We start from the raw sequence: 902,982 nt of genomic DNA on the forward strand, positions 1-902,982 counted from the left end.
ATCGGGGTGCGTCCTGTCGAACGCGGTTTCCTCATTTCGCAAAGGCGCATGAAAACGAGTACGACGGACGTCGGCTCGTTGCTCATGGATTCTGCGGGATGGCTGCCCCGGGCCGGTGCGAACCGGTGCTCACATAGGACAACCCGCAGAACCTTACGGATGGGGCCGCCCGCCGTCAAACCGGGGGGTGCGCCGGGTCTTCCGGTCGGTCCGACCAGTCGGTATGTTGCGGCTCAGTCCCCTGCTGCTGCCGTTCCGAGGAGCGCCCCCATGTCCCAGTCCCCGCCCGTCGTTCCGCGCGTGGAGGGCCGCTGCGACGAGCGGTTCGCCGCTGTGCGCGAGGCTTTCGAGGAGAACTTCCGGCAGCGCGAGGAATTGGGGGCGGCCGTCACCCTGCGCGTAGGAGGGGAGGTCGTGGTCGATCTGTGGGGCGGCTGGGCCGACCCGCGGCACGAACGCCCATGGGAACGGGACACCCTCGTCAACGTCTGGTCCACGACCAAGGGGGCCACCGCGCTCTGCGCGCACATGCTGGCCGACCGGGGCGCCCTGGACCTGGACGCGCCGGTGGCCGCGTACTGGCCGGAGTTCGCGGCGGCCGGCAAGGAAAAGGTGCTCGTACGTGATCTGCTGTCGCACCGTGCGGGGCTGGCCGGCCTGCGGGTGCCGCACTCCGTGCAGGAGCTGTACGACTGGGACCTGTCCTGTGAACGGCTCGCGGCGACCGAGCCGTGGTGGGAGCCGGGGTCGAAGTCCGGGTATCACGCGCTGACCTACGGGTTCCTGGTCGGCGAGGTCGTGCGACGGGTGAGCGGGATGCGGCCCGCTGAGTTCTTGGAGCGGGAGGTGACCGTGCCGCTGGGTATCGACTTCACGATCGGACTGCCGGAGAAGGAGGCGGGGCGCACCGCCGAGCTCGTCCATGTGCCGGTGACGTCCTCCAGTGAACAGGCTGCCCTGTTCGCGCAGCTGGAGCCGGTCGCACTGGCCGCGTTGACCAATCCCGGGACGGGTGCGCGCGAGGGCAATTCCCCGGAGTGGCGGGCTGCGGAGATCCCGGCGGCCAACGGGCACGGGACGGCTCGCGGGGTGGCCGCCCTGTATGAGGTCTTCGCGCGGCAGGGGCGGTCCGGTGACCGGCGGGTGCTGTCGGCCGACGCGGCCGAGCGGGTGCGCCAGGGGCAGGGCGCGTGCCGGGACCTCGTGCTGGGATTGGGCTTCGCGCACAAGACGGAAGTGGCTCTCGGGTTGTGGCTGAGCGGGGCGAACGCCTCGTACGGGCCGAACCCCCGGGCGGTCGGGCACGACGGGTTCGGCGGCTCGTGCGGGCTCGCGGACCCCGAGGCCGAGGTGAGTCTCGGCTACGTCATGAACCGAATGGGCCCGCACATCGCGGACGACCCTCGGAAGATGGCGCTGGTGGAGGCGGTGTACGCGTCGCTCTGAGACGAGGTCTTCGGACCGCCCGGTCGGGTCGGATGATCTACCGGGCAGGGACGAACGGAGGGGTCGAGTCGGTCGGGTGGGTCGGGTCGAGTTGGGTCGGATGGGCCGGATGGGCCGGATCGAATCGGTCGGGCCCCGGGGCGGGGGGTTGGTGGAGGGATCGGGCGGACTCGCGGGTGCGTCCGCCCGGTCGGGCCTCGGGGCCTGTGGGGCGCTGTACCTCTGCCTTCGTCGGAGGCGGCGCGAGCCGGGCGGAGGGCGGGCGCGAGCGCGGAAGGCAGGCGCGCGCCCGCCGGGCAAGGGCGGGCGCGAGCGCGGAGGCGGGGGACGTCTGCGGATGTTCGTGTGACTCACGGCTCATGGGCCGTCCGGCCGCCGAGGCTTATTATGCAACTAGTTGCAGAAGAGTCGTCGCATGAGCGCCCGGAGGCGTCGGATGAGCCCGTCGAGTGAAGTTCCGTCGAACCAGTACCCCCACCTGTTGGCACCGCTGGACCTGGGGTTCACCACTCTTCCCAACCGCGTGATCATGGGCTCCATGCACGTCGGTCTCGAAGAGGCCGAGCGCGGGTTCGAGCGGATGGCCGCGTTCTACGCGGAGCGGGCGCGGGGCGGCGTCGGGCTCATGGTGACCGGCGGCATCTCGCCGAACGAGGCCGGTCGCCCGTACCCCGGCGGAGCCATGCTGACGACGTCCGAGGAGGCGGCGCGGCACCGTGTGGTGACGGACGCCGTGCACGAGGCCGGGGGGCGGATCGCGATGCAGATCCTGCACTTCGGCCGGTACGCGTACCACCCGGAGCTCGTCGCGCCGAGTGCGCTCCAGGCGCCGATCAGCCCGTACGTTCCGAAGGAACTGAGCGCGGAGGAGATCGAGGGGACCGTCGAGGACTTCGTACGCGCCGCCGGGCTCGCGCAGGAGGCCGGGTACGACGGTGTCGAGATCATGGGGTCCGAGGGGTACCTGATCAACGAGTTCATCGCCGCGCACACCAACAAGCGGAACGACCTGTGGGGCGGGTCGTACGAGAACCGGGTGCGGTTCCCGCTGGAGATCGTGCGGCGGGTACGGGAACGGGTCGGGCCGGAGTTCATTCTCATCTACCGGCTGTCGATGCTGGACCTGGTGCCGGGCGGTTCGACGTTCGAGGAGGTCGTGGAGCTGGCGAAGGCCGTCGAGGCGGCCGGGGCGACGATCATCAACACGGGGATCGGCTGGCACGAGGCACGCATCCCGACCATCGCGACGTCCGTGCCGCGCGGGGCGTACGCGTGGGTGACGAAGCGGGTGATGGGATCGGTGGGCATTCCGCTCGTCACGACGAATCGGATCAACACCCCCGAGCTGGCAGAGGAGTTGCTGGCCGGCGGCTTCGCGGATCTGGTGTCGTTGGCGCGGCCGTTCCTGGCGGACCCGGATTTCGTGGCGAAGGCCGCGGACGGGCGGGCCGAGTCGATCAATACGTGCATCGGGTGCAACCAGGCCTGCCTGGACCACACCTTCAGCGGCAAGGTCACCTCGTGCCTGGTCAATCCGCGGGCCTGTCACGAGACGGAACTGGTGCTGTCACCGACCAGGCTGCGCAAGCGGGTGGCGGTGGTCGGCGCGGGCCCGGCCGGTTTGGCGTGCGCGGTGACGGCGGCCGAGCGCGGGCACGCGGTCACGTTGTTCGACGCGGCGGACGTGGTGGGCGGGCAGCTGAACGTGGCACGTCAGGTGCCGGGCAAGGAGGAGTTCAACGAGACGCTGCGGTACTTCCGTAACCGGCTGACGGAGTACGGGGTGGAGGTCAGGCTCTCCACCGCCGTGACGCCCGCGGTGCTTGCGGCGGGGGCGTACGACGACGTGGTGCTGGCCACCGGGGTCACACCGCGCGTCCCCGAGATCGAGGGGATCGGGCATCCGAGCGTCGTGCGGTACTTGGAGGTGCTGCGGGGCGAGGTGCGGGTCGGCGAGCGGGTGGCGATCCTCGGCGCCGGCGGCATCGGTTTCGACGTCGCGGAGTTCCTGACGGACGAGGGGGAAGAGGCGAGCCTGTCGCCGGAGGTCTTCTTCCGGCAGTGGGGCGTGGACATGGAGTACGAGGCGCGGGGAGGACTGCGGGCGCCGGACCGGCCCAAGGCGACCCGGACCGTGCACCTGCTCCAGCGCAAGGAGACCAAGGTCGGCGCGGGGCTCGGCAAGACGACCGGCTGGATCCACCGCACCGAACTCGCACAGCGCGGCGTGACCATGGTCCCCGGTGCGACGTACGAGCGGATCGACGACGAGGGCCTGCACGTGGTCGTGGGCGGTGAGCGGCGGGTACTGGCCGTGGACACGGTGGTGCTGTGCACGGGGCAGGAGCCGCGCCGGGACCTGTACGAGGAACTGGTGGCCGGGGGCGTGCCGGTGCACCTGATCGGCGGTGCCGACGTGGCCGCCGAGCTGGACGCGAAGCGCGCGATCCGGCAGGGGACGGAACTCGCGGCGGCTTTGTAGGAGTGTGCCGGGGCTATGTGTGGGGGTGCTGTGTGCGCGGGTCGGCCGGTCGGCGTACGGGCAGGGCCTTCCGGATCCTGTCCGTCCGTTCTTTCGTCCGCTGCCTAGGATGCGCTCATGTCACTCCCCCACGCGATCCTGACCGCCCTGCTGGAGAAGCCCTCCTCGGGGTTGGAGTTGACCCGCAGGTTCGACATGTCCATCGGGTACTTCTGGTCGGCCACGCACCAGCAGATCTACCGCGAGCTGGGGAAACTGGAGCAGGCGGGGTTCATCCGGGCGCTTCCCCAGGACGTGCCGACGCGGGGGCAGAAACGCGAGTACGAGGTTCTGCCCGCGGGGCGCGAGGAGCTGGTCGCGTGGGTCGCCAAGAGCGAGGACCCCAAGCCGCTGCGGGACGCGTTCGGGCTGCGGCTACGGGCGGCGGCAATGGTCGGGACCGGGGAGTTGCTGGCCGAGGTCGGACGCCATCTCGGCCTGCACCGGGTGCAGTTGGCGACCTACCAGGAGATCGAGAAGCGGGACTTCGGGCACCTGGTCGGGGGGCCGGACGGCCGAGCCGAGGAGCGGCCCGAGGGGCGGTCCGGCGGTCGTGCCGCCGAGCGCGTGGGTGGGCGGGAGGAGCGGTTGCAGCACCTGGTGCTGCGGGCCGGAATCCAGATGGAGCGCTTCTGGGTGGGGTGGCTTGAGGAAGCTGCGGCCGAGTTGCGGGAGCTGGACGGGTAGGGCGCCGGACTCGCGCGGAGGGGCGGTCCGGCACGCGTGACGGCGGAGCCGGGTCCTCGGGGGCACGGATGACGGAAGGGCAGGGCGCCCTCCGGTACGCACGAACGAAAGGCCGGGTCCTTTGCGGGCCCGGCCTTTCGTTCGTACTCAGACCCGGTTGCGGGACGCCCAGAACTCGTCGAAGTCGAGCCGGCCGTCGCCATCGCCGTCGTGGGCCTTGATGATGGCCTGGGCCACCGTCTCGGTCACGTGGAAGTCGCCGAGCTGTGCCATCAGGCTCTTGTACTCGGCGGCCGTGATGACCCCGTCCTGGTTCTTGTCGAACTGGTCGAACGCCTTGCGCGCCGACTCGATGTCGATGTCCGCCACGTGGTCCACCCCTTGGTGCAGTCAGCCGGACGATCTCGGCCGTGTCCGTCGATACGGCGTCAGGTTAGCGGCCCTGCGGGCAGCCGGGTGGGGCGGGTTTGGCATCGGGTTTCCGGCGGGGCCACGGGCAGTTGTGGTGGGCCGCGGGGAGACCTGTCTGTGGCGGACGCACGGTGCGGAGGGGCGGTACGCGGGCGACGGCACGCGGGGCCTCCGGCTTCGGCGGCCTCCGGGAGCCGGTGGGGGTGGTGGTGTGGAGACGGGGCGGGCGAGCAGGGCTCTGCGGGTGGGGGCGATCCTATTCGGGGCAGGGCCCTTCGCGCGGGGGGGCACCCCGCCGAGGGGCAACCGGCCCGGTGGGGTGGGTCAGCGGAAGATTCCGGTGTGGCCGAGGGAGTAGCGGCCCGGTTGCGGGTAGACCGCGAGGCCGTGGGGGCCGTCGCCGACCGGGATGCGGGCCAGCTGGCGGCCCGAGGTGGTGTCGATGGCGTACACCTCGGAGTCGTAGCGGCCCGCCAGCCACAGGACCTTGCCGTCGGCGGACACGCCGCCCATGTCCGGGCTGCCTCCGTCCGGGAGGCGCCACTTCTTGGTGAGCTTGTTCTTCGCGAAGTCGAAGACGGAGATGGACCCCTCGCCCCGGTTGGGAACGTACATCTCCTTGGAGTCGCGGGAGATGTAGAGCCCGTGGCAGCCCTTGCCGGTGGGCAGGAGCTTGGGCGTGGTGAACTTCTCGCCGTCCAGCACCCACATGCCGTGGGCCATCATGTCGGCGATGTAGAAGGTTTTGCCGTCCGGGGAGATCTTGACGTCCTGCGGCATGGCTCCCTGGAAGGGCAGCTTCTGCTGACCGATGACCTTCATCTTCTCGGTGTCGACCTTGAGCAGCTCGCCGGAGAACTCGCAGGAGACGATGAAGTAGCGGCCGTCGGCGGAGAAGTCGGCGTGGTTGACGCCTGCGCAGGTGACCGGGACGGTCTTGACGCGGTTCATGGTGTGCGGGTCGCGGAAGACGAGTTCGCGGTCCATGGAGGCCATGACGACGGCGTGCTTGCCGTTCGGGGTGAAGTAGAGGTTGTACGGGTCGTGCACCTCGACCGGCTTGCCCGCCTTGCCGTTGGCCGGGTTGATCGGGGTGAGGGAGTGGCCGCGGTTGTTGTTGACCCAGAGGGTCTTCATGTCCCAGGACGGGACGACGTGCTGCGGCTGGATGCCGACCGGGATCGTCTCGATGACCTTGTACGTCTTGGGGTCGATGACCGAGACGGTGTTGGAGTTGGTGTTCGGGACGTACACGCGGGACGGGAAGTTGCGGGCGACCGGGGCGATGTTGCCGGGGCGGTTGGCCGCGTAGATGTCGTTGGGGTCCTGGACGGGGGGCATGCCGGGCAGGCCGGCCGGAGCGGCCTTCTTCTGCTGGTCGGGCGAAGTGGCGGCCCGGGAACCGAGCGCTTCGACGCCGGTCTTGCCGGTGGAGGGTTCGGCTCCGCAGCCGGCGAGGGCGGTGACGGTGACGGCGGCGAGCAGGACGGTGGCCGCACACCGGGTACGGGTGCGAGCACGGGCGAGGGCGTCCGCGGCGGGGGCGCCGGAGGCGGACGTGCGGGGGGCGGGGGTCGGACGGGTCATGGCGTCAGCAGCTCCGTGGTGGTCACCGCGCGCAGCTTGCGGCGGTCGAGGTCGTCGAGGAGGGCGGGCAGCGCGGCGACCGTGTCCGCGTACCCGAAGTGCAGGCTCACCACGGATCCGTTACGGATCTCTCCGGCGACCTTGCGGGTGACGGCCGTCGCGCCGGGCGAGGTGAAGTCGAGGGAGTCCACGTCGTACGACAGGACGTGGGGATAGCCCGCCCGGCGCGCGAGGCGCTGGACGAGCGGGGTCGCGTACGGGGTGCGGGAGGGCCGGAACCAGGTGCCGATCGATCCGGTGAGGCGTTTCAGCCGGCGCGCGCAGTCGGTGATCTCGCGGTACGCCTCCCCCTCGGGCATCTCGGAGACGGTGAGGTGGCGTTGGGTGTGGTTGCCGAGGTCGTGGCCGCCGTCGAGGATGCGGCGCGCGAGCGCGGGGTGGGCGTCGAGCCAGCTGCCGACGGCGAGGACGGTGACGCGGGCTCCGGCGCGTTCGGCTTCGGCGAGGAGGGACGTGGCGATGGCGGGGTCGCCCTGGCCGTGGAAGGTGAGGGCGACGCGGGCGCGGTCGCGGGGGCCGTGTTCGATCTGGACGGGGTGGCCGGGGAAGCGGCGGGGGGCGGGTGCGGCGGCGGTACGGGGGGCGGGGCTGTCTCCGGTGCGACCGGCGGCGGCTTCCTCCCCGGAGCCGGAGCCGGAGCCGGAACGGCGTCCGGAGCCGGCGTCCGGGTCCGTGCCGGTACCCGCCCCGGGGACGGAGCCCGTGTCCGGCCCGGAGCCGGTGTCCGAACCCGTCCCGGGGACGGAACGCGTGCCCGCCCCGGAACCCGGTCCGGAATCCGTCCCCCTCCCCCACTCCGCCGAGCCATCGGCTCCGCTCGTGCCCCGGTCCCCGCACCCCACGGCGAGCGCCCCCGTCAGGGCTGCTCCCGCCCCTGCGCGCAGCCAGGCACGGCGGGCGGAGTGGGGTGCCGTGGCCGGTGGTGGGTGCGGATGCGGTGGCGTGCGGGGTGCGGTCGGTCGTGCGATGGTGCTCACCTCGCCGGGTGGGGGGCGGGAGCTGCCCCGGGTGAGCACCATAGATGCGGCAAAGGACGAAGCGGGCCATTGCCGCATTCAGGGCGTTTCGGGGACGTCACCCCCGCGACGGCGGAACGCCACCGAAACGCCATGATCAGTTTTCCTGCGGATCAAGGAATCACGCAACGAATCCCATACTTATGCAGTGAATGCGAGGCCAGTGGCTCACCTCACCAACGATTCACTTCTAAAGTGTGAGGTTATGGGGTGCTTTGCCCGAGTAGGCGCTTTTGGCTTGAAGCCTCCTGTCTGCCATAGTCGGAGGCACGAACTCCCCTTGACCCGAGCGTTCGTACTTCAGGCCCTGGAGCACACCCCTTTCGCTCCACGGCCCCCTCGGAAGCCCCCGTAGTGCGCCCCACCCCGGCGCCTGGGGGCTTCTGGCGTTCCGCGGGCAGGTTCGCGGTCCTCACCGGTCGCGGTCGACGACCCGCATTTCGAACCATGTCGTCTTGCCGCGCGGCAGCAGATCCACGCCCCATCGGTCGGACAGCTTGTCCACCAGGAAAAGCCCCCGGCCGCTCACGTCCAGCACGTCCACGGGCATCAGGCACGGCAGGCCGCGCGAGGGGTCGCGGACCTCGATGCGGATCCAGCCCCGGCGGCGGAGTATCCGCAGCCCGAAGACCCGGGCGCCCGTGTGCCGCACCGCGTTCCCGACGAGCTCGGAGACCAGCAGGACGGCGAATTCGGAGACCTGCGAGGAGAGCCCCCACTGGCGCTGCACGACGCACTGCGTCAGGCGGCGGGCCGTACCCGCCGATTCCGGCCGCGACGGCAGCCGCACTTCCGCGTCCGCCGGACTCCCGAACTCCGCCAGCGCCGGATGAGTCCGTTCGTCCTCGACGGCCGGCACCCACCGCGCAGCGGTCGCCTGCCCCTGCTGCCGCGGCTCCTCCACACCTTCCAGGCCCGCCATGCCCCCCATCATGGCGGGCGCCTTCGCGGTCCGGGGGCGTTCCGGGGGAATACACCCCCCGGAGCCCGCCCCCTCCACCAGGGCTTACGGCATATGACGACGGCACAGACTTGCCGGTAGCCCGGACCTGACCTGCGACTACCCGGCGACCACGGGTGATCACGGGCAGTGCGCGGAAAGGGCCGCCTTAAGCCTCCCTTAAGCCTGAGCTAAGCAGAGCGTGACGGTGCGCGGCGTTGACCGTGCGCCGACTGCTCGCCAACTAGCCTCCGGTCAGAGGAACTTGGCCTTGCCAGGGCCCTCCTCCACGAAGCTGCGCATTCCGCGCTCGCGGTCCTCGGTCGCGAACAGGCCCGCGAACCAGGTGCGCTCCACGGCCAGTCCGGTCTCCAGGTCCGTCTCCAGGCCCACGTCGACGCATTCCTTGGCGGCGCGCAGGGCGAGCGCCGGGCCCTGGGCGAGCTTCGCGGCCCAGGCGTGTGCCTGCTCGTACACCTCGGCGGCCGGTACGACGCGGTCCACGAGACCGATCGCGGCGGCCTCCTCCGCCTTGACCATGCGGCCGGTGAAGATGAGGTCCTTGGCCTTGGAGGGGCCGACCAGGCGGGCCAGGCGCTGGGTGCCGCCCGCGCCGGGGATCAGGCCGAGCAGGATCTCCGGCTGGCCGAGCTTGGCGTTGTCGGCGGCGATGCGGTAGTCCGCGCAGAGCGCCAACTCGCAGCCCCCGCCCAGCGCGTAGCCGGTGATCGCGGCGACGACGGGCTTGGGGATGCGGGCGACGGCGGTGAAGGACTCCTGGAGGCCCCGGGAGCGCAGGACCATCGCCGTGTGGTCCATGGCCTGCATTTCCTTGATGTCCGCACCTGCCGCGAACACCTTCTCGCCGCCGTGGATGACCACCGCGCGTACGTCCTCGCGGCGCGTCGCCTCCTCGGCGAGCTCGCGCAGGCGGTCCTGGGTGGCGACGTCGAGGGCGTTCATCGGGGGGCGCTGGAGGAGGATCGTGCCGACGCCTGAGGTGACTTCGAGAGTGACTGTCATACGGGCGAGGTTAGTCGGCGCGGGCCCGGGAGCGACCCCCCGGAAGGCCCCGTAGGCGGAAGGCCCGGCGCACGTGGTGCAGTGCGCCGGGCCCGGCCTTCTTCGCGTATCGGGAGTTACTTGGTCCACTCCGTCCAGGACATGTTCCAGCCGTTCAGGCCGTTGTCCGGGGCGATCTGCTTGTCCTGGGAGTTGGTGACGACGACGACGTCGCCGATCAGCGAGCCGTTCCAGAACCAGGCCGCCGGGGTGCCGCTGTCGCCCGCGCCGCGCCGGTCGCGCAGGCCGACGCAGCCGTGGCTGACGTTGGCGGAGCCGAAGGTGCCGGAGGAGGCCCAGTAGTTGCCGTGGATGAAGGTGCCGGAGTTCGACAGACGCATGGCGTGCGGTACGTCCTTGATGTCGTACTCGCCGCCGAAGCCGACGGTGGCGCCGTTCATCCGGGTCACCTTGAGCTTCTCGCTGATGACCATCTGGCCGTTGTACGTCGTCGTGGCCGGGGCGCCCGCGGTGATCGGGATCGTCCGGACGAGCTTGCCGTCGCGGACGACCTTCATCGTGTGGGCCTTGGCGTCGACGGTGGAGACCTGACTGCGGCCGACGGTGAACTTCACGGTCCTGGACTGCTTGCCGTAGACGCCGGGGCGGCCCTCGACGCCGTCCAGGTTCACCTTGACGGTGACCTTGGTGCCGGCCGCCCAGTACTTCTCGGGGCGGAAGTCGAGGCGGTCGTTGCCGAACCAGTGGCCCTCGACCGGCACGGACGGTTCCGCCGTGACCTTGATCGCCCGCTCGACGGCGTCCGGGTTGGTGATGCCCCGGGTGAAGCGGAAGGACACCGGCATGCCGACGCCGACGGTGCTGCCGTCCTCGGGCCGGAACTCGCCTATGAAGGTGTTCTTCGGGACGAGCGTGGTGAAGGTGGTGTCCTGCGCGGACACCCGGCCCTCCGCGTCCTTGGCGAGGGCGTGCACCTTGTACGTCGTGCTGGCGGCGAGGTGGTGGGACGGCTCCCAGGCCGCGCCGTCGGGGGCGATCCGGCCGTCGATCTCGTTGCCCTTGGAGTCGGTGACCTTGACCTCGGACAGCTTGCCCTTGTCAGCGGTGATCTTCAGGGCGCCGCTGGTGGCGACGTCCTTGGCGCCGTTCTTCGGGGCGACGGTGACGACCGCCTGCGATGCCTTGGTGTCGGCCTGCCCGGCGGCCGGCTGCCGGTCGTCGGTGCTGCTGGTCCTGTCCGCGCCGCCCCCGCAGGCGGTGACCAGCAGCAGCAGTGCGCCGAGTACGAGCGCGAGCAGCCCCGTTCCGCTGCCGCGCCGACCTATTGCCCCGTGCCCGGTCCGAACCGGGATCGGCTGCCTGTTCAATGTGGAATTCTCCCCTCGCGCACCGGCCCTGACCAGGCCCGCACCCCCGCACGCAACTACCGCGCACTGTGCGCTAGATAATCACACCGGGTGCGGTGGGAGTCCCCCGCGTATGTCACCGTTCCGTCCCAAGTGCGCGGGATGCCGGGGGTTCGGCGGGCAGGTGCGGGGGGTCAGCGCAGGGCGGAGCCCGCCGTCCACTGCTCCCACCCCATGTTCCAGCCGCCGAGGCCGTTGTCGGGAGCCACTTTCGCGTCGGAGGAGTCGACGACTTCCACGACGTCGCCGATCAGGGTGCGGTCGAAGAACCAGCCGGCCGGGGTGCCGCCGCTGCCCCCCTTCACGTCGCGCAGACCGATGCAGCCGTGGCTGGTGTTGGTCGAGCCGAAGACGCCCCGGGACCAGTAGTTGCCGTGCAGGAAGGTTCCGGAGGTGGTGAGGCGGACGGCGTGCGGGACGTCCTCGATGTCGTACTCGCCGCCGAAGCCGACGGTGCGGCCGTTCATGCGGGTCACGTCGTGCATCTCGCTGACCACCATCTTCCCGTTGTACGTGGGGTTCTTCGCGCTGCCGGCGCTGATCGGCAGGGTGGAGAGGACCTCGCCGTCGCGGGTGACGGTCATGGTGTGGTCGTCCGCGTCGACGAGGGAGGTCTGGTGGCGGCCGACGGTGAAGCCGACCGTCCTGTTCTGGATGCCGTGGACGCCGGGGGCGCCCTGGACGTCGCGGAGCCGGATGTCGGTAGTGACGCGGGTGCCGGGCTTCCAGTACGTGCGCGGCCGGAAGTCGAGACGTTCCTTGCCGAACCAGTGGCCGACCACCGGCACCGCGGGCCGCGAGGTGACGCGGATGGCGCGCTCGACGGCGGCCCGGTCCTCGATCGGCCGGCTGAAGGAGAAGGACACGATCATCCCGGTCCCGACGGTGGAGCGGTTCTCCGGCTTGAAGTAGCCGATGAACCGTTCGTCGGGGACGTGGGTGGTGAAGGACGTCGTACGGGCGTGCCGTTTGCCGTCCTCGTCGAGGGCGACCGCGTGGACGCGGTACTTGGCGGCGAGGACGAGTCTGCCTGCGGCGGCGTCGGGCTGCCAGGAGCTGCCGTCGGCGCTGATGCTTCCCCGTACCTCCTGCCGCTCGGCGTCCTCGACGCGTTCCACCCTCACCCGCTCCAGCGTGCCGTCGGGGGCGCTGACGTCGATGCGGTCGTCGGGCCGGACGCCCCTGGCCCGGTCGGCGGGGCTGATCCGGATGGCCTCCTCGGCGGTGGGCGGCGCCCCGTCGAACCAGGTGGTGAGGGGGCCCGAGGAGCAGCCGGTCAGGGCGGCGAGGGCCGCCAGCACCACGGCGGCGGCGATCGGACGGCGGAGGGGACGTGAGTGCGAGCGCCACGGTGGGCATGACAGCAGGGAGGACCTCATGTGGAGAGCCTGGCGGCCGGGACGCCGCTGTGCCTCTCGACTCGCCGGTCCCGACGAGCCGCGGGAGGCTGACAGGTGTCGAGCGCACCGGAGTACAACCTGCAAGTGGTACGGGAGGGCAGGGCCCTCACGGGTCCTGCGACCGGGGCCGGGACCAGGGCCCTGGGCAACGGCCGGGCGTCGCAGCCCGCTCCGAGCCCCCGGCCACCCGTGTGGCCGGGGGCTCCCAATCCCCTGGGCGCCCGGTTCCGGGTCGGTCCGGACGGGGTGGCGGGCACCAATTTCGCGCTGTGGGCGGGGGGCGCGGAGGCCGTCGAGCTGTGCCTGTTCGACTTCGGCGAGGAGGGCGTCGAGGTCCGGTGCCCGCTGACCGAACTGACGCACGAGGTGTGGCACGGTTTCGTGCCGGGGGTACGGCCGGGGCAGCGGTACGGATTCCGGGTGCACGGGCGGTGGGACCCGTGGACGGGCGCCCGCTGGAACCCGGCGAAGCTGCTGCTCGATCCCTACGCGAGGGCGGTGGACGGTGACTTCGCGTCGCTGCCGCCCCAGGTGTACGGGCACGTGCGGGACTGGCCGCAGCAACAGGTGGCCGACACGGTCCGCGACGAGCGGGACTCGGCCCCGTACGTGCCCAAGGGCGTGGTCGTGCATGACGACGACGACTGGGTGGACGACCGGCGGCCGAAGACGCCCTGGGCGGACTCGGTGATCTACGAGCTGCACGTGCGGGGCTTCACGATGCGGCATCCGGACATCCCTCCGGAGCTGCGCGGCACGTACGCGGGCCTCGCCCACCCGGCGGCGATCGAGCACCTCGTACGGCTCGGGGTGACGGCGGTGGAGCTGCTGCCGGTGCACCAGTTCGCGCACGAGGACCATCTGCTGCGACGCGGGCTGAGGAATTACTGGGGCTACAACTCCATCGGCTACTTCGCCCCGCACGCGGGCTACGCGGCGTCGGGTACGGCCGGGCAGCAGGTCGGCGAGTTCAAACGGATGGTGCAGGCGCTGCACGCGGCCGGGATCGAGGTGATCCTCGACGTGGTCTACAACCACACCGCGGAGGCCGGTGAGCTGGGGCCGACGCTGTCGCTGCGGGGCGTCGACAACCGGGGCTACTACCGCGTGCAGGCCGACCCGCGGCGGTACGCGGACTACACGGGCTGCGGGAACACGCTGCACGTCGTGCAGCCGCAGGTGCTGAGGCTGATCACCGACTCGCTCAGGTACTGGGTGAACGAGATGGGCGTGGACGGCTTCCGCTTCGACCTGGCGGCGGCGCTGGCCCGGTCGATGCATGACGTGGACATGCTGTCGCCGTTCCTCGCGGTGATCGCGCAGGACCCGACGCTGCGCCGGGTGAAGCTGATCGCCGAACCGTGGGACGTGGGCAGCGGGGGCTACCAGGTCGGCGCGTTCCCCCCGCTGTGGACGGAGTGGAACGACCGCTACCGGGACGCGGTACGGGACTTCTGGCGGGGTGCGCTGCCGGACGTGCGGGACCTGGGGTACCGGCTGTCGGGGTCGAGCGACCTGTACGCGTGGGGCGGCCGGCGGCCGTACGCCTCGGTCAACTTCGTCACCGCGCACGACGGTTACACGCTGCGGGACCTCGTCACCTACGAGCAGAAGCACAACTCGGCCAACGGGGAGGGCAACCGGGACGGCACGAACGACAACCGGTCGTGGAACGGCGGGGTGGAGGGCGAGACGGACGACGCGGGCATCGCCGCCCTGCGCCGGCGGCAGCTGCGGAACATGGTGACGACCCTGCTGCTCTCCACCGGAGTGCCGATGCTGGTCGCGGGCGACGAGATGGGGCGCACGCAGCACGGCAACAACAACGCGTACTGCCAGGACAACGAGACGAGCTGGGTGGACTGGTCGCTGCTGGACGACCCGCAGTGGAAATCCCTGTTCCACCTGACGTCCCGGCTGCTGGCCCTGCGGCACGCCCACCCGGTGCTGCGGCGTCGGGCGTTCTTCTCCGGCCGTCCCCAAGGCGCGGACGGACTACGGGACTTGGCGTGGTTCACCGTGCGGGGCGAGGAGATGACGCCGGCCGACTGGTACGCACCGGCGGCGACGCTCGGCATGTACCTCTCCGGAACGGACATCCCGGGCCGGGACGAACAGGGCCGGCCGGTGACCGACGAGAGCTTCCTGGCGGTGCTGCACGCCGGGGAGGACGCGGTGGACTTCGTACTGCCGGGCCCGCCGTGGGCGGTCGCGTACGACGTGGTGGTGGACACGTCCCGTGAGGAACAGCAGGACGCGGAGGGGACACGGCACGAGGGCGGCGCGGTGCTGACGGTGCCGGGGCGGACGGTGTTGTTGCTGCGGGTGGAGAGGTGAAGGGAGCGGGTGAGGACGGCCCGCGTCCGCGCACGCCCGCTCCTTCGCTCAGCCGGCGCCGTGCCGCCGGGCGGCGAGGCGGACCTCCTGTTCGGCGCCGGCGCGCTGAAGGAGCAGCACGCCTGCCTCCTGGCCGTGGTGGTGGACGCGCAGCCGGGGGCCGTCGGTGGTGACGCGGAGTTCCGACCACGGGTGACGCCACAACAGGGCTGCGCGTTCCCACAGTTGCAGGCCGTGGGTGGTCAGGAGGAGTTCGTACTGCGGGCCCTCATGGGCGGCGGGCGGGGTGTGCAGGGTGTAGGGCGGCCGCACGGCGTACGTGCCGATCACGGTCTCGCCCGGCTCCAGAACGGCGTCGCGGACGCTCTGGCGACGGCCGATCCGGGCTCCCGTCCAGCCCGCCAGGCAGGCCGTCACCAGGGCGGCCGCTCCCACGGCCCACCACGGCAGGCCCGCCTTGCCCCCGAAGGCGACCACCGCGGGCGTCGCGACAAGGGCGGCGACGACGGCACCGGTCACGCTCGCCCTGGTCGGACGCCTGTCGGTGGAGGTCATCCGAGGATGCCGCGTTCGTAACCGGAGGCGACGGCTGCGGCGCGGTCGTTGACGCCGAGTTTGGCGTAGAGGTGGGTGAGGTGGGTCTTCACGGTGGCTTCGCTGACGAACAGGATGCGGGCGATCTCGCGGTTGGAGGTGCCCTTGGCGACCAGCGCGAGGACTTCGCGTTCGCGTGCGGAGAGCGGGGACGCCGAGGCGGCGGGCGCGGGGCGGGGATTGCGGACCTGGGTGACCAGACGGGCCGCGACGGCCGGGGAGAGGACCGTACGGCCGGCGGCGGCCGCTCGTACCGCCGAGAAGAGTTCGTCGCGGGGGGCGTCCTTGAGGAGGTAGCCGGTGGCGCCGGCCTCGATCGCGGGGAGGGTGTCGGTGTCCGTGTCGTACGTGGTGAGGACGAGGACCTGGCAGGACAGGCCGCGGCGGGAGAGTTCGGCGATGGCGGCCACTCCCCCGCCGCCCGGCATGCGCAGGTCCATGAGGATGACGTCGGGGGCCAGCGAGGCGGCCAGCTCGACCGCCTGGGGGCCGCTCTCGGCTTCGGCGAGTACCTCGAAGCCGGGGGCCGCCTCGAACATGCCGCGCAGGCCGTCCCGTACGACGGGGTGGTCGTCGACCAGGAGGAGGGTGATCGGGGCGGCGGCGTCGGCTCGGTTCTCAGGCATGGTGCACCAACGGTACGCGGGCGGAGATCGCCGTGCCGTAGCCGGGTTCGGACTCGATGCCGACGGTTCCGGCGAGACGTTCGGCGCGGGCGCGCATGCCGGAGAGGCCGAAGCCGATCGTGCGGTCGCAAGCGGGGTCGAAGCCGCGGCCGTCGTCGCGGACGTCGAGGGTGATCTCGTCGTCCATGTAGGAGAGGGTGACACCGACGCGGGTGGCGTGGGCGTGCTTCGCGGTGTTGGTGAGGGCTTCCTCGGCGATGCGCAGGAGGGTCGCCTGGATCTCGTCGTGGAGGGGCGAGACGGTGCCGGTGAGGGTGAACTCGGCGCGCGTGGTGGCCTGCCGCGACCAGTCGTCGACCGTCTTTCTGAGTGCCTCGGGCAGGTCGTCGTGCTCCAGCGCGGCGGGGCTGAGATTGCGCACCGAGCGGCGGGCCTCGCCGAGTCCCTTGCGGGCGAGGGCGGTCGCCCGGCCGATGTGGGTCTGCGCGGTCGTGCGGTTCTCGGTGTCGGAGGCGGCCTGGAGCTGGGTGACGACGCCGGTGAGGGCCTGGGCGATGGTGTCGTGGATCTCGGCGGCGAGGCGGCGGCGCTCGTCGGAGACGCCGGCCTCCCTCGCCTGGACGACGAGCTGTTCGTGGAGGGCGGCGTTCTCGGCGAGGGCCTGCTCCAGACGGGCGTTGGCGTCCTCCAGGGCCAGGATGGTGGCGGCCTTGGCCTCCCGGTCCTCCTCGGCCTTCTTGCCCATGTGCTCGAAGACCAGGGTGAGCGAGGCGTGCAGGACGAACAGGGCGGCGAAGAGGGGCAGGTAACCGGCGGACTGCCCGTACGCCATGGTCACGGCCGTGGCCAGGAGACTCATCCGGCCCCACCGGATGCCCAGTTGGTAGTGACCGGTGTCGAAGTATCCGAGCACCGCGTAGATGGAGTAGAAGGGGTTGAGGCAGGTGAGGACGAAGGCGAGCGGGGTGCGGACGAGGTAGTACGCACGCGCCTGGGAGGGCTTGCCGTCCGGCAGGGACGCTCCGGTGCGCCCGGCCCAGAGCTGCAGGACGACCGCCGCCGCGACCGCGGGGCCGGTGGCGTACAGCTCCGCCCGGGTCATCAGTTCGTCGACCGTGAACAGGGCGATGCCGGTGGCAAGGGCCAGGAGCGCGTACGGCCCCCACCGCAGGAACCGCTTCTGCAACTCGCCCTCGATGTTCATGTCCTGCGCCCCCGTGTCCACGCGCCTACTCCCAGCGGAACCAGCGTGACGCGGCCCCGGTGAGACCCGCCGCCCACAGGGCCATGATCCCCAGGTACGACCAGCTCGGCCAGGTGCCCAGCATGGCCTGGTCGAGCGCCTGTGACGCGGCGCCGAACGGGGTGAGGCCGACGACGGTGCGGAGCAGGTCCGGCATCGCCTGGACGGGCAGCCAGACGCCCGAGGTGAACATCATCAGGAGGAACGCGACGGAACCGATCGCGGTGGCTGCCTTGGTGGTGGCGGCGATGGCGGCCAGGGTCGCGCCGAGCGCGAGGGCGCAGCCGATCATGAGCAGCATCGTCAGGACGTAACCGGGCCGGGAGAACGGCAGCGCGACGCCGAACGCCAGGCGCCCCGTCGTGATCGCGATCAGCGCGGAAGCGATCATCGCCGCTCCGTGCAGGGCGATCTGCGCGCCGAGGATGGTGAGCGGACGCACCGGGGTGGTGGACATGCGGCGCAGGATGCCGCGTTCGCGGTAGCTGGTGAGGACGGGCGGCATCGCCTGGATGGACGCCATGATCATCCCGAGGAGCACGGCGACGGGCACGTACAGGTCGATGACCCGGCGTCCGCCGAGGGCGGGATCGCTCTCCCGGAAGGACGGGATGAGGCCGAGGATCACCAGGAGCGCCGTCGGGAAGCCGAGGATCCAGAAGAGCGAGCCCGGCTCGCGGAGGAAGAGACGGCCCTCGGCCTTGAGTACGGCGGCGAGCGCGGGCCCGCCGGGGAGGGGCCGAGGGGTGCGTGGGGCGCGCGGGGTGGGTGGGGTGCGAGGGGTGCGGGCGGGGGTGGCGGCGGTCATGGCTCAGGCGGCCCTTCGGGGGGTGGTGGTGGCGGACATGCTCGGGCGGACTCTCGGGGGGGGTGTGGTGGCCATGGCTCCGGTGGACGCGTCCGCCCGAGCCATGACCACCAGGCGGACTTCGCGGGGTGGGATGGTCGTCATGCTCAGGCGGACTTCGCGGGGGTGGGGTGGCGTCATGCTCGGGCGGGCTTCGCGGGGGTGGGGTGGTCGTATTGCTCGGGCGGACTCCCGGGAGCCGGCGGTGGTCGTGGCTCAGGCGGCCCGTTCAGGCGTGGTGGACTCGTGCTCTTCGGTGAGGTCGAGGAAGGCATCGTCCAACGTGGCGTCCAGAACGCGCAGTTGCCGGGCGGTCACGCGCTTCTGGGCGAGGAGCGTGATGACGGCGTTGACGGTGGCATCGGTGCCGGTGAGGGTCACCTGCTCGCCTTTGTGGTCGACGGTCGCGACCTCGGGGAGGGCCACCAGGTCCGCGTTGTCGAGCGGACGGGACGGGACGAAGGTGATGACAGTCGATCCGGCGGAGCGGCGGATCAGGCCCGCCGGTGAGTCCATGGCCGCGACCCGCCCCTTGTCGATGACGGCGATACGGTCGCAGAGGCGCTGGGCCTCCTCCATGAAGTGCGTGACCAGCAGGACGGTGACACCGGAGTCCCGGACGTCCTCGATGAGCTTCCAGGTGTCACGGCGGGCGCGCGGGTCCAGGCCGGTGGTGAGTTCGTCGAGGACGACGACCTCGGGGTTGCCGATGAGGGCGAGGGCGATGGACAGTCGCTGCTTCTGACCGCCGGAGAGCTTGCCGAACCGCGTGCTCAACTTGTCGACGAGACCGAGGCGTTCGGCGAGCGCGCGCCAGTCGGCGGGGTTCGGGTGGAGAGCCGCGTACAGCTCAAGGGCCTCGCGGACGAGGATCTTCGGCTGGAGTTCGCTCTCCTGGAGCTGGCTGCCCAGGAGGCGGGTGACCTCCTGGTGGTCGGTGACCGGGTCGAGCCCGGCGACGCGGACGGTGCCGGAGTCGGGGACGCGCAGGCCCTCCACGCACTCGACGGTGGTGGTCTTGCCCGCGCCGTTGGGGCCGAGGATGCCGAAGATCTCGCCCTCCTCCACGGTGAAGGAGACGCCGTCGACGGCGGGGCGGCCGGCGTAGGTCTTGCGGAGGTCGGTGACTTCGATGAGCGGCGTGGTCCGTTGCATGGTGAGAGCGTCGCGCGGGTCGGGGTGCGGCGGCATCGGCCATCGCGCTCGTCCTGGGCATCAACCGATCGGTTGAGGGGACGGCCGGTCGGGGGAGGGTACCCGTACGACACCCTGAGATCCGTACGGTGTGGGGCGTGCTCGTACGGGTCGGCGGCGGGGCCCTCTCGTAGGGCACGGGCCGGGCGGTGTGCCGCGCGGTGCGAGGCGTACGACGGCGTGGGATGCGTGCGGCGCCGAGGGACAGGTACAGCACCGTCCGATGCTTGAGGACACCTCGGGATGCGTACGGCGCTCTGCTTCCCGTAGGGGTTCGGCGGCCTACGCACGCCTCGTCGTGGGCCCTCGGCCGGGGCCGCGGCGGCCGTCAAGTGCCCGTCGGGGCGCACACGGAGCGGGGTCCTACGCCGAAATACTCACTGGGCGTGGCGGGCGGCGGGCTCTTAGGCTCACCCCCGATGACTGATACACATGCCTCCCCCGAGTCCGGCTCCCCGGGCGGCGATCCCGCTGCGAAGGCCGTACCGATCCCGCCGCCTCCCCCGGACTCGGCTCCCGCTCCGCCCGCGCGGTCCGCGGTGCGCAGCCTGCTGCGGTTGTGGCCGTACGTCCGCCCCGTCCGGGCTCGCTGGGGCAGTGCGGCGGTGGTCGCGATCGTGGCCTCCTCGTTGGGCCTGGTGTTTCCGCTGGTACTGAAGTGGATGGTGGACGGCCCGATCGCCGACCGCGATCCGGCCGGGGTGTGGCTCGGCGCGGCGGTCCTGCTCGGGCTGGGCATCGTCGAGGCGGTGCTCTTCGGTTTCCGGCGCTGGCTGGTCGCCCGGCCGCTGGCGGGTGTGGAGGCGGCGCTGCGGGCGGACCTGTACCGGCACGTGCAGCGGCTGCCGGTGGCGTTCCACGACAAGTGGGCGTCCGGGCAGTTGCTGTCGCGCGGCACGACGGACCTGATGCTGATCCGGATGTTCCTGGCGTTCCCGCTGACGTTCTTGATCGTCAACGGAACGACGATCCTGGTGGGCTTCGTGATCCTGCTGATGCAGGACTGGTCACTGGGACTGGTGCTGATGGTGCCGGTGATTCCGTTGATGGTGCTGTGCGCGGTGTTCGAGACGAAGTACGCGCTGGTGTCGCGCAAGGCGCAGGACCAGGTGGGCGACCTGACGACGGTCGTCGAGGAGAGCGTGCTCGGCATTCGGATCATCAAGGGTTTCGGCCGGCACCGGACGCAGGCGGCGGCGTTCCGCGAACTGTCGCACCGGCTGCGCGGCACCGAGTTGATCAAGGCGCGGCTGCTGGCCGGAATCCTCGGGCTGATCACGGTCATCCCGGAGCTGGCCATCGGGGCCGCGCTGGTGCTCGGCACGGTCCAGGTCGCGGACGGCGAACTGTCTGCGGGCACGCTGGTGGCATTCCTGTCGACGGCGCTGGCGCTGCACTGGCCGGTGGTCTCGATGGGCTTCCTGCTGGCGATGAGCCAGGAGGCGGCCACGGCGGCGGACCGGTACTTCGAGGTGATGGACGCGCCGGAGGAAGAGGGTGGGACGGGCGAAGGGGGCTCGGCGGGCGAAGAGGGCCCGACGGGGGCGAAGGACACGCGGCCCCGCAGCCCCGCAGCGCCACCCGTGCCGGACTCGGCTTCCGGGTCCGCCGAGTCGCCTGCTCACGCCGGGCGACCGGCCTCCGGCGGGTTGCGTTTCGAGGGCGTGGAGTTCCGGTATCCCGACGCGCCCGCCGATTCCGTACCCCTGCTGCGGTGCGTCGATCTGCACGTACGGCCCGGTGAGACCCTCGCACTGGTCGGCGCGACGGGCAGTGGCAAGACGACGCTGACCGCGCTCGTGCCCCGGTTGCACGAGGTGACCGGCGGGCGGATCACGCTCGACGGGCGGGACGTCACCGCCATGCCGCGCGCCGAGCTGCGCGAGCTGGTGTCGATGGCGTTCGAGGAGCCGACGCTCTTCTCGGCGACGGTCGGGGAGAACGTACTGATGGGAGCGGGTGCAGCGGCTTCAGAGGACGAGGAGTTGCGGCGCGCGCTGGGAATCGCGCAGGCCGACTTCGTGCACCGGCTGCCCGACGGGGTCGGCACCGAGGTCGGCGAGCAGGGGCTCAGCCTGTCGGGCGGTCAGCGCCAGCGGCTCGCGCTGGCACGGGCGGTGGTGGGCAGACCGCGCTTCCTGGTGCTGGACGATCCGCTGTCCGCGCTGGACGTGCACACGGAGGCGTTGGTGGAGGCGGCGCTGCGGCGGGTGCTCGCGGACACGACCGCGCTCGTCGTGGCGCACCGGCCGTCCACGGTGATGCTCGCCGACCGGGTGGCCCTGCTGTCCGGCGGTCGGATAGCCGCCGTCGGCACGCATCAGCAACTGCTGCGGGACAACGCCGAGTACGCGTGGCTGATGTCGGGCGCGGACGCCGGTCCGGCGGCTGCGCGTGCGGGCGAGGGCACGACGTCGGCCCACGGGAACGTACGAGAGGGAGTGGACGCGTGAAGGCCGTCGACCAACAGGACAAGCCGCCTGCCGCCCCGGCGGGGGACGCGACCGCAGCGAACGCCACGCCCGGGACGACCGCACCGAACGGTACGGGCACGAACACCGGGGCGTCCGTGACGTCCGTGGCGTCCGTGGCGTCCGGGACGAACGACGCGACCACCGGGACGTCCGGGACGCATGCGGCCACGCCTGCAACCGATTCGAACGGTACGGACGAAGCCGACGGGACGTCCGACACACCTGGGACTGTCGGGGCTTCCGGGGCTTCCGGGACACCGGCGGCGTCCGGCACTGCTTCCCCTACTTCCGGGACGACAGAACGGACAGGTGCGACCGCATCGGACGGTACGGGCGGAGCCATCAGGGTGTCCGGAAACACCACCACACCCGCAACCACCGAAAGGCCCGGGACGTCCGGTCCCGGCGCCACCGTCCGTACCGCCAAGGTCCGCGGCGCGTCCGGCACCTCTGATGCCCCGCTTGCCGCGTCCGGTCCCCCGGAGGGCCACGCTCCGGCCGTCGGGGACCCCTTCGACCGGGACGAGCTGCCCTCACCGCCCGGCGCGACCATGCGCCTGCTCGGGTCGCTGCTGCGGCCTCGGCGAACGTACGTCGTCGCGTCCGTGCTGCTCCTGCTGTTCCAGCAGGCCGCCGTGCAGGCCGGGCCACTGCTCGTGGCGTACGCCATCGACCGCGGTGTGCCCGCCTTCCGGCAGGAAAACTACGGGCCGCTGATCGCCGTCGCGGTCGGCTACCTGCTGTGCGCGGTGGCTTCCGGCGGCCTCCAGTACGCCTTCTTCCGCATGTCCGCGCGCGTCAGCCAGGACGTGCTGCTCGATCTGCGCGGGCGCATCTTCCGGCACGGGCAGGCGCTCAGTGTCGACTTCCACGAGCGGTACACCTCGGGGCGGCTCATCTCGCGGGCCACGACGGACGTGGAGTCGCTGCGCGAGCTGCTGTCCGAGGGGCTCCAGGAGCTGATCGCGGTCGTTCTCGCCTTCGTGTACATCTCGGCGATGCTGCTGTGGCTGGACCTGGGTCTCGGCGCGGTCGCCGTCGCGTCCTTCGTACCGCTGTACCTGCTGATCCGGCTGTACCAGCGGCGGGTCGGCGTGGTGTTCGCCCGCCGGTCGTCGGCGGTCGCCGCGGTGATCGTGAAGTTCACGGAGACACTCAACGGCATCCGCCCGGTGCGCGCCTTCCGCCGGGAACGCGCCAACGACGAGGTGTTCGCGCGCCTGAACCGTACGCACGAACTCTCCAACGGGGACTCGCTGTTGGAGATGGCGCGCTACGTCACGGGATCCCGGCTCGTCGCGAACACGGCGGTGGCGGCGATCGTGCTGTGGGGTGCCTACCGGGTCGCCTCGGGTTCGCTGGCGCTCGGCGTCCTCGCCGCGGCCGCGCTGTACCTGCGGCGGCTGTACGACCCGATCGACCGGCTGGGGATGTTCCTCAACTCCTTCCAGTCGGCGTCCGCGTCGCTGGAGAAGATCGCCGGCCTGCTGGCGCAGACGCCGGCCGTCCCGGAACCGTCCGAGCCGCGTGCGCTGCCCGTCCACGACTCCGAACACCCGGGGCGCGAGGTCCGGTTCGAGGGGGTGCGGTTCGCGTACCGCACCGGTGGCGAGGTGCTGCCGCGCTTCGACCTGACGCTGGCCGCCGGGGAGACGGTCGCGGTCGTCGGGTCGACGGGCGCGGGCAAGTCGACGCTGGCGAAGCTGCTGGCCCGGTTCTACGACCCGACCGAGGGACGGGTGCTCCTCGACGGAACCGATCTGCGGGACCTGGCGACACCTGAGCTGAGGCGGGGCGTCGTCATGGTCACGCAGGAGGCGTTCCTGTTCTCCGGGACCGTCGCGGAGAACATCGCGATCGGCCGTTCGGACGCCTCCCGCGAGGACATCGAGCAGGCCGCGAAGGCGATCGGCGCGCACGACTTCATCGTGGGGCTGCCGGAGGGCTACGACACGGACGTCCGCAAGCGGGGTGGCCGGATCTCGGCGGGGCAGCGGCAGTTGGTGGCGTTCGCACGGGCGCTGCTCGCGGACCCGGCGGTGCTCATCCTCGACGAGGCGACCAGTTCCCTGGACATCCCGGGCGAGCGCGCGGTTCAGCGGGCGATGCACACGGTGCTGCGCGGCCGCACCGCCGTCGTCATCGCGCACCGGCTGTCGACGGTGGAGGTCGCGGACCGGGTGCTGGTGATGGAGCACGGCCGGATCGTGGAGGACGGCTCGCCCGCCCAACTCATCGCTGGTGCGGGGCGGTTCGCGGATCTTCACCGGGCCTGGCGGGACAGTCTGGTCTGAGGTGTCCGCACGCGGTCCCGAACGGGACGGCCGCACCGCATACCCGTACCCCGGGGGATACCCCCCGCGCGTGATCTTGAAGCCGCCCGCGCCTGTGCGCGTGCCCAGGGGGGACGGCCGTACGCGGGTCCGCGCCAAGCAGGCTTCGGTGGCGGCCTGTTGGTCCGGGCGAGGGCTTGTCGGCCCGGAGGGAGCGGACGTGGATCACTAACGTGGGGCGCATGAAAGATTCGCACACGGATCCGGGGACCCCGGACTGCCGGAGCCCGCTGCGGTACCTGTGGTGGCTGGTCACCCGCCAGCGCCGTCGGATCACCGCAGGTGCCCTGTTGGGTTCCGCCTGGATGGTCTGTCTGACGCTGCCGCCGTACCTGTTGTCCCGTGCCATCGACGACGGGCTGGAACCGGGCCGGTGGCCCGTGCTCGTCGGCTGGGTCGCGGCGCTGTTCGGCGTGGGCGTGCTGAACGCGTGGCTGGCCATCATGCGGCACCGCACGATGACCCGCGTGCGGCTGGACGCCGTCTTCCGTTCCGTGCAGGTGGTGATCAGGCAGGCGACCCGGCTCGGCGGGTCGCTGCCGGGTCGTGTCACGGCGGGGGAGGTCGTCACGATCGGCTTCGGCGACGTCGCCGGGATCGCCAACACGCTGACGATCACGGGCCCCGGTGTCGGCGCCGTGCTCGCCTACGTCGTGGTGGCCGTGCTGCTGCTGACCGTCTCGCCGCTGCTCGCGGTCGTGGTGCTGCTCGGCGTGCCGCTGCTCGCGGTGCTGGTCGGTCCGCTGCTGGGTCGCCTCCAGGGGGCCGAGGCGACCTACCGCGAGCAACAGGGCGCGCTGGCCTCCCGTTTCGAGGACATCGTCGGCGGACTGCGCGTCCTCAACGGCATCGGCGGCAAGGACGTGTACGCCGAACGGTACCGGAGCGGCTCGCGCACGTTGCGGGACGAGGGGTACCGCGTCGGGTCGGTGACCAGCTGGGTGCAGGCCCTGGGGGTCGGGCTTCCCACGCTGTTCCTCGGGGTCGTGACGTGGCTGGCGGCGCGGATGGCCGCGCAGGGGGACATCACCGTCGGCGAGTTGGTCGCGGTGTACGGGTACGCGGCGGTGCTCGTCGTGCCGGTCTCGTTCTTCGTCGAGGGCGGCCACGACCTCAGCCGTGGGCTGGTCGCCGCGCGCAGGGTCATACGCTTCCTGTCCCTGGAGCCCGCTTCGGCGGGCAGCGGGGCCGCGTGCGACGCGCCCGCGTCGCCGTCCACGCTCCGCGACCCGCGGTCCGGCGTCGAGGTGGCGCCCGGACGGCTGACCGCGCTGGCGAGCGCGCGGCCGTCGGATTCCGCGGCGGTGATCGACCGCCTCGGCCGGTTCGCCGGGTCGGCCGCGACCTGGGGTGCGATACGCCTCGACGACATCGACCTGACGCAGGTGCGCCGGCGGATCCTGGTCGCGGACAACGAGGCCGACCTGTTCGCCGGTCCGCTGCGCGAGGTGATCGGCGGAGGGGACCGGGACGAGGAGACCATCGCCCGTGCCGTCGGCGCGGCCATGGCGCAGGACGTCGTGCGGGGTCTGCCGGACGGGCTGGACTCCGCCGTCGACGCGCAGGCCCGCAATCTCTCCGGCGGCCAGCGACAGCGCGTCCGGCTGGCCCGTGCCCTGCTGGCGGATCCCGAGGTACTGCTGGCGGTCGAGCCCACGTCGGCGGTCGACGCGCATACGGAGGCGGCCGTCGCGGCCCGGCTGCGCACCGCACGGACCGGCCGGACCACGCTCGTCACCAGCACCTCGCCGCTGCTGCTGGCTCGGGCGGACGTCGTGCACCACCTGGTCGGCGGGACGGTCGCCGCCAGCGGCAGCCACCGCGAACTCCTGGAACGCCGGCCCGACTACCGCCGTCTGGTCTCCCGCGGCGCGGAGGACGAGGACGAGGAACGCGCGGGTGGGGGTCACGCCCGTACGGCCGACCGTACGGAGAGCCCGGCCCGCGCCGACGGGGACCACGACGGCACCACCGACCACGTCGATGACCTCGCGCGCACGGGCGAGGCCGGCACCCCTGCCGGCCGTACCGGCGAAGACCCCCTCCCGCCGCTCCGGAAGGCCGTGCGATGACCGTCGACTCCCCGCCGGACGACCGGGCCCTGCCCGTCGCCGGGCCCGCGCGCGTACGCCGGGCCGCGCTCCGGTTGATCCGGCTGGACGGCCGCGCCTTCGCCGTCGTCCTCGCCCTCAACGCACTGGCCGCCGGAGCCGGGCTCGTCGGCCCCTGGCTGCTCGGCCGCATCATCGACGAGGTCAGGGCCGGAGCCGCGGTGTCCGCGGTCGACCGCCTCGCCCTCGCCATCCTCGTCTTCGCCCTGGCGCAACTCCTCCTGGCCCGTTACGCGGCACACCTGGGGCACCGCTTCGGCGAGCGGACGCTGGCACGCGTCCGCGAGCAGTTCGCCGACCGGGCGCTCGCGCTGCCGGCCTCGGTGGTGGAGCGGGCGGGGACGGGCGACCTGACGACCCGCGGCACCACCGATGTCGCCGCGGTCGGCGCCACCCTCCGGGACGCGGGACCGCAGGTCCTCATCGCCGGGGTCCAGGCGTTGTTCATCCTCACAGCGGTCTTCGTGCTCGATCCGTTGCTCGGCGCGTGCGGTGTGCTGGGCCTGCTCGGCATCTGGTTCGCCGCCCGCTGGTACCTGCGCCGGGCGCTCACCGCCTACCTCGCCGAGGGGGCCGCCAACTCGGCGCTCGCGGAGCAGCTCGCGACCACCGCGGCCGGGGCCCGCACCATCGAGGCGCTCGGGCTGCAGCAGCGCCGCATCGCCGCCTGCGAGCGCGAGATCGACAGGTGCAGGACGACGAGGGCGCGCACCCTGTTCCTACGCAGTGTGCTCTTCCCCGCGGTGGACATCTCGTACGTCGTCCCCGTGGTGGGCGTGCTGCTGGTCGGCGGGGCGCTGCACGCGCAGGGCGCCGTGAGTCTGGGCGCGGTGGTCGCTTCGGCGCTGTACCTGCGGCAGCTCTCGCAGCCCCTGGACGTCATCCTCCAGCAGATGGAGCAACTCCAGAGCAGCAGCGCCTCCTTCGCCAGGGTCGAAGGGCTCGGCACGGCGGTGCAGGCGGCACCGGCCGCCGCGCCCGCTCCTGCCGACGACCGGATCGAGGTGGTCGGGGTCCACTACGCCTACGAGGGCGGGGACGACGTCCTGCACGGCGTGGACCTCACGGTCCGGCCGGGCGAGCGGCTGGTGGTCGTCGGTCCGTCCGGCGCGGGCAAGACCACCCTGAGCAGGCTGCTGGCGGGCATGGACCGACCGCACACCGGTTCGGTGACGGTGGGACGGGTGCCGGTCGCCGACCTGGATCCCGGCCAACTGCGCCGACACGTCGTCCTCGTCACCCAGGAGCACCACGTGTTTCTGGGAACGGTCCGGGACAACCTGCGGATCGCCTCCGCCGGCGCCTCGGACGCCGCACTGCGCGAGGCGCTCGCCGCCGTCGGCGCGGACTGGGCCGACGAACTGCCGGACGGACTGGACACCGACCTGGGCCACCCGGAACACCGGCCGGACGGCGCCCGCGCGCAGCAACTCGCCCTGGCACGCGTGGTCCTGGCGGATCCGCACACGCTGATACTCGACGAGGCCACCGCACTCCTGGACCCGAGGACCGCCCGGCACACGGAAAGGGCGCTGGCCGCCGTGCTCGAAGGCCGGACCGTCATCGCCATCGCGCACCGGCTCCAGACGGCCCACGACGCCGACCGGGTGGCCGTGATGGAGGAGGGCAGGCTCACCGAACTCGGCACCCACGACGACCTCGTGGCGGCCGACGGCGCGTACGCGGCGCTCTGGCGCTCATGGCACGGCGAGCGGCCTCCCGCTTCCTGAACGCCTCACGCACTGCGCGGGGACTTCGCCGCCTCGGCCGCCTCCGCCTTGGCACCCCGCACCGCGGCGTCGGCCTGCTTGACGGCTTCGTCGGCGACCGCGGCGGCGTCGAGCGAACCCGACGGGCCGGCCGCGCCCGTCGGGCCGGGCGACCGCGCCTCAAGCTCCGGGGTGCGGCCCTCGTCGGGCGTGCCGTCCCCGGTGGCCGTCGGCTCGGGCCGTACGGAGGGGGCCGGCGGCGCGGGGGCGCTCGCCGTCTGGTCGCCGAACGCCCCGGTGACGGTGCGGATCGCCTCGGTGAGCTCGCCGGGGATCACCCAGAACGTGTTGTTGTCGCTGCTCGCCAGGTGCGGGAGCGTCTCCAGGTACTTGTAGGCCAGGACCTTCGGGTCGGCGTTGTTGCGGTGGACCGACTGGAAGACCAGTTCCACCGCCTTCGCCTCGCCGTCCGCGCGCAGGACCATGGCCTGCTGCGTGCCCTGTGCCTCCAGGATGTCCTTCTGCTTGGTGCCCTCCGCGGTGAGGATCTTGGCCTGCCGTTCGCCCTCCGCGTGCAGGATGGCCGCCCGCTTGTCACGCTCCGCCCGCATCTGCTTCTCCATCGCCTCCTTGATGCTCTGCGGCGGGTCGATGGCCTTGATCTCGACGCGGTTGACGCGGATGCCCCACTTGCCGGTGGCATCGTCGAGAACTGCTCGGAGCCGGGCGTTGATCTCCTCGCGCGAGGTGAGGGTGCCTTCGAGGTCCAGGCTGCCGATGACGTTGCGCAGGGTGGTCACGGTGAGCTGGTCGATGGCCTGGAGGTAGTCGGCGACCTCGTAGGCCGCCGCGCGCGGATCGGTGATCTGGTAGTAGAGGACGGTGTCGATGTTCACGACGAGGTTGTCCTCGGTGATCACCGGCTTGGGGGCGGAGGAGTAGACCTGCTCCCGCACGTCGAGCTTGGTGTTGACGCGGTCCGCCACCGGCAGGACCAGGTTGAGGCCGGGCTGGAGGGTCCGGTGGTACCGACCGAACCGCTCCATGTTGTAGCGGCGCGCCTGCGGCACGATCCGCACGGACGAGGCCACCAGGAGAACGACGACGAGGGCCGCCACGATGAGGGGAATGACCACGGGATCCACTGCGTCCTCCGTTGCTACGGGCTTGCTGAGGGTCTACGACGGGTCTGCGGGTCTGCGAAAGCGACGAGGCGGGAGGGAGGCGTACGGCGGGAGGGAGGCGTACGACGCGAGGACCGCGGTGTGCGGCGGCTCCACGGCGCACGGTCCGTGCGCCGCTGCCCCGGGTCAGGGCAGCAGTTCGCGTGGATAGACGATGGCGGTCGCACCTTCTATCTCCATCACGTCCACGAACGAGCCGACCGGGATCACCAGGCTTTCGTCGAGAGCACGGGCGGACCAGTCCTCGCCGGACAGCTTGATCAGGCCACGCGATCCGGTCACCTCCTGCACGACCTCGGCCCGCCTGCCGATCAGCGCGTCGCTGCCGTCCCGGGCGAGGGGCTGCCTCGCCACGTACCGCATCGCCACCGGGCGCATGACGACGAGTCCCACGCCCGCCGCCACGAGGAAGGCCACGATCTGGCCGAGCAGGCCGATGCCGATACCGGCGACCACGGCCGCCACCAGCGCCGCCCCCGCGAGCAGCCCGAAGACCAGCGTCAGTGTGAAGAACTCGACGGCACCCAGTGCCGAGGCCGCGAGCAGCCAGAGGTACCACGGCATCGAATCGCCCTTCCCTAGGGGTCTTCTCCTCCAATCTACTCCCGACCCGCCCGACGCGGCAGGTCGCGTGCCCCGCGTACTGCTCCGCCCCGCCGCCCATGGAGACGGGACGGCATCCGGGAGGGGCTGGACCGGAGGCAGCGGGTCGATTGCCGCTGCCGACGAGACACGTGCCGCGGCGACCCGCCTCCGCGACCGGAACCGGAACGGAGCAAAACCGGAAGGGACCGGACCGGACCGAAAGAATCCAGCCACTCGGCCGTCCGTCGGCCACCCCGCACAGCAAACGCCTTCCCGGCCCCCGCGCTCCCACCTCCCGATCACCCCTTTGCGAAGGCGCGCCGCAATCCACGTCTCCGGGCACGGCGATCACCCCTCCGCCCCCGGTCGGCCCCCTTTGTCTTACGCACGGGCAAACGGTCCGCATACCGAACACGACCATCCGGTGAAGGAGACGAAACCGGCCAACTTATTGACGCGGTCCTGACAGCACCCGCCGCCACCTGCCACTCTTCCGACCATTCCGCGGACGTGTCTCTCCGCGGGACACCGCGGCACCGAGATGCCGCGGCCCCCTGCACCACGCGTACCAACTGCTCTGCCTGCTCTGCAAGTTCAGCCCTGCCGACCTCACCCAGCCGGCCGGTACCCCCCTCGCAGAAGGAGTCCGCGTGAGATCCACGCTTCACAAGCGCGCCACCGCGACCGGCGCCCTTGTCGCCGCCGCAGCGATGCTCGCCGTAGGCGTCCAGACGGGATCGGCCACCGCCGACACCGGCCGGGCCGCCGCCACTCAGGGCGCAGCCGCGGCGGGCAACCCCGGGGCCGTGCCCGCCAAGCTCTCCCCCGCGCAGCGCGCGGCCCTGCTCGCCAAGGCGAACGAGACCAAGGCGGCCACCGCCAAGGAACTCGGCCTCGGCGCGAAGGAAGCGCTCGTCGTCCGCGACGTCACCCAGGACGTGGACGGCACCACGCACACCCGCTACGAGCGCACCTACGACGGACTCCCCGTCCTCGGTGGCGACCTGATCGTGGAGAAGAGCAAGGCCGACAGGACCCAGGGCGTCTCGCGGTCGACGACCGCGAAGCTCCAGGGCATAGCCGCCGCGCCGAAGGTGGCCGCCGTCGCCGCCGAGAAGCAGGCTCTCGGCCGGGCGAAGGCGGAGGGCTCCAAGGCGACCAAGCCGTCGCTGGCCCCGCGCCAGGTGGTGTGGATGGGCTCGGGCGCGCCGGTCCTCGCCTACGAGACGGTCGTCGGCGGACTGCAGCACGACGGCACCCCCAACGAGCTGCACGTCGTCACCGACGCCGCCACGGGCGAGAAGCTGCACGAGTGGCAGGCCGTCCACAACGGTGTCGGCAACACCCAGTACAGCGGTCAGGTCACGCTCGGCTCGACGCTGTCGGGCTCGACGTACACCCTCACCGACGCGGGCCGCGGCAACCACAGGACGTACGACCTGAAGGGCGGTACGTCGGGCACCGGCACGCTGTTCTCCGGCGCGGACGACACCTGGGGCGACGGCACCCCGTCGAACCGGGAGACCGCGGGCGCGGACGCGGCGTACGGCGCGGGTCTGACGTGGGACTACCTGAAGAACGTGCACGGCCGAAGCGGCATCCGCGGTGACGGAGTCGGCGCGTACTCCCGCGTCCACTACGGCAACGCGTACGTCAACGCCTTCTGGCAGGACTCCTGCTTCTGCATGACGTACGGCGACGGCGCGGGCAACCAGAAGCCGCTCACCTCGATCGACGTCGCCGCGCACGAGATGACGCACGGTCTGACCTCGGTGACCGCCAAGCTGGTCTACAGCGGCGAGTCCGGCGGCCTGAACGAGGCGACCTCCGACATCTTCGCGGCGGCCGTCGAGTTCAACGCCAACAACTCCAAGGACCTCGGCGACTACCTGGTCGGCGAGAAGATCGACATCCGGGGCAACGGCACTCCGCTGCGCTACATGGACAAGCCGAGCAAGGACGGCTCGTCGAAGGACTACTGGTACGCGGGCATCGGCAACGTCGACGTCCACTACTCGTCGGGGCCGGCGAACCACTGGTTCTACCTGGCGTCCGAGGGCAGCGGCGCCAAGACCATCAACGGCGTCTCGTACGACTCCCCGACCTCGGACGGCCAGCCGGTCGTCGGCATCGGTCGCGAGAAGGCCGCGAAGATCTGGTTCAGGGCGCTGACCACCAAGTTCACCGCCAACACCAACTACGCCAACGCCCGCGTCGGCACGGTGGCCGCGGCGACCGAGCTCTACGGCGCGGGCAGCGCCGAGGTCAAGGGCGTCGAGCACGCCTGGGCGGGTGTGAACGTCGGCTCCCGTCCCGGCGGCGGCGACCCGGACCCGGGCGGCAACGTCTTCGAGAACCAGACCGACGTGGCGATCCCGGACGCCGGTGCGGCCGTGACGTCCTCGATCGCGGTCAACAGGGCGGGCAACGCCCCGGCCGCCCTCAAGGTGGACGTGGACATCGTCCACACCTGGCGCGGTGACCTGGTCGTCGACCTGATCGCTCCGGACGGCACCGCGTACCGCCTGAAGAACTCCAGCTCGGGCGACTCCGCGGACAACGTGAAGGCGCAGTACACCGTCAACGCCTCCGCGAAGCCCGCGGCCGGCACCTGGAAGCTGAAGGTGCAGGACGTGGCACGGCAGGACACCGGTTACATCAACGGGTGGAAGCTGACCTTCTGATCCTGCCGGTCGCTTCTCGCAGGACGCACGACGCACGACCGACAGTGGTGCCCGGGGCCGACGGCGGTCCCGGGCACCACTGGTGGCACCGGCTCAGCGCATCAGCACGCCCGCGCCCTCGCCCGTCGCCTCGGTGGGCAGCACGACCAGCCCGGTCTCGGCGCCGCTCGCCAGCAGCCGGTGCGCGGGCAGCACCCGCACCGTGTACCCGTACGGGCCGGTCCGGTCGAGGGCGAGCGGACCCTCGTACGTCCAGCGGCCCTCCAGGTCGGGACCGGCGGCGGGCTTCAGCGGGAAGCCCTGGGCGCCGGTGATCCGGTCCTCGGAGTCCACCCGGCCCGCGACGGCCTGCACCTCCACGTCGTCCGGCGCCAGGTCCCCGAGCCCGACCCGTACCCGCAGCGACAGCGTGGAGCCCAGCTCCGCCGTCCCGTTGACGGCGGTGGCGGCGACGGCCTCCACGTGGTCGACGGCGACCCCGGCCCAGGCGGCCCGCACCCGTGCCTTCCACCGGGCCAGGTCCCGGGCCGCGTCCGGGTTCAGCGCCCGGTGGGCGCGGGCGGCCGGCGCGTACAGGCGTTCCACGTACTCGCGCACCATCCGCCCCGCGAGCAGCTTGGGCCCCAGGGTGGTGAGGGTCTGGCGGACCATTTCGATCCAGCGGTCGGGAAGCTGTTCGCGGCCCTTCTCGTAGAAGCGGGGGACGACGCGCTGTTCGATCAGGTCGTACAGGGCGTTGGCCTCCAGGTCGTCGCGGCGGTCCTCGTCCGTCGCGAGGCCGTCGGCGGTCGGGATGGCCCAGCCGAAGTCGGGCTCGAACCACTCGTCCCACCAGCCGTCCAGCACCGACAGGTTGAGGCAGCCGTTGAGCGCGGCCTTCATCCCGCTGGTGCCGCACGCCTCCAGCGGGCGCAGCGGGTTGTTCAGCCACACGTCGCAGCCGGGGTAGAGCTTCTGCGCCATCCGCATCCCGTAGTCGGGGAGGAAGACGATGCGGTGGCGGACGCGCGGGTCGTCGGCGAACCGCACCAGCTCCTGCACGAGCCGTTTGCCGCCGTCGTCCGCCGGATGCGCCTTGCCCGCCACCACGATCTGGATGGGCCGCTCCGGGTGCAGCAACAGTTCCATCAGCCGGTCGCGGTCGCGCAGCATGAGGGTGAGCCGCTTGTACGAGGGGACGCGGCGCGCGAAGCCGATGGTGAGGACGTCGGGGTCCAACACCCCGTCGATCCAGCCGAGTTCGGCGTCGACCGCGCCCCGCTGGAGCCAGGAGGCGCGCAGCCTGCTCCGCACCTCGTCGACCAGGTTCGCGCGCAGCGCCCGGCGCAGCTCCCACACCTCGGCGTCGGGGATGTCGGCGACGGCGTCCCAGCGGGAGGAACCGCCGACGGACAGCGCGTCCTCGGTGCGGCGCGCCCCGATCTGCCGGGCCCCGAGCCGGACGACCTCGGGAGCCACCCAGGTCGGGGCGTGCACCCCGTTGGTCACGGAGGTGATCGGCACCTCGTCGGGGTCGAAGCCGGGCCACAGACCCGAGAACATCTCGCGGCTGACCGAACCGTGCAGCGTGGAGACCCCGTTGGCCCGCTGGGCCAGCCGCATGCCCATCACTGCCATGTTGAAGAGGTTCGGCTCGCCGCCGGGGTACGTCTCCATCCCGAGCTGGAGGACGCGCGCCACGTCGACCCCCGCCAACTCCCCATCGTCGCCGAAGTGGTGGGCGACGAGCTCGCGGTCGAAGCGGTCGATGCCGGCCGGGACGGGGGTGTGGGTGGTGAAGACGGTGCTGGCCCGCACGGACTCCAGCGCGGCGTCGAAGTCGAGCCCCTGTTCGCCGAGTTCGCGGATGCGCTCCAGGCCGAGGAAGCCGGCGTGGCCCTCGTTGGTGTGGAACACCTCGGGCTCGGGGTGCCCGGTGCGGCGGCAGTACGCCCGTACCGCACGCACCCCGCCGATGCCCAGCAGCATCTCCTGCAGGAGCCGGTGTTCGCTGCCGCCCCCGTACAGCCGGTCGGTGACGTCCCGCTCCCCCGGTCCGTTCTCCTCGACGTCGGAGTCCAGCATGAGCAGCGGGACCCGGCCCACCCGGGCGATCCAGACGTGCGCGTGCAGCGCGCGTCCGCCGGGCAGCGCGAGGGAGATCCGGCAGGGCGTCCCGTCGTCCTCGCGCAGCAGGCTCACCGGCAGCTCGTTGGGGTCGAGCACCGGGTAGTGCTCCTGTTGCCAGCCGTCCCGGGACAGGGACTGCCGGAAGTACCCGTGCCGGTAGAGCAGGCCGACCCCGATGAGCGGCACCCCGAGGTCACTGGCCGCCTTGAGGTGGTCCCCGGCGAGGATGCCGAGACCTCCCGAGTACTGCGGCAGGGCCGCCGTCACGCCGAACTCGGGCGAGAAGTAGGCCAGGGCGCGCGGGAGTTCACCGCCTTCGTGTTCCTGGCTCTGGTACCAGCGCCTGCCGTGCAGATAGTCGGCGAGGCCGTCGGCGGCGGTCTCCAGCTGCCGCAGGAACCGCGGGTCCTCGGCCAGCTCGGCCAGCCGGGCGGCGGAGACGCTCCCCAGCAGCCGTACCGGGTCCTCGCCGGAGGCCTGCCATCCCGCGGGGTCGATGGACTGGAACAGCTCCCGGGTCTCGGAGTGCCAGGACCAGCGCAGGTTACGGGCGAGGTCGCTGAGCGGGCGGAGCGGATCGGGGAGGACGGGACGGACGGTGAACCGACGAATTGCCTTCACGTGACGTGACCACCTTCGCAGGAGCAGCAGGGTCAGTGGGTTCCGGGCAGCACGGGGGCACGGACGCGCGGTGACGGCGCGGCCGTGGTTTCCCCCTCCGAAGGTAATGCCGTTCTCCGTCCACGATCCACGGCGCACGACCGGCGGGCGGGGGCGACGGGCTCTCCGCCCGGTGCCGGTCGCACCCCTTCCCGAACGCGGCGACCGGTTCCGCCGCTGCGGCACCCGGCCCGCGCGGGCCGCATTTCCCGGGGGCGGGGGCGGTCGGGGGGCGCATCGGGGGCGGCGGTGCGGCCCGCGGGAACCCGCTGCCCGGAAGGGGTCCGATCGGTTCGACCGGGGCACGTGCCGTTCGGCGCGTCGTCCATTCGGCCCCGGGGTCCCGGCGCGGCCGTCCGGGTGCCGCCGACGGTGCGGCGTCCCCCGGCCGACCACGGATGGACCGCGCCCGCCGAGGTGAGCGGTGTGTCCACCGGCCGGGTGACCGGGAGGGGGCGAAGGGCTCCGGCGGCGCCTGCCCGGCCTCGCCTTCGAGCCAACAAATGACTGACCGGAAAAGGCAGTTGAGTGAACGAGTCCCGTCGCTTCCGGCGAGGTCCGGCCGTTTTCGGTGCGCCGTCCGGGGCACGCGCCGTTACGCGCCAGTAGTTGACAGGGCACCGGATTGATCCCCCGATGTGTAGGGGAAGTCTCCCCCCGGTACTCATCAGAAGAACGTCTGAACGGGTGCCCCGCTCCGCCCCCGCCCCACCCCCGTCAGCCCAGTGATCACGGACAGGTGAGCCCATGATCGGTCGTATCCCCGTCCTGGACGTCCTTCCCGCCGTGGACGGCGGCAGAAGGCCGGCCAAGGCGGTGGCAGGAGAAACGTTCCAGGTCTCCGCCACCGTCTTCCGTGAAGGCCACGACGCCGTGGCCGCCAACGTGGTGCTGCTCGATCCCCGGGGCCGGCCCGGCCCCTGGACCCCGATGCGGGAGCTGGCCCCGGGCACCGACCGGTGGGGCGCGGACGTGACCCCGGACGCCGAGGGCCTGTGGTCGTACGTCGTGGAGGCGTGGGGGGACCCCGTCTCGACGTGGCGACATCACGCCCGGATCAAGATCCCGGCCGGGCAGGACACCGAGACGGTCCTCGCCGAGGGCGCAGAGCTGTACGAGCGGGCCGCGCTCGGCGTGCCGAAGCGGGACGGCCGCGAGGCGGTGCTGGCCGCCGTGGACGCCCTGCGCGACACCGACCGTCCGGTCGCCGCCCGGCTCGCCGCCGCCCTCACCCCCGAGGTGGACGCCGCGCTGAGCCGCCACCCGCTGCGCGAGCCCCTGTCCGCCTCCGCGCCGCTGCCGCTGCTCGTCGAGCGCAGGCGGGCGCTCTTCGGTTCCTGGTACGAGCTGTTCCCGCGCTCCGAGGGCGCGCACGTGCCCGAGGCGGGCGTCGCCGGCCGCGGGAGGGCCGCGCGGGCCGCCCCGGGGCCCGTCGTCAGCGGGACCTTCCGCACCGCCGCCGAGAGGCTTCCCGCGGTCGCCGCCATGGGCTTCGACGTGGTGTACCTGCCGCCGGTCCACCCGATCGGCAGGACCTTCCGCAAGGGCCCGAACAACACCCTCTCGGCGAGCCCTTCGGACCCCGGGGTGCCCTGGGCGATCGGTTCCGAGGACGGCGGGCACGACGCCGTCCACCCCGCCCTCGGCACCTTCGAGGACTTCGACCACTTCGTGTCCGTCGCCCGCGGCCTGGGCATGGAGGTCGCCCTGGACTTCGCCCTCCAGTGCTCCCCCGACCACCCGTGGGTCACCGAGCATCCGGAGTGGTTCCACCACCGGCCCGACGGCACCATCGCCTACGCCGAGAACCCGCCGAAGAAGTACCAGGACATCTACCCGATCGCCTTCGACCACGACATGGACGGGCTGGTCGCCGAGACGCTGCGGATCCTGCGGCTGTGGATGGGCCACGGCGTGCGGATCTTCCGTGTCGACAATCCGCACACCAAGCCGGTCGTCTTCTGGGAACGGGTGATCGGCGAGATCAACCGCACCGACCCCGACGTGATCTTCCTGGCCGAGGCGTTCACCCGGCCCGCGATGATGCGCACCCTCGCCGCCGTCGGCTTCCAGCAGTCGTACACCTACTTCACCTGGCGCAACACCAAGCAGGAACTGACCGAGTACATGCTGGAGTTGGCGCACGAGACGGCCGCGTACATGCGCCCCAACTTCTTCGTGAACACCCCCGACATCCTGCACGCCTACCTCCAGCGCGGCGGCCGTCCGGCGTTCGAGGTGCGGGCGGTGCTGGCCGCGACCATGTCGCCCTCCTGGGGCGTGTACGCGGGTTACGAACTGTGCGAGAACGTTCCGGCCAAGGAGGGCAGCGAGGAGTACCTCGACTCCGAGAAGTACCAGCTCAGGCCCCGGGACTGGGAGACCGCCGAGCGCCAGGGCCGCACGATCACGCCGCTGATCACCAAGCTGAACCGGCTGCGGCGCAGGAACCCCGCCCTCCAGCAGTTGCGGAACGTCCACTTCCACCACACGGACAACGAGCACGTCCTCGCCTATTCGAAGAGCGGCACCAGAGGCGACGGGGAATCGAACACCGTTTTGGTGGTCGTGAACCTCGACCCTCACCACACCCAGGAGGCCACGGTCTCGTTGGACATGCCGGCGCTCGGCCACGACTGGCACGAGACCGTCCCGGTGCGCGACGAGCTCACCGGCGAGACCTACCACTGGGGCAGGGCCACGTACGTGCGCCTGGAGCCGGGCAGGACGCCCGGGCACCTCGTCACCCTGCGACCGTCCCCGCTGACCGGAGGGTCACCCACATGATCGTCAACGAGCCCGTCCACGACACGTTCGAGGACACCCCCGCCAAGGACCGCGACCCCGAGTGGTTCAAGCGCGCGGTCTTCTACGAAGTCCTCGTCCGGTCCTTCCAGGACAGCAACGGAGACGGAGTCGGCGACCTCAAGGGCATCACCGCCAAACTGGACTACCTCCAGTGGCTGGGCGTCGACTGCCTCTGGCTGCCGCCGTTCTTCATGTCGCCGCTGCGCGACGGCGGCTACGACGTCTCCAACTACACTGCGGTGCTGCCGGAGTTCGGCGACCTCGCCGACTTCGTGGAGTTCGTCGACGCCACGCACCAGCGCGGCATGCGCGTGATCATCGACTTCGTCATGAACCACACGAGCGACCAGCACGAGTGGTTCCAGCAGTCCAGGAGCGACCCGGAGGGGCCGTACGGCGACTACTACGTCTGGGCGGACGACGACAAGCAGTACCAGGACGCCCGGATCATCTTCGTCGACACCGAGACGTCCAACTGGACCTTCGACCCGGTCCGCAAGCAGTACTACTGGCACCGCTTCTTCTCCCACCAGCCGGACCTCAACTACGAGAACCCCCGGGTGCAGGAGGAGATCATCTCCGCGCTGCGGTTCTGGCTGGACCTCGGCATCGACGGCTTCCGGCTCGACGCGGTGCCCTACCTCTACCAGGAGGAGGGCACCAACTGCGAGAACCTGCCCCGCACCCACGACTTCCTCAAGCGGGTACGGGCGGAGATCGACGCCTCGTACCCGGACACCGTGCTGCTGGCCGAGGCGAACCAGTGGCCGGAGGACGTCGTCGACTACTTCGGCGACTTCTCCAAGGGCGGCGACGAGTGCCACATGGCGTTCCACTTCCCCGTGATGCCGCGGATCTTCATGGCGGTGCGGCGCGAGTCGCGGTACCCGGTCTCGGAGATCCTCGCCAAGACCCCGGCGATCCCGCACAACGCCCAGTGGGGCATCTTCCTGCGCAACCACGACGAGCTGACCCTGGAGATGGTCACCGACGAGGAGCGCGACTACATGTACGCGGAGTACGCGAAGGACCCGCGGATGCGCGCCAACATCGGCATCCGCCGTCGCCTCGCGCCGCTGCTGGAGAACGACCGCAACCAGATCGAGCTGTTCACCGCGCTGCTGCTGTCGCTCCCGGGTTCCCCGATCCTCTACTACGGCGACGAGATCGGCATGGGCGACAACATCTGGCTCGGCGACCGTGACGCGGTGCGCACGCCGATGCAGTGGACGCCGGACCGCAACGCCGGGTTCTCCTCCTGCGACCCGGGCCGGCTGTCCCTGCCGACGATCATGGACCCGGTGTACGGCTACCAGGTGACCAACGTCGAGGCGTCCATGACCTCGCCGTCGTCCCTGCTGCACTGGACCCGGCGGATGATCGAGATCCGCAAGCAGAACCCGGCCTTCGGACTGGGGTCGTACACGGAACTGCCCTCGTCGAACCCGGCCGTGCTCGCCTTCCTCCGCGAGGCCCCCTCCACGAGGGACGGCGAGGACGACCTCGTGCTGTGCGTGCACAACTTCTCGCGGTTCGCCCAGCCGACGGAACTCGACCTCCAGGCATTCAACGGCCGCCATCCGGTCGAGCTGATCGGCGGGGTCCGCTTCCCGGCGATCGGCCAGCTGCCGTATCTGCTGACCCTGGCGGGGCACGGCTTCTACTGGTTCCGGCTGCGGAAGGCGCAGACCTCGCTGGTCCGGCCGCCGAAGCGGAAGCTCTGAGGGCAGCGGCGAGCCGCTACGGAAAGTCAGCTCCCCGGCGGTACCGTTTTCCCCGTCCCGCCGGGGGCACCCTCACTTTCGTACGTCGCACAGATTTCGCACGTCGCACCGACGACGTCACCCGCGTACCCGTCAAGTCCCGTACAGCCGGACAGCTTTGCCGCGATCCGGGACACTCCGCACATTCCCAGGTGTGCCCGGGGAAAGGACGCGATGCCATGTCCGAGGCACCCTCCGCCTCGCCGCACACCTCCCTGCCGACAGCCGTCCCGCCGCTCACCGCTCCCTCGGTCCCCCCGCACGCCTCGTCCGCCCTGCTCGCCTCTCTGGCCCCACTGCTCCACGAGTGGCTGCCCAGGCAGCGGTGGTTCGCGGGCAAGGGGCGCCCGGTCGACCGGTTCACCCTGGTGTCGGCGACCGAGCTGATGCCCCTGACCGGTTCCCCCGGGCTGCTGCATCTCCTCGTACGGGCGCATCAGCCGCAGACGGCGCCGCCGTCGGGCTCCCGCGGTGCGCCACCGCCGGCCGACTGCTACCAGCTCCTGCTCGGCGTGCGCCGGTCGCTGCCGCCCTCCCTCGCGTCCTCGCTCATCGGTCAGGTGCCGGACGGGCCGCTGTCCGGACACAGCGTGTACGAGGCCATGGAGGATCCACGACTCGCCACCCTGCTGCTCGAACGGCTGCGGGTGCCGGGTCCGCTCGGGTCGCTCCGCTTCGAGAAGGAGCCGAAGGCCGACGTACAGGCCGGACTCGCTCCGCGCGTCCTGGGGCTCGAACAGTCCAACTCCTCGTTGGTCTATGGAGATACGTTCATCCTCAAGATCTTCCGGCGACTGCACCCCGGCGCCAACCCCGATCTGGAGCTGCCGCTCGCTCTCGCCCAGCAGAGCTGCGCGCGGGTCCCCGAACCGGTCGCCTGGTTCGAGGGCGCGAATCCGGACGACCCCTACCAGCCGTACACCCTGGGCCTGCTGCAACCCTTCCTGCGCGAGGCCCGGGACGGGTGGCAGCTCGCCCTCAGCCACCTGGCCGACGGGCGGGACTTCACCGACGAGGCCCACGCGCTGGGCAGGGCCACCGCCGAGGTGCACACCGCGCTCGCCGACGCGCTGCCGACGCTCACCCTGGGCCGCCCGCAGACCGACCTGCTCGCCGACCAGATGACCGAACGCCTGGACACGGTCGTCCAGGCGGTGCCCGCGCTCCTCCCGTACGCGCCGGGCCTGCGACGGGCCTTCGACGCCTTACGAAGCCTGAGCAGCGCCGGTCCCGCGGTCGCCGCCCAGCGGGTGCACGGCGACCTGCACCTCGGGCAGGCACTGCGCAACGGCGACGGCGAGTGGTCGGTGATCGACTTCGAGGGCGAGCCGGCGAAATCGATCACTGAGCGCCGCCGCCCGCAGCCGGTCGTCCGGGATGTGGCCGGAATGCTGCGCTCCTTCGACTACGCGGCCCGCACCAACCAGCCGTGGAACCCCGAGTGGGCCCAGCGCTGCCGCGCCGCCTACTGCGAGGGGTACGCGGCCGTCGCCGGCGCCGATCCGCGCTCCATGCCCGAACTGCTGCGGGCCTACGAGACCGACAAGGCGGTGTACGAGGTGCTCTACGAGGCCCGGCACCGGCCCGACTGGCTCGCGGTGCCGATGGCGGCGGTCCAGCGCCTGGCGACCACCTGACCCCCCGGCACGACCTCTCTGCTGAGCTCCTGAGGAGGATGCACCCGTGACCCCCCGTTCCACCCCGCCGCCCGGCGAGGAGACCCCCCGGCCGACCCGCCGCACCACACCCGCGGCGGCCACGCCCGCCGCCGCACCCAAGGCACCGAAGGCCCCGAAGGTGCCCAAGGCCGCCAAGGCGCCGAAGGCCCCCAAGCCGAGGTCGGCCAAGGCCGGGACGGGCAAGGCCGCCAAGCCGGACCCCGCCGCCGCCGGGACCGCCACCGGTCCCACGGCCGACGAAGCCCCCGCCACGGGCCCCGCGCCCGCCGCCTCGGACCTCACTCCCGCGGCCACCGCACCCGCACCCGCCGAACGCCCTGCCACCGTCACCGCTCCCACCGAACCCGGCGCCGTCGCCGTCGCGCCCGCCAAGCCGGGCCCCGCCGACGCGCCCGTGCCCCTCCCCGGCCGGAGCGCGTCCCCCGCGCCCCTTCCCGAACAGGGCGGGCACGCGCCCGCCCCCGGCCAGGGCGTGCAGCCCGCGCCTCCGCTCGGCGCCGACGACCGGGGCCGACTGCTGTCCGGAACCCACCACGAGCCGCACGGCGTCCTGGGCGCGCGTCCCGAGACCGGCGGCGGCGTCGTGTTCCGGGTGCTGCGGCCGTACGCGAAGGCCGTCACCGTCCTGGCCGACGGAATGCGCGCCCAGCTCCTGGACGAGGGCGACGGGTTTTTCGCCGGGGTGGTGCCGCTGGACGCCGTGCCGGAGTACCGGTTGCTGATCACCTACGACGACAACGAGATCGAGGTCGACGATCCGTACCGCTTCCTGCCCGCGCTCGGCGACCTCGACCTGCATCTGATCGGCGAGGGCCGGCACGAGGAACTGTGGAAGGCGCTCGGCGCGCAGCCGCTCGTCCACCAGTCCTGCACCGGCACCCGCTTCACCGTATGGGCGCCCAACGCCCGCGGGGTGCGCGTCGTCGGCGACTTCAACTACTGGGACGGCACCGGGTACCCGATGCGTTCGCTCGGCGGGACCGGGGTGTGGGAGCTGTTCCTGCCCGGGGTCGGCGAGGGGGCGCTGTACAAGTTCCAGATCACCCGGCCCGACGGCTCGTTCACGATGCGCGCCGACCCGATGGCCCGGCGTACCGAGGTGCCTCCCGCGAACGCGTCGGTGGTGACCGACTCGGACTACGAGTGGCAGGACGCCGAGTGGATGGCGACGCGGGCGGCGCGTCCGGTGCACGAGGCGCCGTTCTCCGTGTACGAGGTGCATCTGGCCTCCTGGCGTCCGGGACTGACGTACCGTCAGTTGGCCGAGCAGCTTCCGGCCTACGTCGCCGACCTCGGCTTCACCCACGTCGAGATGATGCCGGTCGCCGAGCATCCCTTCGGCGGGTCCTGGGGCTACCAGGTCACCGGGTTCTACGCGCCGACCTCCCGGATGGGCGGCCCCGACGACTTCCGCTTCCTCGTCGACGCCCTGCACCGGGCCGGGGTCGGGGTGATCGTCGACTGGGTGCCCGCACACTTCCCGCGCGACGACTGGGCGCTCGCCGAGTTCGACGGCCGCCCGCTGTACGAGCACGAGGATCCGCTGAAGTCCGCGCACCCCGACTGGGGCACGCTCGAATTCGACTACGGCCGCAAGGAGGTGCGCAACTTCCTGGTGGCGAACGCGACTTACTGGTGCGAGGAGTTCCACGTCGACGGCCTGCGCGTGGACGCGGTCGCCTCGATGCTCTACCTCGACTACTCGCGCGAGGAGGGCCAGTGGGTGCCCAACCAGCACGGGGGGCGTGAGAACCTCGACGCGGTGGCCTTCCTCCAGGAGATGAACGCGACCGTCTACCGCCGCAATCCGGGCGTCGTCACCATCGCCGAGGAGTCCACCGCCTGGGACGGCGTCACCCGTGCCACCCACCACACCGGCCCCGGCGGCTTCGGGGGCCTGGGCTTCGGCCTGAAGTGGAACATGGGGTGGATGCACGACTCCCTCGGCTACGTCGCCAAGGAGCCGGTGCACCGCAAGTACCACCACCACGAGATGACCTTCTCGATGGTCTACGCGTACAGCGAGAACTACTGCCTGCCCATCTCGCACGACGAGGTGGTGCACGGCAAGCGTTCCCTGGTGAGCAAGATGCCCGGCGACTGGTGGCAGCAGCGCGCCACCCACCGCGCGTACCTCGGTTTCATGTGGTCCCACCCCGGCAAGCAACTCCTCTTCATGGGGCAGGAGTTCGCGCAGGGCGCCGAGTGGTCGGAGGCGTACGGGCCCGACTGGTGGCTGCTGGACCCCTCGTACGGGGCGGAGGCCGAGCACCGGGGCGTGCGCGACCTGGTCCGCGACCTCAACACGACGTACTCCGCCACCCCGGCCCTGTGGGAGCGGGACACCGTGCCCGAGGGGTTCGCCTGGGTGGCCGGCGACGCCGCCGAGGACAACGTGTTCGCCTTCCTGCGGTACGACGCCGACGGCAGCCCGCTGCTCGCGGTGTCCCACTTCTCGCCGGTCGTCCGGCACGACTACCCCATCGGCGTGCCGGACGACGTGGTCGCCTGGGCGGAGGTCCTCAACACGGACGCCGCCCGCTACGGGGGCAGCGGCATCCAGCACACGGAACCGCTGAAGCCGGAGGCGACCGGGCACCACGGCCGGCCGGCCTCCCTGCGGGTCACGCTGCCGCCGCTGGCGACGGTCTGGTTCAGGCCGGCGTGACGGCCCGCGCGAAGGAGAGCGGCTCGGTGTGCACCAGGCCGAGCCGCTGCGTGGCCCGGGTCAGCGCCACGTAGAGGTCGCCCGTGCCGCGCGGGGAGCCGGACCCGATCAGGTCCGGCTCCGCCACGATCACCGTGTCGAACTCCAGGCCCTTGGCCTGGTGCGGGGCGAGCAGGACGACCGGGGCGGTGAGGTCGGGCTCCGTGCCGCACGAGGCGTGGGGCAGCGCTTCGGCGAGGGCGGGGAGCAGGGCGGCCGGGGCGACGACGGCCAGCCGTCCGCCCGCCTCCACGGACGCCCGCGCCTCAGCGACCGCGTCCGCGACCGCACGCGGCAGATCCTCGGCGGTGGTCCGCCGGGTCCACGGGGGCACGCCGGTGGAGCGGACCGAACTCGGTGGCACGAAGGACGGGTCGGCGGCGCGCACGACGTGCGCGGCGAGTTCCATGATCTCGGCCGGGGTGCGGTAGTTGACGCCGAGCCGGGTGTGTTCGTAGCGGTTGCCGACGTACGGGTCGAGGATCTCCTTCCAGGAGCCGCAGCCCGCCGCGTCCCCGGTCTGCGCGGGGTCCCCGACCAGGGTCATCGAGTGGGTGGGGCAGCGGCGCATCAGCAGCCGCCACGCCATCGCGGACAGCTCCTGCGCCTCGTCGACGATGATGTGGCCGAACGCCCAGGTGCGGTCGGCGGCGGCGCGCTGCGCGGCGCTGCGGTGGTCGGCCTCGTCGTGGCGTTCGGCGAACCGTTCGGCGTCGATGAGGTCGTGTGCCGAGAGCACCTCGGACTCCTCGTCGTCGAGGTCCTCGAACTCGTAGGTGCGCGAGCCGTACGACACGTCCAGCACGCCCTGTGCGTAGGCGACCCGTTCCTCGTACTCGCGGGCGGCGGCGGCGCGGGCCGCGTGGTCGTCCTGGCCGAGCAGTTCGGCGGCCTCGTCGAGGAGGGGAACGTCGGCGGGGGTCCACGCGCCGCCCTCCCGGCGGACCGCCGCCGCGTCCTCGGCGGAGAGCCGGGCGCCGGGGTCGGCGAGGAAGTCGGTGACGAGCTGCTGCGGGGTGAGTTCCGGCCACAGGCCGTCGATCGCGGCCGTCACGTCCGGGTTGGCGGCGATCTCCTTGCCGAGCTGCTCGATGTCGGCGGCGCTGAGGATGTTGCCCTCGGGGATCTCCTCGCCCAGTTCCTCGGCGATGGCCTCGTACGGTTCCCGGCCGACGCGGTCGGCCAGCTGCGCGGTGAGCGCGTCCAGGACGTACCGGCCGAAGTGCGGGCGGGCCAGGTTGTGCGGGAGCTCGGTGGCGCGGGCCCGGTGGCGGGCGTCCTCGGCCATGGTGCGCTCCAGGTGGAGCGTCCACTGCTCGTGCGGGATCTCCAGCGCGGTGTCCGGGACGGTCTGCTGGTCGCGTACGACGCGGGCCAGGACGTCCGCCATGCCGACGCGGCCCTTGACCGCTGCCGCCGCCGGGGTGTCGGTGCCGGTGGCGGTGACGCCGGGGAAGAGTTCGCCGGTGGTGGCGAGGAGGACGCCGGTCTCGCCGAGGGAGGGCAGGACGTCGCCGATGTAGCCGAGGAAGGCCGGGTTGGGGCCGACGATCAGGACGGCGCGGCGGGCGAGCTGCTCGCGGTGCGCGTACAGGAGGTAGGCCGCGCGGTGCAGGGCGACGGCGGTCTTGCCGGTGCCGGGGCCGCCCTCGACGACGAGGACGCCGCGGTGCGGGGCGCGGATGATGCGGTCCTGTTCGGCCTGGATGGTCTGCACGATGTCGGCCATCCGGCCGGTGCGGGCGGAGTTGAGGGCGGCGAGCAGCACGGCGTCGCCGCTGGGGTCCTCGTGCCCGGTGCGGGTGGTGTCGCCGAGGTCGAGGATCTCGTCGTGCAGGGCGGTGACGGTGCGGCCCCGGGTGGTGAGGTGCCGGCGGCGGCGCAGCCCCATCGGGGTGTGGCCGGTGGCGAGGTAGAAGGGGCGGGCCACCGGGGCGCGCCAGTCGACGAGCAGCGGGGTGCGCTCGGCGTCGTCCCGGCGGATGCCCGTACGGCCGATGTGGTGGGTGGTGCCGCCCTCGGTGCCGCCGAAGTCGAGGCGGCCGAAGCACAGGCCCGATTCGACCGAGTTCAGCGCGGCCAGTTCGCCGGAGCGTTCCTGGACGGTCACCTCGCGCTCGACGCGTGCCTGGAGGCCGTTGCCCCTCTGCGCGAACGACCCCTGCACCAGCGCCTCGGCCTCGCCGCGAAGCTCGTCGAGACGTGCGTAGAGGCCGTCGATGAACTGCTGTTCCTGCCGCAGTTCACCGGTTGACAATTCCTCGGTTGACAAGGCTTCCCCCACTGGGCTAGTCTCTGGTCATGGCGCTTCTCCATGGCCTTTTTCGAGTTCAGTCATGGAAACGTCCAATATACGCAGAGAAATACCCCGGCTGTCAACGCGCCGGGGTACTTCTGTTTTCGCCCCGGACTCCCGCCCGGGACGCATCCGGAGCGGCGGGCTCGGGGCCGGGGTCAGGCTCGGGGCCGGGGTCAGGACAGCGAGGGCTCCGGGAGCTGCTCGACGAAATCCAGGGGCGGCCCCACGTCCACGTACCGCAGGATCCTGAGGGCGTTCCGGTTCGGGCAGTACACCGTGAACTCCCCTCCCCACCGGGCGACCTGCCGCCGCACCCGGATCAGCAGGCTCAGCCCGCTGCAATCCAGGAAGGTGAGCCCGCGCAGGTCGGCCACCGTGCGCGACGGTCGGGCCACCAGGGCCCGGTCGATCCGGGGGCCGTGGTGGAGGGCGGCGTGGAGATCCAGTTCGCCGGTGATCCTGAGGACGAGGGCATCGCCCGTCCGCAGCGCTTCCAGGGACGTGTGGGCAACGGGTTCCGGCATGGTTCCACCCCAGGTGATCGGCGACTGCTGCACTCTCTGGCGGACTCACCGGGGTCTGGGATGGCCCCCACGAACGTATGCGTTCGACTCGAAGCAGAATCGGTTACCCATACAGGATCGGCCCGTACGAGTGAATATCCTTCGGTTCACTTGACGCGGCGTTCCGGTCGCACCGGGCGCCGGACCTTGCCGAGGGCGGGCGGCCCGACGCGTCGCGCCGGGCCGGGCGCCCCGTTGCCGGGGTGCCGCTACTTCCGGCCCGCGCGGCCCGGCAGCAGCAGCGCCACCAGCACCGTACCCGCGCCGAGCACCACCGCCCCGACGAGGCTGGTGTGCGCCACCGCGTCGGAGAAGGCGGAGCCGACCGCGTCCGCCATGTCCCTCGCCCCGTCGGCCAGTTGACCGGCCTGCCCCTTGAGCTGTGCGGCCTGCTCGGGGGAGGCCGCCTTCGCTGCCTGCCCGGCGAGTGCGTGCGCCTTCTCGCCGATGCCCTGTGCGACCGCGTACCCGGCCCCCACGGAGTCCTGCGCGGTGTCGAGCGCGGAGGCGGGCAGCTTCGTACCGTTCACCCCGTCCGCCAGGTGCGAGGAGTACGAACCGGCCAGTACCGACCCGAGGACCGCGATGCCGAGCGAGCCGCCCAGCTCCAGCGAGGTGTCGTTGACCGCGCCGCCCACGCCGAGTTCCGACTCGGGGAAGGCGCCCATGATCGCGTCCGTGCACGGCGAGAGCGCCAGTCCGATGGCGAGGCCGAGGATGACCAGCGGCAGGACGAAGTCGCCGTACGAGGAGGCGGCGTCGACGCGGGTGAGCAGGGCGAGCGCGACCGTGCCGCCGACCATTCCGGCCGTGACGGTGACCTTCATGCCCAGTCGCGGGGTGAGGAAGCCGGTGAGCGCGGAGCCCACGAAGACCGCTCCGGCCAGCGGCAGCATCCGTACGCCCGTCTCCAGCGCGTTGAAGCCGAGCACGAACTGGAGGTGCTGGGTCAGGAAGTAGAACGCGCCGAAGACCGCCAGGAAGAAGAGCGCGACGGCGAGGTTGGAGCCCGCGAAGCCGCGGTCGAGGAAGCGGCGGACGTCGAGCACGGGACGCGGATGGCGCAGCTCCCACAGGACGAACAGGAGCAGACCGACGCCCGCGACGACGGCGGCGCCGATGGCCTTGGCGCCCCAGCCGAAGTGCGGTCCCTCGATGATCGCGTAGATCAGCGCGGCGACCCAGACGACGGAGAGCAGCCCGCCGACGTAGTCGATCCGGCCGTGCACGGACGCCTTGGACGGCGGTACGAGGGTGAACGCGCCGACGATCGCGAGGGCGGCGACGGGCACGTTGATCAGGAAGGTGGAGGCCCAGCCGTGGTTCTCCAGCAGCGCGCCCGCGACCAGCGGTCCTGCGGCGATGGCGAGGCCGGCGGTGGCGGTCCAGATGACGATCGCCTTGGCGCGTTCACCGCGCGGGAAGGTCGCGGCGAGGAGGGAGAGCGTCGCGGGCATGATCATCGCCGCGCCGACGCCCATCACCGCGCGGGCGGCTATGACACCGTCCGCGCTGCCGACGAGCGACCCGGCCACCGCGCCGCCGCCGAAGACGAGCAGGCCCAGCACGAGCGCGCCGCGCCGGCTGTACTTGTCCCCGATCGCACCGAGGAGCAGCATCAGCGCGGCGTACGGGACGGTGTAGCCGTCGACGACCCACTGGAGGTCCGCGCTGTTCAGCCCGAGGTCCTTGGTCATGTCCGGAGCCGCCACGGTGAGGGCGGTGTTCGCCATCACGATGATCAACAGGCTGAGGCAGAGGACGAGCAGGGCCCACCAGCGTTTCGGATAGGGCCGGTCCATCTCCTCGACCGGCCGGGTCGCGAACAGACGACGCACGCTTTTCCACCTCTTTGTTCCCACATGACTTCTCTTTTGCACACCGTTGTGCAATTACACAGCTGTGTGCAAGTTACGTGACTGCACAGCAATGTGCAAAATGGAGGCATGACCACGGGTAGCTCAGGCAACGGCGCCGGCTCAAGCAGGGCGGACGCGAACCGCCGCCGCATCATGGACGTCGCACTCATGGAACTGCTGCGCGATCCGGACGCGAGCATGGACCAGATCGCGCGGGCGGCGGGCGTCGTACGGCGGACGGTGTACGGGCACTTCCCCAGCCGGGAGGCGCTGATCGCCGCGCTCACCGACGGAGCGGCCGAAGCGGTGATCGCCGCCCACACCGCGGCGCGGGCCGGGGTCGACGACCCGGCGGAGGCGCTGGCCAGGGCGATGCTCGCGGTCTGGAGGATCGCCGACCGCTACCGGCTGCTGGTCGCCATGGCGCAGCGGAGCGTCACGATGGAAGGCATCAAGCAGCGGCTGACGCCGGTACGGGAGGACTGCGTGGCCCTGCTGCGGCGCGGCCAGGAGGAGGGCGTCTTCGCCTCCCGGGTGCCGTCGGCGGCGCTGGCGTACGTCCACGAGCAGTCCCTCTTCGGCCTGATGGAGGCCGTCAACGAGGGCCTTCTCCCGGCGGAGGACGCGGGGCGCGCGGCGGCGGAGACGGCGCTGCGGGCGGCGGGGGTCCGGGAGGAGAGGGTGGCGGAGCTGTTGGGGGACGGGGAGTAGGACGGGGCGGCCGAGGGGGTTGCGGGGCGGGAGCGCGGGCTGGGGCGTGGGCGCGGGCCGGCCGAGAAGGTTGCGGGGCGGGGATTGCGGGGCGCGGGCTGTTGCCGAGGGCGCGAGTTGCAGGGCGCGGGAGTTGCGGGGCGCGGGGGTTGCGGGGCGCGGGGGTTGCGGGGCGGGGACCGTAGGGCGCGGGCTGGTCGCGGGGGGTGCGGGGCGCGGGTGCGGGGAGGGCGCGCGTGGGGCGGGTCCTCCGGTGGGGCCGCCCGTTTGTCCGCCCTTCCACCGCACTCGGCTTCGCTCTTGCAGGGGAACCCCGCGCCCCCGGGGGCGGCCCCGTCTCCCGAGGGATCTGCCGACGGGAGGAGGGGGACGGCCCCGCCCGAAGGGGCCACCCGTGGGAGGAGGGTGGGCGACCTCGCCCGAGAGGGCTCTACCCCTGGGGGGCGGACGGCCCCGCCCGGGGGCTACCGATGGCGGACGGCCGGGGCGGGGGCAGACGTTCGCCTTGTCGGGGTGCGGGGCCGCGTGGGCCGGGACCGGCGGCGGGGGTGGGGATCAGTTCGGTGACTTGACGAGGTCCGGTGCCGGGCGTTCGGCGGTGTGTGCGTCCGCGTCGGGCCCTTCCTCCGTCAGCGTCTGTTCGTCGAAGGGCAGTGTGCCGCCCAGGACCAGTCCCGCCCGTTCGCGGTCGATCTCCTTCGTCCACGTCCCGACGAGGACCGTCGCCACCGCGTTCCCCGCGAAGTTCGTCAGTGCCCTGGCCTCGCTCATGAACCGGTCGACGCCGACGATCAGTCCGACCCCGTCCACCAGCTCGGGCCGGTGCGACTGGAGCCCGCCCGCCAGAGTGGCCAGCCCGGCCCCCGTCACTCCCGCCGCGCCCTTCGAAGCGATGATCATGAACCCGAGGAGCGCGACCTGCTCGCCGAGGTTCAGCGGGTCCCCCATCGCGTTCGCGATGAACAGCGACGCCATCGTCAGGTAGATCGCCGTGCCGTCCAGGTTGAACGAGTACCCCGTCGGCACGGTGATGCCGACGACCGGCTTGCTGACCCCCAGGTGCTCCATCTTCGCGATCAGCCTCGGCAGGGCCGTCTCCGAGGACGAGGTGGACAGGATCAACAGGAACTCCCGGCCCAGGTACTTGAGCAGCTTGAAGATGTTCATGCCCGTGCACAGCTTCAAAATCGCCCCGAGCACCAGGAACACGAACAGCACGCACGTCACGTAGAAGGCGATCATGATGACGGCGAGGGCTTGCAGTGCCTTCGCGCCCGTCTCGCCGACGACCGCCGCGATCGCGCCGAACGCCCCGACCGGTGCCGCCCACATCACCATCGCGAGGATCCGGAACACCAGTCGCTGAAGGTGTCCGATGCCGCGCAGCACCGGTTCGCCGGACCTGCCCATCGCCTGGAGCGCGAAGCCCACCAGCAGGGCGACGAACAGCGTCTGGAGGACCGAGCCCTCGGTGAACGCGGACACGAGCGTCTTGGGGATGATGCCGAGCAGGAAGTCGGCCGTCCCCTCGCTCGCGCCCTCGGCCTGCTTGGCGCCCGCACCCTTGTGCGCGTCCAGGTCGAGGTCGGTGCCCGGGTGGATCATGTTGCCGACCAGCAGCCCGATGCCGAGCGCCACCGTCGACATGATCATGAAGTAGCCGAGTGCGAGTCCGCCGACCGCACCGACCTTGGCGGCCTTGCGGACCGAGCCGATGCCCAGCACGATCGTGCAGAAGATGATCGGCGAGATCAGCATCTTGATCAGGTTCACGAAGCCGGTGCCGATGGGCTTCAGGTCCTTGGCCACGCCCGGGAACACGAAGCCGACGGCGATGCCGAGGACGACGGCGAGGATCACCGCGATGTAGAGGTAGTGCGACCGGTCCCGCTTCCTGGGGACCGACGACGGAGGCCGAGCCGTCCGTTCCGCTTCCGATCCTGTTCCCGCTCCGGCCACTGGAAGCCCTCCTCGTCGTCTTCGCCACGCACGCGTCGGCGCACGTCCCGGCGACTATGCACCCACACGCCTCCCGCCGTTCCCTTTTGGTCGTTGAGTTCACAAAAGGCCCCGGGTTGGCACACCGGACGTTCCCACGACGGGTGATCTCGTGGGAACGCACCGTAGCCAGGGGCCGCCGCGGGCCCTACCGTGGGCCCGGTGCCCCAGCCCTCCGCCACTCCCGCCCCGGACGCCCCGCCGCCCTTCGACGCCCTCGCCGCACGACGGCTGCGGGAGGCGCTGGGGATGACGCACGGCCATGTCGCGTACGGGCTGCAGTCGCAGTACGGACTCGACATCGGCCCGGACCTGGTCGCCGCATGGGAACGCGGACTGCGCACGCCCACCGGTCGCGAAGTGACCGCGCTGGCCGGGGTGCTGTGGTGCTCCCCCGCCGAGCTGCTGCTCGCCGCGCGCACGTTGCGTGAGCACCGCACGGCGCACGGGCTCGGCGCCGACGACATGGCACGCCGGGTCGGACTCGGGCTGGACGCGTACCTCAGGATGGAGGAGGCCGGTCGGTGGCGGGGCAACGACCGGCAGACCGCCGCGCTCGTCGCCGAACTCGGCCTGTCCCCCGCCCAGTTCATCACGGCGGCCGGGAGGGAGGAGGAGCTCGCCGAACTCCTGCGGAGCGCGGTGACGACACGCTGGCAGGCGTACGTACGCCCCCTCACCAAGCTGCTCCCCGGGGGGCGGGCCGCGCTCCCGAACACGCTGGAGGACGTCCTGCTGCGGCTGCACGCCGACTACCAGTCACGGATGGTGGCGACGCTGGGGTGGGGAGGCGGTGTGGGGGACGCGGGCGACGGCGCTGCCGGGCGGGAGTTCCTGGAGAGCATCGTGCAGCGCTTCTGGGAGCGCGCGGAGGCCACCCGCCAGGCGTGAGGCCGGGCGACCCGACAGGCGTGGGGCCGACCCGACAGGCGTGAGGCCGGGCCGACAGGCGTGAGGCCGGGCGACCCGACAGGCGTGGGGCCGGGCTGATAGGCGTGAGCCAGGCCGACGCGGCACGGCCCCGGTCCGCCGGGTGAGGGACGACCGGGGCAGCCTGGACCCTTGGCCCGGTGCTAGAAGACCGACTCCGCCTCGTCCATCCGGTCGGCCGGGACCCTCTTCAGCTCGTGGACGCCCTCCGCGAGCGGCACCATCTCGATGTTCGTGCCGCGCAGCGCCGTCATCCTGCCGAACTGCCCGGAGTGCGCCGCCTCCACCGCCTGCCAGCCGAAGCGGGTCGCGAGGACGCGGTCGTACGCGGTGGGCGTGCCGCCGCGCTGGACGTGACCGAGGATGACGGGGCGGGCCTCCTTGCCGAGCCTGGCCTCCAGCTCGACGGCGAGACGGGTGCCGATGCCGGTGAAGCGCTCGTGCCCGAACTGGTCGATGACGCCCTTCTCGTACGGCATGGTGCCCTCGACCGGTCGTGCGCCCTCCGCGACGCAGACGACGGCGAACTTCTTGCCGCGTGCGAAGCGCTCCTCGACCATCTTGACCAGCGAGTCGACCTCGAAGGGCCGCTCGGGCAGGCAGATGCCGTGGGCTCCGCCCGCCATGCCGGACTCCAGCGCGATCCAGCCCGCGTGCCGGCCCATGACCTCGACGACCATGACGCGCTGGTGCGACTCGGCGGTCGTCTTCAGACGGTCTATGGCCTCGGTCGCGACGCCGACGGCGGTGTCGAAGCCGAAGGTCCGGTCGGTGCCGTTGATGTCGTTGTCGATGGTCTTCGGTACGCCCACCACCGGCATGCCGGCCTCGGACAGCATCCGGGCGGCGGTCAGCGTGCCCTCGCCGCCGATCGGGATGAGGACGTCGATGCCGTACTTGGTGGCCAGTTCGGCGCAGTTCTCGGCGGCCTCGCGCAGTCGGTCGCGTTCCAGCCGGGCCGAGCCGAGAATCGTGCCGCCGCGCGCCAGGATGCCGCTGACCGCGTTGAGGTCCAGGGGGCGGTAGTGACCGTCGAGGAGGCCCTTGAAGCCGTCCTCGAACCCGATGACCTCGTCGTTGTGTCCGGCGACGGCGCGATGCACGACCGACCGGATCACTGCGTTCAGCCCGGGACAGTCGCCGCCTGCCGTGAGAACTCCGATACGCATCGTGCTGTCTCTCCTGCTCTTGGTGGTACTGGTGAGCCCGATTTCGATTGTTCCACGATCCGCATGACACTCGCGCTCACGGATACTCGCAGGGGCCTCGCCCGAGTGGGCGCTCTAGCCATGCCCAAAGGTATTGTCAAGGGTGCAAGACCACCCTATCCGTACAAACTCAGCAAATTCACTGCTCACTGCGGCAGGGAGCGGCAGACGGGGTACGAGTCCCGCACGAGCCGCAGTGGCGGACCGACGACGAGACGGAGAGCACGCGTGACGCGCAGCGTGTACGTGACCGGCATCGACCGGGGGGACGGCCGCCAGGTCGTCGAGCTGGGAGTCATGGAACTCCTGACCCGCCAGGTGGACCGAGTGGGTGTCTTCCGCCCCCTCGTGCACGACGGCCCCGACCGCCTCTTCGAGCTGCTGCGGGCCCGCTACCGGCTCTCCCAGGATCCGGGGACGGTCTACGGGATGGAGTACGGGCCGGCCTCCGCACTCCAGGCGGAGCGGGGCACCGACGAACTGGTCTCCCAGCTGGTCGACCGCTTCCACCGGGTGGCCCGGGACTACGAGGTGGTGCTCGTCCTCGGCACGGACTTCGCGGACACCCAGCTCCCGGACGAGCTGGCGCTGAACGCACGGCTGGCCAACGAGTTCGGGGCGTCCGTCATACCCGTGGTCGGCGGCCGGAAGCAGCCGGCCGAGTCGGTCCGCGCCGAGGCGCGCAACGCGTTTCGCGCGTACGCGAGCCTTGGCTGCGACGTGCTGACGCTGGTCGTGAACCGGGTCGCCCCCGCCGACCGCGCCGAGATCGCCGAGCGCCTCAACGACAGCCGCCTGCCGGTTCCGGCGTACGTGCTCCCCGACGAGCCCGCGCTGGCGGCGCCGACGGTCGCGCAGATCACCCAGTCGCTGGGCGGAACGGTTCTGCTCGGCGACGACGCGGGCCTCGCACGCGATGCGCTCGACTTCGTCTTCGGCGGCGCGATGCTGCCGAACTTCCTCAACGCGCTGACCCCCGGCTGCCTGGTCGTCACCCCCGGCGACCGCTCCGACCTGGTGGTCGGCTCGCTGGCCGCACACAGCGCCGGGACGCCGCCCATCGCTGGCGTCCTGCTGACGTTGGACGAGCGTCCGGGCAAGGAGATCCTCACCCTGGCCTCGCGGCTCGCGCCCGGCACGCCGGTGATCTCCGTTCCGGGCAGGTCCTTCCCGACGGCGGGCGAGCTGTTCGCCATGGAGGGCAAGCTCAACGCCGCGACCCCGCGCAAGGCCGAGACCGCCCTCGGCCTCTTCGAGCGACATGTCGACACGTCGGATCTGCTGGACCGGATGTCGGTGGCCCGCAGCGGACGCGTCACGCCGATGATGTTCGAGCACGAGCTGCTGGAACAGGCCCGCTCCGACCGCCGTCGCGTCGTCCTGCCCGAGGGCGCCGAGGAACGCGTGCTGCGCGCCGCCGACGTGCTCGTGCGCCGCGACGTCTGCGACCTGACCCTCCTGGGCGACGTCGACGTCATCCGCAAGAAGGCCGCCGACCTGGGCATCGACCTCTCCTCGACCGAGCTCATCGACCCGGCGACCTCCGAGCTGCGGCAGCGTTTCGCCGAGCGGTACGCCGGACTGCGCGCCCACAAGGGCGTCACGGTGGAACTCGCGTACGACGTGGTCGCCGACGTGAACTACTTCGGCACCCTGATGGTCCAGGAGGGCCTCGCCGACGGCATGGTCTCCGGCTCGGTGCACTCCACGGCCGCCACCATCCGTCCCGCCTTCGAGATCATCAAGACCAAACCGGACGCCAAGATCGTCTCCTCGGTCTTCTTCATGTGCCTGGCGGACAAGGTCCTGGTGTACGGGGACTGCGCGGTCAACCCGGACCCGAACGCCGTGCAGCTCGCGGACATCGCGATCCAGTCGGCGGGCACCGCGGCCCGGTTCGGCGTGGACCCGCGGATGGCGATGCTGTCGTACTCCACGGGCACCTCGGGCGCGGGCGCGGACGTCGACAAGGTGCGGGAGGCGACGGAACTCGTCCGGTCCTCGCGCCCCGACCTGCTGGTCGAGGGGCCGATCCAGTACGACGCGGCGGTGGAGCCCTCGGTGGCCGCGACCAAGCTGCCCGGCTCCGCCGTCGCGGGCCAGGCGAGCGTGCTGATCTTCCCGGACCTCAACACCGGCAACAACACCTACAAGGCGGTGCAGCGCTCGGCGGGCGCGGTCGCCGTCGGTCCGGTCCTCCAGGGCCTGCGCAAACCGGTCAACGACCTGTCCCGCGGCGCGCTCGTCCAGGACATCGTCAACACGGTGGCCATCACCGCCATCCAAGCCCAGTCCCCCACCCCCTGACCGTCCCGGCGGCCCCTCGGGCGGCGGCCCGACCCCGCCCCCCGTAGCCCCCTCGGGCGGCGTTCCCGGCCCCGGGGCGCAGGGGTCCCTCTGCACGAGCGAAGCCGAGTGCTCGGGGAGGAGCGGGCAAGGGGGCGACCCCACGCGGAGCATCCCGCCCGCCCTCCTACGGCCGCCCCACCTCCGCACCCCCCACCCCGTCACCCACACCCACCCCCGTACGAGAAGGCCCCCGTGACCTCCCACCCCACCCGCATCCTCGTCCTCAACTCCGGCTCCTCCTCCCTCAAGTACCAGCTCCTGGACATGCGCGACCGCTCCCGCCTCGCCCTCGGCCTCGTGGAGAAGATCGGCGAGCAGACGTCCGCGCTCACCCACACCCCCCTCCTCGGCGGGGGCGCCGGCAAGAAGCGCGTGCAGGAGACCCGGTTCGCCGACCACGACGAGGCACTCCAGGCGGTGGCCCTCGAACTCGCCGCCGACGGACTCGGCCTGGACTCCCCGGAGCTGGCGGCGATCGGCCACCGGGTCGTGCACGGCGGGCTGAAGTTCAGCGCCCCGACCGTCGTCACGGACGAGGTGCTGGCGGAGATCGAGCGCCTGGTCCCCGTAGCGCCCCTGCACAACCCCGCCAACATCACCGGCATCAGGACCGCGCAGGCGCTGCGCCCGGATCTCCCCCAGGTCGCCGTCTTCGACACGGCCTTCCACACGACGATGCCGGAGTACGCCGCCCGCTACGCGATCGACGTGGAGACGGCCGACGCGCACCGCATCCGCCGCTACGGCTTCCACGGCACCTCGCACGCCTACGTCTCGCGCAAGACGGCGGCGCTGCTCGGCAAGGACCCCTCCGAGGTCAACGTCATCGTCCTGCACCTGGGCAATGGCGCCTCCGCGTCCGCCGTCGCGGGCGGACGCTGCGTCGACACCTCGATGGGCCTCACCCCGCTCGAAGGACTCGTCATGGGCACCCGTTCGGGCGACCTCGACCCGGCGGTGATCTTCCACCTGGAGCGGGTGGCCGGAATGTCGAGCGAGGAAATCGACACGCTCCTCAACAAGAAGAGCGGCCTGGTCGGTCTCTGCGGCGAGAACGACATGCGGGAAATCCGCCGCCGTATCGACGAGGGCGACGAACAGGCCGAACTCGCCTTCGAGATCTACATCCACCGGCTGAAGAAGTACATCGGCGCGTACTCCGCCGTCCTGGGCAAGGTGGACGCGGTGGCCTTCACCGCGGGTGTCGGCGAGAACGCCGCGCCGGTGCGCGAGGCGGCCGTGAAGGGCCTGGAGGAGCTGGGCCTGGCCGTGGACGCCGCCCTCAATTCCGTACGTTCCGACGAACCCCGGATCATTTCCCCGGAGTACGCGCGGGTTGCCGTGGCCGTTGTACCGACGGATGAGGAACTGGAAATCGCGCACCAGGCGTACGACCTGGTGCGTGACGACGACTGAGCGCGTCTGAGCACCCGCGCGCCCATTTGTACATTCCACCAGACGGAATATTCCGCAGAGAAACAAACCGATAGGATCCGCCTTATGCGCCGTTCCAAAATCGTCTGCACCCTTGGCCCCGCCGTCGACTCCCACGAGCAGCTCGTCGCTCTGATCGAAGCCGGCATGAGCGTGGCCCGATTCAACTTCAGCCACGGCACCCACGAGGAGCACCAGGGCCGGTACGACCGCGTCCGCCGGGCCGCCGCCGAGACGGGCCGTGCGGTGGGCGTGCTCGCCGACCTCCAGGGTCCGAAGATCCGCCTGGCGAAGTTCGCCGAGGGCCCCGTCGAACTCGTCCGCGGTGACGAGTTCACCATCACGGCCGAGGACGTCCCCGGCGACAAGTCCATCTGCGGCACCACGTACAAGGGCCTGCCGGGCGACGTCCAGAAGGGCGACCCGATCCTCATCAACGACGGCAACGTCGAGCTGAAGGTGGTCTCGGTCGAGGGCCCGCGGGTCAGGACGATCGTCATCGAGGGCGGCGTCATCTCCGACCACAAGGGCATCAACCTGCCCGGCGCGGCGGTCAACGTCCCGGCTCTCTCGGAGAAGGACGTCGAGGACCTCCGCTTCGCGCTGCGCATGGGCTGCGACCTGGTCGCGCTGTCCTTCGTGCGCGACGCGGACGACGTCAAGGACGTGCACAAGGTGATGGACGAGGAGGGCCGCCGGGTCCCCGTCGTCGCCAAGGTGGAGAAGCCGCAGGCCGTCGAGCACATGGAGGGCATCGTCGCGGCCTTCGACGGCGTCATGGTCGCCCGTGGCGACCTGGCCGTCGAGTACCCGCTCGAAAAGGTCCCCATGGTGCAGAAGCGCCTCATCGAGCTGTGCCGCCGCAACGCCAAGCCGGTGATCGTGGCGACCCAGATGATGGAGTCGATGATCACCAACTCGCGGCCGACCCGCGCGGAGGCGTCCGACGTCGCCAACGCGATCCTGGACGGCGCGGACGCGGTCATGCTCTCCGCCGAATCCTCGGTCGGCGCGTACCCCATCGAGACCGTCAAGACGATGTCCAAGATCGTCGTCGCGGCCGAGGAGGAACTCCTCTCCAAGGGACTCCAGCCCCTGGTGCCCGGCAAGAAGCCGCGCACCCAGGGCGGCTCCGTCGCCCGCGCCGCGGCCGAGATCGCGGACTTCCTGGACGGCAAGGCGCTGGTCGCCTTCACCCAGTCCGGTGACACGGCCCGCCGTCTCTCCCGCTACCGCGCGGCCCAGCCGATCCTCGCCTTCACCACCGACGAGGCCACCCGCAACCAGCTCGCGCTGAGCTGGGGCGTCGAGTCCTTCGTGGTCCCCCACGTCGACAACACGGACGCCATGGTCGATCTCGTCGACGCCGAACTCCTCAAGCTCCAGCGCTACAACAACGGCGACACCATGGTGATCACTGCCGGTTCGCCCCCCGGCATCCCCGGCACCACGAACATGGTCCGGGTGCACCACCTGGGCGGCGAAGAGGCCGCTGCCTGAGCGCAGTCGGCGTTTCCGTCCGACGGGAGGAACCCGTAGGCGAGCGGCGGAGGGCGGGCCCCGGGGTTTCTCCCCGGGGCCCGCACTCCGCGCGTGAGGCGTACGGGGCTCAGCGGGCCGCCCGGCCCGTGCCGGGACCCGTGAAGTAGTTATGCAGGCCGGGGACGGTCAGCGTGCCGCCGAACTGGCCGGCCTGGGTGACCTTGACGTCGGTGAACATCGCGATCGGGACGTTCAGCGGCGGCGGGGTCCGGGGGCTGAAGGTCACCGGGATGAGGCCGAAGAGGTTGCCCTTGAGCTCCTCCGTGTACATCGTCACGGTTCCCTGGCGGAGAGTGGAGGTGGAGCCCCTGCGCGCCTCGACGTGCCCCGTGGTGCCCGCCGGGCCGACCGTCATCTGGTGCAGGTCCTTGATGTCCGTCTCCTTCGCGGTGAACTTCAGGACCTTCTTGGTCCTGCCGCTCGCCGTCCGGACCTCCACGACGCCCGCGTAGTCCAGGCCGCGCAGGGTGAGCATCGAGGTCTCCAGGACCCACGAGTCGTCCGGCAGGTCCGGAATGCCCGGCTCCAGCTCGGCGTCCGCGAGCGCCCGGGGGTCGGCGGTGGGGCACGGGTAGGGGATCGTGCCGTCGGCGTGGGGGACGAGGTCGGGCTTGCCGTCACCGTCCTGGTCGAAGTCCGCGACCTCGATGCCGAGCTTGGCGGCGGCGTCGCGGATGGCCTTCCCGGTCCTGGCCGCCGCGGCTTCCGCCTGCTGCTTCGCCTCTTCGGCCGCCTTGTCCCGGGCGTCCTCGGCCTCCTTGGCCTTCCTCGCCTCCCCGGCTGCCCCCGCTGCGTCGGGGGTTGCCGTGCCGGGCTTGGCGTCGGCGCTCTTCCTGCCCTTCGCCGCGCCCTTGTCGGGGACGGCGCCGGCCGGGGCCTCCGTCGTCGCAGGCGTGGGCGCGGCATCGCCGGCCGTGCCGCCCGCGGGGGCGGTCGGCTTCGCGCTGCCCGTCGGGGCGGGGGACGACGGGCGGGTGGGGGGCTCGTCCTTCTTGCCGCCGAGGCCGTCGAAGAAGTCCTTGATCTTGGGGCCCACGCCGAGCGGGTCGAGGGGGTGGTGGCTCTGCGTCTCGGCGGGGGGCGGCGTGGGGGTGGAGGCGGGTGGGGCGGCCGGGGGGCCGCCCCCGGTGGCGGGACCGCTCGACGGAGCCCCGGCGTCCGTACCGGCGGGGGACGTGCCGGGGTCCGGGGCCGGAGTGCCCTTGCCCGTGCCGGCCTCCCTGTCCGCGCCTCCGTCGGCGTCGGCGTCCTTGTCCGCGCCCGCCTTGTTCCCGGCGTCCGCGTCCGCCGTGCCCGAGGGATCCGCGCCCTTGTCCGGCACGCCCTTGTCCGGCTCGCCGTCGCCGTCCTTGTCCGGTTCGTCCGGCTGCGTCACGCACGGGCCCGGGGCGAACGGGTTGGCCGGTTCACCGGCGGCCATCGCCGGCTTCGGCGTCAGGCTCATCCCGACGAACACCGCGGTCGGCATCGCCGCCAGGGCCAGGGCCTTGCCCGCGGGCAGCTGGAACCTGGTCAGCAGCGACTTCCTGGGGGCCGCGTGTCGCGGGCCGCTTCTCCGACGGGCCGCCGCTCCCCCGCCCGCGGCCCTCTGGGCCTCGTCACCCCGCACTGTTCCTCCTGCCATCGGCGTCGCCGGACGTGTCGTTCGTGTCCGTCCGAAGGGACGGGGGCGGAGCAGGGGCGTGCGGGCCGGCGGGGGGTTCCTCGCTTTTCGAGAGGTCGATCGCCGTCGTCCGCCCGGCTCCGGGGGCGACCGGCGCGGGGCCGGTGGCCGGAGCGGGAGAGGGGCCGCCGTATCCGGCGTATCCGGCCGGCTCCGTACCCGGCGCAGCGGCGTAGGGGGAAAGGTCCGTCCGCGCCGGAGCCCACGCGATCGACATCGCGCCGCCCACCATGGCGAACAGGAAGCCGAACAGGAAGCCGCCGAGGTTCGACACCGGTATGGAGACGAGGGCGAGCAGGATCGAGGCGACGCCCGCGAAGATCCGCACGATGGAGTGGAACCACATCGTGAGCCCCAGCGTGACCAGCAGGACGCCGATGATGAGCGAGCCCGCGCCCGCCGTGGTCGCCATGGTGATCGTGAGCGCGCCCAGTTTCACGTCGTTGTACGGGAAATACATGATCGGGACGCCACCGACGAGGGTGAGGAGTCCCGCCCAGAACGGCCGCACGCCCCGCCAGGCGCGGAAGCGCAGCCGCCAGTAGTGGACATCGCGGCCCTGACTCGGAACCGTGGTCTCGGCGCTCATGAAAACAGCTCCCTGGAACCGGTGTTGCTGTACAGAAGAGGAGGGAGGAAGGGGAGCGGGCGGGACGCCGGGGGAACGCGCAACGGCATCTCCGCCCGCAACGGGGTGCCTAGTAGCACTCCTTGACGCCCTTGTGCAGACGCAGGTTGAGGCCGCTGAGCTTGAAGGTGCCCGCCGACGTCGCCCAGGCGCGCTGCTTCACCTTGGTCAGCACGGCCTCGTCGGCCTGCTGGGCGAAGCCGAACTTGTTCGCCTCGGTCTTGGGCTGGATGCCCGGACCCTTGTCGGCGCTGCCGGCCGCGACGCCGATGTCGATGTTCTTGAACTCGGCGTCGGCGTCCAGCTCGGCGACGTCCAGGTAGAGGTTCTCGGCCTTCACCGGCGTGCCGCCGGTGCCGGCCCTCAGCATCAGGCTGACGCTGCCGAAGACCGGGACGTTGGGTGTGACGACCGACTGGCACATGTTCGTGATGTCGGCCGACTTGAAGCCGGAGACCGCGACCGGGTGCAGGGTCGGCTTGCCTTCGAGGTCATTTCCCTCGGCGAGGCTGCCGTACTGCACGAAGCCCTTGCCGTCCAGCCTGTCGGCCGTGACCTTGAAGTCCTGACCGGAGACGCTGAACGAAGCCGCCAGCGCACCTTGGGCCATGGCGACGCCTATCGCGGCGGTCGCGGCGACGGTCGGCACCATGACGACCGCGAAGCGACGCCATCTGGTTCCACCGCGTACTGGGGAGCTCATGTACTTTCCTCCTTCTCGGACGTACATCTCCGGTACGGGCAGGACCCGTACCGGGAGGGGAGAAGTGCTACGTCCTCGGAGTCCGAGAGCCCGCTTCGGCCGTCAGGCGTGAGCCACGTCCGAAGCACCGGCGCCCACCCCCGAGCGACAACCACTGGGCCGCGCGTTCGCGCAACCTGCTGGACAGGCCCCGCCGTGGTGGCGGAGACCCCCCTGTCCGGAGCCGGCAGCGCTGCTGTCGGCCCACCCGGTGGGGACCCTCACGACCGTCGCCCCGAGTGGCTTCCGGGACGTGTGCGAAGGACCGGGCGTCGCCGATCGTGGTGCATGCACGGGCGCGGGCACAAGAGGTCCGTTACTCACTGGTAATGCCGTGATCACCAGGGCGCTGCCGTGCGGTCTCGCAGGGTGGTGGGCGGGTGCGGCCGGTGACCCGGAAAACCGGGTGATTGCCGCAACAAGGCGGACAGAATGTCGAGCCCCTGTTACTTCAAGTAACAGCGGCCGCGATTGCCAAGTTTCGGCAAAGCGCGGCCGCGTTTTATCACTGTGTCGCCAAATCACCGCGATGCGGAGGGACATCGCGGGTGCGGGAGCGGTGGAACGGGTTTCGTCCCCCGCCCCCGGTCCGGGAAGAAGGGCGGGCTGCTAGAAGAGCACCCGCGCGAGCGCCGTACGGGCGGCGCTCACCCGCGGGTCGTCGGAGCCGACGACCTCGAAGAGCTCCAGCAGCCGGACCCGCGCCGCGTCCCGGTCGTCCCCTGCCGTCACCCGCACCGTGTCGACGAGTCGCGAGAACGCGTCCTCGACATGGCCGCCCGCGAGGTCCAGCTCGGCGGCGGCGATCTGCGCGGCCGGATCGGCGGGCCGGTCGGCGGCGTCCTTGCGGGTCTGCTGCGGGTCCAGCTTCGTGACCCGCGCGAGCAGTTCGGCCTGTACGAGACCGGCCTTGGCGTCCGGGTTCGCCGGGTCGTCCGCCAGGACGTTCTTGTACGCCTGGACGGCGCCCGCGAAGTCATTGGCGTTCAGCGCGTCCATGGCCGCGTCGAGCAGCGCGTCGTACGGGCCGACCGGGGCCGGCGTCTCCGCCGCGGGACCGTCGGTGACCTGGATGCCGGTCAGCCCGAAACGCTCCTCGCCGACCTGGATGAGCTGGTCGAGGGTGGCCCGGATCTGCTCCTCGGGCGCGACGCCCTGGAAGAGCGGCAGGGCCTGCCCCGCGACGACGGCGAACACGGCCGGAACGCCCTGGACGGCGAACTGCTGCAACAGCATCGGGCTCGTCTCGCCCTCGACCTTGGCGAGCACGAACCGGCCCCGGTACTCCTCGGCGAGACGGGCCAGCTGCTGCGTGAGCTGCTCGCTCTGCTCGGAGCGGCGCGACCAGAAGGCCACGACGACCGGCACCTCGGAGGCGAGCTGGAGTACTTCGGTCTCGAAACCGGCTTCGTCGACGTCGAAGACGAGGTGCGAGGCGGGCGCGGCGGGCGCTCCGCCCTGCCGGGCGGCCTCGGCGCGTGCCTGCTCCGCCTTCTGCCGGGCCTCGTTGGCCGCTTTCACCGCGGCGAGGTCTACGACGCCGCTCATGGACATGTTCCTAGGCTGCATGCGTACATCCTCCCCCCTCGGCGGCCCGTTCGGAAAAGCGCCCGCAAAGCATCCCGGTTGCCTTCGGGAAGTGTCCGAAAGCAACCGGAAGTGCCCGAGAGGACCCTCCGCCCGCACGCGGGCTTCTCACGAGGGCCCGAGGGCGGTACTGCTTGGCTGGTGCCGGGTCCCCACCCGGCGCCGGTGGTTGTCGCTCGGCCGACGTCCGGGTGACCGGCGCAGGCTTTCGCTACGGGCCGTAGCGTAACTCGGCCGGCCGGGCGGACGACAGTGATCCGCCTCACGAGTCGCGGCGGATCCCCGCGTACCCGCCGGTATGGTCTCGGTCATGTCGCTTCCCGCCACCCCGCCGCACCCCCGGACCGGAAGGCCCCGCAGTGCCGCCGCGGACGCCGCGATCCTGGTCGCCACCCGGGAGGCGCTGGTGGAGCTGGGCTGGTCGAAGCTGACCATGGGCGATGTGGCGCGGCGCGCCGGGGTCGCCAAGACGACCCTGTACCGGCGGTGGGCGCACAAGAGCGAGCTGGTCGTCGACGCGGTCGCCGTCCTCTTCGACGAGCTGGAACTCCCGGACCGGGGAAGCCTGCTGGAGGACGTGCAGGGTGTCGTCCTGCAGTTCGCCGCACTCCTGGAGCGCCCCGAGACGAAGACCGCGCTGATGGCGGTGGTCGCCGAGTCCACCCGGGACGTCGCCCTGCGCGAGCGGATCCGCTCGGCGATCGTCGAGCGTCAGAAGCGCCTCGTACTGCTGGGCCGGGAACGCGCGCAGGCCCGAGGCGAACTGCCGTACGAGGAGTCCCCGGTACAGGCCGCCCGCAACGCGGACCTGATCTTCGACGTGATCGCGGGCGCCGTCGTCCACCGGGCGCTGGTGAGCGCGGAACCGGTGGACGAGGCGTGGGCGCACAGCTTCACGTCGTTGCTGGTGAGCGGTCTGGGCGGGGCGCAGGGCCGGTAGGCGTCAGACCTGGTAGCGGTCCGGCGCGAAGAGGTGGACGTTCTGGGCCACCCACTCGCTGGTCCGCCGCAGCCCGTCCTCAAGGGACGTCTGCGGCTGCCAGCCCGCCCACTCGCGCGCCCTCGTGTTGTCGGACAGCAGGCGCTCCACCTCGCTGCCCGAGGGCCGCAGCCGCGTCGGGTCGACGACGACCTCGGCGTCGCGGCCGGAGGCGGCGACGAGCGCGGCGGCCAGCTCCCCGATCGCGATCTCGCGCCCGGTGCCCAGATTGACCGTCTCGCCGAGCGCACGGTCGCAGTCCGCCATCGCGAGGAAGCCGCGCGCGGTGTCGGTGACGTACGTGAAGTCACGGGTGGGCGTGAGCGACCCGAGCTTGATCTCCCGTGCCCCCGAGTGGAGTTGGGCCAGGATGGCGGGGATGACAGCGCGCGCGGACTGCCTGGGGCCGTACGTGTTGAAGGGGCGGACGACCGTCACCGGCAGTTCGAAGGCGTGGTGGAAGCTGAGCGCCGTCATGTCGGCGCCGATCTTGGAGGCGGAGTACGGCGACTGCGGCTGGAGCGGGTGCTGCTCGCTGATCGGCGCGGTGCGGGCGGTGCCGTACACCTCGCTGGTGGAGGTGTGGACGAGCCGGCGCACCTCGTGACGGCGGCACGCCTCGGCGATGTTCTCCGTACCGACGACGTTGGTCTGCACGTACGCGCCGGGTGAGGCGTAGCTGTACGGGATGCCGATCAGGGCGGCGAGATGGAAGACGGTGTCCGTGCCCGCGACGGCGTCCGACACCCGGCCCGCGTCGCGCACGTCGCCCGCGAACATCTCGACCCCGGGGTCGGCCAGGTGGTGCTTGAGGAAGCCCTTCTCGGCGTACGGCTTGTAGTGCACGAAGGCCCGGACGTCCGCGCCCCGTTCCACGAGCAGGTCCACCAGGGTGGAGCCGATGAAGCCCTCGGCGCCGGTGACGAGGACCTTGCGGCCGTTCCAGTCGACGCGGTCGATGCTCCCGGTGGGGTTGCCGTGCCCGGTGCGGGTGCGGTGCCCGGCGGGGTTGCCGTACTCGTTCGTGCTCATCGGGTGAACTCCATGGCTCGGTGGGCGTGTTCGGGAAGGCCGGAGAGGCGCAGCACCTGTGCCGCGAGCAGGTCGGCGGCCTGGGCGTGGGTGCTGGGGCCGGCCGCGCGGGACATCGCGGCGAGCCGCGCCGGGTCGGCGAGCAGCGGATCGACGAGCGCGGCCAGCCGCTCGGCGGTGGTCTCCGCGTCCGGTACCAGGTGGGCGGCGCCCGCGTCCGAGAGCACCCGGGCGTTGTGGGTCTGATGGTCGCCCGGGGCGTGCGGATACGGCACCAGCACGGCGGGCACGCCGACCGTCTCCAGCTCGGCGACGGTCGCGGACCCCGCCCGGCACACGACCAGGTCGGCGGCGGCGTACGCGAGGTCCATCCGGTCCAGGTACGGCACGACGGTCGCGACCGGATTGCCGCCGGTCCGCCGCCGGGTCTCGGCCAGCTTGGCGGGCCCCGTCTTGATCAGCAGATGTACGTCGTCCCGCCCGCGCCACCGCTCGGCGAGTCCGGTCGCCGCCTCGGTGAGCCGTGCGGCGCCGAGACTTCCGCCGTTGAAGAGCACGAGCCGTGCGCCCGCCGGCACGCCGAACGCGCGCCGCGCCTCGGCGCGCAGGCCGTCCCGGTCGAGGCGGGCGAGGGACGCGGCGATCGGCATGCCGACGGTCAGGGCGTCCTGCCCGCCCGCGAGGTGGGAGCGGCTGCGGTCGAAGGCGACGGCGATGTTGCCGGTGAGGCGCGCCGCGAACTGGTTGGCCCGGCCGGGGACGGCGTTGGACTCGTGGATGATGCTCGGCAGCCCGGCCGTCCTCGCGCCGACGATCACCGGGGCGCTGGGGTAGCCGCCCATGCCGACGGCGACGTGCGCGCCCTGCGCCTTGAGGATCGCGCGGGCCTGCGCACCCGACTTCAGCAGCGCCGCGGGCAGCAGGTATCTCTTCGCCCCCAGCGAAGGGTCGAACGGAATCATGTCGACGGTGTGCAGCCGGTACCCGGCCCCCGGTACGAGGTCCGTCTCCAGGCCCCGGGTCGTGCCGACGAAGGAGATGACGGCGTCGGGCACAGCCCGGCGCAGTGCTTCGGCGAGCGCGAGCCCCGGGTAGATGTGTCCCCCGGTGCCGCCCGCCCCGATCACGACTGAGAGTGGTGTGCGCATGGCCGCCACACTCACGAAGATCCTTAAGAAGGTTCTAAGAGCCCGGTTCGGCATGATTCATGCCATGACGAAGATCCTGGTGGCCGACGACGAGCCGGAAGTGCGGGCCGCGGTCGAGGACGGCCTGACCATCGAGGGGTACGAGGTGCGGGGCGCCCCGGACGGCCTCGCCGCGCTGTCCGCGATCGGCTCCTGGCAGCCGGACGCGCTCGTGCTGGACGTGATGATGCCGGTGCTGGACGGCCTCGCGGTGTGCCGCCGACTGCGCGCGGTCGGCAACCGCACGCCGATCCTCGTCCTCACCGCCCTCGATGCGGTGAGCGACCGGGTCGACGGCCTGGACGCGGGCGCCGACGACTACCTGGTCAAACCGTTCGCGCTGGACGAGCTGGTGGCCCGCGTACGGGCACTGCTGCGGCGCGCCGCCCCGCTGCCGGAGGAGGACGACTCCCTCGCGTACGCGGACCTGGTCGTCGACCCGGCCACCCGCACGGGCCACCGTTCCGGGCGCGCCCTGGAGTTCAGCCGCACGGAGTTCGCCCTCCTCGAACTCCTCCTGCGCCACCCCGGCCAGGTGCTCCCCCGCGAGCTGATCCTCGAACTGGTCTGGGGCCGCGACTTCGGCCCGGACTCCAACTCCCTCGCGGTGTACGTGGGTTACCTGCGCCGCAAACTGGAGGCGGCGGGCGGGAGCCGTCTCGTCCACACCGTCCACGGCGTGGGCTACCGCCTGGACCTGGCGTGAGCGGCGGACGTCGCCGTCGCGCCCTCGGGGCCCGCTGGCGCCGCCACCGCCCGCTGCGCACCCGCCTCGCCCTCTCCGCGTCCGCCGCGGTCGCCCTGGTCGCGATCGGGATCTGCACGGCCGCGTACTTCGTCATCCGGTACGAGATGTACCACCAGCTCGACCTGAACCTGACGCAGTCGGCGACCCGCCTCGTGCAGTCGGACCGCCATCCGGCGACCGGGGTCCTGTCGGGCGAGTGCCGCTACCTGTCCGCGCCCGCGTGCGCCCAGGTCGTGCCGTCGGACCCGGCGGAGGACCCCCGGGAGCGGTACGTCCTGCCGGTCTCGCCACCGGTCCGCGAGGTGGCGTCGGGACAGCGCGCCCCGTACTTCTCGAACTTCACCTACGAGGGCCACCCGGCCCGTCTCGCGGTCACGCCGATCGGCGGCGGCCGAGCCCTTGAGCTGGCCCTGCGCGCCGACTCGGTGGAGCGGGGCATCCGGCAGGCCGCCCTGCTGCTGTCGGCGGTGGGCGCGGCCGGTGTGCTGCTGGCCGCCGCGCTCGGTTACTGGGTCTCGCGCACCGGACTGGCCCCGGTGGCCCGCCTCACCGCCACCGCCGAACGCATCGCCGCCACCCGCGACCCGCGCCACCGCATCGAGCTCCCGCCGGGCCCGCCCTCCCGCGAGGACGAGGTCACCCGCCTCGCCACCAGCTTCAACACCATGCTGGGCGAACTGGAACAGTCCGTCTCCGCCCAACGCCGCCTGGTCGCCGACGCCTCTCACGAACTCCGCACCCCCCTCACCGCCCTGCGCACCAACGCCGAACTCCTGGCCCGCGCCGACCGGTTGAGTCCGGAGCAGCGGGACCGGGCGTCGGGGGCGCTGGGCCGGCAGCTCCGCGAGGTGACCGGCCTGGTCAACGACCTGATCGAACTCGCCCGCGACGAGGAGCCGCAGCCGCTGCTGGAGGAGGTCCGCCCGGCCGCCCTCGTCGAGCACGCGGTGGCGGCGGCCGCCGCCCACTGGCCGGCCACCCCCTTTCCGCTGCACGTGGCCCCCGAAGCCGTGCCGGTCACCCTGCCGGGCGTCCCTGCCCGGCTGACCCGCCTTCTGACGAACCTGCTCGACAACGCGGCGAAGTTCAGCCCGCCGAAGGCCCCGGTGGAGGTCGAACTCGTCGTGTCAGGGGCGCACTTGGAGTTCACCGTCCGCGACCACGGCCCCGGGATCGCGCCCGGGGACCTCCCGTACGTCTTCGACCGCTTCTACCGCGCGGAGGCCGCCCGCGCCCTGCCCGGCTCGGGCCTGGGCCTCGCCATGGCCCGCCAGATCGCCCGCGCCCACGGCGCGGAGTTGACGGCAGAACAGGCACCGGGCGGCGGGGCGTTGTTCCGCCTGCGGTTCGGGGAGCGTACGCACGAATGATCACGGAACCAGTCGCCGCCCGGACCGCCGCGAGCGGGAGGGTTGTTGCAAGAAGGCCGGAGGAAGACTCACGAGCACCGGGTGTCACACCAGCTAGAAGATCCCGCCCGAGCACCGCGAAGATCCCGCGTACCGTGCCGCGGGCCGCCGGATGGACTTCGCGCAGGCCGTCTACGACCGGCGTTCCGTCGTGGGCCGGCGCACTGCGGAACTGGCCCGGCGGGCCGGAATGGCCGAGGCGGACATCGAGTCCGTGGAGGAGAGCGCGGTGGATCCCACCCTGGAGCTCATCGAGCGGCTCGCCGCCGCCCTGGGTGCGGGGGCCGGACCGATCCTGGCTCGACCCCGGAGTTCCGGTTCGAGGGGCGCGCCGCCTGAGCAGGCCGGGGCGCCGGATCCGGCACCCGGTTGCGTCCGGTGACACATGTGTCAACTCCCCGGGTGTGCCGCGGCATTCCCGATTCCGATGTGACTCTTCACCGACTTCTCCCACCTTCCCCCGCGCCCCGCCGTGCCCCCATACTCCGAGTCGGCATCCGCCAGGAAGCCCCCGTGAAGCCCACCCGGAGGACTGCATGCCCGACCGCCCCACCCCCGCCGCAGCCGCCGCCGGGACCTGGAAACTCGGCGGTGAGCTGTCCGTCCGCCGTCTCGGTTACGGCACCATGCGCCTGCCGCAGATCGGGCCGGCGCTCGACACCACCTCCGTGCCGCGCGACCGCGACCAGGCCGTGGCTCTGCTGCGCCGGGCCGTGGACCTCGGCGTCAACCACTTCGACACCGCGGCCTTCTACTTCTCCTCCGCGCACTCCGCCAACGAACTGCTCCGCGCCGCCTTCTCGCCGTACGCCGAGGAACTCGTCATCACCACGAAGGTGTGGCCGGCCCGCACCCCGGCCGGGGACTGGTGGTACGCCGAGCCCCATCAGCTCCGCGGCCAGGTCGAGGAGAACCTCCGCCAACTCGGCCGCGACCACCTCGACGTCGTCAACCTGCGCATCCCGCGCAGCCGGTCGACCGGCTCCATCGCCGAGCACTTCGGTGCCCTTGCCGACCTGCGCGAGGCCGGGCTCATCCGGCACCTCGGCGTCTCCAACGTCACCGCCGCCCACCTCGCGGAGGCCCGCAGCATCGCGCCGGTGGTCTGCGTACAGAACCCGTACGGCCCGGGAGCTGCGGCCGAGGACACGGCGCTGCTGCACAGCTGCGGCGAACAGGGGATCGCGTTCGTCCCCTTCTACGCCATCGCCGGCGCGGGCCGCGAGACCGGTGCGACGGGCATCGAGGAGGAGCGGGTCCTCGCCGTAGCCCGTGCCCACGACGCCTCGCCCGCGCAGGTCCGGCTGGCCTGGACCCTCCAGCAGGGGCCGCACGTGCTGGCCATTCCGGGGACGGGCGACCCCGCCCACCTGGCGGCGAACGTCGCCGCCGCCTCGCTGCGCCTCACCGCGGCGCAAAGGGCGCTGCTGGCGTCGCCCGACGCCGTCCCGGCCTGACGGCTGCCGCCCGCCCCGGCCGGTGGTTCGGCCCGGGGCGGACCACGATGACGGCCGACGGGGCTGGGGTCGCGGGCCGCCGGGACGGCGAGGCGCGGGTGCGGGCCGCCGGGACGGCCGGTGGCGGTCTACTGCCAGGGCTGTGTGCCCTGCTTCGCGTTGGCCGTCATACGGCGCAGGACCTTCAGCGCGGCCACGTACTCCTCGTCGCTCACCCCCTCGTGGACCTGGGCGCGCAGCCGGGTGACCAGTTGCTTGATCTCCGCCTTTCCCGCCCGGCCCGACTCCGTGAGGGAGAGACGGTCCTGCGGGTCCGCCGCGAGCCAGCCCCGGTGCAGGAGCTGGTCGATCACGCGGGAGATGTCGTACGGGTTGTCGGCGACGTCCGCGAGGGCGGCGATCACCTCGGGGCGAGTGGCGGGGGCCGCGTCGACGCGGTTCAGCACCCACCACTGGGGCTGCGTGACGTCGTAGCGGGCCATGGAGTCGCGCAGCAGGTTCTTGACGGCGTTGCTCGCGATGCCCGTCCAGTAGGCGACGGGCTGGGAGGCGAGGTCGGCGTCGGCGGCCGAGGGGTCGGCGGGGACGACGGCGGGAGATGCGGAAGCGGTGGTCATGCGGGCGACGCTACGACCTCAAGGGCGGTTGAGGTCAAGCGTCGCCCGTGGACCCGACTCCCGTCAGAAACCCGGGGGTTCGACGTAGACGCCCCACTCGTCCCGCAGCACTCCGCAGATCTCGCCCAGCGTGGCCTCGGCCCGTACCGCCTCCAGCATCGGCTCGATCATGTTGGAGCCGTCGCGGGCCGCGGTCAGCATGGCGTCCAGCGAGGCCCGTACCTTGGCGTCGTCGCGGCGGGCCCTGCGCTCGGCGAGCGCCCGCACCTGCTCGGTCTCGACCTCGTGGCTGACCCGCAGGATCTCCAGGTCGCCGGTGACCGAACCGGTCGCGGTGTTCACGCCGACGACCTTCTTGTCGCCCTTCTCCAGCGCACGCTGGTACTGGAAGGCGGACTCGGCGATCTCGCCGGTGAACCAGCCGTCCTCGATGCCGCGCAGGATGCCCGAGGTGATCGGACCGATGGGGTGCCGGCCGTCGGGGTGGGCGCGCAGGCCGCGCTCCCGGATCTGGTCGAAGATCTTCTCCGCCTCGGCCTCGATGCGGTCGGTGAGCTGCTCGACGTACCAGGAGCCGCCGAGGGGATCGGCGACGTTGGCGACGCCGGTCTCCTCCATGAGGACCTGCTGGGTGCGCAGCGCGATCTCCGCCGCCTGCTCGCTCGGCAGGGCGAGGGTCTCGTCGAGGGCGTTGGTGTGCAGGGAGTTGGTGCCGCCGAGGACGGCGGACAGGGCTTCCACGGCCGTGCGGACGACGTTGTTGTACGGCTGCTGCGCGGTGAGGGAGACACCGGCGGTCTGGGTGTGGAAGCGGAGCCACTGCGCCTTGTCGGTCCTGGCTCCGTACACCTCCTTCATCCACCGGGCCCAGATCCGGCGCGCGGCGCGGAACTTGGCGATCTCCTCGAAGAAGTCCAGGTGCGCGTCGAAGAAGAAGGAGAGGCCGGGGGCGAAGACGTCCACGTCCAGGCCGCGGGACAGGCCCAGCTCCACGTAGCCGAAGCCGTCGGCGAGGGTGTACGCCAGCTCCTGTGCGGCCGTTGCCCCGGCCTCGCGGATGTGGTAGCCGGAGACGGAGAGCGGCTTGTACGCGGGGATGCCCGCCGCACAGTGCTCCATCAGGTCGCCGATCAGGCGCAGGTGCGGTTCGGGCTGGAAGAGCCACTCCTTCTGGGCGATGTACTCCTTGAAGATGTCCGTCTGGAGCGTGCCGTTCAGGAGACCGGGGTCGACGCCCTGGCGCTCGGCGGCGACCAGGTACATGCAGAAGACGGGGACTGCCGGGCCGCTGATGGTCATGGAGGTCGTGACGTCGCCGAGGGGGATGTCCCCGAAGAGGACCTCCATGTCCGCGGCGGAGTCGATGGCGACGCCGCAGTGGCCGACCTCGCCAAGCGAGCGGGGGTCGTCGGAGTCGCGGCCCATGAGGGTGGGCATGTCGAAGGCGACGGAGAGGCCGCCGCCGCCGGCGGCGAGGATCATCTTGTAGCGCTCGTTGGTCTGCTGGGCGTTGCCGAAGCCGGCGAACTGGCGGATGGTCCAGGTCCGGCCCCGGTAGCCCGTCGCGTGCAGGCCGCGGGTGAAGGGGTACTCGCCGGGCCAGCCGATCCGCTCGAAGCCCTCGTACGTGTCGCCGGGGCGCGGACCGTAGACCGGCTCGACCTCGTCGCCGGAGAGGGTGGTGAAGTCGGCGTCTCGCTTGCGGGCCCTGTCGTACCGGGCCTGCCAGCGCTGGCGGCCCTGTTCAATCGCGTCGGCGTCCATACCGCCAATTTACTAGGACGTCCTAGTAAATGTCGATGGACAACCGCCGTACGGTTCGGATCCGTACGGCGGCGGGGCGAAACGCGCTACGGCTTGCTCATGACCGGGCCGTCGTCCTTGACGAGCAGCTTGGCCTCACGGGTGATCTTCGGCTCGACGAAGAAGCTGGCCACCGGGATGCAGCCGGCCGCGAGCACCCACAGGAGCTTGCCGAAGGGCCACTTCGCCTTGGAGCCGAGGTCGAAGGCGAAAATCACGTAGACGATGAAGAGCACACCGTGGATCTGGGAGATCAGCATGGTGTCGCCGGTGTCGAAGCCGTACTTCAGGACGATGGCGACGGTGAACACCAGGAGCCACACGGCGGTGACGTAGGCCATCACCCGATAACGGGTCAGCACGCTCTGTTTCATGCCGTCGAGCGTAACCGGGCAGGCCGGGCGATCTTCGGGCGGGCCGGGCGGGCGCGACGGCCCGCGCGAGGGACGCGGAAAGGGGGACGGATGCCGGTACGGGGCGGGCGCTCAGCCCTCGTCGAAGTCCTTTGCCGCCACCCGCAGCGGCCTCAGCATCGCGAAGATCTCCGCGCACTCCTCCGCGTCGTACACCCCGAGCCCGAACTCCATCCCCATCAGGTCCCGGGTCGCCGCCTCGACGACCTCGCGGCCCTTGTCGGTGATGGACGCGAGGGTTCCGCGCCCGTCGTTGGGGTTCGGGCGCTTGTCGACGAGCCCCGACCTGACCAGCCGGTCGACGGTGTTGGTCACCGACGTCGGATGGACCATCAGCCGCTCGCCGATCTTCGACATCGGCAGCTCGCCCGCCTTGGAGAAGGTCAGCAGGACCAGCGCCTCGTACCGCGCGAAGGTCAGCCCGTACGGCTTGACGACTGCGTCGACCTCGGCGAGCAGGATCTGCTGGGCGCGCATGATCGAGGTGATCGCGGCCATCGACGGCACGGGACCCCAGCGCTGCTGCCAGAGTTCGTCGGCGCGGGAGATGGGATCGAAGGGGAGGCTGAGCGGCTTCGGCACAGATCGACCCTACCGGTCGGTCACATGCCGGTCAGCTGTGTCTCGCGGTTCGGTACGCGGACTTCCGTGCGCCGCGGAGGCCACGGGGCGCCCGGGGGTCCACGAGCCGCGGGGCTCCTGCGCGGGGGCCGGTCCGCCGTGCCTCCGGGAATCCGTTCGCACGTGCGGACCAGCCCTGTGAACCCGGCGCGCGGCTTGCGGCATCCGGGAGCCCGGCATCCGGCACCGTCGGATGCACACGGCCGCAGATCGCACTCGCCGCCGGGTCGTAACCCCGTGCGAACTGTGCGTTATGTCAGGATTGTGCGGTTCCGTGCCTGCGCGGCAACAGGGTCCGTTTCCGCCGTGAGCAGTCGTCACTCGTCCCGAGGAGGCTGGATGTCCGGCCGAAGGTTCTTCCTTAAGGCCCACTCCGTGGTGGCCGCGCTCCTGGTGGTCGGCGTCGCCGCGTGCTCGTCGCCCGACACTCCGGCCCCCGCCGAGGAGACCGTCTCCGCCCCGTCGGCTCCGGCTTCGGCCTCACCGTTCTGGGTCGATCCCGACTCCAGCGCCGCCCGGCAGGTCAGGGAGTGGACCGCGCAGGGGCGTACCGAGGACGCGAAGGCGCTCCGGAAGATCGCCGACCGGCCCGTCGCCGACTGGCCCGCCGGGGACGATCCCGTGCCGGACGTCCGGCGGGTCACGGCGGAGGCGTCGAAGGAGGGCCGCACCGCCGTCCTCGTCGCGTACAACATCCCGCACCGCGACTGCGGCCAGCACAGTGCCGGCGGGGCACCGGACGGGAACGCGTACCGGGCCTGGCTGGACTCCTTCGCGCAGGCGATCGGGAACGCCTCCGCCACCGTCGTCCTCGAACCGGACGCCGTCCCGCACATCGTCGACGGCTGCACACCGCCGGAGAACCACGACGAGCGGACCCAGCTGCTCGCCCAGGCCGTCGAGCGGCTGAAGCGGCAGCCCAGGACGAAGGTGTACATCGACGCGGGGAATCCGGCGTGGATCGACGACCCGGGGAAGCTCGTCGACCCGCTGACCCGGTCCGGCATCGCGAGGGCCGACGGGTTCTCGCTGAACGTGTCGAACTTCCAGCGGAACGACGTGGTGAAGGCGTACGGGTCGCAACTGTCCGGGCTGCTCGGGGGTACGCACTACCTCGTCGACACGAGCCGGAACGGAGCGGGCCCGCTGCCCGGTTCCCGGGCGGACGCCTGGTGCAATCCGACCGGACGGGCGCTGGGGACCCCGCCCACCGACAGGACGGGCGACCCGCTGCTCGACGCGTACCTGTGGATCAAGCGCCCCGGCGACTCGGACGGCGAGTGCCGGGGCGGTCCCAGCGCGGGAACGTGGTGGCCGGACTACGCGCTGGGGCTGGCGCGCCGGTCCCGCTGACCGGCGGTCGCCCGACCCGAGCCCGTCGGGGCCCGGCGATCGGCGGTCACTCGACCGGGGCGGTCGCCACCCGATGGCCGTCGGCCACGCGGCCCGGACCCCTCACCTCCCGGGCGGGTGTCCACGCGACCCCGCCCCCTCACCTCCGATGCCCGGCGGCCGCGCGGCCGGACCCCTCGGGTGGCTACGCGGCCCGGACCCCTCACCTCCCCATGGCCGGCGCCCCCGGCCCGGACACCACGCCTCCCGCTCGCGGGCGGCCACCCTGCCCGGATCCCACGGGTCGCGGTGTCCGGCTCTCACTTCACCTGGATCCACTTGGCCTCGGACGGTACTCCGTCCTTGTCCGTGACGAAGAGCATGTACCAGCCGGCCGGGACCAGGGTCCGGTCGGCGGGCACGGTGACCGTCACGCCGTTCCTGTCCTTCTTCAGGCCCAGTTCGACCGAGCGCTGTTCGACGTCGGTGGTGTGGGTGACGGCGCTGGGACGCATGAGGCGCGCCTTGACGATGCGGTCGGCGTCCTTGGTCCGGTACGAGGCGCGGGACGCCTGGAACGCGTCGGGGCCCTCCTCCAGGACCGGTCGGGCCCTGCCCTTCTCCAGGTAGGGCGGCGTGAAGATCTCCACGCGCTGCTCGAAGGCGCCGAGCTTGGTGTTGTCCTCGTCGCCGTAGAGCGGGTCGGAGCCGAAGGTGGCGATGCGGCCGTCGGGCAGCAGCAGCGCCTCGGAGTGGTAGTTGCGGCCGACGGTGGGTTCGGCGGCGTCGCGGAACGCGTTGGCCTTCGGGTCGTAGAACTGGGCCGTGAGGAGGTCGCTGGCGCTCCGGCCCCGGTAGTCGCGGGAGCCGCCGCTGGTGAAGACGGTGTCGTCGGGCAGCAGGACGGAGGACAGGTAGCGGGTCCCCTGGGAGAGCGGCGGGCCGGACGTGAAGGCGGGTTTGCCGGCCTTCAGGTCGGCGATGGCGGTGCGGGCCGTGGCCTTCTCGGACTCGCCGACCCCGCCGCCGCCGAGCACCATCACCTTCTGGTCCTGGGCGGGCGGCAGCAGGACGGACGCGGAGGTCTCCAGCTGGTCGGGGTCGGCCATGCCGCCGACCTTGGTGAAGGCGTTGGTCTTCACGTCCCACAGGCCGGGGACGCGGCCCTTCTCGGCCGGTCCGTAGCCCGCGTTGGAGCCGGAGTAGAAGAGTTTGCCGCCCTTGGTCAGGAAGAGGGCCGGGTAGGTGGGGAAGTAGCGGAAGGGGCCCTTGCTCCACTTCTTCGTCCTGGGGTCGTAGATCTCGTTGTCGCCGGGAACGACGTCGCCGACGTCGTTCAGGCCCGATGCGGCGAGCACCCTGCCGTCTTCGAGGGTGGCGAGCGTCGGGTACCAGCGGGCGTCCTTCATGGGCTGTACGGGGACGTACTTCTCGGCCACGGGGTCGAACTCGTAGGCCGCCTTGATGCCCTGGAAGTCCTGCTTCTCGGTGGTGATCCGCTGCGCGAGGCCGTAGACGTCGTCGGCGTCCTTCTCCGGCAGGCCCACGATCTCGTACTGGGCCGCCTGCGTGGTGAGCGCCCCCGGGCCCTCCTTGGCGGCCTCGACGAAGACGCGCGACTCGGCGGCCGTGACCTTGGTCTCCCAGGGCTTCATCTGCCCGGACGCGAAGTAGCCGACCTTGAACTCGCGCTTGGCCCGGGGCACGGTGACGTCGAACTTGGACACGTACTCGACCCCGGAGGGCGACCGGAAGCGGGTGCCCTTCTTCAGGGTGACGGCCTTGTCGGGGTTCTCGTTCTTGACCCGCATGCCGCCGCCCGCCCGCGACACCTTGCCGTCCAGCACCTCGTACCGGGCGGTGCCGCCCGCCACCAGGAGCTGTCCGTCGGGGAGCTGGGCGTGCCCGGCGCAGAAGAAGTCCTCCGGGGTGGGGATCTTCTTGAAGGTGTTCTTCTTCGGGTCCCACAGGACGGTGTCGAAGGTGCCGGAGTCGAACTTCTTCTGGTCGTTGCCGGAGCCCGCGATGAGGAGCACCTTGCCGGTGCGGAGGAGGGCGGCGTGGATCGCGTTCACCTTGTACTCGCTGGGGACGTCGAGCACGGCCCAGGAACCGAACTCCGCCTTGTAGCCGGGCTGGGCGATCTTGTACGCGTGGTACTTCTCCTGCGCGAAGTCCAGGGCGGCGGGGGCGTTGAGGCCCACGAGGAGGATGACGGCGCCGCCGCCGAGGAGGGTGTTCTTCAGCTTTTTGGGCTTCTTCGCGCTGCTCGCCGCCGCGCCGGTCGGGGCGGCCGGGCCGTTCTGCCCCTTCTTCGGCCTGCTGGTCGGGCGGTCTGCCATGTCACTTCCCTCCGGTGGTGGTGGCTCCGACGGCGGCCGGTGAGCCGGCGGTGGCGGCTGCCGTGCCCTCCGGCTCGATCGTGGCGTAGGCCCGCGCGGGCCTCCTGCGGCGCTCGCGTCGGCGGACGGCTCCGGCTGCCGCATCCTTCCTGCTGCCGCGTTCGGCGTACTTGCCGCACAGCCAGACCGTCACCGGGGCGAGCGTGATGATCAGCGCCAGTACGGCCCAGGTGCGCATCGCGGCGTGCGTGTTGCCGTACTGGACGGACGCCCACAGCGACGCGATCAGGATCGCCGCCCAGAAGAAGTGGATGCGGAACGTCAGCAGCCGGTCGGGGCTGACCTCGCCGCCCTTGGGGGTCACGACGAACTTGCCGCGGCGGCCGACGACCGCCGCGCCGAGCGACTTGAGGTAGATCGGTGCGCAGATCGCGGACATCGCCATGCCGGCCAGGCCGCCGGAGCCCTCGGGCTCGTGCGGCGAGACGTTGTGGCGGCGGTTCCAGAGGTAGAGGCCGATCTGCAGGGCGACGGCGTCGCTGTAGAGCATCAGCCAGACCGAGGTGGAGACCTGGGTGCCGGACGCGCCGAACCACAGGAACAGCACGCAGCTCAGAATGCCCAGGAGCCAGTTGACCGCGGTCATGGGGTAGTAGAGGAGCATCAGGCCGTAGTTGAGCAGCCGCCCCGGCGGAACCCGGAAGGGCGCCTTCCAGAGCTGCTTGAACACCGTCTCGTAGGTGCCCCTGGACCAGCGCATCTGCTGGGTGAAGAAGTCCGTCCAGGACGAAGGGCCCTCCCCCACCGCGAGCACGTCGGGGGTGTAGACCGAGCGCCAGAAGTGCCCCGTGCGCGGGTTCTTGCGGCGGTGGATCTCGAAGCCGGTCGCCATGTCCTCGGTGATCGAGTCGTACAGTCCGCCGACCTGGGTCAGCGCGCTGACGCGCACCACGTTGTTCGTACCGACGAACATGGGGGCGCGGTAGCGGTTCCCGGCGCGCTGGATCAGGGCGTGGAAGAGGTACTGCTGCGACTCGGCGGCCTTGGTGACGGAGGCCCGGTAGTTGCCGTACACCTGGGGGCCGACGACGAACGCGATGTCGGGGTCGCGGAAGTAGCCCAGCATCCGTTCCAGGTAGTTGGGCAGCGGGACGTGGTCGGTGTCCACGGACGCGAAGTAGTCGTAGCCCTTGCCGTGCATGGCCAGCCAGGCGTTGTAGTTGCCGTGCTTGGTCTTCTCGCGGTGCGGGCCCTTCTTCTGGTTCCAGTCGGGGACGCCCTTGCGCGTGAAGTGCTTCACGCCCAGCTCGGCGCAGAGGGCCTTCGCCTCGGCGTCGTCGCCCTCGTCGAGGAGCCAGACGTCGCACCGCCCGCGGTGGCGGACCTTGACCGCGCCTTCGAGCGTGGCGCGGACCATGGCGAGGGGCTCCTTGCCCGGGACGTACGTCGTCAGGAACGCGACGCGGGTTCCCTTGCGGGCGTGCACCGGGACCGGGTCGCGGGCGACCATCGTCGCGTGCGCGATGGACGCCACGTTCATGAACATGAAGAACATGATCAGAGCGATGGAGCCCAGCATCACGTGGTCGGCGCGGACCAGCCAGGGGTCGGCGTTCTCCCGCTCGGTCCAGTGCGAGGGCCACACCAAGTACGCCAGCAGGACCAGCGAGAGGATCGGCGCGAGCGTCATCAGGAGGACGGCTCGTATTCGGTGGGGTTCCTTCGAGAGCAGACTCGTGTACTGGACCGTGTAGGAACCCTTCCCCGGGTCCGTCAGCGGCCCGGCGAGACGGCTGTGCTTCTCGTAGTCGTAGCCCTCCGGCAACACGCGGCCTCCAAGCTGATCCCGTGAGGCCCATACCCCACGAAAGCCACGAAACGTCAGATATGAGGTCGTGTCGACTCGGGGCGTCCGATGGAGCTACCGCACCGGACCGCGCTACGGGATGCGCCGGTCCGACGGGGTGTTCTGGCGTTTCGCCCTGCGCAGCCCCAGCCTGACGGCGTGCTGGGCCACCGGACCCAGGTCCTCCAGTACGCCGATGAGCCCGGCCAGCTGCTCCAGTGCGTCCAGCGCGCCGGCGGCGCCGATCTCGTCCACGCCCTCGTACAGCTCCAGGCCGATGAACGCGGCGGCCACCGCGCGGGCGAGGCCCGCCGGGTCGGTGAACTCGGCGACGGGGCTGTGCTCCAGGACCCGGCCGAGCACCTTCTCGATCTCCTCGATCCACAGGTCGAGGCCGGCCGCGGTCGCCGGGGCCAGTCGGGGCTGGGTCTGTGCCCCGGCGAGGAGCTGGCCGAGGAAGGCCACGTGGCCGCCGCGCTTCTCCTCCTCGTGCATGACCCGGCCGAATTCGAGGAGTTCGGCGAGGGTGGTGATCGCGGCGAGGCGCAGCCGGTAGCGGGCGACACGCTGCTCGGCGCCGTACCGGCAGGCGGCGGCCAGGAGTTCGTCGACCGACCCGAAATGGTAGAAGACGAGTGCCTGATTCACCCCGGCGGTCGTCGCGATGCTGCGCGCCGACGTCTTGGCGATGCCCTGCTCGGAGAGCGTCCGCAACGCCCCCGCCAGCAGTTTCTCCCTGGTCTCCGTGGCGCTCATGCGCGGACCTCCTCGCGTATCGGGCGCAGCCCCGGCCGGATGCCGTGCGCTGTCGCGTCCAGGAAGGCGGCCCGGAAGGACCCTTCGTACCCGAAGAGCGGGCCGAACCGCCGGTTGGTCACCCTGACACGGATCAGGAAGCGCCCTGTCCGCTCGTCGTACGACTCCCTGACCTCGGCGTCGCCGCCGATCAGGTGCGGGACGCGGACGTCGACGGGGCCCTCCCGGAAGCGGTGCTCGCCGGAGCGGATCACCAGGCCGCCGTGCCGGTCGGCGGAGAAGTGGAGGTCGCTGGCGAGGTGCTGGTGGGTGCCGAGGTAGTCGAGGACGCAGTCGCGCTCCGGACTGTGGATCATGGTGGCGTCGAAGCGGCGGGGCCCGCCGGGGAAGTGGAAGGTCCGCACGAAGGTGACGGTCTCGCGGCCGTGGGAGTCGGTGTACGGGACGTTCTCGATGACGAAGGGCACGTGCCGTCCGGCTTCCGGCACCAGGATGTTGCGCTTCGCCCCGAGCCGGAGGAACGGCCGTACGAAACCGGGCCCGTGCCATATCCGGTCCATCACCCCGCGCCCCACGCACGCCTCCCCGCTGTCCAGGCCGACGGAGAAGCGTCGCTGGAGCATGGGGTGCAGCCGGTCGAAGGCGTCGTCGCCCATGGCGGTGCGGAAGACGGATGCGTGGCGGGCGGGGGTCATCGGGGCTCCAGGGTGGCGAGGATCGAGGGCGTACGGGCCGGGGCGGACGTCGTGCGCGAACAGCGGCGCGCGGCGGGCGTGCCGGGCAGGGGCGGCAGCAGGACGGCCGCCGCGAGGAGCGCCGCGGCGAGGACGGGGGCGCCGCCGGCGAGTGCGGGCGCGTGGACGGCGAGCGCGGGTCCGCTGCCCGCCAGTACGACCGCGAGGACGGCGACCGCGGTACGGGCGGCCAACTCGCCCACCGCCCGTCCCAGCAGCCGCGCCGGGCTCGTCCCCCGCTCCAGCCACAGCCGCAGCCGGTCGAAGGACCAAGCGGTCGCCCACCCCATGAACGGCCGGAACGCGAATCGGTCGGCGACCGCCCCGAAGCGGCCCCAGCGCGTCCGGTAGTCGTATCCGGTGACGAAGCGGACCCCGTCGGGCGTCGGCACGTACCGCCAGTAGCCGCTGCCCCACGCGAGGAGGGAGAGCGGGTGCGCGGAGGCGAACCGCAGGGCGGAGGTGCGGGTGCCGTCGGGCCGGTGGCGCTCGCCCGCACTGATCCCGGTGCCGGAGACGGTGACGAAGGGCAGTACCCGGGTCGCGTACCGGAAGTGCTGCGGCTCGTCGGGCGAGCGGCGCGGCAGGAAGTCGATCTCGGTGAACCGCAGGTCCCACCGCTGGTGCTGGGCGGGCTCCTGGGTGCGCTCCCAGAGGAGTTCCTGATCGGCGCGGATCAGCGCCTCCACGTACAGCGGCTTCGCCTGCTTCATGTCCTCACCCCGGTCGTCGGCTTGTTTGAGCGACTGCTCAAACGGAAGGTACGCGCTTTTGAGCGACTGCTCAACCCCGGGTACGAGAAAACCCCTGGCCCGCTGACCAGGGGTTGCTCGGGATACTCGGGTTGCTCGGGTTGCTCGGGTTGCTCGGGTTGCTCGGGAAAGGTGCGTCAGGAGGACAGGTACCGCTCCACCGTCTCGACCTTGGACGTCAGCCCGTCGGTGACGGACGGCCTGATGTCTGCCTTCATCACGACGGACACCCGCGGCGCCCGCGCCTCGACGACGGCCACGGCGCGCTTGACGACCGCCATGACGTCGTCCCACTCGCCCTCGACGGAGGTGAACATCGCGTCCGTGCGGTGGGGCAGCCCCGACTCACGCACCACGCGGACCGCGTCCGCCACGTACTCCCCGACGTCTTCGCCCACGCCCAGCGGTGTCACGGAGAAGGCGAGGATCATGCGGCGACCGTTCCTTCCTTGCGGGCGCGGGCGGCGATCACGGCGTTCTCGGCCTCGTCCTTGAGCTTGCGCTCCGCGAAGAAGCCGCCGGCGGGCAGCACCGACATCACGAAGTAGAAGGCGGCGGTCTTCAGCGACCACTTGGTGCGGTTCCAGGCGTCCGCCCAGAAGAGCACGTACAGCACGAAGAGCAGGCCGTGGACCGCGCCCATCACCGGCACCGCGTTGAAGTCCGTGGTGCGCTTGAGGACCGAGCAGACGAGCAGCAGCAGGAACGACACCGCCTCGGGGGCGGAGACCAGGCGGAGGCGGCGGAGGGCGGAAGCGGTCTTGAGATCCACGGAAGGGCAACCTTCGTCGTCGGGAGCGAACAGCAGCGGCGGCGATCTTGTGAACGTATGCACAAGCGCTCCGGACATTGTGGCATCCGGCTTTGCCAACCCTTGGCTCAGGGTCCGGTCGGGGGCGGACTCCTTCCGCGGGCCCTGGCAGCCGCGACGCGCGCCCGATACCGTCGAGCCCGTGGCTCAGTTCCGACTCCAAGGCAGCAAGGTGCTCGCCGTCGACATGACCGGGGACGCCGTCAAGGCGAAAAACGGCTCCATGGTGGCGTACGACGGCCAGATCGCCTTTAAGAAGATGTCCGGCGGCGGTGACGGTGTGCGGGGCATGGTGACCCGCCGGCTCACCGGCGAACAGATGACGGTGATGGAGGCCAAGGGGCACGGCACGTGCTTCTTCGCCGACCGCGCCGGCGAGATCAACCTGGTGAACCTCACCGGTGACAAGCTCTACGTCGAGTCCAGCAACCTGCTGTGCACCGACGCGGGGCTGCGCACCGGCACGTCGTTCACCGGGCTGCGCGGCGGGGCGACCGGCAACGGTCTGTTCACCACCACCGTGGAGGGGCACGGCCAGGCCGCGATCCTCTCCGACGGCCAGGCCGTCGTGCTGCGGGTGACCCCGCAGTACCCGCTCCAGGTGGACCCGGGCGCGTACATCGCGCACCTCGGCAACCTCAGCCAGTCCTTCCAGTCCGGGGTGAACTTCCGCACCCTCATCGGCGAGGGCTCCGGCGAGGCCTTCCAGATCCGCTTCGAGGGCGACGGTCTGGTGTACGTCCAGCCCAGCGAGCGCAACACCGTCGGGGGCGACGTCTGATGCCGTTCCGCGAGATCAACTCCCGGATGGTCGAGGCGCAGATCGCGCCCGGCCAGAAGATGTACAGCCAGCGCGGGGCGATGCTCGCGTACCGGGGCGAGGTGTCCTTCACCCCCAACATCAGCGGCGGCCAGGGCGGCGTCATGTCGATGATCGGCCGCCGGGTGGCCAACGAGTCCACCCCTCTCATGACGGTCGAGGGCAGCGGCACGGTGATGTTCGGGCACGGCGGCCACCACATCCAGGTGATCAACCTCGCCGGGGACACCCTGTACGTGGAGGCCGACCGTCTCCTCGCCTTCGACGGCACCCTCCAGCAGGGCACGATGTTCATGGGCTCGCAGGGCGGCGTGATGGGCATGGTGCGCGGCCAGGTCACCGGGCAGGGCCTCTTCACGACGACACTGAAGGGGCAGGGCGCGGTCGCCGTCATGGCGCACGGCGGCGTGATCGAGCTGCCGATCACCCCGCAGCGCCCGATCCACGTGGACCCGCAGGCGTACGTGGCCCACCACGGCGACGTGCGCAACAAGCTGTCGACGGCGCTGGGCTGGCGCGACATGGTGGGACGCGGCTCGGGCGAGGCGTTCCAGCTGGAGCTGTCCGGCAGCGGCACGGTGTTCGTACAGGCCTCGGAGGAGAAGCTGTGAGTACCCCTACGGCCGGCGGGCCCACCGTCTTCGACCCGCACACGCTGCCCGCGGACGACAACGTCAACTCCTACACCTTCTGCGTGGAGCTCAAGGGGAGCCAGTGGTTCCTCCAGAAGGGCAAGATGATCGCCTATTACGGGCAGATCGAGTTCAACGGGATCGGGCACGGCCGCTTCGACCGGCTGATGCGCACGTCCTTCCACTCGCCGCTGCACGCGAGCGACTGGGTGGTGGCGGAGGGCAGCGGCAAGATGCTGCTCGCCGACCGCGCCTTCGACGTGAACTCCTTCGACCTGGAGGAGGGGAACCTGACCATCCGGGCGGGCAACCTCCTCGCGTATCAGCCGACCCTCGCGCTCAAGCAGTCGATCGTGCCGGGCTTCCTGACCCTGATCGGCACGGGCAAGTTCGTGGCGGCCTCCAACGGGCCGGTCGTCTTCATGGAGCCGCCGATCCGCGTCGACCCGCAGGCCCTGGTGGGCTGGGCGGACTGCCCCTCCCCCTGCCACCACTACGACCACGGGTACATGGCAGGGGTCCTGGGCGGGCTGCGCGCCATGACGGGCGTCGGCGGGGCCTCCGGCGAGGAGCACCAGTTCGAGTTCGTCGGAGCCGGTACGGTACTGCTCCAGTCGACCGAGCAGCTGATGGCCGAGCAGGCGGTCGGCGCGGTCGGCGGCGGCGGGCAGAACGCCGGGGTGCCGGGCGGCGGCGGGCAGGGCGGCTCCCAGGGTTCCGCGCCCCGCATGCCGGGCCAACTCGGGGACCTCCAGCGGCGCTTCGGACTGTGAGCGGTAGTCTGCGGAGTGTGATGCGACGGCCGGGCTGTTGCGAGTGCCTCGCATCACACTCACGGACTCCCCCTTTTTGTCCAGCATTCAACTTCTTAGGTAGAATCCCACCATGCCCTCCATGGACAGCTCCTCCGATGAGAATGCCGCCACTCCCTGGCTCAGCGATGCCGAGCAGTGCGCCTGGCGCACCTACCTGGACGCCAGCAAACTGCTGATGCACCAGCTGGAGAAGGACCTCCAACCGTTCGGGCTGACGAACAACGACTACGAGATCCTCGTCAACCTCTCCGAGTCCGCCGAGAAGCGGATGCGGATGAGCGACCTGGCCTCCGCCACCCTCCAGTCCAAGAGCCGTCTCTCGCACCAGATCACCCGCATGGAGACCGCGGGCCTGGTTCGCCGCGAGAACTGCGAGTCAGACCGCCGCGGCCTGTACGCCGTCCTCACCGACCAGGGCTGCGAGGTGATGCAGAAGGTCGCCCCGCACCACGTGACCTCCGTGCGCCGGCACTTCATCGACATGATGTCGGCGGAGGAACTCCTGCACCTGCGCACCGTGCTGGCCCCCATCACCGACGAACTGCGCGGCCGTCGCGGCAAGGCTTAGGCGTAGGCCGGGGCAGGCCCGACGCGGCAGAGCGCGTCGGCGCGGCGGTGCCGTACCGCGGGCCGTCGTCGGAGCTGCCGGACGGGCCGGAGCCACCTCGCTACGACAGGACGTGGGTCCGGCGAGCGGCAGCACGAGGGAAACGCCGCCCACCGGAAGGGACTTGAGCCGCCCCGCTACGACAGCACGTGGGTCGGGCAAGCGGCAGCACGAGGACGAACACCGCTCGCCGGACCGGACGTGAGCCACCCCGCTACGACAGACCCACGTCAGGCAACCGGCAGCACGAGGGTGAACACCGCTCCCCCGCCCGCCGCCCGACCCGCGGTGAGTGTGCCGCCGTGCCGGTGTGCCACGTCCCGGGCGATGGCGAGGCCCAGCCCCGCCCCGCCGTCGTCCCGGCTGCGCGCGTCGTCGAGCCGGACGAACCGCTCGAAGATCCGCTCCCGTTGGGCCTGCGGGACCCCCGCCCCGTCGTCGGCGACCTCCAGGACGGCCCGCCCGGCCTCCGTTCGCAACGCCACCGTGACCGAACTCTCCGCGTGGCGCTGCGCGTTGTCAAGCAGGTTGCCCAGCAGCCGGGTCAACTGCCCGCGCGAGCCAGTGACGTGCACCGCGTCCGCGGCCTCCGCCACCACGGTCGCCCGCCCGGCGGCCTCCCGCCGCCCTGCTTCCGACCGGACGAGGGCGGACAGGTCCACGCGCGCCGTCCCGGGCTTCTCGCCCGCGTCCAGCCGGGCCAGCAACAGCAGATCGGCCGCCAGGTCCTGGAGCCGGACGGTGTCCTGCACGGCGCCTTCCAGGTCCAGCAGTTCCGGGTGCGCGAAGGCGACTTCGAGTTGCGTGCGGAGCGAGGCGATGGGGCTGCGCAGCTCGTGCGAGGCATCCGCGACGAAGCGTCGCTGGCGCTCGACGGAGGTCTCCAGGGCGGCCAGGGTCTCGTTGGTGGTGACGGCGAGCCGGTCCACCTCGTCCCGGGTGCCGGGGACGGGAACCCGGCGGGACAGGTCCTCGGAAGCGGTGATCGTCGCCATCTGCCGCCTGATGCCCTCCACGGGAAGGAGTGCACGCCGGGTGACCAGCCACGTCACCCCGCCCACGACCACCAGGAGCGCCGGCAGCCCCACCAGCATCGCGGACCGGACCGTGCCCACGGCGTCCTTCTCGTCGGTGAGCGGCACCCCCGCGTACACGGTGACCGTGGCACCCGAGCCGGTGGTGGCCTCGACCGCGGCGAACCGGTAGTCGGCGGTGTCGCCGTCGACGGTGGCGGTACCGGTGGTGAAGCGCGGCTCGTCGCGGGAGACCTCGCCGTGGCCGGCATCCGCACGCTCGCCCGGGTCGTCGCCGTCCTCGCCCGGGGGCTGTTCCCCGGGCCGCCGGTCCGGCCGCACCCGGGCACTCCCGGTGCCCGAGATCGCCTCCAGTTTGTCGCTCGCGAGCACCAACTCCCCGTTTTCATTCAGGACTTGTACCGGCCTGTCCTCCGTGTCGGGCAGGTCCAGGCTGTCGTACGGCACACCCAGTGCGAGCTGCGAGGCGACCCCCTGGGCGGTGACCTCGGCCTGGAGGTCGGTCTGGTCGGTGAGCTTGGCGCCCAGGACGAGCAGCACGGCGAGCCCCGCGGCGATCAGTGCGACGGCGACGACGGCGGTGGCCCCGAGGGCGGCCCTGGCCCGTACGGAGCGCATCAGATCGCCACCAGCCGGTACCCGGCGCCCCGCACCGTCTGGATGCGTGCGGCGCCCAGCTTACGGCGCAGTGTGGAGATGTAGACCTCGACGATGTTGGGGTCGCCGTCGTACGCGAAGTCCCAGACGTGCTCCAGCATCTCCGCCTTGCTGACGACGGCCCCGGGCCGCAGCGCGAGCTGTTCCAGTACCGCGAACTCCTTGGCCGTCAGCGGCACTTCCACCTCCTCGCGGTGTACGCGGCGGGCGGCGGTGTCGAGGGTGAGCGCGCCGACGACGAGCAGCGGGGAGGACGCCGCGCCGCCCCGCCGCCGCAGCAGCGCGCGGATGCGGGCCACCAGCACGACGTACGAGAAGGGTTTGGTGAGGTAGTCGTCCGCGCCCGTGTCCAGCCCCTCCGCCTCGTCGTACTCGCCGTCCTTGGCGGTGAGCATCAGGATCGGCACGTCGTTGCCCGCGGCGCGCAGGGCCGAACACACCCGATAACCGTTCATCCCGGGCAGCATGATGTCGAGGATCAGCAGGTCGTAGGCGTGCTCGCCCGCCAGGTGCAGCCCTTCCAGCCCGTCGTGGACCACGTCCACGGCGAAGCCCTCGGCGGTGAGCCCCTTTGCCAGGGACACCGCGAGCCGCTTCTCGTCCTCCACGATCAACAGACGCATGGGGACAAGGGTCGCAGGACGAACCTGAAACGGCCTTCAGGCGCTTTCAGCCGCCGTTCAGGTCCGCGGGTCCAGGTTGGTGGACGTACCGAGCAGGGCACGACTTCCGGAGGAACCCCATGAAGCGCAAGACCGTCATCGCCGCCGCCGTCGCCGCCGTACTGGTCACAGGGGGTACGGCGACGGCACTGAGCCTGCCGGCCGACGACAGCGCTCCCCGGCCCGCCGCCGCTGTCACCGCCGCCGACGCGAACAGGGCCGTCGCGAAGGCCGCCTCGGCCGTCCCCGGCACCGTGACCGGCCTGGAGCTGGAGGACGACGGCCACGAGTGGGACGTCGACGTGTTCGGCAAGGACGGCGAGTGGCACGAGGTGACCCTCGACGCGGCGGGCACGAAGGTGCTCCGCGACCACGTCGACACCGGCACCGGCGCCGACGACCGCGACCGGCACGCGCCGAAGAGCGCCCCCGTCGCCGTGCAGAAGGCCATGGAGGCCGCTCTCGGGGCGACGCCGGGCTCGGTCACCGAAGCCGACCTCGAACGGGGCCACTGGGAGGTCGAGATCCAGGACGCGAAGGGCGCCGGGCACGACGTCACCGTGGACGCGAGGACGGGCAGGGCGGTCGTCGTCCCGGAGCAGCAGGACGACGACGCGTCGGACGACCGGGCGGAGGACGCCACCGACGAACCGGCGGCGGACTCCGCGGACGGGCCCGACGACCGGGCGGGGGACACGTCGGGCACCACGGACAGGTCGGACACCGAGGACAGGTCGGGCACCGCGGACGCACCGGGCGCCGCGAAGGCACCCGACTCGGCCCGCACGTCGGACTCGGCCCGGACGTCGGACTCCGCCGGCACCGACGACTGACGTCAGCCCTCCGTGACCCCCGCCACCAGTTCGTCCGCCGCAGCGTAGGGGTCCAGTTCCCCCGCCACGATCCGCGCCGCCAGCGCGTCCAGCCGCCGGTCCCCGCGCAGGTCCCCGATCCGCTCCCGCAGCGCGGTGACCGCGATCGTCTCCACCTCGTGGGAGGCGCGGGCCACCCGCCGCTCCGCCAGCACCCCTCGCTCCTCCATCCACGCCCGGTGCTTCTCCAGCGCCTCGACGACCTCTTCGACGCCCTCGCCCCGGGCGGCGACCGTCTTGACGATCGGCGGACGCCAGTCGCCGGGGCCGCGGGACTCGCCGAGCCCCAGCATGTGGTTCAGCTCGCGGACGGTCGCGTCGGCCCCGTCCCGGTCCGCCTTGTTGACCACGTACACGTCGCCGATCTCCAGGATTCCGGCTTTGGCCGCCTGGATGCCGTCGCCCATGCCGGGGGCGAGGAGGACCACGGACGTGTCCGCCTGCGAGGCGATCTCCACCTCCGACTGGCCGACGCCGACCGTCTCGACGAGGACCACGTCGAAGCCGGCCGCGTCCAGGACGCGGATGGCCTGCGGGGCGGCCCAGGCGAGGCCGCCGAGATGGCCGCGGGTGGCCATCGAGCGGATGTAGACGCCGGGGTCGGACGCGTGGTCGGCCATGCGGATGCGGTCGCCGAGCAGTGCGCCGCCGGAGAAGGGCGAGGACGGGTCGACAGCGAGTACCGCGACCCGTTTGCCCGCGCGCCGGTAGGAGGCGACCAGCGCGGAGGTGGACGTCGACTTGCCGACTCCCGGGGAGCCGGTCAGGCCCACCACGTACGCGTTGCCCGCCAGCGGCGCCAGTGCTGCCATCACCTCGCGGAGCTGCGGGGACGCCCCCTCGACCAGCGAGATCAGCCGGGCCACGGCCCTGGGCCGCCCTTCCCGGGCCTGTTCCACCAGCGTGGGGACGTCCTGCATCGCTCAGCTCCGCTCGATCAACCAGGTGGGAAGGGCGTACGGGGGGTTACTTCCCCGGTACGCGGACGATCAGCGCGTCGCCCTGACCGCCGCCGCCGCACAGTGCCGCCGCGCCGACTCCGCCGCCGCGCCGCTTCAGCTCCAGGGCGAGGTGCAGCACGACGCGTGCGCCGGACATGCCGATGGGGTGGCCCAGGGCGATGGCGCCGCCGTTGACGTTCACCTTTTCCGGGGACACGCCGAGGTCCTTCATTGACTGGACGCCGACCGCAGCGAAGGCCTCGTTGATCTCGATGAGGTCGAGGTCCTCGACGTCCAGGCCCTCCTTCTTCAGGGCGTGCCGGATGGCGTTCGACGGCTGCGACTGGAGGGAGCTGTCGGGGCCCGCGACGTTGCCGTGCGCACCGATCTCGGCGAGCCACTCCAGGCCCAGCTCCTCCGCCCTGGCCTTGCTCATGACGACGACGGCGGCCGCGCCGTCGGAGATCTGCGAGGAGGTGCCGGCCGTGATCGTGCCGTCCTTGGCGAAGGCGGGGCGCAGCTTGCCGAGGGACTCCGCGGTGGTCTCGGGGCGTACGCCCTCGTCCTTGCTGACCAGCACCGGGTCGCCCTTGCGCTGCGGGACCTCGACCGGGGTGATCTCGGCTTCGAAGATCCCGTTCTTGGCGGCGGCTGCCGCGCGCTGGTGGGAGCGGGCGGCGAACTCGTCCTGGGGGGCGCGCTCGATGCCCAGGCGGGCGTTGTGCTTCTCGGTCGACTCACCCATGGGGATGTTGTCGAAGGAGTCGGTGAGGCCGTCGTACGCCATGGAGTCGAGCATCTCGATCGCGCCGTACTTGTGGCCCTCGCGGGACTTCGGCAGCAGGTGCGGGGCGTTGGTCATGGACTCCTGGCCGCCGGCCACCACGATGTCGAACTCGCCGGCGCGGATCAGCTGGTCGGCGAGGGCGATGGCGTCCAGGCCGGAGAGGCACACCTTGTTGACGGTGAGCGCGGGCACGTTCATCGGGATACCGGCCTTGACGGCGGCCTGGCGGGCGGGAATCTGGCCCGCTCCGGCCGTGAGCACCTGGCCCATGATCACGTACTGGACCTGGTCGCCGCCGATGCCCGCACGCTCGACGGCCGCCTTGATCGCGAAGCCGCCGAGGTCGGCTCCGGAGAAGGACTTCAGGGATCCGAGCAGACGGCCCATGGGGGTACGGGCGCCCGCGACGATGACGGAGGTGGTTCCGGGAGTTCCAGGCATGAAGCTCGGCCCCTAGGAGGTTGGGAGTGAACGAGGGTTTACATGAATGTACTGACGCGGTACCCGCACGTCATCGGCCATCGGGTGTGACGGCGCGCACGTTGCGTAACCGCCCTCCCGCACGCTGCACTTGACCCATGCTGACGCGAATCGACCACATCGGAATTGCCTGCCACGACCTCGACAGGACCGTCGAGTTCTACCGCGCCACCTACGGATTCGAGGTCCACCACACCGAGGTCAACGAGGAGCAGGGTGTCCGCGAGGCCATGATCAGGGTCAACGGGACCTCCGACGGCGGCGCCACCTACCTCCAGCTCCTGGAGCCCACCCGCCCCGACTCCGCCGTCGGCAAGTGGCTCGCGAAGAACGGCGAGGGGGTCCACCACATCGCCTTCGGGACCGGGGACGTCGACGGGGACGCGGACGACATCCGCGGCAAGGGCGTGCGGGTGCTGTACGACGAGCCCCGGATCGGCTCCATGGGGTCGCGCATCACGTTCCTGCACCCGAAGGACTGCCACGGCGTGCTGACCGAACTGGTCACGTCCGCACCGGCGCCCGCGGAGGCCTCCGAGTAGGACCACTGACCCATCCCCGACCCGGCCGGTAGAGTGGGCCGTTCCGGGCCGGGGCCGGGATCGGGGCCTGCGAGTTGTGGCCCGCTGTCGATCTGACACCATTCCCCCGGGGGCCCGCCTGCTGACAGGGTGGGGCCGGACGGCAAGACGTACGACGGCGTACGGCGAAAAGACGTACGACGACGGTGACGTACGACAAGAGAGTCACGACGACCACGTTGCGACCAGGGGACGGATGGGACCGCGCAGTGCGGGGCTACGAAAGCCAGGAGAGCCCTCAGCGGGCTGAATCCGACCATCTCTCGCGGTTCGAGGCCGAGATGGACCGGCTGAAGACCGAGCGGGAGAAGGCGGTCCAGCATGCCGAGGACCTCGGCTACCAGGTCGAGGTGTTGCGCGCCAAGCTCCACGAGGCGCGCCGCAACCTCGCGTCCCGTCCCGCCTACGACGCGGCGGACATCGGGTACCAGGCCGAGCAGTTGCTCCGCAACGCCCAGATCCAGGCGGACCAGCTCCGCACCGACGCCGAGCGCGAGCTGCGCGACGCCCGCGCCCAGACGCAGCGCATCCTCCAGGAGCACGCCGAGCACCAGGCGCGCCTGCAGGCCGAGTTGCACCAGGAGGCGGTCACCCGCCGCCAGCGGCTCGACCAGGAGCTGGCGGAACGCCGGCAGACCGTCGAGTCGCACGTCAACGAGAACGTGGCGTGGGCCGAGCAGCTCCGGGCCCGTACCGAGGCACAGGCCCGCCGGCTGATCGAGGAGTCCCGCGCCGAGGCCGAGCAGGCGCTCTCCGCCGCCCGCGCGGAGGCCACCCGGATCGCCGAGGAGGCCCGCCAGCGCCTGGGCGCCGACGCGGAGGCCGCCCGCAGCGAGGCCGAGTCGATCCTGCTGCGCGCCCGCAAGGACGCCGAGCGCCTGCTGAACGCCGCGTCCACGCAGGCGCAGGAGGCCACCACCCACGCCGAGCAGCTCCGGACGACCACGACCACCGAGTCCGACCGGGCCCGCAAGCAGGCCGCCGAGCTGTCCCGTACCGCCGAGGCGCGGATGCAGGAGGCGGAGACCGCGCTGCGCGAGGCGCGGCTGGAGTCGGAGAAGGTCCTCGCCGAGGCGAAGGAGGCCGCCGCCAAGCAGCTGGCCGGCGCGGAGTCCGTCAACGAGCAGCGCACCCGCACGGCCAGGGCGGAGATCGCCCGCCTCGTCGGCGAGGCGACGAAGGACTCCGAGGCGCTGAAGGCGGAGGCCGAACAGGCTCTCGCCGACGCCCGCGCGGAGGCCGAGCGGATGGTCGCCGAGGCCGCCGACAAGGCCCGTACCGCCGCCGCCGAGGACTCCGCCGCGCAGCTGGCGAAGGCCGCCCGGACGGCGGAGGAGGTCCTCACCAAGGCGTCCGAGGACGCCCGGGAGACCACCCGCAAGGCCGCCGAGGAGGCGGAGCGGATCCGCCGCGAGGCGGAGGCCGAGGCCGAGCGGCTGCGCGGGGACGCCGCCGAGCAGGCCGACGAGCTCAAGGGCGCCGCCAAGGACGACACCAAGGAGTACCGGGCCAGGACGGTCGAGCTCCAGGAGGAGGCCAGGCGGCTGCGCGGAGAGGCCGAGCAGCTGCGCTCGGAGGCCGTGGCCGAGGGCGAGCGGATCCGTGGCGAGGCCCGGCGGGAGGCCGTCCAGCAGATCGAGGAGGTCGCCCGTACCGCCGAGGAACTGCTGACCAAGGCGCGCACGGACGCCGAGGAGCTGCGTGCGGCGGCCGGTGCGGACGGCGAGCGGGTCCGCACCGAGGCCACTGAGCGGGCGAACGCCCTGCGCAGGCAGGCCGAGGAGACCCTGGAGCGCACTCGCGCCGAGGCCGAGCAGTTGCGGGCGGAGGCCGAGGAGCAGTCGGAGCGCACGAAGGCGGAGGCCGAGGAGTCCGTACGGGCGCTGCGCGAGGACGCCGACCGTGCCATCGCCGCGCGTCGGACGGAGGCCGACGAGGAGCTGGAGCGGCTGCGCGCGGAGGCCGAGCAGCGGCTCGCCTCGTCCGAGGAGGCGCTGACCGGCGCCCGGAACGAGGCCGGGCGGATCCGGCGCGAGGCGGGCGAGGAGGCCGAGCGGCTGCGCGGCGAGGCCGCCGAGCGCGCCCGGGTCCTCCAGGCGCAGGCGGAGGAGGAGGCGGAGCGGGTACGGGCCGAGGCCGCGTCGGACGCCTCGCAGTCCCGTGCGGAGGGCGAAACGGTCGCGGCGCGGCTGCGCGACGAGGCGTCCGCGGAGGCGGAGCGGCTCAAGGCGGAGGCGCAGGAGAAGGCCGACCGGGTGCGCGCGGAGGCGGCGGCCGCCGCCGAGCGGGTGTCGTCGGAGGCCGCGGAGACGCTGGCCGCCGCGCAGGAGGAGGCGGTACGGCGACGGCGCGAGGCGTCCGAGACGCTGGAGGGCGCCCGCGCCGAGGCCGAGCAGGAGCGCACGCAGGCCCGTGAGCAGAGCGAGGAGCTGCTGGCCTCCGCCCGCAAGCGGGTCGAGGACGCGCAGGCCGAGGCGCAGCGCCTGGTCGAGGACGCGGACCGGCGGGCCTCGGAGCTGGTGTCGACGGCCGAGCAGACCGCCCAGCAGGTGCGGGACGCGGTGGCCGGGCTCCAGGAGCAGGCCGAGGAGGAGATCGCGGGGCTGCGCAGTGCCGCCGAGCACGCGGCGCAGCGCACCACGGCGGAGGCGCAGGAGGAGGCGGACCGGGTCCGCGCCGACGCGCACGCCGAGCGGGAACGGGCGGGCGAGGACGCGAGCCGGCTGCGCGCCCGTACCCAGGAGGAGACGGAGGCGGCGAAGGCCCTCGCGGACCGCACGGTGGGCGACGCCATCGCCGAGGCCGAGCGGCTCAGGGCGGATTCCCAGGAACGCGCCCAGCAGCTCCGTACGGAGGCGTCCGACGCGCTGGCGGCGGCCGAGGAGGCCGCGGCGAAGTCGCGTGCGGAGGCCCGCGAGGACGCCAACCGCATCCGCAACGACGCGGCCGCGCAGGCGGACCTGCTGATCGGCGAGGCCCGTACGGAGGCCGAGCGCATCGGTACGGAGGCCGAGGAGGTACGGGCGAAGGCCGGCGAGGACGCCGCGCGCGCCCTCGCCGAGGCGACCGCCGAGGCCGAGCGCGTCACCGCGCAGGCGAACGCCGTTCTGGGCACCGCCGAGCAGGACGCCCGGCAGCTGCGCAGCGAGGCGGAGCAGGTCAGGGCGGACGGCGAGGCGGAGGCGGAGCGGCTGCGGGCGGCTGCGCGCGCGGACGGCGAGCAGGTGCTCGACGCGGCGCGCAAGGCGGCCGACAAGCGGCGCAGCGACGCCGCCGAGCAGGCCGACAAGCTCGTCGCGGAGGCCGCGGGCGAGGCGGAGAAGCTGGTGGCGGAGGCCACCGCCAAGTCCGAGGAGCTGCTGTCCGCGGCGACGGACGAGGCCGAGCGGCTGCGCGCCGAGGCCGCGGACACGGTGGGCTCCGCCCAGCAGGCCGCCGAGCGCATCCGCAGTGAGGCCGCCAAGCACCGTGAGGAGTCCGACGCGGCGGCCGAGCAGGTGCGCAACGAGGCGCGCGCCGAGGCGGACCGGCTGCTGGACGAGGCCCGCGAGGCTGCCGCCAAGCGGCGGGCGGACGCGGCCGAGCAGGCGGACACGCTCGTCGCGAAGGCCCAGGAGGAGGCGCTGCTGGCGGCGACCCGGGCCGAGGAGCAGGCCGACACGATGGTCGGCGCGGCCCGTAAGGAGGCCGAGCGGCTGGTCGCGGAGTCGAAGGTCGAGGGCAACTCCCTGGTGGAGAGGGCCCGTACGGACGCCGACGAGCTGCTGGTCGGGGCGCGCCGGGACGCCACCGCCATAAGGGAGCGGGCGGAGGAGCTGCGGACCCGGCTGGAGAGCGAGATCGAGGAGCTGCACGAGCGTGCGCGCCGCGAGACCGCCGAGCAGATGAGGACCGCGGGCGAGCGCGTCGACAAGCTGATGAAGGCGGCCACGGACCAGCAGGCGGAGGCCGAGGCGAAGGCCAGGGCGATGGTGTCCGAGGCGAGCTCCGAGGCCGGCAAGGTCCGGATCGCGGCGGTCAAGAAGGCCGAGCAGTTGCTCAAGGAGGCCGAGCAGAAGAAGGCCGAACTCGTCCGTGAGGCGACGAAGTTGCGGGACGAGGCGAAGGCCGAGGCGGAGCGCACGGTCGCCGAGGGCAAGCGCGAGCTGGACGTCCTGGTGCGCAGGCGCGAGGACATTCAGACCGAGATCTCCCGTGTCCAGGACGTACTTGAGGCGTTGGAATCATTCGAGGCACCGTCCGGGGGCGGCAAGCCGGCCGGCGGCTCGGGTGCGGGCGGTGTCAAGGCCGGTGCGGCTGCGGGCGGAAATCGATCGGGTGGCAAGTCTTCGGACGGGTAGGAACCGGTCGGCGGTGCTCACAAGTGATCACCGCTTGTACGGACGCAGTGGTGATTGATCTGTGATTACCGGCCATGTTTGAACCGAGTTTGACGAGGTGTTCATCCGTGCGAGTGGCAAGCGGTCTGCTGGTCAGCCACTCGAAAGGGGTGTCATTCTCCAGATCAAAACCGCATTGGCTCGATGACACGCCCATTGGGCCCCTAGGATTCCCCCTATCACCTCACCGGTCTCATTCGACAGGAACCCCATGAGCGACACTTCCGCCTCCCCCTACGGCTTCGAGCAGGTGCGACGTGGTTACGACCGCGGTCAGGTGGACGACCGCATCGCCAAGCTGCTCGCCGACCGTGACAGTGCCCTCGCCCGCATCACCTCCCTGGAGAAGCGCATCGAGGAGCTCCACCTCGAAACGCAGAACGCCCAGGCCCAGGTCAACGATGCCGAGCCGTCGTACGCCGGCCTCGGCGCCCGTGTGGAGAAGATCCTCCGCCTCGCCGAAGAGGAGGCGAAGGACCTGCGTGAGGAGGCCCGTCGCGCCGCCGAGCAGCACCGCGAGCTGGCCGAGTCGGCCGCCCAGCAGGTGCGCAACGACGCCGAGTCGTTCGCCGCCGAGCGCAAGTCGAAGGCGGAGGACGAGGGCGTCCGCATCGTCGAGAAGGCCAAGGGCGACGCCACCACGCTCCGTTCCGAGGCGCAGAAGGACGCGCAGTCGAAGCGCGAGGAGGCCGACGCGCTCTTCGAGGAGACCCGCGCCAAGGCCGCCCAGGCCGCGGCCGACTTCGAGACCAACCTGGCCAAGCGCCGCGAGCAGTCCGAGCGCGACCTGGCCTCGCGGCAGGCGAAGGCGGAGAAGCGCCTCGCGGAGATCGAGCACCGGGCGGAGCAGCTGCGCCTGGAGGCCGAGAAGCTGCGTACGGACGCGGAGCGCCGGGCACGTCAGACGGTGGAGACCGCGCAGCGCCAGGCCGAGGACATCGTGGCCGACGCCAACGCCAAGGCCGACCGGATCCGCAGCGAGTCCGAGCGGGAGCTGGCGGCGCTCACCAACCGCCGCGACTCCATCAACGCCCAGCTCACCAACGTCCGCGAGATGCTGGCGACGCTGACCGGCGCGGCCGTGGCCGCCGCGGGCGCCCCGGCGGACGACGAGCCGATCTCGCGCGGGGTCCCGGCCCAGCAGTCCCGCTAGCACCACCCCGTCGTACCTCCGGTACGGCGCCGAAGCCCCTCGCCACTCCCCCGGTGGCGGGGGGCTTTGTCCGCATCTAGCGTGGCGGGCATGATCGAGGTATCGGGCCTGACGAAGCGGTACGGCGAGAAGGTCGCCGTGCACGGCCTCAGCTTCCACGTGAGTCCGGGCATCGTGACCGGCTTCCTCGGCCCCAACGGGGCGGGCAAGTCCACCACGATGCGGATGATGCTGGACCTGGACCGCCCGACCGCGGGCCGCGTGCGGATCGACGGCAAGCGCTACACGGAGCTGAGAGAGCCCCTGAAGTACGTGGGGGCGCTGCTGGACGCGAAGGCCCTGCACGGCGGCAGGAGCGCGTACCACCACCTCCTGTGCCTGGCGCAGAGCAACGGCATCCCGGCCTCCCGGGTCGGCGAGGTCCTGGACGTCGTCGGACTGACCGCGGTCGCCGGGAAGCGGTCCAAGAACTTCTCGCTCGGCATGGGCCAGCGGCTCGGCATCGCGGCCGCGCTGCTCGGCGACCCGGAGATCCTGATGTTCGACGAGCCGGTCAACGGGCTCGACCCCGAGGGCATCCACTGGATCCGCAATCTCATGAAGTCCCTCGCCGCCCAGGGGCGTACGGTCTTCGTCTCCTCGCACCTGATGAGCGAGATGGCGCTGACCGCCGACCACCTGGTGGTGATCGGACAGGGGCGGCTGCTCGCGGACACGTCCATGGCGGAGTTCATCCGCACCAACTCCCGGTCGTACGTGCGGCTGCGCAGCCCGCAGCAGGAGCAGTTGCTCGACGTGCTGCACCGGGCCGGGATCGCCGCGGTGACCGTCGGCCACGGCGCCCTCGAAGTGGACGGCGTGGGCGCCGAGGAACTCGGCGAGCTGGCCGCGCGGCACCAGGTCGTCCTGCACGAGCTGAGCCCGCAGCAGGCGTCCCTGGAGGAGGCGTTCATGCAGCTCACCGCGGAGTCGGTGGAGTACCACGCACACGCGCAGCCGACGAAATGGCGGACCTGAGATGCATGCCGGATACGTATGGAAGTCGGAATGGACCAAGATCAAATCGGTCCGGTCCACCGGGACGACGCTCGCTCTCGCCGCGGTGTGCACCATCGGTCTCGGATTCCTTATCAGCGCGCTGTCCAAGAACGAGTTCGCCAAGATGGACGCGCACGAACTCCAGTTCGCCGATCCGACGTTCATCAGTTTCGTGGGGATCAGCCTCGGCCAGCTCGCAATGATCGTTTTCGGCGTGATGGTGGTCGGCGGCGAATACAGCACCGGGATGATCCGCACCTCGCTGGCGGCAGTGCCGCGCCGCGGCCTATTCCTCTTCAGCAAGATCGCCGTGGCGACGCTGCTCGCCTTCGTGGTCGCACTCGTCACGAGTTTCGTGACGTTCTTCGTCGGACAGGCGGCGCTCGGCCCGTACAGGGCCTCGCTCGGCGACCCGGGCGTCCTGCGCGCGGTGATCGGCGCGGCGCTCTACCTGACGCTGATCGCCCTGTTCGCGATGGGGGTGACGGCGATCCTGCGCTCGCCGATGCTCTCGCTCGGCATCCTGATGCCGCTCTTCTTCCTGCTGACGCCGATCCTGGGCAACGTGCCGGCGACCCGCAAGGTCGCCCAGTACCTCCCCGACCAGGCAGGCGGCAAGGTCATGCAGGTCGTCGCCCCGGAGGGGGACATCGCCCCGTACGGGCCCTGGGGCGGGTTCGGGATCATGGTGCTCTGGGTGCTGGCCGCGCTGGTCTGCGGCTGGCTGGTGCTGAAGAAGCGGGACGCCTGAGACCGCGCCCGGCGCATCCGAACCTGTGTTCTTGGCCGGAACCCCCTTCCCCTGGTTAAGCTCTCACTGCTTACGGGGGCTCACAGGATCACCGCACGTGAACCGTGCCCCGACGATCTGTCGATGGGGCTGCAGAATGATCGAGGCAGTCGGCCTGACCAAGCGCTACGGCGCCAAAACGGCCGTGTACAACCTTTCCTTCCAGGTACGACCGGGGACCGTGACCGGGTTCCTGGGGCCCAACGGCTCCGGGAAATCGACCACCATGCGCATGATCCTCGGGCTCGACCGGCCGACCGCCGGCCACGTCACGATCGGCGGCCACCCGTTCCGGGAGCTGCCCAACGCTCCGCGCCAGGTCGGAGCCCTGCTCGACGCCAAGGCCGTGCACGGCGGCCGCAGCGCCCGCAACCACCTCCTGTCGCTGGCCCAGCTCTCCGGCATCCCGGCCTCCCGGGTCGACGAGGTGCTCGGCGTCGTCGGCCTCCAGGACGTGGCGAAGCGCCGCTCCAGCGGCTTCTCGCTGGGCATGGGACAGCGGCTGGGCATCGCCGCCGCCCTCCTGGGCGACCCGCAGGTGCTGCTCTTCGACGAGCCGGTCAACGGGCTGGACCCCGAGGGCATCCTCTGGGTCCGCAACCTGATGAAGATGCTCGCGTCCGAGGGGCGCACCGTCTTCGTCTCCTCGCACCTGATGAGCGAGATGGCACTCACCGCCGAGCACCTGATCGTGATCGGTCGCGGGCAGTTGCTGTCCGACATGAGCGTCCGTGACTTCATCGCCGCCAACTCGGCCGGTTTCGCCCGGGTCCGCACCCCGCAGACCGAGCCGCAGCAGCGGGAGAAGCTGACCACCGTGCTCACCGAGGCGGGCGGCCGGGTCATGTCCGAGCCCGACGGCGCACTGCGCGTCACCGGGCTCGCGCTGCCGCAGATCGCCGACCTCGCCCACGAGGCGGACGTACGGCTGTGGGAACTGGCCCCGCACCAGGCGTCGCTGGAGGAGGCGTACATGCAGATGACGCAGGCCGCCGTCGACTACCGCTCCACCGACGACCAGCTCGCGGGCTTCCAGCAGGGCCCGCACGGCGCCCAGCCGGGCCAGCTGCCGCCCGGAACCGCCCCCGGCACGCCCGTCGTGCCGCAGGGCGCGCCGCAGCACGGCTGGTACGCCCCGCCGCCGCCCCAGCCGGGGCAGCCGCACCCCGGGGTGCCCGGTTCCGCGCCGGCCCCGCCCGTCCCCGTACCGGCGGACGAGAACCCGTACGCCCGGCAGGCCCCGGAGGCCGCGCCGGCCGCGCCTCCGGCTCCCGCCGGGCCGACCGGCCCCGGCCTCACCAAGAACGACGACTCCACCCCCGGCAGCGACACCCCCGAGGACGCCCGATGACGACACCCTCGACCCCGGCCCCGGCCTCGTACCAGCAGCACCAGCAGCAGCCGCACCCCGGCGTCCCGGGGTACGTCTCGCCCGTTCCGCTGCGCCGCGCGACGCTCCTGGACGCCCTCGCCTCCGAGTGGACCAAGATCCGGTCCGTCCGGTCCACGATCTGGACGCTCGGGGTGATGGTCGTGCTCGTCGTCGGTTTCGGCGCGCTCATCGCCCTCGCCCTGCGCAGCGTCGACCTCCCGGAGGGCGAGTCGCCGGTCTCGCTGGGCTTCGTCGGCGTCCTGCTCGGCATCATCCCGGTGATCACCCTCGGCGTGATGACCATCGCCTCCGAGTACGGCACCGGCATGATCCGCACGACGTTGACCGCGTGCCCCAGCCGGGCGCGCGTACTGGCGGCGAAGGCGATCGTCTTCTTCCTGCTCACCTTCGTGATCACCCTGGTCGCCACCGCTCTGGTCTCCGCCGCGATCACCGGCATCCTGGGCGGCAGCACCGCGGGGAGCGTCTGGCTGGGCGCGACCGTCGGCGTCAGTGCCTACGTCGCGCTGCTCGGGCTGCTCGCGCTGGGCGTCGGCTCGCTCATCCGGCACTCGGCGGGTGCGATCACCATCATGATCGGCGTCGTGCTGCTGCCGCTGGTGATGGCGCTGTTCATGATGTCCGAGGGGCTGCGCGACGTGCAGCAGTTCCTGCTGGAGTACTCGATCCCCAGTCAGCTCGCCATCTTCTACGGGACCCCGATGGGGGACGACGGCCCGACCGGCTGGGAGTCCCTGGGCCTCATGGGGGCACTGGTCGCCGTCGTGCTGGGCCTGGCCTTCTTCGTCCAGCACAAGCGGGACGTCTAGGCCGGCCGGCCCCGCTAGTGGCGGGGCGCGTTGCGGGACCGCTGCACCTTCGTGGTGCGGCGGTCCTTCGCGTTCCAGCAGGCCTTGTGCCAGTGCCGGCGGTCGTCGACGCCGCCGTAGTCCGGCCAGGCCACCACGTGCGGGACGCCGGAGGGGATCTCCTGGTCGCAGCCGGGACAGCGGTAGCGCTTGCCCTGCGCACTCGCCCCGCTCACCTGTCGTACGAGCCACTCCTCGCCCTGCCAGGACTCGGAGCGCTGGAGTCCGTACCGGTCCGGGAATTCCGCGGAGCCACCGCCGCCCCCGGTGTGCGTGGTGGGACTCGTCCCGCCCTTGGGGCGGTTGCGGCGCGGGGACACGTAGCACCTCATGGGGCCGTACGGACTGTTTTCCCACAGCCTAGGCCCATCCGGCAGGGGTAGGCGTACCACTGAGGGAGGCCCTGCGGTACTCCTGGTGCACGAGTAGCCGGAAAATCACAAGAACTTGGCTGGGGGCCCGTGCCTTTGGCACTTGTCAGACGTTATTGCCAGTGGGGGATCGCCGATTCACGAAGCCCAAGGAGGCAGAGGGCGATGCACATTGGAGCTTTTGTACTGGCAGCGCAGTTCCCGGGTCAGGGGCAGGGAGAAGCACTGCACCGGGCGCTGCGGACGGCTGACGTCGCCGAGGAGGCGGGCCTCGACTCGGTCTGGCTGGCCGAGCACCACTTCGTGCCGTACGGGGTCTGTCCGTCGGCCGTGACGCTGGCCGCCGTGATGCTGGGCCGCACGCGCCGGATCCGGGTCGGCACCGCGGTGACCGTGCTGCCGACCGCGCACCCGGTCAACGTCGCCGAGCAGGCCGCCCTGTTGCACCTGACCTCCGGCGGGCGCTTCTCGCTCGGGGTGGGGCGCGGCGGACCGTGGGTGGACCTGGAGGTCTTCGGCAGCTCGCTGAAGGCGTACGAGGAGGGCTTCCCCGAATCGCTCGACCTGCTGCTGCGCTGGCTGCGCGAGCCGCGGGTGGGCGCGGACGGCGAGCGGTACCGGTTCCGTGAGGTGGCCGTCGTGCCCCGGCCGGACGAGCAGTGGGAGGGCGTGCCGGGGCCCGAGGTCGTCGTCGCGTGCACGTCACCCCGGAGTGTGAAGCTCGCCGCCGAGCGAGGGCTGCCCATGCTGCTCGGCATGCACTGCGGGGACGAGGACAAGGCGGAGATGACCGCCCTGTGGCGGCGGCACGCACGCGCCGCCGGCCGCAGCGCCGAGGAGATCGCGACGGCCGCGCACGTCTCGGCCGGGGTCGCGCAGATCGCCGACACCGTCGAGGACGCCTGCGAGACGCTCACCAAGGCGATGCCCGGCTGGCTGAAGCAGGGCCTGGACGCCCACGTCACGGTCGACGGACGGCTGCGCGCGATGCGCGATCCGGTGGCGTACACGGAGAAGCTGTGCGCCCTGCACCCGGTGGGCACGGCGCAGTTGGCGGCGGACCGGCTGGCGGTGACCTCGGAGCGGACCGGCATCACCCGTTTCGCGCTGCTCACCGAGGGCTCGGGCGACCTCGCCGGCACGGAGGAGAACGTACGGCGGCTGGGCTCGGAGGTCCGGGAGCTGCTGTCGTGAGCGCGCTGCGCAGGATGCGGTGCGGAGGGCTGCCGCCCCTGCATCTGTCACACCTCCCGCGATACGGGAGCGGCAGCCTCGGACGTCAGCAGTCCCGCAGTCCCGGCGATTGGTTGAGCAACTGGCCGCGGATCGAGGTGAAGCGGGCGAGCCGCTCGTCGACCGAGGAGTCCAGCGGGAACACCGCGACACGGTGGCAGTTCTGGAAGGCGAGACGTACTCCGAAGTGACGCTCCAGCGAACCTCGGATGGCGTCACTCGCCAGGGCGCGCAGCAGCTGGCCACGGGCCTGCTCGTCCGGCGGCGGCGTCTGGTTGTCGGCGAACTGTCCACCGTCGACCTTCAGCTGGGCCACCAGAGAGCTGATCATCTCCCATGCGAAAGGCAGGGAGGTCCGGACGCAGTCGACGAATTCCGCTTCGTCGACCTCGCCTCGCTCGGCCTGTTCCAACAGAGCCGGTGAGACGTCGAGCGACATGGGTTCTCCTCTCGCGACCCCGCACCGAGACGGGGTCTTCCGGGCAGGGCAGGAGAGCCGCGACGCAGCGTGCACGCACGGCGACCTCCTGCATCCACGGTAAGGGCGGCACCCCTGCCGCAACAGAGGATTGCGCATACAACCGGCCATTGACAGAGGGTCTCGCAGGCCCTGCGAACGGGGTCTTACAGGGCGAATCGCGCCCACCCCTCCTCGTCGAGTAGCGTTGCGCCCCATGCGTCTCGTCATCGCCCGCTGCTCCGTCGACTACGCGGGCAGGCTCACCGCCCATCTGCCCTCCGCCCCCCGTCTGATCCTGGTGAAGGCGGACGGCAGCGTCTCCATTCACGCGGACGACAGGGCGTACAAGCCGCTCAACTGGATGTCCCCGCCCTGCACGCTCAAGGAGGGCACGGGCGACGACGCCGGTGTCTGGACCGTGATCAACAAGGCGGGCGAGAAACTGATCATCACGATGGAGGAAGTCCTCCACGATTCGTCCTACGAGCTGGGCGTCGACCCGGGGCTCATCAAGGACGGCGTGGAAGCACACCTTCAGGAGCTCCTCGCGGACCGCATCGACACCCTCGGCGAGGGCTACACCCTGATCCGCCGCGAGTACATGACGGCGATCGGCCCGGTCGACATCCTGTGCCGCGACAAGGACGGGGCGACGGTGGCCGTCGAGCTGAAGCGGCGCGGTGACATCGACGGCGTCGAACAGCTCACCCGCTACCTCGAACTCCTCAACCGTGACCCGCACCTGGCCCCGGTGACCGGTGTCTTCGCCGCGCAGGAGATCAAGCCGCAGGCCCGCGTGCTGGCGACCGACCGCGGCATCCGCTGCCTGGTCCTGGACTACAACGCGATGCGCGGCATCGAGGACGACAAGCTGCGGCTGTTCTAGGCCCGCCGGGGGTGCGTCACCCCACCCGGTCCACAACCGCCTGTGGCGGCCCCCCTGTTGCTCAGGTGGGCCGCCACAGTCATGTGCGGGCCATGCGAGTGGTGCGGGCCCCGCGGGTGGCCGTACTGGTCCCCGCGGTACGCGGCGGGCAGGAGACCTAGGCGGGCTCGGTGTCCGTCGGCGCGGTCGCGCTCACGGTGATTCCCGGCGAGGACGGCGGTGGCTGCTCGTCCGCCGGCGGGGGCTTCTCCGGCGAGGTCGGCGGAGGTTTGTCGTCGGTCGGCGGGGGCTTGTCCGGCGAGGTCGGCGGGTCCGGCCTGGGCGGCGACGGGTCGGGGTCCGGGGACGTCGGCGGCTTCGTCGGCGGGTCGGTGGGCGGCTGCGGAGTGGGGTCGGGCGGCGTCGTGGGCGGCTCGGTCGTCGGCGGCTCGCTGCCCGGCGGCGGCGTACCCCCCGGTGGCGTGCTCCCCGGGTCGGTCGGCGTGGTGGTCGCTCCGCCGCCGCCCGGCTCACCGGACCCGGTGGCGTTCGGATCCGGGGTGCCGGTGTTCTTGCCGCGGCTGGTGGAGGCGGCGTCCGGCAGGCCCGGCAGGCCGGGATCACCGGCGCCGCTGTCCGTGGCTCCGCCGCCGCCCGAGCGGCTGCCCTCGGAACCCTCCGCCGTGTCGGCGTTCAGACCGCCCTTGCCGGAATCCAGGTTGGCGGACTGCTCCGGGGCGACCTTGCCGCCCTCGCCGCCCAGCCCGTTGCCGGTCGCGCCGAGGGTGACCACGGTGCCCAGTACGGCCACCAGCAGGGCGCCCGCCCCGGCGGCGACCACGTTGCGCCGGGCGCCGTGGAGCATGGCACGCCGCGACGGGGGCCGCCCCCCGCTCGCCGGCACCGTCCTGGTCACCAACTGCTCGCGGACGTCCGGGAATTCGTTCAGCACCGCCGGAGTGGACACCCCGGCGGGGGGCGAGGCCGACTCCTCGTACCGTGCGGCCGGTATCTCCTCGCCGGCCGACGCACGCTCGGTGAACGGGTCGTACGGCGTGTCGAAGGGCGAGCGCGCCGGGGAGACCGCGGTCGCACCGGCGACCGCGAGACCCCCGCCGGACACCAGCACGGGCCCCGGAGCGTCCCCGCTGCGGTCCGTGACCAGGGCGAGCGCACGCCGGGCGGCGACGGCGCCCCGCTTGTCGGCGAGCGCACCCCGCAGCCCGATCGACGTCTCCAACTCGGCGCGCGCACGGTCGAGCCGGTCGCCGCAGAGCGCCAGAACGCCCAGCTCGTGGTGGAAGTAGGCTTCCTCGGCGACCTCTCCGGCGAGCCGGGACGCCTCCGCGCCCGTGCGCAGCGCCCGCTCCCAGGCCCCCCACTGCATGCCCGCCGCGAAGGCGGGGGCGGCGGTACGGGCGAGCAGCACGGCGGCGCCCGGGTGCCGGTCCTCGGTCCCCGGTACGAGGGCCGAGAGCGCGGCGAGCACGGCGTCCGCCTCGGCGGAGATCCGCTCCGAGCCGACCGAGGGGTGTCCGGCCCACCAGGTGTAGTGCTGGGCCGCGTTGAGCGCGTGCTCCTCCGCGTCCTCGGCGTATCCGGCGTCCTCCAGCTGTACGGCGACCCCGGGGGCGAGCCGGTGGCGCGCACCGGCCGCGGAGAGCAACCCGCAGGCGAGGAGTTCACCGAGCGCGGCGTCCGCGTGGGTGTCGCCGACCAGGGCGGGCAGATGGGCCTGGTGCGGCACCTCGCCGCCGAGCGCCAGCGCGATCCGCAGGGTGTCCTGGGCGGACCCGCTCAGCCGGGCGGCGAGCGGCGCGACCGGGGCCATGCCCTCCGCGAGGGTGGGCAGCGGTACGTCCTGCCCGTCCTCGGCGTGCGAGGCGGCGTCCTGCGGCGCCTCGGCGAAGCACGCGAAGTCGTCGAAGGCGCCCGGGTCGGCACGCAGCGCGTCGCGCTGCCGCAGCAGCGCGCCGGCCTGCACGAACCGCAGCGGCAGACCCTCCGACTCGAACCAGAGGTCCCCCGCCCAGTTCGCCTCCTCCTCGCTGAGCGGGCGGTCCACCGCGCGCTCCAGGAGTTCCAGCGACGCTTCTCGGCCGAGCCCGCCGATGAGCACTTCCTCCATCAGCCCGGCCGGTGACGCGGCGGCGACCTCGGAGGTGGTGGAGACGAGGAACGCGCACTCGGGCGTCGCGTCGAGCAGTTCCTCCAGTGCCGTCCCGCCGAACTCCAGGTCGTCGACGACGACGACCGCGCCGATCTCGTGGACGCAGCGCAGGAGTTGTTCGCGGTCGGGGCGGTGCAGCGGCGCCCGGTAGACCGCCGTGAACAAGTCGTGCAGCAGTTCCGTCGTGGTGCGGCGGTGGCCGGAGAGCCGTACGACACCGTCCGGCGCGAGGTCCGCGCAGTCCGCGACGACGGCGTCGAGCAGTGCGCTGCGCCCCGAGCCCTCGGCTCCCACCAGCCGTACGGAACGGCCGCGCGAGAGCAGGTCCGCCAGTCGCCGGCGTTCCTCCTGACGCTCCAGGAGCGGCAGTTCAGGCCCGGCCGGGCCCGGTGGCAGCGGCGGCTTCGCGGCGCGGGCGCGTTCCGCGCGGTCGGCGGCCGGGTGCCGTACGGGCGCCGCGGGGCGCTCGCCGGGCGGGCAGGTCTCGATTTCGCTGCCGTCCACCGGGTTGATGGTCAGCAGGAAGTCGCCGGACGTGAACTGGACGGTGCGTGCCGGTGCGGGCGCTGCGCCCGGACCGAGGTCGCGGGTCGTCTGGTCGCGCTCGCGCGCGCCGTCCCGACTGCTCTGCTCGTTGTGGTTGCCGTTGTCGTCCTGGCCGTACTCAACAGGTCCCCGGTGTATCGGGTCCATGGTCAAAGCCCCCCAGATGCGTTGCGTGCTGACTGCCCCTCCCGGCCTTTCGCACGCTCGCTGTCGCTTCTGGTCCGGTGCCCGCCGACGTGGGTGCATCCATTGCGTGGGCTCGTCAAGCGGCAGGCGACCGAACCCTAGACCTTCGCACATTATCTCTGAGGTCCGGGGGCTTGGGCGCCCCGGGAAGTCACAGTCGTGTGAGGATTGCGCGCCCGCGGCGTATCCGCGTCGCGCCCTTTCCGGGGGCGTCCGGGGCGGTCAGACCCGCGGCAGCGCGTCCACCGCGAGTCCGCCCTCGATCGACAGGATCCGGTGCAGTCTGGTCGCCACCAGCAGCCGCTGCATCTGCGGCGGTACGCCGCGCAGCACGAGCCGTCGCCCGCACCGGCCGGCCCGCCGGTGCGCGCCCATGATGACGCCGAGTCCGGTGGCGTCCCACGAGTCCAGCTCGGTCAGGTCGAGCACCAGGTCGCCGATGCCGTCGTCGACCGCCGAGTGCAGGACCGTACGGGCGTCCGCCGCGCTGCGCACGTCGAGGCGGCCCCCGACGACCAGCTCGACATGATCGCCCCTGATGTGCATGTGCGCTCCCCACGAGTGCGTGCTGACGGCTTCTCTTTCGCGTTCTCTCAACTGACTGCCGAACAGGCCGAGAAGTTGCCGCCTGTCAGTAAATCGGCACGTAATTCACCCCATGGGGTGACGGCGGTTCGGACATTCCCGCAGCGCTCGATCAGTGCTTGTAGAAACCCTGGCCGCTCTTGCGCCCGATGTCCCCCGCGTCGACCATGCGGCGCATCAGCTCCGGCGGCGCGAACTTCTCGTCCTGGGACTCGGTGTAGATGTTGCTCGTGGCGTGCAGCAGGATGTCGACGCCGGTCAGGTCCGCGGTGGCGAGCGGACCCATGGCGTGACCGAAGCCGAGCTTGCACGCGATGTCGATGTCCTCGGCGCTGGCGACGCCCGACTCGTACAGCTTCGCGGCCTCGACGACGAGCGCCGAGATGAGACGCGTCGTCACGAAGCCGGCGACGTCCCGGTTGACGACGATGCAGGTCTTGCCGACGGACTCGGCGAACTCACGTGCGACGGCGAGGGTTTCGTCGCTGGTCTTGTAGCCGCGCACGAGCTCGCAGAGCTGCATCATCGGCACCGGCGAGAAGAAGTGCGCCCCCACGACCCGCTCCGGCCGCTCGGTCACGGCCGCGATCTTCGTGATCGGGATCGCGGAGGTGTTGGACGCCAGCACGGTGTCCTCCCGCACGATTTTGTCCAGGTTGCGGAAGATCTCGTGCTTGACCTCAAGCTTCTCGAAGACGGCCTCGACGACGATGTCCGCATCGGCGACGGCGTCCAGTTCGGTCGAGGTCGTGATCCGCGCGAGCGCCGCCTCCGCGTCCTCGGCCGACAGCTTCCCCTTGCTCACGAACTTGTCGTACGAAGCCTTGATGCCGTCGGTGCCGCGCGTGAGAGCCGCGTCCGTCACATCGCGCAGGACCACGTCCCAGCCTGCCTGCGCCGAGACCTGGGCGATGCCCGATCCCATGAGACCGGCACCGATGACGGCAAGCTTCCTGGCCACTGCACACTCTCCCTGATCACTGCGCGCTACCGCGTATTCGTTGTCCTGTGGCGGAGGCTATCGCCGGATGGGGTCGCTGTGGCGGCGAAGAGATGCGCGTCACGTCTCAAATGACGGACGTCACACCGGTACGGCCCCGGACCCGACCGGAGTGCGAGTCACCTCGTGCCCTGCGGGGCCCAGTTGAGCAGCGGTCGGCTCCACAGCGCCTCCGCGCGGTTCGCGCGGTCCCTTCGCCCTTGCTCCCGCGCCCCGGCCCGGTGCGGTGCGGTGCGGTGCGGTCCGGTGCGGTGCGATGCGGTCGATGAGGCCCGCTGCGCCTGCCGACCCGGCCGAAGGTGCTCTCCCGGCGGCCCGGCGCCTGGTTACGCTCGTCCCCATGGTCAATCTGACGCGCATCTACACCCGTACCGGCGACAAGGGCACCACGGCGCTGGGCGACATGAGCCGCACCGCCAAGACCGATCTGCGGATCGCGGCGTACGCGGACGCCAATGAGGCGAACGCGGTGATCGGCACCGCGATCGCGCTCGGCGACCTCGACGAGGACGTGGTCAAGGTCCTCACCCGTATCCAGAACGACCTCTTCGACGTGGGTGCGGACCTGTCCACCCCGGTCGTCCAGGACCCGGCGTACCCGCCGCTGCGGGTGGAGCAGTCGTACATCGACAAGCTCGAAGCGGACTGCGACGCCTACCTGGAGGGACTGGAGAAGCTCCGCTCCTTCATCCTGCCGGCGGGAACTGCGGGCGCCGCCCTCCTGCACCAGGCCTGCACGGTCGTCCGCCGGGCGGAACGCTCCACCTGGGCGGCGTTCGAGGCCCACGGCGACACCATGAACCCGCTCACCGCCACCTACCTCAACCGTCTCTCCGACCTGCTGTTCATCCTGGCCCGAACGGCGAACAAGTCGGTGGGCGACGTCCTCTGGGTCCCCGGCGGCGAAAGGTAACCCCACCGCAGTACGCCCTGTACGCCCTTCTCTGGCGGCGGGGCCCCAGCGCCCTTCCCTCCTCGGCAGCTCCCCGGGGCGGCGGGGCCGTGCACCCCTCCTCCCCGCAGCGCCCCCGGGCGGCGGGGCCGCCCCCGGGGGCGCGGGGGTGCCTCCCTGCACGAGCGAAGCCGAGTGCTCGGGGAGGGCGGGCAGGGGCGCTGCCCCCACCGGGCGGCGCCGCCCCCGCCCCACGTCCCGCCACCCCGACGAACGCCCGCCCCACGCCCCGTCACCCCGACGTACGCCCGCCCCACCCACCCTGCCCTCACCGCTTCGTCAACGACTCCCCCCACCGCTCCCCCGAACCCGCCCGCGGACCGCCGCCCGCACCCGGACGGGCCTCCGTCCCCTCCTCGACCCCCCGCTTCGGAAACACCGTGTAGCTCCCCGCGATCACCACGTTGATCACCGCCACCACCCCCACCTTGACCTGCCACGACCGCAAGGACGTCGCGTCCCCGCCGTCCCCCACGAACCACACCGCCCCCTGCAGCAGCCCCGCCGCGATCCCGCACGCGAGGATCCACCGCGCCGCCGTCCTCCACTCGTGCACCGCCCGCGCCATCCCGTACTTCGGCGGCCGCACCGGCGCCGGCCCGCCCGCGTACCGGTGCGCGAAGCGCACGTCCATGTACGTGATCACCCGGTGCCCCATCGCGACCGTGAACCCGATGTAGACCGCCGCGAGCCCGTGCTTCCAGTCCGGTGCGGCCCCGTTCCGCAGGTCGATCACGGTGACCACCAGCAGCACCACCTCCAGCAGCGGCTCGCAGAGCAGCACGGCCGCTCCCGTGCGCGGCATCCTGGCCAGGTACCGCAGCGACAGGCCGCCCAGCAGCAGGATCCAGAACGCGACCTCACAAGCGATGATCAACGCGACGATCACGACGCGGCTCCTTCCGTAAGCACTCCTCATCCTCGCCCGCGCCCGTCCCGGGGCCATCGTCACCAGGGGCGAACCCGCACTGCATCCTTCGATGTAGTGCGGATTCCGCCCGCACGCGGAGGACGCGCGCGCCGAGCCCGTGTTGGATGGGGTCGTGCCCCGCTTCCGCCACCCGGTCCTCCAGCCGCACCGGGACGACGTGCTCCTCGCGGTGTCCAGCCTGCTCGCCGGACTGCTGCTGTGGTCCCTGGGCCTGCACACGCAGGGCAGCCGGCTGCTCCTGCCCGGTTGGGCGACCCTGGTGCCCCTGTGCACGGTCTCCGCCCTGGAACTGGTCCGCCGCAGCGCCCCTCAGTTCGCCCTCGCCGGCGGCGTTCTCGCCGTCATCGGCGACCAGTTCACCCAGGGCAGCCTCGCCACGGTCGTCATCTTCGCGGACCTGGTGTACGCGGCCGTCGTCTACGGCACCCCCCGGGCCGCCCGCCGCATCCCGATCACCACCGGTCTTGTCACCCTGGCGCTCACCGTCGGTTTCCTGGCCTGGTTCCGCAAACCGGAGGCCTTGCTGATCGGTATGGTCGCCGGCCTGATCAGCTTCGCGCCCGCTCTCACCGGTTCCATCCTGCGCAACCACCGGGAGGCGGCCGTCGCCGCCCGGCTGCGCGCCGAACAGACGGCACTGCTCGCCGAGATGGACCGCGCCCAGGCCGTGACGGCCGAACGTGCGCGAATGGCGCGGGAGTTGCACGACATGGTGGCCAACCACCTCTCCGCCATCGCCATCCACTCAACGGCCGCGCTGTCGCTCGACACCCCCGACGCGTCCACCCGGGCGCTGTCCGTCATCCGCGAGAACAGCGTGCAGGGCCTGGCCGAAATGCGCCGTCTGATCGGGCTGCTTCGGAAGAGCGAGGGCAGCGGGGAGCCCACCGCCGCCCCCTCCCTGGACGGCCTCGACGCCCTGCTGGAGACGTCCCGCGCGTCCGGCACCGACTCCGGGCTCACTTTCACGCTCGCCGACGACCGCCCCGCGGGCCTGCGGCTTCCGGCGCCGGTGGAGCTGGCGGCGTACCGGATCGTCCAGGAGTCCCTGACGAATGCGCTCAAGCACGCCTCCCCGGGGCCCGTCGCCGTCCGCCTCTCGTATGCGGACAGCACCCTGCACGTGACCGTGACCAGCACGTTCGGCGGCGGGCGTGCGGGGCCGCGGGCACCCGGTTCCGGGGCGGGACTGGTGGGCATGCGCGAGCGCGTGAGCCTGCTGGACGGCGAGCTGGAGGCAGGCCCGGTCACCCTCGACGACGGCACCAAGACCTGGCAGGTGCGGGCCCTGCTGCCCGCCGAGAACGAGAACGAGGAGCTTCCCACGTGAGCACGGACCCCGCAGGGGCCATCCGGGTACTGATCGCCGAGGACCAGTCGGCGGTACGGGCCGGGCTGGTCCTGATCCTGGACAGCGCCCCCGACATCACGGTCGTCGGCGAGGCGGCGGACGGCGAGGCGGCGGTGCGTCTCGCCCGCGAACTGCGGCCGGACCTCGTGCTGATGGACATACAGATGCCGCGGCTCGACGGAGTGGCGGCCACCGCGCAGGTGGTCGCCGAGCAGCTCGCCGACGTCCTGGTCCTGACCACCTTCGACCTCGACGAGTACGTGTTCGGGGCACTGCGCGCGGGCGCCTCGGGCTTCCTCCTGAAGAACACCGAGGCCAAGGACCTCCTGGAGGCGGTACGGACGGTGGCGCGCGGCGAGGGCCTGATCTCCCCGGCCGTGACCCGGCGGCTGATCGCCGAGTTCGCGGCACCGGCGGCCGCCCGGCGCGAGGGCGCCGCCGCTCTCTCGGTGCTGGATCCGCTCACCCGGCGGGAGCGCGAGGTCCTCTCCAGGCTGGGCGAAGGGCTCTCGAACGCGGAAATCGCGGTGCGGCTCGGCATGGCGGAGGCCACCGTCAAGACGCATGTCAGCCGTCTTCTGGGCAAGCTCGGTCTGCGAAGCCGGGTGCAAGCGGCCGTACTCGCGCAGGAGTTGGGTGTCTGAGCAAAAGGGGCCGAGGTTCGGCGGCGGGGCGGGAAGGGGGCCCGTACACACACCTCGCAACTTTGGTCCAGACCTCTTGACGATTGGTCCAGACCTTGGCACGCTCGCCGCACTGCAGTGGTGAGCACGCCATGACAACCCCACCTCCCCGTAGTACGGCGTGCTCACCTGGCGGCGCAGGTCCCACCACCGTCATGTCGGACCTCTCTCACGGGAGCACCCCTTGAGCACAACCACCACCCCCCAACGATCCCGCCGCAGAACACGTTTCGCGGCGACCCTGACCGCACTCGTCGTCCCGCTCGCCGCGATGGTCGGCCTGGCCTCCCCCGCCCAGGCAGCCCCCGCGGCGACCGCGACGTACACCAAGAAGTCGGACTGGGGCTCGGGCTTCGAAGGCTCGTGGACCGTCAAGAACACCGGCACCACCACCCTGACCTCGTGGACCGTGGAGTGGGACTTCCCCACCGGCACCAAGGCCGGTTCGGCCTGGGACGCCGCACTCACCTCCAACGGCAACCACTACACCGCCAAGAACCTCTCCTGGAACGGCACCCTGGCCCCCGGCGCCTCCGCCACCTTCGGCTTCAACGGCACCGGCTCCGGCAACCCCACGGGCTGCAAGCTCAACGGCGGCTCCTGCGACGGTGACACCCAGCCGGGCGACGCCGCACCCAGCGCCCCGGGCACCCCCGTGGCGAGCAACGTCACGGACACCTCGGCCAAGCTGACCTGGACCGCCGCCACCGACGACAAGGGCGTCAAGAACTACGACGTCCTGCGCGACGGAGCCAAGGTCGCCACCGTCACCGGCCTCACGTACACCGACAACGGCCTGACCAAGGGCACCAGTTACTCCTACGCGATACAGGCCCGCGACACCGCCGACCAGGTGGGCCCGGCCAGCGGCTCCGTCGCGGTCAAGACCACCGGCGGCGGCACCGACCCGGGCCCCGGGCCCGGTGACCAGGTGAAGCTCGGCTACTTCACCAACTGGGGTGTCTACGGACGCAACTACCACGTCAAGAACCTGGTGACGTCCGGCTCCGCGGCGAAGATCACGCACATCAACTACGCCTTCGGCAACGTCCAGGGCGGCAAGTGCACCATCGGTGACGCCTTCGCCGACTACGACAAGGCGTACACCGCCGACCAGGCCGTGGACGGCGTGGCCGACACCTGGGACCAGCCCCTGCGCGGCAACTTCAACCAGCTGCGCAAGCTCAAGGCCAAGTACCCGCACATCAAGGTGATCTGGTCGTTCGGCGGCTGGACCTGGTCCGGCGGCTTCGGTGACGCGTCCAAGAACCCGGCCGCCTTCGCGGACTCCTGCTACAAGCTCGTCGAGGACCCGCGCTGGGCCGACGTCTTCGACGGCATCGACATCGACTGGGAGTACCCGAACGCCTGCGGTCTGACCTGCGACACCAGCGGCCCGGCCGCCCTCGGCAACCTGGCCTCCGCGCTGCGCACCAAGTTCGGCGCGAACAACCTGGTCACCGCGGCCATCACCGCCGACGCCTCCGACGGCGGCAAGATCGACTCCGCCGACTACGCCACCGCGGCCAAGTCCTTCGACTGGTACAACGTGATGACGTACGACTTCTTCGGCGCCTGGGCGGCGAAGGGCCCGACGGCCCCGCACTCCCCGCTCACCTCCTACCCGGGCATCCCGCAGGCCGGCTTCAACTCCGCCGACGCCATCGCCAAGCTGAAGGCGAAGGGCGTCCCGGCCAAGAAGCTCCTGCTCGGCATCGGCTTCTACGGCCGCGGCTGGACCGGCGTCACCCAGAAGGAGCCGGGCGGCACCGCCACCGGCCCGGCAGGCGGCACGTACGAGCAGGGCATCGAGGACTACAAGGTCCTCAAGGCCAAGTGCCCGGCCAACGGAACCGTCGCCGGCACCGCCTACGCGCACTGCGGCACGGACTGGTGGAGCTACGACACCCCGGCCACCATCAACTCCAAGATGGCCTGGTCCAAGGCACAGGGCCTGGGCGGCGCCTTCTTCTGGGAGTTCAGCGGTGACACCGCCAACGGCGAGCTGGTCACGGCGATCGACTCCGGCCTGAAGTAGCACCCGCCGACAGCACGCGCCCGCTCCGCGGGCCGTGCGAGGCACCACCGGCCCCCACGGGAAAAGGCCGGGAGACGGGTCCGCCCCCGTCTCCCGGCCTCTTGTGCGTCCGGCAATCTGTGCGGCCGACCTCGAACGCGTCCCGCAACCTGCACGGGGGCCCTCATGTGCGGCCGGCAACCTGTGCGGTCGGCTTCTTGCACCTCCGGCAGCCAGCACGGCTGACCCCTTGTGCGTCCGGCAACCCATGCCGCCGGCCTCTCGTACACCCGGCGGTGCGGCCCGCCACCTGTGCGGCCGGCCTCCTGCACCACCGGCAACCTGCACGGCTGACCCCTTGTGCGTCCGGCAACCCATGCCGCCGGCCTCTCGTACACCCGGCCGTGGGGCCCGCCACCTGTCCGGCCGATCTCCCGCACCTCCGGCAGCCCGCGCTGCCGGTGCCCGTGCGTCCGGCTCCGGCGGCAACCGCTACGCGACGTTCACCCGTTGTCCCGGCGGCGCCGCCTCCAGCCACGCGAGGAATCCGGTCAGCGCGTCCTCGCTCATCGCCAGCTCCAGCCGGGTACCGCGGTGGACACAGCCCAGGATGTGCGCGTCGGACAGCAGCGCCAGCTCCTCCTCGCCCTCCGGCGAACGGCGCGTGACCACCTCGATGGCCGAGCGCTCCAGAACGCGGCGCGGCTTGGGCGCGTACGAGAAGACCCTGAACCAGGCGACCCGGTCGCCGCCGTACCTGGCCACCCCGTACACCCAGCCCTTGCCGGAGGTGTCCAGCTCCTCCGTGACGCCCCAGCGCAGGGAGCAGTCGAAGGTGCCGCCGGAACGCTGGATCAGCCTCCGGCGCAGCCCGAAGACGAACAGTCCCACGAGCACCAGCAGGACTACCGAGCCGCACACAAGCAGAGCGAGGATCATCTCCTACGACCTCCTCGCCTCATCCAGTACCACCAGGACAACAGAAACCGCGAAACAACAGAAAAGCATCCGCATCGCCTCAGCCGCGACCCGTCCTGGAAGTATCCAGTACGAGCCGCGGCTGAGGGTGGTTCACGTGGCGTGAGGCGGGACTCAGTGTCCGGCCACCGCGCGCAGCCGGACGGCGGCGCGGCGCTCGGCGGCCGCGTCGGCCTCCGACTGCGCACGCTCCAGCGCCCGCTCCGCACGGGCCTGGTCGATCTCGTCGGCCAGCTCGGCGATCTCCGCGAGCAGAGACAGCTTGTTGTCGGCGAACGAGATGAAACCGCCGTGCACGGCGGCGACGACGGTGCCGCCGTCACTCGTACGGATGTTCACGGGGCCCGATTCCAGCACACCCAGAAGCGGCTGGTGACCGGGCATGACGCCGATGTCGCCGGACGTGGTGCGCGCGACGACCAGGGTGGCCTCGCCGGACCAGACGTTACGGTCCGCAGCGACCAGCTCGACGTGCAGCTCAGCAGCCAAGGGTGGCTCCTCGGGTCACCACCCGGCACTGCTGCCGGGTGTCAGGTCAAAGTCTAGGGGGTGTACGGGAGAGGGGCGGGCCTGCCCGCCCCTCTCACACGTACGGCACTGCAGGGGATGCCTGGCGTCAGCTGACGCCGAGCTCCTTGGCGTTGGCCTTGAGGTCCTCAATGCCACCGCACAGGAAGAACGCCTGCTCGGGGAAGTGGTCGTAGTCCCCGTCGCAGATCGCGTTGAACGCACGGATCGACTCTTCGAGCGGTACGTCCGAACCGTCCACGCCGGTGAACTGCTTGGCGACGTGGGTGTTCTGCGACAGGAAGCGCTCGACGCGACGGGCGCGGTGGACGACGAGCTTGTCCTCTTCGCCCAGCTCGTCGATACCGAGGATCGCGATGATGTCCTGGAGGTCCTTGTACTTCTGCAGGATCCCCTTGACACGCATCGCCGTCGCGTAGTGGTCCGCCGCGATGTAACGGGGGTCCAGGATGCGCGACGTGGAGTCGAGCGGGTCCACCGCCGGGTAGATGCCCTTCTCCGAGATCGGACGCGACAGCACGGTCGTCGCGTCCAGGTGGGCGAAGGTGGTGGCCGGCGCCGGGTCGGTCAGGTCGTCCGCGGGGACGTAGATCGCCTGCATCGAGGTGATCGAGTGACCACGGGTCGACGTGATGCGCTCCTGGAGGAGGCCCATCTCGTCGGCCAGGTTCGGCTGGTAACCCACCGCGGACGGCATGCGGCCGAGGAGCGTGGAGACCTCGGAACCCGCCTGCGTGTAGCGGAAGATGTTGTCGATGAAGAAGAGCACGTCCTGCTTCTGCACATCGCGGAAGTACTCCGCCATGGTCAGACCCGAGAGCGCGACGCGAAGACGCGTGCCCGGCGGCTCGTCCATCTGACCGAAGACGAGCGCCGTCTTGTCGATGACGCCGGACTCGGCCATTTCCTCGATGAGGTCGTTGCCCTCACGGGTGCGCTCACCGACACCGGCGAACACCGACACACCGTCGTGGTTGTTGGCCACGCGGTAGATCATTTCCTGGATCAGCACGGTCTTGCCGACACCGGCACCACCGAACAGACCGATCTTTCCACCCTTGACGTACGGGGTGAGAAGGTCGATGACCTTGACGCCGGTCTCGAACATCTCGGTCTTCGACTCAAGCTGGTCGAACGACGGGGCCTTGCGGTGGATGGGCCACCGCTCGGTCACCTCGGCGTTGGCCTCCGGCTTGTTCAGGATCTCGCCGAGGGTGTTGAACACCTTGCCCTTGGTGATCTCGCCGACGGGGACGGTGATGCCCTCGCCGGTGTCGGTCACCGGGGCCTGGCGGACCAGACCGTCGGTGGGCTGCATCGAGATCGCGCGGACCAGGCCGTCACCCAGGTGCAGGGCGACTTCCAGGGTCAGCGTCTTGAGCTGGCCGTCCTCGGCCGGGTCTGCGACCTGGACCTTGAGGGCGTTGTAGATCTCCGGCATGGCGTCGACGGGGAACTCCACGTCGACGACAGGGCCGATGACACGGGCAACACGGCCCGTGGCGGCGGCCGTCTCCACAGTGGTCGTCATTACTTGTCACTCCCCGCGTTCGCGTCGGCGAGGGCGCTGGAGCCACCGACGATCTCGCTGATTTCCTGGGTGATTTCGGCCTGGCGGGCCGCGTTGGCAAGCCGGGAGAGGTTCTTGATCAGATCCCCGGCGTTGTCGGTCGCCGACTTCATCGCACGACGACGGGCGGCGTGCTCGGAAGCGGCGGCCTGAAGCAGTGCGTTGTAGATACGGCTCTCGACGTATCGCGGCAGCAGGGCGTCGAGGACGTCCTCCGCCGAGGGCTCGAATTCGAAGAGCGGAAGGATTTCGGCCTTCTTGCCCTCCTCCTTCTCCACCTTGTCGAGGCTGAGCGGCAGCATCCGGTTCTCGACCGGGTTCTGCGTCATCATCGACACGAATTCCGTGAAGACGATGTGCAGCTCGTCGACACCGCCCTCGGCCGTCTCCGTGGTGACGGCCTCGATGAGGGGCGCTGCGACGCGCTTGGCGTCCGCGTAGGTGGGGCTGTCGGTGAAGCCGGTCCACGAGTCCGTGATCTTGCGCTCACGGAACCCGTAGTAGGCGACGCCCTTGCGGCCGACGATGTAGGTGTCGACCTCCTTGCCCTCGCCGCGAAGCCGCTCGGTGAGCTTCTCCGCCGCCTTGAGGACGTTGGAGGAGTAGCCGCCGGCCAGACCGCGGTCGCTCGTGACGAGCAGGATCGCGGCCCGGGTCGGGTTCTCCGCCTCGGTCGTCAGCGGGTGGTCGGCGTCGGATCCGGTCGCCACCGCCGACACCGCGCGGTTCAGCTCGTTGGCGTACGGCATGGAAGCCGTGACCTTGCGCTGGGCCTTGACGATACGGGCGGCGGCGATCATCTCCATCGCCTTGGTGATCTTCTTGGTCGCGGTGACGGCGCGGATGCGACGCTTGTAGACCCGGAGCTGCGCTCCCATGAGTCAGGTCCCTTCCGTCGTCACTTGGAGACGTTGACGGCCGGTGCGTCCTCGCCCAGGGACTGGCCGTCCGAGGTCTCGAACCGCCCCTTGAACGTGGTGATCGCGTCGGCGATGGACTGGAGCGTGTCGTCGTTCATCTTGGCGCCCTCGGCGATCGAGGTGAGGAGGTCCTTGCGCTCGCGGCGCATGTAGTCCAGCAGCTCGTTCTCGAAGCGGCGGATGTCCTCGACCGGAACCTCGTCCATCTTGCCGGTGGTGCCGGCCCAGACGGAGACGACCTGCTCCTCGACCGGCATCGGCTGGTACTGGCCCTGCTTCAGCAGCTCGACGAGGCGCTTGCCGCGCTCCAGCGCCGCCTTGGAGGCCGCGTCCAGGTCGGAACCGAAGGCGGCGAACGCCTCCAGCTCGCGGTACTGGGCGAGGTCCAGACGCAGTCGGCCGGACACCTGGCGCATGGCCTTGTGCTGGGCCGAACCACCGACGCGGGAGACCGAGATACCCACGTTCAGCGCCGGGCGCTGGCCCGCGTTGAACAGGTCGGACTCCAGGAAGCACTGGCCGTCGGTGATGGAGATGACGTTGGTCGGAATGAACGCCGACACGTCGTTCGCCTTGGTCTCGACGATCGGCAGACCGGTCATCGAACCGGCGCCCATGTCGTCCGACAGCTTCGCGCAGCGCTCAAGGAGACGCGAGTGCAGGTAGAAGACGTCGCCCGGGTATGCCTCGCGGCCCGGCGGGCGGCGCAGCAGCAGCGACACGGCGCGGTAGGCGTCGGCCTGCTTCGACAGGTCGTCGAAGATGATCAGGACGTGCTTGCCGGCGTACATCCAGTGCTGGCCGATGGCCGAACCGGTGTACGGGGCCAGGTACTTGAAGCCGGCCGGGTCGGACGCCGGGGCGGCGACGATCGTCGTGTACTCGAGCGCGCCGGCCTCCTGGAGCGCACCACGCACGGAGGCGATGGTGGAGCCCTTCTGACCGATGGCGACGTAGATGCAGCGCACCTGCTTGTTCACGTCGCCCGAGCGCCAGTTGTCACGCTGGTTGATGATCGTGTCGACGGCCAGCGCGGTCTTGCCGGTCTGACGGTCGCCGATGACCAGCTGACGCTGACCACGGCCGATCGGCACCATCGAGTCGATGGCCTTGTAGCCGGTCTGCATGGGCTCGTGCACGGACTTGCGGACCATGACGCCCGGAGCCTGGAGCTCCAGGGCGCGGCGGCCTTCGGTCTCGATCTCGCCGAGGCCGTCGATCGGGTTGCCGAGCGGGTCGACGACGCGGCCGAGGTAACCCTCGCCGACGCCGACGGAGAGCACCTCACCGGTGCGCTGCACCGGCTGGCCCTCTTCGATTCCGCTGAACTCGCCGAGGACGACCGCACCGATCTCGCGCTCTTCGAGGTTGAGGGCGAGACCGAGGGTTCCGTCCTCGAACTTCAGCAGTTCGTTCGCCATGGCCGAGGGAAGACCCTCGATCTTCGCGATGCCGTCGCCGGCAACGCTGACAGTTCCGACCTCCTCGCGCGAGGCCGCGTCCGGCTGGTACGACTGGACGAAGTTCTCCAGTGCGTCCCGGATCTCCTCCGGCCGGATCGTGAGCTCCGCCATCTGGGTTCCCTGCTCTCCTTGTTGGGCCCGAAGTTTTCTAGGGGTCTGGGGTCGGCCCCCAGGAATCCTCTGCGGCCCAACCGGGCCGCTGGCAATGCGTATTGCTGGCAATGCTTGGTGCTGCGCTGCGTGACTGACGTCAGCCCGCCATACGCCGGGAGACCTCGTCGAGGCGCTCCGCGACCGTCCCGTTGATCAGCTCGTCGCCGACGCGGACCTGGATGCCGCCGAGGACCGTGGGGTCCACGTCGATGTTCAGGTGCATCTCACGACCGTAGATCTTCGCGAGGGCCGCGCCGAGGCGCTGCTTCTGCTGATCGGTGAGGGGCACCGCGGTGGTGACCTCCGCGACCCTCCGGTCACGGCGTTCCGCGGCGAGCTTGGACAGGGATTCGAGTCCCGATTCCAGGCTACGTCCACGGGGCTGCGTCACCAGACGGACGACCAGTCGCTCGGTGACCTGCTCGGCCCGACCCCCGAGCAGGCTGCGGAGCAGCGAGCTCTTGGCGGCGGTGGTGGCCGCCTTGTCGGTGAGCGCGGACCGGAGCGCGGCGTTCGCCGCGACGATCCGGCCGAAGCGGAACAGTTCGTCCTCGACGGTGTCGAGCCTGCCGGCCTGCTGGGCGGCGGTGAGGTCGGCGGTGTTCGCCAGCTCCTCCACCGTGTCCACCAGGTCGCGGGACTGCGACCAGCGGGACCGGACCATGCCCTTGACCAGGTCGACGGCGGAGCCGTCCACCTGACCCGCGAGCAGTCGTCCGACCAGCTCGGCCTTGGCCTCGCCGGGCTGCGACGGGTCGGTGAGGACCCGGCGCAGCGAGACCTCGCGGTGCAGCAGCGCGGTGACGGCGGACAGGTCGCCGGCCAGCTTCGTCGCGTCGACGGACGGGGTGTCCGTCAGCGCGTCGAGGCTGTTCCGGGCGGTGCCCAGTGCGTCGCGGCTCGCGCCGTTCATCGGGCGGCCTCGGCCTTCTCCTCAAGCTCGCTGAGGAAACGGTCGATGGTACGGCTCTGTCGGGCGTGGTCCTCAAGGGACTCACCGACGAGCTTGCCCGCCAGGTCGGTGGCGAGCTTGCCCACGTCCTGTCGCAGCGTCAGTGCAGCCTGCTTGCGGTCGGCCTCGATCTGGGCGTGCCCGGCAGCGATGATCTCCTCACGCTGCCGCTGGCCCTCTGCGCGCAGGTCTTCCTTGAGCGCAGTGCCCTGCTCCAGAGCTTCCTGGCGCAGTCGTGCGGCCTCGTGGCGGGCCTCGGCGAGCTGAGCCTTGTACTGCTCCAGGACGCTTTCGGCTTCGATCCGGGCCTCGTCGGCCTTCTCGATGCCGCCTTCGATGGCCTCGCGCCGCTCTTCCAGAACCTTGTTGATGGCCGGGAGGAGCTTCTTGGAGAAGACGAAGAAGACGATGCCGAACGCGATCAGACCGATGAGAATCTCGGGCCAGACCGGCAACAGCGGCGACTGCGGCTCCTCAGCTGCAAGATGCAACATGATGGACCTTTCGTCTTAAAGAAACTGTCAGGCCTTCGGGAAGATGAAGGGGGCGACGAAGCCGATCAGCGCCAGGGCCTCGATGACCGCGAAGCCGAGAAGCATGTTCTGGCGGATGAGGCCGGAAGCCTCGGGCTGACGGGCGATGGCCTGCACACCGTTACCGAAGATGATGCCGATGCCGACGCCGGGGCCGATCGCGGCCAGGCCGTAGCCGATGGTGCCGATGTTGCCCGTGACAGCAGCGAGAGTCTCAGACATTGCTCTGTGGTTCCTTCTCTTGAATGGCCGGTGGAGTTGTGTCCGCCGGACGTCTGTGGGGTGACCGGGGGTGGTCCGGGTGTCTCTCAGTGCGCTTCTTCGAGCGCCTGGGACAGGTACGTGGCGGTCAGCACGGTGAAGACGTATGCCTGCAGCGCCTGGATGAACAGCTCGAAGACCGTGAGGACGATCGTCACCGCGAAGGACGCGGTGGCGTAGACCGTGCCGAGAACGGTACCGAGCATGTACCAGGTGGCGATCGTGAAGACCAGGATCAGGATGTGCCCCGCGAACATGTTCGCGAAGAGTCGGACCGCCAGCGTAAACGGCCGCACGAAGACGCTCGAAATGAACTCGAGCGGCGTCAGGATGATGTAGATCGGCTTCGGCAGGCCGCTCGGTACGCACAGGTTGCGGATGCCACCGACGAAACCGTGGTTCCGGAAGGTCACCGTCATGTAGATGACCCACACGAGGAGTGCCAGCCCGACCGGGTAGCCGATGAGCGCGCTGACCGGGAACTGCGCCAGCGGAATCAGCGCCCAGAGGTTCATCATCCAGATGAAGAAGAACAGCGACACCAGCAGCGGGACGAAGGGCTCGCCCTTCTTGCCGATGACCTCTTTGGCGATGCCTCGGTGCACGAAGTCGTACAGGGCCTCGGCGACCATCTGGAGCTTGCCGGGCACTACCTGGGGCTTGGAGAAGCCGGCCCAGAAAAAGGCAAGGATGGCGAACGTACCGATGATCGCCAACAGCATCGGCTTGTTGAACTCGACAGGCCCGATGGTGAAGATCGGGTCGAAGATGAATGACCACGCACTCGGGGCGGGGAAACCGCAGCCCTGGAAGAGATGGCAGTCAACCTCGAAGGCGAGCGTCTGGGCGTCAGCAGTCACCAGGAGCTCCTTCTGCATGGCGCATGGATACGGCAACCTCGTTGAGTCTGAGCGGCAGGGCAGCCGCAGTACGGCACCGGTCTGGTCTTACAGGGTGGTGGCGGCGGACAGGCGCAGAGCCTCGCGAAGGACAGGCGTCAGCTCTGGTGCCCGCGCCCGCAGTGCCGCAGTTTGGATCGGACCATAGCAGTCCGTCGAACGTGAACTTATACCGGCCCTACTTGTCATGGGACGTCCCTGCCCCGGAGGCGGTGACGTCTTCCTGGGAGGGGTCGACATAGAGCGTCTTCGACTTCACGTGCGACCAGGTCTGCGCGACGATCCACATGATCGTGGCAGCCACGAGGCTGATCGCGAAGGCCTGGAGATGGAAGAGCGTGGTGTTCCTGAACGCCATGATGAACAACAGCAGGAGCACGAGCTGGACGGAGTAGACCACCAGCCCCATCCCCGAGAAGAGCTGCGGCATGGCCTTGGCCACGTACTGCAGCGCGACCTGGCCCAGCCCCATGAAGAGGATCACCACCAGCACCCCGACAGCCGCGCCGACAGCCCCCTTGCCGCCGACGGCCACGCCGCCGACCACAGCGGCGACTACGCCGAGGGCAGCGGTGGGGACGGCGGTCTGGAGGAGACTCCGGACGTCGTGGGACGGCATGGCGGCAGCTCCGCTTTGCTTGGTGGGGCAGTGGGTGTCGTCATGGACGAGCGTAAGCCCGGATCGAGAAGGGCTCTCGGGCCGCCGGACCGGCGTATCGCGGTCCTGCGGCTCTGTCGCCGGGTCTCGTGAACGGTATCACAAACTATTTGATGCAGTCTTTACCCTAAAAGTGTGGCTGGTGTCACACATGAGAGTGACCCCGCCCGTGTGTGCAGTGCGCGTCGACGGTTTGTCTGATATTGAGCCGCGTTGGGGTAATCGTCAACGCGGGTACCTCAGTGGTAACGCGAACGGGATCCCAGGGCGGTGGCGCCGTTGACGCCCGCCGCCACCCGTGCGCGGTCCGCTTCGCCGGTCCCGTCCCCGGTGCCCTCCGGCTCCCGGCCCGCCGTCCCGGCCGTCGCCACGGGCTCCGTCCCGGCTCCCGTCCCTGCCGTCTCCGTCCTTGCCGTCTCCTGAGCCGTTGCTCCGGTCGTCGCTCCGCTCGACTCGGACGGTTCCGGAGCGGCCGGCGCCGCAGCCCGCGTCCGTCGGCGCCGGTAGCGGGGCGGCACGAAAGCCTCCATCCAGCGCGGGGCGCGCGGCGTGAAGCGAGGAAGCAGCAGCAGCACCAGCCCCAGGGCGCTCAGCACGACGATGAGCAGCACGATCCACATGCTCTCCCGCGACACCGAGTAGGCGACCATCCCGAACGCGATCAGCGCCGACCAGAAGTACATGATCAGCACCGCCCTGCTGTGCGAGTGCCCGATCTCCAGGAGCCGGTGGTGCAGGTGACCCCGGTCGGCCGCGAACGGCGACTTGCCCTGCCAGGTCCTCCGTACGATCGCCAGCACCAGGTCCGCGAACGGGATCGCGATGATCGTCAGCGGCAGCAGCAGCGGAATGAAGACCGGCAGCATCGCGTGGGTGGCGTTGCGCTCGCCGCCGGCGAAGAGGCGCAGGGCGTCCCCGTCGACCTGGCCGGTGATGGAGATGGCGCCGGCCGCGAGGACCAGCCCGATGAGCATGGAACCGGAGTCGCCCATGAAGATCCTGGCCGGGTGCATGTTGTGCGGCAGGAAGCCCAGGCACATGCCGACCAGGATCGCGGCGAAGAGGGTGGCGGGGGCGGCCGACTCGATGCCGTACCGGAACCAGATGCGGTAGGCGTACAGGAAGAACGCGCAGGTCGCGATGAGCACCATGCCGGCCGCGAGGCCGTCGAGGCCGTCGACGAAGTTGACCGCGTTGATGGTGATGACGACCAGGGCGACCGCGAGGAGGTTGCCCTGCCAGGGGGTCAGCGAGACGCCGCCGACGCCCGGGACGGGCAGGTAGAGGACCGTGAGGCCCTGCATGACCATGACGCCCGCCGCGATGAACTGGCCGCCCAGCTTGATCAGGGCGTCGATCTCGAACTTGTCGTCCAGGACGCCGATCAGCCAGATCACGGCGGCCCCGGAGAGCAGGGCACGCGGTTCGTTCGACAGCTCGAAGACGCCGTTGAGGCTCTCCAGGTGGTCCGCCACCAGCAGCCCGGCGCACAGACCGCCGAACATGGCGATGCCGCCGAGCCGAGGCGTCGGCTCCCGGTGGACGTCACGGGCGCGGATCTCCGGCATCGCCCCGGCCGCGATGGCGAACTTCCGCACCGGGCCCGTCAGCAGATACGTCACCGCGGCCGTGACGCAGAGCGTCAACAGGTATTCACGCACGGGCTGCCCCACAGTTGTCTCTGGCCATCTCAGCCCCACACCCTAGCTTCGCGGCCACGGGGTTGAGGACACTCGGGTCCCTGTGGATGGTTCCGCACGGCCCGTTCATCCCCGGTAAGGGGGAAACCTCCGCGCCAGCTCCCGTACCTCGCTCGGCGCGGTCCGCTCACCGCGCAGGGCCAGCGCGAACAGGGCGACGATACGCGCCATTTCGGCTTCGCCCATGCCCTGCGTGGTCACCGCCGCCGTGCCGAGCCGCAGGCCACGGCCCTCTCCGTACGGAAGCGCGCACGTATCCAGCACCACACCCGCCGCCGCCAGCAGCGCCCTCGCCTCGCGTCCGTCCATGCCCAGCGGAGCCGGATCGACGGTGATCAGGTGGGTGTCCGTACCGCCGGTCGTGACGGCGAAGCCCTCGCCCGCCAGTCCTTCGGCGAGCACCCGCGCGTTGGAGACCACCTGATGGGCGTACGTCGCGAAGGCCGGTCCGGCCGCCTCGCCGAACGCCACCGCCTTGGCCGCGATCGTGTGCATCTGCGCGCCGCCCTGCGTGAACGGGAAGACCGCCCGGTCGATCCGCTCCGCCAGCTCCTCGCCGCACAGCAGCATCCCGCCGCGCGGCCCGCGCAGCACCTTGTGCGTGGTCGCGCAGACGACGTCTGCGTACGGCACGGGACTGGGCGCGGCCCCTCCGGCCACGAGTCCGATCGGATGCGCGGCGTCCGCCACCAGGTAGGCCCCGACGTCGTCGGCGATGGCCCGGAAGGCCGCGTAGTCGGGATGGCGGGGGTACGAGATGGAGCCCACGACGATCGCCCGGGGCCTGCGGGTGCGCGCGAGGGCGGACACCTGCTCGTAGTCGATCAGACCGCTCTCCGCGTCGACCCCGTACCCCACCACGTCGAACCAGCGCCCGGAGAAGTTGACCGGCGACCCGTGCGTGAGGTGGCCGCCCGACGGCAGACCCATGGCCAGCAGGGTGTCCCCGGGCTTGAGCAGCGCGGCGTACGCGGCGAGCACGGCCGCCGACCCCGAATGCGGCTGCACATTGGCGTGCGCGGCGCCGAACAGGCCCTTCGCCCGGTCGATCGCGATCCGTTCGGCGGCGTCCACCACCTCGCACCCGCCGTGGTGCCTGGCCCCCGGGTACCCCTCCGCGTACTTGTTCGCCAACGGCGACCCCAGGGCGGCGAGCACGGCGGGCGAGGTGAAGTTCTCGGCGGCGATCAGCTGGAGCCCCTGCGCCTCCCGGCGCACCTCGGCGCGTACGACGTCGGCGATCTCTGGGTCCTGGCGGGCGAGTGCCTCGAAGTCCGCCCCGGGCGTCACGGGGGCGGCGGGTGCGGATACGGATGCGGGTGCAGCGATGGCGGGCATCTCGGGCTCCGGGGCCTGGGAGGAGGGGGACTTCAGTGCCGTGTCCCCCAATGTAGGCCCGCCATGCCCGCCCCGCCCGGTCTGCGCCGCCCTACGGGGCCCCTCGCCCTCGCGCCCCTGGGCCCCGGGCGGCCTCCCGGGCCTCGCGCCGCTGCGCCGGACTCCGTCCGCCAGGGACCCCCGCCCCCCACGGCTCAGTGCCTGGCCGGAGCCCCCGTCAACGCCGTGACGACCGGGCCCCTCCCCCACGCACCCCTCGCGCCGCTCGGCCCCAAGGGGCCTCCCGGGCTTCGAGCCGCTGCGCCGGACTCCGTCCGCCGGGGACCCCCGCCCCCCACGGCTCAGTGCCTGGCCGGAGCCCCCGTCAACGCCGTGACGACCGGGTCCAGCGCCGCGTTGATTTCCTCGCCGACCGACCGGAAGAACGTGATCGGAGCCCCGTACGGGTCGTAGACCTCGTCCGCCTCCTCCGTGGGTGCCAGCAGCCAGCCCCGCAGGGCGGCGGCGGCCCGCACCAGGGCACGGGCGCGCTCGACGACGCCGTCCTCCAGGGGGTCCGGGAGGGTGAGCGGGTCTATGGCCCTGACGAGGCGGTTGAACTCCTTCAGGGTGAAGGTGCGCAGGCCCGCGCTGTGGCCCATCGAGATGACCTGGGCGCGGTGGTCGCGGGTCGCGGTGAGGACGAGGTCGGCGCGGATCACGTGCTCGTCGAGGAGTTCGCGCCCGGTGAAGCCCGCCGCGTCGGCGCCGAAGTCGGCGAGGACGGCGGCGGCGTTGGCCTCCATGGGGGCGCCCTCGTGGCCCCAGGTGCCGGCGCTCTCCACGATCAGGCCGCCGTAGGAGGGGTCGCCGAGGCGTTCCGCCAGGGCATGGCGGGTCAGCCGCTCGGTGATGGGCGAGCGGCAGACGTTGCCGGTGCTGACGTGGAGGATACGGAAGGTGGTCCCCGATATGCCTTCTGCTGTGCCACGCCCGTCAAGGGCGGTCAACTCGCCACCTCAAGATCGGGTACGACCTTGCGCAGCTCCTCCGCGCTCAGCACGCCGGCCCGCAGCAGGACCGGTGTCCTGCCGGTGACGTCGACGATGGAGGACGGGAGGTTGCCCGGCGTGGGGCCGCCGTCCAGGTAGACGGAGACGGAGTCGCCCAGCATCGCCAGGGCCGCGTCGCAGTCCTCGGGGGCCGGGTGGCCGGTGAGGTTGCCGGAGGAGACGGCCATCGGGCCGACCTCGGTGAGCAGTTCGATGGCGACCGGGTGCAGCGGCATGCGGACGGCGACGGTGCCGCGGGTGTCGCCGAGGTCCCACTGGAGGGACGGCTGGTGACGGGCGACGAGGGTCAGCCCGCCCGGCCAGAACGCGTCGACCAGTTCCCACGCCTGCTCGGAGAAGTCCGTGACCAGGCCGTGCAGGGTGTTCGGGGAGCCGATGAGCACGGGGCTGGGCATGTTCCGGCCGCGGCCCTTGGCTTCGAGGAGGTCGCCGACCGCCTCGCTGCTGAACGCGTCCGCGCCGATCCCGTAGACGGTGTCGGTGGGCAGGACGACCAGCTCGCCCCGGCGGACGGCCGAGGCGGCCTCGCGCAGACCGGTCTTGCGGTCGGTCGCGTCGTTGCAGTCGTATCGCCGTGCCATTTAACGGTCCCCCTCGGGCAGGAACATCGGGTTGTACGAGAGATACGGGTGGTACGGGCCGTACCCGGGATGCGGTGGGCCGGTCACGGCATCGCCTTGCGTGCGGTGGCGAATCGCGGCCTGTTGTTGAGGTCGGGGTGGTCGGCGGCATCCGCCCAGCCCCGCTCCTCGGTGAAGATCCACGGGACCTGGCCGCCCTGGGTGTCGGCGTGCTCGATGACGACGACGCCCCCGGGCCGCAGCAGACGGTGCGCGGTGCGTTCGATGCCGCGGATCAGGTCGAGGCCGTCCTCGCCGGAGAACAGCGCCATCTCGGGGTCGTGGTCGCGGGCCTCCGGCGCCACGTACTCCCACTCGGTGAGCGGGATGTACGGCGGGTTGGAGATCACCAGGTCGACCTGGCCGTCCAGCTCGGGGAGCGCGGTCAGGGCGTCCCCGTGGTGCAGGACGACCCGGGAGCCGTCGACGTTCTTGCGGGTCCACTTGAGGGCGCCCTCGTCCAGCTCCACGGCGTGCACGCGCGAGCGCGGCACCTCCTGGGCCAGGGCGAGCGCGATGGCGCCGGAGCCCGTGCACAGGTCGACGATCAGCGGTTCGACGACGTCCATGGCGCGTACGGCGTCTATGGCCCAGCTGACGACCGACTCGGTCTCCGGCCGGGGCACGAAGACGCCGGCCCCCACCTGGAGCTCCAGGTAGCGGAAGAAGGCGCGGCCGGTGATGTGCTGGAGGGGTTCGCGGGCCTCCCGGCGGGCGATGGCCTCCCAGTAGCGGGCGTCGAAGTCGCTGTCGGGGACCCGGTGCAGCTCTCCCCGCTTGACACCGTGGACGAACGAGGCGAGCTCCTCCGCGTCGAAGCGCGGTGAGGGCACGCCGGCGTCGGCCAGCCGCTGGGTGGCCTGCGCCACCTCGGCGAGCAGCAGATTCATCCGGATCCTCCGGCTTGCAGGGACAGCTGGACGTGGGACGGTCGTGGCCTACTGCGCAGCAGCGAGCTTCGCCGCGGAGTCCGCGTCGACGAGGGCCTGGATGACGGCGGTGAGGTCGCCGTCGAGCACCTGGTCCAAGTTGTACGCCTTGAAGTTCACGCGGTGGTCGGAGATCCGGTTCTCCGGGAAGTTGTACGTCCGGATCTTCTCGGAACGGTCGACCGTACGGACCTGGCTGCGACGTACGTCCGACGCCTCGCGCTCGGCGGCCTCCTGCGCGGCGGCCAGCAGACGGGAGCGCAGGATGCGCATGGCCTGCTCCTTGTTCTGGAGCTGGCTCTTCTCGTTCTGGCAGGAGGCGACGACTCCGGTCGGCAGGTGCGTGATGCGCACCGCGGAGTCGGTGGTGTTGACGGACTGCCCGCCGGGGCCCGAGGAGCGGTAGACGTCGATGCGCAGGTCGTTCATGTTGATCTCGACCTCGACCTCCTCGGCCTCGGGCGTGACGAGCACGCCGGCGGCGGAGGTGTGGATGCGGCCCTGCGACTCGGTGGAGGGCACGCGCTGCACGCGGTGCACGCCGCCCTCGTACTTCAGGCGGGCCCAGACGCCCTGGCCGGGCTCGGTGGCGCCGTTGCCGCCCTTGGTCTTGACGGCGACCTGGACGTCCTTGTAGCCGCCCAGCTCGGACTCGGTGGCGTCGATGATCTCGGTCTTCCAGCCGACGCGCTCGGCGTACCGCAGGTACATGCGCAGCAGGTCGCCGGCGAACAGGGCGGACTCGTCGCCGCCCGCGCCCGCCTTGACCTCCAGGATGACGTCCTTGTCGTCGTTGGGGTCCCGGGGGACCAGGAGGAGCCGCAGCTTCTCCGTGACGTCCTCGCGCTGCCGCTCCAGGTCCTTGACCTCGGCGGCGAAGTCGGGGTCGTCCGCGATGAACCCGCGGGCCGTCTCGATGTCCTCGCCGAGCTGCTTCCAGGTCCGGTAGGTGCCGATGATCGGGGTCAGCTCGGCATAGCGCTTGTTGAGCTTGCGCGCGTTCGCCTGGTCCGCGTGGACAGACGGGTCGGCCAGCTTCTTCTCAAGATCGGCGTGCTCGCCGATCAAGTCCTCGACCGCCTCGAACATCTTCGGGCTCCTGGGGTGCGTGAGTTACGAAATGAGCAGCCTGCGTCACGACAAAGCGCCGGTCCTCCCCCACTCCGGTACGGAGCGGTCGAGGACCGGCGCGATGGCTCGCTACTTCGCGGCGGAGCCGGCCTTGCCGAAGCGGGCCTCGAAGCGGGCCACGCGGCCACCGGTGTCGAGGATCTTCTGCTTGCCCGTGTAGAACGGGTGGCACTCGGAGCAGACCTCGGCGCGGATGCGGCCTTCGGTCAGGGTGCTACGGGTGGTGAACGCCGCGCCACAGGTGCAGCTGACCTGGGTCTCGACGTACTCGGGGTGAACATCGCGCTTCAAGGTGACTCCTAGAGTTTCGGGAGGGCACCGGGTCGCATCCGCGGATTTGCGGGTACGTGAACCGGGGCCGACGGACCAGTCTGCCAGGGCAGGCCCGCGCTTCAAAATTCGAAGGTAATCGTCTCAACGGGGACGGGCCCGGATGTATTCCGCGGTCCCCTGCGGGCCCGGCGCGAGACCGGGCCGGGCGGGTCTCAGTCGCCCTTGACGATCGTGCCGGCGTCGCCCTTGTCGCCCGCCGAGCCCTCGGTGACGGACGCCGGGATGGGCGCGTCGCTCCGGAGTGCCTGCCAGAGCTGCTGGGACTGCGTGTCCAGGGGGATGACGCGGTTCGGGTCCCGGGGGTCGTACTGGACGGGCAGGGTGACCATCCTCATGTCCTGTGCGCCGATGCCCTTGAGGCCGTTCGCGAAGGACATGAGCTGGTTGACCGAGGCGAGGTCGGAGTCGGTGGTGATGGCCTTGGTGGCGGCGTCGGCGAGGTCGTAGAGCTTCTTCGGGTTGGTGAAGACGCCGACGTTCTTGACCTGGCCGATGAGGGCCTTCATGAACGCCTGCTGGAGCTGGATGCGGCCGAGGTCGCTGCCGTCGCCGACGCTCTTGCGGGTGCGGACGAGGGCCAGGGACTGCTCGCCGTTGAGCTGGTGGGTGCCGGGCGGCAGGTCCAGGTGGCTCTTGGTGTCCTTGATCGCCTTGTTGGTGGTGACCGGGACGCCGCCGAGTTCGTCGATCAGCTTCTTGAAGCCGGTGAAGTCGACCTCGACGTAGTGGTCCATGCGGATGCCCGACATGTGCTCCACGGTCTTCACCGCGCAGGCGGGCCCGCCGACCTCGTACGCGGTGTTGAACATCTGCCGCTGTGCGGCGGGCACCGTCGACCTGCCGTCCTTGTCGGACACGCACTCCGGGCGGGAGACGAGGGTGTCGCGCGGTATGGAGACGATGCTGGCCTTGGTGTGGCCCTCGTTCACGTGCAGGATCATCGCGGTGTCGGAGCGGGCGCCGCCCTCGTCCGTGCCGTACTCCGCGTTGTCGCCGTCGCGGGAGTCGGAGCCGAGGACGAGGATGTCCTGAGAGCCGTTGTCGACCTCGTCGGGCCGGTCCGTGCCGAGGGCGCTGTTGATGTCGACGCCCTTGAGGTTGCCGTCGAGCTTGAAGTACACGTAGCCGAGTCCGCTGCCGCCGGCCAGGACCACGCCCGCGGCGACCCACGACAGCGTCGTGGTGGCCCGGCGGCCCTTGGCCGGTGCCTTGCGGCGTTTGCCGGTGGCCCGTATTCGGCCGCTCCTGCCCGTGTCGCTCATGTGCTCCTCAGTCCCTCGTGGAATCCCGCGTACCCCCTGCCGTGGTGGATCAGGCACGGTATGTCGACACTTGTCAGACGTTGAATCACCCAGAAGGGTTGCACAGCGCTCTTGCGTGCCCGGCGGAAGAGGGGTTCGGTGCGCATGCTGCCGGACAGCTCTAAGAGGGACTCTTATCCCGGTTGAGCTGCTGCTTTACGAGGCCCACGGCGCCCCGGGGAGCTGAGTGCTCTCTGGGGCGGGTGTGGCGCACGTCTCGAAAGGGTCACGGTGCAAGACCGCCGTCCGGCCCTCGACTCCCCGGTTCCGCCTCCGTGGTCCGCTTCTCCGGTCCGCTTCCGGGGGTCTGCCGCCCGCCCCGCCGTGCTTTCGCGCGGACGACGCGAGCCCGGGGGCGGGTCACGATCCCTCGTGACCCGCCCCCGGGCTCGTACCGCTGTTCCTGAACGGAAGCGGCTAGTCGTTGCTGTTGCCGTTGCCGGACGGGGTCGTCTTGGCGATCTGCATCAGGAACTCGGCGTTCGACTTCGTCTGCTTCATCTTGTCGAGAAGCAGCTCGATGGCCTGCTGCGAGTCGAGCGCGTGCAGCACCCGGCGCAGCTTCCAGACGATCGCCAGCTCTTCGGCGTTGAGCAGGATCTCTTCCTTGCGGGTGCCGGACGGGTCGACGTCCACCGCGGGGAAGATGCGCTTGTCGGCGAGCTTGCGGTCGAGCTTGAGCTCCATGTTGCCGGTGCCCTTGAACTCCTCGAAGATCACCTCGTCCATGCGCGAGCCGGTGTCGACCAGCGCGGTGGCCAGGATGGTCAGCGAGCCGCCGTCCTCGATGTTGCGTGCCGCACCGAAGAAGCGCTTCGGCGGGTAGAGGGCGGTCGAGTCGACACCACCGGACAGGATGCGCCCGGAGGCCGGGGCCGCCAGGTTGTACGCACGGCCCAGGCGGGTGATCGAGTCGAGCAGGACGACCACGTCGTGGCCCAGCTCCACGAGGCGCTTGGCGCGCTCGATGGCCAGTTCGGCGACGGTGGTGTGGTCCTCGGCGGGACGGTCGAAGGTGGAGGAGATGACCTCGCCCTTCACCGACCGCTGCATGTCGGTGACCTCTTCCGGACGCTCGTCGACCAGGACGACCATCAGGTGGCACTCGGGGTTGTTGACCGTGATCGCGTTGGCGACGGCCTGCATGATCATGGTCTTGCCGGTCTTCGGCGGGGCCACGATCAGACCGCGCTGGCCCTTGCCGATCGGCGCGACGAGGTCGATGATCCGGGTCGTCAGGACGCCCGGGTCGGTCTCCAGGCGCAGCCGGTCCTGCGGGTAGAGCGGGGTCAGCTTCTGGAACTCGGGGCGGCCGCGGCCGCTCTCCGGCGCCATGCCGTTGACGGAGTCCAGGCGCACCAGCGCGTTGAACTTCTCGCGGCGCTCGCCGTCCTTGGGCTGGCGGACCGCACCGGTGGTGTGGTCGCCCTTGCGCAGGCCGTTCTTGCGGACCTGGGCGAGGGAGACGTACACGTCGTTGGGGCCCGGCAGGTAGCCGGACGTCCGGATGAACGCGTAGTTGTCGAGGATGTCCAGGATGCCCGCGACGGGGATCAGTACGTCGTCGTCGTTGACCTGCGGCGGGGCCTCGCTGCCGAACTCGTCGCGGCCTCGGCGGCCACGGCGGTCGCGGTAGCGGCCACGGCGCCCGCGACGGCCGCCCTCGAAGTCGTCGTCGTCCTGGGGCCCGTTGTCGCGGCCCTGGCCCTGGCTCTGGTTGCCCTGGTTGCCGCCGCCCTGGTTGCCCTGGTTGCCGCCCTGGCGCTGCTGGCGCCCCTGGTCGTCGGCGCCCTTGCCACCGCGGTCACGGTCCCGGCGGCTCTGGCGGTCGCCCCGGTCACCGCGCTCGCCCCGGTCGCGGCCCTGGCGGTCCCCGCGGTCGCGGCCCCGGCGGCCCTCGGCGTTGTCCGCCGACTGCTCCGCCTTGGCGTCGTTGTTGTTCTTGGTGTCGGTCTGCGCCTCCGCCTTGACGTCGGTCTTGGCCTCGGCCCGGACCTCGGTCTTGACGTCGGACTTCTGACTGGTCGACACCTCGCCTGCGGCGACGCCCTGTTCGGGGCTGCCGGCCGCTGCGGTGGCACGCCGGCGGCGGCGCTCGCCGGCCGGCTGCTCGTCGCCGGAGGCGCCCGTCTGCGCGGGCGGAGCCGACAGCTTCGGAGCCGGCTGGCCGGGGATGTCGATCTGCTGCTGGCTGACGGCCTTCTCGGCCTTCGCCTCGGCCGGGGCGGCGGCCTCGGCATTGTCCGTGCGCGCCTTGGAGGTGGCGCGGCGCTTGGGCTTGCTCTCGGCGTCGCCCGAGACGGCGCTCTTGGCGGGGGCGGCCTTGCCGCCGCCTGCCTGCGTCTCCTTGATGACCTCGATCAGCTGGCCCTTGCGCATGCGCGCGGTGCCCTTGATCCCGAGGCCGGACGCGACCTGCTGCAGCTCGGCCAGGACCATGCCGTCCAGGCCGGTGCCGGAGCGGCGGCGCCGCGGGGCACTGCCGGTGGCAGCACCTGCGTCGGACGCATTGTCGACATTCTTGTCGGCAGTCACGCCCATCAGATCGGTGGTGTCGCTCACGAAGGGTCCTTCCCTGGAGCGGACGTCGGCCTGTCTGGCTCGGCGACCGGTTGTGCTGTGCCGGCGGCTTCCTTGAGGAGAGCCGTGCCGGGGCGGTGGTCCGCCGGATGTGGCGGAGAGACAAAAGTGCGTGGGGTTCCGACCCGAAGTCCCCAGTGCCCCCTCTGGGAAGAACGCGGGGTGTCGTGCCGGTTCCGGAGCGTGCTCAAAACGGCTCAGGCAGGCTGCTCTGGCAGTTTGGGGAGGCTCCCGGAAGAAGACGGTCCCGAAGGGGACACGATGCACCGCGCCGCAAGGGCGTCGGATGCAGACTTGAGATTAACACTACCGGCTCCAACAAACATTCCCCCTCTCTTCCACCGGCAATCGCGTGAGGTCCTGCCGGCTGTCCTAGCCGGACGCGTTCTGAGGTGCGAGCGGCAGCACGCTCGCGCCCGCGGCGTCGAGGGAGAGCCGCTCCGCGGCCCATCCGTCGCCCGCCGCCCGTACGACCTTGTCGGCCGCGGGCTCCTCGACCAGTGCGAGGACCGTGGGGCCCGCGCCGGAGACGACCGCGGGGACGCCGTCCGCGCGCAGCCGGTTGACGAGCGCGACGCTCTCGGGCATCGCGGGAGTGCGGTACTCCTGGTGCAGCCGGTCCTCGGTGGCGGGCAGCAGCAGTTCGGGACGCCTGGTCAGGGCTTCCACGAGCAGGGCGGCACGACCGGCGTTGGCGCTTGCGTCCACATGGGGGACGGTACGGGGAAGAAGGCCGCGGGCGGCCTCGGTGAGGACGGGCCGGGACGGGACGAAGACCACCGGAACGATGGAATCCGAGGGGTCCAGCCGGATCGCACGGGCCGCGCCGCCGTCCATCCACGCGACGGTGAAGCCGCCGAGGAGGCAGGCGGCGACGTTGTCGGGGTGGCCTTCGATCTCGGTGGCGAGCTCCAGCAGGGCCTCGTCGTCCAGTTTGGCGTCGCCGCCCGTGGTCACCGCGCGGGCGGCCATGATGCCGGCGCAGATGGCGGCGGACGAGGAGCCGAGGCCGCGGCCGTGCGGGATGCGGTTGGCGCAGACGATCTCCAGGCCGCGCGGCTGCCCGCCGAGGGCGTCGAAGGCGGTGCGCAGCGACCGTACGAGCAGATGACGCTCGTCGCGGGGCAGCGTGTCGGCGCCCTCGCCCGCGATGTCGATGTGCAGCCCGGAGTCGGCGACGCGCACCACCACGTCGTCGTACAGCCCCAGGGACAGGCCGAAGGCGTCGAAGCCGGGCCCGAGGTTGGCGCTCGTGGCGGGGACACGCACGCGCACGGGGGCGGCTCGGAACGCGGGACCGGCCATCGCTCGACGATCTCCTTGTGTGGCGGGGGGCAGTGGGTACTGCGACACGTGCGGCCTGACGGCGACAGGCACCGCGGCATATGCGGCGCGGGAGTGTCGGTACAGCCTATCGAAGGAAGGTTCCCGGGGGACATAGGGCGCACGTGTCGCGCGTTGCCTCGACGGGGTGGGGGTGGCCCTCCGGGGCGCGGGGTGCGCGCGGGACCGCTGTGGCTGGTCGCGCGCGCACCCCGCGCCCCGGGGGCGCGTCCGGCGTGCGGCTCAGGCTAGGCCGAGCTTCTCGGCGGCGATGACGGCGTCGACGGGTACGGCGGTCGCCGGCGGGGCGCCGGCGGTGGCCCACTCCGGGTCCTTGAGGCCGTTGCCGGTGACCGTGCAGACGATCCGCTGGCCCCGGTCGACCCTGCCCTCCTCGGCGGCCTTCAGCAGACCGGCGACCGAAGCGGCGGAGGCGGGCTCCACGAAGACGCCCTCCTGGGAGGCCAACAGGCGGTACGCGGAGAGGATCTGACGGTCCGTCACTTCGTCGATGCGCCCGCCGGACTCGTCGCGCGCTGCGAGCGCGAAGTCCCAGGACGCCGGGTTGCCGATGCGGATGGCGGTGGCGACCGTCGAGGGGTCCTTGACGACCTCGCCGCGCACGATGGGTGCGGCGCCGGACGCCTGGTAGCCCCACATCCGCGGGGTGTGCGTGGCCAGGCCGTCGGCCGCGTACTCCTTGTACCCCTTCCAGTACGCGGTGATGTTGCCCGCGTTGCCGACCGGCAGGACGTGGATGTCCGGGGCGTCGCCGAGCGCGTCGACGATCTCGAAGGCGGCGGTCTTCTGGCCCTCGATGCGCACCGGGTTGACCGAATTGACCAGCGCCACCGGGTAGTTGTCGGACAGCGAGCGGGCCAGCGTCAGGCAGTCGTCGAAGTTCCCGTCGACCTGGAGGATCTTCGCGCCGTGCACGAGGGCCTGGCCCATCTTGCCGAGCGCGATCTTGCCCTGCGGTACGAGGACGGCGCAGACCATGCCGGCCCGTACGGCGTAGGCGGCGGCGGACGCCGACGTGTTGCCGGTGGAGGCGCAGATGACGGCCTTCGCGCCCTCCTCCTTGGCCCGCGTGATCGCCATGGTCATGCCGCGGTCCTTGAAGGACCCGGTCGGGTTGGCGCCCTCGACCTTGAGGTACACCTCGCAGCCGGTGCGCTCGGAGAGGACCTGAGCGCGGACGAGCGGCGTGCCGCCCTCGCCCAGCGAGACGACGGGCGTCGTGGCCGTGACCGGGAGCCGGTCCCGGTACTCCTCGATGATGCCGCGCCACTGGTGGGTGCCCTGGATGGTCATGGGTCCTTACTCCCCTTCAACACGCATGATGCTGGCGACACCTCTGACGGTGTCGAGCTTGCGCAGCGCTTCGACGGTCCCGGAGAGGGCCGCGTCGGGCGCGCGGTGGGTGACGACGACGAGGGATGCCTCGCCGTCCTTCCCCGACTGACGGACGGTGTCGATGGACACGTCGTGTTCGGCGAAGACTGTGGCGACCTGGGCGAGCACACCGGGCTTGTCGGCCACGTCCAGGCTGATGTGGTACCGGGTGACGACCTCGCCCATCGGGCTGACCGGCAGCCGGGTGTACGCGGATTCGCCGGGTCCCGTGGAGCCGCCGAGCTTGTTGCGGCAGACCGCCACCAGGTCGCCGAGCACGGCGGACGCGGTGGGCGGGCCGCCCGCGCCGGGGCCGTAGAACATGAGCTGACCCGCTGCCTCAGCCTCCACGAAGACCGCGTTGTACGCCTCGCGGACGGAGGCCAGCGGGTGCGTCAGCGGGATCATCGCCGGGTGCACGCGCGCGGTGACCGAGTTGCCGTCGGCGGCGCGCTCGCAGATGGCGAGCAGCTTGACGGTGCAGCCCATCCGCTTTGCGGAAGCGATGTCCGCGGCGGTGACCTCGGTGAGTCCCTCGCGGTGCACGTCGCCGATCTTCACCCGGGTGTGGAAGGCGATCCCGGCGAGGATGGCGGCCTTCGCGGCGGCGTCGAAGCCCTCGACGTCCGCGGTCGGGTCGGCCTCGGCGTACCCGAGGGCGGTGGCCTCGTCGAGCGCCTCGGAGTAACCGGCTCCGGACGAGTCCATCCTGTCGAGGATGAAGTTGGTCGTGCCGTTGACGATGCCCAGCACCCGGTTGACCTTGTCGCCCGCGAGGGACTCGCGCAGCGGCCGGACGAGCGGAATGGCCCCCGCCACGGCCGCCTCGTAGTACAGGTCGCGCCCGTTCTGCTCGGCGGCGGCGTGCAGTGCGGCGCCGTCCTCGGCGAGCAGGGCCTTGTTCGCGGAGACGACGGAGGCGCCGTGCTCGAACGCGGTGGTGATGAGGGTGCGGGCGGGCTCGATGCCGCCGATGACCTCGATGACGACGTCGATGTCGCCCCGTTTGACCAGGGCGGTCGCGTCGGTGGTGACGAGCGCGGGGTCGATTCCCGCGCGCACCTTGGAGGGCTGCCGTACGGCCACCCCGACCAGCTCGACGGGGGCGCCGATGCGGGCCGCGAGGTCGTCGGCGTGCGTCGTCATGATGCGCGCCACCTCTGAGCCGACCACACCACAGCCCAGCAGCGCCACCTTCAGCGGACGCGTACGCATCATCCGACCTCACTCCTCATACTTCTTACGGTTCGACCAGTCTCACGCACCGGACGGGTGTTTCTATCCCCCGTCCAGTGCGTGAGACGAGGATTCCACTAGCCGACATCGAGCCGCAGGAGATCTTCCTCGGTCTCGCGCCGTACGATCACCCGCGCCGCGCCGTCCTTGACGGCGACGACGGGCGGGCGGCACGCGTGGTTGTAGTTGCTCGCCATGGACCGGCAGTACGCGCCGGTCGCCGGCACCGCGAGCAGGTCGCCGGGGGCGATGTCCGCGGGCAGGAACGCGTCCCGTACCAGGATGTCACCGCTTTCGCAGTGCTTGCCGACGACCCGTACCAGCATGGGCTCGGCGTCCGAGCGGCGCGAGACGAGCGCGACGCTGTACTCGGCGTCGTACAGCGCGGTGCGGATGTTGTCCGACATGCCGCCGTCGACGCTGACGTACGTGCGCAGGCCCTCCAGCGGCTTGACGGTGCCGACCTCGTACAGCGTGAAGGCGGTCGGGCCGACGATCGCGCGGCCCGGCTCGACGGAGATCCGCGGGGTCCTGAGCTTCGCCGCTTCGCATTCGCGAGTGACGATCTCGGTCAGCGACTTGGCGATGTGGTGCGGTTCACGGGGGTCGTCCTCGGAGGTGTACGCGATGCCGAGGCCGCCACCGAGGTCGATCTCGGGCAGTTCGACGCCGTGCTCGTCGCGCACCTCCGCGAGGAGCTGTACGACGCGCCGCGCGGACACCTCGAAACCGGCCATGTCGAAGATCTGCGACCCGATGTGCGAGTGGATCCCGATCAGCTCGATCCCGTCCAGCTTCAGCGCCCGGCGCACGGCCTCCGCCGCCTGTCCCCCGGCGAGCGCGATGCCGAACTTCTGGTCCTCGTGGGCGGTGGCGATGAACTCGTGGGTGTGCGCCTCGACGCCGACCGTCACCCGGATCTGCACCCGCTGACGCCTGCCGCGCTCCTGCGCGATGTGCGCGACCCTGACGATCTCCTGGAAGGAGTCGAGGACGATCCGCCCGACCCCGGCCTCGACGGCGCGGACGATCTCCTCGGTGGACTTGTTGTTGCCGTGGAAGGCGATCCGCTCGGCGGGCATGCCGGCGTCGAGGGCGGTGCTCAGCTCTCCGCCGGAACACACGTCGAGGTTCAGCCCCTCCTCCTTGAGCCAGCGCACCACGGCCCGCGAGAGGAACGCCTTGCCCGCGTAGAACACGTCGGCCTCGGTGCCGAAGGCGTCGGCCCAGGCCCGGCACCTGGCACGGAAGTCGGCCTCGTCGAGGAAGTAGGCGGGAGTTCCGAACTCTTCGGCCAGCCGGGTGACTTCCCTGCCGCCGACGCTGACCACGCCCTCCTCGTTCCGGCGCACGGTGCGCGCCCAGACCTTCTCGTCGAGGGCGTTGAGGTCGTCGGCCGGGGCGGTGTAGTGGCCCTCCGGGTAGACGTCGGCGTGGCGGGGCCCGGCGGGGTGGGCGGAACGGCTCATGCTTCTTCTCTCACTTCTCCGCGTACGCCTTGGCGCACGTCACAAACGGTCCGGTGCACTGACGCCGAGCTGGGACAGGCCACCGGCCAGCACCGTCCCGGCGGCTTCGGCGACTGCCAGCCGGGAGCGGTGGGCGGCCGAGGGTTTCTCGTCGCCGAGCGGCAGGACGTACCGCGCGCCCTCGCGGTGCGCGCCGGGGAAGCGGGTGTCGTGGAAACGCAGGAAGGCGTCGGCGACGGCGACCAGGTGCCGGGCGAGACGTTCGGGCGCACGCAGCCGGACGGCGACGTCCAGCTCGACGGGGTAACCGCCGAGGAGGCCGATCAGTTCCGGGGCGGGCACGGGCGTCTCGTACGCGGCGCGGTAGCCGAGGTCGGCGGCGTTCCTCCGCAGCGCCCTCGTGCGGGAGTAGGCGTACCGCACCCGGAAGAGAGGGTTCCGCTCGTGCTGGGCGAGGAGTTCGGCGTCCGGAGCGGGCAGCAGCGCCCCCCACACGGCGGCGTCGTGCCCGAGCCGGGCGAGCGCCTCGGGGCCGGGCTCGAGAAGCGGCAGCGCGTCGGTCCGCACCGGCCCCCGGCGCAGCAGCTCCCGTACGGTCTCGTCCGCCGAGTCCGCGGCGAGGAGGAAGTTCAGGAAGCCGGGGCCGGTGACCTCCACGGCGGCGATCCCGGGGGTGCCGGTCAGCCGTGCCCGCAGCAACTCGGCGACCTCGCGCGGCGGCATCCGGGCCTCCCGGGCGACACGCAGGGCGACGTTGCTGGCGTAGTCCCCCGTACCGCCGGGGCGGGTGCGCTCGACGGCGACCCGCTCGGGCACCGGAGCGGGCAGTACGTCCTCCTCGACGGCGCGGCGCACGACGCGCAGCACGGTACGGGAGAGCTCTGCGGGGGTCACGCGCCAAGCCTAGGCGAGGAGGGGGGTCCTCCCGCGAACCGGTTTCAGTATCTGGGCGGCGCGGACGGCGTTCCCGGGCACCCACCAGGACGCGAGCGGCCTCCCAGCCGCAGGTCGGCCCGGCCGCACCGGGCGCGCCCGGCGTCGTACCTGCCGCTGCGCCCGGCCTCGTAGCCGCCCCTGAGCCCCGTGCCGTATCCGGCGCTGTACCCGCCGTCGTCCGACGGCGGGTCATCCTCCTGACCCGCCAGCCTGCGCACCAGTCGCACCAGTTCGGCGGGCTCGAAGGGCTTGGAGAGGAAGGCGTCCACCCCGGCGGCCAGGCCGCTCTCCACTTCTCCTTGCGTGCAGGCGCTGACGATGGCCACCGGCAGCCCGCAGGTCCGAGGATCGTCCCGGAGCCGGGCGACCGCGCTGAGCCCGTCGAGCCGGGGCATCACCACGTCCAGCGTGATCACGTCCGGGCGGACCCGGTGCACGACCTCCAGGCATTCGGCACCGTCGGAGGCGGTCACGACCTCGAAGCCCTCCAGTTCGAGGTTGACCTTGATCAGTTGCCGGATGACCTTGTTGTCGTCGACGACGAGGACCCGGCCGAACGCGCCCGACACCCTTCGAGAGTAGGTCGGACTCCCTTGCCGCGTCCGGCTTTTCTCCACTTCCGCACCGTGCCGGGGAGGTGCGGAGGGGCTGCTGACGCGACGGCGACGTGCGTGGCGTGCGGTTATCCGTTCACGGGCACGGGCGAGGAGCTGGTAAGGTTCACCACGTCGCCGACACACCGCGTGACACGCCCCCGTAGCTCAGGGGATAGAGCATCGGCCTCCGGAGCCGGGTGCGCAGGTTCGAATCCTGCCGGGGGCACTTACCTGTTCGGCATTTTGCAGGTCAGTGCACTTATGGGGCAGAGCTCCACACTGAGGGCCAGTCAGATTCCTGACTGGCCCTCAGTTCTTGTGCGTTGGTGCGGGTCGGGCGATTCGAGGATCCCGCGCGGGTGGTCGCTCCCGGGGCGACCGCAGCACAGGAACACCGCTTCCGCCCAGCGCACTGTTCGTCGCCCTTCCTCGCCGCCGCGCCGCCGCACTTCTGGCCGATGCCGGTCTGCACGGGCACAAGTACGCCATCGACGCCATGCTCGGTGCCACGGCCCTCGCCGCCCCCGGCCCCGTCACCGTTCTCACCTCCGCCCCTGAGGACCTCACCGCCCTGTGCGGCAGCCAGGTCACTGTCAACAAGGTCTGAGGGCCGGTTTCGCCGCGGCAGGAGCACGCCCAAGGACGAGGCCGCCCGTTCCGCGACCTCCGGGCCGCTTTCCGTAAACATCGCCGCAGCGCGGCAACGGGCTCTTGGGGCAACGCTCCGGCACGGCCCGCCGTCGATGCACGAGTTTCCGGCAGCGCCCTCACAGACCGTGCTGGTCGAGGACCTTCATCAGGTTGCGCTTGCGTTTCTGTTCGGCGCGCAGGGCAGTCAGGTAGGCGGCGAACTCCTGTCGTGTTCCGAGACGTCGGTGACACTCCCGGGCGCCGAGCAGCAGGCGGGCGATCTGCTGGTAGTTGGCATTGCCGGTGACCTTCTTGAGGGGTTCGATCAGACGGAGGTACACCGGCAGCGCGTCGGCGGGCCGGTCTTTCCGTACCAGGTCGGCGAGAGTCAGCCACTGGTGCTCGGTGGCCCGGCCTTCCATGGCTGTCTGCCAGGCGGTGGCCAGGTCGCCGTCGTCGATCAGGGCGTCGATCAGCACCGGGGCGCCGTACCAGCGGGGACGGGAGCGGGCGGCGTCCTCGCGGAGCAGTTCCAGGGCTGCCGGGCGCTCGCGTTCCCAAGTGCCGTCGGCTCGCGCGCACTCGCGCAGCAGCCTGTAGGCGGCGAGTGTGCGGCGGGCTCGAAAGCCGTCCCGGCGCACGGAGGTCGCGCGGGCGGGACGACCGGCTGCGGTGTAACGCTCGCAGAGGTAGTCCTCCAGGGCGCTGCCGCCGCGATGCGGCTCGGTCAGCTCGCGCAGTCCGCGTTCCGCCCACTCCAGCGCCTCACCGGGGCGGCCCGCCGCTTCCAGTTCGTGGGCGATCGTGAGGTGGGTGTCGCCCGTGGGGGAAAGGTCTGCCGCGTGGACGGCGATCAGCTCGTCCACGTTGCCGGTGGACTTGACCAGTCGCTCCATCAGGTACTTCTCGGCCCAGCCGGACGGCTTGCGCCGCCAGGCCTCGGCTGCCAGCTGCCGCAGCCGGGCCAGACCGTCCGTGCCGAGGCTCTCGCGGTAGTCGTACGGGTCGGTGTCGAAGGCGTCGTAGTCGCTGCCCAGCAGGTGCCGCGCCAGCCACTCGGCCGTCTCCAGCGGGTCGGGGCATGCCGACCGGCAGGCCTCCAGGTGGGCCTCGGAGAGCTCCTCGGCGACGGAGCCCACGCTTCCGGAGGAGTCGTCGATGTCCTCGTACGTACGGTGCAGCGCCGCCATCGCCTCGCGCGCCAGGGTGACGGCCAGTGCGGCCCGGCCGTCGGAGGTCAGGGTGCGCAGTGCGGTGACGGCTTCGGACGCCTGCTGGGCGTAGGCGTGGGCGTCGGCGCACTCGACGTACCCGTAACTCGCGAAGGGCGTCGGATCGAGGAGGGCGAGGACTCGCTCCCGTACGACGGGGTCGTCGCGGCGAGCGGTCGCCGCGCGCAGTTCCAGGCGACGACGCAACCCGCGGTCCCGCTCGACCTGCTCACGCACCAGCGCGAGCAGCTCCTCGCGGGGCAGGGATTCCAGCCACCGTGCGAGCCCCTTGGTGCGGGAAGCGGCAGCCGACCGCTGGCGCGGAACGTCCGACGCCCTGTTGAGGACTGCCAGTCCCACCGCGACGCAGTGCTTGCAGAAGTTCCCCTCCTGCCCGTACGGGCAGGAGCACGCGCCGGACAGGGCTCCCGCGCCGTCCACGGTGATCTCGACCTCGTAGACCTCTGTGCCCTGGACGCGGGCGGAGAACCAGCCGTCCTCCACCTCCAGACGGCTCACAGCGTCCCGATAGCCCTGGCCGCGCTCGAAGGAGCGGGGCCCGGCCAGGCGCCGCAGATCGGTCTCGCTGAAGCCCACGTAAATTTTCACGCGGACCATTCAAGCCGACGGGCAGCTGTGATCACCCGGCCTCATCCGTACGAGGGTTCCGGAGGGCTCTCGGAGATCCGGATCGTCTTCGCATTCGATCCGACGCGCTCCGCTCTGCTCCTCCTCGGCGGCGACAAGCCGGAAACTGCGAGCGCTGGTACCGGGAGGACATCCCCGTGGCAGAGGCTCTCTCCCGCGAGTACGCCGAGGGGACCTGGGAGCCGGAATGCCGAAGAAGACGCCGCAGGACTGGGAACCCCTGGAGGAGCAGCTGTACGCGGCCGGTGCCGACCCCGCCGAAGTGCAGGCAGGCACCCGTCTACTGCTCGCAGAAGCGCGTGGTCGCCAACCAACTGGCCGAGGCGCGAAAGAGCTACGGTCTCGCGCAGCGTGAGGTCGCCACCCGGATGCACGTGAGCATCGCGCGCGTCTCCCGGATCGAGCATGGTGAAGTGGCCGCTCTGGACGTGCTCGCACGCTACGTCGAAGCTCTCGGTGGCCGCCTCGATCTCGTGGCGGACTTCGGGGACCACACCGTACGGATGCCGGGAAGCGGCGGTCCGAAGGGCGTGGCCGCACAGGTGGTGGAGCAGGCGGGGCAGAGCTTTACGCTGAGGGCCGTCAGATTTCCCTGACCGGCCCTCAGCTTTTTGCGTGAGTGCGGATCGAAGTCGCCCGACAGCGGCCCCCCGGTCGACCGGTGGAACGGTTGCGCTCTGCCGCGTGCGCCGACGGAAGCCGGCACCCGGGACGGGACCCGGTGTCCAGGCGGCAGCCGGTCACTTAGGTGAGGCTTACCGAACGTATCGTATGGGGCAGCACCATGGCCTCGGCCGATCGCCGGACGACCGGCGTCCGGGCACATGGCCGTCACAGTGGGAGATCCGCATGCGCGACGCAGGACCGGCGGGGAGTCATGTCCTCCGGAAGGCGATCGGGGGACGGCGGCGGCAGGTCGCGGCGGCCTCGCTGCTCGCCGTGGGCCATCAGGGGTCGGAGGCGATGGTGCCCGTCGTCATCGGCGTCGTCATCGACGACGCGGTGGCCACCGGTGCCTCCGGGGCCCTGTTGCGCTGGCTGCTGGTCCTGGCCGCGCTCTTCTTCGTCCTCTCGACGTGCTACCGGACCTCCGCCAGGATCGCCGAACAGGCCGGTGAACAGGCCGCCCACCAGTTGCGGCTGGACCTCGGCGCGCGGGTTCTCGACCCACGCGGCGGGGCGGACAAGGGGCGGTTGCCGGGCGAGCTGACCGCCGTCGCCACCGGGGACGCGAAGCGGGTGGGCGGGGTGGTGGGCGTACTGCCGTACTTCGTGTCCGCGGTCGCCGGGCTGGTCGTCAGTGCGGTGGCGCTGCTGCGCATCTCGGTGCCGCTGGGGCTGCTCGTGCTGGTGGGCATACCGCCGCTGATGTGGCTCGGGCATCGGATCAGCCGGCCTCTGGAACGGCGCAGCGAGGACGAGCAGGAACGGGCCGCGCACGCTTCGGGCGTGGCCGCCGACCTGGTCGCCGGACTGCGGGTGCTCAAGGGGATCGGTGCGGAGTCGGCCGCGGTGGCCCGGTACCGGCGGACCAGCCGGGACTCGCTCGCGGCGGCGCTCCGGGCCGCCGGGAGCAGGGCGTGGCACGACGGTGCGATCCTCGCGCTGACCGGGATCTTCATCGCGGCCATCGGTCTGGTCGGCGCGCACCTCGCGATGCGCGGGACGATCAGTGTCGGCGAACTGGTGGCGGCCGTGGGGCTCGCGCAGTTCCTGCTCGGGCCCTTCCAGTTGCTCACGTACGTGAACGGGGAGTTCGCCCAGGGACGTGCGTCGGCCGGGCGGATCGCGGAGGTGCTGGGGTCGCCGGCGGCGGTGGGCGGTACCGGGGTGGATGGAGTCCCCGTGGTTGCTGTCGCTGGGAGCCCCGGGTCGGTGGGGATCTCCGGGTCGGCCGGGCTCATAGGGACGGCCGTGGTGCGCGGGACGACTGGGGCGGTCGGTGCGCGGGAGGCGTCGGAGGCGGTTGGCGCGCAGGAGGCGTCGGAGGCGCGACGGGTTGGCGCGGATGGTGCGAGTGGTGCGGCTGTCGGTGCGCTGCGCTTGTGCGGGGTGGCGCAGGGGGCGTTGCGCGGGGTCGATCTCGACGTCGCGGCCGGCAGCCTCGTCGGCGTCGTCGCCAAGGACCCGGCGGCGGCGGACGACCTGCTGCTGTGCCTCGGGCGGGAGCGCGACCCCGAAGCGGGCACGGTGGAACTCGACGGGGTGCCGCTGACCTCGCTCGATCCCGACGTCGTACGGCGGTCCATCCTCGTCGCACACCACGACGCGGACCTCTTCGAACGGAGCATGCTCGACAACGTACGGGCCGGAACCTCCCTCGGCCCGGAGGCCTTCGGCGCGGCCATGGGCGCCGCAGCAGCGGACGAGGTCGCCGCCGCTCTGCCCGACGGCGTCGACACCGTCTTCACCGAACGCGGACGGTCGCTCTCCGGCGGGCAGCGGCAGCGGGTGGCGCTCGCGAGGGCGTTCGCCGCGGACCGTCCCGTACTGGTGCTGCACGACCCGACGACGGCCGTGGACACGGTCACCGAGTCCCGGATCGCCGCCCGGCTCCGGGAGTTCCGGCACGGGCGCACCACCCTCCTGGTCACCACCAGCCCCGCCCTGCTGGCCGTCACCGACCGGGTGGTGGTCCTCGACAGGGGCGTCGTCGTCGCGGAGGGCCGCCACCCGGACCTGGTGGCTGCCGACGCGTCGTACCGCTCGGCGGTGCTGGCATGACGGACGGACGCGCACGCGGGGACGCGGGGACGGGAGCGGGGGCGGCGCCTACGGGCTCGGGGGCGGGGTCAGGTGCGGGTACGGGGGCGGGGCCAGGTGCGGGTGCGGGGCCAGGTGCGGACGCGGCAGCTTCGGGCTCGGGGGCGGGCCCAGGTGCGGGTGCGAGGCCGGGTGCGGGCGCGGGTGTGGACGCGGCAGCTTCGGGGGCGGGAACGGATGCGGTTGCATGCGCCGCGTCCTCGGGTGCAGGGGCAGGTACGGGCACGAGCAGGGCGAAGGGCGCGGGCATGACGTACGAGAAGGGCGCGGGCACGGCGGAGGACGACGGCCGCGCGGGGCCGGACGCCGAGCGTCACGGAAGCGGCGACACGACGCCGGGCCGGGGCAGCGCATCTCCGGGCTCCGGTCCGGGTGACGCGCACCCGGACTCGGGTGACGGTCCCGGGGGCGAGGAAGCCGGCGCGTCGGAGCGGGAGTTGCTGCCCATCGCCACCGGTGGGCAGACCCGGGCCGCCGTCGGTGCGCTGTTGCGGCGGCATCGTCTCGCGGCCGTGGGTGCCGTGACCGTGCTGGTCGTCGGCACGGCCATCGGGCTGCTGACCGCTCCCCTGCTGGGCCGCATCGTCGACCTGGTCGTGGAGCGGCGCGGCGCGGGTTCGCTGGTGCTGCCGATGGTGCTGCTGCTCGTCGTCGCGGTGGCGCGGGGCATCGCCACCGCGGTCGGCACCTCGCTGGTCGCGCGGCTCGGCGAGACCGTACTGGCCGGGCTGCGGGAACGATTCGTCGAGCGGGCGCTGCACCTTCCGCTCGAACGCGTGGAGAAGGCCGGTTCGGGCGATCTGACGTCCCGGGTGACGGGGGACGTGGCACTGATGGCGAAGGCGGTGCGGCAGGCGCTGCCTGAGTTCGGCACCGCCGCCCTCACCATCGTCCTGACGCTGGTCGGACTGGCCGTACTGGACTGGCGGTTCCTGCTCGCCGTGCTGGTGGTGGTCCCGATCCACGTACTGACGGTGCGGTGGTACCTGCCGCGCTCCACGCCTGTGTACGCCGCGCACCGGGTGGCGGCGGGCGCTCTGCAACATCAGCTCCTGGACAGCGTGGGCGGGGTGCGGACCGTGCGGGCGTTCCGGCTGAACGCCGTGCACACGCGCGAGCTGGAACAGCGCTCGCAGGAGTCGGTGGACATCGCGGTACGCGGCATCCGGCTCGTCTCCGGGTTCTTCTCGCGGCTCAACATCGCCGAGTACGTCGGTCTGGCCGCCGTCCTGGCCACCGGTTTCGTGCTCGTCGAGGACGGGGCCGTGAGCATCGGCACGGCGACCGCGGCGGCCCTCTACTTCCACAGCCTGTTCAACCCGGTCAACGCGGCGCTGTTCCTCATCGACGAGGCACAGTCGGCGGGGGCGAGCCTGGCGCGGCTGGTGGGAGTGACGGAACTGCCCGACGAGCGCGAGGCGCGGCACGGCCGTGCCGCCGCGCGGCCGGACGACGGCTCGATACGGGTCTCCGCACTCGGCCACGCGTACGCACCCGGACATCCCGTGCTGCACGACGTCGACCTGGAGATACGCAGCGGAGAGCGGGTCGCACTCGTCGGTGCGAGCGGCGCCGGCAAAACCACCCTCGCGAAGCTGATCGCGGGCGTGCACCGGCCGGACTCCGGGACGGTGGCCCTCGGCGGCGTCGACGCCCGGGACCTCGGGCCCGAGGGCGTACGGCGGACGGTGACGCTGATCAGCCAGGAGGTCCACGTGTTCGCCGGGCCGCTGGCCGAGGATCTGCGGCTGGCCCGGCCCGGTGCCACCGACGGGGAGTTGCGCGCCGCGCTCGACCGGGTCGGCGCCTTGGAATGGGCGGACGCGCTGCCCGACGGGACGGCGACGACGGTCGGCGAGGGGGGCCACCGGCTCACCGTGACCCAGGCCCAGCAGGTGGCGCTGGCCCGCCTCGTGCTCGCCGATCCGCCGATCGCGATCCTCGACGAGGCCACCGCGGACGCGGGCAGTGCGGGCGCGCGCGTCCTGGAGACGGCCGCGACGCGGGCGCTGGAGGGGCGTACGGGGGTACTGGTCGCGCACCGGCTGCCGCAGGCGGCGACGGCGGACCGGGTCGTGGTGCTCGACGACGGCCGCATCGTCGAGACGGGAACGCACGAGGAGCTGGTGGCCGCGGGCGGGCGGTACGCCACGCTCTGGTCGGCCTGGTCGGACAGCAGGACGCCGACGCCGACCGGGGACGGAGCGAGCGGGAGGGGCTCGCTGGAGGACGGGGGCCCGAGGGGCGACCACGTGCCGCAAGCGACCGCGAAGACCTGACCGCGGCCTGTAGGGAGTGGCCGCGAGGGGGCGACCCGCAGGAAGTGGCCCGTAAGCGGCGACCCGAAGGGGGCCCGGGAACCCGGGGGGGGGGTACAGGTGTTGCAAACGACCGTGGAGACCTGACCGCAAAAACCTGACCGGGGGCCGAGGGGAGCGACCCGGAGGAGCCTGCTCGGGGGCGCGACCCGAGGGGAGTGGACCGAGGGGCCGACCCGCAGGAGCCGACCCGCAGGGGGTGACCCGGGGCGACCCGGGGCGACCCGGAAGCCCTGCTCCGGGGCGCCCCAGAGGCCCTGCCCGAGGACGCGACCCGAGAGGGCGCGAGGTGCGCGAGGTGCGCGAGGTGCGCGAGGTGCGCGAGGTGCGCGAGGTGCGCGAGGTGCGCGGGCGTGACCCGAGAAGGTGCGCGAGGTGCGCGCCAAGGTCGCACGTCACGCGTGCGGGGTGCCGTCCCCGTCCCCGCAGGTCAGGCGGACGCCCGCTTCCTCGCGGAGGTCTTCGCGGCCGGGGCCTTCTTCGTCGCCGTGCTCTTCGCCGCCGTCTTCTTCGCCGCGGTCGTCTTCTTCTTGGCCGCCGCCCTGGTGCCCGTTCCCGTCGCCTTGGCGCCCGCCGTCCTGGTACCCGTCGCCCCGGTACTGGTCGCCCTGGTGCCGGCCGCCTTGGTGCCGGCCGTCTTCTTGGCTGCCGTCTTCTTGCTTCCGGAGGCCGCGGACTTCTTCCTCGTCGGCGCGTCGGCCGTTTTCTCCGCCGTCGACTTCCGGGCCGACGCCTTCTTGCGGGACTTGAGGTCGGTGACCTCGGCGTCCTTGCCGTCCGCGTCCCCTTCGCCGTCCGCGTGTTCGCCCCGGGAGGTCTTGGCCGCGCGGACGCTGTTCTCCAGGGCGGCCATCAGGTCGATGACCTGGGCGCCGCCTCTGCCGGAGTCCGGTTCGGCGGGCGAAATGGCCCCGCCGTTCTCGGACTTCGCGGCGATGAGTTCCTCGACCGCCTCGCGGTAGTCGTCGTGCAGGGTGTCGAGGTCGATCTCGCCGAGGGTGTCCATCAGGGCGTCCGCCAGGTCGAGTTCGGCGTCGCGCACGGTGACGTCGGTCTCGGGTGCGATGCCCTCCGGACGGCGGATCTCGTCCGGCCACAGCAGCCCGTGCATGGCGATGACGTCGTCGACGACGCGGAGCATGCCCAGGCGTTCGCGCCCGCGCAGGGCGAACTTCGCGATGGCCACCTTGCGGCTCCGGGACAGTGCCTCACGCAGGAGGGTGTACGGCTTGGCGGCCGGGACCCCGCTGGCGGAGAGGTAGTACGCCTGGCCCATCTGGAGGGGGTCGATCGAGGCCAGCGGAACGAAGGCGACGATCTCGATCGTGCGGGCGGTGGGCAGCGGGAGGGCGGCCAGGTCCTCGTCCGTGATCGGGATGATCGAGCCGTCGGCGTCCTCGTACCCCTTGCCGATCTCGGCGGACTCGACTTCCTCGTTGTCCAGTTCGCACACCTTGCGGTAGCGGATGCGTCCGCCGTCGGCGGTGTGGATCTGGCGGAACGAGACGGCGTGGCTCTCGGTCGCGTTGAAGAGCTTGATCGGGATGCTCACCAGCCCGAAGGAGATGTTGCCGTTCCAGATCGACCTCATGCCCGTGATCCCTTTCGGTGGGATTCTTATGTTATGTCCCCCATGACGGAGGTGGAGGGTCGGCGACTGGCCCTCAGCAATCTGGAGAAGGTCCTCTATCCGGCCACCGGCACGACGAAGGGCGAGGTGCTGCACTACGTCGCCACGACGGCCGGGGCGCTGCTGGCCCATGTGCACGACCGGCCGATGTCCTTCCTGCGCTACCCGGACGGCGTGGAGGGCGAGACGTTCTTCGCGAAGAATCCGCCGCCGGGGAAGCCCTCGTGGGTGCGGACGGTGGAGGTCACCCGTTCGGAGGGGGTGGTGTCGCGGCAGGTGCTGGTGGCGGACCTCTCGACGCTGATGTGGGCCGCGAACCTGGTGGTGGAGTTCCACGTTCCGCAGTGGCGGGCGGAGAGCCCCGGCATCGCCGACCGGATGGTGTTCGATCTGGACCCCGGTGCGCCGGCGACGGTGGCGGAGTGCTGCGAGGTGGCGCTGTGGCTGCGGGAGCGGCTGGGCGCCGACGGACTGGGGGCCTGGGTGAAGACGTCGGGGTCCAAGGGGTTGCACGTGCTGGTGCCGGTGGAGCCCACGCCGTCGGAGCAGGTGAGCGCGTACGCGAAGGCGCTCGCGGTCGAGGCGGAGGCGTCCCTGCCGGGGCTGGTGGTGCACCGGATGACGCGGGCGCTGCGCAAGGGGCGGGTGTTCGTGGACTTCAGCCAGAACTCCGCGGCGAAGACGACCGCCGCGCCCTACACCCTCCGGGCGAGGGCCGAGCCGACCGTGTCCACGCCGGTGACCTGGGAGGAGGTGGAGGCGGGGCGCACGGCCCCGGCGTCGCTGGTCTTCCGGGCGCCGGATGTCCCCGCACGGCTGAAGAGACACGGGGACCTCCTCGGACCGCTGCTCAACCCCAACCGGGCGCGGGCCCTGCCGGACCGGTGAGCGTCCCCGCGAGACGCCGCACCCCTGCCCACCGCCCCTGAGACAGCGCGAGCTCTGCCGCATCCCTTGGACACCGCGGGCCCTGCCGCATCCGTGGAGCGAAGACCTACGCCCGCAGCCAGGTGTGCCGGTCGCGCGCCGACGCGTACAGGGACTCGATGTCGGCCGGTTTCAGTACGCCGCCCAGGCGGGCCAACACGGTCCGGGCGTCGCCCTCGGAGAGAAGGAGTACGTCGTCAAAGGAAGGCAGGCCGTCGATGCGGGAGGTCCCGGCCACGGCCAGCACCGGGCGGACGGCCGCGGCGAGCACGAAGGAGGCGCGTTCGGCGTCGCGGACAGCTCGGCGCAGGTGGATCGCGGCCGCGGGCGCGTCGGCGCGGAAGCGGCGGCGACACGGAACGGTGTGGACCGAGAAGGGACCGGCAGGACCGATCAGGAGGTGGTCCAGGTGCGCCTGCCCGGGAAGCGGAACGCTGTGCAGGACGCGCCAGCCCGCCCGCTCCAGGGTGTCGAGTTCGTCACCGACGGCCTGGAGGGCGGCAAGGCGTTCACGCTGCGGGTCGGGGCGGAGGCGGCGGGTGGGCGGGGTGTCGGCGAGGGCTGTGTGCAGGGCCTCGCCGGGACGGTTGGGGGCCAGGTCGTCGTCCGGGTGAAGGGCGAGGCGCACCAGGTCGGCGGGGGTGGGGACGGGCGGCGGGCCGACGGTGACGGGGCCGGTGACGTACGGCGCGAGCGCGGCCAGCACGTCTTCGCGCCGCCCGTCCGCGAGCAGACTCACCCGGCCGGTGTCCCGGTCGTACCAGGCGAGGCTGCGGCCGTCGGCGAGACCGACGTACAGGCGGGCGCCGACCGGACCGCGGCCGGGTACGACGCGCAGTGGCTTCATCGTCCATCACCCCCTGACATGGGAACAGGAGAAGGGGCTTCGCGGCAACAACTGAACGGCCACGGAGAGGAGTTGACCGGGAGTCGACCGAGTCCGCCCGTTGCACGGCCGTTTCCGGCGACCGGCGGGAACCCTGCGGGCGCGCCGGTCGTTCTCCGGGTACGGCCGGAGCGGTACCGGCCGAGGCGCGGAGTCCGCGTCCGGGGATCGGGGGCGCGATGATCATCTTTGGCACCAAGGGATACGTCCACCAGATGGCGATGCTGATGCTGCTGTGCGGGCAGTGCGGCAATCCGGCGGCGCACGCGCTGCGCAAACGAGTCACGAAGTTCACGCTGTTCTTCGTCCCGCTGTTCACGGTCTCGTCGAAGTACGCCACCCAGTGCACGTTCTGCGGGGCCGAGCGACGCGTGGAGCGCGAGGAGGCCGAGCGCCTCCAGGCGCAGGCCGCGCAGGGAGACCCGGGCGCACAGGGGCCGGGACCGCACGGCGGGCAGCAGACGTACGGCCAGGGGCCCGGCGGGGCGACTCGGCAGCAGAACCCCTACCAGTAGCCCCGAGGGACCCCTGGACGGGACTCGCAGAGCGGCGACGAGCACCGGCGGCCAGTCGCGACAAGAGGGGTGAGCTTCCACAAGGGCGGACATTTAGTCTTATCGCATGAGTGCGACGATCGAGCCCAGCACGCAGCGGCCCCGCAGGCCCGGGCTCGCGACCTCGCTCATCGCCGCTCTCACCCTCCTCGGCGGCGGACTCGTCGCCTGCGGTGGAAGCGGCACCTCGGCGGCCCCGGACGTGCACGTCGAGAACGCCACCACCGCCCCCGCCTCCCCCGGGCCCTCCTCCCCGGGCCAGGGGCAGGGCCGGACGCAAGGACAGAAGCAGGGACAGGATCAACCCGGGAACAGGGCCCCACTCAAGGCGTCCCGGCCGACCGGACTGTCCGTCCCCTCCGCGGGGGTGCACGCGAGCGCCATGCTGGAGCTGGGGCTGGACGGGAACCGGGAACTGGAGGTTCCAGCGGTCCCCGACGCCGGGAAGCCCGGCTGGTACACCGGCTCCGTCACCCCCGGCGAGACGGGCGCCTCGATCCTGGTCGCGCACTACGACACCGCGAGAGGCCCGGCGCTGCTCCGCAACGTCGCCGAGGTCGAGGTCGGCGACCCGATCACCGTCGACCGGGCGGACGGCAGCACGGTCAGGTTCAGGATCCGCGAGATCCAGCAAGTAGACAAAAAGGACTTCCCGACGAATAAGGTCTATGGGAAGACCGACCGCCCCGAGCTACGCCTCATCACCTGCGGAGGCCCGATCAAGAACGGCCATCGCTCCGACAACATCATCTTCTTCGCCGACCTCGTGCAGTAGCGGGCCGGCAGGGAGGGGAGTCCTTGATCCGCCAACCGCGTCGGCCCGGTCGACGTCCGGGCCCGGCCCGAAGGGCGGGGCCCGCCTTTCGCGCCCGTCCCCCGGAGCGCGCCGTCCCGGCACCGCGCGTGCCGCCGGGACGGGCCGTGCGGGCTGCCGCGGCGCTGGTGCTCCTCGCCGGGGCGGCCGTCGGCTGCGCGCAAGCGGGCGAGCTGAAGAGCGCGGGGGCCGTTCCGACGGCCGTCGGGCCGGTGCGGCTGTGGCCGACCCTGCCGCCCGCCAAGGCTCCGGCCGAGGACTACGGGGTGGGGGAAACGGAGCGGGCAGAGGGCATCGAGGTGCCGGACGGCGATGTGCGCAAGGTGGACCCGGTGGCGGTGGTGAAGGCGGAGACGGCCGCCCACCCCGACACGTACAGCGGCCCCACGGGCCTCTACAAGGACACCGTGACGAAGCTGGACGCCTGCCGGGAGAAGCCGCGGGAGTGCCCGGTGCTGCCGCCGTACTACCGCGACCTGACGGGCGACGGACGCGACGAGCTGATCATCGGCGTCACCATGCCGGAGGGACAGCTGGCGATACGCGCGTACCTCGCCGAGGAGGGCGGGCTGACCCGGATCCTGGGCACGTCGGACGCCGTGATCAGCGTGGCCTTCGCGGGCCGGGACCTGGTACTGAGGGTGCCCGCCGGGATCTCCGGCTACGAGTACCGGACGGCGTGGACATGGGACGCCCGCCAGCACGCGATGCTCGCCACCCAGGACCAGATCGTGCACAGCGGCTGGTCGCCGGGAACGGAGAGCGGAACGGCTCCGGAGACCGGGACGGAGAGCGGAACGGGACCCGGGACAGGACCCGAGCCCGGAACGGACAGCGGAACGGGCCCCGGGACGGGACCGGGCACCGGACCGGGAAGGGGACCGGGGCCGGAACCCGGGTCGGAGCCGGAGCCAGGGCCGGGACCCGGTGACGGGAGTGCACCGACGGCAGGAACGGGAACGGAGTCGCAGCGAGCCGGGCGCGGCTCCGCGCGCGATGCGGGGCGGTGGGACCGGTGAGACGGGTGCGGTTGCGGTGGCCCGCCTGGACCGCGTCGCTGACCTGGAAGGCGCTCGCCTTCCTCACCGTCATCTGCTGCCTCCTCGCCTTCTTCCTGGGCACGCTCGTGCACGTGTCGGTGACGCACCAGACCGTCGAGCAGGCCCGTGAGAAGGTGCTGGACAAGCTGGAGCGGGCCAGTGAGGCGTACGAGGCGGGTGAGGCGCTGCCGCGCGGTGCCGGGCTCGACCTGCCGGGCCTGCCCTCCTCGCTGCGCGATCTCGCCCTCCGGGGCCGGCAGGGCAGCCAGGTGGGGGACGACCTCGAAGGCCGTCCCCGGATGTGGGCGGCCAGGCCCGCGGACGGGCGCGCGCTCGCCGTGGCGATGGACTACCGGCAGAGCGTCGAGACCATCACCGGCCTGGACCGGGCCATCATCGGCTCGTCCGTCCTGGCCATCGGAGCGACGCTCCTGGTCGGCGCGTTCGCCGTCACGCGGGTCACCCGCAGGCTGCACCAGACCGCCCGCGTCGCCCGGCGGATCGGTGCGGGCGACCTCGACGCCCGGGTGAACGACCCGCGCAACCGGGACCCCGGCCGGCACCAGGACGAGGTCTCCACCGTGTCCGGAGCGCTCGACACCATGGCCGGGACCCTCCAGGGCAAGCTGCTCAGCGAGCAGCGCTTCACCGCCGACGTCGCCCACGAACTGCGGACGCCGCTGACCGGTCTGACCGCCGCCGCCGAACTGCTGCCGCCGGGCCGCCCGTCCGAGCTGGTGCGGGACCGGGTGGCCACGCTGCGACGGCTGACCGAGGACCTGCTGGAGATCTCCCGGCTCGACTCGGGCAACGAGCGGCTCCAGCTGGACGTGCACCCACTGGGTCCGCTCGCCGAGCGGGCCGTACGGGGCATCGGCGCGACGGGTACGCCGGATCCGGCGTCCGCGCTGGGCACGGCGCCCGCCACCGAGGTCAGGATCGTGCGGGACGCACACGTGGAGACCGACCGGCGGCGCCTCGAACGCGTCCTGGGCAATCTCGTGGCCAACGCGCACAAGCACGGCCGCGCCCCGGTCCTGGTGACCGTCGAGGGCCCGGAGGTCACCGTGCGTGATCACGGGGACGGCTATCCGGCGTACCTGGTGGAACACGGTCCCCAGCGCTTCCGCACCGAGGCGGGCGGCAGCAAGGGCGGACACGGCCTCGGGCTGACCATCGCCCTCGGCCAGGCGGAGGCGATCGGGGCCCGGCTGACGTTCCACAACGCGCCGGACGGCGGAGCGGTGGCGACGCTCGCACTGCCCGAGTACGGCGGTCCCACCACCTGTACCGAGGAGGACACACCAGGAAAAAGCAACGCAAAGTGACACTTTGCGATCAATAAGTGTCGATTCTAGGGTGGACCAAGCGAGTTGAGGGCTGCGTCCCGCACCGGGGCACAGCCTCTCCTCCCTAGGAGGCAACATGCTCATCCTCAAGAAGACCGCGCTGTTCCTGACCGCGGGCGCGATGGCCGCCACCGGCGCGGTCGCTGCGGCCCCCGCCGTCGCCGCCCCCGCCCCCCCGGCCGCCGACAGCGCCCCGGCGGCCGAGCACCCCCGGCGCACCGAGGGCCGCGTCATCGCCAAGTCGGGCCTCAAGCTCCGCGACAAGCCCACCCGGAGCAGCCGCGTCATCCGCACCGAGCCGTACGGAGCGATCGTCCACATCTTCTGCAAGACCCGCGGCGACCACGTCGGAGGCAACGACCAGTGGTACCAGCTGACCGACGGCACCTGGGCCTGGGGATCCGCCCGGTACATCGTCCCGAGGAACGGCCACCACCCGCGCTGGTGCTGACCGGGCCCCCGACCGGCGCGGACGGCCCCGGGACTCCCGTACCCCCTCGATGACATTTACGGACATTCAGCCCGAACGCTTGCTACGTTGCCGGGCATGAAGGTCACGCCGACGGACCGGCCGGGCAGCGACAGACCGGCCGGGCCCGAGCCGGGCGGGGCAGTGCCCCCGCCCGGCGTCCGCCTCGCCAAGCGCCGGGGGGTGGAGCTGTCGCTCCTCGTCGGCGCCGTCTTCATCGCCGTGCTCGGCTACTGCGCGACCGGCCTGGGCAAGACCGGCGCCGCACCTCCCGATGCCCTGCGGTACGGGGCGGGCCTGGGCGTCCTGGCGGTCCTCGCGCACTTCGCGGTCCGCTTCCGCGCCCCGTACGCCGACCCCCTGCTGCTGCCCATCGCCGTCCTCCTCAACGGCATCGGGCTGGTCCTCATCTACCGCCTGGACCTGGAGACCCCCGAGGACCAGGCGGCGTTCACCCAACTGACCTGGTCCACGCTCGGCGTGGCGCTGTTCATCGCCGTCGTGGTCCTGCTGCGCGACCATCGCGTCCTCCAGCGCTACGCCTACCTCTCCTGCGCCGCCGCCCTGGTCCTGATGGCGATCCCGATCTTCTTCCCGGCGGTCAACGGGGCGAAGATCTGGATCCGGGTGGCCGGATTCTCCTTCCAGCCCGGTGAGTTCGCGAAGATCCTGCTCGCCGTCTTCTTCGCCGCCTACCTCGCCGCGAACCGCCACGCGCTCGCGTACACCGGCCGCACCTTCCTCCTCAAGGGCCTTCAGCTCCCCACCGGACGGGTGCTCGGCCCGATCGTCGCGATCTGGCTGCTGAGCGTGGGGGTGCTGATCCTGGAGCGCGACCTCGGCACCTCGCTCCTCTTCTTCGGCCTGTTCGTGATCATGCTGTACGTGGCGACCGGCCGGACCGGGTGGATCGCGGTGGGTCTGCTGCTGGCGGCGGTGGGCGCGTACGCCGTCGGCTCGTTCGAGCCGCACGTGCACAGCCGGGTCGCCGACTGGCTCAACCCCTTCGCGTCCATCGAAGCGGGCCAGGGGCCGGGTCAACTCGCCCAGTCCCTCTTCGCGTTCGCGGCCGGCGGCATCCTCGGCACGGGCCTGGGTCTCGGCCACTCGATCCTCATCGGCTTCGCGGCCAAGTCCGACTTCATCCTCGCGACGGCCGGCGAGGAGCTCGGCCTGACCGGCCTCACCGCCCTCTTCCTGCTGTACGCGCTGTTCGTCGCCCGCGGCTACCGCGCGGGCCTCGCGCTGCGCGACCCCTTCGGCCGCCTCCTGGCCATCGGCCTCGCCTCGATCGTCGCGCTCCAGGTCTTCGTCATCGCGGGCGGCGTGATGGGCCTGATCCCGCTGACCGGCATGGCCATGCCCTTCCTGGCGCAGGGCGGCTCCTCCGTCGTCACCAACTGGATCATCGTGGCGCTGCTGATCCGGGTCAGCGACTCGGCACGCAGCCCACGGCCGGTGACGGCGGAGACCGGCGAGGTCGCGACGGTGCGGGTCCGCGAGCTGGCCGACGTCAACCCCGCGCAGCGCAAGCCGTCGAAGCGGGAGGCCCCGAAGCCGTGATCCGCTACATCCGGCGAGCCGCCGCCTGCTGCCTGCTGCTCCTCGTCGCCCTCCTCCTCAACGCCGCCCGCGTCCAGGTCTTCCAGGCGGACGTGCTCGACGACAATCCGGCCAACCGGCGCAAGAACATCGTCCGTTACGAGCAGCCCCGCGGGGACATCCTCGTCGAGGGCAGGCCCGTGACGGGCTCCAAGGACACCGGCGAGCAGCTGAGGTGGGAACGCACCTACCTCCAGGGCCCGTTGTACGCCCCGGTCACCGGCTACGCCTCGCAGACGTACGGCACCGCCTTCGTCGAGGCCGCCGAGGACGAGGTGCTCTCGGGCACCGACCCCATGCTCTCCCCGCTCCCGCTGTGGACCGAGATCACCCGCAAGCGGCAGCCGGGCGGGCAGGTCGCCACCACGATCCGGGCGGCGGCGCAGCGGGCCGCCTTCGAGGGCCTCGGCGGCCGACGCGGTGCGGTCGCGGCCATCGAACCCGCGACGGGACGCATCCTCGCCCTGGTCAGCAGCCCCTCGTACGACCCGGGTCTGCTGTCGGGCACGGACGCGTCGGTCGCGAACGCCTGGTCCCGGCTGAACGCGTCGCGCAGCCGGCCCATGCTGAACCGGGCGATCCGGCAGACGTACCCGCCCGGTTCCACCTTCAAGATCGTGACGGCGGCGGCGGCCCTGGACACGGACGTGGTGACCGACGTGGACGCGCCGACGGACACACCGGACCCGTACGTCCTGCCCGGCACGCGCACGACGCTGCCCAACGAGTCGAGCGGCTGCGAGCGGGCGTCTCTGGCGTACGCCATCCGGGTCTCGTGCAACACCGTGATGGCGAACCTCGGCGTGAAGGTCGGGCTGACCAGGATGCGGGACACCGCGGGACGGTTCGGCTTCAACGACCGGGGGATCCGGATCCCGTCGCCGGTGGTCGTGAGCAATTTCGACAAGAGGATGACGGCCGACCAGCTCGCACTGTCGTCGATCGGCCAGTTCGACACCCGTGCCACGCCGTTGCAGATGGCCATGGTGGCGGCGGCGGTCGCCAACGGCGGCGACCTCAACCGTCCCTATCTGGTGGAGAGCACGGGCACGAAGTCCGGAGGCGTGGTCTCGCAGCGGGGGGTCCGGACGTACCAGCAGGTGATGAGCCCTTCCACCGCCCTGAGGTTGCAGCGGATGATGGTCGACGTCGTCGAGAACGGGACCGGGCGGAACGCGGCCATTCCCGGGATGACGGTCGGCGGGAAGACGGGCACGGCGCAGCACGGGGTGGGGAACGCGGGCATTCCCTACGCATGGTTCATCTCCTGGGCGCAGAAGGCGGACGCGGGGCAGGCGGGAGTGGCGGTCGCGGTGGTGGTGGAGGATGCGACAGCGGCGCGGGGGGAGGTCACGGGAGGCGGGTTGGCGGCGCCGATCGCGCGGGGGGTGATGCGGGCCGCGTTGTCCTGACGACGAGAGGGGGGTACGGGTGGACGTCGAAGAGTCGTTGAGCCGGATCGCGGAGGCGGTACGGGTGGACGTCGAAGAGTCGTTGAGCCGGATCGCGGAGGCCGATCCGCTCCTGTGTGCGTTCCTGGAGGTACGCAAGGACGCCGCTGCCGACGAGGTGGGTCCGCCTCTCCCGCTGCGCGGCGTGCCGTTCGCCGCGAGGGGGCGGTCGGGGATCCGCTCGTACGCCGCCCGCCGCCTCTCCGCGGCCGGTGCCGTCGCTGTCGGGACGACCTCCGTGCCCGGCCCCGGTACGTACTGGCAGACCTGGGGTCTCGGCGCGCGGGGCCCGACCCGTAACCCCTACCGGCCCGACCGGACGCCCGGTGGGTCCTCTGCGGGGTCCGCGGTCGCCGTCGCGGCCGCCATGGTGCCCCTCGCCACCGGGAGCGACGGCGCCGGTTCGGTGCGGATACCGGCGGCCTGGTGCGGGGTGTTCGGGCTGAAGACGACGCGTGGGCTGCTGCCGTCCCCGGACCGGACCGGCCTCGCCACGGCAGGGGTGCTGGGCCGCTCGGCGGCGGAACTGGACGCTTACCTGCGGTGCGTCGTGGACGGCTACGCACCCGAGCCCGAGAGCCAGGAGCCACTGCGTGCCGTGTGGTCACCGGACCTGGGGTTCGCGGCGGGCCCCGACCTGGATCCCGAGGTGGTCGAGGTCGCACGGCGGGCGGCGGAGCGGATCGTGCGCCTGGAGGAGGTCCCGGGGTTCGCTCTGCTGGACCCGAGGGAGGAGTGGTTCGCGATGCGGGCCGGCCGCGGGCCCGGCGCGACGGCGGCGGAGAACTCGGCCCGCCTCGGCCGGCTCTTCGCCCGGACACCGCTGTTGGCCACCCCGACCACGCCCTTCCCCCCGCACGGCCACGACGGACCGGACGGACGGTTCTCCACCGCGCTCACCTGGGCGTTCAACGTCAGCGGACATCCCGCGGTGAGCATCCCGGCGGGTTTCACCCCGGACGGCTGCCCGGTCGGGCTTCAACTCGTCTCGGATTTCAGAGCGGAGTCACTGCTGGTGCGGGCAGCGGCCGGCGTGCCGCCATGGCCCACACCACCTTTGCACTCGCGCAGGTGAACAGATCCGGGCTGAGGTTCCCTCCGGGCTCACCGGAGCGGAGCAGCGGTGGCCGGGCGACGGGGCCGGTTGACCCTCGACCTGGTGGAGGGCACAGGGTTCCGGGTGTGGAGAGCGAGATGCGCAGTATCGGCGAGATGGCCCGGGACAGTGGGCTCGGTGTGAGTGCCCTGCGGTTCTACGACCGGGCCGGGGTGCTCGTCCCGGCGTGGGTGGACCCGGTGAGCGGCTACCGCTGGTACCGGCCCGAGCAGATGGCAGAGGCCCGGCTGCTGGCCGGGCTGCGCCGTACGGGCATGCCGCTGGCGGACGTGCGGCTGGTGCTGGCGGGCTGGTCAGGTGCCGACACCGAGCTGGTGCGGGGGCTGCTCACGGCGCATCTGCGCCGCCTGGAACGGGGCCTGTCGGACGCGCGCAGCGAGTTCTCCGCGATCCGAGCGCTACTCGATCACAGGGAGAGACCCATGACTTCGCCGGTTGCTTCGCCCGTACGGCTGACCGTGTCCACGCCCGCACTGGCCGCCGCGCTCGACGCGGTCCGGTTCGCGGCCGGGACCGATCCGGAACTGCCCGTGCTGGGCGGGGTCCTGTTCGACGTCGAGGGCGGTGGCCTCCGGGTGGTGGCGAGCGACCGCTACCGGATGGCGGTCGCCCGGACCGACGCCGACGGGTACGACGGGCCTCGCGTGCAGGCCGTTGTGCCGTCCCCGCTGGTGGACGCGATGCGGGCGCTGCTGAACGACGAGCAGGGCGCGGCGCGGCTGACGGTGGACGGTGACCGCATCGCACTGGAGGCGGGCGACCGCCAAGCAGCCGGCCGCCGTCTCGACCACGACTTCCCCGACTACCGCCGTCTCGTTCACCTGCCGGCCGGGCGCCGTGTCCTGGTGGACGTCCCGGCGTTCCGCCGGGCGGTGGAGTCCGGCCCCGTGGTGATGAGCGGGCCGCCGGAGCAGACGGGTGGGTGCGCGCAGGACGGCGCGTCCCGTGTCCTGAGCGTGCTCAAGGTGACCGCCGACAGCGCGGTGGCCGTCTGCGACGAGGACGACGACAGCCGGGACCGGGTCGCCGTCGACCGCGAGTACCTGTTGCACGCCCTCGACGCGGGGGCCAGGGACGAACTGATCCTGGAGTTCGGGGCCCCCAGGGCACCCCTGGCCGTCCGCAGGACCGACTCCGGGACGGACTTCTCGATGCTGATGCCGGTCCACCTGGAGAACTGACCGGCACGCGCACGGGGGCAGCGGCGCGGCGAGGCGGAATCCGCACGCCCGGCCGTGACGAGGGAGGCGGGGCCCGAGGGGGCCCGCCCGCTCATGCACGCGGCACGTGCTCGCCCAGGCCCTCCCGCCTCTCCAGCCACTCCCCGGGCATCCCACGCACGCCCACCCGCGCCCCCACGATCCCGCCCGTGATCGCGCAGGTCGTGTCGACGTCGCCGAAGCCCCCGGCCGTGGCCCACAACGCGTCCTCCAGCGAGGAGGGATGGCGGGCCGCCGTCCACACCGCGAAGGGGACGGTGTCGTCGGCGCGGATCCGTCGGCCGTTGCCCAGAAGGGCGGCGGCTTCGCGGGGCGGGGTGGCGAAGGGGAGGCCGTCGGCGCGGAGCAGGCCCTCCCGTACCTCTCCGGCGGGGGTGCGGGCTGCCACTTCCCCGAGGCTGAGTTCGCCCCTTACGGACAGGGCGGCGGCCACCGCGACCGCGACGGCACCCGCCACACCCTGGGGGTGCGCGTGCGTCACCGCGGCCGACAATTCGGCCTGGGCAGCCACGAGTTCGAGGTCCGCGGAGAACCAGGCACCCAGGGGCGCGACCCGCATGGCCGCCCCGTTGCCGAGGCTGCCGCCGCCTTCGAAGAGAGTGGGGGCGAGTGTGCGCCAGTCCGCCGGGCGGGCGAGGAGGCCGGGGAGGAGGGTGTGCATGCCGTGTCCGTAGCCGCGGCCGGGGTCGGCGTCGTAGGCGAGTGCGAAGCAGGCGGCGAGACGGTCCTGGTCGACGCGACCGTGTGCGACCAGGACGCGGTGCAGGGCGAGGGCCAGAGCCGTGTCGTCCGTCCAGGGCCAGAGCGGGCCGGCCGGGAGGCGGCGGGCGTGTACGTCGGCGTAGGCGTCCTCCGGCACGAGGCCCTCGCGGAAGCGGAACAGGGGGAACCACCGCTCGCCGAAGGCATCGCCGAGCGCCAGGGCTTCGAGACTGTCGCGGGCGGCCCGGGGGTCGGCCGAGGGGGCGGGGTCGGCTGTCATGGGGGAATCCTGCCCCGGGCGGTGCAGCGGCGTACCTCCATTATGGGCCGGGGAGCAGGTCTTTTCCGTCCTCCGCCAGGACGATCTTCAACTCCCCCGCACAGCCCTACGGTTGGGCCATGACCGATCTCCAGCTCCATGTGCGCGATCACGGCGGCGAGGGCCCGCCGCTTCTCCTGCTGCACGGCGCGGGCCGTTCGCACGCCGACTGGGACGACGCCGTGCCGTCGCTCCTCCCCCACCACCGGGTCCTCGCGGCGGACCTCCCCGGACACGGCGCTTCGCCCGCCTGTGCGCCCGGTGGCTGGTCCTTCGAGGCGACCACCGAGGCCGTCGACGCCGCATTGAGCGCTCACGGTGCGGCGGATGCGCTTCCCGTGGGCCATTCCCTGGGCGGCATAGTCGCGGCCCACCTCGCGGCGAACCGGCCGGGCACTCCCGCTGCCGTCAACCTCGACGGCTTCTGGTGGGGCGGAACCGGGAGCGACGAGGACCGCGAGCGGATCGGCGAGATCGTCCGGGCATCGGCGGGGGCCGTCGCGCCCGCCGAGTACCTGTCGCAGCAGCGCGCGCATGCCGGCCGGTTCGGCATCGCGGCCGAGCGCGCCGAGCGCACCGCACGGGCCGCCGCCCGGCAGCTCCCCGACGGGCGCTGGCAGACGCTGCCCGAGCGCGACACCGCCCTCGCCCTGTACGACGCGTTGGACGCACTCGATCTCTTCGCCCTGTTCCGCCGGGCGAAGTGCCCGCTTCTCCTGGTACGGGCCGAGCGGGCGCAACCGCCGGGCCCGCCCGGGATGGAGTGGTTCGAAGCGTTCCTCGCCGAGTACCGGGAAGAGCTGACCCGCAGCCTCGCCGGACTGTGCGAGGACCGGCCGCAGACGGTCACCGTGACGGGCTTCGACGGCACGCACGCCATGCTGCTGGAGGAGCCGGAGAAGGTGGCGTCGGCTATCGGAGAGTTCGCGGCCGGGGTCAGGTAGCGAGGGGGCGGGAGCGTGGGGCAGTCCAGCAGGCTCCGAGATACGTGTGTGACGGGCTGCCCCAGCACCGGACGGGGACGGCCCCTCCCCCGAGTCAGGACCTAGCGGGGAGTGTCGAGCCGGCCGGACTTGAGCCCGTCGAGAAAGACGGCGAACGCGCCTGTGGTGACGGCCAGTTCGGGCCCTCCGGCGGCCTTGGAGTCCCGCACGCCGGTCACCTGCCCGGCGAGAGCGACCTCGACGCACTCGTTGCCCTCGCCTCCGCTGTAGGTGCTCTTGAACCAGAGCGCGTCCGTCGGCTCGACGGAGCGGGAATTGCGGTCCTTCATCGGGGCAGCTCCTTTAGCGCGGTGGCCAGCAGCCGCTGCGAGGTGGACGTGTCGGCTGCCTGCGAACGAAGGTAGTCGAACGTCAACTTATAGCCACCTACGTCGTCGGCGTCATCCAGGTAGATGCCCTGTCGGCGCATCTCGATGTAGACCACGGCCATGGAGTTGAGCGGATTCCGTTCGTCGTCCCGGCCCAGGATGATGAAATGCCCCGCCCCTGCGGCGTGCGCGCCCGCGCTGAATGGCAGGATCTGAAGGTCGACGGTGGGGCTCTGCGACACCTCGTGGAGGTGCTTCAGCTGAGCGGCCATGATGGACGAATCGCCGATCGTACGCCGGAGCACCGCCTCGTCCAGAACGGCCCACAGGTGCAGCGGAGGCGTGCGCTCAAGGATGGTCTGTCGCTGCATGCGCGCCTCCACCATCCGCTCGATCACGTCGTTCGGGCTACGTACCTCGCGCGCCTGATGGATGGCCAGTGCGTAGTCCCGCGTCTGGAGCAGGCCGGGGATGACGGTATTCGCGTAGAGGTGCTCGTACTGCGCCTCGGCCTCGAACGAGACCAGCGGGTCCATCCATTGCGGTACGGCACTGTTGCCCACCCACCAGCCGTCGGCCTGCGACTTGGCCACGGCGACCAGCGCGTCCTGCTCGGCCCGGGTCGCTCCGCAAGCATCTGCGAGAGCCTTCACCGTGGCCCAGCGGATGCGCGCCCGGTCCTGCCACATCTCGTAGCGGCTCACCGTCGCTTTGCTCACTCCGGCACGCTCGGCCACCTGCCCCTGGGTAAGGCCGCAACGCCCCCGCAGTTCGGCGAGCCCGCGAGCGATCTGCATACGTCCCGCTGGGCCTGTCAACGTGGCGGTCATCTGTGCGCCTCCGGCTCTGTTGCTCCCACACGACGATGCTATGGGCCTGTTCAGCGCCACTACCTGCGTCGGTGACCACGTCACCCACACGAGTGGATTCCATCCAGACTCATTCCCGCCATTGGACTCCAATGACAGGCTTTCCTCCACGAAACCTCACGGAGGTCCCCGATGAACCACCCCCACCGACTACTCCCCTGGACCGGCGAGGGCGGCCGGCCCTGTTACCTCTCCACCGACGGGACCGGCCCAATCACCCGGTACGCCGACCGGATCGAAGCACTTCAGCTCGGGCTCGCTGCCACACTGCACCGCCGGGCGCGGGAGGCCCTCGACAGCGCGCGGGTGGTCGACGACGAACACACTCACCTCGTGCGCCAGTTGACCGACGCACTCGGAGACGCGCTACGGATCGCCGAGAGCCGCTGGAAGCGCCTGGACCGGCCGGAAGGTCCTCTCCTCGCCGCCGTCCGCGCCTCCCACCCGCACTCCCCCGACCGGCTGGCCCTGCTCGCCCTGCCCGGCACGGTCCTCTCCTCCGCGCCGGCCGCCCGGCAGCACGTACGGGCCACCGCCCGCGCCTGGGGCGTGCCCGGCGACGTCATCGACACGCTGGAGACGGTGACGGGAGAACTCGTTGCCAACGCGCTGGAGCACGGCGACAGTGGCGAGGTGGCGGTGACGCTGGCGGTCGCGGAGGACCGGGTAACGGTCGGCGTGACCGACGAAGGGCGGGACGCCGACGCGTTCGCCCTCGTACGGGCGGAACCCGGGCCCGAGCAGGAGCACGGGCGGGGGCTGCTGATCACCGCAGCGCTCGCCGACCGGTGGGGCGAGCGCCTGATGCCCGACGGTCGCACCGTCTGGGCGGAGTTCCGCACGAAGGGCCGGGGCCGGGCGCGGCGGACCTAAGCCGTTGTGCCGTCCGCGATGGCGTTCCGTACTTCCGCCACCCGTTCCGCCTCCTCCGCCGCGAAGCGTTCACGGTCGAGCTGTTCGGCTATCTCCTCGTCCTGGGACATCAGCAGGTCGAGGTTGGAGTCGCCGAGTTCGAAGACGCCCATGTCGACGTACGCCTGCTGAAGGCGTTCGCCCCACAGGCCGATGTCCTTGACGCAGGGGACGATGCGCGAGAAGAGCAACTTGCGGAACAGGTGCAGGAATTCGCTCTGCTCGGTCAGCTCGTACGCCTCCTGCCGGGGGACGCCGAAGTTCTCCAGGACTTCGACGCCGCGCAGGCGGTCGCGCATCAGGTAGCAGCCCTCGATGACGAAGTCCTCGCGTTCCTTGCGTTCGGCGTCGGTGAGCTGCTTGTAGTAGTCGCGCAGAGCCATCCGTCCGAAGGCGACGTGACGGGCCTCGTCCTGCATCACGTAAGCCAGGATCTGCTTGGGGAGCGGCTTGTTGGTGGTGTCGCGGATCATGCCGAACGCGGCGAGCGCGAGTCCCTCGATGAGGACCTGCATGCCGAGGTAGGGCATGTCCCACCGGGAGTCGCGCAGGGTGTCGCCGAGGAGGGCCTGGAGGCTGTCGTTGACGGGGTAGAGCATGCCGATCTTCTCGTGCAGGAAGCGGGAGTAGATCTCGGCGTGCCGGGCCTCGTCCATGGTCTGGGTCGCGGAGTAGAACTTCGCGTCGAGGTCGGGGACGGATTCGACGATGCGGGCCGCGCACACCATCGCGCCCTGTTCGCCGTGCAGGAACTGGCTGAACTGCCAGGCGGCGTAGTGGCGTCGCAGGTCGCCCTTGTCCTTGTCGGTCATCCGGTCCCAGTAGCGGGTGCCGTGGAGGTTGAGGGCCTCGTCGGGGGTGCCCAGGGGGTCCATCGGATCGACTTCGAGTGACCAGTCGATGCGGGTGGCGCCGTCCCACTGCTTGTCCTTGCCCTTCTGGTAGAGGGCCAGAAGGCGCTCGCGACCCTCGTCGTACTCCCAGGAGAAGCGGGCCGCCCCGGCGGCCGGGACCTGCCAGGTCGGTTCCGCCGGGCGTTTCGTGTACAGCTCGTGCGTCGACATGTGCGACCCCTTCGCTTACCCAACAGGCTTGCTCGTCCCGCTGGTTGGCAGGCTCACACGCAGGTGGACACACGGTCAACAAGCACGGTCGACGAGGAGGTGAAGAAGTGCCGCGCAAGGGATTGACTGCCTTGCTGACAAAGAGTCTTATAAGAGGTGACCCCCGGTAACCCGAATCACGAGGTGCTCCGACGATGACGACCGCGCCGAGCAGGACAGCCGAGCCGAGCGAGACCGACTTCACCGCCCTCCGCGACGCCCTCGGAACGCTCAAGGACCGGGAGCAGGTCGCCGAGCGGCTGCTGGAGTCCTCGGCGAGGCACTCCTTCGACCCCGACCGGGAACTCGACTGGGACGCCCCGGCGGACGAGGGCAAGTGGTACTGGCCGCCGGAGCTGGTGTCGCTGTACGACACCCCGATGTGGAAGAGGATGTCCGAGGAGCAGCGGATGGAGCTGGCCCGGCACGAGGCCGCGTCCATCGCGTCGCTGGGCATCTGGTTCGAGATCATCCTGATGCAGCTGCTGGTCCGGCACATCTACGACAAGTCCGTGACCAGCAACCACGTGCGGTACGCGCTCACCGAGATCGCGGACGAGTGCCGTCATTCGATGATGTTCGCGAAGATGATCGAGAAGGGCGGGGCGCCCGCCTACCCCGTACCGCGCGTCTACCACAACCTGGCACGGGTGCTGAAGACCGTCTCGACGACACCCGGCTCCTTCGCCGCCACCCTGCTCGGCGAGGAGATACTCGACTGGATGCAGCGGCTGACCTTCCCGGACGAGCGCATCCAGACACTGGTACGGGGCGTGACGCGCATCCACGTGATCGAGGAGGCCCGGCATGTGCGGTACGCCCGGGAGGAGTTGCGTCGGCAGATGGTGACCGCGCCGCGCTGGGAGCGGGAGCTCACCCGGCTGAGCTGCGGTGAGGCCGCACGCGTCTTCTCCACCTGCTTCATCAACCCGCAGGTGTACGAGAACGTGGGCCTCGACCGGCGGGAGGCCGTCGCCCAGGTGAAGGCGAGCGGGCACCGGACCGAGGTCATGCAGAGCGGCGCGAAGCGGCTGACCGACTTCCTCGACGACATCGGCGTCCTGCGGGGGCCGGGGCGCAGGCTGTGGGTCCGCTCGGGGCTGCTGGCCGGCTGACGGGCGGGGCGGCGGGGCGGCGACCCGTCTGCGGTGGGGCGGCGAGGAACGGGGCGGCGAGGGCACGGCGTCCCTCCACCAGCGGCCGGAGGCGCGGAGGCCGCCCGCGTGCTGTGACACTGGGCTGGTGAGAAGCGAGAAGACCCCCTTCGTCGGCGGCCCCCTGGACGGTCAGGCCCTGCCCGTACTGACCGGCCCGACCGGCAATCCGCCCAAGTGGTACGAGGTCCCGGTGCCGGACGGGGCGGGCGGCGCGCCGACCGTCCACGCGTACGAGCGCCGGCCCGCCGGTCACAGCAAGCGGCTCGGGCTCCAGCGCGGCTGGAAGTACGTGTACGTACCCGAGGGCCGCGAGCCGTGGAGCCCGAAGTGGCCGTGGTCCAGTCGCCGCGCCGGGGACGGTACGACGTCGACCGGTACGGGTGACTGAGCTGCGCCACTTCGGCCACCGGCCGTGTCCCCGGTCGCGCGACGGCACACCATCGGGCTGAGCCGGGCCCTTCGCCCGGTCGGCAGCCGGAGGTGATGGAGTGTCGGGGAGATTCGGGACTGCGGTGGGGCTGGTGGCCGCGGCGACGGTACTGGCCGTCACGGGGAGCGCGTCGGCCGCGCCCGGCGATCCGGTGGACCCGGGTGCGGAGTCCGTTGGGTCCGGGGAGGCGCCGGACGCCGGGGAGGCCAAGGACGCCGGGGAGGTCGAGGACGCCGGGGACGCCCCCGTCGGCGCCGACCGCACGGAGGGCGTCGGCAAGCTGCTCGCCGACCTCCAGCGGCTCTACCGGGAGGCCGAGGAGGCCACCGAGGCGTTCAACGCCACCGAGGAGAAACTGAAGGCCCAGCAGAAGGAAGTGGCCCGGGTCGGCGCGGAACTGGGCAAGGTGCGCACCGCCCTCGCGGAGAGCAGGCGGGCCGCCGGGCAGCTCGCGCGCGAACAGTACAAGGGCCGGAGCGACACCGCGTACTCCTCACTCGTACGGCTGCTGACGGCCAAGGACCCGGAACACGCGCTGATGCAGGGCCACACGCTGCGCCGTGCCGCCGCCGCACGGGCGGTGAAGGTGGCACGGCTGGAGGGCGGCGAGAAGCGCGCCGACGAGCTGGCCACGAAGGCGCGGGGCGCGCTGGACGTGCAGCAGACCCTGGCGGGCAAGCAGAGGAAGCAGCGGGACGCGGTGCAGGGGCGGCTGAAGCGGGTGGAGGGGCTGCTGGCGAACCTCAGCGACGACGAGCTGACGGCGCTGGCGCGGCAGGAGGAGCGCGCGGTGGGCCGGGCGCAGCAGGAGCTGATCGGGTCGGGAGCGTTCGGGCCGGGCGGGGTACGGGCCGGCCGCGCACCGTCGCGGCAGGGCGCGCGGGCGCTGGCGTACGCGACCCGGCAGCTCGGGAAGCCCTATGTGTGGGGCGCGGAGGGGCCCGGTGCCTTCGACTGCTCGGGGCTGACGCAGCAGGCGTGGGCGGCGGCCGGGCGGACGATCCCGCGCACGAGCCAGGAGCAGTGGCGGTACCTGCCCAGGGTGCCGCTGTCCCGGCTGCGTCCCGGGGACCTCGTGGTCTACTTCCCGAAGGCGACCCACGTGGCGCTCTATCTGGGCAACGGGCAGGTGGTGCAGGCGCCGCGCCCGGGCGCGCGCGTCAAGGTCTCGCCGATCGCGTCGAATCCGGTCCTGGGCGCCGTCCGCCCCGACCCCGCGCTGCCCTCGCTCTCGTCGTACGTGCCGCCGGACCTGCCGGTGGTGACGGACGACGAGGGCAACGAGTCGGACGCGGGGTACGGGTCGGAGGAAGCACCCGGATAGGGCGACGGCTCAGGCGGACGGGCCCGCCGCGCCGGCCTCGGCGAGGTACGCGTTCGTCTTCTCCGGGTCGTAGAAGAAGTTCTCGAAGTCGGCCGGGTCGTTGAAGCCGTTCGCGAACCGGTGGGCGACGGCGGGGAGTTGGCTTGCCGCGCCGATCAGGTTCAGGACGTGCTCCGGCGGGACGCCGAGCATGGCGTTGGTCCACTTGGTGACGTGCTGGGCGGTGTCCCAGTAGCGGTCGAAGGTCTGCTGCATCCAGGTCTCGTCGAACGCGCCGTCGCCGTGGGCGAGGATCGAGTCGAGGTAGGAGGCGGCGCACTTGGAGGCGGAGTTGGAGCCCTGGCCGGTGATCGGGTCGTTGGCGACGACGACGTCCGCGACGCCGAGGACCGCGCCGCCGCCGGGGAGGCGGCCGATCGGGTTGCGGACGGTGGGCGCGTAGCGGCCGGACAGGGTGCCGTTCGCGTCGGTAAGTTCGACGTTGGTGGCGCGGGCGTACTCCCAGGGCAGGAACTTCTCCATCAGGGAGAGGGTGAGGGAGAGGTGCTCGGCCGGGTCCTTGACGCCCTGGAACGCGTCGACGGGCCCGCCGGGGACGCCCTCCCAGAACAGGATGTCGGCGCGGCCGGACAGGGTGAGGGTCGGCATGACGAAGAGCTCGCCGACGCCGGGCACCAGGTTGCAGCGCACCGCGTCGAACTCGGGGTGTTCGGGGCGCGGACCCATGCCGTGCACGTAGGCGACCGCCAGGGCGCGCTGCGGGGCGTCGTACGGGGAGCGCGAGGCGTCCCGGCCGAAGAGCTGGACGAGTTCGCCCTTGCCCGCGGAGACGAGGACCAGGTCGTACGTACGGGAGAAGAAGTCCAGGTCGGAGACGGCGGCGCCGTGGATGACGAGCTGCCCGCCGCGCTGCGCGAAGGTGTCCATCCAGCCGGCCATCTTCACGCGCTGGTCGACGGACTGCGCGTACCCGTCGAGCCTGCCGACCCAGTCGACGGCCCGGGAGCTGTCGGGGGCGGCCACGGAGACGCCGAGACCCTCGATGCGGGGGGCCTGCGACTCCCAGAAGTTGAGCTGGAGGTCGCGCTCGTGCTGGAGGGCGGTGTGGAACATGCACTGCGTCGACATGACCTTGCCGGCGCGGATCTCGTCGGAGGTCCGGTTGGACATCAGGGTCACTTCGTAACCCTTGGACTGGAGGCCGAGGGCGAGCTGGAGGCCGGACTGGCCGGCGCCGACTATGAGGATCTTGCGCATGGGATGGGCGGCTCTTTCGGGGGAAGGGGTTAGGCGGGGGTGACGTCCCAGGCGTGGGCGACCATGCCGAGGAGCGTTTCGACCACCGAGATCTTGCTGCGCGCGTCCATGATCGTCACGGGTACGTGCGGCGGTACGGACAGGGCCTCCCGTACGTCCTCGCTCTCGTAACGTTCGGTGCCCTCGAAGTGGTTGACGGCGACCACGTACGGTATGCCGCAGCTCTCGAAGTAGTCCAGGGCCGGGAAGCAGTCCGTGAGACGGCGGGTGTCGGCGAGCACGATCGCGCCGATCGCCCCGCGCACCAGGTCGTCCCACATGAACCAGAACCGCTGCTGGCCCGGTGTGCCGAACACGTACAGGACGAGGTCGTCGTCGAGCGTGATGCGGCCGAAGTCCATGGCGACGGTGGTCGTCGTCTTGTCCGGGACGGCGGCGAGGTCGTCCGTTTCCTCGCTGGCGGTGGTCATGACCGCTTCGGTCTTCAGCGGAGTGATCTCGGAGACCGCGCCGACGAACGTGGTCTTGCCGACGCCGAAGCCGCCCGCGACCACGATCTTGGTGGCGGTGGGTGCGCGGGTGGTGTCCAACTGCCAGGCGGGGACGGCTTCTTCGAGCTGCTCCGTGGCCGTGGCAGTCGGGTGGGGAGGGGCGGTTACGGGGGTTGCCTCAGAGGCGACGGAGCCCATTCAGGACCCTTTCCAGCAGTGCGCGATCGGGGCGTCCGGCGCCGTGGCCGGTCCCGTACACGCGGATCTTTCCCTGGTCGGCCAGGTCGCTGAGCAGGACGCGGACCACACCGAGCGGCATCTTCAGCAGGGCGGCGATCTCGGCGACCGTGCGCATGCGGCGGCACAGCTCGACGATGGCCTGCATCTCGGGGCTCACCCGGTTTCCCGGAGTGCGCCCGGTCAGCTCCGGGCGCCGGGGGGCCGCCTCGATGGCCGGGGTGTCGAGGGCGGCCACGAACGTCTCCACCAGGAGGACGTGGGTGAAGCGCGTCCGGCCGCCGGTGAGGGCGTACGGGCGCACCCGGGCCGGGCGGCGGCCCTCGCCGCGTATCGGAAGGCGGGTCGGCGTCGCGACCGCCCCGGCCGGCGCCTGGACGGGCGCCTTCTTCGGGCGTTGTGGGCTCAACGGGCACTCTCCAACGACGTGCGCAGCTCGCTGCGGAGTTCGGGGGTGAGGACGTGGCCGGCCCGGCCCACGAAGAGCGCCATGTGGTACGCGACGACGCTCATGTCGCAGTCGGGGGCGGCGTGCACGCCGAGCAGCGAGCCGTCGCTGATCGACATCACGAAGAGGCTGCCGTACTCCATGGCGACCATCGTCTGCTTGACGCCGCCGCCGTCCATCAGCTGGGCGGCGCCGATGGTGAGGGAGCCGAGGCCGGAGACGATGGTGGCGAGGTCCGCTGCGGAACCCTTGGGGCCGGCCAGGACGGGAGCGGCGCCCGGCAGCATGTGGTCCGGGTCGGAGGACAGCAGGAGCAGCCCGTCGGAGGACACGACGGCGACCGAGACGAGGCCGGGCACCTCCTCCACCAGGTTGGTCAACAGCCAGTGCAGATTACGGGCTTCGGTGCTGAGCCCGTATGTGATCGGCGCGGTCAACTGCGTGCCTCCTCGACTGTGTCCCCCTCGTTGTCGGTGCGGTCGGTGGTGCTCTGCGTCGTGGTCGTCGTGGTCGTCGTGGTGTGTGTGGTGCTCGTCCCGGCCGTGGCCGGGTCCCCGGATTCGGCGCTTACCCCGTGAATCCCGTTGCTACCACTCCGTGTGATCTCGGCTTCGACGTCGCGCCTGCCGTCCTTCGCCCCCTGGTGGAATCCGCCCAGGCGGCGACGGAGCGCGTCGGCGTCCACCGCGCCGGCGCGCTGCGGCGTGGCGTCGGACGCGGGCCTGACGATGTTCGGGGTGCGTTTGGGGAGGCCCTTGGCGGTCACGGCCGGAGTGGTCGGCCCCGGTTCCGTTCCGCCTTCCGGCCCGTGCGCGGGTTCCGGAGCGCTTCCCGTCTCCGGTGCCGAGGGGATCGGTGAGGGGAAGCGGATCTCTCGGGTGGGCTCGTCGACCGGGGCGAGTTCCGCCCGTACGGGCGGCTGCTCGTCCGCCCGTACGGACGGCTCGTCGGCCCGGCGGACAGGCGTCTCGTCGGCCCCGCGGGCAGGCGTCTCGTCGGGTGCGCGGACGTGCTCCGCCGCGTCCGCCTCCGCGCCCGCCGCCGTCTGCGTCAACTCGGCCGCTTCGACCGCCTTCTCGGCCAGCGCGATCAGCGGATCGGCCTCGGGGGCCGGAGCGTCCTCCGGGGCCGTGCCGGCCCCGCTCCTGCGGCCGGGCAGCGTGTTGGAGTTGGCTTCGGCGACCGACCCCGGGAGCTGGTGCGGGGTGGCGGACGCCGCGGCGGTGACGGGCAGTTCGTCCGGCAGGAGGGCCTTGGGCAGGACCACGACGGCGGTGATGCCGCCCTGCTTCTGCTCGCGCAGCTCGATGCGGACCCCGTGCCGGGCGGCGAGCAGCGCGGCGACCTGGAGGCCGAGGCCCTGGGCGCCGTCGTCGCCGTGGTCGCCGGGGGTGTACGTCGCGGGGTCGGCGAGCCGGGCGTTGAGGTCGGCCAGCCGGTCGGGTGCCATGCCGATCCCGCTGTCCTGCACGGAGAGCATGACCTCGCCGCTCTCCAGCAGCCAGCCGGAGAACTGGACGTGCGCGTCCGGCGGCGAGAACGAGGTGGCGTTCTCCAGGATCTCGGCGAGGAGGTGGCTGAGGTCGTCGGCCGCGTATCCGGCCACCTGGGCGTGCGGCGGGAGGGTCTGGAGGGTGACCCGTTCGTACCGTTCGATCTCGCTGATCGCGGCACGGGTGACGTCGACGAGGGGAACGGGGCCGCTGTGTGCGACGCCGTGGTCCGTACCGGCCAGGACGAGGAGGTTCTCGCCGTGGCGGCGCATGACGGTCGCCATGTGGTCGAGCTTGAAGAGGGTGGCCAGCCGGTCGGGGTCCTGCTCGCGCTCCTCCAGGCTCTCGATGACCGCGAGTTGGCGCTCGACGATGCCGAGCGTGCGCAGGGAGAGCTTGACGAAGGAGGAGTGCACGGTGGTGCGCAGCTCCTCCAGTCTGACCGTGGTGTCCTGCGCGCGCGCCAGCAGCTCGGCGCGCTCGGCGGCCAGTTGATCGCGCTCGTCGGTGAGGGCGCGGCGCTGGGCGTCCAGGGTCTCGCGCTGGCCGACCAGGTGGGTGCGGTCCCCGGCGAGCTGCTCGGTGCGGGCGCCGAGGTCGCGCAGCTTGCCGTGCAGGCTGTTCAGGGACCGCACGACCTGGGCGAACTCGTCGTTGCGGCCGGTGTAGCGGACCGGTTCCTCGGCCTGCGGGTCGGCGGCGATCCGGGCGGCGCCCAGGCGCAGCACGGCGAGCGGCTGCGTGAGGGTGCGGGCCACGGCGGTGGAGATGCCGACGGCCAGCAGGAAGCAGGCGGCGAGCAGCGCGATGCGCAGTTCGAGGGCCGAGACGTCGTCGTCGCGCAGCGCGGCCAGGTTCTCCACCTGGGCGGTGGCCAGGGCGGCCTCGGCGCCGCGCATCCGGTCGATGCGGGCGGTGAGCGCGGAGCCGACCCGGTCCGCGTCGATGCGGCGCTCGTCGGAGCTGAGGGTGGGCTGGTCGGTGAGGACGCCGAGATAGCGCTCGGCGGTCTTGACCTCGGGTCCGCTGACGGTGGCGGCGAACGAGTCGCGGGCCTTCACCGGGGCCGCCAGGTCGAAGTCGGCGAGGGCGGCGACCTCCCGGAAGCGGGCCTGCTGGGCGGCGGCGCTGAGGGCGTTGCGGACGCGGGCGGCGCTGCCGGAACCCTCGCCCTCGACCCGCACGAGGAGCCCGGTGGCCGGGTCGACCCGGGTGGTGGCGCTCTTGCCGCCCGGTACGGCCAGAGCGGCGAGCAGCAGGCCGCGGGAGGCGGTGGCCTGGTCGACGGCGTTGCCGAGCGTGGCGGGCGCGGGGCCGGGGCCGCCCGCGCGGGGCGGGGTCCTGCGGGCCAGCTCGCGGGCGAGGGCGCGCAACTGGTCGATGGCCTGGGAGTACGCCTTGTGGGTGTCGAGGGGGGTGGGGTCTGCGGTGGTGCCGGCCGCGGCGCCCGCCCCGGTGCCGGACCGGGCGTCGCCCTCGGCGGCGCGGCGGATCGCCGGGATCTTCGCGAGGGCGTCGCGCAGGGCGGCCGGGACTTCGGCGGCCCGGGTGGCCGGGTCGGTGAGTTCGGCGATCTGACGGTCGACGCGGGAGGTGCGGTCGGTGCGGGCGGCGCCCTTGTCGCGGCCGGAGGCGTCGCCGTCGTCGGTCCCGTCGCTGCCACCGGTCACGTCGCCGGAGCCGTCGCCGGAGCCGTCGCCGGCGGAGCCGCTCGCGGCGGTGCCGGCGGCGCGCACGGTGGTGTCGTCGCGTTCGTCGGCGAGGGAATGGGCCAGGGTGAGCGCCTGCCGGTTGAGTTCCGCGAGATCCAGCAGTCGCTGGGAGCGCTTCAGTTCGTCCGAGGCGGTGACGAGGGAGGGCGCGCCGGCTGCCAGGACGACCACGCCGACGGCCGCGACGGAGGCGACGAGGCGGCTGCGTACCCGCTTGGGCCGGGTCCGGCCGCTCGGCGGCTCCTGCTGTGAGGTGGGCGTCTGCTGCTCCGCGTCGCCGCGCGTGGAGCCTTCATCGCCGCTGCCGCCCCGAGGCCGCTTCTTCTGCACCGGTGCTCGCATCCTTGAGTTCGTCCGCCCAGCTGGCCGAGGTGACGACTGGTACTTCTGGTACGTACGGACCGAGTGCCCCCACCCCCACCCCTGATTCAGCCCTTGACCCTTCCAGCGCCCCGGGGGAGGGAGTGGCGCATCAACCGACCCGCCACCCGAACGAGTGAACATCACTCAGGAGTTGGCGAACAACTCCTGTCACGGCCCGTCAGGTCCCGCCCCGGTGAGCCGGTTGGAAGTTCGGCGCGGGCTTTGGCAAGATGCACCCCCGCAGCTTCCCGGAGTGGATCATTCCGCCCCAAAGCAGGCGGTTGACCTGCTGGTATGGGCCAATTCGCGCACCCGGCGGGAGGCACGGGGGACTCGGGCAGACTGGCCGCCATGCGCATCGAACTCGCCACGGCCCCCGGCGACCCCGAACGCCCCAACGAGGACTGGGCGTCCGTCGCCGTTCCCGCCGGGGGGTCCGCAGGACAGAGCGGCACCGTCGTCGTACTGGACGGAGTGACTCCGCCACCGAGCGGAACGGGGTGTGCGCACTCGGTGCCCTGGTTCACGGCCCGGCTCGGCGGCGCACTGATCGAATTGTCCGGATCGCGGCAGGATTCGCCGCTCACCGAGCTACTGGCCACGGCGATCGAACGGACCGCGGAAGCCCACCGCGACAGCTGTGATCTTTCTCACGTACGGACGCCTCAGGCGACGGTGGTCGTGGTGCGTTGGGGGGCGGCATGGGTCGAACACCTCGTGCTGTCGGACTCGGCGCTGCTGCTGGAGGGGGCGGACGGAACGGTGCGCGCGGTACTGGACGACCGGCTGGACCGTATTCCGCGCGAGGCGCTGCGTACGCACGCGACGGCGGACGTGTACCGCAACGCGCCGGACGGATTCTTCACCGCGGCGGCGGATCCGGCGGTGGCCGGACGGGCCGTCGTGGGAGCCACCCCGCGGGCGGAGGTCAGGGCGGTGGCGGCCATGACCGACGGGGTCACCCGATGGGTGGACATGTTCGGGCAGGGGGACTGGGGGGACTGCGTGGGGGTGCTGCGCAAGGAGGGGGCGCAGGGGCTGATCTCCCGGGTGCGGGAGTTGGAGTGCGGTGGGGGCGGGGCTGGGCGGGGGAAGCGGCATGACGATGCGGCGGTGGTTTATGTGGAGCTTTGAGGGGGTGGGGGGGGCGCGCGGTGCGGGGGGCGTGTGCGGTGCGGGGGCGCGTGCGCTGCGGATGTACGCGTGCGGCGCGGGGTGCGCATGCGAGTGGGTGGGGCGTTGAGCAGGACGGTGCGCGGGCGCGGGCGGTGGGGGGTGCGGGGGCGCGTGCGGTGCGGGGGCGTCGGGTGGGAGACGTGCACCTCCGGTGAGGGGCCGCCCCCTTGCCCGCCCGTTCCGCCCCCGGGGGCGGCCCCGCCGCCCAAGGGGACTGCGGGGGAGGTGGGGCGGTCCCGCCGTCCAAGGGGGCTGCGGGGGAGGTGGGGCGGTCCCGCCGCCCAAGGGGACTGCGGGGGAGGTGGGGCGGCCTCGCCGCCCAAGCGGACTGCGGCGGGCGGGGTCGTGGCCCAGGGAAGGGCACGGGGGTGGGGTCAGGAGTCGGGTTGGGTGTTGAGCTGGTGCAGGAGGCGGGCCAGTTCCGCCACCTCGGCCCGGTCCCAGTTCGAGAGCTTGCGCACGTAGCGGGCCCGGCGGGCGTCCCGTACCCGGCGGAAGCGCGCCCGGCCCTCCTCGGTGAGCAGGATCAGCGAGGCGCGCCCGTCCGCGGGGTCCGGCTCCCGGGCGACCAGTCCGAGCTCCTCCAGGGCGCGCAGCTGGCGGCTCATCGTCGCCTTGCCGACGCCGAACCAGGCCGCCAGTTCCGTCGCCCGCTGCCGGTCCACCTCGTCGAGCCGGACCAGCAGGCCGTACGCCGCGGGCTCCAGGTCGGGGTGCACCTCGCGGGCCATGTCGCCCGACGAGGCCCGCGCCCTGCGCAGGAAGAGCGCCAGTTCCCGCTCCAGCGCCAGGAATTCCTGATCCACCCGTACGTCCCCCCCGTCGGCCGTCCTTGTCGCGGCGCAGCCAGTATTCCGCAGCGGACGGTCTTCCGGCGCGAAGGACCCCCGGCGCACGGGCGCCGGGGGTCCGGATCGGTGGGATCGCGCGGGAGGGGTCAGCAGCGGCCCGCCGGCCGGTCGCGGACCACCAGGTCGGTGTTGCTGGTCGTGCCGTCGATCCACACGACGCGCCTGCCGGTGTCGGCGGACGCGTACGACTGGTCGCCGCGGTTGCAGGAGACCCGCTCGCCCTCCCGGGTGCCCGCCGCCTCGAACTGCCACAGCTTCGGCAGCGACTCGTTGCGGTACTGGGTGTCCGGGAGCTGGGAGTTGACCGTCACGGCCTCCTCCGACGCGGTGAGGTCGAAGGCGTAGAGCGCCTTGTCGCCGGTCTCGGGGCTGAGGTCGAGCAGCTTGCTGCCGTCGTGGTTGGCACGCCGTACGGCCATCTGGCCGGCGTCCTCGACCTCGTCGACCAGCCAGGAGACGTGCGTCGTGGACAGGCCGGTCTGGCCGAGGCCGTTCACCTCCGCCTTCTGGGGCAGGATGCTGGTCTTCCCGGTCCTCGTGTCGAGGAGTTCCACGTCGAGCTTGTACTGGCCCTGGACCGGCCACAGCTTGGCGTAGGCCATCTTGCCGTCCTTCACGGAGGGCAGGGCGGTCAGGAGGTGGTAGCGACCGCCGTCGACGTACGCCTGCGCGCCGGTCTTCAGGTTCTTGTACGCGGCGTGGCGCCCGCCGAAGGGGTCGTTCTCCTCCCAGACCACCAGGTCACCGTCGATGCGCAGGCCCTGGAGGTCGGTGGAGGAGGACCACACCTTCTTCGCCGGGCCGCCCGCGAGCGGCCGGACCATGACGTCGACGGTGGTGGTGCCGTACGCGGCCCAGACGACGTTCTTGCCGTCGGTCGCCGGGTAGACGTGGAACCGCCCGTCGTTGGGGCTGATCAGCTTGGGCGCGCCCTTGCCGTCGGTGCGGCCCGCGTAGACGGAGTACGGCTCGGAGCCGTCGTCGTTGGACTTCGAGGTGGTCCACCAGCCGCCGCCGGCGCCCGTACCCGTGCCCGCGGTGTTGAGCTTGCCGAAGAGGGTGTCGGAGTCCATGCCGAGCGCGTTCTCCCAGCCCCGCACGATGCCGTGGGCGTTGAAGGAGCGCTGGATGACGTTGAGCTGCTTCGCGTTGGCCTTGAGGTCCTTGGCGGCGGCGACGATCGCGTTGCGGCCCTCGGTGAAGCCGTCCAGCGGGGTCAGGTACTCGGTGAGCGCCTTGTAGACAATGGCGTCGGCGAGGTTCTTGTCGAGGTCCTGGCGCATGTCCCACAGGGCGCCGGAGAAGATCGTCGAGTTGAGGTGGACGCCGCCGTTGTCGACGTTGTAGGAGACGCCGAGGAAGTCCTTGGAGGTGGTGCGGCCGTCGTTGAGGTCACGCAGGGCGCAGTCCCGCGCGGCGAGCGTGCGGCACAGGTCCTCGCCGAGGAGGCCCGAGTCCGGCGCGTCCATGGAGGTGCCGGAGGAGTCGGTGTCGATGGCGTTGCCGAAGTAGTCGGCGACGGCTTCGTTGAGGGCGCCGGACTGGCCGACGTACACCAGGTTCGCGGTGTTCTCGATGACGCCGTGCGTCATCTCGTGACCGACGACGTCGATGTCGGAGGCGAGCGGCTTGTACTCCTCGTCGCCGACGCCGTACACCATCTTCTGGCCGTCCCAGAAGGCGTTGACCCACGGCTGTCCGCCGTTGGTGACGCCGACGAGGGAGTTGATGGTCATGCCGCGGCCGTCCAGGCTGTCGCGCCCGTGCTTGGCCTTGTAGTAGTCGTAGACCTGGGTGGCGGCCCACTGGGCGTCGATGGCGCCCGCTTCGGTGGCGTCCTTGCCGAACTCCTGGACGGGCGATCCGAAGACCTTGATGCCGGAGGGCCACTTGCCCGCCGCGTCGTTCGCCTCGACGCCGCGTGCGTCCCAGGTGCTGATGGGGTTCTTGCTGGTGTCCTGCATGCGGACGTGGTCGCTGAGGGTGAACTGCTTGCGCGACGTGTCGTAGTACAGGTTCAGGTCGACCTTGGTCCCGTCGGTCCGCACGCCGGTGCCGGTGGTGTCGCCGACGCCCTGCGCGCCTGCCGCCGCCCTCGAAGCGCCGGGCGCCGCCGCGGGCTTGGCGCCGGCGGCCTGCTGGGTGCCGAAGGTCTTGATGCCGCTGTACTGGAGGACCGGGAACCCGGCGCGCGCGTCGATGTAGACCTCGCGGAGCACGGCCTCGCCGGTCACCGGGTGGGTGCCGCGCACGGTGACCTGGCGGGTCAGTACGCCCTTGCCCTGCGGGAGGACGACGAGTTTGCCGACGGTGCCGGTGAGGGCGGCGGCGGCCCGGGACTTCTTCCCCTCGGCCCTGCGCACGTCCTTCGCGCTGAGGTTCTTGCCGTTCAGCTCGCGGTTCACGGCCGCGACGGCGCGCTCCACGGCGGTCTTCTCGGAGACCGTGACGGTGGTGGAGGTGGAGAGCTCGGTGAAGTACTTGCCGGAGGTGCCGACGACGTTGCGCTTGCCGCCCTTGTTCTCCATCCGCACGACGTACTGGCCGCCGAGGACGTCCAGGCCCTTGTACTTCTGCTGGAGGCGCACGGTCTCGGAGCCCGACTTCGAGCTCTGCGCGGCGACGGCCTTGAGGTTGGCGCCCGGGTTCCCGATGCGGTAGCGGCTCTGTTTGTCGGCGAGGTGTCCGACGGCGGCGGCGGCGGGGCTGCCGGTGGCCCTGGCGGGCTCGTTGATGCCGTCGACCAGTGCCGGGGTCGCGGTGTCGGTGCCGGGAATCACCTCCGCGGCGGGTGCCGCGGGGGCGGCCTGCGCGGCGGGAACGACGCCGACGAGGAGGGCGGCCGCTGCGAATGCCGCGGCGACCCCCTTGGATATGCCGGCACTTGTGATGCCAGATCTTGCTGCACGCACTTGGGTGTTGTGCACGCTTCCCCTCCCACGGAACGGACGATCTCTGGGCCCCCTCATGCAAGTCGCTGAATGTTCAAGTCGGCAATGTGTCCTCTGTGTTCAGAAGTGGACACGCACACTTGTGTGCATGGTGTGTCCACGAAAGAATCCGGCCCATGATCGAGGGGGAAGAACTGCACAGCCTCGGCCTGGGGGAGGTCGAGGGACGCGTCTACGAAGCCCTGCTGAAAGAACGGGCCTCCTGCGAAAGCGAATTGGCGGCTCTGCTGGAACTCCCCACTTCACGGATCAATGAGGCACTGACCAGCCTCGAAGCATCCGGATTCACCGAGCCGACAGCGGACGGCGCTCCCCGCCCCGCCGCTCCGGCCGCCGCCATCCGCACACTGATCCACCGCCGTCAAGCAGAACTCCACATTCGGTCAGCCGAGTTGGAGCGGCTGATGATGTCCGCCGACCGCATTGCGCACCGCCTCACGGCCGGATCGCAGTCGGCGTCCGAGGGCGGCATCGAAATCGTCACCGGCCCTCGGCAGATCGACGCGCGCGCCGAGTCGTTGCTCGCGTCCGCCGAACACGAGGTGGTCATCCTGGACCGGCCGCCGTACGCGGGAAGCGACGCCGCCCACCCCGGCCGGCCGGCCGCATCGGGCATCGCGGCTCTGCTCGACCGGGGCGTCACGGTCCGCGCGGTGATCGACCGCGAGGGCCTGTCCCACCCGGGCCGAATGCGTTCCCTGACCGCGCTGACCGGCCGCGGCCTGCGGGCCAGGGTGACCACGGGCGTCCCGACCAGACTGATCGGCATCGACCGCCGGATCACGCTGCTCCCACCGTCCGAGGCCGCGGACCCGGGCGCCACCGCCCTGGTGGTGGACGACGCGCTCCTGCGCGACGCACTGCTGCCGCTCTTCGAGACGGTGTGGGACCGCTCCGTCCCCCTGGGCAGCGACAGCGCCGACGCGCGGGAGAACCCCGTCCCCGGCCAACAACGGGAACTGCTCGGCCTGTTGGCGGCCGGACTCAAGGACGAGGCGATAGCGCGCCGCCTCGGCGTGCACGTCCACACGGCCCGCCGCCGGATCTCCCGACTGCTGGACTCGCTGGACGCGGAAACCCGCTTCCAGGCGGGGGCACAGGCGGCGGTACGGGGGTGGCTGGGCTGAGGGGGACTTGCGGGACCGCGGAAGGGGCGGGGGCGGCGGGTCGCGGATCACGGGCTCCTGGCCGAAAACGATCTGGCCGCGCCCGGCCCCGTCCCCTACTCTCACCGGACGGCATCGCGCGTCGGCCACCGACCGGGTGGGGCGTGGAGGTAGCCCGTGAGTGTGCCCTCGGAGGCATTCCACAGTGTCGGTACAGCTGAATCACACGATCGTCCTCTCCCGCGACAACCGGGAATCCGCAGAGTTCTTCGCCCACGTGATGGGGCTCGAAGTGGGCGCCGAATGGGGCCCGTTCATTGCGGTCGCCCTCGCGAACGGCGTCGAACTGGACTTCGCGTCGCTCCCGCCCTCGCAGGACGTCTTCCCACAGCATTACGCCTTCCTCGTGACGGAGCGGGAATTCGACGAAGTCCTCGCCCGTATCAAGGCCGGGGGCGTGGACCACTGGGCGGACCCGCACGGCAAGCAGCCCGGCGAGATCAACCACCACGACGGGGGCCGGGGCGTCTACTTCCCGGACCCGTCCGGCCACGGCCTGGAGGTCATCACGGTGCCGTACGGAGGCTTCCAGCCGTAACGTCACCGGCACGGTGCGTACCTCCCTCCCGTCGACGGACAGGGGGTACGCACACGGGGAAGGCCCCGCGCGATCCACCGCGCGGGGCCCTGCCCGTACCGCTCCGTCAGCTGCGGCGTCCCGCACCGCTGCCGGGGACGACGTGCTGCGCACCGCTGCCGCGGCGGCGCGATCCATACCCCCGCCCAAGGGCGCGCCCGCGTCGGCTACGCGGCCACCGCCTCCGCCGCGACCCGGGCCGGAGCCAGGGCGATCTCCAGGACCTGGCGGACGTCCGTCACCGGGTGGACCTCCAGCTTCTCCAGGATCTCGGCGGGTACGTCGTCGAGGTCGGGCTCGTTCCGCTTGGGGATGACCACGGTGGTGGTGCCCGCCCGGTGGGCGGCGAGGAGCTTCTGCTTCAGGCCGCCGATGGGCAGGACGCGCCCGGTCAGCGACACCTCGCCGGTCATGGCCACGTCGGTGCGGACCAGCCGGCCGGACAGCAGGGAGGCGAGGGCGGTCGTCATGGTGATGCCCGCGCTCGGCCCGTCCTTGGGCACGGCGCCCGCCGGGAAGTGGATGTGCACGCCCCGGTCCTTCAGGTCGGCCACCGGCAGCTCCAGTTCCGCCCCGTGCGAGCGGAGGAAGGACAGCGCGATCTGCGCGGACTCCTTCATCACGTCGCCGAGCTGACCGGTCAGGGTCAGCCCCGCGCCACCGGTCTCCGCGTCGGCGAGGGACGCCTCGACGAAGAGGACGTCACCGCCCGCCCCGGTCACGGCGAGGCCGGTCGCCACGCCGGGCACCGCGGTGCGCCGCTCCGCCGGGTCCTGTGCGGACTCCGGCACGTGGTGCGGACGCCCGATGAGCTCGCGGAGTTCGGCGTCGGTGACGGTGAACGGGAGTTCCCGGTCGCCGAGTTCGTGCTGGGCGGCGACCTTGCGGAGCAGCCTGGCGACGGCGCGCTCCAGGTTGCGTACGCCTGCTTCCCGGGTGTACTCCCCCGCCAGCTTGCGCAGGGCGGACTCGTCGAGGATGACCTCGCCGGGCTCCAGGCCGGCCCGGTCGAGCTGGCGCGGAAGGAGGTGGTCGCGGGCGATGACGACCTTCTCGTCCTCGGTGTAGCCGTCGAGCCGGACCAGTTCCATACGGTCGAGCAGCGCCTCGGGAATCGCTTCGAGGACGTTGGCGGTGGCCAGGAACACCACGTCCGACAGGTCCAGTTCGACCTCCAGGTAGTGGTCCCGGAAGGTGTGGTTCTGGGCCGGGTCCAGCACCTCCAGCAGGGCCGCCGCCGGGTCGCCGCGGAAGTCGGAGCCGACCTTGTCGATCTCGTCGAGGAGAACGACCGGGTTCATGGACCCGGCCTCCTTGATGGCGCGCACGATACGGCCGGGCAGCGCGCCGACGTACGTGCGCCGGTGCCCCCGGATCTCTGCCTCGTCCCGTACGCCGCCGAGGGCGACCCGCACGAACTTGCGGCCCATGGCGTGCGCGACGGACTCGCCGAGCGAGGTCTTGCCCACGCCGGGCGGGCCGACCAGCGCCAGCACCGCGCCGCCGCGCCGCCCGCCGACGACGCCCAGCCCGCGGTCCGCGCGGCGCTTGCGCACCGCGAGGTACTCGGTGATGCGCTCCTTGACGTCGTCGAGGCCCGCGTGCTCGGCGTCCAGGATCTCCTTGGCGCCCTTGATGTCGTACTGGTCCTCGGTGTGCTCGTTCCACGGCAGTTCCAGCACGGTGTCGAGCCAGGTGCGGATCCAGGAGCCCTCGGGGGACTGGTCGCTGGACCGTTCCAGCTTCTCGACCTCCTTGAGGGCGGCCTCGCGCACCTTCTCGGGCAGGTCGGCGGCCTCCACGCGGGCGCGGTAGTCGTCGGACTCCTCGCCCTCGCTCTCACCGTTCAGGTCGCGCAGTTCCTTGCGCACGGCGTCGAGCTGCTTGCGCAGCAGGAACTCGCGCTGCTGCTTGTCCACGCCCTCCTGGACGTCCTTGGCGATGGTCTCGGCGACGTCCTGCTCGGCCAGGTGCTCGCTGAGGGCGGCCAGCGCCAGGCGCAGCCGGGCCACCGGGTCGGCGGTCTCCAGGAGTTCCACCTTCTGGGCGGTGGTGAGGAAGGGCGAGTACCCGGAGTTGTCGGCCAGCGCGGAGACCCCTTCGATCTGCTGCACCCGGTCCACGACCTGCCAGGCCCCGCGCTTCTTCAGCCAGGTGGTGGCGAGGGCCTTGTACTCCTTGACCAGTTCGGCGACCGCGCCGGGGACCGGGTCGGGGTCGGCCTCGTCGATCCGGGTCCCCTCCACCCACAGGGCGGCGCCGGGGCCGGTCGTGCCCGCCCCGATCCGCACCCGGCCGCGGGCCCGGATGAGGGCGCCGGGGTCGCCGTCGGACAGCCGTCCGACCTGCTCGACGGTGCCGAGGACGCCGGTGCTGGCGTAGACGCCGTCGACGCGCGGAACAAGGAGCACCTGTGGCTTGCTGGTACTGGCGTGCGCGGCGGCCTGCGCGGCCTCCACCGCGGCACGTACGTCGGTGTCGGACAGGTCCAGCGGCACCACCATCCCGGGCAGCACGACCTCGTCGTCGAGCGGCAGCACGGGCAGGGTGAGCGGTGTGGACGTCGATGCCATGATCTCCCCTTGGGCAGTGAAGTTGAGCTGTATGGACTCAATGCATATGAGCTCCCCAGTGTTCCCCGATCCGTGTTCGCTCTGAGCGATCAGCGCTCGACGGCGGGACAACCTCGCGGATGTAATGATCCATAGCGACGATCATCTATTACACATGGAGGACCGCGATGGCTTTCGCCACCGTCAACGACGCCGCCCGCGCCTGGACCGAGGGCTGGGCTCTCTCCCGCGGGGCCGCGGCCCCCGTTCCGCAGCCCTGGGGCGTGACGATCGACATCGGGCTGCCGAACGCGGTCACCCGGCACGTCCTCCTCGACGGTTCCGCGCAGGACGGGGCCGCCGTCCGCAAGCTCCTGAACGCGGAAGCCGCCCCCGGCACCTGGATCAAGTTCCTGGAGCCGCCCGAGGTGGTGGCCCCGTGGATGGTCGACGGCTGGGAGTACGACACCCCCGGCCACCTCATGACCCTGCCGCTGACCGGGCACGCCGCCGCCCCCGACGTCCCCACCGGCTACCTCCGCCGCAGCTGGACCCGGGCCGGGCTGACCCGCGTCCTGATCCTGGCCGCCGACGGCAGCCTGGGCGCCCGGGGCCAGGTCGCGGTCACCGGAGGAACGGCGGTCGTCGACCAGGTCGAGACCGGCCGGGCCCACCGCCGCCGGGGTCTCGGCACCCTGCTGATGCGCACCCTCCAGGCGTACGCCGCCGAACAGGGCGCCCGGGGCGGCGTGCTGGGCGCCACGGACGACGGCCACGCCCTGTACACCACCCTGGGCTGGGAAAAGGTCTCGCCGCTGACCGGCGTGTTCCGTAGGGTCGCGGAAACCGACGGACACTGAACGGGCGCGCCGGTATCGGCCGCCCCCCCGGGGGAAGCAACGCCTTGGCCACCACCGCGCACACGAGCGACGCCACCGGCAGCCCCGCACCCGCCCGGCTCACGGACGCCCAGCGGGCCGCCCTCCGGCACGTCCGGGGCGTGGCACGGGCCGACGCCCCACCGCCCGGGGCCCTTCCGCCGGACGCCGCCGAGCTCCTCGTCACGGTCCGCGACCACGCCCGCATCACCCTCAACTTCCACCCCGACCGGCTCCTCGCCGACGGCCGCACCCTCGCCGCCTCGCTCGCCGACGACGGCGTCTACCGCAGCCAGTACGAGACGGGCCTGTCCAACGGCAGCCGCACCGCCTTCCCCGGCGGGCTGCGCGACGGCTGGGAGGAGGCCCTGTTCGGCGGGGCGTACCACGCGGCCGGGGTGCGCCCCGCGGAGCGCCCCAAGTACGGCGCGCTCAACCTGCGTCAGCACCCGGACGGCGCCGCCCCCCGCTTCGGCTCCTGCCACGTGCGGCTGCGCTCGGCGGTGAACGCGCGCGCCACGTTCTGCCACCACGACAGCCACCTGGGCCCCGCGCACGTCGGCACCGCCGACTCCTTCGCGCCGGTCCTGGCCGCCCTGCTCGCGGAACAGCCCGACGCCGCCGACCTCGTCCGCGCGCTGCCGCACGCCGCCGCGCCCGTCTCCCCCGGCCGCTCCCTCGACGCGTACGTCGAGGCCCAGGTGCACGGACCGCTCTCCCTCGCGGAGGACGCCGAAGCCCTCGTACTGGACCCGTCCTTCGACGGTACGGAGACCGGCCGGCTGCTCGCGGAACTCGCCGCACGGTCGGGGACCGGGGTGGAGTGGCACGCCGGTTTCGCCCTGCGTCCGCAGGAGGTGGACGCGGAGTTCCGCGGCCCGGTGATGGTCCCGCTGGCCGCCCGGATCTGCTCCTCCTACGCACGCCGCGGCGTCCTCGACGCCGAGGTGCTGGGGCGGGCCGCGGCCTCGGTCGTACGGGAGCCGGCCGCGTGGGCGGAGTGGGGCGCCCAGGACGAAGTGCTCCAGTACGTCAAGCAGTTGTGGCACGTGTTGGTGCGGTTCGGGCATCCGGCGCACGGGGGCCGGGGGAACGCGTAGGGGTGGTCCGTACGTCGAAGCGAGGAGCGGACGACACGGCGGACGACGGGAGCATCATGCGACGCGTGGGCACAACGGCGACGGCAGTGGTGGCGGCGGTCCTGAGCGGGGTGCTGCTGGCGGGGTGCGGGACCGGGAACGGCGGGCCGACGGAGACGGGCACGACGACGGAAGCCGCCAGTCCGACGCAGCCCACCGGATCGACGCCCCCCACCGGAAACGGAGCACCGCCGTCCCCTACCGCTTCCCCCTCCGCCCCTCCGTCGCAGCCCGGCTCACCCCCGCCGTCGGGCACACCTCCACCGTCGGGCTCACCTCCGCCGTCCGGCACGCCGTCGCCGCCCCCCTCCGTCCCCGGCAAGGGGAGGCTCCTGGTCACCGCCACCGTGAGCGGCGGCATCGACGGGCGGCACCGCAGCGTCCTGGTGCACGCCGACGGGTCGTACACGACCCTCGACCGGAGCAAGGGCGCCGACAAGGGCCGGATGAGACCCGCCGCCCTGACCGAACTCCGTGACGCCCTCGCCGCCTCCGACTTCGCCTCGCTCCCCCGGATGTCCGTCGCCGACCCACCGGTCGCGGACGGGATCATGACGGCGGTGGCGTACCGGGGACGCGAGGTCGTCACGGACGGAACGAGGAAGGTCCCCGGACTGGACCGGGTGATCGCGGCGCTGCCCGCACTCGATCCGTAGTGGTCGCGGGATGGTTGCGGACGATGTCGCAGACGCGAGCGCACGCGCGGGAGCGGAGCTGCACGCACGCCGAACCGTCCGACTCGGCCGCCATGTGCGCGACCCCACCGGCGCGGAGCCGTACAGCTCAGGGCGCGGCGCGTTCAGAGGTACGACGGCGCGTCGCGCTCCGCCTTCCACCGGCGTACGAGCGGCCAGGTCGCCAGCCCCAGGCACAGGGCCAGCGGGTGACCGAGCGCGGTCAGCGGGTCGACGTACGCGATGAGGTCCTGCGCCAGTACGAGGCCGACGGCGCCCAGCAGCCCCCAGCGCAGCCACCGCAGCCGCAGCACCCCGGCCAGTGCTCCCACGCACGCCATCAGCCCGAAACTGATCCCGAAGTCGAGGCGGTACAGCGAGGTCTCGGGCAGGTGCCCGAGCGCGACCGCGAAGCCCACCGGAAGCTCGGTGGCGAGGGACGCCACCACGTGCCCGAAGGCGAACACCCCGGCGCTGCGGAGGCCACCGATGCGGCGCTCCAGCGCGGTGAGCACCACGAGGAACCCGAGGGCGTACGGAGAGGCCGGCCCTCCGGCCACCCACAGCGCGCTGCCGACGAGCGCGACGAGCGGGGCCCGGGTCAGGTGGTCCACATCCGTACTGGAGGCCCGGAGCATCGCGGAGACGGTGTCGGGGTCGCCGAACTGGGCGTAGAGGGAGGTGGCGAGGAGGAGAAGGGCGTAGCCGAAGGTGAAGGGGGTGCCCGTGGGGGTCGGGAGGAGATGCCAGAGGTGCCAGCGACGGGCCGGGCCGGGACTGCCGGGAGCGGGCGCCCGGGAGGCGCCGGGTGAGCCGGGCGCCTCCGGTGCGGGGTCCGTACGAGCCGTTCCGCCCGTTCCGGCCGCGCGGACCGGCCCGGGGGCACGGGAGACACCGGCCGCCCGGTCCTCCGAGCAGGACACACCGACCGGTCCAGGGGTCCGGACGACATCAGCCGCCCGGTCCTCCGAGCAGGACACGCCGACCGGTCCAGGGGTACGGGAGACACTGGCCGCCCGGTCCTCCGGGCGGGGCGCGGCGACGGCCGACCCCTGCTCCGGGACGGCCGACCGCTGCGGCTTCGCCTTCGTCGCTGCTCGGTGCACTGCGTGAGGCCCCATTCCCCCGGGCACCGCGCTCGGGGCGGGCGGCCGGAATCGTCAAGCCACGCCCGTGTCCCTCGGCCGCGTCTCTCGCGTTCACTTGCTTCGTCTGCTGGTGCTTGCACAGCACCGGATCAACTGCTTCCGATACGGACAACGCCCACCTTCCCTCCGGATATCCCCGCACACCTATGACTCACCTCACATCACACCCCTTCGAAGCAACCTTCCTCGCACCTCCCGCGTCCCACGGCCTCCCACCGAACCGTGCGCTCCCGCGTCCCACGACCCTCGGGTGAACCGTCCGCCCTCCACCGAGCGATAGAGAAACGTGAGACGGATACGCCCCTCGGGGGCAGAACGGCCCGACGACGACGCCGCACTGCTGCGTGCCGTCGCACAGGGCGACGCGGCAGCGCTCGGCGCGCTCCACGACCGGCACGCCGGTTGGCTGCACGCCCGGCTGACCAGGCGGTGCGCCGATCCCGAGACGGTACGGGACGTGCTCCAGGACACCTTCGTCACGGTGTGGCGGTCCGCCGCCGCGCACCGGGGCGGTGAGGCCGGCGGCTGGCTGTGGGTGATCGCGGCACGGCGGCTGGTGGACGCCCAGCGGGCCCAAAGCCGTGCGGATCGCGTCGAGCACGTCGAGCATCCCGCCGCCGGCGTGGCTCCCTCGGCAGAGGAACACGCCCTGGCCGGACTGGAGTTCGGCGACGTGGGCACCGCCCTGGACCGGATCTCGCCGGAGTTGCGCGACGTACTGCGGGCAACGGTCGTCGACGGCCTGACCACCCGGGAGGCGTCCCGGCTGCTCGGCATACCGGAAGGCACCGTGAAGACCCGCGCACTGCGGGCGCGCCGCGAACTGCGCGCGGCTCTGGCCGACTTGACCGTACGCGGCGAAGTGTGGGGAGTCACGACATGAAGGCTGCGGAACGACGTGCGTGGCACGTGGGCGAGGACCTTGCGGCCCGGTACGCGAACGGGAGCGCCACCGAGCCGGACGCGTGGTCGCTGGAGAAGCACGTGGAGTCGTGCCGGACCTGCGCGGGCCGGGTGTCGGCGGCGGTACGGGCCGGCCCGTCGGGCGGGGACCTCGCGGCCGGCCGGGCGGCGTTGCTGGCGGCGGTGGAGGCGGAGGGGGTCCCCCACACCGCACAGGCCCCGGAAGCCACACGTGTCGCGCCCCCCGTCCAGGCCCAAGTGCACGCGCCCCTTCCCCGGCCCCAAGGGAACGCACCCCACCCCGCAGGCCCCCTTCTCGACGCCCTCCCCCGGCCCCGCCCCCTCTTCCGCCTCTGGGCCTTCGGTCCGGCGCCGCGGCGCAGTTGGCTGGCGTCGGTGGTACTGGTGGCGATCGGGGCCGTGCTGCTGGCGTACGCGGGCGGGATGGCCGTCGGGCCGGCCGCACGCCCGTTGCTGCTCACGCTCGCGCCTCTGGTGCCACTGGCCGGGGTGGCCGCCTCGTACGGCAGGCACGCCGACCCGATGCACGAGATCAACGCCTCCACCCCGGGCGGCGGACTGCGGCTGCTCCTGCTGCGGACGGCCGTCGTGCTCGGGGTGAGCGTGCCGCTGCTGACCGTCGCGGGGGCGGTGCTGCCGGACGCCCCGGGCGTTCCGGGGGCCGCTGCCTGGCTACTGCCGGGGCTGGCGCTGACCCTGACCGCGCTGGTCCTGGGGAGCTGGCTCGGCTGCCGTACGGCAGCCGCAGCCGTGGCGACGGGCTGGGCGCTGGCGGTGACGCTTCCGGCGGTGAGCAGCTGGGGCGCGGACGGCGACGGTCCGGTCGGACAGCTTCCGGTTCACATCGCCCCGTACCTGGACTCCCCCGGCGCGCAGAACGGCTGGGCCGCCGCCGTCGTGGTGTGCGCCGGGCTGCTCGTCGTACGCCGTACCTCTTTCGATCGCCTGGAGAACTCGTGAACAGCAGCAACACACCGGCCACGGGCACGGGGGCCTCGGTCTCCCGGCTGACCGTGCGGCACCGCCGTACCACCGCTCTCGACTCCGTCGACCTGGACTTCGGACCGGGCGTGCACGGGCTGCTCGGTCCCAACGGGGCGGGCAAGACCTCGTTGATCCGGGTGCTGGCCACGGTCGCCGAACCCGCCTCGGGCCGGGTCGACCTCCTCGACAGCGACATCTCGGGGCACCGGGAGCGCGCCGCCGTGCGACGCCGGCTCGGCTATCTGCCGCAGGAGTTCGGCTATTACCCGGGCTTCACGGTGCGGGAGTTCGTCGCCTACGTGGCGTGGCTGAAGGACATGGGCAGGGACGAGTCGGCGGAGGCGGTGGAACGCGCTGTCGAGCGGGTCGGTCTCGCCGACCGCATCGACACCAAGCTCAAGTCGCTGTCGGGCGGGATGGTGCGCCGGGTCGGCATCGCCCAGGCCCTGGTCAACGACCCGGCGCTCCTGCTGCTCGACGAGCCGACCGCGGGCCTCGACCCGGAGCAGCGCGTCGCGTTCCGCGCCCTGCTCCGCGATCTGGGCACCGCTTCCACCGTGATCGTCTCGACCCACCTGGTGGAGGACGTGGCCGCCGCCTGCACGGAGGTGACCCTCCTGGAAGCCGGCCGCGTCGCCTACCGGGGAACCCCGGCGGAACTGAGCGCGCTGGGCAGCGAGGGCGGCGCGGGCCCGGAGCCGGACGCGGTCGGCGACAACCCGATCGAGCGCGGCTACACGACGGTCCTGCGCGCCCACCGTCAGGAGGCACACCGCCCCACCACCGAAGCGCACCGCACGGAGGCCCGCCGATGAGCACGCTCACCCCTGAGCAGGAGTCGACCGGCCTCCCGGCCACGCGGCCCCGCCCACCCCTCCCCCGGGCTTCCTCCGCCCCGTCGGCCTTCCGTACCGAGCTCCGACGCGGCCTCGCCCCCTGGGCGGGCCTCGCCGTCCTGGCCGTCCTCGGGACCGCCATGGGGTCCAACCACCACCGGTGGCTGGGCGGCTGGGACACGCTCCAGGACGAGTTCCACGTCGCGGCGGGCCTGCTCGGCGGTCCGCTCGCCGTCGCCCTCGGGTGCTGGCAGGGCGGCCGGGAACGGCGGCGCGGCACCGTCGAGCTGTTGGCTTCCACGGCGCGCGCCCCGATCGGCCGGGCGGTACCGCCACTGGCGGCGCTCGTGCTGTGGGTGCTGGCCGGTTATGCCGCCACCTTCGCCGGAGCACTGGTCGCCACCTGGTTCGTCGCCACCGCGCCGGGCACCCCGCACGCGGGACTGGCCCTGGCGGAGGCATGTTTCCTCGCGTCGGCGACCACGCTCGGCTTCGTCGCGGGGCGCGTCGCACCGTGGCGGCTCACCGCGCCGGTACTCGCGGCCTGTTCGTACGTCGCCCTGAGTTTTCCCGTGTACCTCGATTCCGAGCTGCGCCATCTGAGCCCGGCGTCCGACGTCGACCTCGGGTACGAGCACCCCGCCTGGTGGTACGGGCCTCTGGTCGCGCTCTGGACGGGCGGCGCGGCCGTCGCCGTACTCCTGTTGCACCTGAGCGCAGAGCTTCCGACGGGGCGCCGGACCGTGGCCGTGCTGCTCCCGACGGCGGTCGCGGTGGCGGCTCTCGCGGTCCTGGTGCAGTCCAGCGGCAGCATCTTCCGGCCCGACCCGGCCGCCGCGCGACGGGTGTGCGACGACTCCCGGCCCCGGGTGTGCATCCCGGCACTGGATTCGCGGCTTCTGCCGGAGGTGACGCGGGCCATGTCGGGCCTCACCGAACGGCTCGCCGGGGTGGAGAATCTTCCCGCCGGGCCGGTGGAGCCCATGCTGCGCCCGTACGGCCATCACGTCGTACGGGGCAGCCTCACCGACCCCCGGGGACTCGCGTGGGAAGCCGCAGCCGGCCTCCTTCGCCGGGAGTGCGCCTGGCGCTACGACGTGGCGGGCAACCCGGAGGCGTCGCGTGCGCACGAGGTCGATGAAGCCGTGCACGCCTGGCTGACCCCGCTCGACTTCCAGCGGGTGGAGGCGCCCCGCAGGCCCGTCCTGGTCTCCCGGATCGAGGCCATGGAACCGGAAAGGCGACGCGCTTGGCTCAGCTCCTACTTCGCCACGCACACGAGCTGCGACCCGAAGGACGTACCGTCGCTATGAAAGCCGCCCCCACCCTCGCCCGCCGCCCCTCCTTGCCCCACCCCCTCGTTCTCTACGCCCGTTCACGCGCTCTCCCGGGTGCTCTGGCTGCTCTCGTCGTCCTCGCGGCATTCTGCGCATGGGCGTCCGACTGGCTCCGGCCGACCGCTCAGGTCGACCCCGGAGCAGGGGTCCCCGTGCTGCTCCTGGGCTCGCTCCTGGCGTCCGGAATCATCGGTACCGGCCTGCACACGCACACCGACGCCCTCGACCGCACGGCCGTCGCCCCCTGGTGGCGGCGGCGCCTCATGCACCTGGCCGGGCTGAGCGCACTCGCGGCGGGCCTGCTGGCCTGCACGGTGCTCGGGCACCCGGACCAGTTCGGCCCCTCGGCCATGATCCGCAACGTCCTCGGCGCCACCGGCCTCGCCGCCGCGGGCGCGACTCTGCTCGGCGCCCGGCTGAGCTGGCTGCCGATGACCGCGTACGCAAGCGCCGTCGGCCTCGCGGCCCCTCGCTGTCCCGGGGGGTGGGCCGCGGTCTGGGCCTGGCCGGTACAGCCGGGCTCGGAGGCCGGGGCGTGGGCGACGGCGCTGGCCGTGTTCGCCGTCGGCGGCGCGCTGTACGTGGGGCGCGGTGCGCGCTCGGACCGGGCTTAGGGCCCGCCGGTTCTCTCCCCGGCGCTGGTCGACGCCTCGCACGCACGCACGCACGCGACCGACCGCTTCCGCGGCCCGCGGCATCGCACGCCCCCACTCCGGTGTCGGTCCACTGTCGGTCGGCTGAAGTATTCTCCCGCCACCGCACGCCGAGTCGAAGGACCGAGAGAATTGTCCGAGCTGTCTGCTTTCCCGCTGCCCTTTCGCACCGCCCGGTCCATATCCCTCGCGACACCACGGACTCTGCGCGAGCTTCAGATGATGCGGTGCAGCGCCCTCATCCGGTCGAAGCCGCGGTGGTTCGAGAAGAGGAACGACGCGGAGATCGTCGGCAGGTGGACGCGGGAGGCGCTGGCTCAGGGGCTCACCGAGGCGCAGGTCCGTTACGTGCTCGACGAGTTGCGGCACTACGCCGCGCTGCGGGACGGGCGGACGGGTGCCGAGGTGTCCGCCGTCGACGGGGTGTGGCAGTCGGACACCCTGGTCGACGAAGGGCTCAGGTCCCGGCTGAGCGCGGCGGTCCGGGTGCTGGAGCAGGTTCCCGAGGAGGACCGGGACTGGCATCCCGGTTCCGGCGGGCAGGTGCTGGACCTGGTGCATCCTTCGCTGTTCTGCCTGGTGAGAGGGGTGAGCGGAGAGCCCGAGCGGGCTTGGCGGAATCCGACGAACCACTATGCGCGGTACGAGTTCTCGGAGAAGTTCCAGTGGCTGCCCACGGACGTCGACGTCAGCGAGGACGGCACCGCCGTCCTCCGCTCGTACGTCAACAACGTGCACCCCGAGACCCATCGCGAACTCGCCGACGTGCTGCCGGAGTTGTTCGCGCGCATGCGCCCGCTGCTGGAGAACGTCCTGACCGATCTGCGCCATCCGCGGCCGTTGCGGATCGAGGCGGATCCCTACGGGTGGTACGACTCGCAGCCCCAGTACCCGGACAGCTCCGCGTACCCCGACAAGGAGGCGTTCACGAGGGCTGTCGACGCGTACCAGATGGCCCAGGACGACTGGTGGGACAACCGGCGCCCCGTGGTCCCGGACGCCCCCGTCTTCAGCCCGCCCGCGCTGCCCGGCGCATCCGACCGCGTCGACCTGCGCGGCCGGAGCCTCCAGGTGATCGTCAAACTCGCGACCATCCACCTCACCCCGGAGCAACCCGAGTACTCCGGCGGTTCCTGGCACGTCGAGGGGATGCTGAACGAGCGGATCGTCTCGACCGGCATCTACTACTGGGACAGCGAGAACATCACCGAGAGCCGACTGGGTTTCCGGGCCGCGCTCGACGACCTCGAGTACGAGCAGAGCGACGACAACGGCGTGCGCGAGGTCTACGGCCTGGAGAACGAGGACGCGCTGAACCAGGTGCTGGGCTCGGTGGCGACCCCGGCGGGCCGCTGCCTGGCGTTCCCGAACGTCCTGCAACACCGCGTCGGCTCGTTCCGGCTCGCCGACCCGACCCGTCCGGGACACCGCAAGATCCTGGCGTTCTTCCTGGTCGACCCCTCGGAGAGGATCGTCTCGACGTCCGACGTGCCGCCGCAGCAACCCTGGTCCGGCACGTCGACCATGACGCTCGCCCAGGCCCGCGACTACCGCGAACAGCTCATGCGGGAACGCAAGTTCTTCGTCGACGAGCACAACGACCAGCTCTACGAACGGGAATTCTCGCTCTGCGAGCACTGATCGCTCCGACTCCGGGCACACGCACCGTCCCGGGCCTGCGCCCCCACCGCCCGCGCGGGTCCGGCGACCGCACGCGAGACAACATTCACAGCTCCCTCACGTTTGCACATACAACCATGACCCGGGTGGACAACGAGTCACCGTGACGACACAGCGCGGCACTTCGCCTACGCAACGTCTACTTCACTGTGCACAGCGCGAGTTGTCCTGCGTCGAGTTTCGAAAAGTCCTTGCTTAATGTCGCTTTCGGCAAGGTTCGACAGGAGAGGTGCGCAATGCCCGATCCCTGCGCTTTGGTCCCGTCCGGCGGTCGTCGCACCGCGTAGCCGTGGGCTGGTCAGTGCCCTTACGCTGCCATCTGACCGCGGGATCAGACGAACGCACTCCAGGGGCGGGGCGATGGAGCAGACACACACCAGCCACAACGGCCTCGCGGCCACTCCCGGTGCACAGCGCCGGGTACTGGTCGTCGAGGACGATGCCACGATCGTGGACAACATCGCGGCCCGCCTGAGGGCCGAGGGCTTCCAGGTGCAGACGGCGGGCGACGGCCCTGCGGCGGTGGACACCGCCGAGGCCTGGCAGCCGGACCTGATGGTCCTCGACATCATGCTCCCCGGCTTCGACGGGCTCGAAGTCTGCCGCCGGGTCCAGGCACAGCGTCCGGTACCGGTACTGATGCTCACCGCGCGCGACGACGAGACCGACATGCTCGTCGGGCTCGGGGTCGGCGCCGACGACTACATGACGAAACCGTTCTCCATGCGGGAGCTGGCCGCCCGGGTGCACGTCCTGCTGCGCCGGGTCGAGCGCGCCACCATCGCCGCGTCCACTCCCCGCAGCGGGATCCTGCGCCTCGGCGAACTGGAGATCGACCACGCCCAGCGCCGGGTGCGGGTGAACGGCGAGGACGTGCACCTCACGCCCACCGAGTTCGACCTGCTGGTCTGCCTGGCGAACACACCGCGCGCCGTCCTCTCCCGGGAGCAGTTGCTCGCCGAGGTGTGGGACTGGGCGGACGCCTCCGGCACCCGGACCGTCGACAGTCACATCAAGGCGCTGCGCCGCAAGATCGGCGCGGAGCGCATCCGTACCGTGCACGGTGTCGGCTACGCGTTGGAGACCCCGGCGCCGTGAGCGGTACGGCCGGGGCGCGGGCACTGGGGGGCGGGAGCCCGGGACGGAACCTGCCGGGCCCGCGGCGGCGGCCGGACGCCGCCGTCCCCGACTGCCCCACCTGCGGGCACCGCCCCCGGCGCTCCGCCGGCGGGCTCCGCCGGATCCTGCGCCCGGCCGGCGGCTCCGCGCGGGACGGATCCTTCACCAGGAGCCTCCTGCGCAGGGTGGCGCGCACGCTGCCCCGCTCCCTGCGCCCCTTCGTGCTGAGGCCCTTCACGATCCGGGCGAAGCTGATCTCGCTGGTCGTCGTCTCGGTGGCGCTCACCACGGGGCTGGTGATGGTGGCACTGGCCACCAAGACCGAACTGCGCTTCATCACCGTCTTCTCGATCATCGCGTCCATGCTGATCACCCAGTTCGTCGCGCACAACCTGACGAAGCCGCTCGACGAGATGCGGCAGGTCGCCGCCGCGATGGCGCACGGCGACTACACCCAGCGGGTCGGCGGCACGGACCGGCGCGACGAGCTGGGCGGCCTGGCGACCACGCTCAACCGCATGGCCGAGGACCTCCAGGCAGTCGACGAGAACCGCAAGGAGCTGGTCGCCAACGTCTCGCACGAACTGCGCACTCCGATCGCCGCGCTGCGCGCCGTACTGGAGAACGTGGTGGACGGCGTCGTCGCCGCCGATCCGGAGACCATGCGGACCGCGCTCAAGCAGACCGAGCGGCTCGGCGGGCTGGTGGAGACGCTGCTGGACCTGGCCAGGCTCGACAACGGTGTCGTACCTCTGAAGGCGCACCGGTTCGAGGTGTGGCCGTATCTGTCGGGCGTGCTGAAGGAGGCCAATCTGGCCGCCGCGCAGCGCGGTCTGGTCTCCGGGTCCGGACGTCATACGCGCAAGGACGTACATCTGCACCTGGACGTCTCCCCGCCCGAGCTGACCGCGCACGCGGACCAGGAGCGGTTGCACCAGGTGGTCGCCAACCTGATCGACAACGCGGTCAAGCACAGCCCTCCGCACGGCCGGGTCACGGTCCGGGCGCGGGCCGGGGAGAGTCCCGGCGGCCTGGAGCTGGAGGTCCTGGACGAGGGTCCGGGGATACCGAAGTCGGAGTGGCACCGCGTGTTCGAACGGTTCAATCAGGGGAAGGCGCCTGCCCAGCACCCCTCGGGCGGCGACGGTGGCACGGGCCTCGGCCTGGCCATCGCGCGGTGGGCGGTGGATCTGCACGGCGGCCGGATCGGCGTGGCCGAATCCGAACGCGGTTGCCGGATCCAGGTCACCCTTCCGGGGACCGCCCGCCCTACGGCTTGACGTAGGGTTCGAACCAGATACGGACGTTCTGCGTCCGTCCTGCCAGGATGCGGAAGCATTGCTCGCATCCTCGGTCGGATGCACCCGGCTCGCACCCGGTTGACGCGCAGTCCACAGCGGAACCACGCTTGTTTCCCGCCAAAACGTGCGGCGAAACCGGCTCTCCGGTGTGACTTACGCGACGGATGCACCGCCCGGTCTGCATCTCCCGGCCGGGGAGGCGTAGCCTTTATTTCCGCTGTCCACCACCTTGCGAAGCGGAAGAGGGCGGTTAACGCCGTGTCGTCTCAGTCCCCCAGTAGCTCAAGTCTCTCGTCGACCGACCAGGACGGGCAGGGGAAGAACCCTGCCGCATCCTTCGGTCCCAATGAGTGGCTCGTCGACGAGATCTACCAGCAGTACCTCCAGGACCCCAGTTCCGTCGACCGCGCCTGGTGGGACTTCTTCGCCGACTACAAGCCGGGCACCTCCGCCGGTACGGCAGAGAAGTTGACCCCCGCCGCGCAGGCGGCACCCGCCGCCGCACCGGCACAGGCAGCACCCGCCGCCCCGGCCCCGGCAGCCAAGGCCCCGGCGCAGCCCGCCGCAGCCCCGAAGGCAGCCGCTCCGGCCGCCGCGAAGGCGCAGCCCGCCGCAGCCCCGGCAGCCAAGCCCGCCGCCAAGGCGTCCGCATCCGCACCCGCACAGAAGGCCGCACCCGTGAAGCCCGTCGCATCCGCCGAGGACTCCGCCCCGGTCGGCCCCGAGTACGTCACCCTGCGCGGCCCCGCCGCCGCCGTCGCGAAGAACATGAACGCCTCCGTGGAGGTGCCCACGGCGACGTCCGTGCGCGCGGTCCCGGTGAAGCTGCTCTTCGACAACCGCATCGTCATCAACAACCACCTGAAGCGGGCCCGGGGCGGGAAGATCTCCTTCACCCACCTCATCGGCTTCGCGATGGTGCAGGCCATCAAGGCCATGCCGTCGATGAACTACTCCTTCACCCAGAAGGACGGCAAGCCGACCCTGGTGAAGCCGGAGCACATCAACTTCGGTCTCGCGATCGACCTGGTGAAGCCGAACGGCGACCGCCAGCTCGTCGTCGCCGGCATCAAGAAGGCCGAGACGCTCGACTTCTTCGAGTTCTGGCAGGCGTACGAGGACATCGTCCGCCGCGCCCGCGACAACAAGCTGACGATGGACGACTTCACGGGCGTGACGGTCTCCCTCACCAACCCGGGCGGCCTCGGCACCGTCCACTCCGTGCCGCGTCTGATGCCCGGTCAGTCGGTCATCATGGGCGTCGGCTCGATGGACTACCCGGCCGAGTTCCAGGGCACCAGCCAGGACACCCTGAACAAGCTGGGCATCTCGAAGGTCATGACGCTGACGTCGACCTACGACCACCGGGTCATCCAGGGCGCGGCCTCCGGCGAGTTCCTGCGCATCGTCGCGAACCTGCTGCTGGGCGAGAACGGCTTCTACGACGACGTCTTCAAGGCGCTGCGCATCCCCTACGAGCCCGTCCGCTGGCTCAAGGACATCGACACCAGCCACGACGACGACGTCACGAAGGCCGCCCGCGTCTTCGAGCTGATCCACTCCTACCGGGTGCGCGGCCACGTCATGGCCGACACCGACCCGCTGGAGTACAAGCAGCGCAAGCACCCCGACCTCGACATCAACGAGCACGGGCTGACGCTGTGGGACCTGGAACGCGAGTTCGCCGTCGGCGGTTTCGCGTCGAAGTCGATGATGAAGCTCCGCGACATCCTCGGCGTGCTCCGCGACTCGTACTGCCGCACCACCGGCATCGAGTTCATGCACATCCAGGACCCGAAGCAGCGCAAGTGGATCCAGGACCGCGTCGAGCGCCCGCACTCCAAGCCGGAGCGCGAGGAGCAGCTGCGCATCCTGCGCCGGCTGAACGCCGCCGAGGCGTTCGAGACCTTCCTCCAGACCAAGTACGTCGGCCAGAAGCGCTTCTCCCTGGAGGGCGGCGAGTCCGTCATCCCGCTGCTCGACGCGGTCCTCGACTCCGCCGCCGAGTCGCGCCTGGACGAGGTCGTGATCGGCATGGCCCACCGCGGCCGGCTGAACGTCCTGGCGAACATCGTGGGCAAGTCGTACGCGCAGATCTTCCGCGAGTTCGAGGGCAACCTCGACCCGAAGTCGATGCACGGCTCGGGCGACGTGAAGTACCACCTGGGCGCCGAGGGCACCTTCACGGGCCTGGACGGCGAGCAGATCAAGGTGTCGCTGGCCGCCAACCCGTCCCACCTGGAGACGGTCGACCCGGTCATCGAGGGCATCGCCCGCGCCAAGCAGGACATCATCAACAAGGGCGGCACGGACTTCACCGTCCTGCCCGTCGCCCTGCACGGCGACGCGGCCTTCGCGGGCCAGGGCGTGGTGGCCGAGACCCTGAACATGTCGCAGCTGCGCGGCTACCGCACCGGCGGCACGGTCCACATCGTCATCAACAACCAGGTCGGCTTCACGGCCTCGCCGGAGTCCGCGCGTTCCTCGATGTACGCCACCGACGTGGCCCGCATGATCGAGGCGCCGATCTTCCACGTGAACGGCGACGACCCGGAGGCCTGCGTCCGCGTGGCGCGTCTGGCGTTCGAGTTCCGTCAGGCGTTCAACAAGGACGTCGTCATCGACCTGATCTGCTACCGCCGTCGCGGGCACAACGAGACGGACAACCCGTCCTTCACCAACCCGCAGATGTACACGCTGATCGACAAGAAGCGCTCGGTGCGCAAGCTGTACACCGAGTCCCTCATCGGCCGCGGCGACATCACCATGGAAGAGGCGGAGCAGGCGCTCCAGGACTTCCAGGGCCAGCTGGAGAAGGTCTTCGTCGAGGTCCGCGAGGCCACCCAGGCCCCCGCCGAGGCGCACGTCCCGCAGCCGCAGCCGGCGTTCCCAGTGGCCGTGGAGACCGCGGTCTCCCAGGAGGTCGTCAAGCGGGTCGCCGAGTCGCAGGTCAACATCCCCGACCACGTCACGGTGCACCCGCGGCTCATGCCGCAGATCCAGCGCCGCGCGGCGATGATCGAGGACGGCACGATCGACTGGGGCATGGGCGAGACCCTCGCCTTCGGTTCGCTCCTGATGGAGGGCACCCCGGTCCGCCTGTCCGGCCAGGACTCGCGCCGCGGCACCTTCGGCCAGCGGCACGCGGTGCTCGTCGACCAGAACACCGGCGAGGACTACACCCCGCTGAACTACCTCTCCGACGAGCAGGCCCGCTACAACGTCTACGACTCGCTGCTCTCCGAGTACGCGGTCATGGGCTTCGAGTACGGCTACTCCCTGGCCCGCCCCGAGGCGCTCGTCCTCTGGGAGGCGCAGTTCGGCGACTTCGTCAACGGCGCGCAGACCGTCGTCGACGAGTACATCTCGGCCGCCGAGCAGAAGTGGGGCCAGCACTCGGGCGTCACGCTGCTGCTGCCGCACGGTTACGAGGGCCAGGGCCCGGACCACTCGTCCGCCCGCATCGAGCGCTTCCTCCAGCTGTGCGCGCAGGAGAACATGACGGTCGCCATGCCGACCCTCCCGTCGAACTACTTCCACCTGCTGCGCTGGCAGGTCCACAACCCGCACCACAAGCCGCTGGTCGTCTTCACCCCGAAGTCGATGCTGCGTCTGAAGGCGGCGGCGTCCAAGGCGGAGGAGTTCACGACGGGCGGCTTCCGCCCGGTCATCGGCGACGAGTCGGTCGACGCCGCGGCGGTCCGCAAGGTCGTCTTCTGCTCCGGCAAGGTCTACTACGACCTGGACGCCGAGCGGAAGAAGCGCGGCACCACGGACACCGCGATCATCCGCCTGGAGCGCCTGTACCCGCTGCCGGGCGCCGAGCTCCAGGCCGAGATCGCCAAGTACCCGAACGCCGAGAAGTACCTGTGGACGCAGGAGGAGCCCGCGAACCAGGGCGCCTGGCCGTTCATCGCGCTCAACCTGATCGACCACCTCGACCTGGCCGTCGGCGCGGACATCCCGCACGGCGAGCGGCTGCGCCGCATCTCCCGCCCGCACGGCTCCTCGCCGGCGGTCGGGTCGGCCAAGCGGCACCAGGCGGAGCAGCAGGCGCTGATGAACGAGGTCTTCGACGCCTGAGTCCCGGTAGCCGTCGTACGTGGCACAAGGGCCCGTTCCCGCGAGTTCGCCTCGCGGGGACGGGCCCTCCCACGTGCGGCTTTATCCTGAGGGCATGTACTTCACCGACCGTGGCATCGAAGAGCTGGAGAAGCGCCGGGGCGAGGAGGAGGTCACCTTCGAGTGGCTCGCCGAGCAGTTCCGTACGTTCGTGGACCTCAACCCGGACTTCGAGGTCCCGGTGGAACGCCTGGCGACGTGGCTGGCGCGCATGGACGACGACGACGAGGAGTGACTCCTCGGGGCGGGGGTGACTGCTGGGGGCGGGAGGGATACGTGACGGCATACCCGCCGGTCGCCTCCCCCGCCCACCCCCGCAGGCCGCGCCCTCAGTCCCTGCGCGCCACGTCGAAGGCCAGTGCCGCCGTTCCCTGGGCCACCAGGAGTCCGCCCGCCACCGCCCACCCGGCGCCGCCCCGCCGCAGGCCCCACAGCAACACCGGTACGCCGACGACCACTTGGGCCGCCCCGGCAATCCGTACCCCGGCCCCCCACGGCCCGTGCGCTCCCAGTTCCGCCCGTACCGCGTCCCGCCAGCCCGCCCACTCCACGGTCTCCGCGCCCGCCCCCACCCGGGCCACCTCCCGCAGCCGGTCGGCGCTCTCCCCCGGGGTCAGCCCCGTCGGCAGCGCCAGCCCGGCCCGGTGCAGCACGGCGACCAGGCCCAGCAGCCTGGCCCGCCCGTCCGCGTCCCCGTCCTGCCTGGCCAGCGCCTCCAGCGCGGCGACGTCGTGCACGGGGTCCAGGGCGAGCCGCAGCGCGAACGTCCGCATGGCCTCGTCCTCGCCGAGCGGAGTGCCGTCGGCCAGCCACTCGTAGCCCACGGTGCGCCGGAACCCGGCGGCCAGGGTGTATCCGTACCGTTCCCCGTCCCACCACAGCGCCAGCACCGGCCAGCTCGTGCCGACGGCCAGGGCGGTCGCCCAGCCGGCGAGGACCCGGTCGACCGGCTCGTGCCCCTCCCCCGGCGCCCGCCAGGGCTTGCCCTCCGGCACCAGCACGCTCCAGCCGTCGCCCGCCGGGGCGAGCAGCATCCGCTCGCGCAACAGGTGGGCCGCCGGGCGCACGTCGTCGGCGGGGGCCCGGCAGAGCAGCAGGGCTCCGACGGGCCGCGAGACGGGCGGCCCGGACGGCACGGGGTACGCGGACGACGGATCCGAAAAGGACATAAGGCTCACGCTAGGCCAATTCACCCCACCCCACCTCCCGCCGGGCACCGATCCTTATCTTGACTTCACCCAACCGCGATATATCGTGTTGAGCAGAAGACGCGATATGTTGCGTTGAACTGGAGTCCTGACCGGGGAGATCGCCATGACCGAGTGGTCCGTCACAGCACCGCAGAAACTCACCTTCGACGAGCCGGTGAACGCACTGAGCGTGCGCATCGTCAACGGCACGGTGAACGTGGTCGGCACCGACGACCCGTCCGTACCCGCCGCCCGCCTCGAAGTGACCGAGCTCGACGGTCCGCCGCTGGTCGTGTCGCACAAGGACGGCACGCTGACCGTCACGTACGAGGACCTGCCCTGGCAGGACTTCCTCAAGATGTTCGACCGGCGCAGCTGGAACCGCTCCGCGGCCGTCACCCTCACCGTCCCGACCGGGGCGAAGGTCGACGTGGGTGTGGTCGGCGCGAACGCGGTCGTCTCGGGCATCAGCGCGCGCACGGAGGTACGCGGGGTCACCGGCGAGACCACCCTGGTCGGCCTGTCCGGGCGGGTGAACGCCGAGACCGTCTCCGGCAACATCGAAGCGCAGTCCCTCACCGGCGACCTCCGCTTCAAGTCGGTGACGGGCGACCTCACCGTCGTCGACGGCGCGGGGTCCTCCGTACGGGCGGAGTCCGTGGGCGGGGCGATGGTCATCGACGTGGACACCGTGCGCAACGGGCCGGCCGACATCGCCCTCACCACGGTCACCGGTGAGATCGCGATCCGTCTCCCGCACCCCGCCGACGCCCAGGTGGAAGCCAACACCACCAGCGGCTCCGTCTCCAACGCCTTCGAGGACCTGCGGGTCGCCGGCCAGTGGGGGCAGAAGAAGATCACCGGCACGCTCGGCACGGGCGCGGGCAAGCTGCGCGCGACGACGGTCTCCGGCGCCATCGCCCTGCTGCGCCGACCGCCGCACGACGAAACGGCCGCCGACGCGCCTGCCGACTCCCCCTCCGACGCCCCCGGCGGCTCCCCCTCCGACGCGCCTGGCGACTCCCCCACCGACGCGCCCTCCGGAAAGGTCCTCTGACATGCCTCCCGTCTTCGCCCACGGTCGACTCCGCCTCTACCTCCTCAAGCTGCTGGACGAGGCCCCGCGCCACGGCTACGAGGTGATCCGCCTCCTGGAGGAACGCTTCCAGGGCCTGTACGCCCCCTCCGCCGGCACCGTCTACCCGCGCCTCGCCAAGCTGGAGGCCGAGGGCCTGGTCACGCACGCCACCGAGGGGGGCCGCAAGGTCTACTCGATCACCGCTGCGGGCCGCGAGGAACTCGCGGGCCGGGGCGGCGAGTTGGCCGACCTGGAACTGGAGATCCGCGAGTCGGTCTCCGAGCTGGCCGCCGAGATCCGCGACGACGTACGGGGAGCGGCCGGCGACCTGCGCCGCGAGATGCGCGCCCAGGCGGCGGGCTCGAAGGAGACTCCTCCCGCCGGTCCGGCCGGCTCCACCGGCGGCGGAGGCGACTGGGGCGGCCCCTGGGGCGACAAGGAGGCCTGGCGGCTGGCCAAGGAGGAGATGCGCAAGGCCCGCCACGAGTGGAAGGAGCAGGCCCGGCGCGCAAAGGACGAGAGCCGCCGCGCCCGCGAGGAGGCCCAGCAGGCCCGTCGCCAGGCCAAGGAGACGACCGACCGCGCACGCGAGCAGATGCAGCAGGCCGCCCGCCGGGTGGAGGAGCAGGTCCGCGAGCACGTGGCACGCGGCGACTGGCCCTCTGCCGTACGGGACGGACTCGCCGAGATCGAGAAGGAGTTCAGCCGCAGCTGGGGCAAGGACTTCGGCCGCTTCGGCCGGGGCCCCGAGGCACCGAAGGAAGCGCCGGACATCACGGTGGAGCGGGCGGACAAGGACACCTCCCGCACATCGGCCCCGGAGGACGCGGTGCCCGCCGAGGGACTGCCCGACTGGGCGTACGAGGACACCAAGCCCGGCGCGGACCCGGCCCGCGAACTCGACCGCCTCCTGGACCGCTTCCGCGACGACATCCGCGACGCGGCGCGCGACCACGGCGTCACCGCCGCACAACTGGCCGACGCACGAGCCAGGTTGGCGGGCGCCGCAGCCCACATCGACCGCCTCTTGCGGGGTACGCAGAAGTAACGACCCGAGGCACGCACCCACCCTGCACCCCCGAGCCACGGAGCCCGGAGCGAATTCGCTCCGGGCTCCGCGCCGTTAAGAAGTAGGACATCCTCCAGCAAGCTGCCCGCTCCTCCTTTGCTTTGCACCCTCACCGCAGAGGTTCTCGACAGCAAATATCTCCCTGGCGTGCAGCGAAAGGTACAAGCCAATCCTCCCCCGGCCTCCGCCTGCACCGCCACCTTGTGCCCTCACGCTTCCGTCCCCCGATGTCCTGACTTTCCCTCCGAAGAGGAGGGGCCGATTCCTGCGTGCATACGTTCGAGACTTTGGGGCACGGCGCTCACAACCGTGAGGAACATGTGTGAGCGTGTGCGCGTCCGGTAGCCGCTGGGGCTACCGGTATCTGACTTTCCGTGGGGGGAAGTTGATGCAGAAGCACACCCATGCCCGCACGCAGATACGGGCCAGACGCACTCTGACGGTGGCTCTCGCCGTTCTGGCTCTGGGCGCCGGCGCGCTGCCGACCGCGATGGCCGACCCGGTGGATCCGCCGCCGATGCCCGCGAACTCCGTATGGGGCAAGGACGCACCCAAGCTCCCGATCCCGCCGGTCAAGGTGGGCACGAACAAGGCGGTCGCCCCGCAGCCGGAGGCGGCCCCGTCGAAGGACCGGGCGGCCTGGCGCGCCGCGCAGAAGGAGCGCGCGCAGTCGTCGCAGAAGGCCCGCCTCGCTGCCCCGGCGGCACCCTTGCTGGCTGAGGTGCCGAAGGGGCAGGGTGCGGTGCCCTGGCACCAGATCTCCGACTTCCGGATCACGGACTCCCTGGTCGCGAGGGTGAATTACTCGACCGGCAACCTGATGCTCGCGGGCACCGACTTCGACGTGCCGGGTGTCGGCCAGAACTTGCAGCTGACGCGGACGTACAACTCGATGGACGCGCCGTGGGGCAAGGTCTCGCAGCGGTGGTGGCAGGGCTGGGAACGGTACGCGCAGATCACCGACACGGAGTTCGTGTGGTTCGACTCCACGGGTGCCTCGGTGCGGTTCGTGAAGAAGGCGGACGGGACGTACACCACCCCCGCCGGGTACTCCAAGGACCTCACGAAGAACGCGGACGGCACGTACACGCTGACCGACCGCAAGTCAGGTTCGAAGGACACGTACAACGCGGGCGGCACCCTCACCAAGGTGACCGACCGCAACAACGGCACGATCACCGTCACCCAGCACGATGCGGGTCCGGAGCACAAAGGGTTCAAGCTGACCGAGACCCGCTCGGGCCGCTTCGTGGACCTGGTGAAGACGGACGCCTCGCAGTGGCAGGCCAAGGACCACACCGGCCGCACCGCCGTCTTCGACCTCAACCCCGCCGGTGACCTCGCCAGGACCACCGACACGGCCGGCAAGTCCACGGTCTTCGGCTACGACTCCTCGCGCCGCCTGACCCGTATCACCACCCCCGACGGCCGGGTCACCAACTTCGGCTACGACGCCGACAACCGCGTCACCTCCATGCAGCGCGCCACCGCCTTCAACGGCAACGCCCACACCGGCCCGACCCACACCTACGCCTACGAGGCCGGCAAGACGAAGGTCACCGACCCCGAACAGCACACCACCACCTACGAACTGAACAAGGACGGCGGCGTCACCAAGACCACCGACGCCCTGGGCCACTCGCGTTCCTCCACGTACGACGCGAACCACAACGTCAAGACCGCCACGGACGCGATGGGCGTGGGCACCACGCCGGGCAACGAGACGGCGTACGGCTGGGACGCCCGCAACAACCCCACCTCCGCCAAACTCCCCACCGGAGCGACCTCGGCGGTCGGCGCCTACGCGACGAGGGCGGGCCGGGACGTCCCCGGCACGATGGAGTCCGCGGACGGCGAGAAGACCTCCTTCACCTACGACGCCGCGGGCAACACCGAGTCCGTGGCCGTCTCGGGCGCGGGCGGTGGCACGGAGAAGTTCACGTACAACAAGGCCACCCCGACCTGCGGCGGGTTCGAGGGCCAGCGGTGCACAGTCACCGACGCCCGCGGCAAGGTCACCAAGTTCCGCTACGACGCCAAGGGCAACCTCATCGAGGTCACCCCGCCCACACCGCTCGGCAAGACCACCTACACCTACGACGCGCTCGGCCGCGTCGAGACCTCGGTGGACGGCCGCGGCGTCAACTCCGTCTTCACCTACGACAACCGCGACCGGATCACGGAGGTCTCCTCCTCCACCACCACGGTCACCTACGTCTACGACGGCGACGGCAACCTCTCCCAGCGCACGGACGACGCCGGTCTCATCAAGTACGCCTTCGACCCGCTGTCCCGCGAGACGGTCCGCACCCTCCAGAACGGCTCCCAGACCGAACTGACCTACACCCCGGCCGGAAACGTCGACACCTACAAGGACCCCTCCGGCCTCACCGACTACACCTACGACGCCGCCAACCGCCTCACCGCTCTCAAGGACCCGTCAGGCAAGACGACGACGTACGCCTACAACGCCAACGACGTCCGTACGAAGACCACTTACCCGGGCGGCACCGTCCAGGAGGTCACCCCGGACAAGTCCGGCAGGCCCACCCTGATCAAGGCAACCTCGCCCAAGGGCACCCTCACGAACACCTCGTACACGTACTCCTACGTCTCCGGCACGGCGACGAAGGACGGCATGAAGATCCGTACCGCCACCGACGGCGTGATGGGCCTGAAGAAGACCTACGAGTACGACAGCGCGGGCCGCTTCTCCTACTCCACGGAGATGAAGGGCACCACCCTCGCCGCGTCCTACCAGTACTGCTACGACGCAGCGGGCAACCTCACCTCCCAGGGCTCGACAAAGGGCTGCCCCTCCGGCATCGCCCTGACGTACAACGACGCCTCGCAGCTCATCTCCCGCGCCGGCTCCACCGCCGGATGGGGTTACGACAAGGCGGGCAACGAAACCGCCGGGGCCAGCGGCGCCGAACGCGCCCGCACCGGCGGCATCTGGTCCGATCACTCCCAGCAGACCTCGGTCACCGTCGCGGGCAAGAAGTACACCGGCCTGTACGGCTCCACCGACCAGTCCGAGCGCCTCTACTACGGCGACACCACCCTGCACAACGGCCCCCTCGGCCTGGCCGGCAAGACCGACCCGACCGGCGACATGCGATTCAACAGGGAAGCTTCGGGCACCCTCAACTCCATGACGACCGGGGGCAAGTCGTACTACTACCTCACCGACGCACTCGGCTCCGTCCTGGCCATGGCCGACGAAACCGGCACCAAGGTGAACGAATACCGCTACAGCCCCCGCGGCGTCGACGGCACCTTCACCGAAAAGATTCCCCAGCCCTACCGCTTCGCCGGCGGCTACCAAGACCCGACGGGCCTGTACCACTTCGCTGCCCGGTACTACGACCCGCGCATCGGCCGCTTCACCAGCCCGGACCCGTCCGGCCAGGAAAAGAACCCGTACCTCTACGCCGAAGGCGACCCCGTCAACCGGATCGACCCGACTGGGTTGAAGAATATCCTTACTGACTTCGTCGATGGGGTAGGAACCGCGAACGACATAGTCGGCATGGGTAAGGATGCGCTGGAAGGAGATTGGAAGGGAGTGGCAGGAACTGCAGCCGGAATGGCGGGCGGTGCACTTGTCGGATCGGTCTGCGGATCTATAGCCGTGGGTTTTGGCGTGGCGACCGGCGGTGCAGGTTTGGCGACCGGAGTCCTTTGCGGTGCGGCTTCAACTTTCGGAAGCTACGCTGCCAAAGACTTCGTTGAGAAACAGTTCTAGGAGGAGAGAGTGACAGGTCCCATTGTTTTCGCAGTGTTAGGTGCCCTCGCCATCATGATAGGGATAGTCGCGGCACGCGGCCAAGAGCGCATGTTGGCTTCAAGGGCCGGTGCAAATAACCCGAAAATAGCAAAGAACACCACGCGGATTCTCTTCGTGGGACTCGGTGTCGTGTTCATAGGCGTGGCCTTGCTGGGCTTGATAGGCGAGTTGATGCGGTAGTGCTCGACTGGGACCTGTAAGAAAAATCGCCGCGAGGCTCCAGGCCGCCGTTCTGGGACCTCGCGGCGATCAACGTCACTGAAAGAATAATGAGGGGAAAACGAATCACATTAGATCATGTAATGCACTTGAGGAGGAACGAGCGTGAGCAATCGGGAGGGGAAGCCGCTCCTCCTCCATTTTGACCTACGGATAAAAAATGAAGTGTGCCGGTGCGGCTCGACTGAACGGGATTTTCACCTCATCCTGCCGCCAAAGAACCGGAGACTATTGTGACCAAGTTTGACGAAACTCCTAAGCGCAACTTTTACGTGGCATGGTGGGTGATTGTTATCGTGCTGGGCATTTTTATAGGGATTAGCGTTTTGGGCTGAGAATGCGACCGATCTCACCTTCAAGGCGTGGGATGGGGCGAGAACGTCTCAACGAAGAAGTCGATGGTGCGGTCGATGCACGTGCTGCTGACGACCTAAAAGGGCTGTCCCGTAAATGATCTCTGAGTGGCCTCGGGCGTGGTTGTTCGCTGTGCGGGCCGATCGTCTATCCGGCAAGGGCGAGGTTGTGCATCCGGGCGATGCCGAGCATGGCGTGATGGACGCCGTCGCCTTTGAGGCGGCAGTCGCGGAGGATCTTCCATGTCTTCATCCGGGCGAAGACGTGCTCGACCCGGGCTCGAACCTGCTTGTGGGACTTGTTGTGTTCCTCTTTCCAGCCCGTGAGTCCGGCTTGGCCGCGCTTTCGGCGGTGCGGGATGACGAGGCCGGTGCCGGGGTAGCCGCCGTCGGCGATCGTCATGGTCGTGCCGACGGCAGCCTTGGCGCCGGACTCCTCCCATGCCTTGCAGTCGTTTCGGTTTCCGGCGAGCGGCCGGCCGACCACGACTACCAGGCGAGTGTCGGCGTCGATGACGACTTGGTGGTTGGTGGAGTACCGGTAGTTCTTCGACCGCTCGGCGACGGCGTGGTCGCGTGTGGGGACCAGGGTGCCGTCCACGATCAGCACGGTGTCCTTCGCGAACCGCTTGCGGGGCTGAAGCGCGAGCATCGGCCCGAGGTGGTCAATGATGCGGTCAGCTGCCGACTTGGACACCCCGAACAGCGGGGCGAGCTGCCGCATGGTCAGATTCGTGTGCCAGTAGGCCGCGACCAGCAGGGCCCGGTCCTCCAGCGGAAGGCTCCACGGCCGGCCCCTGCGGACCGCATCTGCACCCTGACGCCGCAGCACGGTCACCAGTTTCCCGAACTGCCTTGGGCTCAACCCGCTGAACGGCGCTATCCAGGACGGCTCCGACGCCGTGATCACACCAGCCACGGCGAGATCGTCTCATGTTGATCATGCTGCGGGGCCAGCCCCTGGCGGGACGCATCTCGGTCGCCCGGACGGATTCGGCATGAGAGCCTCACGTTCGTGGCTACGGAAACCGAGGTGGGAGAGCTGCTGCACCAGCGCGGCTGGCGGACGACGTTCACAGTCACAGAAAGAGTGAACGCGTGGGGTGCCCTGATAGGCGTCATCGAGCGCGGCTACGGCGATGACATCTGCGAGTACACCAACGACCTCTACTGCCGGAACTGGCTGCACGAGGCGTGGCTCCTGCTGGACGAACATCTCGTCCAACTCTGGACCCCGCGGATCAAAGCTCTGGACGACCAGTACAAGGCCGTGACCGTCGATGATGACGGCCAGGCACTCGATCAGTTCCACCGACTGCCCGGCCCTGACCTGTGGTGGTGGCGGCGCCACCCCCGCATCCTCACCGGAAACCTCGGGCGTTCGCTTCGCTCGGCCGGTGCCATCGGCATCGACCCGGACACGACATAACCCTCAGCCTCATGAGATTACGGGACAGCACTTAGCGCGTCACGCGGTGGCGGAGGTAGACGACTCCCGAGGGGAAGGTGCGCGTCTCGACGAGTTCGAGATCCACGCGGCGCTCGTGCTGGGGGAAGAACGGAATGCCGCCACCGAGCAGCACCGGGTAGACCTTGGCCCGGTACTCGTCGATCAGCCCCAACGAGGCCGCCTCGGAGGCGAGAGCCGCACCGCCGATTGCGATGTTGCCGTCTCCCGGCTCGACCTTCCACCGCTCGATTTCCTCCGCCAGCCCGCCGGAGGCCAGGCGCGCGTTTCCCTGTACCTCCGGAAGCGTGGTGGAGAACACCACCTTGGGCAGCGACCTCCAGATCGCGGCGAACTCGCGCGTGGAGAAGTCGAGCGAGGGGCTCTGATCGACGGTGTCCCAGTACCGCATCGCCTCGTACAGCCGTCGTCCCAGGAAATGCACGCCGACCTCGCGCACCTGGTCGGTGGCGAAGCGGAAGATGTCTTCGCTGGGCGCCGTCCAGTTGAAGCCGCCATCCGGCCCAACGATGTAGCCGTCCAGGGAGATGCCCATCGAGTAGGTCACGTCGCGCATCAGAAGTACTCCTCAGTGACGATTCCGGCAATGGAACCGGCGGACGTGGCGGGATTCGCTGTGGCTCGCGAGGTCCCGTTGGCCGCGTCACCCGACGAGACCAGTGAGTGGGAACGCTCTGCCCCGCATCGGGGCCGTCTCGATGCGGGGCAGGGGTGGGGGTTGGGGTGGGTCTGGATGTTGCAGGGGGCTAGCGGAAGGTGTCCGTCTTCACTGCGGCGAGAAAGTCGCCCCAGGCAGCGGGGTGGTGGAACTGGGCCCCCCGGTCGCGGTCCTTGGTGTCCCGTACGGCGCGGCCGCCGTCGGCCGTGCGCGCGACCTCCACGCATTCCTGGGAGCCCCCCTGTGAGGCGCTGGCCTTCTTGAAGGCCGTCACGATGCGGCGAGCGGTCATTTGACGGTTCCCTTCTTGAGGGCTGCTACGAAGGTCTCCCATCCGACGGGACCGTAGAACTGGGTCGCCCGCTGGCGGTCCTTGGCATCCCGTACGGCGCGACCGCCGTCCGCAGTGTGCGCGACCTCCACGCACTCGTTGGCAGAGCCTCCCCCTGAGTGGGTCGACTTCACGAAGGGGGTGACGATCTGCTGGTTGCTCACGCTTCCTCGTTCTCTGTGGTGATGTCGCTCATCAGCTGCCGGATGAAGGTCAGCGTCCTGTCCGGCGTCAGGGCTGCCGACCGCAGCGCCTCGTAGGCGTGCAGGTACCCCGCCATGTCCTCGTGGTCTTCGAGAATCACACTGTTGGCCATGGTGTCCTGGACGATGACTTCGGGCGATGCCTCATTCCCGTAGGAGAGGGCGACGAAGGCCGGGGCCACGCGTGCCGCTGCCCATTCGCTGTGAGGCAGAACCTGAAGCGTCACGTTGGGCTGCTGAGCCATTTTCAACAAGTGGGCCAGTTGCTCGCGGTGGACTGCGGGCACGGGCATGGGTCCGGTCAAGGCGGGCTCCCAGATCACCGCTGCGAAGCGCGCACCCGATTCCTCGAACGCTTGTCGGCGCCCTTGACGCACCTTGACCAGTTCCACCGCTGCCTCGTCGCTCAGCACCTCGGGATTGGCCTTCGTCAACGCGCGGGTGTACTCAGGGGTCTGCAGAAGCCCGGGGATGAACACTGGCTGCCATGCCCGGATGTAGGTGGCGTCGGTCTCCAGCGAGAGGAAGTCGCCCAAACGATCCAGCGCGGGGTACTGGGCCTGGAAGTTCATCCACCAACCACGCTTGTTGCTGTCCCGCGCCAGTTTCTCCAGCCGACGCCGCTCCTCCGCGTCCTCGACGCCATACAGGTCGAGCAGAATACGCACATCGCCTACGCGGGCACTGACCGATCCCGACTCGATCCGACTGATTTTGGCGGTCGAACAGTCGACCGCTTCAGCGGCATGCTCCTGGTCGAGATGCGCGTTCAGCCGCAGCCTCTTGAGCGACGCGCCCAGTCGCCTACTGCGCACAGTGGGCTTCCCACCTGCGGGCATGCCGTCCCCCTTCTCCTCGGAATCAGTCTGCACGCCAACTGTGCGCACACGCCAGCCACTTCAGGGTGAAGCGTCACTGCAAGTTTGCATTAGGGGGTGACTTGCCGTCCGTCGTCTTGCGGGCCTAACGTGATTACTGTCACGCACGGCGTCCTTTCGCGTGCTGCGCGTGATCAACTCCGGCCTGCCCACCCCCTTGGAGACGCCATGTCCGGACACACCAGCACCGCCACCTTCCGCTCCCACAAACCCTCCATCCCCGCCGCACGAGCGCACGTGAAGGCGGTTCTCGTGGAGTGGAAGCTCGGGCTGCTGATCGACGACGCTCTCCTCGTCACCAGTGAGTTGGCCACCAACGCCCTGGTTCACGCGGCCGGCACCGGTGACCACTTCACTCTCACCCTCCGTCGCCGCCACGGCATGCTCGTCATCGAGGTGGCCGACTCCTACGAATAGGCCATGCCGGAACTCAGCAGGATCGACGACCTGTTGGGGCCCGGCGGGAGGGGCCTCGTCCTCGTTGACGCGCTCAGCGCCAACTGGGGCGTGCGTCCCCGCGACCCCGGCAAGACGGTCTGGGCGCACCTGTCCGCCCCCGGCGCAGCCGCCACCTCATGATCCCGCCGCTCACGGCCCCCGCCTGGTGGTGCGAGTTCACCGCCACCGGTACGAACGGAGTCGGCATTCGGCAGGCCCACAGCGTCAGCGCGCCCACCCATGCTGTGATCTGGATGCGCGACTCCCTGCGCACGCTCGTCTCCGGTCTCGCCCCCGCCGAGCGCGAGACCGCCCACGGCTGGTTGGGCTTCGGCCAGTGGGAGGCCGTCACGCGGCTGCGCGCGGACGAGACGTACACCTTCCGTACGTCCATGAACGGCACGGAGCTGACCTGGACAGCCCGGCGCGTGACCGTACTCCGCACGGTTCCGACGCCCGTGGTTGCTGCCCCTCCGGACGCAAACGCCCCGGCAGGCCGGTCCTGAACGGCCCGAGACGGAACTCATCGAACGACTCGAAGCAAGTGAGTGAACGACGTATGCGCAACCTTGTCGCCCGCGCCTGCCGCCTCGTCCTGCGCATCCTGCTTCCCGCCCAGGGCTGCCACCGCCGTACCGTCCGACCCGCCTGCGTACCGGCTGCCGAGCCCCTTCCCGTACCGGTGCCGGCGCGGCGGCGTCCCTCCCCCGCCCACGAGGAGCTGCACCGCTTCGTCGAGCAGCAGATCCAGCGGGCCATCGAGCAGCGCCGACTCCAGCACGAGCGGCGCTTCGCGCTGAGTGAGGCCGTTGCGGGGCGGGACCACCCCTACAGCTACCCGGACGCTCCGTTTCCGTACGACGCCTTCGTGCCCTGACCGCCCCCCACCAGCAGCAACCGCGCTAGGTGCACTGCCAGAGGAAGCGCCCTTCGTCCCCCTCCGGCGAGAGGAAGGCGTATCCGATCCCCGCGTCCCCGAAGTTCACGGAGAAGGGCATCGCCGTCGAGTCGAGCTGGACCAGCAGTTCCCAGGGTTTGCCCTCCGACTCGCCCGGCGTCTCCTCCCCCTGGAGCCACAGCGGCTCGACCTCGGGGCCGCCGAGGAACTGCCAGACTTCGACGTCCTCGTCCAGCTCGGCGGTCCGGGGCAGATGGTCCTCGCCTGCCGTGGGGCCGTCGGTCAAGTCCCGTACTCCGGCGCAGAATGCGGGCACCCGGCCGTCCGGCTGCACGATCACCGCGTTCTCGCCGCCGTCCGGGGCGAAGGTTCCCGGGTCCTTGGACATGAAGAGGTACGCCAGCTTCCCGCCCCGTACCTCGAACTGGCCGATGAACTGCATCGGTTCGCCGGACTGCTGGGACAGCGGCCATTGCGCGTCCTCCCGCCACACCGGCCGGCCACCCACTTTGGTGACCGGCTCCGTCACCACCCGCCCGGCGGGCACGAACTCCACAGGAACCGGACCAGTCACCACTGACCTCCCGCGCACAGACGAAACGAGCGTTGTCGAACGACCCTAGCGGCAGGGTCCGACAACGCCCGTCCAGCGACTGCGCGCGCCCTACCGCGGTTCCCCGAACATCGCCCTCTCCGCGTCCCCGTAACCCGCTCCGAAGTCCTTCAGGACCTCGGAGACGACGCCGGGCCGCACGGCGAGCGCCAGCAGCAGGTGTTCCTCGCCGATGTGCTTGTCGCCGCGGTCCAGCGCCACCTTCAGCGACTGTTCCAGCACCTTCTTCGCCTCCGGCGTGAACGGCCGGTGGGCGAGCAGTTTCCGCCTGAGCCGGCCACGGGCCCGCGTGCCCTCCCGTTCGGGGAGGTCGTCACCGGCGCTACGGCGGGCCCCGGCCATCGCTCCTTCGCCGTGCGTCTCCTCGACCTTGCGGACGATGGCGTCCACGTCGATCCCGAGGTCGGAGAGGGCGTCCGTCTCGGCCTTCGACAGGCCGCCCCGGCGCCGGGCGCCCGCCAGTGCCGCCTCGATCTCCTCGCGCCGGTCGCGCAGGCCCAGGACGGTGAAGGCGAAGAGGGCGCGGGCCTCGGCCGTGTCCAGCAGGGAGAGGAGGAGGTGTTCCTCGGTGACTTCGGGGTGGTCGAGCCGTTCGGCCTGTGCGACCGCGCCGGTCACCGTCCGGCGCGCGCTTTCCGTGAACCGTTCGAACATCATCGACTCCCATGCTTCTTGTGCACGGCCTGCTTGCTGACGCCCAGCTCGGCCGCGATCTCCTGCCACGACCAGCCCTGGTTGCGAGCACCCCGTACCTGTACGGCTTCCAGCTGCTCCAGCAGTCGTCGCAGCGCGACCACCGCGCGCAGCCCGACCCGTGGGTCCTGGTCTCCCGCCCTCGCGGCGAGATCGGTTGCTTCGCTCATGATGTCAATTTAGGTTGACGAGCGACTGTCGTCAACCCCCGTTGACGAAAGCGTCCGTCGCGAGTCGCGCGTGCCGCTCCACGTCGTGGCGCACGTCCCCGTACCGCAGCTTGTCCCGCTCCAGACCCTCCACCGCGAAGCCCGCGCGCAGCGCCACCGCGCACGAAGCCGGATTGTTCGTACGGTGACCCAGTTCGAGGCGGTGGAGGCCGAGTTCGGCGAAACAGAGGTCCGCGAGGCGCCGGGTGCCCGCCGCCGCCACGCCTCTCCCCCGGGCCGCCTGCACGGTCCAGTACGAGATCCAGCCGGCGTCGTGCGCCCGGTCGATCGCGGAGACGGCGACGTTGCCCAGCACCGGGCCGGCGGCGCCGTCCGTCACCGCGAAGGCGTACGCCGTCCCAGCCGCCGCGTGCTCCCCGCGGCGCGCCACCCACGCGCGGGCCTCGGACGCGTCCCGTACCCGGCCGATCTGCCGGGCCAGCTCCGGGGACGAGGAGCACGCCGCCAGCAGCGCGGCGGCGTCCCCCTCCCGCCACTCCCGCAGCACGAATCCCTCGGGTGTGCTCAGCGTCCGCACCGCCGCCCCCTCATCGCCGTTGAATGACCACCGCGACCCTCTCACCGGGCACCCCGTACACGCGCACCTTTTCCGCCCGCCCGGCGGCGACCTCCCGCGTCCCGGTCCAGCCCCGGCCCGTCACGCGGACCCGCCAGCCCTTCGCGCTCGGCGGGACGGACACCACCGCACCCGCGCCGCCGCGCCAACTCGGCTCGTAGGCGAGGGAGTAGGCGCCCTTGGTCGCGTCGTACGAGTCCTCGCGGACCTTTCCCGCGACGCTCGCCGCGTACGGCTGGGCGGTCTGCTGCTTGTGGCCCCGCAGCCTGCCTTCCGCGTCCACGGCGCAGTACCCGCCCCCGTAGCACCACACGTAGCCCGCCCAGCCGGAGCTGTAGCGGGCGAAGGAGGCGAGGGCGTCCCGGTAGAAGGCGCCCATGTTCGGGCCGCCGTTGTTGAGCGGGCCCCACTCGCCGACGACCACCGGCACTCCGTACCGCTTCGGGTACTGGGTGACGGCCGCCTCGTACGCCTCGATCCACCCGGCCTGCGGGTCGTAGTCCGCGCCCGCCTCCATGGCGGTGTTGTAGAAGTGCGGCGCGTACACGACCTTCCGCTTCGGGTCCTTGATCCGGCCGAGTCCGGTCGGCACGCCCTCGCCGACGATCGGGGTCGGCTCGACGAACAGCCACTTCTTCGCGTCCACCGAACGCACAGCGGCGGCAAGGCGGTTGTGCATCGGGGTGACCTGGTCGCGTTCGATCCGGCGGGCGGCCGTGGGCAGGTCCTCGCCCTCCTTCAGCTCGCCCATGGGCTCGTTGAGGAAGTCGTAGCCGAGGACGGCCGGGTGGTCGCCGTACCGGTCGGCGAGCAGCCGCCACATCTTCGCCTGCGCCTGCTGGAGGTCGGCGTCCTCGTAGAGATGGGTGAAGGCGCGCTGCACGGCAGGCTGGAAGTACTCGGAGAACCAGTCGTCGGGGTGGGGGGTGAAGGGGAGGCCGTCCGTGCGGGTGGCCCACTCGGGGATGCCCCGGTGGCCGAAGGCGGGGCCGAAGACGTCCTGGTGGCCGTCGATGAGGACCTTCACCCCGTACCTGTGGGCCCAGCCGAGGATCCGGTCGATCTTCCGCAGGTACTTCTCGCTGTACCGGCCGCGTTCGGCCTCCAGGTCGTCCCAGAAGACGAGCAGCCGCGCGAAGTTGAAGCCCTGCGCGCTCATGTCGCGGAAGTGCTTCTCGGTGATCAGGGACAGGGCGCGGTCGCCCCGATGGGTCTTGTCCTCGACGTTCCAGCCGCGCAGGGTGAGGACGCGGCCGTGCTCGTCGGTGAGCTTCGGGATCCCGTGCGCGGCGGACGTGGGGACAGGGGCCGCGGACGCGGGGGACGTGGGGGCGGGGGCCGCGGACGCGGCGGGGGACACCAGTCCCCCGGCCGCGAGCAGCACACCGCAGGCGACGGACACAACTGTTCTTCGGTACGCGCGCACGGCACTCCTCCGGCAGTCTCCGGTCGTTCGGTGCCGGAGAGCCAAACAGTGCCGCCCGCCACTCTCAAGACATCGAGAGCACAATCTTTCCGAACAGGTCCCCGCCCGCCATCCTCTCGAAGCCCTCGCGGGCCCGCTCCAGCGGCAGCACCTGGTCGATCACGGGGCGTACCCCGGTCGCGTCGCAGAAGTTGAGAAGGGCCTCCAGTTCGTCCTTGGAGCCCATGGTGGAGCCGACGACCTTGAGCTCCAGGAAGAAGATCCGGTTCAGCTCGGCGGCGGGCGGGTTCGGCCCGCTGGTCGCGCCCGAGATCACCAGGGTGCCGCCGGGGCGCAGGGACTTGACGGAGTGCGACCAGGTCGCCGCGCCGACCGTCTCGATCACCGCGTCCACCCGCTCCGGCAGCCGCGCGCCCGCCTCGAACGCCTCCGCGGCCCCCAGCTCCACGGCCCGCTTGCGCTTCGCCTCGTCGCGGCTGGTCGCGTACACCCGCAGCCCCGCGGCCCTGCCGAGCACGATCGCGGCGGTCGCGACGCCGCCGCCCGCGCCCTGCACGAGGACCGAATCCCCGGGCCGGACACCGGCGTTGGTGAACAGCATCCGGTAGGCGGTCAGCCAGGCGGTGGGCAGGCAGGCCGCTTCCTCGAAGCTGATCCCCGCCGGTTTGGGCAGCACGTTCCAGGTGGGCACGGTGACGCGCTCGGCGAAGGTCCCCTGGTACTTCTCTGTGAGGATCGACCGCTTCTCGTACGGTCCGACGCCGTGCCCGGTGTCCCCGATCACGGAGTGCAGGACGACCTCGTTGCCGTCGGCGTCAATGCCCGCCGCGTCGCAGCCCAGGATCATCGGCAGCGTCTCCTCGCCGATCCCCACCCCGCGCAGCGACCACAGGTCGTGGTGGTTGAGGCTGGCGGCCTTCACGGTCACGGTGGTCCACCCGGGACGTACTTCGGGCTCCGGGCGCTCCCCCAGCTCAAGGCCGTTCAGCGGCTGGTCACGGTCGATGCGGGCTGCGTATGCGGCGAACATGGCCCGACGATAGGCGGGACGCGGGGCGCTGCGGAACAGCCACGGGGTGTGACACGCGCCGCGTCCCGCCGCTCGCGGGCCTCGCGGACCGCCGTCGTCCGGCGGGCCGGGGGTGATCCCGGCGCGCCTCCCCGGGGATGAACGCACGACCACCGGCACCCGGCGGCCCACGTGCGTACCGCGCACCCGGATACGGGACGGGCCCGTGCCGCCGGTGTGAAACCGCGGCACGGGCCCGTCCCGTACGACAGGGGGCGGCGGCTACCGCCGCGCCACGCCCTCCGCGCGGGCGGCGGCGGCGACGGCTGCCGTGACCGCCGGGGCGACGCGCTCGTCGAACGGGGACGGGATGACGTAGTCCGCGGCGAGGGCGTCGCCGACGACGTCGGCCAGTGCGGTCGCGGCGGCGATCTTCATGCCCTCGGTGATGCGGGAGGCCCGCACCTGGAGGGCGCCCGCGAAGATGCCGGGGAAGGCGAGGACGTTGTTGATCTGGTTCGGGTAGTCCGAGCGGCCGGTGGCCACGACCGCCGCGTACTTGTGCGCGACGTCGGGGTGGACCTCCGGGTTGGGGTTGGCCATCGCGAAGACGCACGCGCCGGGGGCCATGGAGGCCACCGCCGGCTCGGGAACCGTACCGCCGGAGACGCCGATGAAGACGTCCGCGCCGGCAAGGGCCGACTCCAGGGAGCCGGAGAGGTTCGCCTTGTTGGTCAGCTCGGCCAGCTCGCGCTTCACCGGGGTCAGGTCGTCGCGGTCGCGGCTGACGATGCCCTTGCGGTCGGCGACGGCCACGTCGCCGAGGCCGGCTTCGAGGAGGAACTTGGCGATGGCGACGCCTGCCGCGCCCGCACCCGAGATGACGGCGCGCAGGTCGCCGAGCGAGCGGTCGGTGAGGCGGGCGGCGTTGCGCAGCGCGGCCAGGGTCACGACGGCCGTGCCGTGCTGGTCGTCGTGGAACACCGGGATGTCGAGGGCCTCCTGGAGGCGCCGCTCGATCTCGAAGCAGCGCGGGGCGGAGATGTCCTCAAGGTTCACGCCGCCGAAGGAGGGCGCCATGCGGACGACCGTGTCGACGATCTCGTCCACGCTCTTCGTCGCGAGGGCGATCGGGACGGCGTCGACGCCGCCGAACTGCTTGAAGAGGATCGCCTTGCCCTCCATCACGGGGAGGGAGGCTTCCGGTCCGATGTCACCGAGGCCGAGCACGGCGGTACCGTCCGTGACGACGGCGACGACGTTCGACTTCCAGGTGTAGTCGTTGACCAGGTCCGGCTGCTCGGCGATGGCGGTGCACACCTTCGCGACGCCGGGTGTGTAAGCGAGGGACAGGTCGTCCCTGTTGCGCACCGGGACGGTGGACTCGACGGCCATCTTGCCGCCGCGGTGGAGCGCGAAGGCCGGGTCGAGGTCGAAGGACTCATCCAGTCCTGCGCCCGTGCCGGTTCCGGGATTGACGATCTCCGCTGCCATTGTCTTCTTACCCCTTAGGTCTTCATCAATTGAGGGTGGCCACTCCTGGTTGAGGAGGGGTGGGTGGGTCCGCGTCCGCGCCCTGTCGGTGATCGGGCGGTGGAACCGACCGGCCCCGCCAGGGGGAGGTGCGAACGCGCGGGCACGCCGCACACGTGCCCTGGGCCCCGGATGAGGGGTGTAAGGATCCTTCTTACCGGACGGGACACCGCTCGGACGAGCCCGTATCCGCTCAGTCGCCGTGAGTGAGCGGATCGGCGGCCCGGTGTGGGATGACTCATGCCGCGATGTCGGACAAGTTCCCGACAAGTCCCGGGCTTGTCCCGTTACGCGGCTTGCAAGGCATCCGCATCGCGAGACGGACCGCTGATTTTCCGGTCGCAGGGCGGTTGGCCCGCAGAAGGTCCGGCCCTGATGTACCGGCCTGTTGGGGTTCGGGGATCACCCGTTATCTGATTTTGACATGACTGGCCCCCGAAATGACCAGGTCCGAATGGCAAGATGCCGTCATCACACCTGGTTGTGAACGGACGTGCCACTCAGTGACGCGTGCACGAACCACCACGATCACCAAGATGCGCCGCTGTCCGGACAGTTCGGACAGCGCTCTGCGCACCCTCGTCTGCCGGAGGACCCCATGACCGCACGCACCCCCCGCCGCACGGCCGCCCGCTCCCGGATAGCCGCGGTGGGCGCACTCGCGGTCGCCGGAGCCCTGGTTCTGACCGGCTGCGGCGACCAGACCAAGGCCAAGGCCCCCGAGGGCGGCGAAGGCAAGACCTCCGGGGCGCCGCTGGCGAACATGCTGCCCAAGGAGATCGCGGCCAAGGGCGTCATCAAGGTCGGCTCCGACATCTCCTACGCCCCCGTCGAGTTCAAGGACAAGTCCGGCAAGGTCGTCGGCATCGACCCGGACATCGCGGCGGCCCTGGGCAAGCAGCTCGGCGTGGAGTTCAAGTTCGAGAACGGCGACTTCGACGCCCTGGTGACGGGGCTGCGCGCCAAGCGGTACGACATCCTGATGTCGGCGATGACCGACACCAAGGACCGCCAGGAGGGCATGGAGGACGGCAAGAAGGTCGGTGAGGGCGTCGACTTCGTCGACTACTACACCGCCGGCGTCTCCCTCTACACGCTGAAGGGCAAGACCCAGGGCATCAAGACCTGGGACGACCTGTGCGGCAAGAAGCTGGTCGTACAGCGCACCACCGTCTCCGAGGACCTGGCCAAGGACCAGTCCGCGAAGTGCGAGAAGGCGGGCAAGGGCAAGATCAAGATCGAGGCCTTCACCAACGACCAGCAGGCCCAGACCCGGCTGCGCTCGGGCGGCGCCGACGCCGGTTCCTCCGACTCCCCGGTGACCGCGTACGCGGTGAAGACCTCGGGCGGCGGCAACGACTTCGAGAAGGTCGGCGACGACGTCGACGCGGCCCCGTACGGCATCGCGATCTCCAAGCAGAACAAGGAGCTCACGAAGGCCATCGAGGCGGCCCTCAACGCGATCATCAAGAACGGCGACTACAAGAAGGCCCTCGCCAACTGGGGCGGCGAAGGCGGCGCGGTCACCGAAGCCAAGATCAACGGCGGTTCCTGACCCACTCGCCGCACGCGTCCCCGCACCACTCGTTGAACGCCACGTTCGGCGCTGAGAGGCACAACCTGTGACAGTCATGAACAAGAAGGGCCCCGAGGACGGCGAACCGTCGTCCCCGGAGAGCCCGTCCACCGCCCCCGCGCTGCTGAAGGCGATCCCGGTCCGGCACTACGGGCGGTACGTCTCCGCGGTCATCGCCATCGCGCTGCTGGCCGCGATCGTCTCGGCGTTCGCCCGCGGAAAGATCAACTGGAGTGCGATCCCGGACTTCTTCTTCGACGGCCGGATCCTGGACGGGGTGACGCAGACCCTGCTGCTCACCTTCCTGTCCATGGCGATCGGCATCGTCGGCGGCATCCTGCTGGCCGTGATGCGGCTGTCGAAGAACCCGGTGACCTCCTCCATCGCGTGGTTCTACATCTGGTTCTTCCGCGGCACCCCGGTCCTCGTACAGCTCATGGTCTGGTTCAACCTGGGCCTGGTCTTCGAGTACATCAACATGGGTCCGATCTACAAGGACTACTGGTCGGTCTTCATGACCCCGCTGCTCACCGCGCTCCTGGGCCTCGGCCTGAACGAGGCGGCGTACATGGCGGAGATCTGCCGGGCCGGACTCCTCTCGGTCGACGAAGGCCAGTCGGAGGCGTCGCACGCGCTGGGCATGACCCACGCGAAGACGCTGCGCCGGGTGGTCATCCCGCAGGCGATGCGGGTGATCGTGCCGCCGACCGGCAACGAGGTCATCAACATGCTGAAGACGACCTCGCTCGTCTCGGCGGTCCAGTTCGCCGAACTGCTGCGCCAGGCCCAGGACATCGGGCAGACCTCCGGCGCGGCCGTCGAGATGCTCTTCCTCGCGGCGACCTGGTACCTGATCCTGACCACGCTGTTCTCGATCGGTCAGTTCTACCTGGAGCGGTACTACGGGCGGGGCTCCAGCCGCGCCCTGCCGCTCACCCCGTTCCAGAAGGTCAAGGCGAACCTTGCCTCGCTGGGCAACCGCTCGGGAGCGCTGCGATGACGACGAATTCCGCCACCCCCATGGTGAAGGCCGAGGGCGTCCACAAGTCCTTCGGCGCCGCGCACATCCTCAAGGGCATCGATCTGGAGGTGGCGCCGCGCGAGGTGTTCTGCCTGATCGGTCCGTCCGGCTCCGGCAAGTCCACCTTCCTGCGGTGCATCAACCACCTGGAGAAGGTCAGCGCCGGCCGCCTCTCGGTCGACGGCGAACTCGTCGGCTACCGGCAGAAGGGCGACAAGCTGTACGAACTGAAGGACAGCGAAGTCGCCCGCAAGCGCCGCGACATCGGCATGGTCTTCCAGCGCTTCAACCTGTTCCCGCACATGACGGCCATCGAGAACGTCATGGAGGCCCCGATCCAGGTCAGGGGCGAGACGAAGGCCGTCGCACGGGCCCGCGCCGAGCGGCTGCTCGACCGGGTCGGCCTGTCGGACAAGGCGAAGAACTACCCCACGCAGCTCTCCGGCGGCCAGCAGCAGCGCGTCGCCATCGCCCGCGCGCTGGCGATGGAGCCCAAGCTGATGCTCTTCGACGAGCCGACCTCCGCACTCGACCCCGAGCTGGTCGGTGACGTCCTGGACGTCATGCGCGGGCTCGCCGAGGACGGCATGACGATGATCGTCGTCACGCACGAGATGGGCTTCGCCCGCGAGGTCGGCGACTCGCTGGTCTTCATGGACGAGGGCGTGGTCGTCGAATCCGGCCACCCGCGCGACGTCCTGACGAACCCTCAGCACGACCGGACGAAGTCGTTCCTGTCGAAGGTGCTGTAAGTCGTCCACGGGCGCACGGGCAAGGGGGCGGTACGGATGACCCGTACCGTCCCCTTGTGCCTTGGTGCGCCGAGGCCCCGGCGCTGGACGCCACTTGACGACGAGCACCATCGCGCGTTTCCTGCCACGCCAAGGCCCTGGTGTCGGCCGCTACTTGACGGCGAGCACCGTCGCGCGTGTCCTGGTGCGTTAAGGCCCCTGTACGAGCCGTTACTTGACGGCGAGCACCATGGCGTCCGAGGGCGAGGACCACACGGCCCGCGCCTCCGTGAATCCGGCGGCGCGCAGCGTCGACGCGTGCCACTCCAGGGACGGCGTCTCGCCGTCCGCGTGCTCACCGAAGAGTGCGAACCGTTCGGCGGTCGGTGCGGCCAACACCTCGTCGGCCGCGGCCACTTCCCACCACTGGGCCCAGTCGAGCACCCCGTCCTCGCTCCTGGCGCGTTCCATGCCCGCGTGCCGCAGGGCCCGCTCGGCCGCGTTGATACGAGGCGTGGTGGGGTCCTTCATCCGGTCGGCGTTCATGAACACGCCGCCCTCGCCCACGAGTTCGCCGACCTGGCCGTAGAGCGTGGCCAGCGGGCCGAGCCGCAGCCAGTGCAGGGCGGTCGCGGTCAGCACCGCGTCGAAGCTGTCGTACGGAAGCGCGGCGCGCCACTCGGGGTCGGTGAGGTCCGCGGTCACGAAGCGGGCGCGGGACTCCCCCTCGAAGTACCCCTGGGCGATCGTCAGCAGCGCGGGGTCGAGATCCACCCCCGTACTGGTCGCCTTCGGGAACCGCTTGAGCAGCCTGTCCGTGATACTTCCCGTACCGCACGCGAGGTCCAGCACCCGGGCCTCGGGCCCGACGACGGCTTCCACCATGTCGAGCATGACCCTGAACCGCTCCTCGCGATCGGGCATGTACCACTCCTGCTGGCGGTCCCAGCCGGCCTGCCACCCGCTCCAGTCCGCCCCGCCCGTCCCATCCGTACCGTCGGCCATGGAAACCACCCGCTCCCGTAATACCCTAGTCCCAGAAACGCCCATTACCCAGACGCCTCACATCGAGACTAGATCGCCCCGGTAAGGACTACAAGTGGAACTGGCCTATTACGCAGATTATGCCGTGCGCCTGGTGAACACCGAGGAACCGGTCCGCAACAAGGACTCACTCACCTCGGTCGAGGCGGTCCGTGACCTCTTCGGTCACAGCCAGCAGGCGGCCCGCCGGGCGACCGACGCGGACGTGACCCGTTTCCGTTCCGTACGGACGCGGCTGCGCGCGATCTTCGAGGCGGCCGACTCCGGCGACGAGACCCTGGCCGTGGACCTGCTCAACTCCCTGCTCCTCGAATTCCCCGTGAGCCCGCAGATCTCCGGCCACGAGGCCCGCAAGGACGACGGCAGACCGGACTGGCACATGCACCTCGCCGAGCACCCGTCGAACGTGACCGCCGGATACGCCGCCACCGCCTCCATGGGCCTCGCCTACCACCTCACCGAACACGGCGCCGACCGCCTGGGCCTGTGCCAGGCGCCCCCCTGCCGCAACGCCTACCTCGACACCTCCACCAACCGCTCCCGCCGCTACTGCTCCGACCGCTGCGCCACCCGCGCCAACGTCGCCGCCTACCGCGCCCGCAAACGCCTGGAGACCGAACGGTCCGCCGGCACCGGCCGCACCGCCGAGAACGCCCAGGACACCACCGCCCCCACCGACCGCTGACGCCCCGCCTGCAAGGGCCGGTAGCGCGCCCGCACCCGCCCCAGGACCAGCGGGGGCGGCACGGGCCCGAACGACCGCGAGTCGACGACCTCGGCGTCCGGGTTGTCGCCGAGCACCCACCAGCCCCCCTCCCGCATCTCGACCACCCGTTTGATGATGAGCAGGTCCTGTTGCAGCGGGTGGCGCATCACCACCACGTCCCCCGGCCGGACCGCCGCCGCGTACTGCACGAGCACCTGGTCCCGGTGCAGCAGGGTCGGCACCATGGACAGCCCCGACACCTCGGCGAGCCCGAGCGGAGCCTGCACCTCCGGCCCACGCTCCCGCAGTTCCCGCTCCCCTTGCGGGTCGCGCTCTCTCTCCCGCTCCCTGCGCGTGGGCCCCTCGGGCCCGCTCCGCGCCCGCCCGTCGTCCCGCATTCCGACACCTCCCGGTTCCGCACCGCACCAGCCCCCGGGTCCCAGTCTCACCCCGGACTTTTGACGTAAGCCCCTGGGGGCACTCGCGAAAAGGCCTTCCTCAGGGAGTAATCTCGCCCTTGAGAAGACGATCACGAGGAAGGATGCGATTCCATGCTCTCCCGCCTGTTCGCCCCCAAGGTCAAGGTCAGCGCCCACTGCGACCTGCCCTGCGGCGTGTACGACCCCGCCCAGGCCCGTATCGAGGCCGAGTCGGTCAAGGCCGTCCAGGAAAAGATGCAGGCCAACGACGACGCGCACTTCCAGGCGCGCGCCGTGGTCATCAAGGAGCAGCGCGCGGAGCTCGCCAAGCACCACGTCTCGGTGCTGTGGAGCGACTACTTCAAGCCCCCGCACTTCGAGAAGTACCCGCAGCTGCACCAGCTCGTCAACGACGCCCTCAAGGCCCTCTCGGCCGCCAAGGGCTCGACGGACCCGAAGACCGGCGAGAAGGCCCTTGAGCTGATCGCCGAGATCGACCGGATCTTCTGGGAGACGAAGAAGGCCTGACGCCTTCGCCGTTCCACCCACGCGTGGGGGAGGCGTTTTCGCCGCCGGTACGCGTGCGGGAAGGGGCTCGGCCGGTTCGCCGGTCGGGTCCCTTTGGTGTTGTTCCCGAGTTGTTGCCGACCGATGCGGGGCTCCCGTCCACGGGCCTGAGTCGTGGTCCCGCGTCCGCCCGACCCGACGCGGCGGGGCCGGGACGGGGCCCGGACTTGGACCGTTGCGGCATGCCCCATAGGTTTGCCGACGACAGGAGCCCGGGACCCCGACAGCAGCCCGGCCGCACACAGCCGGATGCGCAGGTGGAGACCATGATGGAGTCAGTGGTACGGAACGCGGGTCACCGTACCGAGCGAATACCCTCGCCCCGCGGTCCGGAGAAGCCCGGTGCCCGCCTGCGTACCGTGCTGCGGGAGCGGCTTCCCGGGCCGCGCGTCCTGGCCTGGTCGCTGACCGCGCTCTTCTTCGGGCTCTATTCCACGGTGGCGATCCTGCGCAACGGGCGCATGCTCAACGCGGGATTCGATCTGGGGATATTCGAGCAGGCCATCGCCGCTTACGCGCGGGGGCAGGCGCCGATCGTCGAGCTGAAGGGGCCCGGGTTCAATCTCCTCGGGGACCACTTCCATCCGATTCTCGTGCTGGTCGCCCCCTTCTACCGTCTCTTTCCGAGCGGCGTCACTCTTCTCGTGGTGCAGTCCGCTCTGCTGGCGCTGGCGTGCTGGCCGGTGACCCGGTGGGCGCACCGTGCGGTCGGGCCGGTTGCCGCGCTGGTGGTGGGGTGCGGGGTCGGGGCGTCGTGGGGAATCGTCTCGGCGGCGGCCAAGGACTTCCACGAAATAGCCTTCGCCGTACCGCTGCTGGCTTTCAGCGCGGTGGCGCTGGGACAGCGGCGATGGTGGGCGGGGGCGCTGTGGGCGGCTCCGTTGCTGCTGGTGAAGGAGGACCTGGGGCTGACGCTGGCCGCCGTCGGGGCGTACATCGCCTGGCAGGGGTGGCGGGAGCGGCGGGCGGGCGGGGACGGTGCGGATCCGGGGCTGACATCGCGTCTGCGGCTCGGAGTTTCCGTCGTTCTGCTCGGTGTCGTGGGCACGGCGGTGGAGATCCTCGTCCTGCTTCCCGCGATGAATCCCGACGGCGGCTTCGCCTATTGGGGACAGATACCGGGCGATGAGGCTTCGCCGTCCGGGAATGTGCTCGGCCTCGCGCTCGGGATTTTCTGGCCGCCGATGAAATGGCTGCTGCTGTTGATGCTGGCCGCTCCGGTCGCGTTCGTGGGCGTTCGGTCTCTGCTGCTGCTGCTCTGTCTGCCGACGCTGGGGTGGCGTTTCGTCGCCGGGAACGAGCATTACTGGACGCCGGGCTTCCACTACAGCGCGATCCTGATGCCGGTGCTGTTCGCGGGCTTCGTGGACGTGCTGAGCCGCCGGAAGGACCTGCTGCCGGGAGTGCGTCGGCGGCGCGCGCTCGGTTTCTCCGCGGCCTTCACGGCGGTCACCGCGGCGGTGTACCCGCTGCACGACCTGGTACTGCCGTCGGCCTGGCGCACTCCCGAGCGGGTCGTGATCGCGCGGGAGATCCTCGACCGGATACCGGACGGCGACACCGTCGCGTCCTCCAACCGCCTCGCGCCCATGCTCACTTCCCGTACGACCGTGAGCCTGGTCTGCTACGGCACCGGGCCCGACCCCGCGGCCCCCACCGGCCTGCCGGCGGACCCGCCGCGCTGGGTGGTCTCGGACAGCGCCGACCCGACCGTCAAGGTTCCCTGCCCCAGGGAACGGACGGAGCACATGCTCCGGCTCTACCGCGAGCACGGCTACGTGCAGGTGACGGAACGGGACGGGATCACGCTGCTGCGCAGGCCGTGAGGGGCGGCGGGGCGTACGCAGCCGGGTGACGGGCCGTGCGGTACGCGACGCGAGTGGCGGCACGCGACGGTACGCGGCGCAGGTGGGCGGCGCGCAGCGGTCGGACGTACGGCGGCCTCCGTGTACGGCGGCGGCGTGGGTACGGATCCCGCGGCGCGCCCCCCTCGCTAGGACTCGTTCCGCCCGGCTATCCGCGCCGCCGTCAGCCCCACCAACGCGCACGACACGGCGACCGTGAAGGCGTCCTGCCAGGTCATGCCCATCGCCTGGTGCTGGAACAGCGCCATCAGCTGCACGAGCACCGCCAGCACCATCAACAACCTCAAACCGTTCGCGCTCATACGACGCGGGTACCCGTGCGTCCGGAAGATCAACGAGTGGAGATTCTCCGCCCCGTGCGCATGACCCGCGCCCCTCCGGGCACTCGACCGTGCGAGGGCCTCGCCACGTTCCCCCGTCGTGGCGGGGCCCCCTTTGCGTGCGCCACCGCGAGCTGGGACGGGTCAGGCGTCCGGGCGGATCGGGCATCCGGGCGGAAGCAATGTCCGGGCGGATCGGGCATTCGGGCGGATCCGACGTCCGGCCGGATCGGGCGCCGGGCGGGCCGGCCGTCGGGGCGGGGCCGTACGTCGGGACAAGTCGGACGTCGGGACGGGGCCGGGCGTCGAGGAGAGTCGGGGCGTCGAGGAGAGTCGTACGTCGGGGCGGGTCAGGCATTCACCAGCGGGCTCCCCGTCCGGGTCAGCCATTCCCGGTAGCCCGCGGAGCGCAGTGCCGCGTCCCGGTACGCGGCCTCCAGGTCGGCGTACAGGAACGGGAGTTCGGCCAGGCCGGGGCGGGCGGCGAGCAGCAGGCGGACGCCCAGGGGGTCGCCGCGCAGCGGGCGGATGGCCATGTCGTCGCGGGGGCCCGAGGTGGGCTGGCAGGGGGCCACGGCTTCGCCGATGACGATGAGCGAGGACGCGGTGAGGTAGTCCCCGTACAGGAGCGGCGGGTTGAGGCCCGCGGCCGCCAGTACCCGTCTCAGGCCGTCGCGTTCGCCGTCGACGCTGGGGTCGACCATCCAGCGGTCGGCGGCCAGGTCGGCGAGGTCGACGACGGGGTCGGAGGCCGCCGGATGGTCCACGGCCAGGGACACGAACTGGGGCTCGCGGTCGAGGAGTACGCGGACTTCGAGACCGGGCGGCACACGCAGCGGGAAGCCTTCCACCTCGTGCACGAACGCGACGTCCAGGGTGCCCGAGGCCACCCGCCGCAGCAGGGCGTGGGCGGAGACGTCGACGTGGAGTGTGGTCTGCGCGTCCGGGCTGCGGAGCCGGAGCCTGCGCAGCCAGCCCGCGACGACCCGGCTCGCGGTGGCACCGATGTGCAGGGCGGGACCGCTGGAGGCGGCCAGGACCGCTTCGGCACGGGTCTCGCTGATGAGGGTGCTCATGCCGTCCACCAGCGGCCGGGCCCGAGCCAGGAGGGACTGGCCGAGCGGGGTGGGTCGGCAGCCGGTGCGGCGCCGGGAGAAGAGCTCGGCGCCGAGCGAGTTCTCGATGCGGCGCAGTTGCGTGGTGAGGGAGGGCTGACTCATCCCCAGGGTGCGGGCGGCCTTGTGCAGGCTGCCCGCGTCCGCGATCGCGCACAGTGCACGAAGGTGTCTCACTTCGAGCTCCATGGGGGTGAGGGTAGGGCGGGGCCCGGGGGCGCACCAGATGCGCCAAGTGGTTGCGGAGGCAAGTGGCTGGAAAGCGGCGGCGGCAGGGACCTGGTCCGGGCGATGTCATGGCGTTATCACCGGATGACATCATCCGCAGCCCGCCTCCGCTCCCCCACACTCTCCCCAGTCCCACTCACACTGTTCCATCCCCCGCCCGGCCACCCACCGGGTACACGGACCAGCAGGGAGACCCCCCACCATGCGCTTTTCCCGTATCCCTCGCGCACTTCTCGCCACCGCTCTCGGGCTCGGCGTCGCCACCGTCGGCGCCGTTCCCGTGGCGAACGCCTCGGCGGCCAACACTGTTTCCGCCCCGGTGAGTTCGTACGTCGCGTACGACCAGTCGAAGGAGAACGCCGCCGCCACGAAGGCCTTCCAGCAGGCCGTCTGGAAGGAGGTCGCCAAGCAGCGGGCCGCCAACCCGGGCATTCAGGTCGTCACCGTGCGCTACAACGCGTCCAGTGCGCCGAGCTTCCGCACCCAGATAGCCCGCTCCACGCAGATCTGGAACAGCTCGGTCAGCAACGTGAGGCTCCAGGAGAGCACGTCGGGTGCCAGCTTCAGCTACCGCGAGGGCAACGACTCGCGCGGCTCGTACGCCAGCACGGACGGCCACGGGCGCGGATTCATCTTCCTCGACTACCGGCAGAACCAGATCTACAACTCCACCCGCGTCACCTCGCACGAGACCGGCCACGTCCTCGGCCTTCCGGACCGCTACTCCGGCCCGTGCAGCGAGCTGATGTCGGGCGGCGGGCCCGGCCCGTCCTGCACGAACGCCGTCCCGGACGCCCGGGAGCGCGCCCGCGTCAACCAGCTGTGGGCGAACGGCTTCAACGCGGCGGTGGCGGCCACCCGCTGACCGCCCTCCCCGTCCGTCTTCCGGCCCTCCGTCGCGCTCCGTGCGACGGAGGGCCGTGGCGGTGACGTCCGGCGGGGGCGGTGCACGGCGTCCGGGCGGCATGATTCAGGCCGTGGACGCCGGTGCCTGAGGTGGCTTGAAATCGCCCTGCACGTGAATGAGTTCGGCCCGTGGCGGCGGGAACGCGCCCCGGTGGCCGAGCCCTGCGGCAGGGCGCAGCTCGAAGTCCGGGCAGCGGTGCGTCTCCTGTACCGGGCCCGAGTTGAGGTCCCACACGCCGTGCACGTCCTCCCCGGCCGTGCGGTACGGCTCCTTGGCCTCGCGGAAACAGGTCAGCGAGCCGAAGAAGCCGACCGCCGACGTCGGGGCGTAGTCGGAGAAGGCGCACGAGAGGCAGGACTTGAGGTAGGAGCCGGGCGGGAGTTGCCGCTGGATCTCGGCGAGGGCGCCCGCGAAGTCGTTCTCCGCGTGCCCGGACGCGTACAGCGCCCCGTCGAAGTGCAGGGCGAGCCCGAGGTGGAGGCGGTCCAGGCCCCGGCTCCCGGAGTCGGACACGGGGAGCGGCCGGCCCAGGGTGAGCAGGCAGCGCAGGACCGCTCGGTGCACGACTCCCGCGTCGTACACCGGCATCGGTATGTCCCACTCCAGTACGCAGCCGCACAGCGCCCCCTGCGGGGAGAGCGTGAACGCGAGGCCGTCCGACGGCACTTCGGGGTCCGGACACAGCCCGGTGAAGTCCTCGCCGGAGAAGTCGCAACCTCTGATGCGGGCGTGCAGCCGCTGCCCGTCCGTGCTGATGGTGAGGGCTTCGGTGCCCGCGCGATCGCGGTACCAGCCGACCCATGACTCTGCTGTCATGGGCGGGACTTTAATGCGTCCGGGGCGTCCGTCGATCATCGAGCGGGGACGGCCGCCGGACACGCCCGGCGGCCGTCCGGGAGCGGGTCACCGGACCTTGCGGTACATCGTGACCACGGCACCGTTGTCGAAACTCCGACAGGAGGCCAACTCGTAGCCGCGGAGGGCGAATCCGGCGGACGCCATGGGCAGCCCGGAGCCGAGCAGCACGGGGTACGTCTTGATGACCAGTTCGTCGATCTCGTCGATGAGCTGTCCGGCGACCTCGCTGCCGCCGCACAGGTAGATGTCGAGCGGGCCGTCCTCCGCCTTCAGCTTCCGGACCTGCCCGACGACGTCGTCGCCGATCAGCTCGACCGCGGGGTCGGGGTACGCGGTCAGGCTGCGGGAGACGACGTACTGCCGCAGGTGGGCATAGGGGCTGGTGATGCCCATGTCGTACGCCACCTGATTGCTCCTGCGGCCCTGGACGACGGTGTCGAAGCGGGTCAGCGGCGCGTCCGCCAGTCCGAGGGCCTCGCGGCCCGCGGTCGGCAGGGCGTCGGGGAACTCGTCGAGCATGAAGCTCTGGAACTCCCCGAAGGACATCGGTACGAAGAACGCGCCGTCCCCGGTGTCCGGGTGGCCGATGAAGCCGTCGATGGAGGTGGCGATGTAGTAGATCAGCTTGCGCAAGCGGGTCAGCCCTTCGGACGGGAGTAGGTGAGCACGACGGTGCCGTTGGTGAAGGTGCGGGTGGCGTCGAGCGCGAAGGAGTGCACGCCGAACTCCGCGGTGAAGACGGGGATGCCGTCGCCGAGGACGACCGGGTAGACCTTCAGGACGAGTTCGTCGATCTCGTCGAGGAGCTGCCCGGCGAGCTTGCCGCCGCCGGCGAGGTAGATGCCGAGTCCGCCCTCCTCCGCCTTGAGTTCCCGTACCTTCGAGACCACGTCGCCGCAGACCAGCTCGACGTCGGGGGACGGCGCGGGGCCGGCCTCGGCGAGGGAACGGGAGACCACGTACTGGCGCAGGTGCGCGTACGGGCTGGTGATGCCGATGTCGAGGGCGGGCTGGTAGGTGGTGCGGCCCTGGAGCATCGTGTCGAAGCGCGTGTTCGGCGCGTCGTCGACGCCGAAGTGGCGCCTGAGGTGGGTCGGTACGCAGTCCGCGTAGTCGGCGAGCAGGAAGTCCTTCAGGAACTCCTCGCTGACCGGGTAGTGATCGACCGAATGATCCGGGGCGGCGATGAAGCCGTCGAGGGACATTCCGACGTAGTACGTGAGCTTGCGCAAGCGCGGTCCTCTTCCCTGGGGTGCGTGGCAGGCCCTGGCAACCCAACCACGACGGCTATAGTGCTTCAGGTGTAGTGGTTGCGCAACCCCGTGCCGGAAGAAAACTTGCGGAAGAAAGTGCGAGAGAGAAGACATCCCCATGGCCAGGAACCCCGAACGCCGTACCGCCCTGCTCGACGCCGCCATCGAGGTCCTCGCCGCCGAAGGGGCCCGCGGGCTCACCTTCCGGGCCGTCGACGCGCGCGCGGGCGTGCCCACCGGCACCGCCTCCAACTACTTCGCCGACCGGGACGCCCTGCTCGCCCAGACGGCGGTCCGCGTCCACGCGCGCATGACACCGGACATCACGGCGATCACCGGCCTGCTGACCCAGGAGCCGTCCCGGGCCGTGGTCACGGGCCTGATGCACGATCTCGTACGCCGCATGATCGCCGAGCGCTCCGGCTACCTGGCGATGCTGGAACTCAAGCTCGAAGCGACCCGGCGGCCGGCCCTGCGCGAGTCGCTGAGCCGGACCGTACGGGACGACCTCGACGCGAACGTCCGCTTCCACCTGGCGACCGGGCTGCCGGGCGACGAGGACACCGTGCGCGTCCTTTACCTGGGCCTGACCGGGCTGCTCATCGAGCACTTCACGCTGCCCGACGTGCTGACCGGAACACCCGGGGCGCTGGACGCACTCGTGGACACGGTGGTGGAGCGCGCCCTGCCGCCCGGCTGAGCCCCCGACTCACCGGGGCCGGGGGTGCCGCGTCTCAGCCCTGCGGCTCGCGCCACATCGGGTACATGGCGGGCCCGCCGTACGGGAGGTGCAGCGGCTCCCCGTGGTCGGCGAAGCCGAGCCGCCGGTACAGCTCGCGACTGCGCGCGCTGCTCGCCTCCAGGTACGCGGGCGTCCCCTCCCGGTCGCAGCGCTCCAGGACCGGCGCCATCAGGGCGCTGCCCAGGCCCTCGCCCTGCCGCTGCGGGTCCACCGCGATCATCCAGAGGTAGAGGTGCGCGGCGTGGTGCGGGTGGTGCGCGGCGGTCAGGGCGCCGATCAGCTCCACCCGCTCGTTGTCGGGGTCCACGGCCTCCCGCAGCCGCGCGGGCCCGTCGTCCGGCTCGGGCTTCCCGGCCGGGGTCGGCAGCCACAGGGCGACGGCCGTGCCGTCCTCCGCCAGGTCCACCCAGCCGTGCTCGCGCACGAGATCGACGAAGGTCGCCATCAGCACCGGGTGCAGGCGTCGGCGGTGCTCCTCCCCCGGGAGGATCCAGCGGCTCACCGGATCGTCGTGGAACGCCGCGTCGAGCAGCCTCACCACCCGGTCCCGGTCGTCCCCGGCCGCCCGTCGCACCCCTGCACCCATGTCCGTCTCCGTATCGCCGCGGTACCGCACAACTGTCCCGCGTGATCATAGAGTTGACGGTGCGGAGACGGCGGTACGGGGGCGGGGGCCGGCGGGTTCGCCGGCCCCCGCCCTCCGCGGTCAGCGCGTGCGCCGCGTGACGAACTCCGCGAGCGCCAGCAGTTCGTCCGCCGCGCCCAGGTCGGGCACCGCCCGCGACAGGTGGCCCACGGCTCGGGCCATCCGGTCGGCGGCCTGGCTCTGGGCCCAGTCCCGGCCGCCCGCCCGCTCCACGGCGTCGGCGGCCCGCCGTACCGCCGAGGCGTCCATGGCGGGCGCCCGGTACAGCTCGGCCAGCTCCTCGGCCGCCGGGGACCCGGAGGCCATCGCCGCCACCACCGGCAGCGACTTCTTGTGCGCCACCAGGTCGGCGCCCACCGGCTTGCCCGTCCGCGCGGGATCACCCCAGATGCCGATCAGATCGTCGATCAGCTGGAAGGCGAGGCCCGCCTCCCGGCCGAACGCGTCCATCGCCTCGACCTCCTCGTCCCCGGCCCCCGCGTACAGCGCGCCCAGCGCGCACGCGCACCCCAGCAGCGCCCCCGTCTTGGCCTCGGCCATGGTGAGGCACTCCTCGATGGTGACGTCCTGCGGCGCCCGGTTCTCGAACGCGCAGTCGGCCTGCTGGCCCGCGCACAGCTCGATCACACAGGCGGCGAGCCGGGCGGCGGCCTTCACCGAGGCCGGGTGCGGGTCCTCGGCGAGCACCCCCAGCGCGAGTGCGCACATCGCGTCGCCGGTGATGATCGCGCTGGGGACGCCGAACACCGTCCAGGCCGTGGGCCGGTTCCGGCGGGTCGGGTCCTCGTCGATCACGTCGTCGTGCAGCAGTGTGAAGTTGTGCGCCAACTCGACCGCCGCGGCAGCCCGTTCGGCCTGCCGCGGATCGCCGCCCAGGGCCTGGGTCGCGGCGAGGACGAGCGCGGGTCGGATCGCCTTGCCCGCGTTGCCCTCGGCGGGCGTGCCGTCCGCCTGCTCCCAGCCGAAGTGGTACCGGGCGATCCTGCGGACCTGCCCCGGCAACGACTCGACCGTCGTCCGGAGCCTGGGGTCCACGGCGATCCTGGTGCGTGCGAGGAGCCTCGCGGCGCCCTCCGTGCCGTCGCCCTTCGGGTTGCCCGTCGTGTGGGTCGTGGTCATGGTCAATGCCAACTCCCTCCGTACCGGGAGGTGGCGGACAGGTGATGCAGTACGCCGCCCACCACCCCCTCTCCCCCTACCCCCTCGGGCCGTCCCCTCCCGTCACCCCGCCCCGGTCCCGCGGTGGCCCCCGGCTAGCTCCACCGCCCGATCTCGACGTTCTCCAGCACGCCGAGGGCGTCCGGCACCAGGACCGCTGCCGAGTAGTACGCCGTCACCAGGTAGGAGATGAGGGCCTGTTCGTCGATGCCCATGAAGCGGACCGACAGGCTGGGCTCGATCTCGTCCGGCAGTCCGGTCTGGTGCAGCCCGATGACGCCCTGTTCGGCCTCGCCGGTACGCATGCAGATGATCGACGTCGTCCGGGCGTCGCTGATCGGGATCTTGTTGCACGGGAAGATCGGCACGCCGCGCCAGGCCGGGATCTTGTTGCCGGCGATGTCGACGCTGTCGGGGACGAGCCCCCGCTTGTTGAACTCGCGGCCGATCGCGGAGATGGCGCGCGGGTGGGCGAGGAAGAACTTGTTCCCGCGCCGCCGCGAGAGCAGTTCGTCCAGGTCGTCGGGGCTGGGCACACCGTCGTGCGGCTGCAGGCGCTGCCCGTAGTCGCAGTTGGCGAGCAGCCCGAACTCCCTGTTGTTGACCAGCTCGTCCTCCTGGCGCTCGCGCAGCGCCTCGACGGTCAGCCTCAGCTGCTGCTCGGTCTGGTTCATCGGCTTGTTGTAGAGGTCGGCGACCCGGGTGTGGACCTTCAGCACCGTCTGCGCGACGGACAGTTCGTACTCCCGCGGCGCGGCTTCGTAGTCCACGAAGGTGTGCGGTACGAGGGCTTCGCCGACGTGACCGGCGGAGAGGTCGATGGGTGCCTCGCCGTACCTGTTGGTGCGCTGGCGCGGCAGCTCGGCGGCCTGCCGGAGGTGGTCGCGCAGCGAGTCCGACCGGTCGGCGAACGTGAGCACGTCGTTCCTGGCCAGGGTCAGCACGGTGCACGCGGTCGCTGCCTTCGCCGTGTAGCCCCAGCTGGCGTCTTCCTCGACGAGCGCCTGGTCGCCGAAGTACGAGCCGTCCGCGAGCGTGCCGAGGACCTGCTCCTCGCCGTACGGTCCTGCGCTGAGCTTCTCGACCCGGCCGTGCGCCAGCAGGTGGACGGTGTCCGCGCTGTCGCCCTGGCTGACGATGACGTCCCCGGCGGCGAACTCGCGCTGCTGGCAGCGCTGCGCCAGTTCCCGGAGGGCCTCGTCGTCCTCGTACGTCCGCAGCGCGGGCAGTTCGCGCAGCTCGTTGGGGATGACGGCCACCTGGCCGCCCGTCTGCACGAAGGTGACGCGGCCGTCGCCGACGGAGTAGCTGAGCCTCCGGTTGACCCGGTACGCGCCGCCCTGGACCTGCACCCAGGGGAGCATGCGCAGCAGCCACCGGGAGGTGATCTCCTGCATCTGCGGGGCGGACTTGGTGGTGGTCGCCAGGTTTCGCGCGGCGGCCGTACCGAGACTCTGCTGCGGCGGCGCCTGCTGTTCGCGGACCTCGGGACCTGCCTCGACCGACATCTGTCTCCCTCTTCGGTTCTTTGCCTGAATCGCGCTCGTGGAGCACTCATTCACGCTGTGCCTGACCTGCAGAGGAAGCCTTTCAGCACTGGGAGTCGCCGCGCCATTACACAAAAGAGTGTGACTAGATCACCGCGGAGGCGGGAATCCCGCGCGACGGCATTGAGTAGGCCGTGGAAGTGCTGCTCGCCGCGCGTGGTCCGCGGCATGGCCGACCGTCTCGCAAGGGCTGTTTCCGGTCACATGCGCCACCGGCCCGGACGCTCCGAGCCACCCGTCGCACGCCTCGACGTACGCCCTCCCTCGCGCCGATCCCTCGCCGGTCGGCCGGGCGGCCCGACGCTTTCGCCGTGACGCTCGGCACCCTCGCCACGCTGCTCGCCGCACTGCTGGCGGACGCCGCGCCGCACGTCCTCCCCGCGCGGCCCGAGCCGGAGCATCCGGTCGGCGGGCCTGCGTGACGAGGCGAGCGGCCCGGACCTGCGACCGGCCACCGCCCGAGGGCGACGGCGACTGTCCGGATCGGCTCGCACGGCGTACGAGAGAGGTATCGGCGGAAGTCCTGGTTCCGGTACAAGCGGTACACGCAGTTCCGGATGAGGAGGCAGCAGCCATGGCCAATCCGCTCTCCGCCGACACCTTCCTGAGAGCCCTCCGCAACGAAGGGGTGTCCGTCGTGGAAGTGGGCAACTGGCGCACCCACAACCGCCACGGTCATGGGCCCTGGGGTCCCGTGCACGGCGTGATGATCCATCACACGGTCACCAAGGGCACCAGCGCCACCGTCCGCCTTTGCCGCGACGGCCACTCCACCCTCCCCGGACCCCTCTGCCACGGCGTCGTCGCCAAGGACGGCAAGGTTCACCTCGTCGGCTACGGGCGGGCCAACCACGCCGGTCTCGGCGACGACGACGTCCTGCGCGCCGTCATCGCCGAGAAGCGCCTGCCGCCCGACAACGAGGCCAACACGGACGGCAACCGGCACTTCTACGGCTTCGAGTGCGAGAACCTCGGCGACGGCCGCGACCCCTGGCCGAACGTCCAGCTCGCCGCCATCGAGCGCGTCTCCGCCGCCCTCTGCCGCGCCCACTCCTGGACCGAGCGCTCCGTCATCGGCCACCTCGAATGGCAGCCGGGCAAGGTGGACCCGCGCGGCTTCACGATGGATTGGATGCGGGGCAGGGTGCGCGACAGGCTGAAGTGAAGTAGGGACGGAACGGGCCGGTGGCCCACGACGCGCCCCGGCGCGACGTCAGCCGGGGGACGCCAGGGTCCACGCCGTGCCATCGGCGCGACGCCAAGCACCGGACACCAGAGGCATACGCCGTGCCCCCCGCGCAACCCCGGCCACCAGGACGCCAGGCACACAGGACGGCCGGGACCAGGACCCCGGCACCAGGACGGCCGGGACCAGGACACCCGCCGGATCGGAACGCCAGGGGCTCGGCACCAGGAGTCCGCGACGCGCCGCCGGGCGCGACAATTGCCGGATGCCCCCCGCGTCCCACGACCCGCGCGACCCCCACGACCCGCACGACGTCCGCGACCCCCACGACCCCCACGACCCCCACGACCCGCACGAAGTGCGCGACGTCCGCGACCCGCACGACCTGCGCCCGCAGCTGCCGTCCCCCCTGGTCCCCGTACGGGACGACCGCTTCGAGCGGCACGGGGTGCGGCTCCTCCTCAAGCGGGACGACCTGATCCATCCCGACCTTCCCGGCAACAAGTGGCGCAAGCTCGCGCCCAACCTGCGCGCCGCCGCCGGCCGCCCAATGCTCACCTTCGGCGGCGCCTACTCCAACCACCTGCGCGCCACCGCCGCCGCGGGCCGCCTGCTGGGCTTCCCGACCGTCGGCGTCGTCCGCGGCGAGGAACTGGCCGACCGCCCGCTGAACCCCTCCCTCGCCCAGTGCGCGGCCGACGGCATGCACCTGCACTTCGTGTCCCGCACGGACTACCGCCGCCGCGCCGACCCCGACCACCTCGCCGCGCTCCTCCCCACCACCCCCTTCCCCGACGCGTACGTCGTGCCCGAGGGCGGCAGCAACGAGCTCGCGGCCCAGGGCTGCGCGGAACTCGGGGAAGAACTGCGGGGCGCCGCGGATGTGGTGGGCGTGGCCTGCGGCACCGGCGGCACGCTCGCCGGACTGGCGGCGGGCCTGGGCCCCGGACAGCGCGCGCTCGGCGTGCCGGTGCTGAAGGGCGGCTTCCTGGAGGCGGAGGTCCGCGCCCTCCAGACGTCCGCCTTCGGCGCCCCGACCGCCTCCTGGGCCCTCGCGGACGGCTTCCACTTCGGGGGTTACGCCCGTACCCCGCCCGAACTCCACGCCTTCGCCGAGGACTTCGAGGAGCGGCACGGGATGGAGGTGGAGCGGCTGTACGTGGCGAAGCTGCTGTACGGGCTGCTGACGCTGACGCGTCGGGGAGAGTTCGCACCGGGGACGCGGATGGCGGCGGTGGTCACGGGACGCCCCTGGGAGGCAGCGCGGTCATAGCGGGGAGCCGGTGGCCGCAGTGACCGAACGGCGGCGCGGCGACGGCACGGCTCGGCAGCACGGCGCCGCCCACCGCGTACCCGCCGCCCCGGGCGGCGCGGCGCCGGCTACTCCGCCTCCCGCCACCCCGCCGCCTCCTCCAGGTCCAGGCGTCGCAGGAGCACCCGCATCAGTTCGTCGTCGATGCGGCGCGCGTCGCGCAGTTCCACGAAGACCGCGCGTTCCACGTCGATCACCTCGCGCGCCATCCGCCGGTACGTCGCGTCCGCCGACTCCCCGGTGGCTTCGTTGACCGTTCCCAGCCGTTCCCACACCGCGTTCCGCCGCCGTTCCAGTACGGCGCGCAGCCGGTCGGCCAGGGGGCCGGGCAGGGCGTTGCGTTCGTCCGCCAGCAGCTCCGCCAGCCGTGCCTCCGCCGCCGTCGACGCCTCGCTCTGGGCCTGCGCCTCCTGGAGCGTCGCCCGGTGCGCGTCCCGCTTCGGCAGTTTGAGCGCGCGGATCAGCGGGGCCAGCGTCACGCCCTGGACGCCGAGGGTCCCGATCACGGTCGTGAAGGTGAGGAAGAGGATCAGGTCGCGTCCCGGGAACGGCTTCCCGTCCGCCACCACCGGAATCGAGAAGGCGATGGCGAGCGAGACGACGCCGCGCATCCCGGCCCACCCGACGATCACCGGGCCCTTCCAGTCGACGTCCGGCTCCCGGGCCCTGATCCGCCGCGAGAGCCGGCGCGGGACACTCGTCGCCGGGAACACCCACACGAACCGCACCGCGACCACCAGCACGAACACCACGACCGCGTACCGGAGAAGTTCGCCGCCGCCGTACTGCCCCAGCCCGCGCAGCACCACCGGAAGCTGCAAGCCGATCAGCGTGAAGACGACCGACTCCAGCACGAAGGAGACCATCTTCCAGACGGCTTCCTCCTGGAGCCGCGTCGCGAAGTCCACCTTCCACGACCGGTGCCCGAGGAAGAGCGCCACGACGACCACGGCCAGCACTCCGGACGCGTGGACGTGCTCGGCCGTCGCATACGCGACAAACGGGATGAGCAGCGAGAGGGTGTTCTGCAGGATCGGCTCCCGCAGCCGCGTGCGCAGCCAGTGCAGCGGCAACGTCAGCAGCAGCCCGACGCCCACCCCGCCCACCGCCGCGACCAGGAACTCCCGTACCCCCGTGCCCCAGCTCGCGCCGACCCCGACGGCCGCGCCGAGGGCCACCTTGTACGCGGTGATCGCCGTGGCGTCGTTGACCAGCGACTCCCCCTGGAGGATCGCGGTGATACGGGGCGGCAGCCCGAGCTTCCGGGCGATGGCGGTCGCCGCCACCGCGTCCGGCGGCGCGATCACCGCGCCGAGCACCAGGGCCGAGGCCAGCGGCAGAGCCGGCACCAGCAGGCTCACCAGCCAGCCGACCGTCACGGTCGCGAACAGCACGTAGCCCACGGAGAGGAGGGCCACCGGCCGCAGGTTGGCTCTCAGGTCCAGGTACGAGCTCTCCAGCGCGGCGGTGTGCAGCAGGGGCGGCAGCAGCAGCGGCAGCACGATGTGCGGGTCGAGCGTGAAGTCCGGCATCCCGGGCACGAACGACGCCGCGATGCCCACCGCGACGAGCAGCAGCGGCGCAGGCACCGGGGTCCGCCGGGCCAGGCCGGCCACCGCGGCGCTCACGGCGACCAGTGCCAGCAGGGGTGTCGCGTCCATCGGTTCTCGTCCCGTCCCGGTCGGCGGCCACGCACGCGGGCCACGTCCGCGCGTACGCTGGCAATCATGAAGGACTGCCCGCACGTCGAAGAGCTGCCGCACCCGCAGCCCGACCCGCTGAGCGACACCTGCCTCGAATGCCTGGCCGCCGGCACCCATCCGGTCCAGCTGCGGATCTGTCTCGGCTGCGGGCACGTCGGCTGCTGCGACTCCTCACCCGGACGGCACGCCACCCGGCACTTCGGCGACACCGGGCACCCCGTGATGCGCAGCTTCGAGCCGGGCGAGAGCTGGCGCTGGTGCTTCGTCGACGGCGCGATCGTCTGAGGGGGCGAAAACGGGCGGGAGCCGGTTGCGACACCGTGACGAAGCGGTTCGGAGGGGCGGCCCCGGGGTACGTCAACCCCTCACCGGTACCGCCCAATTGGGCTCCGCACACCCCTAGCCACTTTCCGTGCCCGCATGCCTACCATGAGTGACGGTTCGCCGGGCGGGGGGCCTGGCGACACGGAACGGCGGATCACGATAGCGTCACCGGCGAGAGACGTATCAGACGTACCGCTTGTGCCACCTTGGAGGTGAGGGTGTCCCCTATCGCAGGCGAGCCCGGGAACCAGGACTTCGTGGAGGTCCGGCTGCCCGCTGCGGGTGCCTACCTGTCGGTGCTGCGTACGGCCACGGCCGGCCTCGCAGCGCGTTTGGACTTCACCCTCGACGAGATCGAGGACTTGCGCATCGCAGTGGACGAAGCCTGCGCGATCCTGCTCCAGCAGGCCGTGCCCGGCTCCGTCCTCAGCTGTGTGTTCCGGCTCGTGGACGACTCACTGGAAGTGACCGTCACGGCCCCCACCACGGACGGCCGCGCCCCCGAGCGCGACACGTTCGCGTGGACGGTGCTCTCCGCACTCGCCGGCAAGGTCGACGCGACCGTGGCCGACGACCGTACGGTCAGCATCAGCCTCTACAAACAGCGCGGCGCAGGACCCGGTCCGGCGTGAGCGGGGACGGGCCGGTGCGGGACGACGAGCGCAGTTCACGGGCGCTGGACGGGATTCCTGAGCAGCAGGCCCGCCCGCACCCGGTGGACGGGCGTGCCGTGGCGTACGAGGCTGCGCAGAGGACCGGGGCGGCCGCGGCCGTCCCGGTGAAAGCCGCGGCGGGCGCGGCGGGCAGGGCTCAGGTGCAGCAGGCAGCGGAGCGGGCGGCGGACCAGATGAGCGACGAGAAGGATGTGCGCCCCGAGGCGCACGAGGTGCAGGGGGCGCTTGAGACGCCCGAGGCGCACAAGAAGCACGAGGTGTCCCGGACGCCGGAAGCACCCGAGGTGCACAAGGAGCGCGAGGAACAGGAGCTCCCGCCCAACCCGCGGGACCGCAGCGGTGCGCGGGCACTGTTCATCCAGCTCCGCGAGCTGCCCGACGGCTCGACCGAGAAGGCCGAGCTGCGCAACCGGCTGGTGCGGATGCACCTCCCGCTGGTCGAGCACCTCGCACGGCGCTTCCGCAACCGCGGGGAGCCGCTGGACGATCTGACCCAGGTCGCCACGATCGGCCTGATCAAGTCGGTGGACCGGTTCGACCCCGAGCGCGGCGTCGAGTTCTCCACGTACGCGACCCCCACCGTCGTGGGCGAGATCAAACGCCACTTCCGCGACAAGGGATGGGCGGTACGGGTACCGCGCCGCCTCCAGGAGCTGCGGCTCTCCCTCACCTCGGCGACCGCCGAGCTCTCCCAGCAGCACGGCCGGTCGCCGACCGTGCACGAGCTGGCGGAGCGGCTGGCGATCTCGGAGGAGGAGGTGCTGGAGGGTCTGGAGTCCGCCAACGCGTACTCCACGCTCTCCCTGGACGTCCCCGACACGGACGACGAGTCCCCGGCGGTCGCGGACACCCTGGGCTCGGAGGACGTGGCGCTGGAGGGCGTCGAGTACCGCGAGTCCCTCAAACCGCTGCTGGAGGACCTTCCGCCGCGCGAGAAGCGGATCCTGCTCCTGCGCTTCTTCGGGAACATGACGCAGTCGCAGATCGCGCAGGAGGTCGGCATCTCGCAGATGCACGTGTCCCGCCTGCTGGCCCGCACCCTGGCCCAGCTCCGGGAGAAACTGCTGGTGGAGGAGTAGCGCGTACCGGCAGCGGCCCGTACGGGAGGGGCTCGTGTCCGGCGCTCAGGCGCCGCGCGGGCCCCTCTTGATGCCCAGCGCGTCCACCACGGCCGGGTTCAGCAGCAGCACCATCGAGACGACGGCCACGACGGCGAGCGCGATCCCGCCGGGGATAGAGAAGCCGCCTTCGGTCGTCAGCAGGGTGTACGCCACGGGCAGCGCCATCAGCTGCGTGATCACCGCGGGCCCCCGGCTCCAGCTCCGCCGCAGCCGCAGCCCGTTCGCCGCCACCAGCGGCAGCACGCCCAGTGCGATCAGTGTGATTCCGCCCATCTCCGCCTGCTCCGGCCGGTCGGGGCTGCCCAGCAAGCCCATCACCAGCAGGTACAGCCCCAGCGCGACGAGTGCCGCGCCCTCGGCCGCCACCAGGGCGGCGGCGACTCCCAGCCGTGCGGGCCGCGGCTTCGGGGGATGCGGTACCGCCGGCACCTCGTCCAACGGATCAGGCTTGGATTCCGGCTTCCGACCACGCTTCTCACTCACCCCCGCACCCTAACGTCCCATCCCGCCCGAGCCCCCTCGGGAGCACCCCACGCGATTGCCCCCCTCAAGGTCCGGCCACCACCCGCCCCGCCTCTTCCCTCCCCTCCCCTCGCCGCGGAGGGACCCGACCTGCCCCCGTCCACGAACCCCCACCCAGGTAACCTTCCCCGCATGCGCGCACTCCTCGTGGTCAATCCAGCTGCCACCACCACCAGTGCCCGCACCAGGGACGTCCTCCTGCACGCCCTCGCCAGCGAGATGAAGCTGGAGACGGTCACCACCGAGTACCGCGGCCACGCCCGCGACGTCGGCCGGCGCGCCGCGGACAACTCCGACACCCTCGACCTGGTCGTCGCCCTGGGCGGCGACGGCACCGTCAACGAGGTCGTGAACGGTCTCCTCCACGACGGTCCCGATCTCGACCGCCTCCCGCGCCTCGCCGTCGTCCCCGGCGGCTCCACCAACGTCTTCGCCCGCGCCCTCGGTCTGCCCAACGACGCCGTCGAAGCGACCGGCGCCCTTCTGGACGCCCTGCGTACCGGAAGCGAACGCACAGTGAGCCTCGGCCGCACGAAGGGCGTACCCGGCACGGAGGACGAAGCCGTTCCGGAGCGCTGGTTCACCTTCTGCGCCGGCCTCGGATTCGACGCGGGCGTCATCGGCCGGGTCGAACAGCAGCGGGAGCGCGGAAAGCGGTCGACGCACGCCCTGTATCTGCGCCAGGTGGTACGCCAGTTCCTGGACGAGCCGCACCGCAGACACGGTGTGATCACCCTGAAGCGCGCCGGCGAGGACCCGGTGACCGACCTCGTCCTGTCGATAGTCTGCAACACCTCCCCGTGGACCTACCTGGGCAATCGCCCCCTGTACGCGTCCCCCGAGGCGTCCTTCGACACCGCCCTGGACGTGCTCGGCTTGAGCCGGCTCTCCACCCCCGCGGTGACCCGCTACGCCACCCAGCTCCTCACCTCGTCGCCGGAGCGCGGCCCTCACGGCAAGCACGCAGTCACCCTGCATGACCTCACGGACTTCACCTTGCATTCCAAGGTTCCACTGCCCCTTCAAATGGACGGCGACCACCTGGGGCTGCGTACCAGCGTGGCGTTCACAGGCGTTCGCCGTGCACTGCGTGTGATTGTGTGAGTGGAAGGGCCCAAAGTCCTTTATCTCGAACGTACGGACTGGACTCCACCCCTTAGAAGTACGGCTGTGAGCTAGCCGACACCGAGGAATCAAAAAAAACTTCTCGGAAGGGGTTGTATCCGTCGTCGAGGTTTGCGAGTCTCTTCATGGCGATCGGGACGGCCCGCAACACCGGCCTCCCTGAAAACCGGAATCCCTCCTCACACACAGGACCACAACCAGTCTCGACTGGAAGTCGGCCCTTCCCTCGTGAGGGGATTCGTGAAAGCGTTCACATTCACAAGCAATGTGTCTGACATACAAGATCATTCAAGGAGAGGTAGCAGCCATGGACTGGCGTCACAACGCCGTTTGTCGTGAGGAAGACCCGGAGCTGTTCTTCCCCATCGGCAACACCGGTCCTGCGCTGCTGCAGATCGAGGAAGCCAAGGCCGTCTGCCGCCGCTGCCCCGTCATGGAGCAGTGCCTGCAGTGGGCGCTCGAGTCCGGCCAGGACTCGGGTGTCTGGGGTGGCCTCAGCGAGGACGAGCGCCGCGCGATGAAGCGCCGTGCCGCCCGCAACCGGGCGCGCAACGCGACCGCCTGACCCACCCCTGCTTCGAGCCTTTGCTCGGCGGCGCATACAGCGCGTATGCAGTCACCGCCCCCGAAACGCAGCGCGCAGTACCCCCGGATGCGCAACAGAGCGTGAGCAGTTGAGCCCCGGACCGTCACCTCGGTCCGGGGCTCTGTGCTGTCCCCGACACCGAGGCGCGGGGCGGCGGCGACCACTTGCCCGTTCGGCGGTCGCCCTCGCGTACGGTGAACTCTTCCGCGGACGGCGACCGCTTCCCCGCGTACGGCGACTACTTCTGCGGACGTACGGGAATGTCCAGCACCACCCGGGTGCCACGCTCGCGGCCGGGAACCATGTCGAAGGTCCCGCCCAACTCGCCCTCGACCAGCGTCCGTACGATCTGCAACCCCAGATTTCCGGTCCGCTGGGCGTCGAAGCCCTCGGGCAGGCCGCACCCGTCGTCGAGCACGGTGATCAGCAGTCGCGCCTCCGCCGGTGTGCCGCCGCGCAGCGCGGAGACCTCGACGGTGCCCTGCTCGCCCTGGACGAAGGCGTGCTCCAGGGCGTTCTGCAGAATCTCCGTCAGCACCATCGAGAGCGGTGTCGCCACCTCGGCGTCCAGGATCCCGAACCGCCCGGTCCGCCGGCAGGTCACCTTCCCCGGCGAGATCTCCGCCACCATCGCGAGGACCCGGTCCGCGATCTCGTCGAACTCGACGCGCTCGTCCAGGTTCTGGGACAGCGTCTCGTGGACGATCGCGATCGAACCGACCCGCCGCACGGCCTCGTTGAGTGCTTCGCGCCCCTGGTCGGAGTCCATCCTGCGGGACTGGAGCCGCAGGAGGGCGGCGACGGTCTGGAGGTTGTTCTTCACCCGGTGGTGGATCTCCCGGATGGTGGCGTCCTTGGTGATCAACTCCCGCTCGCGGCGGCGCAGTTCCGTCACGTCCCGGCAGAGCACCAGGGAGCCGATCCGGGTGCCCTTGGGCTTGAGCGGGATGGCTCGGAGCTGGATCACTCCCCCGCTGCCCTCGACCTCCGTCTCCCTCGGCGCGTAACCGCTGGCCAGTTTGACCAGGGCCTCGTCCACCGGACCGCGGGACGGGGCGAGTTCGGCGGTGGCCCGGCCCAGGTGGTGGCCGACCAGATCGGAGGCGAGGCCGAGCCGGTGGTACGCGGACAGGGCGTTGGGGCTCGCGTACTGGACGAGGCCGTCCGCGTCGAGCCGCATCAGCCCGTCGCCCACCCGCGGGGACGCGTCCATGTCGACCTGCTGGCCGGGGAAGGGGAACGAACCGGCGGCGATCATCTGGGCCAGGTCGGAGGCGCTCTGGAGGTACGTGAGTTCCAGCCGGCTCGGCGTACGGACGGTCAGGAGGTTGGTGTTGCGCCCGATGACCCCCAGGACGCGGCCCTCCCGCCGTACCGGGATCGACTCGACCCGCACCGGCACCTCCTCGCGCCACTCCGGGTCGCCCTCGCGCACGATGCGGCCCTCGTCGAGCGCCGCGTCGAGCAGGGGACGGCGGCCGCGCGGGACGAGATGCCCCACCATGTCGTCGTGGTACGAGGTCGGACCGGTGTTCGGCCGCATCTGCGCCACCGAGACGTACCGGGTGCCGTCGCGGGTCGGAACCCACAGCACCAGGTCGGCGAAGGACAGGTCGGAGAGCAGCTGCCACTCCGAGACCAGCAGGTGGAGCCACTCAAGGTCGGTGTCGCTGAGGGCGGTGTGCTGGCGTACGAGATCGTTCATGGAGGGCACACCGTCGAACATACCCGTAACCTCCACGACAACCGGCGTGCGCATCCCGTAGACAGGCATTACTGGTCTAGTCCACAATGACCGGGCAAAGCTTCATCCTCCCCGCACAGGAGGATGAAATCGGAGGACGGCGCTCTCTGCCCTGACTGCGCCCGCCCCTCCACACGGCCGGAGGCACCGCACGCCGCCGGCCGAGCAACTCCGGGCTGCGGTGCCGGGTGGGCCGAGGGTCCCACCGGGCGCCGTGGCCCGCGGGTCTTTCCGGGGCCGGACGCTTCGTCGCCCCCGGGCCGTCAACGCCCCTCCCGCCCGCGCCCCCTCTTCCCCGCCCACTCCCCCCTGGGGCGCGCCTCCACGCGTCCGCATCCGCCCCGCTGTGGAGCCGGGCGACGCGGCGCCCGGCAACGCCCTCGGCGCGCGTACGGCGGGGCTCGACGAGCGGTGCCGAAGTGCCGGAGCGGGCGGCGCGGACGACCATGGGAGGGACCACCCACCTCTGCTAGATTGGTCTATACCACAGATCGTTTTCGGCCCCCCTCATCCCCCTTCTTCCAGATAGGCAGGCATCAGCGTGGAAGTTGTCATCGTTCCGGACGCGAAGGCGGGCGGCGAGCTCATCGCGCAGAGCATCGTGGACCTGCTGGGCCGCAAGCCCGACGCCCTGCTCGGTGTGGCCACCGGCTCCTCCCCGCTGCCCATCTACCAGGCGCTGACGGCCAAGGTGAAGGGCAGCGGACTGGACGTGTCGCAGGCCCGGATCTGCCAGCTCGACGAGTACGTGGGTCTGCCCGCCGGGCACCCCGAGTCCTACCGGGCGACCGTGCTGCGCGAGGTCGTCGAGCCGCTGGGGCTGACCGAGGCATCCTTCTTCGGCCCGGACGGGTCCGCCGAGGACGTCCAGGGAGCCTGCGAGGCGTACGACAAGGCGCTCGCCGAGGCGGGCGGCGTCGACCTCCAGATCCTGGGCATCGGCACCGACGGGCACATCGGCTTCAACGAGCCCTGCTCGTCGCTGGCTTCCCGGACCCGGATCAAGACGCTCACCCAGCAGACCATCGACGACAACGCGCGCTTCTTCGACGGCGACACCGCCCAGGTCCCGCGCCACGTCATCACCCAGGGCATCGGCACCATCCTGGACGCCCGCCACCTCGTGCTGCTGGCGACCGGCGAGGGCAAGGCGGAGGCCGTCGCGCAGACCGTCGAGGGCCCGCTGTCCGCGCTGGTGCCCGCCTCCGCGCTCCAGCTGCACCCGCACGCGACCATGGTCGTGGACGAGGCGGCCGCCTCCAAGCTGAAGCTCGCGGACTACTTCCGCCACACGTACGCCAACAAGCCGGTGTGGCAGGGGATCTGAGCCCCGCGGAGCAGATCGGCACAGGAAGGCCGGGCGACCCCTCAGCGGGCCCGCCCGGCCTCTTGCGTGCTCCCGGGTCGCCTACCGGCCGACGAGCGCTTCGGCGGCGGCCGTGCCGCAGACGCGGGCCGCGCCGTGCGTCGCCACGTGCAGGGCGCCGCGCGGGGTCGCCTGGGGAACGCCCATCTCGACCACGACGGTGTCCGCGCGGGCCGCGAGCAGGCCGTCGAGGACGGCTGCCATCCACGGGTGGCGGTGTTCGTCCCGTACGACCGCGACGATCCGGCGGCCCCCGGCCGCGGCGAGGATCGCTTCGGCGGAGCCGGTCTCGGCGGTGAACGCGCCGGTCTCGGTTCCGGGCAGGTGACGGGCGAGGTCGGCGGCGACGCCCCAGGGGGTCTCGTCGCCGACGGCGATGTTCGCCACCGGGGTGAGGGCCGCCACGTACGGGGCGGACGACAGCGGGGCGGCGCCCGGGGCACGGGTGACGCGCACGGCCCGGCGGGCGGCGTCCAGGCCCACCTCGCGCGTGGCGCTACGGCCGGTCTCGTTGCCGGGCGCGGTCCCCTCCTGCACTGCCGCGCCCGGCCCCGAAGTCCGGGCCCGCTGGGTCCACGTGGCGAGGGAACGCACCCTCGCCGCCGCGTCGGCCAGCCGCTCCTCCGGCAGTTCGCCGGAGCGGACCGCCGCCACCAGCGCGTCGCGCAGCAGCAGGACGGTCTCCTCGTCGGCGAGGCCGCCACCGACGCAGATCGCGTCGGCTCCCGCGGCGATCGCCAGGACGGAGCCGCGCTCGATTCCGTACGTCGCGGAGATGGCCTGCATCTCCATGCCGTCCGTGATGATCAGCCCCTGGTAGCCCAGTTCCTCCCGGAGCAGACCGGTGAGGATCTGCGGGCTGAGAGTCGCGGGGCGGGTGGGGTCGAGCGCAGGGAGCAGGATATGCGCACTCATGACCGTTTTGGAACCCGCGGCGATGGCCGCCCGGAAAGGCACCAGTTCACGGGCGTGCAGTGTGTCCAGTCCCACATCGATGCGGGGCAGGTCGTGGTGCGAATCGACGTTGGTGTCGCCGTGTCCGGGGAAGTGCTTGGTGCAGGCGGCGACGCCCGATGCCTGGAGGCCCTCGACGTACGCGGCGGTGTGCCGGGCGGCCAGGTGCGGGTCGGCGCCGAAGGACCGTACGCCGATGACCGGGTTGCCCGGGTCGGAGTTGACGTCCGCGGACGGCGCCCAGTTGAGGTTGACGCCGCACTCGGCGAGCCGGCGGCCCAGTTCGCGGGCGACCTCGCGGGTCAGGTCGGTGTCGTCGACCGCGCCGAGGGCGAGGTTGCCGGGGAAGGACGAACCGCCGCGTACTTCGAGGCGGGTGACGTCGCCGCCCTCCTCGTCGATGGCGACCAGCACGTCGTCCCGCTCGGCCCGCAACTGGGCGGTGAGGGCCGCCAGTTGTTCGGGCGAGGCGATGTTGCGTCCGAACAGGCCGACCGAGGACAGCCCTTCGCCCACGCTGCGCAGCAGCCAGTCGGGGGCGCTGGTCCCGGTGAAGCCGGGCTGGAGGACGGCGAGGGCGTCCCGCGTGAGGGTGTCGGTGGAGCGCGTGGCAGTCGCCATGGGTGAGGTCATCCCTTCACTGCGCCGGCGGTCATGCCGCCGACGGCCTTGCGCTGGAGGAAGAGGAACACGATGAGCACGGGCACGGTGAACATCGAGGCGGCGGCCATCGTCGCGCCCCAGTCGTTGCCGAACGCGGTGTTGAACTGGGTCAGCCACAGCGGCAGCGTCTGCGCGTAGTCCTCCTTGTTGAGGATCAGCACCATGGCGAACTCGTTCCAGGCCGTGATGAAGCCGAAGAGGGAGGTCGACATGAGGCCCGGCGCCAGCAGCGGGAAGATCACCTTGAAGAAGGCCTGGGTGCGGGAGCAGCCGTCGATCATCGCCGCCTCCTCCAGTTCCACCGGGACGGCGGCGATGAAGCCGCGCAGCGTCCAGATGGTGAAGGGCAGCACCATGACGAAGTAGACCAGGGTGAGCGTCGCGATGCTGTTCAGCATGTCGGAGTCGCGGGCGATCATGTACATCACGATCACCATGACCTCCCAGGGCGCCATCTGGGCCATCATCACGCCGAGGACGAGCCCCTTGCGGCCACGGAACCTCATCCGCGCGATGGCGAAGCTCGCCGCGAGCGCGACGATCAGCGCCAGGAGGACCGCGCCGATGGTGACCATGAAGCTGTTCTGCACGTACGTCCAGAACATGTCGACGCCGGACGCCTTGGCGTAGTTCTCCGCCGTCGGGGAGAAGACGAACACCGGGTCCTTGGTGAGGATCTCCGCCTTCGGCTTCAGGGACGAGGAGAACATCCAGTAGACGGGGAAGACGAAGACCGCCGCCACCAGGAGGGCCAGGACGTTCTTGCCGGCCTTCCCGACGACCTTGGCGCGCTTGCCCACGGGCCGCTTGCCGACGGGGACGCGGGGGGCCGCGGCGGAAGTCTTGGCCACTGCGGACGCTGTGCTCACTGCGCTCACTGCTCCTCCTCCTGCTTCAGGATCAGGCGGAAGTAGAAGGACATGACGGCGATCAGCATGGCGATCGTGAGGACGGAGATCGCCGCTGCCATGCCGTAGTGCTGCTGGCCGCTGCCCTCGACGAAGGCGAAGACCGGGAGGGTCTCGGAGCCCCGGTCGGGGCCGCCCGCGTTCATGGCGTAGACCTGGGCGAACGCCTTGAAGACCCAGATGACTTCGAGGAACGTCGTCACCAGGAAGAACGGCTTCATGATCGGGAAGACGACGGCCCAGAAGATCCGCCAGCCGGAGGCGCCGTCCATCCTGGCGGCCTCGTACAGCTCGGTGCCGACGGTGGTCAGGCCCGCGTACATGTTGAGCGCGACGAAGGGGATCGAGCCCCAGGCGATCAGCACGGTGATGATGACGAGGGTCGAGGTGCCGGTCTCGAACCAGTTGTGCTGTTCGTAGCCCGCGAACCCGAGGGAGCGCATGACCCAGTTGGCGACGCCGAACTGCTCGTCGAAGAGCCACTTGAAGACGGTGACGGAGGCGACGATCGGCATGGCCCAGGCCATCACCAGCGCCAGCGAGAGCACCAGCCGCATCTTCTTGCCGAGGTTGTTCAGCAGGATGCCGATCAGGGTGCCGATCAGCATGATGACCAGCACGTTGACGGCGGTGAACACGAAGCTGCGGACCACGACGGTCCAGAAGTCCGAGGACCCCAGCAGCTCCTTGAAGTTCTCGACGCCGATCCACTCGGGCTTGCGGGTGATCAGCTCGCGCTTGTTCACCTGCTGGAACGAGAGGATCACGTTCCTGATCAGCGGGTAGCCCAGCAGCACGACCAAGGAGATCACCGCAGGGGCGACCAGCAGGTACGGAAGCAGGCCGGTGGGCAGGCCGCGCCTGCCGCGAGGCCGCTGGAGGACTTCCTTGGAACCGGAGGGCGGCGGGGTCTGTGACTCCCCTGCCGGCTTCCGGGGCGCGTCCTCCGGAACGGAGGCCACGACTCCCTGGGAGTGCACGGTCATGATGATCTTCCTCGCGGTTGTGGGGCACCCGCGCCCACCGGGCCTGGCGGCCCACCCGGGGCCACGTCAATACGTGCTGCCGCACGAAGGGGCGTGCCGGCGCACCCGGAGAGGCGCCGCCGCACGTACGGGTGGTGCGGCAGGGGGACGACTCACCCCTGCCGCACCACTCGCGGTGGACTACTTCTTGTTGATGCGCTCGGTGATTTCCTTGTCGGCCGCCTCAGCGGCGGCCTTCGGGTCCTGACCCTTGAGCACCTTGGTCATGTACTCCTTGATCGGGTTCGGGTTGGTCTCGACGTTCGCCCAGCCCTCGGTGATCGGGGTGAGCTTGCCGACCGAGGCTGCCTGGCCCATGGCCTCGGCGAAGGTGCCCGCCGGGGCCTTGAACGCCGCGGAGTCGTGGTTCGGCAGCGCGGCGCCCTCGGTGGCCTGGGCGTACTTGGCCATCTGGTCCTTGCCTGCGGCCAGCGCCAGCCACTCCTTGGCGAGGTCCTTGTTCTTGGAGCGCTCGGCGATGGCGAGGTTGGAGCCGCCGAAGAAGACGCTGCCCGGCTTGTCGGCCGTCTTGCCCGGGATCGGGAAGTAGCCGAAGTCGGCCTTGCCCTTGGCGTCCTCGATCGCCTTGATCGCGCCGCCGGCCTCCCAGCCGAGACCGATCCACGAGGCGATGCCGCCCTTGGGGACGACGTCCGTGGACTGCTGCGGGGTCGCCTCGTCCTTGTCCTTGGGCGCCGTGGAGTAGGACTGGAGCTTCTTGTAGAAGTTCATCCCCTCGATGGACTTGGGGTCCGCGAGGGTGCCCTTCCAGTTGTCGCCGTCCTTGACCGCGAGGTCGCCGCCCTCGTCCCAGATGAACCCGGCGAGGACGTACCAGCTCTGCCCCGGCAGGTAGAGGGGCTGGGTCTTGCCCTTGGAGGTGGCCTTGATCTTCTCCAGGCCGGCGATCCACTCGTCGCGGGTCTTCGGCGGGGTGACGCCCGCGTCCTTGAACGCCTTCTTGTCGTAGACGACGACGCGGTTGGCGGCCCACCACGGGGCGGCGTACAGCTTGCCGTCCAGTTCGGCGGACGGGAGCATGCCCTTGTTCCAGCCGTCGGCGCCGAGCTTGGCCTTGTCCTCGGTCAGGTCGGCGAGACCGCCGGTGGCCGCGTAGCCCGCGGTCTGGGTGTTGCCGAGCTCGATGACGTCCGGCGGAGTGTCCTCGGAGAGGGCGGTGGTGACCTTCTCCTGGATCCCGTCCCACTTCTGGATCTTGACGTCCACCTTGACGTCCTTGTGCTTGGCCTGGAACTCCTTGTTCACGGCCTCGATCCAGGGCGCCGGAGCGGACCCGTCCATCACCCAGACGGTGACGGTCTTCGGGCCGTCGGCCTTGGTGTCGCCACCGGACTTGCTGTCCGACCCACATGCCGCGACGCTGACCATCATGCCGGCGACGCCAATCGCCGCGATGAGCTTGCGCTTCATTACGCCACTCTCCTGCTCAGGGATGCCTGCAACCCCCCGCCCACCGCGAGGACAACGCACGAAGTACGGCCTGTGGGACTGGGATCTGGTCTTTAATGGTTTAGACCAGTAGCTGGAGCTTGGCCTAGACCTTTTGGGGTGTCAAGGGTGTGTAAGACGCCGCGATGCGTCCGTTATCGGACCGACACCTCGGGGCTCGCACCAGCACCGGAAGGCCTCTCCGGCCACCGCGCACACAGGCGACGCGGTGTATAAGAAGGAATCGCGCGGAGCCGGAGCCCCGCGCGGCGGACCGTGCCACCATCCATGTGAGCCGCGACAGACGGAGGAGCCGGTGACGGCAGCAGCGCAGGAACCGGAAAGGCTGACCATGATCACCGACGGGGGCAGCACGGCGGGCACGGAGACCGAACTGGAACAGGGCGCCCCGCCGGGCCCCGCGACCCCGGCCACCCGCACCGCCCGCATCCCGAAGTACTACCGCCTCAAGCGGCACCTGCTCGACATGACCGAGACCCTCCCGCCCGGCACCCCGGTGCCCCCGGAGCGCACCCTCGCCGCCGAGTTCGACACCTCCCGCACCACCGTCCGCCAGGCCCTCCAGGAACTGGTCGTCGAGGGACGGCTGGAACGCATCCAGGGCAAGGGCACCTTCGTCGCGAAGCCCAAGGTCTCGCAGTCGCTCCAACTCACCTCCTACACCGAGGACATGAGGGCTCAGGGGCTCGAACCCACCTCGCAGCTGCTGGACATCGGGTACGTCACCGCCGACGACACCCTCGCGGGGCTGCTCAAGATCAGCGCCGGGGGCCGCGTTCTGCGCATCGAACGTCTGCGCCTGGCCAGCGGCGAACCGATGGCCATCGAGACCACCCACCTGTCCGCCAAGCGCTTCCCCGCCCTGCGCCGCTCGCTGGTGAAGTACACCTCGCTCTACACCGCGCTCGCCGAGGTCTACGACGTACGCCTCTCCGAGGCCGAGGAGACCATCGAAACCTCCCTCGCCACCCCGCGCGAGGCCGGCCTGCTCGGCACGGACGTCGGACTGCCGATGCTGATGCTGTCCCGGCACTCCCTGGACAAGGACGGCGAACCGGTGGAATGGGTACGGTCGGTCTACCGCGGCGACCGGTACAAGTTCGTGGCGAGGCTCCAGCGCCCGCAGGACTGACGCCCGACGACGACAGCGTCCCCAGCGGCTCCCACCCTCACACCGGTTGGCTCCGGTACGCCTGTGACCTGCGGTGGTCCCCCCGTGTCCGTACCGATATGCGGACGGGGGGTTACACAGCACGGTCGCACCCCCTAGATTTCGCGCACGTCACGAGGATGATCGCGCGAGGGGACGGACCGTCATGGCAGAGCCGAGACCGACAGCCGAGACCGAGCAGAGCGGGGCCTCCCCCGGACCGGGCGCCTCGCGCAGGCTGTCGCCCCGGTCGATCGTGATCTGGTCCCTCGTGGCGATCGTCGGTGCGGCCGGCTGGGCGGTGCTCGCCCTCTCGCGCGGCGAGGAGGTGTCGGCCGTCTGGATGCTCGCGGCGGCCCTCGGCTCGTACGCCATCGGCTACCGCTTCTACTCGAAGTTCATCGCGAACCGCGTCCTGAAGGTCGACCGGACGCGGGCCACACCGGCCGAACGCCTCGACGACGGCGTGGACTTCCACCCTACCGACCGCCGGGTCCTGTTCGGCCACCACTTCGCGGCCGTCGCCGGCGCGGGCCCGCTCGTCGGACCGGTGCTGGCGGCCCAGATGGGCTACCTGCCGGGCACGATCTGGATCGTCGCGGGCGTGATCTTCGCGGGCGCCGTCCAGGACATGGTCGTGCTCTTCTTCTCCACCCGCCGCAACGGCCGCTCGCTGGGGCAGATCGCCCGCGACGAGATCGGCCCGGTCGGCGGCGCCGCCGCGCTGATCGCCGTCTTCGCCATCATGATCATCCTGCTCGCGGTGCTGGCCCTGGTCATCGTGAACGCGCTCGCCGAGTCCCCCTGGGGCGTCTTCTCGATCGGCATGACCATCCCGATCGCCCTCTTCATGGGCCTGTACCTGCGCATCCTGCGCCCCGGCCGGGTCAGCGAGGTCTCGCTCATCGGCGTCGCGCTGCTGCTGCTGGCGATCGTCGCGGGCGGCTGGGTCGCCGAGTCGTCGTGGGCGAGCACCTTCACCCTGGAACCGGGCACGCTGGTCATCTGGATGGTCGTCTACGGCTTCCTGGCGTCCGTCCTGCCCGTATGGCTGCTGCTCGCCCCGCGCGACTACCTGTCGACGTTCATGAAGATCGGCACCGTCACCCTGCTCGCCGTCGGCGTCCTCATCGCGCTGCCGAACCTCAAGATGGCCGGCATCACCGAGTTCGCCTCCAGCGGCACCGGTCCCGTCTTCGCCGGTTCGCTCTTCCCGTTCGTCTTCATCACCATCGCCTGCGGCGCGCTCTCCGGCTTCCACGCGCTGATCTCCTCGGGCACCACCCCGAAGATGATCCAGAAGGAGACGCAGATCCGGACGATCGGCTACGGCTCCATGCTGGTCGAGTCGTTCGTGGCGATCATGGCGCTGATCGCGGCCTGCATCATCGATCCCGGCCTGTACTTCGCCGTCAACTCCCCGATGGGCGTCGTGGGCGACACCGTCCAGGCGGCCTCCACCGCCGTCGGCAACCTCGGGTTCTCCATCACCCCCGAACAGTTGGCGCAAGCCGCCAAGGACGTCGAGGAACAGAGCCTGCTGCACCGCACCGGCGGCGCGCCGACGTTCGCACTGGGCATGGCGGAGATCTTCTCCGCGGCCTTCGGCGGGGCCGCGATGAAGGCCTTCTGGTACCACTTCGCGATCATGTTCGAGGCGCTGTTCATCCTGACGACGCTCGACGCGGGCACGCGCGTGGGCCGGTTCATGCTCCAGGACATGCTGGGCAACGTCTACAAGCCCTTCAAGAACGTCAGCTGGAAGCCCGGCGTCTGGATCGCCAGCGCCATCGTCGTCCTGGCCTGGGGCTACTTCCTGTGGGTCGGCGTGCACGACCCGCTCGGCGGCATCAACCAGCTCTTCCCCCTGTTCGGCATCGCCAACCAGCTGCTCGCCGCCGTCGCCCTCGCGGTCTGCACCACCCTGCTCATCAAGTCCGGCCGCCTCAAGTGGGCCTGGGTGACGGGCGTTCCGCTCCTGTGGGACGTCGCGGTCACCCTCACCGCAAGCTGGCAGAAGATCTTCTCCGCCGACCCGCGGGTGGGCTTCTTCACCCAGCGCGCCGAGTACCAGGACGCCCTCGACAAGGGACTCCCCTCGTTCAAACTGGCCAAGAACCGCGAGCAGATGGAGACCATCGTCACCAACTCCACCGTGGACGGCGTCCTGTCCGTCCTGTTCGCCGTCCTCATCGTGGTGGTCCTCTTCGAGTCCGGCCGCGCCTGCGTCAAGGCGATCCGCCACCCGGAGAGCATCAAGGTCAGCGAAACCCCGTACGTCGAGTCCACGTTCGTCGCCCCCGCCTCCCTCATCGCCACCAAGGAGGAGAAGGCCGAGCTCGCGGCGGCCGGCCTCGGCCCGGAGGGCGGCGCCCGCAGGACCGAGGAGCGGGTGTGAAGACCGCGGCGCTCCGCCACCGGCTCGCCCGGCTCCGCTGGTACGTACGGGAGCTGACCGGCGAAGCGGCGTACGACCACTACGTCGCCCACGCCCGGACCCACGACCCCCACGCACCCGTGATGACCCGCCGCGCCTTCGAGCGCAGCCGTACCGACGCCCGCGAGGGCGACCCCAGGCAGGGCTTCCGCTGCTGCTGAGCACAGTGCGCAAGCACCCGTGCGGCCCGGTGTTCCGCCCCTCGAAACGGGGTGGGGCGCCGGGCCGTCGCCGTTGCACACTGCCCCCATGACTGTGTGCACCGCGAAGGACCTCACCCTCAGGCCCGCCGAACCCCACGAGTACGACGAGGTCGGCGAGATCACCGCCCGCGCCTACCTCGACGACGGCCTCCTCGGCGGCGGTGAGCGGGACCCGTACCTGACCGTCCTGCGCGACGCCGCCTTCCGCGCCGCCCACGCGCAGCTCCTCGTGGCCGCCGACGCCGACGGCAAGCCCCTCGGCACAGTCACCTACGCACCCCAGGGCAGCCCCCTCCAGGACATCGCCGTCCCCGGCGAGGCCGAGTTCCGCATGCTCGCCGTCGCCCACCGGGGACGCGGCCGGGGCGCGGGCGAGGCCCTCGTACGCTCCTGCATCGCCCGAGCCCGAGCCGAGCAGGACGTCGTACGACTGGTGATGTCCACCCAGCCGACGATGCTCGGAGCACACCGCATCTACGAGCGGCTCGGCTTCCTGCGCACCCCGGAAAGGGACTGGGACCCCGTTCCCGGACTGACCCTGCTGACCTACGAGCGGCCCCTGTAGACCCCTTCAGGACCGCTTCCACCGGCGCCCTGCCCTGCCCCAAGGGCAACCCCCGGGCCCCGGCCGAAACGACACGCGACACTAGATGTGGGGGGTTCTCCAACGAGGACCCACCACATGTATGCTCGTGCTCGCTGTCGCCGCAGGGGAATCCGGTGCGAATCCGGAACTGTCCCGCAACGGTGTGTCATGTGCGCATTTGCGTACCGCCAAGTCCGACGACCTGCCGACAGCTCATCCGGCTCGACCGAACCGGATACCGATACGTCCGGGCCTCGCGGTTGGGCCGGTGGACGCCAGGCGGCGCGTGCCCTCGTTCCGGGGTGCCGTGTGCCCGCGCGCCCCCGCTCCCCCCTGCCGCAAGGCCCCGCGCCGAGCGAGGGAGAGCCCCCACGTGACCATCGCGCCAGTCGACCCGGCCAGCACCGAGGTACAGGACGCAGTTCAGGACGCCCCCGGGACCGCGCTGCTGCGCACCCTCACCGACCTGACCGCCGACCTTCCCGACACCGACCCCGGCCGGGTCGCCGCCGCCGCCCTGCGGGGCCGCAACGCGCGCTCGGACGCCGCCGAGCTGCGGGAGCTGGCCACCGAGGGCGCGGCGGGGCTCATCTCCGAGGACCCCGCGTACTCCCGCCTGGCCGCCCGCCTGCTCGCCCGCACGATCCGGGACGAGGCCGCCACGCAGGGCGTGGGCTGCTTCTCCGAGTCCGTCGCCGTCGGCCACCGCGAAGGGCTCATCGCGGACCGCACGGCCGACTTCGTGGCACGGCACGCGGCCACGCTGGACGAACTGATCGACCTCGACGGCGACGACCGCTTCGAGTACTTCGGCCTGCGCACGGTCTACAGCCGCTACCTGCTGCGCCACCCGATCACCCGCCAGGTCATCGAGACCCCGCAGCACTTCATGCTGCGCGTGGCCGCCGGCCTCGCCGCGGACGACAGCGACCGCGCGGTCGCCGAAGTCGCCTCCCTGTACCGCCTGATGAGCCGCCTGGACTACCTCCCGTCCTCGCCGACGCTCTTCAACTCCGGCACCCGCCACCCGCAGATGTCGTCCTGCTACCTCCTCGACTCCCCGCTGGACGAGCTGGACTCGATCTACGACCGCTACCACCAGGTCGCACGCCTCTCCAAGCACGCCGGCGGCATCGGTCTCTCGTACTCCCGCATCCGCGCCCGGGGCTCCCTGATCCGCGGCACCAACGGGCACTCCAACGGCATCGTGCCGTTCCTGAAGACCCTGGACGCCTCGGTCGCGGCCGTGAACCAGGGCGGCCGGCGCAAGGGCGCCGCGGCCGTCTACCTGGAGACCTGGCACGCGGACATCGAGGAGTTCCTGGAGCTCCGCGACAACACCGGCGAAGACGCCCGCCGCACCCACAACCTGAACCTCGCGCACTGGATCCCGGACGAGTTCATGCGCCGCGTGGACCAGGACGGCCAGTGGTCGCTGTTCTCCCCCTCCGACGTCCCCGAGCTGGTGGACCTGTGGGGCGCGGAGTTCGACGCGGCATACCGCAAGGCGGAGGCCGCGGGTCTCGCCAAGAAGTCCATGTCCGCCCGGGAGCTGTACGGCCGCATGATGCGCACCCTCGCGCAGACCGGCAACGGCTGGATGACCTTCAAGGACGCCTCCAACCGCACCGCCAACCAGACGGCGGAGCCCGGCCACACGGTCCACTCCTCCAACCTCTGCACGGAGATCCTCGAAGTCACCGACGACAGCGAGACCGCGGTCTGCAACCTCGGCTCCGTCAACATGGGCGCCTTCGTCCTGGACAGCGGCGACATCGACTGGGACCGCCTGGACGAGACCGTCCGCACCGCCGTGACCTTCCTCGACCGCGTCGTGGACATCAACTTCTACCCGACCGAGCAGGCCGGGAACTCCAACTCCCGCTGGCGGCCGGTCGGCCTGGGCGCCATGGGCCTCCAGGACGTCTTCTTCAAGCTGAAGCTCCCCTTCGACTCCCCGGAGGCGGCGGCTCTCTCCACCCGCATCGCCGAGCGCATCATGCTCGCCGCGTACGAGGCGTCCTGCGACCTCGCGGAGCGCTCCGGTCCGCTGCCCGCCTGGGAGAAGACCCGCACCGCCCGCGGCATCCTGCACCCCGACCACTACGGCGTCGAGTTCACCTGGCCGGAGCGCTGGGAGGCGCTGCGCGCCCGCGTCGCCAGGACCGGCATGCGCAACTCCCTGCTCCTCGCCATCGCGCCCACCGCCACCATCGCCTCGATCGCCGGCGTGTACGAGTGCATCGAGCCGCAGGTCTCCAACCTCTTCAAGCGCGAGACGCTCTCCGGCGAGTTCCTCCAGGTCAACTCCTACCTGGTGCGCGACCTCAAGGCGCTCGGCGTCTGGGACGCCCAGAGCCGCGAGGCCCTCCGCGAGTCCTCCGGCTCGGTCCAGGGCTTCAGCTGGATCCCGGCCGAGGTCCGCGCCCTGTACCGCACCGCGTGGGAGATCCCGCAGCGCGGCCTGATCGACATGGCCGCCGCCCGCACCCCGTACCTGGACCAGTCCCAGTCCCTGAACCTCTTCCTGGAAACGCCCACCATCGGCAAGCTCAGCTCGATGTACGCGTACGCCTGGAAGAAGGGCCTCAAGACGACGTACTACCTGCGCTCGCGCCCCGCCACCCGCATCGCGCGCGCGGCCGGCTCCCAGGCCGCCGCCGAGGCCCCGGCCCCCACCTCCACCCCCATCCCCGTACAGCAGGCGACGGACGCCGAAGCGCTCGCCTGCTCCCTCGAAAACCCCGAGTCCTGCGAGGCGTGCCAGTAATGTCCAGCAATTCCGAAAAGAACCTTCTCGACCCGGGCTTCGAACTCACCCTCCGCCCCATGCGCTACCCGGACTTCTACGAGCGCTACCGGGACGCGATCAAGAACACCTGGACCGTCGAGGAGGTCGACCTCCACTCGGACGTCGCCGACCTCGCGAAGCTGACGCCGGGCGAGCAGCACATGATCGGCCGCCTCGTCGCGTTCTTCGCGACCGGCGACTCGATCGTCTCCAACAACCTGGTGCTCACCCTCTACAAGCACATCAACTCCCCGGAGGCGCGGCTGTACTTGAGCCGCCAGCTCTTCGAGGAGGCCGTGCACGTCCAGTTCTACCTGACCCTCCTGGACACCTACCTCCCCAACCCGGAGGACCGCGCGGCTGCCTTCGACGCGGTCGAGGAGATCCCCTCGATCCGCGAGAAGGCGCAGTTCTGCTTCAAGTGGATGGACTCCGTCGAGAAGATCGACCGCCTGGAGACGAAGGCCGACCGCCGCCGCTTCCTGCTGAACCTGATCTGCTTCGCGGCGTGCATCGAGGGCCTGTTCTTCTACGGCGCGTTCGCGTACGTGTACTGGTTCCGGTCGCGGGGCCTGCTGCACGGGCTGGCGACGGGGACGAACTGGGTGTTCCGGGACGAAACCATGCACATGAACTTCGCGTTCGAGGTCGTGGACACCGTCCGCAAGGAGGAGCCGGACCTCTTCGACGACGAGCTCCAGCAGCAGGTCACCGACATGCTGAAGGAAGCGGTCGCCGCCGAGCTCCAGTTCGGCCGTGACCTGTGCGGCGAGGGCCTGCCGGGCATGAACACCGAGTCGATGCGCGAGTACCTGGAGTGCGTCGCGGACCAGCGTCTGGAGCGCCTCGGCTTCCCGAAGGTGTACGGCTCCTCCAACCCGTTCTCCTTCATGGAGCTCCAGGGCGTCCAGGAGCTGACGAACTTCTTCGAGCGCCGCCCGTCGGCGTACCAGGTGGCAGTGGAAGGCACCGTCGGGTTCGACGACGACTTCTAGGCCGTACGCACACCTGGGGGCCTCCTCACCGGATGGGGTGGAATGCAGTCATTCCACCCACGGCGAGGGGGCCCTTCGGCATACCTTGTGGCGCGACCGGATGGACCCACATGGGAGTTGAGGTGCGCGCCATGTCCGGAACGCAGGCCCGCAAGAACGGCACGCCCTACGGCGACGAACTGAAGGCCCGCCGCGAGCAGGCGGGGCTGACCCAGGCGGAGCTTGCCGCGCTGGCCTTCATGACCCACACACACATCGCGCACATCGAGGCGGGTCGGCGCATCCCCTCGCTGAGCGATGCACGGCGGCTGGACCAAGTACTACAGACGGGCGGGGTGTTCGTACGCTTCCTGCCGGACGCGAAGCGCCGGAAGGTGGCCAAGCATTTCGAGGCGGCACGGGAGTTGGAGTCCCAGGCCAGCATGATCCGGGAGTTCGGCCTCACACTGATTCCGGGCCTCTTGCAGACGGAGGCGTATATGCGGGCGGTGTTCCGCGCCTACTTCCCCGTCAAGAGCAAGGAGAAGCTCGATGAAGCCGTCACAGCGCGGCTGGAGCGGGCACACATCCTCGAAGACCCGTTGACGCCTCACATGACCGTACTCCTGGACGAGGCCGCGTTGCGCCGTCCGCAGGGCGGACCTGGCGTCATGGGAGCGCAGTTGCGGCACGTGGTCGACCTGGGGGATCGACGCCGAGTCCGCGTGCACGTCATCCCGTTCGGTGTGGGCTGCCACGCACTGGTCGAAAGCAATCTCACTCTCTTGTGGTTCGAGGACATGCCACCCACCGCATACGTCGACGGCCTGCACACAGGAAACCTCATCGACGAGGAGGCGGTGGTACTTCACTGTCAGACCTCTTACGATCTGGCACTAGGCGACGCCCTGTCGCACGAGAAGTCCCTGGAGATGCTCAGGGAGATCGCAAAGGGGTATGAGCATGAGCACCGAAGCACCGGCATGGCATAAGTCCAGCTACAGCGGCGGCAGCGAGGGCAACTGCCTCGAATTCGCGCCCAACCTCCCCGGCGTCGTCCCCGTCCGCGACACCAAGACCCCTACCGGCCCCACCCTCACCTTCAGCAGCGCCGCTTGGAGTACCTTCCTCGCGCTTCCCAAGCACGGGGCCCACAAAGGCTGATCGGCCTCATCGGACGCGAGGAGGCCCGTCCGCGCCCGGACGGGCCTCGTCGGCCCTACGCCGCACGGTCGAAAACGTTCTGCGCAGAGGCCAAGGTCGTCTCGGCGGCCCGCGCCTCCTGCGCCCGGCGGATCTGCCGGTCGATCCTGAGGTCGCGCGCGTGTCCGACGAGCGAGGGGAGCGCGAGAAGGGCGAAGAGGAACGCTACGGCCAGAAGGTTCACGAAGGTGTTCATGGCTCCACTCTCGGCCGCGTGGCGCAGATTCGTGAGTGGCAGGACTGTCACCATCCCTCGAATTGCTGCCACACTGACCGCATGCTCAAGAACGTGGCCGTCGCTCTCGTCGACGGAGTGAACCCCTTCGAACTCGGCGTGCTCTGCGAGGTCTTCGGTATCGACCGCAGCGATCAGGGCCTGCCCGTCTACGACTTCGCGGTGTGCGGCATCGAGCAGCGTGAACTCTCCTCCCGCTCGGGCGCGTTCACCATCAACGTCCCGCACGGCCTCGACCGGCTGGAGGAGGCGGACCTGATCTGTGTCCCCGCTGATCAGCACTGCGAGTCCCGTTCGTACCCGGAGCCGCTGCTGGCCGCCTTGCGCAGGGGCGTCGAGCGCGGGGCGCGGGTGCTGAGTGTCTGCTCGGGGGCCTTCGTGCTGGGGGCGGCGGGGCTGCTGGACGGGCGGCGGTGCACCACCCACTGGCGGCATGTGGACGAACTGGCCGCACGGTTTCCGCTGGCCAGACTGGAACCCGACGTGCTGTACGTCGACGAGGGCCTTGTCGTCACCTCGGCGGGCACCGCCGCCGGCATCGACGCCTGTCTGCACGTGGTGCGCCAGGAGGACGGCCCCGAGGTCGCCAACGCCATCGCGCGGCGCATGGTGGTGCCGCCGCACCGGGACGGCGGGCAGGCCCAGTACATCGAGCGGCCGGTGACGACGGGGCGCTGCGACACCGTGGGCGAGGTGCTGGCCTGGATGGAGCGGAACCTCGAACAGGAGCTGACCGTCGAGCAGTTGGCGACGCGTGCCCACATGTCGCCACGCACCTTCGCCCGCCGCTTCCAGCAGGAGACCGGCACCACTCCGTACCGCTGGCTGCTGCGCCAACGGGTGCTGCTGGCCCAGCAGTTGCTGGAAGCGACGGACGAGACGGTCGACGCCGTCGCGGGCCGGTCCGGATTCGGTACGGCGGCGGGGCTGCGCCACCACTTCCTGCGCACCCTGGGGACGACCCCGCACGCGTACCGCCGGACCTTCAGGGGCCCGGCGCGCGCGGCTTGACTGCCGTTCCCGTCCTAGTCGTTGGGGACGGTGTCGTAGCGGGGGGTGCCCTCTTCCATCTGCTTGAGGGCGGCCTTGCGCTCCCGCTTGGAGAGGCGGTCGATGTAGAGGCGGCCGTAGAGGTGGTCCGTCTCGTGCTGGAGGCAGCGGGCGAAGTAGCCGGTGCCCTGGACGGCGATCGGGTTGCCCTGGGCGTCCTGGCCGCGTACGACCGCGTAGTCGGGGCGGGCCAGCTCCGCGTAGGCGGTGGGCACGGAGAGGCAGCCCTCGTTGGAGTCGTCCAGGACGCGGCGGTCGGCGGGCAGCTCGTCGAGGACCGGGTTGATCACGACGCCGGTGTGGCGGACACCGTCGTCGTCGGGGCAGTCGTAGACGAAGACCTTGAGGTCGACGCCGATCTGGTTGGCGGCGAGCCCGACGCCCTCGGCGGCCTTCTGGCTGGCGAACATGTCGTCGATGAGGGAGGCCAGCGCGTCGTCGAACTCGGTGACGTCCTTGCACTCGCGGTGCAGGACGGGGTTGCCGACGACCGCGATCGGGCGGGCCGTCCCCCGCTCGCGGTACGCAAGCTCACGCGCCTCGCAGTCCTCGGTATCGATCACGAACTCCGTGCCGACCTGCTCGTCGACCTGCTGCTGCTGCGCCATGTCCGCCGTACGCCTTCCTCAAAACCCGTGTCGCTTGCCCGTACAGCGTACGTGCCCCGGCTCAGCACACCTCTTCGAGATCGCGCCACTCCCGGCTGTCGGGACTGTCCGCGACCCATCCGTCGAGCAGGCCGCGCACCAGTCCGGGCGGGGCGGCGAGGCCGCACTCGCGCTCGGGGACCCACAGGTCGCCGTTGGTGCGGTGGCCGAGCGGTCCGGGATGTCCGGGCTCGCTGTGGTCGTGCGGGTCCAGGTGCTGTTCGCCGTCGCCCTCGTCGGAGGGCATCTGCGACTCCGAGCAGGACCTGCACAGCAGCCGTACGGACGACGACCAGTCCTCGGCGGCGAAGCCCGCGTCGGCCGCCAGCCGCTCCAGGGCGTCCCGGTCGGCCTCGGTGGCCGCTTCGAGCAGCACCACCCAGGTCGGCACCGGGGAGGGCGCCCAGAGCTCGATCTCGTCGAAGACCGGGAAGGACGGGCCCGCGGCCGTCACCCGCTCCCCGTGCGGGACGCCGTCGTGCAGCACGACCTCGCCCCAGCGCCGCCCCGAGGAGGGCAGCGGGATGGAGAGCACCTCGATGCGCGCGGGGTCCAGCCTGCGGCCCCACACCACCTCCGCCTCGCCCTCGGGGGACAGCCGTACGGCCGCGCTCCCCAGCTCCATGCCGAGCGGTTCCCCGCTCTCCGTCGGGGCGCCGGGCACCTTCAGCCCGTACGCCTGCCAGGCCCGCCGCGCGAGCGGCCAGTCCTGGAGGGCGGTGGCGGCGATGCCGACGTTCCACCAGTCGGGGGCGCCCGTCTCGCGGTCGAGCAGCGCGACGGCGCGCAGGCCCGCTGCGCGCGCCTGGTCCCAGTCGTGCCGGAACTTGTGCAGCAGCGCCAGATTGAACCAGGACTCCGAGAGCCAGGGTTCGAGATCCGCCGCACGTGTCAGCAGCGCCCCCGCGTCCTCGTACCGACCGTCGCCGATCAGCGTGAACGCGCGGTCGGTGGCCTGCCGCCACGAGGCGGAGGGCCGATGCCGTACCTTCCCGAAGATCCTCACGATTCCCGCCTGCCGGTTGGCTCACTTCCCCTGTGCGGCCGTGCCGTCAGGGGCTCTCTTCGCATCCAACCATGCCCGGTCGGAGGCCCGCTCATTACCCACTGGTTACCCCGGCGGGGGCAGGGCGACTCCGCGGGCGAGGACGCGTGCGAGAGACTCGACGACGTCGCTCTGGTAGTCGTGCCCGGTGCCCGCCCTGAGGCGCTCCAGAGCGCTCAGCGGACCGCCCGGCCCTCCTCCGCATTCCCCGGACAGATCGACGTACGCATTGACGGTGCGGACGATTCTGGCGGTGAGCGGCTGCTCGCGGTACGGGTCGGCCTGCCGTTCCACGACGTCGGCGACCTCCGCCGGGACCCCGGTCTGCCGTACGACGGCCCCGCCGAGCAGGGCGATGCGGCGCTGGTCGGCCACGGGGAGGGAGGCGGTGGCCCCGGCGGGGACCGGGTCGACGAGGGAGAGCTGCCCGATGTCGTGCATCAGGGCCGCGTGCTCCAGGAGCGTCAACTGTTCGCCGGAGAGGCCGAGTTCCCGTCCGACGGCCTCGGCGAGGGCGGCCACCCGGCGGGCATGGCCGGGGAGGGTGTAGCCGGCGATCTCGGTACTGCGGGCCAGTGAGGCGATGGTCTGCCGGTACGTGGCCCTGACCTCGGCGTACCGCCGGAACGACAGCTGGGTCAGCAGCAGCGGGACGCAGAGCACCGGCAGCGCCCACAGCCCGGCCACGGCGACCGCCAGCGCGATCACCACGCCCGAGGCGCACACGGCCGCGCCGACACCGCGCAGCGCGCGCACCTCGTCACGGAGCAGCGGGCCGTACGGGTGGCCGGTGCGGGCCCTGGTGAGGGCGGCGGCGAGGACGGCCTCGCAGAGCCCGGTCAGGGCGAGCAGCACCAGCAGGAGCAGGGCGAGGCCGGGGCCCTGGCCCACCCGGTTCTCCAGCACGCCGGAGTTGTAGAGCGGCTGGAAGCACACGGCGGCGAACGCGACGGTGAGCACGCGCCGGACCGGCTGGTCGAGACGGGGGTGGAGGGCGGAGAGGCGGAGAGGGGAGTGGGTGTGGGCTTGGGGGCGGGTGCGGGTGCGGGGGTGGGGGTGGATGCGGCTTGCGGTGCTGGGGCCGGTGAGGACGGTGGTGTCGCGGTTCGGGGTGCGGGCGTGCAGCAAGCGGGGGGCGGAACCCAGGGCCAGCGCGCTCGCGCTCACCGCGACGACCTGTAGTACGCCGTGGGTGGTGGGGGTGCCGGCACAGTGCCCGAGGAGTGCGTACGCGAGCGCGCCTGCGGTACCGAGGGGGGCGTGGGCGTGGCCCGTGGTGTCGCCCGCTGTCCGGTGGGTCAGCTCGCCCACGCAGATCAGGGCGCCGAAGGCGAGTGCGATGCCGGGTTGCTCCACGCCGTGGCGGAGCGTGCTGCCGGCGGCGGCGAGGACGAGCAGCAGAGTCGCGCCCCGCACGACCGGCACAAGCCCCCGGCCCCGCGAACGCCTCCGCTCGGACCGCTCCCGCGTCACCGCACACCCTCCAGGCCGCCCGGCACCGCCCCTACGTCGGCCTCCACGCCGCCCCGCACCGCCCCTACGTCGGCCTCCACGCCGCCCCGCACCGCCCCTACGTCGGCCTCCACGCCGCGCCCCGCCACTGCCCACGGACGCAGATCCACGCCCGGACGCGGCCCCGACCCCGACCCCGACCCATCCGCAGCCCCGACCCCATCCCCAGCCCCGACCGCTGACGCGCCACACGGCCCCCTCACGACCGCCGCCCCCGCCGCCCCACCCGAGGCGGCACGTTTCCTCGCTGCCCCACCAGCAACGACGCCCCCGCACCGCGCGATACCGAGTCCCCGGCGTCCACCTCGCCGCCCGCACCCGCATCCGCACTGACCGTCCCGGCCGCCGCCCCCGCACCGCCGTCCCCCCATTCGTCCGCCGTGACCACCGGATTCCACCCCTCCTTGTCCAGGGCCGCCACCAGCGCCGCCACCATCCGCCCGTCGAACTGCACTCCCGCACACTTCTGCAGCTCCGCCACCGCCGCCGCCACCGGCCGGGCCCGTCGGTAGGACCGGGTCGACGTCATCGCGTCGAAGGCGTCGGCCACCGCCACCACTCGCGCGAACTCCGGGATCCGGTTCCCGGCCAGCCCGTAGGGGTAGCCGTGGCCGTCGACCCGTTCGTGGTGGTGCAGGATCGCCGCCCGCACCTCGCCGAGGAACCCGATCCCGCGCACCATTTCGTGTCCGTACTCCGGATGGAGTTCGATGACGCGTCGCTCCTCGGGCGTCAGCGGCCCGTCCTTGCGCAGGATCCGCGTGGGGACGCCGATCTTGCCGACGTCGTGCAGGATCCCGGCGAAGCGGAGCATCTCCCGCCGGTCCTCGTCCATGCCCAGTTCGGCGGCCATCATGGCGGCGGCCCGGCCCACCCGTTCGCTGTGACCGCGCGTGTAGCGGTCCTTGAGGTCGACCGCCTGGACGAGCGCCCTGATCGTCGTCTGGTGGGCTTCGTGCTCCTGCTGGTACTGGGCGAAGACCCAGCACGACAGGTACATCGGGAGGAGTACGAAGAGGGCGGCCGGCGGCCCGTAGGGACTGCGCCACAGCACCGCCGTCATCAGCCCGGCCAGTCCGTGCACGCAGTGCGGGGCGAGTCCCCGCAGGAAGAGTCCCCGCCAAGCCGCCCGTACACCGATCCGCTCGGCGGTGGCCAGGATCGCGCCGTCGAGGAGGGTCAGTACGGCGCAGAAGGCGAGCACCGCGGCCCCGGCGGGCAGCAGCACGTGCGGGAGTGCGGGGACCTGTCCGAGTCCGGTGGCCCCGCCCGGCGCCGGGGGCCGCCCGTCCAGCACGGTGAACACCCACGACCCCGCCCAGACCGCGACCGCGAGTTCCGCGGCCCGCCACAAGCGCCGCACCCCCTCGGGCTGTCGGCCCACCCGCCCGAGCAGTGCTCCGGGCACGGCGACGAGGGCGGCGGCGGACGGCGGCAGCAGGAAGACGGCGGCCAGCGGCAAAGGGAAGAAAGCCCCGGCCGGGGTCAGGTGCGCGAGGCGGCGGCAGCGGGTCAGCAGCTCACAGGCCGCGTACAGGGCCGCCAGCAGCACGACCGCGTCCCAGGGGGTGCGGCGGTCGAGGCCGGTCAGTACGCACAGCCCCGCGACGAGGACGACGCACAGGACACAGGTCCGTGCTCCCGTCGGCAAGGTTCGCACCTGTCCCCCCGCAACCCTTGGGTCCGCCGCCACATCGTGCGTCACGCTAGCGATCCGGGTGCCCGACCACGCGCGAAGGCCGCCGGTTCCCTCCATCGGGTGACGATGATCGGGAACCGGCGGCCTACGACCGCACGTTGTGTGAGCACACGGGGGCGCCGACATGCCGTTCGCGTACGGATGCACGAGGCGCGCGAACGCGGTGCGTCCGGGGGGGGTTCGTACGACGTGCTCGCGCCGCGTGTCCGCGCCTGGGGGGTGCATACGCCGTGCTCGTACCGCGTGCCCGTACGGCGTGCTCCTATGACGCGTGCGTGCGACGTGTGCGCGAGGACGTGCGGCTCGCAGGTCCCGTACGGACGGCCCTGTGCGGACGGCCTGCTCGTACGGCGCCCGTACGGGCGGCCTGCTCGTACGAATTACTGCTTGGCCTGCTCCTTGGCCGCCGCCGAAACGGCGTCGGGGGCCGGTCCCGTCCCGGACGACAGGTCCGCGGGCACCTCCGGCGCGAGGAGGTCCGGGGCGGTCACGTCCTGCTCCGGCACGGCCTGACCGGCCCGGATCAGATCAATGCGTCCCAGCACCTTCGACCGCAGGTCCGCCGGGACGTCGTCCGACCCGCAGCACCGCTTGACCAGCTTCTTCACGGCCTGTTCGAGGCCGTACTTCTCCAGGCACGGCGAGCACTCCTCGAAGTGCTCCTCGAACTTGGTGCACTCACCGTCCGGCATCTCTTTGTCGAGAAACTCATAGAGATGGTCGAGGACCTCAGAGCAGTCCGTCTCGTGCGGATCTCCGCAGCTCATGAGCCCGAGCCTTTCACGTCGTTCGACTCCCCGGACGCGGACGCGGCGCCGGCCGGCACCAGTCCCCGGTCCCGGGCGTAGTCCTCCAGCATGCCGCGCAGCTGGCGGCGTCCCCGGTGCAGCCGGGACATGACCGTACCGATCGGTGTCCCCATGATGTCCGCGATTTCCTTGTAGGCAAACCCCTCGACATCGGCGAGATACACCGCGATCCGGAACTCCTCCGGGATGGCCTGGAGGGCCGACTTCACGTCCGAGTCGGGCAGGTGGTCCAGCGCCTGCGACTCGGCGGAACGCAGTCCGGTCGACATGTGCGACTCGGCGCGGGCCAGCTGCCAGTCCTCGATCTCCTCGGAAGCGCTGCGCAGCGGTTCGCGCTGCTTCTTCCGGTAGGAGTTGATGAACGTGTTGGTGAGGATCCGGTACAGCCATGCCTTGAGGTTGGTGCCCTCACGGAACTGGTGGAACGACCCGTACGCCTTGGCATACGTCTCCTGCACCAGGTCCTCCGCGTCCGCGGGGTTGCGCGTCATGCGCAGCGCGGCGGAGTACATCTGGTCGAGGAAGCCCAGCGCATCCCGCTCGAAGCGCGCATTGCGCTCGGCGGTGGTCTCCTCCGCGTGGCCGGCTTCGGTCCCTGCGTCGGTCCCAGTGACCGGACCCACCTCCTTCAGCGCCGTGGCGGGCCCGAACGCGGACCCACTCGACTCGGAGGATAGACGACTACCCCGCTTGCCCGCCGCCTGAGCGGGAACGGTCTTCGCCGCCGAAAGCACCGTCCACTCCAGGTCAGAGGCTTGCGGGCGACGTGGGCAGATGGTGGAACCCATGCGGCGAACTCCCTCTCGTTTCTACGTCCGACGCAGGTGACAACAGGGTGAGGCTCCGCAACATTCCCGACCGGTACGGCTGCGGGGGCCGGGTGGCCCCTCTCACGTCCCGATGCGCGGCATCCACTGCCGTACGCCGGCCGTGAGAACGGTGAGCGCCTCGTCCTGGGTGAGGTCGGCCCGCTTGGGCACCGCGAAGCCGTGGTCGCCGTGCGGTACCTCGATCAGCTCGAAGCCGTCGTCCCGCGGGAACTCCTCCGGCCGCCCGAACGGGTCCTTGGCGCCCTGTACGACGAGGGTGGGCACTCCGGTCCCGGTCAGCTCCGCCGCGCGGGACCTCTCGGGCTTGCCGGGAGGGTGCAGGGGGAAGCTCAGGGCGAGTACGGCCAGGGCTCCCAGTTCGGTCGCGGTCCGGCAGGCGACCCGGGCTCCGGCGCTCCGCCCGCCGGCGACGACGGGTGCTCCGGCGGCGGCCAGTTCGGGCCACACGCCCCGCCACCCGACGTCGAGCGTCTTCGGCGCGGGGGCGACCTTCTTGCCGGCCACCCGCCAGGGCTGCTCGACCAGGGCGACGCTCACGCCGTCGGCGGGGAGGGCTGCGGCGAGCGCCCGGAGGTCCCGGGCCTCGACGCCGCCGCCGGCGCCGTGCCCGAGGGCCAGCACGGCGCGCGGCTCCCGTCCGCCCCCGGTTTCGTACCAATGCACCCGCGCCCCACCGGCCGCGGTCTCCACGTCCACCACTCGCACCATCCCCCCATCCTGCCGCCCTCGCCCCCCGCCCATCCGGAACGCCCCACCCGCTCCTGTCCCGCTCCTTCGGCCGACGGAGCCCCGCGCGTCCGTTCCCCTGGTCGGTGGTGCCGTCCACGTCCGCGCCCCTGGTCGGCGGAGCCGTACCCGGGGGCGCGGGGGCACCTCCCTGTTCGAGGTTCGAGCGAAGCCGAGTGCTCGGGGAAGGGCGGGCAAGTGGCGGCCCTGCGACGCGGGAGGTGTGCCCCTCCCTGCCCCCACCCCTGCGGTTCGGCGCCCGCCGGACGCCCTCGCACCCTTCAGAACAACGTCCCCACCTCCGCGCCCTCCAGCTCTCCCAGCAGCTCGGGCCCGTTGTTCCGCACATTGCTGACCGCCGTCGACACCGGGTAGGCCCGCACCGACCCCGCCGAAGGCGGCACCAGCAGCTCCCGGGCCTCCGCCACGTCGGTGAGCGAGGGGTCCAGCCACGCGGCCCACTTGTCCGGCGTCAGCATCAGCGGCATCCGGGGGTGGATCTCCGCCAGCGAGGACGGCCCGCCCTCCCCCGCCGGCCCACCGGACAACGGCGAGGTCTCGGCCTCCGTCGTCACGACCGAGCACGTCGTCCACCAGGCCATCGGGTGCTCGTCGGGCAGGGTGCGGTCCCGCCAGAACTCGTAGATCCCGGCCATCGCCATGACGGACTCCTGCGCCGGGGTCACGAAGTACGGCTGCTTGCGTGCCCGCTTCTTCCTGCCCTCCTCCTCCAGGCCCCGCTCGGCGGCTCCCGTCACCCACTCGTAATAGCCGTCCGCGGGCACGAGGCACCGCCGCGCGGCGAACGCCTTGCGGAACGACGGCTTCTCGTGGATCGTCTCGGCCCGCGCGTTGATCATCCGTGCCGCGCCGTCGGGCGACTTCGACCACGACGGGACCAGGCCCCACCTGAGCATCCGCAGCTGCCGAACCGGACGCGGATCCGCTGCGTCTTTCACCGGACGCTCCAGCACCACCGGCACCGTCTTCGTCGGCGCCACGTTCCAGTCCGGTACGAAGCTCTCGGCCGGATCCCACTTCTCCACCTGGAAGAGTCCTGCGAGGTCTTCGGCCCCGCGGCTCACCGCATACCGTCCACACATACTTGTCACACTGCCATGCCCGTACAGCCCTCAAGGAGCCGCCCGAAAAATGGACACCCACAATCTCGGCGCCTCCGACCTCGGATCCCTCTGGGACCGTCTGACCGGCACCCAGCCCGACCCGGAGAACTGGCTGCTGTACGCGACGGCCGCGCTCGCGCTGATCGCCGTCGTCCCGCACCCCCTGTGGCGGCTGACGCGCAACGCGATCACCATCGCCCACGAGGGCGGCCACGGGCTGATCGCACTGCTCACCGGCCGCACGCTGACCGGCATCCGGCTGCACTCGGACACCAGCGGGCTCACCGTCAGCCGCGGCAAGCCGACCGGCATCGGCATGATCCTGACCGCCGCCGCGGGTTACACCGCGCCGCCGCTGCTGGGGCTCGGCGGGGCGTGGCTGCTGGCCGCCGACCACATCACGCTGTTCCTGTGGGTCGCGACGGCACTGCTCCTGGCGATGCTGGTGATGATCCGCAACGCGTACGGGGTGCTCACGGTCGTCGTCACGGGTGCGGCGTTCGTCCTGGTGTCCTGGCTGGCCGGCCCGGACGTGCAGGCGGGCTTCGCGTACACGGTCGTGTGGTTCCTGCTCCTGGGCGGCGTGCGCCCCGCCTTCGAGCTCCAGTCGAAGCGGCGGCACGGCGGTGCGCCCGACTCCGACGCCGACCAGCTGGCCCGCCTCACCCACGTACCGCCGCTGCTGTGGCTGGGGATGTTCCACGTCGTGTCGGTGTGCGCGCTGCTCGGCGGCGGCCGGTGGCTGCTGGGGCTCTGACGGTCCGGCCGGGGTCGGCGGCGCCCGGAGCCGGGTGGTGCGGTGCGTGCAACGGTGCGTGGCGGGTGCCCGGCCGCTGTGGAGAGCGGGACGCGTCGCCCCCCGGGCTCGCGTTCGCTCGGATTGTGCCCCGGTATCCGCACGTTTGATCAAAATCCGAGCCCGCCGAGAGCCACTAAAGTGAAGGCCATGACCGAAAGCGCCGTGCACCCTGCCCTCTGGCCCGCCCCCTACGCGACCGGGGCCGTCGACGCGACGGTCACCGTGCCCGGCTCGAAGTCGGTCACCAACCGTGCGCTCGTGCTGGCCGCCCTCGCCGCCGAGCCGGGCTGGCTGCGACGCCCGCTGCGTTCCCGCGACACCCTGCTGATGGCTCAGGCGCTGCGCGCGATGGGCGTCGGCATCGAGGAGGGGGTGGGGCCCGACGGCTCCGGCGAGGCGTGGCGGATCATTCCGTCGGGGCTGCACGGGCCCGCCACCGTCGACGTCGGCAACGCGGGCACGGTGATGCGTTTCCTGCCGCCCGTCGCCGCCCTCGCGGACGGCCCGATCCGTTTCGACGGCGACCCGCGTGCGTACGAGCGCCCGCTGGGCGCGGTCATCACGGCGCTGCGCACCCTCGGCGCCCGCATCGACGACGACGGCCGGGGAGCACTGCCCCTGACGGTGTTCGGCGGCGGCGCGCTGGACGGCGGTGTGGTCGAGATCGACGCGTCGTCGTCGTCCCAGTTCGTGAGCGCGCTGCTGCTGTCCGCGCCGCGCTTCAACCAGGGCGTGGAAGTACGTCACACCGGCCCCACCCTTCCCTCGCTCCCGCACATCCGGATGACGGTCGACATGCTGCGCGCGATCGGTGCGCAGGTCGACACTCCCGAGTCCGGGGGCGAGGCGAACGTCTGGCGGGTGGCCCCCGGCGCGCTCCTCGGCCGCGACCTCACGGTCGAGCCCGACCTGTCGAACGCGCAGCCGTTCCTCGCCGCCGCCCTGATCACCGGTGGCCGGGTGACGGTGCCGAACTGGCCGACGCACACCACGCAGCCCGGCGACGCGCTGCGGGAGATCTTCACGGCGATGGGCGGCACGTACGAGCTGACCGAGCGCGGGCTGACGTTCACCGGCACCGGCACCGTCCACGGCATCGACTGGGACCTGAGCGAGGTCGGCGAACTGACGCCCGGCATCGCCGCGGTGGCCGCCCTGGCCGACTCCCCGTCCACGCTGCGGGGCGTGGCGCACCTGCGGTTGCACGAGACGGACCGCCTCGCCGCCCTCACGAAGGAGATCAACGGGCTCGGCGGTGACGTCACCGAGACCGCCGACGGCCTGCACATCCGGCCCCGCGCTCTGCACGGCGGGACCTTCCACACCTACGACGACCACCGCATGGCGACCGCGGGGTCGATGCTGGGCCTGGCCGTGCGGGACGTGCGGATCGAGAACGTGGGGACGACCGCCAAGACACTGCCGGACTTCCCGCAGATGTGGTCCGACATGCTCGCGGGCAACTGACGGCCGGACGGGAACACTATGCGTCGTTACGGCAAGAACCCCGACGAGGACGACATCCGCGTCCGCCCCAACCGCAAGGGCAACCGCCCGCGCACCTCCATCCGCCCCAAGCACGAGGACGCCCAGGAGGGCATGGTCCTCACCGTGGACCGGGGCCGCCTGACCTGCCTCGTCGAGGGCCGTGCGGTCATGGCGATGAAGGCCCGGGAGCTGGGCCGCAAGGCGGCGGTCGTGGGCGACAGGGTGATGATCGTCGGGGATCTGTCGGGCGCCAAGGACACCCTCGCCCGCATCGTCCGTATCGAACCGCGCACCTCCGTCCTGCGCCGCACCGCCGACGACGACGATCCGTTCGAGCGGGTCGTCGTCGCCAACGCCGACCAGCTCGCCGTCGTGACCGCCCTGGCCGATCCGGAGCCGCGCCCCCGCATGATCGACCGCTGCCTGGTGGCAGCGTACGACGGGGGTCTGACACCGCTGCTGGTCCTCACCAAGTCCGACTTGGCCTCCGCGGACCAGCTCCTGGAGATGTACGTGCCGCTGGGCGTCCCGTACATCGTCACCAGCCGTGCGGAGCTGGAGAACGGGGCGGCGAGCGACGTCGTGCGCGAGCACCTCGACGGGAAGATCACCGCCTTCGTCGGGCACTCCGGCGTCGGCAAGACGACGCTGGTCAACACCCTCGTCCCGGCGGACCGCCGACGCACCACCGGACACGTGAACGCGGTCACCGGCCGCGGCCGGCACACCACCACCTCGGCGCTGGCGCTGCCCCTGGCGGGGGACGCCGGCTGGGTGATCGACACTCCGGGCGTGCGGTCCTTCGGCCTGCACCACGTGGACCCCTCGCGCGTCCTCAACGCGTTCCCGGACCTGGAGCCGGGCACGGAGCAGTGCCCGCGCGGCTGCACCCACGACGAGAGCGCGCCCGAGTGCGCCCTGGACAAGTGGGTCGCCGACGGGCACGCGGATCCGGCCCGGCTGTATTCGCTGCGCCGGCTGCTCGCCACCCGGGAACGGCGCGAGGGCGACTGAACCCTCGGCGTTCGCCCCTGCGTCCCTCTGGTGGAGGGCATAATCGCACCGAGCGAGACCAAGCAGTCACCGACTCGGGCCGACAAGGGAGACACTCACATGGCGTGGCTGCTGGTGGTGGTCGCCGGAATCCTGGAAACCGGCTTCGCCGTCTGTCTGAAGCTGTCCCACGGCTTCACGAGACTCTGGCCGACGATCGCCTTCGGGGCCTTCGCCCTGGGCAGTTTCGGCCTCCTCACGCTGGCGCTGAAGAAGCTGGACGTGGGTCCGGCGTACGCGGTCTGGACGGGCATCGGCGCGGCGGGCACGGCGATCTACGGGATGGTCTTCCTGGACGACGTCGTCTCCACCCTGAAACTGGTGTCGATCTCCTTGGTCATCATCGGCGTCATCGGCCTCCAGCTCTCCAGTTCCGCGCACTAGTCCCCCGGGCGTCAGTCCCCCCGGGTCGCGGCCACCAGGGCGCGCGCGAACTCCGCCACCGAGCCGTCCTCGGGGCGGCCGGGCGCCACCACCCAGGACACCGCCACCCGGAGCACCGCCTCGCAGGGCAGGCCCTCCCCCAGCGCCTCCCGTGTCCGGTCCCGTACGAGCGTCAGGAGCGCCGTCGCGTCCGGCGCCCCGCCGTCCGCCCGCCGTTGCGCCGGTCCGGCGGCGGTGGCCGGGACTCCGCGTGCGGCCCGCCCCGAGGGCAGCCGTTCCGACCAGCAGCCGCTGAGCAGGGCCCGGACCAGAGAATTCGCGCGGGTGGCCCGTACGATCCACTCGGCCACCCCGGTGAGCCGGTCCGCGTCGGATCCGGTGCGGTCCGCGAGAATGCGGTCCACCCCGGCCAGGAAGGCGTCCGCCTCCCGCCGCACCAGGGCCCGCGCCAGGCCGTCCTTGCTGCCGAACTCGTTGTAGAGGGTCTGCCGGGACACCCCTGCCGCCGCGGCCACGTCGACCATCCGTATCGCCGTCCAGGGCCGCACCGCGAGCGAGGTGCAGGCGGCGTCCAACAGGGCTTCTCGGGCAGTGGGCACAGCATCGCCTCCCGGCTGCCAGCGTTGACGGCACCTCACGCACTGTCAAGGGTGCCTGCGCGCGAGCGCCCGCCCGGACCGGTGCCCGCCGTCGCCGCGGTCCCGTACGGGTCCTGCCCGATCACGCTCGATACTGTGGTGCCCATGCCCGACTATCACGATGACCTGCGCCTCGCCCACGTACTCGCCGACGCCGCCGACGCCCAGACCATGGACCGGTTCAAGGCCCTGGACCTCAAGGTCGAGACGAAGCCGGACATGACCCCGGTGACCGAGGCCGACAAGGCCGCCGAGGAGCTGATCCGGAGCCAGTTGCTCCGCGCCCGTCCGCGCGACGCGATCCTCGGTGAGGAGTACGGCCTCCAGGGCACCGGGCCGCGCCGCTGGGTGATCGATCCGATCGACGGGACGAAGAACTACGTGCGCGGCGTTCCCGTCTGGGCCACGCTGATCTCGCTCATGGAGGCGGGCGAGGGCGGCTACCACCCGGTCGTCGGCGTGGTGTCGGCGCCCGCGCTGGGCCGTCGCTGGTGGGCGGCGAAGGGCGGCGGCGCGTACACCGGCCGCAGCCTGACCTCCGCGACCCGGTTGCAGGTGTCGAAGGTCCCGCGGATCGCCGACGCGTCCTTCGCGTTCTCCTCGCTCGCCGGCTGGGAGGAGCAGGGCCGTCTGGACGGCTTCCTGGACCTGACCCGGGCCTGCTGGCGCACGCGCGGGTACGGCGATTTCTGGCCGTACATGATGGTCGCGGAGGGCTCCGTCGACATCTGCGCGGAACCGGAACTCTCGCTCTGGGACATGGCCGCGAACGCGATCATCGTCGAGGAGGCGGGCGGCCGTTTCACCGGCCTGGACGGCGTCCGCGGCGTCGGCGGCGGCAACGCCGCCGCGTCCAACGGGCTGCTCCACGACGAGCTGCTGGGCTACCTCAACCAGCGGTACTGAACTCTCCGAGGGGCGCGTGGCATTTCGCCGCGCGCCCCTCAACTTGCCTCTGCCTGCCCCTTGTTGACCCCTCACGGGGCTGCCACTCTGAAAGTTCACTCACTTGTGAACTTGTGAATCCGTTCTCGTGCGGACTCACACCCAGGAGGTGGCTGTTCTCCATGCTCGTCCGCGACGCCATGAGCACCATGGTCCTCACCATCGGCCCCGCCCACACCCTCCGTCAGGCCGCCCGACTGATGTCCGTCCGTCACGTCGGCGCCGCCATCGTCCTCGACCACGACACCAGCGGCCTCGGCATCCTCACCGAGCGCGACGTGCTCAACTGCATCGGCGCCGACCAGGACCCCGACCTGGAGACCGCCGGCTCCCACACCACCACCGACGTCGTCTTCGCCTCCCCGTCCTGGACCCTGGAGGAGGCCGCCGCCGCGATGTCGCACGGGGGCTTCCGCCACCTGATCGTGCTGGACGACGACCACGGCGAGCCGATAGGCGTCGTCTCGGTCCGCGACATCATCCGCTGCTGGGCCCCGAGCCACCGCCACCCGGCGTCCCTGGCGGGCTGAGCGGCTCCCGAGCACGGAGCGGATACCCGCACAGGCCGGTGGGCCGGGCCCCCAGGGGAACCCGGCCCACCGGCCGCACCACGCGCGCCCGCGTCGGCTACTTGCCGCGCAGCTCCTGCACAGCGGCGTCCAGCCGCTTACCGAAGTCGGCGTCCGCCTGGCGGAAGTTGCCGACCGCGCGCTCGGCGATGTCGTCGCGCGACACCTTCGCGATGAACTGGGCCAGGTTGTCGACCAGACGGCCCTTCTCGTCCTCCGACATGAGGCGGTAGAGGTTGCCCGCCTGCACGAAGTCGTCGTCCTCGGCGTGGCTCGGGGCCTCGTGGTTGCCCGTCGCACCCGTCACCTGGACCGGCTGCCACAGCGGCGCGCCCGTCTGGGCGGGACCGCCGAAGCTGTTCGGCTCGTAGTTCTTGGCGCCGTTGTGGCGGCCGTCGTAGAGGTAGCCGTCACGGGAGTTCGTGCGCGCCTCGGTGGCGTGCGGGCGGTTCACCGGCAGGTGGTCGGCGTTGATGCCGACGCGGTAGCGGTGGGCGTCGCCGTACGCGAAGAGACGGCCCTGGAGCATCTTGTCCGGGGACGGGCCGATGCCCGGCACGAAGTGCGCGGGGCTGAAGATCGACTGCTCGACCTCGGCGAAGATGTTCTGCGGGTTGCGGTTGAGCTCCAGCTTGCCGATGTCGATCGGCGGGTAGTCCGCGTGCGGCCACACCTTGGTGAGGTCGAACGGGTTGAAGCGGTACGTGGCCGCGTCGGCCGCCGGCATGATCTGCACCTGCACGGTCCAGGACGGGAACTCACCGCGCTCGATGGCCTCGCGCAGGTCGCGCTGGTGGCTGTCGGGGTCCACGCCGGAGAGCCGGTTGGCCTCGTCGGTGGTGAGGTTCTTGATGCCCTGGTCGGTCTTGAAGTGGTACTTGACCCAGAAGACCTCGCCCTGGGCGTTGTTCCACTGGTAGGTGTGCGAGCCGTACCCGTTCATGTGGCGCAGCGTCGCCGGGATGCCGCGGTCGCCGAAGAGCCAGGTCACCTGGTGGGTCGACTCCGGGCTCAGGCTCCAGAAGTCCCACACGTTGTCGGCTTCCTGCGAGCCCGTGTACGGGTCGCGCTTCTGCGTGTGGATGAAGTCGGGGAACTTGATGGCGTCCTTGATGAAGAACACGGGGGTGTTGTTGCCGACGAGGTCGTAGTTCCCCTCCTCCGTGTAGAACTTCAGCGCGAAGCCGCGCGGGTCACGGACGGCGTCGGCGGAGCCCAGGTTCCCGGCGACCGTGGAGAAGCGCAGGAAGGTCTCGGTCTGCTTGCCGACCTCGGAGAGGAACTTGGCGCGCGTCCACTGCGAGACGTCGCGGGTGAGCGTGAAGGTGCCGTACGCACCGGCGCCGCGGGCGTGCACGACACGCTCCGGTATGCGCTCGCGGTTGAAGTGCGCGAGCTTCTCCAGCAGCGCCTGGTCCTGGACGAGTACGGGCCCGCCGACACCGGCCGTCTCGCTGTTCTGGTTGTCGGCGACCGGCGCGCCGGCCTCGGTGGTGAGCGGTCCCTGCGACGTCACGTGCGCCTCCTGCGTCATTGCTGAAATTCCCTGTCCTCGGTCTATCGCTTTTCCCGATCCTACAATGGACACTGTCTAAGTCAAGCGAGCATCCAGGTTCACATCCATTCGGGACTGAGTCCCCTCCCTGTTAGGCTGGAAGACATGAGCGACCTTCTTGAACGACTGCGCGGGCGGGGCTGGCGCATGACCGCGCAACGCCGCGTCGTGGCCGAGGTCCTCGACGGGGACCACATGCACCTGACCGCCGACGAGGTGCACGCGCGCGCCGTCGACAAGCTGCCGGAGATCTCCCGCGCCACGGTGTACAACACCCTCGGCGAGATGGTCTCCCTCGGCGAGGTCATCGAGGTCTCCACGGATCACCGCGCCAAGCGCTACGACCCCAACGCCCACCGCCCCCACCAGCACCTGGTGTGTGCGAGGTGCGGCGCCATCCGTGACGTGCACCCCGCGGGCAACCTGCTCGGCGACCTCCCGGACACGGAGCGTTTCGGCTTCACCATCTCCGACGTGGAAGTCACGTACCGGGGCATCTGCCCGAACTGCGCGTAGTCGCCGGGCGGGCCCGCGGCCCGGCCCGGCCGCGCACACGAAACGACCTGGGGCCCGGAACTCTTTCGAGTTCCGGGCCCCAGGTCTGCACTGCTTCTTCAGTAGCGGGGACAGGATTTGAACCTGCGACCTCTGGGTTATGAGCCCAGCGAGCTACCGAGCTGCTCCACCCCGCGTCGGTAGACCCAACCCTACGTCGCGCCCCCGACCAGCGCAAATCGTTTCCGCACCGCCGGACGGAACCGGGTGCCCGCGCCTGCGACCCGAGTCGGACGCCCGACCGCCGACGCGCACCGAGCCGGCCGCCGGAGCGCCGCCCCGAGCCGAGCCGACTCCCCCGCCACCGGCCGGAGCCGGCGGCGGGTGGGGTGGATGGGTGGCGAGTGGGGTGGTTGGCGGGTGGCGGACCCTACGCGGTCAGTTCCTGGTGCAGCGCGTCGCGCAGCCTCGCGGCCCGCTCGGCCACCTCCGCGGGCCCCAGCTCCACCGCCCGCACGCACCACCGCTCGCCCTCGCCCAGCTCACCCCGCCGGGCCGCCAGCAGCGCCAGCCGCAGCGCCGCCCGGCCGTGCCCGGCGTGCGCGGCCCGGGTCCACCACAGCTGCGCCTCCGACTCGCGCCCTTCACGCGCCAGCAGCAGCCCCAGGTTGAAGGCGCCGCCCAGGCTCCCCGCCTCGGCCGCCTCCCGGTACCACTTGGCCGCGCCCGCCATGTCGCCGCGCCCGGCCGCGAGCATGCCCACCCGCACCTGCGCGCGGCGGTGCCCCTGCTCGGCGGCCCGCTCGTACCACTCCTCGCACTCGGACTTCTCGTCCACGGACTCGCCGAGGGCGGGGGGCCCGGACGGCGGCTGCCTGGCGTCCAGGAGCATGCCCAGCCGGAAGGCGCCCTCCGCGCTGCCGCCGCCCGCCGCGCGCCGCAGGTGCGCCTCGGCCTCGCGTTCGTCGCCGTCCCTGAGCAGGGCGATGCCGACCTGGAGGGCGGCTTCCGTGTGCCCGGCGGCGGCGGCCCGCTCGTACCACTCCAGGGCGGCCCGGTCCTCGCCGCGACCGGCGTGCAGGATGCCCAGGTTGAAGGCGGCGTCCACGCTGCCGGCCTCGGCGGCCTTGGAGAACCACGGCTCGGCGCCGGACGCGTCGCCGCCCTGGAGGAGCAGGATGGCCAGCGCGTTGGCGGCCTCCCGGTGGCCCGCGTACGCGGCCCGCCGGTACCACTGCTCGGCCTGCGCCGTACGCCCCTGGGCGGCGCACAGCAGCCCCAGGTTGTACGCGCCGTTGATGTCGCCGGCGTCCAGGGCGGCCCGGTACCAGCGCTCCGCGGTCTGCTGCTCGCCGCGGGCGGCGTGCTGGGCCCCCAGGGCGTTGGCGGCGTTCCCGTCGCCCTCCTGGGCCGCCCGCAGCCACCACACGGCGGCGCTCTCCTCGTCACCGGCGTCGCGCAGCAGGAAGCCCAGCGCGCACGCCGCGCGCGGCTCGCCGTCCTTGGCGGAGGTCAGGTACCAGCGTCCGGCCTCCTTGAGCTCGCCCCTGGCCTCCAGGATGACGCCGAGGTGCAGGGCGGCCCTGCGGTGGCCGCGGGCGGCCGCCTGCCGGTACCACTGCTCGGCCTCCAGCGCGGGCGGCTTCTCGCCGGGGGCGGCGGAGGAGGTGCGCAGCATGCGGGGGTCGGTGTCCCAGGTGATGCCGCGCCGGTTGGCGACGTCGGCGGCGGGGCCGCCGCCGGTGGGGGTGCCCGCGCGGCGGTCGAGGAGCCGGGCCAGCCGGTACGCGGCCTCGCGGTGCCCCTGCTCGGCGGCTGCCCGCAGCCAGCGCTCCGCGCCGACGTCGCCGTGGTGTTCGAGGAGGTCGGCGAGGGCGTAGGCGCCCAGGGCGTGGCCGTGCTCGGCGGACTGGCGCAGCCAGTACTCGGCGGCGGGCTCGTCGCCGCGTTCGCGGAAGTGGCGGCCCAGGGCGTGGGCGGCGGCCGCGGAGCCGGCGACGGCGGCGATCCGCCACCATCCGGCGGCCTCGTCGGCGTACCCGCGCTGGTGCAGGAGGACGCCGAGGTTGTTGGCGGCGGCCCGGTCGCCCTCGGCGGTGGCGGCGCGCAGGTACGGCTCCGCGCCGTCCAGGTCGCCGCGGCGCAGCAGAAGGGCGCCGAGGACGCTCATGGACTCGGTGTCGCCCTCCTCGGCGGCGTGCCGGTGGCGTGCCTCGTCCTCCGCCGTGGCGGTGTCGGTGCCTTCGTCCGCCCGCCGCAGCTCCACACGGTCTGTGTCAACCCGCCCTGTCTCCAACAGAGTTGCCCTGTCCCCCATAGTTTTCATCGTCGCACCACCCGCAACCCGGGTACACCTGGTATACCGCAGCCATTGAGGTCACTTCAGCGTTTTGTCGACATGCCCAGAGGGCGACAAGTCAAACACATACGGTGTACGGACATACGACGAGGGCCCGGATCCTCAATGGATCCGGGCCCTCGTCTGTTCAGTAGCGGGGACAGGATTTGAACCTGCGACCTCTGGGTTATGAGCCCAGCGAGCTACCGAGCTGCTCCACCCCGCGTCGTTGTTTCCCAACCGTACCACGGGTGCGGGGTGGAGCCTTCTGCGGCCGGTTACTGCGCGCCTGGGGCCGCTAGTCGCTCTTCGGTGGATCCTTCGGGTCCGCCGGAGCCTTGGGGTCGGCCGGAGCCTTGGGGTCGGCCGGAGCCTTCGGGTCCTGCTTCGCCGGCGGCGCCGCCTTCTGGGCGTCGGCCGCCCGCACCAGCGCCTCCTGGAGCTTCTCCTGGGCCTTGCCGTAGGCCACCCAGTCCTGCGGCGTCTTCTGGAGTGCCTTCTGGCCCTCCTCGTACGCGGCGGTGGCGTCCGTGATGGCCTTCTGGAGGTCGGTACCGGCGGCGGGCGGCTTGGTGGTGCCGTCGCCCTTGTCCGGCGGCGTCTCCGCACCCTTCTCGCCGAAGACCGCGTTCAGCGCCTCGGCCAGGCTGTCCTTGAAGACGGTCTCCTTGCCGTACGAGACGCCGACCTTCTTCAACAGCGGGTACTGGGCGTTGTTGCCCTGTGCGTACACCGGGGTGACGTACAGGAAGCCGTCGTTGAGCGGGATCGTCAGCAGGTTGCCGTACTCGATGTCCGAGTTGGCGCCCTTGGTGTTGCGGACGAACTCCGTGACGTCGGGGTTGGTGCTCAGCCGGTTCTGCACCTGCTGCGGACCCAGTACGTCGCCGGTGACCCTCAGAAGCCTTATGGTGCCGTAACTCGGGCTGGCCGCATCGGCGTCGACCGCCATGAACCCCCCGAGGTTGGGGCGTCCGTTGGGCGTGAAGGTCGTCGTCAAGGAGAAGTTCTGCTCCTCGTCGCCGGGCATCTTCAGGCTCAGGTAGTACGGCGGCACGGCCCCCTTGGCGGTGGTCGTCGGGTCGTCCGGGACCTGCCAGGCGTCGGAACCGCTGTAGAACTGCTTCGGCTCCGTGACGTGGTAGCGGGTGAGCAGCTCGCGCTGGACCTTGAACATGTCCTGCGGGTAGCGCAGGTGCTCCTTGAGCAGGGCCGGGATCTTGCTCTTGTCCTCGACCGTGCCCGGGAACGCCTTCTTCCACGTCTTGAGGACCGGGTCCTTCTCGTCCCACTCGTAGAGCTTGACCGAGCCGTCGTACGCGTCGACGGTGGCCTTCACCGAGTTGCGGATGTAGTTGACCTGGTTCTGCTGGGCGACGACGGCGCGCTGGTTGGTGGTCAGCGAGTCCGTCGTGGTGTCGCCGAGCACGGTGCGCGACGCGTACGGGTAGCCGTTGGTCGTCGTGTAGGCGTCGACGATCCACTGGATGCGGTCGCCGATGATCGCCGGGTAGGCGTCGCCGTCGATGGTCAGCCAGGGGGCGACCGCCTCGACGCGCTGCTTGGGCGTGCGGTTGTACAGGATGCGCGAGCCGTCGCCGATGGCACCGGAGTAGAGGATCTGCGGTTCGCTCATGGTGACGGCGTAGGCGGCGCGGTTGAACGGGTTGGAGAGGCTGACGCCGCTGTTGCCCTTGTAGCTGGTGGTCTTGGTGGGCTCACCGTTCTTCTCGTAGTCGAGCTCCTGCTGCGGGCCGCCGACGATCGAGTACTGCTCGGTCTTCTCGCCGTAGTAGATCCGCTGCTCGTACTTGGTCTTCTCGCTGAGCACGCCGCTGGACGGCAGGCCCGACTCGGTGAACTCGGGACCGCCCTCGTTGTCCGCGTTGACGGAGGTGCCCTTGGCGCTCACCGCGCCGTAGCCGTGCGTGTAGTAGAAGTGGTCGTTGATCCAGTTCCGCTTCGGGATGCCCTTGAGGTCGAGCTCGCGCAGGCCGATCACGGTGTCCTGGCCGTTGTAGCGGTCGACGTCGAGGGTCTGCGGGAACTGGTAGTACTTCCGCTCCTGCTGGAGCTGGCGGAAGGTCGGCGACACCACGTTCGGGTCGAGCAGGCGGTAGCTGGCCGCCGTGTCGGCGTCCTTGCGCAGCTTCGCGGTGTCGCCGTTGTCGCCCGCGCCCTTGTAGTCGGTGACCTTGGCGCCGTCGATGGCATAGGCCTTGCGGGTCGCCTCGATGTTCTTCTTGATGTACGGGGCTTCCTTGGCCTGCTCGTTCGGCTGGACCTGGAACTTCTGCACGATCGCCGGGTAGAGCCCACCGATCAGGATCGCCGAGAGCACCATCAGGCCGAAACCGATCACCGGCAGCTGCCAGGTGCGGCGCCACAGCGTCGCGAAGAACAGCACGGCGCAGATGACGGCGATGCAGAACAGGATCGTCTTCGCCGGAAGGTAGGCGTTGGCGTCCACGAAGCGCAGGCCGGTCCAGTTGCCGGTGGCCTTGAAGTCACTGGACTTCACGGCCAGCCCGTACCGGTCGAGCCAGTACGCGACGGCCTTCAGCGTGACGAACACGCCGAGCAGGACCGAGAGGTGGCCCGTGGCGGCGGCGGTCGCGCGCGCGCCGGGGCTGGTCAGGCGCAGCCCGCCGTACAGGTAGTGCACCAGGGCGGCGGCGATCAGCGAGACCACCACGGCGGCGAAGCCGAACCCGAGCAGGAAGCGGTACCACGGCAGGTCGAACGCGTAGAACGCGACGTCCAGACCGAACTCCGGGTCCGTCTGCCCGAACTGCGTTCCGTTGATCCACAGCAGCCAGGTGCGCCACTGCCCGGCGGCGGACGCGCCCGCGATCAGCCCGACGAGGGCGGTGACCGCGATCAGCACCCACTTCTTGTACGGCGCCAGGCCCATCCGGTAGCGGTCGAGGCTCTGCTGCTCCATCGACATGGCGCTGAGCGGGGGCCGCAGCCGGTGCGCCAGCCAGATGTTCACACCGACGGCTGCGGCCATGAGGAGACCGAAGACGGCGAACAGGCCGATCTTGGTCCACAGAGTGGTGGTGAAGACGGACGAGTACTTGACCGATCGGTACCAGAGCCAGTCCGTCCAGAACCCCGCGAACATGACGAACGCCATGGCCAGTACGGCCAGCACGCCCAGTGTCATGAGCAGGGTCCGGGCACGCCGGGAAGGCCGGCCCACTCTGATCCGTGGCCCGGTCGGGCCTCCGCCGCGGTCCGGCATCTGGAAAGCCAACGTGCGCACCTCGAAGTTCGCTGTTTTGTACGGAGCGTATGGGTCAAGCGGGTCGTGCGAAGCGGTCGTACGGACCCCGCGATCGCAGGACCGTACCTATGCAACTTACTGAAGCTTTACTCAGTTCCCGCTTTGGGGGCCGAAGGAGGCAGGATATTCACCATGTCCAACTCCTCCCCCTCAGACCACACCCCTCCGATGCCCGCGCCGGGCACGCCGATGGCAGCGAGCCCGCTGACGCGCGCCGTGCTGGAGATCGACGAGTACGCGTCCGGCCTCGGCTGGGACAAGCCCGCACGGCTGTTCGCCCTGGTCGACACGGCGAAGCTCCGCAAGCAGGAACCGGGGCTCGCCTCGCAGCTCGGCATCGACGCGGCGAGTGCCGCCGGGTACACGCCGATCGAACAGGAGGAGATTCCGCGCGGCAAGGCGTTGGACGAGTTCCTCGGCACGATCGCCTGGCCCGACGCGGTCGTCGGCTGTGCGCTGACCGTGGAGCGTCTGATGCTGCCGCCGTCCGCGGAGGCGTCCGTGCCGGAGGGGATGAAGGGCAAGCAGCTCACCCAGTGGGTGGCGGCGCACCCGGACCGGCAGGAAGTGCGGATGACGGTGGCCGTGCTGCGCGGCGGGGCCCGCGAGTCGGCGATCCGGCTGCGCGAGAAGGACTCGCCCAACGAGGTGCTGACGGGCCCCGACCTGGTGCCGGGACTCGCCGAGGCGCTGGCGGCGACCTTCGAGTCGTAGCGCGGCGGCCGGTCGGGCCCGTTCCTCGCGCGCATGTCAGGACATGCATGTCCTGACATTCAGGGGCGGCCGGGCCGGTCAGCGCGTCGAGCACTTCGGCAGGGCGGCAGGGCGGCAGGGCGGCAGGGCGGCAGGGCGGCAGGTCAGCCTGTCGAGCACTTCGGCAGGGCGGCCGTGTCGTCCTTCTTGATGCCTTCCATCGACTTGAGCGCGTCGTCGAGGGTGTCGACCCGGACGAGAGTGAGGCCCTCGGGGACGTCGGCGGCGGCCGTCGCGCAGTTCTCCTTCGGCGTCAGGAAGTACTCGGCGCCGGCCTTGCGCGCGCCGACCGTCTTCATCTGGATGCCGCCGATCGGGCCGACCTTGCCCTTCTCGTCGATCGTGCCGGTGCCGGCGACGAACTTCCCGCCCGTCATGTCGCCCTCGGTGAGCTTGTCGACGATGCCGAGCGAGAACATCAGGCCCGCGCTCGGACCGCCCACGTCGGCCAGCTTGATGTCGATCGTGAACGGGAAGGTGTGGTCGGTCCCGGCCTGGATGCCGACGATGGCCCGTCCGTTGTCGTCGGCCTTCTTCGTCACCACGGTGATCTTCTCGGTGGCGGTGGGCTGCACCTTGTGCGCCTTCTCCGCCGCCGCCGCCTCCTTGGCCGGCACGACCGTGAAGACCACCTTCTCGCCGGGCTTGCGCTGCGTGACGATCTTGGCGACGTCGCCCGGCTCCTGGACCTTCCGGCCGTCCACCTCGCGGATCACGTCGCCCGCGTGCAGCCTGCCCTGGGCGGGGCTGTCCTTGACGACGCTCGCGACGACCACCCGGGTGGTGACCGGGAGCTTCAGCGCCTTGAGAGCGGCGACCTTCGCGGTCTCCTGGGACTGGGTGAACTCCTCGGCGTTCTCCTGGGTGGACTGCTCCTCGGTCTTGCCGTCCGGGTAGAGGGTGCTGTGCGGGACGACGATGCTGTCGTGCGCCAGCCAGCCGTAGACCGTCTCCATCAGGTTCATCCGGTAGTCGGCACCGGTGACGCGGACCGTGGTCATGTTGAGGTGACCGGTCGTCGGGTACGTCTTGTGCCCGGAGATCCGGAGCACGGGCTCGCCACCCGCGTCCCCCAGGGTGTTCACCGTCGGCCCCGGGGACATCTCCGAGTACGGCACTTTGATGAGGACGCCCGCGCAGAGCAGCGCGATCAGGACGAGGGTGGAGGCGAGCATCGTCGCTGTGCGGCGTGGCATGGAACGACAGTACGGGACGGGTCCGGACGTGCACCGCTGGGGCCGGTCCGTACGGGGCGCGGGCGCTTCGCCTCGGCTCTCGCGTACGGAACGGCACACATCGACCGGTACGCCTCAGGCGGCGTCGGAACCGGGATGCGGCTTCTGCATGGCGTCGCGGAATCTCTCGTAGCCCGCGAGTTCGGCGATGTCGCCGGTGGTGCGGTTTCGAGCAGCCCAGCTTCCCCATATCGCAGCACCGACAGCTGCGAAAAGCGGAATCAGCAACCAGGCGAGAGCAGCCATTCCGACCTCCTGACCCAGTGAGCGACCGCTGAACAACCCGAGCGATCGCAGCCAGCCGATCAGCAGATTAACCATCCGCTGCCTCAACGCTCGGGCCAGGGGTCGGGTTACGCAAATCGGGGCGCTTGGCGGCGCAGGGGTTTAGGCGGGTTCCGCCCGCGACGGGACCTCACAGGACCCGACCCGCCCTCCCGCCACCACCCCTCAAACGACGGCGCTACGCGCCGACCCGCCCTCCCGCCACCCGACCACCACCCCTCAAACGACGGCGCTACGCGCCGACCCATTCTTCTGCCCCGTCGGAGAATTTCTGGTGCTTCCAGATCGGCACCTCGTGCTTCAGGTCGTCGATCAGCATGCGGCAGGCGTCGAACGCCTCCCCGCGGTGCGGACAGGAGACGGCCACCACGACCGCCAGGTCGCCCACCGCCAGGTCGCCGACCCGGTGGACGGCCGCCAGGGCCCGTACCGGGAACTTCGCGACGACCCTCTCGGCGACGCGGCGCAGCTCGGCGTCCGCCGTCGGGTGACAGGAGTAGCCGAGCGCGTCGACGTCGGCGCCGCCGTCGTGGTTGCGCACGGTGCCGACGAACAGGGCCGTGCCACCCGCCGCGTCCTCGCCGACGGCCCGGAAGACCTCGTCCAGGGAGAGCGCGGTGTCGCGGATCGCGAGCAGCCGGATCGGGTCCGGCGCCGCCTGTTCGCCCGGGTGGGCGGCGGAGTCGGGGGTGGGGCCGTCGACGGGGGTGCTGGGGGTGCCTGCCATGGGCCCATCGTGCCGTACCGCACCGTCGGCGCGGTAGGGCGGTTTCGACCGGCGGGCGCCCCCGGGGCCTGGAGCCTTCTACAAGCACCACGGGCCGCCGGGGTGCGGCCCGTGGCCGGCCTCAGATGCGGCGGCGTGCCTTGCGGGCCCGGCGCACCAGCGCGGCCGTGCCGAGCAGGGCGACCGTGGCGCCCGCCGCACCCGCCGCGGTGGCGTCCTTGCGACCGAGGCGGCGGCCGGCCAGGGTGTGCCGCCCTTCGACCTCCTTGAGGAGTTCCGCGAGGACCTCCTCGTTGGTCCACTGCGGTCGCCAGCCCGCGTCGTGCAGCCGCGACACGCTCACCACCCAGGGGTGCATCGTGTACGCGAGGTCGCCGGCCGGGGACGGGGTGAGACCGATGCGGTGCAGTCTCGCCGCGGCGCCCAGGGCGACGGCGGAGGGCAGTTCCATGCGGCGGATGCCGCTGATCTCCTCGACCTCCTCCTGTTCGAGCCAGCCGTCGCAGCCGACCGCGAGCTCCCCCTCGACCTTCTCCAGAACGGCGTACTCCAGGGCGCTGACCAGGTCGTCCACGTGGCAGAACTGCCAGGTGGGGCGGGAGCCGGCGGCGACCAGGAGGCGCGGCGACTCGAAGTAGCGGGTGAGGGCGGTGTCCGTACCGCCGACGAGGACGGCGGGGCGCACGACCGTGACGTTGAGGCCGGGGTGGGCCCGCGGGGCGCGGCGGCCCAGCCGCTCCACCTCCAGCAGGTCGCCGACGCCGGTGGCCTCGGCGGTGGCACGCAGCTCGGCGTCCTCGGAGAGCGGGACGTCGTTGTCGGGGAGCGCGCCGTAGACCATGGCGGAGGTGCACAGCACGACCCGGTGCACCCCGGCCGCCGCGGCTGCCGTGAGCACCGTCTGCGTGCCGCGCACGTTGAACGCCGTACGGGCCGCGGGGTCCGACTCCAGGTCGAGGTCGAGCGCGAGGTGCACGACGACGTCGGCGCCGCGCAGCTTCTCGGCGATGGCGGGGTCCCGGACGTCGAGGATGTGCCACTGCGCGCCGTCGGTGTCGCCGCGCCGCTCGTCGATGGCGACGACCTCCTTGACCTGCTCGGAGTCGGCGAGCCGCCGGGTCAGCAGGGCGCCGACTCCGGATGCGGCACCGGTGACCGCGACGACCGGACCGCGGGCCGCGGGGGTTGATCGGTTTCGCGTTGCGCGAACCTTCGAATCTGTTGCACGAACCTTGGGATCTGGGGAACTCACCGGGCGTCTCCAGCGGTTGTCTTCAGTACGTACGCGAGTTGGCGCGTACGGACCAGGTGTCGTCCATCCTGCCGCAGGCCACGGGTCCCCGGAGCACCGAGCCCCGAACCCGCTGCGGTGTCTACCCTGGGTGCAGATGCCGGGCAGCCGCCGCCGGCCAACTCCGGCGGCCCTACGAGCCGAGGAAACCCGTGAGCGACACCCCATTCGGATTCGGCCTTCCGCCGGAGGAGCCGGAGGACGGCGACGGCAAGAAGAAGGACCCTGCCGGAGGTGGGCAGGGTTCCGGCGGCGGTCCGTCGAACCCCTTCGGGGGCTTCGGCGCGCTGCCGGGCATGGGCGGAGCGGGCGGTGACAACCCCTTCGCCGCGATGTTCGGTGCGATGAACCCGAACGACCTGGGCGCCGCCTTCCAGCAGCTCGGCCAGATGCTGAGCTACGAGGGCGGTCCCGTGAACTGGGACATGGCCAAGGACATCGCCCGCCAGACCGTGGCCCAGGGCACCTCCGACGGCACCAAGGACTCCAGTGTCGGCGCGGCCGAGCGGTCCGCGGTGGAGGAGGCCGTGCGCCTCGCCGACCACTGGCTGGACGGCGTGACCTCGCTGCCGTCCGGCGCGACCACGTCGGTGGCGTGGAGCCGCGCGGAGTGGGTCGAGGCGACGCTGCCCGCGTGGCAGCAGCTGGTCGACCCGGTCGCGGAGCGGGTCGGCACGGCCATGGGCGAGGTGCTGCCCGAGGAGATGCAGGCCATGGCGGGCCCGCTGATCGGCATGATGCGCTCCATGGGCGGCGCGATGTTCGGCCAGCAGATCGGGCAGGCCATCGGTGTGCTGGCGGGCGAGGTGGTCGGTTCGACCGACATCGGGCTGCCGCTGGGGCCGGTCGGCAAGGCGGCGCTGCTGCCGGTGAACATCGAGGCGTTCGGCAAGGACCTGGGCGTCGACGCGAACGAGGTGCGGCTGTACCTGGCGCTGCGCGAGGCCGCCCACCAGCGGCTCTTCGCGCACGTGCCGTGGCTGCGCTCGCACCTGTTCGGCGCGGTCGAGGGATACGCCCGCGGGATCACCGTGGACACCTCCAAGCTGGAGGAGGCGGTCGGCGGGCTCGATCCCTCCAACCCCGAGCAGCTCCAGGAAGCGCTTCAGCAGGGCATGTTCCAGCCGGAGGACACCCCTGCGCAGAAGGCGGCCCTCGCGCGTCTGGAGACGGCGCTGGCGCTCGTCGAGGGCTGGGTGGACGCGGTGGTGCACGAGGCCGCGAAGCCGCGCCTGACGTCGGCGGACGCGCTCCGCGAGACGCTGCGCAGGCGGCGTGCCTCGGGCGGTCCCGCGGAGCAGACGTTCGCGACGCTGGTCGGCATGCACATGCGTCCGCGCCGGCTGAGGGACGCGTCCCGGCTGTGGGCCTCGCTCACGGACGCGCGGGGCCACGAGGGCCGTGACGGGCTGTGGGAGCACCCGGACATGCTGCCCACGGCGCAGGACCTGGACGACCCGGACGGGTTCGTGCACCGCGAGCACATGGACTTCTCCGAGCTGGACAAGATGCTCGGCGAGGCGGCGGGCAAGCCGGACCTGAAGAAGAAGACGGACGACCAGGGCAGCACGGGCGCCGACGGGCCGGGCACCGACGGCACGGGCACCGACGGCACGGACCCCGAGGGCGGCAAGTGACCCTGCACGACGACGCCGTCCTCGTACTCAAGGGGTACGAGGACCAGCCGGAGCTGCGGCAGCAGTACCTGGACCACCTCTCGGCGCATCCGGACGGCATGTGGAAGGCCTGTGCGGCCGGGCATCTGACGGCCAGTGCGCTGGTGGTGGACCCGCGGCAGGGCCGGGTGCTGCTGACGCTGCACAGAAAGCTGAAGATGTGGCTCCAGATGGGCGGGCACTGCGAGAGCGGTGACGCGACCCTGGCGGACGCCGCGCTGCGGGAGGCCACCGAGGAGTCCGGCATCCAGGGGCTGACGCTGCTTCCGGTGGGCCCGGTGCGCCTGGACCGGCACCCCATTCCGGCACCCTGCCACTGGCACCTCGACGTGCAGTACGCGGCACTCGCCCCGGCGGGTGCGGTCGAGGCGATCAGCGACGAGTCGGACGACCTGCGCTGGTTCGGCTACGACGAGGTCGCGGACGTCGCCGACGGGTCGGTCGTACGGCTGATGGAACGCGTGCGCGCGGCGCTGTAGGCCGACGGGACACGAAGTAAGGGGCGGCCTCCGGGAGGCCGCCCCTTACTTGCCATACGTGAGCGCGGCTCGTGCCCAGAGACCGGGCCGGTTTCGCGACGTTGTTCCGGTGGTGGGCGTGGCTCGGGTCGGGAGGCCGGGCCTGGTTCCGGACATCGTGCGGTGGTGGGCGCGGCTCGTACCCGGAGGGCCGGTCAGCTCCAGGCGTTGTTCTGGTTCTGTCCGTGGGCGCCTTGCTGGCCGACGCCGTACTGGGCTGCCATGCCCTGGCCGACGACCGCGTTCTGCGGCGGCATGACCTCGCTGGGCTGGACCAGCACGATGCCCTGGCCGAGGAAGCTGAGTTCCCAGCCCTCGCCGGTGTTGCCGCGCCTGCGCCGTATTCCCGAGGAGTGCGTCTGCGCCTGCATCTGCACCCGCAGCGACGCCGACCAGGCGACGACGGCGTCCGCGTCGGCACTGACGTACCGGTCGGGGGTGACCTGCATCACCAGTGGCTGCCCGGAGGTCATCAGGGCGATCTTGCCGCGGCCGGAGACGTGGGTCTGGTACTTGCCGGAGCCGGAGATTCCGTACTGGCTGTCCACGGCGACGACCTCGGTGTGCAGTGCCGAGTCCAGGGCCAGCACATAGCTGCTGTCGACGGTCAGGCCGTCCTGGTCGACGTCGACGACGTGGATGTACTGGGCGAGGTTGGCGAAGAAGACGGTGCCCTGTCCCGAGCAGCGCATCAGCTCCAGACCCTCGCCGGTGTGGGCGCGGGCGCGCTGCTGCGGGTTCGACTGGTACTCGCCGTCGAACTCCAGCAGCCCCTGGTAGGCGACCATGCTTCCCTTGCGGGCGAGGACGTCGTCGTGTCCGGTCAGGGCGACCCGCAGGAGTTGCGGGTTCTGCGCGGTGTAGCGCTCGGCCGACTGCTGTTCCGTGTGGCCGAAAAGCGGGCTCTGCATGATGTTCCGTCTCCCCTCAGTGCCTGGTCCGCAGCCGGTCCGAGCTGTCCTCGCTGGGCTGTACGACGACGATCCCCTCGCCGGAGAAGGCCATCTGGTATGCCTCGCCGCTGCCGCGTCCGATCAGTGAGGACGCCTTGAAGCTGCGCTTGCCCTTCACCTTGAGGTTCGGCGACCAGGCGACGAGCGCGTCCGGGTCGACGTACGTCTCGTCCTCGCCCCGTCCGCAGTCCACGACGATCGGGGTGCCGCGCGAGGTGAGCGCGACCCAGCCGCTGCCGGAGACCTTGACGTTCCACAGGCCCTGGCCGGCGAACTTGGCGAGGCCCTTGACGCGCTCGACGCCCCACTGGAGGGACGCGTCGAAGGCGAGGAGGTTGGTGCCGTTGACGGACAGGGCGTCGTCGGCGAGGTTGATGACGACGACGTCCGCGCCGTAGTCGGCGAGGTAGAGCAGGCCGTCGCCCGAGCACTTCATGACCGGGGCGCCTTCGCCGGTGATCCACTGCGAGGCGATCTGGCGCACGGCGGGCGGGTTGGGCTCGTACTGTACGAAGCCCTCGTAGGCGACCATCGAGCCGGTACGCGCGTACAGGTCCTGGCCGGTGGCCATGGCGACCTTGACCATGGAACGGCCGTGGTTCTCCATGCGGGCCGCGACGGGTGTCGGGGCGAAGCCCGCGAGCTGCTGGTTCATTGTTCGGGCTCCCTCAGACCTCGTACGGCTGGACGACGATGAAGTTCCCGGGGGCTCCCCGGAACTGGAGGTTCACGGTCTCTCCGCTGTGGCCCGGGAACGCCTGGCGGCGCAGCCGGACCTGGCTGGAAAGGATCACCTGGGACGCCGCCGACCAGGCGACGACGGCGTTGCTGTCGGCGAAGGTGGTGGGCGTGACCGGCAGGACGACCGGGATGCCCTGCGTCTTCACCACGACCGTGCCGGTGCCGTGGAACATCATCGTGAAGAGCGCGCCGCCGGGGATGCCGTGGCCCTCGATGCGGCGGACCTCGTGCTGGAGGGTCTCGTCGAACGCGAGGACGTTCTCGGCGGAGACGCAGATCCCGTCGCCCTGGAGCTCGATGGGATGCAGGTGCGCGGCGTTCTCCGCGAAGAAGACCTGACCCGCTCCGGAGCAGCGCATCAGCTGCATCTCCTGGCCGGTGGCGTTGCCGACGACGCGGCCCTTGAATCCGGCGCCCTTGTAGCTGAAGTCGACCTTGCCCTGGTACATCACCATGCTGCCCTGGCGGGCGAGGACGGGTGTGCCGTTGTTGCCGAGGTCGACCCGCATGAGCTGCTCGTTCTGCGAGGTCCAGCGTTGGCCGGTGGGCAGCTCGCGGTACTTCTGAAGGGCGGCCTGGAGGCCGGGGGCGGCCTGCGGCGCACCGGGCTGGGGCATCCCCTGCGGAGGCATTCCCTGCGGAGGCATCGCCTGAGGGGGCATGCCCTGCGGCATGCCGTACGGCTGTTGCTGTGCGGGCGGCTGACCGTAAGGGCCGGGGGGCGCCGGCGGGTAGCCGTACTGACCGCCCTGGCTCTGGGCCTGACCGGGCGCCTGGGACGGCACCTGCCCGTACTGCTGCGGCGCGTGGGGCGGCTGTCCGTGCGGCGACGGGGCCTGTGGGTGGAGGGGAGCCGTGATCGTCTGCGCGGCGTGCACGGGCGGGGCGGCGGGCGCGGGAGCCTGTGGTGCCGGGGGCTGCGGTGCGGGAGCCTGTGGTGCGGGGGGCTGGGGCGGAGCGCCGAAGGAGGGCGCGGGCGGCGGTGCGGCCTGCGGTGCCGGGGCACCGAAGGACGGAGCCGGCTGTTGCGGGGGTGCCGCCGCCTGTGCGGGCGGGGCGAACCCGGGGGGCGCGCCCTGCGGGGTCGCGGGGGCGGGCTCCTCCTCGGCGACCTCGCCGCCGTAGTTCTTCAGCAGCGCGTCGAGACCGCCGTCGAAGCCCTGCCCGACGGCGGCGAAGCGCCACACGTCCTTGAGGTAGAAGTCCCCGAGCATCACGGCCCGCTCGGTGGTGAACTCCGAGCCGTTGAAGGAGTACCGGGCCACTTCCTCGCCGCCCGCCACGATCCGGAGGTACCCGGGAGACACCTGTGACATCTGGCCGGGGCCGTCGATGGTCGCGGTGAAGGACAGCTTGTGGATGTGGGACGGGATGCGGTCGAGGGTGACGCGGAACGACTCCGTGTCACCGGCCTGGGCACCCAGCAGCTGGAGGGACTCCTCGGGCGACTTGGGCTGGTTGAAGAAGACGAAGTACCGGTCGTCGCTCAGCTGCTCGTTCGCGTCGAGTCCGAAACAGCTGATGTCGAAGGTCAGTCCGGGAGCGCCGATCTGTACGCCTACGTACAGATCCGTCCCGGCTGTGAGGTCACTGATCTTGGCCTTGTGGCCGCGCTGGAATTCCCTGGCCATACGTAACGACCGTCCCCCGTCCCGAATGTGGATACGTCGCGTCAGGCTAACGGCAAATGCCGACACAGCGACAAGCCGGTACAGGGTCGGTACAGATCACCGCGGCGGGGCCGGTCCGAAGCCGCTCGGCGCATACGTACGGTCACTCACTGCGATCCTTGAGGAGGTGCGGGAGACGGTCGGCGGCGACCACCCCTTCGAGATAGCCACGGGCCCGTTCGGTGCGCGGATACGCCTCCAGGAGCTGCCAGAAGGACGCGCCGTGCCCGGGAACGAGGAGGTGCGCCAGCTCGTGGAGGAGCACGTAGTCGACGACGTACTCCGGCATGCCCTGGAGTCGGTGGGAGAGCCGGATGCTGCCCTCGGAGGGGGTGCAGGACCCCCAGCGCGCGTTCTGGTTGGTCACCCAGCGCACCGAGGACGGCTTGGCGCGACCCTCGAAGTACTGGGCGGAGAGCCGGTGGGCCCGCTCGGACAGATCGTCGTCGCCGAGGGTGCGCCTGCTCTCCTGGGCGGCGAGTTTGTCGAGCATCACGCCGACCCAGCGCTGCTCCTCCGCCTCCGACATCCGGGCGGGGATGAGCACGATCGTGCGGTCGCCCTCGCGGTAGGCCGAGACGGTGCGGCTGCGTCGGGCACTCCTGCGGACTTCGACGGCGAGGCGGGGGGACGGGTCGGCTGGCACGCCCCGACGTTACCCGCTGGCTGCGACGGAAGTCCTGCCTCCGCGCTGGTACGACTAACTTCCGGCCCTGTGGACAACTCTCCGTACGGATTCCGGCCGCCCGTCATTCTGAGATCACGGCGCGGAAAGCACGGCGAACGCGCCGCGCAGGGGCGGGTACGCCTGGAACACGGGAGGGGAGCACGGCCATGGACTCGCATCCGAGGGTGAAGCCCGCGCTGCGGAGGGCCTGGCGGGACCGGCAGAGCGTGCAGTTCGGGGTGACGGCGGCGCACGCGGTGGTGGTGGGGCCCGTGGACACGGCGACGGGAAGCCTGCTGTCGCTGCTGGACGGGACGCGCGGCATGCCGCTGCTCCGGGAGGAGGCGCGGGCGCTGGGGCTGCCGGACGGCCGAGTGGACACCGTGGTCGCCCGGCTGGCCGGGGCGGGGCTGATCGACGACGTGACGGCGGGCGGGGCGGCGGCGGACGCCCTGCGCAGACGCACCGCGGAGGCGGACCGGCTGCGGCCCGACCTGGCTTCGCTGAGCGTGGTGAGCCCGGAGCCGGGCGGCGGGGCGCGGCGGCTCGCTGCACGCCGGGCCGCCCGGGTCCAGGTACGCGGCGCGGGCCGGGTCGGAGCGACGGTCGCCTCGCTGCTCGCCGCGTCGGGGGTGGGGCACGTCGACGTTCTGGACGGCGGATGCGTGGAGCCCTGGGACGTGGCACCGGGCGGGGTCCCGGCCGAATCCGTCGGCACCCGACGGGCGACCGCGGCCCGGCAGACGGTACGGAGGTGGGCGCCGGGGAGAGCGCCGCGGGCGGGCTCCGGGGCAGGGCCGACGCGGGAGGGGACCGGGACGGGGCGGGAGGGGTCCGGGACGGGGCGGGAGGGGACCGGGACAGGGCGGGAGGTGTCCGGGACGGGGCCGCCTGTCGGCGCGCGGTCGCTCGGCGGGGGCGGGGCGGCGTCCGGGGCGGCGGGCCAGGACGGGGGCGGGGAGCGGTGCGGGGGCGGGGGCGCGTTGCGTCTGGTCGTGGTGGCGCCGCGGGACGGGCTGGAGGCGTACGTGCCGGACCCGGCCGTGGCCGAGGGTTGGGTGGCGTCGCGCATCCCGCACCTGTACGCGGGGGTGCTGGAGGCCACCGGGGTGGTGGGGCCACTGGTGCTGCCGGGCGGGAGCGCGTGCGCCGGGTGCATGGCGCGGGCCAGGACGGAGGCCGACCGGCAGTGGCCGAGGATGCTGGCACAGTGGCGTTCCGGGCGGCGGGCGGACGTGGGGGCCTGCGATGTCGCGCTGGCCACCGCGGTGGCGGCGCTGGCCGCCGCACATGCGCTGGCGTTCCTGGACGGGGAACTGCCGTCGAGCACGGGGACCCGGTGGGAGGCCGCGCTGCCGCTCCTCGACTGGCGGGCCGAGCGGGTCGCCGCCCACGCCGAGTGCTACTGCGGTGCTGGTGGGGAGCACCCTGGGGGTGTGGAACGGGACGTGCCATCGGGCGGCTTGAAGCCGCACGTCACAATGGCCGGGTAGGCGTCGCCGAAGGGCACTGGTCCCGGGGCCCGTGCGGCGCGGCTGTCTGGGATTTGGAGGGGCTCATGTCTGATCTTCCCCGGAAGGCGGTCACTCGTACCGCCAAGCTGGCCGCGTTGCCACTGGGCTTCGCCGGCCGGACCGCCTGGGGTCTCGGCAAACGGATCGGCGGGAAGTCCGCCGAGATCGTCGGACGGGAGCTGCAGCAGCGCACGGCGGAACAGCTGTTCAAGGTCCTGGGTGAGCTGAAGGGCGGTGCGATGAAGTTCGGGCAGGCGCTGTCCGTCTTCGAGTCCGCCCTGCCGGAGGAGGTCGCCGGTCCGTACCGGGCGGCCCTGACGAAGCTTCAGGAGGCGGCACCGCCGATGCCGACATCCACGGTGCACGGCGTGCTCACAGAACGGCTGGGCGAGAACTGGCGTGAGTTGTTCCTGGAGTTCGAGGACAAGCCGTCGGCTGCCGCGTCCATCGGCCAGGTGCACCGGGCGGTGTGGCACGACGGGCGCGCGGTGGCCGTCAAGGTGCAGTACCCGGGCGCCGGCGAGGCGTTGCTTTCGGACCTGAACCAACTGGGCAGGTTCGCACGCTTGTTGGGTCCACTGATTCCGGGCATGGACATCAAGCCTCTGATCACGGAGCTGCGGGACCGGGTGTCGGAGGAACTGGACTACGAGTTGGAGGCCAGGGCCCAGCGGGAGCACGCGGCGGAGTTCGCGGACGACCCCGACGTGGTGGTGCCCGACGTGATCCACCAGAGCGACCAGGTGCTGGTGACTGAGTGGATGGACGGCACCCCGCTGGCCGACATCATCGCGGACGGTACACAGGAACAGAGGGACCGGGCCGGGCAGTTGCTGGCGCGCTTCCTGTTCTCGGGACCGGCACGCACTGGGCTTCTGCACGCCGATCCGCACCCGGGCAACTTCCGCCTGCTGCCCGCGGACGCGGACGCGGACGGTGCGGGGGGCTGGCGGCTCGTGGTACTGGACTTCGGCACGGTGGACCGGCTGCCCGGCGGGCTGCCGGACACGATCGGCGACGCGCTGCGGCTGACGCTGGAGGGCGACGCCGACGCGGTGTACGAGATGCTCCGCCGGGAGGGGTTCGTCAAGGAGGACATCGACCTGGATCCGGGGGCGGTGCTCGACTACCTGGTGCCGATCATCGAACCGGCGCTCGCCGAGGAGTTCACGTTCACCCGTGGCTGGCTGCGGCAGCAGGCGGGGCGGATAGCCGACGTCCGCTCCCCCGCACACCAGCTGGGCAAGCAGCTCAACCTGCCGCCCGCCTATCTGCTCATCCACCGGGTCACGCTGAGCACCATCGGCGTGCTCTGCCAGCTGGGGGCGACGGTGCGGCTGCGGGACGAGCTGGAGGAGTGGCTGCCCGGGTTCGTCGCGAAGGAACAGGCGGCGGAGCAGGCCGTCGCCGAATAGGACGGACGTGCACGGGAGAGCCCCGTGGGACCGGGCCAGGAGGTCCGGCCCCACGGGGCTCTGTCGGTACGGCGTGCCCGTGGCGGTCGCTTACTGCATGACCGCCATGGCCAGCGCGCGGCGGGCGCGGAGCGACACGCGCTCCGCACGACGCTGCATGCGCCGGGCGGCGACCAGGCGCACGGCCTGGCGTTGTGCGTCGGCTTCCAGCCGACGCTCTTGCATATGGGCACGGGCCATGGCTTCTGGAATGAGTTGCATTTCGCGGGTCCTGTTCTGACGCGAGGCGTTCGCGCCGATGCTGCTTGCGGTGGAGGTTGCGGAGCCGGACGGCTCGTAGGTCGTGGGGGTCATCGGGTCCTGCTTCTGGGGATCGTGCGTGTGGGGGCGGTCGATGGGTCCTGTGCCGGTGATGTTCATGCTGCGACCGGGTTCTTGCGCGGACGGCCGCGCGGCCGCTTCCGAGCGACGACCACACCCTGGACGAACAGCTCGCCACCCCAGACGCCCCACGGCTCACGGCGCTCCTTGGCACCGGCGAGGCAGGCCTCGACCAGCGGGCAGGTGCGGCAGAGCGACTTGGCGTACTCGACGTCCGCCGGGGACTCGGCGAAGAAGACCTCGGGGTCGTACGAGCGGCAGGGGACGGGTACGCCGAGGTTCTCGATGGCGTCGTCGAGCGCGGTGAGCGCGGTGAGGGGAGTCAAGGTCGGGTCCTCCGTGAGACCGGGCGGGAGCGGTTGAGAAGTCGGTACGGACGGGGCGTGCGTGTCGAGTGGCACGGTGGTGGGTTCCTCGTCTTGTGGTGTCCGGCCTGTTGGCCGAGTGCTGGCTGGTACCGGGTGGTGCTTGGTCCCGAGGCCCCTTCGCTCCGTCCTCCCCGTTCGGGCAAAACAGAAGGGCCGCGGATCCCTGGTGGGGTTCCGCGGCCCTGAAGGTGCCGGTCCGATCATCGATCAGACTGGATCACTCCAGGGTTCGAGCCCACGGAAGGCCCACATCAGGTGGTGCTGCGTCGTCTGCGTCTTCTTCGATCCGGCACCGGCCGCCGCAAACGCATAGGCCTTGGCCTGCGCGTTCGCTACTGCTGCTTCCGGTGCCGCGGTCGGTCGCTCATTGCCCTCCCGGACGGGAAGGCTCGCCAGGGACGCCGGACGGACGGCAGAGATGCCGGACAGACCGGTGCCACGCAGCGCAGCGCCGAGAGTGCAGGTGGCGACGACCGAGCGATCGGTCATTTTGATGGTGGAAATGATGTTCGTCACGGAAAGTCGCCTCCTCTCGGCGTTCAGGGGTCCCGGCCGGAGCCGGGACGCACGTTATTCGGATAAGTACAGCACGAAAACAGGGCTTCAGAGAAGTGCCGCTGTTCCCGTGGTTAAGAACCTATGGGGCTCCCCGGGAGAAGCGCAAACTATTTTCTCGACGAGTTTCCCGGGGGCTCCGTACGGGCCTCCGCCGGTCCGCGCCCCGTACGCACCCGGCCCGTCCTCAGACGTCGTCCTGCGGCTCCCCCGGTTCCTGACCTGCGCAGAGGGCCAGGACATCGGTCCCGTAGAGCTTCGTCTTGCGGGCGCCGACGCCCGCGATCCTGGTCAGCTCGCCCTCGGCCTCCGGTCTGGCCTCGGCGATCGCCATCAGGGTCTTGTCGGTGAACACGCAGTACCCGGGGAGCCCGACCTGCCCGGCCTGCCGTTCGCGCCAGTCGTGCAGCCGCTCGTACAGGCCCTCGTCCATGTCGGAGGGGCACTCCTCGCAGCGCATCAGCTTCATCTCGCCGCCGTCGATGAGGGTCTTGCCGCACACCCGGCAACGGATCGGCCCCCGGTAGGCCCGCTTGGTCCGGCCGGGGCCGGTCGCCGACGCGACGACGGTCCCGCCCGCGGACGGCGCCCGCCCGCCCTGGCCCGCGGAGCCGGGGCGCAGGCCCTTGAGGAAGCGGCTGGGGATCCGTGAGGCGCGCCCGCCCGGCGAGCGGGCCAGGCCCCAGGACAGGTTGAGGTGCACACGGGCCCGGGTGACGCCGACGTACAGCAGGCGGCGCTCCTCCTCGATCTGCTCGTCGGTCCTGGCGTAGGTGATCGGCATCATCCCCTCGGTGAGGCCGACCAGGAACACGGCGTCCCACTCCAGGCCCTTGGCCGCGTGCAGCGAGGCCAGGGTGACGCCCTGCACGGTCGGCGCGTGCTGGGCCGCCTCCCGTTCCTTCAGTTCCGCGGCGAGTTCGGCGAGGGTGGCCTGCGGGCGGGCCGCGGCGAAGTCCTCGGCGAGGCGCACGAGGGCGGCGAGGGACTCCCAGCGGTCGCGGACCACTCCGGAGCCGGCCGGGGGGGTCGGTTTCCAGCCGCTGCCGCTGAGGACCGCCCGTACCTGGGCGGGCAGGCCCTCCACCCCGTCGAGCAGGGCGTCGTTGCCCCCGAAGCTGGCGCTGCTGCGCAACCCGTGGATCGCCTCGCGCACCTCGGGACGTTCGAAGAACCGTTCGGCCCCGCGCAACTGGTAAGGCACCCCCGCGTCGGCGAGGGCCTGCTCGTACACCTCGGACTGGGCGTTGATGCGGTACAGGACGGCGATCTCGCCGGCCGGGACGCCCGCGGCGATCAGGTCGCGGATGCGGCGGGCGGTGCCTTCGGCCTCGGCGGGCTCGTCGCCGTACTCGCGGAAGACCGGGGCGGGGCCCGCCTCGCGCTGGGAGATCAGTTCCAGTCGGTGCTCGGAGGCGCGTCCGGTGGCCGGGGCGAGGACGCCGTTGGCGAGGTGCACGACCTGCGGCGTGGAACGGTAGTCACGGACCAGTTTGACGACCGTCGCCCCGGGATGGCGGGTGCGGAAGTTGAGGAGGTGGTCGGGGGTGGCCCCGGTGAAGGAGTAGATCGTCTGGCTGGCGTCGCCGACCACGCACAGGCTGTCGCGGTCGCCGACCCACAGGTCGAGCAGACGCTGCTGGAGCGGGCTGACGTCCTGGTACTCGTCGACCACGAAGTGCTGGTACTGGCGGCGGAACTCGTCGGCGATGAGGTGCTGGTCCTGGAGGATGCCGACGGTGAGCAGCAGCACGTCCTCGAAGTCGATGACCGAGCGCGCGCTCTTGAGCTGCTCGTAGCGGGTGTAGATCTGGCTGATTTCCGATGTGCTGCGGGGGGCCTCGCGGTGGGTCTTGGCGATCGCGGCCGGATAGTCGTCGGGCACGGTCTGGGTGACCTTTGCCCACTCGATCTCGGAGGTCACGTCCCGCAGCTCGGCGCGGTCCAGGCGGATGCCGAGCAGGCCGGCGGCCTCGGAGACCAGCTGCACCTTGCGTTCGATGAGGCGGGGCAGATCGCCGCCGACGGCCTTGGGCCAGAAGTAACGGAGCTGGCGCAGCGCGGCGGCGTGGAAGGTGCGGACCTGGACGCCGCCCGCGCCGAGCTGGCGGAGCCGGCCGCGCATCTCGCCCGCGGCGCGGACGGTGAAGGTCACCGCGAGGACGCTGTTCGGTTCGTAGGTGCCCAGCCGCACTCCGTAGGCGATCCGGTGGGTGATCGCGCGGGTCTTGCCCGTACCGGCTCCGGCGAGGACGCACACCGGACCGTGCAGGGCGGTGGCGACTTCGCGCTGCTCGGGGTCGAGCCCGTCGAGCACTGCGTCGGCCGTCTCCGGTACCTGCGGGAAAAGGGAGGAGTGCGTTGCTGCTGTCACCCTGCCATGCTGCCAGGTCGGCTGGGACTGCTGCGCCGGTTGTCCACAGGGGGTGGGTACTCGTCGTACCAATGCGGGAATGCCGACCCGGTCGCGTACGTTCGAGTGACTGGTGAGTGCGGACAGGTACGGACTCACCCCAGCGAAGCAGAGGAGCAAGAGGGACATGTCGGGCACCGTGACGATGTACAGCACCACGTGGTGCGGCTACTGCCGCCGGCTCAAGAGCCAGATGGACCGAGAGGGCATCGCGTACAACGAGGTCAACATCGAGCACGACGCAGACTCGGCCGCGTTCGTGGAGAAGGCGAACGGCGGCAACCAGACCGTCCCCACGCTGCTGGTCGTGTCCGAGTCGGGCACCGAGTCGGTCATGACGAACCCCTCGCTCGCCCAGGTCAAGCAGGCGCTGGCCGCCGCCTGACCTGTTCGTCGCGTACGAGAAGACCGCCGCCCCCGGATGCCGGGGGCGGCGGTCTTCACCGTGTACGGCGGCCGTCAGGCGGCGCGGTTCGGCTTCGGGAGGGGGCTGCCGTACCAGAGCTCTATCAGGCGGGCCGCGATGGAGATGCCGTACGGCGGCAGCACCTCGCCGGACGCGAAGGCGGCGGTGAGGTCCTCCCGGGAGAACCAGCGGGCCTCCTCGATCTCCTCGCCGTCCACGTTGATCTCCGAGCTGGTGGCGCGGGCCATGAAGCCGAGCATCAGGCTGGACGGGAAGGGCCAGGGCTGGCTGGCGACGTACTCGACGTCGCCGACGACGACGCCCGCCTCCTCGAAGACCTCCCGGGCCACCGACTGCTCGATGGACTCGCCGGGCTCGACGAAGCCCGCGAGGGTGGAGAAGCGGCCCTCGGGCCAGTGCACCTGGCGGCCGAGCAGCGCCCGGTCCTGCTCGTCGGTGACCAGCATGATCACGGCCGGGTCGGTGCGGGGGTAGTGCTCCGCGCCGCAGGCCTGGCAGCGGCGGATGTGACCGGCGGCGGCGATGACGGTGCGCTCGCCGCAGCGGGAACAGAAGCGGTGCAGCCGTTGCCAGTTCTCCAGGGCGACCGCGTGCACCATGAGGCCGGCGTCCCGGGGGGACAGCAGCAGGCCCGCCTCGCGCAGCCCGGCGGGGCGCGCGGACTGGTCCATGCGGCCGGGGAGGGTGTCCTTCTGGAGGGCGAAGTAGCTGACGCCGTCGTCGTCCCGGCCCAGGAAGTAGCGGTGGGTCTCGGTGAGGGGGGCCTCGAAGGACGGCGTCATGACCAGCTCGGTGCGACCGTCGGGGGTGTCGTCGACCAGTGCCTGGCCGCCGGAGACGACGAACACACGGGTCGTCGGGTGGCTCCAGGCGGCGGCGAGCCATGCCTCGTCCATGCGGTGGTGCGCGGCGCGGTCGATGCCGCTGGGGGCGGCGAGGGCGAGCGGGCGGTCGGCGCTCACGGCGATGCCGTCGGCGCCCGTGGTGCTGCCGTGGCTCCGGCTGCTTGCGGTGCTCGTGGTGACGCCGTTGTCGGTGCTGGTGCTCACAGGTGCTTCCAACTCCCCCGGGTGGATCGGGATTCTGTTCTGCTCAGCGGTTCGGTCGGCTGGGCCGGCCCGCTCGGCCCGCTCAGCGGATCGGCTGCGCGGCGAGGTCGCCCCACAGGTACGCGGTGGTTTCGACGCCCTTGAACAGCAGGTCCAGCTCGACCTTCTCGTTGGGCGCGTGCCAGCCGTCGGACGGTACGGAGATGCCCAGGAAGAGGACGGGTGCGCCGAGCACGTCCTGGAGGTCGGCGGCCGGACCCGAACCGCCCTCTCGGGTGAAGCGCACCGGCTGCTCGAAGGCGCGGCCCATGGCCCGTACGACGGACCGCAGCGCCGGGTGGTCCAGCGGGGTCAGGCAGGGGCGGGTGGCGGCGCCGAAGGTGATCTCGTACCGGATGCCGGCCGGGACGCGGGTGGCGATCCAGTCCCGTACCGCCAGTTCGATCTTGTCGGGGTCCTGGCCGGCGACCAGGCGGAACGACAGCTTCAGGTCGGCGGAGGCGGGGACGATCGTCTTGCCGCCCGGCCCCTGGTAGCCACCGCCGATGCCGTTGACCTCGGCGGTGGGCCGGGCCCAGACGCGCTCCAGGGTGGAGTATCCGGCTTCGCCGCCGGTGGCGTGCGACTTGGCCGTGCGCAGCCACTCCTCCTCGTCGAAGGGCAGCTCGGCGAAGAGCGCGCGCTCCTGGTCGGTGAGGGGGACGATGCCGTCGTAGAAGCCGGGGACGGTGACGCGGCCGTCCTCGTCGTGCAGGGCGGCGACCACGCGGGCGGCGACGGTGGCGGGGTTGGGGACCGCTCCGCCGAAGGAGCCGGAGTGGATGTCCTGGTCGGGTCCGCGGAAGGTGATCTCGCAGTCGGCGAGGCCGCGCATGCCGGTGCAGACGGTGGGGGTGTCCTCGGACCACATGCCGGTGTCGGAGACGATCACGGCGTCGGCGGCGAGGCGCTCGCGCTGCTGCTCGACGAGCGCGCGGAAGTGGGGCGAGCCGGACTCCTCCTCGCCCTCGACGAGCAGTTTGAGGTTGACGGCGGGGGCGGTGCGGCCGGTGGCGGCGAGGTGGGCGCGGACGCCGAGTGTGTGGAAGAACACCTGGCCCTTGTCGTCGGCGGCGCCCCTCGCGTACAGGCGGCCGTCGATCGTCGTCGGCTCGAAGGGGTCCGTGTGCCAGCCGTCCTCGCGGGCGGCGGGCTGTACGTCGTGATGGCCGTAGACCAGGACCGTGGGTGCGTCCTCGTCACCGGAGGGCCATTCGGCGAAGACCGCCGGGGCGCCGTCCGTGGGCCAGATCTCGGCGACCGGGAAGCCGGTCTCCCGGAGCTTGGCGGCCAGCCATTCGGCGCTGCGCCGTACGTCCGGCGCGTGCTCGGGCTGTGCCGAGACGGAAGGGATGCGCAGCCACTCGGCCAGGTCGGCGAGGAAGGCGGTGCGGTGCTCTTCCAGGTACGTACGGACGGCGCTGTCCGGGGTGTCGCTCATGGCCTTGAGCCTAACTCTCCGGTGGGGGTGCGGCGTCCTGCGCCCGGTGCGGGCGCTGGTCGGAGGGGGTGCCGCCGGGGCCGGGGGCGGGGTCGCCGGAGAGGATGCGCTCCAGTTCCCGGCGGCCTGGGAGGTCTGCGGGGCGGACGGTCTCCCCGCTGCGTACGTACAGGAATGTGGCGAGGACCTCTTCGGGGCGCAGTCCGTGCAGCTCGGCCCAGGCCAGCCGGTAGATGGCGAGCTGGAGGGGATCGGCGGCACGGGTACGGCTGGTCTTCCAGTCGACGATCTCGTACGTGCCGGTGGCTTCGTCGCGGTAGACGGCGTCGATCCGGCCGCGGATCACCCGGCCCGCGAGGGTGAGGTGGAACCCGGCCTCGGTGCGGTACGGGGTGCGGCGGGCGTACTCGGTGCGTTCGAACGCCTCCTTGAGGGCGGCGAGGTCGCGCTCGTCGGCGATCTCGGCGTCGTCCTCGTCGCCGCCGGGAAGCTCGTCGGGGCCGAGCATGGGCAGCGGCAGTTCCTCGAAGCGGGACTCCACCCAGGCGTGGAAGCGGGTGCCGCGGCGGGCGGCGGGCTGCGGCGGCCTGGGCATGGGGCGGGCGAGCTCCTGCGCGAAGCCGTCGGGGTCGGCGGCGAGGCGCATGAGCTGGGTGGCGGAGAGCGCCGGGGGGACGGGCACGTCGCGGGTACCGGCGCGGGCCCGGCGCAGCTCGCTGGTGAGCGCGTCGAGGTCCCGGTCCCAGGAATCGACGGCGCGGGCTTCCTCGGGGGTGAGGGGGGCCGGGAGCGGGGTGGGATGGGGGTCCTGGGTCCGGTCCGGGTCCGGGGTCCGGTCCGGGTCCGGGGACCGGTCCGGGTCCGGGGCGGGGTGCGGGGTGGGGTACGCGTCCTGGGCCCGGTGCGGGGCGGGGGGCAGCCTCTGGTCCGGGGCGGGGGGCAGCCTCTGGTCCGGGGCGGGGGACGGACCCTGGTCCGGGGCGGGGTGGGCGCCGGGGGTCGGGGGCGGCGGGAGCGGGAGCGGGAGCGGGGAAAGGTCCTGGGGCGCTGACGGAGACGGCGGTGGTGACGGGTCCGGGTCCGGATGCCTGCGTGCGACGAGGGATTCGTCGTCAGGAGCGAAGGCCCCCAGTGCCTCGTGCTGCACCGCGTCGGAATCCGGGCGACGGGTCGGCAGGGCGTCCCAGTCGTCGAGTTCGTCGTGGGCCGGCCACTCCTCCGGGTCGGCCCAGGTCTCCGGTGGTGCGTCGTCCGACGCCTCTTCCGGGAGCCAGTCGTCCCCCGGCGCCGGGGGCGGGGGCGGTTCGGGCATGCCTCGCAGGGCGTCCAGGTGGCTGCGTACCAGGGTGGCCGCGCGGCGGCGGGCGGCCAGGGCGGTGTCGTCGAGGGGGAGCGGCCAGGCGCGGTCCGTGGTGGGTTCCTGGAGGGCGGGGTTGCCTTCGTCCTCCGCCGGGCGGTCCGCCCAGACCTCGATCTCGCCGAAGCCCGCCGTGCAGTGTGCGTACAGCGCCTCCAGGAACTCGGACGGGCCGCGCGGCTTCTTCTGGGAGGGGCCCCACCAGTGGCCGGAGCCGAGCAGCAGCGAACGGGGGCGGGTGAAGGTGACGTACCCGAGGCGGAGTTCCTCGGTGTGCTGGTGGGCCTTCATCCGCTCCTTGAAGAGCTTCATGCCCTTGGCGTCCCACTCCTCCACGTCGGGGAGGGTCTGTGCGTCGCCGCGCAGGGCGTGCGGCAGGACCTTGCCCTGGGAGGTCCAGGATTCGCGGTTCTGCTCGCTGGGGAAGATGCCCTTGACCAGGCCGGGTACGGCGACCACGTCCCATTCCAGGCCCTTGGACTTGTGCGCGGTGAGGACCTTGACCGTGTTCTCGCCGCCGGGGAGCGCGTGGTCGAGGCCCTTCTCGTACTGGGCGGCGGTGCGCAGGAAGCCGAGGAAGGCGAGCAGGGTGGCCTCGCCGTCGAGGGAGGCGAATCCGGCGGCCGTGTCGAGGAAGTTGTTGAGGGTTTCCCGGCGGCGGGCGGCCAGCGCCTGCGGGGAGGCGGAGAGTTCGACTTCGAGGCCGGTGGTGTGCAGGACGCGGTGCAGGACGTCCATCAGGGGGTCGGCGAGCGAGCGGCGCAGCTCGCGCAGCTCGCGGGCCAGGTGGGCGAACCGCACCCGCGCGTCCGTCGAGAACGGCAGCCCGTCGTCCGCCTGTCCCGCCGGGTCCAGGAACGTGTCCAGGGCGTCCGCGAGCGATATCACCTCGGACGGGTCGACTCCTTCCACGGCTTCCGCGAGTCTGCGGTCCGGGTCGTCGTCGGCGCCGCCGGACCGGTGCACGAGGAGGCGGGCGCGACGGCCCAGGAGGGCCAGGTCGCGGGGGCCGATGCGCCAGCGGGGCCCGGTGAGCAGCCGTACGAGGGAGGCGTTGGCGCCGGGGTCCTGGAGCACTTCGCAGACGGCGACGAGGTCGGCGACCTCGGGCAGGTGCAGCAGCCCGGACAGGCCGACGACCTCGACGGGGACGCCGCGGGCGACCAGGGCCGCCTGGAGGGCGGGGAAGTCGCCCGCCGTGCGGCACAGGACGGCGATCTCGCCGGGCGCGGTGCCGGTGCGCACCAGGTGGGCGAGGGAGTCGGCGATCCAGTCGATCTCCTCGGTGTGGGTCCGCAGGAGTGCGCAGCGAACGAGGCCGTCGCGTTCGGCGCCCGGGGCGGGGCGCAGCGCTTCGACGCCGTGGTGCATGGCGCGCAGGGGGGCGGCGAGGTCGTTGGCGAGGTCGAGCAGTCGGCCGCCGCTGCGGCGGTTCTCGCTGAGCGAGTAGCGGTCGGCGGGGCGGCCGTCGCTGTGCGGGAAGTGTTCGGGGAAGTCGTCGAGGTTGGCGACGGACGCGCCGCGCCAGCCGTAGATCGCCTGGCAGGGGTCGCCGACGGCGGTCACCGCGTGCCCGGTGCCGCCGCCGAAGAGTCCGGACAGCAGCAGGCGTTGGGCGACGGAGGTGTCCTGGTACTCGTCGAGCAGGACGACGCGGAACTCGCCCCGCAGGGCCTCGCCCACTTCGGGCAGGGCGGCGAGCTGGGCGGAGAGCGCGATCTGGTCGCCGAAGTCGAGTAGGTCCCGGGTGCGCTTCTGCTCCCGGTAACGGGCGGTCAGCTCCAGGAGTTCCCGGCGGGCCTCGGCGGCCTCGGGGACCTTGCGCAGGTCGGGGTTGGTGAGCTTGGCCCCTTGCAGGGTGCGCAGCAGTTCCGTGTCGTAGGAGCGGAGGGTCTGCGGCCGTACGAGGTGCTCGGAGAGTTCCCCGTCGAGGGCGAGGAGGTCGCTGACCAGGGCGGCGAAGGACCTGGTGAGGGCGGGGTACGGGCCGGGGGCCTCGCGCAGGACGCGGGCGGCGAGCTGGTAGCGGGTGGCGTCGGCCAGGAGGCGGGCGGAGGGCTCCAGGCCGATGCGCAGCCCGTGGTCGGTGAGGAGCTGACCCGCGAAGGCGTGATAGGTGGAGATGCGGGGTTCGCCCATGGGGTCCCCGGTGTTCGCGGACCCGGGCGGCGTACCCGGGGGCGGGGTGGCCGGGGCGATGGCGTCCGGGTCGGTGATCCCGGCGGCGATCAGGGCCTTGCGTACCCGCTCGGCGAGTTCTCCGGCGGCCTTGTTGGTGAAGGTGAGGCCGAGGACCTGGTCGGGGGCGACCTGGCCGGTGCCCACCAGCCACACGACGCGGGCGGCCATCACGGTCGTCTTGCCCGATCCCGCTCCGGCCACGATGACCTGCGGGGCGGTGGGCGCCGTGATGCACGCCAGCTGCTCCGGGGTGAACGGGATGCCGAGGAGCCGCTTGAGCTGCTCGGGGCCGGTGAGAGTGGTGGTCACCTCGAAAAGGCTATCCGCCCCCACTGACAACGCCGTCCGCAGCGTCTCTCACCAGGCACGACGCCGGTGGTGGCGGTCATTCGACAATGTGCTTGCCCTCCGGCTGGGCGCTGCACGAGGCCCGGAACGCGCAGTGCGTGCACTGCTGGCCGGTGCTCGGCGCGAACCGTTCGTCCAGTACCCGCCCTGCGGCGGTGGCCAGCAGATCGCCGACCCACTCCCCCGCCAGGGGCTCCTGGGCCTGGATCTTGGGCACGGCCTCGCCGCCGTCCTTCTTGGCGGCGGCCTGACGCAGTTGTACGAGCTCGGCGCCGCCCGGCTCGGGGCGCGCGCCGCCGAACGCCTCGTCCACGGCCCCCTCGCGGACCGCCAGCTGGTAGACGGCGAGCTGCGGGTGGTGGGCGACCTCGTCGCGGGTGGGGGCGGACTTGCCGGTCTTGAAGTCGACGACGTACGCCCGGCCCTGTGCGTCCGTTTCGACGCGGTCCATGGAGCCGCGGATGCGTACCTCGTACTCGCCGCCCGCTTCCAAGGTCACGTCGAAGCCGTGTTCGGTGGCGACGACGGTACGTCCCCCGCGGTCGGTGACGTGCCACTGGAGGAAGCGTTCCAGCGCCACGCGCGCGTGCTCCTTCTCCTGCCGGGACTTCCAGGGGGCGTCGAAGGCGAGCGCGTCCCACACCGAGTCGAGGCGTTCCATGAGGACGGCCAGGTCGGCGGGGGTGCGGCCGGAGGCGACCTCGTCGGCGAGCACGTGCACGACGTTGCCGAAGCCCTGGGCGGCGGTGGCGGGGGCGTCCGCCTTGACCTCGCGGCCCAGGAACCACTGGAGGGAACAGGTGTTGGCGAGCTGGTCGAGTGCGCTGCCGGAGAGGGCGACGGGCTGGTCGCGGTCGCGCAACGGAACCGCGCTGTGCGTCGGCTCGTTCAGGCCCCACCAGTTGTCCGGGTGGGCGTACGGAACCATCGGCTGCCCGTTGTCGTCGCTGAGGGCGGCCAGCCGGGCGAGGCGGCGGGCGGCGGCCTCCCGGAGCGCGGGGGAGGCGTCCGGGTCGACGGTGGTGGCGCGCAGTTCGGCGACGAGTGCGGAGACGGCGAGGGGGCGGCGCGGGCGGCCGGTGACGTCGCGCGGTTCGACGCCGAGTTCGTTGAGGAAGCGCGAGGGCATGTCGCCGTCGTCGGCGGGCGCCTTCACCGCGGTGACGACGAGACGCTCACGCGCGCGCGTGGCCGCGACGTAGAAGAGTCTGCGTTCCTCGGCGAGGAGGGCGCCGGGGGTGAGCGGTTCGGCCAGTCCGTCGCGGCCGATGCGGTCCGCCTCCAGGAGGGAGCCGCGGCGGCGCAGGTCGGGCCACAGGCCCTCCTGGACGCCTGTGACGACGACGAGGCGCCACTCCAGCCCCTTGGCCCGGTGCGCGGTCATCAGCCGTACCGCTTCGGGCCGTACGACGCGCTTGCTGAGGGTGTCGGCGGCGATGTCCTGGGCGTCCAGTTCCTCCAGGAAGTTGAGCGCACCGCGCCCCCCGGAGCGCTCCTCGGCGCGGGCGGCGGTGTCGAACAGCGCGCACACGGCGTCCAGGTCGCGGTCGGCGTTGCGTCCGGCGGGGCCGCCGCGCAGGGCGGACCGCTCCAGCCGGTCGGGCCAGGGGGTGCCGTCCCACAGTGCCCAGAGGGCCTCTTCGGCGGTGCCGCCTCCTTCGAGGAGTTCGCGTGCCTTGCGCAGCAGGGTGCCGAGGGTCTGCGCCCCGCGGGCGTACGACGGGTCGTGGGCGACGAGCCGCTCGGGTTCGGCGAGGGCGCGGGCGAGGAGTACGTCGGAGGGCGGCGGCACCTGGTTGCCGGCGGTGCGCTCCTCGTCGCGCAGGGCGCGGCCCAGGCGGCGCAGGTCGGCGGCGTCCATGCCGCCCAGGGGCGAGGAGAGCAGTTCGACGGCGGTCTCGGTGCCGAGCCAGGAGGGCACGAGGACGTCACCGCCGCCGGAGTCGGAGGGTTCCGGGTCCGGTCCGGTTCCCGCTGCGGGGTCCGTCGTGGTGAAGGGCGTCCTCGGGGCGTTGGCCAGGGCCGCGCGGGCGACCGCCCGCAGTGCGGTCAGCAGCGGGGTCACCGCCGGTTCGTGGCGCAGTGGCAGGTCGTCGCCGTCGATCTCCAGGGGGACGCCGGCCGAGGTGAGGGCACGCCGTACGGAAGGGATCGTGCGCCCGCCTGCGCGCACGAGGACCGCCATGTCGCTCCACGGCACCCCGTCCTCCAGGTGTGCGCGGCGCAGGATGTCCGCCACGTTGTCGAGCTCGGCGCCCGCCGTCGGGTAGGTGAAGACGTCCACCCGGCCGCCGTCGCGCAGGGCGTACAGCTCCCGGTGTGCCCGTACGGCCGCCGCGGGGAGCCTGGTGAGCGGCATCCGGCGGGTGAGCAGCCGGGTGGCGGCCAGCAGGTCGGCACCGGAGCGGCGGGAGGTGGTGAGGACCTCGACCCGGGCGGGGCTGCCGTCCGTGGCGCGGAAGGTCTGCGGGAAGTCGAGGATGCCGCCGACGTCGGCACCGCGGAAGGCGTAGATCGACTGGTCGGGGTCGCCGAAGGCCACCAGGGTGCGTCCCTGTCCGGCCAGCGCGTGCAGCAGCCGCACCTGGGCGGGGTCGGTGTCCTGGTACTCGTCGACGAACACGGCGTCGTAGGCGGAGGCGAGCCGTCCGGTCGTCGCCTCGCGTTCGGCGAGCAGCACCGCCCGGTGCACGAGTTCGGCGTAGTCGAGGACGCCCTGCATGTCGAGGACGTCGAGGTACTCGGCGAGGAAGGTCGCGGCGGCCTTCCAGTCGGGGCGTCCGGTGCGCCGGGCGAAGTCGCTCAGGGCGGCGGGTGCCAGGCCGAGTTCGCGGGTGCGGGCCAGGACGGCGCGGACCTCGTCGGCGAAGCCTCGGGTGGTGAGGCAGGCGCGGAGTTCGTCGGGCCAGCTGACGTGGGCCAGGCCGGTCTTCTCCAGGTCGATCTCGCCGGCGAGCAGCTCTCGTACCGCCACGTCCTGTTCGGGGCCCGACAGCAGCCGCAGCGGCTCGCTGAACAGGTCGCTGTCCTGGTGGGCGCGGACCAGGGCGTAGCAGAACGAGTGGAAGGTGGTGGCCTGCGGGGCCTGCCGGGCGCCCAGGCGCAGCGCCATCCGGTCGCGGAGTTCGACGGCCGCCTTGCGGCTGAAGGTCAGGACGAGGATGCGTTCGGGGCGGCCCCCGGCGGCGATCCGGGAGGCGACCGCCTCGATCAGAGTGGTCGTCTTGCCGGTGCCCGGTCCCGCGAGGACGAGCAGGGGTCCTTTGCCGTGGTCAACCACCGCGCGCTGGTGTGCGTCCAGCAGAGGGGGGCCCGTCCGCTCCGGGGCCGTCCGGACCAGTCGGTACGCGCCCGGGGACCGCCGGGGCCGCCGGTGGGAGGTGCGCGGCTGGTTCCGGGAGGTCCCCGGGGGGCCCGAGGTGGAGGAGGTGCTCACGTGGATCGCCGGTCCTGGTGGGTGGTGTGCTGGCTGCCTTGCGGCCGTGGGGGACGACCGCGCTGTACGGATGGTGCGGGACCCGGTGACAGGGGTATGGGTCCGGTACGTGGCGTGCGGGGCCGCTGGGGCGTGCGCGCCGCACGTACCGCGTGCTGCCGACGCTACGCCAGGAGGCGCACTGGACGCAGCGGCTCCGCGACGGCGGGGGTCGCGACGGCCGACGCCCCGCGCGTCCGCGCGGGGCCTCCGGGGGGCGGCGGCGGGTACTCCGTACGGTCGCCGGACAGCCCCCGGGGGCGCGCCATGGCGGAAGCTGGTCTGTGTGAGCCGTACGATCCGCCGCGCCCCGCACCCGGTCTCAGGGGCCGTCCCCGCGACCGCTTCCGGTGTCGCCGCCGGGGGCCGCACCGCCGTCCCACCTGGCCCGCCGCATGTCGAGGCGCGGCAGGTGTCCTTCGGCTGTGCGCGGGGCGGTGCGCAGGGGGGTGCTCTCGGCCCGGTAGTGCTCCAGTGCGCGCAGCTCGTGACCGGGCAGCAGGTGTCCGTCCGCGCGGACCACACGCCACCAGGGCACGGCCCCGCCGTACAGCGCCATGACCCGGCCGACCTGCCGGGGGCCGCCCTCGGTCAGCCACTCGGCCACGTCGCCGTACGTCATGACGCGGCCGGGCGGGATCTGTTCCGCGACGGCAAGGACCCGTTCCGCGTACTCGGGGAGCTCGTCGCTCACGGCAGGATCTTCGCTCATCCGGACCATCCTGCACCACGGCACCGACAGTGCGGTCCGTGCTGCGGGCACGCGCTCCGCACGCGTGGCAAATCGGGGCACAACACCCTGAGGCCCCCCTTCCCCACCGGGTCGTGCCACCATCGTCCGGGCGGTGACCGGTGAGACCAGAAGACGAAGAGACGACGACGAAGGAGCAGGACGTGCAGCCACAGCAGGCGGCAGGCGCTCCTGACGCCGTCCCGCGGCCGGATTCCGGCGGCCCTCTCGCGGAGGAGGAACTCGCGGAGACCACCGTCACGGACAGTGCGAGCACCGCCACGAGCGGTGCGACGCTCGTCTCCTCCGGGGGGTCTGCTTCCGGCTCCGCGGAGACCGACCTCCGCGACGAGGGGTACGTGGAGCGCGTCTCCGGCGACGAGCCGCTGCTCGCGGCCCGCGTGCACCGCCCCGCCGACCTCGTACGGCTGCTGACCGGGCTGCTCGGCATCGTCTGTGTGATCGCCCTGGCGGCGTTCGCGCACGGCACCGCCTCCGGGCTGGAGAAGGACATCCTGGAGGGCACCAAGCAGACCCCGGTCGTCCTTGTGCGGCTGGCCGGCCTCATCTCCAGCATCGCCGTCCTCATCCTTCCCGTCGGCTTCGCCATCGAGCGACTGATCAAACGTGACGGACTGCGGATCGCCGACGGCGTCCTGGCCGCCGTACTGGCTCACGGTGTCGCCCTCGCCACCGACCTGTGGGTGTCCGGCCCCGCGCCCGACAGCGTCCGGGAGGCACTCACCCGGATCTCCCCCGACGGCGGCAACGTCCTCACCGACCCGGTGCACGGCTACCTCGCCCCCGTCATCGCGTACATGACGGCCGTCGGCATGGCACGCAGGCCGCGCTGGCGGGTCGCGCTGTGGGCGGTACTGCTCGTCAACGCGTTCACGGTGCTGGTCAGCGGCCAGACCACACCCCTGTCGATCGTCGTCACCGTCCTGATCGGCTGGACCGTGGCCTACGCCACCCTCTACGCGGTGGGCTCCCCCAACGTCCGTCCCACCGGGCAGACCCTCCTCGCCGGACTGCGGCACGTGGGCTTCCGCCCGGTGAGCGCCATGCGCGCCGAGGAGCCCCTGGACCTCACCGACCAGGGCGACCGGGGACGGCGCTACATCGTCACCCTGGAGGACGGCCCACCGCTCGACATCACCGTCGTGGACCGCGAGCAGCAGGCGCACGGTTTCTTCTACCGGGTGTGGCGGCGCGTCACCCTGCGCGGCATCACCCAGCGGCGCTCCATCCAGTCGCTGCGGCAGGCCCTGGAGCAGGAGGCGCTGCTCGCCTACGCGGCCATCGCGGCCGGCGCGAACGCCCCCAAGCTGATCGCGACGTCGGAGCTCGGACCGGACGCCGTGATGCTCGTGTACGAGCACCTGGGCGGTCGGACGCTGGACTCGCTGCCGGACGAGGCGATCACCGACGAGCTGATGCGGGACGCCTGGCGTCAGGTGAAAGCCCTCCAGTCACGGCGCATCGCGCACCGGCGGCTCGCCGGTGACGCGATTCTGGTGGATCGTTCCGGCACGGTGATACTCACCGATCTGCGGGGCGGCGAGATCGCCGCGAGCGACGTCGTGCTGAGGATGGACGTGGCGCAGCTCCTGACGACCCTGGGGCTGCGGACGGGGGCCGAGCGGGCCGTCGCCGCCGCCGTGAAGGTGCTGGGGCCCGACAGGGTCGCCGACAGCCTCCCCCTCCTCCAGCCGATCGCGCTGAGCCGCTCCACGCGCGCGACGTTGCGCCGGCTGAGCCGGGAACGGTCGCAGCGGCACCGCGAGGCGGTGCTCGAAGCCTCGCGGCTCGCGAAGGAGGCCCGCGTCCGCGAGAGGGACGAGAAGGCCGCGGCTCCCGGCGGGCGCAAGGCGGTACGGGCGGAGAAGAAGGCCGAGAAGGAGGCCCTCGACGAGGCCACGGAAGGAGCCCGCGAGGAGGACCTGCTCACACAGATCCGCCACCAGGTGCTGCTCATCCGCCCACAGGCGCCGGTCGAGGCGGTCCGGTTGGAGCGCATCACACCGCGCACGCTGATCAGCGTGCTGGCGGGCGCCTTCGCCGCGTACATCCTGATTTCGAGCCTGCTGAAGAATCCGGTCACGGACGCGTTCGCCACCATGAACTGGGGCTGGGTCCTGGTGGCCGCCCTGCTCTCCGCGCTCAGCTACGTGGCGGCGGCGATGAGCCTGCTGGGATTCGTCCCGGAGAAGGTGCCCTTCTGGCAGACCGTGAAGGCGCAGGTGGCCGGATCGTTCGTGAAACTGGTGGCCCCGGCCGCGATCGGCGGTGTGGCGCTCAACACCCGCTTCCTGCAGAAGGCGGGAGTGCGCCCGGGACTGGCCGTGGCGAGTGTGGGCGCGTCCCAGCTGTTCGGCCTGGCCAGCCACATCGGCCTGCTGATGATCTTCGGTTATGTGACCGGAACCGAGCAGACCTCCTGGGACAACCCGTCCCGGACGGTGATCGCCGGTCTGCTGACGGCGGCGGTCCTGGCGATGATCGTCACGGCGGTGCCGTTCCTGCGCAAGTTCATCGTCACCCGGCTGCGTTCGCTGTTCGCCGGTGTGGTCCCGCGCATGCTCGACGTGCTGCAGCGGCCCAAGAAGCTGGCCACCGGCATCGGCGGCATGGTGATGCTCACCATCGTCTTCATCATGTGTCTGGACGCGTCGATCCGCGCCTTCGGGGGCAGCAGTGTCGACGATCTCAGCTACGCCCTCATCGCCGTGGTGTTCCTGACGGCCAACGCGGCCGGTTCGGCGGTGCCGACACCGGGCGGCGTCGGCGCGGTCGAACTGTCCCTGTTCACCGCGCTGACGGTGGTTGCGCAGGTGCCCCCGGACGTCGCGACCCCCGCCGTACTGCTGTACCGGCTGCTGACGTTCTGGCTGCCGGTGCTGCCGGGCTGGCTGTGCTTCAACAGCATGACCCGCAAGGGCGCGCTCTAGCCGCCCCGTCCGCACGCGCCCGGCGGCACTCGCATGGACCCCGGCGCGCGCGGCCCGAAGGGCCACAGCGCACGATGGGGGGCATGGCTACCTCTTCCGCGCGGCGCGCTCCGGTGCTGGCCGCCTCCGCCGCCCTCCTGCTGTCCCTGTCCGCGTGTTCCGGCGGGAGCGGCGGAACGAGCGGCAACAAGGACTCCGGCGACAAGAAACAGGACCTCTCCGCGCAACAGTTGACGTGGGCGGAGTGTCCGGCCCCCACTTCCGCCCAGGGCGAGGGCGGCAAGCCGTCGCCGCTGCCCGGCGGCACCCCCTGGCAGTGCGCCACGATGAAGGTGCCGCGCGACTACGCGAAGCCGGACGGCGACCGGATCGAACTGGCCCTGATCCGGGCCGAGGCAGCCGACAGGAACAAGCGCATCGGCTCGCTGATCTTCAACTTCGGTGGCCCCGGCGGCTCCGGCATCACCACGCTGCCGAGCGCCGCCGAGGACTACGAGAAGCTGCGCTCCCGCTACGACCTGGTCAGCTTCGACCCGCGCGGGGTGGGCCGCAGCGCCCCCGTGGAGTGCGCGGACGCCAAGACGCTCGACGCGTACTACGCCTCGGACATGACCCCGGACGACGCCGCCGAGGAGAAGCAGTTCGCCGACGGCCTCAAGAAGTACTCCGAGTCCTGCCGACAGAACTCCGGCGGGATGCTGCCGCACGTCGGGACCGTCGACGCGGCCAGGGACCTGGACCTGATGCGACAGGTGCTGGGCGACGACGAACTGCACTACTTCGGCATCTCGTACGGCACCGAACTGGGCGGCGTCTACGCGCACCTGTTCCCGAAGAAGGTCGGCAGGGCCGTGTTCGACGCGGTGGTGGACCCCACGCAGAAGGCCGAGGAGAGCTCGCTGGGCCAGGCGAAGGGCTTCCAGCTCGCGCTGAACAACTTCGCCAAGGACTGCGTCGCGCGCGGCGACGACTGCCGGCTGGAGGGCAGCACCCCCCAGGAGATCGAGGACAACATCGTCGCGCTCCTCCAGCGCCTCGACAAGAAGCCGATCCCGGCGGGCGACGGGCGGCAGCTCACGCAGAGTCAGGCCACCAACGGCATCGTCCAGACGCTCTACTCGAAGGACTTCTGGCAGTACCTGGAGCAGGGGCTCGACGAGGCGGACGGCGGCAACGGCTCCCTGCTCCTCGTCCTCGCGGACGCCATGAACGGCCGCAACCAGGACGGTACGTACAGCAACATCGGAGCGGCCAACGCCGCCGTCAACTGCGTGGACTCCAAGGAGCGTTACGACCTCGCGTACGCCAAGTCGAAGGTCGCCGACTTCCGTGCGGCATCCCCGGTCTTCGGCGACTTCCTGGCCTGGGGCCTGTCCGGCTGCTCGACGTGGCCGGTGCCCGGCCAGCGGGTGACACCGAACGTGAGCGCTCCGGGGGCCGCGCCGATCGTCGTGATCGGCACCACGGGTGACCCGGCGACACCGTACGAGGGCGCCCGGAAGATGGCCGAGAAGCTGGGCAAGGGCGTCGGCGTGGAGCTGACGTACAAGGGCGAGGGTCACGGCGCGTACAACGGCAGCAGTGCGTGCGTGAAGTCGGCCGTGGACGGCTACCTGCTCGACGGCAAGGTCCCCGCCGCGGGAACGGTCTGCGAATAGCCCCTCCCCGGCGGGTCTGCGGGACGGCACGCACCGGGCCCCGCACGGACTTTTCGTCACTGTCAGTGGTCGCGCCTAGGATGTGGGCACTTGCTTTCGAACTCGGGGCAGGTGCGGGGAGCAGTGCGACGGGGGGCCTGTCATGACGCGGCGCGGGGCGGTACGAGCACGGGCGCACGGGTGGGTGGCGGCGGTGGTGCTGACCGCTGTCGCCGCTTCCGGTTGCGGTACGGGCGGGGGGCCGCCGCAACCGGGGGCGACCGACGACGGGCGGGCCGCGTCCGCGCGGCCGACCACGTCCGGCCCCGCGGGCTCCGCGTCCTTCGAGTCGGCCCTTCCCGCCGCCGTCAGGGACCAGAAGCTCGCCTGGAAGGGGTGCGCCGCCCCGGTGAGGGCGCGCGGCGCCGAAGCCGTGGCCCCGGGCGGCGAGTGGCAGTGTGCCACCGCCCAAGTCCCCCTGAACCACCGGCAACCGGCCGGCGAGACCCTCGGCATCGCCCTGATCCGGGCGCGCGCAACGGGCAGCGACGGCAAGCGGATCGGCTCGCTCCTGTTCAACTTCGGCGGGCCCGGCGGCTCGGGGGTCGCCGCCCTGCCCGCCATGGACGACCTGTTCGGCACCCTGCGCGGGCGTTACGACCTGGTCGGCTTCGACCCCCGCGGGGTGGCGGACAGCTCCGAGGTGGTCTGCCGGGACGACCGAGCGACGGAGTCCTCGCTCGCCCTGGACTCCACCCCGGACACCCCCGCCGAGGAGAAGGCGTACTTCGCCGACGCGAAGGCGTTCGGCGCGGGCTGCGCCGAACGCTCCGGCAAGATCCTCCCGCACGTCGGCACGACCGGCGCCGCCCGCGACCTGGACGTGCTGCGGCACGTCCTCGGCGACGAGAAGCTGCACTACGTCGGCTTCTCCTACGGCACCGAACTGGGCGGTGTGTACGCGCACCTGTTCCCGAAGCGGGTGGGGCGGCTGGTCCTGGACGCGGTCATCGACCCGTCCGCCGACCTCGTCGGGCACTCCCGCAACCAGGCCCTCGGCTTCCAGCGGGCCCTCGACAACTACTTCCGCAGCGGCGGTACGACGCCCCGGGCGGGCACGGCACGCGTGGTGCGCCTGCTGGAGCGGCTCGACGCGGCACCGCTGCCCGCCGGTCCGGGACGCGAGCTCACCCAGAGCCTGGCGCTGACCGGGATCATCGCCCCGCCCTACAGCAGGAGCAGCTGGCCCGCCCTGACCGAGGCCCTGTCGGCCGCCGAGAGGGGCGACGGGACGCCGTTGCTGCGCCTGGCCGACGCGTACAACGGCCGGGACCGGCAGGGGCACTACAGCACCGCGCACCACTCGCAGCGCGCCATCTCCTGCGCCGACACCAAGGGCCGGATGAGCGCCCGGGAGGTCCGGGCGAAGCACCTGGCGGACTTCCGCCGGGTGTCCCCCGTCTTCGGGCCCTACCTGGCCTGGGACCTGGCGGGCTGGTGCGCGTCCTGGCCCGTGCCGGGGGCGCACGAGACGCCGGAGGTGTCGGCCCCCGGCGCCGCGCCGATCCTGGTCGTCGGGGGGACGGGCGACCCGGCGACGCCCTTCGAGGGATCGCTGCGGATGGCGGAGGAACTGGGCCGGGGGGTCGGCGTGCACGTCACGTACAAGGGCGAGGGGCACGGCGCGTACCCGTCGGGGAACGCCTGCGTGCGGCAGGTCGTGGACGCGTACGTGCTGGACGGGAAAATACCGGCGGCGGGCACCGTCTGCTCGTAGTGCCCGCCGCCGGTGGTGCGAAGAGGTCCTAGTAGACCGGCTTCTCCGGCTCGATCTGGTGGACCCAGCCGATCACGCCGCCGCCGACGTGCACCGCGTCCGAGAAGCCCGCCGACTTGAGGACGGCGAGGACTTCCGCACTGCGGACACCCGTCTTGCAGTGCAAGACGATCTTCCTGTCCTGCGGGAGGTTCTCCAGGGCGGTGCCCATCAGGAACTCGCCCTTGGGGATCAGCTTCGCGCCGGGGATCGAGACGATCTCGTACTCGTTCGGCTCGCGGACGTCGATGATCTCGATCTTCTCGTCCGCGTCGATCCACTCCTTGAGCTGCTTGGGAGTGATCGTGGAGCCGGCCGCCGCTTCCTGGGCCTCCTCGGACACGACGCCGCAGAAGGCCTCGTAGTCGATGAGCTCCGTGACGGTCGGGTTCGCGCCGCAGACCGCGCAGTCGGGGTCCTTGCGGACCTTGACCTGGCGGTACTGCATCTCCAGGGCGTCGTAGATCATCAGGCGGCCGACCAGCGGGTCGCCGATGCCCGCGAGGAGCTTGATGGCCTCGGTGACCTGGATGGAGCCGATCGACGCGCAGAGCACGCCCAGCACGCCGCCCTCGGCGCAGCTGGGGACCATGCCCGGCGGCGGGGGCTCCGGGTAGAGGCAGCGGTAGCAGGGGCCGTGCTCCGACCAGAACACGGACGCCTGGCCGTCGAAGCGGTAGATCGAACCCCAGACGTACGGCTTGTTCAGCAGCACGCACGCGTCATTGACCAGGTAGCGCGTCGCGAAGTTGTCCGTGCCGTCGACGATGAGGTCGTACTGGGAGAAGATCTCCATCACGTTCTCGGCTTCGAGCCGCTCTTCGTGCAGGACGACGTTCACGTAGGGGTTGATGCCGAGGACCGAGTCCTTCGCGGATTCGGCCTTCGAGCGGCCGATGTCGGCCTGGCTGTGGATGATCTGGCGCTGGAGGTTCGACTCGTCGACCTCGTCGAACTCGACGATGCCGAGCGTGCCGACTCCGGCGGCGGCCAGGTACATCAGAGCGGGCGACCCGAGGCCGCCGGCACCCACGGCAAGCACCTTGGCGTTCTTCAGGCGCTTCTGCCCGTCCATCCCGACGTCCGGGATGATCAGGTGGCGGGAGTACCGACGGACCTCGTCAACGGTGAGCTCGGCAGCGGGCTCGACCAGGGGTGGCAGCGACACGGGAACTCCGTTGGTCGGTATATCAATACGGTTGTTCTCCCCGTAACACTGCCACGCCCCTTCTCATTCCGAGACACCCGGTCCGATCCGCGAGACGATTTCGTCCCAGTAGCCGGGCAGCGCCTCCCAGGGGCTGCCCACCTGCTCACCGGCCCTGTCCCGGTCCGTGCGGTCGGTGAACCAGATCGTCCCGGCACCCTGCCAGCGGGCGATGCGCAGCGCCTCCTCCAGATGCGTGCGCGGCACCCCGTGCACCAGGTGGCAGAACCGGGAGGCCGGATAGGAGGCCGTCCATGCGGCCGCCTGCGACCACCGGTAGTCCGTCCAGGGGCCGGAGAACGTCACCAACTGGTCGGCGGTCTCGGCGAACCCGGCGTACGGATGGGTGCCGTGCCCGAGGACGATCCGGCCGCCGTCGAGGGCGTCCGTCCCCCGGAGCATCGCCCGCAGGGAGTCGGTGAGCCGCCGGGTCGCGGGCAGTTCCGCCCGCTCGCCGGAGCACCGGTCGAGGTAGAAGCCGTCGACCCGGTACCAGTCCAGGAAGCGCCGGGCGTCGGAGACCAACTCGCCGAAGCCCCGCGCCCCGTACGTCGCATCGAGGTGTCCGAGCACCCTCAGTCCCGCGTTGCGCAGCCGCCCCACGGCTTCGAGGCAGTGCGGATCGGGCCGGGCGCCCGGCCCCTCCGCGACGTTGAGCACGACCCAGTGCAGCGGGGCCGCGAGCCCGGCCCCCGCCGCGTACGGACGGGAGAACCGCAGGAGTTCGGCCCATTCCACCGGCGCGAGGAGCGGGTGCGCGTATCCGGGGACGCCGATCCCGAGCCGGTCCGCCCCGATGACGGGGCGGACGGCACCGGAGGTGCTCAGATGCGGCACGCCGCCTCCATCCAGATGTCCGCGAGCGATTCCTCCAGGTTGATCCGGGGCCGCCAGCCGAGCCGGTCGCGGGCCGTGCGCACGTCGGCCTGCTGCCAGCTGCCGCACCCGTCGGGGTACGGGTACGGGGCCGCCCCGAGGTGCTCGGTGAGCGCGTCCGACGGCCGGGGCGCGCCGATGGTCGGGACGCCGCCGTTGCGCACGGCGGCGCTGGCGGCGGCGGAGCTGGAGTACCCGTTGGGGGCGTCCAGTTCGTGCAGCGCCCCGCCGTACCCGGCGACCCGGGCGAGGACGGCGGCGGCGTCGCGCAGCCGCACCGCGCGACCGGTGCCGATGTTGACGACGCCCTGGGCGGCGGACAGCGACGCGGCGTGCACGGCGCGCGCCACGTCCCGTACGTCGACGAAGTCGCGCTGCACGCCGAGCCCGCTGAGCTTCAGCTCGCCGTCGCCGGACTGCATGGCGCGGCGCATAGCCTCGGCGAGCCGGCCGAGCGGGGATCCGGCCGGGGTACCGGGGCCGACCGGCGAGAACACCCGCAGGACCACGGCGTCCAGGCCCGAGCCGAGGACGAGTTCCGTGGCGGCGAGCTTGCTGACGCCGTACGGTCCGCCGGGGCGCGGCACCGCGTCCTCGGCGGTGGACGAGCCCGGCTGGGAGGGCCCGTACTCGGCGGCACAGCCGAGCTGGACCAGCCGCGCCCCGCAGCCGCTGCGGCGCAGGGCCTCGCAGACGGTGGCGACGGCGACGGTGTTGTGCCGGGTGAGGTCGCGGGCGCCGCCCCGGGTGGCCCCGGCGCAGTTGACGACGACACCGGGGTGCACGGCGTCCAGGAAGCGGGTGAGCGCTCCCGGGCTGCCGGTGGCGAGGTCGAACCGTACGTCGGCGTCGTCGCCCCGACCGAGGGCGGTGAGCTGGACGGCGGGGTCGGCGAGGAGACGGTCCGCGACGAAGCGGCCGAGGTATCCGTTGGCGCCGAGCAGCAGAACCCTCATCGTGCGTCCCCTCGGTGCCGACGGACGCGCACGGGCTGCACGGGGAGAGGGGGTGGGGGGGTCATGTGTCGTTCTCCTTGAGGGTGTCGTACGGGATGTGCGGTGGTGATCGGTGTGGTGCAGGAACGGACAGGGACGGGTGGGGTGGAGCACCGGCTGTGGCGTCGTCGGCTTCGCGACGGCCGGGGTCTTCGTCGGGCCCGGACCCTCTGCCAGGACGAAGGGTCCGGTCTCCGTGGTGGGAGGAGGGGGCCGCGAACCTCCTCGTGGAGGAGGCTCGGGGGTTCGTGGCGCGGTGGCGCCGACCGCTCAGCCGCGCCGCCCCGCCCGTGCGGTGCCGACCGCGGACGCGGAGGTCACCGCGTGTGCGGAGGCCTGGGACAGGGCGACTGCCGCGTGCGCCAGGAGACCCAGCGCGGCGGCTCCGCAGGCGAAGGCGGGCACTGCTCCCGCGCCCCATTCGCGCACCGCGTGCCGCACCGGTCCGGCCAGTGCCTCGCACCCGGGAAGCCGCGAGGCGAGCACGGAGCCGAGGAGGGTGGCTTCCGCGGCGCAGGCGAAGGTGAGCCCCATCGAGCCCGCGTCCGGCAGACCGTGCACGGCGAGCAGCCTGGCCAGGAAGAGCAGCGCCCCGACCGCGAGTGCCGAGACGGCGAAGCCTCCGCCGATGCCGAGCCGGGACGCGCCGTAGAGCAGCACCGTCAGCGCCGCCGCGTAGAGCCCGAACACGCCGAACAGCAGGGGCCGGACGGCAGACCCGAAGTCCTCGGTACCGCGGCTCACGGCAAGCCTGCGACGCGCCTGTACGGTCAGCAGCCGGGCGCACCAGGCGGCGGGGGCCAGGGCTGCCGCGAGTCCGAGGAGAGCGGCCGGCGCGGGCGTCCACAGGGGCCCGTCGCCGAGGAGCCGCGTCAGTACGCCGTCGCCCAGCACCGCGTACAGCAGCAGCCAGCCGGTGCGCGCCCAGGGGGTGTGCCCGTCGGCGCGGAGCGGCCCGTGGCGCAGGCACAGCAGGAGGGCGAGGGCGGTGGCCAGTGCTCCGGTGACGAGCAGGGCGACGCGCAGCCCGCCGGCCGCCCGGTCCGCGCCGAGCAGGGTGAGGGCGCACAGGGCCCCCGGCAGGAGTGCGTACGCCGCCCACCCGGTGGGCAGCGAGCCGTCGCGCGCCGGGAGTTCCGGCGCGTTCGCGGTGGCGTCCTCCTCGTCCGTCCGCGGCACGCGCGCGTAGAGCTCCTCGGCGAGCGAGAAGACGTCCCGGTGGCGGAAGCGGGCGGCGGTGCGGTCGGTCACGCCGTGCGCTTCGAGTCCGGCGGCGATCTCCAGGGGGTCCACGGCACGCTCGCACAGCTCGCGGTGCCGGTGCATGAGCACGCGGACAGGGTCGGCGGGCGTCTGCGGGGCGAGGGTGGACGGCACGCGCGCCGCGGTCCGCGCCGATACCGCGGCCTGCCCGGACGCCCCGACGCGCCCGGCCGCCGCGGCCCAGCGGGGCGTCCCTGCCCGCCGCCCCTCGGTCTCCGTCGGGTCGGCGGCCGGAGCCCGCCCGGTGGCCGCGCGCTGCCCGCCGGCCGCCGGCCGCCCCTCGGTCCCTGCCCGCACGCCGGGCGCACGCTGCGTCACGGTTGCCGCCTGCACGGTGGCCTCCGGCTGCACCGCGGACGCGGGCTGCACGGGGAGCGCGGCCTGCACTGCGGTCGCCGCCTGCGGGGTGCTCACCGACTGCACGGGGAGCGTCGCCTGCACGGCGCTCACCGACTGCACGGGGAGCGCCGCGTGCACCGCGGTCGCCGCCTGCGGGGTGCTCACCGCCTGCATGGCGGTCGCCGCGTGCACGGTGCTCGCCGCCTCTACGGGGAACGCTGCCTGCACTGCGGTCGCCGCCTGCGGGGTGCTCGCCGACTGCACGATGCTCGCCGAATGCGAGGAGTCGGCGGGCTGCACCGGCGGGTGGGGGGCGACGGCCGTTGCGCCGGACAGGTCCAGTCCGTGTGCGGGGGTCTCCGCCATGCCCGTCGGGTCTGCCGTCTGCGTGGTCATGGGCGTACCTCCCGTACGGAATCGGTGTCGTCGGCCGCACCGGGATGGGCGGTCGGGGCGGTGAGGCGCTCGCCCGGTACGGATGCCCGCTGCACGGGCCCGGAGGGCCGGTCACCCGGCCCGGTGGCGCGACGCGCGGGACCGGACCTGCGGTCCGCCGGGTCGCCTTCCGCGGCGTCGTCCGGCAGTGGGCCCTTCGTCGTGCGCTCGGTCAGGACCGCCAGTCCGCCCCGGGCCCGGGTCGTTGTCGTTCCGTCCGCGCCCGCGCGCGAGGACGCGGTGCCGCCGGATCCGGTAGCGCGTGCCCCGGTGGCACCGCCCGTCCAGGATCCCGGCACGTACGCCTCGGCGGCCAGTGCGAACGGCAGCGGTTCCCCGTCCGCCGGTTCCCGCCGCACGGGACAGCGCGAGACCAGCTCCAGGTAGATGTCGCGAAAGGCCGCGAGGTTCTGCTCGACGGTGAACAGTTCGAGGGCCCGCGCCCGCCCCGCCGCGCCCAGGCGCGCCCGCCGGTCGGGGTCGCGGAGCAGTGCCAGGCAGGCGTCCGCGAGGGCGCGCGGGTTGCGCGGCGGCACCACCAGCCCCGTACCGCCGACGACTTCCACGACGGCCCCCACGTCGGTCGACACCGTCGCCCGGCCGCAGAACAACGCCTCGACGAGACTGATCGGGAAGCCCTCGACCACGCTCGACAGCACGACCACCGAACCGGACGCGTACGCGTCCGCCGGTTCGGGTGCGCCGGCCCCCCCGAGTTCCTCGAAGAGGACGGGGCTCTCCCCCTCCGTACGCGCGTCGGCGGCCTCGTCCGGGAAGAGATGCTCGGCGAGCGCCCGGCAGTGCGCGAGGTAGGCGGCGGCGGAGGCGTCCGTGACCGGCGCGGACACGAGGCGCAGTCGGGCGCCGGGTTCGGCCGCGCGGACCTCCGCGAAGGCGTGCAGCAGGGCGACGAGGTCCTTGGCGGGTTCGATCCGGCCCACCCACACCAGCGTGCCGTCCGCCCCCGTTCCGTCGGTCTCGCCGACGGCGGCGAACCGCGCCGGGTCCATGCCCGGGTAGACGGTGCGCAGTTTGGCCCGGTCGGCGCCGCAGCGTTCCTGCCAGCGCCGTGCGTGGGCGTTGCCGGGGGTGATCACGGCGGCCTGCGCGTACACCTCGGCGGCGAGCAGCCCGTGGAAGCCGGCCAGGAGCGTGCGGACCGGGGCGGTCAACTCGGCTTCCTGCGCGGCGAGGTAGTGCGCCCGCAGCTGGACGCCGTACTCGGTGACCAGCAGCGGTACGCCGAAGAAGCGCTTGGCCAGCAGCCCCGGCAGGGCGGCCGCGCCCGCCGACGCGGCGTGGCAGAGGTCGACCGCCCCGAGTCCGCCCTCGCCCTCGTCGCACCAGTCGAGGGAGAGTGGGCGCAGGATGCGTTCCAGGAGGTCGGCGAGGACCAGGTGGTCGGAGACCTTCGCGGTCTGTACGACGCGGGGTGCGCCCGGCGCGCGGCAGGCGCGCTCCAGGGTGCGCACCGCGCGCTCCGAGCGCAGGGCGGTGTGCACACCGCCCTTCTCGCGGGCGAGTTCGGCGAGGCCGTAGAGTCCCGCGGCGAACCGTTCGCCGACGGACGCCGCACCGGCCGCGGGGCCGGTTCCGGTCGGGCCCGGAACGCGCGCGCCCGGCGTCTCCCCCGCGCAGACGGCCGACACCAGCGCCCCGAAGTGCTCGTCGAACCGCTGCCGTTCGCGCCGCCCGTGGGAGCGCGCCCCCAGCCGTCCGTACGACGTCCTGAAGTCCGCCTCGGACGACCACAGCGGAGCCGTCCGCACGCGTTGCACCTGCGGCGGGAGCGGGACCCAGCCCTGCTCCTCCTGCTCCTCGCTGCGGCTCAGGGCGTAGACGTCGAACTCGTGCCGCGTGAGCCCGCGCACGAGGCGGTCGCACCAGAACCTGGACTCACCGGTGGCAAACGGGTAACCACCCTCCGTGAGCAGTCCGATCCGCACGTGGACACCCCCGATCTCCCTTGTGGGCAGCCGCCGTTGGTACGGCGACTCGCAGCGGGACCGACCGTATGCGGACATGCCGGTGGTGCGACGGACGGTTGTCCATCGCACCACCGGAAGGGGTGAACAGTCGTAACTTTCGCGTACGACCGGCGTTCTCTCGCGCTAAAGAGGTACGGGAACCGCGCCGCGCCCCCGGGGGAGAGCCATCGGCGGCATGGGGGCCGCTCAGTCCTCCGGGTGCACCCAGGGGTTCGGCCTGCACTTCTTCGCGCCCGTGTCCAGCGTCTTGGTCTGCTGCATCATCACGGGAGCGAGCGCGCCGTCCTTGCTGCACTTCTTGTGGTCGTATCCGAGTCGGTGCCCGATCTCGTGATTGATCAGCATCTGCCGGTACGCGAAGAGCCGTCCGTCACCGAAGGTCGGCGAACCCACGGCCCAGCGGAAACCGTTGATCATGATGCGCTCGGTCGCGGCGGAATCGCAGGAGACGTTCTGCGAGAGCGTCTCCAGGCCCGACTTCAGACACCAGACGTTGGTGGTGACCGGGGTGGCGAGCGTCACCACGAAGTCCACTTCTCCGTCCGGTTTCCGGTCGAACGCCATGTCCCCCTCCCCGGCCCAGCTCCTTTTGTCGTTCAGGGTCTTCTGCACGGCTTCGGCGAAGAACTTCCCGTCGAGCCCGGCGTCCTTCTCGACGTCCACCCGGTACGTCTTGCGGACGAGCGCCTTGGCGGGCCCCTTGTCCTCGCCGGGGACGGTGTCGAACGCGTTCGGCCCGGCCTGGTCGGGGGCCATCGGCAGCTTCTGCGCCATGCGCTGCTCGTACGTCGCCGGGACCGCCGGAGCGACCTCTCCGGCTCCGCCGTGCGGCGTCGCGCGGTCCTGGTTGCGGGAGGCGCCGCTCTCCGCGGCGAACTTCCGCTCGCCCAGGCTCGGAGCCGCCGCTTCCGGCACGCCTTCGTCGGGCTGCTGCCCGGCCACCACGGCGGCGAGCGCCACGGTCACGGCGGCGGCGGTCAGCCCGGTGGCGACGCGCCCGCGGCGGCGCTCGGGGCGCGGGCGCGGGGCACGGTTCACGGCGGAGCCCGGTCCGGCGGGGCAGTCGCCGACGGCGGCCGCGTCGTCCGGGCCGGTGACGGCGTCGTGCGGGTTCCGGGCGTCCGGGCGGGGCGCGGGAGCATCGTGCCGCTGCGTGTGCGGCCGGTCCCCGGGTTCCTCGAATGCCTCCACGAAGTCCCGTCGCGGCCCGGCGGGCTGCGTGCCCCCGACGCGCTGTCCGGGAACCCGCACCGCCCCGCCGAGCCCCGCCGGGGGGTGCTGGGCCGGCGCGTGGGCCGTCGCCGTACGGGGGGCGCCGACCCAGTCGCCGTAGCGCGTGCCGCCCGTGTCGGCAGTGGTGGCGCCGGGCTCATGCGGGCGGCCCCAGCCGCCTCCGGCCTCACGCTGCTCGGGATGCCCGCCCCGCACCGGGGGCTGTGGCTGCCCGGAGGACTGCGGAGGCGGCTGCGGAGAGTACTGGGCCTGCGGGAAGGACCCGGGTTGCGCCGTGGGCCGGGGCTGCGGGTCCGTCTCCCCGTGCCCGTACGCCTGCGGGTACGCCTCCCCCTGAAGGTACGCGTCCCCTTGCACGGACGCCTGCCCCCGCGGGTGCGCCTGCGGTCCGCCGGCCAGGTGGTGCGGGCGGAAGCGCGGCACGGCTCCCGTGTCGCCCTGACGGCGCCGTCCGTTCTCGGGCACGGCGCTCGCACCCCTTGAGGCGTCGGCGCCCCCGGGTATGCCAGGGGTCTCCTCGGCACCCTGCGGTGCGGCACCTCGACGGCTGTGGCGTCCCACTCGGCGGATCAGCTCCTACGCGTTTTCACATCTGCGGCGACAGTCTGCGGCGACTGCCCGTCTGCCTGTCCGTTCATCGTGCCCGATCGCGGCGTCGGGCCGCGGGGTCAGTCCTCCACGTCCGCAGCGGCAGGCGCTGTCGTCCGCATCAGCCCCAGGAACGCCTCCGCGACCGTCTCGGGGTACTCCATCATCGCCACATGCCCGGCATCCGGAAGGGTCAGGAGGCGCGAATCACGGAACGCCGCCGACGCCCTGCGGGCCATCCGGAAGCCGACGAGGCGGTCCCGCCCGCCGTACACCAGCAGAGTGGGCGCCAGCACCCGCTCCGCCTGCCGCCACAGTCCTTGCTGGCCACCGAGGGTGTACGCGTTGACGATGCCCCGCGACGAACGCGTCATCGCCTCCCAGAAGTACGGCAGTTGCAGCCGTCGTTCCATCTCGTCGACGGCCGCCCGGAACCCCTCCGGCGTCACGCGGGAGGGGTCCCCGTAACAGAGGCCGGTCACCCCGCGGGTGCGCATCTCCGCCGTCCAGTCCCGGCTGAGCTTCGCGAACAGCCCCGCCACCCCCGGCACCGCCAGCAGCGCGGTGGGAACGGCACCGCGCTGCACCCGGATCTCCGGCAGCGCGGGCGACACCAGCGTCAGGGTCCGCACCAGGTCGGGCCGCACGGCGGCGACACGGGTGGAGACGGCCCCGCCCAGCGAGTTCCCGAACAGATGCACGGGGCCGCGCCCGCTCGCGTCGAGGTAACGGATCACGGCGCGCGCATGCCCGGTGATCGAGTAGTTGCCGTCCTCCGGTGGCGGGGAGTCCCCGAAGCCCGGCAGGTCGAGTGCCTCGCTCTCGACGGCGCCGTCCAGCAGGGACATCAGCGCGGACCAGTTCTGCGAGGAGCCGCCGAGGCCGTGCACGTACAGCGCGGGCGGCAGACCGCTGCGGGACGGGGGCCTCGACCGCACGCTCAGCGTCAGCCCAGGCAGGGTGACGGGGCGCAGTTCCTCCCCCTCCGCGACCTTGACGGTGCTGACCCGCGGCATCGGGGCTGCCGCTGCGGCATCGGTGTGCGGCAGCTCGGTCGAAGACATGCCGCAATGTTACGAGACGATCACGCGCGGGCTCATGTGTTCGCCGTCACAGACCGCGTCGCGCGCGCCCCCTCCTGCTCCTACGCTCGAAACAGGGCGTGCGCCGCATGAGGTGCCGCACGCCGGAAAGGCGGAACACCATGACTGTGGACCCGACCGACCCGGAAACCTTCGAGACGGACGAGACGATCGTCCTCGCCGACACCCCGGAAGCCCCGGAGGCGGACGCCGCCGAGCAGCACACCGACGTACAGCCGACCACGGACACCCCTGTGACCAGCGCCGATTCCGACTCCGCCAACGAGGCGGACATCGCCGAACAGAATCTCGCCGTGCCCGTGGACGAGGACGAGTACCGCTGAGAGGGCCACGTGTTTCCGCTCAGCGGGTGGGCGCACGCCCATCCGTCGCGGCCCCGGAGCGCCCTTCACGCGGTGTCCGCTCCGTGAAATCCTGCGTTCGCACCGCGCACAGCAGGGTTACTCAAAAGTACGATGGGCGGGCGCGGCGCACATCACACGGAACAGCCGTGCGGTGAGAGGTTGCGTGAACTTGAAAGACATGGGAGGCGGCGTGACAGCCACCGAGCAAACAGAGGCGGCACGCCCACGAGGCACCCGTCTGCCGCGCCGGGCCCGACGCAACCAACTCCTGGGGGCCGCTCAGGAGGTGTTCGTCGCGCAGGGTTACCACGCGGCCGCGATGGACGACATCGCCGAGCGCGCGGGCGTCAGCAAGCCCGTGCTCTACCAGCACTTCCCCGGCAAGCTCGACCTCTACCTGGCCCTGCTCGACCAGCACTGCGAGTCGCTGCTGCAGGCGGTGCGCACGGCTCTGGCCTCGACGACCGAGAACAAGCAGCGCGTCGCCGCCACCATGGACGCCTACTTCGCGTACGTGCAGGACGAGGGCGGCGCGTTCCGCCTGGTGTTCGAGTCCGACCTGACGAACGAACCGGCCGTGCGCGAACGCGTCGACCGGGTCTCGCTCCAGTGCGCGGAGGCCGTCAGCGACGTCATCGCCGAGGACACCGGGTTGTCGAAGGACGAGTCGATGATGCTGGCCGTCGGTCTGGGCGGGGTCTCGCAGGTGGTGGCCCGGTACTGGCTGTCCAGCGGCTCGACCATCCCGCGCGAGACGGCCGTGCAGCTCCTCACCTCGCTGGCCTGGCGCGGCATCGCGGGTTTCCCGCTGCACGGCACGGACCAGCACTAACGGGCAAGCACCAGCGGCTCGTGGACCGGCACCGGGGCGGCGTCGCCGACCCGTGTTCGCTCCCGGCGTGGTCCCGCGACGCCGATCATGTCCCCGTACCGGGCTAATGTGTCTGAACGTACGGCGCGGCGACCGCGCCGCCCAGATCGTCGGAGGGACATAGCCGTGGAGGTCAAGATCGGCGTGCAGCACGCACCCCGGGAGATCGTTCTGGAGAGCGGGCAGTCTGCCGAGGAGGTCGAGCGCGCCGTGGCCGACGCGCTGGCCGGCAAGGCACAGTTGCTCAGCCTGAACGACGACAAGGGCCGCAAGGTCCTCGTACCGGCGGACCGGATCGCCTACGTGGAGATCGGCGAGCCGGCGCAGCGTCGGGTGGGCTTCGGCGCCCTCTAGAACGCGCAGTCAGCAGGACGCGAATGGCCCGGCGGGATCCTCCCGCCGGGCCATTCGCGCATGCGCGCGCACCGCTGTGCCGCCACTGTCCGACCGGTCCGTTCGTATGCCGCCGAGGCCGGGGAGGGTTGCATTCCGCACCCCCCGGGTAGGACGGGCTGTGACCCACTCGCCCGCGTCGCAGTGCAGGAGGTAACCGCGTTGATCTGGGAAGCTCTCGGTTCCGTCGTCCTGGGACTCGCTCTGTCCTGGGCCGCCGTCTCCCGGCTGTCCGACCGCCTGCCCTCCCGCTCGCGCGTGCTCACCGCGGGCCTCGTGGGTGCCCTCTTCGGCGCCTACCTGACGCACATGGCGGTCGGCCCCGGCCATCCGCTCGCCACCCTCCTCGGTGCGGGCGCGGTGGGCGCCGTGACGCTCTCCCTGCTGCTGCGGCCCAGCGGTCCGCCGAGCCGCATCCGCGGCAGGTCGGCGGCGGCGTAGCCCCCGGGGCTGCGCCGCCGTCCCCGTGCGGTGGCTAGGCGGCCAGCCCCAGCGCGGCCATCCGCTTGGTGTGCGCCTCGGTGATGCGGGAGAACATCCGGCCGACCTCGGCGAGGTCGAAGCCGTCGGCCACCCCGCCCACCAGCATCGTGGAGAGCGAGTCGCGTTCGGCGACCACGCGCTGCGCCTGCGAGAGGGCCTCGCCCATCAGCCGCCGTGCCCACAGCGCGAGCCGTCCGCCGACACGCGGGTCGGCCTCGATGGCGGCGCGCACGTTCTCCACCGCGAAGTTGCCGTGGCCGGTGTCGTCGAGGACGGCGAGCACCAGCGAGCGGGTGTCGGTGTCCAGCCGGGCGGCGACCTCACGGTAGAAGTCGCTGGCGATCGAGTCGCCCACGTACGCCTTGACCAGGCCCTCCAGCCAGTCGGACGGAGCGGTCAGGTGGTGGAAGTCGTCGAGAGCCTTCGCGAAGGGCTCCATGGCGGCGGTCGGCTCGACGTCGATGTCCGCGAGACGGTCGCGCAGTCGCTCGAAGTGGTGGAATTCGGCGGAGGCCATCTTCGCCAGCGCCGCCTTGTCGCCCAGGGTGGGGGCGAGCTTGGCGTCCTCGGCGAGCCGCTCGAAGGCCGCCAGCTCGCCGTACGCGAGGGCCCCGAGCAGGTCGACGACGGCGGCCCGGTAGGTGGGCTCGGCGGAGGCCGTGGCCCAGTCCTGGTCGGCGATCGAGGTGCGGGCGGGGGCGGTGTCGTCGGGGTTGTCCTTGGCGGTGTCAGGCGTCTCCATAAAACGCACAATAGCCCGCCAGGAGAACGGCGTAAGGGGCTGGTCAGGGTGCACGCTCCCCACCACCGCCCCACCATTCCTACGAATTCACCCAACACACATGCGCGAATCCGGGGTACAGTGGTAATGCGCTTGCTGAGCATTCACGCCGTCCGCACTCAGGTTCGGCCGTACACACGAAGGTGTGTACGAACTCTCCGCAAGCCATCCTAATGAGGATGCCCGGTCGGTGGCCCGATCGGCTCCGACCCGACAGCCCTCCGGATGGCACGGTGCACACGCACCACCGCGAGCGAGGGAACCCTCAGCGGCACGAGCGCTAGAGCAACGGCAGTGGTCCCGCGCCACCCGGTCCTCCCAAGGCCGGATGAAACCCCCAGGCACGGTACGACCCCCGTTGTTCGCCTTGAGTCGCGTCTCACAGAAGAGGCAGCACCCTGACTACGTTCCGAGACCTCGGCATTCTTTCCGAGACGGCCGAAGCCCTTGAGGCAGTCGGCATCACGTCCCCCTTCCCCATCCAGGAGATGACGCTCCCGGTCGCCCTCTCGGGCAGCGACGTCATCGGCCAGGCCAAGACCGGTACGGGCAAGACCCTCGGTTTCGGCCTCCCGCTCCTTGAGCGCGTCACCGTCCCCGCGGACGTCGAGGCCGGCCGGGCCGAGCCCGGAAAGCTGACCGACGCCCCGCAGGCGCTCGTCGTCGTCCCCACTCGCGAGCTGTGCCAGCAGGTCACCAACGACCTGCTGACCGCGGGCAAGGTACGCAACGTCCGCGTCCTGGCGATCTACGGCGGCCGCGCGTACGAGCCCCAGGTCGAAGCCCTCAAGAAGGGCGTCGACATCATCGTCGGCACCCCGGGCCGCCTGCTCGACCTCGCGGGACAGAAGAAGCTCGACCTGTCGCACATCCGTGCGCTCGTCCTCGACGAGGCCGACGAGATGCTCGACCTGGGCTTCCTGCCCGACGTCGAGAAGATCATGAAGATGCTGCCGCCGAAGCGCCAGACCATGCTCTTCTCCGCGACGATGCCCGGCGCCGTCATCGGCCTGGCCCGCAAGTACATGTCGCAGCCCACGCACATCAGCGCCACCTCGCCGGACGACGAGGGCGCGACCGTCAAGAACATCACGCAGCACGTCTTCCGCGCGCACAACATGGACAAGCCGGAGCTGGTCTCCCGCATCCTCCAGGCCGACGGCCGCGGGCTCGCGATGATCTTCTGCCGTACCAAGCGCACCGCCGCCGACATCGCCGACCAGCTGGAGAAGCGCGGCTTCGCCTCCGGCGCGGTCCACGGCGACCTCGGCCAGGGTGCCCGCGAGCAGGCGCTGCGCGCCTTCCGCAACGGCAAGGTCGACGTACTGGTCTGCACCGACGTCGCCGCCCGCGGCATCGACGTCGAGGGCGTCACGCACGTCATCAACTACCAGACCCCCGAGGACGAGAAGACCTACCTCCACCGGGTCGGCCGCACCGGGCGCGCGGGCGCCAAGGGCATCGCCGTCACTCTCGTGGACTGGGACGACATCCCGCGCTGGAAGCTCATCAACAAGGCGCTGGACCTCCCCTTCGACGAGCCGGAGGAGACGTACTCCACGTCCCCCCACCTCTACGAGATCCTCTCCATCCCGACCGGCACCAAGGGCATACTGCCCCGGGCCGACCGCACCCGCGCCGGACTGCGCGCGGAAGAGGTCGAGGACCTGGGCGAGACGGGCGGCCGTGGCCGCAAGCCCGCCGCCGCCCCGGCACCGGCCGAGGAACTCCCCGAGCGCACCCGTACACCGCGCCAGCGCCGCCGCACCCGCAACGGTGCGGACCTCGGGGACACGGCCGCCGTGACCCCCGCGACCGAGCCGGCCCCGGAGCCGGCCACCGGGGAGTCCGCCCCCTCCTCCGACGGGACGGAGCCGCGCACGCCGCGTCGCCGCCGTCGGACCCGCGCCACGTCGTCCGGTGCCACGGCGGTCATCGAGCAGCCCACCGTCACGGAGGCACCGGCGGCCGAGCCGACCGCTCCCCCGGTGGACGAGGCTCCGGCCGCACCCCGGACTCCGCGCACCCGTACGCGCAAGTCGGCGAAGGCCGACCCGGAGACGGCGTCGACCTCTGCCTCGGAAGCCTCCGCCTCCACGCCCGCACCGGCCGCCGCGGCCCGGCCGACCCGCTCCCGGGCCCCCCGGGGCAGGACGCCCTCGCCGGTCGTCGACGCGTCCGACGAGGTCTACCAGGCCCCGGCCCGGCCGCGGCTGAAGCGCCCCGTCCGGGCACGCGTCTCGGCCGAGCCCGAGGTCGACTTCCAGATGGCGCCGATGTCGGAGCCCGAGCCGGTCCAGCCGCGCCGCCGCCCCGCCACGCGCACGGCGTCCAAGCCGAAGACGGAGAAGCCCGCCGTCAAGAAGAGCGAGCCGACCGCGTCCGCGGAGGGCGAGTCGAAGCCGCGCCGTCGGCGGACGGTGCGGCGGGGGGCCTCGCAGCCGGAGAGCTGACCGGCCTGCGGGCTCGCCTCGCCCGGTACGCGGGGGAGGTGCACTGCCTGCCCGATGGCCCGGCCTCCCCTTCCGGGGAGGCCGGGCCATCGGCGTTGCAGGGAGGCGTGAGGGGCGGCGGCACGGGAGGTTCCGGATACGGGGCGCCTTGAGGCGGGGCGTGCGGGGTGCAGGCACCTCCGGTGGGGGCCGCCCCCCGCCCCCCTCATCCGGCTTCACTCGTGCCGGCGGGCCCCCGGATGCTTCCCCGCCGCCCGGGGAGGCTGACGAGGGCGGGTGGGGAGGGCGGCGGTAGCCTCGGCGCATGAGTAGGCCGCCCACTTTCGCCCCGCCGCCCGGCACCCGCCCCCTCGCCCTGCGCACCGGGCGCGGCACCTTCGCCGCCCTGGAAGCAGCGCCCGTCGCCCGCCCGGTGACCGGCACCGCCCTTCTCCTTCCCGGCTTCACCGGCAGCAAGGAGGACTTCATCGCGATGCTGGTCCCCCTCGCGCGCGCCGGTTACCGCGTCGTCGCCGTCGACGGCCGCGGCCAGTACGAGTCCGAGGGCCCACGGAACGACCAATCCCCGTACGCTCAGAGCGAGTTGGCTCACGACGTGCTGGCCCAGGCGGCGTCGCTCTCGCAGGCCGCGGGCTCCGGAGACCGCGGACCCCTCCACCTCGTCGGTCACTCCCTCGGCGGCCAGATCGCCCGCGCCGCCGTCCTCCTGGACCCCTCCCCCTTCCGTTCGCTGACCCTGATGTCGTCCGGCCCGGCCGAGGTCGACCCCGTTCAGCAGCAGAAGGTCGTGCTGCTTTCGCAGGCCCTCACCGCGCTGCCCATGGAAGAGGTCTGGGACGCGATGCAGGCCATGGAGCCTCCCGTGCCCGCTCCGGAGGAGACCGCCACCGAGGGCAGGAACCCGGAGCACGAGGAGGCGCTGCGGCGGCGCTGGCTCCTGCACAGCCCGGCCCAGCTGATCGCGACCGGTCACCAGCTCACCACCGAGCCCGACCGGGTCGCCGCGCTCCGGGACACCGGGCTCCCCCTGCACGTCGTCTCCGGCACCGTCGACGACACCTGGCCGGTCCCGCTGCTCGACGACATGGCGGTACGCCTCGACGCCCACCGCACGGTGATCAAGGGCGCGGGCCACTCGCCCAACACCGACCGCCCCGACGACACCGCACGGGCGCTCGCCGAGTTCTGGGACCGGCATCCCGACGCTTGAGACCCGTTCCGGACGGCGCCGACCGCCCCGTGGCACGGGCGGCGGCTAGTACTGCGACTGAAGGTGCTGCCAGAAGCCGTCCCGCAGCGACCGGCGCAGATCGGAGTGTCCGCGCAGGGAGCGCTGGAGCATGCGCTCGGCCTCGACCAGGAGTTCCTGATCGACCGGTCCGGGCAGATAGGGGCGGCCCGGCAGCAGCTCGCCGAGTTCCTGCCGGCCGCGTTCGCCGAGCCACTTCGCCGCGATCTGCGCGCCCAGGAAGCGCACGTCCTCGCGCTTGGGCGTCGGGCCGTTCTCCTGCTCGTACGTGGTGACCGGGCGCCTGGTCACGTACGGCCTGCAGAAGTCCAGGTCGAAGGTGCGCTGACTGTCGACCTCCCAGAGCAGCGGCTCGGCCTGGTTGCGTCCGTCGCCCGCCTCGATGCCCCAGAGGTGGACACGCGCCCCGTACCCCTGGGCCGCCTCGACCGCCGAGACGAGGTCCTCGTCGCCGCCGACGAGGGCCGCGTCACTGATGGCGCGGTGCCGGGCGAGCGACTCCAGGTCGGTGCGGATCAGGGAGTCGACGCCCTTCTGCTGGTTGTTGGCGTTGAGGTTGCCGAGGCGGACCTTGACGTCCGGGAGTTCGGCGATGGACTGCTGCTCGGTGGTGTGGATGCGGCGCCTGGCACCGTCGTACCAGTAGACGCGCAGCAGCCGACTGTCGGCGAAGATGATGCGGGCCTTGTCGATGAAGGCCTCGATCAGGCCCCCGGCGTCGAGGTCGAAGGAGCGCCGGTCCTCGGTCCCGGTGACCAGCAGGCCCGCCGCCGCGTACACGTATCCGGCGTCGACGAAGATCGCGTGGGTCGAAGGGGTCTTGGCGACCTCCGCGAGCATGCGGGTGAGCAGCTCGTTGGTGCGGTCCAGGCGGGCGGAGATCCTGGCGAGGTCAGTGGGGCCCGAAGGCTGTGCGTCGTCCATACGGAACCCATTGTCCGGGGCGCGGGACGCCCTGCACAACCGGCCCCCGACCGGTGCCCGACCCGTGCCCTGCCCGTGCCCGACCCCCGTTCGGCCCGCGTGCGAGCGGCACCCGACCGGCCGGTAGTTAGCCTCGCGAAAATTTTCTTTAGCGTAGGGAATCTTTTTCGGGGGAGGCTCGTTGTACCCGTATGGAACGCGCGGGCTCCCCAGCCACGCGCGCCCCGTACATTCACCACAGTTCTCCAGCAGGAGGATCAGACGAAGGGAGAAGCGCGTGCGCTTCGAAATCATGCGCCTGGACGACGTCGACGGCATCGCCGTGGACAGCACCGTCGTGGACGCCGCCTCCGTCAACCGGATCGTGCAGCAGGCCGCTTCCATCGGCCAGCGCATCTACATCCGCCCGGCCGACTCCTCGGCCTCGTAACACCGACGATGCACCACCGATGATGCAGCGACGACGATGTAGTGACGACGACTCAGTGACGATCAGTGACGACGGCTCGACGATGACGAGTCGGTGACGACGAAAGCGCCCCCGTGCAGATGTGCACGGGGGCGCTCTGCGTTCCCCCCGGGTTCGTACGGCCCCGGGGGCCTGTCACGTTCCCTGGACGACCTGGGTGATGCCGTTGATGATCTGCTGCACGGCCAGTGCGGAGAGCATCATGCCCGCCAGCCTGGTCACCAGCACCACACCGCCCTCCTTGATCACCCGGATGATCACCAGCGAGAAGCGCATCACCAGCCACAGCACCACGTGCATCGCGACGATCGCCGCCCAGACCGAGATCTGCCCGGTCACGCTGTGGTTGTGCTGGACGGCGAGGATGACGGAGACGATCGCGCCGGGTCCGGCGAGCAGCGGCATGCCCAGCGGCACGAGAGCGACGTTGACGTCCTTGGTCTGGGTCGGCTCCTCGTTCTTGCCGGTGAGCAGGTCGAGCGCGATGAGCAGCAGGAGCAGTCCGCCCGCGATCATCAGCGCGGGGATGGAGACGTGCAGATAGTCGAGGACCTGCTGGCCGACGACGCCGAAGACGGCGATCACGCCGAAGGCGACGGCCACCGCCTGCCAGGCCATCCGGCGCTGCACCTTGGCGGGACGGCCGGAGGTCAGGCCGAGGAAGATCGGGGTGATCCCAGGGGGGTCCATAATCACGAAAAGCGTGAGAAAGAGGGATCCGAAGACGGCAAAGTCGAACACAGTGAGGCCTTGCAGGAGAGGGCCGTACCGGCGCGCGGAAGGGCGCGCGGGCACGGCTCGTTGCGGAACAGAGGGTGGTTTTCCCGTACGGAGCCGGAGCCGGCAGTGGGTGTACGGGGGTGGCGGGCCCGGTGGTTCAGGCGCGCGGACGTCCGCCCGCGCCGGGCACCGGGAAGGCGCCGGTCGCCCGCCGGGTGATCTCGCCGTAGACGTCGGGGTGCGTGGTGTACTCCCCGAGCCGCACGGTCTTGCGGCTGCCGTGGTAGTCGCTGGAACCCGTGACGAGCAGGCCGTACTCCGCGGCGAAGGCACGCAGCCCGGCGCGGTCGGACTCGTCGTGGTCCATGTGGTCGACCTCGATGCCGTCGAGCCCGGCGGCTGCCAGCTCGGCTATCGCGCTGAGCGGCACGGTGTCACCGCGCTTGGCGGCGCCGGGGTGCGCGAAGACGGTGACGCCACCGGCGGCCTTGACCAGCCGGATGGCGGTGAAGGGGTCCAGTTCGTGCTTGTCGACGTACGCGCGGCCGTCGTTGGCCAGCCACTCCGACGTGAAGGCGTCGGAGACGGTCTCCACGACGCCCAGCTCGACGAGGGCCTCCGCGATGTGCGGACGGCCGAGGGACGCGTCGCCCGCGATGGCGGCGACCCTGGACCACTCGATCGGCACGCCGAGCTGCTGGAGCCTGGCGACCATGCCTTGGGCGCGCGGCACCCGGTCGTCCCTGACCAGCTCGCGCTCGCGGGCGAACTCGGGCTCGTCGGGGTCGAAGAGGTACGCCAGCATGTGCATGCCGACGCCGTCGAGACGGCAGGACAGCTCGGCGCCGGTCACGAGGGTGAGGCCCTCCGGCAGCGCCTCCAGCGCCTCGGCGTGACCGCGCACCGAGTCGTGGTCGGTGAGGGCGACGACGTCCAACCCGGCGGCGCGCGCGTTGCGGACCAGCTCGGCGGGGGTGTCCGTGCCGTCGGACGCCGTGGAGTGGGTGTGCAGGTCGATGCGCACGACGCGGACTCCAGGGGCGGGACGGACAGAAGGGACGAGCTCAAGGGTAACGGGGATTCGAACGGCCTCTGCGCGGGTGGGCGGGGGCCGGGAGCGGGGAGTCCCGCGGGGAGGTGAGGATCACTTGCGCGTGGGGCTTGCGGGGTCCGCGGGACCTGCGGGGGCCGCGGGGCCCGTGGAGACGCGGGACCGACGCGGCGGGGGCGGTGCGGTGCCGGTGGGGGGTGCAGTGCCGATGGGCCGGGGCAGGACCGGTACGGCGGGGCGGGGGCGACGGTGAGGCGCGGCGTCCGCCGGGGGCCGCCCCTTGCCCAACCCGTGCCGCCCCTTGGGCGGTCATCGGCCCAAGGGACTCACGTCAGGGAGACAGGTGGGCCTCTGCCCGAAGGGTGGAGAGAGGGCGGTCCCTGCCCAGGGTGTCGCGCGGGGAGAAGTGCGGCGGGGCGGCGTTGGCTACGTCAGCAGGCGGGGGGAGAGGGCGCCGCAGGGCAGCAGTTCCACTTCCGCGCCCGCGTCGCGCAGGTCCGTCAGGACGAGTTCGTCGTACATCAGCAGCCCCGACTGCTCGGGCCAGACGATCGCCCACAGCCACAGCCCCCGTGCCTCCCCCGCGAAGACCGCACGGTCCGCCGGCGTGTCGGCGACGTGCCAGAGCGGCGTGGGGCGGCCGGCCGCGAGGACCTTGGTGACCGGCGGCTTCTCCATGGCGATGTGCGTACCGGGGTCGGGGCCGTCGATGCCGGCGTACCTGGCTCCCAGGCCGACGCCCAGTTCCTCCGCCACGAGCAGGAGTTCCCCGAACCCGCCGAGCGGACCGGGGCCCGAGCACGCGACCGCCGTGGCTCGTCCGCCGGTCCGGTCGTCACCCGCGTAGGCGATCCCGCTGAACAGCCAGCCCACGGGCAGCGGCCACGGCATCCACACCGGCACCCGCGCGCGGTTCACCGCGACGGCGAGCGCCTCGACGCTCGGCGGCAGCACGGGTTGGAGCGGGTACACGTCCTGATGCACAGAACATTGCCAGGTCTCGGCGAACAGACCGGGCGCCCTGACCCGGCCTCCGCACTTCGGGCAACTGGGTTCGCCCCTCATAGCGCCCAACAGTCCTCCCCGGTCGACGCCGCGTCAAGGACGATCACCCAGCCGGCGCACGCCGCTTCCCGGCGCTTCCCCGATCTCTCCCCACCCCTCCCTCCGGCCAAAACCAGACGCGACCCGCATTCACCGGTCGGGCCCGCATTCACCCGACGCGGCCCGCATCCACCGGTCGGGACCGCGTCGCCAGGTGCCGTGCGGCGTTTCCCTCCCCGTTGCCCGTTTCCCGTCGGGGCGGGCGACGGCGGACGTCTCGACAGCGGGGCCGGCCGCGCCCCACGGTCGTACCGCAGGTCACCGTACGAAGGGGAAGACCATGTTCCAGCGCAGGAAAACGTTCAGCACCCTGGCCGCCGCGGTCCTGGCCACCGGACTCGCCATGGGCACCGCGCAGGCCGCCGCGCCCGCCGCCGCACCGGGGCCGGCGGCCGTCGCCCGGGACTGCGGCTACTACTACGGCACGCAGCTCACCGTCCGCGGCCACACCGGCGACCGGGTCCGCGAGGTGCAGTGCCTGCTGCGCTCGTGGGGCTTCCACGTCGGCCCGCAGGGCGTGGACGGGAAGTTCGGCGCGAACACCGAAGGGGCCGTGCGCCAGTTCCAGGGCTGGTACGGCGGCCTCGCCGTCGACGGCAAGGTGGGGGTGAACACCTGGGCGGCACTGCGGAGTTAGCCCGTCCGGTGCCGGCTGCGGGTACTTCCACGCGGACGGTACGCACACACAGGCGGTACGCACAGGGGCCCGGCCGGGCGCACCTCCGGCCGGGCCCTCCCGGCACGTACGCACGGGGGCGACTTCCGGTCGCCCTTGCGGGCCGTTTCCCTGCCCGCGCACCCTCCGGCGGACGCCGGGTCAGTCCAGCGGCACGCCCGCGCGTGACGGATCGCGCAGGTCGGTCCCCTGCGACAGCCAGCGCTCCTGTAGTTCCTGCGCGCCCTTGACCCGCTTCCACGCGGCCTCGTTGGCGGTCATCGGCAGCAGCGGCAGGAAGCGCACCGGGTCCAGGGGTTCGTCCAGTTCCAGGTCCTCGACCAGCCCTCCGCCCTCCGCCACCAGTACGGAGCTGAACGGCGCCCCCGGCCACAGCGGCCCGCCCACCTCCAACGACGCACCGGGCGCCACGATCAGGCCCTCCACCTGCGGGGACGCGGCCAGGACCGCGAGCGGGCGGAGCACCTTGTCGGTGTCGGCGAGCCCGGCCCGCACGGAGAGCACCAGCTCGGCGCGCGGTCCCTTCACCGGGTCGGCGAGGGCGGCCGTCGGGTCGGTCATCGGGGCCGCGGACATGCCGAGGGTGGCGTAGCGGACGACGTCGCCGTCCACGAAACGCAGCACCTCGATGCGGTCCGTGCCGAGGAACGTGATCGCGGCGCGCGCGTCCGGTTCGCCGAGGGCCGACCGCAGTCGGGCTTCTACCAGCGCAAGTACATCTCCCATGGTCCGCGAGCATAGGCCGCGTATGGAATGGGCAAAGGCACGGCTCGGCGGGGCTTGACACCGGAGGCGGCTGGTAACCTGGGCCGCTGGTCGGGGCGAGCCCCAGGGCGCTGCGGCGTCGCTCGTCGGCCCCGACGACATCGTCCCTCACGGGGGACCGGCCGGAGGAGGTGGGACTGCGGTGGATCGAAGTCGACCCGGTAGTACCAACCGCTCTTCCGCAACGCCTCCGCCCCACGCGCTGCTCGCGCCACTCGCGGTCTGAGGCTTCGTACCCGGCCCTTTAGGCACCGAAACACCCGGTTCCCAGAGCGTCTCGCACGACGGAAGAGCACGTCACCGTTACCTGATTTGCCTGATCCGTGTCCGAGCGAACGCCGTCACCGCGTGCTCGCGGTGCCGCCCGCTTTGCCGACGTGCACGTCCGTCACCGCGCCGTGACGCCGCACGTCTCCATTCCGGGCTGTGCCACCTCCCGCCGACGGCTTCTCCGTGAAGGAGCCCGCCATGTCGATGATCCGTGACCTGCGCGCAGTCGTCCGCCCGTCGCTGCGCAAGAGCCCGACCGTCTACTCCAACTACGACGCGACCCGCGACCACTCGGCCTCCAGCGCCGTGGTCGACTGCGCCGTGTACCGCGACGGCCGCCGCATGAAGGAGTGCACCACCCCGCACGAGGCGATGGTCCGCGTACGGGAGTCCGGCGGCTTCGCCTGGATCGGCCTGCACGAGCCCACCGAGGCCGAATTCGCCGGTATCGCAGCCGAGTTCGGGCTGCACCCGCTGGCCGTGGAGGACGCCGTGCACGCCCACCAGCGGCCGAAGCTGGAGCGCTACGACGACACGCTGTTCACCGTCTTCAAGACCATCCACTACGTGGAGCACACCGAACTGACCGCCACCAGCCAGATCGTGGAGACCGGCGAGGTCATGTGCTTCACCGGCCGGGACTTCGTGATCACCGTCCGGCACGGCGGCAAGGGCTCGCTGCGCACCCTGCGCCACCGGCTCCAGGACGATCCGGAGCTGCTCGCCAAAGGGCCTTCCGCCGTCCTGCACTCCATCGCGGACCATGTCGTCGACGGGTACATCGCGGTCGCCTCGGCCGTTCAGGACGACATCGACGAAGTCGAGATCGATGTCTTCTCCGCGCCCGCGAAGGGAAGTTCGCGCGGCGCCGACGCGGGCCGCATCTACCAGCTGAAGCGCGAAGTCCTGGAGTTCAAGCGGGCGGTGGCCCCGCTGCTGCGCCCGATGCAGCAGCTCAGCGAGCGGCCGATGCGCCTGATCGACCCCGACATCCAGAAGTACTTCCGCGACGTGGCGGACCACCTCGCCCGCGTCCACGAGCAGGTCGTCGGCTTCGACGAGCTCCTCAACTCCATCCTCCAGGCCAACCTGGCGCAGGCGACGGTCGCCCAGAACGAGGACATGCGCAAGATCACCTCGTGGGCGGCCATCATCGCCGTCCCCACGATGATCTGCGGCGTGTACGGCATGAACTTCGACCACATGCCGGAGACGCACTGGCGCTACGGGTACCCCACGGTGCTCGTCGGGATCGTCGTGGTCTGTCTGACCATCCACCGCCTGCTGAAGCGGAACGGGTGGCTCTAGCAGTACGGGGGCCGCAGGAGTCCGTACGGAGGCCGCGGGAGTCCGGGTGGCCGCGGAAGCGCGGAGGGCCGCACGTACGCGCCGCTGCGGGAGTACGGACGGCCGAAGGGGTACGGGACGGGGCCGCAGCGGGGCCGGGGGCCTAGGCTGAGCCCATGTCGTCGCAGACCTCCCTCCTCGACCGGGCCCTCGTCGAGGAGGCCACCAAGAAGTCCGGCCTCGTCTGGGTGCGGGGCTCCGGGCCGGCCCGCCCCCTGTGGCACGTCTGGCTGGACGGCGCCGCCCACCTGGTCGGCGACGGTCCCGGCGAGCAGCCCTTCCCGGGCCTCGCGGACGGTTCCGCCGCCCACGTCACCGTCCGCAGCAAGGACAAGGGCGGCCGGCTCGTCGCCTGGACGGCCGTCGTACGGGAACTGACGCCGGGCACCGAGGAGTGGGACGCCGCCGTCGCCGAGCTCAAGGGCAAGCGGCTGAACGCCCCGGACGCCGAGCGGATGACCGACCGCTGGGCCCGCGAGTGCCGGGTGCTGCGGCTGACGCCGCAGGGGGACCTGGCGCCGCTCCCGGAGGGCTCGCTGTCCGCCGCACCCCTGGCGACCTCGGCGACGACCCGTCAGCCGGTCCCGGCCGCGCTGCCGAAGCTGCTCCTGCGCCGCCGGAAGAAGGCGTAGCGGGCCGACGCGCTAGTCGCTCGTCCTCGGGAGCTTCCGCCCGTAGTCGACCGTCAGGTCCTTCGGCGGGCGGGTCAGGGGGAAGTCCTTCTCCCAGTCGGTGAGCTGGACGATTCCGGCGCCGCCCGCCCGGACCAGTCGCAGCGGGTAGGGCTTCTGCTCCAGGGAGACGTCCAGCGCCCCGCCCTGCCCGTCCGCGCCGCCGAAGACCTTGATCGTGCGCAGGCCGGCCACCTGCTCGCGGTCGCCCTTGACGGGGTCGCCGTTGAGTCCGAGGAGGCCGTCGAGAAGCACGGCCTTGTCGGTGAAGCCGCGGAACTGTTCGTACGCGGGATCGCCCTTGGGGACCTTGACGTAACGGTCTTCCAGCTTGTCGGCGGCCTCCGCGTCCTCCTTCTTGAAGTCGGCGCCCGGCTTGGTGGCGTCGTGCCGCCAGAAGTCGGCGCCCGCCTTCATGAAGAGTTCGTCCTCCACGCGCAGCAGTTCGAAGGTGGAGTCCTTGGTGGTGACGGAACCGGTGCCGCCGGTGTTCTTGAGACGCATGTTGAGCTTGTACGTGCCGCCCTTGCTGACGAAGGTGCCGGTCAGCCGTACCGACCGTGCCGCCTTGGCCGTCGTGCGCGCCTTGTTCTCGATCTCCGCGGCGGTGAGCCTGCCGACCCCGTTCGTCCCCTCGTCCGGGTCCTCCGCGCATCCCGTCATCCCTGCCGCGAGTCCGGCGCAGACCGCACCGACGAAAACGGCCCTGCGTGCGCGGGCGGCCGGGGGGAATGCGGTCACGGGCGGCACTCTGCCTCTCCTGCGGGAATTCGGGGGAACACGGGGATTTTCGGGGTACGGGGTGCTCGGGTGTCCGGTCGGCAGAGGGCAGCGTACCCGTGCCGACCACGTCGGGGGACGGAGAGCCGTCCGGACGCCCGCCGGAGCGTCGGTGATCTCCACGGGCTAGCCTGAAGCCGGTGTCCGGCCCGTGCGCAGACGAGACTCGCGCAGTGGGTGAGAGCCGGCAGTACCTCATCGAGAGCCAGCAGCACTTCTAGAGGAGGCGGTCAGGATGGCGGCAGGCGCGCCCCGCGTCTTCGTTTCGCACCTGGCGGGCGTGCCCGTCTTCGACCCGAACGGCGACCAGGTGGGCCGGGTCCGTGACCTGGTCGCCATGATGCGGGTCGGCGGCCGGCCCCCGCGGCTGCTGGGCCTGGTGGTGGAAGTGGTGAGCCGCAGGCGCATCTTCCTGCCGATGACCCGGGTGACGGGCGTGGAGTCCGGCCAGGTCATCACCACCGGCGTCGTCAACATGCGGCGCTTCGAGCAGCGCCCGACCGAGCGGCTGGTGCTGGGCGAACTGCTGGACCGCCGGGTGCGGCTGGTGGAGGACGGCGAGGAGGTCACCGTCCTCGACGTGGCCATCGCACAGCTCCCGGCCCGCCGCGACTGGGAGATCGACAAGGTCTTCGTACGGAAGGGCAAGGGCGGCGCGCTGCGCAGGAAGGGGGAGACGCTGACCGTGGAGTGGTCGGCGGTCACCGGTTTCTCCCTGGAGGAACACGGGCAGGGCGCCGAGAACCTCATCGCCGCGTACGAGCGGCTGCGCCCCGCCGACCTGGCGAACGCCCTGCACCACCTCACCCCCAAGCGCCGCGCCGAGGTGGCCTCAGCCCTGGACGACGACCGGCTCGCGGACGTGCTCGAAGAGCTGCCCGAGGACGACTCGATCGAGATCCTGGGCAAGCTGAAGGAGGAGCGGGCCGCGGACGTGCTGGAGGCGATGGACCCGGACGACGCCGCCGACCTGCTGTCCGAACTGCCGGAGGCGGACAAGGAGCGGCTGCTGACCCTGATGCGGCCGGACGACGCCACCAACGTGCGCCGGCTGCTCTCGTACGAGGAACGGACGGCCGGCGGTCTGATGACGACCGAGCCGATCGTGCTGCGGCCGGACGCCACGGTGGCGGACGCGCTGGCCCGCGTACGGCAGCAGGACCTCTCCCCCGCGCTGGCGGCCCAGGTGTACGTGTGCCGGCCGCCGGACGAGACGCCGACGGGCAAGTACCTCGGCACGGTGCACTTCCAGCGGCTGCTGCGGGAGCCTCCCGGCACCCTGGTCAGCTCGGTGGTGGAGTCCGACCTTCCGCCGCTGTCGCCGGACACCGCGCTGCCCGCCGTGACGAGCTACCTCGCGGCGTACAACATGGTCGCCGCGCCCGTGGTGGACGAGGGCGGGGCGCTCCTGGGGGCCGTGACCGTCGACGACGTACTGGATCACCTGCTGCCGGACGACTGGCGGGAGACGGAGTTCAACCCGGGGGGTGTCGTCGGTGGGCGGTGAGCGCGGTGGCGAGGGCAAGGAGCGCACGCGGTCCATGACCGGCGCGAATGTGGCGGCGCGCGCCTCGCGGGTGCGCCTGGATCAGCCGAAGGCGCCCCGCAAGCGCCTGCTGCCCGAATGGGACCCCGAGGCGTTCGGGCGGTACTCGGAGCGGATCGCGCGGTTCCTGGGGACGGGCCGGTTCATCGTCTGGATGACGGCGGTGATCATCCTGTGGGTGCTGTGGAACATCTTCGCGCCCAAGGACCTGCGGTTCGACGAGTTCCCGTTCATCTTCCTGACCTTGGCCCTGTCGCTCCAGGCGTCGTACGCCGCACCGCTGATCCTGCTCGCGCAGAACCGGCAGGACGACCGGGACCGCGTCACCCACGAACAGGACCGCAAGCAGAACGAGCGGTCCATCGCCGACACCGAGTACCTCACACGGGAGATCGCGGCGCTGCGCATGAACCTCGGCGAGGTCGCCACCCGCGACTGGATCCGCTCCGAACTCCAGGACCTGGTCAAGGAGTTGGAGGAACGGGGAACCGTATTCCCGGCCGGGCCTGCGAACCGGAGTGACGAAGGCGACCGTTGACCGGCCTTCCCGGCCGCCTGCCCCACCGCCGTACTATCGGAGCATGGCTACGGAAGACGCGGTGCGTGAAGCACTGGCGACGGTGAACGACCCCGAGATCCACCGACCGATCACAGAGCTCGGCATGGTCAAATCGGTCGAGATCGGGGCGGACGGCGCGGTCGCCGTCGCGGTCTATCTGACCGTCTCCGGCTGCCCGATGCGCGAGACCATCACCAGCAATGTGCGCGAGGCCGTCGAGCGGGTCGAGGGCGTCACGAGCGTCAGCGTCGAGCTCGACGTGATGAGCGACGAACAGCGCAAGGAACTGGCGGGCGCCCTGCGCGGCGGCACGGCGGAGCGCGAGGTGCCCTTCGCCCAGCCCGGCTCGCTGACCAGGGTGTACGCGGTCGCCTCCGGCAAGGGCGGCGTCGGCAAGTCCTCGGTGACGGTGAACCTGGCCGCGGCGATGGCGGCGGACGGCCTCAAGGTCGGCGTCGTCGACGCGGACATCTACGGCCACAGCGTGCCCCGCATGCTGGGCGTGGAGGGCAGGCCCACCCAGGTCGAGAACATGATCATGCCGCCGTCGGCGAACGGCGTGAAGGTCATCTCCATCGGCATGTTCACCCCGGGCAACGCGCCCGTCGTGTGGCGCGGCCCGATGCTGCACCGCGCGCTCCAGCAGTTCCTGGCGGACGTGTACTGGGGCGACCTGGACGTCCTCCTGCTCGACCTGCCGCCGGGCACCGGCGACATCGCGATCTCGGTCGCGCAGCTCGTCCCGAACGCGGAGATCCTCGTCGTCACCACCCCGCAGCAGGCCGCCGCCGAGGTCGCCGAGCGGGCCGGGTCGATCGCCGTGCAGACCCACCAGAAGATCGTCGGCGTCGTCGAGAACATGTCCGGCATGCCGTGCCCGCACTGCGACGAGATCGTCGACGTGTTCGGCACCGGCGGCGGCGAGCGCGTCGCCGAGGGCCTGACCAGGACGACCGGCGCGACCGTCCCCGTCCTGGGCTCCATCCCCATCGACGTACGGCTGCGCGAGGGCGGCGACGACGGCCGTCCGGTCGTGCTGACCGACCCCGACTCCCCCGCCGGGTCCGCGCTGCGGGGCATCGCGGGGAAGCTGGGCGGGCGGGCCCGTGGGCTGTCCGGGATGTCGCTGGGCATCACGCCGCGCAACAAGTTCTGAGACACCCGGCGCACCTGCGGACGCGCGGACATGGCGCACATGGGTGAGGGGCGGCCTCCTGGAGGCCGCCCCTCACCCATGTGATGTGCCGTCAGACGTACGCCTGGATGTCCTTCACCACGGAGAAGCCCAGTCCGTACGCGCTCATGCCACGCCCGTACGCGCCGAGGTGGACCCCCGACCCGGTGGAGCCCGCGAGCACCCACCCGTACTCCGACTCGCGGTAGTGGAAGGGTGTGGGCACCCCGTCGACCGGCAACGAGAGCGCGGACCAGTCGTCGCCCTGGAGGTCGTCGGCCAGGTCGAAGCAGACCTCGGTCTGCTGGGCGAGCCAGTTGTCGCGCATCGAGTGGTCGAGCTGGGCGGGCCAGGTCTGCGACAGCAGACCGGAGCCGGCGAGCCAGGCGGCGGAGGACACCGAGGTGGCCTCCAGCGTTCCGGTGCCGTCGCCGCTGCGGCGCACCGGGTTGGCGGCGACGGTCACGACCACCGCGAAGCGCTCCTTGTCGAGGCCGTCCTCCGCGGCTGCCCGTATCGTCGGCTCGTCGCCGTGGCCCACCGCGCCGTGCTGGACGGTGCCGTCGGCGGCGGCGGTGACCTGCATCAGCCAGCGCGGCCCGGTGAAGGCCTCGTCCAGCCCGTACCAGGGAAACGGGGCGCTCAGATAGCCGTCGACCGTACGCCGGGCTGCCGGCCCCCCTTCCGCGGTGGACCCACCGGGCGCACCGGTATCCTCCTGCGCCCCTGCCCGACTCGTCGTCTCCATCTGCCCGGCCGCCTCCTCTGATCGTCAGCGTCCGGAGCGGCCCACCCCCCTCGGGCGTCCTGCACCCGGACAGATGGAGGATAGCCCGCACCCCCCAGCCCCCCGAGGCAACGGGGCCGCGCACCGTCAGACCCTTGGACGGCGGGACCGCCCGCCTCCGCAGCCCCTCGCGGCGGGACAGCCCGTCCCCGCCCACCCCCGTAGCCCCCTCGGGCGGCGGGACAACCCACCCGCCCCCGTAGGCGGGGCCGCCCCCAGGGGCGGAACGGGCGGGCAAGGGGGCGGCCCCCACCGGACGGTGCACCCACGCCCGTACGCCCCGCTACCGCCCAGCCCGGCCGTGCTCCCGCACCGCTGCGCCCCGCTACTTCCTCGCGCCGCTCCCGCACCGCTCCACGCGGCCCCGGCGCCCCCTCACGTCGCGTCCGGATCGAACGCCGGCCGATCGTCCTTCCGCAGGTTCGCCGCACCGGCGGCCGACCCGGCCTCGTCCTTGCGCAGGTTCGCCCGCGCCCCGGCGGCCGGCTCCTCGCGCTTGGTCAGATCCGCCCGAGCGCCAGTACCGGCACCGGTCCCGGCCCCCGCGCCCGTCACGTCCGAAGGCGTCCGCGCCTCCGGCCGAGCCCGCCCGTTCACCACGTCGGTGACCTCGCTGAGCTCCCCCCGCAGGTCGAAGCTCTCCCGGATCTCCTTCAGCCCGAGGTCGTCTCCGCCGTGCTCCGCCAGCTGCTTGCGGACGAAGGCCTTCGGGTTGAGGTCCTCGAACTCGAAGTCCTTGAACTCCGGGCCCAGCTCGCTTCGGATGTCCTGCTTCGCGCTTTCCGAGAACTCGCGGATCTTGCGGATGGTCCGCGTGGCGTCCTGGATCATCTTCGGCAGCTTGTCCGGGCCGAAGATGAGCACGGCGAGGACCGCGAGCGTCAGCAGCTCAAGTCCGCCTATGTCTGTGAACACCTTGCAGCTCCTTGGATTCTCCGGGCGCGTTCCACGGTACCCGCCCCAGCTGTCCGGACGGTACCTTCAAGTGACACCTGTCTGCCGTTCGCGCGTCTCCCGCACGTCACTCCGGCCCCCGGGTCAGGAGTCTCCCGCCGAGCCGAGCCTGAGGGACACCTCGCGCTCCGTGCCGTCGCGCCGCAGCGTGAGTTTCAGCAGGTCACCGGGCTTGCGGGCACGAATCTTCACGATCAGTTCCTCGCCGCTGCGCACGCGTCGTCCGTCGACCCGGGTGATGACGTCGCCGGGCTTGATGCCCGCTTCGGCGCCGGGGCCGCCGGGGGTGACCGAGGGCGCGCCGCCCGCCCCCTTCGCGCCGACCCTGGCTCCCTCGCCCGGGTACTTCATGTCGAGGGAGACGCCGATCACCGGATGGGTCGCCCTACCGGTGTTGATGATCTCCTCGGCAACGCGCTTGGCCTGGTTGATCGGGATCGCGAAGCCGAGACCGATGCTGCCGCCCCGACCGCCTTCGAGCCCGGTGCCGCTGTCCGGGCCGCGGATGGCGCTGTTGACGCCGATGACCCGGGCCCGGCCGTCGACGAGCGGACCGCCGGAGTTGCCGGGGTTGATGGGGGCGTCGGTCTGGAGCGCGTCGACATAGCTGACGTCGCTGCCGTCGCCCTTCTCGCCGCCCGCGGTGATGGGCCGCTGCTTGGCGCTGATGATGCCCGCGGTCACCGTGTTCTGGAGGTCGAAGGGGGCCCCGATCGCCACCACCGGGTCGCCCACCCGGACGTCGTCGGAGTTGCCCAGCGGCAGCGGCGTGAGGCCGGAGACGCCGACGACCTTGACGACGGCGAGATCGTATCCGCTGTCCTTGCCGACGAGCTCGGCCTTCGCGCTCTCGCCGCTGCTGAACGTGAGGGAGATGACGCCGGAGGAACCGGCCGGGTCCACCACGTGGTGGTTGGTGAGGATGTGGCCCTTGTCGTCGAGGACGAACCCGGTGCCGGTGCCCTTGCCGCTGCCTCCGCTGACGTGGAAGGTGACGACGCTGGGCAGGGCGCTGGCCGCGATGCCCGCGACGCTGTCGGGGGCGCGGTCGCGGGGCTCGCTGTCCGCCTGCGGGAGCCGTACGGGGCCGCGCAGCCCGTCGTTCCGCTCGACGTACGCCCCCACGCCGCCGCCGACGCCCCCGGCGATCAGGGCGATGAGCAGGGCGCCGACGAACAGTCCGGCGCGCCGCGGTTTCCTCGGGGCGCCGTGGTCGTCGCCGTACGACAGCGGCTGCTGCGGCGCGGCGCTCCACGGGTCGTACTGGAGCCACGGGGAGGGCGGGTACTGCTGCGCGGACGGCGGGAACGGCCCTCCGTGGTGCTGCGGCGGGATCGGTGAGCCGTGGGCCGGGGGCGCCGCCGGCCGCTGCACCGGCGGTGCCGGAGCCCAGGGGCCAGGGCCTCCGTAGGGCGGCGTGCCGTAGGGGTCGGGGTCGTGCAGCGGCTGCGGACCGCCCTCCCCGCGGGCTTCGCCGACGATCCTCCCGGCGCCTATGGGGTCCGTACGGTCCGCCGCGTACGAAGGGTCCGCCGCGTGCGTCGCTCGGTCGGCAGACTCCGGCGGTGCCGTGGGCGGCGGCGGGCTGTCGGCCGGTGACCGGCTCGCCGACGTCGAGGGGTTCCCCGTCGCGGACGGAATCCCCGGCGGAGGCGGTTCCCCCGGTCCGGGCACGTCCCCCGGTCCGGGCGGGTTCATGGGCGGCGGGTTCATCGGGGGAAGCGGGGTGCCGGGCGCCGCTGCCGGGTCGGCCGGTGCCGGGCCCGAGGCCGGGTCGGCCGAGTGGGGCCCGGACGTGGTCGGAGACGTCCCCCGCCCGGAACGGCTCCACCACTTCGCCCGTGGTCCGGCGGGCTTGCCCTCGTCCATGCTCTCCCCGCAACTGCCCGTGGCCCGTACGCAAAGTCCCGGAACCAGCCTCCGCGCCCCGTCGCGGGCACCCCTTCCCTGGATTCAACCAGGTTTGCGATTGCGCGCGCAGAGGACCCGGGGTCAGCGGCCGGGTGCGACGGAGAGCTCGGGAGCCGGGGGTACGGCGAGGTGTCCGCCGGCGGCCGGAGCCGAGGGGGAGGTCGTCGGTGCCGAATGCACCGGTCCCGGCGGCGGGGACGTGACGGACCCGGCCGGCAGATGGGCCGGGAAGGGCCGTATCCCGTGGTGCCGGAGCGGTCCGGTGCCCGGTCCCAGTCCGTGGTTCCCCTGCTCCCGTGGCGGGAGCGAGATCGGGAAGACCTTCAGGCCCTCCTGGTAAGGAACGGGGGGTGCGGTGGCCGCTCCCGCGCCGACTCCGGTGGTCGCCGAGAGCACGCTCCTCCCGCCGCCCGAGGTGCTGCCGCTGCCGCTGTCCCCGCGGACGCTCGACGCACCGCCCTGACGGCGGCTGTTGTCCGTACCGCTCGCCGGGGTGGCGGCGCGGGCGGGGGTGAAGCCGCCGGACCGCTCCCCCCGGGGGGAAGGACTGTTGGCGCTGTCGGCGGGAAGGGCTCCGCCGAGGGCGATGGCGGCCAGTGAGACGGCGCTCGCCGCGGCGAAGGCGAACCTGCTCGGCCTGCGCCCGCCGGAGCGCTCGCCCTGCGGACGGCCCACCTCGTGGATGCGGAAGCCCCGGTCACCCGAACCGCCGGGAAAGACCGGGCCGTGCGCGCCGGTCGGCTCGTAGCCGATCCGGCTGCCGAACCTCAGGGAGTCATCGGCGGAGAAGACCCCGGCAGCTCCGTCCCCGAATCTTCCCCGGCCGAACGGCCCGCCGCCCTCGGGATCGTCCTCGTCCCCGGAACCGCCGGGCAGGCCCTGGAGCCGGGCCAGGAAGCCCTCGGAGGGTGCGGGGGACGCGGTGTGCGCGAAGACGTCCTTGAGCCTGCGCTGGGCATCGGCCTCGGCCTTGCACTTGGCGCACGTCGCCAGGTGGGCCAGGACCCGCTCGCGCGAGTCGTGCCCCAATTCGCCGTCCACCAGTGCGGCGAGACGGTCCCCGAGGTGTTGCTCCGCCGGGGTGGGTCGAGATCCGCTCACCCGATTCCGCCCTCTCCGACCGCCGCCGGGAACCCGAGCCCCGTGGCCGCGCCCGCGGGCGCCATGGCGCGCTGCTCGGCGCGGGCCTCCGGGGAACGGTGCTTGAGCGCCCTGCGCAGGTGCGAGCGACCGCGGTGGATGCGGCTGCGCACGGTCCCGAGCTTGACGCCCAGCGTGGCGGCGATCTCCTCGTACGAAAGTCCCTCGATGTCACAGAGCACGACGGCGGCACGGAACTCGGGCGCCAGGGTGTCCAGGGCCTGCTGCACGTCCGCGTCGAAGTGGGTGTCCTGGAAGACCTGCTGGGGTGACGGGTCGCGGCTGGGCAGCCGCTCGGCCGCGTCGTCGCCGAGGGAGTCGAAGCGGATGCGCTGCTTGCGGCGCACCATGTCCAGGAAGAGGTTGGTCGTGATCCGGTGCAGCCAGCCCTCGAAGGTGCCGGGCGTGTACGTCGACAGCGAGCGGAAGACCCGGACGAAGACCTCCTGCGTCAGGTCCTCCGCGTCGTGCTGATTGCCGGTCAGGCGGTACGCCAGGCGATAGACACGGGTGCTGTGCGTGCTGACGATCTCCTCCCAGGTGGGAGGGGTCCACGCCTCCTCCGCCTCGGAGAAGTCGGCGAAGGCGGCCGTCGCGGGGACGGAACGGGCGGTGGAGGCGGAACGGTCAGCGGTGTCGGTCACGGATTTCGGCTCGCCCGCAGACCTGAGAAAGCGCCGGAGCACTCCTCCCCGATCACCGGCCGCAGCCGCACCTCCCCTGTCGGCTCTGGTGGTGTCCAGTGGAGCCCCTACCATAACCACCTCGCCCGTTAGCTCCGGATAAGACTCTTTGCGTGAATTTTGGACCCGTTCCCGAGTCTGCTTCCTGCGCTCCATCCCTCCCCCTGTCCCCTCACAACGACCGGTCCCATCTGCGAGTTCCCGACGCCAGCGGATACAGTCACGGTTGCGCCAACTACGGGGACAGGAGAGGGTCATTACCGCTGACCGGCAGACGAGCTGGGCGTTCGCCGACGCCTACGTCGCCGAGGACGACACTCTGCACTGGGCCCGGGACCGGGCCCGGGACGCGGGCGTCCCCTCGGTGTCCCCGGGCACCGGCGCCGCACTGCGGCTGCTGGCCGGAACGGCGGATGCCAAAGCCGTCGCCGAAATCGGTACGGGCACGGGCGTGTCCGGCATCTACCTGTTGCAGGGCATGCGTCCCGACGGCGTACTGACCACCGTGGACCTGGAGCCGGAGCGGCAGACCTTCGCGAAGCAGGCGTTCCGCTCGGCCGGTTTCGCGGGCAACCGGGCCCGTTTCATCCCGGGCCGCGCCCTGGACGTGCTGCCCCGCCTCGCGGACGGCGGCTACGACCTCGTCTTCTGCGACGGCGACCGCCTGGAGTCCCTGGACTACCTCGCTGAATCGTTGCGGCTGCTGCGGCCCGGCGGTCTGGTCTGCTTCGAGGGAGTCTTCGCGGACGGCCGCACCGTCGACTCCGCCGCCCAGCCCGCCGAGGTGATCCGCCTGCGCGAACTGCTGCGCACCGTGCGGGAGTCCACGGAGCTGGTGTCGTCGCTGCTGCCGGTGGGCGACGGCCTGCTGTGCGCGGTACGGCGGGGCTGAGGCCACTCCACGCCGCCACGGTACGGCGGGGCTGAGGCCGCTCACCGCCGCGCGGCGGTGAGCTGCTGCCGTACTGCGCCCGTCCGGAGTCTGTCCGTACCGTACGGCCGGCAGCCCGCCGCTGTGCGGTACGGCCGGGACCTGTCGCCGCGTGCCGTGCGGCCGGGGGCCCTCCGGGAACACCACTGCCCCGGTTCACGCTCGCGCGTGGCCGGGGCAGTGGAGAGATAAGAGCGCTATCCGCCTTCAGGCGTTAACCGACGACCTTCTTCAGGGCGTCGCCGAGTGCATCGGCCTCGTCCGGAGTCAGCTCGACGACAAGTCGACCGCCGCCTTCGAGCGGAACGCGCATGACGATACCCCGCCCCTCCTTGGTCACCTCGAGCGGGCCGTCGCCCGTCCGCGGCTTCATGGCCGCCATGCTCGTTCCCCTTCCTGAAACCAGCTCACGCAGCCGACAACCCAGGTGTCACCGGCATCGAACACATTGCTTCCAGGCCATTATCCCGCATCGATGGACCCAATGACCAACATCAGTCGGCATCGCTTGTGCAACGCGCAGCCGCAAAACCACCTAATTCGGTGATCGGCCTGCGATACTTCGCCGCTTCGGACCCGCTCCGGGGGCGGATTTGTTTGACGCAGGTCACATGGGCAGAGCCCAAGATCTCCGACATGCTGGCCTGTGCATGCCCAATTTCGCTCTGTGAGGGGACCGACGATGGCCGACACCGTGCTCTACGAGGTGACCGACGGGCTCGCGACGATCACGCTCAATCGTCCCGACGCCATGAACGCGATGAACACCGGGGCCAAGGTCGCCCTCCGTGAGGCGGTTCAGGCCGCGGCCTCCGATGCGGCCGTGCGGGCAGTGCTGCTGACCGCGACCGGCCGGGCGTTCTGCGTCGGCCAGGACCTCAAGGAGCACATCACCCTGCTCGCCGCGGACCGGGAGAACGGCACCGGGCGGACGATGAGCACCGTGCGGGAGCACTACAACCCGGTCGTACGGGCGCTGACGGAGATGCCCAAGCCGGTCGTGGCGGGGATCAACGGGGTCGCGGCCGGAGCCGGATTCGGATTCGCGCTGGCCGCCGACTACCGGATTGTCGCCGATACCGCCGCTTTCAACACCTCCTTCGCCGGGGTCGCACTCACCGCCGACTCGGGCGTGTCCTGGACGCTGCCTCGGCTGATCGGCCACGGCCGGGCGGCCGACCTGCTGCTCTTCCCCCGCTCGATCACCGCTCAGGAGGCGTTCGAGCTCGGCATCGCCCAGCGCGTGGTGCCGGCCGACACGCTCGCCGCCGAGGCCACGGCCGTCGCCCGCGCACTGGCCGAGGGCCCGACGGTCGCCTACGCCGCGATCAAGGAGTCCCTGGCGTACGGGACCGAGCACTCGCTGCGCGAGACGCTGGAGAAGGAGGACGAGGTGCAGACCCGCGCAGGGGCCTCCGAGGACCACTCCATCGCGGTGCGGGCCTTCGTCGACAAGGCCCGCCCGAAGTACCTGGGCCGCTGACCCGCGGGGCCGACCCACCGGCCGGTGGCCGGCTCTGCCCTCCGGTCGGTGAACCCGCTCGTCCACCGGCCGGTGCCCCGGCTCTGCCCTCCCGCCGGCGCCCGGCTCTCCCCTCCGGCCGGTGAAGCCGCCCGTCTACCGGCCGGTGCCCCGGGCGACGCAGTCCGCGAGGTGGTCGTCGACGAGGCCGCAGGCCTGCATCAGGGCGTACGCCGTGGTGGGGCCGACGAAGCGGACGCCGCGCTTCTTGAGGTCCTTGGCCAGGGCGGTCGATTCCGGGGTGACGGCGGGAACGTCCCCGAGCGTGCGGGGTACGGGACGGGACGCGCCGTCGGGGGCGTACGACCAGATCAGCCGGTCGAGTTCACCCTCCGGCCACTCGGCGAGGACCCGCGCGTTGGCGAGGGTGGCCTCGATCTTGGCGCGGTTGCGGATGATGCCGGGGTCGGCGAGCAGCCGGGCCGCGTCCACCTCGGTGAAGGCCGCCACCTCGGCGATCGCGAACCCGGCGAAGGCGGTGCGGAAGCCCTCGCGGCGGCGCAGGATCGTCAGCCAGGACAGCCCGGACTGGAACGCCTCCAGGCAGAGCCGCTCGTACAGCGCGTCGTCCCCGTGGACCGGACGGCCCCATTCCGTGTCGTGATAGGCCGTGTAGTCCTCGGTGGCGGTCCCCCACGGGCAGCGGAGAGCACCATCGGGTCCGGGGACGGCGGAACCGGGGGCGGCGGTCATCGTCCGGGGCCCTCCTCTGCGTGACCCGGTCCGGGACGCGGCGAGTCCTCGGGGGAGGGTGAGCCGTCGGAAAGCCGATGCCCTTCGGCCCCCCGGCCGGGCTGCGCACCCGGCCCCTGTGCGGACGGCGGCTCCTCCCCGTCCCGGACGGATCGCTCAGGAGCGGGGAAGTCCGGTGCGGGGTCAGCAGGAGCGGAGGCGTCCGGTGCGGGATCAGCGGGGGCGGAGGCGGCCGGTGCGGGATCAGCAGGAGCGGAGGCGGCCGGTGCGGGATCAGCGGGGGCGGGGGCGTCCGGTGCGGGCGGAACCGGGGACGGAGAGGCCGGAAGGGGCGGAGCCGCGGCCGGAGTGGGCGCCTGCGGGACGTCGAAGGCCGGAATGGGTCCGTCCGGTTCGCTGGAAGCACGGCGCGGCGCGGTAGCTTCCCGCAGGGGCTGGGCGGGCGCGGGCCAGGAGCGAGGGGCCGGGTCGGTCAGCAGGGCGGTCCGGTCGTCATAGGCCGTCCTCGTACCGGTCGCGGCGAGGGCCGCTTCCAGTTCGGCGATACGGGCGTCCCGTTCGGCGAGTTCGGCGCCCACGCGGCCCAGCACGTCGTCCACGTCGGCCATCCGGTAGCCGCGGGGCGCCAGCGGCAGGCGCAGCGCCTCGATGTCGGCGCGGCCCACCGGGCGGGTCAGCGGCAGCGGATCCGTCAGGTGGTCGGGGCCGGCCTCCGGAAGGGTTCCCTCGTCACCGCCCCCGACGACGGCGAGCGTCACCGCGGCGACGACCACCACCATCGCCAAGAGCAAGAAAAAGAACATCAACACGAGCGTCTCCCGGGGCGCGCACTCGGACACAAACCTACTGGCCCTGATCGTGCCATGCGGGTGTGACAGCTAAGGTCTCAGACGGTCTGTCGGAGGACCGGCAGGGGACCGCACGAGGTCCGCCAGAGGTCCGTGACGAGGAGGAATCAGCAGATGCTGCGGCTGGGACGGCGTGTTTTCGAGACCCACGAGCCGGTGATCATGGCGATCGTGAACCGCACCCCGGACTCCTTCTACGACCAGGGGGCCACCTTCCGCGACGAGCCCGCGCTGGCCCGCGTGGAGCAGGCGGTGGCGGACGGGGCGGCCGTCATCGACATCGGCGGGGTCAAGGCGGGCCCCGGCGAAGAGGTGGGCGCCGAGGAGGAGGCGCGGCGCACGGTCGGTTTCGTCGCGGAGGTGCGGGCGCGGTACCCGGACGTCGTCATCAGTGTGGACACGTGGCGCCACGAGGTCGGCGAGGCGGTCTGCGAGGCGGGCGCGGACCTGCTCAACGACGCGTGGGGCGGGGTCGATCCGAAACTGGCGGAGGTCGCGGCGCGCTACGACGTGGGGCTGGTGTGCACGCACGCGGGCGGCGCGGAGCCGCGGACCCGGCCGCACCGGCGGGAGTACGAGGACGTGATGGCGGACATCCTCGACGTGACCGTCGGTCTGGCCGAGCGGGCGGTCTCGCTCGGCGTGCGACGGGACGCGATCCTGATCGATCCCGGCCACGACTTCGGGAAGAACACCCGGCACAGCCTGGAGGCGACGCGGCGGCTGGGGGAGATGGCGGCGACGGGGTGGCCGGTGCTGGTGTCGCTCTCCAACAAGGACTTCGTCGGGGAGACGCTGGACCGGCCGGTCAAGGAGCGGGTCGTCGGCACCCTGGCGACGACGGCGGTGTCGGCGTGGCTGGGGGCTCAGGTGTACCGGGTGCACGAGGTGGCGGAGACGCGGCAGGTGCTGGAGATGGTGGCGTCGATCGCGGGGCGGCGGGCACCGGCGGTGGCGCGCAGGGGGTTGGCGTAGGAAGGATGGCGCAGGGGGCGGTGCGGGGCAGGTGTGACAGGGCTGAGGACGGGGCGTGCGGGGCAGAGGTGACGGGGTAGGCGTAAGAGGCGGCGCGCGGCGGGGGTGACGAGGCTGGGAGCGGGGCGTGCGGGGCAGGCGCGGCGTGATCGGGGCGGGGCCGGCCCGGTGGAGGCCGGACGCGTCCGTTCAGGGCCGCCCCCCTTGCCCGCCCTCCCCGAGCACTCGGTTTCGCTCGTGCACTCGTGCAGGGGCCCCGCCACGCAAGGCGGTTACGGGGGGCTCACCTGAAGCAGCCCCGCCACCCGGAGGGGCGGGGCGTGCCGGAGGGTGCGGCTACTTCCCTGTTTCCTTGGTGACCAGCGCGACCGCTTCCTCCACGTCGTCCGTGACGTGGAAGAGGAGGAGGTCCTTGGCGGAGGCCTTGCCCTGGGCGACGACCGTGTCGCGCAGCCAGTCGACCAGGCCGCTCCAGTACTCCGTACCGAAGAGGACGATCGGGAAGCGCGTCACCTTCTGCGTCTGGACCAGGGTGAGCGCCTCGAAGAGCTCGTCGAGCGTGCCGAGGCCGCCGGGCAGGACCACGAAGCCCTGCGCGTACTTCACGAACATCGTCTTGCGCACGAAGAAGTAGCGGAAGTTGACGCCGATGTCGACGTGCGCGTTGAGGCCCTGCTCGAAGGGCAGCTCGATGCCGAGGCCGACGGAGACGCCGTTCGCCTCGCGCGCGCCCTTGTTCGCCGCTTCCATGGCGCCCGGACCGCCGCCGGTGATCACCGCGAAGCCCGCTTCGACGAGCGCGCGTCCGATCTGCACGCCCGACTCGTACTCCGGGGTCCCGACGGGGGTGCGGGCCGAGCCGAACACGCTGATCGCGTCGGGCAGTTCGGCCAGCGCACCGAAACCCTCGACGAACTCCGACTGGATCCGCATGACCCGCCACGGGTCGGTGTGCACCCACTCGGAGTCGCCCTCGGTGTCGAGGAGACGCTGATCGGTGGTGCCGGGCTGGACCTGGTCCCTGCGGCGCAGCACCGGACCGAGCCGCTGCTCCTCGGGCGCGCGGCCGTGGGGCGACCGGTCGTGGCGCGACCGGTCGTCGGACTGTCGCCCCTCGGGCAGCCGCCCGTCCGGCGTCCGCCCGTCCGGCGTCGCTTCCTCGGGCGTCCGTCCCTCTTCGGGATGCGTCATGCCGTACTCCCTCCGCTGCGGTGCACGGTGGCGTGCATTGTTCGATCAGATTAGGTCCACAGATGTGACGAACGGTGAAATTCAGGTTGTCAGCCAGGCGTGGAGTCGCTCCTCGCAGTGGTGGATCTTCGCCACTTCGACGTGCTCGTCCCGCTTGTGGGCGAAGATCGGGTCGCCGGGTCCGTAGTTGACCGCCGGGATGCCGAGCGCGCTGAACCGCGCCACGTCGGTCCAGCCGAACTTGGGCTTCGCGCTGCCGCCGACCGCCTCCATGAAGGCCGCCGCGGCCGGGTGGGAGAGGCCGGGCATGGCCGCCCCCGAGTGGTCGTCGACGACGAACTCGGCGATGTCGCAGTCCGCGAAGACCTCCCGCACGTGGGCGATCGCGTCGTCCTGCGAACGGTCGGGGGCGTATCGGAAGTTCACGGTGACGGTGCAGGCGTCCGGGATGACGTTGTTGGCGACGCCCGCCTCGACGCGTACCGCGTTCAGCCCTTCCCGGTACTCAAGGCCGTCGATCACGGTCCGCTTGGGCTCGTACGCGGCGAGGGCGGCCAGGATCGGGGCCGCCTTGTGGATCGCGTTGGACCCCATCCAGCCGCGCGCGGAGTGGGCGCGCTCGCCGCTGGTGCGCAGGTGCACGCGCAGCGTGCCCTGGCAGCCGCCCTCCACCTCCGCGTACGTGCCCTCCAGCAGGACGGCGAAGTCGCCCTCCAGCCAGTCGGGCCGGGCGTCGGCGATGTGGCCGAGGCCGTTGAGGTGGGCCGCGACCTCCTCGTTGTCGTAGAAGACGAAGGTGAGATCGCGGTTGGGCCGGGTGACGGTGGCGGCCATACGCAGCTGGAGGGCGACGCCGCCCTTCATGTCGGTGGTCCCGCAGCCCCAGAGGATGCCGTTGTCGTCGAGGCGCGAGGGGACGTTGTCGGCGATCGGGACGGTGTCGATGTGCCCGGCGAGGATCACGCGCTCGGCCAGCCCCAGGCGCGTACGGGCGACGACGTTGTTGCCGTACCGGTCGACTTCGAGGTGCGGCAGGGTGCGCAGCGCCTGCTCGATGGCGTCGGCGAGGGGCTTCTCGTTGCCGCTCTCGGAAGGGAAGTCGACGAGCCGGGCGGTCAGGGTTGCGGCGTCGAGGCTGAGGTCAAGCGGTGCGTCGGTCATGCGTCCGACCCTAACGGGGGCGTCGGCGGCGGAGGCGGGGCGAACGCCGAGCGGTGCGGGAGGGGGTCCGGTACGACGGCGGGGCCCGCTGGCAGCGGACTGTCGTACGGGCTCCAGTACCGTGACTGTGTGCTCCAGCTCCCCCCTCACTCCCCCTTTCGCGGCCGTCCCCTCCGCATCGTCGCGGGTGTCGTCGTCCTGCTCGCGCTGGCCGGGTACGTCGCGGCGCATTTCCTCTCCGGCGGCCCGGGAAACACCCGTTGTGTCGTACGCGGTGGCGACGGTGCGCAGGGCAGCGGCGCGCGGTACCAACTGACCGCCGAGCAGGCCGTCAACGCCTCCGTCATCTCCGCCGTCGGCACGTCGCGGGGCATGCCGGAGCGCGCCGTCACCATCGCCCTGGCGACCGCGCTCCAGGAGTCCGCGCTGCGCAACATCGAGCACGGCGACCGCGATTCGCTCGGCCTCTTCCAGCAGCGACCCTCGCAGGGGTGGGGAACCGCCGACCAGATCCTCGACCCGGCCTACTCGGCCGGTCGCTTCTACCAGCACCTCAACGAGGTGCCCGGCTATTCGCGGCTGCCGCTGACGGTGGCAGCACAACGGGTGCAGAAGAGCGGCTTCCCGCAGGCGTACGCGAAGCACGAGACGGACGCGGCCCTGCTGGCCTCGGCGTTGACCGGGCGTACACCCGCCTCTCTTTCGTGTGAGGCGAGCGCGGGCGGTACGGACGGGCGGGGCGGCGACCCGGCAGAGGTGCGCAAGCAGCTGACGGCGGCCTTCGGGCCGGACGTGCTGCCCGCCGTGCGAGGGGCCGGGGGGCCCGCTGCCGGGGGTGCCGGATCGGCACGGACGGTTGTCGTGCCGGTGCCGGGTGCGGCGGCGGAGGACGGTCCCGAGGGGACCCGTGGAGCCGGTGCGCAGCGGGGCTGGGAGGTGGCGCACTGGGCGATGGCGCACTCGGTGGAGTTGCGGATCGCCCGGATCGCACACGCGGGGTGGGAGTGGCGGGCGGACCAGGGCGACCGGGGATGGCGCCGGATGCCGAACGCGGAGGCCGGAACGGCGGCCGAGGAGGTCCGGATCACCCCGGCCGGCTGAGGCGGACCTCGGTGAGACGGCCACGGTGCAAGGCGGGCCAGACGCGCCGCCGGGGGCAAAGCGGGCCGGACGGGCCCCCGGGGCAGGTCGGCCGCCGGAAGCGGGGCAGGGCACCGAAGGCGCGGAGGCGCACCGAAGCCGCGGCAGGGCGCCGGAAGCGAGACGCGCCACCCAAAGCGAGGAGGCCCACCCGGAGTCGCGCAGGCCCACCGGAGGCGCGGCAGGGCATCGAAAGCGCGGCAGGGCACCCGAGGCGGGCCAGGCGCAGCCTGCGCCGTCGTCGCCGCGGGACGGACACGCGGCCACCGATCCTGACTCGGATCCCGTCTCGGAGAGACCCGCTCCGGCGTACACCCCCGGGCATCTGGTCGATAACGGACGGATCTCCTCCCGGTCACCGGACGATCAACGGCCGCTCATCCGTCCGCCCCTTCACCCGAAGGGGGCAGCGCGGCCGCCCGGGGCGACACCGGGGCGTCCGGCGTGCCGAGATCCCGTCGCACCACCCGCAACCCCTTGCGGCGCAAGGGAAGCGACCGCGCCGCGCCCCTCCCCCGGCCTCGGCGACAGCGGCTCCTTTGCCCGGTTTATTCGTCCGGGATCATGCCCCGCCTTGCGAACTCTTTACCTTGGCCGACCGAAACCTCTCCCGCCCTCCGAGCGGTTGTCATGATGTCCGATCGCCGGACAGACAGCGTTTCATCGTCTTTTCCCGCTAAGGAGCACCATGTCCCTCCCCCTGGCTCGTCGGATCGCCCGCGCCGCCCTCATCAGTGCGGCCGGTGCCGCTTCCGTGATCGGTGCGACCGGCTCCGCCAGCGCGGTCGACCTCCCGGCGGCCTCCAGCCTCGGCGGTCTGACCGCGCTGGACGGCGCCGGTCTCGGTGACGCCGTCGACGGTGCGTCGCAGCAGGCTTCGAACGTGGCGGGCAACGCCGGCAGCGCTGCGGTGAAGAAGGCCGTTCCGGCGGCGGGCAAGACCGTGGGCAAGGCCGGCAAGACCGCCACCCCGGCCGCGCAGAAGGCCGCCGGTGACGTCGCGGGCAGTGCCGGTGACGTGCTCGGCGAGACCGCCAAGTCCGCGACCGACGGCGGTCTGCCCACCTCCGGTCTGCCGACCGGCGCCCTGCCCGACACCGGCCTGCCGACCGGCGGCGGTCTGCCGGTCCAGGGCCTGCCCCTCGGCTGAGAGGCACCCGTACGCGAGAACGCGTGGAGGGGCCCCGGGAGCACACACGCTCCCGGGGCCCCTCCACGTGGTCGGGGCCCGGAGCCGTACGGGAGGGCTCAGCCGGTCAGCCGGGCGGCGGCCGCCGCCACCCGCTCGTCGGTCGCGGTGAGGGCCACCCGTACGAACTGCCGCCCCGCCTCTCCGTAGAAGTCACCGGGCGCCACCAGGATGCCGAGCGACGCGAGGTGGCCGACGGTGTCCCAGCAGTTCTCGCCGCGGGTCACCCACAGGTAGAGGCTGGCCTCGCTGTGCTCGATGCGGAAGCCGTGCGTCAGGAGGGCTTCGCGCAGGGCGGTGCGCCGGGCCGCGTACCGCGCGCGCTGCTCGGCCACGTGCGTGTCGTCGCCGAGGGCCGCGACGGTGGCCGCCTGGACCGGGGCGGCGGTCATCATGCCGCCGTGCTTGCGGATCTGGAGCAGGTCGCCGAGGACGGCGGAGTCGCCGGCGACGAAGGCCGCGCGGTAGCCCGCCAGGTTGGAGCGCTTGGACAGGGAGTGGACGGCGACGAGGCCGTCGAAGCTGCCGCCGCAGACGTCCTCGTGGAGCACGGAGACGGGGTCTGCCTCCCAGCCCAGTTCCAGGTAGCACTCGTCGGCGACGAGGAGGACGCCGTGCGCGCGGGCCCAGCGGACGATCCGGATCAGTTCGTCCTTGGCGAGGACGCGACCGGTCGGGTTGGAGGGCGAGTTGAGCCAGAGCAGCTTGACGCGGGCCGGGTCGAGGTCGGTGGTCGGGTCGTCGTAGACGACGGCCTCCGCGCGCGCGAGGCGGGCGCCGACCTCGTAGGTGGGGTAGGCGAGCCGGGGGTAGGCGACCTGGTCGCCTGGGCCCAGGCCGAGCTGGGTGGGCAGCCAGGCCACCAGTTCCTTCGAGCCGACGACCGGCAGGACGTTGACGTGCGCCGCGTCCCGCGCGCCGAGCCGCCGCCGTACCCAGTCCACCAGCGCGTCGCGCAGCTCGGCCGTGCCCCACACCGTGGGGTAGCCGGGCGAGTCCGCCGCCGCGACGAGGGCCTTCTGGATCAGCTCCGGGACCGGGTCGACGGGAGTGCCGACGGAGAGGTCCACGAGGCCGTCGGGGTGGGCCGCGGCCGTCTCCCGGTACGGCTCCAGCTTGTCCCAGGGGAAGACGGGCAGGCGGTCGCGCGGCGACTCGACGGGAGGGCGGCGGACGGCGGGCGGCGGGTCGGTGACTGGGGACACGGTGCGGTTCGCTTTCTCGTGGCTCTCTCGAAGCATTTCGTACGTACGAGGACGGATCGGACACCCGGACCCGGTACCGGAAAACGCCTCGGTCCCGTACGGCGGCAGAGGCCGTACGGGACCGGGGCGGCACCAGGTGCCTGGCGCGCGTACCGCCTACTGGTTCTGCGGCGGCAGTGCGGCGATGAAGGCGTGGTCGCGCTCGATCAGACCGAGCTTGGAGGCACCACCGGGCGAGCCGAGCTCGTCGAAGAACTCGACGTTCGCCTTGTAGTAGTCCTTCCACTCCTCCGGGGTGTCGTCCTCGTAGAAAATGGCCTCGACCGGGCAGACCGGCTCACAGGCACCACAGTCGACGCATTCGTCCGGGTGGATGTACAAGGACCGCTGGCCCTCGTAGATGCAGTCGACCGGACACTCCTCGATGCACGCCTTGTCCTTGACGTCGACACAAGGCTGCGCGATGACGTAGGTCACGCTGTCGTTCCTCCTCGATAGGGCGCGGCGGGCCGAGCTTTTCCGGCTCCGTCCACGGGCGCGCGGGAGCGCGGCGTCGTGCGATGCCCGCACCTAGTATCTCCGTTCCCGGGCACGATCCGAACAGGAGGGGTGGGCAGAGCCGTGGAATTCACTACCGGCGGACGACTTGAGGTGCGGCTGACACCGGACGACGTGGGCAAACGGGTATCAGTCCGGCGTCTGACCGGGGGCCGGGCGGCGGGCGAGCGCTTCACGGACGTGGTCGGCGTTCTCACATCGTGGGACGACGGGGTGCTGTCGATCACACGAAGGAGTGGCGAGACGGTACGGGTCGACACCTCCTCGCTCGTCGCCGCGAAGGTGGTGCCCGCGGCTCCCGCCCGGCGGCGCGGACCGGCGGCGGACTTCGCGGAGCTGTCGGCGGTGACGGCGCGGGCGTGGCAGCCGGTCGAGAGCGAACGCCTCGGCGGATGGACGCTGCGGGCCGCGAACGGGTTCACGCGGCGCGCCAACTCCGTACTGCCGGAGGGGGAACCCGGGCTGCCGCTCGACGAGGCGCTGGCGTACGTACGGCAGTGGTACGCCCGTCGCGACCTGCCTGCGTACGTCCAGGTGTCGACGGGCGCGCAGGGCACGCAGGAGCTGCTGGCGGCCGAACTCGCCGGGCGGGGCTGGGAGTCGACGGTGTCGGCGGAGGTGAGGACCGGGGCGCTGGCGCCGGTCGGCGACCTGGACGCGGGCCGCACGGAGGTGACCCTGGCACGGTCGGCGGACGCGGCGTGGATGTCGCGCTACCAGCGCTTCGAGACGCCCGCCCCCGAGGTGGAGAAGGTGCTCTCCAGCGGCCCCTCGGTCTGGTTCGCGACGGTGCCGGGCGAGGACGGGGCGTCACCGGCCGCGATCGGCCGGTGCGTGGTGGACGGCCGGTGGGCGGGATTCATGGCGGTGGAGGTCGATCCGTCCCACCGGCGGCGGGGGTTGGCGACGGCGGTCATGGCCGTACTGGCACGCAGGGCGCTCGACGAGGGCGCGTCGGCGGCGTGGCTCCAGGTGGAGAACGACAACGAGGGGGCGCGTGCGCTCTACGACGGGATGGGATTCACGACCCATCACCACTACCACCACTACCGCTGCGCGTAGCGCGGGTACGAGGCAGACATGAACGAACTTCCCGACGACCCCGAACTCCTGGACTGGCGTCAGCAGTTCGCCCTGGAGGCGCGGTCCGAGCAGCCGGATCTGGCGACGCTGTGCCTGCTGATCGGGGCGGTGGCCGATCCGGGGCTCGGCCGGACGGGCGTCGACGAGGCACAGATCGAACTCGACCGGTTGGCGGGCCTGTTGCCGTTCCGTCCGGCGGGCCCGCGCGCATGGGCGCGGGCGCTGGCCGAACTCCTCGGCGACCAGTGCGGGTTCGAGGGCGCGCCCGGCGACTACCGCAGGCTGGAGTCCTCGTTGCTGCCCGAGGTGCTGCGGCGCAGGAGAGGGCTGCCGATCCTGCTGTCGGTGGTGTGGATGGAAGTGGCGAGGCGGGCGGGGGCTCCGGTCCACGGGGTGGCGCTGCCGGGGCACTTCGTCGTCGGGTTCGGGCGTCCGGGCGGGGCGCCGGAGGAGCAGGTGCTGGCGGACCCCTTCGACGCGGGGCGGCTGTTGAGCGGCCCGGACGCACAGTTGCTGGTGGCGGGCGCCACCGGGGAACCGCTCGACCCCGCGATGCTCCGGGCGGCGGACCCGCTGGACATCGTGCTGCGGATCCTGAACAACATCCGTGCGTGGGCGACGGCGCGCCCCGAGCGCACCGACGTGCGGCTGTGGGCCGTGGAGCTGTCGCTGCTCCTGCCCGCCCACCCGGCGGGGCTGCGCTACGAGAGGGCGCAACTGCTCGTCGCGCGCGGCGACTTCCTGGGCGGCGCGGCGGAGATGGAGGCGTACGCCGAGCTGGTGGAACGGGTGGAGCCCACCACGGCGGAGACGATCAGGGGACGGGCCAGGGCGGCCAGGGCCCGGCTCAACTGAGCGCGTGGGTTGGGCCGTTGGCCGTGCCGCGGTGGGTGCTGCGGAGGTTCGGTCGGACCGCCGGTCCCGCCCGGCGTGCGGGGGCCGCGGAGCCGGGAGCTCGGTCGGGCCACCGGCCCCACCGGCCGGGTGCGGGCCGTGGAGCCGGTGGCGCGCCGGGGGCCCGGCGGACCGACGGCCCCGAAGTCGAGGGCCGTCGGCGGCTGTTCCGTCTCTCAGGACTCCTTGAGGGGGATCGTCCGGGTCCGCTCCGCCTGCGTCTTGCCTACCAGCGCCTCGCTCATCGCTTCGCGGACGTCCTCCATGGTGACGGGGCTCTTCGTCCCGTCCGCCCTGGTGATCATGACGCTGTCGAAGGCGCCGTCGCACAGCTCCTTCAGCGCGGCCAGGTCGTACTGCGGGACCAGCTTTCCGCCGCTCGGCTTCATGGAGAGGATCTTCGGCAGCGACTTCGCCGGGCCGAAGGGGATCGACTTGCCGCCCGCCTGGATCGTGATCACGTCCGACATGGCCGGCTCCGCGAACTCGCTCATCGCCCGGTCGAGTTCGGCCTGGGTGATCGTCGGCTGCTTGGCGACGACCGGCAGCTGGATCGGCACCGCCTTGCCGCTCGCGACCTGCGCCCGGTAGGCCTCCCGCACCTTCGTCATCGACGCCTTGACGTCGAGCGCCTTGCCCGTCCTGCCGGGTACGGCGACGGCCTTGCCCGGCTCGAAGGCGATGGTGCCGTCGGACGCGGTGCCCGACGTGCCGGCGAGGGAGGTCAGCGCGACGGCCAGCTTCTCCTCGTCTACCGGGATGACCGGCTCGGCGACCCGCTCGCCGCCGAAGAGGGAGCCCACCACGGACACCGGGTTGTAGTCGCTGCCGGACGCGCCGCGCACCGTCTCCTGACTGTCCAGGGTCAGTCCCGCGTTGGCGGGGGCCAGTTCCGTCTGCTTGCCGTCGACGGAGAGCTGCAACGGCAGGACGGCCCGCTTGCCGAGGGCCGCGTCGAGCTTGACGACTGCTTCGTCCTTGGTGCCGCCGCCGATGTCGACGCCGAGGACCGTGGTCCCCTTCGGCACGTCGGAGTGGTTCATCAGCAGCCCCGCGCCGTACACGCCGCCTGCGGCGACGATCACGGCCACGGCCAGCAGGACCAGCTTGGAGCGGCCCTTCTTGGCGGGCGCGGCGGGCTTCGGCGCGGGAGCGGGCGGCGCGGGCTCGTTCCGTACGGGCGCGGGGTGGCCGAGGTCGGCTGCGCCCGGCGGGTCCGGCAGCCGGGGCGTGAGGTCGGGCCCGGCGGGGAACGGCGTACGCGGCCCCTCCGGCTGGACGACCGGCACACCGCTGGTCAGGGTGTCGCCCGAGACGTAACCGGGCGGCGTCATCGGCCCGGTGACGGGCCCGGGGGCGGGTGCACCGGGGCCGGCGGCCGGCAGGTCGTCGCGGGGGTCGGTCTGCGGAGTGAGGACGGCGGTGTCGTCGGTCATGCCGCCCGCACCGTTCGCCCCGGCCATCGGGCGTGGAGGCTCCGTACCGTACGGCGAAGCGCCGTCGGCCCGGCCGGGCTTCACCTCGCGCCACGGGCCCGAACCGGAACCCTGAGCGGAGGGCGGGGAAGACGTGCCGGGCGCCATCGGGCCGAACGTGCCGTCGCCCAGGGCGGGGCCCGCCGTCGGCCCGGTGGGAGCGGCCGTCGGCCCGGTGGGGGCGGCCGGGCCCGTGGGGCCGTGCGGGCCGTTGGCCCCGGTGCCCACGGCGTCGGCGACTCCCGAGCCGTCCGTGAAGAACGGCAGGTCGCCCCGACTGTCTCCCGGCTCCCCCGCACGGGGTGCGCCGGACGGCGCGGCGGGCGACGGCGGGGGCGTGACGGGTGCCTTGCGCGGCGCGAACCAGTCGCTGGTGGCCGTTTCCTCGCCGGAGCCGGAGCCCGTGCCTGAGCTTGCGCCCGGCCCCGTTCCGGAAGCGGAACCGGAAGGGGAACCAGTTGCTCCGTCATTCAGGTTGTCCCGCACGGTCGCTCCCTGGACACGCGTCGGCAGCGGCGGCTGCCCGGATGCGCTCGACGGCCCGTCGGCGGCGCCGGCACGCACGGACGACGCCGGTCGCGGGGAGGGCGAGGAGGAGGCAGCGGAGCCCGCGGCGACGGCGGAGGGCGCGTTGGACAGCGGTTCGGACGGCGGCCACACGGTCTCACCCGTGGTCGACCCCTCGCCCGACGCCCCGTCAGCCTGGGCGTCCGCGCCGTTCATCGGCTTGCGCATGACGACCGGCGGGATGGGGCGCGACCCGGGGATGTTGATCCGGATGCGGGTGGTCAGCGTCGTCTCGGTCCTGGGCTCGTCGGACTCGACGGCAGCGGTGGGCTCGTCGTCGACCTCCGCGCCGGCGCCCTCCCGGCCGTCCGGGGGCAGCGAGGCGTAGGGGCTGCTGGATCCGTACGGCGGCGTTCCCGAGGGGTACGCGGTTCCACCGCGCCCTTGCGCGCCGGAGGACGAACTGTCAGTTTCACGACTCAAGGCAGGTTCTCCCGGTTGGCTCCACCGCCCGTTCTCTTAACCTGTGCTGCGGGCGGCTCGGCGGCGCGCACCACCATACTGGCCGCCGCCGACGCGCACCCCCTCGGCCGTGGGAAGGGCACTCCTCCCACAACTGCCGGGCGTGGCAGACGTCACGGACCCACAAAGGGACTCACGGGTGGATTTCCGGCGGAATCACCTGTCGGTCCGGGTGGCGGGAAGGCCCGTCGACGACAGCCTCGGCAGGGTGGCGCAGATCATAGCGAGCGCGATGCCGCCCAGCAGGAAGACGCTCGCCACGGTGTCGCCGCCGATCAGGACGTCCCCTTCCGTCCGGCCGGACGCGCCGAGCATGACGGTGGCGACCCAGCCGATTCCGGGCGCCAGCGCGCCGCTTCGGGTGCCGAGTGCGTAGGTACCGCCGTAGAAGAGGGCACCGGCGGCGAGCAGACCGAGCAGCAGGCCGGCCGGGACGAGTGCGGCGGAGACGAGGGAACCCGCCAGGCCGGTGAGGGCGCCGACGACCAGGAGCAGCAGGTAGAGCGGGGCGCGCTTCCAGTTGATGTCGGCCATCACGCGCCCTCGATCCCCTCGAAGAGGTCGCTCTCGCGGACCTCGTCGGTCTCCTCCTCGGTACGCGGCGGGAGCACCCGCTCGTAGTACTCGGTGGCGAAGACCGGCTGGGCCAGCTCGTTGGAGAGCAGGAACCAGGGTTCGTGGACGCTGATCTGGGTGGCGTGCGCGCGCATCGCGGCGGTCTTCGCACCGGCGTACGCACTGCCGTCGATCTCCGTGGTGATGTGCTCCTCGTCCACCACGCCGGGGACGTCGTCGACCGACGCGATGCCCGGGAACCCGGGGTCCTCGGCGCGCAGGTGGGCGAACGCCGCGTCGGCGACGGGGCGGGGGACGCGGTTCCAGTACACCTTCTCGACGGCGTGCGGAAGGCCGAAATCCGGCCGGTAGGTGGGCTCGGCGGCGAGTTCGGCGGCGCGCATCGCGACGCGGTGCGCCTGGATGTGGTCGGGGTGGCCGTAACCGCCGTCCGGATCGTAGGTGATCAGAACCTGGGGGCGCACTTCGCGGAGCACGGTGACGAGGTACGAGGCGGCCGCGTCGACCTCGGCGTGCCAGAAGGCGTTCTCGCGGTGGTTCTGCGGGGCGCCCATCATGCCGGAGTCACGGAACCGGCCCTGCCCGCCGAGGAAGCGGTGGTCGGTGACGCCCAGCTCCTTCATGGCGTCGGCCAGTTCGACGGCCCGGTGCGGGCCGAGGGTGTCCTCCCGGTCCGCCGCGAGGTGGGCGAGGGCGGGCGGGATGATCTCGCCCTCCTCGCCCAGGGTGCAGGTCACCAGGGTGACCTGCGCGCCCTCGGCGGCGTACTTGGCCATGGTCGCGCCGTTGTTGATCGACTCGTCGTCGGGATGGGCGTGGACCAGGAGCAGGCGGCGGGCGGGGAGCGAGGTCATGGGGACAGCGTACGAGGTGGGGGCGCGAACGGGCCGTTGCGCACCCTCCCGCGCCCTCCCCACCTGCCTCGCGGCTGACCCTGTGCCTCACAGCGGCCCCGCCCGCCTCACGCCCTCCGACGTCGTTCCGCTCCGTCAGAAGTGGAAGCCACCCAGTACGCCGGCCACGTTCGTGGTGACGTCCTTGATCGTGGGCGCGAAGGACGAGCTGGCGAGATAGAACCCGAGCAGCATGCAGACCACCGCGTGTCCGGCCTTCAGTCCGGATTTCCGGACCAGCAGGAAGACGACGATCGCCAGCAGCACCACCGCCGAAATCGAGAGTGCCACGGCGGTTCACCTCCACTTGAGTACGGTCGGAACGACGGGTTGGGTTCGGGCAGCACTACGGGTACCAGCAGGTCTATACCCACCTAGCGCTACGGATCATAACTATCCGCATCCACGCATTGATCGGTGCACAGCAGCACGAGGGGCGCACAGGGGCGGCCAGTTGAGAATCTTGGCCGAAATTCGCCGGTACGCACAGGGCAGTTGAAGCACGCCCGAGCCACGGACCCACCCCCACGAGCCCCCTGCCGACAGCCGCCTCGGGCCGCGGCGCCGTACCCGGGGGCGCGGGGCCCCTGCACGAGCGAAGCCGAGTGCTCGGGGAGAGCGGGCCCGGGGGCGGCCCCCGCCGGACGGTGCGCCCACCCCACGCCCCGCCCACCCGACGTGCGCCCCCGTTCACCCCCGTACGAGCGCTCCGGCCCGTACGCCCGCGGGGGACCCCCGCCCCTACCACCCCGGTGGACGCGAAGCGGGCGGCGGCGGTCCGAAGGCCCCTGCCGCCGATCCTGCCGCCCCGTACCCGCCCCCGCCGCTCCCGTACCCCCCTGCGCCGTCCCCGCCTCCGTACCCGTCGTAGACGTTCGGCGCCAGTCTCGGCGGCCCGCCCACCGGGATCCCGCGACGCCCCAGCACGAGGACCAGAACCACCCCCGCCACCAGCCCGAACGTCCACCATCCGACCATCAGCTGCTCGACCGCGCCCAACCGGGCGAAGGAGGCGAAGAGTTCGTCGCGGACCGCCACCGACACCCCCGCCGCCCCACCCACCCCGACGAGGACCGCCGCCACCAGCCCCAGCGGCCGCGAGTGCACGGCGCCCGCGAGCGCCCCTACGGCAGCGGTGAGACAGACGGCCGTGAGGAGGAGGGACAGCCATCCGGCGGGCATGCCCAGGAGTTGCAGCGCTCCCCCGCTGCCGGTGAAGCGTTCCGCGTAGAGGGAGGAGGAACCGGGGTTCTGGCGGAACCAGTGGATCTCCCACGCCGCCGCCGACGCCCCGGCCGCACCGAGCAGCACGACACCGGTGAGGCGGGCGCCCCGGCCGGGCCGGGTGGGGGCCCGCCCCGGGTCGCGGACCGGGCGGCGGCCCGCCGCGACCGCGATCAGCAGGACGGCGGCCAGTCCCAGCGCCACGAAGGTGCTGACCATGGCCCGCATCCGCAGACCGTGCGGATACACCTCCGCGAACCCCTCGACCCACAGGAGGGGGGCGCGCACGGCCAGCGTGACGAAGGCGGTGACGGCAAGCGCCTGGGCGGCCACCGGCGAACGCGGCACGACGACCGCGACGACGACGTACACGCAGAGCAGGACGAGGTCGTAGAGCGTGCTCGCGGTCAGGAAGCGTTCCGGGCCGCTGCCCGCCCAGGCCCACCACAGCCGGGCCGGGTCGTCCAGGAGACGCAGGTCGCGGAGGACCCACAGCGCGGTGAGGGCGGCGAGCAGCAGGCACACCCCGCTGCCGGTGAAGCGCGCGCCGGGCGCGAGTGACTGAGGCTGCCCCGTCGGTCCCATGGGTGAATGCTCCACCCTGGTACGGGAGTTGAACAAGAGGACCAGGTCCGGGCCCGCGGTGCCGAAGGCACGCGGGGCGACGGGTGGCGGGCGACCGTGCTTGCCTGGCGGGCGCGGACGTCGTCGCGTCCGATCAGGGCGACCGGCCTGAGTCGCGGGTTCCGCGCGGTGCGGCGCGAGGCGACGGTGCGAGCGGCCGGCCGGAGCGCGTTGCCGCGCCCCGGCCGGCCCACGGCACCCGCACGGCCGCACGCGGTCCAGCTTGGCGCGTACGTATATCGGCGGCGGGTCGGCACGGTTGCCCCGCTGTTACGGGCCCGCGCACACGGCACGCCCGGACCGCCGTCGCCCGCCCGCACTTCACCGTTCCGGCGCGGGCCTCGGCCGGCCCCCTCACCGATTCAGTGCGGGCCTCGGCCGGCCCCCTCAGCGAGTCGGTGCGGGCGTCCGCCGGAGCACCTCACCGTTCCGGCGCGGACCCCGTCGGCGGCCTCGCCGTTTCAGTGCGGTACGACCGTCTTCTCCTCCGCGAAGTGGCACGCCGAGTCGTGCGCCGCCGGGGTGTCCAGACCGCGGAAGACGCTCGGCACCGCCAGCAGCGGCACCTCCTGCGCGCACCGCTCCTGCGCCTTCCAGCAGCGGGTGCGGAACCGGCAGCCCGAGGGCGGGTTCGCGGGCGAGGGGACGTCGCCGGTGAGGATGATCCGCTCGCGGTGCTCGCGCACCGTGGGATCCGGGACGGGGACGGCGGACAGCAGCGCCTGCGTGTAGGGATGCGTGGGGTGTTCGTAGATCTCGGCGTCGGTGCCGATCTCGACCATGCGGCCCAGGTACATCACGCCGACCCGGTCGGAGATGTGCCGGACGATGGACAGGTCGTGCGCGATGAAGAGGTACGCGAGGCCGAACTCCTGCTGGAGGCCGTCGAGCAGGTTGATGACCTGGGCCTGGACGGACACGTCGAGGGCGGAGACGGGTTCGTCGGCGACGATGATCTCCGGGTTGAGGGCCAGGCCGCGGGCGATGCCGATGCGCTGGCGCTGACCGCCGGAGAACTGGTGCGGGTAGCGGTTGATGTACTCGGGGTTGAGCCCGACGACGTCCAGGAGGTCCTGCACCCTGCGCCGGCGGCTGCCCTTCGGCGCGACCTCCGGGTGGATCTCGTACGGCTCGCCGACGATGTCGCCGACCGTCATGCGCGGGTTCAGCGAGGTGTACGGGTCCTGGAAGACCATCTGGATATTGCGACGGACCGCCTTGAGCGCCTTGCCGGACAGCTTGGTGATGTCCTCGCCCTTGTAGCGGATGGCGCCCGCAGTGGGCTTTTCCAGTTGGACGAGCATCTTGGCAACGGTCGACTTGCCGCAGCCGGACTCGCCGACGATGCCGAGCGTCTCCCCCGCGCCGAGGTCGAAGGAGACGCCGTCGACGGCCTTGACCGCGCCGACCTGCTTCCTGCGGACGATGCCCTGCGTGAGGGGGTAGTGCTTGACCAGGTCACGGACCTCCAGGATGGTCTCGCCGCCGCTCGCGGGGTCCACCGGAACGGTCCACGCCCCGGCCTCGGTGGCGCCCGCCTCGGCGTGCTGCGTCCTCGCGTGGGGGGTGGCCCCGGGGTTCTCAGCCATCGAGCGTCTCCTTCCAGAAGTGGCAGGCGCTCCGACGGCCCGCGGCCACGTCGTACAGCGGCGGCACATGGGTGCGGCAGACGTCCTGGGCCCTCGGGCAGCGCGGGTTGAAGGCGCAGCCCGGCGGGATGTTCAGGAGGTTGGGTGGCAGACCCTTGATCGCGTACAGCTCCTGGCCCTTCTGGTCCAGGCGCGGGATCGACTCCAGCAGGCCCTTGGTGTAGGGGTGGGCGGGGTTGCGGTAGATGTCGTGGACCGGGGCGGTCTCCACGATGCGGCCCGCGTACATGACGGCGATCTTGTCGGCGACGTCGGCGACCACGCCCAGGTCGTGGGTGATGAGGATGAGCCCCATGTGCAGTTCGCGCTGGAGTTCCGCAAGCAGGTCCATGACCTGGGCCTGGACGGTCACGTCGAGCGCGGTGGTCGGCTCGTCCGCGATGATCAGCTTCGGTTCCAGCGCGAGCGCCATCGCGATCATGATGCGCTGGCGCATGCCGCCGGAGAACTGGTGCGGGTACTGGCCGACCCGTTCCTTGGCGGCCGGGATGCGCACCCGGTCCATCAGTTCGACGGCCTTCGTCCGGGAGTCCTTCTTCGACATGCCGCGGTGCACGACGAACATCTCGCCGAGCTGCTCGCCGACGGACAGGACCGGGTTGAGGGAGGACAGCGCGTCCTGGAAGATCATGGCCATGCCCGCGCCGCGGATCTTCCGCCGCCGGTCCTCCTTGAGCTTCAGGACGTCCTGGCCCTCGAAGAGGATCTCGCCCCTGGGGATGCGGCCGGGCGGCATGTCCAGGATGCCCATGACGGCCTGGGCGGTGACGGACTTGCCGGAGCCGGACTCGCCGAGCACGGCGAGCGTCTCGCCCTCGTCGACGCTGTAGTCGACTCCGTTGACGGCTTTGGCGATGCCGTCGCGGGTCTTGAACTCCACGTGCAGATCGCGTACTTCGAGCAGCATGTCAGCAGCACCCTCTATCGCAGCTTGGGGTCGAGGGCGTCGCGCACCGCGTCGCCGAGCATGATGAACGCGAGCACCGTGAGGGCGAGCGCACCGGCCGGCCACAGCAGCATGTGGGGCGCGTTGCGGACGTAGCCCGAGGCGGAGGAGATGTCGATGCCCCAGGAGACGGTGGGGGCCTTCAGGCCGACGCCGAGGTACGACAGGGTCGCCTCCAGCGCGATGTACGTGCCCAGCGCGATGGTGGCGACGACGATGACCGGGGCGATGGCGTTCGGGGTGATGTGCCGCAGCAGCATCCGGGAGTTGCCCGCGCCGAGCGCGCGGGCCGCCTGCACGTAGTCGTTCTGTTTGGCGGTGATGACCGAGCCGCGGGCGATACGGGCGATCTGCGGCCAGCCGAGGAGGACGATGAAGGTGATGACGGGCCACACGGTGGTGCCGGGGACCACGGACAGGAAGACCAGGCCGCCGAGGACGACGGGGATCGCGAAGAAGACGTCCGTGATGCGGGAGAGCAGCGAGTCGAACCAGCCGCCGAAGAAGCCCGCGAGCCCGCCGAGGAGGCTGCCGAGCAGGGCGACCCCGAGAGTGGCGCAGACGCCGACGGTGACCGAGGCCCTGGCCCCGTACACCGTGCGCGTGTAGACGTCACAGCCCTGCCCGTTGAAGCCGAAGGGGTGGCCGGGCTGGGAGCCCTGCTGGGCCTTGGCGAGGTCGCAGGCGAGCGGGTCGCCGGACGCGATCGCCGACGGCCACAGCGAGATGAACACCAGGAACGCGATGATCAGCCCCGACACCAGGAAGACCGGGTTGCGGCGCAGGTCGTGCCAGGCGTCGGACCACAGGCTGCGGGCCCGGTCGCCGCCGCTGCGGCCGGGCTTCGGCGGCTTCTCCAGGCTGGCGCCCTCGGCGACCGCGAGGTCCATGGCTCCGCCGGAGCCGCCGAGCGCGGAGATCGCACCCTCGTCGTGGGGATTGCGCCCCTGCGGGTTCTGCGGGGTCGTGGGCTCAGGCATACCGGATCCTCGGGTCGAGAACGGCGTACAAGAGGTCGACGATCAGGTTCGCCACCAGGAAGACCAGCACCAGGACGGTCACGAAGCCGACGACGGTCTGCGAGCTCTGCCGGACGATGCCCTGGTAGAGCTGGTAGCCGACGCCGTGGATGTTGAAGATGCGCTCGGTGACGATCGCCCCGCCCATCAGGGCGCCGATGTCGGTACCGATGAAGGTGACGACGGGGATCAGCGAGTTGCGCAGCAGGTGCCGGGTGATGATCCGGCGGCGCGGCAGCCCCTTGGCGACGGCGGTGCGGACGTAGTCGGCGCGGGCGTTCTCGGCGACCGAGGTACGGGTGAGCCGGGTGACGTAGGCCAGCGAGACGGACGCCAGCACGAGTCCGGGGACGAGCAGTTCGTCGACCGTGGCGGCCGGGGAGACGGCCGGCTTGATGAGGCCCCACTTCACGCCGAGGAGCAGCTGGAGCAGCAGTCCGGTGACGAAGGTGGGGACGGAGATGACGACGAGGGTGAGGATCAGGACCCCGCTGTCGACGGGGCGGCCCCGGCGCAGCCCGGTGAGGACGCCGAGGCTGATGCCCAGGACGATCTCGAAGACGATCGCCACCAGGGTGAGACGGGCGGTGACGGGGAACGCGGTGCCCATCAGCTCGGTGACCGGCTGGCCGTTGAACGCCTTGCCGAAGTCGCCGGTGAACAGGTTCCCCATGTAGGTCAGGTATTGCTGCCAGACCGGCTTGTCGAGGCCGAAGTCCGCCTTGAGCTGTGCGGTGGTCGCCGGATCGCAGGTGCGGTCGCCGCACAGCCCCGAGATGGGGTCGCCCATGACGTTGACCATCAGGAAGATCAGCAGCGTGGCGCCGAAGAAGACCGGGATCATCTGGAGCAGACGCCGGATCACATAACGTCCCATGAAGGGCTCCCGTGGTCGTCGTGACGGGTCGACTGGGCCTGGGCGGGCGTCAGCTGACCTTGACCTCGTGGTAGACCGGGATACTGAACGGGTTCAGCGCCACGTTCGAGGTGCGCTCGGAGTAGGCGGCGGAGCCGTTCTGGTACCAGAGCGGGATGGCGGCCATCTCCTCGGCGACGACCTTCTCGGCCTCCTGGAACTTCGCGGTGGCCTTCGTGGTGTCGGGCTCCGCGTTGGCCTCCTTCAGCAGGCGGTCGAACTCCTTGTTGGACCACTTGCCGTCGTTGGAGGAGGCGCCCGTCGCGTACAGCGGCTCCAGGAAGTTCTGGATCAGCGGGTAGTCCATCTGCCAGCCCGCCCGGAACGGGCCGTCCAGCTTCTGCTGGGTGACCTGGTTGCGGTAGTCGGCGAAGGTGCCGACGGGGTTGCCGACGCAGGCCTTGTTGTCGCCCAGCGCCTTGTTGATGCTGTTGCAGACCGCTTCGACCCACTCCTTGTGGGAGCCGGTGTCCGCGTTGTACGTGATCTTCATCTGGCCGCCGGGGATGCCGCCGCCGTCGGCGACCAGCTTCTTGGCCTCGGCCGCGTCGTACTTGCAGGCCGCCCCGCACAGTCCGGCCTTGTAGCCGCCCGCCTCGCCGAGCACCGGGGAGGTCCAGTCGGTGGCGGGGGTACGGGTCTTCTCGAAGATCGTGTCGGTGATCAGGTCGCGGTTGATGGCCATGGACAGGCCCTTGCGCACCTTCTCCGAGCCGGGCTTGTTCCAGTCGGCGTCGTAGAAGGGGAAGGCGAGCGTCTGGATGATGCCGGCCGGGGTGTTGAGGTAGCGGCCGCCGACGTCGTTCTTGACGTTCTTGAGCTGGGCGGCGGGCACGTCGTCCAGCAGGTCGAGGTTGCCGGCCGTCAGGTCGGTGTAGGCGGTGCCGTAGTCGGTGTAGACCTTGAGGTCCACGCCCTCGTTCTGCGCCTTGTCGTCGCCCGGGTAGTCGGCCCACTTGCGCAGGCTCATCGCCGAGCCCTTGTCGTACGACTTCACGGTGTACGGGCCGTTGCCGACCGGGGTCTTCAGGAACGCGTCGCGGTCGTCGAAGAACACCTTCGGCAGCGGGGCGAACGCGGCGTAGCCGAGGGTCTCGGGCCAGGTGGAGAACTTTTGGGTGAGCTTGACGGTGAAGGTCTTGTCGTCCTTGACGACCAGGCCGGACATGGTGTCGGCGGTGGCCTGGCCCTCTTCGGGGTGGACCTTGTCGTAGCCCTCGATGTAGGCGAAGAAGGGAGCGTTCTTCTGCTTGTTCTTGACGTGCGCGCCGTAGTTCCAGGCGTCCACGAAGGACTTGGCGGTGACCTTCTCGCCGTTGCTGAACGTCCAGCCGTCCTTGAGGGTGACGGTGAAGTTCTGCGAGTCGGTGGTGTCGATCTTCTCGGCGAGCATGTCCTCGGCCGCGCCGGTCTTCGGGTTGTAGCGCTTGAGGCCGCGGAAGAGCATCTCCAGGACCTTGCCGCCCTGCACCTCGTTGGTGTTGGCGGGCTCCAGCGGGTTCTGCGGGTCGCCCCACGACGCGCTCAGCACGCCCGCGTCGCCGCTGCCGCCGCCGCTTCCTCCTCCGCCGCATGCGGTGGCGGCGAGAGCGACGGCTGTCGCGACTGCGGCCCACTTGGCGTGCCTGGCTCCGCGCATGGAGTACCTCCTAGAGTCCCAAAGACGACTTAGGGCCTCATACCACCCCACATACGACACTGCTGCATCTTCACCGCACCCATCTGCGGCCCGGCATTACGCCACTTCGCCCTGCACCGTGCCCGCGTCACTGGGGCGCCGGGTCGGTCGCCAGCCGGGCGTGCACGTGCACGTCGCGCAGTGACCGTCCGGCTCGACCGCGGGCAGTGCGCCCCGCGCGACGCCCTCCGGCAGGTAGCCCGCACGCACAGGCACCCGGCACGACGCCTCGTTCTGCACCACGTGGTCGAGCTGGACCCGGCACAGGCCCGCCTCCTCGAAGGCGCGGGTGCACAGCTCCACCGCCCGGGTGGCCACACCTCTGCCCCACGCCGCGGGCAGCACCCAGTACCCGATGCCGCCGGTCCCCCGCCTGAGGTCGATCTTGTGAAGGCCCACTCCGCCGAGGGCCTCGCCGGTGTCGGCGTCCTCGACGCAGAAATGGGCCTCGTCGCCGCGGTCCCATCCGACCGTAGCCCGAAGTCGGCAGGCCCGGTGCGGGGCAGCGGGGACCGGTTCGCGTCGTCACTCACGGGGGCTCCTCGTCGTACGCGGGAACACGGCGGCAGGGACACGGCCGTACGGGCACACGACGCCGCCCCCGGCCCGAGGGACTCGGAGCGGGGGCGGCGGGGAGGAACGGGGTGCGTGGTCAGACCGCGCCCACCACGTCCTTCTCCTCGGCGAAGTGGCACGCCGACTCGTGCGCGGCCGGGGTGTCCTGGCCCTTGAACCGCTCGGGCACCGCCAGCAGCGGCACCTCCTCGGCGCACTTGGCCTCGGCCTTCCAGCAGCGGGTGCGGAAGCGGCAGCCCGACGGCGGGTTGGCGGGCGAGGGGACGTCACCGGTGAGGATGATGCGCTCGCGGCCCTCGCGGGCGGACGGGTCCGGCACCGGCACCGCGGACAGCAGCGCCTGGGTGTAGGGGTGCGTCGGGTGGTCGTAGATCTGCTCGTCGGTGCCGATCTCCGCCATCTTGCCCAGGTACATCACGCCGACCCGGTCGGAGATGTGCCGGACGATGGACAGGTCGTGCGCGATGAAGAGGTAGGACAGGTTGAACTCGTCCTGGAGCTTCTCCATCAGGTTGATGACCTGCGCCTGGACGGACACGTCCAGGGCGGACACCGGCTCGTCGCAGATGATGATCTCGGGGTTGAGGGCCAGGCCGCGGGCGATGCCGATGCGCTGGCGCTGACCGCCGGAGAACTGGTGCGGGTAGCGGTTGATGTACTCGGGGTTGAGCCCGACGACGTCCAGGAGGTCCTGCACCCTGCGCCGGCGGTCGCCCTTGGGAGCCACCTCGGGGTGGATCTCGAAGGTCTCGCCGATGATGTCGCCGACCGTCATGCGCGGGTTCAGCGAGGTGTACGGGTCCTGGAAGACCATCTGGATGTTGCGGCGGACCGCCTTGAGCGCCTTGCCGGACAGCTTGGTGATGTCCTGGCCCTTGAAGAAGACCTCGCCCGCGGTGGCCGTCTCCAAGGTCATCAGCAGCTTGGCGACGGTGGACTTGCCACAGCCGGACTCGCCGACGATGCCCAGGGTCTCGCCCTGGTACAGGTCGAAGGAGATGCCGTCGACGGCCTTGACCGCGCCGACCTGCTTCTTGAAGAGGATGCCCTGGGTCAGCGGGAAGTGCTTGACCAGGTTGCGGACCTGGAGGATCGGCTCCCCGCGCCCGGCCGGCTTCTCGACCGCCGCGACGGCGGCCGTCCCGGTGGCCGCGTCGACCGCCGAGACAGCCGTGACGTTGGGAGTCGCGTCGGCCACGGCCGCGTCGGACTTCTTGAGCTCAGCCATGGATCTGCTCCTTCCAGAAGTGGCACGCGCTGCCGCGGCCGGGCAGTTCGCCGCCGTCCCGCTCGGTGACCTGCACCAGCGCGGGGATGTCCGTACGGCAGATGTCCTGCGCCTTGGGGCAGCGCGGGTTGAACGCACAGCCGGACGGAATGCGGGTCAGGTTGGGCGGCAGGCCCTTGATCGCGTACAGCTCCTGGCCCTTCTGGTCCAGGCGCGGGATCGAGTCGAGCAGACCCCGGGTGTACGGGTGCGCCGGGCGACCGTAGAGCTCGTGCACCGGGGCGGTCTCCACGATCCGGCCCGCGTACATGACCGCGATCTTGTCCGCGACGTCGGCGACCACGCCGAGGTCGTGGGTGATCAGGATCAGGCCCATGTTGTATTCGGTCTGGAGCTCCGCGAGGAGGTCCATGACCTGGGCCTGGACGGTCACGTCGAGCGCGGTGGTCGGCTCGTCCGCGATGATCAGGTCGGGCTCCAGGGCGAGCGCCATCGCGATCATGATGCGCTGGCGCATGCCGCCGGAGAACATGTGCGGGTAGTCGTTGACCCGCTCCTTGGCGGCGGGGATGCGCACCCGGTCCATCAGGTCGATGGCCTTGGCCTTGGCGTCCTTCTTGGACAGGCCCTGGTGCACGCGGAACATCTCGCCGAGCTGGTAGCCCACGGAGAGCACCGGGTTCAGGGAGGACAGCGCGTCCTGGAAGATCATCGCGATCTTCCGGCCGCGGATCTTCCGGCGCTCCTCGTAGCTCATCTTCAGCATGTCCTGGCCGCGGAAGAGGATCTCTCCCTGCGGGATGCGGCCGGGCGGCATGTCGAGGATGCCCATGATGGCCTGCGCGGTGACGGACTTGCCGGACCCGGACTCGCCGAGGACGGCGAGGGTCTCGCCTGCGCTGACGTTGTAGTTGACGCCGTTGACGGCCTTGACGATGCCGTCGCGGGTCTTGAACTCCACGTGCAGGTCGCGGACGTCGAGCAGCGGTCCGCTGCCGTCGTCGGCGGGGCCCTTGGGGGCGGGAGCATCCGCTGTTGTGTCGATGATGGTCATGTACGCCTCCCTCAGCGCAGCTTGGGGTCGAGGGCGTTGCGTACCGCATCGCCGAGCATGATGAACGCGAGGACGGTGACCGACACCATGAACGACGGGATCATGAGGATGGAGGGCTGGTTGCGCAGCTGCTCCTGACCCGAGGAGATGTCGACGCCCCACGACACGGTGGGCTCCGCGAGGCCGATGCCCAGGAAGGACAGGGTGGCCTCGGCCGAGATGTAACCGCCGAGCGCGATCGTGGCGACGACGATCACCGGGGCGATGGCGTTGGGCACGATGTGCTTGAGCAGGATGCGCGGGGTGGAGGCGCCGAGCGCCTTCGCCGCCTGCACGTAGTCCGCGTTCTTGATGGTGAGCACGGAGCCTCGGGCCACACGGGCGATCTGGGTCCAGCCGAGGAAGGCGAGGGCCAGGATCACCACGTACAGCGCGCGCACCTCGAAGGAGGTGAGGACGACCATGGCGCCCAGGATGAACGGGACGCCGAAGAAGATGTCCGTGATCCGGGAGAGCAGGGTGTCGATCCAGCCGCCGAAGTAGCCGGCCAGCATGCCGACCACGGTGCCCAGGAGCGTCACGATGGCGGTGACCGCGACGGCCACGGCGATCGAGGCACGGGCGCCGTAGATGACACGCGCGTAGATCGAGCGGCCCTGGACGTCGTAGCCGAGCCAGTCCTTGTCGAAGACGTTGCCCCACTTGGGCTTCTGGAGGTAGTAGTCCAGGTTCGCGTAGCGGGGGTCGGCGCTGGTGAACAGGCCCGGGAAGAAGGCCATCGTCAGCAGCAGCGTGATGAGGACCGCGGAGGCCACGAACAGCGGGTTGCGGCGCAGGTCGTGCCAGGCGTCGGACCAGAGGCTGCGCGGCTTGGCGGCCTTCTCGGGCGCGGGGGCCGCGGCCGTCGGCTCGGTGGCCTTCTCGTCCTTGACGGTGAGTGCCTCAGGCATAACGGATCCTCGGGTCCAGGACCGCGTAGAGCAGGTCGACGAGCAGGCTGGCGACAAGGTAGATGACCACGATGAGGGTCACGATGCCGACCACGGTGGAGCCTTCGCGGCTCTTGAGCGCGCCGAAGACGGTGTAGCCGACGCCCTTGACGTTGAAGATGCCCTCGGTGACGACGGCGCCGCCGAGCAGGGCGCCCAGGTCGGTGCCGAGGAAGGTGACCACGGGGATGAGCGAGTTGCGCATCAGGTGGACGCCGATGATGCGGCGCTTGGGCAGACCCTTGGCGACCGCGGTGCGCATGTAGTCCGAGCGCAGGTTCTCCGCGACCGAGGTACGGGTCAGCCTCGCCACGTAGGCCAGGGAGAGGGAGGCCAGGACCGTCGCCGGGAGGATGAGTTCGCCCCAGGGGGCGGCGTCACTGACGTTGGGGTCGACCCAGCCCAGCTGGTGGGCGAAGAACGACTGGGCGACGAGGCCCAGCACGAAGGAGGGGACCGAGATCAGGAGCAGCGTCAGGATGAGCAGCCCGCGGTCCCGGAGGGTGTCGGCCTTCAGGCCGGCGAAGATGCCGATCGAGATGCCGGCCACCACGACGAACGTGAAGGCGAACAGGGCGAGCCTGATCGTGATCGGGAACGCCTCCGAGATGATCTCGGACACCGGCCGCCCGCTGGCGATCTGGGTGCCGAAGTCGCCCTGGAAGAGGTTCACCAGGTAGTTCCAGTACTGGTGCCAGAGCGGAAGATCGAGCCCGAGGTCCTTCTTCAGCGCGGCGATCTGCGCCGGGTCGACGGTCTGCTCGCCTGCGAGGGCGCGCACGGGGTCGCCGGGCAGCGCGTACATCATGCAGAAGACCAGCAGGGTCGACCCGATGAAGACCGGGATCATCTGGAGCAGTCGCCTCGCGACATAGCGCCCCATGTGTGCCTCCGTGTGAATACTGCGGCCCAGGGGCCGCTCCCGATCGGGAGCGGCCCCTGGGCCTGCCGCCAGATGCGGTGGCGGGTAATGGCCGAGTGAGGGTGGCCCGCAGGCTGGGGACTACTTGGTGGTGACGTCGGTCAGGACGTACTCACCGTGGAAGTCGAGGTCCACGTTCGAGACTTCCTTGGAGTGACCACCGTTGGTGCGGTACTGCCACAGCGGGATCGCCGGCATCTTCTCGATGAGCATCTTCTCGGCGTCCTGGTACAGCTTGACGGACTCTTCCAGGGACTTGGCGTTGTCACCCTTGCGGAAGGCATCGTCCACGGCCTTGTCCGAGAAGCGCCCGTTGTTGGACTCGGCGTTGGTGTCGTACAGCTCCCGCAGGAAGTTGACGTTCAGCGGGTAGTCCGCGATCCAGCCACCGCGGTAGGCGCTCTTGACCTTGTCGGCGTCGCGGGCCTCCAGGTCGGTCTGGAAGTCCGGCTTCGGGTCGCCGACGCAGTCGACTCCGGTCGCGTTGCGGATCGACTCGCAGACGGCCGTGACCCACTCCTTGTGGCCGCCGTCGGCGTTGTACTGGATCCACATCTTGTTGCCGGGGACGCCGCCGTTGTCCTTGACGAGCTGCTTGGCCTTCGTCGGGTTGAACGTGAAGACGTCCGTGTCCAGCTCCTGGTAGCCCTCGACGCCCTTCGGCGTGAAGCCCTTCAGCGGGGTACGGGTGTTGTTGAGCACCGTCTTGGTGATCTGGTCACGGTTGATCGCCATGGACAGACCCTGGATGACCTTCGGGTTGATGTCCTTGAAGGTCTTGCTGTAGAAGGCCGGCACCAGCGTCTGGACGCCCGCGAACTCCTTGTCGACGACCCGGTCACCGAGGTCCTGGTGGTACTTCGGGAGGTCCTTGGGGCCGACCTGCTTGATGATGTCCAACTTGCCGGACAGCAGGTCCTGGTACGCGGCCTCGACGGTCGAGTAGTTCTTGAACTGGATGCCCTTGTTCTTGGCCTTGTTCGGACCGAGGTAGTCCGGGTTCGCCTTGACCTGGATGAGCTTCTTGTGGTCCCACTTCTCGAAGATGTAGGGGCCGTTGCCGATCGGCTTCTGCGCGAAGCCCTTCGGGTCGTTGTAGAAGACCTTGGGCAGCGGCGCGAAGGTCGAGTAGCCGAGCTTGTACTCGAAGTACGGGACCGGCTTCTCCAGCTCGATCGTGAACGTCGTCTCGTCGACGACCTTCAGGCCCTCCATCTTCTCGGAGGTGGCCGTCTTGCCCTCGCCCGGGTTGACCGACTTGAAGCCCTTGATGTCCGAGAACCAGGGCGCGTTCTGCACCTTGTTCTTGGCGGCGGCGTACCAGTTCCAGGCGTTGACGTACGACTCGGCGGTGACCGCCTCGCCGTTGTGGAACTTCCAGCCCTTCTTGAGCTTGACGGTCCACGTCTTGCTGTCGTCCGAACTGACGGACTCGGCGTTCGTGTAGACGATCTTGCCGGTCGGGTCGAACGTCAGGAGCTGCGTGAACACCGAGCGGATGACGTACGCGCCCTGGGACTCGTTCGTGTCACCCGGGTTGAGCGGCTTCTGCGGCTCCGTCAGGTCCATCGAGATGTAACCGGCGGGCTTGGACTTGTCCTTGCCGGCCGAGCCCTTGTCACCGCCGCCGTCCGAACCGCCGCAGGCCGTTGCCGAGAGAGCGACGACTATGGCACCTGCAACCCACTTGGCACTCTTTGCACCGCGCATGGGTTCCTCCTCATGAGTCCACTGATCACTTAAGAGGGGGTACAGGAGGATCTCGCCGACACCCCTGACGGCGAAGGTTCCCGCACCCCGAGTGTGCTCGTGAGTCGGCGCTCCCCACAGCGCGTGACCCATTGACCCGAGCTCAATGGAGCCAACTATTAAGTACGTCCGGACCGTAAACCACACTTAACGGGTCTCGTTTTGACAACATCACTTACCACCGAGTGCCCGAAATACGGACAAAGTGAGCCTAGACAGACACCCCCGAAACGGACTGTTAACGCAACTTCCGGAGAGTGTGGACCGATATCCGGACACTCGGGTCATGAAAACAATTTGACCGATCGGCGCGGACAGGTGGGGGGGAGCCCGGCCGGGCGTGCGGAGGGCCCGGTACCCCGAGGGGTACCGGGCCCTCCGCACGAGGCGGTCCAAGCGGCCGGCCTGCGACGGTCGGCGCTCAGCGCTCGGCGCGCGCGGTGCTCAGCGCTCGGCGCGCGAGGCGGCTAGCGCTCGGCGCGCGCGGCGGCTAGCGCTTGGCGCGCGAGGCGGTGCGGCCGCGCTCCTTGGCGTCCAGGACGACCTTGCGGATACGCACGGTCTCCGGGGTCACCTCGATGCACTCGTCCTCGCGGCAGAACTCCAGGGACTGCTCCAGGGAGAGCTTGCGGGCCGGAACCACGTTCTCCGTGGTGTCCGCGGAAGCCGCACGCATGTTGGTGAGCTTCTTCTCCTTGGTGATGTTCACGTCCATGTCGTCGGCGCGCGAGTTCTCACCGATGATCATGCCCTCGTACACCTCGGTGCCGGCCTCCGTGAAGATGACACCGCGCTCCTGGAGGTTGACCATCGCGAACGGCGTGACCGTACCCGCGCGGTCGGCGACCAGCGAGCCGTTGTGACGGGTGCGCAGGTCGCCGAACCACGGCTCGTGGCCCTCGAAGATGGAGTGCGCGATGCCGGTGCCGCGGGTCTGCGTGAGGAACTCCGTACGGAAGCCGATGAGGCCGCGGGACGGGACGATCCACTCCATGCGGACCCAGCCGGAGCCGTGGTTCGTCATGGTCTCCATGCGGCCCTTGCGGGTCGCCATGAGCTGCGTGATCGCGCCGAGGTGCTCCTCGGGCGAGTCGATCGTCATGCGCTCGATCGGCTCGTGCTTCTTGCCGTCGATCTCCTTGGTGACCACCTCGGGCTTGCCGACGGTCAGCTCGAAGCCCTCGCGGCGCATCTGCTCGACCAGGATGGCCAGCGCCAGCTCACCGCGGCCCTGCACCTCCCAGGCGTCGGGGCGCTCGGTGTCCAGGACGCGCAGCGAGACGTTGCCGACCAGCTCACGGTCGAGGCGGTCCTTGATCTGGCGCGCGGTGACCTTGTGGCCCTTGCCACCCTTGCCGACCAGCGGCGAGGTGTTGGCACCGATGGTCATCGAGATCGCCGGCTCGTCGACCGTGATCAGCGGCAGCGCGATCGGGTTCTCGGGGTCGGCCAGGGTCTCGCCGATCATGATGTCCGGGATACCGGCGATGGCGCAGATGTCGCCCGGTCCTGCCACCTCGGCGGGCTTGCGGGTGAGGGCCTCGGTCATCATCAGCTCGGTGATGCGGACGTTGGACATCGTGCCGTCGCGCTTGATCCAGGCCACCGTCTGGCCCTTGCGCAGCTCGCCCTGCTCCACGCGGCAGAGCGCGATGCGGCCGAGGAAGTTGTCGGCGTCGAGGTTGGTGACGTGCGCCTGGAGCGGGGCGGCCTCGTCGTACTCGGGTGCCGGGACGTGCTGGAGGATCGTGGTGAAGAACGGCTCCAGGTTCTCGCTGTCCGGCGGGACGGTGCCGTCCTCCGGCTTGGTCAGCGAGGCGACGCCGTCACGCGCGCAGGCGTAGACGATCGGGAACTCGATCTGGTCCTCGTCCGCGTCCAGATCCAGGAACAGGTCGTACGTCTCGTCGACGACCTCGGCGATCCGGGAGTCCGGGCGGTCCGTCTTGTTGATGCAGAGGATGACCGGCATCTTCGCGGCGAGCGCCTTGCGGAGCACGAAGCGGGTCTGCGGCAGCGGGCCCTCGGACGCGTCGACCAGCAGGACGACCGCGTCGACCATCGACAGGCCGCGCTCGACCTCACCACCGAAGTCGGCGTGGCCGGGGGTGTCGATGATGTTGATCGTGATGACGTCGCCGCCATCCTTCGGGTGGTACTTCACCGCGGTGTTCTTGGCCAGGATCGTGATGCCCTTCTCACGCTCCAGGTCGTTGCTGTCCATCATGCGGTCGTCGAGCGACTCAGCGGCGTGCGCGGCGAAGGCGCCGGCCTGCTTGAGCATGGCGTCGACCAGGGTGGTCTTGCCGTGGTCGACGTGAGCGACGATGGCAACGTTACGAATGTCGTGGCGCGTGGGCATAGGTGGCTTAACGCTTCTCTCGATCGGGGGATGCGGCGTCTCGTTCCTCGTACGCCCACCGGGCGGACGCGCCACGGCTTACCCCATGGTACGGGGCTGGCGCGGGAGGGGCTTCCCGGGCCGATCGTGAGGGGGTTCCGCGGGGGTGGGGTGGCGGTCCCGCGAGCTGGGGGGGGAAGGCTGGGTTCCGGGTCAAGGAGTCAGTGACGACCTTGCCCGCCGGAATCCCGGCGGGCAAGGAATTTGAGCCGAAACTGAGCTGATTCTCAGATCCCGAGACGCATGCTGACCTGCAACTCCGCCACTATTTGCGGCTACTTGCGCCCATCCTTGGCCGAATCGGGCTTCTTGAAGCCGATGTCCTGGTAGCGGGGCGAGGAGAAGCCGAAGGCGCCCGCGTTCACCAGGTTCGGCTTGACCGCGACCAGCTCGGGACGCTGGTAGAGCGGGATGGACCCCGCCGCCGCCCAGATCCGCTGGTCGGCCTTTTTGACCAGTTCGCGGGCCGCCTCCTCGTCGAGTTCGGCGGCGGCCTGGTCGAAGAGCTGGTCGATGTGGTCGGTGCCGACCCTGGTGTAGTTCTGCTCGACGAGCAGCGAGCCGTCCGCGGCGGGCTCGGGCTTGGCGAAGATCGGCCGCCCGTCGGTCGCGGGGTAGGCCGTGCCCGGCCAGGAGTAGAGCGCCAGGTCGAAGTCGCCGGACGCGATGTGGTCCTTGAAGTAGCTCGCGTCCTCGACCTTGGTGATCTCGGTGCGTACGCCGACGGTCTCCAGCATCCGCGAGATCCGGGCGCCCACGCTGCGCAGCGCGGCCGAGCCGGGGTCGGCGGGCAGGACGAAGCGCAGGGTCAGCGGTTTGCCGTCCTTGCCGACGAGGAGGGGCGCCTTCGCGGAGCCGGTCGCCGCGTCGCCCTCCCCGGCGGCGCGGGGGGCCGCGGTGCCGCGCGGGGCGTAGGCGCCGGCCACGCCGCCCTTCTTCTCCTGGGCTTCGGTCTTGCTGTCGGTGCGGTCGTCCTCCGCGTACGGGGCGCGCTGCCACTGCTGGGCGGCGAGGGTGTCGCGGCGGCCGGGCGCCGGGGCGAGGACGTGGGTGCCCGAGCGGACGCGGAAGGGGTCGTCGCCGCTCTTGCCGTCGCCGCTCTTTCCGTCGCTGCCCGCGTCGCTCCTGGCCTTGCCCTCGCCGCTCTTGTCGTCGTCCCCGACGATGTACATCCCGTCGTCGGACGCCGCGTCGTCGTCCTTCTTCGCCTTCTCCGACTTCTTCTTCTCCTCGTCGGAAGGGCTGCCCGCGCTGCCGGCGTCCGCCGTGCCGGCGGCCCCGCCCCGGGTCCAGCCCGCCTCGGCGAGGAGGGTCTGCGCGGCGCCGGTGTCCTGGCTGCCGAGGGCGTCGCTGCCGTCGGCGTACCCGTCCTGCCCGGCGAGTGCGAGGTGGCTGCCGAGCGGTGCGGCGGGCAGTCCGAGCGGTTTCAGGACCGTCTCGGCGAGCTCCTGCCGGTTCAGCGCACGGGCCACGGCGCGGCGCACCCGCTCGTCGGCGAGCGGACCCGAGGCGCCGTTCAGGGCGAGCTGGGTGTACGCGGGCTCCAGGGACTTCCGTACGGTGAAACCGCGCAGGGCACGCTGCTCGTCCTCGTACTGCTGGCGGGCCGTACGGGCCTTCGCGCGGGCCTCCTGTTCGGCCTCGGCCTCCTCGTCGTCGACGGCGCCGTGCGCCCGCGCCCAGGAGCGGAGCGCCTGTGCGGGGGTGGTCGAGGAGCCGGGGCCGTGGGTCAGGCGGGCCTTGCCGCCCTCCTTGGCGGCGCGCTCGATGCGTTCCAGGGCGCTCGGGTCGATCTCGGCGATGTCGAGGCGGCCCGCCGCGAGCGCGGAGGCGCGCTTGTCGCGGGGAACCTCGCGCAGCACCAGCTTGTCGAGCTTCGCGGGCTTCGCCCACCAGCGGGGGTTGCGCTCCAGGACCACGGAGCCGTCCCCGCTCTCCGGCTTCGCCGGGCGGAAGGGGCCGGCGGTCTGCTTGAGGCCGGTGCGCGAGCCGTCGTTGAAGGCGCCGGGGGTGCCCATCACGGCCTTCGGGTACAGCGGGGTGAACAGGGAACGCCAGTCGGCGTACGGCTTGGCGAAGGTGACCTTCACCTCAAGGTTGTCGGCGCCCTTCTCGATCTTCTCGATGCGTTCGTAGCCCGCGTTGCGCGCGGTCCAGAACGCCGAGTCCTTGCCGCGCAGCGCCCGCCACTGGGCCACGAAGTCGGCAGCCCCGATCTCTTGGCCGTCGCTCCACACCGCCTGCTGGTTGATCTTGTAGAGGACGACCTGCTTGGGCTCGCGCTCGATGATCGAGGCGTCTTCCAGGAAGTCCGGGTTGCGCTGCGGCCTGCCCGCCTCGTCGAGCACGAACAGGGACGGCAGCACCGCGCCCGCGATGCGCGCCGTGGTGGCGTCGGCGTCGGCCTGGAAGGCGTTGTAGGTGGGCGGCATCGAGTCGACGGCCCAGTCCAGGGTTCCCCCGTCGGCTACCTGCTCGCGCTGGGCCGCGGCGAGGTCCGCCGAGACCGCCGTCACCCCTCCCGCCGCCGCCTCGTCCTCGGAGCCGCCGCACCCGGCCAGTGCGGGGAGCGCGAGCACACCGCTGGTGAAGAGCGCGAGCCCGCGGCGGGCGCGCGCGGGCCTCCGGGGACTGAACCGGCGGCTGGGGCGCCCGCTGGGGAAGCCGACGTCGGACATGGCTGGACCTCCAGGCTGACCCGGTCCATTCCTCGCGGAACGGGCCGTTGCATTCACGTTCGGGGAGTTATTGAGCTGATCACATTTGTTCGTGCTGCTGGCCTACTGAAAGGGACCTCGCACGGGCGGGGGCGCCGACACGTCGGGCATCCGGGGAAGCCCACCCGTGCGGCCCAACGGGGCGGGCGGCGGGGTGCCGACGGGGGCGCGCGGGACGGATGCGCTTCGCGCGGCGGCGTACGCACTCTTCACAAGAAGGGATGTGACGCGCGACACTCCAGGCGCGGATGCGTTGCCGACCGCTCCGCGGAAGCGAGGGCAATTCATGTCCCTGAAAGACGAGTTGACGGACCTTCAGCAATGTCTCGACCGGCTGGACCGGACGGTCGGGCGGGTGGCGGCGGAAGTGGGCGACAGCCTGGAGATCCGCCGGATCCGCACGGATGCGGCGCACCTGCGCGAGAGCGTGGCGCTGCTCGGGGCCTCGACGCCCGCAGCGGGCGTGCCGCCGCGGGTGGAGCTGATCACGATCCCGGACGCGCCGTACGACAGCGCGCTGTGGACGGACTCGGACGACGAGGGGCTGGGGGCTCGGGACCGGCACGCGCCATGAGAGGGCGGGGCGGGGTGGGTGACCGCGGTACGGGGCGGCCGGTCGGCGCCGCGGAGGGCGTCGGTCGGAGCGACGGCGCGCGTACAAGGACCGGCGGCCGTGCTGGGGACGGGTGCGTCGCGGCCGGCCGCGCGCGTTCCAGCCGCCCGCAGGGCGGCCGTCTGCGGCTTCGTCGCCCCGTGGCCCCACCGCGCAAGACGTCCCGCTGGGACCGACCGTACGGGCGCACGTACCGCTGGACCCGGCCGAAGCGTCCCCGCGTGGTGCCGCCGGGAGGGGAAGCGCCCTCGTGACCGTGCTTCCGCCGGGGCTCGGGCCGTAACCCCGTAACAACCTCGCACCGCCGCACCGCCGTACCGCCGTACCGCCGTGATCCCGCGTGCCGAGCCGTCCCGGCGTACCGCTCAGCCGTATCCGCACCCGTATCCGTGACCGTCCCCGACCCCTGGAGCCCCCGTTGGCCACAGGCACCGATCCCGCAGCCCGTTCACCGCGCACCCCGGGCACGGGCGTGCACGGCGCGTCCCGCGCCGCCATCCCCGCCCGCCACCTGCGCACCGACCGGTGGTGGCTGAGTCCGGCCCTCACCGCCGCCGGGCTGTTCGCCTTCGTCGTGTACTCGACCTGGCGGGCCTTCGCCAACGACGACTACTACGCCGCCCCCTACGTCTCGCCCTTCTACTCCCCCTGCCTCGCCGAGAACTGCGTCCCCATGAAGGGCGGGCCCAACTGGGAGATCTTCGGCAGCTGGTGGGGGCTCTCGCCCGCGCTGCTCATCCTCGTCTTCCCGCTCGGCTTCCGGCTGACCTGTTACTACTACCGGAAGGCCTACTACCGGGGGTTCTGGGCCTCGCCCCCCGCCTGCGCGGTCGCCGAGCCGCACAGGAAGTACTCCGGCGAGACCCGCTTCCCGCTGGTACTGCAGAACATCCACCGCTACTTCTTCTACGCGGCGGTGCCGGTCGCCGTGATCCTCACGTACGACACGGCCCTCGCCTTCCGCGACGAGAGCTACGAGTGGGGCCACATGGGGCTCGGCACCCTCGTCCTCGTCGTCAACATCGCGCTGATCTGGGCGTACACCCTGTCCTGCCACTCCTGCCGGCACATCGTCGGCGGCCGGTTGAAGCACTTCTCCAAGCATCCGGTGCGTTACCGGCTGTGGGGCTGGGTGGGCAGGCTGAACGACCGTCACATGCAGTTGGCCTGGGCGTCGTTGCTCAGCGTGGCGGTTTCCGACTTCTACGTCTACCTGCTCGCCTCCGGCGCATTCGAGGACCCGCGCTTCTTCTGACACTTGGAGCCTTCTCACAATGACTCAGCTGGAACGGCAGGAGTGGGACGTCGTCGTGGTGGGCGCGGGCGGGGCCGGGCTGCGGGCCGCGATCGAGGCGCGCGAGCAGGGCGCCCGTACGGCGGTGATCTGCAAGTCCCTGTTCGGCAAGGCGCACACCGTGATGGCCGAGGGCGGCATCGCCGCGTCCATGGGGAACGTGAACTCCGGGGACAACTGGCAGGTGCACTTCCGCGACACCATGCGCGGCGGGAAGTTCCTGAACCAGTGGCGGATGGCGGAACTGCACGCGCGCGAGGCACCGGACCGGGTGTGGGAGCTGGAGACGTGGGGTGCGCTGTTCGACCGGACGCCGGACGGGCGGATCTCGCAGCGCAACTTCGGCGGACACGAGTACCCGAGGCTGGCGCACGTCGGCGACCGTACGGGGCTGGAGCTGATCCGCACCCTCCAGCAGAAGATCGTGGCGCTCCAGCAGGAGGACTTCCGGCAGAGCGGCGACTACGAGTCCCGCCTGAAGGTTTATCAGGAATGCACGGTCACAAGGGTGTTGCTCGACGGCGAGCGCGTCTCGGGCACCTTCTGCTACGAGCGCGAGTCGGGGCGCTTCTTCGTCCTGGAGGCCCCGAGCGTGGTCATCGCCACCGGTGGCATCGGCAAGTCCTTCAAGGTGACGTCGAACTCGTGGGAGTACACCGGCGACGGGCACGCGCTGGCCCTGCTCGCGGGGGCGCCGCTGCTGAACATGGAGTTCGTGCAGTTCCACCCGACGGGCATGGTCTGGCCGCCGTCCGTGAAGGGGATCCTGGTCACCGAGTCGGTCCGCGGGGACGGCGGCGTACTGCGCAACTCCGAAGGCAAGCGGTTCATGTTCGACTACGTGCCCGACGTCTTCAAGGACAAGTACGCGCTGACCGAGGAGGAGGGCGACCGCTGGTACGAGGACCCGGACAACAACCGGCGTCCGCCGGAACTCCTCCCCCGTGACGAGGTCGCCCGTGCCATCAACTCGGAGGTGAAGGCCGGTCGCGGTACCCCGCACGGCGGGGTCTACCTGGACGTGTCGACGCGGATGCCCGCCGAGACGATCCGCCGCCGACTGCCGTCCATGTACCACCAGTTCAAGGAACTGGCGGACGTCGACATCACCGCCGAGGCGATGGAGGTCGGACCGACCTGCCACTACGTGATGGGCGGCATCGCCGTCGACTCCGACACGGCGGCGACCCGCGGCGTGCCGGGCCTGTACGCGGCCGGAGAGGTCGCCGGGGGCATGCACGGCTCGAACCGGCTCGGCGGGAACTCCCTGTCCGACCTGCTCGTCTTCGGACGCCGGGCCGGGCTGCACGCCGCGCAGCACGCGTTCGAGCACGCCGGTCCGCTGCGGCCCCGGGTGGACGGGGCGCAGGTCGACGCGGCGGCGGCCGAGGCGCTGCGGCCGTTCAGCGCGGAGGGCCCGGAGGCGGACGCGGCGGAGGCGGGGCGCCCGCCGGAGAATCCGTACACCCTGCACCAGGAACTCCAGCAGACGATGAACGACCTGGTCGGCATCATCCGCAAGGAGGGCGAGATGGTGCGCGCCCTGGAGAAGCTGGCCGAGCTGCGGGTCCGGGCGCGGCGCGCGGGCGTCGAGGGGCACCGCCAGTTCAACCCGGGCTGGCACCTGGCGCTGGACCTGCGGAACATGCTGTTGGTCAGCGAGTGCATCGCCCGCGCAGCCCTGGAACGCACCGAGAGCCGCGGCGGCCACACCCGCGAGGACTTCCCCGCCATGGAGCGGTCCTGGCGGCAGGTGAACCTGCTGTGCCGGCCGGCCGGCCCGGCGGCCGGGGCGGTGGCGGCCGATCCGGCGCCGGTGGACCCCGCGCGCGGCCAGATCGAGCTCACCTCGACGACCACCGAGCCCATCCGCCCGGACCTGCTCGCCCTCTTCGAGAAGGAGGAGCTGGTCAAGTACCTCGCCGAAGAGGAGCTGTACGAGTGACCACTTCTGCCTCTGCCAAGTACGTCGCCGATTTCAAGGTGTGGCGCGGGAATCCGGAGGGCGGCGGTCTGGAGGACTTCAAGGTCGCCGTGAACGAGGGTGAGGTCGTCCTGGACATCATCCACCGCCTCCAGGCCACCCAGGTGCCCGACCTGGCGGTGCGCTGGAACTGCAAGGCGGGCAAGTGCGGTTCGTGCAGCGCGGAGATCAACGGGCGGCCCCGGCTGCTGTGCATGACCCGGATGTCGACCTTCACCCCGTCGGAGACGATCACGGTGACGCCGCTGCGTGCGTTTCCCGTCGTACGGGACCTGGTGACGGACGTGTCCTTCAACTACGCGAAGGCACGGGAGGTACCCGCCTTCGTACCGCCCGAAGGGGTGGAGCCGGGTGCGTACCGGATGCAGCAGATGGACGTGGAGCGGTCGCAGGAGTTCCGCAAGTGCATCGAGTGCTTCCTGTGCCAGGACACCTGCCACGTGGTGCGCGACCACGAGGAGAACAAGGAGTCCTTCGCCGGGCCGCGTTTCCTGATGCGGATCGCCGAACTGGACATGCATCCGCTGGACGCGGCGCACGAGGCGGGGCTCGACCGCAAGCGCACGGCCCAGGAGGAGCACGGGCTCGGCCTGTGCAACATCACCAAGTGCTGTACGGAGGTCTGTCCGGAGAACATCAGGATCACGGACAACGCGCTGATCCCCCTGAAGGAACGGGCCGCCGACCGCAAGTACGACCCGCTGGTCTGGCTGGGGAACCGGATCCGCCGCCGTCCGGCCGGGCGGACGGAATAGCTCGGGGACCGGACACGCTGCACAGGGCATGTGGAACAGTGACGAGCTCGACCTCGACGGCTATCTGACCCGGCTGGGGCACGAGGGGGACCGCTCCCCCACCCTGGCCAACCTGCGTGCCCTGCACCGCGCCCATGTGCTGAACGCCCGCTGGGACAACCTCTCCGCGTACCTGCACGGAGACGTGCCCCTGGACCTGCCCACTCTGCAACGCAAGATGATCACCGGCCGGGGCGGCGGCTACTGTTTCGAGCACGTGACGCTGTTCGCCGCCCTGCTCGAAGCCCTCGGGTACCGCTTCTTCGTGGTGCAGGGACGGGTCGTCATGGGCAGCTCGAAGATCCTGCCGACGACGCACGCGATGCTGGTCGTCGAGTTCGACGACGGCTCCCGGTGGCTGTGCGACGTGGGCTTCGGCGCGAGCATGCTGGAACCGGTCGAGCTGGTGGAGGGGCCGGCGGGCGTCCAGGTCGAGCAGGACGCGTGGACGTACCGGCTGCGGCAGCAGGAGGTCACGCCCGGTGCGGTCGGCTGGGCGATGTACCAGCCCGCCCAGGGCCCGGACACCGACGACGGCACGGGGTGGATGGTGCGGCACACGGTGACGCTCGACCCGCAGTACCCGGTCGACCTCCGCACCTCCAACTTCTTCGTGGCGCTCAGTCCCCACTCCCCCTTCAGCCGCCGGCTCTTCGTGCAGCGGGTGCTGCCCGACCGGCTGTACGTCCTGGACCACCTGACGCTCACGTCCAGCCACCCCGACCCGTCGCTGCCCGCGGAGATCCGGGAGCTGGAACCGCACGAGGCGCCCAAGGTCCTGGCGGACGTCTTCGACATCGAGACGAGCGAGGAGGACGCGGCACTGCTGGTCGCGAAGCTGACCGCACCGTAGGCGGGCGAGCAGCCGGGGGCGTGGCGGGGCCGTCCGCACGCACACGCGTGTCCGACGCCCGCCGTCCCCTCTCGCGCCCCCGGTCCTCTCCACCCGCGGCCCCGCACCCGGCACGCCCCCGGTCCTCTCCTCCCGCGCCCCGTCCCCTCCACCCGCACCCCGCGCGTCCCGCCCCCTCCGCCCGCACCCCACGCGTCCCGCCCGCGGTCCGTCGCCTCCGGCCGCGGCGCCCGCACCCCGCACCCTCCACCTGCAGCCCCGCCCGCGGTCCGTCCCCGTCCACCCGCAGCCCCCGTACCCGGCTCGCGGCGGCCCGGGGCCCGGCATAGCCTCCCCCTGTGACGCCTCCCGAGTGCCGTTCCCGGATACCCGGCGTGGTCGGCAGCCTCCGGCCCGCCGCCCTCCTGGCCGTTCTCCTGGCCGTGGCCGCCTGCTGGCTGGCCGGACCGCAGGCCCCCGCACACGCCGTGCGCGCCGAAGGCCCCGTCCGTCTCTCCGAGGGCCAGGTCACCGACAAGACCGGCGCCCTCGGCGACAGACGCGGCGAGGTCGCCGAAGCACTCGACCGGCTGTACGCGGACCATCGCATCCAGCTCTTCGTCGTCTACGTCCGCGACTTCTCCGGCAGGTCCTCCCAGAGCTGGGCCGACGCCACCGCCACCCGCAACGGCCTCGGCCGCGACGACGTGCTCCTCGCCGTCGCCACCCGCGACCGCCAGTACGCGTACTCCGTGGACGACACCTCCCGGCTCACCGACGCCCAGCTCGCCGAGGTCTCCGCGACCGCAGTCAAGCCCGCCCTGCGGGAGAACGACTGGGCGGGCGCCGCCATCGGCGCGGCCGACGGGTACGCCGCCGTGCTCGAAGGGCAGGCAGTCCCGACGCCCAGCCTCGTCCCCGGCTCCAGCGATCCGGGCGCCGAGGGCGGTGCGACCGGCGACCTGGTGCTCCCCGTCGTCGCGATCGGCGGCGCGGGCGCCCTGGCCGCGTACGCGTACAGCAGGCGTCGGAACCGGAAGCGGAGGGACGGGCCGGACGTGGAGGCCGCCGGGCACGCCCCCGCACCCGCTCCCACCCCGTTGCCCGAGCTCGACGGTCACGCCCAGCAGGCGCTCGTCGAGACCGACGACGCCGTCCGCACGAGCGAGGAGGAACTCGGCTTCGCCACCGCCCAGTTCGGGGAGGAGGCGGCCCGCCCCTTCGCGGACGCGCTCGCGTACGCGAAGGGCGAACTCACCGCCGCCTTCCGCATCCGCCAGCAGCTGGACGACGCCCATCCCGAGGACGATCCGACGAAACGGAGGATGCTCGACGAGATCCTCACCCGGTGCGCCGAGGCCAATCGCCGCCTCGACGCCGAGTCGGAGGGCTTCGACCGGCTGCGCGAGCTGGAACGCAACGCGCCCGCCGCCCTGGACGCCGCCGAGGCCGCCTTCCGGGAGCTGACCGGCCGTACGAGCACCGCCGAGGCCACCCTCACCGCGCTGTCCGGCCGGTACGCCGACTCCGCCACCGCGCCGGTCGCCGGGCACGTCGAGCAGGCCAAGGACCGCCTCGTCTTCGCCACGGAGAACCTGAACCTGGCCCGGCAGGCACTGGTGGCGGACGACAACGGCAGGGCCGCGGTCTTCGTACGGGCCGCCGAGGGAGCCGTCGGCCAGGCGGCCACCCTGGTGGACGCCGTGGAGCGGCGCGCCCTCGAACTCGCCGAGGCGGTGGGCCACCTGGACGGCGCGCTCACCGAGACCGACACCGATCTGGCGGACGCGCGCGGGCTGCTGGACGGCACGGCGCCGGGCGCGGGAACCGCGGACCTCCGGGGCCGCATCGCCCGCGCGGAGACCGTCGTCGGGAGCGTACGGGAGGAAGTGGCGGCGGGACGGTACGACCCGATCGACGCGCTGCGCCGGGTCGAGGAGGCGGACGCCGCCCTCGACGCGGCCCTGGCCGGGGCTCGCGAGCGGGAGAGCGCGGGCCGGCGGGCCGGAGAGCTGCTCGGACAGGCGACGCTGACCGCACGTGCGGCGATCGGCGCGGCGGCCGACTTCATCACCACGCACCGGGGCGCCGTCGGCAGTCGGGCCAGGACCCGCCTCGCGGAGGCCCAGCGCCACCTGGACCTGTCCACCGCGCTGGCCGGACAGGACAACGCGTCGGACGCCCTCGCCGAGGCCCAGCAGGCGGACGCCCTCGCCCGGCAGGCCCAGGGCCTGGCCGAGCAGGACGTGCGCGGGTACGGCGGCGGACTCGGCGGTGGCGGCATGGGCGGCGGACAGGGCGGCGGCCTGAACGGCGCGGTCCTCGGCGGCATCATCCTCGGCGGAATCCTCAACGGCGGACGCGGCGGCGGGGGCTACGGCGGCGGATTCGGCGGGGGCGGGACCGGCGGCGGCCCCGGCAGCTTCGGCGGCGGGGGCACGAGGGGGCGCAGGGGTGGTGGCGGCCGGTTCTAGACGACACGTACGCGCACCACGCCACCTCCTCCAGCACCCGCGGAACCCGAAGGAGCACCCGATGTCCAAGCAGACCGTCCTCGGCCGTGTCACCCAGCTCGCGAAGGCCAACATCAACGCCCTCCTCGACCAGGCCGAGGACCCGCAGAAGATGCTCGACCAGCTGATCCGCGACTACACCAGCAACATCGCGGAGGCGGAGGAGGCCGTGGCCACCACGATCGGCAATCTGCGTCTGCTGGAGCAGGACCACCGGGAGGACGTCGACGCGGCCCGGGAGTGGGGCGGGAAGGCGCTGGCCGCCAGCCGGAAGGCGGACGAGCTGAGGGCCGGCGGTTCGGCCCCGGACGCGGACAGGTTCGACGACCTCGCCAAGGTGGCGCTGCAACGGCAGCTCCAGGCGGAGAAGGAGGCGAAGACCGCCGAACCGACGATCGCCGCGCAGACCGAGGTGGTGGCCGGTCTCAAGGACGGCCTCACCAGGATGAAGGCCAAGCTCGGCGAGCTGACGTCCAAGCGCGACGAACTGGTGGCGCGCGCGAAGTCCGCGCAGGCGCAGAACACGATGATGGACGCCGTCAAGAACATCGACGTCATGGATCCGACGAGCGAGCTGAGCCGTTTCGAGGAGAAGGTGCGGCGCGAGGAGGCGCGGGCGCTCGGCAAGCAGGAGCTGACCGCGTCGTCGCTGGACGCCCAGTTCGAGCAGTTGGACAGCCTGGGCGACGAGGCGGAGATCGCGGCCAGGCTGGCCGCTCTGAAGAACGAGTGACCCGGGACCCGTCCCGCAGCACGGACGGCCGGGCGGCCCCGCCGCCGCCCGGCAGGTGCCGGAGTACCTCGCGTCCTCGGTCGCCCGGCCCACGGCCTCGGGCACCCGGCCCGCGTAGAACGAGACCCCCGCGACCTCGCTCGCCCGCGGCCCGCACAGAACGAGACCCCGCGACCTCGGTCGCCCGGCCCGCGCAGAACGAGACCCCGCGACCTCGGTCGCCCGGCCCGCACAGAACGAGCCCCCTCGACCTCGCTCGCCCGCGGCCCGCACAGAACGAGACCCCGCGACCTCGGTCCCCTGCGGCCCGCGCGGAACGAACGAGACCCCGCGACGCGACCTCGGTCCCCTCGGCCCCCGCCGCAGGCTCCCGCGGACTCAGTACATGCTCAGCAGCTGCTCCACGCTCAGCTCGGCCGCTTCGGGCGACTCGCCGTCCGGCAGGGCGAGTTCGAACCACACCGTCTTGCCCCGGGGGGTCCGCCGCGCCCCCCAGGCGGCGCTGAGCAGTCCGACCAGCTGGAGGCCGCGTCCGCCCTCGTCGGTGTCGCGGGCACGCCGCCGCCGGGGCTGGACCAGGCCCGCGTCCCACACTTCGCACACCAGGGTGCGGTCGCGCAGCAGCCGCAGTCTCACCTCGCCCTCGCCGTACCGCAGGGCGTTCGTGACCAGCTCGCTGACCAGCAGCTCCGTGGTGTCGACGAGTTCTTCGAGGTCCCAGGACTGGAGCTGCGCACGGGCCAGTTCGCGGGCCCGGCCCACCGAACGGGGTTCCCGCGGCAGCCGCCAGTCGCCGACGGCCTCCGCCGGAAGGCCCTGGATGCGGGCCATGAGGAGCGCGATGTCGTCCTCGCCGTGCCGGGTGTCGAGCGTGGTCAGTACGTGGTCGCAGACGTCCTCCAGAGGACGCACGGGCCCGCTCAGCGCCGTACGGAAGTCGCGCAGCCCCTCGTCGAGCGGGTGCTCGCGGGACTCGACCAGGCCGTCCGTGTAGAGGGCGAGCAGGGACCCCTCGGACAGCTCGACCTCCACCTCCTCGAAGGGTTCGCCGCCCACCCCCAGCGGCATGCCCGGCGGTACGTCCAGCAGCAGCGGCTCCTCCCCCGGCTCGACCACCACCGGCGGCAGGTGTCCCGCGTTGGCGAACGTGCAGCGGCGGGTGACCGGGTCGTACACCGCGTAGACGCAGGTCGCGAGGTACACCTCGGAGAGGTCCGCCTCGCGGGACTTGTGCGCGGCCCGGGACGCCTGCTGGGCCCCGCTCGGCGTGCCGAGGCCGCGCGCGATCTCGTCCAGCGCGGAGAGCACCTCGGCGGGTTCCAGGTCGAGGAGGGCGAGGGTCCGTACGGCGGTGCGCAGTTCGCCCATCGCGACCGCGGCCCGCAGCCCCCGGCCCATGACGTCCCCGACCACCAGTGCCGTGCGGTGGCCCGGCAGTTCGATGACGTCGAACCAGTCGCCGCCCACCTCGGTCGCCGTGTTCCCGGGCAGGTAGCGGCAGGCGATGTCGAGGCCCGCCGCCTCGGGGTCCCCCGGCGGCAGCAGGCTGCGCTGGAGGATGAGGGCGCGTTCGTGCTCCCTGCGGTAGAGGCGGGCGTTGTCCATGCAGACGGCGGCGCGCGACGCCAGTTCGGTGGCCAGTGCCCGGTCGCGCTCGCCGAAGGGTTCGCTGCCCTTCGTACGGGAGAACTGGACGAGCCCGATGACGGTGTCGTGGGCGACCATCGGCACGGCGAGCGTGGAGTGCACGAGTTCGCCGTCGTCGCCGCTGACCGCGCGGGCCCGGCCGGTGCGCAGCGCCTTCGCGCAGGGCGTGCCGGAGGGGTAGCGGTGGACGGAGCCCACGGTGATCTCGGCGGGGTCCTCGCCCGGCCCGACGCAGCCGGGCATGGCCAGCGGGGCGTCGGAGACGGCGCTCGCGAAGGCGACCCGGCGCAGTTCGGCGCTGCCGTCCGTGACGCCGGGCGGGGCCTCGTCGCCGGTGAGCAGCCCCTGGTAGAGGTCGACGGAGGCGAGGTCGCAGAAGCCGGGGACGGCCACGTCGAGGAGTTCGCGGGCGGTGGTCTCCAGGTCCAGGGAGTTCCCTATCCGGGCGCCGGCCTCGTTGAGGAGGGCGAGGTTGCGCCGGGCGTCGGCGGCCTCACGGGCGGCCCGCTGGCGTCGGGTGACGTCGGTGGCGAGGCCCGCGACGCCGACGGGGCGGCCCGAGCCGCTGTGCACCCGGTAGAGGTTGACCGACCAGTGGCGGCGTTCGGTGCTGCCGGGTTCGGTGCCGGTGATCTGGATGTCGGTGATGGACTCGCCGGTCTCCAGGACGCGGGCGAGCGCGGTGTGCACCCGTTCCGCCTCGGGGGCGGCCAGGTAGTCGTGCACGGTGCGGCCGCGGTGGTCGTCGACGGTGCCGCCGAACACGGAGGCGAAGCGGCGGTTGGTGCGCTGCACCGTGAGGTCCGTCCCGAACAGCAGGAAGCCGAAGGGAGATTGACCGAAAATTGCCTGCGAGGCGGCGAGGTCGGTTTCGATGCGGCGCAGGTCGGTGACGTCCACGACGAGGCAGAGCGCGCCGCGCTCCCCTTCGGGGGTCTCGCTGGGCATCACGTAGATCTCCGCGATCCCCTGCGCACCACGGGTGTCGCCCGCCGCGCCCGGAGCGTCCGGCATCCGGAACGGGACGAGCCCCGTCCACTCCTTGCCGTCGAGGATCTCGGCCACCTGCCGGTGCCCGTCCCCGCGGTGCCGCTCGGGCACGAAGACCTCGACCGGGTCGCGTCCGACGACCTGCCGCGCGGTGAGCCCGAAGAGTTCCTCGGCCCGTCGGCTCCACTGCTCGACCAGCCCGTCGGCCCCGAGCGAGAAGGACGCGAGCCGGATGTAGTCGTAGACGGACCCGGGCGGACTGCTCTGCCACAGGGCGGTGCCCGTCACGGCGCCCGCGAAGGCGTCCCGGGCGTTCGCAGCACCCTGCGCACCGCCTGTCCCCGCGTCGGGCTGTCGCCCCTCCGCCGGTATCTTGTTCACACGACCGTCCCCTCCAGCTCACCTCACCGGAACCGGCCAGGCCCGCAGTATTCAGCACTACGCGCCCGGTCGGCACGGCGTTCACGATCGCGACGTTCTCCCGGCTCTCCCTCGGCCCTTTTCGGCCGTATCGGCACCGCGCAGTCCGTGCCGTCGTGATCGAAAGTCCCTTCAGACTTCTAACCGGGCAGGGCCAGCTCGAACCACACCGTTTTCCCCGTCTTTCCGCGCCGGGTACCCCAGCGCCGTGCCGAGCAGGCCACCAGCTGCATTCCGCGCCCTCCCTCGTCGTCGGGACCCGCCGCCCGTTCGCGGGGCGGATCCGAGAGCGGGTCCGAGACCTCCACCCGCAGGACGGCGCGGACGGGCCCGGCGGTTCCGGCGGCGGGGGCAGGGGTGTCGAGCCTCACCAGCCGGACGCCGATGGGCCCGGACGCGTGCTGAAGGGAGTTGGTCACCAGCTCGCTGACCAGCAGTATGCTCACATCGGCCAGTTCGTCCAGCCCCCAGTCGTGCAGGGCGTCGCGAACTGCGTGCCGTGCGGTGCGCACGGCGTCGGGCTCGGCGGAAAAGGTCCAGTCGGCGCGGGCGCCTTCGGTGTCGAGCACGCCGACCACATCCCAGAGCAGCAGCAGCGGACCCCTAAGAGGAACGTCCTTTTTCGGGGGGTTAATCAGCACATACCCGATATTGGGTGCCCTCTATCCAGGCAATGGGCGCACTGTGGCACGAACGGCGTACGACACGGCCCGTGCGCCGCGTCCCGTTGCTCCGTTCGGCCCTCCGCGCGCCCGGCGGTGCCGGTCCGCGCGCCGCCGGAAAAGCGGTGCCCCGCGGTGCGGCAGGCCGGTGCGGCGCACACCCGCGCGCACCCGCGCACACCCGCGCACGGAAGCCGCCGAGGACCCCCGCACCGGCGACGCACGCAGCAGACGCACCGCCTCGGCACTACACCGGCGACCCACGCAGCAGACGCACCGCCTCGGCGACCGCCGGGCGGTCCTGGTCGAGCCAGTCCACCGCGTCTTCCTCCTCGGGTCCGAGCCAGCGCAGCTCGTCGTGGTCCTCCAGGGGGCGGGGTTCACCGGAGAGCAGCCGGGCGGTCCACACCTGAAAGACGTAACCGGGCTTCAGCGGCCACTGACCGGGAATCCGCTCGACCGGTTCGATCTCCACGCCGAGTTCCTCGCGCAGTTCGCGCACCAGCGCCTGCTCGGGCGTCTCCCCCGGCTCGCACTTCCCGCCGGGCAGCTCCCAGCGGCCGGCCAGTTCCGGCGGGGAACTTCGGCGGGCGGCCAGCAGCCGGCCGCGATGAAAAAGGGCTCCGCCCACGACAAGTCGTTCCGTCATGGGCGGAGCCTACGGGTGCAGGGCCGCGTCTCGGTAAATTGATCGGATCCACCGAGGCGCACCACCGCGCCCGACCTCTCTCACACGCTCCGGCAGCCGGAGCGGTTTCGTGCTCGCTGGTTCAGGACCTCTTCACCCCGGCCTGTTCGATCAGATACAACTGCTCGTGTCCGCGACTGTCGAGTTGGTCGGCCCGCTGCTCGGCCTCCGCGCGTGTGGCGTACGCGCCGACGCGGTAGCGGTTGCCGTTGTCGTCCTGCCGGACCACCAACCACGGAAGCCGGTCACCGCCGTCGTTCACCGCGTGATTCATCACGTGCCTCCGTCCGCCGGCGCATGCGCCGACAACGCCGTCAAGGATCCCCAGGAAACCTCAGTACGCATATGCCCGACCCTACGCCTGACCTTCACGGACCGGATACGTCTTTGCACAAAGAGGCACCGATCTGGCCAAGATGCGCAGGGGAGTTGACGCAAGAAAGGGGGGCGCATCCATGTGGATGCGCCCCCCAGGAAGTTCAACCTGCTCTCAGGGCAACACAGTTGGCACCGCGCTCAGATCACGGGCCCCGCCGGACGGCGTCACTCCCGCGTCACTTCACCGGCAGGCGGTAGGCGACCCGGTAGCGGTCGGCGGGCACCACGAGGTCCGCCGTCTCGACCGCCCGCCCGGACGCGAAGTACGTCCGCTCGATGGTCAGCACGACGTGCCCCGGCACGCCGCCCAACAAGGCCAGCTCCTCCGCGAGTCCGGGCCGCGCACCGACCTCCTCCGCCACGTTGTCGACCACGACGTCGATGGCGGCCATCCGCTCGACCACTCCGCAGCCGCCCAGCGGACCCTCTTCGGGCAGCATCACCGGCGTGCGCCCGGTGACCGCGAGGGGCTCCCAGGAGGTGGAGAGCATCAGCGGCTCCCCCGCGTCGCGGAAGACGTACCGGGTGCGCATCACGCGGTCGCCGGGCTCGATGCCCAGCCGGTCCGCGATGTCGCCCGGCGCGACGGTCTGCTCGCTGCGCGACTCCCAGGTCCCGCGCGTCCCCTCGGCCGCCTGCTCCTGGCGGAAGGGTGTGGAGGTGCCCACCGCGCGGTAGGCGGAGCGGGTCACACTGCGCGGCACCGGCCGCTCCCGCACATACGTGCCCGAGCCCGAGCGCCCCTCCACCAGCCCTTCCGCCATCAGCACCTTGCGCGCCTCCAGGGCGACCGTGTCCGACACTCCGTAGACCTCGCGGATGCGGGCCTGCGACGGGAGCCGGGTGTGCGGCGGCAGCTTTCCGTCGGCGATCTGCTTCCGGAGATCCTTAGCCACGCGCAGGTAGGCCGGCTGCTCACCGAATGTCACTGGCCACTCCCATCAGGTTGACAGACAGCAACAGCGTGGCAACCGTGGGTCGACGGGCACAAGCGAAGGCCAAAGTTTCACTCGAAGTGATGATTTGCCGTTACGCAGGCATGTTTCCCCGAGTAAGGGTCGGGGATCCTTGGTCAGACTTCCTCACCCTGGACGTCGTCTGCCCCGTCCGTACCGTCCACCCCTCCCGGCTCACCCGAATCTCCGCTTCCGGTGTCGCGGAGGGAGCCGGTGAGGCGGTCGCCCGACTCGTCGCCGAAGACACAGGTGACCCCGCGGTCGCCGAGCCGCCATCCGCGCGGGTCCGGCATCAGGTAGTACGAGTCGACGTCGACCGTGCGCCCGCCGGTGTAGCTCTTCTCGGCAATGGCGCAGCGCTGGTCGGCGACCCTGCTGATCTTCTCGTCGCCGGGATACGCCTTCGCGTCCGCGAGGTCGAAGGTGCCGAACACCTCCGCGTCGTGCGGCTTGTCGCAGCCGACGACCTCCACGTCGTACGTGGTTCCCTCAAGCGACCCGTCGGGGGTGTTGAAGCACTGCCCGGTCCGCAGGTCCTCCACGGACTTGTTGCTGCTGCTCGCCCCCTTCCTCAGCTCCTCGCCGAGCGAGTTCAGCCCGCCGGTGAGGAGGCCGACCAGCACCAGGACGACGCTCAGTGACGACAGGACCATGCCGGCGACCGCCAGACCCTTGCCCGAGTCGCCACGCTTCTTGATCTGCGCCAGGGCGACGAGACCGAGGATCAGTCCGAGGGGCGGGACGCAGCAGACGATGCCGGTGACGAGGGAAGCGACGGCCAGGCCGTTGGCGGCGGGCGGCGCGGGCGGCGGACCGTAGGGGTGGGCGGCGTACGGGGACTGCCCGTAGGGGGCCTGCGGGTACGAGGGCTGCGGGTGCGGGGACTGGCCGTACGGGGACTGGCCGTAGGGCGGCTGGCCGTACGGGGACTGGCCGGGGGCGGGAGCGCCGAAGGAGGGCGCGCCGTACGCCTGGGGCGGCGGGGCGTGGGGGCTCTGCGGGGCATGGGGGCTCGGCGGGGCGGTTTGGTCCTGCGGGAGCTGCGGGTTCTGCGGGGCGTGGGGGCTCTGCGGGACGGCCGGGTCCTGCGGGAGCTGCGCGTCCTGCGAGAGCTGCGGGTTCTGCGGGGCGTGGGGGCTCTGTGGGACGGCCGGGGCCTGCCGGGCTTCCGGGTCGTGCGAGTCGTACGGGTCCTGCGGAGACGGCTGTCGGGGCCGGTCCCAGGGCTGTTCCGGGGGCGGCGGGGGTATCGCCATGGATGCGGAGCTCCTCGTCGGGGCGTTGCGGGGGTGCCGCGCGCATCGTACGTGGCGCGGCCGAAAGGGGTCATGCCACTTCTCGCGCACCCCGGGGCCCGGCACGAGCAGGTGCGCGGACGGCGGTTGCGACGGGCACGGGAGTGGCGGGCACAGGAGGGACGGGCACAGGCCGGGCGGGCACGATGAGGTCGGAAATTCACCAGCCTCCAGGACCGCGAAGTGTTCCACTGGGCCCATGACTTCTGCGATTTCCCGCACATCCGGCAGCCCGACGACCGCACAGCGCGAGAAGGCCGAACTCCTCCACGCCCTGCACCGCACACCCGGCTCCCCGCTCCTGCTCGCCAACGCCTGGGACGTCGCCGGCGCACTGGTCGTCGAGGCGGCCGGAGCGAGCGCCGTTGCCACCACCAGTGCGGGCGTCGCCTGGAGCCTGGGCGCACCGGACGGCGACGTACTCGACCGGCAGCAGGCGCTGGACCTCGTGGCGCGGGTGGCAGGCGCGGTGAAGGTGCCGGTGACGGCGGACATCGAGGGCGGCTTCGCGGACACCGCGGAGGGCGTCGGCGAGACGGTCGCCGCCGTGATCGCGGCGGGCGCGGTCGGCGTCAACCTGGAGGACGGGCACCGTGCGCCCATGGAGCAGGCGGGCCGCATCGCCGCCGCCCGCGAGGCCGCCGACAGGGCCGGCATCCCCCTCTACCTCAACGCCCGCATCGACACCTATCTGTTCGGCATCGGCGAGGAGTCGGACCGGCTGGAGGAGACGATCGGCCGGATGCACGCGTACGTCGGAGCGGGCGCCAGCGGCGTCTTCGTCCCCGGCGTCACCGACCCGGAGACGCTCGCGGCGCTGGTGGCGGCCGTCGACGCACCGCTGAACGTGCTGGTCGGCCCGGGATCCCCGACCGTCGCCGAGTTGGCCGCACTGGGCGTGGCCCGGATCAGCCTGGGCGGGAAGGTGGCAGGCGCGGCGTACGCGGTGGTGCGCCGGGCCACCGAGGAGATGCTGACGTCGGGGACCTACGACTCGGTGGCGGGCGCGATCCCGCACGACGACCTCGACGCACTCTTCGGGAACTGACGGACGCCCCTCTCCGGGGGCGGGCCGCCGTGGGGACGCGTACGTGCGCCCGCCGTCCGGGTCCACGCGGGCCGACTGTCCGCCGGGCCGCGCGGGTGCCGGCTGTCCCCCGGTCTGCGGGTGCCGGCTGTCCCGGGATCCGCGCGCGGGCCGGCTGTCCCGGGGTCCGCGCGCGGGCCGGCTGTGGCCCACGGGCCCGACAGCCGGCCGGCTGCCCCCCGGGCCCGCGCGGGCCGGCTGTGGCCCGGGGCCACGCGGGCCGGCTGTCCCCCCGCGGGCCCCGCGCCGGTGCCGGCGCGCGGGGCCCGTGGGGCAGGGCGCCCCGGGGTCCGCAGGGATCCGCAAAAACCCACGGGCGCCTACCGCGCGCCGAACACCTGCGTCCAGCGGATGCCTCCCGAGGCGTCCGCGATGCCGACGCCGAGTTCCTTGAACGCGCAGTTGAGGATGTTGGCGCGGTGCCCGGGGCTCTTCATCCAGGTGTCCATGACGGCGGCGGGGTTCTTCTGCCCGGCGGCGATGTTCTCCCCGTACGTACTCCACTTGTACCCGGCTGCGGTCACGCGTTCGCCGGGGCCGTCGCCGTCGGGGCTGGTGTGGTCGAAGTAGCCGCGGGCGATCATGTCCTCGGAGTGCCGCTGAGCCGCGGTGCGGAGCAGGGTGTTGCCCTTGACCGGACCGCATCCCGCTTTCGCACGCTCCGAGTTGACCAGGGCGATCACCTCCTGCGCGGGTCCGGCGGGCGGGGCGGGAGGTGCGGGCGGCGGGGCGGGGCGCGTGGGTTCGGCGGCGCGGGTCGGTTTGGCGGGCGGCGGGGCGGCCTTGGACTTCGTCGGGGTCGGGGTCCTGTCGGGCGTCCTGCCGGGGGTGGCAGACCTGGTGGGCGACGCGGTCGTGGGCGAAGGCACGGCGCTGCTGGGCGCCGTGGACGGCGTCGCGCGCGTGTCCGCGTCCGCGTCCGTGCCCGGCAGGACGGGCCCGCCTGTCCGGGCGGCGTCCGCGACGGAGGTTCCGGCCGCGGCGTCGTCCCCGCCGGCGAACCACTGCACGGCTCCGATCCCGCCGCCGACGACCGCCAGCACGGCGACCGCCACCACGACCTGCCGCCGTCGCTGCCGGGTCCGACGCCGGTCGCTGCGCGAGGGGCCGTCACCGTCGGCCGTGCCGCCGGACGTGCGTCTGCCGAGGTCCCCGCCCGGCCCGGAGGCACCCGCGCCCGCGCCGACGAGGGGCTCCGCCCCGGGGGTGTGACCGGGCCTCGGGAGGGAGGTCGCGTCCGCGTACGGAGCCGTGCCGGGGCCCTCGGGGAAGTGCGCATCGGCGTGCGGGTACGGGGCCCCGGCCGGTATCGGCTGGGTGTGCGCTGCGGCGTCCGTCGCGTACGACACCCCGTACGCGTCGTGCGCCCCGGCCGCCGCGGGCCCGCCCCCGTTCCGTACCGCGAGGCTCACCAGCTCCACCAGCACCCCGGCCACCGGCACCAGCCCGAACCCCGCCAGCAGTCCCTCCGCCGGGACCAGCCCGGCCCGGTGGCCCGAGCACGTCGCGCAGTCCTTCGCGTGCCGCGATATTCGCTTCCGCCACAGCGCGGACGGCGTTCCGTCCCACGGTCCGAGCACCTCCCGCAACTGACCGCAGAGCGGCACGGCGGCCAGTGCCCGTACCACCACGCGGGCCGCCTCCAGCTGGGACTTCATCCGCTGCACGCGGACGGCGGTGTGCTCCGGCGCGAGTTCCAGCGCGGTCGCCACCTCGGCCCGGGTCAGCTCGCCGGCGGCCTCCAGCCACCACAGGGACAGCAGGGCCCGGTCGTCGGCGTCCAGCCAGCGGGTCGCCTCGACGGTCTCCTTGCGCTGCCCGCTCAGGCCCATCCGGACGATGGTCAGGCCGACGAAATCGGCTCCCGGGTCGGCGGGCTCGCGCTCCCCGGGCGCGGGGAGGCCGGCGGGCTGCTCGCGGTGCCAGTGCCGCCGCACCTCGTTCATGGCGATCGCCACCAGCCAGGACCGGAAACTCTCCGGGATGCGGAGGGTCGGGAGGTTGGCGAGTGCGCGCAGCATGGTGTCCTGCACGACGTCGTCGACATCGGCGTGACCGTCCAGCGCGCGGCCGACGATGTTGTAGACGAGAGGCAGGTAGGCAGCGACGAGGGCGTCCTGCGCCTGCAAGTCACCGCTCTGCGCCGCTACGACTGTCGCGACTCCGTGGTCCCTGGTCACGGTTTCCCGCCTCTCTCACACCTGCTCGGCCCGCACACGCGTACGTACGGCACGCACACGCATCTTGCTCCACGGAACAGGAGACCGGGGCCGAGATCCCGGATAACAAAAACCCGCCAACGAACTTCCCCCGTCCTTCGGAGGCGGGCAACTCGGCGCGTCCAGGAGTGCCCACCGGCCCCCACCGGATTGCGTCAGGACGCACCGGGGCGGCCACCCGGCCCCGCCACCGAGTCCAGGGCGTATCGGAGCTCCGGTCACGGTGCGGGTGTCAGTCCTCCCGCTGCCCCTCGGCCAACGCCGCGTTCAGCCGTGCCCGAGCCCCCTCAAGCCACCCCCTGCACACCTTCGCCAGCTCCTCCCCGCGCTCCCAGAGGGCAAGTGACTCCTCCAGCGTCGTACCGCCCGCCTCCAGGCGTCGTACGACCTCGATCAACTCGTCCCGAGCCTGCTCGTAGCCCACCTCGGCTCCGGCACCGGCTTCTTCCGTCTTGGCCATGCGATCCACCCTATGTGCGGGGTCCGACAACGACAGCGCAGCTCACCCGCCGCCCCAGCACCCCCGCCCTTCCTCTGCGCCGCCCCAGCACCCCCGCCCTCCTCTGCGCCGCCCCGTCGCTTCCCCCTCTCGTCCCGCCCCCGTCCCCCGTCACTCCCCCTCGCCGCGCGCCGCCGCGACCCGTACCGCGAACTCCCCCTCGAAGACCCGCGCCCTCAGGTCGTCCCCGCCGGACACGTCCTCGGGCGAGCGCACCACCGTCCCGTCACTGCGTTGCAGCACCGCGTACCCCCGTTCCAGCGTGGCGGCCGGCGAGAGCGCCACGACCCGCGCCCGGGTGTGCGACAGCTCGGAGTCGGCCCGGTCCAACAGGTGCCCCAGCGTCCGGCGGCTCCGCGCCACGAACGCGTCCACCTCCGCCTCCCGGTCCTCGACCATCCGTTGCGGCCGCTCCATCACGGGTCTGGCCAGCGCGGACGCGAGGCCGCGCTCCTCCCGGTCGAGGAGTCCCTGCACGATCCGCAGCGCCCGGTCACGGAGCGCCTGGACCCGGTCGAGCTCCTCGCCCACGTCCGGTACGACCTTCTTCGCGGCGTCGGTGGGCGTGGAGGCGCGCACGTCGGCGACCAGGTCCAGCAGCGGCGAGTCCGGCTCGTGCCCGATGGCCGACACGACGGGTGTACGGGTCGCCGACACCGCCCGTACCAACTGCTCGTCGGAGAACGGCAGGAGGTCCTCGACGCTGCCGCCGCCGCGTGCCACGACGATCACGTCGACGTCCGGCAGTGCGTCCAGTTCCCGCACGGCCTGAACGACCTGCGGGACCGCGTGCACGCCCTGCACGGCCACGTTGCGCACCTCGAAGCGGACGGCGGGCCACCGCCGCCGCGCGTTCTCCAGGACGTCCCGCTCCGCGGCGCTGGCACGTCCCGTCACCAGGCCGATCAGCTGCGGAAGGAAGGGCAGGCTCCGTTTCCGGTCGAGCGCGAAGAGGCCCTCCGCGGCCAGGGACTTCTTCAGCTGCTCCAACCGGGCGAGCAGTTCCCCGATGCCCACCGGCTTGATCTCGCTCGCCCGCAGCGACAGCTGCCCGCGTGGCGCGTACCACTCGGGCTTGGCGTGGACGACGACCCGCGCGCCCTCCGACACGACGTCGGCCACCGCGTCGAAGACCTGCCGGTAGCAGGTCACGGCCACGGAGATGTCGTTCGACGGGTCGCGCAGCGTCAGGAACACCACCCCCGCCCCCGGCCGCCGCGAAAGCTGCGTGATCTGTCCCTCGACCCACACGGCGCCGAGCCGGTCGATCCACCCCCCGATCAACCGGGAGACCTCACCGACCGGAAGGGGCGCGTCCGCTGACGTGTTGAGAGCCATGCCCCGAGGCTAGCCCGCAGCACCGACAACGGGGCGGGCCGCCGCGGAGCACGACCTGCTCGGCGGCGACCCGCACGGCCGCGCGGTGCACGAGGTCAACGCGCACCGGCTGCCCGCACCGCCGGTGCGTACGTCGGGGCAACCGGTGGCCGTCCCGCCGCCACCCGGCCCCGCCACCCGGCCCCGACCGCCCCCGGCACCCGGCCCCGACCGCCCCGCACTCCGCTACCTCCGCACCACCCGCCCCCGTTGGGCGAACAGGACCACCAGCCCCACCAGGAGCCACGCCACACCCACCACCTGCGCCGCCCGGCTCGCCTCCACGATGACCGCGACCGCGATCAGCGCACCCACCACCGGGGCGAGGACGTGCCGCCACCACACCGGCGGCCCCGCCTTGCGCCGGACGGCGAACCACCCGACCACCGAGGCGTGCAGCAGGACGAAGGCGGTCAGCGCACCGATGTCGACCACCGACACCAGATGGTCCATCCCGTCCCCCCGCCGGGCCGCCCACACCGCCGCCACCAGCGTCACCACGGCCGCGAGCCCGAGCGCCACCCTCGGCACCCCGGACTTCGCGTCCACCCGCGCCAGTACGCCCGGCAGCCGGCGTTCCCGTGCCATCGCGAACACCAGCCGCCCCGCCGCCGCCTGCCCCGCCAGTGCCGCGAACGCCGCGCCGATGGCCTTGCTCACCGCCACCAGGTCGTGCAGCCACGCCCCCACTGCCCCGTCCACCGCGTCGTAGAAGGCCGTGCCCTGCTTCGACGGGTCGGCCGCCAGTTCGGCCGCCGTCACCGGCGACAGCAGCGCCACCAGGTACGTCTGTACGACGAACAGCACACCGACCAGCGCCAGACACATCAGCACCGCGCGCGCGACCCGCGCCGAGCCCCCCGTCACCTCCTCCGCGAACGAGGCGATCGCGTCGAAGCCCAGGTAGGACAGCACCGCCACCGACACCGCGCCGAGCACCGCCGCCAGCGAGAACGCCCCCATCGACCCGTCGCCGGTCAGCGGCGACAGCCAGTCGCGCTGGGCGCCGTCCCGCAGCAGCACCACGAGCGCGGCCACCACGAACACCAGTAGCACCACGATCTCCAGCGCCAGCACCGCGAAACCGACCCGCGCCGCGGCCCGTACGCCCGTCATGTTCAGCGCGGTGGTCACCAGCACGGCGAGCGCCGTCCACACCCACTGCGACACCGACGGGATCAGGGCGTTCAGCGCGATGCCGGAGAACAGGTACGCCACGGCCGGGATCAGCAGGTAGTCGAGCATCGCCATCCATCCGGCGACGAACCCCGGCCCCTCGCCGAGCCCCGCGCGCGCGTAGGCGAAGACGGAGCCCGCCTGCGGGACCACCCGCACCATCTGCGCGTAGCTGAAGGCGGTGAACGCCATGGCCACCGTCGCGACGACGTAGACGAGCGCGACGGCGCCGTGCGACTTGGCGTCCAGGGTGCCGAAGACGCCGACCGGGGCCATGGGGGCGATGAACAGCAGCCCGTAGACGACGAGATCCCGGAACCCGAGGCTCCTCTTGAGCTGCGGTCGCGCGCCGGGCCTGCCCGCACCACCGGTTTCACCCGGCCGACCACCGGCCTCGCCCCGCCGACCGGGCCCGCCGAACCCGGCGGCCCCACCGGCACCCGCGGCGTCGGCAGCACCTGTGGCCTCCGTCGCCCCTGCCGCCCCGGTCGTACCTTCGGTCCCGTCAGGGCTCCTCGCCATCGTTCCTCCGTACGCGAGTCGATCAACCATCCCAGTGTTCCCCCGCGGGCGATCTTTGGCCTCCCGGACACGGCCTTACGATGGGGAGCATGACTTCCTCCCGCCCGTCACCCGCCGCCCCGAGTGGAGACGCTGCGCGCCGCAGTGACAAGCGTGTCCTGCTCGCCGCCCCCCGTGGCTACTGCGCGGGCGTGGACCGCGCCGTCATCGCCGTCGAGAAGGCCCTTGAGCAGTACGGTGCGCCGATCTACGTCCGGCACGAGATCGTTCACAACAAGTACGTCGTGCAGACCCTGGAGAAGAAGGGCGCGATCTTCGTCGAGCAGACCGCGGAGGTCCCGGAGGGCTCCATCGTGATGTTCTCCGCGCACGGCGTCGCCCCGACGGTCCACGCCGAGGCCGCCGAGCGGAAACTCGCCACGATCGACGCCACCTGCCCCCTGGTCACCAAGGTGCACAAGGAGGCCGTCCGGTACGCCAAGGACGACTACGACATCCTGCTGATCGGCCACGAGGGCCACGAGGAGGTCATCGGCACCTCCGGCGAGGCCCCCGACCACATCACCCTGGTCGACGGCCCGGAGGACGTGGAGAACGTCACCGTGCGCGACGAGTCGAAGGTCGTCTGGCTCTCCCAGACCACTCTCTCCGTCGACGAGACGATGGAGACGGTCGACGCCCTGAAGTCCAAGTTCCCCAACCTCCTCTCCCCTCCCAGCGACGACATCTGCTACGCCACCCAGAACCGTCAGATCGCGGTGAAGAAGCTGGCCGAGGACGCCGAACTCGTCATCGTCGTGGGCTCCAAGAACTCCTCGAACTCCATCCGGATGGTCGAGGTCGCCCTGGACGCCGGCGCCCCCGCCGCCCACCTGGTCGACTTCGCCTCGGAGATCGACGAATCCTGGCTGGAGGGCGTGACGACGGTCGGCCTGACCTCGGGCGCCTCGGTGCCGGACGTCCTCGTCGACGGCGTGCTGGAGTGGCTCGCCGAGCGCGGCTACGCGGACGTCGAGACCGTCAAGACGGCCGACGAGTCGATCACCTTCTCGCTCCCCAAGGAGCTCCGCCGCGACCTGCGCGCGGAGGCCGCCTCCCTCGGCAGCAAGTAGCCGGACGCCGGGCTCTCCGCCCGGTTGTCGGTGGTGCGTCGTACGGTGGTGTCCATGAACGTGTTCGGAGTGGACATCGGCGGTTCCGGCATCAAGGGCGCTCCCGTGGACCTGGAGCGGGGCGACCTCGCCGAGCCGCGGCACAAGGTACTGACCCCGCACCCGGCCACGCCGGACAGCGTGATCGGCGGCGTGAAGGAGGTCGTCGACCACTTCGGCTGGTCGGGGCCGGTGGGCATCACCTTCCCCGGCGTCGTCACGGACGGCGTCACCCGTACGGCCGCCAACGTCGACAAGGGCTGGGTGGACCTCAACGCCCAGGCCGTGCTCGGCGAGCGGCTCGGCATGCCGGTCACCGTGCTGAACGACGCGGACGCCGCGGGCGTCGCCGAGATGACGTTCGGCGCGGGCGCGGGCCGCCAGGGCACGGTCTTCCTGCTCACCTTCGGCACCGGGATCGGCAGCGCCCTCTTCCTCGACGGCAAACTCGTCCCGAACACCGAGCTGGGCCACCTGGAACTCCACGGCCACGAGGCCGAGAAGCGCGCCTCCACGAAGGCCAAGGAGGACGAGGACCTGAGCTGGGAGCACTGGGCGAAGCGCGTCACCAAGTACCTGGCGCACCTGGAGATGCTCTTCTCGCCGTCCCTGTTCATCATCGGCGGCGGCGTCAGCCGCAAGGCGGAGAAGTTCCTGCCCCTCATCGAGGGCATCCGCGCGGAGATCGTCCCGGCCCAGCTCCAGAACAACGCGGGAATCGTGGGCGCGGCCATGGCAGCCGTTAAGCGCTAGCTTCGCCGCCCCCGTGCGACAGCGGGGACGCGCGCGTAGTCAAGACCCTCGGCTGCCGGGCGGGGGCTGGCCGGGACGCCCAGTCGCCGGGCAGGGTCCGGGACCCCACGTCACCGCGCCCGACGTCACCCCCCGGCCGCCGCGCCTGGGCGGCCCGGACGCCCGGTCGCCGCGCGGGAAAGGGCGTCATCCCCCGTCACCGCGCAGAGAGCGGCGCTTCTCAGTCGCCGTGCGTCAGTCGCCGTGCGGCGGCCGCTGAGGCTGTACGCCCGGTCGCCGCCGTACCCGCGGGGGTCGTCGTACGCCCGGCGCCTGCGCTCGTACGACGGCGGGGGCGACCGGCACGGCGGCGGAACCGGCACGCGCCGCGGCCCGCTTGCCCGCCATCTGCCGGACCTTCCGCACGCTCGCGATGAGACCGGCCACCAGCGTGCCGCCGTACAGCCAGCCCGCGTGCACGGCGAGTGCCGTGACGACCGCCATCAGCCGGCTGCCCACCCCGTCGGAACCGCCGGCGATGGGCAGCAGCCCGCAGGCGAAGGCGATCGGCACGGCGATGGGCGCGGTGACGAGGTCCGCGGTCCGCACCCACAGCGCGGTCAGCGCACAGACCGGCAGGAAGAGCACCCCGTAGACGACCGGCGAGCCGTCGAACAGCAGCCTGTCCAGACAGCCCAGCACGAACATGGTCACGGAGGCGAAGAGTCCTCCGCCGAGGCCGGTCAGCCGGGGATTGGGCAGCCGTCGCAGCGCCGACACCACCGGCGCGACCGGCCGCTCGGGGCGGCCGGAGCCCCGGTACGCGGTCGCGGTCTCGGCGGAGACCTCCTCCACGGCGATGCGGTGCGGCCTGCGCTGCGAGGGGCGCTGGCCGCCGGGGCGGGGTCGGGTCCTGGGTTGCTCCACCGGACCAACGTAGGTCGCCGGGCACGTGAATTCGCGGCTTGGACACGCGTTTTGGCCGACCTTGGGGTTGAGTTCGACGGCGTACGCCCGTGGGCCGGGTGGCCGGCGCCCCGGCGGAGCCCGGCAGCGTACCGAAGCGTCGGCCCTCCTCCCGTACGACGCCCCCGCACCCCGCCCGTAAACTGGGAGACCGGTCGGCCCGCCCCGGGCCGCAACCAGCTCCTCTCTCTCCGCTACGGGAAGTCGCCAACGTGTCGCTCACGATCGGAATCGTCGGCCTGCCGAATGTCGGCAAGTCGACCCTTTTCAACGCCCTGACCAAGAACGACGTGCTGGCGGCCAACTACCCGTTCGCCACCATCGAGCCGAACGTGGGCGTCGTGGGCGTCCCGGACCCCCGCCTCGCGGTCCTCGCCGGCATCTTCGACTCCCAGAAGATCCTCCCCGCCACGGTCGACTTCGTCGACATCGCGGGGATCGTGCGCGGCGCGTCCGAGGGCGAGGGCCTGGGCAACAAGTTCCTCGCGAACATCCGCGAGTCCGACGCGATCTGCCAGGTCATCCGCGCCTTCAAGGACGAGAACGTCGTCCACGTCGACGGCAAGGTGTCCCCCAAGGACGACATCGAGACGATCAACACCGAGCTGATCCTCGCCGACCTCCAGTCCGTCGAGAAGGCGGTGCCCCGCCTCACCAAGGAGTCCCGCCTCCAGAAGGAGAAGGTCGCCGTCCTCGCCGCAGTCGAGAAGGCCAAGGCCATCCTCGAAACCGGCCAGACCCTCTTCTCCGCCGGCATCACCAAGGGCACCGAGCAGGGCGACCTCCTCCACGAGCTGCACCTGCTGACCACCAAGCCCTTCCTCTACGTCTTCAACGTCGACGAGGACGAGCTGGTCGACGAGGACTTCAAGAACGAGCAGCGCGCCCTCGTCGCCCCTGCCGAAGCGATCTTCCTCAACGCCAAGATCGAGTCCGAGCTCATCGAACTCGACGACGAGGAGGCCCTCGAACTCCTCCAGTCGATGGGCCAGGAGGAGCCCGGCCTCGCCACCCTCGGCCGCGTCGGCTTCGCCACCCTCGGCCTCCAGACCTACCTCACGGCAGGCCCCAAGGAGACCCGCGCCTGGACCATCCCGAAGGGCGCCACGGCCCCGGAGGCGGCCGGTGTGATCCACACCGACTTCCAGAAGGGCTTCATCAAGGCCGAGGTCATCTCCTTCGCCGACCTGGTCGAAACCGGCTCGGTCGCCGAAGCCCGCGCCAAGGGCAAGGCCCGCATGGAGGGCAAGGAGTACGTCATGCAGGACGGGGACGTGGTGGAGTTCCGCTTCAATGTGTAGCGGGTGACATAACACCACGTCGCTGATCTGGCAAACGTGCAGGTCAGATGGGGTCCGACTCTTCGGAGTCGGGCCCTTTGTTTTTCCCGTACTGGGATGGTGCTGGGATAGCTGATCCCTCGTCACCTGTCGTCATCCCTGGTCATCCGTACCGTGCTGGGATCGTGTTGGGATGGGATGGGATGGGATGGGGGTGCCCGTGCTGGGATTTGTGCGAGCGGGGCGTTGACCGAGCTGTGAAGATAGTGCGGACGTGGCACTTTTCCTACTCGTTTGACACAATCGGGGACATGGCTGAGGCGACGTACAGCATCGGGGAAGGGCCAGCGACGCGGGTGAGCTTGTCGCTGCCGGAGGGGACCGCGGAGGCGATCCGGGCTCGGGTGGGCAAGCGGGAGTTCTCCGCGTTCATCGCCGAGGCGGTCGAGCGTGAGCTGCGCGGGCAGGTCCTGGACGAGTACCTGGCGGACTACGAGAGCCGCAAGGGGCCGGTCTCCGAGCCGGCTCGTCAGCGGGCGCGGCAGGTCTTCGACGAGGTGTTCACCGAGGAGGCCGAGTGGCCCGCCGCAGGCTGAGTCACGAGGGGACGCTCGTCCTCGACAGCGAGGGACTCTCGAAGCTGCTCGCTGACGAAGAACAGGTGGTGGCTCTGATCGCTGAGGCGCGCTCGCGCGGCATGGAGGTCGTGATCAGTGCGCTCACCATCATCGAGGCCGTCCACGCCCGTACGAACAAGTCACGCCTGAACTGGGTGCTTTCCGGGCTGCGGGTCGTCCCGGTCGGTGACGAGGAGGCGAGGGCTGCCTCGAAGTTGCTGATGAATGCCGGGTTGCACGGACACGAGTACGCGATCGATGCGGCCGTCGCCGAGGCCGCGCTGCGACAGCACCGCCCCGTGGTCATGCTGACTTCCGATATTGACGACATGGCCAAGCTGTGCGGCGAGCGGGTCCGGCTCGTGGCGGTGTGATTTCCCTTGGTCCGGCTCAGTAGGAGCGGGGTCCGTAGGGGCTCCAGTGACCGAGGAGGGGCTTGAGGTCGTCGCCGCTGGGTTTCGGCGGCGTGGGCAGTTTCGGCGCTGAGGCCGATTCGGTGAGGCTCTGGAGGTGCGCGTCCGCGAACGCGAGCCACGCCTCGACCTCGGTCCGCTCCTGCCCGGGCGGAAGTGATGTGGCATGGACGCCTACTGCTGCGACGTATTCAGTCAGGCGCCTGGCCTGGTACCAGGTGTCTGCCTGTTCTCCGCGTACAGGGTTGCTCGCCGATCGGGAAGCTGATCAACCAGTCGAGGTCGTGCTCCCGGCTCTGATCGAGGCACCCTCGACGCGCTCCAGCATTTTGATGCCATTTCTTAGTCCCAATTGATATCGCGCAGTGTGCGCCCCGACCGAGTATGAGGTTCTGTTCTCGGCGCGCGGAAAGCCCGAGGCGCTGCGCCTGCGTACCCTGCTCCGTGGTTTCGACCACTTGCCCTGCAACGACGAGGAGTTCGAGCAGGCGCTCGCGATCCAGGCGCTGGCGCTGAACGCTGGCTTTCACCGGGCGCTGTCGCTGGCCGACGTCCTCATCGCGGCAACCGCAGAACGGCACGGGGCCACGGTCCTGCACTACGACGGCGACTTCGACATGATCGCCTCGGTGAGCGGGGTACAAGCCGAGTGGGTCGTGGAGCCGGCACCGCCGACTGACCGGGAAAGCCGCATGCCGTGCCAGCGAGTGCCTCAATGGTCTGCATTTCCGCAGGTCAGAAGTTCCACTTTGATGTGCAGTCGATTTCCAGTGCAACCTCTGGCGCGAAGAAACAGGGAGATACTGAATGGCTGATGTCACCTTTCTGAACCAGTCGACAAGTACGGTCCCGCTCTTTATGCGGTGTCGCGATCGGCTCTGAGGTCCCACTTCGATGAGTTGTCGCAAGCGGATCTCGAAGACCTCAATTGCGATCGGGTGGTCGTCACCTTTCGGCAGCTCGCTGAGCTCGCTCGCCTGCACCGAGACAAGGGATCGCGCGGAGATGGGTTTGAGTGGGCCGTTCACGAGGTGATTGTCGGCGGTGAGCCACGCGTTGTCGATCTGGTCAGCGAATCTCTCAGGAAGGTGAGTTCTACGTCATTCGCCGCCTTGGACAGGCCAACTTCCCTGATGTTCGGGCACGAGCGGGCACGCCATCTCGGGTTCACTGATGTTGTTGTCAACAATGCGAGTGGTGAGGCGGTGTTGCTGCCTGACGGCTCAGGTTGCCCCTTCGCATGTGGATCCGGGGTGCCGATCGCTGCTCGTGGCGTCGCCGCCGAAGCTCAGCTTCGGGACCGGATCAAGAAGGTGTGGAAGACTGATTGCGCCGAGGCCGTCGTTCGAGAAGCTCGATTGAACTCGCAGTGACACGCCATCGTCCTGTCTGCGGGAAGCTGAACCTCCCGTGGTGTGCTTGGCCACCGGGACATTCGTGAGCGCTGGACCCTGAGCGTCAAGGGGCAGGCGAACCCCTTCTTGCGGATCCATCGAGGGACACCTGCTGCCCAGCGCGTGGGGCCGTTGCAGGCAAGTGCGTCACGCCATGCGGCCACCCCCTCGACGATGCGTCCCACCTCTCGAAGGGTGCGAGCTGGACTGGTCGAGTTCGCAGGTCGGACGGGTGCGACCCAAGTGGGGGGTCGGCCCGTTCGCGTATCCGTCGCTGGGTTCTTGGCTGGACGATCTGACGTCTCGCCACCTGTCGCCGGACGAGGGGCGCGGGCCGCGCGGTTCGTCGGGGTGGCGAGGTCGATGCATGCGTTGCGGTGTATCGGCCGGTTCGCCCGAGGCGAAGCCTCCGGGCCCACCGCACCCCCGGTGAGGCGCCCGGGGCCTCCGACTGTTCCGGGGGTCCCGCGTGAATCGCCCATCACATCAGTCAGCAACTGAAGTGTCCAGATGTGAAGTTGTACCGGTCACCGGACAACCCCCTAGCCGGATCCTGTTCGATCTGAAAGCGTGAACGCAGTTCCAACGGGGGAACGAGCAAGGAACACCTGTGTGCGTTCCCTCCTGCCCTGACCAATCAGGAGATGATATGACGCACTTGCACCGTATCTCGCCGAACTTCGCACGAATCGCCCCTCCCGCCCCTCCGCTCTGCGACGGGCGGAGACCGGAGCTTTCCCGGCTCACCGTCGGTGCCCTCACGCCGTACCGGTGGGAGGCCTGCTGTTGATCCGCACCCCACGGGCCGGTCTCCCCGACGGCCCCACCCCCTACACCGTGTGGAACGAACCTGGGCTCGCCGCCGTCCCCACCCCGGCGGCATCGGCCGACGCCCCCGCTGAAGAAGATCCGTGCTTCGGCGTCCTCGGGCAGCTCTCGGTCCGCGGCAGGGCCATGTCCGTCACCTCGCCCGTTCGGCGCGCTGTCCTCACCGCGTGTCTGCTCCGGTTCGGACAGCCCATCGGCATCACGGAGTTCAGCGAAATCCTCTGGGACGACCCACCGGTCTCGGCCACGGCGAACCTCCGCAGCCACGTGACCGGACTGCGCAGGGATCTCGACGAGGTAGAGGCGGGCCTCGGCGAACGGATGCGGACCTACCGGGGAGGCCAGTGCGGCTACGGACTGGAGATCGCACCCGGAGAATTCGACCTGACCCGGTTCACCGCGGCGGTCCAGCGTGGCCGGAGCTGGTTGCTGGGCGGCTCCCCGGCATCGGCGGCCGACGCCCTGGAGCAGGCGGTAGGCCTGTGGAGCGGGCCCTTCGGGCAGGACCTCCCGCCCACGCGGTGGTTCGACGCCCACATCGCAGGGCTCAACAACGTCCGGCTGGACGCCTATCAGGACTTCTTCACCGCGTCCGTGCTCGCCGGTCGCACCACCATGCTGGCCTACCGCATAGAGAGCGTGATCGCCGAGGCTCCCTACCGGTACCGCCTGTGGGAGCTGCTCGCGGCGGTGCACTGCCTGCACGGCGACACCGTCAGCACGCTGTCGGTGGCCGAGCGCTGCCAGAAGCTGTTCGCGGAGGAACTGGGGCTCGACCTGCCTCCCGGTATCGAGTCCATGCGCAGCGCGGCGCTCAGCTGGGACCGCGAGGAGGCGCTGCGGCTCGTGGCGTCCTGGGCACAGGTCTCCGCGGATCGGTGCGGGTGCCGAAGACCGTCGCAGGCCCCTTCCACCTGACGCGGAGGCGGTGACCTGGGTCCCGTGGCCGGCCGGCCACCCGGCTCAGGTCACCGCCCACCCGGCTCAGGTCACCGCCCACCCGGCTCAGGTCACGTCCCGCCGGAGCAGGAGCAGCGTGCCCGTGAGACCGCCGACCAGGCTGTAGGCGACGAGCACGGCGGCACCCGTCCAGGGCGCGGGTGCCCCGGCGAAGAGTTCACCAGGCGTGGTCATGACCTGGGACGCGACTCCGGGCAGCAGCACCTGGGCCTGGAGCACCCAGTCCTCCTCCAGGACGAGGTCGTGCAGGGCCTGAAAGGCGAACGCGACGACGACCGAGGACAGGAAGTACAGCACCGCCGCCGTGACGGTGGCGGCGGTCTGGCTGCGGATGAGTACGCCGAGGCCGAAGCCGAACACGCCCCACACCATGTAGGCGGCCAGGTTCAGCAGGACCGCACCGAGCACGTCCCCGCTCCCGAGCCCGGGATCAGCTCCCTGGGAGGACAGGAAGATCCCGCCGACGACGAGGCTGCCCAGCGTGGCCGCCAGCCACAGCCCGGCCGAGGAGATGAGCACCACGACGAGCTTGGCCGTGATGACGCGGCCCCGGCGGGGCGTCGCGAGGAATGTGGCCGTCAGGGTCCGGTAGTGGTATTCGTTCGTCACCAGCAGGACGGCCAGCACTCCCGCCAGCAGCAGCCCGACGGTCTGCCCGGAGGTGTAGAGGGTGGCGGCGATACGGCCGGGAGCTCCCTGTGTCTCCCAGAGGACGCGCATCGAGCCGACCTGCTCGGCCGACATGTCCTCGCGGTCGGTCAGGACCGATCCCGCCAGGTAGTCCTCGAACGGCTGCATGAAGGCGTGGACCTGCCAGCTGTTCCAGAGCGCCAGCAGCACCGCCACGACGGCCATGGCCGCGCCCGCGATCCACCAGGTGGGCAGCGTACGGAGTTTGAGCAGCTCGCTGTGGATCAGGCCCCTCACCGGATCTCCGCCTTTCCTTGCGTGAGTCGCAGGAACGCCTCTTCGAGGTCGGGCGCGTCTTCGGCCAGTTCGTACAGTTCGCCGCCGTGGCCGACCGCCACCGCGGCCACCGCGCCCGCCCCGAGGCCGCTCACGACCAGGAGTCCGTTGTCGGCGGGCGGACGCGTCACGGTCGCACCCGCGGAGGCGAGGGCGGCCGCCAGCTCCGCGGGGCGGGAGGCGCGGACCCGCACGCGGCCCTCGCCCCGTACCCGCTCGGCGATCTCCCGGCTCGACCCCTCGGCCACCAGCCGCCCCTGGCTGATGATCACGAGGTCGTCGGCGGTCTGCCCGACCTCGGATATCAGGTGGCTGGAGACGAGCACGGTACGGCCTTCGGCGGCCAGTGACCGCAGGAGGGCGCGCATCCAGGCGATCCCCTCGGGGTCGAGCCCGTTGGAGGGTTCATCGAGGATGAGGACGGCCGGGTCGCCGAGCAACGCCTGGGCGAGGCTGAGGCGTTGTCGCATGCCGAGGGAGTACTCCTCGTAGCGCCTGCCGCCCGCCCGGGTCAGTCCGACCTGGTCGAGCACCTCGTCGGCCCGTCGGGCGGGCAGGCCCGTCGCCGCGCACTGCACGCGCAGATGGTCGCGACCGGTCCGCCTGCGGTGCGTGCCGGACTCGTCGAGCATCGCCCCGACGGTTCTCAGCGGCTGCTCCAGGTCCCGGTACGCCCGTCCGCCGACGGTCGCGGTCCCGGACGTCGGAGCCGTCAGGCCGAGGAGCATCCGCAGCGTCGTCGTCTTGCCCGCCCCGTTCGGCCCGAGGAAGCCCGTGACGCGTCCGGGTGCGACCGTGAAGGACAGCTCCTCGACCGCCCATCTGCCGTGGTACCGCTTCGACAGGCCGCGGAACTCGACGGTCCGGCCGCCGTCCGGGACCGGCGCACCCTGCACTTGCGGTGGGGTCATGTGCTCTGTTCCTTACGTTCGCGCGGCTGCCGTGCCGGGTGTCCCGGGCGCGGCCGTGGGGGCCGGTGGGTGCGTACGAGGAGACGCCCGCTAGGAGCGTGCGTGCTGGCCGCGGTGGGCGCGCAGGTCCTCCGCCAGGTGCGATCTGCGGGGTCGGCGGCTGCGCAGCAGCCTGCGCCAGTCTGCCCGGGTGTCGTGCATCAGCTGCCGGTGGAAGTAGTTGACGTACTCCGCCACCGCCAGGCCGTACAGCGCCAGGCCGGGGGCCCAGGTGGACGGCGGCCGGCCCGGCACGGCCAGAGCCAGGACCACCAGGCCGGCCACCAGGGCGAGGGCGCACAGCGGACGGAGCGGACGGAACAACCCGATCAGGGGAGGCTGCCGGGCCCCGGTACGCAGTTGGCGCGCCTTCAGCGCCCAGTACCCGGAGCCGATGAGCAGGTGCCCGGCCACCAGGGCGAACCCGGCCGCGTTCGCCGCGCTGACAGGTGCGCCGAGGGCCACGAACACCGCCCAGCCGATCAGGGCGATGTTCGCCGCTTCCAGGAAGGTCAGCGTGCGGAGCCGCTTCAGCAGCGCCGTCCGGGAACGCGTCGTAGGGGTCACTGCTCCAGCATCGCCTGCCGGGCCGGAGCGGGGGGCCGGGAGCGAGGATCGGTCAGTCATGGACGAGTTGTTGGCCGACGAGGGCCGCGTAGGCGCCGCCCAGGGCCACCAGTTCCTCGTGGTCGCCGTCCTCGACGATCCGGCCCCGGTCGATGACCAGGATGCGGTCCGCGTCGCGCACGGTGCTCAGGCGGTGTGCGATGACGATGCGGGTGCAGTCGAGCTCCGAGAGGTTCTCGTGCACGATGGCCTCGGTGGTCGCGTCCAGGTGGCTGGTGGCCTCGTCCAGCAGCAGGACCCTCGGCCGGTGCACGACGGCCCGGGCCAGGGCCACGCGCTGTCGTTGCCCGCCGGAGAGGCCGTTGCCGCCCTCACCCAGGATCGTCTCGTACCCCATGGGCATGTGCGTGATGTCCTCGTGGACGGCCGCGAGGCGGGCCGCCGCGACGACGTCGTCCAGGGTGGCGTCGGGCATGACCAGCGCGATGTTGGTCAGCACCGAGCCGCTGAAGATGTCCGCGTCCTGGGTGACGACACCGCACTGGCGGCGCAGATGGCCGAGGTCGAGTTCGGTCAGCGGGGTGGAACCGTAGGTGACCTCCCCGCCCGTCGGGTCGTAGAGCCCGAGGATGAGCCGGGCCAGGGTCGACTTCCCCGAACCGCTGCTGCCCACGATGGCGATCTTCTCGCCCGGCCGGACGGTGAGGGAGATGTCCGACAGGGCGTCCGGTCCGTCCCCGGAGTAGCTGAAGCTGACGTCGGTGAGGATGATCGGCTCGTTCAGGTCCACCGTCTCAGTGCCCTGCCCCAGGGACTCCGGGGGCTCGTTCAGCACGTCGCGCAACCGGTCGAGGTGGACCCGGATGGTCTGGAACGTCTTGATGCTGCGGCCCAGTTGGGCCACCGGGGCGAGGGCGGCGCCGGCCAGGGCGATGAGCCCGAGCATCGTTCCCAGCGACAGGTTGTGGCTGAACACGAGATACGCGCCGAGTACGAGCATGAGCAGCGGGGCTGCGGTGCCCAGCATGCCCAGGACGCCGTCGATCATGTTGTCCAGCCTGCTCCGGCGTACGGAGGAGTCCAGTTGCTCGGAGAACTTCTGCGACCAGCGGCGCACCACGACGTGTTCGGCGCCGGAGGACTTGACCGTCTCGGCGCCGGTCACCGCCTCCAGGAGCGTGCTCTGCGCCTCCCCGAGCGCCTGGAGCTCGCGTTCGGTGAGCCGCTGAGCGGTCCGGGCGGAGGCGACCATGACCGCGATCTGAACGGTGGCGATGGCGAGGATCGCGGCGACGAACAGCAGGGACTTGAAGCCGATCACCACGAGGTAGACGCCCAGCAGGGCCACGTCGAGGAAGACTGCCAGGAGCTGACTGGAGACGGCGTCACGGACGTACGTCATGCTCGACACCCGGACGAGCAGGTCGCCCCCGGTGCGCAACTGGAAGAACTTGTAGGGCAGGGACATCATGTGTCTGAGGAACGTGCCCATCATCGACCAGTCCATCCGGGTCTGCAGCCACAGCAGCAGCTCCGCCCGGGCCAGCGTCATCAGGGCGTGGCTCACGGTGTACGCGACGAGGCCGGCCGCCAGGATGAGCAGGGTGCCCTCGCTGCGTCCGGGCAGCACACGGTCGACGACGTACGCCGTCAGAAAGGCCGGGAGCAGCCCGAGAAGCGTGAGCGCGGCGGAGGCCCCGATGACGGCGGAGACAACGGAGACGGAACGGGGCAGGAACGGCTTGACGAAGGACCACAGTCCGGCCTCGGCACCGTCGCGGCGTTCGAGCTCTTCGGTCGGCTCCAGCTCCAGCGTCACCCCGGTGAAGGACGCGTCCAGCTCCTCGTAGGTGATGCGCCGCCGCCCGGACGCCGGGTCCACGATGTCGACCCCGCGGCGAGTGAAACGCTCGATGACGACGAAGTGGTTCATGCCCCAGTGCGCGATCAGCGGCAGGGCGAGCCCCCGCAGCGCGTGCGGTTCCGCGCGGAAGGCCCGTACCTTCAGGCCCATTTCGCGGGCCTGACGGGCGATGGAGGCGGCGCTCGCCCCGTCGCGGGAGAGCACCATCCGCTCGCGCAGTTCCGCGACGGCGGTGGAGCGGCCGTGGTAGCCGAGGACCATGGCGAGGGCGGCGACGCCGCACTCCACCGACGTGGACTGGAGCCGCACGGGCACCCTGCGGCGAGTGATGGTCACTGGTTGCCCCTTCCGGTTCCGTCCCAGATGTCCATGACCAGCGGGCGGGTGCCCTGGTCGAGGACCACGGACGCGCCCTCCTCCAGTCCGTCGGCGACGCCGCCGGGAAACTCGACGAGCACCATGGTGACCTGGGCCCCGCCCTGCCCGGCCCGGCTGTCCTTCACCCGGCCTTCGACGGGCCGGCCGTCCACCCGCAGCAGGACGTGGGTGCCCTTCGCCGGCGGGCTGAAGGCGGCGAAGGCCAGCACGCCCTGGCGGCCGTCCGTGCCGGCCAGGGTGCCCGTCGGCCCGACCGGCACCCGCACGATGAGGCCCGCCACGACGGTGACGGCGAGGAGCAGAGCGCCGGCCAGGGCCCAGCGCCAGCGCGGCCGCATCCGTTCGGGGTGGAAGCCGGTACGGGCGACGCCGCGCGGGTTGGCGCGGTAGGCCGCCACCATGCTCGGCCGGTAGACGCCTTCGGCGAGGGCGCCGTCCGGCGAGGCGGCCGGTGGGGGCCCGTTCAGCACGTCTTCCCCCTCGCGTCCGGGGCGGCGAGCGTCAGCAGGTCCGGCACCCGCTCGGGTGCTGCCTTGCGCGCCAGCCCCCAGGCGATGCCGGCCAGCCCGGTCATCAGGCCGGGCGTCTCCACTCCCTTGGGGACCCCGCACAGCCAGCCGTTCTCTCGGCCCTCGTGCAGCAGCGTGTTCCACACCTGAGGCAGCAGTTCGGCGACCTCCGGCTCCTGGTCGGCCCTGCTGCTCGCGTCGATGATGAGCAGGTTGCCGATGTCCCCGTGGCACAGGCTGTGGTTGCCGAGGCCGGACACCGGGTCGAGGTCGAGGCCCGTCGAGATGGCGGCGAGGACCGCCGTGTGCCGGTCGCTCTCGATCAGTTCGGCCAGATCCGGGGCGGTGCGCAGCTCCTGGAAGGCATTGCGGGCCATCGCGATGCCCGGGGCGCCGTGGCACCAGGCGTTCATGACCGTACGTCCGCCGAGGTTGGCCGGCCGCAGGTCGCGCCAGGTGCGCAGCTGCGGGTCGAAGACGGTCCGTTCGTAGGTCAGCGCGTGCCGGACGGCCTCCCCGTACTCCGGGCGGGTGGCGACCTGGTCGAGCCGGGCGAGCGCGTAGGCGATGCCGGAGGCGCCGTGCGAGAAGCCGGCGAGCGGCTGTTCGGGGTTGATGGGGGTGGCCCAGCCCCAGCCCTCGGCTTCTTCCTGCCGGGTGGCGAACAGGCGGTCGGCGCAGCGGGCCGCGATCCGGGCCGCTCCGGTGCCCGGCCGGGCGGTCTCCAGCGCGAGGAGGGCGAGGATCGCGCCCGCCGAGCCGGAGACGATGTCCAGGAGGGGGTCGTCCTCGACGAGTTCGTCGATGGCGGGCAACAGGCTGGTGGCGGCCTCGGCGTACTCGGGCCGGTCGTGGCGTACGGCGGCGTGCGCCAGGGCGTAGATCGCCCCGCCGAACGGTCCGAACGCGCCGATGCCGAACTCGGCGGCGCCCGGCTTCTTCGTCAGGCTCGCCAGCGTCTCGGCGATGAGTACCGACCGCTTGGCCACCTGGTCGAAGGCGGCCTGGGCGAGCTCGTCGGTCCGCTCGTCGCCGGTGACGGCGGCGACGGCGTCCAGGGCGTGCGCGATACCGGCGGTCCCGGTGTAGAGGCCGATCGGCGCGGGCGCGTACTGCCAGTACTTCTCGTCGACCAGGTCCAGTCCGATCCAGCCCAGCCCGTGTTCGTCGCGGACGCACAGGTCCGACAACCGGTGCGCCAGTCGCAGCGCCTCCTCGGCAAAGTCTCCGGGGTCGGCGGCGGCGGCCAGCCGGGGGCGGTGCCAGTTGGGCCACCGGGCGTCGCTCTCGCCCATGGCGGTGGCGGCGACGCACGAGCGGATGACCCGCTCCTGGAAGGCGAGGTCGGCGTCCCCGAGGGCGGCGAGGCGTTCGGTGACGGCGGTGAGCGGCGGGTAGCGGGTGCCGATCGGCGCGCCGTCCAGTCCGCCCCGCAGGGTCCCGGAGTCCGCGTCGACGGTGAACATGGGGATGTCTCCGAGCGTGAGCTCGGCCACCTCGTCCAGGACCATGGCGTTGCGTGACTCCGGCATCTCGACATGGCCGCCGGCCAGCCGGGCGAGGGAGCGGGCATGGTCGAGGCCGTCGCGCAGGAAGTCCGGGTGGGTGCTTTCCAGCAGCAGACGTCCGTAGATGTGGGTCGGCCGGGCGATGAGCCGGGTCCGGACAGCGCCGAAGGCTGCCAACGGGCCCTGGGGGGCGAGCAGTTCGTCCCGGCCGGCTTCCAGCAGCCGGTAGACGTGGGTGAACCCCTCGACGAACGCGTCGACGCGGCCGACCAGGTCGATCGGTTCACCGTCGGCGGTCATCGGGTGGTTGCGCTCGGCGTCCATCTCCATGCGGCGTTTCACCAGTCGCATGCGGTCGGTTCCGCTGTCCTCCCAGGTCGGCACCGGCATGGGCGTCAACTGACCGCCGTGGCCCGCCAGTCCGCTGACGTCCAGGCCGAAGGTGCCGTCCTCGCCCCGCACCAGCAGGTGGTTGGGCAGGATGCCCACGGACTGGACGGAATCGGCGAGGGTGACCGCGGCGATGTCCGTCTCGCCGTCGATCTTGACGACGGCCGCGGTCTTGTCGTTGTGCAACAGCGCCTCCAGGTCGACGAGGACCGGATACTCGCCCGCGGCCAGCACGTTCTCGAAGTGGAAGTCCGTGGCGTGCAGCAGATAGAGGAGCGATGTCAGGGCACCCAGCCGCCAGGCGTAGCGGTCCCCGCCGTCGGCGTCGGTGGTCACGGTGGTGTCGACCTGCTCGACCCAGCCGTGGTCGCCGCGCTCCACGATGCCGATCCGGGCCAGGTCGTGCGGCGGCCGCTGCCGGTTGACCCAGTCCAGGAGTCCGTCGAACGCGGTGTCCATGGCCAGTGAGCGGGGCTTGAAGACCAGGGTGGTGGTGTCGAACTCGACCATGACGACGGAGCGCCCGCGCCGGTGCTTGTCGCCCGCGCCGAACTCCAGCCGCTCCAGCCGCTGGGGCGGTCGCACCCCGAGCAGGTTCTCACGCAGTACGGGCAGATCCGCGACGAGCGCCTCGATCAGCTCGACCCGGGTGTCGATCCAGAAGCGGAGCTGGCCCACGATCAGCCGCGCCAGGACCGGGTATTCGTCCCACAGGGCGAGGGCGTTGTCCTCCGACCGCAGCAGCTCCACATAGGCGGAGAAGCGCTCCTCGGGGGTTTCGCCGCCGAGACGGTCCTCGACTCGGGCGATGTTGAGTTCGAGGACGAGGGTCCGCTGCACCTGGCTGAGCAGGTCGGCGGCCGGGGCGGTCGCGCGGACGACGTCGAGGATGTGGCCGGGGTCGGCCATGACGGGGTCGTCGCTGGCCCGTACGCGTTCCTCGACGAGCGCGTCGAGTTCGTGGACGGCGCCCTCCACAAGGGGGCGGATCACTTCCAGCAGACCCATGTCGGGGTCCAGGCGGCGGGTGGCGGCGGTGGTGGCCATGCCCTCGGTCCACCAGCGGGTGAACGTCCGGTGCCAGGCGGGTTCGTCCGACAGGCGGGCGGCGAGGGAGGCGTCGCTCTCGCCGAGCAGAGCGGTCAGCCGGTCGGCGTCGACGCCCAGCGGTGCCAGCCGTGCGTCCAGGGTGGCGCGCTCACCGGTCAGGGGCGCCAGTTCACGCCAGGTACCGAGGCGCTTCTCGCCACGCACCGGGTCGGACTGCGACGGAGTCCCGCCGAGCCGCTCGCTCAGGGTGGCGGCCCGGTGCCAGGGGAGGTGGGCCCGGACCGGCCGGCCGGTGGGGTGCTCGCTTGCGACGTCAGGCATTCCGCTCTTTCCCTCCTGGGGCATGAGACGTGACCGGCAGGGGCGGGCGTCCGCGCACCCCTGCCGGTCACGCCGTTTCTTCGGTACGCTGCTAGTTCTTGCAGGGCTTGCCGGGGTTGCAGGCGAGACCGCATACGGTCCAGCCCGAATACCACGGCAGGCACGAGCAGCACCCGAGAGTGCCGAGAACTCCGGAGCCCGCTCCGTTGATCTCGGTCAGCTCCTCGTCGGTGATTGCGGTGAGGCCTTCGCCCGACGGATGGGCGGGGGCCTCACTCCCGAGGGACAACCGGTAGTCGGTGTCCTTCCAGGACCGGACTATGTCCACGAACATCACTCCTTGTGAAGAATCCGGGGGGGTCAGCAGCAACCACGCGTGCCCATGCTGCAGCTGCCGCAGAGGGTCCCGGTCGGGGAGCACACCGTGACGGTCAGAGTGACCGTGGCGCACGCCCACGTGGTCCCGCCCGCGACGCCGTCGAGCTGATCGTCTGCCAGCTCCACGAGGCCGGCCGGGTTGGCGGGAGCCTCGCTGAGGGTGGCCCGGTACTCGGGGTCCTTCCATGCGCGAACAAGGTTCATTTGTCTGTCACCTCCTTTCGCTGAGGATGCGAACCGGGCCTGGAGTGCCGGTTCCGAGCGCCATCCTCAACGGCCCTCATCCAGCCGGAATACCGCGCGGACGGCGCGGCGCGCATACGGCGCGCATACGCCGACGTCCCGGGGACCGCGGGGGTGCCTGACCGCCTCGTCGGCTCCGCTCGGGTCACGCACGAGCGGTCGTGATCCCGTCCGCCCGGTCACGCACGAGGGGTCGTGATCCCGGCGGCTCGCCATCGGTACCGCCATCGGTACCGCCACCGTCACCGCCGGATGCTCACCCGACGCCTTGTTTCCCCCGCGTCCCCGCGATCAGTGCCGTGGCGGCGCAGCACGCCGTGAGGGCGATGGCTGCCGCCGCCGTCGCGCCCCAGCGGTCGAGTACGGCTCCGGCCACGGGGTTGGCCACCGCGGAGGCGGCGGTGGTCGTGGCGGCGATCCAGCCGAAGGCCTCGGCCCGGTGTGCGTCGCCCGCGAAGTCGGCGACGCTGTCGTAGAGGGCGGCGAGGGCGGGCGGGATGACGGTGCCGCCGAGGGCCAGGGCCGCGGCGACGGCCCAGACGGTGCCGCCGCCGAACCGCTCGGAGAGGGCGGGAAGCAGCAGGGCCACGCCGACGGTGACGAGGACGAGCCGGCGCCACAGTACGGCCGCGCCGGTGAGCCAGAAGGTGGCGGCGAGACCGCCGGCGGCCGAGGCGATGGCCCACACGCCGGTGAGGAGGCCGCCGAGTTCGGGGGCCCCGCGGGAGTGCGACCAGGAGATGAGGACGAAGTCGACGACCGAGAAGCCGGCGATCAGGACGGTGACGGCGGCGATCGCGCGTACCGCCGCGGGGTTGCGCAGCAGCGAGCTGCGGCCGGGCGGGGTCCTGCCGTCCGGCTCGGAGCCGGGGGTGCGCACGGGGGGCGCGTCGACACCGGCGCGGCGCACGGCGCGCGCGAGGCCGAGTCCGCCGAGTGCGGCGAGCGCTCCGCAGACGGCGACGGAGGCGCGGGGGCCGACGACGGCGATGCACAGCGACGCGGCTCCGGGGCCGGTGACCAGGACGAGCTCGTTGACGGTGGCCTGGAGGTTGTACGCGCGCTGCCGCAGGGTGCCCGTGGCGAGCTGGGCCACCTTGCAGCGCGAGACCTGGGTGGACGGCGGGCAGGCCAGGCCGACGACGAAGGCGACACCGGCCAGCGTCTGCCAGCCGGCGGCCTCGGGTACGGCCGCGAGGCCGACCAGCCCCGCCCCGTACAGCAGGGAGGTCCAGACGAGGATGCGGGCGGCGGGTCGGCGGTCGACGGTGCGCCCGCGTATCGGTCCGGTGATGCCCTGGCCGAGGACGAGTGCGCCGGTGACCAGGCCGGCGGTGGCGTAGGAGCCGGTGTTGTCGGCCGCGACGACCAGGAGCGCGACGAGGGTCGCCGACAGGTGGAGGCGGCCGACGAGGCTCCAGCCGAGCAGGGACAGCAGGGCCGGGGCCCCGGCGAGCTCCTTGAAGGGGCTCGCCGGGCGCTCCGGTACGGGCGTGGGGGCCGCGGCGGTCATGACCGCAGGGCGCCGCGCCTGCGGTGCCAGTCGGTGACCGCCTCGCACCAGGCGTCGAGTTCGGAGGCGAACAGCGCCGCGTAGTGGGCGACGAACTCCTCGCCGAGGAGGCGGGCCGGCAGCTTGGACGTGGAGAAACGTTCCAGCGCCTGCCAGGGGGTGGTGGCGAGGTGATCGAGCGTCTCCCCGGCGGGCGGTGCCGGAAGGTCGTCCTCGATGCCCGACAGCCCGGCGGCCAGCAGCGCCGCGACGACGAGGTGCGGCTGTGCGTCGGCGCCGGGGAACCGGCATTCCAGGCGCAGCGACGGCCCGCTCCCGACGAGGCGTACGGCGGCCGTGCGGTCGTCGGCGCCCCAGCGGACCCGGGTGGGTGCGAAGTCCCCGGTGCGCAGCCGGACGTAGGAGTTGGTGGTGGGAGCCCAGAGAGGGGTGAGGTCGGCGGCGGCGCGCAGCACCCCGGCGAGGAACGAGCCGAGCAGGCGGCTCGGGCGCCGCGGGTCGGTGCCGTCGGCTCCGAGGTTGTCGCCCGCCAAGCTGTTCAGGGAGAGGTGGACGTGGCACGAGCTGCCCTGTCCGGGGCCTTCGGCGGCGAGGTAGGAGGCCTGGACGGAGTGCCGGGCCGCCGTCTGCCGGACGAGGGTCTGCTGGATCATGGCGTCGTCGCAGGCCGCCAGTGCGTCGCGGTGCCGCAGGACGATCTCGTACTGTCCCGGGTGGCATTCGGCGCGTGCGGACTCCACGCCGAGGGCCGCCTCGCGGAGGGTGGCGCGCACGTCGCGCAGCAGCGGGGCGAGCGCTTCGGTGCCGCCGAGGGCGTAGTCAATGCCGTGCCCGGTGAGCGGTGTGCCGTCCGCGCGGTAGAAGGTGACCTCGTGTTCGAGGCCGACGGAGGGCACGATGCCGCGTTCCTCGGCCGCCGTGAGCTGCGTGCGCAGGGCGGTGCGCGGGGCGACGTCGACGGGGGAACCGTCGGGCCAGGCCGCGTCGCAGACCACGTACCAGCTGCCGTCCTCGCCGGGCTGGGGCGTGAGGGTGGCCGGGTCGGGGTGGAGGACGAGATCGCCGTACGCGTCGTAGTAGCGCTGGAGTTCGGGGGCGGCCACGGTGCCGCGCTCGACGGTCCAGGCGTAGAGGTAGGTGCACGCGCCGTAGCCGTCGTCGAGTACGGAGTCGAGGGCGAATCCGCCGTCGAGGTCGACGGCCGCGAACCGGCCGTGCGGGTCCGGTGCGAGCAGGGTGAGCCGGTCCGGCGCCCGGTCGGCGAGTGCGGCGCGTGTCCGGTCGGCCGCGCGGGCGCGGTCGGCGAGGGTCCGGGGGCCGGCCGGCCGCTGCCAGAAGGCAGCGGCCGGCTGCTGGGCGTCGTTCACCAGGCGCCCTCCGGATCCGGGGCGGAGAGCGGGTTGGGGACGCGGCCGAAGCGGACGTCGAACTCCTCGTCGCGGTCGACGCGCTCGAAGCCCTCGCCCGCGAGGTGCTCGCGGTTCAGGCAGACGCGCTCGACGTCCGGGGCGAACAGGTCCAGGTCCGGGTAGCGCTTGGCGTCCTCGGGGAAGCGGTCGGCGTACGCGCGGATGACGGTGCGGACCTGCTCCCACATCTCGGCGCGCGGGTAGCCGAAGTCGTCGTGCGCGATCTCGGCGAGGAAGCGGATCTGGCCGGAGAAGACGGACGAGAACAGCGACTGGGCCATCAGCGGGGCGGGCCAGCGCAGCATGTCCTTGCGCGCCTCCTCCGCCAGGGTGTCGTGGACGGGCAGGTCGGCGTCGACCAGGTCCACGCCCTGCGCGAAGTCCTTGATCATGACGCGGAGGGGGCGGCCGTCCGGGTCGGTGATGAGGACGAGGTTCTGGCTGTGCGGGCAGTAGGCGACGCCGTAGCGGTACAGCCAGTGCAGCAGCGGGGTGAGGATGAGGTCGTAGAGCTTGCCGAACCATTCCTGCGGGGTCATGCCCGAGGTGGTGATCAGGTGGGCGACGACGCTCCGGCCGTCGTGGTCGCGGTACGGGAGGGTGGCGAGCGAGATGGCCCGCTCGTTCTCGCCGACCCGGGTGCGCAGCGGCTCGCGCCACAGGACGCCGAGCGTCTCGTGGAAGCGGTAGGGCAGCTCTTCGAGCGAGCCGAAGAGGGGGTGCGTGACGGAGACGGCCGCGACCTCGCCGAGGAGGTCGAAGCGGTACTCGTCGCGCAGCAGCGCGTCGCTCTCGTGGATCGACAGCAGCCACTCGGTGACGGCGGGGCCGGCGAGCGTGGCGGCGGAGTTGAGCCCCCGGTAGACGAGGGTGTTCCGCACGGAGCAGGCCGTCTTGACGTCGCGCCGGGTGGGGTGGGCGACGTTGGCGAGGGTGCGCACGGTCTGGTGGGGCACGTAGGTGTCGGCCGAGTCGCCGAGGAGCACGATGCGGCCGGTGGCTATCTCGGCGGCGTACAGGGTGCCGACGATCTCGTCCCACTGCCAGGGGTGGATGGGCATCCAGACGTAGTCGGCGGGGTCCGCGCCGGTTGCCGCGAGGCGCTCGGCGAACTCCTGGCGGGTCGCTTCGTCGAGCTCCTCCGCGAGCAGCGTCTTCTCGTCGAGGCCGGCGACGGAGCGGAAGCTGGCGAGGTCGCGGTGGACGGCGGTCCAGCGGACGGCGAAGGGGTTGCGTGCCTCGGGGGCGAGGCGGGCCCGGTCGGCGGCGGAGAAGCCGACGCGGCCCTTGTTGACGACGATGCGGGGGTGGCCGGTGAGGTGGCCGTCGGCGAGGTCGTACGGGAGGGCCGCCAGCTCGGCCGCCGTGATGGGCCGCTCCAGGCGCATCGCCTCGTTGGCGACGGTGGCGGTGAGCTCGCTGAGCACGTCGGCGAGGCGCATGCCGCCGAGGCCGAGGACGGTTCGGGCGTCCGTGACCAGGATGCGCGGGTCGTCCGCCGGGGCGTGCCCGTCCGGGGTGTGGCGGGTGGCGGAGCCGGGGGTGACGACCCAGCAGCGGAAGGCGCCGTGGCGGGCCCGGAAGCGGTAGCTGACGTCGCCGGGCAGGTCCAGGCGCCAGGCGGGGTCGGCGCCCTCGGTGACCGGGCCGGTGTCGGCGACCGGCTCGAAGAGGTACTCGTAGGAGAGTTCTCCGAGCATCTTCTCGGTGATCAGGCTTCCGGCCCGCTTCCAGGCGGCGGCCTGCGGTGATGTCTGCACGGTCACGAACGTCCTCCGACGGTGGTGCTTGCGGTGAGCTGGTGGTCGCGGCCCCCGGCGGAGGTGCCGCCGAGGCCGAAGGTGGTGAAGGCGGTGCGCCGGGGCAGCGGGTAGGTGTCCCGGCCGGTGAGGGCGTTGAGGATGACGGCGCTGCGCCAGGCGGCGAGGCCCAGGTCGGGGGCGCCGACGCCGTGGGTGTGGCGTTCGGCGTTCTGCACGAAGACGGAGCCGGTGACGGTGCCGTCGAGGACCAGGCGCTGGTGTGCGTCGACCTGGTGGCGTCCGGCGGCGTCGTGGGAGACGTACTTCGCCAGCGGGGCGAGCAGCGTGTCGACGGGCCGCTCGCGGTAGCCGGTGGCCAGGACGACGGCGTCGGTGGTCAGGTGGGCGCGGGTGTCCTGCTGGCCGTGCTCCACGGTCAGTTCGATGCGTCCGCCGGTGCGGGAGCCGCCCTGGACGGCGACGCCGGGGGTCAGGGTGACGTCGGGCCAGCCTCCGTCGACGGTGCGCCGGTAGAGCTCGTCGTGGATGTCACCGAGCGTCTCCTCGCTGACGCCCTTGTAGAGCTGCCACTGCGCGGGCAGCAGCCGGTCGCGGGTCTCCTCGGGCAGGGCGTGGAAGTAGCGGGTGTAGTCCGGGGTGAACTGCTCCAGGCCGATCTTGCTGTACTCCATCGGCGCGAACGCCGGGGTGCGGGCGAGCCAGGTCAGCCCCTCCGCGCCGCGCGGCCGTGCCCGCAGCAGGTCGAGCAGGACCTCCGCCCCGGACTGGCCGGAGCCCACGACGGTGACGTGGCGGGCCGCGAGCAGCCGGTCGCGCTGGGCCAGGTAGTCGGCCGAGTGCAGGACCAGTGCGCCGGGATCGGCCGCAAGCTCGCGCAGCGGCTCGGGAACGTGCGGCGCCGTACCGACGCCGAGGGCCAGGTGGCGTGCGTACGTGCGGCCCACGGCCTCGGCGTCGCCCGCCGCGTCGAGACGGGTGAAGTCCACCTCGAACGCGCCGCGTTCGGCGTCCCAGCGGACGGTGTCCACCTGGTGGCCGAAGTGGCAGGACGCCAGCTGTCCGCTGACCCAGCGGAGGTAGGCGTCGTACTCGGCCCGGTCGATGTGGAACTTCTCGGCGAAGTAGAACGGGAAGAGCCGCTCGCCGGTCTTGATGTAGTTGAGGAAGGACCAGGGGCTGGTCGGCTCGACGAGGCTCACCAGGTCCGCGAGGAAGGGGACCTGGAGGGTCGCGCCCTCGATGAGCAGGCCGGGGTGCCAGCGGAAGGAGGGCCGCTGTTCGAGGAAGGCCGAGGTCAGGCCGGGCACCCCGTCGGCGAGGGCGGCCAGGGACAGGTTGAACGGCCCGGTGCCCACCCCCAGCAGGTCCAGGGGTGCGGTCTCGGCTCCGGGGATCATCTGGGTCCTCCGTGGGTACGTTGGGGGGCGGCCTGGCCGGGGGACGTCTGCCGGTGGGTGCGGGGGCCGCCGACGTCGCGGGAGACGGGCGTCGGGTGCTCCGCGACGTGTCGCAGCAGGGGTTCGAGGTCGGCCGGCCGGGTCCGGGGGTGGAGCAGGGTGGCCTTGAGCCACAGGCGGCGCGTGCCGTCCGCGTCCTCGGCGACCGCCCGTCCGAGCACGGCCCGTCCGTCGAGCAGGAGGCGGCGGCGGACCTCCGCGACGAGCGCGTCGCCGTCCTCGTCCGGCAGCGCGTCGGCGGCGGCCGGCCTGAAGAGCACCGTGCTGATGCCGATGTCGCCGGGGCGGCGGCGCAGTGCGGGGTCGGCGTCGATACGGCGTGCCAGTTGCGCGGCGGTGTCGACGCAGTGCTCGACGAGGGCGCCGAGCCCGTCGCGGCCGAGGGCGCGCAGCGTGGCGGCGATCTTCAGCGCGTCGGGACGGCGCGAGGTGCGGATGGAGCGGCCGAGGAGGTCGGGCATTCCGGCCTCGGTGTCGTCGTCCGCGTTGAGGTAGTCGGCGGTCAGCGAGAGCGGCCGGAGGGTGTCGGCGTCGGCGACCGCGAGGACGCCTGCGGCGACCGGCTGCCAGCCGAGCTTGTGCAGGTCGAAGGTGACCGACACGGCGGACTCGATGCCCTCCAGCCGGGGGGCGAGCCGGTCGCTGAACAGCAGGGGGCCGCCGTAGGCCGCGTCCACGTGCAGCTCGGCGCCGTGGGAGGCGGCGACCTGGGCCAGTTCGGGCAGCGGGTCGATCAGTCCTTCGTCGGTGGTGCCGGCCGTGGCCACGACGAGGGCGGGTGCGTCGTCGAGGGCGACCAGGGCCCGGTCCAGGGCCGCGGGCACCATGCGTCCGGCCCGGCACTCGACGGTGACCGGTGCGGGCAGGCCCAGGATCCAGGCGGCGCGGGCGACGCTGTGGTGGGCGTTGGCGCCGCAGAGCACCTGCACGGGGCGTGCGCCGGCCGCGCGGGCGCGTTCCCGGGCCAGCAGCAGGGCCACCAGGTTGGACTCGGTGCCGCCGCTCGTGATGAGGGCGTCGGGTGCGGTGGCGCCGGGGTAGACCAGCGCGGCCAGTGCGGCGGTCGTCCGCTCCTCGACGACGGCGGCGGCGGGCGCCTGGTCCCAGGAGTCCATCGAGGGGTTGAGCGCGGAGGCGGCCAGGTCGGCGGCGGCGGCGACGGCGAGCGGCGGGCAGTGCAGATGGGCGACGCAGGCGGGGTCGGCGGGGTCGGCGGCGCCCTCGGCGACGGCGCGTACGAGCCCGTACAGAGCCGTCTCGGCGCCCACGCCCCGCTCCGGCAGCAGCGGGGTGCACACGGCCAGGACCCGCTCGGTGACCGCGTCCGGGCCGCCGGGCGGCAGCGGTCCGCCGCGTGCGGCGGCCCCGTCCGCCAGCGCGCCGAGTACGACGGTGGTCAACGACCGCAGCGCGCCGGGACCTTCGGTGCCGCCGGCGACGGCGGTGGAGAGGCGGTCCGCGGCGTGCTGACGGGCGGGGGCCTGGCTGTCAGGGGCGACCCGTCCTGCCGAGGAGTGGCCGTCCAGCGCGGCCGGATCCGCCGGGGCGGGACCGTCCGGGGCGGGACCGTCCGGGGCGGGCAGATCCGCCGAAGAGCGGCCGTCCCGGGTGTGGTTGCCCGGGTCGGGCCGGCCCGTGGTGGCGTGGCCGTCCGGGACGTGGACGCCCGGGGCGAGCAGATCCGCAGCGGTGGGACCGTCCGGGGCGTGGCAGTCCGTAGCGAGGATGCCCGGGGCGTGCTGGTCGACGGTGGTCCGTCCGGGAGTCGTCATGCGGCGTGCTCCGTGTCGCGCAGGGCGTCGGCGATGCGTGCCAGTACCGAGTCGGCCTCGATGTCGCTGAGGATCAGCGGCGGCAGCAGCCGCAGCACGGAGTCGTCGCGACCGCCGAGCTCCAGGATCAGACCGTGGTCGAGGCAGGCGGCGCGCAGGGCCTTGGCGAGGGCCGGGTGCGGGGGGAGGGACCCCAGACGGTCGGGTGCGCCGTCCGGGTCGACGAGTTCGACGCCGATCATGAGGCCGCGGCCCCGGACCTCGCCGAACACCGGGTATTCGGCGGCCAGTTCGCGCAGCCCCTGCCGCAGGCGTTCGCCCAGCTTCTCGGCGCGTTCGGTCAGCTGCTGCTCGGCGACGGTCCGCAGGGTGATCTCCCCGGCCACCATGGCGAGGGTGTTGCCGCGGAAGGTGCCGGTGTGGGCGCCGGGCTGCCAGGTGTCCAGGTCCGCGCGGTAGGCGATCAGGGCGAGCGGCAGGCCGCCGCCCACCGCCTTGGACGTGACGAGCACGTCGGGGGTCACGCCGGCCCGTTCGCAGGCCCAGAAGTGCCCGGTGCGGCCGATGCCGGTCTGCACCTCGTCGATGATCAGGAGCACGCCGTGCGCGGCGGTGATCCGGCGGACCTCGCGCAGCCAGGCGTCGGGGCCCTCGACGACGCCGCCTTCGCCCTGGACGACCTCCAGGATCACCGCGGCGGGCTTGTCGACTCCGCTGCTCGGGTCCGTGATCAGGTGCTCCAGCAGCCGGGCGGAGAGCACCCCGGCCTGTTCCGCGCCGACGCCGAACGGGCAGCGGTAGCCGTACGGGTAGGGCAGGCGGGTGACGGCCTGGGAGTCCGCGGGGCCGCCCGCGCGCATTCCCTCGGGGCCGGACACGGAGGCCGCGCCGAGCGTCATGCCGTGGTACGCGCCGGTGAAGGCGACGACGCCGCGGCGACCGGTCGTCTGGCGGGCGAGCTTCAGCGCCGCCTCGACGGCGTCGGTACCGGCCGGGCTGCAGAAGTGCAGCCGGGCGTCGTCGCGCAGGTCGCCGGGCAGCCGGTGGAGCAACTCGGTGCTGAAGGTGTCCTTCTGCGGGGTGATCATGTCCAGGCTGTGCAGCAGGGCGCCGGAGCCGAGGGTCGACTGGAGCGCCGCGACGACCTCGGGGTGGTTGTGCCCGAGGGCGAGCGTACCCGCGCCCGAGAGGCAGTCCAGGTAGGTGCGTCCGTCGACGCCCGTGACGACGGCTCCGGCCGCCTTGGCCGGCGCGACGGGCAGGGTGCGGGCATAGGTGCGAGCAGAGGACTCCCGCCGTGCCTGGCGGTCGAGAAGTGTGGCGCGCAGCATGGCGGTCGTGCCCTTCGTCGTATGCAGAACGCGGTTAGGTTAGCCTAACCTTCGTCTTTCGTGAAGAGCTGTTCCGGACGTCGTGCCCGCCGCGGGGAATGCCGACCCCCGCGGCGGCAGCACGACTTGAGGCGACGTCACACGGTGGCCTCCAGCCGGTCGCGGTCCCGGCCGAGCGGGATGACGAGCAGGGAGCCGCTCTCCTCGTCCCGCCGCACCCGGGCCCGCAGTCCGAAAACCTCCCGCAGCAGGTCCTCCGTCAGGACGTCCTCGGGCGCCCCCTGGGCCACGATCCGGCCGTCCTTCATCGCCACCAGCCGCTCGGCGTACCGCGCGGCCAGGGCCAGTTCGTGCAGCACCATCACGATGGTCCGCCCGGTCTCCCGGTGCAGCTCGCCGACCAGCTCCAGGACGTCGATCTGGTGCGCCAGGTCCAGGTGGGTGGTCGGCTCGTCGAGCAGCAGCATCTCGGTGTCCTGGGCCAGCGCCATGGCGATCCACGCGCGCTGGCGCTGACCGCCCGACAGTTCGTCCAGCGTCCGCTCGGCCAGTTCGTACGTGCCCGTCCGGCGCAGCGCCCGTTCGACGGCCCTCTCGTCGTCGGAGGACCAGCGCCGGTACCAGGTCTGGTGCGGGTGGCGGCCGCGGGCCACCAGGTCGGCCACGGTGAGCCCCTCGGGGGCCGTGGGCGACTGCGGCAACAGGCCCACCAGACCCGCCACTTCCCTGGTGGGCATCGCGTGGACCGAGGTGCCGTCGAGCAGCACCCGACCGCTCAGGGGCTTGAGCAGCCGGCCGAACGAACGCAACAGCGTCGACTTCCCGCACCCGTTGGGGCCGATCACCGCGGTGACCGAGCCGTCCGGGATGTCCAGGTCGATGCCGTGGACGACGGTCCGGTCGCCGTAGCCCAGGGTGAGCCCTTCGGCCCGCAGCCGCACGGCGGGCTGCCCCGGTCCCGGCTCTGCGAGGTCCTTGATGTCGACCGTCTCCGTCATGTCCTTTTGGCCTTTCCGCTCCGGGCGAGCAGGTAGAGAAGGTAGGGGGCGCCGAGCGTCGCGGTGAGGATGCCGACGGGCAGCTCGATGGATCCGAAGGCGGTACGGCCCAGCACGTCGGCCCACACCGTCACCGCCGCCCCGAGCAGGGCCGAAGCGAGCAGTGGCGGCGTGCCGGTACGCAGCAGCCGCACCGCCAGCTGGGGGCAGGCCAGCGCCACGAAGGCGACCGGACCCGCGGCGGACGTCGCGGTCGCCGTGAGCAGGACCGCCGTCACCAGCAGCGCTGCGCGCGCGGCGTCGATCCGTACGCCCAGTCCGCGGGCGGTGTCGTCGTCGAAGTTCAGCGCACCGAAGGGGAAGGACAGCACCAGCGCGACGGGCAGCAGTACGAGCAGCGCCCAGCCAACCGCACGGGCGTTGTCCCAGGTGCTGGCGTTGAGGCTGCCGGTCAGCCAGAGGATGGCCCGCCCCGCGTCCACGATCGAGGCCTTCACCAGCAGCCAGGAGATCAGACTGGAGAGAACGGCCTGGACGCCGACGCCGACGAGCAGGACCCGGTAGCCGGACAGCCCGCGCCGTACGGCCAGGAGGTAGACGAGGACGGCGGCCAGCAGCCCCCCGATCACCGAGGCGGCCGGTACGCCGATGTCGGCGAGCGGGCCGCTGACGCTGCCGTACTCCCCGCCGAGGACGATGACCGCCACCGCGCCCGTACCCGCGCCCGCGGTGATGCCGAGAATGTCCGGACTGGCCAGCGGATTGCGGGAGATGCCCTGCACGATCGCCCCGGCCAGCCCGAGCGCGGCGCCGACCAGCGCGCCCACCACCGAGCGCGGCATGCGGAATTCCAGCACCACCATGCGGGAGGCGAAGTCGCCGCCGCCGAACAGCACGTCGACGACTTCCGGCACGGAGATCGGGTAGTCGCCGCGGCCGGTGTTCACCACGATCGCCGCGAACAGCGCGAGGACCGCGGCGAGGGGGACGAACACGTCCCGCGCGCGCCAGACCCCCGAGACGGGGCCGATCCTGACGGCCTTGCGGCCCGGGACGGACGACGGTTCGGGGGGTCTGCGCGTGGTCGGCTCGGCGGACGGTTTCAGCATCGACGGTGTCCCTTGGTTCGCGTCGTTCACAGTCGCACCGGCTTGCGGCGGCGTACGAGGTAGATGAAGACCGGTGCGCCGATGAACGCGAGCATGATGCCCACCGGAAGCTCCCCGGGCTTGGCCACGACCCGGCCCAGGACGTCCGCGCCGACCATCAGCACGGCGCCGAGCAGCCCCGCGTACACGAGCACCCACCGGTAGTCGGGTCCGGTGTAGGCGCGGCCGATGTGGGTCGCCATCAGGCCGACGAACCCGATCGGCCCGCAGGCCGCGACGGCGACGCCGGTGAGCAGGGTGATCGCGGCCATCCCGGTCAGCCGGGTGAGTGCGACGCGCACTCCGAGGGCGCGTGCGATGTCCTCGCCGAGCGAGAGGGCGTTCAGTCCGCGGGCGTTGGCCGCCGCGAGGAGCAGGCCGACGGCGACGAACGGCAGCATCTGGAGCGTGATGTCCGCCGGCCGTCCGGCGACCGATCCGACGGTCCAGAACCGGTACGTGTCCAGGGCCTGCTCGTCGAGGACGAGCATGCCCGCGGTGAGGGCGGTGAACAGCGCGTGGATGGCGGCGCCGCCCAGCGCGAGAGTGACCGGCGTGGCGCCGCCCCGCGCGTACGTGCCGACGAGATAGACGGCGGTGGAGGCGAGCAGCGCCCCGGCGAAGCCGAACCACACGTAGCCGTACAGCGTGGTGACGCCGAGGAAGAAGATGGCGCCGGCGACGAACATGCCCGCGCCGGCGCTCACGCCGAGCAGGACCGGGTCGGCGATCGGGTTGCGGGTGTGACCCTGCATCAGCGCTCCGGCGACGCCGAGGGCGCATCCGGCGACGACGGCGAGGGCGGTCCGCGGAAGCCGCAGCGAGCGGATGATGATGTCGCCCTCGGTGCCGGTCGCGCTCCACAGCCCGTGCCAGACCTGTTGCAGGCTCAGGGACTTGGTACCGAAGACGATGCTCAGCAGGATCGCCGCCACCAGCATCCCGGACAGCACGAGCAGCCCCAGCAAGTGTCGCCGGGCATGACGGAGCGCCACGCCGCGTGGTGCCTCCGTGGACGGGGGCGCAGGTAGCGCTTGGGTCACGATCTCCTCCGTGGCCGAAAACATTTAGTTAGGTGAGCCTATCCTTGCATCGCTCTGGTCAGTGAAGAAGGGATCCGCCCATGAAAACCCGTTGGGTCAGCCGTTTCAGCCGTACAGCCACCGCCGCCGCCATCGCCGTGGGTCTGCTCGCCACCGCCGCCTGCGGCGGCGACGCGGACAAGAAGAACGACAGCAAGGACGCCAAGTCCCCGGCGGCTTCGGACTCCGCGTACCCTCGCACGGTCACGCACGCCATGGGCTCGGCGGAGCTGAAGACGCAGCCCAAGCGGGTCGTCGCTCTCGACATGACCTTCGTGGACGCCTCCCTCGCACTGGAGGCCGAGGTCGTGGGCTTCACGACCCTGTCGGGCGGCGGGGACAAGCTGCCGGCCTACTTCGGCGCCGACACGCAGAAGTTCGCGCCGAAGGCCACCCCGGTCGGCACCCTTGAGGAGCCCAGCCTCGAAAAGATCATCGCACTGAAGCCCGATCTCATCCTTTCGGCCAAGGTCCGCCACGAGAAGCTGTACAAGCAGCTCAGCGGCATCGCTCCCACGGTCTTCTCGGAGACCACCGGCGGCACGTGGAAGGACAACGTCCAGCTCGTCGGCAAGGCCCTCGGCAAGGAGGACCTGGCCAAGCAGAAGGTCCAGGACTTCGAGAAGCGCGCCAAGACGATCGGCGACTCGGTCCGCAAGGCCGAGGGCGCCAACCCCGAGGTGTCGGTGGTCCGGTTCGTCGACGGACCGACCCGCATCTACAAGGAGGACACCTACGCCGGCGTCATCGTGAAGGACCTCGGGTTCGGCAAGCCGGCGGCCGCGACCGGCACCGGCTTCAACACGGAGATCTCCGACGAGGAGATCAAGAAGATGGATGCCGACGACATCTTCATCTCTCTGTACGCCGACGAGGCGGGCCTGAGCAAGAAGACGAAGGAGAAGTTCCAGGCGAACCCGCTCTGGAAGCAGCTCAAGGGCACCATCCACGAGGTCGACGACAAGATCTGGATGAGCGCCGTGGGCCTGTACGGCGCGAACGCCGTGCTGGACGACGTCGCCAAGGCGTACAAGGTGGACGCCGCGAAGGCGTAACCGCCGGACGGAACACGGGCTGTGGGGCCGGGCGACGTCCGGCCCCACAGCCCGTTCCCCTGCTCGCTCCGGCTCGGTGGGTGCCTGCCGTCCGTCAGCGCGAGAGCCGCGGGCAGGTGTCGCAGACCTCGTCGGGGCGGATCGTGTAGAAGAAGCAGCAGCCGGCCCGCGTACGCGTCGCCTCACCGGCCGGGTCCTCGGAGGCACGGAACCCCGCGCGGCCGGAGTACGGGGCCGTGCCGCCGGGCAGCAGTGCCTCGGCGGCTTCGACGGCCGCACGCCGATCGCCCAGTACCCGCCCCAAGTGCCAGATCCCCTCGGCGAGTTCGTCGGTCGCCATGCCCCACAGCGCGCGGTCCCCGCGGCGCATCACCGGCCGGAACGCGTCCAGGACGGGGGCCAGGTGAGCGGCCACGGCAGCGCGCAACTCCGCCCGCAGCGCCTCCTCGTCGGCGACGGTACGCACTCCGGGCGACTGTGCGGCGGGATCCCCGGGCAGACAGCTCACGCCCTCCGCCCCGGCCACCGCGATCGCGCGCGTCCGCCAGTCGTAGGCGACCGCGTCCGGCGTGAGCCGCGGCACCCTGCGGTCCAGGTACCAGGGGCCGCTCATCGCGAGCACAGCGGTGAACGCGTACCGGTGCAGCACCCAGGTGGCGGCGACGTCACGCCGCGCCCGCACCCCGTAGACGTCCCGGATGCGCAACTCCTCGGCCGCGACGAGCAGCTCCAGCACGCCCTCGTCCTCGGCCAGCCGCCGCGCGGTGATCCAGCCGCCCTCCGGCCCGGGAGACCCCGCTTCGATGTCCAGCAGCGGGGAGGCGGTGCGCAATCGGCGGTAGACGTCGGCAAGCAGCGCGGTACTTCGCATGGGGGAGGTGACTGCGAGTGGCATGCGCATCCCTAATCATTAGGTAAGCCTTCCCTCATTATTACCAGCTGCCCCGTCACGGCAAATCAAACCCACCCACCCCGTGCGCCCCAGGGGCGACCCACGGCGGTGACCAGGGCGGCACCTCGCCGCGTGACCCCCGTCACGACCAAGCGATTAGTTGAAACTTAACCTAAAACGGGGGTACGGTATCGGCATCGCTTGATCCACCGCACATCCGGAAGGCACGACGCATGTCCCTCGTTCTTGACCCCGCCGCCCAGGACCTCCTCTTCCGCGAGGCCCGCACCGCCAACACGTTCTCCGACGAGCCGGTGACCGAGGAGCAGGTCCAGGCGATCTACGACCTGGTCAAGTACGGCCCGACCGCGTTCAACCAGTCGCCGCTGCGCATCACCCTGGTCCGCTCCCCCGAGGCCCGCGAGCGCCTCGTGGGCCTGATGGCCGAGGGCAACCGGCCGAAGACCGCCACCGCCCCGCTGGTCGCCATCCTGTCCGCCGACAACGAGTTCCACGAGGAGCTCCCGGCGCTCTTCCCGCACTTCCCGCAGGCCAAGGACGCCTTCTTCGCCGAGCGCCCGGTCCGCGAGCAGGCCGCCCTGGTCAACGGCACCCTCCAGGCCGGCTACTTCCTCATCGGCGTGCGCGCCGCCGGTCTGGCCGCGGGCCCGATGACCGGCTTCGACTTCGCGGGCGTCCAGAAGGAGTTCCTGGACGACGACCACACCCCGCTGATGGTCGTCAACATCGGCAAGCCGGGCGAGAACCCCTGGTTCCCCCGCTCCCCGCGCCTGGCCTACGACGAGGTCATCACGACCGTCTGAGCACGAGCGGTACACAGGGGCCGTCGCACCGGAGGGTGCGGCGGCCCTTCCCGTACCGGCACCGGAGGGCGCGGCGGCCCTTTCCCGTACCGGCACCGGAGGGCGCGGCGGGCCTTCCCCGTACCCGCCCCGGAGGGCGCGGCGGCCTTTCCCCGCCCCTTCCCGCACCCGGGGCGACCGCGTCCGCTAGGACTTCTTCGGCTCCGGGGACCCCGTGGGCTCCGACCGGTGCGGCTTCAGGGCGGCGGCCATCTCCGCCAGCCGCTCGTCCGACGCCGTGCCGAGGACGACCGTCGTGGCGTTCTTGTCGGTACGCACCAGGGCGTCGTACTTCTCGCCCTTCCAGACCTGCCAGGTCGCACCGCCGGCCTGCGTGGTCCGGCCGCTGTCCTTCGCCGAGAAGGTGACCTTCGGCACGTACTTCGCGGGGTCGGCGGTGGACTGCTCGACCGCGACGTACTCCGAGTCCGGGTCCAGGAAGCCCAGGTGCCAGGCCTTGTTCTCGTTGCCGCGGTACGTCACCGAGGTCGCGCGCCACTCCTCGGGCAGGCCCTGCGGGGCGAGCACCGGGTAGGGGGCGGAACGCTGTGCGGTGGTGATTTCGACGCGGTAGTCGACCGTCTTGAGGGGGTCGGCGTCCTCGTCGTGCGGGATCACGGTGTAGACGAGGGCGACCACACCGCCGATGACGGCCATCGAGAGCACCATGTCCCGGATCTTCTGATTGCCACGCTTCGCTGCTGCCACGCCTCCATGGTCCCCCATCGGCCCGCGGCCCCCGCCATCGGGCGGCCGTCGGCGGGACGTGCCGGACATGCCGCTCATACGTGCCCCGCTCTGCTCATTTTGTCGATGTACGGATAGAGTCACAGGACCGTCCTCATCCTGGTTTCCGGGCCCTCCCGGTACCTCCACCGGCCGTCGCCGCCGTAGCCCGTACAGAAAGGTGCGCACCCGATGACCGAGCACCAGCTCCCCTCACCGCTCGATGTTCCCGCCGAGGCCCCCGACCGCAACCTGGCCCTTGAGCTCGTCCGCGTCACGGAGGCCGCCGCCATGGCCGCCGGGCGCTGGGTCGGCCGCGGCGACAAGATCGGTGCGGACGGCGCGGCGGTGAACGCCATGCGCACCCTCGTCTCGACCGTGTCCATGAACGGCGTCGTCGTGATCGGCGAGGGCGAGAAGGACGAAGCGCCGATGCTCTTCAACGGGGAGCGGATCGGCGACGGCACCGGCGCCGAGGTCGACATCGCGGTGGACCCGATCGACGGCACGACGCTGAACGCGAAGGGCATGCCCAACGCGATCGCCGTGCTCGCGGCGGCCGACCGCGGGACGATGTTCGACCCGTCGGCGGTGTTCTACATGGACAAGCTGGTGACGGGCCCCGAGGCCGCCGACTTCGTCGACATCAACGCACCCGTGTCGGTCAACATCCGCCGCGTCGCCAAGGCCAAGAACTCCACCCCCGAGGACGTCACGGTCGTCATCCTGGACCGTCCCCGTCACGAGGGGATAGTGAAGGAGATCCGGGAGACCGGCGCCCGCATCAAGTTCATCTCGGACGGCGACGTCGCCGGTTCGATCATGGCGGTACGGGAGGGCACCGGCGTCGACCTCCTGATGGGCATCGGCGGCACCCCCGAGGGCATCATCAGCGCCTGCGCCATCAAGTGCCTCGGCGGCACCATCCAGGGCAAGCTCTGGCCCAAGGACGAGGCGGAGCGTCAGCGGGCCCTGGACGCCGGTCACGACCTGGACCGCGTGCTGCACACCACCGACCTGGTCAGCGGCGACAACGTGTTCTTCGTCGCCACCGGCATCACCGACGGCGAACTCCTGCGCGGCGTCCGCTACCGCTCGGCGACCGCCACCACGCAGTCGCTCGTCATGCGCTCCAAGTCGGGCACGATCCGCCAGATCGACTCCACGCACCGCCTCTCGAAGCTGCGCGCGTACAGCGCGATCGACTTCGACCGCGCGAAGTAACCCGCCGCGCACACCACTGGGGGCGGCTTCCTCTGTGCAGAGGTGGCCGCCCCCAGTGGTGTGCGTGAAGCGCGCTCAGCCCGCTATGCGCTGGTCGCCGGCCCCGGGGGCCGCCTTCAGCTCCATCTCGCGCCTGCGCCGACGGGCGAGCACCACGCGCCGTTCAGCGGCGGTGAGGCCGCCCCAGACGCCGTACGGCTCCGGCTGGAGCAGGGCGTGTTCCCGGCACTCGATCATCACCGGACAGCGGGCACAGACCCGCTTGGCGGCCTCCTCGCGGGCCAGCCGGGAGGCGGTCGGCTCCTTCGACGGGGCGAAGAACAGCCCGGCTTCGTCCCGGCGGCACACCGCCTCCGTGTGCCAGGGGCCGGCCTGGTCCCGCTGATCACGGACCGGTACCGGCGCGCGCTGCGCGGGCACGGCGGCGACCTGCAAGGACTGATGCGGCGGTTGCAGCACGGTCTACTCCTGACGACGGCTTCGCGAGCGAGCGACGATGCGCAGTCCCTACCCGCTGTGCCGACGCCTATGCACAGGGTTTCGAACCATGTCCAGTACGCGTCAAGGAAGCCGCCGTCCCGATTGTCAGTGTCCGAGGTGTTTGCGCAGACGATCGTGCAGGTCGGCGATGAGCTTGCCGCGCTTGGGCTTCGCCTCGATGTTGCCGAACACGGAGTATCCGTTGACGACGACGACGGGCGCCTCGGGGTCGGCGGCCTCCAGCGTACGGACCTCGAAGTTGCCGAGGATCCCGTTGCCGTTGCCGCGCAGCGTGATGTTCTCCGGCACGCGGACCTCGACGTTGCCGAAGACCGCGGTGGCGTCGATGGTGGTCAGGCGCTGGGAGAACAGGGCCTCGGTGAGGTCGATCTCGACGTTGCCGAAGAACGCGAAGGCGCGCGTGCGGGGCGCGATGCGCCAACGGCCCTTGCGGGTCGAGCTGCTGAGCACGGCGACGAGGCTGTCGGTCACCGGCAGACCGTCGACTCCGGTTCCGTGCGGGTCGTACGCCGCCGCGGGGGCACCGCCGGGCGAGGACCGGCGGCTGTCGCCGGGGGCGGGCAAGTCCCGCACCAGAGGCTCCAGTTCGGCCTGCGTCTTGGCCCGGTAGAGGGCGTCGACGCGCTCGCCGTGCTCCTCGGCGTCGAGACGGCCCTCAGCCATGGCGTCCCGCAGGATGTCCGCGACGCGGTCGCGATCGGCGTCGGAGGCACGGAGCGGGACCCGCTGTCCCGTCGGGTCGGACGCGCTGGACTGAAGGGGCGACTGAGGCTTCTTTTCGAGGTCCACCTCCCCACCGTACCGAAACGCGATAGATCGCGACTAGGGGGCGAAGCCCACCGGCTTCCGTCCGGGGCCGGCCCGGCCCCGGACGCGGGTGAGGCCGACCTCACCCGCGGCCCGCCGCCCGCGCGTCATACGCTGGTGGGCGCGGTGCGCCAACGGAGGCGTGGGCCGCTGTCCGCCTGCCTAGTGAGGGATTGGCCGTAATGCCAGAGTTCGAGTACTCCGATCTGCTGCCGCTGGGAGAGGACTCCACGCCGTACCGGCTGGTGACCTCCGAGGGTGTCTCCACCTTCGAGGCCGACGGGCGTACGTTCCTCAAGGTCGCACCCGAGGCGCTGCGCACCCTCGCCGCCGAGGCGATGCACGACATCTCGCACTACCTGCGCCCCGCCCACCTCGCCCAGCTGCGCCGCATCATCGACGACCCGGAGGCGTCCGGGAACGACAAGTTCGTCGCCCTGGACCTGCTGAAGAACGCGAACATCGCGGCCGCGGGCGTCCTGCCGATGTGCCAGGACACCGGCACGGCGATCGTCATGGGCAAGCGCGGACAGAACGTGCTCACCGAGGGCGGGGACGAGGAGGCGCTGTCGCACGGCATCTTCGACGCCTACACCAAGCTGAACCTGCGGTACTCGCAGATGGCCCCGCTGACCATGTGGGACGAGAAGAACACGGGCTCGAACCTGCCCGCGCAGATCGAGCTGTACGCGACCGACGGCGGCGCGTACAAGTTCCTGTTCATGGCGAAGGGCGGCGGCTCCGCCAACAAGTCGTTCCTCTACCAGGAGACGAAGGCGGTGCTCAACGAGTCCTCCATGATGAAGTTCCTGGAGGAGAAGATCCGGTCGCTGGGAACCGCCGCCTGCCCGCCGTACCACCTGGCGATCGTGGTCGGCGGCACGAGCGCCGAGTTCGCCCTGAAGACCGCGAAGTACGCGTCCGCGCACTACCTGGACGAGCTGCCGTCCGAGGGTTCGCCGACCGGGCACGGCTTCCGGGACCAGGAGCTGGAGAAGAAGGTCTTCGAGCTGACGCAGAGGATCGGGATCGGCGCGCAGTTCGGCGGCAAGTACTTCTGCCACGACGTGCGCGTGGTGCGGCTGCCGCGGCACGGGGCGTCGCTGCCGGTGGCCATCGCCGTCTCCTGCTCGGCGGACCGCCAGGCCACCGCGAAGATCACCGCCGAAGGGGTCTTCCTGGAGGAGCTGGAGAAGGACCCGGCGCGGTTCCTGCCGGACACGACGGACGAGCACCTGGACACCGAGGACGAGGTCGTCCGGATCGACCTCAACCGGCCCATGGACGAGGTCCTCGCCGAGCTGACCAAGTACCCGGTCAAGACCCGGCTCTCGCTCACCGGCCCGCTGGTCGTCGCCCGCGACATCGCGCACGCCAAGATCAAGGAGCGGCTGGACGCGGGCGAGGAGATGCCGCAGTACCTGAAGGACCACCCGGTGTACTACGCCGGTCCGGCGAAGACGCCCGAGGGCTACGCCTCCGGTTCCTTCGGCCCCACGACGGCCGGGCGGATGGACTCCTACGTCGAGCAGTTCCAGGCTGCGGGCGGCTCCAAGGTGATGCTGGCCAAGGGCAACAGGTCGAAGCAGGTCACCGAGGCGTGCGGCACGCACGGCGGTTTCTACCTGGGCTCCATCGGCGGCCCGGCGGCCCGCCTCGCCCAGGACTGCATCAAGAAGGTCGAGGTCGTCGAGTACGAGGAGCTGGGGATGGAGGCCGTGTGGAAGATCGAGGTCGAGGACTTCCCGGCCTTCGTCGTGGTCGACGACAAGGGCAATGACTTCTTCACGGCACCGGCGGCGGCGCCGCTGGTGACGAGCATCCCGGTGCGGGGGCCGGGGATGGCTTAGGGGTTGTCGGGGGGCCTTCGGGCCTGCCCCCCGACAGCCCCCTTGGGCGCCGGGGCCGCAGGCCGTCCTCCCCTGCCCCCTTGGGCGGCGGGGCCGCTCCCCCGGGGCGGAACGGTCGGGCAAGGGGGCGGCCCCCCACCGAAGGCGCACCCCCGCCCACGCCCCGCCACCCCCGCACGCCCCGCCCTCACACGGCGGGGGCAAAGCCCAAGGGCCGGCGGAGTGCGGCCCCGCCGCCCGAGGGGAACTGACGCAGGGCGTGTGTCACGGGGTCGGGCGGGTGATCGCGGCCAGCATGCCGAGCATGCTCTCCCGGCCGTGGCCCGCGGCGACCGCTCGGTCCGCGACGTTCTGGGCCGCCCGGAGCACCGTCGCGTCCAGTCCGGCCTCCTCGGTGGCGTGGGCGATGTGGTCCATGGCGGTGGCGGCCGAGGCGAGGTCGCTCTCGTCGCCCGGGTACTCCCCCGCGTCGGCGTCCTTCGCCAACTCGTCGACGAAACCGGTGACGAGGTTCCCGATGTCCTTGGCGAAGGGGGCCAGGTCGGTCGCGGCCACCCCGTACGCGCGGGCGAGCCCGAAACTGTGCACGAGTCCGCTGATCGACGTCCACCACAGGTCGAGGAGGGCCACCTCGTGGGAGGCGGCGCGTGTGGGGTCCGCGCCGAGGTGGGTCGCGGTACCGCCGAGAGCGCCGAGGGTGGCCCGGTGTGCCTCGTACGCGTCGGCCGGCCCGCTGTGGAGGAAGACCGCGTGCGGGGTGCCGATGGTGCCGGTCGGGGTCATGATCGCCCCGTCGAGGTAGGCGACCCCGCGTGACTGCGCCCAGTCCGCCGCCTCGCGGGCGCGGCCGGGGGTGTCGGCGGTGAGGTTGACGACCGTACGGCCCCTGAGCGCGTCGCCCGCGGTGTCCAGGATCGCGAGGGCCGCTTCGTAGTTGAGGACGCAGACGACGACCAGGTCGGAGGCGTGCACCGCCTCGGCGGGGGTGGCGGCGCGCACGGCCCCCGCGGCGACGAGGGAATCAGCCCGGGACGCGGTGCGGTTCCATACGGTGGTGGGATGTCCCGCCGCGAGGAAGGCACGGGCGAGGGCCTGACCCATGGGGCCGAGCCCAAGGACGGTGACGGGCGCTTTCACGGAGGCGTCTACGGCGTTGTCAGTGGTGGCGTTCATGATGGATTCCAGACGTGGCGAAGGCATGCGTGGTCATGGCGTGCGGGCATGCGGAGACGAGGGGTGGGTGTTGAGGTGAAGAACCTGCCGTACCAGTGCGGGTTGGACGCGGCGATCGACGTCGTCGACGGCAAGTGGAAGGTGTTGATCCTGTGGGCGCTGCACGAGAGGCCGCGCCGTTTCGGGGAGACCCGGCGGGAGCTTCCGGGCATCAGCGAGAAGGTGCTCACCGAGCAACTGCGTGAGCTGGAGGCCGACCTGGTCGTGCACCGGGAGGTGTACGCGGACACGGCGGTGCCGCGCGTCGAGTACTCCCTGACGGAGTTCGGACAGGAGTTGAACGAGGCACTGGCGCCGTTGGGCGCGTGGGGTCAGCGTCGTCTGCTCAAGCTGGCCGAACTGGACGAGAGTGAGAGGGAGTTGAGCGGGGTGGCGTCCTCGGCTTCCGGGTAGGGGGCGGGGATGTCCCCAGCCTCCCCCCGGCGGGCGGGACCTTCAAGTACGCACAAAGAGGTGGGTGGTTACCCGCATGTAAGGACGCGCGGAGGTCCGAGCATCCGCGCCCGTCCGTGCCTCCGCACCCGTCCGTGCCTCCGCGCGTCCGTGCCTCGCGCCGGGGTCCGTCGCGCCGTCTCCGCGTCCGCACCCCTCGCGCCCGCCTCCCGCGTCCGGGCGGCGGTCCGCGCACCACAGCGGTCCGTGCACAACGCACAACGGCGGTCCGCGCACAACGGCGGTCCGCGCACGACGGCGAGCGGCCCCGGCGCCCTCCCCGCGTGGGTGCGGGAAGGCCGCCGGGGCCGACAGGGCGCCGGGGCGCAGCGAGGGCCGCGTCCCGTCACCGGAGGTTCTTCCGCTCCTGCTCCCGAGGCAGGGGTCAGGCGAACTGCTGGCCCGCCGAGCCGTCGCAGGCCCGCAGTCTCAGCGGGTCCTTGGCGGCGGACAGGGTGACGCACAGGTTGCTCGCGGCGGCCGGACGCAGCGTGCTGCCCTGCCGTACGAACTGCTGGTTGGCGGCTCCCGAGCAGTTCCAGACCACCAGTCCCGCGCCGGGCTCGTACTTGGCGCCGGGCACGTCCAGGCAGCGGTCGTGGCTCAGTTCGGTGCGCAGCGACTTCTGGGCGGTGTCGTACCACCAGCCCTGGTTGCGTCCGCCGTGGCAGTCCCAGCCGCCGACGGCCGTGCCGTTGCGGGTGACGGAGGCGGGCACGTCGACGCACGTGCCGGTCCCGGTGTTCCTCAGCGGTTTGTACGCGTCGTCCCACGCGCCGGGGGTGAGGACGGCGTTGCCCGTGGACGCGGGGTCGGCGCAACCGGCTTCACGCAGACCGGAGCGGTAGAGCTGGGTGAGGCAGGAGGCGAAGGCGGCGTGGCCGCGGATGTTGGGGTGGAAGGACTGCCGGACGGAGTTCTCGTCCGGCAGGCCCGGCTTGGAGAGGTCGATGTAGAGGCCGCGCGCCCAGGCGTCATCCATGCAGACCTCGTGGCCGTGGAAGAGGCGCGAGTTGTCGAGGTAGGTGGCGCCGGTGGAGGCCGCGGCCTTGCGGATGCCGCGCTCGAAGGCGGGGACGGCGATGTTGCGGCCCCAGGCGGTGTCGGAGTCGTAGCCGAGGCCGCCGCAGGCGACCTTGCCGGGGAAGCGGGGGTTGTCCTTGAAGTCGGGGCCGATGGGGCTCGGGTAGCTCATCACGACGAGCTTGTAGTCGGAGTCGGCGTACCCGGCGCCGGTCATGGTCGTCCGCAGGTCGCGGACGGTCTGCTCGACCTTGGGCACGAGCCCGTCCACGCGGGCCTGCCAGCCGGCGGCGTACTTGCTCTCGCACGGGCCCTGGAGGGTGAGGTACCGGACCACGCAGTCGGTCATGACGGGGCCGAACTGGAGGTCGTCGTTGGCCCCGGCGACCAGCAGCACCATCTTGATCTTCGTGTTGCGGGCCTTGATGGCGAGGCTGTCGCTCTGTACGAGCTCGTCGGCGTACTGCTTGCTGCCGCCGATCCGGATGTTTCCGGTGGCACCGCCCGAGCAGGAGACGTTGTACGTCACGTCCGCGGGGATGGCGGTCCGGTGGATCGCGGCGTCCGGCGAGCGGTGGCACCAGTTCGTGGGCCCGTTGGTGGGCGGTTCGTAGGTGCCGACGCCCTCGCCGGAGATCTCGCTGTCGCCGAGCGAGATGAGCCCGGTCTTCCGCTGGTCCATGGGCCGTTCGGCGGGGCTGCCGTACAGCTTGGTCGCCTCCGCGGCGCGGATGGCCTCCAGTTCGGGCGGGAGGGGGGTGGACGGTGCGGCTGCCCCGGCCATGCCGTCGTCGGCTGCGGCGGCGGTGGTCGCCGTCATGCCGCCGACGGCCACCGCGAGTGCGGCGGTCACGGCGAGAGTGCTGCGGAATCTGAACCTGGTGCGCGGCATTGCGCCTCCCCGGGTGGTGGTTACCCGAGGTATTTACTGGCCGGTAGCCCAGATGGGAATACCCAGGACAAGACAACCGCTCAACTTTCACAGGAGGTACGACGACGATGACGACCGACGACGCACAGGATTTCCGGATCGAGCACGACTCCATGGGTGAGGTTCGCGTCCCCGCCCACGCGAAGTGGCGTGCGCAGACCCAGCGGGCCGTGGAGAACTTCCCCGTCTCCGGTCAGCGCCTGGAGCGCGCCCACATCGAGGCACTGGCCCACATCAAGGCGGCGGCGGCGAAGGTCAACGCCGAACTGGGCGTCCTGGACGAGGACGTGGCGGAGGCGATCGCCGACGCGGCGCGGGAGGTGGCGCGCGGCGACTGGGACGCGCACTTCCCGGTGGACGTCTTCCAGACCGGCTCCGGCACGTCCTCGAACATGAACATGAACGAGGTCGTCGCCACTCTCGCGACGGAACGGCTGAAAAGCTCCCACGGCTCCGGCGGGCAGGGCGGCCCCTCCGGCGGGTCCGTCCACCCCAACGACCACGTCAACGCCTCGCAGTCCTCCAACGACGTGTTCCCGTCCTCGATCCACATCGCCGCGACGGCCGCCGTCACCCACGACCTCATCCCCTCCCTCGAACACCTCGCCGCCGCCCTGGAGGGCAAGTCGGCCGAGTTCGCGGACGTGGTGAAGTCCGGCCGTACGCACCTGATGGACGCGACTCCGGTCACCCTGGGCCAGGAGTTCGGCGGTTACGCGGCGCAGGTGAGGTACGGCGTCGAGCGCCTCCGCTCGTCCCTCCCCCGGCTCGCCGAACTGCCGCTGGGCGGCACGGCCGTCGGTACGGGCATCAACACCCCGCCCGGCTTCTCCGCCGCCGTGATCGCCGAGGTCGCCCGCACCACCGGCCTCCCTCTCACCGAGGCCCGCGACCACTTCGAGGCCCAGGGCGCACGGGACGGCCTCGTCGAGACGTCCGGCCAGCTCCGTACCATCGCCGTCTCCCTCACCAAGATCGCCAACGATCTGCGGTGGATGGCCAGCGGCCCGCGCACCGGACTGGCCGAAATCAACCTGCCCGACCTCCAGCCGGGCTCGTCGATCATGCCGGGCAAGGTCAACCCGGTGGTTCCCGAGGCGGTCCTGATGGTGGCGGCCCAGGTCACCGGCAACGACACGACGGTCGCCGTCGCGGGCGCGGCGGGCAACTTCGAACTGAACGTGATGCTCCCGGTCATCGCGAAGAACGTCCTGGAGTCCGTCCGCCTCCTCGCCAACTCCACCCGCCTGCTGGCCGACCGCACCGTCGACGGCATCACGGCGAACCGCGAGCGCGCCCTGGAGTACGCGGAGTCCTCCCCCTCCGTGGTGACTCCCCTCAACAAGTACATCGGGTACGAGGAGGCCGCGAAGGTCGCCAAGAAGGCGGTCGCCGAACGCAAGACGATCCGCGAGGTGGTCGTGGAGGGCGGCTACGTGGAGCGCGGCGACCTCACGGAGGAGCAGTTGGACGCCGCGCTGGACGTGCTGAGCATGACGCGTCCCTGACGCCCCGGAAACAGGGGCGGGCGGGGGCACGGCGGTGTCCCGTGATCCAAATCGCTGCGCCGCCGTCCCCGCCCTCCTAAAATCCGTTCATGACAGAGCACGCGGACGTGGACACGAACGGGGCCGGGGCGGTCGGCGGCAGGTGGGCCGCCGGGGACCGGATCCTCTGGCGGTACCGGGACAACGCCTCCGCCCGCCTGCACATCTGCCGTCCCGTGACGGTCGTGCAGGACACGGACGAGCTGCTCGCGGTGTGGATGGCGCCGGGGACCGAGTGCGTCAAGCCGGTTCTGGAGGACGGCACTCCGGTGCCTCGGGAGCCGCTCGCGACGCGGTACACGAAGGCGCGGACGACGACCACGTCGCGATGGTTCGGGACCGGGGTGCTCAAGCTGGCGCGGCCGGGCGATCCGTGGTCGGTGTGGCTGTTCTGGGAGCGCGGGTGGCGGTTCAAGAACTGGTACGTGAACCTGGAGGAGCCCCGGTCGCGGTGGGCGGGCGGGGTGGACTCGCAGGACCACTTCCTGGACATCGCGGTCGCGCCGGACGGGCGCTGGATGTGGCTGGACGAGGACGAGTTCGCCGAGGCGCGGCGGGTCGGACTGATGGACGAGGAGCAGGCCGCACGCGTACGGGAGGCCGGGCGGGCGGCCGTGCGGCAGATCGAGACGTGGGGGACGCCGTTCGGTGACGGCTGGGAGGACTGGCGGCCGGATCCGCGCTGGGGCGTGCCCGAGCTGCCGGACGACTGGGACCGCACCCCGGCCCACATGGCGACGTGAGACTCTTGATGCGCCCCCGGGGTCCAAACGTAGGATCGTCGTCCGGAAGGCTGCGCACGCAGTGGTCGGACGCTCCAACTACCGGGTGTGGAGCACGACCTGACCGTATGTCACCACAGGGGGGTGGTTCTGTGAACCTGCACGGATGTGCGTGCGGTTCTGTAACGTTCACAGGCCACCGTTCTGTCGACGCGGCCCGCGAAGCGGGTATACCGCAGGCAGCGATTGCATCGCACGAGCTCCCCGGACGGACGGAACCCCACGCGTGACGGAGCAGCAGTCCACCTCGCACGAAGGCCGGCAGCCGCCGTTGGCTGCCGGGCCGCAGGAACGCGCCCGGCCACGGCAGGAGCCGCGGGAGGAGGGCGCACGGCCGGCGACGGCCGCGGTGCCCGCTCCGGGCGGACCGGCGGCCCCGGGCGGACCGGGCAAGCCGGGCGTCCCCACGGGCTCCGGCGGTTCCGGCGGTTCCGGCGGTCCGGGCAGCCCCGGCGGCCCGGGTGTGCCCGGCGGTCCCGCGGGGCCCGGTGGGCACGGCACGCCCGCCCATCCCGCCCGTACCGAGGGCGACCGGCTGCGGTTCGTCGGGGCCGCGACCCGGCGGATCGCCCGCGGCATCGACCTGGACGAGATCGTGCTCGGGCTGTGCCGGGCGACCGTGCCGACCTTCTCGGACGCGATCCTGGTGTATCTGCGCGATCCGTTGCCCGTCGGGGACGAGCGGCCCGCCGTGCCCTTCATGCTGCGGCTGCGGCGCACGGACCGGCTGCGGCCGGGCGACCTCGGCGAGACGCCGGAGGCGGCCGAGGAACTGGACGCCGTGGTCGGCGACGGATCGCCCGCGCAACAGCTCTGCGAGGTGCTCGGCGGCGGCGCGCTGGCCGAGGTGCTGCGCGGTGTGCGGCCGGTGTTCGGGGACGGTTCGGCGGCCCGGATCGCCCTGCCGGAGCTGCTCGGCCGGGAGTGCGCGCTGCCCGACGGCCGGCGCGCGATACTCGCCCCGCTCCGGGGCCGCCGCCGGGTGATCGGGGCGGCCGTCTTCCTGCGCAGGCCCGAGCGGTCCGCGTTCGAGACCAATGACCTGCTGGTGGCGGCGCAGTTGGCGACGCACACCGCGCTGGGCATCGACAAGGCCGTCCTGTACGGCCGCGAGGCATACATCGCGGACGAGTTGCAGCGGACGATGCTGCCCGACTCGCTGCCGAAGCCGACCGGCGTCAAGCTCGCGTCGCGCTACCTTCCGGCCGCCGAGACGGCCCGGGTGGGCGGGGACTGGTACGACGCCATTCCGCTGCCGGGCAGCCGGGTGGCGCTGGTGGTCGGCGACGTCATGGGGCACTCCATGACCTCGGCGGCGATCATGGGGCAGTTCCGTACGACGGCCCAGACCCTCGCCGGTCTCGACCTGCCGCCGCAGGAGGTGCTGCACCACCTCGACGAGCAGGCGCAGCGGCTCGGCACCGACCGCATGGCGACCTGCATGTACGCCGTGTACGACCCGGTGTCGCACCGGATCACCATCGCCAACGCCGGGCATCCACCGCCCATCCTGCTGCACCTGGGAGGGCGCGCGGAGGTGCTGCGGGTGCCGCCGGGGGCGCCGATCGGGGTCGGCGGAGTCGACTTCGAGGCTGTGGAGCTGGACGCTCCGGCCGGCGCGACCCTGCTGCTGTACACCGACGGCCTGGTCGAGTCCCGGCTGCGGGACGTGTGGACGGGCATCGAGCAGCTGCGGGAACGTCTCGCCGCCACCGCCCAGTTGACCGGCCCCGACCACCCGCCGCCCCTTGAGGCGCTCTGCGACGACGTGCTCGACATGCTCGGGCCCGGTGACCGGGACGACGACATCGCGCTGCTCGCCGCCCGGTTCGACGGGATCGCGCCGAGCGACGTCGCCTACTGGTTCCTGGAACCGGAGGAGCAGGCTCCGGGGCGGGCGCGCCGTCTTGCCCGGCGCGCGCTGGAGCGCTGGGGCCTGGAGGAGCTGTCGGACTCGGTGGAGCTGCTCGTCAGCGAGGTCGTGACGAACGCGGTGCGCTACGCGGAGCGGCCGGTGACGCTGCGGCTGTTGCGTACGGACGTGCTGCGCTGCGAGGTCGGCGACGACTCGCCGCAGCTGCCCAGGCAGCGGCGGGCGCGGGACACCGACGAGGGCGGGCGGGGCCTGTTCCTGGTGAACCGGCTGGCCCGGAAGTGGGGCGCGACCCGGTTGAGCAGCGGCAAGGTCGTGTGGTTCGAGCTGGGGCTGCCGGGGTCGGTGGCGGAGCCGCCGCACTGACCTCCCGCTCGCCGCACCCGGCGGGCGACGGCACGTACGACGGCGGGGCCCGTCCTGGTACGCACAGGACGGGCCCCGCCGTCGTACGGGACCGAGCGGAGTGCCCACGGTGCGCACACGGCGGGTCCCGCCCCTATCGGGGTGGGACCCGCCGTCGTCGGCGCCCTGCGTGCAGGCCGGCTACGGCTGCGGGGGCCACTGCCCGTTGCCGCCGTTGACGTTGCCGCCCGGTTTGCCGACCGTGTCGCCGCCCTGGTTGGCGCCGCCGGGCTGGCCGGTGCCGGGGTCCGGGTCGGTGCCCGGGTCGGGGTCGGGCGGGGTGCCGCCGTTGTCACCGCCGCTCTGGCCTCCGTTGACGTTGCTTCCACCGTTGCCGTTGCCGCCGTCACCCGGCGGGGTGCGCGTCGGCGGGGGCGTGTACTTCGGCGGCTCGGGGGTGTCGGTCACCGGCGGGGGCGTCGTCGCCTCCTGCGTGGGGGTCTCGGTGACCGGCGGGGGCGTGGTGGGCGGCGGCGGGGGCGGGGTCCGGAAGTCGGCGCCCTCCCTGACCTCCAGGTCGAACTCGGCGGCCTTCTCCTTGCTGCTGAGCGCGCCCAGGGTGTAGTCGCGCCAGATCTGGGCCGGGAAGCCGCCGCCGTTGGCGCGGCCCGCGCTGGCGGTGCCGGTGAGGGAGACCTGATGGCCGGTCTTGGGATCCTGGCCGAAGAGGGCGACGGCGGTGGCGAGCCTGGGGGTGTACCCGGCGAACCAGGCCGCCCGGTTGTTCTCGGAGGTACCGGTCTTGCCCGCCGCGTGGTACTCGCCGCTGTCGGCCTTGAGGCCCGAGCCCTCCTTCATCACGTTCTGGAGGACGGAGGTCACGGTGTCGGCGGTCTCCCGCTGGAGGCCCCCGGCGTCCTTGAGCGCCTCGGGCCGGATCGTCGCGAGGTCCTTGTGCTCGGCCTCCTTGATGATCGAGGGGATGACCTTCTTGCCGTGGGCGGCGAGGGAGCCGTACGCGCCCGCCATGTCCATGGTGCTGGCGCGCATGGAGCCGAGCGACATCGCGGGGACCGCGCCGAAGTCGCCGCGCTCGCGCATGCCGGCCCGCAGCGCGACCTCCTTCGTGAGCTCGGGGCCGACGTCCACGATCATCTGCGCGAAGACGGAGTTGACGGACTTGGCCATCGCCGTCTGGACGGTGATGTCGCCGTGGCTCCGGTCGTCCACGTTCTCCGGGGCGAACGGGATCTCGCTGCCTACGACCGGGCGCTTGCTCTTGCCGCTGTAGACGGTGTTCGCGGTGATCGGTTCGCCGTCCTGCGTCTCGGAGTTGTTCTCCAGGGCGGCGGCGAAGATGAACGGCTTGAAGGTGGAGGCGGGCTGGTAGTCGGTGCGGGTCGCGTTGCTGATCTGGTGCGTGAGGTAGTCCGTGCCCCCGTACAGCGCGACGACGTTGCCGGTCCTGGGGTCCACGGAGGTGGCGCCCGCCTGGACGGTCGCGTCGACCTTGTTGCCCTTGCGGTCGAGCTTGGCCTCCAACTGGCGCTGAACGGCCTTCTCCAGGGCCTTCTGCCGCTTCTTGTCGATGTTGAGGGTGATCTGCCAGCCGCCGGCCGCGAGCTGCTTCTCGTCGACCTTCTCGCGCACCTTCAGCTGCTGCTCGGCCGCCTGGACGAGGTAGCCGGTCTGGCCCTTGAGTCCGGGGTCGGCCCGGACGGGCTCGGGCATCGGGAACGTCATCCCCGCCCGGTCGGCCTGCTCCAGCTCGCCCATCTTGACCATGTTGTCCAGGACGTAGTTCCAGCGGTCCATGACGAGCTTCTTGTTCGTCGGCGTCGCGTTCCGCACGTCGTAGCTGCTGGGCGCCTGGAGCAGGGCCGCCAGGTAGGCGCCCTCCTCGACGGTGAGCTTGTCGGCGTCCTTGCGGTAGTACGCCTGGGCGGCGGCCTGGATCCCGGCGGCGCCGCGCCCGTAGTAGCTGGTGTTGATGTACCCGAGGAGGATCGTGTTCTTGTCGTACTTGTTGTCGACCTTGAGCGAGATCACCAGCTCCTTGAGCTTGCGGCTGATCGTCTGCTCAGGGGTGAGGTAGTAGTTCTTCACGTACTGCTGGGTGATCGTCGAACCACCCTGCTTGCCCTTGCCGGTGAGGGTGTTGAGCACGCCTCGGGCCGTGCCCTTGAAGTCGATGCCCTCGTCCTCGTAGAACGACATGTTCTCGGCCGCCACGAAGGTCTTCTGGACCTTCTCGGGGATCTTTTCGAGCGAGACGTTCTCCCGGTTGAACGCACCGCTCTGACCGGTGCGCGCGAAGACCTCGCCGTCGCTGTACTTGTAGACGTTGCTCTGGATCTTCGCCGCCGCGTTGCCCGCGGGGATCTCGATGAGCATGTAGAGGGCGACGAAGCCCGCCATCCCGAGCAGGCAGAGTCCGACGAAGGTACCGAGCACCTTCTTCCAGGTGAAGAAGCGACGTATGCCGGTCCTCCCCGTCTGCGCCCGGCGCGACCCACGCTGCCGGGCCTTTCGCGCATCCGCACGGCCCATTGGTCAGTTGCTCCGCTTCTCAGTCATCGCTCGCCCATACTCGCCGAACTATCGCCGGATCAGCTCAGAAAGCTAACACCGTCGACTTGGACAAATAGCCGCAGATCACGCCTTTTGCGGACGTGACAATCAGCACCTCCCCCCAAGGAACCGACGAACGCGGAGCCTCAAAGGTTGCCAGGAGTGAGCGAAGTTGAGGAAACGAGTCCGATGTACCCCCTGATCCTTTCGGACCGGGGCGACACGCCTCTGGGCAGGGGCGGCTCGACGCGATAAAGTGATATCACTTTGCTAGTCCGGCAAGGACCGGACCGGCAGAGCGACGCCCATCCGTGGAGTGCTTCAGAGAACGGGGAACCGCATGACCCACACAGCCAACGGACCGTCCCACGACCCCTCCGACCCCACCCGGACCTCCGGCACCACCGACAGCACCACGCCCCGCCCACCGGAGCTTCCGGAGATGCCCGCACCGCGCGTCACCGAGTTCCCGGCGCACAGCATTCCGGGCGGGCTCGCCCTGCTCCTGGGCCTGCTCGGCGTCGTCGCCGCCGTGGCGCTGGTCGTGCTCGGCGCGTCGATCGCCGCCGCGGGCGGAAAGTTCGCCCTCATCGGCATCGGCATCCTGCTCTTTCTCGGATCCCTGCTCGCCATGAGCGGCCTGAACATGGTCGCGCCGGGCGAGGCCCGCGTCGTCCAGCTCTTCGGCCGCTACCGGGGCACCATCCGCACCGACGGGCTGCGCTGGGTGAACCCCCTCACCACCCGCAACAAGATCTCCACCCGCGTCCGCAACCACGAGACCGCCGTCCTCAAGGTCAACGACGCGTACGGCAATCCGATCGAACTGGCGGCGGTCGTCGTGTGGCGGGTCGAGGACACCGCCCAGGCCCTCTTCGAGGTGGACGACTTCCTGGAGTTCGTCTCCACCCAGACCGAAGCGGCCGTCCGGCACATCGCCATCGAGTACCCGTACGATGCACACGAGGAGGCCGGGCTCTCGCTGCGCGGCAACGCCGAGGAGATCACCGAGAAGCTGGCCGTCGAGCTGCACGCGCGCGTGGAGGCCGCAGGCGTCCACATCGTCGAGTCCCGCTTCACCCACCTCGCGTACGCCCCGGAGATCGCCTCCGCGATGCTCCAGCGACAGCAGGCCGGCGCGGTGGTCGCCGCCCGCAAGCTGATCGTCGAGGGCGCGGTCGGCATGGTCGAGCAGGCACTCGCCCGCATCACCGAGCAGGACATCGTCGAACTCGACGAGGAGCGCAAGGCGGCGATGGTCAGCAACCTGCTGGTCGTGCTGTGCGGGGACCGGGCCACCCAGCCGGTCATCAACACGGGGTCGCTCTACCAGTGAGCGACGACCAGCGGCCGGAGCGGGCGGACACGGCGGGCGAGGATCCGGCCCCCGGACCGCGGGACGCCGCGCCCGCGCGCCGGCGCGAGGCCCGCAAGCAGGTACTGCTCCGGCTGGATCCCGCGGTGCACGACGCCCTGGCCCGCTGGGCCTCCGACGAACTGCGGAGCACGAACGCGCAGATCGAGTTCCTGCTGCGCACCTCGCTCGCGGACGCGGGACGCCTGCCCAGGCACACCGGCCCGCTGCCCCGACGCGGCCGGCCGCCCAAACGGCCGTCGGAGGAAGAGAACTAGCAGGTGGGGACCCGTCGCGAGGGGTCCCCACCTCTTCTTTCGGACAGCTATGCACTGCATGTATACACACCGTGTACAGTGCTCGGCATGTCCATCGGTCACACCTTGCTCGGCCTCCTGGAGGCCGGCCCCCGCCACGGCTACGACCTCAAGCGGGCCTTCGACGAGAAGTTCGGCCACGACCGCCCCCTGCACTACGGGCAGGTCTACTCCACCATGTCCCGCCTCCTGAAGAACGGCCTCGTCGAGGTCGACGGCACCGAAACCGGAGCGGGCCCCGAACGCAAGCGGTACGCCATCACCGACGCGGGCATCACCGACGTCGAACAGTGGCTGGCAGAGCCCGAGAAGCCCGAGCCGTACCTCCAGTCGACCCTCTACACCAAGGTCGTCCTCGCGCTGCTCACCGGCCGCAGCGCCGACACCCTGCTGGACACCCAGCGCGCCGAACACCTGCGCCTCATGCGCATACTCACCGACCGCAAACGCGGCGGCGACCTCGCCGACCAGCTCATCTGCGACCACGCCCTGTTCCACCTCGAAGCGGACCTGCGGTGGCTCGAACTGACCGCCGCCCGCCTGGACCGCCTCGCCACGGAGATACGACGTTGAGCAACCAGCCCCCGCAGCACAGCACCCCCGGGCACGCCCCCGCGGGCTCCCTCCTCACCGCCACCGACCTGCGCAAGACGTACGGCGCCACCGCCGCCCTCGACGGCGCGCACTTCTCCATCCACCCCGGTGAGGTCGTCGCCGTCATGGGCCCCTCCGGCTCCGGCAAGTCCACCCTGCTGCACTGCCTCGCCGGAATCGTCACCCCGGACTCCGGCACGCTCACCTACGACGGCCGCGACCTGTCCGCCATGTCCGACCGCGAACGCAGCGCCCTGCGCCGCAGCGAGTTCGGCTTCGTCTTCCAGTTCGGCCAGCTCGTCCCCGAACTGACCTGCGTCGAGAACGTCGCACTCCCCCTCCGCCTGGCCGGCACCCCCCGCAAGGACGCCGAACGCACCGCCCTGTCCTGGATGCAACGCCTGGAGGTCGACGACCTCGGCGCCCAACGCCCCGGCGAGGTCTCCGGCGGCCAGGGCCAGCGCGTCGCCGTCGCCCGCGCCCTGGCCTGCGGACCCCGCGTACTGTTCGCCGACGAGCCCACCGGCGCCCTGGACTCCCTCAACGGCGAACGCGTGATGCAACTGCTCACCGAGGCCGCCCGCTCCACCAACGCCGCCGTCGTCCTGGTCACCCACGAGGCACGCGTCGCCGCCTACTCCGACCGCGAGATCGTCGTACGGGACGGCAAGTCCCGCGACGTCAGCATGGAGTTCAGCCGATGAGCGCACTCGACGACCTGCGCCTCGGGGTCAAGTTCGCCGTCAACGGCGGACGCGAGGGCTGGACCCGTACGCTCCTGACCGCCGTGGGCGTCGGCCTCGGCGTGGCCCTGCTGCTGATCACCTCCGCCATCCCCAGCGCCTTGGCCGCCCGCGACCACCGCAGCTACGCGCGCGGCGAGATGGGCGGCGCCACGGCCGAGAAGGCGGGCCAGGACACCCTCCTGATCACCTCCCTCCCCTCCGGCTTCCGCGACCGGCCGATCGAAGGCCGACTGGTACAGCCCGAAGGCCCCGAGGCCCCCCTGCCGCCCGGCCTCACCGCCTTCCCCGCGCCCGGCGCGCTGGCGGTCTCCCCCGCCCTCAAGGAGCTGATGGACTCCGGCGAGGGCAAGCTGCTGCGGGAACGCCTCAACGGCCCCGTCACCGCCGTCATCGCCGACGCCGGCCTCATGGGGCCCCACGAGCTCTTCTACTACCAGGGCAGCAAGGACCTCGGGCTCAACCCGGGAACCACCAAACGCATCACCTCCTTCCAGGGCATCGCCCAGGAAGGACTGGACCCGATCCTGCTGCTGCTCGTCCTGGTGGCCTGCGTCGTCCTGCTCATCCCCGTCGCCGTCCTCATCGCCGCCGCCGTCCGCTTCGGCGGCGAACGCCGCGACCGCCGACTCGCCGCACTGCGCCTGGTCGGCGCGGACGCCACCATGACGCGCCGGATCGCCGCGGGCGAGGCACTCGCGGGCGCACTCGCCGGACTGGCCGTGGGCGGCGCACTGTTCTTCGTCGTCCGCTCCATGGCGGGACTCATCACGATGGAACGGATCAGCGTCTTCCCCGCCGACCTCTCCCCCGTCCCGTGGGTGGCACTCCTCATCTGCCTCGCGGTACCGGTCTCGGCCGTGCTGGTCACCCTCCTGGCCCTGCGCGGCGTCGTCATCGAGCCGCTCGGCGTGGTCCGTACGGCGAAGCCGGTACGCCGCCGCTTGTGGTGGCGACTGCTGCTGCCTGTCGCCGGGCTCGCCCTCCTGCTGCCGCTGCTCGGAAAGGACGACGAGAACGAGAAGTTCAACGAACCCCAGGTCATCGGCGGCACCGCCCTCCTGCTCATCGGCGTCACCGCCCTGCTGCCCTGGCTCGTCGAAGCGGTCGTCGCACGCCTCGGCAAAGGGCCGGTCTCCTGGCAGCTGGCCGTGCGCAGACTCCAGTTGAGCAGCGGCACCGCCGCCCGAACCGTCAACGGCGTCGCGGTCGCCGTCGCCGGAGCCATCGCCCTCCAGATGCTCCTCAGCGGAATCGACGGCCAGTACACCAAGGACACCGGCGTCGACGCCTCCCTGGTGGACATGTCCCTCCACGTCTACCCGGGCACCCCCGGAGCCGCCCGCGCGGAAGAACTGACGAAGCGGCTCACCGGCACCGCGGGCGTACAGCGCACCCTCACCGTCGACCAGACCACTTTGGGCGACCACCCCAAGGAACCGGAGAACTACACCGACCTGACCGTCGCCGACTGCACGACGCTGCGCATCTACGGCGCCCCCGCCACCTGCAAGAACGGCGACGTCTACCTGACCGGCGGCAAAGCGCTCGAAGGCATCCCGGCCCCGGCCGCCGAGGGCTTCAAGCCCGGTCACCGCTACTACCTCTCCCCGGCCACGGGCCCCGCGGCGGGTCTGTCCGTACCGTGGACCCTGCCCGTCGGCACGACGACCGTGGACAGCAGGAAGGGCCCGGAGGGATTCGTGCGCGGCGGCATCCTCGCCACCCCCGACGCCCTCCCCGCAGCCGCCCGGAGCGCCTACGTCCGTTCCGTCTACCTCAAGTTCGACGGCTCCGAACCGTACAGCGCCGACTTGGCACGCAACGCCGCCTACGCCACCGACCCCTCGATCTACGTCTCGGGCCTGCTGGCGACGAAGACCGACAACCGGTTCGCGCAGATCCAGCGCGGACTGTTCGCGGGAGCCACCTGCGTACTGCTGCTGATCGGAGCGAGCCTGCTGGTGACCCAGCTCGAACAGCTGAGAGAACGCAAGAAGCTCCTCGCGGCTCTCGTCGCGTTCGGCACCCGACGCTCGACGCTGGGCTGGTCGGTGCTCTGGCAGGCGGCGGTACCGGTGGCCCTGGGCCTGGCCCTGGCCATCGCGGTCGGGCTCCTGCTGGGAACGGTGCTGCTACGGATGACGGCCGTGCCGATCACCGTCGACTGGGGCCCGATCGCGATCATGTCGGCAATCGCGGGAGGCGTGATCCTGCTGGTGACGGCCCTCAGCATGCCGGTACTCCTGCGCCTGATGCGCCCCACCGGCCTCCGCACGGAATAACCCCCGACATCCCCTGGGCGGCGGGCCCGCTCCACCTCAGCCCCCTTGGACGGCGGGCCCGCTCCACGCCAACCCCCTCAGGCGGCGGCCCCGCCTCCACGCCAGTCAGCCCCCTTGGGCGGCGGGGCCGCCCCCCGGGGGCGGAACGGGCGGGCAAGGGGGCGGCCCCCCACCGGAGGTGCACCCCCGCCCCTACGTCCCGCCACCCGGCGCTCCCTCCCGCACCCGCACCCGCACCCCGCCACCTCCGCTACACCCTCCCCCACCCGCACGGGATCCCCACCTCACCCGCACGGGCCCCTCACCCCACCACCCCCTAAAGCATCCGCACCGGCAACCCCTCCAACGCCCCCCTCAACGCCCCCGCGAACTCCGAGAACTCCTCCCCCCGCGCCGCCCCCGCCCGCATCACCAGCGCCACCCGCCGCGACGGCGCCGGATCGGCGAAGTAGCCGGTCACCAGCGCCGGATTCCGCCCCGCCTCCACCTGCACCGCCGTACGCGGCAACAGCGTCACCCCCAACCCCCCGGCCACCAACTGCACCAGCGTCGACAACCCGGCCGCCGTCGTCGTCACCGGCCCGCCGTCCTGCCGCCCCGCCTCCCGGCACACGTCCAGCGCCTGGTCCCGCAGACAGTGCCCCTCGTCCAGCAGCAGCAGATGCAGATCCCGCAGCGCCTCGCGCGGAATGTCGTCCCGCCCCGCCAGCCAGTGGTCGTCGGGCATCACCAGCACGAAGTCCTCGTCGAACAGCGGGAGTTCCACCACCCCTTGCACCCCGAGCGGCACTGCCAGCAACAGCAGGTCCAGCCGCCCGGCCGCCAGCCCCTCCACCAGCGACGAGGTCTGCTCCTCGTACACCTGCAGATCCAGCTCGGGATACGCGTCCCGCACCAGCCGCAGCACCGTCGGCAACAGGTACGGCGCGACCGTCGGAATCACCCCGAGCCGCAGGACCCCCGTGAAAGGCGCCCGCACCGCCTCCGCTTCCTCCAGCAGCTCCCCCAGCGCCTCCAGCACCACCCGCGCCCGCACCGCCAGCCGCTCCCCCGCCGCCGACAGCAGCACCTTGCGCGTGGTCCGCTCGACGAGCTGCACCCCCAGCGTCTCCTCCAACGCGGAGACCGCCCCGGAAAGCGCCGGCTGGCTCATCCCGATGGCAGCCGCCGCGTCCCGGAAGTGCAAGGACTCCGCCACCGCGACGAAGGCCTTGAGCTGGGCCAGGGTGGGCTGCTTCTTGACGTTGTTGGCGGCGATGACTGTGCTCCGTATCGGCGTCGGTGGGCAGGGGAACGGGAGCCCTCCCCGGAGGGGAGTGGCGACGGCAGGAGGCCGGACCCCCCCGCGCACCCGCGAGCCTATGATCAATAACTCTCGTCGATCAAAGATTACACTTCAGCCGATTTCACTGATCAGTGACTCCATGGCAGGCTGATCAAAGTCCAACCCCCCAGAAATGCTGCGAAAGCGGCCTTTCCTCTCCGTCCAAGAGGAGCCCCATGCTTACCGTTGGTGACAAGCTTCCCCCGTTCGAACTCAGCGCCTGCGTCTCCCTGGAGAAGGGCAAGGAGTTCGAGCAGATCACCCACAAGTCGTTCGAGGGTCGCTGGCTTGTTCTGTTCGCGTGGCCGAAGGACTTCACGTTCGTCTGCCCGACCGAGATCGCCGCGTTCGGCAAGCTGAACGAGGAGTTCGCGGACCGCGACGCGCAGATCCTGGGCTTCTCGGGCGACTCCGAGTTCGTGCACCACGCCTGGCGCAAGGACCACCCGGACCTGACCGACCTGCCCTTCCCGATGCTCGCCGACTCGAAGCACGAGCTCATGCGCGACCTCGGCATCGAGGGTGCGGACGGCTTCGCCCAGCGCGCCGTCTTCATCATCGACCCGAACGGCGAGATCCAGTTCACCATGGTCACCGCCGGTTCCGTCGGCCGTAACCCCAAGGAGGTCCTCCGGGTCCTCGACGCGCTGCAGACGGACGAGCTGTGCCCGTGCAACTGGACCAAGGGCGAGGACACCCTGGACCCGGTCGCGCTGCTCTCGGGCGAGTAAGAATCCCCGACACCAGTACCCCGCGCACGGACCACGGAACGGAACCGATCTGACATGGCACTCGACGAACTGAAGTCCGCCGTACCGGACTACGCCAAGGACCTCCGCCTGAACCTGGGCTCGGTCATCGGCAACAGCGACCTCCCGCAGCAGCAGCTCTGGGGCACCGTTCTCGCCTGCGCGATCGCCTCGCGCTCGCCGAAGGTGCTGCGCGAGCTGGAGCCGGAGGCGAAGGCGAACCTCTCCGCCGAGGCGTACACGGCCGCCAAGTCGGCCGCCGCGATCATGGCGATGAACAACGTCTTCTACCGCACGCGCCACTTGCTCTCCGACCCGGAGTACGGGACGCTGCGCGCGGGTCTGCGGATGAACGTGATCGGCAACCCCGGCGTCGAGAAGGTCGACTTCGAGCTGTGGTCCCTCGCGGTCTCCGCGATCAACGGCTGCGGCCAGTGCCTGGACTCGCACGAGCAGGTCCTGCGCAAGGCGGACGTCTCCCGCGAGACGATCCAGGAGGCCGTCAAGATCGCCTCGGTGATCCAGGCGGTCGGCGTCACCCTCGACTCCGAGGCCGTCCTGGCCGAGTAGTTCCGAGTACGCGTACGTGTGAAGGGGCCCATCGGCGTTCGATCAGCCGGTGGGCCCCTTCGCGTGTGCCCGCTACTTCTTGAGCAGCGTCATCAGCTCACGCATGTCGCTCTCCAGGAGTTCCGGCACACCGGCGTAGCTGGGCGCGACCCCTCTCTCGCCCTCGTATTCGACGCTGCCGTCGACCGAGAGGACGAGAACGATGCCTCCGTCCTGCACCACCAGTTGCCTGTCGTCCCGGACGTAGTACTCCTCCGTGAACGCCAGATGGAAGGCCCGGTCGCCCAGCCCCTCCACCGGCGTCACCTCCGGTTCGGTGCCGTACTCGCCGGCGTTGAGCCGGGCCTCCAGCTCCGGCCCCGGGTCGGTCCTGCGGTGCTGCTCGATGACGAGACCGGCCCGATAGACGGTGGGCCAGCCCTCGGTGTGCTGGTCGGTCGACTTCAGGCCCATCTGGCAGACCGACCGGTCGTAGGCGGGGTCCTCGAACCGCTCGGAGCTGTCGGCGGACCGGTCCCGTGCGCCGAACCGTTCGGTGAGCGCGCTCAGCGGCGCCTTCTCGCACGTTTCCGCCGTGATCCGGTAGCCCCGCTGGTCGGGCCCCTCGTCGTCCTGTCCGAAGGCGTGCAGCCCGCCCGCCCACAGCGCCGACGCGAGCACGGCCCCGCCGGCCGCCCACAGCCAGGGCCGGCGCGGCCGCTCCTGGGTGCGCGGTGCGCGCTCGCCGCCCGAGTGAAGGGTTTCGAGCGGCGTCGCGTCCGCGCCGCCGACCAGTTCGGGTTCGGATATCACCGGGCGTCGCCGTCCGGCGTGCCCGGGGAGGGCGGTGCCGGGGCCGCCGCGCCCGGTGGCGGGGCCGGTGTCGGGGCCGGTGTCGGCGCCGGTGTCGGGGCCACGTCGATCGCCGTCGCCCCGTGGGGTTTCGGCGCGGCCCGCAGCGCGCTCTCCTTGGCGTACGAGCGCAGGTAGCCGATGGCGGTGTTGAGGACGGCGACTATCGGCACCGCGACCACCGCTCCGCCGATCCCGGCGACGAGGCCGCCCGCCGCGACCGAGAGGACGACGGCGAGCGGGTGCACCCGTACCGCCCGGCCCAGGATGAACGGCTGGAGGATGTGACCCTCGATCTGCTGCACGGCGAGGACGACGATCAGCACCATCAGGGCGATGAACGGCCCGTTGGTGACGATCGCGACGACGACCGCCAGTGCGCCGGAGATGACCGCGCCGACCAGCGGGATGAACGCGAAAAGGAAGATCAGGACGGCGAGCGGCACCGCCATCGGCACGTCGAGGAAGTGCAGGCCGAGCCCGATGAAGATGGCGTCGATCAGGGCGACGATCACCGTGCCGCGCACGTACGCGGTGAGGGTGCGCCAGGCGCGCGGGCCGGCGCCCGCCATGCCGGGACGGGCCTGGGTGGGGACCAGCCTGAGCGTCCACTCCCAGATGCGCTTGCCGTCGTACAGCAGGAAGAGGGTGGAGAACATCGCGAGCAGCATTCCGGTCATCATCTCGACGATGACGGTGACGCCCTGGAGTCCCGCGGTGGTGATCTCCTGGGTGTTGGTGCCGATGGCGTCGCTGAGGTTCTTGGTGATGTCGTTGATCTGCTGCTCGGTGACGTGGAACGGGCTGTTCAGCAGCCAGGTCCGTAGGTCCTGGAGGCCCTGTTGGACCTGCGCCGAGAGGTCTTCGGCGTTGTCCATGACCTGCCAGACCACGAACCAGCCGATCAGGCCGATCACGACGAAGCCGAGGATCGCGGTGAGCGCGGTGGCCAGTCCCCGTGGCAGCCCCATCCTCTTCAGCGCGGCCACGGTGGGCTGGAGCAGTGCGGTGAGCAGGAGGGCGCCCATGAAGGCGAAGGCGACCAGTTGGACCTGGTTGATGATCTGGCCGAGTACCCAGATGGTGCCCGCGAGGACCAGCAGTCGCCAGCCGGCTTCGGCCGCGACGCGCATGCCCCAGGGGACGGCGTCGGCGGGTTCGGGTCTGGCGCGGACGGCGGGGGCGTAGTCCGGTGGCGGCGGGACGTGGTCGAGGTCGTGGTGGTCGGGCACGCCGTTCTCCGGGACGGCGACCGCGTCCGGGTCGGCGTCGGCCTCGGCGCGGCGCTCCTCCAGCCGGTCTCCCATGTGGGTCAGCCGTGACCCGAGCCCGCCGAGCCATCCAGGCGTCTTCGACATGATGTTTCCTCTTCCCACCCCGACGCCCCTCGGCGATTTTGGTCGGACCCGACCGTACACGTGCGGAGCCCCCCACCGTAGGACGGTGGGGGGCTCCGCGGAGTTGAGTGCCCGGGTGAGCGAGTACCCGCGTTCGCCGCTGTCAGTACCAGCGGTTGTCCTGCCAGAAGTCCCATGCCTCACAGGGGCTGCCGTAGCGCTCGTTCATGTAGTTGAGCCCCCACTGGATCTGGGTGGCCGGGTTGGTCCGCCAGTCGGCGGCGACCGAGGCCATCTTGGATCCCGGGTTGGACTGGACGAGGCCGTAGGCGCCCGAGGAGGGGTTCACTGCCTTGTAGTTCCACGTGGACTCGTGGTTCACGATGGTGCTGAAGCACTGGAACTGACCGGCCGGGACGATCTGGCGGGCGATCGCCTTGACCTCGGCGACGGTGTAGGAGGTCTGCGGTGCGAAGGAGGAGGCGTCGCGGGATGCCGAGCGGGAGGCGACCTCGCCCTGCTCCTTGCGTTCCTTGGCTTCCTTCTCCGCCTTTTCGGCCTTCTCCTTGGCCGCCTTCTCGTCGGCGGCCTTCTTGTCGGCCGCTTCCTTCTTGGCCTTGGCGTCGGAGGCGGCCTGGATGCGGGCTGCTTCCTCGGCGCTCTTCTTCGCGGCCTCGTCGACGGCGGCGGCCTGGACGTCGGCCTGCTGCGCGAGGGAGGCGGTCGCCACCTGCGCGTGCTGGCCGGCGGGGATTTCCGCGAGGAGAGTCGTGTCGGCGGCGGCTGCCTCGAAGTTGTTGTCGCTCGACGACTGCGGGTCGCCCGATGCGACGCCCACGACGGCGCCGACTGTGGTGACTGCGGTGGCGGAGGCCACTGCGAATCCCCGAACCGAGATCCGGCTCACACGGTTTCCTTCCAGCAGCGTCCGAACCGGTGACCCTCGCGGACGCAATCGCACCCCTGGCGCTGGCACTCCCTTTTGGTACGTCACGGGAGGCGCGGACCCGGTGGGCAACTCCCGTGGGAGTGCTCCGTGTTACTCGGGCGGCATACGGCGCGATCTGTTGAATTAGGTGGTGTTGCACCTCTGGAGGTGCGGGTGTGCCGTATGCGGGGCCTGACGGAAGCAAGACTCTGCCGGAAGGGCATGCCGGTAATCAATTCTTGGTTGCGTGTGAAACGTCACATCGATTCTGTGGCTGTTGTTTCGGGGAAGTACTCGCGCCGCGTGACACCGCCCGGCTAGGATCTCGCGCTTCTCGCGAGTCCGGCCGGGCGGCGCAACATACGTGCGGTTCATGCCTTTTCGGTCAGATCTGGCCGTCCTCCAGCATTTCGGTCACGAGGGCGGCGATCTGCGAGCGCTCGGACCTGGTGAGGGTGACGTGGGCGAACAGCGGGTGTCCCTTCAGCTTCTCGACGACGGCGACCACCCCGTCGTACCGGCCGACCCGGAGGTTGTCGCGCTGGGCGACGTCATGGGTGAGGACCACCCGTGAGTTCGCCCCGATCCTGGACAGGACCGTCAGCAGGACGTTCCGTTCCAGGGATTGGGCCTCGTCGACGATGACGAACGCGTCGTGCAGCGAGCGTCCCCGGATGTGGGTGAGCGGCAGGACCTCCAGCATGCCGCGTCCCAGTACCTCTTCGATGACTTCCTTGCCGGCGACGGCCGAGAGGGTGTCGAAGACGGCCTGCGCCCAGGGGGACATCTTCTCGGACTCGGAGCCGGGGAGGTAGCCGAGTTCCTGGCCGCCGACCGCGTACAGCGGCCGGAAGACCATCACCTTCTTGTGCTCCTGCCGCTCCAGTACGGCTTCCAGGCCCGCGCACAGGGCCAGTGCGGACTTTCCGGTGCCGGCCCGTCCGCCCAGGGAGACGATGCCGACCTCGGGGTCGAGCAGCAGGTCGAGCGCGATGCGCTGCTCGGCGCTGCGGCCGTGGATGCCGAACGCGCCCCTGTCGCCCCGTACGAGACGGACCTGTCCGTCCGGGGTGACCCGTGCCAGGGCCTTGCCGCGCTCCGAGGAGACGACCAGGCCGGTGTGGACGGGGAGGTCGGCGGCCTCGGGCACGTAGAGCCGTTCCTCGGTGAAGAGGAGGTCCACCTGGTCGGCTTCGAGGGTCAGTTCGGCCATTCCGGTCCAGCCGGAGTCGGTGATGGCCAGTTCTGCCCGGTACTCCTCGGCGAGCAGGCCCACCGAGGAGGCTTTGATGCGCAGAGGGAGGTCCTTGGAGACGACGGTGACGTCGAACCCCTCGGCCTGGAGGTTGCGTGCGACGGCGAGGATCCGTGAGTCGTTGTCCCCCAACCGGTAGCCGGCGGGAAGGACGCCGGGATCGGAGTGGTTGAGTTCGACGCGCAGCGAACCGCCGAGGTCCCCGATCGGGATCGGGGCGTCGAGACGGCCGAACCGGATGCGGTAGTCGTCCAGCATGCGCAGGGCCTGCCGGGCGAAGTAACCGAGTTCCGGGTGGTGCCGCTTGGCCTCCAGCTCGGTGATGACGACGATCGGGAGCACGACTTCGTGCTCTTCGAAGCGGGTCATCGAGCTGGGGTCGGCCAGCAGGACGCTGGTGTCGAGAACGTAGGTGCGCCTGTCGGGAAGGCGGCGCTTAGAGCTGTTCACCACGGAAGGACGTACCCCCTCGGACTGAGGTCGGGGTGCGACGACGTCGCGGGCGGAAGGGACCGGTTCCGGCCGCTCTGCGCGGGCCGGTGACCGGCCCTTGCCACCACTACCGCGTCATCTCTGGCGTGGTCGTCCTGGTGCAAAGGGCCTCCCGGGCGGGCGGCATCGAGCCGTCCGCTGAGATGCGGCGTCCGTGGACCGGACGCCGACCTGGAGGGGGTATTCCCTCGAACACGCGCGGCCATGCCTGGTCATGGCCAAGGCATATGACGTCTCTTCACGCATGTTCGGTACGCCGAAGGGGTACGGGCGGCGGTCAGGAACCGTAGCGGCGGTGCCTGGCCGCGTAGTCGCGCAGGGCGCGCAGGAAGTCGACCTTGCGGAAGGCGGGCCAGAACACTTCGCAGAAGTAGTACTCCGAATGGGCGCTCTGCCACAGCATGAAACCGGACAACCGCTGCTCACCGCTGGTGCGGATGACGAGATCCGGGTCGGGCTGGCCGCGGGTGTAGAGGTGTTCCGAGATGTGCTCGACGTCGACGATCTCGGCGAGTTCCTCGAAGGAGGTGCCCTTGTCGGCGTGTTCGAGGAGCAGCGAGCGGACGGCGTCGGCGATCTCCTGGCGACCGCCGTAGCCCACGGCGACGTTGACCAGTATTCCCTTGTTGTCCGCCGTCGACTGCTCGGCCTCCTTCAGTACACCCTGCGTTCGGGCGGGGAGGATGTCCATCGTGCCGACGTGGTGGACCCGCCAGCGGCCGTCGGCGGCGAGTGCCTTGACGGCGCCCTCGATGATGGAGAGCAACGGAGTGAGTTCGGCCTCGGGCCGGTCGAGGTTCTCGGTGGAGAGCATCCACAGGGTGACGACCTCGACGTCCGTCTCCGCGCACCAGCCGAGGAGTTCCTGGATCTTGCTCGCGCCGGCCTTGTGCCCCTGCTCGGTGGTGCCGCCGGCGGCCTTCGCCCATCGTCTGTTGCCGTCGAGGATGACGCCGATGTGCTTGGGCACCTGGGCGTGGTCGAGGCGGCCTTCCACGCGGCGTGCGTACAGCCGATACACCAGGTCGCGCAGGTTCACAGCGTTCCACCCTCTCGTCTTCCCGGGCGCCCGGACCTCTGGGGGTCGGCCGGCATGTGCTCCGGTGCTGTCTTCCGGGGGCCCGAGCGCGTCACATTACTGCGCGCGGGTCCCGGCGGCCCAACCCGGTCTGTCACAAGTACGTACGTGATAGGGAGGTGATCGTGACTGACGACTCTCTGCACTACCGCGCATCCGACGACCGCTACGACACGATGGAGTACCGGCGCTCCGGCCGCAGCGGTCTCAAGCTCCCGGCCGTCTCGCTGGGCCTGTGGCACAACTTCGGCGACGACCGCAGCCTCGACTCGCAGCGTGCCATCCTGCGCCGCGCCTTCGACCTGGGCGTGACCCACTTCGACCTGGCGAACAACTACGGCCCGCCGGCCGGCTCGGCGGAGTCGAACTTCGGCAAGGTCTTCGCGCAGGACTTCGCCCCGTACCGCGACGAGTTGCTCGTCTCGACGAAGGCGGGTTACGGGATGCACCCCGGCCCGTACGGCGAGTGGGGCTCCCGCAAGTACCTGCTGTCCTCACTGGACGCGTCGCTGAACCGCATGGGTCTGGACTACGTCGACATCTTCTACTCGCACCGCTTCGACCCGGACACTCCTCTTGAGGAGACCATGGGAGCGCTTGCATCGGCCGTCCAGCAGGGCAAGGCGCTGTACGTGGGCGTCTCGTCGTACAACAGCGAGCAGACGGCCGAGGCCGCACGGCTGCTCCGCGAGATGGGGGTGCGCCCGCTCATCCACCAGCCCTCGTACTCGATGATCAACCGCTGGACGGAGGACGACGGCCTGCTCGACACCCTGGAGGAGGCGGGCATGGGCTGCATCTCGTTCGTGCCGCTGGCGCAGGGGCTGCTGACGAACAAGTACCTGAAGGGCATTCCGGAGGGCTCTCGGGCCACCCAGGGCAAGTCGCTGGACCCGGATCTGCTGAGCGACGAGGTCCTGCGCCGTCTCAACGGCCTGAACGACATCGCCTCACGGCGCGGTCAGTCCCTCGCCCAGCTCGCGCTGTCGTGGGTGCTGCGGGACGAGCGGATGACGTCGGCGCTCATCGGGGCGTCCAGCGTGAAGCAGCTGGAGGAGAACGTGGCGGCGCTCGGGACTCCGGCTCTCACGGAGGCGGAGCTGAAGGAGATCGACTCCTTCGCCGTCTCCACGCCCGGCACGAACATCTGGGCCGACCGGGGCTGAGACAAAAAAACGGGCCGGTCCGTGGGGGGGATACGGACCGGCCCGAGGGGGGGTTTCCACCATAACCCTTCGTAAGTGATGCTGTGCACCAGGACGCCGAATAATTACTCTCCGGAGTTGCCGGTGTGCACCCCGCAAGGGGCGGAATCCCTTGGGGCAGCTGGCATCGGGGCACTTTTCGGCCTCGCGGGAGGGCCGTCGGACTTCCACCCGTCGGGGGTGTTGCGAACGTCGCGGGATTGACGTTTCTGCGCCTGCTCGGGGATTTCCGCTCCCTGCCCGCCGACTACGGCACCCGTGCCCGCCGGGCCCGGCACGCGTGCCCGGTGACGGCGGCACGCGTGCCCGGTGGCCCGCGGTTCCCCTGCCCGGTGACCGCGGCTGGCGCGTCCGCCGGCCCCGGTGCGCGTGCCCGGCGACCGCGGTACGCGTGCCGGACGGTCCGGGTGCGCGCCGGGCCGTTCCCGCGCCCGCCTCAGTAGCGCAGGGCCGCCGCGATCCCCTCGGCTTCGCCCAACGCTCCCTCCGGCACGAACGTCACGTCGCCGTCCGCCTCCAGCACCAGCTCGACCAGTGAGTCCACGATGTCGTCCTCGGCCCCTTCGGCCCCGGGGTCGGTCAGCGCCAGGGAGGCCCGTGGAGCCCCTTCGACCTCTTCCGGCCGCGCGGTGACCCGGAACGTCTCCTCCACCACCAGGTGCCCGATGCGTCCCTCCCGGGCCGTCTGCCAGCAGTCCTGGACGCCTGCGGAGTACCGGCGCCCGCTGCGCGCCGCGTCCAGAGCCTTCAGCGCCTCCTCGGCGTCGGCGGCGGCGAGCGCGGTCCGCGCGGGGGCGAGCTGTTCGACGAGTTCGGCCGGGGTGGTCTGGAGCAGCCCGCCCACCTCCAGGTCCGTCGCCAGCACCGCGCCGTGCCGGGACAGCTCGCGGAAGGTGGCGATGTGCTGCCGCAGCCCGACGAGCACCACGGGAAGCGCCGCTTCCTGGAGCAGCGGGGTCAGCTTGCGGTCGGCTTCGGCGAGCATGTTGCGGAAGTCCTGCTCGGCGGCGTGGTCGCCGTTCCTGGTGGGCGCGCCGTCACGTTCCGCCCCGGAGGAGACGACCGGGAATCCGGCCTCCTCGTGGTCGAGTTCGTGCAGTTCGTACCCGACGCCGTGCCACAGCCGCACTTCTCCGGTGCTGAGGATCAGCGCGAGGTACGGGATCTGCCGCGCGGAGGCGGCCACCAGGTTGCGGGTCAGGTACGAGTCGCCGATCACGATGCGCTCGGGCACCTCCGCGCCGACCAGGTACGTACGGGCCTCGTCGGCGGCGGCGAACAGTACGAGCCCCTCCAGGAAGTGCTCCGGATCCAGCTCGTCGACGGCCTCGGTCAGCTGCCGCACGACGGCGGTGGCCTGCTCGCGGCTCACCTTCGGATCGTCGGCCAGGCGCTTCTCGGCCTCTCCGAGGAGGTTGCGCAGCCGGATGTGGTCCTGCTGGTTCTCCGGCCGGTGGCGGTGGGTGGGGAGGGTGACGGAGACCGCCGGGTAGGGGCGGGGGCGGCGCAGTTCGGCGAGCAGGTCCGACTCGTCCTCGTCAGTCATGAACTCTCACTCCACTCGGTGGAACTCGGGGGCTCTCGGGATGGTCGTGGAAGAGGGGCGCGACAGCGGGTGCGGCGGGCTCGACGCGTACGGCGCACACGGCGCGTGTACGGCAGCCGAGGCCGCCCGCCGACGCCCCGGGGCCGACCCTCCTTCGCAATTTCTCACGAATGGCTGCGGTTCGCCCCCTCGCCGAGGCTATCGCCGTACGCGTTCCCCCGGGTTCTCCGCCGACTTTTCAGCCGGCCGCCGCGAGGCCCCCCAGCAGCAGTCCGGCCCACGCCCCGGCGAGCATGAACGGCCCGAACGGGATCGCCGTCCTGCGCCCGCCGCGCCGCATGAGGATGAGCCCGAGCCCGTACAGCGCCCCGAGGACGAAGCCGGCCATCGCCCCGACGAAGAGGACGGACCAGCCGTACCAGCCGAGCACCGTCCCGATGCCCAGCGCGAGCTTCACGTCGCCGAAGCCCATGCCGGCCGGATTGATGAGGAACAGGACGAAGTACGTCGCGCCGAGGCCCGCCCCTCCGAGCAGCGCGCCGAACCAGGACCCGTCGTCGCCCGGCAGCAGCTCGGCCAGCCCCAGTAAACCAGTCGCCGCGCCTGCCAGCGGCAGCGTCAGTACGTCCGGCAGCCGGTGTACGCGCCGGTCGACGACGGCGAGGAGCACCGCGAAGGGCACGAGCAGCAGCCACACGGCCAGCTCGGGGCGGGGGCCGGTGGCGAAGGCGAGGGCACCGCAGAGGACGCCCCCGAGCAGCACGAAGCGGAGGGTCTTCCCGTACGGGGGACGGTAGGGGGCGGCGGGCGGGCGGGGGCCCAGCGGGGCGTCGGACGGGAGGGAACCGTGCGAGGCGTGGGGCGGGACGGCACCGGGCGGGGCGGCGCGCGGGACGGAGCCAGGAAGGGCCCCGGGCGGGACGGAGCCGGGAGGGGCGGCGTCAGGCGCAACGAACCCGGTCCGGGGGCCGGGCGGGAGCGACCCATTCCGGATGCCGTGCGGGGCATCGGGCGGGACGGCGCCCGCCGGGACCTCGGGCGGGCCGACGGGCGGACGGGGGCCGGGTCGGCCGGTCGGCGGGAGGGGGCCGGGTGCGGCGTCGGGCGGGCGGGGGCCCTTCCGGTGGCCGGGCGGAACGGGGTCCGGCGACGTTCGCCCGCGCCCCGCCGCCACCCTCGTCGCCCCCGCGCAGTCCACGCAGCGCACGGTGCCCACCCAGCCTCCGGCGGGGCCGGTGAAGGGGTGCCCGGCCGGGCAGGCGGCGCGCCAGGGTTCGTCGGGTTCGACGGAGAGCCGGTGGGCGGCGCGCGGCACGAGGAGCCCCGCGGCGGCCCCCCAGAGGACGGCGGCCGAGGTCAGGGCGACGGTGACGGACACGCGTCAACCCTAGGCCGGAAGGCGGCGGCGGTCATGGGCCCGTGGACCCATGACCGCCTGCCCCGCGCCCACTTGGCCCCGCGTCCGTGCGCCCCTACGCTGCCGCCATGCGCCCGCCCGAAGTCCCGGCTCCCGGAATCCTGCGCGTAGGGGCCGACACGTCGCCCGTCCCCCTGGAGATCGCGGCCACTCGTCGCGCCCGCGCACGCGGCCTTCTCGGGCGTTCCGGCATCGACGGGGCGATGCTGCTGACTCCGGCGCACAGCATTCACACGTTCGGGATGAGCTTTCCGCTCGAAGTCGCCTATCTGGACCGCGACTTGCGCGTACTGGCGGTACGTACGATGCGCACGGGGCGGCTGGGCAGGCCGCGGTTGCGGGCGCGACACGTGCTGGAGGCGGAGGCGGGGGCGTTGACCCGGTGGGGTGTGCGGCCGGGGATGCGGGTGCGGATCGACCCCGTTCCGGGCGGCGTTGTCAGTGGCGGCTGCCAAGATGCGTCCATGACTGAGAACACAGCCGCCAAGCCGGCCGTCAAGGGCCCCGCCAGCTACTTCCCGTCCATCGAGGCGAAGTACGGCCGCCCCGTCACCGAGTGGCAGGACATGGTCCGCAGCTCGCCACTGACCAAGCACATGGACCTGGTCGCGTGGCTCAAGTCCGAGCACGGTGTGGGCCACGGGCACGCGAATGCCCTGGTGGCGCACACGTTGGCGGAGGACAGGGCCAAGTAGACCGGGTGCCCGAAGCGTCGACCGCCCTCAACCGCCCAGCTGCTTGCGCAACTTCCGTCGTTCCCAGGGGCCCGGGTGGCGTGCGGTCACGCCTGCCGCGCCGCCCGCGCCGACGAGCCGGATCAAGGGGGTGCCCGGGCGGCGTTCTCCCGTGACCTTGTTCCGCATGCCGCCCAGGCCCGGATCGACGCCGTCGCTGTCCACGGCCCAGCCCTCGGGGACGACGACGGTGACCCCGGCCATCTCTCCGTACACCTCGATCTCGACCTCGGCCAGCCGCACGCGGGTGCGGGTGAAGTCGAGCTTGACGCCGCCCATGCCGCCGCGCGCGACGATCTTCGGCGGGACGTTCCAGCCGCCGACCCGCGAGACGCCGTGGACGCCCCCCTTGAGGACCAGCGGGTCGGCCGCTGCCAGGGCGGCGCCCGGCGGCCCGTCCGGCACCAGGTCCTCGGTGAGCGGTCCGAGTTCGGCGACGGTCTTCGCGGTGAGGGCCGCTTCCAGCCGCTCGTCCAGTTCGTCGAGGTCGAGCCGGCCCTCGGCAGCCGCTTCCCTCAGCAGTTCGACCGTGGCGTCGCGGTCGGCGTCGGATGCGCGCAACGGACGGCGACGCGCGGGGGGATGAGCGGACTCGGCAGTCATGCGTCTGATGATACGAAGCCGTCGCACGGGGTGGCCGCCACCTGTGTAGGTTGCCCGTTGTACGCAAGTGAGGCAGAGATGAAGAGGTACGTGTGATGGGCTCCCGACGAATCTGGGTGGGCGCGGCGACGGCAGCCCTTCTGCTGACGGTTTCGGCATGCAGCGGCACATCCGCCGAGTCGGGCACGGAGGACGGCAAGAACGGCAGCCCGCTCCACTCGGAACAGCCCCACCTCCCCGACCCCGCCGCGTCGTTCAAGGACGCCAAGGCCCTCGCCGCCGTCCTGCTCCGCGGCGAGGACCTGCCCGCGGGCTGGACGGAGGACGCCGAGGGCGACAACGGGGGCATCACCGCACAGCCCGCCACCTGCGAGGGCCCGTGCGAGGGCCTGACCTTCGAGGGCGTCGGCAACTACACGGACGGCTCGGGTGCACTGGTCGGTACGAGCGTCAAGGCGTACGGCAGCAAGGACGCGGCGGTCACCGGGTACACCCGGCAGACCAAGCTCGCGGACGATGCCCGCCGGGAGGGCGGGCCTCCGGTCGGCAACGCGTACACCTACGTGAAGTCCGGCGAGGACGACAGCAACGCCCTGCGCGTCCTTCACTTCCGGGTCGGGACGACGGTGGTCGCGATCTCCCAGGAGTACCGGAGCAAGGACGCGGCGGGCCTGGAGCACTTCGCGGAGGACCAGGCCAAGCGCGTGGAGACGGCGCTGACGGGGGCCCAGTAGGCCCGCACCGTGCGCGGCGGCAACGGCACGGGTCCGGTGGCATCCCCGGCCGCCCTTGTGACACCCCCGCGTGACGCCCTTACGACCCCATTCGCGACGTCATGCGACACCCGTACGACCCAACTCGCGACGCCCGGGACTCCCATACGCCCCCACTTGCGACACTCTTACGCCCCCACTCGCGACGCCCCCACTCGCGACGCCCGCGCGACGCTCTCGCCCGCCCGTGCGACGCCCTCGCGACGCCCAAGAGTCCGCCCCGCCCCCGCTCCTCCCCCGCACCCAAATCCACTGGCCTTCCCCTTTCGCGCCCGCGAGGATCGCCGTATGCAGACCGTGCCTTTCCTGACGACCGACCGCCTCGTCCTCCGGCCCTTCACGGACACCGAGGCCGACCTCGACCACCTCGTCGCCCTCGACAACGACCCCGGCGTCATGCGCTTCATCAACGGCGGCGAGCCCGCCGCCCGCGAGACGCTCCGCGCCCGCTCCCTCCCCCGCCTGCTGCACACCCATCCCTGTACGGGTGAGCGCGGGTTCTGGGCGGCCGAGGAGCGGGCCTCGGGGACCTTCCTCGGCTGGTTCGAGTTCCGGCCGCTGACGGACGACGACGCCACCGTCGTGGAGCTGGGCTACCGGCTCAACAAGGCCTCGTGGGGCCGTGGTTACGCGACGGAGGGCTCTCGCGCGCTCATCGACAAGGGTTTCACGGACCTCGGCACGGAGCGGGTGACGGCCAACACCATGACCGTGAACACCGGCTCCCGGCGGGTGATGGAGAAGTCCGGCCTGAGCTTCCTGCGGCACTTCACCGGGGAGTGGCCGGATCCCATCGAGGGCTCGGAGCAGGGAGAGGTCGAGTACGAGCTGACCCGCGCGCAGTGGGAACAGCTCCGACAGCGCTGAGCGGGAAGGAGCCTCGGCCCGCCCCCACCCAGTAACCCGACCGACGGAAGAACTCCACGTCGGCCTGCCATGCGCGGCTTTGGCCGAGGACATTGCCCCGGCGGCTTGACCCTCACACCGTGTCAGACGGTCAGCTCGGAGACATCATGTTCACCATCGGAGACTTCGCCCGGCTCGGGCGCGTATCGGTCCGGATGCTGCGTCACTACGACGCGACCGGACTGCTGCACCCCGCCCGGGTCGACCCCATCACCGGCTACCGGCACTACACCGCCGCCCAGCTCGCCCGGCTCAATCGGGTCATCGCGCTGAAGGACCTCGGCTTCACCCTGTCGCAGGTCCGGGAGATCCTGGACGAGAAGGTCACCGTCGAGGAACTGCGCGCCATGCTGCGGCTGCGGCAGGCCGAGCTGGAGGCGGCGATGACCGCGGCGGCGGTCCGGCTGACGTCGGTCGAGGCGAGGCTCCGGTCGATCGAGAGCGAGGGGCACATGCCCACGAACGATGTCGTCGTGAAGAGCCTGCCGAGCATCCGGGTCGCCGAACTCAGCGGACTCGCCGCGGGGTTCCACCAGATCGCAGCAGTCGTCCAGCCGCTGTACGACGAGCTCTTCGCGGTCCTCGACGAAGCGGGCATCGCCCCGTCCGGCCCCGGCGTCACGTACTACGAGGACGCCCCCGAGGGCGGTCTCCTCGTGCACGCGTGCGTGCAGGTGGCGGTTCCCGTACGGGACGACGGCAGGTTGCGGGTCGTGGATCTGCCGCCCGTGGAGTCGGCGGCGACGATCGTGCACCGGGGGCCGATGGCTGACATCCTGACGCCGGTGCAGACCCTGGGCCGCTGGATCGACGCCCACGGCCACCGCTCCGCCGGCCACCCCCGCGAGATCAGCCTGGAGTGCCCGGCGGACCAGAACGACTGGGTGACGGAACTCCAGGCGCCGATCGCCCGCTCCTGACCGGACCGGGCGGGCCGGCAGAACGGGACGGGACCCCGCACGCGCACCAGTATGGGCACCGGCACGCGCACGGGCAGGCCGAAAGGTCTCGCACCAACTGCGCGCACCCCCGGCCGGTTTCGCTTTCCGCGCGAGCCCACGTGATAAGGCGCTGCCCCCAGGACCGGGCCCGGTCCTGGGGGCAGCTTCGTTCAGCGTCGGCCCGAGGCGCCGAGGTGCTTGATCTTCTCGAAGGGGTACGCCCCCACGATCACCACGACCAGCCCGTAGAGGGCGAAGACCGCGAGGCCCCAGGTGGAGACCGACTTGCCGCCGTCGCTCAGGATGACGCTCCCGATCGGTACCAGAGGAGCGAAACTGAGCGCCGCGGCCCCGGTGCACCAGAACGCCACCAGGCTGTTCGCCCGCTTCCGCAGGGCGGGATCGGACTTCACCTCGGCGGGGACCTCGTACCCGTCGGACCTGTCGCAGACGGTTCCCCGGTACCCCACGCGCGCCGCCAGTGTGCTGACGACGCCCAGCAGGAGGAAGCAGCCGAAAATGAACATGTAGGCCATGCTTACCTCATGAGCTCGTCGTGCCTGGCGATGCTACCGGACGTACTTGATGATGAAGGCGATCACCATGTTGATGGCCTTGTCCTTCACCCAGCCGGGCAGGAACTTCCAGACGACGCCGCCGATTTCACCGGCGAGGCAGCCGATGATGGCGTTTCGGACGTAGGCCTTCTTGCCGGACGCCTTGCCCGCAGCGATGTCACTGAGGACCTGGGTCGGGATGCTCGCCAGAGCACCTCGCGCGCACCAGGCGGCTGCGCCGATGGCGACGGCGGCGATCGGGAACGCGCGGGCCTGGATGCCGCCCGACGGGTTCTGGCTCATCCCCTTCTGGATTTCGGCGAGGGCCTCCGGGCCCATCCCGTTCTCGATGAACCGGCGCTGCTCGGCGGTGAGCGCCGGCGTCTGCACGTCGGAGGCTACTGCCGCCGTGCTGGTGTCCCCCCGGGTGGCGTGGTCGGCAGCCATGGCGTTGGGAGCCACGGTGACGAGCATGGCGGCGCTGGTGACAGCGGCGATTCCGGCCAGCGATATACGGCGTGTGGTGGTCTTGCGCACGTGAGTTTTCCCCTGTTGTTCGCTACCTCGCCCCCGGGTCAGGGAGGCGAGTTCGTGGTCCGCCCTCCTGGTCGGGGAGGGCGATGACACCACGGACCCTCACATCCCGGAGCGGGGGTGGAGAAGAGTGATCACGTGTGAAAGAGATCACGTGCACCGACTGAACCTGCACCTTGCGGCGGCCGTGCCTTCTGAGGGAAGAATTCTCGTGGGCGGTGGCCCTGACGGCCCATCTTCCTCAGTTGGGGGTGTTCAGCGGTAGTCGTCCGGGTGTCCCTGCATCCACGTGTTGATCTTGTCGCGGGTGCCGATCAGCGAGGTCTTGTGCTTCGTGAGGTTCGCGGTCCCGCGGTCGCCGCCGAGCTTCGCGTCGAGCGCCTTGAGCCAGGCGAGGGGTTCGGAGAAGTGACCCGGCCCCTTGGGGTCGGCCTTCATCGAGGCTTCCAGGCCCACGAGTTCCTCGTTGACGCGCCCGAGGAAGTACGCGCAGCCGCCCGGCGCCTCGCACGAGTCGTTGAGCGTCGCCTGGAGGCCGGCGAAGGCGTCCCGTACCAGCTCGGGTCCGGGCGTCCCCGTGCCCTCGCCCCCTGCGCCGGGCGCGGCCCCCTCAGCGGTCGCCGTGTCGCCTGCGGCACTCGGGGCCTCGGACGGGGAACCGGCGGTGGACGGCGCTGCCGTGGCCGCGTCGGCCGGGGGCGCTGCGGTCGTCGGCCCTCCCGGCGAGGAAGTGGGTCCGCAGGACACGGTGAGCGCGGCAAGGGCCACGCCGAGGACGGCGGCGCGACGGACAGAGGCTATGAACATGTTTTCCCCCGGAATCAGTGATCCAGGTGATCCTAGTCAGCCCCCGCCCCCGCCCGAGCGTCGGACCTCGGCCTCTGCGGCGCGCCGCTCCCGGGCGAGCGCGTCACCGTCTGCTCCGCCCGTCACGAGTCGCGGTCGCTGCACGGGATTCTCCCCGCTTCTGCCCTGCGGCGAGCGGCGGTTGGGCGTCAGGTGAGCAGGCGGCGGCGGTAGCCCTCGGCCACCGCCGAGGCCCGGTCACGCACGCCGAGCTTGCCGTAGATGTGCTGCAAGTGGGTCTTGACGCTCGCTTCGCCGATGAAGAGCGCCGCAGCGGCCTCCCGGTTCGAGTTGCCGTTCGCGACCAGTTGCAGCACCTCCTTCTCCCGGTCGGTCAGTGTTCCGGCGCCGGGTCTGCGGACCTGCCCCATGAGGTGCTGCGTCACGGACGGCGCGAGCACCGACTCGCCGCGCGCGGCGGCCCGGACGGCTCGCGTCAGTTCGTCGGGCAGCGCGTCCTTCAGGAGGTATCCGATCGCGCCCGCCTCGATCGCCGGCAGTACGTCGCTCTCGCTGTCGAAGGTGGTCAGGATCAGCACTCGGGTGCCCGGGGCCACGTCCCGCAGAGCCGCGGTCGCGGCGACGCCGTCCAGCACGGGCATCCGAAGGTCCATGAGCACGACGTCCACTGCCAGCAGTCGTGCGCGCTCGATGCCCTGAGCGCCGTCCCCGGCCTCACCGACCACCACGATGTCCTCGGCGTCCGCGAAGGTGTCGCGAAGTCCGCCCCGTACGATCGGATGGTCGTCCACGATCACCAGTCGAATCATCGGTCGGCCTCCCCGTTCGCTCCCGTGCCCCCGGGGGCGATCGCCGGTACGCGCGCGCTCACGGACGTCCCTTCGCCCGGTGCGCTCTGCACCTCCACGTGACCGCCGACCCCTCTGATGCGCTGGCGCATGCTCGTCAGGCCGAAGCCGGTGCCGGCCCCCTGGGTGAACCCGCGCCCATCATCCCGCACGTCGAGCAGCACCTCGGGTCCCGTGTACGACAGCGTGACACCGACGCGCGAGGCCCGAGCGTGCTTGGCCACGTTGGTCAGCGACTCCTGCGCGACCCGGAAGAGCGACACCTCGATCGCCGGACTCAGCGGTTCCCGTTGGCCGGTGACCTCCATCTGCGCACCGATCCCCTGGTCCTGCGACCACCGCTCGGTCAACGTGCGCAGCGCGTCGGGGAGACGGGCCCGCCCCAGTTCCCGGGGAGCGAGCGCCCGCACGGACCGTCTGGCCTCGGTCAGACTGCTGCGCGCGAGCCGAAGCGCACGCGCGACGTGCTCCTCCGTCTCGCCCCGCATTCGCGCGGAACGCTCCGCCGCCTGGAGCTGCGTGATGATGCCGGCGAGTCCCTGGGCCAGCGTGTCGTGGATCTCGCCGGCCAGTCGCTGCCGCTCGTCCTGCGCCCCGGACTCGCGGGCCTGGGCGACCAGTTGCGCATGCAGCCCGGCGTTCTCGTGCAGTGCCGCTTCGAGTCGCTCGACGAGTTCCTCCCGCTTGCGTTCCTCCGGTTCGCTGCGTGCCGTCAGCAAAATGCCCACCCCGATCGCCGCCGTCTGCACGGCGACGATCAGGAAGAACTCCGCGAGCACGTCCGGTGCCGGGTCGGCCCATACGCGCATCGCCGAGCCGTTGAGGGCGATGGAGGTGGTCAGGACCCCGAACACGCCCAGCGGCCACGGCCGGAGCAGGTACGCGTGGAAGAAGCCCGCGACGGTGAACACGAGGAAGATGTCGGAGTACGTCATGAGGGTGACGCACAGCGCCAGCAGCCCGACGAAGAAGATGCCCGCCGGGACGGGCCGGAGCGTCCTCCTCCTGAGGGGAAGGGTGTGTCCGAACAGCACCCACACCACCGAGACCGCGACCAGCCCGAGGACGACGGCGCCCTCGGACCGGAAGCGTTCACCGGAGGCCGGAAGCACCCACGAGAAGTAGATCGCCGTCGAGATCGTCAGCAGCAGCCACGGAGTGACCAACTGCAACAGGTCCCAGACCCGCAGTTGCTGCTGCCTCCACGCCAGTCGGGAGCGATGCGCCCTCTCCGCCTCTTCCGCGAGAGCGGATCCGCGCGTCCCGGAATCCGGGTGCTCACCGGCCGCGGCATCCCGCATCATCGACTTCTACTCCCAACGGAAGAGCTTGGCGGAGATCGCGCTCGCGGTCACGGCGATACCCGCCATTATGGCGATCTGCAACCAGAAGGGCTGTCCACCGGCGGTGGCGGTGACCTCGCCCGCTTCGGCGGACCACGCCGCGGTGAGAGCCTGCAGCCCGGGCGGGACGAATTCGCCGACCGCGCGCAGCACGTCGGGCATGAGGACGCGCGGCAGGAAGGCTCCGCCGAAGAACATCAGCGCGACGAACAGGAGAGTACCGACCTGGTTCGCGGCACTGCTCGTACGGGCCACGGCCGCGGAGATCATGCCCAGCCCGAGCAGGGCGGCATAGCCGACGAGGAAGGCGACGGCGAACTCCACGGGCCGCTCGGGCGGCGCGATGTCCAGCACGGCCCACGCGACGAAGGTCATGAGCGCCGCCGAGACGACCACGGACGCGAACGCGACGCTCATCTGCGCCAGCAGGACACTGCGCGGGTGCGCGGGAGTGGTCGAGAGCCTGCGCAGGATGCCGCGCTCGCGGTACGTGGCGATCACCGCCGGTACGTGCTGCACGGCGATCATCACCATCCCGAACACCAGGGCGGTGGGCGCCCAGACGTCGATGGACCGCAGCCCGCCGGTTTCCTGCGACGGCTCCCTGAGCGACGGGACGGCGCCCAGCCCGAGCAGGAGTCCCGTCGGGAACAGCACACCGAAGGTGACGGTGGCGGAGTCCCGGAGGAAGAGTTTCGCCTCGACCCGGACCGTCTTCAGGAGGGCACCCATCACTCTCCCCTCCGCTCGGAGGCTTCCGAGGAGTCCGGGAAGTGCGGAGAGTTCGGGGACTCCGAGGAATGCGGGGAGTTCGGGGACGCGGCCGACGTCTCCGACCCCGGGGGCCCCGGGAGCCCTGGCGCCCGTCCCGTGAAGGCCACGAACGCGTCGTCGAGGTTGCGCTGATCGACGCGGAGGTCCTCCGCCACGACCTGCGCCCTGGCGAGCGCCCCCGCGACGCCGGTCAGAAGCTGTCCCCTGCCGGTGACGAGCCAGCGGCCCCCGGTGATCTCGACGTCGGTCACGTCGGGAAGCCCGGTCAGGACGCTCTTGTCCAGCGGTTGGCTCACACGGAACCGGACCTGCTGTTGCGCGCTCGTCCGCGCGATCAGCCCCGCGGGCGTGTCGACCGCGACGACCCGGCCACCGTCGATGACGGCGATCCGGTCGCTGAGGCGCTCGGCTTCGTCCATGAAGTGCGTGACGAGGAGGATCGTGACGCCCCTGTCGCGGACCCGCTCGATGAGGCTCCAGGTGTCGCGTCTGGCCTGCGGGTCCAGTCCCGTCGTCAGCTCGTCGAGAATCGCGACCTGCGGATTGCCGACCAGAGCGAGCGCGATCGAAAGCCGCTGCTTCTGCCCGCCCGACAGGGCCTTGTACCGCGTGTCGCGCTTGTCGGTCAGGCCCAGCAGCTCGACAAGTTCACGCCAGTCGGCAGGGTTCCGGTAGAAGGAGCTGTAGAGATCGAGGGCTTCGGCGACCGTGATCGCGTCCGGGAAGCTGCTGTCCTGGAGTTGCACGCCCAGTCGCTCGCGCACCTCCGCCCGCTCCCTGATCGGGTCGAGTCCCAGCACAGAGACCGAGCCCGAGTCGGGCGTTCTCAGTCCGGCGATGCTCTCGGCGGTCGTCGTCTTGCCCGCACCGTTGGGCCCGATGATGCCGAAGATCTCCCCCTCCTCCACGGTGAAGGAGACGTCGTCGACGGCAACGTGCTGCCCGTAGCGCTTGTGCAGATGTCGTACTTCCAGGGCGGTCATACCGCGAAGCTACGGACGCCCCGCACCCCCCACATCGACCGTCCCGTCCGCGCCCGGGTTGACTCGCGCGTCCACCGATCGGTGGAGGCGCGGCACCGATCGGTGCGCCCGATGCCGTGTGGGTGTCGGGCCGTCCCCAGCCACCACCACGCGCCACCATGCGTGTACGGGTCAAAGGCCGCGTAAGACAGCCCAGTTGATGATCCGACAGGCCGCAGCCAACGGCCTTAGAGTATGCGTGGCGAAGATTCCGACAGCGGCCCGGAGGCGGCGTACCCATGCAGATGAAGTTGAGTGCGATAACTCTCGACTGCCCTGATCCGCCGGCCCTGGCAGCCTTCTATCAGCAGGCCACCGGCCTCGCACCGCACCCGAAGTCGAACGCCGACTTCGCGAGTCTCCACCGGGAGGGTCACGTCCTCGTCGGCTTCCAACGGGTCGACGACCACCGCGCTCCGAGCTGGCCCGCGCCGGACGTCCCCCAGCAGCTCCATCTCTGCTTCGAGGTCGGGGAGGACCTGGACGAGGCCGAGGCCCGCCTGCTGGAGCTGGGGGCGAAGAAGCCGGATCAGCAACCGCATCCGGAGAGGTGGCGGGTCCTCACCGATCCGGCCGGGCATCCCTTCTGCATCGTCAGGGGCTGAGGCGGCCTCCCTGCCGGAGCCGAGGCCGTCTCGCTGCCGCAGGTCAGGCGTGAGCAGCGTTGCTCGCCCGTGGCAGGCGCACCATGAAAACGTCGGTCGGGTCCTGGGCCTCGACCACGAATCCGTGCCGCTCGTAGAGACCTCGGGCAACACTGCCCCGCAAGACGTTCAGCAACTCCCGGGCCGTCGTTGCCTGGAGCGTGACGCAGGGCCCCTGGAAAAGCTTTGCAAGCGTGCCGTCACCCGCCCCGGCGTGATGCCGCCGCGCTCCTTCTCAGCGGGGCAGCGTCACCCAGGACTTGATGCCCCGGTGCGGTGGCAGCGCCTCCTCCACACCCCAGTCCCCGCCCCAGTCCTCGACCACCTCCGCCAACAACCACAGGGCACGCCGCCGCCGTACGAAACACAGCGACGCCGCGTCCACCTCCTCGTGCGGCGGATGCTGGTCCCACACCACCAGACGCAAGCACCCCTCCCGGTGACGCAGGGAGACATACAGGTCCGCGCGAACCGTCAACCGACACGCCACCGCCATCAGTTCGGTGGCCACGAGCGTCGCCACCAGGCCATACCGGTCCAGACGATGGGCGCGCAGCGCGGCGTTCACGGCCGTCCGTACGATCCCGGCGCTGCGGGGCTCGCCGGGGACGGTCAGGCTCAGCGCAAGGCCGTCGGCCTCCGCGTAGGTGAATACGGCCGGGGCGGCGTCCGGCATCGCGGTCACCGGACAGAGAAGCGGGTTCGACGTGGTCGACGTCATGAAAGAACTCCCTTGCTGGGCACGGGTGCTGCACGTCACCCCGGTACGCCGTCGAGCAGTGGCCTGTCTCCCTGGCGCGAGGCTGCCCCTCCCAGGGAAGGAGGATCCGGGCAGGCTCGCGCGATGCACTTCGAACTCAGTCGCGTAGTCGGTGCGTCACTGACTGTAGGCCATTCCACGGTACATGTACCGTAGAACGGCACAATGCTCTCCGTGCGCCAGTGGACCGGCCGTGCGACGCCGGGGCAGACTGGGGCAGACTTTTATGCCTGACACGAGGGGGCACATGTCGCCGAGGGGAACACCCACCGAGCGCCAACGACGCGTGGGTTCCGAACTGCGGAAGATGCGGATCGAAGCGGGCATGACCGTGGAGTTCGCTGCCGGACTGCTCGGCGTCCCTCGCACCAACGTGCCCAACATGGAATCCGGGCGGGTGGGTGTCAGCGCCATACGGGTGCGCACCCTGGCGGCCAACTACGGCTGCTCGGACCAGGACTACGTCGAAGCACTGGTACGCATGGCGACCACGCGCGGGAAGGGCTGGTGGGAGTCGTACCGGGGACAACTGCCCTCCGCCATCCTCGACATCGATGAGATGGAGTGGCACGCGCACCGCCTCCGCATCGCCCTGTCAGTGCACATGCCTGGCCTGCTGGACACCGAAGAGCACGCCCGCGCGGTGTTCGAACAGGTCATCCCGCCGATCCCGCGCCGTGAGGTCGACCTCCGAGTCGCCCACCGGCTGGCCCGCCAGCGCGCGCTGGACAAGCCCGCTCCTCCCGCTGTCGACCTGATCATTCACGAGGCCGCTCTACGCATGGAGTTCGGTGGCCCCAAGGTCGCCAAGAGACAGCTCGAACACATACTCAAGATGTCGGAGCGGGACAACGTAACCGTCCAAGTGGTGCCCTTCAAAGCGGGCGGCTTTCCCGGCGCGGGGCAATCCGTGATCTACGCAGAGGGCGAGGTCCCGCAACTTGACGTCGTGGAGCTGGACAGCACCCATGGGCCCGAGTTCCTCGATTCGGACATGCAACTCCGGAAGTACCGGGCCCTGCTGGACCGGATGCACGAAGTGGCTCTGAGTCCCAGCGACTCACAAGCCTTTGTCCGTACCATCGCCGACCAGCTCTAGGAGACTCCGGCATGCCGACCATTCACTGGGACGAAGCCTTCTGCGGCGAAGGCGCGAACTGCTTCCGCATAGGCACCGACGACGCCGACAACGCCTACATCGCCATCCTCGGACAGGAGGACACCCCCCTCACCGACACCCGCGAAGCCCTCCGCAACCTCATCCTCGACATCAAGGCCGGCAAGGCCGACCACCTCCTCTGACACGCACCCCGCGCGGCGCACCGGCGGTGCGTGACGTGCAAGGTCGTGAACGCACGCGGGCCGCGAGCCGGGCGGCGTCCATAGGGAGCCGCCCCCGTGGCCGACACCGCCTGACGGGCACCGGCGCGCCGGTTCGGAGCGTTACGGGGACTCCTTGTGGACGGCCTCGATGTTGTTGCCGTCCGGGTCGCTGACGAACGCACAGTAGGCGCGGTACTCGCTCCACGTGCCGGGCGCGTGCCGGGAAGCTCCCCCGGCCGCCACCGCAGCCGCGTGGAAGGCGTCCACCGCATCCCGGCTGCATGCCGCGAACGCGATGTGCACCCCTCTGGTGACGGTGTCCTCCGCGCGTTCCAGGGACAACGACGGCGTGTCCCATTCCGGACGCCAGTACTCCGTGACTCCGTCGGCCCGGTGGCCGACTCCGATACCGAGAGCCTTCAGCGCAGCGGTATAGAAGCGTTCGCTGGCCTGAAAATCCGAAGCGAACACCCCGAGGTGATGGACGAAGGACGCCGTCGTCTCCATGACGGCCGAGCCTACGGGGAGTTACCTCGCGAGACGCGCTCCGACGCTCGACACAGTCCCGAATCCGAGGGCATCGGCGACAAATCCGACGCCCTTCACATGGCGTGCGCGGCATTCGGTGCGACGCGGGGCGCTTCCGGCTCCGTGCACATACCCGTCTCGCGCATTTCCCTCGCCAAACCCTTTGCACAGCACCGGAGCACGGCAAACTCCGGCACATTGTTCGATCCCGGGGCATACCCACGCCCGCGCAAGACCTCGGAGAACGCGCACCCATCGGCACACGCCATTTCTGCCCGAAACCGGAAAACCACCCGTAAATCATCGCACCGCGCGAGGAGAGATCCGCAGTACAGCTGAGACAAGCACGAGAAGGGATGCGCTCTATCAGAATTTCATTGACCGGTCGATCATCCTGACATACGATCGGCGCCGTTCGGGTGAAACTGCTCCGCGAATCACGGGCAGGGAAGAAATGCGCCGGGAAATGCGCACCCACAATGATGGAGGCGGAAATTCCGGATGCGACGGGAATTTCTCCCACTTATGAAGGTACCGAAGTGAAATTTGATCAGCCGACCTCCGCGGCCCCCGAGGAGCGCGCCCCGCAGGTGCCCCATTCCGACTCCGGCAATACAAGGGCACAGCAGCCAAGGCGCCGCCGGAGGTACATCGCGGCAGGCATCGTCGCAGCGGTCGTTGCCGTAACGGCAGCCGTCGTGACTCTGACCGTGGGCGGGAAGAGCGAGCAGGGACAAAAGCCCGCCGACAAGTCCGGCAGCCCGGACGTGACGGCCCAGCCGGACCAGTCGCCGCCGCGGAACCTGATCGCGGCGGGAAAAATCGTCCTCTCCGCCTACCACACGACGAAGGACGTGAAGCAGCCCGGCGGGGACATCGTTCGCACGCACAACTGGCGGCTGCTCAACACGAAGACGGAGCGGTACGAGGAGACCGACTGGGCTTGGCTGTCCGTTGCCCCCGGAATGCGGACTGCCGCGGTGTTGGAGCGGGAGCTGCCCGCAAAGCGCATTGGATTGTTAAACCTCACCACCGGCAAGGTGCAGCGCTGGATCGAGGTCGACAAGGGTGTCGGCGAGGTGCAGTTCTCACCGGACGGCACGAAGCTCGTGGCAACGGCATACGGCCTGCACCCGGACCGCATGTTCATCGACACGCCACAACAGGTGAACGGCGAGAAGCAGCCGGGACCCAAGGCGAGCCGCACCGGCTTCTACGCCGTCGATGTCGCGACAGGCAAGGCGGACTTCATTGACAAACCCGCCGACAAGAACGTCCCTCTCATGCCTTTCGGCGGACGCAATGACTTCCGCTGGAGTCATGACAGCAAGCTGCTGTGGGAATACCGGACCGACGAGCCCGGACGCATCTATTACGACGTGAAGGGGAACGAGGCCGAGGTTCCGGAGGCGGAGGCACATCTGGACTACGCGGAGGCGGGCTTGTCTCCCGACGGGAGTCTGGTGGCCGGCTCCTTCGCGGGCGAAAGGGGCCAGATCGTCTCCGAGGTACTGGATGCCAGGACCGGTAAGCGCGCCGCACTCGTACCCGGTCAGCAACTGGTCGCCTGGGTGGACGACAGACGCCTCATCGCCTGGAGCTGTGATCCCGAGCAGTGCGCCCCCGGCCGGGACGAGTTCCGCAACCAGTTGATCCTGGTCGGTCCGGACGAGGAGACCGTGACACCGCTCTCCGGATTCCGCGAGGCGAAGCGCCACTACGACGGTCGCTGGACTCCGGTGTTCACCAGGCGCTGACCTTCTCGGGACCGGGTACCGCTGAACTCCTGCGCGGAGAGGGTCGACCAGCTCGGCTTCCCCCTCCGCGCAGGAGTCCTGCCCGGTCCCACCACCAGGAGTCCCGCCCCGGTCCGTCCGGTCCGTCCGGTCCGTCACAACGGACGACGCACCACGGACGGCGGGTCAGAACCTCAGCCGTTGCGGATCAGAAGATCCGCCGGCCGATCTATTCGTTGAACCTCGCCGATTTGCGGACGACGCCGTCACCGGACCACCAGAACTGCATGACGTAGTGGGTCCCGCCGGTGACGTTGTACCCCTTCTTGTCGCAGCCGCTGTCGCCACCGTCATCGATGTACAGGTAGGTGGTGCCGGTGTAGTAGTCGACCAATTGGCCTTCTACTCCGTGTCCGTCCGCATTCGTGTCACATATGCTGAACATGTCTCCGTCGTCATGGAAAATCATGTACCCACGACTGCTCTTGACGGTGATATTGGTGTTGCTGGCGCCCGCTTCGCCGGTTTCGGCGGCGTGGGCCGGCGTCACCAGGGTGCCGAGCGCCGCAGCGAGCACGGTAGCCCCCGCGGCCAGTCGGCCGAATGAACTGGTCATCTACTCTTCCTCTTTTGCAGTGCACCGGCCCAAGGAATGGGCCGCCTCCGATGGGCGCCCGGATTGTGCAGGCGCGGGTGCGCTACTCCCGGAAGGACTTGGACACGATCGTGCCGCCGCCACCGTTCCAGTGGAGCCTCATCTGGTAGGTGTACGACGGGGACTTCTGGACGTCGTGCCCCTTCTTGTCACATCCGGCGTCGCCACCGTCGTCAACCCGGAGAATCTCACCGAAGCCCGGAACGGGGCTGTTGTCATTGTTTTCCATCAGTCGACCGACAACGCCGTGCCCGTCCGCTTTGGTGTCGCAGACTTCGAACATGTCGCCGTTGTCGTGGTAGAGGAAATAGCCGTGGTTGAACTTCAGGATGATGTCGGAGTCGGCCATGGCGGGAGTCGCCGTAGCGACGAGCAACGTGGCGGCTGCCACACCGGTGACAGCCATGCGGGTGAAGGATCTACGCACTGGTTCCTCTTCCTCTGGAGGGCCGCAGCGCAGCCCAATGAAAGACGTACTTCTTGTCGAGTCGAAAGGGAGCGGGACAGCCTGCGCCGATCGGACTACTCGCTGAAGTACTTGGAGTACAGAACCTTGCCTCCACCGTCCCAGAAGAAGCTCATCCGGTACTGGGCGGAGTCCACGTTGTAACCCTGCTTGTCACATCCGGCGTCGCCACCGTCGTCGATGTGCATGACGTTGCCCGTACCCGTTTTCGTCAGGAGCCCGTGAACACCGTGACCGTCCGGGTTCATGTCGCAGATCTCGAAGACATCCACGCTGTCCTTGTACGTCATGTAGCCGCGGTTGTTGTTCAAGGTGATGTCGGAGTCGGCCAAAGCCGGGGTCGCGGTAGCGGCGAGCGTCGCTGCAACAGCAGCGCCTGTCACGGCAATACGGGCAAACATCTTCTTCACTTAGTCTTCACTTTCTCTACTTGACTGACGGAATAACTTGACAGTATTTAGAGAAGTTATCCCCCGATGAGTGCCGAGCATAGGGCAGGATAATCAACAGGTAAAGAAGTTTTTGAACCCGCAGTTCATTCACTCGCAGAGGGTGACAGAGCCGGGGGAATCGAATTGGACCATGAATCCGACATGAGCCAATAAGGGGGCCCAGGGGAAGTGGGGCCCCGCGCCGCGTACACACTGTGAGTAGCCACCTCCGGTCGGTGTGATCCGCATCACAGGTGCGTGAATATTTCGTTCCGGGGGGTGGGTGTCCCGCACTGCGAAAGTGAACGAACCCGATGCGCCTGGCACGACGTCAGAACCCAGCCATATCGGGGGACGCGGGTACCGTCCGACCGGGTGCTGTACGCGGCGGGTGCCCTCCGCACCGGACGGTCAATTGAGAGGAGGCCCTGGCTTGTGAGAGGCCCTGGCTGACGGCCGTGTTCGCGACTGGATCCGTGCCCGGGACGCTCGTTCTGACTCGGCCGGGCACAGCGACCTGCGTTCGAGGGACGGTTCTCCCCGGCCGTCGCTCAGCGCGACCACCGCAGGATCCGGGAGATCGCGGGGGGGGTCGGAGGCCAGCATCCGATACGGGGGCTCAGGAGGCGGTCGGGGACGAACCGCTGCGAGTCCGCTGGTAACGCGCGGGGGTGGTGCCGACGTGGCGTGTGAAGTGTCGGTTGAGGTGGGCCTGGTCGTGCAGTCCGACGGTCGTGGCGACCTCGGCGGGCCGGTGGCCGTCGAGGAGCAGGCGACGGGCGTGTTCGATCCGCTTGCCGGTGAGATAGGCGTGGGGCGGCAGGCCGTACGTCTGCCTGAAGCAGCGGATCAGATGGGTGGGGTCGGCATACAGGGTGGCCGCGGCCTCGTGCAGGGACAGGCCGACGCGGGTTCGGGAGTCCAGCAGGTCCCGCAGCTGAGCGGCCAGCCGGTTTGCCTCACGCCCTGGTGCGCGGGGCTGGAGGGCGGCGAGGTGGAAGTGGAGTCGTTCCCGGATGAACGTGAGGCGGGACTCGGCGTCGAAGCCGTCTCCGGGATGGGCGAGAGCGGTGTGCAGCTGGTCGATCCGGCCGCGCAGCAGGGCATCGTCGAGGACCGGGGCGTCCGCCGCCCGGCCGGCCAAATGCTGCGGCAGTACGGATGCGTCGAGGTAGAGGTTGCGCTTGCGGAACCCGGATGCGGTGACGGTCCGCCCGTCATGGGGAATGCCGGGAGGAAGCAGGAGGACGCTTGCGCTGCCGGTCGCCCCGTGGCGTTGACGGTCGAGTGCGAAGTCCACGGAGCCGTCGTCGAGGATCATCAAGTCCCACGTGTCGTGGGTGTGGGCCGGGTATGCGTGGCGGGTGAAGTGGGCGTGGAAGACCTCGGCGATCCCGGGCACGGCCGGCCGCCAGGCCCTGACGAACGTGCGGGGCCGGTCGGAGGTCATGCCAGGAACGTACAAGACCCGAGGAGTCGGGGCGCGGCAGGCTCGTCGCACCGGCCGGGAGCCCGAGGGGCCGATCCCGGCGCCCGGTCCTGAGGAGAGGATGCTGTATGTCCACGTCAGCTGTTCCCGTCAACCTCGCCCACAAGCTCGCGCAGTTCAGCGAGCTGTGGTCGCAGAAGAAGGTGGCGGTGCTCAACGACTACGAGGTCAAGCTCGCCAAGCTGAAGGGGGAGTTCGTCTGGCACACCCACGAGGACACCGATGAGTTGCTCATGGTGATCAGCGGGCGGCTCACCATCCGGCTCAGGGATGGCGACGTGGTGGTGGAACCCGGCGAGCTGTTCGTGGTTCCCCGCGGGGTCGAGCACTGCACCGTGGCCGACGAGGAGACTGCGATCCTTTTGCTCGAACCGGCTGGCACGATGAACACCGGCGACACAGGGGGACCGATGACCAAGGCGGCTGAAATCCTCGACTAAGGCAGGGAGTCGGGTCGCTGTAGCGGCGGGCCGTCCGCCCCAGCGGATGCACTCTTGGCTGAGGCGGCACGTTCGCGACGTTGGGCGGCCGGAGCGTCGGGATTGCGGGGCGTGCCGGTTGCGCCGGCGCAGGTGGGCGTGCCGGTTGCACCGGCGCAGGTGGGCGTACCGGGCGCGGGCACGGACGGTGCGCTTGGGGGTAGGCGTGCTTGGGGTCGGCGAAGGCGAACTGCCGCAGCGGCCCCGAGGTGCGGCTCGATCGGGTTCGCCCAGGACGTATTGAAGGGGCGGCACGCTGCCCCTGCGTCCCTTCTCAGCGGGGCAGCGTCACCCAGGACTTGACGCCCCGGTGCGGTGGCAGCGCCTCCTCCACGCCCCAGTCCCCACCCCAGTCCTCGACCGCCTCCGCCAACAACCACAAGGCACGCCGCCGCCGTACGAAACACAGCGACGCCGCGTCCACCTCCTCGTGCGGCGGATGCTGGTCCCACACCACCAGACGCAAGCACCCCTCCCGGTGACGCAGGGAGACATACAGGTCCGCGCGAACCGTCAACCGGCACGCCACCGCCATCAGTTCGGTGGCCACGAGCGTCGCCACCAGGCCGTACCGGTCCAGACGATGGGCGCGCAGCGCGGCGTTCATGGCTGTCCGTACGATCCCGGCGCTGCGGGGTTCGCCGGGGACGGTCAGGCTCAGCGCGAGGCCGTCGGCCTCCGCCTCCGCGTACGTGGTTCTGGCCGGGGCGGCGTCCGGCGCGGTGGCCACCGGACAGACAAGCGGGATCGGCACGATAGACGTCATCAGGAACTCCCTTGCCGGGCACGGATATTGCGTGTCGCGCCGGTACACCGTCGAGCAGTGGCCTGTCTCCCTGGCACGGGCCTACCCCTCCCAGGGAAGGAGGTTCCGGGCAGGCTCGCGCGATGCGCTTCCAACTCAGTCGCGTAGTCGGTGCGTTACTGAAAGTAGAGCACGATTGACACCCGTGCCGCATTCAAAGGGGGCAATTGCCTGATCAAATGGACTGGCACACCTGTGCAGCGGCAGACTGAACCGCACCATCAGCCTGAGAAGGGGCAGCATGACGACGCGACCGACACCGTCAGAACGCCAACAGCGACTGGGGGCCGAACTCCGCAAAATGCGCACCGCCGCAGGGGCTACCACCGAGTACGCAGCAGGGCTTCTTGGACTGGACCGCACCAAAATCTCCAACATGGAGTCCGGGGTCCGGGCAATCGCACCCGAGCGCGTGCGCACACTGGCCAGCAACTACGAGTGCGCGGACAGCGAGTACGTCGAGGCGCTTGTAGAGATGTCGTCCCGGCGCAGTCGCGGCTGGTGGGACAAGTATCGGGGCGAGCTGCCCCAGGGGCTGCTGGACATCGCCGAGCTGGAGTGGCACGCCCACGCTCTCAGCACGATCCAGACGGTGCACGTACCGGGCTTGCTGCACACCGAGGACTACGCTCGCGCCGTCTTCGACTCCGTACTTCCGGTACTGCCTCGCCTGGAGGTCGAACTCAGAGTCGCGCATCGCATGCAGCGGCGCCAGGTTCTCGGCCGCGAGGTGCCGATGCCCTACGTCGGGTACGTGCACGAGGCAGCGCTACGCATGCACTTCGGCGGGCGGGACGTCATGCGGGAGCAGCTCACGTACCTGTGCGACATGTCCGAACGCGACAACATCACGCTACGGGTGCTGCCCTCGGAGGTCGGTGCCTTCCCCGGCGCGGGCCATGCTCTGCTGTACGCGCACGGAATCGTTCCGGAACTCGACACCGTTCAGTTGGACTCCGCGCACGGACCCGAGTTCATGCACGCCGCTGGCCAACTCCAGAAGTACCGGGCCCACTTGGACTGGATGGACAGGGCCGCCTTGAACACCGAGGATTCACGGGAATTCATCCACGCCATCGCCCGGCAGCTCTGAGGAGACCCCCGCCATGACCAACATCCACTGGGACGAAGCGTTCTGCGGCGAAGGCAACAACTGCTTCCGCATAGGCACCGACGACGCCGACAACGCCTACATCGCCGTCCTCGGACAGGAGGACACCCCCCTCACCGACACCCGGGAAGCCCTCCGCAACCTCATCCTCGACATCAAGGCCGGCAAGGCCGACCACCTCCTCTGACACGCACCCCGCGTGGCTGACGGCCCGCACCCGTGATGACGTGCGGGAAAAACGCTTTGGCCCGGCTGCCACCGAGCTGCGAGGATGCCTTCCTTCTCTGGTGGAGGGCATTTGTTCGTCTTCGCGTGCGCAGCGTGCGGCACCGAGCTGACCACGCCGCTGTCCCGGGTCGCTCTGCCGGTTCACGCCCATCAGACGTACGGGAACGGGCTCCAGCTTCCGGTGCTGATGGACTCGGGCACGTTCGCTGTGGATTCGGAGCCCGGGGGGCGGCCGTGGCGGTGGTGGGAGGCAGTCGACGCCGGTGGGGCGGAGGCACACGGCAGCCAGGTGCCGGTTGACGCACTGCCCGACGACCAGCCGTCCGGGGCGATCGTCGTCGCGCCCGGAGACACCCGTGGCACCGTGCTGATCCCCGAAAGAGCCGGGGGCCACTGCTGCGGCCTGGACGGAGCCGACGGGCCCAACATGGCGTGTGCGGCGTGCGGTCTGCCCGTGGCGAGCCGGATCGACGACTGCTCGCTCTGGCAGGCGGCCTGGTTCGTCCCCGGAGCCGTGCGCCGTCTCGCCGTCGACGGGCTCCACCCCGCGCCGCTCACCTGGTCGGAGCTGTGGGAGGAAGGGGAGTACACGCCTCTGTTCGAGCCGATCGGCACCTGGGGGCCTGGGTCGGGGACCGACCACTTCTGGTCGTGGAGCCCTCGCTGGGAGGCCGCCGCAGGCTGGGCGCTCGCTCACCTGCTGGTTGCCTCGGAAGGGCGGCCGGTGACCGTTCCGGACGGTCTGGTCAAAGAGGTGTTCCAACGCACTCTTGACGCACTGCTGCCCGTGGGGCCGCAGCCGATGCGGGCGGTGACTGCCGGGCCGGGTCGGCCCGCCCCCGGCCCGGACGCCGACATCGTCCTCGTACCGACGCACCCGCAGACCGGAGAGACGTGGGCTCCCAGTGGTCCGGCCGCTGCCGCCCACCGGGTGCCGCTGCCGTTCGGCGTGTGGCTGGGGCTGGCCCTTCCCAGGCCGCATCTCCCCGCTCCGGCGTCGGGCACCGTGCCCCGCGGCGTCGTCCGCGACGACCCGCCGCCACCGCACCCCAGGACCTTGTTCCGGGCCGATGCGGGCATTCTCCGGCACACCCTGGACCGCTTGCCGGCCGCCGCCCGCAGCCCGTGGCTGCGCGAGCTTTCCGGGAGGGTCGCCCAGCACGTGCAAGCAGGGGCAGGGCTCTTCTGAGGTGCGCCCCGTCGATCCGACCGGCCGCGCAAAACCAGGTGCGGCCGGTTGCCTCGATGGTGTGGGATGCGGGACATGACGATCGTTCTGAACAAGCCCGACGTCGAGGGGCTGACCGGGGTCGTGGACGCCCTCCGCGCATGGCAGGACGACCGCACGCCGCTGCAACTCCATCCGGGGGACCTCGGCTGGGCCTGGGCGCTGGGCGCGGAGAAGCTGGCCGCGGCCGTCCGCACCTGGAACGCGGACGGACGGATCATCGCCGTCGGATACCTGGACGGCCCTGACGTACTGCGCCTGACGACCGCGCCTGACCTGCGACAGGACGATGACCTGGCGCGCCGACTGCTGGCGGACCTCGACGATCCGCAGCGCGGAATCCTGCCGCCCGGGAAGGTCGGCCTCGAAATCCCCAACGGAGCCGTGCTCCGCGAGGTCCTCCTGGAGGCGGGCTGGATTCCGGACGAGCCCTGGACGCCGCTGCGGCACGACCTCGCCGAGCCGGTGAAGGACTCCGGCCTGCGGATCGAGGTGGCCGGTCCGGAGACGGCGGGGGTGCGGACCGCGGTGCATCGCTCGGCGTTCGGCAGCCCGGCGTTCACCGAGGAGGTCTGGCACGTCCTCGCGGCCGGGCCGGTCTATGCCGACGCCCGCTGCCTGATCGGCTACGACGACCAGGACAACGCCGTGGCCGCGGCGACGGTCTGGTCGGCGGGACCCGGCAGGCCCGGCCTGCTGGAGCCGGTGGGCGTGCACGCCGACCATCGCGGTCGCGGCTACGGTACGGCGATCAGCGTCGCCGCTGCGGCTGCGCTGCGTGAACTGGGCGCATCCAGCGCACTCGTCAGCACCCCCACCTCGAACGCTGCCGCGGTCGCCGCCTACAGGGCAGCCGGATACGAGCAGTCGTCCGAACGGCTGGACGTCAGCCGACCCGCCTGAAAACGGAGGGGCGGCGGTATCGGACAGACCGCGTCGCCGACCCGGACTGGCCCGAACGCCTCGCGCGGATACGGGGTAGGCCGGGGTTCGATGACGGGCGGATGGTTCGCCGTGGTCGATGAGGGGCGCTGCGATGCGCTTGGCGAATCGAGCGCTGCGGCCCGGGTGCGGGGTGCGGATCATGCCGTAGCTGCCGCGCTTGGGCGGGTGTCCGTGGCGGGGCGCGGGCGCGGGTGTCCGTGGCAGGTGGGGGGTGCGGGTGTCCGTGGCGGGTGGGGGCGGGATCGTCGCCGGGTCATCTACGGGTCTCGTAGCGGTCGTTGACGGGACCTGGTGGGAAGTTTGTACAGGTGCGCCGTAGCGGGGCCTGCCGGAACGGTATGGACGGTGGAAGACCTGCCATGAGCGGCTGTCACCGCGCCGGACGCCGCTACGTGCCCTACTGCCGCTCGTACGAACACGGGCGGCCCGGCGCGCGAACGGGAGCGCTCTGAAGCCGACTTCGTGGGGGCCAGCTGGTCCCCCGGAAGCGCTCGGCTCGGACGACCGGCTGCCCCTGCCGCCGGGCCGCTCGTCCGGCCGGAATGCGTCAGGCGCCGGTGCCCGCGCCGGAATCGGTGTTGGCGTTCGGGCCTTCGCCGCGCGGGAAGGAGACTTCGACGCGGCGGTTCTTCTTGCGGCCCTCTTCGTTGCTGTTGTCGGCGATCGGGTAGTCCTCGCTGTAACCGCGCACCTCGAAGGTGACGTTGGAACCGAGGGTCCTGTTCAGCTCGACCTGGACCATGTCGGCCCGCTTCTTGGACAGCACCTTGCCGTGCTCGTAGGAGCCCAGGTTGTCCGTGAACCCGAAGACGCGGATCTTCGTCGCTTTGTTCGCCTGCGCCTCCTGCGCGATGGCCTTGATGCGGGCGGAAGCCTCGGGCATCAGCTTGGCGCTGTCCTTGGGGAACAGGACTTCGGCCTGGAGGGCGAACTTGACGTCGGAGTTGGTGTCTTCACGGCGCTCTTCGCCGCCGAGGTCCTCGACCACGGATTTGATGTCGATGACTCGGGCGGGGGCCAGGGTGCCACCGTCGCTGATCTTGAGACCGGGTGCGTTGGCGTCGACCTTGGGGGGTTCTTGGGAGGTCGTGCTGCCGGGGGGTTGGCTGGTGTCGGGGGTGGGTTCGGCGCTGGCGCCGGTGACGCCCACTCCTGTGACGAGTACTGCTGCCACGACAACCGTGGAAATAAGCCCCGCCGGGCGATTTCGAGGGAGAGCCGATTTCATTGTGTCACTCCCCCTCGGAAATCTCGATGGAGGCGGGGGGCATATCAGCGATTTGGAAGTCTAGTTTATTAGCACTTGCTGGAGGCGCCGGGAATTGAACGAAGAAGGCCTTCTCTTCCCCACGTTTGAAACCGCCGGTGAATTTAGTACACAAGCAACGTCCGTCCGTATCGCGCAGGACCAGGTACTTCTTCTTCCCCGTCTTGTCGACAAGCGAGGCACCTGCCATGGAAGCCCCGTTTCCGTTGAGCTCCTTCTCGCCTCCACTCCAAGTGGTCGGGTTCCAGAGGCCATCTCTACCGTTCTTTACCTGCCCGGACACAGTGACAAAACCCCCCACATCTCGAACGGCAGAGTTAATCGTAATCGTGTGGTTGTCACCGCCCTTGACCTCGGCCAGAACCGTGTTGCTAGATGGCGACTGCGGGGCATCCTCCTTGGGCTGCTGCTCAGGCTGCTTGGCAGTTGCTGAGGCCGAGGAACCTGCCGTCTTCGGCTTGTCTCCACCGTCGTCACCGCCACATCCGGCCACCGCGAAACCCAGGCCAGTCGTAATCGCCACAGCGGTCCATGCCCTTCGGGCCTTCATGGTGCGCCGCATGCTCATCAACAGTTCTTCCTTTGCTTGTCGTTCGCTCACTACTCGACCAGATACACGTCGAACAGGTCTTTAGGTTCCGGCAATAGACCTGGCAGTTCGACGACCTCCTTCGGGTCAATCTCCCAGATCCTTCCACCCTTGCAGTGGACGAAGATCAATTTGAGTGGATCGCTTTCCGGACCGATGAAACAGCGAGGCTCAATCACTGCTGTGGCGTCGGCCTGAGCTTTCTTGGTCTCGATCTCGGGGATCACCGAGTCTCCACCCGTAAAACGAGTCTCGATTCTCACCTGTCGGGTGGGGAAACCGTCCTCGAACCCCGGGGTCGGCCCGGCAATTACGTCCGACTGGTTCTGGTTGGCAAGTGCTGTCGCACCGTCCGCACCGTTGGTCACCTCGCCCTGGCCTTCCAGCCATTGGACCCACGCCGCTGGGTCGAGGATGTCCCGGAAGAAGTTGTCGGTGTAGTCGTCTCGCGCCTCCTGAGCGGCTGCGAGCGCCGAGGCATCGGCAGCAGACTGGCCGCCACTGCGAGCAGAGGCGGCCTGGGCGAAGACGAAGAGGGCAAACGCGACAAAGAGCAGGAGCCCCACCAACATGATGTAGATGGGGAACGCCTGCCCTCGGTCACGCTGCCAGCTAGCGGTGATCAGCCGCCGCCGGTGATGTCCGCCACCGCATCCCCAATCGCCTGCGAGATCGTTTCGTCCAGTCCCAACCCGTTCACCGCCACCACAATCAACGCGATGATCACCACCAAGCCCGCATACTCCACCACGCTCGCGCCCTCGTCCGCGCGTTCCCGCATTTTGCTGACGACCGTGTTCCGCCACGTGTTGATGGCGACCAACGTTTTCTGCATGCGGTGCCCCTCCGGGTCCCAAGGTCTCTCGGCCAGTAGCGCCGCTCGCGTCCCCGTCCGTCTCCCGGGCCGTCTCGCTTGCGACGTACGGAACGTATGCCCGGAGGCGGGTCCCGGCGCAGGGCCCGTGGGCCCAAATGCGGGCCCAAAGCGCGTGGTGGGCCCGGCCCGGGGTGCGGGGCGGGAGCGGGTGCAGGCCCGTACCGCTTCTCGGTTCAGCCATGACCGATCACCCCTCCCCCGCTGCCGATACCGCCCGTCGCCGTACGGGTTCCGACCCACGTGGCGATTGCTTCGCTGCGGCTGGCACTGTGCAGCTTCGCGAAGATGCGGTTGATGTGGTTCTTGACCGTTTTCTCGCTGATGAAGCAGGTGACGGCGATTTGCTGGTTGCTCATACCGGCCGCAATCAGGTCCATGACCTCCACCTCCCTCGAACTCAGCCCATACTGCCGCTTGTTGACTGTGTCCTGCGTATGCCTCGACGGATAATGTGCCACAACCGGTTGCACCTGCGAAGCAGTTTGGCGGGATGGTTCAGAACTTGAGACAGGTGGCTCCCAACCGTGGCCCCCCGTGTTCTGTGCAGTCGTGGTGCGCCCGCCGGGTGGGACGCACGTCGTGTAGGCCGTGCCGAGGCCGTCAGGGAGGAGGTGGGGGGCGGCTGTCGCCGTGCCGCCTTCGTGCCGGCCGGCTCGCATGTGGGCGAGCAGGGCGTTCTGGGCGGAGGTCGTGAAGTAGGCCCGGCCGGCCTGTAAGTCGCGGATGGCGGACACCAGTTGGTCGGCGGTGAACTCGCCGTGGACCACGTAGCCGCCGGCGCCCAGGCGGAGGGCCTCCTGCACGACCTCGTTCTCGCTGCTGTACGTCAGCATCATCACCGGGGCGTACTTCGCCAGGTACGGGAGTGCGGAGATGCCGTCGACGCCGGGCATCCGTACGTCGAGGAGGACCACGTCCGGGCGGGAGCGTTCGGCGGCGGCGAGGGCCTCTCGGCCGTCGGTGGCCTCTGCCACCACGTGGATGTCCTCGCGGGTGCCGAGGAGGGCGGTCAGGCCGGCCCGTACTACGGGGTTGTCGTCGGCGATGAGGATGCGGAGGGGGGCTGGAGGGGTGGGCATTGGGGCCTCCTCTCGGGGAGGGGGTGCGGGGAGGGTGGGGCGTACCGGGGGGTGGCGGGCGTAGGGGCGGGGGTGCACCGTCCGGTGGGGGGCCGCCCCCTTGCCCGCCCGTTCCGCCCCCCGGGGGGGCGGCCCCGCCGCCTAAGAGGGCTACCGGGGAGGCTGGCGGCCCCGCCGCCCAAGAGGGCTCCGGGTGGTGGGCGGCTACGGCGGGAGGGCCGCCAGGGGGAGGTCAAGGCGGACTTCCGTGCCGGCGGGGGAACGGCCTCGGCCGATGCGGAGACGGGCGCCGATGCCCGCCGCGCGTTCCACCATGCCGAGCAGGCCGAAGTGGCCCGACTTGCGCAGGTCTTCCAGGTTCAGGCCCTTCGGCAGGCCCGTTCCGTCGTCGCGGACGCTGATGCGTAACACGTTGTCCAGGGAGGCCAGTTCGACGGTGATGTGCTGCGCTCGGGCGTGCCGGTGGCTGTTGTCCAGGGCCTCTGTGGTGATGGTGACGAGCTGGCGGGCCACCGCGTACGGGACGGAGAGGGTTCCGGGCTCCGGGAGGCTGGTGAGGAGGGCGGTCGGGACGCCCGTGCGGGCCTCGAAGTCCTTGGTACGTGCTGCGAGTTCCTCCCGTAGGTCCACTCCGGAGTCGTGGGGGCCGGTCCGGCGGCGCAGGTCCGAGAGGATCTCGCGGGACTCGGCCGCCGCGCGGCGGGCGGAGCGGGCGACCAGACCGGCCTGGTGTTTGACCGTACGGGCGTCCATGCGGTCGGCGGATGCGGCGAGGCCGTCGGCGGCGAGGGCCACGCCGTGCAGGGTCTTCGCCACCGAGTCGTGCATCTCGCGTGCCAGGCGCGCGCGTTCCTCACCGACGGCGTCCGTGACGGCGAGGCGGGCCTTGACCTCGGAGAGGGCGACGGTGGCTTCGCCGAAGCGGAACACCAGGTTGCGCAGCGTCACGCCGACGACCCCGGCGGCCACGCAGAAGCCGCTGATCAGGAGCGTGCTGGCCGGGCCCGACATACGGGCCGCCCAGGCCGCGTACACCGCGAGCAGGATCAGGATCTGCACGGCGGCGAAGATGCCCGCGCCGCGCCAGCCGTAGAGCAGTCCGGCCAGCAGGGGCGTGCACACGGTGGCGTAGCCGAGGGCGGAGTCGGGGGAGGCGGTGAGGAGGAGGACGGAACCGAAGGCGAGGTCGGCGGCCATCAGCGAGCGGTACTTGATGAGGAGGGGGGCGAAGGTCTCCCAGTCGCGGAGCATGGCGTAGCTGCCGACGACCGTGACGATGACCGCTCCGCCGACCAAGTAGGTGCCGAACGGGCTCTGCGCACGGCTCAGGGCGAGCGGGGCGCCGAGGGCGATCATGGCCAGCCGGAAGCCGAAGAGCTGGCGGCAGAGCGCTTGCAGGGCGTTGATCTGGATCGGGAGGGAGGGGGCGGGCGCGTCGTCGGCAAGGGCGGAGGGAGCGGGGACGGAGTGGGCGGGAGCGGAGGGGTCGGGGGCGGGGTGGGCGGGAGCGCAGGGGTCGGGGGCGGAGGGGTCGAGGACGGAGTGCGCGGGGGCAACAGGGCCGGGGGTGGAGGCGGCGGGGGCGACAGGTTCGGTCAGGGGGGCGTGATCGGGGCGGATGGCGCGTTCGGGAGGCGGGGAGGGTTCGGGGTGGCTGGAGGACTCCGGAAGGCCGGAGGGCCCCAGAAGGCCGGAGGACTCCGGAAAGCGGGAGCGCTCCGCTGGACGCGAGTACTCCGGAAAGCGGGCGGGCTCCCGAGGACAAGCGGGCCCCGGCACGCGGCCGGGCTCCGGAAGGCGCGAGTACTCCGGAAGACCGGACGGCTCCGGAGAGCGGGACGGCTCCGGAGAGCGGGAGGGTTTCGCGGGGACGGGCATGGTCAGCCTCCGAAGATGGAGCCGAAGTCCGCGCCGGAGCCGAGGAACATGTTGGCGACGATGAGAAGCAGGGTCGCCGGAACCATGAAGGTGAGGGTCACCACGGTGGTCTTGGGGATCGCCTTGGCCGCCCGGCGGCGGGAGTTCTGGGCGTCCGTGCGGCGCATGTCATTGGCGATCTGGATGAGGGTGTCGGCGATGGGTGCGCCGAGGTCCTCGCCCTGCTGGAGGGCGGTGACGAACTGGGAGACCTGCTCGGACTCGTTGCGCCTGCGCAGTTCCTCGAAGGCGATGCGGCGGCTGACGCCCATGTCCATCTGCCGCAGGGTGATGCGCAGTTCGTCGGCCCAGGGGCCTTCGTACCGTTCCGCGACCCGGTCGAGGGCCTGGCGGAAGCCGAGGCCGGCGGAGACGACGACGGCGAGGACGTCGAGGAAGTCCGGGAGGGTGCGTTCGATGACGTCCTTGCGGGCGCGGATCGCCTGCCAGATCAGGGCGTCCGCCGCGAACCACCCGTACGCCAGGCAGAAGACGGCGAAGAGCGTGAAGCCGTTGACCAGGCACAGGAGGGCGGTGACGCCGCCGAACATCCCGTACGCGGCGCGGCGGGCGGCGTAGCGGTCGATGGTGAGGCCGCCGGGGTTTCCGGCCATGTCGATCTTGCGGCGCTTCTTGTCGACGAGGGTGGGGCCCATCGCGGAGAGGACCGCCGGGGCGAAGCGCATGCCGAAGCGGTCGATGACGGATTCCGTCGCGGAGACGCGGGAGGCGCCCACTTCCAGGGCGACGGCGAGGTCTCCGGGGACTTTCGCCTCGGCGCGGTAGAGCTTGATGCCGTACGCGATCCCCGCGACGCTCAGCCCGACGGCGAGGGCCAGGAGCAGGCCGGTCAGGCCGCTGAGTGGTGACATGTCGGGCGCGCCTCCTCAGACGTCGATCTTGCCGAGTCGGCGCATCGCGAGGAAGCCGAGGGCGTAGAGGCCGACGGCGACCGCGACGACGATCTGACCGACGGGGGTGCCGGTCATCTTCGCCATCGAGCCGGGGGTCATGGTGTTGAGCATGATCATGGCGCCGAGGCCGAGCAACGGGACCGTGTAGGCCGTCGCGTTCACCTCGGAGAGCATCGTGCGGACCTCGCGCCGGGTCTCCTTGCGTTCCTCCAGTGTCTCGGTGAGGTTGCGCAGGGAGCCGACGACGGTGCCGCCCGCCCGGTTGGACAGGACGAGGGTGGTGACGAGGACGACGAGTTCGCGCGAGGGCAGGCGTTCGGCGAGTTCGCCGAGCGCGTCGTCGATGGAACGGCCGACGGACAACTGGTTGGCCACGGTAGCGAGTTCCTCGCCCGCCGGGGCCTCCAGCTCCTCCGCCGCCATGCTCAGTGCCGTACGGAGGGCGAGGCCGGCCGCGGTGGCGTTGGCAAGGATGCGGGAGAGGTCGGGGAGCTGGTTGATGAACGCCTCGATGCGCTTCTGGCGCTGCCAGTTGAGGAAGGTGGACGCCGCCCACACCGCGACCAGTCCCGCGATCGGCCCGAAGAAGGGGGCGAGTACGGAGGCGGCGATCAGCCACAGTGCGACGACGCCCCCCAGCACGTACACGAAGAACTCGCCGGGCGTGAGGTCCAGTCCGGTGGCTGCCAGCCGGTGCTGGAGGCGCTTGCCCAGGGCCGTCCTGCGCAGCCGGCGGTCCAGGCCGCGGAAGTTGCGGCGGCGGCCGGTGTCGTGCCCGGTGGTGAGCGCGAGGCGGTTCTCCAGGGCGGCGCGCTGGGCGCGGCCCGAGGTGTACGCGTGCACGCCGATGGTGGCGAGCACGCAGGCGAGGAGCGTGGCGCCGACCGCCAGGAGGGCGGGGTTGCTGAGGTTCGGATCGATTCCCATGGCCGTACCTACTGGGCCTCTCGGACGTAGAGGGAGTCTTGGAGCGGGTCGTCGACCACGCCGAACGCGGGCGGGATCGGCTCGCCCGCGAGGTAGAGGCGCTCCGCGACGCGGCGGGGCAGCGGGAGGTGCTCGAAACGGCCGTGCACCACGCGGTCCGGGCTCATCGCCTGGGCGAGGAAGCGGGAGACCGTCGCGATCTGGAACTGTTCGCGGCCGTGGCTGACGAGGATGACGATCTCGCTGATCCTGCGGGAGCCGTCGGCCATGCGGCTGAGCTGGACGATCACGTCGATGGCGCTGTTGATCTGGTCCTTCAGGGCTTCGAAGGGGATCTCCACCTCCGACATGGAGCCCAGGGTCTGGAGCCGCATCAGGGCGTCCTCGGCGCTGTTGGAGTGGACGGTGGCGAGGGAGCCGTCGTGGCCCGTCGACATGGCCTGGAGCATGTCGAGGGTCTCGCCGCCGCGGACCTCACCGACGATGATGCGGTCGGGGCGCATGCGCAGCGAGTTGCGGACGAGGTCGCGGATGGTGATCTGGCCCTTGCCCTCGACGTTCGGCGGGCGGGTCTCCAGGCGGATGACGTGCGCCTGCTGGAGCTGGAGTTCGGCGGCGTCCTCGACGGTGATGATGCGCTCGTGGTCGGGGATGAGGCCGGAGAGGGCGTTCAGCAGGGTGGTCTTCCCGGAACCGGTGCCGCCGGAGACGATCACGTTGAAGCGGGACCGTACGAACGCCGACAGGAGCATCAGCATCTGGTGGTCCAGGGTGCCCAGGCCGATCAGCTCGTCCAGGCGGTAGGCCTTCGGGAAGCGGCGGATGGTGAGGGTGGGGCCGGTCAGCGACAGCGGCGGAATGATCACGTTGACGCGCTCGCCGGAGGGCAGTCGGGCGTCGACCATCGGATTCGACTCGTCGACGCGGCGGTTGACCGTGGAGACGATGCGTTCGATGGTCTGCATGAGCTGCTCGTTCGACGCGAAGCGCATCGGGAGCTGCTCCACGCGGCCGGCCCGCTCGACGAATATCGAGTCCGGGCCGTTGACCATGATCTCGGTGATGGAGGCGTCTTCGAGGAGCGGTTCGAGGACGCCCAGGCCGAGGGCCTCGTCGACGACGCGACGGATCAGCTGGGAGCGCTCGGAGGTGGAGAGGACGGGACCCTCGCGGCTGATGATGTGGCCGAGGACGCGTTCGAGGCGGGCCCGGCGTTCGGCGGCTGCGAGCGAGGACATCTCCGCGAGGTCGATCTCTTCGAGCAGCTTTCCCCGGTAGGTGGCGACCAGATGGCCGTCCTCCCGGCCCCCGCCGGACTCCTCGGGGGCGGCGATGCGTTGCCGCAGGCTCATGGGGGCTCCTCGGGTTCTCGCGGTGTGGTGCGGGGGTGCGGGGGGGGTGGGGGCGGGGCGGTGGAAGGGTGCGTGGCGGGGTCGGGGGTGGGCGCGGTTTGGGGTGCGGGGCTCTTTACGGGACGTCGTCGGCGGGCATGGAGACGGACTTCCGGATGGGGCCGAAGGTGAAGCCGGGGATCAGGGACGGGACCGGGACCTCAGCGGTGGCGGTGACGACGTCCCCGTCGGTGCAGGTGACGGTGCCGCCGCGGGAGACCAGCCAGTCGCTCATGGCTGACCGACCGGCGGCCGTGCACTGGCCCCGGTATGCCTCCTGGGACTCGATGCGGGCGCCGGCGCGGGCGGCGGAGTTGGCCTGGAGGGAGGCGTATCCGGCGATGCCGAGCTGGATGGCCGCCAGGGCGACGAGCAGGAGGATGGGGAGGAACCCGGCGAACTCGATGGCGGCCACGCCCTGGTCGCAGGGCGGGCGGGTGCGGGTGGGGGCGGGGGCGGCGGACGTGGTGGTACGTGGGGGGTGCGGGGCGTGGGGTGGGGGGGTGCACCTCCGGTGGGGGGCCGCCCCCTTGCCCGCCCGTTCCGCCCCCGGGGGGCGGCCCCGCCGCCCAAGGCGGCGGGCGTGGGGGTGGGCGTGAGCGTGTTTGGGGTGCACTACTCGTCTCCTTCCAGGGCCGCGCCTGCTTCGCCTTCGCTTTCCCAGGCCGCGACACCGGCTGCCGGGAAGAGCAGGGGGGTGACGAGCTTGACCCGGGCCTTGTAGAGGTTGCCCTCGGGGTTGCAGTCGGTTTCCGCTACCTCCCAGTTGCCCGGGAGGCGGCGGCGGATCGCTGCCTCGCACTCCGCGTTGCCGCTGCCTCCCGCCCCGTACGCCGCCGTGCCCGCCCGCGCGCCCTCGTCCGCCGCGTTGCCCGCCAGGGAGTACGTGTAGCCCCAGACGGCCGCCTGCCACATGATCACCATCACGAGCAGGATCAGCGGGAACATCCCGGCGAGTTCCGCGGAGACGGCCCCCTTGTCGCCGTGGGGCCCGCGCGTCCGCTCCTTGCGGCCGAGGAAGCCGATGGAGCCGCGGTCGTTGTTGCGGGCGGCGCGGCTCCCCCTGCCGCCGCCCGACGACGTCTCCGCTGCCTTCACAAGCCCCAGCTCCCCTGCGAGTGCCCAGATGCTCTGCTTGACGGTGCTGCGGCTGTCCAGGTCCTGGAGGCGGCCCGCGTCGGCCGCCGACTGGAGTTCCTTGTAGTGGGAGGGGACCGCGCTGCGCGCGACCTTCGTGCCGGTGATGCGTTCCACCAGGGGTGGCTGGATCTCGGTGTTGCGGGTGTGCCGGTTGACGACCGTCACGGTTTCCTCGGCCTTGCGGATCTGGAGGCGGTCCCAGAGCCGGACCACGCGCTTGGCGGCGCGTACGGCGATCACGTCCGGGGTGACGACGAGCAGCGCCTGGTCCGCCATCTCGACGGCGGCGGCGTTCGCACTGTTCATCTGGGTGCCGCAGTCGACGACGACGACCTCGTACCGGTTGCGCAGGGCGCTGACTACCTGGCGGGCCACCCGGTCGGTGACCTCCTCGCCGCGTTCGCCCTCCGCCGGGGCGAGGAGCAGTCCGATGCCGGTGGCGTGGGTGAACAGGGCGTCCTGGAGGACGCGCGGCGAGATGTCGGAGATCCCGGCGAGGTCGACGATCGAGCGACGGAACTGTACGTCGAGGTAGGAGGCGACGTCCCCGGACTGGAGGTCCAGGTCGACGAGGGCGACCGTCCTGCCGGACGCCTTCGCGGCGAGCGCGAGTTGGACGGCGATCAGGGTGGCGCCCATGCCGCCTTTCGCGCCGGTCACCGTGACGACGCTCCCGCCCGGCCCGTTGAAGACGTCCGCGCCGGCGCCGAGGTGGCGTCGTACGCCCACCGACCAGGACGCCGCGTTCTGCACGCGGACCGCCAACTCCTCGTAACTGAGCGGCAGTCCGACGAGCCCTCGTGCCCCCGAGTCCATCGCCGCGGTGAACAGGGACGGGCTGGTGTCGGCGGAGATGAGGACGACGCCCACCGCCGGGAAGCGCAGCGCGACCTCGCGGATGACCTCCAACGCCGGAACCGGGCCGATGCGTTCGTGGACGAGGACGACTTCGGGCAGCTCGTCGAGGGATTCCGATGCCAGTCTCGCGAGGGTGTCCAGGAGCGAGGTGGAGTCGGGCGCCGGGGAGGCCGGCTCGGCGTCGGGGAGCTGGCTGAGGAGCGTGGTGATGGCGCGGGCGGCGTCCGGGTCGCCCACCGCCGGGAGGATACGAGTCGTCATGCGGGCGTCCTCACTACTTGTCCGCAAGTCACTGCCGGTACGTCCTGCCCGTGCGTTTCCGCCGGGGATTCCTGCCCGCACGTCACCGTGGGGATGCCCTGCCCTCGCGTCGGCGCCGGGGCGGGGATGCGCTGCCCTCGCGTCCGCGCCGGGGCCGTTCGCCCCCGCGAGCACGCCGCATACGCCCGGTCCCGCGTCCGCGTCGGGGCCGTCCGCCCGCACGCCACCGCCAGGCCGCACCGCCCCCGCGAGCACGCCCGCCCCCGCATGCGCGCCGCACGCGCCCGGTCCCACGTCCATGCCGTCCGCCCGCGTGTCGACGCCCGGCTGCGGGACGGCGCCCGGGTGCGCGTCCGCGCCTGGGGCCAGGTCACGACCTGTCCCCGGGGAGGTCGTAGATCCGGTCGCGCGGGGTGACGTTCGGGTCGCTGCCGTCGGGGATGCGGGCCAGTCGTACGTGCTCGGCGAACGTCTCGGCGTAGGCGATGCGCTGGGCGTCGCGGGTGTTGAGCGCGAAGGTGATCGGGACGGCGTCCTTCATCTTGCGGTTGCGGTCGTTCTTGCCCGGCTCCAGCGGGGTGATCTTGCCGACGTCGATGACACGTGCTCCCGTGACGATCACCCAGGACTCGTTCACCGCCTTCTGCGCCTTCGACTCGTCGCCCGCGAAGGTGGCGTACACGTTGACCTTCGAACCCGGGGTGATCTTGCCCGCGACGCCCGTCTCCGCGTCGATCATGATGGCGATCTCCTGTTCGCCCGCCTGGAGTTCGGGCTTCTTCACCAGCATGTCGGTCTGGAGGAGGGAGCCCGCCTTGAGTTGGGTGACGGCGATCTTGCCGCGGATCTCGGAGATGTCGGTGACCGCGTTGTCGGAGAGCCACCTCTTGGGCATCTCGACCTTCTCGAACTGCGCCTCGCTGAGCTTGCGGTACGGGGCCACGTCCCCCTTGAGCCGGTACGCCGTCACCTCCGGGCCGACCTTCGAGTTCACGTCGCGGATCACCGAGAGAACGCCGACGAACGCGCCGACGGCGCACAGGACCGACAGGAGCAGCAGGATGATGCCGCGACGCTGACGTGAGTTCATGTGGCGTGCTACCTCGATCAGGAACGTGGGACCCGGTGCGGATCGACGGACGGTGAGCGTGGTGGTGCGCGTGCGGCGGGGCGGAGGCGGGGCGGGAGGTCTAGGGGGACCCGCGGTGGAGGACACCGGCGGCGTGCGGATGGTTCTCGCTCGGGGCGACCGGGGCGGAGCAGAATCCGCAGCGGTCCCCTATCAGCTGTATGCCGCACCAGTGGCACTGCTCGCGCCGTACGGAGGACACCAGCTGGTAGAGGACCGAGATCTCCGGCAGGAAGGCCGCGAACTCGACCAGCTTGGTCGTCCCCCACCAGGCGGGGGAGGCCGCCGGGAGGTCGACCTCCTGGGCGCGCTGGACCTGCCAGCCGGGGGCCAGGGTCTCGGAGACCCAGTCGGAGGCATGCTGTCCGCGGGCGAAGGCGAGCTGGGTGGCGAACTCGGGGCCGGCCAGGGTGTCCTCGCCGCCGAGTTTGACCAGCTGCGGTCGCGGGTTCGCGAGGACGGCGAACTGACTGCCCGGCATCCATGACTTGGCGTGCGACTTGAGGCTCACCGGGATGCGGTCGAGCTTGGCGACGGAGGAGAGCAGGGCGCCCGCGTACACGTAGTGGGACAGGAGGCGGGCCGCGGAGGCGACCACGCCCGCGCTGAAGTCGCACACGGAGAGCTGGCGGAGCTGGCGGGCGAGGACCGCGATGCCGAGCGGCGGCAGGTCGATCTTGAGGAGGGCGATACGGTCGGTCTCCATGACCGAGCGGACCGCGTGCATGCGCCGCTCGTGGGCGGCGGGGATCGACGCCGGGTAGAGGGCGACGACGTGGCCGTGCCGCTCCAGCAGCGTGTTCATCGAGGCCAGGGCCTCGTCCAGGGACTGGGTGCCGGGAGCCTGGAGGACGGCGGCGGTCGGGGTCTGCGGATCGGTCGGGGGCAGCACCAGGTCCGCGCTGGTCACGGCTATCGCTGTCGGCACGTCGCTGACCCCGCTCCCCCGTTGCCCGTCCGTTCCGGTACCCGCACCTGTTCTCGTTCACTCATTCGCTCAGCACAGGGTGCCTCAGCACTTTAACCACGTCATACGTGGCAGAGAACAGGTTCCATCGATCCCGCCCGCCACTCGAACTGCCCCTGATCGCCAACGAGTTGATCTTGACGCGTGGGGGTTTTCGTTCCGTTTGCACGGAGTGCGACCCGGCGACCGCATGTCACTGCGGCACTACCGCTTGTGATCATGCGTTCCGTTTGGGGTTCGCGGGAGAGGGTTTCGGGCCAAGTTTCGACGCGGGGGCGTGAAGCAGTCGACAATGGGGGCCGTGATCCGTCCGTGACGACCTGGAGGCAGAACGTGCTCAGCACCACCCGACCCCGCCGGCTCACCCTCGGTGCGGCGGTGGTCGCCCTGTGCGCCGGGGCGCTCGGGGCGTGCTCGTCCCCCGGCGCGCCGAACGACGCCGGTGCCTCCGGCGGCAGCGCGCCCGCCTCGAAGCCCGTGCCGGATCCCTCCGCGCACAAGGCGCTGGGGGCGCCGCGGGTGCCCGCGCACGCCCTGACCGGCTACTGGCAGAACTTCGCCAACGAGTCGAAGGTGCAGAAGCTGAGCGAGGTCCCCGACGCGTACGACATCATCGCCGTCTCCTTCGCCGACCTGGCGGGCGAGCGCGGCGAGGTCGGCTTCAAGCTGAACTCCAAGGTGCTCGACGGCTACACCGTCGAGCAGTTCAAGGCGGACATCGCGGCCAAGCGCGCGGCCGGCAAGTCGGTGATCATCTCGGTGGGCGGCGAGCACGGCAAGGTGGAGGTGGACGGCGGGGCGTCCGCGCAGCGCTTCACGGACTCCGTGCACAAGCTGATGACGGAGTACGGCTTCGACGGCGTCGACATCGACCTGGAGAACGGGCTCAACGCCGAGTACATGACGCGAGCCCTCAAAGCCCTGCACCGGAAGGTCGGCCCCGAGCTGGTGGTCACGATGGCCCCACAGACCGTCGACATGCAGTCCAAGGACAGCGACTACTTCAAGACGGCCCTCAACATCAAGGACTTCCTCACAGTCGTCAACACCCAGTTCTACAACTCGGGTTCGATGAAGGGCTGCGACGGCAGGACCTACCAGCAGGGCACCGTCGACTTCCTCACCGCGCAGGTCTGCATCCAGCTCGCCGGCGGCCTCGACCCGTCCCAGGTGGGCCTGGGACTGCCCACCAACAAGGGCAACAAGGACGCGGGGTACGTGGAGCCCGCCGTGGTCAACCGGGCGCTGGACTGCCTGACGCTCGGCACCGGCTGCGGCACGTTCGTCCCGGAGAAGAAGTACCCGACGCTGCGCGGCGCGATGGCCTGGTCCACGAACTGGGACGCGGCGTACGGCAACGAGTGGTCACGGTCGGTGGGCGCGCGGGTGCGCGCGATGCGGTAGGACGGCGGCCCGCACGGACCGGGGCGGCGGCAGGGCTTCGTACGGTACGGGTCCCGGCGGTACGGAGGCGGGTGCGCCCCCGTACCGCCGGAGCCCGTGGCCCCGCTACTTGTTGAACACCTCGATGATCTGCTGCACGCACAGCACCACGAACAGCAGTCCGCTCGCCGCCAGCAGTACGTTGCTGAGGATGCCGTTGCGCCACTCGCCGGGCGTGCGCGAGGAGTTGAGCAGCCACAGCAGGGTCAGGGCGAGGAACGGCATGAAGAACGCGCCGAGCACCCCGTAGACCACGACCAGGCCGAACGGCTGGTCCAGCCACAGCAGTGCCATCGGCGGGAACGTCAGCCACAGCAGGTACCAGCGGAAGTACTTCGACTTCTCCCGCTTGCCCGCCGCGACCTCCGCCGCCGTGCCCAGCTCCACCGGCGCGCCCTCGCGGTCGCGGCGGAACCGCTCCACGAAGTCCGCGAACATCAGGCTCACGCCGTGCCACACCCCGATGAGGGAGGAGAAGGAGGTGGCGAAGAAGCCGACGAGGAACAGCTTGGACGTGACCGTGCCGAAGCGGTCCTCCAGGACCTTGCCCAGGTCGATCAGCCCCCGGTCGCCCTTGGTGAGCGCCAGGTTCGCGGAGTGCAGCAGTTCCGCGCCGACGATCAGCATGGCGATGACGAAGATGCCGGTGGTGAGGTAGGCGACCCGGTTGTCCAGGCGCATCACCTTCATCCAGGACGAGTTGGTCATGCCCTTGGCGTTCACCCAGTACCCGTACGCGGCCATGGTGATGGTGCCGCCGACGCCGCCGATCAGGCCGAGCGTGTAGAGCAGCGAGCCGTCCGGCAGGACCGGGGCCAGACCGGCGAAGGACTTGCCGACGGACGGCCCGACGCGGATCGCCACGTACACGACCACCACGAACATGATCCCGACCAGGACCGTCATGACCTTCTCGAAGACGGCGTACCTGTTGAACCAGACGAAGACCAGGCCGACCAGCCCGCACACGATGGCCCAGAACTTCAGGCTCGGTCCATCCGGGAACAGCGCCACGACGGGCAGCGCGGACGAGGACATCGCCGTCGCCCCGTAGATGAAGCCCCAGATCACGACGTACACCGCGAAGTACCAGGTGGTCCACTGGCCGAGGCTGCGCCAGCCCTCGAAGAGGGTGCGGCCGGTGGACAGGTGCCAGCGGCCGGTGGCCTCGGCCAGTGCGATCTTCACGACGCAGCCGATGACGGCCGCCCACATGAGGGTGTACCCGAACTTGCTGCCCGCGATCAGCGTCGCGACCAGGTCGCCCGCGCCGACGCCGGTGGCGGCGACGACGATGCCGGGGCCGATGTACTTCCAGCTCGACTTCCGGGGACGGGACGCCTCGCCCGCGTCCGCCCCCGGCGGCACTCCGGTGCTGCCGCTGCCCTGCACGCTGTCGGCCATGGTGCGTTCCTCCCGCTCGTCCCCCTGATGATCTGGATCACCTAAAGGGGGACGGGAGGGCTCGCGCAAGGGGGCGTGGGGATTCGTCGCCCTGTCGCAGTACCGGACGGCGCCTGGCGCGCGTCCCGCCCGGCGGACACCGCGCCGCCGCAACTGTGCTGTGGGGGAGGGGGGTTGCAGGCGCGAGGGGCCTCGGCTCAGATCACCAGGCTCAGCAGCGCCGCGACCGCGAAGCCCGCGACGGACAGGACCGTCTCCAGGACCGTCCACGACTTCAGGGTGTCGCGCTCGGAGATGCCGAAGTACTTCGCGACCATCCAGAAACCGCCGTCGTTGACGTGCGAGGCGAAGATCGAACCCGCCGATATCGCCATGATGATCAGGGCGAGGTGCGCCTGGGACATGTCCAGGCCGTCGACCAGGGGGACGACGATGCCCGACGTGGCGACGATGGCGACCGTGGCGGAGCCCTGGGCGACGCGCAGCACCACGGAGATCAGCCAGGCCAGCAGGATGACGGGCAGGCCGACGCCGTGGAAGGTGTCGGCGAGCGCGTCGGCGATGCCGCTGCCCTTGAGGACGGCGCCGAACACCCCGCCCGCGCCGACGACCAGCAGGATGTTGCCGATCGGCTTGAGGGAGGCGGTGGAGACGCGTTCCAGGGACTTGCGCGACCAGCCGCGCCGGATGCCGAGCAGGTAGTAGGCGAGCAGCAGGGCGATCGTCAGGGCCACGAACGGGTTGCCGAAGAACTCGATGACCGAACGCAGCGTCGACTCGGACATGGTGATCGAGGAGAACGTCGCTCCCAGGATCAGCACCAGCGGGGTGCCGATGATGGCGAGGACCGTGACGAGGGACACCGGGTGCTCGGGCGGGACGACGCCCGCCTCGCGCTGCTCGGCGGCGACCGTCTCCTTCGCCTCCTGGGCCGCCTCCAGCATGTCCTGCGGTACGGGCACGAAGAGGCGGCGGCCGATCCAGGCGGCGTACGCCCACGCGGCGAGGACCGCCGGGATGCCCACGACGACGCCCATCAGGATGACCCAGCCGAGGGAGACCTCGAACAGGCCGGCCGCGGCGACCGGGCCGGGGTGCGGCGGCAGGAACGCGTGCGTCATCGACAGACCGGCGAGCAGCGGCATGGCGTACAGGACGATCGACTTGCCGGAGCGTGTGGCGGCGGCGTAGACGATCGGGGCGAGGACGAAGATGCCGACGTCGAAGAAGACCGGGATGCCGAAGATCAGACCGGTCAGGCCCATCGCGAGCGGAGCGCGCTTCTCGCCGAAGAGAGCGAGCAGTCTGGACGCCAGCACCTGTGCGCCGCCGCTGACTTCGAGGATGGCGCCGAGCATCGTGCCGAGTCCGATGATGATCGCGACGTGGCCGAGGATGCCGCCCATGCCGGATTCGATGACGGAGGGGATCGCCGACTTCTGCACGGTGCCGAAGAGTTCGGTGACCGAGAGCCCGGCGCCGAGGCCGACGGCGATGGAGACCGCGAGCAGCGCCACGAAGGGCTGGATCCTGACCTTGATGATCAGGAGGAGGAGCAGGGCGATGCCGAGGACGGCGACGGTCAGCAGGCCGGCCGTGCCGTCGATGAGGTGCAGGAGGCCCCCGGTGTGCGGGACCTCGGCGGGGGCGGCGGCCGGTGCGGCGAGGGGCGGCAGGAGGGGGTGGGCGAGGGGTGCCGGGAAGGGTGCGGCGAGCTGCATGTGCGGTCGACTCCGGACGGTCCTGGGGGACTTCGGGGCAGGGTGGAGCGCGGCACGGCGCACCCGCCGCGTGGCGGGGCGCCGTGCCGGAGAGCACGTGGGGGGCGGAGTGGGGGTGCAGGGTTCAGCCGAGGACGGCGAGCGCGTCGATCTCGATGAGCAGGCCCGCCGGCAGGCCCACGTACACGGTGGTGCGGGCCGAGGGGGCTTCCTTCAGGTCGGCGAAGTACTCGTTGTAGAGGTCGTTCAGCTCGGCGAAGTGCGCGGTGTCGGTGAGGTAGACGCGCATCATCATCACGTCCTCCCAGCTCGCGCCGCCCTCCTCCAGGATCGCCTTGACGTTGGCGAAGGTCTGAAGGGTCTGCTCGCGCAGGGTGGGCCCGGCGGGCGTCGGGGCCCGGCCCTCGACGGCGGGGAGGAAGCCGACCTGGCCGGCGACCTGGAGGATGTTCCCCTTGCGGACGCCGTGCGAGAACTTCGCGGGCGGGGCGGTGTGCGTGGGCGGGGTGAGGGCGGTCTTGGCGAGCTTGGCTTCGGACATGGGTTCGCTTTCTCCTACGGGGTGCGGGGGCGGGGTGTCGGGGCGCGCCCCTCCTGTGCCGGCGGGGCGGGTGCCTACGGGGCGGCGGTGGCTGCCGGGGGCTCTCCGGTTCCGGAGTACTCGCGGCTGACGGCCTCCGCCGTACGGCGTACCAGGGGGAGCAGGGCGAGGAGTTCCTCCGCGGTGACGACGACGTTCGGCGCGGAGACGGACATGGCGGCGACCACGCTGCCGTCGGTGCCCCGGATGGGTGCACCGACGCAGTTGATGGACTCCTCGTGGCCGCCGAGGTCGGTGGCCCATCCCTGTTCCCGTACCAGCGCCAACTCCCGCAGGAACGCCGCCGGGTTGGGAGTGGAACGGGCGGTGTACTGGGGGTAGTCCAGCTTCTCGGCGATCTCGCGGCGCTCCTGCTCCGGGAGGTCGGCCAGCAGGAGTTTGGCGACGGCGGCGACGGTGATCGCGACGGGTTTGCCGATCCGGGAGTACATCCGTACCGGGTACCGGCTCTCGACCTTGTCGATGTAGAGCACCTCGCCCTCCTCGCGCACGGCGAGGTGCACGGTGTGCCCGCACTCGGCGTTGAGCTCCTTGAGGTAGGGGTGCGCGATGTCCCGTACGTCCAGGTTCTCCACGGCTTCCTGGGCGAGCGCGAACAGCCGCGCGCCCAGCCGGTAGCGCTGGTCCTGCTGGCGGTGCACGAGGCCGTGCTCGTGCAGGGTGCGCAGCAGCCGCAGTGCGGTCGACTTGTGCACGTCGAGCCGCGCGGCGACCTGGCCGAGGTCGGCGGGGCCCTGCGCGAGCAGGGGAAGAATGCTGAGCGCGCGGTCGACTGTCTGGCTCATGCTCGTGCCTCCTGAGGTCTCCCCGTCCACCCGGGGCCGAGACGAAGTCTCCCCCAGGCGTCCGGGCCGAGCGCCGCGAGCTCGTCGGCGTACGCGCGCGGCGGCGGTACGGCGACGTCCCCGGGCACGGTGAGGGCGGCGGCGGCCATCAGGTGCCCGTGCCGCAGCCGCAGCGGTACGCCCAGTCCGCGCAGTGTCGCGGACAGGAACCCGGCGGCGAAGGCGTCGCCGGCTCCGACGGGGGCGACCGGGGTGACGAGGGGGGCGGGGACGTGGTGGGTCTCGGTGGCGTTCCCGGCCGCGCGCACGAAGGCGGTCGCGCCCGCCGCGCCCTGCTTCACCACCAGGACCGCCGGTTCGGGCAGTGCCGCGCGGATCGCCGCGGGCCCGCCCCGTACGCCCCAGGCGTCCGCCGCCTCGTCCTCGCCGACGAAGACGAGGTCCGCGCCGCGGGCCAGTTCGAGGAGGACGGGCGCGCCGTCGTCCGTCGGACTCCACAGGCCGGGGCGGTGGTTGACGTCGAAGGACAGCAGGGGCCGGTCGGTGGAGCGGGTGCACAGGGCGCGCATCAGCTCCAGGCAGCCGGGCGACAGGGCGGCGGTGATGCCGGAGAGGTGCAGGACGCGGGTCGCGCGGAGGTCCGCGAGCGGGACGGTGTCGGGGGACATCGCGGAGGCCGCCGAGCCCGCCCGGTAGTAGACGACCTCGTGGCTCGCGTCGGCGCGGTCGTCCGCGGTGCGGAAGTACACGCCGGTGGGGCGCTGCGGGTCGCGGACCACCGAGCGGACGTCGACCCCGTACGCGGTGAGGGCGTCCAGCAGGTGCGTGCCGAAGCCGTCGGCGCCGACCCGGCCGACCCACTTCGCGGTGTGCCCGGACAGGGCCAGCGCGCAGGCCACGTTGGACTCCGCGCCTCCGATGGCGCGGTGGAACGAGGGCACGTCGGCGAGGGGCCCGGGGCCGGAGGGCAGGAAAGTCACCATGGACTCGCCGAGACAGACGACGTCGACGAGCCCGGCGGCACCGGAGACTGCGGGGACATCCGTGACCTCGGGGACGCCCGTGGCCGCGGGGGCGGCGGCCGGTCCGCGTGCGCCGACGGCGGAGGGCGGCCCGGCGGGCGGCCGGACCCCGGGGGGCGCGGGCGTCCCCGGGGCGTCGGCGGCCTCGGCGGGGCCGGGGGCGTCGGCGGTTTCGGGTGGCTGGGGCTGTTGTGCGGGCACGGCTCGGATGTTAGACATCGGTGAGCGATATACGCAATGGTCGTTGCACTCTTCGCAACGACTCGAAGAAGGGAGCCCCTCGTGGGAGTTGACCAGGGACCATCGGACTCGGGACGACAGCCGTCCCGCAACCCTGCCGACGCCCTCGCGTCCCTCGCGCGGGAACCCGTGACCTTCCGCTTCAAGGGACTCCCGCCGGACGCCGAAGCCGCCGGGCTCGACGTCGGCGCGCTCGCCGCCCAGCGCCGCGACCTCTTCGACGGCGGCTTCACCACCCCCCTGCTCGCCCTGTCCGCCGAGTCCCTCGACCACAACCTCGCCCTGCTGGGCCACTACGCCGAACAGCACTCCCTCGCCTTCGCCCCGCACGGCAAGACCTCCATGTCCCCGCAGCTCTTCGCCCGCCAGCTGGAGCACGGGGCGTGGGGCATCACCGCCGCCGTCCCGCACCAGGCGCGGGTCTACCGGGCGTACGGAATCCAGCGGATCTTCCTCGCCAACGAGGTCGTCGACGCGGCGGCCCTGCGCTGGATGGCGGGCGAACTGGACGCCGACCCCGATGTCCGGCTCGTCGTGTACGTGGACTCCGTGCGCGGCGTCGAGCTGATGGACGAGGCGCTGCGGGACGCCGGGGCGCGCCGGCCGCTGGACGTGGTCGTGGAGCTGGGCGCGGGCGAGGGGGCGCGCACCGGCGCCCGTACGGCCGCGGACTGCGCGGCGGTCGCCGACGCGGTGGCCGCCACGGCGACGCTGCGGCTGGTCGGCGTCGCCGGATACGAGGGCGAGGTGCCGCAGGCCGACGAGCAGCGGGTCCGGGCGTGGCTGCGGCGGCTCGTGGAGCTGGCGGCGGAGTTCGACCGGGCGGGCCGGTTCGCCGAGTCGCTGGACGAGATCGTGGTCAGTGCGGGCGGCAGCGCCTGGTTCGACGCCGTCGCGCTCGTGTTCGCGGAGATCCCGGAGCTGTCCCGCCCGGTGCTGAAGCTGCTGCGCTCCGGCGCGTACGTCTCGCACGACGACGGCCACTACCAGGAGCTGACGCCCTTCAACCGGGTCCCCGACGAGGGCGCGCTGCGGCCCGCGTTCCGGCTCTGGGCGCAGGTGGTCTCCCGGCCCACCCCCACGCAGGCCTTCGTCAACGCGGGCAAGCGCGACGCCGCACACGACCTGCACCTGCCCCGGGCCCAGGTCGTACGGTCCGCCCGCGACGGAAGGATCCGTCCGGCCGACGGCATCACGGTCACCGCCCTCTCCGACCAGCACGGCTGGCTGCGCACGGACGAGTCGGCCGCCGCGCTGGAGGTCGGCGACTGGGTGGGGCTCGGGCTCTCCCACCCCTGCACGATCTTCGACAAGTGGCAGCTGATCCCGGTCGCCGACGCGGACGGCACCGTCGTCGACTTCGTCCGCACCTTCTTCTAGAGAGGCCCGCACCCATGGATCTCGCGATACGCGGCGCCCGGGTCGTCGACGGCTCGGGCGGCCCCTCCTACCGGGCGGACGTCGGCATCACCGACGGCCGCATCAGCACGATCAGCACGACCGAACGCCTCACGGCGGCGCAGGTGCTGGACGCCGACGGCCTCGCCCTCTCCCCCGGCTTCGTCGACATGCACGCCCACTCCGACCTCGCCCTGCTCCGCGATCCCGACCACAGCGCGAAGGCCGCGCAGGGCGTGACCCTGGAAGTCCTCGGGCAGGACGGGCTGTCGTACGCCCCCGTGGACGAGCGCACCCTCGCCGCCGTCCGCACCGCCATCACCGGCTGGAACGGCGACGGGTCCGACATCGACTTCGACTGGCGGACGGTGGGCGGATACCTGGACCGGCTGGACCGGAACTTCGGCGGGCAGGGCATCGCCGTCAACGCCGCGTACCTCGTCCCGCAGGGCACCGTACGGATGCACGCCGTCGGCTGGGACGACCGGCCCGCCACCGCGCGACAGCTGGACCGGATGCGGCAGCTGGTCGCCGAGGGGATGGAGCAGGGCGCGGTCGGCATGTCGTCGGGGCTGACGTACACGCCCGGCATGTACGCCGACGACGCCGAGCTGACGGAGCTGTGCCGGGTGGTCGCCTCGTACGACGGCTACTACTGCCCGCACCACCGCTCCTACGGGGCGGGCGCGCTCGCCGCCTACGAGGAGATGGTCGCCCTGACCCGCACCGCGGGCTGCGCGCTGCATCTCGCCCACGCGACCATGAACTTCGGCGTGAACAAGGGCAGGGCCCCCGACCTCCTCGCCCTCCTGGACGACGCCCTCGCGGCCGGCGCGGACATCAGCCTCGACACGTACCCGTACACCCCCGGCTGCACCACCCTGGTGGCGGTGCTGCCCAGCTGGGCGGGCGAGGGCGGGCCGGACGCCGTCCTGGCCAGACTCGCGGACGACGCGACCGCCGAGAGGATCCGCCACCACCTGGAGGAGATCGGCTCGGACGGCTGCCACGGGGTGCCGGTCGAGTGGGACACCATCGAGATCTCCGGCGTCACCTCGGACGGGCTCGGCGAGTACGTCGGGCGGACCGTCGCCGCCTCGGCCGCCACGCGCGGCGAGACCCCGTGGACCACCGCCCGCCGCCTGCTGCTCGCCGACCGCCTCGGCTCGACGATCCTCCAGCACGTCGGCCACGAGGAGAACGTACGGACTATCATGCGCCACCGGGTCCACACCGGCGGCAGCGACGGCATCCTCCAGGGCCACAAACCGCACCCCCGCGCGTACGGGACCTTCCCGCACTACCTGGGCCGCTACGCGCGGGAACTCGGCGTCCTCACCCTGGAGGAGGCCGTCGCCCACCTCACCTCCCGTCCGGCCGCCCGGCTCCGCCTCGCGGACCGGGGCCTGGTCCGCGAGGGGTACGTGGCGGACCTCGTCCTCTTCGACCCGGAGACGGTCGCCGCCGGCGCCACCTTCGACGCCCCGCGCACCCCGCCCGTCGGGATCCCGCACGTACTGATCGGCGGGAAGCACGTGATGAAGGACGGCCGGCGCACGGACGTCCTGGCGGGCCGGTCGATCCGGAGGACTCCCCGTACCGGACGGTGAACACCCGCGCACACAAAGCGCCACCAAAAGGGTGCATAGCGTAACTTTCCGCACATGACTGGAACCCCCTCGGCGCTCCTCTCCCGCCCCGTCCCCCCGTCACCGCCCCGCTCCCCCGCCCCGGAGCCCGCCGCCTCCCGGCGCGGCCGTCGCCCCGCTCTGGTCGAGGCGGCGGCCGTCGCCGTCGGCACCGCCCTGACGGCCCTCCACGCCTCCCGGCTCGGCCACTGGGTGGTGGACGACGCGGCGATCACCTTCGCGTACGCGCGGAGCATCGACGAGGGGTACGGGCTCGTCCAGCAGCAGGGCGCCGAGGCGGTGGAGGGCTACTCCAACCCCTCCTGGCTGCTCCTCCTCGTCCTCGGCCGCCGGCTCGGCCTCTTCGACAGCGGGACCTCGGTGCTCGGGGTCGCCGACCTGGTCTGGTACCCCAAGCTCCTCGCGCTGGCCTGCGTGGCGGGGATGCTTCTCGCGGTCACCCTGGCGGCCCGTGCCGTCTTCCGCCCCCGGGTCGTGCCCGTGGTCACGCTCCTCGCGGGGGCGGCCGTGGCGGGGAACTTCTCCCTGGTGGCCTGGCTCTTCTCCGGACTGGAGAACCCGCTGTACGCGCTGGCGGCGACCGTCCTCGCCGCCCTCGTCGCCCGCGCCGCCGCCGTCGGCACCCTGTCCACCGGGCGCACGGCCGCCGCCGCCGGACTGCTCGCGCTGCTCGCAGCCCTGACCAGGCCCGACGGCGCGGTGTGCGCGGCCGTGTACCCGGTGGCGGCGCTGCTGTTCCTGCGGCGCGGCCAGGCGCGCCGCACGCTCGCCCACGTGTGCGTGGCGCTCGGCGCGTTCGCGGTGCCGTACGCCTCGTTCCTGCTGTGGCGGCACGAGACCTTCGGGCGCTGGGTGCCGAACACGGCGGTCGCCAAGGCGCAGGGCGCCCCGGAACTCGCCCAGCTCGCGCACACGTCCGGCTTGCTGGCGTACACGGGGTGGCTGCTGGTCCTGGCGCTCGCCGGGTGCGCCGGGCTGGTGGTCGGCCGCCCGGGGCGGGCCCGGCGGGCGCTGGTCGCCGCCCTCGTCCCGCTCACCCTGCTGCTGTTCGCTTACGGGATCCTCAACCAGGACTGGATGGGCCTGTACCGCTTCGCCACCCCCGTGTGGGCGGTCGGCGCGCTCGCGGGGTCGTTCGCCCTGGTCGCGGCGTGGGAGGGCGAGGGGTGGCGCGGACGCGGAGCACTGGCGGCGGTGACGGCCGCCGCCGTGGCGCTGTCCGTGGCGGGGCGGGAACAGCCGGACGCGCGGTTCGAGGCGTCGCCGACCGTCCCGATGTGCTTCGTCGTCCAGCGCTACGGCGAGACGTTCAACACCTACGCGGATCAACTCGGCGTCGACGACGGTGTGCTGGCGCTCCCGGACCTCGGCGGGACGCTGCTCACCACCCGTCTGACCGTCCTGGACACCGCCGGGCTGACCGACCGCGCCGTCGCCGACGCGCTCGCCGCCCGGGACCCGGACCGGGTCCGCGACCACGTGCTGCGCCAGGTGCGGCCCGCCTTCGTGCACACCCACGGCGTCTGGAGCGGGCGCATCGGCCTCACCCCCGAGGCGCTGACCGCCCACGGCTACGTACCGCTGACCCTGCGGGGAGCCAACGGCGACTGGGTGCGGCGCGACGCGATGCGCGACCCCGGCGCCCTCGCGCGCGTGCAGGCGTGGGCGCGGGACAACGCGGAGCGGCTCGACGGGCGGCAGTACGGGCGGGGCGGGGCGTCGTGCGGGGACGCGCTGCGGACCGGCCAGGCGCGCTGAGGGACGGACGCACCGAGGGACGGACCCGGCGGAACGCGCCCCGGCCGGGCTCACCCTCGGGCACTACCGGCGGGTACTACCGGCGGGTGCTCCCGACGGGTACTACCGGCGGGTGCTTAAGGCGCTCCCGGTGGGCGCTTCCGGGCGCGGGGCACTCCCGATGGGCGCTCCCGGCGGGTACTGCCGGTGCGGGGGGTTCCCAGGCGCGGGGCGCTCCCGGCGGGCGCTCGGGCGGCGCTCGCGGCGCGGGCTCGTGACGTACGACACCCGGGGCCGGCCCGCCGGGCGGTTTCTTAGCCTTCCGGCGGGCCGCGCTTGTGTTTCGGCGGTCGGGGGCGGGGATGCGCTTTGCGATGGAAGACGGCGCGGGCGTGTTTCCCGTACCCCCGCGGGTGGTGCGGCCGTAAACCGCGGCGGCCCCGTACGCACGGCCGTAAGCTCGCCGTCATGCAGGTGATCCAGTCGACGAAGCTCGCAAATGTCTGTTACGAAATCCGGGGGCCGGTGCTTGAGGAGGCGATGCGGCTGGAGGCGGCCGGACACCGCATTCTCAAGCTGAACACCGGGAACCCGGCGGCCTTCGGGTTCGAGTGCCCGCCCGAGATCCTGGAGGACATGCTCCGCAACCTCGGCGGCGCGCACGGCTACGGGGACGCGAAGGGGCTGCTGTCCGCGCGGCGGGCGGTGATGCAGCACTACCAGACCAAGGGCATCGACCTCGACGTCGAGGACATCTACCTCGGCAACGGCGTCTCCGAGCTGATCCAGATGTCGATGCAGGCACTGCTCGACGACGGCGACGAGGTTCTCGTACCGGCGCCGGACTATCCGCTGTGGACCGCCTCCGTCTCCCTGGCCGGCGGTACGGCCGTGCACTACCGGTGCGACGAGCAGGCGGACTGGATGCCCGACCTCGCGGACATCGAGCGGAAGATCACCGACCGCACCAAGGCGCTCGTCATCATCAACCCGAACAATCCGACGGGTGCGGTGTACGACGACGAGATGCTGCGCGGGCTCACCGAGATCGCCCGCCGCCACAACCTGATCGTCTGCTCCGACGAGATCTACGACCGGATCCTGTACGACGGCGCGACCCACACGCCGACCGCCGCGCTCGCCCCCGACCTGATGGTCCTCACCTTCAACGGGCTCTCGAAGAACTACCGGGTGGCGGGCTACCGCAGCGGCTGGATGGCGGTCTGCGGCCCGAAGGCGCACGCCACCTCCTACATCGAGGGCCTCACCATCCTCGCCAACATGCGGCTGTGCGCCAACATGCCGTCGCAGCACGCCGTGGCGACGGCGCTGGGAGGCCGTCAGTCCATCGACGACCTGGTCCTGCCCGGCGGGCGGATCCTGGAGCAGCGGAACACCGCGTACGAGCTGCTCACGCAGATTCCCGGCGTGACGTGCGTGAAGCCGAAAGGGGCGCTGTACCTCTTCCCGCGCCTCGACCCGAACGTCTACAAGATCAAGGACGACCGGCAGATGGTCCTCGACCTGCTGCGGGCCGAGAAGATCATGGTGGTGCACGGGACCGGGTTCAACTGGCCCGAGCCGGACCACTTCCGCATCGTGACCCTGCCGAACACGAAGGACCTCGCGGACGCGGTGACGCGGATCGGGAACTTCCTGGATGGCTACGGCCAGCACTGAGGGTCCCCGCGAGGACCTTTGCCGAGGTTTTCTCTACCCCGGACAACTTTAGACACGATCCAAGCTAGGATGGTCTCCTGACGCACGACGGCAGGAGGCCATCCCCGTGTACGAACCGATCCGCACCAAGTCGGTCCACTCCATGGCCGACGCCCACGACCGCTTCCCGCACCGCTCGCGCGAGGAGGAGCTGGACATCCAGCTCGCCGGACACCTGTCCGCACTCCTCGCGGTGACCGACGAACTCGGGCTCGGCGTCGCCGCCGACCGCATCGCCGTACAGGTCGCGCGCCTGCGCGGCGCCCCGCCCGCCCGGCACGCCGGACACCGCCGCGAGGCCCCCGCCGACCTGCACCGCCGCGCCCACGCGCTCGCGGGCCGCGCCCTGGTCGTCGCCGCCTCCCGCGCGGACACCGCCGCCGCGATCCTCGCCGCCGAACGCATGGACGCGCACCAGGCGGCCACTGCGGACCCGGCGGTCCCCTCGGCCGACGGTCTCGTCGGCTCCTAGAACGGCCCCGGTCCGCGCCCGCTCACGCGCGCGGACCGGGCGCCACCCACCACCCACCACCCGCCCCTCGGGCAGAGCCCCGCGCGAGCGTGCCCGGACATGAGGCGACCCCCGGAGCCGTGAGGGGGCTTCGGGGGTCTCGCCGCGTCTCGTTCCGGTGATCCCACAGGTCAGGGCGGTGTCGTGACGATCCGAGTGCGGCTCTCGTGTCCCCTCCGGGTGTTCGTGCACCCGGAGGGGAGTCCGGTGGGGACTAGCCCAGGCGCTTCACCAGCGCGCGGTACTCGTCCCACAGTTCCTTGGGGGCGTGGTCGCCGAAGGTGTTGAGGTGCTCGGGGACCAGGGCAGCCTCCTCGCGCCAGACCTCCTTGTCCACGGTGAGGAGGAAGTCCAGGTCGGCCTCGGGCAGGTCCAGGCCGTCCGTGTCGAGGGACTCCTTGGTCGGCAGGATGCCGATCGGGGTCTCGACGCCGTCCGCCCTGCCCTCCAGGCGCTCCACGATCCACTTCAGGACGCGGCTGTTCTCACCGAAGCCGGGCCACACGAACTTGCCCGCGTCGTTCTTGCGGAACCAGTTGACGTAGTAGATCTTCGGGAGCTTCGACTGGTCGGCCTTGTCCGCACCGACCTTCACCCAGTGGCCCATGTAGTCGCCCATGTTGTAGCCGCAGAACGGCAGCATGGCGAACGGGTCGCGGCGCAGCTCGCCGACCTTGCCCTCGGCGGCGGCGGTCTTCTCGGAGGCGACGTTGGCGCCGAGGAAGACGCCGTGCTGCCAGTCGAAAGACTCGGTGACCAGCGGGACGGCGGTCGCGCGACGGCCGCCGAAGAGAATCGCCGAGATCGGGACGCCCTTGGGGTCCTCCCACTCGGGGGCGATCGTCGGGCACTGGGCCGCCGGGACGGTGAAGCGGGCGTTGGGGTGGGCGGCGGGCGTACCGGACTGAGGGGTCCAGTCGTTGCCCTTCCAGTCCGTGAGGTGGGCGGGGGCCTCTTCGGTCATGCCCTCCCACCAGACGTCGTTGTCGTCGGTGAGCGCGACGTTGGTGAAGACGGAGTTGCCCCACAAGGTCTTCATCGCGTTGGCGTTGGTGTGCTCACCGGTGCCGGGCGCGACACCGAAGAAGCCGGCCTCCGGGTTGATCGCGTAGAGGCGGCCGTCCTCACCGAAGCGCATCCAGGCGATGTCGTCGCCGACGGTCTCCACGGTCCAGCCGGGGATCGTCGGCTCCAGCATGGCCAGGTTCGTCTTGCCGCACGCCGACGGGAAGGCGGCGGCGACGTACTTCGCCTCACCCTGCGGGGGCGTCAGCTTGAGGATCAGCATGTGCTCGGCGAGCCAGCCCTCGTCGCGGGCCATGACGGACGCGATGCGCAGGGCGTAGCACTTCTTGCCGAGCAGGGCGTTGCCGCCGTAGCCCGAGCCGTACGACCAGATCTCACGGTCCTCGGGGAAGTGCGAGATGTACTTGGTGGAGTTGCAGGGCCACGGGACGTCGGCCTCGCCCTCCTGGAGGGGGGCGCCCAGGGTGTGCACGGCCTTCACGAAGAAGCCGTCGGAGCCCAGCTCGTCGAGGACGGCCTGCCCCATGCGGGTCATGGTGCGCATCGAGACGGCGACGTACGCCGAGTCGGTGATCTCCACGCCGATCGCGGACAGCGGCGAGCCGACCGGGCCCATGCAGAACGGGACGACGTACATCGTGCGACCGCGCATGGAGCCGCGGAAGATGCCCTCCCGGCCGTCCTTGCCCTGGAAGATCTCCCGCATCTCCGCCGGAGCCTTCCAGTGGTTGGTCGGGCCCGCGTCCTCCTCCTTCTCGGAGCAGATGAAGGTGCGGTCCTCGACGCGGGCCACGTCCGAGGGGTCGGAGGCCGCGTAGTAGGAGTGGGGGCGCTTGATCTCGTCGAGCTTCTTGAACGTGCCCTTGGCGACGAGCTCCTCGCAGAGCCGCTCGTACTCGGCCTCGGACCCGTCGCACCACACGACGCGGTCGGGCTGGGTGAGGGCTGCGATCTCGTCGACCCAGGAGAGAAGCTCCTGGTGCTGGGTGGGGACGGTGCCGGGAGCCGCGATGTCGCGCGCCACGATTGCTCCTAAACGAGGGAATTGTTGGTTTCTGCCCCGTGGGGGCTGCGACCCGGATGCTTCACGTGGAACTCCCTGGCGCTCATCCGGTGCCGACCGCACTCATTTGATCATCGGGGTGTTCCGCCCATATGTCCAGAGGGCCGCCCACGTGAGCATCGCCACTTCGTGACAAGTGCGCCCGTACGTGAGCATCACCACTCCCCACTCGGACCCGGCCGGAACCTACGGACCCGTAGGTAGCATTCGGGGCATGACGCCGCATGCCGTGCCCGACCAGGTCACCGAGATCGTCCCGCCCCCGATCAAGCCGAGACTGCGTGGCTGGCTGCACGCCGGCATGTTTCCCGCGGTCCTGGTCGCGGGCATCGCCCTGATCCTCCTCGCGGACTCCACCCGGGCCCGCGTCGCGTGCGGCATCTTCGTCCTGACCGCCTGCCTGCTCTTCGGGGTCAGCGCCGTCTACCACCGGGGCACCTGGGGGCCGGTGGGCGAGGCGATCCTGCGCCGCCTGGACCACGCGAACATCTTCCTGATCATCGCGGGCACCTACACCCCGCTCACCGTGCTGCTGCTCCCCGCGTCGACCGGCACCACCCTGCTCTGGGCGATCTGGGCGGCAGCCGGTGCGGGCATCGCCTTCCGCGTCTTCTGGGTCGGCGCCCCGCGCTGGCTGTACACCCCGTGCTACATCGCGATGGGCTGGGCCGCCGTCTTCTTCCTGCCCGACTTCCTGCGGGAGGGCGGCGTCGCGGTGCTGGTGCTGGTCGTCGTCGGGGGGCTCCTCTACAGCGCGGGAGGCGTGATCTACGGCCTCAAGCGCCCCAACCCGTCACCGATGTGGTTCGGTTTCCACGAGGTGTTCCACTCCCTCACCCTGGCGGCGTTCGCGGCGCACTACGTCGCGATCTCGCTGGTGGCCTATGCGGCCTGAGGGCGTCGTGGGCGCGGCGCCCACCTCTCCCCTGCGCGGCGGCCGGGGCTTCGAAGCCGCGGCCACCTGCCACGCCAGCACCCCCACGGCGGCCCCGACGACACCGAGCACCGCCCATTCCCCCCAGACCAGGAAGGCCGCCACGCACAGGGCCGCCACCACTCCGGTCAGCACGTTCACGATTCTGCGCATGCTTCCTCTTTCCTCTATCACTCCGCACATCTGTCGCAATTTCACGGACGGTTCTGCTACCCACCACACATCGTGACATGCCGCACCGACAACCGACCGGCCGTCAGCGGCACGTGATCATGGCCGACAATGGCGCAATGTCCGCACCCCGCCACCCGTCCGACACCTCCAGTACCCGCCCCGGCCTGCGCGAACGCAAAAAGCTCCGAACCCGGCTGGACATCCGCCGGGCCACATTCCGGCTGGTTGCCGACCAGGGCTGGGACGCCCTCACCGTCGAACAGATCGCGGCGGAGGCCGACGTCTCACCCAGCACGGTCCTGCGGTACTTCCCGGTGAAGGAGGACATCGTCCTGCCGGACGAGTACGACCCCGTACTGGAGGGCGCCCTGCGCGAACGGCCCGCCTCGGAGCCCCTGCTGGAGTCCGTACGGGCCGTGCTCACCGCGGCGATGCGCCGCTCGCTCGACGAGGAACCGGACGAAGTGCTGCTGCGCACCCGGCTGATGCTGGAAGTGCCCGCCGTGCGCTCCCGGATGGTGCAGAGCGTGAACGTCACCAGCCGCATGCTGTGCCGGGTCGTCGCCGAGCGGACCGGGCGGGACGCGGGCGAGCTGGAGGTGCGGATCTTCGCGACGGGACTGCTCGCCGCCGTGCTGGAGACCACGCTGTACTGGGCGGAGCGCGGGCAGCGGGACGACCTGGTGGAACTGGTGGACCGGATGCTGCGGACGTTCGAGGGGGGCCTCGGCCGTATCGAGGACCTCGACGGCTGAGACCCCACAGGCCCACGGGCGAGCCGTCGCGTACGGCTCCGCCTCCCCGGGCAGCCCGCGATACGTCCCCGTTACTGCCCCCGTACCCCCACCTGCTCGCCGAGCACCCCCGTGTCCGTCGTCGGCGCCGCGCACACGAAGCGGCGGCAGACGTACGCGGCCGGCGTCGGGCGGTCCGCCAGGAGCGGGAACTCGGTGCCGTCCGTGCCGAAGGCGACCACCGCACCCGGTGCCGTGCCGAGCAGCGCCGTCCGCCACAGCTCCCGCGCCGCCGGGTCCGAGGCGGAGCCCACGACCGCCACCTCGCGCGGTCCGTCCAGCGCCGCCTCCGCGACCGCCAGCCCCCAGCCGATGAAGCGCGGGGCACGGGAACCCAGGGCCTTGACGACGCCCAGGGCGCCCTCGGCCGCTTCCCGGTGGGCGGCGGAACCGGTGTGGGCGGAGTACGAGAGAAGTGCTCCCGCCGCTGCCGTCCAGCCGGACGGGGTGGCGGTGTCGGTGGGGTCCTGCGGGCGGCGGATGAGCTTCTCGGCGTCGTCGGCCGCGTCGTACAGCGTGCCGTCCTCGCCTGCGAACCGCATCAGCACGTGGTCGAGGAGGAAACCGGCGAAGTCGAGCCAGGCGCCCTCGCCGGTGACCGAGGCCAGGGCCAGGAAGCCCTCCGCGACGTCCGCGTAGTCCTCCAGCACACCCGCGTGGGGGCCGACCCGGCCGTCGCGGGAGGTACGGGCGAGCCGCGCGGCGTCGTCGAGGTGCACCCGTACGAGCAGGTCGGCGGCCTCCGTCGCGCGTTCGATCAGGTCGGGGCGGTCGAAGTACGCACCGGTCTCGGCGAGCGCGGCGACGGCGAGCCCGTTCCAGGCGGCGACCACCTTGTCGTCGCGGCCCGGCGCGGGACGCTCGGCGCGCGCGGCCAGGAGGCGCGCGCGGATCGACTCGATCTGCCCGGCGTCGGCCACCGTGCCGTTGTCCTGCGGGAGCTGAAGGACGGAGGCGCCCTCCTCGAAGGTGCCCTCCTCCGTCACCCCGAAGTACGCCTGGGCGAGCCCCGCGTCGGCCTCGCCGAGCACCTCGCGCAGTTGGCCGGGCGTCCAGACGTAGTACGCGCCCTCGACGTGCCGGCCGTGCGCGTCCTCGCTGTCGGCGTCCAGCGCGGACGCGAACCCGCCCTCGCTCGTGCGCAGCTCCCGGACCATGAAGTCGGCGGTTTCCAGGGCGACCCGGCGGGCGAGGTCGGAGCCGGTGGCGCGCCAGAGGTGGGCGTAAACGCGGCACAGGAGCGCGTTGTCGTACAGCATCTTCTCGAAGTGGGGCACGACCCACTCCCGGTCCACCGAGTACCGGGCGAAGCCGCCGCCCAGCTGGTCGTAGATGCCGCCGCGCGCCATCGCCTCGCACGAGTCGGACGCCATCTGCAACGCGCCCTCCGAGCCCGTGCGGGCGGCGTGCCGCAGGAGGAACTCCAGCGCCATCGACGGCGGGAACTTGGGCGCGCCTCCGAAGCCGCCGTGCACCGCGTCGTACTCCCGGGTCAGGCCGAGGAGGGCCGCCGCCAGGTCCTCCTCGCCGGGCAGCTCCGAGGTGCCGAGGGCCGGCGTGCGCTCGCCCAGATCCTTGACGATCTTCCCGGCGACCTCGTCGACCTCCGCCCGCCGGTCCGTCCACGCGCTCCGCACGCCCTCCAGGACCTGCGGGAACGACGGCATCCCGTGCTTGGGCGAGGGCGGGAAGTACGTACCGAAGTAGAAGGGCTCGGCGTCCGGAGTGAGGAAGACGGTCATCGGCCAGCCGCCCTGCCCGGTGGCGGCCTGCACGGCCTCCATGTAGACCGCGTCGACGTCGGGCCGCTCCTCGCGGTCGACCTTCACGTTGACGAAGTGCTCGTTCATGAGGGCCGCGGTCGCCTCGTCCTCGAACGACTCGTGCGCCATCACGTGGCACCAGTGGCACGCCGAGTAGCCGACCGACAGCAGAACGGGCACATCGCGCCGTCGCGCCTCTTCGAAAGCCTCCGGTGTCCAGGGCCACCAGTCGACCGGGTTGTCAGCGTGCTGCAGCAGATAAGGCGAGGTCGCATCAGCCAGCCGGTTCATCGGACCAGCCTCTCACAACGCTTCCCTCCTGACAGCGAAGCCCGCCCACCCGCGTCCGCCCGGCCGGTTCGCACTCGTGCGGCATGAGGTGGTGGGCGTCGGCCTCGCCACGTGCCACCCGAAGAGGGACGAGGAGAATCCGTCCCGTTCTTCCGAATCAGGAGCCCCGGCATGGCAGGACAGTAGGCTGAGCGCAGCAGCGCCCGGACTGCCGAGGCTCCTCCAAGGAGGTACACCATGACCGCCGAGATGGTGGCGCCCGCGTGGATGCATTCGCAGATCAGCGCCGAGCAGTACGACTCCTGGTCCGAGGAGCAGTGTGCCGGCATCGAGATCGTGGACGGGATGGTCGTGGTGAGCCCGAGCGCCTCCAAGCGGCACAACCGGCTGGCCCGGCTCCTGACCAATGCCCTGGACACCGCCGCGGGCCCGGACTGGAACGCCGACACCGACTTCGACGTCCGTCTGCAGGATGTTCCCCTGACCAACCGCCGTCCGGATGTCACCGTCTACCGGGCGGAGACCATTGACGTCACGCCCACCCGCCCCGAACACGTGCTCCTGGTCGTCGAGGTCGTCTCGCCCGGCTCGGAGACCACCGACCGGATCGTGAAGGTGGACCAGTACGCCAAGGCCGGCATCCCCTTCTACTGGCGCGTCGAGCAGGCCGCCACCGGCGTCCCGATCACCTACACGTACGTCCTCGACCCCGCCACGAAGGTCTACCGGGAAGGCGAGGTGTTCACGAGCGTGATCAACGCTGCCGTGCCCTTCCCCGTCGCCGTGGACCTGGGAACGGTCTGACGACCGACTCCGCCCCGCCCGCAGAAGGGCGCTCGCCACCGCCCGGCGGCACCGTCGAAGGCCGGGCGACGGGGCGACGGTGGCGGGCGCTCCGGTGACCGTGCCGTCGGCCGCAGGAGCGGCGGCACGGCTCGTGGCGGCCGTTCCTACGGCGACCCACGGTTCCGGCGGCCTGTGCTTCCGGCCCACGGTCCCGGCGACCCCAGCTTCCGGCGGCCGGGCGGGGGTGCTACTTCTTCTTGCCGGGGCCCCGGTCCGGTCCCCCGGACCCGGGACCGGACGGCTCGGCCGGGGCGGTCCCCGCCGCGGCCTTCGCCCTGCCCTCGCCGCCCTCGGGGCCGGCGACCGGAGCGTCCGGGTCCGGCGTCTCCTGGAAGGAGACCTTCCCCATGTGCCGGTTCATCGACTTCATCAGCGCCCACACACCGATCGCCAGCGCTGCGAACACGAGGAAGCCGAGGACTCCCGGCGTCACCTTGTTCTTGTCGAAGGTGTCGTCGGCGGCGAGCGACACGAGCTGAGTCATTGCCTGGGAAACGTTCACCTAGGCATTGTCGCGGATGCCCGCAAAGAGGTCGCTCTCGGGGAGGGACGTGGGCACCAGGGACTTCGCGAGCTCGTAGTCCTCCGTCGGCCAGACCTCCTTCTGGAGGTCCATCGGGATGCGGAACCAGCCGCCGTCCGGGTCGATCTGCGTGGCGTGCGCGATGAGCGCCTTGTCGCGGATCTCGAAGAACTCGGCGGCGGGCACGAAGGTGGTCAGCGTGCGCTCGTCGCGCTGGAACTCCTCCCAGCGCTTGAGCCAGTCCCCGTACGGCGACTCCATGCCGCGCGACAGCAGCGCCTCGTGCAGGGCGACGGTGCGCGGCTTGTTGAAGCCCTGGTTGTAGTAGAGCTTCATCGGCTGCCAGACCGGGCCGAACTCCTCCTCCGGGTACGCCGCCGCGTCGGCCGCCCCGTCGAAGGCCACCATCGTGATCTTGTGGGTCATGATGTGGTCGGGGTGCGGGTAGCCGCCGTTCTCGTCGTACGTGGTGACGACCTGGGGGCGGAAGGCGCGGATGGACTTCACCAGGCGGCCGGCCGCCTCGTCGACGTCCTCCAGGGCGAAGCAGCCCTCGGGCAGCGGCGGCAGCGGGTCGCCCTCGGGCAGGCCGGAGTCGACGAAGCCGAGCCACTCCTGCTTGACGCCGAGGATCTCGCGGGCCTCGGCCATCTCCTTGGCCCGTACCTCGTGGATGTGCTCCTCGATGTACTTGTCGCCCTGGAGCTTCGGATTGAGGATGGAGCCGCGCTCCCCGCCGGTGCAGGTCACGACGTGCACGTCCACCCCCTCGGACACGTACTTCGCCATCGTGGCGGCACCCTTGCTCGACTCGTCGTCGGGGTGGGCGTGCACGGCCATCAAGCGCAGCTGCTCAGTCAAGACTCTCGATCCTCGTGTGATCCGGCGCCCTCGGTGATCCGGCGCAATGGTGCGGCTTCTATATTGACCGAACCGGGGGCGGAAAATATTCCTGGATTCCCGCACGGCCGGAGGAACACATCATGAACGCGGTAGGCGACAGCGCTCCCGGCGCTCCCGAGGGCCGTTACGGCCGCTCCGCGTCCGCCGACGCCCGCACGGACCGCAAGCTGAAGATCACGGGCGCCGTGCTCGGGACGCTGTTGCTCGCGCTGGTCGGCTGGATCGGGTACGGCTACATCACCAAGCAGCAGATCAGCGCCGAGCTGATCAAGTTCGACCTGAAGTCCTCGGACACCGAGGTGCGGGTCCACCTGGAGATCCGCAAGGGCGACGACGTCACCGGGACGTGCACGGTGCGCGCGCTGGCGCGCAGCGGCGCCGAGGTCGGCCGCAAGGACGTACGGATCGACCAGCGGGGGCAGAGCCGGATCGACGAGATCTATCCGATCCGCACGACGACGAAGGCGACCAGCGCGGAACTGCTGAGCTGCACCGCCGACGGGCAGTGACGCGGCCCTCCACGAAGCAAGCTTGGCCGCGCTGACCTGCGAAGATGTTCCTGTTGCGGTTTTTCTTCTCCCCTCGGGGGCAACGAATTGTTAGGCTCGTGGTTTCGCCCGCCCGTGGAGGCACATCCTTCTGGGTAGGGCGATGCTTTGTTATCCGTAACTTCGAGGAGCACCTGTGACCCAGACCAGCGACGACGTCACCTGGCTGACCCAGGAGTCGTACAACAAGCTCGTGGAAGAGCTGGAGTACCTGTCGGGTCCGGCGCGCGGTGAGATCACTGCGAAGATCGCGGCGGCCCGTGAGGAGGGCGACCTCCGTGAGAACGGCGGGTACCACGCGGCCAAGGAGGAGCAGGGCAAGCAGGAGCTCCGGATCCGTCAGCTGAAGCAGCTCCTGGAGCGCGCCAAGGTCGGCGAGGCCCCGGCGAAGAGCGGCGAGGCGGCGCCCGGCATGGTCGTCAAGATCGCTTTCGACGGCGACGAGAACGACACGATGACGTTCCTGCTCGCCTCGCGGGAGTACCCGACCTCCGACATCGAGACGTTCTCGCCGCAGTCCCCGCTGGGCACCGGCGTGATCGGCAAGAAGGTCGGCGAGGACGCCGAGTACGAGCTGCCGAACGGCAAGAAGGCCAGGGTGCGGATCCTGGAGGCGACGCCGTACCAGGGCTGAGGTCCCGCGTCGTCCGCACGTGCGCGAGTGCCCCCGGTCGCCAGTGGCGGCCGGGGGCACTCGTGTGTGCGGGCAGGGGTCAGACGGCCGCGGAGCGGTACTTGCGGACGGCGAGGGTGCGGAAGACCGCGATGATCAGGACGGACCAGATCAGCGAGGCGAGCACCGGCTGTTCCATCGGCCAGGCGCCGGTGACCGAGGGCGGCACCCCGTCGAACGTGTTGCCGAAGAGTTGCCGGGCCGCCGCCACCGTCGCGCTGAACGGGTTCCACTCGGCGACGTGCTGGAGGAAGGTCGGCATGCCCGTGACCGGCACGAAGGCGTTCGAGATGAAGGTCAGCGGGAACAGCCAGATCAAACCGCCCGAGGTGGCCGCCTCGGGGGTGCGGACGGACAGGCCGATCAGGGCACCGATCCAGGAGAACGCGTAGCCGAGGAGCAGGAGCAGGGCGAAGCCGGCGAGCACCTTGAGGATGTTCTCGTGGGCACGCCAGCCGATCAGCAGGGCGACGCCCGCCAGCACGACCAGGGTGAGCGCGGTCTGCACCAGGTCGGCGAGGGTGCGCCCGGTGAGGACGGCGCCCCGCGCCATGGGCAGCGACCGGAAGCGGTCGATGAGCCCCTTGTGCATGTCGTCGGCGATGCCCGCGCCCGCACCGGCGGTCGCGAAGGTGACCGTCTGCGCGAAGATGCCCGCCATCAGGAACTCTTTGTAGTCCTGCGCGGAGGCCGTGCCGCCGACCTGGATCGAGCCGCCGAACACGTACGTGAACAGCACCACGAACATGATCGGCTGGATCAGTCCGAAGATCACCATCTCCGGAATCCGCATCATGCGGATCAGGTTCCGCTTGGCGATGGTCAGCGAGTCGGTGACCGACTGGGCGAGCCCGCCCCTGGCCACGGGCGCCAGCGACTTGGCCGGCATGGTCTCGGTGCTCACTTCTTGCCCACCTCCTCGCCGTTCTCCGCCTCGTCGACCTCGGCGGCGTGCCCCGTCAGGGAGATGAACACGTCGTCGAGGGTGGGTCGCCGCAGTCCGATGTCGTCGATCTCGACCCCCCGTGCGTCGAGTTCGCGGATGACCTCGGCGAGGAGCTTCGCGCCTCCGGTGACCGGGACGGTCAGCTTGCGGGTGTGCTGCTCGACCTTGGTCTCGCCCTTGCCGAAGCCGCGCAGGATCTCGTCCGCGATCACGATGTGGTCGCGCTCGTGGACGACGACCTCGATGCGTTCGCCGCCGGTGCGGGCCTTGAGCTGGTCGGAGGTGCCGCGCTCGATGACCTTGCCGTGGTCGATGACGCAGATGTCGTGCGCGAGGTGGTCGGCCTCCTCCAGGTACTGGGTGGTGAGCAGGAGGGTGGTGCCGCCGGCCACCAACTCCTGGATGACCTCCCAGAGTTGCTGCCGGTTGCGGGGGTCGAGGCCGGTGGTGGGCTCGTCCATGAACATCACGGGGGGCGAGACCACGAGGGCCGCCGCGAGGTCCAGGCGTCGTCGCATGCCGCCGGAGTACGTCTTGGCCGTACGGTCGGCGGCCTCGGAGAGGTTGAAGCGCTCCAGGAGTTCGTCCGCGCGGACCTTGGAGGCCTTCTTGGACATCTGGTAGAGCTGCCCGACCATCTGGAGGTTCTCGCGGCCGGTGAGGTATTCGTCGACGGCGGCGAACTGGCCGGACAGGCCGATCGAGCGCCGTACCTCGTTGGGATGCTTCAGTACGTCGATGCCCGCGACGAACGCCTTGCCGCTGTCGGGCCGGAGCAGGGTGGTCAGGACGCGGACGGCCGTGGTCTTGCCCGCACCGTTGGGCCCGAGCAGCCCCAGTACGGTGCCCTCGGGGACGTCGAGATCGACGCCTCCCAGGGCTTTGACGTCGCCGAAGGTCTTGACCAGACCTTCGGCGTAGATGGCGCCTGGCATAGGGGGTCCCCCAGTTGTCGGGTGGTTCCTCACGCAATAGTGGATGTGCCGGTCGTGCACCGCCCGGCGAACACGGGGAGCAGAAGCGCCGACCGGAGCAGCGCGCGGCACACCCTAACGCGATACATCGCGTCGCGGAAAGGGATTTACGGGGTTCGCGGGAGCCGGCGAGGGCGCGTGCGGACCGCCCGTACGCCCGCCCCTACGAAACGACCCGGTACCCGGCCTCGCGCAGCGCGCCGCGCACCTCCGTGCAGTGCTCCGGGCCCTTCGTCTCCAGTTGCAACTCCACCTCCACTTCCGTGAGTCCGAGCCGCGGATCGGTCCGTGCGTGGCTCACGTCGACGACGTTGGCGTCCACCGCTGACAACACCCCGAGAAGATTCGCGAGCGCCCCCGGACGGTCCGTCAGACGCAACCTCAGCGACAGGTAACGGCCGGCGGCGGCCATGCCGTGCCGCAGGGTGCGCTGCATCAGCAGCGGGTCGACGTTCCCGCCCGACAGGACCGCCACCACCGGTCCCTCGAAGGACTCCGGCTGGCTCAGCAGCGCGGCCACCGGGCTCGCCCCGGCAGGCTCCACGACCAGCTTGGCCCGCTCCAGGCACAGCAGCAGCGCGCTGGACAGCTCGTCCTCGCTCACCGTCCGCACCTCGTCGACCAGTTCCTCGACCAGCGCGAACGGCACGTCCCCCGGCCTGCCGACCTTGATGCCGTCGGCCATGGTCTGCGCCGATTCCAGTGCCACCGGCCGCCCGGCCGCGAGCGACGGCGGGTAGCTGGCCGCGCCCTCCGCCTGCACGCCCACGATCCGTACGTCCGGCCGCAGCACCTTCACCGCGACCGCGACGCCCGCGGCCAGACCGCCCCCGCCCACGCCGACGACGATGGTGCGCACCTCGGGGCACTGCTCCAGGATCTCCAGCCCCACCGTGCCCTGCCCCGCGATCACGTCGGGGTGGTCGAAGGGGTGGATGAAGACGGCGCCGGTCTGGCGGGCGTACTGCTGCGCGGCGGCCAGCGTCTCGTCGACGACCTGCCCGTGCAGCCTCACCTCCGCGCCGTACTCCCGGGTGGCCGCCACCTTGGGCAGGGGCGCGCCGACCGGCATGAACACCGTCGACCGCACGCCGAGCAGCGAGGAGGCCAGGGCCACGCCCTGCGCGTGGTTGCCCGCGCTGGCGGCCACCACCCCGGCCGCGCGCTCCTCGGGGGACAGTCCGGCGATGCGGATGTACGCGCCGCGCAGCTTGAAGGATCCGGTGCGCTGGAGGTTCTCGCACTTGAGGTGGACGGGCGAGCCGACCAGATGCGTGAGGTAACGGCTGCCTTCCATGGGGGTGCACCTGGCCACCCCGGCGAGCATCTTCTGCGCGCCGCGCACGTCGTCGAGGATGAGGCCGGGGGCGGGGACACGGACGTGGCCGAAGGTGCGGAAGCTCATGCGTCAAGTCTGGCAGTCCCGGGCCGGGCGGGCGCTCGCGGTCCGGCGCACTCCTGTCCCCCGTCACGGGTTCGCGCAGCGCCGGTACGTGTACGGCGAGGTCCGCGTACCCTTGCCCCACCAACCTGACCACCGTACGAAGAGAGCCCGAGCCATGCCCCCCACCCAGGACATGACGAGCGAACCGGCCGCCGGTCTCCTCGATGCGCTTCAGCACGAGGTGGCCGTCTTCGCCCGGCGTGCGGAACAGACCCGTCTCGGCGGCCTCGGCCAGGTCCGCAACTCGATGGACCGTGCCGCCTACCTGCTGTTGAACCGTCTCGACCAGGAAGGCCCGATGGGCGTCAAGGCGCTCGCCGCGGGCATGGGCATCGACTCGTCGACCGTGACCCGCCAGGTCGCCCCGCTCGTCGACGGGGGCCTGGTGAAGCGCACCTCGCACCCGGAGGACGGCCGTGCCGTCGTGCTCCAGCTCTCCCCGCGCGGACAGGCCCGGCTGGACGAGGTGCGGTCCTCGCGGCGCGAGCTGATGGCTCAGGTGACGGACGGCTGGAGCGAGGACGAGCGGGAGGCGTTCACGACGCTGCTGACCCGTTTCAACTCGGCGCTCTCCGCCCGCCAGTCGGCACATCCGATCGAGCACCCGACGGAGGGCTGACGCCCCCGCCCGGCCCCGGCGCGCGGCCGGTGCGCCACTCCCCCGCGACGCCTTGCGCGAAGCTCCTCGTACCGGCCTCTTGACCTGGCCCCCGCCCTGTCCTCATATGAGACGCACGGGCGGACGGGAGGCCACGGTGCGCGAGCGCGAAGCGGCCAGGCGGCGGTGCGACGAGGCGGAGTTCGCGGCCTTCGTCGCGGGCGCCGCGGGTCGGCTCCTGCACACCGCCACCCTGCTCACGGCCGAACCGGCCGCGGCCAACCCGCGCGCCCAGCGGCTCCTGGCCGCCGCGCTGGCCACCACGTACGCCCAGTGGGCGGGGCTGCGCGGCGAGGACCCGTACGACCGCACCCGCCAGGACCTCGTCGCCCGCTTCGCGCGCAGCGCCTGGCGCGACTGGCACCTGTGGCAACTCCTGCGGCGGCTGCACCTGTTGCACCGGCGTCCGGACGTCACTCCGCTGGAGACGGTCACCCCGCGGGAGCGGCTGATCATGGTGCTGCGGCTGTACGAGGGGGTCGCGGAGGAACAGACCGCCGCCCAGCTGGGCCTGGCTCTTCCCCGTGTCCGGGCCCTCTGCAGCCGGGCCGTCTCCCAGGTGCACGAAGCCCACCTGGACGCCCGGACGAAGCCGCGGCGCAGGCCCCCGGAGGCGCAGGAGCCCCACGGGGCGCGGGGCTCGCACGGAACGCGGGGCACGCCGGACCCCGAGGACCCGCAGGGCCGCCAGGACGGGGAGCGCGACGCCCGCGCGCCCCGGGCGGTGGCGGCACCGTGACACGGCGTCGCGAGGAGGACGAGGTGCGCCGCCTCCTCGCGGAGGCCGCGCACCCTCCCGTACCGGCTGACCTGCTCCCCCGGGCGACGGCGCGCGGCCTGCGCAGGCGCCGTCGGCGGCGGGTGCTGCGGCGGGCGCTGTGGACGCTGGCGGCGGCGCTGCTGGTGGCGTTCCTGGTGTGGGCGTCGGTCACCCAGCCGTGGCTGGGCCCGCCCGCGGACATCTCCCCGCCGGTGGGGGGTGTCTGAGGGCCGCCTGCGGCGGACGGGGGCCGGCCTGCGACCGACCGAACCGCCGCCCGCGAGGACGGCCCGACGGCGGACCGCCCGGCCCCGACCGCCGACGACCGGCCTCGGCCGCCCGGCCACCACCCCGGGCCCCGGGTCCGGCCCCGAACCGCCGGGCCCCGAGCCCCCGCCCCACTCCCCTACGCCAGCGCCTGCTTGAGGTCCGCGAGGAGGTCGTCGCCCGATTCGATGCCGACCGACAGACGCACCAGGTCCCCCGGCACCTCCAGCGCGGACCCGGCCACCGACGCGTGCGTCATCCGTCCCGGGTGCTCGATCAGCGATTCGACGCCGCCCAGGGACTCGCCGAGAGTGAAGAGCTGCGCCCTGTTGCAGACGTCCACCGCGGCCTCCTCGCCGGCCTTCAGCCGGAAGGACACCATGCCGCCGAAGGCCTTCATCTGCTTGGCGGCGACCTCGTGCCCGGCGTGCTCCGGCAGCCCCGGGTAGAGCACCTGGGAGACCGCCGGGTGCGCGGTCAGCATGTCCGCGATCCGTGTCGCGTTCTCGCTGTGCCGGTCCATGCGGACGGCGAGGGTCTTGATGCCGCGCAGCACCAGCCACGCGTCGAAGGGTCCGGCGACGGCGCCCATGGCGTTCTGGTGGAACACCAGCTCCTCCGCGAGGGCGGCGTCGTCGGTGACGAGCGCGCCGCCCACCACGTCCGAGTGGCCGCCCATGTACTTGGTCGTCGAGTGCACGACGACGTCCGCGCCGAGCGCGATCGGCTGCTGGAGGTAGGGGCTGGCGAAGGTGTTGTCGACGACGAGCCGCGCCCCCGCCGTGCGGGCGACCTCGGCGACGGCCGCGATGTCGGTGATCCCGAGGAGCGGGTTGGACGGCGTCTCCACCCACACGGCCTTCGTGCGGGGGGTGAGGGCGGCCCGTACCGCCGCCGCGTCGGAGGTGTCGGCCACCGACCACTCCACGCCCCACCGGGAGACGACCTTCGCGAACAGCCGGAAGGTCCCGCCGTAGGCGTCGTTCGGGATGACCACGTGGTCGCCGGGCGACAGCAGCGTCCGCAGCAGGCAGTCCTCGGCCGCCAGGCCGGAGGCGAAGGCGAGCCCGCGCCGGCCGCCCTCCAGCGCGGCGAGGTTCTCCTCCAGGGCGGTACGGGTCGGGTTGGCGCTGCGGCTGTACTCGTAGCCGCCGCGCAGGCCGCCCACCCCGTCCTGCTTGTACGTCGACACCTGGTAGATCGGCGGCACGACGGCGCCGGTCAGCGGGTCGGCGGTGTTCCCGGCATGGATGGCGAGGGTCTCGAAAGCGCGCTCGTTGCTGCTCTGCTCATGAGTCATGGGGCCGAGGGTAGTTCGCCTTCCGGTGCTCCGTGTCCGCCCCACGCCCCGCCGGGCGACCCCGCGTCCCCGCGGTGGCCGGTCCTCGCCCCCGCGGCCCGCGCCCACCCCCTCCCGGACGCTCCGCGTCCTCCCCGCTCCTCCGCGGTCCTGTCCGCTCCGCCTCCCTCGCGGTCCGTTGCCGGCCGCCGTCCGGGACAATGGCCGTATGGAGATTCTCTGGTTCCTGATCGCGGCGCTCATGCTGGGCGCCGCCCTCGGTCCGTTCCTGCTGCGCAGGCGCGGCGGCATCCGGCTGGCGGCGCCGGGTTCGCCCGACGCGGCGGACCCGGAGGAGTACGGCTTCGTACGGCAGGAAGCCCTCGACGTGCGCCTGCCCGGCCCCGACCAGGACCTCCTCGACGTACTGGACGTGGTGCAGCGCACCCAGGACTGGCGGGCCGCCGCCCAGCTCCTCGCCGGGACGCCCAAGGAGGGCGAACTGCGCTGGCAGCGCGTGCAGTCCTTCGCGGGCGCGGCCTCCCTGGAACTGGCCCAGCGGCCGGGCGAGGGCGGCCGGTGGCTGCGCGCCTGGCGTGCGGATTCGCCGAAGGACGCGGGCGGTGCGCAGGTGCACGCGGAGTTCCTGGTGCAGCAGGCGTGGCGGTCGTCCGCCGCCGGGAAGGACGACTTCCGGATCATCCTCGAAGAGGCCCGCGAGCTGTGCGCCCAGGCCGCGCTCCTCGCCCCCGGCGACCCCGTCCCGTACCTCACCGAGCTGTCCGTCGCCCGGGGGCTAGGCTATCCCCGCGCGGAGTTCGACCGGCTCTGGGCGAAGGTCCTGGACCGCGCACCGACGCACATGGGGGCGCATCTCGTCGCCCTCCACTACCTCTCCGAGAAGTGGCACGGTTCCCGCGCCGAGGCGGACACCTTCGCCACCCACGCCGCCTCGCGCGCCCCCCAGGGCTCGCTGCTCGCCGCCCTCCCCCTCTTCTCGGTCCACGACCACCTCCCCGAGGTCGTCATGGTCAGCAGCTTCTACCAGAGCGCGGTCGTCTCCCGGGCGGTCGAGGGCGCCCTGTACGCCGTGCACGCCGCCCGCCCGGACGACCCGATGCTGCCCCACGTGCGCCACCTCCTGATCCTCTTTCTCGTCCGCTCGGAGCGCTGGGCCGAAGCGGTCAAGCAGATCGCCGCCGTCGACGGCTACGTGGGCGCCCTCCCCTGGACCCTCCACCCGGACCCTGCCGCCGACTACACGCTGCACCGCAACCTGGCGGTGGCGGGCTACGAGGCGAACGGCGGAAGCCCGGCGACGCTGCGCGGCTAGGCACCGGGGACACGGGCGGCGCGGGGCCGTACGGGGACGGCGGGGCGTGGGGTCGTACGCGGGCCCGCACGCGCGGTGCGGGAATCCCCGCCGTGCCCGCCACGTTGTACGGGACGTCCGACCCGCGCTCCAGGAGGAACCGCCATGCTCTTCGGCCGTACGCCGCAGCTCCCCACCCCCGAGCAGGCCCTGAAGGGCCGCGCGACCCCGGAGTTCGAGGTTCCGTCCCGCCACACGGTCCTCGGCAACCCGCTCTCCGGCCCCTACCCCTCCCGCCTGGCGGTCGCGGACTTCGGTCTGGGCTGCTTCTGGGGTGCTGAGCGGAAGTTCTGGCAGGCCGAGGGCGTCTGGACGACCCTCGTCGGCTACCAGGGCGGCAGCACCCCCAATCCGGCGTACGAGGAGGTGTGTTCGGGCCTGACCGGGCACACCGAGGTCGTCCGGGTCGTCTACGACCCCACCGTCACCTCCTACCCCACCCTGCTCAAGCTCTTCTGGGAGTCCCACAACCCCACCCAGGGCTTCCGCCAGGGGAACGACGTGGGCACCCAGTACCGCTCCGCGATCTACCCGCACACCCCGGAACAGGCCGTCGAGGCCGAGGCGTCCCGCGCCGCGTTCCAGGAGGTCCTGACGGGCGCCGGCTTCGGCACGATCACCACGGAGATCCTCCCGGCCGCCGACAACCCCTTCTACCCGGCCGAGCCGTACCACCAGCAGTACTTGGACAAGAACCCGGACGGCTACTGCGGCATCGGCGGTACGGGCGTCACTTTGAGCGCCCCGTCCGAGACCAACTGGGGCCGCTCCTGCCCGACGGGCATCGCTTCGGCCGGCTGACGGCGTTCGGGGCGGTCATGGCACGGCGTCACCCGTCCGGGTGAGTGAAGCAGCGAAGCCCTCACCGTGCCCGTGGCAATTGCCTAACGTCTCGGCACATGGTCGACTCACCCCACGAAGCGCTGCACCGCATCTTCCAGGAGGACCCGGGCATTTTCGCCCGCGCCTTCCGGGCACAGGGCATCCCCTTCGCCGATCCGGAATCAGTGACCGAGATGCCCACGGACCTGACCGAGCTCAAGCCGCTCGAACGGCGAGTGGACACCTTGCTCAGGATCCGGGGCGTCGACGGCGAGGAATACCTCCTCGCCGTCGAGGCCCAGAACAAGCGGGATCCCGACAAGGCGTCCAGCTGGGCCTACTACCTCGCGCACCTGCATGCCAAGTACGGGCTGCCGGTCGTGCTCGTCGTGGTCTGCCGGGACCGTGCCACGGCGGCATGGGCGAGCTCACCCGTGGACTTCGGCACTTCCCAGTGGCCCAGCCTCACTCTGCGCCCCCTCGTCCTCGGCCCACACAATCTGCCCGTTTTCACGGATCCGGTGCTGGCCGCCCAGGACGTACCGCTGGCGTCACTCTCCGCAATCGCGCACAGCCGGGATCCGGAGGCCGGTGCCATACTGAAAGCGCTGGTCGTCGCTCTCACCACCATCGACCCGGACACTGCCCTGGTCTACGCCGAACTGACCGAGCAGGGCCTGGGGAACACCCCGGCAGCCCAGACCTGGAGGGACCTCATGACCGCCGACCTCGACCTCTCGTTCTTCCGCTCCGAGACGCAGCAGCGCATTCGCAGGGAGGCCCGCGAAGAGGGCCGCGGAGAGGGCCGCGAGGAGGGCCGCGAGGAGGGACTGGCCTCCGGGGTGCTCGTGGTGTTGGAGGCACGGGGGGTTGCGGTTCCCGACTCGGTACGGGCGCGCGTGCTCGCCTGCACCGAGGACGCCGTCATCCGGAGCTGGTACGCCCGTGCCCTCACCGCGACGACCGCCGACGACCTCTTCTCCGACGAACGTCGGGCAGAGCGACCGTCCGACGCGTGACGCCGTCAGCGTCCTCGTCTGCCGTCGGGCGGTGCCGGAAGCCGCAGAGAACTCCTTCGCCTGCGGACGAGGGGCGGGGCGTCCCTACACCTGGGCATCCCTACACCTGGGCATCCCTACACTTGGGCATCCCTACACCTGGGCATCCCTACACCTGGGCATCCCTACACCTGCGCGTCCCGTACCTGCGTCGCCGTCGCCGTCGCGTCGTAGTTCTCCGGTACGCCTTCGACGAGGATGACGTCGCCGGGCAGGTGGCGGGTGCGCAGTGGGAGGATTTCCCGGTACTCCGGGGACTTGTACCAGGCGCGGGCCCTGTTCATGTCGGGGAAGGCGACCAGGACCGGAGCGCCGTGCCAGTCGCCCTCCAGCACTTCGTGCTGCTTGAAGTGAACGAGGAAGCGCCCGCCGTAGGCCCCGAAGGTGCCTTGGATGCGCTCCATGTAGCGCAGGACGTCCTCGTGGAGCGGGCCGTCGGCCGGGCCGATGTGGGCGATCGCGTACGCGGTCATGGCGTCCTCTTTCGGAAGTGAAGTGGCCTTGGGGTGGCCTGAGTTCAAGGGTGCGACAGCGGGGGGCCCGGGTCGATTACCTCGGAGGTAGGTTGGCCGGATGGATCTTGTGAGTGGTGGGGGCGGCGGCGCGGGGTTCGTGCTGCGTCGGGCGGTCGGCGGAGACGCGGAGGCCGCCGCGGACGTGTACCTGCGGTCGTACGGCGCCGCCCTGCCGGGTGTGCGGCGGGCACACGACGACGACGGGGTGCGGGGCTGGTTCCGCCACGTGGTGGTGCCGGAGTGCGAGACCTGGGTCGCCGAGGACGCGGCGGGAGCTCTCGTCGGTGTGATGGTGCTGGACGAGGCAGGGATCGGCCAGCTCTATCTGGCTCCGGAGCGGCGCGGCTGCGGGCTGGGCGATCTTTTCGTCGCGAAGGCCAAGCAACTGCGCCCGGACGGGCTGGAGTTGTGGACGTTCCAGGTGAACGAAAGCGCCTGTCGCTTCTACCTCCGGCACGGCTTCACCGAGGCCGAGCGCACGGACGGGTCGCGCAACGAGGAGCGGGAGCCGGACGTCCGGCTCGTCTGGAAGCCGTAGGTCGGGACACGGCGGGGCACTACGGGACGCGGCGGGCTGCGGTACGAAACCGGCGACGGCGCAAGCCCGGCCGGTGCTGCGGGACTGGTGCTACGGGACGGGTGGAAGTGGATCGGTGCTACGGGACGGGTGGGAGCGGACCGGTGACGGGACCGGTGGAACCGGACCGGTGACACGCCGAAGGGCGGGCACCGCCCACGTGCAGTGGGTGACGCCCGCCCTTCGTACGCACCGCGGCGGCTCGTAGCCGCGGCGGCGGGTCTCAGACCGCCGAGCCCGCCTTCCAGGCCGCCCAGTCCAGGTTCCAGCCGTTGAGGCCGTTGTCCGGCTTGATGGTCTTGTCCGGGGAGTTCTTCACGATCACCACGTCACCGACGAGCGAGTTGTTGAAGAACCACGCGCCGGGCTTGCCCGGGTCGTTCGCGCCCTTGACGTCCTCCAGGCCGACGCAGCCGTGGCTGGTGTTGGCGCTGCCGAAGATGCCCTTGCCCCAGTAGTTGCCGTGGATGAAGGTGCCCGAGGTCGACAGCCGCATGGCGTGCGGGACGTCCTTGATGTCGTACTCGCCCTTGCCGTCGTCGTCCGTGAAGCCGACGGTCGCGCCGTCCATCCGGGTCTCCTTGAACTTCTCGGAGATCACCATCTTGCCGTTGTACGTCGGGGTCTCCGGTGAACCGGCGGAGATCGGGATGGTCTTGACGACCTTGCCGTCCTGCGTGACGGTCATCTTCTTCGTCTTGACGTCGACGGTGGAGACCTGGTTGCGGCCGATCTGGAAGGTGACCGTCTTGTCCTGGACGCCGGTGATGCCGTTCGCACCCTCGACGCCGTCCAGGGCGAGCTTCATCTTGACGGTGCTGTGGGCCTTCCAGTAGTCCTGCGGCCGGAAGTCCAGGCGCTGCGAGTCGAACCAGTGGCCGACGACTTCCTGGCCGCTGCTGGAGGAGACGTCGATGGCGCTCTGGACGGCCTTCTTGTTGGTGATCGGCTTGTCGAAGCGGATCGAGACCGGCATGCCCACGCCGACCTTCGAGCCGTCGTCCGGGGTGAAGTTGCCTATGAAGCTGTTCTTCGGGGAGACGGTCGTGAAGGACCGGTTCTCGTGCGCGGCGCGCTTGTCGGCGTCCTCGGCGGTCACGCTCAGCTTGTAGACCGTGGCGCGCTGGAGGCGGGTGTCCGGCCGCCAGCTGGTGCCGTCGGCGGCAATGGTGCCCTTGACCGGCTTGCCCGCCGCGTCGGTGAGCGTGACCTCGGTCAGCTTGCCGTCGGCGACGGTCACCTTGGTGTCGTTGTTGATGCCGACGTTGGTGGCACCGGCCTTGGGGGTGATCTCTATTCGGGCCTTGGAGGTGTCCTTGGCGGCTGCCTCGTCGGACTGCTCCTGCGACTTCTTGGAGGCGTCGGAGTCACCGCTGCCACCGCCGCCCTTGCTGTCGTCGCTACAGCCCGAAAGCACCAGTACGCCGCCGAGCAGCGCGGACGCGGCTGCCAGGCCCCTGCGCCGCCGCCTGCTGTTCGTGATCACACGCTTCTCCATCGTTGCCGCTTCCCCACGATCTCCCGGGGCTGCCGTCCGGGCACGGGTACCCAGGTCCCGCCCGGCCGCACTTCCCCTGTCAATGCCCTAACAACACCCCTGGCAGCACGGCCGTTCCACTTCGTGCGAAAGTGTGGGCAACGCCACTGCCGGGGATGCAAGCCCGACACGTGCTCTCCTTCGACGCTACGCCGTCCCTTTTGCCCCTGGTCGGGCGGGGTCATGCACGGCTCGCCGACCAGGGAGGGGCGTCGGGGGGCGGTGGAGGCGGCGCGCGAGGCGGCGGAACGAAGAATTCCACCCCCCACACGCCTTTCCCCGGACCCGCTGCTTTCACTAGCATCGACGCGCACGACCAATTCGCGAGTGCCTCAAGGGGGATCGATCCGTGGCCGCACTCCGACCGCTGCTCACCGCTACCGCCGCAGGTGGGCTGCTGGCCGCACTGTGGTTCGTACCGTCGGCCAACGCGACGGTGGAGACACCGAAGCGGACCGTCCAGGCACAGGCCGCCGGCGTCGACCGGGCTCCGCAGGAACAGCCCCCGCAGCTCCCGCAGCCCCAGCAGGCCGCGCACACCGGGGGCGACACCGCCCCCTCCGCCGCCGGCTCCGGGCCCCTCGACCCGCACCTCGCCCTCGCCGACACCGGCAGCGTGGACACCACTCCGTACCTCGTCGGCGGTACGGCGTTCCTGAGCATCGGTGCGGGTTTCGTGGCGTACTCGGCCCGACGCCGGGGCGCGGGCGGGACGCCCGCCTGACGCATCGGGCCGTCCGCGCGGCGGGTCCGCCGGGCCGTCCGCGCGGGAGGTCCGCCGGGCCGTCCGCGCGGCGGATTCCGTATCCACGAGCGGACTCCTCCGCGGAGACGTACGAGGGGCGCCGGGCAGGCCGCCCGGCGCCCCTCTTCCGTACCCCCGCGTGCGGCGGCTAGGCCAGCGGGCCCGTCACCGGTTCCACCGCCGCGACCAGTGCGCCGCTGCGGACGAACGCGTCCGCGGCGGCCAGGTCCGGGGCGAGGAAGCGGTCGGGCCCGGGGCCCTGTACGCCCGCGGCGCGCAGCGCGGCGATGACGGCCTGTGAGGCGGGCGCGGGCGTCAGTCCGTGGCGCAGTTCGATGCCGCGCGTCGCGGCGTACAGCTCGACCGCCACGATCCGGGTGAGGTTGTCGATGGTGGTACGGAGCTTGCGCGCCGCCGACCAGCCCATGGACACGTGGTCCTCCTGCATCGCGGAGGACGGGATGGAGTCGACGGAGGCGGGGTTGGCGAGCCGCTTCATCTCGCTGACCAGGGCGGCCTGGGTGTACTGGGCGATCATCAGTCCGGAGTCGACGCCCGCGTCGTCCGCGAGGAAGGCGGGGAGGCCGTGGCTGCGGTTCTTGTCGAGGAGGCGGTCGGTGCGGCGCTCGGCGATGGAGCCGAGGTCGGCGGCGGCGATGGCGAGGAAGTCCAGGACGTACGCGACGGGTGCGCCGTGGAAGTTGCCGTTGGACTCCACCCGCCCGTCGGGCAGCACCACCGGGTTGTCGACGGCCGCCGCGAGTTCCCGCTCGGCGACCGTGATCGCGTACGCGATGGTGTCTCGGCCCGCGCCCGCGACCTGTGGGGCGCAGCGCACCGAGTAGGCGTCCTGGACGCGCGGGGCGTCGTCCTGGTGGTGGCCGGTCAGGCCGGAGCCCTCCAGGACGCGCAGCATGTTGTCGGCGGAGGCGCCCTGCCCCGGGTGGGGGCGGATGACGTGCAGCTCGGGCGCGAGCACCTTCTCGGTGCCCAGCAGCGCCTCCAGGCTGAGTGCGGCGGTGATGTCGGCGGAGGTGTAGAGCTTCTTGAGGTCGGCGATGGCCATGATCAGCATGCCGAGCATGCCGTCGGTGCCGTTGAGGAGGGCCAGGCCCTCCTTCTCCCGCAGCTCGACGGGGGCGATGCCGTGCGCGGCGAGCAGCTCGCCGGCGGGGCGTACGGTCCCGTCCGGGCCCTCGGCGTCGCCCTCGCCCATCAGCGCCAGCGCGCAGTGGGAGAGCGGCGCGAGGTCGCCGGAGCAGCCGAGCGAGCCGTACTCGTGCACGACGGGCGTGATGCCGGCGTTCAGCACGTCCGCCATGGTCCGTGCGACTTCGGGGCGTACGCCGGTGTGGCCGGACGCGACGGTCTTCAGCCGCAGGAACATCAGCGCCCGCACCACCTCGCGCTCGACCTGCGGGCCCATGCCGGCCGCGTGCGAGCGCACGATGTTGCGCTGGAGCTGGGCGCGCAGCTCCGGTCCGATGTGACGGGTGGCGAGTGCCCCGAACCCGGTCGAAACCCCGTACACCGGCTCGGGCTTGGCGGCGAGCGCGTCCACGATCTCGCGTGCGGCGGCCAGCGCGTCGACGGCCTCGGCGGACAGCTCGACACGGGCGTTGCCCCGGGCCACGGCGATGACGTCTTCGACCGTGGTCCCGGAGGTGTTGAGCACGACGGTGGCGGGGGCGGCGGGGGTGGCCAAGGTGTGCATATCCATATTCAGGAGCGTACGTTTTGAATGCGCGACTGTCACTAGGGGTGGCCTGGTGGAACCCTTACCCCGTGCCGACGGTGCGGCGGTCCTTGAGGGCGTAGACGTCGTACCCCTTCGACTTCGCACCGGCCGGGCCCATCGTGACGAACCACCGACGGTCCGAACCGAGCACCTTCTGCAACTCCGGCCACTTGACGGTGCCGTCGTCCCACCGGTAGCTCACGGCACCGAGGGTGGGCGGGGCCCAGCCGAGGACGAGTTCGACCGTGCGGCCGGATGCTCCCGAGGGATCCGGTACGAGGACGGCGGCTGTCCGGGTGCTGCCCCGGCCGGGGGCGGGCAGGGCCCCGTAGGCGAGGACCCCGGCCCCGTCCTCCTCCCGCAGGCCCGCCACGAAGAGGGTGTTGCCGATGCCGAACGGGGGCCTCGCCCCGGGGGTGCGGACCGCGCCGCCGGGAAGGACGGTGGGCCAGTGCCGCCGGATGACGGCGACCTGCTCCCACGCTTCGGCCTCGGTGCGGGCCGGGGCGTAGAGGTGCACGTTCACGGATGTGCCTCCCCAGAGGAGGGTGGAGACCGGGTGCAGGGCGTCGACGGGGACGCGTGACCGCGGGTCCGTCTCAGGGACGGCGAAGACCTTCGGAGTCGGGGCGGTGACCTGGTTCCAGGTGTCCCGCACGGCGTCCGCGAAGCCGACCGCCAGCAGGACGACGGCCACCGCGACGGCCGCCATGGCGGCCAGCCCCGCTCTGCTGCGAGGAGCCCTCGGGCTCCCGTCCGGCTGCCGGGCCTCGTCCGTCCGCACCGGACGGACGACCGGGAACTCGGCGATCAGTACCGCGCCAGGCCCCGCCCCGGCCGCCACGTACAGCCGCCCGCCCTGCCGGGCCGCGATCTCCCGGGCGATGGCGAGGCCGAGTCCCGCTCCGCCGCCGTCGGCACGGGTGCGGGAGTCGTCGAGCCGGGTGAAGCGCTCGAAGACGCGGTCGCGGTCGGCGGGCGGGATGCCGGGCCCGTCGTCGCGCACTTCGATACGGACCGTCTGGCGCCCCTGGCCCGCGTCGAGGACGACTGCGACTTCCGTACGGGCATGGCGGCACGCGTTGTCGAGGAGGTTGCGCAGCAGCCGCTCCAGGCGGAGGGAGCTGCCGGTCAGCGCCGGGAGCCCGGCCGCCGGGACCTCGCAGTCGACGCGGAGGTCGCGATTGCGGCGCAGGTGCCGGTACTCCTGCACCAAGTCGCCTGCCAGGTCCGCGAGTTGGACCGCTTCGTCCTCGTGGGGTGCGGGACCGTCGATGCGGGTCAGCAGGAGGAGGTCGTCGGTGAGGTGCTGGATGCGTTCGACGTCGGCGAGTGTCCCGCGCACGGTCTGCGGCCAGTCGACGCCTTCGGGGTGGGTGAGGGAGGACTCCAGGGAGGCGCGCAGTCCGGCGATGGGGCTGCGGAGTTCGTGCGAGGCGTCCGTGACGAAACGGGCCTGCCGGTCGGCGGCGGCCTGAAGCCGGTCGAGGGTGGCGTTGAGGGTACGGGCGAGCTGCTGGAGGACACCGCCGAGCACGGGCACCGGGACGCGTCGGTCCAGCGAACGGGCGGTGATGTCCGCGAGTTCGGCGCGCATGGCCTCGACGGGGCGCAGGGTGAGACGGGCGGCGACCCAGCCGGTGAGGACGGAGGCGAGCGTGCCTCCGGCGAGGAGCAGCCAGAGGCTGTGGGCGTTGTCCTCGACGTGGTCCGGCATACGGTCCCAGGGCCGTGCGACGCCCCAGACGGTCCCCGCCGCGACGAGCACCGCACCGAGTGCGAGGGGCGCCCACCACGCGCCCTTCCGCCAGGGCACGAGGCGCCCCAACGGCTCGGCCGCCACCCACGCGGTGAAGGCGACGATCAGTGCCGTCACGGGCACGGCGAACCGGAAGCCGGCGTCGAGGGCGGCCTCGGCGGTGTCCAAGGGCGCTCGCTTGTTGAAGTGCTCGGCCCAGAGGGCGTGCGCCCGCAGTAGAGCAGCGGTCACCCCGCCCGCCACGAGCGTCGCCCCCCACCGCCGCGCGACGGCCCACACGGCAGCCCCGACGAGCAACGCCCCACCCGGCACCCCGAATGTGGTCATTCCCCGCACGACGGGCAGGAGCCGGCCGAACGGACCGCTGACACCGTCATGCCCCGCGACCCCGTCGGCGATCAGCCAGGCGGCGCAGAGGACAGCGGTGACGAACGCGGCGGCGACCCCTGCGACGAGGGTGACGTGCAGCCGGACCCGGAGGGCGGAGCCGGGGGCTCGGGAGGGAACGCGGTCCCCGGACGCGTGCGCCGAGGAAGCGGGGGCCCCGGACGCACCCGCCGAGGAAGCCGGAGCCCCGGACGCGCGCCCCGAGAAAGCGAGGTCACCGGCAGGAAGCGCCGGGGCAGCGGGCGTCGCGGGGACCGGGGCGTGGCCGGGCCCCTCCGTCGCGCCACCGGCAGGGCCCCCGCCCCGCTCGCCGGGCACCGCCGACGAACCCGCCTCGACCGTCCGGCCGTCGGCTCCCCCCTCACCCTCCATTGCCCACCACCCGGTACCCCCCGCCCCTCACCGTCTCGATCGCCGCCCGCCCGAACGGCACGTCGATCTTCTTCCGCAGCGCGCTCACGTACACCTCGACGATGTTGAGGTCGCCGTCGTACGACGCGTCCCACACCTCGTCGACGACCTCCACCTTCGGCACCACCTCCCCCGCCCGCCGCGCCAGGCACTCCAGTACCGCGAACTCCTTGCCGGTCAGGGGTATCCGGGTTGCGCCGCGCCCGCACTTCCGCCCCGCCGGGTCCAGCCAGAGGTCGCCCAGCCGCAGCACGCTGCCCCGCTTGGCCCCGCCGCGCCGCAGCAGCGCGCGCAGGCGGGCCTCCAGGACGACGTACGAGAACGGCTTCGCCAAGTAGTCGTCCGCGCCCGTGTCCAGCGCCTCCGCCTCGTCGTACTCGCCGTTCTTCGCGGTCAGCATCAGGATCGGAGTGTCGACCCCGGCACGGCGCAGCCGCTCGCAGACCCGGTAGCCGTTGAGGCCGGGCAGCATGATGTCGAGCACGATCGCGCTGTACGGGTGCTCGGTGGCGCGCCACAGCCCGTCCAGGCCGTCGTGCTCGACGTCGACCGCGTAACCGGCCGCGCTCAGGCCCCTCTTCAGGGAGGCGGCGAGCCGCTCCTCGTCCTCCACCACCAGCAGTCTCATGCGGGCCAGTATCACCAGGGGGCCGCCGCCGCTCCTGAAGTGATCTTCAGGAACCTTCAGCGCCTTCTCAGCGACGGCCGGTCACGCTCCGCCGATGACCTCACCTCCCGTACGAAGGACGGGTACGCGCGGCACCGCCTCCACGTCCTCCGGTCTTCGCGCCGCCCCGGCCTCCTCGAACTCCACACTCCGGGCCAAGACCCGGGCCCGCAGCGTGCGTTCGCGCATGTCCGCACTCCTCACGCCGCCGGCCCGCGCCGCGCCCGCGCCACGCCCGTGGCCCACGACGTGCCCCGCTCCTTCGCAGCACCTCGCGCCCTCGCCGCCCCTGCCCCCGCCGGCGCCCGCCGCCGTCCCCGCCCACTCCCCCGGCGCGCCCCGCGTCCCCGCCGCCCTGCTCTCGCTCCTCGCGCTCGTCGTCCATGCGGCCCACTCCCTCCGGCTCCACGCCACCTTCCGTACCACCGGCTACGACCTCGGCATCTTCGGCCAGGCCGTACGGGCGTACGCGGAGGGCGAGTTGCCCTCGTCCGCGATCCGCGCGACCACCGGCCCGGATCCGGACGTGCCCTTCCCGATCCTCGGCGACCACTTCCACCCGGTCATCGCCGTCCTCGCCCCGCTCTACCGGCTGGCCCCGCACGTCGAGACGCTTCTCCTCGCGCAGGCGGCGCTCGTCGCCTGGTCGGTGTACGTCGTCGCGCGGGCCGGGGGCAGCCGGATCGGGGTCGCGTATGCGCTCTGCTGGGGCGTGCAGCGGCTGATCGGCTTCGACTTCCACGAGGTGGCGTTCGCGCTGCCGCTGCTGGCGCTGTCCCTCGCCGCGTACCGGGCGGGGCGCTGGCGGGCGTGTGCGGTGTGGGCGGCGGGTCTCCTGCTGGTCAAGGAGGACCTGGGCGCGACCGTTCTCGTACTGGGCCTGCTCCTGGTGCGCCACCATCGCCGGGCGGGCCTGACGCTGTGCGTACTGGGCCCGGCGGCGACGGCCTTCGCCGTACTGCTCGTCCTGCCGCACTTCAACCCGAGCGGCGCGTACACCTACGTCGCCACGGCGACGGGCGGTACGGGTGCGGCAGCCCTCCCGGCGGGACTGGAGGTCAAGGCCACTACCCTCCTGTGCCTTCTTCTGCCCACCCTCTTCCTCGCCCTGCGCAGCCCCTTGGTCCTCCTCGCCCTTCCGACGCTCGCGTGGCGGTTCCTGTCCGCCAATCCGTCCTACTGGGGCACGGACTACCACTACTCGGCGGTTCTGATGCCGATCGCCTTCTTCGCGCTGATCGACGCACTGGACCGCGGAAAGGGCGCACATGTCCCTGTACGTACGGCAGTTGTGGCCGTCGCCGCACTCCTCGCGACCGCCCTGCCCCTCGCCGAGGCGCTACGCCCCGCGTTCTGGCGCGATCCGCCGTCGGCCTCCGCCGCCCGGCAGGCACTCGCGCACGTCCCCGACGGAACGAAGGTGGCCGCCACCAACCGTCTCGCCCCGCACCTCACCGACCGCGCGACGGTCTTCCTGCACTCCCCCGGCCGCCCGGACGCGCGGGTCGACTGGATGGTCCTGGACACGACGGACACCACGTTCTCCCCCCATCCGGCGAAGGCCGTACAACGCGGCTTCCACCAGGTGTACGCGGCGGGCAGCCACGTCGTTCTGCGTCGGGACGGGGCACAGGGCCGGGCGCGGTAAGGGGTCTGTGTGCTGGTCGGGGCAACCGAACGGTCCGGGCGGGCTTCGGTCGGCGGTCAGGAGCAAGTTCCCGGGGACCTCTCTCACGGAACCTCGGGGAGACCAAGGCGGAGAAGAGCGCCGGTGACAGGAAGCGTGGCAGTTTGGAACAGCAGGCGTTTCGAGAAGTGAGCGGAGAGGAGTGGCCGTGCCTTCTTCCGAAGAAGATGTGACCAGCGCCCCCTACATTGCGATCGTGCTGATGGAGTCCTCGTCCGACAGCAGGGACTACGTGCCCCTCTACCAGGAGAACATCGTGCTCATCCATGCGCGGGACGAGGATGCGGCACGGCAGGCGGCGGAGCGCCGCTCCCGGCAGTCGGAGAGTTCGTTCCTCAACGAGGGCGGGCAGAAGATCACTTGGCGGCTGAAGACGATCGTCGACGTACAAGAAGCGCAGGACGCGGATCTGACACGGGACGCCGACCTGTACTCCCGCCACTTCCGCGATCACGTCTCGTACGAGAAGTTCGAGCCTCTCCTCTCCGGCGAGGAACTCTGACCTTCAGTTCCGGTTCCGCTCCGCATGCCGGGTTTCTCGCAACGGGCACGGCAGCGCGCGGACGACGCGACGGCCCCCACCGACACCGGTCGGTGGGGGCCGTCGCGTGCCGTATCTGCGACGTCGGCCACCTCGACGCAGTCGCCCACCTGTCCGCTGTACGAGCTCTTGCGCCCTGCGATGACGCCCGGCTCCGGAGCGAGCACCGGTATCGACGCCGGGCCCCGCGTGCTGCGGATCAGGCTGGTCGACCACAGGCTGATCGACGACGGGCTGATCGACGACAGGCAGAGCCGACCCGCGAAGGGCCGCCCCGCCGGGTGCGGCCGCGTGCCCGACGCCGTCGACGGTGGCGGGCACTCGGCGTCCCCGGTGACCGAGGGTCTCCGGCGTGGTCGAGCACGGGCCGTCCGGGCGAACGCCCCCCGGGCCGTCCGGGTGGCTACTCCCCCGCCCGCGACGCCCTCCGTCGCGCGTCCCGGCGTACCGCCCGCCGCAGCACCCGCCCGCAGCGCCGCGCGTACGCGGCCTGGAACAGCGGCACCAGCGGCCCGGCCGCTCGGGCGTACCGGGCGACGGGCCGGCTGAACGCGCGGACGGTCAGCCACACGCTGCCGTCCGCTTCGTCCGTCTCGACGAGGAATACCTCTTCGCCGCACTCGGGGTGGCCGGGCAGCGTCCCGTACCCGAACCCGGCACGGCGCTCCTCGTCCACCGTCCACACCACCCGGCACGGCGCCTTGATCCGCCACCGGCCTGCACCGAGCCCGACGACCACCTTGACGCCGGGCGCGGCGACGGGTGCTTCGGCGTCGATGGTCACGCCGACCGCGCGATGCATCCGCCAGTTCAACACTGCGCGTCCGGCGAGGAGTTGGGCGCGTTCACCACATCCCACCCGGGTGCGCACCTCCAGTGCGCCGTACCCGTCGGGGCAGTATCCGGGCCGCTCGCGGGTGAGCCCCACCTGCGCGTACGTGTATGGCTCCATACCGCCCATGGCACCACACGCGGAGGGAGCCCGCCGGGGGAGGGTGCTCAGTCGTCGGCGGGGCCGGCGGCTGAGCCGTGCGCGCGCCGGAACAGGGCCGTCCACAGGAAGCTCTCGCCGAAGTGCGGGGAGTCGGCGGGCTCGTCGCGCATGCGGCGGATCTCGACTTCCTCCAGGCCCGGGACGGCGGCGAAGATGCGGCGGAGGGACTCCGCGGAGTAGGCGAGGCCGCCGTGCAGGTGGGGGCGGTCGGCGCGGTAGAGGTCCGCGTCCGGGATCTCGCTGCCCATGCCGCCCTCGCCCGCGGCGAAACAGGTGAGCGAGAAGTGCCCGCCGGGCACCAACAGGCGGTCCAGCATGGCGAGATAGCCGATGCGGCGGTGCGGCGGCAGGTGGTGGAAGCACCCCGAGTCGTGGATGACGTGGTACGGGCCGGACAGTGCGGCGGATGCCTGGGTGAGTGCGAACGCGTCGCCGCGGGTGAAGCTGATCCGGGACGCGATCTCCGGGCCCGCCTCGCGGGCGCGGTCCTCGGCCCAGGCGATGGCCTTCCGGGAGAGGTCGACGGCGTCCACGTCGTAGCCGGCGGCGGCCAGCCGGAGGGCGTTGCGGCCGGGGCCGCAGCCCAGGTCGAGCGCCTCGTCCCCCCGGCCGGGCCGGAACAGTCCGCCGTCCAGGTACGAGGCCAGGTTCTCGTCGGGCTTCGAGACGAAGAACGGGACGGGCCGGTCGCGGTCCGCGTAGAAGCCGTCCCACCAGTCGGACGCGCCGTCCGTCCACCGGTCCGTCTCGGGCGCGAACAGTCCGTCGAGGAGGTCCATGACGTCGTCTGCGGTGCGTATGGAACGGTTGCGGTCGTGCTTCATCCGGGCCCCCGAAGTGTGCGGTGCGGTAGGAGTCGATTCTACGCGCGCGAGCCGCAAAGCCCCAGGTGAGCAGGGGTGTTGAGGTAAGAAGGGGGGCGCGTACGGGGAGCTGACGGCCTTGTGTACGGGGTGGCCGCCGCACCCCGGCGGCCACGGGCAACGCCCCGCAACGGCCCCGTCCGGGGCCGTTGCGGGGCCCTTCCGGGCGGCGGCACGGTGGGTTGTTTCCGGATCCGCCAGGAGGGCGGAACGGGCAGCTTCCGGGAGCCGGCGCTCGATTGCGGCTCGGAGCCGAGGACTCCGTCCGCACCGGCGGGAACTGCGCGTTCTCCGCCCCGAGCGCCACCTCCCGTGCGCGCCTACTTCTTCGTGCTGCCGGTCACCGACACGACGAACCGTCCGTCGACCTCAAGGACAGCGAGGTCGGCGATCGGTGCCGATGCGGGCCCGACGGCGAACCGGTGCTCGGCCCCCATCCGGTCGCCGCGACGCTCACGGACATCAAGCGCGTCCGTACCTCCGGCGGTGTCCAGCTCGGCGACCCATGCGACCGCCTCATCGACGTTCTCGCCCTTCTGGAGGTACCGGCAGACTTCCTCCTCGGACTTGTTCTGGGCCGTGGCCGCACCCAGGAACTGCCGCACTGCCTCCTCGCCGGACTTCGCACCGCTTCCGCAGCCGGTCCTGCCGCAGGCCGTCGCCGTCGCCAGCAGGCTCACCGACGCCACGAGGGCGAGCCATACCGGCAGGCGGCCCATGGTCCTGCTCACACCTTGTGTGCCCACCATGTCCTTCCCTTGCTGTTCATCGCGGTGAACGGCTTGTTCTTGGTGTTGGACGTGTGATACGAGAGCAGCGGAACTCCGCGACTGTGTCCGGTGGTCACCATCGAATGCACCATGTTGTTGTAGCTGGTGCTGTTCGCGTACTGAAGGATGTCACCGACTCGCAGCTGGTAGACGTTCGACCACCCGGTTGCCCGCTTGGACTCGATCCGCGCGAAGCGGAAGAAGTTGGGAGCGCCGGCCCACGTCCACGAAGCACGGATTCCGACGTTCCCGGTGTACCACCAGTTGCCGTCGCTGCGGTACCAGCCCAGGTCGTGCTTCCAGCCCCCTGCTTTGAGCGACTGCGACACGAAGTTGGTGCAGTCCTGCGACCACTCGTGGTACGAGCGGTTGGGGCTCAGCGCGTGCTTCAGGGCGTAGTTCTTCACCTTGGTCCGGTTGGCCGCGCTCAGTGCCTGGGTCTCGATCCCGCCCGGTATCTCGTCCTTGGCCAACGGCTCGGTCGAGGACGGCGCGACCGCCGGATCCGTCGCGGGCACGAGCGGAGTCTTCAGGTCGGGGTCGGTGAACTCGGCCGGATCGAACTTCGGCACGCTGTCCAAGTCGAGCAGCTCGGCCGGAACCCGGTCGTACTGCACGGCTTCGCCGTCAACGGCGAAGAACTGGCCCGGCTGCAACGTGCCGAGCGGTGCGTCGATCACCGCGAACGGCTGCAGTTCCTCCCACACCTGGCCGTCACCGAGCGTCCTTGCGATGTGCAGGGTGACGAACCGGACGCCACCGTCGGTCACCACGCTGTCGACCGAGGCGTCGACGTCGGTGACCTCGATCCTGCCGTCGGCACGGAACTCTTCGGCGACGTCCGCGATCCTGCTCGCCTCCACGGCGAGGGAGCGGAGCGCGAGGGGTTCGGCGGCAAGCCGTGACACACCCTTGCCCACGGATCGCCGGAGTCCGGCGGCGGACGTGTTCTGCTTCTCGACGTAGATCTCGCGGTTGATGTGCTCGACGGCACCGGCGAGGTCGGCCTCTGCCAACGTGACGCCGCGCCGGTCCCTTTGAGGCTCGGCCGATGCGGTGGAGACAGTGGCCGTGAGCAGCCCGGTGAGCAGCGTCAGCGCACTGACCAGTGCGACCCCCGCCCTCCTTCTCGGCGCGGCCTCTCCTGCGCGGGCCTCGGGCTCCAGGGCGTCGTCTCTTCGTGCTCGGTTCACTCGCTTCACATCGTCCCCCGTGGGTCGGAGCCCCCGTTCCTGTCGACGGGGGCGGCTTCACACCACCTGATGTCACCGGATCGGAAAATCCCACAGGCTCCGCCGAACGAATCACCGGCCGCGTCCGCGCATACGAACACCGGTGCGCCTGGGGCTTGTTACGCTGCCGGACGGGGGAACGCATCCCTGATCGCGGCCCGCCAGCAGGTCTCCCGGGGGCACTTGTCGTCCAGGGGGTGCTGAGACTCGGCACGGCCTCCTTCAGCGCGATGTGTCCACGGACGCGCTCGGGGGAGGCGCCGGATGAGGGACGTTTTCTACACCGATTTCTTCGCAGACATGCTTCCGAAGGTGCACCGCTTCATCCGGGCCAGATCGCCTTCCGGGCTCGCCGAGGATCTGGCCAGCGAAACGATGTTGACCGTCTGGCGCAAAGAGGTTCCCGTCCCCACCGACGACGTGGGCCTGCGGCAGTTGCGCACCTTGACCTACAAGATCGCCCTGGGGCACATCTCCAACGCGGAGAGGAAGGGCGCCCGGGAATCGGACGCGCTCCAGCAGGGGGCGCTCCGCCTCGTTCCCGGAGTCGATCCCACGTACGAGGCGGTCGTACCGGTGGTGCTGGCCGAGGCGATCGCCCAACTCGACGTCAACGACCGGCAAGGGGTGAACCTGATGATCGCCGGGTTCCGTACCGCGGAGATCGCGGAGATCCTCGGGATCAGCGAGAAGGCGGCGTCCATGCGCCTGGCGCGTGCACGCAAACGCCTTGACCACAGGCTCGCCACGGGCGAGAAGGAGGTGGAGGGTGACGTCACCGCATGACCATGACCGTGAGGGCGGGCCCGCGGAGCCGACGGCGCCGTCAAGCGTGCGGTGCGGTAGGGGGGAATCGTCGGCAGACCGGCGGTGACCGGCTCGGGGAAGGGCTTCGGCGGACGGGCCTGCGGGTACGGCGCGGGGGCGCGTACGAGGAGTCGAGGGTGAGTGCCTCCCGGACAGGGAGGCCACCGCTCCCCCGGCGTCCACGGGCCGTGCGGGTCCCGGCGTCCCCGGCGGGGTGCGGTCGCAACGCACCAGGCCCCGCCGCCCCGGTGCGGTGCGGGCGGAACGCACCAGGCCCCGCCGCCCCGGTGCGGTGCGGGCGGAACGCACCAGGCCCCGCCGCCCCGGTGCGGACCGCGCCCCGGTCACCGCCTGTCGCGGCCCGCCGCGCCGCGGAAACGTCGGCGTTCGCCCGTTCCGCGTTCCTGCGGTGTCTCCGCCAGCGGGATCACCTCGCCGTCGCGCCCCGCCACCACCGGTTTCGCCGAGCGGGCGGCCTTGGCGCGGTACTGGGCGGCGTCCGCCAGACGGAAGAGGCGGCGGGCGGAGGTGATCTCGCCGATCGGGTCGCCGGTGGAGGCGATACCGCAGGCGACACCGTCGCCGAACTCCAACTCGGCCGCGCGATGGCAGAGTTCGTCGGCGACCCGGACCACCTCGTCCGCCGTCGGGCCGACGGTCAGGAGGCAGAACTCGTCGCCGCCGAGGCGGGCCGCGAGCGTACCGGGGAGCATGGCGCCGCAGCGCGAGAGGACGCAGCCGAAACGTTCCAGCAGACGGTCGCCGGTGGCGTGGCCGAGAGTATCGTTGACCCATTTGAGGCCGTTCACGTCGCAGACGACCAGGCTGACGACCGCTCCGGTGCCCCGGTGCGCTTCGAGGGCCTCGTCCAGACGTATGTCGACGGCCCGGCGGTTGGCGAGACCCGTCAGGGGGTCGGTGAAGGCGAGCTTGCGGACCTCCTCCAGCCGTTCGGTCTGGACGATCCCGGCGGCGATGACCGAGGCGAGCACGGTCGCGAAGTCGGCGTCCGCCCGGTCGAAGACCGGCTCGCCGACGGCGCGGGCCACGTACAGCTCGCCCCACGCCCTGCCGTGCAGCACGACCGGTGCGACCACGCAGCAGCCGCGGCCCCGGCGACGCAGGGCCGCGACCCTCCCCCACACTCCGAACGGCGCGGGGGCGGCCCCCCGACGTCGGTGTCCCCGCTCGCCGCCCTCCCCCCTTCCGGGCCCGGTGTCCGGGTCGCGGTCGCCGTCGGCCGTCTCCACCCACGCGTCCGGCTCGCCGCCCCCCGCCCACTGCTCGTGCAGGAACTCGGTGATCTCGGGGAACTGGTGGACGGGGTACGTCTCGTCCTCGGGGAATTCCTCTTCGCCCGGCGCGCGCTCGCCCTCGTTGACCAGGACCCGCAGCCGGCCCGCCTCCCGTTCCCATACGGAGAGCGCGGCGAAGCTGCCGCTGAGCGCGTCCCGCGCGCCCAAGGCGGCAGCTCGCCAGCTCTCGCGGGGCGTGTGGGCGGCCGCCATCGCCTGCGCCAGCGCGACCACGGCCCTCACACGAACGTTTTCACCCATTGGTACAGGTTAGGCAGGTTTTGCCCGTAGCCTCGCTCGGGAGCGGCGGTCCGGGGGTCACGAAGAGGCCGTACGGGGGCCACGGACGGAGGACCGGGCCATCCGCGTGCGCTCGACGCCGCGGGCGTCACTCGCCGGGCCACTGCGGCTTCCGCTTCTCGTTGAACGCGGCCACGCCCTCCGCCCGGTCGCCCGAGAACGCCACCGAACGCCACGCCGCGTCCTCCACCTCCAGGCCCGCCCGCAGGTCCAGGCCCTGACCCAGGCGCATGGCCTTCTTCGCGGCCCGCAGCCCGACGGGAGAGTTGCCGGCGATCCGGGCCGCCAGCGCGAGGGCCTCCTCGCGCGCGTCCCCGCCATCGGGCACGAGGACGTCGACCAGGCCCAGCTCCGCGGCCTCCGCCGCCGCCACCCGGCGGGCCGTGAACACCAGCTCCGCCGCTCTCGCCGCCCCCACCCGGCGCGGCAGCAACTGCGTACCGCCGCCGCCGGGCAGGACGCCCACGGACACCTCGGGAAGCCCGACGACGGCCGAGGCGTCCGCGACGATCACGTCACAGGCGAGGGCCAGTTCGTAGCCGCCGCCGAGGGCGAAGCCGTGGACGGCGGCGACGGCCGGCATGGGGAGGTCGAGGACGCCGGTGTACGCGGCGCGGGCGGCCGGGCGTTGACGGACCAGTTCGGCGTCGGTGAGGGAGTTGCGCTCCTTGAGGTCGGCGCCGACGCAGAAGGCGCGGTCGTTCGAGGAGGTCAGGACGGTGGTACGGACGGTGGGGTCGGCCGCGAGGACCGCGCACGCCTCGGTGAGGGAGGCGGCCATCGCGCTGGACACCGCGTTCATCGCCTTGGGGCGGTCCAGGACCAGCTCGGCGACGTGTCCGCCCTCGCCGTGACGTCGTACCGCCACGAATTCCCCGTACCGCTGCTCGTCGCCGCTCATTCCGCACCCTCCGGTTAACGATCGTTTCCTGGGGATCCTAGGCACGCCGTCGGCCGGTCAGGAAGGGGGCGACCGGGCACGCGGGGGCACGGCGCGGCCGGGCAGGACACGGGCGGGCAGGGCACGGGCGGGCCGGGCACGCCGGGCACGGGCGGGCCGGGCACGCCGGGCACGGGCAGGCCGGGGAGAACGGGGCGCGGTCGCCGCGACGCTCGGGCGGGCAGGGCACGGACAGGCCGGGGAAGGCAGCGCGCGGCCGGGGAAGGCAGCGCGCAGGCGAGCGACGGAGGGGAGCCCGCGGACGAGCAACGGGGCAGCGTTGTCGGCGAGCAGCGCGCGGGCGCTCGCTCGGGGAGGGAGACCGTCAGGAGGAGGCGGGGAGAGGGGGGCGTCAGGAGGGGTCGGGCTTGGCGCGGCGGGCCAGCATCCACGGTTCGACCATGCCGAGGCCGCGGACCGGGCGCTGCCACATCGGCTGGAGGCCGAAGCGGTACGTGGGCGACTCCGTGCCCTCCTTCTCCGCCTTCTCCGCCTCCGCGGCGGCCTCGGCCTCCGAGACCGGGGCGTCCCCGGTGCGGGACAGCTCCTCGGCGAGCGCGCCGTCGACCAGGACGGTGTCCTTGGGCGCTATCGAGGTGAGGCGGCTGGCCAGGTTCACGGTGGTGCCGAAGACGTCGCCCATCCGGGTGGTGACCGTGCCGAAGGCGATGCCGACGCGCAGGGCGGGCATCGTCTGGTCGTGGGAGAGGGTCTCGATGAGGCGCAGTGCGATCTCGGCGGCGGTGCCCGCGTCGTCGGCGCAGTAGAGGACCTCGTCGCCGAGGGTCTTGATGAGGCGTCCGCCGTGGGCCGCGACGAGGTCGGCGCAGGTGGTCTCGAAGGCTTCGACGAGTTCGCCGAGCTCCTCCTCTTCGAGGCGGCGGGTGAGGCGGGTGAAGCCCACCAGGTCCGCGAAGCCGACGGCCAGACGACGGTCCACCATCTCGTCGTCGTCGGCGGCCTGCACGACACGGCCGGTGGCTGCGGCGAGCTGGCGGCGCCACACGTAGACGAGGAACTCCTGCAGCTCCGGGAGGAGCAGCTCGACCAGCGGGTACGTCACCTCGGTGCGTGTCATGCCGGGCTCGGGCGGCTCGGTGAGGCCCTCCAGGAAGCTGTCGATCTGCCATTCGGCCAGCCGGGCGGTGGTCTGTCCGGTGGAACGGGCGACCTGAACGGCCATCGGCTCGCTGAGCAGGCCCGCCTCGACGAGGCCCGCGAGGCGGCGCAGGGCGAGTACGTCCGCTTCGGTGAGGGCCTTGGCCTGGCCGATGTCGGGAAAGCCCATGGCACGCCAGAAACGGGAGGCGAGGTCCATGGAGACACCGGCGGTGCGGGCGGCCTGGAAAGCGGTGTAGCGGCGCTCCGCGCCGAGGATGAGCTGCTCCAGGCGGATCGCGAGGGGATCGTCCGAGGGCTCGGCGGTGTGGTCGACCTCGTGGAAGACGGGGGGCGGGGGCGGTGTCTTGTAGACGTCCGGGGGCGGCTGCGGAGTCGCCGGAGCAGGGGGGCGGGGGTCCTGGGGTTCCCCGGCGTTCCCGGGGGCCTCGGGGCCGGAGGGGTCCGCGTCCCCGTCGGACGTAGTGCCGTCGACGGTCACCTGCCGCCTCCTGCCCGTTCCCTGCGCACTGCCCGCACTGCCCTACCGCCGCCTGTCGATCTCTCGCGACCCGTCCTGTGTCGCCCGGTCACGGACCGCGTGACGCGGGTCGCCTCAACGATACGGCAGATGTGCCGTGGCTCACTCCCCGCGCGCGAGGCGGGTGGGGCGGGAGTCGTCGGGTGGGGGCGGGTGGGACGGGTGCCGTCGGGCGGGAGCGCCGGGCCGACCGTGCGCAACCGGCGCGCGGGGACCCGGTGCGGGCCGCCCCCGGTCCCGAAGGCCCCACCGGTCCTGTTGCGGGTCCGCCCTCGCCACGGGCGCCGCTCCGGCTGCTCGCCCCGCCCCGGCTGCGCTGCCCCTTCCGCCCCGGCTGCCCGTCCCGCCCGCGCCGCTCGTCCCGCCCCGGCTGCGCTGCCCCTCCCGCCCCGGCTGCCCATCCCGCCCGCGCCGCTCGTCACGCCCCGGCTGCGCTGCCCCTCCCGCCCCGGCTGCCCGTCCCGCCCGCGCCGCTCGTCACGCCCCGGCTGCGCTGCCCCTCCCGCCCCGGCTGCCCGTCCCGCCCGCGCCGCTCGTCCCGCTCCGGCTGCTCGGACGGCACCCGGTCGCCGCAGGCGCGGGAACGGCGGGCCTCACCACCGGGGCCGTCGCCCGACGGCTGGGCGTCGCCCCGTCCCGCCCGCATTACTCGTCCCCTGCCGCGCTACTCGTCCCCTGCCGCGCGCAGGTGCACGATGTCGCCCGCGCCCACCGGTTGCTGCACGCCCTCCGCCGTGCCGATGACCAGGCGGCCGTCGCCGTCCACGGCGACCGCTTCGCCGGTCAGGACGTGGCCGCCGGGGAGTTCCGCACGCACCGTGCGGCCCAGCGTCGCGCAGCCCGCCGCGTACGCCTCCTGGAGGCGGCAGGACGCCGGGTCGCCGTCGGCCTCGCGCCACTCCCCGTACCACTGCTCGATCGAGCGCAGGACGGCCCGCAGCAGGGTGTCCCGGTCGGTGGAGACCGCCCCGGCGAGGGCGAGCGACCCGGCGGCCGGGACGGGGAGTTCGTCGGCGCGCAGGGAGACGTTGAGCCCGACGCCGACCACGACTCCGTCGCCCACGCGTTCCGCGAGGATGCCGCCCGCCTTCCGTTCCTCTCCGTCCACGGTGACCAGGAGGTCGTTGGGCCACTTGAGTGCCGTGTCCACCCCGGCAGCCCGGCTCAGCCCGGCGGCGACGGCGACGCCGGTGAGCAGCGGCAGCCAGCCCCAGCGCTCCGCGGGGACGCCCTCCCCCGGCTTGAGCAGTACGGAGAAGAAGAGGCCCGAGCGGGCGGGGGCCGACCAGGTGCGGTCCAGCCGCCCGCGTCCCTTCGTCTGCTCCTCGGCGACGAGCACCGCGCCCTCCGGGGCGGAATCGCCGCGTCCGGCGAGGTCGCTGTTGGTCGATCCGGTCGTGGCGATCACGTCGAGCGACGTCCACAGCCCGCCCTCGCGGACCAGCGCGCGGCGCAGGGCCGGCTCGTTGAGAGGGGGCCGGTCGAGGTTGTTCCAGCGGTCCGGCCGGGGGGTGTCTGAAGCATCGGGAGGCGTCATGCAACCCAGCGTAGGTGTGGCAAACGACGCACTGCCGACCAGCGGTCCCGCAGCTACGCTACGGGTCAGTAGCCGTCCGTACCGTCGCCGTTGACGCCTGGCCCGCTTGGCGCGTCGACGCAGTCGAAGCAGGGAGCCGCATCCCCGTGTCCGCACCGCAAGAGCCGCAGAACGCCGACATCCACACCACCGCGGGAAAGATCGCGGATCTCAGCCGCCGCATCGAAGAGGCCACCCACGCGGGTTCCGAGCGCGCGGTGGAGAAGCAGCACGCCAAGGGCAAGCTGACGGCGCGCGAGCGGATCGAGCTGCTCATGGACGAGGGCTCGTTCGTCGAGCTCGACGAGTTCGCCCGGCACCGCTCCACCAACTTCGGCATCGACAGGAACCGCCCGTACGGGGACGGCGTGGTCACCGGTTACGGAACCGTCGACGGCCGCCCGGTGTGCGTGTACTCGCAGGACTTCACGATCTTCGGCGGCTCGCTCGGCGAGGTGTACGGCGAGAAGATCGTCAAGGTCATGGACTTCGCGCTGAAGACCGGCTGCCCGGTCGTCGGGATCAACGACGGCGGCGGCGCGCGTATCCAGGAGGGCGTGGTCGCGCTCGGCCTGTTCGCGGAGATCTTCCGGCGCAACGTCCACGCGTCCGGTGTCGTGCCGCAGATCTCGCTCATCGTCGGCCCGTGCGCGGGCGGCGCGGTGTACTCCCCGGCGATCACCGACTTCACGGTGATGGTCGACCAGACCTCGCACATGTTCATCACGGGTCCCGACGTCATCAAGACGGTGACGGGCGAGGACGTCGGCTTCGAGGACCTGGGCGGCGCGCGCACCCACAACACCACGTCCGGTGTCGCGCACCACATGGCGGGCGACGAGAAGGACGCCATCGAGTACGTCAAGTCGCTGCTCTCGTACCTGCCGTCGAACAACCTCTCCGAGGCCCCCGCCTTCCCCGAGGAGGCCGACCTGGAGACCACGGACGAGGACCGCGCGCTGGACACGCTCATCCCGGACAGCGCCAACCAGCCGTACGACATGCACACGGCGATCGAGCACGTCCTGGACGAGGGCGAATTCCTGGAGACGCAGGCCCTGTTCGCGCCGAACATCCTCACCGGCTTCGGCCGCGTCGAGGGCCACCCGGTCGGCATCGTCGCCAACCAGCCCATGCAGTTCGCCGGTTGCCTCGACATCGACGCGAGCGAGAAGGCCGCGCGGTTCGTCCGCACCTGCGACGCCTTCAACGTGCCGGTGCTGACCTTCGTCGACGTGCCGGGCTTCCTGCCGGGCGTGGACCAGGAGTACGGCGGGATCATCCGGCGCGGCGCGAAGCTCATCTACGCGTACGCGGAGGCCACCGTCCCGCTCATCACCGTCATCACCCGCAAGGCCTTCGGCGGCGCGTACGACGTCATGGGTTCCAAGCACCTCGGCGCGGACCTCAACCTGGCCTGGCCGACCGCGCAGATCGCCGTCATGGGCGCCCAGGGCGCGGTGAACATCCTGCACCGCCGCACCATCGCCGCCGCCGAGGACCCGGACGCAACCCGCGCCGAGCTGATCGCCGACTACGAGGACACCCTCCTCAACCCGTACGTCGCGGCCGAGCGCGGCTACGTCGACGCGGTGATCATGCCGTCCGACACCCGTGCCCACCTCGTGCGCGGTCTGCGCCAACTGCGCACCAAGCGCGAGTCCCTGCCCCCGAAGAAGCACGGCAACATCCCGCTCTAGTAGCTCCGGAAAGGGAGTTGGTGACCATCATGGCCGACATGATCAAGGTCGTACGGGGCAACCCGACCCCGGAGGAACTGGCCGCCGCACTGGCGGTGGTCCAGGCCCGCGCCGCGGCCTCGGGCACCGCGGCGCCGGGACCGGCCGCCCCGCCTTCCGCCTGGTCCGACCCGTCGAGGGTGGCCGCCCACCGGCTGCCACGGCCGGGACCTGCCACCTGGGGACGCACGTACTGGCCGTCCTAACCGAGGGTCCCCCGCGCCGCGGGGGCCGGGTGGCCGTCATCGGTGGGTGGCCGTGCCGCTCGGTGGGCCGTCCTACCGGGTGGGCCGCCTCACGGTAGTACCCAGGGGGAAGGATCAGGGGGAATTAGTCATTCCGCACCGGGGCGCCTGAGTACGTGTACTCAGGCGCCCCGGGCGTCTTCGTCGCACCATCGAAGACATGCTGTGGTCAGACCCGGAGAACGAGCCGCCCAAGGAACTCCGCGACATGCAGGCCATGCTGCGGCGCGCGGGGCTGGTCCTGGCGCTGGCGATGGTGGTGGCGATGTTCGTGCTCGGTGTGCACTGAGGGCCCGGCCCGCACGGCGCACCCGATTCCCTGCCCCGAGAGCCCGGTCCGCACGGCGCACCCGGTCCCTGCCCCGGGAGCCGCGTCTGCACGGCGCACGTTGCCTGCGCCCGGGGAGGACCCCCGCCCCCGCGACCCGCCCCCTCGTACGATGGCCCGCATGACTGAACAGCGCCGCCGCCTCGTCCTCGGTTCCGCCTCTCCCGCCCGGCTGGGCCTGCTGCGGCAGGCGGGGCTCGCGCCCGAGGTGATCGTCAGCGGTGTCGACGAGGACGCGCTGAGCGCCCCGACGCCCGGCGAACTGGCCCTCGTCCTGGCGACGGCGAAGGCCGACGTGGTGGCCGCGCTCCCGGAGGCCGCCGGCGCGCTGGTGATCGGCTGCGACTCCGTACTGGAACTGGACGGACAGGCGCTCGGCAAGCCCGACGACGCCGAGGACGCCACGGCCCGGTGGAAGGCGATGCGGGGACGGTCCGGGGTGCTCCGGACCGGGCACTGCGTCATCGACACCGCGAGCGGACGCCGGGCGTCCGCCACCGCGTCGACGGTCGTGCACTTCGCGGAGCCCTCGGACGGGGAGATCGCCGCGTACGTGGCGAGCGGCGAACCCCTCCACGTGGCGGGCGCCTTCACACTCGACGGCCGCTCGGCGCCCTTCGTGCGCGGCATCGAAGGCGACCCCGGCAACGTCATCGGGCTGTCACTGCCACTGCTGCGCGACCTGCTGGCCGAACTGGACGTGGCGATCACGGACTTGTGGGCCTGAGCCCGGCTCCGGCGGCTCCGACGGGTCCTGAAGGTGCGGGGCCGTCGGTACGGAAAGGCGCTGCGGGGCCCTCGGCACGACGAGAGGCTGCGGGGCCGTCGGTACGGGGAGGCGCTGCGGAGTCGGTCGGTCCGGTTGGCCCCGGGGGTCCCGCGGGCCCCAACGGCCCGTCGGAGCCGGTCGGTTCCGGGGGCGCGTGGACAGCCGCCCCGTCCGGGTCCCGCTGCCCGTACAGCAGCAGGCACAGCACGATCAGTCCCAGCACCGCCATCGTCCAGCCGAACGCCCACCAGCCCACCAGGCCGACCGCCGCCGTGCCCAGCACCCCGTGCGCCACCGCGCAGACGATCAGCAGGATGCGCGCGATCCGGGCGGGCGCCCGGTCCCGGAGGGCCGCCACCAGCAGGAACGCACCGCAGGCGACGAGGAAGAGGCCGGTGAGGCCGCCCAGAACCCAGGCGCCGACCGCCGTCGTCCCCGGGTCCGTGCCTGCCAGGGACATCGACTGGCCGTCGACGACCCGCCCCAGTACGTAGTGGACGAGGACGACGCCGACCGCCTCCAGGAACAGGACGAACGCTGTCGCCGCCGCCACCGGCCTGCGTATCATCGCGCGACCACCCACTTCCGTACGGGAGTTCCCGAACGCGCACGCTACTTACTGGTAATGCTCACGACAAGGGCGTGCGGTCGCCCCCGCACCGCCCTTCGCAGGCGCCGCCGGGCCCCTTTGCCGCAAGGCAAAGATTGCGCGACGCCTTCGTAGGGACTCCACAAAGAAACCCCTCCCCCCACTGGCCACCAGAACAGAGACCTTGGCCACATCACGGGGTTACTGTGCGATGAGGTAACCCGTCGTACCGTGGTGCGACAAGGGATTTCGCGACTCGAGTGCACCTCGAATCACGCTCCGTGTGGGCAAGCTCACTATTGGGGACGGGTCGTATGGCCGTGTAGGCAGTCCCTAAACTCAGCTTGTTTCACAAGGAGGAGGGAGTCATCGTGCGCAAGGTGCTCATCGCCAACCGAGGCGAAATCGCTGTCCGCGTCGCCCGAGCCTGTCGGGACGCCGGGATCGGGAGCGTAGCGGTCTACGCCGATCCGGACCGGGACGCTCTGCACGTCCGCGCGGCCGACGAGGCGTTCGCCCTGGGCGGTGACACCCCGGCCGCGTCGTACCTGGACATGGCCAAGGTGCTCCAGGCCGCGAAGGACTCGGGTGCGGACGCCATCCACCCGGGGTACGGATTCCTCTCCGAGAACGCGGAGTTCGCACAGGCCGTCCTCGACGCGGGCCTGACCTGGATCGGCCCGCCGCCGCAGGCCATCCGCGACCTCGGCGACAAGGTCGCCGCCCGGCACATCGCGCAGCGCGCCGGCGCCCCGCTGGTCGCGGGCACCCCCGACCCGGTCTCCGGTTCCGACGAGGTCGTCGCCTTCGCCCGCGAACACGGCCTGCCCATCGCGATCAAGGCCGCCTTCGGCGGTGGCGGTCGCGGTCTGAAGGTCGCGCGCACGCTGGAGGAAGTGCCGGAGCTGTACGACTCGGCGGTGCGCGAGGCGGTCGCCGCCTTCGGCCGCGGCGAGTGCTTCGTGGAGCGCTACCTCGACAAGCCGCGCCACGTCGAGACCCAGTGCCTGGCCGACACCCACGGCAACGTCGTCGTCGTCTCCACCCGTGACTGCTCCCTCCAGCGCCGGCACCAGAAGCTGGTCGAAGAGGCCCCGGCGCCCTTCCTCACCGCCGAGCAGAACGCCGAGCTGTACGCCTCCTCCAAGGCGATCCTGCGTGAGGCCGGTTACGTCGGCGCGGGCACCGTCGAGTTCCTGGTGGGCGCGGACGGCACGATCTCCTTCCTTGAGGTCAACACCCGTCTCCAGGTCGAGCACCCGGTCACCGAAGAGGTGTCCGGCATCGACCTGGTGCGCGAGATGTTCCGCATCGCCGACGGCGAGGCACTGGGCTACGACGACCCGCCGGTACGCGGACACTCCTTCGAGTTCCGCATCAACGGCGAGGACCCGGGCCGCGGCTTCCTCCCCGCTCCGGGTACGGTCACCAACTTCGCCCCGCCGAGCGGTCCGGGCGTACGTCTGGACGCGGGCGTCGAGTCGGGTTCGGTCATCGGCCCGGCCTGGGACTCGCTCCTCGCCAAGCTGATCGTCACCGGCGCGACGCGCGAGCAGGCGCTCCAGCGGGCGGCGCGGGCGCTCGCGGAGTTCGAGGTCGAGGGCATGGCCACGGCGATTCCCTTCCACCGCGCGGTGGTTGCGGACCCGGCGTTCACCTCGGACCCGTTCACCGTCCACACCCGGTGGATCGAGACCGAGTTCGTCAACGAGATCCCGGCGTTCACCGTGCCGGGATCCGAGGGCGACGAGGACGAGTCCGGTCGCGAGACGATCGTCGTCGAGGTCGGCGGCAAGCGGCTGGAGGTCTCGCTGCCCTCCTCGCTGGGGATGTCGCTGGCGCGTACGGGCCTCGCGGCGGGCGCGAAGCCGAAGCGGCGGGCGGCGAAGAAGTCCGGCTCCGCGGCCTCCGGCGACAGCCTTGCCTCGCCCATGCAGGGCACGATCGTCAAGGTCGCCGTCGAGGAAGGTCAGCAGGTCAACGAGGGCGACCTGATCGTCGTCCTCGAAGCCATGAAGATGGAGCAGCCGCTGAACGCGCACCGCGCCGGCACGGTGAAGGGCCTGACGGCGGAGATCGGCGCGTCCGTCACCTCCGGCGCCCTGATCTGCGAGATCAAGGACTGACCCACCCCGCTCCCCCGCGGCCCGCCCCCACCCGGGAGGCGGGCCGCACCCCGTGGCCCCCGGCAGCCCCCTCGGCCGGTGGAGCCACCCCTACGCCCCACCCCCGCTGGGCCGCGCCCCTACGTCAACCCTCTTGGGCGGCGGGGCTGCCCCCGGGGGCGCGGGGGCTCCTCCTTGCACGAGCGAAGCCGAGTGCTGGGGGGAGGATGGGCAAGGGAGCGGCCCCCACCGGACGGTGCACCCCCGCCCCACGTACGCCCCACCGGACGGTGCACCCCGCCCACGCCCCCACCGCCGCACACCCCCAATGGCATGCTGGACGCCATGGCGACCACCAGTCCCCCCACCACTCCGACCACCGCGTCGGCGAGCCCCGTGCCCCGCCCCATGCGCGCCGACGCCCGTCGCAACCACGACCGGCTGCTCGCCGAAGCCCGCGCCGCCTTCGCCGCGCACGGCACCGACGCCTCGCTGGAGGAGGTCGCCCGCCGCGCAGGCGTGGGGATCGGCACGCTCTACCGCCACTTCCCCACCCGGTACGCCCTGATGGGCGCCGTCTTCCAGGGCGCGGTGGACGAACTCATCGCCCGTGCGGAGGACTTGGCCCACGCGCCCGCCCCCTGCGAGGCCCTCGTCACCTGGCTGCGCGCGATCATCACTCATGCGGGTGAGTACCGCGGCCTGGCGCGCGCACTGATGGCGGAGTGCGGCACCGACAGCCCCGCCTCGGCGATGGCCTCGTGCAGCATCCCGATGCGGGAGGCGGGCACGGCACTGCTGGCGCGCGCGCAGCGGTCCGGCGCCGTACGCCCCGACGTACCCGTCCGGGACCTCATGCAGCTCACGAACGCCATCGCGCTGGCTGCCGAACAGTCGCCGGACGACCCCGAGTTGGCCGACCGGCTGCTGTCCCTGGCGCTGCGCGGCCTGCGCCCCCGCGCGGAAGAGGACCTGTCGGGGTCACAGCCGTAAGCAGACCTCCGTACGGGGCCATGGCGCCGCTACCGCAGCGCCCGCAAAGGCAGCGCCTCCCGTGCAGCGGCAGACCCGGTACCGGCCACGGGGACCCGTACCGGTACGGCCGCTCCGCACGGGCAGCCGCTCAGCGCCGACGCATATCGGCCACTCTCGCCCGCTCACCGGCCGCCGCCTGCTGCTCGCCGAGGCTCGCAGCGCTGCGCAGCGGGCCGCCGGGCGCTCCCGGATGCATGCGGCGCTGCCCCGGCAGGGGTGTCTCCCGGCGCGGCTGCTGCCGCCCCGTGGGGACGCCGTCGCCTCCGGGCGCGGACGCCCCCGCACCGCCCGCTCCCGCCACGGTGATCTGCACGCCCTGGTCGGCGAGCGCCTGCAGCTCCGTTGCGGCGCGCTCGTCGTGGGGCGGCGGCTCGTCGGTCACCAGCCGGGTGATGAGGTCGGTGGGCACCGTCTGGAACATGGTGTCGGTGCCCAGCTTGGTGTGGTCCGCGAGGACCACGACCTCCGCCGCCGCCTGGACCAGGGCCCGGTCGACGCTCGCCGAGAGCATGTTGGAGGTGGACAGGCCGCGCTCCGCGGTGAGGCCACTGCCCGAGAGGAAGGCGCGGGTGACCCGCAGCCCCTGGAGGGACTGTTCGGCACCGCTTCCCACCAGCGCGTAGTTGGAACCCCGCAGGGTTCCGCCGGTCATGACGACTTCGACGCGGTTGGCGTGCGCCAACGCCTGGGCGACCAGGAGGGAGTTGGTCACGACGGTCAGCCCGGGGACCCGGGCGAGCCGTCTGGCCAGCTCCTGCGTGGTCGTACCGGCGCCGACGACGATGGCCTCCCCCTCCTCCACGAGTCCCGCGGCGAGGTCGGCGATGGCCGTCTTCTCCGCGGTCGCGAGGTGGGATTTCTGCGGGAAGCCGGATTCGCGGGTGAACCCGCCCGGCAGTACCGCACCGCCGTGCCGGCGGTCGAGGAGTCCTTCTGCCTCCAGCGCCCGCACGTCCCGCCGTACGGTCACTTCGGAGGTCTGGACGACGCGGGCGAGCTCACGGAGCGAAACCGCCCCGTTGGCCCGCACCATTTCGAGGATCAATTGGCGACGTTCTGCAGCGAACACGAAACTGACAGTAACCTGAGCGGCCGATAGTTTTCAGCAGTTTGCGCCGATTAACAGAAGTTGGTCACAAAGAGTGCCCGGTAGTGGTATAGGGGTGCGGGCCGGAGCGTGTCCCGCTCCGGCCCGCGGCCGTCACCCTGCGCTACCGCCCGTTCGGCCTAACTGTCGCCCGCCGTCTTGCGGGACTGCAGCTGGCGAGCGACCTCCGCGAGCGAGCCCGACAGCGACGGGTAGACGGTGAACGCCTTGGCGATCTGCTCGACGGTGAGGTTGTTGTCGACGGCGATCGAGATCGGGTGGATCAGTTCGCTGGCGCGCGGCGCGACGACCACGCCGCCGACGACGATCCCGGTGCCGGGGCGGCAGAACAGCTTGACGAAGCCGTCCCGGATGCCCTGCATCTTGGCGCGCGGGTTGCGCAGCAGCGGGAGCTTGACGCCGACCGCGTCGATCCGGCCCCCGTCGACGTCGGCCTGGGAGTAGCCGACGGTGGCGATCTCGGGGTCGGTGAAGACGTTGGAGGAGACCGTCTTGAGGTCCAGCGGCGCCACCGCGTCGCCGAGGAAGTGGTACATCGCGATGCGGCCCTGCATCGCGGCGACGGAGGCGAGCGCGAAGACGCCGGTGACGTCGCCGGCCGCGTACACGCCCGGCGCGGAGGTGCGCGACACCCGGTCGGTCCAGATGTGGCCGCTGTCCTTGAGCTTCACCCCGGCCTCCTCCAGGCCCATGCCCGCGGAGTTCGGGATGGCGCCGACGGCCATCAGGCAGTGCGAGCCGGAGATGACGCGGCCGTCGGCGAGGGTGACCTCGACGCGGTCGCCGACCCGCTTCGCGGACTGGGCGCGCGAGCGCGCCATGACGTTCATGCCGCGCCGCCGGAAGACGTCCTCCAGGACGGCGGCGGCGTCCGGGTCCTCGCCCGGCAGCACGCGGTCGCGGGAGGAGACGAGGGTGACGCGGGAGCCGAGGGCCTGGTAGGCGCCCGCGAACTCGGCGCCGGTCACACCGGAGCCGACCACGATCAGCTCGTCGGGGAGTTCATCGAGGTCGTAGACCTGGGTCCAGTTCAGGATGCGCTCGCCGTCCGGCTGCGCGTCCGGGATCTCGCGCGGGTGGCCGCCGGTGGCGATCAGCACGGCGTCGGCCGTCAGACGCTCCTCGGTGCCGTCCGCCGCCGTCACGACGACGGTGCGCGAGCCGTCGTTGGCCTGCTGGCCCTCCAGACGGCCGTGGCCGCGTACGACCCGGGCGCCGGTCCGTGTGACGGACGCGGTGATGTCGTGCGACTGGGCCAGCGCGAGGCGCTTCACCCGTCGGTTGACCTTGCCGAGGTCCACGCCGACGACGCGCGCGGACTGCTCCTCGGGCGGGGTGTCGTCGGCCACGAGGATGCCCAGCTCCTCGTACGAGGAGTCGAAGGTCGTCATCACCTCGGCCGTGGCGATCAGGGTCTTGGACGGTACGCAGTCGGTCAGTACCGACGCCCCGCCGAGTCCGTCGCAGTCGACGACGGTCACCTCTGCGCCGAGCTGGGCGCCCACCAGGGCCGCCTCGTACCCGCCGGGTCCGCCGCCGATGATCACGATCCGGGTCACGAAAAGTCCGCCTCGCGTTCGCTTGAGCCTGAGTCTGGGTGTCGCTGGGGTGCGCTGACTCCGCCCGGCCCGTCCTGCCTGCCCCGGCCGGGGTCCCGGGGGGTCGCCCCGGAGGAGTGCAGTACGTACGTCATTGTCCCGTACCCGGGAGCGGACTTCGCCCCGGGGCCCGCGTACGGGAACCCGGAGGGGCGCACGGGCGTTGTCATGCCCCCCGTACTCACCCTGCTCACGCCCCGGCCCTCCGCCCGGCACGAGATCAGCGGCGTCCGTACGCGAGCGTCGGCCCTCCCGTACCCTCGGAGCCATGTCGCTCTACGCCGCGTACGCCGGCAACCTCGACGCGCGGCTGATGTCCCGCCGCGCACCGCACTCGCCGCTGCGCGGCACCGGCTGGCTCAACGACTGGAGGCTCACCTTCGGCGGGGAGCAGATGGGCTGGGAGGGGTCGCTCGCCACCGTGGTCGAGGCGCCCCGCTCGCAGGTCTTCGTCGCCCTGTACGACCTCGCTCCGATGGACGAGGACTCCATGGACCGGTGGGAGGGCGTCGGCCTGGACATCTACCGCCGGATGCGGGTGCGCGTGCACACGCTGGAGGGCGAGGAAGCCACCTGGATGTACGTGCTCAACGGGTACGAGGGCGGCCTGCCGTCGGCGCGCTACCTGGGCGAGATCGCGGACGCGGCGGAGTCGGCGGGCGCACCCCACGACTACGTGATGGAGCTGCGCAAGCGCCCCTGCTGAGCCGCGCGGACCCCCACACGCGCAGGCCCAGGGCCGGGTGTGGCCAACCGCACCCGAACGGCCCCGCACTCCCGGCGCCCGCCACTCCTGAGGGCCGCCGCCCCCTTCCCGTACGGCCGCGGCACCTGAGTTCGGGCTGCGTTCGTGCGAATGCACAAGCTCGGCGCGGCAGGTCCGACGAGCAGACATCTACGCGCGTAGGGCCAAAGCGGCTACCCTTCTGCGCGTGAACGCATCTGTTATTTCGGACCCCCAAGCCGCCGCCGACTCCGCTGCCGCGCGCCTGCGCGAGCTCACCGGCGCCGAGACCCATGACGTCGCCCTCGTGATGGGCTCCGGCTGGGCGCCCGCCGTGGACGCGCTCGGCGTCGCCGAGGCCGAGTTCCCGGTCACGGAGCTGCCCGGCTTCCCGCCCCCCGCCGTAGAGGGTCACGGTGGCAAGATCCGCTCGTACAGGATCGGCGACAAGCGCGCGCTGGTCTTCCTCGGGCGTACGCACTACTACGAGGGCCGCGGTGTCGCCGCGGTCGCGCACGGCGTCCGCACCGCCGTCGCGGCCGGCTGCAAGACCGTCGTCCTCACCAACGGCTGCGGCGGCCTGCGCGACGGCATGCGCCCCGGCCAGCCGGTCCTCATCAGCGACCACCTCAACCTGACGGCCGCCTCGCCGATCATCGGCGCGAACTTCGTCGACCTGACGGACCTGTACTCGCCGCGTCTGCGGGCCCTGTGCAAGGAGGTGGACGAGACCCTGGAGGAGGGCGTCTACGTCCAGTTCCCCGGCCCGCACTACGAGACCCCGGCCGAGATCAACATGGTCCGCGTCATGGGCGGCGACCTGGTGGGCATGTCCACCGTGCTCGAAGCCATCGCCGCCCGTGAGGCGGGCGCGGAGGTCCTCGGCATCTCCCTGGTCACCAACCTCGCCGCCGGTCTGTCGGGCGAGCCCCTGAACCACGAGGAGGTCCTCCAGGCCGGACGCGACTCGGCGGCCCGCATGGGCAGCCTGCTGGCGCGGGTGCTGGAGCGCATCTAGCGGGCTGGGGGCGAGGCGGTTCGTGGAGGCAGATCCTTGCGGGCCGTTCCCCGGGGCCCGGCCGTCCTCACCTTGGTCGGGCCGGGAATCCGGCCGGAATCGGGGCCCGCGCCCGGTCGGGGCGGGGATCCGGCCGGAACCGGGGCCCGCGCGGATCGCTCCCCGCCTCGGCCGGGCGACGGGACGGGCCGCCGGCCGTGGGCCGCTCCGCGGGTTCGGTCCCTCCCCGCCCCCGCCCCTTCCCGAAACCGCTCGCCACGGGGCGGGGTCGTCCGCGCGGGTCCGTCGTGGCCGGTCGCGCAGTGCCCGGCGCCCCCACAGGGCGCCGCGGTCGGCCGCGCGCACCTCAAGCGGGCCGTGGTGGGCCGCGGAGTCCTCCGCGTGCCTCGCTCTCCTGCGAACGGGCCGTGCAGCGCGGTGCGTGGCCCGTAGTGACCAAACTTCCCCGTCCCGTGGCGAGCGGTCCGGCTGAGGGGCGGGTAGAGGATCGGAACCGACTACCGTCCCGCCCCGCCCTGTTCCGACTCCGCCGCCCCGTCCCGCCACCGCCCGGTGACCACCGGACTTCCCGTTCCCTCCCGAAAGGCGACCCGTGCTCCAGGACACCCCCTCAGACCTTCTCGCCCGCGCCAGCGCCTGGCTCGCCGAGGACCCCGACCCCGAGACCCGCGAAGAGCTCGCCAAGCTCATCGACGCCGGGGACACCGCCGAGCTGGCCGCCCGCTTCTCCGGCACCCTCCAGTTCGGCACCGCCGGCCTCCGCGGCGAACTCGGCGCGGGGCCCATGCGGATGAACCGTGCCGTCGTCATCCGCGCCGCCGCCGGCCTCGCGGCCTACCTGGCCAAGCAGCCGGGCCGTCCCCGCTCGTCCGACGACCTGGTCGTCATCGGGTACGACGCGCGCCACAAGTCCGCGGACTTCGCGCGCGACACGGCGGCCGTGATGACGGGAGCCGGCCTGCGCGCCGTACTGCTGCCGCGCCCGCTGCCCACCCCCGTACTGGCCTTCGCCATAAGGCACCTGGGCGCGGTGGCGGGCGTGGAGGTCACCGCCAGCCACAACCCCCCGCGCGACAACGGCTACAAGGTCTACCTGGGCGACGGCTCGCAGATCGTGCCGCCCGCCGACGCGGAGATCGCCGCCGAGATCGACGCCGTCGCCGCCCTGGCCGACGTACCGCGTCCCGACGACGGCTGGACGGTGCTCGACGAGGAGGTCCTGGAGGCGTACCTGGCCCGTACGGACGCGGTCCTGGCCCCCGGTTCGCCGCGCGGCGCCCGCACCGTCTACACGGCCATGCACGGCGTCGGCAAGGACGTCCTGCTGGCCGCCTTCGCCCGCGCGGGCTTCCCCGAGCCGGTCCTCGTCACCGAACAGGCCGAGCCCGACCCGGACTTCCCGACCGTCGCCTTCCCCAACCCGGAGGAGCCCGGCGCGATGGACCTCGCCTTCGCGACGGCCCGCCGCACCTCCCCCGCGCCCGACCTGGTCATCGCCAACGACCCGGACGCGGACCGCTGCGCGGTGGCCGTTCCGGATGCCTCCGTCGACGGCGGCTGGCGCATGCTCCGCGGCGACGAGGTCGGCTCGCTCCTCGCCGCCCACCTCGCCCGCAAGGGCGGCCTCGAACCCGACGCGGTCTTCGCCGAGTCGATCGTCTCCTCCTCCCTCCTGGGCCGCATCGCCGCGCACGCGGGCATCCGCCACGAGGAGACCCTGACCGGCTTCAAGTGGATCGCCCGGGTCGACAACCTGCGGTACGGGTACGAGGAGGCCCTCGGCTACTGCGTGGACCCCGACGGCGTCCGCGACAAGGACGGCATCACCGCCGCGCTCGCCGTCGCCGAACTCGCCTCCGAGCTCAAGGAGCAGGGCCGCACGCTGCTCGACCTGCTCGACGAACTGGCGGTCACCCACGGCCTCCACGCCACCGACCAGCTCTCGGTCCGGGTCCAGGACCTGAGCGTCATCGCCCACGCGATGACCCGCCTCCGTACGGCCCCCCCGACCCAGCTGGCCGGCCTGCCGGTCGTCTCCGCCGAGGACCTCACCCGGGGCACGGAGTCGCTTCCGCCGACGGACGGCCTGCGCTACCACCTGACGGGCGCGCGCGTCATCGTCCGGCCGTCCGGCACCGAGCCGAAGCTCAAGTGCTACCTGGAGGTCGTCGTCCCGGTCCCGGACGCAGCCGCCCTCCCGGCGGCCCGCGCCCAGGCGGCCGACATCCTGGCCGCCGTCAAGCGCGACCTGTCGGCGGCGGCGGGCATCTGACCTCCTGCCCCGCCTCGCGAAGTCCCGCCCACCGGTCCGCGCCGGAGGGCGGGACTTCGCGTCGTCCGGGCCCGTCCGCGGCAGGCGGATCGTTCCCGCACAATGCACCGTGCGTCCGTAGCCCAGAGGCTACTTCCGGCCCCGGAGCTTGTGGAACAAGAAGATCACTCCCGCCACGACGAGGACCAGGAACAAGAAGACCGACAGAAGGGTCATCTCCACTGGCCCCGCGTCGTCGGAACTCTCCGCTGTCGTCATGAAGCCCGGGTACCCCCGGGCCCTCCGGCCGAACCGCCGAGAGCCGACCACCGCGACCGCACCGCGCGGAGCTGTGCGAGGGCCCTGTTATCGTGCGCCGATGTCAACGATCAGGCAGATCCAAATAACCTTCGACTGCGCGGAACCCACGCGACTCGCCGCCTTCTGGTGCGAGGTTCTGGGGTACGTCCTTCCTCCGGTCCCGGAAGGGTTCGCCACCTGGGAGGAGCACCAGCACTCGCTGCCGCCCGAGGAGCGGGAGGTCTACTTCGCGTGCAGCGATCCCTCCGGCGCGGGGCCGCGCGTGCTCTTCCAGCGCGTTCCCGAGGGCAAGACGGTGAAGAACCGGTTGCACGTGGACGTGCGGGCCGGTATCGGGCTCGTGGGTGACGAGCGTCTGGCCACTCTGGAGGCCGAGTGCGCACGACTCGTCGCGCTGGGCGCGGTGCACCTGTACACGATGCGCGCCGACGGCGAGAACGAGTCCTGCATCGTCATGCAGGACATCGAGGGCAACGAGTTCTGCCTCGACTGAGTGGGGCGAACTCCACTGCACGGCAAGGCCGTTCGACGGAACCCTCGCACCTCACCCGGCCCGGCGTGGGTACGGGGGCTTCGTCACGCAGTCAGGCCGGAAGCGCACTCCGGCCCACAGGAAACGGCCCGCCCCCGCAAGAAGCGGGAGGCGGGCCGCAGACAGGCCGGATGCGGGTCGGTCAGTACGCCGAGCCCGACGCGCCCAGCGAACCGGTCGGGTGCCAGACCGTCTTGGTCTCCAGGAACGCGGTGAGGCGCTCCGTGCCCTGGGGGGCCGTCCAGTCCGTCGCGGACGAGGGACGCAGGACACGCTTCAGGTTGTCAGCCGCCGCGATCTCCAGGTCACGGGCCAGGTCGGTGCCCGCGCCCGCCCCCGTGAGGTCGATCGCGTTGACGTCCTGGTGGGCGGCGAGGGAGGGAGCGATCTCCGCGGCCTTGCCGGTGAGGATGTTGACGACGCCGCCGGGGAGGTCGGAGGTCGCCAGGACCTCGCCCAGGGTCAGGGCGGGGAGCGGGGACTTCTCCGAGGCGATGACGACCGTGGTGTTGCCCGTCGCGATGACGGGGGCGAGCACGGACACCAGGCCCAGGAACGACGAGTCCTGGGGGGCGACGACCGCGACCACACCGGTCGGCTCCGGGGTGGAGAGGTTGAAGTACGGGCCCGCCACCGGGTTCCCGCCTCCCGCGATCTGGGCGATCTTGTCGGTCCAGCCCGCGTACCAGACCCAGCGGTCGACGGCCGCGTCCACCACGGCGGCGGCCCTGGACTTCGAGAGGCCCTCGGCGTCGGCCACCTCGCGCACGAACTGCTCGCGCCGGCCTTCGAGCATCTCAGCGATCCGGTAGAGGATCTGGCCGCGGTTGTACGCGGTCGCGCCGGACCACGGGCCGAAGGCCTTGCGGGCGGCGACGACCGCGTCACGGCCGTCCTTGCGGGAGGAGAGAGGGGCGTTGGCCAGCCACGTCCCCTTGCTGTCCGTCACTTCGTACACCCGGCCGCTCTCGGAACGCGGGAACTTCCCGCCCACGTACAGCTTGTAGGTCTTGAAGACGCTCAGACGCCTCGCGTCGGACTTCACGTCGGACTGCTTCACGTCGGACTGCTTCACGTCGGTCGACTCAGACATCGAGGTACGCCTCCAGGCCGTGGCGACCGCCCTCGCGGCCGTAACCCGACTCCTTGTAGCCGCCGAACGGCGACGTGGGGTCGAACTTGTTGAATGTGTTGGCCCAGACGACGCCCGCCCGGAGCTTGTTCGCGACCGCGAGGATGCGCGAGCCCTTCTCCGTCCAGATGCCGGCGGAGAGGCCGTACTGGGTGTTGTTGGCCTTGGCGACCGCCTCGTCCGGGGTGCGGAAGGACAGGACGGACAGCACCGGGCCGAAGATCTCGTCGCGGGCGACGGTGTGCGCCTGGGTGACGTTCGTGAAGAGCGTCGGGGCGAACCAGTAGCCGGAGGACGGCAGTTCGCAGGGTGCGGACCAGCGCTCGGCGCCCTCCGCCTCGCCCGTGTCGGCGACGGCCTTGATGCGGGCGAGCTGCTCGGCGGAGTTGATCGCGCCGATGTCGGTGTTCTTGTCGAGCGGGTCGCCCAGCCGCAGGGTGGACAGGCGGCGCTTCAGCGCGTCCAGCAGCTCGTCCTGGATCGACTCCTGGACCAGGAGGCGCGAGCCCGCGCAGCAGACCTGCCCCTGGTTGAAGAAGATGCCGGTGACGATGCCCTCGACGGCCTGGTCGATCGGCGCGTCGTCGAAGACGATGTTCGCGCCCTTGCCGCCCAGTTCGAGGGTGACCTTCTTGTTCGTGCCCGCGACCGAGCGGGCGATGGCCTTGCCGACGCCGGTCGAGCCGGTGAAGGCGACCTTGTTGACGTCCGGGTGGCCGACCAGGGCCGCGCCCGTGTCGCCGTACCCCGGGAGGATGTTGACGACGCCGCGCGGCAGACCCGCCTGGCGGCAGATGTCCGCGAAGAAGAGCGCGGACAGCGGGGTGGTCTCGGCGGGCTTCAGGACCACCGTGTTGCCGGTGGCGAGCGCCGGGGCGATCTTCCACGCGAGCATCAGCAGCGGGAAGTTCCAGGGGATGACCTGGCCCGCCACGCCGAGGGGACGCGGGTTCGCGCCGTAGCCCGCGTGGTCGAGCTTGTCGGCCCAGCCCGCGTAGTAGAAGAAGTGCGCCGCGACCAGGGGGAGGTCGGCGTCCCTGGTCTCCTTGATCGGCTTGCCGTTGTCCAGCGTCTCCAGGACGGCCAGCTCGCGGCTGCGCTCCTGGATGATGCGGGCGATGCGGAAGAGGTACTTCGCGCGTTCGGAGCCCGGCAGCGCGGACCACTTCTGGAATGCCTTGCGGGCGGCCCGGACCGCACGGTCCACGTCCTCCTGGCCCGCGAGGGCCACCTCGGACAGGACCTCCTCGGTCGACGGGGACACGGTCTTGAAGACCTTGCCGTCCGTGGCCTCGACGAACTCGCCGTCGATGAACAGGCCGTAGCTCGGCGCGATGTCGACGACTGCGCGGGACTCCGGCGCGGGTGCGTACTCGAAGGTCATGGGATCAGTCCACCGTCACGTAGTCGGGGCCGGAGTAGCGGCCCGTGCTGAGCTTCTGACGCTGCATCAGCAGGTCGTTGAGGAGGCTGGAGGCGCCGAAGCGGAACCAGTGGTTGTCCAGCCAGTCCGCGCCCACGGTCTCGTTGACCAGTACCAGGAACTTGATCGCGTCCTTGGTGGAGCGGATGCCGCCGGCCGGCTTCACGCCGATCTGAATGCCGGTCTGCGCGCGGTAGTCCCGTACGGCTTCCAGCATCAGCAGCGTGTTGGGCGGGGTGGCGTTGACCGCGACCTTGCCCGTGGACGTCTTGATGAAGTCCGCCCCGGCCAGCATGCCGAGCCAGGAGGCGCGGCGGATGTTGTCGTACGTGGACAGCTCGCCGGTCTCGAAGATCACCTTGAGCCGGGCGCGGTCCCCGCACTCGGCCTTCACGGCGACGATCTCCTCGTACACCTTCAGGTAGTGCCCGGCGAGGAAGGCTCCCCGGTCGATCACCATGTCGATCTCGTCCGCGCCCGCCTCCACGGCGTCACGCACGTCGGCCAGCTTGACGGGCAGGGCGGCGCGGCCGGCCGGGAAGGCGGTCGCGACGGACGCGACCTTGATCCCCGTACCGGCGAGGGCCTCCTTGGCGGTGGCCGCCATGTCCGGATAGACGCAGATCGCGGCGACCCTGGGGGTCGTACGGTCGGTGGGGTCCGGGTGGGCGCCCTTGGCGCACAGCGCCCGGACCTTGCCGGGGGTGTCCGCGCCTTCGAGCGTGGTCAGGTCGATCATCGAGATGGCCAGGTCGATGGCGTACGCCTTGGCCGTGGTCTTGATCGAGCGCGTACCGAGCGCGGCGGCGCGGGCCTCCAGGCCGACGGCGTCGACGCCGGGCAGCCCGTGCAGGAAGCGGCGCAGTGCGCTGTCGGACGCGGTCGCGTCGACAAATGCGGATGCGGGAGCGGATGCAGAGGTGGGCATGGTCACCACTGGAGCATATCTACGCGCGTAGCGACCTGTACACCCCGTGGGGAAAGAGAGGTGTCACCCCGTGGGGAAAGAGAGGTGTCACCCCGAGGGGAAAGAGAGGTGTCACCCCGAGGGGAAAGAGAGGTGTCACCCCGTGGGGGATGAGAGGTGTCACCCCGCGGGGAAGGCAACTGTCACTCCACGGGTAGGGATCTGTTACCCGTGAGGTGAGGCGGTGTCGCCGCGTAGGAAGAGGTGGCCCGCCCGCAGAGTGGTGGCCCCGCCCGCAGTACACGGCGGTGTCGCCGGTTCGGGAGCCCGCGCCCGTCCCGGCCGACGCCGTGACCGGAGACACAGGAGCTTCGGCCTCGAACGGACGTCAGGCAGAATCGGCCCCATGACAAGCAGCGGCCCCTCCCCCTCCTCCGGCAGGTCCGGCGGCTCCGACGAGTCGACGGGCTACGCCGACCGCGTCTTCCGTTCGGGCGCCAACGTCTTCTGGGGCGTCCTGATGCTCGCCGTCGCCGCCTGGCTCTCCGTGGACGCGATGCTCAAGTCGGACGCGCACACGGTGGGAGCCGTGCTCGCGGGGCTGGCGTTCGCGGTTCCACTGGTCGTGGCGTTCCTGCTGCGTCCCGCCGTGTACGCGAACGAGGACCGGCTCCGGATCCGCAACCCGTTCCGGACGATCGTGCTGCCGTGGGGGGCCGTGGACGCGATCCGGACCGGTTACACCAGCGAGGTGCTGGCGGGCGGCGCGAAGTACCAGCTGTGGGCCGTCCCGGTCTCGCTCCGGCAGCGCAAGAGGGCGGTCCGTACCCAGGCGAAGGCCACCGCGTCCGGGGAACTGCACACCGGCCGCGCGCCGCTCGGCCGGCCCTCCCGGGGCGGCGACAGCCACGTCGCGTCGAGCGACCAGCGGGTCATCGATCTCCAGGACCTCGCCGAACGCAACGCCGCCCGCCCGGCCGCTCAGGGCGAGGCGTCGGTGCGGTGGGCGTACGAGATCGTGGTGCCGTGCGTGGCGGGGCTGATCGCGCTGGTCGTACTGCTCGCCGTCTGACGGACGGGGCGCACCTGCCCCTGCACCACGCGGGCACCCCGGCGCCACGCAGACCCACGCCCTCCCCGGCCGGACGGCAACCCGCGCCCCGTCCAGCTCAACCCGGCGACAGCTTCCGCCTCACCCCGCTCAGCCCGGCAGCGGACCGCACCCACCACCCGCACTCAGCCCGGCAGCCGGCCACACCCACCACCCGCACTCAGCCCGGCAGCAGGCCACACCCCACGCCCACCACCCACCTCAGCCCGGCAGCAGGCCCAGTGCCTGGCCCGCCACCGGCAGGTCCTTCAGCGCGCCGCCGTTCGCGAGCGGAGCGGTCACGAGTCCCGTGTGGACCGGCTGGAAGTCGGCCAGCTGGGTGCCGATCGTATTGTTCAGCGGGTCGGCGCTGGTGCCGGCCAGCGGGTCGAGCTGCACGTTCTTGGCGGGGCCGAGGCCGCCTGCCGCGGAGTGGGTGAGCGCGCCCGCCAGAGCCTGACCGGCGGTCGGGGCGACCTCGGTGTCGTCGACCAACTGGCCGACCCCGGCGGGCAGCGCCGCCGCGCCGGGAGCCGCCTGGGCCGCGCCCGCCCCCGCCGTCAGGGCCGCGCCGACCGCGGTGACGGTGAGTCCGGCCCGCAGGAGTGAGCGGCGCGGCGGCCGGGGGGCTGCGTGACGTGGTGCCTGTGCCATGAGTGAGTCGCCCGTCTGCGTCGTGGATCGGGTTCCGGATCGGCACCGGAACGAATCGATCACGTGATCACTTGCGTACGCAGAGTAGTTGACGAGCGGTGCGATGCACCAACGACGTCGCCCGGGGAGACCTCCACGGGGCCCATGCCGCACACTTGTCTCCCGTGAGCTCTTCTCCTCTGACCGCCCGCGTCGTCCTCCTCGCAGGCCCCTCCGGCTCCGGGAAGTCGTCCCTCGCCGCACGTACCGGTCTGCCCGTACTGCGCCTGGACGACTTCTACAAGGAGCACGACGATCCGACGCTTCCGCTGGTCGAGGGCAGTACGGACGTCGACTGGGACTCCCCGCTGTCGTGGGACGCGGACGTGGCGGTGGCCGCCGTCCTGGAACTCTGCCGTACGGGCCGGACCACTGTCCCGGTGTACGACCTCGCCACCAGCGCACGGGTGTCCGAGGAGGCGCTCGACATCGACCGCACGCCCCTGTTCATCGCGGAGGGGATCTTCGCGGCGGACATCGTGGCGAGGTGCCGGGAGCTGGGCGTCCTGGCGGACGCGCTGTGTCTGCGGGGGCGGCCCTTCACGACGTTCCGGCGGCGGCTGCTGCGCGACGTGCGGGAGGGGCGCAAGTCGGTGCCGTTCCTCGTGCGGCGCGGGTGGCGGCTGATGCGGGCCGAGCGGGGAATCGTGGCGCGCCACGTGGAGCTGGGCGCCCATGCGTGCGGCAAGGACGAGGCGCTGGGGCGGCTGGCAGGCGCGGCGGCGGGCCGCTGCCCCGGCACCGGTCGGACGAGCGCGCACCCGGACGCGGTGAGCGAGGTCCGTGACGCAGGCGTCGGCGTGCTGCCGGAACCGGCGGCTTAGTCCGGTCGAGACAGGGCACGGAACCGCCGCCAGACCCAGACCCAGACCCAGACCCAGACCCAGACCCGGACACGGGCACGGGCACCCGGCCGCGACCCAGGTCCCGCGCGGCGGCTCATTCCGGTCGACGCCAGGCACGGGACCGCCGTCTGACCCGGACACGGACACCCGGCCGCAGCCCAGGTCCCGCGCGGGCCGGCCGGCACAGACCCCCCACTCGCCGGCCGGCACGCACACCCCCGCCTGGCCCAGCACATCCCCACCGGCCCCCCGCACCCCAGTGGTGCAGGCACACGAAAGCGGGACCGCCTCGGGCCCCCCGGCACTGGTGCGGGCACACGAAAGCGGGACCGCGTCGGGCCCCCCGGCACTGGTGCGGGCACACGAAAGCGGGGCCGCGTCGGACCCCCCGGCCGACGTGGCCCCGCTTCGCTCTCCCGCACCCCCGTGCTCTCGCCGTCTCCCCCGGGACGGCGACCCCCGTTGCGCCCTCGGCGACCCGTTCGCGCCGTGGGGCACCTCGTGCCCTCAGGCGACCAGTTCGCCGAAGGACTCCTCCTCGTCACGGCCGAAGCTGAGGACCTCGTCCTCGCGCATCCGGCGCAGGGAGCGCCAGATGCTGGACTTCACCGTGCCGACACTGATGTCGAGGATGTCCGCGATCTCGGGATCGGTGCGGCCCTCGTAGTAGCGCAGGACGAGCATCGTGCGCTGGAGTTCGGGGAGCCGGGCCAGGGCCTGCCACAGGACGGCGCGCAGTTCGGTGCCGCGCATGGCGTCCGTGTCGCCGACCGTCTCCGGCAGCTCCTCCGTCGGGTACTCGTTCAGCTTGCGGCGGCGCCACGCGCTGATGTGCAGGTTGGTCATGGTGCGGCGGAGGTAGCCCCCGACCGCCGCCTTGTCGCTGATCCTGTCCCAGGCGCGGTACGTCGAGAAGAGGGCGCTCTGCAGCAGGTCCTCGGCCTCGAAGCGGTCGCCGGTCAGGTGGTAGGCGGTTGCGTACAGGGAGGCGCGGCGCTCCTGGACGTAGGCGGTGAACTCCGCCTCCGCCCCAGTCGCGGGCACCCGCTCCCCCGTGCCCTCCCCGTACGTCGCCCGTGCAGCTGCCGGCGCTCCCCCGAACGCCCCCCCGGCAGCCGCTCCCCCGTTCCCCCCGGTGTTTCCCCCCTTGGTCCCCCCGCCGGTCCCCCCCGGCACGTCCACGGTCGTCATGTACTGGCTGTACGACGACGTCCGCGAACGCCCGGCACCACGACCGCACCCCCGAACGGTCACGGCGCCGGACTTCTCGGCGCTCCGTACGACGTCGTGGAGACGCGTGACAACTGCGCTTGAGTTGGTGCTGTGCAGTGCGTTCATCTCGCGCCCCCCGTCGGTGGAGTCCGTAGCGGTCCGTGTGAGAAAGAGCTTGCCCGTGCAGTTTCATCGGGCTGTCCGGCGACTGTCACAGGCGCGTCACAGGGGCGGTCATGACGAGTGGCGTTACCGCCCGTGGCGATGGGAGCGCTCCAACTGTCGAAGTCCTGCGCCGGGATGGGCCAGAATGAGCGCGTGCCCTTCCTGTTGCTGATCGAGGACGACGACGCCATCCGTACGGCGCTTGAGCTGTCGCTCACCCGCCAAGGACACCGTGTTGCCACGGCGGCAACCGGTGAGGACGGCCTGAAGCTGCTGCGCGAGCAGCGGCCCGACCTGATCGTGCTGGATGTGATGCTGCCCGGGATCGACGGCTTCGAGGTGTGCCGGAGGATCAGACGCACCGACCAGCTGCCGATCATCCTGCTCACGGCGCGCAGTGACGACATCGACGTGGTGGTCGGCCTGGAGTCCGGGGCCGACGACTACGTCGTGAAGCCGGTACAGGGGCGGGTGCTCGACGCGCGGATCCGGGCCGTGCTGCGGCGCGGCGAACGGGAGGCCAACGACGCCGCCTCCTTCGGGTCGTTGGTGATCGACCGCTCGGCGATGACGGTGACGAAGAACGGCGAGGACCTGCAACTGACGCCGACCGAGCTGCGGCTGCTGCTCGAACTGAGCCGGCGGCCGGGGCAGGCGCTGTCCCGGCAGCAGTTGCTGCGGCTGGTGTGGGAGCACGACTACCTGGGCGACTCCCGACTGGTCGACGCGTGCGTGCAGCGGCTGCGGGCGAAGGTCGAGGACGTGCCGTCGTCGCCGACGCTCATCCGTACGGTCCGCGGTGTGGGCTACCGGCTGGACAGTCCTTCGTGAGCACGACTCTCAAGCGCGCCCTGCTGGCCGGGTTGCGCTGGACCAGCCTGCGGCTGCGGCTGGTCGTGGTGTTCGCGCTGGTGGCGTTGACGGCCGCGGTGTCGGTGGCGGGCATCGCGTACTGGCTGAACCGGGAGGCCGTGCTGACGCGCACCCAGGACAGTGCCCTCGACGACTTCCGGCAGTCCATGCAGAGCCGCGTCGCGTCCCTGCCGCTCAACCCCACCCAGGCGGAACTGCAGCGCACCGCCGAGCAGATGTCGGCGATGAGCGCGCGCCCCGGGTACAGCGTGCTGCTGGTGGACAGCCGCGACGACGGCAAGCCGGTGGTCGGCTACTCCGACCTCGACGAGTTCACCCTCGACAACGTGCCGCCCAAGCTCCAGGAGCAGGTGAACAGGGAACAGCCGGTGTCGGCCGGGAACGCGCACCCGTACCACCTCTTCTGGATGCGTACGCAACTGGACGGGGCGCCGTACCTGGTGGGCGGGGCGAAGGTCATCGGGGGCGGGCCGACCGGATACATGCTGACCTCGCTCAAGCAGGAGCGGGACGATCTGAACTCGCTGGCCTGGTCGCTGGGGATCGCGACCGGCCTCGCCCTGCTCGGCTCGGCGCTGCTCGCGCAGGCCGCCGCCACGACCGTGCTGAAGCCCGTGCAGCGGCTCGGGGACGCGGCGCGGCGGCTCGGGGAGGGGAAGCTGGACACCCGGCTGCGGGTGTCCGGTACCGATGAACTGGCCGACCTCTCCCGGACGTTCAACCGGACGGCCGCGCAGTTGGAGAAGAAGGTCGCGGACATGAGTGCCCGGGAGGAGGCGAGCCGCCGCTTCGTCGCGGACATGTCGCACGAGTTGCGGACGCCGCTGACGGCCATCACGGCGGTGGCGGAGGTGCTGGAGGACGAGGCGGACAGCCTCGACCCGATGATCGCTCCCGCCGTGCACCTGGTGGTGAGCGAGACCCGGCGGCTGAACGACCTGGTCGAGAACCTGATGGAGGTCACCCGCTTCGACGCGGGCACGGCGCGGCTGGTCGTCGACGACGTGGACGTGGTCGACCAGCTCACGGCCTGTCTGGACGCGCGTGCCTGGCTGGACGCCGTCGAGCTGGACGCGACGCGGGGACTCATGGCCCGGCTCGACCCGCGCCGGCTCGACGTCATCCTCGCGAACCTGGTCGGCAACGCACTCAAGCACGGCGGTTCGCCCGTCGGGGTGTCGGTGCGGGCCGACGACGGCGAACTGGTGATCAAGGTGCGGGACCACGGCCCCGGCATCCCGGCGGAGGTCCTCCCGCACGTCTTCGACCGTTTCTACAAGGCGAGCGCCTCGCGGCCCCGGTCCGAGGGCAGCGGGCTGGGCCTGTCCATCGCGATGGAGAACGCGCTCATCCACGGCGGCACCATCACGGCCGCCAACTGCCCGGACGGCGGCGCGGTGTTCACGCTCCGGCTGCCCCGGGACGTGTCGCCGGAGGCCGGACCGGACTCCGGTGCGGACGCCGGTGCGGTACGGGAGGGGAGCTGATGACGCGGTCGGCAGGGACCGGAGTACGGGTACGGCGGGCAGCGGCGCTGGCGGGCTCGGCCCTCGCCTTCGTGGTCGCGGCGTCGGGGTGCGGGATCCGTACCACGCAGGTGCCGGTGAACGCGGGGCCCGCACCGTCCCGGGTGTCCTGCGACGTCCCGTCGAAAGCGGCGTCCGCCCCGTCGGAGGCGGGGTCCGCGGTACGGGTGTTCCTGGTGTGCGGTGCCGGGCTGGTGTCCGTGCAGCGGGTGGTGGGGGTGTCCGCCGAGACGATGGCGGCGGACCGGATGCGGGCCGCGCACGCGCTCCTCGACGAGTTGCAGAGGGAACCGTCGCAGGAGGAGAAGCAGGCCGGTTTCAGTACGGACGTACGCGGGTCGCTGACGGTCTCCGCGGGCCGGCGCGGGGACCCGGCGGGGGCGCTGCGACTCAGCCGTGAACCCGACGACCTGCCGCCGCACGCGCTGGCGCAGATCGTGTGCACGTACTCGGGAAGCGCGGCCGACGACGGCGACGCCTCCGTGGAACTGGGCGGCCCCGCGGAGGACCCGCCCCGCAAGTACCAGTGCACGGCAGCGCTGAAGGCCCGCCCGGAAGCGGCCCCCGACCCGCGGTGACCCGGAGGGCGAGCGGGGCGGGGCCCGGTGGGGTTCGGCGGGGCCGGTCGGGATCCGGCGGTATCGGGCGGGGACGGGTGACGCCTGCGTGGCCGTGCGCCACGCGCCACACGTCCGGTCGGGAACCGTTTCCCGCCCGCCCCGCGTCTTGGGGGTCGTGCGTCCAGCTCCGAGCGGCAGTGCCGTCACCCGCTTCCGCGCGACGGGGAGACTCCTCCTCCTCGCGCATCTGCTCTTCGTCGGCTGGGTCGCCCTGCGTCCCCTCGACGACGTGCTGTGGGTGACCGCACCCAATCTGCAGCCGCTGGCCGGCATCCGGGCCGATCTCGCGCTGGGCCCCGTCGAGGCGGCCCGCCGGATCGGCGAGGGCCTTCTGCTGCTCGCTCCGCTCGGCGTGCTGCTGCCGATGGCGGGCGGCCGCCTCCGGGTCTCGCCCTTCGTGTCCCTCCTGCGTACGGTCGCGGCCGGGGCGTTCCTGTCGCTCGGCATCGAGCTGTGGCAGACCGGGGTGCCGGGACGGGTCGTGGACATCGACTCGCTCCTGCTGAACACCGCCGGTATCGCGCTGGCCCACCTCGCCGTCGTACCGCTGACCCGGGCCCGGCTGCGGCGCAGGTGGGAGGCGGCCCGGGGGGCGGCCCGTACCCGGGTAGGGGGTGCGCCCCTGACGGAGGAGGACGCGGGGGCAGGGACTACCCCGAGGATTCCCAGGGTCCACGTCGCCCCGTAGAGCGATGTCCGGAGCGGGCGTGGGCAGGAGTATGGAGACATCGGGAGCACTCACCGCGCTCCCCACGCCCTGCACCTACGAAGCTCGCTAAGGAGCCCGCCATGACCGCACTTGTCCGACCCCGCGACGGCCGTGTGATCGGCGGAGTGTGCGCGGGGCTGGCCCGGCGTTTCGGCACCTCCTCGACCACGATGCGCGTGATCTTCCTGGCCTCCTGCCTGCTGCCGGGACCGCAGTTCCTGCTCTACCTGGCGCTGTGGATCTTCCTGCCGGCCGAGCGGACCTCGAAGACCGCCTGGTGACGGAGGGAGACCGCCTGGTGACGCAGGCCGCCCGGTGACACCGGCCCGCCCGAGCATGCCGAAGGGGCGCGTCTCCCGTTGTGGGAGGCGCGCCCCTTCGTCGTGTCGCGTGCGCCGAATCAGCCGCCGAGGCCGGGCAGGCCGCCGGTGGGCAGTGCGCCGGTGGGCAGGCCACCGAGGAGGCCCTTGACCGGGTCGGCGCTCTCGCCGGCCGCGGCGGCGGACTGGCCGAGCGCGTCCTTGCCTGCCTTCAGGGCTTCGGGGCCGCCCGCCGGGAGCGCGCTCGCGACCTGCTCCACGGGGAGGGCGGCGGTCACGGTGGACAGGGCGCCGGCCGCGTCGGGGAGCGCGGGGGCGGCGACCGCGTTGGCGGAACCGGCGGCGGCGGCGACGAAGGCGGCACCGAGGGCGGCGGCACCGATGCTCTTGGCAGCAGACTGCTTCATGAAAACAACGTCCTCAGGGGGAATGGGGGAGTTGAGCGGCTCTGCAAGCTAGTCAGAGGTCCTGTCGACCCGCAAACACCTCGCGGCGGCCGGAGGTTGATATTCCCGGCCGCTTGTGCGAGATGTCCGCGCCCCTTTGTTCCCCGCGGGAAAACCGCTGTTCACAGCGGTCACACGAGCCCTACTGGAAGAGCCACTGCGACTTCAGTTCGGCGTATCCGGGCTTGATGACGTCGCTGATCATGGCGAGACGTTCATCGAAAGGAATGAAGGCGCTCTTCATCGCGTTGACCGTCGTCCACAGCATGTCGTCGAGCGTGTACCCGAAAGCACCGATCAGGTGCTCGAACTCGCGGCTCATGCTGGTGCCGGACATCAGCCGGTTGTCGGTGTTGACCGTCACCCGGAACTGCAGCTTGCGCAGCAGGCCGAAGGGGTGGTCGGCGTACGAGGTCGCCGCACCCGTCTGAAGGTTGGAGGTGGGGCACATCTCCAGCGGGATGCGCTTGTCCCGTACGTACGCGGCGAGGCGGCCCAGCTTGACGCTGCCGTCGGTCTCGTCGACCTCGATGTCGTCGATGATGCGGACGCCGTGGCCGAGGCGGTCGGCGCCGCACCACTGGAGCGCCTGCCAGATCGACGGCAGGCCGAAGGCCTCCCCCGCGTGGATGGTGAAGTGGTTGTTCTCGCGCTTGAGGTACTCGAAGGCGTCGAGGTGGCGGGTGGGAGGGAAGCCCGCCTCGGCGCCCGCGATGTCGAAGCCGACGACGCCGGTGTCCCGGTAGCGGTTGGCGAGTTCGGCGATCTCCAGGGCGCGGGCGGCGTGCCGCATCGCGGTGAGGAGGGCGCCGACGCGGATGCGGTGGCCGTTGGCGCGGGCCCGGCGCTCGCCCTCGCGGAAGCCGTCGTTGACCGCTTCGACGACCTCTTCCAGGGTGAGGCCGTTCTCCAGGTGCTGCTCGGGCGCGTAGCGGACCTCCGCGTACACGACGCCGTCCTCCGCGAGGTCCTCGGCGCACTCGGCGGCCACCCGGAAGAGGGCGTCGCGGGTCTGCATGACGGCGCAGGTGTGCGCGAAGGTCTCCAGGTAGCGCTCCAGCGAACCGGAGTCCGCGGCCTCGCGGAACCAGATGCCGAGCTTGTCGGCGTCGGTCTCGGGGAGGTTCTCGTAACCCGTCTCGCGGGCGAGTTCGACGATCGTGGCGGGGCGGAGGCCGCCGTCGAGGTGATCGTGGAGCAGCACCTTCGGCGCCCGGCGGATCTGGTCCGGCGTGGGCGTGTTGAGGGGCTGTCCCGCCGTCTGCTGCGTGGTCTGCTTCGTGGTCTGGCTCGTCATTGAGGCACTGTAGCCCCTACGCGCGTAGACAGCACCGGTCGATACGTAACAGTGACCGTGCGGGCGGGTGGTCCCGGTCTCCGGTTCTGAGACTGTTCTGTCATGACACAGCAAGTCGCGCCGGGGCCGACCCCCCGGCTGGGGCGGGCCGTCGGGGCGTCCGGGGCACCGGGCAGAACCGTGCGCGGGGTCGTTCTCGTACTTCCCGCGGGCGCGCCGGAATCCTCGCGCGGGCCGTCCGCCCGAGCCCACGCGGCGGCCCGGCCGCTCGCTCGCGGGGTCGCCGGGGCCGGGGCCGCGGACGGGCTCGTCGCCCATGTGGTGCGGTACCGGGGGCGCGGATGGAACGGGGAGGCGGCCCGGCTCGCGGCGGACGCCGGGTGGGCGGTGGAGGAGGCGGTACGGCGGTACGGCGACGTACCGGTGTGCCTGGCGGGCCTCCACATGGGCGGCCGGGCGGCCCTGCGGGCGGCCGGGCACCCGGCGGTCACCTCGGTGGTGGCGCTGGCCCCGTGGCTGCCGGACGGCGGCGAGGAGGATCCGGTGCGGCAGCTCGCCGGGCGGCGGGTGCTGATCGCCCACGGGACGGACGACGGGCGGGCCGACCCCGAACTGTCGTTCCGGCTGGCGGAGCGGGCGAAGAAGGCGAACCGCGACGTGTGCCGGTTCGAGGTGCACTCGGACGGGCACGGGATGCGGCAGCACCGGGCGGAGGTGCGGGCGCTCGTCGCGGACTTCGCGGTGGGTTCGCTCTTCGGGCGGCCGTACGCCCGGCCGCTGGCGGACGCACTGGCGGCCCCGCCGCCGCTGGGGCTGCGGATGCCGTTGGCGCTGGGCTTCGGGCAGAGGTAGGCCGGGGCCCGGCGCGGGGGCGGAGGGCGCGGTTCCGTACCCGTACCGGTGCAGGACCCGGCCGAAGAAGGGTGATCGCTGGGGTGAGTCGCATGCGTCACCCGCAGGAGACCCGCGATGCCGGGAGGCGGACCCACCCGGCAGGAACGGCAGCAGATCGCGCTGGGGCCGGCCGACGGTCGCGCCTACGCGGAGACCGCCCGACGCCTCGAACGCCCGACCTCGACCGTCACCCGCGAGACATGCGCGACGGCGGTCCCGCCGCCCACCGTGCCGATCTCGCCCACCCGCCACCGAACGCCGCACCGAAGCCGTAAGGGGGGAGCGCGAAGAGCCGTGCGGGGAGTCCTGCCGCCGCGCCCGGTCCCCGGCTGCAACCTTCCGCTCACCGACGGCCGTACGGGGAGGCCGGCCCACTCCTGCCGTTCCCTTGGCGCCGCCGGTCCCGCGCCGCCCCGTCCGTTCCGCCGCCCGGCTGCCCGACGCGCACCGCCCGCGCCCCTCTGCCAGTGTCGAACCCATGCGCAGCACCTCAGCCCGCCTCCGCGTCCCCCACTGGTCCGGCGTCGTCCCCGTCCTGGCCGTCGTCCTGCTCGCGTTCTCCTGGGGGCGCGAAGGCATGGCCGGTCCCGTCGTCACGCTCCTGGCCTGCTTCCTCGGCGGAGCCGTCCTCGCCGCCGTGCACCACGCGGAGGTGGTGGCGCACCGCGTCGGCGAGCCCTTCGGATCGCTCGTACTGGCCGTCGCCGTGACGATCATCGAGGTCGCCCTGATCGTCACCCTGATGGCGGACGGCGGCGACAAGAGCGCCTCGCTCGCCCGGGACACGGTCTTCGCCGCCCTGATGATCACCCTGAACGGCATCGTGGGCATCTCGCTGCTGGTGGGGGCCCTCAAACGGCGGGTCGCCGTCTTCAACCCGGAGGGGTCGGTGGCCGCCTTCGGGGCGGTGGCCACCCTCGCCGGGCTGAGCCTCGCCCTGCCGACGTTCACGACGAGCACGCCGAAGGCCGAGTTCTCGACGACTCAACTGGTCTTCGCGGCACTGGCCGCCGTGGTCCTGTACGGCCTGTTCGTCATGACCCAGACCGTCCGGCACCGCGACTACTTCCTCCCCGTCACCCACGAGGGCAAGGTCATCGCGGAGGACGAGCACGCCTCTCCGCCGACCGCCCGGACCGCGATGCTCAGCCTCGGGCTGCTCGCGGTGGCCCTCGTCGCGGTGGTCGGGCTGGCCAAGGGCGTGTCGCCCACGATCGAGTCCGGGGTGGCCGCCGCCGGGCTGCCCGCGTCCGTGGTCGGCGTCGTCATCGCGCTGCTGGTGCTCCTGCCGGAGAGCATCGCGGCCGTACGGGCGGCCAGGCGCGACCGGGTGCAGACCAGCCTCAACCTCGGTCTCGGGTCGGCGATGGCCAGCATCGGGCTGACCATTCCGGCGGTCGCGATCGCGTCGATCTGGATGGAGGGGCCCCTGCTGCTGGGACTCGGGCCGACGCACCTGGTGCTGCTGGCGCTGACCGTGGCGGTGGGCACGCTGACCTTCGTACCGGGGCGGGCGACGCCGTTGCAGGGCGGCGTGCACCTGTCGCTGTTCGCGGCGTACCTGGTGCTGGCGGTCAGTCCGTAGCGCTTGCCGCCGGTGCGGCCGTCGGTCCGGTCGCGGGTTCGGGCGCGGGCCCGGTCGCCGGTCCAGGCGCGGCGGGTTCGGGCGCGGCCTCCGGGAGCAGGCGTCCGCGCCGTGACAGCAGGAAGCGTTTGAACGCGGCGACGGGCGGGGTGTCCGGGTGGCCGTCCAGCCAGGCGACGCCGATCTCGCGGGCGGCGCGCGGGGCGGTGACGGTGAGTTCCACGACCCCGGGACGGGCGACCGCCGGAGGCGGCAGCAGCGCCACGCCGAGGCCGGCGGCGACCAGGCCGCGCAGGGTCTCCGCCTCCTCGCCCTCGAACGCGACCCGGGGGCGGAAGCCCGCCTGGGCGCACAGGTCGTCGGTGATGCGGCGCAGCCCGTAGCCGGGTTCGAGGGTGACGAAGGTGTCGTCGGCGGCCTCGGCGAGCCGGACGCGCTTGCGGGTGGCGAGGCGGTGGTCGTCGGGCACCACGAGGCGCAGCCGCTGCTCGTCGAGGCGGCGGGCCACCAGGTCGGGGGCGTCGGGGACGGGCGAGGTGAGGCAGAGGTCCAGGTCGCCGGCGCGCAGACGCTCCAGCATCGCCTCGCCGTAGTTCTGGACGAGCTGGAAGCGGATGTGCGGATGGTCGGCGCGGAACGCGCGGATCAGGGCGGGGACCGTTTCGGAGCCCATGGTGTGCAGGAAGCCGAAGGCGATCTTCCCGGAGGTGGGGTCGGCGTCTGCCCGTACGGACTCGGCCGCCTTCTCGACCTCGGTGAGGGCGCGTTCGACCGTCGTGAGGAAGGTGCGTCCGGCCGGGGTGAGGGAGACGGTGCGGCCCTTGCGGGCGAACAGCGTGACGTCCAGGTCCTGTTCGAGCCGGGCCATCGCGCGCGAGAGGGTCGACTGCGGGACGCCCAGCTCGTGCGCGGCGCGGGTGACGTGCTCGTGACGGGCGACCGCGGCGAACTGCGCGAGGCGCGGGGCAAGTACCTGCTGGATGTCTTCTTCGTTACTGTTCGGTGACAGCCGACTCTGTGAGCTCGCCTTATGCAACATGGGATGAAGTATCGCGGGTTTGTGCATTGGACGCATGAGAAGGCGCGATCTACGTTTCAGGCATGCCTTCCGCCAGTAGTACGGCGTCCATACCTGTGGTTGTGGGCGCCGCTTCTCCCGTTTCCTTTGATTCCTCTGCACAGAGGGGGTCGAGTGAGCCCGTGGACCCGCGACTCGCTCCCTCCTCCCCCGGCTTCCGCAGGATGAGCTTCGCGCTCTTCGCGGCCGGGATGGCGGCCTTCGCGCTGCTCTACTCCACGCAGGCGCTGCTGCCCGCGATCTCCGCCGACCTGAACGTGACCGCCGCGCAGGCGAGTGGGACGGTGTCGGCCGCCACGGGTGCGCTCGCCCTGTTCGTACTGCCGCTCAGCGCCCTCTCCGAGCGGTTCGGACGGCGGACCGTGATGACGTACGCCCTGGTGGTGGCCGTCCTGGTGGCGCTGGTGATCCCCTTCGCGCCGAACGTCGAGTGGCTGATCGCCCTGCGTGCGGTGCAGGGCGCGGCGCTGGCCGGGCTGCCCGCCTCCGCGATGGCGTACCTGGCGGAGGAGGTAGGGCCGAAGGCGCTGGTGGCGGCGATCGGGCTGTTCGTGGCGGGCAACTCCCTGGGCGGGATGAGCGGGCGGATCGTGACCGGCTGGGTCGCGCAGCTGTGGGGGTGGCGGGCCGCGCTGGCCGCCGTGGGACTGCTGGCGCTGGTGTGCGCGGTGGTGTTCCGGCTGATGCTGCCGAAGGCGCGCAACTTCCGCCCCGGCACCCTCAACCCCCGGGCGCTGGCGAAGACCGTCGGCACGCACCTCAGCGATCCGCTGCTGCGCAGGCTGTACGCGATCGGCGCGCTCTTCATGACCGTCTTCGGCGCCGTCTACACGGTGATCGGCTACCGGCTGGTCGAGGCGCCCTTCAGTCTCCCGCAGGGTGTCGTCGGCTCGATCTTCCTGGTCTACCTGGTGGGAACGGCCTCCTCGGCGGGCGCCGGGACGCTGGTGGCGCGCACCGGGCGGCGCGGGGCGCTGTACCTGGCGGTGTCCACCACGGCGGTGGGGCTGCTGCTGTCGCTCTCGCACTCCCTGGCGGGCGTGCTGGCGGGACTGGTGCTCATCACGGCGGGCTTCTTCGCCGGGCACGCGGTCGCCTCCTCCTCGGTGAGCCGCACCGCGCAGACGGGCCGCGCGCAGGCGTCGGCGCTCTACCAGTCGGCGTACTACCTCGGTTCCAGCGTCGGCGGCACCCTCGGCGCGGTGGCGTTCCACGCGGGCGGCTGGGAGGCCACCGTCGGTCTCGGTCTGCTGGCCGTCGTCGGCGTCGCCTCGATCACCCTGTACGGGACGCGCTGCGCCCGGGTGGAGCGGCGTTCCTCCGTGGTCGCCGGGCGGAGCGCTGTCACGAATTCGTGACACTTCAACTGCCTTGTCGGTACAACGCATTGGCTTCCCCACTCGTCTGAACGGGCAGGAAACGTGCAGTACGGCACGCACGCGCGCGCTGCACGACAGGGGAGAGGGAAGTCCATGGGGGACAACAACGGAAGAGTCGGCACGGCACGGCTGCGGCGCGCACTCCGCACCCGTACGGGCATCGCCGCCGGAATCGCCGCGATGGTGGTCCCGGTGGCACTGACGGTGGGGGCCGCCTCCCCCGCACAGGCGGCGCCGTCCTGCACGGCGGGCACGGGGCCGTACCAGAAGCAGGCGGAGCGGTTCCTGGGGCTGAAGGTGGACGGCAGGCAGTCCGCCGCCGACTGCCGTGCGATACGGGCCTTCCAGTCCAAGCACGGCATCACGCCCACCGCCGGGTACGCGGGCTCCGTGACCTGGGGCGCGATGGACCTGATGAACAAGCAGAAGGCCGCCGGGCGCAACCCGAACGCGGCCGGCAAGTGTCCGACCAACAAGGGCCGCATCGCCTGCGTCGACCTGACGCGGCAGCTGAGCTGGATCCAGGACGGCAAGAAGCTCACGTACGGCCCGGTCCCGGTGCGCACCGGCCGCGACGGCAACGAGACCAGGACCGGGTCGAAGCGGATCTACCAGCGGACCCTGAACCACTGGTCGACGCTGTACAAGGTGTGGATGCCGTACTCGCAGTTCTTCGACGGCGGCATCGCGTTCCACTCGGTGACCAAGTCCATGTGGAACCCGCCGGGTTCGCGCGGCTGCGTCAACATGCGTCCCGGCGACGCGAAGGCGTACTGGAACCTGCTGAAGCGCGGCGACGACGTCTTCGTGTACGGGCGCAAGCCGGGTACGTGACAGGGCGGTTCACCGCATTCCACACCCGTTGTCAGACCCCTCCCGTAGAGTTTCACCGCACAGCAGCAGTGGGTGGATGAACGGGTGGGGTGGACCTGTGAGTGATGTCGCGACACCAGGTGTGGAAGCACAACTGGAGGATTACCGGACCGAGTTGACCGGTTACTGCTACCGGATGCTCGGCTCCGCCTTCGAGGCGGAGGACGCCGTGCAGGACACGATGGTGCGCGCGTGGCGGAGTCAGGACCGGTTCGAGGGGCGTTCCTCGCTGCGGTCCTGGCTGTACCGGATCGCGACCAACGTGTGTCTGGACATGCTCGGCAGCAGCAAGAAACGGGCCCGCCCGATGGACTTCTCCGACCCCAAGCCGCTCGCCCAGGCGCAGCTGAACCCGCAGCCGGAGGCGGCCTGGCTGGAGCCGGTCCCCGACGGGCGGGTGCTGAGCCCCGTCGCCGACCCGGCGGAGACCGCCGTGGCCCGCGAGTCCGTACGGCTGGCCTTCGTGGCGGCCCTCCAGCACCTGCCGCCCAAGCAGCGCGCGGTGCTGATCCTGCGCGAGGTGCTCGCGTGGAGGGCGAGCGAGGTCGCGGAACTGCTGGAGACGAGCGTCGCCTCGGTCAACTCCGCCCTCCAGCGGGCACGTGCCACGCTCGCCGAGACCAAGACGGGCGAGTCGGACACCGCCAAGCCGATGGACGAGGAACAGCGCAAACTCCTCGAACGGTACGTGGCGGCCTTCGAGGGCTACGACATGAAGGCGCTGACGGCGCTGCTCCACGAGGACGCCGTGCTCTCCATGCCCCCGTTCGACCTGTGGCTGGTCGGCGCGCCGGACATCACCGGCTTCATGCTCACGCACGGTGCGGCGTGCAACGGCTCGCGGATGCTGGCCACGGTGGCCAACGGCACGCCCGCGTTCGCCCAGTACCACCCGACGCCCGCCGGACACTTCGAGCCGTGGGCGCTCCAGGTCATCGAGATCTCAGACGGCCGGATCTCCCACATCAACACGTTCCTCGACACCAAGCGGTGGTTCCCGCTGTTCGACCTCCCGGCCAGGATCGAGGCCGACGGCACCCCGGGCCCGCCCGCCGTCCCCGGGGGGATCTCCGGATTCGAGGCCGCCGCCGCGGCTGCTGCCGGGGGCGGGGCTGCTGGGGCCGGGGCTGCCCGGGGCGTCGAAGGCGAGGCCGACGAGGTCCAGTAGTCCGCTCAGTTCGCGGCTGGGGTGCGCCAGGTGGAAGCGGCACCCCAGCCTCCGGGCGGTCAGCCGCATCCGGGTCAGCGCCTCCACGGCGGCCAGCCCGGGGTCGGTGAGGGCGGAGACGTCGCAGTGCAGCTCCGTCGCGCCGGTGGCCAGGAGATGTGCGCGCAGCCGCTCGCACAGGTGCGGTACGTCGGCCCTGGTCACCGGCCCGACGAGCGCCATGGGGTCGTGCGTCGATGAGTCTTCCACGGGGGTAGGACCGGGCGGACGGCCAGAACTCATCGGTAGGCCCCGACCGAGGGCGGCCCCGGCGACCCCGCCGACCCGTCCGACGGCCCGGTCAGCCCGTCCAGCGGCCCGACAGGTACGACACGGCGAAGACCATCATGAGTGGCGCCACCACCATCACGTACGCGCTCTTCACGCGCGGACTGCGCACGCTCCACGCGGCGAGCAGCGTCCACAGCGGCCACCACAGAAGGGTGGCGCGGGGCACGGACGTGAACCAGTACGAGGTGCCGAGCGCCCACAGGCTGAGGGCGAGGTACACGGCCTCGGGCCAGCGGCGCAGCCACACCAACACCCCGAGCAGCACGAGGCCGACGACCATGGCGAGCAGCTCCGCCTGCCACATGTAGGCGTAACCGGTGGGGTACGCGCCGTCGAAGGCGGCCCGCCAGGTGGTGGCCCAGGACTCCCAGGGGGCGTGGAACTGCCGGTACCAGCCGCGTTCCTGGGCGTGCTTCCAGGCCATCCAGTCGCCGGTGTGGGCGTGCAGGTAGGCGCTGTAGAGGAGGGCGGGCAGGGCGGGCAGCAGCGTCCAGGGCAGTGGCCGCCAGGCCCGCGCGGAGCGCGCCCGCCACGCGGTGATCAGGAAGTGCACGCCGATGGCCGCGGCGACGAAGAGCCCGGATATCCGCACGCAGGTGGCGAGTGCGGTGAGCAGACCGGCCATGGCCCACTGGTGGCGCTGCGCGGCCAGCCAGGCGGGCAGGGCGAACGCGAGGAAGAGCGCCTCGGTGTACCCGGCGGCGAGGAACACCGCACAGGGCGAGAGGAGCAGGAAGAGCACGGCCCGCCGTCCGGCGGGCGACGGGGAGTCGGAGGAACCGGAGCGCTGCACCGGGCCGGGGGCGGTGTGCTCGCCCGGCAGGTGCAGCCTCGCTATTCGGGCCAGCGCCAGGACGGCGACCGCGCCCGACACGAAGGAGATGAGCAGCCCGGCGAGCGTCCAGTCCGGGACGACGGTGTGGACGGCGCGCAGCACCAGCGGGAAGCCGGGGAAGAATGCCTCCCGGTTGTCCCAGTCCGGTGTACCGGGGCCGGCGCCCTCGGGGAAGTATCCGGCCTGGGCGATGTGCAGAAAGTGCGTCCAGTCCCACTGCGCCCACCGCGAGAGCGCCGACGGCGCGTCCTTCGCGTCGCCGTTGCTGGGGAAGAGCCAGGCCACGCTGTACGAGGTCACCCACAGCCCGATCCGGGTGAGCAGGTACAGCCACAGGACGTCCCGGTCCGTGCCGTGGAGCGGCAGCTTCCACCGGGGAACGCGCAGTCGGCGCCCGTCGCCGGCACCCGGTACGCGGGGTGCGGGGTGTGTGCCGGGCGGCGCGGGCTGCTGCGCGGTCCGCTGCGGCGGGGGCGCGACGGTCATGGTCCGGCTCTCCTGGGCGTTCGAGGGGTGGGGTGGTTCCCCGGCGCCTGACGGGCCGGGGGTGCGTGCGCGGCCGAAGCCGACGGTGGACGGAACGACGTCGGTCGTACATGCGTACGCCAAGCGCGCCTCGTACGGAAGACGGCAGCGGTGCGGCGTCGCGTTCCCGCATGTGCCGAAAGGTTTCTGCACTCCCGTACCGGTCGTGTCCTCCGGCACTTCCGTACCCAGCACGTCTCCCCGCACCCAGCATGCGCGGGGGCCCCGCACACGACACGGGACCGGCGGGGTGCAACCCCACCGGCCCCGTGCGTCACAGAGCTTGGCACTCCCAGAGTGCCCCGACTCAGGCGATCCGGTCCAGCACGATCGGTGCCGGAACGAAGTCGGCCGCCGCCGCGGAGTGTGCGTCGGCGGTCAGCACGCCGCCGTCCAGCGCCTCGATGGCGTACGCGAACTTCTCCGGCGTGTCGGTGTGGAGCGTCATCAGCGGCTGGCCCGCGACGACCTTGTCACCGGGCTTGGCATGCAGTTCGATGCCCGCGCCGGCCTGGACGACGTCCTCCTTGCGGGCCCGGCCCGCGCCGAGCCGCCAGGCGGCGACGCCCACCGCGTACGCGTCCAGCTTGGTCAGCACACCGCTGGAGGAGGCGTTGATCACATGCTGCTCGCGGGCCACCGGAAGCTCCGCGTCCGGGTCGCCGCCCTGGGCCTGGATCATGCGACGCCACACGTCCATCGCGGAGCCGTCGCGCAGCGCCTTCTCCGGGTCGGCGTCCGGCAGGCCCGCCGCGTCCAGCATCTCGCGGGCCAGGGCGAGGGTCAGCTCGACGACGTCGGCGGGGCCGCCGCCGGCCAGGACCTCGACGGACTCCCGTACCTCCAGGGCGTTGCCCGCGGTCAGGCCGAGCGGGGTCGCCATGTCGGTCAGCAGCGCGACGGTCCTGACGCCGTGGTCGGTGCCCAGGCCGACCATCGTGGCGGCCAGCTCGCGGGCGTCCTCGATGTTCTTCATGAAGGCGCCCGAGCCGACCTTGACGTCCAGCACCAGCGAACCGGTGCCCTCGGCGATCTTCTTGGACATGATCGAGGAGGCGATCAGCGGGATGGCCTCGACGGTGCCGGTCACGTCGCGCAGCGCGTACAGCTTCTTGTCGGCGGGGGCCAGACCGTCACCGGCGGCGCAGATGACCGCGCCGGTGGACTCCAGGACGTCGAGCATCTGCGCGTTGGAGAGCAGCGCGCGCCAGCCGGGGATGGACTCCAGCTTGTCGAGGGTGCCGCCGGTGTGGCCCAGGCCCCGGCCGGAGAGCTGCGGCACGGCCGCACCGCAGGCCGCGACCAGCGGGGCGAGCGGGAGGGTGATCTTGTCGCCGACGCCGCCGGTGGAGTGCTTGTCGGCGGTCGGGCGGGACAGCTGGTCGAAGTTCATGCGCTCGCCGGAGGCGATCATCGCGGCGGTCCAGCGGGCGATCTCGGTCCGGTTCATGCCGTTCAGCAGGATCGCCATGGCCAGCGCCGACATCTGCTCGTCGGCGACCGCTCCGCGCGTGTACGCGTCGATGACCCAGTCGATCTGCTCGGGGCTCAGCTCGCCGCGGTCGCGCTTGGTGCGGATGACGGAGATGACGTCCATGGGGGTTCCTTCCGGTCGTACGACTGGGTGCGAATCTACGCGCGTTGCGCTGGGAAAGGCTCGCGGCCCCGCCACCGGGAAACGATGACGGGGCCGCGAACGTACTACTTGAGGTGCTGCGGGCCAAAGGCGTCCGGCAGCATCTCGCCGAGGGTGCGGACCCCCGACGAGGTCTCCATCAGGAGCTCCGGGCCGCCGAACTCGTACAGCAGCTGACGGCAGCGGCCGCACGGCATCAGGTTCTCGCCCCGGCCGTCGACGCAGGTGAAGTGCGTCAGCCGGCCGCCGCCGCCCGCCTGGAGCGCGGACACCAGGCCGCACTCCGCGCACAGCGACAGCCCGTACGAGGCGTTCTCCACGTTGCAGCCGACCACGGTGCGGACCGTGCCGCTGCCGTCGTCCACCAGCGCCGCCGCGCCGACCGGGTACTTCGAGTACGGGACGTACGCCCGGGACATCGCGTCCCTGGCCGCCTCCCGAAGCAGCTCCCAGTCGACCGCCGCGGCGGCGGGGGCGGTCACTTGCCCTGCCCCTTGCGGTAGCGCATGCCGTTGGCCCTGGGCATTCGCAGCCGCTGCGCGGACAGCGAGAGGACCAGGAGGGTCACCACGTACGGGGTGGCGCTCACGAACTCGGTGGGCACGGTGTCCGTACCGAGGTACCAGACCAGCACGCCCGCCGCGATCACGGCACAGATGGCAGCCGCGAGGAACGCCTTCCGGTACGCCTTCCACAGGGCGAGGCCCACCAGCAGGACGACCAGGAGCAGCAGCAGCGCGTGCACCGAGGTGCCGCCGTTGCGCAGCTGGAGCGCGTCGGCGAAGCCGAAGAGGCCCGCGCCCATGGCGAGGCCGCCCGGACGCCAGTTGCCGAAGATCATCGCCGCGAGGCCGATGTAGCCGCGGCCGCCGGTCTGGCCCTCGTTGTAGATGTGCGAGGTGACCAGGGACAGGAAGGCGCCGCCGAGGCCGGCCATGCCGCCCGAGACGATCACGGCGATGTACTTGTACTTGTAGACGTTGACGCCCAGCGACTCGGCGGCGATCGGGTTCTCGCCCGCGGAGCGCAGCCGCAGCCCGAACGAGGTCTTCCACAGCACCCAGAACGTCAGGGCGAACAGCAGCACCGCGACGATCGTCAGCAGCGACACCTTGGTGACCAGGCCGCCGAGGATTCCCGCGACGTCCGAGACGAAGAACCAGTGGTGCTTCTCGACCGAGTACAGCCAGTCGGAGATCCCCGGCAGGCTGAGCGTGTCGATCGACTCGGCGGGCGGGGACTGCTTGGGGCTGCCGCCCTTGGCGGCAGCCTCGGGGCTGTTGAACCAGAGCTTCGCGAAGTACGTGGTGACGCCGAGCGCCAGGATGTTGATCGCGATGCCGGAGATGATGTGGTCGACGCCGAAGGTGACGGTGGCGACCGCGTGCAGCAGACCGCCGAACATTCCGCCGAGCACACCGGCCAGCACACCGATCCACGGGTTGGTCTGCCAGCCCGCCCAGGCGCCGAAGAAGGTGCCGAGGATCATCATGCCTTCGAGGCCGATGTTGACGACGCCCGCGCGCTCGGCCCACAGGCCGCCGAGACCGGCGAGGCCGATCGGCACCGCCATGGACAGCGCCGCGCCGATCTGGCCGGACGCGGTGATGTCCTGCGCGCCGGAGATGGCGCGCACCGCCGACAGGGCGATCAGCGCGCCCGCGACGATGAGCAGGACGACCGGGAGGGAGAGGCGGCGCTTGCCCGCCTTCTTGCCCGCCGGGGACTTGGCCGCCGGGGCGGTGGTCGCCGTACTCACGCCGACACCTCCTGCTTCTTGGAGTTCTTGGCCTGGGCGGCGAGCTTCTCGCCGACCTGCCGCTGCTGGCGCTTGAGGCCGTAACGGCGGACGACTTCGTAGGCGATGACGACGGACAGGACGATGACGCCCTGGATGACGCCGACGATCTCCCGGTCGTACCCCTCGAATTCGAGCTTTCCGGAACCGCGTTCCAGGAAGCCCCACAGGAGTGCGCCCAGGGCGATGCCGACGGGGTGGTTGCGGCCCAGGAGGGCGATGGCGATGCCGGTGAAGCCGATGCCGGTGGGGAAGTCGCCGCCGTACTCGAAGGAGTCGTTGAGCAGCGTCGGCATGCCGACCAGACCGGCCACCAGACCGGAGATCAGCATCGAGGTGATGATCATCTTCTTGACGTTGACGCCGCTGGCGTCGGCCGCCGACTCGGACTGGCCCACGGTGCGCAGGTCGAAGCCGAAGCGGGTGCGCGACAGGATGAACCAGTACGCGACGCCGGCCAGTGCGGCGACGACGATGAAGCCCCACACCTGGTCCGGCACGGTCGGGAAGGCGAAGAAGTGCGAGGACTCCGGCAGCGGCTTGGTGGAGACCTTGGTGCCCGCGCTGTCCAGCTGGCCGAGGCGGCCGTCCTGGAGGAGGTACCCGATGATCGCGGTGGCGATCATGTTCAGCATGATCGTCGAGACGACCTCGGAGACGCCGCGGGTGACCTTCAGGACACCGGCGATACCGGCCCACATGGCACCGACGATCATCGCGGTGAGGATGATCAGCGGGATCTGGAGGAAGCCGGGCAGGGTCAGCGCGCCGCCGAGGGCGGCGGCGAAGAAGGCTGCCAGACGGTACTGGCCGTCGACGCCGATGTTGAACAGGTTCATGCGGAAGCCGACGGCGACCGCGAGACCTGCCAGGTAGTACGTGGTGGCCTTGTTCAGGATGTAGACCTGGCTGTCCGACTTCATGCCGTAGTCGAACATGATGCCGAACGCGCTGAACGGCTCCTTGCCGGTGGCGACCAGCACCACGGCGGTGACCAGGAACGCGGCCACGATCGCGAGCAGCGGGGCCGCGATGCCCAGGAGCAACCGCTCCTTGTCGAACTTCTTCATCGGTCCTCTCCCCCAGTCCGGGGGTCGGTCTCGGCCGGGGCGCCGTGCGCCTCCAGGTGTCCGGTGGCCGCGCCCGTCATGGCCGAGCCCAGCTCTTCGGGTGTGATGGTGGCGGGGTCCGCGTCGGCGACCAGACGGCCGCGGAACATCACCCGCAGGGTGTCGGAAAGCCCGATCAGCTCGTCCAGGTCCGCCGAGATCAGCAGTACGGCCAGACCCTCACGGCGCGCCTCGCGGATCTGGTCCCAGATCTGCGCCTGCGCGCCGACGTCCACACCGCGGGTGGGGTGGGCGGCGATCAGCAGCTTGGGGGCGTGGCTCATCTCGCGGCCGACGATCAGCTTCTGCTGGTTGCCGCCGGACAGCGAGGCCGCCGTGACGTCGATGCCGGGCGTGCGGACGTCGTACTCGCGCACGATCCGCTGGGTGTCGGTGCGGGCCGCCTTGATGTCCAGGAGGCCCTTGTTGCTGTTGGGCTTCTCGGAGACGTGACCGAGGATGCGGTTCTCCCACAGCGGGGACTCAAGGAGCAGGCCGTGCTTGTGCCGGTCCTCGGGGATGTACCCGATGCCGTCCTCGCGCCGCTTGCGAGTGGGGACGGCCGAGATGTCGACACCGTCGAGGACAAGCGCTCCGGTGTCCGGGGTGCGCATGCCCATGATGGCTTCGACGAGTTCGGCCTGGCCGTTGCCCTCGACGCCGGCGATGCCCAGGACCTCGCCCTTGTGGATGGTGAACGCGATGTCGTCCAGAACGGAACGCACGACGCCGTCCGGGTCGACGGCGCTCAGCCGCAGGTCCGAGACGCTCAGCATGGGGATGTCGGTGACGGTCGACTCGCGGGTCTCGGGCGAGGGGAGTTCGCTGCCCACCATCAGCTCGGCGAGCTGCTTGGGCGTGGTGCTCGCCGGGTCGGCGGTGCCGACCGTGGTGCCGCGCCGGATGACGGTGATGTCGTCGGCCACCGACAGCACCTCGCCGAGCTTGTGCGAGATGAAGATGACGGTGAGGCCCTCGGCCTTGAGCTCCCGCAGGTTCGCGAAGAGCGCGTCCACCTCCTGGGGCACGAGCACCGCGGTCGGCTCGTCGAGGATGAGCGTGCGGGCGCCGCGGTAGAGGACCTTGAGGATCTCCACGCGCTGGCGGTCGGCGACCCCGAGGTCCTCGACCACCGCGTCCGGGCGCACGTTCAGGCCGTACGCCTCGGAGATCTCCTTGATCCGGGCGCGGGCCCGGTCGCCGATGCCGTGCAGCTTCTCCGAGCCGAGCACCACGTTTTCGAGGACGGTGAGGTAGTCCGCGAGCATGAAGTGCTGGTGCACCATGCCGATGCCGCGCGCGATGGCGTCACCGGGGCTGTTGAAGGTCACCTGCTGCCCGTCGACCGCGATGGTGCCCTCGTCCGGCTTCTGCATGCCGTAGAGGATCTTCATCAGGGTGGACTTGCCCGCGCCGTTCTCACCGACGAGGGCGTGCACGGTGCCGCGGCGCACGGTGATGGCGATGTCGTGGTTGGCCACGACGCCGGGGAATCGCTTGGTGATCCCGTGCAGTTCGACAGCGGGGCTGCCGTCCGCGGCTCGGGATGCGGCGTGGGGACTGCTGGACGCTTTGATGGCGCACTCTCCTAGGCAGGAGGCGGAGGAGCTGAGGCGGGAGGTACGGGGTACGGCTGCTACGACGGCGGCGTGCGGCGAGACGACTGTGGCGGAAAAGTACCGCGCACGACGGAAGCTACGCGCGTAGCTGCCGCAAATTGTGAAGCAGCCTGGCCCAAAAGTGAAGCGGGCCGAGGCTGTCGGAAGAGTCACTTCGGGTGGGACCGCACAGGAAGCGGGGCCCGAAGATCAGCGCGAGCTTCTCTTCGGGCCCCGGCTCCGCACAGCGGATCAGAGGGTGGACTTGACCTTGATGCTGCCGTCCACGATCTTCTTCTTCGCCTCGTCCAGCTTGGCCTGGATGTCCTTGAGGTGGTCACCCGTGGTGGTCAGCGTGACGCCGTTCTCCGCGAGGGAGTAGGTCGTGGTGCCGGTGCGCGGCTTGCCGTCCTTGATGGACTGGGCGAGGTCGAAGACGCCCGCGTCCACGTTCTTCACGACGGAGGTGAGGATCGACGCCTTGTACTTCGACAGCGACGGGTCCTTGGCCTGGTCGGAGTCGACGCCGATCGCCCAGGCGCCCTTCTTGCCCGCGACCGCCTCGATCGCGCCGGCGCCCGAGCCGCCCGCGGCCGTGTAGACGACGTCGATGCCCTTGTCGAGCATGCCCTTGGCGGCTGCCTTGCCCTTGTCGGGGCTGGAGAAGCCGGAGGTGTCCTGGCCGGTGCCCAGGTACTGGATGGTCACCTTGACCTTGGAGTCCGTCTCCGTGGCGCCCTGCTGGAAGCCCGCGGCGAACTTCTTGATCAGCGGGTTGTCGACGGCCCCGATGAAGCCGACCTCGCCGCTCTTGGACTTGAGGGCGGCGGCGACACCGGCGAGGTAGGAGCCCTGCTCCTCGGTGAAGACGATGTTGTTGACGTTCTTCACGTCGGAAACCGAGTCGACCAGCCCGAACGTCACGTTCGGGTGCTTCTTGGCGACCTTGTCGACCGACTCCTTGTACGCGAAGCCGACGGCCAGGATCGGGTTGTAGCCGCTCTCGGCGAGCTGGGACAGGCGCTGGTCGCGGTCGGCCGGGGTCTCACCGTTCTTCGCGGTGAGCTCCTTGGTCTCGGCGCCCAGCTCCGCCTTGGCCTTGTCCAGGCCGCGCGCGGCGGAGTCGTTGAACGAGTTGTCGCCACGGCCGCCGACGTCGTAGGCCATGCCGATCTTGAGCTTGCCGCCACTCTCGGAGCTCGAAGAGCTACCGGTGGAGGACTCGCCACATGCGGTGGCGGTGAAAGCGAGGGCCGCAGAGGCGATGCTCGCAGCAGCGATCTTGGATACCCGGCGCACGGGACGCTCCTTCAACCTGACCGAAGCGCCTCTGAACGGCGCTGGTTTCGCGGCGATCGTAACGCGCGTAGATGCCGGTAAAAGACCCGTTGGTGAGTCGTTATCGGATCGACGCGCGTTCGATTCGCCGATGGACGACGAACATAAGCAATGTACATACTCACAACGGACATAGCGACTACTACTGGAGGAAGACACAAAGAAACCCGGGAGGAGCACCCCGGCACCTTCCGGCGACCGCGAACGCCCCTCCCCCGCTGTCGGCGCTAGCCCCGGGCGTCGAGCAGTGCAGCCGCGGTGAACAGCTCCACCCCCACCGTGATCGCGCTCTCGTCGGCGTCGAAGTCTCCGCGGTGCAGGTCGCGCTTGGCGGTGTCGCCGGGGGTGCGGACCCCGAGTCGGGCCATCGCGCCCGGCACGTGCTCCAGGTACCAGGAGAAGTCCTCGCCGCCCAGGCTCTGTTCCGTGTCCTCGATGGAGTGCGCGCCGCGACGGGCGGCCATCGCCCCGGCCATCAGCTCGACCACCGCCTGGTCGTTGACGACCGGCGGGACGCCCCGGATGTAGTTGATCTGCGACTTCGCTCCGTGCAGTTCGGCGATGCCCGCGACGGCCGCGTGGATGAGGTCGGGGGCGTCGCGCCAGGCGTCCAGGTCCAGGCAGCGGACCGTGCCCGCCAGCTCGGCACGCATCGGGATGACGTTGCAGGCGTGCCCGGACTCGATGCGGCCCCAGGTCACGGACAGCCCGGAGCGGGCGTCGACCCGCCGCGAGATCACCGCTGGCACCTCGGTGGCCACCTTGGCCACGGCCGTCACGAGGTCCGTGGTCAGGTGCGGGCGGGCGGTGTGGCCACCGGGCCCGTCAAGGGCGATTTCCAGCCGGTCACAGGCCGAAGTGATCGCGCCGGTACGGAGGCCGATACGCCCCGCGTCGACCTTGGGGTCGCAGTGCACGGCGATCATCCGGCCGACGCCCTCCAGCGCCCCGCACTTGATGGCGTCGGCGGCCCCGCCGGGCAGCACTTCCTCGGCGGGCTGGAACAGCAGACGCACCGGGCGGGGCAGCCGTCCCTGCGCGTGCAGCTCGGCAAGGACCAGCCCCGCCCCCAGCAGCACGGTCGTGTGCACGTCGTGCCCGCAGGCATGCGCGCGGTCCGGGACCGTGGAGCGGTACGGGACGCCGACCTTCGCGTCCGGAATGGGCAGCGCGTCGATGTCCGCCCGCATCCCGAGCATCGGCACCCCGCCGTCCCACTCGCCGACGTCGCAGACGAGCCCGGTGCCGGAGGCGAGCACGCGCGGCGCGAGTCCGGCCCGCTCCAGGCGGGCCTTGATCGCGGCGGTGGTGCGGAACTCCTGGTTGCCCAGCTCGGGGTGCATGTGCAAGTCCCGCCGGAAGGCGATCAGTTCGGCACGCAGCTCGTCGGAGAGCGTGCCGGGGAGATCGTCTCCGGCGTCGGGACCGGCTTCGGACACGAGGGAGATCAACTGGTTCACCCCGTCAACGGTAGGCGCACTCCACCCCCAACTGCCTACCCATCAACAAAACTTCAGCCCGATAGGTGTAAGAAAAACGACGAAGTGAGGTGTGCCCGCAATGTGAGACGGGTATCAAACGAGGTTGCCCGATGCGCTACGTCACCGGCAGAACCCGGAGTTTCCGCACGTCACGGGCGGTGGTGGCGACTCCGGCGAGGAAGCCGGGGGCGCGCGGCGAGGCGTTGGCCGAAAGCCATGCGGGGTCTATGTCACACACCGCGACTTTCACATCCGTTCCCACGAGTGCCTTCGGGAGCGTGTGTACGACCGTGGAGGGGAAGCTCAGGATCGTACGCCCGATGGGGCCGCGGCGGGCTATCACTTCGAGGGGCAGATCCGGGCGTACGACCTCCAGTCCCGTTTCGACGGCCAGCCGGTGCAGCTTGTCGGCGCTTTCGCGGCGGTGGGCGAAGTACCGGGTGGCCCCGTGCCCCCGGGTGAGGGAGCGGACCGCGCGCAGGTAGTGGTCGGGGTCCAGCACGCCGGTCTCCACCAGCGAGGTGCCGACCAGGTCGGCGCTGCGGGTGAGGCGCGGCGGGCCGAACCGCGAACGGGTCCAGGTCAGCTCGTTGGCGGTGACCGTGATGCCGGGCAGCGCCTCGGCGAGCAGGGCCTCGTCGACGGGCATCGCGGTGAAGAGTTCCACGGTGCGCCGGGGCGTCGGGGCAAGGCGGCGGCGGGCGGAGGTGGTGACGGGGGCGAGGAGGAGCTCGCGCGCCCCCGGCCGGCCGCCGCGCCGGTGCCAGCGCACCAGGCGTTCCCCGCGCGCCAGCTGCCCCGCGAACTCCATGGTGGCCGTTCCGTCGTCGACGACCACCAGGGCGGGCGCCCGTACGAAGGTCAGCAGCAGCTGGACGTAGCGGGAGAAGGGGTCGCCGATGACGACCCGGTCGGCCCTGCGGAGGGCGCCGGCCAGTCCGCCGACGGTGCGCAGCGGCGCCCCCGCCCCGTCCCTGGCGTCCTCCCAGCGCACCTCGCACCCCTCGTCGCGGGCCAGCTCGGCCATCCGGCGGAGCTGACCGCGGGACATCGGGTCGACGGGCGAGAGGACGACGACCATCACGTCGGTCATGTCGTACGTGGCGGTGTGGGCCCACTCCAGGACGTTGAGGAGCTGGACGGGGCTCTCGACGAAGGCGAGGGTGCCGGGAGTCCTGAGGGACCGGGGTGCCCGGGTGGCCGCCCGGCGGACGCCGCTGCTGGCTGTGGCCATGGCCGTCAGACCCCCACCGGTGCTGCCGCCTCGGCGTCCGTGCCCGCCTGCGCGACGACGCCCGGCACGCGGCGCAGCTTGCGCATCGGGGCGAGCTCCGACTCGTAGACCTTCTTGACGCCGTCGCCGAGGGACGCCTCGATGGTGCGGATGTCGCGGACGAGACGGGTGAGGCCGCCGGGCTCGACGGACGCGGCCTGGTCGGAGCCCCACATGGCGCGGTCCAGGGTGATGTGCCGCTCGACGAAGGCGGCGCCGAGGGCGACGGCGGCGAGGGTGGTCTGGAGGCCGGTCTCGTGGCCGCTGTAGCCGATGGGGACGTTGGGGTACTCGGCCTGGAGGGTGTTGATCACCCGCAGGTTCAGTTCGTCGGCGACGGCGGGGTAGGTGGAGGTGGCGTGGCACAGCAGGATGTTGGCGCTGCCCAGCACCTCGACGGCGTGGCGGATCTGCGCCGGGGTGGACATGCCGGTGGAGAGGATGACGGTGCGGCCGGTGGTGCGCAGTTCGCGCAGCAGCTCGTCGTCGGTCAGCGACGCGGAGGCCACCTTGTGGGCGGGCACGTCGAACTTCTCCAGGAAGGCGACGGCCTCGGTGTCCCACGGGGAGGCGAACCAGTCGATGCCGCGCCGGCGGCAGTGGGCGTCGATCGCCCGGTACTCGTCCTCGCCGAACTCCACGCGGTGGCGGTAGTCGATGTAGGTCATGCGGCCCCACGGGGTGTCGCGCTCGATGTCCCACTGGTCGCGCGGGGTGCAGATCTCCGGGGTGCGCTTCTGGAACTTCACGGCGTCGCAGCCGGCGTCGGCGGCGGCGTCGACCAGGGCCAGGGCCTTGTCGAGGTCGCCGTTGTGGTTGATGCCGATCTCACCGGTGATGTAGACGGGGTGGCCGGGCCCTGCGGTCTTGGAGCCGAGGGTGCGCAGGCGGGAGTTGGCGTTGCTCATCTTGCGTGTCCTTAGAGGGTGTTGAGGGGTGTGCGGGTGCTGTGCGCCGTCGGCACGGGGTGGGGTGCAGGGGTGCTGAGCAGGGGTGTGGGGTCGCTGAGGAGGGGTTCGGGGGTGGGCGGGAGGGGTGTCGGGCTGTGGAGGTTCGGGCCGAGGAGCCAGGTGGCGACCTCGCGGACGGCTCCGTGGCCGCCGGGGGTGCGGGTCGTGGCGCGGGCGGCGGCGCGGACGCTGCCGTGGGCGTCGGCCACGGCGACGGGCCAGCCGGCGAGGGCGAAGCAGGGCAGGTCGTTGACGTCGTTGCCGACGTACAGGACGCGGGAGGGGTCGACGGACTGCTCCGCGCACCACTGCTTGAGCGCGAGGTCCTTGCGGTCGACGCCGTGCAGGACGGGGATGCGCAGCTTGCGGGCGCGGGCGGCGACCACCGGGTTCTGCTCGGTGGACAGGATGAGCAGCAGAATCCCGGCGTCCCTGAGGGCGGCGATGCCCAGCCCGTCCCCGCGGTGCACGGCGACCGTCTCGCGTCCCTCGGCGTCGATGAGCACCCGGTCGTCGGTCTGCGTCCCGTCGAAGTCGAGGACCACGGCGTCGACGTCGCCGCGGGTGGGGAGGCCCGCCGTGTCGAGCAGCGGCGCGAGCGCGCGGGCCCGTTCCAGGTCGCGGGGGTCGTCGACCTCCAGCACGCGGGCGGGGTCGGTCCGTACGAGGGCGGTCCGCCCGAAGAACCGGTGCCGGTGCCGGCGGAACCCGGCGACGTCCATGGCGTAGGCGGCGCCGGTCTCCAGCAGGTCCTCGGGCCGGTCCTGGCGACGCGGGCGGGTGGCCTTGTCGTGGTTGACGCCGGTTCCGTTCCGGGCGCCGGGAGGTGGGGGGTCGGCAGGCGCCGCGCCTTCGGAGCCGGGCGGGGGCGTGACGGCGGGTGTCGCGCCGTCGGAGCCGGGAGCCGGGGTGACGGCGGGTGCCGCACTGTCGGAGCCGGTCGGGGGCGTGACGGCGGGTGTCGCGCCGGGGGCGTCCTGTTCCGCGCCCTCCTCGCGCCACACGAAGCCGTGGAACGCCGCCACCGTCACCGCCGTGTCCGCCCCGTCGAGGACCGCACGGGCGACCCCGTCCACGTCCTCCCCCGTGACGAAGGGGCTCGTGCACTGCACCAGGAGCACGGTCCCGGGCTCGTCGGCCCGCACGTCGAGTGCGTCCAGGGCGTGCAGCACCGCCGCCTCGCTGCTCGCGGTGTCCCCCGCGAGCGAGCCCGGCCGGACGACCACTTCGGCTCCCGCCGCCAGCGCGGCCGCGGCGATCGCGTCGTCGTCCGTGGAGACGACGACCTCGGTGACGTGCCCGGCGGCGAGGCAGGCCCGTACCGCCCGTACGACCAGGGGCACGCCGCCCACCGGCGCCAGGTTCTTGCCGGGGACGCCCTTGGAGCCTCCCCTGGCGGGGATCACCGCCAGCACCCGTCGCGCGCGTTCCATCAGAGTTCTCCCATACGTCGGATGACGGGTGCCACTCGCTGCACCCCGTGCCGGTAGGCCCCCCGGGCCGCCTCCCGCACCGCGTGGCGCACGGCCTGCCGCACGCCGCTGCCGCGCTCCGGCGGAGCCTCGTCGAGGCGGTGGCGGGCGAGGATGCCGGGGAGGTAGCCGGTGGCGGTCCCGGCGGTGTAGTACGGGGCCGGGGGCGCGAGCCGCGGCTGTGCGAGGAGAGCGGCGAGCTTGGTCCGCACGGTGTCGTACGGGTCCCCCTCCGTCAGCACCCCGTGCCGCACCAGCCACTGCTCGTCGGCCGCCGGCCGGTGCCCGGCGTCCAGCCGGTCCCAGGAGGTGAGGCAGCCGCTGCCGAGGAAGTGGTGGTTGCCGAGGGGTTCGCGTACGCCCAGGTCGGTCAGCACCGCCGTCGGGATACCCCGGTGCAGGGACTCCAGCGCGGCGGTGGAGCTGACGGTGACCAGCAGCCCGGTCCGGTCCAGGACCTCGCCCATGTGCCCGTACGCCAGACGGAAGTTGGGCGGCGGTGCCAGGTCCCGCACGAGCCGCTGGTAGGGCAGCTCCTCGATGTGCGTGGTGTGTTCGCCCGGCTTGCTGCGCAGCTTGAGGACGACCTCGCGGTCAGGGTGCAGCCGGGCGTGCCCGACGAGCCGCCGCAGCAGGTACGTCCGGTCCGCCCGCCGCTCCGGCACCGAGGGCTGGGCCGCGAAGACGACCGTGTCGGCGACGCCGCCGTAGGGCGTCCCGCCCAGGAAGGGCAGGGCGGCCCGGGTCACGCAGGACGCGTCGGCGCCGACGCCTTCGTACACCGCCCTGAACCGTTCCTCGTCGTACGGCGAGTTGGCGAGGACGAGGTCCGCGCCGTGGCGCAGCAGGAGGCCGTCGGCGAGCTTCTCGTAGACGACGCCCACGTACCCGGTGACGAGCACCGGACGGCGGGCCGGCTGCGGCCAGAGCCGGGCCAGACCGTGCAGCAGGGCCTGTACGGAGCCGCCGACGAGAGCGAGGACGATCACGTCGTACGGCCCGCCGCGCACCAGGCCGAGGAACTCCGTCCCCGTCACCTCGCGAGGCACGGGCAGGCCGGCGCCGACCTCGCCGAGCTGGCGGGCGGTCGGAGTCGCGCGTCCCCGCAGCAGGAATCCGGTGATCGCCGCGCCGGAGCCGGACAGGTCCCCGGCAATCCGCCGCGCCGTGAGCGCACCCCATTTCCATCGGGTGTCCGAGTCTGCGAGTACGGCGACCCGCAGCGTTTTGCGGCTGCTTGTTTCTGCTGGCACGAGGAAAAAATTAGAGACCGGTTCCGTTTCCCGGCCCAACTCGACAGCAACAGACGGTTAACAGCAATCGACGGGCGGACGGGACGCGTGGGAAAGATTGCGATTCACCTTTGCGACACGGACAGTTCACCCCGCATCCGCCGCCACGCCCTAATGTCCGGCGGGTGGTCAAGCTCTCCGTCGTCGTGCCGTTCTACAACGTGCAGACATACGCCCCAGATGCCCTGAGAAGTCTCCGCGCGAACGCCCGCGACGACTTCGAGTTCCTTCTCGTCGACGACTGCTCGACCGACGAGACCCCGGAGCTCCTCAACCGCGCGGAACGCGACCTGCCCGGCGCGGTCCTGCTCCGACACGAACACAACGGCGGTCTGGCGACGGCCCGCAACACCGGGCTGGACGCCGCGCGCGGCGAATACGTGACCTTCCTGGACGGGGACGACTGGTACGCCCCCGGCTACCTCACGCAACTCGTGGACGCCGTCTCCTCGTTGGGATGCGACTTCGTGCGCACCGACCACGTGCGCTGCGACGGCCGCACCCGGTCCGTGCAGCGCGTCCCGCACGGCAGGCGCGGCGAGCCCGTTTCGCCGCGCTCGGCGATACTGCCCGCCGACCGCTCCACCTCGGTGGACTACGCGTTCGCCTGGGCCGGGGTCTACCACCGGCGCCTGTTGGACCGCGGTCTGCTGCATTTCACCGACGGGCTGCGCACGGCGGAGGACAGGCCGTGGATCTGGCGACTGCACCGGGAGGCGGATTCATTCGCCGTACTGGGACTTCTCGGCATTTTCTACCGCCGGGGAATTTCCTCCTCGCTCACCCGGATCGGAGACGTGCGACAACTCGATTTCATCCGCGCCTTTGATCAGATACTGGAGGAAACGGCACGCGACGCGGACGCGTCCTCCCTGCTCCCGAAGGCCGTACGGACGTACTGCGCCATCATTTCCCACCATCTGGGGAGTGCGGCGGAACCGAACAGATTTGAACCGGCGGTGGCGAGACAATTGCGGGCGATGAGCGCGGCGGCCCTGCGGCGGATGCCGCAGGACGTCCTGACGGAGGCACTGAACTCGATGGACGTACAGCGCGCGGGACGCCTGCGCCGGCTGCGGCGGGGCCTGCCGGGGGTGGCGGCCTGATGTCCCGTACGACCGACTCCGCGCCGGACCCCACGGCCGCCGGCTCCGCGCGGCCCGACCCCACGGCCGCCGGCCCCACGCTGCCCGACCCCACGGCCGCCGGCTCCGCGCTGCCCGGCCCCACCACGGCCGACCGCACGACGGTCGCCGCGACCGGATCGGCGTCGAGCCGTCCCGTGCCGGCCGGTTCCGCGCCCGCGACGCAGGTCTTCCTCGCGTCCACCCTGTACGGAACCGCGACGCTCGCCGCCGCCATCGACAGCGGCTGCTTTCCGCCCGCCGCCCGCCGCATCCTCCTGGCCAGCAACAACGCGGCCGTCCCGGAGACCACGCCGCCCCTGACCCAGTCGCCCGGCTTCGCCCGGCTCCGTACCCGCTTCGACGACGTGCGCGACTGGAACGAGGCGATCGCCCCGCTGCACCCGAGCGGCTGGACGCCCCGCGCCGACGATGTCCCGCTGTGGGAGCGGCGGTTGAGGAGGGAATGGGGCCTGGCGGACGACGAACCCGTCTCCCTCGTCCTGGAGTCCATCCAGGTCGCCCCGGCCCAGGCGGTCGCCCAGCTCTTCCCGGACGCGCCCATCGACGTGTACGCGGACGGCCTGATGAGCTACGGCCCCACCCGCAACAAGCTGGACCCGCTGATCGGGGGCCGGGTCCGGCGCCTCCTCCACCTGGACCTGGTGCCGGATTTGCGACCGCTGCTGCTGAGCGAGTTCGGGGTGCGGCCGGCCCTCGTCCCGACGGACGCCTTCCTGGACGTCCTGTCGGAACTCTGCGACACCGAGGCGGACTTGGCCGTCGGTGACGGCGACGAGCGGCCCGCGCTCCTGCTCGGCCAGTACCTCTCCGCCCTGGCCATCCTCACTCCGGAGGAGGAGGAGGACCTGCACATCAGGATGCTGCGGGGCGCGGTGCGGCGGGGGCACAAGCGGGTGGTGTTCAAACCGCACCCGTCCGCGCCGTCCCGTTGGTCGTCGCGACTGGAGCGGGAGGCGGCCGAGCTGGGTGCCGAACTCATGGTCTTCGACACTCCGTTGCTGGCGGAGGTCCTCTTCCGCCGACTGCGTCCGGCGCTGGTGGTCGGCTGCTTCTCGACCGCCCTGTTCACGGCGCACGCGCTGTACGGGATTCCGACCGCACGCGTCGGCACCGAACTGCTGCTCGAACGCCTCACCCCCTACGAGAACAGCAACCGCATACCGGTGACGCTGGCGGACGCACTCCTGCCGGACCTGGAGGAGTCCTCCCCCGCCGCACCCCCGGCCGACCCGTCGGCACTCGTGGCGGCCGTCGGGTACGCCATGCAGCCGCGGCTTTACCCCGCTCAACGACCGCACGCCGAACGCTACTTGCGCGCACATTCGCACCGTCGCTACTTCAAGCGGCGGCGGCTCACCGCGCTCGGCCTGCCGGGCGGACTGCCGCAACGCCTGGCCTTCGTACCGCGCAACGCGACCGTGCGGAGGATGGCCCGCACAGTCCGCAGGCTCACGGCTTGATGCCGAAGACGTGCACGATGCCCGGCGTATCGGCGAGGGTGTGGGGCGCGAGCGCGTGGTACGCCCACACATGCACCCACGCATTGCCGGTGCGCAGCGTCAGCACGGTCTTGAACATGCCCGGAACGAAGTACGTGACCAGCAGGAACGCCAGCGAGAGCAGCGCGTCACCCGGCGAGTCGAAGAGCGTCCAGGCGTCCCACAGGTGCAGGGCGGTGTACGTCAGTCCGCCCAGGATGACGGTGGTCGCGGCGGACCCGGTGAGCTTGAGGAAGCGCGGCACCAGGATCGCGTAGAGGAAGACCATCGCGGGCAGCACGGCGCCCGCCAGGTACAGCACGAAGGTGAGCGGCACACCGAGCAGCAGCTGACGCCCGCTCAGGTCGAAGATCTCCGGCTTGAGCGCGGCGATCTGCACCGCCGTCTCCAGCACGAGCACGACGAGAATGACGAGGGCGTCCGAACGCCTGTTGCTGGACCGGAGGTTGAGCTGTTCGGTGCTGTACCGGCGGCGGAACCAGAGGAGCGGGACGACGGCGTACACGAGGAGGTTGTACGCGGCCCAGCCGATCGCCTCGCTCACGGCGACGTGCGCGTGGGTTCCGTAGATCGACCCGGCGAGGTGGAAGCCGAAGGCGTTCCAGCCGAGCAGTTCGGCGATGCCGTACCCGAGAGCGAGACCGAGCGCCCCGTACGCGAGGAGGAGCAGGGTCTCGCGGCGGGCGAGGTCGCGTTCCGGGGCGCGGGAGGCGAGGTCGGGGATCGTGCGCTTCCTGGTCAGCGCGTACACGACGAGGCTGAGCAGCACGAACTCGACGAACGCCAGCGCCGCGTCGCCGAGCCGGCCGGACACCGTGCGGGAGGCGCCCGGGGCCGGCCAGTCGAAGGGCAGCGCGTCGCGCGCGAGGAGCAGCAGCAGGACGACGACGAGGGCCGCGGCGGCGACGGTGACCTGGACGCTGCGCTCACGGACGAGTCCGGCGAGGAAACGCCCGGGGCGGGGCGTGCGGGCGGACCGCTCGGCGTCGCCACGCGGGGTATCCGCCCCGGGGTCGTGCCCGGGACCTCGTAGGGAGCCGTGCCCGTGGCCTTGTTCAGAGCCGCGCCCGTCGCCTTGCACGGAACTGTGTCCGGGACCTCGTACGAAACCGTGCCCGTGGCCTTGTTCGGAGCCGTGCCCGTCGCCTTGCACGGAGCCGTGCCCGTCGCCTTGTACGGGGCCGTGTCCGGGTCCTTGCGCGGAAGCGCGCCCGGGACCTTGCGGGGAATTCTGGCCGGGACCCGCCCCGGGGCCGTCGCCGGAACCCGGGGCGGGGTCCTGGCCGGGAGCGTGTGCGGGGTTGCGGCCGGGGTCCGGATCCGGTCCGAAGGGGTCGCGCGAAGGGAATCGGGGCACGGGCGTCGCCTCCCTCAGCCGCCCGCTGCCGGGCGTGCCGCCCAAGGTAGCGCCGTACCGGCGAGTCGTCCCTCCCTGCGCACGACCGGAACCGTCTCGCCGTCCTCGTACCGGGGTACGACAGCGGAACCGGGCCCGTGGTGTGACGCCGCGGGCCCGCCCACCGGCCTACCTTCCTCTCCGTACCGGCTCATCGGCCCGCCCCGGACCCTCACCGGTTCATCGGCGCACCACTCGACGGGCCGGGCCGCTGCCGTACCGTCCGCCGCCCACTCGGGAGGAATTCCGCCGTGTCCCAGCAGCTCCCGCGCCGGCACGTGATCCTCGCCACCGTCGCGCTGGTCCTCCAACTCGTCCTGCTGCACGCCCACGCGTCGCAGCCACCCGCGCGCCCGGCCCTCACGCACGGCGCGGGCCCGGCCGTCCCGGCTCCCCCGCCGGATCAGGCCGGGCCCGGCGCCGAGGTCCGATGCCAGTAGTCGACGTCGCCGCTGAGCCCGGGGGCGACCACCAGGCGACGCCGCTCCCGGCCCGCCCCGTCGCTCACCACGAGGCGTCCGTCGCGGTACGAGACATGGGCGCGGTCCGCGGTCCACAGGCAGGCCGTACGGGCCGCCCTTTTCGCGTCGTAGGAGAAGGCGGTGACCGTGCGGTTCGTACAGGCGAGGTAGTGACCGGCCGGGAGCATCACGTACGGCAGCCGGCCGCTCGCCTCGCGGACCGGCACCACGAGACGCACCCGGTCACGCCGCTCGCCGCTGTGGCCGTCCCACGTCTCGTACCGCGCGCGGACCTCGTCGAGACCCACCGGCGGCCCGTGCCGTCTCCACCGCCGCCAGGTCAGCGCGCCCACCACTATGACGAGTCCGGTGTACGCCCAGCCCTTCGCCCAGGGGCTCCAGTCCACCCGGACGACCACCTGCGCCAGCAGGGCGCAGGAGAACAACGGTGTGTAGAGGCCGAGGGTCCGCAGGACCGCACGGGGGAAGTCGCGGTTCACCGGGAGGTGCCGTCCGGGTGCGGCGGCCGGTGCGTGGGGACGCGGGGCGCGGTCGCGACCTTCCGCACCCGGCGCGGCGCCGTCTTCCGCACCGGATGCGGCACGCCCGGCGCACCCGAACCGGCACACGCGTACGCCGTCCTCCGCACCCGGTGCGGCACCGTCGTCCGTGAACCGTCCACTGCTCTCGCCCCCTGCGCTCCCGTTCCGCCGCCCGCCCCCCTTCTGCCCCTCGCCACGGGACGTATCCGCCGTCCCGCGATCCCGTTCGTCCGGGACTACGCGTCGGCCGGGTGCGGGCCCGAGGGCAGGGGGATCTCGGACAGGATCGGGAGGACGACGGATTCCTCGTAGTCCATGTGTGCCGTCAACTCCTCTGCGATCGCGTGGAGTTCGGCGAGGAACGCCGCCGGGTCGGCCGTCGCGAAGTCGTCGAGGTGGGCGACGAGCCGGGACTTGAGGACGGCCACCTTGGCGTGTTCCTCGCGGAGCCGGCCGATGGCCTCCGCGAGGTGGGGGTGGTGCAGCTCGATCTGCGGGAGGACGGCCGCGTCCTCGCTCCTGTGGTGGAAGTCGAGGGTCTCGCAGAACGCCAGGCAGTGCTGGCGGATCTGGAGGCCCAGACCGGGCAGGGTGGGCGCTCCGGGGGCCGTCCGTGCCGCCGCGTAGTGCGCTTCGGCGTCGTCCCGTACGCGCTGGAGCTGGCCGCGCAGCCAGAGGTGGATCTCCAGGAGCTTGTCGCCGACGGTCAGGACCGGGCGGGGGCCGCCGCCGGGGGCGGGCGGACCGTACTCGGTGCGGTCGAGGACGACCACGGGAAGCGTGCGGGTGGTCTGCGCCTGGTACTCGGCGTAGCCGGGCTCGGCGCGGACGACCTCTTCGAAGAGGCGGTCGCGGCGCTCGCCCTCCGCGGGGACGGCCACCGCGTCGTAGGTCGTCCTGCCGACCTCCACCTGCACGGCGGGGTGGGCGAGCACGTTGTGGTACCAGGCGGGGTGCCTGGGCGAGCCCAGGTTGGAGGCGACGAGGAGCAGCCGGCCGTCCGCGTCGGCCACGTAGCCGAGCGGGACGGTGTGCGATGTGCCGGACTTCGCGCCGGTGGTGGTCAGCAGGAGCAGGTCGGAGCCTTCGAAGGGGCCGCCCACCGTGCCGCCGTTGGCGCGGAACTCGTCGATGACCCACTGGTTGAAGGAGGCGGGTTCGGTCTCGGACGTGGCGGATGCGGACGCCGGCGCGGCGGCGGATGCGGAGGGGGAGGGGGATGGGGATGGGGATGGGGATGCGGATGGGGATGCTGCGGACGACATGCGGTGTCGACACTCCTGTACAGGTGTGGGTGGACTCCGCGGCAAGCGAGGCGCGGCGCGCGCTCGTGCGGCACGGAGGAGAGAAGAGAGGGAAACGGGCGGCGCAGAGCTGCCGAGCGCTTCAGATACGGGGTGCGGAGTAGGTACTCATCACACGGGCCCCTTGGGGTGAAGGTGCTGGCTCGGTTGCCGGCCTGCCCACTTCTCTGTGGCCGACGCCGCGCTGCACGGCGCTCATTACAGCCCGGCCGTTCGAACGTGTCAACCCCCGGACATGGCGACCGTCGCGCACACCCGCCCACCGACGTCCGGGGGCCAGGCGAAGGGAAACGCGCCGAACGTCCGGGGCCGCGCGAAGAAAGACGCGCCGACGTCCGGGGGCTGGACGGGGAGAGGAGAGAAAGAGGCGCGGACGGGACCGGGGGAACGGATCCCGCCCGCGCCAGGTGCGCAGAGCCGCAGGTACGGGGGGAACCCCGGCTCGTGCGCAGCCGATGACCAGTCGGCTCACTCATTACTGCGCCGTCGCCCCGAAAAGTGTCACACCCGTGCGCGCGAGGGACCCACGAGCGGCAGAGAGGCACCGTTCGCGGCGGACGCTACCGGTGCGCGTCGAAGCGTCGGCGCACTCTGCTTCAGGCCCTGGTGGACGGCGGAACTGCGGTTGACGACGGAGCTTCGCTTCGAGGCGCTGTGCCCGCTGCCGGGCCGGCCGTTCCCCTCGCCGTCGCCGTTGCCCTTGCCGTCGCTTCCGTTTCCGTCGCCCGGACCGTGGCCGCCGGCCCCGTTCCCGCTTCCGTTTCCGCCGCTCTGGTTCCCGTTGTCCTGGCCGTCGCCGCGGGGTGGCTTCGGGGCGGGGCGGGTGCCGTCGCCCTTTCCGCCCAGCAGGTCGTCGCAGAAGCGGGTGATGCGGTCGGCACCCCTGGCCTCGGTCTCCAGGTACGTCCGGAGGTTGTCCGGCAGGCGGCCGGACCGGTAGTCCCGGCATGCCTTGACCGCGTACTGCTGCCGGTCGCCGGACGACCTGCCGCGCCCGCCGGAGACGTGGGGCTGCCCGGCGACCGAGGAGCCGGACGCCCCGGCCGAGTCCGACGCCCCCGAGGCCCCGTCCGAACCGGAGCCGTCGGACGAGCCGGGCCCGCCGGTGGCCCGGTCGGTGCCCGCGCCGTCGGTCGAGCCGTGTCCGCCTCCCGCGGCGGAACCGCCGCCGGGGGCCCCGGCGGTCGCTTCCGTGCCGGCCGGGGCGTTGTCGCGGCGGGGGTCGGCGGAGCTGTCACCGGACGTCCCGCCGGTCTGCCCGGGACGTTCCGGATCGGCGTCCGTCCGGGCGTCCGGGGCGTTGTCGGCGGATTCCGTTTCGCCGGGGTCCGCCGCCGCGGAAACGGAGGAGGCGGGTTCGGGGCCGGAGTTGCCGAACGGGAACGGCGACCGCAGGACGCCCACTCCGGCGGCGACGGCCACCCCTCCCAGGGCACCGGCCGCGAGCGCCGACACCAGGCCGATACGCAGCGGCCGTGCCCAGGCGGAACGCCGACGAGCCGGCGCGGTACCGGCCCTGGACTGCCGGAACGCCGCCAACGCGGCTGCCTCGCCCGGGAGTTCACCGCTACCGGTCGTACCGTCTGCCGTGCTGCCCGGCCCCGCGAGGCCCGCACCGGAGCGCAGCGCGGCGAGCGCCTCGGCGAGCCGCTCGGCCTCGGCGTTCCCGGCGTACGCACGACCCGACGCACCGGCGGCCCGGCCCTGCGGGCCCGCCCCCGAGGCGCCGTCCGCGTCTGCGGCACGATCCCCGCCGTCCGTGCGACCCGCGCTCCCGGCGCCGCCCGCACCCTCGGCGTGACGCGCGTCACCGGCGCCGTCCGCATGGCCCGCCCCGCCGCGCAGCAGACGTTCCGCCACGTCCTCGTCAAGCCACTCGTAGCGCTCGTCGGCCATCACATGTCCTTCTGCGTCCGCGCGCGCGATTGCGTCACACCCTTGCCCCCGTGCGCACCGCGCGCCGGCCCCGCCACCCCGGCCGGACGCCGGCCCCTTTGCAGCGGTACACCTTCCAGTTCGGGCGATGGTACGGACGTACCGCCCGCCTCCGCCTCCCCCTCCGCCGAAGCTCCGCCGAGCGGCCCGCCCACCGGTTGCCCGTCCTGGACGCCCAGCAGTTCCGCGAGCCGCTTCAGCCCCCGGTGCGCGGCGGTGCGCACCGCGCCGGGCCGTTTGCCGAGCGTCTGTGCCGCGCTCTTCGCGTCGAGCCCCACGACCACGCGCAGCACCACCGCCTCCGCCTGGTCCTGGGGAAGCTGGGCGATGAGGGCCATCGTGTCGTGGGTGGCGAGGGATTCCATCGCCTCGCCCACGGTGTCCGATTCGGCCGGTTTCTCGGTGAGTTCGGTGTCGTCGCCGCCGATGGCGGGGCGACGGCCCCGCATCCGGATGTGGTCGAGCGCGCGGTTGCGGCCGATGCGCGCGGCCCAGCCCCTGAACCGGTCGGCGTCGCCGCTGAACCGGTGCAGGTCGCGCGCTATCTGCAACCACGCCTCGGAGGCGACGTCCTCGGCCTCCGGCTCGCCGACCAGTGTGCGTATGTAGCCCAAAAGCCGTGGATGCACGGCGCGGTACACAGTCCGGAAGGCCTGCTCGTTCCCGTCCTGCGCCGCGAGCACCGCGGCGGTCAGCTCCGCGTCGTCCCCCAGCACTACCTCAACCTGTCCCCAGTCGATGCTGGTCTCCCTGGCGCACCACCCCAGCGCGAATGTGCACGCTACGACGTCAACGGGCGATTCGTCCATGACTTGTACAACGTGCAACGACCTGCTGACACAGCGAGGTGTGACAGAAAACGCATCCCCGGCGCAGTACTGAGTACGGGCTCGTCGCACAGCCCGTACGGACAGACGGCCGGGGTCACTCCTGTGGGGGGTGGCGGCCCCGGCCGTCCTTCCGGCAACCCCCCCCTGACCAGGCAAAACACGAGCCGTGCGGCCTCTGCATGGCCAACGCGTGACCAACGGAGCCCGACACCCGCTCGATCCGCCGCACGTCTCGCGCCGACCGCTCTGGATGTCAGTTGCCGTAGAGGGTGGGCAAATCGACCAGGAGAAGGTCATCACGACGGTCGGCCAGCTCGATCAAGTCGGGATAGAAGCCGTGCAGGGAGTACAGGGCCAGCGTGGTGGCAGCGGTGTCGTACCCCTGATCCGCGAGCAGAGCGCGGATGCGCTCCAAACGCTCCAGGTCACCCGTCCCACGCCGCGCGGCGGTCGCCTTGGCCTCCCCCAGCAGCGCGATCCGCGCACGGGGAGCCTGCGGGCGCTCACCGGCAGCCAGGGCGACGACATCGACCTCGTGCTTCGTCCGGGCGGCCTGGTCGGCGACCTCGGTGGTGCCGACCGGGCCGGTCAGTCCACCCGGCAACAGGGTGTGTGCGTAGCGGCGGGTGAAGTCGCGGGCCAGGTCCTCGAAGTGCGGCCCGAGGATTTTGGAGTAGAAGGTCGGAGCGGCCTGCTGCCACACCTGCTCGGCGAATCCCTGCTCCACGGCGGCGGCCTGCGGGAGGGTGATGAGCTGGTTGAAGCGGATGACGGGGTCGGCGAGCGTGATGACGGGGTGCCTGGAGCGGAGGATGTCTTGTTCCCGCTGGATGTAGCCGGTGGATTCCAGCACTCCGAGCGGGTGGGCGACTGCGTTGCGTGGGCGCTCCAGGGCCGCGCCGACCTTGCTGGGGGTGGTGGCGCCCTGCGCGATCGCGGTGAGGGTGTCGTAGTACAGCGTGTGCTGCGTGATCCTCGGGTCCTCGCGCAGCAGGTACTCGGTCTCGGTACGCGAGTACACAGCCCGGCCCGGGTCGAGCAGAGTCCGGGTCAGCCAAGTGTCGAAGCCGTCGTCCGGATGCGGCCGGGCAGCTACCGACCGGTAGCCGGGGGCCCCGCCCAGAACCGAGTGCACCTTCAGCGCGGTGAACGGGTCCTCGATCTGCCAGAAGGTACGGCTGTCCCGGTAGCCGAAGGCACCCAGCCGCAGGTCGACGACGGCACGTCCCCGGAGCGGCTTGGTCCCCGAGAGCAGTTCGTGCATGACGCTCATCGCGGAACCGCACAGAATCAGCCGCGGACCGGGCCCGTCACCGGGCCGGGCGCCCCGCTGGCGTTCGTCGTAGAGCTGTTGCAGCAGCCCCGGGATTTCGGGCGAGTGTTGGAGCAGGTACGGCAGCTCGTCGATCACCAGGAGCGGGTGCGGAGAACGGGCGGTCACCTCAAGGGCGTTGGACAGGACATCACGCCAGTCGGTCAGCCGCAGACTCCCTGGCCGCAGGCGGGCGTGGGCGGCGACCGCGTCACTGAACCGTTGTATCGCGGGCAGCCTTCCCTCCTCCCGGACCGCTGTGACGTACAGGCCGCCGACCCGCTCGGACAGGGCCTGCAAGAGGTAGGACTTGCCGTGCCGCCGCCGCCCCGACACGATGCCCAGCCGCATCGCCGGGTCCGGATCGGTGACGAACTCCGTGAGCAGACCCCACTCCCGGTCGCGGTCGACCACATCGTCAGGCTTGGCCAGCAGGTTCTTCACTATCCCTCCTCCACATCGACTGCGACGAAATTCGTCTAAGTATAGTTCGACACATTGCGTCGTACTGAGGTTTTCCTCTGCGCAGCCTCACCCACGGAATCGGGCGGTATGCCGAGTTCCGCGAAGGGGCGGTTTGGATCGTGAGTGAGACGGGGAAGTCGGTCGGCGACGCGTACGACAACGCCCTGATGGAGTCGGCTATCGGCCTGTTCAAAACCGAACTGATCAAACCCGGCCGCCGCTGGAAGACGCTTTCCCAGGTCGAACCGACCGCCGCTGAGTGGGTCGACTCGATGTGTGTCGATCCCTCATCGCCGGCGGTCGCGGCATGGACCCAGCCGAGGGGGATGTACAGGACGTCACCGGGTTTGAGTGTGATCTCGGCCGTTGGATCGCCCAGACGGGTCGGATCCACCTGGGTAGCGGAGGTGTCCTGCCGTTCCCACAGGGACCACGTCTTGCTCCCTGCCAATTGCAGCAGGAAGTTCTCCTCCCCGTCCACGTGCGGAACGAGGCCTGGGTGGCCGGCTGCCGTACAGAAGACGTGTGCCTGAACCTCACAGCCGAAGTCCTCACTCAGCCGGCTGCTGAGTTCCGTCGCCTCGGACACCCAGTGCTCGGCGTTGGCCAGCACGACCGTCGCACCGGCGTCGAGCAGGTGGCGGATCCTGTCCTCGTCCACGAAGTCCGCCACCGGTTGGTCGGCGATGGTGCGGACGCGGGTGAACTCGGCCGGATGGTGCAGACGTCCCCCCATGGACACACTGACCCGGTCGGCACGCAGTCCCTGCCGCAGAAGCTGGTCCAGGACCGTGGCGGGCAGCGTCCCGGGCAGGACCGCCTCCGGACCGGCTCCCCCCACTGCGTAGGTGCGCCGCCAGTTCCGTGCGGTGAAGTCCGAGGGAAGCCCCCAGGCGGCGAAGAGTTCTTCACTGCCCACGGGTCACCTCGTCGAACTCCTCCCGCCGGAACCAGGCAACGGCCAGGCAGGCACGCACCGTGGGCGCCATGTGCTCTCCCAACGCACGCACCACCGTGCCGTGTGCCCGTGCCCAGGCTTCACGAGGAGCCCCCGAGCGCGGCACGCCGTCGTCCGCCTGGGCCAAGGCCGCCCGTTGTTCACGCCAGTGCGTGGCCCCCGTGTTCACGGCCTCGTCGAAGGGGATGCGAACGGCGCCTTGGTGCCATGCCTTGTCCACCAACAGCACTGCCGGGCCGGGCTGTTGGGTGAGCACGGCTGTGCCCAGCACGGCCAGAATCCTTCGGGCGTCCAGGCCCATGAGGATCAGCCCGGCCTCCTCCACCGGATCGGCGTCCTGGTCAGGCAGGTCGAAGACTGTGTACGGCTGCTCAAGCATGGCTGCGCTCCGTTTCGCCTGCCGCGACCTGGGCCAGGATGCTCCCGGCCACGCGTGAGACTCCGACGCGGTGTCCGTCGATGTTGCGTGCGGCCGGCCCGAGAATCATGCAAGCAGCCGCGCCGATTGCGTGCACGCGTGGTGCGGCCCGATACGCGAGGGTCGCCTCGTCGAGATCCGGCCATCCGTCACGCAGCCCCACCACGTCTGCGGGAAGCAATTCGCTGCCGACGTTCGGCCGGGTTCCCAGAGCGAGTACCACGCGGTCGCCCGAGACCGCGCTGCCGTCCTGAAGATTCACACCGCCGGCATGCAGGCCGGCGGCTTCCGAACCGCGATGCACCGTCAGCCTGCCCTCAGCTTCGGCCTTCTGCAGCGTGGGCCGGAACTCAAACATCACGGAGGCGACACGGTGCTGGACCATCAGCTGGAGCCGTTCCTCCCAGGTAGTTTCATGGAAGCGGCCGCGGCCTTCTGCCCGGAAGAACGAAGCGTTCTGGTCGGCGCATTGGTAGTGCTCGTTCTGCTTCCGCAGGACCCAGTGCACATGAGAGCCGTTGGCGAGGTCATTGGCCACGACGTGGGCCCCGCTCAGCCCCGCCCCCACGACGACGGTTGTCTCTGCCCGCGCCGTGGGCTCATCCCAGTGCTGGACGCGTTCGGGAAGTTGCCCGGCCAGGAGGCACGTTCCTCTCCCGTGCACAGCGCCACCGACGAGGCCGTGATGTCACCCCGCGTCGTGCGGAGGACGACATCACTGGAGCCGGGTATCACCTCCAGCACTTCGCCCTGCCACAACCGTTCGGCCAGGTCGTGCGCGTCGACCACGTGGTCGACGTAGGCCTCAAAGATGTCCAACGGGACGAGCGCGCGATGCCCCGCCTGCGCCATGCGGACCTCTCGCCTCTCGACCGCGGTGAGCGATGCCCAGTTCAGTCTCGCGAAGTCGAGCAGTTCGCAGTCCCGGTGGCCCTCCGCTCCGGGGTGGTGCTCATAGGGCGAACGCAGCGTGCGCTGCCGCAAGGTGTCCGCACGCCGGAAGAAGCGGCCGCCAAGCCGTCCCTCGCGGTCCACGATGACGATGTCACCGACACCGGCGTGCCACAGCGTGGCGGCCAGGTTCAGGGCAGCGAGTCCGCCGCCGATCAGTACGACATCGGCGCGGCTCGGCAGCTCATCGACCCGGGCCGCTCGGCGGAAACGCTTCGTGAGGTTGCGGCCGCGCGGTGACGTCAGCAGCTCAGGCGGCGGTAGGAAGACAGTCACGTCATCTCCGGTAGTGCTAAGGGGATACGGAAGGGTGAGTTGACCGGGAAACGGCGAGCATGAGGACGAACGGCAGCGCCAGAGCGGCGAGCCCGAACATGACAGGGCGCGGGCCGACCAGGTCGATCAGTGCACCGATAGCGACGACGGCGATGAGCCGCACCAGGGCGGTGGCCGCGCTGCTCGCCGCCAGGACCCTGCCGCGCACCGGGTCGGGCGTGATGCGCTGGCGTGTGGTGGCCACTACGACGAATGCAAGCGCCGAGGCCCCGTCGAGCACCAGTACCGCCGAGGCCAGCCAGAGGGGAGCGTCGAACAATGCAAGGAGAGCCACCGAGCCGCCGTTGACGGTGAGGACGGCTGCGAGCAGTTGGGGCCACCTGGGCGTGTCGACGTACCGTGCCAACACGAAACTGCTCACCAACCCTCCGACGCCCGCCGCTGAGACAACAAGCCCCGTAGTCAGGGGTTCAAAGTCCAGTTCCTTTTCCGCCCGTACGAGCAGGGGAAGAAAGGCCGCGACCGCCAGAAGGTGCATGTAGCAGGCACCTGCTAGCAGAACAGCCTGAACGCGATCCCGCATGATGAGTCGCAGACCCGCCAGAACGGACTCGTCTTCCCCGGCGCCATCCGCGGTCGGTTGATTCTTCGGCAGTCTGGCGAGCAGCAGCGCCGATCCGAGGAAGCTGACCGTATTCGTCGCAAACGCGATCATCGGGCCAAACGCTTGTAGCAACCAGCCACCTGCTGCTGGTCCAGCCAGGGTGGCTGCGGCGTCCGAGCCCTCCACGTATCCGTTGGCCCGCATGAGATCCCGGCCCGATACGAGGTTCGGGATGTAGCTGCCGGCCGCAGTGTGGAACACGGCGTCGGCGATCCCGGTGAGCAGGGCGAGCAGCACGAGGGGGACCAGTCGGGCACCGCCGAAGGCGACCTCAAGGCCGATCGCGATGAAAGCGATCGCGCGGACGAGGTCGGCTGCCACCATCAGACCGCGACGCTCGCGGCGATCGACCAGCGCCCCGATCTGCAACGCACCTATGACCTGCGGGAGTTGGTTGGCGCCGCCGACCAGGCCGGCGGTGAACGCGGAACCTGTCGTGGCAAGCACGGCCAAGGGAAGTGCCACGTCGGCAACACGGTCACCAACGATGCTCAGCGCCCTGGCGCCAATGAAGTACCGGAGCAGGGAGTGCGTGGGGCCCGACGGGGCCGACGGATCAGCGCCGTCGGCCCGTCGAACCTTGGACTCAGCCAATGAGCGTCACCGGGACGACGACCTCAATGACCGGCTTGGGCGGCATGCCGTTCGCCACGTACTCCTCGATGAGGCCCTTGACCTTCTTCGGGCTCTCGGTCGGCGCCGGCTGGAACCGGGCGTGGGCCGCGTTCCCACGCCGCTTGGCACACTCGATGGTGAACATCTTGAGGACAGCCTCACCGGGCCGAACCTCACCGTCGTAGAAGGTGATCCGGGTCTGGTCCGGGGTCATGAACGTCTTGGCGAACTGCCGGGAGACGATCATGGCGTCGGCGTCGTTGACGAACTTCGTGCCCTCACCAGCGGTCATCTGCCAAATCAGCCACGACTGATCGGTCAGGTTCGTCTCGGACTTGATGACCTGCCAGCGTCCGGCCTCGGGGAGCTCGAACGACACCGCGATGTCGTGCTCCTTCGTGTCGATGGCACCGGAAATCATGAGGACGCGGCGCTTGAGGTCCGCACTGGCGGCCATCTGGATGTCACGTGCCAGTACACGGGACTGAACATCCAGGCCGGGAAATGTAAGCGAAATTCGAACTCCTGAGTCTCGACTCACGGAACGGTTCTCGCGCACCCGGCGATTCGATCGCCAGGCCGGGGTGAGGTTAAGCACGAGAAGTCAACCCTGACAAGGTCGAGAGTGAGCCAAGCTCCTCTAGCGGATGGGCCCTTCGCTCCCTAGGATCGGCCCAATGTTGGAGGGCAGAGGTAGCGTCCACGTCCGGTCGGGACTGCGTGTGGTCCTTCACTCGGCCCCTGATTCCGAGGTGGTCAGTGCGGCCCTCGCCGTGCGCGTGGGGTCCCGCAGCGAGACATCCGCATGGTCCGGGATCGCACACCTTGCCGAGCATGTGGCCTGCGGGGCGGACACTCCCCGCACCCGTGCCTTGGGGTAACGACACTGTGGAAATTCCCCGTGATCCTGGACACGGTTCTGTTATGCCGCGAGGGCCTGTTCGTTCCGGTAGCGCTGGCGGGTTTCGCGGGGGGGGTGAGGTAGTCCCAGTCGATGTGCTCGCGGAGCCTGCGTCGGTTGTAGAAGGTCTCGATGAATTCGAAGTTGCGGCGCGGGCGGTGGCCCGGTCTGTCCAGGAGCGGGTGCCGATTTCCTCTTCAAGGACGGCCCAGAAGCTCTCGCACGGGTCGTTGTCGAAGCAGATTCCCGTTCACCCCACGCTTCGTCTGCGCGCCAACCCTTCGATCCGTCACGAGTTGGGAAGAGGTGTACTCCGATCCGCGATTGGAGTGGATCACGCATCCGGGTTCCAGGCGGCCCAGTCCGACGGCCATGTCGACGACCAGGTCCGCGCGGTGGTTGTTGGGCATCGAGTAGCCGACCAGTTCGCGTGTCGCGGGGTCGAGCCAGTCGGCGAGGTAGAGCCAGCCCACGGCGGTCGGGGTGTAGGTGATGTCCCCGACGATCTTCCGGCCGGGGCTCTCGACGTGGACGCCGCGGCCGAGCAGGTCGAGGGCCGGGGCGGAGCGGCTGTCCTGCTTGGTCAGGCTGCGGCGGCCGGTGCGCCGGGTGCGGCCGGCGATGCCGTGCTCGCCCATGACCAGCTCGACACGCTTGTGGTTGACCGCGTTTCCCTGGCGGCACAGTGCGGCGGTCACCCGCAGTACCCCGTACGTCCTCCTGGAAGCGAGGTGGGTCACGGTGATCTCGTGGACGAGGGCCTCATCCACCCGTCGGCGCTGTTCGCGGGCCTGGGCCCCGCGAACCACGACGACGGTGAGCTTCCGCAACCGCTTCAGCTCCGCCTCCACCCCGCAAGACGAAGCGCCGATGAACGCCTGGATGGCCACGTGACCAACGCATGACCAACAGCCCCCAGTAACAGGCAGAAACACCCAGTTCGAGACCGAACTACACCACAGTCGGGAATCTGCATCTGGACGGCAAAATGCCTGTTCAAGGGCGCTTTATGGGTGAGCCCGGCCAGGGGTGGCGGCCCCGGCCGTCCTTCCGGCACATCACTCCCGGCCGGGGAACGCCCCTCGGCGCGGAACCGCCCGCACGCGCGGGGGGGCGGCGCTACCGCCGCCGGGCCCGTCGTGCCGCCGCCGCCCGCAGTACGCGCTTGCCCTCGTCGGACTGGACCAGGACGGCGCGCAGGCCGTCGCCCTCGGCGGCGAGCAGGTCCAGCAGGCGCTCCTGGCGGCGAAGCTCTCCCGTGGTCAGCGGGCCGCCGTCGCGGTCTCCGTCCAGGTGGCGGTGCACGGCCAGGGCGGCGGCCGAGCAGGCGCTCGCCCACCGGTGCAGCTCCGCCGCCTCGTACACCCGCGGGACGTCGGCCGCCCGGCGCAGTTCCGCCACCGGGCCGGGGTGCGGGCGGCCCCCGGCGGCCCGTACGACGCCGACGGCGGCGGCCCGCAGCCGTCCGAGCCACGCCTCGCCGCCCTCGGCCGCCTCCCAGAGCGGACGCAGCGCCGCTCCCGTGTCGACGGCGAGTGCCGCGCCCGCGCCGTCCTCGACGTACTCCAGGAGCGGCAGGCAGCGGTCCAGGCAGGCGAGCGCGCTGATGCCGAGGCTGCGTTCGTCGGCGCGGGCGAGCCGCTGCGTCAGCTCGGTCAGTTCCACCAGGGGCAGACTCACTCGTTCTCCTCGGTACGACGACACGGCGGCCGTACGGCAGGCAGCGGCGCGACGAGTCGTGCGGCAGGCGGCGCGGCGGGGGCTGGACGGCGGCCGTCCGGGCCCGTCGGATACGGACCCACTGCCTCCGTCTGCGTACCGGCGCCGGATTGCGTCACTGGGGAGCGGCGACTCGGGCCGGCGCCGGGCCCCGCGGCCGGAACGTCACTGCTGTCGCTCCAGCCCCAGCACGTCCAGGAAGTAGCCGAAGAGTTCCTCCGCCAGCGGGTCCGCCTCCGCCGACAGCACGGTCACCAGGGGCTCCAGCTCCACGGCCTTCCCGGCCTCCGCGGCCCAGGCGACGCCCTTCTCCGCGGCGTCCTGCGGCGACAGGAACAGGTCCTCCAGCAGCAGCCCGTCCGCCTGGAGGTACCCGGCCATCGCCTCGCGGCCCAGGCACGCGAACCACGAGCCGCCGTCCGGCATCGCCGCTTCGACGACCACGCAGTCGCTGCCCATCACGAAGGCGAAGAGGGCGGGCGCCCCGGTCTCGCGGCACACGCCGCGCGCCAGCGCACCCATGTCGCCGACCTCGGGCTCGCTGGGGCGCTCCCAGACCTGCCAGCCGCCCACCCGCTCGTCATAGAGCGCGAGGTCGTCTCTGACCTCGGACAATGCTTCCAATCCCGAGAGCGGCCCGGTGCTCTTCCCCACGACGAAGTAACCCCAGAAACCCATTTGCTCCACTCCCCCCACGCGCTGATCCCAAGAAGCTCAAGCCTCACCCGAGCTGGGCCGTAACGGCCAGTTGCGCACGTATCCACCACAGCCCTGGCACATTGTGCCCACATGACGGGGGGTCATGGCCATCGAGGGTCACGAAAAGCACCTCACCGTCTCATTCCACCTCGGCTGCCAGCTCCTTGAACCCCTCCCAGTCCAGTGCGGGCTTCCGCGGGTCCCAGAGCTTCTGTGCCGTCGCGAACAGCGGCAGCCGGATGCCGCGGGCGACCTGGTCCTGCGTCTGCGCCCCGTGCAGATCGCACCAGACGGCGAACTGCCCGCCGGTGATCTGGGCGTCGTAGCGGGCCGGGACGGCCTCGCTGCCGCGCAGCACGCGCGGGTTCCACTCCTCGTAGATGCGGCGGCCGGTGGGGTACCGGAAGGTGTGGGGCTCGCCGAGGACGTAGTAGAGGTACTCGTCGTTGACGTTCAGAACCCTGCGGCCCTCGCGCAGGTACTCCAGCGGCTTGCGGGCGCCGATCTCCTTGCCCGTCCAGTACGCGACCTCGCGGGACTTCGGCGCGTCGACGACGCCGCCCGCGAAGTAGCCGTCGTTCCAGGCGCGGATGTCGGTCCTGCCGTGCCCGGCGAGCACGGCGGCCCGGTCGTTCAGCCAGCCGGTCGCCAGGTCCTGCACCCGGGCCTTCGGGCCGTACTTCCGTTTCGCCTCACGGGCCAGCCGCGGGTACGCGGCCTCCGGGTCGTCCGCGGTCAGCGCACGGTACTCGTCGCCGCCCAGGTGCCAGGACGTGCCGGGGAAGAGCTGCGCGTACTCGGCGAACAGCTCGTCGACGATCCGCGCCGCCTTCGGGTGGGCGATGTCGACGGCCCCGCGCGCCGGCTTGCCGGAGACGCTGCGCAGTTGCAGTTCGGGGTGGGCGGCGATGACCGCGCCGAGGTGGCCGGGCGAGTCGATCTCGGGGATCACCCGGATGTGGCGGGACGCGGCGAGGGCGACGATGCGGCGGACCTCGGCATGGCTGAGGTGGCTCTCGGAGACGATCTCGGGGTGGGAGGCGGAGGCGATGCGGAAGCCCTGGTCGTCGGAGAAGTGCAGGCCGAACTCGTTGAGCTTGAGGTCGCCCATCTCGCGGATCCGGTCCTCGATCCACTCCGCGTCGAAATGCTTGCGGGCGGTGTCCAGGGCGAAGCCGCGCCGGGGCTTGGCGGGCGCGTCCCGCAGCACCCCCTCGGCCAGCCCGCCGCCGGAGCGGACCGCCTGCTTGAGCGTGCGGGTGCCGTAGAAGACGCCCGCCTCGTCGCCGCCGGTGATCCGGACCCGGCCGTCACCCGTCGTCACCGTGTACGACTCGGGGGTACGGGAGACACCCGCGACGCCCGGTGCGCCCAGCGCCAGCTCCACGTCGCCCGGCCGGGCCGGTACGCCCTGTGCGTACCGCTTGCCCAGTTCGCCCGCGAGCAGCCGTCCCTCGTCGGCGAGGGCCGGCTCGCTGCCCGCCGCGACGACGACCCGGGTGGAGGCGAGGGGCCGCCAGCCCTCGCCGCTGACCCGTTGCTGCTCCCGCACGAAGGGCACGGTGCGGGCCGGCCCGGTCACCGGGCGGGCGGAGGCGGCGGGCGAGGACGGCGCGGCGGCCTTGGCGTCGCTCCGGGCGCCCTCCGACCGGGCGGCCTCCGCCGGTCCTGTCGGCCGCCCCGTCGCGTCGGGCCAGGCCGCCACCGTCACCGTGGCCGCCGCACCGATCACGACGGCGGCTCCGAGGACCAGCGCCGCGCGCGGCACCCGGCTGCCCGATCCGCGCGAGCCCGGCCGTGGTGTCTCTCGGGAATCACTCATGCGCACTCAACTTTCGCTTCTGTCGCATACCGTACCCAATTCACCCGAAAGAGGGGGTTTATCCTGGTCACGCTGTCTACTCCGCACACATGAACCCTCCCGTTCGGATGAAATTCGTGCATTCGTCGGACACTTGCTTCGTCCCGTCGATAGCGTTTGCGGCCCCGCCATCGACCGAGCCGCCCGCGATTCGAGGAGTTCCGCTGCACCCCTCCGTCTCCCTTACAACGAGCGGCCGTGGCGGCCGGAGCCCCCTCATCCCGCTCGACGGGTTCAACGCCGCCCCGGCGGACGCCGCCGAGGCGGCCCTCCTGGCCTGCTGCCGCAGCCACCGCTGGGCCGCGCGGGTCGCCGCACACCGCCCCTACCCGGATCCGGCATCGCTGCTCGCCGCCGCCGAGGAGGCCTCGTACGACCTGTCGGGGGAGGAGGTCCTCCGCGCGCTCGCCTGCGAGGACGCGCCCGGACCCGGCCCGGACGCGCCGCCGCCGGCACGCACCGCGCTGCACGCCGCCCGCGCCGCGTACGAGAGCCGCTTCGGGCACGCCTTCGTGATCTGCCTGGACTCCCACCCGCCCTCCCGCCACCTGGACCGGACACTGTGGGCCATCCGCTACCGGTTGGGCAACGAACCCGACGAGGAGCGCGCGGTCGCCGCCGACGAGCTGCGGCTGCTGGCCCGCGGGCGGCTCGCCCGGCTCGTGGGGGAAACCGGGCCGCCGGACGCCGGGCCGGTGCCGGTACCGCGCTGACCCCTCCGAGCAGCCTTCCGCGGACTTTCCCGGCCCCCTGCGTTGCGCTGTTGGACTGCCTGTTTGATCACACCGGGGGCCCCCGCGCGAGGGAACCGACAACTCGTCGCTACGATGACCGGGGCCGGTGGACCGTACCCGGCCGGGTCAGACCGACATAACCAAGCCGGCCGACCCCAATCCCCGCTCCCGGAGGGTATTTCCGTGCCGGCTGGAACGCTGTATCGCGGCCGGGAAGGCATGTGGTCCTGGGTGGCTCATCGAGTCACCGGCGTCCTCATCTTCTTCTTCCTGTTCGTACACGTCCTCGACACCGCTCTCGTCCGCGTCTCTCCCGAGGCGTACGACGATGTCGTGGCCACCTACAAGACCCCGCTCGTAGCGCTGCTCGAATACGGGCTCGTCGCCGCCATCCTGTTCCACGCGCTGAACGGCCTGAGGGTCATCGCCGTGGACTTCTGGTCCAAGGGCCCCCGCTTCCAGAAGCAGATGCTCTGGACCGTCATGGGCATCTGGATCGTGCTGATGGTGGGCGCCCTGTACCCCGTGCTCGGTCACGCCGTACGCGAAGTCTTCGGGAGCTGAGACAACACATGTCCACAGAGACCTCTTCCGCAGGCGTCGGCCCCGTCGAAGGCGTGAGCCTCTACGACGTCGACAACCCGGCGCCCGTCATCGAGCCCCCGCGCAAGCGCACCTCGAAGTCCCCCCGTGCCACCCGCACCAACTTCGAGCTGTACGGCTGGCTGTTCATGCGGCTGTCCGGCATCGTGCTCGTGGTCCTCGTCCTCGGCCACCTGCTGATCCAGCTCGTGCTGGACGGCGGCGTGTCCAAGATCGGCTTCGCCTTCGTGGCCGGCCGCTGGGCCTCGCCGTTCTGGCAGGCCTGGGACCTGATCATGCTGTGGCTGGCCATGCTGCACGGCGCCAACGGCCTGCGTACCGTCATCAACGACTACGCGGAGAAGCCCAAGACGCGCTTCTGGCTGAAGAACCTGCTGTACACCGCCACGGTGTTCACCGTCCTTCTGGGCACGCTGGTGATCTTCACCTTCGACCCGAACATCCGCTAGGCCCGGGGCTGAGGCAACCACTCATGAAGATTCACAAGTACGACACCGTCATCGTCGGCGCCGGTGGCGCGGGCATGCGCGCGGCCATCGAGTCGACCAAGCGCAGCCGCACCGCCGTGCTGACGAAGCTCTACCCCACGCGCTCCCACACGGGCGCGGCGCAGGGCGGCATGGCCGCGGCGCTGGCGAACGTGGAGGAGGACAACTGGGAGTGGCACACCTTCGACACGATCAAGGGCGGCGACTACCTGGTCGACCAGGACGCCGCCGAGATCCTGGCGAAGGAGGCCATCGACGCGGTCCTCGACCTGGAGAAGATGGGCCTGCCGTTCGGCCGCACGCCCGGGGGCCAGATCGACCAGCGCCGGTTCGGCGGTCACTCCCGCAACCACGGCGAGGCCCCCGTCCGCCGGTCCTGCTACTCGGGCGACCGCACCGGTCACATGATCCTCCAGACCCTCTACCAGAACTGCATCAAGGAGGGTGTGGAGTTCTTCAACGAGTTCTACGTCCTCGATCAGCTCATCGTGGAGGAGGACGGCGTCAAGAAGTCCGCGGGCGTCGTCGCGTACGAGCTGGCCACCGGTGAGATCCACGTCTTCCAGGCCAAGTCGGTCATCTACGCCTCGGGCGGCACCGGCAAGTTCTTCAAGGTGACCTCCAACGCGCACACCCTGACCGGTGACGGCCAGGCCGCGTGCTACCGCCGCGGGCTGCCGCTGGAGGACATGGAGTTCTTCCAGTTCCACCCGACGGGCATCTGGCGCATGGGCATCCTGCTGACGGAGGGCGCCCGCGGTGAGGGCGGCATCCTCCGCAACAAGGACGGCGAGCGCTTCATGGAGAAGTACGCGCCGGTCATGAAGGACCTCGCGTCCCGTGACGTCGTCTCCCGCTCCATCTACACCGAGATCCGTGAGGGCCGCGGCTGCGGTCCCGAGGGCGACCACGTCTACCTCGACCTCACGCACCTCCCGCCGGAGCAGCTCGACGCCAAGCTCCCGGACATCACCGAGTTCGCGCGTACGTACCTGGGCATCGAGCCGTACACGGACCCGATCCCGATCCAGCCGACCGCGCACTACGCCATGGGCGGCATCCCGACGAACGTCAAGGGTGAGGTCCTCCGCGACAACACCACGGTCGTTCCCGGTCTGTACGCCGCCGGTGAGGTCGCCTGCGTCTCGGTGCACGGCGCGAACCGCCTGGGCACCAACTCGCTGCTCGACATCAACGTCTTCGGCAAGCGGGCCGGCATCGCCGCCGCCGACTACAGCCACGGGAGCGACTTCGTCGAGCTGCCGGAGAACCCGGCCCAGCTCGTCGTCGACCAGGTCGAGCGGCTGCGCAACTCCACAGGCACCGAGCGCGTGGCCGCGCTGCGCACGGAGCTGCAGGAGACGATGGACGCCAACGTGATGGTGTTCCGCACCGAGCAGACGATCAAGACGGCCGTCGAGAAGATCGCCGAGCTGCGCGAGCGCTACCTGAACGTGTCCATCCAGGACAAGGGCAAGCGCTTCAACACCGACCTGCTGGAGGCCATCGAGCTGGGCAACCTGCTCGACCTGGCCGAGGTCATGGCGGTCTCGGCCCTGGCGCGCAAGGAGTCCCGCGGCGGTCACTACCGCGAGGACTTCCCGACCCGCGACGACGTCAACTTCATGCGCCACACCATGGCGTACCGCGAGGTCGCGGCCGACGGCTCCGAGTCGATCCGGCTCGACTACAAGCCGGTCGTCCAGACCCGCTACCAGCCGATGGAGCGTAAGTACTGATGGCTACCCCCACCCTGGAGAAGACGTCCGGCAAGGGCGCGCCCGAGCCCGGCTTCGCCGACTCTCCGTACATCAAGGTCACCTTCCGCATCCGCCGCTTCAACCCCGAGGTGTCCGAGGACGCCGAGTGGCAGGACTTCGAGGTCGAGATGGACCCGAAGGAGCGTGTCCTCGACGCCCTGCACAAGATCAAGTGGGACCAGGACGGCACGCTCACCTTCCGCCGCTCCTGCGCGCACGGCATCTGCGGCTCGGACGCGATGCGGATCAACGGCAAGAACAGGCTCGCCTGCAAGACGCTGATCAAGGACATCAACCCGCAGAAGCCGATCACGGTCGAGGCCATCAAGGGCCTGACGGTCCTCAAGGACCTGGTCGTGGACATGGAACCGTTCTTCCAGGCCTACCGCGACGTGATGCCCTTCCTGATCACCAAGGGCAACGAGCCGACGCGCGAGCGGCTGCAGTCCCCCGAGGACCGCGAGCGCTTCGACGACACCACCAAGTGCATCCTGTGCGCCGCGTGCACGTCCTCGTGCCCGGTGTTCTGGAACGACGGCCAGTACTTCGGCCCAGCGGCGATCGTCAACGCGCACCGCTTCATCTTCGACAGCCGTGACGAGGGCGGCGAGCAGCGGCTCGAAATCCTCAACGACAAGGACGGCGTGTGGCGCTGCCGCACCACGTTCAACTGCACGGACGCCTGCCCGCGTGGCATCGAGGTCACCAAGGCGATCCAGGAAGTCAAGCGCGCGCTGATCACGCGCCGCTACTGACCTTCCGCAGCACCGCAGGAGACGCACCGTACCGCGCGCCGCACGCGACGCGCGGTACGGGAAGGGCCCCGGCCCCCGGTCGCACACCGGGGGCCGGGGCCCTTCCGCGTCACCCCGCGCCCCTACAGCCGGTGCAGCTCCCACAGCCGCCAGATGCCCGTGCCGTCCGACAGGTACTGTGCGCCGCCGACCTTGTTGCTGCTCAGCACGTAGTCCTTGGTCTGCCACAGCGGCAGCAGCGGCACGTCCTCGGCCACGATGCGCTGCATCGCCTTGAAGTCGCCGACCGCGTCCGAGCGGTTGGAGGCGCCCTGGGTGCGGATGATGAGCTTCTCGATGTCGGGGTTGTGGTACTCGTTCGCGTTGCTGTTGCCCTTGCCGACGAGCGGCTGGCTGTAGTTGTCGGGGTCCGGGAAGTCGGCGACCCAGCCGACGTTGTACGCGTCGTACTTGCCGGCCTTGTAGTCCGCCTGGAAGTCGTCCCAGACCTTCCGCTCGACGAGTTCCACCGCGAAGAGGCCGCCCAGCTCCAGCTGCGCCTTCAGCTCCTCCGCCTCGGGCCTGGTCGCACCGCCCGTGGCGAATCCGAGCGAGAACTCCACCGGGAGCCGCACGCCCGCCTTCCGCAGCTCCGCCCTCGCCTTCGCGAGGTCCGGCTTGGGGGCCCGGTCGAAGAAGGGCGTGCCGTGGGCGAGGACGCCCTTGGGAATCACGTCGTACAGCGGGTCGACGGTGTTGTGGTAGACGTCGATCGCCAGTTTCGGCCGGTTGACCAGGTACGACACGGCCCGGCGCACGGACGCGTCCTCGAATGCCGAGCCCTTGCGGACGTTGAAGACCATGTTGCGGATCTCGGTCGCCTCCACCTCGCTGATCCGCACGCTCGGGTCACCGACGGCCAGGTTGGCGAGCATCTTGGGCGGCAGCTGGCGGTGCGTGATGTCGACCTCCTTGGCCTCCCACGCCTTCTGCAGTTCCTCGGACTCCGCGTAGTAGTGCACGTCGATCGGCGCGCCGACCTTCGCCACGGCCCCCCGGTACGTGCCGCTCGGCACGAGGCGGGCGAGTTCGCCCTTCTCGTACGAGGCCATGGCGTACGGTCCGGAACCGTCCACCCCGGGGTCCTTGCGCTCGCCCTGCGCCGGGTACTTCGTACGGTCGACGATCGACCCGCCGCCCGAGGCGACCTTGAACGGGAAGGTGGCGTCGCCGGTGTGCAGGTTGAACGTCACCGTCTGCCCGCTCACGGACACCGACTTCAGCGACGTGAACAGGGAACGCGGGCCCACGTCGGGCTCGTTGCGCAGCATCCGGTCGAAACTGAACTTCACGTCCTCGGCGGTGAGCTTGTTCCCGTTGGAGAACTTCAGGTCGTCGCGCACCTCGCACTGGTACGTCATCAGCTTCTGTCCGACGAACCGGCAGCTTCCCGTCTTCGCCGCGTCCTCGGTCGGCGTGGAGGAACCCGTCTTCAGCGTCAGCAGCGACTGGAACACGTTGCTGTACAGCGCCCAGGAGCCCGCGTCGTACGCGTAGGCCGGGTCCAGTGAGGTCGACTTGTCCGTCGTGCCGACGTTGATCGCCTGGACGTCGCCGTCGTCCGACGCCGGGAGGAGCTGCCACCCCCCGACGGCTGCGGCGGCGACCACGCCCGCCGCGACGACGACACGCAGACGCACGGAACCCATCGACGGCATAGTGCCTAGCTCTCCTTGCAGTACCCCCACCCAGGGACGGCGGAAGTCCACACGCCCGTCCCACGATTCGTTCACCTAATCACACGAATTAGGCCCATGGAAGGGGCGATTCTTTCGCAAGTGACGCATGTAGGCACAGATTCGGTGGGGAGTTGATCGCCTGGGGGCAGAATTGCGATGTCAGAGCACGTCTCCGCGCGGAGACGTCGGCATCGTCGCCACAGGGGGCAAGTCATGGACGTGGCCGGTCTGTTCATCTTCGGAGCGGGTCTGCTCTGGACGGGCGCGACGGTCCACCTCGTGAAGAACCACGTCGCGAAGGGCGGCCTGGGGCGCAATGCGGCGATCGGCATCCGGACCAGGGCGACCACGTCCTCGGACACCGCGTGGGAGGCGGGCCACGCGGCCGCTGCTCCCCTGCTGACGGCCACCTGCCGGACGGCGTACGCGGCGGGCGCGCTGACGTGGGTGTCGGTCCTCGTACTGGTGCTCAGCGACAGCGGGACCCCCGTGGTCGTCGCCCTGCCCGCGGGCGGGACCGTCGCGGTCCTCGTCCTGCTCTCGGCGGCGGCGCGCCGGGCGAACGCGGCGGCACGCGCGGCCGGGGACGCGGACGGCCGGCCGGGCCCGTAGGCCGCCCTGCTCGGGCCCGGCCCTGGTTCGCCCTTGCGGGTGCGCGCGCCGTCAGGCCCGGAGGGAGGCCAGCTGGACGAGGGTGATGTCGGCGGGGGCTCCCACCCGGACCGGCGGCCCCCAGGCGCCCGCGCCGCGGGTGACGTACAGCTGGGTGTCGCCGTACCGGTCGAGACCGGAGACGGTGGGGTTGGCGAGGGCGGCGACGAGGTTGCCGGGCCAGAGCTGGCCGCCGTGGGTGTGGCCGGAGAGCTGGAGGTCCACCCCGTGGCGGACGGCCTCGTGGATCTGCACGGGCTGGTGGGCCAGTAGGACGGCGGCACGGGTGCGGTCGCGGTCGCCCAGCGCCCGGCCGAAGTCCGGCCCCTGGCCGGTGGGTTCGCCACCGATGTCGTTGACTCCGGCCAGGTCGAAGGCGGGCAGGGCCGTACGGGCGTTCTCCAGGGGGCGCAGGCCCAGTTCGCGGACGTGGGCCAGCCACGGGGTGACGCCCGCGTAGTACTCGTGGTTGCCGGTGACGAAGAAGTTGCCGTCGCGGGAACGGAGTCCGGCGAGCGGTTCGGCCGCACGGCCGAGGTCCTCCACGCTGCCGTCGACCAGGTCGCCGACGACGGCCACCAGGTCGGGCTGGGTGGAGTTGACGGCGTCGACGATGCGCTGGGTGTGGGCGCGACCGAGGATCGGCCCCAGGTGGACGTCGCTGACGACGGCTATGCGGTAGCCGTGGGCGGAGCGGGGGAGCTTGGCCAGGGGGACGGTGACGCGTTTGACGCGGGGCCCGGAGAGGACGTTGTGCGCGCCGTATCCGACGGCGCCCACCGCGGCGGTCGCGGCGGCGGCTCCGACGGCCCGCGAGAGGAAGAGGCGGCGACTCGGAGCGGGCCGGGGGGCGGGGGCGGGCGTGGCGTCCGGGGCGGGATCGGCGGCCGGGGCGGCGGGTGCGGCGGCCTTCGGCGGGCTCTGACGGCGCAGCAGGACCGCCCGGACGAGTTCACCGACGAGGAGGGCCAGGGTGAGGTACAGGAGGAGCGCCAGCCATAGGTAGCCGGGCCAGGCGACGAGTTGCTGGAGCCGGAAGGGGACGCCCGCGCGGGCGGAGACGAACGCGCCGAGGGAGAGGAGGGGCAGCACGCTGATCGCCACCGTGCCCGCGCGGCGGATGCGCCGGCCCCGTACGGAATCGGTCGTCGTGTCGCGGACCAGACGCAACCAGACGTACCGGTGGACCGCGGCGAGCAGGGCGAGTACGCACAGAAGGATCAGGACGGCCACCACGGTCACGGGAATCCCCTACGCCTTTTCGCGCCGCAAGGTGCGCACCGAACGGAACCCGATCACGCCGATGCCCGTCCCCAGAAGAAAGGACGTCACGGCGAGCAGCAGGTGGACCCAGAAGTACCCGGTCGGGTCACCGGCGTCGTCGAAGGCGAGGCCGCTCCCGTCCTTGATCAGGTTTTTGACGAAGGTGACCCAGATGAACCAGCTCCACACGCCGAAGGCGAGCAGGAACCAGGACAAGGAGCGGTTGAGCTTCATGGGGCCAGTATCGCCGTCGGGCCTCCTCCCCCTGGCACGGGGGGCGGAGGGCCGTGGGGCGGGCGGTGCGGGAGGGCTTGGGCTGTCCCGGCGGCTGTTGCGGCGGGTCCGTACCGCGCTGACGGCGCCGACGGGTGCGCCCTGTACGTTCTCGTCCGTGTCTGCCGTGAAACGGACCGCGCTCGCGGTCGCCTCCGCCGCCCTGCTGCTGCCCACGCTCGTCGTTCCGGTGACGGCCGCTCATGCCGACGACAAGAAGCCGGTGTCGGACAACAAGCCGAAGCCGCCGCCCGTCATGTCGACGGTGGGCGGGGAGCGGCTGGGGAAGCCCGGCACGCAGGTGAACCTGGCGCCCGGCGTTCCCGTGCTGCCCAAGGCGCTGTCGGGGCGGTCGTGGATCGTCGCGGACGCGGAGAGCGGGCAGGTGCTGGCCGCCCACAACGCGCACTGGCGCCTCGCCCCGGCGTCCACGCTGAAGATGCTGTTCGCGGACACGGTGCTGCCCCGGCTGCCCAAGGACCAGACGCACACGGTGAAGCCGGAGGAGCTGACTGGGATCGGCTCGGGGAGCAGCGCCGTGGGGGTGAAGGAGAACCACACCTACAAGGTGCACGACCTGTGGCTGGGCGTGTTCCTCCGTTCGGGGAACGACGCCGTGCACGTGCTGACGGCGATGAACGGCGGGCTGGCCAAGACCGTCAAGGACATGAACGCGCACGCGCGCGAACTCCAGGCCGTCGACACGAAGGTCGTCTCGCCCGACGGGTACGACGCGCCGGGGCAGGTGAGCAGCGCGTACGACCTCACGCTGATCGCCCGCTCGGGCATGCAGAAGAAGGACTTCCGGGAGTACGCGTCCACGGTGCGCGCCCGGTTCCCCGGCGGGATGAAGGACGGGAAGCGCGAGGACTTCGAGATCCGGTCCACCAACCGGTTGCTGACCGGGGACGGGGTCGAAAGTCCGTACCCGGGCATCGCGGGCGTCAAGAACGGCACCACCACCCACGCCGGCTCCACCTTCACCGGGGTCGCCCAGAACGGTGACCGGGTCCTGCTGGTCACGGTGATGAACCCGCAGTCCGACGAAAGGCATGCCGTCTACCAGGAGACGGCCCGGCTGTTCGACTGGGGGTTCGCGGCGGCGGGGAAGGTCAAGCCGGTGGGCGAGCTGGTCCCGCCGAGGTCCGCGGACCTCCGCTCGGGGAAGAACGCGCCGCCGCCCGGCAAGTCCGCCAAGAGCCCCGCCCCGGTCCAGCTGGCCTCCGCCGAGAGCGGGTCCAGCGGGATGGGCATCGCGCTCGCGGTGGCGGGCGGGGTACTCGTGGTGCTGGCGGGAGCGGTGTTCCTGGTCAATCGGCGGTGGCCGGTGCCCGCCCTGTCGCGTCGGACGCCCCGGCGCTGACGGCGGGCTTCTCCTTGGAGGCGTGCGGCGCCGCCGTCCAGGCGGCGCAGCACAGCATCAGTTTGGCGGTGAAGTTGATCCACAGCAGCAGGGCCACGGGGACGCCGAAGGCGCCGTACATGCTCTTGGACGCCACTCCGCTCATGTAGCCGCCGAGCAGCATCTTCAGGAGTTCGAAACCGACCGCGCCGATGAGGGCGGCGGTGATCAGGCGGTGGCGTTCGGGGTGAACGCCGGGCAGGAGGGTGAGGACGTAGAGGAGGAGCAGGAAGTCGGCGGCGACGGCCACCAGCAGGGCGGCGATCCGCAGCAGTACGCCGCCCGCGCCGCTCTCCGGGATGTCGAGGGTGCGGGCGGTCCAGCCGACCGCGGTGGAGCCGACGGTGGAGGCCAGCAGCGAGCCCAGGCCGGTGCCGCCGAGGCCCAGGAGCACGAGGGCGTCCTTGGCCTTGCGCAGGACCGGGTTGCCGGTGTCGGCGTCGTCCAACTGCCAGACGGCGCGCAGGCACTCGCGCATCGAGCCGACCCAGCCGATGCCGGTGAACAGCAGCAGCGCGCCCGCGACGAGACCGACCGTGCCCGCGTTGGCGATGAGCGCGTCGATGTCGAGCTGGTCGGAGATGCCGGGAACCTGTTCGGCGATGCTGCTCTTGATGTCGCGGATCTGCTGATCGGAGAGGAAGGCCGCGCCGACCGCCGCCGCGACGGTGATCAGGGGGAAGAGGGCCAGGAAGCTGATGAAGGTGATCGCGGCGGCGAGCCTGCTCCAGTGCGCCCGGTCGAGGGTTTCGTACGTGCGCCAGGCGTGCGTGCCCATCAGGCGCGTGACGAGCGGCCCGATGAGGGGGAGGTTCTTCAGCCAGTCCATGTCCCTGAGGTACCTGCCTGTCGATGTGTGCGGAAAACCAGGGTTCTCGTACCCCAGAAACGGAGGCAGGTCGCGAGGGCCATGCCGATGACGGACCCGGAGAGCGCGTCGGCGCGGGGGGACGTCAGGCCGAGGCCGTGGTGGGAGACGGCGAGGCACGCCAACTGGACGGCCGCGCCCGCCGCGTTGACGGCGAGGAAGACGCCGTACCGGCGGAGGCGGGAGTCCGCTGCCGCCCGGTCCCCTGCGGCGCTGTGCCGGTAGGTGCCCAGGGCGTTGCCCGCGTACGCGACCGTGCATCCGGCGAGGAAGCCGACGGCCTTCGCGGCGAACGGGTCCCAGTCCAGGGGGCCGCGCAGCCAGACGAAGAGGGCGAGGTCGACGAGGTAGGCGCAACCGCCGACGGCGGCGAAGGAGCGCAGTTCGGACCAGTCGGGTTTCCTGCGGGGCAGACCGGTTCCGGCCTCGGCTGCGACACCTGGCCCGAGTCGGGTCGGCTTCTGTTTCTCGCGGGTCGTCACAGGCCGGCGACCGCCAGTGCGTACAGGGCCGTCCAGAGGAGTCCGATGAGCTGGAGTCCCCGGTCGCTCAGGACGACGTCCTCGGGGGCGCCCGCGGTGCCCCGGTCGGCGAAGACCGCGTACCTGAGCACTCCGGCGATGAAGCCGATCATGGAGATCTCGCGCCAGGGCAGCAGGGCGCCCTCGCCCGCCCCGCCGCGCTCCAGGGCCCAGAGGCAGTAGCCGAGGACGGAGACCCCGGCCGCCAACTGCCAGACGAAGCGCAGGTAACCGGTGGTGTACTCGCTGAGCAGGGCACGGGTGGTGCCCCTGTGGGCGCTGTCGGCCAGCTGCACTGCTTCGGAGTAGCGCTTGGCGGAGACCATGAACAGCGCGCCGAAGCCGGTGGTGATCAGGAACCAGCGGGAGAGCGGAATGCCGAGGGCGACGCCGCCGATCATCGCGCGCATCAGGAATCCGGTCGTGACGACGACGAGGTCCACGACCAGGACGTGCTTGAGGCGCAGGCAGTACGCCATCTGCATGACGACGTAACAGGTGAGGAGTGCCGCCGTGAGGGGGTTGCAGAGGAGGGCCGCGGCCGTGGGGGCGGCGACGGCCAGGACGGCGCCGGTGGCGTGGGCGACCGGCACGGGTACCTGACCGGCGGCCACCGGACGGCGGCACTTGGTGGGGTGCGCCCGGTCGGCCTCGGCGTCGAGGGCGTCGTTGATCAGGTAGACGGCGGACGCGGCGGCCGTGAACAGGAGGAACACGAGGGTGAGTTGGACGGCTGCGTGGGCGGAGAAGAGTTCGCCGGCGGCGGCCGGTGCGGCGAGGACCAGGCCGTTCTTGATCCACTGGCGGGGGCGCGCGGTGCGCAGCAGGCCCAGCGGGAGGGCGAGCGGGCGCAGGGCGCGGCGCTGCGGGGGGAGGGCGGTGGCGGACGCCTCCGGCCCACGGCCCGGCTGCTCGTCGCGTCGACCCTGCGCGTCCTGCGCATCCTGCGCGTCCTGCGGGTCCTGCCTTGCGTGCGGGTCCTGCCTTGCGTGCGGGTCCTGCCTTGCGTGCGGGTCCTGCCTTGCGTGCGGGTCCTGCCTTGGGTGCGGGTCGTGCGCGTCGTGCGTGCCCTGCCTGGCGTGGCGCTCCTGCCGCTTGTCGTGGTGGGCCTGCTCGTCGCGTCGGCCCTGCGCGGCGTGCGGGTCCTGCGCGGCGTGGCGCTCCTGCTGCTTCTCCAGGAGGGGGACGACGGTTGGCTCAGGCACCGGTGACCCCCCGTCCCGCGGCCAGCCACTTGGCTCCGAGGCCCGCGGTCAGTCCGCCGAGCAGTGCGCCGGCGGCGACGTCGCTCGGGTAGTGGACGCCGACGACCAGACGGGAGACGCACATCGCGGCGGCCAGCGGCGGCACGACCTGCCGGGCGAAGGGGCCGAGGGCGCCGAGGGCGACGGCGGCCGCCGCGGCCGAGGCGGCGTGCGAGGAGGGGAAGGAGTGCCGGCCGAGGGTCTTCACCAGCGGCTGGTGGGCGGGGAGCCGGGGGCGGGGCCGGCGCACGGTGCGCTTGACGCCCATGCTCACCGCCTGGGCCGCGGCGATCAGTGCCGTACCGCGCAGCCAGGCCCCGCGCCGGTCGCGGTCGACGGCCGCGCCGGTCAGCCCGGCGGCGAGCCACAGCGCGCCGTGTTCGCCGCTGAAGGAGAGCGCACGCGCGGCGGCGGCCACCCTGGGGTCCGTTCCGCAGTCGCGCATCGCGGACAGCAAGCGGTGGTCCACTTCTCGCATCTGTCATCCCTCGGATCGGGTGGGCGTGGCCGGGGGGCGCACGTCAGGGGTGACTCTTGTCTACAAAAAGCAAATATTCATGACATTCCGCGGTGACACCCAATCAACCACCCGTTCCGCCGAAACAGGGTCCAACTCGGCGAAAAGCCGCATTCATCCGGATACCGTCACGTCATGCCTGACATCACCGCGCTCTCCGTCGACGACTTCGCCTCCGTGACCGGTTGGGGACGCACCGCCCCGACGACGGCCCTGGTGGTCCGGCCCCGTACCTACGAGGAGGCGGCGGCGGCGGTGCGCGGCTGCGGGACCCGCGGCTCGATCGCCCGGGGCCTGGGACGGGCGTACGGCGACGCCGCGCAGAACGCGGGCGGTTCGGTGCTCGACATGACGGGACTCGACCGCATCCGCACCGTCGACGCGGACACCGGAGTAGTGGTGTGCGACGCGGGGGTGAGCCTGCACCGGCTGATGGAAGTGCTGCTGCCGCTGGGCTGGTTCGTGCCGGTGACGCCCGGCACGCGGTACGTCACGGTGGGCGGCGCGATCGGCGCGGACATCCACGGCAAGAACCACCACGTGTCGGGCGGCTTCGCCCGGCACGTGCGGTCGCTGGAGCTGCTGACGGCGGACGGGCGGGCCCGGACGGTCCGACCGGGCACGGACCTCTTCGACGCGACGGCCGGCGGCATGGGCCTGACCGGCGTCATCCTCGCGGCGACGATCCAACTCCTGCGCGTGGAGACCTCGTTGATGTCCGTCGACACCGAGCGGGCCACGGATCTCGACGACTTGATGACGCGGCTGACCGAGACCGACCACCTCTACCGGTACTCCGTCGCCTGGATCGACCTGCTCGCCAAGGGCGCGGCGACGGGGCGCTCGGTGCTGACGCGCGGCGACCACGCCCCGCTGGACGTACTGCCGCCCCGGGCGGCCCGCCACCCCCTGGCGTTCCGGCCGGGGCAGCTGCCGGCCGCGCCCGCCTTCGTACCGGAAGGACTGCTGGGCAGGCGGTCGGTGGGACTGTTCAACGAGCTGTGGTACCGCCGCGCGCCCCGGGCCAGGACCGGTGAGCTCCAGAAGCTCTCGACGTTCTTCCACCCGCTGGACGGGGTGCCGCACTGGAACCGGATCTACGGGCGCGGCGGCTTCGTCCAGTACCAGTTCGTGGTGCCGTACGGGCAGGAGGAGGCGCTGCGGCGGATCGTCATGCGGATCTCGCGGCGCGGCTGCCCGTCGTTCCTGGCCGTGCTGAAGCGCTTCGGGCAGGGGGACTCGGGATGGCTGTCGTTCCCGGTGCCCGGGTGGACCCTCGCGCTCGACGTCCCGGCGGGCCTGCCGCGCCTGGGCGCCTTCCTCGACGAACTCGACGAGGAGGTGGTGGCGGCGGGCGGGCGGCTGTACCTGGCGAAGGACTCGCGGGTGCGGCCCGAGACGCTCGCCGCGATGTACCCGCAGATCGACCGGTTCCGTTCCCTGCGCGCCGAACTGGACCCCCGCGGGGTCTTCACCTCGGACCTGTCCCGCCGCCTCGCCCTCTAGCCCGAGGTCCCGGCCCGTCCGTCCCGCGGCCGGGCCGCTCCCGCCGCACGCCCGGCCCCGGAAGCACCCACCCAAGGAGTACCCAGTCATGAAGGACGCCTTCGGCACCCCGCAGTCCCTGCTCGTCCTCGGCGGCACGTCCGAGATCGGACTCGCCACCGCCCGCCGCCTCGTCGCCCGGCGCGCCCGCACGGTGTGGCTCGCCGGACGGCCCTCCCCCGCGCTGGAGGCCGCCGCCGGGCAGCTCCGTACGCTCGGCGCGGACGTGCACACCGTCGCCTTCGACGCACTCGACCCCGCCTCGCACGAGGAGGTGCTGGGGAAGGTCTTCGCCGAGGGCGACATCGACATGGTGCTGCTCGCCTTCGGGCTGCTCGGCGACCAGGTCAACGACGAGGCCGACCCGATGGCCGCCGTGCGGGTCGCCCAGACCAACTACACGGGGGCCGTCTCGGCCGGCCTGGTGTGTGCGAACGCGCTCCAGGGACAGGGGCACGGCTCGCTGGTCGTGCTGTCGTCGGTGGCGGGCGAGCGGGCCCGGCGCGCCAACTTCATCTACGGGTCGAGCAAGGCGGGCCTGGACGCGTTCACCCAGGGGCTGGGCGACGCGCTGGTCGGCACGGGGGTGCACGTGATGATCGTCAGGCCCGGTTTCGTACGGACGAAGATGACGGAGGGCCTCCGGGAGGCCCCGCTGGCCACGACGCCCGAGGCGGTCGCCACCGCGATCGAGGCGGGGCTGCGCAGGCGCGCGGAGGTGGTGTGGGTGCCGGGGACGCTGCGGGCGGTGATGTCGGCCCTGCGGCACGTCCCCCGGCCCCTCTTCCGCCGCCTGCCGATCTGACCCCGCCGCCCCGCGCCCCGAACCCCCGCAGGGCGCCCCTCAGGAGGCGCCCCTCAGGGGCGCGGGGAACCGCGCGACCAGCCACCCACGCACCCGCGGAGACACCCGGACGGCCCCCGCCTCAGTACAGCACCGGCGCGTCGTGCGGCAGCCCTTGCGGCGGCAGGTCGCCCGCCGCTCCCCCGCCGAAGGCGTAGTCGCACAGCTTGCGCCAGACCCCGTCCGCGCCCTGCTCGTACAGTGCGAACGACGTGCACGACCACTGCGCCACGAACTCCGCCAGTTCCCCGTACGCCCTGTCCATGCCCTCCTCGCTGATCCCGTGCGCGACGGTGACGTGCGGGTGGTACGGGAACTGGAGCTCGCGCGCCAGCGGCCCCGAAGCGTCCCGCACCCGCTTCTGAAGCCACGCGCACGCCGACGCGCCCTCGACGACCTTCACGAAGACGACGGGCGACAGCGGGCGGAAGGTGCCCGTGCCGGACAGCCGCATCGGGAAGGGCCGGACGGATTCGGCGAGGGCGGCCAGGTGCGCCTCCACCGCGGGCAGCGCGTCCGCGTCGATCCCGGTCGGCGGCAGCAGCGTGACGTGCGTGGGGATGCCGTGGGCGGCCGGGTCCCCGAAGGCCGCACGCCGCTGCTGGAGCAGGCTGCCGTACGGCTCCGGGACCGCGATCGAAACGCCGAGCGTTACGGTCCCCACGTCGTTCTCCTCCGTCGTCGGTGCGGGCGAATGGCTGCGGGCGGTGGTGCCCCACGGGTGCAGTGTGGCGGGCCCAGGGGCCTCGGGGCCAGAGCCCGAGGTCCGGGGCTCGCGGGACCTGCGTCACGTCCCCGTGCGGGTCAGTGCTTGGCGGGCAGGAAGCCGATCCTGTCGTACGCCTGGGCGAGGGTCTCGGCGGCGACGGCGCGGGCCTTCTCCGCACCCTTGGCGAGGATCGAGTCCAGCGTCTCCGGGTCGTCGAGGTACCCCTGCGTGCGGCTGCGGAACGGCGTGACGAACTCGACCATCTGCTCGGCGAGGTCCGTCTTCAGCGCGCCGTACATCTTGCCCTCGTACTCCCTCTCCAGCTCGGCGACCGGCTTGCCGGTGAGCGTGGAGGAGATGGACAGGAGGTTGGAGACGCCCGGCTTGTCCACCGGGTCGAAGCGGATGACGGTGTCGGCGTCGGTGACCGCGCTCCTGACCTTCTTCGCGGTGACCTTCGGGTCGTCGAGCAGATTGACCAGGCCCTTGGGCGTGGAGGCCGACTTGCTCATCTTGACCGACGGGTCCTGGAGGTCGTAGATCTTCCCCGTCTCCTTGAGGATGTACGGCTCCGGGAGGGTGAAGGTCTCGCCGAGACGGCTGTTGAAGCGCTCGGCGAGGTCGCGGGTCAGCTCGATGTGCTGGCGCTGGTCCTCGCCGACCGGGACCTGGTTCGCCTGGTACAGCAGGATGTCCGCGACCTGGAGGACGGGGTAGGTGAAGAGGCCGACCGTCGTCCGGTCGGAGCCCTGCTTCGAGGACTTGTCCTTGAACTGCGTCATCCGGGACGCCTCGCCGAAGCCGGTGAGGCAGTTCATCACCCAGCCGAGCTGGGCGTGCTCGGGCACGTGACTCTGCACGAAGAGCGTGCACCTGTCCGGGTCGAGACCGGCCGCGAGGAGCTGGGCGACGGCGAGCCGGGTGTTGGCGCGCAGCGCGGCGGGGTCCTGCGGAACGGTGATGGCGTGCAGGTCCACCACCATGTAGAAGGCGTCGTGCGTCTCCTGCAACGCCACCCACTGGCGCACCGCGCCGAGGTAGTTGCCGAGGTGGAAGGAGCCTGCGGTGGGCTGGATGCCGGAGAGCACACGGGGTCGAGAGGCCATGTACGCCATTCTCTCAGGTACGGGGGAGGCACTCGTCCCGGGGAGCGGCGAGCGACCGGGGGAACCCGAACCGTTCGGATCCCGTGCGCGCCCGGCCCGGCGACCTCCGGCGGCAAGGTTTCCGCACGGCCGCGCCGACCGACGATAGAAAGGAGCGCCGTCCGCGCGGTTCGCCGGACGGCCGTCCCGGAAGACCACCGACGATCAACGATGATCGGAGTTGCCCACGTGTCGACAACGGACGCCACGACCGCTGCCGCCCTCGCTTCCGCCGAGGCGCACAGCGCGCACAACTACCACCCGCTGCCCGTCGTCGTCGCCGAGGCCGAGGGCGCCTGGATGACCGACGTCGAGGGCCGCCGCTTCCTCGACATGCTCGCCGGGTACTCGGCGCTCAACTTCGGCCACGGCAACCGCCGCCTCATCGACGCCGCCAAGGCCCAGCTGGACCGGGTCACACTGACCTCGCGCGCCTTCCACCACGACCGGTTCGCCGCGTTCTGCGCCGAGCTGGCCGCCCTGTGCGGCAAGGACATGGTGCTGCCGATGAACACCGGCGCGGAAGCCGTGGAGACCGCCGTGAAGACCGCCCGGAAGTGGGGCTACCGGGTCAAGGGCGTACCCGACGGACGGGCCAGGATCATCGTCGCCGCCGACAACTTCCACGGCCGTACGACGACCATCGTCAGCTTCTCCACGGACCCCGAGGCGCACGCCGACTACGGCCCGTACACCCCCGGCTTCGACATCGTCCCGTACGGCGACCTGGAGGCGCTGACGGCGGCGATCACCGACGAGACGGTGGCCGTGCTGTTGGAGCCGATCCAGGGCGAAGCGGGGGTGCTGGTGCCGCCGCCCGGATACCTGGCCGGCGTGCGGGAGGTGACGCGGGAGCGGAACGTGCTCTTCGTCGCGGACGAGATCCAGTCGGGGCTCGGCCGTACCGGGAAGACCTTCGCGTGCGAGCACGAGGGCGTGGTGCCCGACGTGTACGTGCTGGGCAAGGCGCTCGGCGGCGGGGTCGTTCCGGTGTCGGCGGTGGTCGCGTCGTCGGACGTGCTGGGGGTCTTCCGGCCGGGCGAGCACGGGTCGACGTTCGGCGGGAACCCCCTGGCGTGCGCGGTCGCGCTGGAGGTCGTCGCGATGCTCCGCGGCGGCGAGTACCAGCAGCGCGCCACCGAACTCGGCGACCACCTGCACCGCGAGCTGAACCTGCTCGTGGGCGGCGCGGTGCGCGCGGTGCGCGGGCGCGGCCTGTGGGCCGGGGTCGACATCGACCCGGCGCGCGGCACCGGGCGGCAGATCTCGGAGCGGCTGATGGAGCGGGGGGTGCTGGTCAAGGACACCCACGGGTCCACGATCCGGCTCGCGCCGCCGCTGGTGATCAGCAAGGAGGACCTGGACTGGGGGCTGGACCAGCTGCGGGCCGTGCTGAGCGAGTAGGAGCCCACGGGGGAAGAGGGGCCGCTCGGGGCGAGCGGCCCCTGCGGAGGAGCCTCGGAGGGTGCGGGGGAGGAGGCTCGGAGGGTGCGTGGAGGGGAGCCTCGCAGGGTGCGGGGCTCAGAGGATGACGTGGGGCAGGAAGCGGGCGTACTCGTCCGTGACCGGCCCCGCCGACTCCCGGATGCCGAGCCCCGCCGCCTCGTCCTCGACGACCCACGCGCCGAGCACCGTGCGGTTGCCGTCGAAGTCGGGCAGCGGGGCCAGCTCCTGGTAGCAGACGGGGTCCGGGGAGACCTCGGGCGGCGCGGAGCCCGGCGCGTGGACGGTGACCCCCGCGCCCTCGCGGCCGAGGAGGGGCTTGGTCACGTACCCCTTCTCCCGTGCCAGTTCGCGCGGGCCGTCGAGGTAGGAGGCGAGCAGGTTCGGGTGGCCGGGGTAGAGCTCCCAGAGGATGGCCAGGAGAGCCTTGTTGGACAGCAGCATCTTCCAGGCGGGCTCGATCCAGCAGGTGGTGCCGGTGCCGCCGCCGTTGTCGAGGGTGGACAGCACGTGCGGGCCGAACCGGTCGGTGGCCAGCCACTCCCACGGGTAGAGCTTGAAGCAGCTGCGGATGAAGCGGAGCTTCTCGTCGACGAAGCGGCCGGAGAGACGGTCCCAGCCGATCTGCTCGACCGAGAGCGCCTCGGTGCGCAGGCCTGCCTGCTCGGCCGTCTCGCGCAGGTACGCGACCGTCATCAGGTCCTCGCCGAGTTCGTCGCCGTCGGAGTGGGCGAAGTGCAGCGGACCCGGCGGCAGAAGGCGGGCCTGCCGCTTCCACGCGTCGACCAGGCGCTCGTGCAGGGAGTTCCACTGGTCGGCGCCGGGGAACAGCTCCTCCATCCAGAACCACTGCGCACTGGCCGCCTCGACGAGGGACGTGGGCGTGTCGGCGTTGTACTCCAGCATCTTGGCCGGGCCGGTGCCGTCGTAGCGCAGGTCGAAGCGGCCGTACAGGGAGGGCAGTGCGGCGCGGCGGTGCCAGGACTCGGCGATCAGCCGGGCCAGCTCGGGGTCGGTGATGCCGAGGTCGGCGAAGCGGTCGGTGGCGACGATGTGCGCGGCGGCGGCCAGGCACATCGCGTGCAGCTCCTCCACGACCTCTTCGAGTGCCTCGACCTCGGGGAGCGTGAAGGAGTAGTAGGCGCTCTCGTCCCAGTAGGGGCGCAGGGAGTCGTCGGGGTAGCGGGTCAGGGGGTAGATGACGCCCTGCTCCTCGACGATGCGCTGCCAGTCGGGGCGAGGGGTGGCGGTGTGGCGTTTCACGGGAGGGCCTCTGGGGTGGCGGTCGGGCCGGACGGGCGCTTACGGGCTGCGGGGAGCGCCGTCCCGGCCGGAAGGGCTCCGCGCGGGCGGAAGCAGGGGCTCGGGCCGGCGCGGCGGGCCGCACGGACGGGGTACCGGCGGGAGGGGCTCCGCACGAACGGGATGCCGACGCGGCGGGCTCCGCACGAACGGGATGCCGACGCGGCGGGCTCCGCACGAACGGGGTGCCGGCGCGGCGGGCTCCGCACGAACGGGGCACCGACGCGGCGGGCTCCGCACGAACGGGATGCCGACGCGGCGGGCTCCGCACGGACGGGATGCCGGCGCGGCGGGCTCAGCCGCCGCCCGAGCCCGAGCAGCCGAAGCCGCCCCGGCTCACCGCGGACTTGTCGAAGCTGCCGCCCTCGACCTTGCTGTTGTTGACCTTGCCGCCGTAGTAGTAGCCGGCGGAGCCGCCGCGTCGGCCGCTGTCGCAGTCGGAGTCGGACCGCACTTCGCGGGTGCTGCGGTCCGCGCACCGCTTGTCCGGCTCCGAACTGCAGGACGTGAGCGCCAGGGCGAGCAGTCCCATGCTGCCGAGCGCCACCGTGCTGGACCTCATTTTGCGCCGTTGCGCCGTCATGCCCCGCCACTCCCCCGTGCTTCTCCGTGCATCTCCGCCGGTTTCGCTCCACCGACTCCGGACCGTCGACAGACTAAAGGGCTCCTGCCCCGGGAGGAACGCCGGAGTCTGCTCCGCGTCGATTCGCCCCGCGGGACGGGCACCCCCACCGATGGTTTAGCATTCACCTATGCGCGGTGCTTTCACCGCGCCCCCCCGAACCGCCCCGGCCGGTCTCCCCCGTCCGGCCGGGGCTTCCCCTTGCCCGAGACGTCCGCTTCCCCGCGGCGTCCGCCGCGTGTTCGTGCGGCCGGGTGATCCGTGGACGGCGGCAGTACCCGGGGGCGCCCGGGGCTCGTTGCAGACGGCGTGAACACCACTGCAAGCCCCTCCCACATACTGCCGAAGAAGCACTCCCCCGCTCCCCGGTTCACCTCCGTGGTCGCCTCCTGCCGCACCGAGGGCAACACCCTCACCATCGCCGTCCAGGGCGAGATCGACCACTTCACGGCGGCCCCCCTGAGCGCGCTGCTCACCTCGGCGGCCGCCTTCGGGCACACCTGCCTCGTGGTCGACGCGTCCCGGGTCACCTTCTGCGACTCGGGCTTCGTCAACGCGCTGCTGGCCTGGCGGCGCGGCGGCAGACGGCTGGTCCTGGCCGCCGCGTCCGCGGCCGTGAGGCGGCTGCTGGCGGCGACCCGGTGCGGGCACCTGCTGGCGAAGGAGGCCCGGGGCTGAGCCGAGGCCGACGCACGGGCCGCACCCCCGGCCCCCTTCCCCGGCCCCGGGCTCCGTACGGCGACGTACGGAGCCCGGGGCCGGTCCCGTGCCCGGCAGGCGCCCCGCAGCACCCGGCGGCTACGGCAGGGCCCTGATCAGCGTCTCCAAAGTTCCGGCCCACGCGCTGTCCGTGGGCGTCGCGTAGCCGACCATCAGTCCGTCCCGGCCCTCCCCGGGCGCCTGCGGGTGCCGGAAGCCGGAGAGCCCCTCCACCGCCAGCCCCTGCCAGTGCGCGGCCCGGACCACCGATCGCTCGGTGCCCGGCGGGAGTTCGAGGATGGCGTTCAGCCCGGCCGCGATGCCGCTGACCGTGACGTGCGGAGCATGCCGGGCGAGGGCGGCCACCAGGTCGTCGCGCCGCCGCCGGTAGCGCAGCCGCGCGGAGCGGATGTGCCGGTCGTACGCGCCGGAGGCGATGAACTCGGCGAGGGCCAGCTGCTCCAGCGCACTGGAGGTGTTGTCGTGCGGGGAGAGCAGCCCGAGGCAGTCCTCGGGCAGCACCGCCCAGGACAGCCGCAGTCCCGGCGCGAGGGCCTTGCTCGACGTTCCCAGGTAGACCACCCGCTCCGGGTCGAGACCCTGGAGCGCGCCGACGGGCTGGCGGTCGTAGCGGAACTCGCCGTCGTAGTCGTCCTCCAGGATCAGCGCGCCCGTGCTCCGCGCCCAGTCGACGGCCGCCGCGCGCCGGTCCGGGTGCAGGGCCGCCCCGGTCGGGAACTGGTGAGCGGCGGTCAGCAGCACCGCACCGACGCCGCCGCCCAGCTCCGCCAACGTCTCCGTGCGCGCGCCGAGTTCGTCGACGCCGATCGGCGGGATGCGCAGTCCGGCCGCCCGGAAGCACTCCCGGTGGAAGTCCAGCCCGTACTCCTCGACGGCGACGGCCTTCGTGCCGGGGCTGCGGCGGCGCAGCGCCCCGGCGAGGAAGGTCAGCGCGTTCACGTACCCCGACCTGATCACGATGCGCTCCGGGTCGGCGTGCACGCCCCGGGCACGGGCCAGGTACTCGGCGAGCACGGCGCGCAGCTCCGGGCGACCGCGCGGATCGCCGTACCCGAAGGCCTCGTACGGGGCGGCGGACAGCGCCTTGCGGTACGCCTTGACCCACTCGGCGCGCGGAAAGGACGACAGCTCGGGCGAGCCGGGCAGCAGGCTGTACGCGGGGGCGGTACGGGCCGGGGGCCGGGCCCGTCCGGCGGGCGGGCGGTGTCCTGCGGGAGCGGGCGCTGCCTGCACGGGGCCGGTCCGCGCGGGTCCGGCCTGGGGGCGGCCGGTCCGCGGGGCGCCAGTCTGTCTGCGTCCCGTCTGCGCGTGATCGGCCTGCGTGCGTCCCGCCTGCCCGTGATCGGCCTGCGCGTGCCCCGCCTGCCCGTGATCGGCCTGCGCGTGCCCCGCCTGCCCGTGCGCCGCCGCGTGCCCGGTCCGTGTGCGTCCCGTCGGCCGGCGTGGCGTTGCGGGGGCGGCCCGTTCGGCGACCCGCGTCCCCGATCCCTGCCGAGCGGTGAGCCAGCCCTCGGCGACGAGTTCCGCGTACGCGTCGGCGACCGTGTTGCGGGCGATGCCGAGATCGGCGGCGAGGGTGCGGGAGGAGGGCAGCCGGGTGCCGGGGGCGAGCCGGCCGCTGCGGGCGGCTTCGCGCAGGGCGTCGCGCAGACCGGTCCGCAGGCCGGGTCCGTGCAGGTCGAGATGGAGGTCGACGCCGGAGGACGCCAGGAGATTGGCCCAGGGTTTCGTCACGGAAATGGACCATACCGGCGGGCCGCACGCTCCGTACCGTGGTGCCCATGACGACGAACGAGAACACCTCCGCAGCCACCCGCGTCCCCGAGCGCACCCCCCGCATGAACTGGACCGAGCACGCCCCCGAGGTCTTCAAGGCCATGCTCCAGCTGGAGAAGGCCGCCACGAAGCGGCTCGACCCGGTGGTCGCCGAACTGGTCAAGATCCGGTCCTCGCAGCTCAACCACTGCGCGTACTGCCTCGACATGCACACCAAGGACGCCCTCGCGGCGGGCGAGAGCGTGGAGCGCATCATCCAGCTGTCGGCGTGGGAGGAGTCGCAGCACTTCTACACGGCGAAGGAGATCGCCGCGATCGAGCTCACCGAGGCGATCACGGTCCTGACGGACGGTTTCGTCCCGGACGAGGTGTTCGACAAGGCCGCCAAGCACTTCGACGAGGTCGAACTCGCCCACCTGATCGCCGCCATCAACACGATCAACGCGTGGAACCGCTTCGCGGTCTCGACGCGCATGGTCCCCGGCCACTACACGGCCGGCTCGCACAAGGGCTGAGCCCGCACGGTCCTTCTGCTGGTCGTCTGTCAGGACCCGGCCACCTCGAAGTGGGCGGGCGGGCCGTTCCGCATGGGCATCGAGGGCTGGACGGCCCAGACCACGCACCCTCTGGTCCTGGGACCGGACAACGTACCGGTCATCACAGAAAGCCACGAAGCCGCGCAGGACCGTGACCGTCACCGACGTCGCCGTCCTGTGGACCGTGGAAGCGGCCCGCGGGGAGTGATCCGCTCCCGCCGACGGAGCACGTGCACCACCGCGCCGGGCCCGGCGGATTCCTCCGTCGGGCCCGGCGCGGTGTGCGTGTGCGTGTGCGCGGGGGTTACTTCTTGGGGATCCAGGGCTTCCAGGTGGACTCGTTGGCCTTGACCCACTTCTCCGCGGCGGCCTCCGGCGAGAGCTTCTGGTCGGCGATCATGAGGGCCACGTCGTTCTGCTGGTCGGTGGTCCACTTGAAGTTCTTCAGGAAGGTGGCCGCGTCACCGCCGTCCTTCGCGAAGTCCTTGTTGAAGAACTTCTGCAGCGGGGTGTTCGGGTAGCCGCAGGCGATCTTCTTGGGATCGGCGTCGCAGCCCTCCTTGTACTCCGGCAGCTTGACCTCGACCATCTCGATCTCGTTGTTCAGCCACTGCGGGTTCCACCAGTACGTCAGGAAGGGCTTCTTCTCCTTCGCGTACTTCTTGATCGCGGTGATCTGGCTGGCCTCGGAGCCGGCGAAGTTGGGCTTGAGGTTCAGCTTGAGGTTCTTGATCAGGGCTTCGTCATGGGTGACGTAGTCCGGGGAGCCTTCGAGGATCTCGCCCTTGCCGCCGCTCTCGACGGTCGCGAAGTCCTTGGCGTACTTGTTGAGGTTCTTCCAGTCCGTGACGTCCGGGTGCTTGTCCGCGTAGTACTTCGGCACGAACCAGCCGATGTGACCGGTGACGCCGAGGTCGCCGCCCTTGACGACGGTCTTCTTGTCCTCGACGTACTGCTTCTCCTCCTTGGGGTGGCCCCAGTCCTCCATGATCGCGTCGATGTCGCCCTTGGACAGGGCGTCCCACGCGAGGACCTCGCCCATCTGCTGGGACTTGACCGTGTAGCCCATCTCCTTCTTCAGGAGGTACGAGGCGACGGCGACGTTGGCCTGGGCGCCGACCCAGGAGGGGACGGTGAGGGAAACGGTCTTCTTGCCGCCCGCCTCGGTGCTCTTGCCGGTCTCCGCGGCGCCGCAGCCGCTGAGGGCGAGCAGGCCGAGGACGGCGGAGGAGGCTACGGCGGCGCGTGCCGCGGTGGTGCGCGTGAGGTTCATGGTGCTGATCTCTCTTCTCTGGCAGGAAGGATGGAGAGGGAGGAGGAGCAAACGGCGCGAACGGCTCAGGCGCCCTTGCGGGCACGCGCCTTCGCGGGCTGGGTGAGGCGGTCCAGGACCAGGCCGAGGCAGACGATCGCCGCGCCGGCGGTCATGCCGATGCCCATCTCACCGCGGGACAGGCCCTTGACGACGTCGTAGCCGAGCGCGCCGCCACCGACGAGACCGCCGACGACGACCACCGCCAGGACGAGCACGACCCCCTGGTTGACGGCGAGCTGGAGGGCGGGGCGGGCCAGCGGGAGCTGGACCTGGAGGAGCTGCTGGCGGGAGCCGGCGCCGAGGGAGCGGGACGCTTCCATGGCGGCCGGGTCGACCTCGCGCAGCCCCTGGGTGGTGATGCGGATGACCGCGGGCAGCGCGTACACGACGGCCGCGATGATCGCGGAGGCGCGGGTCACGCCGAACAGGGCGACGACCGGGATCAGGTACACGAACTGCGGCATCGTCTGCATCGCGTCGAGCACCGGTCGTGCGACACGTTCGAAGCGGCGGGCGCGGGCGGCCAGGATGCCGACCGCGAAGCCGATCACCAGCGTGACGACGAGGGCCGCCAGGACCTGGGAGAGCGTGTTGAGGGACTTGTCCCAGACGCCCAGGACGCCGATCGCGGCCATCGCGAGGGTCGCGGTGAGCGCGGTGCCCCAGGTGCCGACCAGCCAGGCCACGCCTGCGACGAGCAGCAGCAGCGTCCACCAGGGGAGCCAGGTCAGGCCGTCGTGCAGGGGGTTGAGGACCCACAGCGTGAAGTTCTGCGACCACGCCTCCGTGCCGCCGAGGACCGGGACGCCGGACGAGAGGTTCTCGGTGATCCACTCCTGGGCCTTGTTGACCGGGGTGGAGATGCCGTACGTCCAGGTCTCGGGCCACAGCCGGGTGCCGGCGAGGCGTCCCGCCGCCGCGGCGGCGACGGTGCCCGCGGCCACCAGGGCCCAGGCGCGCCAGCCGTGCAGCAGCCTGCCGCGGCCCGAGGGCTCGGAGGAGGAGGCGGAGCCGCCGATGCGGTCGCCCGCGGCGGCGGTGGTGCGGTCCAGCCAGATCGCGATCAGGACGATCGGGATGCCCGCGGCGAGCGCCTTGCCGACGTCGACCGTGGACAGCGCCGAGTAGACCTCCTCGCCGAGGCCGCCCGCACCGACCAGCGCCGCGATGACCACCATGGAGAGCGCCATCATGATCGTCTGGTTGAGGCCGAGCAGCATCTCCTTGCGGGCCAGCGGCAGCCGGGCGGTGCGCAGCCGCTGCCAGCCGTTGGAGCCGAGCGAGGTGGCGGCCTCCAGCACTCCGGCGTCCGCGCCGCGCATGCCGAGGGCGGTGAGGCGGGCCATCGGCGGGGCGGCGTAGATGACGGTGCACAGCAGGGCGGCGGGCGTGCCGGTGCCGAAGACCAGCACGAACGGCAGCAGGTACGCGAACGCGGGCAGCACCTGCATGGTGTCCAGGACGGGGCGCAGGACCCGGTCGAAGCGGTCGGAGAGCCCGGCCGCGAGGCCGAGGACGACGCCGACCAGGGAGGCGGCGGCCACCGCGACGATCATCAGGGCGATCGTCATCAGCGTCGGGTCCCACATGCCGAGCGCACCGCAGACGGCGAACGCGGCGAGCGCGGTGGCGGCCACCTTCAGTCCGCTGCGGCCCAGGCCCCCGGCCCGCCAGGCGAGCAGCACGGCGCCGGCGGTGACGCCCACCCAGCCGAGCTGGCCGAGGCCCGCGTAGACGGTGTCGACGGCGCTGGTCGCGGAGTTGGAGAGGTGGAGGAGGAAGTACAGGAAGAGGGGATGGGTGTCGCGGTTGTCGAGGACCCAGTCGTTGGCGTCGTCGAGCGGTCCGGACACGTCCACGGTGTGCGCGGCGGGCCAGCTGCCGCCGCCCCACAGTGCGGCGCCCAGCGGCAGCAGCACCAGGACGGCGACGGCGAGCGGCAGGAGCTTGCGGCCGGCGCGGTGGTGCAGGATCGTGCGGAACTTCCCGACCGGCGCGGGCTTGCCGCCCGCGGGGGAGGGTTTCTGGCGCTCGTCGCGCGCGGTCGCGGAGATCGTGGGAGCCGTCATGCGGGGATCACCTCGCCGGTGGTACCGGTGGCGGCGTCGGGCCCCGGCACACCCGTACCGGCCGGCGCTTCCGGCGCACCCGTGCCGGCCGGGAAGTCGGCGTTCAGGCCGGCGACCACGGCGAGCAGGCCCCGGTGGTCGACGACGCCCAGGCAGCGGCCGTTGTCGACGACCCGGACGGCGCCCCCGGTGCGGACGACCGCCTCGATGGCCTCGGACACGGTGACGCCGGGGGCGACGGACGCGCCCGTCTCGGCCTCGTCGCCCACGGGGGCGCGCATCGCGGTGCGGGCCGTCATGACCTGCTCGCGGGGCACGTCGCGAACGAAGTCCCGTACGTAGTCGTCGGCGGGCGCGCCCACGATCTCCTCGGGGGTGCCCATCTGGACGACCCGCCCGTCGCGCATCAGGGCGATGCGGTCGCCGATGCGCAGGGCCTCGCTGAGGTCGTGGGTGATGAAGACCATGGTGCGGCCCTCCTCGTCGTGCAGGCGGCAGACCTCCTCCTGCATGTCGCGCCGGATCAGCGGGTCCAGTGCGCTGAACGGCTCGTCGAAGAGCAGGACCTCGGGGTCGACGGCGAGGGCGCGGGCCAGGCCCACGCGCTGCTGCTGGCCGCCGGAGAGCTGTCCCGGACGCCGGTTCTCCAGCCCTTGCAGGCCGACCTTGGCGACGACCTCGGCGGCCTTGGCGCGGCGCTCGGACTTGCCCATGCCCTGGATCTCCAGGCCGTAGGCGACGTTGTCCAGGACCGTGCGGTGCGGGAGCAGGCCGAAGTGCTGGAAGACCATGGCGGCGCGGTGCCGGCGCAGTTCGCGCAGCCGCCCCTTGTCCATGGCCAGCACGTCCTCGCCGTCGATGGCGAGCGAGCCGGAGGTCGGCTCGATGAGCCGGGTCAGGCAGCGGACCAGCGTCGACTTGCCGGAGCCGGAGAGGCCCATGACGACGAAGACCTCGCCCTTGCGGACGTCGAAGGAGACGTCGCGGACGGCGGCGGTGCAGCCGGTGCGGGCGCGGAGCTCCTCGACCGACAGGTCGGCGTACTCGGCGTTGCCGGGGATCTTCTCGGCCTTGGGGCCGAAGACCTTCCACAGGTTGCGCACGGAGAAGACGACGTCGTCCCCGGCGCCCTGCGCGGTCGCGGTGGTCCCTGCGGTTCCTGCGTGGGTACTGGACATTACGCGGCGCCTCCCGGAGCTGCGGTGGGATGGACGAGCAACTCCGCGCACTTCTCGCCGACCATCAGGACGCCGATCATCGGGTTCACGGCGGTCATGGTCGGGAAGACGGACGCGTCGGCGATGCGGATGCCTTCGAGGCCCTTGATCTTCAAGTCGGGTGTGACGACGGCGAGTGCGTCGTCGGCGGCGCCCATCCTGCAGGTGCCGGCCGGGTGGTACACGGTGTGCGCGACCTTGCGGGCGTACTCGCTGAGGTCCTCGTCGGAGACGACCTCGGGACCGGGGCAGACCTCGCGGGTCAGCCAGCCGGCGAGCGGTTCGGTCTTCGCGATCTCGCGGGCGATGCGGATGCCGTCGACGAGGGTGCGGCCGTCGTAGTCGTCCTCGTCGGTGAAGTACCGGAAGTCGAGGGAGGGCTTCACGGCCGGGTCGGCGCTGGTCAGGAACAGCCGGCCGCGGCTGCGCGGCTTGGGGATGTTCGGGGTCATCGACACGCCGTGGGCCGGGCGTTCGTATCCCAGCCGCTCCGGGTTGTCGGTGAAGGGGATCTGGTAGAAGTGGAACATCAGGTCCGGGCCCGCGTGCTCCGGGTCCCGCTTGACGAACAGGCCCGCGTCGGAGTCCATCGCCGAGTTCTCGGGGATCGGCCCGTCGGTCTCCCAGACGATGACCGACTCGGGGTGGTCGAGCAGGTTCTCGCCGACGCCCGGGAGGTCGAGGACCACGGGTATGCCGAGCGCTTCGAGGTCGCGCGCCGGGCCTATCCCGGAGTGCATGAGCAGGCGCGGGGTGTCCACCGCGCCGGCGCAGACGAGGACTTCGCGGGTGGCCCGTACGAGGACCTCCTCGCCGTCCTTGGTGCGGATGTGGACGCCGCGCGCCCGGGTGCCCTCAAGCTCCAGCCGGTACGCCCAGGTCTCCAGCATCAGGTGGAGGTTCGGGCGGTCCAGGAACGGGTGCAGGTACGCGACCGAGGCGGAGGACCGCTTGTTGTCCTCCGGGTGGTACGCGAGGTCGAAGAAGCCGACGCCGTCCTCGAAGGGCTTCTTGTTGAACCCTTCGACGCGCGGCACGCCGAGGGCGCTCTGCGCGGCGTCGACGAAGTCGCGGGCGATCGCGTTCCGGTCCTTCCTGTCGACCGGGACGATGTTGTTGCGGAGCTTGGAGAAGTACGGGTCCATGGCCGCCGCACCCCAGCCCTCGGCGCCGTTCGCCTCCCACTCGTCCCAGTCGGACGGCAGCGGCTTGAACGCGATGAGGGTGTTGTGCGAGGAGCAGCCACCGAGGACGCGGGCCCGGCTGTGCCGGATGTGCGAATTGCCGCGTGGCTGCTCGGTGGTCGGGTAGTCGTAGTCCAGCTCGCCGCCGAGGAGGCCCATCCAGCGACGGAGGGTGAGGACGTCGGGGCGGTCGACGTCGGTGGGGCCGCCCTCGATCACGGCGACGCGGACGGAGGGGTCCTCGGTGAGGCGGGAGGCGATCACCGAACCGGCGGTTCCGCCGCCGACGACGACGTAGTCGTACTCGTGGGTGGGGTCGGGCATGGATGCTCTCCTGTTCGTACGGAAGGTGCTGCGCGTAAGGGGGCGGTCGGGGCGGGTCGGGGCCAGGGGTCCGGCCCCGCCGCCCGGGGCGACGGGGTGAGGGGGCGGCCGGGCCGCTCAGGTGGGTGAGGGCTCTTGTGGGAACCGTTCGGCGCGGGGGGCGGGCGGTTCTCCGCGCCCCCCGCGGGCGGTCACTTCGCTCACCGCCCCCGTCCCCGCCCGAGGAGTCAGCCCGCGAACCAGCGGACCGGCTTGGGGGCCAGGTTCTGGTAGATGTGCTTGGACTCGCGGTACTCGGCCAGGCCCGCGGGGCCCAGCTCCCGGCCGATGCCGGACTTGCCGAATCCGCCCCATTCGGCCTGCGGCAGGTAGGGGTGGAAGTCGTTGATCCAGACGGTGCCGTGCCGCAGCCGCGCGGCCACCCGGCGGGCGCGGCCGGGGTCGGCGGACCAGACGCCGCCCGCGAGCCCGTACTCGGTGTCGTTGGCGAGGGCGATCGCCTCGTCCTCGGTCGTGAACGTCTCGACGGTGAGGATCGGCCCGAAGGTCTCCTCCCGGACGACGCGCATCTCGCGGTGGCAGCCGTCGAGGACGGTCGGCCGGTAGAAGTACCCCTCGTACCCCTCACCCTCGGGCCGCTTGCCGCCGGCGCGCACGATCGCGCCCTCGTCGATCGCGGCCGCGACGTAGTACTCGGTCTTCTCCAGCTGCTGGGCGCTGACCAGAGGTCCGCACTCGACGCCCTTCTCGGTGCCCCTGCCGATCCGGATCCTCTCGGCGCGGCGGGCGAGTTCGGCGACGAAGCGCTCGCGCACGGACTCCTCGACGATGAGCCGCGCTCCGGCGGAGCAGACCTGCCCGCTGTGGATGAAGGCGGCGTTCAGGGCCTGGTCGACGGCCGTGTCGAAGCCCTCCTCGGTCGCGCAGGCGTCGGCGAAGACCACGTTCGGGTTCTTGCCGCCCAGCTCCAGGGCGACCTTCTTGACCGACTCGGCGGCGGCCTGCATCACCTTCGTACCGCTGACCAGGCCGCCCGTGAAGGAGACGAGGTCGACGTCCGGGTGCTCGGCCATCCGGGCGCCCACCGAGGCGCCGGGTCCGGTGACGATGTTGGCGACGCCCTCGGGCAGGCCGGCCTCGACGAGCAGGGCGATCAGCGCGACCGTCGTCATCGGCGTGATCTCGCTCGGCTTGATCACGAAGGTGTTGCCCGCGGCGAGCGCCGGGGCTATCTTCCAGCTGGCCTGGAGCAGGGGGTAGTTCCACGGGGTGATCAGCGCGCACACGCCCACCGGCTCGTGCACGACGACGCTGTGGATCTCCGGCGAACCGGCGTCCACTACCCGGCCGCCGCCCTCGCCGATCACCAGGTCGGCGAAGTAGCGGAAGGCGTCGGTGACGCAGTCGATGTCGACGCGTCCCTCCTCCACGGTCTTGCCCGCGTCCTGTGCCTCCAGCCGGCCCAGCTCCTCGCGGTCGCGCTGGAGGAGGTCGGCGACCCGGCGCAGCAGGGCGGCGCGCTCGGCGGTGGGGGTCTGCGGCCAGGCGCCCTCGCCACCGGCGAAGGCCCTGCTCGCGGCGGCGACTGCGGCGTCGACGTCTTCGACCCCACCCTCGGCGACCACGGCGAACGCCTTCGCGTCCGCCGGGTCGAGGATGTCCCGCGTGGCGCCGGACGTGGCTTCCCGCCACACCCCGCCCACATGAATGGTCTTTTCAGCCGACACGTCGTTTTCGCCTTCCGTTTCCCGTTTTGTTCCACACTGGTGGAACTGGCGGCGGGACCCCTCCCCCGGTGGGCCGAAAGCATGCCGAATACGTGGCCGAAAGTGCCATGAGTCACTTACATGACGGACATAAGACCCGATCAGGCCCGATGTGCGTCTGTGGCGGCCGCGAGCTTGGTGAGTGCCAGCGCCTGGACGAGCCGCAGGCCGGGCTCGGCCTTGCGCAGGGCCCTGACGGCGGCGACCGAGTCGGGCGTGAGGTCCGCCAGGGGGAAGCCGGTGGACTCGATGCGCTCCCGGGCCCACAGGCCGCGCAGTTCCGCCTCCGAACGGGACGGGACCGCCTCCACGAGAGCGAGGGCGCGGCCGAGCCCGGGGCGCTCGGCGTCGTCGGCGTCCGCGAGGGCGCGGCGGAGCCCGTCGAGGATCTCCTCGCGGTCGCTCAGGGCGACGACCAGGGTGTCGGGCTTGCTGCGGAAGAGGTCGGGCATGGGCTGCCTCCGGATGCGGGGATGTTCGTGGATGGGAACTCGATCAAGATAGGAGGCCGCCGGAACGCCCCGCACGCGAGGGCCCGGAGTCCCAGGCGTCCGAGGGCCCGGATTTCAAGGGGCCCGAGGTGCGAGCACCGGGGACCGGTGTGCCGCGGGTCACCCCTCGTCGGGGGCGAAGTGGCGCAGGGCCGTTTCCAGGACGGTCCGCTGCCGGGGCCACTCGGCGGCGGGCCCGGCCACCGCGACGACGTGACGCCGGCCGTCGGCGGTCGGGAACGCCCGCTGGACGAGCGTCAGCCGCTGCCCGGTGCGGGGGCTGTCGTACGAGTAGACGAGTTCGGCCGAGCCGCGGGTGGTGGGGTGCAGGGCGTGCAGCTCGAAGCCGGGGCGGTGCCGGTGGGGCGCGACGGTGATCCGCAGCGCGCGGGTCGCGCTCATCCGGGTGCCGGCGAGCGGCCAGAACCGGAGGAAGCGGGAGTGCGGGGAGTCGGACGACCGGTAGTGCACGGAGCCCGCCGCCTCGCGCCGCCAGCCGACGGGAACGGCGAGGGTGACACCGGAGGGGTCCCGGATCACGGCGAAATCGGCGGGCGGCACGGGGACCGCGGAGGCCCCGGGCAGTCGCGAAGTCGCCTTCTCCGGTGCGGTCCTGGCGGGAGGCGTGGCCCTCGGCGCAGGTGACGCGGCCTGCCGAGCGGCGGGCGGGGCCGGGGACGGCGCGGCCGGAGCGGCGGCGCCGTCCTGGACGACCCACCCCGTGCCGACACCGATCAGGAGGCCGAGCAGCACGAGGAGGACGTGGGGCGGGGTGAAGCGGAACCGGAACCGCCCTCGCGGCTTCGCCGTACTGAACGGGGAACGCACGCCAAGGAATTGCCCGCCGTCCCCCTCCCCCGCGCCGTCCCCGACCGCGCGCGCCGGGTCGTCGGTCTGCGCCATGGCCCGCCCCCCTCCGCCGCGTGAACTCCTGTACCGGCAAGGGGACATGGTAGGTCCCGGGCAGGTGACCGGAACAGGTCGTGGGAATTCAGCCGTACGAAGGGTCCTCGCCGTCGGCGAAGTCGTCCGCCGGGTCGTCCTGCGCGAGGAGGCCCGCGATCCACAGCGGCATCATCCAGTGGAGGACGAAGACGCCGGCGAGCAGCGGGGCGACGTACGCACGGGTGAGCCGGCCGTCGCCGAGGACGGTGGCCAGCCACAGTCCGACCGCCGCGCCGAAGATGAGCGCCCCGGTCATCAGGTGCGCCGCGCTGCGGGCCCGCTCGCGCTCCCTCAGCTGACGTTCGTCCAGGGCCCGGGCACGCAGTTCGAACAGGCCCCGGGTGGCGCCGTTGAGCGCGCCGGTGGCCAGGCACCAGAGGAGGAGGACGGGGAGGAGGGCGAAGGCGGCCCACAGCTCGTCGTACGCGAACATCCGCACCACGAGGGTCACCGCCACGGCGGTCAGGCCCACGCTCACGGCGACGGCCGACCGGCGACGGCCCTTCGTCGCATACAGGACGCGTCCGCGCGGATCGTTCATCAGCGCCCGCATGCGCCGGTCGTATCCCGTCAGCGCGGCCCTGTCGGCGGTCGAGTTCATGGCTGTGCCTTCCTCCCGTAGATCTGCTGCGTGAGCGAGCCGAACGGCTCCAGGGAGAACAGCGCCTCCACCGGCAGCTCGAAGAAGGCGGCGACCTTCAGGGCCAGGTCGAGGCTGGGGTTGTACTGCCCGCGCTCGATGTAGCCGATGGTCTGGTAGTGGACGCCGACCGCCTCGGCGAGAGCCTGCCGCGACACCTTCCGCTCGGCCCTCACGACAGCCATTCTGTTGTGCACCTGCTCGCTCATGTATAAGAAGTACTACACAGTGCGGTAGGAGCACAACAGGCCGGGAAGCACGGAATCCCCCGGCGGTAGGACCGCCGGGGGATTCTGTGGGGTTCTGTCTCAGATCAGGCCGAGCTCGCGCACCGCGTCGCGCACAGACCCGGCACGCCCCCCTCGCACCGATCGGCCCCTGGGGGCCTCCCGGGCTTCGGGACGCTGCGCCGGACTCCGTCCGTCGACCGGTCAGATCAGGCCGAGCTCGCGCACCGCGTCGCGCTCTTCCTTGAGCTCCTGCACCGAGGCGTCGATGCGGGCACGGGAGAAGTCGTTGATCTCCAGGCCCTGGACGATCTCGTACTTGCCGTCCTTGCAGGTGACCGGGAAGGACGAGATGAGGCCCTCGGGGACGCCGTAGGAGCCGTCCGACGGGATACCCATCGAGGTCCAGTCGCCGGCCGCCGTGCCGTTCACCCAGGTGTGCACGTGGTCGATGGCGGCGTTGGCGGCCGAGGCGGCCGAGGACGCGCCGCGGGCCTCGATGATCGCGGCGCCGCGCTTGGCGACGGTCGGGATGAAGGTGTCGGCCAGCCACTGCTCGTCGTTGACGACCTCGGCGGCATTCTTCCCGGCCACCTCGGCGTGGAAGATGTCCGGGTACTGGGTGGCGGAGTGGTTGCCCCAGATCGTGAGCTTCTTCAGCTCGGAGACCGGGGTGCCGGTCTTCTTGGAGAGCTGCGAGAGCGCACGGTTGTGGTCCAGGCGGGTCATCGCGGTGAAGCGCTCCGCCGGTACGTCCGGGGCGGCGGCCTGCGCGATGAGCGCGTTGGTGTTGGCCGGGTTGCCGACGACGAGCACACGGATGTCGTCCGCGGCGTTGTCGTTGATGGCCTTGCCCTGCGGCTTGAAGATGCCGCCGTTGGCGGAGAGCAGGTCGCCGCGCTCCATGCCCTTCGTACGGGGGCGGGCGCCGACGAGCAGCGCGACGTTGGCGCCGTCGAAGCCGACGTTCGGGTCGTCGGTGATCTCGATGCCCTGGAGCAGCGGGAAGGCGCAGTCGTCGAGCTCCATGGCGGTGCCCTCAGCGGCCTTCAGGCCCTGCGGGATCTCCAGGAGACGCAGCTTGACCGGCACGTCCTGGCCGAGCAGGTGGCCCGAGGCGATGCGGAAGAGCAGCGCGTAGCCGATCTGGCCGGCCGCGCCGGTGACGGTGACATTCACGGGAGTGCGGGTCATGGCGATCTCCGTAAGACAGGCGAAGTGGCGGGGGTCCCGGCCCCTCTGTGCGGGATATCTCGATGTGGAGAGATATCCGCCCGTCAGGCTATCGGACCCCGGGGGGACTGGTTCCCCGGGTCCCTGTGGGACGCCGCACATCATCTGCCCCGGAGGATGCGAAACCCGGCCGCACCGTCCCGGCGCGCCGCCGCGGCAGAGCGAGAGCGCAGGTCGTGCGGGGGGTGGGGCGGGGCGAACCGTACGGGCGGTGCGGCGGGACGCGACGTACGGAGGGGGCCGCGCCGTACGCGTGGTGCAGCGCGTCGTGCCGTACAGGAGCCGGCGTGCCCGTGCCGGGCGCGCAGACGCCGACGGCCGCCCGCGCAGAGGGGGGAGCGCGGACGGCCGTCCCGGGTTGGCGTACACCCGTGGGGGGATGAGGTCCGCTTTCCCCGGAGGGCGGCGGACATGCACCCGGCGTCGTGTTTTTCTTCGCCCGGCCCCTACTCGGGGGCCGTGCAGCCCTTCTGGCCGGACTTCAGCGTCGCGCAGGCCTTCGCCTCGTCGGCCGTGGCCGCCTCGACCATCTTGGTGTAGGCGCTGCTGTCCGCACCCGCCACCCCGTTCTGGCCGGCCGCCGAGGTGTCCGAGGACACGGTCACCTTGTCGCCGCCGGCCGCACCGGTGATACGGGCCCAGGCCGCACCGCAGGTCTTGCTGTAGCGGACCTCGATGCTGGTCGCGCCGACCTTGCCGCGCGCGGACGTGACGGCGTACTCGCCGCCGCAGCCCATCGCCTCGGGGTCCTTGCCGTCGCAGTCCTTGCCGGTGCACTTGACCCCGGGCGGCAGCTTCGTCGCGGGCGCCTCGGTCTGCGAGGCCACCGGCGTCTTGCCCGCCGTGGGGCTCTTGTCCTTGTCGTCCCCGCCGGTCAGCAGGACGGCGGCGACGATCACGAGGAGCGCGCCGACGACGCCCGCCAGGAACATCGTCAGCTTGCGCCGCTGACGCTGCCGGTCCGGCGCCGAGTTCGGCGGCGGCTGGTGGGAGGGGTGCGACGGCTCGGAAGCCGAGGGGCGGTGGTGACCGCCGGGCGGACCGCCGGAACCGGAGCCGGGCCGTCCCGTCGGCGCGGAGGCCGACGGGCTGTTGTAGCTCTGGCCCTGGTGGAATCCGCGTTCGAAGTCGCTGGCGAAGTCGCGCTCGGGGCGCGCGGTGCTCCGGGCGCCCTTGCCCGCGCCCATGCCCGCGCCCGCACCGAGACCGGTGCCCGCGCCGGGCGCGGACGGCTTCCCCTGCCCCGTGCGCTGCCGGAGCTCGTCGGGGATCTTCAGGTTGGTGGTCATGTCGAACGCGTCGGTGTTCGGCTTGGCCGCCCGCTGGGAGCCGGTGGTCGTCAGCGGGCCGGAGTCCGAGCCGGGGCGCGCGGGCGGAGCGGCGCCGCTCTGCTTGCGCGTCGCTCGGCCCGTCTTCGCCGCAGGCTGCCCGAACTCGCCCAGCGCGGCACGCGCCTGGGAGATCCGGATGGCCTCCATCGTCATGTCGTGGCGCATCTCGGAACGGCTCCAGGCACGCTCCGCGAGTTCCCACATGGTGGTGAGGTGCACGGGGTTGGTCCCGGTCACCTCGGACAGCGCGACGACCGCGCCCTTGGGAGCGAGCAGCCGTCCGCCCAGATAGCGCTCCCAGGACGTCTTGCTGTACCCGGTGCGGTCCGCAACGGCAGCGATGCTCAGACCGCTGCGGTCCACGAGCCTGCGCAGCTGGTTCGCGAACTCCCTGACCTGCGGGTCGAGTCCCTCCGGCAGCGCTTTCCAACGAGGCATTGCTTCCCCCTTGTCCCCCCGTACGTTCCTGATGTGCCCCGCGCTCTTTCCCTGCCCCCTGCCCGTGTCCCCGAGAACCTGGGGAAACCTGGCTACCCAGAGGGATGCGCGAAGCCAGGATGTCAGTTCCTGGGGTGGGAGCGCACGGGAGCGGATCGGAACACCGGCGCACGCCGTTGCGCGCCTCTGGTCCCGATCGCCTGTACCAGTGTCCCACCGATGCTGTGTGCGGATTGCCGGAGCCCTGTCCTTGGCATCCAGGCTTCCCTCATGTCACTACAAGTCCGCCTTTCGATGCCTTCGCACGAAACATGTTCCTTGCGGTGTTCCGCAGCGGAACGCCGGGCTCCGGCCGGACACCAAGACGACGCCCAATACCGGAACGGTTCCCTCCACTTCTGCCCGAGGATCTTTCGATCGAACATTTCGCAGCGCCCCCGGCCGAAGGGCTTCCCGGGCCGTACCCGAGGGCGCGCGCCCGTGCGTGCAGCACTCCGCTTGTGGCGTCCCCCACATCGGGCGCCGCGGCAGCGCGCCCCCACGTGACGGTGGCCGGTTCCTTCCCGCGGAACGGGAAGGAACCGGCCACCGTCGTTCCGTACGGAACGGCCGCTCCGTACGGACCGTGCTCAGCGCACCGTGAAGCGGACCACCGACTCCAGGACCGGGATCTTCAGCCCGTTGGGCTGCGCCATCAGCGCCAGCAGCGTGATGGTCAGGCCCAGCACCCCGTACGTCACGATGTCCGTGAAGCGGGAGCGGACCGCGAGCATGCCCACCGACGGCAGGACCCAGCGCAGTACCGCACCGGTGAGCAGCGCGATCCCCACCAGCACCGTGCCCAGCCGGAAACCGATCCCGAACGCGTCCACCGCGACGAGCAGCAGCCCGAGCGCCGTCATGCCGAGGACCGCGATCAGCGGCCACTGACGGGCGGGCGCCGGGGCGTCGCGCGGCGCGGCCCGCCCGCCACCCTCGGGACGGGCGGTGTCCCGGGTGAACAGGGGGAAGCGGCGGGTGGTGCGCCGGGGGCCGTCGGGGCCGGGGGCGCTGACGACGCCCTTGGCCCCGTCGACGCCGTCGACCGCGTCCGCCTCGTCCGGCGGCACCTCGAACGCGCCGGACCCGGCGGGAACAGCGCTCGCACCGGTCCCCCGGGCCGCGTCGCTCTCCCCGGACCCGTCGGCCGTCGCGGTCGCCTCCGCGGCGTCGGTCCCGGCCGTCGCCCCCGTCGTGGCCGTCGCTCCGGTCACGCCCGCCGGGCCGCCGGCTGCGGCCGTCGGCCCGGTCGTTTCCGGGTCGGTGCCGCGCGCGCCGCCGCGGTCGTCTGCCTTGCCGGGCATCGGGGGTCGCCCCTCAGCCCGCGTCGGCGGCGTCGGCGGCGCGTTCGGCCGCCTCGACGACGTTGACGAGGAGCTGGGCGCGGGTCATCGGGCCGACGCCGCCCGGGTTGGGGGCGACCCAGCCGGCGACCTCGGTGACGCCCGGGTGCACATCGCCGACGATCTTGCCGTTCTCGTCGCGGCTCACGCCGACGTCCAGAATGGCCGCGCCCGGCTTGACGTCCTCGGGCTTGATCAGGTGCGGGACGCCGGCGGCGGCCACGATGATGTCGGCCTGACGCAGGTGGTGGGAGAGGTCGCGGGTGCCGGTGTGGCACTGGGTGACGGTCGCGTTCTCCGACTTGCGGGTGAGGACCAGCGGCATCGGGCGGCCGATGGTGATGCCGCGGCCCACGACGACCACGTGCGCGCCGGCGATCTCGACGCCGTGGTGGCGGAGCAACTGGACGATGCCGTACGGGGTGCAGGGCAGCGGGCCGGTCTCGCCGATGACGAGGCGGCCGAGGCTCATCGGGTGCAGGCCGTCGGCGTCCTTGGCCGGGTCCATGAGTTCCAGGACGCGGTTGGTGTCGATGCCCTTGGGAAGCGGGAGTTGCACGATGTAACCGGTGCAGGCGGGGTCCTCGTTGAGTTCCCGTACAACTGCCTCGATCTCCTCCTGGGAGGCGGTGTCGGGCAGTTCGCGCTGGATGGACGCGATGCCGACCTGGGCGCAGTCGCGGTGCTTGCCCGCCACGTACCACTTGCTGCCCGGGTCGTCGCCGACAAGCAGGGTGCCGAGCCCGGGAGTGATTCCCCGGCTCTTCAGGGCCGCCACGCGGCCGTTGAGTTCGGACTTGATCGCGGCTGCGGTGGCCTTGCCGTCGAGAATCTGGGCAGTCATGCACCCATCTTCGCGGAAGACGGGGGTGAGGTTCCAATTCGCCGGTCCCGCCCGTCCGTCGACGACGGTCGAACATTGCACTTACACAACGCATAGTGCTTCCGGCTGGACAAAAAGCCGAAGGTAATACCACGATGTGGCGCGCAGCACGCGGCAGCGCAGGGGGGGCACACCGCTGGTTCTCACGTATCTTCCTCCGCTCGGCCCGCACCGTCCCCAGCACCGTCAACGGAGGAATCGCTAGTGAGCTTCGGCGACCCCAACAGTCCACACGGCCAGCCCCAGCAGGGCCAGCCCGGTTACGGCTACCCGCAGCAGGCCCCGCAGGGCGTCCCGCAGCAGGGTTACGGCTACCCGCAGGGCCAGCCCGCCGACCCCTACGGCAGCTACGGCGGCCCGCAGGAGATGCCCGGTGGGGTGAAGGCCGCACGCGTGATGCTCTTCGTCATCGGCGGTCTCCAGGTCATCGGCGCGATCCTGTTCGCGCTGACCGCCGCCACGATCAGTGCGGCCCAGAATTCCGAGGAACTCAAGAAGGACGTCCAGTTCGAGCAGCTGGCCGAGTTCTCCACCGGCGCCATCTGGGCGGCCACGGTGGCCGTGCTCGCCTGGGGTGTCCTGGCGATCGTCCTCGGCGCGAAGTTCGGCAAGGGCGGCAACGGGATCCGCATCACGGCGCTGGTGTTCGGCATCATCACCGCGATCCTCGGCATCTACCCGTTCATCCTCGTCGGCCTGGCCCACACCGTCATGGCGATCCTGATCGCCGTGTTCGTCGGCAAGTCGGACGGCGCGGCCTGGTTCAACCGCCCGCGCGGCTGAGCCACCGCCGTTCCCGGCACGACGGAGGCCGCCGGTACCCCGCACCTCGCGGGGTACCGGCGGCCTTTCGCGTACCGGGTGTCAGTGGAAGAAGTGACGCGTGCCGGTGAAGTACATCGTCACGCCCGCCTTCTTCGCGGCCTCCACGACCAGCTCGTCACGGACCGAACCGCCCGGCTGGACCACTGCCTTGACGCCCGCGTCCAGCAGGATCTCCAGGCCGTCCGGGAACGGGAAGAAGGCGTCGGACGCGGCGTACGAGCCGCGTGCCCGCTCCTCGCCCGCCCGCTCGACGGCCAGCTTCGCGGAGTCGACCCGGTTGACCTGGCCCATGCCCACGCCGACGGACGCGCCGCCCTTGGCGAGCAGGATCGCGTTGGACTTGACCGCGCGGGATGCCTTCCAGGCGAAGGACAGTTCCCGCAGCTCCTCCGCGGACAGGGCGTCGCCGGTGGCCAGCGTCCAGTTCGCCGGGTCGTCGCCCTCGGCCTGGAGGCGGTCGGTGACCTGGAGGAGGGCGCCGCCGTCGATCGGCTTGACCTCGACCTCGGCCGAGGGGGCGCCGTCGCAGCGCAGTACCCGGATGTTCTTCTTGCGGGCCAGGACCTCGACGGCCCCGTCCTCGTACCCCGGAGCGACGATGACCTCGGTGAAGATCTCCGCCACCTGCTCCGCCATCGCGACGCTGACCGGGCGGTTGACGGCGATGACGCCGCCGAAGGCCGAGAGGGGGTCGCAGGCGTGCGCCTTGCGGTGCGCCTCGGCGACGTCGTCACCGATGGCGATGCCGCACGGGTTCGCGTGCTTGATGATCGCGACGCAGGGCTCGGCGTGATCGTAGGCGGCACGGCGGGCGGCGTCGGTGTCGGTGAAGTTGTTGTACGACATCTCCTTGCCGTGCAGCTGCTCGGCCTGGGCGAGGCCGCCCGTGCCGTCGACGTACAGCGCGGCGCCCTGGTGCGGGTTCTCGCCGTAGCGCAGGACGTTCTCACGGGTGTAGGTCCGGCCGAGGAAGTCGGGGAAGCCGCCCGCGGCGGAACCGTGGTCGGACTCCGTGTCGGGCGCCGCACAGCCGTCGGCGAACCATCCCGCCACCGCCACGTCGTACGCGGCCGTGTGCTGGAATGCCTCACCCGCGAGGCGCCGGCGGGCGGCGAGTTCGAAGCCGCCGTCCTTGGCCGCCGCGAGGACGTCCGCGTACCGCTCGGGGCTGGTGACGACCGCGACCGACGGGTGGTTCTTGGCGGCGGCGCGGACCATGGAGGGGCCGCCGATGTCGATCTGCTCGACGCACTCGTCGGGGGTGGCGCCCGAGGCGACGGTCTGCGTGAACGGGTAGAGGTTCACCACGACCAGGTCGAAGGGCTTGATCTCCAGCTCGGCGAGCTGCCGCCGGTGGTCCTCCAGCCGCAGGTCGGCGAGGATGCCCGCGTGCACGCGGGGGTGCAGGGTCTTGACCCGGCCGTCCAGGCACTCCGGGAACCCGGTGAGCTCCTCGACCTTCGTGACCGGAACCCCCGTGGCGGCGATCTTCGCGGCGGTGGAGCCCGTGGACACCAGCTCGACGCCCGCCTCGTGCAGGCCCTGGGCCAGCTCCTCAAGACCGGTCTTGTCGTAGACGCTGACCAGCGCCCGCTCGATGGGCTTCTTGTTGATGGAGTTGGCCGGGTTAGCGGAGTTCACCGACATGAACCTTTCGTCCCTCTATGCGGTAGCCGTTGCGGGCGAGACGCCCCACGACCTCGACGAGCAGCGTGCGCTCGACTTCCTTGATGCGCTCATGGAGCGCGGCTTCGTCGTCCTCCTCGCGGACCTCGACCACGCCCTGGGCGATGATCGGGCCGGTGTCGACGCCGTCGTCGACGAAGTGGACCGTGCACCCGGTGACCTTCGCGCCGTACGCGAGGGCGTCACGGACACCGTGCGCACCGGGAAAACTGGGCAGCAGTGCGGGGTGGGTGTTCACCAGCCGGCCGCCGAAGCGGGCGAGGAACTCCTTGCCCACGATCTTCATGAACCCCGCGGAGACGACCAGATCGGGCTCGTACGCGGCGGTGGCGGCGGCCAGCGCCGCGTCCCACTCCTGCCTCGTCCCGTAGTCCCCGACCCGGCGGACGAACGTGGGGATCCCGGCGTCCGCGGCCCGTTCCAGGCCGGCGATGCCGTCGCGGTCGGCGCCGACCGCGACGATCTCCGCGCCGTACCCCGCGTCCGCCGCGATGGCGTCGAGCAGGGCTTGGAGGTTCGTACCGGAACCGGAGACCAGGACGACGAGACGGGCAGGACGCCCGGCGGCCGGCGGATGAACCGAGGGGAGGTCGGATGCTGCGGGGGGCGGGGAGGCCACGGCGGGTCACTTTCTCGCGGCTCGTGCGGTTTGTGTGGTCGTACGAACGACTCGCACCCCGGGATACGGGGAACCCTACGAAGGCGTCGACCGCTCGCAACGATACCGGCACACCGGGCCGCCCCCACGGGACGGGTGCATGGGCGGGAGGTAGCGTCAGGGCAGGACTCCGTCCCGTTCCGCGCCCCGGGCGACGAAGGGCGCGGAGAAACCAGACGACATACGACCTGCCGCGTTGCGGAGCACAACGCTCCGGGAGCCGACGGAGGTCCGAGGGGAAGACGTTCACCAGATGACGGACCGACGCCGCCGCACCGCGGCTCTCCGCCGCCCGTTCGCTCCGCTGCCGGTGCAGCCGCCGCTGCCGCCGACGGCCGTGCCGACGTCGCCGGGATCCCCGGTGCCGCCGGCCAAGGGGAGGCTGCTCCGGGAGGGGCCGTCGTCCTCCTCCTCCTCCCCGTCCCCGTCCCCGGAGACGGAGGAACCGGGCAGCTCCGCGCGCGAGGACAACCCCTTCGCCCCGCCGCCCGAGGGCAGGCCGGACCAGCCCTGGCGTCCCCGCAAGCGGGACGGGGGCGACACCCCGGACAACGACTCCTCCTCCCGGTCCCCCTGGGGAGGCCAGTGGAGCAACCGCCAGCCGGGGCGCGGCAACGGCGGCTTCGGCGGCAACGGCGGTACGGGCCGGGGCCAGGGCGGACCCGACGGCTCCGGGAACGGACCCGGTTCCGGGCTGCGCTGGGACCCGACGGACCCGACCCAGCGCAGGGCGCGTTACGCGCTGCTCGCAGGCATGTGGGCGTTCTTCTTCGCGGTGTTCACCCAGCGGGAGATCGCCCTGCTGCTGGGATCGCTGGCGCTGTACTGGGGCATCAGCGCCCTCCGCAACAAGCCGGCCCCGAACGCGGCTGCCACCGCCACCTCCCCGCCCGCGACCGCAGCCGCCCCGGCCGTCTCCACCCGGCCGCAGACGACGGCCGCGGTGAGCGGCCTGGTGACGGCGGGCCTGGCGCTGGCGATCGTGGCGGCGACCTTCACGGTGCAGATGGTCTACCGGGACTACTACACGTGCGTGGCGGACTCCCTGACGAAGTCGGCCCAGCTCTCCTGCAACGACGAGCTTCCCAAGTCGTTGATCCCGGTCTTCGGTGTGAAGGAGTAGGAGCGGCGGGGGTACGGGCCCGTCCCGGGGGGCCGGTCCGGGGGCGCGCTCGGCCCAGGATGCGCGCCCGGGCCGGGATGCAGGTCAAGCCCGGGATGCGGGTCCGTCCCGGGAGGCCCGACCTGGGATACGGGTCCGGCCTGGGATGCGTGTCCGGCTCGGGATGCGCACCGGCCCGGATGCGGGTCCGTCCCAGGATGCGCCCGGCCTGGGGGGCGCCCGGCCCGGGTGTGCCCGGCCCGGGATGCGAGTCAGGTCGAGGATGCGGGTCCGTTCCGGGGGGCCTGACCCGGGATGCCGGTCCGACCCGGGATGCGCCCCCGGCCCGAGGGGTGCCCGGCCCGAGGGGTGCCCGGCCCGGGATGCGGGCCCAGCCCGGATGCGGGTCCGTCCCGGGCGCGCCCGGCCAGGGATGCGGGCAGCCGTCGGCCCGCAGCACCCGCACCGCGCTCTACTCGCCCCGCTCCCGCTCCTCGGGAAGCTCCGGCAACAGTCCCCCGGACGCGTCCCGCAACGCCGCCCACCGGGCCTCCCGGGCCTCGCTGTCGTGCCAGTTCGCGGCCTCCACCTCGTACGGCGATCCGTCGCCGAGCGCCCCGAGCGCCGCGACCGGCCCGGGAACGCCGGGCGCCTGACGGGGCTCCTTCGGTACGGGGGACACGAAGGGGAGAGGGTCCCCCGTAGGCGCGAGGGGCATGGGCGGCACGGGTGCCGTGGACGCTTCGGGGGACAGGGGCGGATGGGCGGTTGCGGGCGTCTTCACTGGCGCGACAGGGGTCGCGGGGATCGCAGGGGTCGCGGGGATCGCGCGGGTCGCGCGGGTCGCGGGAGCGTCGGAGATCACGGCTACCTCGGGAGTCGCATGCACCTCGGGGCCCCCGGGGGTGACGGTCGGCGCAGACGCCGCCAGGGCACCAGACACCTCGGGGGTCTCAGGCACCTCTGACACCCCAGGCCTGTCAGGCGGCGCAGGCATGTCCAAGGCCCCAGGAACGCCCGAGGTCGCAGGCACGCCCGAGGTCGCAGGCACGCCCGAGGTCGCAGGCACGCCCGAGGTCGCAGGCACGCCCGAGGTCGCAGGCACGCCCGGGGTCGCAGGCGCCCCGACATTCGCAGGCGCATCGGGGATCCCCAGCGCGTCGGGCGCCACAGGGGCCCCAGCGGCCTTCGTGGTATCAGCGAGCAGAGACACCCCAGGCGTCGCCGCCCCCAGCGAGACCCAGGAGTCCACGGGCGGCACGTGGCTTCCGGCCTCTCCCCCGGAGGTCACGGCGTCCGCGGCACCCTCGCCGATTACGGAATCCGCGTCGGCCGCCTTGGTCCCGCCGCCGCCGAAGAGGCCGCCGAAGACGCGCCATCCCCGCCAGGGCCCCCGCAGGCGCCAGGCCCTCAGTCCCAGGGCCCCCAGCGTCCCCACGCCCGCCGTCCAGATCGCCGCGCCCAGTCCCGTGGCCCACCACACCGGGCCGAACTCCGCCAGCCGTTCCGCGCCCAGTGGTCCGCCCGAAGCCGCTGCCAGCACGGCCGTCACCGCCCCGCAGCCGACCCCGGCCAGCGCCGCCGTACCCGCTGTCCTGCGTCGGCTCCAGGCCTCCTCCCGTACGGCGTACGCGGGCGCGGCCACCCGTACGGTGAACCACGCCACCACCAGCCCGGCCGTCAACGGCACCGCCGACGCCGCCCAGTTGAGGGGCGCGGCGGGGACTTGTGCCGGCAGCGCCGCCAGCAGCGGGAAGTCCGGCAGCGCGGCGTCCCCGGTCGTCCCCAGCGGCGAGAAGCTCGCCCCCGTCCCCAGCCCGAACCCGGCCCCGATCCCGTACGAAGCCGCCCAGACGGCGGCGTTCGGCACCAGTGTCAGTGCCAGCAACAGCACCGCGAACCGCCCGGACCACTCCCCCGCGAGCTGGTGGAACGACTCCTGCGCGAGTTCCGCGTGCATGGTCAGCGACGCACCGACGACCAGGGCCCCGCCGCCCACCAGCACCGTCGTCCCGGCGGCCGCCGCCCGCGCCGCGGCCGCGACCCGGGCACGCACGAAGGCGCGTCGCACGCCCTCCGGGACCCAGCCGGGCAGCGGGCCGCGCGGACGCCCGTACGCGGTCCACACCCCGGCCCCGGCGGCACTCGCGACGACCAGAGGCACGTACACCGCCGCACCGACCGGATCGGCGGGCAGCGGGCCCCCGGCTGCGTAGAGCACGGCGGCGCACCCCGCCAGCAGGTAGCCCACCGTCACGCCGCCGAAGGCCGTCCAGCCGGACGGCACGTTCCGCCTGTCGTCCTCGTCCTGCTCCAGCGCGTCCCTGGCCGCCCGGTGCGCGAGCCAGAGCGGCAGTGCGGCGAGGAGCAGCGGGGTCAGCCCGATGGGCGCGGCGACTCCGCTCAGGGTCTCGGCGCGCACGAGGTCGGCACCGTGCGCCAGGAGCCACAGTCCGGCCGCGATGCGCAGGGCGGCTCCGGCGCCCGCGTCCGGGTACGGCGAACTGATCCACAGCACCATCACGACGACGGCGAACGTCCCCAGCCCGAGCCCGGCGGCCAGCGCCCCGCGCAGCAGGCAGACGACGGATGCGGACGACACGGCGGACCCGAACACCGCCGACGACCCGGGCGCCGCGGAACGCGGACCCCCGATGCCCTGCTCGCGCTCGTTGTCGCGCTCGTGCTGGTGGTGGGGTTCGGCCACTGGGTTCGGGTTCACGCCGCCATGCTGCCCACGACACGCGCCATCTTCACGTAACAGGTGAATGGCCGCCGTGTCGCTCAATATACGTTTATGTACTTTTTCGTCCGATTCAGTGCAACGCGGGTCGCGGGGGCCGCGGAGACCACAGAGGCGGCCGGGGCCGGGGAGGCTCGTTCATGACGCACATCCTGCGGTCCGTCGCCGCCTCCGCACCTGCGGCGCCCACCACCACTCCCGCCGCGCCCAGCTCCTCTGCCCGCTCCACCGCTTCCGCCGCGCCCGTCTCCTCCGCCGCGCCCATCGCTCCGACGGCTCCCACCGCGCCCGCTGCGCCCGCTCCCGGGCCGCCGGATCCCCTCCCGCCCCCGGAGGAGCGCCGCAGGCTGCGCGAGGCCAAGGCGCTGTCGCAAGCACAGGTGGCGACGATCCTGGGCGTCACCCGCGAAACGGTCCGCGCCTGGGAATCGGGACGCGCCACCCCCCGGGGCCACAAGGGGGAGGCGTACGCCGGGCTCCTCGCCGGTATCGAGGAAGAACTCAGGACCGAGGGCCCAGCCGCCCCGGGCCGCTCCGGCACCCCACCGAACGCACCGGACGCACTGACATCGGCCGTCCCTCAGACCTCGGACGCAGCCGCTGTCGACACGGCCCCCCGCACGAACCCCACCGCCGCCCCGGCCCGCACGGATCGCCCTGCCAAACCGGCCCGCGCTCGCACGGACCGCACCACCGCCCCGGCCCGCACGGACCGACCCGCCAAACCCGCCCGCACGGATCGCCCCGCCAAACCGGCCCGCGCTCGCACGGACCGCACCACCGCCCCGGCCCGCACAGACCGACCCGCCAAACCCGCCCGCACAGACCGCCCCGCCAAACCGGCCCGCGCCCGCACGGACCGCACCACGACCCCAACCCGCACAGACCGACCCGCCAAACCCGCCCGCACAGACCGCCCCGCCAAACCGGCCCGCGCCCGCACGGACCGCTCCGCCACCCGGGACCGCGGAAAGTCCCCCGTCGCGCCGGAGCACGCCGACGGCCTCACGCGGTCCGGCCGTCGCACCCCCGCCCAGGCCTTCGACGAGCTCTACGCGCGCACCGCACCCTCCCTGGTCCGCCAGGCCTACCTCCTCACCGGGCGCAACCGGCTCGCCCAGGAGACGGTCGAGCGGGCCTTCCAGCTCGCCTGGCAGCGCTGGCCCGCGGTCGCCACCGACCGCGATCCGGCGGGCTGGGTGCGCGCGGCGGCGTACGAGTACGCGATGTCCCCCTGGCACCGTCTGCGCCCCGGCCACCGGCGCGTCGACGAACCCGCCCGTGTGCCGGAGTCCGCGGCGGCGACAGGCGCGAAGACGGACCCCGTGCCGTCCCCGGAGTCTCCCGCGGGGCCGCCCGCAGCGGGTTCCGGGGCCGCCTCCGCCGACGGGGCCGGACCGGCCGCAGACCCCCGGGCCCTCCTGCACGCGCTGCTGGAACTCCCGCCCCCGTACCGCCGCACCCTCGTCCTCTACGACGGCCTCGGACTCGACCTCCCCGAGACCGCGGCCGAGACCGAGGCCACCACCCCGGCCGCCGCGAGCCGGCTGGAGTACGCCCGCTGCGTCGTCGCCCGCCGACTGCCGGAGGTGGCCGAGGCGCGCACCCCCGCCGAACAGTCCGCCGTACTGCAGGAACGTCTCGGCGCGCTCGCGCTCGCCCAGCCCGCGGACGGCCTCCCGCCGGGCGAGGCGGTACGGACGGGCGGCGAGCGCAGGATCCGCTTCTGGACCCGGGCGGCCATCGCGTTCACCACGCTGATCATCGGCGCGACCGCGTTCACCCTCGCGACCGCCCCGACGCGGTACGAATCGCCGCGCCCGCCGGGCGAACCGGTCGGCGGGGTACCCGCGCACAGCGGGCCGCAGCGGCTGTCCTCGTACGACAAGCAGTTGCGCGCCAAGCTCCGCGCCGAGCCCGAGGCCGGCCCGGAACGCCTGCTTCCGCAGCCCCGCTGAGAGGGCGCGGAAGGCTTCGGAAAACGCACGTGGCCCGCCCCCCGTCTCCGGGGTGCGGGCCACGTGCGTACGGCAAACCCGTGCCGACGCCGCGAGCGGACGCGGCGAACGGGTACGGCGAATCAGCCCGCGAGGATCGCGCGCGCCAGCTTCGCCGTCTCGGTCGGCGTCTTGCCGACCTTGACACCGGCGGCCTCAAGGGCCTCCTTCTTCGCCTGGGCGGTGCCCGACGAGCCGGAGACGATCGCGCCGGCGTGGCCCATCGTCTTGCCCTCGGGGGCGGTGAAGCCCGCGACGTAGCCGACGACCGGCTTCGACACGTTCTTCGCGATGTAGTCGGCCGCACGCTCCTCGGCGTCGCCGCCGATCTCGCCGATCATGACGATCAGGTCGGTGTCGGGGTCGGCCTCGAACGCGGCGAGCGCGTCGATGTGCGTCGTACCGATGACCGGGTCGCCACCGATGCCGACGGCGGAGCTGAAGCCGATGTCGCGGAGCTCGTACATCATCTGGTACGTCAGCGTGCCGGACTTCGAGACCAGGCCGATGCGGCCCGGCTTCGTGATGTCGCCCGGGATGATGCCGGCGTTGGACTGGCCCGGGGTGATGAGACCGGGGCAGTTCGGGCCGATGATGCGGGTCTTGTTGCCCTTGGCCGAGGCGTACGACCAGAAGGCGGCCGAGTCGTGGACCGCGATGCCCTCGGTGATGACGACGGCGAGGGGGATCTCGGCGTCGATCGCCTCGACGACGGCGGCCTTGGCGAAGGCCGGCGGCACGAAGAGGACGGACACGTCCGCGCCCGTCTTCTCCATGGCCTCCTTGACGGAGCCGAAGACCGGGACCTCGACGGTGTTCGAGTTGCCCGTCTCCGACGGGACGTCGAAGTCGACGGACGTGCCGGCCTTGCGCGGGTTCACGCCGCCGACGATGTTGGTGCCGTCGGCCAGCATGAGCTTGGTGTGCTTCATGCCCGTGGCACCGGTCATGCCCTGGACGATGACCTTGCTGTCCTTGGTGAGGAAGATAGCCATGGTGTTTGGAGTCCCTCTTCCTTACTTCGCAGCTGCGGCGAGCTCGGCGGCCTTGTCGGCCGCGCCGTCCATGGTGTCCACGCGCTGCACGAGCGGGTGGTTGGCGTCGGAGAGGATCTTGCGACCCAGCTCCGCGTTGTTGCCGTCGAGACGGACAACGAGGGGCTTGTCGACTTCCTCGCCCTTGCTCTTCAGCAGTTCGAGAGCCTGAACGATGCCGTTGGCGACCTCGTCGCAGGCGGTGATGCCGCCGAAGACGTTGACGAACACGGACTTGACGTCCGGGTCGCCGAGGATGATCTCCAGGCCGTTCGCCATGACCTCGGCGGAGGCGCCGCCACCGATGTCGAGGAAGTTGGCGGGCTTCACGGTGCCGCCAGCAGAAGACGGGTAGGCCTCACCGGCGTACGCGACGACGTCCAGGGTCGACATGACCAGACCGGCACCGTTTCCGATGATGCCGACCTCGCCGTCGAGCTTGACGTAGTTGAGGTTCTTGGCCTTGGCAGCGGCTTCGAGCGGGTTGGCCGCTGCCTTGTCCTCAAGAGCCTCGTGGTCGGGCTGGCGGAAGTCGGCGTTCTCGTCGAGCGAGACCTTTCCGTCCAGCGCCAGGATGCGGCCGTCCTTGGTCTTCACCAGCGGGTTGACCTCGACGAGGAGGGCGTCCTCGGCGACGAAGGTGTCCCACAGGGTCACCATGGCCTCGGCGACACCCTCGGCGACGTCGGCCGGGAACTTCGCCAGCGCGACGATCTCGCGGGCCTTCTCGATGGAGACGCCGTCGTTGGCGTTGACCGGGACCTTCGCGAGGGCCTCGGGGGTCTTCTCCGCGACCTCCTCGATGTCCACGCCGCCCTGCACCGAGGCCATGGCCAGGAAGGTGCGGTTGGTGCGGTCGAGGAGGTACGAGACGTAGTACTCCGCCTCGATCTCCGGAGAAAGCTCGGCGATCATCACCTTGTGGACCGTGTGGCCCTTGATGTCCATGCCGAGGATGTCCGTCGCGCGAGCGACGGCCTCGTCGGGGGTGGCGGCGAGCTTCACGCCGCCGGCCTTTCCACGGCCGCCGACCTTCACCTGAGCCTTGACGACGGACTTGCCGCCCATCCCCTCAGTGGCCTTGCGCGCCGCCTCAGGCGTGTCAATGACTTCACCGGCCAGCACCGGTACACCGTGCTTGGCGAAGAGGTCCCTCGCCTGGTACTCGAACAGGTCCACGCGCGTCCGTCCCTTTTCTGGTGTTCGCGGTTCGTTATCGCGGTTCGTGTGTTGAATGCGATGGGCGTGCCGCGAAGGCAACGTGACAGCGCTGTCACTAGGGAGGCGTACACGGTTCCGGTACGCGGCATGTCCGTCTCGCAGGTTATCCCCGAGGGCCGTGGGTCCCTAAATCGCAGCTCACACCTGAGCGGTGATACCTGTCACAGAGTGCCACTCGCAGCCATGTTCAGTGTCACGCAGTGTCCGACGGGCCGGACGTCCGACGCCCCCTCGTCCGGTCATGCCGTGTCCGGTACCGGTAGCGGCCTTTTCTCGACGGCCGCCGCCATGACCTCGGGGAACAGGTCCGGGGTACAGGCGAAGGCGGGGGCTCCCAGGGCGGCCAGGGCCGCCGCGTGCCCGCGGTCGTAGGCCGGGGCGCCCTCGTCCGAAAGAGCGAGCAGCGTGACGAACTGGACGCCGGACGCCTTCATCGCGGCGACCCGCTTGAGCATCTCGTTCCGTATGCCGCCCTCGTACAGGTCGCTGATGAGGACGACGACGGTGTCGGCGGGGCGGGTGATCCGGGACTGGCAGTACGCGAGGGCCCGGTTGATGTCGGTGCCGCCGCCGAGCTGGGTGCCGAACAGCACGTCCACGGGGTCGTCGAGGTCGTCCGTGAGGTCGACGACGGCGGTGTCGAAGACGACCAGACGGGTCCGGAGGGAACGCATCGACGCGAGGACGGCGCCGAAGACGGACGCGTAGACGACGGACGCCGCCATCGAGCCCGACTGGTCGACGCAGAGCACGACCTCCTTCTTGACCGACTGCGAGGCCCGCCCGTATCCGATCAGCCGTTCGGGTATCACCGTGCTGTGGCCGGGGACGTAGTTCTTGAGATTGGCGCGAATCGTACGGTCCCAGTCGATGTCCCGGTGCCGGGGCCGCTGGACGCGGGCGCTGCGGTCCAGGGCACCGGTGAGGGTGGCGCGGGTCCGCGTGGCGAGGCGGTTCTCCAGGTCCCGCACGACCTTGCGCACGACGGCCCTGGCGGTCTCCTTCGTCGTCTCGGGCATCGCCTTGTTGAGCGAGAGGAGCGTGCCGACGAGGTGGACGTCGGCCTCGACGGCCTCCAGCATCTCCGGCTCCAGGAGAAGCGCGGACAGTCCGAGCCGGTCGATGGCGTCACGTTGCATGACCTGGACGACGGAGCTGGGGAAGTACGTCCGGATGTCGCCCAGCCAACGGGCGACCGAGGGTGCGGAGGCACCGAGTCCGGCGGACCTGTCGCCGCCCCCGCCCTGCGTTCCGCCGTGCGGTCCCGCGGCGCCGCGGCCGCCGTAGAGGGCGGTGAGGGCTCCGTCCATCGCGGCGTCCCGGCCGGTGAGCGCCCGGCCGGTGCCGTCGGCGGAGCCGCCCCCGAGCACCATCCGCCAGCGCCGCAGCCGCTCGTCGGCCGCGGGTTCCGGAGCGGTGGCGGGAGGGGGCACGGACGTGGCGGTCCCGGTGGCGGGTGGAGGTACGGGCGCGGCGGTGGTGGCGGTGGCGGGCGCGGTGGTGGTGGCGGGGCCGGGTACGGGGGCGGGGGCAGGGGTGGGCGCGGCGGTGGTGGCGGGGGCAGGGGTGGGCGTGGTCGCGGGGGCAGGGGCTGGGCGGTGCGCGGGTGCGGGTGCGGGTGCGGGGGTGGGGTCGGGTGTGGAGGCGAACGCCGACGTGGAGGTGGGGTCGGGCGAGGGGGCGAGTGCGGGCATGGAGGTGGGCTCGGGGGCGGGGTCGGGTGTGGTCATGGGGTGGTCGCCTCCGTCGGTGCGTCTTCCTGGTCGGTGCCCAGCAGCAGGTGCAGGACCGGGAGTACGGCGTCGGCGCGTGCCGGGTCGAGCGCGGGCCCGAAGCCCGGGGCCGCGACTTCCGTCCCGGCAGCTCGTGGCCGTCCGCCGTCGGCCGGCCCGGAGGGTCCGCGCCGGACCAGCTCGCCGAGGGTGCGCCGTACCCCCGCTTCGTACGCCGAGAACGTGCGCCGCAGCAGCGGCAGCACATCGGTGAAGGCGTCCGGCGGCACCCCGGTGAGCCAGGCGTCGACCAGGCCGAGGAGGCGCTGGTCGTGGATCAGGAGCATGCCCGACCCGGACGCGCCGCCGACGAATCCCTCGATCCAGGCCGCCGCGTCGGCGGGCGGGTTGCCGGGCGAGAGGGCCAGGCCCATGAGGCGGGCGGTCTCTTCCTCGTCGAGCCGCCCGTCGTCGAGGAGGAGGCGGACGGCCCGGCCCCGGATCACCCCGGCGACGGTGTCCCGCCCCGCGAGCTTGCCCAGCACCTGGGCCCACCGCGCGCGCAGGGCGCCGGAGATGTCGCCGTCCCGCTCCCCGCCGGGACGGTCGAGGAGGGTGATCGCGGTGTGCACGGCGTCGAGGTGTCCGCGCATTTCGGCGGCGCCCTCCGCGTCCAGACCCGTACAGGCGGGTGGCAGGCCGACACAGATCCGCTCGGCGAGACCGACGGCGACGTCGGTGAGGGCGGCGGTGCCGGTGCCGCGCACGTCGCCGTACCTGAGGGTGCGGGCGAGGGCGGGGAGCGCCTGGGCGAGGTGACCGACGTCGCTGTCCAGGGCGGCGCGGTCGGCGAGGCAGCGCATCACCACGGGAAGCGCGTCGGGGAGCGCGGCGAGCAGGCAGCGTTCGGCGAGGGCGGTGATGTCGGCGAGCGCGGTCGCCGAGACCGCCTGGGATTCCGCTTTCGCGGTGGCGGCGGCCAGGACCGTGGTGCCCCAGATCCCGGCCTCGGCGACCCGTACCGACAGTTCGGGCTCCCAGCGCAGCCGCCAGCCCTCGCGGAAGGTGCCGGTGCTGCCCCGGGACGCGGTCGGCTCGCCCCAGTCGACGCCGAGCAGCCGCAGTCGGTGCAGCAGGCGGCTGCGGGCGGCGTCGGTGTCCTTGCGCAGGTCGAGGTCCCACTCCCTCTCCGCCGCTTCCGCTTTGAGCCGCAGGGTGCGTTGCTGCCTGGTGAGGTCGCGTTGCAGCGGGACGGCGGGGGCTTCGTCCGGCACCTCGCCCAGCACGTCACCGACGACGAGCCTGTCGTGCACGAGCGAGAGCGGTACGTCCGAGCCCTCGCACATGACGGCTCGGATCGCGTCGGTCGTCTCGGTGAGCCCCGCGAGCGGCCGCCCGCGCATCACGGCGAGGGCTTCGGCGAGTCGCACCGCTTCGATGACGTGTGCGGAGGAGACGGGGCGGTCCTCGTCGCGCAGCAGCCCGGCGACCTTGGTCATCCAGCGCACGACCGGCTTGTCCGCCGCGTCGAACAGGTGGCCGTACCAGCCGGGCGAGTCGATGCCCGCGCCGTACCCGCTGCGCCGGGCGAGCCGACGGTGGGTCCAGGGCACCCAGGTCAGTTCGGTCCTAACCTTGGGCAGCCCCTTGAGGAGTGCCCGGTCGGCGGTCAGGGCGGGCGGCCTGCCGGTGAGCGCGGGAACGTGCCAGGCGCCGCAGACCACCGCGATGTCGTCGCCGAACTCCTTTCTCGCTGCGCGCAGTTGGAGGCGCATGTGTGCCTCGCGCACCGGGTCGAGGCGGTGCCCCGCGTCGCCGTACTCCTGACGGAGCGCCGTCATGGCGTCGGCGACCGCCTGGAACGGTGCGAACGCGTCGCCCTCCCCGGCGGCGCGATGCTCGACGACGTCCTCCCACCAGCGCTCCGGGTCGTCGTACCCGGCGGCGTCGGCGAGCACGGCGAGCGGGTCGACCCGCAGTGCGGCGGTGCCGTCCCCGTCCTCCCCCGGCCCCTCGCCGAGCCCCGCGCCCGGTACCGGGCCGTGGCCGTCCTCGCCGTCCGCTCCGCCCTCCGTCCGCTCCTCGCGGGCCGCCAGCGAGTGCGCGGCCGGCAGGTCGACGAAGCGGACGGCCGCGTCGTGCGCCAGTGCCCAGCGGATGGCGACCCACTCCGGGGAGAACTCGGCGAGCGGCCAGAACGACGCCCGGCCCGGGTCGTCCCGCACGTGTGCCAGCAGGGCGACCGGCGGACGCATCCCCGGATCGGCGGCGAGCGGGAGCAGGGCGTCTCCCTCCGGCGGCCCCTCGATCAGCACGGCGCGCGGGCGCGCGGCGTCGAGTGCCTCCCGTACCGCGCGGGCCGAACCGGGGCCGTGATGGCGGACCCCCAGGAGCCAAGGCCCCCGCGGAGGCGGCGAGGGGGCGTTCGGTGCGCCGGTGGGCCGGGCCGCCGTGTCCGGACGGGCCGCGGGCACCGCTGCGGTGGCGTCCGCGGCGCTCGTCATGCGGTCACCTCGCGGCAGGCGCGGTAGAAGTCCTTCCAGCCGTCCCGCTCGCGGACGACGGTCTCCAGGTACTCCTGCCAGACGACCCGGTCCGCCGCCGGGTCGCGGACCACCGCACCGAGGATTCCGGCGGCGACGTCACCGGAGCGCAGCACGCCGTCCCCGAAGTGGGAGGCGAGGGCGAGACCGCCGGTGACGACGGAGATCGCCTCGGCGGTGGACAGCGTTCCGGACGGGGACTTGAGCTTGGTGCGGCCGTCCTCGGTGACTCCGGAGCGCAGCTCGCGGAAGACGGTGACGACGCGGCGGATCTCGCCGACGGCGTCGGCGCCCCCCGGCAGGTCGAGGGAGCGGCCCAGCTGTTCGACCCGCCGGGACACGATGTCCACCTCGGCCTCGGGAGTCGCCGGGAGCGGCAGGACCACGGTGTTGAACCGGCGGCGCAGGGCGCTGGAGAGGTCGTTGACGCCGCGGTCGCGGTCGTTGGCGGTGGCGATGAGGTTGAACCCGGAGACGGCCTGGCACTCCTGGCCGAGTTCGGGGATGGGCAGGGTCTTCTCGGAGAGGATCGTGATCAGCGTGTCCTGCACGTCCGCGGGGATGCGGGTCAGTTCCTCGACGCGGGCGGTCATCCCCTCGGCCATGGCCCGCATGACCGGGCTCGGTACGAGGGCCTCGCGGCTGGGGCCGTGCGCGAGGAGCTGGGCGTAGTTCCACCCGTACCGGATGGCTTCCTCCGGGGTGCCTGCGGTGCCCTGGACGAGCAGCGTGGAATCTCCGCTGACGGCGGCGGCCAGGTGCTCGGACACCCAGGTCTTGGCGGTGCCGGGAACGCCGAGCAGCAGCAGGGCGCGGTCGGTGGCGAGCGTGGTGACGGCGACCTCGACGATGCGGCGCGGGCCCACGTACTTCGGCGTGATCACCGTGCCGTCGGGGAGCGTTCCGCCGAGGAGGTAGGTGGCCACCGCCCAGGGCGAGAGCTTCCAACGGGCGGGCCGCGGCCGGTCGTCGGCCGCGGCCAGCACCTTGAGTTCCTCGGCGAAGGCGTCCTCGGCGTGCGGTCGCAGGGCTTCGGGCGCTCCCGGCGGCACTTCGGCGCGGACCGGCCCCGCCGTGCCCGCCGTGCCGTCAGCGTCGATCGAGTCGCATGCAGGCGTGGTCATGGAATCCCCCTCCAGATTTCCCGGATGTGGTTTCCACGGTGCACCATGCCACTGACAATCAAGCGTCGTCGCAGGTCAGAGCCCAAATACCGGATGCCTGCGCGCACTTCGGGACAGGGAGTCGCCGGTCACCTGTTCATCGGCGCGGCGGCGATGCAGCCGCCCATCACCGCTTTCTGCCCCTTGGCCTCGGCCAGCACCTTGCCCTTGTAGACGATCTTGCAGGCGATGTCGGCGTCGGTCTTGAGCATGTCGGCGATCTCGGGCATGACGGAGGGCGGCATGGCGCCCTTGAGCGTGACGGTCTTCTGCCACGGGACGGCCGGCTTGTCGACCGTGTCCTCCTCCGGGGCGAGGTCCGTGCCCTTGCCGCCGGTGTACTTGATCAGCACGACGTCCTTGCCGCTGACCTCGTACGTCACGTCGTAAGGCGTCATGAGCAGCTCGTCGGCCGCCTTCTCCGCCCCCTGGGAAGCGCCCGCCTTCACGGCCTCCTCCACCCCGGCGCATGCGCCGAGACCGAACAGGAGGGCCGTGACGGCCGCGGCGCAAGTAGCGGTGCGGGAAGTGCGGTTCATCTCTGGGGTCCCCCGGATCAGGAAGTGCGGAGCTCGCACAGAAGCGCAAAGGCCGGGCGAAGTCAAGCAATCGACCGGTCGCCCCGCAGGTCAGAGCGATTGTCAGTGGTGGCGTCTACCGTCGGGGACATGAATCAGCTGGGGGTCCGACGGACGGCGGAACAGGTGCTGGCACTGGCTCCTGACGCCGCGTCGGCACACGCGGGAAGCAGACTCGCCACGGCTGCACCGTGGTCGGGCGCAGGGAGCGACGACAGCGGCGCACTGTGGGGGCTGTGCCGGGGCAGCGGCAGCCGGCCGTACCGGACGGTCGTGGACCTGACGGGCCCGGGGGCCGCCTCCAAGTGCAGCTGCCCGAGCCGGAAGTTCCCCTGCAAGCACGCGCTGGGCCTGCTGCTGCTCTGGGCCTCCGACGATCCGGTCGTCGCGCGGGAGACGGCGCCCGCGGACTGGGCGGCGGAATGGCTCGACGCCCGCAGGGAGCGGGCGGCGGAGAAGGAGAGCGCGGAGCAGGGGAAGGGCGCGGAGGAGGGACCGGGGGCGGCGAGCGTGGCCCCCGCCGCTGCCCGGACCGCCGACCCGGAGGCGGCCAGGCGGCGGGCCGAGCGCCGGGAGGCCCGGATCAGTGCGGGCGCCGCGGAGCTGGAGCAACGGCTGGCGGACTTGCTGCGTGGCGGTCTGGCAGCCGCCGAGCACGCGGGGTACGGGATGTGGGAGGAGACCGCGGCACGCATGGTCGACGCGCAGGCCCCCGGACTGGCAGCCCGGGTGCGGGAGTTGGCCGCCCTCCCCGCCTCGGGACCCGGCTGGCCCGTGCGGCTCCTGGAGGAGTGCGCGCTGCTGCACCTGCTCGACGAGGCATGGCTCGGCCGCGCACGCCTGCCGGCCGCGCTCGCGACGACCGTACGGACGAGGGTCGGGCTGCCCTCGTCCCCCGGCGGCCCGGCGCTCCGCGACCGCTGGCAGGTGCTCGCCCAGTACGACCAGGCCGACAGCAAGGTCACCACGCGCAGGATCTGGCTGTACGGGCAGGACCGCGGGCGCACGGCACTGGTGCTGTCCTTCGGGGCGGCCGGCCGGGCACCCGAGCTGTCGCTGCCGGTGGGACGTGTGGTCGACGCCGAGTTGCTGCCGCACGAAGGTGCGGGGCAGCTACGGGCCACCCTGGGCGAGCAGTTCGTCCCGCCGTTTCCTGCTTCCGGAGCGCCCCCCGGCGGGAGCGTCACGGACGCGGTCGAGGCGTACGGACGCGCTCTGCGGGAGGACCCCTGGTTGGAGTCCTGGCCGGTCGTGCTGGCCACGGTGACACCGGCACCGACGAAGGACGGCTGGCAACTCGTCGACGCGGACGGCCGGTCGGCCCTCCCCCTCGCGCCCCGGGCCCTGGGCAGGCCCGGCCTGTGGAAGCTCGCCGCCCTCTCCGGCGGCAGCCCCCTCGACGTCTTCGCCGAACTCACCCCCCAGGGCATCCACCCCCTCACCGCCTGGCCCCCCGGCCCTCCCGACCCCATCCCCCTGACCTGACCTGACCCGACCCGACCTACGGACCTGACCCGACCCGTCCTCCCTGTCCCGGCCGGCTCCGTTACCGCCGCCCGCACCGCGCCCGCCCACTCTCCCGGAGGGACCCGATGACCGGCCCCGGCCCCCAGCCCGCCCCTGCTGCTTCCGCCACGCCCACCTGGGAAGACCTCGTCACCTCCGCTTCCGCCACGCCCACCTGGGAAGACCTCGTCACCTCCGCCCTCCTGGGCACCGACCGCCGCCCCCCTGCCCCCAGGCCCGGTGCGGGCACGGACACTGCCACGGGCGTCGGCACCGCCAGCGGACCCGTCACCGGCACGGGACCCGGCACGCAAGCTGGCACCGGCCCCGTCATCGGCACGGGACCCGGTACCGGTACCGGCCCCGCCCCTGACGCCGGTCGCCGTTCCCGTTCCGGCCCCCGCAAGGATCCGCCCCTGGTCCTCCTCGACGCCGCCGCCCTCCACACCGTTCGCCGCCGGGCAGCCCTGCTCCCCGCCACCGCCGGACCTCCCGTCCCGGTGGCCCCGCCGGACCCCCGTCCCGCGCTCCCTCCCGCCGCCCGACGCCGACTCGCCCAGCTCCTCGCCGACCGCGCCGCCCCCGCCCAGGCCGCGGGCCGCCGCGGCAGCGCCCCCGACCTGACGGAGCTCCTCCCGCAGTGGCTCGCCGCCGCCAACCTCCGCCGTTTCCAGGCGCCCCCGGCCCTCCTCCCCGCCCTCCTCGACGCGGCCCGTGCCCGCACCGATCTGCGTCCGCAGGCCCTGGAGTTCGCGGGAACGCGCGGCCTGTGGCTGGCCCGCCTCAACCCGGAATGGAAGTTCGCCCTGCGTGGCACCGCGGGCGGTGCCACGCTCCCCGACGTACGGGACGCGGAAGCCGTACGAAACCTCTGGGAGGAAGGTCTGTTCGCCGAACGGGTCGGTCTCCTCGGTGCCGTACGCGCCGCCGATCCGTCCGCCGCGCGCACCCTCCTGGCTTCGACCTGGCCGAACGAGCGGGCCGAAGACCGGCTGATGTTCCTGGATTCGTTCCGTGCCGGACTGAGCGCGGCGGACGAGGAGTTCCTGGAACGGGCGCTTTCGGACCGCAGCCGCAACGTCCGGTCCGTGGCCGCCGAACTCCTTTCCGCGCTGCCCGCCTCCGCGTTCGCCGGACGGATGGCGGCGCGGGCCACCTCCTGCGTCGGCCTCGACCGCACCGGCGACAGCGGCGGCATCGTGGTGGAGGCGCCGCACGAGTGCGACGCGGCGATGCAGCGGGACGGAATCGTCGCCAAACCGCCGGCCGGCCGGGGCGAGAGGTCGTGGTGGCTGGGTCAACTGGTGGAGTCCGCGCCGTTGCGGGCGTGGACGGCACGCCTCGGCGGCCGTACGGCCCAGGACGTCGTCGCGCTGCCCGTCTCCGACGGCTGGCAGGAGGAACTGCATGCCGCCTGGTGCCGGGCCGCGATACGGCAGGGCGACGCGCAGTGGGCGCGAGCCCTGCTCGGCCCGCCCGCCCTGCCGCCCGACTCCGGCCCCGGCACGGCCTCGCTCGCCGAACGGGCGAAGCTGCTGGCCGCCCTGCCGGACGAGGAGCGGGCCGACTGGGTCGCCGCGTTCGTGTCGGCGCACGGCCTGTCGGAGGCGTTCCAGCTGCTGGGCGTGTGCGTGGTGCCGTGGTCGCCGACGCTGGGGCGGGCAGTGGTCGACGCGCTGGACATCGCGCGGGACGCCGGGAGTTACCCGTGGAGCTTCAGCGGAGTGATGGGCCTGGCCGAACGCTGCCTCGACCCGGACGAGGCGGACCGCCTGGCCGTCCTGACCACCACGCCGGACGAGGCCGAGGGAGCGGCCCCCGGGGCGGGCGGGTACTGGTCGGAGGCGTTCCAGCGGCTGGTGGGAACGCTCCGGCTGCGGGCCGCCATGCGGGCGGAGCTGGACGGCACGGCGCCGGACGGCACTGCCCCGTAGCCGCCGCCCGCCGTACCGCCGCGCCCGCTACACCCCGACGCGGACGTTCGCCCGTACCCACTCCACGATCTGCGTCGTCGTCGCACCGGGCGTGAACAGCTCCGCCACGCCCTTCGCCTTCAACGGCGCGATGTCGTCCTCGGGAATGATGCCGCCACCGAAGACCTTGATGTCCGCCGCGTCCCGCTCCTTCAACAGGTCGATGACCTTGACGAAGAGCGTGTTGTGCGCGCCGGACAGGATCGACATGCCGATCGCGTCCGCGTCCTCCTGGATCGCGGTGTCCACGATCTGCTCGGGGGTCTGGTGCAGGCCGGTGTAGATGACCTCCATACCCGCGTCCCGCAGCGCGCGGGCAATGACCTTCGCCCCACGGTCGTGCCCGTCGAGACCCGGCTTGGCGACCACCACACGGATCGGTCCAGTAACACCCATCGCTGCTGCCTCCCAGTACGCACGCGCCGCCGTTGGCGCGCAACGTCCCCCGCCCCGGGAAGGGCAGGGAAGTGAACGAACGTTATCCCGCTGACCACAGCATCCCGCACGCCACCGTTTCGCGGCGAGGGGAGAGGGGGAAATCACACGTGGGACATGTTCGCTGAGCGTCGTATCCGCATCGGTCGGCAGGGTGAGCAGGAAGACGGGACGGGCACCGCCACCACCGCACGAGGGCACGGCGCACGGGGAACCGCGACGAGGTCGCCGTACCACCGTGCCGTCAGCCGCCCGGCACGGCGGTACAACCCACCCCCACCCCGGACCGGCCTGCCCGGCACGGCGATACGGCCCGACCCGCCACCACTCCGGACCGGCCTCCGGCACGGCGGTACGGCCCACCACCACTCCAGTCCGGCCTCCGCACGGCACCCCATGAGGGCACAGGGGAATCGAGGCCGTCCCCACGTGTGCCGTTCGGGAGGTCGGCCGCCCATGAAGGTCCCCCCATTTCCCCCCTTCCCTTCCTCCACGCTCTCCGCCGCCTCACCGCTCCTCCGCGCCACCGCGCTCGAACTGGCCATTTTCTGCGGGCACTTGCTGCTCTATCCGTCGGGGATACGGGCGGAACGCAGCGCGGAGTCATGCCGCCCTCTCACCGCCGAACAGCCCTCCGACGCTTCGCCCAGGCCGACCGGACCGCCCCTGCCGGCCAAGCCGTTCACTCCGGCCGGGCCACCGGCACCGAGTGAACTGCCCTGCCCGGCGCGCCCGCCGGTCGTTCTGCTCCACGGGTTCGCGGACAACCGCTCCGTGTTCGTACTGCTGCGGCGTTCGCTGGCCCGGCACGGCTGGCGCCACCTCGCCTCGCTCAACTACTCGCCGCTCACCTGCGATATCCGCGCCGCCGCCGAACTCCTCGGCCGCCACGTCGAGGAGGTCTGTGCGCGCACCGGGCACCGGGAGGTCGACATCGTCGGGCACAGCCTCGGCGGTCTGATCGCCCGCTATTACGCACAGCGACTCGGCGGCGACACGCGCGTGCGCACTCTCGTCACGCTCGGAACTCCGCACGAGGGAACACGCGTCGCACCGCCCATGAGTGCCCATCCGCTCGTCCGGCAGATGCGTCCCGCGTCTTCCGTGATCGAGGAACTGGCGCTGCCCGCTCCCGGGTGCCGCACGCGCTTCGTGAGTTTCTGGAGCGACCTTGATCAATTAATGCTTCCGGTGGAAACGGCCCGCATCCACCACCCCGATCTGATCGCCCGGAACGTGCAGGTCAGCGGGATCGGTCATCTCGCGCTGCCGGTTCACCCGGCGGTCGCAGCCGGAATCCGCCAGGCGTTGCAGAGCCGGGAAAACGTCGACGCCGACACCGCGGGAAGTGTCTCCGTCGCTTGAATGTCAAGGGCCGTGCACGTTCGGTGAAAGAGCCGTGATCACGACCTCCCCACATTCGAACATCTGCCGAACGCAGCCGCATATCCGCGCTCGCCAACGGCCAAAAAGACGCCCGATCGCCCGTTTCCTGATTGCTCAGAACCAGCCGGAGATTGTCGTCGTCGCATACCGCCGGGTACAGTCGCGCCACTGCTTCCACTCTGGGCGCCCCCGGGCTCCCGGGCACAGGTCCTGCTGCCGAGGCGAGAGAGACGTTGGTGAACGACCAGCAACCCCACGCCGGGTACGACACGTACCCCACCGGCACCTTCGAGACCGACCCCCTCTTCGGCGGTCTGTCCGGTACCAGTACCCCCAGCGGCACGTACGACACCTCCCCCTGGGACACCGGCTCGCACGGAGACATCGCGTACGGCGCCTACGCGGCGCACTCGCAGCAGGCACACGCCCAGGACCAGGGCCAGAGCCAGGGATACGACACCACCGGCAGCTGGGCCGGACTCGGCGACCACGGGCCCACCGCCGACATCCCCGCCCAGTCGGGCCCGCTCTCCTACGGCACCGGCTACGACAGCGGCGACGCGCCGACCACCGGACAGTGGGACGCGCAGGCGTGGAACCAGGCGGACCAGATCCACCAGGCCCACCAGGCGCCCTTCGAGAGCGGTCAGTTCGACGCGACCCCGTTCGCCTACGCGGCCGACAGCTCCTCGGGCCACCAGTGGCAGCCGTACGACCCGAGCCCCGACACCGGCACCTTCGACGCGGGCACCTTCGCATCGGGCACCTTCGAAGCGGGTGCCTTCGAAACCGGCGGGCTCGACACCGGCGCCTTCGAAGCGGGCAGCCCCCACTCCAGCGCTCCCCACTCCAGCGACGGCGACTGCTTCGAAGCGGGCGGCTTCGACGGGGGCAACGTCAGGACGAGCGGCGTCGACACCGGCGCCTTCGACGCCTCCGCCTGGAACCCGGCTGCCACCCCCGAACCCGAGGACTCCTCCGCCGCCGACGGCGACTACAGCACCGCCGAGTTCTCCGCCGTCCTCGACGACCCCGACGACGCGCAGCCCCACCCCTACGACGCGGACGGCCCCGGTCCCGAACCGGAACCCGTGGCGGCCGGCCCCCGTGCCGCCCGCCGAGCCCCCGCGAACCGCGGCCGCCGCCGCCCGCCCGCCAAGCGTTCCGCCTTCATCAAGGTCGCCGTGCCCTCCGCCTGTGTCATGGGCGTCGCAGGCATCGCCGCCGCCTCCGTGAGCGGCGTCGCCGGGGCCGAAGAGACGAAGCCCAAGCCGGTCGCCCTGACCACCGCCGACCCGGCCACCGTGAAGGCCGTCGCGGTCAACCGCAAGCTCGACACCCAGCTCGCCGGACTGAGCGCCGACGCCCGCGACTTCGGCGACCGCGCCAGCCGTACGCAGGAGCGCATCGACCTCAAGGTGCGGCAGGACGCGGAGCGCAAGCGCAAGGCCGCGGAGGCCGCCCGCAAGGAGGCCGCCCGCCCGAAGTTCGTGCTCCCCGTCGAGCAGCACGGCCTCAGCGCGTACTACGGCCAGGCCGGCGTCAACTGGGCGGCCGTGCACACCGGCATCGACTTCCCCGTCGGATACGGCACGCCGGTGATGGCGGCGACCGACGGCGAAGTCAGCTACCAGTTCAACAGCGCGTACGGAAACATGATGAAGGTCGTCTCCCCGACGGGCACCGAGACCTGGTACTGCCACCTCTCCACCACCAAGATCCGCTCGGGACCGGTGAAGGCGGGCGACGTCATCGGGTACGCGGGCGACTCCGGCAACTCCACCGGCGCACACCTGCACTTCGAGGTGCGGCCCGCCGGCGGGTCCGCGGTCGACCCGCTGGCCTGGCTCCGCAGCAAGGGGCTCGACCCCACGTAACCAGCAGGCCCGCACCGGAAGCGGGCCCGCGCCGGACGTCCGGTGCGGGCCCGCTTCCGTGCGTACGGCGAGGGGTTACAGCTTCTCCACCGGTGCGTACCGCAGCAGCAGCTTCTTCGGGCGGTCGCCGCCGAAGTCGATGGTGGCCTGCGCGTCCGAACCGGAGCCGGTCACCGTGACCACGGTGCCGAGGCCGAACTGGTCGTGGGTGACCCGGTCGCCGACCGCGAGCGAGATGACCGGCTTGTCGGACGTACGCCGGGTGGCGAAGCCCGACGGGCCGCCGCGGGCACGGGACTGGGACAGCGACGAGGAGAGCGACGCGGCCACGCCGCCGGCCTTGGAGCCGGAGACCGGCCCGGCCGGGATCTGCGCGCCGGTGCGCTTCCACTCCAGGTGGGTGTCCGGAATCTCCTCCAGGAAGCGGGAGGCCGGGTTGTACGAGGGCTGGCCCCAGGCGCTGCGCATGGTGGAGCGGGTGAGGTAGAGCCGTTCGCGGGCGCGGGTGATGCCGACGTACGCGAGGCGGCGCTCCTCCTCCAGCTCCTTGGTGTTGCCCAGCGAGCGCATGTGCGGGAAGACGCCGTCCTCCATGCCGGTGAGGAAGACGACCGGGAATTCGAGGCCCTTGGCGGTGTGCAGGGTCATCAGGGTGATGACCCCGGAGCCGTCCTCGCTCTCGTCGGGGATCTGGTCGGAGTCGGCGACCAGGGCCACCTTCTCCAGGAACTCGGCGAGCGTGCCGGTGTCCTCGCCCTCGCGCTCCTGCTCGAACTCCAGGGCCACGGCGGCGAGTTCCTGGAGGTTCTCGATGCGGGTCTCGTCCTGGGGGTCGGTGGATGCCTGCAACTCGGCGAGGTAGCCGGTGCGTTCGAGGACGGCTTCGAGGACGGTGGCGGGTCCGGCGCCGGACTCGACGATCGTACGCAGCTCCTCCATCAGCGTGTTGAAACGCTTGACGGCGTTGGCGGAGCGGGCGGCCATTCCGTACGCCTCGTCGACGCGGCGCAGGGCCTGCGGGAAGCTGATCCGCTCGCGCAGCGAAAGGGCGTCGATCATGGCTTCGGCGCGGTCGCCGATGCCGCGCTTGGGCACGTTGAGGATGCGGCGCAGCGGGACGGTGTCCTCGGGGTTGGACAGCACGCGGAGGTAGGCCAGGACGTCCCGGACCTCCTTGCGCTCGTAGAAGCGGACACCGCCGACGACCTTGTACGGCAGGCCGACCCGGATGAAGATCTCCTCGAAGACGCGGGACTGCGCGTTCGTCCGGTAGAAGACGGCGACGTCCCCGGCCTTGGCGTCGCCCGCGTCGGTGAGCCGGTCGATCTCCTCGGCGATGAACTGGGCCTCGTCGTGCTCGGTGTCGGCGACGTACCCGGTGATCGGGGAGCCGGTGCCGGCGTCGGTCCAGAGGTTCTTCGCGCGGCGGTTCTCGTTGCGCTCGATGACGGCGTTGGCGGCGGTGAGGATCGTCTGGGTGGAGCGGTAGTTCTGCTCCAGGAGGATCGTCTTGGCGTCCGGGTAGTCCTCCTCGAACTGGAGGATGTTGCGGATCGTCGCGCCGCGGAAGGCGTAGATCGACTGGTCGGCGTCGCCGACGACGCACAGTTCGCCGGGGGCGTCGGTGGGCCCGGACGGGCCGACCAGTTCCCGTACCAGCGTGTACTGGGCGTGGTTGGTGTCCTGGTACTCGTCGACCATGACGTGCCTGAAGCGCATCCGGTAGTGCTCGGCGACGTCGGGGAACGCCTGGAGCAGGTGCACCGTGGTCATGATGATGTCGTCGAAGTCCAGCGCGTTCGCCTCGCGGAGGCGGGACTGGTACATCGCGTACGCCTGGGCGAGCGTCTTCTCGAAACCGTCGACGGCCTGTCCGGCGAAGGTCTCCTCGTCCACCAGTTCGTTCTTGAGGTTGGAGACCTTGGCGCTGAAGGACTTCGGCGGGAACTTCTTCGGATCGAGGTCCAGGTCGCGGCAGACCAGGGCCATCAGGCGCTTGGAGTCGGCGGCGTCGTAGATCGAGAAGGACGAGGTGAAGCCCAGCTTCTTGGACTCGCGGCGCAGGATGCGCACGCAGGCGCTGTGGAAGGTGGACACCCACATCGCGTTCGCGCGCGGGCCGACCAGGGCCTCGACGCGCTCCTTCATCTCGGCGGCGGCCTTGTTGGTGAAGGTGATCGCCAGGATCTGGCCGGGGTGCACGCCGCGGGCCGCGAGCAGGTGCGCGATGCGGTGGGTGAGCACCCGGGTCTTGCCGGAACCGGCTCCGGCCACGATGAGCAGCGGCGACCCGGCGTGCACGACGGCGGCGCGCTGGTTGTCGTTCAGCCCGTCGAGCAGTGCCGCGGGGTCGACGACCGGACGGGGCGCGCCGTCGCGGTAGTACGCGTCCCTCGGCGGGGGCGGACCGTCGAACGCGCCTGCGAACAGGTCGTGCGGAACCTCCTCCGGAGGTACGCCTGCGTCGGTGTCCTCCGGGGGCGGCGGGGGCGAGTCGTCCTTGGACTGGAGGTCGGCCAAGAAACTGTCGTCAAAGAGGCTGCTCATCGTCCACCGAGTCTAGGCGGAGCCACTGACAACCGGTCCCGGAATCGGCCATCACGGACGGTGACCGGCGCGTGGGCGGGCGGCGGGCGGGCGGCGGGCGGCCTCCCGCCGGTCCGCGGAGCGCGAGGTCAGACCCAGAGGACGGCGAGGAAGACGTTCAGCGTCGTCAGTGCGCCGACCGCGGCGAACAGGCCCTTCTCCGCCTTCTCCTCGTCGCGCTTGACGTAGACGATGCCCAGGATCACCACGAGGATCGCCAGCTTGATGCCGATCTTGACGTGGTTGAGGGCGTGGCCCTGAGCCTCGTTGACGCCGACCAGGATCATGCCCGTGATCAGCATGAGCAGCGCTCCGTGCAGCATCGCAGGACCGAAGCGGGCGGTGCCCGCGCCCATCGCCTTCATCTGGGTGAGGAAGCCACCCAGGAGCGAGGCGATGCCGATGATGTGCAGGGCCACGAAGAAGTGGAGGAGTACGTCCATGGCACGGAGCTTAGCCAGGGCTTAGCAGGCTCCCCGCGCCAGGGCGAACGCTTCGGCCCCTTTGGCCACGGAGCGGGCGGCAGTGGTGATTCCGCAGGGGGGACGGCAGTCAACGGTGATCAAGGACTCACCACTTTCGTTCAGTAGCGGGCATTCGAAGGCCGTGCCGCGGCACGCGCGCCTAGCGTCCCTCCCCAGGTGGCCGACTCCCCGCCTCCGTCCCGGCCCCGGGGCGGAGGTCGGCCGCCGTCGCCCCATACATCCGGCGGCGGTCCCGTTTCCCGTACGGGACCGCCGCCGGACGCGTACGGAACCCGCGTACGCGACGGACGCACCGTGGAAGGACGTGAACGCCCTCGTGGCAGCGCACCGTAAGCCCAAGCAGCGCTCGCTCATCGGCAGCACCGCACGCCGCGCCCGCTCCGCCCGCACCGCCGCGGTCACCCTCGCTCTGGCGGGAGCCGCCGGAACCACCGCGCTGGAGGGCGCCGCCCAGGCGGAACCGGCGCCCACCGCGGCCCAGCTCACGTCGAGGATCGACAGGCTGTACCACGACGCGGAGGCCACCACCGAGGCGTACAACGGCGTCAAGGAGAAGTCGGAGCGGACGAAGAGGTCGCTGGACGCGCTGCGGGACGAAGCGGCACGCAGGACGGAACGGCTCAACGCGGCGCGCGACGCGCTCGGTGCGCTGGCCACGGCGCAGTACCGCACCGGCGGCCTCGATCCCGCGCTCCAGGTCGCGCTGACCTCGGACCCCGACCGGTACCTGGAGCGCGCCGCGCTCGCCGGACGGGCGGGCGACCGGCAGGCCGTCACGGTGCGGGGCGCACAGCGGCAGGCCGCCGAGGTGGCCAGGCTGCGCGGGAGCGCCGACCGGCGCTTCGCCGAACTCACCGCCGCGCGGGCCGAGCTGAAGAAGCACAAGGCGACGATCCAGGGGAAGATCGCCGACGCCGAGACGCTGCTCGCCAGCCTCACCGCCGCCGACCGGGCCGCGTACGCCGCCCGGGACGGGCACGGCGGGACGGACGGCGACCGGGCCGACCGCGGCGCGCGCGCCGATCTCCCCCGCGGCGGCACCCGAGCCCCCAACGCCCGCGCCGCGCAGGCCGTCGCGTTCGCCTACGGCGCGCTCGGAAAGCCCTACGTCTGGGGCGCCACCGGCCCCTCCTCCTTCGACTGCTCGGGCCTGACCCAGGCCGCCTGGCGGTCCGCGGGCGTCGCCCTGCCCCGCACCACGTACACCCAGATCAACGCGGGACAGCGCCTCTCGCGTTCCCAGCTGGCACCGGGAGACCTGCTGTTCTTCTACTCCGGCATCACGCACGTCGGCCTGTACATCGGCGACGGCAGGATGATCCACGCCCCGCGGCCCGGTGCCCCGGTCCGCATCGCCCCGATCGACGAGATGCCGCTGACCGGCATGACACGACCCGCGTGAGGGGCCGCATCAGCGGTTCGGGGGCGGGTACACGTCCGGCAAGGGCCGTGACCTCCACGGCGCACGAGACGACCGGAGGAACAGCCATGCCGGGCATCATCAACAAGCTCAAGAGTTTCGCACGCAGTCCGCAGGGGCAGCGCGCCATCCGCCGCCAGGCGTCCGACCCGCGACGCCGTGCTCAGGCCAGGAGCTTGCTGGGCAAGCTGCGCGGCGGCCGGACGGGCGGGCGCAGGTACTGACCCCCGCTACCTGCCCACCTGCTCCGAGAGCCACCGGAACACCTCCGGCACCTGCTGCTTCCACACGCTGGTGCCGTGGGGCCCGGACAGCTTCACCACCCGTACGGTGGTCGGCTCCTTCGCCACGCTCTTCAGCGCGACGCCGCTCTCGTAGCCGTCGCCCGCCGCACCGGAGACGAACAGGGCGGTGCGCGGCGGCTTGCGCGCGTCGGTGGCCTTCTTCAGGAGCAGGTACGGGTTGTGGGCGCGCCGCAGCTCCGGCGTCGCCGCGGTGAGCGCGGCGGGTTCGCCGTTGGGGTCGTTGAAGCCGGAGAGGCTCACGCCCGCCCGGTAGCGGTCGGGGTGGGCGACGGCCAGCTTGGCGGCGCAGTGGGCGCCTGCCGAGTACCCGCCGACCGCCCAGTCCGCGGCCTTGTCGGAGGCGCGGAAGGTGTCGGAGACCATCTTCGGCACGTCGACGCTCAGCCACGTCTCGGCGTTGACCTTGCCGGGGGTGTTGGCGCAGCCGCTGTCGGTCTGGTCGCCGAGCAGATGGGTGCGCGGCGAGACCAGGATGAACGGCTTGACCTTGCCCTGCTCCATGAGCGGTTTCAGCTGCCTGTTCACCTCAAGGGCACCGAACCACGCCTTCGCGGAGCCGGGGTAGCCGGGCAGCAGCTCGACCACCGGGAACTTCTTGTCGCGGTACGCCGGATCGTCGTACTGCGGCGGCAGCCACACGTACACCTCGCCCTCGACACCGGATATCCGGCCCCTCAGCTCGGTGACCTGCACGCCCTCGCCCATCTTGGCGTCGGTGACCGGTGTGAAGCGGGCCGGCTGCTTCGGCTGCTCGGACAGCTTCTGGCCGCCCGTGCCGTCGGGGCCGAGGTCGGCGGCGACGCCCGCGTGGTCGCCGGTGCCCAGCAGGTCGTCCCAGGTGTCGTACAGCCCGTTGGCGTTGTTGACCGCGACGAAGACCACCGTGATGGCCGTGATCTGCGCGAACAGCAGCATCAGCACGCGGGTGCCGCCGCGCACGACCGCGGGTCCGCGCAGTCGGCTCCACAGCGCCAGGGGCAGCACGAACGCGACCACGAGGAGGCATGCCGCGGTCACGAGGAAGGGGGTGCCGGTCAGACTCATCACATGGGTACTAGAGGGGCGATCCCGCTCCGGGGTTGCTCGGCGTCACGCCCCTGTCCCGAGCTTCACGTCCGACCTGCGGCCCGTGCCTCAGACGAGCCGCCGCGCGGTCGCCCAGCGGGTCAGCTCGTGCCGGTTGGAGAGCTGGAGCTTGCGCAGCACCGCGGAGACGTGCGACTCGACCGTCTTCACGGAGATGAACAGCTGCTTGGCGATCTCCTTGTACGCGTAGCCGCGCGCGATCAGCCGCAGCACCTCGCGCTCCCGCTGGGTGAGCCGGTCCATGTCCTCGTCGACCGGCGGCGCGTCCGTCGAGGCGAACGCGTCCAGGACGAAACCCGCGAGCCTCGGCGAGAACACCGCGTCCCCGTCCTGCACCCGGAACACCGAGTCGATCAGGTCGGCCCCGGTGATCGTCTTGGTGACGTAACCGCGCGCGCCGCCCCGGATGACCCCGATGACGTCCTCCGCCGCGTCCGACACCGACAGCGCCAGGAAGCGCACGGGGCGCTCCGCGTCCGACATCAGCGGCGCGCACCGGCGCAGCACCTCCACCCCGCCGCCGCCGGGCAGGTGCACGTCGAGGAGGACCACCTCGGGCCGGGTCGCCGTGATGACGGTGACCGCCTGGTCGACGTCGGCGGCCTCGCCGACCACCTCGACGCCGGTGGTGGCGGTCTGCCCGATCTCGGCCTGCACTCCGGTACGGAACATCCGGTGGTCGTCGACCAGCACCACCCGTACCTGCCGGTCGGGGCCCTGCCCCTGTCCCTCCGTGGCCTGTGCGCCCTGTTCGGTCATGAGTCCGCCGCCCTCTCCATCTCCAGCTCGACTTCCGTGCCCCCGTCGGGCGCGGAACGCAGCCGTGCGCTGCCGCCGTTGCGTTCCATCCGGCCGATGATCGATTCTCGTACGCCCATCCGGTCGGCCGGTATGGCGTCGAGGTCGAAGCCGGGCCCCCGGTCGCGTACGGACACGAAGACCAGGCGGCCCTCGACCTCCGCGAAGACCTGCACCGCGCCGCCCTCGCCACCGTACTTGGCGGCGTTCACCATCGCTTCGCGCGCGGCCTGCATCTGGGCGGCCAGCTTCTCGTCGAGGGGGCAGTCGCCGACCACCACGACCTCCAGGGGCACCCCGTGCTTGTCCTCGACCTCGGCCGCGGCCCGCTTCACCGCGTCGGCGAGGGTGGCGGGTTCCTCCGACTCGTCCTTGCCGGTGCCTTCGGGCCTGTACAGCCAGTTGCGCAGCTCCCTCTCCTGGGCACGCGCGAGGCGGCGCACCTCCGAGCCGTCGTCCGCGTTGCGCTGGATCAGGGTGAGGGTGTGCAGGACGGAGTCGTGGACGTGGGCGGCGACCTCGGCCCGCTCCTGGGCGCGGATGCGCATCAGGCGCTCCTCCGACAGGTCCTGCGTCATGCGGACCAAGTACGGACCGGCCAGCAGTCCGACCCCGACGACCACCGCGAGGGCGGCCGTCAGGACGTTGCCGAGCTGCGCGGCGGAGCCCCGGACGACCAGGAAGACGGTGAAGCCGACCCCGACCAGGGCGACGCCGGCGAGGCCGCGCATCACCTGGAGCATCCGACGGCGTCCGCTGTCGGCCTCCGCCCAGTGCGCCCGGCGGGCGTTGTCGGCCTGCCGCCAGACGAGCACGACGCCCGCCCCGGTCAGCAGCAGCGGCCACACGTACCGGCCCGACCCCGCCGTGTCGACGTTGCCGATGAAGATCGCGGCCCCGACGCACACCGCGACGAGCGCGGCGACCTGCCCCTTGTCGGGCATCCGCAGCCTGCGCCGCCCGTCCGGCAGCGTCTCGAAGGCACTGCGCGGCTCGGCCCCCACTCCGCCGACGCCCAGCGGCACGACGAACCAGAACACGGCGTAGACCAGCGCGCCCAGCCCCTGCGTCAGGAACAGCGCGAGGAACGCGATCCGCACCCAGGCCACCGGCAGCCCCAGGTGCCCCGCCAGGCCCCGCGCGACCCCGCCGAGCATCCGCCCGTCCGCGCTGCGGTAGAGCTTGCGCGGCGGCGGCTCCGCCGGTTCCTGCTCGGAGGCGGGCGTGCGGGCCGCTCGGCGGCTCGGGGCGAGGGACGACATGACTCGATGGTCACACGGTGACCGGGCCCGGCACATGGGGGAAGACCCCCGATTCCCCTCAGGGAAACCGCGGGGTGCGACCTGCGGAAATCAGGGATCAGCCAGGGTCGCCCCAGGTGCCGCAGGCCGCGGATGCCGGTCACCATGGGGCGTATGACAGAAGTCCACGACGAAGCGACGGCGGGCACCCGGCCGGACCGGACGGGCGGCCCGGCGGGCGGCCCCGGTCAGGCGGACGCCCCGGGCGCAGCCGCGGGGGCCGCCACGGCCGACTCCGTCGCCGAGTCCCCCCCGCGGCTGCGGCGCAACAGGCGGCACAGGACCGTCGGCGGCGTCTGCGGCGGGCTGGGCCGGTACTTCGACGTCGACCCGGTGATCTTCCGCGTCGTGCTCGGGGTGACCGCCGTGACCGGCGGCATCGGGTTGATCGCGTACGGCTTCGCCTGGCTGCTGATCCCGCTGGAGGGCGACGACGAGAACGAGGCCAAGCGGCTGCTGACCGGCCGTGTCGACGGGCCCGCGCTGATCGCCGTGCTCCTCGCGCTGCTCGGCTGCGGCATGTTCCTCTCGCTGCTGCACAACGGCGGCGCGTTCGGCTTCTCCGTCATGCTCCTGCTGGTCGTGGGGGTCAGCACCGTCTGGTCCCGGCAGCGCCGGGCGGCCGCCGTCTCCGACGAGCCGGGCGCCGCCCAGGTCGCCGACGTCGCCGCGCCCCCCGAGACGAAGGCCCCGCCGGTCCCCGGCGCCCCGTCCTGGTGGCGCGACCCGATCGTCAAGGACGGCACCACGGGCCCCGTTCCGTACGGCTACCTCTGGGGGCCTCCCGAGGCGCTGCCGGCCGACCGCCGCCCAGCGAAGGACGGCCTCGTGCCCTCGGCCCGCGCACGGGACCCGCGCCCCCGCTCCCTCGGCGGACCCACCTTCCTCGTCGCCCTGATCGCCGGAGGGGCGGCCACGGCGGCGCTCTGGCACTCGCACCCGCTGGGCACCAGCCTCTCCGTCGGACTGGCCTGCGCGCTCGCGGTGTTCGGCCTCGGGCTGGTCCTCGCGTCGTTCTTCGGCCGGGTCGGCGTCGGAACGATCCTCCTGGCGCTGCTCACCGCCGGTCTGCTGGCGGCCGCCACGACGATCCCCAAGGACATCACCGCCCACTGGGGCGTCGAGAGCTGGCGTCCGGCGGGCGTCGAAGCGGTCCAGCCGCTGTACGAACTCGGCGCCGGCGAGGGCCGGCTCGACCTCGGTGCCGTGACCGTGCCGCCGGGCACCACCCTGGCCACCGGCGCCGAGGTCGGCGCGGGCGTGCTGCGCGTGATCGTCCCCCACGACGTCACCGTCGAGGTCACCATGGAGGTCGGCATGGGTGACATCCAGCTCCCCGACCAGCGGCCGGACGACATCGACGTGCACACCGACCGGCGGGAGACGCGCACCCTGCCGCCGCCCCCGGGCGCGGAGCCGGCCGGAACGATCACGCTCCGCCTCGAACTGGGCGTCGGACAACTGGAGGTGCAGCGTGCCGCGCCATGACTTCCTGCCGGGCCGCGCGGTCCTGGGTTTGACCTTCCTGACCGTCGTAGCCGTGTACGGCGCCGACGAGTCGGGGGCCTGGGACACCCCCTGGTGGACGCCGATCCCGGTGCTGTGCGGCGGCCTCGTCGTCGCGGCGGTCGCCGCACTGATCGGCTACGGCATCCGTCGGCGGTGCAGGGCGCGCATCGCGTCCAGCGAGAAGACCGACGACCCGGCGAGCACCAGCGGCAGCCACGCCATCAGGTAGGCCAAATCGTTGCCGTAGTAGTACGGGGTGGTCTGCCAGCTGACGGTGAGCCACAGGCTGAGCGAGATCAGCGCCCCGCCGACGGCCGCCACCCGCCCGAATATCCCCAGCAGGGTGGCGAGCCCGACGAGGAGTTCCGCGACCGCGAGGGCGTAGCCGAAGCCCTCGGGGGCCTTGAGCGCCAGGTCGACGAGCCACGGCACGGCCGAACCGTCGCGCACCGAGCTCATCACCTGCCCGATCGAACCGTTGCCGCTCGCCGACAGGAAGGCGCTGTCGGTGAGCTTGTCGAGGCCCGCGTAGAGGAAGGTGACGCCGAGGAACACGCGCAGCGGGAGCAGGGCGAAGCGGCCGGCGGTGTGCTTCCAGCCCCGCGGTTCGTTCGTCCCGTACGCGCGTGTGCCGCCCGTCCCGTATCCGCCGTATGCCATGCTCCGGCCCCGCCTTCCTCGCGCTGTGCCTCACGTCCCGTCTCCTGACCCTACGTTCGACGCGGGGGCGGGGCTCAGCGGGTGCGGCGGGATCGCCGGGGTCAGTCCGTGACGTCGATCTCGCAGCGGTTCGTCTCGACGCCCGCCGCTGTCACCACCTGCACGGCGACCCGTCCCGGCTCCACCTCGACCGGTACCGGCACGGTCAGCGCGCTGTCCGTCGGATTCGCGAAGCCGCCCGGCACCGGCACCAGCGGCACGTGGACGTGGACCGTCCCGATCCGCACGACCATCCGCGCCAGCCGGTCCGGGGTCTGCGCCCCGGGGGGCACGAATCCGGCGCCCCGGATCTCGATGTCGTCGCCCGTGCGGATCGGGCCGTCGAGGTCGCCCGCCTCCCTGGCCCGTACGACGGACAGCACGACCGGACGGCCGCCCTCCGCGTACTTCCCGGCGAAGTACGTCGCCGCGGACACCGCCACCAGCAGGGCCAGTCCCCAGGGCAGGTCCGGCAGTTGCTCCGGCCGCCGGGCGAGCCGTACGGCGGCGAAGGCGACGGCGACGGCCGACACGAGGACGAACTGCACGTCGCCGAAGTTCCCGCGTCCGGAGTCGTCCGTCAGCAGGTCGGCCACGCGCGGCCGGTCCGCCCGGACCTTCTGGAGGGTCTGCTTCCGCACCCGTACGCCGACCACCCGACGTACCACCACGGCGATCGCGCAGGTCAGCGCGAGGACGGTCAGCACGCCGGCGCCCCGGGCCAGGTCGAGTCCCGCGATCAGCGCGTCCCGGTGGCCGGGGCGGGACGCCCCGGCCAGTTGCACGGCGAGCACCAGCACCGCGAAGACGGCCAGCAGGATCCAGCAGGCGGCGACGGTGCGCGAGGTGGAGAGCCGGTTGTCCTCGCCGATCAGCGGTGCGAGCAGCCCGCCGCGCGCGCGGTGCACCCGCGCGGCGGCCGTCAGCAGGGCGGCGGTCACGACGGCGGCCACCAGCCCCGCGGTACGGGCGAGCGTCCAGCCCGTGCCGATGGCGGTGAACGCCTGGACCAGCGCGAGGGCCACCACGGCCCCCCACACCACCAGCAGCGTCCGGCGCCACAGCAGCCGCAGCCACACGTCGCCCGCCTCCCGCGCCCGCTCGGCGACGTCCCGCGCGGACTGCGTCAGCTCGTCCGACACCCACTGCCGGGAGGCGCCGGCCGAGTGGGCGACCGCGGCGGGCAGCCCACCCCCGGCGGCGAGCTCGTCGCGTTTGGCGAGGAAGGCGGCGACCGCACGCCGGTGACCCTCGCGCGCGCCGCTGGGGCAGTCGCCGCAGACGCAGCCTCCGCCGTGCCCCGTACTGTGCCCGCTGTCGTGCGTGCTCTGTCTCGCCTCTTGCACTGCCACGACACCTGCCGCCCTTTCCCTGCCCGAGCCACCCACGACGGGTGAACGTCCATGTCCCGCACGGGAATTGTGCCGTACCGAAAGGCGCGTGCGGCCCGCGGGCAGGTGGCGGCGGGGTGACGGCGGGGTCAGCGGGAGGTGCGGCGGCGGTCGATCGCGGTGAGGTCGATCCCGATCGGGTACGGGACGTCCAGCTTCAGGGTGCGGTGGTGGATTCCGGTCGGGACGTACGCCTTGAGCGCGGGGTCGAGTTCGTAGACGTAGACGACCGGCAGGCCCTCGTTCTCCTCCACGCGCCAGAAGTGCGGGACGCCGGCGGCGGCGTACTTGCGGGGCTTGACCTCGCGGTCGCGGTCGCGGGACTCGTCGGAGACGACTTCGACGGCGAGGACGACGTCCGACGCACGGAAGCTGGTCTGCCGCGGCCCGGAATCCGCGACCACCGGCACCACGAGCACATCGGGCTCCGGCCTGTTCCGGTCGTCCAGTCTGACGGTCATCTCCCGGATGGCCTCCAGATGCTCGGGGGCCTGGTCCCACAGGGCCGTCTCCAACAGAAGAACGGTGCGGCTGTGGAAGCGGGTCTGCGGACTCATGAAAACGAGGATCCCGTCGATCAGCTCCGTGTGCGGAGGCAGATTCGGGAGTGTGTCGAGGTCGTCCGCCAGCCAGCCGCCCGCGGGAGGGCGGGGCCACTCGTAGTCCTCGGGCAGCCCGTAGTCACGTGCGGCGCTCATGATTGCTCCCATGGGACGGAGTCTCGCCTGTCGACTGAGCGTACCCAGCGGATACGACAATGCCGCCGCCCAAACGAATGAGCGACGGCATCGGCGTTGACCTCAAGCAGGCCCGAGCAGGGGGATTACTCCCACTCGATCGTCCCCGGCGGCTTGCTCGTCACGTCGAGCACGACCCGGTTGACGTCCGCCACCTCGTTGGTGATGCGCGTGGAGATCTTCGCCAGCACGTCGTACGGCATGCGCGTCCAGTCCGCCGTCATGGCGTCCTCGGAGGACACCGGGCGCAGCACGATCGGGTGGCCGTAGGTGCGGCCGTCACCCTGCACGCCCACCGAGCGCACGTCGGCGAGCAGCACGACCGGGCACTGCCAGATCTCGCGGTCCAGACCGGCCGCCGACAGCTCCTCGCGGGCGATGGCGTCGGCCTCGCGCAGCAGGTCCAGGCGGTCCTTGGTGACCTCGCCGACGATGCGGATGCCCAGGCCGGGGCCGGGGAAGGGCTGGCGCTGGACGATCTCGTCGGGCAGGCCGAGCTCCTGGCCGACCATCCGGACCTCGTCCTTGAACAGCTGGCGCAGCGGCTCGACGAGTTCGAACTCGATGTCGTCGGGGAGACCGCCCACGTTGTGGTGGGACTTGATGTTCGCGGTGCCGGTGCCGCCGCCGGACTCGACGACGTCCGGGTAGAGGGTGCCCTGCACCAGGAAGGCGACGTCGGGGCCCTCCTCCTGCATGATCTCCAGCTGCGCCTGCTCGAAGACGCGGATGAACTCGCGGCCGATGATCTTCCGCTTGGTCTCCGGGTCGGAGACGCCGGCCAGTGCGTCGAGGAAGCGCTTCTGGGCGTCGACGACCACCAGGCGGGCGCCGGTCGCGGCGACGAAGTCCTTCTCGACCTGCTCGGTCTCGCCCTTGCGCATCAGGCCGTGGTCGACGTAGACGCAGGTCAGCTGGTCGCCGATGGCCTTCTGGACGAGGGCCGCGGCGACCGCGGAGTCCACGCCGCCGGACAGGCCGCAGATGGCGCGCTTGTCGCCGACCTGCTCGCGGATGAGGGCGACCTGCTCCTCGATGACGTTGCCGGTCGTCCAGGTGGGTTCGATGCCCGCGCCGCGGTAGAGGAAGTGCTCCAGGACCTGCTGGCCGTGCGTGGAGTGCATGACCTCGGGGTGGTACTGGACGCCGTAGAGCTTCTTCTCGTCGTTCTCGAAGGCGGCGACCGGCACGACGTCCGTGGACGCGGTGACGGTGAAGCCCTCGGGAGCGGCGGAGCACGCGTCGCCGTGCGACATCCACACCGACTGCTCGTCGGGGGTGCCCTCGAAGAGGGTGGAGCCGGAGCGGGTGACCTTCAGCGGCGTGCGGCCGTACTCGCGGGCGCCGTTGTCGTCGACGGTGCCGCCGAGCGTGGTGGCCATGGCCTGGAAGCCGTAGCACATGCCGAACACCGGGACCCCGGCCTCGAAGAGGGCGCGGTCGATGGACGGGGCGCCTTCGGCGTACACCGAGGAGGGTCCGCCGGAAAGGATGATCGCCTTGGGATTCCTGGCCAGCATCTCGGCCACCGGCATGGTGCTCGGGACGATCTCGCTGTAGATCCGGGCCTCGCGGACGCGGCGGGCGATGAGCTGGGCGTACTGGGCACCGAAGTCGACGACGAGAACGGCGTCGGGCGCGGCAGCGGGGGACGCAGATGACACTGGCGGCCTTCCGGCGGTGGGAGCGGGGGTCGGTGACGTCGATTCTACCGGGACCGGCGGTGCCCGCTTCGTCTCACCGTACGAGCCGGGTTGACGCGCCCCGCGCGCGTGGGGCGATACTGGGGCCATGCGCAAGCACCAGACCTCCGTCTTTACCTATGGCATCCGGCCCGTCCGGCTGCCACGGTCGTGCTGCTTGTAGCAACTGACAAGCGACTTCCCAGGCGCCCCGGGCCGATCAGGCCCGGGGCGCTCTGTCGTTTCCGGTCCTGGTGGCCCGCAGGGCGCTCCCCCGACACCCCTGGAGCACGGACATGAGCGCCACCACCCCGACGACCCTCCCCGCCACGGCCACCGACGTCACGGGCGCCCGCACCGAGGACGCCGCCGCCCTCATCACCGGCGCCCGCGAACGCATCGACGCCCTCGACGACCGGATCATCGGCCTCGTCCAGGAGCGCATGGCGGTCTCGGCGGTCATCCAGGAGGCCCGGATCACCTCCGGTGGCCGCCGGGTCAACCTGTCCCGCGAGATGGAGGTCCTCGGCCACTTCGGGGACGCGCTCGGGAAGCCCGGCACGAGGCTGGCGATGACGCTGCTCGAACTCTGCCGCGGGCGCGTCTGAACGCCCGCGCCCGGCAGGGCCCCCGGCCGGGGGCCCCGGCGGGGGGCACGGTGCGGCGGCGGGGCGCGTGCGTTCCCGCGGTCACCCGTACGGCGCGTGACCGGACCGCGGGCGGCTTCGTTGGTCCCGGTGCCACGCGTGGCCTCGGCTGGGGCGTGTGACGCACGGGCTCCGGCCCCTGCGTCGTGGGACCTCGCCCCAGCGTGCGACCGGACGGCAGGGGACAGCCGCACCGGTCGCCCCAGGCGGTCGGCTCCGGGGACGCCCGGAGCCGGTCGACAGGGGACACGCCGACCTGTGACGGGGATCACGTAAAGATCCTGTGAGTCCGGGTACAACCTTTCCCCTTGGCCACGGGTCTCCCCTGCTGTCACCTCGGGACTCGTCGATGTGCTCCCGCATCGCAGGCCCCTCACATCTCGTGCCGCGTCCCCCATGCAGGCGCGCCAGACTTTCTGAGGTCCCATGAAGCTCCGCCGTTCCCTGGCCCTCGCGGCCGCCACGGCTGTCATAGCTCCGGTCGCGCTGCTGTCGGCGCCCGCCGCCTACGCGACCACCCCCACGCCCACCCCGACCGCCGGCGAGACGGTGAGCCCGAGCGGCACGCCCACGCCTCCGGTCACGCCGCCCGCCACGGCCACCCCGGACGCGACGGAGAGCGTCGAGACGACGCCGACGCAGACGCCGGGAACTCCGACCAAGTCGCCGGAGACCACGCCGAGCTCGCCCGCGGCCACCACGCCCAGCAAGACGCCTTCCGGCACGCCGACCCCGACCCCCTCGGAGAACCCGGGCGAGGGCGACGACCTGCTGTGCGAGGAGCCCCTGATCGACGTCTCGATCAGCGGCCTGCCCGGCAAGATCGCCGCGGGCAGCGGCTGGCACTCGTTCAACATGAACATCCTGAACAAGTCCGACCGCACCCTGGACGGCGTGGCCTTCTTCGCGGGCGCCTCCTCCGACGCGCTGGGCGAGAACCTCTTCACCACCAAGCAGGTCGAGCTCCAGGCGTACGACGAGACCTCGAAGACCTGGTACTCGATCAGCGAGGACGGCCAGAGCGCCGGTTACGTGGGCGAGACCGACAGCCTCGCGCCCGACTTCGAGGTCGACGTCAAGCTGCGCCTCAACGTCAAGGCGGGCGCTCCGGCCGGTGCGGGCTTCTCGCTCGGCGGCGGCGCGTACCTGGACGAGGAGTCGGAGTGCTTCGGCTTCGGCGAGACCTCGTACAAGTTCCAGATCGTCAAGGCCGGTACGGACACGGCCGGCACCAAGCCGCAGGAAGGCGGCAAGACGCCGCTGCCCAGCGGCAAGCCGACCACGGGCACCGTGCCGCAGGTCACCGGCAGCCTGGCGGAGACCGGCTCGTCCTCGCAGCTGCCGATGTTCGCCCTCGCGGGCGGCGCGGCCGTCGCGCTCGGTGCGGGTGCGCTGTTCGTCGTGCGTCGTCGCAAGTCCGAGGCGTAACCGCACGGGTACCTGACCGACCGGGTACCGGGTAGCGCGAAGAGGCTGCATTCGGAGGGGAATGCAGCCTCTTTGCGTGCCCGGGGTCCGCGTGCCCGGGTTCTGTGTGACCGGGTCCGCGTGCTCGGGTGTGCGCGTGCCCGGGTGTACGCGTGACGGATGTACGCGTGACGGATGTACGCGAGGCCGGCTCTGCGCGAGGCCGGATGTGTGCGTGGCGGGTCTTTCGGGCGGCCGGTGGTTCCTGCGGTGCGGCCCGCTCGGCCTACGGCTTCTTCGGCGGCACGGGCGGGACGGCCAGCAGCGGCAGCCGGAGCGCGCCGAACGCCTCCGCCGGAACGGCCGGGTGCTTCGGCTCCACCGGGGCGAGCCGCAGGTACGCCTCGCCCTGGACCGGACGCGGGTCCTGCTCGCCCTTGTTGGGCCACAGGGACATCGCCCGCTCGGCCTGCGCGGTGATGGTGAGGGAGGGGTTGACGCCCAGGTTGGCGGAGACGGCCGAGCCGTCGACGACCGAGATGCCCGGGTGACCGTAGAGCCGGTGGTAGGGGTCGATGACGCCCTCCTCCGCGCTCGCGCCGATCGGGCAGCCGCCGAGGAAGTGCGCGGTGAGCGGGGTGCCCATCAGCTCACCGACGTTGCTCCCCGCGAAGCCGTTGATCTCCTTGGCGAGCAGGGACGCCGCACGGGTCGCCTCGGGTATCTGCTTGGGGTTGGGGGCGCCGTGGCCCTGGCGGGCGGTGAGCAGGCCCTTGCCGATGCCGTCCGGTTTGCGGTACGTGGTCAGCGAGTTGTCCAGCGACTGCATGACGAGGCCGATGATGGTCTTCTCCGACCAGCGGTGGTTGGAGAGCGAGCGGGCGGCCTGCGTCGGATGGCGGAGCACGTGGGCGACCCAGCCGAGCACGCGTGGGAACTTCCGCGCGTACGGCACCTGGAGGATGGACATCGTCCCCATCGCGTTGGAGCCCTTGCCGTAGCGGACCGGCTCGATGTGGGTGTGCGCGTCCGGGTGGATGGACGACGTGATGGCGACGCCGCGGGTGAAGTCGACCTTCCCCGAACCGTCGGAGGTGCCGAGCTGCGCGCCGTGCGCCTTGCGGTAGCGGCGGTCGGTGGTCTGGGAGCCCACCAGGGCCTCGGAGTTGGTGCGGGTCAGCTCGCCGAGCCGGGACGAGAGGCGCGGCAGGTGCCCGCCGTCCTTCATGGTGTGCAGGAGGGTCTGGGTGCCGTACGTGCCCGCCGCGATCACCACGTGGGGGGCGCGGAAGACCTTGCGGGTGCCCTTGCGGCGGGCGTCGGTGGGGGCGGTGGCGACGCGGTGGCCGCCGTCGGGGTGCTCGGCGACGCCGAGGACGGACGTCATGGGGTGGATGACGGCGCCGGCCCGCTCGGCGAGGTGGAGGTAGTTCTCGGTGAGGGAGTTCTTCGCGCCGTGGCGGCAGCCCGTCATGCACTCGCCGCACTCGGTGCAGGCCCTGCGGGCCGGGCCCCGGCCGCCGAAGTACGGGTCGGGCACCTCCTCGCCGGGTCCAGTCGTCGGGGAACCGCCGGCGTCCCGCCCGTCGCCGTAGAAGACGCCCACCGGAGCGAGGTGGAAGGTGTCCCCCACCCCCATCGCCTCGGCGGCCGCCTTCAGGTGGACGTCGGAGGGCGTCATGGTCGGGTTGAGGCGCACGCCCAGCATCCGCTCGGCCTGGTCGTAGTACGGGGCGAGCTCGTCCTTCCAGTCGGTGATGCCCGCCCACTGCGGGTCCTCGAAGAAGGGGGCCGGCGGCACGTAGAGGGTGTTGGCGTAGTTCAGTGAGCCGCCGCCGACGCCCGCGCCGGCCAGGACCATGACATTCCCCAGCAGGTGGACGCGCTGGATCCCGAACAGGCCGAGCGCGGGGGCCCACAGGTAGTTCCTCAGGTCCCAGGAGCTCTTGGGCAGGGTGTCGCGGGTGAACCGCCGTCCGGCCTCCAGGACGCCGACGCGGTAGCCCTTCTCGGTGAGCCGGAGCGCGGCGACCGCGCCGCCGAAGCCGGAGCCGACGACGAGGACGTCGTAGTCGTACGGGGCCTCGTCGTACGGGGCGCTGTCGGGTTCGCTCGCCTTCGCGGCCGCGTCCCGGGGGTGGGCGGAGCTCTCCTGTGGCACGTGCACTCCTCGTTCCTGGGCAGTGAGTGGGGGCGCGACACGCGGCGGGCGGGGCGGGGCTCGTAGCCCCGCCCCGGGCCGTCAGTGCAGGCGCAGTGCCTTCATCACCTTGAGGCTGGTGGTCATGAACGCCGCGTACTTCTCGTCGTCCATGCCGAAGGACGGCGCGAGCGGCACCAGTCGCTGCTGCGCGACGGTCTGCGCCTCGGTGTACTTGAGGATGCCCTCCGCGCCGTGCCGCCGGCTCAGTCCGGACTCCTTCATTCCGCCCATCGGGGCCCGGACGCTGGCGTACGCGGGGGCGTAGCCCTCGTTGATGTTGACGGTGCCGGTGCGCAGGCGGGCGGCGACGGCGTGGCCTCGCCTGCCGCTCCTGGTCCAGACGCTCGAATTGAGGCCGTACGGAGTGGCGTTGGCCTCCGCGATCACCTCGTCCTCGTCACGGAACCGGTAGATCGAGACGACCGGGCCGAAGGTCTCCTCGGCGCACACCGCCATCGGGGCCTCGACGCCTTCGAGGACGGTCGGCTCGTAGAAGTAGGGGCCCACGTCGGGGCGCGCGGTGCCTCCGGCGAGGACGGTGGCGCCCTTGTTGACGGCTTCCTCGACGTGCCGGGTCACCGTCTCCAGCTGGCGCGGTCCGGCCAGGGAACCCAGGTCGGCGCCGTACGCCAGGGCGGCGCCCAGGCGCATCGCCTTCGTGCGGGCGACGAAGCGCTGCACGAAGTCGTCGGCGACCGACTCGTGGACGTACAGCCGCTCGATGGAGATGCAGAGCTGCCCGGCGGAGGCGAAGCAGGCGCGGACGGCTCCGGCGGCGGCCTTCTCCACGTCGGCGTCCTCAAGGACGAGCATGGCGTTCTTGCCGCCGAGTTCCAGGGAGACGCCGACCAGTCGGGCGCCCGCGCTCCGCGCGATCTCCCGGCCGGTGCGGGTGGACCCGGTGAAGGAGACGTAGTCGGCGTGCCGGACGACCTCGGGGCCGACGACCGGGCCCTCGCCGAGGACGACCTGGAAGACCTCGGGCGGCAGGCCCGCCTCGACCAGCAGGTCCCGGCCCCACAGGGCGGACAGCGCGGTCTCGGTGTCCGGCTTCATGACGAGGCCGTTGCCCGCGACGAGGGCGGGCAGGCAGTCGCCCACGGACAGTTCGAACGGATAGTTCCACGGTGCGATCTGGCCGACGACACCGCGCGGCTGGCGCTGCTCGGTGACCTTGGTCAGGGTCGGCACCGCCCCGGTGTGGCGCTTGGCCCGCAGGTACGCGGGGGCCCGACGGCCGTAGTGCCGGGCGGCCATCGCGACGGCCTGGACCTCCTCGTGCGCGTGCAGCCGGGCCTTGCCGGTCTCCAGCTGGATCAGGTCGAGTATCTCGGCCTGCCGCTGGAGCACCAGGTCGTGGAAGCGCAGCAGGACCGCGGCCCGCTGCCGGACGGGCACGGCCGCCCACGCGGGCTGGGCCGCGCGGGCCCGCGCGAAGGCGACGGCGACGTCCTCGGGCGTGGACTCGGGCAGGTCGGACAGCTTCTCGCCGGTGAACGGGCCGTGGTGGGCGGCCCGTCCGGAGCCGACCACCCCCCGGGTCAGCTGGGCGACGACTTCGGGGGTGATCACGTCGGCCGCCGTGCGCGCGCCGGAGGGCGCGGGAGCGACGGGGTTGGTGCCGAGGGGTGCCGTGAGGGCCTGCGAGTCCGTCATGGACGCGAGCGTATGGCCCGGCGGGCACTTTTGGTACCCGTCGGTAACGGCTTTTCGCCGCCTCGCACGACTGCGCCAGCAGACACTGGCACATAAGCCCTGATCAGCGGCGCTTCCCCGACGGAGTGCGGGAGATCGAGGATCTTCGGGGGTACGGCGAGGTCCGGGGCAGCGCGCGCGGGACGCCGGGCGCGGCGGCGGTCAGCCGTCCGTGCTCCAGCCGCGGAGCACCTGGCGGAACCGGGCGCGCGTCTCCGCCCGGGACTCCGCGGGACCCGTCACGTAGATCGCGTACTCCGGGGCGCCACCGTCCCCGAAGTGCATCCGGTCCAGCGCGTACCGTCTGCCCGGGTGGTCCGTCTTCTCCGTGTACGTGAACTCCAGGAGTCCGCTCGGGCGGTCCCGGTAGACGTCCTCCGTCAGTTGCAGCCGTTCGAAGTCGGGCAGCCGCTTCGACAGCCCCTTCTCCACGTCCACCAGGTGCCGGTACGGGGTGTCGAAGTCCGGTGACGGGTCGACGTTGACGCGGATGCGGTGCCTGCCGCCGTCCGGCGAGTAGTCGTACTGGTTCTCCTTGGACTGCTCGCGCCGCCACCCCTGGGGGACCGGCAGCCGGAAGCCGTCCCCCTGCTCCCAGCGCCAGCCGGCCGGGAGGGTCCGGTCCGCGCCCGGATCCTGCCCGTCGTCCTCGTCCTGCCCGGCGTTGTCGTCCTTCGCCCTGCCGCCGTCCTGCTGCGGCGCCTGCGTCGGTCCGGCTGCCGCCTGCGCGCCCCGGCCCGCGTCGTCGGCGTCCAGGAACCGCAGCACCCCGAAGACCGCCCCGCCGCCGAGCACCGCCGCCACCAGCACGGTCAGCGCGACCCTGCCGCGCGCTGTGCCCCGTGTCCGCACGGGCCCGGTCGGCGCACCGTAGGCCCCCGGGGGCACCGGGGCGGGCCCTGCCGCAGGCACCGGCAGCGGCGTCGTGGGCTGCGCGGGCACGACGGCCCGCAGTTCGTCCTCGGTCACTCGCCGGGTCGGCACGTGCGCCTGCGCCTGCCTCGGCGTCCGCCCCTCCCGCGCCTCCCGCAGCATCCGCTCGGTCTCGGCCGCCGTGGGACGCTCCCGCGCCTCCTTGCGCAGGAGCGCGACGACGACCGGTTCCAGCGCGCCCGCCCGGAACGACGGCGCGGGCTCCTCCGAGACGACCGCCTGGAGCGTGCCGATGGGCGACGTACGGCGGAACGGCGAGCGTTCCTCGACCGCCGTGTACAGGGTCGCGCCCAGCGCCCACAGGTCCGAGGCGGGCCCGGGGTCCTCCCCGCGGATCCGTTCCGGCGCCAGGTAGTCGAGGGAGCCGACGAGTTCACCGGTACGGGTGATGGTGGAGTCGCCTTCGATGGCGGCGATGCCGAAGTCGGTGAGCAGCACCCGGCCGTCCCTGGCCAGCATGACGTTGCCGGGCTTGACGTCCCGGTGCAGCACGCCGACCGCGTGCGCGGCGCGCAGCGCTCCGAGGACGTGCAGGCCGATCCGGGCGGCCTCGCGGGCATCGCAGGGCCCGGTCTCCTTGAGCGCGTCCGCGAGGGAGGGGCCGTCGACGTACTCCATGACGATCCACGGCCGGTCGTCGTGGTCGAGCACGTCGTGGACGGTGACGACGCCGGGGTGGTTGATCCGGGCCGCGGCGCGCGCCTCCTTCTGCGTACGCGCGTGCAGCAGTGCACGGTCGGCCTCGGCCGCGTACAGACCGGCCCGCAACTCCTTGATGGCGACGGTGCGGTGCAGCACCTCGTCCTGGGCGCGCCAGACGCGTCCCATCCCGCCGCTGCCGAGGACGTCGCCCAGGCGGTAGCGCCCCGCGAGCAGTCGACCCGCCGTCGTGCCGCTGCCCGTTTCCCCGCCGCTGCCGTTCGCCACGTTCCCGCCCACCGCCCCCGTGTCTCAGGGAACCCAGGTTACGGATCGGGCTTGCGGCGGGGGAACAGAGGTCCGCTCACGAGACCGCACCGTGACCGGGCGGACCCGTTCCGGGCACGGGGTCCGGCGCGTCCGCCGCTCCCGGCCGCCGCTACGTCGTCGGCCGGTAGTACCGCACCGCGGCGTCGAACACCTCGGTCACCTCGTCGCGCGCGGAGTCGGGGCCGATGACCTGGACGATGTGGTACTTCCCCGCGATGATCATCGCCCGGTTCCGCACGAAGACGTCCCGGCCGCTGCTGTCCGTCCAGGTGAACTGGCCTTCGGCGAGCGCCTGCTGTCCGATCCCGATCCGCTTGAGTCCGCCGGAGGTGGCCCAGGTGGAGTCGCGCAGCGGCTGCAACTCCCGCTCGACCCTGAGCTGGTAGGCCATCGGGTCGCCGCCCTTGTCCTTGACGGTGTCACGGCCGGGAACGACGACCAGCTCGATGTCGTTGCCCTGGTAGCGGACCTGGCGGTCCTCGTTCATCTGCGTCCGCTGCCAGTTCTTGGACACGGCGACCTGGAAGCCGTCCGGGTCCTTGCGCAGGACGTATCCGGGGGGCAGGTCGGAGGCCGGGGTCGGCTGGGCGGGCGGCTCGTCGGTCCGCTCACCGGCGGGCGGGGAGGCGTCGCCGTTCTTGTCGTCGGCGGGCGGCGGGTCGGCGGGGGCGTCGTCGGTGGGGCCGGGAGCGGGCTCCTGCGGCCGGCCGGACGACGCGGGCTGACCGCTGCCCGTGTCGCGCCCGTCCTGCGCTGCCTCCCCGCCCTTCGGCAGGAACAGCACGGCGAACGCCACGGCCGCCGCCAGCCCCGCCATGACGAGCACCAGCAGCCACGTGCCCAGCGAGCGCGGCTGCCGACCACCGATCCGCGGCTCCCGCTGCACGCGCGGCGCGCGCGGCGGCCCGGCGCCCTTGGCCGCCTTCGTCCGGCCCCTGTCCTGTTTGTTCCGGTGCCGTCCGTGCGGCGAGCCGCCCCGCCGCTTGCGGACGAGCTCACCCCTGCGCCGTACGATCGGCAGCCGCGCGGCGTCCGGCGACGACGGCAGCGGTACGACCTTGGTGCCCGCGTCCGGCTCGGGAGCCGACCGTACGAGCGACCGCAGCCAGCCCCGCAGTTCCTCGAAGTCGGGCCGCTCGGTCGGGTCCTGACGCAGCAGCGACTCCACGACCGGCCGCAGCGGACCGCACTCCTCCGCGAAGGCGGGCGGCTCGGCGCACACCATCTGCACGAGTTCGGCGGCGTTGTCCTCCGGGTAGGGCGCGTGTCCCTGGACGACTCGGAACAGCAGCGCGCCCAGCGCCCACAGGTCGGTGGCCGGACCGATCGGCGGGGCCAGCTGCCAGTTCTCGTACACCGGTCCCGCCTGCTCGGGCGCCCACCGCTCGGTGACCGCGCCGACGACCGCGATACGGGTTTGCCGGGAGCGTTCCGCGGCGAGCGGCGTGCTGGGACCGCGGTACGGCAGCCCGGCGATGACGTCGTCCCACCGGCCGCCGGAGGACGGCGGCTTGGCGGACCCGGCGGGGACGGCGAGCTGTCCGCCGGAGGACCCCTGCGACGCGTGGGGGTGGCGGGGCGGCTCGGCACCCCGGCCGCCCGGCCGGCCGGGCCCGGGGTGGCTGTGCCGCAGGTCGTCCGCGCGCAGTGCCTCGCCGCCCGCACCGCCCGCGGACCGGGGCAGCGCGCCGTGCCAGCTGCCGGCCGGCTCCTGGCCGCCGACCCGTTCGACGTCCTTGCCGCGCTCACCGGCCGGGCCGCGGCCCGGATGCGCCCGGCGCCCGGCCTCGGCGTCGCGTTCGGCGGGTGCGCCGCGTTCCGCGTCCGTACCGCGCGCGGCGTCCTCGGCGCGCGGGCCGCCTGCGGGTGCGGCGCTCCCGTAGGGGGACACCGCCCCGCCCGGCCGCCGTCCGTACGGCTCGCCGGCCGCCGTGCGGACCGGCGAATCGCCGTACGGGGCGACCGGCCCGGTCCCGGCGGCCGCGGCGCCGTACGGGGACACCGCTGCCGCACCCGTGCCGCCGCCCGGCCCGCTGTCCGGGTCCTGGAGGTACGGGCCGCGGGACGGTTCGACGGCCTGGCGGCGCTGGTCCTCGGTGGCCCTGGCCGCCGCCCGCGCACCGGCCCGGTAGGCGGCTATCGCTCCGGCCCGTGCCGCTCGCGGATCGGACTCCGCGGGCGCGGGGGGCAGGGCGCGGTCCCCGTGCGGCCGGGTCCGCTCCGCGTCGGATGCGGGCGCGGTGCGGCCCATGAAGTCCGTGGGGAGCGCGGGCAGCGCCGAACCGTGCGCGCCTCCCGTGTCTCCGAGGCCCTCGTCCCCCTGCGCCACGTGGCCGCGCGGCACCGGAACCGACGCCTCGCCCCAGCCGGCCGTGGCACCGCCCGGCGCGAGGGCATCGCCTGCGGCGCCGCTGCCCGGCAGGGCGCCTCCGCCCGCCCCGGGGATCGGGGCGTACCCGCACAGGGCCTCCTCGGCCGCGCCCGCCGCCAGTCCCGTCAGGACGATGCGGCCGTCGTCGCAGACCAGGACGGTACGGACGGTGATGTTCCGGTGGGTCCAGCCGTGCGCGTGCAGCACCCGCAGCGCGGTGAGCACGTCGGAGGCGACCTCGGCCGCCCGGTACGGGCTGAGCGGAGCCTCCGCGAGCAGCGCCGCCAGCGGGCGCGCGGCCACCAGCTCGCTCACTATCCAGAGGGAGCCGTCCTCCTCGAAGACGTCGAAGACCTGGTCGAGCCGGGGGTGGTCGGGGATCTGGGCCGCGGCCTGCGCCGCTTCGATCGCCCGCCGCACCGCCGGGTCGCCGGACCTGCGGGGTCCCCGGCCGGGGGCCGGCCGCCGGTGCACGGGACCGCCGTCGGCGTCGACGAACTCCGCCTCCACCACCTCGGGCAGCGGCACCTGCCGTACCAGGACCTCCTGGCCGCTCGCTCCGTCGAAGGCCCGGGTCTCCACGAGGTCGTACTCGTCGGAAGGCGGCAACGGCAGGCGGTAGCGGCCGGCGAGCACCCTACCCGCGTAGTCGTCCACGACGCCTCCCCAAAGCGCGCTGTTCCCTGCTGGTCCCGGTCTTCCGCGACCGCGTTCCCCGGACATGAGAACCGCCGCAAACCGTCAATTCCGTTCGTTTACCGGCTTGTTGCGGCTGCGTACGGTCCACGGGGTCTCACGATACGTGGCAATACCCCGTCGCGAGGCAGTGTCAACGCATCCTGCCCGGACATCCGTGGGGCAATCGCGGAGCAGCCGTCAGGACGTCGGCCTGAACGTGGCGAACGCCGTCTCGCGCAGCTTGGTGCACTCCTCGCCCTGCCAGGCGTCCGCCGGACAGCTCACCATGATCGCGTAGCCGCGCTTGCCGTCCACCTTGAAGCCGCGGTTCAGCACGTGAATCAGCTTGCCCTGCTGGACGCGTTCGAACTCCCAGTCGGCGGTGGTGGGGTAGCCGTTGTAGTCGACGGGGCGGATGCCGATGTGGTCGTACTTCTGGCTGCTGCCCCTGACGACGGCGACCGCGGCCGCCCACGCCGCCTTCGCGTCGTCCTTCGGGCTGGCGTTGAAGTCGACCTGCACGCGCGGGAATCCGCCGTCCTTGCTGTATATCCCGCCGGAGCTGCGCCCCGCCACGCCCGTCCTCTTGAACCCCTCGGGCATCGCCATGGTGAAGCGGAACTGCGAGTCCGTGACGGTCTGGAAGCCCGCCGGAACCGCGTCACCCTCGGGCTTCTGGGTGCTCGGGTCGCCGGAGGGCTTGGTTCCGCCCGTCGCGTCGCCGCTCCCGCCGCCCGTCGCGTCGTTCTTGTCCTTGTCCGGTGCGGTGCCCTTGTCGGGTTCGGTGCCCTTGTCCGTGCTCTTGTCGCCTCCGCCGGTGGCCGCGCCGCCGGACGTGGCCGCGCCGTTCTTGCCCTCCTCGCCCCTGCCCTTCGCGTCGTCCTTGGCCAGCGTGAGCGCGAGCACCGTGCCGAGGACGGCGATCACCGCCACCACCGCGACCACCAGCAGCGCACGCTTGCGCGCGGCGGGCGACATCCCGCCGACCGTCCCGGGCGACGTGCCCCCGCCGGAGCCGGAGCCCGCGCCGGACGACTGCATCGCGGCGGTGGCGGCTCCCGCGGCGGACGCGCCGGCGACCGCGGAGGCCACCGGAGCGGTGGCGGCGGCCGCGGGTGCCGCGGCCTTCTTCGCCTTGGGGGTGCGCGCGGGCCTGGCCGGGCGGGGCGCCGCGGGCGTCGGGGCGGCCACCGGCTCGACGGGCACCGGGGGCAGCGGAACCACCTTCGTGGCGTCGGACCTGGCCAGTTCGTCGCCGGCCGCCTCCGCGTCGTCCAGCTGGCTCAGCACGTCGTTGAGGAGCGCCCGCGCCCCCTTGTCGTCGAGCCGCTGCGCCGGATCCTTGGCGAGCAGGCCGTAGATGACCTCCTCCAGCGGGCCCGCGTTCTTCGGCGGGTCCACCGGCTCGGTCATCACCGCGGTCAGCGTCGCGATGGCCGACCCCTTGTCGTACGGCGGGACCCCCTCCACCGAGGCGTAGATCAGACCGCCCAGCGACCACAGGTCGGCGGCGGGGCCCGGCTTGTGGCCGCGCGCACGCTCCGGCGAGATGTACGAGGGGGCGCCGACGAGCATGCCGGTGGAGGTGATCGACGGGTCGCCCTCGACCTGGGCGATGCCGAAGTCGGTCAGCACGACCCGGCCGTCCTCGGCGATCAGCACGTTGGACGGCTTCACGTCGCGGTGCAGGATGCCCTGGCGGTGCGCGGCGCGCAGCACGTCGAGGATCGCCAGGCCGACCTCGGCGGCCCGACGCGGCGTCAGCAGCCCGTCCTCGCGGACCGCTTCGGCGAGCGACTTGCCCTCGATGAGTTCCATGACGATCCACGGCCGGTCGTCCTCGTCGACCACGTCGAAGACGGTCACCGCCCCGTGGTTGCGGATCCGGGCGATCGCCTTGGCCTCGCGCAGGGTACGGGTGATCAGGCGGCGCTTCTCGTCCTCGTCGATGGCGGTCGGGAAACGCAGTTCCTTGACCGCGACCGTACGGCCGAGGGTCTCGTCGACGGCCCGCCAGACGGTGCCCATGCCGCCCCGGCCGAGGACGTCACCGAGCCGGTAGCGGCCTGCCAGCAGTCGCCCCTGGACCTCCTTCGAGGTGTCGGAGGCCGCGTCCTTGGCCGCTTCGGCCGCCTTGGCCTCGGCCTTCCGTGCGGCGAAGTCCCTCGCCGCGGCTTCCTTGGCCGGGGTGTCCCCGGCCGCGGCGGCGGCCTTCTCGTCGGAGGCGGCCTTGCGGCCGGACACCGCGTTGCCCGCCGGTTTCCCGACCGCGCCCGCGGCGGCGCCCCGGGATCCGGCGCCCTTGCCCGGGGACCCGGCAGGTTCGTCCCGGGGCGCGGCACGCTTGTCCTGGGGCTCGGCACCCTTGTCCACGGAGGCGGCGCGCTCGTCCTGGGACGCGGCTCCCTCGTCCACGGACGCCGCAGCCTTGTCCGCGGCTTCCTTCTTGTCGGACACGGCGTCCTGCGTGCTCTTCCGCGACTGCTCCGGCTCGTCCGACATGCGTCCCCTCTGCGATCCCTGATCTTCGCCCCGTGCCCCGGCCGTACGAACGCGTCGCAGACCCACTCGGCAGCTTCTCCGGCGATGCGGCAACCCGCCCTGGCAGAGCCCCCATTGTCCCTCACGCGCAGACCGCCGACACCCCCGGGGCGCAACGCACCCTCACGCCGCGCCCCTTTCCTTCCCACCCCCACTCGTGTCCCGTCCGCTTCCGGCTCCGCCCCTGTGGCGGCGCCGCCGCGGCGTGCGCTCCGCGGTGGCCCTCCTTTCCGGTTTCCCCGTAACGGCCCTCCTACAACGGTGCGATGTCCGGTGCTCCCAGCCGCGCCGCGTCCGCCGTCAGGTCGTCCGGCTGGCGCTGCGACTCCCGCTCCGCCTCGACCCGCTTCTCGTAGTGCTCGACCTCCCGTTCGACCTGTCCCTTGTCCCAGCCCAGGACGGGCGCCATCAACTCCGCGCACTCCAGGGCGCTTCGCGTGCCCCGGTCGAAGGTCTCGATCGAGATGCGGGTACGCCGGGTCAGCACGTCGTCCAGGTGCCGGGCCCCTTCGTGCGAGGCCGCGTAGACGATCTCCGCGCGCAGGTAGTCCTCGGCTCCGGTCAGCGGATTCCCGAGCCCCGGGTCCTCCGCGATCAGGTCCAGCACCTCCTCGGCCAGGGCCCCGTACCGGTTCAGCAGGTGCTCGACGCGCACGACGTGCAGTCCGGTCCGCGCCGCGATCCTGGCCCGCGCGTTCCACAGCGCCCGGTACCCCTCGGCGCCGAGCAGCGGCACGTCCTCCGTGACGCACTCCGCGACCCGCACGTCCAGCGCGTGCACGGCCTCGTCCACCGCGTCCTTCGCCATCACCCGGTACGTCGTGTACTTGCCGCCCGCCACGACCACCAGTCCAGGCACCGGGTGCGCCACCGTGTGCTCGCGGGACAGCTTGCTGGTGGCGTCGGACTCCCCTGCCAGCAACGGCCGCAGGCCCGCGTACACCCCCTGCACGTCGTCCCGGGTCAGCGGCACGGCCAGCACCGAGTTCACGTGCTCCAGCAGGTAGTCGATGTCCGCGCTGGAGGCCGCCGGGTGGGCCTTGTCCAGGTCCCAGTCGGTGTCCGTCGTGCCGACGATCCAGTGCCTTCCCCACGGGATGACGAAGAGGACCGACTTCTCGGTGCGCAGGATCAGTCCGGTGGACGAGTGGATCCGGTCCTTGGGGACCACCAGGTGGATTCCCTTGGACGCGCGCACGTGGAACTGGCCGCGCTCCCCGATGAGGGCCTGGGTGTCGTCCGTCCACACCCCGGTCGCGTTCACCACCTGCTTGGCCCGGATCTCGTACTCCCCCCGGGTCGCGACGTCCTCGACCCGCACGCCGACGACCCGCTCGCCCTCCCGGAGGAAGCCGACGACCCGGGCCCGGTTGGCGACCTGTGCCCCGTACGCGGCGGCCGTGCGGACCAGCGTCGCCACGAAGCGGGCGTCGTCCATCTGCGCGTCGTAGTACTGGAGCGCGCCCGTCAGCGCGTCCTTCTTCAACGCCGGGGCCACCCGCAGCGCGTGCCGGCGCGTCAGGTGCCGGTGCATCGGCAGCCCGCGTCCGTGCCCGGAGGACACCGACATCGCGTCGTACAGCGCCACGCCGGAGCCCGCGTACCACCGCTCCCAGCCCTTGTGCTGGAGCGGGTAGAGGAACGGCACCGGCTTCACCAGGTGCGGAGCCAGCCGTTCCAGCAGCAGCCCGCGCTCCTTCAGCGCCTCCCGCACCAGGGCGAAGTCGAGCATCTCCAGATAGCGCAGCCCGCCGTGGATCAGCTTGCTGGACCTGCTGGAGGTGCCGGAGGCCCAGTCGCGGGCCTCGACGAGTCCGGTGGACAGGCCCCGGGTCACGGCGTCCAGCGCCGTCCCCGCACCGACCACGCCCGCGCCCACCACCAGCACGTCCAGTTCCCGCTCGGCCATCGCGGCGAGCGCCTGGGCGCGCTCGGCCGGTCCCAGTGTCGCTGTCCTCACTGCTGCCTCCCGTTGGTGCGGTTGGTGTGGTGCGGTCGGTGCGTCCGGTGCGGTCCTCGCGAACGGATGTGACCGGGGCCACTGACCCGATTCTCGCCGCAGGCGGGTTCTTCAGCCACCGCCTGTGGACAACCGGGGACGGACGGACCGCCCGACCTCCTACACGATGCCCCGAAATCCCCCATAACGGTCATATTTACGCCTAGTCTGACATTTCCTCGGCTCGAACTGTCCACAGGGCTTGCGCGCCGCCCCGCCCCCGGTTAAGGAGGCGTCGTCGCGGGCCCGGGGACCCAAGGGAAGGACGGCTCACGCCATGCCCGCAGACCTCGCCGTCATCGGACTCGGACACCTCGGCCTCCCCCTCGCCCAGGCCGCCGTCGCCGCCGGCATCGCCACCATCGGGTACGACACCGACCCGCGCCCCGTCGCCGAGCTGGCCGCCGGACGCTCACCCGTGGACGGCTCGCTCTCGGCCGCGGAGATCCGCCGCATGCTGGCCAGGGGCTTCCGCCCGACGACCGATCCCGCCGAACTGGGCCGGGTCCGCACCGCCGTGATCTGCGCACCGACCCGCCTCGGCCCGGACCGCACCCTGGACCTGTCCGCCGTCGAGGCCGCCGCCCGCACCCTCGCCGCCCGGCTGCGCCCGCACACCACCGTGCTGCTGGAGTCCGCCGCCTACCCGGGCGCGACCGAGGAGTTCCTGCGCCCCCTCCTGGAGCAGGGCTCCGGCCTGCGCGCGGGCCGCGACTTCCACCTCGCGCACTCCCCCAGCCGCCTGGACCCCGGCAACCGCACCCACGACTACGCGCACACCCCCAAGGTGATCGGCGGCCTCACCCCCGCCTGCACCGAGTCCGCCGCCGCCTTCTACGGCCGCCTCACCGACAAGGTCGTCCGCGCCCGCGGCCCCCGCGAGTCCGAGACCGTCGGCGTCCTGGAGAGCAACTACCGGCACGTCAACATCGCTCTCGCCAACGAGATGGCAGTCCTCTGCCACGACCTCGGCGTCGACCTGTGGGACGTCATCCGCTGCGCGGAGACCAAGCCGTACGGCTTCCATGCCTTCCGCCCCGGACCCGGCGTCGGCGGCCACAGCGTCCCCCTGGACCCCAACTACCTCTCGTACAGCAGCCGCACCCCCGGCCACCCGCTGCGCATGGTCGGCCTCGCCCAGGAGATCAACGGACGGATGCCGCAGTACGTGATCCAGCGCTGCGCCACCCTCCTCAACGAACACGGCAAGTCCGCCCGCGGCGCCCGCGTCCTGCTCCTCGGCGTCACCTACAAGCCCGACCTCGCCGACCAGGAGGGCTCCCCCGCCCCCGAGATCGCCACCCGGCTGCGGGACATGGGCGCCCACCTCACCTACCACGACCCCCACGTCCCGCACTGGCGCGTGCGCGACGTCCCGGTCCCGCGCGCCGACTCCCTCTACGAGGCGGCGGCCGCGGCCGACCTGACGATCCTGCTCCAGCACCACCGCACGTACGACCTCCAGGGCCTCGCCGTGAAGGCCCAGCTCCTCCTGGACACCCGGGGCGCGAGCCCGGCGGGCGCGGCCCACCGGCTGTGAGGCGCGGGGGCCGCGCACCGGACAGACACCGGTGGCCCGCCACCTCCGCGAAGAGGTGCCGGGCCACGGGTGTGCGTGCGCAAGCGCTCGGCCGCACGGCGCGAGCAGCCGGCCGTACGCGGGAGCGGGTCAGCGGCGGTGCTGCGAGTCCGCCACCGTCACCTCGACGCGCTGGAACTCCTTGAGCTCGCTGTAGCCCGTCGTCGCCATCGAGCGGCGGAGCGCACCGAAGAGGTTCATCGAACCGTCCGGGACGTGCGCCGGGCCGGTGAGGATCTCCTCGGTGGTACCGACGACGCCCAGGTTCATGCGCCTGCCGCGCGGCACGTCCTCGTGGACGGCCTCCATGCCCCAGTGGTGACCCCGGCCGGGCGCGTCCGTGGCGCGGGCCAGCGGGGAGCCCATCATCACGGCGTCGGCACCGCAGGCGACGGCCTTCGGGATGTCGCCGGACCAGCCGACGCCGCCGTCGGCGATGACGTGCACGTACCGGCCGCCGGACTCGTCCATGTAGTCGCGGCGGGCGGCGGCGACGTCGGCCACCGCGGTCGCCATCGGCACCTGGATGCCCAGCACGTTGCGGGTGGTGTGCGCGGCACCGCCGCCGAAGCCCACCAGCACACCGGCGGCACCGGTGCGCATCAGGTGCAGCGCCGCGGTGTACGTGGCGCAGCCGCCGACGATCACCGGGACGTCCAGCTCGTAGATGAACTGCTTCAGGTTCAGCGGCTCGGCGGCGCCGGAGACGTGCTCGGCCGACACGGTCGTCCCGCGGATCACGAAGAGGTCGACACCCGCGTCCACGACGGCCTTGGAGAACTCGGCCGTGCGCTGCGGGGAGAGCGCGGCGGCGGTGACCACGCCCGAGTCGCGCACCTCCTTGATGCGCTGCCCGATCAGCTCCGCCTTGATCGGCTCGGCGTAGATCTCCTGGAGGCGGCGGGTGGCCGCGCCCTCGTCGTTCAGCTCGCGGATCTCGTCCAGCAGCGGCTCGGGGTTCTCGTACCGCGTCCACAGCCCTTCGAGGTTCAGGACGCCCAGTCCGCCGAGCTGCCCGATGCGGATGGCGGTCTCCGGGGAGACGACCGAGTCCATGGGGGCGGCCAGGAACGGCAGCTCGAAGCGGTAGGCGTCGATCTGCCAGGCGATCGAGACCTCCTTCGGGTCCCGCGTACGCCGGCTCGGCACGATGGCGATGTCGTCGAACGCGTACGCCCTGCGGCCGCGCTTGCCGCGCCCGATCTCGATCTCAGTCACGTTGTGTGGCCTTTCCCTCTTGGTCTGCCGTTCCAGTATCCCCGACACGCCCGAAAGGGACGGCCCCGGGAATCCGGAACCGCCCCTTCCAGGACGCGGGTGCTACTTGCGGCTGTAGTTCGGCGCCTCGACCGTCATCTGGATGTCGTGCGGGTGGCTCTCCTTGAGCCCCGCCGACGTGATCCGGACGAAGCGTCCCTTGCTCTCCATCTGGTCCACCGAGGCGGCGCCCACGTAGCCCATCGTCTGGCGCAGTCCGCCGACGAGCTGGTGCAGCACGTTGGCGAGCGGGCCGCGGTAGGGCACCTGGCCCTCGATGCCCTCGGGGACGAGCTTGTCGTCGGAGGACACCTCGGCCTGGAAGTAGCGGTCCTTCGAGTACGAGCGGCCCTGACCGCGGGACTGCATCGCGCCCAGCGAGCCCATTCCGCGGTACGACTTGAACTGCTTGCCGTTGATGAACATCAGCTCGCCCGGCGACTCCTCGCAGCCCGCGAGCAGGGAGCCCAGCATCACGCTGTCCGCGCCCGCCGCGAGGGCCTTGCCGATGTCGCCGGAGTACTGGAGGCCGCCGTCGCCGATGACCGGGACGCCCGCCGCACGGGCCGCGAGCGCGGCCTCGTAGATCGCGGTGACCTGCGGGACGCCGATGCCGGCGACCACGCGCGTGGTGCAGATCGAACCCGGGCCGACGCCGACCTTGACGCCGTCCACACCGGCGTCGATCAGGGCCTGGGCGCCGTCGCGGGTCGCGACGTTGCCGCCGATGACGTCCACGTTCACGGCCGACTTGATCTTGGCCATCCAGGAGAGGGCGTTGCTGTTGTGCCCGTGCGAGGTGTCGACGATCAGGAAGTCCACGCCCGCCCCGGCCAGCGCCTGGGCGCGCTCCAGCGCCTCGGGGCTCGCACCCACGGCCGCACCGACCAGCAGCCGTCCCTCGGCGTCCTTGGCGGCGTTGGGGTACTGCTCGGCCTTCTTGAAGTCCTTGACCGTGATGAGGCCCTTGAGTACGCCCGCGTCGTCGACCAGCGGAAGCTTCTCGATCTTGTGGCGGCGCAGCAGCTCCATGGCGTCCACGCCGGAGGTGCCGACCTTGCCGGTGACCAGCGGCATCGGCGTCATGACCTCACGCACCCGGCGCGAACGGTCCGACTCGAAGGCCATGTCGCGGTTGGTGACGATGCCGAGCAGCTTGCCCGCCGGGTCGGTGACCGGGACGCCGCTGATGCGGAACTTGGCGCACAGCGCGTCGGCCTCGCCGAGCGTGGTGTCGGGGCCGACCGTGATCGGGTCGGTGACCATGCCGGACTCGGAGCGCTTCACGAGGTCGACCTGGTTGACCTGGTCCTCGACGGACAGGTTGCGGTGCAGCACGCCGACGCCGCCCTGCCGGGCCATCGCGATGGCCATGCGGGACTCGGTCACCTTGTCCATCGCCGCGGACAGCAGCGGGATGTTCACACGAACGTTCCGCGAGATGAGGGACGAGGTGTCCACCGCGTTGGGCAGCACTTCGGAGGCGCCCGGCAGCAGCAGCACATCGTCGTAGGTCAGCCCGAGCGTCGCGAATTTCTCCGGCACTCCATCGACGTTCGCAGTCATGACACCTTCCCAAATGGTCTTGCCCGGCGCGGATGTCCATGCTAACGGGAACCCGAGGTGTCGAATTCCACGATCATGACAAGCGGCCGAGTTTGTACGTTTCTCCCGCACGCGGGTACGCCGATGCGGTAGGCGGTGCGCGGTACGGGCGGGAGCGGGCCGGGCTGCGGGTTACTGCCCCGCGAGGGCGCGGAGTCTGCTCAGTGCCCTGTGCTGCGCCACCCGCACCGCGCCCGGGGACATTCCGAGCTTCTGTCCCGTCTCCTCCGCGGTCAGCCCGACGGCGACCCGCAGCACCAGCAGTTCGCGCTGGTGCTCGGGAAGGTTGGCGAGCAGCTTCTTGGCCCAGGCGGCGTCGCTGCTGAGCAGCGCCCGCTCCTCGGGGCCGAGCGAGTCGTCGGGCCGCTCCGGCATCTCGTCGGAGGGCACCGCGGTCGACCCCGGGTGGCGCATGGCCGCCCGCTGGAGGTCGGCGACCTTGTGCGCGGCGATGGCGAAGACGAAGGCCTCGAAGGGCCGTCCGGTGTCCTTGTAGCGCGGCAGCGCCATCAGCACCGCGACGCAGACCTCCTGCGCCAGGTCCTCCACGAAGTGACGAGCATCACCGGGCAGCCGGGACAGCCGGGACCTGCAATAGCGCAGGGCGAGCGGGTGGACGTGGGCGAGCAGGTCGTGGGTGGCCTGCTCGTCGCCCTCGACGGCGTGGTGCACCAGGGCACCGATGGCCCCCTGGGCCGCCACCGCCTCGTCGTCGCGCATCGGTCCATGGTGCCTTGACGTTCCGGCATCCGCGCCGCCGCGCCCGTAGTTGTGCACTGAAGCGTTATGAGCAGGTACGCCAGGACTCATCTCCCGCGCCCTCCCCTTCCGCTCGACCGATCCGTTCCCGAGGAACCCCATCCCTCAAGGATGCGGCATCGGCCGCCGAACCGGGATCGGGCGTCCTGCTCCCCGCCCGCGCGAGGGCGGGCGGGGGACCACACTCACCTGTCCGGTCAGCGGACCAGGCCCCAGCGGAACCCGAGCGCCACCGCGTGCGCACGGTCCGAGGCGCCCAGCTTCTTGAAGAGCCTCCTGGCGTGCGTCTTCACGGTGTCCTCGGAGAGGAACAGCTCGCGGCCGATCTCGGCGTTGGAGCGGCCATGGCTCATTCCCTCCAGCACCTGGATCTCGCGGGCGGTGAGGGTGGGCGCGGCGCCCATCTCGGCGGACCGCAGCCGACGCGGGGCGAGCCGCCACGTCGGGTCGGCGAGCGCCTGCGTGACGGTCGCGCGCAGCTCGGCGCGGGACGCGTCCTTGTGCAGATAGCCGCGGGCTCCGGCGGCGACCGCGAGCGCGACCCCGTCGAGGTCCTCCGCGACCGTCAGCATGATGATCCGGGCGCCGGGGTCGGCGGACAGCAGACGCCGGACCGTCTCGACGCCGCCGAGACCGGGCATCCGTACGTCCATCAGAATCAGGTCCGAACGGTCGGCGCCCCAGCGGCGGAGGACTTCCTCGCCGTTGGCCGCAGTCGTCACGCGCTCGACACCGGGCACGGTCGCGACCGCGCGACGGAGCGCTTCTCGGGCAAGCGGGGAGTCGTCGCAGACGAGGACGGATGTCATGACCGTCCTCCGCAGCTCTTGCGCGTCACCTTGGGCCTCCAGGCTGAATACAAGTCGTCACCTGTGCGGTTGACGCTCTCGGACACCTGCCCGATCGCCTTTTCCTTCAACCGCCTCAGCCAACTCAACGACGGTCACTCGAAAGAGTTACGGCCCGTGATCCGGCCTCTCGTGCCCCCACTGCACCATTTAGTCGCTTTTCTTCCCTTTTGCTGGTGTCTGTGGCTAGATTTCCAATGAGTCATATTTTCATCTACTCAGATGGTAGATGTACCGTCTCGCACAGAGTTTCCGCCTCAGCACAGACGCAAGGGGACAACCAATGGCAGATTTCTCCCGCCTTCCCGGACCCAACGCCGACCTGTGGGACTGGCAGCTCCTCGCGGCCTGCCGCGGGGTCGACAGCTCGCTGTTCTTCCACCCGGAGGGCGAGCGCGGGGCCGCGCGAAGCGCACGTGAGAACTCGGCGAAGGAGGTCTGCATGCGGTGCCCGGTGCGCGCGCAGTGCGCGGCGCACGCGCTCCAGGTCCGCGAGCCCTACGGGGTGTGGGGCGGCCTCACCGAGGACGAGCGCGAAGAGCTGATGGGCCGCGCCAGACACCGGCTGGTCCCGGCCGGAGGAGCGGTCGGCGGCACGGCGGCGGGGGCGGCGACCGCGAAGAAGCAGGACCCGGTGGCGGGCGGCGGCGCACAGCACGCCCGGCGCGTCACCCTGCTGAAATAGCCGCACCCGCGGAGAACGGCCTGTCGGCCACGCCCTGAAGGAACGTTTCTCCTCCGCCTTCGCCCCACCCGTCGGTCAACCACCCGGATGGCGGCAGGCCGGAGCGGCGGGGACGCCGGACACCTGCTCGGCGGACCGGCCGGGGCCCTACGGCCCGGAAAGCGGTGCCCGGCCGGGCCGGACGCCGGATGGTCAGCGGGTCGCGGCGCGTGCCAGCTGGTCGAGCGTGGCCGCCACCGCGGGCACCTGCGCCAGGTCGGGCAGGGTGAGCGCGACGATCTCGCGCTGCACGGCCGGTTCCACCGCGACGGTGCGCACCGCCTTGTGCAGGACCGACTCCAGCGCCAGTTCCGGCAGGACGGCGACGCCGAGGCCCGCACCGACCAGGCCCATAACCGCCGGGTAGTCGTCGGTGGCGAAGTCGATGCGGGGAGCGAAGCCCGCGCTCTCGCAGACCTCCACGAGCTGCCGGCGGCAGCGCGGGCAGCCCGCGATCCAGGGCTCCTCGGCCAGTTCGCCGATGCCGACGGTGCCTGCCCCGTCGAGCCGGTGCCCCTCGGGGACGAGGCCGACCAGCCGGTCGGTGAGGAGGGGGCGTACGACCAGGTCGGTCCAGTCCTCGGTGGCACCGCCCGGCCCGTAGCGGAAGGCGAGGGCCACGTCGCAGTCGCCCTCGCGGAGCATCTCCACCGAGCGCGGCGGTTCGGCGTCGACGAGGGAGACGCGGGTGCCGGGGTGGGCGGCGCGCAGAGCGGCGAGCGCGGTGGGGACCAGGGTGGAACTGCCGGAGGGGAAGGAGACGAGCCGGACCCGGCCCGCCCGCAGGCCCGCGATCGCGGCGACCTCCTCCTCGGCCGCGGTGAGCCCGGCGAGGATGCCCGCCGCATGCCTGACCAGGGCCTCGCCCGCTTGGGTGAGGCGCATCTCGCGGCCGGTGCGGATGAGCAGGGTGGTGCCCGCCGACTGCTCCAGGGCCTTCATCTGCTGGCTGACGGCCGGCTGGGTGCAGCCCAGCTCGCGGGCGGCGGCGGAGAAGGACCCGGTGGCGGCGACTGCGCGCAGGACGCGGAGGTGGCGGGCTTCGATCATGGGGCCGAGTATAAGACGGGCTTGGGTCCGGGGGTGAATTGTCGGTCGAGGCTTTGGGGCGCCTCGGCTGGCGTGCAGCGTCATGAAGCTGCTGAGTGTCCATCGGGGGCGGGCAACGGCCAGCGCCCGCAGCGGCCGGCCGGAAGGCTGACGGGCTGGGCATGGGCATGGGCACGCGGCCCGCGGAAGGGCCGGTGGAGGGGCGCGATCCGGGCCCCCGGGCACCGGCGGCAGCGGGCTCGTCGGCGACGACGTGTGCGACCTGCGGCATCACGGCGGCACCCGGCAGTCCGTGTACGCGTATGCCCACGAGGAGGTACCAGGCCGGTTCCTTCCGGCACGATGACCGATCGCCGCCGGACCACCTGGAGGCCGAGCTGGAACGCCCGCTGCGCAAAGGGGAGTTCAGTGCGAACTTCACCACCCTGGGCCCGGACGTGAACGGGGCGCTGCCCGGCGAGCGGTGGCGGGTCGGCCCGGACCTGGTCCTGGCCCTGGCCCTGGTCCTGGTCCTGGAGGTGACCGCCTCGCGCGTCCCGTGCCACACGTTCGCGGGCGCGCTGGACGAGAAGCTGCGGGCGCGTTGGACGAGTAGCAGTGGGTGCAGCGCTTCACGGCGGCGGCGATCCCGGGTGCGTACCTCAAGGTGGTGGGGCCGGACTCGGTACGGGGCCCGGGACGCCATCACGGTGCTGCACCGGCCCGCGCACGAGGTGACGGTGGCGACGCACTTCCGGGCGTACACCCTGCAACGCGACCCGCTGCCACGGCTCCTGGAGGCCGGGGACGTACTCTCCCCGTACACCCGGGAGAAGGCACTCGCTCACCTGGAGAAGCACGGCAGCGTGGCACGGGCGGGCAACTGGGGCGGATGGCGCACCGGTTGGGGATCGGGGCGTTCGGCGATCACCCGGGGCACTACCGTGGTCCGCATGACGACTGCACTGATCACCGGAGCGACCGCAGGCATCGGCTCCGCCTTCGCACGGCGCCTGGCCGCCGACGGGCACCACCTGGTGCTGGTGGCCCGGAACACCGAGCGCCTCCGGGAACAGGCGACGGAGCTGCACGACAAGCACGGCGTGGAGGCGGAGGTCCTGGCCGCCGACCTGTCCACGGACGAGGGCATCGCGGCCGTCGAGGAACGGCTCGCGGACCTCACGCACCCGGTGGACCTGCTGGTCAACAACGCCGGATTCGGCAACAAGGGCGAGTTCCTCGAAGTCCCGATGGCCGACGAGCTCACCATGCTCAAGGTGCACTGCGAGGCCGTGCTGCGGCTGACGTCGGCGGCCCTGCGCGGCATGAAGGAGCGGCGGCGCGGCGGGGTCGTCAACGTCGCCTCGGTGGCCGCCTTCGTGCCGCGCGGGACGTACGGGGCGAGCAAGGCGTGGGTGGTGCAGTTCACCCAGGGCGCGGCGAAGGACCTCAGCGGGAGCGGAGTGCGGCTGATGGCGCTGTGCCCGGGTTTCGTACGGACGGAGTTCCACGAACGCGCCGGGATGGGCACGGACAACATCCCGTCGTGGATGTGGCTGGACGCCGACAAGCTGGTGGCGGAGGCGCTCAAGGACCTCGCCCGGGGCAAGACGCTGTCGATCCCCGACCCGCGCTACAAGGCGCTGATGGGTGTGGTGAAGGTGGCCCCCCGCGGACTGCTGGGCGGGATCACGTCGAAGACGGGGCGGAAGTACGGCCCGCAGTAGGCCCAGACGTACGGGTGCTGCGCCGCGCCACGTCGTGTCGTGCTGTGTCATGCCGCGCTGTGCTGTGTCGCGCCGCGCTGTGCCGTGCCGCGCTGGGTCGCGTCGTGTCGCCCGTGGCACGGCGTGGCCGTGTCCGGTCCTCCTCAGCGGGCGGGACGGGGGCTTTGTCCTACCGCTCCCGTCCTGCGCGGCAGGCCCTGTGTCGTGGCCGCTGCCGCCACCCGCGGCGTGCCAGGACGCGCCGAAGCCCGGCTCACCGTCGCGAGGACGGTGAGCCGGGCTTCGGCGTGGTGCGGCCGGACCGGTCGTACTGCCGGTCCCGGACTCAGTGCGAGTGGCCGTGGCCACCGTGGCCGTGACCGGCGTCGCCCTCGTCCTCGGCCGGCTTCTCGACGACCAGGGTCTCGGTCGTGAGCAGCAGCGAGGCGATGGACGCGGCGTTCTCCAGCGCGGAGCGGGTGACCTTGACCGGGTCGATGACGCCGGCCTTGACCAGGTCGCCGTACTCGCCGGTGGCGGCGTTGAAGCCCTGGCCCTTGTCGAGCTCGGAGACCTTCGAGGTGATGACGTAGCCCTCAAGGCCGGCGTTCTCGGCGATCCAGCGCAGCGGCTCGACGGCGGCGCGGCGGACGACCGCGACACCCGTGGCCTCGTCGCCGGTCTTGCCGAGGTTGCCGTCCAGGACCTTCACGGCGTGGACGAGCGCGGAGCCACCACCGGAGACGATGCCCTCCTCGACCGCGGCGCGGGTCGCGGAGATGGCGTCCTCCAGACGGTGCTTCTTCTCCTTGAGCTCGACCTCGGTCGCGGCGCCGACCTTGATGACGCAGACGCCGCCGGCGAGCTTCGCCAGGCGCTCCTGCAGCTTCTCGCGGTCCCAGTCGGAGTCCGTGGACTCGATCTCGGCCTTGATCTGGTTGACGCGGCCCTTGACGTCCTCGGCGTTGCCGCCGCCGTCGACGATGACCGTGTCGTCCTTGGAGATCGTGACGCGGCGGGCGGTGCCCAGTACGTCCATGCCGGCCTGGTCGAGCTTGAGGCCGACCTCCTCGGCGATGACGGTGGCACCGGTGAGGGTGGCCATGTCGCCGAGCATCGCCTTGCGGCGGTCGCCGAAGCCGGGGGCCTTGACGGCCACGGCGTTGAACGTGCCGCGGATCTTGTTGACGACGAGGGTGGAGAGCGCCTCGCCCTCGACGTCCTCGGCGATGATCAGCAGCGGCTTCGAGCCACCGTTCTGGATGACCTTCTCCAGGAGCGGCAGCAGGTCCTGGATCGAGCCGATCTTGCCCTGGTGGATCAGGATGTACGGGTCGTCGAGGACGGCCTCCATACGCTCCTGGTCGGTCACCATGTACGGGGACAGGTAACCCTTGTCGAAGGCCATGCCCTCGGTGAAGTCGAGCTCCAGGCCGAAGGTGTTGGACTCCTCGACGGTGATGACACCGTCCTTGCCGACCTTGTCCATCGCCTCGGCGATGAGCTCGCCGACCTGCTGGTCCTGCGCGGAGAGCGCGGCCACGGCGGCGATGTCGGACTTGTCGTCGATCGGGCGGGCGGTCGCGAGGAGCTCCTCGGACACGGCCTTGACGGCGGCGTCGATGCCCTTCTTCAGGGCGGCCGGGGAGGCGCCGGCGGCGACGTTGCGCAGACCCTCGCGGACGAGCGCCTGGGCCAGCACGGTGGCGGTGGTCGTACCGTCACCCGCGATGTCGTTGGTCTTGGTCGCCACCTCCTTCACCAGCTGGGCGCCGAGGTTCTCGTACGGGTCGTCGAGCTCGACCTCGCGGGCGATGGTGACGCCGTCGTTGGTGATGGTCGGGGCGCCGAACTTCTTGTCGATGACGACGTTGCGGCCGCGCGGGCCGATCGTCACCTTCACGGTGTCGGCAAGCTTGTTGACGCCGCGCTCAAGGGCGCGACGGGCGTCCTCGTCGAACTTCAGGATCTTCGCCATGGAGCTTTTCAAGTCCTCTCGGAATACGAACTGCGCAAAACGAGCCGCGCCCCTGACCACCCGGCGTGTGAGCGGGGGCCAGGGGCGCGGTTCAACAGATGCAGAAGTGAGTTACTTCTCGATGATCGCGAGAACGTCGCGAGCCGAGAGGACGAGGTACTCCTCGCCGCTGTACTTCACCTCGGTGCCGCCGTACTTGCTGTACAGCACTACGTCGCCGACGGAGACGTCGAGCGGCAGGCGCTCGCCGTTCTCGAAGCGGCCCGGGCCCACGGCCAGGACGACGCCCTCCTGGGGCTTCTCCTTGGCGGTGTCCGGAATGACCAGGCCAGAGGCGGTGGTCTGCTCTGCGTCGAGCGGCTGGACCACGATGCGGTCCTCAAGCGGCTTGATGGCAACCTTGGAGCTTGCGGTCGTCACGATCCGGTCTCCCCCTTCGGAGATCTCACGGGGTTAACAGTCTGGGGTGGCGACCAGGTGGATCCGTCGTCGCGGGTGCCGGACCTGCCCGTCGCTGTGTTGGCACTCTCCAGTGGTGAGTGCCAGCACCGAGACTATGACGCGGTTAGCACTCGGTCAAGCGGAGTGCCAATTGAGGCGGGCCGGATGTGGCGGGCGGGTACGAACGGACGGCTCACAGGTAGTCCTCCAGGCGGGCCACCGTGAAGCCCTGGTCCTGTATGCGGCGCAGCATGCGGGCGGTCATCTCGGTGATGGTCGAGCCCTTGAGCTCGTCCGGGCCGCGGAAGTGGGCGAGGACGATGTCGCCGGACTTGAGCCGGTCGCCCTCCGCGTACCGCATGTTGTGGATCTGCATCGACTCCCGCCACAGGACGAGCGCCTTCACCCCGCAGCTGCCCGCCGCGCGCACGGTGTCGGCGTTGTAGTTGCCGTACGGCGGGCGGAAGAGGGCCGGGCGGGTGCCGAAGCGGGCTTCGAGGCGGTCCTGCTGGTCGCAGATCTGCTTGCGCTGACCCTCGTACGGGAGCGTCCGCAGGTTGGCGTGGCTTGTGGTGTGGTTCTGGATGGCGCCGCCGCCCGCGTCGCGCAGCTGCTCGAAGTGGCCGTAGTCGCTCCTCGCGACGCTGTCCGTGAGGAACATGCTGCTCGGGAGCTTCAACTCGCCGACCATCCTCACGAATTGCGGGTCCTTCTCGGCACCGTCGTCGAAGGTGAGGAAGACGACCTTGTCCTTCGTCCGCACCCGGTCGAACACGACCGGCGGGCCGGACGGTTCGAGCATCGGCGTACGGTCCGGCTTCGCCGGAGCCGGCGCGAGGGGGCCCGCCAGTCCCCATTTCGCGTACGCCTTCAGCGGTACGCCCCGGGCGTCGGCCCCCGGCGCGGCGGGAGCGCCCTGGCCCGGGGTGGTGCTGCCGGGGGCGGTGCTTGCGGGGCGGTGGAGTCGGGGGTGGTGCCAGGGGTGGTGGAGCCGGGGGGCTCGGTGGCCGGGGCCGGAGAGGCCGCTTCCGGGGGCCCACCCCCCTCCCCCTCCTCCCCGGAGCCCTTTCCGGAGCATCCCCCCGCCCCCAGCACCAACACGCCGGCCGCCAACGCCCCCGCCACCCACGACACCGACCGGCGTGCCCGTACTCGCATCAGACGTAGTCCTCCAGCTTGGCCACGGCGTAGCCCTTGGCCGTGATCGTCTTCATGACGCGACGAATCATGTCGGGCATCGATCCCTTCCAGTCACCCGGCCCCCGGAAGTGGGTGAGCACGATGTCCCCGGGGTGCAGGTCCTTGTCCCACTCGCGCCACTCCATCCGGTCCGGGAAGGCTTCCGCCGCCCACAGCGGAACGGCTTTCACTCCGCAGGTCTTGGCGGCGCGGAGGGTGTCCTTGTTGTAGTTGCCGAACGGCGGCCGGAAGAGCGGGGGCCGGGTGCCGTAACGCCTTTCCAGGTTGGTCTGCTGCCCGCAGATCTCCTTCTTCTGCTGCCGGTAGGAAAGTCCGGGCAGATAGCGGTGGTTGAGGGTGTGGTTGTGCAGGGCCACGCCCTTGTCCTGCATCTTCTTGAAGTAGCCGTAGTCCTCCTTCACCACGTAGTCGGCGAGGAACGCGCTGTAGGGGATCTTCAGCTCGTCCATCATCCGGATCAGCTCCGGGTCCTTCTCGGCACCGTCGTCGATGGTCAGGAAGACGACCCGCTCCTTGACCGGCACGGTCGTGAAGACCGGCGGCAGCGACTCGGACACCTGCCCGTCCACCTCGAAGCCCTTGCGGGTCCCGATCCTGGGCTTGACTGCGGGCGGCGCGGGAGCTGCCAGCGGCGTCCGGACGAGGCCCCAGCGTTTCGCGGCGACGGCTCGGGCCGCCTGCTGCGCCTCGGCCGCCTCCCGCGCACGCCGCGCCTTCTCCGCGGGCGGAAGCAGGGCCCCCGCCGCACCGTCCACCGTCCTGCCCGTACGGTTCTCTCCCTGTCCGTTCCCCTCCTTCACCGCGGCGGCCCCGCCCCGCCCGCCCGTCTCCTGCTGTGCCGGGGTGGCGCACCCCGAGGCGATCGCGGCCAGTACCAGGACCGCGATGCCCATGATTCCTCTTCTTCGCCCTCCTGCTCCTGAGTTGTGCACAGGAAGACCTCTTTCTTCGGCTTGTCGTACAAGTCGCATGGCGCCGCATCCTGTCAGCGGGAATCCCCGCGAACCCCGCGACACCGCGAGGGGAGGCGCGCCGTCCCCCACTCGGCGCACACCCGGCCCGGCCGACGCAGCCCGCCGCCCTGGCCCACAATGGGCCGGGTGACGAACCACCCCGGCCGCCCCGCCACCGACTCCCGCGCCGCCCCCGCCGACACCCCCGCCGACACCCCCGCCGCGGACCGGCCCACCGACCCCGCGACCGCCGCCTTCCGTTCCCTGTTCACCGACGAGGGCCAGGCCCTGCTCGCCGAACTGCGGGACCACGACCCCGCCCAGGAGCTGGCCCTGGCGACGCGGCTGCGCCGCGACCACTCCCCCGAGCTGGTGTCGGCGGCGCTGTCCCAGGCGCGACTGCGCCAGCGGGCGGTGGCGAAGTTCGGGGCCCAGGACGCGCGCCGGATGTACTTCACGCCCCACGGCGTCGAGCAGTCGACCCGCAGGTCGGTCGCCGAGTACCGGGCGGCCCGTTTCCGCGCGCTCGGCCCGGCCCGGGTCCTGGACCTCTGCGGCGGCATCGGCGGCGACGCCCTCGCGATGGCCCGCGCGGGCCTGTCCGTCGAGGCCGTGGACCTCGACCCGACGACCTGCCTGGCCGCCCGCGCCAACGCGGAGGCACTGCTCCCCGACCCGGCCGCGCTGTCCGTCGTCACGGCGGACGTGACGACGTACGACCTGACCGGTGCGCAGTCGCTCTTCGTCGACCCGGCGCGCCGCTCGGGCGCCCGGGGCAGGATCTTCGACCCGGAGGCGTACTCACCGCCGCTGTCCTTCTCCGTCGACGCGGTGCGGAAGGTCGGCCTCGGCGCCATCAAGATCGCCCCCGGCATCCCGCACGAGCTGGTCCCGGACGACTTCGAGGCCGAGTGGATCTCCGACAACGGCGACGTGAAGGAAGCGGTCCTGTGGCATGCGGCGGACGCCCCGGCCCACGGAGCCGGCCCCGCCCCCGCCCCCGCCTCCGCCTCCGAAATCTCGCCCGCCCCGGTCGTCGCCGGCGCCCGCCGCGCCACCCTGCTCCCGTCCGGCGTGAGCCTCGTCGGCCGGGGCCTGCCGGACCCCGCGGTACGGAAGGTGGGCCGGTACCTCTACGAGCCGGACGGCGCGGTCATCCGCGCGCACCTCGTCGCCGAGGTCGCCGAGGAGCTCGACGGCGGTCTGATCGACGAGACGATCGCGTACATCACCGCCGACGAGCTGCGCCCCACGCCGTATGCCACGCCGTACGAGATCACCGACGAACTGCCCTTCGGGGTGAAGAAGTTGAAGGCCCTCCTGCGGGAGCGCGAGGTCGGCGTCCTGACGGTCAAGAAGCGCGGTTCGGCCGTCGAGCCGGAGGAGCTCCGCAAGAAGATGAAGCTCTCCGGCAGGAACTCGGCCACCGTCTTCCTGACCCGGGTCGCCGGTGCCCCCGCCATGCTGGTGGGCCGCCCCGCACACCCGTAGGGTCATGCATTCTTCCCGGCCGCGAGCGGCTCAGCTCGTGGGTGTGGCCGGCCGCGCGGGACACGTAGCCGGTTCCGGCCACGTCCGGCCCTGCGCCGTCCAAGGCCGCCCCTGCGTCGGCCAGGACTGCCGTACGTACGCGCGTCGCCCCCCGCGCCGGCCAGGGTTGCCGTACGCACGCGCGACGCTCCCGGGGCCGGGGCTGCCGTGTGTACGGGACGGCCGCCGATCCACCCGCTCAGGGTTGCCGTACGTACCCGGCTGCGGGGCGGCCGGCGGGCAGCCGTACCGCCCACCGGTAGTGCCCCACCGCCTTCACCGTGCCCAACAGCCCCACCACCCACATCACGAAGCCCATCCCGATGAAGTACGCCGCGTCTGCGTACGTCGCCGCTCCCGGGCGCGCGGTCGCCGCGTACCCGAGCGAGGTCCACAGTCCGGCCGCCGCGAGCACGAAGGAGGGCAGCAGCCACCCCAGGCTGCGGCCGGGCGCGCGCAGTCGGGCGTCCACGGCCGGATCGGGCCCCAGCTCGCCCCAGGCGCGCAGCCGTTCGCGTACCGTCCGGTCGCGCCGCACGCCCAGCCCCAGCAGCACGACGGCGGGCACGAGCGCGCCGACGCCCAGCAGGAGGAAGACGCCGCCGATCAGGACGTCGGGGAAGACGCCGCCCTCGAAGGTCTGGAGTGCCACGCCGACGCAGCACCACCCGACGGCGAGCAGGGCCGCGTACAGCCAGAAGCCGACGGCCGCGGGCGCCCCGAGCCACCGGCGGCCCAACTCCTCCATGGCGCGCGCCCGATCGGCCAGCATCGCTTCCCGGCCGGGCCAGGAGCGCAGGTACGGGGGCGGCGGAGGTGGCGGCAGGGGCAGGCGGGGCATGGGCGTCCTCAAGGGCACGGCGGGCGGGGGCCGCGAAGGACGCTACCGTCCGCGTTCTCGCGCACGGGCGGCTGGGTCGGAGGACGCCGGGCGGAGTGCTTCGGAGTGCACGAGGCAGTGGTCGGGCTGAGGTGCTCCGGGGCCGGGGTGCCCCGGGAGGCCGTCGCGGCACCGGACGGGCGCGTTCCGGCGGCGGGGCGGGCGTGCCGGGCTGGGCCGGGCTGGGGGCCGAGGGGCCGGGCCGGGTCAGAGGTCGGTCAGCTCGTCCGCGTACACCTGTGAGAGCGGCTGCGGGCCCACGTACTGCTGGCAGTTGCAGGTGCCGGCCTCGAAGCGGACCGGCTTCTTGTTCTCGTCCCAGGCGGTCGGCTTCTCGACCAACTCGTGGCACTTGCCGGCCTTGTCGTGCTTCGCGAGGTGGTGCGTGCAGCCGCAGATCGGCTCGGGCGGCTTCTGGGCCGCCTCCAGCGCCAGCCGTTCCTGCCGCTGTGCCTCGATGCGCTGCAGTTGGCGTTCGTGCCGGGTGGCCAGCGCCTGCCTGCCCGCGTTCGCGAGCCCTCCGAAGCCGCCCATCATGAAGAAGATGAACAACCACCAGTACCAAGCCATTCGGACGTTCCTTCCCCCGGCTGCCACGCCTGTACGACCAGAGTACGCCGTTCGGCCGTAGGGAGCCCGGGGGCGTCGGCGTCCGCGGAAACCGTCCGCTCCGGCCGCCGCGCGGGGCGAGGAACGCGGACGGGCCGCCTCCGCGGGCCCGGGGGCCGTGCGCAGGCGGCCCGTGCGGGACCGGACGAAACGGACGGGACTACCGGGGTTCCGGCGTCAGCGCACCGGTGTCCGAGGCGGTCGCGGGGGCGGTGAGGTCCGCCGGGAGCGCGGTGTCCGCGGGGGCCGCCGTGTCCGCCGGGACCGCGGCGTTCGACGGGAGCTGCTCGGCCTGGGCTTCGCCGTCCGCCGCCGAGCGGTGGTGGCCGCACCAGCCGACGTGACCGAGGTTGTCGACGTACTTGGCGCTCATCCAGCCGGAGCGGTCCCACAGCTTGAACCAGATCGCGTTCCCGGCGACGTTCTGGCCGCGCACCTTGCACGCGATGCGGACGACGGCGTGCCCGCGGTACGAGCCGATCCGCGCCGAGTGCGTGGTCGGGCGGGAGCGGACGAACTGACCGTGCTTGGCCGTCACCTTCCCCGCGACCCCGTGCCGTGCGGTGCTCTGCGCGTTCTCCGTGGCCGCTGCGGGTGCGGGGGGCGTGGCGAGGGCGACGGCCGGCGCGCACAGTGCGAGCGCGATTCCGACGGACACTGCGCCCAGGCGGGCCTGGGCGACCTTCAGCTGTACGGACATACTCCGGGACTCCTTCGGTGACGGCGGAGGGGGGACACCCCTGGCATCGCCGAGTCTCAAATGGAATTGTCCGAAAAGCGGTCAACGCCACTCGCAGGTCAGCCGTTCGGCCCAGCCCCGGCGGACGCGTCCCGTCCGTCCGTCCCGACCGACTCGAAGCGCCACCTGTGCACCGCCCGCACGATCAACTCCGGTTCTGGTTCCGGGAGTTCGGGCAGTTCGGCGTCGAAGGGGGCGTCCCACCAGGTGATGACGAGGACCCGGTCCTGCGGTGCCCGGAGGATCTCCCGGCGCACAGGGGCCGCGGCCAGGACCTCCGCCTGGGCGTGGGCCCACTCCAGGAGTTCGGGGCCGCTGCCGTCGACGGCGCGGGCCTCCCACATCAGAGCGACCGTCATGAGTAGAGGTTGTCCTTGCTGATCTCGTGGACGTGGTCGTGGGAGTGCGTGTGCCCGTGCCCCGGTACGTGCGGTTCCGTCACCGGCAGCGAGGAGTCCGCCGACAGGTCCCAGTCGGAGGCCGGACGGTTGCGGGCGACCATCTCCGCCCCCAGCGCGGCGACCATCGCGCCGTTGTCCGTGCACAGGCCGGGCCGCGGCACCCGCAGCCGGATCCCGGCGCGTTCGCAGCGCTCAGCGGCGAGGGCGCGCAGCCGGGAGTTGGCGGCGACGCCGCCGCCGATCATCAGGTGGTCGACGCCCTGGTCCTTGCAGGCGCGCACGGCCTTCTTGGTCAGTACGTCGACGACCGCCTCCTGGAAGGACGCGGCGACGTCGCGCACCGGGACCTCCTCGCCCGCGTTGCGCCTGGCCTCGATCCAGCGGGCGACGGCGGTCTTGAGGCCGGAGAAGGAGAAGTCGTACGCCGGGTCGCGGGAGCCCGTCAGGCCGCGCGGGAACGCGATGGCCTTCGGGTCGCCCTCCTTGGCGAGGCGGTCGATGACCGGACCGCCGGGGAAGCCCAGGTTCAGCACGCGGGCGATCTTGTCGAACGCCTCGCCCGCCGCGTCGTCGATGGTCGCGCCCATCGGGCGGACGTCGGAGGTGATGTCGGGGGCGAGCAGCAGGGAGGAGTGCCCGCCACTTACCAGCAGCGCCATGGTCGGCTCGGGGAGCCTGCCGTGTTCGAGCTGGTCGACGCAGATGTGCGAGGCGAGGTGGTTGACGCCGTACAGGGGCTTGCCCAGGGCGTACGCGTAGGCCTTCGCTGCGGTCGTGCCGACCAGGAGCGCGCCCGCGAGGCCGGGGCCCGCGGTGACCGCGATGCCGTCCAGGTCGGAGGCGGCGATGCCGGCTTCCTTGAGTGCGCGTTCGATGGTGGGGACCATCGCTTCGAGGTGGGCGCGCGAGGCGATCTCGGGGACGACTCCGCCGAACCTGGCGTGCGTGTCGACGCTGGAGGCGACCGCGTCGGCGAGCAGCGTCGTGCCGCGGACGATGCCGACGCCCGTCTCGTCGCAGGAGGTCTCGATGCCGAGGACCAGGGGTTCGTCGATACCGCTGGTGAGGTTCATGACTGGATCTTCTCTGTCTCTTCGGTCGTCGTGCGGCGCATCACGAGCGCGTCGACGTTGCCCGGCTGGTAGTAGCCCTTGCGGAAGCCGATCGGCTCGAAGCCGAAGCGTTCGTAGAGCTTCTGCGCGCGCGTGTTGTCGACCCGTACTTCCAGGAGGACTTCGGTGCACTCGAAGGCGGTGGCGTGCTTGAGCAGGTCGGCGAGCAGGCGCGCGCCGAGGCCGGTGCCCCACTGGTCGCGGGCGACGGCGATGGTCTGGACGTCGCCGAGGTCGCCGGCGGCGGCGAGGCCCGCGTATCCGACGACGCGGCCGGTGGCCGGGTCCTCGGCGACGACGTAGCGGCGGGTGGCGCGGGGGCCGCGCGCGTGCGCCAGCTCGGACCAGAACATGCCGGGCGACCAGGCGTCCTCGGGGAACAGCTCGTGTTCGAGGGCGAGCACGGGATCGATGTCCCACCAGCGCATCTCGCGCAGCACCTGTGCCTGGGCGGTCGCGGGAGCGGTCACTTGGGGGTGACCACCTTGTAGTTCTTGGGGACCTGCGCGTCGGGGCGGCGCAGGTAGAGAGGGAGCGGCGCGAGGAAGCCCTCGCCGCCCGCGGCCAGTCTCTCGGCGGCCAGTGCGGCGAGGGCGGCGGCCGACACGTGCTCGGGGCCGCGCGCGTCGGGGAACGCCTCGGGGTACAGGAGGGCGCCCGCGCCCACCACGGGCAGGCCGGCGAGCTGGGCGGCGAGGTCGGCGGGGCGGTCCACGGCGGGTTCGCTCGTACGGGTGCGGGGGTCGTCGTAGCGCGCCCAGTAGACCTCCTTGCGGCGGGCGTCGGTGGCCACCGCGAAGGGTCCCTCCACCTCGCTCGCGTACGCCAGCGCGTCCAGCGTGCACAGTCCGTGCACGGGGACGCCGAGGGCGAAGCCGAAGGTCTCCGCCGTCGCGAGCCCGACCCGCAGGCCGGTGTACGGGCCGGGGCCGACGCCCACGACCAGGTCGGTGACGGCGTCGAGTTCCAGCCCGGCGTCGCGCAGGGTCGTGTCGACGAGGGGCAGCAGCAGTTCCCCGTGCCGGCGGGCGTCGATCCGGGTGGTCTCGGCGACGACGGAGCTGCCGTCGTGGAGGGCGACGGTGACGGCGGGGGTGGCGGTATCCACAGCGAGCAGGAGCACGCGAACAGCCTACGGCCCGGACGGCGGAAGCACGGCGTCCGGACGGGCCGCGCACCGGCTGCTACCGTCACGACAAAGTCGTGCGGAAGCTCGTGCGCCAGGGCCCGGCAGGCCCGGTGGCGGGCTCGCGCGGAACGCGGCGCGGTGCCTCGCAGAGAGGCGGAACGAAAGGTGCAGCAAGGTGGCTAGCAGCAGCTCGGGAATCGTGGCCGGGCTCACCGCGGGGGCACTCGCCGTCGTCGGTTTCCTCAGCTACCAGGCATCGGCGAACGCGCCCGACTCGGTGGCCGCGCCCAGTGCGTCCGTGTCCCCCGGCGCGACGCCCACGGGCAAGGGGAAGGCCGTCAAGCCGTCGCCGCTGGCCCTGCCCGCCGACTCCGGGACCGGCACCCGGGTCGTGTACTCGCTGTCCGGCAAGCGTGTGTGGCTGGTGGACGCCACCGCTCCGGCGGCCTCGCGGCAGAAGCCCCCGACCTACCCGGTCGCGCCGAGCGCGGTCAGCCCGTCGCCGGACACCTACCGGGTCTCCACCCGCTCCCTGCGGATCACCGGATCGGACGGCAAGCCGGTCGAGCACGTGGTGCGGTTCGCGAACGTGGACGGGGTGACGGTCGGCTTCAGTGCGGCCGTCGACGGCACGATGCCGACGCCGGGCGCGCAGCCCCAGGAGGGGACGGGCGCGGTACGGATGGCGCGCGAGGACGCGACGGAGGTGTGGGAGTTCGCGACGGTCGGCGTCAAGGTCGTCGTCGTGCCGTAACGCTCCTACGGGTCGCCCCTGGCGGCTGGGCGCGAAGGAAGCGCGGGGGTTTCTCGGCGCACGCGGGGGTCACTGGGCGCGTGGGACCGCCGGGCGCAGGGGTCGCTGGGGCTACTGGGCCAGGCTGCCAAGCAGCCAAGCCGCGCAAGGGGCCACTGGGCCGTCCTGCCGAAGAAGCCCAAAGGCTCGCTGGGCCGACCTGCCGGAGAAGCGCCAGGGGTCGTTGGGGCACCAGGAAAGCGCAGGGAGCTCGCTAGGCGGCTTCGCGGCGCCTTGCGGACCCCTTCTCGCCGTCCGGGGCCCGTTCGGCCGCTTTCCGGGGCGGGGTCGACACCGCCGTGGCCGCCGCACACGAGGCGAGCAGGGCGCGCATGGTCACGGGGGTACCGGCGCCGGGTGCGGCGGCAGGCGTCATGGGCTTCTCGTCTTCTCGTTCCGGTGCCGACATGGACGCCTCCTGGGGCGACGGGGGCAGGCGCAGCGAGACGGGAGGTTAGGCTGACCTAACCACGGCCTCCGGACCATGTGACCACGCCCGGCACCCCGGATGCAACATCTTCCCGACACGTTGTCGGAATCTACGGGGAGAACGCACGGCGGGCCGCTCAGGTTCCCAGCGCCGCCAGCTCGCCTCCCGCCCAGCGCTGCCCGATCCCGTCCAGCCGCACCGTGCGCACGTCGTCGTCGGTGTCACCGGTCGCGCGGTCGATGACGACGTGCAGCCGGTCCGCGGAGAGCTCCTCCACCTTGCCGTCGCCCCACTCCACGACGATCACCGATTCGGGCAGCGACACGTCCAGGTCCAGGTCCTCCATCTCGTCGAGCCCGCCGCCGAGCCGGTACGCGTCGACGTGCACCAGCGGCGGCCCGTCACCGAGGGAGGGGTGTACGCGGGCGATGACGAAGGTCGGCGAGGTCACGGCCCCCCGTACGCCCAGTCCCGCACCGAGGCCGCGGGTCAGCGTGGTCTTGCCCGCGCCGAGCTCGCCGGTGAGCATCACGAGGTCGCCGGGGCGCAGCAGCTTCGCCAGCGAGTGCCCCAACTCCCCCATTTCTGCGGGGGAGTTGACGGTGAGGGTGTGAGAGTGGACCGGGATGACGTCAGGGGCGTTCGCAGCGGCCCCGCTGTGCGGTGCTTCCATGGGGATCAACGTTAGCCGTCGGCGGCAGGACGCCGACGCGGGCCAGCAGCTCCGCGAGGCGGTAGCTCACCAGCTCGGGGTGTTCGAGCATGACGAGGTGACCGGCGTCGGGGACGACGACCAGCTCCGCGTCCGGCAGCAGCGCCGCGATGGCCTCGCTGTGCGAACTGGGGGTGACCAGGTCCGACACCCCGGCCAGCACCAGCACCGGGACCTCCGCGAAGATGCGCAGCGCGGCCGTCTTGTCGTGGTCCTGGAAGGCCGGGTAGAACTCGGCGACCACGTCTATCGGCGTCCCCTCGATCAGCCGCTCCGCGAACCGCGCGACCGCCGGATCCACGTCCCGCGACCCGAAGGAGTACCGCTTCACCACGCCCGCGAACAGGTCGGCGGTGGCCCGCCGCCCCCGCTCCACCAGTTCCGTCTGCGAGCCCAGGGTGCGCAGGACACGCGGCAGGAAGCGCCGCACCGCGTTCACCCCCGCGACCGGCAGCCCGAAGTTGACCTCGCCCAGCAGTCCGGACGACGTGCCGACGAAGGCGACGCCGACGACGCGCTCGCGAATCAGCTCCGGGAACTGGTCGGCCAGCGCCATCATCGTCATCCCGCCCATCGAGTGCCCCACCAGCACCAGGGGCCCCTCGGGGGCGGCGGCGTCGATGACGGCCTTGAGGTCCCGGCCGAGCTGGTCGATGTCGACGGGCACGCCGTGCGCCTGTCCCGCGCCGCGTGCCGAACGGCCGTGGCTGCGCTGGTCCCAGTGGACCGTGCGGACCACACCGCGCAGGGCGGCGCGCTGGAAGTGCCAGGAGTCCTGGTTGAGGCAGTAGCCGTGACTGAAGACGACGGTCACCTGTTCGGCGGCACGGCGACCGGATTCGGCGGCACGGCTGCCGACGAGGGCGGAGCGCCCGTCACCGGATCCGGGTGCCTTCGCCCCGCCGCTGCCCGGTCGGCCCGCCCCGTCCGGTCCGCGGCGGCCGGTGGTACCGGGGGCCGCGCGCGAACCGGCGGGGGCGCCGCCCGGTCCGTACGCGCCGTTCGGTCCCGCGGCTCCGCCCGTCCCGTCCGGCCCACGAGACCCCTCGGGACCGTCCGAGGCGTACGGGTCGTCCGTCTCGAAGTACAGCTCGGTGCCGTCGTCGGCGAGGGCCGTACCGGGGGTGCCGCGCAGCGCCCCGTACGGGGCGGCCGCGTCGAGGGCGAGGCGGGCCTTCTTGCGCATGCCGCGGCCGACGGTGAGCCGTTCGATGGCCACACCCGCGGCGGCGCCCGCCGCGACCACCCCTATGGCCGTCCCGGCCAGCCCCGCGCGACGCCAGCCCCCGGCCGGCGCCGAAGCGGTACGGGCCGCGTCGGCCGCCACCCGGGCCGCGGCGGTCACGCCCTCCGCGCTGCTCTCGCTCACGTGCCGCTCCTCGTCGCTGCGCTGGTGCCTAGCTGTCCCGGGCCGGGTCCGTACCCGTCCGGTTCCCACCGGCCCCGGACGCCTCCTCGCGCGCGTCCGAGCCCCCGTCGACATCGGTGTCGACATGGACGCGCGGCACCCGCTGTCCGATGCGCGTGACGATCTCGTACGCGATCGTGTCCGCGGCCCGCGCCCAGTCCTCGGCGGTCGGCTCGCCCTGCTCACCCGACCCGAACAGGATCGCTTCTGCCCCCGGTTCGACGGTTTCACCGCCCAGGTCGACCACGAACTGGTCCATCGCGACGCGTCCGCAGGCCCGCCGCCACCGGCCGCCGACGAGAACCGGGCCGCGCCCCGAGGCGCTGCGCGGCACACCGTCCGCGTACCCCACCGGGATCAGGGCGAGCGTGGTGTCGCGTTCGGTGACGTAGTGGTGTCCGTAACTGACGCCGTGCCCCGCCGGGACCTGCTTGACCAGGGCGACGGACGCGCTGAGCTTCATGACCGGGCGCAGGCCCAGCTCGGCGGGCGTGCCGAGTTCGGGGCTCGGCGAGACGCCGTACATCGCGATGCCGGTCCGTACCAGGTCGAAGTGCGCGTGCGGGAGGGTCAGAGTGGCCGGTGAGTTGGCGAGGTGACGCACCTCGGGGGCGAGGCCGCGGGTCTCCGCGTACGCGACCATTTCGCGGAACGCGGTGAGCTGGAGGTCGATGGACGGGTGGCCGGGCTCGTCCGCGCAGGCGAAGTGCGACCACAGGCCGGTCACCTTCACCGTGCCCTCGGCCTCGGCGGCGAGGGCCGCGGCGACCAGCCCGGGCCAGTCGGCGGGCTGACAGCCGTTGCGGCCCAGACCCGTGTCGGCCTTCAGCTGGATCTTCGCCGTGCGGCCCAGGGCGCGGGCGGCGTCGCTGACCTCTCGCAGCGACCACAGACCGCTGATCCCCATGTCGAGACCGGCCTCGATCGCCTCCCGCCAGGGCCCGCCCGGGGTCCACAGCCAGCACATCACGCGCGCGTCGGCCTCGGTGATCCCGGCGGCGCGCAGGGCGAGCGCCTCCTGCGGGGTGGCCGTGCCCAGCCAGGTGGCGCCCGCCCGGAGAGCGGCGCGGGCACAGGGCAGCGCGCCGTGCCCGTACGCGTCGGACTTCACGACGGCCATCAGCGCGGCGTGCGGGGCGCGCTCGCGCAACGACCGGACGTTGGCGCGCAGGGCGGCGAGGTCGATCTCGGCGCGGGCGCGCACGGGGGGCAGCGCCGTCGCCTGCGTCACCTCTGTCACCGACTGCATCATCGCCCTGCTCATCACGTCGTTCGTCCCGGTCTTCACGGTCATCGCCCCCAGTCTCGCAGAGCGGTCCGGCATGCCCGGCCGAGGCCGTGCACGAGCTGTCCGCCGCCGAGCGGGCCCACGGGCCGCTCGGCACGGGCCTCCTCACGCCATGTCACACCGTTGGCCGGGCCGATTCACCCGTGCGGCAGACCGTGCGTGGCGCACGGGACGGACGGGCTGCCCGATGAGACGCAAGGGCGGGCTCGCGTCCAGGAGTCCGCCGCACGCCGCTGAAGCTGAGGTGTCCATGAAGCGCGCCCCCCTCGTCCGCGTATCCGCGCTGTCCGCCCTCGTCGCCGTGGCGGTCGTCGCCGCACCGGTGGCGTCCGCGTCGGCCGCCCCCTCGGGGGCGGCCGTGCCGACCGCGTACGCCGCGCCCGAGCCGCCGTGCACGGCGCCCACCGGCCCGTACCAGTCGGAACTGGAACGCAAGCTGCGCCTCAAGGTCGACGGCAAGCAGTCACCGGCGGACTGCGTCGCCATCCGCAGACTCCAGCGAGAACTCAAGATCCAGCCGGCCGACGGCCGGGCCACCGCGAAGACGTACGGGCTGCTGCTGGTCCGCGAGGCCCGCAAGAACCCCAACGCGGCCGGCAAGTGCCCGACCCGCAGCTACTCCGTCACCTGCGTGGACCTCCCCCGCCAGCTCCTGTGGGTGCAGGTCGGCAAGAAGGTCACCTTCGCGCCGGTGCCGATCCGCAGCGGCATCCGCGGCCTGGAGACCCGGGTGGGATGGCACCGGATCTACTGGCGTCACAAGGACCACTTCTCCACCATCTACGACAACGCGCCCATGCCGTACAGCCAGTTCTTCAGCGGCGGCCAGGCCCTGCACGGCACCTACGGGGACCTCTTCGAGTCGGGCTCCGGCGGCTGCGTCAACCTGTACGTGGAGGACGCGGAACGGCTCTGGAAGAAGCTGGGCGTCGGCAGCATGGTCTACGTCTGGGGCGCCAAGCCGGGCACCAACGTCCGCCGCGACGGCAACGACCGCCGCCTCACCGACGACGAACTCGTGATCAAGGGCTTCGGCGGCGAGAACATCCCCGTCACCTGGGACCTCGACACCCCCCTCACCCCCACGCACCCCTGACCCCGCTGCCAGCCGCCGCCACCCCTCGGGCAGAGGACCGGGGGCCTCCCACCGGAGGTGAGCCCTCCGCCGAACGCCCACCCCGCTCCACGGCCCCCGCCCCACGGCCCCAGCTCCTCGGCCCCCGCCCCACGGCCCCAGCTCCTCGGCCGCCTCTCCCCGCACCCGCACCCGCACCCGCCCACACCCCCGCCACCCACGGCCCCCTCGTCGACCCCCTACTGGCTCCCCACCCCCCGCCAGGCCCCCGCCACCGCTTCCGCCACATCCCCCGCCCCCACCGGTGCCCCGCGCGCCGCCGACCGCCCCGCCAGCCCGTGCAGGTACGCCCCCACCGAGGCCGCGTCCACCGCCGTCAGGCCCGCCGCCAGCAGCGACCCCACCAGCCCCGACAGCACGTCCCCGCTGCCCGCCGTGGCCAGCCACCCCGTGCCCGTCGGGTTGACGCGCACCGGCCGCCCCCCGTCCGGCGGCGCGACGAGCGTCGTCGACCCCTTGAGCAGCACCGTCGCCCCGTACTTGACCGCCAGCTTCCGTACGGAGCCGAGCCGCCCCGCCTCCACCTCCGCGCGCTCCACCCCGAGCAGCCGCGCCGCCTCCCCGGCGTGCGGCGTCAGCACCGTGGGCGCGCCCCGCCCCCGTACCTCCTGCGGGTCGAGGCCCGCCAGGGCGTCCGCGTCGAGGAGCACCGGCACGTCCGACGCCAGCGCCTCGGCCCGCGCGTCCTTCGCCCGGTCGTCCAGGCCGGGGCCGACCACCCACGCCTGCACCCGCCCCGCCTCCGCGGGGGTCCCGTCGCTCACCAGCACCTCGGGGAACCGGGCCAGTACCGCCTCGCCGCCCTGCCCGACGTAACGCACCGCGCCCGCACCCCCGTGCAGCGCGCCCGCGACGGCGAGCACCGCAGCCCCCGGGTAGCGGGCCGACCCGGCGACGACACCCACCACCCCCCGCCGGTACTTGTCGCTCTCCGCCGCCGGTACGGGCAGCAGCGCCGCCACGTCGGCGTGCTGGAGCGCCTCCAGGTCGGCGGGGGTCCCGGCGGTCTCCAGCCCGAGGTCGACGAAGCGCAGCGCCCCGGCGCGTTCCTTCGCCGGGTCGACCAGCAGCCCCGGCTTGTACGCACCGAACGTCACCGTCGCGTCCGCCCGTACGCACGCGCCCTCCACCCGGCCGCTGTCGGCGTCGACGCCACTGGGCAGGTCCACCGCGACCAGCACCGCCCCGGAGTCCTCGGCCGCCCGCACGAGCGGCACCGCTTCGGGGCGCAGCCCTCCCCGGCCGCCGATCCCGGTGATCGCGTCCATGACCAGGTGGGCGCGGTGCAGCGCCACGTACGCGGCGGACCCGGTACCGCCTCCGGCGTGCGCCAGGGGGGCGGGGGGCCCGTCCACTCCCGCCCCGTGGACCTCGTGGACCTCGTGCGTCTCGTGGGGCCCCGGCACGATCCGGCCCCCGGCGGCCCGCAGGGCGGCGAGCCCGCCCGGGTGCGCCCGCTGCCGGGCGTCGACCAGCACGGCCGTCACGCCGGCCCCGCGACGGGCCAGCCGGGCCCCGGCGTACAGGGCGTCGCCCCCGTTGTCGCCGGAGCCGACGAGCAGCACGACCCGGGCGCCGTACACGCGCCCCGGCGTCCGGCCCAGCAGGTCGGCGCAGGCGGCGGCCAGTCCCGCCGCCGCCCGCTGCATCAACGCCCCTTCGGGCAGCCGTTCCATGAGCTCGCGCTCGGCGTTCCGTACGGTCTCCACGCTGTAAGCAGTACGCATACGCCCGAGTGTGCTCCGCGATGCCCCCGCCCACACACCGTCCGCGCCACGACCACCTGCCCGGCGGCCCGGCTCGTCCTGTCCGCCGCCGCGCGCACGGGCCGCCCGGCCGCACGGCTCGTCCTGCCCGGCGCGGCATGCTCAGGCCGCCCGGCCGCACGGCGGGGAGAGCGTCACGACCACCTGCCCGGCGCGGCATGCCCAGGCCGCCCAGACGCCCAGCCGCACGGCTCGTCCTGTCCGGCGCGGCGTGCTCAGGCCGCCCGGCCGCACGGCGGGGGGCGAGCGTCACGACCACCCGCCCGCCGCGGCGTGCTCAGGTCACCCGCCGCACGGCGGAGGCGAGCGTCACGCGCTCCGGCCGCCCGTCGCGCGGCCCGCAGCCCCGCGTCCGTCCCGCCCGTCACCCCTCCGCGATCACCACCGCCGAGGCCACCCCCGCGTCATGGCTGAGCGACACGTGCCAGGACCGCACGCCCAGCGCCTCGGCCCGTGCGGCGACGCTCCCCGACACCCGCAGCCTCGGCTGCCCGCTCTCCTCGACGTACACCTCGGCGTCCGTCCACAGCAGCCCGGCCGGCGCCCCCAGCGCCTTGGCGAGGGCCTCCTTGGCGGCGAACCTCGCCGCCAGCGAGGCGATGCCCCTGCGCTCCCCGCTCGGCAGCGTCAACTCCCGCTCGGAGAACAGCCGTTCGGCCATCTGCGGGGTGCGTTTCAGGGCCGCCCCGAACCGCTCGATCTCGGCGACGTCGATCCCGACCCCAACAATCACGTGTCCACACTCGCTCACTCGCTCGCTCACACCACGGTCACGGGCCCCGCCGGCCCGGCCCGTCGTCCCGCGCCGCGGCCCCGCGGAGGACGTCCCGCGCGGGTGCGACGAGGACCGACGGCTGAAGAAGCGTAGGCGCACCCGGCGCCCGGAGCAGCCGCCTTGCAGGCTCGCCCCCCACGTGACCCAGCCCACCCCGCTCGACCGGCGACAAGCGGCCCCGACCCCCGACAATGGACCGTGTGATCACTTCGCCGCCACGAAGCTCCCACCGCCGGGCCGAGTCGTCCCCGTACCTGGACCTCACCCGTGCCGAGTGGAGCGCCCTGCGCGAGAAGACGCCGCTGCCCCTCACCGCCGAGGAGGTCGAGCGGCTGCGCGGTCTGGGCGACGTCATCGACCTCGACGAGGTGCGCGACATCTACCTCCCGCTGTCCCGGCTCCTCAACCTCTACGTGGGCGCGACCGGCAACCTCCGCGGCGCCCTCAACACCTTCCTCGGCGAGAACGGCACCCAGCGCGGCACCCCCTTCGTCATAGGCGTCGCGGGCAGCGTCGCGGTGGGGAAGTCCACCGTCGCCCGTCTCCTCCAGGCGCTCCTCGCCCGCTGGCCGGAGCACCCGCGCGTGGAGCTCGTCACCACGGACGGCTTCCTCTACCCGATGAAGGAGCTGGAGAAGCGCGGCCTGATGGCCCGCAAGGGCTTCCCCGAGTCGTACGACCGTCGCGCCCTGACCCGGTTCGTCGCCGACGTGAAGGCCGGGAAGGACGAGGTCACCGCACCCGTCTACTCCCACCTGATCTACGACATCGTCCCCGACCAGCGCCTCACCGTGCACCGTCCGGACATCCTCATCGTCGAGGGCCTCAACGTCCTGCAACCCGCCCTGCCCGGCAGCGACGGCCGCACCCGGGTCGCTCTCGCCGACTACTTCGACTTCTCGGTGTACGTCGACGCACGCGCCGAGGACATCGAGCAGTGGTACCTCAACCGGTTCCGCAAGCTGCGCGCCACCGCCTTCCAGAACCCGTTCTCGTACTTCCGCAAGTACACCCAGGTGTCCGAGGAGGAGGCGATGGCATACGCCCGCAACACCTGGCGCACCATCAACCGCGCCAACCTCCTGGAAAACGTGGCCCCCACCCGCGGCCGGGCCACCCTGGTCGTCCGCAAGGGCCCCGACCACAAGGTCCAGCGGCTGTCGCTGCGCAAACTCTGACCGCTTCCGTACGGACGGGAGGGGCCCGACCGTCGCACTCCCGGTCGGGCCCCTCCCGTACTGCCGTCACTCGCCCACCGCCCAGGGCGCTCCGCACGGCGGTCACTCGGGTGCGTGCGTGACGCTTCGCACCCGCCGTCACTCGCGTGCGGTGCGGGCGCTGAGCACCGCCGTCACTCGCACTCACGTGCGGCGCGCGGGTCGCTCAGCACCGCCGTCACTCGCGTGCGGTGCAGGTCGCTTCACGTGCGGTGCGGGTCGCTCAGCCCAGCGCGGACTTCACCACGTCGGCCAGCCGCTCCGCGACCGCCTTCGCCTGTTCGATGTCGGCGGCCTCCACCATCACCCGTACCAGCGGCTCGGTGCCCGAGGGGCGCAGCAGTACCCGGCCGGTGGAACCCAGCTCGCGCTCGGCCTCGGTGACGGCCGCCGCCAGCTCCGGCGACGTGCCGACGCGCGACTTGTCGACGTCGGGGACGTTGATGAGGATCTGCGGCAGCCGCGTCATGACGCCCGCGAGGTCCGCGAGGGTGCGGCCGGTGGCGGCGACCCGGGCGGCCAGCATGAGACCGGTCAGGGTGCCGTCGCCGGTGGTGGCGTGGTCCAGGACGATGACGTGCCCGGACTGCTCGCCGCCGAGGGCGTAGCCGTGCTCCTTCATCGACTCCAGCACGTAGCGGTCGCCGACGCCGGTCTGGACGACCTCGATGCCCTCGCCCTCCATGGCCAGTTTGAAGCCGAGGTTGGACATCACGGTGCCGACGACGGTGTTCTTGCGGAGCTGCCCGGCCTCGCGCATGGCGAGCGCCAGCACGGCGAGGATCTGGTCGCCGTCGACCTCGTCGCCCGCCGCGTCCACTGCCAGGCAGCGGTCGGCGTCGCCGTCGTGGGCGATGCCCAGGTCGGCGCCCTGCTCGACGACGGCGGCCCGCAGCCGCTCCATGTGGGTGGAGCCGTAGCCGTCGTTGATGTTGAGGCCGTCGGGCTCGGCGCCGATGGTGACGATCTCGGCCCCGGCCCGCGCGAACGCCTCGGGGGAGACCCGGGAGGCCGCGCCGTGCGCTTCGTCGAGGACGACCTTCAGGCCGTCGAGACGGTTCGGCAGGACGCCCATCAGGTGCGCGATGTACTTGTCGAAGCCCTCGTCGTAGTCCGAGACGCGGCCCACGCCGCCGCCGGTCGGACGGTCCCAGGAATCCCCGCCGCGGTGCTGCGCGTAGACCTTCTCGATCCGCGCCTCCAGCTCGTCGGCCAGCTTGTGGCCGCCGCGCGCGAAGAACTTGATGCCGTTGTCGGGCATCGCGTTGTGGCTGGCGGAGAGCATCACGCCGAGGTCGGCGCCCAGCGCACCGGTGAGATACGCCACCGCCGGGGTGGGCAGCACACCGACGCGCAGGACGTCCACGCCCGCGCTGGCCAGGCCCGCCACGACGGCGGCCTCCAGGAACTCTCCCGAGGCGCGCGGGTCGCGGCCGACCACTGCCGTCGCCCGGTGGCCCTCGAAAGTGCCCGCCTCGGCGAGCACGTGCGCCGCCGCGACCGACAGGCCGAGCGCGAGCTCCGCCGTCAGATCCGCGTTGGCCACACCGCGCACGCCGTCCGTGCCGAAGAGTCGTCCCACAGCTGTCCTCCGAAATGCTCCGAAAACGCAAACCCCTGAGCGTCTTCTGCCCGTTGTACGCCCACGGTTGAATTAAACGAACGCCCCGGCGGCACGAAGAGTGCCACCGGGGCGAACGGTGATGCTGCCGAGCAAGCTCGGAATTAACGCTTGCTGTACTGCGGCGCCTTGCGGGCCTTCTTGAGACCGGCCTTCTTGCGCTCGACCGCACGGTCGTCGCGGGAGAGGAAGCCGGCCTTCTTCAGCGTGGCGCGGTTGTTGTCGACGTCGGCCTCGTTCAGCGCGCGGGCGACACCGAGACGGAGTGCACCGGCCTGACCGGACACGCCGCCGCCCGAGATGCGGGCGATGACGTCGTAGCGGTCGTCCAGTTCGAGCACCTTGAAGGGCTCGTTGACTTCCTGCTGGTGGACCTTGTTCGGGAAGTAGTCCTCAAGCGTACGCCCGTTGATCTTCCACTTGCCGGAGCCCGGAACGATCCGGACACGGGCGATGGCGTTCTTGCGACGGCCAAGGCCGGCGGCGGGCTGCGGGTCGCCGAAGCGGCCGGCGAGCGACTCGCTGGTGTACTCGCCCTCGACGGGAACCTCCGACTCGAAGGTGGTCACCTCAGCGAAGGTCTCTTCGCCCTCGGTGCCCTCGACGGGGTTCTCAACAGTGGTCTCGGCCACGATTCTCCTCAGATCTTTCTGTACGTCTTAGGGGGTGGCCGGAACTACTGCGCGACCTGGGTGATCTCGAACGGAACAGGCTGCTGGGCAGCGTGCGGGTGCTGGTCGCCCGCGTAGATCTTCAGCTTCGAGAGCATCTGACGGCCCAGGGTGTTCTTGGGGATCATGCCCTTGATGGCCTTCTCGACGGCCTTCTCCGGGCTCTTCTCCATGAGCTCGTCGTAGCGCATCGAACGCAGACCGCCCGGGAAACCGGAGTGGCGGTACGCCATCTTCTGGGTCTTCTTGTTGCCGGAGAGGTGGATCTTCTCGGCGTTGATGATGATGACGAAGTCACCCATGTCCATGTGCGGGGCATAGGTCGGCTTGTGCTTGCCTCGCAGGAGGTTCGCTGCCGTGGTCGCCAGACGGCCCAGGACGATGTCCTGCGCGTCGATGATGTGCCACTGGCGAGTGACATCGCCGGGCTTGGGGCTGTACGTACGCACTTCGTAGCCTTCGCTTCTTCAGTGGATGGGATCCAGACACACCTGAAGCGATCATGCAGCTGGGGCCCGCAATGCCGGGGACGATGCCCGTATGCGAGCCACTGGTAACTGCTCCAGGGAACCTACGTAAGGGCCGATCGCGTGAGTACGCCGATGCCGATACGTATAACAACAGCCGAGACTACCCGCGTGCCCCCGGGCGGGTCAAAACGCGCCGCCCCTCGCGGGCTCCCTGTCGGCTCCCCCGGCGACGCGGCCGGCCCGAGGCGGGGCGGAACGGGCGGGCAGGGCGCGGCCTCCGGCAGAGCCGATCCCCGCCCGGCCAGCCCCGGCACCCGCTCCGCGCGCCCGCCAGCCCCAGTACCGGCTCCGCGCGCCGGCCAGCCCCGTCCGCCTCGGCACCCGCTCCGCGCACCGGCCAGCCCGTCCGCCCCGGCACCGGCTCCGCGCGCCCGCCAGCCCTGGCACCGCGCGCCCGCCAGCCCCCGTCAGCCCCGGCACCCGCTCCGCGCGCCTGCCAGCCCCGTCAGCCCCGTCAGCCCCGTCAGCCCCGTCGACGTCCCTACCGCGCCCGCTCCACCCGCCGCTCGTCCCACACCGGCTCGGCCGTCTCCCGTACGACTCCGTCCGAACCGAAGACCAGGTACCGGTCGAAGGACTTCGCGAACCAGCGGTCGTGCGTGACGGCCAGCACCGTCCCCTCGTACGCCTCCAGCCCCTCCTGAAGCGCCTCCGCGGACTCCAGGTCCAGGTTGTCCGTCGGCTCGTCGAGCAGCAGCGCGGTGGTCCCCCGCAGTTCGAGCAGCAGGATCTGGAACCGCGCCTGCTGCCCGCCCGACAGCCGGTCGAAGCCCTGGTCGCCCTGCCCCTCCAGCTCGTACCGCCGCAGCACGGACATCGCGCCGCCCCGGTCCTTGGAGTGCTCCGCCCACAGGATGTCGACGAGGGTGCGCCCCATCAGCTCCGGATGCGCGTGGGTCTGCGCGAAGTGCCCGGCCACCACCCGCGCCCCGAGCTTCCAGGTGCCCGCGTGCGCGACGTCCTCCCCGGCCAGCAGCCGCAGGAAGTGCGACTTCCCCGAGCCGTTCGACCCGAGGACGGCGACCCGCTCCCCGTAGAAGACCTCCAGGTCGAAGGGCTTCATCAGCCCGGTCAGCTCCAGGCCCTCGCACGTCAGCGCCCGCACCCCGGTCCGGCCGCCCCGCAGCCGCATCGTGATGTCCTGCTCGCGCGGCGGCTCCGGCGGCGGGCCGGCCTCCTCGAACTTCCGCAGCCTGGTCTGCGCCGCGTGGTACCGGGACGCCAGCTCGTGGCTGATGGAGGCCGCCTGCCGCAGGTTCAGCACCAGCTTCTTCAGCTGCGCGTGCTTCTCGTCCCAGCGCCGCCGCAGCTCCTCGAAGCGCGCGAACCGTTCCTTGCGCGCCTCGTGGTACGTGTCGAACCCGCCACCGTGGATCCACACCTCCGACCCCGCCGGCCCCGGCTCCACACTCGCGATCTTCTCCGCGGCCCGCGACAGCAGCTCCCGGTCGTGGCTGACGAAGAGGACCGTCTTGCGGGTCTCCTTCAGCTTCCCTTCCAGCCACCGCTTGCCCGGCACGTCCAGGTAGTTGTCCGGCTCGTCGAGCAGCAGCACCTCGTCGGGGCCCCGCAGCAGCGCCTCCAGCACCAGCCGCTTCTGCTCACCGCCACTGAGCGTGCGCACCTCACGCCACTGCGCCTTCTCGTACGGCACGCCGAGCGCGGCCATGGTGCACATGTCCCAGACGGTCTCCGCCTCGTACCCCTGCACCTCCGCCCAGTCGCTCAGCGCCTGCGCGTACTCCATCTGCGCGGCCTCGTCGTCCCGCTCCAGAATGGCCGTCTCGGCCTTGTCGACGGCGGCGGCAGCCGTACGGATCCTCGGCTGAGCCACCGAAACCAGCAGGTCCCGTACGGTCCGCTCATCGCGTACGGATCCCACGAACTGCCCCATCACGCCGAGCCCACCGCTCACGGTCACCGACCCGCCGTGCGCCTGAAGCTCCCCCGCGATGATCTTCAGCAGCGTCGTCTTCCCCGCTCCGTTGGGCCCGACGAGGGCGACGACGGCCCCTTCCCCCACCCGGAACGAGACGTCACCGAGCAGCACCCGCCCGTCCGGCAGGTAGTACTCGACGTGGCCGACCTCAAGATGTCCCATGCCGAGCATTCTCACCGCCCGACGCCGCCCGACCCAACCGGATTACGACGCCGGCCCGGCATCCCCGCCTCCCCGCCCGCCCGACGGGCCCCGGAAGCCCGTTCACCGCACCGGTCCGCCTCGTTAGGATGCGCGGCATGAGCTTCGGGCATGGGGGGCCCTCCGGCGGCCCCGCGGGACAGCCCCCGCACGGCAACACCCCGCCGCACGGGGAGGGTGACGAATCCGCCCGGCATCCGGACCCGCGGTCCACCCCGCGGGACGGGGACGACCGGACCCCGTGGCCGGAGCAGGTGGGCCGGGACAACGGACCGGAACAGGACGGGCACGGCGCGGGACCGGGGAACGGCGCTGGCGACCAGGGTCCCGGGCCGGAGCGGGCGGGCCGGAGCGCCGGGCCGGGACAGAGCGGGCACAGCCCCGGGACCGGGCAGGACAGCCAGGACGCCGAGCAGTACGGACACAGCGCCCCGCAACCCCGCCAAAACTCCGGCCAGTACGGACACGGCACCCCGCAGCCCCGCCAAAACGCCGGACACTACGCACACGGCACCCAGCGACCCCGCCAGGACCCGCGCACCGCCGCGCCGCAGCCCGGCCCGTACGCCGCCGCGCCGCAGCCGAACCCGTACGCCGCTGCCGCGCAGCCCGGCCCGTACGGCAGCCCGCCCCAGCCGCACCTCGTACAGCCGGACCCGCACCACCACTCCTCGGCTCCGCCCGCCGCCGCCCCGCCCGGCCCGCACCGCGGCTCTCCCCAGCCCTGGGCACAGCCCGCCCCTCCCGTGGGCCCACTCCCACCGAACCCGGAGCAACCCAACCCCTACCTGGACCGACCCACCAACACCGCCCCGCCCGGCCAACCCCTTCGGCGGCCCGTCGCGGACATGCCTCCGGTGCAGCTCGTCCAGCCCTCCCCTGCCACCGCAGCCGCACCCTCACCGATCCCGGCACAAGGCCCCGCACCCACACCCGCACCGATCCCGGCACAGGGCCCCGCACCCGGGCAGTTCTCTCCCCCACCCCTGCTCCCCTCGTCCGCCGATCCTCTCGCGAGCGAGGGCAGGTCCGGGACGAACGGAAGCACCGGCCCCCACGGGAGCACCGGTCCGCACGGGAGCACCGGCCCGACCGGCCCCACCCCCGACTGGTCCGCCCTCGCCGACGCCGCGGCGACCCGGTCCCGCCGCAAGCGCCTCCTCTACGTCGGCGGCGGCGTGCTGGCCACTCTCGCCGTGGGCGCACTCGTCGCCACGGCGGTCGTCTCCTCCGGCAGTCCCTCCGACGGCAAGAACACCGCCCTCCCCTCCGCCGAGTCCCTTCCCGCCGAGGGCAACGCTCCCAGCCCCTCCTTCTCGCCGGTGGCCCCGCCGCCCCCGCCGGACCCCAAGGAGTTCATCTCCCACGTCCAGAAGGACAAGGCTCCGCTGAGCGCCGCCACACTCTTCCCGGGCACGACCCTGACGCTGGAGGGCCGCGCGTACACCAAGGGCGCCACGCACCAGACCAACGAATGCGCCGCCACCACTCAGGGCGCACTCGGCGGCATCCTCACGCGCAACGGCTGCGACCAGGTCATCCGGGCGACGTTCATCAAGAACAACACCGCGGTGACGGTCGGGGTGGCCGTCTTCGAAACGGAGGCCCAGGCGCTCAAGGCCAAGGAGCAGGTGAAGGACGGCATCGCCTCCCTCGCCGGCTCCGGCGTCCCCACCTTCTGCCGCAACGGCACGATCTGCCGCAAGACCGCCAACTCCTACGGCCGCTACGCCTACTTCACCGTCGGTGGCTTCACCGACAACAAGACGGACGTCACCACCGCGGACAAGGCCGTCTACGCGCTGGGCGACGACGCGGCCAAGTACACCTTCCTCCGCATCCACGAACGAGGCCGCGCCCAGGCATCCGCCGCCGCGGCCTCCGGCACCGTCAACGGCTGACCGGCCCCGCAGCCCTGTGACCCCCTGGCGGCCCACCCGCCCCCTGACTACCCTGACGCCGGGGCGGCGCACGGGCCCGCCCACGGTCGGGGGGCTGCGGCACATGAACACGGACGACAGCAACCACCACGCTCCCGCCGCACCCGCCGCACCCGCCGCACCCGCCGCACCCGCCGCACCCGCCGCACCCGCCGCACCCGCCGCACCCGCCGCACCCGCCGCACCCGCCGCACCCGCCGCACCCGCCGCACCCGCCGCACCCGCCGCACCCGCCGCACCCGCCGCACCCGCCGCACCCGCCGCACCCGCCGCACCCGCCGCACCCGCCGCACCCGCCGCAGGGAACGCCGAAGTCTCCCCCCGAGTTCCGCAGGTCCCAGGCTTTTCCGGCACCGGCGGCACCGTCCCAGACGCGGCCCACGCCCCCGTGCAAGGAGCCCCCTCACAAAACGTCCCCGCCCAGAACGCCCCCGTCTCCGGCAGTCCCGCCCGCGACACCCCCGCGCGGAACGCCTCCGCCCGCAACGCCCCTCTCCGCAACGCCCCCGCCCAGCACGCACCCACCGGCGACACCCCCGCGCGGAACGCCCCTCCCCCCAGCGGACCCACTCCCGGCTGGCCCCGGCTCCGCCTCAGCACCCCCCTCGCCCCGGTTCCCCCCGGCACCGCTCCCGTCCGGCCCCGGCCGTCCGCCGCCTTCCCGCAGGCTCCCGGCACCGCAGAGGACGAAGCGGGCGCACGGGCAGCCCGTGGGCCGCGTGTGCCACCCGCCTCCGCCCCTCGTCCCCTGCCCGCGCAGGCTCCGCGGCCCTGGCGCCCGGACCGCCGCTCACCGGGGCCCTCCACCACCACCCTGCGCACCGGCGGCCACCCGCAGGACCCGCCCACCACCACCCTGCGCACCTCACCTCCCCGGCGGTCCGGCCCGTCCCAGCCCGGCCCGTCCCAGCTCGGCTCGTCCCAGCCCGGCTCGGGCGACGGCTCCCACGGCCCGCCGCCGCCCGGCGGGGGCCGCGCCGGAGACCCGCGGGGCCGGCGACCGCATCCCGCCACCCCCCGCTACAACCAGCACCGTCAGTACCCGGACGAACCCCCCGCCTCCGGCCCGGCGTCCCACGCGTCGACACCGGCCGACGTGCACGCCGTGCTGCGCCGCCGCGCCACCGGTCCGACGACCGGCCTCCTGCACTCTCTCGGCTTCACCCTGCTGGCCGTCATCGAGTACTTCCGGAGCATGGTCAACAGCCTCTCCCCGGTCCAGCGCGCCGCCGGCGGCTCCGCCGAGCTGCGTGACATAGCCGCCTTCCAGGCGGACCTGATGCGCGAGGACTGGTACCAGGCGGTCGGCGACCTCGCCCGGATCGCCACTTTCGACCAGCCCCGTGCGGCCCTCTGGGCCGCCGTCTTCATCGCGCTCGTCGTACGCCTCAACCGCAGCGGCCCCGCCCGCCTCCAGATCGCTCTGTCGGTTCTGGCCGCCGGCTACTGCGGCCTGCTCGCCCTGGTCTGGTTCCCGTTCCTGTACGGCCTCGGCGGCGCGAGCATCGCCGCCCTGGCGGCGACCGGCGCCCTCCTCTGGGCCGCCACCCGCCGCTGAGCCCAGGCCCCGCACCCTCCCGCGGCCGACACACCGCGCCCCGAGCCCCGTCCCCACTCCCCTTCCCCCGCGCCCCCTACCCCGTCGCCCCCTACCCCCGGTAGACCATCGTGCAGAGCAACGTGTCTCCCCCGTCGACCTGCCACGACCAGTAGTACGTCCGGTCCCTGGCCGCCCGCGCGCAGTCCCCCGGCGCGCGCCCCGACGAAGGGCCGTACACCCCGGTGATGTGCAGGACCGTGTCGTAGGGGGCCGCAGGCCGTTTCACCGTGCAGTCGACCGCCGTCATCGACCCCAGCCGCATCCGCGCACCGCCCTGGCCCTGACGGCTCTCCGCCAGCAGGCAGTAGCCGGCCCGGTACCTCCGGGTCAGGCACAGGACCCGCTTCCCTGCGTCGCTCACGCTCACCACGTACGACAGTCCGTCGCCCGTGGGACAGGCGCTCCAACCGGTCCGTACCGCGCTCACCCGGGTCAGCCCGGCGTCTCCGGAACAGGCGACCTTCTGCGGTATTCGGGTGTTCCAGCCCTTCCCCGTGTCGAAGAGGGCCAGGCAGTCCCCGGCCCGTACCGCGGCGAACGCCCGCGCCCGTTCCACCGCGTCGGGCTCGTCGTCCCGCTCGCCCGCGTTGTCGCCCGCACCGCCACCCCCGCTCCCGGCAGCCGCCGTACCCTTTCCGGCACTCGCGGCGACACCGCCGGAGGGAACGGTCCCCGAGCTGCCCGAAGTTCCCGAAGCCCCGGAAGTCCCGGGAGAGTTCGGCGCCCGGGGAATACCGAGCACCGCCCCGACCGCCCCCGTCCGGCGTCCCCCGTCGCCCTTCTCCCACACCTGTGGCAGCACCCCCACCACCAGCGCCAGCACCGCGACGAACAGCACCGCCGCCCCGCGCTTCTGTGCCCCCGTCATCACAGCCCCCCAAGGCCCCACCGCTCCGGAGCCCCCCGTGAGCCACCCGAGTCGATGCGTGAATTCACCATCCCACAGCCCTCTGACAATGCCCCCGGACCACCGAACCCAAGCCCACGCACCCCCCGAGGCCCCGGCCCCAGCACCAGCACCAGACCGAACCCCCACACCCCGCTACCCGAGCCCGCCCAGAACCCGCCCCCGGCCCTCAGCTCCTCAGCCCCACCCCCGGACCCCCCTCACGCCCGCACGCCCGGACGCTCGCCTCAACAACACCCGCCCCCGCCACCCGCAGGCAGCGTCCGCACGTTCCGCGCCTCCACGGCCCGCGCCGCGAGCAACTCGTCCGCCGGGTAGGCCACTTCCTCCAGCGTCAGCCCGTGCGCCTTCACCACGTGCACCGATGAGTCCCGCACCCCGGCGGCCAGGACCTTCGCCGGCCACTCCACGCCACGGTGCCCGTCCCCCACGTACAGCAAGGCCCCCACCAGCGAGCGGACCATGTTGTGGCAGAAGGCGTCGGCCCGCACCGTCCCGGTGACGACGCCGTCCGCGCCCCGCTCCCACCACAGCTCCTGGAGGGTACGGATCGTCGTCGCCCCCTCGCGCTTCTTGCAGTACGCCGCGAAGTCGTGCTCCCCGAGCAGTCCCGCCGACGCCGCGTTCATCGCGTCGACGTCCAACGCCCAGTCGTGCCACAGCACATGGCTGCGGATCAGCGGATCGACACCCCCGGGGTGGTCCGAGACCCGGTACCGGTAGCGCCGCCAGATCGCCGAGAAGCGTGCGTTGAACCCCGCCGGCGCCTCCGCCACCCGCCACACCCGCACGTCGTGACCCAGTCGCCCCGCCAGCCTCCGCAGCAGCTTCTCCCGGTGCTCCTCCCACACCTGCACCGGCAGGTCCACGTGCGCGACCTGGCCGCGCGCGTGCACGCCCGCGTCGGTCCGCCCGGCCACCGTCAGGTCGAAGTTCCGCTCCGACCGCGTCACCGTCCGCAGCGCCGCCTCGATCTCCCCCTGCACGGTCCGCCGCCCACTGGGCTGCTTCGCCCACCCGGAGAAGTCCCTGCCGTCGTACGAGAGGTCCAGCCTCACCCGTACGAATCCGTCCGCCACCTCGTCAGCCACAGCCAACCTCCACGCTCACGCCCACTGAAGACCCACCGACCCGAAGACCCGCAAAGCGGAACGGGCCCGCCCCCAGAAAAACTGGGGACGGGCCCGTCCACGTACTGCTCGGTACTACTTGGACTCGTCGCCCTCGGGCTTCGTGTCCTCGACGCCCTCGGCCTGCTCGGCCTTCTTGGCGTCGTCTTCCTTGACCGCGCGCTTCGTCGCAGCCTCGGCCTCGCCGACAGCGTTCTGCTGCACGGTCAGGGCCTCGACCAGCTCGATGACCGCCATCGGGGCGTTGTCGCCACGACGGTTGCCGATCTTCGTGATGCGGGTGTAACCACCGGGGCGGTTCTCGTAACGCGGCGCGATCTCGGTGAAGAGCGTGTGGACGACGCTCTTGTCCGTGATCGTCTGAAGCACCAGGCGACGGTTGTGGATGTCGCCCTTCTTCGCCTTGGTGACGAGACGCTCGGCGACGGGGCGCAGGCGGCGGGCCTTGGCCTCGGTCGTCGTGATGCGGCCGTGCTCGAAGAGCGACTTCGCCAGGTTGGCGAGGAGCAGCTTCTCGTGCGCGGCGCTGCCGCCCAGACGGGCACCCTTTGCGGGACGCGGCATGGTGTTTCTCCTTGTGATCTGCACCGGCCGTATCAGGTACCGGTGTCAGTTACCGACGAGCTAGTGCCCGCCGGAAGATTTCAGCAGTCCGTACGGACTAGTACTGCTCGGTCTCCACGAAACCGGCATCCGCGTCGTCGTCGGCGCCGAAGGCGTCGGCGGCGGCGGTCGGGTCGAACCCGGGGGGGCTGTCCTTGAGGGCCAGGCCCATGCCGTTCAGCTTCATCTTGACCTCGTCGATCGACTTCGCACCGAAGTTGCGAATGTCGAGCAGGTCCGCCTCGGAGCGGGCCACGAGCTCGCCCACCGAGTGGATGCCCTCGCGCTTGAGGCAGTTGTACGACCGAACGGTGAGCTCAAGCTCCTCGATCGGCAGTGCCAGATCGGCGGCCAGAGCGGCGTCCGTCGGGGACGGGCCCATGTCGATGCCCTCGGCGTCGATGTTGAGCTCGCGCGCCAGACCGAACAGCTCGACCAGGGTCTTGCCTGCGGACGCCATGGCGTCACGCGGGCGCATGGCCTGCTTGGTCTCGACGTCGACGATCAGCTTGTCGAAGTCGGTGCGCTGCTCGACACGGGTCGCCTCGACCTTGTACGTGACCTTGAGCACCGGGGAGTAGATGGAGTCGACCGGGATACGACCGATCTCCTGGCCCACCTGCTTGTTCTGGACGGCGGAGACGTAGCCGCGACCGCGCTCGACGGTCAGTTCCATCTCCAGCTTGCCCTTGCCGTTGAGCGTGGCGAGGACCAGGTCCGGGTTGTGCACCTCGACACCGGCCGGGGGCGCGATGTCGGCAGCGGTGACCAGGCCGGGACCCTGCTTGCGCAGGTACATCACGACCGGCTCGTCGTGCTCCGAGGAGACGACCAGCTGCTTGATGTTGAGGATGAGGTCGGTGACGTCCTCCTTGACGCCCGGCACGGTGGTGAACTCGTGCAGGACACCGTCGATCCGGATGCTGGTGACAGCGGCACCCGGGATGGACGACAGGAGGGTACGACGCAGGGAGTTGCCGAGCGTGTAACCGAAGCCGGGCTCCAGCGGCTCGATGACGAACCGGGAGCGGTACTCGTCGACGACCTCTTCGGTCAGCGACGGGCGCTGTGCAATAAGCATGGGGTTCCTTTGTTCTTGGCGCCCACTATTTGACGCCAACTACCACAAGGGTACGGGCGGTACGCCTCATAGGAGCCGTACCGCCCGAAACGTGACCCGGGCGGCGAGGAGGTCGGTCTCCACGCCGCCCGCGTCACGATGGTGCTTTTCCGGGGGGAGTCCCCCCGAGCCCCTGGCCGCACAAGCGGTCCGGCCAGGAGTGACGGCGCCGTGAGGCGCCGACGGGTCAGACGCGACGGCGCTTCGGCGGGCGGCAGCCGTTGTGCGGCGTCGGGGTGACGTCCTGGATCGAACCGACCTCAAGGCCGGTGGCCTGGAGGGAGCGGATCGCGGTCTCGCGGCCGGAGCCCGGACCCTTCACGAAGACGTCGACCTTGCGCATGCCGTGCTCCTGCGCGCGGCGGGCGGCCGACTCGGCGGCCATCTGCGCGGCGAAGGGGGTCGACTTGCGCGAGCCCTTGAAGCCCACGTGGCCGGCGGAGGCCCACGAGATCACGTTGCCGGTCGGGTCCGTGATGGACACGATCGTGTTGTTGAACGTGCTCTTGATGTGCGCGTGGCCGTGAGCGACGTTCTTCTTTTCCTTGCGGCGCACCTTCTTGGCAGCGCCCTGACGTCCCTTGGGGGGCATGTCTTACTCCAGATGGAGAGGGAGGTGATCGGTCCTACAGCGAAGACCGCTTGAAAAGCGTCCGGCTGAGGACTACTTCTTGCCCGGCTTCTTCTTACCGGCGATGGCGCGACGCGGGCCCTTGCGGGTACGAGCGTTCGTGCTGGTGCGCTGGCCGTGGACCGGCAGGCCGCGACGGTGGCGCAGACCCTGGTAGGAGCCGATCTCCACCTTGCGGCGGATGTCGGCCTGCACCTCGCGACGGAGGTCACCCTCGGTCTTGAGGTTGGCGTCCACGTACTCGCGGATCTTGACGAGGTCCTCTTCGGCGAGGTCGCGAACACGGGTGTTCGGGTTCACACCGGTGGCGGCGAGGGTTTCCTTCGCCAGGGTGCGGCCGATGCCGAAGACGTAGGTGAGGGCGATCTCCACACGCTTTTCGCGCGGGATGTCAACACCTGAAACGCGTGCCATTCAATGGCTCCAGTTGTTAGTTCGGGGGTCTTCCACAGAGCTGCTCCCGGCCGCCGACCTCACGAGTGAGGTGGTACGTCCGGGTCCCCGGCCCCCGCCGGAGGTGCCGCCGGCCCTGTCGACCGGTCGTGCCCTGCGTATGTACGAATTGCTTGCGTCGCGCGAAGAACTGCGAGATGCAGGAAAGGTCGTGCGTCAGCCCTGGCGCTGCTTGTGGCGCAGGTTTTCGCAGATGACCATGACCCGGCCGTGACGGCGGATCACCTTGCACTTGTCGCAGATCTTCTTGACGCTCGGCTTGACCTTCATGGGATGTCAGGTTCTCCGGGTCAGTGCCACTCGCCCCCCGGAAGGGGCTCGGCAGATCTACTTGTACCGGTAGACGATCCGGCCACGCGTCAGGTCGTACGGAGAGAGCTCCACCACGACCCGGTCATCCGGGAGGATGCGGATGTAGTGCATCCGCATCTTGCCGCTGATGTGCGCGAGGACTTTGTGACCGTTCTGCAGTTCCACCTTGAACATTGCGTTCGGGAGGGACTCGATCACGGTGCCCTCGATTTCGATGGCACCTTGCTTCTTGGCCACGCTTCGCCCTTCGAATCGGCTACCTTGATCGACTCTCCTGCGGTCTGCCGGCAGATTGCAGGCATACGGATGCACAAGAGCCGACGAGTCAGTCTACGTCAGGCCTCTCGAAAAGACGAATCCGTCAAGTTTGCCCAACACTGATGATCGTTATGCGGCATTCACCCCGTCGGCACGGGTCCGGCCAGGAGCCGCCACCGTACGGCCCAGTCGTGGAACACCCCCGGGCCGACCGGTCGCACCCCCGCGGCCCAGCGGGACGGAGCCCGACTAGAGACCCCGGCCCCGCCGCCCCCGGCCCTCAGGCCAGCGGGTCGGGCGCCGCCGTGATGCCGTACTCCGCCAGCTTCGCCTTGCCGCCGTCGACCGCGGTCAGCACCAGCGGGCCGTCCTCGGTCAGGGCGATGGAGTGCTCCCAGTGCGAGGACCAGGTGCCGTCCGTCGTGATGACGGTCCAGTCGTCGGCCAGCACCTCGGTCTGCGCGGTGCCCAGCGAGACCATCGGCTCGATGGCCAGGCACACGCCGGGGACCAGCTTGATGCCCTTGCCGCGCTTGCGCGTGACGTAGTTCAGCAGGTGCGGGTCCATGTGCATCTCGGAGCCGATGCCGTGCCCGCCGTAGTCCTCGATGATCCCGTACTTGCCGGTGGCCGGCCGCGGCTGGCGGCGGATGTAGCCCTCGATCGACTTCGAGATGTCGACGAGCCGGTTGCCCTGCTTCATGGCGGCGATGCCCGCCCACATCGACTCCTCGGTCACCCGGGACAGCTCGACCAGCTCGGGCGCGTGGCCGCTGCCGACGAAGGCGGTGTACGCCGCGTCGCCGTGCCAGCCGTCGATGATCGCCCCGCAGTCGATCGAGATGATGTCGCCGTCCTTGAGGACGGTCTTCTCGTCCGGGATGCCGTGCACGACGACCTCGTTCACCGAGGTGCAGATGGTGGCCGGGAAGCCGCCGTACCCCAGGAAGTTGGACTTCGCGCCGTGCTCGGCGAGCACCTTGCGGGCGACCTCGTCGAGGTCCTTCGTACTGGCGCCGGGAACGGCCGCCGCACGGGTCGCCGCGTGAATGGCGGCGACGACCAGCCCCGCCTCACGCATCTTCGCGATCTGCTCGGGAGTCTTGATCTCCACCATGGATGTGCCTTCCACGCTCGTATGTGTTCGGTCTCAACAGTACGGCCGGACGGAGAAGGCCGCGGCGCCTCAGAGGACACCGCGGCCTTCACCGTCGTACGTATGCAACCCGGCAGCGTGTGACTGCCTAGGCGGTCTTGTTCAGGGCGTCCATCGCGCGCTCGGTCACCTCGGCGACCTTGCCTTCCGCGGAGAGGGTGACCACCAGGCCCTGCGCCTTGTAGTGGTCGATGATGGGCTCGGTCTGCGTGTGGTAGACGTCGAGCCGCTTGCGCACGGTCTCCTCGGTGTCGTCCGGACGCTGGTAGAGCTCGCCGCCGCAGACGTCGCAGACGCCCTCGGTCTTCGGCGGGCTGTACGTGGCGTGGAAGACGTGCGCGGAATCGTTGCGGCAGATGCGCCGGCCGGCGATCCGCTTCACGACCTCCTCCTCCGGGACCTCCAGGTCCAGCACCGCGTCCAGCTCCTGGCCCTGGTCCTTCAGCGCCGCGTCCAGGGCCTCGGCCTGGAAGACGTTGCGCGGGAAGCCGTCGAGCAGGAAACCGTTCTCGGCGTCGCTCTGGGCCATGCGGTCCAGCGCCATACCGATCGTGACCTCGTCGGGGACCAGATTTCCGGCATCCATGATGGCCTTGGCCTGCTTGCCGAGGGCGGTGCCCTGGCTGATGTTGGCCCGGAAGAGGTCTCCCGTCGAAATGTGCGGGATCGACAGGTTCTTGGCGAGGAACGCGGCTTGCGTTCCCTTGCCCGCGCCCGGCGGCCCGACGAGGACGATACGCATCAGCGGAGGAACCCTTCGTAATTGCGCTGCTGGAGCTGGCTCTCGATCTGCTTCACGGTCTCCAGACCCACACCCACGATGATGAGGATGCTTGTGCCGCCGAACGGGAAGTCCTGGCTGGCACCGAAGCCGGCCAACGCCATCGTCGGCACGAGAGCGATCAGACCCAGGTACAGCGATCCCGGCCACGTGATGCGGTTCAGCACGTAACTCAGGTACTCAGCAGTAGGTCGACCTGCCCGGATGCCCGGGATGAAGCCACCATACTTCTTCATGTTGTCGGCGACTTCCTCGGGGTTGAACGAGATCGCCACGTAGAAGAAGGCGAAGAACACGATCAACAGGAAGTACGTCGCGATGTAGTACGGATGGTCGCCCTTGGTCAGGTTCGAGGAGATCCACTGCGCCCACGGCGCGGAGGATCCGGAGAACTGGACGATCAGGGCCGGGATGTAGAGCAGCGACGAAGCGAAGATGACGGGGATGACACCCGCCTGGTTCACCTTCAGCGGGATGTAGGTGGAGGTCCCGCCGTACGACTTGCGGCCGACCATGCGCTTCGCGTACTGGACGGGAATGCGGCGCTGCGCCTGTTCGACGAAGACCACGAGGCCGACCATCGCGAAGCCGACGAGGATCACGATCCCGAACTCGATCCACCCGTCGGCCATCTTGCCGCCCTCCTTGATGGACCACAGGGAGGTCGGGAAGCCGGCGGCGATCGAGATGAACATCAGGATGGACATGCCGTTGCCGATGCCGCGGTCCGTGATGAGCTCGCCGAGCCACATCACCATCGCGGTGCCGGCGGTCATCGTGATGACCATGACCATCGTCGTGAAGATCGACTTGTCCGGGACGATCTGCGACCGGACCGACTCGGGGCAAGCCTGGAACAGCGCACCGGAGTTGGCGGTCGCGACCAGGCCGGTGCCCTGGAGGACGGCCAGCGCCACGGTCAGATAACGCGTGTACTGCGTGATCTTCGCCGTGCCCGACTGCCCCTCCTTCTTCAGGGCTTCGAGCCGGGGAATGACCACGGTCAGCAGCTGAAGGATGATGCTCGCCGTGATGTACGGCATGATGCCGAGCGCAAAAATGCTGATCTGCAACAGCGCGCCACCGCTGAACATCTGCATCATCCCGAGGAGCCCGCCGCCGGACTCCGCCTGGTTCAGGCAGATCTGGACGTTCTTGTAGCTCACACCGGGGACCGGGACGTGGGAACCCAGCCTGAACAGCACGATGATGCCGAGTGTGAAGAGCAGCTTCTTGCGCAGGTCGGGCGTCTTGAACGCCCGGGCGAACGCGGTGAGCACGGTGCCTCCTGCGACCCCCGCGCTACTGCGTCAAGGGTGACGGTATTGAGGATCGACGAATACGTATCAGTCAAAGAACGAGCGGACAGCGTTGTGGGCACACCGCGCGAAAGTTAACAGTGCACGCCACCATACCGGCGGACCCCGCCCCCTAGGAACGACCAACCGGGGATGCCCCATATGAGAGGCATCCCCGGTCGGATGTTCAAGCCATCGAGCTGTCTCAGACGAGCTCGGTGACGCTGCCGCCGGCGGCAGCGATCTTCTCCTTGGCGGAGGCGGAGACGGCGTCAACCGAAACCGTCAGCGCCACGGAGATCTCGCCCTGGCCCAGGACCTTGACGAGGGAGTTGTTGCGCACCGCGCCCTTGGCGACCAGGTCGGCCACCGTGACCTCTCCACCCTCGGGGTAGAGAGCGCCGAGCTTGTCCAGGTTCACGACCTGGTACTCGGTGCGGAACGGGTTCTTGAAGCCCTTGAGCTTCGGCAGACGCATGTGGAGGGGCATCTGCCCGCCCTCGAAGCGCTGCGGAACCTGGTAACGGGCCTTGGTGCCCTTGGTACCACGACCTGCGGTCTTACCCTTCGACGCCTCACCACGGCCCACACGGGTCTTCGCGGTCTTGGCGCCCGGGGCGGGCCGGAGGTTGTGGACCTTCAGCGGGTTGTTCTCCGCCATGTCAGTCGACCTCCTCAACCGTCACGAGGTGGCGGACGGTGTGAACCATTCCGCGGAACTCGGGGCGGTCATCCTTGACAACCGAGTCGTTCAGGCGCTTGAGGCCGAGCGAACGCAGGGTGTCGCGGTGGTTCTGCTTGCTGCCGATGTACGACTTCGTCTGCGTGATCTTGAGGCGAGCCATTACGCACCCGCCCCAGCACGTGCACGAAGGAGAGCCGCGGGGGCGACGTCCTCAAGGGGCAGACCGCGGCGGGCCGCGATCTCCTCGGGACGCTGCAGGCCCTGGAGGGCCGCCACGGTCGCGTGCACGATGTTGATCGCGTTGGACGAGCCAAGCGACTTCGACAGGATGTCGTGGACGCCTGCGCACTCGAGCACGGCACGCACCGGGCCACCGGCGATAACACCGGTACCGGGGGACGCCGGCTTGAGCAGGACGACGCCCGCAGCCTTCTCGCCCGTGATCGGGTGAGGGATCGTGCCCTGGATGCGCGGAACCTTGAAGAAGTTCTTCTTGGCTTCCTCGACACCCTTGGCGATGGCCGCGGGAACTTCCTTGGCCTTGCCGTAACCGACACCTACGGTGCCGTCACCGTCTCCGACCACGACGAGCGCGGTGAAGCTGAAGCGACGACCACCCTTGACAACCTTGGCAACGCGGTTGATCGCGACAACGCGCTCAACGTAAGCGGTCTTCTCGGCGGCAGCGCCACCGTCGCGACCCTTCCGGTCCCGCCGCTCGCCGCCACCGGCACCGCTTCCGCGGCGCTGGGGTCCAGCCATTGGATTTACCTCTCTCTGTTACGTCCGTTAGTCCCGGAACCGGGGCTTAGAACTTCAGCCCGGCTTCGCGGGCGGCGTCAGCCAGAGCGGCAATGCGCCCGGCGTACCTGTTGCCACCACGGTCGAACACGACGGTCTCGACGCCGGCGGCCTTCGCACGCTCGGCGACAAGCGCGCCAACCTGCTTGGCCTGGGCGCTCTTGTCGCCCTCGCCGCCGCGGATCGAGGTGTCCAGGGTCGACGCCGACGCGAGCGTGTGGCCCGCGATGTCGTCGATGACCTGCGCCACGATGTTGCGGTTGGAGCGGGTCACGACCAGGCGAGGACGCTCCGGCGTACCGGAGACGTGCTTGCGGATGCGGACGTGACGACGCTTGATGGCAGCGCGCTTGTACGCGTCACCCTTGGCGATCTTTACACCGTATGCCATGGCTTACTTACCCGCCTTTCCGACCTTGCGGCGGATGACCTCGCCGGCGTACTTGACGCCCTTGGCCTTGTACGGGTCGGGCTTCCGCAGCTTGCGGATGTTAGCGGCGACCTCGCCGACCTTCTGCTTGTCGATGCCCTCGACGCTGAGCTTCGTGGGCGACTCGACCTTGAAGGTGATGCCTTCGGGGGCCTCGATAACGATCGGGTGGCTGTAACCGAGGGCGAACTCCAGGTTGGAGCCCTTCGCCTGGACCCGGTAACCGACACCGCTGATCTCGAGCGCCTTGCTGTATCCCTGGGTCACGCCGGTGATCATGTTCGCCACCAGCGTGCGGGACAGGCCGTGCAGGGCCTTGTTCTGACGCTCGTCGTTGGGACGGGTGACGTTGAGAACGCCGTCCTCGTCCTTAACAATCTCGATCGGCGCAGCAACAGTGTGCGAGAGGGAACCCTTGGGGCCCTTCACGGCAACCGTGCGGCCGTCGATGGTGACGTCCACACCAGCGGGAACCTGGATGGGGAGCTTGCCGATTCGCGACATGAGCTTTCCTTCCTTTCCCGACTACCAGACGTAGGCGAGGACTTCCCCACCTACGCCCTTCTTGCCTGCCTGCTGGCCGGTCAGAAGACCGTGCGACGTGGAGATGATCGCCACGCCGAGGCCGCCGAGGACCTTGGGCAGGTTGGTGGACTTCGCGTAAACACGCAGACCCGGCTTCGAAATACGCTTGATGCCGGCAATCGAACGCTCGCGGTTGGGCCCGAACTTGAGCTCAAGGACGAGGTTCTTGCCGACCTCGGCGTCCTCGACCTTCCAGCCCGTGATGAAGCCCTCCTGCTGGAGGATCTCCGCGATGTGCGACTTGATCTTGCTGTGCGGCATCACGACGGTGTCGTGGTACGCCGAGTTCGCGTTACGCAGACGCGTGAGCATGTCTGCGATGGGATCAGTCATGGTCATGAAGTGGCCTTCGGCCTCTCTCGCCGGGGTTTCCTGTATGCGCCATCCCTCTCCCCACTCAGAGGCGGGACGGGTGCGGTGCGGGGACCTACGGCGTAGTAAGTCGTTATGGGCGGCAGGCGCCCAACCCTTCTAGCCTACGGCATCGAGGGTGGGGCTCCTGCCGACCAGATACTTACCGAGAGCCCTGGAGAATCGGTACGCCCAAAGGGGAGTACGGACTACCAGGAGCTCTTGGTCACGCCCGGCAGCTCGCCACGGTGAGCCATCTCACGAAGGCACACGCGGCACAGGCCGAACTTGCGGTAAACGGAGTGGGGCCGGCCACAGCGCTGGCAGCGCGTGTACGCACGCACGCCGAACTTCGGCTTGCGAGCGGCCTTAGCGATCAGAGCCTTCTTCGCCACGGTCAGTTCTCCTTGAACGGGAAGCCGAGGTGACGCAGCAGGGCACGACCCTCGTCGTCGTTGGTCGCCGTGGTGACCACGGTGATGTCCATGCCCCGGACCCGGTCGATCTTGTCCTGGTCGATCTCGTGGAACATGACCTGCTCGGTGAGACCGAAGGTGTAGTTGCCACGGCCGTCGAACTGCTTCGGCGACAGACCACGGAAGTCACGGATACGCGGCAGCGCGAGCGACAGCGTACGGTCCAGGAACTCCCACATGCGGTCACCGCGGAGGGTGACGTGGCAGCCGATCGGCTGACCCTCGCGCAGCTTGAACTGCGCGATCGACTTGCGGGCCTTGGTGACGGCCGGCTTCTGACCCGTGATGGTCGTCAGGTCCTTGATGGCCCCGTCGATCAGCTTCGAGTCACGGGCGGCGTCGCCGACACCCATGTTGACCACGATCTTGACGAGACCGGGAATCTGCATGACGTTCTCGTAGGAGAACTCTTCACGCATCTTGCCCGCGATCTCCTCGCGGTAGCGCAGCTTGAGGCGCGGTGCGGTGGTGGCAGTCATCAGATGTCCTCACCAGTCCGCTTGGCAACGCGGATCTTGTTGCCCTCGTCGTCAAAGCGGTAGCCGACGCGGGTAACGACCTTGTTGCCGTCCTTCTCCACAACCAGCTGAACGTTGCTGACGTGGACCGGAGCCTCGGTCGTCACAATGCCGCCGGTCTGCGAACCGCGAGCGGTCTGACCGGCCTTCGTGTGCTTCTTGACCCGGTTGACACCCTCGACCAGGACGCGGTCCTCGCGGGGGAAGGCCTGAATGACCTTGCCCTGCTTGCCCTTGTCCTTACCGGTGATGACCTGAACCAGGTCGCCCTTCTTGATCTTCATGCTTACAGCACCTCCGGCGCGAGCGAGATGATCTTCATGAACTTCTTCTCGCGCAGCTCACGGCCCACCGGGCCGAAGATACGGGTGCCGCGGGGGTCGCCGTCGTTCTTGAGAATGACAGCGGCGTTCTCGTCGAAGCGGATGTACGAGCCATCCTGGCGACGACGCTCCTTGACGGTGCGAACGATGACCGCCTTGACGACGTCACCCTTCTTCACGTTGCCACCGGGGATCGCATCCTTGACGGTGGCGACAATGACGTCACCGATGCCCGCGTAGCGGCGACCCGAGCCACCGAGAACACGGATGGTGAGAATTTCCTTCGCACCCGTGTTGTCGGCGACGCGAAGTCGCGACTCCTGCTGGATCACGTCTATCTCCTGATCGTCTGCCGGTTCCCGGTGGGGCCGTATCGCTACGGCCCCACCGAGCCTGGCGGAACTGCCTGAAGGGAGACCCCTTCAGGGCGTATCTGTGGGAATTCCCTTGCGGGAACTACCTACTTGGCCTTCTCAAGGATCTCGACGATGCGCCAGCGCTTCGAGGCCGACAGCGGACGCGTCTCCATGATCAGGACGCGGTCGCCGACACCGGCAGCGTTGGACTCGTCGTGAGCCTTGAGCTTGTTCGTACGGCGGATGACCTTGCCGTACAGGGCGTGCTTGACGCGGTCCTCGACAGCGACGACGACGGTCTTGTCCATCTTGTCGCTGACGACCAGACCCTCACGGGTCTTGCGGAATCCGCGCTGCTCAGTCGTCTCAGTCACATTCTTCTCGCTCATCAGGCGCTCTCCACCGTCTCGATGCCCAGCTCGCGCTCGCGCATCAGGGTGTAGATCCGGGCGATGTCCTTACGGACGGACTTGAGCCGGCCGTGGTTCTCGAGCTGCCCGGTCGCCGCCTGGAAGCGGAGGTTGAACAGTTCTTCCTTGGCCTCACGGAGCTTCGCGACGAGGTCCTCGTCGTTCAGCTCGCGCAGCTCAGTCGCCTTCGTACCGGCCACCATCACGACTCACCTGCCTCGCGCCGAACAATCCGGCACTTCATCGGAAGCTTGTGAGCAGCGCGGGTAAGCGCCTCACGAGCAATCTTCTCGTTCGGGTAGGACAGCTCGAACATCACCCGACCGGGCTTGACGTTCGCGATCCACCACTCGGGGGAACCCTTACCGGAACCCATGCGGGTCTCGGCAGGCTTCTTCGTGAGCGGACGGTCCGGGTAGATGTTGATCCAGACCTTGCCGCCACGCTTGATGTGACGGGTCATCGCGATACGAGCCGCTTCGATCTGGCGGTTCGTCACGTAGGCCGGGGTCAGCGCCTGGATGCCGTACTCGCCGAATGCGACCTCAGTACCACCCTTGGCCATACCGCTGCGCTTGGGGTGGTGCTGCTTGCGGTGCTTGACCCTACGAGGGATCAGCATGTCGGTCAGGCCTCCGTTCCGGTGCTCTCGGCCGGAGCAGCGGCGGCGGGAGCGTCGGCCTTGGGGGCCTCGGCTGCCGGCGCGGACTGCTGCGGCTTGCGGCCGCGGCCGCCACGCTCGCCACCACGGCCACCACGGGCCGGGCGGTCGGCAGCGCCGCCACCACGGGCCGGGCGATTACCCGCACGGGCCGCGGCGTTCTCGGCGCGAACCTCGGCGATGTTCTTGACGTCGCCCTTGTAGATCCAGACCTTGACGCCAATGCGACCGAAGGTCGTCTTGGCCTCGAAGAAGCCGTAGTCCACGTTCGCGCGGAGCGTGTGCAGCGGCACACGGCCCTCGCGGTAGAACTCCGACCGGGACATCTCGGCGCCGCCGAGGCGACCGCCGCACTGGATCTTGATGCCCTTGGCGCCGGCCTTCATGGTGCCCTGCATGCTCTTGCGCATGGCACGGCGGAAGGAGACGCGGGAGGAGAGCTGCTCGGCAACGGCCTGAGCAACCAGCTGAGCGTCCATCTCGGGGTTCTTGACCTCAAGAATGTTCAGCTGGACCTGCTTGCCCGTGAGCTTTTCGAGGTCGCCGCGGATGCGGTCGGCCTCGGCGCCACGGCGGCCGATGACGATGCCCGGACGAGCGGTGTGGATGTCCACACGCACGCGGTCACGGGTGCGCTCGATCTCCACCTTCGAGATGCCGGCGCGCTCCATGCCGGACGTCATCATCCTGCGGATGGCGACGTCTTCCTTGACGTAGTCCTTGTACAGCTTGTCGGCGTACCAACGGGACTTGAAGTCCGTGGTAATGCCGAGTCGGAACCCGTGCGGGTTTACCTTCTGGCCCATTACCGGGTTCCTTCCTTGCTGCTGACGACCACGGTGATGTGGCTGGTCCGCTTACGGATCCGGTAGGCACGGCCCTGAGCACGCGGACGGAACCGCTTCAGGGTCGGGCCCTCGTCCACGTACGCCTCGCTGATGACCAGCGAAGAGGCGTCGGTGTGGTCGTAGTTGTGCGCGGCGTTGGCAATGGCGCTGTCAAGCACCTTGCCGACCGGCACGCTCGCGGCCTGCGGGGCGAAGCGCAGGACCGCCTGAGCCTCCGTGGCATCCATGCCACGGATAAGGTCCACCACTCGGCGGGCCTTCATGGGCGTGACGCGGATGTACCGCGCCTGGGCCCTGGCTTCCATGGTTGTCCCTTCGGTGTCGTTCATAGTCATCGCACCCCGCCTTAGCGGCGCTTCGACTTGCGGTCGTCCTTGACGTGGCCGCGGAAGGTGCGGGTCGGCGCAAACTCGCCGAGCTTGTGGCCGACCATCGACTCGGTGACGAACACCGGGACGTGGATCTTGCCGTTGTGCACCGCGATGGTGTGACCCAGCATGCTGGGGGTGATCATCGAGCGCCGGGACCAGGTCTTGATGACGTTCTTGGTGCCAGCTTCGTTCTGGACGTCCACCTTCTTTACGAGGTGTCCGTCGACGAAGGGCCCCTTCTTGAGACTGCGCGGCATCTAAACCCGCTCCTAGCGCTTCTTGTTCGACTTGCGGCGGCGGACGATGTACTTGCTCGAAGCCTTCTTCGGCGAGCGAGTACGACCCTCCTTCTGACCCCACGGGGAGACCGGGTGGCGACCACCGGAGGTCTTACCCTCACCACCACCGTGCGGGTGGTCGACCGGGTTCATCGCCACACCGCGAACGGTCGGGCGAACGCCCTTCCAGCGCATGCGGCCGGCCTTGCCCCAGTTGATGTTCGACTGCTCGGCGTTGCCGACCTCGCCGATCGTGGCGCGGCAGCGGGCGTCGACCAGGCGGATCTCTCCGGAAGGCATACGAAGGTGGGCCATGGTGCCCTCCTTCGCCAGCAGCTGCACGGAGGCACCGGCGGAGCGGGCGAACTTCGCACCGCCACCGGGCCGCAGCTCGATGTTGTGGATGGTGGTACCCACCGGGATGTTGCGCAGCGCGAGGTTGTTGCCCGGCTTGATGTCGGCCCCGGGGCCGTTCTCAATCCGGTCACCCTGCGACAGGCCACGCGGGGCGAGGATGTAACGCTTCTCGCCGTCCGCGTAGTGCAGCAGCGCGATGCGCGCGGTGCGGTTGGGGTCGTACTCGATGTGCGCGACCTTGGCCGGCACGCCGTCCTTGTCGTGACGACGGAAGTCGATCACGCGGTAGGCGCGCTTGTGGCCACCACCCTGGTGGCGAACGGTCACACGACCGGCGTTGTTACGGCCGCCCTTGCTGTGCAGGGGGCGGACCAGCGACTTCTCCGGCGTGGACCGCGTGATCTCGACAAAGTCGGCTACGGAGGAGCCACGGCGGCCCGGCGTAGTCGGCTTGTACTTGCGGATTCCCATTTCTCAGTCCTCGTCCGATTCCGGACGATCCAGACCGCCGTTAGGCGGTCGGACCGCCGAAGATGTCGATACGGTCGCCCTCGGCGAGGGTCACGATGGCCCGCTTGGTGTCGGCACGCTTGCCGAAACCGGTGCGGGTGCGCTTCCGCTTGCCCTGACGGTTGATCGTGTTGACTCCGGTGACCTTGACCGAGAAGACCGCTTCCACGGCCTGCTTGATCTGGGTCTTGTTGGAGCCGGGGGCGACGATGAACGTGTACTTGTTCTCGTCGAGCAGCGCGTAGCTCTTCTCCGAGACGACCGGCTTGACAAGAATGTCGCGGTGGTCCGTGAAGGTCTTGCTGGTAACGGCGCTCATCAGGCGTCGCTCCCTTCGGTCTCATCGGCCTTGGGGCCAGACACGAAGGACTCGAAGGCGGCCTTGGTGAAGACCAGGTCGTCCGAGACGAGCACGTCGTACGTGTTCAGCTGGCCCGGCTCCAGGATGTGCACCTGGGGCAGGTTGCGGGCGGAGAGCCACGCGGCCTCGTCCGAACGCTCGGCGACCAGGAGCACGTGCTTGCGCTCGCTGACCTTGCCCAGCAGGGACTTGGCGGCCTTCGTGGAAACCGCACCCTCGACCACGCCGGTGACGACGTGGATGCGAGCGTTGCGGGCCCGGTCGGTGAGGGCACCGCGCAGGGCGGCGGCCTTCATCTTCTTGGGGGTCCGCTGCGAGTAGTCACGCGGCTGCGGGCCGTGGACGACGCCACCGCCTGCGAACTGCGGGGCGCGGGTCGAACCCTGACGGGCGCGGCCGGTGCCCTTCTGGCGGTACGGCTTCTTGCCGCCACCACGGACTTCGCCGCGACGCTTGGTCTTGTGCGTGCCCTGGCGGGCAGCGGCCAGCTGAGCGACGACGACCTGGTGGATCAGCGGGATGCTGACCTTGGCGTCGAAGATCTCCGCGGGGAGGTCGACGGTCCCGGTCTTGTCGCCTGCCGGCGAAAGGATGTCAATGGTGCTCATCGGTTCCTCAAACCCCCTTGGCCGCGGTGCGGACCAGGACGAGGCCACCGTTGGGGCCGGGAACGGCGCCCTTGATGAGCAGCAGACCCTTCTCGGCGTCAACGGCGTGGACGGTCAGGTTCTGGGTGGTGACCCGCTCGTTACCCATGCGACCCGCCATGCGCATGCCCTTGAAGACACGGCCGGGGGTGGCACAGCCACCGATGGAACCAGGCTTGCGGTGCACGCGGTGGGCACCGTGCGAGGCCTTGCCACCGGCGAAGTTGTGACGCTTCATGACACCGGCGAAGCCCTTGCCCTTGCTGTTGCCCGTGACGTCGACCTTGACGCCGGACTCGAACACCTCGGCAGTGATCTCCTGGCCCAGCGTGTACTCGCTGGCGTCAGGGGTGCGGAGCTCCACCAGGTGGCGGCGGGGGGTCACGTCGGCCTTGGCGAAGTGACCCTTGAGGGGCTTGTTCACCTTGCGCGGGTCGATCTCGCCGAAGGCGATCTGGACCGACTCGTAGCCGTCGTTGTCGTTCGTACGTACCTGCGTCACGACGCACGGCCCGGCCTTGACGACGGTCACCGGGACAACCCGGTTGTTCTCGTCCCAGACCTGGGTCATGCCGAGCTTCTCGCCCAGGACGCCCTTGATGTTCTTCGTCATCTCGGCCGTCCCCTCAGAGCTTGATCTCGATGTCGACGCCCGCCGGCAGGTCGAGACGCATCAGCGAGTCAACCGTCTTCGGCGTGGGGTCGAGGATGTCGATGAGGCGCTTGTGCGTGCGCATCTCGAAGTGCTCGCGAGAGTCCTTGTACTTGTGCGGCGACTTGATGACGCAGTACACGTTCTTCTCAGTGGGCAGCGGCACCGGGCCTGCGACCGACGCACCAGTGCGGGTCACCGTCTCGACGATCTTCTTCGCCGAGGAGTCGATGACCTCGTGGTCGTAGGCCTTGAGCCGGATGCGGATCTTCTGTCCCGCCATGGCTACTAGTAGTCCTTTGTCTCATAACGCTCTGGAACCCGGGAAGCTGCGCTCTACTTGCTCAGCACTGCCCTCTTCCGACCCACGCGGTCGGGCGTGTCGCATCCTCGCCAGTGCAAAACCCCAAGGGATTTCCCTGCTGTAAGGGATGCGGTCCGCAACCGCAAGCCGGGGGAGAACACCCACCGGGTGCCTGGCCGGCACCGCACTGGCACTTCCCGAAAGATTCCCGTACGTCCGCCTCAGCGCCACCCGTGGGGCAGTTGGGGCGACGAGTACTGTGGGACTCGCTTCCGGTCCTCCCGGCGGGAGGCGTGCAGCATCGATACTCAACCGAGCAACCCCGACAGTCTGCCATACGGGGCACGGTCCACGCCAATCGGGCGGAAGAGATTACCCGGAGCGTGACGGAGGTCAAACTTCGACCTGCGGCAGCGGCTCTGCGGCCCTTCCCGCACAGGGACATTCCTGCGAGTGACCACCCGTGCGGAGGACGGCATGCCAAAGGCATGTGCCAACGGCTGCCCGTCTGCCAGCGTGCTCGCACGGTCAGTTCCTCGCACGAGGCGATGCACCGCCTCTTCCAGGAGGATCCCGGGGTCTTCGCACGCACGGCGCGCGCCCTGGGGCACTCCTTCACCGATCCCGTCGAGGTCTCGGTACTCCCGACCGACCTCACCGAACCGAGCCCGTTGGAACGCCGGGTGGACACGCTGCTGCGTTTCGACACGGCAGGCCCCGAAGGCAGCTTCCTGCTCGCCGTCGAGGCGCAGAGCAGGCGGAGCGACGCGAAACCGGCGAGCTGGGCCTACTACGCGTCGTACCTCTACACGAAGTACGGTCTGCCGCCGGTCCTGCTCGTCATCTGCCACGACCGGGCCACCGCCGCCTGGGCCGCCCGGCACGTCGACATCGGCCCGCCGCAGTGGCCCACCCTCACCCTGCGCCCACTCGTCCTGGGACCGCAGAACGTCCCTGTCGTACTCGATCCGGACGTCGCCCGCGCCGACATCCCGCTCGCGGCGCTCTCCGCGATCACACACAGCGACCATCCGGACATCGGTGCCATACTGAAGGCACTGGCCGGCCGCCTTGAAATCACTGGGCGAGGACGACGCAAGCATCGTCATCGAGCTCACCGAACAAGGCCTGGGCACCGCCCCGGCAGCCACGACCTGGAGGGAACTCATGGCCGTCGACCTCTCCTTCTTCCGCTCGGAGACCGCGCAGAAGCTTCGCGCCGAAGGACGTGCCGAAGGGCGCATTGAAGGGCTTGCCGCAGCCGTTGTGGTGGTACTGGAGCGGCGCAGGATCGCGCTGTCGGACACCGACCGGGCCCGGATCACCTCGTGCAGAGACCGCGACACCCTCACCGCCTGGGTGAGGCGTGCGTGCAGCGTCACCACGACCGGTGAACTGTTCCAGTAGGGGTCATCGGGAGAACCCTGCTCGGAACGTTCCGGGCAGGCGAGCGTGGTCGTGGCTGCGCGGGGCGCGTCAGCGGTGGTCGTCCATGGCGTACGTGACGAAGTCGGCCCACGTCGTGCTCATGAAGCCGAGCCGGGGGCCTTCCGGGTGCTTGGAGTCGCGGACGTGGACGGTGCCGGGGGTGGCCGCCACCTCGACGCACTCGCTGCCGTTGCTGCTGTCGCTATAGCTGCTCTTGAACCAGTTCACGGTCAGCGCCTCCCGGAGGCGTGGCCAACGAAGGCGGTCCAGGCCGCTGCGCTCACATGGAGCTGGGGGCTCCGCACGACTTTGGAGTCACGGATGTGGACCTTGCCTGCCGCGTTCGCGACCTCGACACACTCGTTGCTGTTGCTGCTGTCGCTGTAGCTGCTCTTGAACCAGTTCACGGTCAGCGCCTTCCGGAGGCGTGCCCGACGAATGCGGCCCAGGCCGCCACGCTCACGTGGACCTGGGAGCCCTGAACAAACTTGGAGTCGCGGACGTGGACGCCGCGTGAGGTTGGCGCGACCTCGACGCACTCACTGCCGTTACTGCTGTCGCTGTAACTGCTCTTGAACCACTCCAACCCGGAGACTTCCTCGGCAGAGGTCTTGCGGATCATGTCTCTCCCAGCACTTGCTCGATGAAGGCCAGCGACTCCCGGGGCGAGAGAGCCTGAGCCCGGATGATGCCATACCGCAACTCCAGGATCCGGACCAGTTTCGGATCGGATACCGGGCGTGCGGCATACGCCCCGTCGGAGCGCCCGGTTGCCGAACCGTCCCCGAACTTCAGCAGCTGGATGTCCCCATCCACACCTGCGTGGTCTTCGCGGTCGGTCGGCATCGCTTGGATCTCGACGTTGCGCAACTTCCCTACTTCCAGGAAGTGTTCGAGTTGTCGACGGAGGACCATTCTCCCTCCAATCGGACGGCGGAGCATCACCTCCTCCCACACGAAGCTGAAATTTGGGGCCGGCGAGCGCTCGAAGATCGACTGCCGAGCCATGCGGGCGGCCACCGCCAACTCCACCTCGTCCTGCGAGTACGCGGGCCGCCTCATGCCGAAAAGCGCACGCGCATAATCCTCAGTCTGCAACAACCCGTGCGGAGTGCGACTCCCGTACGCGGCCACCTCCACCGCCCGCGCCTCCATCTTCGCCAGGTCCCGCACCTTCTTCGGGTACCTGGCCTCCGCCACGTCGTCCTTCATCGCGGCGATCCTCCCGCCCGCCCCCAGCACCTCGTCCGACCGGTCCAGGTATTCCGGGCGCGGGATGCGCCGACCGCCCTCGACCTTGTAGACCAGGTCCTCCCCGTACCCGATCCGGGTCGCGAACTCCCCCGCCCGCATCCCCGCCGCCTCCCGCCACAGCTTCAGCTGGCGGCCCACCGTGGCCACCACCGCCGCGCCCTGTTCGTCGTCCGGGTCGACGTCCCAGCCGGGTTCGTCCACGTTGCCGTCGTCCACGTTCATCTACGCGCCACCTCCGACGTGCCGTTCTCCGTCAATGGGACCTGTCCCCCGCCAGGCACCCCGGACAGTCGGGACAGGACTGGACAGCGTCGGGACAGTTCCCGTACGCAACGGCGATCTCCCTGTTCACGGTACGCACGCCCGGACACGCTGGGCGATGTGAACCAACAAAGCAGCGACAAGCCTCAACTCCGCACGTGCGTGCGGGACTTCACCGTTCAGCTCTCCTCCACCCGGCGCGGGGCCCGGCTTGCCCGGTTGCTCGCCGTGGAGCAGTTGCGGTCCTGGGGGCTTCCCCTGGAGGCACCGGCGCACATCGTCGCCGAGCTGGCCGCCAACGCCGTCACGCACGGTCGCGTACCGGGCAGGGACTTCCGGATCGCCCTGTCCGTCGACGACGCCGGAACACTGCGTATCGAAGTCACCGACGCGTGCGGCGACCGGCTGCCCAGTGCCGCAGCGGGGTGCGCGGACGAGGAGTCCGGACGCGGTCTGCTCCTCGTGGAGGTGCTCGCCGACAAGTGGGGCATCACCCCGGGCCCCTACCCCTGCAAGACCGTGTGGGCCGAGTGCGCGGTGGCCGACTGAAGGGCGAAAGACGCAGGTGGGACCGGATCGCGGTGCGCCTCGACCCGGTGCGCCACGACCTGCTCCCCGTGGACGTAAAACACCTTCAACACTTGGGGAACCAGAACCTCACCCCACCCCACCAGCCTCCCGGCGGGACTGCCGCGCGGCTCGTCACCCACATGGGTGATCTCTGCCAACTCGGGTGGATTCGCGGCGGGTTGGCGGGCATATGCTCGCCCCGACAACCACAACTCCAGACATACGTCGGCCCCCGGCCGGGACTGGCATCCCGATCGAGGGCCTGACCAACGAGGAAGAAAGCCGCTTCCCGATGGATACGAACGAGCTTAACGCGCCCTCGCGCGCCCCGTCCCGTGTACGCCGACCCAACACCCGATCCGGTGTCATTCACGAAAACACCCGGCACCGCAACCGCTTCACCGTCGTCGGCGACCACTTCTCCCAACACCCCGACCTGAGCTTCCTGGCACGCGGCCTCGGGCTGTACATCCAGTCGCTCCCCGACGGCGTGATCATCGCGATCAAGTTCCTGTCGGCCCGCTTCCCCGAGAGCGAGGCGCGGATCGCCACCGGCCTCCGCGAGCTGGAAACCGCCGGCTACCTCTCCCGTGACCGGGTACGGCTGCCGAACGGGCAGATCGTGACCCGGACCACCTTCCGCAACCACGTGGAAGCGGAAGCGGGGGCGGCTGCCCCGGCCGTACGGCAGGACCGCACGCCCCGCCCGCCCCGCGAGCAGGCCCCGGCGCGCCCCTCCGTACGGCAACCCGCGCCGCCCCGCGCCCCCTCCGTGCCGCCGAGCCCCGTCGACGCACCGCCGCAGGAGCAGCAGGCGCAGCCGTCCGGCGAGCTGCCCCCGCTGTGGGCCGGATTCGACGACGTACCCCCGCAGCAGCAGCCGGGAGTACCGGCCACACCCGTTCCGCCCCAGCGGCCCCAGGCCCGGCGGCCTCGGCTCCCCCTGCCCACCCCCCGGACCTTCGACCCCGAGCGCGACCAGGCCGCCCGGGACCTCCTGGCCTCGCTGCGCGTGGACGACCCCCGGCTCACCCTCGCCGACCGGGACGTACACCGGCTGGGCCCCGCCGTGGCGAGCTGGCTGGAGCGGCGCGTGGCGCCGGAAGCGGTGCGACAGGAACTCCTCAAGGGGTTGCCGGAGCGGCCGGACAGCCCCCGGGCGCTGATCGCGCACCGGCTGACGGTGAACATGCCCGGCGCGCTGCCGCCCGCGCCCGTCGTCGTACGGCCGGATCCCCTGCAGGACTGCGACGGCTGCGGCCGGGTGTTCCGCGCGCCGGGGCCGGGGCGCTGCGGCGACTGCCGAACCGGGAGCGGGACGGCCGCCTAGCATGAACGTGACGACCCTTCCTGCCCCCGGGCACGGACGACGAGGAGCGCGCGCCATGACCATCGCCCCCGACAGCGCACGTCAGGGCAGCCCGGACTACCGGGCCATGAGCGACGCCGTCGACCACCTGCGGGACCGCCTTCCGGGCAAGTTCGAGATCACCAAAGAAGGAATCGTCCACGACATGATGACTCCGGGTCGTCCCCACGAATACACCGCCGGGCTCGTCAGCCGCCGCTTGGAGAAGACCATGGCGGACGGCATCTGGGCCTTCACGGGCACGCCCGATGTGGAGGACGAGCCCGAGGGGATCAAGCGTCACCCCGATGTCATGGTGATTCCCGAGGAGGACATGGAGGGCGAAGGCGCGTTCGACCCGCGCACCCTCCTGGCCGCCATCGAGATCGTCTCCCGCTCCAACCCCGACAACGACTGGGTGAGCAAGATGCGGGACTACCCCCTGCTCGGCATCCCCGTCTACGCGATCTTCGACCCCCGCACCGGAAGCGGAGCCGTCCTCTCCGAGATCCACTCCACCCCCGACGGCCCCCGCTACGCCACCCGCAAGGACTTCGTCTACGGCGAGGACGTCACCATCGCTGACTGGACGATCTCCACGGAGGGGCTCCCGCGCTACGCCGAATGAGCAGGTGGCGGCCACGGACAGCGCACGCCGGTGACGGCCACGGAGACCGCACGACGGTGACAGCCACGGGGACCCCGCACCGGCAACGACCATGGAGACCCCACGCACCCAGCGGGCCGGGTGCCCCGGTGGCGGCCACGCGGACACCTGCCGCCAGCGGGCCGGATGCCCCCGGCCGCCACGAAGACCCCACGCCCCCAGCGACTCGCCCATAGCCGCCCTCCCCCGCCCTCCCCGTGAACTGGCCCACTCCCCGTCCCGGCCAGGCAACCGCCCGTCCCCGTCCTCCGTCTAGCTGGTCGCAGCAGGGCGGCCACCCCTCGTCGGGAAGCCGCCGCCCGCCGCACGGAACGACCAGGCGCAGCGAGAACGACCCTCCGCTGCCGGGGCAGCGGACGGAGAACTTCACACGTGAGCAGCACGACAGCCGGGCCCGGCCTGCCCGAAGGCCAGGTCGACGCCGGCATGCCCGGCACGCGCGAGCCGGGCCGGACGGCCCCGGGGCTGCACCGCCGTACGCTCCTCGCCGCCGCCGGTGCCACCGCGGGCGCCCTGGCCCTCTCCTCCTGCACCGTTCCGCCACCGCGCCGCCGCGACCCGGTGGCCAACCCCGGGCCGGGCCGGCCGATCTCCAGCGCCGAGCGGTCGCTGCTGCTCCAGGTTCTCGCGCATCCGGACGACGACCTCTACTTCATGAATCCGGACTCCCGGCGCCTGCTGGAGGCCGGTACCCCGGTCGTCTCCGTGTACGTCACGGCGGGCGAGGCCAACGGGGTCAACCACCCGCCGGGCCGCCCCCGCCCCAAGCCCGACAAGACCGCGTACGCCTCGTCCCGCCAGCAGGGGCTGCGGCAGGCGTACGCCACGCTCCTGGGCCTGCCGAAGTTCAGCCCGTGGCGGCGCAGCGTGCTCACCCTGCGCGGGGACAAGCACGCCGAGCTGAACACGCTCTCCCACGGCGACCGCCGCGTCGACCTCGTATTCCTCAACGTGTCGGTGAACGCCTCCCGCAACCGTCCCGCGATGACCGCGCTGTGGGAGGACCGCGGGATGACCCAGCGCACCCTGGTACCGGACAACTCCCCGCTGGAGAGGTCGAGTTCGTACGACTACGAGCAGCTGGTCGACGCCCTCGCCGGGCTGTACGACCGCTACCGTCCCACCGTCGTGCAGACCCTCGACCCCGACCCGGACATCCAGCACAGCCCCGAGCGCTTCCGCAGGAAGGACAGCGAACAGCGCGGCTACTCGGACCACCCGGACCACACCGCCGTGGCCTGCTTCAGCTGGGCCGCGCTGATCCGCTGGGTGGCGGAGACCGCCGAGCAGGACAAGCCGCTCCCCCGTTTCGCCGCCACCGCCTTCCGCGGCTACTACAACCACCACTGGCCCAAGAACCTCCCCGAGAGCGTCCTGAGGGAGAAGGCCGGGACGCTCGTGCCGTACGGCGGCGACGTCGACTGGCAGTGCGGCAACCCGGCCGGCTGCGGTGACTACGGGGTCGGCAAGTGGCGTCCGCTGGAAAACTGGAAGGGCTGGGTCAACTCCACCAACTACCGTTACCCGGGACCCCAGTTGGTGACCCACCAGCAGGGCGGCGCGCTGATGGCGTACGGGGTGCTGGGGCTGCGACTGGTCCGCTGGCGGGCCGCAGGGAACGGCACCTGGAGCGCCCCCGAGGACCTCGGCGGCGGCCCGCTCGCTCCCGTACTCGGACAGGCCGTGCTGCGGGAGCACGACGGAGGCAAGGATTCCGGTCAGCTCCTCTTCGCCCTGCGGTACGCCGCGCTCGGCGGGCACGGCAGCGCGAACACCCGTGAGGTCGTCCAGTACGACGGCCGCGCCTGGACCGGACTGGGCTCCCCCGAGAAGCTCCCCGACCGCTCCCGCCGCCTGGGCGTCCCGGTCGCGGTGACGGCGGGCGACGGCCGCGTCCACCTCTTCGTGCGGAACGCCTCGAAGAGCGTCAGCACCCGGGTGCGGGAGGCCGACGGCCAGTGGGGGCCGTGGCGCACCCTCGACGGGCCCGACGCGGACAGCCCGAGCCCGTACGAGCAGGTCCCCCTCAAGCGCGGCACCCTCTCCCCCGTCGACGGCAACGGCCCCGGCAACGGCGACGGCGTCCAGGACGGGCTGTCCGCGGTCGTCGACGCCCAGGGACTGGTCCACCTCTTCGCGGCCGCCCGCACCTCCGTCCGGCACTGGGCGCAGACCGCGCCCGGCGCCCCCGTGTCCCTGCGCCCGGCGAGCCGGCTGCCCGCCCCCGGCGACATCCCGCGCGCGCTCGCGTACGAGGACGGCACGCTCGGCGTCCTCTACCGACGCCCGGTCAGCGCCCGCCTCACCGCCGTCCGCCCGGACGGCACCGCTCTCCCCGGCGGGCCGACCCTGCCCGGGTACGGTCCGGTGGCCGCGCTCAGCGACCCGGCGGGCCCCGTCCTGCTCGGCCGCACCGAGCAGGGTGCGCTGCAATTGCGCTCAGCGAAGGGCACGCTGAGCAAGCGGCCGGGAGCGTGCGTCGGTGCGCCCGCGCTGCTGCGCACGACCGCCGGCGCCCCCGCCGTGGTCGGCCTCGGCGCGGACGCGGCGCCCTGGCTCTGGCGGCCGTAAACACCGTAGGCCCGTACGGCCCGTACACGTCTGCGCCCGTCGGCGGTTGCGTCCACCGTCGGCGGGCGGCCGGTGTGGACCGGCCGGCCGCGCACAACGGAAAGGGCCCCGGCACCCACCGCTTGCGCGGCGGGGCCGGGGCCCTTCCTTTGGAGCTGGGAGCTGTCGCTACCGAGCTACCAGGTCGACCACCGGATACTTACTTGGTGATCTTGGTGACCTGGCCGGCGCCGACGGTCCGGCCACCCTCACGGATGGCGAACTTGAGGCCCTCCTCCATGGCGACCGGCTGGATCAGCGCGACCGACATGACGGTGTTGTCGCCCGGCATGACCATCTCGGTGCCCGCGGGCAGCGTGACGACGCCGGTGACGTCCGTGGTGCGGAAGTAGAACTGCGGGCGGTAGTTGTTGAAGAAGGGGGTGTGACGGCCACCCTCGTCCTTCGACAGGATGTACGCCTGCGCCTCGAACTCCGTGTGCGGGGTGACCGAGCCCGGCTTGATGATGACCTGGCCGCGCTCGACGTCCTCGCGCTTGATGCCACGGAGGAGCAGACCGACGTTCTCACCGGCCTGGCCCTCGTCGAGCAGCTTGCGGAACATCTCGATGCCGGTGACCGTGGTGGTGGTCTTCTCTTCCTTGATACCGACGATGTCGACGGTCTCGTTGACCTTGAGGACACCACGCTCGATACGGCCGGTGACGACGGTGCCACGACCGGTGATCGTGAAGACGTCCTCGATCGGCATCAGGAACGGCTTGTCGACGTCGCGCTCGGGCTGCGGGATCGACTCGTCGACGGCGGCCATCAGGTTCAGGACCGACTGGCCCCACTCCTTGTCGCCCTCAAGCGCCTTGAGCGCCGAGACCTTGACGACCGGCAGGTCGTCACCCGGGAACTCGTACTCGGAGAGGAGCTCACGGACCTCAAGCTCGACGAGCTCCAGGATCTCCTCGTCGTCCACCATGTCGGCCTTGTTCAGCGCGACGACGATGTAGGGGACGCCTACCTGGCGGGCCAGGAGGACGTGCTCCTTCGTCTGCGGCATCGGGCCGTCGGTGGCGGCGACCACGAGGATCGCGCCGTCCATCTGCGCGGCACCCGTGATCATGTTCTTGATGTAGTCCGCGTGACCGGGGCAGTCAACGTGGGCGTAGTGACGCGACTCGGTCTGGTACTCAACGTGGGCGATCGAGATCGTGATACCACGCTGGCGCTCTTCGGGAGCCTTGTCGATCTGGTCGAAGGCCGAGGCCTCGTTCAGGTCGGGGTACGCGTCGTGCAGCACCTTGGTAATGGCGGCCGTGAGGGTCGTCTTACCGTGGTCGATGTGACCGATGGTGCCGATGTTGACGTGCGGCTTAGTCCGCTCGAACTTTGCCTTCGCCACTGGATCCTCCTGCGGAGTGGTTCTGTACGCCTTGCTTCATCGGCGCCAGGTGATCTTTGCTGGGATGCCGGCGCCCGGGGCATTCAGCACGGATTGCGCTGAATGCCCCAGTGGCTCCGGTGATAAGCCTAAAGCGTGTGCTCATACGGGTCGGAACCCGCACTCGCGATGAGCAACTCGTGGAGAGTCGCCCGGTTGAGTGACTCGGGGAGTTACTCGCCCTTGGCCTTCGCGATGATCTCCTCGGCGACGTTCCGCGGAACCTCGGCGTAGGAGTCGAACTGCATCGAGTAGCTTGCGCGACCCGAGGTCTTGCTGCGGAGGTCTCCGACGTAGCCGAACATCTCCGAGAGGGGCACGAGGCCCTTCACGACGCGAGCGCCGCTGCGCTCCTCCATGGCCTGAATCTGGCCACGGCGGGAGTTCAGGTCGCCGATCACATCGCCCATGTAGTCCTCGGGCGTGGTGACCTCGACGGCCATCATCGGCTCAAGGAGCACGGGAGAGGCCTTGCGGGCACCCTCCTTGAAGGCCTGCGAACCGGCGATCTTGAAGGCGAGCTCCGAGGAGTCGACCTCGTGGTAACCACCGTCGAGAAGGGTGACGCGGACGCCGACCATCTCGTAACCGGCCAGGATGCCGAACTGCATGGCTTCCTGGGCGCCCGCGTCCACCGACGGGATGTACTCCCGGGGGATGCGGCCACCGGTGACCTTGTTGACGAACTCGTACGACGCGTCGCCACCCTCGATGGGCTCAAGGGCGATCTGCACCTTCGCGAACTGGCCGGTACCACCAGTCTGCTTCTTGTGCGTGTAGTCGATGCGCTCGACGGTCTTGCGGATCGTCTCGCGGTACGCGACCTGGGGCTTGCCGACGTTCGCCTCGACGCGGAACTCGCGCTTCATGCGGTCGACGAGCACCTCAAGGTGAAGCTCGCCCATACCACCGATGATGGTCTGGCCGGTCTCCTCGTCCGAGTGGACCTGGAAGGACGGGTCCTCCTCCGAGAGACGCTGGATGGCTACACCCAGCTTCTCCTGGTCGCCCTTGGACTTCGGCTCGATGGCGACCTGAATGACCGGTGCCGGGAAGTCCATGGACTCCAGGATGACCGGGTTCTTCTCGTCGCACAGCGTCTCACCGGTGGTGGTCTGCTTGAGACCCATGACGGCGATGATGTCGCCGGCGCCCACCGATGCGATCTCCTCACGCTTGTTCGCGTGCATGCGGTAGATCTTGCCGATGCGCTCCTTCTTGCCCTTGACGGAGTTCAGTACAGAACTGCCGGCCTCAAGGCGGCCCGAGTAGACCCGGACGAAGGTGAGCTTGCCCAGGTGCGGGTCGCTCATGATCTTGAACGCGAGGCCCGAGAAGGGCTCCTCGTCCGACGGCTTGCGCGCGATGACCTTCTCCGGGTCCTTCACGTCGTGGCCTTCGATGGCCTCGACGTCCAGGGGAGAGGGCAGGTAGCGCACGACGGCGTCGAGCAGGGGCTGAACGCCCTTGTTCTTGAACGCCGTACCGCAGAACACGGGGCTGACGGTGACGGAGTCGGCGCTGCCCTTGGACGCGAGCGTGATGCGGCGGATGGCCGCCATCAGCTGCTCCTCGGAAGGCTCCTGGCCCTCCAGGTACAGCTCCATCATCTCTTCGTCGTGCTCGGCGACCGTCTCCAGCAGCTTCCCGCGCCACTCGTCGGCGGCCTCGGTGTGCGTGTCCGGGATGTCGACCGTGTCGTACATCTCGCCCTTGGCGGCCTCGGCGGACCAGACGAGGGCCTTCATCGACACGAGGTCGACGACGCCCTTGAAGTCCGCTTCGGCACCGATGGGGAGCTGCATGACGAGCGGGACCGCACCGAGGCGGTCGACGATCATGTCGACGCAGCGGTGGAACTCGGCACCCGTACGGTCGAGCTTGTTGACGAAGCAGATGCGCGGCACGCCGTAGCGGTCCGCCTGACGCCAGACAGTCTCGGACTGGGGCTCGACACCGGCGACACCGTCGAACACGGTGACAGCGCCGTCGAGGACGCGGAGCGAACGCTCCACCTCGACGGTGAAGTCGACGTGACCCGGGGTGTCGATGATGTTGATCGTGTGATCGACATCGTTGAGCGGCCAGTGGCAGGTCGTCGCGGCAGACGTGATCGTGATGCCGCGCTCCTGCTCCTGCTCCATCCAGTCCATCGTGGCAGCGCCGTCGTGGACTTCACCGATCTTGTAAGACACACCGGTGTAGAAGAGGATGCGCTCGGTGGTGGTCGTCTTGCCCGCGTCGATGTGGGCCATGATCCCGATGTTGCGGACCTTGGCCAGGTCAAGCGAAGTGGTGGCCATATGGCTCAGTCTTCTCTCGGTCTCGATGTGGGTAGCGACTACCAGCGGTAGTGCGCGAAGGCCTTGTTGGACTCGGCCATCTTGTGGGTGTCCTCACGCTTCTTGACGGCAGCGCCAAGACCGTTCGAGGCGTCGAGCAGCTCGTTCATGAGGCGCTCGGTCATGGTCTTCTCGCGGCGGGCGCGGGAGTAACCCACGATCCAGCGGAGCGAGAGGGTGGCGGCGCGACCGGGCTTGACCTCGATCGGCACCTGGTAGGTGGCGCCACCGACACGGCGGGACTTGACCTCAAGCGAGGGCTTGACGTTCTCAAGCGCGCGCTTCAGCGTGATGACCGGGTCAGCGCCGGTCTTCTCGCGGAGGCCTTCCATGGCGCCGTAGACGATGCGCTCGGCGGTGGAACGCTTGCCGTCGAGCAGGATCTTGTTGATCAGCGACGTCACAAGAGGAGAGGCGTAGACCGGGTCAATGATGACCGGGCGCTTCGGGGCGGGGCCCTTACGAGGCATTCTTACTTCTCCTTCTTGGCGCCGTAGCGGCTGCGAGCCTGCTTACGGTTCTTGACGCCCTGCGTGTCGAGGGAACCGCGGATGATCTTGTAGCGAACACCCGGAAGGTCCTTCACACGACCGCCACGCACGAGCACGATCGAGTGCTCCTGCAGGTTGTGGCCCTCACCCGGGATGTAGGCCGTGACCTCGATGCCCGAGGTCAGGCGCACACGCGCGACCTTACGGAGCGCCGAGTTCGGCTTCTTCGGGGTGGTCGTGAACACACGCGTGCAGACGCCACGGCGCTGGGGCGAACCCTCAAGCGCGGGCGTCTTGTTCTTCTCGACCTTGTCCTGCCGGCCCTTACGGACCAGCTGCTGGATCGTAGGCACTACTTCTCCGGTTTCTGTGTGCCGATCACTGTGAAACTAACCTGAAACAGTCACCGACCCACGCGGTCGGGTGTGTCGGATCCGGCACGCTTCCGCGGAACGGAAGAGGACGCGAATCGCGAAGGCCCACATAAAGACGGACTCGCTCTGCGGCTGTAAACACGCACAGGAGCCCAGGCACAACCCAGGCACAAGGTCTGAGCGTACCTACCGCATCGACCTGGGTCAAAACAAATGCTGTCCATCCGTCGGCGGGGCCCAGTGCGGGGCATGCGGGTGACGCGAACCACCGCGTTTCCACCCCCTTGAGGAGGGGCCTCCAGTAGCTTGGCGTGGTCATGCATACGTTCGGTCGGCGGTCGGACACGGGGGGTGACGGGGATGGCCCGGAGCGAAGCGACGAGCGGGGACGAGGGCCTCGGGGACAGGGTCCCGTTCCTGGCCCGGCTGGAGCCGGAGGACCGTCGGGCGCTGCTGGCCCTGGGCCGCCCCCTGCGGTACGCCCCGCGCAGTACGGTGCTGCGCCAGGACGAGCCGTCGACGTACGTCCTGGTCCTGCTGCACGGCTGGACCAAGGTGACGGCCGCTGCGGTCAACGGGTACGAAGCGCTGCTCGCGCTGCGCGGTCCCGGCGACATCGTCGGCGAGGCGGCTGCCCTCAGCGGGCGGCCCCGCACCGCCACGGTGACCTCCCTGGAGGCGGTCACGGCGGTGGCCGTCGACCAGGAGCGGTTCACCGCCTTCCTCGCCGCCTCCTCCGGGGCCACCCTGAGCCTGCTCACCCTGACCACCGACCGCATGCACAAGGGCGATCAACGCCGTCTGGAGAACGCGGCGCTCACCGTGCGAGAACGTTTCGCCGTACTGCTCCTCGAACTCGCCCGCACCCACGGCAGCCGCACCGAACTCGGCATCGAGCTGTGCGTTCCGCTCAGCAAGCAGGAGCTGGCCGGAGCGATCGGCGCCTCCCGCGAGATGGTGCAGCGCCTGCTGAAGGAGCTGCGCGAGCGCGAGGTGGTGCTCACCGGCCGCCGCACGCTCGTCATCCTGCGGCCCGACATACTGCGCCGGATCGGGCACCAGGGCTGATCCCGCCCCTGTTCAGTGCACACGGTCACACTCGGACAGCGTCATCCGCCCTCACTCCGACACGCTCCGGCGAGCCACTCTGCCGTGCATGACACCCAAGGGAACGACCCCGAAGAAGACCCCCGCCCACCAGCCGCAGCCGCCGCTGAGCCGGAACATCCTGCTCCTCGACATCGAGCGCTACAGCGACCGCGACGACGTCGAACAGGCTTATCTGCGGCGGATGCTGTACGAGATCACCGACCGCACCCTGATCGCCGCGGGCATCGACGCCACCCGTCGGCTGCGCGCCGACCGGGGTGACTCCGTGATGGAGCTGATCGACGCGAACACCTCGCTGATCGATCTCCTCCGGGCATTGCTGAGCGAGACCCCGATCCAACTCCGCGCCACCAACCGCAAGGCATCCACCAGCGCCCAGATCAGGCTGCGCGCCGTCCTCGCCACCGGATACGTGGCCATCGACGAGAACGGCTGGGTGGGCGCCGACCTCAACTTCGCCTGCCGCCTGCTCGACGCCGACGAGCTGCGCAAGGCCCTGAAGCGCAGCGAGGACGACTTCGCCCTGTGCGTCTCGGACCCGGTCCACCGGGGCATCGTGCGGCACAACCACCCGGGCATCCCGGCCGAGAAGTTCCACCCGGTGGTGCTGGACGGGAAGAACGGGGCGATGGAGGCGTGGCTGTACGGACCCGTCCCGGCCGGTGAAGGCGGAACCCCGGCTCCCGGAGGGCACGCCGCGCCGCCCTCCCCCGCGCCGACGGGCGAACCCCAGGCCGAGCCCCCCGGCACGGCCAGCGGGGCCTACGTCCACGGCAACCAGACCGGCATCGCGGGCGGCACCTTCACCGCCCCCATCACCTTCGGCGACCTGAACCCGGGCGGCTCCCGGTGAGCGCCGCCGCCCCCGGCCGGGCGCAGAGCCCCGAGGTGTCGCCCGCCGCCCCCGGCCAGGAACCCCCCGAGGAGAACCAGCAGTCCGCCCCCGACCAGCAGGACAGCGCCGCTCCGCCCGAGCAGCCGCAGAACGCCCGCACCGCCCGGCGCGAACTCGTCGACCACACCCCCGGGTTCATCCTCGGCCGGTCCCCCTCCTTCGGCGGCGCCCTCGTCGGCGGTGAGCAGTCCGGCATCGCGGGCGGAACCTTTCACGGCGCGGTCAGCTTCCGCACCCAGATCCACCACCACACCTCCCTCGACGGCCCCCGGCACGCCTCGGGCGCCGTCCCCGCCGAACGGCTGGCCGCACTGTCCGCCACGTACCAGGAGAGCCCCTGCTTCGCCCCCGCCCTGCGGCGCCTGCGCGAGGAGCGGGTGCTGATCCTCACCGGCGCGCACGCGACCGGCCGCCGGGCCGCCGCAACGATGCTGCTGCACCGGCTGGGGACCCGGTCGGTACGGGCCCTGGACCCGGGCAGCTCACCGCTCGCCCTCGGGGAGCGGCTCACCGAGGACACCGGGCATCTCGCCTGCGACTTGGCCATCAGCCGCTCCCGTCCGTTCACGGACGCCCAACTGCTGGCGCTGCGCGAGAAGTTGACCGAGTACGACAGTCACCTCGTGATCACCACGAGTCCGTCCGCCCCCCTGCACCAGGACATCTCCCCCCTCCCTTGGGAGCCGCCCCCGCTGGCGGACACGCTCCGCGCCCACCTGCGGCACCTCACCGACGAGGAGACCGCCGGCACGCTGATGGCCCAGGAGCCGGTGCGCGACTTCCTCGACGGCGCCCGGCTGATCGGCGAGGCGGCGGCCTTCGCCCCGCTGGTCGTCGGCCACCACCGCGGCACGGTCCCCGCCTCCGCGCTGACCGAGTTCGGACGCGCCACCGTGGAGGAGCAGGTCCGCGCCTGGTTCGGCGGTACCGAGCTGAGCCTGCGGGACAAGAGCTTCCTGCTCTCCCTCGCCGTGTTCGACGACGCCCCCTATCCGCTGGCCGGCGAGTTCGCCGACCCGCTCTACGTACGGCTCCAGCGGACGGAGGACCCGGGCACGCACCCACGGGTGCCGGTGTTCGGCCCCGCGCCCTCCGAACGGCTGGAGCAGGCACGGGGTTTGGTGTACGAGGGCGAGGAGGCCACCGAGTGGGGTCCGGTTCCCCAGGCGATGGCCCGGTACGCCAACGAGCTGACCGCCCCCGTCCTGCTCACCGAGGCGTGGACCCGGCAGCCCTCCACCCGTCCCGCGCTGGTGGAGTGGGTGCGCCGGCTCGCCGACGACGGCCGTGCGCTGGTGCGCACCCGGGCCGCCGCGGCGAGCGCCGCTCTCGCTCATGCGGACCTGTCGTCCTGTGTGGGCCTGCTCATCACCCCCTGGGCGGACTCCCCGTCGTACGCCCACAGGCTGACAGCGGCCAACTCCCTGGTCCTGACCGACCTGTTGGGAGTCTCCGCGGTACGTCACCTCCTTGACCAGTGGTGCACGGACCTGGACCGCCCCGGCCGGCGCTGGACCGGCATCCGCGCCTGGGCCCTGCTGGCGGGCCTGCGCCCCGAGCTCGCGCCGCGGGCCCTGGCCTCGGTGGTCGGCCGGGCTCGCGACCCCGAGTGCGAGGAGGACGAGCTGCGGGAGCTGGCGGACTCGGCGGCGCTGCTGCTGACCGCGGGCCGCGCGTCGAGCATGGTGCACGAGCTGGCCGGACTGCTCGGCGACGGCAGCTCCGCCGTACGCGCCCTGACAGCCGAGGCGTTCCTGAAGGCGTGCGCATCGCTGGGGACCGCGGACGCGGAAGCGAGCCTGCTCGACCGGTACGCCCAACAGGACCGGACCTCCCCGCAGGCGACCCGCGACCTCGCCGCGCTGTGGAACGGCACGCTGGAGGACGCCGACCGCACCGGTGAGGCGCTCGCCGCCCTGCGCTCCTGGGTGCTCCAGGCCGACCGGCAACCTTCCGCCGAGGCGGCGCTGCGCACGCTGCTCCCCGCCCTGACCGCCACCGACCGGGGGCGGCTCCGGATCACCCACTTGCTGCGGACCATGCCGGGGGAGGACGGCGGGCCGCCCCCGGAGGTCGCCGGCCGGCTGCTGCGCCTGGTCGGGCAGCGGCCGGCGACGGACCTGGCGGTGATCTCGTGAGCATCCTCCGGTGGCGGCCGAACCAGCGGCGGCGGAACGACTTTCCGTGGCACGGCGGGCTCCGGGAGGACGACGAGGACCTCCCGCCCGGGTGGCCGTACGCGGCGTCCGACGAGCCGGAGCCCTGGGACCCCGGCGAGCCGTGGGGACCCGCGCCCGACGAGCGGGCCTGGTCGCCCGGACCCCCTTCCCGCCACACGGAGCTGACCGATCCGGTACTGAGCGTGCGGACTCTGGGCCGGTACGAGTACGCCACCAAGCGGCTGCCCGTGGGCGCGGACCACGCGCTGGTGTTCGCCACCACCGACCACCACTACCGGTCGTTCGTGCCCCCTGCGCGCCCCACCCGCGCCGACATAGCCAGCGGCCGGTTCACCGCCGTGTACGAGGTGGACATGGGTGTCCAGCGGGCGAGCAAGGAACTGGAGCTGCCCAGTGACCAGGAGTCCTTCTCCTTCGTCGCCGAAGCGGACTTCGAGTGGCGGGTGACGGACCCGGCGGCCTTCGTCGTCTCCGGTGAACGCGACGTTCCCGAGCTGCTGCACCGGGCTCTGGTGCGCACGCTCCGCCCGGTGGCCGCCGCCCACCCCGTGCACCGGGCCCGGGACGCGGAACGGTCCGCCCGCGCCGCCCTCGGCCTGGCCGGGCCGCTCGGCGCCGGACAGGGCATCACCGTCCGCTGCGACATCCGGCTGTCCGTCGACGAGCCCACCGCCCGGCACGCGGCGGCCGTACGGGAACGGCACCAGGCGCACGACCTGGCGGTGCTGCGCGAGGAACACGAGCGCGCCCTGCGCCACTACCGGGACCAGAAGATCGCGTACTACCAGGAACACCTGCGCAGGGGAGGCGTCACCGCCTGGGCCTTCCACCTCGCGGAACACCCCGAGGACGCACTGCTGGCAGTCCAGAACCTCTCTCACGAACAACGGGAGCTGGTGCGCAGCCAGTACGCGGTCGCCAAGGAACTGGTCACCGGCCCCGGCGTGGAGGCGTACCAGATGGAGGGTCCCAAGAAGCGGCTGCTCCAGTTCCTGGAGGACGCCTTCGCCCAGGCCCGCCCGGAAGCACTCGGGCCACTGCCCGAGCCGGAGAAACCCGCCCCCGAGGAGTCCCCGTGACCTCCGCACCCGAGCCCCCGCAAGGCCCCCGGTACCCGGAGCCCCCGACCCTGCGCGACGTGACCCACCTGTCGGAGAAGCTCCGCTCCCGCGCCGCGCCCCCGGATTCCGAGGACGGTCCGGGGCACCCCGACCGGGCCGGGCGCCGGCGCCGCGCGGCCGGTGCGGGCCACCGACCGTCCTCGTACGGCGACCGTCAGGACGACGGGGAACCGCCCCGTCCCGAAAGCCGGTACGAGGAGGCGCACACGCTGCTCGCGCGGCTGCGTGACCTGCTGGACGGGCCGGAGCCGCCCGGCCCGTGGGAGCGCCGCAGGCACCCGGGCCCGCTGCCCGCGCCCGGGTTCGCGGGCACGAAGGCGGACGACACGGCCGGGGACGGCTTCCCGCCCGAACCGGTCCCGTACGCGACCCGCCCGGACCCCTGGCCCCGGCGGCCCCCGGCCGGGTCCGGGGCGGCCGCCGCGTCTCGGCTGCGGCTCTCCTCCCGGGAGCGTCGCATGGACGCCACGGCCGTCTGCCAGCTCCTGACGCAGCTCCCCTGGGCCGTGTGCAGCGCCCTGCTCATCGGCCGGCTCTCCTCTCTCCTGCTGGGCGGGCTGGGCTGGTTGCCGCTCGCGCTGTGGGCCGGCGCGGGGCTGCTGGTCTTCCACCGATCCTCGGAAGCCCTGCTCGCCCGCTACCTGCTGCGCCTGGAACACCCCTCGGGCCGCGAACTCGACCGCCTGCGACCGCTCTGGGCCCAGGTCACGGCCCGCGCCGGGGTGGACGGCAGGGGGTATGCGCTGTGGATCGAGGACAGCCGGGAGCTGAACGCGTTCGCCACCGGCCGGCGGATCGTCGCCGTCACCCGCCAGGCCGTACGCTCCCTGCCGGACGGCCAGTTGGCCGCCGTCCTCGCCCATGAGCTGGGCCATCAGCGCGAGGGCCACTCCTGGGCCGCCCCGCTGGGCCGCTGGTACGGGATGCCCGCACGGGCGCTCGCCTCGGGGCTGCGCCGGGTGCTGCTGCACGCCTGGCTGCGACGGAAGGACCTGGCCCGCTCCCAGCGCCTCACCGCTGTGCTGGTGCTGCTGCTGGCCTTCGGGGCGCTGACCCTCGCCACCTGGGGTCTGCCGCTCGCACTGCTGGCGGGTCCGTTCGTGCTCGGGGCCACCGCGCGCCGCGCCGAGTACCGGGCGGACCGGCACGCGGCGGTGCTCGGTTACGGGCCGCAGCTCGCCTCCGTACTGGAACGGTCGATCGAGCGGGAACTCGCGGACCGGAACAGCCGGTTCCGCGGTCGGCGGCCCTCTCTGGTGGTACGCCTCCTCACTACCCGCGCCAACACGGCGACCAGGCTGCACCGGCTGCGCCCGTACCTCGAAACACGGGAGCGCTGACCCGCCCCCCCCACGCCGAAGGGCGCCTGCCCCGCTCGAAAGCGGGGCAGGCGCCCTTCGCACGTACCGCTACACGCTCTTACTGGTTGTACGGACCGTAGTCGTAGTCCTCCAGCGGAACGGCCTGGCCGGAGCCCGTGCCGAACGGCGAGTAGTCGATGTCGTCGTAGCCGACGGCCGAGTACATCGCGGCCTTGGCCTCTTCGGTCGGCTCGACCCGGATGTTGCGGTAGCGGGACAGACCCGTACCGGCCGGGATGAGCTTACCGATGATGACGTTCTCCTTGAGGCCGATGAGGCTGTCGGACTTGGCGTTGATCGCCGCATCCGTCAGGACTCGGGTCGTCTCCTGGAAGGAGGCGGCCGACAGCCAGGATTCCGTCGCCAGCGAGGCCTTGGTGATACCCATCAGCTGCGGACGGCCGGAGGCGGGGTGACCGCTCTCCTGGACCACACGACGGTTCTCGGTCTCGAACTTCGAGCGCTCGACGAGCTCGCCCGGCAGCAGTTCCGCGTCGCCGGACTCGATGATCGTCACACGGCGGAGCATCTGCCGGATGATGATCTCGATGTGCTTGTCGTGGATCGACACGCCCTGGCTGTTGTAGACCTTCTGGACTTCGCCGACCAGGTGGACCTGGACCGCGCGCTGACCGAGGATCCGCAGCACGTCGTGCGGGTTGGTCGCACCGACGGTGAGCTTCTGGCCCACCTCGACCGGGTCGCCCTCGCCCACCAGCAGACGGGCACGCTTGGAGATCGGGAAGGCCGTCTCCTCGCTGCCGTCGTCCGGCGTGACGACGATCTTCTTGGTCTTCTCGGTCTCCTCGATCCGGATGCGGCCCTTGGCCTCCGAGATCGGGGCGACACCCTTGGGCGTACGAGCCTCGAAGAGCTCGACGACACGGGGCAGACCCTGGGTGATGTCGTCACCGGCCACACCACCGGTGTGGAAGGTACGCATGGTGAGCTGCGTACCGGGCTCACCGATGGACTGGGCGGCGATGATGCCGACCGCCTCACCGATGTCGACGAGCTTGCCGGTGGCCAGCGAGCGGCCGTAGCAGAAGGCACAGGTGCCGACCGCGGACTCGCAGGTCAGGACCGAGCGGGTCTTGACCTCCTCGACGCCGTGCATGACCAGCTGGTCGATGAGCACGTCACCGAGGTCGACGTTGGCAGGCGCGATGACCTTGCCGTCGATCACGACGTCCTCCGCCAGCATGCGGGCGTAGACGCTGGTCTCGACGTCGTCGGTCTTGCGGAGGATGCCGTCGGCGCCCTTCTCCGCGATCTTCAGCTTGAGGCCGCGGTCGGTGCCGCAGTCCTCCTCGCGGATGATCACGTCCTGCGAGACGTCCACCAGACGACGGGTCAGGTAACCCGAGTCGGCGGTACGCAGGGCGGTGTCGGCGAGACCCTTACGGGCACCGTGGGTGGAGATGAAGTACTCCAGCACGGACAGACCCTCGCGGAACGACGCCTTGATGGGACGAGGAATCGTCTCGTTCTTGGCGTTGGACACCAGACCACGCATACCGGCGATCTGACGCATCTGCATCATGTTTCCTCGGGCACCCGAGTCAACCATCATGAAGATGGGGTTCGTCTTGGGGAAGTTCGCGTTCATCGCCTCGGCAACCTCGTGGGTCGCCTTGGTCCAGATCGCGATGAGCTCCTGAGTGCGCTCTTCCTTGGTGATCAGACCGCGCTCGTACTGCTTCTGGACCTTCTCGTCCTGCTCCTCGTAGCCCTTGACGATGGCCTTCTTGGCCTCGGGCACGACGACGTCGGAGATGGCCACGGTGACGCCCGAGCGGGTCGCCCAGTGGAAGCCGGCCGCCTTCAGGTTGTCGAGCGTCGCCGCCACGATGACCTTGGGGTAGCGCTCCGCCAGGTCGTTGACGATCTCGGAGAGCTGCTTCTTGCCCACCGAGTAGTCGACGAACGGGTAGTCCTCGGGCAGCAGCTCGTTGAAGAGCGCACGGCCCAGGGTCGTACGGAGACGGAACGGGTCACCGGTCTGCCACTCGGGCTCGCCCTCCTCCGCGGTCGGCGGAGTCCAGCCACGCGGCGGGACGGTGCCGACGGGGAAGCGGATGTCGACCTTCGCCTGGAGCGACAGCTCCCGGTTGTCGAACGCCATGGTCGCCTCGGCCGAGGAGCCGAAGGACCGGCCCTCGCCGATGACCTTGCGCTCTTCCTCGTCGGTGGTGAGGAAGAACAGGCCCAGCACCATGTCCTGGGTCGGCATGGTGACGGGACGACCGTCGGCCGGCTTCAGGATGTTGTTGGAGGACAGCATCAGGATGCGGGCCTCGGCCTGCGCCTCCGCGGAGAGCGGCAGGTGCACGGCCATCTGGTCACCGTCGAAGTCCGCGTTGAACGCGGTGCAGACGAGCGGGTGGATCTGGATGGCCTTGCCCTCGACCAGCTGCGGCTCGAAGGCCTGGATGCCGAGTCGGTGCAGCGTGGGCGCACGGTTCAGCAGAACCGGGTGCTCCGCGATGACCTCTTCCAGCACGTCGTACACGACCGTGCGGCCGCGCTCGACCATGCGCTTCGCGCTCTTGATGTTCTGCGCGTGGTTCAGGTCCACCAGGCGCTTCATCACGAACGGCTTGAAGAGCTCCAGCGCCATGGCCTTCGGCAGACCGCACTGGTGCAGCTTGAGCTGCGGACCGACGACGATCACGGAACGCGCGGAGTAGTCCACACGCTTGCCGAGGAGGTTCTGACGGAAGCGGCCCTGCTTGCCCTTGAGCATGTCGGACAGCGACTTCAGCGGACGGTTGCCGGGGCCCGTGACCGGGCGACCGCGACGGCCGTTGTCGAAGAGCGCGTCGACGGCCTCCTGAAGCATGCGCTTCTCGTTGTTCACGATGATCTCGGGGGCACCGAGGTCCAGGAGCCGCTTCAGGCGGTTGTTGCGGTTGATCACGCGGCGGTACAGGTCGTTCAGGTCGGAGGTCGCGAAGCGGCCACCGTCCAGCTGCACCATCGGACGCAGGTCCGGCGGGATGACCGGTACGCAGTCCAGCACCATGCCCTTGGGGCTGTTGCTGGTCGACAGGAACGCGGAGACGACCTTGAGGCGCTTGAGCGCACGGGTCTTCTTCTGGCCCTTGCCGGTCCGGATGATCTCGCGGAGGCGCTCGGCCTCCTCCTCCAGGTCGAAGGACTCCAGGCGCTTCTGCAGAGCAGCCGCACCCATGGAACCGTCGAAGTACGTGCCGAAGCGGTCACGCAGCTCGCGGTAGAGGAGCTCGTCGCCCTCCAGGTCCTGGACCTTGAGGTTCTTGAAGCGGTTCCACACCTCGTCGAGGCGGTCGATCTCGCGCTGGGCGCGGTCGCGGAGCTGCTTCATCTCGCGCTCGGCGCCTTCGCGCACCTTGCGGCGCACGTCGGCCTTGGCGCCCTCGGCCTCAAGCTCGGCCAGGTCGGTCTCAAGCTTCTTGGCGCGGGCCTCCAGGTCGGAGTCACGGCGGTTCTCGACCTGCTGGCGCTCGACGGAGACGTGCGCCTCCAGCGAGGGCAGGTCGCGCGTCCGGCGCTCCTCGTCCACGAAGGTGATCATGTACGCGGCGAAGTAGATGACCTTTTCGAGGTCCTTCGGCGCGAGGTCGAGCAGGTAGCCGAGGCGCGAGGGAACGCCCTTGAAGTACCAGATGTGCGTGACGGGCGCGGCCAGTTCGATGTGGCCCATCCGCTCACGACGCACCTTGGCGCGAGTGACCTCGACGCCGCAGCGCTCACAGATGATGCCCTTGAAGCGGACACGCTTGTACTTGCCGCAGTAGCACTCCCAGTCCCGGGTCGGACCGAAGATCTTCTCGCAGAAGAGTCCGTCCTTCTCGGGCTTGAGCGTGCGGTAGTTGATGGTCTCCGGCTTCTTCACTTCGCCGTGGGACCAGGTCCGGATGTCGTCCGCGGTGGCGAGGCCAATCCGCAGCTCGTCGAAGAAGTTGACGTCGAGCACTTGTCGTCAATCCCTCTTTCGGGGGTTCGAGCCCCTCGCTTGCGCGAGATTCATGGGCACTTCAAATGGTCTGAACGGGTCCGGGGAGGGCCGGGGGTCTCCGGTGAAGGAGACCCCCGGCCGGCCCGTCAGACCTCTTCGACGCTGCTCGGCTCGCGCCGGGACAGGTCGATACCGAGTTCCTCCGCTGCGCGGAAGACGTCCTCGTCCGTGTCACGCATCTCGATGGACATGCCGTCCGAGGAGAGCACCTCCACGTTGAGGCAGAGCGACTGCATTTCCTTGATGAGCACCTTGAAGGACTCGGGAATGCCGGGCTCCGGAATGTTCTCGCCCTTGACGATGGCCTCGTAGACCTTCACGCGGCCGGTCACGTCGTCGGACTTGATCGTCAGCAGCTCCTGGAGGGCGTACGCGGCGCCGTATGCCTCCAGCGCCCACACCTCCATCTCACCGAAGCGCTGACCACCGAACTGCGCCTTACCACCCAGCGGCTGCTGGGTGATCATCGAGTACGGGCCGGTCGAACGCGCGTGGAGCTTGTCGTCGACCAGGTGGTGGAGCTTGAGGATGTACATGTACCCGACCGAGATCGGGTCCGGGAACGGCTCGCCGGAGCGGCCGTCGAACAGGTTGGCCTTGCCCGAGGGCTGGACCAGCCGGTCGCCGTCGCGGTTGGGGATCGTGGCCTCGAAGAGGCCGGTGATCTCGTCCTCGCGCGCACCGTCGAACACCGGGGTGGCGACGTTGGTGCCGGGGGCGACCTGGTCGGCGCCGATCGCCTGGAGGCGCTGCGCCCACTCGTCGGCCAGACCGGAGACGTCCCAGCCGCGGCTGGCGAGCCAGCCGAGGTGGATCTCCAGGACCTGTCCCGGGTTCATTCGGGACGGGACACCCAGCGGGTTCAGGATGATGTCGACCGGGGTGCCGTCCTCCAGGAACGGCATGTCCTCGATCGGCAGGATCTTGGAGATGACGCCCTTGTTGCCGTGACGGCCGGCGAGCTTGTCACCATCGGTGATCTTGCGCTTCTGGGCCACGTAGACGCGGACCAGCTGGTTGACGCCCGGCGGCAGCTCGTCGCCCTCTTCGCGGTCGAAGACGCGGACGCCGATGACCTTGCCGATCTCGCCGTGCGGCACCTTCAGCGAGGTGTCGCGCACTTCGCGCGCCTTCTCGCCGAAGATCGCGCGGAGCAGGCGCTCCTCCGGCGTCAGCTCGGTCTCGCCCTTGGGCGTGACCTTGCCGACGAGGATGTCGCCGGCGACGACCTCGGCACCGATACGGATGATGCCGCGCTCGTCGAGGTCGGCGAGGACCTCTTCGGAGACGTTCGGGATGTCCCGGGTGATCTCCTCCGGGCCGAGCTTGGTGTCACGGGCGTCGACCTCGTGCTCCTCGATGTGGATCGAGGAGAGGACGTCGTCCTGCACCAGCCGCTGGCTGAGGATGATCGCGTCTTCGTAGTTGTGGCCCTCCCACGGCATGAACGCCACGAGGAGGTTCTTGCCGAGCGCCATCTCACCCTGCTGGGTGGCGGGGCCGTCGGCGAGGACCTGGCCCTCGATGACCCGTGCGCCCTCGTCGACGACGACCTTCTGGTTGACCGAGGTGCCCTGGTTCGAGCGGGAGAACTTGGCGATCCGGTACGTGGTGTACGTGCCGTCGTCGTTGGCGACGGTGACGTAGTCCGCGGAGACCTCCTGGACCACACCCGCCTTCTCCGCCTTGATGACGTCACCGGCGTCGACCGCGCAGCGGTACTCCATGCCGGTGCCGACGAGCGGAGCCTCGGACGTGATCAGCGGCACGGCCTGACGCATCATGTTCGCGCCCATGAGCGCGCGGTTCGCGTCGTCGTGCTCCAGGAAGGGGATCATCGCGGTCGCGACCGACACCATCTGGCGCGGCGAGACGTCCATGTAGTCGACGTCGTCGCCCGGGATGTAGTCGATCTCTCCGCCACGACGGCGGACCAGGACGCGCGACTCGGTGAAGCGCATGTCCTCACCGAGGGTCGCGTTCGCCTGGGCGATCACGAACCGGTCCTCCTCGTCGGCCGTCAGGTAGTCGACCTCGTCGGTGACGACACCCTCGGTCACGCGGCGGTACGGGGTCTCGACGAAGCCGAAGGCGTTGACGCGACCGTACGAAGCCAGCGAACCGATCAGACCGATGTTCGGGCCTTCGGGGGTCTCGATCGGGCACATGCGTCCGTAGTGGGACGGGTGCACGTCTCGGACCTCGAAGCCGGCCCGCTCACGGGACAGACCACCGGGACCCAGCGCCGAGAGACGACGCTTGTGCGTCAGACCCGACAGCGGGTTGTTCTGGTCCATGAACTGCGACAGCTGGCTGGTGCCGAAGAACTCCTTGATGGAGGCGACGACCGGCCGGATGTTGATCAGGGTCTGCGGCGTGATCGCCTCGACGTCCTGGGTCGTCATGCGCTCGCGGACGACGCGCTCCATCCGGGCCAGACCCGTGCGGACCTGGTTCTGGATGAGCTCGCCGACGTTGCGCAGACGACGGTTGCCGAAGTGGTCGATGTCGTCGGTCTCGACGACGATGTTCCGCCCCGACTCGCCGACCGTCTCGACCTCACCGGCGTGCAGCCGGACGAGGTACTTGATGGTGGCGATGATGTCCTTGCTGGTGAGGACACCCGCGTTCAGCGGCTCGTCCGCGCCGAGCTTCTTGTTCACCTTGTAGCGGCCGACCTTCGCGAGGTCGTAGCGCTTCGGGTTGAAGTAGAGGTTCTCCAGCAGCGTCTGAGCGGCCTCACGGGTGGGCGGCTCGCCCGGACGCAGCTTGCGGTAGATGTCGAGCAGCGCGTCGTCCTGGCCCTGGGTGTGGTCCTTCTCCAGGGTGGCGCGCATGGACTCGTACTCGCCGAACTCCTCCAGGATCTGCTCGGTCGTCCAACCGAGAGCCTTCAGGAGAACGGTGACGGACTGCTTGCGCTTGCGGTCGATGCGGACACCGACCATGTCGCGCTTGTCGATCTCCATCTCCAGCCAGGCACCCCGGGACGGGATGATCTTGGCGGAGAAGATGTCCTTGTCGGACGTCTTGTCGATGGAGGAATCGAAGTACACGCCCGGCGAGCGGACGAGCTGCGACACCACGACACGCTCGGTGCCGTTGATGACGAAGGTGCCCTTGTTGGTCATGAGCGGGAAATCGCCCATGAAGACCGTCTGGGACTTGATCTCGCCGGTCTCGTTGTTGGTGAACTCGGCGGTGACGAAGAGCGGGGCGGCGAACGTGAAGTCGCGCTCCTTGCACTCGTCGATCGAGTTCTTGGGGGGCTCGAAACGGTGGTCGCGGAACGTCAGCGACATCGACCCGGAGAAGTCCTCGATCGGGGAGATCTCTTCGAAGATCTCCTCCAGACCGGACTTCGTGGGGACGTCCTGTCCACTCTCGAGAGCGGCCTCGACGCGACCCTTCCAAGCGGCGTTCCCGAGCAGCCAGTCAAAGCTCTCGGTCTGCAGCGCGAGGAGGTTCGGAACCTCGAGGGGCTCCTTGATCTTTGCAAAGGAGATGCGCAGCGGGGCGGTGCTGGCGCCGTTGTTCGTATTGGAGGTCGAGGCGTTGCGCGAGGCGGCCAAGAGGGGGTCCTTCCGAGGGCTCGGACTCACTACGCGCGTACCGGTCCCACGTCGGACACAGAGACAGAACGGCCCAGATCAGGAAGCCCAGATCAGGGCGGATCATTCCTCGGTGCTCAAGCATGGGCATGCCCCTGGTGACGGGCAGGAGGCAGCTAACAGGCAGCGCAAAGGGTCAGTGTAGCCACTTGGCCCACTGATGTCCAGAGCGGGTTTTTGGGGACCCTCATCGGCCTCTTTGTTCTTCTCAACGCCACTGCCACGACTGCGGTTGTGCCAACGTCACGGGTGAGCCCTCGCGCCCTGCGGACGCACCTCGATACTGCCCTCTTCGTCTTCGATCCATGCCTCGGAGTCGGATCGATGTAACGACGCGTCCTGAGAATTGCGCGCTGCGTGCCGTTCGTCAAGGCCCCCCGCCCCCTCAGGGCTCCGGTCACCTGCCCGGACCGCCACGACGGCGTACAACGGGCGCACAGCGGGCCTGTGGGGCGCACAACGAAGATCACCCTACTCGCCGCGAGCGGCTGCGCCCAGCCACCCGGGGGAACGCCGAAGGGCGACCACCCAATTGGATGATCGCCCTTGGCGGTGCCGGCGTTACACCTCTCGGCGTTTCTCCGGCGAAAGAGTCAGAGACTCAGGGGGTCACTTGACCTCGACGGCCGCACCGGCGCCCTTGAGGGACTCGGCAGCCTTCTCGGCGGCCTCCTTGGTGACCTTCTCAAGGACGGGCTTCGGAGCGCCGTCGACGAGGTCCTTGGCCTCCTTCAGACCCAGCGAGGTCAGCTCACGCACGACCTTGATGACCTGGATCTTCTTGTCGCCGGCACCCGTGAGGATGACGTCGAACTCGTCCTGCTCCTCGGCGGCCTCGGGGGCAGCGCCACCGGCGGCGGGGCCGGCAACGGCGACGGCCGCGGCGGCGGTGACGTCGAACTTCTCCTCGAAGGCCTTCACGAACTCGGAGAGCTCGATGAGGGTCATCTCTTCGAACTGCGCGAGCAGGTCGTCCTGGGACAGCTTCGCCATGATGGCGTCCTTCCAATAAGTCGGCAGGTGCCGGATGTACTTGTCGGCGGGCGTACGTTCGGCCCGCTGCGGTCGTGTCCCTAGTGGGCTACGACCAATGCGCGAGCCGAGTTACTCGGCACCGCCCTGCTCATCACGCTTGACGCGAAGAGCCTCCGCAGTGCGGACGAACTTCGACGGCAGCGCCTGGAAGAGCTGAGCAGCCTGGGACTGCTTGCCCTTGAAGGCACCGGCGAGCTTGCTGAGCAGAACCTCGCGGGACTCGAGGTCCGCGAGCTTCTTGATCTCATCGGCGGACAGCGCCTTACCGTCAAGGACACCGCCCTTGATGATGAGGTTCGGGTTCTCCTTGGCGAAGTCACGAAGACCCTTCGCCGACTCCACCGGGTCACCGGTGATGAAGGCAACTGCCGTCGGACCAGTGAACTGGTCGTCCAGCGAAGTGATCCCGGCCTCGTTGGCCGCGATCTTGGTCAGCGTGTTCTTCACCACGGCGTACTGGGCGTTCTCACCGAGCGAACGACGCAGCGTCTTGAGCTGCGCGACGGTGAGACCCCGGTACTCGGTCAGCACGGCGGCGTTCGAGCTGCGGAACTGGTCCGCGAGCTCGGCTACCGCGGCAGCCTTGTCGGGCCTTGCCATAGAGCGTCGGCCTCCTTCCGGGTGATGAGGACCGCTCAGAAGGGGCTCGAAATACGAAACGCCCCGGCGCAAGCGCACGGGGCTGAGCTCAACCAGAGAACTGGGAACCTTCCACGAACACCTGCGCAGGTCGTCCGCGTCTAACTAGCGGATCCTTCGGCCACCGCGCCCTCTCGCGAGCACACGGCAACGACCAGCGGTCTTTGGCTTCTTCGAGAGCGTACGCGAACGGGTCCACGCGAGGCAAATCGGGCCGTGCGGGCACCCGCCCGCACGGCCCGGCCGCATCCGTCCTGCCTGCCTACCTGCCTACCTGGCTGCCTGGCTGCCTGGCTGCCTGGCTGCCTGGCTGCCTGGCTGCCTACGAGACCGTGTCTCACATGCCCTCGGCGTCCGCTCCGGCCTTCTCCAGCTCCTTCATCATCTCCATGAAGTCGACGGTGTCCTTGGCCGGCGGGGTCTGGACGGCGGCCTTGGAGCCGTAGTCCGAGTAGTTCATGGTGATCTTCATCGTGCCCTGCGGCGACTGCACGCCGAGGAGCATCTTGGCGGGGTAGCCGTTGTCGTCGACCCAGACGTCCGTGTCGTACCCCTTGATGCCGGCCTTGTTCATGTTCGCGAGGAGCTGCTCGCGCTGCTCGCCGGTGAGCTGCTTGTCGACGTCCTTGTTCGTCTTCAGCATCTCGGCGACCGTCAGAGTGCCCTTGTAGTGCTGTGTCGGCACGCCCGCCACGTTCTCCGCGCCGACGTGCTTGAGGTTGGGCGACTCAAGGAGCATGCCGAGCTGCTGGGACGGGTCCTGGTTGGCGTTCTCCAGGCTGCCGGTGAGCTGCTGGGCGGCACCCTTGCCACCCATCGCGGCGGCGTCCTTGAGGTCTATCTTCATCCAGCGCTTGCCGTCCGCACCCGAGGCGGCCTCGGCACCCATGTCCATGTACATGACCTCGTCGACCATGATCATGCGGACCTGCTCGGGGCCCTTCGCGCCGCCCGCGGGCGCACTCTGCGGCTTCATGGTCATGTCCATGATCGTGGGATCCCAGCCGAGGGTCCCGGACATCTCGATGTCGCCGCCCTCGGGCCCCCCCATACCCGCCGGCATGGTCATCGTCATCCGCACCTTGGCCGACTTGGCGTCGGCCGTCTTCTTGTACGCGGCCTTCAGGACCCTGGCCGCGCCGGCCCGGTCCTGCACCTTAGGCGCCTCGGTCCCGGCGGCCTTCTTGCCGCCCTGCTCGGCACCGTCCTGGCACCCCGCGAGGCCCATCACGGCCACCAGTGCCACCGCGGACATCCCCGCCCGCTTCCAGCCGACTGCGTTCATGCTTCCCCACCCCTTGCGATGTTCCTGTGAATACCGTGACGTTAACGCACGCCTCCGACAGCCGTCGTCCCCGTTCCCGGGCCGGGACGGCGCCGCCTTCGTTTCCGGTCACCGGCAACGACGGCGGGCGGCGCGGACGTACGAAAAAGCCGCCCCCGCACCTCGCGAGGAGGTGCGGGGGCGGCTTCGATGCGCGGAACCCGCGACGGCCGTGCGAGTCAGAGGACTCAGACGTCGGCCGGGTTCTCCTCGACGAGGAGGTTGCGGGTGCGGTTGGCGTCCAGCGGGATGCCGGGGCCCATCGTGGTGGCCAGCGTGGCCTTCTTGATGTAGCGGCCCTTGGCGGCGGACGGCTTCAGACGGAGGACTTCCTCCAGCGCCGCGGCGTAGTTCTCGACCAGCTTCGTCTCGTCGAAGGAGACCTTGCCGATGATGAAGTGCAGGTTCGAGTGCTTGTCGACGCGGAACTCGATCTTGCCGCCCTTGATGTCCGTGACAGCCTTCGCCACGTCCGGGGTGACCGTTCCGGTCTTCGGGTTGGGCATCAGACCACGCGGGCCGAGGACGCGGCCGAGGCGGCCGACCTTGCCCATGAGGTCCGGGGTGGCGACGACGGCGTCGAAGTCCAGACGGCCCTTCGCCACTTCGTCGATCAGTTCGTCGGAGCCGACAATGTCGGCGCCGGCGGCTTCCGCGGCCGCAGCACGGTCACCGGTCGCGAAGACCAGGACCCGGGCGGTCTTGCCGGTGCCGTGCGGAAGGTTCACGGTGCCGCGGACCATCTGGTCGGCCTTGCGCGGGTCGACACCCAGACGCATGGCGACCTCGACGGTGCCGTCGAACTTGACCGAGCTGGTGTCCTTGGCGATACGGACGGCTTCGAGGGGGGCGTACAGACGCTCCCGGTCGATCTTGGCGTCCGCAGCGCGGAGAGACTTGCTGCGCTTCACTGCTGCTCCTGTGGAAGGTGTTCACCATGCGGCTGCCGCCGCGTGGTGGGTGTGGAGTCGTGGTACGGGCCAGCGCCTGGCCCTTCCACTGTCGTACGAAGGGGGCTGATCAGCCCTCGACCGTGATGCCCATGGAACGGGCGGTGCCGGCAATGATCTTGTCGGCGGCGTCGAGGTCGTTGGCGTTCAGGTCGGGGAGCTTGACCGTGGCGATCTCGCGCACCTGAGCGGCGGTGAGCTTCGCGACCTTGGTCTTGTGGGGCTCGCCCGATCCCTTGTCCACACCCGCGGCCTTGAGGATGAGCTTGGCGGCCGGCGGGGTCTTCGTCACGAAGGTGAAGGAGCGGTCTTCGTAGACCGTGATCTCCACCGGCACGACCATGCCACGCTGCGACTCGGTCGCGGCGTTGTAGGCCTTGCAGAACTCCATGATGTTGACGCCGTGCTGACCGAGCGCCGGGCCGACCGGCGGGGCCGGGTTGGCGGCGCCCGCGTTGATCTGGAGCTTGATAAGCCCCGTGACCTTCTTCTTCTTGGGAGGCATTGCTCTCTCCGGGTCCTAGTGAGAGTTTCGGCCGACCATCCGATCATCCGGATGGAGGCATACCGCACAACGATAACGGGTATAGACGTGCGGCTAAAAACCGAGCAGGTCAGACCGGCTTTCGCAGCCCGATCTGACCTGTTCGGAAGCTCTTGTCAGAAGTGTCCGACCTGGGGTCAGTTCTTCTGGATCTGGTCGAAGCTGAGCTCGACCGGAGTCTCGCGGCCGAAGATCTCGACGAGGCCCTTGACCTTCTTGGAGTCGGCGTTGATCTCGTTGATCGTGGCCTGGAGGGTCGCGAACGGTCCGTCCGTGACGGTGACCGCGTCGCCGACCTCGAAGTCCAGTACCTGGACCTCCATCTTGCGCTGCGGCGCCGGCTTGCCCTCGGCCTCGGCCGCCTCGCGGGCGGCCTTCTCCTCGGCCTCCGGGGCGAGCATCTTGACGATCTCGTCCAGGGTCAGCGGGTACGGGTCGTAGGCGTTGCCCACGAAGCCGGTGACGCCGGGGGTGTTGCGGACGACGCCCCAGGACTCGTTGGTCAGGTCCATGCGCACCAGGACGTAACCCGGCAGCTTGTTCTGACGGACGTTCTTGCGCTCGCCGTTCTTGATCTGAACGATTTCTTCTTCCGGCACTTCGGCCTGGTAGATGAACTCTTCGACGTTCAGGGAGACGGCGCGCTGCTCCAGGTTGGCCTTCACGCGCTTCTCGTACCCGGCGTAGGTGTGGATGACGTACCACTCGCCGGGCAGGGTGCGCAGTTCCTCGCGGAGGGCGGCGATCGGGTCGACGGGCTCGGCGTCCTCCGCCTCGGCGGCGTCCTCCGCGTCGGTCCCGGCCTCCGCCGCGGCCTCGTCCGCCTCTTCGGCGTCGGCGTCCGCGCTCTCGTCCTCGGCGTCCTCGTCGGATCCGGAGACCGCTGCGGTCTCGTCCTCGACGTGCAGGGCGGCCTCTTCGGCGGGCTCGCCGACGGCGGCGTCGGCAGCGTCGGCCTGGTCGGGCTCCACAGCGTCCGCCGCCTCAACGATGGCGGTCTCGTCCTCAACGGACTCGACGGCGCCCACCGTCGGCTCGCCGGCGTCGTTCAGGTTCGGGTCAGACACGGTGGCTGCTTCTTCCTGGATACACAAATGGGTGGAACGCGCGAAAGGGGCGCCCGTAAGTGGAGGCGCCCTACGCGAGGTTTCTAGCCGAAGACGTACTTCACCACGGACGAGAAGCCCTGGTCGATGACGGTCACGATGCCGATCATGATCACCACGAAGATGATGACCACGGTGGTGTACGTCGACAGCTGGCTGCGAGTGGGCCAGACGACCTTGCGGAGTTCCGCGACGATCTGGCGGTAGAACTGCGCGAGGCGGCCCAGCGGGCCCTTCTTGCCCCGCTTGCCGCCCTTGCGCGCCTTCTTCGGCGTCTCGTCCTGGGCATCAGGCATGTCGATGGAGCCCACGGCGTCCGTCACGCTACTCACCTGATTCCGGGTCGTGGCCGTGCCGCGCCCGGTGGAGCCGCACGACAATGCAGAGAAGTACGTACATGCGCACACATCCTGGCGAAGGAGTGTGTAGCAGGGCCGGAGGGACTTGAACCCCCAACCGCTGGTTTTGGAGACCAGTGCTCTACCAATTGAGCTACGACCCTTTGTGGTTCCCCCAACCTACCGCATCCGACCGAGTGCACGGAGTGCGCTCTGCTGGAGCGGGCTGCTGTGGGCCAACGACAGGTGAGTGTACGTGCTCCCGGGCCCCGCGTCGAACAGATAGCGGCCCGACGCGGCGGTGGCCAGTCCGCGAAACCCCTGTACGCGCGCCCCCGGGGGTCTGGGACCATGGGCCGCATGAGCGCTGCAACCCCTCCGACCGAGCGCCGGGTCTCCGCCCGCGTCGGTGCCATTTCCGAGTCCGCCACCCTCGCCGTGGACGCGAAGGCGAAGGCCCTCAAGGCCGCGGGCCGCCCCGTGATCGGCTTCGGCGCGGGCGAGCCGGACTTCCCCACCCCGGACTACATCGTCCAGGCCGCGATCGAAGCCTGCGCCAACCCGAAGTACCACCGCTACACCCCGGCCGGCGGCCTGCCCGAGCTGAAGAACGCGATCGCCGCGAAGACGCTGCGCGACTCCGGCTACGAGGTCGACGCCTCCCAGGTCCTGGTCACCAACGGCGGGAAGCAGGCCATCTACGAGGCCTTCGCCGCGATCCTCGACCCGGGCGACGAGGTCATCGTCCCGGCCCCGTACTGGACGACGTACCCCGAGTCCATCCGGCTCGCGGGCGGCGTGCCGGTGGAGGTGGTGTCCGACGAGACGACCGGCTACCGGGTCTCCGTGGAGCAGCTGGAGGCCGCGCGCACCGAGCGGACGAAGGTCGTCCTGTTCGTCTCGCCGTCCAACCCGACCGGCGCGGTCTACAGCGAGGCCGACGCCGAGGCGATCGGGCGCTGGGCGCACGAGCACGGCCTGTGGGTGCTGACCGACGAGATCTACGAGCACCTGGTGTACGGGGACGCGTCGTTCACGTCGCTGCCGGCGATCGTGCCGGAGCTGCGCGACAAGTGCATCGTGGTCAACGGCGTGGCGAAGACGTACGCGATGACGGGCTGGCGGGTCGGCTGGATCGTCGGCCCGCGGGACGTGGTGAAGGCGGCGACCAACCTCCAGTCGCACGCCACGTCCAACGTCTCCAACGTGGCGCAGATGGCGGCGCTGGCGGCCGTCTCCGGGTCGCTGGACGCCGTCGAGGAGATGAAGACCGCCTTTGACCGGCGCCGCAGGACGATCGTGCGGATGCTGAGCGAGATCGACGGTGTGGTCTGCCCCACCCCGGAGGGCGCGTTCTACGTGTACCCGTCGGTGAAGGGGCTGCTCGGCAAGGAGATCCGGGGCAAGCGCCCGCAGACCTCCGTCGAGCTGGCCGCGCTGATCCTGGAGGAGGTGGAGGTCGCGGTCGTTCCGGGCGAGGCGTTCGGCACGCCGGGATACCTGCGGCTCTCGTACGCGCTGGGTGACGAGGACCTCGTCGAGGGCGTGTCGCGGCTCCAGAAGCTCCTCGCGGAGGCGCGCGACTAGCTCCTGGGTGCGTGCCGCGCCCCTGTGCGGGGACGCGGTGCGCCTCCGCGCAGTGCGTGAGACGGTCCCCCGGCCCGAGGGCCGGAGGACCGTTTCTGCGTTCGGGGGTGCACCCGTTGGGGAAAAGCGGGTTCCGGGCGCGGCCCGCGTACGGCAAGATCCTTGGATGCCCGTCCTTTCAGGGGGTACCCCCCCGAACCCCCCGCGTGTACGTGATCTGACCCTGCTCCCCAAGGCTCATCTGCACCTGCATTTCACGGGGTCGATGCGCCCTTCCACCCTCCTGGACCTGGCCGAGAAGCACGGCGTCCACCTCCCCGACGCGCTGACCGGCGCGGAGCCGCCGAAGCTGCGGGCCACCGACGAGCGGGGCTGGTTCCGCTTCCAGCGGCTGTACGACGCGGCACGGTCCTGTCTGCGCACCCCCGAGGACATCCAGCGGCTGGTGCGCGAGGCCGCGGAGGAGGACGTGCGGGACGGGTCGGGATGGCTGGAGATCCAGGTCGACCCCACCTCGTACGCGCCGCTGCTCGGCGGGCTGATCCCGGCGCTGGAGATCATCCTGGACGCGGTCGACAGCGCCTCGCGGGAGACCGGGCTCGGGATGCGGGTGCTGGTGGCGGCGAACCGCATGAAGCACCCCCTGGACGCGCGGACGCTGGCGCGGCTGGCGGTGCGGTACGCGGATCGCGGGATCGTCGGCTTCGGGCTGTCCAACGACGAGCGGCGCGGCATGGCGCGGGACTTCGACCGCGCCTTCGCCATCGCCCGGGAGGGCGGGCTGCTGGCCGCGCCGCACGGCGGCGAGCTGGCCGGGCCCGCCTCCGTGCGCGACTGCCTGGACGATCTGGACGCGTCGCGGATCGGGCACGGGGTGCGGGCCGCCGAGAACCCGCGGTTGCTGAAGCGGCTGGCGGACCGGCAGATCACGTGCGAGGTGTGCCCCTCGTCCAACGTGGCGCTCGGGGTGTACGAGAAGCCCGAGGACGTACCGTTGCGCACCCTCTTCGAGGCGGGGGTGCCGATGGCGCTGGGCGCCGACGACCCGCTGCTGTTCGGGTCGCGGCTGGCGGCGCAGTACGAGCTGGCACGGGAGCACCACGGGTTCACGGACGCCGAGCTGGCCGAGCTGGCACGGCAGTCGGTGCGGGGGGCGGCCGCTCCGGTGGACGTGCGGGAGAGGCTGCTCGGCGGGATCGACGCGTGGCTGGCCGGCTGATCCCTACCCGCTGATGCCTGCCAGGAGGGTGGCGGCGAGGGCGGCGGCGAAGTCGTCGACGTCCTGCGGGGGAGGTGCGCCCACGGCGCCGGCCGGGGCGTACGCGAAGGCGCGCTGCGCGCAGGCTCCCATGAGGAGCGAGGCGGCGGCGAAGGTGTCGGCGGTCGCGGCGATGCGGCCCGCGGACTGTTCGGCGCGGAGGTAGGAGTCGAGGCCCTCGATGGGCATGTGGGGGCCGGTGCCCAGCTCCCGCATGGCGGCGTCGTGGCGGCTCTTGAGTTTGGCCTCGGCGTAGAGCGAGGCGGCGATCGGGAAGCTCTCGGCGTAGAAGAGCGTGGCCTGACGGGCGATCTCGGTGAGGTTCTGCTCGACGGTGCGCCCGCCGGGGTCGAGGACCAGGCGGTGGAGCAGCGGGGTCAGGCGGGGCAGCCGTTCGCTGAGCACGGCGACGAAGAGGTCCTCCTTTCCGGCGAAGTGCTTGTAGAGCGCCGCCTCGGAACAGCCGGCCAGCCGCGCGATCTCCTTGGTGGTGGCGCGGGACAGGCCGAGAGTGCGCATCAGTTCGTGAGCGGCGTCGAGGATGCGCTCCCGGGTCGGTTTCTGCGGCTCGGGCCGTGACGGTGACATACGAACTCCGGACGGAATCGGTGACAGGGCTTGACGAGTGAGTGAGCGCTCACCCACCCTCGGGTGAGTGAACACTCACCCACCCTAGGAGACGAACGATGAGGCTCACGGTATTCGGCGCCACCGGCGGTGTCGGACGGGAGATCGTCCAGCAGGCACTGGCCGCCGGGCACGAGGTCACGGCGGTCGTACGGGACCCCGCGCGGTGCACGGTGAAGGGCGAGCGGCTCACCGTGTTCCGGTCGGACGTGTCGGATCCCGAGCAGTTGCGGGAGGCCGTCGCGGGCCGGGACGCGGTCCTCTCCGGCCTCGGGGCGCGCAGCGCCAAGGACGCGGGCATCACCACGACGTTGACCCGGGTCGTCCTGCGGGCGGTGGAAGCGGCGGGCCCCCGGCGGCTGGTGGTGGTGAGCGCCGCTCCGGTCGGCCCCGTGCCGGAGCGGCAGCCGGCCCTGGACCGTCTCATGATCCGGGCGATCGGCCGGGTGCTGAAGGACGTGTACGACGATCTGCGCGCCATGGAGGGCGAGTTGGCGCGCTCCGCGACCGACTGGACCTCCGTACGGCCACCGAGGCTGACGGACGCGCCGCTCACCGGCGTCTACCGCACGGTGGTCGGTGGAACTCCGCGCAGCGGGCGGACGATCGCGCGCTCCGATGTGGCCCACGCGATGCTGGCGGCGCTGGACGACCCGACGACGCTGAGGCAGGGGGTCGGGGTGGCGTACTAGACGCGTACGGGGCCCTCACAGGGCGCAGTTGACCGTCACGGGCTCGTTGACGAGGGTCACGCCGAACGCGTCGTGCACACCGGCGACGACCTCGCGGGCGAGGGACAGCAGGTCCTCGGTGGTGGCACGGCCACGGTTGGTGAGGGCGAGGGTGTGCTTGGTGGAGATGCGGGCGGGGCCTTCGCCGTATCCCTTGGTGAAACCGGCGCGGTCGATCAGCCAGGCCGCCGAGGTCTTGGTCAGCCCCTCCCCCGCCGGGAAGGCGGGCGGCGCGGTGTCGGGGCCGAGGGTGGCGTGCACGCGCGCGAGGAAGGCGGCGAAGCCCGCCTCGTCGAGGATCGGGTTGGTGAAGAAGGAGCCCGCCGACCAGGTGTCGTGGTCCTCCGGGTCCAGCACCATGCCCTTGCCCGCGCGCAGGGCGAGCACGGTCTCGCGCGCGACGGCCGCACTCACCCGCTCTCCCGCTTCGACGCCCAGCGTGCGTGCGGTCTCCGGGTACTTGATCGGCGCGGACAGCCCGCCCGCGTCCTCCAGTTCGAAGCGCACGCGCAGCACCACGTAGCGGTGCGGGTCCTCCTTGAAGCGGCTGTGACGGTACGAGAAGGCACAGTCCGCGTTGGTGAGGGTGACGCGCTCTCGGGTGCGACGGTCGTACGCGTCGACCTCGGTGATCGTGCTGGAGACCTCCTGGCCGTACGCGCCGACGTTCTGGATCGGCGTCGCACCCGCGGAACCGGGGATTCCGGCAAGGCACTCGATGCCCGCGAGACCGGCCTCGACGGTGCGGGCGACGGCGTCGGTCCAGACCTCGCCGGCGGCCAGTTCCAGCTTCGTACCGTCGAGGCGGAAGCCCTGGGTGGCGATGCGCAGAGCGGTGCCGTCGAAGCCCTCGTCGCCGATGACCAGGTTGCTGCCGCCGCCGACGATCAGCAACGGGGTGCCCGACCCGTCGGCCTCGCGGACGGCGGCGATCACCTCGTCGTCGGTACGGGCCGTGACCAGACGGGCCGCGGGGCCGCCGAGGCGGAAGGTGGTCAGGGGGGCGAGGGGGGCATCGTGGAGTTCCTGCACGGGGTCCAGCGTACGAGAGGCCGGGGGCGTGACTCACCGGGCGGGAGGGCGGGGCGCGGTGGGACGAGGCGGGACGAGGTGGTGGGGCTCGGTTCGGTTGGGGGTTGGGGGTTGGGGGTTGGGGTTGGGGTTGGGGTTGGGGTTGGGGTTGGGGTTGGGCGCGGGTCCAGGTTCGGGTTCTTGTCCGGGCGCGGGTCGGGGTTCGCGTTCGCGCTCGCGTCCGGGCGCGGGTTCGGGCGCAGGTTCGGGTTCGGGTTCAGGGGGTCAGCAGGGTCTTCGACTGGCTGGACCTTGCTGACCTCGAAGGGCCTCGGCCCGGGGGCCCGGTCAGGTCCGGTTCACGTCGAGGCGCTGGAGGGCGTCGGACCAGTCCAGCGGAAGGGCGTCCGCGTCGGTCGTCCAGGACACGAAGTCCGACTCCTTCATCAGGGCCTTGAGCGCGCGGGCACTGCTCCGGTGCGGGTCACTGCCCGCGAAGCGGTACAGGGCCTCGGGCGACTCCCAGACGGACAGCGTCCAGAAGGTACGGCGCAACGGCCGGGCCCGCAGGGTGACTCCGTGGGCGCCCGGGGCGGTCCGTATCTGCCACATGATGCGAGGCGTCCGCGCGAAGAACCGCAACGCCCCCCGGAGGGTCCGGGTCTCGAAGCGGGAGGCCATGACATGGACCTCGGCGTGCGGCGCGGGACGGTGCGGGACGAACCAGGGAAGCTCGGGCACGGGTGCTCTCCGATCATGACGGGGCCGGGGCGTACCCGGCGAGGGGCGTGCGGGACGGGTGGGCGGCACGCTCGCCCGTCAGGCGCGGGCGTGGAGTGGGGTGGAGCGTGGCGGGGCCGGAGGGGATGGACGGGGTGGCGTCGCGCGGGGTGGGATCGCGTCGCGTGGGGTGCTGTGGGGTGGGTGGGACCGGGCTTGCGCGGGGTGGGACCGGGCTTGCGCGGGGTGGGATCGGGCTTGCGGGACGGCTGCGGGCGATGGACGCGCGTGGGCGGGTGGCGTGGCACGTCCGACCGACCGGCCCCACCGCACGAGCCGGCACCGACCCGGGCCCGGCCCCACGCCGCCCCGCCCCCTGCGAGCCGCCGCCGACCGACCCCCGCCTTGGCGGCCCGACCGGCCCCGGTCCCGGTGTCCCGTTCCGGGCGTGCCCCCGGCTGCCCGCTCGGGCGCGCGAACCCGCCCGCTCAGACGCACGCGAACCCGCCCGTTCAGAAAGCCCCCCGTTCAGGTGCGCGCGAGGCCGCCGCTCCGGGCCGGCTCGCCCGCCGAGCCGGCCGTCGCGGTGCCGCCGACGACCACCCCGCCCGCCTGTTTCGTACGCGGTATGAGCAGCGCCGCGAGTGCGGCCAGCGCGACCGCGACCGCGCCGATCCAGACGGCCGGGACGGTCCCGTCCGTGAACGCGGTCGGCGAGCCGTAGCCGCCGCGGGCCGCGAAGACCGCGCCGAGGACCGCGACGCCCAGCGCGCCGCCCACCTCGCGCAGGGCGTTGTTGGCCCCGGAGGCGATGCCCTGTTCCGCCGGGCGGACGCTCGCCATGAGGACGCTGGCGGCGGGGGCGAAGTACAGGGCCATGCCGAAGCCTCCGACGATCAGGGCGGGGAGCTGAGCGGCGTACGACACGTCGGGGCCGATGACCAGCGCGAAGAGCGCGAGCCCCAGGGCCTGGAGCGCGAGGCCCGCCGCGACGACGGGTCGGCCGCCGATCCGGTCGGAGAGGATGCCCGCGAACGGTGCCACCAGCAGGGGCATGCCCGTCCAGGGCAGCATCCGCAGCCCCGCCTCGGTGGGCGAGTAGCCGAGGACGCCCTGCATGAACTGCGTGAGCAGGAAGATCGAGCCGAACATGCCCAGGAACATCAGCAGCCCCGCGAGGTTGATGCCGAGGAACGCACGGTTCTTGAACAGCCGCATGGGGAGCATGGGGTTCCTGTGCCGGAACCCGTGCAGGACGAAGCCGCCGAGCAGCGCCGTGCCGACGAGGAGCCCGGTGAGGGTCGGGGCGCTGGTCCAGCCGTCCTCCTGGCCGTTGACCAGGGCGTGGACGAGGCCGAAGAGGCCACCGCTGACGAGGAGGGTGCCGGGGACGTCGAGACGGGCGTTCGGGGCGTACGACTCCTTGAGGCGCAGGGCCGCGAGGGGCAGCAGTACCAGGCCGACGGGCACGTTGAGCCAGAAGATCCACTGCCAGGACAGGTGCTCGGTGAGGCTGCCGCCGACGAGCGGGCCGCTGGCCACGGCGAGGCCGGTGACGGCGCTGAAGATGCCGAGGGCGGCTCCCCTGCGGGCGGCGGGAACGGCCGCGGTGAGCAGCGTGAGGGTGAGCGGCATCATGATCGCCGCACCCAGTCCCTGGATGGCGCGGGCGGCGATCAGCGCCTCGATGCCGGGGGCGAGTGCGGCACCCGCCGAAGCGCCGGTGAAGACGGTCAGCCCCACCACGAAGAGGCGACGGCGGCCGAACCTGTCGCCGAGCGCCGCGCCGAGCATGAGCAGCACGGCGAAGGTGAGCGTGTACGCGTTGACCGTCCACTGGAGATCGGACAGCGCTCCCCCGAGGTCGGCACGGATCGAGGGCAGGGCGGTGGTGACGACGAGGTTGTCGAGGGCCGCCATGAATCCGGCGGCGCTCGTGATGATCAGCGTCCAGGTGGCGCCGGTGCGCCGGGTCGTGGGCTCGTTCACTGCTGCTCCCCCTATTGGTTAGTTATTGATCACTAAGTTCTGCGGGCAGAAAATGCCCGCCCGAAGCCGGCTCATGACACTCACTCATTCCTTGGGTGGCGAGGACGGCTCGAAGCCGGTCCACGCCCGGTGCTCGGGCGGGAACCCGAGGGACACGAAGACGTTGATGAGCATCCCGTACGCGAAGAACTGGGTGGTCTCCCCGACGTCGGCGCCGAGCTTGAGGTGGACCGTGTCGAACATCTCCATCCAGCTCGCCCTGATCGGCTCGCCGAACTCGTGGTCCCCGGCGGCCTCGGCGGACGCCACGGCGACGTACACCTGCATCTGCATGTGCAGCATGTCGGGGTCGTCGGCGATGAGCGCCCGGTAGGCCGCACCCATGGCGTCCAGTGCCTCGTGGCCCTCCAGCCCTTCGCCGGCCCCCCGGAAGACCTCCGTGGTGTCCTCGACGCAGCGCTTGGCCGCGGCGAGGAAGATGGCCTGCTTGTTCGGGAAGAGACGGAAGAGGTACGGCTGCGACACGCCGACGCGCTGGGCGATCACCTCGGTGGAGGTGCCCCGGTATCCGGCGCGGGCGAACTCGACCATCGCCGCCCGGATCACGCTCTCGCGCCGCTCCTCCGCACTCATCCTGACCATGCGAGAAAGTTAGTGTCCAATCACTAATGTCGTCAAGGGGTAATACGCCGGTACGGGGACGGGGGTGCCCCCGGCACGCGGTGAGGGGCGAGCGCAGTAAGGGGCGACCTCCAGGAGATCGCCCCTTACCCGGCCTGCCCGTACCTCAGCTGAGCTGCACCACCGCGCGGGACATCCCGAGCACCTTCTGGCCTGCGCTCGTCGCGGTGAGGTCCACCCGGACCCGGTTGCCGTCCAGCAGGGCGGCCACCTTGCCGCTTACCTCGATCAGCGCGCCCCTGCCGTCGTTCGGCACGACGACCGGCTTGGTGAAGCGCACTCCGTACTCGACGACCGCGGCCGGGTCGCCCGCCCAGTCGGTCACCACCCGAGCCGCCTCCGCCATGGTGAACATGCCGTGCGCGATCACGTCCGGCAGCCCGACCTCGACCGCGAACTTCTCGTTCCAGTGGATCGGGTTGAAGTCGCCGGAGGCACCGGCGTACCGCACCAGTGCGGCGCGGTCCACGGGGAAGGACTGGGCGGGCAGCTCGGTGCCGACCTCGACGTCCTCGAACGCGACCTTGGCAGCCATCTCACGCCTCCTCGGCGGCGCGTGCCACCAGCTTCGTCCAGGCGGTCACCACGTGCTCACCGCTCTCGTCGTGGACTTCGCCACGGATGTCCAGGATGTCGTTTCCGGCCATCGACCGGATCGCCTCGATGGTGGAGGTGACCGACAGCCGGTCCCCCGCGCGCACGGGACGGGTGTACGCGAACTTCTGGTCCCCGTGCACCACCCGGCTGTAGTCGAGGCCCAGCTGCGGGTCCTCTATCACCAGGCCGGCGGCCTTGAAAGTGATCGCGAACACGAAGGTCGGCGGAGCGATCACGTCCGGGTGCCCGAGCGCCTTGGCGGCCTCGCGATCGGTGTACGCGGGATTGCCGTCGCCGACGGCCTCGGCGAACTCGCGGATCTTCTCCCGGCCGACCTCGTACGCCGAGGTGGGCGGATAGGTCCGCCCCACGAAGGACTGGTCGAGCGCCATGAACCCGTTACCTCCTGTGAATCGTCGTGACATACGACACGAGGCCGCCCCCAGTAATTCGGGGACGGCCTCGTGTACGAGCCTGTACTTAGCGCGTTTCGCGGTGCGCCGTGTGCGAGTTGCAGCGCGGGCAGTGCTTCTTCATCTCCATGCGGTCCGGGTTGTTACGCCGGTTCTTCTTGGTGATGTAGTTCCGCTCCTTGCACTCCACGCAGGCCAGCGTGATCTTCGGGCGGACGTCGGTGGCAGCCACGTGAGTGCTCCTTGGACGGACGGATGTACGGATGAACGCAAAAAAGAGTAGCCGATCGGAGGACCGACCCTACAATCGGCTACTGCGCGTAGCGGTGACCGGACTTGAACCGGTGACACAGCGATTATGAGCCGCTTGCTCTACCGACTGAGCTACACCGCTTTGATGTCTGGATCACCTCCCCCGAGGGGGAGGATCTCCGAACACCAGAGCCCCAATGCGGAATCGAACCGCAGACCTTCTCCTTACCATGGAGACGCTCTACCGACTGAGCTATTGGGGCGAGCGAGGAAGACATTACACGGGTGTGCACCGATCCCCCAAATCCATATCGGAGCCCCCGCGGGGCCCCGGGAAAACGCCTCCTCCGCCCCCTTCGCACCACCCGTCCCGTAGGCCACCCGAGGCCACTCCGGTACGACTTTTCTGCTCCTCCTCGAAGCGCCGGAACAACGCCCCTAGGCTCGGCCGCACGCTGCGTGATCTTGGGCGCCGGCCTCCGCCCCGCCGCGTCCCCTCCGTCCGAGCCCCCGCCAGGAGCGCGATGTCCGACAGTCAGCCGCAGCCGCCGCGCCGCCCCGGGAACTCCGGCAGCTCGGGCTCCGACGACGGCCCGCGGCACGGTGCCACCGCACTGCTGCTCAGCCGGGCCCGGCTCACCGACGGCCGCACGGTGGACGTGCGGATCAGCGACGGGCTCATCGAGGCGGTCGGCACGGCGGGAAGCCTTTCCGCGCACGGCGCCTCCCGGGTGGACCTCGCCGGCTTCCTGCTGCTGCCCGCGCCGGCGGAGCCGCACGCGCACAGCGACATCGCGATGACCGCCGACGCGGAGGGGCCGGTCTCGTACGCCGCCCAGGACGTGCAACGGCGCGCCACCGAGGCGGCGCTGCTGCAACTCGGGCACGGGGCGACGGCGCAGCGCTCGCACGTGCGGATCGGGGACGTCCAGGGGCTCGGGCCGATGGCGGCGGTGCTCCGGGCCCGGCGGTCGCTGCGCGGCCTGGTGGACCTGTCGGCGGTCGCGGTCCCCCGGCTGCTGACCGGGACGGCCGGGGCGGACGGCCTGGACATGCTGCGGGACGCCGTGAAGATGGGCGCCACGGTGGTGGGCGGCTGCCCGGACCTGGATCCGGACCCGACGGGGTACGTGGAGCGGGTGCTGGAGGTGGCGGCCGAGCACGGCTGCCCGGTCGACCTGCACACGGAAGGCGACGATCCGGCCCGCCTGGCGCGGCTCGCGGCCATGGCGGGCGGCCTGCGCCCCGGGGTGACGATCGGGCCCTGCGGCGGTCTGTCCCGGCTGCCGCTGGAGGTGGCGGTGCGGGCGGCCGACCAGTTGGCGGCGGCCGGGGTGGGCGTGGTGTGCCAGCCGCAGGGCGGCTGCGGCGGGGTGGAGCAGCGGGGGATCGCGCCGGTACGGCTGCTGCGGGCCGCCGGGGTGCGGCTCGCAGCGGGCAGCGGTTCGCTGCGGGACGTGGCGAACCCGGTGGGGCGCGGGGACCCGCTGGAGGCGGCGTACCTGCTGGCCTCGCAGTGCGGGATGCGAGCGCAGGACGCGTACGCGTCGGTGGCGGCGGCGGCACGGGAGGCGATGGGGCTGCCGGAGGTGCGGCTGGAGGCGGGGTTCCCGGCGGAGCTGGTGGCCGTACGGGGTGAGCGGCTGTCGGGGGTGCTGTCGCTGGCGTACAGCAGGATCGTGGTGCACCGGGGCCGGGTGGTGGCACGGACCAGCGCGGTGCGCGAGTACTGCGACTCCGTGGCGGCCGTGGAGCTCGAACTGCCGCGCCAGGGGCGGGGAGGCGCGGCGGGCGCCTGAGGGCCCCGGGCGCCCGCACAGCCGCTCGGAGGGTGGTACGGGCGGCACTCCGCGCGACGGCGGCCGGGTGGGCGTACGGTCGGGAGCATGCGCACTGTCATCGCGGGTGGACATGGTCGGATCGCGTTGCGGCTGGAGCGTCTGCTCGCCGCGCGCGGAGGTGAGGTCGCGGGCATCGTCCGTGACCCCGGGCAGAGCGGGGACCTGCGGTCGGCGGGCGCCGAACCGGTCGTCCTCGACCTGGAGTCGGCCTCGGTGGAGGAGGTCGCGGCGGTTCTCCGGGGCGCCTCGGCGGCGGTTTTCGCGGCCGGGGCGGGGCCGGGCAGCGGAGCCTCGCGGAAGGACACGGTGGACCGGGACGCGGCGGTCCTGTTCGCGGACGCGGCACAGCGGGCGGGGGTGCGCCGCTACGTGGTGGTGTCCTCGATGGGCGCCGACCCCGAGCACCCGGGCGACGACGTCTTCGACGTGTACCTGCGGGCCAAGGGCGCGGCGGACGCGGACGTCCGGGGCCGGGACGGCCTGGACTGGACGATCCTGCGGCCGGGGATGCTGACCGACGACGCGGGCACCGGGCTGGTGTCGCTGGGGGTCTCCACCGGGCGCGGTCCGGTCTCCCGGGACGACGTGGCGGCCGTACTGGCCGAGCTGCTGGAGACGCCCTCCACGGCGGGCCTGACGCTGGAGCTGATCGGCGGAAGCGTGCCGGTGTCGGTGGCGGTGAAGGACGTGGCCGGGAACTGAACGCCGGGGCCCCTCGACGGGCCCCAGCCCACCGTGACGAAGGAGTGTCATGCCGTACGAACCCGTGATCGTGGAGCGGGAGGAGCAGCCCTACGCGGCGATTCGGGGGCGGGTCAGGACGGACGGGTTCGCGGTGCTGGCCGACCGCGTTCCGGAACTCTTCGGATGGCTCGCGGCGCGGGGAACGGAACCGGTGGGCGGTCCGTTCTTCCGGTACGACCTGCTCGGCGCGGCGGGCGAGTGCGAGGTGGAGGCGGGCATTCCGGTGGCGGTGGCGCCGACGCCGGAGGGCGACGTCCTGTCCGGTGTGCTGCTGGCCGGGCGGTACGCGACGGTGACGCACTTCGGTCACCCCGACGGGCTGGCGGAGGCCGCGTCGGCGCTGCTGGCGTGGGCCGCCGTCGAGGGCCTGGAGTGGGACATGACGGCGACGCAGGACGGTGAGCGCTGGGGTGCCCGGCTGGAGACGTACAGGACCGATCCGCGCGTGCGGCCCGACCCGCGCGAGTGGGAGACGGAGCTGGCCTTCCGACTGGCGGGGTGAGGCTCCCGGAGGCAGGGTTCCCGGGACGGGTGCCGGGGGCCCGCGGCCGGCCCGGACCGGGCGTGGCGGAATCCGGCGCCACAGGGCAAACCCAAAGGCCCCTGATCCGCGTTTCCGCAGATCAGGGGCCTTCTTTTGTGGCGGCGCCAGGATTCGAACCTGGGTAGGCTAAGCCGACGGATTTACAGTCCGTTCCCATTGGCCACTCGGGCACACCGCCATGGGATGTCTCCGCGGATCTTCGCCTCGCGGCGCTTTTCCCTGGGGACGACGTAAACGATACCCGATGACCAAGGGTGCTCCGCCACCGGATTGATCCGTGCCCCGCGTCCGGCCGGGTGGCTAGGCTTTGCCCCGTACCCCCAAGGCTTTACGCCGTACCCCGTCACCCACATCAAGGAGCCACAGCACATGGCCGACTCCAGTTTCGACATCGTCTCGAAGGTCGAGCGGCAGGAGGTCGACAACGCCCTCAACCAGGCCGCGAAGGAGATCTCCCAGCGCTACGACTTCAAGAACGTCGGCGCCTCGATCTCCTGGTCCGGCGAGAAGATCCTGATGGAGGCGAACTCCGAGGAGCGCGTCAAGGCCATCCTCGACGTCTTCGAGACCAAGCTGGTCAAGCGCGGCATTTCGCTGAAGGTGCTGGACGCGGGCGAGCCGCAGCTGTCCGGCAAGGAGTACAAGATCTTCGCCTCCATCGAGGAGGGCATCTCGCAGGACAACGCGAAGAAGGTCGCCAAGATCATCCGCGATGAGGGCCCCAAGGGCGTCAAGGCGCAGGTGCAGGGCGACGAACTGCGCGTCAGCTCGAAGAGCAGGGACGACCTCCAGGCCGTGCAGGCACTGCTCAAGGGCAAGGACTTCGACTTCGCGATCCAGTACGTGAACTACCGCTGAGGCGGCACTGACGCGACGACGGTCTCCGGACGGGGGCGGTGGGCGGCTCCGGGCCGGCCCCCGCCCCCTTCGCGTGCGCGGCGGGGGTGGGCGGCCGGGGCCCGGTCGGCCACGGTGGAGGGCCGTGTCCGAATACCGCCGGATCACCGCTCGCCGGGGGCGCAGACTCGGGTCGACAAGCGCGGTGGCCGCCGCGCGGAGAGGATGGGGACATGAGGGTCTACGCGCACCTCGACAGCCCGCTGGGCGAGTTGCTGCTGGTCGGCGAGGCGTCGGCGGCGGCTGCGGGCGGGGTCGCCCTGTTCTCGCTGTCGGTGCCCGGACAGAAGGGCGGGGCCGAGGTCCAGGACGGGTGGCGGCACGCGCCGGAGGCGTTCGGTGCGTTGGCGGAGCAGCTGAAGGCGTACTTCGCCGGGGAACTGCGCCGGTTCGACGTCGCGTACGCGCGGGGTTCGGGGACCGGGTTCCAGCGACGCGTGTGGGATGCGGTGGACGCGATCCCGTACGGGGAGACGACGTCGTACGGGAAGCTCGCGGCGTCGATCGGGGCGTCCCGGCCGGCGGTGCGGGCGGTCGGCACCGCGATCGGGCGCAATCCGCTGCTGGTGCTGCGGCCCTGCCACCGGATCGTCGGGGCGGACGGGTCGCTGGCGGGGTACGCGGGCGGGCTGGAGCGGAAGCGGTGGCTGCTGGACCTGGAGGCGGGCTCGCGGGTGTGAGGGGGAGGCCGGGGCGAGGGGCGGAGCAGTGGACGGGGGAGGCCGGGGCGAGGGATGGCCCCGTGGCGGGCTGAGGCTGTCGTTGACGGAAGACCCGGGGTGGGCGGGAGGTGGGCGCGAGCCGGAGGCCCGGGTGGGCGGGAGGTGGGCGCGAGTCGGAGGCCCGGGTGGGCGGGGGCCGTCGCCGGCGGAAGGCCCCCGGTGTGCGGGAACGTCGTGATCGGAGGCCCTGGTGTACGGGAGGCAGTCGTCGGTCGCAAGCCCTGACAGGCGGGAAGCTGCCGTCGGCGGGAGGCCCTTGTGGGCGGGAGAGTGGCGCGAGCCGGAAGCCCGGGTGTGCGGATGGTTGTCGTGAGCGGGAGGCCGTCGTGACCGAGGGGCCGTCGTGAGTGGGCTGTTCTCGTTGCCGCGGGAGGAGGTCGCGCCCGGGGCCGTGCACGTGCCCGGGTGGCTGTCGCCGGAGGAGCAGCGGGAGCTGGTCGTGGTGTGCCGCGGGTGGGCTCGTGGGCCGGTGCCGATCCGACGGACGAAGCTGCCGGGCGGCGGGGTCATGTCGGTGCGCTCGGTGGGCGTGGGATGGCACTGGCAGCCGTACCGCTACTCGCGCACGGCGGACGACGTCAACGGCGCGCGGGTTGCCGCCTTCCCGGACTGGCTGGCGGACCTGGGCCGTCGGGCGCTGGTCGACGCGTACCAGGACGAGCACGCGGCGGACGGGTACGCACCGGACGCCGGGCTGATCAACTTCTACGACGGTGACGCCCGGATGGGCATGCACCAGGACCGGGAGGAGCGGTCCGGTGCGCCCGTGGTGTCGCTGAGCATCGGCGACAGCTGCGTCTTCCGTTTCGGCAATTCGGAGAACCGCGGAAGGCCCTACCGGGACGTGGAGCTGGGGTCCGGGGATCTCTTCGTCTTCGGGGGGCCTTCGCGCTTCGCGTACCACGGGGTGCCGAAGGTGCGGCCCGGAACGGGCGATCCGGCGACCGGGCTGGCGAGTGGCCGCCTGAACATCACGTTACGGGTGACGGGTCTCGGCTGATCCGCGGCGGCGCCGTCACCGGTGCGAGCGGGAGTGGCCGAAGAGGATCCGGTAGGCGATGAGCAGGACGAGCGAGCCGCCGATGGCGGCGATCCAGGTCGGGCCGTCGTAGAACTGGTTGGCGATCTCCCGGTCGAGGAAGCGGGTGGAGATCCAGCCGCCGAGGAAGGCGCCCGCGATGCCGATCAGCGTGGTGCCGACCAGTCCGCCCGGGTCGCGGCCGGGCAGCAGGACCTTGGCGATGACTCCGGCGATCAGGCCGAGGACGATCCAGCCGACGATGCTCATGTGGGGTCCCCCCGTGGGTTCGTGCGGGTGCACGCGCGCGGCGCGTGTGTTCTCTCTCGTACGGGAGGACGCAGCCGACGCCGTGGAGGTTGCGCAGGTCAGCGGGTGCCGAAGGGCTGGTCGGTGGGGACGATCTCCTTGCCCAGCGGCAGCAGGGAGACCGGAATGAGCTTGAAGTTGGCGATGCCGAAGGGAATGCCGACGATCGTGACGCACAGCGCGATGCCGGTGACGATGTGTCCGAGCGCCAGCCACCAGCCCGCGAGGACCAGCCACAGGACGTTGCCGACGCAGGACGGGGCGCCCGCGTCCCGGCGGTCCACGACGGTCTGCCCGAAGGGCCACAGGGCGTAGAGGCCGATGCGGAAGGCGGCCAGGCCGAACGGGATGCCGATGATCGTGACGCACAGGAGGAGACCGGCGAACAGATAGCCCAGGAAGAGCCAGAAGCCGCTCAGGACCAGCCAGATGAGGTTGAGGAGTGTCTTCACGGGCGGGAGCCTGCCATCCGTTCGAGTCGGGCGATGCGTTCCGCCATGGGCGGGTGGGTCGAGAACAGCTTCGCCGTGCCCCCGCCGGGGCGGAACGGGTTCGCGATCATCATGTGGCTCGCGGTCTCGATCCTCGGCTCGGGGGGCAGCGGCAGTTGTTTCGTACCCGCGTCGAGCTTGCGCAATGCGCTGGCCAGGGCGAGAGGATCGCCGGTGAGCTGGGCGCCGGACGCGTCGGCCTCGTATTCGCGGGAGCGACTGACGGCGAGCTGGATGATCGAGGCGGCCATCGGGCCCAGGATCATGATCAGCAGCATGCCGAAGATGCCGGGGCCCTCGTTGTCGTTGGACCTGCCGACGGGGATCAGCCACGCGAAGTTGACCAGGAACATCACGACGGAGGCGAGGGCTCCGGCGACCGAGGAGATCAGGATGTCCCGGTTGTAGACGTGACTGAGCTCGTGGCCGATGACGCCGCGCAGTTCGCGTTCGTCGAGGATCTGGAGGATGCCCTCGGTGCAGCAGACCGCGGCGTTGCGCGGGTTGCGGCCGGTGGCGAAGGCGTTGGGGGCCTGGGTGGGCGAGATGTAGAGGCGGGGCATCGGCTGGCGGGCGGCCGTGGAGAGCTCGCGGACCATGCGGTAGAGCTGGGGGGCCTCGAACTCGCTGACGGGGCGGGCGCGCATGGCGCGCAGGGCCAGCTTGTCGCTGTTCCAGTACGCGTACGCGTTGGTGCCGAGTGCCACGCAGAGCGCGACGAGCAGCCCCGTACGGCCGAAGAAGCTGCCGATGACGAGGATGAGCGCGGACAGTCCCCCGAGGAGTGCGGCTGTCTTCAACCCGTTGTGCCGGCGGTGCACGGTACGCCCTCCAGATGGTGCGGCAGGGGAACACCTGAGTCGGTGGTTCTTCCACTGGTCAGTGGACCTTCCTTACCTGGTCAACGCCAGGCGGGGGTCGCTAGTTCCCTTGTGCACCAAGAGGGGGGTTGGGCCGTTCGGGTCGGGTCTGGCGCGGTTACTGGAAGAGCGTGCCGGTGGCGAAGCGGAGGATGAGCTGCGGAACGCCGGACAGGACGATTCCGGCGGCGAAGGTCAGGACGATCGCCAGCGCGAGGGGAACGGGGACGGGCAGGCCGGGCCGACGGGGGGCCTCTCCGCCCTCCGCGGATGCCGGTGCGCCCGCTGCGGTCTCGTGGGGGGCCCGTGTGCCCGCTGCGTCCTCCTGCCGGGTCCGTGTGCCCGCTGCGGTCTCCTGGGATGCCGGTGCGCCCCCTGCGGCCTCCCCGGGGGCCGGAGCGCCTTCGGGGGTGCGGAAGAGCAGCGCCGTCCACTGGAGGTAGTAGAACAGCGCGATCACGACGTTGACGGCCATGACGACGGCCAGCCAGCCGAGGCCCGCGTCGACCGCCGCCGAGAAGACGGCGACCTTCGCGAAGAGGCCGATGATGCCCGGGGGCAGACCGGCCAGGCACAGCAGGAAGAAGCCCAGGGCGAGCGCGGCCAAGGGGTGGGTGGCGTACAGGCCCCGGTAGTCGCAGAGCCGGTGCAGTGGCTTCGTACGGGCGACGACGGCGGCCACGGCGAACGCGCCGAGGTTCACGACGGCGTACATCAGGGCGTACGCGACGGTGGAGCCGATCTGGGCGTCGCTGGTGTACGCAGCCGCCGCGATCGGGACCAGGAGGTAACCGGCCTGCCCGACGGACGACCAGGCGAGGAGGCGGATCGCGCCACGCGCGCGCGTGGCGGACTGGCGCAGGGCGGCGACGTTGCCGACGGTCATGGTGAGGGCCGCGAGGACGGCGAGCGCCGGGCCCCAGACGTCGGCGTACGACGGGAAGGCGACGACGGTGACCAGGATGAGCCCTGAGAAGCCGACCGCCTTGCCGACGACGGACAGGTAGGCGGCGACCGGGAGGGGCGCGCCGGCGTAGGTGTCGGGGACCCAGAAGTGGAAGGGCGCCGCGGCGGTCTTGAAGGCGAAGCCGACGAGGGTCAGCGCGACGCCCGCCTGGGCGAGCGTGTCGAGCTGGGCGGGGACGTCGTCGAGGCGGGTGGCGATCTCGGTGAGGTGCATCGTGCCGGTCGTCGCGTACACGAAGCTGACGCCGAGGAGCATGACGGCGGTCGCGGTGACCGAGGAGAGGAAGAACTTCAGGGCCGCTTCGGAGGACCGCTTGTCGCCGCGGCGCAGCCCGACGAGGGCGAAGGCGGGCAGCGAGGCGACTTCGAGGGCGACGACGAGGGTGGCGAGGTCGCGGGAGGCGGGCAGCAGGGCCGCTCCGGCCGCGGAGGACAGCAGCAGGAACCAGTACTCGCCCGCGGGGAGCCGTTTGTCGTCCTTGGCGGCGGTGAGCGACAGGAGCGCGGTGAGGAGGGCGCCGCCGAGCACGAGGGCCTGGATGGCCAGGGCGAAGTAGTCGGCGGTGTAGCTGCATGCCGTGGGGTCGTCGACCAGGCAGAAGGTGGTGCGGTCGCCCTTGCGGAGGGGGATCAGGGAGAGAAGGGCGACGGCGAGGCCCCCGACGGAGGCGAGGCCCAGGAGGTGCTTGCGGCTTTCCCGTACGAAGAGGTCGGCGACCAGCACGAGGAGGGCGACGGCTGCCACGACGACGGGCGGGAGGACGGCGAGCCAGTCGATGGTCTGGACGACGGACTCGGCGGCCGTCCGGGCGGGGCCGGTGGCGCCGGTGACGGTCACGGTGACGGCTTCTGCGGCCACGGTCACGACTTGCCTCCTGCGAGGAGCTTCTGGACGGCCGGGTCGGTGAGGCCGAGGAGGACTGCGGGCCAGAGGCCGGCGAGGACGGTGAGGGCGACGAGCGGGGTCCAGGCGGCGAACTCGTGGCCCTGGACGTCGGCGACGGGTTCGGCGTTCGTCCGCCGCTCCCCCATGCAGACGCGGCGCACGACGATCAGCAGGTACGCGGCGGTGAGGAGCGTGCCGAAGCCGGCGACGGCCATGAAGGTGAGGAAGGCGGGGCGGCTGAGCCCTTCGGCGGGGTCGAACGCGCCGAACATGGTGAGCATCTCGCCCCAGAACCCGGCGAGTCCGGGCAGTCCGAGGGAGGCGACGGCGCCGAAGGCGAGGAGGGCGCCGAAACGGGGGGCGCTGCCGTAGAGGGCGGCGCCGGTGGCCCCGGCGAGGGTGTCCAGGTCCGCGGTGCCGTAGCGGTCCTTGAGCGCGCCGACCAGGAAGAACAGCAGGCCGGTGATCAGGCCGTGGGCGATGTTGGCGAAGAGGGCGCCGTTGACGCCGGTGGGGGTCATCGAGGCGATGCCGAGGAGGACGAAGCCCATGTGGCCGACGGAGGAGTACGCGATGAGGCGCTTGAGGTCGCCGTTGTTCCCCTTGCGGGCGAGGGAGAGGCAGGCGAGGGATCCGTAGACGATGCCGACGACCGCGAAGGCGGCGAGGTAGGGGGCGAAGGTGTGCATGCCTTCGGGGGCGATCGGCAGGGCGATGCGGACGAAACCGTAGGTGCCCATCTTCAGCAGGACGCCGGCGAGCAGGACCGAACCGACGGTGGGGGCGGCCGTGTGGGCGTCCGGGAGCCAGCTGTGCAGCGGCCACATCGGGGTCTTGACGGCGAGGCCGACGGCGATCGCGAGAACAGCTGTGACCTGCACGGACGTGGTCAGGCCGCGGCCGTTGTCAGTGGCGAGTGCCACCATGTCGAATGTGCCGGACTTCAAGCCGATGAGGAGGAGGCCGAGCAGCATCACGACGGAGCCGAGCAGGGTGTAGAGGATGAACTTCCAGGCCGCTCGCGTGCGCCCGCCCGCCGCCCGGCCACCACCCCTCGTCGAAGCGCTGCGCGCTGCCCCCGCTTCGCCTCCCCAGCGTGCGATGAGGAAGTACATCGGGATGAGGACCATCTCGAAGGCCAGGAAGAACAGGATCAGGTCGAGGACGGCGAAGGTGGCGAAGGTGCCGGACTCCAGGACGAGGAGGAGCGCGACGAATGCCTTCGGGGACGGGCCCGCGGGCATCTTGAAGTAGCTGTGGAGCGCGCAGAGGAAGGTCAGCAGCGCGGTCAGCACGAGGAGGGGGAGCGAGATGCCGTCGACGCCGAGGTGGATCCGGATGTCGAGCGCCGGGATCCAGTGGAGGTTGGTCGTCGCCTGCATCCTCGCGGGGCGGCTGTGGTCGAAGCCGAGCACGAGGACGATCGCGGCGAGGAGGACGACGCCGGTGACGACGACCCCGTGCCGCAGGACGGCCTGGTCGGGGTTCTTGCCCTTCAGCCCCGGGGGCGCCGGGAGGAAGGCGGCGGCCGCGCCGACGAGCGGGCCGACGACGATCAACGCGAGGAGGAACTGCATCACGGATTCGCTGATATCGATCATGGCTCACGCTCCGGCGGCGGCGACGAGGACGGCGGCGATCGCCAGGACGACGGACCCGGCGAGCAGGACGCCGAGGTAGGTCTGCACGTTGCCGGTCTGGGCGCGCCGGACGGCGGTGCCGAGCCAGCGCGGGAGGGCACCGGCGCCGCGTACGTAGGTGTCGACGACCTCGCGGTCGAGGAAGCGGACCAGTTCGGCGGCGGCCCGCACCGGGCGGACGAAGAGGGTCGCGTAGAGGGCGTCCAGGTGGAAGCCGGTGGCCGCGTGGCGGTGCAGGGGGCCCAGGAGGAGACGGCCGGGGTCGCCGGGATCGGGGGCGGAGGCGATGTCGCCGTGGGCGGCCGGTGGGGTCTCCCCCGCCCGAACGGACTGGAGATCTCGGGGAAGGGCGGCGCTGGCCGTTTCCTCGGAGCTGGCGGCGGGGTCCGCGTTCGGGTGCGCGGAGACCGCGCCGAGGGGCACGTTGCTGCCCGCCCGGTAGCGCAGGGCGCGCCAGGCGGCGTACGTCATGATCCCGCCGACGGCGGCGACGCCGGTGCCGAGGACGGCGGTGGTGACCGTCGGGGTGAGGGCGTGCACGTCGAACCAGCCCGCGAGTTGTCCGACGGCCAGGCCGAGGGCGAGGGAGGGGACGGCGAGGACCCACAGGACCGCGCTCGTCGCGATCGGCTGACGGCCGTGCTCCGGGGCGGCGGGGCCGTGGCCGCGGAAGGCGAGGAGCCAGAGGCGGGTGGCGTACGCGGCGGTGAGGAGTGCGGTGAGCAGACCGGAGAGCAGGACGATCCAGCCGGCGCCGGACGGGGCGGTGGCAGAGTCGCCGAGGGCGGTGTGCTCGGCGGCGACCAGGACGGCTTCCTTGGAGAAGAAGCCGGCGAACGGGGGCATGGCGGCGAGGGCGAGGAGCGCGATCGTCATCGTCCAGTAGGCGTCCGGGATCCGCTTCGGGAGGCCGCCCATGCGGGACATGGCGGTCAGGGAGTTGGTGCCGGCGGCGTGGATGATCACGCCGGCGCCGAGGAAGAGGAGGGCCTTGAACGCGCCGTGGGAGAGGAGGTGGAAGACGGCGGCGCCGCGGTCGCCGACGGCGAGGGCGCCGGTCATGTACCCGAGCTGACCGATCGTGGAGTAGGCCAGGACGCGTTTGATGTCGTCCTGGGCGAGTGCGGCGAGGGCCGAGCCGACCATGGTGATCGCGGCCATCACCGCGAGGACGGTCAGGGCGGCGGCGGAGGCGGCGAAGACGGGGAGGAGGCGGGCCACGAAGTAGACGCCGGCGGCGACCATCGTCGCGGCGTGGATCAGCGCCGAGACGGGCGTGGGGCCCGCCATCGCGTCCGGCAGCCAGGTGTGCAGCGGGAACTGCGCCGACTTGCCCGCCACGCCCGCGATGAGCAGGAGCGCGATGAGCGTGGGGTGCTGGAGGCCGCCGGAGGCGACGGTGTTCAGGATGCCGGTGATGCGGAACGTGCCGGCGTCGGCGGCGAGGGCGAACAGGCCGAACAGGAAGGGGACGTCGCCGAGCTTGGTGACCAGGAACGCCTTGAGGGAGGCGGCGCGGGCTTCGGGCGTCTCCCAGTAGTGGCCGACGAGGAAGTACGAGCAGATGCCCATGACCTCCCAGCCGACCAGCAGCACCATCAGGTCGCCGGAGTAGACGACGAGCAGCATCGCGGAGGTGAAGAGGGAGACGAGGGCCGCGTACGAGGCGTAGCGGGGGTCGTCGCGCAGGTAGGCCGTCGAGTAGACCTGGACGCAGGTCGCGACGACGGTCACCAGGACGGCGACGAGGGCCGCGAAGCCGTCGATGTGCAGGGCGAGGTCGATGGGGACGGAGCCGGTGGGGGTGAGCCGGGTGGCCGCGTCGATCGCCTTTCCGCCGCCCTGGTGCACGGCGACGGTGAGCGCGAGCGCGAGTGCGGCGAGCGTCGGGAGGATCGCCAGCGGGCGTGCGAAGCCGGGAGTCCTGCGCCCGACGAGCAGGCCGGCGGCGGCGCCCAGGAACGGGAGGAGGGGGACGAGGACGGCGAGGGTCGTGGTGGTCACGCGGCGGCCTCTGCCTTCTGTGCCGGGCCGTCGGGGGCTTGGGTGGCGTCGTCGGGGTCGTGCTGTTCGTCGGCCGTCTCGGCGGTGTCGCGGAGGGCGTCGATGTCCGAGGTGCCGCGGTTGCGGTACACCATCAGGACGATCGCCAGCCCGATGCCGATCTCGGCGGCGGCGATGGCGATGGTGAAGAGGGTGAGGGCCTGTCCGGAGTGCAGGGTGTCGCGGAGCCAGACGTCGAAGGCGACCAGGTTGAGGTTGACGGCGTTGAGCATCAGCTCGACGGACATCAGGACCAGGATCGCGTTGCGGCGGGCGAGAACCCCGTACAGGCCGACGCAGAAGAGGAGCGCGGCGAGGACGGCCGGGTAGGCGAGGTGCATCAGCGCTGCTCCTTCTGCGTCGGCTCGCTCGGATCCGTCGTCGGGGGGCGGCCGGGGGTCTCCTGTGCGGGCCGGTCGGGATTGCCCACCGCGGTTCGGCCGGGGGCCTGCGCCCGTCGGCGCGCGCTGGGCTTCCCAGGCCCACCGGAGGACCGCGGCCCCACTGTGGTTCCGGGCTCCTCGGCGGCTGACGCGTTCTTGCGGGAGAGGACGATCGCGCCGACCAGGGCCGCCAGCAGCAGGACGGAGAGTGCTTCGAAGGGGAGCACCCAGTGCTGGAAGAGGATCCGGCCGGTCACCTCGGTGGAGCCCTGTACCGGCCCTTCCAGGTCGATCCAGGTGTGGCGGAACGCGTCGACGACCACCCAGACGAGGGCGCCGGCCGCCGCGACGGCCACCGCGAGGGCGACCGGCCGGTTGCCCGAATCCGCGTCCGGGGAGCGGCCGATGGGAGCTCTGGTGAGCATGAGGCCGAAGAGGAGGAGGACGACGACGGAGCCGACGTAGATCAGGACCTGCACCCAGGCGATGAACTCGGCGGTGAGCAGCAGGTACTCGACGGCGAGGCCGCCGAGGGCGACGACCAGCCAGAGGGCGGCGTGCACGAGCTGCTTGGTGGTGACCGTGATGACCGCCGCGCCGAGGGTGACGACGCCGACGAGCAGGAACGCGATCTCGACACCGGTCGGGGAGAGGAAGCCGGGGCCCGTGGCGGCGAGGGTGGTGGTCGTCGTGATCACGCCGGTCCCTCCTGGTCCTGGGCGGCCTGCTGTTCCCGGGCCGCTTCGGCCTCCGCCGCCTGCCGGGCCCGGAGCTTGTCGGCGGTCTTGCGGGCGGCCGCGATCTCCTTCGGTTCCTCCGCGCCCGGATCGAGGGCGGGGGGCTCCGGAACGGTCCACATCCACTCGCGGAGCTTGTCCCGCTCGTGGGTGAGTTCGTGGATGTCGGTTTCCGCGTACTCGAACTCCGGCGACCAGAAGAGGGCGTCGAAGGGGCAGACCTCGATGCAGATCCCGCAGTACATGCAGAGCGAGAAGTCGATCGCGAAGCGGTCGAGGACGTTGCGGCTGCGTTCGCGTCCGCCGGGGGCCGTGGGCGGCATCGTCTCCTTGTGGGAGTCGATGTAGATGCACCAGTCGGGGCACTCGCGGGCGCACAGCATGCAGACCGTGCAGTTCTCCTCGAACAGGCCGATCACTCCGCGTGAGCGCGGTGGGAGTTCGGGCTGGGTCTCGGGGTACTGCGCGGTGACGGTCTTCTTCGTCATCGTGCGGAGGGTGACGGCGAGGCCCTTGGCCAGGCCGCTCCCGGGGATGGGTGCCATGACTACTGGATCGCCACCTTCACGATGCCGGTGAGCGCGATCTGCGCGAGTGCGAGCGGGATGAGTACGGTCCAGGACAGCTTCTGGAGCTGGTCCTCGCGCAGCCGCGGGTAACTGACCCGCAGCCAGATCACAACGAACGCGAGGACCGCTGTCTTGAGCAGGGTCCAGACCCAGCCGAGGCCGTCGGCCCCCCAGGGTCCGTGCCAGCCGCCGAGGAACAGGACGGTGGTCAGGCCGCAGACGATGACGATGCCCGCGTACTCGGCGAGCAGGAACAGCGCGAAGCGCAGGCCCGTGTACTCCGTGTACGCGCCGAAGATGATCTCCGAGTCGGCGATCGGAGCGTCGAACGGCGGGCGTTGCAGCTCCGCGAGCCCGGCGGTGAAGAAGACGAGCGCCCCGATGATCTGCCAGGGCAGCCACCACCACTCCCAGGCGTTCAGGATGCCGCCGAGGGAGACCGTGCCGGCCGCCATCGCCACGGAGGCGGCGGCGAGCAGCATGGGGAGTTCGTACGCGAGGAGCTGCGCGGCGGTGCGCAGACCGCCGAGGAGCGAGAACTTGTTGGCCGAGGCCCAGCCCGCCATCAGGGAGCCGAGCACGCCGACACCCATGACGGCGAGCACGTAGAAGATGCCCGCGTCGATGTGCTGGCCGACGGCGCTCTCGCTCGGGCCGATGGGGATGACGAGCAGGACCAGGAGGTACGGGAGGAGGGCGAGGGCGGGGGCGAGCTGGAAGATGCGGCGGTCGGCCCCGGCCGGTACGACGTCTTCCTTCTGCGCGAACTTCACGCCGTCGGCGACGAGCTGGGCCCAGCCGTGGAAGCCGCCCGCGTACATGGGGCCGAGGCGGCCCTGCATGTGCGCCATCACCTTGTGCTCGGTCTGGCCGACCAGCAGGGGCAGGACCAGGAAGAGGACGAAGACGAGGAGCAGGCGGAGGGCGACGTCGAGTACGTCGTTCACGCGGGATCGCCTCCGGCGGGGGTGGGAGGAGTGTCGCCGGGCTCGTTCCGGCGGTCGGCGGTGCCGGATTCGGATTCGGGCTCGGGTGGGCCGTCGTCGGCACTGGAGTCGGGCTCGGACCGGGTCCGGCCGTCGGCGGCGACGGTGCCGGGCTCGGGGTCGGGCTCGCGCTTGGGGGCGCCCGCGTCGGGTTCCGGCACGCGCTTGGGGGCGCCCGCGTCGGGTTCCGGCACGCGCTTGGAGGCGCCCGCGTCGGGTTCGGGCAGACGGTCGGTGCCGTCTGCGTCGACCTCGGTCGGGCGGTCGGCGTCCTGACCGGTACGGGCGACGGGCGCCGGGGCCGGGGCGGCGCGCCGGGCGGGGTCCGGGTCCTCGAAAGCGGGGCGGGCGTGGTGCCACGGGGCGTCGGAGCTGCGTACCGGCGCAGGGGCGGATTCCGGCACGGCGGCATCCCGCCGCATGGACTCCGGCACGGCGGACTGGGCTGCGTCGGGCTCCGATGCCGCCGCCTCGGGGACTGCCGTCTGCGGGGCGACGGAGCCCGTGGTGCCCGACGCTGGTGCGGCGGGCTCCGTCGCGCCCGGCTCCGGTGCGGCGGGGCCGTGGACGGCTCGCTCAGCCCGTGCCCGCTCCGACGAGGGGCCTGCCTGGGCGTTGAGGTCGGTGGGCGAGGGGTCGGTGGCGGAGGGTTCGGACGCGGCAGGTCCGGACTTGCGAGGCGCCTGCGTCCCGGATTCGGGAGACGTCCGCGTCCCGGATTCCGGTACGGCGGCCTGCGACGCCGAGCCCTGGCTCGCGCTGCGCGAACGGCGGGCCGGAGCAGCCGAGGCCGGGGCAGTCGGCGCACCCGACGTGGCCTCCGGCGACGCCTGCGACGCCGAACCCTCCGTCACGCCGCGCGAACGGCGGGCCGGAGCAGCCGAGGCCGGGGCAGTCGGCGCACCCGACGTGGCCTCCGGCGACGCCTGCGACGCCGAGCCCCCGGTCGCGCTGCGGGTGCGGCGGGCGGGGCGGTCCGCGGCTGCTTCCGCGCGGGCGCCGGCGCCCGCGGCTCGGGCGCCCCGGGCGGGGCGGGCCGCGGCGGCGGGGAGTTGTCCCTTGAGGGGGCCCCATTCGTTCGGGTCGGGGACGCCCGGCGGCAGCATCTGCCGGCGCTTGGGGCCTCCGTGGTCCGACTCGCCGGGCTCCTTCGCGCCGGGCCACGCCTTGGCGACGCGGGCGGCCAGCACGAAGTCCTTGCGCAGGGGGTGGCCCTCGAAGGTGTCCGGGAGGAGCAGGGGCGCGAGGTGCGGGTGGTCGGTGAAGGCGATGCCGAACATCTCGTGCGTCTCGCGCTCGTGCCAGCCCGCGCCCGCGTACACCCCGGTGGCCGTGGGGAGGGCGGCGGCGCTGTGCGGCACGGTCGTACGGATGAGCAGCCGGCGTACCGTACGGCCTTCGAGCGAGACCACGTGTGCGGACACGAGGAAGCCGGTGCCGGGCTCGTCGACCGCGCTCAGCCAGTCGAAGTACGTGCACCCGAGCATGTCCCTGGCGGTCTCCAGGGCGGTGATCCACGAGCCGGCGGGCACGTCGACGGTCAGCAGGTCGTACGCGCGCCCGGCCGTGGCCTCCTCGCCGAACACCTCGGTGACGGAGTCGGGCAGGCCGTCGTAGGCGCTCACTGGCCACCAACTCCCGGGGCGGGTGCGGGCGGAGGGCTCACCAGGTCGCTCTGCAGAGCGGTAACGGACGGGCGGCCCGCCGAGTTCCCGTAGCGGTCGGCGAGGGACTCGCGGGCGATTTTCTCCTGGAGCTTGAGGATGCCCTGGAGGAGCGCTTCGGGGCGGGGCGGGCAGCCGGGCACGTACACGTCGACCGGAATGATCTGGTCGACGCCCTTGGTGACGGAGTACGAGTCCCAGTACGGGCCGCCGCAGTTGGAGCAGGCGCCGAAGGAGATCACGTACTTCGGTTCGGGCATCTGCTCGTACAGCCGCTTGACGGCCGGGGCCATCTTGTCGGTGACGGTGCCCGAGACGATCATGAGGTCGGCCTGGCGCGGGCCGGGCGCGAAGGGGATCACGCCGAGCCGGATGAAGTCGTGGCGGGCCATGGAGGCCGCGATGAACTCGATCGCGCAGCAGGCCAGGCCGAAGTTGAACACCCAGAGGCTGTAACGGCGGCCCCAGTTGAGGACCACCTTCATCGGCTCGGGCGCGAGGCGGGAGAGGACTCCCAGGCGCTGCGGGGAGGGGAGGTCCACCGGAGCGCCCCTCGGGTCCGGAGCGGGGGTCACGGCCGGGGTCCCGGCGGGAGTCACGTCCATTCGAGGACGCCCTTCTTGTATGCGTACAGCAGGCCCACGGTCAGGAAGCCGAGGAAGACGAACATCTCGACCAGTGTGGTGGCGCCGTAGCCGGGCGCCGCGAAGACCGTCGCCCACGGGAAGAGGAAGATCGAGTCGACGGCGAAGATCACGTAGAGGAACGCGTAGACGTAGTAGCGGACCTGGGTGTGCGCCCAGCCCTCGCCGACGGGGTCGACTCCGCACTCGTACGTCATGAGTTTCTCGGGGGTGGGCGCCACGGGGCGCAGCAGGCGTCCCGCGCCGAAGGCCACCGCGACGAAGAGCACGCCGAGGGCCGCGAGCAGGCCGACCACGGAGTAGCCCTGGAAGTAGTCGGCGGCGAGTGCGGGGGCGTCCGCCGGGGGCTGTGGCATCGCGTCCTGCGGCCTCACGTGCGCCGCCGCTCTTCGGTCGGCACGGTCGGTTCCGGCACGTCCCGTCCCTCCGGTCGTCGATCTGTCACGCACGGGAGTCTAGGGCCTGGTTGCGGCTTCCCCGGTGCCGGAGGAGCCGGGAACTTGGCGAAGGTCCGGTGCGCGGTCGCGTCCGGGGAAGGAAGGTCCGGCGGGAGGGCCGGAGGTGGGGGCGCGTCCAGGGAAGAAGGTCCCGCGGGAGGGCCGGAGGTGGGGGCGCGTCCAGGAAGGGAAGGTCAGCGAAAGGGCCGGAGGCGCGGTCGCGTCCGGGGAAGGAAGGTCCGGCGGGGGGTCCGGGGGTGGGGTTGTCCCCACCCCCGTTCCCCCGCCCACCCCATGGCGCGGGGGTGCGCGGCCCGGCAGGCTGGGGCGCATGACCGCCAGCTCCGGTGCACGCACGCCCGGCTCCGAACCCCCTCCGACCCGCGCCTTCGCCTTCGACCGGCACATGTGGAAGGAGGTCGCGCATCTTCTGCTCGACCTTCCGGCGGCCCTGCTCGGTTTCGTCGTGACGGTGATCGTCATGGTGCTCGGCAGCGGCCTGGCCGTCACGGTGATCGGGCTGCCGCTGCTGGCCGCGGGGCTGGTGGCGGCCCGGTGGATCGGCCGCTGGGAACGGGCACGCGCGCGCGTACTGCTGGGGGTGCGGGTGGACGAGCCGAGCCCGCTCAGGGCCGCCCGGACGCAGGACGGTCTCTTCCCCTGGCTGTGGACCGCGCTGAAGGACCCGGTGGGCTGGCGGTCGGTGCTGTACTCGGTGATCCGACTGCCGTGGGGCATCCTGACGTTCACGCTGGCGCTGGTGAGCACGGTGCTGCTGTGGCCGGTACTGGGGTACGTGGCCCGGGGGCTGACCAACGTGGACCGCGCGATGGTGCGGGGGCTGCTGTCGCCGTCGGGCGAGCTGGAGCGGCGCATCGCGGAGCTGGAGTCCGACCGGGGGGTGGTCGTCGACACGGCCGCCGCCGACCTGCGGCGCATCGAACGCGACCTGCACGACGGGGCACAGGCCCGCCTCGTCGCCCTCGCGATGGGGCTCGGGCTGGCGAAGGAGAAGTTGCTGGACGACCCGCAGACCGCGGCGAAGATGGTCGGCGAGGCGCACGGCGAGGTGAAGCTGGCGTTGCAGGAGCTGCGCGACCTGGCCCGTGGCATCCACCCCGCGGTGCTCACCGACCGGGGCCTGGACGCGGCGCTGTCGGCGATCGCCTCACGGTGCACGGTGCCGGTGCAGGTGACGACGGAGCTGGGTGAGCGGCCGGCGGAGGCCATCGAGGGCATCGCGTACTTCACGGTCTCCGAGCTCCTCCAGAACGTCAGCAAGCACAGCGGGGCGCGGTCCGCGTCCGTCGACGTGTGGCGGTCGGGCAGCCGCTTGCTGATCCAGGTGCGGGACGACGGGCTCGGCGGTGCGCGGCTGGACGGCGGCACCGGGATGGCGGGGCTCGCGGACCGGCTGGGAGCGGTGGACGGGCTGTTCACGGTGCATTCGCCGCCGGGCTCGGGGACGACCGTGACGGCGGAACTGCCCTGGCGGGGGCGGGCGTCGGAAGAGACGCGCGAGGGGCGACGACGCGCGGGCGAGCGGGGCGCGGCCAGTGGGCAGCGGCGCCGGGTGCGGTAGACCGCACGGGCACGCACCGCGGTACGGCGCGGATCCGGGGGTGGGGTAAACCCCCCGGAAGGACGGAGCTTTGCCTCATGGTCCGGGGCGTCGCGGACCAGCAGTCTGGGAGAAGCACAACCACCGGGCGTCCGCCCCGGCGGCGGCAGCGTTCTGCACGGAAGAAACGGACGGCATCATGGCCACGGACTACGCCCCCCGCACCCGGGACCACGGTCCCCGGCACCCTCGCGTTCCGCCGATACTTCGCGCACCTTTCGAGGGCCGGGCGTGGCGGGAGCTCGCCTACGTGGTGTGCGGCCTGCCGATCGCCATGGTGGCCTTCGTCCTCGCGGTGGGCACCCTCTCGCTGGGGGCCGGGCTGCTGGTGACCTTCCTCGGCATCCCCGTGCTCGCCGGCGGGCTCGCCCTGTCCCGGGGCTTCGGCGCGCTGGAACGGGCACGGGCCCGGGTGCTGCTGGGCCTGGACGTGCCGTCGCCGCAGGCGTTGCGCAAGGCGAAGCCCGGGGCGATGGGCTGGATCGGGGCGGTCCTCAAGAGCGGGTTGTCCTGGCGGCACCTGCTCTACGGGCTGCTGCACATGCCGTGGGCGGTCTTCTCGTTCGGCGTGGCGGTGATGTTCTGGACGTACGGCCTGGCGGCCCTCACGTACCCGCTGTACGGATGGGCCTTCACGTACGCCGACGGCTCGACGGGCATCCGCCTCTACAGCGACACGAGCAGCGGGGCCCACCTGAACGCCCCGCTGGAGATGGCTCTGATCAGCGCGACGGGCCTGGTCCTCGTGATCGCCTGCCCCTGGGTCACCCGGGCCCTGGTCTCGGTGGACCGGCTGATGGTGTCCGGCCTGCTCGGCCGGTCCGCCCTCGACAGCAGGGTCAGCGAGCTGGAGTCGGACCGCGGCGTGGTGGTCGACACGGCCGCCGCCGACCTGCGGCGCATCGAACGCGACCTGCACGACGGGGCGCAGGCCCGTCTCGTCGCGCTGGCCATGGACCTCGGGCTCGCGAAGGAGAAGCTGGCCGAGGACCCCGAGGCGGCTGCCCGCATGGTGGACGAGGCGCACGGCGAGGTGAAGGTGGCGTTGCAGGAGCTGCGCGACCTGGCGCGCGGCATCCACCCCGCGGTGCTCACCGACCGGGGCCTGGACGCGGCGCTGTCGGCGATCGCCTCGCGGTGCACGGTCCCGGTGCACGTCGAGGTGGACCTGCCGGCCCGGCCGGCCCCGGCGATCGAGGGCATCGCGTACTTCACGGTCTCCGAACTCCTCCAGAACGTCAGCAAGCACGCCCGCGCCACCCGGGCGTCGATCGAGGTGTGGCACACGGGCGGACGGCTGATGCTCCAGGTCACCGACGACGGCCGGGGCGGCGCGAGCACGGGCGGCGGTTCGGGGCTGGCGGGTCTCGCGGAGCGGCTGGACGCGGTCGACGGCGTCCTGGTCGTCGACTCCCCCGCCGGTGGTCCGACGACGATCACCGCGGAGCTGCCCTGGCGCGGCTGACCCATCGGGCCCGGGTGCGACGGCGGCGCCCACTCCGGATTCCTGTCCCCCTCTTTCCCGCCACTCGGGCGCAGACCGGTCCGGGTGCTGGGATGCTGGGGGCAGTTGAATGCTGGACACACCGGAGTTGGGGGCAGGAAGAGTCGTGGGAGACAGGGTGCGCGTGGTCATCGCCGAGGATTCGGTACTTCTTCGGGAGGGCCTCACCCGGTTGCTGACCGACCTCGGCCACGACGTGGTCGCGGGTGTGGGGGACGGGGAAGCCCTGGTCGAGACCGTGGCCGAGCTGGCCTCGCGGGGGGAGCTGCCGGACGTCGTGGTGGCGGACGTGCGGATGCCGCCGACCCACACCGACGAGGGGGTCAGGGCCGCGGTGCGGTTGCGGCGGGAACACCCCGGCATCGGGGTGCTCGTCCTGTCGCAGTACGTGGAGGAGCAGTACGCGACGGAGTTGCTGGCCGGATCCAGCACCGGGGTCGGCTACCTGCTGAAGGACCGGGTGGCGGAGGTGCGGGAGTTCGTGGACGCCGTGGTGCGGGTGGCCGGGGGCGGCACCGCCCTGGACCCCGAGGTGGTGGCCCAGCTCCTGGGCCGGAGCCGCAAGCAGGACGTCCTCGCCGGGCTCACTCCGCGCGAGCGGGAGGTCCTGGGCCTGATGGCGGAGGGGCGGACCAACTCGGCGGTGGCCAAGCAGCTGGTGGTGAGCGACGGGGCCGTGGAGAAGCACGTCAGCAACATCTTCCTGAAGCTCGGCCTCTCGCCGAGCGTCGGGGACCACCGGCGGGTGCTGGCGGTGCTGACGTATCTGAATTCCTGAGGATCGGCGGGAGGGGTTCGCGAGGGTCCGACGGCGCCGGGTCGAGCGGGGCTCGACCCGGCTGCGGGAGCGGATCCGAAGGATGGGATCGGAGCGTCCAGCACAGGTTCGACACAGGCTTGAAACAGCGGTCCGGGGGCGGAGAAATCGTGGGGAATCAGGTCGAAGAGGTGTCTCAAAAGCGGTCCCGCCATGTGGGCGGGCCGAGTTGGGCGGCTCTCGCGGACGTAGGGTTGCCCCGGGACGACCGGTCGGCCGGCCGTTCCGGAACAGCCGCCTCTGAGGGAGGTCCAGTTCAGTGACCAGCCAGGTCAACAGTCCGGCCGTGCAGGCCGACGGAGCAGGCGTCGACGAAGCGCTCGACGCCCCGGTGACAGTTCCGGTCAAGGCCCCGGAGAAAGAGGTCCGCCGACTGGACCGGGTGATCATCCGGTTCGCGGGGGACTCCGGTGACGGCATGCAGCTCACCGGTGACCGCTTCACGTCGGAGACCGCGTCGTTCGGCAACGACCTCTCGACGCTTCCGAACTTCCCCGCCGAGATCCGCGCCCCCGCCGGAACGCTGCCGGGCGTCTCCAGCTTCCAGCTGCACTTCGCCGACCACGACATCCTCACCCCGGGCGACGCCCCGAACGTCCTGGTGGCGATGAATCCCGCCGCACTGAAGGCGAACCTCGCCGATGTGCCGCGCGGGGCCGAGATCATCATCAACACCGACGAGTTCACCAAGCGGCCGATGGCCAAGGTGGGGTACGAGACGTCCCCGCTGGAGGACGGTTCGCTGGACGGCTACAGCGTCCACCCGGTGCCGCTGACCACCCTGACCGTCGAGGCGCTGAAGGACTTCGGTCTGTCGCGCAAGGACGCGGGACGCTCGAAGAACATGTTCGCGCTGGGCCTGCTCAGCTGGATGTACCACCGGCCCACCGAGGGCACGGAGGCGTTCCTGCGGCGGAAGTTCGCGAAGAAGCCCGACATCGCCGAGGCCAACGTGGCGGCGTTCCGGGCGGGCTGGAACTTCGGCGAGACGACCGAGGACTTCGCGGTGAGCTACGAGGTGGCTCCGGCGACCGCGGCGTTCCCCCCGGGCACGTACCGCAACATCTCCGGGAACCTGGCGCTCTCCTACGGACTGATCGCGGCCGGACAGCAGGCCGACCTGCCGCTCTACCTGGGCTCGTACCCGATCACCCCGGCCTCCGACATCCTGCACGAGCTGTCCCGGCACAAGAACTTCGGTGTGCGGACCTTCCAGGCGGAGGACGAGATCGCGGCGATCGGCGCCGCTCTCGGGGCGGCGTTCGGCGGTCAGTTGGCCGTCACCACCACCTCGGGGCCGGGTGTCGCGCTCAAGTCGGAGACGATCGGGCTGGCGGTGAGCCTGGAGCTGCCGCTGCTGATCGTGGCGATCCAGCGGGGCGGCCCGTCGACCGGGCTGCCGACCAAGACCGAGCAGGCCGATCTGCTCCAGGCGATGTACGGGCGCAACGGCGAGGCCCCGGTGCCGGTGGTCGCGCCCCGTACGCCCGCCGACTGTTTCGACGCGGCGCTGGAAGCGGCGCGCATCGCGCTGACGTACCGGACGCCGGTCTTCCTGCTGAGCGACGGTTACCTGGCCAACGGCTCCGAGCCGTGGCGCATTCCCGGCCTCGACGAACTGCCCGACCTGCGGGTGCAGTTCGCCAAGGGCCCCAACCACGAACTGGCCGACGGCACCGAGGTGTTCTGGCCGTACAAGCGCGACCCCGAGACCCTGGCCCGGCCCTGGGCGCTGCCCGGCACCCCCGGCCTCGAACACCGCATCGGCGGCATCGAGAAGCAGGACGGCACGGGCAACATCTCCTACGACCCGGCCAACCACGACTTCATGGTCCGCACCCGCCAGGCCAAGGTCGACGGCATCACCGTGCCCGACCTGACGGTCGACGACCCGGACGCGGCCCGCACCCTGGTGCTCGGCTGGGGTTCGACGTACGGGCCGATCACGGCGGCGGTACGGCGGCTGCGCGGCGAGGGCGTCGCGATCGCGCAGGCGCACCTGCGGCACCTCAACCCCTTCCCGAGGAATCTCGAAGAGGTGTTGAAGCGTTACGACAAGGTAGTCGTACCGGAGATGAACCTGGGGCAGCTCGCCACGCTGATCCGGGCGAAGTACCTCGTGGACGCGCGTTCGTACAACCAGGTCAACGGCATGCCGTTCAAGGCCGAGCAGCTGGCAACGGCCCTCAAGGAGGCCATCGATGACTGAGACGGTCACGTCGAGCGAACCCAAGCACTCACTGCTGTCCCTGGTGCCCCGGGCCGAGGCGAAGCAGTCGATGAAGGACTTCAAGTCCGACCAGGAAGTGCGCTGGTGCCCGGGGTGCGGGGACTACGCGGTGCTGGCCGCCGTGCAGGGATTCATGCCGGAGCTGGGACTGGCGAAGGAGAACATCGTCTTCGTCTCCGGAATCGGCTGCTCCTCCCGCTTCCCGTACTACATGAACACCTACGGCATGCACTCCATCCACGGCCGCGCCCCGGCCATCGCGACGGGACTGGCCTCCTCCCGGCGCGACCTGAGCGTGTGGGTGGTCACCGGGGACGGCGACGCGCTCTCCATCGGCGGCAACCACCTCATCCACGCGTTGCGCCGCAACGTCAACCTCAAGATCCTGCTGTTCAACAACCGGATCTACGGACTGACCAAGGGCCAGTACAGCCCCACCTCCGAGGCCGGCAAGATCACCAAGTCGACCCCGATGGGCTCCCTGGACGCGCCCTTCAATCCGGTCTCGCTCGCGATCGGCGCGGAGGCGTCCTTCGTCGCCCGCACCGTCGACTCCGACCGCAAGCACCTCACCGACGTGCTGCGGCAGGCCGCCGACCACCCGGGCACGGCGCTCGTCGAGATCTACCAGAACTGCAACATCTTCAACGACGGCGCCTTCGAGGCCCTGAAGGACAAGGAGCAGGCCCAGGAGGCGGTGATCCGGCTGGAACACGGACAGCAGATCCGCTTCGGCGCCGAGGGCGCCAAGGGGGTCGTGCGGGACACGGAGACGGGCGATCTGAAGGTGGTCGCGGTCACCGAGGAGAACCAGTCGCAGATCCTCGTCCACGACGCGCACCACTCCTCGCCGACCACCGCCTTCGCGCTCTCCCGCCTCGCCGACCCCGACACCCTGCACCACACCCCGATCGGTGTCTTCCGGAGCGTCGAGCGGCCGGTGTACGACACCCTGATGGCCGACCAGCTCGACACGGCCGTGGAACGGGACGGCAAGGGCGACCTGGGCGCACTGCTCGCGGGCAAGGACACCTGGACGGTCATCGGCTGAACTCCCCTCCCCGCGCCCTTCCGCGAAGGAGCGCCCGGCCCGCAGCAGGGGCCGGGCGCTCCTTCCGTGCTTCCGGACGCCCCCGCCTGTCATGACCGTATTGCGGAACGGACATGACAGGCGAGGCCGGGCGGGCTTACCGTCGTCGGCGACGGGTGTGTGCAGAGTGCATGTTCCGGGCGGGAGGCCAGAGCCGTGTCGATGTCGCTGGAGACCAAGGACGAACAGCGGGCGGGACTGCTGTACGGCATCGGGGCGTACGGGATGTGGGGGCTGGTCCCCCTGTTCTGGCCGCTGCTGAAGCCTGCCGGGGCGGTCGAGATCCTCGCGCACCGGATGGTCTGGTCGCTGGCCGTGGTGGGCCTGGCACTGCTGGCCGTCCGCCGCTGGGGCTGGGTGCGCGAGTTGCTGCGGCAGCCGCGGAAGCTGGGCCTGATAGCCGTCGCCGCGGCCGTCATCAGCGTCAACTGGGGCCTCTACATCTGGTCGGTCAACAGCGGCCACGTGGTCGAGGCCTCGCTCGGCTACTTCATCAACCCCCTCGTCACCATCGCCATGGGCGTCCTGCTGCTCGGCGAACGGATGCGACCCGCACAGTGGGCGGCGGTCGGGGTCGGCGCCGCGGCGGTCGTCGTGCTGGCGGTCGGATACGGGCAGCCGCCGTGGATCTCGCTGGTCCTGGCGTTCTCGTTCGCCACGTACGGGCTGCTCAAGAAGAAGGTCAACCTGGGCGGGCTGGAGTCGCTGGCCGCCGAGACGGCCATCCAGTTCCTGCCCGCCCTGGCGTACCTGGTGTGGCTCGGGACGGTCGGCGGAGCGACGTTCGGGGCGCACGGCGCGGGACACGCGGCGCTGCTCGCCGCGACGGGCGTGGTCACCGCGGTGCCCCTGGTGTGCTTCGGGGCGGCGGCGATCCGGGTACCGCTGTCGGTGCTGGGGCTGTTGCAGTACCTCGCGCCGGTGTTCCAGTTCGTGCTGGGGATCGTGTACTTCCACGAGGAGATGCCGGTGGAGCGGTGGGCCGGCTTCGGCCTGGTGTGGCTGGCGCTGACGGTACTGACCTGGGACGCGGCGCGGGCGGCGCGGGGCGCGGCGGTGGAACGGAACGCGGCGGCGCGGGCCCTGGCGTCGGCAGCGGCGGCCGAGGCGACGGCGGACGCGGAGGCGGCACGGGCGGCGGGGGCGGGGCGGTAGACCGCGGCGGGAGGCTGGACCTCTTTTTGACGAGACGTGGCGGGGGCGGGGCGGTGGAACGGAACGCGGCGGCGCGGGCCCTGGCGTCGGCAGCGGCGGCCGAGGCGACGGCGGACGCGGAGGCGGCACGGGCGGCGGACGCGGGGCGGGACCGCGGCGGGAGGCTGGACCTCTTTTTGACGAGACGTGGCGGTTCGGTTCGGGTTACCCTCGCCGCATGGGTATGTACTTCTTCTTCCTGTGATTCCCCCGCGGACCCGGCGACGACCGCGAGCGGCTGAGCCCTCGCCCCTCCGCCGGATCGTCCGCGCGCCTTTCGCGCACCGGAAGCAGACGTCTCGACGCACGCTCGTACCCCAGGGGAATCACCATGCGCCCTCGCGCCCAGCTCTCGCTCAGGAACATCACCAAGACCTTCGGCGACCGGGTCGTCCTCGACCGGGTCTCCCTGCCCCGGCGGCCGTCGCCCATCTCGTCCGGCGCAGCACATGACCCTCCCGGACGAAACCGGTCCGCTATCCGAACAGTTCTGTCCGGATTACGCCCTTGACGGTGGGACGAACTCTCGCTGAACATCAGGCACGCACTCCGCACGCGTCACCGCTCAACTGCCTTACAGATCATACCGGTTCGGCCAGTTCCCGCACGTTCCGTCCCATCCCCGTTCGGAATCCGGAGCCCCCCCCATGACGCTTTCCCCCTCCCCCGTCGGCAGATCCCGAATATCCGGCAGATCCGGCAGGGTCGCCGCGATCGCCGCCGTCGCCGTCGCCGGTCTGCTCGCCGGAACCGCCTCCGCCTCCGCAGGCACCACCGCCGCTCCCGCTTCGGCGGGCGCGACGGCGCAGGCGCTCGCCGCCCCCGACATCCCGCTGGCCAACGTCAAGGCCCACCTCACCCAGTTCTCCTCCATCGCCGCCGCCAACGGCGGCAACCGCGCCCACGGCCGCCCCGGCTACAAGGCGTCCATCGACTACGTGAAGGCCAAGCTTGACGCAGCCGGTTACACCACCTCGCTCCAGACCTTCACCACCAGCGGCGCCACCGGCTACAACCTGATCGCCGACTGGCCGGGCGGCGACCCGAACAAGATCGTGATGGCGGGCGCACACCTGGACTCGGTGTCCTCCGGCGCCGGAATCAACGACAACGGATCGGGTTCCGCCGCCGTCCTGGAGTCCGCGCTGGCCGTCTCGCGCGCCCAGTTGAAGCCGGACAAGCACCTGCGGTTCGGCTGGTGGGGCGCGGAGGAGCTGGGCCTCGTCGGCTCGAAGGCGTACGTCAACAGCCTCCCGTCCACCGAGCGCGCGAAGTTCGCGGGCTACCTCAACTTCGACATGATCGGCTCGCCGAACCCCGGCTACTTCGTCTACGACGACGACCCGACCATCGAGAAGACCTTCAAGGACTACTTCGCCGGTCTCGGCGTCCCCACCGAGATCGAGACGGAGGGCGACGGCCGCTCCGACCACGCCAGCTTCAAGAACGTCGGCATCCCGGTCGGCGGCCTGTTCACCGGAGCGAGCCGCACCAAGTCCGCGGCGCAGGCACAGAAGTGGGGCGGCACGGCCGGCCAGGCATTCGACCGCTGCTACCACTCGTCCTGCGACAACACCGCCAACATCAGCGACACCGCTCTCGACCGCAACAGCGACGCCGTCGCGCACGCCCTGTGGACCCTGTCCGCCGGCGGCACCACTCCCCCGCCGACCGGCGACGTCTACGAGAACACGACCCCCTTGGCGATTCCCGACGCCGGTGCGGCCGTGACGTCCCCGATCACCGTGTCCGGCCGTACGGGCAACGCGCCCGCCACGCTCAAGGTCTCGGTGAACATCAAGCACACCTGGCGCGGCGACGTGGTCATCGACCTGCTCGCCCCGGACGGCACCGCGTACCGGCTGAAGAACTCCAGCAGCGGCGACTCCGCCGACAACATCGTCGAGACGTACACGGTGAACGCGTCGAGCAAGCCGGCCAACGGGACCTGGAGGCTGCGCGTCCAGGACGTCGCACGGCAGGACACCGGCAGCCTGACCAGTTGGAAGCTCACCTTCTAGCCGGACCCGAACGCCCTCCGCCCGGAGCCACGGCCCTCCGGACGACCCGTACGGGCCTGCCGACCGGCCGTGCGCACCACCGCACCACACCGCACCGCACCCGCTGAACCCTGCCGCCCCCGACGCGCGCCCACTCCCGCGTCAGGGGCGGCAGTCCAGCGACCGCAGCACGTGATCGACCAGTTCCACCGTGCGCTCCGGACTGTGCGGCGGCTTGCGCAGTGCGTACCGGTAGTAGAGCGGCCCGAACAGCAGCTCCACGGTCATCTCCAGGTCGGCGTCGGCCGCCAGCCGGCCCTGCCGCTGGGCGCTCTTGAGCCGGTCCACGGCCGCGGCGAAACGCGGAGTGACGAACTGCTCGTGGACCGCTCTGGTCAGCTCCTCGTCGTGGTGCAGCTCGGAGAGGATCCCGAGGTACGCGGGGCCGAACGGCGGCGTCGTCAGGAGCCGCACCACCCCGGTCATCTGGGTGTAGAGGTCGGCGGCGAGGTCCCCGGTGTCCGGGAAGGGCGCCTCGGCGTCGACCTTCTGCCCGACGGCTTCGAGGAGCACGGCCCCCTTGGAGGGCCACCAGCGGTAGATCGTCTTCTTGCTGACGCCCGCGCGGGCGGCGATCGCCTCCATGGTGACTCCCCCGTACCCCTTGTCGGAGCACAGGTCGATGGAGGCCGCGAGGATCGCCTGTCGGGACTTCTCGCTGCGTCGCTGCGGGTTGGGCGTCGCGCTCACGCCCGGAGTTTATCGGGCGGCGACGCGCACCGTGTTGACAGCGGAAGGACAGCCTCCAACAATAGCCACGCGAGGGGGAACGGTCCGTGTCGTGTCGAGCCGAACGGGGGACGGCTCGGGACGGCGCACGCTCAGGGCCGATCCCGTACGCCGGGGGGAACGTACGGGACCGAGCCCGTACGTTCCCCCCGCACCTCGTACCCGCCCCGACCCTCCCGGTGCGTGCGCCTACTTGGCCTCGTTGGCGGCCTTCACCAGGGCGTCCTTGGTGACCGCTCCGACGTAGACCTTGCCGTCGTCCGTCATCAGGGCGTTGACCAGGCGGGTCGAGAAGACCCGGCCCTCGCCGAACTTGCCGGACACCTTGTCGCCCAGCGAGTCGATCAGGCCCTGGGCCTGCGCGGGCATCTCGCCCTTCTCCGCACCGGCTCCGACACCCGGAGCCCCGGTGTCGATCCGGGCGATCGACGTCCAGCCCTCGCCGAGGACCTGGACGCCGCCCGCGCCGGCGCCGCCCTTGCCGAACTCCTTCTCCAGGTCCTTGCCGAAGTCCTTGCCGAGGCCGAAGTCCCCGGAGTTCTTCCCCTTGCCGCCCTCGCGGTCCTTCAGCGCGTCGGCCTCGGTGACCTTCGCTCCCTTGGGCGGGCTGAAGTCGAAGGTGCCCGCGGCCGGCCTGGCGAAGTCGACCTTGGTGAAGCCCGCGTCGACCGCGGCCTTGCCGCCGCTGCTCGGGGACAGCGTGAACTTCAGCGGAACGCCGTTCTTCGCGTCCACCGCGATCCGGATCTCACCGACCGTCGAACCGGACTGCTTGGGCTTGATGAGCAGCTGGTAGGCGTCCCGGCCGGCGACCTGCGCCGTGCCGTCGACCGTCACGGACGTGTCCTTCTCGGACGCCTTGAGTGCCTGCTCGGCGAACTCCTTGGGCGTGCCCGGTATCCCCTCGGGAAGGTCCCGGTGCTTGTCGCCGTCGGGCTCGCCCTGGACCGCGTCGCGCGGGGCCTTCGCGTGGAACACCTCGTTCGAGGCGCTGTCGTACGCCCAGACCTGGTCCTTGTTGTGGATCAGGCTGTACTCGGACGCCTCGTCGAGCAAGGACACCTTCTGCCGGTCGGGGCCGTCGGCCGCGACGCGCAGCGTGTGCGTACCCGAGGCGAGCTGCATCAGCTTGGCCTGCGGGTCGGCGGACGAACCGCCGCCGGAGCCGCCCGGGGCGTCCTTGGCCGCGCCGCCGAGGGCGCCGGCCAGGCCGTCGAACGAGGGCAGGCCCAGGTCCGTGCTGATCTTGACGGTGCCGGACAGCTGCTGGGTGTCCGAGGCGGCCATCTTCTCGATGAGCTGCTGCGCGGTGATCTGCGGCAGGTCCGGGTCGCCGGCGCTGGCGAGCGCCGGGACGAGCCCGAGGGTCAGCCCCGCCACCCCCGCCACCGCGACCGGCACCGCGTAACGCGCGGCCTTGCGGCGGCGCACCGTCCGGGTGCCCTCGGTGGTCTCTGCATTGCCGTTCGGTGCCATGTGTGCCCCTACCTCCGTGAAGTTGGCGGCCGTCGTCCTCGCGCTCGTCCCACTCCCGCGCCGCCATTCTCACCCGAATTGGTCAGGAGTGGTGAGGTCAATCAGACCAAAATGGTTGGCGCATTGCGTCAGCCCCCGGGTGCAACCTCGTCTACACCCACGGGATGACAGAAACCACCGGTTCCTCCGCACCAGGGGGTGGGGAAGAACCGGTGGCTCCTACAAGGACTTCGTGCGCGGCGCGTCAGCCCGCCCGGTGCACCACCGCGTCGCACAGCTCCGCCAGCGCCGACTTGGCGTAGCAGTCCGGCAGCGGCGCCAGGACGGCCCTGGCCTCCTCCGCGTACCGCACGGTGTCGCGCCGCGCCTGCTCCAGGGCGGGGTGCGCCCGCAGCCGCTCCAGTACGGCGGCCAGCTCCGCGTCGCCCGACAGGTCGCCGTCGAGCCGTGCGCACAGCTCGATGTCCTCCGGCCGCTCCTCGGCCTCCGCCATCGCCCGCAGGTGCAGCACCGGCAGCGTGGGGATGCCCTCGCGCAGGTCGGTGCCCGGCGTCTTGCCGGACTCGTGACTGTCGCTGGCGATGTCGAGGACGTCGTCGGCGAGCTGGAAGGCGGTGCCCAGGCGCTCGCCGTACTGCGTGAGGATGTCGACGACGCTCTCGTCGGCGCCGGCGATCATCGCGCCGAACCGGCAGGAGACGGCGACCAGCGAGCCCGTCTTGCCCGCCATGACGTCGAGGTAGTGGTCGATCGGGTCGCGCCCGTCGCGCGGCCCCGCGGTCTCCAGGATCTGACCGGTCACGAGGCGTTCGAACGCCTGGGCCTGGATGCGCACGGCCTCCGGGCCCAGGTCCGCAAGGATGTGCGAGGCGCGGGCGAAGAGGAAGTCGCCGGTGAGGACCGCGACGGAGTTGTCCCAGCGCGAGTTCGCGCTGGGCACGCCGCGGCGCACGTCCGCCTCGTCCATCACGTCGTCGTGGTAGAGCGTCGCCAGGTGCGTCAGCTCCACGACCACCGCGGAGGGCACGACGCCCGGGGCGTGGGGGTCGCCGAACTGCGACGCCAGCATCACGAGGAGTGGCCGGAAACGCTTCCCACCTGCGCGTACGAGGTGCTGCGCGGCCTCCGTGATGAAGGGGACCTCGCTCTTGGTCGCGTCGAGCAGTCCCTCCTCGACGGCTGCCAGTCCGGCCTGGACATCGGTCTCCAGAGCCTGGTCCCGCACGCTCAGTCCGAACGGCCCGACGACGGTCACGAGGGTTACTCCTGTCTGCTGACGATCAAACGGATTGTCGATCTGTCGCTGGCATCACTCAACAAGTCAGCCTATCCCGTCGACTTTCGATCACCGAGACCAGCGCCCTGTCCCCTTGAGCACAGTCGCGAATGCACCGGTATGTTCGTGAAAAGTTGATTCGACCAGGAGCAATCCTTTGTCACGAACAGAGCCCGACCCCCCACCCGAGGATCCCCCCGGAGCCACGGCTCCCGCAGGGACGGCAGCGCAACCGCCGCCCGGCGACGACACCGCCTTCTTCGGCCAGCCGAAGGGCCTGATGACCCTGTCGGGTCTTGAGGTCTGGGAGCGGTTCTCGTTCCTGGGCATGCAGGCGATCCTCGTCCTGTACTTCGCCGCCACCGTGGCCGACGGCGGCATGGGGATGGAGTCGGGCAGCGCGGCCTCCCTCGGCGCGGCGTACGGCACGCTCGTCTATCTGGTGTCCGTGGCGGGCGGCTGGCTCGCGGACCGGATCCTCGGCTCGTACCGCGCCGTCCTGTGGGGCGGCGTCCTCATCGCCTGCGGCCACTACGCGATGGCGGTGCCCACCGACGTCTTCACCTGGGTCGGCCTCGGTCTGATCAGCGCCGGAACCGGTCTCCTGAAGCCGAACGTCGCCAGCATGGTCGGCAAGCTCTACCGGACCGCCGACGAGCGCCGCGACGCCGGTTTCGCCCTCTACTACATGGGCATCAACATCGGCGCCTTCCTCGGCCCGCTGGTCACCGGCTGGCTCGCCGACCACCGCGGCTGGCACTGGGGCTTCTCGGCCGCCGCGATCGGCATGACGCTGGGCCTGATCCAGTACGTGGCCGGACGGCGTCACCTGGCCGGACGCAAGGAGGGGGCGGAGTTCGCGCTGCCGCCGGAGAAGATGCGCCGCACGGTGCGGGCGCTCGTCGCCGGAGTGGTCGCGGTGGCCGCCGTCGGCACGCTGCTCGCACTGGCGGGTTGGCTGACCATGGACCGTTTCGTGGACGTCCTGACGCTGATCTCGGTCGTCGCGCCGGTCGTCTACTTCGCGGTGATGTTCCGCAGCCCCCGGGTCACCGCGCCCGAACGCGCACACCTGCGCCCGTACGTGGTGCTCTTCCTGGCCTCGGTCGCGTTCAACTTCATCCTGTTCCAGGCGTACTCCACGATGATGCTGCTCGCGCAGTCGAACACCGAGACGCACCTGCTCGGCTTCGACTTCCCGGTCAGCTGGTACGCCTCCGCGCTCGGCGCCTTCGAGGTCGCGCTGGCCCCCGTGGTCGCCGCGCTGTGGGTACGGATGGGCACGCGGCAGCCGCACGCCTCCCGCAAGATCGCGATCGGCGTGATCCTCGGCGGCCTCTCCTTCCTGTTGATGGTGGTGCCCACCTCCGGGCACACCACCGACACGTACCGGATGGCCGCCTGGTGGATCGTCGGCTCGTACCTGCTGCTCGGGCTCGGCGACATCCTGCTCCAGACCTCGGGCATGTCGGCCACCACCAAGCTCGCGCCGAAGGCGTTCGCCAGCCAGACCATGGCCCTGTGGTTCCTGTCCCTCGCGCTCGCCAACGGCATCCAGGCCCAGACCGTGAAGCTCTACGGGCAGCTCTCCCATCCCGTGTACTTCGGCGTCAACGGCGCCGTCGCGGTCGCGGCGGGCCTGGCCGTCATCGCGGCCGGACCGTGGCTCAAGCGCACCATGCACCCCGTTCACTGAGTCGAGGCGGCTTCCCGATGCACGTACGAACCGATTTCCCGTACGTCACGACCCGCGAGGACGTGACGATCCCCCTCGCCGACGGCACGCACCTGTACGCGCGGATCTGGCGGCCCGTGACGGACGAGCCCGTACCGGCGCTGCTGGAGTACCTCCCGTACCGGTTGAGCGACTGGACCGCCCCGCGGGACTCCCAGCGCCATCCCTGGTACGCGGGCCACGGCTACGCCTCGGTGCGCGTGGACGTGCGCGGGCACGGCAACAGCGAGGGCCTGCCGGGCGACGAGTACGACGCCCAGGAGCTGAGCGACGGCGTGGAGGTGGTGAACTGGCTCGCGGAGCAGTCCTGGTGCACGGGCAGGGTCGGCATGTTCGGCATCTCCTGGGGCGGCTTCAACTCCCTCCAGATCGCCGCGCTCGCGCCCGAGCCGCTCAAGGCGGTCGTCACCGTGTGCTCCGCCGACGACCGCTACGACAACGACGTGCACTACACGGGCGGCTCCGTGCTGGCCGTCGACATGCACGCCTGGGCCGCGACGATGCTCGCGTTCGTGTCCCGGCCGCCGGACCCGGCGCAGGTCGGCGACGCGTGGAAGGACATGTGGCTGAAGCGGCTCGACGCCGTGGACCCGTTCATCCACACCTGGCTGTCCCACCAGACCCGCGACGACTACTGGCGGCACGGCAGCGTCTGCGAGGACTACTCGAAGATCGACGCGGCCGTCCTGGCGGTCGGCGGCTGGCACGACCCGTACCGGGACACCGTCCTGCGACTGGTCGAGCACCTCGACCCGGCGAAGGTACGGGGACTGATCGGCCCGTGGTCGCACCAGTACCCGGACCGCGGGCTTCCGCCGGGACCCGCCATCGGCTTCCTCCAGGAGACCCTGCGCTGGTGGGACCAGCACCTCAAGGAGGAACCGACCGGGATCATGGACGAGCCCCTGCTGCGCTCCTGGATCAGCGAGTCGCACCCGCCCGCGACGGCCTACCCGGAACTCCCCGGCCGCTGGGTCGCCGACGCCGCCTGGCCGTCGCCCCTCGTCACTCCCGTCACGTACGGGCTGCGGGGCACGCCCGTGGTGGTCGACTCGCCGATGCACACCGGGCTCGACGCCGGACGGTTCTTCCCCTTCGGCAACGACTCCGACCTGCCGCCCGACCAGCGCGACGAGGACGCCAGGTCGGCGTGCTTCGACTTCCCCGTGCCCCAGGCGCCGATCGAGATCCTGGGCCGGGCGAAGGTCCGGCTGCGCCTCACCGTGGACGTCCCCCGGGGCCAAGCGATCGCCCGGCTCTGCGACGTGGCGCCCGACGGGTCGTCCACGCTGGTCACCCGGGGCGTACTCAACCTCTCCGCCCGCCACGGCCGCGACCGCGTGGACGCGTGGACGCCCGGCGCGACCGAGACCGTCGAGTTCGAACTGAACGGCATCGGGCACACCTTCCCGCCCGGCCACCGCGTCCGGCTCTCCGTCTCCTCCGCCTACTGGCCGTGGATCTGGCCGCAGGCGGGCTCGGCGGGCTTCGTGCTCGACCCGGCGGGTTCGGAACTGGAACTTCCGGTACGGCCGCACACCGAGTTCCCGGACATCCGCTTCGAAGAACCGGAACAGTCGGCTCCGTTGGACGTGGAGTTCCCCGCCGACCCCGACCCACGTCCCGAGCGACTCGTCGTACGGGACGTCGCCAAGGGCGAGTGGAAGCTGGAGGTCGACCCGCGCTACGGCGGTACGCGGATCTACCCCGACGGCCTCGAATTCACCGAGGACGCCCTGGAGACGTACACGATCGACGAGCGCGACCCCCTGTCGGCACGCACCCGGTCCGACTGGACGATCAGGCTCCGGCGACCGGAGAGGGCGTGGGACACGGAGATCACGACCCGCTCCGAGATCACCTGCGACGCGGCCGACTTCCTCACCCTCAACGAGGTGACCTGCAAGGACGGCGGCGAGGTGGTGTTCCACCGCGTGTGGGAACGCCGCATTCCGCGTACCGCGGGCTAGGTTCCGGGCACGGGCGCAGCCCCCTCCGTACGGGACCGTCGAAGCGGAGACGGTCGTGCTCGCGGCAGGCGGCGGCGACCGCGGGCGGCTCGTCCGGGTCGACGCCCGCGGCGCCGGGCGGGAGGGACACCGCGACGGCCTGGGCCGGGCCGGACGCGGTGCCGCGGCGCGACGGGCTCCAGCACGCCGACGCGGTGCCGCACCCGGGACGGCAGCACCTGCTGGACCCCGGCCGCGGCACGCAGCCGGCAGGACGGTGGAATCCGGCGTTCAGCTAGGACGAAAGCTGTCCTAGGTGCGACCTAGGTTGTTTCCATGAGCCGAAACGAGCAGGTCATCCCGTTCCGCATCGACGTCCCGCAGCACGAGCTGGACACCCTCCACGCGAAGCTGGACGCCACCCGCTGGCCGACTCCGCTGCCCGGGGACGGCTGGGCCACCGGCGCACCGACACAGTGGCTGCGCGCGCTCGTCGCGTACTGGCGGGAGACGTACGACTGGCGGGCGGCGGAGCGCGAACTCAACGAGTACCCGCAGTTCACCACCGAGATCGACGGTCAGCGCATCCACTTCCTGCACGTCCGCTCCCCCGAGCCCGACGCGCTCCCGCTGGTGCTGACGCACGGCTGGCCCGGGTCGGTCGTGGAATTCCTCGACGTCATCGGGCCGTTGACCGACCCGCGCGCACACGGCGGCGACCCGGCGGACGCCTTCCACGTGGTCGTGCCCTCCCTCCCCGGCTTCGGCTTCTCCGGCCCGGTCGCGGAGAGCGGCTGGGACACCCCGCGGATCGCCCGCGCCTGGGCGGAACTGATGAACCGACTGGGGTACGACAGGTACGGGGCCCACGGCGGCGACCTCGGGGCGCGCGTGTCGCCGGAGTTGGGGCGGGTGGCCACGGAGCACATGGTGGGCGTCCACGTGAACGGCGACCCGGGTCCGATGCCGGACCCTCCGCTCGCGGAGGCGGAGCTGGCGTCGATGACCTCTGTCGAGCGGGACCGGATCGCCCGGATCGAGGCGTACATGGAGGACGAGTACGGCTACATGGCCATCCAGTCGACCCGCCCGCAGACACTCGGCTACGGGCTGATCGACTCGCCGGTCGCCCAACTCGCCTGGATCATGGACAAGTTCCGCGAGTGGACGTACCCGCGCTCCGAACGGCCCGAGGAGATCCTCGACCGGGACCGGCTGCTGACGAACGTGATGCTCTACTGGCTGACCGGAACGGCCGCGTCCGCCGCGTACGTGGGCTACGCCCAGGAGCAGGGCTGGGGCGAGCCCAACAAGGACTCCGGCGTCCCGACGGGCGTTCTGGTACTGGCGCACGACGTGGGCATCCGGCGGTACGCGGAACGCGAGAACACGATCGTACGGTGGACGGACGTGACCGACCGGGGCGGCCACTTCGCCGCGCTGGAGGAGCCGGACCTGCTGACGACGGACATTCGGGAGTTCTTCCGGGCGTTGCGGTAGGGGCGTGCGGGCCGGTGCGGGTCGTGGGGTGCCGCCCGGGGACGCTCGGCGCGGGGTCCGGAAGTCGCTCGGCGCGGGACGCCAGGCCCCGGAGTTACCGGCTCCGGGGCGCCCGGCTCCGGAGGTACCCGGCTCGGAAGGCCCCGCACCCCGGAAGGTGCCCGGCTCGGAAGGCACCCGGCTCGGGGACGCCCCGGGTGCTCAGCCTCCTCCGCCGTGGCTGGCCGCCTTGTCGCCGTCCACCGCACCGCGGACCGCCTTGGCCGTCCACTCCTGCTTGGCGAGATCGCGCATCGCCGCGCGCACGGGGCGGGCCGCGCGGCCGGGGAAATGGCGGTTCGCCAGGTCGGTGGCGGAGAGGAGGGCGGCCAGCAGCCGGTCGCGGGGATCGGGGAAACCGGACTTCGCCGCCACGGTCAGCCGACGGTGGAGCGGAGCCGACCGGTCCGGTCCTGCGGCCGGATGGCGGACCACCGGGAAGAGGCCGAGGACGCGCCTCGACTCGCGCCGCAGCACGCCCCGTTCGACCAACCGGTCCAGGTAGAGCCCGGTCGCCTCGCGCCGGGTGCGCCGGATGAAGGAGGCGGTGCGGATGCTGCCGTCCCGCCCCTTCCCCGGCCCTGGCAGTCCGGCGAGCATCCGCACCGCCACCGGGTCGGCCGCCGGCCCGGAGGTCAGGGCGGGCGGCGGGACGTGGGTGCGGACGCGCACCCTGCTGCGGTCCCGCTCCACGCAGCCCGCCCCGTCCAGGACCGTGAGGACGGCGCCCGCCACCCCGTACTCCAGGTAGCGGAGGCTGACGCGCGCACCGCCCTTCTCGGGGTGGAGGCCGAGCAGCAGCAACTCCTCGGGCAGGGACAGGTACGGCTCGTGCGACGGGTCGGCGGGCATCAGGACGTCAGCCTCCTGCATGGGGACCGGGGTCTCCCGTACAGGCTTCCCCGACGCCCGGGGTTCCAGCCCTCCGGCGACCCCGCCACGCCGGGTCCGGGCCACGGCAGGCCGCAGCGTCGACCGCACGCGGCCCCGGTCGGCCCGGTACCCGGCGGGCCGCGGAGTCCCCTCGGCCGGGTGTCAGCCGGCCGCCACGATGCGCCCCGTGACCTCGCCCAGTCCCACGCGCGTGCCGTCCGGGCCGGGGGCCCACGCCGTCAGGGTGACCTCGTCCCCGTCCTCCAGGAACGTCCGCTTGCCCTCGGCGAGTTCGATCGGGTCGCGTCCGTTCCAGGTCAGTTCGAGCAGCGAACCGCGCTGGCCGGTCTCGGGACCGCTGACCGTGCCCGATCCGTACAGGTCGCCCGTGCGCAGCGACGCCCCGTTGACCGTCATGTGCGCGAGCTGCTGCGCCGCCGTCCAGTACATGCCGGCGAACGGCGGCTCGGCGACGACCTGGCCGTTGATCGCCACGGAGATGCGCAGGTCGAAACCGCCCGGGTCCTCGTCCTCCGCGTCGTCCAGGTACGGGAGCAGCGGGAGGTCCCTGGCGGGCGGGGCCACGCGGGCCGCCTCCAACGCCTCCAGCGGTGTCACCCACGCCGACACCGAGGTGGTGAACGACTTGCCGAGGAAGGGGCCCAGCGGAACGTACTCCCAGGCCTGGATGTCGCGCGCCGACCAGTCGTTGAGGAGCGACAGACCGAAGACGTGGTCGCGGAAGTCGGCCAGCGCGACGGGCCTGCCCAGCTCGGACGGCGTGCCGACGACGAAACCGACCTCGGCCTCGATGTCCAGCTTCACCGAAGGGCCGAAGACGGGCGCGGGATCGGTGGGCGCCTTGCGCTGACCGGCGGGGCGCACCACGTCCGTCCCGGAGACCACGACGGTGCCGGACCGGCCGTGGTAACCGATCGGCAGGTGCTTCCAGTTGGGCGTCAGCGCGTCGCCGTCCGGGCGGAAGATCCTGCCGACGTTCGTGGCGTGGTGCTCGCTCGCGTAGAAGTCGACGTAGTCCGCGACCTCGTACGGCAGGTGCAGCGTGACCGCGCCGAGCGGGTGCAGCAACGGCTCTATGTCCTCGCGGTGCGCGGGGCTGGTGACCCAGGCGGTGAGCGCGCGGCGCACGTCGCGCCAGGCGGTGCGGCCCGCCGCGAGCAGCGGGTTGAGGGTGGGCTGGGCGAGGAGCTGGGCGTACGGGGAGCCGAGCGCCAGGGCGGCGGCTCCCGCGTCCAGCACATGGCCGCCGATACGGACTCCGACGCGGCGCCGCTCGGGCGCGTCCGCGGTGGAGAACACGCCGTAGGGGAGGTTGTGCGGACCGAAGGGGTCGCCCTCGGGGACGTCGAGCGGGGACGCTGGCGTGGACTGCTCGGGCATGGGGTACTGCCTCGCTTTCCGGGTCGTTGGCACACACGTTACGTGGGGGACGCCTGACACGGCAGGGGGCAAAGAGTTCCCAATGTCCGGTAAGCCCGTGCGGGCGGCGAGAATTCCGCCGGGCACCCGTCACGCCACGAACGAGTGCGGCGGGCGATGGCCGGCCGGTCCTCTCACTGGTCGCGCCGCTGTGCGCCGGTGACGGCGAGCACGGCCGCGGTCAGCGCCCACACCGCGTAGACGGTCCAGGCTCCGCCGGTCGTCCACGGGTAGTCGGTCTGCGGGGTGCCGACCTCCACGAGCCGCAACCACGCCTGGTAGAGCGTGGCGTGCCCGGCGACCGCCGACCAGTGGCGCCCGTCGGAGAAGACGAGGGGCAGCACGAGGATGACCGCCACCGAGGCGACCAGGGTGGCCGAGGTGTGCCGGACGACGGAGCCGATGGCCATGCCGACGACCGCGCACACGGGCGCCAGGAGGGCGGACGCCACGACGACGCGCAGGGCGCCCGGGTGGCTGATCGGGATGCCCGCGTCCCGGCCGTCGAGGATCGCCTGCGTCAGGACGAACGAGGTCCCCGCGACGACAGAGCCGAAGACGCCGGCGACCGCCGTGACGACCACCGTCTTGGCGGCCATCACCGAACGGCGGTCCGGGACGGCCGCGAACGTCGTGCGGATGGTGCCCGTGCTGTACTCGCCGATGATCGCGAGGGCGCCGATGGCACCGAGGGCGAGCATCATGACCATGGCGGCGTTCGCGGTGAACGCCTCCTGGAGCGGAATTCCGGCCCGGACGTAGTCGGCCGGGTCCGCCGCGCCCCGCTCCGGCCAGTGGCTGTAGGTGTCGTAGGCGGTTCCCGCGTTGAACGCCGTGACGGCCAGGGCGGTGGCCCCGTACGCGATCCACGTGGAGCGCAGCGACCGGAGCTTGATCCACTCGGCGGCCACCAGGTCGAGGAAGCGGGCGCGGGGCTCGTCGGCGCCAAGTCCGCCGACGGAGGCGTATGCACTGGTCATTGGGGGTCTCCTGCGAGGTATTGCACGCTGTCGGCGGTGAGTTCCATGAACGCCTCCTCCAAGGAGGCGGACCGGGTGCTGAGGTGGTGCAGCGGAATGCGGTGCTCCATGGCGAGCTCACCGATCCGGACCGCGGTCGCTCCGGTCACGGCCAGCAGGTCGCCCGTCGCGTCGACGGCCGCGCCTTCGGCGGCCAGCAGCCCGCTCAGGACGGCAGCGGCAGGCGTGCCCACCGTGACGCTCTGCCGGGTGCCGCGGGCGGAGAACTCCGCGAGGCTCTCCGCCGCGATCAGCTCGCCGCGGCCGATGACGATCAGCTGGTCGGCGGTGTGCTCCATCTCGGACATGAGGTGGCTGGAGACGAAGACCGTGCGGCCCTCGGCGGCGAGCCGCCTGAACAGGTCGCGCACCCACTTCACGCCTTCCGGGTCGAGGCCGTTGAGCGGTTCGTCGAACAGCAGGACCGGCGGTTCGCCGAGCAGGGCGGAGGCGATGCCGAGCCGCTGCTTCATGCCGAGCGAGAATCCGCCGATGCGGCGCCGGGCGACCTCGGCGAGGCCGACCTCCCGCAGCACCTCCTCCACCCGGCGCTGCGGGATGCGGTTGCTGCGGGCGAGGGCGGACAGCTGAGCCTCCGCGCTGCGCCCGCCGTGCACGTCGTGCGCGTCGAGAAGGGAGCCGACGTGGCGCAGACCGCGGGGGCGGTCGCGAAAGGAGCGGCCGTCGACGGTGACGGTGCCGCTGCTGGGCTCGTGCAGGCCGAGGATCATCCGCAGCGTGGTGCTCTTGCCCGCACCGTTCGGACCGAGGAACCCGGTCACCTGGCCGGGGCGCACGGTGAAGGTCAGTTCGTTGACGGCCGTCGTGCTGCCGTATCGCTTCGTGAGTTCGTTGACTTCGATCACGGGGACCACAGTGCCGGTGGGCAACCGTGCCCGTAGTCGGACCACCGATGACAATCGCAGAGCCCGGTGGTCAACCGTGGTTGTACTGCCACGGTCGGATGTCCCGTCAGGTGCGGATGCCTACGATCAAGGCATGCCAGCCTCAGCACCGCTCCCGTTGCCGCTGCTCACACGCATACCGCCCGGCCTGTGGACGGCGCTCGCGTGGTACGCGGCCGCGGTGCAGCCCATCGTCGAGTACGTACTGATGCCCCCGCAGCGGTCGTACTCGCTCAACTACCCCCGGGGCGGGCTCGACTCGCTCGCAGCTCAGGCGTTGCTCGCCCTCGCCTTCGTGCTGGTCCTGGCCGGCAGCGTGCTGTTGCGCCGCCGGACGTCCGTGGCGTACGGCCTGGTGATCGTCGGCACGGTCGTCTCGACGGTGGCCTGGCGGCAGGACGAGATTCCGCCCCTGCAGTTCCTGGCCGTGGATGTCGCCCTCTGCTACATCGCGGCCACCCGGCCCCGGCGGAGCTCGCTCACCGCGGCCGCCGCGGCGCTCGCCGTGCTCGGCGGCCATCTCGTCCTGCGGGTGGTCACGGCGGACGATTCCGGCGTCGCGCAGGAGCCGTTCGTGGCCCTGACCGTGGCCATCGCCTGGCTCATCGGCAACTCCTCGCACCAGGCCCGCGCCCACACCGCGGAGTTGCACGCTCGGGCGGCGGCCGAGGCCGTCACCGCCGAACGGCTGCACATCGCGCGCGAGATGCACGACACGGTCGCCCACAGCATCGGCATCATCGCCCTGCAGGCCGGCGCGGCGGCCCGGGTCGTCGAGACCCAGCCGGCCAGAGCCCGCGAGGCGATGCTCACGGTGGAGACGGCCGGCCGCGAGACGCTGGCCGGGTTGCGCAGGATGCTCGGCGCACTGCGCCAGGCCGACCAGGACGAGGAACACACCGGCCCGGGACATGCGCCCGCTCCGGCGTCCCTGCGACCGGCCGCCGGCCTGGCGAACGTGGAACGGCTCGCCTCGACCACCACGGCCGCCGGAGTGCGCGTGGACGTGCGGTGGCAGGGCAGGCGCCGCCCGCTCCCGGCCGACGTCGACCTGGCGGCCTTCCGGATCGTCCAGGAGTCGGTGACCAACGCCGTACGGCACTCGGGTGCCGCTTCCTGCCGGGTGCGCCTCGACTACCGCGACGACGAGCTCACCGTCGAGGTCTCGGACCGCGGCAGCGGCGGCACCACCGGCAAGGGCACCGGGTACGGTCTGATCGGCATGCGGGAACGGGTCGCCCTGTTGCACGGCGACTTCAGTGCCGGGCCGCGCACGGGGGGCGGTTTCCTCGTCACGGCCAGTCTCCCCATACCGGTAGGAACCGAGGCAGAAGCGAAGGCGGTGGCCGGATGACCATCCGTGTCGTGCTCACCGACGACCAGCCCCTGGTCCGGGCCGCCCTGCAGATGGTCATCACCGACACCGCGGACATCGAGGTGGTGGGCGAGGCGGGAGACGGCGCGGAAGCGGTGCGGCTGACGGAGGAACTCGCCCCCGACGTCGTGGTGATGGACCTCCGGATGCCCGGCATGGACGGCATCGAGGCCACCCGGCTGATCACCACGGGCACCGGCTCCACCCGCGTCGTCGTCCTGACGACCTTCGACGACGACGACTACGTCTACGGGGCGCTGCACGCCGGCGCCTCCGGGTTCCTCGTCAAGGACATGGCCCTGGACGACATCCTCGCCGCAGTCCGGATCGTTGCCGCCGGGGACGCGCTCATCGCACCGGCCGTCACACGTCGGCTGATCAAGGAGTTCACCGCCCGACCCGCATCGACACCGCCGCGGGCGGAGCTCGGCGGCATCACCGACCGGGAACGCGAGGTGCTGACCCTGGTCGGGAGAGGTCTGTCCAACACGGAGATCGCGGCAGAGCTCTTCATCAGCGTCGCCACCGCCAAGACCTACCTGACCCGCCTGCTCGCCAAGCTCCATGCCCGCGACCGGGTGCAGCTGGTGATACTGGCCTACGAGGCGGGCCTGGTGGCTCCGTCTAAGTGAGCGGACGAACCCGTTGAGCACGGGCACGGGCCCGCGGTGCGCGAGCCGTCCCGGGCGGGTCCGCTCCCGCCCCGCCCGCCGTCGCCACGCCGGCTGATCGAAGTGGCGGCTCGCCCTCGGCCGTCACCGGGGGCAGGAGGGCGGGGCTGCCCGGCGCGACGGTCTGCGGGCCCGGCAACTTCCCGGGGCCGGATCGGCGGGGGCGGTGACGGACACCGGCCGCGAGCGTCCCTCGGGCAGGCGGGCAGGCGGGCAGGCGGGCAGGACCCTGACCGTGCCCGCACCAGCACCCGCACCCGCACCGTGCCGGCCCCGATGCCCGCGCCGGTCCCGGCACCCGCCTAATCCTCCGGCGGCGGTTCCATGTCCCACTCCGGCTCCGCGGCCCAGTCCCACTCCGGCTCCGCGGCCCGCCCGCCCCGAGCCGGAGCCGAGGTGGCAGCCGGGGCCGAAGACCGTCCGGACGCCGGGGCCGCAGACCCGCCCGGTGTCGACGCCGACGCCGGAGCCGGGACCGAAGCCCGCACCGGCGCCTCCCCCGACGTCCCACCCGGAGCCTGTACGGACGCCGCTGCCCCGGTCGTCCCACCCAGCCCCGCGAGGACTTCCAGCACTCCCTCGCCGTACGTGGCCAGCTTCTTCTCGCCCAGCCCGCCGACCTGGCCCAGCTCCTCCATCGACCCCGGCCGCACCGTCGCGATCTCCTGCAACGTCGCGTTGTGGAAGATCACGTACGGCGGAACCCCCTGTTCCTTGGCCAGGTCCGTCCGCCAGGCTCGCAGCGCCTCGAAGACCGGCACGACCTCCGCCGGGAGGTCCACCGCCGCCGCCTTCGGCTTCCGCTCGCCGCGCGAACCCCCGACCCCACGCGCCGCCGCGGCCCGCTTCGGTTCCTTGCGCAGCCGGATCTCCCGCTGTCCCCCGAGGACCGCCCCGCTCGCCTCGGTCAGGACCAGCGTCCCGTACTCGCCCTCGACGGCCAGCAGCCCCTGGGCGAGCAGCTGCCGCACCGCGCCACGCCATTCGGCCTCGGTGAACTCCTGACCGATGCCGAAGACGGACAGCTGATCGTGGTCGAACTGGATGACCTTCGCGGACTTCTTCCCGAGCAGGATGTCGATGATCTGCCCGGCCCCGAACTTCTGCCGCCGCTCCTGCTTGAGCCGCCACACCGTCGACAGCACCTTCTGTGCGGGCACGGTCCCGTCGATGGTCTCCGGCGGGTTCAGACAGGTGTCGCAGTTCCCGCACTTCTCGGCGGTCGCCTCCTGCCCGAAGTACGCGAGCAGCTGCCCGCGTCGGCACTGCGCGGTCTCGCACAGCGCGAGCATCGCGTCCAGGTGGGCGGCCGCCCGTCGGCGGAAGGACTCGTCGCCCTCGCCGCTCTGGATCATCTTCCGCTGCTGGACGACGTCCTGGAGCCCGTACGCCATCCAGGCCGTCGACGGCGCCCCGTCACGCCCCGCGCGCCCGGTCTCCTGGTAGTACCCCTCCACGGACTTCGGCAGGTCCAGGTGGGCGACGAACCGCACGTCCGGCTTGTCGATGCCCATCCCGAAGGCGATGGTCGCGACCACCACCATCCCGTCCTCCCGGAGGAACCGCGCCTGGTTGCGCGCCCGCGTCCCGGAGTCCAGCCCCGCGTGGTACGGCACGGCCTCGATGCCCTGCCGGCACAGGAACTCCGCGGTGGTGTCCACGGACTTCCGCGACAGGCAGTAGACGATGCCCGCGTCCCCGGGGTGCTCCTCCTTGAGGAAGGCCAGCAACTGCTTCTTCGGCTCGACCTTCGGAACGATCCGGTACTGGATGTTCGGCCGGTCGAAGCTGGCGACGAAGTGCCGGGCGCGGGGCATGCCGAGCCGCTGGGTGATCTCCTTGTGGGTGGCCGCCGTCGCCGTCGCGGTCAGGGCGATCCGCGGCACGTCGGGCCAGCGCTCCCCCAGAACCGACAGGCTCAGGTAGTCCGGCCGGAAGTCGTGCCCCCAGGACGCCACGCAGTGCGCCTCGTCGATGGCGAAGACGGAGACCTTCCCGCGCGACAGCAGCCCCAGCGTCGAGTCCAGCCGCAGCCGCTCCGGCGCGAGGTACAGCAGGTCGATCTCACCGGCGAGGAACTCCGCCTCGACCGTCCGGCGCTCGTCGAAGTCCTGCGTGGAGTTCATGAACCCGGCGCGCACGCCGAGCGCCCGCAGCGCGTCCACCTGGTCCTGCATGAGGGCGATCAGCGGCGAGATCACCACGCCCACGCCGGGCCTGACCAGGGACGGGATCTGGTAGCAGAGCGACTTTCCGGCACCGGTGGGCATGAGGACGACCGCGTCGCCGCCGGCCACCACGTGCTCGATGATCTCCGCCTGCTCGCCGCGGAACGCGTCGTATCCGAAGACCCGGTGCAGCGTCCGCAGGGCATCGCTCTCCGCGACTCCCGCTCCCGCGCGCAGGTCGGGCGTGCCCGTACCGGCCGCCGCCGCACCCGGCGTCTCCGCACCCGGCGTCCGCGTACCGGTCGTCCCGTCCGTGCCGTCCACGTCCACCATTGCGCTCGACCCACTCATCCCGTTCGTCACGCCCGTCACGTTCATCGCGCCGTCCCCCGTATCCGATTCGCCGCCCACCCACCACGGTAGAGGCCGGCACCGACAACCCGGACCAAAAGCCGCCGCCCGGCACCCCCACGAAGGGGCTGCCGGGCGGCCGCATTCCAGACGTACCAAGGGCTACCGGACGAAAGTCCCCGCCTGCCCCGCCAGATCCAGGAAGTACTGCGGCGCGACGCCGAGCACCAGTGTCACCGCCACCCCCACCCCGATCGCCGCCATCGTCAGCACCGACGGCACGGCGACCGTGGGGCCGTCCGCCTTCGGTTCGCTGAAGAACATCAGCACGATCACCCGGATGTAGAAGAACGCGGCGATCGCCGACGACAGCACGCCGACCACGACCAGCACCCCGGCCCCGCCCTCCGCCGCCGCCTTGAAGACCGCGAACTTGCCCGAGAACCCGGAGGTCAGCGGAATGCCCGCGAAGGCCAGCAGGAACACCGCGAAGACCGCCGCGACCAGCGGCGAGCGCCGTCCCAGCCCGGCCCACTTCGACAGGTGCGTCGCCTCGCCGCCCGCGTCGCGCACCAGCGTGACGACGGCGAAGGCGCCGATCGTGACGAAGGAGTAAGCGAGCAGGTAGAAGAGGACGGACGAGATCCCGTCCGGGGTGGCCGCGATGACACCGGCCAGGATGAACCCGCCGTGCGCGATCGAGGAGTACGCGAGCAGCCGCTTGATGTCGGTCTGGGTGATGGCGACGATCGCGCCGCCCAGCATGGTGACGATCGCGACGCCCCACAGCACCGGCCGCCAGTCCCAGGTCAGGCCCGGCAGGACGACGTACAGCAGGCGCAGCAGCGCGCCGAAGGCCGCGACCTTGGTGGCCGCCGCCATGAATCCGGTGACCGGGGTGGGCGCGCCCTGGTAGACGTCCGGGGTCCACATGTGGAAGGGGACCGCGCCGACCTTGAAGAGCAGACCCATCAGGATCATCGCCATGCCGATGAGCAGCAGTGCGTCGTTGCCCATGGTGCCGGCGAGCGCCGGGTCGATCTGCTGGACGGTGCCGTCCACGACGTCGGCGATCTTCGCGTACGAGAGGGAGCCCGCGTACCCGTAGAGCAGCGCGATGCCGAACAGCAGGAACGCGGAGGAGAACGCGCCGAGCAGGAAGTACTTCACGGCCGCTTCCTGCGACATCAGCCGCTTGCGGCGGGCGACGGCGCACAGGAGGTACAGCGGCAGCGAGAAGACCTCAAGCGCGATGAAGAGGGTAAGCAGGTCGTTCGCCGCCGGGAAGGCGAGGAGCCCCGCCACCGCGAACATCGCGAGCGGGAAGACCTCGGTGGTGGCGAAGCCCGCCTTGACGGCGGCCTTCTCGGCGGCGCTGCCGGGCACGGCCGCCGCGTCCGCCGCGAAGGAGTCGACGCGGTTTCCGTGCGCCACCGGGTCGAGCCGCCGCTCGGCGAAGGTGAAGACGGCGACCAGCGACGCCAGCAGGATCGTCCCCTGGAGGAACAGTGCCGGACCGTCGACCGCGATGGCGCCCTCGGCCGCGATCTGCGCCTTCGTGGTGGCGAAGCCGCTCGTGGCGAGCCCGATGATCGCCGCGAAGGCCGCGGCGATCGCGACCTCCGCGATGAACAGCTGGACGTAGTAGCGGCCCTTGCGCGGTACGAAGGCTTCCGCCAGTACCCCGAGCACGGCCGCGCCGACGACGATCAGGATCGGCGCCAGTTGCGCGTACTCGATGGTCGGCGCGTCGAAGGTGGCCCCCGGGGCGCCCGGGGGTGGGGCCGCCGCCAGACTCGTCCACAGGGTGTGGACAGATGTTGCGCTCACTTCGCGGCCTCCACTTCAGGCTTGGGGTCCTGCTTGTTCACGTCCTGCATGGTGTGGGTGATCGCCGGGTTGACGATGTCGGTCAGCGGCTTCGGGTGGACGCCGAGCCCGATCAGCAGCACGATCAGCGGGACGGCCACCGCCAGTTCCCGCGCCTTGAGGTCGGGCATGCCGCTGACCTCGGCCTTCACCGGGCCGGTCATGGTGCGCTGGTAGAGCACCAGGACGTACAGCGCGGCGAGCACGATGCCGGTGGTGGCGATGATCCCGACCACCGGGTACGCGGCGAACACGCCCACCAGCACCAGGAACTCGCTGACGAACGGGGCGAGTCCCGGCAGCGACAGCGTGGCCAGGCCGCCGATCAGGAAGGTTCCGGCGAGCACCGGGGCCACCTTCTGTACCCCGCCGTAGTCGGCGATGAGCCGCGAGCCGCGCCGGGAGATCAGGAAGCCCGCGACCAGCATCAGCGCGGCGGTGGAGAGTCCGTGGTTGACCATGTAGAGCGTCGCGCCGGACTGGCCCTGGCTGGTCATCGCGAAGATGCCCAGGATGATGAACCCGAAGTGCGAGATCGACGCGTAGGCGATGAGCCGCTTGATGTCGCGCTGACCGACGGCGAGCAGCGCCCCGTACACGATGCTGACCAGCGCCAGGACGAGGACGACGGGCGTCGCCCACTTGCTGGCCTCCGGGAAGAGCTGGAGGCAGAAGCGCAGCATCGCGAACGTGCCGACCTTGTCGACGACCGCCGTGATGAGGACGGCCACCGGGGTGGTCGCCTCGCCCATCGCGTTGGGCAGCCAGGTGTGCAGCGGCCACAGCGGGGCCTTCACCGCGAAGGCGAAGAAGAAGCCGAGGAACAGGAGGCGTTCGACGTTGGTCGACATCTCCAGCGTCCCGGCCGCGCGCATCTCGGCGATCTCCGAGAGGGAGAACGTGCCGGCGACGACGTACAGGCCGATGACGGCGGCCAGCATGATCAGGCCGCCGACCAGGTTGTAGAGGAGGAACTTGACGGCGGCGTAGGACCGCTGGGTCGCCGCCGCCTCGTCGGTGCCCGCGTGCGCCCGGTCACCGAAGCCGCCGATGAGGAAGTACATCGGGATGAGCATGGCTTCGAAGAAGATGTAGAAGAGGAAGACGTCGGTGGCCTCGAAGGAGAGGATCACCATCGCCTCGACCATCAGGATCAGCGCGAAGAAGCCCTGGGTGGGCCGCCAGCGCTTCGACTGCGTCTCCAGGGGATCGGCGTCGTTCCACCCGGCCATGATCACGAACGGGATGAGCAGGGCGGTCAGGGCGATCAGCGCCACCCCGATGCCGTCCACGCCCAGTTCGTAGCGGACGCCGAAGTCCTTGATCCAGGAGTGCGACTCGGTCAACTGGTAGCGGTCGCCGCCCGGTTCGAACCGCACGAGCACGATCGCGGCCAGCGCGAGGGTGCCGAGCGAGAACAGCAGCGCGAGCCACTTGGCGACCGTGCGGCGGGCGGCCGGTACGGCGGCGGTGAGGATGGCACCGGCCGCCGGGAGGACCGCCGTCGCGGTGAGCAGGGGAAAGGACATCGTGATCAGACCGCCCTCATCAGCAGGGTCGCGGCGATGAGGATCGCCGTACCGCCGAACATCGAGACCGCGTACGAGCGGGCGTAGCCGTTCTGGAGCTTGCGCAGCCGGCCCGAGAGCCCGCCGACCGAGGCGGCGGTGCCGTTGACCACGCCGTCGACCACCGAGTGGTCGAGGTAGACGAGCGAGCGGGTGAGGTGCTCGCCGCCGCGGACCAGGACGACGTGGTTGAAGTCGTCCTGGAGGAGGTCGCGGCGGGCGGCCCGGGTGAGCAGCGAGCCGCGCGGGGCGACGACCGGCACGGGCTTGCGGCCGTACTGGAGGTACGCGGCGGCCACACCGAGCAGCAGGACCGCGATCGTCGCGCCCGTGATGACGGGTACGGAGATCGGCGGGTGCGGGTGCTCGAACCGGGTCACCGGGGCCAGCCAGTTGGCGAAGCGGTCGCCGATGGCGAAGAAGCCGCCCGCGAAGACCGACCCGAAGGCGAGCACGATCATGGGGATCGTCATCGACTTGGGCGACTCGTGCGGGTGCGGCTCGGTGCGGGCGGCGTGCGTCTCGGCGGCGGGCTCCACGTCCGGCTCCGCCGGGGACGCGGTGGCCTTGTTGCGCCAGCGCTCCTCGCCGAAGAAGGTCATCAGCATCACGCGCGTCATGTAGAACGCGGTGAGGCCCGCGCCCAGCAGGGTGGCCGCGCCGAGGATCCAGCCCTGGGCGCCGCCCGCGGCGAACGCCGCTTCGATGATCTTGTCCTTGGAGAAGAAGCCGGACAGACCGGGGAAGCCGATGATCGCCAGGTAGCCGAGGCCGAAGGTGACGAAGGTGACCGGCATGTACCTGCGCAGGCCGCCGTACTTGCGCATGTCGACCTCGTCGTTCATGCCGTGCATGACGGAGCCCGCGCCGAGGAAGAGCCCGGCCTTGAAGAAGCCGTGCGTCACCAGGTGCATGATCGCGAAGGCGTAGCCGATCGGGCCGAGCCCGGCCGCGAGGATCATGTAGCCGATCTGCGACATCGTCGATCCGGCGAGCGCCTTCTTGATGTCGTCCTTGGCACAACCGACGATCGCACCGAACAGCAGCGTGACCGCGCCGACGACGGTCACCACCAGCTGGGCGTCCGGCGCGGCGTTGAAGATCGCGCCGGACCGGACGATCAGGTAGACGCCCGCGGTGACCATGGTCGCCGCGTGGATGAGGGCGGAGACCGGGGTCGGGCCCTCCATCGCGTCGCCGAGCCAGGACTGCAGCGGCACCTGCGCCGACTTGCCGCACGCGGCGAGCAGCAGCATCAGGCCGATCGCGGTGAGCTTGCCCTCGCTCGCGCCCTCCGCGGCCCCCAGCACCGGCCCGAAGGCGAAGGTCCCGAAGGTCGTGAACATCAGCATGATCGCGATGGACAGGCCGATGTCACCGACGCGGTTGACGAGGAACGCCTTCTTCGCCGCCGTCGCCGCGCTGGGCTTGTGCTGCCAGAACCCGATGAGCAGGTACGAGGCGAGACCGACGCCCTCCCAGCCGAAGTACAGCAGGAGGTAGTTGTCGGCGACGACGAGCAGGAGCATCGCCGCGAGGAACAGGTTCAGGTAGCCGAAGAAGCGCCGACGGCGTTCGTCGTGCTCCATGTAGCCGATCGAGTAGACGTGGATCAGGGTGCCCACACCGGTGATCAGCAGGACGAAGGTCATCGACAGCTGGTCGAGCTGGAAGGCGATGTCCGCCTGGAAGTCCGCGACCGGGATCCAGCTGTACAGCTTCTGGTGCAGGGCGCGGTCGCCCGCGTCCTTGCCGACCATGTCGAAGAAGAGGACGGCGCCGATGCCGAACGACGCCGCGGCGAGCAGCGTGCCCAGCCAGTGGCCGGCCTTGTCCAACCGGCGGCCGCCGCACAGCAGTACGGCCGCTCCGAGCAGTGGCGCCGCGACGAGCAGCGCGATCAGGTTCTCCACTTTGCTTCCGACCCCTTACAGCTTCATCAGGCTGGCGTCGTCGACCGAGGCCGTGTGGCGGGCCCGGAACAGCGACACGATGATCGCCAGCCCGACCACGACTTCGGCGGCGGCGACGACCATCGTGAAGAAGGCGACGATCTGGCCGTCGAGGTTGCCGTGCATCCGGGAGAACGCGACGAGCGACAGGTTGCACGCGTTGAGCATCAGCTCGACGCACATGAACACCACGATGGCGTTGCGCCGGATCAGCACACCCGCCGCGCCGATGGTGAACAGCAGGGCGGCGAGATAGAGGTAGTTGACCGGGTTCACTTGGCTGCCTCCTCTGCACGGTCATGGTCACGGCCGCGGTCGGGGTGGCTGTCGGTGTCCCGGCCCAGGCGCTCCTCGGAGCGCTGTTCGAGCGCCTTGAGGTCGTTGAGCGCCTCGGTGGACACGTCGCGGACCTGGCCCCGCTCGCGCAGCGTCTGCATGACGGTCAGCTCGGACGGGGTCCCGTCGGGCAGCAGACCCGCGATGTCCACCGCGTTGTGCCGGGCGTAGACGCCGGGGGCGGGCAGCGGCGGCAGGTGCTTTCCGCCGCGTACGCGCTCGTCCGCCAGCTCCCGCTGGGTCTTGGCGCGTTCGGTGCGCTCGCGGTTGGTGAGGACCATCGCGCCGACGGTGGCGGTGATCAGCAGGGCGCCGGTGATCTCGAAGGCGAAGACGTACTTGGTGAAGATCAGCTCCGCGAGGCCCTGCACGTTGCCGCCCGCGTTGGCCTTGGCGAGCCCGTTGAACTCGCCGAGCTGTGCGTGCCGGATGCCGGCGATGAGCAGGATGCCGAAGCCGAGTCCGCATCCGACGGCCAGCCAGCGCTGCCCCTTGAGCGTCTCGGTCAGGGAGTCGGCGGCGGTGACGCCGACGAGCATCACGACGAAGAGGAAGAGCATCATGATCGCGCCGGTGTAGACGACGATCTGGACGATGCCCAGGAAGTACGCCCCGTTGGCGAGGTAGAAGACCGCCAGGACGATCATGGTCCCGGCCAGGCACAGCGCGCTGTGCACGGCCTTCTTCAGCAGGATGGTGCCCAGGGCGCCGAGGACGGCGACGGTGCCGAGGATCCAGAACTGCACGGCCTCGCCGGTCGAAGCGGCGGCAGCGACGGCGTTCACCCGCCCACCACCTTCGCCGATGCGGGCTCGTCCTCGCCGAACGTGGAGGCGCCCTCCTGGGGCCGCTCCCCCTTGCTCAGCGCGACCTGTCGTTCCGTACCCGGAGCGGCCTCGGTGACCAGGCCACGGTAGTAGTCCTGTTCGTCGGTGCCGGGGAAGACGGAGTGCGGCGCCTCGACCATGCCCTCGGTGAGTCCGGCGAGGAGCTGGTCCTTGGTGTAGATGAGGCTCTCGCGGCTGCTGTCGGCCAGTTCGAACTCGTTGGTCATCGTGAGCGCCCGGGTGGGGCACGCCTCGATGCACAGCCCGCACAGGATGCAGCGGGCGTAGTTGATCTGGTAGACGCGGCCGTACCGTTCGCCCGGGGAGTAGCGCTCCTCCTCGGTGTTGTCCGCGCCCTCCACGTAGATCGCGTCGGCGGGGCAGGCCCAGGCGCACAGCTCGCACCCGATGCACTTCTCCAGGCCGTCCGGGTGCCGGTTGAGCTGGTGACGGCCGTGGAAGCGCGGCGCCGTCACCTTCGGCGTCTCCGGGTACTGCTCGGTCAGCCGCTTCTTGAACATGGCCTTGAAGGTCACGCCGAAGCCGGCCACGGGGTTCTGCCAGGGGGTCCGGGGGTCCTCTCCCCGGGAAGATGCGTCAGACACCGTCAGCCTCCTTTCCGTCACTCTGGGTAGCCATGTGGTCAGTATTGCCGCCGCCACTGACAACGAGCTCGCGCTCACCGCGCGAACGCCTGCGCGGGACCGGCGGCAGCGTCTGGCCGGGCAGCGGGGGCACCGGGTAGCCACCGGCCATCGGGTCGAAGGCGGGCTCGTCGTCCGGTTCGTCGGTCTTGTCGCGCCGGAAGACGTCCCAGACGAACGACAGCAGCAGGACGGCGATCACCGCCCCGGCGACGTACAGCACGATCTGCTGGTACTCGACGTTGGCGTTGCGCAGTGCCCGTACGGTCGCCACCAGCATCAGCCAGACCACCGAGATCGGGATCAGGACCTTCCAGCCGAGCTTCATCAGCTGGTCGTAGCGCACGCGTGGCAGCGTGCCGCGCAGCCAGATGAAGAAGAACAGCAGCAGCTGGACCTTGAGGACGAACCAGAGCATCGGCCACCAGCCGTGGTTCGCGCCCTCCCAGAACGTGCTGATCGGGTACGGGGCCCGCCAGCCGCCCAGGAAGAGGGTGACCGCCACCGCCGAGACGGTGACCATGTTGACGTACTCGGCCAGCATGAACAGGGCGAACTTGATCGACGAGTACTCGGTGTTGAAGCCGCCGACGAGGTCGCCCTCGGACTCCGGCATGTCGAACGGCGCGCGGTTCGTCTCGCCGACCATGGTGACGACGTAGATGATGAACGACACCGGCAGCAGAATGACGAACCACCGGTCGGCCTGCGCCTCCACGATCGTCGACGTCGACATCGACCCCGAGTAGAGGAAGACCGACGCGAAGGTCGCGCCCATCGCGATCTCGTAGGAGATCATCTGCGCGCAGGAGCGCAGACCGCCCAGGAGCGGGTACGTCGACCCGGACGACCAGCCGGCGAGGACCATGCCGTAGATGCCGACCGACGCGCACGCGAGGAGGTAGAGCATCGCGATGGGCAGGTCGGTGAGCTGCATCGTCGTGCGGTGGCCGAAGATCGACACCTCGTTGCCCGCGGGCCCGAAGGGGATGACGGCGATCGCCATGAACGCGGGGATGGCCGCGATCACCGGCGCGAGGACGTAGACGACCTTGTCCGCGCGCTTGACGACCACGTCCTCCTTGAGCATCAGCTTGATGCCGTCGGCGAGCGACTGGAGCAGGCCCCACGGCCCGTGCCGGTTGGGCCCGACGCGCAGCTGCATCCAGGCGACGACCTTGCGCTCCCACACGATGGAGAAGAGCACGGTGACCATCAGGAACGCGAAGCAGAAGACGGCCTTGATCGCGACGAGCCACCAGGGGTCCGTGCCGAACATCGACAGGTCTTCCACGGCGAGCGGGTACGTCGTCACGCCGTCACCTCCGTGGGGGAAGCGGCGCCGGAGTCGGCGCCACGGGCGGCGGGGGCGAGGGTGACCAACTGGCCGGGACGGGCCCCGGTGTCGTCGAGGACGCCGCCGCCGACGGAGTTCATCGGGAGCCAGACCACGCGGTCGGGCATCTCGCTGACCCACAGCGGCAGTTCGACGGTTCCCGCCGGGCCGGTGACGGCGAGGACGTCGCCGTGCCGGACGCCGGTCTCGGCGGCGGTGGCGGCGGAGAGCCTGGCCACGGCCGCGTGCCGGGTGCCGGCCAGGGCCTCGTCGCCGTCCTGGAGCCGGCCCTGGTCGAGCAGCATCCGGTGACTCGCGAGAACGGCCTCCCCGGCGCCCGCGCGGGGCAGCGGGCGGGCGGTCTCCAGCGGGGCGGAGGCGTAGGTTCCGTCCCATCCGGCGAGCCGGTCCAGCTCCCGCCGCACGGACTTCAGGTCCGGCAGCCCGAACCGGTCGGCGCCCGCGGTGCCGGCCATCGCGTCGGCCAGCATGTGCAGCACCCGCGCGTCGCTCGGCGCGAGCGTGCGCGTCATCTGCTCGGGCTTGAGCGCGGCCTCGAACATCCGCGCCCTGCCCTCCCAGTTGAGGAAGGTGCCGGGCTTCTCGGCGACGGCGGCCACCGGCAGGACGACGTCCGCACGGTCGGTGACCTCGCTGGGCCGCAGCTCCAGCGAGACCAGGAAACGCACCTCGTCGAGAGCCGCGCGGGCACGCGACGGGTCCGGCAGGTCCGCGACTTCGACGCCCGCGACGACCAGGGCGAGGAGTTCGCCGGTCGCGGCGGCCTCGACGATCTGGCCGGTGTCGCGCCCGTAGCGGTGCGGCAGTTCGGTCACTCCCCAGACGGCGGCCACCTCGTCGCGCGCGCGGGGGTCGGTCGCGGGACGTCCGCCGGGCAGCAGCGACGGAATCGCGCCCGCCTCGACGGCACCGCGCTCGCCCGCCCTGCGCGGGATCCACACCAGTTCCGCGCCGGTCGCCACCGACGCGCGTACGGCGGCGGTCAGCGCTCCCGGCACACCGGCCAGGCGTTCCCCGACGACGAGGACCGCGCCCGGCTCGCGCAGGGCGTCGGCGGCGCGCACGCCGTCGCCGTCCAGGCCCGCGTGCGAGGTGAGCGCGTCGAGCCACTCCGTCTCGGTGCCGGGGGCGGCGGGCAGCAGGACGCCGCCCGCCTTGACCAGGCCGCGGGTGGCGTGCGAGGCGACGGCGAAGGTGCGCTGGCCGTACTTGCGGTGGGCCTTGCGCAGCCGCAGGAAGACGCCGGGGGCCTCCTCCTCGGACTCGAACCCGACGAGCAGCACCGCCGGGGCCTTCTCCAGCGTGGTGTACGTCGTGCCCGTGCCGTCGAGATCGCGTCCGCGCCCGGCGACGCGGGCGGCCAGGAAGTCGGCCTCCTCGCTGCTGTGCACGCGGGCGCGGAAGTCGACGTCGTTGGTGTCCAGGACGACCCGGGCGAACTTGCCGTACGCGTAGGCGTCCTCGACGGTCAGCCGGCCGCCGGCGAGGACACCGGCGCGACCGCGCGCGGCGGACAGCCCCTCGGCCGCCGCCTGAAGGGCCTCGGGCCAGCTCGCGGGCTCCAGTTCACCGGTGTCGGTGTTGCGGACCAGCGGGGTGGTCAGCCGGTCGGGACGCTGGGCGTAGCGGAAGCCGAACCGCCCCTTGTCGCACAGCCACTCCTCGTTGACCTCCGGGTCCTCGGCCGCCATGCGCCGCATGACCTTGCCGCGCCGGTGGTCGGTACGGGTGGCGCAGCCGCCGGCGCAGTGCTCGCACACCGACGGGCTCGACACGAGGTCGAAGGGCCGGGAGCGGAAGCGGTACGCGGCGGAGGTGAGGGCGCCGACCGGGCAGATCTGGATGGTGTTGCCGGAGAAGTACGACTCGAAGGGGTCGCCCTGGCCGGTGCCGACCTGCTGGAGCGCGCCGCGCTCGATCAGTTCGATCATCGGGTCGCCCGCCACCTGGTTGGAGAACCGGGTGCAGCGCGCGCACAGCACGCACCGTTCGCGGTCCAGGAGCACCTGGGTGGAGATCGGGACGGGCTTCTCGTACGTCCGCTTCCTGCCGTCGAAACGGGAATCGGGGTCGCCGTGCGACATGGCCTGGTTCTGCAGGGGGCACTCGCCCCCCTTGTCGCAGACCGGGCAGTCCAGCGGGTGGTTGATGAGGAGCAGCTCCATCACACCGCGCTGCGCCTTGTCGGCGACGGGCGAGGTGAGCTGGGACTTCACCACCATTCCGTCGGTGCAGGTGATGGTGCAGGAGGCCATCGGCTTGCGCTGGCCCTCGACCTCGACGATGCACTGGCGGCAGGCGCCCGCCGGGTCGAGGAGGGGGTGGTCGCAGAACCGGGGGATCTCGATGCCGAGGAGTTCGGCGGCGCGGATCACCAGCGTGCCCTTGGGGACGCTGATCTCGATGCCGTCGATCGTCAGGGAGACGAGATCCTCCGGGGGGACCGCCGCCTCGCCGCCCCCGGAGGGCGCGCTGTTGGTCGTGACGGTCATGCGTTCACCTCCGTGCTGTCTGCGTGCCGGTCGGCCCAGAGAGTCGACTTGGCGGGGTCGAAGGGGCAGCCCTTGCCGGTGATGTGCTGCTCGTACTCCTCGCGGAAGTACTTGAGCGAGGAGAAGATCGGCGAGGCCGCTCCGTCTCCGAGCGCGCAGAAGGACTTGCCGTTGATGTTGTCGGCGATGTCGTTGAGCTTGTCGAGGTCGGCCATCCGGCCCTTGCCGGCCTCGATGTCCCGCAGCAACTGGACGAGCCAGTAGGTGCCTTCGCGGCAGGGGGTGCACTTGCCGCAGGACTCGTGGGCGTAGAACTCGGTCCACCGGGTGACGGCCCGCACGACGCAGGTGGTCTCGTCGAAGCACTGGAGCGCCTTGGTGCCGAGCATGGAACCGGCGGCGCCGACGCCCTCGTAGTCCAGGGGCACGTCGAGGTGCTCGTCGGTGAACATCGGCGTGGAGGAGCCGCCCGGGGTCCAGAACTTGAGCCGGTGCCCGGCGCGCATGCCGCCGCTCATGTCGAGCAGCTGCCGCAGGGTGATGCCGAGCGGGGCCTCGAACTGGCCGGGGTTGGTGACGTGGCCGCTCAGCGAGTACAGCGTGAAGCCCGGGGACTTCTCGCTGCCCATCGAACGGAACCAGTCCTTGCCCTTGAGGAGGATCGCGGGAACCGAGGCGATCGATTCGACGTTGTTGACGACAGTGGGACAGGCGTAGAGCCCGGCGACCGCGGGAAAGGGGGGACGCAGCCGGGGCTGGCCGCGACGGCCTTCGAGCGAGTCGAGCAGCGCGGTCTCCTCACCGCAGATGTACGCGCCCGCCCCCGCGTGCACGGTGAGTTCGAGGTCGAGTCCGCTGCCGAGGATGTTCGTGCCGAGGTAGCCGGCGGCGTAGGCCTCCCGCACGGCCTCGTGCAGCCTGCGCAGTACGGGGACGGTCTCGCCGCGCAGGTAGATGAACGCGTGGTGCGAGCGGATCGCGTAGCACGCGATGACGATGCCCTCGATGAGGCTGTGCGGGTTCGCGAAGAGGAGCGGGATGTCCTTGCAGGTCCCCGGCTCCGATTCGTCGGCGTTGACCACCAGGTAGTGCGGCTTCCCGTCGCCCTGCGGAATGAACTGCCACTTCATTCCGGTGGGGAATCCGGCGCCGCCTCGACCGCGCAGGCCGGAGTCCTTGACGTACGCGATCAGGTCGTCCGGGGTCATGGCGAGGGCCTTGCGCAGGCCCTCGTACCCCTCGTGCCTGCGGTAGGTCTCCAGCGTCCAGGACTGCGGGTCGTCCCAGAACGCGGACAGGACGGGCGAGAGCAGCTTCTCCGGACTGTCACCGTTGCCGTTGCTGTTGATCTCGGGTGCCAAGGTCATCACTCCCCCTCCTCTGACGAGGGTCCTTGCGGGTGCTGCTCGGGTGCCGCGGCCGGGTCGGAGGCCGAGGTGGGCTGCGGGGCGTCGTGCGAGCTGAGGTGTTCGGAGCCGCCCTGCGGGGCGTCCTGCTTGCGCTCGCCGCGCGGCGACACGACGCGGGGCCGGCCCGGCGTCTCGCCCTTGGCGAGCTTCAGGCCGATCAGCGAGGCGGGCCCGGCGCCGCCCGACGCCTCGACCGCTCCCGGGCGCTCGTCCGGGAACCCGGCGAGGATGCGGGCGGTCTCCTTGTACGTGCACAGGGGTGCGCCCCGGGTGGGTTCGACGGGGCGGCCGGACCGCAGGTCGTCGACGAGCTTCTTCGCCGATTCCGGGGTCTGGTTGTCGAAGAACTCCCAGTTGACCATCACCACGGGGGCGTAGTCGCAGGCGGCGTTGCACTCGATGTGTTCGAGGGTGACCTTGCCGTCGCCGGTGGTCTCGTTGTTGCCGACGCCGAGGTAGCTCTTCAGCTCGTCGAAGATGGCGTCGCCCCCCATGACGGCGCACAGGGTGTTGGTGCAGACGCCGACCTGGTAGTCGCCGGATGCCTTGCGCCGGTACATCGTGTAGAAGGTGGCGACCGCGGTGACCTCGGCGGTGGTGAGGCCGAGGACGTCGGCGCAGAAGGCCATGCCGGTGCGCGAGACGTACCCCTCCTCGGACTGCACGAGGTGCAGCAGGGGCAGCAGGGCGGAGCGGCTGTCGGGGTAGCGGCCGATCACCTCCCGGGCGTCCGCTTCGAGGCGGGCCCGGACCTCGTCCGGGTAGGCGGGGGCGGGCAGTTGGGGCATGCCCAGTGACACATCGGTCATCGGTCGACGCCTCCCATCACGGGGTCGAGGGACGCCACCGCGACGATGACGTCGGCGATCTGGCCGCCCTCGCACATCGCCGCCATGGCCTGGAGGTTGGTGAAGGACGGGTCGCGGAAGTGGACCCGGTAGGGGCGGGTGCCGCCGTCGGAGACGACGTGCGCGCCGAGTTCGCCCTTGGGGGACTCGACGGCCGCGTACGCCTGTCCGGCCGGGACCCGGAAGCCCTCGGTCACCAGCTTGAAGTGGTGGATGAGGGCCTCCATGGAGGTGCCCATGATCTTCTTGATGTGGTCGAGCGAGTTGCCGAGCCCGTCGGCGCCGATGGCGAGCTGGGCGGGCCAAGCGATCTTCTTGTCCGCGACCATGACCTCGCCGGGCTTCTTCAGCCGTTCCAGGCACTGCTCGACGATGTCGAGGGACTGGCGCATCTCTTCGAGCCGGATCAGGAAGCGGCCGTAGGAGTCGCAGGTGTCGGCGGTGGGGACCTCGAAGTCGTAGGTCTCGTAGCCGCAGTACGGGTCGGACTTGCGCAGGTCGTGCGGCAGGCCGGCGGAGCGCAGGACCGGGCCGGTGGCGCCGAGCGCCATGCAGCCGGTGAGGTCGAGGTAGCCGACGTCCTGCATGCGGGCCTTGAAGATGGGGTTGCCGGTGGCGAGCTTGTCGTACTCCGGCAGGTTCTTGCGCATGGTCTTCAGCAGCTCGGCGAGCTTGTCCATGGCGCCGGGCGGGAGGTCCTGGGCGAGTCCGCCGGGGCGGATGAACGCGTGGTTCATCCGCAGTCCGGTGATCAGCTCGAAGGCGTCCAGGATGAGTTCGCGGTCCCGGAAGCCGTAGATCATGACCGTGGTGGCGCCGAGTTCCATGCCGCCGGTGGCCACGCACACCAGGTGCGAGGAGAGCCGGTTCAGCTCCATCAGCAGGACGCGGATGACGCTGGCCCGGTCGGGGATCTGGTCGGTGATGCCGAGCAGCTTCTCGACGCCCAGGCAGTACGCCGTCTCGTTGAAGAACGGCGTCAGGTAGTCCATGCGCGTGACGAAGGTGGTGCCCTGCGTCCAGTTCCGGAATTCGAGGTTCTTCTCGATGCCGGTGTGGAGGTAGCCGATGCCGCAGCGGGCCTCGGTGACGGTCTCGCCGTCGATCTCCAGGATCAGCCGCAGCACGCCGTGCGTGGACGGGTGCTGGGGGCCCATGTTGACGACGATGCGCTCGTCGTCGGCCTTCGCGGCGGACTGGACGACCTCGTCCCAGTCGCCTCCGGTGACCGTGTAGACGGTGCCCTCGGTGGTCTCCCTGGCCGAGGCGGAGGAGGGGGAAGAAGGGGGTGTGGTCACGAGTACGACCTCCGCTGGTCCGGAGCCGGGATCTGGGCGCCCTTGTACTCGACGGCGATGCCGCCGAGGGGGTAGTCCTTGCGCTGCGGGAAGCCCTGCCAGTCGTCCGGCATCATGATCCGGGTCAGGGCGGGGTGGCCGTCGAAGATCAGGCCGAAGAAGTCGTACGCCTCGCGCTCGTGCCAGTCGTTGGTCGGGTACACCGCGACGAGTGACGGGACGTGCGGGTCGGCGTCGGGGGCGCTGACTTCGAGGCGGATCAGCCGGCCGTGGGTGAGCGAGCGCAGGTGGTAAACCGCGTGGAGTTCGCGGCCCTTGTCCTCCAGGTAGTGCACGCCGCTCACGCCGGTGCACAGTTCGAAGCGCAGCGCCGGGTCGTCGCGCAGGGTGCGGGCCACCTGGAGCAGGTGCTCGCGAGCGATGTGGAAGGTGAGTTCGCCGCGGTCGACGACCGTCTTCTCGATGGCGTTCGAGGGCAGCAGGTCCTGCTCCTCCAGCGCTCCTTCGAGCTCGTCGGCCACTTCGTCGAACCAGCCGCCGTACGGGCGCGAGGACGCGCCGGGGAGGGCGATGGTGCGGACGAGGCCGCCGTAACCCGTGGTGTCCCCGCCGTCGTTGGCGCCGAACATGCCCTTGCGGACGCGGATGACCTCGCCGTCCGCGTCGCGCTGGGCGGGCACGCCCTCCGGGGCGCTCTCGTCCTGGCTGTTGCCGTTCACGTGCTTGTCGCTCACCGGAGCAGGCCCTTCATCTCGATGGTGGGGAGCGCCTTGAGGGCCGCCTCCTCCGCCTCGCGGGCCGCTTCCTCCGCGTTCACGCCGAGCTTCGATCCCTGGATCTTCTGGTGGAGCTTGAGGATCGCGTCGATGAGCATCTCGGGGCGGGGCGGACAGCCCGGCAGGTAGATGTCGACGGGCACGATGTGGTCGACGCCCTGGACGATGGCGTAGTTGTTGAACATGCCGCCCGAGGAGGCGCAGACCCCCATCGAGATGACCCACTTGGGGTTCGGCATCTGGTCGTAGACCTGTCGCAGGACCGGCGCCATCTTCTGGCTGACCCGGCCCGCCACGATCATCAGGTCCGCCTGTCGCGGCGATCCGCGGAAGACCTCCATGCCGAAGCGGGCCAGGTCGTACCGGCCCGCTCCCGTCGTCATCATCTCGATGGCGCAGCAGGCGAGGCCGAAGGTCGCGGGGAAGACGGAGGACTTCCGCACCCACCCCGCGGCCTGTTCGACGGTCGTCAGCAGAAATCCGCTCGGCAGTTTCTCTTCGAGTCCCATGGGTGACCCCTCAGCCCCTCAGTCCCATTCCAGGCCGCCGCGACGCCACACATACGCGTACGCGACAAAGACGGTGAGCACGAAGAGCAGCATCTCGACGAGCCCGAAGATCCCGAGAGCGTCGAAGGAGACCGCCCACGGGTAGAGGAAGACGATTTCGATGTCGAAGATGATGAACAACATCGCCGTCAGGTAGTACTTGATGGGAATGCGGCCGCCTCCGGCCGGCGTCGGAGTGGGTTCGATGCCGCACTCGTACGCTTCGAGCTTTGCCCGGTTGTAGCGCTTGGGACCGACGAGCGTGGCCATGACCACGGAGAAGATCGCAAACCCTGCCCCGAGGGCGCCGAGCACAAGGATGGGCGCGTAAGCATTCACCCTCCTCGCTCCTTCCAGTCGTCCTTGACCGTTGGACCGCGCCGGGCTCGTGCTTGCCCCGGAGCGGGGGGCCGGTGCGCCTCGCCGCGAGGACCGTATGAAGATCGCGGATATGTGAGGCAGTTCACAAGCCTGACTGCCCCGCATCCTATGCCTGCCGGTCTGTGATCTGCGACACGGGGTGCGCCAACGACTTTGTGATCTCCACCACCTGACGAAGGATCATGAAGCCGGATGAGCAGTGATCTACATACCGGAAGCACGCGAGTGATCACCAGACGTGACATTCGACGGCGTCGTCGCTGGTCGGAGGCGTGGCGCCCTATCAAGAGGTGCCCTCTACAAGCAAATTGGAGCCGGACGCGCTCCCGTGATAATCGCCCGGCGCGACCTTCCCGGACCGTCCCGCACATCCACCCCTCCGTGCACTCACCCTCGCGGGGGGAGCCGCGGAGGCGGGTGGACACGTGCGCGCGTTCACGAGCGGAGGGGCGTCCGGCGGCGGACGTGACACGACGGCGGTCTAGGCGAGTCGGTCGTGTGACCTGCGTCACTCCCAACGACCCGTTAGACAAGCGGGCTTGGCCATGCGTGTGAACGGATGGTAGGCGTCAGGGCATTTCGGGCGTATCGCGGAAAACCCTTGATCACAGGGTTGAAACAGGCTGTCCGTTTTGCCCTTTACGGCGTCAATAAGACTGCGCGGACGCCGAATTCGGCTCGCGAGTTGGCAACTGTGGCGGACACCACGTTTCTTGATGCAGACTCGTTACCTCTGATAGCGGTTGTTCTCATGTCCCACACCGCTCACATACCCAGTCACCGGAAGCCCCGCCGCAGCGCCTCGAAGATGGCGCTCCGTGCCGGAGTTGCCGGTGGTGTTCTCAGCACCATCGCGGTGGCTGGTGCAGCCGCCCCGGCGCATGCCGAGCCGGTGCACGAGACCGTCGAGATGCCCACCCTCACCACCCCCGTCGCCCACAGCGCGACGACGACCGCCGCCGCGGTCACCGCGAGCGCCGAGGCCACCCAGGCCCTCGCGTTCGAGTACGACCGCGAAGCCCGTCAGCAGGCCGCCGCCGCCGACGCCATGAAGGACGCCAAGCAGGCGCTCGCCGAGGCCGACCGCAAGGCCGAGGCCGAGAAGAAGGCCGAACAGGCCCGCAAGAAGGCCGAGGAGAAGGCCGAGCAGGAGCGCGCGTCGCGTTCCTCCTCCCGTACCGACCTCAGCTCGTACTCGGGCTCCTCGTCCGCCAAGGGCACGAACGCCTCCGCTTCGTCCTCTTCCTCCCCTTCGTCCGCCTCGTCCTCCAAGGCCACCGGCAGCGCCGCGTCCGTGATCGCGTTCGCGCGCGCTCAGGTCGGCGACGCGTACGTCATGGGCAGCACCGGCCCGAACGCGTGGGACTGCTCGGGCCTCATGCAGGCCGCGTTCCGCACCATCGGCGTCGACCTGCCGCGCGTCTCGCAGGGGCAGTCGACCGCGGGCACCCAGGTCGGCCTCGACAACCTCCAGCCCGGCGACATCCTTTACTGGGGCGCCGCGGGCAGCGCGTACCACGTGGGCGTCTACGTGGGCGGCGGCAACTTCGTCGGCGCGCAGAACTCCAGCACGGGTGTCGTGGAGCGTCCCCTCTCCTACGACCCGCCGACCGGCGCGGTGCGCGTTCTCTGATCTCACCGGTTCGTCCTGAGTACGGCTGAAGGGCCGTCGTCCCCCCGCTCGGGGACGGCGGCCCTTCGGTGTGTGGCGGGCCGCAAGGGGAGTCGCCTCCGCCGTGGCACGGGGGGAGCCGGCGGTGGGCGGGGTCAAGTAGGACGTGGGTTGGCCTCGTTGGGGGCTACGGTGCCGGTATGACGATTCTGGTGACCGGGGCGACCGGTGTGGTGGGGCGGCAGGTCGTGGGGCAGTTGACGGCGGCCGGGGAGCGGGTGCGGGCACTCAGCCGACGGCCACAGGAGGCGGAACTGCCGGACGGCGTCGAGGTGGTGGGCGGCGACCTGGACGAACCCGCGGGTCTCGCGCCCGCGCTGCGCGGCGTGGACCGCCTCCACCTCTTCCCGCACCCGGCCACCGCCCGTGAGGTCGTCGCACTCGCCAAGGACGCGGGGGTACGGCGGATCGTCGTACTGTCGGCCGCGGCGGTGACGGTGGGGATGGACACCGTGATGCACCCGGTGGTGGAGGAGGCCGTACGGGAGTCCGGGCTGGAGTGGACCTTCGTGCGCCCGGCCGGGTTCATGACCAACATGCTCCAGGTCTGGGCACCGATGGTGCGGGCGGAACGGGTGGTGCGCTACCCGTACGGGGACGATCCGGGCGCCTCCCCCGTCCACGAGGCCGACGTCGCGGCGGTCGCGGTGGCGGCGCTGCGGGAGGACGGCCACCACGGCAAGGCGTACACGCTGACCGGCCCGGCCCGGGTCACGGTGCGCGAGCAGGTCGCCGCGATCGGGGCCGCGCTCGGCGAGGAGGTGCGGTACGAGGAGGTCAGCCGGGAGCGGGCCCGCGCGATCCTGCGCGCGCAGGGCGGGTTCGCCGCGCGGTCCGCCGATCTGCTGCTCGGCTTCGTGGACTACGAGGGCGGTGACGACACCGGGGCGAACGACGGGTTCGAGAAGCTGATGGAGCCCTGGCCGGACCTCGCCGAGGCGCTGGGGCGCCCGGGGCGCACCTACCAGGAGTGGGCCAGGGACCACGCCGCCGATTTCCGCTGAGGATGCCGGACGGCTGCTAGGCGAGGTCCCCGAGGCCCGTGTTCGCCCCGCACAGCACGATCGCGGCGCGCTCGCCCGGCTCGGGGGTGTACGCACAGGCCGTGGCCGCCGCGTGTTCGACGGCGAGACGGCGCTCGTCCCAGAGCTGCTGCCGCGCCCGTACGATCGCCGCGTCCGGTACGAGGACGGAGCGCACCCCCGGACGGCGCGCGACGGCCAGTGCGGTCTCCGACACCCGGGTCGCACCGAGGGAGTCGGCGGCCACCGAGTCCACCGCGGCGTCGACGACGCGGCCGGCGGCGAGGGCGGCGTTCAGGGCACGGCAGTTCTCCGGCTCGACGGCGACGACCTCGACTCCCGCCTCCAGGGCGGCGGTGGCGACCCCGGCGAAGAGCCCGCCGCCGCCGACGGAGACGACCAGGGTGTCCAGCCCCTCCGGGACCCGGCGCAGGATCTCCTCGGTGAGCGTGCCCGCACCGGCCGCGATGAGCGGGTGGTCGTACGCGTGGGAGGCGAGCGCGCCGGAGGCGGAGGCGAGCGCGCCGGAGGCGGAGGCGAACTCCGCGCAGGCGGCGCGCGCTTCGTCGTACCGCGTGCCGACGAGTCGCACCTCCGCACCGTACGAGCGCAGCCTGGCGACCTTCACCGGCGGTGCCGTCCCGGGCAGGAAGACGGTGGCGCGCACGCCGTGCGCGCGGGCCGCCCAGGCACAGGCGAGCCCGGCGTTGCCGCCGGAGGCGAGGGTGAGCCCGGCCTCGGGGAGCAGGCCCGCCTCGCGGTGGGCGAGGAGGAAGTTCATCGCTCCGCGCGCCTTGAAGCTGCCGGTGTGCTGCATGAATTCGAGGGCGAGGACGGTGTGGCCGTCCGCCGGGGCGACGGTGACGGGACGGACGTGCCCGGCGATCCGTTCGGCGGCGGCCTTGATGTCGCCGGGAGTGAGGGGAGGGGTGGCGGGGTGCTGCACGGCTGCTCCAGGGGCCGGGGCGGGGCCCCGGAGGACGTGGGAGGGGTTTTCGGCTCTCGGAGGAGGCCGGCGAGGGCAGGGGCCCGCGCGGCGTGCGGGCGCCCGGCTCCCGGCCGGGGCCCGCGCGGCGTGCGGGCGCCCGGCTCCCGGCCGCCCGCACGCGCGCGTGGGCCCCGTCACCCGACAAGAGGTCAGGAACAACGTGATCCTGCGTTGCGCACGCGGAACCCGGCACCCCCCCGCTACGAGTTCGGCGCGACCTTCGCCAGGCCGTTGATGATGCGGTCCATCGCGTCGCCGCCCGTCGGGTCCGTCAGGTTGGCGAGCATCTTGAGGGTGAAGCGCATCAGGACCGGGTGGGTGAGACCCCGTTCCGTGGCGAGCTTCATGATCTTGGGGTTGCCGATGAGCTTCACGAACGCGCGGCCCATCGTGTAGTACCCGCCGTACGTGTCCTTGAGGACCTGCGGGTAACGGGCCAGGGCCATTTCGCGCTGGGCCGGGGTGGCGCGGGCGTGGGCCTGCACGATGACGTCGGCGGCGATGTGGCCGGACTCCATGGCGTAGGCGATGCCCTCGCCGTTGAAGGGGTTGACGAGGCCGCCCGCGTCACCGACCAGCAGCAGCCCCTTCGTGTAGTGCGGCTGCCGGTTGAACGCCATGGGGAGGGCCGCGCCCCGGATGGGCATGGTCATGTTCTCGGGCGTGTAGCCCCACTCGGCGGGCATCGAGGCGCACCACGCCTTGAGCACCTCGCGCCAGTCCAGCTCCTTGAACGCCTTGGAGGAGTTGAGGATGCCCAGGCCCACGTTGGACGTGCCGTCGCCCATCCCGAAGATCCAGCCGTAGCCGGGCAGGAGGCGGTCCTGGGGGCCGCGCCGGTCCCAGAGTTCCAGCCAGGATTCGAGGTAGTCGTCGTCGTGGCGGGGCGAGGTGAAGTAGGTGCGTACCGCGACGCCCATGGGGCGGTCCTCGCGGCGGTGCAGGCCCATCGCGAGGGACAGCCGGGTGGAGTTGCCGTCGGCGGCGACGACGAGCGGGGCGTGGAAGGTGACGGGGAGCTTCTCCTCGCCGAGCTTGGCCTCGACGCCGGTGATGCGACCGGTGCGCGGGTCCAGGATCGGCGCGCCGACGTTGCACCGCTCGTACAGCCGGGCGCCCGCCTTCTGCGCCTGCCGGGCGAGCTGCTCGTCGAAGTCGTCGCGCTTGCGGACGAGTCCGTAGTCGGGGAAGGACGCCAGTTCCGGCCAGTCGAGCTGGAGCCGCTGCCCGCCGCCGATGATCCTGAGACCCTTGTTGCGGAGCCAGCCGGCTTCCTCGGAGATGTCGATGCCCATGGACACCAGTTGCTTGGTGGCCCGGGGGGTGAGGCCGTCGCCGCAGACCTTCTCGCGCGGGAAGGCCGTCTTCTCGAGGAGGAGCACGTCGAGCCCGGCCTTGGCCAGGTAGTACGCGGTGGCGGAGCCGGCGGGTCCGGCCCCGACGACGATCACATCTGCACTGTGCTCGGAGGGGGGCGCGGTCGCGGGCTGCTCGGTCACGGCGGGGTCTCCCGTAAGACTCGAAGGCGAGGGGGTGAGGGGGTCACAGGGATTGTGTGTCGACTAAGTGCCTTGACTGCACAAGCCGAAGGGCAGTCTATGGGGGCGTACTCCTCACACATCTGAAGGGCTGCCCTCATGACCCTCACTCCGCCCGCCTCCCCCGTGCTGCCCGCGGTGCTGCCCGCCGTACGGCTGCGTGTACCGACCGAGGAGGACGCGTAC

804 protein-coding genes, 7 tRNA genes, 10 pseudogenes and 1 riboswitch (1 of these 822 running past the window's edge) are annotated in these 902,982 nt (G+C 71.5%); of the genes and pseudogenes, 312 read left to right on the forward strand and 509 right to left on the reverse strand.

Annotated elements, in window-relative coordinates; genetic code table 11:
• Nucleotides 1-270: 270 nt before the first annotated feature.
• The 3 genes from ACQPZG_RS10675 (at nucleotide 271) to ACQPZG_RS10685 (ending at nucleotide 4,654) form a co-directional block, all read left to right on the forward strand.
• On the forward strand, nucleotides 271-1,446 hold the full coding sequence (locus ACQPZG_RS10675) for a serine hydrolase domain-containing protein (RefSeq protein WP_433545567.1): 1,176 nt from the start codon (nucleotides 271-273) through the stop codon (nucleotides 1,444-1,446).
• Between the two features lie 436 nt (nucleotides 1,447-1,882).
• A complete protein-coding gene (locus ACQPZG_RS10680) occupies nucleotides 1,883-3,928 on the forward strand; it encodes an FAD-dependent oxidoreductase (protein WP_433545568.1) in 2,046 nt (681 codons plus the stop codon).
• A 117-nt stretch (nucleotides 3,929-4,045) separates the two neighbouring features.
• Nucleotides 4,046-4,654, forward strand: a complete 609-nt coding sequence (locus tag ACQPZG_RS10685) for a PadR family transcriptional regulator (RefSeq protein ID WP_433545569.1) — start codon at nucleotides 4,046-4,048, stop codon at nucleotides 4,652-4,654.
• A gap of 147 nt (nucleotides 4,655-4,801) precedes the next feature.
• Here the strand turns inward: ACQPZG_RS10685 and ACQPZG_RS10690 are convergent, their stop codons facing one another.
• From ACQPZG_RS10690 to ACQPZG_RS10720, 7 genes are all read right to left on the reverse strand, one after another.
• A complete protein-coding gene (locus ACQPZG_RS10690) occupies nucleotides 4,802-5,014 on the reverse strand; it encodes an EF-hand domain-containing protein (RefSeq protein WP_373312622.1) in 213 nt (70 codons plus the stop codon).
• Between the two features lie 375 nt (nucleotides 5,015-5,389).
• Nucleotides 5,390-6,652 carry a YncE family protein gene (locus ACQPZG_RS10695; RefSeq protein ID WP_433545570.1) on the reverse strand — a complete coding sequence of 421 codons (1,263 nt, stop codon included), beginning with the start codon at nucleotides 6,650-6,652 and terminating at the stop codon, nucleotides 5,390-5,392.
• Nucleotides 6,649-7,596, reverse strand: a complete 948-nt coding sequence (locus ACQPZG_RS10700) for a polysaccharide deacetylase family protein (RefSeq protein ID WP_433549349.1) — start codon at nucleotides 7,594-7,596, stop codon at nucleotides 6,649-6,651. Before ACQPZG_RS10700 ends, ACQPZG_RS10695 begins: the two co-directional genes overlap by 4 nt.
• 544 nt (nucleotides 7,597-8,140) lie before the next feature.
• Nucleotides 8,141-8,650: an ATP-binding protein gene (locus ACQPZG_RS10705; RefSeq protein WP_433545571.1), complete on the reverse strand. Its 510-nt coding sequence runs from the start codon at nucleotides 8,648-8,650 to the stop codon at nucleotides 8,141-8,143.
• 273 nt (nucleotides 8,651-8,923) lie between these two features.
• Complete coding sequence (locus ACQPZG_RS10710) at nucleotides 8,924-9,691, reverse strand: enoyl-CoA hydratase/isomerase family protein (protein ID WP_433545572.1); 768 nt, start codon at nucleotides 9,689-9,691, stop codon at nucleotides 8,924-8,926.
• 116 nt (nucleotides 9,692-9,807) lie between these two features.
• Nucleotides 9,808-11,058: a L,D-transpeptidase gene (locus tag ACQPZG_RS10715; RefSeq protein WP_433545573.1), complete on the reverse strand. Its 1,251-nt coding sequence runs from the start codon at nucleotides 11,056-11,058 to the stop codon at nucleotides 9,808-9,810.
• Between the two features lie 173 nt (nucleotides 11,059-11,231).
• Nucleotides 11,232-12,476, reverse strand: coding sequence for a L,D-transpeptidase (locus ACQPZG_RS10720; protein ID WP_433545574.1), 1,245 nt, complete (start codon nucleotides 12,474-12,476; stop codon nucleotides 11,232-11,234).
• A gap of 75 nt (nucleotides 12,477-12,551) precedes the next feature.
• Here ACQPZG_RS10720 and glgX point away from each other — a divergent pair, with 75 nt between their 5' ends.
• A complete protein-coding gene (gene glgX / locus ACQPZG_RS10725) occupies nucleotides 12,552-14,834 on the forward strand; it encodes a glycogen debranching protein GlgX (protein ID WP_433545575.1) in 2,283 nt (760 codons plus the stop codon).
• Between the two features lie 48 nt (nucleotides 14,835-14,882).
• Here the strand turns inward: glgX and ACQPZG_RS10730 are convergent, their stop codons facing one another.
• From ACQPZG_RS10730 to ACQPZG_RS10750, 5 genes are all read right to left on the reverse strand, one after another.
• Nucleotides 14,883-15,389: a hypothetical protein gene (locus ACQPZG_RS10730; protein ID WP_433545576.1), complete on the reverse strand. Its 507-nt coding sequence runs from the start codon at nucleotides 15,387-15,389 to the stop codon at nucleotides 14,883-14,885.
• Nucleotides 15,386-16,054 carry a response regulator gene (locus ACQPZG_RS10735; RefSeq protein ID WP_433545577.1) on the reverse strand — a complete coding sequence of 223 codons (669 nt, stop codon included), beginning with the start codon at nucleotides 16,052-16,054 and terminating at the stop codon, nucleotides 15,386-15,388. The genes ACQPZG_RS10730 and ACQPZG_RS10735 overlap by 4 nt, the downstream gene beginning before the upstream one ends.
• Entirely contained in the window at nucleotides 16,047-17,258 is a 1,212-nt protein-coding gene (locus tag ACQPZG_RS10740; RefSeq protein WP_433549350.1) for a sensor histidine kinase, read from the reverse strand. The genes ACQPZG_RS10735 and ACQPZG_RS10740 overlap by 8 nt, the downstream gene beginning before the upstream one ends.
• A 25-nt stretch (nucleotides 17,259-17,283) precedes the next feature.
• Nucleotides 17,284-18,105: an ABC transporter permease gene (locus ACQPZG_RS10745; protein ID WP_433545578.1), complete on the reverse strand. Its 822-nt coding sequence runs from the start codon at nucleotides 18,103-18,105 to the stop codon at nucleotides 17,284-17,286.
• 255 nt (nucleotides 18,106-18,360) lie between these two features.
• A complete protein-coding gene (locus ACQPZG_RS10750) occupies nucleotides 18,361-19,299 on the reverse strand; it encodes an ABC transporter ATP-binding protein (protein WP_433545579.1) in 939 nt (312 codons plus the stop codon).
• Nucleotides 19,300-19,757: 458 nt separating this feature from the next.
• Between ACQPZG_RS10750 and ACQPZG_RS10755 the strand changes: the two genes are divergently transcribed.
• From ACQPZG_RS10755 to ACQPZG_RS10770, 4 genes are all read left to right on the forward strand, one after another.
• Nucleotides 19,758-21,791: an ABC transporter ATP-binding protein gene (locus ACQPZG_RS10755; protein WP_433545580.1), complete on the forward strand. Its 2,034-nt coding sequence runs from the start codon at nucleotides 19,758-19,760 to the stop codon at nucleotides 21,789-21,791.
• Nucleotides 21,792-22,153: 362 nt separating this feature from the next.
• Nucleotides 22,154-24,106, forward strand: coding sequence for an ABC transporter ATP-binding protein (locus ACQPZG_RS10760; protein ID WP_433549351.1), 1,953 nt, complete (start codon nucleotides 22,154-22,156; stop codon nucleotides 24,104-24,106).
• Nucleotides 24,107-24,327: 221 nt separating this feature from the next.
• Entirely contained in the window at nucleotides 24,328-26,217 is a 1,890-nt protein-coding gene (locus ACQPZG_RS10765; protein WP_433545581.1) for an ABC transporter transmembrane domain-containing protein, read from the forward strand.
• Nucleotides 26,214-27,986 (forward strand): ABC transporter ATP-binding protein, encoded by a 1,773-nt coding sequence (locus ACQPZG_RS10770; RefSeq protein ID WP_433545582.1) that lies wholly within the window; start codon nucleotides 26,214-26,216, stop codon nucleotides 27,984-27,986. Before ACQPZG_RS10765 ends, ACQPZG_RS10770 begins: the two co-directional genes overlap by 4 nt.
• Before the next feature lie 5 nt (nucleotides 27,987-27,991).
• On the opposite strand, the gene ACQPZG_RS10775 is transcribed toward ACQPZG_RS10770, so the two are convergent.
• Both ACQPZG_RS10775 and ACQPZG_RS10780 read right to left on the reverse strand, forming a co-directional pair.
• Complete coding sequence (locus ACQPZG_RS10775; RefSeq protein ID WP_433545583.1) at nucleotides 27,992-29,110, reverse strand: SPFH domain-containing protein; 1,119 nt, start codon at nucleotides 29,108-29,110, stop codon at nucleotides 27,992-27,994.
• A gap of 165 nt (nucleotides 29,111-29,275) precedes the next feature.
• Entirely contained in the window at nucleotides 29,276-29,713 is a 438-nt protein-coding gene (locus tag ACQPZG_RS10780) for an NfeD family protein (protein ID WP_433545584.1), read from the reverse strand.
• Between the two features lie 671 nt (nucleotides 29,714-30,384).
• Here ACQPZG_RS10780 and ACQPZG_RS10785 point away from each other — a divergent pair.
• The gene (locus ACQPZG_RS10785) at nucleotides 30,385-32,418 is read left to right on the forward strand and encodes a M4 family metallopeptidase (RefSeq protein WP_433545585.1); all 2,034 of its coding nucleotides are present in this window, start codon (nucleotides 30,385-30,387) and stop codon (nucleotides 32,416-32,418) included.
• A 93-nt stretch (nucleotides 32,419-32,511) separates the two neighbouring features.
• Here the strand turns inward: ACQPZG_RS10785 and glgP are convergent, their stop codons facing one another.
• Nucleotides 32,512-35,148, reverse strand: coding sequence for an alpha-glucan family phosphorylase (gene glgP, locus ACQPZG_RS10790; protein WP_433545586.1), 2,637 nt, complete (start codon nucleotides 35,146-35,148; stop codon nucleotides 32,512-32,514).
• A gap of 786 nt (nucleotides 35,149-35,934) precedes the next feature.
• Between glgP and ACQPZG_RS10795 the strand changes: the two genes are divergently transcribed.
• The 4 genes from ACQPZG_RS10795 to glgB all read left to right on the forward strand — a co-directional run bounded on the left by ACQPZG_RS10795 (nucleotide 35,935) and on the right by glgB (nucleotide 44,105).
• Nucleotides 35,935-37,974 carry a maltotransferase domain-containing protein gene (locus ACQPZG_RS10795; protein ID WP_433545587.1) on the forward strand — a complete coding sequence of 680 codons (2,040 nt, stop codon included), beginning with the start codon at nucleotides 35,935-35,937 and terminating at the stop codon, nucleotides 37,972-37,974.
• On the forward strand, nucleotides 37,971-39,719 hold the full coding sequence (gene treS, locus ACQPZG_RS10800; RefSeq protein ID WP_433545588.1) for a maltose alpha-D-glucosyltransferase: 1,749 nt from the start codon (nucleotides 37,971-37,973) through the stop codon (nucleotides 39,717-39,719). The genes ACQPZG_RS10795 and treS overlap by 4 nt, the downstream gene beginning before the upstream one ends.
• A 218-nt stretch (nucleotides 39,720-39,937) precedes the next feature.
• The gene (locus ACQPZG_RS10805; RefSeq protein ID WP_433545589.1) at nucleotides 39,938-41,395 is read left to right on the forward strand and encodes a maltokinase N-terminal cap-like domain-containing protein; all 1,458 of its coding nucleotides are present in this window, start codon (nucleotides 39,938-39,940) and stop codon (nucleotides 41,393-41,395) included.
• A gap of 46 nt (nucleotides 41,396-41,441) precedes the next feature.
• Nucleotides 41,442-44,105, forward strand: a complete 2,664-nt coding sequence (glgB, locus tag ACQPZG_RS10810) for a 1,4-alpha-glucan branching enzyme (protein ID WP_433545590.1) — start codon at nucleotides 41,442-41,444, stop codon at nucleotides 44,103-44,105.
• On the opposite strand, the gene ACQPZG_RS10815 is transcribed toward glgB, so the two are convergent.
• The 3 genes from ACQPZG_RS10815 to ACQPZG_RS10825 all read right to left on the reverse strand — a co-directional run bounded on the left by ACQPZG_RS10815 (nucleotide 44,092) and on the right by ACQPZG_RS10825 (nucleotide 48,808).
• Complete coding sequence (locus ACQPZG_RS10815; RefSeq protein ID WP_433549352.1) at nucleotides 44,092-46,386, reverse strand: HelD family protein; 2,295 nt, start codon at nucleotides 46,384-46,386, stop codon at nucleotides 44,092-44,094. The two genes, glgB and ACQPZG_RS10815, sit on opposite strands and share 14 nt — an antisense overlap.
• A 230-nt stretch (nucleotides 46,387-46,616) precedes the next feature.
• Entirely contained in the window at nucleotides 46,617-46,967 is a 351-nt protein-coding gene (locus ACQPZG_RS10820) for an STAS domain-containing protein (protein WP_433545591.1), read from the reverse strand.
• 248 nt (nucleotides 46,968-47,215) lie between these two features.
• Complete coding sequence (locus ACQPZG_RS10825; protein ID WP_433549353.1) at nucleotides 47,216-48,808, reverse strand: MFS transporter; 1,593 nt, start codon at nucleotides 48,806-48,808, stop codon at nucleotides 47,216-47,218.
• 144 nt (nucleotides 48,809-48,952) lie between these two features.
• Between ACQPZG_RS10825 and ACQPZG_RS10830 the strand changes: the two genes are divergently transcribed.
• Entirely contained in the window at nucleotides 48,953-49,576 is a 624-nt protein-coding gene (locus ACQPZG_RS10830; RefSeq protein WP_433545592.1) for a TetR/AcrR family transcriptional regulator, read from the forward strand.
• A gap of 555 nt (nucleotides 49,577-50,131) precedes the next feature.
• On the opposite strand, the gene ACQPZG_RS10835 is transcribed toward ACQPZG_RS10830, so the two are convergent.
• Nucleotides 50,132-51,442 (reverse strand): cation:dicarboxylate symporter family transporter, encoded by a 1,311-nt coding sequence (locus ACQPZG_RS10835; protein ID WP_433549354.1) that lies wholly within the window; start codon nucleotides 51,440-51,442, stop codon nucleotides 50,132-50,134.
• Nucleotides 51,443-51,823: 381 nt separating this feature from the next.
• Here ACQPZG_RS10835 and ACQPZG_RS10840 point away from each other — a divergent pair, with 381 nt between their 5' ends.
• A complete protein-coding gene (locus ACQPZG_RS10840; protein WP_433549355.1) occupies nucleotides 51,824-52,465 on the forward strand; it encodes an XRE family transcriptional regulator in 642 nt (213 codons plus the stop codon).
• A gap of 182 nt (nucleotides 52,466-52,647) precedes the next feature.
• Here ACQPZG_RS10840 and ACQPZG_RS10845 read toward each other — a convergent pair whose 3' ends face one another.
• Nucleotides 52,648-53,673 carry an ATP-dependent 6-phosphofructokinase gene (locus tag ACQPZG_RS10845; protein WP_433545593.1) on the reverse strand — a complete coding sequence of 342 codons (1,026 nt, stop codon included), beginning with the start codon at nucleotides 53,671-53,673 and terminating at the stop codon, nucleotides 52,648-52,650.
• A gap of 267 nt (nucleotides 53,674-53,940) precedes the next feature.
• Here ACQPZG_RS10845 and pta point away from each other — a divergent pair, with 267 nt between their 5' ends.
• The 3 genes from pta to pyk all read left to right on the forward strand — a co-directional run bounded on the left by pta (nucleotide 53,941) and on the right by pyk (nucleotide 58,995).
• Nucleotides 53,941-56,019, forward strand: a complete 2,079-nt coding sequence (gene pta / locus ACQPZG_RS10850; RefSeq protein ID WP_433545594.1) for a phosphate acetyltransferase — start codon at nucleotides 53,941-53,943, stop codon at nucleotides 56,017-56,019.
• 234 nt (nucleotides 56,020-56,253) lie between these two features.
• Nucleotides 56,254-57,477, forward strand: a complete 1,224-nt coding sequence (locus ACQPZG_RS10855; RefSeq protein ID WP_433545595.1) for an acetate kinase — start codon at nucleotides 56,254-56,256, stop codon at nucleotides 57,475-57,477.
• 84 nt (nucleotides 57,478-57,561) lie between these two features.
• Nucleotides 57,562-58,995, forward strand: a complete 1,434-nt coding sequence (gene pyk / locus ACQPZG_RS10860) for a pyruvate kinase (RefSeq protein ID WP_433545596.1) — start codon at nucleotides 57,562-57,564, stop codon at nucleotides 58,993-58,995.
• A 109-nt stretch (nucleotides 58,996-59,104) separates the two neighbouring features.
• Here pyk and ACQPZG_RS10865 read toward each other — a convergent pair whose 3' ends face one another.
• The 4 genes from ACQPZG_RS10865 to ACQPZG_RS10880 form a co-directional block, all read right to left on the reverse strand.
• Nucleotides 59,105-60,646, reverse strand: coding sequence for a hypothetical protein (locus ACQPZG_RS10865; protein ID WP_433545597.1), 1,542 nt, complete (start codon nucleotides 60,644-60,646; stop codon nucleotides 59,105-59,107).
• Entirely contained in the window at nucleotides 60,636-61,289 is a 654-nt protein-coding gene (locus ACQPZG_RS10870) for a DUF6114 domain-containing protein (RefSeq protein ID WP_433545598.1), read from the reverse strand. The genes ACQPZG_RS10865 and ACQPZG_RS10870 overlap by 11 nt, the downstream gene beginning before the upstream one ends.
• A gap of 109 nt (nucleotides 61,290-61,398) precedes the next feature.
• Nucleotides 61,399-62,031 carry a DUF6230 family protein gene (locus ACQPZG_RS10875; protein ID WP_433545599.1) on the reverse strand — a complete coding sequence of 211 codons (633 nt, stop codon included), beginning with the start codon at nucleotides 62,029-62,031 and terminating at the stop codon, nucleotides 61,399-61,401.
• Nucleotides 62,032-62,679: 648 nt separating this feature from the next.
• Nucleotides 62,680-63,639 carry a co-chaperone YbbN gene (locus tag ACQPZG_RS10880; protein WP_433545600.1) on the reverse strand — a complete coding sequence of 320 codons (960 nt, stop codon included), beginning with the start codon at nucleotides 63,637-63,639 and terminating at the stop codon, nucleotides 62,680-62,682.
• Between the two features lie 328 nt (nucleotides 63,640-63,967).
• On the opposite strand from ACQPZG_RS10880, the gene ACQPZG_RS10885 reads away from it, so the two are divergent.
• Complete coding sequence (locus tag ACQPZG_RS10885; protein ID WP_433545601.1) at nucleotides 63,968-64,597, forward strand: TetR/AcrR family transcriptional regulator; 630 nt, start codon at nucleotides 63,968-63,970, stop codon at nucleotides 64,595-64,597.
• A gap of 3 nt (nucleotides 64,598-64,600) precedes the next feature.
• Here ACQPZG_RS10885 and ACQPZG_RS10890 read toward each other — a convergent pair whose 3' ends face one another.
• Both ACQPZG_RS10890 and ACQPZG_RS10895 read right to left on the reverse strand, forming a co-directional pair.
• On the reverse strand, nucleotides 64,601-65,668 hold the full coding sequence (locus ACQPZG_RS10890; protein ID WP_433545602.1) for a GDP-mannose 4,6-dehydratase: 1,068 nt from the start codon (nucleotides 65,666-65,668) through the stop codon (nucleotides 64,601-64,603).
• The gene (locus tag ACQPZG_RS10895; RefSeq protein ID WP_433545603.1) at nucleotides 65,665-66,816 is read right to left on the reverse strand and encodes a UDP-N-acetylglucosamine--N-acetylmuramyl-(pentapeptide) pyrophosphoryl-undecaprenol N-acetylglucosamine transferase; all 1,152 of its coding nucleotides are present in this window, start codon (nucleotides 66,814-66,816) and stop codon (nucleotides 65,665-65,667) included. The genes ACQPZG_RS10890 and ACQPZG_RS10895 overlap by 4 nt, the downstream gene beginning before the upstream one ends.
• Nucleotides 66,817-66,868: 52 nt before the next feature.
• On the opposite strand from ACQPZG_RS10895, the gene ACQPZG_RS10900 reads away from it, so the two are divergent.
• The 4 genes from ACQPZG_RS10900 to ACQPZG_RS10915 all read left to right on the forward strand — a co-directional run bounded on the left by ACQPZG_RS10900 (nucleotide 66,869) and on the right by ACQPZG_RS10915 (nucleotide 70,469).
• Nucleotides 66,869-67,561, forward strand: a complete 693-nt coding sequence (locus tag ACQPZG_RS10900; protein ID WP_433549356.1) for a response regulator transcription factor — start codon at nucleotides 66,869-66,871, stop codon at nucleotides 67,559-67,561.
• The gene (locus tag ACQPZG_RS10905) at nucleotides 67,558-68,973 is read left to right on the forward strand and encodes a HAMP domain-containing sensor histidine kinase (RefSeq protein WP_433545604.1); all 1,416 of its coding nucleotides are present in this window, start codon (nucleotides 67,558-67,560) and stop codon (nucleotides 68,971-68,973) included. Before ACQPZG_RS10900 ends, ACQPZG_RS10905 begins: the two co-directional genes overlap by 4 nt.
• 151 nt (nucleotides 68,974-69,124) lie before the next feature.
• Entirely contained in the window at nucleotides 69,125-69,394 is a 270-nt protein-coding gene (locus tag ACQPZG_RS10910) for a helix-turn-helix domain-containing protein (RefSeq protein ID WP_433545605.1), read from the forward strand.
• 154 nt (nucleotides 69,395-69,548) lie between these two features.
• The gene (locus tag ACQPZG_RS10915) at nucleotides 69,549-70,469 is read left to right on the forward strand and encodes an aldo/keto reductase (RefSeq protein ID WP_433545606.1); all 921 of its coding nucleotides are present in this window, start codon (nucleotides 69,549-69,551) and stop codon (nucleotides 70,467-70,469) included.
• A 128-nt stretch (nucleotides 70,470-70,597) separates the two neighbouring features.
• Here ACQPZG_RS10915 and ACQPZG_RS10920 read toward each other — a convergent pair whose 3' ends face one another.
• The 4 genes from ACQPZG_RS10920 to ACQPZG_RS10935 all read right to left on the reverse strand — a co-directional run bounded on the left by ACQPZG_RS10920 (nucleotide 70,598) and on the right by ACQPZG_RS10935 (nucleotide 73,884).
• Nucleotides 70,598-71,086 (reverse strand): MarR family winged helix-turn-helix transcriptional regulator, encoded by a 489-nt coding sequence (locus ACQPZG_RS10920; RefSeq protein WP_433545607.1) that lies wholly within the window; start codon nucleotides 71,084-71,086, stop codon nucleotides 70,598-70,600.
• Nucleotides 71,087-71,149: 63 nt separating this feature from the next.
• Nucleotides 71,150-72,850, reverse strand: a complete 1,701-nt coding sequence (locus tag ACQPZG_RS10925; protein ID WP_433545608.1) for an acyl-CoA mutase large subunit family protein — start codon at nucleotides 72,848-72,850, stop codon at nucleotides 71,150-71,152.
• Between the two features lie 86 nt (nucleotides 72,851-72,936).
• Nucleotides 72,937-73,263, reverse strand: coding sequence for a DUF3817 domain-containing protein (locus tag ACQPZG_RS10930; protein WP_433545609.1), 327 nt, complete (start codon nucleotides 73,261-73,263; stop codon nucleotides 72,937-72,939).
• 111 nt (nucleotides 73,264-73,374) lie between these two features.
• Nucleotides 73,375-73,884, reverse strand: coding sequence for a MarR family winged helix-turn-helix transcriptional regulator (locus ACQPZG_RS10935; RefSeq protein ID WP_433545610.1), 510 nt, complete (start codon nucleotides 73,882-73,884; stop codon nucleotides 73,375-73,377).
• Nucleotides 73,885-74,262: 378 nt separating this feature from the next.
• Between ACQPZG_RS10935 and ACQPZG_RS10940 the strand changes: the two genes are divergently transcribed.
• The gene (locus tag ACQPZG_RS10940; protein ID WP_433545611.1) at nucleotides 74,263-75,276 is read left to right on the forward strand and encodes a glycoside hydrolase family 6 protein; all 1,014 of its coding nucleotides are present in this window, start codon (nucleotides 74,263-74,265) and stop codon (nucleotides 75,274-75,276) included.
• A 299-nt stretch (nucleotides 75,277-75,575) separates the two neighbouring features.
• Here the strand turns inward: ACQPZG_RS10940 and ACQPZG_RS10945 are convergent, their stop codons facing one another.
• The 7 genes from ACQPZG_RS10945 to ACQPZG_RS10975 form a co-directional block, all read right to left on the reverse strand.
• The gene (locus ACQPZG_RS10945) at nucleotides 75,576-77,597 is read right to left on the reverse strand and encodes a galactose oxidase-like domain-containing protein (RefSeq protein ID WP_433545612.1); all 2,022 of its coding nucleotides are present in this window, start codon (nucleotides 77,595-77,597) and stop codon (nucleotides 75,576-75,578) included.
• 1 nt (nucleotide 77,598) lies between these two features.
• Nucleotides 77,599-79,425 carry a glycosyltransferase family 2 protein gene (locus tag ACQPZG_RS10950; protein ID WP_433545613.1) on the reverse strand — a complete coding sequence of 609 codons (1,827 nt, stop codon included), beginning with the start codon at nucleotides 79,423-79,425 and terminating at the stop codon, nucleotides 77,599-77,601.
• Between the two features lie 111 nt (nucleotides 79,426-79,536).
• A complete protein-coding gene (locus tag ACQPZG_RS10955; protein ID WP_433545614.1) occupies nucleotides 79,537-80,199 on the reverse strand; it encodes a TetR/AcrR family transcriptional regulator in 663 nt (220 codons plus the stop codon).
• The gene (locus ACQPZG_RS10960) at nucleotides 80,196-80,894 is read right to left on the reverse strand and encodes a DUF4166 domain-containing protein (RefSeq protein WP_433545615.1); all 699 of its coding nucleotides are present in this window, start codon (nucleotides 80,892-80,894) and stop codon (nucleotides 80,196-80,198) included. Before ACQPZG_RS10960 ends, ACQPZG_RS10955 begins: the two co-directional genes overlap by 4 nt.
• Complete coding sequence (locus ACQPZG_RS10965; protein WP_433545616.1) at nucleotides 80,891-81,646, reverse strand: hypothetical protein; 756 nt, start codon at nucleotides 81,644-81,646, stop codon at nucleotides 80,891-80,893. Before ACQPZG_RS10965 ends, ACQPZG_RS10960 begins: the two co-directional genes overlap by 4 nt.
• Nucleotides 81,647-81,822: 176 nt before the next feature.
• Entirely contained in the window at nucleotides 81,823-82,116 is a 294-nt protein-coding gene (locus ACQPZG_RS10970) for an MTH1187 family thiamine-binding protein (RefSeq protein WP_433545617.1), read from the reverse strand.
• Nucleotides 82,113-82,457, reverse strand: coding sequence for a DUF3817 domain-containing protein (locus tag ACQPZG_RS10975; protein ID WP_433545618.1), 345 nt, complete (start codon nucleotides 82,455-82,457; stop codon nucleotides 82,113-82,115). The genes ACQPZG_RS10970 and ACQPZG_RS10975 overlap by 4 nt, the downstream gene beginning before the upstream one ends.
• A 181-nt stretch (nucleotides 82,458-82,638) precedes the next feature.
• Between ACQPZG_RS10975 and ACQPZG_RS10980 the strand changes: the two genes are divergently transcribed.
• The 4 genes from ACQPZG_RS10980 to ACQPZG_RS10995 all read left to right on the forward strand — a co-directional run bounded on the left by ACQPZG_RS10980 (nucleotide 82,639) and on the right by ACQPZG_RS10995 (nucleotide 85,331).
• A complete protein-coding gene (locus ACQPZG_RS10980) occupies nucleotides 82,639-83,277 on the forward strand; it encodes an AIM24 family protein (RefSeq protein ID WP_433545619.1) in 639 nt (212 codons plus the stop codon).
• A complete protein-coding gene (locus ACQPZG_RS10985; protein ID WP_433545620.1) occupies nucleotides 83,277-83,927 on the forward strand; it encodes an AIM24 family protein in 651 nt (216 codons plus the stop codon). Before ACQPZG_RS10980 ends, ACQPZG_RS10985 begins: the two co-directional genes overlap by 1 nt.
• A complete protein-coding gene (locus ACQPZG_RS10990) occupies nucleotides 83,924-84,721 on the forward strand; it encodes an AIM24 family protein (protein WP_433545621.1) in 798 nt (265 codons plus the stop codon). Before ACQPZG_RS10985 ends, ACQPZG_RS10990 begins: the two co-directional genes overlap by 4 nt.
• A gap of 121 nt (nucleotides 84,722-84,842) precedes the next feature.
• A complete protein-coding gene (locus ACQPZG_RS10995; RefSeq protein WP_433549357.1) occupies nucleotides 84,843-85,331 on the forward strand; it encodes a MarR family winged helix-turn-helix transcriptional regulator in 489 nt (162 codons plus the stop codon).
• A 269-nt stretch (nucleotides 85,332-85,600) separates the two neighbouring features.
• Here the strand turns inward: ACQPZG_RS10995 and ACQPZG_RS11000 are convergent, their stop codons facing one another.
• A complete protein-coding gene (locus ACQPZG_RS11000; protein WP_433545622.1) occupies nucleotides 85,601-87,022 on the reverse strand; it encodes a sensor histidine kinase in 1,422 nt (473 codons plus the stop codon).
• On the reverse strand, nucleotides 87,022-87,684 hold the full coding sequence (locus ACQPZG_RS11005; protein WP_433545623.1) for a response regulator transcription factor: 663 nt from the start codon (nucleotides 87,682-87,684) through the stop codon (nucleotides 87,022-87,024). The genes ACQPZG_RS11000 and ACQPZG_RS11005 overlap by 1 nt, the downstream gene beginning before the upstream one ends.
• A gap of 119 nt (nucleotides 87,685-87,803) precedes the next feature.
• On the opposite strand from ACQPZG_RS11005, the gene ACQPZG_RS11010 reads away from it, so the two are divergent.
• Nucleotides 87,804-88,556 (forward strand): PepSY domain-containing protein, encoded by a 753-nt coding sequence (locus ACQPZG_RS11010; protein WP_433545624.1) that lies wholly within the window; start codon nucleotides 87,804-87,806, stop codon nucleotides 88,554-88,556.
• 2 nt (nucleotides 88,557-88,558) lie between these two features.
• Here ACQPZG_RS11010 and meaB read toward each other — a convergent pair whose 3' ends face one another.
• Nucleotides 88,559-89,515 carry a methylmalonyl Co-A mutase-associated GTPase MeaB gene (gene meaB, locus ACQPZG_RS11015; protein WP_433545625.1) on the reverse strand — a complete coding sequence of 319 codons (957 nt, stop codon included), beginning with the start codon at nucleotides 89,513-89,515 and terminating at the stop codon, nucleotides 88,559-88,561.
• Between the two features lie 46 nt (nucleotides 89,516-89,561).
• The gene (locus tag ACQPZG_RS11020; RefSeq protein WP_433545626.1) at nucleotides 89,562-90,764 is read right to left on the reverse strand and encodes an acetyl-CoA C-acetyltransferase; all 1,203 of its coding nucleotides are present in this window, start codon (nucleotides 90,762-90,764) and stop codon (nucleotides 89,562-89,564) included.
• Between the two features lie 137 nt (nucleotides 90,765-90,901).
• Between ACQPZG_RS11020 and mce the strand changes: the two genes are divergently transcribed.
• The 7 genes from mce to ACQPZG_RS11055 all read left to right on the forward strand — a co-directional run bounded on the left by mce (nucleotide 90,902) and on the right by ACQPZG_RS11055 (nucleotide 100,946).
• A complete protein-coding gene (mce, locus tag ACQPZG_RS11025; protein WP_433545627.1) occupies nucleotides 90,902-91,345 on the forward strand; it encodes a methylmalonyl-CoA epimerase in 444 nt (147 codons plus the stop codon).
• Between the two features lie 248 nt (nucleotides 91,346-91,593).
• Nucleotides 91,594-95,724: a polarized growth protein Scy gene (gene scy, locus ACQPZG_RS11030; RefSeq protein WP_433545628.1), complete on the forward strand. Its 4,131-nt coding sequence runs from the start codon at nucleotides 91,594-91,596 to the stop codon at nucleotides 95,722-95,724.
• A 250-nt stretch (nucleotides 95,725-95,974) separates the two neighbouring features.
• The gene (locus ACQPZG_RS11035; protein WP_433545629.1) at nucleotides 95,975-96,916 is read left to right on the forward strand and encodes a cellulose-binding protein; all 942 of its coding nucleotides are present in this window, start codon (nucleotides 95,975-95,977) and stop codon (nucleotides 96,914-96,916) included.
• 90 nt (nucleotides 96,917-97,006) lie between these two features.
• Nucleotides 97,007-97,933, forward strand: a complete 927-nt coding sequence (locus ACQPZG_RS11040) for an ABC transporter ATP-binding protein (protein ID WP_433545630.1) — start codon at nucleotides 97,007-97,009, stop codon at nucleotides 97,931-97,933.
• A gap of 1 nt (nucleotide 97,934) precedes the next feature.
• On the forward strand, nucleotides 97,935-98,705 hold the full coding sequence (locus tag ACQPZG_RS11045) for an ABC transporter permease (protein ID WP_433545631.1): 771 nt from the start codon (nucleotides 97,935-97,937) through the stop codon (nucleotides 98,703-98,705).
• A gap of 136 nt (nucleotides 98,706-98,841) precedes the next feature.
• Complete coding sequence (locus tag ACQPZG_RS11050) at nucleotides 98,842-100,095, forward strand: ABC transporter ATP-binding protein (RefSeq protein WP_433545632.1); 1,254 nt, start codon at nucleotides 98,842-98,844, stop codon at nucleotides 100,093-100,095.
• Entirely contained in the window at nucleotides 100,092-100,946 is an 855-nt protein-coding gene (locus tag ACQPZG_RS11055) for an ABC transporter permease subunit (protein ID WP_433545633.1), read from the forward strand. Before ACQPZG_RS11050 ends, ACQPZG_RS11055 begins: the two co-directional genes overlap by 4 nt.
• Before the next feature lie 14 nt (nucleotides 100,947-100,960).
• On the opposite strand, the gene ACQPZG_RS11060 is transcribed toward ACQPZG_RS11055, so the two are convergent.
• On the reverse strand, nucleotides 100,961-101,305 hold the full coding sequence (locus ACQPZG_RS11060; protein WP_433549358.1) for an ATP/GTP-binding protein: 345 nt from the start codon (nucleotides 101,303-101,305) through the stop codon (nucleotides 100,961-100,963).
• A gap of 216 nt (nucleotides 101,306-101,521) precedes the next feature.
• Between ACQPZG_RS11060 and ACQPZG_RS11065 the strand changes: the two genes are divergently transcribed.
• Complete coding sequence (locus ACQPZG_RS11065; protein WP_433545634.1) at nucleotides 101,522-102,550, forward strand: LLM class flavin-dependent oxidoreductase; 1,029 nt, start codon at nucleotides 101,522-101,524, stop codon at nucleotides 102,548-102,550.
• 85 nt (nucleotides 102,551-102,635) lie between these two features.
• Here the strand turns inward: ACQPZG_RS11065 and ACQPZG_RS11070 are convergent, their stop codons facing one another.
• Nucleotides 102,636-103,028, reverse strand: a complete 393-nt coding sequence (locus ACQPZG_RS11070; RefSeq protein WP_185033053.1) for an SCO5389 family protein — start codon at nucleotides 103,026-103,028, stop codon at nucleotides 102,636-102,638.
• Between the two features lie 235 nt (nucleotides 103,029-103,263).
• On the opposite strand from ACQPZG_RS11070, the gene nucS reads away from it, so the two are divergent.
• Nucleotides 103,264-103,935, forward strand: a complete 672-nt coding sequence (gene nucS, locus ACQPZG_RS11075) for an endonuclease NucS (RefSeq protein ID WP_433545635.1) — start codon at nucleotides 103,264-103,266, stop codon at nucleotides 103,933-103,935.
• Nucleotides 103,936-104,092: 157 nt separating this feature from the next.
• Here nucS and ACQPZG_RS11080 read toward each other — a convergent pair whose 3' ends face one another.
• From ACQPZG_RS11080 to ACQPZG_RS11090, 3 genes are all read right to left on the reverse strand, one after another.
• The gene (locus tag ACQPZG_RS11080) at nucleotides 104,093-106,777 is read right to left on the reverse strand and encodes an ATP-binding protein (RefSeq protein WP_433545636.1); all 2,685 of its coding nucleotides are present in this window, start codon (nucleotides 106,775-106,777) and stop codon (nucleotides 104,093-104,095) included.
• A gap of 261 nt (nucleotides 106,778-107,038) precedes the next feature.
• Nucleotides 107,039-107,362, reverse strand: coding sequence for an STAS domain-containing protein (locus tag ACQPZG_RS11085; protein ID WP_433545637.1), 324 nt, complete (start codon nucleotides 107,360-107,362; stop codon nucleotides 107,039-107,041).
• Nucleotides 107,363-107,513: 151 nt separating this feature from the next.
• Nucleotides 107,514-108,362 carry a 3-hydroxyacyl-CoA dehydrogenase family protein gene (locus ACQPZG_RS11090; protein ID WP_433545638.1) on the reverse strand — a complete coding sequence of 283 codons (849 nt, stop codon included), beginning with the start codon at nucleotides 108,360-108,362 and terminating at the stop codon, nucleotides 107,514-107,516.
• A 379-nt stretch (nucleotides 108,363-108,741) separates the two neighbouring features.
• Between ACQPZG_RS11090 and ACQPZG_RS11095 the strand changes: the two genes are divergently transcribed.
• Nucleotides 108,742-109,314, forward strand: coding sequence for a cob(I)yrinic acid a,c-diamide adenosyltransferase (locus tag ACQPZG_RS11095; RefSeq protein ID WP_433545639.1), 573 nt, complete (start codon nucleotides 108,742-108,744; stop codon nucleotides 109,312-109,314).
• Between the two features lie 307 nt (nucleotides 109,315-109,621).
• Here the strand turns inward: ACQPZG_RS11095 and ACQPZG_RS11100 are convergent, their stop codons facing one another.
• Complete coding sequence (locus ACQPZG_RS11100) at nucleotides 109,622-110,242, reverse strand: hypothetical protein (RefSeq protein WP_433545640.1); 621 nt, start codon at nucleotides 110,240-110,242, stop codon at nucleotides 109,622-109,624.
• A 154-nt stretch (nucleotides 110,243-110,396) separates the two neighbouring features.
• Here ACQPZG_RS11100 and ACQPZG_RS11105 point away from each other — a divergent pair, with 154 nt between their 5' ends.
• The 3 genes from ACQPZG_RS11105 to ACQPZG_RS11115 all read left to right on the forward strand — a co-directional run bounded on the left by ACQPZG_RS11105 (nucleotide 110,397) and on the right by ACQPZG_RS11115 (nucleotide 114,356).
• Entirely contained in the window at nucleotides 110,397-111,614 is a 1,218-nt protein-coding gene (locus ACQPZG_RS11105; RefSeq protein WP_433545641.1) for a sensor histidine kinase, read from the forward strand.
• Nucleotides 111,611-112,279 (forward strand): response regulator, encoded by a 669-nt coding sequence (locus ACQPZG_RS11110; protein WP_433545642.1) that lies wholly within the window; start codon nucleotides 111,611-111,613, stop codon nucleotides 112,277-112,279. Before ACQPZG_RS11105 ends, ACQPZG_RS11110 begins: the two co-directional genes overlap by 4 nt.
• Before the next feature lie 310 nt (nucleotides 112,280-112,589).
• A complete protein-coding gene (locus tag ACQPZG_RS11115) occupies nucleotides 112,590-114,356 on the forward strand; it encodes a glycosyl hydrolase family 18 protein (RefSeq protein WP_433549359.1) in 1,767 nt (588 codons plus the stop codon).
• Nucleotides 114,357-114,827: 471 nt separating this feature from the next.
• Here ACQPZG_RS11115 and ACQPZG_RS11120 read toward each other — a convergent pair whose 3' ends face one another.
• From ACQPZG_RS11120 to ACQPZG_RS11240, 25 genes are all read right to left on the reverse strand, one after another.
• A complete protein-coding gene (locus ACQPZG_RS11120; protein ID WP_433545643.1) occupies nucleotides 114,828-115,274 on the reverse strand; it encodes a DUF2550 domain-containing protein in 447 nt (148 codons plus the stop codon).
• Between the two features lie 153 nt (nucleotides 115,275-115,427).
• A complete protein-coding gene (locus tag ACQPZG_RS11125; protein WP_433545644.1) occupies nucleotides 115,428-115,802 on the reverse strand; it encodes a F0F1 ATP synthase subunit epsilon in 375 nt (124 codons plus the stop codon).
• 127 nt (nucleotides 115,803-115,929) lie between these two features.
• Nucleotides 115,930-117,372: a F0F1 ATP synthase subunit beta gene (gene atpD / locus ACQPZG_RS11130; protein ID WP_185033042.1), complete on the reverse strand. Its 1,443-nt coding sequence runs from the start codon at nucleotides 117,370-117,372 to the stop codon at nucleotides 115,930-115,932.
• The gene (locus tag ACQPZG_RS11135; protein WP_433545645.1) at nucleotides 117,372-118,289 is read right to left on the reverse strand and encodes a F0F1 ATP synthase subunit gamma; all 918 of its coding nucleotides are present in this window, start codon (nucleotides 118,287-118,289) and stop codon (nucleotides 117,372-117,374) included. The genes atpD and ACQPZG_RS11135 overlap by 1 nt, the downstream gene beginning before the upstream one ends.
• 20 nt (nucleotides 118,290-118,309) lie before the next feature.
• A complete protein-coding gene (atpA, locus tag ACQPZG_RS11140; RefSeq protein WP_433545646.1) occupies nucleotides 118,310-119,905 on the reverse strand; it encodes a F0F1 ATP synthase subunit alpha in 1,596 nt (531 codons plus the stop codon).
• A 139-nt stretch (nucleotides 119,906-120,044) separates the two neighbouring features.
• Nucleotides 120,045-120,860: a F0F1 ATP synthase subunit delta gene (locus ACQPZG_RS11145; RefSeq protein ID WP_433545647.1), complete on the reverse strand. Its 816-nt coding sequence runs from the start codon at nucleotides 120,858-120,860 to the stop codon at nucleotides 120,045-120,047.
• Nucleotides 120,857-121,393, reverse strand: a complete 537-nt coding sequence (locus ACQPZG_RS11150) for a F0F1 ATP synthase subunit B (protein WP_185033037.1) — start codon at nucleotides 121,391-121,393, stop codon at nucleotides 120,857-120,859. The genes ACQPZG_RS11145 and ACQPZG_RS11150 overlap by 4 nt, the downstream gene beginning before the upstream one ends.
• Nucleotides 121,394-121,420: 27 nt before the next feature.
• A complete protein-coding gene (atpE, locus tag ACQPZG_RS11155) occupies nucleotides 121,421-121,654 on the reverse strand; it encodes an ATP synthase F0 subunit C (RefSeq protein ID WP_185033035.1) in 234 nt (77 codons plus the stop codon).
• An 86-nt stretch (nucleotides 121,655-121,740) separates the two neighbouring features.
• Nucleotides 121,741-122,571 carry a F0F1 ATP synthase subunit A gene (gene atpB, locus ACQPZG_RS11160; protein ID WP_433545648.1) on the reverse strand — a complete coding sequence of 277 codons (831 nt, stop codon included), beginning with the start codon at nucleotides 122,569-122,571 and terminating at the stop codon, nucleotides 121,741-121,743.
• Nucleotides 122,572-122,770: 199 nt separating this feature from the next.
• Nucleotides 122,771-123,211 carry a hypothetical protein gene (locus ACQPZG_RS11165; protein ID WP_433545649.1) on the reverse strand — a complete coding sequence of 147 codons (441 nt, stop codon included), beginning with the start codon at nucleotides 123,209-123,211 and terminating at the stop codon, nucleotides 122,771-122,773.
• Between the two features lie 278 nt (nucleotides 123,212-123,489).
• A complete protein-coding gene (locus ACQPZG_RS11170) occupies nucleotides 123,490-124,923 on the reverse strand; it encodes an MraY family glycosyltransferase (RefSeq protein ID WP_433545650.1) in 1,434 nt (477 codons plus the stop codon).
• A 93-nt stretch (nucleotides 124,924-125,016) separates the two neighbouring features.
• Nucleotides 125,017-126,288 (reverse strand): serine hydroxymethyltransferase, encoded by a 1,272-nt coding sequence (gene glyA, locus ACQPZG_RS11175; protein WP_433545651.1) that lies wholly within the window; start codon nucleotides 126,286-126,288, stop codon nucleotides 125,017-125,019.
• Between the two features lie 341 nt (nucleotides 126,289-126,629).
• A complete protein-coding gene (locus ACQPZG_RS11180; protein WP_433545652.1) occupies nucleotides 126,630-127,277 on the reverse strand; it encodes a protein-tyrosine-phosphatase in 648 nt (215 codons plus the stop codon).
• Entirely contained in the window at nucleotides 127,274-127,921 is a 648-nt protein-coding gene (locus ACQPZG_RS11185) for an L-threonylcarbamoyladenylate synthase (protein WP_433545653.1), read from the reverse strand. Before ACQPZG_RS11185 ends, ACQPZG_RS11180 begins: the two co-directional genes overlap by 4 nt.
• 83 nt (nucleotides 127,922-128,004) lie before the next feature.
• Complete coding sequence (gene prmC, locus ACQPZG_RS11190; RefSeq protein ID WP_185033022.1) at nucleotides 128,005-128,850, reverse strand: peptide chain release factor N(5)-glutamine methyltransferase; 846 nt, start codon at nucleotides 128,848-128,850, stop codon at nucleotides 128,005-128,007.
• A gap of 48 nt (nucleotides 128,851-128,898) precedes the next feature.
• Nucleotides 128,899-129,978: a peptide chain release factor 1 gene (prfA, locus tag ACQPZG_RS11195; RefSeq protein WP_433545654.1), complete on the reverse strand. Its 1,080-nt coding sequence runs from the start codon at nucleotides 129,976-129,978 to the stop codon at nucleotides 128,899-128,901.
• A 111-nt stretch (nucleotides 129,979-130,089) separates the two neighbouring features.
• Nucleotides 130,090-130,311 carry a 50S ribosomal protein L31 gene (gene rpmE / locus ACQPZG_RS11200; RefSeq protein ID WP_185033017.1) on the reverse strand — a complete coding sequence of 74 codons (222 nt, stop codon included), beginning with the start codon at nucleotides 130,309-130,311 and terminating at the stop codon, nucleotides 130,090-130,092.
• 194 nt (nucleotides 130,312-130,505) lie between these two features.
• Nucleotides 130,506-131,615, reverse strand: coding sequence for an LCP family protein (locus ACQPZG_RS11205; RefSeq protein WP_433545655.1), 1,110 nt, complete (start codon nucleotides 131,613-131,615; stop codon nucleotides 130,506-130,508).
• Nucleotides 131,616-132,071: 456 nt separating this feature from the next.
• Entirely contained in the window at nucleotides 132,072-134,216 is a 2,145-nt protein-coding gene (gene rho / locus ACQPZG_RS11210) for a transcription termination factor Rho (protein ID WP_433545656.1), read from the reverse strand.
• Between the two features lie 390 nt (nucleotides 134,217-134,606).
• Nucleotides 134,607-135,539 carry a homoserine kinase gene (gene thrB, locus ACQPZG_RS11215; protein WP_433545657.1) on the reverse strand — a complete coding sequence of 311 codons (933 nt, stop codon included), beginning with the start codon at nucleotides 135,537-135,539 and terminating at the stop codon, nucleotides 134,607-134,609.
• Nucleotides 135,540-135,800: 261 nt separating this feature from the next.
• Nucleotides 135,801-136,871: a threonine synthase gene (gene thrC / locus ACQPZG_RS11220; protein WP_433545658.1), complete on the reverse strand. Its 1,071-nt coding sequence runs from the start codon at nucleotides 136,869-136,871 to the stop codon at nucleotides 135,801-135,803.
• Between the two features lie 6 nt (nucleotides 136,872-136,877).
• Nucleotides 136,878-138,167: a homoserine dehydrogenase gene (locus tag ACQPZG_RS11225; RefSeq protein WP_433549360.1), complete on the reverse strand. Its 1,290-nt coding sequence runs from the start codon at nucleotides 138,165-138,167 to the stop codon at nucleotides 136,878-136,880.
• A 98-nt stretch (nucleotides 138,168-138,265) separates the two neighbouring features.
• The gene (gene lysA / locus ACQPZG_RS11230) at nucleotides 138,266-139,657 is read right to left on the reverse strand and encodes a diaminopimelate decarboxylase (protein ID WP_433545659.1); all 1,392 of its coding nucleotides are present in this window, start codon (nucleotides 139,655-139,657) and stop codon (nucleotides 138,266-138,268) included.
• Nucleotides 139,658-139,696: 39 nt separating this feature from the next.
• Complete coding sequence (gene nrtL / locus ACQPZG_RS11235) at nucleotides 139,697-140,551, reverse strand: ArgS-related anticodon-binding protein NrtL (protein ID WP_433545660.1); 855 nt, start codon at nucleotides 140,549-140,551, stop codon at nucleotides 139,697-139,699.
• 44 nt (nucleotides 140,552-140,595) lie between these two features.
• The gene (locus tag ACQPZG_RS11240; protein WP_433545661.1) at nucleotides 140,596-141,162 is read right to left on the reverse strand and encodes a response regulator; all 567 of its coding nucleotides are present in this window, start codon (nucleotides 141,160-141,162) and stop codon (nucleotides 140,596-140,598) included.
• Between the two features lie 181 nt (nucleotides 141,163-141,343).
• On the opposite strand from ACQPZG_RS11240, the gene ACQPZG_RS11245 reads away from it, so the two are divergent.
• Nucleotides 141,344-141,415, forward strand: a tRNA-Arg gene (locus tag ACQPZG_RS11245).
• A gap of 207 nt (nucleotides 141,416-141,622) precedes the next feature.
• Nucleotides 141,623-141,796 (forward strand): annotated as a pseudogene (locus tag ACQPZG_RS11250) (DNA-binding protein); the annotation flags it as partial.
• 160 nt (nucleotides 141,797-141,956) lie between these two features.
• Here the strand turns inward: ACQPZG_RS11250 and ACQPZG_RS11255 are convergent.
• Complete coding sequence (locus ACQPZG_RS11255; RefSeq protein ID WP_433545662.1) at nucleotides 141,957-143,639, reverse strand: SWIM zinc finger family protein; 1,683 nt, start codon at nucleotides 143,637-143,639, stop codon at nucleotides 141,957-141,959.
• 176 nt (nucleotides 143,640-143,815) lie between these two features.
• Between ACQPZG_RS11255 and ACQPZG_RS11260 the strand changes: the two genes are divergently transcribed.
• From ACQPZG_RS11260 to ACQPZG_RS11270, 3 genes are all read left to right on the forward strand, one after another.
• On the forward strand, nucleotides 143,816-144,274 hold the full coding sequence (locus tag ACQPZG_RS11260; protein WP_433545663.1) for a helix-turn-helix domain-containing protein: 459 nt from the start codon (nucleotides 143,816-143,818) through the stop codon (nucleotides 144,272-144,274).
• A gap of 253 nt (nucleotides 144,275-144,527) precedes the next feature.
• Nucleotides 144,528-146,402 carry an ABC transporter ATP-binding protein gene (locus ACQPZG_RS11265; protein WP_433545664.1) on the forward strand — a complete coding sequence of 625 codons (1,875 nt, stop codon included), beginning with the start codon at nucleotides 144,528-144,530 and terminating at the stop codon, nucleotides 146,400-146,402.
• 287 nt (nucleotides 146,403-146,689) lie between these two features.
• Nucleotides 146,690-148,720: an ABC transporter ATP-binding protein gene (locus ACQPZG_RS11270; RefSeq protein ID WP_433545665.1), complete on the forward strand. Its 2,031-nt coding sequence runs from the start codon at nucleotides 146,690-146,692 to the stop codon at nucleotides 148,718-148,720.
• 469 nt (nucleotides 148,721-149,189) lie between these two features.
• Here the strand turns inward: ACQPZG_RS11270 and ACQPZG_RS11275 are convergent, their stop codons facing one another.
• Nucleotides 149,190-150,350: a Ku protein gene (locus ACQPZG_RS11275; protein WP_433545666.1), complete on the reverse strand. Its 1,161-nt coding sequence runs from the start codon at nucleotides 150,348-150,350 to the stop codon at nucleotides 149,190-149,192.
• Between the two features lie 33 nt (nucleotides 150,351-150,383).
• On the opposite strand from ACQPZG_RS11275, the gene ligD reads away from it, so the two are divergent.
• A complete protein-coding gene (gene ligD / locus ACQPZG_RS11280) occupies nucleotides 150,384-151,277 on the forward strand; it encodes a non-homologous end-joining DNA ligase (RefSeq protein WP_433545667.1) in 894 nt (297 codons plus the stop codon).
• A 106-nt stretch (nucleotides 151,278-151,383) separates the two neighbouring features.
• On the opposite strand, the gene ACQPZG_RS11285 is transcribed toward ligD, so the two are convergent.
• Nucleotides 151,384-152,163, reverse strand: coding sequence for an NERD domain-containing protein (locus tag ACQPZG_RS11285; RefSeq protein ID WP_433545668.1), 780 nt, complete (start codon nucleotides 152,161-152,163; stop codon nucleotides 151,384-151,386).
• Nucleotides 152,164-152,381: 218 nt separating this feature from the next.
• Here ACQPZG_RS11285 and ACQPZG_RS11290 point away from each other — a divergent pair, with 218 nt between their 5' ends.
• The 9 genes from ACQPZG_RS11290 to ACQPZG_RS11330 all read left to right on the forward strand — a co-directional run bounded on the left by ACQPZG_RS11290 (nucleotide 152,382) and on the right by ACQPZG_RS11330 (nucleotide 161,779).
• Nucleotides 152,382-152,717 carry a zinc-ribbon domain-containing protein gene (locus ACQPZG_RS11290; RefSeq protein WP_433545669.1) on the forward strand — a complete coding sequence of 112 codons (336 nt, stop codon included), beginning with the start codon at nucleotides 152,382-152,384 and terminating at the stop codon, nucleotides 152,715-152,717.
• Nucleotides 152,718-152,823: 106 nt separating this feature from the next.
• A complete protein-coding gene (locus ACQPZG_RS11295) occupies nucleotides 152,824-153,531 on the forward strand; it encodes a class F sortase (protein ID WP_433545670.1) in 708 nt (235 codons plus the stop codon).
• A gap of 146 nt (nucleotides 153,532-153,677) precedes the next feature.
• On the forward strand, nucleotides 153,678-154,589 hold the full coding sequence (locus ACQPZG_RS11300) for a hypothetical protein (RefSeq protein ID WP_433545671.1): 912 nt from the start codon (nucleotides 153,678-153,680) through the stop codon (nucleotides 154,587-154,589).
• Between the two features lie 5 nt (nucleotides 154,590-154,594).
• Nucleotides 154,595-155,938: an ATP-binding protein gene (locus ACQPZG_RS11305; protein ID WP_433549361.1), complete on the forward strand. Its 1,344-nt coding sequence runs from the start codon at nucleotides 154,595-154,597 to the stop codon at nucleotides 155,936-155,938.
• Between the two features lie 97 nt (nucleotides 155,939-156,035).
• A complete protein-coding gene (locus tag ACQPZG_RS11310) occupies nucleotides 156,036-156,410 on the forward strand; it encodes an SH3 domain-containing protein (protein WP_433545672.1) in 375 nt (124 codons plus the stop codon).
• A 96-nt stretch (nucleotides 156,411-156,506) separates the two neighbouring features.
• Nucleotides 156,507-157,991 carry an FtsW/RodA/SpoVE family cell cycle protein gene (locus ACQPZG_RS11315; RefSeq protein ID WP_433545673.1) on the forward strand — a complete coding sequence of 495 codons (1,485 nt, stop codon included), beginning with the start codon at nucleotides 156,507-156,509 and terminating at the stop codon, nucleotides 157,989-157,991.
• A complete protein-coding gene (locus ACQPZG_RS11320; protein ID WP_433545674.1) occupies nucleotides 157,988-159,442 on the forward strand; it encodes a penicillin-binding transpeptidase domain-containing protein in 1,455 nt (484 codons plus the stop codon). The genes ACQPZG_RS11315 and ACQPZG_RS11320 overlap by 4 nt, the downstream gene beginning before the upstream one ends.
• 19 nt (nucleotides 159,443-159,461) lie before the next feature.
• The gene (locus ACQPZG_RS11325) at nucleotides 159,462-160,556 is read left to right on the forward strand and encodes an amidase family protein (RefSeq protein WP_433545675.1); all 1,095 of its coding nucleotides are present in this window, start codon (nucleotides 159,462-159,464) and stop codon (nucleotides 160,554-160,556) included.
• 119 nt (nucleotides 160,557-160,675) lie between these two features.
• Nucleotides 160,676-161,779, forward strand: a complete 1,104-nt coding sequence (locus tag ACQPZG_RS11330) for a MerR family transcriptional regulator (RefSeq protein ID WP_433545676.1) — start codon at nucleotides 160,676-160,678, stop codon at nucleotides 161,777-161,779.
• 91 nt (nucleotides 161,780-161,870) lie between these two features.
• Here the strand turns inward: ACQPZG_RS11330 and ACQPZG_RS11335 are convergent, their stop codons facing one another.
• The gene (locus tag ACQPZG_RS11335) at nucleotides 161,871-162,800 is read right to left on the reverse strand and encodes an ADP-ribosylglycohydrolase family protein (protein ID WP_433545677.1); all 930 of its coding nucleotides are present in this window, start codon (nucleotides 162,798-162,800) and stop codon (nucleotides 161,871-161,873) included.
• A 119-nt stretch (nucleotides 162,801-162,919) separates the two neighbouring features.
• Between ACQPZG_RS11335 and ACQPZG_RS11340 the strand changes: the two genes are divergently transcribed.
• Nucleotides 162,920-163,783, forward strand: a complete 864-nt coding sequence (locus ACQPZG_RS11340) for an alpha/beta fold hydrolase (RefSeq protein WP_433545678.1) — start codon at nucleotides 162,920-162,922, stop codon at nucleotides 163,781-163,783.
• 101 nt (nucleotides 163,784-163,884) lie between these two features.
• On the opposite strand, the gene ACQPZG_RS11345 is transcribed toward ACQPZG_RS11340, so the two are convergent.
• Together ACQPZG_RS11345 and ACQPZG_RS11350 are read right to left on the reverse strand one after the other, a co-directional pair.
• Nucleotides 163,885-164,112: a DUF397 domain-containing protein gene (locus ACQPZG_RS11345; RefSeq protein ID WP_433545679.1), complete on the reverse strand. Its 228-nt coding sequence runs from the start codon at nucleotides 164,110-164,112 to the stop codon at nucleotides 163,885-163,887.
• Entirely contained in the window at nucleotides 164,109-164,981 is an 873-nt protein-coding gene (locus ACQPZG_RS11350; RefSeq protein ID WP_433545680.1) for a helix-turn-helix domain-containing protein, read from the reverse strand. The genes ACQPZG_RS11345 and ACQPZG_RS11350 overlap by 4 nt, the downstream gene beginning before the upstream one ends.
• Nucleotides 164,982-165,152: 171 nt before the next feature.
• Here ACQPZG_RS11350 and ACQPZG_RS11355 point away from each other — a divergent pair, with 171 nt between their 5' ends.
• Nucleotides 165,153-165,893, forward strand: a complete 741-nt coding sequence (locus tag ACQPZG_RS11355; RefSeq protein WP_433545681.1) for an ATP-binding protein — start codon at nucleotides 165,153-165,155, stop codon at nucleotides 165,891-165,893.
• On the opposite strand, the gene ACQPZG_RS11360 is transcribed toward ACQPZG_RS11355, so the two are convergent.
• Entirely contained in the window at nucleotides 165,890-166,996 is a 1,107-nt protein-coding gene (locus ACQPZG_RS11360) for a ferritin-like domain-containing protein (protein WP_433545682.1), read from the reverse strand. The two genes, ACQPZG_RS11355 and ACQPZG_RS11360, sit on opposite strands and share 4 nt — an antisense overlap.
• Nucleotides 166,997-167,190: 194 nt before the next feature.
• Between ACQPZG_RS11360 and ACQPZG_RS11365 the strand changes: the two genes are divergently transcribed.
• The 3 genes from ACQPZG_RS11365 (at nucleotide 167,191) to ACQPZG_RS11375 (ending at nucleotide 169,946) form a co-directional block, all read left to right on the forward strand.
• Nucleotides 167,191-168,150: an AurF N-oxygenase family protein gene (locus ACQPZG_RS11365; RefSeq protein WP_433545683.1), complete on the forward strand. Its 960-nt coding sequence runs from the start codon at nucleotides 167,191-167,193 to the stop codon at nucleotides 168,148-168,150.
• Nucleotides 168,151-168,277: 127 nt separating this feature from the next.
• On the forward strand, nucleotides 168,278-168,580 hold the full coding sequence (locus ACQPZG_RS11370) for a hypothetical protein (protein WP_433545684.1): 303 nt from the start codon (nucleotides 168,278-168,280) through the stop codon (nucleotides 168,578-168,580).
• 100 nt (nucleotides 168,581-168,680) lie between these two features.
• The gene (locus ACQPZG_RS11375) at nucleotides 168,681-169,946 is read left to right on the forward strand and encodes an NlpC/P60 family protein (protein ID WP_433545685.1); all 1,266 of its coding nucleotides are present in this window, start codon (nucleotides 168,681-168,683) and stop codon (nucleotides 169,944-169,946) included.
• A gap of 9 nt (nucleotides 169,947-169,955) precedes the next feature.
• Here the strand turns inward: ACQPZG_RS11375 and ACQPZG_RS11380 are convergent, their stop codons facing one another.
• Genes ACQPZG_RS11380 through ACQPZG_RS11400 form a run of 5 tightly spaced genes read right to left on the reverse strand, consistent with a single transcriptional unit; the run spans nucleotide 169,956 to nucleotide 175,914 of the window.
• The gene (locus ACQPZG_RS11380) at nucleotides 169,956-171,203 is read right to left on the reverse strand and encodes a styrene monooxygenase/indole monooxygenase family protein (RefSeq protein ID WP_433545686.1); all 1,248 of its coding nucleotides are present in this window, start codon (nucleotides 171,201-171,203) and stop codon (nucleotides 169,956-169,958) included.
• 29 nt (nucleotides 171,204-171,232) lie between these two features.
• Nucleotides 171,233-171,892 carry a GTP-binding protein gene (locus ACQPZG_RS11385; RefSeq protein ID WP_433545687.1) on the reverse strand — a complete coding sequence of 220 codons (660 nt, stop codon included), beginning with the start codon at nucleotides 171,890-171,892 and terminating at the stop codon, nucleotides 171,233-171,235.
• The gene (locus ACQPZG_RS11390) at nucleotides 171,873-172,340 is read right to left on the reverse strand and encodes a DUF742 domain-containing protein (protein ID WP_433545688.1); all 468 of its coding nucleotides are present in this window, start codon (nucleotides 172,338-172,340) and stop codon (nucleotides 171,873-171,875) included. The genes ACQPZG_RS11385 and ACQPZG_RS11390 overlap by 20 nt, the downstream gene beginning before the upstream one ends.
• Nucleotides 172,337-172,816 (reverse strand): roadblock/LC7 domain-containing protein, encoded by a 480-nt coding sequence (locus ACQPZG_RS11395; RefSeq protein WP_433545689.1) that lies wholly within the window; start codon nucleotides 172,814-172,816, stop codon nucleotides 172,337-172,339. The genes ACQPZG_RS11390 and ACQPZG_RS11395 overlap by 4 nt, the downstream gene beginning before the upstream one ends.
• Entirely contained in the window at nucleotides 172,813-175,914 is a 3,102-nt protein-coding gene (locus tag ACQPZG_RS11400) for a nitrate- and nitrite sensing domain-containing protein (protein WP_433545690.1), read from the reverse strand. Before ACQPZG_RS11400 ends, ACQPZG_RS11395 begins: the two co-directional genes overlap by 4 nt.
• Before the next feature lie 384 nt (nucleotides 175,915-176,298).
• Here ACQPZG_RS11400 and ACQPZG_RS11405 point away from each other — a divergent pair, with 384 nt between their 5' ends.
• Nucleotides 176,299-177,081 (forward strand): protein phosphatase 2C domain-containing protein, encoded by a 783-nt coding sequence (locus ACQPZG_RS11405; RefSeq protein WP_433545691.1) that lies wholly within the window; start codon nucleotides 176,299-176,301, stop codon nucleotides 177,079-177,081.
• 416 nt (nucleotides 177,082-177,497) lie between these two features.
• On the opposite strand, the gene ACQPZG_RS11410 is transcribed toward ACQPZG_RS11405, so the two are convergent.
• Nucleotides 177,498-177,929, reverse strand: coding sequence for a MarR family winged helix-turn-helix transcriptional regulator (locus ACQPZG_RS11410; RefSeq protein WP_433545692.1), 432 nt, complete (start codon nucleotides 177,927-177,929; stop codon nucleotides 177,498-177,500).
• 131 nt (nucleotides 177,930-178,060) lie between these two features.
• Nucleotides 178,061-180,886 carry a M4 family metallopeptidase gene (locus ACQPZG_RS11415; RefSeq protein WP_433549362.1) on the reverse strand — a complete coding sequence of 942 codons (2,826 nt, stop codon included), beginning with the start codon at nucleotides 180,884-180,886 and terminating at the stop codon, nucleotides 178,061-178,063.
• A 155-nt stretch (nucleotides 180,887-181,041) separates the two neighbouring features.
• Here ACQPZG_RS11415 and ACQPZG_RS11420 point away from each other — a divergent pair, with 155 nt between their 5' ends.
• Both ACQPZG_RS11420 and ACQPZG_RS11425 read left to right on the forward strand, forming a co-directional pair.
• The gene (locus tag ACQPZG_RS11420; protein WP_433545693.1) at nucleotides 181,042-182,052 is read left to right on the forward strand and encodes a TrmB family transcriptional regulator; all 1,011 of its coding nucleotides are present in this window, start codon (nucleotides 181,042-181,044) and stop codon (nucleotides 182,050-182,052) included.
• A 184-nt stretch (nucleotides 182,053-182,236) separates the two neighbouring features.
• On the forward strand, nucleotides 182,237-182,629 hold the full coding sequence (locus ACQPZG_RS11425) for a VOC family protein (RefSeq protein ID WP_433545694.1): 393 nt from the start codon (nucleotides 182,237-182,239) through the stop codon (nucleotides 182,627-182,629).
• A gap of 206 nt (nucleotides 182,630-182,835) precedes the next feature.
• On the opposite strand, the gene lon is transcribed toward ACQPZG_RS11425, so the two are convergent.
• A complete protein-coding gene (gene lon / locus ACQPZG_RS11430) occupies nucleotides 182,836-185,241 on the reverse strand; it encodes an endopeptidase La (RefSeq protein ID WP_433545695.1) in 2,406 nt (801 codons plus the stop codon).
• A gap of 167 nt (nucleotides 185,242-185,408) precedes the next feature.
• On the opposite strand from lon, the gene ACQPZG_RS11435 reads away from it, so the two are divergent.
• The 3 genes from ACQPZG_RS11435 (at nucleotide 185,409) to ACQPZG_RS11445 (ending at nucleotide 187,893) form a co-directional block, all read left to right on the forward strand.
• Nucleotides 185,409-186,080 carry an N-acetyltransferase family protein gene (locus ACQPZG_RS11435; protein ID WP_433545696.1) on the forward strand — a complete coding sequence of 224 codons (672 nt, stop codon included), beginning with the start codon at nucleotides 185,409-185,411 and terminating at the stop codon, nucleotides 186,078-186,080.
• Between the two features lie 44 nt (nucleotides 186,081-186,124).
• Complete coding sequence (locus ACQPZG_RS11440; RefSeq protein ID WP_433545697.1) at nucleotides 186,125-187,198, forward strand: DUF3626 domain-containing protein; 1,074 nt, start codon at nucleotides 186,125-186,127, stop codon at nucleotides 187,196-187,198.
• Between the two features lie 65 nt (nucleotides 187,199-187,263).
• Nucleotides 187,264-187,893 carry a hypothetical protein gene (locus tag ACQPZG_RS11445; protein WP_433545698.1) on the forward strand — a complete coding sequence of 210 codons (630 nt, stop codon included), beginning with the start codon at nucleotides 187,264-187,266 and terminating at the stop codon, nucleotides 187,891-187,893.
• 143 nt (nucleotides 187,894-188,036) lie between these two features.
• On the opposite strand, the gene ACQPZG_RS11450 is transcribed toward ACQPZG_RS11445, so the two are convergent.
• Nucleotides 188,037-189,017, reverse strand: coding sequence for a rhomboid-like protein (locus ACQPZG_RS11450; protein WP_433545699.1), 981 nt, complete (start codon nucleotides 189,015-189,017; stop codon nucleotides 188,037-188,039).
• A 328-nt stretch (nucleotides 189,018-189,345) separates the two neighbouring features.
• Here ACQPZG_RS11450 and ACQPZG_RS11455 point away from each other — a divergent pair, with 328 nt between their 5' ends.
• The 10 genes from ACQPZG_RS11455 to ACQPZG_RS11500 all read left to right on the forward strand — a co-directional run bounded on the left by ACQPZG_RS11455 (nucleotide 189,346) and on the right by ACQPZG_RS11500 (nucleotide 202,250).
• Complete coding sequence (locus ACQPZG_RS11455; protein ID WP_433545700.1) at nucleotides 189,346-189,942, forward strand: RNA polymerase sigma factor; 597 nt, start codon at nucleotides 189,346-189,348, stop codon at nucleotides 189,940-189,942.
• Nucleotides 189,939-190,943 (forward strand): zf-HC2 domain-containing protein, encoded by a 1,005-nt coding sequence (locus ACQPZG_RS11460; RefSeq protein WP_433545701.1) that lies wholly within the window; start codon nucleotides 189,939-189,941, stop codon nucleotides 190,941-190,943. The genes ACQPZG_RS11455 and ACQPZG_RS11460 overlap by 4 nt, the downstream gene beginning before the upstream one ends.
• Nucleotides 190,940-191,782 carry an ABC transporter ATP-binding protein gene (locus ACQPZG_RS11465; protein ID WP_433545702.1) on the forward strand — a complete coding sequence of 281 codons (843 nt, stop codon included), beginning with the start codon at nucleotides 190,940-190,942 and terminating at the stop codon, nucleotides 191,780-191,782. The genes ACQPZG_RS11460 and ACQPZG_RS11465 overlap by 4 nt, the downstream gene beginning before the upstream one ends.
• On the forward strand, nucleotides 191,779-193,116 hold the full coding sequence (locus tag ACQPZG_RS11470; RefSeq protein ID WP_433545703.1) for a hypothetical protein: 1,338 nt from the start codon (nucleotides 191,779-191,781) through the stop codon (nucleotides 193,114-193,116). The genes ACQPZG_RS11465 and ACQPZG_RS11470 overlap by 4 nt, the downstream gene beginning before the upstream one ends.
• Nucleotides 193,113-193,754, forward strand: coding sequence for a hypothetical protein (locus ACQPZG_RS11475; protein ID WP_433545704.1), 642 nt, complete (start codon nucleotides 193,113-193,115; stop codon nucleotides 193,752-193,754). The genes ACQPZG_RS11470 and ACQPZG_RS11475 overlap by 4 nt, the downstream gene beginning before the upstream one ends.
• A gap of 171 nt (nucleotides 193,755-193,925) precedes the next feature.
• Nucleotides 193,926-195,434, forward strand: coding sequence for a DUF4246 domain-containing protein (locus ACQPZG_RS11480; RefSeq protein WP_433545705.1), 1,509 nt, complete (start codon nucleotides 193,926-193,928; stop codon nucleotides 195,432-195,434).
• A gap of 399 nt (nucleotides 195,435-195,833) precedes the next feature.
• On the forward strand, nucleotides 195,834-196,571 hold the full coding sequence (locus ACQPZG_RS11485) for a response regulator transcription factor (protein WP_433545706.1): 738 nt from the start codon (nucleotides 195,834-195,836) through the stop codon (nucleotides 196,569-196,571).
• 245 nt (nucleotides 196,572-196,816) lie between these two features.
• Complete coding sequence (locus ACQPZG_RS11490) at nucleotides 196,817-197,872, forward strand: HAMP domain-containing sensor histidine kinase (RefSeq protein WP_433549363.1); 1,056 nt, start codon at nucleotides 196,817-196,819, stop codon at nucleotides 197,870-197,872.
• 279 nt (nucleotides 197,873-198,151) lie between these two features.
• Complete coding sequence (locus ACQPZG_RS11495) at nucleotides 198,152-201,976, forward strand: multifunctional oxoglutarate decarboxylase/oxoglutarate dehydrogenase thiamine pyrophosphate-binding subunit/dihydrolipoyllysine-residue succinyltransferase subunit (protein WP_433545707.1); 3,825 nt, start codon at nucleotides 198,152-198,154, stop codon at nucleotides 201,974-201,976.
• 94 nt (nucleotides 201,977-202,070) lie between these two features.
• Entirely contained in the window at nucleotides 202,071-202,250 is a 180-nt protein-coding gene (locus ACQPZG_RS11500) for a DUF6104 family protein (protein WP_433545708.1), read from the forward strand.
• 94 nt (nucleotides 202,251-202,344) lie between these two features.
• Here the strand turns inward: ACQPZG_RS11500 and ACQPZG_RS11505 are convergent, their stop codons facing one another.
• Complete coding sequence (locus ACQPZG_RS11505; protein ID WP_433545709.1) at nucleotides 202,345-203,184, reverse strand: hypothetical protein; 840 nt, start codon at nucleotides 203,182-203,184, stop codon at nucleotides 202,345-202,347.
• Nucleotides 203,185-203,329: 145 nt separating this feature from the next.
• Here ACQPZG_RS11505 and ACQPZG_RS11510 point away from each other — a divergent pair, with 145 nt between their 5' ends.
• From ACQPZG_RS11510 to ACQPZG_RS11520, 3 genes are all read left to right on the forward strand, one after another.
• A complete protein-coding gene (locus tag ACQPZG_RS11510) occupies nucleotides 203,330-204,262 on the forward strand; it encodes a DUF4097 family beta strand repeat-containing protein (protein ID WP_433545710.1) in 933 nt (310 codons plus the stop codon).
• Nucleotide 204,263: 1 nt separating this feature from the next.
• Nucleotides 204,264-205,331, forward strand: a complete 1,068-nt coding sequence (locus tag ACQPZG_RS11515) for a helix-turn-helix transcriptional regulator (RefSeq protein WP_433545711.1) — start codon at nucleotides 204,264-204,266, stop codon at nucleotides 205,329-205,331.
• A 409-nt stretch (nucleotides 205,332-205,740) separates the two neighbouring features.
• Complete coding sequence (locus tag ACQPZG_RS11520; protein ID WP_433545712.1) at nucleotides 205,741-209,100, forward strand: RHS repeat-associated core domain-containing protein; 3,360 nt, start codon at nucleotides 205,741-205,743, stop codon at nucleotides 209,098-209,100.
• Nucleotides 209,101-209,862: 762 nt separating this feature from the next.
• Here the strand turns inward: ACQPZG_RS11520 and ACQPZG_RS11525 are convergent.
• A complete protein-coding gene (locus ACQPZG_RS11525; RefSeq protein WP_433545713.1) occupies nucleotides 209,863-210,633 on the reverse strand; it encodes a transposase in 771 nt (256 codons plus the stop codon).
• 96 nt (nucleotides 210,634-210,729) lie between these two features.
• Between ACQPZG_RS11525 and ACQPZG_RS11530 the strand changes: the two genes are divergently transcribed.
• Nucleotides 210,730-211,143, forward strand: a complete 414-nt coding sequence (locus tag ACQPZG_RS11530) for a hypothetical protein (RefSeq protein ID WP_433545714.1) — start codon at nucleotides 210,730-210,732, stop codon at nucleotides 211,141-211,143.
• 31 nt (nucleotides 211,144-211,174) lie between these two features.
• Here the strand turns inward: ACQPZG_RS11530 and ACQPZG_RS11535 are convergent, their stop codons facing one another.
• From ACQPZG_RS11535 to ACQPZG_RS11550, 4 genes are all read right to left on the reverse strand, one after another.
• Nucleotides 211,175-211,738 carry a dihydrofolate reductase family protein gene (locus ACQPZG_RS11535; protein ID WP_433545715.1) on the reverse strand — a complete coding sequence of 188 codons (564 nt, stop codon included), beginning with the start codon at nucleotides 211,736-211,738 and terminating at the stop codon, nucleotides 211,175-211,177.
• A gap of 190 nt (nucleotides 211,739-211,928) precedes the next feature.
• Complete coding sequence (locus tag ACQPZG_RS11540) at nucleotides 211,929-212,132, reverse strand: DUF397 domain-containing protein (RefSeq protein ID WP_433545716.1); 204 nt, start codon at nucleotides 212,130-212,132, stop codon at nucleotides 211,929-211,931.
• Nucleotides 212,129-212,335 (reverse strand): DUF397 domain-containing protein, encoded by a 207-nt coding sequence (locus tag ACQPZG_RS11545; protein ID WP_433545717.1) that lies wholly within the window; start codon nucleotides 212,333-212,335, stop codon nucleotides 212,129-212,131. The genes ACQPZG_RS11540 and ACQPZG_RS11545 overlap by 4 nt, the downstream gene beginning before the upstream one ends.
• The gene (locus ACQPZG_RS11550) at nucleotides 212,332-213,246 is read right to left on the reverse strand and encodes a helix-turn-helix domain-containing protein (RefSeq protein ID WP_433545718.1); all 915 of its coding nucleotides are present in this window, start codon (nucleotides 213,244-213,246) and stop codon (nucleotides 212,332-212,334) included. The genes ACQPZG_RS11545 and ACQPZG_RS11550 overlap by 4 nt, the downstream gene beginning before the upstream one ends.
• Nucleotides 213,247-213,420: 174 nt before the next feature.
• On the opposite strand from ACQPZG_RS11550, the gene ACQPZG_RS11555 reads away from it, so the two are divergent.
• From ACQPZG_RS11555 to ACQPZG_RS11570, 4 genes are read left to right on the forward strand one after another with little or no spacing between them, the layout of a single operon-like run.
• Entirely contained in the window at nucleotides 213,421-213,669 is a 249-nt protein-coding gene (locus ACQPZG_RS11555) for an ATP-binding protein (RefSeq protein WP_433545719.1), read from the forward strand.
• A gap of 3 nt (nucleotides 213,670-213,672) precedes the next feature.
• A complete protein-coding gene (locus ACQPZG_RS11560; protein ID WP_433545720.1) occupies nucleotides 213,673-213,831 on the forward strand; it encodes an ATP-binding protein in 159 nt (52 codons plus the stop codon).
• Nucleotides 213,828-214,196, forward strand: a complete 369-nt coding sequence (locus tag ACQPZG_RS11565; protein ID WP_433545721.1) for a hypothetical protein — start codon at nucleotides 213,828-213,830, stop codon at nucleotides 214,194-214,196. Before ACQPZG_RS11560 ends, ACQPZG_RS11565 begins: the two co-directional genes overlap by 4 nt.
• A 53-nt stretch (nucleotides 214,197-214,249) precedes the next feature.
• Nucleotides 214,250-214,567, forward strand: a complete 318-nt coding sequence (locus ACQPZG_RS11570) for a hypothetical protein (RefSeq protein WP_433545722.1) — start codon at nucleotides 214,250-214,252, stop codon at nucleotides 214,565-214,567.
• 25 nt (nucleotides 214,568-214,592) lie between these two features.
• Here the strand turns inward: ACQPZG_RS11570 and ACQPZG_RS11575 are convergent, their stop codons facing one another.
• From ACQPZG_RS11575 to ACQPZG_RS11605, 7 genes are all read right to left on the reverse strand, one after another.
• Nucleotides 214,593-215,162, reverse strand: coding sequence for a hypothetical protein (locus ACQPZG_RS11575; RefSeq protein ID WP_433545723.1), 570 nt, complete (start codon nucleotides 215,160-215,162; stop codon nucleotides 214,593-214,595).
• Nucleotides 215,163-215,252: 90 nt separating this feature from the next.
• Entirely contained in the window at nucleotides 215,253-215,855 is a 603-nt protein-coding gene (locus tag ACQPZG_RS11580) for a Clp protease N-terminal domain-containing protein (RefSeq protein ID WP_433549364.1), read from the reverse strand.
• On the reverse strand, nucleotides 215,855-216,064 hold the full coding sequence (locus ACQPZG_RS11585) for a helix-turn-helix domain-containing protein (RefSeq protein ID WP_185032916.1): 210 nt from the start codon (nucleotides 216,062-216,064) through the stop codon (nucleotides 215,855-215,857). Before ACQPZG_RS11585 ends, ACQPZG_RS11580 begins: the two co-directional genes overlap by 1 nt.
• 31 nt (nucleotides 216,065-216,095) lie before the next feature.
• Nucleotides 216,096-216,641, reverse strand: a complete 546-nt coding sequence (locus ACQPZG_RS11590) for a GNAT family N-acetyltransferase (RefSeq protein ID WP_433545724.1) — start codon at nucleotides 216,639-216,641, stop codon at nucleotides 216,096-216,098.
• Between the two features lie 10 nt (nucleotides 216,642-216,651).
• A complete protein-coding gene (locus tag ACQPZG_RS11595; protein WP_433545725.1) occupies nucleotides 216,652-218,106 on the reverse strand; it encodes a cellulase family glycosylhydrolase in 1,455 nt (484 codons plus the stop codon).
• A 64-nt stretch (nucleotides 218,107-218,170) separates the two neighbouring features.
• Nucleotides 218,171-219,136: a zinc-binding dehydrogenase gene (locus ACQPZG_RS11600; protein ID WP_433545726.1), complete on the reverse strand. Its 966-nt coding sequence runs from the start codon at nucleotides 219,134-219,136 to the stop codon at nucleotides 218,171-218,173.
• Between the two features lie 261 nt (nucleotides 219,137-219,397).
• Nucleotides 219,398-220,609, reverse strand: a complete 1,212-nt coding sequence (locus ACQPZG_RS11605) for an NAD(P)-dependent malic enzyme (RefSeq protein ID WP_433545727.1) — start codon at nucleotides 220,607-220,609, stop codon at nucleotides 219,398-219,400.
• A 637-nt stretch (nucleotides 220,610-221,246) separates the two neighbouring features.
• On the opposite strand from ACQPZG_RS11605, the gene ACQPZG_RS11610 reads away from it, so the two are divergent.
• From ACQPZG_RS11610 to ACQPZG_RS11620, 3 genes are all read left to right on the forward strand, one after another.
• The gene (locus tag ACQPZG_RS11610) at nucleotides 221,247-222,203 is read left to right on the forward strand and encodes an ABC transporter substrate-binding protein (protein ID WP_433545728.1); all 957 of its coding nucleotides are present in this window, start codon (nucleotides 221,247-221,249) and stop codon (nucleotides 222,201-222,203) included.
• Nucleotides 222,204-222,279: 76 nt separating this feature from the next.
• Nucleotides 222,280-223,224: an amino acid ABC transporter permease gene (locus ACQPZG_RS11615; RefSeq protein WP_433545729.1), complete on the forward strand. Its 945-nt coding sequence runs from the start codon at nucleotides 222,280-222,282 to the stop codon at nucleotides 223,222-223,224.
• Nucleotides 223,221-223,997: an amino acid ABC transporter ATP-binding protein gene (locus ACQPZG_RS11620; protein WP_433545730.1), complete on the forward strand. Its 777-nt coding sequence runs from the start codon at nucleotides 223,221-223,223 to the stop codon at nucleotides 223,995-223,997. The genes ACQPZG_RS11615 and ACQPZG_RS11620 overlap by 4 nt, the downstream gene beginning before the upstream one ends.
• A 210-nt stretch (nucleotides 223,998-224,207) precedes the next feature.
• Here the strand turns inward: ACQPZG_RS11620 and ACQPZG_RS11625 are convergent, their stop codons facing one another.
• Complete coding sequence (locus tag ACQPZG_RS11625; RefSeq protein ID WP_433545731.1) at nucleotides 224,208-224,981, reverse strand: class I SAM-dependent methyltransferase; 774 nt, start codon at nucleotides 224,979-224,981, stop codon at nucleotides 224,208-224,210.
• A gap of 94 nt (nucleotides 224,982-225,075) precedes the next feature.
• On the opposite strand from ACQPZG_RS11625, the gene ACQPZG_RS11630 reads away from it, so the two are divergent.
• Nucleotides 225,076-225,705 carry a CGNR zinc finger domain-containing protein gene (locus ACQPZG_RS11630; RefSeq protein ID WP_433545732.1) on the forward strand — a complete coding sequence of 210 codons (630 nt, stop codon included), beginning with the start codon at nucleotides 225,076-225,078 and terminating at the stop codon, nucleotides 225,703-225,705.
• Here ACQPZG_RS11630 and sodX read toward each other — a convergent pair.
• A complete protein-coding gene (gene sodX / locus ACQPZG_RS11635) occupies nucleotides 225,609-226,124 on the reverse strand; it encodes a nickel-type superoxide dismutase maturation protease (protein ID WP_433545733.1) in 516 nt (171 codons plus the stop codon). The two genes, ACQPZG_RS11630 and sodX, sit on opposite strands and share 97 nt — an antisense overlap.
• A 153-nt stretch (nucleotides 226,125-226,277) precedes the next feature.
• Here sodX and sodN point away from each other — a divergent pair, with 153 nt between their 5' ends.
• Both sodN and ACQPZG_RS11645 read left to right on the forward strand, forming a co-directional pair.
• On the forward strand, nucleotides 226,278-226,673 hold the full coding sequence (gene sodN, locus ACQPZG_RS11640) for a superoxide dismutase, Ni (RefSeq protein ID WP_433545734.1): 396 nt from the start codon (nucleotides 226,278-226,280) through the stop codon (nucleotides 226,671-226,673).
• Between the two features lie 305 nt (nucleotides 226,674-226,978).
• Nucleotides 226,979-228,538 (forward strand): DUF2079 domain-containing protein, encoded by a 1,560-nt coding sequence (locus ACQPZG_RS11645; protein ID WP_433545735.1) that lies wholly within the window; start codon nucleotides 226,979-226,981, stop codon nucleotides 228,536-228,538.
• 167 nt (nucleotides 228,539-228,705) lie between these two features.
• Here ACQPZG_RS11645 and ACQPZG_RS11650 read toward each other — a convergent pair whose 3' ends face one another.
• Both ACQPZG_RS11650 and ACQPZG_RS11655 read right to left on the reverse strand, forming a co-directional pair.
• A complete protein-coding gene (locus ACQPZG_RS11650) occupies nucleotides 228,706-228,879 on the reverse strand; it encodes a hypothetical protein (protein WP_433545736.1) in 174 nt (57 codons plus the stop codon).
• Nucleotides 228,880-229,247: 368 nt separating this feature from the next.
• Entirely contained in the window at nucleotides 229,248-230,201 is a 954-nt protein-coding gene (locus ACQPZG_RS11655; protein WP_433545737.1) for a LysR family transcriptional regulator, read from the reverse strand.
• A 241-nt stretch (nucleotides 230,202-230,442) separates the two neighbouring features.
• On the opposite strand from ACQPZG_RS11655, the gene snpA reads away from it, so the two are divergent.
• Nucleotides 230,443-231,105: a snapalysin gene (gene snpA, locus ACQPZG_RS11660; protein ID WP_433545738.1), complete on the forward strand. Its 663-nt coding sequence runs from the start codon at nucleotides 230,443-230,445 to the stop codon at nucleotides 231,103-231,105.
• A gap of 105 nt (nucleotides 231,106-231,210) precedes the next feature.
• Here the strand turns inward: snpA and ACQPZG_RS11665 are convergent, their stop codons facing one another.
• The 3 genes from ACQPZG_RS11665 to ACQPZG_RS11675 form a co-directional block, all read right to left on the reverse strand.
• On the reverse strand, nucleotides 231,211-231,963 hold the full coding sequence (locus ACQPZG_RS11665; RefSeq protein ID WP_433545739.1) for a DUF6304 family protein: 753 nt from the start codon (nucleotides 231,961-231,963) through the stop codon (nucleotides 231,211-231,213).
• An 87-nt stretch (nucleotides 231,964-232,050) separates the two neighbouring features.
• The gene (locus ACQPZG_RS11670) at nucleotides 232,051-232,638 is read right to left on the reverse strand and encodes a dihydrofolate reductase family protein (protein ID WP_433545740.1); all 588 of its coding nucleotides are present in this window, start codon (nucleotides 232,636-232,638) and stop codon (nucleotides 232,051-232,053) included.
• 5 nt (nucleotides 232,639-232,643) lie between these two features.
• Nucleotides 232,644-233,237, reverse strand: a complete 594-nt coding sequence (locus ACQPZG_RS11675; RefSeq protein WP_433545741.1) for a dihydrofolate reductase family protein — start codon at nucleotides 233,235-233,237, stop codon at nucleotides 232,644-232,646.
• Nucleotides 233,238-233,376: 139 nt separating this feature from the next.
• On the opposite strand from ACQPZG_RS11675, the gene ACQPZG_RS11680 reads away from it, so the two are divergent.
• Nucleotides 233,377-233,958 carry a TetR/AcrR family transcriptional regulator gene (locus tag ACQPZG_RS11680; protein WP_433545742.1) on the forward strand — a complete coding sequence of 194 codons (582 nt, stop codon included), beginning with the start codon at nucleotides 233,377-233,379 and terminating at the stop codon, nucleotides 233,956-233,958.
• A gap of 34 nt (nucleotides 233,959-233,992) precedes the next feature.
• On the opposite strand, the gene ACQPZG_RS11685 is transcribed toward ACQPZG_RS11680, so the two are convergent.
• The 3 genes from ACQPZG_RS11685 to ACQPZG_RS11695 all read right to left on the reverse strand — a co-directional run bounded on the left by ACQPZG_RS11685 (nucleotide 233,993) and on the right by ACQPZG_RS11695 (nucleotide 237,312).
• Complete coding sequence (locus ACQPZG_RS11685) at nucleotides 233,993-234,586, reverse strand: GNAT family N-acetyltransferase (RefSeq protein WP_433545743.1); 594 nt, start codon at nucleotides 234,584-234,586, stop codon at nucleotides 233,993-233,995.
• A gap of 120 nt (nucleotides 234,587-234,706) precedes the next feature.
• Entirely contained in the window at nucleotides 234,707-235,765 is a 1,059-nt protein-coding gene (locus ACQPZG_RS11690) for a family 2 encapsulin nanocompartment cargo protein polyprenyl transferase (protein ID WP_433545744.1), read from the reverse strand.
• A 134-nt stretch (nucleotides 235,766-235,899) separates the two neighbouring features.
• Entirely contained in the window at nucleotides 235,900-237,312 is a 1,413-nt protein-coding gene (locus ACQPZG_RS11695; RefSeq protein ID WP_433545745.1) for a family 2B encapsulin nanocompartment shell protein, read from the reverse strand.
• A gap of 613 nt (nucleotides 237,313-237,925) precedes the next feature.
• Between ACQPZG_RS11695 and ACQPZG_RS11700 the strand changes: the two genes are divergently transcribed.
• Entirely contained in the window at nucleotides 237,926-238,516 is a 591-nt protein-coding gene (locus tag ACQPZG_RS11700; RefSeq protein WP_433545746.1) for an N-acetylmuramoyl-L-alanine amidase, read from the forward strand.
• Between the two features lie 286 nt (nucleotides 238,517-238,802).
• Nucleotides 238,803-239,810, forward strand: a complete 1,008-nt coding sequence (locus ACQPZG_RS11705) for a 1-aminocyclopropane-1-carboxylate deaminase/D-cysteine desulfhydrase (RefSeq protein ID WP_433545747.1) — start codon at nucleotides 238,803-238,805, stop codon at nucleotides 239,808-239,810.
• Between the two features lie 107 nt (nucleotides 239,811-239,917).
• Here the strand turns inward: ACQPZG_RS11705 and ACQPZG_RS11710 are convergent, their stop codons facing one another.
• Nucleotides 239,918-241,510: a Na+/H+ antiporter gene (locus tag ACQPZG_RS11710; RefSeq protein ID WP_433545748.1), complete on the reverse strand. Its 1,593-nt coding sequence runs from the start codon at nucleotides 241,508-241,510 to the stop codon at nucleotides 239,918-239,920.
• A 66-nt stretch (nucleotides 241,511-241,576) separates the two neighbouring features.
• Here ACQPZG_RS11710 and ACQPZG_RS11715 point away from each other — a divergent pair, with 66 nt between their 5' ends.
• The 3 genes from ACQPZG_RS11715 to ACQPZG_RS11725 all read left to right on the forward strand — a co-directional run bounded on the left by ACQPZG_RS11715 (nucleotide 241,577) and on the right by ACQPZG_RS11725 (nucleotide 243,629).
• Complete coding sequence (locus ACQPZG_RS11715) at nucleotides 241,577-241,837, forward strand: UBP-type zinc finger domain-containing protein (RefSeq protein WP_433545749.1); 261 nt, start codon at nucleotides 241,577-241,579, stop codon at nucleotides 241,835-241,837.
• Between the two features lie 257 nt (nucleotides 241,838-242,094).
• Nucleotides 242,095-242,508 carry an anti-sigma regulatory factor gene (locus ACQPZG_RS11720; protein ID WP_185032869.1) on the forward strand — a complete coding sequence of 138 codons (414 nt, stop codon included), beginning with the start codon at nucleotides 242,095-242,097 and terminating at the stop codon, nucleotides 242,506-242,508.
• Complete coding sequence (locus ACQPZG_RS11725) at nucleotides 242,505-243,629, forward strand: RNA polymerase sigma factor SigF (RefSeq protein WP_433545750.1); 1,125 nt, start codon at nucleotides 242,505-242,507, stop codon at nucleotides 243,627-243,629. Before ACQPZG_RS11720 ends, ACQPZG_RS11725 begins: the two co-directional genes overlap by 4 nt.
• Nucleotides 243,630-243,674: 45 nt before the next feature.
• Here the strand turns inward: ACQPZG_RS11725 and ACQPZG_RS11730 are convergent, their stop codons facing one another.
• Entirely contained in the window at nucleotides 243,675-244,154 is a 480-nt protein-coding gene (locus ACQPZG_RS11730) for a hypothetical protein (RefSeq protein ID WP_433545751.1), read from the reverse strand.
• 171 nt (nucleotides 244,155-244,325) lie between these two features.
• Here ACQPZG_RS11730 and ACQPZG_RS11735 point away from each other — a divergent pair, with 171 nt between their 5' ends.
• Together ACQPZG_RS11735 and ACQPZG_RS11740 are read left to right on the forward strand one after the other, a co-directional pair.
• On the forward strand, nucleotides 244,326-245,297 hold the full coding sequence (locus tag ACQPZG_RS11735; RefSeq protein ID WP_433545752.1) for a diacylglycerol/lipid kinase family protein: 972 nt from the start codon (nucleotides 244,326-244,328) through the stop codon (nucleotides 245,295-245,297).
• Nucleotides 245,298-245,625: 328 nt separating this feature from the next.
• Nucleotides 245,626-245,883, forward strand: a complete 258-nt coding sequence (locus tag ACQPZG_RS11740; RefSeq protein ID WP_004937597.1) for a WhiB family transcriptional regulator — start codon at nucleotides 245,626-245,628, stop codon at nucleotides 245,881-245,883.
• A 259-nt stretch (nucleotides 245,884-246,142) separates the two neighbouring features.
• Here ACQPZG_RS11740 and ACQPZG_RS11745 read toward each other — a convergent pair whose 3' ends face one another.
• On the reverse strand, nucleotides 246,143-247,609 hold the full coding sequence (locus tag ACQPZG_RS11745) for a sensor histidine kinase (RefSeq protein WP_433545753.1): 1,467 nt from the start codon (nucleotides 247,607-247,609) through the stop codon (nucleotides 246,143-246,145).
• Nucleotides 247,610-248,189: 580 nt separating this feature from the next.
• Here ACQPZG_RS11745 and nagB point away from each other — a divergent pair.
• On the forward strand, nucleotides 248,190-248,975 hold the full coding sequence (nagB, locus tag ACQPZG_RS11750; RefSeq protein ID WP_433545754.1) for a glucosamine-6-phosphate deaminase: 786 nt from the start codon (nucleotides 248,190-248,192) through the stop codon (nucleotides 248,973-248,975).
• Nucleotides 248,976-249,056: 81 nt separating this feature from the next.
• Here nagB and ACQPZG_RS11755 read toward each other — a convergent pair whose 3' ends face one another.
• The 4 genes from ACQPZG_RS11755 to ACQPZG_RS11770 form a co-directional block, all read right to left on the reverse strand.
• On the reverse strand, nucleotides 249,057-250,589 hold the full coding sequence (locus ACQPZG_RS11755; protein WP_433545755.1) for a glycoside hydrolase family 3 protein: 1,533 nt from the start codon (nucleotides 250,587-250,589) through the stop codon (nucleotides 249,057-249,059).
• An 8-nt stretch (nucleotides 250,590-250,597) separates the two neighbouring features.
• Nucleotides 250,598-251,386, reverse strand: a complete 789-nt coding sequence (locus ACQPZG_RS11760) for a carbohydrate ABC transporter permease (protein ID WP_433549365.1) — start codon at nucleotides 251,384-251,386, stop codon at nucleotides 250,598-250,600.
• Between the two features lie 119 nt (nucleotides 251,387-251,505).
• Nucleotides 251,506-252,525, reverse strand: a complete 1,020-nt coding sequence (locus ACQPZG_RS11765) for a carbohydrate ABC transporter permease (protein WP_433545756.1) — start codon at nucleotides 252,523-252,525, stop codon at nucleotides 251,506-251,508.
• A 180-nt stretch (nucleotides 252,526-252,705) separates the two neighbouring features.
• Nucleotides 252,706-253,995, reverse strand: coding sequence for an extracellular solute-binding protein (locus ACQPZG_RS11770; RefSeq protein ID WP_433545757.1), 1,290 nt, complete (start codon nucleotides 253,993-253,995; stop codon nucleotides 252,706-252,708).
• 370 nt (nucleotides 253,996-254,365) lie between these two features.
• On the opposite strand from ACQPZG_RS11770, the gene ACQPZG_RS11775 reads away from it, so the two are divergent.
• The 8 genes from ACQPZG_RS11775 to ACQPZG_RS11810 all read left to right on the forward strand — a co-directional run bounded on the left by ACQPZG_RS11775 (nucleotide 254,366) and on the right by ACQPZG_RS11810 (nucleotide 263,339).
• The gene (locus ACQPZG_RS11775; RefSeq protein ID WP_433549366.1) at nucleotides 254,366-255,166 is read left to right on the forward strand and encodes a GntR family transcriptional regulator; all 801 of its coding nucleotides are present in this window, start codon (nucleotides 254,366-254,368) and stop codon (nucleotides 255,164-255,166) included.
• 184 nt (nucleotides 255,167-255,350) lie between these two features.
• Nucleotides 255,351-257,582 carry a carbon starvation CstA family protein gene (locus ACQPZG_RS11780; protein WP_433545758.1) on the forward strand — a complete coding sequence of 744 codons (2,232 nt, stop codon included), beginning with the start codon at nucleotides 255,351-255,353 and terminating at the stop codon, nucleotides 257,580-257,582.
• On the forward strand, nucleotides 257,579-257,782 hold the full coding sequence (locus tag ACQPZG_RS11785; protein ID WP_433545759.1) for a YbdD/YjiX family protein: 204 nt from the start codon (nucleotides 257,579-257,581) through the stop codon (nucleotides 257,780-257,782). The genes ACQPZG_RS11780 and ACQPZG_RS11785 overlap by 4 nt, the downstream gene beginning before the upstream one ends.
• An 88-nt stretch (nucleotides 257,783-257,870) precedes the next feature.
• The gene (locus ACQPZG_RS11790) at nucleotides 257,871-258,389 is read left to right on the forward strand and encodes a GNAT family N-acetyltransferase (protein ID WP_433545760.1); all 519 of its coding nucleotides are present in this window, start codon (nucleotides 257,871-257,873) and stop codon (nucleotides 258,387-258,389) included.
• 121 nt (nucleotides 258,390-258,510) lie between these two features.
• Nucleotides 258,511-258,634: riboswitch (cobalamin riboswitch) on the forward strand.
• A 149-nt stretch (nucleotides 258,635-258,783) separates the two neighbouring features.
• Nucleotides 258,784-261,180: a ribonucleoside-diphosphate reductase subunit alpha gene (locus ACQPZG_RS11795; protein WP_433545761.1), complete on the forward strand. Its 2,397-nt coding sequence runs from the start codon at nucleotides 258,784-258,786 to the stop codon at nucleotides 261,178-261,180.
• Nucleotides 261,180-262,196, forward strand: a complete 1,017-nt coding sequence (locus tag ACQPZG_RS11800; protein WP_433545762.1) for a ribonucleotide-diphosphate reductase subunit beta — start codon at nucleotides 261,180-261,182, stop codon at nucleotides 262,194-262,196. Before ACQPZG_RS11795 ends, ACQPZG_RS11800 begins: the two co-directional genes overlap by 1 nt.
• 131 nt (nucleotides 262,197-262,327) lie before the next feature.
• Entirely contained in the window at nucleotides 262,328-263,167 is an 840-nt protein-coding gene (locus ACQPZG_RS11805) for a helix-turn-helix domain-containing protein (protein WP_433545763.1), read from the forward strand.
• Complete coding sequence (locus ACQPZG_RS11810; protein ID WP_433545764.1) at nucleotides 263,139-263,339, forward strand: DUF397 domain-containing protein; 201 nt, start codon at nucleotides 263,139-263,141, stop codon at nucleotides 263,337-263,339. The genes ACQPZG_RS11805 and ACQPZG_RS11810 overlap by 29 nt, the downstream gene beginning before the upstream one ends.
• A gap of 55 nt (nucleotides 263,340-263,394) precedes the next feature.
• Here ACQPZG_RS11810 and ACQPZG_RS11815 read toward each other — a convergent pair whose 3' ends face one another.
• Entirely contained in the window at nucleotides 263,395-263,574 is a 180-nt protein-coding gene (locus tag ACQPZG_RS11815) for a hypothetical protein (RefSeq protein WP_433545765.1), read from the reverse strand.
• A gap of 81 nt (nucleotides 263,575-263,655) precedes the next feature.
• Between ACQPZG_RS11815 and ACQPZG_RS11820 the strand changes: the two genes are divergently transcribed.
• Nucleotides 263,656-264,624, forward strand: a complete 969-nt coding sequence (locus tag ACQPZG_RS11820; RefSeq protein ID WP_433545766.1) for a helix-turn-helix domain-containing protein — start codon at nucleotides 263,656-263,658, stop codon at nucleotides 264,622-264,624.
• A 14-nt stretch (nucleotides 264,625-264,638) separates the two neighbouring features.
• Here ACQPZG_RS11820 and def read toward each other — a convergent pair whose 3' ends face one another.
• From def to ACQPZG_RS11865, 9 genes are all read right to left on the reverse strand, one after another.
• Nucleotides 264,639-265,271, reverse strand: a complete 633-nt coding sequence (gene def / locus ACQPZG_RS11825; RefSeq protein WP_433545767.1) for a peptide deformylase — start codon at nucleotides 265,269-265,271, stop codon at nucleotides 264,639-264,641.
• Nucleotides 265,272-265,332: 61 nt separating this feature from the next.
• Nucleotides 265,333-266,316 (reverse strand): tetratricopeptide repeat protein, encoded by a 984-nt coding sequence (locus ACQPZG_RS11830; RefSeq protein WP_433545768.1) that lies wholly within the window; start codon nucleotides 266,314-266,316, stop codon nucleotides 265,333-265,335.
• A gap of 105 nt (nucleotides 266,317-266,421) precedes the next feature.
• Entirely contained in the window at nucleotides 266,422-267,780 is a 1,359-nt protein-coding gene (locus ACQPZG_RS11835; protein ID WP_433545769.1) for an HD-GYP domain-containing protein, read from the reverse strand.
• A 44-nt stretch (nucleotides 267,781-267,824) separates the two neighbouring features.
• Nucleotides 267,825-267,977: a hypothetical protein gene (locus tag ACQPZG_RS11840; RefSeq protein WP_433545770.1), complete on the reverse strand. Its 153-nt coding sequence runs from the start codon at nucleotides 267,975-267,977 to the stop codon at nucleotides 267,825-267,827.
• An 89-nt stretch (nucleotides 267,978-268,066) separates the two neighbouring features.
• Nucleotides 268,067-269,527 carry an HD-GYP domain-containing protein gene (locus ACQPZG_RS11845; RefSeq protein WP_433545771.1) on the reverse strand — a complete coding sequence of 487 codons (1,461 nt, stop codon included), beginning with the start codon at nucleotides 269,525-269,527 and terminating at the stop codon, nucleotides 268,067-268,069.
• A gap of 419 nt (nucleotides 269,528-269,946) precedes the next feature.
• Nucleotides 269,947-270,333: a mycothiol system anti-sigma-R factor gene (gene rsrA / locus ACQPZG_RS11850; protein WP_433545772.1), complete on the reverse strand. Its 387-nt coding sequence runs from the start codon at nucleotides 270,331-270,333 to the stop codon at nucleotides 269,947-269,949.
• Nucleotides 270,330-270,998 (reverse strand): sigma-70 family RNA polymerase sigma factor, encoded by a 669-nt coding sequence (locus tag ACQPZG_RS11855; protein WP_433545773.1) that lies wholly within the window; start codon nucleotides 270,996-270,998, stop codon nucleotides 270,330-270,332. Before ACQPZG_RS11855 ends, rsrA begins: the two co-directional genes overlap by 4 nt.
• 267 nt (nucleotides 270,999-271,265) lie before the next feature.
• Nucleotides 271,266-271,913, reverse strand: a complete 648-nt coding sequence (locus tag ACQPZG_RS11860) for an alpha/beta hydrolase family protein (protein ID WP_433545774.1) — start codon at nucleotides 271,911-271,913, stop codon at nucleotides 271,266-271,268.
• 299 nt (nucleotides 271,914-272,212) lie between these two features.
• Nucleotides 272,213-273,034, reverse strand: coding sequence for an SOS response-associated peptidase (locus tag ACQPZG_RS11865; protein ID WP_433545775.1), 822 nt, complete (start codon nucleotides 273,032-273,034; stop codon nucleotides 272,213-272,215).
• Between the two features lie 49 nt (nucleotides 273,035-273,083).
• Here ACQPZG_RS11865 and ACQPZG_RS11870 point away from each other — a divergent pair, with 49 nt between their 5' ends.
• From ACQPZG_RS11870 to ACQPZG_RS11885, 4 genes are all read left to right on the forward strand, one after another.
• The gene (locus ACQPZG_RS11870; protein WP_433545776.1) at nucleotides 273,084-273,812 is read left to right on the forward strand and encodes a M50 family metallopeptidase; all 729 of its coding nucleotides are present in this window, start codon (nucleotides 273,084-273,086) and stop codon (nucleotides 273,810-273,812) included.
• A gap of 189 nt (nucleotides 273,813-274,001) precedes the next feature.
• Nucleotides 274,002-275,321: a 3-phosphoshikimate 1-carboxyvinyltransferase gene (gene aroA / locus ACQPZG_RS11875; RefSeq protein ID WP_433545777.1), complete on the forward strand. Its 1,320-nt coding sequence runs from the start codon at nucleotides 274,002-274,004 to the stop codon at nucleotides 275,319-275,321.
• 18 nt (nucleotides 275,322-275,339) lie between these two features.
• The gene (gene rsgA, locus ACQPZG_RS11880; RefSeq protein ID WP_433545778.1) at nucleotides 275,340-276,356 is read left to right on the forward strand and encodes a ribosome small subunit-dependent GTPase A; all 1,017 of its coding nucleotides are present in this window, start codon (nucleotides 275,340-275,342) and stop codon (nucleotides 276,354-276,356) included.
• 99 nt (nucleotides 276,357-276,455) lie between these two features.
• Entirely contained in the window at nucleotides 276,456-276,779 is a 324-nt protein-coding gene (locus ACQPZG_RS11885; protein WP_433545779.1) for a DMT family transporter, read from the forward strand.
• A gap of 11 nt (nucleotides 276,780-276,790) precedes the next feature.
• Here ACQPZG_RS11885 and ACQPZG_RS11890 read toward each other — a convergent pair whose 3' ends face one another.
• Nucleotides 276,791-277,378, reverse strand: coding sequence for a TetR/AcrR family transcriptional regulator (locus ACQPZG_RS11890; protein WP_433545780.1), 588 nt, complete (start codon nucleotides 277,376-277,378; stop codon nucleotides 276,791-276,793).
• Between the two features lie 144 nt (nucleotides 277,379-277,522).
• Here ACQPZG_RS11890 and hisN point away from each other — a divergent pair, with 144 nt between their 5' ends.
• Nucleotides 277,523-278,323, forward strand: coding sequence for a histidinol-phosphatase (hisN, locus tag ACQPZG_RS11895; RefSeq protein ID WP_433545781.1), 801 nt, complete (start codon nucleotides 277,523-277,525; stop codon nucleotides 278,321-278,323).
• Nucleotides 278,324-278,484: 161 nt separating this feature from the next.
• On the forward strand, nucleotides 278,485-278,892 hold the full coding sequence (locus ACQPZG_RS11900) for a CBS domain-containing protein (RefSeq protein ID WP_185032812.1): 408 nt from the start codon (nucleotides 278,485-278,487) through the stop codon (nucleotides 278,890-278,892).
• A 97-nt stretch (nucleotides 278,893-278,989) separates the two neighbouring features.
• Here ACQPZG_RS11900 and ACQPZG_RS11905 read toward each other — a convergent pair whose 3' ends face one another.
• Nucleotides 278,990-280,465 carry a catalase gene (locus ACQPZG_RS11905; RefSeq protein WP_433545782.1) on the reverse strand — a complete coding sequence of 492 codons (1,476 nt, stop codon included), beginning with the start codon at nucleotides 280,463-280,465 and terminating at the stop codon, nucleotides 278,990-278,992.
• A 126-nt stretch (nucleotides 280,466-280,591) separates the two neighbouring features.
• Here ACQPZG_RS11905 and ACQPZG_RS11910 point away from each other — a divergent pair, with 126 nt between their 5' ends.
• A complete protein-coding gene (locus tag ACQPZG_RS11910) occupies nucleotides 280,592-281,002 on the forward strand; it encodes a Fur family transcriptional regulator (RefSeq protein WP_185032808.1) in 411 nt (136 codons plus the stop codon).
• Nucleotides 281,003-281,104: 102 nt separating this feature from the next.
• Here ACQPZG_RS11910 and ACQPZG_RS11915 read toward each other — a convergent pair.
• From ACQPZG_RS11915 to ACQPZG_RS11930, 4 genes are all read right to left on the reverse strand, one after another.
• Nucleotides 281,105-281,178 (reverse strand) — tRNA-Met (locus tag ACQPZG_RS11915).
• A 233-nt stretch (nucleotides 281,179-281,411) separates the two neighbouring features.
• Entirely contained in the window at nucleotides 281,412-283,307 is a 1,896-nt protein-coding gene (locus tag ACQPZG_RS11920; RefSeq protein WP_433545783.1) for a tetratricopeptide repeat protein, read from the reverse strand.
• A 164-nt stretch (nucleotides 283,308-283,471) separates the two neighbouring features.
• Nucleotides 283,472-283,545, reverse strand: a tRNA-Met gene (locus ACQPZG_RS11925).
• Nucleotides 283,546-283,617: 72 nt separating this feature from the next.
• Nucleotides 283,618-286,566 carry a UPF0182 family membrane protein gene (locus tag ACQPZG_RS11930; protein WP_433549367.1) on the reverse strand — a complete coding sequence of 983 codons (2,949 nt, stop codon included), beginning with the start codon at nucleotides 286,564-286,566 and terminating at the stop codon, nucleotides 283,618-283,620.
• A 174-nt stretch (nucleotides 286,567-286,740) separates the two neighbouring features.
• On the opposite strand from ACQPZG_RS11930, the gene ACQPZG_RS11935 reads away from it, so the two are divergent.
• A complete protein-coding gene (locus tag ACQPZG_RS11935) occupies nucleotides 286,741-287,322 on the forward strand; it encodes a PPA1309 family protein (protein WP_433545784.1) in 582 nt (193 codons plus the stop codon).
• Nucleotides 287,323-287,465: 143 nt separating this feature from the next.
• Here ACQPZG_RS11935 and ACQPZG_RS11940 read toward each other — a convergent pair whose 3' ends face one another.
• The 4 genes from ACQPZG_RS11940 to ACQPZG_RS11955 all read right to left on the reverse strand — a co-directional run bounded on the left by ACQPZG_RS11940 (nucleotide 287,466) and on the right by ACQPZG_RS11955 (nucleotide 290,860).
• Nucleotides 287,466-288,557, reverse strand: coding sequence for a YlbL family protein (locus ACQPZG_RS11940; protein ID WP_433545785.1), 1,092 nt, complete (start codon nucleotides 288,555-288,557; stop codon nucleotides 287,466-287,468).
• A 114-nt stretch (nucleotides 288,558-288,671) separates the two neighbouring features.
• A complete protein-coding gene (locus ACQPZG_RS11945) occupies nucleotides 288,672-288,917 on the reverse strand; it encodes a hypothetical protein (RefSeq protein ID WP_433549636.1) in 246 nt (81 codons plus the stop codon).
• A gap of 196 nt (nucleotides 288,918-289,113) precedes the next feature.
• A complete protein-coding gene (locus ACQPZG_RS11950) occupies nucleotides 289,114-289,608 on the reverse strand; it encodes a molybdenum cofactor biosynthesis protein MoaE (RefSeq protein ID WP_433545786.1) in 495 nt (164 codons plus the stop codon).
• A gap of 121 nt (nucleotides 289,609-289,729) precedes the next feature.
• Nucleotides 289,730-290,860 (reverse strand): SDR family oxidoreductase, encoded by a 1,131-nt coding sequence (locus ACQPZG_RS11955; RefSeq protein WP_433545787.1) that lies wholly within the window; start codon nucleotides 290,858-290,860, stop codon nucleotides 289,730-289,732.
• A 191-nt stretch (nucleotides 290,861-291,051) separates the two neighbouring features.
• Between ACQPZG_RS11955 and ACQPZG_RS11960 the strand changes: the two genes are divergently transcribed.
• Both ACQPZG_RS11960 and ACQPZG_RS11965 read left to right on the forward strand, forming a co-directional pair.
• A complete protein-coding gene (locus ACQPZG_RS11960) occupies nucleotides 291,052-292,536 on the forward strand; it encodes a zinc-dependent metalloprotease (protein ID WP_433545788.1) in 1,485 nt (494 codons plus the stop codon).
• A complete protein-coding gene (locus ACQPZG_RS11965; protein WP_433545789.1) occupies nucleotides 292,533-293,054 on the forward strand; it encodes an NUDIX hydrolase in 522 nt (173 codons plus the stop codon). The genes ACQPZG_RS11960 and ACQPZG_RS11965 overlap by 4 nt, the downstream gene beginning before the upstream one ends.
• Before the next feature lie 194 nt (nucleotides 293,055-293,248).
• Here the strand turns inward: ACQPZG_RS11965 and ACQPZG_RS11970 are convergent, their stop codons facing one another.
• The 4 genes from ACQPZG_RS11970 to ACQPZG_RS11985 all read right to left on the reverse strand — a co-directional run bounded on the left by ACQPZG_RS11970 (nucleotide 293,249) and on the right by ACQPZG_RS11985 (nucleotide 297,103).
• A complete protein-coding gene (locus tag ACQPZG_RS11970) occupies nucleotides 293,249-294,004 on the reverse strand; it encodes an AIM24 family protein (RefSeq protein ID WP_433545790.1) in 756 nt (251 codons plus the stop codon).
• 16 nt (nucleotides 294,005-294,020) lie between these two features.
• Nucleotides 294,021-294,701, reverse strand: coding sequence for an AIM24 family protein (locus ACQPZG_RS11975; protein ID WP_433545791.1), 681 nt, complete (start codon nucleotides 294,699-294,701; stop codon nucleotides 294,021-294,023).
• A gap of 13 nt (nucleotides 294,702-294,714) precedes the next feature.
• Entirely contained in the window at nucleotides 294,715-296,418 is a 1,704-nt protein-coding gene (locus ACQPZG_RS11980; RefSeq protein WP_433545792.1) for a TerD family protein, read from the reverse strand.
• A 142-nt stretch (nucleotides 296,419-296,560) separates the two neighbouring features.
• Complete coding sequence (locus ACQPZG_RS11985) at nucleotides 296,561-297,103, reverse strand: M48 metallopeptidase family protein (protein WP_433545793.1); 543 nt, start codon at nucleotides 297,101-297,103, stop codon at nucleotides 296,561-296,563.
• A gap of 188 nt (nucleotides 297,104-297,291) precedes the next feature.
• Between ACQPZG_RS11985 and ACQPZG_RS11990 the strand changes: the two genes are divergently transcribed.
• Nucleotides 297,292-298,617, forward strand: a complete 1,326-nt coding sequence (locus ACQPZG_RS11990) for a ThiF family adenylyltransferase (RefSeq protein WP_433545794.1) — start codon at nucleotides 297,292-297,294, stop codon at nucleotides 298,615-298,617.
• 65 nt (nucleotides 298,618-298,682) lie between these two features.
• Nucleotides 298,683-300,053 (forward strand): ABC1 kinase family protein, encoded by a 1,371-nt coding sequence (locus ACQPZG_RS11995; RefSeq protein ID WP_433545795.1) that lies wholly within the window; start codon nucleotides 298,683-298,685, stop codon nucleotides 300,051-300,053.
• Between the two features lie 90 nt (nucleotides 300,054-300,143).
• On the opposite strand, the gene ACQPZG_RS12000 is transcribed toward ACQPZG_RS11995, so the two are convergent.
• From ACQPZG_RS12000 to ACQPZG_RS12015, 4 genes are all read right to left on the reverse strand, one after another.
• Nucleotides 300,144-300,473 carry a hypothetical protein gene (locus ACQPZG_RS12000; protein WP_433545796.1) on the reverse strand — a complete coding sequence of 110 codons (330 nt, stop codon included), beginning with the start codon at nucleotides 300,471-300,473 and terminating at the stop codon, nucleotides 300,144-300,146.
• Complete coding sequence (locus tag ACQPZG_RS12005) at nucleotides 300,470-300,835, reverse strand: WhiB family transcriptional regulator (protein ID WP_185032780.1); 366 nt, start codon at nucleotides 300,833-300,835, stop codon at nucleotides 300,470-300,472. The genes ACQPZG_RS12000 and ACQPZG_RS12005 overlap by 4 nt, the downstream gene beginning before the upstream one ends.
• A 174-nt stretch (nucleotides 300,836-301,009) precedes the next feature.
• Entirely contained in the window at nucleotides 301,010-301,291 is a 282-nt protein-coding gene (locus ACQPZG_RS12010; protein ID WP_433549368.1) for a hypothetical protein, read from the reverse strand.
• 253 nt (nucleotides 301,292-301,544) lie between these two features.
• Nucleotides 301,545-303,731 carry an ATP-dependent DNA helicase UvrD2 gene (locus ACQPZG_RS12015; protein ID WP_433545797.1) on the reverse strand — a complete coding sequence of 729 codons (2,187 nt, stop codon included), beginning with the start codon at nucleotides 303,729-303,731 and terminating at the stop codon, nucleotides 301,545-301,547.
• Nucleotides 303,732-303,897: 166 nt separating this feature from the next.
• Between ACQPZG_RS12015 and ACQPZG_RS12020 the strand changes: the two genes are divergently transcribed.
• A complete protein-coding gene (locus tag ACQPZG_RS12020; RefSeq protein WP_185032776.1) occupies nucleotides 303,898-304,155 on the forward strand; it encodes a glutaredoxin domain-containing protein in 258 nt (85 codons plus the stop codon).
• Between the two features lie 74 nt (nucleotides 304,156-304,229).
• Here the strand turns inward: ACQPZG_RS12020 and nudC are convergent, their stop codons facing one another.
• The 5 genes from nudC to ACQPZG_RS12045 form a co-directional block, all read right to left on the reverse strand.
• A complete protein-coding gene (gene nudC / locus ACQPZG_RS12025; protein ID WP_433549369.1) occupies nucleotides 304,230-305,165 on the reverse strand; it encodes an NAD(+) diphosphatase in 936 nt (311 codons plus the stop codon).
• Between the two features lie 163 nt (nucleotides 305,166-305,328).
• Nucleotides 305,329-306,726 (reverse strand): dipeptidase, encoded by a 1,398-nt coding sequence (locus ACQPZG_RS12030; protein ID WP_433545798.1) that lies wholly within the window; start codon nucleotides 306,724-306,726, stop codon nucleotides 305,329-305,331.
• A gap of 10 nt (nucleotides 306,727-306,736) precedes the next feature.
• Complete coding sequence (locus ACQPZG_RS12035; protein ID WP_433545799.1) at nucleotides 306,737-310,573, reverse strand: ATP-dependent helicase; 3,837 nt, start codon at nucleotides 310,571-310,573, stop codon at nucleotides 306,737-306,739.
• 76 nt (nucleotides 310,574-310,649) lie between these two features.
• The gene (locus tag ACQPZG_RS12040) at nucleotides 310,650-314,048 is read right to left on the reverse strand and encodes an ATP-dependent helicase (protein ID WP_433545800.1); all 3,399 of its coding nucleotides are present in this window, start codon (nucleotides 314,046-314,048) and stop codon (nucleotides 310,650-310,652) included.
• 361 nt (nucleotides 314,049-314,409) lie between these two features.
• Nucleotides 314,410-314,799: an MGMT family protein gene (locus ACQPZG_RS12045; protein ID WP_433545801.1), complete on the reverse strand. Its 390-nt coding sequence runs from the start codon at nucleotides 314,797-314,799 to the stop codon at nucleotides 314,410-314,412.
• Between the two features lie 182 nt (nucleotides 314,800-314,981).
• On the opposite strand from ACQPZG_RS12045, the gene ACQPZG_RS12050 reads away from it, so the two are divergent.
• From ACQPZG_RS12050 to ACQPZG_RS12060, 3 genes are all read left to right on the forward strand, one after another.
• Nucleotides 314,982-317,768 (forward strand): lysylphosphatidylglycerol synthase domain-containing protein, encoded by a 2,787-nt coding sequence (locus ACQPZG_RS12050; protein WP_433545802.1) that lies wholly within the window; start codon nucleotides 314,982-314,984, stop codon nucleotides 317,766-317,768.
• A gap of 83 nt (nucleotides 317,769-317,851) precedes the next feature.
• Nucleotides 317,852-319,426 carry an alpha/beta hydrolase gene (locus tag ACQPZG_RS12055; protein WP_433545803.1) on the forward strand — a complete coding sequence of 525 codons (1,575 nt, stop codon included), beginning with the start codon at nucleotides 317,852-317,854 and terminating at the stop codon, nucleotides 319,424-319,426.
• 142 nt (nucleotides 319,427-319,568) lie between these two features.
• On the forward strand, nucleotides 319,569-321,182 hold the full coding sequence (locus ACQPZG_RS12060) for an alpha/beta hydrolase (RefSeq protein WP_433545804.1): 1,614 nt from the start codon (nucleotides 319,569-319,571) through the stop codon (nucleotides 321,180-321,182).
• 28 nt (nucleotides 321,183-321,210) lie between these two features.
• On the opposite strand, the gene moeZ is transcribed toward ACQPZG_RS12060, so the two are convergent.
• The 7 genes from moeZ to ACQPZG_RS12095 form a co-directional block, all read right to left on the reverse strand.
• Nucleotides 321,211-322,389: an adenylyltransferase/sulfurtransferase MoeZ gene (gene moeZ / locus ACQPZG_RS12065; RefSeq protein WP_433545805.1), complete on the reverse strand. Its 1,179-nt coding sequence runs from the start codon at nucleotides 322,387-322,389 to the stop codon at nucleotides 321,211-321,213.
• Between the two features lie 63 nt (nucleotides 322,390-322,452).
• Entirely contained in the window at nucleotides 322,453-323,265 is an 813-nt protein-coding gene (locus tag ACQPZG_RS12070; protein ID WP_433545806.1) for a spherulation-specific family 4 protein, read from the reverse strand.
• Nucleotides 323,253-324,260, reverse strand: coding sequence for an NAD-dependent epimerase/dehydratase family protein (locus tag ACQPZG_RS12075; RefSeq protein ID WP_433545807.1), 1,008 nt, complete (start codon nucleotides 324,258-324,260; stop codon nucleotides 323,253-323,255). The genes ACQPZG_RS12070 and ACQPZG_RS12075 overlap by 13 nt, the downstream gene beginning before the upstream one ends.
• 309 nt (nucleotides 324,261-324,569) lie before the next feature.
• On the reverse strand, nucleotides 324,570-326,297 hold the full coding sequence (locus ACQPZG_RS12080) for a hypothetical protein (RefSeq protein WP_433545808.1): 1,728 nt from the start codon (nucleotides 326,295-326,297) through the stop codon (nucleotides 324,570-324,572).
• On the reverse strand, nucleotides 326,294-328,282 hold the full coding sequence (locus tag ACQPZG_RS12085; protein WP_433545809.1) for a DUF3492 domain-containing protein: 1,989 nt from the start codon (nucleotides 328,280-328,282) through the stop codon (nucleotides 326,294-326,296). Before ACQPZG_RS12085 ends, ACQPZG_RS12080 begins: the two co-directional genes overlap by 4 nt.
• 228 nt (nucleotides 328,283-328,510) lie before the next feature.
• Nucleotides 328,511-330,022, reverse strand: coding sequence for a DUF3152 domain-containing protein (locus tag ACQPZG_RS12090; protein ID WP_433545810.1), 1,512 nt, complete (start codon nucleotides 330,020-330,022; stop codon nucleotides 328,511-328,513).
• 203 nt (nucleotides 330,023-330,225) lie between these two features.
• Complete coding sequence (locus ACQPZG_RS12095; protein WP_433545811.1) at nucleotides 330,226-331,209, reverse strand: alpha/beta fold hydrolase; 984 nt, start codon at nucleotides 331,207-331,209, stop codon at nucleotides 330,226-330,228.
• Nucleotides 331,210-331,349: 140 nt separating this feature from the next.
• Here ACQPZG_RS12095 and ACQPZG_RS12100 point away from each other — a divergent pair, with 140 nt between their 5' ends.
• The 4 genes from ACQPZG_RS12100 (at nucleotide 331,350) to ACQPZG_RS12115 (ending at nucleotide 333,297) form a co-directional block, all read left to right on the forward strand.
• A complete protein-coding gene (locus ACQPZG_RS12100) occupies nucleotides 331,350-331,571 on the forward strand; it encodes a hypothetical protein (RefSeq protein WP_433545812.1) in 222 nt (73 codons plus the stop codon).
• 211 nt (nucleotides 331,572-331,782) lie between these two features.
• Complete coding sequence (locus tag ACQPZG_RS12105) at nucleotides 331,783-332,424, forward strand: TetR/AcrR family transcriptional regulator (RefSeq protein ID WP_433545813.1); 642 nt, start codon at nucleotides 331,783-331,785, stop codon at nucleotides 332,422-332,424.
• A gap of 165 nt (nucleotides 332,425-332,589) precedes the next feature.
• Nucleotides 332,590-332,817, forward strand: coding sequence for a DUF3107 domain-containing protein (locus ACQPZG_RS12110; protein WP_185032745.1), 228 nt, complete (start codon nucleotides 332,590-332,592; stop codon nucleotides 332,815-332,817).
• A 201-nt stretch (nucleotides 332,818-333,018) separates the two neighbouring features.
• Nucleotides 333,019-333,297 (forward strand): hypothetical protein, encoded by a 279-nt coding sequence (locus tag ACQPZG_RS12115; RefSeq protein ID WP_433545814.1) that lies wholly within the window; start codon nucleotides 333,019-333,021, stop codon nucleotides 333,295-333,297.
• Nucleotides 333,298-333,331: 34 nt separating this feature from the next.
• On the opposite strand, the gene ACQPZG_RS12120 is transcribed toward ACQPZG_RS12115, so the two are convergent.
• Complete coding sequence (locus ACQPZG_RS12120; RefSeq protein ID WP_433545815.1) at nucleotides 333,332-334,081, reverse strand: ferritin-like fold-containing protein; 750 nt, start codon at nucleotides 334,079-334,081, stop codon at nucleotides 333,332-333,334.
• Between the two features lie 527 nt (nucleotides 334,082-334,608).
• On the opposite strand from ACQPZG_RS12120, the gene ACQPZG_RS12125 reads away from it, so the two are divergent.
• The gene (locus ACQPZG_RS12125) at nucleotides 334,609-336,573 is read left to right on the forward strand and encodes a DEAD/DEAH box helicase (protein WP_433545816.1); all 1,965 of its coding nucleotides are present in this window, start codon (nucleotides 334,609-334,611) and stop codon (nucleotides 336,571-336,573) included.
• Nucleotides 336,574-336,877: 304 nt separating this feature from the next.
• Nucleotides 336,878-337,783 carry an alpha/beta fold hydrolase gene (locus ACQPZG_RS12130; protein ID WP_433545817.1) on the forward strand — a complete coding sequence of 302 codons (906 nt, stop codon included), beginning with the start codon at nucleotides 336,878-336,880 and terminating at the stop codon, nucleotides 337,781-337,783.
• Between the two features lie 45 nt (nucleotides 337,784-337,828).
• Here the strand turns inward: ACQPZG_RS12130 and ACQPZG_RS12135 are convergent, their stop codons facing one another.
• Nucleotides 337,829-338,746, reverse strand: a complete 918-nt coding sequence (locus ACQPZG_RS12135) for an NYN domain-containing protein (RefSeq protein ID WP_433545818.1) — start codon at nucleotides 338,744-338,746, stop codon at nucleotides 337,829-337,831.
• Between the two features lie 277 nt (nucleotides 338,747-339,023).
• On the opposite strand from ACQPZG_RS12135, the gene ACQPZG_RS12140 reads away from it, so the two are divergent.
• Nucleotides 339,024-339,176 carry a hypothetical protein gene (locus ACQPZG_RS12140; protein ID WP_433545819.1) on the forward strand — a complete coding sequence of 51 codons (153 nt, stop codon included), beginning with the start codon at nucleotides 339,024-339,026 and terminating at the stop codon, nucleotides 339,174-339,176.
• A gap of 174 nt (nucleotides 339,177-339,350) precedes the next feature.
• Here the strand turns inward: ACQPZG_RS12140 and ACQPZG_RS12145 are convergent, their stop codons facing one another.
• The 3 genes from ACQPZG_RS12145 to ACQPZG_RS12155 form a co-directional block, all read right to left on the reverse strand.
• Nucleotides 339,351-339,956, reverse strand: a complete 606-nt coding sequence (locus ACQPZG_RS12145) for a MarC family protein (protein WP_433545820.1) — start codon at nucleotides 339,954-339,956, stop codon at nucleotides 339,351-339,353.
• Nucleotides 339,957-340,092: 136 nt separating this feature from the next.
• A complete protein-coding gene (locus ACQPZG_RS12150) occupies nucleotides 340,093-340,959 on the reverse strand; it encodes a PHP domain-containing protein (protein WP_433545821.1) in 867 nt (288 codons plus the stop codon).
• A gap of 453 nt (nucleotides 340,960-341,412) precedes the next feature.
• Entirely contained in the window at nucleotides 341,413-342,051 is a 639-nt protein-coding gene (locus ACQPZG_RS12155) for a DUF6758 family protein (RefSeq protein WP_433545822.1), read from the reverse strand.
• Between the two features lie 319 nt (nucleotides 342,052-342,370).
• On the opposite strand from ACQPZG_RS12155, the gene ACQPZG_RS12160 reads away from it, so the two are divergent.
• Complete coding sequence (locus ACQPZG_RS12160; RefSeq protein WP_433545823.1) at nucleotides 342,371-342,727, forward strand: peptidoglycan-binding domain-containing protein; 357 nt, start codon at nucleotides 342,371-342,373, stop codon at nucleotides 342,725-342,727.
• A gap of 180 nt (nucleotides 342,728-342,907) precedes the next feature.
• Here ACQPZG_RS12160 and ACQPZG_RS12165 read toward each other — a convergent pair whose 3' ends face one another.
• Entirely contained in the window at nucleotides 342,908-343,492 is a 585-nt protein-coding gene (locus tag ACQPZG_RS12165) for a suppressor of fused domain protein (RefSeq protein ID WP_433545824.1), read from the reverse strand.
• Between the two features lie 507 nt (nucleotides 343,493-343,999).
• On the opposite strand from ACQPZG_RS12165, the gene ACQPZG_RS12170 reads away from it, so the two are divergent.
• A complete protein-coding gene (locus ACQPZG_RS12170) occupies nucleotides 344,000-345,109 on the forward strand; it encodes a magnesium and cobalt transport protein CorA (protein ID WP_433545825.1) in 1,110 nt (369 codons plus the stop codon).
• 155 nt (nucleotides 345,110-345,264) lie between these two features.
• Entirely contained in the window at nucleotides 345,265-345,780 is a 516-nt protein-coding gene (locus ACQPZG_RS12175) for a hypothetical protein (protein WP_433545826.1), read from the forward strand.
• A 12-nt stretch (nucleotides 345,781-345,792) separates the two neighbouring features.
• On the opposite strand, the gene ACQPZG_RS12180 is transcribed toward ACQPZG_RS12175, so the two are convergent.
• Nucleotides 345,793-346,560 carry a hypothetical protein gene (locus ACQPZG_RS12180; protein WP_433545827.1) on the reverse strand — a complete coding sequence of 256 codons (768 nt, stop codon included), beginning with the start codon at nucleotides 346,558-346,560 and terminating at the stop codon, nucleotides 345,793-345,795.
• Between the two features lie 274 nt (nucleotides 346,561-346,834).
• Here ACQPZG_RS12180 and ACQPZG_RS12185 point away from each other — a divergent pair, with 274 nt between their 5' ends.
• From ACQPZG_RS12185 to ACQPZG_RS12195, 3 genes are read left to right on the forward strand one after another with little or no spacing between them, the layout of a single operon-like run.
• Nucleotides 346,835-348,106: a magnesium transporter MgtE N-terminal domain-containing protein gene (locus ACQPZG_RS12185; RefSeq protein WP_185028684.1), complete on the forward strand. Its 1,272-nt coding sequence runs from the start codon at nucleotides 346,835-346,837 to the stop codon at nucleotides 348,104-348,106.
• Nucleotides 348,107-348,140: 34 nt separating this feature from the next.
• A complete protein-coding gene (locus tag ACQPZG_RS12190) occupies nucleotides 348,141-348,683 on the forward strand; it encodes a DUF1003 domain-containing protein (protein ID WP_433545828.1) in 543 nt (180 codons plus the stop codon).
• A gap of 43 nt (nucleotides 348,684-348,726) precedes the next feature.
• Nucleotides 348,727-349,860, forward strand: coding sequence for an Mrp/NBP35 family ATP-binding protein (locus ACQPZG_RS12195; RefSeq protein WP_433545829.1), 1,134 nt, complete (start codon nucleotides 348,727-348,729; stop codon nucleotides 349,858-349,860).
• A gap of 91 nt (nucleotides 349,861-349,951) precedes the next feature.
• Here ACQPZG_RS12195 and ACQPZG_RS12200 read toward each other — a convergent pair whose 3' ends face one another.
• The 5 genes from ACQPZG_RS12200 to sigE form a co-directional block, all read right to left on the reverse strand.
• Nucleotides 349,952-350,626, reverse strand: a complete 675-nt coding sequence (locus ACQPZG_RS12200) for a hypothetical protein (protein ID WP_433545830.1) — start codon at nucleotides 350,624-350,626, stop codon at nucleotides 349,952-349,954.
• Between the two features lie 414 nt (nucleotides 350,627-351,040).
• Nucleotides 351,041-351,580, reverse strand: coding sequence for a sec-independent translocase (locus ACQPZG_RS12205; protein ID WP_433545831.1), 540 nt, complete (start codon nucleotides 351,578-351,580; stop codon nucleotides 351,041-351,043).
• Nucleotides 351,581-351,703: 123 nt separating this feature from the next.
• Entirely contained in the window at nucleotides 351,704-353,488 is a 1,785-nt protein-coding gene (locus ACQPZG_RS12210) for a S1C family serine protease (RefSeq protein ID WP_433545832.1), read from the reverse strand.
• A gap of 123 nt (nucleotides 353,489-353,611) precedes the next feature.
• A complete protein-coding gene (locus ACQPZG_RS12215; RefSeq protein WP_433545833.1) occupies nucleotides 353,612-354,631 on the reverse strand; it encodes an anti-sigma factor family protein in 1,020 nt (339 codons plus the stop codon).
• The gene (sigE, locus tag ACQPZG_RS12220; RefSeq protein WP_433545834.1) at nucleotides 354,628-355,428 is read right to left on the reverse strand and encodes an RNA polymerase sigma factor SigE; all 801 of its coding nucleotides are present in this window, start codon (nucleotides 355,426-355,428) and stop codon (nucleotides 354,628-354,630) included. Before sigE ends, ACQPZG_RS12215 begins: the two co-directional genes overlap by 4 nt.
• Nucleotides 355,429-355,579: 151 nt before the next feature.
• Between sigE and ACQPZG_RS12225 the strand changes: the two genes are divergently transcribed.
• Nucleotides 355,580-356,245, forward strand: a complete 666-nt coding sequence (locus ACQPZG_RS12225; protein WP_185028670.1) for an O-methyltransferase — start codon at nucleotides 355,580-355,582, stop codon at nucleotides 356,243-356,245.
• A 253-nt stretch (nucleotides 356,246-356,498) separates the two neighbouring features.
• On the opposite strand, the gene ACQPZG_RS12230 is transcribed toward ACQPZG_RS12225, so the two are convergent.
• A complete protein-coding gene (locus ACQPZG_RS12230) occupies nucleotides 356,499-356,666 on the reverse strand; it encodes a DUF3117 domain-containing protein (protein ID WP_003966491.1) in 168 nt (55 codons plus the stop codon).
• A gap of 300 nt (nucleotides 356,667-356,966) precedes the next feature.
• On the opposite strand from ACQPZG_RS12230, the gene ACQPZG_RS12235 reads away from it, so the two are divergent.
• The gene (locus ACQPZG_RS12235) at nucleotides 356,967-357,767 is read left to right on the forward strand and encodes an enoyl-CoA hydratase/isomerase family protein (protein WP_433545835.1); all 801 of its coding nucleotides are present in this window, start codon (nucleotides 356,967-356,969) and stop codon (nucleotides 357,765-357,767) included.
• A gap of 135 nt (nucleotides 357,768-357,902) precedes the next feature.
• On the opposite strand, the gene ACQPZG_RS12240 is transcribed toward ACQPZG_RS12235, so the two are convergent.
• On the reverse strand, nucleotides 357,903-358,499 hold the full coding sequence (locus tag ACQPZG_RS12240; RefSeq protein ID WP_433545836.1) for a DNA-3-methyladenine glycosylase I: 597 nt from the start codon (nucleotides 358,497-358,499) through the stop codon (nucleotides 357,903-357,905).
• Between the two features lie 392 nt (nucleotides 358,500-358,891).
• Nucleotides 358,892-359,302: pseudogene (locus tag ACQPZG_RS12245) on the reverse strand (DivIVA domain-containing protein); the annotation flags it as partial.
• A gap of 159 nt (nucleotides 359,303-359,461) precedes the next feature.
• Here ACQPZG_RS12245 and folP point away from each other — a divergent pair.
• On the forward strand, nucleotides 359,462-360,322 hold the full coding sequence (gene folP / locus ACQPZG_RS12250; protein WP_433545837.1) for a dihydropteroate synthase: 861 nt from the start codon (nucleotides 359,462-359,464) through the stop codon (nucleotides 360,320-360,322).
• Nucleotides 360,323-360,658: 336 nt separating this feature from the next.
• On the opposite strand, the gene ACQPZG_RS12255 is transcribed toward folP, so the two are convergent.
• Nucleotides 360,659-361,513, reverse strand: coding sequence for a TIGR00730 family Rossman fold protein (locus ACQPZG_RS12255; RefSeq protein ID WP_433545838.1), 855 nt, complete (start codon nucleotides 361,511-361,513; stop codon nucleotides 360,659-360,661).
• Between the two features lie 81 nt (nucleotides 361,514-361,594).
• Complete coding sequence (dapE, locus tag ACQPZG_RS12260) at nucleotides 361,595-362,674, reverse strand: succinyl-diaminopimelate desuccinylase (RefSeq protein ID WP_433545839.1); 1,080 nt, start codon at nucleotides 362,672-362,674, stop codon at nucleotides 361,595-361,597.
• A gap of 129 nt (nucleotides 362,675-362,803) precedes the next feature.
• On the opposite strand from dapE, the gene ACQPZG_RS12265 reads away from it, so the two are divergent.
• Nucleotides 362,804-363,775 (forward strand): hypothetical protein, encoded by a 972-nt coding sequence (locus ACQPZG_RS12265; protein WP_433545840.1) that lies wholly within the window; start codon nucleotides 362,804-362,806, stop codon nucleotides 363,773-363,775.
• A gap of 727 nt (nucleotides 363,776-364,502) precedes the next feature.
• Complete coding sequence (locus ACQPZG_RS12270; protein WP_433545841.1) at nucleotides 364,503-364,964, forward strand: ATP-binding protein; 462 nt, start codon at nucleotides 364,503-364,505, stop codon at nucleotides 364,962-364,964.
• Nucleotides 364,965-365,062: 98 nt separating this feature from the next.
• On the opposite strand, the gene dapC is transcribed toward ACQPZG_RS12270, so the two are convergent.
• Nucleotides 365,063-366,208 carry a succinyldiaminopimelate transaminase gene (gene dapC, locus ACQPZG_RS12275; RefSeq protein ID WP_433545842.1) on the reverse strand — a complete coding sequence of 382 codons (1,146 nt, stop codon included), beginning with the start codon at nucleotides 366,206-366,208 and terminating at the stop codon, nucleotides 365,063-365,065.
• Nucleotides 366,209-366,364: 156 nt separating this feature from the next.
• Nucleotides 366,365-366,685 (reverse strand): ferredoxin, encoded by a 321-nt coding sequence (gene fdxA / locus ACQPZG_RS12280; protein ID WP_362917932.1) that lies wholly within the window; start codon nucleotides 366,683-366,685, stop codon nucleotides 366,365-366,367.
• Between the two features lie 144 nt (nucleotides 366,686-366,829).
• Between fdxA and ACQPZG_RS12285 the strand changes: the two genes are divergently transcribed.
• Nucleotides 366,830-367,828 carry a GNAT family N-acetyltransferase gene (locus tag ACQPZG_RS12285; protein WP_433545843.1) on the forward strand — a complete coding sequence of 333 codons (999 nt, stop codon included), beginning with the start codon at nucleotides 366,830-366,832 and terminating at the stop codon, nucleotides 367,826-367,828.
• Nucleotides 367,829-367,846: 18 nt separating this feature from the next.
• Nucleotides 367,847-368,704 (forward strand): tetratricopeptide repeat protein, encoded by an 858-nt coding sequence (locus ACQPZG_RS12290; protein ID WP_433545844.1) that lies wholly within the window; start codon nucleotides 367,847-367,849, stop codon nucleotides 368,702-368,704.
• 215 nt (nucleotides 368,705-368,919) lie between these two features.
• Here the strand turns inward: ACQPZG_RS12290 and ACQPZG_RS12295 are convergent, their stop codons facing one another.
• The 18 genes and pseudogenes from ACQPZG_RS12295 to ACQPZG_RS12380 form a co-directional block, all read right to left on the reverse strand.
• Nucleotides 368,920-371,208 carry a hypothetical protein gene (locus tag ACQPZG_RS12295; protein ID WP_433545845.1) on the reverse strand — a complete coding sequence of 763 codons (2,289 nt, stop codon included), beginning with the start codon at nucleotides 371,206-371,208 and terminating at the stop codon, nucleotides 368,920-368,922.
• A gap of 195 nt (nucleotides 371,209-371,403) precedes the next feature.
• Nucleotides 371,404-371,781 carry a DUF6113 family protein gene (locus tag ACQPZG_RS12300; protein WP_433545846.1) on the reverse strand — a complete coding sequence of 126 codons (378 nt, stop codon included), beginning with the start codon at nucleotides 371,779-371,781 and terminating at the stop codon, nucleotides 371,404-371,406.
• Complete coding sequence (gene mshB, locus ACQPZG_RS12305) at nucleotides 371,781-372,677, reverse strand: N-acetyl-1-D-myo-inositol-2-amino-2-deoxy-alpha-D-glucopyranoside deacetylase (protein WP_433545847.1); 897 nt, start codon at nucleotides 372,675-372,677, stop codon at nucleotides 371,781-371,783. Before mshB ends, ACQPZG_RS12300 begins: the two co-directional genes overlap by 1 nt.
• Before the next feature lie 135 nt (nucleotides 372,678-372,812).
• The gene (locus ACQPZG_RS12310; protein ID WP_185028646.1) at nucleotides 372,813-373,007 is read right to left on the reverse strand and encodes a hypothetical protein; all 195 of its coding nucleotides are present in this window, start codon (nucleotides 373,005-373,007) and stop codon (nucleotides 372,813-372,815) included.
• A 450-nt stretch (nucleotides 373,008-373,457) separates the two neighbouring features.
• Entirely contained in the window at nucleotides 373,458-374,525 is a 1,068-nt protein-coding gene (locus ACQPZG_RS12315; RefSeq protein ID WP_433545848.1) for a hypothetical protein, read from the reverse strand.
• Nucleotides 374,526-375,025: 500 nt separating this feature from the next.
• A complete protein-coding gene (locus tag ACQPZG_RS12320; protein ID WP_433545849.1) occupies nucleotides 375,026-376,153 on the reverse strand; it encodes an ABC transporter ATP-binding protein in 1,128 nt (375 codons plus the stop codon).
• Nucleotides 376,146-377,120 (reverse strand): ABC transporter ATP-binding protein, encoded by a 975-nt coding sequence (locus tag ACQPZG_RS12325; RefSeq protein WP_433545850.1) that lies wholly within the window; start codon nucleotides 377,118-377,120, stop codon nucleotides 376,146-376,148. The genes ACQPZG_RS12320 and ACQPZG_RS12325 overlap by 8 nt, the downstream gene beginning before the upstream one ends.
• 14 nt (nucleotides 377,121-377,134) lie before the next feature.
• A complete protein-coding gene (locus ACQPZG_RS12330) occupies nucleotides 377,135-378,139 on the reverse strand; it encodes an ABC transporter permease (RefSeq protein WP_185028638.1) in 1,005 nt (334 codons plus the stop codon).
• Nucleotides 378,132-379,055 carry an ABC transporter permease gene (locus ACQPZG_RS12335; RefSeq protein ID WP_433545851.1) on the reverse strand — a complete coding sequence of 308 codons (924 nt, stop codon included), beginning with the start codon at nucleotides 379,053-379,055 and terminating at the stop codon, nucleotides 378,132-378,134. Before ACQPZG_RS12335 ends, ACQPZG_RS12330 begins: the two co-directional genes overlap by 8 nt.
• 49 nt (nucleotides 379,056-379,104) lie before the next feature.
• Nucleotides 379,105-380,733, reverse strand: a complete 1,629-nt coding sequence (locus tag ACQPZG_RS12340; RefSeq protein WP_433545852.1) for a peptide ABC transporter substrate-binding protein — start codon at nucleotides 380,731-380,733, stop codon at nucleotides 379,105-379,107.
• Between the two features lie 96 nt (nucleotides 380,734-380,829).
• Nucleotides 380,830-381,249, reverse strand: a pseudogene (locus tag ACQPZG_RS12345) (GNAT family N-acetyltransferase); the annotation flags it as partial.
• A gap of 175 nt (nucleotides 381,250-381,424) precedes the next feature.
• Nucleotides 381,425-382,576, reverse strand: coding sequence for an ABC transporter ATP-binding protein (locus tag ACQPZG_RS12350; protein ID WP_433545853.1), 1,152 nt, complete (start codon nucleotides 382,574-382,576; stop codon nucleotides 381,425-381,427).
• A complete protein-coding gene (locus tag ACQPZG_RS12355) occupies nucleotides 382,569-383,630 on the reverse strand; it encodes an ABC transporter ATP-binding protein (RefSeq protein WP_433545854.1) in 1,062 nt (353 codons plus the stop codon). The genes ACQPZG_RS12350 and ACQPZG_RS12355 overlap by 8 nt, the downstream gene beginning before the upstream one ends.
• An 11-nt stretch (nucleotides 383,631-383,641) precedes the next feature.
• Nucleotides 383,642-384,580 (reverse strand): ABC transporter permease, encoded by a 939-nt coding sequence (locus ACQPZG_RS12360; protein ID WP_433545855.1) that lies wholly within the window; start codon nucleotides 384,578-384,580, stop codon nucleotides 383,642-383,644.
• Nucleotides 384,573-385,502, reverse strand: coding sequence for an ABC transporter permease (locus ACQPZG_RS12365; protein ID WP_433545856.1), 930 nt, complete (start codon nucleotides 385,500-385,502; stop codon nucleotides 384,573-384,575). The genes ACQPZG_RS12360 and ACQPZG_RS12365 overlap by 8 nt, the downstream gene beginning before the upstream one ends.
• Nucleotides 385,503-385,622: 120 nt before the next feature.
• Nucleotides 385,623-387,251, reverse strand: coding sequence for a peptide ABC transporter substrate-binding protein (locus tag ACQPZG_RS12370; RefSeq protein WP_433545857.1), 1,629 nt, complete (start codon nucleotides 387,249-387,251; stop codon nucleotides 385,623-385,625).
• Between the two features lie 529 nt (nucleotides 387,252-387,780).
• A complete protein-coding gene (gene typA / locus ACQPZG_RS12375; protein WP_433545858.1) occupies nucleotides 387,781-389,652 on the reverse strand; it encodes a translational GTPase TypA in 1,872 nt (623 codons plus the stop codon).
• A gap of 314 nt (nucleotides 389,653-389,966) precedes the next feature.
• On the reverse strand, nucleotides 389,967-392,369 hold the full coding sequence (locus ACQPZG_RS12380) for an ABC transporter family substrate-binding protein (RefSeq protein ID WP_433545859.1): 2,403 nt from the start codon (nucleotides 392,367-392,369) through the stop codon (nucleotides 389,967-389,969).
• A gap of 325 nt (nucleotides 392,370-392,694) precedes the next feature.
• Here ACQPZG_RS12380 and ACQPZG_RS12385 point away from each other — a divergent pair, with 325 nt between their 5' ends.
• From ACQPZG_RS12385 to ACQPZG_RS12415, 7 genes are all read left to right on the forward strand, one after another.
• Nucleotides 392,695-392,982 (forward strand): hypothetical protein, encoded by a 288-nt coding sequence (locus ACQPZG_RS12385; protein WP_433545860.1) that lies wholly within the window; start codon nucleotides 392,695-392,697, stop codon nucleotides 392,980-392,982.
• A gap of 457 nt (nucleotides 392,983-393,439) precedes the next feature.
• The gene (locus tag ACQPZG_RS12390) at nucleotides 393,440-394,276 is read left to right on the forward strand and encodes a hypothetical protein (RefSeq protein WP_433545861.1); all 837 of its coding nucleotides are present in this window, start codon (nucleotides 393,440-393,442) and stop codon (nucleotides 394,274-394,276) included.
• A 19-nt stretch (nucleotides 394,277-394,295) separates the two neighbouring features.
• On the forward strand, nucleotides 394,296-396,260 hold the full coding sequence (locus tag ACQPZG_RS12395; protein ID WP_433545862.1) for a fumarate reductase/succinate dehydrogenase flavoprotein subunit: 1,965 nt from the start codon (nucleotides 394,296-394,298) through the stop codon (nucleotides 396,258-396,260).
• Nucleotides 396,257-397,054 carry a succinate dehydrogenase/fumarate reductase iron-sulfur subunit gene (locus ACQPZG_RS12400; RefSeq protein WP_433545863.1) on the forward strand — a complete coding sequence of 266 codons (798 nt, stop codon included), beginning with the start codon at nucleotides 396,257-396,259 and terminating at the stop codon, nucleotides 397,052-397,054. The genes ACQPZG_RS12395 and ACQPZG_RS12400 overlap by 4 nt, the downstream gene beginning before the upstream one ends.
• Before the next feature lie 28 nt (nucleotides 397,055-397,082).
• On the forward strand, nucleotides 397,083-397,946 hold the full coding sequence (locus tag ACQPZG_RS12405) for an arylamine N-acetyltransferase family protein (RefSeq protein WP_433545864.1): 864 nt from the start codon (nucleotides 397,083-397,085) through the stop codon (nucleotides 397,944-397,946).
• A gap of 338 nt (nucleotides 397,947-398,284) precedes the next feature.
• Nucleotides 398,285-400,399: a TPM domain-containing protein gene (locus ACQPZG_RS12410; protein WP_433545865.1), complete on the forward strand. Its 2,115-nt coding sequence runs from the start codon at nucleotides 398,285-398,287 to the stop codon at nucleotides 400,397-400,399.
• 61 nt (nucleotides 400,400-400,460) lie between these two features.
• Entirely contained in the window at nucleotides 400,461-401,171 is a 711-nt protein-coding gene (locus ACQPZG_RS12415; protein ID WP_433545866.1) for a PspA/IM30 family protein, read from the forward strand.
• 378 nt (nucleotides 401,172-401,549) lie between these two features.
• Here the strand turns inward: ACQPZG_RS12415 and ACQPZG_RS12420 are convergent, their stop codons facing one another.
• From ACQPZG_RS12420 to ACQPZG_RS12445, 6 genes are all read right to left on the reverse strand, one after another.
• Complete coding sequence (locus ACQPZG_RS12420; protein WP_433549370.1) at nucleotides 401,550-404,081, reverse strand: SpoIIE family protein phosphatase; 2,532 nt, start codon at nucleotides 404,079-404,081, stop codon at nucleotides 401,550-401,552.
• 287 nt (nucleotides 404,082-404,368) lie between these two features.
• Nucleotides 404,369-404,806, reverse strand: coding sequence for an ATP-binding protein (locus tag ACQPZG_RS12425; protein ID WP_433549371.1), 438 nt, complete (start codon nucleotides 404,804-404,806; stop codon nucleotides 404,369-404,371).
• Nucleotides 404,807-405,137: 331 nt separating this feature from the next.
• Complete coding sequence (locus tag ACQPZG_RS12430; RefSeq protein ID WP_433545867.1) at nucleotides 405,138-405,539, reverse strand: (deoxy)nucleoside triphosphate pyrophosphohydrolase; 402 nt, start codon at nucleotides 405,537-405,539, stop codon at nucleotides 405,138-405,140.
• 121 nt (nucleotides 405,540-405,660) lie between these two features.
• The gene (locus ACQPZG_RS12435) at nucleotides 405,661-405,840 is read right to left on the reverse strand and encodes an SPOR domain-containing protein (protein ID WP_433549372.1); all 180 of its coding nucleotides are present in this window, start codon (nucleotides 405,838-405,840) and stop codon (nucleotides 405,661-405,663) included.
• Between the two features lie 292 nt (nucleotides 405,841-406,132).
• Nucleotides 406,133-406,885 (reverse strand): GntR family transcriptional regulator, encoded by a 753-nt coding sequence (locus ACQPZG_RS12440; RefSeq protein ID WP_433545868.1) that lies wholly within the window; start codon nucleotides 406,883-406,885, stop codon nucleotides 406,133-406,135.
• Between the two features lie 143 nt (nucleotides 406,886-407,028).
• Nucleotides 407,029-408,168 carry a DUF4190 domain-containing protein gene (locus ACQPZG_RS12445; RefSeq protein ID WP_433545869.1) on the reverse strand — a complete coding sequence of 380 codons (1,140 nt, stop codon included), beginning with the start codon at nucleotides 408,166-408,168 and terminating at the stop codon, nucleotides 407,029-407,031.
• 238 nt (nucleotides 408,169-408,406) lie between these two features.
• On the opposite strand from ACQPZG_RS12445, the gene ACQPZG_RS12450 reads away from it, so the two are divergent.
• Nucleotides 408,407-409,255 (forward strand): isocitrate lyase/PEP mutase family protein, encoded by an 849-nt coding sequence (locus ACQPZG_RS12450; protein WP_433545870.1) that lies wholly within the window; start codon nucleotides 408,407-408,409, stop codon nucleotides 409,253-409,255.
• Between the two features lie 359 nt (nucleotides 409,256-409,614).
• On the opposite strand, the gene ACQPZG_RS12455 is transcribed toward ACQPZG_RS12450, so the two are convergent.
• From ACQPZG_RS12455 to ACQPZG_RS12470, 4 genes are all read right to left on the reverse strand, one after another.
• Nucleotides 409,615-411,474: a sigma-70 family RNA polymerase sigma factor gene (locus ACQPZG_RS12455; RefSeq protein WP_433545871.1), complete on the reverse strand. Its 1,860-nt coding sequence runs from the start codon at nucleotides 411,472-411,474 to the stop codon at nucleotides 409,615-409,617.
• A gap of 271 nt (nucleotides 411,475-411,745) precedes the next feature.
• Nucleotides 411,746-411,973, reverse strand: coding sequence for an exodeoxyribonuclease VII small subunit (locus ACQPZG_RS12460; RefSeq protein WP_433545872.1), 228 nt, complete (start codon nucleotides 411,971-411,973; stop codon nucleotides 411,746-411,748).
• A 150-nt stretch (nucleotides 411,974-412,123) separates the two neighbouring features.
• Nucleotides 412,124-413,350 carry an exodeoxyribonuclease VII large subunit gene (gene xseA, locus ACQPZG_RS12465; RefSeq protein WP_433545873.1) on the reverse strand — a complete coding sequence of 409 codons (1,227 nt, stop codon included), beginning with the start codon at nucleotides 413,348-413,350 and terminating at the stop codon, nucleotides 412,124-412,126.
• Nucleotides 413,351-413,575: 225 nt separating this feature from the next.
• A complete protein-coding gene (locus ACQPZG_RS12470; protein WP_433545874.1) occupies nucleotides 413,576-415,087 on the reverse strand; it encodes an APC family permease in 1,512 nt (503 codons plus the stop codon).
• 89 nt (nucleotides 415,088-415,176) lie between these two features.
• Here ACQPZG_RS12470 and ACQPZG_RS12475 point away from each other — a divergent pair, with 89 nt between their 5' ends.
• Together ACQPZG_RS12475 and ppgK are read left to right on the forward strand one after the other, a co-directional pair.
• Entirely contained in the window at nucleotides 415,177-416,199 is a 1,023-nt protein-coding gene (locus tag ACQPZG_RS12475) for a 4-hydroxy-3-methylbut-2-enyl diphosphate reductase (protein WP_433545875.1), read from the forward strand.
• Between the two features lie 54 nt (nucleotides 416,200-416,253).
• The gene (gene ppgK, locus ACQPZG_RS12480; protein ID WP_433545876.1) at nucleotides 416,254-416,991 is read left to right on the forward strand and encodes a polyphosphate--glucose phosphotransferase; all 738 of its coding nucleotides are present in this window, start codon (nucleotides 416,254-416,256) and stop codon (nucleotides 416,989-416,991) included.
• 234 nt (nucleotides 416,992-417,225) lie between these two features.
• Here ppgK and ACQPZG_RS12485 read toward each other — a convergent pair whose 3' ends face one another.
• A complete protein-coding gene (locus ACQPZG_RS12485; RefSeq protein WP_433549373.1) occupies nucleotides 417,226-417,825 on the reverse strand; it encodes a DUF6542 domain-containing protein in 600 nt (199 codons plus the stop codon).
• 323 nt (nucleotides 417,826-418,148) lie between these two features.
• Between ACQPZG_RS12485 and ychF the strand changes: the two genes are divergently transcribed.
• The 6 genes from ychF to ACQPZG_RS12515 all read left to right on the forward strand — a co-directional run bounded on the left by ychF (nucleotide 418,149) and on the right by ACQPZG_RS12515 (nucleotide 423,386).
• Nucleotides 418,149-419,237 (forward strand): redox-regulated ATPase YchF, encoded by a 1,089-nt coding sequence (ychF, locus tag ACQPZG_RS12490; RefSeq protein WP_433545877.1) that lies wholly within the window; start codon nucleotides 418,149-418,151, stop codon nucleotides 419,235-419,237.
• A gap of 290 nt (nucleotides 419,238-419,527) precedes the next feature.
• The gene (locus ACQPZG_RS12495; protein ID WP_319143829.1) at nucleotides 419,528-419,812 is read left to right on the forward strand and encodes a hypothetical protein; all 285 of its coding nucleotides are present in this window, start codon (nucleotides 419,528-419,530) and stop codon (nucleotides 419,810-419,812) included.
• Nucleotides 419,794-420,207, forward strand: coding sequence for a DNA-binding protein (locus ACQPZG_RS12500; protein WP_433545878.1), 414 nt, complete (start codon nucleotides 419,794-419,796; stop codon nucleotides 420,205-420,207). Before ACQPZG_RS12495 ends, ACQPZG_RS12500 begins: the two co-directional genes overlap by 19 nt.
• Before the next feature lie 404 nt (nucleotides 420,208-420,611).
• Nucleotides 420,612-421,061 carry a PIN domain nuclease gene (locus ACQPZG_RS12505; RefSeq protein ID WP_433545879.1) on the forward strand — a complete coding sequence of 150 codons (450 nt, stop codon included), beginning with the start codon at nucleotides 420,612-420,614 and terminating at the stop codon, nucleotides 421,059-421,061.
• Nucleotides 421,062-421,145: 84 nt separating this feature from the next.
• Nucleotides 421,146-421,619 carry a hypothetical protein gene (locus tag ACQPZG_RS12510; RefSeq protein ID WP_433545880.1) on the forward strand — a complete coding sequence of 158 codons (474 nt, stop codon included), beginning with the start codon at nucleotides 421,146-421,148 and terminating at the stop codon, nucleotides 421,617-421,619.
• An 807-nt stretch (nucleotides 421,620-422,426) separates the two neighbouring features.
• Nucleotides 422,427-423,386: an AfsR/SARP family transcriptional regulator gene (locus ACQPZG_RS12515; RefSeq protein ID WP_433545881.1), complete on the forward strand. Its 960-nt coding sequence runs from the start codon at nucleotides 422,427-422,429 to the stop codon at nucleotides 423,384-423,386.
• 87 nt (nucleotides 423,387-423,473) lie between these two features.
• Here the strand turns inward: ACQPZG_RS12515 and ACQPZG_RS12520 are convergent, their stop codons facing one another.
• From ACQPZG_RS12520 to ACQPZG_RS12600, 17 genes are all read right to left on the reverse strand, one after another.
• Nucleotides 423,474-424,355, reverse strand: coding sequence for an ABC transporter permease subunit (locus tag ACQPZG_RS12520; protein WP_433545882.1), 882 nt, complete (start codon nucleotides 424,353-424,355; stop codon nucleotides 423,474-423,476).
• Entirely contained in the window at nucleotides 424,352-425,305 is a 954-nt protein-coding gene (locus tag ACQPZG_RS12525) for an ABC transporter ATP-binding protein (RefSeq protein ID WP_433545883.1), read from the reverse strand. The genes ACQPZG_RS12520 and ACQPZG_RS12525 overlap by 4 nt, the downstream gene beginning before the upstream one ends.
• 90 nt (nucleotides 425,306-425,395) lie before the next feature.
• Nucleotides 425,396-425,911, reverse strand: coding sequence for a multidrug transporter (locus ACQPZG_RS12530; protein ID WP_433545884.1), 516 nt, complete (start codon nucleotides 425,909-425,911; stop codon nucleotides 425,396-425,398).
• 52 nt (nucleotides 425,912-425,963) lie between these two features.
• Nucleotides 425,964-428,111 carry a peptidase domain-containing ABC transporter gene (locus tag ACQPZG_RS12535; RefSeq protein ID WP_433545885.1) on the reverse strand — a complete coding sequence of 716 codons (2,148 nt, stop codon included), beginning with the start codon at nucleotides 428,109-428,111 and terminating at the stop codon, nucleotides 425,964-425,966.
• Nucleotides 428,108-428,623 (reverse strand): hypothetical protein, encoded by a 516-nt coding sequence (locus tag ACQPZG_RS12540; RefSeq protein ID WP_433545886.1) that lies wholly within the window; start codon nucleotides 428,621-428,623, stop codon nucleotides 428,108-428,110. The genes ACQPZG_RS12535 and ACQPZG_RS12540 overlap by 4 nt, the downstream gene beginning before the upstream one ends.
• Nucleotides 428,617-431,931 carry a type 2 lanthipeptide synthetase LanM family protein gene (locus ACQPZG_RS12545; protein ID WP_433545887.1) on the reverse strand — a complete coding sequence of 1,105 codons (3,315 nt, stop codon included), beginning with the start codon at nucleotides 431,929-431,931 and terminating at the stop codon, nucleotides 428,617-428,619. Before ACQPZG_RS12545 ends, ACQPZG_RS12540 begins: the two co-directional genes overlap by 7 nt.
• A gap of 91 nt (nucleotides 431,932-432,022) precedes the next feature.
• Nucleotides 432,023-432,265 carry a mersacidin/lichenicidin family type 2 lantibiotic gene (locus ACQPZG_RS12550; protein ID WP_433545888.1) on the reverse strand — a complete coding sequence of 81 codons (243 nt, stop codon included), beginning with the start codon at nucleotides 432,263-432,265 and terminating at the stop codon, nucleotides 432,023-432,025.
• A 26-nt stretch (nucleotides 432,266-432,291) separates the two neighbouring features.
• A complete protein-coding gene (locus ACQPZG_RS12555) occupies nucleotides 432,292-432,513 on the reverse strand; it encodes a mersacidin/lichenicidin family type 2 lantibiotic (protein WP_006126649.1) in 222 nt (73 codons plus the stop codon).
• Nucleotides 432,514-432,808: 295 nt separating this feature from the next.
• On the reverse strand, nucleotides 432,809-434,065 hold the full coding sequence (locus ACQPZG_RS12560; protein ID WP_433545889.1) for an MFS transporter: 1,257 nt from the start codon (nucleotides 434,063-434,065) through the stop codon (nucleotides 432,809-432,811).
• Nucleotides 434,062-435,432, reverse strand: a complete 1,371-nt coding sequence (locus ACQPZG_RS12565) for a glutamine synthetase family protein (RefSeq protein ID WP_433545890.1) — start codon at nucleotides 435,430-435,432, stop codon at nucleotides 434,062-434,064. The genes ACQPZG_RS12560 and ACQPZG_RS12565 overlap by 4 nt, the downstream gene beginning before the upstream one ends.
• Entirely contained in the window at nucleotides 435,429-437,240 is a 1,812-nt protein-coding gene (locus ACQPZG_RS12570) for an IucA/IucC family protein (protein ID WP_433545891.1), read from the reverse strand. Before ACQPZG_RS12570 ends, ACQPZG_RS12565 begins: the two co-directional genes overlap by 4 nt.
• On the reverse strand, nucleotides 437,237-438,634 hold the full coding sequence (locus tag ACQPZG_RS12575; protein WP_433545892.1) for a lysine N(6)-hydroxylase/L-ornithine N(5)-oxygenase family protein: 1,398 nt from the start codon (nucleotides 438,632-438,634) through the stop codon (nucleotides 437,237-437,239). The genes ACQPZG_RS12570 and ACQPZG_RS12575 overlap by 4 nt, the downstream gene beginning before the upstream one ends.
• A complete protein-coding gene (locus tag ACQPZG_RS12580; protein WP_433545893.1) occupies nucleotides 438,631-440,466 on the reverse strand; it encodes a pyridoxal phosphate-dependent decarboxylase family protein in 1,836 nt (611 codons plus the stop codon). Before ACQPZG_RS12580 ends, ACQPZG_RS12575 begins: the two co-directional genes overlap by 4 nt.
• Nucleotides 440,463-441,797, reverse strand: coding sequence for a diaminobutyrate--2-oxoglutarate transaminase family protein (locus ACQPZG_RS12585; protein ID WP_433545894.1), 1,335 nt, complete (start codon nucleotides 441,795-441,797; stop codon nucleotides 440,463-440,465). Before ACQPZG_RS12585 ends, ACQPZG_RS12580 begins: the two co-directional genes overlap by 4 nt.
• Before the next feature lie 137 nt (nucleotides 441,798-441,934).
• Nucleotides 441,935-442,795 (reverse strand): ABC transporter ATP-binding protein, encoded by an 861-nt coding sequence (locus tag ACQPZG_RS12590; RefSeq protein ID WP_433545895.1) that lies wholly within the window; start codon nucleotides 442,793-442,795, stop codon nucleotides 441,935-441,937.
• On the reverse strand, nucleotides 442,792-443,904 hold the full coding sequence (locus tag ACQPZG_RS12595) for a FecCD family ABC transporter permease (protein WP_433545896.1): 1,113 nt from the start codon (nucleotides 443,902-443,904) through the stop codon (nucleotides 442,792-442,794). The genes ACQPZG_RS12590 and ACQPZG_RS12595 overlap by 4 nt, the downstream gene beginning before the upstream one ends.
• Nucleotides 443,905-443,930: 26 nt before the next feature.
• Nucleotides 443,931-445,010 carry a FecCD family ABC transporter permease gene (locus tag ACQPZG_RS12600; protein WP_433545897.1) on the reverse strand — a complete coding sequence of 360 codons (1,080 nt, stop codon included), beginning with the start codon at nucleotides 445,008-445,010 and terminating at the stop codon, nucleotides 443,931-443,933.
• 56 nt (nucleotides 445,011-445,066) lie between these two features.
• Between ACQPZG_RS12600 and ACQPZG_RS12605 the strand changes: the two genes are divergently transcribed.
• Nucleotides 445,067-446,080: an ABC transporter substrate-binding protein gene (locus ACQPZG_RS12605; RefSeq protein ID WP_433545898.1), complete on the forward strand. Its 1,014-nt coding sequence runs from the start codon at nucleotides 445,067-445,069 to the stop codon at nucleotides 446,078-446,080.
• Nucleotides 446,081-446,174: 94 nt separating this feature from the next.
• Here ACQPZG_RS12605 and ACQPZG_RS12610 read toward each other — a convergent pair whose 3' ends face one another.
• Nucleotides 446,175-446,975, reverse strand: coding sequence for a (2Fe-2S)-binding protein (locus ACQPZG_RS12610; RefSeq protein WP_433545899.1), 801 nt, complete (start codon nucleotides 446,973-446,975; stop codon nucleotides 446,175-446,177).
• A 230-nt stretch (nucleotides 446,976-447,205) separates the two neighbouring features.
• On the opposite strand from ACQPZG_RS12610, the gene ACQPZG_RS12615 reads away from it, so the two are divergent.
• Nucleotides 447,206-447,796 (forward strand): malonic semialdehyde reductase, encoded by a 591-nt coding sequence (locus ACQPZG_RS12615; protein ID WP_433545900.1) that lies wholly within the window; start codon nucleotides 447,206-447,208, stop codon nucleotides 447,794-447,796.
• Between the two features lie 186 nt (nucleotides 447,797-447,982).
• On the opposite strand, the gene ACQPZG_RS12620 is transcribed toward ACQPZG_RS12615, so the two are convergent.
• Nucleotides 447,983-448,561, reverse strand: a complete 579-nt coding sequence (locus ACQPZG_RS12620) for a DUF4245 domain-containing protein (protein ID WP_433545901.1) — start codon at nucleotides 448,559-448,561, stop codon at nucleotides 447,983-447,985.
• Between the two features lie 192 nt (nucleotides 448,562-448,753).
• Between ACQPZG_RS12620 and glpX the strand changes: the two genes are divergently transcribed.
• The gene (glpX, locus tag ACQPZG_RS12625) at nucleotides 448,754-449,785 is read left to right on the forward strand and encodes a class II fructose-bisphosphatase (protein WP_433545902.1); all 1,032 of its coding nucleotides are present in this window, start codon (nucleotides 448,754-448,756) and stop codon (nucleotides 449,783-449,785) included.
• 75 nt (nucleotides 449,786-449,860) lie between these two features.
• On the opposite strand, the gene ACQPZG_RS12630 is transcribed toward glpX, so the two are convergent.
• Nucleotides 449,861-450,244: a WhiB family transcriptional regulator gene (locus tag ACQPZG_RS12630; protein WP_433545903.1), complete on the reverse strand. Its 384-nt coding sequence runs from the start codon at nucleotides 450,242-450,244 to the stop codon at nucleotides 449,861-449,863.
• Nucleotides 450,245-450,370: 126 nt separating this feature from the next.
• Nucleotides 450,371-451,075, reverse strand: a complete 705-nt coding sequence (locus ACQPZG_RS12635) for a DUF1707 SHOCT-like domain-containing protein (protein ID WP_433545904.1) — start codon at nucleotides 451,073-451,075, stop codon at nucleotides 450,371-450,373.
• A gap of 200 nt (nucleotides 451,076-451,275) precedes the next feature.
• Here ACQPZG_RS12635 and ACQPZG_RS12640 point away from each other — a divergent pair, with 200 nt between their 5' ends.
• The gene (locus ACQPZG_RS12640) at nucleotides 451,276-452,943 is read left to right on the forward strand and encodes a fumarate hydratase (protein ID WP_433545905.1); all 1,668 of its coding nucleotides are present in this window, start codon (nucleotides 451,276-451,278) and stop codon (nucleotides 452,941-452,943) included.
• Between the two features lie 264 nt (nucleotides 452,944-453,207).
• On the opposite strand, the gene ACQPZG_RS12645 is transcribed toward ACQPZG_RS12640, so the two are convergent.
• Nucleotides 453,208-454,116: an NAD(P)-dependent oxidoreductase gene (locus ACQPZG_RS12645; RefSeq protein ID WP_433545906.1), complete on the reverse strand. Its 909-nt coding sequence runs from the start codon at nucleotides 454,114-454,116 to the stop codon at nucleotides 453,208-453,210.
• Nucleotides 454,117-454,179: 63 nt separating this feature from the next.
• Between ACQPZG_RS12645 and ACQPZG_RS12650 the strand changes: the two genes are divergently transcribed.
• Nucleotides 454,180-454,569: a winged helix-turn-helix transcriptional regulator gene (locus ACQPZG_RS12650; protein WP_433545907.1), complete on the forward strand. Its 390-nt coding sequence runs from the start codon at nucleotides 454,180-454,182 to the stop codon at nucleotides 454,567-454,569.
• A 424-nt stretch (nucleotides 454,570-454,993) separates the two neighbouring features.
• Here the strand turns inward: ACQPZG_RS12650 and ACQPZG_RS12655 are convergent, their stop codons facing one another.
• The gene (locus ACQPZG_RS12655; RefSeq protein ID WP_433545908.1) at nucleotides 454,994-456,523 is read right to left on the reverse strand and encodes a ricin-type beta-trefoil lectin domain protein; all 1,530 of its coding nucleotides are present in this window, start codon (nucleotides 456,521-456,523) and stop codon (nucleotides 454,994-454,996) included.
• A 107-nt stretch (nucleotides 456,524-456,630) separates the two neighbouring features.
• Here ACQPZG_RS12655 and ACQPZG_RS12660 point away from each other — a divergent pair, with 107 nt between their 5' ends.
• The 3 genes from ACQPZG_RS12660 (at nucleotide 456,631) to ACQPZG_RS12670 (ending at nucleotide 461,130) form a co-directional block, all read left to right on the forward strand.
• A complete protein-coding gene (locus tag ACQPZG_RS12660; RefSeq protein WP_433545909.1) occupies nucleotides 456,631-458,070 on the forward strand; it encodes a class II fumarate hydratase in 1,440 nt (479 codons plus the stop codon).
• Nucleotides 458,071-458,159: 89 nt separating this feature from the next.
• Nucleotides 458,160-458,852 (forward strand): cytidylyl-2-hydroxypropylphosphonate hydrolase, encoded by a 693-nt coding sequence (fomD, locus tag ACQPZG_RS12665; RefSeq protein ID WP_433545910.1) that lies wholly within the window; start codon nucleotides 458,160-458,162, stop codon nucleotides 458,850-458,852.
• Nucleotides 458,853-459,117: 265 nt separating this feature from the next.
• Nucleotides 459,118-461,130 carry a SpoIIE family protein phosphatase gene (locus ACQPZG_RS12670; RefSeq protein WP_433545911.1) on the forward strand — a complete coding sequence of 671 codons (2,013 nt, stop codon included), beginning with the start codon at nucleotides 459,118-459,120 and terminating at the stop codon, nucleotides 461,128-461,130.
• Between the two features lie 180 nt (nucleotides 461,131-461,310).
• Here ACQPZG_RS12670 and ACQPZG_RS12675 read toward each other — a convergent pair whose 3' ends face one another.
• Nucleotides 461,311-463,659 carry a transglycosylase domain-containing protein gene (locus ACQPZG_RS12675; RefSeq protein WP_433545912.1) on the reverse strand — a complete coding sequence of 783 codons (2,349 nt, stop codon included), beginning with the start codon at nucleotides 463,657-463,659 and terminating at the stop codon, nucleotides 461,311-461,313.
• Between the two features lie 463 nt (nucleotides 463,660-464,122).
• On the opposite strand from ACQPZG_RS12675, the gene ACQPZG_RS12680 reads away from it, so the two are divergent.
• From ACQPZG_RS12680 to ACQPZG_RS12700, 5 genes are all read left to right on the forward strand, one after another.
• A complete protein-coding gene (locus tag ACQPZG_RS12680) occupies nucleotides 464,123-465,016 on the forward strand; it encodes an SPFH domain-containing protein (RefSeq protein WP_229923354.1) in 894 nt (297 codons plus the stop codon).
• The gene (locus tag ACQPZG_RS12685; protein WP_433545913.1) at nucleotides 465,013-465,312 is read left to right on the forward strand and encodes a hypothetical protein; all 300 of its coding nucleotides are present in this window, start codon (nucleotides 465,013-465,015) and stop codon (nucleotides 465,310-465,312) included. The genes ACQPZG_RS12680 and ACQPZG_RS12685 overlap by 4 nt, the downstream gene beginning before the upstream one ends.
• Before the next feature lie 87 nt (nucleotides 465,313-465,399).
• Nucleotides 465,400-465,924 (forward strand): PadR family transcriptional regulator, encoded by a 525-nt coding sequence (locus tag ACQPZG_RS12690; protein WP_433545914.1) that lies wholly within the window; start codon nucleotides 465,400-465,402, stop codon nucleotides 465,922-465,924.
• Complete coding sequence (locus tag ACQPZG_RS12695; protein WP_433545915.1) at nucleotides 465,921-466,649, forward strand: ABC transporter ATP-binding protein; 729 nt, start codon at nucleotides 465,921-465,923, stop codon at nucleotides 466,647-466,649. Before ACQPZG_RS12690 ends, ACQPZG_RS12695 begins: the two co-directional genes overlap by 4 nt.
• Entirely contained in the window at nucleotides 466,646-468,973 is a 2,328-nt protein-coding gene (locus ACQPZG_RS12700) for an ABC transporter permease (protein ID WP_433545916.1), read from the forward strand. Before ACQPZG_RS12695 ends, ACQPZG_RS12700 begins: the two co-directional genes overlap by 4 nt.
• A gap of 316 nt (nucleotides 468,974-469,289) precedes the next feature.
• Here the strand turns inward: ACQPZG_RS12700 and ACQPZG_RS12705 are convergent, their stop codons facing one another.
• Complete coding sequence (locus tag ACQPZG_RS12705; RefSeq protein WP_433549374.1) at nucleotides 469,290-470,246, reverse strand: hydrogen peroxide-inducible genes activator; 957 nt, start codon at nucleotides 470,244-470,246, stop codon at nucleotides 469,290-469,292.
• Nucleotides 470,247-470,473: 227 nt separating this feature from the next.
• Here ACQPZG_RS12705 and ACQPZG_RS12710 point away from each other — a divergent pair, with 227 nt between their 5' ends.
• Both ACQPZG_RS12710 and ACQPZG_RS12715 read left to right on the forward strand, forming a co-directional pair.
• Complete coding sequence (locus ACQPZG_RS12710; protein WP_185028513.1) at nucleotides 470,474-471,028, forward strand: peroxiredoxin; 555 nt, start codon at nucleotides 470,474-470,476, stop codon at nucleotides 471,026-471,028.
• Between the two features lie 54 nt (nucleotides 471,029-471,082).
• The gene (locus ACQPZG_RS12715; protein WP_185028511.1) at nucleotides 471,083-471,616 is read left to right on the forward strand and encodes an alkyl hydroperoxide reductase; all 534 of its coding nucleotides are present in this window, start codon (nucleotides 471,083-471,085) and stop codon (nucleotides 471,614-471,616) included.
• Nucleotides 471,617-471,688: 72 nt separating this feature from the next.
• Here the strand turns inward: ACQPZG_RS12715 and ACQPZG_RS12720 are convergent, their stop codons facing one another.
• The 5 genes from ACQPZG_RS12720 to ACQPZG_RS12740 all read right to left on the reverse strand — a co-directional run bounded on the left by ACQPZG_RS12720 (nucleotide 471,689) and on the right by ACQPZG_RS12740 (nucleotide 477,498).
• Nucleotides 471,689-472,408 (reverse strand): hypothetical protein, encoded by a 720-nt coding sequence (locus ACQPZG_RS12720; RefSeq protein WP_433545917.1) that lies wholly within the window; start codon nucleotides 472,406-472,408, stop codon nucleotides 471,689-471,691.
• Complete coding sequence (locus ACQPZG_RS12725; RefSeq protein ID WP_433545918.1) at nucleotides 472,405-473,805, reverse strand: AI-2E family transporter; 1,401 nt, start codon at nucleotides 473,803-473,805, stop codon at nucleotides 472,405-472,407. The genes ACQPZG_RS12720 and ACQPZG_RS12725 overlap by 4 nt, the downstream gene beginning before the upstream one ends.
• Before the next feature lie 142 nt (nucleotides 473,806-473,947).
• Nucleotides 473,948-474,709 carry a transglycosylase SLT domain-containing protein gene (locus ACQPZG_RS12730; RefSeq protein WP_433549375.1) on the reverse strand — a complete coding sequence of 254 codons (762 nt, stop codon included), beginning with the start codon at nucleotides 474,707-474,709 and terminating at the stop codon, nucleotides 473,948-473,950.
• A 388-nt stretch (nucleotides 474,710-475,097) separates the two neighbouring features.
• The gene (locus tag ACQPZG_RS12735) at nucleotides 475,098-476,420 is read right to left on the reverse strand and encodes a PhoH family protein (protein WP_433545919.1); all 1,323 of its coding nucleotides are present in this window, start codon (nucleotides 476,418-476,420) and stop codon (nucleotides 475,098-475,100) included.
• 316 nt (nucleotides 476,421-476,736) lie between these two features.
• Entirely contained in the window at nucleotides 476,737-477,498 is a 762-nt protein-coding gene (locus tag ACQPZG_RS12740; RefSeq protein WP_185028504.1) for an isoprenyl transferase, read from the reverse strand.
• Between the two features lie 164 nt (nucleotides 477,499-477,662).
• Between ACQPZG_RS12740 and mgrA the strand changes: the two genes are divergently transcribed.
• On the forward strand, nucleotides 477,663-478,703 hold the full coding sequence (gene mgrA / locus ACQPZG_RS12745) for an L-glyceraldehyde 3-phosphate reductase (RefSeq protein WP_433545920.1): 1,041 nt from the start codon (nucleotides 477,663-477,665) through the stop codon (nucleotides 478,701-478,703).
• A gap of 475 nt (nucleotides 478,704-479,178) precedes the next feature.
• On the opposite strand, the gene ACQPZG_RS12750 is transcribed toward mgrA, so the two are convergent.
• Complete coding sequence (locus ACQPZG_RS12750) at nucleotides 479,179-480,288, reverse strand: chemotaxis protein (RefSeq protein ID WP_433545921.1); 1,110 nt, start codon at nucleotides 480,286-480,288, stop codon at nucleotides 479,179-479,181.
• Nucleotides 480,289-480,526: 238 nt separating this feature from the next.
• Entirely contained in the window at nucleotides 480,527-481,666 is a 1,140-nt protein-coding gene (locus ACQPZG_RS12755; RefSeq protein WP_433545922.1) for a prepilin peptidase, read from the reverse strand.
• Between the two features lie 107 nt (nucleotides 481,667-481,773).
• On the opposite strand from ACQPZG_RS12755, the pseudogene ACQPZG_RS12760 reads away from it, so the two are divergent.
• Nucleotides 481,774-482,133, forward strand: a pseudogene (locus ACQPZG_RS12760) (DUF192 domain-containing protein); the annotation flags it as partial.
• Nucleotides 482,134-482,169: 36 nt separating this feature from the next.
• On the forward strand, nucleotides 482,170-482,400 hold the full coding sequence (locus tag ACQPZG_RS12765) for a DUF4287 domain-containing protein (protein WP_433549376.1): 231 nt from the start codon (nucleotides 482,170-482,172) through the stop codon (nucleotides 482,398-482,400).
• A gap of 27 nt (nucleotides 482,401-482,427) precedes the next feature.
• On the opposite strand, the gene ACQPZG_RS12770 is transcribed toward ACQPZG_RS12765, so the two are convergent.
• Complete coding sequence (locus ACQPZG_RS12770) at nucleotides 482,428-483,042, reverse strand: DUF1707 SHOCT-like domain-containing protein (RefSeq protein ID WP_433545923.1); 615 nt, start codon at nucleotides 483,040-483,042, stop codon at nucleotides 482,428-482,430.
• 95 nt (nucleotides 483,043-483,137) lie between these two features.
• Between ACQPZG_RS12770 and ACQPZG_RS12775 the strand changes: the two genes are divergently transcribed.
• The 3 genes from ACQPZG_RS12775 to ACQPZG_RS12785 all read left to right on the forward strand — a co-directional run bounded on the left by ACQPZG_RS12775 (nucleotide 483,138) and on the right by ACQPZG_RS12785 (nucleotide 485,641).
• Nucleotides 483,138-483,776 (forward strand): hypothetical protein, encoded by a 639-nt coding sequence (locus tag ACQPZG_RS12775; RefSeq protein ID WP_433545924.1) that lies wholly within the window; start codon nucleotides 483,138-483,140, stop codon nucleotides 483,774-483,776.
• 327 nt (nucleotides 483,777-484,103) lie between these two features.
• The gene (locus ACQPZG_RS12780) at nucleotides 484,104-484,682 is read left to right on the forward strand and encodes a GNAT family N-acetyltransferase (RefSeq protein ID WP_433545925.1); all 579 of its coding nucleotides are present in this window, start codon (nucleotides 484,104-484,106) and stop codon (nucleotides 484,680-484,682) included.
• 146 nt (nucleotides 484,683-484,828) lie between these two features.
• Nucleotides 484,829-485,641 carry a MerR family transcriptional regulator gene (locus ACQPZG_RS12785; protein WP_433549377.1) on the forward strand — a complete coding sequence of 271 codons (813 nt, stop codon included), beginning with the start codon at nucleotides 484,829-484,831 and terminating at the stop codon, nucleotides 485,639-485,641.
• Between the two features lie 191 nt (nucleotides 485,642-485,832).
• On the opposite strand, the gene ACQPZG_RS12790 is transcribed toward ACQPZG_RS12785, so the two are convergent.
• The 7 genes from ACQPZG_RS12790 to ACQPZG_RS12820 all read right to left on the reverse strand — a co-directional run bounded on the left by ACQPZG_RS12790 (nucleotide 485,833) and on the right by ACQPZG_RS12820 (nucleotide 491,508).
• A complete protein-coding gene (locus tag ACQPZG_RS12790) occupies nucleotides 485,833-486,198 on the reverse strand; it encodes a hypothetical protein (protein ID WP_433545926.1) in 366 nt (121 codons plus the stop codon).
• Nucleotides 486,199-486,231: 33 nt separating this feature from the next.
• Nucleotides 486,232-486,756, reverse strand: a complete 525-nt coding sequence (locus ACQPZG_RS12795; RefSeq protein ID WP_433545927.1) for a hypothetical protein — start codon at nucleotides 486,754-486,756, stop codon at nucleotides 486,232-486,234.
• Between the two features lie 252 nt (nucleotides 486,757-487,008).
• A complete protein-coding gene (locus tag ACQPZG_RS12800) occupies nucleotides 487,009-487,560 on the reverse strand; it encodes a hypothetical protein (RefSeq protein WP_433545928.1) in 552 nt (183 codons plus the stop codon).
• A 188-nt stretch (nucleotides 487,561-487,748) separates the two neighbouring features.
• Nucleotides 487,749-488,369 (reverse strand): response regulator, encoded by a 621-nt coding sequence (locus ACQPZG_RS12805; RefSeq protein ID WP_433545929.1) that lies wholly within the window; start codon nucleotides 488,367-488,369, stop codon nucleotides 487,749-487,751.
• A complete protein-coding gene (locus ACQPZG_RS12810; RefSeq protein WP_433545930.1) occupies nucleotides 488,366-489,712 on the reverse strand; it encodes a sensor histidine kinase in 1,347 nt (448 codons plus the stop codon). Before ACQPZG_RS12810 ends, ACQPZG_RS12805 begins: the two co-directional genes overlap by 4 nt.
• Nucleotides 489,713-489,718: 6 nt before the next feature.
• Nucleotides 489,719-490,483 (reverse strand): ABC transporter permease, encoded by a 765-nt coding sequence (locus ACQPZG_RS12815; protein ID WP_433545931.1) that lies wholly within the window; start codon nucleotides 490,481-490,483, stop codon nucleotides 489,719-489,721.
• Nucleotides 490,483-491,508: an ABC transporter ATP-binding protein gene (locus tag ACQPZG_RS12820; RefSeq protein WP_433545932.1), complete on the reverse strand. Its 1,026-nt coding sequence runs from the start codon at nucleotides 491,506-491,508 to the stop codon at nucleotides 490,483-490,485. Before ACQPZG_RS12820 ends, ACQPZG_RS12815 begins: the two co-directional genes overlap by 1 nt.
• A 278-nt stretch (nucleotides 491,509-491,786) precedes the next feature.
• On the opposite strand from ACQPZG_RS12820, the gene ACQPZG_RS12825 reads away from it, so the two are divergent.
• On the forward strand, nucleotides 491,787-492,152 hold the full coding sequence (locus tag ACQPZG_RS12825; RefSeq protein WP_433545933.1) for a VOC family protein: 366 nt from the start codon (nucleotides 491,787-491,789) through the stop codon (nucleotides 492,150-492,152).
• Between the two features lie 274 nt (nucleotides 492,153-492,426).
• Here the strand turns inward: ACQPZG_RS12825 and ACQPZG_RS12830 are convergent, their stop codons facing one another.
• A complete protein-coding gene (locus tag ACQPZG_RS12830; RefSeq protein WP_433545934.1) occupies nucleotides 492,427-492,912 on the reverse strand; it encodes an ATP-binding protein in 486 nt (161 codons plus the stop codon).
• Between the two features lie 265 nt (nucleotides 492,913-493,177).
• Here ACQPZG_RS12830 and ACQPZG_RS12835 point away from each other — a divergent pair, with 265 nt between their 5' ends.
• A complete protein-coding gene (locus ACQPZG_RS12835) occupies nucleotides 493,178-494,050 on the forward strand; it encodes a helix-turn-helix domain-containing protein (protein WP_433545935.1) in 873 nt (290 codons plus the stop codon).
• 11 nt (nucleotides 494,051-494,061) lie between these two features.
• Entirely contained in the window at nucleotides 494,062-494,253 is a 192-nt protein-coding gene (locus tag ACQPZG_RS12840) for a hypothetical protein (RefSeq protein ID WP_433545936.1), read from the forward strand.
• Nucleotides 494,254-494,394: 141 nt separating this feature from the next.
• Here ACQPZG_RS12840 and ACQPZG_RS12845 read toward each other — a convergent pair whose 3' ends face one another.
• Nucleotides 494,395-494,781: a VOC family protein gene (locus ACQPZG_RS12845; RefSeq protein WP_433545937.1), complete on the reverse strand. Its 387-nt coding sequence runs from the start codon at nucleotides 494,779-494,781 to the stop codon at nucleotides 494,395-494,397.
• Between the two features lie 440 nt (nucleotides 494,782-495,221).
• Here ACQPZG_RS12845 and ACQPZG_RS12850 point away from each other — a divergent pair, with 440 nt between their 5' ends.
• Nucleotides 495,222-496,559, forward strand: a complete 1,338-nt coding sequence (locus tag ACQPZG_RS12850) for a hypothetical protein (RefSeq protein WP_433545938.1) — start codon at nucleotides 495,222-495,224, stop codon at nucleotides 496,557-496,559.
• A 208-nt stretch (nucleotides 496,560-496,767) separates the two neighbouring features.
• Here ACQPZG_RS12850 and ACQPZG_RS12855 read toward each other — a convergent pair whose 3' ends face one another.
• The 4 genes from ACQPZG_RS12855 to ACQPZG_RS12870 all read right to left on the reverse strand — a co-directional run bounded on the left by ACQPZG_RS12855 (nucleotide 496,768) and on the right by ACQPZG_RS12870 (nucleotide 499,540).
• Nucleotides 496,768-497,154, reverse strand: coding sequence for a hypothetical protein (locus tag ACQPZG_RS12855; protein ID WP_433545939.1), 387 nt, complete (start codon nucleotides 497,152-497,154; stop codon nucleotides 496,768-496,770).
• A gap of 82 nt (nucleotides 497,155-497,236) precedes the next feature.
• Entirely contained in the window at nucleotides 497,237-497,620 is a 384-nt protein-coding gene (locus ACQPZG_RS12860) for a hypothetical protein (protein ID WP_433545940.1), read from the reverse strand.
• Between the two features lie 95 nt (nucleotides 497,621-497,715).
• Complete coding sequence (locus tag ACQPZG_RS12865; protein ID WP_433545941.1) at nucleotides 497,716-498,069, reverse strand: hypothetical protein; 354 nt, start codon at nucleotides 498,067-498,069, stop codon at nucleotides 497,716-497,718.
• A gap of 640 nt (nucleotides 498,070-498,709) precedes the next feature.
• Nucleotides 498,710-499,540 (reverse strand): AraC family transcriptional regulator, encoded by an 831-nt coding sequence (locus ACQPZG_RS12870; protein ID WP_433545942.1) that lies wholly within the window; start codon nucleotides 499,538-499,540, stop codon nucleotides 498,710-498,712.
• A 107-nt stretch (nucleotides 499,541-499,647) separates the two neighbouring features.
• Here ACQPZG_RS12870 and ACQPZG_RS12875 point away from each other — a divergent pair, with 107 nt between their 5' ends.
• Nucleotides 499,648-500,019 (forward strand): cupin domain-containing protein, encoded by a 372-nt coding sequence (locus ACQPZG_RS12875; RefSeq protein WP_433545943.1) that lies wholly within the window; start codon nucleotides 499,648-499,650, stop codon nucleotides 500,017-500,019.
• A gap of 313 nt (nucleotides 500,020-500,332) precedes the next feature.
• Here ACQPZG_RS12875 and ACQPZG_RS12880 read toward each other — a convergent pair whose 3' ends face one another.
• The gene (locus ACQPZG_RS12880) at nucleotides 500,333-500,824 is read right to left on the reverse strand and encodes an ATP-binding protein (protein ID WP_433545944.1); all 492 of its coding nucleotides are present in this window, start codon (nucleotides 500,822-500,824) and stop codon (nucleotides 500,333-500,335) included.
• 280 nt (nucleotides 500,825-501,104) lie between these two features.
• On the opposite strand from ACQPZG_RS12880, the gene ACQPZG_RS12885 reads away from it, so the two are divergent.
• The 4 genes from ACQPZG_RS12885 (at nucleotide 501,105) to ACQPZG_RS12900 (ending at nucleotide 504,333) form a co-directional block, all read left to right on the forward strand.
• Entirely contained in the window at nucleotides 501,105-501,956 is an 852-nt protein-coding gene (locus ACQPZG_RS12885) for a helix-turn-helix domain-containing protein (protein WP_433545945.1), read from the forward strand.
• A gap of 13 nt (nucleotides 501,957-501,969) precedes the next feature.
• A complete protein-coding gene (locus tag ACQPZG_RS12890) occupies nucleotides 501,970-502,161 on the forward strand; it encodes a hypothetical protein (protein WP_433545946.1) in 192 nt (63 codons plus the stop codon).
• 111 nt (nucleotides 502,162-502,272) lie between these two features.
• Nucleotides 502,273-503,391 carry a hypothetical protein gene (locus ACQPZG_RS12895; protein WP_433545947.1) on the forward strand — a complete coding sequence of 373 codons (1,119 nt, stop codon included), beginning with the start codon at nucleotides 502,273-502,275 and terminating at the stop codon, nucleotides 503,389-503,391.
• A gap of 75 nt (nucleotides 503,392-503,466) precedes the next feature.
• Nucleotides 503,467-504,333, forward strand: a complete 867-nt coding sequence (locus ACQPZG_RS12900) for a GNAT family N-acetyltransferase (protein WP_433545948.1) — start codon at nucleotides 503,467-503,469, stop codon at nucleotides 504,331-504,333.
• A gap of 589 nt (nucleotides 504,334-504,922) precedes the next feature.
• Here the strand turns inward: ACQPZG_RS12900 and ACQPZG_RS12905 are convergent.
• The 13 genes from ACQPZG_RS12905 to ACQPZG_RS12965 form a co-directional block, all read right to left on the reverse strand.
• A complete protein-coding gene (locus tag ACQPZG_RS12905) occupies nucleotides 504,923-505,603 on the reverse strand; it encodes an OmpA family protein (protein WP_433545949.1) in 681 nt (226 codons plus the stop codon).
• A gap of 4 nt (nucleotides 505,604-505,607) precedes the next feature.
• Complete coding sequence (locus tag ACQPZG_RS12910; protein WP_433545950.1) at nucleotides 505,608-506,243, reverse strand: hypothetical protein; 636 nt, start codon at nucleotides 506,241-506,243, stop codon at nucleotides 505,608-505,610.
• Nucleotides 506,243-506,857: a pilus assembly protein TadG-related protein gene (locus tag ACQPZG_RS12915; RefSeq protein WP_433549378.1), complete on the reverse strand. Its 615-nt coding sequence runs from the start codon at nucleotides 506,855-506,857 to the stop codon at nucleotides 506,243-506,245. The genes ACQPZG_RS12910 and ACQPZG_RS12915 overlap by 1 nt, the downstream gene beginning before the upstream one ends.
• The gene (locus ACQPZG_RS12920; protein ID WP_433545951.1) at nucleotides 506,854-507,066 is read right to left on the reverse strand and encodes a hypothetical protein; all 213 of its coding nucleotides are present in this window, start codon (nucleotides 507,064-507,066) and stop codon (nucleotides 506,854-506,856) included. The genes ACQPZG_RS12915 and ACQPZG_RS12920 overlap by 4 nt, the downstream gene beginning before the upstream one ends.
• 215 nt (nucleotides 507,067-507,281) lie before the next feature.
• Entirely contained in the window at nucleotides 507,282-508,187 is a 906-nt protein-coding gene (locus ACQPZG_RS12925) for a response regulator (RefSeq protein WP_433545952.1), read from the reverse strand.
• A 204-nt stretch (nucleotides 508,188-508,391) separates the two neighbouring features.
• Entirely contained in the window at nucleotides 508,392-509,966 is a 1,575-nt protein-coding gene (locus ACQPZG_RS12930) for a histidine kinase (RefSeq protein ID WP_433545953.1), read from the reverse strand.
• A 101-nt stretch (nucleotides 509,967-510,067) separates the two neighbouring features.
• Nucleotides 510,068-510,976 carry a DUF5936 domain-containing protein gene (locus tag ACQPZG_RS12935; protein ID WP_433545954.1) on the reverse strand — a complete coding sequence of 303 codons (909 nt, stop codon included), beginning with the start codon at nucleotides 510,974-510,976 and terminating at the stop codon, nucleotides 510,068-510,070.
• A gap of 15 nt (nucleotides 510,977-510,991) precedes the next feature.
• Complete coding sequence (locus ACQPZG_RS12940; protein WP_433545955.1) at nucleotides 510,992-511,945, reverse strand: type II secretion system F family protein; 954 nt, start codon at nucleotides 511,943-511,945, stop codon at nucleotides 510,992-510,994.
• 8 nt (nucleotides 511,946-511,953) lie between these two features.
• Nucleotides 511,954-513,297 (reverse strand): CpaF family protein, encoded by a 1,344-nt coding sequence (locus tag ACQPZG_RS12945; RefSeq protein ID WP_433545956.1) that lies wholly within the window; start codon nucleotides 513,295-513,297, stop codon nucleotides 511,954-511,956.
• A gap of 115 nt (nucleotides 513,298-513,412) precedes the next feature.
• Nucleotides 513,413-513,751, reverse strand: coding sequence for a TadE/TadG family type IV pilus assembly protein (locus ACQPZG_RS12950; RefSeq protein WP_433545957.1), 339 nt, complete (start codon nucleotides 513,749-513,751; stop codon nucleotides 513,413-513,415).
• Nucleotides 513,752-513,951: 200 nt separating this feature from the next.
• Complete coding sequence (locus ACQPZG_RS12955; protein ID WP_433545958.1) at nucleotides 513,952-515,595, reverse strand: AAA family ATPase; 1,644 nt, start codon at nucleotides 515,593-515,595, stop codon at nucleotides 513,952-513,954.
• A gap of 370 nt (nucleotides 515,596-515,965) precedes the next feature.
• Complete coding sequence (cpaB, locus tag ACQPZG_RS12960; protein WP_433545959.1) at nucleotides 515,966-516,685, reverse strand: Flp pilus assembly protein CpaB; 720 nt, start codon at nucleotides 516,683-516,685, stop codon at nucleotides 515,966-515,968.
• A 100-nt stretch (nucleotides 516,686-516,785) separates the two neighbouring features.
• Nucleotides 516,786-517,652 (reverse strand): hypothetical protein, encoded by an 867-nt coding sequence (locus ACQPZG_RS12965; protein WP_433545960.1) that lies wholly within the window; start codon nucleotides 517,650-517,652, stop codon nucleotides 516,786-516,788.
• Nucleotides 517,653-518,003: 351 nt separating this feature from the next.
• On the opposite strand from ACQPZG_RS12965, the gene ACQPZG_RS12970 reads away from it, so the two are divergent.
• Nucleotides 518,004-519,095: a chitinase gene (locus ACQPZG_RS12970; RefSeq protein WP_433545961.1), complete on the forward strand. Its 1,092-nt coding sequence runs from the start codon at nucleotides 518,004-518,006 to the stop codon at nucleotides 519,093-519,095.
• A 105-nt stretch (nucleotides 519,096-519,200) separates the two neighbouring features.
• Here the strand turns inward: ACQPZG_RS12970 and ACQPZG_RS12975 are convergent, their stop codons facing one another.
• The 5 genes from ACQPZG_RS12975 to ACQPZG_RS12995 form a co-directional block, all read right to left on the reverse strand.
• Nucleotides 519,201-520,538, reverse strand: coding sequence for an Nramp family divalent metal transporter (locus ACQPZG_RS12975; RefSeq protein ID WP_433545962.1), 1,338 nt, complete (start codon nucleotides 520,536-520,538; stop codon nucleotides 519,201-519,203).
• A 197-nt stretch (nucleotides 520,539-520,735) separates the two neighbouring features.
• Nucleotides 520,736-522,259, reverse strand: coding sequence for a GntP family permease (locus ACQPZG_RS12980; protein ID WP_433545963.1), 1,524 nt, complete (start codon nucleotides 522,257-522,259; stop codon nucleotides 520,736-520,738).
• 124 nt (nucleotides 522,260-522,383) lie between these two features.
• Nucleotides 522,384-522,800 (reverse strand): RidA family protein, encoded by a 417-nt coding sequence (locus tag ACQPZG_RS12985; protein ID WP_433545964.1) that lies wholly within the window; start codon nucleotides 522,798-522,800, stop codon nucleotides 522,384-522,386.
• 74 nt (nucleotides 522,801-522,874) lie between these two features.
• A complete protein-coding gene (locus ACQPZG_RS12990) occupies nucleotides 522,875-523,645 on the reverse strand; it encodes an IclR family transcriptional regulator (RefSeq protein ID WP_433545965.1) in 771 nt (256 codons plus the stop codon).
• Nucleotides 523,642-524,628: a sugar kinase gene (locus ACQPZG_RS12995; RefSeq protein WP_433549379.1), complete on the reverse strand. Its 987-nt coding sequence runs from the start codon at nucleotides 524,626-524,628 to the stop codon at nucleotides 523,642-523,644. The genes ACQPZG_RS12990 and ACQPZG_RS12995 overlap by 4 nt, the downstream gene beginning before the upstream one ends.
• Before the next feature lie 321 nt (nucleotides 524,629-524,949).
• Here ACQPZG_RS12995 and ACQPZG_RS13000 point away from each other — a divergent pair, with 321 nt between their 5' ends.
• The 5 genes from ACQPZG_RS13000 to ACQPZG_RS13020 all read left to right on the forward strand — a co-directional run bounded on the left by ACQPZG_RS13000 (nucleotide 524,950) and on the right by ACQPZG_RS13020 (nucleotide 531,882).
• Complete coding sequence (locus tag ACQPZG_RS13000) at nucleotides 524,950-526,287, forward strand: alanine racemase (protein ID WP_433545966.1); 1,338 nt, start codon at nucleotides 524,950-524,952, stop codon at nucleotides 526,285-526,287.
• Between the two features lie 14 nt (nucleotides 526,288-526,301).
• Nucleotides 526,302-527,915 (forward strand): N-acyl-D-amino-acid deacylase family protein, encoded by a 1,614-nt coding sequence (locus tag ACQPZG_RS13005; protein ID WP_433545967.1) that lies wholly within the window; start codon nucleotides 526,302-526,304, stop codon nucleotides 527,913-527,915.
• Nucleotides 527,916-527,969: 54 nt separating this feature from the next.
• Nucleotides 527,970-529,712: a hypothetical protein gene (locus tag ACQPZG_RS13010; protein ID WP_433545968.1), complete on the forward strand. Its 1,743-nt coding sequence runs from the start codon at nucleotides 527,970-527,972 to the stop codon at nucleotides 529,710-529,712.
• Nucleotides 529,713-530,159: 447 nt separating this feature from the next.
• Nucleotides 530,160-531,371, forward strand: a complete 1,212-nt coding sequence (locus ACQPZG_RS13015) for a pyridoxal phosphate-dependent aminotransferase (protein ID WP_433545969.1) — start codon at nucleotides 530,160-530,162, stop codon at nucleotides 531,369-531,371.
• Nucleotides 531,372-531,477: 106 nt separating this feature from the next.
• Nucleotides 531,478-531,882, forward strand: a complete 405-nt coding sequence (locus ACQPZG_RS13020; protein WP_433545970.1) for a hypothetical protein — start codon at nucleotides 531,478-531,480, stop codon at nucleotides 531,880-531,882.
• 253 nt (nucleotides 531,883-532,135) lie between these two features.
• Here the strand turns inward: ACQPZG_RS13020 and ACQPZG_RS13025 are convergent, their stop codons facing one another.
• Nucleotides 532,136-533,971: a phosphoenolpyruvate carboxykinase (GTP) gene (locus ACQPZG_RS13025; protein ID WP_433545971.1), complete on the reverse strand. Its 1,836-nt coding sequence runs from the start codon at nucleotides 533,969-533,971 to the stop codon at nucleotides 532,136-532,138.
• Nucleotides 533,972-534,224: 253 nt separating this feature from the next.
• Between ACQPZG_RS13025 and trhA the strand changes: the two genes are divergently transcribed.
• Both trhA and ACQPZG_RS13035 read left to right on the forward strand, forming a co-directional pair.
• Nucleotides 534,225-534,905: a PAQR family membrane homeostasis protein TrhA gene (gene trhA / locus ACQPZG_RS13030; protein ID WP_433545972.1), complete on the forward strand. Its 681-nt coding sequence runs from the start codon at nucleotides 534,225-534,227 to the stop codon at nucleotides 534,903-534,905.
• Between the two features lie 329 nt (nucleotides 534,906-535,234).
• On the forward strand, nucleotides 535,235-535,873 hold the full coding sequence (locus ACQPZG_RS13035; RefSeq protein ID WP_433545973.1) for a TetR family transcriptional regulator: 639 nt from the start codon (nucleotides 535,235-535,237) through the stop codon (nucleotides 535,871-535,873).
• Between the two features lie 71 nt (nucleotides 535,874-535,944).
• Here the strand turns inward: ACQPZG_RS13035 and ACQPZG_RS13040 are convergent, their stop codons facing one another.
• The gene (locus ACQPZG_RS13040; RefSeq protein ID WP_433545974.1) at nucleotides 535,945-537,966 is read right to left on the reverse strand and encodes a thioredoxin domain-containing protein; all 2,022 of its coding nucleotides are present in this window, start codon (nucleotides 537,964-537,966) and stop codon (nucleotides 535,945-535,947) included.
• Nucleotides 537,967-538,203: 237 nt separating this feature from the next.
• Between ACQPZG_RS13040 and ACQPZG_RS13045 the strand changes: the two genes are divergently transcribed.
• A complete protein-coding gene (locus tag ACQPZG_RS13045; protein WP_433545975.1) occupies nucleotides 538,204-538,770 on the forward strand; it encodes a Uma2 family endonuclease in 567 nt (188 codons plus the stop codon).
• Between the two features lie 229 nt (nucleotides 538,771-538,999).
• Here the strand turns inward: ACQPZG_RS13045 and ACQPZG_RS13050 are convergent, their stop codons facing one another.
• Both ACQPZG_RS13050 and mca read right to left on the reverse strand, forming a co-directional pair.
• The gene (locus ACQPZG_RS13050; protein WP_433549380.1) at nucleotides 539,000-539,296 is read right to left on the reverse strand and encodes a hypothetical protein; all 297 of its coding nucleotides are present in this window, start codon (nucleotides 539,294-539,296) and stop codon (nucleotides 539,000-539,002) included.
• An 18-nt stretch (nucleotides 539,297-539,314) separates the two neighbouring features.
• Nucleotides 539,315-540,196: a mycothiol conjugate amidase Mca gene (gene mca / locus ACQPZG_RS13055; RefSeq protein ID WP_433545976.1), complete on the reverse strand. Its 882-nt coding sequence runs from the start codon at nucleotides 540,194-540,196 to the stop codon at nucleotides 539,315-539,317.
• A gap of 122 nt (nucleotides 540,197-540,318) precedes the next feature.
• Here mca and ACQPZG_RS13060 point away from each other — a divergent pair, with 122 nt between their 5' ends.
• Nucleotides 540,319-540,747 (forward strand): DUF4307 domain-containing protein, encoded by a 429-nt coding sequence (locus tag ACQPZG_RS13060; protein WP_433545977.1) that lies wholly within the window; start codon nucleotides 540,319-540,321, stop codon nucleotides 540,745-540,747.
• A gap of 175 nt (nucleotides 540,748-540,922) precedes the next feature.
• Complete coding sequence (greA, locus tag ACQPZG_RS13065; RefSeq protein WP_433545978.1) at nucleotides 540,923-541,420, forward strand: transcription elongation factor GreA; 498 nt, start codon at nucleotides 540,923-540,925, stop codon at nucleotides 541,418-541,420.
• 79 nt (nucleotides 541,421-541,499) lie between these two features.
• Here greA and ACQPZG_RS13070 read toward each other — a convergent pair whose 3' ends face one another.
• The 3 genes from ACQPZG_RS13070 to ilvA all read right to left on the reverse strand — a co-directional run bounded on the left by ACQPZG_RS13070 (nucleotide 541,500) and on the right by ilvA (nucleotide 544,784).
• Nucleotides 541,500-542,348: an ABC transporter permease gene (locus tag ACQPZG_RS13070; RefSeq protein WP_433549381.1), complete on the reverse strand. Its 849-nt coding sequence runs from the start codon at nucleotides 542,346-542,348 to the stop codon at nucleotides 541,500-541,502.
• An 11-nt stretch (nucleotides 542,349-542,359) separates the two neighbouring features.
• Nucleotides 542,360-543,340 (reverse strand): ATP-binding cassette domain-containing protein, encoded by a 981-nt coding sequence (locus ACQPZG_RS13075; protein WP_433545979.1) that lies wholly within the window; start codon nucleotides 543,338-543,340, stop codon nucleotides 542,360-542,362.
• Nucleotides 543,341-543,542: 202 nt separating this feature from the next.
• A complete protein-coding gene (ilvA, locus tag ACQPZG_RS13080) occupies nucleotides 543,543-544,784 on the reverse strand; it encodes a threonine ammonia-lyase (protein ID WP_433545980.1) in 1,242 nt (413 codons plus the stop codon).
• A gap of 154 nt (nucleotides 544,785-544,938) precedes the next feature.
• Here ilvA and ACQPZG_RS13085 point away from each other — a divergent pair, with 154 nt between their 5' ends.
• The 3 genes from ACQPZG_RS13085 to ACQPZG_RS13095 all read left to right on the forward strand — a co-directional run bounded on the left by ACQPZG_RS13085 (nucleotide 544,939) and on the right by ACQPZG_RS13095 (nucleotide 546,468).
• The gene (locus ACQPZG_RS13085) at nucleotides 544,939-545,442 is read left to right on the forward strand and encodes a MarR family winged helix-turn-helix transcriptional regulator (RefSeq protein ID WP_433545981.1); all 504 of its coding nucleotides are present in this window, start codon (nucleotides 544,939-544,941) and stop codon (nucleotides 545,440-545,442) included.
• Between the two features lie 136 nt (nucleotides 545,443-545,578).
• Entirely contained in the window at nucleotides 545,579-546,220 is a 642-nt protein-coding gene (locus tag ACQPZG_RS13090; protein ID WP_433545982.1) for a sigma factor-like helix-turn-helix DNA-binding protein, read from the forward strand.
• Nucleotides 546,217-546,468: a hypothetical protein gene (locus ACQPZG_RS13095; RefSeq protein ID WP_433545983.1), complete on the forward strand. Its 252-nt coding sequence runs from the start codon at nucleotides 546,217-546,219 to the stop codon at nucleotides 546,466-546,468. The genes ACQPZG_RS13090 and ACQPZG_RS13095 overlap by 4 nt, the downstream gene beginning before the upstream one ends.
• Before the next feature lie 179 nt (nucleotides 546,469-546,647).
• Here the strand turns inward: ACQPZG_RS13095 and ACQPZG_RS13100 are convergent, their stop codons facing one another.
• The gene (locus ACQPZG_RS13100) at nucleotides 546,648-547,808 is read right to left on the reverse strand and encodes a cystathionine gamma-synthase (protein ID WP_433545984.1); all 1,161 of its coding nucleotides are present in this window, start codon (nucleotides 547,806-547,808) and stop codon (nucleotides 546,648-546,650) included.
• A gap of 208 nt (nucleotides 547,809-548,016) precedes the next feature.
• Between ACQPZG_RS13100 and ACQPZG_RS13105 the strand changes: the two genes are divergently transcribed.
• The 3 genes from ACQPZG_RS13105 to ACQPZG_RS13115 all read left to right on the forward strand — a co-directional run bounded on the left by ACQPZG_RS13105 (nucleotide 548,017) and on the right by ACQPZG_RS13115 (nucleotide 551,000).
• The gene (locus ACQPZG_RS13105; RefSeq protein ID WP_433545985.1) at nucleotides 548,017-549,120 is read left to right on the forward strand and encodes a hypothetical protein; all 1,104 of its coding nucleotides are present in this window, start codon (nucleotides 548,017-548,019) and stop codon (nucleotides 549,118-549,120) included.
• Nucleotides 549,121-549,264: 144 nt separating this feature from the next.
• On the forward strand, nucleotides 549,265-549,960 hold the full coding sequence (gene msrA, locus ACQPZG_RS13110; protein WP_433545986.1) for a peptide-methionine (S)-S-oxide reductase MsrA: 696 nt from the start codon (nucleotides 549,265-549,267) through the stop codon (nucleotides 549,958-549,960).
• Between the two features lie 98 nt (nucleotides 549,961-550,058).
• Entirely contained in the window at nucleotides 550,059-551,000 is a 942-nt protein-coding gene (locus tag ACQPZG_RS13115) for a hypothetical protein (RefSeq protein ID WP_433545987.1), read from the forward strand.
• 164 nt (nucleotides 551,001-551,164) lie between these two features.
• Here ACQPZG_RS13115 and ACQPZG_RS13120 read toward each other — a convergent pair whose 3' ends face one another.
• Nucleotides 551,165-551,512, reverse strand: a complete 348-nt coding sequence (locus ACQPZG_RS13120; protein ID WP_433545988.1) for a DUF1330 domain-containing protein — start codon at nucleotides 551,510-551,512, stop codon at nucleotides 551,165-551,167.
• Nucleotides 551,513-551,612: 100 nt separating this feature from the next.
• Between ACQPZG_RS13120 and ACQPZG_RS13125 the strand changes: the two genes are divergently transcribed.
• On the forward strand, nucleotides 551,613-552,092 hold the full coding sequence (locus ACQPZG_RS13125; RefSeq protein ID WP_433545989.1) for an N-acetyltransferase family protein: 480 nt from the start codon (nucleotides 551,613-551,615) through the stop codon (nucleotides 552,090-552,092).
• A 262-nt stretch (nucleotides 552,093-552,354) separates the two neighbouring features.
• Here ACQPZG_RS13125 and ACQPZG_RS13130 read toward each other — a convergent pair whose 3' ends face one another.
• Complete coding sequence (locus ACQPZG_RS13130; protein ID WP_433545990.1) at nucleotides 552,355-553,629, reverse strand: L,D-transpeptidase; 1,275 nt, start codon at nucleotides 553,627-553,629, stop codon at nucleotides 552,355-552,357.
• Between the two features lie 388 nt (nucleotides 553,630-554,017).
• Here ACQPZG_RS13130 and ACQPZG_RS13135 point away from each other — a divergent pair, with 388 nt between their 5' ends.
• The gene (locus tag ACQPZG_RS13135) at nucleotides 554,018-554,392 is read left to right on the forward strand and encodes a hypothetical protein (RefSeq protein WP_433545991.1); all 375 of its coding nucleotides are present in this window, start codon (nucleotides 554,018-554,020) and stop codon (nucleotides 554,390-554,392) included.
• Between the two features lie 169 nt (nucleotides 554,393-554,561).
• Here ACQPZG_RS13135 and hutH read toward each other — a convergent pair whose 3' ends face one another.
• The 4 genes from hutH to ACQPZG_RS13155 all read right to left on the reverse strand — a co-directional run bounded on the left by hutH (nucleotide 554,562) and on the right by ACQPZG_RS13155 (nucleotide 559,564).
• Entirely contained in the window at nucleotides 554,562-556,127 is a 1,566-nt protein-coding gene (hutH, locus tag ACQPZG_RS13140; protein WP_433549382.1) for a histidine ammonia-lyase, read from the reverse strand.
• Between the two features lie 64 nt (nucleotides 556,128-556,191).
• The gene (locus tag ACQPZG_RS13145) at nucleotides 556,192-558,669 is read right to left on the reverse strand and encodes an ATP-binding protein (RefSeq protein WP_433545992.1); all 2,478 of its coding nucleotides are present in this window, start codon (nucleotides 558,667-558,669) and stop codon (nucleotides 556,192-556,194) included.
• Complete coding sequence (locus tag ACQPZG_RS13150; protein WP_433545993.1) at nucleotides 558,659-559,336, reverse strand: response regulator; 678 nt, start codon at nucleotides 559,334-559,336, stop codon at nucleotides 558,659-558,661. The genes ACQPZG_RS13145 and ACQPZG_RS13150 overlap by 11 nt, the downstream gene beginning before the upstream one ends.
• 81 nt (nucleotides 559,337-559,417) lie before the next feature.
• Nucleotides 559,418-559,564, reverse strand: a complete 147-nt coding sequence (locus tag ACQPZG_RS13155) for a hypothetical protein (protein WP_433545994.1) — start codon at nucleotides 559,562-559,564, stop codon at nucleotides 559,418-559,420.
• Between ACQPZG_RS13155 and ACQPZG_RS13160 the strand changes: the two genes are divergently transcribed.
• Both ACQPZG_RS13160 and ACQPZG_RS13165 read left to right on the forward strand, forming a co-directional pair.
• Nucleotides 559,563-561,023, forward strand: a complete 1,461-nt coding sequence (locus ACQPZG_RS13160) for a DUF2079 domain-containing protein (protein WP_433545995.1) — start codon at nucleotides 559,563-559,565, stop codon at nucleotides 561,021-561,023. The two genes, ACQPZG_RS13155 and ACQPZG_RS13160, sit on opposite strands and share 2 nt — an antisense overlap.
• A gap of 187 nt (nucleotides 561,024-561,210) precedes the next feature.
• Nucleotides 561,211-561,564 (forward strand): DUF4288 domain-containing protein, encoded by a 354-nt coding sequence (locus tag ACQPZG_RS13165; protein WP_433545996.1) that lies wholly within the window; start codon nucleotides 561,211-561,213, stop codon nucleotides 561,562-561,564.
• A gap of 442 nt (nucleotides 561,565-562,006) precedes the next feature.
• Here ACQPZG_RS13165 and ACQPZG_RS13170 read toward each other — a convergent pair whose 3' ends face one another.
• The 4 genes from ACQPZG_RS13170 to ACQPZG_RS13185 form a co-directional block, all read right to left on the reverse strand.
• Nucleotides 562,007-562,555, reverse strand: coding sequence for a DUF1990 family protein (locus ACQPZG_RS13170; RefSeq protein ID WP_433545997.1), 549 nt, complete (start codon nucleotides 562,553-562,555; stop codon nucleotides 562,007-562,009).
• A 47-nt stretch (nucleotides 562,556-562,602) separates the two neighbouring features.
• Complete coding sequence (locus ACQPZG_RS13175) at nucleotides 562,603-563,421, reverse strand: class I SAM-dependent methyltransferase (RefSeq protein WP_433545998.1); 819 nt, start codon at nucleotides 563,419-563,421, stop codon at nucleotides 562,603-562,605.
• A gap of 359 nt (nucleotides 563,422-563,780) precedes the next feature.
• Entirely contained in the window at nucleotides 563,781-564,209 is a 429-nt protein-coding gene (locus ACQPZG_RS13180; RefSeq protein WP_433545999.1) for a hypothetical protein, read from the reverse strand.
• On the reverse strand, nucleotides 564,188-565,423 hold the full coding sequence (locus tag ACQPZG_RS13185) for an amidase domain-containing protein (protein ID WP_433546000.1): 1,236 nt from the start codon (nucleotides 565,421-565,423) through the stop codon (nucleotides 564,188-564,190). The genes ACQPZG_RS13180 and ACQPZG_RS13185 overlap by 22 nt, the downstream gene beginning before the upstream one ends.
• A gap of 303 nt (nucleotides 565,424-565,726) precedes the next feature.
• Here ACQPZG_RS13185 and ACQPZG_RS13190 point away from each other — a divergent pair, with 303 nt between their 5' ends.
• Nucleotides 565,727-566,248 carry an RNA polymerase sigma factor gene (locus ACQPZG_RS13190; RefSeq protein ID WP_433546001.1) on the forward strand — a complete coding sequence of 174 codons (522 nt, stop codon included), beginning with the start codon at nucleotides 565,727-565,729 and terminating at the stop codon, nucleotides 566,246-566,248.
• Nucleotides 566,249-566,613: 365 nt separating this feature from the next.
• Here the strand turns inward: ACQPZG_RS13190 and ACQPZG_RS13195 are convergent, their stop codons facing one another.
• The 5 genes from ACQPZG_RS13195 to ACQPZG_RS13215 all read right to left on the reverse strand — a co-directional run bounded on the left by ACQPZG_RS13195 (nucleotide 566,614) and on the right by ACQPZG_RS13215 (nucleotide 571,980).
• Entirely contained in the window at nucleotides 566,614-567,825 is a 1,212-nt protein-coding gene (locus ACQPZG_RS13195) for a diguanylate cyclase domain-containing protein (protein ID WP_433546002.1), read from the reverse strand.
• A gap of 127 nt (nucleotides 567,826-567,952) precedes the next feature.
• On the reverse strand, nucleotides 567,953-568,765 hold the full coding sequence (locus ACQPZG_RS13200; RefSeq protein WP_433546003.1) for an enoyl-CoA hydratase/isomerase family protein: 813 nt from the start codon (nucleotides 568,763-568,765) through the stop codon (nucleotides 567,953-567,955).
• A gap of 391 nt (nucleotides 568,766-569,156) precedes the next feature.
• The gene (locus ACQPZG_RS13205) at nucleotides 569,157-570,404 is read right to left on the reverse strand and encodes an adenylate/guanylate cyclase domain-containing protein (protein ID WP_433546004.1); all 1,248 of its coding nucleotides are present in this window, start codon (nucleotides 570,402-570,404) and stop codon (nucleotides 569,157-569,159) included.
• A 457-nt stretch (nucleotides 570,405-570,861) separates the two neighbouring features.
• Nucleotides 570,862-571,089 (reverse strand): hypothetical protein, encoded by a 228-nt coding sequence (locus ACQPZG_RS13210; protein WP_433546005.1) that lies wholly within the window; start codon nucleotides 571,087-571,089, stop codon nucleotides 570,862-570,864.
• 18 nt (nucleotides 571,090-571,107) lie between these two features.
• A complete protein-coding gene (locus ACQPZG_RS13215; RefSeq protein WP_433546006.1) occupies nucleotides 571,108-571,980 on the reverse strand; it encodes a biotin--[acetyl-CoA-carboxylase] ligase in 873 nt (290 codons plus the stop codon).
• A 146-nt stretch (nucleotides 571,981-572,126) separates the two neighbouring features.
• Between ACQPZG_RS13215 and ACQPZG_RS13220 the strand changes: the two genes are divergently transcribed.
• From ACQPZG_RS13220 to ACQPZG_RS13235, 4 genes are all read left to right on the forward strand, one after another.
• Nucleotides 572,127-573,719 (forward strand): acyl-CoA carboxylase subunit beta, encoded by a 1,593-nt coding sequence (locus ACQPZG_RS13220; protein WP_433546007.1) that lies wholly within the window; start codon nucleotides 572,127-572,129, stop codon nucleotides 573,717-573,719.
• Between the two features lie 38 nt (nucleotides 573,720-573,757).
• Nucleotides 573,758-573,964 (forward strand): acyl-CoA carboxylase epsilon subunit, encoded by a 207-nt coding sequence (locus ACQPZG_RS13225; RefSeq protein WP_433549383.1) that lies wholly within the window; start codon nucleotides 573,758-573,760, stop codon nucleotides 573,962-573,964.
• A gap of 199 nt (nucleotides 573,965-574,163) precedes the next feature.
• Entirely contained in the window at nucleotides 574,164-574,292 is a 129-nt protein-coding gene (mmpB, locus tag ACQPZG_RS13230) for a morphogenic membrane protein MmpB (protein WP_433546008.1), read from the forward strand.
• Between the two features lie 151 nt (nucleotides 574,293-574,443).
• A complete protein-coding gene (locus ACQPZG_RS13235; protein ID WP_433546009.1) occupies nucleotides 574,444-575,058 on the forward strand; it encodes a Maf family protein in 615 nt (204 codons plus the stop codon).
• On the opposite strand, the gene ACQPZG_RS13240 is transcribed toward ACQPZG_RS13235, so the two are convergent.
• Nucleotides 575,039-575,668: a hypothetical protein gene (locus tag ACQPZG_RS13240; RefSeq protein WP_433546010.1), complete on the reverse strand. Its 630-nt coding sequence runs from the start codon at nucleotides 575,666-575,668 to the stop codon at nucleotides 575,039-575,041. The genes ACQPZG_RS13235 and ACQPZG_RS13240 overlap by 20 nt on opposite strands.
• Before the next feature lie 392 nt (nucleotides 575,669-576,060).
• On the opposite strand from ACQPZG_RS13240, the gene ACQPZG_RS13245 reads away from it, so the two are divergent.
• A complete protein-coding gene (locus ACQPZG_RS13245) occupies nucleotides 576,061-577,815 on the forward strand; it encodes an acetyl/propionyl/methylcrotonyl-CoA carboxylase subunit alpha (protein ID WP_433549384.1) in 1,755 nt (584 codons plus the stop codon).
• 387 nt (nucleotides 577,816-578,202) lie between these two features.
• Complete coding sequence (locus tag ACQPZG_RS13250; RefSeq protein ID WP_433549385.1) at nucleotides 578,203-578,787, forward strand: TetR/AcrR family transcriptional regulator; 585 nt, start codon at nucleotides 578,203-578,205, stop codon at nucleotides 578,785-578,787.
• Nucleotides 578,788-578,917: 130 nt separating this feature from the next.
• Here ACQPZG_RS13250 and ACQPZG_RS13255 read toward each other — a convergent pair whose 3' ends face one another.
• Nucleotides 578,918-579,898, reverse strand: coding sequence for a DeoR/GlpR family DNA-binding transcription regulator (locus tag ACQPZG_RS13255; protein ID WP_433546011.1), 981 nt, complete (start codon nucleotides 579,896-579,898; stop codon nucleotides 578,918-578,920).
• A gap of 158 nt (nucleotides 579,899-580,056) precedes the next feature.
• Complete coding sequence (locus tag ACQPZG_RS13260; protein ID WP_433546012.1) at nucleotides 580,057-581,496, reverse strand: NAD(P)H-quinone dehydrogenase; 1,440 nt, start codon at nucleotides 581,494-581,496, stop codon at nucleotides 580,057-580,059.
• Nucleotides 581,497-581,803: 307 nt separating this feature from the next.
• On the opposite strand from ACQPZG_RS13260, the gene ACQPZG_RS13265 reads away from it, so the two are divergent.
• The 3 genes from ACQPZG_RS13265 (at nucleotide 581,804) to ACQPZG_RS13275 (ending at nucleotide 585,549) form a co-directional block, all read left to right on the forward strand.
• Nucleotides 581,804-582,241, forward strand: a complete 438-nt coding sequence (locus ACQPZG_RS13265; protein ID WP_185028309.1) for a gamma-glutamylcyclotransferase — start codon at nucleotides 581,804-581,806, stop codon at nucleotides 582,239-582,241.
• 226 nt (nucleotides 582,242-582,467) lie between these two features.
• Nucleotides 582,468-583,277 carry a purine-nucleoside phosphorylase gene (locus tag ACQPZG_RS13270; protein ID WP_185028307.1) on the forward strand — a complete coding sequence of 270 codons (810 nt, stop codon included), beginning with the start codon at nucleotides 582,468-582,470 and terminating at the stop codon, nucleotides 583,275-583,277.
• Nucleotides 583,278-583,869: 592 nt separating this feature from the next.
• Nucleotides 583,870-585,549: a phospho-sugar mutase gene (locus ACQPZG_RS13275; protein WP_433546013.1), complete on the forward strand. Its 1,680-nt coding sequence runs from the start codon at nucleotides 583,870-583,872 to the stop codon at nucleotides 585,547-585,549.
• 129 nt (nucleotides 585,550-585,678) lie between these two features.
• Here ACQPZG_RS13275 and ACQPZG_RS13280 read toward each other — a convergent pair whose 3' ends face one another.
• The gene (locus ACQPZG_RS13280) at nucleotides 585,679-585,807 is read right to left on the reverse strand and encodes a hypothetical protein (protein ID WP_433546014.1); all 129 of its coding nucleotides are present in this window, start codon (nucleotides 585,805-585,807) and stop codon (nucleotides 585,679-585,681) included.
• A 100-nt stretch (nucleotides 585,808-585,907) separates the two neighbouring features.
• Here ACQPZG_RS13280 and ACQPZG_RS13285 point away from each other — a divergent pair, with 100 nt between their 5' ends.
• Nucleotides 585,908-586,342, forward strand: a complete 435-nt coding sequence (locus ACQPZG_RS13285) for a VOC family protein (RefSeq protein WP_433546015.1) — start codon at nucleotides 585,908-585,910, stop codon at nucleotides 586,340-586,342.
• Nucleotides 586,343-586,523: 181 nt separating this feature from the next.
• On the opposite strand, the gene ACQPZG_RS13290 is transcribed toward ACQPZG_RS13285, so the two are convergent.
• From ACQPZG_RS13290 to deoC, 3 genes are read right to left on the reverse strand one after another with little or no spacing between them, the layout of a single operon-like run.
• Complete coding sequence (locus ACQPZG_RS13290) at nucleotides 586,524-587,474, reverse strand: aldehyde dehydrogenase family protein (RefSeq protein ID WP_433546016.1); 951 nt, start codon at nucleotides 587,472-587,474, stop codon at nucleotides 586,524-586,526.
• On the reverse strand, nucleotides 587,467-588,897 hold the full coding sequence (locus ACQPZG_RS13295) for an aldehyde dehydrogenase family protein (protein ID WP_433546017.1): 1,431 nt from the start codon (nucleotides 588,895-588,897) through the stop codon (nucleotides 587,467-587,469). Before ACQPZG_RS13295 ends, ACQPZG_RS13290 begins: the two co-directional genes overlap by 8 nt.
• A gap of 4 nt (nucleotides 588,898-588,901) precedes the next feature.
• Nucleotides 588,902-589,864 carry a deoxyribose-phosphate aldolase gene (gene deoC, locus ACQPZG_RS13300; protein ID WP_185028297.1) on the reverse strand — a complete coding sequence of 321 codons (963 nt, stop codon included), beginning with the start codon at nucleotides 589,862-589,864 and terminating at the stop codon, nucleotides 588,902-588,904.
• 385 nt (nucleotides 589,865-590,249) lie between these two features.
• Here deoC and ACQPZG_RS13305 point away from each other — a divergent pair, with 385 nt between their 5' ends.
• Nucleotides 590,250-590,915 carry a PH domain-containing protein gene (locus tag ACQPZG_RS13305; protein ID WP_433546018.1) on the forward strand — a complete coding sequence of 222 codons (666 nt, stop codon included), beginning with the start codon at nucleotides 590,250-590,252 and terminating at the stop codon, nucleotides 590,913-590,915.
• Between the two features lie 240 nt (nucleotides 590,916-591,155).
• On the opposite strand, the gene ACQPZG_RS13310 is transcribed toward ACQPZG_RS13305, so the two are convergent.
• Nucleotides 591,156-591,587 (reverse strand): hypothetical protein, encoded by a 432-nt coding sequence (locus ACQPZG_RS13310; RefSeq protein WP_433546019.1) that lies wholly within the window; start codon nucleotides 591,585-591,587, stop codon nucleotides 591,156-591,158.
• A 164-nt stretch (nucleotides 591,588-591,751) separates the two neighbouring features.
• On the opposite strand from ACQPZG_RS13310, the gene ACQPZG_RS13315 reads away from it, so the two are divergent.
• Nucleotides 591,752-592,450 (forward strand): uridine kinase family protein, encoded by a 699-nt coding sequence (locus ACQPZG_RS13315; protein WP_433546020.1) that lies wholly within the window; start codon nucleotides 591,752-591,754, stop codon nucleotides 592,448-592,450.
• 528 nt (nucleotides 592,451-592,978) lie between these two features.
• On the opposite strand, the gene ACQPZG_RS13320 is transcribed toward ACQPZG_RS13315, so the two are convergent.
• Nucleotides 592,979-593,809 carry a SigE family RNA polymerase sigma factor gene (locus tag ACQPZG_RS13320; protein WP_433546021.1) on the reverse strand — a complete coding sequence of 277 codons (831 nt, stop codon included), beginning with the start codon at nucleotides 593,807-593,809 and terminating at the stop codon, nucleotides 592,979-592,981.
• Between the two features lie 192 nt (nucleotides 593,810-594,001).
• Between ACQPZG_RS13320 and afsQ1 the strand changes: the two genes are divergently transcribed.
• From afsQ1 to ACQPZG_RS13345, 5 genes are all read left to right on the forward strand, one after another.
• Entirely contained in the window at nucleotides 594,002-594,679 is a 678-nt protein-coding gene (afsQ1, locus tag ACQPZG_RS13325; protein ID WP_185028289.1) for a two-component system response regulator AfsQ1, read from the forward strand.
• Nucleotides 594,676-596,208, forward strand: coding sequence for an ATP-binding protein (locus tag ACQPZG_RS13330; RefSeq protein WP_433546022.1), 1,533 nt, complete (start codon nucleotides 594,676-594,678; stop codon nucleotides 596,206-596,208). Before afsQ1 ends, ACQPZG_RS13330 begins: the two co-directional genes overlap by 4 nt.
• Entirely contained in the window at nucleotides 596,208-596,825 is a 618-nt protein-coding gene (locus tag ACQPZG_RS13335) for a hypothetical protein (RefSeq protein WP_433546023.1), read from the forward strand. The genes ACQPZG_RS13330 and ACQPZG_RS13335 overlap by 1 nt, the downstream gene beginning before the upstream one ends.
• Nucleotides 596,826-596,973: 148 nt before the next feature.
• Nucleotides 596,974-597,555: a VanZ family protein gene (locus ACQPZG_RS13340; RefSeq protein ID WP_433546024.1), complete on the forward strand. Its 582-nt coding sequence runs from the start codon at nucleotides 596,974-596,976 to the stop codon at nucleotides 597,553-597,555.
• Nucleotides 597,556-597,656: 101 nt separating this feature from the next.
• Nucleotides 597,657-597,857 carry a PspC domain-containing protein gene (locus ACQPZG_RS13345; RefSeq protein WP_433546025.1) on the forward strand — a complete coding sequence of 67 codons (201 nt, stop codon included), beginning with the start codon at nucleotides 597,657-597,659 and terminating at the stop codon, nucleotides 597,855-597,857.
• A gap of 119 nt (nucleotides 597,858-597,976) precedes the next feature.
• Here ACQPZG_RS13345 and ACQPZG_RS13350 read toward each other — a convergent pair whose 3' ends face one another.
• Both ACQPZG_RS13350 and ACQPZG_RS13355 read right to left on the reverse strand, forming a co-directional pair.
• Complete coding sequence (locus ACQPZG_RS13350; protein WP_433546026.1) at nucleotides 597,977-598,303, reverse strand: ATP-binding protein; 327 nt, start codon at nucleotides 598,301-598,303, stop codon at nucleotides 597,977-597,979.
• Between the two features lie 181 nt (nucleotides 598,304-598,484).
• Nucleotides 598,485-599,639, reverse strand: coding sequence for an adenosine deaminase (locus ACQPZG_RS13355; protein ID WP_433546027.1), 1,155 nt, complete (start codon nucleotides 599,637-599,639; stop codon nucleotides 598,485-598,487).
• Nucleotides 599,640-599,741: 102 nt separating this feature from the next.
• On the opposite strand from ACQPZG_RS13355, the gene ACQPZG_RS13360 reads away from it, so the two are divergent.
• The 3 genes and pseudogenes from ACQPZG_RS13360 to ACQPZG_RS13370 all read left to right on the forward strand — a co-directional run bounded on the left by ACQPZG_RS13360 (nucleotide 599,742) and on the right by ACQPZG_RS13370 (nucleotide 602,118).
• The gene (locus tag ACQPZG_RS13360) at nucleotides 599,742-600,491 is read left to right on the forward strand and encodes an alpha/beta hydrolase (protein ID WP_433546028.1); all 750 of its coding nucleotides are present in this window, start codon (nucleotides 599,742-599,744) and stop codon (nucleotides 600,489-600,491) included.
• A gap of 117 nt (nucleotides 600,492-600,608) precedes the next feature.
• Nucleotides 600,609-600,894: pseudogene (locus ACQPZG_RS13365) on the forward strand (helix-turn-helix domain-containing protein); the annotation flags it as partial.
• 117 nt (nucleotides 600,895-601,011) lie between these two features.
• Nucleotides 601,012-602,118, forward strand: a complete 1,107-nt coding sequence (locus ACQPZG_RS13370; protein ID WP_433549386.1) for a calcium:proton antiporter — start codon at nucleotides 601,012-601,014, stop codon at nucleotides 602,116-602,118.
• Here the strand turns inward: ACQPZG_RS13370 and ACQPZG_RS13375 are convergent.
• Nucleotides 602,108-603,157: a LysR family transcriptional regulator gene (locus tag ACQPZG_RS13375; protein ID WP_433546029.1), complete on the reverse strand. Its 1,050-nt coding sequence runs from the start codon at nucleotides 603,155-603,157 to the stop codon at nucleotides 602,108-602,110. The genes ACQPZG_RS13370 and ACQPZG_RS13375 overlap by 11 nt on opposite strands.
• Before the next feature lie 62 nt (nucleotides 603,158-603,219).
• On the opposite strand from ACQPZG_RS13375, the gene ACQPZG_RS13380 reads away from it, so the two are divergent.
• The 3 genes from ACQPZG_RS13380 to ACQPZG_RS13390 all read left to right on the forward strand — a co-directional run bounded on the left by ACQPZG_RS13380 (nucleotide 603,220) and on the right by ACQPZG_RS13390 (nucleotide 606,616).
• Nucleotides 603,220-604,554: an MFS transporter gene (locus tag ACQPZG_RS13380; protein ID WP_433546030.1), complete on the forward strand. Its 1,335-nt coding sequence runs from the start codon at nucleotides 603,220-603,222 to the stop codon at nucleotides 604,552-604,554.
• A gap of 201 nt (nucleotides 604,555-604,755) precedes the next feature.
• Entirely contained in the window at nucleotides 604,756-605,409 is a 654-nt protein-coding gene (locus tag ACQPZG_RS13385; RefSeq protein WP_433549387.1) for a L,D-transpeptidase family protein, read from the forward strand.
• Between the two features lie 76 nt (nucleotides 605,410-605,485).
• The gene (locus tag ACQPZG_RS13390; protein WP_433546031.1) at nucleotides 605,486-606,616 is read left to right on the forward strand and encodes a sigma-70 family RNA polymerase sigma factor; all 1,131 of its coding nucleotides are present in this window, start codon (nucleotides 605,486-605,488) and stop codon (nucleotides 606,614-606,616) included.
• Nucleotides 606,617-606,655: 39 nt separating this feature from the next.
• On the opposite strand, the pseudogene ACQPZG_RS13395 reads toward ACQPZG_RS13390, so the two are convergent.
• From ACQPZG_RS13395 to ACQPZG_RS13455, 13 genes and pseudogenes are all read right to left on the reverse strand, one after another.
• Nucleotides 606,656-606,898 (reverse strand): annotated as a pseudogene (locus ACQPZG_RS13395) (STAS domain-containing protein); the annotation flags it as partial.
• Between the two features lie 58 nt (nucleotides 606,899-606,956).
• Complete coding sequence (locus ACQPZG_RS13400) at nucleotides 606,957-608,267, reverse strand: mannosyltransferase family protein (protein ID WP_433546032.1); 1,311 nt, start codon at nucleotides 608,265-608,267, stop codon at nucleotides 606,957-606,959.
• Nucleotides 608,268-608,613: 346 nt separating this feature from the next.
• Nucleotides 608,614-609,903, reverse strand: a complete 1,290-nt coding sequence (locus ACQPZG_RS13405; RefSeq protein WP_433546033.1) for a thymidine phosphorylase — start codon at nucleotides 609,901-609,903, stop codon at nucleotides 608,614-608,616.
• Between the two features lie 104 nt (nucleotides 609,904-610,007).
• Nucleotides 610,008-610,424: a cytidine deaminase gene (locus ACQPZG_RS13410; protein ID WP_433546034.1), complete on the reverse strand. Its 417-nt coding sequence runs from the start codon at nucleotides 610,422-610,424 to the stop codon at nucleotides 610,008-610,010.
• Nucleotides 610,421-611,701, reverse strand: a complete 1,281-nt coding sequence (locus tag ACQPZG_RS13415; RefSeq protein WP_433546035.1) for an ABC transporter permease — start codon at nucleotides 611,699-611,701, stop codon at nucleotides 610,421-610,423. The genes ACQPZG_RS13410 and ACQPZG_RS13415 overlap by 4 nt, the downstream gene beginning before the upstream one ends.
• Nucleotides 611,698-612,810: an ABC transporter permease gene (locus ACQPZG_RS13420; RefSeq protein WP_433546036.1), complete on the reverse strand. Its 1,113-nt coding sequence runs from the start codon at nucleotides 612,808-612,810 to the stop codon at nucleotides 611,698-611,700. Before ACQPZG_RS13420 ends, ACQPZG_RS13415 begins: the two co-directional genes overlap by 4 nt.
• Nucleotides 612,807-614,426, reverse strand: a complete 1,620-nt coding sequence (locus ACQPZG_RS13425; RefSeq protein ID WP_433549388.1) for an ABC transporter ATP-binding protein — start codon at nucleotides 614,424-614,426, stop codon at nucleotides 612,807-612,809. The genes ACQPZG_RS13420 and ACQPZG_RS13425 overlap by 4 nt, the downstream gene beginning before the upstream one ends.
• Nucleotides 614,427-614,699: 273 nt before the next feature.
• Nucleotides 614,700-615,746, reverse strand: a complete 1,047-nt coding sequence (locus ACQPZG_RS13430) for a BMP family lipoprotein (RefSeq protein ID WP_433546037.1) — start codon at nucleotides 615,744-615,746, stop codon at nucleotides 614,700-614,702.
• Between the two features lie 266 nt (nucleotides 615,747-616,012).
• The gene (locus tag ACQPZG_RS13435) at nucleotides 616,013-617,236 is read right to left on the reverse strand and encodes an amidohydrolase (RefSeq protein WP_433549389.1); all 1,224 of its coding nucleotides are present in this window, start codon (nucleotides 617,234-617,236) and stop codon (nucleotides 616,013-616,015) included.
• Between the two features lie 145 nt (nucleotides 617,237-617,381).
• Nucleotides 617,382-618,500 (reverse strand): hypothetical protein, encoded by a 1,119-nt coding sequence (locus ACQPZG_RS13440; RefSeq protein WP_433546038.1) that lies wholly within the window; start codon nucleotides 618,498-618,500, stop codon nucleotides 617,382-617,384.
• Between the two features lie 5 nt (nucleotides 618,501-618,505).
• Complete coding sequence (locus tag ACQPZG_RS13445; RefSeq protein ID WP_433546039.1) at nucleotides 618,506-619,447, reverse strand: N-acetylneuraminate synthase family protein; 942 nt, start codon at nucleotides 619,445-619,447, stop codon at nucleotides 618,506-618,508.
• A gap of 11 nt (nucleotides 619,448-619,458) precedes the next feature.
• Nucleotides 619,459-620,922 carry a cytidylyltransferase domain-containing protein gene (locus ACQPZG_RS13450; RefSeq protein WP_433546040.1) on the reverse strand — a complete coding sequence of 488 codons (1,464 nt, stop codon included), beginning with the start codon at nucleotides 620,920-620,922 and terminating at the stop codon, nucleotides 619,459-619,461.
• Nucleotides 620,922-622,214, reverse strand: coding sequence for a DUF6716 putative glycosyltransferase (locus ACQPZG_RS13455; protein ID WP_433546041.1), 1,293 nt, complete (start codon nucleotides 622,212-622,214; stop codon nucleotides 620,922-620,924). Before ACQPZG_RS13455 ends, ACQPZG_RS13450 begins: the two co-directional genes overlap by 1 nt.
• A 164-nt stretch (nucleotides 622,215-622,378) precedes the next feature.
• On the opposite strand from ACQPZG_RS13455, the gene ACQPZG_RS13460 reads away from it, so the two are divergent.
• The gene (locus ACQPZG_RS13460; RefSeq protein WP_433546042.1) at nucleotides 622,379-623,359 is read left to right on the forward strand and encodes a glycosyltransferase family 2 protein; all 981 of its coding nucleotides are present in this window, start codon (nucleotides 622,379-622,381) and stop codon (nucleotides 623,357-623,359) included.
• A complete protein-coding gene (locus ACQPZG_RS13465) occupies nucleotides 623,359-624,861 on the forward strand; it encodes a polysialyltransferase family glycosyltransferase (RefSeq protein ID WP_433546043.1) in 1,503 nt (500 codons plus the stop codon). The genes ACQPZG_RS13460 and ACQPZG_RS13465 overlap by 1 nt, the downstream gene beginning before the upstream one ends.
• Here the strand turns inward: ACQPZG_RS13465 and ACQPZG_RS13470 are convergent.
• Nucleotides 624,851-625,981 (reverse strand): hypothetical protein, encoded by a 1,131-nt coding sequence (locus ACQPZG_RS13470; protein WP_433549637.1) that lies wholly within the window; start codon nucleotides 625,979-625,981, stop codon nucleotides 624,851-624,853. The two genes, ACQPZG_RS13465 and ACQPZG_RS13470, sit on opposite strands and share 11 nt — an antisense overlap.
• Nucleotides 625,982-626,547: 566 nt before the next feature.
• Between ACQPZG_RS13470 and ACQPZG_RS13475 the strand changes: the two genes are divergently transcribed.
• Nucleotides 626,548-626,736, forward strand: a complete 189-nt coding sequence (locus ACQPZG_RS13475; RefSeq protein WP_433546044.1) for a hypothetical protein — start codon at nucleotides 626,548-626,550, stop codon at nucleotides 626,734-626,736.
• Here ACQPZG_RS13475 and ACQPZG_RS13480 read toward each other — a convergent pair.
• The 5 genes from ACQPZG_RS13480 to ACQPZG_RS13500 form a co-directional block, all read right to left on the reverse strand.
• Nucleotides 626,700-627,257, reverse strand: coding sequence for a hypothetical protein (locus ACQPZG_RS13480; protein WP_433546045.1), 558 nt, complete (start codon nucleotides 627,255-627,257; stop codon nucleotides 626,700-626,702). The two genes, ACQPZG_RS13475 and ACQPZG_RS13480, sit on opposite strands and share 37 nt — an antisense overlap.
• Nucleotides 627,258-627,535: 278 nt before the next feature.
• A complete protein-coding gene (locus ACQPZG_RS13485; RefSeq protein ID WP_433546046.1) occupies nucleotides 627,536-628,564 on the reverse strand; it encodes a nitroreductase/quinone reductase family protein in 1,029 nt (342 codons plus the stop codon).
• Between the two features lie 540 nt (nucleotides 628,565-629,104).
• The gene (locus ACQPZG_RS13490) at nucleotides 629,105-630,499 is read right to left on the reverse strand and encodes a hypothetical protein (protein ID WP_433546047.1); all 1,395 of its coding nucleotides are present in this window, start codon (nucleotides 630,497-630,499) and stop codon (nucleotides 629,105-629,107) included.
• Complete coding sequence (locus ACQPZG_RS13495) at nucleotides 630,499-631,254, reverse strand: RNA polymerase sigma factor (protein ID WP_433549390.1); 756 nt, start codon at nucleotides 631,252-631,254, stop codon at nucleotides 630,499-630,501. The genes ACQPZG_RS13490 and ACQPZG_RS13495 overlap by 1 nt, the downstream gene beginning before the upstream one ends.
• A gap of 367 nt (nucleotides 631,255-631,621) precedes the next feature.
• Nucleotides 631,622-633,127 (reverse strand): AAA family ATPase, encoded by a 1,506-nt coding sequence (locus tag ACQPZG_RS13500; RefSeq protein WP_433549391.1) that lies wholly within the window; start codon nucleotides 633,125-633,127, stop codon nucleotides 631,622-631,624.
• Between the two features lie 155 nt (nucleotides 633,128-633,282).
• Between ACQPZG_RS13500 and ACQPZG_RS13505 the strand changes: the two are divergent.
• A pseudogene (locus ACQPZG_RS13505) lies at nucleotides 633,283-633,411 on the forward strand (IS3-like element IS987 family transposase); the annotation flags it as partial.
• A 20-nt stretch (nucleotides 633,412-633,431) separates the two neighbouring features.
• Here ACQPZG_RS13505 and ACQPZG_RS13510 read toward each other — a convergent pair.
• The 6 genes and pseudogenes from ACQPZG_RS13510 to ACQPZG_RS13535 all read right to left on the reverse strand — a co-directional run.
• Nucleotides 633,432-633,881 (reverse strand): annotated as a pseudogene (locus ACQPZG_RS13510) (JmjC domain-containing protein); the annotation flags it as partial.
• 172 nt (nucleotides 633,882-634,053) lie between these two features.
• Nucleotides 634,054-634,482: a DUF6187 family protein gene (locus tag ACQPZG_RS13515; RefSeq protein ID WP_433546048.1), complete on the reverse strand. Its 429-nt coding sequence runs from the start codon at nucleotides 634,480-634,482 to the stop codon at nucleotides 634,054-634,056.
• Nucleotides 634,475-635,059: a hypothetical protein gene (locus ACQPZG_RS13520; protein WP_433546049.1), complete on the reverse strand. Its 585-nt coding sequence runs from the start codon at nucleotides 635,057-635,059 to the stop codon at nucleotides 634,475-634,477. Before ACQPZG_RS13520 ends, ACQPZG_RS13515 begins: the two co-directional genes overlap by 8 nt.
• 14 nt (nucleotides 635,060-635,073) lie before the next feature.
• Nucleotides 635,074-635,748 (reverse strand): FAD/NAD(P)-binding protein, encoded by a 675-nt coding sequence (locus ACQPZG_RS13525; RefSeq protein WP_433546050.1) that lies wholly within the window; start codon nucleotides 635,746-635,748, stop codon nucleotides 635,074-635,076.
• A 16-nt stretch (nucleotides 635,749-635,764) separates the two neighbouring features.
• The gene (locus tag ACQPZG_RS13530) at nucleotides 635,765-637,006 is read right to left on the reverse strand and encodes an MFS transporter (RefSeq protein WP_433546051.1); all 1,242 of its coding nucleotides are present in this window, start codon (nucleotides 637,004-637,006) and stop codon (nucleotides 635,765-635,767) included.
• A complete protein-coding gene (locus tag ACQPZG_RS13535; protein WP_433546052.1) occupies nucleotides 636,999-637,484 on the reverse strand; it encodes a DUF6423 family protein in 486 nt (161 codons plus the stop codon). Before ACQPZG_RS13535 ends, ACQPZG_RS13530 begins: the two co-directional genes overlap by 8 nt.
• Before the next feature lie 220 nt (nucleotides 637,485-637,704).
• On the opposite strand from ACQPZG_RS13535, the gene ACQPZG_RS13540 reads away from it, so the two are divergent.
• The gene (locus tag ACQPZG_RS13540) at nucleotides 637,705-637,908 is read left to right on the forward strand and encodes an insulinase family protein (RefSeq protein WP_433546053.1); all 204 of its coding nucleotides are present in this window, start codon (nucleotides 637,705-637,707) and stop codon (nucleotides 637,906-637,908) included.
• A 217-nt stretch (nucleotides 637,909-638,125) separates the two neighbouring features.
• Here ACQPZG_RS13540 and ACQPZG_RS13545 read toward each other — a convergent pair whose 3' ends face one another.
• The 4 genes from ACQPZG_RS13545 to ACQPZG_RS13560 form a co-directional block, all read right to left on the reverse strand.
• Nucleotides 638,126-638,818: an IS3 family transposase gene (locus ACQPZG_RS13545; protein ID WP_433546054.1), complete on the reverse strand. Its 693-nt coding sequence runs from the start codon at nucleotides 638,816-638,818 to the stop codon at nucleotides 638,126-638,128.
• Between the two features lie 229 nt (nucleotides 638,819-639,047).
• Entirely contained in the window at nucleotides 639,048-639,608 is a 561-nt protein-coding gene (locus ACQPZG_RS13550; RefSeq protein ID WP_433546055.1) for a hypothetical protein, read from the reverse strand.
• Nucleotides 639,609-639,812: 204 nt separating this feature from the next.
• A complete protein-coding gene (locus ACQPZG_RS13555) occupies nucleotides 639,813-640,325 on the reverse strand; it encodes a hypothetical protein (protein ID WP_433546056.1) in 513 nt (170 codons plus the stop codon).
• A gap of 160 nt (nucleotides 640,326-640,485) precedes the next feature.
• Nucleotides 640,486-642,168: a beta-N-acetylhexosaminidase gene (locus ACQPZG_RS13560; RefSeq protein WP_433546057.1), complete on the reverse strand. Its 1,683-nt coding sequence runs from the start codon at nucleotides 642,166-642,168 to the stop codon at nucleotides 640,486-640,488.
• Between the two features lie 107 nt (nucleotides 642,169-642,275).
• Between ACQPZG_RS13560 and ACQPZG_RS13565 the strand changes: the two genes are divergently transcribed.
• The 5 genes from ACQPZG_RS13565 (at nucleotide 642,276) to ACQPZG_RS13585 (ending at nucleotide 646,547) form a co-directional block, all read left to right on the forward strand.
• A complete protein-coding gene (locus ACQPZG_RS13565) occupies nucleotides 642,276-642,920 on the forward strand; it encodes a 2-oxo-4-hydroxy-4-carboxy-5-ureidoimidazoline decarboxylase (protein WP_433546058.1) in 645 nt (214 codons plus the stop codon).
• 204 nt (nucleotides 642,921-643,124) lie between these two features.
• Nucleotides 643,125-643,505, forward strand: a complete 381-nt coding sequence (gene sdhC, locus ACQPZG_RS13570; protein WP_185028233.1) for a succinate dehydrogenase, cytochrome b556 subunit — start codon at nucleotides 643,125-643,127, stop codon at nucleotides 643,503-643,505.
• Nucleotides 643,506-643,513: 8 nt separating this feature from the next.
• On the forward strand, nucleotides 643,514-643,993 hold the full coding sequence (locus tag ACQPZG_RS13575; RefSeq protein WP_433546059.1) for a succinate dehydrogenase hydrophobic membrane anchor subunit: 480 nt from the start codon (nucleotides 643,514-643,516) through the stop codon (nucleotides 643,991-643,993).
• A 23-nt stretch (nucleotides 643,994-644,016) separates the two neighbouring features.
• The gene (gene sdhA, locus ACQPZG_RS13580; protein WP_433546060.1) at nucleotides 644,017-645,771 is read left to right on the forward strand and encodes a succinate dehydrogenase flavoprotein subunit; all 1,755 of its coding nucleotides are present in this window, start codon (nucleotides 644,017-644,019) and stop codon (nucleotides 645,769-645,771) included.
• Nucleotides 645,771-646,547, forward strand: coding sequence for a succinate dehydrogenase iron-sulfur subunit (locus ACQPZG_RS13585; protein ID WP_433546061.1), 777 nt, complete (start codon nucleotides 645,771-645,773; stop codon nucleotides 646,545-646,547). Before sdhA ends, ACQPZG_RS13585 begins: the two co-directional genes overlap by 1 nt.
• Before the next feature lie 122 nt (nucleotides 646,548-646,669).
• On the opposite strand, the gene ACQPZG_RS13590 is transcribed toward ACQPZG_RS13585, so the two are convergent.
• The gene (locus ACQPZG_RS13590) at nucleotides 646,670-648,235 is read right to left on the reverse strand and encodes an ABC transporter substrate-binding protein (RefSeq protein ID WP_433546062.1); all 1,566 of its coding nucleotides are present in this window, start codon (nucleotides 648,233-648,235) and stop codon (nucleotides 646,670-646,672) included.
• A gap of 243 nt (nucleotides 648,236-648,478) precedes the next feature.
• Between ACQPZG_RS13590 and ACQPZG_RS13595 the strand changes: the two genes are divergently transcribed.
• The gene (locus tag ACQPZG_RS13595) at nucleotides 648,479-648,877 is read left to right on the forward strand and encodes an SdpI family protein (RefSeq protein ID WP_433546063.1); all 399 of its coding nucleotides are present in this window, start codon (nucleotides 648,479-648,481) and stop codon (nucleotides 648,875-648,877) included.
• Nucleotides 648,878-648,928: 51 nt separating this feature from the next.
• Here the strand turns inward: ACQPZG_RS13595 and ACQPZG_RS13600 are convergent, their stop codons facing one another.
• Entirely contained in the window at nucleotides 648,929-650,158 is a 1,230-nt protein-coding gene (locus ACQPZG_RS13600; RefSeq protein ID WP_433546064.1) for a metallophosphoesterase, read from the reverse strand.
• 9 nt (nucleotides 650,159-650,167) lie between these two features.
• Nucleotides 650,168-650,413: an SCO4848 family membrane protein gene (locus ACQPZG_RS13605; protein WP_229923337.1), complete on the reverse strand. Its 246-nt coding sequence runs from the start codon at nucleotides 650,411-650,413 to the stop codon at nucleotides 650,168-650,170.
• A gap of 157 nt (nucleotides 650,414-650,570) precedes the next feature.
• Here ACQPZG_RS13605 and ACQPZG_RS13610 point away from each other — a divergent pair, with 157 nt between their 5' ends.
• A complete protein-coding gene (locus ACQPZG_RS13610; protein ID WP_433546065.1) occupies nucleotides 650,571-651,815 on the forward strand; it encodes a D-alanyl-D-alanine carboxypeptidase family protein in 1,245 nt (414 codons plus the stop codon).
• Here the strand turns inward: ACQPZG_RS13610 and ACQPZG_RS13615 are convergent.
• From ACQPZG_RS13615 to ACQPZG_RS13630, 4 genes are all read right to left on the reverse strand, one after another.
• Nucleotides 651,763-652,683: a YihY/virulence factor BrkB family protein gene (locus ACQPZG_RS13615; protein WP_433546066.1), complete on the reverse strand. Its 921-nt coding sequence runs from the start codon at nucleotides 652,681-652,683 to the stop codon at nucleotides 651,763-651,765. The genes ACQPZG_RS13610 and ACQPZG_RS13615 overlap by 53 nt on opposite strands.
• Entirely contained in the window at nucleotides 652,671-653,135 is a 465-nt protein-coding gene (locus ACQPZG_RS13620; protein ID WP_433549392.1) for a GtrA family protein, read from the reverse strand. The genes ACQPZG_RS13615 and ACQPZG_RS13620 overlap by 13 nt, the downstream gene beginning before the upstream one ends.
• 65 nt (nucleotides 653,136-653,200) lie before the next feature.
• Nucleotides 653,201-654,097 carry a decaprenyl-phosphate phosphoribosyltransferase gene (locus ACQPZG_RS13625; protein ID WP_433549393.1) on the reverse strand — a complete coding sequence of 299 codons (897 nt, stop codon included), beginning with the start codon at nucleotides 654,095-654,097 and terminating at the stop codon, nucleotides 653,201-653,203.
• A gap of 343 nt (nucleotides 654,098-654,440) precedes the next feature.
• The gene (locus ACQPZG_RS13630; protein ID WP_433546067.1) at nucleotides 654,441-654,965 is read right to left on the reverse strand and encodes a phosphatase PAP2 family protein; all 525 of its coding nucleotides are present in this window, start codon (nucleotides 654,963-654,965) and stop codon (nucleotides 654,441-654,443) included.
• 174 nt (nucleotides 654,966-655,139) lie between these two features.
• Here ACQPZG_RS13630 and ACQPZG_RS13635 point away from each other — a divergent pair, with 174 nt between their 5' ends.
• Both ACQPZG_RS13635 and ACQPZG_RS13640 read left to right on the forward strand, forming a co-directional pair.
• Entirely contained in the window at nucleotides 655,140-656,510 is a 1,371-nt protein-coding gene (locus tag ACQPZG_RS13635) for an FAD-binding oxidoreductase (protein WP_433546068.1), read from the forward strand.
• Between the two features lie 88 nt (nucleotides 656,511-656,598).
• The gene (locus ACQPZG_RS13640; protein WP_433546069.1) at nucleotides 656,599-657,354 is read left to right on the forward strand and encodes a decaprenylphospho-beta-D-erythro-pentofuranosid-2-ulose 2-reductase; all 756 of its coding nucleotides are present in this window, start codon (nucleotides 656,599-656,601) and stop codon (nucleotides 657,352-657,354) included.
• A 121-nt stretch (nucleotides 657,355-657,475) separates the two neighbouring features.
• Here ACQPZG_RS13640 and ACQPZG_RS13645 read toward each other — a convergent pair whose 3' ends face one another.
• Together ACQPZG_RS13645 and trpS are read right to left on the reverse strand one after the other, a co-directional pair.
• On the reverse strand, nucleotides 657,476-658,057 hold the full coding sequence (locus ACQPZG_RS13645) for a 2'-5' RNA ligase family protein (protein WP_433546070.1): 582 nt from the start codon (nucleotides 658,055-658,057) through the stop codon (nucleotides 657,476-657,478).
• 140 nt (nucleotides 658,058-658,197) lie between these two features.
• A complete protein-coding gene (trpS, locus tag ACQPZG_RS13650; RefSeq protein ID WP_433546071.1) occupies nucleotides 658,198-659,208 on the reverse strand; it encodes a tryptophan--tRNA ligase in 1,011 nt (336 codons plus the stop codon).
• Nucleotides 659,209-659,436: 228 nt separating this feature from the next.
• Between trpS and rocD the strand changes: the two genes are divergently transcribed.
• On the forward strand, nucleotides 659,437-660,651 hold the full coding sequence (gene rocD, locus ACQPZG_RS13655; protein WP_433546072.1) for an ornithine--oxo-acid transaminase: 1,215 nt from the start codon (nucleotides 659,437-659,439) through the stop codon (nucleotides 660,649-660,651).
• Between the two features lie 117 nt (nucleotides 660,652-660,768).
• Here the strand turns inward: rocD and ACQPZG_RS13660 are convergent, their stop codons facing one another.
• Both ACQPZG_RS13660 and ACQPZG_RS13665 read right to left on the reverse strand, forming a co-directional pair.
• Entirely contained in the window at nucleotides 660,769-661,953 is a 1,185-nt protein-coding gene (locus tag ACQPZG_RS13660; protein ID WP_433546073.1) for a glutathionylspermidine synthase family protein, read from the reverse strand.
• Nucleotides 661,954-662,287: 334 nt separating this feature from the next.
• Nucleotides 662,288-662,554: a hypothetical protein gene (locus ACQPZG_RS13665; protein WP_433546074.1), complete on the reverse strand. Its 267-nt coding sequence runs from the start codon at nucleotides 662,552-662,554 to the stop codon at nucleotides 662,288-662,290.
• A 369-nt stretch (nucleotides 662,555-662,923) separates the two neighbouring features.
• On the opposite strand from ACQPZG_RS13665, the gene ACQPZG_RS13670 reads away from it, so the two are divergent.
• On the forward strand, nucleotides 662,924-663,292 hold the full coding sequence (locus ACQPZG_RS13670) for an STAS domain-containing protein (RefSeq protein ID WP_433546075.1): 369 nt from the start codon (nucleotides 662,924-662,926) through the stop codon (nucleotides 663,290-663,292).
• 120 nt (nucleotides 663,293-663,412) lie between these two features.
• Here ACQPZG_RS13670 and ACQPZG_RS13675 read toward each other — a convergent pair whose 3' ends face one another.
• A complete protein-coding gene (locus ACQPZG_RS13675; RefSeq protein WP_433549394.1) occupies nucleotides 663,413-664,972 on the reverse strand; it encodes a PLP-dependent aminotransferase family protein in 1,560 nt (519 codons plus the stop codon).
• A 143-nt stretch (nucleotides 664,973-665,115) separates the two neighbouring features.
• Here ACQPZG_RS13675 and ACQPZG_RS13680 point away from each other — a divergent pair, with 143 nt between their 5' ends.
• Nucleotides 665,116-665,625, forward strand: a complete 510-nt coding sequence (locus ACQPZG_RS13680; protein ID WP_433546076.1) for a carboxymuconolactone decarboxylase family protein — start codon at nucleotides 665,116-665,118, stop codon at nucleotides 665,623-665,625.
• 325 nt (nucleotides 665,626-665,950) lie between these two features.
• On the opposite strand, the gene ACQPZG_RS13685 is transcribed toward ACQPZG_RS13680, so the two are convergent.
• The 13 genes from ACQPZG_RS13685 to ACQPZG_RS13745 form a co-directional block, all read right to left on the reverse strand.
• On the reverse strand, nucleotides 665,951-666,919 hold the full coding sequence (locus tag ACQPZG_RS13685; RefSeq protein ID WP_433546077.1) for an ABC transporter substrate-binding protein: 969 nt from the start codon (nucleotides 666,917-666,919) through the stop codon (nucleotides 665,951-665,953).
• Nucleotides 666,920-666,984: 65 nt separating this feature from the next.
• On the reverse strand, nucleotides 666,985-669,030 hold the full coding sequence (locus tag ACQPZG_RS13690) for an ABC transporter permease (protein WP_433546078.1): 2,046 nt from the start codon (nucleotides 669,028-669,030) through the stop codon (nucleotides 666,985-666,987).
• Complete coding sequence (locus ACQPZG_RS13695; protein WP_433546079.1) at nucleotides 669,027-670,208, reverse strand: quaternary amine ABC transporter ATP-binding protein; 1,182 nt, start codon at nucleotides 670,206-670,208, stop codon at nucleotides 669,027-669,029. Before ACQPZG_RS13695 ends, ACQPZG_RS13690 begins: the two co-directional genes overlap by 4 nt.
• Nucleotides 670,208-671,755 carry a GMC family oxidoreductase gene (locus tag ACQPZG_RS13700; protein WP_433546080.1) on the reverse strand — a complete coding sequence of 516 codons (1,548 nt, stop codon included), beginning with the start codon at nucleotides 671,753-671,755 and terminating at the stop codon, nucleotides 670,208-670,210. The genes ACQPZG_RS13695 and ACQPZG_RS13700 overlap by 1 nt, the downstream gene beginning before the upstream one ends.
• A 227-nt stretch (nucleotides 671,756-671,982) precedes the next feature.
• Nucleotides 671,983-673,482, reverse strand: a complete 1,500-nt coding sequence (locus ACQPZG_RS13705; RefSeq protein ID WP_433546081.1) for an aldehyde dehydrogenase family protein — start codon at nucleotides 673,480-673,482, stop codon at nucleotides 671,983-671,985.
• A 140-nt stretch (nucleotides 673,483-673,622) separates the two neighbouring features.
• The gene (locus ACQPZG_RS13710) at nucleotides 673,623-673,973 is read right to left on the reverse strand and encodes a hypothetical protein (RefSeq protein WP_433546082.1); all 351 of its coding nucleotides are present in this window, start codon (nucleotides 673,971-673,973) and stop codon (nucleotides 673,623-673,625) included.
• Between the two features lie 159 nt (nucleotides 673,974-674,132).
• Entirely contained in the window at nucleotides 674,133-674,915 is a 783-nt protein-coding gene (locus ACQPZG_RS13715; RefSeq protein ID WP_433546083.1) for a hypothetical protein, read from the reverse strand.
• Nucleotides 674,916-675,003: 88 nt separating this feature from the next.
• Entirely contained in the window at nucleotides 675,004-675,558 is a 555-nt protein-coding gene (locus ACQPZG_RS13720) for a hypothetical protein (RefSeq protein ID WP_433546084.1), read from the reverse strand.
• On the reverse strand, nucleotides 675,555-675,806 hold the full coding sequence (locus ACQPZG_RS13725; protein ID WP_433546085.1) for a helix-turn-helix transcriptional regulator: 252 nt from the start codon (nucleotides 675,804-675,806) through the stop codon (nucleotides 675,555-675,557). Before ACQPZG_RS13725 ends, ACQPZG_RS13720 begins: the two co-directional genes overlap by 4 nt.
• Nucleotides 675,807-676,028: 222 nt before the next feature.
• Nucleotides 676,029-677,018 carry a malate dehydrogenase gene (locus ACQPZG_RS13730; protein WP_185028179.1) on the reverse strand — a complete coding sequence of 330 codons (990 nt, stop codon included), beginning with the start codon at nucleotides 677,016-677,018 and terminating at the stop codon, nucleotides 676,029-676,031.
• A gap of 485 nt (nucleotides 677,019-677,503) precedes the next feature.
• Nucleotides 677,504-678,826, reverse strand: coding sequence for a DUF2690 domain-containing protein (locus ACQPZG_RS13735; protein ID WP_433546086.1), 1,323 nt, complete (start codon nucleotides 678,824-678,826; stop codon nucleotides 677,504-677,506).
• Between the two features lie 629 nt (nucleotides 678,827-679,455).
• On the reverse strand, nucleotides 679,456-680,169 hold the full coding sequence (locus ACQPZG_RS13740; protein WP_433546087.1) for a DUF3017 domain-containing protein: 714 nt from the start codon (nucleotides 680,167-680,169) through the stop codon (nucleotides 679,456-679,458).
• Nucleotides 680,170-680,182: 13 nt separating this feature from the next.
• Complete coding sequence (locus tag ACQPZG_RS13745) at nucleotides 680,183-681,052, reverse strand: bifunctional methylenetetrahydrofolate dehydrogenase/methenyltetrahydrofolate cyclohydrolase (RefSeq protein WP_433546088.1); 870 nt, start codon at nucleotides 681,050-681,052, stop codon at nucleotides 680,183-680,185.
• A gap of 243 nt (nucleotides 681,053-681,295) precedes the next feature.
• Between ACQPZG_RS13745 and ACQPZG_RS13750 the strand changes: the two genes are divergently transcribed.
• Nucleotides 681,296-681,874: a hypothetical protein gene (locus tag ACQPZG_RS13750; protein WP_433546089.1), complete on the forward strand. Its 579-nt coding sequence runs from the start codon at nucleotides 681,296-681,298 to the stop codon at nucleotides 681,872-681,874.
• A gap of 81 nt (nucleotides 681,875-681,955) precedes the next feature.
• Here ACQPZG_RS13750 and purH read toward each other — a convergent pair whose 3' ends face one another.
• Both purH and purN read right to left on the reverse strand, forming a co-directional pair.
• Nucleotides 681,956-683,563: a bifunctional phosphoribosylaminoimidazolecarboxamide formyltransferase/IMP cyclohydrolase gene (gene purH, locus ACQPZG_RS13755; protein ID WP_433546090.1), complete on the reverse strand. Its 1,608-nt coding sequence runs from the start codon at nucleotides 683,561-683,563 to the stop codon at nucleotides 681,956-681,958.
• Entirely contained in the window at nucleotides 683,544-684,221 is a 678-nt protein-coding gene (gene purN / locus ACQPZG_RS13760; protein WP_433546091.1) for a phosphoribosylglycinamide formyltransferase, read from the reverse strand. Before purN ends, purH begins: the two co-directional genes overlap by 20 nt.
• A gap of 292 nt (nucleotides 684,222-684,513) precedes the next feature.
• On the opposite strand from purN, the gene ACQPZG_RS13765 reads away from it, so the two are divergent.
• Nucleotides 684,514-685,383, forward strand: coding sequence for a hypothetical protein (locus tag ACQPZG_RS13765; protein ID WP_433546092.1), 870 nt, complete (start codon nucleotides 684,514-684,516; stop codon nucleotides 685,381-685,383).
• A gap of 451 nt (nucleotides 685,384-685,834) precedes the next feature.
• Here the strand turns inward: ACQPZG_RS13765 and ACQPZG_RS13770 are convergent, their stop codons facing one another.
• Complete coding sequence (locus ACQPZG_RS13770; RefSeq protein WP_433549395.1) at nucleotides 685,835-687,964, reverse strand: cell division protein PerM; 2,130 nt, start codon at nucleotides 687,962-687,964, stop codon at nucleotides 685,835-685,837.
• A 281-nt stretch (nucleotides 687,965-688,245) separates the two neighbouring features.
• Here ACQPZG_RS13770 and ACQPZG_RS13775 point away from each other — a divergent pair, with 281 nt between their 5' ends.
• Nucleotides 688,246-690,063, forward strand: a complete 1,818-nt coding sequence (locus ACQPZG_RS13775) for a helix-turn-helix domain-containing protein (RefSeq protein ID WP_433546093.1) — start codon at nucleotides 688,246-688,248, stop codon at nucleotides 690,061-690,063.
• 122 nt (nucleotides 690,064-690,185) lie between these two features.
• On the opposite strand, the gene sucD is transcribed toward ACQPZG_RS13775, so the two are convergent.
• From sucD to ACQPZG_RS13805, 6 genes are all read right to left on the reverse strand, one after another.
• Entirely contained in the window at nucleotides 690,186-691,097 is a 912-nt protein-coding gene (gene sucD, locus ACQPZG_RS13780; protein WP_433546094.1) for a succinate--CoA ligase subunit alpha, read from the reverse strand.
• A 21-nt stretch (nucleotides 691,098-691,118) separates the two neighbouring features.
• Nucleotides 691,119-692,315 (reverse strand): ADP-forming succinate--CoA ligase subunit beta, encoded by a 1,197-nt coding sequence (sucC, locus tag ACQPZG_RS13785; protein WP_433546095.1) that lies wholly within the window; start codon nucleotides 692,313-692,315, stop codon nucleotides 691,119-691,121.
• A 281-nt stretch (nucleotides 692,316-692,596) separates the two neighbouring features.
• The gene (locus ACQPZG_RS13790; RefSeq protein WP_433549396.1) at nucleotides 692,597-693,730 is read right to left on the reverse strand and encodes a VWA domain-containing protein; all 1,134 of its coding nucleotides are present in this window, start codon (nucleotides 693,728-693,730) and stop codon (nucleotides 692,597-692,599) included.
• A gap of 353 nt (nucleotides 693,731-694,083) precedes the next feature.
• Complete coding sequence (locus ACQPZG_RS13795; RefSeq protein ID WP_433546096.1) at nucleotides 694,084-696,573, reverse strand: DUF5682 family protein; 2,490 nt, start codon at nucleotides 696,571-696,573, stop codon at nucleotides 694,084-694,086.
• Nucleotides 696,570-697,736: an ATP-binding protein gene (locus tag ACQPZG_RS13800; RefSeq protein WP_433546097.1), complete on the reverse strand. Its 1,167-nt coding sequence runs from the start codon at nucleotides 697,734-697,736 to the stop codon at nucleotides 696,570-696,572. Before ACQPZG_RS13800 ends, ACQPZG_RS13795 begins: the two co-directional genes overlap by 4 nt.
• 128 nt (nucleotides 697,737-697,864) lie before the next feature.
• Entirely contained in the window at nucleotides 697,865-698,314 is a 450-nt protein-coding gene (locus tag ACQPZG_RS13805) for an MmpS family transport accessory protein (protein WP_433546098.1), read from the reverse strand.
• Between the two features lie 129 nt (nucleotides 698,315-698,443).
• Between ACQPZG_RS13805 and ACQPZG_RS13810 the strand changes: the two genes are divergently transcribed.
• Nucleotides 698,444-699,838, forward strand: coding sequence for an SWIM zinc finger family protein (locus tag ACQPZG_RS13810; RefSeq protein ID WP_433546099.1), 1,395 nt, complete (start codon nucleotides 698,444-698,446; stop codon nucleotides 699,836-699,838).
• Between the two features lie 107 nt (nucleotides 699,839-699,945).
• Entirely contained in the window at nucleotides 699,946-701,793 is a 1,848-nt protein-coding gene (locus ACQPZG_RS13815) for a DUF5691 domain-containing protein (protein WP_433546100.1), read from the forward strand.
• A 27-nt stretch (nucleotides 701,794-701,820) separates the two neighbouring features.
• Here the strand turns inward: ACQPZG_RS13815 and ACQPZG_RS13820 are convergent, their stop codons facing one another.
• Nucleotides 701,821-702,228, reverse strand: coding sequence for a cobalamin B12-binding domain-containing protein (locus ACQPZG_RS13820; RefSeq protein ID WP_185028146.1), 408 nt, complete (start codon nucleotides 702,226-702,228; stop codon nucleotides 701,821-701,823).
• A gap of 495 nt (nucleotides 702,229-702,723) precedes the next feature.
• Here ACQPZG_RS13820 and ACQPZG_RS13825 point away from each other — a divergent pair, with 495 nt between their 5' ends.
• On the forward strand, nucleotides 702,724-703,632 hold the full coding sequence (locus ACQPZG_RS13825; RefSeq protein ID WP_433546101.1) for an esterase/lipase family protein: 909 nt from the start codon (nucleotides 702,724-702,726) through the stop codon (nucleotides 703,630-703,632).
• A 257-nt stretch (nucleotides 703,633-703,889) separates the two neighbouring features.
• A complete protein-coding gene (locus ACQPZG_RS13830) occupies nucleotides 703,890-705,530 on the forward strand; it encodes a M23 family metallopeptidase (RefSeq protein WP_433546102.1) in 1,641 nt (546 codons plus the stop codon).
• A 75-nt stretch (nucleotides 705,531-705,605) separates the two neighbouring features.
• Here the strand turns inward: ACQPZG_RS13830 and pcrA are convergent, their stop codons facing one another.
• Entirely contained in the window at nucleotides 705,606-708,077 is a 2,472-nt protein-coding gene (gene pcrA, locus ACQPZG_RS13835) for a DNA helicase PcrA (RefSeq protein WP_433546103.1), read from the reverse strand.
• A 128-nt stretch (nucleotides 708,078-708,205) separates the two neighbouring features.
• Nucleotides 708,206-708,559, reverse strand: coding sequence for a hypothetical protein (locus ACQPZG_RS13840; RefSeq protein ID WP_433546104.1), 354 nt, complete (start codon nucleotides 708,557-708,559; stop codon nucleotides 708,206-708,208).
• 358 nt (nucleotides 708,560-708,917) lie between these two features.
• Between ACQPZG_RS13840 and ACQPZG_RS13845 the strand changes: the two genes are divergently transcribed.
• Both ACQPZG_RS13845 and ACQPZG_RS13850 read left to right on the forward strand, forming a co-directional pair.
• Nucleotides 708,918-710,003, forward strand: a complete 1,086-nt coding sequence (locus ACQPZG_RS13845) for an NlpC/P60 family protein (protein WP_433546105.1) — start codon at nucleotides 708,918-708,920, stop codon at nucleotides 710,001-710,003.
• An 86-nt stretch (nucleotides 710,004-710,089) separates the two neighbouring features.
• Entirely contained in the window at nucleotides 710,090-710,245 is a 156-nt protein-coding gene (locus ACQPZG_RS13850; protein ID WP_433546106.1) for a hypothetical protein, read from the forward strand.
• A 6-nt stretch (nucleotides 710,246-710,251) separates the two neighbouring features.
• On the opposite strand, the gene ACQPZG_RS13855 is transcribed toward ACQPZG_RS13850, so the two are convergent.
• The 3 genes from ACQPZG_RS13855 to ACQPZG_RS13865 form a co-directional block, all read right to left on the reverse strand.
• On the reverse strand, nucleotides 710,252-711,370 hold the full coding sequence (locus ACQPZG_RS13855) for an alpha/beta hydrolase (RefSeq protein WP_433546107.1): 1,119 nt from the start codon (nucleotides 711,368-711,370) through the stop codon (nucleotides 710,252-710,254).
• Between the two features lie 90 nt (nucleotides 711,371-711,460).
• Complete coding sequence (locus tag ACQPZG_RS13860) at nucleotides 711,461-712,171, reverse strand: LuxR C-terminal-related transcriptional regulator (RefSeq protein ID WP_433546108.1); 711 nt, start codon at nucleotides 712,169-712,171, stop codon at nucleotides 711,461-711,463.
• Nucleotides 712,168-713,472 (reverse strand): PspC domain-containing protein, encoded by a 1,305-nt coding sequence (locus tag ACQPZG_RS13865; RefSeq protein WP_433546109.1) that lies wholly within the window; start codon nucleotides 713,470-713,472, stop codon nucleotides 712,168-712,170. Before ACQPZG_RS13865 ends, ACQPZG_RS13860 begins: the two co-directional genes overlap by 4 nt.
• A gap of 153 nt (nucleotides 713,473-713,625) precedes the next feature.
• Between ACQPZG_RS13865 and ACQPZG_RS13870 the strand changes: the two genes are divergently transcribed.
• Together ACQPZG_RS13870 and ACQPZG_RS13875 are read left to right on the forward strand one after the other, a co-directional pair.
• Nucleotides 713,626-714,999 (forward strand): PspC domain-containing protein, encoded by a 1,374-nt coding sequence (locus ACQPZG_RS13870; RefSeq protein ID WP_433546110.1) that lies wholly within the window; start codon nucleotides 713,626-713,628, stop codon nucleotides 714,997-714,999.
• Nucleotides 714,986-715,249: a hypothetical protein gene (locus tag ACQPZG_RS13875; RefSeq protein WP_433546111.1), complete on the forward strand. Its 264-nt coding sequence runs from the start codon at nucleotides 714,986-714,988 to the stop codon at nucleotides 715,247-715,249. Before ACQPZG_RS13870 ends, ACQPZG_RS13875 begins: the two co-directional genes overlap by 14 nt.
• Here the strand turns inward: ACQPZG_RS13875 and ACQPZG_RS13880 are convergent.
• The 4 genes from ACQPZG_RS13880 to guaA all read right to left on the reverse strand — a co-directional run bounded on the left by ACQPZG_RS13880 (nucleotide 715,156) and on the right by guaA (nucleotide 719,511).
• A complete protein-coding gene (locus ACQPZG_RS13880) occupies nucleotides 715,156-715,680 on the reverse strand; it encodes a DoxX family protein (protein WP_433546112.1) in 525 nt (174 codons plus the stop codon). The two genes, ACQPZG_RS13875 and ACQPZG_RS13880, sit on opposite strands and share 94 nt — an antisense overlap.
• Nucleotides 715,681-715,781: 101 nt before the next feature.
• Nucleotides 715,782-717,071, reverse strand: a complete 1,290-nt coding sequence (locus ACQPZG_RS13885) for a hypothetical protein (protein WP_433546113.1) — start codon at nucleotides 717,069-717,071, stop codon at nucleotides 715,782-715,784.
• 128 nt (nucleotides 717,072-717,199) lie between these two features.
• Nucleotides 717,200-717,808 (reverse strand): Uma2 family endonuclease, encoded by a 609-nt coding sequence (locus tag ACQPZG_RS13890; protein WP_433546114.1) that lies wholly within the window; start codon nucleotides 717,806-717,808, stop codon nucleotides 717,200-717,202.
• A 125-nt stretch (nucleotides 717,809-717,933) separates the two neighbouring features.
• Entirely contained in the window at nucleotides 717,934-719,511 is a 1,578-nt protein-coding gene (guaA, locus tag ACQPZG_RS13895; protein WP_433546115.1) for a glutamine-hydrolyzing GMP synthase, read from the reverse strand.
• A 314-nt stretch (nucleotides 719,512-719,825) separates the two neighbouring features.
• Here guaA and ACQPZG_RS13900 point away from each other — a divergent pair, with 314 nt between their 5' ends.
• Both ACQPZG_RS13900 and ACQPZG_RS13905 read left to right on the forward strand, forming a co-directional pair.
• A complete protein-coding gene (locus ACQPZG_RS13900) occupies nucleotides 719,826-720,137 on the forward strand; it encodes a chorismate mutase (RefSeq protein ID WP_433546116.1) in 312 nt (103 codons plus the stop codon).
• Nucleotides 720,138-720,602: 465 nt separating this feature from the next.
• Entirely contained in the window at nucleotides 720,603-721,604 is a 1,002-nt protein-coding gene (locus tag ACQPZG_RS13905; RefSeq protein WP_433546117.1) for an LAETG motif-containing sortase-dependent surface protein, read from the forward strand.
• Between the two features lie 265 nt (nucleotides 721,605-721,869).
• On the opposite strand, the gene ACQPZG_RS13910 is transcribed toward ACQPZG_RS13905, so the two are convergent.
• The 6 genes from ACQPZG_RS13910 to ACQPZG_RS13935 all read right to left on the reverse strand — a co-directional run bounded on the left by ACQPZG_RS13910 (nucleotide 721,870) and on the right by ACQPZG_RS13935 (nucleotide 734,933).
• Nucleotides 721,870-723,744: a GMC family oxidoreductase N-terminal domain-containing protein gene (locus ACQPZG_RS13910; protein ID WP_433546118.1), complete on the reverse strand. Its 1,875-nt coding sequence runs from the start codon at nucleotides 723,742-723,744 to the stop codon at nucleotides 721,870-721,872.
• Between the two features lie 81 nt (nucleotides 723,745-723,825).
• Entirely contained in the window at nucleotides 723,826-725,442 is a 1,617-nt protein-coding gene (locus ACQPZG_RS13915) for a succinic semialdehyde dehydrogenase (protein ID WP_433546119.1), read from the reverse strand.
• Nucleotides 725,443-725,643: 201 nt separating this feature from the next.
• Nucleotides 725,644-727,290 carry a serine/threonine-protein kinase gene (locus tag ACQPZG_RS13920; RefSeq protein WP_433549397.1) on the reverse strand — a complete coding sequence of 549 codons (1,647 nt, stop codon included), beginning with the start codon at nucleotides 727,288-727,290 and terminating at the stop codon, nucleotides 725,644-725,646.
• Between the two features lie 202 nt (nucleotides 727,291-727,492).
• Entirely contained in the window at nucleotides 727,493-730,411 is a 2,919-nt protein-coding gene (locus ACQPZG_RS13925; RefSeq protein WP_433546120.1) for a protein kinase, read from the reverse strand.
• Between the two features lie 219 nt (nucleotides 730,412-730,630).
• The gene (locus tag ACQPZG_RS13930; protein WP_433546121.1) at nucleotides 730,631-732,934 is read right to left on the reverse strand and encodes a serine/threonine-protein kinase; all 2,304 of its coding nucleotides are present in this window, start codon (nucleotides 732,932-732,934) and stop codon (nucleotides 730,631-730,633) included.
• Nucleotides 732,935-733,226: 292 nt separating this feature from the next.
• Entirely contained in the window at nucleotides 733,227-734,933 is a 1,707-nt protein-coding gene (locus tag ACQPZG_RS13935; RefSeq protein WP_433546122.1) for a glycerol-3-phosphate dehydrogenase/oxidase, read from the reverse strand.
• 316 nt (nucleotides 734,934-735,249) lie between these two features.
• Between ACQPZG_RS13935 and ACQPZG_RS13940 the strand changes: the two genes are divergently transcribed.
• Nucleotides 735,250-736,512 carry a nucleotide sugar dehydrogenase gene (locus ACQPZG_RS13940; protein ID WP_433546123.1) on the forward strand — a complete coding sequence of 421 codons (1,263 nt, stop codon included), beginning with the start codon at nucleotides 735,250-735,252 and terminating at the stop codon, nucleotides 736,510-736,512.
• Nucleotides 736,513-736,641: 129 nt separating this feature from the next.
• Here ACQPZG_RS13940 and ACQPZG_RS13945 read toward each other — a convergent pair whose 3' ends face one another.
• The 4 genes from ACQPZG_RS13945 to ACQPZG_RS13960 form a co-directional block, all read right to left on the reverse strand.
• Nucleotides 736,642-737,769 carry a GuaB3 family IMP dehydrogenase-related protein gene (locus tag ACQPZG_RS13945; RefSeq protein WP_433546124.1) on the reverse strand — a complete coding sequence of 376 codons (1,128 nt, stop codon included), beginning with the start codon at nucleotides 737,767-737,769 and terminating at the stop codon, nucleotides 736,642-736,644.
• Between the two features lie 102 nt (nucleotides 737,770-737,871).
• Nucleotides 737,872-739,374, reverse strand: a complete 1,503-nt coding sequence (gene guaB / locus ACQPZG_RS13950) for an IMP dehydrogenase (protein ID WP_433546125.1) — start codon at nucleotides 739,372-739,374, stop codon at nucleotides 737,872-737,874.
• Nucleotides 739,375-739,545: 171 nt separating this feature from the next.
• The gene (locus tag ACQPZG_RS13955; protein ID WP_185028094.1) at nucleotides 739,546-740,133 is read right to left on the reverse strand and encodes a sigma-70 family RNA polymerase sigma factor; all 588 of its coding nucleotides are present in this window, start codon (nucleotides 740,131-740,133) and stop codon (nucleotides 739,546-739,548) included.
• A gap of 236 nt (nucleotides 740,134-740,369) precedes the next feature.
• Nucleotides 740,370-740,981, reverse strand: coding sequence for a response regulator transcription factor (locus ACQPZG_RS13960; protein WP_003948568.1), 612 nt, complete (start codon nucleotides 740,979-740,981; stop codon nucleotides 740,370-740,372).
• Nucleotides 740,982-741,303: 322 nt separating this feature from the next.
• Here ACQPZG_RS13960 and ACQPZG_RS13965 point away from each other — a divergent pair.
• Nucleotides 741,304-741,627 (forward strand): annotated as a pseudogene (locus ACQPZG_RS13965) (WhiB family transcriptional regulator); the annotation flags it as partial.
• 270 nt (nucleotides 741,628-741,897) lie between these two features.
• Here the strand turns inward: ACQPZG_RS13965 and ACQPZG_RS13970 are convergent.
• On the reverse strand, nucleotides 741,898-742,794 hold the full coding sequence (locus ACQPZG_RS13970) for a LysR family transcriptional regulator (protein WP_433546126.1): 897 nt from the start codon (nucleotides 742,792-742,794) through the stop codon (nucleotides 741,898-741,900).
• A gap of 302 nt (nucleotides 742,795-743,096) precedes the next feature.
• Here ACQPZG_RS13970 and ACQPZG_RS13975 point away from each other — a divergent pair.
• Nucleotides 743,097-743,318: pseudogene (locus ACQPZG_RS13975) on the forward strand (MOSC domain-containing protein); the annotation flags it as partial.
• Nucleotides 743,319-743,726: 408 nt separating this feature from the next.
• Nucleotides 743,727-744,500 carry an SDR family NAD(P)-dependent oxidoreductase gene (locus tag ACQPZG_RS13980; RefSeq protein WP_433549398.1) on the forward strand — a complete coding sequence of 258 codons (774 nt, stop codon included), beginning with the start codon at nucleotides 743,727-743,729 and terminating at the stop codon, nucleotides 744,498-744,500.
• A gap of 325 nt (nucleotides 744,501-744,825) precedes the next feature.
• On the opposite strand, the gene groL is transcribed toward ACQPZG_RS13980, so the two are convergent.
• From groL to ACQPZG_RS14000, 4 genes are all read right to left on the reverse strand, one after another.
• Nucleotides 744,826-746,457 (reverse strand): chaperonin GroEL, encoded by a 1,632-nt coding sequence (gene groL, locus ACQPZG_RS13985; protein ID WP_433546127.1) that lies wholly within the window; start codon nucleotides 746,455-746,457, stop codon nucleotides 744,826-744,828.
• A 111-nt stretch (nucleotides 746,458-746,568) separates the two neighbouring features.
• Nucleotides 746,569-746,877, reverse strand: a complete 309-nt coding sequence (gene groES, locus ACQPZG_RS13990) for a co-chaperone GroES (RefSeq protein ID WP_185028083.1) — start codon at nucleotides 746,875-746,877, stop codon at nucleotides 746,569-746,571.
• Nucleotides 746,878-747,091: 214 nt separating this feature from the next.
• Nucleotides 747,092-747,700 carry a polysaccharide deacetylase family protein gene (locus tag ACQPZG_RS13995; RefSeq protein ID WP_433546128.1) on the reverse strand — a complete coding sequence of 203 codons (609 nt, stop codon included), beginning with the start codon at nucleotides 747,698-747,700 and terminating at the stop codon, nucleotides 747,092-747,094.
• Between the two features lie 355 nt (nucleotides 747,701-748,055).
• Nucleotides 748,056-749,069 carry a polysaccharide deacetylase family protein gene (locus ACQPZG_RS14000; protein ID WP_433546129.1) on the reverse strand — a complete coding sequence of 338 codons (1,014 nt, stop codon included), beginning with the start codon at nucleotides 749,067-749,069 and terminating at the stop codon, nucleotides 748,056-748,058.
• A 120-nt stretch (nucleotides 749,070-749,189) separates the two neighbouring features.
• Between ACQPZG_RS14000 and ACQPZG_RS14005 the strand changes: the two genes are divergently transcribed.
• Nucleotides 749,190-750,542 carry a class I SAM-dependent methyltransferase gene (locus ACQPZG_RS14005; protein ID WP_433546130.1) on the forward strand — a complete coding sequence of 451 codons (1,353 nt, stop codon included), beginning with the start codon at nucleotides 749,190-749,192 and terminating at the stop codon, nucleotides 750,540-750,542.
• 238 nt (nucleotides 750,543-750,780) lie between these two features.
• On the opposite strand, the gene ACQPZG_RS14010 is transcribed toward ACQPZG_RS14005, so the two are convergent.
• The 7 genes from ACQPZG_RS14010 to tsaB all read right to left on the reverse strand — a co-directional run bounded on the left by ACQPZG_RS14010 (nucleotide 750,781) and on the right by tsaB (nucleotide 755,430).
• Nucleotides 750,781-751,422, reverse strand: coding sequence for a hypothetical protein (locus ACQPZG_RS14010; protein WP_433546131.1), 642 nt, complete (start codon nucleotides 751,420-751,422; stop codon nucleotides 750,781-750,783).
• Nucleotides 751,423-751,668: 246 nt separating this feature from the next.
• Complete coding sequence (locus ACQPZG_RS14015) at nucleotides 751,669-752,031, reverse strand: hypothetical protein (protein ID WP_433546132.1); 363 nt, start codon at nucleotides 752,029-752,031, stop codon at nucleotides 751,669-751,671.
• A gap of 199 nt (nucleotides 752,032-752,230) precedes the next feature.
• A complete protein-coding gene (locus ACQPZG_RS14020) occupies nucleotides 752,231-752,770 on the reverse strand; it encodes a hypothetical protein (protein WP_433546133.1) in 540 nt (179 codons plus the stop codon).
• Between the two features lie 98 nt (nucleotides 752,771-752,868).
• Nucleotides 752,869-753,168, reverse strand: a complete 300-nt coding sequence (locus ACQPZG_RS14025; RefSeq protein ID WP_433546134.1) for a hypothetical protein — start codon at nucleotides 753,166-753,168, stop codon at nucleotides 752,869-752,871.
• Nucleotides 753,165-754,283 (reverse strand): tRNA (adenosine(37)-N6)-threonylcarbamoyltransferase complex transferase subunit TsaD, encoded by a 1,119-nt coding sequence (gene tsaD, locus ACQPZG_RS14030; RefSeq protein WP_433546135.1) that lies wholly within the window; start codon nucleotides 754,281-754,283, stop codon nucleotides 753,165-753,167. Before tsaD ends, ACQPZG_RS14025 begins: the two co-directional genes overlap by 4 nt.
• Nucleotides 754,280-754,750 (reverse strand): ribosomal protein S18-alanine N-acetyltransferase, encoded by a 471-nt coding sequence (rimI, locus tag ACQPZG_RS14035; protein WP_433549399.1) that lies wholly within the window; start codon nucleotides 754,748-754,750, stop codon nucleotides 754,280-754,282. The genes tsaD and rimI overlap by 4 nt, the downstream gene beginning before the upstream one ends.
• A gap of 38 nt (nucleotides 754,751-754,788) precedes the next feature.
• Nucleotides 754,789-755,430, reverse strand: a complete 642-nt coding sequence (gene tsaB / locus ACQPZG_RS14040) for a tRNA (adenosine(37)-N6)-threonylcarbamoyltransferase complex dimerization subunit type 1 TsaB (protein WP_433549400.1) — start codon at nucleotides 755,428-755,430, stop codon at nucleotides 754,789-754,791.
• Nucleotides 755,431-755,626: 196 nt separating this feature from the next.
• Here tsaB and ACQPZG_RS14045 point away from each other — a divergent pair, with 196 nt between their 5' ends.
• Nucleotides 755,627-756,205, forward strand: a complete 579-nt coding sequence (locus ACQPZG_RS14045; protein ID WP_433546136.1) for a hypothetical protein — start codon at nucleotides 755,627-755,629, stop codon at nucleotides 756,203-756,205.
• Between the two features lie 253 nt (nucleotides 756,206-756,458).
• On the opposite strand, the gene ACQPZG_RS14050 is transcribed toward ACQPZG_RS14045, so the two are convergent.
• From ACQPZG_RS14050 to alr, 4 genes are all read right to left on the reverse strand, one after another.
• Nucleotides 756,459-756,653: a hypothetical protein gene (locus ACQPZG_RS14050; RefSeq protein WP_433546137.1), complete on the reverse strand. Its 195-nt coding sequence runs from the start codon at nucleotides 756,651-756,653 to the stop codon at nucleotides 756,459-756,461.
• A 157-nt stretch (nucleotides 756,654-756,810) separates the two neighbouring features.
• Complete coding sequence (gene tsaE / locus ACQPZG_RS14055) at nucleotides 756,811-757,347, reverse strand: tRNA (adenosine(37)-N6)-threonylcarbamoyltransferase complex ATPase subunit type 1 TsaE (RefSeq protein WP_433546138.1); 537 nt, start codon at nucleotides 757,345-757,347, stop codon at nucleotides 756,811-756,813.
• A complete protein-coding gene (locus ACQPZG_RS14060; protein ID WP_433549401.1) occupies nucleotides 757,307-758,731 on the reverse strand; it encodes an alpha/beta fold hydrolase in 1,425 nt (474 codons plus the stop codon). The genes tsaE and ACQPZG_RS14060 overlap by 41 nt, the downstream gene beginning before the upstream one ends.
• A gap of 52 nt (nucleotides 758,732-758,783) precedes the next feature.
• Nucleotides 758,784-760,043: an alanine racemase gene (alr, locus tag ACQPZG_RS14065; protein WP_433549402.1), complete on the reverse strand. Its 1,260-nt coding sequence runs from the start codon at nucleotides 760,041-760,043 to the stop codon at nucleotides 758,784-758,786.
• 289 nt (nucleotides 760,044-760,332) lie between these two features.
• Here alr and ACQPZG_RS14070 point away from each other — a divergent pair, with 289 nt between their 5' ends.
• Nucleotides 760,333-761,178 carry a L,D-transpeptidase gene (locus ACQPZG_RS14070; protein WP_433546139.1) on the forward strand — a complete coding sequence of 282 codons (846 nt, stop codon included), beginning with the start codon at nucleotides 760,333-760,335 and terminating at the stop codon, nucleotides 761,176-761,178.
• A 218-nt stretch (nucleotides 761,179-761,396) separates the two neighbouring features.
• Here the strand turns inward: ACQPZG_RS14070 and ACQPZG_RS14075 are convergent, their stop codons facing one another.
• Both ACQPZG_RS14075 and ACQPZG_RS14080 read right to left on the reverse strand, forming a co-directional pair.
• Nucleotides 761,397-762,944 carry an NAD(P)H-hydrate dehydratase gene (locus ACQPZG_RS14075; protein WP_433546140.1) on the reverse strand — a complete coding sequence of 516 codons (1,548 nt, stop codon included), beginning with the start codon at nucleotides 762,942-762,944 and terminating at the stop codon, nucleotides 761,397-761,399.
• A 403-nt stretch (nucleotides 762,945-763,347) separates the two neighbouring features.
• Complete coding sequence (locus ACQPZG_RS14080) at nucleotides 763,348-763,716, reverse strand: holo-ACP synthase (protein WP_185028055.1); 369 nt, start codon at nucleotides 763,714-763,716, stop codon at nucleotides 763,348-763,350.
• 233 nt (nucleotides 763,717-763,949) lie between these two features.
• Here ACQPZG_RS14080 and coaA point away from each other — a divergent pair, with 233 nt between their 5' ends.
• Entirely contained in the window at nucleotides 763,950-764,936 is a 987-nt protein-coding gene (coaA, locus tag ACQPZG_RS14085) for a type I pantothenate kinase (protein WP_433546141.1), read from the forward strand.
• A gap of 262 nt (nucleotides 764,937-765,198) precedes the next feature.
• Here coaA and glmM read toward each other — a convergent pair whose 3' ends face one another.
• The 4 genes from glmM to ACQPZG_RS14105 all read right to left on the reverse strand — a co-directional run bounded on the left by glmM (nucleotide 765,199) and on the right by ACQPZG_RS14105 (nucleotide 769,898).
• A complete protein-coding gene (gene glmM, locus ACQPZG_RS14090) occupies nucleotides 765,199-766,557 on the reverse strand; it encodes a phosphoglucosamine mutase (RefSeq protein WP_433546142.1) in 1,359 nt (452 codons plus the stop codon).
• Nucleotides 766,558-766,700: 143 nt separating this feature from the next.
• Nucleotides 766,701-767,228 carry a 30S ribosomal protein S9 gene (gene rpsI, locus ACQPZG_RS14095; RefSeq protein WP_185028049.1) on the reverse strand — a complete coding sequence of 176 codons (528 nt, stop codon included), beginning with the start codon at nucleotides 767,226-767,228 and terminating at the stop codon, nucleotides 766,701-766,703.
• Nucleotides 767,229-767,272: 44 nt separating this feature from the next.
• Nucleotides 767,273-767,716 carry a 50S ribosomal protein L13 gene (gene rplM / locus ACQPZG_RS14100; RefSeq protein ID WP_185028046.1) on the reverse strand — a complete coding sequence of 148 codons (444 nt, stop codon included), beginning with the start codon at nucleotides 767,714-767,716 and terminating at the stop codon, nucleotides 767,273-767,275.
• 562 nt (nucleotides 767,717-768,278) lie between these two features.
• A complete protein-coding gene (locus tag ACQPZG_RS14105; protein WP_433546143.1) occupies nucleotides 768,279-769,898 on the reverse strand; it encodes an ABC-F family ATP-binding cassette domain-containing protein in 1,620 nt (539 codons plus the stop codon).
• Nucleotides 769,899-770,785: 887 nt separating this feature from the next.
• Between ACQPZG_RS14105 and ACQPZG_RS14110 the strand changes: the two genes are divergently transcribed.
• Both ACQPZG_RS14110 and ACQPZG_RS14115 read left to right on the forward strand, forming a co-directional pair.
• The gene (locus tag ACQPZG_RS14110; RefSeq protein WP_433549403.1) at nucleotides 770,786-771,838 is read left to right on the forward strand and encodes a hypothetical protein; all 1,053 of its coding nucleotides are present in this window, start codon (nucleotides 770,786-770,788) and stop codon (nucleotides 771,836-771,838) included.
• Between the two features lie 103 nt (nucleotides 771,839-771,941).
• A complete protein-coding gene (locus ACQPZG_RS14115) occupies nucleotides 771,942-773,435 on the forward strand; it encodes a hypothetical protein (RefSeq protein ID WP_433546144.1) in 1,494 nt (497 codons plus the stop codon).
• A gap of 91 nt (nucleotides 773,436-773,526) precedes the next feature.
• Here the strand turns inward: ACQPZG_RS14115 and ACQPZG_RS14120 are convergent, their stop codons facing one another.
• From ACQPZG_RS14120 to rpsJ, 32 genes are all read right to left on the reverse strand, one after another.
• Nucleotides 773,527-774,345: a hypothetical protein gene (locus tag ACQPZG_RS14120; protein ID WP_433546145.1), complete on the reverse strand. Its 819-nt coding sequence runs from the start codon at nucleotides 774,343-774,345 to the stop codon at nucleotides 773,527-773,529.
• A 266-nt stretch (nucleotides 774,346-774,611) separates the two neighbouring features.
• Nucleotides 774,612-775,475 carry a tRNA pseudouridine(38-40) synthase TruA gene (truA, locus tag ACQPZG_RS14125; RefSeq protein WP_433546146.1) on the reverse strand — a complete coding sequence of 288 codons (864 nt, stop codon included), beginning with the start codon at nucleotides 775,473-775,475 and terminating at the stop codon, nucleotides 774,612-774,614.
• A 114-nt stretch (nucleotides 775,476-775,589) separates the two neighbouring features.
• Complete coding sequence (gene rplQ / locus ACQPZG_RS14130; protein ID WP_433546147.1) at nucleotides 775,590-776,078, reverse strand: 50S ribosomal protein L17; 489 nt, start codon at nucleotides 776,076-776,078, stop codon at nucleotides 775,590-775,592.
• Between the two features lie 97 nt (nucleotides 776,079-776,175).
• Nucleotides 776,176-777,198, reverse strand: coding sequence for a DNA-directed RNA polymerase subunit alpha (locus ACQPZG_RS14135; protein WP_185028035.1), 1,023 nt, complete (start codon nucleotides 777,196-777,198; stop codon nucleotides 776,176-776,178).
• 226 nt (nucleotides 777,199-777,424) lie between these two features.
• The gene (rpsK, locus tag ACQPZG_RS14140) at nucleotides 777,425-777,829 is read right to left on the reverse strand and encodes a 30S ribosomal protein S11 (RefSeq protein ID WP_003948617.1); all 405 of its coding nucleotides are present in this window, start codon (nucleotides 777,827-777,829) and stop codon (nucleotides 777,425-777,427) included.
• Between the two features lie 72 nt (nucleotides 777,830-777,901).
• Nucleotides 777,902-778,282: a 30S ribosomal protein S13 gene (rpsM, locus tag ACQPZG_RS14145; RefSeq protein WP_185028033.1), complete on the reverse strand. Its 381-nt coding sequence runs from the start codon at nucleotides 778,280-778,282 to the stop codon at nucleotides 777,902-777,904.
• Nucleotides 778,283-778,477: 195 nt separating this feature from the next.
• Nucleotides 778,478-778,591, reverse strand: coding sequence for a 50S ribosomal protein L36 (rpmJ, locus tag ACQPZG_RS14150; RefSeq protein ID WP_009740505.1), 114 nt, complete (start codon nucleotides 778,589-778,591; stop codon nucleotides 778,478-778,480).
• A 57-nt stretch (nucleotides 778,592-778,648) separates the two neighbouring features.
• Nucleotides 778,649-778,870 (reverse strand): translation initiation factor IF-1, encoded by a 222-nt coding sequence (gene infA, locus ACQPZG_RS14155; protein WP_003956442.1) that lies wholly within the window; start codon nucleotides 778,868-778,870, stop codon nucleotides 778,649-778,651.
• Nucleotides 778,871-779,171: 301 nt separating this feature from the next.
• Nucleotides 779,172-780,008: a type I methionyl aminopeptidase gene (gene map, locus ACQPZG_RS14160; protein ID WP_433549404.1), complete on the reverse strand. Its 837-nt coding sequence runs from the start codon at nucleotides 780,006-780,008 to the stop codon at nucleotides 779,172-779,174.
• Nucleotides 780,009-780,135: 127 nt separating this feature from the next.
• Entirely contained in the window at nucleotides 780,136-780,789 is a 654-nt protein-coding gene (locus tag ACQPZG_RS14165; RefSeq protein ID WP_433546148.1) for an adenylate kinase, read from the reverse strand.
• Complete coding sequence (secY, locus tag ACQPZG_RS14170; RefSeq protein ID WP_185028029.1) at nucleotides 780,789-782,108, reverse strand: preprotein translocase subunit SecY; 1,320 nt, start codon at nucleotides 782,106-782,108, stop codon at nucleotides 780,789-780,791. Before secY ends, ACQPZG_RS14165 begins: the two co-directional genes overlap by 1 nt.
• 223 nt (nucleotides 782,109-782,331) lie before the next feature.
• Nucleotides 782,332-782,787 carry a 50S ribosomal protein L15 gene (gene rplO, locus ACQPZG_RS14175; protein WP_185028027.1) on the reverse strand — a complete coding sequence of 152 codons (456 nt, stop codon included), beginning with the start codon at nucleotides 782,785-782,787 and terminating at the stop codon, nucleotides 782,332-782,334.
• Between the two features lies 1 nt (nucleotide 782,788).
• On the reverse strand, nucleotides 782,789-782,971 hold the full coding sequence (gene rpmD / locus ACQPZG_RS14180) for a 50S ribosomal protein L30 (RefSeq protein WP_185028025.1): 183 nt from the start codon (nucleotides 782,969-782,971) through the stop codon (nucleotides 782,789-782,791).
• Entirely contained in the window at nucleotides 782,971-783,573 is a 603-nt protein-coding gene (gene rpsE / locus ACQPZG_RS14185; RefSeq protein ID WP_030084329.1) for a 30S ribosomal protein S5, read from the reverse strand. Before rpsE ends, rpmD begins: the two co-directional genes overlap by 1 nt.
• Before the next feature lie 46 nt (nucleotides 783,574-783,619).
• On the reverse strand, nucleotides 783,620-784,003 hold the full coding sequence (gene rplR / locus ACQPZG_RS14190) for a 50S ribosomal protein L18 (RefSeq protein ID WP_185028023.1): 384 nt from the start codon (nucleotides 784,001-784,003) through the stop codon (nucleotides 783,620-783,622).
• A 3-nt stretch (nucleotides 784,004-784,006) separates the two neighbouring features.
• Entirely contained in the window at nucleotides 784,007-784,546 is a 540-nt protein-coding gene (rplF, locus tag ACQPZG_RS14195; RefSeq protein ID WP_185028021.1) for a 50S ribosomal protein L6, read from the reverse strand.
• Between the two features lie 21 nt (nucleotides 784,547-784,567).
• Nucleotides 784,568-784,966, reverse strand: coding sequence for a 30S ribosomal protein S8 (rpsH, locus tag ACQPZG_RS14200; protein ID WP_067163170.1), 399 nt, complete (start codon nucleotides 784,964-784,966; stop codon nucleotides 784,568-784,570).
• Between the two features lie 221 nt (nucleotides 784,967-785,187).
• Entirely contained in the window at nucleotides 785,188-785,373 is a 186-nt protein-coding gene (locus ACQPZG_RS14205) for a type Z 30S ribosomal protein S14 (protein WP_003956452.1), read from the reverse strand.
• Between the two features lie 2 nt (nucleotides 785,374-785,375).
• Nucleotides 785,376-785,933 (reverse strand): 50S ribosomal protein L5, encoded by a 558-nt coding sequence (gene rplE, locus ACQPZG_RS14210; protein ID WP_433546149.1) that lies wholly within the window; start codon nucleotides 785,931-785,933, stop codon nucleotides 785,376-785,378.
• On the reverse strand, nucleotides 785,933-786,256 hold the full coding sequence (rplX, locus tag ACQPZG_RS14215) for a 50S ribosomal protein L24 (RefSeq protein WP_108151516.1): 324 nt from the start codon (nucleotides 786,254-786,256) through the stop codon (nucleotides 785,933-785,935). Before rplX ends, rplE begins: the two co-directional genes overlap by 1 nt.
• Nucleotides 786,257-786,258: 2 nt before the next feature.
• Nucleotides 786,259-786,627, reverse strand: coding sequence for a 50S ribosomal protein L14 (gene rplN, locus ACQPZG_RS14220; RefSeq protein ID WP_003966950.1), 369 nt, complete (start codon nucleotides 786,625-786,627; stop codon nucleotides 786,259-786,261).
• Nucleotides 786,628-786,755: 128 nt separating this feature from the next.
• A complete protein-coding gene (gene rpsQ / locus ACQPZG_RS14225; RefSeq protein WP_028812368.1) occupies nucleotides 786,756-787,040 on the reverse strand; it encodes a 30S ribosomal protein S17 in 285 nt (94 codons plus the stop codon).
• The gene (gene rpmC, locus ACQPZG_RS14230) at nucleotides 787,040-787,264 is read right to left on the reverse strand and encodes a 50S ribosomal protein L29 (RefSeq protein WP_138894199.1); all 225 of its coding nucleotides are present in this window, start codon (nucleotides 787,262-787,264) and stop codon (nucleotides 787,040-787,042) included. The genes rpsQ and rpmC overlap by 1 nt, the downstream gene beginning before the upstream one ends.
• A complete protein-coding gene (gene rplP, locus ACQPZG_RS14235; RefSeq protein ID WP_119286204.1) occupies nucleotides 787,264-787,683 on the reverse strand; it encodes a 50S ribosomal protein L16 in 420 nt (139 codons plus the stop codon). The genes rpmC and rplP overlap by 1 nt, the downstream gene beginning before the upstream one ends.
• 5 nt (nucleotides 787,684-787,688) lie before the next feature.
• Nucleotides 787,689-788,528 carry a 30S ribosomal protein S3 gene (gene rpsC, locus ACQPZG_RS14240; protein ID WP_185028016.1) on the reverse strand — a complete coding sequence of 280 codons (840 nt, stop codon included), beginning with the start codon at nucleotides 788,526-788,528 and terminating at the stop codon, nucleotides 787,689-787,691.
• The gene (rplV, locus tag ACQPZG_RS14245) at nucleotides 788,528-788,875 is read right to left on the reverse strand and encodes a 50S ribosomal protein L22 (RefSeq protein WP_004571827.1); all 348 of its coding nucleotides are present in this window, start codon (nucleotides 788,873-788,875) and stop codon (nucleotides 788,528-788,530) included. The genes rpsC and rplV overlap by 1 nt, the downstream gene beginning before the upstream one ends.
• Before the next feature lie 41 nt (nucleotides 788,876-788,916).
• The gene (rpsS, locus tag ACQPZG_RS14250) at nucleotides 788,917-789,198 is read right to left on the reverse strand and encodes a 30S ribosomal protein S19 (RefSeq protein WP_433546150.1); all 282 of its coding nucleotides are present in this window, start codon (nucleotides 789,196-789,198) and stop codon (nucleotides 788,917-788,919) included.
• Between the two features lie 12 nt (nucleotides 789,199-789,210).
• Nucleotides 789,211-790,047, reverse strand: a complete 837-nt coding sequence (gene rplB / locus ACQPZG_RS14255; protein WP_185028012.1) for a 50S ribosomal protein L2 — start codon at nucleotides 790,045-790,047, stop codon at nucleotides 789,211-789,213.
• Between the two features lie 40 nt (nucleotides 790,048-790,087).
• Nucleotides 790,088-790,405, reverse strand: a complete 318-nt coding sequence (gene rplW, locus ACQPZG_RS14260) for a 50S ribosomal protein L23 (RefSeq protein ID WP_185028010.1) — start codon at nucleotides 790,403-790,405, stop codon at nucleotides 790,088-790,090.
• Nucleotides 790,405-791,055 (reverse strand): 50S ribosomal protein L4, encoded by a 651-nt coding sequence (gene rplD, locus ACQPZG_RS14265; RefSeq protein WP_384349935.1) that lies wholly within the window; start codon nucleotides 791,053-791,055, stop codon nucleotides 790,405-790,407. The genes rplW and rplD overlap by 1 nt, the downstream gene beginning before the upstream one ends.
• Before the next feature lie 7 nt (nucleotides 791,056-791,062).
• Nucleotides 791,063-791,707: a 50S ribosomal protein L3 gene (gene rplC, locus ACQPZG_RS14270; RefSeq protein ID WP_185028006.1), complete on the reverse strand. Its 645-nt coding sequence runs from the start codon at nucleotides 791,705-791,707 to the stop codon at nucleotides 791,063-791,065.
• A 13-nt stretch (nucleotides 791,708-791,720) separates the two neighbouring features.
• Nucleotides 791,721-792,029: a 30S ribosomal protein S10 gene (gene rpsJ / locus ACQPZG_RS14275; RefSeq protein ID WP_003948644.1), complete on the reverse strand. Its 309-nt coding sequence runs from the start codon at nucleotides 792,027-792,029 to the stop codon at nucleotides 791,721-791,723.
• Nucleotides 792,030-792,538: 509 nt separating this feature from the next.
• Here rpsJ and ACQPZG_RS14280 point away from each other — a divergent pair.
• Nucleotides 792,539-793,297 carry a hypothetical protein gene (locus tag ACQPZG_RS14280; protein WP_433546151.1) on the forward strand — a complete coding sequence of 253 codons (759 nt, stop codon included), beginning with the start codon at nucleotides 792,539-792,541 and terminating at the stop codon, nucleotides 793,295-793,297.
• Nucleotides 793,298-793,526: 229 nt separating this feature from the next.
• Here ACQPZG_RS14280 and ACQPZG_RS14285 read toward each other — a convergent pair whose 3' ends face one another.
• From ACQPZG_RS14285 to ACQPZG_RS14300, 4 genes are read right to left on the reverse strand one after another with little or no spacing between them, the layout of a single operon-like run.
• Entirely contained in the window at nucleotides 793,527-793,706 is a 180-nt protein-coding gene (locus ACQPZG_RS14285; RefSeq protein WP_433546152.1) for a DUF397 domain-containing protein, read from the reverse strand.
• A gap of 2 nt (nucleotides 793,707-793,708) precedes the next feature.
• Nucleotides 793,709-793,885 carry a DUF397 domain-containing protein gene (locus ACQPZG_RS14290; protein WP_433546153.1) on the reverse strand — a complete coding sequence of 59 codons (177 nt, stop codon included), beginning with the start codon at nucleotides 793,883-793,885 and terminating at the stop codon, nucleotides 793,709-793,711.
• Nucleotides 793,886-793,887: 2 nt separating this feature from the next.
• Nucleotides 793,888-794,100 (reverse strand): DUF397 domain-containing protein, encoded by a 213-nt coding sequence (locus ACQPZG_RS14295; protein ID WP_433546154.1) that lies wholly within the window; start codon nucleotides 794,098-794,100, stop codon nucleotides 793,888-793,890.
• Nucleotides 794,097-794,954: a helix-turn-helix domain-containing protein gene (locus tag ACQPZG_RS14300; RefSeq protein ID WP_433546155.1), complete on the reverse strand. Its 858-nt coding sequence runs from the start codon at nucleotides 794,952-794,954 to the stop codon at nucleotides 794,097-794,099. Before ACQPZG_RS14300 ends, ACQPZG_RS14295 begins: the two co-directional genes overlap by 4 nt.
• Before the next feature lie 159 nt (nucleotides 794,955-795,113).
• Between ACQPZG_RS14300 and ACQPZG_RS14305 the strand changes: the two genes are divergently transcribed.
• From ACQPZG_RS14305 to ACQPZG_RS14320, 4 genes are all read left to right on the forward strand, one after another.
• Nucleotides 795,114-795,542 (forward strand): ATP-binding protein, encoded by a 429-nt coding sequence (locus ACQPZG_RS14305; protein WP_433546156.1) that lies wholly within the window; start codon nucleotides 795,114-795,116, stop codon nucleotides 795,540-795,542.
• A 313-nt stretch (nucleotides 795,543-795,855) separates the two neighbouring features.
• Nucleotides 795,856-796,893 carry a hypothetical protein gene (locus tag ACQPZG_RS14310; protein WP_433546157.1) on the forward strand — a complete coding sequence of 346 codons (1,038 nt, stop codon included), beginning with the start codon at nucleotides 795,856-795,858 and terminating at the stop codon, nucleotides 796,891-796,893.
• Between the two features lie 55 nt (nucleotides 796,894-796,948).
• A complete protein-coding gene (locus ACQPZG_RS14315) occupies nucleotides 796,949-797,539 on the forward strand; it encodes a Uma2 family endonuclease (protein WP_185027996.1) in 591 nt (196 codons plus the stop codon).
• Between the two features lie 465 nt (nucleotides 797,540-798,004).
• Nucleotides 798,005-800,149, forward strand: coding sequence for a PIG-L family deacetylase (locus tag ACQPZG_RS14320; protein ID WP_433549405.1), 2,145 nt, complete (start codon nucleotides 798,005-798,007; stop codon nucleotides 800,147-800,149).
• 199 nt (nucleotides 800,150-800,348) lie between these two features.
• Here the strand turns inward: ACQPZG_RS14320 and tuf are convergent, their stop codons facing one another.
• From tuf to rpsL, 4 genes are all read right to left on the reverse strand, one after another.
• On the reverse strand, nucleotides 800,349-801,542 hold the full coding sequence (gene tuf, locus ACQPZG_RS14325; protein WP_185027995.1) for an elongation factor Tu: 1,194 nt from the start codon (nucleotides 801,540-801,542) through the stop codon (nucleotides 800,349-800,351).
• Between the two features lie 212 nt (nucleotides 801,543-801,754).
• The gene (fusA, locus tag ACQPZG_RS14330; protein ID WP_433546158.1) at nucleotides 801,755-803,884 is read right to left on the reverse strand and encodes an elongation factor G; all 2,130 of its coding nucleotides are present in this window, start codon (nucleotides 803,882-803,884) and stop codon (nucleotides 801,755-801,757) included.
• Nucleotides 803,885-803,922: 38 nt separating this feature from the next.
• The gene (rpsG, locus tag ACQPZG_RS14335; RefSeq protein ID WP_185027993.1) at nucleotides 803,923-804,393 is read right to left on the reverse strand and encodes a 30S ribosomal protein S7; all 471 of its coding nucleotides are present in this window, start codon (nucleotides 804,391-804,393) and stop codon (nucleotides 803,923-803,925) included.
• Between the two features lie 2 nt (nucleotides 804,394-804,395).
• A complete protein-coding gene (rpsL, locus tag ACQPZG_RS14340; protein ID WP_003948652.1) occupies nucleotides 804,396-804,767 on the reverse strand; it encodes a 30S ribosomal protein S12 in 372 nt (123 codons plus the stop codon).
• A gap of 381 nt (nucleotides 804,768-805,148) precedes the next feature.
• Here rpsL and ACQPZG_RS14345 point away from each other — a divergent pair, with 381 nt between their 5' ends.
• The 5 genes from ACQPZG_RS14345 to ACQPZG_RS14365 all read left to right on the forward strand — a co-directional run bounded on the left by ACQPZG_RS14345 (nucleotide 805,149) and on the right by ACQPZG_RS14365 (nucleotide 811,434).
• Nucleotides 805,149-805,856 (forward strand): Crp/Fnr family transcriptional regulator, encoded by a 708-nt coding sequence (locus ACQPZG_RS14345; RefSeq protein WP_433546159.1) that lies wholly within the window; start codon nucleotides 805,149-805,151, stop codon nucleotides 805,854-805,856.
• Between the two features lie 88 nt (nucleotides 805,857-805,944).
• Nucleotides 805,945-806,751: a hypothetical protein gene (locus ACQPZG_RS14350; RefSeq protein WP_433546160.1), complete on the forward strand. Its 807-nt coding sequence runs from the start codon at nucleotides 805,945-805,947 to the stop codon at nucleotides 806,749-806,751.
• Nucleotides 806,748-808,931: a hypothetical protein gene (locus tag ACQPZG_RS14355; protein ID WP_433546161.1), complete on the forward strand. Its 2,184-nt coding sequence runs from the start codon at nucleotides 806,748-806,750 to the stop codon at nucleotides 808,929-808,931. The genes ACQPZG_RS14350 and ACQPZG_RS14355 overlap by 4 nt, the downstream gene beginning before the upstream one ends.
• Nucleotides 808,928-810,052: a PE-PGRS family protein gene (locus ACQPZG_RS14360; RefSeq protein WP_433546162.1), complete on the forward strand. Its 1,125-nt coding sequence runs from the start codon at nucleotides 808,928-808,930 to the stop codon at nucleotides 810,050-810,052. Before ACQPZG_RS14355 ends, ACQPZG_RS14360 begins: the two co-directional genes overlap by 4 nt.
• Nucleotides 810,049-811,434 (forward strand): M48 family metalloprotease, encoded by a 1,386-nt coding sequence (locus tag ACQPZG_RS14365; protein ID WP_433546163.1) that lies wholly within the window; start codon nucleotides 810,049-810,051, stop codon nucleotides 811,432-811,434. The genes ACQPZG_RS14360 and ACQPZG_RS14365 overlap by 4 nt, the downstream gene beginning before the upstream one ends.
• 79 nt (nucleotides 811,435-811,513) lie before the next feature.
• On the opposite strand, the gene ACQPZG_RS14370 is transcribed toward ACQPZG_RS14365, so the two are convergent.
• From ACQPZG_RS14370 to ACQPZG_RS14415, 10 genes are all read right to left on the reverse strand, one after another.
• Nucleotides 811,514-815,413, reverse strand: coding sequence for a DNA-directed RNA polymerase subunit beta' (locus tag ACQPZG_RS14370; RefSeq protein ID WP_433546164.1), 3,900 nt, complete (start codon nucleotides 815,411-815,413; stop codon nucleotides 811,514-811,516).
• Between the two features lie 128 nt (nucleotides 815,414-815,541).
• On the reverse strand, nucleotides 815,542-819,027 hold the full coding sequence (rpoB, locus tag ACQPZG_RS14375; protein WP_433546165.1) for a DNA-directed RNA polymerase subunit beta: 3,486 nt from the start codon (nucleotides 819,025-819,027) through the stop codon (nucleotides 815,542-815,544).
• A gap of 648 nt (nucleotides 819,028-819,675) precedes the next feature.
• Nucleotides 819,676-820,059 carry a 50S ribosomal protein L7/L12 gene (rplL, locus tag ACQPZG_RS14380; RefSeq protein WP_266659775.1) on the reverse strand — a complete coding sequence of 128 codons (384 nt, stop codon included), beginning with the start codon at nucleotides 820,057-820,059 and terminating at the stop codon, nucleotides 819,676-819,678.
• Between the two features lie 111 nt (nucleotides 820,060-820,170).
• Nucleotides 820,171-820,701 carry a 50S ribosomal protein L10 gene (gene rplJ / locus ACQPZG_RS14385; protein ID WP_266659777.1) on the reverse strand — a complete coding sequence of 177 codons (531 nt, stop codon included), beginning with the start codon at nucleotides 820,699-820,701 and terminating at the stop codon, nucleotides 820,171-820,173.
• A 376-nt stretch (nucleotides 820,702-821,077) separates the two neighbouring features.
• Nucleotides 821,078-822,025 carry a hypothetical protein gene (locus ACQPZG_RS14390; RefSeq protein ID WP_433546166.1) on the reverse strand — a complete coding sequence of 316 codons (948 nt, stop codon included), beginning with the start codon at nucleotides 822,023-822,025 and terminating at the stop codon, nucleotides 821,078-821,080.
• A 227-nt stretch (nucleotides 822,026-822,252) separates the two neighbouring features.
• Nucleotides 822,253-822,975, reverse strand: coding sequence for a 50S ribosomal protein L1 (gene rplA / locus ACQPZG_RS14395; RefSeq protein WP_384349906.1), 723 nt, complete (start codon nucleotides 822,973-822,975; stop codon nucleotides 822,253-822,255).
• 109 nt (nucleotides 822,976-823,084) lie between these two features.
• A complete protein-coding gene (rplK, locus tag ACQPZG_RS14400; protein WP_185027986.1) occupies nucleotides 823,085-823,519 on the reverse strand; it encodes a 50S ribosomal protein L11 in 435 nt (144 codons plus the stop codon).
• A 176-nt stretch (nucleotides 823,520-823,695) separates the two neighbouring features.
• A complete protein-coding gene (gene nusG, locus ACQPZG_RS14405; protein WP_433546167.1) occupies nucleotides 823,696-824,625 on the reverse strand; it encodes a transcription termination/antitermination protein NusG in 930 nt (309 codons plus the stop codon).
• A gap of 83 nt (nucleotides 824,626-824,708) precedes the next feature.
• Nucleotides 824,709-824,987, reverse strand: a complete 279-nt coding sequence (gene secE / locus ACQPZG_RS14410) for a preprotein translocase subunit SecE (RefSeq protein ID WP_185027984.1) — start codon at nucleotides 824,985-824,987, stop codon at nucleotides 824,709-824,711.
• A 106-nt stretch (nucleotides 824,988-825,093) separates the two neighbouring features.
• A tRNA-Trp gene (locus ACQPZG_RS14415) sits at nucleotides 825,094-825,166 on the reverse strand.
• Between the two features lie 196 nt (nucleotides 825,167-825,362).
• On the opposite strand from ACQPZG_RS14415, the gene ACQPZG_RS14420 reads away from it, so the two are divergent.
• Both ACQPZG_RS14420 and ACQPZG_RS14425 read left to right on the forward strand, forming a co-directional pair.
• A complete protein-coding gene (locus ACQPZG_RS14420; RefSeq protein WP_433546168.1) occupies nucleotides 825,363-826,589 on the forward strand; it encodes a pyridoxal phosphate-dependent aminotransferase in 1,227 nt (408 codons plus the stop codon).
• A gap of 166 nt (nucleotides 826,590-826,755) precedes the next feature.
• Nucleotides 826,756-827,808: an adenosine deaminase gene (locus ACQPZG_RS14425; protein WP_433546169.1), complete on the forward strand. Its 1,053-nt coding sequence runs from the start codon at nucleotides 826,756-826,758 to the stop codon at nucleotides 827,806-827,808.
• Between the two features lie 3 nt (nucleotides 827,809-827,811).
• Here ACQPZG_RS14425 and ACQPZG_RS14430 read toward each other — a convergent pair whose 3' ends face one another.
• Nucleotides 827,812-828,435, reverse strand: a complete 624-nt coding sequence (locus tag ACQPZG_RS14430) for a TetR/AcrR family transcriptional regulator (RefSeq protein WP_433546170.1) — start codon at nucleotides 828,433-828,435, stop codon at nucleotides 827,812-827,814.
• 98 nt (nucleotides 828,436-828,533) lie between these two features.
• On the opposite strand from ACQPZG_RS14430, the gene ACQPZG_RS14435 reads away from it, so the two are divergent.
• Nucleotides 828,534-829,166 (forward strand): NAD(P)-dependent oxidoreductase, encoded by a 633-nt coding sequence (locus tag ACQPZG_RS14435; protein ID WP_433546171.1) that lies wholly within the window; start codon nucleotides 828,534-828,536, stop codon nucleotides 829,164-829,166.
• A 15-nt stretch (nucleotides 829,167-829,181) separates the two neighbouring features.
• Here ACQPZG_RS14435 and ACQPZG_RS14440 read toward each other — a convergent pair whose 3' ends face one another.
• From ACQPZG_RS14440 to ACQPZG_RS14480, 9 genes are all read right to left on the reverse strand, one after another.
• Nucleotides 829,182-830,237, reverse strand: a complete 1,056-nt coding sequence (locus ACQPZG_RS14440) for a UDP-N-acetylmuramate dehydrogenase (protein WP_433546172.1) — start codon at nucleotides 830,235-830,237, stop codon at nucleotides 829,182-829,184.
• Between the two features lie 327 nt (nucleotides 830,238-830,564).
• A complete protein-coding gene (locus ACQPZG_RS14445; RefSeq protein ID WP_433546173.1) occupies nucleotides 830,565-830,957 on the reverse strand; it encodes a DUF3291 domain-containing protein in 393 nt (130 codons plus the stop codon).
• A 507-nt stretch (nucleotides 830,958-831,464) separates the two neighbouring features.
• Nucleotides 831,465-832,925, reverse strand: coding sequence for a DHA2 family efflux MFS transporter permease subunit (locus ACQPZG_RS14450; RefSeq protein ID WP_433546174.1), 1,461 nt, complete (start codon nucleotides 832,923-832,925; stop codon nucleotides 831,465-831,467).
• A gap of 84 nt (nucleotides 832,926-833,009) precedes the next feature.
• Nucleotides 833,010-833,567, reverse strand: coding sequence for a TetR/AcrR family transcriptional regulator (locus ACQPZG_RS14455; protein WP_433546175.1), 558 nt, complete (start codon nucleotides 833,565-833,567; stop codon nucleotides 833,010-833,012).
• A 145-nt stretch (nucleotides 833,568-833,712) separates the two neighbouring features.
• Complete coding sequence (locus tag ACQPZG_RS14460) at nucleotides 833,713-834,141, reverse strand: MaoC family dehydratase (RefSeq protein ID WP_433546176.1); 429 nt, start codon at nucleotides 834,139-834,141, stop codon at nucleotides 833,713-833,715.
• 1 nt (nucleotide 834,142) lies between these two features.
• Complete coding sequence (locus ACQPZG_RS14465; RefSeq protein WP_433546177.1) at nucleotides 834,143-834,595, reverse strand: FAS1-like dehydratase domain-containing protein; 453 nt, start codon at nucleotides 834,593-834,595, stop codon at nucleotides 834,143-834,145.
• A gap of 88 nt (nucleotides 834,596-834,683) precedes the next feature.
• On the reverse strand, nucleotides 834,684-834,848 hold the full coding sequence (gene rpmG, locus ACQPZG_RS14470; RefSeq protein WP_007265873.1) for a 50S ribosomal protein L33: 165 nt from the start codon (nucleotides 834,846-834,848) through the stop codon (nucleotides 834,684-834,686).
• Nucleotides 834,849-834,937: 89 nt separating this feature from the next.
• A tRNA-Met gene (locus ACQPZG_RS14475) sits at nucleotides 834,938-835,010 on the reverse strand.
• Between the two features lie 48 nt (nucleotides 835,011-835,058).
• Nucleotides 835,059-835,131 (reverse strand) — tRNA-Thr (locus ACQPZG_RS14480).
• Nucleotides 835,132-835,392: 261 nt separating this feature from the next.
• On the opposite strand from ACQPZG_RS14480, the gene ACQPZG_RS14485 reads away from it, so the two are divergent.
• The 3 genes from ACQPZG_RS14485 (at nucleotide 835,393) to ACQPZG_RS14495 (ending at nucleotide 837,955) form a co-directional block, all read left to right on the forward strand.
• Nucleotides 835,393-836,667 carry an amidohydrolase family protein gene (locus ACQPZG_RS14485; RefSeq protein ID WP_433546178.1) on the forward strand — a complete coding sequence of 425 codons (1,275 nt, stop codon included), beginning with the start codon at nucleotides 835,393-835,395 and terminating at the stop codon, nucleotides 836,665-836,667.
• Between the two features lie 87 nt (nucleotides 836,668-836,754).
• Entirely contained in the window at nucleotides 836,755-837,411 is a 657-nt protein-coding gene (locus ACQPZG_RS14490) for an SDR family oxidoreductase (RefSeq protein ID WP_433546179.1), read from the forward strand.
• Between the two features lie 49 nt (nucleotides 837,412-837,460).
• The gene (locus ACQPZG_RS14495) at nucleotides 837,461-837,955 is read left to right on the forward strand and encodes a GyrI-like domain-containing protein (protein ID WP_433546180.1); all 495 of its coding nucleotides are present in this window, start codon (nucleotides 837,461-837,463) and stop codon (nucleotides 837,953-837,955) included.
• 138 nt (nucleotides 837,956-838,093) lie between these two features.
• Here the strand turns inward: ACQPZG_RS14495 and ACQPZG_RS14500 are convergent.
• Nucleotides 838,094-838,175, reverse strand: a tRNA-Tyr gene (locus ACQPZG_RS14500).
• Between the two features lie 191 nt (nucleotides 838,176-838,366).
• Here ACQPZG_RS14500 and ACQPZG_RS14505 point away from each other — a divergent pair.
• The 3 genes from ACQPZG_RS14505 (at nucleotide 838,367) to ACQPZG_RS14515 (ending at nucleotide 840,616) form a co-directional block, all read left to right on the forward strand.
• Nucleotides 838,367-838,855: a YajQ family cyclic di-GMP-binding protein gene (locus tag ACQPZG_RS14505; RefSeq protein WP_185027964.1), complete on the forward strand. Its 489-nt coding sequence runs from the start codon at nucleotides 838,367-838,369 to the stop codon at nucleotides 838,853-838,855.
• A gap of 212 nt (nucleotides 838,856-839,067) precedes the next feature.
• Complete coding sequence (locus tag ACQPZG_RS14510) at nucleotides 839,068-839,574, forward strand: methylated-DNA--[protein]-cysteine S-methyltransferase (protein ID WP_433546181.1); 507 nt, start codon at nucleotides 839,068-839,070, stop codon at nucleotides 839,572-839,574.
• Nucleotides 839,575-839,959: 385 nt separating this feature from the next.
• A complete protein-coding gene (locus ACQPZG_RS14515) occupies nucleotides 839,960-840,616 on the forward strand; it encodes an alpha-ketoglutarate-dependent dioxygenase AlkB family protein (protein ID WP_433546182.1) in 657 nt (218 codons plus the stop codon).
• A 15-nt stretch (nucleotides 840,617-840,631) separates the two neighbouring features.
• Here ACQPZG_RS14515 and ACQPZG_RS14520 read toward each other — a convergent pair whose 3' ends face one another.
• The 13 genes from ACQPZG_RS14520 to ACQPZG_RS14580 form a co-directional block, all read right to left on the reverse strand.
• Nucleotides 840,632-840,904 carry a GlsB/YeaQ/YmgE family stress response membrane protein gene (locus tag ACQPZG_RS14520; RefSeq protein ID WP_433546183.1) on the reverse strand — a complete coding sequence of 91 codons (273 nt, stop codon included), beginning with the start codon at nucleotides 840,902-840,904 and terminating at the stop codon, nucleotides 840,632-840,634.
• Nucleotides 840,905-841,002: 98 nt separating this feature from the next.
• Nucleotides 841,003-841,395, reverse strand: a complete 393-nt coding sequence (locus tag ACQPZG_RS14525) for a YccF domain-containing protein (RefSeq protein WP_433546184.1) — start codon at nucleotides 841,393-841,395, stop codon at nucleotides 841,003-841,005.
• On the reverse strand, nucleotides 841,392-842,255 hold the full coding sequence (gene htpX, locus ACQPZG_RS14530; protein WP_433546185.1) for a zinc metalloprotease HtpX: 864 nt from the start codon (nucleotides 842,253-842,255) through the stop codon (nucleotides 841,392-841,394). The genes ACQPZG_RS14525 and htpX overlap by 4 nt, the downstream gene beginning before the upstream one ends.
• 157 nt (nucleotides 842,256-842,412) lie before the next feature.
• Entirely contained in the window at nucleotides 842,413-844,119 is a 1,707-nt protein-coding gene (locus tag ACQPZG_RS14535) for an NADH-quinone oxidoreductase subunit N (protein ID WP_433549406.1), read from the reverse strand.
• 2 nt (nucleotides 844,120-844,121) lie between these two features.
• On the reverse strand, nucleotides 844,122-845,747 hold the full coding sequence (locus ACQPZG_RS14540; RefSeq protein ID WP_433546186.1) for a complex I subunit 4 family protein: 1,626 nt from the start codon (nucleotides 845,745-845,747) through the stop codon (nucleotides 844,122-844,124).
• Between the two features lie 3 nt (nucleotides 845,748-845,750).
• Nucleotides 845,751-847,790, reverse strand: coding sequence for an NADH-quinone oxidoreductase subunit 5 family protein (locus tag ACQPZG_RS14545; protein ID WP_433546187.1), 2,040 nt, complete (start codon nucleotides 847,788-847,790; stop codon nucleotides 845,751-845,753).
• Nucleotides 847,787-848,170 (reverse strand): NADH-quinone oxidoreductase subunit NuoK, encoded by a 384-nt coding sequence (gene nuoK / locus ACQPZG_RS14550; RefSeq protein WP_433546188.1) that lies wholly within the window; start codon nucleotides 848,168-848,170, stop codon nucleotides 847,787-847,789. The genes ACQPZG_RS14545 and nuoK (ACQPZG_RS14550) overlap by 4 nt, the downstream gene beginning before the upstream one ends.
• Entirely contained in the window at nucleotides 848,170-848,910 is a 741-nt protein-coding gene (locus ACQPZG_RS14555) for an NADH-quinone oxidoreductase subunit J family protein (RefSeq protein WP_433546189.1), read from the reverse strand. The genes nuoK (ACQPZG_RS14550) and ACQPZG_RS14555 overlap by 1 nt, the downstream gene beginning before the upstream one ends.
• Nucleotides 848,907-849,494 carry a NuoI/complex I 23 kDa subunit family protein gene (locus ACQPZG_RS14560; protein ID WP_433546190.1) on the reverse strand — a complete coding sequence of 196 codons (588 nt, stop codon included), beginning with the start codon at nucleotides 849,492-849,494 and terminating at the stop codon, nucleotides 848,907-848,909. Before ACQPZG_RS14560 ends, ACQPZG_RS14555 begins: the two co-directional genes overlap by 4 nt.
• Before the next feature lie 2 nt (nucleotides 849,495-849,496).
• On the reverse strand, nucleotides 849,497-850,465 hold the full coding sequence (locus tag ACQPZG_RS14565; protein WP_433546191.1) for a complex I subunit 1/NuoH family protein: 969 nt from the start codon (nucleotides 850,463-850,465) through the stop codon (nucleotides 849,497-849,499).
• A complete protein-coding gene (locus ACQPZG_RS14570; protein ID WP_433546192.1) occupies nucleotides 850,462-852,129 on the reverse strand; it encodes an NADH-quinone oxidoreductase subunit C in 1,668 nt (555 codons plus the stop codon). The genes ACQPZG_RS14565 and ACQPZG_RS14570 overlap by 4 nt, the downstream gene beginning before the upstream one ends.
• Complete coding sequence (locus ACQPZG_RS14575; protein WP_433546193.1) at nucleotides 852,126-852,773, reverse strand: NADH-quinone oxidoreductase subunit B; 648 nt, start codon at nucleotides 852,771-852,773, stop codon at nucleotides 852,126-852,128. Before ACQPZG_RS14575 ends, ACQPZG_RS14570 begins: the two co-directional genes overlap by 4 nt.
• Nucleotides 852,764-853,168: an NADH-quinone oxidoreductase subunit A gene (locus ACQPZG_RS14580; RefSeq protein ID WP_433546194.1), complete on the reverse strand. Its 405-nt coding sequence runs from the start codon at nucleotides 853,166-853,168 to the stop codon at nucleotides 852,764-852,766. Before ACQPZG_RS14580 ends, ACQPZG_RS14575 begins: the two co-directional genes overlap by 10 nt.
• Nucleotides 853,169-853,580: 412 nt before the next feature.
• Between ACQPZG_RS14580 and ACQPZG_RS14585 the strand changes: the two genes are divergently transcribed.
• The 7 genes from ACQPZG_RS14585 (at nucleotide 853,581) to ACQPZG_RS14615 (ending at nucleotide 863,726) form a co-directional block, all read left to right on the forward strand.
• Nucleotides 853,581-854,831 carry a sensor histidine kinase gene (locus ACQPZG_RS14585; RefSeq protein ID WP_433546195.1) on the forward strand — a complete coding sequence of 417 codons (1,251 nt, stop codon included), beginning with the start codon at nucleotides 853,581-853,583 and terminating at the stop codon, nucleotides 854,829-854,831.
• A gap of 178 nt (nucleotides 854,832-855,009) precedes the next feature.
• Complete coding sequence (locus tag ACQPZG_RS14590; RefSeq protein WP_433546196.1) at nucleotides 855,010-856,335, forward strand: sensor histidine kinase; 1,326 nt, start codon at nucleotides 855,010-855,012, stop codon at nucleotides 856,333-856,335.
• Between the two features lie 157 nt (nucleotides 856,336-856,492).
• A complete protein-coding gene (locus ACQPZG_RS14595) occupies nucleotides 856,493-857,152 on the forward strand; it encodes a response regulator (RefSeq protein WP_433549407.1) in 660 nt (219 codons plus the stop codon).
• 298 nt (nucleotides 857,153-857,450) lie between these two features.
• Complete coding sequence (locus tag ACQPZG_RS14600; protein ID WP_433546197.1) at nucleotides 857,451-859,400, forward strand: 2-oxoacid:acceptor oxidoreductase subunit alpha; 1,950 nt, start codon at nucleotides 857,451-857,453, stop codon at nucleotides 859,398-859,400.
• Complete coding sequence (locus tag ACQPZG_RS14605) at nucleotides 859,393-860,472, forward strand: 2-oxoacid:ferredoxin oxidoreductase subunit beta (RefSeq protein ID WP_433546198.1); 1,080 nt, start codon at nucleotides 859,393-859,395, stop codon at nucleotides 860,470-860,472. Before ACQPZG_RS14600 ends, ACQPZG_RS14605 begins: the two co-directional genes overlap by 8 nt.
• Nucleotides 860,473-860,679: 207 nt before the next feature.
• The gene (gene rarD / locus ACQPZG_RS14610; RefSeq protein WP_433549408.1) at nucleotides 860,680-861,666 is read left to right on the forward strand and encodes an EamA family transporter RarD; all 987 of its coding nucleotides are present in this window, start codon (nucleotides 860,680-860,682) and stop codon (nucleotides 861,664-861,666) included.
• A 686-nt stretch (nucleotides 861,667-862,352) separates the two neighbouring features.
• Nucleotides 862,353-863,726 (forward strand): M28 family metallopeptidase, encoded by a 1,374-nt coding sequence (locus ACQPZG_RS14615; protein WP_433546199.1) that lies wholly within the window; start codon nucleotides 862,353-862,355, stop codon nucleotides 863,724-863,726.
• 141 nt (nucleotides 863,727-863,867) lie between these two features.
• Here ACQPZG_RS14615 and ACQPZG_RS14620 read toward each other — a convergent pair whose 3' ends face one another.
• The 3 genes from ACQPZG_RS14620 to ACQPZG_RS14630 all read right to left on the reverse strand — a co-directional run bounded on the left by ACQPZG_RS14620 (nucleotide 863,868) and on the right by ACQPZG_RS14630 (nucleotide 867,225).
• Nucleotides 863,868-864,455 (reverse strand): TetR/AcrR family transcriptional regulator, encoded by a 588-nt coding sequence (locus ACQPZG_RS14620; protein WP_433546200.1) that lies wholly within the window; start codon nucleotides 864,453-864,455, stop codon nucleotides 863,868-863,870.
• 228 nt (nucleotides 864,456-864,683) lie between these two features.
• Nucleotides 864,684-865,970, reverse strand: a complete 1,287-nt coding sequence (locus ACQPZG_RS14625; RefSeq protein ID WP_433546201.1) for a LolA family protein — start codon at nucleotides 865,968-865,970, stop codon at nucleotides 864,684-864,686.
• 244 nt (nucleotides 865,971-866,214) lie between these two features.
• Nucleotides 866,215-867,225 (reverse strand): polyprenyl synthetase family protein, encoded by a 1,011-nt coding sequence (locus ACQPZG_RS14630; RefSeq protein ID WP_433546202.1) that lies wholly within the window; start codon nucleotides 867,223-867,225, stop codon nucleotides 866,215-866,217.
• Nucleotides 867,226-867,526: 301 nt separating this feature from the next.
• On the opposite strand from ACQPZG_RS14630, the gene ACQPZG_RS14635 reads away from it, so the two are divergent.
• From ACQPZG_RS14635 to ACQPZG_RS14645, 3 genes are all read left to right on the forward strand, one after another.
• Complete coding sequence (locus ACQPZG_RS14635) at nucleotides 867,527-868,942, forward strand: peptide MFS transporter (RefSeq protein ID WP_433549409.1); 1,416 nt, start codon at nucleotides 867,527-867,529, stop codon at nucleotides 868,940-868,942.
• Between the two features lie 17 nt (nucleotides 868,943-868,959).
• Entirely contained in the window at nucleotides 868,960-870,951 is a 1,992-nt protein-coding gene (locus ACQPZG_RS14640) for a CocE/NonD family hydrolase (protein WP_433546203.1), read from the forward strand.
• A 315-nt stretch (nucleotides 870,952-871,266) separates the two neighbouring features.
• A complete protein-coding gene (locus ACQPZG_RS14645; protein WP_433546204.1) occupies nucleotides 871,267-872,430 on the forward strand; it encodes an epoxide hydrolase family protein in 1,164 nt (387 codons plus the stop codon).
• 201 nt (nucleotides 872,431-872,631) lie between these two features.
• Here the strand turns inward: ACQPZG_RS14645 and ACQPZG_RS14650 are convergent, their stop codons facing one another.
• From ACQPZG_RS14650 to ACQPZG_RS14665, 4 genes are all read right to left on the reverse strand, one after another.
• Nucleotides 872,632-873,342, reverse strand: a complete 711-nt coding sequence (locus ACQPZG_RS14650) for a GOLPH3/VPS74 family protein (RefSeq protein ID WP_433546205.1) — start codon at nucleotides 873,340-873,342, stop codon at nucleotides 872,632-872,634.
• 162 nt (nucleotides 873,343-873,504) lie between these two features.
• Complete coding sequence (gene fahA, locus ACQPZG_RS14655) at nucleotides 873,505-874,743, reverse strand: fumarylacetoacetase (RefSeq protein ID WP_433546206.1); 1,239 nt, start codon at nucleotides 874,741-874,743, stop codon at nucleotides 873,505-873,507.
• Nucleotides 874,744-874,916: 173 nt separating this feature from the next.
• On the reverse strand, nucleotides 874,917-875,762 hold the full coding sequence (locus ACQPZG_RS14660) for an ABC transporter permease subunit (protein ID WP_433546207.1): 846 nt from the start codon (nucleotides 875,760-875,762) through the stop codon (nucleotides 874,917-874,919).
• Nucleotides 875,759-876,667 (reverse strand): ABC transporter ATP-binding protein, encoded by a 909-nt coding sequence (locus ACQPZG_RS14665; RefSeq protein ID WP_433546208.1) that lies wholly within the window; start codon nucleotides 876,665-876,667, stop codon nucleotides 875,759-875,761. Before ACQPZG_RS14665 ends, ACQPZG_RS14660 begins: the two co-directional genes overlap by 4 nt.
• A gap of 133 nt (nucleotides 876,668-876,800) precedes the next feature.
• Between ACQPZG_RS14665 and ACQPZG_RS14670 the strand changes: the two genes are divergently transcribed.
• Together ACQPZG_RS14670 and ACQPZG_RS14675 are read left to right on the forward strand one after the other, a co-directional pair.
• The gene (locus tag ACQPZG_RS14670) at nucleotides 876,801-878,060 is read left to right on the forward strand and encodes a sensor histidine kinase (RefSeq protein WP_433546209.1); all 1,260 of its coding nucleotides are present in this window, start codon (nucleotides 876,801-876,803) and stop codon (nucleotides 878,058-878,060) included.
• Nucleotides 878,057-878,713 (forward strand): response regulator, encoded by a 657-nt coding sequence (locus ACQPZG_RS14675; protein WP_433546210.1) that lies wholly within the window; start codon nucleotides 878,057-878,059, stop codon nucleotides 878,711-878,713. The genes ACQPZG_RS14670 and ACQPZG_RS14675 overlap by 4 nt, the downstream gene beginning before the upstream one ends.
• 341 nt (nucleotides 878,714-879,054) lie before the next feature.
• Here ACQPZG_RS14675 and recQ read toward each other — a convergent pair whose 3' ends face one another.
• The 15 genes from recQ to ACQPZG_RS14750 form a co-directional block, all read right to left on the reverse strand.
• Nucleotides 879,055-881,253 carry a DNA helicase RecQ gene (gene recQ, locus ACQPZG_RS14680; RefSeq protein WP_433549410.1) on the reverse strand — a complete coding sequence of 733 codons (2,199 nt, stop codon included), beginning with the start codon at nucleotides 881,251-881,253 and terminating at the stop codon, nucleotides 879,055-879,057.
• Nucleotides 881,254-881,433: 180 nt separating this feature from the next.
• Nucleotides 881,434-883,101 carry an NADH-quinone oxidoreductase subunit NuoN gene (gene nuoN, locus ACQPZG_RS14685; protein WP_433546211.1) on the reverse strand — a complete coding sequence of 556 codons (1,668 nt, stop codon included), beginning with the start codon at nucleotides 883,099-883,101 and terminating at the stop codon, nucleotides 881,434-881,436.
• Nucleotides 883,098-884,669, reverse strand: coding sequence for an NADH-quinone oxidoreductase subunit M (locus tag ACQPZG_RS14690; protein ID WP_433546212.1), 1,572 nt, complete (start codon nucleotides 884,667-884,669; stop codon nucleotides 883,098-883,100). The genes nuoN and ACQPZG_RS14690 overlap by 4 nt, the downstream gene beginning before the upstream one ends.
• Before the next feature lie 5 nt (nucleotides 884,670-884,674).
• The gene (gene nuoL, locus ACQPZG_RS14695; RefSeq protein ID WP_433546213.1) at nucleotides 884,675-886,621 is read right to left on the reverse strand and encodes an NADH-quinone oxidoreductase subunit L; all 1,947 of its coding nucleotides are present in this window, start codon (nucleotides 886,619-886,621) and stop codon (nucleotides 884,675-884,677) included.
• Between the two features lie 15 nt (nucleotides 886,622-886,636).
• A complete protein-coding gene (gene nuoK / locus ACQPZG_RS14700; RefSeq protein WP_433546214.1) occupies nucleotides 886,637-886,936 on the reverse strand; it encodes an NADH-quinone oxidoreductase subunit NuoK in 300 nt (99 codons plus the stop codon).
• On the reverse strand, nucleotides 886,933-887,781 hold the full coding sequence (locus ACQPZG_RS14705; RefSeq protein WP_433546215.1) for an NADH-quinone oxidoreductase subunit J: 849 nt from the start codon (nucleotides 887,779-887,781) through the stop codon (nucleotides 886,933-886,935). The genes nuoK (ACQPZG_RS14700) and ACQPZG_RS14705 overlap by 4 nt, the downstream gene beginning before the upstream one ends.
• Nucleotides 887,778-888,428 (reverse strand): NADH-quinone oxidoreductase subunit NuoI, encoded by a 651-nt coding sequence (gene nuoI / locus ACQPZG_RS14710; protein ID WP_433546216.1) that lies wholly within the window; start codon nucleotides 888,426-888,428, stop codon nucleotides 887,778-887,780. The genes ACQPZG_RS14705 and nuoI overlap by 4 nt, the downstream gene beginning before the upstream one ends.
• Nucleotides 888,421-889,746: an NADH-quinone oxidoreductase subunit NuoH gene (gene nuoH / locus ACQPZG_RS14715; RefSeq protein WP_433549411.1), complete on the reverse strand. Its 1,326-nt coding sequence runs from the start codon at nucleotides 889,744-889,746 to the stop codon at nucleotides 888,421-888,423. The genes nuoI and nuoH overlap by 8 nt, the downstream gene beginning before the upstream one ends.
• A 32-nt stretch (nucleotides 889,747-889,778) precedes the next feature.
• The gene (locus ACQPZG_RS14720) at nucleotides 889,779-892,316 is read right to left on the reverse strand and encodes an NADH-quinone oxidoreductase subunit G (protein WP_433546217.1); all 2,538 of its coding nucleotides are present in this window, start codon (nucleotides 892,314-892,316) and stop codon (nucleotides 889,779-889,781) included.
• A complete protein-coding gene (gene nuoF / locus ACQPZG_RS14725) occupies nucleotides 892,313-893,683 on the reverse strand; it encodes an NADH-quinone oxidoreductase subunit NuoF (RefSeq protein ID WP_433546218.1) in 1,371 nt (456 codons plus the stop codon). The genes ACQPZG_RS14720 and nuoF overlap by 4 nt, the downstream gene beginning before the upstream one ends.
• The gene (gene nuoE / locus ACQPZG_RS14730; RefSeq protein ID WP_433549412.1) at nucleotides 893,683-894,513 is read right to left on the reverse strand and encodes an NADH-quinone oxidoreductase subunit NuoE; all 831 of its coding nucleotides are present in this window, start codon (nucleotides 894,511-894,513) and stop codon (nucleotides 893,683-893,685) included. The genes nuoF and nuoE overlap by 1 nt, the downstream gene beginning before the upstream one ends.
• 17 nt (nucleotides 894,514-894,530) lie before the next feature.
• Nucleotides 894,531-895,871: an NADH-quinone oxidoreductase subunit D gene (locus ACQPZG_RS14735; RefSeq protein ID WP_433546219.1), complete on the reverse strand. Its 1,341-nt coding sequence runs from the start codon at nucleotides 895,869-895,871 to the stop codon at nucleotides 894,531-894,533.
• Nucleotides 895,868-896,590: an NADH-quinone oxidoreductase subunit C gene (locus tag ACQPZG_RS14740; protein WP_433549413.1), complete on the reverse strand. Its 723-nt coding sequence runs from the start codon at nucleotides 896,588-896,590 to the stop codon at nucleotides 895,868-895,870. The genes ACQPZG_RS14735 and ACQPZG_RS14740 overlap by 4 nt, the downstream gene beginning before the upstream one ends.
• A gap of 11 nt (nucleotides 896,591-896,601) precedes the next feature.
• Entirely contained in the window at nucleotides 896,602-897,156 is a 555-nt protein-coding gene (locus ACQPZG_RS14745) for a NuoB/complex I 20 kDa subunit family protein (protein WP_384350743.1), read from the reverse strand.
• A gap of 18 nt (nucleotides 897,157-897,174) precedes the next feature.
• Complete coding sequence (locus ACQPZG_RS14750; protein WP_433546220.1) at nucleotides 897,175-897,534, reverse strand: NADH-quinone oxidoreductase subunit A; 360 nt, start codon at nucleotides 897,532-897,534, stop codon at nucleotides 897,175-897,177.
• Between the two features lie 793 nt (nucleotides 897,535-898,327).
• Between ACQPZG_RS14750 and ACQPZG_RS14755 the strand changes: the two genes are divergently transcribed.
• Together ACQPZG_RS14755 and ACQPZG_RS14760 are read left to right on the forward strand one after the other, a co-directional pair.
• Nucleotides 898,328-899,209, forward strand: a complete 882-nt coding sequence (locus ACQPZG_RS14755) for a C40 family peptidase (protein ID WP_433546221.1) — start codon at nucleotides 898,328-898,330, stop codon at nucleotides 899,207-899,209.
• A gap of 179 nt (nucleotides 899,210-899,388) precedes the next feature.
• Nucleotides 899,389-900,252 (forward strand): NAD(P)H-binding protein, encoded by an 864-nt coding sequence (locus ACQPZG_RS14760; protein WP_433546222.1) that lies wholly within the window; start codon nucleotides 899,389-899,391, stop codon nucleotides 900,250-900,252.
• Nucleotides 900,253-900,268: 16 nt separating this feature from the next.
• On the opposite strand, the gene ACQPZG_RS14765 is transcribed toward ACQPZG_RS14760, so the two are convergent.
• Both ACQPZG_RS14765 and ACQPZG_RS14770 read right to left on the reverse strand, forming a co-directional pair.
• On the reverse strand, nucleotides 900,269-901,216 hold the full coding sequence (locus ACQPZG_RS14765) for a serine/threonine dehydratase (RefSeq protein ID WP_433546223.1): 948 nt from the start codon (nucleotides 901,214-901,216) through the stop codon (nucleotides 900,269-900,271).
• A 242-nt stretch (nucleotides 901,217-901,458) separates the two neighbouring features.
• On the reverse strand, nucleotides 901,459-902,757 hold the full coding sequence (locus ACQPZG_RS14770; RefSeq protein ID WP_433546224.1) for a geranylgeranyl reductase family protein: 1,299 nt from the start codon (nucleotides 902,755-902,757) through the stop codon (nucleotides 901,459-901,461).
• A 138-nt stretch (nucleotides 902,758-902,895) separates the two neighbouring features.
• On the opposite strand from ACQPZG_RS14770, the gene ACQPZG_RS14775 reads away from it, so the two are divergent.
• A protein-coding gene (locus ACQPZG_RS14775) for a GNAT family N-acetyltransferase (protein WP_433546225.1) crosses the window boundary here: on the forward strand, nucleotides 902,896-902,982 show its start. The gene runs 459 nt beyond the window's last position; 87 of the gene's 546 nt are visible here — the first part of the coding sequence; the start codon lies at nucleotides 902,896-902,898; its stop codon lies beyond the right edge, outside the window.

Origin of the sequence: Streptomyces sp. CA-294286, from assembly GCF_050947155.1 — a bacterium.
In the GTDB taxonomy this organism is placed as follows: Bacteria; Actinomycetota; Actinomycetes; order Streptomycetales; family Streptomycetaceae; genus Streptomyces.

What these genes read in the sequence shown, in the direction of transcription:
- ACQPZG_RS10675 (WP_433545567.1), top strand. Translation starts at nt 271, where the DNA reads ATGTCCCAGTCCCCGCCCGTCGTTCCGCGCGTGGAGGGCCGCTGCGAC.
- ACQPZG_RS10680 (WP_433545568.1), top strand. Translation starts at nt 1,883, where the DNA reads ATGAGCCCGTCGAGTGAAGTTCCGTCGAACCAGTACCCCCACCTGTTG.
- ACQPZG_RS10685 (WP_433545569.1), top strand. Translation starts at nt 4,046, where the DNA reads ATGTCACTCCCCCACGCGATCCTGACCGCCCTGCTGGAGAAGCCCTCC.
- ACQPZG_RS10695 (WP_433545570.1), bottom strand. Translation starts at nt 6,652, where the DNA reads ATGACCCGTCCGACCCCCGCCCCCCGCACGTCCGCCTCCGGCGCCCCC.
- ACQPZG_RS10705 (WP_433545571.1), bottom strand. Translation starts at nt 8,650, where the DNA reads ATGGCGGGCCTGGAAGGTGTGGAGGAGCCGCGGCAGCAGGGGCAGGCG.
- ACQPZG_RS10710 (WP_433545572.1), bottom strand. Translation starts at nt 9,691, where the DNA reads ATGACAGTCACTCTCGAAGTCACCTCAGGCGTCGGCACGATCCTCCTC.
- ACQPZG_RS10720 (WP_433545574.1), bottom strand. Translation starts at nt 12,476, where the DNA reads ATGAGGTCCTCCCTGCTGTCATGCCCACCGTGGCGCTCGCACTCACGT.
- ACQPZG_RS10730 (WP_433545576.1), bottom strand. Translation starts at nt 15,389, where the DNA reads ATGACCTCCACCGACAGGCGTCCGACCAGGGCGAGCGTGACCGGTGCC.
- ACQPZG_RS10735 (WP_433545577.1), bottom strand. Translation starts at nt 16,054, where the DNA reads ATGCCTGAGAACCGAGCCGACGCCGCCGCCCCGATCACCCTCCTCCTG.
- ACQPZG_RS10740 (WP_433549350.1), bottom strand. Translation starts at nt 17,258, where the DNA reads ATGAACATCGAGGGCGAGTTGCAGAAGCGGTTCCTGCGGTGGGGGCCG.
- ACQPZG_RS10745 (WP_433545578.1), bottom strand. Translation starts at nt 18,105, where the DNA reads ATGACCGCCGCCACCCCCGCCCGCACCCCTCGCACCCCACCCACCCCG.
- ACQPZG_RS10750 (WP_433545579.1), bottom strand. Translation starts at nt 19,299, where the DNA reads ATGCAACGGACCACGCCGCTCATCGAAGTCACCGACCTCCGCAAGACC.
- ACQPZG_RS10755 (WP_433545580.1), top strand. Translation starts at nt 19,758, where the DNA reads ATGACTGATACACATGCCTCCCCCGAGTCCGGCTCCCCGGGCGGCGAT.
- ACQPZG_RS10765 (WP_433545581.1), top strand. Translation starts at nt 24,328, where the DNA reads ATGAAAGATTCGCACACGGATCCGGGGACCCCGGACTGCCGGAGCCCG.
- ACQPZG_RS10770 (WP_433545582.1), top strand. Translation starts at nt 26,214, where the DNA reads ATGACCGTCGACTCCCCGCCGGACGACCGGGCCCTGCCCGTCGCCGGG.
- ACQPZG_RS10780 (WP_433545584.1), bottom strand. Translation starts at nt 29,713, where the DNA reads ATGCCGTGGTACCTCTGGCTGCTCGCGGCCTCGGCACTGGGTGCCGTC.
- ACQPZG_RS10795 (WP_433545587.1), top strand. Translation starts at nt 35,935, where the DNA reads ATGATCGGTCGTATCCCCGTCCTGGACGTCCTTCCCGCCGTGGACGGC.
- treS (WP_433545588.1), top strand. Translation starts at nt 37,971, where the DNA reads ATGATCGTCAACGAGCCCGTCCACGACACGTTCGAGGACACCCCCGCC.
- ACQPZG_RS10805 (WP_433545589.1), top strand. Translation starts at nt 39,938, where the DNA reads ATGTCCGAGGCACCCTCCGCCTCGCCGCACACCTCCCTGCCGACAGCC.
- ACQPZG_RS10820 (WP_433545591.1), bottom strand. Translation starts at nt 46,967, where the DNA reads ATGCCGGAACCCGTTGCCCACACGTCCCTGGAAGCGCTGCGGACGGGC.
- ACQPZG_RS10825 (WP_433549353.1), bottom strand. Translation starts at nt 48,808, where the DNA reads ATGGACCGGCCCTATCCGAAACGCTGGTGGGCCCTGCTCGTCCTCTGC.
- ACQPZG_RS10830 (WP_433545592.1), top strand. Translation starts at nt 48,953, where the DNA reads ATGACCACGGGTAGCTCAGGCAACGGCGCCGGCTCAAGCAGGGCGGAC.
- ACQPZG_RS10840 (WP_433549355.1), top strand. Translation starts at nt 51,824, where the DNA reads ATGACGCACGGCCATGTCGCGTACGGGCTGCAGTCGCAGTACGGACTC.
- ACQPZG_RS10845 (WP_433545593.1), bottom strand. Translation starts at nt 53,673, where the DNA reads ATGCGTATCGGAGTTCTCACGGCAGGCGGCGACTGTCCCGGGCTGAAC.
- pyk (WP_433545596.1), top strand. Translation starts at nt 57,562, where the DNA reads ATGCGCCGTTCCAAAATCGTCTGCACCCTTGGCCCCGCCGTCGACTCC.
- ACQPZG_RS10870 (WP_433545598.1), bottom strand. Translation starts at nt 61,289, where the DNA reads ATGAGCGCCGAGACCACGGTTCCGAGTCAGGGCCGCGATGTCCACTAC.
- ACQPZG_RS10875 (WP_433545599.1), bottom strand. Translation starts at nt 62,031, where the DNA reads ATGAGCTCCCCAGTACGCGGTGGAACCAGATGGCGTCGCTTCGCGGTC.
- ACQPZG_RS10880 (WP_433545600.1), bottom strand. Translation starts at nt 63,639, where the DNA reads ATGCAGCCTAGGAACATGTCCATGAGCGGCGTCGTAGACCTCGCCGCG.
- ACQPZG_RS10885 (WP_433545601.1), top strand. Translation starts at nt 63,968, where the DNA reads ATGTCGCTTCCCGCCACCCCGCCGCACCCCCGGACCGGAAGGCCCCGC.
- ACQPZG_RS10890 (WP_433545602.1), bottom strand. Translation starts at nt 65,668, where the DNA reads ATGAGCACGAACGAGTACGGCAACCCCGCCGGGCACCGCACCCGCACC.
- ACQPZG_RS10895 (WP_433545603.1), bottom strand. Translation starts at nt 66,816, where the DNA reads ATGCGCACACCACTCTCAGTCGTGATCGGGGCGGGCGGCACCGGGGGA.
- ACQPZG_RS10900 (WP_433549356.1), top strand. Translation starts at nt 66,869, where the DNA reads ATGATTCATGCCATGACGAAGATCCTGGTGGCCGACGACGAGCCGGAA.
- ACQPZG_RS10910 (WP_433545605.1), top strand. Translation starts at nt 69,125, where the DNA reads ATGGACTTCGCGCAGGCCGTCTACGACCGGCGTTCCGTCGTGGGCCGG.
- ACQPZG_RS10915 (WP_433545606.1), top strand. Translation starts at nt 69,549, where the DNA reads ATGCCCGACCGCCCCACCCCCGCCGCAGCCGCCGCCGGGACCTGGAAA.
- ACQPZG_RS10920 (WP_433545607.1), bottom strand. Translation starts at nt 71,086, where the DNA reads ATGACCACCGCTTCCGCATCTCCCGCCGTCGTCCCCGCCGACCCCTCG.
- ACQPZG_RS10925 (WP_433545608.1), bottom strand. Translation starts at nt 72,850, where the DNA reads ATGGACGCCGACGCGATTGAACAGGGCCGCCAGCGCTGGCAGGCCCGG.
- ACQPZG_RS10930 (WP_433545609.1), bottom strand. Translation starts at nt 73,263, where the DNA reads ATGAAACAGAGCGTGCTGACCCGTTATCGGGTGATGGCCTACGTCACC.
- ACQPZG_RS10940 (WP_433545611.1), top strand. Translation starts at nt 74,263, where the DNA reads ATGTCCGGCCGAAGGTTCTTCCTTAAGGCCCACTCCGTGGTGGCCGCG.
- ACQPZG_RS10945 (WP_433545612.1), bottom strand. Translation starts at nt 77,597, where the DNA reads ATGGCAGACCGCCCGACCAGCAGGCCGAAGAAGGGGCAGAACGGCCCG.
- ACQPZG_RS10955 (WP_433545614.1), bottom strand. Translation starts at nt 80,199, where the DNA reads ATGAGCGCCACGGAGACCAGGGAGAAACTGCTGGCGGGGGCGTTGCGG.
- ACQPZG_RS10960 (WP_433545615.1), bottom strand. Translation starts at nt 80,894, where the DNA reads ATGACCCCCGCCCGCCACGCATCCGTCTTCCGCACCGCCATGGGCGAC.
- ACQPZG_RS10965 (WP_433545616.1), bottom strand. Translation starts at nt 81,646, where the DNA reads ATGAAGCAGGCGAAGCCGCTGTACGTGGAGGCGCTGATCCGCGCCGAT.
- ACQPZG_RS10970 (WP_433545617.1), bottom strand. Translation starts at nt 82,116, where the DNA reads ATGATCCTCGCCTTCTCCGTGACACCGCTGGGCGTGGGCGAAGACGTC.
- ACQPZG_RS10985 (WP_433545620.1), top strand. Translation starts at nt 83,277, where the DNA reads ATGCCGTTCCGCGAGATCAACTCCCGGATGGTCGAGGCGCAGATCGCG.
- ACQPZG_RS10995 (WP_433549357.1), top strand. Translation starts at nt 84,843, where the DNA reads ATGGACAGCTCCTCCGATGAGAATGCCGCCACTCCCTGGCTCAGCGAT.
- ACQPZG_RS11000 (WP_433545622.1), bottom strand. Translation starts at nt 87,022, where the DNA reads ATGCGCTCCGTACGGGCCAGGGCCGCCCTCGGGGCCACCGCCGTCGTC.
- ACQPZG_RS11005 (WP_433545623.1), bottom strand. Translation starts at nt 87,684, where the DNA reads ATGCGTCTGTTGATCGTGGAGGACGAGAAGCGGCTCGCGGTGTCCCTG.
- ACQPZG_RS11010 (WP_433545624.1), top strand. Translation starts at nt 87,804, where the DNA reads ATGAAGCGCAAGACCGTCATCGCCGCCGCCGTCGCCGCCGTACTGGTC.
- meaB (WP_433545625.1), bottom strand. Translation starts at nt 89,515, where the DNA reads ATGCAGGACGTCCCCACGCTGGTGGAACAGGCCCGGGAAGGGCGGCCC.
- ACQPZG_RS11020 (WP_433545626.1), bottom strand. Translation starts at nt 90,764, where the DNA reads ATGCCTGGAACTCCCGGAACCACCTCCGTCATCGTCGCGGGCGCCCGT.
- mce (WP_433545627.1), top strand. Translation starts at nt 90,902, where the DNA reads ATGCTGACGCGAATCGACCACATCGGAATTGCCTGCCACGACCTCGAC.
- ACQPZG_RS11035 (WP_433545629.1), top strand. Translation starts at nt 95,975, where the DNA reads ATGAGCGACACTTCCGCCTCCCCCTACGGCTTCGAGCAGGTGCGACGT.
- ACQPZG_RS11040 (WP_433545630.1), top strand. Translation starts at nt 97,007, where the DNA reads ATGATCGAGGTATCGGGCCTGACGAAGCGGTACGGCGAGAAGGTCGCC.
- ACQPZG_RS11045 (WP_433545631.1), top strand. Translation starts at nt 97,935, where the DNA reads ATGCATGCCGGATACGTATGGAAGTCGGAATGGACCAAGATCAAATCG.
- ACQPZG_RS11050 (WP_433545632.1), top strand. Translation starts at nt 98,842, where the DNA reads ATGATCGAGGCAGTCGGCCTGACCAAGCGCTACGGCGCCAAAACGGCC.
- ACQPZG_RS11055 (WP_433545633.1), top strand. Translation starts at nt 100,092, where the DNA reads ATGACGACACCCTCGACCCCGGCCCCGGCCTCGTACCAGCAGCACCAG.
- ACQPZG_RS11065 (WP_433545634.1), top strand. Translation starts at nt 101,522, where the DNA reads ATGCACATTGGAGCTTTTGTACTGGCAGCGCAGTTCCCGGGTCAGGGG.
- ACQPZG_RS11070 (WP_185033053.1), bottom strand. Translation starts at nt 103,028, where the DNA reads ATGTCGCTCGACGTCTCACCGGCTCTGTTGGAACAGGCCGAGCGAGGC.
- nucS (WP_433545635.1), top strand. Translation starts at nt 103,264, where the DNA reads ATGCGTCTCGTCATCGCCCGCTGCTCCGTCGACTACGCGGGCAGGCTC.
- ACQPZG_RS11080 (WP_433545636.1), bottom strand. Translation starts at nt 106,777, where the DNA reads ATGGACCCGATACACCGGGGACCTGTTGAGTACGGCCAGGACGACAAC.
- ACQPZG_RS11085 (WP_433545637.1), bottom strand. Translation starts at nt 107,362, where the DNA reads ATGCACATCAGGGGCGATCATGTCGAGCTGGTCGTCGGGGGCCGCCTC.
- ACQPZG_RS11095 (WP_433545639.1), top strand. Translation starts at nt 108,742, where the DNA reads ATGGTCAATCTGACGCGCATCTACACCCGTACCGGCGACAAGGGCACC.
- ACQPZG_RS11115 (WP_433549359.1), top strand. Translation starts at nt 112,590, where the DNA reads ATGGTCGGCCTGGCCTCCCCCGCCCAGGCAGCCCCCGCGGCGACCGCG.
- ACQPZG_RS11120 (WP_433545643.1), bottom strand. Translation starts at nt 115,274, where the DNA reads ATGATCCTCGCTCTGCTTGTGTGCGGCTCGGTAGTCCTGCTGGTGCTC.
- atpD (WP_185033042.1), bottom strand. Translation starts at nt 117,372, where the DNA reads ATGACGACCACTGTGGAGACGGCCGCCGCCACGGGCCGTGTTGCCCGT.
- ACQPZG_RS11135 (WP_433545645.1), bottom strand. Translation starts at nt 118,289, where the DNA reads ATGGGAGCGCAGCTCCGGGTCTACAAGCGTCGCATCCGCGCCGTCACC.
- atpA (WP_433545646.1), bottom strand. Translation starts at nt 119,905, where the DNA reads ATGGCGGAGCTCACGATCCGGCCGGAGGAGATCCGGGACGCACTGGAG.
- ACQPZG_RS11145 (WP_433545647.1), bottom strand. Translation starts at nt 120,860, where the DNA reads ATGAACGGCGCGAGCCGCGACGCACTGGGCACCGCCCGGAACAGCCTC.
- ACQPZG_RS11150 (WP_185033037.1), bottom strand. Translation starts at nt 121,393, where the DNA reads ATGTTGCATCTTGCAGCTGAGGAGCCGCAGTCGCCGCTGTTGCCGGTC.
- atpE (WP_185033035.1), bottom strand. Translation starts at nt 121,654, where the DNA reads ATGTCTGAGACTCTCGCTGCTGTCACGGGCAACATCGGCACCATCGGC.
- atpB (WP_433545648.1), bottom strand. Translation starts at nt 122,571, where the DNA reads ATGCAGAAGGAGCTCCTGGTGACTGCTGACGCCCAGACGCTCGCCTTC.
- ACQPZG_RS11165 (WP_433545649.1), bottom strand. Translation starts at nt 123,211, where the DNA reads ATGCCGTCCCACGACGTCCGGAGTCTCCTCCAGACCGCCGTCCCCACC.
- glyA (WP_433545651.1), bottom strand. Translation starts at nt 126,288, where the DNA reads ATGCCCGCCATCGCTGCACCCGCATCCGTATCCGCACCCGCCGCCCCC.
- ACQPZG_RS11185 (WP_433545653.1), bottom strand. Translation starts at nt 127,921, where the DNA reads ATGGCACGGCGATACGACTGCAACGACGCGACCGACCGCAAGACCGGT.
- prmC (WP_185033022.1), bottom strand. Translation starts at nt 128,850, where the DNA reads ATGAATCTGCTGCTCGCCGAGGTGGCGCAGGCCACCCAGCGGCTGGCC.
- prfA (WP_433545654.1), bottom strand. Translation starts at nt 129,978, where the DNA reads ATGTTCGAGGCGGTCGAGGACTTGATCGGCGAGCACGCCGATCTTGAG.
- ACQPZG_RS11205 (WP_433545655.1), bottom strand. Translation starts at nt 131,615, where the DNA reads ATGAGCGACACGGGCAGGAGCGGCCGAATACGGGCCACCGGCAAACGC.
- thrB (WP_433545657.1), bottom strand. Translation starts at nt 135,539, where the DNA reads ATGGCCGGTCCCGCGTTCCGAGCCGCCCCCGTGCGCGTGCGTGTCCCC.
- thrC (WP_433545658.1), bottom strand. Translation starts at nt 136,871, where the DNA reads ATGACCATCCAGGGCACCCACCAGTGGCGCGGCATCATCGAGGAGTAC.
- ACQPZG_RS11225 (WP_433549360.1), bottom strand. Translation starts at nt 138,167, where the DNA reads ATGCGTACGCGTCCGCTGAAGGTGGCGCTGCTGGGCTGTGGTGTGGTC.
- lysA (WP_433545659.1), bottom strand. Translation starts at nt 139,657, where the DNA reads ATGAGCCGTTCCGCCCACCCCGCCGGGCCCCGCCACGCCGACGTCTAC.
- ACQPZG_RS11265 (WP_433545664.1), top strand. Translation starts at nt 144,528, where the DNA reads ATGCGCGACGCAGGACCGGCGGGGAGTCATGTCCTCCGGAAGGCGATC.
- ACQPZG_RS11270 (WP_433545665.1), top strand. Translation starts at nt 146,690, where the DNA reads ATGACGTACGAGAAGGGCGCGGGCACGGCGGAGGACGACGGCCGCGCG.
- ACQPZG_RS11275 (WP_433545666.1), bottom strand. Translation starts at nt 150,350, where the DNA reads ATGAGGTCGATCTGGAACGGCAACATCTCCTTCGGGCTGGTGAGCATC.
- ligD (WP_433545667.1), top strand. Translation starts at nt 150,384, where the DNA reads ATGTCCCCCATGACGGAGGTGGAGGGTCGGCGACTGGCCCTCAGCAAT.
- ACQPZG_RS11285 (WP_433545668.1), bottom strand. Translation starts at nt 152,163, where the DNA reads ATGAAGCCACTGCGCGTCGTACCCGGCCGCGGTCCGGTCGGCGCCCGC.
- ACQPZG_RS11290 (WP_433545669.1), top strand. Translation starts at nt 152,382, where the DNA reads ATGATCATCTTTGGCACCAAGGGATACGTCCACCAGATGGCGATGCTG.
- ACQPZG_RS11295 (WP_433545670.1), top strand. Translation starts at nt 152,824, where the DNA reads ATGAGTGCGACGATCGAGCCCAGCACGCAGCGGCCCCGCAGGCCCGGG.
- ACQPZG_RS11310 (WP_433545672.1), top strand. Translation starts at nt 156,036, where the DNA reads ATGCTCATCCTCAAGAAGACCGCGCTGTTCCTGACCGCGGGCGCGATG.
- ACQPZG_RS11315 (WP_433545673.1), top strand. Translation starts at nt 156,507, where the DNA reads ATGAAGGTCACGCCGACGGACCGGCCGGGCAGCGACAGACCGGCCGGG.
- ACQPZG_RS11330 (WP_433545676.1), top strand. Translation starts at nt 160,676, where the DNA reads ATGCGCAGTATCGGCGAGATGGCCCGGGACAGTGGGCTCGGTGTGAGT.
- ACQPZG_RS11335 (WP_433545677.1), bottom strand. Translation starts at nt 162,800, where the DNA reads ATGACAGCCGACCCCGCCCCCTCGGCCGACCCCCGGGCCGCCCGCGAC.
- ACQPZG_RS11340 (WP_433545678.1), top strand. Translation starts at nt 162,920, where the DNA reads ATGACCGATCTCCAGCTCCATGTGCGCGATCACGGCGGCGAGGGCCCG.
- ACQPZG_RS11345 (WP_433545679.1), bottom strand. Translation starts at nt 164,112, where the DNA reads ATGAAGGACCGCAATTCCCGCTCCGTCGAGCCGACGGACGCGCTCTGG.
- ACQPZG_RS11350 (WP_433545680.1), bottom strand. Translation starts at nt 164,981, where the DNA reads ATGACCGCCACGTTGACAGGCCCAGCGGGACGTATGCAGATCGCTCGC.
- ACQPZG_RS11355 (WP_433545681.1), top strand. Translation starts at nt 165,153, where the DNA reads ATGAACCACCCCCACCGACTACTCCCCTGGACCGGCGAGGGCGGCCGG.
- ACQPZG_RS11360 (WP_433545682.1), bottom strand. Translation starts at nt 166,996, where the DNA reads ATGTCGACGCACGAGCTGTACACGAAACGCCCGGCGGAACCGACCTGG.
- ACQPZG_RS11365 (WP_433545683.1), top strand. Translation starts at nt 167,191, where the DNA reads ATGACGACCGCGCCGAGCAGGACAGCCGAGCCGAGCGAGACCGACTTC.
- ACQPZG_RS11380 (WP_433545686.1), bottom strand. Translation starts at nt 171,203, where the DNA reads ATGCGCAAGATCCTCATAGTCGGCGCCGGCCAGTCCGGCCTCCAGCTC.
- ACQPZG_RS11385 (WP_433545687.1), bottom strand. Translation starts at nt 171,892, where the DNA reads ATGGGCTCCGTCGCCTCTGAGGCAACCCCCGTAACCGCCCCTCCCCAC.
- ACQPZG_RS11405 (WP_433545691.1), top strand. Translation starts at nt 176,299, where the DNA reads ATGCGCATCGAACTCGCCACGGCCCCCGGCGACCCCGAACGCCCCAAC.
- ACQPZG_RS11420 (WP_433545693.1), top strand. Translation starts at nt 181,042, where the DNA reads ATGATCGAGGGGGAAGAACTGCACAGCCTCGGCCTGGGGGAGGTCGAG.
- lon (WP_433545695.1), bottom strand. Translation starts at nt 185,241, where the DNA reads ATGGCATCGACGTCCACACCGCTCACCCTGCCCGTGCTGCCGCTCGAC.
- ACQPZG_RS11435 (WP_433545696.1), top strand. Translation starts at nt 185,409, where the DNA reads ATGGCTTTCGCCACCGTCAACGACGCCGCCCGCGCCTGGACCGAGGGC.
- ACQPZG_RS11460 (WP_433545701.1), top strand. Translation starts at nt 189,939, where the DNA reads ATGAAGGCTGCGGAACGACGTGCGTGGCACGTGGGCGAGGACCTTGCG.
- ACQPZG_RS11470 (WP_433545703.1), top strand. Translation starts at nt 191,779, where the DNA reads ATGAGCACGCTCACCCCTGAGCAGGAGTCGACCGGCCTCCCGGCCACG.
- ACQPZG_RS11475 (WP_433545704.1), top strand. Translation starts at nt 193,113, where the DNA reads ATGAAAGCCGCCCCCACCCTCGCCCGCCGCCCCTCCTTGCCCCACCCC.
- ACQPZG_RS11485 (WP_433545706.1), top strand. Translation starts at nt 195,834, where the DNA reads ATGGAGCAGACACACACCAGCCACAACGGCCTCGCGGCCACTCCCGGT.
- ACQPZG_RS11500 (WP_433545708.1), top strand. Translation starts at nt 202,071, where the DNA reads ATGTACTTCACCGACCGTGGCATCGAAGAGCTGGAGAAGCGCCGGGGC.
- ACQPZG_RS11505 (WP_433545709.1), bottom strand. Translation starts at nt 203,184, where the DNA reads ATGTCCTTTTCGGATCCGTCGTCCGCGTACCCCGTGCCGTCCGGGCCG.
- ACQPZG_RS11510 (WP_433545710.1), top strand. Translation starts at nt 203,330, where the DNA reads ATGACCGAGTGGTCCGTCACAGCACCGCAGAAACTCACCTTCGACGAG.
- ACQPZG_RS11515 (WP_433545711.1), top strand. Translation starts at nt 204,264, where the DNA reads ATGCCTCCCGTCTTCGCCCACGGTCGACTCCGCCTCTACCTCCTCAAG.
- ACQPZG_RS11520 (WP_433545712.1), top strand. Translation starts at nt 205,741, where the DNA reads ATGCAGAAGCACACCCATGCCCGCACGCAGATACGGGCCAGACGCACT.
- ACQPZG_RS11535 (WP_433545715.1), bottom strand. Translation starts at nt 211,738, where the DNA reads ATGCGCGACGTGACCTACTCGATGGGCATCTCCCTGGACGGCTACATC.
- ACQPZG_RS11540 (WP_433545716.1), bottom strand. Translation starts at nt 212,132, where the DNA reads ATGACCGCTCGCCGCATCGTGACGGCCTTCAAGAAGGCCAGCGCCTCA.
- ACQPZG_RS11555 (WP_433545719.1), top strand. Translation starts at nt 213,421, where the DNA reads ATGTCCGGACACACCAGCACCGCCACCTTCCGCTCCCACAAACCCTCC.
- ACQPZG_RS11560 (WP_433545720.1), top strand. Translation starts at nt 213,673, where the DNA reads ATGCCGGAACTCAGCAGGATCGACGACCTGTTGGGGCCCGGCGGGAGG.
- ACQPZG_RS11565 (WP_433545721.1), top strand. Translation starts at nt 213,828, where the DNA reads ATGATCCCGCCGCTCACGGCCCCCGCCTGGTGGTGCGAGTTCACCGCC.
- ACQPZG_RS11570 (WP_433545722.1), top strand. Translation starts at nt 214,250, where the DNA reads ATGCGCAACCTTGTCGCCCGCGCCTGCCGCCTCGTCCTGCGCATCCTG.
- ACQPZG_RS11580 (WP_433549364.1), bottom strand. Translation starts at nt 215,855, where the DNA reads ATGTTCGAACGGTTCACGGAAAGCGCGCGCCGGACGGTGACCGGCGCG.
- ACQPZG_RS11585 (WP_185032916.1), bottom strand. Translation starts at nt 216,064, where the DNA reads ATGAGCGAAGCAACCGATCTCGCCGCGAGGGCGGGAGACCAGGACCCA.
- ACQPZG_RS11600 (WP_433545726.1), bottom strand. Translation starts at nt 219,136, where the DNA reads ATGTTCGCCGCATACGCAGCCCGCATCGACCGTGACCAGCCGCTGAAC.
- ACQPZG_RS11605 (WP_433545727.1), bottom strand. Translation starts at nt 220,609, where the DNA reads ATGGCAGCGGAGATCGTCAATCCCGGAACCGGCACGGGCGCAGGACTG.
- ACQPZG_RS11610 (WP_433545728.1), top strand. Translation starts at nt 221,247, where the DNA reads ATGACCGCACGCACCCCCCGCCGCACGGCCGCCCGCTCCCGGATAGCC.
- ACQPZG_RS11615 (WP_433545729.1), top strand. Translation starts at nt 222,280, where the DNA reads ATGAACAAGAAGGGCCCCGAGGACGGCGAACCGTCGTCCCCGGAGAGC.
- ACQPZG_RS11620 (WP_433545730.1), top strand. Translation starts at nt 223,221, where the DNA reads ATGACGACGAATTCCGCCACCCCCATGGTGAAGGCCGAGGGCGTCCAC.
- ACQPZG_RS11625 (WP_433545731.1), bottom strand. Translation starts at nt 224,981, where the DNA reads ATGGCCGACGGTACGGATGGGACGGGCGGGGCGGACTGGAGCGGGTGG.
- sodX (WP_433545733.1), bottom strand. Translation starts at nt 226,124, where the DNA reads ATGCGGGACGACGGGCGGGCGCGGAGCGGGCCCGAGGGGCCCACGCGC.
- sodN (WP_433545734.1), top strand. Translation starts at nt 226,278, where the DNA reads ATGCTCTCCCGCCTGTTCGCCCCCAAGGTCAAGGTCAGCGCCCACTGC.
- ACQPZG_RS11645 (WP_433545735.1), top strand. Translation starts at nt 226,979, where the DNA reads ATGATGGAGTCAGTGGTACGGAACGCGGGTCACCGTACCGAGCGAATA.
- ACQPZG_RS11650 (WP_433545736.1), bottom strand. Translation starts at nt 228,879, where the DNA reads ATGAGCGCGAACGGTTTGAGGTTGTTGATGGTGCTGGCGGTGCTCGTG.
- ACQPZG_RS11655 (WP_433545737.1), bottom strand. Translation starts at nt 230,201, where the DNA reads ATGGAGCTCGAAGTGAGACACCTTCGTGCACTGTGCGCGATCGCGGAC.
- snpA (WP_433545738.1), top strand. Translation starts at nt 230,443, where the DNA reads ATGCGCTTTTCCCGTATCCCTCGCGCACTTCTCGCCACCGCTCTCGGG.
- ACQPZG_RS11665 (WP_433545739.1), bottom strand. Translation starts at nt 231,963, where the DNA reads ATGACAGCAGAGTCATGGGTCGGCTGGTACCGCGATCGCGCGGGCACC.
- ACQPZG_RS11680 (WP_433545742.1), top strand. Translation starts at nt 233,377, where the DNA reads ATGGCCAGGAACCCCGAACGCCGTACCGCCCTGCTCGACGCCGCCATC.
- ACQPZG_RS11685 (WP_433545743.1), bottom strand. Translation starts at nt 234,586, where the DNA reads ATGGGTGCAGGGGTGCGACGGGCGGCCGGGGACGACCGGGACCGGGTG.
- ACQPZG_RS11690 (WP_433545744.1), bottom strand. Translation starts at nt 235,765, where the DNA reads ATGACCACGACCCACACGACGGGCAACCCGAAGGGCGACGGCACGGAG.
- ACQPZG_RS11695 (WP_433545745.1), bottom strand. Translation starts at nt 237,312, where the DNA reads ATGTCGGTCGAGGCAGGTCCCGAGGTCCGCGAACAGCAGGCGCCGCCG.
- ACQPZG_RS11700 (WP_433545746.1), top strand. Translation starts at nt 237,926, where the DNA reads ATGGCCAATCCGCTCTCCGCCGACACCTTCCTGAGAGCCCTCCGCAAC.
- ACQPZG_RS11705 (WP_433545747.1), top strand. Translation starts at nt 238,803, where the DNA reads ATGCCCCCCGCGTCCCACGACCCGCGCGACCCCCACGACCCGCACGAC.
- ACQPZG_RS11710 (WP_433545748.1), bottom strand. Translation starts at nt 241,510, where the DNA reads ATGGACGCGACACCCCTGCTGGCACTGGTCGCCGTGAGCGCCGCGGTG.
- ACQPZG_RS11715 (WP_433545749.1), top strand. Translation starts at nt 241,577, where the DNA reads ATGAAGGACTGCCCGCACGTCGAAGAGCTGCCGCACCCGCAGCCCGAC.
- ACQPZG_RS11735 (WP_433545752.1), top strand. Translation starts at nt 244,326, where the DNA reads ATGCGCGCACTCCTCGTGGTCAATCCAGCTGCCACCACCACCAGTGCC.
- ACQPZG_RS11740 (WP_004937597.1), top strand. Translation starts at nt 245,626, where the DNA reads ATGGACTGGCGTCACAACGCCGTTTGTCGTGAGGAAGACCCGGAGCTG.
- ACQPZG_RS11745 (WP_433545753.1), bottom strand. Translation starts at nt 247,609, where the DNA reads ATGAACGATCTCGTACGCCAGCACACCGCCCTCAGCGACACCGACCTT.
- ACQPZG_RS11755 (WP_433545755.1), bottom strand. Translation starts at nt 250,589, where the DNA reads ATGGCGACTGCCACGCGCTCCACCGACACCCTCACGCGGGACGCCCTC.
- ACQPZG_RS11765 (WP_433545756.1), bottom strand. Translation starts at nt 252,525, where the DNA reads ATGACCGTGCACTCCCAGGGAGTCGTGGCCTCCGTTCCGGAGGACGCG.
- ACQPZG_RS11770 (WP_433545757.1), bottom strand. Translation starts at nt 253,995, where the DNA reads ATGAAGCGCAAGCTCATCGCGGCGATTGGCGTCGCCGGCATGATGGTC.
- ACQPZG_RS11775 (WP_433549366.1), top strand. Translation starts at nt 254,366, where the DNA reads ATGATCACCGACGGGGGCAGCACGGCGGGCACGGAGACCGAACTGGAA.
- ACQPZG_RS11780 (WP_433545758.1), top strand. Translation starts at nt 255,351, where the DNA reads ATGGCAGAGCCGAGACCGACAGCCGAGACCGAGCAGAGCGGGGCCTCC.
- ACQPZG_RS11790 (WP_433545760.1), top strand. Translation starts at nt 257,871, where the DNA reads ATGACTGTGTGCACCGCGAAGGACCTCACCCTCAGGCCCGCCGAACCC.
- ACQPZG_RS11800 (WP_433545762.1), top strand. Translation starts at nt 261,180, where the DNA reads ATGTCCAGCAATTCCGAAAAGAACCTTCTCGACCCGGGCTTCGAACTC.
- ACQPZG_RS11805 (WP_433545763.1), top strand. Translation starts at nt 262,328, where the DNA reads ATGTCCGGAACGCAGGCCCGCAAGAACGGCACGCCCTACGGCGACGAA.
- ACQPZG_RS11810 (WP_433545764.1), top strand. Translation starts at nt 263,139, where the DNA reads ATGAGCACCGAAGCACCGGCATGGCATAAGTCCAGCTACAGCGGCGGC.
- ACQPZG_RS11815 (WP_433545765.1), bottom strand. Translation starts at nt 263,574, where the DNA reads ATGAACACCTTCGTGAACCTTCTGGCCGTAGCGTTCCTCTTCGCCCTT.
- ACQPZG_RS11820 (WP_433545766.1), top strand. Translation starts at nt 263,656, where the DNA reads ATGCTCAAGAACGTGGCCGTCGCTCTCGTCGACGGAGTGAACCCCTTC.
- def (WP_433545767.1), bottom strand. Translation starts at nt 265,271, where the DNA reads ATGGCGCAGCAGCAGCAGGTCGACGAGCAGGTCGGCACGGAGTTCGTG.
- rsrA (WP_433545772.1), bottom strand. Translation starts at nt 270,333, where the DNA reads ATGAGCTGCGGAGATCCGCACGAGACGGACTGCTCTGAGGTCCTCGAC.
- ACQPZG_RS11860 (WP_433545774.1), bottom strand. Translation starts at nt 271,913, where the DNA reads ATGGTGCGAGTGGTGGACGTGGAGACCGCGGCCGGTGGGGCGCGGGTG.
- ACQPZG_RS11865 (WP_433545775.1), bottom strand. Translation starts at nt 273,034, where the DNA reads ATGTGTGGACGGTATGCGGTGAGCCGCGGGGCCGAAGACCTCGCAGGA.
- ACQPZG_RS11870 (WP_433545776.1), top strand. Translation starts at nt 273,084, where the DNA reads ATGGACACCCACAATCTCGGCGCCTCCGACCTCGGATCCCTCTGGGAC.
- aroA (WP_433545777.1), top strand. Translation starts at nt 274,002, where the DNA reads ATGACCGAAAGCGCCGTGCACCCTGCCCTCTGGCCCGCCCCCTACGCG.
- rsgA (WP_433545778.1), top strand. Translation starts at nt 275,340, where the DNA reads ATGCGTCGTTACGGCAAGAACCCCGACGAGGACGACATCCGCGTCCGC.
- ACQPZG_RS11885 (WP_433545779.1), top strand. Translation starts at nt 276,456, where the DNA reads ATGGCGTGGCTGCTGGTGGTGGTCGCCGGAATCCTGGAAACCGGCTTC.
- hisN (WP_433545781.1), top strand. Translation starts at nt 277,523, where the DNA reads ATGCCCGACTATCACGATGACCTGCGCCTCGCCCACGTACTCGCCGAC.
- ACQPZG_RS11900 (WP_185032812.1), top strand. Translation starts at nt 278,485, where the DNA reads ATGCTCGTCCGCGACGCCATGAGCACCATGGTCCTCACCATCGGCCCC.
- ACQPZG_RS11905 (WP_433545782.1), bottom strand. Translation starts at nt 280,465, where the DNA reads ATGACGCAGGAGGCGCACGTGACGTCGCAGGGACCGCTCACCACCGAG.
- ACQPZG_RS11910 (WP_185032808.1), top strand. Translation starts at nt 280,592, where the DNA reads ATGAGCGACCTTCTTGAACGACTGCGCGGGCGGGGCTGGCGCATGACC.
- ACQPZG_RS11920 (WP_433545783.1), bottom strand. Translation starts at nt 283,307, where the DNA reads ATGAAAACTATGGGGGACAGGGCAACTCTGTTGGAGACAGGGCGGGTT.
- ACQPZG_RS11930 (WP_433549367.1), bottom strand. Translation starts at nt 286,566, where the DNA reads ATGCCGGACCGCGGCGGAGGCCCGACCGGGCCACGGATCAGAGTGGGC.
- ACQPZG_RS11935 (WP_433545784.1), top strand. Translation starts at nt 286,741, where the DNA reads ATGTCCAACTCCTCCCCCTCAGACCACACCCCTCCGATGCCCGCGCCG.
- ACQPZG_RS11940 (WP_433545785.1), bottom strand. Translation starts at nt 288,557, where the DNA reads ATGCCACGCCGCACAGCGACGATGCTCGCCTCCACCCTCGTCCTGATC.
- ACQPZG_RS11945 (WP_433549636.1), bottom strand. Translation starts at nt 288,917, where the DNA reads ATGGTTAATCTGCTGATCGGCTGGCTGCGATCGCTCGGGTTGTTCAGC.
- ACQPZG_RS11950 (WP_433545786.1), bottom strand. Translation starts at nt 289,608, where the DNA reads ATGGCAGGCACCCCCAGCACCCCCGTCGACGGCCCCACCCCCGACTCC.
- ACQPZG_RS11970 (WP_433545790.1), bottom strand. Translation starts at nt 294,004, where the DNA reads ATGCAGAGCCCGCTTTTCGGCCACACGGAACAGCAGTCGGCCGAGCGC.
- ACQPZG_RS11975 (WP_433545791.1), bottom strand. Translation starts at nt 294,701, where the DNA reads ATGAACCAGCAGCTCGCGGGCTTCGCCCCGACACCCGTCGCGGCCCGC.
- ACQPZG_RS11980 (WP_433545792.1), bottom strand. Translation starts at nt 296,418, where the DNA reads ATGGCCAGGGAATTCCAGCGCGGCCACAAGGCCAAGATCAGTGACCTC.
- ACQPZG_RS11990 (WP_433545794.1), top strand. Translation starts at nt 297,292, where the DNA reads ATGGACTCGCATCCGAGGGTGAAGCCCGCGCTGCGGAGGGCCTGGCGG.
- ACQPZG_RS11995 (WP_433545795.1), top strand. Translation starts at nt 298,683, where the DNA reads ATGTCTGATCTTCCCCGGAAGGCGGTCACTCGTACCGCCAAGCTGGCC.
- ACQPZG_RS12000 (WP_433545796.1), bottom strand. Translation starts at nt 300,473, where the DNA reads ATGAACATCACCGGCACAGGACCCATCGACCGCCCCCACACGCACGAT.
- ACQPZG_RS12010 (WP_433549368.1), bottom strand. Translation starts at nt 301,291, where the DNA reads ATGACCGATCGCTCGGTCGTCGCCACCTGCACTCTCGGCGCTGCGCTG.
- ACQPZG_RS12020 (WP_185032776.1), top strand. Translation starts at nt 303,898, where the DNA reads ATGTCGGGCACCGTGACGATGTACAGCACCACGTGGTGCGGCTACTGC.
- ACQPZG_RS12030 (WP_433545798.1), bottom strand. Translation starts at nt 306,726, where the DNA reads ATGAGCGACACCCCGGACAGCGCCGTCCGTACGTACCTGGAAGAGCAC.
- ACQPZG_RS12045 (WP_433545801.1), bottom strand. Translation starts at nt 314,799, where the DNA reads ATGAGCGAAGATCCTGCCGTGAGCGACGAGCTCCCCGAGTACGCGGAA.
- ACQPZG_RS12055 (WP_433545803.1), top strand. Translation starts at nt 317,852, where the DNA reads ATGGCTACCTCTTCCGCGCGGCGCGCTCCGGTGCTGGCCGCCTCCGCC.
- ACQPZG_RS12060 (WP_433545804.1), top strand. Translation starts at nt 319,569, where the DNA reads ATGACGCGGCGCGGGGCGGTACGAGCACGGGCGCACGGGTGGGTGGCG.
- ACQPZG_RS12075 (WP_433545807.1), bottom strand. Translation starts at nt 324,260, where the DNA reads ATGAGGGTTCTGCTGCTCGGCGCCAACGGATACCTCGGCCGCTTCGTC.
- ACQPZG_RS12080 (WP_433545808.1), bottom strand. Translation starts at nt 326,297, where the DNA reads ATGACCACGCAGACGGCAGACCCGACGGGCATGGCGGAGACCCCCGCA.
- ACQPZG_RS12095 (WP_433545811.1), bottom strand. Translation starts at nt 331,209, where the DNA reads ATGTCTTCGACCGAGCTGCCGCACACCGATGCCGCAGCGGCAGCCCCG.
- ACQPZG_RS12100 (WP_433545812.1), top strand. Translation starts at nt 331,350, where the DNA reads ATGACTGTGGACCCGACCGACCCGGAAACCTTCGAGACGGACGAGACG.
- ACQPZG_RS12120 (WP_433545815.1), bottom strand. Translation starts at nt 334,081, where the DNA reads ATGGAGACGCCTGACACCGCCAAGGACAACCCCGACGACACCGCCCCC.
- ACQPZG_RS12125 (WP_433545816.1), top strand. Translation starts at nt 334,609, where the DNA reads ATGACGCTCCCGGTCGCCCTCTCGGGCAGCGACGTCATCGGCCAGGCC.
- ACQPZG_RS12130 (WP_433545817.1), top strand. Translation starts at nt 336,878, where the DNA reads ATGAGTAGGCCGCCCACTTTCGCCCCGCCGCCCGGCACCCGCCCCCTC.
- ACQPZG_RS12135 (WP_433545818.1), bottom strand. Translation starts at nt 338,746, where the DNA reads ATGGACGACGCACAGCCTTCGGGCCCCACTGACCTCGCCAGGATCTCC.
- ACQPZG_RS12155 (WP_433545822.1), bottom strand. Translation starts at nt 342,051, where the DNA reads ATGAGGGGCGAACCCAGTTGCCCGAAGTGCGGAGGCCGGGTCAGGGCG.
- ACQPZG_RS12160 (WP_433545823.1), top strand. Translation starts at nt 342,371, where the DNA reads ATGTTCCAGCGCAGGAAAACGTTCAGCACCCTGGCCGCCGCGGTCCTG.
- ACQPZG_RS12165 (WP_433545824.1), bottom strand. Translation starts at nt 343,492, where the DNA reads ATGGGAGATGTACTTGCGCTGGTAGAAGCCCGACTGCGGTCGGCCCTC.
- ACQPZG_RS12170 (WP_433545825.1), top strand. Translation starts at nt 344,000, where the DNA reads ATGTCGATGATCCGTGACCTGCGCGCAGTCGTCCGCCCGTCGCTGCGC.
- ACQPZG_RS12175 (WP_433545826.1), top strand. Translation starts at nt 345,265, where the DNA reads ATGTCGTCGCAGACCTCCCTCCTCGACCGGGCCCTCGTCGAGGAGGCC.
- ACQPZG_RS12185 (WP_185028684.1), top strand. Translation starts at nt 346,835, where the DNA reads ATGGCGGCAGGCGCGCCCCGCGTCTTCGTTTCGCACCTGGCGGGCGTG.
- ACQPZG_RS12190 (WP_433545828.1), top strand. Translation starts at nt 348,141, where the DNA reads ATGACCGGCGCGAATGTGGCGGCGCGCGCCTCGCGGGTGCGCCTGGAT.
- ACQPZG_RS12195 (WP_433545829.1), top strand. Translation starts at nt 348,727, where the DNA reads ATGGCTACGGAAGACGCGGTGCGTGAAGCACTGGCGACGGTGAACGAC.
- ACQPZG_RS12200 (WP_433545830.1), bottom strand. Translation starts at nt 350,626, where the DNA reads ATGGAGACGACGAGTCGGGCAGGGGCGCAGGAGGATACCGGTGCGCCC.
- ACQPZG_RS12210 (WP_433545832.1), bottom strand. Translation starts at nt 353,488, where the DNA reads ATGGACGAGGGCAAGCCCGCCGGACCACGGGCGAAGTGGTGGAGCCGT.
- sigE (WP_433545834.1), bottom strand. Translation starts at nt 355,428, where the DNA reads ATGGTAGGGGCTCCACTGGACACCACCAGAGCCGACAGGGGAGGTGCG.
- ACQPZG_RS12230 (WP_003966491.1), bottom strand. Translation starts at nt 356,666, where the DNA reads ATGGCGGCCATGAAGCCGCGGACGGGCGACGGCCCGCTCGAGGTGACC.
- ACQPZG_RS12235 (WP_433545835.1), top strand. Translation starts at nt 356,967, where the DNA reads ATGGCCGACACCGTGCTCTACGAGGTGACCGACGGGCTCGCGACGATC.
- ACQPZG_RS12240 (WP_433545836.1), bottom strand. Translation starts at nt 358,499, where the DNA reads ATGACCGCCGCCCCCGGTTCCGCCGTCCCCGGACCCGATGGTGCTCTC.
- folP (WP_433545837.1), top strand. Translation starts at nt 359,462, where the DNA reads ATGCTGCGGCTGGGACGGCGTGTTTTCGAGACCCACGAGCCGGTGATC.
- ACQPZG_RS12255 (WP_433545838.1), bottom strand. Translation starts at nt 361,513, where the DNA reads ATGACGCATCCCGAAGAGGGACGGACGCCCGAGGAAGCGACGCCGGAC.
- dapE (WP_433545839.1), bottom strand. Translation starts at nt 362,674, where the DNA reads ATGACCGACGCACCGCTTGACCTCAGCCTCGACGCCGCAACCCTGACC.
- ACQPZG_RS12270 (WP_433545841.1), top strand. Translation starts at nt 364,503, where the DNA reads ATGTCCCTCCCCCTGGCTCGTCGGATCGCCCGCGCCGCCCTCATCAGT.
- ACQPZG_RS12290 (WP_433545844.1), top strand. Translation starts at nt 367,847, where the DNA reads ATGAACGAACTTCCCGACGACCCCGAACTCCTGGACTGGCGTCAGCAG.
- ACQPZG_RS12300 (WP_433545846.1), bottom strand. Translation starts at nt 371,781, where the DNA reads ATGGCCGACATCAACTGGAAGCGCGCCCCGCTCTACCTGCTGCTCCTG.
- mshB (WP_433545847.1), bottom strand. Translation starts at nt 372,677, where the DNA reads ATGACCTCGCTCCCCGCCCGCCGCCTGCTCCTGGTCCACGCCCATCCC.
- ACQPZG_RS12315 (WP_433545848.1), bottom strand. Translation starts at nt 374,525, where the DNA reads ATGGGACCGACGGGGCAGCCTCAGTCACTCGCGCCCGGCGCGCGCTTC.
- ACQPZG_RS12320 (WP_433545849.1), bottom strand. Translation starts at nt 376,153, where the DNA reads ATGGCTGAGAACCCCGGGGCCACCCCCCACGCGAGGACGCAGCACGCC.
- ACQPZG_RS12325 (WP_433545850.1), bottom strand. Translation starts at nt 377,120, where the DNA reads ATGCTGCTCGAAGTACGCGATCTGCACGTGGAGTTCAAGACCCGCGAC.
- ACQPZG_RS12330 (WP_185028638.1), bottom strand. Translation starts at nt 378,139, where the DNA reads ATGCCTGAGCCCACGACCCCGCAGAACCCGCAGGGGCGCAATCCCCAC.
- ACQPZG_RS12335 (WP_433545851.1), bottom strand. Translation starts at nt 379,055, where the DNA reads ATGGGACGTTATGTGATCCGGCGTCTGCTCCAGATGATCCCGGTCTTC.
- ACQPZG_RS12340 (WP_433545852.1), bottom strand. Translation starts at nt 380,733, where the DNA reads ATGCGCGGAGCCAGGCACGCCAAGTGGGCCGCAGTCGCGACAGCCGTC.
- ACQPZG_RS12350 (WP_433545853.1), bottom strand. Translation starts at nt 382,576, where the DNA reads ATGGCTGAGCTCAAGAAGTCCGACGCGGCCGTGGCCGACGCGACTCCC.
- ACQPZG_RS12355 (WP_433545854.1), bottom strand. Translation starts at nt 383,630, where the DNA reads ATGACCATCATCGACACAACAGCGGATGCTCCCGCCCCCAAGGGCCCC.
- ACQPZG_RS12360 (WP_433545855.1), bottom strand. Translation starts at nt 384,580, where the DNA reads ATGCCTGAGGCACTCACCGTCAAGGACGAGAAGGCCACCGAGCCGACG.
- ACQPZG_RS12365 (WP_433545856.1), bottom strand. Translation starts at nt 385,502, where the DNA reads ATGGGGCGCTATGTCGCGAGGCGACTGCTCCAGATGATCCCGGTCTTC.
- ACQPZG_RS12370 (WP_433545857.1), bottom strand. Translation starts at nt 387,251, where the DNA reads ATGCGCGGTGCAAAGAGTGCCAAGTGGGTTGCAGGTGCCATAGTCGTC.
- typA (WP_433545858.1), bottom strand. Translation starts at nt 389,652, where the DNA reads ATGCCCACGCGCCACGACATTCGTAACGTTGCCATCGTCGCTCACGTC.
- ACQPZG_RS12380 (WP_433545859.1), bottom strand. Translation starts at nt 392,369, where the DNA reads ATGTCCGACGTCGGCTTCCCCAGCGGGCGCCCCAGCCGCCGGTTCAGT.
- ACQPZG_RS12385 (WP_433545860.1), top strand. Translation starts at nt 392,695, where the DNA reads ATGTCCCTGAAAGACGAGTTGACGGACCTTCAGCAATGTCTCGACCGG.
- ACQPZG_RS12395 (WP_433545862.1), top strand. Translation starts at nt 394,296, where the DNA reads ATGACTCAGCTGGAACGGCAGGAGTGGGACGTCGTCGTGGTGGGCGCG.
- ACQPZG_RS12405 (WP_433545864.1), top strand. Translation starts at nt 397,083, where the DNA reads ATGTGGAACAGTGACGAGCTCGACCTCGACGGCTATCTGACCCGGCTG.
- ACQPZG_RS12415 (WP_433545866.1), top strand. Translation starts at nt 400,461, where the DNA reads ATGTCCAAGCAGACCGTCCTCGGCCGTGTCACCCAGCTCGCGAAGGCC.
- ACQPZG_RS12430 (WP_433545867.1), bottom strand. Translation starts at nt 405,539, where the DNA reads ATGACGGAACGACTTGTCGTGGGCGGAGCCCTTTTTCATCGCGGCCGG.
- ACQPZG_RS12445 (WP_433545869.1), bottom strand. Translation starts at nt 408,168, where the DNA reads ATGGCGATACCCCCGCCGCCCCCGGAACAGCCCTGGGACCGGCCCCGA.
- ACQPZG_RS12450 (WP_433545870.1), top strand. Translation starts at nt 408,407, where the DNA reads ATGACTTCTGCGATTTCCCGCACATCCGGCAGCCCGACGACCGCACAG.
- ACQPZG_RS12460 (WP_433545872.1), bottom strand. Translation starts at nt 411,973, where the DNA reads ATGGCCAAGACGGAAGAAGCCGGTGCCGGAGCCGAGGTGGGCTACGAG.
- xseA (WP_433545873.1), bottom strand. Translation starts at nt 413,350, where the DNA reads ATGGCTCTCAACACGTCAGCGGACGCGCCCCTTCCGGTCGGTGAGGTC.
- ACQPZG_RS12470 (WP_433545874.1), bottom strand. Translation starts at nt 415,087, where the DNA reads ATGGCGAGGAGCCCTGACGGGACCGAAGGTACGACCGGGGCGGCAGGG.
- ACQPZG_RS12475 (WP_433545875.1), top strand. Translation starts at nt 415,177, where the DNA reads ATGACTTCCTCCCGCCCGTCACCCGCCGCCCCGAGTGGAGACGCTGCG.
- ppgK (WP_433545876.1), top strand. Translation starts at nt 416,254, where the DNA reads ATGAACGTGTTCGGAGTGGACATCGGCGGTTCCGGCATCAAGGGCGCT.
- ACQPZG_RS12495 (WP_319143829.1), top strand. Translation starts at nt 419,528, where the DNA reads ATGGCTGAGGCGACGTACAGCATCGGGGAAGGGCCAGCGACGCGGGTG.
- ACQPZG_RS12525 (WP_433545883.1), bottom strand. Translation starts at nt 425,305, where the DNA reads ATGACCCCACCGCAAGTGCAGGGTGCGCCGGTCCCGGACGGCGGCCGG.
- ACQPZG_RS12545 (WP_433545887.1), bottom strand. Translation starts at nt 431,931, where the DNA reads ATGCCTGACGTCGCAAGCGAGCACCCCACCGGCCGGCCGGTCCGGGCC.
- ACQPZG_RS12550 (WP_433545888.1), bottom strand. Translation starts at nt 432,265, where the DNA reads ATGTTCGTGGACATAGTCCGGTCCTGGAAGGACACCGACTACCGGTTG.
- ACQPZG_RS12555 (WP_006126649.1), bottom strand. Translation starts at nt 432,513, where the DNA reads ATGAACCTTGTTCGCGCATGGAAGGACCCCGAGTACCGGGCCACCCTC.
- ACQPZG_RS12560 (WP_433545889.1), bottom strand. Translation starts at nt 434,065, where the DNA reads ATGACCGCCGCGGCCCCCACGCCCGTACCGGAGCGCCCGGCGAGCCCC.
- ACQPZG_RS12575 (WP_433545892.1), bottom strand. Translation starts at nt 438,634, where the DNA reads ATGATCCCCGGAGCCGAGACCGCACCCCTGGACCTGCTGGGGGTGGGC.
- ACQPZG_RS12580 (WP_433545893.1), bottom strand. Translation starts at nt 440,466, where the DNA reads ATGACGACTCCCGGACGGACCACCGTCGACCAGCACGCCCCGGGCATC.
- ACQPZG_RS12585 (WP_433545894.1), bottom strand. Translation starts at nt 441,797, where the DNA reads ATGCTGCGCGCCACACTTCTCGACCGCCAGGCACGGCGGGAGTCCTCT.
- ACQPZG_RS12590 (WP_433545895.1), bottom strand. Translation starts at nt 442,795, where the DNA reads ATGACGGAGACGGTCGACATCAAGGACCTCGCAGAGCCGGGACCGGGG.
- ACQPZG_RS12595 (WP_433545896.1), bottom strand. Translation starts at nt 443,904, where the DNA reads ATGCTGAAACCGTCCGCCGAGCCGACCACGCGCAGACCCCCCGAACCG.
- ACQPZG_RS12600 (WP_433545897.1), bottom strand. Translation starts at nt 445,010, where the DNA reads ATGTTTTCGGCCACGGAGGAGATCGTGACCCAAGCGCTACCTGCGCCC.
- ACQPZG_RS12605 (WP_433545898.1), top strand. Translation starts at nt 445,067, where the DNA reads ATGAAAACCCGTTGGGTCAGCCGTTTCAGCCGTACAGCCACCGCCGCC.
- ACQPZG_RS12610 (WP_433545899.1), bottom strand. Translation starts at nt 446,975, where the DNA reads ATGCCACTCGCAGTCACCTCCCCCATGCGAAGTACCGCGCTGCTTGCC.
- ACQPZG_RS12615 (WP_433545900.1), top strand. Translation starts at nt 447,206, where the DNA reads ATGTCCCTCGTTCTTGACCCCGCCGCCCAGGACCTCCTCTTCCGCGAG.
- ACQPZG_RS12620 (WP_433545901.1), bottom strand. Translation starts at nt 448,561, where the DNA reads ATGGGGGACCATGGAGGCGTGGCAGCAGCGAAGCGTGGCAATCAGAAG.
- glpX (WP_433545902.1), top strand. Translation starts at nt 448,754, where the DNA reads ATGACCGAGCACCAGCTCCCCTCACCGCTCGATGTTCCCGCCGAGGCC.
- ACQPZG_RS12640 (WP_433545905.1), top strand. Translation starts at nt 451,276, where the DNA reads ATGCCAGAGTTCGAGTACTCCGATCTGCTGCCGCTGGGAGAGGACTCC.
- ACQPZG_RS12645 (WP_433545906.1), bottom strand. Translation starts at nt 454,116, where the DNA reads ATGAACGCCACCACTGACAACGCCGTAGACGCCTCCGTGAAAGCGCCC.
- ACQPZG_RS12655 (WP_433545908.1), bottom strand. Translation starts at nt 456,523, where the DNA reads ATGCCGCGCACCAGGTTCAGATTCCGCAGCACTCTCGCCGTGACCGCC.
- ACQPZG_RS12660 (WP_433545909.1), top strand. Translation starts at nt 456,631, where the DNA reads ATGACGACCGACGACGCACAGGATTTCCGGATCGAGCACGACTCCATG.
- fomD (WP_433545910.1), top strand. Translation starts at nt 458,160, where the DNA reads ATGACAGAGCACGCGGACGTGGACACGAACGGGGCCGGGGCGGTCGGC.
- ACQPZG_RS12675 (WP_433545912.1), bottom strand. Translation starts at nt 463,659, where the DNA reads ATGGGCCGTGCGGATGCGCGAAAGGCCCGGCAGCGTGGGTCGCGCCGG.
- ACQPZG_RS12680 (WP_229923354.1), top strand. Translation starts at nt 464,123, where the DNA reads ATGCCCGCACCGCGCGTCACCGAGTTCCCGGCGCACAGCATTCCGGGC.
- ACQPZG_RS12690 (WP_433545914.1), top strand. Translation starts at nt 465,400, where the DNA reads ATGTCCATCGGTCACACCTTGCTCGGCCTCCTGGAGGCCGGCCCCCGC.
- ACQPZG_RS12700 (WP_433545916.1), top strand. Translation starts at nt 466,646, where the DNA reads ATGAGCGCACTCGACGACCTGCGCCTCGGGGTCAAGTTCGCCGTCAAC.
- ACQPZG_RS12710 (WP_185028513.1), top strand. Translation starts at nt 470,474, where the DNA reads ATGCTTACCGTTGGTGACAAGCTTCCCCCGTTCGAACTCAGCGCCTGC.
- ACQPZG_RS12715 (WP_185028511.1), top strand. Translation starts at nt 471,083, where the DNA reads ATGGCACTCGACGAACTGAAGTCCGCCGTACCGGACTACGCCAAGGAC.
- ACQPZG_RS12725 (WP_433545918.1), bottom strand. Translation starts at nt 473,805, where the DNA reads ATGTCGAAGACGCCTGGATGGCTCGGCGGGCTCGGGTCACGGCTGACC.
- ACQPZG_RS12750 (WP_433545921.1), bottom strand. Translation starts at nt 480,288, where the DNA reads ATGACTGACGAGGACGAGTCGGACCTGCTCGCCGAACTGCGCCGCCCC.
- ACQPZG_RS12765 (WP_433549376.1), top strand. Translation starts at nt 482,170, where the DNA reads ATGACTGAGAACACAGCCGCCAAGCCGGCCGTCAAGGGCCCCGCCAGC.
- ACQPZG_RS12770 (WP_433545923.1), bottom strand. Translation starts at nt 483,042, where the DNA reads ATGACTGCCGAGTCCGCTCATCCCCCCGCGCGTCGCCGTCCGTTGCGC.
- ACQPZG_RS12775 (WP_433545924.1), top strand. Translation starts at nt 483,138, where the DNA reads ATGGGCTCCCGACGAATCTGGGTGGGCGCGGCGACGGCAGCCCTTCTG.
- ACQPZG_RS12780 (WP_433545925.1), top strand. Translation starts at nt 484,104, where the DNA reads ATGCAGACCGTGCCTTTCCTGACGACCGACCGCCTCGTCCTCCGGCCC.
- ACQPZG_RS12785 (WP_433549377.1), top strand. Translation starts at nt 484,829, where the DNA reads ATGTTCACCATCGGAGACTTCGCCCGGCTCGGGCGCGTATCGGTCCGG.
- ACQPZG_RS12790 (WP_433545926.1), bottom strand. Translation starts at nt 486,198, where the DNA reads ATGGCCTACATGTTCATTTTCGGCTGCTTCCTCCTGCTGGGCGTCGTC.
- ACQPZG_RS12800 (WP_433545928.1), bottom strand. Translation starts at nt 487,560, where the DNA reads ATGTTCATAGCCTCTGTCCGTCGCGCCGCCGTCCTCGGCGTGGCCCTT.
- ACQPZG_RS12805 (WP_433545929.1), bottom strand. Translation starts at nt 488,369, where the DNA reads ATGATTCGACTGGTGATCGTGGACGACCATCCGATCGTACGGGGCGGA.
- ACQPZG_RS12810 (WP_433545930.1), bottom strand. Translation starts at nt 489,712, where the DNA reads ATGATGCGGGATGCCGCGGCCGGTGAGCACCCGGATTCCGGGACGCGC.
- ACQPZG_RS12815 (WP_433545931.1), bottom strand. Translation starts at nt 490,483, where the DNA reads ATGGGTGCCCTCCTGAAGACGGTCCGGGTCGAGGCGAAACTCTTCCTC.
- ACQPZG_RS12820 (WP_433545932.1), bottom strand. Translation starts at nt 491,508, where the DNA reads ATGACCGCCCTGGAAGTACGACATCTGCACAAGCGCTACGGGCAGCAC.
- ACQPZG_RS12825 (WP_433545933.1), top strand. Translation starts at nt 491,787, where the DNA reads ATGCAGATGAAGTTGAGTGCGATAACTCTCGACTGCCCTGATCCGCCG.
- ACQPZG_RS12830 (WP_433545934.1), bottom strand. Translation starts at nt 492,912, where the DNA reads ATGACGTCGACCACGTCGAACCCGCTTCTCTGTCCGGTGACCGCGATG.
- ACQPZG_RS12835 (WP_433545935.1), top strand. Translation starts at nt 493,178, where the DNA reads ATGCCTGACACGAGGGGGCACATGTCGCCGAGGGGAACACCCACCGAG.
- ACQPZG_RS12840 (WP_433545936.1), top strand. Translation starts at nt 494,062, where the DNA reads ATGCCGACCATTCACTGGGACGAAGCCTTCTGCGGCGAAGGCGCGAAC.
- ACQPZG_RS12845 (WP_433545937.1), bottom strand. Translation starts at nt 494,781, where the DNA reads ATGGAGACGACGGCGTCCTTCGTCCATCACCTCGGGGTGTTCGCTTCG.
- ACQPZG_RS12855 (WP_433545939.1), bottom strand. Translation starts at nt 497,154, where the DNA reads ATGACCAGTTCATTCGGCCGACTGGCCGCGGGGGCTACCGTGCTCGCT.
- ACQPZG_RS12870 (WP_433545942.1), bottom strand. Translation starts at nt 499,540, where the DNA reads ATGACCTCCGACCGGCCCCGCACGTTCGTCAGGGCCTGGCGGCCGGCC.
- ACQPZG_RS12875 (WP_433545943.1), top strand. Translation starts at nt 499,648, where the DNA reads ATGTCCACGTCAGCTGTTCCCGTCAACCTCGCCCACAAGCTCGCGCAG.
- ACQPZG_RS12880 (WP_433545944.1), bottom strand. Translation starts at nt 500,824, where the DNA reads ATGACGTCTATCGTGCCGATCCCGCTTGTCTGTCCGGTGGCCACCGCG.
- ACQPZG_RS12885 (WP_433545945.1), top strand. Translation starts at nt 501,105, where the DNA reads ATGACGACGCGACCGACACCGTCAGAACGCCAACAGCGACTGGGGGCC.
- ACQPZG_RS12890 (WP_433545946.1), top strand. Translation starts at nt 501,970, where the DNA reads ATGACCAACATCCACTGGGACGAAGCGTTCTGCGGCGAAGGCAACAAC.
- ACQPZG_RS12900 (WP_433545948.1), top strand. Translation starts at nt 503,467, where the DNA reads ATGACGATCGTTCTGAACAAGCCCGACGTCGAGGGGCTGACCGGGGTC.
- ACQPZG_RS12905 (WP_433545949.1), bottom strand. Translation starts at nt 505,603, where the DNA reads ATGAAATCGGCTCTCCCTCGAAATCGCCCGGCGGGGCTTATTTCCACG.
- ACQPZG_RS12920 (WP_433545951.1), bottom strand. Translation starts at nt 507,066, where the DNA reads ATGCAGAAAACGTTGGTCGCCATCAACACGTGGCGGAACACGGTCGTC.
- ACQPZG_RS12925 (WP_433545952.1), bottom strand. Translation starts at nt 508,187, where the DNA reads ATGCCCACCCCTCCAGCCCCCCTCCGCATCCTCATCGCCGACGACAAC.
- ACQPZG_RS12935 (WP_433545954.1), bottom strand. Translation starts at nt 510,976, where the DNA reads ATGTCACCACTCAGCGGCCTGACCGGCCTGCTCCTGGCCCTCGCCGTC.
- ACQPZG_RS12940 (WP_433545955.1), bottom strand. Translation starts at nt 511,945, where the DNA reads ATGGGAATCGATCCGAACCTCAGCAACCCCGCCCTCCTGGCGGTCGGC.
- ACQPZG_RS12945 (WP_433545956.1), bottom strand. Translation starts at nt 513,297, where the DNA reads ATGAGCCTGCGGCAACGCATCGCCGCCCCCGAGGAGTCCGGCGGGGGC.
- ACQPZG_RS12955 (WP_433545958.1), bottom strand. Translation starts at nt 515,595, where the DNA reads ATGACGACTCGTATCCTCCCGGCGGTGGGCGACCCGGACGCCGCCCGC.
- cpaB (WP_433545959.1), bottom strand. Translation starts at nt 516,685, where the DNA reads ATGAACTCACGTCAGCGTCGCGGCATCATCCTGCTGCTCCTGTCGGTC.
- ACQPZG_RS12975 (WP_433545962.1), bottom strand. Translation starts at nt 520,538, where the DNA reads ATGGCCGACAGCGTGCAGGGCAGCGGCAGCACCGGAGTGCCGCCGGGG.
- ACQPZG_RS12980 (WP_433545963.1), bottom strand. Translation starts at nt 522,259, where the DNA reads ATGCAGCTCGCCGCACCCTTCCCGGCACCCCTCGCCCACCCCCTCCTG.
- ACQPZG_RS12985 (WP_433545964.1), bottom strand. Translation starts at nt 522,800, where the DNA reads ATGTCCGAAGCCAAGCTCGCCAAGACCGCCCTCACCCCGCCCACGCAC.
- ACQPZG_RS12990 (WP_433545965.1), bottom strand. Translation starts at nt 523,645, where the DNA reads ATGAGCCAGACAGTCGACCGCGCGCTCAGCATTCTTCCCCTGCTCGCG.
- ACQPZG_RS12995 (WP_433549379.1), bottom strand. Translation starts at nt 524,628, where the DNA reads ATGGTGACTTTCCTGCCCTCCGGCCCCGGGCCCCTCGCCGACGTGCCC.
- ACQPZG_RS13005 (WP_433545967.1), top strand. Translation starts at nt 526,302, where the DNA reads ATGGATCTCGCGATACGCGGCGCCCGGGTCGTCGACGGCTCGGGCGGC.
- ACQPZG_RS13010 (WP_433545968.1), top strand. Translation starts at nt 527,970, where the DNA reads ATGACTGGAACCCCCTCGGCGCTCCTCTCCCGCCCCGTCCCCCCGTCA.
- ACQPZG_RS13015 (WP_433545969.1), top strand. Translation starts at nt 530,160, where the DNA reads ATGCAGGTGATCCAGTCGACGAAGCTCGCAAATGTCTGTTACGAAATC.
- trhA (WP_433545972.1), top strand. Translation starts at nt 534,225, where the DNA reads ATGACGCCGCATGCCGTGCCCGACCAGGTCACCGAGATCGTCCCGCCC.
- ACQPZG_RS13035 (WP_433545973.1), top strand. Translation starts at nt 535,235, where the DNA reads ATGTCCGCACCCCGCCACCCGTCCGACACCTCCAGTACCCGCCCCGGC.
- ACQPZG_RS13040 (WP_433545974.1), bottom strand. Translation starts at nt 537,966, where the DNA reads ATGAACCGGCTGGCTGATGCGACCTCGCCTTATCTGCTGCAGCACGCT.
- ACQPZG_RS13045 (WP_433545975.1), top strand. Translation starts at nt 538,204, where the DNA reads ATGACCGCCGAGATGGTGGCGCCCGCGTGGATGCATTCGCAGATCAGC.
- ACQPZG_RS13050 (WP_433549380.1), bottom strand. Translation starts at nt 539,296, where the DNA reads ATGACTCAGCTCGTGTCGCTCGCCGCCGACGACACCTTCGACAAGAAC.
- ACQPZG_RS13060 (WP_433545977.1), top strand. Translation starts at nt 540,319, where the DNA reads ATGAACGCGGTAGGCGACAGCGCTCCCGGCGCTCCCGAGGGCCGTTAC.
- ACQPZG_RS13070 (WP_433549381.1), bottom strand. Translation starts at nt 542,348, where the DNA reads ATGCCGGCCAAGTCGCTGGCGCCCGTGGCCAGGGGCGGGCTCGCCCAG.
- ACQPZG_RS13075 (WP_433545979.1), bottom strand. Translation starts at nt 543,340, where the DNA reads ATGCCAGGCGCCATCTACGCCGAAGGTCTGGTCAAGACCTTCGGCGAC.
- ilvA (WP_433545980.1), bottom strand. Translation starts at nt 544,784, where the DNA reads ATGAGCTTCCGCACCTTCGGCCACGTCCGTGTCCCCGCCCCCGGCCTC.
- ACQPZG_RS13085 (WP_433545981.1), top strand. Translation starts at nt 544,939, where the DNA reads ATGCCCCCCACCCAGGACATGACGAGCGAACCGGCCGCCGGTCTCCTC.
- ACQPZG_RS13100 (WP_433545984.1), bottom strand. Translation starts at nt 547,808, where the DNA reads ATGACTCATGAGCAGAGCAGCAACGAGCGCGCTTTCGAGACCCTCGCC.
- ACQPZG_RS13105 (WP_433545985.1), top strand. Translation starts at nt 548,017, where the DNA reads ATGGAGATTCTCTGGTTCCTGATCGCGGCGCTCATGCTGGGCGCCGCC.
- msrA (WP_433545986.1), top strand. Translation starts at nt 549,265, where the DNA reads ATGCTCTTCGGCCGTACGCCGCAGCTCCCCACCCCCGAGCAGGCCCTG.
- ACQPZG_RS13115 (WP_433545987.1), top strand. Translation starts at nt 550,059, where the DNA reads ATGGTCGACTCACCCCACGAAGCGCTGCACCGCATCTTCCAGGAGGAC.
- ACQPZG_RS13120 (WP_433545988.1), bottom strand. Translation starts at nt 551,512, where the DNA reads ATGACCGCGTACGCGATCGCCCACATCGGCCCGGCCGACGGCCCGCTC.
- ACQPZG_RS13125 (WP_433545989.1), top strand. Translation starts at nt 551,613, where the DNA reads ATGGATCTTGTGAGTGGTGGGGGCGGCGGCGCGGGGTTCGTGCTGCGT.
- ACQPZG_RS13130 (WP_433545990.1), bottom strand. Translation starts at nt 553,629, where the DNA reads ATGGAGAAGCGTGTGATCACGAACAGCAGGCGGCGGCGCAGGGGCCTG.
- hutH (WP_433549382.1), bottom strand. Translation starts at nt 556,127, where the DNA reads ATGCACACCTTGGCCACCCCCGCCGCCCCCGCCACCGTCGTGCTCAAC.
- ACQPZG_RS13145 (WP_433545992.1), bottom strand. Translation starts at nt 558,669, where the DNA reads ATGGAGGGTGAGGGGGGAGCCGACGGCCGGACGGTCGAGGCGGGTTCG.
- ACQPZG_RS13150 (WP_433545993.1), bottom strand. Translation starts at nt 559,336, where the DNA reads ATGAGACTGCTGGTGGTGGAGGACGAGGAGCGGCTCGCCGCCTCCCTG.
- ACQPZG_RS13160 (WP_433545995.1), top strand. Translation starts at nt 559,563, where the DNA reads ATGTCCGCACTCCTCACGCCGCCGGCCCGCGCCGCGCCCGCGCCACGC.
- ACQPZG_RS13155 (WP_433545994.1), bottom strand. Translation starts at nt 559,564, where the DNA reads ATGCGCGAACGCACGCTGCGGGCCCGGGTCTTGGCCCGGAGTGTGGAG.
- ACQPZG_RS13170 (WP_433545997.1), bottom strand. Translation starts at nt 562,555, where the DNA reads ATGGAGCCATACACGTACGCGCAGGTGGGGCTCACCCGCGAGCGGCCC.
- ACQPZG_RS13175 (WP_433545998.1), bottom strand. Translation starts at nt 563,421, where the DNA reads ATGAAGCACGACCGCAACCGTTCCATACGCACCGCAGACGACGTCATG.
- ACQPZG_RS13180 (WP_433545999.1), bottom strand. Translation starts at nt 564,209, where the DNA reads ATGGTGGGCACACAAGGTGTGAGCAGGACCATGGGCCGCCTGCCGGTA.
- ACQPZG_RS13190 (WP_433546001.1), top strand. Translation starts at nt 565,727, where the DNA reads ATGAGGGACGTTTTCTACACCGATTTCTTCGCAGACATGCTTCCGAAG.
- ACQPZG_RS13195 (WP_433546002.1), bottom strand. Translation starts at nt 567,825, where the DNA reads ATGGGTGAAAACGTTCGTGTGAGGGCCGTGGTCGCGCTGGCGCAGGCG.
- ACQPZG_RS13200 (WP_433546003.1), bottom strand. Translation starts at nt 568,765, where the DNA reads ATGAGCGGCGACGAGCAGCGGTACGGGGAATTCGTGGCGGTACGACGT.
- ACQPZG_RS13210 (WP_433546005.1), bottom strand. Translation starts at nt 571,089, where the DNA reads ATGCGGGCGGGACGGGGCGACGCCCAGCCGTCGGGCGACGGCCCCGGT.
- ACQPZG_RS13215 (WP_433546006.1), bottom strand. Translation starts at nt 571,980, where the DNA reads ATGACGCCTCCCGATGCTTCAGACACCCCCCGGCCGGACCGCTGGAAC.
- ACQPZG_RS13225 (WP_433549383.1), top strand. Translation starts at nt 573,758, where the DNA reads ATGATCAAGGTCGTACGGGGCAACCCGACCCCGGAGGAACTGGCCGCC.
- mmpB (WP_433546008.1), top strand. Translation starts at nt 574,164, where the DNA reads ATGCTGTGGTCAGACCCGGAGAACGAGCCGCCCAAGGAACTCCGCGAC.
- ACQPZG_RS13235 (WP_433546009.1), top strand. Translation starts at nt 574,444, where the DNA reads ATGGCCCGCATGACTGAACAGCGCCGCCGCCTCGTCCTCGGTTCCGCC.
- ACQPZG_RS13240 (WP_433546010.1), bottom strand. Translation starts at nt 575,668, where the DNA reads ATGATACGCAGGCCGGTGGCGGCGGCGACAGCGTTCGTCCTGTTCCTG.
- ACQPZG_RS13250 (WP_433549385.1), top strand. Translation starts at nt 578,203, where the DNA reads ATGCGCGCCGACGCCCGTCGCAACCACGACCGGCTGCTCGCCGAAGCC.
- ACQPZG_RS13265 (WP_185028309.1), top strand. Translation starts at nt 581,804, where the DNA reads ATGTCGCTCTACGCCGCGTACGCCGGCAACCTCGACGCGCGGCTGATG.
- ACQPZG_RS13280 (WP_433546014.1), bottom strand. Translation starts at nt 585,807, where the DNA reads ATGACGACAGCGGAGAGTTCCGACGACGCGGGGCCAGTGGAGATGACC.
- ACQPZG_RS13285 (WP_433546015.1), top strand. Translation starts at nt 585,908, where the DNA reads ATGTCAACGATCAGGCAGATCCAAATAACCTTCGACTGCGCGGAACCC.
- ACQPZG_RS13290 (WP_433546016.1), bottom strand. Translation starts at nt 587,474, where the DNA reads ATGTCTGAGTCGACCGACGTGAAGCAGTCCGACGTGAAGCAGTCCGAC.
- ACQPZG_RS13295 (WP_433546017.1), bottom strand. Translation starts at nt 588,897, where the DNA reads ATGACCTTCGAGTACGCACCCGCGCCGGAGTCCCGCGCAGTCGTCGAC.
- deoC (WP_185028297.1), bottom strand. Translation starts at nt 589,864, where the DNA reads ATGCCCACCTCTGCATCCGCTCCCGCATCCGCATTTGTCGACGCGACC.
- ACQPZG_RS13305 (WP_433546018.1), top strand. Translation starts at nt 590,250, where the DNA reads ATGACAAGCAGCGGCCCCTCCCCCTCCTCCGGCAGGTCCGGCGGCTCC.
- ACQPZG_RS13310 (WP_433546019.1), bottom strand. Translation starts at nt 591,587, where the DNA reads ATGGCACAGGCACCACGTCACGCAGCCCCCCGGCCGCCGCGCCGCTCA.
- ACQPZG_RS13320 (WP_433546021.1), bottom strand. Translation starts at nt 593,809, where the DNA reads ATGAACGCACTGCACAGCACCAACTCAAGCGCAGTTGTCACGCGTCTC.
- ACQPZG_RS13335 (WP_433546023.1), top strand. Translation starts at nt 596,208, where the DNA reads ATGACGCGGTCGGCAGGGACCGGAGTACGGGTACGGCGGGCAGCGGCG.
- ACQPZG_RS13345 (WP_433546025.1), top strand. Translation starts at nt 597,657, where the DNA reads ATGACCGCACTTGTCCGACCCCGCGACGGCCGTGTGATCGGCGGAGTG.
- ACQPZG_RS13350 (WP_433546026.1), bottom strand. Translation starts at nt 598,303, where the DNA reads ATGAAGCAGTCTGCTGCCAAGAGCATCGGTGCCGCCGCCCTCGGTGCC.
- ACQPZG_RS13355 (WP_433546027.1), bottom strand. Translation starts at nt 599,639, where the DNA reads ATGACGAGCCAGACCACGAAGCAGACCACGCAGCAGACGGCGGGACAG.
- ACQPZG_RS13360 (WP_433546028.1), top strand. Translation starts at nt 599,742, where the DNA reads ATGACACAGCAAGTCGCGCCGGGGCCGACCCCCCGGCTGGGGCGGGCC.
- ACQPZG_RS13370 (WP_433549386.1), top strand. Translation starts at nt 601,012, where the DNA reads ATGCGCAGCACCTCAGCCCGCCTCCGCGTCCCCCACTGGTCCGGCGTC.
- ACQPZG_RS13375 (WP_433546029.1), bottom strand. Translation starts at nt 603,157, where the DNA reads ATGTTGCATAAGGCGAGCTCACAGAGTCGGCTGTCACCGAACAGTAAC.
- ACQPZG_RS13380 (WP_433546030.1), top strand. Translation starts at nt 603,220, where the DNA reads ATGCCTTCCGCCAGTAGTACGGCGTCCATACCTGTGGTTGTGGGCGCC.
- ACQPZG_RS13385 (WP_433549387.1), top strand. Translation starts at nt 604,756, where the DNA reads ATGGTGGTCCCGGTGGCACTGACGGTGGGGGCCGCCTCCCCCGCACAG.
- ACQPZG_RS13390 (WP_433546031.1), top strand. Translation starts at nt 605,486, where the DNA reads ATGAACGGGTGGGGTGGACCTGTGAGTGATGTCGCGACACCAGGTGTG.
- ACQPZG_RS13400 (WP_433546032.1), bottom strand. Translation starts at nt 608,267, where the DNA reads ATGACCGTCGCGCCCCCGCCGCAGCGGACCGCGCAGCAGCCCGCGCCG.
- ACQPZG_RS13405 (WP_433546033.1), bottom strand. Translation starts at nt 609,903, where the DNA reads ATGGACGTCATCTCCGTCATCCGCACCAAGCGCGACCGCGGCGAGCTG.
- ACQPZG_RS13420 (WP_433546036.1), bottom strand. Translation starts at nt 612,810, where the DNA reads ATGAAGAAGTTCGACAAGGAGCGGTTGCTCCTGGGCATCGCGGCCCCG.
- ACQPZG_RS13440 (WP_433546038.1), bottom strand. Translation starts at nt 618,500, where the DNA reads ATGGCCACAGCCAGCAGCGGCGTCCGCCGGGCGGCCACCCGGGCACCC.
- ACQPZG_RS13445 (WP_433546039.1), bottom strand. Translation starts at nt 619,447, where the DNA reads ATGAGCAACGCCAACTCCCGCCTGCGCACCCTCGGCTCCAAGACCGCA.
- ACQPZG_RS13450 (WP_433546040.1), bottom strand. Translation starts at nt 620,922, where the DNA reads ATGGAACGCGCGCGACGGGTGCTGGCGGTGATCCCCGCCAGGGGAGGC.
- ACQPZG_RS13465 (WP_433546043.1), top strand. Translation starts at nt 623,359, where the DNA reads ATGTCCCGTACGACCGACTCCGCGCCGGACCCCACGGCCGCCGGCTCC.
- ACQPZG_RS13485 (WP_433546046.1), bottom strand. Translation starts at nt 628,564, where the DNA reads ATGTCGTCCGCAGCATCCCCATCCGCATCCCCATCCCCATCCCCATCC.
- ACQPZG_RS13490 (WP_433546047.1), bottom strand. Translation starts at nt 630,499, where the DNA reads ATGGCCGACGAGCGCTACGAGTGGCTTGACGAGGACGTGGCGGAACGT.
- ACQPZG_RS13515 (WP_433546048.1), bottom strand. Translation starts at nt 634,482, where the DNA reads ATGCTTGAGCAGCCGTACACAGTCTTCGACCTGCCTGACCAGGACGCC.
- ACQPZG_RS13535 (WP_433546052.1), bottom strand. Translation starts at nt 637,484, where the DNA reads ATGGCCGCCAGTGCGGACCTCAAGCGCCGCGTCCTCATGATTTCCGGT.
- ACQPZG_RS13540 (WP_433546053.1), top strand. Translation starts at nt 637,705, where the DNA reads ATGTTGGAGGGCAGAGGTAGCGTCCACGTCCGGTCGGGACTGCGTGTG.
- ACQPZG_RS13555 (WP_433546056.1), bottom strand. Translation starts at nt 640,325, where the DNA reads ATGGGTTTCTGGGGTTACTTCGTCGTGGGGAAGAGCACCGGGCCGCTC.
- ACQPZG_RS13560 (WP_433546057.1), bottom strand. Translation starts at nt 642,168, where the DNA reads ATGAGTGATTCCCGAGAGACACCACGGCCGGGCTCGCGCGGATCGGGC.
- ACQPZG_RS13565 (WP_433546058.1), top strand. Translation starts at nt 642,276, where the DNA reads ATGAAATTCGTGCATTCGTCGGACACTTGCTTCGTCCCGTCGATAGCG.
- ACQPZG_RS13575 (WP_433546059.1), top strand. Translation starts at nt 643,514, where the DNA reads ATGTCCACAGAGACCTCTTCCGCAGGCGTCGGCCCCGTCGAAGGCGTG.
- sdhA (WP_433546060.1), top strand. Translation starts at nt 644,017, where the DNA reads ATGAAGATTCACAAGTACGACACCGTCATCGTCGGCGCCGGTGGCGCG.
- ACQPZG_RS13585 (WP_433546061.1), top strand. Translation starts at nt 645,771, where the DNA reads ATGGCTACCCCCACCCTGGAGAAGACGTCCGGCAAGGGCGCGCCCGAG.
- ACQPZG_RS13590 (WP_433546062.1), bottom strand. Translation starts at nt 648,235, where the DNA reads ATGGGTTCCGTGCGTCTGCGTGTCGTCGTCGCGGCGGGCGTGGTCGCC.
- ACQPZG_RS13595 (WP_433546063.1), top strand. Translation starts at nt 648,479, where the DNA reads ATGGACGTGGCCGGTCTGTTCATCTTCGGAGCGGGTCTGCTCTGGACG.
- ACQPZG_RS13605 (WP_229923337.1), bottom strand. Translation starts at nt 650,413, where the DNA reads ATGAAGCTCAACCGCTCCTTGTCCTGGTTCCTGCTCGCCTTCGGCGTG.
- ACQPZG_RS13615 (WP_433546066.1), bottom strand. Translation starts at nt 652,683, where the DNA reads ATGGACTGGCTGAAGAACCTCCCCCTCATCGGGCCGCTCGTCACGCGC.
- ACQPZG_RS13630 (WP_433546067.1), bottom strand. Translation starts at nt 654,965, where the DNA reads ATGCGAGAAGTGGACCACCGCTTGCTGTCCGCGATGCGCGACTGCGGA.
- ACQPZG_RS13635 (WP_433546068.1), top strand. Translation starts at nt 655,140, where the DNA reads ATGCCTGACATCACCGCGCTCTCCGTCGACGACTTCGCCTCCGTGACC.
- ACQPZG_RS13640 (WP_433546069.1), top strand. Translation starts at nt 656,599, where the DNA reads ATGAAGGACGCCTTCGGCACCCCGCAGTCCCTGCTCGTCCTCGGCGGC.
- trpS (WP_433546071.1), bottom strand. Translation starts at nt 659,208, where the DNA reads ATGGCCTCTCGACCCCGTGTGCTCTCCGGCATCCAGCCCACCGCAGGC.
- ACQPZG_RS13665 (WP_433546074.1), bottom strand. Translation starts at nt 662,554, where the DNA reads ATGAGGTCCAGCACGGTGGCGCTCGGCAGCATGGGACTGCTCGCCCTG.
- ACQPZG_RS13680 (WP_433546076.1), top strand. Translation starts at nt 665,116, where the DNA reads ATGACGACGAACGAGAACACCTCCGCAGCCACCCGCGTCCCCGAGCGC.
- ACQPZG_RS13685 (WP_433546077.1), bottom strand. Translation starts at nt 666,919, where the DNA reads ATGAACCTCACGCGCACCACCGCGGCACGCGCCGCCGTAGCCTCCTCC.
- ACQPZG_RS13690 (WP_433546078.1), bottom strand. Translation starts at nt 669,030, where the DNA reads ATGACGGCTCCCACGATCTCCGCGACCGCGCGCGACGAGCGCCAGAAA.
- ACQPZG_RS13695 (WP_433546079.1), bottom strand. Translation starts at nt 670,208, where the DNA reads ATGTCCAGTACCCACGCAGGAACCGCAGGGACCACCGCGACCGCGCAG.
- ACQPZG_RS13700 (WP_433546080.1), bottom strand. Translation starts at nt 671,755, where the DNA reads ATGCCCGACCCCACCCACGAGTACGACTACGTCGTCGTCGGCGGCGGA.
- ACQPZG_RS13710 (WP_433546082.1), bottom strand. Translation starts at nt 673,973, where the DNA reads ATGCCCGACCTCTTCCGCAGCAAGCCCGACACCCTGGTCGTCGCCCTG.
- ACQPZG_RS13715 (WP_433546083.1), bottom strand. Translation starts at nt 674,915, where the DNA reads ATGGCGCAGACCGACGACCCGGCGCGCGCGGTCGGGGACGGCGCGGGG.
- ACQPZG_RS13720 (WP_433546084.1), bottom strand. Translation starts at nt 675,558, where the DNA reads ATGAACTCGACCGCCGACAGGGCCGCGCTGACGGGATACGACCGGCGC.
- ACQPZG_RS13725 (WP_433546085.1), bottom strand. Translation starts at nt 675,806, where the DNA reads ATGAGCGAGCAGGTGCACAACAGAATGGCTGTCGTGAGGGCCGAGCGG.
- ACQPZG_RS13730 (WP_185028179.1), bottom strand. Translation starts at nt 677,018, where the DNA reads ATGACCCGCACTCCCGTGAATGTCACCGTCACCGGCGCGGCCGGCCAG.
- ACQPZG_RS13735 (WP_433546086.1), bottom strand. Translation starts at nt 678,826, where the DNA reads ATGCCTCGTTGGAAAGCGCTGCCGGAGGGACTCGACCCGCAGGTCAGG.
- ACQPZG_RS13740 (WP_433546087.1), bottom strand. Translation starts at nt 680,169, where the DNA reads ATGCCCGGCAAGGCAGACGACCGCGGCGGCGCGCGCGGCACCGACCCG.
- ACQPZG_RS13745 (WP_433546088.1), bottom strand. Translation starts at nt 681,052, where the DNA reads ATGACTGCCCAGATTCTCGACGGCAAGGCCACCGCAGCCGCGATCAAG.
- purH (WP_433546090.1), bottom strand. Translation starts at nt 683,563, where the DNA reads ATGTCGGTGAACTCCGCTAACCCGGCCAACTCCATCAACAAGAAGCCC.
- ACQPZG_RS13765 (WP_433546092.1), top strand. Translation starts at nt 684,514, where the DNA reads ATGACGGACCGACGCCGCCGCACCGCGGCTCTCCGCCGCCCGTTCGCT.
- ACQPZG_RS13775 (WP_433546093.1), top strand. Translation starts at nt 688,246, where the DNA reads ATGACGCACATCCTGCGGTCCGTCGCCGCCTCCGCACCTGCGGCGCCC.
- sucD (WP_433546094.1), bottom strand. Translation starts at nt 691,097, where the DNA reads ATGGCTATCTTCCTCACCAAGGACAGCAAGGTCATCGTCCAGGGCATG.
- ACQPZG_RS13790 (WP_433549396.1), bottom strand. Translation starts at nt 693,730, where the DNA reads ATGGTGCTCGGGGGCGGCTCCGCCGACGGCACCGGCCGGGCGCTCACC.
- ACQPZG_RS13795 (WP_433546096.1), bottom strand. Translation starts at nt 696,573, where the DNA reads ATGACGAGCGCCGCGGACGCCACCGCAGCGGTGCCCGCGGCCCGTCCG.
- ACQPZG_RS13800 (WP_433546097.1), bottom strand. Translation starts at nt 697,736, where the DNA reads ATGACCACGCCTGCATGCGACTCGATCGACGCTGACGGCACGGCGGGC.
- ACQPZG_RS13805 (WP_433546098.1), bottom strand. Translation starts at nt 698,314, where the DNA reads ATGAACCGCACTTCCCGCACCGCTACTTGCGCCGCGGCCGTCACGGCC.
- ACQPZG_RS13810 (WP_433546099.1), top strand. Translation starts at nt 698,444, where the DNA reads ATGAATCAGCTGGGGGTCCGACGGACGGCGGAACAGGTGCTGGCACTG.
- ACQPZG_RS13815 (WP_433546100.1), top strand. Translation starts at nt 699,946, where the DNA reads ATGACCGGCCCCGGCCCCCAGCCCGCCCCTGCTGCTTCCGCCACGCCC.
- ACQPZG_RS13820 (WP_185028146.1), bottom strand. Translation starts at nt 702,228, where the DNA reads ATGGGTGTTACTGGACCGATCCGTGTGGTGGTCGCCAAGCCGGGTCTC.
- ACQPZG_RS13825 (WP_433546101.1), top strand. Translation starts at nt 702,724, where the DNA reads ATGAAGGTCCCCCCATTTCCCCCCTTCCCTTCCTCCACGCTCTCCGCC.
- pcrA (WP_433546103.1), bottom strand. Translation starts at nt 708,077, where the DNA reads ATGAGCAGCCTCTTTGACGACAGTTTCTTGGCCGACCTCCAGTCCAAG.
- ACQPZG_RS13840 (WP_433546104.1), bottom strand. Translation starts at nt 708,559, where the DNA reads ATGGACGTACTCCTCCACTTCTTCGTGGCCCTGCACATCATCGGCATC.
- ACQPZG_RS13850 (WP_433546106.1), top strand. Translation starts at nt 710,090, where the DNA reads ATGCCGGGCATCATCAACAAGCTCAAGAGTTTCGCACGCAGTCCGCAG.
- ACQPZG_RS13855 (WP_433546107.1), bottom strand. Translation starts at nt 711,370, where the DNA reads ATGAGTCTGACCGGCACCCCCTTCCTCGTGACCGCGGCATGCCTCCTC.
- ACQPZG_RS13860 (WP_433546108.1), bottom strand. Translation starts at nt 712,171, where the DNA reads ATGACCGAACAGGGCGCACAGGCCACGGAGGGACAGGGGCAGGGCCCC.
- ACQPZG_RS13865 (WP_433546109.1), bottom strand. Translation starts at nt 713,472, where the DNA reads ATGTCGTCCCTCGCCCCGAGCCGCCGAGCGGCCCGCACGCCCGCCTCC.
- ACQPZG_RS13870 (WP_433546110.1), top strand. Translation starts at nt 713,626, where the DNA reads ATGACAGAAGTCCACGACGAAGCGACGGCGGGCACCCGGCCGGACCGG.
- ACQPZG_RS13880 (WP_433546112.1), bottom strand. Translation starts at nt 715,680, where the DNA reads ATGGCATACGGCGGATACGGGACGGGCGGCACACGCGCGTACGGGACG.
- ACQPZG_RS13890 (WP_433546114.1), bottom strand. Translation starts at nt 717,808, where the DNA reads ATGAGCGCCGCACGTGACTACGGGCTGCCCGAGGACTACGAGTGGCCC.
- ACQPZG_RS13900 (WP_433546116.1), top strand. Translation starts at nt 719,826, where the DNA reads ATGAGCGCCACCACCCCGACGACCCTCCCCGCCACGGCCACCGACGTC.
- ACQPZG_RS13905 (WP_433546117.1), top strand. Translation starts at nt 720,603, where the DNA reads ATGAAGCTCCGCCGTTCCCTGGCCCTCGCGGCCGCCACGGCTGTCATA.
- ACQPZG_RS13915 (WP_433546119.1), bottom strand. Translation starts at nt 725,442, where the DNA reads ATGACGGACTCGCAGGCCCTCACGGCACCCCTCGGCACCAACCCCGTC.
- ACQPZG_RS13930 (WP_433546121.1), bottom strand. Translation starts at nt 732,934, where the DNA reads ATGTCGGACGAGCCGGAGCAGTCGCGGAAGAGCACGCAGGACGCCGTG.
- ACQPZG_RS13940 (WP_433546123.1), top strand. Translation starts at nt 735,250, where the DNA reads ATGCCCGCAGACCTCGCCGTCATCGGACTCGGACACCTCGGCCTCCCC.
- guaB (WP_433546125.1), bottom strand. Translation starts at nt 739,374, where the DNA reads ATGACTGCGAACGTCGATGGAGTGCCGGAGAAATTCGCGACGCTCGGG.
- ACQPZG_RS13955 (WP_185028094.1), bottom strand. Translation starts at nt 740,133, where the DNA reads ATGCGCGACGACGAGGCGGTGGCGGCCCAGGGGGCCATCGGTGCCCTG.
- ACQPZG_RS13960 (WP_003948568.1), bottom strand. Translation starts at nt 740,981, where the DNA reads ATGACATCCGTCCTCGTCTGCGACGACTCCCCGCTTGCCCGAGAAGCG.
- ACQPZG_RS13970 (WP_433546126.1), bottom strand. Translation starts at nt 742,794, where the DNA reads ATGATCGAAGCCCGCCACCTCCGCGTCCTGCGCGCAGTCGCCGCCACC.
- ACQPZG_RS13980 (WP_433549398.1), top strand. Translation starts at nt 743,727, where the DNA reads ATGACGACTGCACTGATCACCGGAGCGACCGCAGGCATCGGCTCCGCC.
- groL (WP_433546127.1), bottom strand. Translation starts at nt 746,457, where the DNA reads ATGGCGAAGATCCTGAAGTTCGACGAGGACGCCCGTCGCGCCCTTGAG.
- ACQPZG_RS13995 (WP_433546128.1), bottom strand. Translation starts at nt 747,700, where the DNA reads ATGCTCGAACCGTCCGGCCCGCCGGTCGTGTTCGACCGGGTGCGGACG.
- ACQPZG_RS14000 (WP_433546129.1), bottom strand. Translation starts at nt 749,069, where the DNA reads ATGCGACTTGTACGACAAGCCGAAGAAAGAGGTCTTCCTGTGCACAAC.
- ACQPZG_RS14005 (WP_433546130.1), top strand. Translation starts at nt 749,190, where the DNA reads ATGGGCCGGGTGACGAACCACCCCGGCCGCCCCGCCACCGACTCCCGC.
- ACQPZG_RS14010 (WP_433546131.1), bottom strand. Translation starts at nt 751,422, where the DNA reads ATGCCCCGCCTGCCCCTGCCGCCACCTCCGCCGCCCCCGTACCTGCGC.
- ACQPZG_RS14015 (WP_433546132.1), bottom strand. Translation starts at nt 752,031, where the DNA reads ATGGCTTGGTACTGGTGGTTGTTCATCTTCTTCATGATGGGCGGCTTC.
- ACQPZG_RS14020 (WP_433546133.1), bottom strand. Translation starts at nt 752,770, where the DNA reads ATGTCCGTACAGCTGAAGGTCGCCCAGGCCCGCCTGGGCGCAGTGTCC.
- ACQPZG_RS14025 (WP_433546134.1), bottom strand. Translation starts at nt 753,168, where the DNA reads ATGACGGTCGCTCTGATGTGGGAGGCCCGCGCCGTCGACGGCAGCGGC.
- tsaD (WP_433546135.1), bottom strand. Translation starts at nt 754,283, where the DNA reads ATGAACCTCACCAGCGGTATCGACGAACCCCTGGTCCTCGGCATCGAG.
- rimI (WP_433549399.1), bottom strand. Translation starts at nt 754,750, where the DNA reads ATGCGCTGGTGGGACATCGATCCCGTGCTCGCCCTCGAACACGAGCTG.
- ACQPZG_RS14050 (WP_433546137.1), bottom strand. Translation starts at nt 756,653, where the DNA reads ATGTCGGCACCGGAACGAGAAGACGAGAAGCCCATGACGCCTGCCGCC.
- tsaE (WP_433546138.1), bottom strand. Translation starts at nt 757,347, where the DNA reads ATGGAAGCACCGCACAGCGGGGCCGCTGCGAACGCCCCTGACGTCATC.
- alr (WP_433549402.1), bottom strand. Translation starts at nt 760,043, where the DNA reads ATGCAGTCGGTGACAGAGGTGACGCAGGCGACGGCGCTGCCCCCCGTG.
- ACQPZG_RS14070 (WP_433546139.1), top strand. Translation starts at nt 760,333, where the DNA reads ATGAAGCGCGCCCCCCTCGTCCGCGTATCCGCGCTGTCCGCCCTCGTC.
- ACQPZG_RS14075 (WP_433546140.1), bottom strand. Translation starts at nt 762,944, where the DNA reads ATGCGTACTGCTTACAGCGTGGAGACCGTACGGAACGCCGAGCGCGAG.
- coaA (WP_433546141.1), top strand. Translation starts at nt 763,950, where the DNA reads ATGGACCGTGTGATCACTTCGCCGCCACGAAGCTCCCACCGCCGGGCC.
- ACQPZG_RS14105 (WP_433546143.1), bottom strand. Translation starts at nt 769,898, where the DNA reads ATGGGACATCTTGAGGTCGGCCACGTCGAGTACTACCTGCCGGACGGG.
- ACQPZG_RS14110 (WP_433549403.1), top strand. Translation starts at nt 770,786, where the DNA reads ATGCCTCCGGTGCAGCTCGTCCAGCCCTCCCCTGCCACCGCAGCCGCA.
- ACQPZG_RS14115 (WP_433546144.1), top strand. Translation starts at nt 771,942, where the DNA reads ATGAACACGGACGACAGCAACCACCACGCTCCCGCCGCACCCGCCGCA.
- ACQPZG_RS14120 (WP_433546145.1), bottom strand. Translation starts at nt 774,345, where the DNA reads ATGACGGGGGCACAGAAGCGCGGGGCGGCGGTGCTGTTCGTCGCGGTG.
- rplQ (WP_433546147.1), bottom strand. Translation starts at nt 776,078, where the DNA reads ATGCCGCGTCCCGCAAAGGGTGCCCGTCTGGGCGGCAGCGCCGCGCAC.
- ACQPZG_RS14135 (WP_185028035.1), bottom strand. Translation starts at nt 777,198, where the DNA reads ATGCTTATTGCACAGCGCCCGTCGCTGACCGAAGAGGTCGTCGACGAG.
- rpsK (WP_003948617.1), bottom strand. Translation starts at nt 777,829, where the DNA reads ATGCCCCCCAAGGGACGTCAGGGCGCTGCCAAGAAGGTGCGCCGCAAG.
- rpsM (WP_185028033.1), bottom strand. Translation starts at nt 778,282, where the DNA reads ATGGCACGCGTTTCAGGTGTTGACATCCCGCGCGAAAAGCGTGTGGAG.
- rpmJ (WP_009740505.1), bottom strand. Translation starts at nt 778,591, where the DNA reads ATGAAGGTCAAGCCGAGCGTCAAGAAGATCTGCGACAAGTGCAAGGTG.
- map (WP_433549404.1), bottom strand. Translation starts at nt 780,008, where the DNA reads ATGGTGGAGATCAAGACTCCCGAGCAGATCGCGAAGATGCGTGAGGCG.
- ACQPZG_RS14165 (WP_433546148.1), bottom strand. Translation starts at nt 780,789, where the DNA reads ATGCGTATCGTCCTCGTCGGGCCGCCGGGCGCGGGCAAGGGAACGCAA.
- rplO (WP_185028027.1), bottom strand. Translation starts at nt 782,787, where the DNA reads ATGGCGGAGAACAACCCGCTGAAGGTCCACAACCTCCGGCCCGCCCCG.
- rpmD (WP_185028025.1), bottom strand. Translation starts at nt 782,971, where the DNA reads ATGGCTCGCCTCAAGATCACGCAGACGAAGTCGTACATCGGCAGCAAG.
- rpsE (WP_030084329.1), bottom strand. Translation starts at nt 783,573, where the DNA reads ATGGCTGGACCCCAGCGCCGCGGAAGCGGTGCCGGTGGCGGCGAGCGG.
- rplR (WP_185028023.1), bottom strand. Translation starts at nt 784,003, where the DNA reads ATGGCATACGGTGTAAAGATCGCCAAGGGTGACGCGTACAAGCGCGCT.
- rplF (WP_185028021.1), bottom strand. Translation starts at nt 784,546, where the DNA reads ATGTCGCGAATCGGCAAGCTCCCCATCCAGGTTCCCGCTGGTGTGGAC.
- rpsH (WP_067163170.1), bottom strand. Translation starts at nt 784,966, where the DNA reads ATGACCATGACTGATCCCATCGCAGACATGCTCACGCGTCTGCGTAAC.
- rplE (WP_433546149.1), bottom strand. Translation starts at nt 785,933, where the DNA reads ATGACTGCCACCACCGCACCGCGCCTCAAGCTGCGCTACCGCGAGGAG.
- rplX (WP_108151516.1), bottom strand. Translation starts at nt 786,256, where the DNA reads ATGAAGATCAAGAAGGGCGACCTGGTTCAGGTCATCACCGGTAAGGAC.
- rpsQ (WP_028812368.1), bottom strand. Translation starts at nt 787,040, where the DNA reads ATGAGCGAGAAGAATGTGACTGAGACGACTGAGCAGCGCGGATTCCGC.
- rpmC (WP_138894199.1), bottom strand. Translation starts at nt 787,264, where the DNA reads ATGGTGGCCGGTACGAAGGCGACTGAGCTGCGCGAGCTGAACGACGAG.
- rplP (WP_119286204.1), bottom strand. Translation starts at nt 787,683, where the DNA reads ATGCTGATCCCTCGTAGGGTCAAGCACCGCAAGCAGCACCACCCCAAG.
- rpsC (WP_185028016.1), bottom strand. Translation starts at nt 788,528, where the DNA reads ATGGGCCAGAAGGTAAACCCGCACGGGTTCCGACTCGGCATTACCACG.
- rplV (WP_004571827.1), bottom strand. Translation starts at nt 788,875, where the DNA reads ATGGAAGCCAGGGCCCAGGCGCGGTACATCCGCGTCACGCCCATGAAG.
- rpsS (WP_433546150.1), bottom strand. Translation starts at nt 789,198, where the DNA reads ATGCCGCGCAGTCTCAAGAAGGGGCCCTTCGTCGACGGACACCTCGTA.
- rplB (WP_185028012.1), bottom strand. Translation starts at nt 790,047, where the DNA reads ATGGGAATCCGCAAGTACAAGCCGACTACGCCGGGCCGCCGTGGCTCC.
- rplW (WP_185028010.1), bottom strand. Translation starts at nt 790,405, where the DNA reads ATGAGCGCCGTTACCAGCAAGACCTTCACGGACCACCGCGACATTCTT.
- rplD (WP_384349935.1), bottom strand. Translation starts at nt 791,055, where the DNA reads ATGAGCACCATTGACATCCTTTCGCCGGCAGGCGACAAGACCGGGACC.
- rplC (WP_185028006.1), bottom strand. Translation starts at nt 791,707, where the DNA reads ATGACGAAGAACATCAAGGGCGTCCTGGGCGAGAAGCTCGGCATGACC.
- rpsJ (WP_003948644.1), bottom strand. Translation starts at nt 792,029, where the DNA reads ATGGCGGGACAGAAGATCCGCATCCGGCTCAAGGCCTACGACCACGAG.
- ACQPZG_RS14280 (WP_433546151.1), top strand. Translation starts at nt 792,539, where the DNA reads ATGTGCCAACGGCTGCCCGTCTGCCAGCGTGCTCGCACGGTCAGTTCC.
- ACQPZG_RS14295 (WP_433546154.1), bottom strand. Translation starts at nt 794,100, where the DNA reads ATGATCCGCAAGACCTCTGCCGAGGAAGTCTCCGGGTTGGAGTGGTTC.
- ACQPZG_RS14300 (WP_433546155.1), bottom strand. Translation starts at nt 794,954, where the DNA reads ATGAACGTGGACGACGGCAACGTGGACGAACCCGGCTGGGACGTCGAC.
- ACQPZG_RS14310 (WP_433546157.1), top strand. Translation starts at nt 795,856, where the DNA reads ATGGATACGAACGAGCTTAACGCGCCCTCGCGCGCCCCGTCCCGTGTA.
- ACQPZG_RS14315 (WP_185027996.1), top strand. Translation starts at nt 796,949, where the DNA reads ATGACCATCGCCCCCGACAGCGCACGTCAGGGCAGCCCGGACTACCGG.
- ACQPZG_RS14320 (WP_433549405.1), top strand. Translation starts at nt 798,005, where the DNA reads ATGCCCGGCACGCGCGAGCCGGGCCGGACGGCCCCGGGGCTGCACCGC.
- fusA (WP_433546158.1), bottom strand. Translation starts at nt 803,884, where the DNA reads ATGGCCACCACTTCGCTTGACCTGGCCAAGGTCCGCAACATCGGGATC.
- rpsG (WP_185027993.1), bottom strand. Translation starts at nt 804,393, where the DNA reads ATGCCTCGTAAGGGCCCCGCCCCGAAGCGCCCGGTCATCATTGACCCG.
- ACQPZG_RS14345 (WP_433546159.1), top strand. Translation starts at nt 805,149, where the DNA reads ATGGCCCGGAGCGAAGCGACGAGCGGGGACGAGGGCCTCGGGGACAGG.
- ACQPZG_RS14350 (WP_433546160.1), top strand. Translation starts at nt 805,945, where the DNA reads ATGACACCCAAGGGAACGACCCCGAAGAAGACCCCCGCCCACCAGCCG.
- rplL (WP_266659775.1), bottom strand. Translation starts at nt 820,059, where the DNA reads ATGGCGAAGCTGTCCCAGGACGACCTGCTCGCGCAGTTCGAAGAGATG.
- rplJ (WP_266659777.1), bottom strand. Translation starts at nt 820,701, where the DNA reads ATGGCAAGGCCCGACAAGGCTGCCGCGGTAGCCGAGCTCGCGGACCAG.
- ACQPZG_RS14390 (WP_433546166.1), bottom strand. Translation starts at nt 822,025, where the DNA reads ATGAACGCAGTCGGCTGGAAGCGGGCGGGGATGTCCGCGGTGGCACTG.
- rplK (WP_185027986.1), bottom strand. Translation starts at nt 823,519, where the DNA reads ATGCCTCCCAAGAAGAAGAAGGTCACGGGGCTTATCAAGCTCCAGATC.
- ACQPZG_RS14420 (WP_433546168.1), top strand. Translation starts at nt 825,363, where the DNA reads ATGAGCGCTGCAACCCCTCCGACCGAGCGCCGGGTCTCCGCCCGCGTC.
- ACQPZG_RS14425 (WP_433546169.1), top strand. Translation starts at nt 826,756, where the DNA reads ATGCCCGTCCTTTCAGGGGGTACCCCCCCGAACCCCCCGCGTGTACGT.
- ACQPZG_RS14430 (WP_433546170.1), bottom strand. Translation starts at nt 828,435, where the DNA reads ATGTCACCGTCACGGCCCGAGCCGCAGAAACCGACCCGGGAGCGCATC.
- ACQPZG_RS14435 (WP_433546171.1), top strand. Translation starts at nt 828,534, where the DNA reads ATGAGGCTCACGGTATTCGGCGCCACCGGCGGTGTCGGACGGGAGATC.
- ACQPZG_RS14455 (WP_433546175.1), bottom strand. Translation starts at nt 833,567, where the DNA reads ATGGTCAGGATGAGTGCGGAGGAGCGGCGCGAGAGCGTGATCCGGGCG.
- ACQPZG_RS14460 (WP_433546176.1), bottom strand. Translation starts at nt 834,141, where the DNA reads ATGGCTGCCAAGGTCGCGTTCGAGGACGTCGAGGTCGGCACCGAGCTG.
- ACQPZG_RS14465 (WP_433546177.1), bottom strand. Translation starts at nt 834,595, where the DNA reads ATGGCGCTCGACCAGTCCTTCGTGGGGCGGACCTATCCGCCCACCTCG.
- ACQPZG_RS14485 (WP_433546178.1), top strand. Translation starts at nt 835,393, where the DNA reads ATGTCCGACAGTCAGCCGCAGCCGCCGCGCCGCCCCGGGAACTCCGGC.
- ACQPZG_RS14490 (WP_433546179.1), top strand. Translation starts at nt 836,755, where the DNA reads ATGCGCACTGTCATCGCGGGTGGACATGGTCGGATCGCGTTGCGGCTG.
- ACQPZG_RS14495 (WP_433546180.1), top strand. Translation starts at nt 837,461, where the DNA reads ATGCCGTACGAACCCGTGATCGTGGAGCGGGAGGAGCAGCCCTACGCG.
- ACQPZG_RS14505 (WP_185027964.1), top strand. Translation starts at nt 838,367, where the DNA reads ATGGCCGACTCCAGTTTCGACATCGTCTCGAAGGTCGAGCGGCAGGAG.
- ACQPZG_RS14510 (WP_433546181.1), top strand. Translation starts at nt 839,068, where the DNA reads ATGAGGGTCTACGCGCACCTCGACAGCCCGCTGGGCGAGTTGCTGCTG.
- ACQPZG_RS14520 (WP_433546183.1), bottom strand. Translation starts at nt 840,904, where the DNA reads ATGAGCATCGTCGGCTGGATCGTCCTCGGCCTGATCGCCGGAGTCATC.
- ACQPZG_RS14540 (WP_433546186.1), bottom strand. Translation starts at nt 845,747, where the DNA reads ATGATCGATATCAGCGAATCCGTGATGCAGTTCCTCCTCGCGTTGATC.
- nuoK (WP_433546188.1), bottom strand. Translation starts at nt 848,170, where the DNA reads ATGCACCTCGCCTACCCGGCCGTCCTCGCCGCGCTCCTCTTCTGCGTC.
- ACQPZG_RS14560 (WP_433546190.1), bottom strand. Translation starts at nt 849,494, where the DNA reads ATGGCACCCATCCCCGGGAGCGGCCTGGCCAAGGGCCTCGCCGTCACC.
- ACQPZG_RS14575 (WP_433546193.1), bottom strand. Translation starts at nt 852,773, where the DNA reads ATGGACGTGACTCCCGCCGGGACCCCGGCCGTGACCCCCGCTCCGGAC.
- ACQPZG_RS14580 (WP_433546194.1), bottom strand. Translation starts at nt 853,168, where the DNA reads ATGCCACAGCCCCCGGCGGACGCCCCCGCACTCGCCGCCGACTACTTC.
- ACQPZG_RS14585 (WP_433546195.1), top strand. Translation starts at nt 853,581, where the DNA reads ATGACCGCCAGCTCCGGTGCACGCACGCCCGGCTCCGAACCCCCTCCG.
- ACQPZG_RS14590 (WP_433546196.1), top strand. Translation starts at nt 855,010, where the DNA reads ATGGCCACGGACTACGCCCCCCGCACCCGGGACCACGGTCCCCGGCAC.
- ACQPZG_RS14605 (WP_433546198.1), top strand. Translation starts at nt 859,393, where the DNA reads ATGACTGAGACGGTCACGTCGAGCGAACCCAAGCACTCACTGCTGTCC.
- ACQPZG_RS14615 (WP_433546199.1), top strand. Translation starts at nt 862,353, where the DNA reads ATGACGCTTTCCCCCTCCCCCGTCGGCAGATCCCGAATATCCGGCAGA.
- ACQPZG_RS14625 (WP_433546201.1), bottom strand. Translation starts at nt 865,970, where the DNA reads ATGGCACCGAACGGCAATGCAGAGACCACCGAGGGCACCCGGACGGTG.
- ACQPZG_RS14635 (WP_433549409.1), top strand. Translation starts at nt 867,527, where the DNA reads ATGACCCTGTCGGGTCTTGAGGTCTGGGAGCGGTTCTCGTTCCTGGGC.
- ACQPZG_RS14640 (WP_433546203.1), top strand. Translation starts at nt 868,960, where the DNA reads ATGCACGTACGAACCGATTTCCCGTACGTCACGACCCGCGAGGACGTG.
- ACQPZG_RS14645 (WP_433546204.1), top strand. Translation starts at nt 871,267, where the DNA reads ATGAGCCGAAACGAGCAGGTCATCCCGTTCCGCATCGACGTCCCGCAG.
- ACQPZG_RS14650 (WP_433546205.1), bottom strand. Translation starts at nt 873,342, where the DNA reads ATGCAGGAGGCTGACGTCCTGATGCCCGCCGACCCGTCGCACGAGCCG.
- fahA (WP_433546206.1), bottom strand. Translation starts at nt 874,743, where the DNA reads ATGCCCGAGCAGTCCACGCCAGCGTCCCCGCTCGACGTCCCCGAGGGC.
- ACQPZG_RS14660 (WP_433546207.1), bottom strand. Translation starts at nt 875,762, where the DNA reads ATGACCAGTGCATACGCCTCCGTCGGCGGACTTGGCGCCGACGAGCCC.
- ACQPZG_RS14670 (WP_433546209.1), top strand. Translation starts at nt 876,801, where the DNA reads ATGCCAGCCTCAGCACCGCTCCCGTTGCCGCTGCTCACACGCATACCG.
- ACQPZG_RS14675 (WP_433546210.1), top strand. Translation starts at nt 878,057, where the DNA reads ATGACCATCCGTGTCGTGCTCACCGACGACCAGCCCCTGGTCCGGGCC.
- recQ (WP_433549410.1), bottom strand. Translation starts at nt 881,253, where the DNA reads ATGGTGGACGTGGACGGCACGGACGGGACGACCGGTACGCGGACGCCG.
- ACQPZG_RS14690 (WP_433546212.1), bottom strand. Translation starts at nt 884,669, where the DNA reads ATGTCCTTTCCCCTGCTCACCGCGACGGCGGTCCTCCCGGCGGCCGGT.
- nuoH (WP_433549411.1), bottom strand. Translation starts at nt 889,746, where the DNA reads ATGTTCGGCACGGACCCCTGGTGGCTCGTCGCGATCAAGGCCGTCTTC.
- ACQPZG_RS14720 (WP_433546217.1), bottom strand. Translation starts at nt 892,316, where the DNA reads ATGACCGTCACGACCAACAGCGCGCCCTCCGGGGGCGGCGAGGCGGCG.
- nuoF (WP_433546218.1), bottom strand. Translation starts at nt 893,683, where the DNA reads ATGACCTTGGCACCCGAGATCAACAGCAACGGCAACGGTGACAGTCCG.
- nuoE (WP_433549412.1), bottom strand. Translation starts at nt 894,513, where the DNA reads ATGCCCCAACTGCCCGCCCCCGCCTACCCGGACGAGGTCCGGGCCCGC.
- ACQPZG_RS14745 (WP_384350743.1), bottom strand. Translation starts at nt 897,156, where the DNA reads ATGGGACTCGAAGAGAAACTGCCGAGCGGATTTCTGCTGACGACCGTC.
- ACQPZG_RS14755 (WP_433546221.1), top strand. Translation starts at nt 898,328, where the DNA reads ATGTCCCACACCGCTCACATACCCAGTCACCGGAAGCCCCGCCGCAGC.
- ACQPZG_RS14760 (WP_433546222.1), top strand. Translation starts at nt 899,389, where the DNA reads ATGACGATTCTGGTGACCGGGGCGACCGGTGTGGTGGGGCGGCAGGTC.